General features: G+C 52.1%; 895 protein-coding genes, 23 tRNA genes, 3 rRNA genes, 41 pseudogenes, 10 riboswitches and 2 other annotated features. Of the genes and pseudogenes, 718 read left to right on the top strand and 244 right to left on the bottom strand.

Annotation, left to right across the window (positions count from 1 at the left end; translation table 11 throughout):
- Window positions 1-23: 23 nt before the first annotated feature.
- Entirely contained in the window at window positions 24-200 is a 177-nt protein-coding gene (locus CWI35_RS08185) for a type II toxin-antitoxin system antitoxin (RefSeq protein ID WP_014194864.1), read from the bottom strand.
- Between the two features lie 15 nt (window positions 201-215).
- Window positions 216-1,061, bottom strand: coding sequence for an SPFH domain-containing protein (locus CWI35_RS08180; RefSeq protein ID WP_047757530.1), 846 nt, complete (start codon window positions 1,059-1,061; stop codon window positions 216-218).
- 273 nt (window positions 1,062-1,334) lie between these two features.
- Between CWI35_RS08180 and hutP the strand changes: the two genes are divergently transcribed.
- The 4 genes from hutP to CWI35_RS08160 all read left to right on the top strand — a co-directional run bounded on the left by hutP (window position 1,335) and on the right by CWI35_RS08160 (window position 5,443).
- The gene (gene hutP / locus CWI35_RS08175) at window positions 1,335-1,781 is read left to right on the top strand and encodes a histidine utilization transcription antiterminator HutP (RefSeq protein WP_014194867.1); all 447 of its coding nucleotides are present in this window, start codon (window positions 1,335-1,337) and stop codon (window positions 1,779-1,781) included.
- A 119-nt stretch (window positions 1,782-1,900) separates the two neighbouring features.
- Window positions 1,901-3,415, top strand: coding sequence for a histidine ammonia-lyase (gene hutH, locus CWI35_RS08170; RefSeq protein ID WP_011229889.1), 1,515 nt, complete (start codon window positions 1,901-1,903; stop codon window positions 3,413-3,415).
- A 343-nt stretch (window positions 3,416-3,758) separates the two neighbouring features.
- Window positions 3,759-4,487 (top strand): TerC family protein, encoded by a 729-nt coding sequence (locus CWI35_RS08165; protein ID WP_171011207.1) that lies wholly within the window; start codon window positions 3,759-3,761, stop codon window positions 4,485-4,487.
- A gap of 23 nt (window positions 4,488-4,510) precedes the next feature.
- Entirely contained in the window at window positions 4,511-5,443 is a 933-nt protein-coding gene (locus CWI35_RS08160) for a D-2-hydroxyacid dehydrogenase (protein WP_119877646.1), read from the top strand.
- 904 nt (window positions 5,444-6,347) lie between these two features.
- Here the strand turns inward: CWI35_RS08160 and CWI35_RS08155 are convergent.
- A pseudogene (locus CWI35_RS08155) lies at window positions 6,348-7,514 on the bottom strand (IS4-like element ISGka3 family transposase); the annotation flags it as partial.
- A 291-nt stretch (window positions 7,515-7,805) separates the two neighbouring features.
- Between CWI35_RS08155 and CWI35_RS08150 the strand changes: the two are divergent.
- Complete coding sequence (locus CWI35_RS08150; RefSeq protein WP_081130915.1) at window positions 7,806-8,861, top strand: RNA-guided endonuclease TnpB family protein; 1,056 nt, start codon at window positions 7,806-7,808, stop codon at window positions 8,859-8,861.
- Window positions 8,862-9,139: 278 nt separating this feature from the next.
- Window positions 9,140-9,478, top strand: coding sequence for a hypothetical protein (locus tag CWI35_RS08145; RefSeq protein ID WP_047758454.1), 339 nt, complete (start codon window positions 9,140-9,142; stop codon window positions 9,476-9,478).
- Here CWI35_RS08145 and CWI35_RS08140 read toward each other — a convergent pair whose 3' ends face one another.
- The gene (locus tag CWI35_RS08140) at window positions 9,479-9,937 is read right to left on the bottom strand and encodes a hypothetical protein (protein ID WP_162924014.1); all 459 of its coding nucleotides are present in this window, start codon (window positions 9,935-9,937) and stop codon (window positions 9,479-9,481) included.
- Between the two features lie 1,136 nt (window positions 9,938-11,073).
- Between CWI35_RS08140 and CWI35_RS08130 the strand changes: the two genes are divergently transcribed.
- Window positions 11,074-12,117: an amidase domain-containing protein gene (locus CWI35_RS08130; RefSeq protein WP_119877644.1), complete on the top strand. Its 1,044-nt coding sequence runs from the start codon at window positions 11,074-11,076 to the stop codon at window positions 12,115-12,117.
- 269 nt (window positions 12,118-12,386) lie between these two features.
- Here CWI35_RS08130 and CWI35_RS08125 read toward each other — a convergent pair.
- From CWI35_RS08125 to CWI35_RS08105, 5 genes and pseudogenes are all read right to left on the bottom strand, one after another.
- Window positions 12,387-12,792 (bottom strand): annotated as a pseudogene (locus CWI35_RS08125) (DDE-type integrase/transposase/recombinase); the annotation flags it as partial.
- A gap of 132 nt (window positions 12,793-12,924) precedes the next feature.
- Window positions 12,925-13,647 carry a LutC/YkgG family protein gene (locus CWI35_RS08120; protein ID WP_011229897.1) on the bottom strand — a complete coding sequence of 241 codons (723 nt, stop codon included), beginning with the start codon at window positions 13,645-13,647 and terminating at the stop codon, window positions 12,925-12,927.
- The gene (locus tag CWI35_RS08115; protein ID WP_011229898.1) at window positions 13,644-15,074 is read right to left on the bottom strand and encodes a LutB/LldF family L-lactate oxidation iron-sulfur protein; all 1,431 of its coding nucleotides are present in this window, start codon (window positions 15,072-15,074) and stop codon (window positions 13,644-13,646) included. Before CWI35_RS08115 ends, CWI35_RS08120 begins: the two co-directional genes overlap by 4 nt.
- Window positions 15,075-15,089: 15 nt before the next feature.
- Window positions 15,090-15,809 (bottom strand): (Fe-S)-binding protein, encoded by a 720-nt coding sequence (locus CWI35_RS08110; protein WP_014194875.1) that lies wholly within the window; start codon window positions 15,807-15,809, stop codon window positions 15,090-15,092.
- Between the two features lie 116 nt (window positions 15,810-15,925).
- Entirely contained in the window at window positions 15,926-16,651 is a 726-nt protein-coding gene (locus CWI35_RS08105) for a FadR/GntR family transcriptional regulator (RefSeq protein WP_011229900.1), read from the bottom strand.
- Between the two features lie 461 nt (window positions 16,652-17,112).
- On the opposite strand from CWI35_RS08105, the gene CWI35_RS08100 reads away from it, so the two are divergent.
- Window positions 17,113-18,786, top strand: coding sequence for an L-lactate permease (locus tag CWI35_RS08100; RefSeq protein ID WP_011229902.1), 1,674 nt, complete (start codon window positions 17,113-17,115; stop codon window positions 18,784-18,786).
- A 294-nt stretch (window positions 18,787-19,080) separates the two neighbouring features.
- Here CWI35_RS08100 and mreBH read toward each other — a convergent pair whose 3' ends face one another.
- The gene (mreBH, locus tag CWI35_RS08095; protein ID WP_011229903.1) at window positions 19,081-20,088 is read right to left on the bottom strand and encodes a rod-share determining protein MreBH; all 1,008 of its coding nucleotides are present in this window, start codon (window positions 20,086-20,088) and stop codon (window positions 19,081-19,083) included.
- 308 nt (window positions 20,089-20,396) lie between these two features.
- On the bottom strand, window positions 20,397-20,849 hold the full coding sequence (locus tag CWI35_RS08090; protein ID WP_021321840.1) for a C40 family peptidase: 453 nt from the start codon (window positions 20,847-20,849) through the stop codon (window positions 20,397-20,399).
- Between the two features lie 344 nt (window positions 20,850-21,193).
- Here CWI35_RS08090 and CWI35_RS08085 point away from each other — a divergent pair, with 344 nt between their 5' ends.
- The 6 genes from CWI35_RS08085 to CWI35_RS08060 all read left to right on the top strand — a co-directional run bounded on the left by CWI35_RS08085 (window position 21,194) and on the right by CWI35_RS08060 (window position 27,736).
- Window positions 21,194-23,650, top strand: a complete 2,457-nt coding sequence (locus CWI35_RS08085) for a putative bifunctional diguanylate cyclase/phosphodiesterase (RefSeq protein ID WP_119877643.1) — start codon at window positions 21,194-21,196, stop codon at window positions 23,648-23,650.
- Window position 23,651: 1 nt separating this feature from the next.
- Window positions 23,652-24,023, top strand: coding sequence for a DnaJ family domain-containing protein (locus CWI35_RS08080; RefSeq protein WP_013522951.1), 372 nt, complete (start codon window positions 23,652-23,654; stop codon window positions 24,021-24,023).
- A gap of 176 nt (window positions 24,024-24,199) precedes the next feature.
- Window positions 24,200-24,769: a hypothetical protein gene (locus CWI35_RS08075; protein WP_020279490.1), complete on the top strand. Its 570-nt coding sequence runs from the start codon at window positions 24,200-24,202 to the stop codon at window positions 24,767-24,769.
- Window positions 24,770-24,997: 228 nt separating this feature from the next.
- A complete protein-coding gene (locus CWI35_RS08070; protein ID WP_119877642.1) occupies window positions 24,998-25,639 on the top strand; it encodes a precorrin-2 dehydrogenase/sirohydrochlorin ferrochelatase family protein in 642 nt (213 codons plus the stop codon).
- 246 nt (window positions 25,640-25,885) lie between these two features.
- A complete protein-coding gene (locus CWI35_RS08065; RefSeq protein WP_011229909.1) occupies window positions 25,886-26,941 on the top strand; it encodes an RNA-guided endonuclease TnpB family protein in 1,056 nt (351 codons plus the stop codon).
- 213 nt (window positions 26,942-27,154) lie between these two features.
- Complete coding sequence (locus tag CWI35_RS08060; protein ID WP_231847802.1) at window positions 27,155-27,736, top strand: PhzF family phenazine biosynthesis protein; 582 nt, start codon at window positions 27,155-27,157, stop codon at window positions 27,734-27,736.
- 182 nt (window positions 27,737-27,918) lie between these two features.
- Here CWI35_RS08060 and bshB2 read toward each other — a convergent pair whose 3' ends face one another.
- Window positions 27,919-28,572, bottom strand: coding sequence for a bacillithiol biosynthesis deacetylase BshB2 (gene bshB2, locus CWI35_RS08055; protein ID WP_023633711.1), 654 nt, complete (start codon window positions 28,570-28,572; stop codon window positions 27,919-27,921).
- 13 nt (window positions 28,573-28,585) lie between these two features.
- Complete coding sequence (locus CWI35_RS08050; RefSeq protein WP_011229912.1) at window positions 28,586-28,933, bottom strand: YojF family protein; 348 nt, start codon at window positions 28,931-28,933, stop codon at window positions 28,586-28,588.
- 165 nt (window positions 28,934-29,098) lie between these two features.
- Here CWI35_RS08050 and CWI35_RS08045 point away from each other — a divergent pair, with 165 nt between their 5' ends.
- Window positions 29,099-29,866 carry an arginase family protein gene (locus tag CWI35_RS08045; protein WP_011229913.1) on the top strand — a complete coding sequence of 256 codons (768 nt, stop codon included), beginning with the start codon at window positions 29,099-29,101 and terminating at the stop codon, window positions 29,864-29,866.
- A gap of 162 nt (window positions 29,867-30,028) precedes the next feature.
- On the opposite strand, the gene CWI35_RS08035 is transcribed toward CWI35_RS08045, so the two are convergent.
- The 8 genes from CWI35_RS08035 to CWI35_RS08000 form a co-directional block, all read right to left on the bottom strand.
- Window positions 30,029-30,313, bottom strand: coding sequence for an acylphosphatase (locus CWI35_RS08035; protein WP_011229915.1), 285 nt, complete (start codon window positions 30,311-30,313; stop codon window positions 30,029-30,031).
- An 88-nt stretch (window positions 30,314-30,401) separates the two neighbouring features.
- A complete protein-coding gene (locus tag CWI35_RS08030) occupies window positions 30,402-31,148 on the bottom strand; it encodes a sirohydrochlorin chelatase (RefSeq protein WP_011229916.1) in 747 nt (248 codons plus the stop codon).
- A gap of 10 nt (window positions 31,149-31,158) precedes the next feature.
- On the bottom strand, window positions 31,159-31,935 hold the full coding sequence (gene cobA / locus CWI35_RS08025; protein ID WP_011229917.1) for a uroporphyrinogen-III C-methyltransferase: 777 nt from the start codon (window positions 31,933-31,935) through the stop codon (window positions 31,159-31,161).
- Window positions 31,936-32,083: 148 nt separating this feature from the next.
- Entirely contained in the window at window positions 32,084-32,695 is a 612-nt protein-coding gene (cysC, locus tag CWI35_RS08020) for an adenylyl-sulfate kinase (protein WP_011229918.1), read from the bottom strand.
- A gap of 12 nt (window positions 32,696-32,707) precedes the next feature.
- On the bottom strand, window positions 32,708-33,868 hold the full coding sequence (gene sat, locus CWI35_RS08015; RefSeq protein ID WP_119877641.1) for a sulfate adenylyltransferase: 1,161 nt from the start codon (window positions 33,866-33,868) through the stop codon (window positions 32,708-32,710).
- Window positions 33,869-33,997: 129 nt separating this feature from the next.
- On the bottom strand, window positions 33,998-34,126 hold the full coding sequence (locus CWI35_RS08010) for a phosphate transporter (RefSeq protein ID WP_013522957.1): 129 nt from the start codon (window positions 34,124-34,126) through the stop codon (window positions 33,998-34,000).
- A gap of 19 nt (window positions 34,127-34,145) precedes the next feature.
- The gene (locus CWI35_RS08005; RefSeq protein WP_119877640.1) at window positions 34,146-34,853 is read right to left on the bottom strand and encodes a phosphoadenylyl-sulfate reductase; all 708 of its coding nucleotides are present in this window, start codon (window positions 34,851-34,853) and stop codon (window positions 34,146-34,148) included.
- Between the two features lie 125 nt (window positions 34,854-34,978).
- Window positions 34,979-35,083, bottom strand: a riboswitch (SAM riboswitch).
- A 129-nt stretch (window positions 35,084-35,212) separates the two neighbouring features.
- Window positions 35,213-35,437, bottom strand: coding sequence for a DUF1128 domain-containing protein (locus CWI35_RS08000; RefSeq protein ID WP_011229922.1), 225 nt, complete (start codon window positions 35,435-35,437; stop codon window positions 35,213-35,215).
- Window positions 35,438-35,786: 349 nt separating this feature from the next.
- On the opposite strand from CWI35_RS08000, the gene CWI35_RS07995 reads away from it, so the two are divergent.
- On the top strand, window positions 35,787-36,275 hold the full coding sequence (locus tag CWI35_RS07995; protein WP_013146347.1) for a low molecular weight protein-tyrosine-phosphatase: 489 nt from the start codon (window positions 35,787-35,789) through the stop codon (window positions 36,273-36,275).
- Window positions 36,276-36,326: 51 nt separating this feature from the next.
- The gene (locus CWI35_RS07990; RefSeq protein ID WP_011229924.1) at window positions 36,327-37,160 is read left to right on the top strand and encodes a YihY/virulence factor BrkB family protein; all 834 of its coding nucleotides are present in this window, start codon (window positions 36,327-36,329) and stop codon (window positions 37,158-37,160) included.
- 344 nt (window positions 37,161-37,504) lie between these two features.
- Here the strand turns inward: CWI35_RS07990 and CWI35_RS07985 are convergent, their stop codons facing one another.
- On the bottom strand, window positions 37,505-37,651 hold the full coding sequence (locus CWI35_RS07985; protein ID WP_011229925.1) for a BH0509 family protein: 147 nt from the start codon (window positions 37,649-37,651) through the stop codon (window positions 37,505-37,507).
- A 124-nt stretch (window positions 37,652-37,775) separates the two neighbouring features.
- On the bottom strand, window positions 37,776-38,909 hold the full coding sequence (locus CWI35_RS07980; protein ID WP_015373936.1) for an MFS transporter: 1,134 nt from the start codon (window positions 38,907-38,909) through the stop codon (window positions 37,776-37,778).
- Window positions 38,910-39,055: 146 nt separating this feature from the next.
- Here CWI35_RS07980 and cax point away from each other — a divergent pair, with 146 nt between their 5' ends.
- Both cax and CWI35_RS07970 read left to right on the top strand, forming a co-directional pair.
- Window positions 39,056-40,108, top strand: coding sequence for a calcium/proton exchanger (gene cax, locus CWI35_RS07975; protein ID WP_011229927.1), 1,053 nt, complete (start codon window positions 39,056-39,058; stop codon window positions 40,106-40,108).
- Between the two features lie 152 nt (window positions 40,109-40,260).
- Entirely contained in the window at window positions 40,261-41,049 is a 789-nt protein-coding gene (locus CWI35_RS07970) for a YfkD famly protein (protein ID WP_011229928.1), read from the top strand.
- Between the two features lie 29 nt (window positions 41,050-41,078).
- Here CWI35_RS07970 and yfkAB read toward each other — a convergent pair whose 3' ends face one another.
- Window positions 41,079-42,203 carry a radical SAM/CxCxxxxC motif protein YfkAB gene (gene yfkAB, locus CWI35_RS07965; protein ID WP_119877639.1) on the bottom strand — a complete coding sequence of 375 codons (1,125 nt, stop codon included), beginning with the start codon at window positions 42,201-42,203 and terminating at the stop codon, window positions 41,079-41,081.
- Window positions 42,204-42,433: 230 nt separating this feature from the next.
- Here yfkAB and CWI35_RS07960 point away from each other — a divergent pair, with 230 nt between their 5' ends.
- The 10 genes from CWI35_RS07960 (at window position 42,434) to CWI35_RS07915 (ending at window position 51,504) form a co-directional block, all read left to right on the top strand.
- Entirely contained in the window at window positions 42,434-43,981 is a 1,548-nt protein-coding gene (locus CWI35_RS07960; RefSeq protein ID WP_021321832.1) for a fumarate hydratase, read from the top strand.
- A gap of 182 nt (window positions 43,982-44,163) precedes the next feature.
- The gene (pdaA, locus tag CWI35_RS07955) at window positions 44,164-44,955 is read left to right on the top strand and encodes a delta-lactam-biosynthetic de-N-acetylase (RefSeq protein ID WP_014194895.1); all 792 of its coding nucleotides are present in this window, start codon (window positions 44,164-44,166) and stop codon (window positions 44,953-44,955) included.
- Window positions 44,956-45,133: 178 nt separating this feature from the next.
- Window positions 45,134-46,000, top strand: coding sequence for a DNA-3-methyladenine glycosylase family protein (locus CWI35_RS07950; RefSeq protein ID WP_014194896.1), 867 nt, complete (start codon window positions 45,134-45,136; stop codon window positions 45,998-46,000).
- Complete coding sequence (gene rlmD, locus CWI35_RS07945) at window positions 45,997-47,400, top strand: 23S rRNA (uracil(1939)-C(5))-methyltransferase RlmD (protein WP_020279474.1); 1,404 nt, start codon at window positions 45,997-45,999, stop codon at window positions 47,398-47,400. Before CWI35_RS07950 ends, rlmD begins: the two co-directional genes overlap by 4 nt.
- Before the next feature lie 177 nt (window positions 47,401-47,577).
- On the top strand, window positions 47,578-47,751 hold the full coding sequence (locus CWI35_RS18755) for a hypothetical protein (RefSeq protein WP_346426315.1): 174 nt from the start codon (window positions 47,578-47,580) through the stop codon (window positions 47,749-47,751).
- 290 nt (window positions 47,752-48,041) lie between these two features.
- Window positions 48,042-48,401: a lmo0954 family membrane protein gene (locus CWI35_RS07935; protein WP_011229934.1), complete on the top strand. Its 360-nt coding sequence runs from the start codon at window positions 48,042-48,044 to the stop codon at window positions 48,399-48,401.
- Window positions 48,402-48,428: 27 nt separating this feature from the next.
- Window positions 48,429-49,052 carry a PspA/IM30 family protein gene (locus CWI35_RS07930; protein WP_011229935.1) on the top strand — a complete coding sequence of 208 codons (624 nt, stop codon included), beginning with the start codon at window positions 48,429-48,431 and terminating at the stop codon, window positions 49,050-49,052.
- A 64-nt stretch (window positions 49,053-49,116) separates the two neighbouring features.
- Entirely contained in the window at window positions 49,117-49,848 is a 732-nt protein-coding gene (liaF, locus tag CWI35_RS07925; protein ID WP_011229936.1) for a cell wall-active antibiotics response protein LiaF, read from the top strand.
- Window positions 49,845-50,879, top strand: coding sequence for a sensor histidine kinase (locus tag CWI35_RS07920; RefSeq protein WP_014194901.1), 1,035 nt, complete (start codon window positions 49,845-49,847; stop codon window positions 50,877-50,879). The genes liaF and CWI35_RS07920 overlap by 4 nt, the downstream gene beginning before the upstream one ends.
- The gene (locus CWI35_RS07915) at window positions 50,872-51,504 is read left to right on the top strand and encodes a response regulator transcription factor (RefSeq protein ID WP_013146334.1); all 633 of its coding nucleotides are present in this window, start codon (window positions 50,872-50,874) and stop codon (window positions 51,502-51,504) included. Before CWI35_RS07920 ends, CWI35_RS07915 begins: the two co-directional genes overlap by 8 nt.
- 192 nt (window positions 51,505-51,696) lie before the next feature.
- On the opposite strand, the gene CWI35_RS07910 is transcribed toward CWI35_RS07915, so the two are convergent.
- Window positions 51,697-52,197, bottom strand: coding sequence for a hypothetical protein (locus CWI35_RS07910; RefSeq protein WP_020279779.1), 501 nt, complete (start codon window positions 52,195-52,197; stop codon window positions 51,697-51,699).
- Between the two features lie 193 nt (window positions 52,198-52,390).
- Here CWI35_RS07910 and CWI35_RS07905 point away from each other — a divergent pair, with 193 nt between their 5' ends.
- From CWI35_RS07905 to CWI35_RS07865, 8 genes are all read left to right on the top strand, one after another.
- Window positions 52,391-53,848 carry a protein adenylyltransferase SelO gene (locus tag CWI35_RS07905; RefSeq protein ID WP_021321826.1) on the top strand — a complete coding sequence of 486 codons (1,458 nt, stop codon included), beginning with the start codon at window positions 52,391-52,393 and terminating at the stop codon, window positions 53,846-53,848.
- An 80-nt stretch (window positions 53,849-53,928) separates the two neighbouring features.
- Complete coding sequence (locus tag CWI35_RS07900) at window positions 53,929-54,213, top strand: hypothetical protein (protein WP_042381532.1); 285 nt, start codon at window positions 53,929-53,931, stop codon at window positions 54,211-54,213.
- Window positions 54,214-54,325: 112 nt separating this feature from the next.
- Window positions 54,326-55,114 (top strand): MerR family transcriptional regulator, encoded by a 789-nt coding sequence (locus CWI35_RS07895; protein ID WP_119877638.1) that lies wholly within the window; start codon window positions 54,326-54,328, stop codon window positions 55,112-55,114.
- A 249-nt stretch (window positions 55,115-55,363) separates the two neighbouring features.
- Window positions 55,364-57,070, top strand: a complete 1,707-nt coding sequence (locus tag CWI35_RS07890) for an ABC-ATPase domain-containing protein (RefSeq protein ID WP_011229943.1) — start codon at window positions 55,364-55,366, stop codon at window positions 57,068-57,070.
- 431 nt (window positions 57,071-57,501) lie between these two features.
- A complete protein-coding gene (locus tag CWI35_RS07880) occupies window positions 57,502-57,870 on the top strand; it encodes a Na-translocating system protein MpsC family protein (RefSeq protein ID WP_011229945.1) in 369 nt (122 codons plus the stop codon).
- 333 nt (window positions 57,871-58,203) lie between these two features.
- Complete coding sequence (locus CWI35_RS07875) at window positions 58,204-59,709, top strand: NADH dehydrogenase subunit 5 (protein WP_119877637.1); 1,506 nt, start codon at window positions 58,204-58,206, stop codon at window positions 59,707-59,709.
- A complete protein-coding gene (locus CWI35_RS07870; protein ID WP_020279360.1) occupies window positions 59,702-62,314 on the top strand; it encodes a DUF2309 domain-containing protein in 2,613 nt (870 codons plus the stop codon). The genes CWI35_RS07875 and CWI35_RS07870 overlap by 8 nt, the downstream gene beginning before the upstream one ends.
- Before the next feature lie 151 nt (window positions 62,315-62,465).
- Entirely contained in the window at window positions 62,466-62,783 is a 318-nt protein-coding gene (locus CWI35_RS07865; protein ID WP_011229948.1) for a DUF3870 domain-containing protein, read from the top strand.
- Between the two features lie 84 nt (window positions 62,784-62,867).
- Here CWI35_RS07865 and CWI35_RS07860 read toward each other — a convergent pair whose 3' ends face one another.
- Complete coding sequence (locus CWI35_RS07860) at window positions 62,868-64,067, bottom strand: acyl-CoA dehydrogenase family protein (RefSeq protein ID WP_023633705.1); 1,200 nt, start codon at window positions 64,065-64,067, stop codon at window positions 62,868-62,870.
- A 107-nt stretch (window positions 64,068-64,174) separates the two neighbouring features.
- A complete protein-coding gene (locus CWI35_RS07855; RefSeq protein WP_011229950.1) occupies window positions 64,175-65,359 on the bottom strand; it encodes a CaiB/BaiF CoA transferase family protein in 1,185 nt (394 codons plus the stop codon).
- Between the two features lie 484 nt (window positions 65,360-65,843).
- Here CWI35_RS07855 and CWI35_RS07850 point away from each other — a divergent pair, with 484 nt between their 5' ends.
- Window positions 65,844-66,674 (top strand): glycosyltransferase family 8 protein, encoded by an 831-nt coding sequence (locus tag CWI35_RS07850; protein WP_011229951.1) that lies wholly within the window; start codon window positions 65,844-65,846, stop codon window positions 66,672-66,674.
- A gap of 109 nt (window positions 66,675-66,783) precedes the next feature.
- Here CWI35_RS07850 and CWI35_RS07845 read toward each other — a convergent pair whose 3' ends face one another.
- The 4 genes from CWI35_RS07845 to CWI35_RS07830 form a co-directional block, all read right to left on the bottom strand.
- A complete protein-coding gene (locus CWI35_RS07845) occupies window positions 66,784-66,969 on the bottom strand; it encodes a YfhD family protein (protein ID WP_011229952.1) in 186 nt (61 codons plus the stop codon).
- 89 nt (window positions 66,970-67,058) lie between these two features.
- Window positions 67,059-67,187, bottom strand: a complete 129-nt coding sequence (locus tag CWI35_RS07840) for a YfhE family protein (protein WP_011229953.1) — start codon at window positions 67,185-67,187, stop codon at window positions 67,059-67,061.
- Between the two features lie 130 nt (window positions 67,188-67,317).
- Window positions 67,318-67,872, bottom strand: coding sequence for a GNAT family N-acetyltransferase (locus CWI35_RS07835; protein WP_011229954.1), 555 nt, complete (start codon window positions 67,870-67,872; stop codon window positions 67,318-67,320).
- A 244-nt stretch (window positions 67,873-68,116) separates the two neighbouring features.
- Window positions 68,117-69,034 carry a TIGR01777 family oxidoreductase gene (locus tag CWI35_RS07830; protein WP_014194913.1) on the bottom strand — a complete coding sequence of 306 codons (918 nt, stop codon included), beginning with the start codon at window positions 69,032-69,034 and terminating at the stop codon, window positions 68,117-68,119.
- Window positions 69,035-69,127: 93 nt separating this feature from the next.
- On the opposite strand from CWI35_RS07830, the gene recX reads away from it, so the two are divergent.
- Both recX and CWI35_RS07820 read left to right on the top strand, forming a co-directional pair.
- Window positions 69,128-69,937, top strand: coding sequence for a recombination regulator RecX (recX, locus tag CWI35_RS07825; RefSeq protein ID WP_011229956.1), 810 nt, complete (start codon window positions 69,128-69,130; stop codon window positions 69,935-69,937).
- A 168-nt stretch (window positions 69,938-70,105) separates the two neighbouring features.
- Window positions 70,106-70,447 carry a YfhH family protein gene (locus CWI35_RS07820; protein ID WP_011229957.1) on the top strand — a complete coding sequence of 114 codons (342 nt, stop codon included), beginning with the start codon at window positions 70,106-70,108 and terminating at the stop codon, window positions 70,445-70,447.
- Window positions 70,448-70,522: 75 nt separating this feature from the next.
- Here the strand turns inward: CWI35_RS07820 and CWI35_RS07815 are convergent, their stop codons facing one another.
- From CWI35_RS07815 to fdhF, 5 genes are all read right to left on the bottom strand, one after another.
- Window positions 70,523-70,684 (bottom strand): YpzG family protein, encoded by a 162-nt coding sequence (locus CWI35_RS07815; RefSeq protein WP_011229958.1) that lies wholly within the window; start codon window positions 70,682-70,684, stop codon window positions 70,523-70,525.
- 67 nt (window positions 70,685-70,751) lie between these two features.
- Window positions 70,752-70,913, bottom strand: a complete 162-nt coding sequence (locus CWI35_RS07810) for a small, acid-soluble spore protein K (protein ID WP_011229959.1) — start codon at window positions 70,911-70,913, stop codon at window positions 70,752-70,754.
- A gap of 107 nt (window positions 70,914-71,020) precedes the next feature.
- Window positions 71,021-72,004 (bottom strand): metal-dependent hydrolase, encoded by a 984-nt coding sequence (locus tag CWI35_RS07805; RefSeq protein WP_011229960.1) that lies wholly within the window; start codon window positions 72,002-72,004, stop codon window positions 71,021-71,023.
- A 512-nt stretch (window positions 72,005-72,516) separates the two neighbouring features.
- Window positions 72,517-73,005, bottom strand: a complete 489-nt coding sequence (locus tag CWI35_RS07800; protein WP_011229962.1) for a helical membrane plugin domain-containing protein — start codon at window positions 73,003-73,005, stop codon at window positions 72,517-72,519.
- On the bottom strand, window positions 72,998-75,961 hold the full coding sequence (fdhF, locus tag CWI35_RS07795) for a formate dehydrogenase subunit alpha (protein WP_020279371.1): 2,964 nt from the start codon (window positions 75,959-75,961) through the stop codon (window positions 72,998-73,000). Before fdhF ends, CWI35_RS07800 begins: the two co-directional genes overlap by 8 nt.
- 266 nt (window positions 75,962-76,227) lie before the next feature.
- On the opposite strand from fdhF, the gene CWI35_RS07790 reads away from it, so the two are divergent.
- The 4 genes from CWI35_RS07790 to mutY all read left to right on the top strand — a co-directional run bounded on the left by CWI35_RS07790 (window position 76,228) and on the right by mutY (window position 80,115).
- Complete coding sequence (locus CWI35_RS07790) at window positions 76,228-76,575, top strand: Na-translocating system protein MpsC family protein (RefSeq protein WP_011229964.1); 348 nt, start codon at window positions 76,228-76,230, stop codon at window positions 76,573-76,575.
- Window positions 76,576-76,835: 260 nt separating this feature from the next.
- Window positions 76,836-77,627 (top strand): formate dehydrogenase accessory sulfurtransferase FdhD, encoded by a 792-nt coding sequence (gene fdhD / locus CWI35_RS07785; protein WP_011229965.1) that lies wholly within the window; start codon window positions 76,836-76,838, stop codon window positions 77,625-77,627.
- A 16-nt stretch (window positions 77,628-77,643) separates the two neighbouring features.
- Window positions 77,644-78,909: an L-lactate MFS transporter gene (locus CWI35_RS07780; RefSeq protein ID WP_014194917.1), complete on the top strand. Its 1,266-nt coding sequence runs from the start codon at window positions 77,644-77,646 to the stop codon at window positions 78,907-78,909.
- Between the two features lie 105 nt (window positions 78,910-79,014).
- The gene (gene mutY / locus CWI35_RS07775) at window positions 79,015-80,115 is read left to right on the top strand and encodes an A/G-specific adenine glycosylase (protein WP_020279373.1); all 1,101 of its coding nucleotides are present in this window, start codon (window positions 79,015-79,017) and stop codon (window positions 80,113-80,115) included.
- Here the strand turns inward: mutY and CWI35_RS07770 are convergent.
- Window positions 80,112-80,336 (bottom strand): hypothetical protein, encoded by a 225-nt coding sequence (locus CWI35_RS07770; protein WP_011229968.1) that lies wholly within the window; start codon window positions 80,334-80,336, stop codon window positions 80,112-80,114. The two genes, mutY and CWI35_RS07770, sit on opposite strands and share 4 nt — an antisense overlap.
- A 60-nt stretch (window positions 80,337-80,396) precedes the next feature.
- Here CWI35_RS07770 and fabL point away from each other — a divergent pair, with 60 nt between their 5' ends.
- From fabL to nikC, 9 genes are all read left to right on the top strand, one after another.
- Entirely contained in the window at window positions 80,397-81,146 is a 750-nt protein-coding gene (fabL, locus tag CWI35_RS07765; RefSeq protein ID WP_011229969.1) for an enoyl-[acyl-carrier-protein] reductase FabL, read from the top strand.
- Window positions 81,147-81,204: 58 nt separating this feature from the next.
- Entirely contained in the window at window positions 81,205-81,396 is a 192-nt protein-coding gene (locus CWI35_RS07760) for a gamma-type small acid-soluble spore protein (RefSeq protein ID WP_011229970.1), read from the top strand.
- Between the two features lie 227 nt (window positions 81,397-81,623).
- Complete coding sequence (locus CWI35_RS07755; RefSeq protein ID WP_011229971.1) at window positions 81,624-81,833, top strand: YgaB family protein; 210 nt, start codon at window positions 81,624-81,626, stop codon at window positions 81,831-81,833.
- A gap of 134 nt (window positions 81,834-81,967) precedes the next feature.
- A complete protein-coding gene (gene ntdP, locus CWI35_RS07750) occupies window positions 81,968-82,501 on the top strand; it encodes a nucleoside tri-diphosphate phosphatase (RefSeq protein WP_011229972.1) in 534 nt (177 codons plus the stop codon).
- 587 nt (window positions 82,502-83,088) lie between these two features.
- On the top strand, window positions 83,089-84,114 hold the full coding sequence (locus CWI35_RS07745; RefSeq protein WP_013146309.1) for an ABC transporter ATP-binding protein: 1,026 nt from the start codon (window positions 83,089-83,091) through the stop codon (window positions 84,112-84,114).
- Window positions 84,080-85,102: an ABC transporter ATP-binding protein gene (locus tag CWI35_RS07740; RefSeq protein WP_020279375.1), complete on the top strand. Its 1,023-nt coding sequence runs from the start codon at window positions 84,080-84,082 to the stop codon at window positions 85,100-85,102. Before CWI35_RS07745 ends, CWI35_RS07740 begins: the two co-directional genes overlap by 35 nt.
- Window positions 85,099-86,703, top strand: coding sequence for an ABC transporter substrate-binding protein (locus CWI35_RS07735; RefSeq protein WP_013146308.1), 1,605 nt, complete (start codon window positions 85,099-85,101; stop codon window positions 86,701-86,703). The genes CWI35_RS07740 and CWI35_RS07735 overlap by 4 nt, the downstream gene beginning before the upstream one ends.
- 70 nt (window positions 86,704-86,773) lie before the next feature.
- Window positions 86,774-87,778, top strand: a complete 1,005-nt coding sequence (locus CWI35_RS07730; RefSeq protein WP_014194923.1) for an ABC transporter permease — start codon at window positions 86,774-86,776, stop codon at window positions 87,776-87,778.
- A 15-nt stretch (window positions 87,779-87,793) separates the two neighbouring features.
- Entirely contained in the window at window positions 87,794-88,693 is a 900-nt protein-coding gene (gene nikC, locus CWI35_RS07725; protein WP_011229973.1) for a nickel transporter permease, read from the top strand.
- 13 nt (window positions 88,694-88,706) lie between these two features.
- Here nikC and CWI35_RS07720 read toward each other — a convergent pair whose 3' ends face one another.
- Both CWI35_RS07720 and CWI35_RS07715 read right to left on the bottom strand, forming a co-directional pair.
- A complete protein-coding gene (locus CWI35_RS07720; RefSeq protein WP_020279377.1) occupies window positions 88,707-89,786 on the bottom strand; it encodes an FUSC family protein in 1,080 nt (359 codons plus the stop codon).
- 128 nt (window positions 89,787-89,914) lie between these two features.
- The gene (locus CWI35_RS07715; protein WP_013146305.1) at window positions 89,915-91,201 is read right to left on the bottom strand and encodes a glutamate-1-semialdehyde 2,1-aminomutase; all 1,287 of its coding nucleotides are present in this window, start codon (window positions 91,199-91,201) and stop codon (window positions 89,915-89,917) included.
- Window positions 91,202-91,594: 393 nt separating this feature from the next.
- Here CWI35_RS07715 and CWI35_RS07710 point away from each other — a divergent pair, with 393 nt between their 5' ends.
- The 7 genes from CWI35_RS07710 to perR all read left to right on the top strand — a co-directional run bounded on the left by CWI35_RS07710 (window position 91,595) and on the right by perR (window position 97,071).
- The gene (locus CWI35_RS07710; RefSeq protein WP_011229976.1) at window positions 91,595-92,599 is read left to right on the top strand and encodes an ABC transporter ATP-binding protein; all 1,005 of its coding nucleotides are present in this window, start codon (window positions 91,595-91,597) and stop codon (window positions 92,597-92,599) included.
- On the top strand, window positions 92,592-93,383 hold the full coding sequence (locus CWI35_RS07705) for an ABC transporter permease (RefSeq protein ID WP_011229977.1): 792 nt from the start codon (window positions 92,592-92,594) through the stop codon (window positions 93,381-93,383). Before CWI35_RS07710 ends, CWI35_RS07705 begins: the two co-directional genes overlap by 8 nt.
- A 3-nt stretch (window positions 93,384-93,386) precedes the next feature.
- Window positions 93,387-94,172, top strand: coding sequence for an ABC transporter permease (locus CWI35_RS07700; RefSeq protein WP_011229978.1), 786 nt, complete (start codon window positions 93,387-93,389; stop codon window positions 94,170-94,172).
- Between the two features lie 145 nt (window positions 94,173-94,317).
- Window positions 94,318-95,271 carry an L-lactate dehydrogenase gene (locus tag CWI35_RS07695; RefSeq protein ID WP_011229979.1) on the top strand — a complete coding sequence of 318 codons (954 nt, stop codon included), beginning with the start codon at window positions 94,318-94,320 and terminating at the stop codon, window positions 95,269-95,271.
- 169 nt (window positions 95,272-95,440) lie between these two features.
- A complete protein-coding gene (locus CWI35_RS07690; protein ID WP_011229980.1) occupies window positions 95,441-95,845 on the top strand; it encodes a potassium channel family protein in 405 nt (134 codons plus the stop codon).
- 66 nt (window positions 95,846-95,911) lie between these two features.
- The gene (gene bcp / locus CWI35_RS07685) at window positions 95,912-96,388 is read left to right on the top strand and encodes a thioredoxin-dependent thiol peroxidase (protein ID WP_011229981.1); all 477 of its coding nucleotides are present in this window, start codon (window positions 95,912-95,914) and stop codon (window positions 96,386-96,388) included.
- A 224-nt stretch (window positions 96,389-96,612) separates the two neighbouring features.
- Window positions 96,613-97,071, top strand: coding sequence for a peroxide-responsive transcriptional repressor PerR (gene perR, locus CWI35_RS07680; protein WP_020279379.1), 459 nt, complete (start codon window positions 96,613-96,615; stop codon window positions 97,069-97,071).
- Window positions 97,072-97,095: 24 nt separating this feature from the next.
- Here perR and CWI35_RS07675 read toward each other — a convergent pair whose 3' ends face one another.
- Window positions 97,096-97,449: a YgzB family protein gene (locus CWI35_RS07675; RefSeq protein ID WP_011229983.1), complete on the bottom strand. Its 354-nt coding sequence runs from the start codon at window positions 97,447-97,449 to the stop codon at window positions 97,096-97,098.
- A gap of 375 nt (window positions 97,450-97,824) precedes the next feature.
- Here CWI35_RS07675 and CWI35_RS07670 point away from each other — a divergent pair, with 375 nt between their 5' ends.
- The 25 genes from CWI35_RS07670 (at window position 97,825) to CWI35_RS07550 (ending at window position 108,071) form a co-directional block, all read left to right on the top strand.
- Complete coding sequence (locus CWI35_RS07670) at window positions 97,825-98,688, top strand: nucleotidyltransferase-like protein (RefSeq protein ID WP_025039077.1); 864 nt, start codon at window positions 97,825-97,827, stop codon at window positions 98,686-98,688.
- Between the two features lie 451 nt (window positions 98,689-99,139).
- Window positions 99,140-100,697: ribosomal RNA gene (locus CWI35_RS07665) — 16S ribosomal RNA — on the top strand.
- Between the two features lie 542 nt (window positions 100,698-101,239).
- Window positions 101,240-104,169 (top strand): 23S ribosomal RNA (locus CWI35_RS07660).
- A 111-nt stretch (window positions 104,170-104,280) separates the two neighbouring features.
- A 5S ribosomal RNA gene (rrf, locus tag CWI35_RS07655) occupies window positions 104,281-104,397 on the top strand.
- The 16S, 23S and 5S rRNA genes sit together here with 4 tRNA genes alongside, the layout of an rRNA operon.
- Window positions 104,398-104,405: 8 nt before the next feature.
- Window positions 104,406-104,481, top strand: a tRNA-Val gene (locus tag CWI35_RS07650).
- Between the two features lie 181 nt (window positions 104,482-104,662).
- Window positions 104,663-104,739, top strand: a tRNA-Met gene (locus CWI35_RS07645).
- Between the two features lie 5 nt (window positions 104,740-104,744).
- Window positions 104,745-104,820 (top strand) — tRNA-Asp (locus tag CWI35_RS07640).
- A gap of 174 nt (window positions 104,821-104,994) precedes the next feature.
- Window positions 104,995-105,070: transfer RNA gene (locus CWI35_RS07635), tRNA-Phe, on the top strand.
- 530 nt (window positions 105,071-105,600) lie between these two features.
- Window positions 105,601-105,673 (top strand) — tRNA-Thr (locus CWI35_RS07630).
- 183 nt (window positions 105,674-105,856) lie between these two features.
- Window positions 105,857-105,929, top strand: a tRNA-Lys gene (locus CWI35_RS07625).
- 7 nt (window positions 105,930-105,936) lie between these two features.
- A tRNA-Gly gene (locus CWI35_RS07620) sits at window positions 105,937-106,011 on the top strand.
- A gap of 5 nt (window positions 106,012-106,016) precedes the next feature.
- Window positions 106,017-106,102 (top strand) — tRNA-Leu (locus tag CWI35_RS07615).
- 5 nt (window positions 106,103-106,107) lie between these two features.
- Window positions 106,108-106,181 (top strand) — tRNA-Arg (locus CWI35_RS07610).
- A gap of 6 nt (window positions 106,182-106,187) precedes the next feature.
- Window positions 106,188-106,261 (top strand) — tRNA-Pro (locus CWI35_RS07605).
- Between the two features lie 8 nt (window positions 106,262-106,269).
- Window positions 106,270-106,342: transfer RNA gene (locus CWI35_RS07600), tRNA-Ala, on the top strand.
- A gap of 17 nt (window positions 106,343-106,359) precedes the next feature.
- Window positions 106,360-106,436, top strand: a tRNA-Met gene (locus tag CWI35_RS07595).
- A gap of 5 nt (window positions 106,437-106,441) precedes the next feature.
- Window positions 106,442-106,518, top strand: a tRNA-Ile gene (locus CWI35_RS07590).
- A gap of 19 nt (window positions 106,519-106,537) precedes the next feature.
- Window positions 106,538-106,628: transfer RNA gene (locus tag CWI35_RS07585), tRNA-Ser, on the top strand.
- Window positions 106,629-106,984: 356 nt separating this feature from the next.
- Window positions 106,985-107,060 (top strand) — tRNA-Thr (locus tag CWI35_RS07580).
- A gap of 7 nt (window positions 107,061-107,067) precedes the next feature.
- Window positions 107,068-107,140, top strand: a tRNA-His gene (locus tag CWI35_RS07575).
- Between the two features lie 320 nt (window positions 107,141-107,460).
- Window positions 107,461-107,531, top strand: a tRNA-Gly gene (locus tag CWI35_RS07570).
- 6 nt (window positions 107,532-107,537) lie between these two features.
- Window positions 107,538-107,611 (top strand) — tRNA-Ile (locus CWI35_RS07565).
- A 209-nt stretch (window positions 107,612-107,820) separates the two neighbouring features.
- Window positions 107,821-107,895 (top strand) — tRNA-Asn (locus CWI35_RS07560).
- Window positions 107,896-107,902: 7 nt separating this feature from the next.
- A tRNA-Ser gene (locus tag CWI35_RS07555) sits at window positions 107,903-107,995 on the top strand.
- 4 nt (window positions 107,996-107,999) lie between these two features.
- A tRNA-Glu gene (locus CWI35_RS07550) sits at window positions 108,000-108,071 on the top strand.
- A 300-nt stretch (window positions 108,072-108,371) separates the two neighbouring features.
- Here the strand turns inward: CWI35_RS07550 and CWI35_RS07545 are convergent.
- Entirely contained in the window at window positions 108,372-109,037 is a 666-nt protein-coding gene (locus tag CWI35_RS07545; protein WP_011229985.1) for a B3/B4 domain-containing protein, read from the bottom strand.
- A gap of 52 nt (window positions 109,038-109,089) precedes the next feature.
- Here CWI35_RS07545 and queG point away from each other — a divergent pair, with 52 nt between their 5' ends.
- From queG to yhbH, 5 genes are all read left to right on the top strand, one after another.
- Window positions 109,090-110,232 carry a tRNA epoxyqueuosine(34) reductase QueG gene (gene queG / locus CWI35_RS07540; protein WP_011229986.1) on the top strand — a complete coding sequence of 381 codons (1,143 nt, stop codon included), beginning with the start codon at window positions 109,090-109,092 and terminating at the stop codon, window positions 110,230-110,232.
- A 61-nt stretch (window positions 110,233-110,293) separates the two neighbouring features.
- Window positions 110,294-111,157, top strand: a complete 864-nt coding sequence (locus tag CWI35_RS07535) for an amidase domain-containing protein (RefSeq protein ID WP_023634359.1) — start codon at window positions 110,294-110,296, stop codon at window positions 111,155-111,157.
- 20 nt (window positions 111,158-111,177) lie between these two features.
- Window positions 111,178-111,651, top strand: coding sequence for a tRNA (uridine(34)/cytosine(34)/5-carboxymethylaminomethyluridine(34)-2'-O)-methyltransferase TrmL (gene trmL / locus CWI35_RS07530; protein ID WP_011229988.1), 474 nt, complete (start codon window positions 111,178-111,180; stop codon window positions 111,649-111,651).
- 325 nt (window positions 111,652-111,976) lie between these two features.
- Complete coding sequence (locus CWI35_RS07525) at window positions 111,977-113,872, top strand: PrkA family serine protein kinase (RefSeq protein WP_011229990.1); 1,896 nt, start codon at window positions 111,977-111,979, stop codon at window positions 113,870-113,872.
- Window positions 113,873-114,180: 308 nt separating this feature from the next.
- Window positions 114,181-115,338: a sporulation protein YhbH gene (gene yhbH, locus CWI35_RS07520; RefSeq protein ID WP_025039066.1), complete on the top strand. Its 1,158-nt coding sequence runs from the start codon at window positions 114,181-114,183 to the stop codon at window positions 115,336-115,338.
- A 76-nt stretch (window positions 115,339-115,414) separates the two neighbouring features.
- Here yhbH and CWI35_RS07515 read toward each other — a convergent pair whose 3' ends face one another.
- Entirely contained in the window at window positions 115,415-116,125 is a 711-nt protein-coding gene (locus tag CWI35_RS07515) for a hypothetical protein (protein ID WP_023634418.1), read from the bottom strand.
- A 235-nt stretch (window positions 116,126-116,360) separates the two neighbouring features.
- Here CWI35_RS07515 and CWI35_RS18825 point away from each other — a divergent pair, with 235 nt between their 5' ends.
- Window positions 116,361-116,636 carry a LacI family DNA-binding transcriptional regulator gene (locus tag CWI35_RS18825; protein ID WP_306372130.1) on the top strand — a complete coding sequence of 92 codons (276 nt, stop codon included), beginning with the start codon at window positions 116,361-116,363 and terminating at the stop codon, window positions 116,634-116,636.
- On the top strand, window positions 116,597-117,115 hold the full coding sequence (locus CWI35_RS18555; protein WP_346426317.1) for a type 1 periplasmic-binding domain-containing protein: 519 nt from the start codon (window positions 116,597-116,599) through the stop codon (window positions 117,113-117,115). The genes CWI35_RS18825 and CWI35_RS18555 overlap by 40 nt, the downstream gene beginning before the upstream one ends.
- Here the strand turns inward: CWI35_RS18555 and CWI35_RS07505 are convergent.
- Entirely contained in the window at window positions 117,061-117,741 is a 681-nt protein-coding gene (locus CWI35_RS07505; RefSeq protein ID WP_011230062.1) for a response regulator, read from the bottom strand. The genes CWI35_RS18555 and CWI35_RS07505 overlap by 55 nt on opposite strands.
- A gap of 63 nt (window positions 117,742-117,804) precedes the next feature.
- Complete coding sequence (locus tag CWI35_RS07500) at window positions 117,805-119,382, bottom strand: ATP-binding protein (protein ID WP_011230063.1); 1,578 nt, start codon at window positions 119,380-119,382, stop codon at window positions 117,805-117,807.
- 313 nt (window positions 119,383-119,695) lie between these two features.
- Here CWI35_RS07500 and CWI35_RS07495 point away from each other — a divergent pair, with 313 nt between their 5' ends.
- The 5 genes from CWI35_RS07495 (at window position 119,696) to CWI35_RS07475 (ending at window position 125,561) form a co-directional block, all read left to right on the top strand.
- A complete protein-coding gene (locus tag CWI35_RS07495) occupies window positions 119,696-120,736 on the top strand; it encodes a TRAP transporter substrate-binding protein (protein ID WP_014194935.1) in 1,041 nt (346 codons plus the stop codon).
- A 160-nt stretch (window positions 120,737-120,896) separates the two neighbouring features.
- On the top strand, window positions 120,897-122,159 hold the full coding sequence (locus tag CWI35_RS07490) for a dicarboxylate/amino acid:cation symporter (protein ID WP_025039067.1): 1,263 nt from the start codon (window positions 120,897-120,899) through the stop codon (window positions 122,157-122,159).
- A 282-nt stretch (window positions 122,160-122,441) separates the two neighbouring features.
- Window positions 122,442-123,269, top strand: a complete 828-nt coding sequence (locus CWI35_RS07485) for an aldo/keto reductase (protein WP_025039068.1) — start codon at window positions 122,442-122,444, stop codon at window positions 123,267-123,269.
- Window positions 123,270-123,416: 147 nt separating this feature from the next.
- A complete protein-coding gene (locus CWI35_RS07480) occupies window positions 123,417-124,109 on the top strand; it encodes a zinc metallopeptidase (RefSeq protein WP_011230067.1) in 693 nt (230 codons plus the stop codon).
- Between the two features lie 111 nt (window positions 124,110-124,220).
- Window positions 124,221-125,561, top strand: a complete 1,341-nt coding sequence (locus CWI35_RS07475; RefSeq protein ID WP_011230068.1) for a hemolysin family protein — start codon at window positions 124,221-124,223, stop codon at window positions 125,559-125,561.
- A gap of 74 nt (window positions 125,562-125,635) precedes the next feature.
- Here CWI35_RS07475 and CWI35_RS07470 read toward each other — a convergent pair whose 3' ends face one another.
- Window positions 125,636-126,535: an RluA family pseudouridine synthase gene (locus tag CWI35_RS07470; protein ID WP_011230069.1), complete on the bottom strand. Its 900-nt coding sequence runs from the start codon at window positions 126,533-126,535 to the stop codon at window positions 125,636-125,638.
- Between the two features lie 138 nt (window positions 126,536-126,673).
- Between CWI35_RS07470 and CWI35_RS07465 the strand changes: the two genes are divergently transcribed.
- Window positions 126,674-127,072 carry a YhcU family protein gene (locus CWI35_RS07465; protein ID WP_014194938.1) on the top strand — a complete coding sequence of 133 codons (399 nt, stop codon included), beginning with the start codon at window positions 126,674-126,676 and terminating at the stop codon, window positions 127,070-127,072.
- Window positions 127,073-127,229: 157 nt separating this feature from the next.
- Here the strand turns inward: CWI35_RS07465 and CWI35_RS07460 are convergent.
- From CWI35_RS07460 to CWI35_RS07450, 3 genes and pseudogenes are all read right to left on the bottom strand, one after another.
- Window positions 127,230-127,394, bottom strand: a pseudogene (locus CWI35_RS07460) (zinc ribbon domain-containing protein); the annotation flags it as partial.
- 3 nt (window positions 127,395-127,397) lie between these two features.
- On the bottom strand, window positions 127,398-127,871 hold the full coding sequence (locus CWI35_RS07455) for a thioredoxin family protein (protein ID WP_011230071.1): 474 nt from the start codon (window positions 127,869-127,871) through the stop codon (window positions 127,398-127,400).
- Window positions 127,868-128,305, bottom strand: coding sequence for a disulfide formation protein C (locus tag CWI35_RS07450; RefSeq protein WP_011230072.1), 438 nt, complete (start codon window positions 128,303-128,305; stop codon window positions 127,868-127,870). The genes CWI35_RS07455 and CWI35_RS07450 overlap by 4 nt, the downstream gene beginning before the upstream one ends.
- A gap of 173 nt (window positions 128,306-128,478) precedes the next feature.
- Here CWI35_RS07450 and CWI35_RS07445 point away from each other — a divergent pair, with 173 nt between their 5' ends.
- Window positions 128,479-128,925, top strand: a complete 447-nt coding sequence (locus tag CWI35_RS07445) for a CBS domain-containing protein (protein ID WP_011230073.1) — start codon at window positions 128,479-128,481, stop codon at window positions 128,923-128,925.
- A gap of 116 nt (window positions 128,926-129,041) precedes the next feature.
- Complete coding sequence (locus CWI35_RS07440; RefSeq protein WP_011230074.1) at window positions 129,042-130,799, top strand: phospho-sugar mutase; 1,758 nt, start codon at window positions 129,042-129,044, stop codon at window positions 130,797-130,799.
- A 47-nt stretch (window positions 130,800-130,846) separates the two neighbouring features.
- On the opposite strand, the gene CWI35_RS07435 is transcribed toward CWI35_RS07440, so the two are convergent.
- Window positions 130,847-131,104, bottom strand: a complete 258-nt coding sequence (locus CWI35_RS07435) for a YhdB family protein (RefSeq protein WP_013146280.1) — start codon at window positions 131,102-131,104, stop codon at window positions 130,847-130,849.
- Window positions 131,105-131,284: 180 nt separating this feature from the next.
- Here CWI35_RS07435 and CWI35_RS07430 point away from each other — a divergent pair, with 180 nt between their 5' ends.
- Complete coding sequence (locus CWI35_RS07430) at window positions 131,285-131,533, top strand: hypothetical protein (RefSeq protein ID WP_025039331.1); 249 nt, start codon at window positions 131,285-131,287, stop codon at window positions 131,531-131,533.
- A 29-nt stretch (window positions 131,534-131,562) separates the two neighbouring features.
- Here the strand turns inward: CWI35_RS07430 and CWI35_RS07425 are convergent, their stop codons facing one another.
- A complete protein-coding gene (locus CWI35_RS07425; RefSeq protein ID WP_011230077.1) occupies window positions 131,563-132,168 on the bottom strand; it encodes a DedA family protein in 606 nt (201 codons plus the stop codon).
- Window positions 132,169-132,327: 159 nt separating this feature from the next.
- Here CWI35_RS07425 and CWI35_RS07420 point away from each other — a divergent pair.
- The 10 genes and pseudogenes from CWI35_RS07420 to CWI35_RS07375 all read left to right on the top strand — a co-directional run.
- Window positions 132,328-133,134 (top strand): annotated as a pseudogene (locus CWI35_RS07420) (SpoVR family protein); the annotation flags it as partial.
- A gap of 298 nt (window positions 133,135-133,432) precedes the next feature.
- Window positions 133,433-135,304, top strand: coding sequence for an RNA-binding domain-containing protein (locus CWI35_RS07415; protein WP_119877636.1), 1,872 nt, complete (start codon window positions 133,433-133,435; stop codon window positions 135,302-135,304).
- A gap of 88 nt (window positions 135,305-135,392) precedes the next feature.
- On the top strand, window positions 135,393-135,941 hold the full coding sequence (locus CWI35_RS18550; RefSeq protein ID WP_240432161.1) for a hypothetical protein: 549 nt from the start codon (window positions 135,393-135,395) through the stop codon (window positions 135,939-135,941).
- A 233-nt stretch (window positions 135,942-136,174) separates the two neighbouring features.
- Window positions 136,175-137,311, top strand: coding sequence for an IS110-like element ISGka2 family transposase (locus tag CWI35_RS07405; RefSeq protein WP_050367852.1), 1,137 nt, complete (start codon window positions 136,175-136,177; stop codon window positions 137,309-137,311).
- Window positions 137,312-137,809: 498 nt separating this feature from the next.
- A pseudogene (locus tag CWI35_RS18820) lies at window positions 137,810-138,109 on the top strand (transposase); the annotation flags it as partial.
- Window positions 138,110-138,251: 142 nt separating this feature from the next.
- On the top strand, window positions 138,252-139,757 hold the full coding sequence (gene istA, locus CWI35_RS07395) for an IS21 family transposase (RefSeq protein WP_033024876.1): 1,506 nt from the start codon (window positions 138,252-138,254) through the stop codon (window positions 139,755-139,757).
- Window positions 139,754-140,506 (top strand): IS21-like element helper ATPase IstB, encoded by a 753-nt coding sequence (gene istB, locus CWI35_RS07390; protein WP_011230286.1) that lies wholly within the window; start codon window positions 139,754-139,756, stop codon window positions 140,504-140,506. The genes istA (CWI35_RS07395) and istB (CWI35_RS07390) overlap by 4 nt, the downstream gene beginning before the upstream one ends.
- Window positions 140,507-140,571: 65 nt before the next feature.
- Window positions 140,572-140,697 (top strand): annotated as a pseudogene (locus CWI35_RS07385) (IS256 family transposase); the annotation flags it as partial.
- Between the two features lie 317 nt (window positions 140,698-141,014).
- Window positions 141,015-141,488 (top strand): PCYCGC domain-containing protein, encoded by a 474-nt coding sequence (locus CWI35_RS07380; RefSeq protein WP_011230081.1) that lies wholly within the window; start codon window positions 141,015-141,017, stop codon window positions 141,486-141,488.
- Between the two features lie 136 nt (window positions 141,489-141,624).
- Window positions 141,625-142,248, top strand: coding sequence for a ZIP family metal transporter (locus CWI35_RS07375; RefSeq protein WP_240432159.1), 624 nt, complete (start codon window positions 141,625-141,627; stop codon window positions 142,246-142,248).
- Between the two features lie 129 nt (window positions 142,249-142,377).
- Here the strand turns inward: CWI35_RS07375 and CWI35_RS07370 are convergent, their stop codons facing one another.
- From CWI35_RS07370 to CWI35_RS07355, 3 genes are all read right to left on the bottom strand, one after another.
- Window positions 142,378-143,709, bottom strand: a complete 1,332-nt coding sequence (locus tag CWI35_RS07370) for an IS4 family transposase (protein ID WP_047818012.1) — start codon at window positions 143,707-143,709, stop codon at window positions 142,378-142,380.
- Window positions 143,710-144,094: 385 nt separating this feature from the next.
- Complete coding sequence (locus CWI35_RS07360; protein WP_020279754.1) at window positions 144,095-145,459, bottom strand: MATE family efflux transporter; 1,365 nt, start codon at window positions 145,457-145,459, stop codon at window positions 144,095-144,097.
- Window positions 145,460-145,471: 12 nt separating this feature from the next.
- Window positions 145,472-145,777, bottom strand: a complete 306-nt coding sequence (locus CWI35_RS07355; RefSeq protein WP_020754474.1) for a metal-sensing transcriptional repressor — start codon at window positions 145,775-145,777, stop codon at window positions 145,472-145,474.
- Between the two features lie 420 nt (window positions 145,778-146,197).
- Here CWI35_RS07355 and CWI35_RS18700 point away from each other — a divergent pair, with 420 nt between their 5' ends.
- A complete protein-coding gene (locus CWI35_RS18700; protein ID WP_020279753.1) occupies window positions 146,198-146,323 on the top strand; it encodes a hypothetical protein in 126 nt (41 codons plus the stop codon).
- 23 nt (window positions 146,324-146,346) lie between these two features.
- On the opposite strand, the gene CWI35_RS07350 is transcribed toward CWI35_RS18700, so the two are convergent.
- Window positions 146,347-147,291: a cation diffusion facilitator family transporter gene (locus tag CWI35_RS07350; protein ID WP_414842599.1), complete on the bottom strand. Its 945-nt coding sequence runs from the start codon at window positions 147,289-147,291 to the stop codon at window positions 146,347-146,349.
- A gap of 102 nt (window positions 147,292-147,393) precedes the next feature.
- Here CWI35_RS07350 and CWI35_RS07345 point away from each other — a divergent pair, with 102 nt between their 5' ends.
- The 14 genes and pseudogenes from CWI35_RS07345 (at window position 147,394) to CWI35_RS07280 (ending at window position 160,464) form a co-directional block, all read left to right on the top strand.
- Window positions 147,394-147,702, top strand: a complete 309-nt coding sequence (locus CWI35_RS07345) for an ArsR/SmtB family transcription factor (RefSeq protein ID WP_011230084.1) — start codon at window positions 147,394-147,396, stop codon at window positions 147,700-147,702.
- A 14-nt stretch (window positions 147,703-147,716) separates the two neighbouring features.
- Window positions 147,717-148,664 (top strand): cation diffusion facilitator family transporter, encoded by a 948-nt coding sequence (locus CWI35_RS07340; protein WP_011230085.1) that lies wholly within the window; start codon window positions 147,717-147,719, stop codon window positions 148,662-148,664.
- A gap of 25 nt (window positions 148,665-148,689) precedes the next feature.
- Window positions 148,690-149,736, top strand: coding sequence for a flavin-containing monooxygenase (locus tag CWI35_RS07335; protein WP_011230086.1), 1,047 nt, complete (start codon window positions 148,690-148,692; stop codon window positions 149,734-149,736).
- Window positions 149,737-150,061: 325 nt separating this feature from the next.
- Window positions 150,062-151,414 carry an Nramp family divalent metal transporter gene (locus tag CWI35_RS07330; RefSeq protein WP_075261517.1) on the top strand — a complete coding sequence of 451 codons (1,353 nt, stop codon included), beginning with the start codon at window positions 150,062-150,064 and terminating at the stop codon, window positions 151,412-151,414.
- Between the two features lie 223 nt (window positions 151,415-151,637).
- On the top strand, window positions 151,638-152,006 hold the full coding sequence (locus CWI35_RS07325) for an ArsR/SmtB family transcription factor (protein ID WP_011230088.1): 369 nt from the start codon (window positions 151,638-151,640) through the stop codon (window positions 152,004-152,006).
- Window positions 151,999-154,137 carry a heavy metal translocating P-type ATPase gene (locus tag CWI35_RS07320; RefSeq protein ID WP_011230089.1) on the top strand — a complete coding sequence of 713 codons (2,139 nt, stop codon included), beginning with the start codon at window positions 151,999-152,001 and terminating at the stop codon, window positions 154,135-154,137. Before CWI35_RS07325 ends, CWI35_RS07320 begins: the two co-directional genes overlap by 8 nt.
- Window positions 154,138-154,427: 290 nt before the next feature.
- Window positions 154,428-155,300, top strand: coding sequence for a DNA-binding protein (locus CWI35_RS07315; protein ID WP_011230090.1), 873 nt, complete (start codon window positions 154,428-154,430; stop codon window positions 155,298-155,300).
- 420 nt (window positions 155,301-155,720) lie between these two features.
- On the top strand, window positions 155,721-156,068 hold the full coding sequence (locus CWI35_RS07310) for an ArsR/SmtB family transcription factor (RefSeq protein WP_011230091.1): 348 nt from the start codon (window positions 155,721-155,723) through the stop codon (window positions 156,066-156,068).
- Window positions 156,069-156,107: 39 nt separating this feature from the next.
- Window positions 156,108-157,169, top strand: a complete 1,062-nt coding sequence (gene arsB, locus CWI35_RS07305; RefSeq protein WP_069304018.1) for an ACR3 family arsenite efflux transporter — start codon at window positions 156,108-156,110, stop codon at window positions 157,167-157,169.
- Between the two features lie 20 nt (window positions 157,170-157,189).
- Window positions 157,190-157,612, top strand: a complete 423-nt coding sequence (gene arsC / locus CWI35_RS07300) for an arsenate reductase (thioredoxin) (RefSeq protein ID WP_011230093.1) — start codon at window positions 157,190-157,192, stop codon at window positions 157,610-157,612.
- 148 nt (window positions 157,613-157,760) lie between these two features.
- Window positions 157,761-158,207, top strand: coding sequence for a MarR family winged helix-turn-helix transcriptional regulator (locus CWI35_RS07295; protein WP_011230094.1), 447 nt, complete (start codon window positions 157,761-157,763; stop codon window positions 158,205-158,207).
- Between the two features lie 109 nt (window positions 158,208-158,316).
- Window positions 158,317-159,037 (top strand): annotated as a pseudogene (locus CWI35_RS07290) (permease).
- 13 nt (window positions 159,038-159,050) lie between these two features.
- Window positions 159,051-159,845, top strand: coding sequence for an arsenite methyltransferase (locus CWI35_RS07285; RefSeq protein WP_011230096.1), 795 nt, complete (start codon window positions 159,051-159,053; stop codon window positions 159,843-159,845).
- A gap of 127 nt (window positions 159,846-159,972) precedes the next feature.
- Complete coding sequence (locus CWI35_RS07280) at window positions 159,973-160,464, top strand: GNAT family N-acetyltransferase (RefSeq protein WP_011230097.1); 492 nt, start codon at window positions 159,973-159,975, stop codon at window positions 160,462-160,464.
- 42 nt (window positions 160,465-160,506) lie between these two features.
- Here the strand turns inward: CWI35_RS07280 and CWI35_RS07275 are convergent, their stop codons facing one another.
- The 4 genes from CWI35_RS07275 to CWI35_RS07260 form a co-directional block, all read right to left on the bottom strand.
- A complete protein-coding gene (locus CWI35_RS07275) occupies window positions 160,507-161,385 on the bottom strand; it encodes an IS982 family transposase (RefSeq protein ID WP_119877634.1) in 879 nt (292 codons plus the stop codon).
- 318 nt (window positions 161,386-161,703) lie between these two features.
- Window positions 161,704-163,365, bottom strand: coding sequence for a single-stranded-DNA-specific exonuclease RecJ (gene recJ, locus CWI35_RS07270; RefSeq protein ID WP_119877633.1), 1,662 nt, complete (start codon window positions 163,363-163,365; stop codon window positions 161,704-161,706).
- On the bottom strand, window positions 163,346-163,747 hold the full coding sequence (locus CWI35_RS07265) for a hypothetical protein (protein WP_021322496.1): 402 nt from the start codon (window positions 163,745-163,747) through the stop codon (window positions 163,346-163,348). Before CWI35_RS07265 ends, recJ begins: the two co-directional genes overlap by 20 nt.
- Before the next feature lie 14 nt (window positions 163,748-163,761).
- A complete protein-coding gene (locus tag CWI35_RS07260; protein WP_119877632.1) occupies window positions 163,762-165,216 on the bottom strand; it encodes a recombinase family protein in 1,455 nt (484 codons plus the stop codon).
- Window positions 165,217-165,348: 132 nt separating this feature from the next.
- Here CWI35_RS07260 and CWI35_RS07255 point away from each other — a divergent pair, with 132 nt between their 5' ends.
- Window positions 165,349-165,591 carry a hypothetical protein gene (locus CWI35_RS07255; RefSeq protein ID WP_025038995.1) on the top strand — a complete coding sequence of 81 codons (243 nt, stop codon included), beginning with the start codon at window positions 165,349-165,351 and terminating at the stop codon, window positions 165,589-165,591.
- Between the two features lie 87 nt (window positions 165,592-165,678).
- Here CWI35_RS07255 and CWI35_RS07250 read toward each other — a convergent pair whose 3' ends face one another.
- Entirely contained in the window at window positions 165,679-166,026 is a 348-nt protein-coding gene (locus tag CWI35_RS07250; protein WP_011230101.1) for a helix-turn-helix domain-containing protein, read from the bottom strand.
- A 164-nt stretch (window positions 166,027-166,190) separates the two neighbouring features.
- On the opposite strand from CWI35_RS07250, the gene CWI35_RS18260 reads away from it, so the two are divergent.
- The 3 genes from CWI35_RS18260 to CWI35_RS07240 are packed head-to-tail and all read left to right on the top strand — an operon-like array spanning window position 166,191 to window position 168,182.
- Window positions 166,191-166,355 carry a hypothetical protein gene (locus tag CWI35_RS18260; protein WP_162924024.1) on the top strand — a complete coding sequence of 55 codons (165 nt, stop codon included), beginning with the start codon at window positions 166,191-166,193 and terminating at the stop codon, window positions 166,353-166,355.
- Window positions 166,352-167,863 carry a recombinase family protein gene (locus CWI35_RS07245; protein ID WP_119877631.1) on the top strand — a complete coding sequence of 504 codons (1,512 nt, stop codon included), beginning with the start codon at window positions 166,352-166,354 and terminating at the stop codon, window positions 167,861-167,863. Before CWI35_RS18260 ends, CWI35_RS07245 begins: the two co-directional genes overlap by 4 nt.
- Before the next feature lie 16 nt (window positions 167,864-167,879).
- A complete protein-coding gene (locus CWI35_RS07240; RefSeq protein WP_346426316.1) occupies window positions 167,880-168,182 on the top strand; it encodes a recombinase family protein in 303 nt (100 codons plus the stop codon).
- A gap of 4 nt (window positions 168,183-168,186) precedes the next feature.
- Here CWI35_RS07240 and CWI35_RS18430 read toward each other — a convergent pair whose 3' ends face one another.
- Together CWI35_RS18430 and CWI35_RS18425 are read right to left on the bottom strand one after the other, a co-directional pair.
- Complete coding sequence (locus CWI35_RS18430) at window positions 168,187-168,726, bottom strand: IS630 family transposase (protein WP_240432157.1); 540 nt, start codon at window positions 168,724-168,726, stop codon at window positions 168,187-168,189.
- On the bottom strand, window positions 168,723-169,253 hold the full coding sequence (locus tag CWI35_RS18425) for a helix-turn-helix domain-containing protein (RefSeq protein WP_174704307.1): 531 nt from the start codon (window positions 169,251-169,253) through the stop codon (window positions 168,723-168,725). Before CWI35_RS18425 ends, CWI35_RS18430 begins: the two co-directional genes overlap by 4 nt.
- On the opposite strand from CWI35_RS18425, the gene CWI35_RS07230 reads away from it, so the two are divergent.
- The 4 genes from CWI35_RS07230 (at window position 169,224) to CWI35_RS07215 (ending at window position 176,965) form a co-directional block, all read left to right on the top strand.
- A complete protein-coding gene (locus CWI35_RS07230) occupies window positions 169,224-170,564 on the top strand; it encodes a recombinase family protein (RefSeq protein WP_240432155.1) in 1,341 nt (446 codons plus the stop codon). The two genes, CWI35_RS18425 and CWI35_RS07230, sit on opposite strands and share 30 nt — an antisense overlap.
- Before the next feature lie 937 nt (window positions 170,565-171,501).
- Window positions 171,502-173,475 (top strand): AAA family ATPase, encoded by a 1,974-nt coding sequence (locus CWI35_RS07225; protein WP_061912287.1) that lies wholly within the window; start codon window positions 171,502-171,504, stop codon window positions 173,473-173,475.
- A 2-nt stretch (window positions 173,476-173,477) separates the two neighbouring features.
- Window positions 173,478-175,292, top strand: coding sequence for an ATP-dependent helicase (locus CWI35_RS07220; RefSeq protein WP_061912286.1), 1,815 nt, complete (start codon window positions 173,478-173,480; stop codon window positions 175,290-175,292).
- Window positions 175,293-175,591: 299 nt separating this feature from the next.
- Window positions 175,592-176,965 (top strand): IS1380 family transposase, encoded by a 1,374-nt coding sequence (locus CWI35_RS07215; protein ID WP_119877630.1) that lies wholly within the window; start codon window positions 175,592-175,594, stop codon window positions 176,963-176,965.
- Window positions 176,966-177,129: 164 nt separating this feature from the next.
- Here CWI35_RS07215 and CWI35_RS07210 read toward each other — a convergent pair whose 3' ends face one another.
- On the bottom strand, window positions 177,130-178,797 hold the full coding sequence (locus tag CWI35_RS07210) for an IS1634 family transposase (RefSeq protein ID WP_042382804.1): 1,668 nt from the start codon (window positions 178,795-178,797) through the stop codon (window positions 177,130-177,132).
- 362 nt (window positions 178,798-179,159) lie between these two features.
- On the opposite strand from CWI35_RS07210, the gene CWI35_RS07205 reads away from it, so the two are divergent.
- Window positions 179,160-180,200 (top strand): type II toxin-antitoxin system PemK/MazF family toxin, encoded by a 1,041-nt coding sequence (locus CWI35_RS07205; RefSeq protein ID WP_061912285.1) that lies wholly within the window; start codon window positions 179,160-179,162, stop codon window positions 180,198-180,200.
- A gap of 141 nt (window positions 180,201-180,341) precedes the next feature.
- On the opposite strand, the gene CWI35_RS07200 is transcribed toward CWI35_RS07205, so the two are convergent.
- Window positions 180,342-180,566 carry a hypothetical protein gene (locus CWI35_RS07200; protein WP_061912284.1) on the bottom strand — a complete coding sequence of 75 codons (225 nt, stop codon included), beginning with the start codon at window positions 180,564-180,566 and terminating at the stop codon, window positions 180,342-180,344.
- A 223-nt stretch (window positions 180,567-180,789) separates the two neighbouring features.
- On the opposite strand from CWI35_RS07200, the pseudogene CWI35_RS07195 reads away from it, so the two are divergent.
- From CWI35_RS07195 to CWI35_RS07165, 8 genes and pseudogenes are all read left to right on the top strand, one after another.
- A pseudogene (locus CWI35_RS07195) lies at window positions 180,790-181,428 on the top strand (SpoVR family protein); the annotation flags it as partial.
- 286 nt (window positions 181,429-181,714) lie between these two features.
- The gene (locus CWI35_RS07190; protein ID WP_011230108.1) at window positions 181,715-183,061 is read left to right on the top strand and encodes a cytochrome ubiquinol oxidase subunit I; all 1,347 of its coding nucleotides are present in this window, start codon (window positions 181,715-181,717) and stop codon (window positions 183,059-183,061) included.
- Complete coding sequence (locus tag CWI35_RS07185; protein WP_011230109.1) at window positions 183,058-184,086, top strand: cytochrome d ubiquinol oxidase subunit II; 1,029 nt, start codon at window positions 183,058-183,060, stop codon at window positions 184,084-184,086. Before CWI35_RS07190 ends, CWI35_RS07185 begins: the two co-directional genes overlap by 4 nt.
- A complete protein-coding gene (gene cydS, locus CWI35_RS18815) occupies window positions 184,086-184,187 on the top strand; it encodes a cytochrome bd oxidase small subunit CydS family protein (protein ID WP_011230110.1) in 102 nt (33 codons plus the stop codon). Before CWI35_RS07185 ends, cydS begins: the two co-directional genes overlap by 1 nt.
- Before the next feature lie 88 nt (window positions 184,188-184,275).
- The gene (locus CWI35_RS07180; protein ID WP_021322500.1) at window positions 184,276-184,566 is read left to right on the top strand and encodes a hypothetical protein; all 291 of its coding nucleotides are present in this window, start codon (window positions 184,276-184,278) and stop codon (window positions 184,564-184,566) included.
- 108 nt (window positions 184,567-184,674) lie between these two features.
- Window positions 184,675-184,777, top strand: a riboswitch (guanidine-I (ykkC/yxkD leader).
- A 58-nt stretch (window positions 184,778-184,835) separates the two neighbouring features.
- Window positions 184,836-185,156 carry a DMT family transporter gene (locus tag CWI35_RS07175; RefSeq protein ID WP_119878010.1) on the top strand — a complete coding sequence of 107 codons (321 nt, stop codon included), beginning with the start codon at window positions 184,836-184,838 and terminating at the stop codon, window positions 185,154-185,156.
- A 332-nt stretch (window positions 185,157-185,488) separates the two neighbouring features.
- Complete coding sequence (locus CWI35_RS07170) at window positions 185,489-185,761, top strand: YkvA family protein (RefSeq protein ID WP_011230113.1); 273 nt, start codon at window positions 185,489-185,491, stop codon at window positions 185,759-185,761.
- A 14-nt stretch (window positions 185,762-185,775) separates the two neighbouring features.
- Window positions 185,776-186,468, top strand: coding sequence for a TerC family protein (locus CWI35_RS07165; protein WP_119877629.1), 693 nt, complete (start codon window positions 185,776-185,778; stop codon window positions 186,466-186,468).
- A 39-nt stretch (window positions 186,469-186,507) separates the two neighbouring features.
- On the opposite strand, the gene CWI35_RS07160 is transcribed toward CWI35_RS07165, so the two are convergent.
- Window positions 186,508-186,948: a hypothetical protein gene (locus CWI35_RS07160; protein WP_240432176.1), complete on the bottom strand. Its 441-nt coding sequence runs from the start codon at window positions 186,946-186,948 to the stop codon at window positions 186,508-186,510.
- Window positions 186,949-186,997: 49 nt separating this feature from the next.
- Here CWI35_RS07160 and CWI35_RS07155 point away from each other — a divergent pair, with 49 nt between their 5' ends.
- The 7 genes from CWI35_RS07155 (at window position 186,998) to CWI35_RS07120 (ending at window position 195,451) form a co-directional block, all read left to right on the top strand.
- A complete protein-coding gene (locus CWI35_RS07155) occupies window positions 186,998-187,876 on the top strand; it encodes an IS982-like element ISGsp1 family transposase (protein ID WP_011231214.1) in 879 nt (292 codons plus the stop codon).
- 403 nt (window positions 187,877-188,279) lie between these two features.
- Window positions 188,280-190,355 carry a carbon starvation CstA family protein gene (locus CWI35_RS07150; protein WP_011230116.1) on the top strand — a complete coding sequence of 692 codons (2,076 nt, stop codon included), beginning with the start codon at window positions 188,280-188,282 and terminating at the stop codon, window positions 190,353-190,355.
- On the top strand, window positions 190,348-190,551 hold the full coding sequence (locus tag CWI35_RS07145; protein WP_015374005.1) for a YbdD/YjiX family protein: 204 nt from the start codon (window positions 190,348-190,350) through the stop codon (window positions 190,549-190,551). Before CWI35_RS07150 ends, CWI35_RS07145 begins: the two co-directional genes overlap by 8 nt.
- 151 nt (window positions 190,552-190,702) lie before the next feature.
- On the top strand, window positions 190,703-191,629 hold the full coding sequence (locus CWI35_RS07140) for a ketopantoate reductase family protein (RefSeq protein WP_011230118.1): 927 nt from the start codon (window positions 190,703-190,705) through the stop codon (window positions 191,627-191,629).
- Window positions 191,630-191,768: 139 nt separating this feature from the next.
- The gene (locus CWI35_RS07135) at window positions 191,769-193,436 is read left to right on the top strand and encodes a glycoside hydrolase family 13 protein (RefSeq protein ID WP_062898424.1); all 1,668 of its coding nucleotides are present in this window, start codon (window positions 191,769-191,771) and stop codon (window positions 193,434-193,436) included.
- Between the two features lie 55 nt (window positions 193,437-193,491).
- The gene (locus tag CWI35_RS07130; protein ID WP_119877628.1) at window positions 193,492-194,028 is read left to right on the top strand and encodes a YfiT family bacillithiol transferase; all 537 of its coding nucleotides are present in this window, start codon (window positions 193,492-193,494) and stop codon (window positions 194,026-194,028) included.
- Window positions 194,029-194,245: 217 nt separating this feature from the next.
- A complete protein-coding gene (locus CWI35_RS07120) occupies window positions 194,246-195,451 on the top strand; it encodes an MFS transporter (protein ID WP_011230121.1) in 1,206 nt (401 codons plus the stop codon).
- 63 nt (window positions 195,452-195,514) lie between these two features.
- On the opposite strand, the gene CWI35_RS07115 is transcribed toward CWI35_RS07120, so the two are convergent.
- Window positions 195,515-196,699, bottom strand: a complete 1,185-nt coding sequence (locus CWI35_RS07115) for a class I SAM-dependent rRNA methyltransferase (RefSeq protein ID WP_025038991.1) — start codon at window positions 196,697-196,699, stop codon at window positions 195,515-195,517.
- Between the two features lie 142 nt (window positions 196,700-196,841).
- Window positions 196,842-196,949: riboswitch (TPP riboswitch) on the top strand.
- A 106-nt stretch (window positions 196,950-197,055) separates the two neighbouring features.
- Here CWI35_RS07115 and tenA point away from each other — a divergent pair.
- From tenA to CWI35_RS07070, 9 genes are read left to right on the top strand one after another with little or no spacing between them, the layout of a single operon-like run.
- A complete protein-coding gene (tenA, locus tag CWI35_RS07110; protein ID WP_011230122.1) occupies window positions 197,056-197,739 on the top strand; it encodes a thiaminase II in 684 nt (227 codons plus the stop codon).
- A 23-nt stretch (window positions 197,740-197,762) separates the two neighbouring features.
- Window positions 197,763-198,353: an ECF transporter S component gene (locus tag CWI35_RS07105; RefSeq protein WP_011230123.1), complete on the top strand. Its 591-nt coding sequence runs from the start codon at window positions 197,763-197,765 to the stop codon at window positions 198,351-198,353.
- 14 nt (window positions 198,354-198,367) lie between these two features.
- Window positions 198,368-199,822 carry an ABC transporter ATP-binding protein gene (locus tag CWI35_RS07100; protein ID WP_119877627.1) on the top strand — a complete coding sequence of 485 codons (1,455 nt, stop codon included), beginning with the start codon at window positions 198,368-198,370 and terminating at the stop codon, window positions 199,820-199,822.
- Entirely contained in the window at window positions 199,819-200,601 is a 783-nt protein-coding gene (locus CWI35_RS07095; protein ID WP_011230125.1) for an energy-coupling factor transporter transmembrane component T family protein, read from the top strand. Before CWI35_RS07100 ends, CWI35_RS07095 begins: the two co-directional genes overlap by 4 nt.
- A 16-nt stretch (window positions 200,602-200,617) precedes the next feature.
- A complete protein-coding gene (tenI, locus tag CWI35_RS07090; RefSeq protein ID WP_011230126.1) occupies window positions 200,618-201,223 on the top strand; it encodes a thiazole tautomerase TenI in 606 nt (201 codons plus the stop codon).
- 3 nt (window positions 201,224-201,226) lie between these two features.
- A complete protein-coding gene (gene thiO / locus CWI35_RS07085) occupies window positions 201,227-202,360 on the top strand; it encodes a glycine oxidase ThiO (RefSeq protein WP_011230127.1) in 1,134 nt (377 codons plus the stop codon).
- The gene (thiS, locus tag CWI35_RS07080; protein ID WP_011230128.1) at window positions 202,357-202,560 is read left to right on the top strand and encodes a sulfur carrier protein ThiS; all 204 of its coding nucleotides are present in this window, start codon (window positions 202,357-202,359) and stop codon (window positions 202,558-202,560) included. Before thiO ends, thiS begins: the two co-directional genes overlap by 4 nt.
- Before the next feature lie 2 nt (window positions 202,561-202,562).
- Window positions 202,563-203,330 carry a thiazole synthase gene (locus CWI35_RS07075; RefSeq protein ID WP_013146257.1) on the top strand — a complete coding sequence of 256 codons (768 nt, stop codon included), beginning with the start codon at window positions 202,563-202,565 and terminating at the stop codon, window positions 203,328-203,330.
- Window positions 203,327-204,352, top strand: coding sequence for a thiazole biosynthesis adenylyltransferase ThiF (locus tag CWI35_RS07070; RefSeq protein ID WP_023634429.1), 1,026 nt, complete (start codon window positions 203,327-203,329; stop codon window positions 204,350-204,352). Before CWI35_RS07075 ends, CWI35_RS07070 begins: the two co-directional genes overlap by 4 nt.
- Before the next feature lie 361 nt (window positions 204,353-204,713).
- Here the strand turns inward: CWI35_RS07070 and CWI35_RS07060 are convergent, their stop codons facing one another.
- Window positions 204,714-205,592, bottom strand: a complete 879-nt coding sequence (locus CWI35_RS07060) for an IS982-like element ISGsp1 family transposase (RefSeq protein WP_011231214.1) — start codon at window positions 205,590-205,592, stop codon at window positions 204,714-204,716.
- A gap of 294 nt (window positions 205,593-205,886) precedes the next feature.
- Between CWI35_RS07060 and CWI35_RS07050 the strand changes: the two genes are divergently transcribed.
- Both CWI35_RS07050 and CWI35_RS07045 read left to right on the top strand, forming a co-directional pair.
- Complete coding sequence (locus CWI35_RS07050; RefSeq protein ID WP_119877625.1) at window positions 205,887-206,942, top strand: RNA-guided endonuclease TnpB family protein; 1,056 nt, start codon at window positions 205,887-205,889, stop codon at window positions 206,940-206,942.
- A 228-nt stretch (window positions 206,943-207,170) separates the two neighbouring features.
- On the top strand, window positions 207,171-208,442 hold the full coding sequence (locus CWI35_RS07045) for a hemolysin family protein (RefSeq protein WP_011230132.1): 1,272 nt from the start codon (window positions 207,171-207,173) through the stop codon (window positions 208,440-208,442).
- 84 nt (window positions 208,443-208,526) lie between these two features.
- Here CWI35_RS07045 and CWI35_RS07040 read toward each other — a convergent pair whose 3' ends face one another.
- Entirely contained in the window at window positions 208,527-208,739 is a 213-nt protein-coding gene (locus tag CWI35_RS07040; RefSeq protein WP_011230133.1) for an alpha/beta-type small acid-soluble spore protein, read from the bottom strand.
- A 289-nt stretch (window positions 208,740-209,028) separates the two neighbouring features.
- On the opposite strand from CWI35_RS07040, the gene CWI35_RS07035 reads away from it, so the two are divergent.
- On the top strand, window positions 209,029-209,271 hold the full coding sequence (locus CWI35_RS07035) for a hypothetical protein (protein ID WP_011230134.1): 243 nt from the start codon (window positions 209,029-209,031) through the stop codon (window positions 209,269-209,271).
- Window positions 209,272-209,353: 82 nt separating this feature from the next.
- On the opposite strand, the gene CWI35_RS07030 is transcribed toward CWI35_RS07035, so the two are convergent.
- From CWI35_RS07030 to CWI35_RS07020, 3 genes are all read right to left on the bottom strand, one after another.
- On the bottom strand, window positions 209,354-210,466 hold the full coding sequence (locus tag CWI35_RS07030; RefSeq protein ID WP_011230135.1) for an ABC transporter ATP-binding protein: 1,113 nt from the start codon (window positions 210,464-210,466) through the stop codon (window positions 209,354-209,356).
- 128 nt (window positions 210,467-210,594) lie between these two features.
- On the bottom strand, window positions 210,595-211,485 hold the full coding sequence (locus tag CWI35_RS07025; RefSeq protein WP_011230136.1) for a PucR family transcriptional regulator: 891 nt from the start codon (window positions 211,483-211,485) through the stop codon (window positions 210,595-210,597).
- Between the two features lie 239 nt (window positions 211,486-211,724).
- Window positions 211,725-211,913 (bottom strand): hypothetical protein, encoded by a 189-nt coding sequence (locus CWI35_RS07020; RefSeq protein WP_011230137.1) that lies wholly within the window; start codon window positions 211,911-211,913, stop codon window positions 211,725-211,727.
- Window positions 211,914-212,028: 115 nt separating this feature from the next.
- Here CWI35_RS07020 and CWI35_RS07015 point away from each other — a divergent pair, with 115 nt between their 5' ends.
- Window positions 212,029-212,430, top strand: a complete 402-nt coding sequence (locus CWI35_RS07015) for a hypothetical protein (protein WP_011230138.1) — start codon at window positions 212,029-212,031, stop codon at window positions 212,428-212,430.
- On the opposite strand, the gene CWI35_RS07010 is transcribed toward CWI35_RS07015, so the two are convergent.
- The 4 genes from CWI35_RS07010 to CWI35_RS06995 are packed head-to-tail and all read right to left on the bottom strand — an operon-like array spanning window position 212,390 to window position 217,045.
- The gene (locus CWI35_RS07010; RefSeq protein ID WP_011230139.1) at window positions 212,390-213,556 is read right to left on the bottom strand and encodes a YheC/YheD family endospore coat-associated protein; all 1,167 of its coding nucleotides are present in this window, start codon (window positions 213,554-213,556) and stop codon (window positions 212,390-212,392) included. The two genes, CWI35_RS07015 and CWI35_RS07010, sit on opposite strands and share 41 nt — an antisense overlap.
- Window positions 213,550-214,899 carry a YheC/YheD family endospore coat-associated protein gene (locus tag CWI35_RS07005; protein WP_011230140.1) on the bottom strand — a complete coding sequence of 450 codons (1,350 nt, stop codon included), beginning with the start codon at window positions 214,897-214,899 and terminating at the stop codon, window positions 213,550-213,552. The genes CWI35_RS07010 and CWI35_RS07005 overlap by 7 nt, the downstream gene beginning before the upstream one ends.
- On the bottom strand, window positions 214,877-215,962 hold the full coding sequence (locus CWI35_RS07000) for a YheC/YheD family endospore coat-associated protein (RefSeq protein WP_020278974.1): 1,086 nt from the start codon (window positions 215,960-215,962) through the stop codon (window positions 214,877-214,879). Before CWI35_RS07000 ends, CWI35_RS07005 begins: the two co-directional genes overlap by 23 nt.
- A gap of 6 nt (window positions 215,963-215,968) precedes the next feature.
- A complete protein-coding gene (locus CWI35_RS06995; RefSeq protein WP_011230142.1) occupies window positions 215,969-217,045 on the bottom strand; it encodes a YheC/YheD family endospore coat-associated protein in 1,077 nt (358 codons plus the stop codon).
- Between the two features lie 126 nt (window positions 217,046-217,171).
- On the opposite strand from CWI35_RS06995, the gene CWI35_RS06990 reads away from it, so the two are divergent.
- The 4 genes from CWI35_RS06990 (at window position 217,172) to CWI35_RS06975 (ending at window position 221,453) form a co-directional block, all read left to right on the top strand.
- Window positions 217,172-218,305, top strand: coding sequence for a DUF445 domain-containing protein (locus tag CWI35_RS06990; protein ID WP_042381801.1), 1,134 nt, complete (start codon window positions 217,172-217,174; stop codon window positions 218,303-218,305).
- Window positions 218,306-218,376: 71 nt separating this feature from the next.
- On the top strand, window positions 218,377-218,736 hold the full coding sequence (locus tag CWI35_RS06985; protein ID WP_021322507.1) for a YlbF/YmcA family competence regulator: 360 nt from the start codon (window positions 218,377-218,379) through the stop codon (window positions 218,734-218,736).
- A gap of 133 nt (window positions 218,737-218,869) precedes the next feature.
- Complete coding sequence (locus CWI35_RS06980) at window positions 218,870-219,733, top strand: Cof-type HAD-IIB family hydrolase (RefSeq protein ID WP_011230145.1); 864 nt, start codon at window positions 218,870-218,872, stop codon at window positions 219,731-219,733.
- Between the two features lie 214 nt (window positions 219,734-219,947).
- Window positions 219,948-221,453 carry a coproporphyrinogen III oxidase gene (locus CWI35_RS06975; RefSeq protein WP_031206558.1) on the top strand — a complete coding sequence of 502 codons (1,506 nt, stop codon included), beginning with the start codon at window positions 219,948-219,950 and terminating at the stop codon, window positions 221,451-221,453.
- Between the two features lie 37 nt (window positions 221,454-221,490).
- On the opposite strand, the gene CWI35_RS06970 is transcribed toward CWI35_RS06975, so the two are convergent.
- Window positions 221,491-221,676 (bottom strand): YhzD family protein, encoded by a 186-nt coding sequence (locus CWI35_RS06970; protein WP_014194986.1) that lies wholly within the window; start codon window positions 221,674-221,676, stop codon window positions 221,491-221,493.
- A 149-nt stretch (window positions 221,677-221,825) separates the two neighbouring features.
- Between CWI35_RS06970 and CWI35_RS06965 the strand changes: the two genes are divergently transcribed.
- The 7 genes from CWI35_RS06965 (at window position 221,826) to CWI35_RS06935 (ending at window position 227,328) form a co-directional block, all read left to right on the top strand.
- Window positions 221,826-222,725, top strand: a complete 900-nt coding sequence (locus CWI35_RS06965; RefSeq protein WP_011230148.1) for an ABC transporter ATP-binding protein — start codon at window positions 221,826-221,828, stop codon at window positions 222,723-222,725.
- Window positions 222,718-223,947 carry an ABC transporter permease gene (locus tag CWI35_RS06960; RefSeq protein WP_011230149.1) on the top strand — a complete coding sequence of 410 codons (1,230 nt, stop codon included), beginning with the start codon at window positions 222,718-222,720 and terminating at the stop codon, window positions 223,945-223,947. Before CWI35_RS06965 ends, CWI35_RS06960 begins: the two co-directional genes overlap by 8 nt.
- Before the next feature lie 118 nt (window positions 223,948-224,065).
- Entirely contained in the window at window positions 224,066-225,043 is a 978-nt protein-coding gene (gene yhaM / locus CWI35_RS06955) for a 3'-5' exoribonuclease YhaM (RefSeq protein ID WP_011230150.1), read from the top strand.
- A gap of 23 nt (window positions 225,044-225,066) precedes the next feature.
- Entirely contained in the window at window positions 225,067-225,195 is a 129-nt protein-coding gene (locus CWI35_RS06950) for a hypothetical protein (RefSeq protein ID WP_014194989.1), read from the top strand.
- 112 nt (window positions 225,196-225,307) lie between these two features.
- The gene (locus tag CWI35_RS06945; RefSeq protein ID WP_011230152.1) at window positions 225,308-225,496 is read left to right on the top strand and encodes a sporulation YhaL family protein; all 189 of its coding nucleotides are present in this window, start codon (window positions 225,308-225,310) and stop codon (window positions 225,494-225,496) included.
- A gap of 129 nt (window positions 225,497-225,625) precedes the next feature.
- Window positions 225,626-226,708 carry a 3-phosphoserine/phosphohydroxythreonine transaminase gene (serC, locus tag CWI35_RS06940; protein ID WP_011230153.1) on the top strand — a complete coding sequence of 361 codons (1,083 nt, stop codon included), beginning with the start codon at window positions 225,626-225,628 and terminating at the stop codon, window positions 226,706-226,708.
- 95 nt (window positions 226,709-226,803) lie between these two features.
- Window positions 226,804-227,328, top strand: a complete 525-nt coding sequence (locus tag CWI35_RS06935) for a tryptophan transporter (protein WP_011230154.1) — start codon at window positions 226,804-226,806, stop codon at window positions 227,326-227,328.
- Window positions 227,329-227,422: 94 nt separating this feature from the next.
- On the opposite strand, the gene CWI35_RS06930 is transcribed toward CWI35_RS06935, so the two are convergent.
- Entirely contained in the window at window positions 227,423-227,611 is a 189-nt protein-coding gene (locus CWI35_RS06930) for a membrane protein YhzF (RefSeq protein ID WP_013146234.1), read from the bottom strand.
- A gap of 154 nt (window positions 227,612-227,765) precedes the next feature.
- Between CWI35_RS06930 and CWI35_RS06925 the strand changes: the two genes are divergently transcribed.
- On the top strand, window positions 227,766-228,371 hold the full coding sequence (locus CWI35_RS06925; protein WP_011230156.1) for an HTH-type transcriptional regulator Hpr: 606 nt from the start codon (window positions 227,766-227,768) through the stop codon (window positions 228,369-228,371).
- Here CWI35_RS06925 and CWI35_RS06920 read toward each other — a convergent pair.
- On the bottom strand, window positions 228,364-228,705 hold the full coding sequence (locus tag CWI35_RS06920) for a YhaI family protein (protein WP_011230157.1): 342 nt from the start codon (window positions 228,703-228,705) through the stop codon (window positions 228,364-228,366). The genes CWI35_RS06925 and CWI35_RS06920 overlap by 8 nt on opposite strands.
- Before the next feature lie 190 nt (window positions 228,706-228,895).
- Between CWI35_RS06920 and CWI35_RS06915 the strand changes: the two genes are divergently transcribed.
- Window positions 228,896-229,075, top strand: a complete 180-nt coding sequence (locus CWI35_RS06915) for a hypothetical protein (protein WP_011230158.1) — start codon at window positions 228,896-228,898, stop codon at window positions 229,073-229,075.
- Window positions 229,076-229,216: 141 nt separating this feature from the next.
- Here CWI35_RS06915 and CWI35_RS06910 read toward each other — a convergent pair whose 3' ends face one another.
- Window positions 229,217-229,306 carry a YjcZ family sporulation protein gene (locus CWI35_RS06910; RefSeq protein WP_021322511.1) on the bottom strand — a complete coding sequence of 30 codons (90 nt, stop codon included), beginning with the start codon at window positions 229,304-229,306 and terminating at the stop codon, window positions 229,217-229,219.
- Between the two features lie 255 nt (window positions 229,307-229,561).
- Between CWI35_RS06910 and CWI35_RS06905 the strand changes: the two genes are divergently transcribed.
- Window positions 229,562-230,407 carry a peptidylprolyl isomerase gene (locus tag CWI35_RS06905; RefSeq protein WP_021322512.1) on the top strand — a complete coding sequence of 282 codons (846 nt, stop codon included), beginning with the start codon at window positions 229,562-229,564 and terminating at the stop codon, window positions 230,405-230,407.
- 77 nt (window positions 230,408-230,484) lie between these two features.
- Here CWI35_RS06905 and CWI35_RS06900 read toward each other — a convergent pair whose 3' ends face one another.
- Both CWI35_RS06900 and CWI35_RS06895 read right to left on the bottom strand, forming a co-directional pair.
- Window positions 230,485-230,907, bottom strand: coding sequence for an HIT family protein (locus tag CWI35_RS06900; protein ID WP_014194996.1), 423 nt, complete (start codon window positions 230,905-230,907; stop codon window positions 230,485-230,487).
- Between the two features lie 252 nt (window positions 230,908-231,159).
- Entirely contained in the window at window positions 231,160-231,423 is a 264-nt protein-coding gene (locus CWI35_RS06895; RefSeq protein ID WP_119877624.1) for a hypothetical protein, read from the bottom strand.
- 70 nt (window positions 231,424-231,493) lie between these two features.
- Between CWI35_RS06895 and CWI35_RS06890 the strand changes: the two genes are divergently transcribed.
- From CWI35_RS06890 to CWI35_RS06850, 9 genes are all read left to right on the top strand, one after another.
- Window positions 231,494-232,861, top strand: coding sequence for an ISLre2-like element ISGsp3 family transposase (locus tag CWI35_RS06890; RefSeq protein WP_015374689.1), 1,368 nt, complete (start codon window positions 231,494-231,496; stop codon window positions 232,859-232,861).
- Between the two features lie 230 nt (window positions 232,862-233,091).
- Window positions 233,092-233,829 (top strand): ABC transporter ATP-binding protein, encoded by a 738-nt coding sequence (locus CWI35_RS06885; RefSeq protein WP_011230161.1) that lies wholly within the window; start codon window positions 233,092-233,094, stop codon window positions 233,827-233,829.
- Window positions 233,826-235,040: an ABC transporter permease gene (locus CWI35_RS06880; RefSeq protein ID WP_023633883.1), complete on the top strand. Its 1,215-nt coding sequence runs from the start codon at window positions 233,826-233,828 to the stop codon at window positions 235,038-235,040. Before CWI35_RS06885 ends, CWI35_RS06880 begins: the two co-directional genes overlap by 4 nt.
- Window positions 235,041-235,189: 149 nt before the next feature.
- Window positions 235,190-236,590: a hypothetical protein gene (locus tag CWI35_RS06875; RefSeq protein WP_020278960.1), complete on the top strand. Its 1,401-nt coding sequence runs from the start codon at window positions 235,190-235,192 to the stop codon at window positions 236,588-236,590.
- Window positions 236,591-236,794: 204 nt separating this feature from the next.
- Window positions 236,795-237,832, top strand: coding sequence for a uroporphyrinogen decarboxylase (gene hemE / locus CWI35_RS06870; protein ID WP_119878008.1), 1,038 nt, complete (start codon window positions 236,795-236,797; stop codon window positions 237,830-237,832).
- 16 nt (window positions 237,833-237,848) lie between these two features.
- A complete protein-coding gene (gene hemH / locus CWI35_RS06865; RefSeq protein ID WP_011230165.1) occupies window positions 237,849-238,799 on the top strand; it encodes a ferrochelatase in 951 nt (316 codons plus the stop codon).
- A complete protein-coding gene (gene hemY, locus CWI35_RS06860; protein ID WP_011230166.1) occupies window positions 238,792-240,231 on the top strand; it encodes a protoporphyrinogen oxidase in 1,440 nt (479 codons plus the stop codon). The genes hemH and hemY overlap by 8 nt, the downstream gene beginning before the upstream one ends.
- Before the next feature lie 318 nt (window positions 240,232-240,549).
- Entirely contained in the window at window positions 240,550-241,122 is a 573-nt protein-coding gene (locus CWI35_RS06855) for a TetR/AcrR family transcriptional regulator (RefSeq protein ID WP_011230167.1), read from the top strand.
- Between the two features lie 158 nt (window positions 241,123-241,280).
- On the top strand, window positions 241,281-241,613 hold the full coding sequence (locus tag CWI35_RS06850) for a YhgE/Pip family protein (protein WP_235045609.1): 333 nt from the start codon (window positions 241,281-241,283) through the stop codon (window positions 241,611-241,613).
- 293 nt (window positions 241,614-241,906) lie between these two features.
- Here the strand turns inward: CWI35_RS06850 and yhfH are convergent, their stop codons facing one another.
- Complete coding sequence (yhfH, locus tag CWI35_RS06845) at window positions 241,907-242,044, bottom strand: protein YhfH (protein WP_011230169.1); 138 nt, start codon at window positions 242,042-242,044, stop codon at window positions 241,907-241,909.
- A gap of 151 nt (window positions 242,045-242,195) precedes the next feature.
- Between yhfH and CWI35_RS06840 the strand changes: the two genes are divergently transcribed.
- The 5 genes from CWI35_RS06840 (at window position 242,196) to CWI35_RS06820 (ending at window position 247,630) form a co-directional block, all read left to right on the top strand.
- Window positions 242,196-242,930, top strand: a complete 735-nt coding sequence (locus CWI35_RS06840) for an MBL fold metallo-hydrolase (protein ID WP_011230170.1) — start codon at window positions 242,196-242,198, stop codon at window positions 242,928-242,930.
- A gap of 135 nt (window positions 242,931-243,065) precedes the next feature.
- The gene (locus CWI35_RS06835; protein WP_014195010.1) at window positions 243,066-244,610 is read left to right on the top strand and encodes a fatty acid--CoA ligase family protein; all 1,545 of its coding nucleotides are present in this window, start codon (window positions 243,066-243,068) and stop codon (window positions 244,608-244,610) included.
- A 127-nt stretch (window positions 244,611-244,737) separates the two neighbouring features.
- Complete coding sequence (locus CWI35_RS06830) at window positions 244,738-245,745, top strand: ABC transporter substrate-binding protein (protein WP_011230172.1); 1,008 nt, start codon at window positions 244,738-244,740, stop codon at window positions 245,743-245,745.
- A gap of 129 nt (window positions 245,746-245,874) precedes the next feature.
- The gene (locus tag CWI35_RS06825; protein WP_011230173.1) at window positions 245,875-246,867 is read left to right on the top strand and encodes an ABC transporter permease; all 993 of its coding nucleotides are present in this window, start codon (window positions 245,875-245,877) and stop codon (window positions 246,865-246,867) included.
- On the top strand, window positions 246,833-247,630 hold the full coding sequence (locus tag CWI35_RS06820) for an ABC transporter ATP-binding protein (protein ID WP_011230174.1): 798 nt from the start codon (window positions 246,833-246,835) through the stop codon (window positions 247,628-247,630). The genes CWI35_RS06825 and CWI35_RS06820 overlap by 35 nt, the downstream gene beginning before the upstream one ends.
- Window positions 247,631-247,686: 56 nt before the next feature.
- Here CWI35_RS06820 and dat read toward each other — a convergent pair whose 3' ends face one another.
- Window positions 247,687-248,550 carry a D-amino-acid transaminase gene (gene dat, locus CWI35_RS06815; protein ID WP_011230175.1) on the bottom strand — a complete coding sequence of 288 codons (864 nt, stop codon included), beginning with the start codon at window positions 248,548-248,550 and terminating at the stop codon, window positions 247,687-247,689.
- A 187-nt stretch (window positions 248,551-248,737) separates the two neighbouring features.
- On the opposite strand from dat, the gene CWI35_RS06810 reads away from it, so the two are divergent.
- Window positions 248,738-249,454 carry an AzlC family ABC transporter permease gene (locus tag CWI35_RS06810; RefSeq protein ID WP_014195014.1) on the top strand — a complete coding sequence of 239 codons (717 nt, stop codon included), beginning with the start codon at window positions 248,738-248,740 and terminating at the stop codon, window positions 249,452-249,454.
- Window positions 249,447-249,752, top strand: a complete 306-nt coding sequence (locus CWI35_RS06805) for an AzlD domain-containing protein (protein ID WP_011230177.1) — start codon at window positions 249,447-249,449, stop codon at window positions 249,750-249,752. Before CWI35_RS06810 ends, CWI35_RS06805 begins: the two co-directional genes overlap by 8 nt.
- A 63-nt stretch (window positions 249,753-249,815) precedes the next feature.
- Here CWI35_RS06805 and CWI35_RS06800 read toward each other — a convergent pair whose 3' ends face one another.
- Window positions 249,816-250,406: an SCO family protein gene (locus CWI35_RS06800; RefSeq protein ID WP_011230178.1), complete on the bottom strand. Its 591-nt coding sequence runs from the start codon at window positions 250,404-250,406 to the stop codon at window positions 249,816-249,818.
- A gap of 192 nt (window positions 250,407-250,598) precedes the next feature.
- Here CWI35_RS06800 and aceA point away from each other — a divergent pair, with 192 nt between their 5' ends.
- From aceA to CWI35_RS06755, 9 genes are all read left to right on the top strand, one after another.
- Complete coding sequence (gene aceA / locus CWI35_RS06795; protein WP_011230179.1) at window positions 250,599-251,885, top strand: isocitrate lyase; 1,287 nt, start codon at window positions 250,599-250,601, stop codon at window positions 251,883-251,885.
- Window positions 251,886-252,014: 129 nt separating this feature from the next.
- Window positions 252,015-252,209 carry a hypothetical protein gene (locus CWI35_RS06790; protein WP_011230180.1) on the top strand — a complete coding sequence of 65 codons (195 nt, stop codon included), beginning with the start codon at window positions 252,015-252,017 and terminating at the stop codon, window positions 252,207-252,209.
- Window positions 252,210-252,329: 120 nt separating this feature from the next.
- A complete protein-coding gene (locus tag CWI35_RS06785; RefSeq protein WP_014195018.1) occupies window positions 252,330-252,863 on the top strand; it encodes a competence protein ComK in 534 nt (177 codons plus the stop codon).
- Window positions 252,864-252,965: 102 nt separating this feature from the next.
- The gene (locus CWI35_RS06780) at window positions 252,966-253,589 is read left to right on the top strand and encodes a TVP38/TMEM64 family protein (RefSeq protein WP_013146210.1); all 624 of its coding nucleotides are present in this window, start codon (window positions 252,966-252,968) and stop codon (window positions 253,587-253,589) included.
- Complete coding sequence (gene lepB, locus CWI35_RS06775; protein WP_011230183.1) at window positions 253,586-254,134, top strand: signal peptidase I; 549 nt, start codon at window positions 253,586-253,588, stop codon at window positions 254,132-254,134. The genes CWI35_RS06780 and lepB (CWI35_RS06775) overlap by 4 nt, the downstream gene beginning before the upstream one ends.
- A 223-nt stretch (window positions 254,135-254,357) precedes the next feature.
- Window positions 254,358-257,861 carry a helicase-exonuclease AddAB subunit AddB gene (gene addB, locus CWI35_RS06770; protein WP_286365221.1) on the top strand — a complete coding sequence of 1,168 codons (3,504 nt, stop codon included), beginning with the start codon at window positions 254,358-254,360 and terminating at the stop codon, window positions 257,859-257,861.
- Window positions 257,862-261,590, top strand: a complete 3,729-nt coding sequence (addA, locus tag CWI35_RS06765; RefSeq protein WP_119877622.1) for a helicase-exonuclease AddAB subunit AddA — start codon at window positions 257,862-257,864, stop codon at window positions 261,588-261,590.
- Window positions 261,591-261,610: 20 nt separating this feature from the next.
- On the top strand, window positions 261,611-262,789 hold the full coding sequence (locus CWI35_RS06760; RefSeq protein WP_021322517.1) for an exonuclease SbcCD subunit D: 1,179 nt from the start codon (window positions 261,611-261,613) through the stop codon (window positions 262,787-262,789).
- Window positions 262,786-266,130 (top strand): AAA family ATPase, encoded by a 3,345-nt coding sequence (locus tag CWI35_RS06755; protein WP_119877621.1) that lies wholly within the window; start codon window positions 262,786-262,788, stop codon window positions 266,128-266,130. The genes CWI35_RS06760 and CWI35_RS06755 overlap by 4 nt, the downstream gene beginning before the upstream one ends.
- Before the next feature lie 232 nt (window positions 266,131-266,362).
- Here CWI35_RS06755 and CWI35_RS06750 read toward each other — a convergent pair whose 3' ends face one another.
- The 7 genes from CWI35_RS06750 to CWI35_RS06720 all read right to left on the bottom strand — a co-directional run bounded on the left by CWI35_RS06750 (window position 266,363) and on the right by CWI35_RS06720 (window position 268,597).
- Window positions 266,363-266,584, bottom strand: coding sequence for a spore germination protein (locus CWI35_RS06750; RefSeq protein ID WP_011230188.1), 222 nt, complete (start codon window positions 266,582-266,584; stop codon window positions 266,363-266,365).
- Window positions 266,584-266,982, bottom strand: coding sequence for a spore germination protein GerPE (locus CWI35_RS06745; RefSeq protein WP_011230189.1), 399 nt, complete (start codon window positions 266,980-266,982; stop codon window positions 266,584-266,586). Before CWI35_RS06745 ends, CWI35_RS06750 begins: the two co-directional genes overlap by 1 nt.
- The gene (locus CWI35_RS06740; RefSeq protein WP_013146202.1) at window positions 266,979-267,170 is read right to left on the bottom strand and encodes a hypothetical protein; all 192 of its coding nucleotides are present in this window, start codon (window positions 267,168-267,170) and stop codon (window positions 266,979-266,981) included. Before CWI35_RS06740 ends, CWI35_RS06745 begins: the two co-directional genes overlap by 4 nt.
- A 2-nt stretch (window positions 267,171-267,172) precedes the next feature.
- Window positions 267,173-267,769, bottom strand: coding sequence for a spore germination protein GerPC (locus tag CWI35_RS06735; protein WP_011230191.1), 597 nt, complete (start codon window positions 267,767-267,769; stop codon window positions 267,173-267,175).
- 83 nt (window positions 267,770-267,852) lie between these two features.
- The gene (locus CWI35_RS06730) at window positions 267,853-268,065 is read right to left on the bottom strand and encodes a spore germination protein GerPB (protein ID WP_011230192.1); all 213 of its coding nucleotides are present in this window, start codon (window positions 268,063-268,065) and stop codon (window positions 267,853-267,855) included.
- 15 nt (window positions 268,066-268,080) lie between these two features.
- Window positions 268,081-268,302 carry a spore germination protein gene (locus CWI35_RS06725; protein WP_011230193.1) on the bottom strand — a complete coding sequence of 74 codons (222 nt, stop codon included), beginning with the start codon at window positions 268,300-268,302 and terminating at the stop codon, window positions 268,081-268,083.
- Between the two features lie 70 nt (window positions 268,303-268,372).
- Entirely contained in the window at window positions 268,373-268,597 is a 225-nt protein-coding gene (locus CWI35_RS06720; protein WP_011230194.1) for a spore germination protein, read from the bottom strand.
- 150 nt (window positions 268,598-268,747) lie between these two features.
- Here CWI35_RS06720 and CWI35_RS06715 point away from each other — a divergent pair, with 150 nt between their 5' ends.
- The 4 genes from CWI35_RS06715 to CWI35_RS06700 all read left to right on the top strand — a co-directional run bounded on the left by CWI35_RS06715 (window position 268,748) and on the right by CWI35_RS06700 (window position 273,702).
- The gene (locus CWI35_RS06715; protein WP_096225733.1) at window positions 268,748-268,972 is read left to right on the top strand and encodes a spore germination protein; all 225 of its coding nucleotides are present in this window, start codon (window positions 268,748-268,750) and stop codon (window positions 268,970-268,972) included.
- Window positions 268,973-269,203: 231 nt separating this feature from the next.
- Window positions 269,204-270,565, top strand: coding sequence for an IS4 family transposase (locus CWI35_RS06710; protein WP_119877620.1), 1,362 nt, complete (start codon window positions 269,204-269,206; stop codon window positions 270,563-270,565).
- Window positions 270,566-270,802: 237 nt separating this feature from the next.
- A complete protein-coding gene (locus CWI35_RS06705; protein ID WP_119877619.1) occupies window positions 270,803-272,398 on the top strand; it encodes a fatty acid--CoA ligase in 1,596 nt (531 codons plus the stop codon).
- 137 nt (window positions 272,399-272,535) lie between these two features.
- Window positions 272,536-273,702, top strand: a complete 1,167-nt coding sequence (locus CWI35_RS06700) for a DUF418 domain-containing protein (protein WP_119877618.1) — start codon at window positions 272,536-272,538, stop codon at window positions 273,700-273,702.
- Window positions 273,703-273,711: 9 nt separating this feature from the next.
- On the opposite strand, the gene CWI35_RS06695 is transcribed toward CWI35_RS06700, so the two are convergent.
- Entirely contained in the window at window positions 273,712-273,894 is a 183-nt protein-coding gene (locus CWI35_RS06695) for an aspartyl-phosphate phosphatase Spo0E family protein (protein ID WP_013523088.1), read from the bottom strand.
- Window positions 273,895-274,194: 300 nt separating this feature from the next.
- On the opposite strand from CWI35_RS06695, the gene CWI35_RS06690 reads away from it, so the two are divergent.
- The 3 genes from CWI35_RS06690 (at window position 274,195) to CWI35_RS06680 (ending at window position 278,578) form a co-directional block, all read left to right on the top strand.
- Entirely contained in the window at window positions 274,195-275,097 is a 903-nt protein-coding gene (locus CWI35_RS06690; protein WP_119877617.1) for a fumarylacetoacetate hydrolase family protein, read from the top strand.
- Window positions 275,098-275,241: 144 nt separating this feature from the next.
- Entirely contained in the window at window positions 275,242-275,595 is a 354-nt protein-coding gene (locus CWI35_RS06685) for a YisL family protein (protein WP_025950975.1), read from the top strand.
- Between the two features lie 124 nt (window positions 275,596-275,719).
- Window positions 275,720-278,578 carry an EAL domain-containing protein gene (locus CWI35_RS06680; protein WP_119877616.1) on the top strand — a complete coding sequence of 953 codons (2,859 nt, stop codon included), beginning with the start codon at window positions 275,720-275,722 and terminating at the stop codon, window positions 278,576-278,578.
- Between the two features lie 99 nt (window positions 278,579-278,677).
- Here CWI35_RS06680 and CWI35_RS06675 read toward each other — a convergent pair whose 3' ends face one another.
- A complete protein-coding gene (locus CWI35_RS06675; protein ID WP_119877615.1) occupies window positions 278,678-279,226 on the bottom strand; it encodes a DUF2777 domain-containing protein in 549 nt (182 codons plus the stop codon).
- Window positions 279,227-279,468: 242 nt separating this feature from the next.
- Here CWI35_RS06675 and asnB (CWI35_RS06670) point away from each other — a divergent pair, with 242 nt between their 5' ends.
- Window positions 279,469-281,316 (top strand): asparagine synthase (glutamine-hydrolyzing), encoded by a 1,848-nt coding sequence (asnB, locus tag CWI35_RS06670; RefSeq protein WP_119877614.1) that lies wholly within the window; start codon window positions 279,469-279,471, stop codon window positions 281,314-281,316.
- A gap of 109 nt (window positions 281,317-281,425) precedes the next feature.
- Here the strand turns inward: asnB (CWI35_RS06670) and CWI35_RS06665 are convergent, their stop codons facing one another.
- Together CWI35_RS06665 and CWI35_RS06660 are read right to left on the bottom strand one after the other, a co-directional pair.
- Window positions 281,426-282,976 carry an IS1182 family transposase gene (locus tag CWI35_RS06665; protein ID WP_205536312.1) on the bottom strand — a complete coding sequence of 517 codons (1,551 nt, stop codon included), beginning with the start codon at window positions 282,974-282,976 and terminating at the stop codon, window positions 281,426-281,428.
- 155 nt (window positions 282,977-283,131) lie between these two features.
- Window positions 283,132-284,484 carry an MATE family efflux transporter gene (locus tag CWI35_RS06660; RefSeq protein WP_033024825.1) on the bottom strand — a complete coding sequence of 451 codons (1,353 nt, stop codon included), beginning with the start codon at window positions 284,482-284,484 and terminating at the stop codon, window positions 283,132-283,134.
- Window positions 284,485-284,608: 124 nt separating this feature from the next.
- On the opposite strand from CWI35_RS06660, the gene CWI35_RS06655 reads away from it, so the two are divergent.
- Complete coding sequence (locus CWI35_RS06655; RefSeq protein ID WP_011230205.1) at window positions 284,609-285,469, top strand: AraC family transcriptional regulator; 861 nt, start codon at window positions 284,609-284,611, stop codon at window positions 285,467-285,469.
- Between the two features lie 60 nt (window positions 285,470-285,529).
- Here CWI35_RS06655 and CWI35_RS06650 read toward each other — a convergent pair whose 3' ends face one another.
- Both CWI35_RS06650 and CWI35_RS06645 read right to left on the bottom strand, forming a co-directional pair.
- Window positions 285,530-287,296: an alpha-glycosidase gene (locus tag CWI35_RS06650; protein ID WP_063330272.1), complete on the bottom strand. Its 1,767-nt coding sequence runs from the start codon at window positions 287,294-287,296 to the stop codon at window positions 285,530-285,532.
- A gap of 144 nt (window positions 287,297-287,440) precedes the next feature.
- Window positions 287,441-288,319, bottom strand: coding sequence for an IS982-like element ISGsp1 family transposase (locus CWI35_RS06645; RefSeq protein ID WP_011231214.1), 879 nt, complete (start codon window positions 288,317-288,319; stop codon window positions 287,441-287,443).
- A 242-nt stretch (window positions 288,320-288,561) separates the two neighbouring features.
- Here CWI35_RS06645 and CWI35_RS06640 point away from each other — a divergent pair, with 242 nt between their 5' ends.
- The 9 genes from CWI35_RS06640 to CWI35_RS18420 all read left to right on the top strand — a co-directional run bounded on the left by CWI35_RS06640 (window position 288,562) and on the right by CWI35_RS18420 (window position 296,592).
- The gene (locus tag CWI35_RS06640) at window positions 288,562-289,833 is read left to right on the top strand and encodes a sugar ABC transporter substrate-binding protein (protein WP_119877613.1); all 1,272 of its coding nucleotides are present in this window, start codon (window positions 288,562-288,564) and stop codon (window positions 289,831-289,833) included.
- Window positions 289,834-289,902: 69 nt separating this feature from the next.
- Complete coding sequence (locus CWI35_RS06635; RefSeq protein WP_021322530.1) at window positions 289,903-291,183, top strand: carbohydrate ABC transporter permease; 1,281 nt, start codon at window positions 289,903-289,905, stop codon at window positions 291,181-291,183.
- Window positions 291,183-292,025 (top strand): sugar ABC transporter permease, encoded by an 843-nt coding sequence (locus CWI35_RS06630; RefSeq protein WP_063330270.1) that lies wholly within the window; start codon window positions 291,183-291,185, stop codon window positions 292,023-292,025. The genes CWI35_RS06635 and CWI35_RS06630 overlap by 1 nt, the downstream gene beginning before the upstream one ends.
- Window positions 292,026-292,096: 71 nt before the next feature.
- Window positions 292,097-293,632 (top strand): alpha-amylase family glycosyl hydrolase, encoded by a 1,536-nt coding sequence (locus CWI35_RS06625; protein WP_095858946.1) that lies wholly within the window; start codon window positions 292,097-292,099, stop codon window positions 293,630-293,632.
- Between the two features lie 18 nt (window positions 293,633-293,650).
- Complete coding sequence (locus tag CWI35_RS06620) at window positions 293,651-294,670, top strand: LacI family DNA-binding transcriptional regulator (RefSeq protein WP_119877612.1); 1,020 nt, start codon at window positions 293,651-293,653, stop codon at window positions 294,668-294,670.
- Window positions 294,671-295,004: 334 nt separating this feature from the next.
- Window positions 295,005-295,691, top strand: coding sequence for an O-methyltransferase (locus CWI35_RS06615; RefSeq protein WP_047817876.1), 687 nt, complete (start codon window positions 295,005-295,007; stop codon window positions 295,689-295,691).
- 89 nt (window positions 295,692-295,780) lie between these two features.
- On the top strand, window positions 295,781-296,080 hold the full coding sequence (locus CWI35_RS06610; protein ID WP_053004038.1) for a hypothetical protein: 300 nt from the start codon (window positions 295,781-295,783) through the stop codon (window positions 296,078-296,080).
- 5 nt (window positions 296,081-296,085) lie between these two features.
- On the top strand, window positions 296,086-296,271 hold the full coding sequence (locus CWI35_RS06605; protein WP_050368305.1) for an antibiotic biosynthesis monooxygenase family protein: 186 nt from the start codon (window positions 296,086-296,088) through the stop codon (window positions 296,269-296,271).
- 150 nt (window positions 296,272-296,421) lie between these two features.
- Window positions 296,422-296,592, top strand: coding sequence for a hypothetical protein (locus tag CWI35_RS18420; protein WP_160149230.1), 171 nt, complete (start codon window positions 296,422-296,424; stop codon window positions 296,590-296,592).
- A 298-nt stretch (window positions 296,593-296,890) separates the two neighbouring features.
- Here CWI35_RS18420 and CWI35_RS06600 read toward each other — a convergent pair whose 3' ends face one another.
- Window positions 296,891-297,754, bottom strand: coding sequence for an SDR family oxidoreductase (locus CWI35_RS06600; RefSeq protein WP_119877611.1), 864 nt, complete (start codon window positions 297,752-297,754; stop codon window positions 296,891-296,893).
- A 486-nt stretch (window positions 297,755-298,240) separates the two neighbouring features.
- On the opposite strand from CWI35_RS06600, the gene CWI35_RS06595 reads away from it, so the two are divergent.
- Both CWI35_RS06595 and CWI35_RS06590 read left to right on the top strand, forming a co-directional pair.
- Window positions 298,241-298,378, top strand: coding sequence for an AbrB/MazE/SpoVT family DNA-binding domain-containing protein (locus tag CWI35_RS06595; protein ID WP_047819223.1), 138 nt, complete (start codon window positions 298,241-298,243; stop codon window positions 298,376-298,378).
- A gap of 130 nt (window positions 298,379-298,508) precedes the next feature.
- Window positions 298,509-299,121 (top strand): annotated as a pseudogene (locus CWI35_RS06590) (RNA-guided endonuclease TnpB family protein); the annotation flags it as partial.
- Window positions 299,122-299,890: 769 nt separating this feature from the next.
- On the opposite strand, the gene metH reads toward CWI35_RS06590, so the two are convergent.
- Window positions 299,891-303,301: a methionine synthase gene (gene metH / locus CWI35_RS06580; RefSeq protein ID WP_119877610.1), complete on the bottom strand. Its 3,411-nt coding sequence runs from the start codon at window positions 303,299-303,301 to the stop codon at window positions 299,891-299,893.
- Window positions 303,294-305,141, bottom strand: a complete 1,848-nt coding sequence (locus CWI35_RS06575; protein WP_119877609.1) for a bifunctional homocysteine S-methyltransferase/methylenetetrahydrofolate reductase — start codon at window positions 305,139-305,141, stop codon at window positions 303,294-303,296. Before CWI35_RS06575 ends, metH begins: the two co-directional genes overlap by 8 nt.
- Window positions 305,142-305,212: 71 nt before the next feature.
- Window positions 305,213-305,314, bottom strand: a riboswitch (SAM riboswitch).
- Window positions 305,315-305,625: 311 nt separating this feature from the next.
- On the opposite strand from CWI35_RS06575, the gene CWI35_RS06570 reads away from it, so the two are divergent.
- From CWI35_RS06570 to CWI35_RS06530, 9 genes are all read left to right on the top strand, one after another.
- Complete coding sequence (locus tag CWI35_RS06570; protein ID WP_015374078.1) at window positions 305,626-305,796, top strand: hypothetical protein; 171 nt, start codon at window positions 305,626-305,628, stop codon at window positions 305,794-305,796.
- A 63-nt stretch (window positions 305,797-305,859) separates the two neighbouring features.
- The gene (locus tag CWI35_RS06565; RefSeq protein WP_011230222.1) at window positions 305,860-306,090 is read left to right on the top strand and encodes an uberolysin/carnocyclin family circular bacteriocin; all 231 of its coding nucleotides are present in this window, start codon (window positions 305,860-305,862) and stop codon (window positions 306,088-306,090) included.
- Window positions 306,091-306,388: 298 nt separating this feature from the next.
- Entirely contained in the window at window positions 306,389-307,777 is a 1,389-nt protein-coding gene (locus tag CWI35_RS06560; RefSeq protein ID WP_240432154.1) for a hypothetical protein, read from the top strand.
- A gap of 13 nt (window positions 307,778-307,790) precedes the next feature.
- On the top strand, window positions 307,791-308,300 hold the full coding sequence (locus CWI35_RS06555; protein ID WP_011230224.1) for a stage II sporulation protein M: 510 nt from the start codon (window positions 307,791-307,793) through the stop codon (window positions 308,298-308,300).
- A gap of 188 nt (window positions 308,301-308,488) precedes the next feature.
- Window positions 308,489-309,139, top strand: coding sequence for an ABC transporter ATP-binding protein (locus CWI35_RS06550; RefSeq protein ID WP_011230225.1), 651 nt, complete (start codon window positions 308,489-308,491; stop codon window positions 309,137-309,139).
- A gap of 122 nt (window positions 309,140-309,261) precedes the next feature.
- A complete protein-coding gene (locus CWI35_RS06545) occupies window positions 309,262-310,320 on the top strand; it encodes an ABC transporter ATP-binding protein (protein ID WP_119877607.1) in 1,059 nt (352 codons plus the stop codon).
- Complete coding sequence (locus tag CWI35_RS06540; protein ID WP_033013792.1) at window positions 310,317-311,126, top strand: ABC transporter permease; 810 nt, start codon at window positions 310,317-310,319, stop codon at window positions 311,124-311,126. The genes CWI35_RS06545 and CWI35_RS06540 overlap by 4 nt, the downstream gene beginning before the upstream one ends.
- The gene (locus CWI35_RS06535) at window positions 311,123-311,926 is read left to right on the top strand and encodes an ABC transporter permease (protein ID WP_096225716.1); all 804 of its coding nucleotides are present in this window, start codon (window positions 311,123-311,125) and stop codon (window positions 311,924-311,926) included. The genes CWI35_RS06540 and CWI35_RS06535 overlap by 4 nt, the downstream gene beginning before the upstream one ends.
- Window positions 311,927-313,000, top strand: coding sequence for an ABC transporter substrate-binding protein (locus tag CWI35_RS06530; protein WP_119877606.1), 1,074 nt, complete (start codon window positions 311,927-311,929; stop codon window positions 312,998-313,000).
- Here CWI35_RS06530 and CWI35_RS06525 read toward each other — a convergent pair.
- Complete coding sequence (locus CWI35_RS06525; protein WP_080729607.1) at window positions 312,935-313,282, bottom strand: DUF1572 family protein; 348 nt, start codon at window positions 313,280-313,282, stop codon at window positions 312,935-312,937. The genes CWI35_RS06530 and CWI35_RS06525 overlap by 66 nt on opposite strands.
- Before the next feature lie 252 nt (window positions 313,283-313,534).
- On the opposite strand from CWI35_RS06525, the gene CWI35_RS06520 reads away from it, so the two are divergent.
- From CWI35_RS06520 to CWI35_RS06510, 3 genes are read left to right on the top strand one after another with little or no spacing between them, the layout of a single operon-like run.
- A complete protein-coding gene (locus CWI35_RS06520) occupies window positions 313,535-314,683 on the top strand; it encodes an iron-containing alcohol dehydrogenase (RefSeq protein WP_011230230.1) in 1,149 nt (382 codons plus the stop codon).
- 5 nt (window positions 314,684-314,688) lie between these two features.
- Window positions 314,689-316,329, top strand: coding sequence for a GAF domain-containing sensor histidine kinase (locus CWI35_RS06515; RefSeq protein WP_119878006.1), 1,641 nt, complete (start codon window positions 314,689-314,691; stop codon window positions 316,327-316,329).
- 12 nt (window positions 316,330-316,341) lie between these two features.
- Window positions 316,342-317,796, top strand: coding sequence for a sigma-54-dependent transcriptional regulator (locus CWI35_RS06510; RefSeq protein WP_119877605.1), 1,455 nt, complete (start codon window positions 316,342-316,344; stop codon window positions 317,794-317,796).
- Window positions 317,797-317,831: 35 nt separating this feature from the next.
- Here the strand turns inward: CWI35_RS06510 and adh are convergent, their stop codons facing one another.
- Both adh and adhP read right to left on the bottom strand, forming a co-directional pair.
- Entirely contained in the window at window positions 317,832-319,349 is a 1,518-nt protein-coding gene (gene adh, locus CWI35_RS06505) for an aldehyde dehydrogenase (RefSeq protein ID WP_119877604.1), read from the bottom strand.
- A gap of 303 nt (window positions 319,350-319,652) precedes the next feature.
- Window positions 319,653-320,663, bottom strand: a complete 1,011-nt coding sequence (adhP, locus tag CWI35_RS06500; protein WP_119877603.1) for an alcohol dehydrogenase AdhP — start codon at window positions 320,661-320,663, stop codon at window positions 319,653-319,655.
- Between the two features lie 98 nt (window positions 320,664-320,761).
- Between adhP and CWI35_RS18255 the strand changes: the two genes are divergently transcribed.
- Window positions 320,762-321,007 (top strand): phospholipase D-like domain-containing protein, encoded by a 246-nt coding sequence (locus CWI35_RS18255; protein WP_128082655.1) that lies wholly within the window; start codon window positions 320,762-320,764, stop codon window positions 321,005-321,007.
- A 114-nt stretch (window positions 321,008-321,121) separates the two neighbouring features.
- Complete coding sequence (locus tag CWI35_RS06490) at window positions 321,122-321,442, top strand: hypothetical protein (RefSeq protein ID WP_025038928.1); 321 nt, start codon at window positions 321,122-321,124, stop codon at window positions 321,440-321,442.
- Window positions 321,443-321,566: 124 nt separating this feature from the next.
- Here CWI35_RS06490 and CWI35_RS06485 read toward each other — a convergent pair.
- The 4 genes and pseudogenes from CWI35_RS06485 to CWI35_RS06470 all read right to left on the bottom strand — a co-directional run.
- Window positions 321,567-321,746: pseudogene (locus CWI35_RS06485) on the bottom strand (DUF1572 family protein); the annotation flags it as partial.
- 41 nt (window positions 321,747-321,787) lie between these two features.
- Entirely contained in the window at window positions 321,788-322,567 is a 780-nt protein-coding gene (locus CWI35_RS06480) for an ABC transporter permease (protein ID WP_240432174.1), read from the bottom strand.
- Window positions 322,568-322,571: 4 nt separating this feature from the next.
- Window positions 322,572-323,297, bottom strand: a complete 726-nt coding sequence (locus CWI35_RS06475; protein ID WP_119877601.1) for an ABC transporter ATP-binding protein — start codon at window positions 323,295-323,297, stop codon at window positions 322,572-322,574.
- 589 nt (window positions 323,298-323,886) lie between these two features.
- Entirely contained in the window at window positions 323,887-325,266 is a 1,380-nt protein-coding gene (locus CWI35_RS06470; RefSeq protein WP_119877600.1) for a MocR-like pyridoxine biosynthesis transcription factor PdxR, read from the bottom strand.
- Between the two features lie 120 nt (window positions 325,267-325,386).
- On the opposite strand from CWI35_RS06470, the gene CWI35_RS06465 reads away from it, so the two are divergent.
- The 3 genes and pseudogenes from CWI35_RS06465 to CWI35_RS06455 form a co-directional block, all read left to right on the top strand.
- Entirely contained in the window at window positions 325,387-325,995 is a 609-nt protein-coding gene (locus CWI35_RS06465) for an FMN-binding negative transcriptional regulator (RefSeq protein ID WP_119877599.1), read from the top strand.
- Window positions 325,996-326,021: 26 nt separating this feature from the next.
- Window positions 326,022-326,346 (top strand): annotated as a pseudogene (locus CWI35_RS06460) (hypothetical protein).
- A gap of 19 nt (window positions 326,347-326,365) precedes the next feature.
- Window positions 326,366-326,575 (top strand): annotated as a pseudogene (locus CWI35_RS06455) (B3/B4 domain-containing protein); the annotation flags it as partial.
- Window positions 326,576-326,615: 40 nt separating this feature from the next.
- Here the strand turns inward: CWI35_RS06455 and CWI35_RS06450 are convergent.
- Both CWI35_RS06450 and CWI35_RS06445 read right to left on the bottom strand, forming a co-directional pair.
- Window positions 326,616-327,107 (bottom strand): YajQ family cyclic di-GMP-binding protein, encoded by a 492-nt coding sequence (locus CWI35_RS06450; protein ID WP_033013789.1) that lies wholly within the window; start codon window positions 327,105-327,107, stop codon window positions 326,616-326,618.
- Window positions 327,108-327,310: 203 nt separating this feature from the next.
- Entirely contained in the window at window positions 327,311-327,442 is a 132-nt protein-coding gene (locus CWI35_RS06445) for a DUF3941 domain-containing protein (RefSeq protein ID WP_008879040.1), read from the bottom strand.
- A 319-nt stretch (window positions 327,443-327,761) separates the two neighbouring features.
- On the opposite strand from CWI35_RS06445, the gene CWI35_RS06440 reads away from it, so the two are divergent.
- Complete coding sequence (locus CWI35_RS06440; RefSeq protein ID WP_240432152.1) at window positions 327,762-328,154, top strand: Fic family protein; 393 nt, start codon at window positions 327,762-327,764, stop codon at window positions 328,152-328,154.
- Window positions 328,155-328,210: 56 nt separating this feature from the next.
- On the opposite strand, the gene CWI35_RS06435 is transcribed toward CWI35_RS06440, so the two are convergent.
- From CWI35_RS06435 to CWI35_RS06425, 4 genes are all read right to left on the bottom strand, one after another.
- Entirely contained in the window at window positions 328,211-329,074 is an 864-nt protein-coding gene (locus tag CWI35_RS06435) for a DegV family protein (RefSeq protein WP_119877598.1), read from the bottom strand.
- Window positions 329,075-329,250: 176 nt separating this feature from the next.
- Window positions 329,251-329,451, bottom strand: coding sequence for a DUF3813 domain-containing protein (locus tag CWI35_RS06430; protein WP_033024857.1), 201 nt, complete (start codon window positions 329,449-329,451; stop codon window positions 329,251-329,253).
- A gap of 2 nt (window positions 329,452-329,453) precedes the next feature.
- A complete protein-coding gene (locus CWI35_RS18250; protein WP_011230248.1) occupies window positions 329,454-329,606 on the bottom strand; it encodes a hypothetical protein in 153 nt (50 codons plus the stop codon).
- 345 nt (window positions 329,607-329,951) lie between these two features.
- A complete protein-coding gene (locus tag CWI35_RS06425; RefSeq protein WP_011230249.1) occupies window positions 329,952-330,758 on the bottom strand; it encodes a Cof-type HAD-IIB family hydrolase in 807 nt (268 codons plus the stop codon).
- A gap of 116 nt (window positions 330,759-330,874) precedes the next feature.
- Here CWI35_RS06425 and CWI35_RS06420 point away from each other — a divergent pair, with 116 nt between their 5' ends.
- Window positions 330,875-331,642 carry an alpha/beta fold hydrolase gene (locus CWI35_RS06420; RefSeq protein ID WP_119877597.1) on the top strand — a complete coding sequence of 256 codons (768 nt, stop codon included), beginning with the start codon at window positions 330,875-330,877 and terminating at the stop codon, window positions 331,640-331,642.
- 268 nt (window positions 331,643-331,910) lie between these two features.
- Here the strand turns inward: CWI35_RS06420 and CWI35_RS06415 are convergent, their stop codons facing one another.
- The 5 genes from CWI35_RS06415 to CWI35_RS06395 all read right to left on the bottom strand — a co-directional run bounded on the left by CWI35_RS06415 (window position 331,911) and on the right by CWI35_RS06395 (window position 334,880).
- On the bottom strand, window positions 331,911-332,234 hold the full coding sequence (locus tag CWI35_RS06415) for a metal-sulfur cluster assembly factor (RefSeq protein ID WP_119877596.1): 324 nt from the start codon (window positions 332,232-332,234) through the stop codon (window positions 331,911-331,913).
- A gap of 22 nt (window positions 332,235-332,256) precedes the next feature.
- Window positions 332,257-333,507, bottom strand: coding sequence for a membrane protein (locus CWI35_RS06410; RefSeq protein ID WP_020279206.1), 1,251 nt, complete (start codon window positions 333,505-333,507; stop codon window positions 332,257-332,259).
- Window positions 333,504-333,713 (bottom strand): DUF2249 domain-containing protein, encoded by a 210-nt coding sequence (locus CWI35_RS06405; RefSeq protein ID WP_013146125.1) that lies wholly within the window; start codon window positions 333,711-333,713, stop codon window positions 333,504-333,506. The genes CWI35_RS06410 and CWI35_RS06405 overlap by 4 nt, the downstream gene beginning before the upstream one ends.
- A gap of 3 nt (window positions 333,714-333,716) precedes the next feature.
- Complete coding sequence (locus CWI35_RS06400) at window positions 333,717-333,950, bottom strand: DUF2249 domain-containing protein (RefSeq protein WP_014195085.1); 234 nt, start codon at window positions 333,948-333,950, stop codon at window positions 333,717-333,719.
- Between the two features lie 237 nt (window positions 333,951-334,187).
- A complete protein-coding gene (locus CWI35_RS06395) occupies window positions 334,188-334,880 on the bottom strand; it encodes a Crp/Fnr family transcriptional regulator (RefSeq protein WP_023633922.1) in 693 nt (230 codons plus the stop codon).
- A 232-nt stretch (window positions 334,881-335,112) separates the two neighbouring features.
- Here CWI35_RS06395 and CWI35_RS06390 point away from each other — a divergent pair, with 232 nt between their 5' ends.
- On the top strand, window positions 335,113-337,476 hold the full coding sequence (locus CWI35_RS06390; protein ID WP_031212676.1) for a nitric-oxide reductase large subunit: 2,364 nt from the start codon (window positions 335,113-335,115) through the stop codon (window positions 337,474-337,476).
- A 328-nt stretch (window positions 337,477-337,804) separates the two neighbouring features.
- On the opposite strand, the gene CWI35_RS06380 is transcribed toward CWI35_RS06390, so the two are convergent.
- Entirely contained in the window at window positions 337,805-338,389 is a 585-nt protein-coding gene (locus tag CWI35_RS06380; protein ID WP_119877595.1) for a hypothetical protein, read from the bottom strand.
- Window positions 338,390-338,850: 461 nt separating this feature from the next.
- Complete coding sequence (locus CWI35_RS18245) at window positions 338,851-339,018, bottom strand: hypothetical protein (RefSeq protein WP_021322324.1); 168 nt, start codon at window positions 339,016-339,018, stop codon at window positions 338,851-338,853.
- Between the two features lie 129 nt (window positions 339,019-339,147).
- Between CWI35_RS18245 and CWI35_RS06370 the strand changes: the two genes are divergently transcribed.
- Window positions 339,148-339,381 (top strand): DUF2249 domain-containing protein, encoded by a 234-nt coding sequence (locus CWI35_RS06370; RefSeq protein ID WP_013523134.1) that lies wholly within the window; start codon window positions 339,148-339,150, stop codon window positions 339,379-339,381.
- 105 nt (window positions 339,382-339,486) lie between these two features.
- Complete coding sequence (locus CWI35_RS06365; protein ID WP_033007367.1) at window positions 339,487-340,068, top strand: molybdenum cofactor guanylyltransferase; 582 nt, start codon at window positions 339,487-339,489, stop codon at window positions 340,066-340,068.
- Window positions 340,069-340,337: 269 nt separating this feature from the next.
- Here CWI35_RS06365 and CWI35_RS06360 read toward each other — a convergent pair.
- Window positions 340,338-340,595 (bottom strand): annotated as a pseudogene (locus CWI35_RS06360) (transcriptional regulator); the annotation flags it as partial.
- Between the two features lie 137 nt (window positions 340,596-340,732).
- Between CWI35_RS06360 and CWI35_RS06355 the strand changes: the two are divergent.
- On the top strand, window positions 340,733-341,851 hold the full coding sequence (locus CWI35_RS06355; protein WP_014195094.1) for a TIGR04053 family radical SAM/SPASM domain-containing protein: 1,119 nt from the start codon (window positions 340,733-340,735) through the stop codon (window positions 341,849-341,851).
- Window positions 341,852-341,994: 143 nt separating this feature from the next.
- Here CWI35_RS06355 and CWI35_RS06350 read toward each other — a convergent pair whose 3' ends face one another.
- Together CWI35_RS06350 and CWI35_RS06345 are read right to left on the bottom strand one after the other, a co-directional pair.
- Window positions 341,995-342,744 carry an anti-sigma factor gene (locus CWI35_RS06350; RefSeq protein ID WP_119877594.1) on the bottom strand — a complete coding sequence of 250 codons (750 nt, stop codon included), beginning with the start codon at window positions 342,742-342,744 and terminating at the stop codon, window positions 341,995-341,997.
- On the bottom strand, window positions 342,734-343,315 hold the full coding sequence (locus CWI35_RS06345; RefSeq protein WP_033845520.1) for a sigma-70 family RNA polymerase sigma factor: 582 nt from the start codon (window positions 343,313-343,315) through the stop codon (window positions 342,734-342,736). Before CWI35_RS06345 ends, CWI35_RS06350 begins: the two co-directional genes overlap by 11 nt.
- A gap of 127 nt (window positions 343,316-343,442) precedes the next feature.
- Here CWI35_RS06345 and CWI35_RS06340 point away from each other — a divergent pair, with 127 nt between their 5' ends.
- The 5 genes from CWI35_RS06340 (at window position 343,443) to CWI35_RS18545 (ending at window position 348,605) form a co-directional block, all read left to right on the top strand.
- Complete coding sequence (locus CWI35_RS06340) at window positions 343,443-344,609, top strand: COG1470 family protein (RefSeq protein ID WP_033845519.1); 1,167 nt, start codon at window positions 343,443-343,445, stop codon at window positions 344,607-344,609.
- Between the two features lie 2 nt (window positions 344,610-344,611).
- Window positions 344,612-345,568: an ABC transporter ATP-binding protein gene (locus tag CWI35_RS06335; protein WP_023633803.1), complete on the top strand. Its 957-nt coding sequence runs from the start codon at window positions 344,612-344,614 to the stop codon at window positions 345,566-345,568.
- On the top strand, window positions 345,555-346,634 hold the full coding sequence (locus CWI35_RS06330; RefSeq protein WP_023633804.1) for an ABC transporter permease: 1,080 nt from the start codon (window positions 345,555-345,557) through the stop codon (window positions 346,632-346,634). Before CWI35_RS06335 ends, CWI35_RS06330 begins: the two co-directional genes overlap by 14 nt.
- A 279-nt stretch (window positions 346,635-346,913) precedes the next feature.
- Window positions 346,914-348,089: an MFS transporter gene (locus tag CWI35_RS06325; RefSeq protein ID WP_062898462.1), complete on the top strand. Its 1,176-nt coding sequence runs from the start codon at window positions 346,914-346,916 to the stop codon at window positions 348,087-348,089.
- 243 nt (window positions 348,090-348,332) lie between these two features.
- Window positions 348,333-348,605 (top strand): hypothetical protein, encoded by a 273-nt coding sequence (locus CWI35_RS18545; RefSeq protein ID WP_062898463.1) that lies wholly within the window; start codon window positions 348,333-348,335, stop codon window positions 348,603-348,605.
- Between the two features lie 316 nt (window positions 348,606-348,921).
- On the opposite strand, the gene CWI35_RS06315 is transcribed toward CWI35_RS18545, so the two are convergent.
- The gene (locus CWI35_RS06315; RefSeq protein ID WP_062898464.1) at window positions 348,922-349,632 is read right to left on the bottom strand and encodes a Crp/Fnr family transcriptional regulator; all 711 of its coding nucleotides are present in this window, start codon (window positions 349,630-349,632) and stop codon (window positions 348,922-348,924) included.
- Between the two features lie 224 nt (window positions 349,633-349,856).
- Between CWI35_RS06315 and modB the strand changes: the two genes are divergently transcribed.
- Both modB and moaA read left to right on the top strand, forming a co-directional pair.
- On the top strand, window positions 349,857-350,519 hold the full coding sequence (gene modB / locus CWI35_RS06310) for a molybdate ABC transporter permease subunit (RefSeq protein ID WP_023633814.1): 663 nt from the start codon (window positions 349,857-349,859) through the stop codon (window positions 350,517-350,519).
- A gap of 54 nt (window positions 350,520-350,573) precedes the next feature.
- Window positions 350,574-351,599, top strand: a complete 1,026-nt coding sequence (gene moaA / locus CWI35_RS06305) for a GTP 3',8-cyclase MoaA (protein WP_023633815.1) — start codon at window positions 350,574-350,576, stop codon at window positions 351,597-351,599.
- Window positions 351,600-351,686: 87 nt separating this feature from the next.
- On the opposite strand, the gene ric is transcribed toward moaA, so the two are convergent.
- A complete protein-coding gene (gene ric, locus CWI35_RS06300; RefSeq protein ID WP_020279770.1) occupies window positions 351,687-352,394 on the bottom strand; it encodes an iron-sulfur cluster repair di-iron protein in 708 nt (235 codons plus the stop codon).
- Between the two features lie 288 nt (window positions 352,395-352,682).
- On the opposite strand from ric, the gene CWI35_RS06295 reads away from it, so the two are divergent.
- From CWI35_RS06295 to CWI35_RS06260, 8 genes are all read left to right on the top strand, one after another.
- Entirely contained in the window at window positions 352,683-353,639 is a 957-nt protein-coding gene (locus tag CWI35_RS06295; RefSeq protein ID WP_020279769.1) for a methyl-accepting chemotaxis protein, read from the top strand.
- A 49-nt stretch (window positions 353,640-353,688) separates the two neighbouring features.
- Window positions 353,689-354,948 (top strand): molybdopterin molybdotransferase MoeA, encoded by a 1,260-nt coding sequence (locus CWI35_RS06290; protein WP_020279768.1) that lies wholly within the window; start codon window positions 353,689-353,691, stop codon window positions 354,946-354,948.
- Window positions 354,945-355,445, top strand: coding sequence for a molybdopterin-guanine dinucleotide biosynthesis protein B (mobB, locus tag CWI35_RS06285; RefSeq protein WP_021321985.1), 501 nt, complete (start codon window positions 354,945-354,947; stop codon window positions 355,443-355,445). The genes CWI35_RS06290 and mobB overlap by 4 nt, the downstream gene beginning before the upstream one ends.
- Window positions 355,442-355,909, top strand: coding sequence for a molybdenum cofactor biosynthesis protein MoaE (locus CWI35_RS06280; RefSeq protein WP_033027975.1), 468 nt, complete (start codon window positions 355,442-355,444; stop codon window positions 355,907-355,909). The genes mobB and CWI35_RS06280 overlap by 4 nt, the downstream gene beginning before the upstream one ends.
- Window positions 355,906-356,136: a molybdopterin converting factor subunit 1 gene (gene moaD / locus CWI35_RS06275; protein ID WP_047757638.1), complete on the top strand. Its 231-nt coding sequence runs from the start codon at window positions 355,906-355,908 to the stop codon at window positions 356,134-356,136. The genes CWI35_RS06280 and moaD overlap by 4 nt, the downstream gene beginning before the upstream one ends.
- A 5-nt stretch (window positions 356,137-356,141) precedes the next feature.
- Window positions 356,142-356,870 carry a YwiC-like family protein gene (locus tag CWI35_RS06270; protein ID WP_023633821.1) on the top strand — a complete coding sequence of 243 codons (729 nt, stop codon included), beginning with the start codon at window positions 356,142-356,144 and terminating at the stop codon, window positions 356,868-356,870.
- A gap of 657 nt (window positions 356,871-357,527) precedes the next feature.
- On the top strand, window positions 357,528-358,262 hold the full coding sequence (locus CWI35_RS06265) for a DUF6426 family protein (RefSeq protein WP_013146092.1): 735 nt from the start codon (window positions 357,528-357,530) through the stop codon (window positions 358,260-358,262).
- A gap of 113 nt (window positions 358,263-358,375) precedes the next feature.
- A complete protein-coding gene (locus tag CWI35_RS06260; RefSeq protein WP_013146091.1) occupies window positions 358,376-358,630 on the top strand; it encodes a hypothetical protein in 255 nt (84 codons plus the stop codon).
- A gap of 327 nt (window positions 358,631-358,957) precedes the next feature.
- On the opposite strand, the gene CWI35_RS06255 is transcribed toward CWI35_RS06260, so the two are convergent.
- Entirely contained in the window at window positions 358,958-359,644 is a 687-nt protein-coding gene (locus CWI35_RS06255) for a Crp/Fnr family transcriptional regulator (protein ID WP_119877593.1), read from the bottom strand.
- Between the two features lie 323 nt (window positions 359,645-359,967).
- On the opposite strand from CWI35_RS06255, the gene argC reads away from it, so the two are divergent.
- The 9 genes from argC (at window position 359,968) to clpB (ending at window position 372,470) form a co-directional block, all read left to right on the top strand.
- Window positions 359,968-361,002: an N-acetyl-gamma-glutamyl-phosphate reductase gene (gene argC, locus CWI35_RS06250; RefSeq protein ID WP_011230291.1), complete on the top strand. Its 1,035-nt coding sequence runs from the start codon at window positions 359,968-359,970 to the stop codon at window positions 361,000-361,002.
- Between the two features lie 17 nt (window positions 361,003-361,019).
- Window positions 361,020-362,252 (top strand): bifunctional ornithine acetyltransferase/N-acetylglutamate synthase, encoded by a 1,233-nt coding sequence (gene argJ, locus CWI35_RS06245; RefSeq protein ID WP_025039304.1) that lies wholly within the window; start codon window positions 361,020-361,022, stop codon window positions 362,250-362,252.
- Window positions 362,253-362,264: 12 nt separating this feature from the next.
- The gene (argB, locus tag CWI35_RS06240) at window positions 362,265-363,041 is read left to right on the top strand and encodes an acetylglutamate kinase (RefSeq protein ID WP_023634234.1); all 777 of its coding nucleotides are present in this window, start codon (window positions 362,265-362,267) and stop codon (window positions 363,039-363,041) included.
- Entirely contained in the window at window positions 363,038-364,198 is a 1,161-nt protein-coding gene (locus tag CWI35_RS06235) for an acetylornithine transaminase (RefSeq protein ID WP_025039305.1), read from the top strand. The genes argB and CWI35_RS06235 overlap by 4 nt, the downstream gene beginning before the upstream one ends.
- An 88-nt stretch (window positions 364,199-364,286) precedes the next feature.
- The gene (locus CWI35_RS06230; RefSeq protein ID WP_025039306.1) at window positions 364,287-365,351 is read left to right on the top strand and encodes a carbamoyl phosphate synthase small subunit; all 1,065 of its coding nucleotides are present in this window, start codon (window positions 364,287-364,289) and stop codon (window positions 365,349-365,351) included.
- The gene (locus CWI35_RS06225) at window positions 365,344-368,472 is read left to right on the top strand and encodes a carbamoyl-phosphate synthase (glutamine-hydrolyzing) large subunit (protein WP_025039307.1); all 3,129 of its coding nucleotides are present in this window, start codon (window positions 365,344-365,346) and stop codon (window positions 368,470-368,472) included. Before CWI35_RS06230 ends, CWI35_RS06225 begins: the two co-directional genes overlap by 8 nt.
- A complete protein-coding gene (gene argF / locus CWI35_RS06220; RefSeq protein ID WP_013146083.1) occupies window positions 368,469-369,407 on the top strand; it encodes an ornithine carbamoyltransferase in 939 nt (312 codons plus the stop codon). Before CWI35_RS06225 ends, argF begins: the two co-directional genes overlap by 4 nt.
- A 190-nt stretch (window positions 369,408-369,597) precedes the next feature.
- The gene (locus CWI35_RS06215) at window positions 369,598-369,777 is read left to right on the top strand and encodes a YjzC family protein (RefSeq protein ID WP_011230299.1); all 180 of its coding nucleotides are present in this window, start codon (window positions 369,598-369,600) and stop codon (window positions 369,775-369,777) included.
- Window positions 369,778-369,884: 107 nt separating this feature from the next.
- Window positions 369,885-372,470: an ATP-dependent chaperone ClpB gene (clpB, locus tag CWI35_RS06210; RefSeq protein ID WP_020279632.1), complete on the top strand. Its 2,586-nt coding sequence runs from the start codon at window positions 369,885-369,887 to the stop codon at window positions 372,468-372,470.
- Window positions 372,471-372,938: 468 nt separating this feature from the next.
- Here clpB and CWI35_RS06200 read toward each other — a convergent pair whose 3' ends face one another.
- Entirely contained in the window at window positions 372,939-373,127 is a 189-nt protein-coding gene (locus tag CWI35_RS06200) for a YjzD family protein (RefSeq protein WP_025039308.1), read from the bottom strand.
- A gap of 133 nt (window positions 373,128-373,260) precedes the next feature.
- Between CWI35_RS06200 and CWI35_RS06195 the strand changes: the two genes are divergently transcribed.
- Window positions 373,261-374,001 (top strand): alpha/beta fold hydrolase, encoded by a 741-nt coding sequence (locus CWI35_RS06195; protein WP_014195165.1) that lies wholly within the window; start codon window positions 373,261-373,263, stop codon window positions 373,999-374,001.
- Window positions 374,002-374,035: 34 nt separating this feature from the next.
- Here the strand turns inward: CWI35_RS06195 and CWI35_RS06190 are convergent, their stop codons facing one another.
- On the bottom strand, window positions 374,036-374,287 hold the full coding sequence (locus CWI35_RS06190) for a hypothetical protein (RefSeq protein ID WP_014195166.1): 252 nt from the start codon (window positions 374,285-374,287) through the stop codon (window positions 374,036-374,038).
- A 258-nt stretch (window positions 374,288-374,545) separates the two neighbouring features.
- Here CWI35_RS06190 and CWI35_RS06185 point away from each other — a divergent pair, with 258 nt between their 5' ends.
- From CWI35_RS06185 to CWI35_RS06165, 5 genes are all read left to right on the top strand, one after another.
- Window positions 374,546-375,478 (top strand): beta-ketoacyl-ACP synthase III, encoded by a 933-nt coding sequence (locus CWI35_RS06185; RefSeq protein WP_014195167.1) that lies wholly within the window; start codon window positions 374,546-374,548, stop codon window positions 375,476-375,478.
- 40 nt (window positions 375,479-375,518) lie between these two features.
- Window positions 375,519-376,757 (top strand): beta-ketoacyl-ACP synthase II, encoded by a 1,239-nt coding sequence (gene fabF, locus CWI35_RS06180; protein ID WP_011230306.1) that lies wholly within the window; start codon window positions 375,519-375,521, stop codon window positions 376,755-376,757.
- Between the two features lie 144 nt (window positions 376,758-376,901).
- Window positions 376,902-377,705, top strand: coding sequence for a DUF2268 domain-containing putative Zn-dependent protease (locus CWI35_RS06175; RefSeq protein ID WP_011230307.1), 804 nt, complete (start codon window positions 376,902-376,904; stop codon window positions 377,703-377,705).
- 136 nt (window positions 377,706-377,841) lie between these two features.
- Entirely contained in the window at window positions 377,842-378,048 is a 207-nt protein-coding gene (locus CWI35_RS06170) for a YuzI family membrane protein (protein WP_011230308.1), read from the top strand.
- 85 nt (window positions 378,049-378,133) lie between these two features.
- Window positions 378,134-378,874: a YjbA family protein gene (locus CWI35_RS06165; protein WP_011230309.1), complete on the top strand. Its 741-nt coding sequence runs from the start codon at window positions 378,134-378,136 to the stop codon at window positions 378,872-378,874.
- Window positions 378,875-378,935: 61 nt separating this feature from the next.
- Here CWI35_RS06165 and trpS read toward each other — a convergent pair whose 3' ends face one another.
- Both trpS and CWI35_RS06155 read right to left on the bottom strand, forming a co-directional pair.
- Window positions 378,936-379,922, bottom strand: coding sequence for a tryptophan--tRNA ligase (trpS, locus tag CWI35_RS06160; protein WP_013146076.1), 987 nt, complete (start codon window positions 379,920-379,922; stop codon window positions 378,936-378,938).
- A 50-nt stretch (window positions 379,923-379,972) separates the two neighbouring features.
- Window positions 379,973-380,207: a binding site (T-box leader), on the bottom strand.
- A gap of 50 nt (window positions 380,208-380,257) precedes the next feature.
- Window positions 380,258-380,632, bottom strand: coding sequence for a DUF3899 domain-containing protein (locus CWI35_RS06155; protein WP_011230311.1), 375 nt, complete (start codon window positions 380,630-380,632; stop codon window positions 380,258-380,260).
- A 426-nt stretch (window positions 380,633-381,058) separates the two neighbouring features.
- Here CWI35_RS06155 and CWI35_RS06150 point away from each other — a divergent pair, with 426 nt between their 5' ends.
- The 5 genes from CWI35_RS06150 (at window position 381,059) to CWI35_RS06130 (ending at window position 386,794) form a co-directional block, all read left to right on the top strand.
- Window positions 381,059-382,711, top strand: a complete 1,653-nt coding sequence (locus CWI35_RS06150; protein ID WP_021321877.1) for a peptide ABC transporter substrate-binding protein — start codon at window positions 381,059-381,061, stop codon at window positions 382,709-382,711.
- A gap of 123 nt (window positions 382,712-382,834) precedes the next feature.
- Window positions 382,835-383,764, top strand: a complete 930-nt coding sequence (gene opp3b, locus CWI35_RS06145) for an oligopeptide ABC transporter permease (RefSeq protein ID WP_011230313.1) — start codon at window positions 382,835-382,837, stop codon at window positions 383,762-383,764.
- On the top strand, window positions 383,761-384,783 hold the full coding sequence (gene opp3C / locus CWI35_RS06140) for an oligopeptide ABC transporter permease (RefSeq protein ID WP_013146073.1): 1,023 nt from the start codon (window positions 383,761-383,763) through the stop codon (window positions 384,781-384,783). The genes opp3b and opp3C overlap by 4 nt, the downstream gene beginning before the upstream one ends.
- Window positions 384,784-384,804: 21 nt before the next feature.
- Window positions 384,805-385,866 (top strand): ABC transporter ATP-binding protein, encoded by a 1,062-nt coding sequence (locus CWI35_RS06135; RefSeq protein ID WP_014195173.1) that lies wholly within the window; start codon window positions 384,805-384,807, stop codon window positions 385,864-385,866.
- Window positions 385,859-386,794, top strand: coding sequence for an ABC transporter ATP-binding protein (locus tag CWI35_RS06130; RefSeq protein ID WP_068894952.1), 936 nt, complete (start codon window positions 385,859-385,861; stop codon window positions 386,792-386,794). Before CWI35_RS06135 ends, CWI35_RS06130 begins: the two co-directional genes overlap by 8 nt.
- An 88-nt stretch (window positions 386,795-386,882) precedes the next feature.
- Here the strand turns inward: CWI35_RS06130 and CWI35_RS06125 are convergent, their stop codons facing one another.
- Window positions 386,883-387,065, bottom strand: coding sequence for a hypothetical protein (locus CWI35_RS06125; RefSeq protein WP_011230317.1), 183 nt, complete (start codon window positions 387,063-387,065; stop codon window positions 386,883-386,885).
- A 302-nt stretch (window positions 387,066-387,367) separates the two neighbouring features.
- Between CWI35_RS06125 and spxA the strand changes: the two genes are divergently transcribed.
- Window positions 387,368-387,766: a transcriptional regulator SpxA gene (gene spxA / locus CWI35_RS06120; RefSeq protein WP_011230318.1), complete on the top strand. Its 399-nt coding sequence runs from the start codon at window positions 387,368-387,370 to the stop codon at window positions 387,764-387,766.
- Window positions 387,767-387,816: 50 nt separating this feature from the next.
- Here the strand turns inward: spxA and CWI35_RS06115 are convergent, their stop codons facing one another.
- Window positions 387,817-388,476 (bottom strand): TerC family protein, encoded by a 660-nt coding sequence (locus CWI35_RS06115; protein ID WP_014195176.1) that lies wholly within the window; start codon window positions 388,474-388,476, stop codon window positions 387,817-387,819.
- Between the two features lie 210 nt (window positions 388,477-388,686).
- On the opposite strand from CWI35_RS06115, the gene mecA reads away from it, so the two are divergent.
- From mecA to pepF, 4 genes are all read left to right on the top strand, one after another.
- Window positions 388,687-389,367, top strand: coding sequence for an adaptor protein MecA (gene mecA, locus CWI35_RS06110; protein WP_011230320.1), 681 nt, complete (start codon window positions 388,687-388,689; stop codon window positions 389,365-389,367).
- A 96-nt stretch (window positions 389,368-389,463) separates the two neighbouring features.
- Window positions 389,464-390,972, top strand: a complete 1,509-nt coding sequence (gene cls / locus CWI35_RS06105) for a cardiolipin synthase (protein ID WP_011230321.1) — start codon at window positions 389,464-389,466, stop codon at window positions 390,970-390,972.
- A 188-nt stretch (window positions 390,973-391,160) separates the two neighbouring features.
- Window positions 391,161-392,489, top strand: coding sequence for a competence protein CoiA (locus tag CWI35_RS06100; protein WP_011230322.1), 1,329 nt, complete (start codon window positions 391,161-391,163; stop codon window positions 392,487-392,489).
- Window positions 392,489-394,312, top strand: a complete 1,824-nt coding sequence (pepF, locus tag CWI35_RS06095) for an oligoendopeptidase F (RefSeq protein ID WP_013523174.1) — start codon at window positions 392,489-392,491, stop codon at window positions 394,310-394,312. The genes CWI35_RS06100 and pepF overlap by 1 nt, the downstream gene beginning before the upstream one ends.
- Window positions 394,313-394,325: 13 nt before the next feature.
- Here pepF and CWI35_RS06090 read toward each other — a convergent pair whose 3' ends face one another.
- The 5 genes from CWI35_RS06090 to CWI35_RS06070 form a co-directional block, all read right to left on the bottom strand.
- Window positions 394,326-394,523: a hypothetical protein gene (locus CWI35_RS06090; protein WP_011230324.1), complete on the bottom strand. Its 198-nt coding sequence runs from the start codon at window positions 394,521-394,523 to the stop codon at window positions 394,326-394,328.
- A gap of 417 nt (window positions 394,524-394,940) precedes the next feature.
- Window positions 394,941-395,834 carry a ClpXP adapter protein SpxH gene (gene spxH / locus CWI35_RS06085; protein WP_011230325.1) on the bottom strand — a complete coding sequence of 298 codons (894 nt, stop codon included), beginning with the start codon at window positions 395,832-395,834 and terminating at the stop codon, window positions 394,941-394,943.
- On the bottom strand, window positions 395,827-396,240 hold the full coding sequence (locus CWI35_RS06080; RefSeq protein ID WP_011230326.1) for a globin domain-containing protein: 414 nt from the start codon (window positions 396,238-396,240) through the stop codon (window positions 395,827-395,829). The genes spxH and CWI35_RS06080 overlap by 8 nt, the downstream gene beginning before the upstream one ends.
- A gap of 102 nt (window positions 396,241-396,342) precedes the next feature.
- Window positions 396,343-396,966 carry a lytic transglycosylase domain-containing protein gene (locus CWI35_RS06075; protein ID WP_081132972.1) on the bottom strand — a complete coding sequence of 208 codons (624 nt, stop codon included), beginning with the start codon at window positions 396,964-396,966 and terminating at the stop codon, window positions 396,343-396,345.
- Complete coding sequence (locus CWI35_RS06070; RefSeq protein WP_011230328.1) at window positions 396,963-397,556, bottom strand: CYTH domain-containing protein; 594 nt, start codon at window positions 397,554-397,556, stop codon at window positions 396,963-396,965. Before CWI35_RS06070 ends, CWI35_RS06075 begins: the two co-directional genes overlap by 4 nt.
- Window positions 397,557-397,691: 135 nt before the next feature.
- Between CWI35_RS06070 and CWI35_RS06065 the strand changes: the two genes are divergently transcribed.
- The 4 genes from CWI35_RS06065 (at window position 397,692) to CWI35_RS06050 (ending at window position 400,728) form a co-directional block, all read left to right on the top strand.
- Window positions 397,692-398,069, top strand: coding sequence for a UPF0738 family protein (locus tag CWI35_RS06065; protein WP_020278707.1), 378 nt, complete (start codon window positions 397,692-397,694; stop codon window positions 398,067-398,069).
- A gap of 137 nt (window positions 398,070-398,206) precedes the next feature.
- Window positions 398,207-398,845 (top strand): GTP diphosphokinase, encoded by a 639-nt coding sequence (locus tag CWI35_RS06060; protein ID WP_011230330.1) that lies wholly within the window; start codon window positions 398,207-398,209, stop codon window positions 398,843-398,845.
- Entirely contained in the window at window positions 398,842-399,657 is an 816-nt protein-coding gene (locus CWI35_RS06055) for an NAD kinase (RefSeq protein WP_011230331.1), read from the top strand. The genes CWI35_RS06060 and CWI35_RS06055 overlap by 4 nt, the downstream gene beginning before the upstream one ends.
- Window positions 399,658-399,813: 156 nt before the next feature.
- Window positions 399,814-400,728 (top strand): RluA family pseudouridine synthase, encoded by a 915-nt coding sequence (locus tag CWI35_RS06050; RefSeq protein ID WP_119877592.1) that lies wholly within the window; start codon window positions 399,814-399,816, stop codon window positions 400,726-400,728.
- Here CWI35_RS06050 and prpE read toward each other — a convergent pair.
- Window positions 400,725-401,462, bottom strand: a complete 738-nt coding sequence (gene prpE, locus CWI35_RS06045; RefSeq protein WP_119877591.1) for a bis(5'-nucleosyl)-tetraphosphatase PrpE — start codon at window positions 401,460-401,462, stop codon at window positions 400,725-400,727. The genes CWI35_RS06050 and prpE overlap by 4 nt on opposite strands.
- Before the next feature lie 206 nt (window positions 401,463-401,668).
- Entirely contained in the window at window positions 401,669-402,844 is a 1,176-nt protein-coding gene (locus tag CWI35_RS06040) for an FtsW/RodA/SpoVE family cell cycle protein (RefSeq protein ID WP_119877590.1), read from the bottom strand.
- Between the two features lie 198 nt (window positions 402,845-403,042).
- Between CWI35_RS06040 and fabI the strand changes: the two genes are divergently transcribed.
- The gene (gene fabI, locus CWI35_RS06035; RefSeq protein WP_015374168.1) at window positions 403,043-403,819 is read left to right on the top strand and encodes an enoyl-ACP reductase FabI; all 777 of its coding nucleotides are present in this window, start codon (window positions 403,043-403,045) and stop codon (window positions 403,817-403,819) included.
- Window positions 403,820-403,938: 119 nt separating this feature from the next.
- Window positions 403,939-404,349 carry a CotO family spore coat protein gene (locus tag CWI35_RS06030; protein ID WP_015374169.1) on the top strand — a complete coding sequence of 137 codons (411 nt, stop codon included), beginning with the start codon at window positions 403,939-403,941 and terminating at the stop codon, window positions 404,347-404,349.
- Window positions 404,350-404,504: 155 nt separating this feature from the next.
- Here CWI35_RS06030 and CWI35_RS06025 read toward each other — a convergent pair whose 3' ends face one another.
- The 8 genes from CWI35_RS06025 to CWI35_RS05985 all read right to left on the bottom strand — a co-directional run bounded on the left by CWI35_RS06025 (window position 404,505) and on the right by CWI35_RS05985 (window position 414,042).
- On the bottom strand, window positions 404,505-406,076 hold the full coding sequence (locus CWI35_RS06025) for a glycosyltransferase family 4 protein (protein WP_119877589.1): 1,572 nt from the start codon (window positions 406,074-406,076) through the stop codon (window positions 404,505-404,507).
- Between the two features lie 2 nt (window positions 406,077-406,078).
- Window positions 406,079-407,173 carry a CotS family spore coat protein gene (locus CWI35_RS06020; RefSeq protein WP_014195186.1) on the bottom strand — a complete coding sequence of 365 codons (1,095 nt, stop codon included), beginning with the start codon at window positions 407,171-407,173 and terminating at the stop codon, window positions 406,079-406,081.
- A 255-nt stretch (window positions 407,174-407,428) separates the two neighbouring features.
- Window positions 407,429-408,583 (bottom strand): glycosyltransferase family 4 protein, encoded by a 1,155-nt coding sequence (locus tag CWI35_RS06015; RefSeq protein ID WP_119877588.1) that lies wholly within the window; start codon window positions 408,581-408,583, stop codon window positions 407,429-407,431.
- Entirely contained in the window at window positions 408,580-409,536 is a 957-nt protein-coding gene (locus tag CWI35_RS06010) for an NAD-dependent epimerase/dehydratase family protein (protein ID WP_119877587.1), read from the bottom strand. Before CWI35_RS06010 ends, CWI35_RS06015 begins: the two co-directional genes overlap by 4 nt.
- Window positions 409,533-410,816 carry a UDP-glucose dehydrogenase family protein gene (locus CWI35_RS06005; RefSeq protein WP_119878005.1) on the bottom strand — a complete coding sequence of 428 codons (1,284 nt, stop codon included), beginning with the start codon at window positions 410,814-410,816 and terminating at the stop codon, window positions 409,533-409,535. Before CWI35_RS06005 ends, CWI35_RS06010 begins: the two co-directional genes overlap by 4 nt.
- 680 nt (window positions 410,817-411,496) lie before the next feature.
- A complete protein-coding gene (locus CWI35_RS05995; protein WP_119877586.1) occupies window positions 411,497-412,576 on the bottom strand; it encodes a glycosyltransferase in 1,080 nt (359 codons plus the stop codon).
- Window positions 412,577-412,582: 6 nt separating this feature from the next.
- Window positions 412,583-413,578: an aminoglycoside phosphotransferase family protein gene (locus CWI35_RS05990; protein ID WP_011230343.1), complete on the bottom strand. Its 996-nt coding sequence runs from the start codon at window positions 413,576-413,578 to the stop codon at window positions 412,583-412,585.
- A 161-nt stretch (window positions 413,579-413,739) separates the two neighbouring features.
- Window positions 413,740-414,042 carry a hypothetical protein gene (locus CWI35_RS05985; protein ID WP_011230344.1) on the bottom strand — a complete coding sequence of 101 codons (303 nt, stop codon included), beginning with the start codon at window positions 414,040-414,042 and terminating at the stop codon, window positions 413,740-413,742.
- Between the two features lie 174 nt (window positions 414,043-414,216).
- On the opposite strand from CWI35_RS05985, the gene CWI35_RS05980 reads away from it, so the two are divergent.
- Both CWI35_RS05980 and CWI35_RS18695 read left to right on the top strand, forming a co-directional pair.
- Window positions 414,217-414,567 carry a DUF1360 domain-containing protein gene (locus CWI35_RS05980; RefSeq protein WP_011230345.1) on the top strand — a complete coding sequence of 117 codons (351 nt, stop codon included), beginning with the start codon at window positions 414,217-414,219 and terminating at the stop codon, window positions 414,565-414,567.
- A 23-nt stretch (window positions 414,568-414,590) separates the two neighbouring features.
- Window positions 414,591-414,725 carry a hypothetical protein gene (locus CWI35_RS18695; protein WP_014195190.1) on the top strand — a complete coding sequence of 45 codons (135 nt, stop codon included), beginning with the start codon at window positions 414,591-414,593 and terminating at the stop codon, window positions 414,723-414,725.
- A gap of 155 nt (window positions 414,726-414,880) precedes the next feature.
- Here the strand turns inward: CWI35_RS18695 and CWI35_RS05970 are convergent, their stop codons facing one another.
- Together CWI35_RS05970 and CWI35_RS05965 are read right to left on the bottom strand one after the other, a co-directional pair.
- On the bottom strand, window positions 414,881-415,645 hold the full coding sequence (locus CWI35_RS05970; RefSeq protein WP_011230347.1) for a hypothetical protein: 765 nt from the start codon (window positions 415,643-415,645) through the stop codon (window positions 414,881-414,883).
- A 101-nt stretch (window positions 415,646-415,746) separates the two neighbouring features.
- On the bottom strand, window positions 415,747-416,466 hold the full coding sequence (locus tag CWI35_RS05965; protein ID WP_011230348.1) for a BMQ_0737 family morphogenetic spore coat protein: 720 nt from the start codon (window positions 416,464-416,466) through the stop codon (window positions 415,747-415,749).
- 154 nt (window positions 416,467-416,620) lie between these two features.
- Between CWI35_RS05965 and CWI35_RS05960 the strand changes: the two genes are divergently transcribed.
- From CWI35_RS05960 to CWI35_RS18240, 11 genes are all read left to right on the top strand, one after another.
- Window positions 416,621-416,956, top strand: coding sequence for a spore coat protein (locus CWI35_RS05960; RefSeq protein WP_014195191.1), 336 nt, complete (start codon window positions 416,621-416,623; stop codon window positions 416,954-416,956).
- A 388-nt stretch (window positions 416,957-417,344) separates the two neighbouring features.
- A complete protein-coding gene (locus CWI35_RS05955) occupies window positions 417,345-417,575 on the top strand; it encodes a hypothetical protein (protein WP_011230350.1) in 231 nt (76 codons plus the stop codon).
- A 27-nt stretch (window positions 417,576-417,602) separates the two neighbouring features.
- The gene (locus tag CWI35_RS05950; RefSeq protein WP_013523190.1) at window positions 417,603-417,806 is read left to right on the top strand and encodes a hypothetical protein; all 204 of its coding nucleotides are present in this window, start codon (window positions 417,603-417,605) and stop codon (window positions 417,804-417,806) included.
- Window positions 417,807-417,964: 158 nt separating this feature from the next.
- Window positions 417,965-418,171, top strand: coding sequence for a DUF1657 domain-containing protein (locus CWI35_RS05945; RefSeq protein ID WP_011230352.1), 207 nt, complete (start codon window positions 417,965-417,967; stop codon window positions 418,169-418,171).
- A 97-nt stretch (window positions 418,172-418,268) separates the two neighbouring features.
- Window positions 418,269-418,745, top strand: a complete 477-nt coding sequence (locus CWI35_RS05940; RefSeq protein WP_119877585.1) for a YhcN/YlaJ family sporulation lipoprotein — start codon at window positions 418,269-418,271, stop codon at window positions 418,743-418,745.
- Window positions 418,746-418,756: 11 nt separating this feature from the next.
- Window positions 418,757-419,236 carry a stage V sporulation protein AC gene (gene spoVAC, locus CWI35_RS05935; RefSeq protein WP_011230354.1) on the top strand — a complete coding sequence of 160 codons (480 nt, stop codon included), beginning with the start codon at window positions 418,757-418,759 and terminating at the stop codon, window positions 419,234-419,236.
- Window positions 419,236-420,249, top strand: coding sequence for a stage V sporulation protein AD (gene spoVAD / locus CWI35_RS05930; protein ID WP_068894944.1), 1,014 nt, complete (start codon window positions 419,236-419,238; stop codon window positions 420,247-420,249). The genes spoVAC and spoVAD overlap by 1 nt, the downstream gene beginning before the upstream one ends.
- 1 nt (window position 420,250) lies before the next feature.
- Window positions 420,251-420,607: a stage V sporulation protein AE gene (spoVAE, locus tag CWI35_RS05925; RefSeq protein ID WP_013146042.1), complete on the top strand. Its 357-nt coding sequence runs from the start codon at window positions 420,251-420,253 to the stop codon at window positions 420,605-420,607.
- Between the two features lie 12 nt (window positions 420,608-420,619).
- Window positions 420,620-420,826, top strand: a complete 207-nt coding sequence (locus CWI35_RS05920; protein WP_011230357.1) for a DUF1657 domain-containing protein — start codon at window positions 420,620-420,622, stop codon at window positions 420,824-420,826.
- Window positions 420,827-420,838: 12 nt separating this feature from the next.
- Window positions 420,839-421,699 (top strand): DUF421 domain-containing protein, encoded by an 861-nt coding sequence (locus tag CWI35_RS05915; protein ID WP_013523193.1) that lies wholly within the window; start codon window positions 420,839-420,841, stop codon window positions 421,697-421,699.
- 20 nt (window positions 421,700-421,719) lie between these two features.
- On the top strand, window positions 421,720-421,890 hold the full coding sequence (locus CWI35_RS18240; RefSeq protein ID WP_011230359.1) for a hypothetical protein: 171 nt from the start codon (window positions 421,720-421,722) through the stop codon (window positions 421,888-421,890).
- Between the two features lie 139 nt (window positions 421,891-422,029).
- Here the strand turns inward: CWI35_RS18240 and CWI35_RS05910 are convergent, their stop codons facing one another.
- A complete protein-coding gene (locus tag CWI35_RS05910; protein ID WP_011230360.1) occupies window positions 422,030-422,350 on the bottom strand; it encodes a thioredoxin family protein in 321 nt (106 codons plus the stop codon).
- Between the two features lie 128 nt (window positions 422,351-422,478).
- Between CWI35_RS05910 and CWI35_RS05905 the strand changes: the two genes are divergently transcribed.
- The 3 genes from CWI35_RS05905 to CWI35_RS05895 all read left to right on the top strand — a co-directional run bounded on the left by CWI35_RS05905 (window position 422,479) and on the right by CWI35_RS05895 (window position 423,304).
- Entirely contained in the window at window positions 422,479-422,715 is a 237-nt protein-coding gene (locus tag CWI35_RS05905; protein ID WP_011230361.1) for a hypothetical protein, read from the top strand.
- A gap of 76 nt (window positions 422,716-422,791) precedes the next feature.
- A complete protein-coding gene (locus CWI35_RS05900; protein WP_013146038.1) occupies window positions 422,792-422,920 on the top strand; it encodes a YjcZ family sporulation protein in 129 nt (42 codons plus the stop codon).
- A 126-nt stretch (window positions 422,921-423,046) separates the two neighbouring features.
- Window positions 423,047-423,304 (top strand): sporulation-specific transcription regulator SpoVIF, encoded by a 258-nt coding sequence (locus tag CWI35_RS05895; protein WP_011230363.1) that lies wholly within the window; start codon window positions 423,047-423,049, stop codon window positions 423,302-423,304.
- A gap of 117 nt (window positions 423,305-423,421) precedes the next feature.
- On the opposite strand, the gene CWI35_RS05890 is transcribed toward CWI35_RS05895, so the two are convergent.
- The 3 genes from CWI35_RS05890 to CWI35_RS05880 form a co-directional block, all read right to left on the bottom strand.
- Entirely contained in the window at window positions 423,422-423,856 is a 435-nt protein-coding gene (locus CWI35_RS05890; RefSeq protein WP_011230364.1) for a GNAT family N-acetyltransferase, read from the bottom strand.
- Window position 423,857: 1 nt separating this feature from the next.
- Entirely contained in the window at window positions 423,858-424,379 is a 522-nt protein-coding gene (locus CWI35_RS05885; protein ID WP_011230365.1) for a YjcG family protein, read from the bottom strand.
- Window positions 424,380-424,477: 98 nt separating this feature from the next.
- Window positions 424,478-425,206, bottom strand: a complete 729-nt coding sequence (locus CWI35_RS05880; protein ID WP_013146035.1) for an alpha/beta hydrolase — start codon at window positions 425,204-425,206, stop codon at window positions 424,478-424,480.
- A 187-nt stretch (window positions 425,207-425,393) separates the two neighbouring features.
- Window positions 425,394-425,504: riboswitch (SAM riboswitch) on the top strand.
- 199 nt (window positions 425,505-425,703) lie between these two features.
- Here CWI35_RS05880 and CWI35_RS05875 point away from each other — a divergent pair.
- Together CWI35_RS05875 and metC are read left to right on the top strand one after the other, a co-directional pair.
- Window positions 425,704-426,807, top strand: coding sequence for a methionine biosynthesis PLP-dependent protein (locus CWI35_RS05875; RefSeq protein ID WP_015374187.1), 1,104 nt, complete (start codon window positions 425,704-425,706; stop codon window positions 426,805-426,807).
- 3 nt (window positions 426,808-426,810) lie between these two features.
- A complete protein-coding gene (gene metC, locus CWI35_RS05870; RefSeq protein ID WP_119877584.1) occupies window positions 426,811-427,989 on the top strand; it encodes a cystathionine beta-lyase in 1,179 nt (392 codons plus the stop codon).
- Window positions 427,990-428,027: 38 nt separating this feature from the next.
- Here metC and CWI35_RS05865 read toward each other — a convergent pair whose 3' ends face one another.
- The gene (locus tag CWI35_RS05865; RefSeq protein WP_119877583.1) at window positions 428,028-429,527 is read right to left on the bottom strand and encodes an HD-GYP domain-containing protein; all 1,500 of its coding nucleotides are present in this window, start codon (window positions 429,525-429,527) and stop codon (window positions 428,028-428,030) included.
- 160 nt (window positions 429,528-429,687) lie between these two features.
- On the opposite strand from CWI35_RS05865, the pseudogene tnpA reads away from it, so the two are divergent.
- The 3 genes and pseudogenes from tnpA to CWI35_RS05850 all read left to right on the top strand — a co-directional run bounded on the left by tnpA (window position 429,688) and on the right by CWI35_RS05850 (window position 431,617).
- Window positions 429,688-430,086, top strand: a pseudogene (gene tnpA / locus CWI35_RS05860) (IS200/IS605 family transposase).
- A 12-nt stretch (window positions 430,087-430,098) separates the two neighbouring features.
- Window positions 430,099-431,208 (top strand): RNA-guided endonuclease InsQ/TnpB family protein, encoded by a 1,110-nt coding sequence (locus CWI35_RS05855; RefSeq protein ID WP_119877582.1) that lies wholly within the window; start codon window positions 430,099-430,101, stop codon window positions 431,206-431,208.
- A 336-nt stretch (window positions 431,209-431,544) separates the two neighbouring features.
- Window positions 431,545-431,617 (top strand) — tRNA-Val (locus CWI35_RS05850).
- 120 nt (window positions 431,618-431,737) lie between these two features.
- Here CWI35_RS05850 and CWI35_RS05845 read toward each other — a convergent pair.
- Both CWI35_RS05845 and CWI35_RS05840 read right to left on the bottom strand, forming a co-directional pair.
- Window positions 431,738-432,901: a site-specific integrase gene (locus CWI35_RS05845; protein WP_119877581.1), complete on the bottom strand. Its 1,164-nt coding sequence runs from the start codon at window positions 432,899-432,901 to the stop codon at window positions 431,738-431,740.
- Window positions 432,902-433,002: 101 nt separating this feature from the next.
- Entirely contained in the window at window positions 433,003-433,806 is an 804-nt protein-coding gene (locus CWI35_RS05840) for a hypothetical protein (RefSeq protein ID WP_119877580.1), read from the bottom strand.
- A 151-nt stretch (window positions 433,807-433,957) separates the two neighbouring features.
- Here CWI35_RS05840 and CWI35_RS05835 point away from each other — a divergent pair, with 151 nt between their 5' ends.
- Both CWI35_RS05835 and CWI35_RS05830 read left to right on the top strand, forming a co-directional pair.
- The gene (locus CWI35_RS05835; RefSeq protein WP_041264267.1) at window positions 433,958-434,152 is read left to right on the top strand and encodes a helix-turn-helix domain-containing protein; all 195 of its coding nucleotides are present in this window, start codon (window positions 433,958-433,960) and stop codon (window positions 434,150-434,152) included.
- A gap of 330 nt (window positions 434,153-434,482) precedes the next feature.
- Window positions 434,483-435,457 (top strand): hypothetical protein, encoded by a 975-nt coding sequence (locus tag CWI35_RS05830; protein WP_119877579.1) that lies wholly within the window; start codon window positions 434,483-434,485, stop codon window positions 435,455-435,457.
- Between the two features lie 48 nt (window positions 435,458-435,505).
- On the opposite strand, the gene CWI35_RS05825 is transcribed toward CWI35_RS05830, so the two are convergent.
- The 3 genes from CWI35_RS05825 to CWI35_RS05815 all read right to left on the bottom strand — a co-directional run bounded on the left by CWI35_RS05825 (window position 435,506) and on the right by CWI35_RS05815 (window position 438,764).
- The gene (locus CWI35_RS05825) at window positions 435,506-436,186 is read right to left on the bottom strand and encodes a helix-turn-helix transcriptional regulator (RefSeq protein ID WP_119877578.1); all 681 of its coding nucleotides are present in this window, start codon (window positions 436,184-436,186) and stop codon (window positions 435,506-435,508) included.
- A 256-nt stretch (window positions 436,187-436,442) separates the two neighbouring features.
- Window positions 436,443-437,051: a hypothetical protein gene (locus CWI35_RS05820; RefSeq protein WP_119877577.1), complete on the bottom strand. Its 609-nt coding sequence runs from the start codon at window positions 437,049-437,051 to the stop codon at window positions 436,443-436,445.
- A 543-nt stretch (window positions 437,052-437,594) separates the two neighbouring features.
- Complete coding sequence (locus CWI35_RS05815) at window positions 437,595-438,764, bottom strand: IS256 family transposase (RefSeq protein WP_119877576.1); 1,170 nt, start codon at window positions 438,762-438,764, stop codon at window positions 437,595-437,597.
- A 234-nt stretch (window positions 438,765-438,998) separates the two neighbouring features.
- Here CWI35_RS05815 and CWI35_RS18235 point away from each other — a divergent pair.
- A pseudogene (locus CWI35_RS18235) lies at window positions 438,999-439,119 on the top strand (SpoVR family protein); the annotation flags it as partial.
- Between the two features lie 492 nt (window positions 439,120-439,611).
- Here CWI35_RS18235 and CWI35_RS05810 read toward each other — a convergent pair.
- Window positions 439,612-439,938, bottom strand: coding sequence for a tyrosine-type recombinase/integrase (locus CWI35_RS05810; protein ID WP_240432150.1), 327 nt, complete (start codon window positions 439,936-439,938; stop codon window positions 439,612-439,614).
- Between the two features lie 228 nt (window positions 439,939-440,166).
- Window positions 440,167-440,487: pseudogene (locus CWI35_RS05805) on the bottom strand (ISL3 family transposase); the annotation flags it as partial.
- 153 nt (window positions 440,488-440,640) lie between these two features.
- Here CWI35_RS05805 and CWI35_RS18540 point away from each other — a divergent pair.
- A complete protein-coding gene (locus CWI35_RS18540) occupies window positions 440,641-441,204 on the top strand; it encodes a DUF6431 domain-containing protein (protein ID WP_042382861.1) in 564 nt (187 codons plus the stop codon).
- 142 nt (window positions 441,205-441,346) lie between these two features.
- Window positions 441,347-441,760: pseudogene (locus CWI35_RS05795) on the top strand (helix-turn-helix domain-containing protein); the annotation flags it as partial.
- Between the two features lie 151 nt (window positions 441,761-441,911).
- Here the strand turns inward: CWI35_RS05795 and CWI35_RS05790 are convergent.
- Window positions 441,912-443,279, bottom strand: a complete 1,368-nt coding sequence (locus tag CWI35_RS05790; RefSeq protein WP_119877575.1) for an ISLre2-like element ISGsp3 family transposase — start codon at window positions 443,277-443,279, stop codon at window positions 441,912-441,914.
- Between the two features lie 147 nt (window positions 443,280-443,426).
- Here CWI35_RS05790 and CWI35_RS05785 point away from each other — a divergent pair.
- Both CWI35_RS05785 and CWI35_RS05780 read left to right on the top strand, forming a co-directional pair.
- A pseudogene (locus tag CWI35_RS05785) lies at window positions 443,427-444,317 on the top strand (DDE-type integrase/transposase/recombinase); the annotation flags it as partial.
- Entirely contained in the window at window positions 444,310-445,110 is an 801-nt protein-coding gene (locus CWI35_RS05780; RefSeq protein WP_011230283.1) for an ExeA family protein, read from the top strand. The pseudogene CWI35_RS05785 and the gene CWI35_RS05780, both read left to right, overlap by 8 nt.
- Window positions 445,111-445,325: 215 nt before the next feature.
- Here CWI35_RS05780 and CWI35_RS05770 read toward each other — a convergent pair.
- Window positions 445,326-446,198: pseudogene (locus CWI35_RS05770) on the bottom strand (ISL3 family transposase); the annotation flags it as partial.
- Between the two features lie 171 nt (window positions 446,199-446,369).
- Between CWI35_RS05770 and CWI35_RS05765 the strand changes: the two are divergent.
- Window positions 446,370-446,924 (top strand): DJ-1/PfpI family protein, encoded by a 555-nt coding sequence (locus CWI35_RS05765; protein ID WP_033016350.1) that lies wholly within the window; start codon window positions 446,370-446,372, stop codon window positions 446,922-446,924.
- 39 nt (window positions 446,925-446,963) lie between these two features.
- On the opposite strand, the gene CWI35_RS05760 is transcribed toward CWI35_RS05765, so the two are convergent.
- Window positions 446,964-447,860, bottom strand: a complete 897-nt coding sequence (locus tag CWI35_RS05760) for a DMT family transporter (RefSeq protein WP_119877574.1) — start codon at window positions 447,858-447,860, stop codon at window positions 446,964-446,966.
- Window positions 447,861-448,118: 258 nt separating this feature from the next.
- Between CWI35_RS05760 and CWI35_RS05755 the strand changes: the two genes are divergently transcribed.
- Window positions 448,119-448,766, top strand: coding sequence for a DsbA family oxidoreductase (locus CWI35_RS05755; protein WP_119877573.1), 648 nt, complete (start codon window positions 448,119-448,121; stop codon window positions 448,764-448,766).
- A gap of 209 nt (window positions 448,767-448,975) precedes the next feature.
- On the opposite strand, the pseudogene CWI35_RS05750 reads toward CWI35_RS05755, so the two are convergent.
- Window positions 448,976-449,452: pseudogene (locus CWI35_RS05750) on the bottom strand (IS630-like element ISBs2 family transposase); the annotation flags it as partial.
- Between the two features lie 254 nt (window positions 449,453-449,706).
- Here CWI35_RS05750 and istA (CWI35_RS05745) point away from each other — a divergent pair.
- Window positions 449,707-451,212, top strand: a complete 1,506-nt coding sequence (gene istA, locus CWI35_RS05745) for an IS21 family transposase (RefSeq protein WP_015374822.1) — start codon at window positions 449,707-449,709, stop codon at window positions 451,210-451,212.
- On the top strand, window positions 451,209-451,961 hold the full coding sequence (gene istB, locus CWI35_RS05740; protein WP_041468500.1) for an IS21-like element helper ATPase IstB: 753 nt from the start codon (window positions 451,209-451,211) through the stop codon (window positions 451,959-451,961). Before istA (CWI35_RS05745) ends, istB (CWI35_RS05740) begins: the two co-directional genes overlap by 4 nt.
- A 348-nt stretch (window positions 451,962-452,309) precedes the next feature.
- Here the strand turns inward: istB (CWI35_RS05740) and CWI35_RS05735 are convergent, their stop codons facing one another.
- Together CWI35_RS05735 and CWI35_RS05730 are read right to left on the bottom strand one after the other, a co-directional pair.
- A complete protein-coding gene (locus CWI35_RS05735; protein WP_044743016.1) occupies window positions 452,310-453,182 on the bottom strand; it encodes an IS3 family transposase in 873 nt (290 codons plus the stop codon).
- A complete protein-coding gene (locus CWI35_RS05730; RefSeq protein WP_108430427.1) occupies window positions 453,179-453,433 on the bottom strand; it encodes a helix-turn-helix domain-containing protein in 255 nt (84 codons plus the stop codon). The genes CWI35_RS05735 and CWI35_RS05730 overlap by 4 nt, the downstream gene beginning before the upstream one ends.
- A 197-nt stretch (window positions 453,434-453,630) precedes the next feature.
- Here CWI35_RS05730 and CWI35_RS05725 point away from each other — a divergent pair, with 197 nt between their 5' ends.
- The 7 genes from CWI35_RS05725 (at window position 453,631) to copZ (ending at window position 462,298) form a co-directional block, all read left to right on the top strand.
- A complete protein-coding gene (locus tag CWI35_RS05725; RefSeq protein ID WP_119877354.1) occupies window positions 453,631-454,911 on the top strand; it encodes an IS110 family RNA-guided transposase in 1,281 nt (426 codons plus the stop codon).
- Between the two features lie 397 nt (window positions 454,912-455,308).
- Window positions 455,309-456,742 (top strand): glycoside hydrolase family 1 protein, encoded by a 1,434-nt coding sequence (locus tag CWI35_RS05715; protein ID WP_119877572.1) that lies wholly within the window; start codon window positions 455,309-455,311, stop codon window positions 456,740-456,742.
- A 136-nt stretch (window positions 456,743-456,878) separates the two neighbouring features.
- Entirely contained in the window at window positions 456,879-457,430 is a 552-nt protein-coding gene (locus CWI35_RS05710) for an NADPH-dependent FMN reductase (RefSeq protein WP_033006883.1), read from the top strand.
- 148 nt (window positions 457,431-457,578) lie between these two features.
- Window positions 457,579-457,890, top strand: a complete 312-nt coding sequence (locus CWI35_RS05705) for a metal-sensing transcriptional repressor (RefSeq protein WP_013523213.1) — start codon at window positions 457,579-457,581, stop codon at window positions 457,888-457,890.
- Between the two features lie 15 nt (window positions 457,891-457,905).
- Window positions 457,906-460,302 carry a heavy metal translocating P-type ATPase gene (locus CWI35_RS05700; RefSeq protein ID WP_119877571.1) on the top strand — a complete coding sequence of 799 codons (2,397 nt, stop codon included), beginning with the start codon at window positions 457,906-457,908 and terminating at the stop codon, window positions 460,300-460,302.
- A gap of 115 nt (window positions 460,303-460,417) precedes the next feature.
- Window positions 460,418-461,698 (top strand): IS110 family RNA-guided transposase, encoded by a 1,281-nt coding sequence (locus tag CWI35_RS05695; protein WP_119877354.1) that lies wholly within the window; start codon window positions 460,418-460,420, stop codon window positions 461,696-461,698.
- A 396-nt stretch (window positions 461,699-462,094) separates the two neighbouring features.
- Complete coding sequence (gene copZ / locus CWI35_RS05685; protein ID WP_011230404.1) at window positions 462,095-462,298, top strand: copper chaperone CopZ; 204 nt, start codon at window positions 462,095-462,097, stop codon at window positions 462,296-462,298.
- A 41-nt stretch (window positions 462,299-462,339) separates the two neighbouring features.
- Here copZ and CWI35_RS05680 read toward each other — a convergent pair.
- Both CWI35_RS05680 and CWI35_RS05675 read right to left on the bottom strand, forming a co-directional pair.
- Window positions 462,340-462,492 (bottom strand): annotated as a pseudogene (locus tag CWI35_RS05680) (multicopper oxidase domain-containing protein); the annotation flags it as partial.
- 29 nt (window positions 462,493-462,521) lie between these two features.
- Entirely contained in the window at window positions 462,522-463,412 is an 891-nt protein-coding gene (locus CWI35_RS05675) for a C39 family peptidase (RefSeq protein ID WP_013146009.1), read from the bottom strand.
- A 286-nt stretch (window positions 463,413-463,698) separates the two neighbouring features.
- Here CWI35_RS05675 and asnB (CWI35_RS05670) point away from each other — a divergent pair, with 286 nt between their 5' ends.
- The 6 genes and pseudogenes from asnB (CWI35_RS05670) (at window position 463,699) to CWI35_RS18520 (ending at window position 470,617) form a co-directional block, all read left to right on the top strand.
- Entirely contained in the window at window positions 463,699-465,606 is a 1,908-nt protein-coding gene (gene asnB, locus CWI35_RS05670) for an asparagine synthase (glutamine-hydrolyzing) (protein WP_011230407.1), read from the top strand.
- 201 nt (window positions 465,607-465,807) lie between these two features.
- Window positions 465,808-466,003, top strand: a riboswitch (cobalamin riboswitch).
- 55 nt (window positions 466,004-466,058) lie between these two features.
- Window positions 466,059-468,416 (top strand): ribonucleoside-diphosphate reductase subunit alpha, encoded by a 2,358-nt coding sequence (locus CWI35_RS05665; RefSeq protein WP_119877570.1) that lies wholly within the window; start codon window positions 466,059-466,061, stop codon window positions 468,414-468,416.
- 113 nt (window positions 468,417-468,529) lie between these two features.
- Window positions 468,530-469,570 (top strand): ribonucleotide-diphosphate reductase subunit beta, encoded by a 1,041-nt coding sequence (locus CWI35_RS05660; protein ID WP_119877569.1) that lies wholly within the window; start codon window positions 468,530-468,532, stop codon window positions 469,568-469,570.
- A gap of 200 nt (window positions 469,571-469,770) precedes the next feature.
- On the top strand, window positions 469,771-469,923 hold the full coding sequence (locus tag CWI35_RS18530) for a hypothetical protein (RefSeq protein ID WP_023633957.1): 153 nt from the start codon (window positions 469,771-469,773) through the stop codon (window positions 469,921-469,923).
- Window positions 469,877-470,071: pseudogene (locus CWI35_RS18750) on the top strand (gamma-glutamylcyclotransferase family protein); the annotation flags it as partial. The gene CWI35_RS18530 and the pseudogene CWI35_RS18750, both read left to right, overlap by 47 nt.
- 60 nt (window positions 470,072-470,131) lie before the next feature.
- Window positions 470,132-470,617 carry a gamma-glutamylcyclotransferase family protein gene (locus CWI35_RS18520; RefSeq protein ID WP_223813623.1) on the top strand — a complete coding sequence of 162 codons (486 nt, stop codon included), beginning with the start codon at window positions 470,132-470,134 and terminating at the stop codon, window positions 470,615-470,617.
- Between the two features lie 282 nt (window positions 470,618-470,899).
- On the opposite strand, the gene CWI35_RS05650 is transcribed toward CWI35_RS18520, so the two are convergent.
- Window positions 470,900-471,436 carry an HD domain-containing protein gene (locus tag CWI35_RS05650; protein WP_013146000.1) on the bottom strand — a complete coding sequence of 179 codons (537 nt, stop codon included), beginning with the start codon at window positions 471,434-471,436 and terminating at the stop codon, window positions 470,900-470,902.
- 129 nt (window positions 471,437-471,565) lie between these two features.
- Window positions 471,566-471,919: a 2Fe-2S iron-sulfur cluster-binding protein gene (locus CWI35_RS05645; RefSeq protein WP_021321427.1), complete on the bottom strand. Its 354-nt coding sequence runs from the start codon at window positions 471,917-471,919 to the stop codon at window positions 471,566-471,568.
- Between the two features lie 136 nt (window positions 471,920-472,055).
- Here CWI35_RS05645 and CWI35_RS05640 point away from each other — a divergent pair, with 136 nt between their 5' ends.
- Window positions 472,056-472,520, top strand: a complete 465-nt coding sequence (locus CWI35_RS05640) for a hypothetical protein (RefSeq protein ID WP_011230416.1) — start codon at window positions 472,056-472,058, stop codon at window positions 472,518-472,520.
- A 169-nt stretch (window positions 472,521-472,689) separates the two neighbouring features.
- Here CWI35_RS05640 and CWI35_RS05635 read toward each other — a convergent pair whose 3' ends face one another.
- A complete protein-coding gene (locus CWI35_RS05635; protein WP_119877568.1) occupies window positions 472,690-473,544 on the bottom strand; it encodes a family 1 encapsulin nanocompartment shell protein in 855 nt (284 codons plus the stop codon).
- A gap of 15 nt (window positions 473,545-473,559) precedes the next feature.
- Window positions 473,560-474,153, bottom strand: coding sequence for an IMEF encapsulin system ferritin-like cargo protein (locus tag CWI35_RS05630; RefSeq protein ID WP_014195239.1), 594 nt, complete (start codon window positions 474,151-474,153; stop codon window positions 473,560-473,562).
- 227 nt (window positions 474,154-474,380) lie between these two features.
- On the opposite strand from CWI35_RS05630, the gene murB reads away from it, so the two are divergent.
- From murB to CWI35_RS05595, 6 genes are all read left to right on the top strand, one after another.
- Window positions 474,381-475,295 (top strand): UDP-N-acetylmuramate dehydrogenase, encoded by a 915-nt coding sequence (gene murB / locus CWI35_RS05625; RefSeq protein ID WP_015374224.1) that lies wholly within the window; start codon window positions 474,381-474,383, stop codon window positions 475,293-475,295.
- 111 nt (window positions 475,296-475,406) lie between these two features.
- The gene (locus CWI35_RS05620; RefSeq protein ID WP_240432146.1) at window positions 475,407-476,180 is read left to right on the top strand and encodes a diacylglycerol/lipid kinase family protein; all 774 of its coding nucleotides are present in this window, start codon (window positions 475,407-475,409) and stop codon (window positions 476,178-476,180) included.
- A gap of 355 nt (window positions 476,181-476,535) precedes the next feature.
- Window positions 476,536-477,669, top strand: a complete 1,134-nt coding sequence (locus CWI35_RS05610) for an IS4 family transposase (protein WP_119877566.1) — start codon at window positions 476,536-476,538, stop codon at window positions 477,667-477,669.
- Window positions 477,670-477,717: 48 nt separating this feature from the next.
- On the top strand, window positions 477,718-478,890 hold the full coding sequence (locus CWI35_RS05605) for an RNA-guided endonuclease InsQ/TnpB family protein (RefSeq protein ID WP_119877565.1): 1,173 nt from the start codon (window positions 477,718-477,720) through the stop codon (window positions 478,888-478,890).
- Between the two features lie 286 nt (window positions 478,891-479,176).
- Window positions 479,177-479,335: a hypothetical protein gene (locus tag CWI35_RS05600; protein ID WP_240432142.1), complete on the top strand. Its 159-nt coding sequence runs from the start codon at window positions 479,177-479,179 to the stop codon at window positions 479,333-479,335.
- 45 nt (window positions 479,336-479,380) lie between these two features.
- Complete coding sequence (locus CWI35_RS05595; RefSeq protein WP_119877564.1) at window positions 479,381-480,007, top strand: VC0807 family protein; 627 nt, start codon at window positions 479,381-479,383, stop codon at window positions 480,005-480,007.
- 359 nt (window positions 480,008-480,366) lie between these two features.
- Here the strand turns inward: CWI35_RS05595 and CWI35_RS05590 are convergent, their stop codons facing one another.
- Window positions 480,367-481,728, bottom strand: a complete 1,362-nt coding sequence (locus CWI35_RS05590) for an IS4 family transposase (protein WP_033011274.1) — start codon at window positions 481,726-481,728, stop codon at window positions 480,367-480,369.
- 736 nt (window positions 481,729-482,464) lie between these two features.
- Between CWI35_RS05590 and CWI35_RS05580 the strand changes: the two genes are divergently transcribed.
- The 8 genes and pseudogenes from CWI35_RS05580 to CWI35_RS05545 all read left to right on the top strand — a co-directional run.
- Window positions 482,465-483,208 (top strand): threonine/serine exporter family protein, encoded by a 744-nt coding sequence (locus tag CWI35_RS05580; RefSeq protein ID WP_033005157.1) that lies wholly within the window; start codon window positions 482,465-482,467, stop codon window positions 483,206-483,208.
- A 15-nt stretch (window positions 483,209-483,223) separates the two neighbouring features.
- On the top strand, window positions 483,224-483,649 hold the full coding sequence (locus CWI35_RS05575) for a threonine/serine exporter family protein (protein ID WP_020754483.1): 426 nt from the start codon (window positions 483,224-483,226) through the stop codon (window positions 483,647-483,649).
- Between the two features lie 116 nt (window positions 483,650-483,765).
- Window positions 483,766-484,926, top strand: coding sequence for a M20 peptidase aminoacylase family protein (locus tag CWI35_RS05570; protein ID WP_094239767.1), 1,161 nt, complete (start codon window positions 483,766-483,768; stop codon window positions 484,924-484,926).
- Window positions 484,901-485,740, top strand: a complete 840-nt coding sequence (locus CWI35_RS05565) for a GNAT family N-acetyltransferase (RefSeq protein ID WP_094239768.1) — start codon at window positions 484,901-484,903, stop codon at window positions 485,738-485,740. Before CWI35_RS05570 ends, CWI35_RS05565 begins: the two co-directional genes overlap by 26 nt.
- Complete coding sequence (menC, locus tag CWI35_RS05560) at window positions 485,737-486,864, top strand: o-succinylbenzoate synthase (protein WP_094239769.1); 1,128 nt, start codon at window positions 485,737-485,739, stop codon at window positions 486,862-486,864. The genes CWI35_RS05565 and menC overlap by 4 nt, the downstream gene beginning before the upstream one ends.
- Before the next feature lie 25 nt (window positions 486,865-486,889).
- Window positions 486,890-487,384 carry a GNAT family N-acetyltransferase gene (locus tag CWI35_RS05555; RefSeq protein WP_094239770.1) on the top strand — a complete coding sequence of 165 codons (495 nt, stop codon included), beginning with the start codon at window positions 486,890-486,892 and terminating at the stop codon, window positions 487,382-487,384.
- 182 nt (window positions 487,385-487,566) lie between these two features.
- A pseudogene (locus CWI35_RS05550) lies at window positions 487,567-488,133 on the top strand (DUF6431 domain-containing protein).
- Window positions 488,134-488,274: 141 nt separating this feature from the next.
- Window positions 488,275-488,656, top strand: a pseudogene (locus CWI35_RS05545) (helix-turn-helix domain-containing protein); the annotation flags it as partial.
- A 22-nt stretch (window positions 488,657-488,678) separates the two neighbouring features.
- Here the strand turns inward: CWI35_RS05545 and CWI35_RS05540 are convergent.
- A pseudogene (locus tag CWI35_RS05540) lies at window positions 488,679-489,557 on the bottom strand (IS982 family transposase).
- 490 nt (window positions 489,558-490,047) lie between these two features.
- On the opposite strand from CWI35_RS05540, the gene istA (CWI35_RS05535) reads away from it, so the two are divergent.
- On the top strand, window positions 490,048-491,553 hold the full coding sequence (gene istA, locus CWI35_RS05535; protein ID WP_015374822.1) for an IS21 family transposase: 1,506 nt from the start codon (window positions 490,048-490,050) through the stop codon (window positions 491,551-491,553).
- The gene (gene istB / locus CWI35_RS05530; RefSeq protein WP_041468500.1) at window positions 491,550-492,302 is read left to right on the top strand and encodes an IS21-like element helper ATPase IstB; all 753 of its coding nucleotides are present in this window, start codon (window positions 491,550-491,552) and stop codon (window positions 492,300-492,302) included. Before istA (CWI35_RS05535) ends, istB (CWI35_RS05530) begins: the two co-directional genes overlap by 4 nt.
- A 93-nt stretch (window positions 492,303-492,395) precedes the next feature.
- On the opposite strand, the pseudogene CWI35_RS05525 reads toward istB (CWI35_RS05530), so the two are convergent.
- Window positions 492,396-492,821: pseudogene (locus CWI35_RS05525) on the bottom strand (IS982 family transposase); the annotation flags it as partial.
- On the opposite strand from CWI35_RS05525, the pseudogene CWI35_RS18745 reads away from it, so the two are divergent.
- Window positions 492,819-493,073 (top strand): annotated as a pseudogene (locus tag CWI35_RS18745) (IS1634 family transposase); the annotation flags it as partial. The pseudogenes CWI35_RS05525 and CWI35_RS18745 overlap by 3 nt on opposite strands.
- Window positions 493,074-493,321: 248 nt before the next feature.
- Here the strand turns inward: CWI35_RS18745 and CWI35_RS18230 are convergent.
- Together CWI35_RS18230 and CWI35_RS05515 are read right to left on the bottom strand one after the other, a co-directional pair.
- Window positions 493,322-493,777 (bottom strand): hypothetical protein, encoded by a 456-nt coding sequence (locus CWI35_RS18230; RefSeq protein WP_155836653.1) that lies wholly within the window; start codon window positions 493,775-493,777, stop codon window positions 493,322-493,324.
- Window positions 493,778-493,798: 21 nt separating this feature from the next.
- The gene (locus CWI35_RS05515) at window positions 493,799-494,425 is read right to left on the bottom strand and encodes a hypothetical protein (RefSeq protein ID WP_100660194.1); all 627 of its coding nucleotides are present in this window, start codon (window positions 494,423-494,425) and stop codon (window positions 493,799-493,801) included.
- A gap of 248 nt (window positions 494,426-494,673) precedes the next feature.
- Between CWI35_RS05515 and CWI35_RS05510 the strand changes: the two are divergent.
- Window positions 494,674-495,864 (top strand): annotated as a pseudogene (locus CWI35_RS05510) (ISL3 family transposase).
- Between the two features lie 224 nt (window positions 495,865-496,088).
- On the opposite strand, the gene CWI35_RS05505 reads toward CWI35_RS05510, so the two are convergent.
- Window positions 496,089-496,967, bottom strand: coding sequence for an IS982 family transposase (locus tag CWI35_RS05505; RefSeq protein ID WP_094239776.1), 879 nt, complete (start codon window positions 496,965-496,967; stop codon window positions 496,089-496,091).
- Window positions 496,968-497,070: 103 nt separating this feature from the next.
- On the opposite strand from CWI35_RS05505, the pseudogene CWI35_RS05500 reads away from it, so the two are divergent.
- Window positions 497,071-497,947: pseudogene (locus CWI35_RS05500) on the top strand (DDE-type integrase/transposase/recombinase); the annotation flags it as partial.
- Window positions 497,940-498,738, top strand: a pseudogene (locus CWI35_RS05495) (ExeA family protein). The pseudogenes CWI35_RS05500 and CWI35_RS05495, both read left to right, overlap by 8 nt.
- Before the next feature lie 243 nt (window positions 498,739-498,981).
- Here the strand turns inward: CWI35_RS05495 and CWI35_RS05485 are convergent.
- Complete coding sequence (locus CWI35_RS05485; RefSeq protein ID WP_100659698.1) at window positions 498,982-500,517, bottom strand: solute symporter family protein; 1,536 nt, start codon at window positions 500,515-500,517, stop codon at window positions 498,982-498,984.
- Window positions 500,517-500,858, bottom strand: a complete 342-nt coding sequence (locus CWI35_RS05480) for a DUF485 domain-containing protein (protein ID WP_119877562.1) — start codon at window positions 500,856-500,858, stop codon at window positions 500,517-500,519. The genes CWI35_RS05485 and CWI35_RS05480 overlap by 1 nt, the downstream gene beginning before the upstream one ends.
- Window positions 500,859-501,175: 317 nt before the next feature.
- Between CWI35_RS05480 and CWI35_RS05475 the strand changes: the two genes are divergently transcribed.
- Both CWI35_RS05475 and CWI35_RS18515 read left to right on the top strand, forming a co-directional pair.
- Window positions 501,176-502,591: a branched-chain amino acid transporter BcaP gene (locus CWI35_RS05475; RefSeq protein ID WP_119877561.1), complete on the top strand. Its 1,416-nt coding sequence runs from the start codon at window positions 501,176-501,178 to the stop codon at window positions 502,589-502,591.
- A 98-nt stretch (window positions 502,592-502,689) separates the two neighbouring features.
- Window positions 502,690-502,947 (top strand): annotated as a pseudogene (locus tag CWI35_RS18515) (RNA polymerase subunit sigma); the annotation flags it as partial.
- 95 nt (window positions 502,948-503,042) lie between these two features.
- On the opposite strand, the gene tnpB reads toward CWI35_RS18515, so the two are convergent.
- The gene (gene tnpB, locus CWI35_RS05465; RefSeq protein WP_033009094.1) at window positions 503,043-504,155 is read right to left on the bottom strand and encodes an IS200/IS605 family element RNA-guided endonuclease TnpB; all 1,113 of its coding nucleotides are present in this window, start codon (window positions 504,153-504,155) and stop codon (window positions 503,043-503,045) included.
- A 172-nt stretch (window positions 504,156-504,327) separates the two neighbouring features.
- On the opposite strand from tnpB, the gene CWI35_RS18810 reads away from it, so the two are divergent.
- Window positions 504,328-504,561, top strand: a complete 234-nt coding sequence (locus CWI35_RS18810) for an anti-sigma factor domain-containing protein (protein ID WP_033009093.1) — start codon at window positions 504,328-504,330, stop codon at window positions 504,559-504,561.
- Here CWI35_RS18810 and CWI35_RS05455 read toward each other — a convergent pair.
- Complete coding sequence (locus CWI35_RS05455) at window positions 504,503-504,703, bottom strand: alpha/beta-type small acid-soluble spore protein (RefSeq protein WP_013145987.1); 201 nt, start codon at window positions 504,701-504,703, stop codon at window positions 504,503-504,505. The two genes, CWI35_RS18810 and CWI35_RS05455, sit on opposite strands and share 59 nt — an antisense overlap.
- Window positions 504,704-505,201: 498 nt before the next feature.
- Here CWI35_RS05455 and CWI35_RS05445 point away from each other — a divergent pair.
- From CWI35_RS05445 to CWI35_RS18215, 6 genes and pseudogenes are all read left to right on the top strand, one after another.
- A pseudogene (locus CWI35_RS05445) lies at window positions 505,202-505,396 on the top strand (carbohydrate ABC transporter permease); the annotation flags it as partial.
- 167 nt (window positions 505,397-505,563) lie between these two features.
- On the top strand, window positions 505,564-506,808 hold the full coding sequence (locus CWI35_RS05440) for an MFS transporter (RefSeq protein ID WP_119877560.1): 1,245 nt from the start codon (window positions 505,564-505,566) through the stop codon (window positions 506,806-506,808).
- 85 nt (window positions 506,809-506,893) lie between these two features.
- Window positions 506,894-507,094 (top strand): annotated as a pseudogene (locus tag CWI35_RS05435) (glutathione-dependent formaldehyde dehydrogenase); the annotation flags it as partial.
- Window positions 507,095-507,163: 69 nt separating this feature from the next.
- Window positions 507,164-507,319: a hypothetical protein gene (locus CWI35_RS18225; protein WP_162837025.1), complete on the top strand. Its 156-nt coding sequence runs from the start codon at window positions 507,164-507,166 to the stop codon at window positions 507,317-507,319.
- Entirely contained in the window at window positions 507,316-507,492 is a 177-nt protein-coding gene (locus CWI35_RS18220; protein ID WP_158522903.1) for a hypothetical protein, read from the top strand. Before CWI35_RS18225 ends, CWI35_RS18220 begins: the two co-directional genes overlap by 4 nt.
- Entirely contained in the window at window positions 507,476-507,625 is a 150-nt protein-coding gene (locus CWI35_RS18215; RefSeq protein ID WP_162839644.1) for a hypothetical protein, read from the top strand. The genes CWI35_RS18220 and CWI35_RS18215 overlap by 17 nt, the downstream gene beginning before the upstream one ends.
- Window positions 507,626-507,681: 56 nt before the next feature.
- Here CWI35_RS18215 and CWI35_RS05430 read toward each other — a convergent pair whose 3' ends face one another.
- Window positions 507,682-509,451 carry a B12-binding domain-containing radical SAM protein gene (locus CWI35_RS05430; protein WP_119877559.1) on the bottom strand — a complete coding sequence of 590 codons (1,770 nt, stop codon included), beginning with the start codon at window positions 509,449-509,451 and terminating at the stop codon, window positions 507,682-507,684.
- Window positions 509,452-509,715: 264 nt separating this feature from the next.
- Between CWI35_RS05430 and CWI35_RS05425 the strand changes: the two genes are divergently transcribed.
- Both CWI35_RS05425 and CWI35_RS05420 read left to right on the top strand, forming a co-directional pair.
- On the top strand, window positions 509,716-511,932 hold the full coding sequence (locus tag CWI35_RS05425; RefSeq protein WP_119877558.1) for a PAS domain-containing sensor histidine kinase: 2,217 nt from the start codon (window positions 509,716-509,718) through the stop codon (window positions 511,930-511,932).
- On the top strand, window positions 511,922-512,416 hold the full coding sequence (locus tag CWI35_RS05420) for a methylated-DNA--[protein]-cysteine S-methyltransferase (protein ID WP_011230446.1): 495 nt from the start codon (window positions 511,922-511,924) through the stop codon (window positions 512,414-512,416). The genes CWI35_RS05425 and CWI35_RS05420 overlap by 11 nt, the downstream gene beginning before the upstream one ends.
- A 149-nt stretch (window positions 512,417-512,565) precedes the next feature.
- On the opposite strand, the gene CWI35_RS05415 is transcribed toward CWI35_RS05420, so the two are convergent.
- The 6 genes from CWI35_RS05415 to CWI35_RS05390 all read right to left on the bottom strand — a co-directional run bounded on the left by CWI35_RS05415 (window position 512,566) and on the right by CWI35_RS05390 (window position 519,703).
- Entirely contained in the window at window positions 512,566-513,579 is a 1,014-nt protein-coding gene (locus CWI35_RS05415; protein WP_119877557.1) for an ABC transporter permease, read from the bottom strand.
- On the bottom strand, window positions 513,521-515,071 hold the full coding sequence (locus CWI35_RS05410; protein ID WP_119877556.1) for a sugar ABC transporter ATP-binding protein: 1,551 nt from the start codon (window positions 515,069-515,071) through the stop codon (window positions 513,521-513,523). Before CWI35_RS05410 ends, CWI35_RS05415 begins: the two co-directional genes overlap by 59 nt.
- Window positions 515,068-516,231, bottom strand: coding sequence for a sugar ABC transporter substrate-binding protein (locus CWI35_RS05405; protein WP_119877555.1), 1,164 nt, complete (start codon window positions 516,229-516,231; stop codon window positions 515,068-515,070). Before CWI35_RS05405 ends, CWI35_RS05410 begins: the two co-directional genes overlap by 4 nt.
- Window positions 516,218-517,285, bottom strand: a complete 1,068-nt coding sequence (gene mtnA / locus CWI35_RS05400; protein WP_033011870.1) for an S-methyl-5-thioribose-1-phosphate isomerase — start codon at window positions 517,283-517,285, stop codon at window positions 516,218-516,220. The genes CWI35_RS05405 and mtnA overlap by 14 nt, the downstream gene beginning before the upstream one ends.
- Before the next feature lie 69 nt (window positions 517,286-517,354).
- Entirely contained in the window at window positions 517,355-518,542 is a 1,188-nt protein-coding gene (mtnK, locus tag CWI35_RS05395; protein WP_033015813.1) for an S-methyl-5-thioribose kinase, read from the bottom strand.
- A gap of 85 nt (window positions 518,543-518,627) precedes the next feature.
- Window positions 518,628-518,796, bottom strand: a riboswitch (SAM riboswitch).
- A gap of 94 nt (window positions 518,797-518,890) precedes the next feature.
- A complete protein-coding gene (locus CWI35_RS05390; RefSeq protein WP_011230452.1) occupies window positions 518,891-519,703 on the bottom strand; it encodes a carbon-nitrogen family hydrolase in 813 nt (270 codons plus the stop codon).
- Between the two features lie 97 nt (window positions 519,704-519,800).
- Here CWI35_RS05390 and CWI35_RS05385 point away from each other — a divergent pair, with 97 nt between their 5' ends.
- The 5 genes from CWI35_RS05385 (at window position 519,801) to CWI35_RS05365 (ending at window position 524,354) form a co-directional block, all read left to right on the top strand.
- On the top strand, window positions 519,801-520,988 hold the full coding sequence (locus tag CWI35_RS05385) for a pyridoxal phosphate-dependent aminotransferase (protein ID WP_011230453.1): 1,188 nt from the start codon (window positions 519,801-519,803) through the stop codon (window positions 520,986-520,988).
- 84 nt (window positions 520,989-521,072) lie between these two features.
- Window positions 521,073-521,181: riboswitch (SAM riboswitch) on the top strand.
- A gap of 71 nt (window positions 521,182-521,252) precedes the next feature.
- Window positions 521,253-522,494, top strand: a complete 1,242-nt coding sequence (gene mtnW / locus CWI35_RS05380) for a 2,3-diketo-5-methylthiopentyl-1-phosphate enolase (RefSeq protein ID WP_023634094.1) — start codon at window positions 521,253-521,255, stop codon at window positions 522,492-522,494.
- On the top strand, window positions 522,491-523,153 hold the full coding sequence (gene mtnX / locus CWI35_RS05375) for a 2-hydroxy-3-keto-5-methylthiopentenyl-1-phosphate phosphatase (RefSeq protein WP_014195271.1): 663 nt from the start codon (window positions 522,491-522,493) through the stop codon (window positions 523,151-523,153). Before mtnW ends, mtnX begins: the two co-directional genes overlap by 4 nt.
- Window positions 523,150-523,782 (top strand): methylthioribulose 1-phosphate dehydratase, encoded by a 633-nt coding sequence (locus tag CWI35_RS05370; protein ID WP_015374252.1) that lies wholly within the window; start codon window positions 523,150-523,152, stop codon window positions 523,780-523,782. The genes mtnX and CWI35_RS05370 overlap by 4 nt, the downstream gene beginning before the upstream one ends.
- 29 nt (window positions 523,783-523,811) lie before the next feature.
- Window positions 523,812-524,354 (top strand): 1,2-dihydroxy-3-keto-5-methylthiopentene dioxygenase, encoded by a 543-nt coding sequence (locus tag CWI35_RS05365; protein WP_033011862.1) that lies wholly within the window; start codon window positions 523,812-523,814, stop codon window positions 524,352-524,354.
- A gap of 88 nt (window positions 524,355-524,442) precedes the next feature.
- Here CWI35_RS05365 and CWI35_RS05360 read toward each other — a convergent pair whose 3' ends face one another.
- Window positions 524,443-525,177, bottom strand: a complete 735-nt coding sequence (locus CWI35_RS05360) for a ZIP family metal transporter (RefSeq protein WP_100659710.1) — start codon at window positions 525,175-525,177, stop codon at window positions 524,443-524,445.
- Between the two features lie 216 nt (window positions 525,178-525,393).
- On the opposite strand from CWI35_RS05360, the gene CWI35_RS05355 reads away from it, so the two are divergent.
- Complete coding sequence (locus tag CWI35_RS05355) at window positions 525,394-525,843, top strand: MarR family winged helix-turn-helix transcriptional regulator (RefSeq protein ID WP_014195273.1); 450 nt, start codon at window positions 525,394-525,396, stop codon at window positions 525,841-525,843.
- 90 nt (window positions 525,844-525,933) lie between these two features.
- Window positions 525,934-526,500, top strand: a complete 567-nt coding sequence (locus CWI35_RS05350) for a phosphate propanoyltransferase (protein WP_119877554.1) — start codon at window positions 525,934-525,936, stop codon at window positions 526,498-526,500.
- 61 nt (window positions 526,501-526,561) lie between these two features.
- Here the strand turns inward: CWI35_RS05350 and CWI35_RS05345 are convergent, their stop codons facing one another.
- From CWI35_RS05345 to CWI35_RS05325, 4 genes and pseudogenes are all read right to left on the bottom strand, one after another.
- On the bottom strand, window positions 526,562-527,110 hold the full coding sequence (locus tag CWI35_RS05345; protein ID WP_119877553.1) for a short-chain dehydrogenase: 549 nt from the start codon (window positions 527,108-527,110) through the stop codon (window positions 526,562-526,564).
- 18 nt (window positions 527,111-527,128) lie between these two features.
- Complete coding sequence (locus CWI35_RS05340) at window positions 527,129-529,150, bottom strand: S9 family peptidase (protein WP_119877552.1); 2,022 nt, start codon at window positions 529,148-529,150, stop codon at window positions 527,129-527,131.
- 123 nt (window positions 529,151-529,273) lie between these two features.
- Window positions 529,274-530,698 (bottom strand): amino acid permease, encoded by a 1,425-nt coding sequence (locus CWI35_RS05335; RefSeq protein ID WP_119877551.1) that lies wholly within the window; start codon window positions 530,696-530,698, stop codon window positions 529,274-529,276.
- A 76-nt stretch (window positions 530,699-530,774) separates the two neighbouring features.
- Window positions 530,775-530,955, bottom strand: a riboswitch (Lysine riboswitch).
- A gap of 288 nt (window positions 530,956-531,243) precedes the next feature.
- Window positions 531,244-531,495: pseudogene (locus tag CWI35_RS05325) on the bottom strand (transposase); the annotation flags it as partial.
- Between the two features lie 299 nt (window positions 531,496-531,794).
- On the opposite strand from CWI35_RS05325, the gene CWI35_RS05315 reads away from it, so the two are divergent.
- The 5 genes from CWI35_RS05315 to CWI35_RS05295 all read left to right on the top strand — a co-directional run bounded on the left by CWI35_RS05315 (window position 531,795) and on the right by CWI35_RS05295 (window position 536,772).
- Window positions 531,795-533,489 carry a M3 family oligoendopeptidase gene (locus CWI35_RS05315; RefSeq protein ID WP_119877549.1) on the top strand — a complete coding sequence of 565 codons (1,695 nt, stop codon included), beginning with the start codon at window positions 531,795-531,797 and terminating at the stop codon, window positions 533,487-533,489.
- A gap of 220 nt (window positions 533,490-533,709) precedes the next feature.
- Complete coding sequence (locus CWI35_RS05310) at window positions 533,710-534,228, top strand: GNAT family N-acetyltransferase (RefSeq protein ID WP_011230465.1); 519 nt, start codon at window positions 533,710-533,712, stop codon at window positions 534,226-534,228.
- Window positions 534,229-534,356: 128 nt separating this feature from the next.
- A complete protein-coding gene (locus CWI35_RS05305; RefSeq protein ID WP_023634217.1) occupies window positions 534,357-535,085 on the top strand; it encodes an ABC transporter ATP-binding protein in 729 nt (242 codons plus the stop codon).
- Complete coding sequence (locus CWI35_RS05300) at window positions 535,082-536,107, top strand: ABC transporter permease (protein WP_023634218.1); 1,026 nt, start codon at window positions 535,082-535,084, stop codon at window positions 536,105-536,107. The genes CWI35_RS05305 and CWI35_RS05300 overlap by 4 nt, the downstream gene beginning before the upstream one ends.
- A gap of 11 nt (window positions 536,108-536,118) precedes the next feature.
- Window positions 536,119-536,772: a TetR/AcrR family transcriptional regulator gene (locus CWI35_RS05295; RefSeq protein ID WP_119877548.1), complete on the top strand. Its 654-nt coding sequence runs from the start codon at window positions 536,119-536,121 to the stop codon at window positions 536,770-536,772.
- Window positions 536,773-536,799: 27 nt separating this feature from the next.
- On the opposite strand, the pseudogene hepT reads toward CWI35_RS05295, so the two are convergent.
- The 4 genes and pseudogenes from hepT to CWI35_RS05270 all read right to left on the bottom strand — a co-directional run bounded on the left by hepT (window position 536,800) and on the right by CWI35_RS05270 (window position 541,296).
- Window positions 536,800-537,218: pseudogene (gene hepT / locus CWI35_RS05290) on the bottom strand (type VII toxin-antitoxin system HepT family RNase toxin).
- Window positions 537,208-537,615, bottom strand: coding sequence for a type VII toxin-antitoxin system MntA family adenylyltransferase antitoxin (gene mntA, locus CWI35_RS05285; protein WP_011230466.1), 408 nt, complete (start codon window positions 537,613-537,615; stop codon window positions 537,208-537,210). Before mntA ends, hepT begins: the two are co-directional and overlap by 11 nt.
- A gap of 186 nt (window positions 537,616-537,801) precedes the next feature.
- On the bottom strand, window positions 537,802-538,401 hold the full coding sequence (locus CWI35_RS05280; protein WP_011230467.1) for a hypothetical protein: 600 nt from the start codon (window positions 538,399-538,401) through the stop codon (window positions 537,802-537,804).
- 756 nt (window positions 538,402-539,157) lie between these two features.
- Window positions 539,158-541,296, bottom strand: coding sequence for an ATP-dependent Clp protease ATP-binding subunit (locus CWI35_RS05270; protein WP_119877547.1), 2,139 nt, complete (start codon window positions 541,294-541,296; stop codon window positions 539,158-539,160).
- Window positions 541,297-541,563: 267 nt separating this feature from the next.
- Between CWI35_RS05270 and CWI35_RS05265 the strand changes: the two genes are divergently transcribed.
- Window positions 541,564-542,310, top strand: a complete 747-nt coding sequence (locus CWI35_RS05265) for a FixH family protein (RefSeq protein WP_119878004.1) — start codon at window positions 541,564-541,566, stop codon at window positions 542,308-542,310.
- 107 nt (window positions 542,311-542,417) lie between these two features.
- On the top strand, window positions 542,418-543,458 hold the full coding sequence (locus CWI35_RS05260) for a YkvI family membrane protein (RefSeq protein WP_011230471.1): 1,041 nt from the start codon (window positions 542,418-542,420) through the stop codon (window positions 543,456-543,458).
- Window positions 543,459-543,517: 59 nt separating this feature from the next.
- On the opposite strand, the gene CWI35_RS05255 is transcribed toward CWI35_RS05260, so the two are convergent.
- Window positions 543,518-545,128, bottom strand: a complete 1,611-nt coding sequence (locus CWI35_RS05255) for a methyl-accepting chemotaxis protein (RefSeq protein ID WP_011230472.1) — start codon at window positions 545,126-545,128, stop codon at window positions 543,518-543,520.
- A 140-nt stretch (window positions 545,129-545,268) separates the two neighbouring features.
- Here CWI35_RS05255 and CWI35_RS05250 point away from each other — a divergent pair, with 140 nt between their 5' ends.
- From CWI35_RS05250 to CWI35_RS05215, 8 genes are all read left to right on the top strand, one after another.
- Entirely contained in the window at window positions 545,269-546,783 is a 1,515-nt protein-coding gene (locus tag CWI35_RS05250) for a spore germination protein (RefSeq protein WP_011230473.1), read from the top strand.
- A gap of 11 nt (window positions 546,784-546,794) precedes the next feature.
- Window positions 546,795-547,880, top strand: a complete 1,086-nt coding sequence (locus CWI35_RS05245; RefSeq protein ID WP_011230474.1) for a Ger(x)C family spore germination protein — start codon at window positions 546,795-546,797, stop codon at window positions 547,878-547,880.
- A gap of 26 nt (window positions 547,881-547,906) precedes the next feature.
- On the top strand, window positions 547,907-549,019 hold the full coding sequence (locus CWI35_RS05240; RefSeq protein WP_011230475.1) for a GerAB/ArcD/ProY family transporter: 1,113 nt from the start codon (window positions 547,907-547,909) through the stop codon (window positions 549,017-549,019).
- A gap of 178 nt (window positions 549,020-549,197) precedes the next feature.
- Complete coding sequence (gene queC, locus CWI35_RS05235) at window positions 549,198-549,863, top strand: 7-cyano-7-deazaguanine synthase QueC (protein WP_025039182.1); 666 nt, start codon at window positions 549,198-549,200, stop codon at window positions 549,861-549,863.
- Window positions 549,860-550,297 carry a 6-carboxytetrahydropterin synthase QueD gene (gene queD, locus CWI35_RS05230; protein WP_011230477.1) on the top strand — a complete coding sequence of 146 codons (438 nt, stop codon included), beginning with the start codon at window positions 549,860-549,862 and terminating at the stop codon, window positions 550,295-550,297. Before queC ends, queD begins: the two co-directional genes overlap by 4 nt.
- Window positions 550,297-551,031: a 7-carboxy-7-deazaguanine synthase QueE gene (gene queE, locus CWI35_RS05225; protein WP_011230478.1), complete on the top strand. Its 735-nt coding sequence runs from the start codon at window positions 550,297-550,299 to the stop codon at window positions 551,029-551,031. The genes queD and queE overlap by 1 nt, the downstream gene beginning before the upstream one ends.
- Window positions 551,032-551,083: 52 nt before the next feature.
- Entirely contained in the window at window positions 551,084-551,581 is a 498-nt protein-coding gene (gene queF, locus CWI35_RS05220; protein ID WP_011230479.1) for a preQ(1) synthase, read from the top strand.
- A 53-nt stretch (window positions 551,582-551,634) separates the two neighbouring features.
- The gene (locus CWI35_RS05215) at window positions 551,635-552,318 is read left to right on the top strand and encodes an NAD(P)H-binding protein (protein ID WP_119877546.1); all 684 of its coding nucleotides are present in this window, start codon (window positions 551,635-551,637) and stop codon (window positions 552,316-552,318) included.
- A gap of 30 nt (window positions 552,319-552,348) precedes the next feature.
- On the opposite strand, the gene CWI35_RS05210 is transcribed toward CWI35_RS05215, so the two are convergent.
- From CWI35_RS05210 to CWI35_RS05200, 3 genes are all read right to left on the bottom strand, one after another.
- Window positions 552,349-552,528, bottom strand: a complete 180-nt coding sequence (locus tag CWI35_RS05210; RefSeq protein WP_013145942.1) for a YkvS family protein — start codon at window positions 552,526-552,528, stop codon at window positions 552,349-552,351.
- 301 nt (window positions 552,529-552,829) lie between these two features.
- On the bottom strand, window positions 552,830-553,414 hold the full coding sequence (locus CWI35_RS05205) for a cell wall hydrolase (protein WP_014195301.1): 585 nt from the start codon (window positions 553,412-553,414) through the stop codon (window positions 552,830-552,832).
- Window positions 553,415-553,614: 200 nt separating this feature from the next.
- Window positions 553,615-553,809, bottom strand: coding sequence for a hypothetical protein (locus tag CWI35_RS05200; RefSeq protein WP_011230483.1), 195 nt, complete (start codon window positions 553,807-553,809; stop codon window positions 553,615-553,617).
- A gap of 171 nt (window positions 553,810-553,980) precedes the next feature.
- Here CWI35_RS05200 and CWI35_RS05195 point away from each other — a divergent pair, with 171 nt between their 5' ends.
- The 5 genes from CWI35_RS05195 (at window position 553,981) to CWI35_RS05175 (ending at window position 558,802) form a co-directional block, all read left to right on the top strand.
- Window positions 553,981-554,655: a hypothetical protein gene (locus tag CWI35_RS05195; protein ID WP_011230484.1), complete on the top strand. Its 675-nt coding sequence runs from the start codon at window positions 553,981-553,983 to the stop codon at window positions 554,653-554,655.
- Between the two features lie 269 nt (window positions 554,656-554,924).
- Window positions 554,925-555,674 (top strand): SDR family NAD(P)-dependent oxidoreductase, encoded by a 750-nt coding sequence (locus CWI35_RS05190; protein WP_013523280.1) that lies wholly within the window; start codon window positions 554,925-554,927, stop codon window positions 555,672-555,674.
- A 65-nt stretch (window positions 555,675-555,739) separates the two neighbouring features.
- Window positions 555,740-555,985, top strand: coding sequence for a YueH family protein (locus CWI35_RS05185; RefSeq protein WP_011230486.1), 246 nt, complete (start codon window positions 555,740-555,742; stop codon window positions 555,983-555,985).
- 55 nt (window positions 555,986-556,040) lie between these two features.
- Complete coding sequence (locus CWI35_RS05180; RefSeq protein ID WP_055358226.1) at window positions 556,041-557,333, top strand: ATP-binding protein; 1,293 nt, start codon at window positions 556,041-556,043, stop codon at window positions 557,331-557,333.
- 320 nt (window positions 557,334-557,653) lie between these two features.
- Window positions 557,654-558,802 carry a cation:proton antiporter gene (locus tag CWI35_RS05175; protein WP_014195304.1) on the top strand — a complete coding sequence of 383 codons (1,149 nt, stop codon included), beginning with the start codon at window positions 557,654-557,656 and terminating at the stop codon, window positions 558,800-558,802.
- A gap of 188 nt (window positions 558,803-558,990) precedes the next feature.
- On the opposite strand, the gene CWI35_RS05170 is transcribed toward CWI35_RS05175, so the two are convergent.
- A complete protein-coding gene (locus CWI35_RS05170) occupies window positions 558,991-559,812 on the bottom strand; it encodes an alpha/beta fold hydrolase (protein ID WP_011230490.1) in 822 nt (273 codons plus the stop codon).
- 142 nt (window positions 559,813-559,954) lie between these two features.
- Here CWI35_RS05170 and glcT point away from each other — a divergent pair, with 142 nt between their 5' ends.
- From glcT to ptsP, 4 genes are all read left to right on the top strand, one after another.
- Window positions 559,955-560,812 (top strand): glucose PTS transporter transcription antiterminator GlcT, encoded by an 858-nt coding sequence (gene glcT, locus CWI35_RS05165; RefSeq protein ID WP_011230491.1) that lies wholly within the window; start codon window positions 559,955-559,957, stop codon window positions 560,810-560,812.
- A 232-nt stretch (window positions 560,813-561,044) separates the two neighbouring features.
- Window positions 561,045-563,063, top strand: coding sequence for a glucose-specific PTS transporter subunit IIBC (gene ptsG, locus CWI35_RS05160; protein ID WP_119877545.1), 2,019 nt, complete (start codon window positions 561,045-561,047; stop codon window positions 563,061-563,063).
- A 106-nt stretch (window positions 563,064-563,169) separates the two neighbouring features.
- Window positions 563,170-563,436, top strand: coding sequence for a phosphocarrier protein HPr (locus CWI35_RS05155; RefSeq protein WP_011230496.1), 267 nt, complete (start codon window positions 563,170-563,172; stop codon window positions 563,434-563,436).
- Window positions 563,436-565,157, top strand: coding sequence for a phosphoenolpyruvate--protein phosphotransferase (gene ptsP, locus CWI35_RS05150; RefSeq protein WP_119877544.1), 1,722 nt, complete (start codon window positions 563,436-563,438; stop codon window positions 565,155-565,157). Before CWI35_RS05155 ends, ptsP begins: the two co-directional genes overlap by 1 nt.
- A gap of 84 nt (window positions 565,158-565,241) precedes the next feature.
- Here the strand turns inward: ptsP and yyaC are convergent, their stop codons facing one another.
- From yyaC to CWI35_RS05135, 3 genes are all read right to left on the bottom strand, one after another.
- On the bottom strand, window positions 565,242-565,793 hold the full coding sequence (gene yyaC / locus CWI35_RS05145) for a spore protease YyaC (protein ID WP_011230498.1): 552 nt from the start codon (window positions 565,791-565,793) through the stop codon (window positions 565,242-565,244).
- Window positions 565,794-565,873: 80 nt separating this feature from the next.
- Window positions 565,874-566,554, bottom strand: coding sequence for a GNAT family N-acetyltransferase (locus CWI35_RS05140; protein WP_119877543.1), 681 nt, complete (start codon window positions 566,552-566,554; stop codon window positions 565,874-565,876).
- 73 nt (window positions 566,555-566,627) lie between these two features.
- A complete protein-coding gene (locus CWI35_RS05135) occupies window positions 566,628-566,828 on the bottom strand; it encodes a YbxH family protein (protein WP_025949657.1) in 201 nt (66 codons plus the stop codon).
- Between the two features lie 151 nt (window positions 566,829-566,979).
- Here CWI35_RS05135 and CWI35_RS05130 point away from each other — a divergent pair, with 151 nt between their 5' ends.
- The 14 genes from CWI35_RS05130 to CWI35_RS05060 all read left to right on the top strand — a co-directional run bounded on the left by CWI35_RS05130 (window position 566,980) and on the right by CWI35_RS05060 (window position 585,007).
- A complete protein-coding gene (locus CWI35_RS05130; RefSeq protein ID WP_119877542.1) occupies window positions 566,980-568,956 on the top strand; it encodes a methyl-accepting chemotaxis protein in 1,977 nt (658 codons plus the stop codon).
- A gap of 600 nt (window positions 568,957-569,556) precedes the next feature.
- Window positions 569,557-572,409: a 2-oxoglutarate dehydrogenase E1 component gene (locus tag CWI35_RS05120; protein ID WP_119877540.1), complete on the top strand. Its 2,853-nt coding sequence runs from the start codon at window positions 569,557-569,559 to the stop codon at window positions 572,407-572,409.
- A gap of 31 nt (window positions 572,410-572,440) precedes the next feature.
- A complete protein-coding gene (gene odhB, locus CWI35_RS05115) occupies window positions 572,441-573,709 on the top strand; it encodes a 2-oxoglutarate dehydrogenase complex dihydrolipoyllysine-residue succinyltransferase (protein ID WP_119878003.1) in 1,269 nt (422 codons plus the stop codon).
- 118 nt (window positions 573,710-573,827) lie between these two features.
- Window positions 573,828-574,046 (top strand): hypothetical protein, encoded by a 219-nt coding sequence (locus CWI35_RS05110; protein WP_033008438.1) that lies wholly within the window; start codon window positions 573,828-573,830, stop codon window positions 574,044-574,046.
- A gap of 102 nt (window positions 574,047-574,148) precedes the next feature.
- The gene (locus CWI35_RS05105; protein ID WP_033025003.1) at window positions 574,149-574,934 is read left to right on the top strand and encodes an SDR family oxidoreductase; all 786 of its coding nucleotides are present in this window, start codon (window positions 574,149-574,151) and stop codon (window positions 574,932-574,934) included.
- Window positions 574,935-575,032: 98 nt separating this feature from the next.
- Complete coding sequence (locus tag CWI35_RS05100; RefSeq protein ID WP_119877539.1) at window positions 575,033-575,899, top strand: NAD(P)-dependent oxidoreductase; 867 nt, start codon at window positions 575,033-575,035, stop codon at window positions 575,897-575,899.
- Between the two features lie 137 nt (window positions 575,900-576,036).
- Window positions 576,037-577,248, top strand: coding sequence for an acyl-CoA dehydrogenase (locus CWI35_RS05095; protein ID WP_119877538.1), 1,212 nt, complete (start codon window positions 576,037-576,039; stop codon window positions 577,246-577,248).
- Window positions 577,249-577,268: 20 nt separating this feature from the next.
- Window positions 577,269-578,051, top strand: coding sequence for an SDR family oxidoreductase (locus CWI35_RS05090; protein ID WP_015374321.1), 783 nt, complete (start codon window positions 577,269-577,271; stop codon window positions 578,049-578,051).
- 21 nt (window positions 578,052-578,072) lie between these two features.
- Window positions 578,073-579,692, top strand: coding sequence for a long-chain-fatty-acid--CoA ligase (locus tag CWI35_RS05085; protein WP_119877537.1), 1,620 nt, complete (start codon window positions 578,073-578,075; stop codon window positions 579,690-579,692).
- Between the two features lie 206 nt (window positions 579,693-579,898).
- Entirely contained in the window at window positions 579,899-581,266 is a 1,368-nt protein-coding gene (locus tag CWI35_RS05080; RefSeq protein ID WP_015374689.1) for an ISLre2-like element ISGsp3 family transposase, read from the top strand.
- 236 nt (window positions 581,267-581,502) lie between these two features.
- Window positions 581,503-582,087, top strand: coding sequence for a TetR/AcrR family transcriptional regulator (locus CWI35_RS05075; RefSeq protein WP_119877536.1), 585 nt, complete (start codon window positions 581,503-581,505; stop codon window positions 582,085-582,087).
- Between the two features lie 98 nt (window positions 582,088-582,185).
- Complete coding sequence (locus CWI35_RS05070; RefSeq protein ID WP_119877535.1) at window positions 582,186-583,244, top strand: phosphotransferase family protein; 1,059 nt, start codon at window positions 582,186-582,188, stop codon at window positions 583,242-583,244.
- Between the two features lie 9 nt (window positions 583,245-583,253).
- Window positions 583,254-584,036 carry a 2-phosphosulfolactate phosphatase gene (locus CWI35_RS05065; RefSeq protein WP_014195328.1) on the top strand — a complete coding sequence of 261 codons (783 nt, stop codon included), beginning with the start codon at window positions 583,254-583,256 and terminating at the stop codon, window positions 584,034-584,036.
- Entirely contained in the window at window positions 584,033-585,007 is a 975-nt protein-coding gene (locus CWI35_RS05060) for a quinone oxidoreductase family protein (protein ID WP_060788046.1), read from the top strand. The genes CWI35_RS05065 and CWI35_RS05060 overlap by 4 nt, the downstream gene beginning before the upstream one ends.
- A gap of 300 nt (window positions 585,008-585,307) precedes the next feature.
- On the opposite strand, the gene CWI35_RS05055 is transcribed toward CWI35_RS05060, so the two are convergent.
- Window positions 585,308-586,465 (bottom strand): aminotransferase A, encoded by a 1,158-nt coding sequence (locus CWI35_RS05055; protein WP_011230535.1) that lies wholly within the window; start codon window positions 586,463-586,465, stop codon window positions 585,308-585,310.
- A 153-nt stretch (window positions 586,466-586,618) separates the two neighbouring features.
- On the bottom strand, window positions 586,619-586,846 hold the full coding sequence (locus tag CWI35_RS05050) for an IDEAL domain-containing protein (protein WP_011230536.1): 228 nt from the start codon (window positions 586,844-586,846) through the stop codon (window positions 586,619-586,621).
- A gap of 195 nt (window positions 586,847-587,041) precedes the next feature.
- Between CWI35_RS05050 and corA the strand changes: the two genes are divergently transcribed.
- The 5 genes from corA (at window position 587,042) to CWI35_RS05025 (ending at window position 592,991) form a co-directional block, all read left to right on the top strand.
- Complete coding sequence (gene corA / locus CWI35_RS05045; protein ID WP_011230537.1) at window positions 587,042-588,034, top strand: magnesium/cobalt transporter CorA; 993 nt, start codon at window positions 587,042-587,044, stop codon at window positions 588,032-588,034.
- Between the two features lie 76 nt (window positions 588,035-588,110).
- Window positions 588,111-588,761 (top strand): glycoside hydrolase domain-containing protein, encoded by a 651-nt coding sequence (locus CWI35_RS05040; protein ID WP_011230538.1) that lies wholly within the window; start codon window positions 588,111-588,113, stop codon window positions 588,759-588,761.
- A gap of 173 nt (window positions 588,762-588,934) precedes the next feature.
- Window positions 588,935-590,563, top strand: a complete 1,629-nt coding sequence (locus tag CWI35_RS05035; protein WP_031212924.1) for a diguanylate cyclase — start codon at window positions 588,935-588,937, stop codon at window positions 590,561-590,563.
- Entirely contained in the window at window positions 590,560-591,585 is a 1,026-nt protein-coding gene (locus tag CWI35_RS05030) for a HEAT repeat domain-containing protein (protein ID WP_430980857.1), read from the top strand. The genes CWI35_RS05035 and CWI35_RS05030 overlap by 4 nt, the downstream gene beginning before the upstream one ends.
- Complete coding sequence (locus CWI35_RS05025) at window positions 591,582-592,991, top strand: glycosyltransferase family 2 protein (protein WP_033025011.1); 1,410 nt, start codon at window positions 591,582-591,584, stop codon at window positions 592,989-592,991. The genes CWI35_RS05030 and CWI35_RS05025 overlap by 4 nt, the downstream gene beginning before the upstream one ends.
- Before the next feature lie 305 nt (window positions 592,992-593,296).
- Here the strand turns inward: CWI35_RS05025 and CWI35_RS05020 are convergent, their stop codons facing one another.
- Both CWI35_RS05020 and CWI35_RS05015 read right to left on the bottom strand, forming a co-directional pair.
- Window positions 593,297-593,731: a YkyB family protein gene (locus CWI35_RS05020; RefSeq protein WP_014195334.1), complete on the bottom strand. Its 435-nt coding sequence runs from the start codon at window positions 593,729-593,731 to the stop codon at window positions 593,297-593,299.
- A 75-nt stretch (window positions 593,732-593,806) separates the two neighbouring features.
- Entirely contained in the window at window positions 593,807-594,676 is an 870-nt protein-coding gene (locus tag CWI35_RS05015; protein ID WP_020278634.1) for a metallophosphoesterase, read from the bottom strand.
- A 143-nt stretch (window positions 594,677-594,819) separates the two neighbouring features.
- Between CWI35_RS05015 and fadH the strand changes: the two genes are divergently transcribed.
- The 9 genes from fadH (at window position 594,820) to CWI35_RS04970 (ending at window position 601,438) form a co-directional block, all read left to right on the top strand.
- Complete coding sequence (fadH, locus tag CWI35_RS05010; RefSeq protein ID WP_013523307.1) at window positions 594,820-595,587, top strand: 2,4-dienoyl-CoA reductase; 768 nt, start codon at window positions 594,820-594,822, stop codon at window positions 595,585-595,587.
- Between the two features lie 216 nt (window positions 595,588-595,803).
- On the top strand, window positions 595,804-597,021 hold the full coding sequence (locus tag CWI35_RS05005) for an EAL domain-containing protein (RefSeq protein WP_011230545.1): 1,218 nt from the start codon (window positions 595,804-595,806) through the stop codon (window positions 597,019-597,021).
- A 48-nt stretch (window positions 597,022-597,069) separates the two neighbouring features.
- Entirely contained in the window at window positions 597,070-597,303 is a 234-nt protein-coding gene (locus CWI35_RS05000) for a hypothetical protein (protein ID WP_011230546.1), read from the top strand.
- A 125-nt stretch (window positions 597,304-597,428) separates the two neighbouring features.
- Window positions 597,429-597,632, top strand: coding sequence for an antirepressor AbbA (gene abbA / locus CWI35_RS04995; RefSeq protein ID WP_013145903.1), 204 nt, complete (start codon window positions 597,429-597,431; stop codon window positions 597,630-597,632).
- Between the two features lie 102 nt (window positions 597,633-597,734).
- Window positions 597,735-598,208, top strand: coding sequence for a cyclic-di-AMP-binding protein CbpB (gene cbpB, locus CWI35_RS04990; protein WP_011230548.1), 474 nt, complete (start codon window positions 597,735-597,737; stop codon window positions 598,206-598,208).
- Between the two features lie 196 nt (window positions 598,209-598,404).
- Window positions 598,405-599,115: a 2,3,4,5-tetrahydropyridine-2,6-dicarboxylate N-acetyltransferase gene (gene dapD, locus CWI35_RS04985; protein ID WP_011230549.1), complete on the top strand. Its 711-nt coding sequence runs from the start codon at window positions 598,405-598,407 to the stop codon at window positions 599,113-599,115.
- A 59-nt stretch (window positions 599,116-599,174) separates the two neighbouring features.
- Window positions 599,175-600,308: an N-acetyldiaminopimelate deacetylase gene (locus CWI35_RS04980; protein ID WP_011230550.1), complete on the top strand. Its 1,134-nt coding sequence runs from the start codon at window positions 599,175-599,177 to the stop codon at window positions 600,306-600,308.
- A 55-nt stretch (window positions 600,309-600,363) separates the two neighbouring features.
- Complete coding sequence (locus CWI35_RS04975; RefSeq protein WP_011230551.1) at window positions 600,364-600,606, top strand: YkuS family protein; 243 nt, start codon at window positions 600,364-600,366, stop codon at window positions 600,604-600,606.
- 169 nt (window positions 600,607-600,775) lie between these two features.
- Window positions 600,776-601,438, top strand: coding sequence for a potassium channel family protein (locus tag CWI35_RS04970; RefSeq protein ID WP_011230552.1), 663 nt, complete (start codon window positions 600,776-600,778; stop codon window positions 601,436-601,438).
- 71 nt (window positions 601,439-601,509) lie between these two features.
- Here CWI35_RS04970 and rnjA read toward each other — a convergent pair whose 3' ends face one another.
- The 3 genes from rnjA to CWI35_RS18690 all read right to left on the bottom strand — a co-directional run bounded on the left by rnjA (window position 601,510) and on the right by CWI35_RS18690 (window position 603,670).
- A complete protein-coding gene (rnjA, locus tag CWI35_RS04965) occupies window positions 601,510-603,177 on the bottom strand; it encodes a ribonuclease J1 (protein WP_011230553.1) in 1,668 nt (555 codons plus the stop codon).
- A complete protein-coding gene (locus tag CWI35_RS04960) occupies window positions 603,174-603,389 on the bottom strand; it encodes a DNA-dependent RNA polymerase subunit epsilon (protein ID WP_011230554.1) in 216 nt (71 codons plus the stop codon). The genes rnjA and CWI35_RS04960 overlap by 4 nt, the downstream gene beginning before the upstream one ends.
- A 146-nt stretch (window positions 603,390-603,535) precedes the next feature.
- The gene (locus CWI35_RS18690; RefSeq protein WP_014195339.1) at window positions 603,536-603,670 is read right to left on the bottom strand and encodes a hypothetical protein; all 135 of its coding nucleotides are present in this window, start codon (window positions 603,668-603,670) and stop codon (window positions 603,536-603,538) included.
- A 176-nt stretch (window positions 603,671-603,846) separates the two neighbouring features.
- Between CWI35_RS18690 and CWI35_RS04955 the strand changes: the two genes are divergently transcribed.
- Complete coding sequence (locus CWI35_RS04955) at window positions 603,847-604,629, top strand: Cof-type HAD-IIB family hydrolase (RefSeq protein WP_020278630.1); 783 nt, start codon at window positions 603,847-603,849, stop codon at window positions 604,627-604,629.
- A 52-nt stretch (window positions 604,630-604,681) separates the two neighbouring features.
- Here CWI35_RS04955 and def (CWI35_RS04950) read toward each other — a convergent pair whose 3' ends face one another.
- On the bottom strand, window positions 604,682-605,236 hold the full coding sequence (gene def, locus CWI35_RS04950; RefSeq protein WP_011230557.1) for a peptide deformylase: 555 nt from the start codon (window positions 605,234-605,236) through the stop codon (window positions 604,682-604,684).
- A 527-nt stretch (window positions 605,237-605,763) separates the two neighbouring features.
- On the opposite strand from def (CWI35_RS04950), the gene pdhA reads away from it, so the two are divergent.
- The 5 genes from pdhA to CWI35_RS04925 all read left to right on the top strand — a co-directional run bounded on the left by pdhA (window position 605,764) and on the right by CWI35_RS04925 (window position 611,153).
- Window positions 605,764-606,873, top strand: a complete 1,110-nt coding sequence (gene pdhA / locus CWI35_RS04945; RefSeq protein WP_014195342.1) for a pyruvate dehydrogenase (acetyl-transferring) E1 component subunit alpha — start codon at window positions 605,764-605,766, stop codon at window positions 606,871-606,873.
- Between the two features lie 3 nt (window positions 606,874-606,876).
- The gene (gene pdhB / locus CWI35_RS04940) at window positions 606,877-607,854 is read left to right on the top strand and encodes a pyruvate dehydrogenase complex E1 component subunit beta (RefSeq protein ID WP_119877533.1); all 978 of its coding nucleotides are present in this window, start codon (window positions 606,877-606,879) and stop codon (window positions 607,852-607,854) included.
- 72 nt (window positions 607,855-607,926) lie between these two features.
- The gene (locus CWI35_RS04935; protein WP_013145897.1) at window positions 607,927-609,231 is read left to right on the top strand and encodes a dihydrolipoamide acetyltransferase family protein; all 1,305 of its coding nucleotides are present in this window, start codon (window positions 607,927-607,929) and stop codon (window positions 609,229-609,231) included.
- A 4-nt stretch (window positions 609,232-609,235) separates the two neighbouring features.
- Window positions 609,236-610,648, top strand: a complete 1,413-nt coding sequence (gene lpdA, locus CWI35_RS04930) for a dihydrolipoyl dehydrogenase (protein ID WP_060788367.1) — start codon at window positions 609,236-609,238, stop codon at window positions 610,646-610,648.
- Between the two features lie 262 nt (window positions 610,649-610,910).
- Window positions 610,911-611,153 (top strand): hypothetical protein, encoded by a 243-nt coding sequence (locus CWI35_RS04925; protein ID WP_011230562.1) that lies wholly within the window; start codon window positions 610,911-610,913, stop codon window positions 611,151-611,153.
- A gap of 25 nt (window positions 611,154-611,178) precedes the next feature.
- On the opposite strand, the gene CWI35_RS04920 is transcribed toward CWI35_RS04925, so the two are convergent.
- The gene (locus tag CWI35_RS04920) at window positions 611,179-611,559 is read right to left on the bottom strand and encodes a DUF1885 family protein (RefSeq protein ID WP_013145895.1); all 381 of its coding nucleotides are present in this window, start codon (window positions 611,557-611,559) and stop codon (window positions 611,179-611,181) included.
- A gap of 197 nt (window positions 611,560-611,756) precedes the next feature.
- Between CWI35_RS04920 and CWI35_RS04915 the strand changes: the two genes are divergently transcribed.
- Window positions 611,757-611,882, top strand: a complete 126-nt coding sequence (locus tag CWI35_RS04915) for a GapA-binding peptide SR1P (RefSeq protein WP_025949695.1) — start codon at window positions 611,757-611,759, stop codon at window positions 611,880-611,882.
- 114 nt (window positions 611,883-611,996) lie between these two features.
- Here CWI35_RS04915 and CWI35_RS04910 read toward each other — a convergent pair whose 3' ends face one another.
- Complete coding sequence (locus CWI35_RS04910; protein ID WP_011230565.1) at window positions 611,997-613,469, bottom strand: aminotransferase class I/II-fold pyridoxal phosphate-dependent enzyme; 1,473 nt, start codon at window positions 613,467-613,469, stop codon at window positions 611,997-611,999.
- A 157-nt stretch (window positions 613,470-613,626) separates the two neighbouring features.
- Between CWI35_RS04910 and CWI35_RS04905 the strand changes: the two genes are divergently transcribed.
- The 3 genes from CWI35_RS04905 to CWI35_RS04895 all read left to right on the top strand — a co-directional run bounded on the left by CWI35_RS04905 (window position 613,627) and on the right by CWI35_RS04895 (window position 615,934).
- Window positions 613,627-614,586, top strand: coding sequence for an NAD(P)H-dependent flavin oxidoreductase (locus tag CWI35_RS04905; protein WP_119877532.1), 960 nt, complete (start codon window positions 613,627-613,629; stop codon window positions 614,584-614,586).
- A 232-nt stretch (window positions 614,587-614,818) separates the two neighbouring features.
- The gene (locus tag CWI35_RS04900; RefSeq protein WP_013145893.1) at window positions 614,819-615,034 is read left to right on the top strand and encodes a hypothetical protein; all 216 of its coding nucleotides are present in this window, start codon (window positions 614,819-614,821) and stop codon (window positions 615,032-615,034) included.
- Between the two features lie 105 nt (window positions 615,035-615,139).
- Window positions 615,140-615,934: an inositol monophosphatase family protein gene (locus CWI35_RS04895; RefSeq protein WP_011230568.1), complete on the top strand. Its 795-nt coding sequence runs from the start codon at window positions 615,140-615,142 to the stop codon at window positions 615,932-615,934.
- A 50-nt stretch (window positions 615,935-615,984) separates the two neighbouring features.
- Here CWI35_RS04895 and CWI35_RS18210 read toward each other — a convergent pair whose 3' ends face one another.
- Window positions 615,985-616,155 carry a DUF5325 family protein gene (locus tag CWI35_RS18210; RefSeq protein WP_014195347.1) on the bottom strand — a complete coding sequence of 57 codons (171 nt, stop codon included), beginning with the start codon at window positions 616,153-616,155 and terminating at the stop codon, window positions 615,985-615,987.
- A 520-nt stretch (window positions 616,156-616,675) separates the two neighbouring features.
- Between CWI35_RS18210 and typA the strand changes: the two genes are divergently transcribed.
- The 3 genes from typA (at window position 616,676) to CWI35_RS04870 (ending at window position 619,197) form a co-directional block, all read left to right on the top strand.
- Window positions 616,676-618,520, top strand: coding sequence for a translational GTPase TypA (gene typA / locus CWI35_RS04880; RefSeq protein WP_011230570.1), 1,845 nt, complete (start codon window positions 616,676-616,678; stop codon window positions 618,518-618,520).
- A 90-nt stretch (window positions 618,521-618,610) separates the two neighbouring features.
- The gene (locus CWI35_RS04875) at window positions 618,611-618,919 is read left to right on the top strand and encodes a YlaH-like family protein (protein ID WP_014195349.1); all 309 of its coding nucleotides are present in this window, start codon (window positions 618,611-618,613) and stop codon (window positions 618,917-618,919) included.
- The gene (locus tag CWI35_RS04870) at window positions 618,916-619,197 is read left to right on the top strand and encodes a hypothetical protein (protein ID WP_011230572.1); all 282 of its coding nucleotides are present in this window, start codon (window positions 618,916-618,918) and stop codon (window positions 619,195-619,197) included. Before CWI35_RS04875 ends, CWI35_RS04870 begins: the two co-directional genes overlap by 4 nt.
- A gap of 60 nt (window positions 619,198-619,257) precedes the next feature.
- On the opposite strand, the gene CWI35_RS04865 is transcribed toward CWI35_RS04870, so the two are convergent.
- Together CWI35_RS04865 and CWI35_RS04860 are read right to left on the bottom strand one after the other, a co-directional pair.
- On the bottom strand, window positions 619,258-619,458 hold the full coding sequence (locus CWI35_RS04865; protein WP_011230573.1) for a YlaI family protein: 201 nt from the start codon (window positions 619,456-619,458) through the stop codon (window positions 619,258-619,260).
- A 161-nt stretch (window positions 619,459-619,619) separates the two neighbouring features.
- Window positions 619,620-620,219, bottom strand: coding sequence for a YhcN/YlaJ family sporulation lipoprotein (locus CWI35_RS04860; RefSeq protein WP_013145886.1), 600 nt, complete (start codon window positions 620,217-620,219; stop codon window positions 619,620-619,622).
- Between the two features lie 133 nt (window positions 620,220-620,352).
- Here CWI35_RS04860 and CWI35_RS04855 point away from each other — a divergent pair, with 133 nt between their 5' ends.
- The gene (locus CWI35_RS04855; protein ID WP_011230575.1) at window positions 620,353-621,684 is read left to right on the top strand and encodes a PhoH family protein; all 1,332 of its coding nucleotides are present in this window, start codon (window positions 620,353-620,355) and stop codon (window positions 621,682-621,684) included.
- Between the two features lie 185 nt (window positions 621,685-621,869).
- Here CWI35_RS04855 and CWI35_RS04850 read toward each other — a convergent pair whose 3' ends face one another.
- The gene (locus CWI35_RS04850) at window positions 621,870-622,376 is read right to left on the bottom strand and encodes a molybdopterin-binding protein (RefSeq protein WP_011230576.1); all 507 of its coding nucleotides are present in this window, start codon (window positions 622,374-622,376) and stop codon (window positions 621,870-621,872) included.
- 162 nt (window positions 622,377-622,538) lie between these two features.
- Between CWI35_RS04850 and CWI35_RS04845 the strand changes: the two genes are divergently transcribed.
- From CWI35_RS04845 to pyc, 3 genes are all read left to right on the top strand, one after another.
- Entirely contained in the window at window positions 622,539-622,826 is a 288-nt protein-coding gene (locus CWI35_RS04845) for an Fpa/YlaN family protein (RefSeq protein ID WP_011230577.1), read from the top strand.
- 125 nt (window positions 622,827-622,951) lie between these two features.
- A complete protein-coding gene (gene ftsW, locus CWI35_RS04840) occupies window positions 622,952-624,163 on the top strand; it encodes a putative lipid II flippase FtsW (RefSeq protein ID WP_023634058.1) in 1,212 nt (403 codons plus the stop codon).
- Between the two features lie 62 nt (window positions 624,164-624,225).
- A complete protein-coding gene (gene pyc, locus CWI35_RS04835; RefSeq protein ID WP_021321495.1) occupies window positions 624,226-627,669 on the top strand; it encodes a pyruvate carboxylase in 3,444 nt (1,147 codons plus the stop codon).
- Between the two features lie 165 nt (window positions 627,670-627,834).
- Here pyc and CWI35_RS04830 read toward each other — a convergent pair whose 3' ends face one another.
- Window positions 627,835-628,788, bottom strand: a complete 954-nt coding sequence (locus CWI35_RS04830) for a COX15/CtaA family protein (protein ID WP_011230580.1) — start codon at window positions 628,786-628,788, stop codon at window positions 627,835-627,837.
- Between the two features lie 380 nt (window positions 628,789-629,168).
- Here CWI35_RS04830 and cyoE point away from each other — a divergent pair, with 380 nt between their 5' ends.
- The 8 genes from cyoE (at window position 629,169) to CWI35_RS04790 (ending at window position 636,005) form a co-directional block, all read left to right on the top strand.
- Complete coding sequence (gene cyoE / locus CWI35_RS04825; protein ID WP_119878002.1) at window positions 629,169-630,098, top strand: heme o synthase; 930 nt, start codon at window positions 629,169-629,171, stop codon at window positions 630,096-630,098.
- A gap of 77 nt (window positions 630,099-630,175) precedes the next feature.
- Window positions 630,176-631,246, top strand: a complete 1,071-nt coding sequence (gene coxB, locus CWI35_RS04820) for a cytochrome c oxidase subunit II (protein WP_031205763.1) — start codon at window positions 630,176-630,178, stop codon at window positions 631,244-631,246.
- 22 nt (window positions 631,247-631,268) lie between these two features.
- Window positions 631,269-633,140 carry a cytochrome c oxidase subunit I gene (gene ctaD, locus CWI35_RS04815; protein WP_014195356.1) on the top strand — a complete coding sequence of 624 codons (1,872 nt, stop codon included), beginning with the start codon at window positions 631,269-631,271 and terminating at the stop codon, window positions 633,138-633,140.
- A complete protein-coding gene (gene ctaE, locus CWI35_RS04810) occupies window positions 633,140-633,760 on the top strand; it encodes a cytochrome c oxidase subunit III (RefSeq protein WP_011230584.1) in 621 nt (206 codons plus the stop codon). The genes ctaD and ctaE overlap by 1 nt, the downstream gene beginning before the upstream one ends.
- A gap of 4 nt (window positions 633,761-633,764) precedes the next feature.
- Entirely contained in the window at window positions 633,765-634,097 is a 333-nt protein-coding gene (gene ctaF / locus CWI35_RS04805) for a cytochrome c oxidase subunit IVB (RefSeq protein ID WP_011230585.1), read from the top strand.
- Window positions 634,098-634,199: 102 nt separating this feature from the next.
- Entirely contained in the window at window positions 634,200-635,102 is a 903-nt protein-coding gene (ctaG, locus tag CWI35_RS04800) for a cytochrome c oxidase assembly factor CtaG (protein ID WP_011230586.1), read from the top strand.
- Window positions 635,103-635,150: 48 nt separating this feature from the next.
- Complete coding sequence (locus CWI35_RS04795; protein WP_011230587.1) at window positions 635,151-635,606, top strand: DUF420 domain-containing protein; 456 nt, start codon at window positions 635,151-635,153, stop codon at window positions 635,604-635,606.
- A 93-nt stretch (window positions 635,607-635,699) separates the two neighbouring features.
- Window positions 635,700-636,005, top strand: coding sequence for an Asp23/Gls24 family envelope stress response protein (locus CWI35_RS04790; protein ID WP_011230588.1), 306 nt, complete (start codon window positions 635,700-635,702; stop codon window positions 636,003-636,005).
- Window positions 636,006-636,031: 26 nt separating this feature from the next.
- Here the strand turns inward: CWI35_RS04790 and CWI35_RS04785 are convergent, their stop codons facing one another.
- Window positions 636,032-636,391 carry a YugN family protein gene (locus CWI35_RS04785; RefSeq protein WP_011230589.1) on the bottom strand — a complete coding sequence of 120 codons (360 nt, stop codon included), beginning with the start codon at window positions 636,389-636,391 and terminating at the stop codon, window positions 636,032-636,034.
- A 175-nt stretch (window positions 636,392-636,566) separates the two neighbouring features.
- On the opposite strand from CWI35_RS04785, the gene CWI35_RS04780 reads away from it, so the two are divergent.
- The 7 genes from CWI35_RS04780 to CWI35_RS04750 all read left to right on the top strand — a co-directional run bounded on the left by CWI35_RS04780 (window position 636,567) and on the right by CWI35_RS04750 (window position 640,115).
- Window positions 636,567-636,992, top strand: a complete 426-nt coding sequence (locus tag CWI35_RS04780) for a CBS domain-containing protein (protein WP_014195359.1) — start codon at window positions 636,567-636,569, stop codon at window positions 636,990-636,992.
- A 123-nt stretch (window positions 636,993-637,115) separates the two neighbouring features.
- Entirely contained in the window at window positions 637,116-638,123 is a 1,008-nt protein-coding gene (locus CWI35_RS04775; protein WP_081130476.1) for a CAP domain-containing protein, read from the top strand.
- 80 nt (window positions 638,124-638,203) lie between these two features.
- Entirely contained in the window at window positions 638,204-638,587 is a 384-nt protein-coding gene (locus CWI35_RS04770; RefSeq protein ID WP_014195361.1) for a YlbD family protein, read from the top strand.
- 12 nt (window positions 638,588-638,599) lie between these two features.
- The gene (locus tag CWI35_RS04765; protein ID WP_011230593.1) at window positions 638,600-638,833 is read left to right on the top strand and encodes a YlbE-like family protein; all 234 of its coding nucleotides are present in this window, start codon (window positions 638,600-638,602) and stop codon (window positions 638,831-638,833) included.
- A 40-nt stretch (window positions 638,834-638,873) separates the two neighbouring features.
- Window positions 638,874-639,242, top strand: a complete 369-nt coding sequence (locus tag CWI35_RS04760; protein ID WP_015374350.1) for a hypothetical protein — start codon at window positions 638,874-638,876, stop codon at window positions 639,240-639,242.
- A gap of 140 nt (window positions 639,243-639,382) precedes the next feature.
- The gene (locus CWI35_RS04755) at window positions 639,383-639,829 is read left to right on the top strand and encodes a YlbF/YmcA family competence regulator (protein ID WP_013145868.1); all 447 of its coding nucleotides are present in this window, start codon (window positions 639,383-639,385) and stop codon (window positions 639,827-639,829) included.
- Window positions 639,830-639,845: 16 nt separating this feature from the next.
- Window positions 639,846-640,115 (top strand): YlbG family protein, encoded by a 270-nt coding sequence (locus CWI35_RS04750; RefSeq protein WP_011230596.1) that lies wholly within the window; start codon window positions 639,846-639,848, stop codon window positions 640,113-640,115.
- 59 nt (window positions 640,116-640,174) lie between these two features.
- Here CWI35_RS04750 and CWI35_RS04745 read toward each other — a convergent pair whose 3' ends face one another.
- Window positions 640,175-640,564: a DUF7147 family protein gene (locus CWI35_RS04745; protein WP_011230597.1), complete on the bottom strand. Its 390-nt coding sequence runs from the start codon at window positions 640,562-640,564 to the stop codon at window positions 640,175-640,177.
- Between the two features lie 395 nt (window positions 640,565-640,959).
- Between CWI35_RS04745 and rsmD the strand changes: the two genes are divergently transcribed.
- Complete coding sequence (gene rsmD / locus CWI35_RS04735) at window positions 640,960-641,556, top strand: 16S rRNA (guanine(966)-N(2))-methyltransferase RsmD (protein ID WP_011230598.1); 597 nt, start codon at window positions 640,960-640,962, stop codon at window positions 641,554-641,556.
- Window positions 641,522-642,016, top strand: coding sequence for a pantetheine-phosphate adenylyltransferase (gene coaD / locus CWI35_RS04730; RefSeq protein WP_011230599.1), 495 nt, complete (start codon window positions 641,522-641,524; stop codon window positions 642,014-642,016). The genes rsmD and coaD overlap by 35 nt, the downstream gene beginning before the upstream one ends.
- Before the next feature lie 139 nt (window positions 642,017-642,155).
- Here coaD and ylbJ read toward each other — a convergent pair whose 3' ends face one another.
- The gene (gene ylbJ / locus CWI35_RS04725) at window positions 642,156-643,391 is read right to left on the bottom strand and encodes a sporulation integral membrane protein YlbJ (protein ID WP_011230600.1); all 1,236 of its coding nucleotides are present in this window, start codon (window positions 643,389-643,391) and stop codon (window positions 642,156-642,158) included.
- Window positions 643,392-643,522: 131 nt separating this feature from the next.
- Here ylbJ and CWI35_RS04720 point away from each other — a divergent pair, with 131 nt between their 5' ends.
- Together CWI35_RS04720 and CWI35_RS04715 are read left to right on the top strand one after the other, a co-directional pair.
- On the top strand, window positions 643,523-644,311 hold the full coding sequence (locus CWI35_RS04720; RefSeq protein WP_011230601.1) for a patatin-like phospholipase family protein: 789 nt from the start codon (window positions 643,523-643,525) through the stop codon (window positions 644,309-644,311).
- Entirely contained in the window at window positions 644,308-645,327 is a 1,020-nt protein-coding gene (locus tag CWI35_RS04715; protein WP_011230602.1) for a SepM family pheromone-processing serine protease, read from the top strand. Before CWI35_RS04720 ends, CWI35_RS04715 begins: the two co-directional genes overlap by 4 nt.
- On the opposite strand, the gene CWI35_RS04710 is transcribed toward CWI35_RS04715, so the two are convergent.
- Window positions 645,300-646,520, bottom strand: a complete 1,221-nt coding sequence (locus CWI35_RS04710) for a nucleotidyltransferase (protein WP_014195366.1) — start codon at window positions 646,518-646,520, stop codon at window positions 645,300-645,302. The genes CWI35_RS04715 and CWI35_RS04710 overlap by 28 nt on opposite strands.
- 309 nt (window positions 646,521-646,829) lie before the next feature.
- Here CWI35_RS04710 and CWI35_RS04705 point away from each other — a divergent pair, with 309 nt between their 5' ends.
- The 49 genes and pseudogenes from CWI35_RS04705 (at window position 646,830) to CWI35_RS04465 (ending at window position 695,324) form a co-directional block, all read left to right on the top strand.
- Entirely contained in the window at window positions 646,830-647,369 is a 540-nt protein-coding gene (locus CWI35_RS04705) for a YceD family protein (protein ID WP_119877530.1), read from the top strand.
- A 145-nt stretch (window positions 647,370-647,514) separates the two neighbouring features.
- The gene (gene rpmF, locus CWI35_RS04700; protein ID WP_011230605.1) at window positions 647,515-647,688 is read left to right on the top strand and encodes a 50S ribosomal protein L32; all 174 of its coding nucleotides are present in this window, start codon (window positions 647,515-647,517) and stop codon (window positions 647,686-647,688) included.
- 166 nt (window positions 647,689-647,854) lie between these two features.
- Entirely contained in the window at window positions 647,855-648,610 is a 756-nt protein-coding gene (locus CWI35_RS04695; protein ID WP_011230606.1) for an enoyl-CoA hydratase/isomerase family protein, read from the top strand.
- A gap of 69 nt (window positions 648,611-648,679) precedes the next feature.
- On the top strand, window positions 648,680-649,258 hold the full coding sequence (locus CWI35_RS04690) for an RsfA family transcriptional regulator (protein ID WP_011230607.1): 579 nt from the start codon (window positions 648,680-648,682) through the stop codon (window positions 649,256-649,258).
- A 69-nt stretch (window positions 649,259-649,327) separates the two neighbouring features.
- A complete protein-coding gene (locus tag CWI35_RS04685; RefSeq protein WP_014195370.1) occupies window positions 649,328-650,248 on the top strand; it encodes a 2-dehydropantoate 2-reductase in 921 nt (306 codons plus the stop codon).
- Window positions 650,241-650,627 (top strand): DUF3397 domain-containing protein, encoded by a 387-nt coding sequence (locus CWI35_RS04680; protein ID WP_011230609.1) that lies wholly within the window; start codon window positions 650,241-650,243, stop codon window positions 650,625-650,627. Before CWI35_RS04685 ends, CWI35_RS04680 begins: the two co-directional genes overlap by 8 nt.
- An 82-nt stretch (window positions 650,628-650,709) precedes the next feature.
- Window positions 650,710-652,338 (top strand): bacillithiol biosynthesis cysteine-adding enzyme BshC, encoded by a 1,629-nt coding sequence (bshC, locus tag CWI35_RS04675; protein ID WP_011230610.1) that lies wholly within the window; start codon window positions 650,710-650,712, stop codon window positions 652,336-652,338.
- A 278-nt stretch (window positions 652,339-652,616) separates the two neighbouring features.
- Window positions 652,617-653,555, top strand: coding sequence for a 16S rRNA (cytosine(1402)-N(4))-methyltransferase RsmH (gene rsmH / locus CWI35_RS04670; protein ID WP_119877529.1), 939 nt, complete (start codon window positions 652,617-652,619; stop codon window positions 653,553-653,555).
- Between the two features lie 95 nt (window positions 653,556-653,650).
- Entirely contained in the window at window positions 653,651-654,007 is a 357-nt protein-coding gene (gene ftsL, locus CWI35_RS04665) for a cell division protein FtsL (protein WP_011230612.1), read from the top strand.
- A gap of 6 nt (window positions 654,008-654,013) precedes the next feature.
- On the top strand, window positions 654,014-656,224 hold the full coding sequence (locus tag CWI35_RS04660; RefSeq protein WP_011230613.1) for a penicillin-binding protein: 2,211 nt from the start codon (window positions 654,014-654,016) through the stop codon (window positions 656,222-656,224).
- Between the two features lie 71 nt (window positions 656,225-656,295).
- Window positions 656,296-658,230 (top strand): stage V sporulation protein D, encoded by a 1,935-nt coding sequence (locus CWI35_RS04655; protein ID WP_011230614.1) that lies wholly within the window; start codon window positions 656,296-656,298, stop codon window positions 658,228-658,230.
- A gap of 113 nt (window positions 658,231-658,343) precedes the next feature.
- Entirely contained in the window at window positions 658,344-659,813 is a 1,470-nt protein-coding gene (locus tag CWI35_RS04650) for a UDP-N-acetylmuramoyl-L-alanyl-D-glutamate--2,6-diaminopimelate ligase (RefSeq protein ID WP_047757728.1), read from the top strand.
- Window positions 659,810-660,271, top strand: coding sequence for a hypothetical protein (locus tag CWI35_RS04645; RefSeq protein ID WP_011230616.1), 462 nt, complete (start codon window positions 659,810-659,812; stop codon window positions 660,269-660,271). The genes CWI35_RS04650 and CWI35_RS04645 overlap by 4 nt, the downstream gene beginning before the upstream one ends.
- Window positions 660,250-661,224, top strand: a complete 975-nt coding sequence (gene mraY, locus CWI35_RS04640; protein ID WP_011230617.1) for a phospho-N-acetylmuramoyl-pentapeptide-transferase — start codon at window positions 660,250-660,252, stop codon at window positions 661,222-661,224. Before CWI35_RS04645 ends, mraY begins: the two co-directional genes overlap by 22 nt.
- Entirely contained in the window at window positions 661,225-662,580 is a 1,356-nt protein-coding gene (gene murD / locus CWI35_RS04635) for a UDP-N-acetylmuramoyl-L-alanine--D-glutamate ligase (RefSeq protein WP_013145847.1), read from the top strand.
- A 53-nt stretch (window positions 662,581-662,633) separates the two neighbouring features.
- The gene (spoVE, locus tag CWI35_RS04630) at window positions 662,634-663,734 is read left to right on the top strand and encodes a stage V sporulation protein E (RefSeq protein ID WP_011230619.1); all 1,101 of its coding nucleotides are present in this window, start codon (window positions 662,634-662,636) and stop codon (window positions 663,732-663,734) included.
- Between the two features lie 212 nt (window positions 663,735-663,946).
- Window positions 663,947-664,732, top strand: coding sequence for a cell division protein DivIB (divIB, locus tag CWI35_RS04625; protein ID WP_011230620.1), 786 nt, complete (start codon window positions 663,947-663,949; stop codon window positions 664,730-664,732).
- Window positions 664,713-665,417 carry a DUF881 domain-containing protein gene (locus CWI35_RS04620; protein WP_119877528.1) on the top strand — a complete coding sequence of 235 codons (705 nt, stop codon included), beginning with the start codon at window positions 664,713-664,715 and terminating at the stop codon, window positions 665,415-665,417. Before divIB ends, CWI35_RS04620 begins: the two co-directional genes overlap by 20 nt.
- A gap of 28 nt (window positions 665,418-665,445) precedes the next feature.
- Entirely contained in the window at window positions 665,446-666,162 is a 717-nt protein-coding gene (locus tag CWI35_RS04615) for a DUF881 domain-containing protein (RefSeq protein WP_011230622.1), read from the top strand.
- A gap of 1 nt (window position 666,163) precedes the next feature.
- Window positions 666,164-666,526, top strand: coding sequence for a small basic family protein (locus tag CWI35_RS04610; RefSeq protein ID WP_119877527.1), 363 nt, complete (start codon window positions 666,164-666,166; stop codon window positions 666,524-666,526).
- A gap of 195 nt (window positions 666,527-666,721) precedes the next feature.
- Window positions 666,722-667,990 (top strand): cell division protein FtsA, encoded by a 1,269-nt coding sequence (gene ftsA / locus CWI35_RS04605; RefSeq protein WP_011230624.1) that lies wholly within the window; start codon window positions 666,722-666,724, stop codon window positions 667,988-667,990.
- Between the two features lie 27 nt (window positions 667,991-668,017).
- Window positions 668,018-669,151 (top strand): cell division protein FtsZ, encoded by a 1,134-nt coding sequence (ftsZ, locus tag CWI35_RS04600; RefSeq protein ID WP_011230625.1) that lies wholly within the window; start codon window positions 668,018-668,020, stop codon window positions 669,149-669,151.
- Window positions 669,152-669,528: 377 nt separating this feature from the next.
- The gene (spoIIGA, locus tag CWI35_RS04595; RefSeq protein ID WP_014195377.1) at window positions 669,529-670,443 is read left to right on the top strand and encodes a sigma-E processing peptidase SpoIIGA; all 915 of its coding nucleotides are present in this window, start codon (window positions 669,529-669,531) and stop codon (window positions 670,441-670,443) included.
- A 52-nt stretch (window positions 670,444-670,495) separates the two neighbouring features.
- On the top strand, window positions 670,496-671,215 hold the full coding sequence (sigE, locus tag CWI35_RS04590) for an RNA polymerase sporulation sigma factor SigE (RefSeq protein WP_011230627.1): 720 nt from the start codon (window positions 670,496-670,498) through the stop codon (window positions 671,213-671,215).
- A gap of 119 nt (window positions 671,216-671,334) precedes the next feature.
- Window positions 671,335-672,114 carry an RNA polymerase sporulation sigma factor SigG gene (gene sigG / locus CWI35_RS04585; RefSeq protein ID WP_011230628.1) on the top strand — a complete coding sequence of 260 codons (780 nt, stop codon included), beginning with the start codon at window positions 671,335-671,337 and terminating at the stop codon, window positions 672,112-672,114.
- 97 nt (window positions 672,115-672,211) lie between these two features.
- Window positions 672,212-672,454: a YlmC/YmxH family sporulation protein gene (locus tag CWI35_RS04580; protein WP_025039063.1), complete on the top strand. Its 243-nt coding sequence runs from the start codon at window positions 672,212-672,214 to the stop codon at window positions 672,452-672,454.
- Window positions 672,455-672,701: 247 nt separating this feature from the next.
- A complete protein-coding gene (pgeF, locus tag CWI35_RS04575; protein ID WP_119877526.1) occupies window positions 672,702-673,526 on the top strand; it encodes a peptidoglycan editing factor PgeF in 825 nt (274 codons plus the stop codon).
- Window positions 673,523-674,197, top strand: coding sequence for a YggS family pyridoxal phosphate-dependent enzyme (locus tag CWI35_RS04570; RefSeq protein ID WP_014195381.1), 675 nt, complete (start codon window positions 673,523-673,525; stop codon window positions 674,195-674,197). The genes pgeF and CWI35_RS04570 overlap by 4 nt, the downstream gene beginning before the upstream one ends.
- 13 nt (window positions 674,198-674,210) lie before the next feature.
- The gene (locus CWI35_RS04565; RefSeq protein ID WP_011230632.1) at window positions 674,211-674,639 is read left to right on the top strand and encodes a cell division protein SepF; all 429 of its coding nucleotides are present in this window, start codon (window positions 674,211-674,213) and stop codon (window positions 674,637-674,639) included.
- A gap of 3 nt (window positions 674,640-674,642) precedes the next feature.
- Window positions 674,643-674,915, top strand: coding sequence for a YggT family protein (locus CWI35_RS04560; protein WP_011230633.1), 273 nt, complete (start codon window positions 674,643-674,645; stop codon window positions 674,913-674,915).
- A gap of 122 nt (window positions 674,916-675,037) precedes the next feature.
- Window positions 675,038-675,811 carry a YlmH family RNA-binding protein gene (locus CWI35_RS04555; protein ID WP_021321516.1) on the top strand — a complete coding sequence of 258 codons (774 nt, stop codon included), beginning with the start codon at window positions 675,038-675,040 and terminating at the stop codon, window positions 675,809-675,811.
- 78 nt (window positions 675,812-675,889) lie between these two features.
- Window positions 675,890-676,402 carry a DivIVA domain-containing protein gene (locus CWI35_RS04550; protein WP_011230635.1) on the top strand — a complete coding sequence of 171 codons (513 nt, stop codon included), beginning with the start codon at window positions 675,890-675,892 and terminating at the stop codon, window positions 676,400-676,402.
- 97 nt (window positions 676,403-676,499) lie between these two features.
- Window positions 676,500-676,720: a binding site (T-box leader), on the top strand.
- A 53-nt stretch (window positions 676,721-676,773) separates the two neighbouring features.
- Complete coding sequence (gene ileS, locus CWI35_RS04545) at window positions 676,774-679,548, top strand: isoleucine--tRNA ligase (RefSeq protein ID WP_033845476.1); 2,775 nt, start codon at window positions 676,774-676,776, stop codon at window positions 679,546-679,548.
- An 85-nt stretch (window positions 679,549-679,633) separates the two neighbouring features.
- Window positions 679,634-680,125 carry a signal peptidase II gene (gene lspA, locus CWI35_RS04540; RefSeq protein WP_081430696.1) on the top strand — a complete coding sequence of 164 codons (492 nt, stop codon included), beginning with the start codon at window positions 679,634-679,636 and terminating at the stop codon, window positions 680,123-680,125.
- Window positions 680,126-681,040, top strand: a complete 915-nt coding sequence (locus CWI35_RS04535; protein ID WP_119877525.1) for an RluA family pseudouridine synthase — start codon at window positions 680,126-680,128, stop codon at window positions 681,038-681,040.
- 184 nt (window positions 681,041-681,224) lie between these two features.
- The gene (gene pyrR, locus CWI35_RS04530) at window positions 681,225-681,764 is read left to right on the top strand and encodes a bifunctional pyr operon transcriptional regulator/uracil phosphoribosyltransferase PyrR (protein WP_011230647.1); all 540 of its coding nucleotides are present in this window, start codon (window positions 681,225-681,227) and stop codon (window positions 681,762-681,764) included.
- Window positions 681,765-681,922: 158 nt separating this feature from the next.
- On the top strand, window positions 681,923-683,221 hold the full coding sequence (locus CWI35_RS04525; RefSeq protein WP_011230648.1) for a solute carrier family 23 protein: 1,299 nt from the start codon (window positions 681,923-681,925) through the stop codon (window positions 683,219-683,221).
- A gap of 169 nt (window positions 683,222-683,390) precedes the next feature.
- Entirely contained in the window at window positions 683,391-684,317 is a 927-nt protein-coding gene (locus tag CWI35_RS04520; protein WP_011230649.1) for an aspartate carbamoyltransferase catalytic subunit, read from the top strand.
- Complete coding sequence (locus tag CWI35_RS04515; RefSeq protein WP_119877524.1) at window positions 684,280-685,566, top strand: dihydroorotase; 1,287 nt, start codon at window positions 684,280-684,282, stop codon at window positions 685,564-685,566. The genes CWI35_RS04520 and CWI35_RS04515 overlap by 38 nt, the downstream gene beginning before the upstream one ends.
- 2 nt (window positions 685,567-685,568) lie before the next feature.
- A complete protein-coding gene (locus tag CWI35_RS04510) occupies window positions 685,569-686,663 on the top strand; it encodes a carbamoyl phosphate synthase small subunit (RefSeq protein ID WP_023633995.1) in 1,095 nt (364 codons plus the stop codon).
- Window positions 686,656-689,853 (top strand): carbamoyl-phosphate synthase large subunit, encoded by a 3,198-nt coding sequence (gene carB / locus CWI35_RS04505; RefSeq protein ID WP_023633996.1) that lies wholly within the window; start codon window positions 686,656-686,658, stop codon window positions 689,851-689,853. The genes CWI35_RS04510 and carB overlap by 8 nt, the downstream gene beginning before the upstream one ends.
- Entirely contained in the window at window positions 689,850-690,623 is a 774-nt protein-coding gene (locus CWI35_RS04500; protein WP_119877523.1) for a dihydroorotate dehydrogenase electron transfer subunit, read from the top strand. Before carB ends, CWI35_RS04500 begins: the two co-directional genes overlap by 4 nt.
- Complete coding sequence (locus tag CWI35_RS04495; RefSeq protein ID WP_013523351.1) at window positions 690,620-691,561, top strand: dihydroorotate dehydrogenase; 942 nt, start codon at window positions 690,620-690,622, stop codon at window positions 691,559-691,561. Before CWI35_RS04500 ends, CWI35_RS04495 begins: the two co-directional genes overlap by 4 nt.
- Window positions 691,533-692,252 carry an orotidine-5'-phosphate decarboxylase gene (gene pyrF / locus CWI35_RS04490; RefSeq protein ID WP_062898518.1) on the top strand — a complete coding sequence of 240 codons (720 nt, stop codon included), beginning with the start codon at window positions 691,533-691,535 and terminating at the stop codon, window positions 692,250-692,252. Before CWI35_RS04495 ends, pyrF begins: the two co-directional genes overlap by 29 nt.
- Entirely contained in the window at window positions 692,249-692,872 is a 624-nt protein-coding gene (gene pyrE, locus CWI35_RS04485) for an orotate phosphoribosyltransferase (RefSeq protein ID WP_020278157.1), read from the top strand. Before pyrF ends, pyrE begins: the two co-directional genes overlap by 4 nt.
- Window positions 692,873-693,355: 483 nt before the next feature.
- Window positions 693,356-693,652, top strand: a pseudogene (locus tag CWI35_RS18805) (RHS repeat domain-containing protein); the annotation flags it as partial.
- 445 nt (window positions 693,653-694,097) lie between these two features.
- Window positions 694,098-694,340, top strand: coding sequence for a hypothetical protein (locus CWI35_RS04475; RefSeq protein WP_011230660.1), 243 nt, complete (start codon window positions 694,098-694,100; stop codon window positions 694,338-694,340).
- On the top strand, window positions 694,327-694,695 hold the full coding sequence (locus CWI35_RS04470) for a type II toxin-antitoxin system VapC family toxin (protein ID WP_033012322.1): 369 nt from the start codon (window positions 694,327-694,329) through the stop codon (window positions 694,693-694,695). The genes CWI35_RS04475 and CWI35_RS04470 overlap by 14 nt, the downstream gene beginning before the upstream one ends.
- Before the next feature lie 65 nt (window positions 694,696-694,760).
- Window positions 694,761-695,324, top strand: a complete 564-nt coding sequence (locus CWI35_RS04465) for a Uma2 family endonuclease (protein WP_119877522.1) — start codon at window positions 694,761-694,763, stop codon at window positions 695,322-695,324.
- 204 nt (window positions 695,325-695,528) lie between these two features.
- Here CWI35_RS04465 and CWI35_RS04460 read toward each other — a convergent pair whose 3' ends face one another.
- Window positions 695,529-697,268, bottom strand: a complete 1,740-nt coding sequence (locus tag CWI35_RS04460) for an Rqc2 family fibronectin-binding protein (RefSeq protein WP_011230663.1) — start codon at window positions 697,266-697,268, stop codon at window positions 695,529-695,531.
- 315 nt (window positions 697,269-697,583) lie between these two features.
- Between CWI35_RS04460 and CWI35_RS04455 the strand changes: the two genes are divergently transcribed.
- The 17 genes from CWI35_RS04455 to spoVM all read left to right on the top strand — a co-directional run bounded on the left by CWI35_RS04455 (window position 697,584) and on the right by spoVM (window position 715,106).
- On the top strand, window positions 697,584-700,256 hold the full coding sequence (locus tag CWI35_RS04455; RefSeq protein WP_119877521.1) for a cation-translocating P-type ATPase: 2,673 nt from the start codon (window positions 697,584-697,586) through the stop codon (window positions 700,254-700,256).
- An 88-nt stretch (window positions 700,257-700,344) separates the two neighbouring features.
- Window positions 700,345-701,220 (top strand): YicC/YloC family endoribonuclease, encoded by an 876-nt coding sequence (locus CWI35_RS04450; protein ID WP_020278162.1) that lies wholly within the window; start codon window positions 700,345-700,347, stop codon window positions 701,218-701,220.
- A gap of 56 nt (window positions 701,221-701,276) precedes the next feature.
- Window positions 701,277-701,540 (top strand): extracellular matrix/biofilm regulator RemA, encoded by a 264-nt coding sequence (gene remA / locus CWI35_RS04445; protein WP_011230666.1) that lies wholly within the window; start codon window positions 701,277-701,279, stop codon window positions 701,538-701,540.
- 11 nt (window positions 701,541-701,551) lie between these two features.
- The gene (gene gmk, locus CWI35_RS04440; protein WP_011230667.1) at window positions 701,552-702,169 is read left to right on the top strand and encodes a guanylate kinase; all 618 of its coding nucleotides are present in this window, start codon (window positions 701,552-701,554) and stop codon (window positions 702,167-702,169) included.
- A gap of 2 nt (window positions 702,170-702,171) precedes the next feature.
- Entirely contained in the window at window positions 702,172-702,372 is a 201-nt protein-coding gene (gene rpoZ / locus CWI35_RS04435) for a DNA-directed RNA polymerase subunit omega (RefSeq protein ID WP_011230668.1), read from the top strand.
- Between the two features lie 49 nt (window positions 702,373-702,421).
- Window positions 702,422-703,627 carry a bifunctional phosphopantothenoylcysteine decarboxylase/phosphopantothenate--cysteine ligase CoaBC gene (coaBC, locus tag CWI35_RS04430; protein ID WP_021321693.1) on the top strand — a complete coding sequence of 402 codons (1,206 nt, stop codon included), beginning with the start codon at window positions 702,422-702,424 and terminating at the stop codon, window positions 703,625-703,627.
- Window positions 703,624-706,029 carry a primosomal protein N' gene (priA, locus tag CWI35_RS04425; protein ID WP_011230670.1) on the top strand — a complete coding sequence of 802 codons (2,406 nt, stop codon included), beginning with the start codon at window positions 703,624-703,626 and terminating at the stop codon, window positions 706,027-706,029. Before coaBC ends, priA begins: the two co-directional genes overlap by 4 nt.
- Window positions 706,030-706,045: 16 nt before the next feature.
- Window positions 706,046-706,519, top strand: coding sequence for a peptide deformylase (gene def, locus CWI35_RS04420; protein WP_011230671.1), 474 nt, complete (start codon window positions 706,046-706,048; stop codon window positions 706,517-706,519).
- Window positions 706,520-706,525: 6 nt separating this feature from the next.
- The gene (gene fmt, locus CWI35_RS04415; protein ID WP_014195414.1) at window positions 706,526-707,485 is read left to right on the top strand and encodes a methionyl-tRNA formyltransferase; all 960 of its coding nucleotides are present in this window, start codon (window positions 706,526-706,528) and stop codon (window positions 707,483-707,485) included.
- Window positions 707,472-708,806 (top strand): 16S rRNA (cytosine(967)-C(5))-methyltransferase RsmB, encoded by a 1,335-nt coding sequence (gene rsmB / locus CWI35_RS04410; protein ID WP_011230673.1) that lies wholly within the window; start codon window positions 707,472-707,474, stop codon window positions 708,804-708,806. The genes fmt and rsmB overlap by 14 nt, the downstream gene beginning before the upstream one ends.
- A 4-nt stretch (window positions 708,807-708,810) precedes the next feature.
- Window positions 708,811-709,908 (top strand): dual-specificity RNA methyltransferase RlmN, encoded by a 1,098-nt coding sequence (gene rlmN / locus CWI35_RS04405; protein WP_020278167.1) that lies wholly within the window; start codon window positions 708,811-708,813, stop codon window positions 709,906-709,908.
- Window positions 709,909-709,913: 5 nt separating this feature from the next.
- Complete coding sequence (locus CWI35_RS04400; protein WP_020278168.1) at window positions 709,914-710,663, top strand: Stp1/IreP family PP2C-type Ser/Thr phosphatase; 750 nt, start codon at window positions 709,914-709,916, stop codon at window positions 710,661-710,663.
- 5 nt (window positions 710,664-710,668) lie between these two features.
- Window positions 710,669-712,639: a Stk1 family PASTA domain-containing Ser/Thr kinase gene (gene pknB / locus CWI35_RS04395; protein ID WP_119878001.1), complete on the top strand. Its 1,971-nt coding sequence runs from the start codon at window positions 710,669-710,671 to the stop codon at window positions 712,637-712,639.
- A 4-nt stretch (window positions 712,640-712,643) separates the two neighbouring features.
- Window positions 712,644-713,525: a ribosome small subunit-dependent GTPase A gene (gene rsgA / locus CWI35_RS04390; RefSeq protein WP_014195416.1), complete on the top strand. Its 882-nt coding sequence runs from the start codon at window positions 712,644-712,646 to the stop codon at window positions 713,523-713,525.
- Between the two features lie 2 nt (window positions 713,526-713,527).
- The gene (gene rpe, locus CWI35_RS04385; RefSeq protein WP_068895298.1) at window positions 713,528-714,184 is read left to right on the top strand and encodes a ribulose-phosphate 3-epimerase; all 657 of its coding nucleotides are present in this window, start codon (window positions 713,528-713,530) and stop codon (window positions 714,182-714,184) included.
- A gap of 109 nt (window positions 714,185-714,293) precedes the next feature.
- Window positions 714,294-714,944, top strand: coding sequence for a thiamine diphosphokinase (locus CWI35_RS04380; RefSeq protein ID WP_119877520.1), 651 nt, complete (start codon window positions 714,294-714,296; stop codon window positions 714,942-714,944).
- An 81-nt stretch (window positions 714,945-715,025) separates the two neighbouring features.
- Complete coding sequence (gene spoVM, locus CWI35_RS04375) at window positions 715,026-715,106, top strand: stage V sporulation protein SpoVM (protein ID WP_011230680.1); 81 nt, start codon at window positions 715,026-715,028, stop codon at window positions 715,104-715,106.
- A gap of 88 nt (window positions 715,107-715,194) precedes the next feature.
- Here spoVM and rpmB read toward each other — a convergent pair whose 3' ends face one another.
- On the bottom strand, window positions 715,195-715,380 hold the full coding sequence (gene rpmB / locus CWI35_RS04370) for a 50S ribosomal protein L28 (RefSeq protein WP_011230681.1): 186 nt from the start codon (window positions 715,378-715,380) through the stop codon (window positions 715,195-715,197).
- Between the two features lie 228 nt (window positions 715,381-715,608).
- Between rpmB and CWI35_RS04365 the strand changes: the two genes are divergently transcribed.
- The 92 genes and pseudogenes from CWI35_RS04365 to CWI35_RS03900 all read left to right on the top strand — a co-directional run bounded on the left by CWI35_RS04365 (window position 715,609) and on the right by CWI35_RS03900 (window position 804,525).
- On the top strand, window positions 715,609-715,971 hold the full coding sequence (locus CWI35_RS04365) for an Asp23/Gls24 family envelope stress response protein (protein ID WP_011230682.1): 363 nt from the start codon (window positions 715,609-715,611) through the stop codon (window positions 715,969-715,971).
- Window positions 715,972-715,988: 17 nt separating this feature from the next.
- Window positions 715,989-717,659, top strand: a complete 1,671-nt coding sequence (locus tag CWI35_RS04360; RefSeq protein ID WP_014195419.1) for a DAK2 domain-containing protein — start codon at window positions 715,989-715,991, stop codon at window positions 717,657-717,659.
- A 73-nt stretch (window positions 717,660-717,732) separates the two neighbouring features.
- Entirely contained in the window at window positions 717,733-718,395 is a 663-nt protein-coding gene (sdaAB, locus tag CWI35_RS04355; RefSeq protein WP_023634005.1) for an L-serine ammonia-lyase, iron-sulfur-dependent subunit beta, read from the top strand.
- A 73-nt stretch (window positions 718,396-718,468) separates the two neighbouring features.
- The gene (sdaAA, locus tag CWI35_RS04350) at window positions 718,469-719,353 is read left to right on the top strand and encodes an L-serine ammonia-lyase, iron-sulfur-dependent, subunit alpha (RefSeq protein ID WP_011230685.1); all 885 of its coding nucleotides are present in this window, start codon (window positions 718,469-718,471) and stop codon (window positions 719,351-719,353) included.
- Window positions 719,350-721,398, top strand: coding sequence for an ATP-dependent DNA helicase RecG (recG, locus tag CWI35_RS04345; RefSeq protein WP_023634006.1), 2,049 nt, complete (start codon window positions 719,350-719,352; stop codon window positions 721,396-721,398). The genes sdaAA and recG overlap by 4 nt, the downstream gene beginning before the upstream one ends.
- Before the next feature lie 299 nt (window positions 721,399-721,697).
- Window positions 721,698-722,294, top strand: a complete 597-nt coding sequence (gene fapR / locus CWI35_RS04340) for a transcription factor FapR (RefSeq protein ID WP_011230687.1) — start codon at window positions 721,698-721,700, stop codon at window positions 722,292-722,294.
- A complete protein-coding gene (plsX, locus tag CWI35_RS04335) occupies window positions 722,278-723,261 on the top strand; it encodes a phosphate acyltransferase PlsX (RefSeq protein WP_119877519.1) in 984 nt (327 codons plus the stop codon). The genes fapR and plsX overlap by 17 nt, the downstream gene beginning before the upstream one ends.
- A gap of 21 nt (window positions 723,262-723,282) precedes the next feature.
- Entirely contained in the window at window positions 723,283-724,224 is a 942-nt protein-coding gene (fabD, locus tag CWI35_RS04330) for an ACP S-malonyltransferase (protein WP_011230689.1), read from the top strand.
- 4 nt (window positions 724,225-724,228) lie between these two features.
- A complete protein-coding gene (gene fabG, locus CWI35_RS04325) occupies window positions 724,229-724,972 on the top strand; it encodes a 3-oxoacyl-[acyl-carrier-protein] reductase (protein WP_011230690.1) in 744 nt (247 codons plus the stop codon).
- A gap of 61 nt (window positions 724,973-725,033) precedes the next feature.
- A complete protein-coding gene (locus tag CWI35_RS04320; protein ID WP_011230691.1) occupies window positions 725,034-725,267 on the top strand; it encodes an acyl carrier protein in 234 nt (77 codons plus the stop codon).
- Between the two features lie 179 nt (window positions 725,268-725,446).
- Entirely contained in the window at window positions 725,447-726,187 is a 741-nt protein-coding gene (gene rnc, locus CWI35_RS04315; protein ID WP_011230692.1) for a ribonuclease III, read from the top strand.
- Window positions 726,188-726,415: 228 nt separating this feature from the next.
- Window positions 726,416-729,979 (top strand): chromosome segregation protein SMC, encoded by a 3,564-nt coding sequence (gene smc, locus CWI35_RS04305; RefSeq protein ID WP_119877518.1) that lies wholly within the window; start codon window positions 726,416-726,418, stop codon window positions 729,977-729,979.
- Window positions 729,980-729,998: 19 nt separating this feature from the next.
- Entirely contained in the window at window positions 729,999-730,985 is a 987-nt protein-coding gene (gene ftsY / locus CWI35_RS04300; protein ID WP_013523383.1) for a signal recognition particle-docking protein FtsY, read from the top strand.
- Window positions 730,986-731,157: 172 nt separating this feature from the next.
- Window positions 731,158-731,490, top strand: a complete 333-nt coding sequence (locus tag CWI35_RS04295) for a putative DNA-binding protein (RefSeq protein ID WP_013523384.1) — start codon at window positions 731,158-731,160, stop codon at window positions 731,488-731,490.
- 17 nt (window positions 731,491-731,507) lie between these two features.
- Entirely contained in the window at window positions 731,508-732,848 is a 1,341-nt protein-coding gene (gene ffh, locus CWI35_RS04290) for a signal recognition particle protein (RefSeq protein WP_011230696.1), read from the top strand.
- A gap of 94 nt (window positions 732,849-732,942) precedes the next feature.
- Window positions 732,943-733,215 carry a 30S ribosomal protein S16 gene (rpsP, locus tag CWI35_RS04285; RefSeq protein WP_011230697.1) on the top strand — a complete coding sequence of 91 codons (273 nt, stop codon included), beginning with the start codon at window positions 732,943-732,945 and terminating at the stop codon, window positions 733,213-733,215.
- 11 nt (window positions 733,216-733,226) lie between these two features.
- Window positions 733,227-733,463 carry a KH domain-containing protein gene (locus CWI35_RS04280; protein WP_011230698.1) on the top strand — a complete coding sequence of 79 codons (237 nt, stop codon included), beginning with the start codon at window positions 733,227-733,229 and terminating at the stop codon, window positions 733,461-733,463.
- A gap of 88 nt (window positions 733,464-733,551) precedes the next feature.
- Window positions 733,552-733,938, top strand: a complete 387-nt coding sequence (locus CWI35_RS04275; protein ID WP_011230699.1) for a YlqD family protein — start codon at window positions 733,552-733,554, stop codon at window positions 733,936-733,938.
- Window positions 733,939-733,953: 15 nt separating this feature from the next.
- Complete coding sequence (rimM, locus tag CWI35_RS04270) at window positions 733,954-734,472, top strand: ribosome maturation factor RimM (protein ID WP_015374399.1); 519 nt, start codon at window positions 733,954-733,956, stop codon at window positions 734,470-734,472.
- Complete coding sequence (trmD, locus tag CWI35_RS04265) at window positions 734,472-735,206, top strand: tRNA (guanosine(37)-N1)-methyltransferase TrmD (RefSeq protein WP_011230701.1); 735 nt, start codon at window positions 734,472-734,474, stop codon at window positions 735,204-735,206. Before rimM ends, trmD begins: the two co-directional genes overlap by 1 nt.
- A gap of 135 nt (window positions 735,207-735,341) precedes the next feature.
- Window positions 735,342-735,698, top strand: coding sequence for a 50S ribosomal protein L19 (gene rplS / locus CWI35_RS04260; protein ID WP_013145772.1), 357 nt, complete (start codon window positions 735,342-735,344; stop codon window positions 735,696-735,698).
- 119 nt (window positions 735,699-735,817) lie between these two features.
- Complete coding sequence (gene lepB, locus CWI35_RS04255; RefSeq protein ID WP_011230703.1) at window positions 735,818-736,372, top strand: signal peptidase I; 555 nt, start codon at window positions 735,818-735,820, stop codon at window positions 736,370-736,372.
- Window positions 736,373-736,384: 12 nt separating this feature from the next.
- Window positions 736,385-737,251, top strand: coding sequence for a ribosome biogenesis GTPase YlqF (gene ylqF / locus CWI35_RS04250; RefSeq protein ID WP_021321697.1), 867 nt, complete (start codon window positions 736,385-736,387; stop codon window positions 737,249-737,251).
- An 85-nt stretch (window positions 737,252-737,336) separates the two neighbouring features.
- Window positions 737,337-738,119 carry a ribonuclease HII gene (locus CWI35_RS04245; protein ID WP_011230705.1) on the top strand — a complete coding sequence of 261 codons (783 nt, stop codon included), beginning with the start codon at window positions 737,337-737,339 and terminating at the stop codon, window positions 738,117-738,119.
- Between the two features lie 18 nt (window positions 738,120-738,137).
- On the top strand, window positions 738,138-739,685 hold the full coding sequence (locus CWI35_RS04240) for a flagellar hook-length control protein FliK (RefSeq protein WP_119877517.1): 1,548 nt from the start codon (window positions 738,138-738,140) through the stop codon (window positions 739,683-739,685).
- The gene (locus tag CWI35_RS04235) at window positions 739,682-739,969 is read left to right on the top strand and encodes an EscU/YscU/HrcU family type III secretion system export apparatus switch protein (RefSeq protein WP_011230707.1); all 288 of its coding nucleotides are present in this window, start codon (window positions 739,682-739,684) and stop codon (window positions 739,967-739,969) included. The genes CWI35_RS04240 and CWI35_RS04235 overlap by 4 nt, the downstream gene beginning before the upstream one ends.
- Before the next feature lie 115 nt (window positions 739,970-740,084).
- Window positions 740,085-741,245 (top strand): ADP-forming succinate--CoA ligase subunit beta, encoded by a 1,161-nt coding sequence (gene sucC, locus CWI35_RS04230; protein WP_011230708.1) that lies wholly within the window; start codon window positions 740,085-740,087, stop codon window positions 741,243-741,245.
- A gap of 17 nt (window positions 741,246-741,262) precedes the next feature.
- The gene (sucD, locus tag CWI35_RS04225) at window positions 741,263-742,165 is read left to right on the top strand and encodes a succinate--CoA ligase subunit alpha (protein ID WP_011230709.1); all 903 of its coding nucleotides are present in this window, start codon (window positions 741,263-741,265) and stop codon (window positions 742,163-742,165) included.
- 323 nt (window positions 742,166-742,488) lie between these two features.
- Complete coding sequence (dprA, locus tag CWI35_RS04220; protein WP_014195444.1) at window positions 742,489-743,370, top strand: DNA-processing protein DprA; 882 nt, start codon at window positions 742,489-742,491, stop codon at window positions 743,368-743,370.
- A gap of 78 nt (window positions 743,371-743,448) precedes the next feature.
- The gene (topA, locus tag CWI35_RS04215; RefSeq protein WP_011230711.1) at window positions 743,449-745,524 is read left to right on the top strand and encodes a type I DNA topoisomerase; all 2,076 of its coding nucleotides are present in this window, start codon (window positions 743,449-743,451) and stop codon (window positions 745,522-745,524) included.
- Window positions 745,525-745,619: 95 nt separating this feature from the next.
- Complete coding sequence (gene xerC, locus CWI35_RS04210; RefSeq protein WP_021321701.1) at window positions 745,620-746,522, top strand: tyrosine recombinase XerC; 903 nt, start codon at window positions 745,620-745,622, stop codon at window positions 746,520-746,522.
- A 23-nt stretch (window positions 746,523-746,545) separates the two neighbouring features.
- Window positions 746,546-747,088 carry an ATP-dependent protease subunit HslV gene (gene hslV / locus CWI35_RS04205; RefSeq protein ID WP_011230713.1) on the top strand — a complete coding sequence of 181 codons (543 nt, stop codon included), beginning with the start codon at window positions 746,546-746,548 and terminating at the stop codon, window positions 747,086-747,088.
- Window positions 747,089-747,105: 17 nt separating this feature from the next.
- Window positions 747,106-748,500, top strand: coding sequence for an ATP-dependent protease ATPase subunit HslU (gene hslU, locus CWI35_RS04200; protein ID WP_013523393.1), 1,395 nt, complete (start codon window positions 747,106-747,108; stop codon window positions 748,498-748,500).
- A 16-nt stretch (window positions 748,501-748,516) separates the two neighbouring features.
- A complete protein-coding gene (gene codY, locus CWI35_RS04195) occupies window positions 748,517-749,296 on the top strand; it encodes a GTP-sensing pleiotropic transcriptional regulator CodY (RefSeq protein ID WP_011230715.1) in 780 nt (259 codons plus the stop codon).
- A 196-nt stretch (window positions 749,297-749,492) separates the two neighbouring features.
- Window positions 749,493-749,882 (top strand): flagellar basal body rod protein FlgB, encoded by a 390-nt coding sequence (flgB, locus tag CWI35_RS04190; RefSeq protein ID WP_011230716.1) that lies wholly within the window; start codon window positions 749,493-749,495, stop codon window positions 749,880-749,882.
- Window positions 749,883-749,945: 63 nt separating this feature from the next.
- Window positions 749,946-750,338, top strand: a complete 393-nt coding sequence (gene flgC, locus CWI35_RS04185; protein ID WP_240432137.1) for a flagellar basal body rod protein FlgC — start codon at window positions 749,946-749,948, stop codon at window positions 750,336-750,338.
- Window positions 750,339-750,357: 19 nt separating this feature from the next.
- Entirely contained in the window at window positions 750,358-750,654 is a 297-nt protein-coding gene (gene fliE / locus CWI35_RS04180; RefSeq protein ID WP_011230718.1) for a flagellar hook-basal body complex protein FliE, read from the top strand.
- 81 nt (window positions 750,655-750,735) lie between these two features.
- A complete protein-coding gene (gene fliF / locus CWI35_RS04175; protein WP_021321702.1) occupies window positions 750,736-752,322 on the top strand; it encodes a flagellar basal-body MS-ring/collar protein FliF in 1,587 nt (528 codons plus the stop codon).
- A 12-nt stretch (window positions 752,323-752,334) separates the two neighbouring features.
- Entirely contained in the window at window positions 752,335-753,354 is a 1,020-nt protein-coding gene (fliG, locus tag CWI35_RS04170) for a flagellar motor switch protein FliG (protein WP_021321703.1), read from the top strand.
- Entirely contained in the window at window positions 753,338-754,117 is a 780-nt protein-coding gene (gene fliH, locus CWI35_RS04165) for a flagellar assembly protein FliH (RefSeq protein ID WP_015374408.1), read from the top strand. Before fliG ends, fliH begins: the two co-directional genes overlap by 17 nt.
- 19 nt (window positions 754,118-754,136) lie before the next feature.
- Window positions 754,137-755,405 carry a flagellar protein export ATPase FliI gene (gene fliI / locus CWI35_RS04160; RefSeq protein WP_021321705.1) on the top strand — a complete coding sequence of 423 codons (1,269 nt, stop codon included), beginning with the start codon at window positions 754,137-754,139 and terminating at the stop codon, window positions 755,403-755,405.
- A 42-nt stretch (window positions 755,406-755,447) separates the two neighbouring features.
- Window positions 755,448-755,894, top strand: coding sequence for a flagellar export protein FliJ (gene fliJ, locus CWI35_RS04155; protein WP_011230723.1), 447 nt, complete (start codon window positions 755,448-755,450; stop codon window positions 755,892-755,894).
- Entirely contained in the window at window positions 755,895-756,506 is a 612-nt protein-coding gene (locus CWI35_RS04150; protein WP_015374410.1) for a MotE family protein, read from the top strand. It abuts the gene before it with no gap.
- Window positions 756,503-757,693, top strand: a complete 1,191-nt coding sequence (locus CWI35_RS04145) for a flagellar hook-length control protein FliK (RefSeq protein ID WP_011230725.1) — start codon at window positions 756,503-756,505, stop codon at window positions 757,691-757,693. Before CWI35_RS04150 ends, CWI35_RS04145 begins: the two co-directional genes overlap by 4 nt.
- Before the next feature lie 17 nt (window positions 757,694-757,710).
- Window positions 757,711-758,139: a flagellar hook assembly protein FlgD gene (flgD, locus tag CWI35_RS04140; protein ID WP_011230726.1), complete on the top strand. Its 429-nt coding sequence runs from the start codon at window positions 757,711-757,713 to the stop codon at window positions 758,137-758,139.
- 17 nt (window positions 758,140-758,156) lie between these two features.
- A complete protein-coding gene (gene flgG, locus CWI35_RS04135; protein WP_021321707.1) occupies window positions 758,157-758,960 on the top strand; it encodes a flagellar basal body rod protein FlgG in 804 nt (267 codons plus the stop codon).
- Between the two features lie 43 nt (window positions 758,961-759,003).
- The gene (locus CWI35_RS04130; protein ID WP_011230728.1) at window positions 759,004-759,228 is read left to right on the top strand and encodes a flagellar FlbD family protein; all 225 of its coding nucleotides are present in this window, start codon (window positions 759,004-759,006) and stop codon (window positions 759,226-759,228) included.
- Window positions 759,215-759,643, top strand: coding sequence for a flagellar basal body-associated protein FliL (gene fliL / locus CWI35_RS04125; RefSeq protein WP_011230729.1), 429 nt, complete (start codon window positions 759,215-759,217; stop codon window positions 759,641-759,643). The genes CWI35_RS04130 and fliL overlap by 14 nt, the downstream gene beginning before the upstream one ends.
- Window positions 759,644-759,671: 28 nt before the next feature.
- A complete protein-coding gene (fliM, locus tag CWI35_RS04120; RefSeq protein ID WP_011230730.1) occupies window positions 759,672-760,676 on the top strand; it encodes a flagellar motor switch protein FliM in 1,005 nt (334 codons plus the stop codon).
- Window positions 760,666-761,847, top strand: coding sequence for a flagellar motor switch phosphatase FliY (gene fliY / locus CWI35_RS04115; RefSeq protein ID WP_119877516.1), 1,182 nt, complete (start codon window positions 760,666-760,668; stop codon window positions 761,845-761,847). Before fliM ends, fliY begins: the two co-directional genes overlap by 11 nt.
- A gap of 25 nt (window positions 761,848-761,872) precedes the next feature.
- Window positions 761,873-762,232 (top strand): response regulator, encoded by a 360-nt coding sequence (locus CWI35_RS04110; RefSeq protein ID WP_119877515.1) that lies wholly within the window; start codon window positions 761,873-761,875, stop codon window positions 762,230-762,232.
- A 19-nt stretch (window positions 762,233-762,251) separates the two neighbouring features.
- The gene (fliZ, locus tag CWI35_RS04105) at window positions 762,252-762,908 is read left to right on the top strand and encodes a flagella biosynthesis regulatory protein FliZ (protein WP_011230733.1); all 657 of its coding nucleotides are present in this window, start codon (window positions 762,252-762,254) and stop codon (window positions 762,906-762,908) included.
- On the top strand, window positions 762,901-763,569 hold the full coding sequence (gene fliP, locus CWI35_RS04100; RefSeq protein WP_011230734.1) for a flagellar type III secretion system pore protein FliP: 669 nt from the start codon (window positions 762,901-762,903) through the stop codon (window positions 763,567-763,569). Before fliZ ends, fliP begins: the two co-directional genes overlap by 8 nt.
- Before the next feature lie 15 nt (window positions 763,570-763,584).
- Window positions 763,585-763,854: a flagellar biosynthesis protein FliQ gene (fliQ, locus tag CWI35_RS04095; protein WP_011230735.1), complete on the top strand. Its 270-nt coding sequence runs from the start codon at window positions 763,585-763,587 to the stop codon at window positions 763,852-763,854.
- Window positions 763,855-763,860: 6 nt separating this feature from the next.
- A pseudogene (locus tag CWI35_RS04090) lies at window positions 763,861-763,998 on the top strand (flagellar biosynthetic protein FliR); the annotation flags it as partial.
- A 733-nt stretch (window positions 763,999-764,731) separates the two neighbouring features.
- Window positions 764,732-766,105, top strand: coding sequence for an IS1380 family transposase (locus CWI35_RS04080; RefSeq protein ID WP_081130697.1), 1,374 nt, complete (start codon window positions 764,732-764,734; stop codon window positions 766,103-766,105).
- A gap of 209 nt (window positions 766,106-766,314) precedes the next feature.
- Window positions 766,315-766,962, top strand: a pseudogene (fliR, locus tag CWI35_RS04075) (flagellar biosynthetic protein FliR); the annotation flags it as partial.
- 1 nt (window position 766,963) lies between these two features.
- On the top strand, window positions 766,964-768,046 hold the full coding sequence (gene flhB, locus CWI35_RS04070; RefSeq protein WP_021321710.1) for a flagellar biosynthesis protein FlhB: 1,083 nt from the start codon (window positions 766,964-766,966) through the stop codon (window positions 768,044-768,046).
- An 18-nt stretch (window positions 768,047-768,064) separates the two neighbouring features.
- A complete protein-coding gene (flhA, locus tag CWI35_RS04065) occupies window positions 768,065-770,110 on the top strand; it encodes a flagellar biosynthesis protein FlhA (protein WP_011230738.1) in 2,046 nt (681 codons plus the stop codon).
- Window positions 770,107-771,396, top strand: a complete 1,290-nt coding sequence (gene flhF / locus CWI35_RS04060) for a flagellar biosynthesis GTPase FlhF (protein ID WP_119877514.1) — start codon at window positions 770,107-770,109, stop codon at window positions 771,394-771,396. The genes flhA and flhF overlap by 4 nt, the downstream gene beginning before the upstream one ends.
- A complete protein-coding gene (locus tag CWI35_RS04055) occupies window positions 771,390-772,256 on the top strand; it encodes a MinD/ParA family protein (protein WP_021322273.1) in 867 nt (288 codons plus the stop codon). The genes flhF and CWI35_RS04055 overlap by 7 nt, the downstream gene beginning before the upstream one ends.
- 9 nt (window positions 772,257-772,265) lie before the next feature.
- On the top strand, window positions 772,266-773,315 hold the full coding sequence (locus CWI35_RS04050) for a protein-glutamate methylesterase/protein-glutamine glutaminase (RefSeq protein WP_021322274.1): 1,050 nt from the start codon (window positions 772,266-772,268) through the stop codon (window positions 773,313-773,315).
- A 12-nt stretch (window positions 773,316-773,327) separates the two neighbouring features.
- Window positions 773,328-775,328 carry a chemotaxis protein CheA gene (locus tag CWI35_RS04045; protein WP_021322275.1) on the top strand — a complete coding sequence of 667 codons (2,001 nt, stop codon included), beginning with the start codon at window positions 773,328-773,330 and terminating at the stop codon, window positions 775,326-775,328.
- Window positions 775,329-775,411: 83 nt separating this feature from the next.
- Window positions 775,412-775,849: a chemotaxis protein CheW gene (locus CWI35_RS04040; RefSeq protein ID WP_011230743.1), complete on the top strand. Its 438-nt coding sequence runs from the start codon at window positions 775,412-775,414 to the stop codon at window positions 775,847-775,849.
- 22 nt (window positions 775,850-775,871) lie between these two features.
- Entirely contained in the window at window positions 775,872-776,504 is a 633-nt protein-coding gene (locus tag CWI35_RS04035; RefSeq protein ID WP_011230744.1) for a chemotaxis protein CheC, read from the top strand.
- The gene (locus CWI35_RS04030; protein WP_011230745.1) at window positions 776,501-776,998 is read left to right on the top strand and encodes a chemotaxis protein CheD; all 498 of its coding nucleotides are present in this window, start codon (window positions 776,501-776,503) and stop codon (window positions 776,996-776,998) included. Before CWI35_RS04035 ends, CWI35_RS04030 begins: the two co-directional genes overlap by 4 nt.
- A 38-nt stretch (window positions 776,999-777,036) precedes the next feature.
- Window positions 777,037-777,792, top strand: a complete 756-nt coding sequence (locus tag CWI35_RS04025) for a FliA/WhiG family RNA polymerase sigma factor (protein WP_011230746.1) — start codon at window positions 777,037-777,039, stop codon at window positions 777,790-777,792.
- A 16-nt stretch (window positions 777,793-777,808) separates the two neighbouring features.
- Complete coding sequence (locus CWI35_RS04020) at window positions 777,809-778,054, top strand: hypothetical protein (RefSeq protein ID WP_011230747.1); 246 nt, start codon at window positions 777,809-777,811, stop codon at window positions 778,052-778,054.
- Between the two features lie 8 nt (window positions 778,055-778,062).
- Window positions 778,063-778,680 (top strand): hypothetical protein, encoded by a 618-nt coding sequence (locus tag CWI35_RS04015; protein ID WP_031206499.1) that lies wholly within the window; start codon window positions 778,063-778,065, stop codon window positions 778,678-778,680.
- 162 nt (window positions 778,681-778,842) lie between these two features.
- Complete coding sequence (gene rpsB / locus CWI35_RS04010; protein WP_021322279.1) at window positions 778,843-779,550, top strand: 30S ribosomal protein S2; 708 nt, start codon at window positions 778,843-778,845, stop codon at window positions 779,548-779,550.
- Between the two features lie 157 nt (window positions 779,551-779,707).
- Complete coding sequence (gene tsf, locus CWI35_RS04005; protein ID WP_011230750.1) at window positions 779,708-780,592, top strand: translation elongation factor Ts; 885 nt, start codon at window positions 779,708-779,710, stop codon at window positions 780,590-780,592.
- A 68-nt stretch (window positions 780,593-780,660) separates the two neighbouring features.
- Window positions 780,661-781,383, top strand: a complete 723-nt coding sequence (gene pyrH / locus CWI35_RS04000) for a UMP kinase (protein ID WP_011230751.1) — start codon at window positions 780,661-780,663, stop codon at window positions 781,381-781,383.
- Between the two features lie 2 nt (window positions 781,384-781,385).
- A complete protein-coding gene (frr, locus tag CWI35_RS03995; protein WP_011230752.1) occupies window positions 781,386-781,943 on the top strand; it encodes a ribosome recycling factor in 558 nt (185 codons plus the stop codon).
- A gap of 82 nt (window positions 781,944-782,025) precedes the next feature.
- Entirely contained in the window at window positions 782,026-782,799 is a 774-nt protein-coding gene (locus CWI35_RS03990; RefSeq protein WP_014195472.1) for an undecaprenyl pyrophosphate synthase, read from the top strand.
- Window positions 782,796-783,590: a phosphatidate cytidylyltransferase gene (locus tag CWI35_RS03985; RefSeq protein WP_014195473.1), complete on the top strand. Its 795-nt coding sequence runs from the start codon at window positions 782,796-782,798 to the stop codon at window positions 783,588-783,590. Before CWI35_RS03990 ends, CWI35_RS03985 begins: the two co-directional genes overlap by 4 nt.
- 20 nt (window positions 783,591-783,610) lie before the next feature.
- Complete coding sequence (gene dxr / locus CWI35_RS03980) at window positions 783,611-784,759, top strand: 1-deoxy-D-xylulose-5-phosphate reductoisomerase (RefSeq protein ID WP_021322281.1); 1,149 nt, start codon at window positions 783,611-783,613, stop codon at window positions 784,757-784,759.
- 2 nt (window positions 784,760-784,761) lie between these two features.
- The gene (gene rseP, locus CWI35_RS03975; RefSeq protein ID WP_023634150.1) at window positions 784,762-786,027 is read left to right on the top strand and encodes an RIP metalloprotease RseP; all 1,266 of its coding nucleotides are present in this window, start codon (window positions 784,762-784,764) and stop codon (window positions 786,025-786,027) included.
- A 23-nt stretch (window positions 786,028-786,050) separates the two neighbouring features.
- Entirely contained in the window at window positions 786,051-787,754 is a 1,704-nt protein-coding gene (locus CWI35_RS03970; protein ID WP_021322283.1) for a proline--tRNA ligase, read from the top strand.
- A 102-nt stretch (window positions 787,755-787,856) separates the two neighbouring features.
- Window positions 787,857-792,161, top strand: a complete 4,305-nt coding sequence (locus tag CWI35_RS03965; protein ID WP_119877513.1) for a PolC-type DNA polymerase III — start codon at window positions 787,857-787,859, stop codon at window positions 792,159-792,161.
- A 244-nt stretch (window positions 792,162-792,405) separates the two neighbouring features.
- Window positions 792,406-792,879, top strand: coding sequence for a ribosome maturation factor RimP (gene rimP, locus CWI35_RS03960; protein ID WP_011230759.1), 474 nt, complete (start codon window positions 792,406-792,408; stop codon window positions 792,877-792,879).
- A gap of 24 nt (window positions 792,880-792,903) precedes the next feature.
- Window positions 792,904-794,055 carry a transcription termination factor NusA gene (nusA, locus tag CWI35_RS03955; RefSeq protein ID WP_011230760.1) on the top strand — a complete coding sequence of 384 codons (1,152 nt, stop codon included), beginning with the start codon at window positions 792,904-792,906 and terminating at the stop codon, window positions 794,053-794,055.
- A 13-nt stretch (window positions 794,056-794,068) separates the two neighbouring features.
- The gene (gene rnpM, locus CWI35_RS03950; RefSeq protein WP_011230761.1) at window positions 794,069-794,359 is read left to right on the top strand and encodes an RNase P modulator RnpM; all 291 of its coding nucleotides are present in this window, start codon (window positions 794,069-794,071) and stop codon (window positions 794,357-794,359) included.
- A complete protein-coding gene (locus CWI35_RS03945) occupies window positions 794,349-794,657 on the top strand; it encodes a YlxQ family RNA-binding protein (RefSeq protein WP_011230762.1) in 309 nt (102 codons plus the stop codon). Before rnpM ends, CWI35_RS03945 begins: the two co-directional genes overlap by 11 nt.
- A 13-nt stretch (window positions 794,658-794,670) precedes the next feature.
- On the top strand, window positions 794,671-796,890 hold the full coding sequence (gene infB, locus CWI35_RS03940) for a translation initiation factor IF-2 (protein ID WP_013523417.1): 2,220 nt from the start codon (window positions 794,671-794,673) through the stop codon (window positions 796,888-796,890).
- Window positions 796,887-797,165: a DUF503 domain-containing protein gene (locus CWI35_RS03935; protein WP_011230764.1), complete on the top strand. Its 279-nt coding sequence runs from the start codon at window positions 796,887-796,889 to the stop codon at window positions 797,163-797,165. Before infB ends, CWI35_RS03935 begins: the two co-directional genes overlap by 4 nt.
- 15 nt (window positions 797,166-797,180) lie before the next feature.
- Window positions 797,181-797,564, top strand: coding sequence for a 30S ribosome-binding factor RbfA (gene rbfA, locus CWI35_RS03930; protein WP_014195477.1), 384 nt, complete (start codon window positions 797,181-797,183; stop codon window positions 797,562-797,564).
- Window positions 797,565-797,618: 54 nt separating this feature from the next.
- A complete protein-coding gene (gene truB, locus CWI35_RS03925; RefSeq protein ID WP_119877512.1) occupies window positions 797,619-798,527 on the top strand; it encodes a tRNA pseudouridine(55) synthase TruB in 909 nt (302 codons plus the stop codon).
- Window positions 798,528-798,570: 43 nt separating this feature from the next.
- Window positions 798,571-799,551, top strand: coding sequence for a bifunctional riboflavin kinase/FAD synthetase (ribF, locus tag CWI35_RS03920; protein WP_031206507.1), 981 nt, complete (start codon window positions 798,571-798,573; stop codon window positions 799,549-799,551).
- A gap of 87 nt (window positions 799,552-799,638) precedes the next feature.
- Window positions 799,639-799,908, top strand: a complete 270-nt coding sequence (rpsO, locus tag CWI35_RS03915; RefSeq protein WP_011230768.1) for a 30S ribosomal protein S15 — start codon at window positions 799,639-799,641, stop codon at window positions 799,906-799,908.
- A gap of 140 nt (window positions 799,909-800,048) precedes the next feature.
- Window positions 800,049-802,220, top strand: coding sequence for a polyribonucleotide nucleotidyltransferase (gene pnp, locus CWI35_RS03910; protein ID WP_013523420.1), 2,172 nt, complete (start codon window positions 800,049-800,051; stop codon window positions 802,218-802,220).
- Between the two features lie 87 nt (window positions 802,221-802,307).
- Entirely contained in the window at window positions 802,308-803,291 is a 984-nt protein-coding gene (locus CWI35_RS03905; RefSeq protein WP_011230770.1) for a polysaccharide deacetylase family protein, read from the top strand.
- Window positions 803,278-804,525, top strand: coding sequence for a M16 family metallopeptidase (locus tag CWI35_RS03900; protein ID WP_014195480.1), 1,248 nt, complete (start codon window positions 803,278-803,280; stop codon window positions 804,523-804,525). The genes CWI35_RS03905 and CWI35_RS03900 overlap by 14 nt, the downstream gene beginning before the upstream one ends.
- Window positions 804,526-804,587: 62 nt before the next feature.
- Here the strand turns inward: CWI35_RS03900 and CWI35_RS03895 are convergent, their stop codons facing one another.
- Complete coding sequence (locus CWI35_RS03895; protein ID WP_011230772.1) at window positions 804,588-804,830, bottom strand: YlmC/YmxH family sporulation protein; 243 nt, start codon at window positions 804,828-804,830, stop codon at window positions 804,588-804,590.
- Window positions 804,831-805,022: 192 nt separating this feature from the next.
- Between CWI35_RS03895 and dpaA the strand changes: the two genes are divergently transcribed.
- The 37 genes and pseudogenes from dpaA to CWI35_RS03690 all read left to right on the top strand — a co-directional run bounded on the left by dpaA (window position 805,023) and on the right by CWI35_RS03690 (window position 847,664).
- Window positions 805,023-805,928 (top strand): dipicolinic acid synthetase subunit A, encoded by a 906-nt coding sequence (gene dpaA, locus CWI35_RS03890; RefSeq protein ID WP_013145722.1) that lies wholly within the window; start codon window positions 805,023-805,025, stop codon window positions 805,926-805,928.
- Window positions 805,925-806,530 (top strand): dipicolinate synthase subunit B, encoded by a 606-nt coding sequence (locus CWI35_RS03885; RefSeq protein ID WP_011230774.1) that lies wholly within the window; start codon window positions 805,925-805,927, stop codon window positions 806,528-806,530. Before dpaA ends, CWI35_RS03885 begins: the two co-directional genes overlap by 4 nt.
- 111 nt (window positions 806,531-806,641) lie before the next feature.
- Window positions 806,642-807,685 carry an aspartate-semialdehyde dehydrogenase gene (gene asd, locus CWI35_RS03880; protein ID WP_014195482.1) on the top strand — a complete coding sequence of 348 codons (1,044 nt, stop codon included), beginning with the start codon at window positions 806,642-806,644 and terminating at the stop codon, window positions 807,683-807,685.
- Window positions 807,686-807,705: 20 nt separating this feature from the next.
- On the top strand, window positions 807,706-808,959 hold the full coding sequence (dapG, locus tag CWI35_RS03875; RefSeq protein ID WP_011230776.1) for an aspartate kinase: 1,254 nt from the start codon (window positions 807,706-807,708) through the stop codon (window positions 808,957-808,959).
- A 5-nt stretch (window positions 808,960-808,964) separates the two neighbouring features.
- Window positions 808,965-809,840 carry a 4-hydroxy-tetrahydrodipicolinate synthase gene (gene dapA, locus CWI35_RS03870; RefSeq protein ID WP_011230777.1) on the top strand — a complete coding sequence of 292 codons (876 nt, stop codon included), beginning with the start codon at window positions 808,965-808,967 and terminating at the stop codon, window positions 809,838-809,840.
- 167 nt (window positions 809,841-810,007) lie between these two features.
- Window positions 810,008-811,678, top strand: coding sequence for a ribonuclease J (locus CWI35_RS03865; RefSeq protein WP_119877511.1), 1,671 nt, complete (start codon window positions 810,008-810,010; stop codon window positions 811,676-811,678).
- Window positions 811,679-811,797: 119 nt separating this feature from the next.
- Window positions 811,798-812,538 carry a ClpP family protease gene (locus CWI35_RS03860; protein WP_119877510.1) on the top strand — a complete coding sequence of 247 codons (741 nt, stop codon included), beginning with the start codon at window positions 811,798-811,800 and terminating at the stop codon, window positions 812,536-812,538.
- Window positions 812,535-812,759 (top strand): YlzJ-like family protein, encoded by a 225-nt coding sequence (locus CWI35_RS03855; protein ID WP_011230780.1) that lies wholly within the window; start codon window positions 812,535-812,537, stop codon window positions 812,757-812,759. Before CWI35_RS03860 ends, CWI35_RS03855 begins: the two co-directional genes overlap by 4 nt.
- 108 nt (window positions 812,760-812,867) lie before the next feature.
- Window positions 812,868-815,198 carry an FtsK/SpoIIIE family DNA translocase gene (locus tag CWI35_RS03845; RefSeq protein ID WP_011230781.1) on the top strand — a complete coding sequence of 777 codons (2,331 nt, stop codon included), beginning with the start codon at window positions 812,868-812,870 and terminating at the stop codon, window positions 815,196-815,198.
- A 209-nt stretch (window positions 815,199-815,407) separates the two neighbouring features.
- Window positions 815,408-816,139: a GntR family transcriptional regulator gene (locus CWI35_RS03840; protein ID WP_011230782.1), complete on the top strand. Its 732-nt coding sequence runs from the start codon at window positions 815,408-815,410 to the stop codon at window positions 816,137-816,139.
- 88 nt (window positions 816,140-816,227) lie between these two features.
- A complete protein-coding gene (locus CWI35_RS03835; protein ID WP_014195487.1) occupies window positions 816,228-817,319 on the top strand; it encodes a BMP family lipoprotein in 1,092 nt (363 codons plus the stop codon).
- Between the two features lie 525 nt (window positions 817,320-817,844).
- Window positions 817,845-819,371 (top strand): ABC transporter ATP-binding protein, encoded by a 1,527-nt coding sequence (locus tag CWI35_RS03825; RefSeq protein ID WP_011230784.1) that lies wholly within the window; start codon window positions 817,845-817,847, stop codon window positions 819,369-819,371.
- A complete protein-coding gene (locus tag CWI35_RS03820; RefSeq protein WP_025951132.1) occupies window positions 819,371-820,417 on the top strand; it encodes an ABC transporter permease in 1,047 nt (348 codons plus the stop codon). The genes CWI35_RS03825 and CWI35_RS03820 overlap by 1 nt, the downstream gene beginning before the upstream one ends.
- On the top strand, window positions 820,418-821,377 hold the full coding sequence (locus CWI35_RS03815) for an ABC transporter permease (protein ID WP_011230786.1): 960 nt from the start codon (window positions 820,418-820,420) through the stop codon (window positions 821,375-821,377).
- A gap of 153 nt (window positions 821,378-821,530) precedes the next feature.
- Window positions 821,531-822,826: an EF-P 5-aminopentanol modification-associated protein YfmF gene (gene yfmF, locus CWI35_RS03810; RefSeq protein ID WP_119877509.1), complete on the top strand. Its 1,296-nt coding sequence runs from the start codon at window positions 821,531-821,533 to the stop codon at window positions 822,824-822,826.
- Window positions 822,807-824,096 carry an EF-P 5-aminopentanol modification-associated protein YfmH gene (gene yfmH / locus CWI35_RS03805; protein ID WP_119877508.1) on the top strand — a complete coding sequence of 430 codons (1,290 nt, stop codon included), beginning with the start codon at window positions 822,807-822,809 and terminating at the stop codon, window positions 824,094-824,096. The genes yfmF and yfmH overlap by 20 nt, the downstream gene beginning before the upstream one ends.
- Before the next feature lie 54 nt (window positions 824,097-824,150).
- On the top strand, window positions 824,151-824,867 hold the full coding sequence (gene ymfI / locus CWI35_RS03800) for an elongation factor P 5-aminopentanone reductase (RefSeq protein ID WP_074044095.1): 717 nt from the start codon (window positions 824,151-824,153) through the stop codon (window positions 824,865-824,867).
- Window positions 824,868-824,929: 62 nt separating this feature from the next.
- Window positions 824,930-825,178: a DUF3243 domain-containing protein gene (locus CWI35_RS03795; protein ID WP_011230790.1), complete on the top strand. Its 249-nt coding sequence runs from the start codon at window positions 824,930-824,932 to the stop codon at window positions 825,176-825,178.
- Between the two features lie 131 nt (window positions 825,179-825,309).
- The gene (locus CWI35_RS03790; RefSeq protein WP_011230791.1) at window positions 825,310-826,101 is read left to right on the top strand and encodes a DUF3388 domain-containing protein; all 792 of its coding nucleotides are present in this window, start codon (window positions 825,310-825,312) and stop codon (window positions 826,099-826,101) included.
- A 26-nt stretch (window positions 826,102-826,127) separates the two neighbouring features.
- The gene (locus tag CWI35_RS03785; protein WP_011230792.1) at window positions 826,128-827,021 is read left to right on the top strand and encodes a helix-turn-helix domain-containing protein; all 894 of its coding nucleotides are present in this window, start codon (window positions 826,128-826,130) and stop codon (window positions 827,019-827,021) included.
- Window positions 827,022-827,101: 80 nt separating this feature from the next.
- Window positions 827,102-827,680 carry a CDP-diacylglycerol--glycerol-3-phosphate 3-phosphatidyltransferase gene (gene pgsA / locus CWI35_RS03780; protein WP_011230793.1) on the top strand — a complete coding sequence of 193 codons (579 nt, stop codon included), beginning with the start codon at window positions 827,102-827,104 and terminating at the stop codon, window positions 827,678-827,680.
- Window positions 827,681-827,707: 27 nt separating this feature from the next.
- Window positions 827,708-828,952, top strand: a complete 1,245-nt coding sequence (locus tag CWI35_RS03775; protein WP_011230794.1) for a competence/damage-inducible protein A — start codon at window positions 827,708-827,710, stop codon at window positions 828,950-828,952.
- A gap of 177 nt (window positions 828,953-829,129) precedes the next feature.
- Window positions 829,130-829,498 (top strand): annotated as a pseudogene (locus CWI35_RS03770) (ATPase domain-containing protein); the annotation flags it as partial.
- Between the two features lie 713 nt (window positions 829,499-830,211).
- Entirely contained in the window at window positions 830,212-830,415 is a 204-nt protein-coding gene (locus CWI35_RS03765; RefSeq protein ID WP_119877507.1) for a hypothetical protein, read from the top strand.
- Window positions 830,416-830,883: 468 nt separating this feature from the next.
- Window positions 830,884-831,716, top strand: a pseudogene (gene recA / locus CWI35_RS03755) (recombinase RecA).
- 375 nt (window positions 831,717-832,091) lie between these two features.
- Complete coding sequence (rny, locus tag CWI35_RS03750; protein ID WP_011230797.1) at window positions 832,092-833,648, top strand: ribonuclease Y; 1,557 nt, start codon at window positions 832,092-832,094, stop codon at window positions 833,646-833,648.
- A gap of 101 nt (window positions 833,649-833,749) precedes the next feature.
- Window positions 833,750-834,544 carry a TIGR00282 family metallophosphoesterase gene (locus CWI35_RS03745; RefSeq protein ID WP_011230798.1) on the top strand — a complete coding sequence of 265 codons (795 nt, stop codon included), beginning with the start codon at window positions 833,750-833,752 and terminating at the stop codon, window positions 834,542-834,544.
- Window positions 834,545-834,672: 128 nt separating this feature from the next.
- Entirely contained in the window at window positions 834,673-834,933 is a 261-nt protein-coding gene (gene spoVS, locus CWI35_RS03740; protein ID WP_003251598.1) for a stage V sporulation protein SpoVS, read from the top strand.
- A 92-nt stretch (window positions 834,934-835,025) separates the two neighbouring features.
- The gene (locus CWI35_RS03735) at window positions 835,026-835,949 is read left to right on the top strand and encodes a dipeptidase (RefSeq protein WP_014195492.1); all 924 of its coding nucleotides are present in this window, start codon (window positions 835,026-835,028) and stop codon (window positions 835,947-835,949) included.
- A 155-nt stretch (window positions 835,950-836,104) separates the two neighbouring features.
- Window positions 836,105-837,877 (top strand): 2-oxoacid:acceptor oxidoreductase subunit alpha, encoded by a 1,773-nt coding sequence (locus CWI35_RS03730; protein WP_011230800.1) that lies wholly within the window; start codon window positions 836,105-836,107, stop codon window positions 837,875-837,877.
- Window positions 837,844-838,710, top strand: a complete 867-nt coding sequence (locus tag CWI35_RS03725) for a 2-oxoacid:ferredoxin oxidoreductase subunit beta (protein ID WP_011230801.1) — start codon at window positions 837,844-837,846, stop codon at window positions 838,708-838,710. The genes CWI35_RS03730 and CWI35_RS03725 overlap by 34 nt, the downstream gene beginning before the upstream one ends.
- A 228-nt stretch (window positions 838,711-838,938) precedes the next feature.
- Window positions 838,939-840,534 (top strand): tRNA (N6-isopentenyl adenosine(37)-C2)-methylthiotransferase MiaB, encoded by a 1,596-nt coding sequence (gene miaB / locus CWI35_RS03720; RefSeq protein WP_011230802.1) that lies wholly within the window; start codon window positions 838,939-838,941, stop codon window positions 840,532-840,534.
- On the top strand, window positions 840,512-840,943 hold the full coding sequence (locus CWI35_RS03715; protein ID WP_011230803.1) for a YlbF/YmcA family competence regulator: 432 nt from the start codon (window positions 840,512-840,514) through the stop codon (window positions 840,941-840,943). Before miaB ends, CWI35_RS03715 begins: the two co-directional genes overlap by 23 nt.
- A gap of 223 nt (window positions 840,944-841,166) precedes the next feature.
- Window positions 841,167-841,715 (top strand): outer spore coat protein CotE, encoded by a 549-nt coding sequence (locus CWI35_RS03705; protein ID WP_011230804.1) that lies wholly within the window; start codon window positions 841,167-841,169, stop codon window positions 841,713-841,715.
- A gap of 96 nt (window positions 841,716-841,811) precedes the next feature.
- Entirely contained in the window at window positions 841,812-844,523 is a 2,712-nt protein-coding gene (gene mutS / locus CWI35_RS03700) for a DNA mismatch repair protein MutS (RefSeq protein ID WP_119877506.1), read from the top strand.
- Between the two features lie 14 nt (window positions 844,524-844,537).
- On the top strand, window positions 844,538-846,430 hold the full coding sequence (gene mutL, locus CWI35_RS03695) for a DNA mismatch repair endonuclease MutL (RefSeq protein ID WP_014195495.1): 1,893 nt from the start codon (window positions 844,538-844,540) through the stop codon (window positions 846,428-846,430).
- 208 nt (window positions 846,431-846,638) lie between these two features.
- Window positions 846,639-847,664, top strand: a complete 1,026-nt coding sequence (locus tag CWI35_RS03690; RefSeq protein WP_011230807.1) for a C40 family peptidase — start codon at window positions 846,639-846,641, stop codon at window positions 847,662-847,664.
- An 11-nt stretch (window positions 847,665-847,675) separates the two neighbouring features.
- Here CWI35_RS03690 and CWI35_RS18400 read toward each other — a convergent pair whose 3' ends face one another.
- On the bottom strand, window positions 847,676-847,984 hold the full coding sequence (locus CWI35_RS18400) for a hypothetical protein (RefSeq protein WP_123961343.1): 309 nt from the start codon (window positions 847,982-847,984) through the stop codon (window positions 847,676-847,678).
- Between CWI35_RS18400 and CWI35_RS03680 the strand changes: the two genes are divergently transcribed.
- The 13 genes from CWI35_RS03680 (at window position 847,941) to CWI35_RS03620 (ending at window position 863,432) form a co-directional block, all read left to right on the top strand.
- The gene (locus tag CWI35_RS03680) at window positions 847,941-849,290 is read left to right on the top strand and encodes an MDR family MFS transporter (RefSeq protein ID WP_011230809.1); all 1,350 of its coding nucleotides are present in this window, start codon (window positions 847,941-847,943) and stop codon (window positions 849,288-849,290) included. The genes CWI35_RS18400 and CWI35_RS03680 overlap by 44 nt on opposite strands.
- Window positions 849,291-849,505: 215 nt before the next feature.
- Window positions 849,506-851,203, top strand: a complete 1,698-nt coding sequence (locus CWI35_RS03675; protein WP_025039094.1) for a methyl-accepting chemotaxis protein — start codon at window positions 849,506-849,508, stop codon at window positions 851,201-851,203.
- 193 nt (window positions 851,204-851,396) lie between these two features.
- A complete protein-coding gene (gene miaA, locus CWI35_RS03670) occupies window positions 851,397-852,344 on the top strand; it encodes a tRNA (adenosine(37)-N6)-dimethylallyltransferase MiaA (protein WP_119877505.1) in 948 nt (315 codons plus the stop codon).
- Between the two features lie 34 nt (window positions 852,345-852,378).
- Complete coding sequence (gene hfq, locus CWI35_RS03665; RefSeq protein WP_011230812.1) at window positions 852,379-852,606, top strand: RNA chaperone Hfq; 228 nt, start codon at window positions 852,379-852,381, stop codon at window positions 852,604-852,606.
- A gap of 335 nt (window positions 852,607-852,941) precedes the next feature.
- Window positions 852,942-853,874 (top strand): stage V sporulation protein K, encoded by a 933-nt coding sequence (gene spoVK, locus CWI35_RS03660; RefSeq protein ID WP_011230813.1) that lies wholly within the window; start codon window positions 852,942-852,944, stop codon window positions 853,872-853,874.
- A 259-nt stretch (window positions 853,875-854,133) separates the two neighbouring features.
- Window positions 854,134-855,708 (top strand): fatty acid--CoA ligase, encoded by a 1,575-nt coding sequence (locus CWI35_RS03655; protein WP_021322296.1) that lies wholly within the window; start codon window positions 854,134-854,136, stop codon window positions 855,706-855,708.
- A 25-nt stretch (window positions 855,709-855,733) separates the two neighbouring features.
- Complete coding sequence (locus CWI35_RS03650) at window positions 855,734-856,879, top strand: acyl-CoA dehydrogenase family protein (RefSeq protein WP_011230815.1); 1,146 nt, start codon at window positions 855,734-855,736, stop codon at window positions 856,877-856,879.
- Between the two features lie 14 nt (window positions 856,880-856,893).
- On the top strand, window positions 856,894-857,967 hold the full coding sequence (locus CWI35_RS03645; RefSeq protein WP_011230816.1) for a CaiB/BaiF CoA transferase family protein: 1,074 nt from the start codon (window positions 856,894-856,896) through the stop codon (window positions 857,965-857,967).
- A gap of 3 nt (window positions 857,968-857,970) precedes the next feature.
- Window positions 857,971-859,590, top strand: a complete 1,620-nt coding sequence (locus CWI35_RS03640) for a long-chain fatty acid--CoA ligase (protein ID WP_119877504.1) — start codon at window positions 857,971-857,973, stop codon at window positions 859,588-859,590.
- A 14-nt stretch (window positions 859,591-859,604) separates the two neighbouring features.
- Window positions 859,605-860,450 (top strand): 3-hydroxyacyl-CoA dehydrogenase family protein, encoded by an 846-nt coding sequence (locus CWI35_RS03635; protein ID WP_014195501.1) that lies wholly within the window; start codon window positions 859,605-859,607, stop codon window positions 860,448-860,450.
- Window positions 860,451-860,583: 133 nt separating this feature from the next.
- Window positions 860,584-861,735, top strand: a complete 1,152-nt coding sequence (locus CWI35_RS03630) for a thiolase family protein (RefSeq protein WP_173426828.1) — start codon at window positions 860,584-860,586, stop codon at window positions 861,733-861,735.
- Between the two features lie 150 nt (window positions 861,736-861,885).
- A complete protein-coding gene (locus tag CWI35_RS03625) occupies window positions 861,886-862,455 on the top strand; it encodes a Uma2 family endonuclease (RefSeq protein WP_062898541.1) in 570 nt (189 codons plus the stop codon).
- A 98-nt stretch (window positions 862,456-862,553) separates the two neighbouring features.
- Window positions 862,554-863,432 (top strand): DMT family transporter, encoded by an 879-nt coding sequence (locus tag CWI35_RS03620; RefSeq protein WP_119877503.1) that lies wholly within the window; start codon window positions 862,554-862,556, stop codon window positions 863,430-863,432.
- 209 nt (window positions 863,433-863,641) lie between these two features.
- On the opposite strand, the gene CWI35_RS03615 is transcribed toward CWI35_RS03620, so the two are convergent.
- The gene (locus CWI35_RS03615; protein WP_021322303.1) at window positions 863,642-864,259 is read right to left on the bottom strand and encodes a trimeric intracellular cation channel family protein; all 618 of its coding nucleotides are present in this window, start codon (window positions 864,257-864,259) and stop codon (window positions 863,642-863,644) included.
- Window positions 864,260-864,419: 160 nt separating this feature from the next.
- Between CWI35_RS03615 and hflX the strand changes: the two genes are divergently transcribed.
- From hflX to glnA, 4 genes are all read left to right on the top strand, one after another.
- Window positions 864,420-865,667 carry a GTPase HflX gene (hflX, locus tag CWI35_RS03610; protein ID WP_119877502.1) on the top strand — a complete coding sequence of 416 codons (1,248 nt, stop codon included), beginning with the start codon at window positions 864,420-864,422 and terminating at the stop codon, window positions 865,665-865,667.
- 13 nt (window positions 865,668-865,680) lie between these two features.
- On the top strand, window positions 865,681-866,952 hold the full coding sequence (locus tag CWI35_RS03605; protein WP_011230824.1) for a methionine gamma-lyase family protein: 1,272 nt from the start codon (window positions 865,681-865,683) through the stop codon (window positions 866,950-866,952).
- 76 nt (window positions 866,953-867,028) lie between these two features.
- Complete coding sequence (locus CWI35_RS03600; protein WP_011230825.1) at window positions 867,029-867,430, top strand: MerR family transcriptional regulator; 402 nt, start codon at window positions 867,029-867,031, stop codon at window positions 867,428-867,430.
- A gap of 39 nt (window positions 867,431-867,469) precedes the next feature.
- Window positions 867,470-868,804, top strand: a complete 1,335-nt coding sequence (gene glnA / locus CWI35_RS03595; RefSeq protein ID WP_011230826.1) for a type I glutamate--ammonia ligase — start codon at window positions 867,470-867,472, stop codon at window positions 868,802-868,804.
- 63 nt (window positions 868,805-868,867) lie between these two features.
- Here glnA and lexA read toward each other — a convergent pair whose 3' ends face one another.
- Window positions 868,868-869,491 (bottom strand): transcriptional repressor LexA, encoded by a 624-nt coding sequence (gene lexA / locus CWI35_RS03590; protein ID WP_011230827.1) that lies wholly within the window; start codon window positions 869,489-869,491, stop codon window positions 868,868-868,870.
- 152 nt (window positions 869,492-869,643) lie between these two features.
- On the opposite strand from lexA, the gene yneA reads away from it, so the two are divergent.
- The 9 genes from yneA to CWI35_RS03545 all read left to right on the top strand — a co-directional run bounded on the left by yneA (window position 869,644) and on the right by CWI35_RS03545 (window position 879,547).
- Window positions 869,644-869,949, top strand: coding sequence for a cell division suppressor protein YneA (yneA, locus tag CWI35_RS03585; RefSeq protein WP_011230828.1), 306 nt, complete (start codon window positions 869,644-869,646; stop codon window positions 869,947-869,949).
- 19 nt (window positions 869,950-869,968) lie between these two features.
- Complete coding sequence (locus CWI35_RS03580; protein WP_119877501.1) at window positions 869,969-870,622, top strand: YneB family resolvase-like protein; 654 nt, start codon at window positions 869,969-869,971, stop codon at window positions 870,620-870,622.
- Between the two features lie 242 nt (window positions 870,623-870,864).
- Window positions 870,865-872,229 carry an ISLre2 family transposase gene (locus CWI35_RS03575; protein WP_119877350.1) on the top strand — a complete coding sequence of 455 codons (1,365 nt, stop codon included), beginning with the start codon at window positions 870,865-870,867 and terminating at the stop codon, window positions 872,227-872,229.
- Window positions 872,230-872,466: 237 nt separating this feature from the next.
- A complete protein-coding gene (locus CWI35_RS03570; RefSeq protein ID WP_033025135.1) occupies window positions 872,467-872,697 on the top strand; it encodes a DUF896 domain-containing protein in 231 nt (76 codons plus the stop codon).
- Window positions 872,698-872,816: 119 nt separating this feature from the next.
- Window positions 872,817-874,823 carry a transketolase gene (gene tkt / locus CWI35_RS03565; RefSeq protein ID WP_119877500.1) on the top strand — a complete coding sequence of 669 codons (2,007 nt, stop codon included), beginning with the start codon at window positions 872,817-872,819 and terminating at the stop codon, window positions 874,821-874,823.
- Between the two features lie 252 nt (window positions 874,824-875,075).
- Window positions 875,076-875,513: a sporulation inhibitor of replication protein SirA gene (sirA, locus tag CWI35_RS03560; protein WP_011230832.1), complete on the top strand. Its 438-nt coding sequence runs from the start codon at window positions 875,076-875,078 to the stop codon at window positions 875,511-875,513.
- A gap of 89 nt (window positions 875,514-875,602) precedes the next feature.
- Window positions 875,603-875,815: a YneF family protein gene (locus CWI35_RS03555; RefSeq protein ID WP_011230833.1), complete on the top strand. Its 213-nt coding sequence runs from the start codon at window positions 875,603-875,605 to the stop codon at window positions 875,813-875,815.
- Between the two features lie 124 nt (window positions 875,816-875,939).
- Window positions 875,940-877,679 (top strand): ABC transporter transmembrane domain-containing protein, encoded by a 1,740-nt coding sequence (locus CWI35_RS03550; protein WP_011230834.1) that lies wholly within the window; start codon window positions 875,940-875,942, stop codon window positions 877,677-877,679.
- 89 nt (window positions 877,680-877,768) lie between these two features.
- A complete protein-coding gene (locus CWI35_RS03545) occupies window positions 877,769-879,547 on the top strand; it encodes an ABC transporter ATP-binding protein (protein ID WP_119877499.1) in 1,779 nt (592 codons plus the stop codon).
- A gap of 57 nt (window positions 879,548-879,604) precedes the next feature.
- On the opposite strand, the gene CWI35_RS03540 is transcribed toward CWI35_RS03545, so the two are convergent.
- A complete protein-coding gene (locus tag CWI35_RS03540) occupies window positions 879,605-879,784 on the bottom strand; it encodes an aspartyl-phosphate phosphatase Spo0E family protein (RefSeq protein ID WP_011230836.1) in 180 nt (59 codons plus the stop codon).
- Window positions 879,785-879,952: 168 nt separating this feature from the next.
- On the opposite strand from CWI35_RS03540, the gene CWI35_RS03535 reads away from it, so the two are divergent.
- The 3 genes from CWI35_RS03535 (at window position 879,953) to CWI35_RS03525 (ending at window position 881,766) form a co-directional block, all read left to right on the top strand.
- A complete protein-coding gene (locus CWI35_RS03535) occupies window positions 879,953-880,660 on the top strand; it encodes a cytochrome c biogenesis protein CcdA (protein ID WP_033025143.1) in 708 nt (235 codons plus the stop codon).
- 68 nt (window positions 880,661-880,728) lie between these two features.
- Window positions 880,729-881,085 carry a response regulator gene (locus CWI35_RS03530; RefSeq protein WP_033025144.1) on the top strand — a complete coding sequence of 119 codons (357 nt, stop codon included), beginning with the start codon at window positions 880,729-880,731 and terminating at the stop codon, window positions 881,083-881,085.
- A 201-nt stretch (window positions 881,086-881,286) separates the two neighbouring features.
- Complete coding sequence (locus tag CWI35_RS03525) at window positions 881,287-881,766, top strand: CcdC family protein (protein WP_407059689.1); 480 nt, start codon at window positions 881,287-881,289, stop codon at window positions 881,764-881,766.
- A 189-nt stretch (window positions 881,767-881,955) separates the two neighbouring features.
- Here the strand turns inward: CWI35_RS03525 and CWI35_RS03520 are convergent, their stop codons facing one another.
- Window positions 881,956-882,390 (bottom strand): DUF2621 domain-containing protein, encoded by a 435-nt coding sequence (locus CWI35_RS03520; protein ID WP_011230841.1) that lies wholly within the window; start codon window positions 882,388-882,390, stop codon window positions 881,956-881,958.
- Between the two features lie 270 nt (window positions 882,391-882,660).
- Here CWI35_RS03520 and CWI35_RS03515 point away from each other — a divergent pair, with 270 nt between their 5' ends.
- A complete protein-coding gene (locus CWI35_RS03515) occupies window positions 882,661-883,329 on the top strand; it encodes a cell wall hydrolase (RefSeq protein WP_239691247.1) in 669 nt (222 codons plus the stop codon).
- 39 nt (window positions 883,330-883,368) lie between these two features.
- Window positions 883,369-883,506: pseudogene (locus tag CWI35_RS03510) on the top strand (PTS lactose/cellobiose transporter subunit IIA); the annotation flags it as partial.
- Window positions 883,507-883,715: 209 nt separating this feature from the next.
- Here CWI35_RS03510 and CWI35_RS03505 read toward each other — a convergent pair.
- On the bottom strand, window positions 883,716-883,862 hold the full coding sequence (locus CWI35_RS03505; RefSeq protein ID WP_011230843.1) for a small acid-soluble spore protein P: 147 nt from the start codon (window positions 883,860-883,862) through the stop codon (window positions 883,716-883,718).
- A 125-nt stretch (window positions 883,863-883,987) separates the two neighbouring features.
- Here CWI35_RS03505 and CWI35_RS03500 point away from each other — a divergent pair, with 125 nt between their 5' ends.
- The gene (locus CWI35_RS03500) at window positions 883,988-884,248 is read left to right on the top strand and encodes a hypothetical protein (protein WP_033025146.1); all 261 of its coding nucleotides are present in this window, start codon (window positions 883,988-883,990) and stop codon (window positions 884,246-884,248) included.
- Window positions 884,249-884,318: 70 nt separating this feature from the next.
- Here the strand turns inward: CWI35_RS03500 and sspO are convergent, their stop codons facing one another.
- Window positions 884,319-884,468 carry a small acid-soluble spore protein SspO gene (gene sspO, locus CWI35_RS03495; protein ID WP_033025147.1) on the bottom strand — a complete coding sequence of 50 codons (150 nt, stop codon included), beginning with the start codon at window positions 884,466-884,468 and terminating at the stop codon, window positions 884,319-884,321.
- A 233-nt stretch (window positions 884,469-884,701) separates the two neighbouring features.
- Between sspO and acnA the strand changes: the two genes are divergently transcribed.
- Window positions 884,702-887,422, top strand: coding sequence for an aconitate hydratase AcnA (gene acnA / locus CWI35_RS03490; RefSeq protein ID WP_033025150.1), 2,721 nt, complete (start codon window positions 884,702-884,704; stop codon window positions 887,420-887,422).
- Window positions 887,423-887,459: 37 nt separating this feature from the next.
- Here the strand turns inward: acnA and sspL are convergent, their stop codons facing one another.
- Complete coding sequence (gene sspL, locus CWI35_RS03485; RefSeq protein ID WP_011230846.1) at window positions 887,460-887,597, bottom strand: small, acid-soluble spore protein L; 138 nt, start codon at window positions 887,595-887,597, stop codon at window positions 887,460-887,462.
- Window positions 887,598-887,699: 102 nt separating this feature from the next.
- Window positions 887,700-888,626, bottom strand: a complete 927-nt coding sequence (locus tag CWI35_RS03480) for a DMT family transporter (RefSeq protein WP_011230848.1) — start codon at window positions 888,624-888,626, stop codon at window positions 887,700-887,702.
- Window positions 888,627-888,858: 232 nt separating this feature from the next.
- On the opposite strand from CWI35_RS03480, the gene CWI35_RS03475 reads away from it, so the two are divergent.
- Together CWI35_RS03475 and CWI35_RS03470 are read left to right on the top strand one after the other, a co-directional pair.
- Window positions 888,859-889,524, top strand: coding sequence for a ribonuclease H family protein (locus CWI35_RS03475; RefSeq protein ID WP_119877498.1), 666 nt, complete (start codon window positions 888,859-888,861; stop codon window positions 889,522-889,524).
- A gap of 6 nt (window positions 889,525-889,530) precedes the next feature.
- The gene (locus CWI35_RS03470; protein ID WP_011230850.1) at window positions 889,531-889,746 is read left to right on the top strand and encodes a zinc-finger domain-containing protein; all 216 of its coding nucleotides are present in this window, start codon (window positions 889,531-889,533) and stop codon (window positions 889,744-889,746) included.
- A gap of 706 nt (window positions 889,747-890,452) precedes the next feature.
- Here CWI35_RS03470 and CWI35_RS03465 read toward each other — a convergent pair.
- Together CWI35_RS03465 and cspD are read right to left on the bottom strand one after the other, a co-directional pair.
- A complete protein-coding gene (locus CWI35_RS03465) occupies window positions 890,453-890,722 on the bottom strand; it encodes a DUF2564 family protein (protein WP_011230852.1) in 270 nt (89 codons plus the stop codon).
- A gap of 129 nt (window positions 890,723-890,851) precedes the next feature.
- Window positions 890,852-891,052, bottom strand: a complete 201-nt coding sequence (gene cspD / locus CWI35_RS03460; RefSeq protein WP_003251474.1) for a cold-shock protein CspD — start codon at window positions 891,050-891,052, stop codon at window positions 890,852-890,854.
- A 320-nt stretch (window positions 891,053-891,372) separates the two neighbouring features.
- Between cspD and CWI35_RS03455 the strand changes: the two genes are divergently transcribed.
- The 5 genes from CWI35_RS03455 (at window position 891,373) to glpK (ending at window position 896,498) form a co-directional block, all read left to right on the top strand.
- Window positions 891,373-891,624: a hypothetical protein gene (locus tag CWI35_RS03455; protein WP_023634186.1), complete on the top strand. Its 252-nt coding sequence runs from the start codon at window positions 891,373-891,375 to the stop codon at window positions 891,622-891,624.
- Window positions 891,625-891,818: 194 nt separating this feature from the next.
- A complete protein-coding gene (locus CWI35_RS03450; RefSeq protein ID WP_119877497.1) occupies window positions 891,819-892,220 on the top strand; it encodes a sporulation protein in 402 nt (133 codons plus the stop codon).
- Window positions 892,221-892,404: 184 nt separating this feature from the next.
- The gene (locus CWI35_RS03440) at window positions 892,405-893,769 is read left to right on the top strand and encodes an ISLre2 family transposase (protein ID WP_119877350.1); all 1,365 of its coding nucleotides are present in this window, start codon (window positions 892,405-892,407) and stop codon (window positions 893,767-893,769) included.
- 370 nt (window positions 893,770-894,139) lie between these two features.
- Window positions 894,140-894,958 carry an MIP/aquaporin family protein gene (locus CWI35_RS03435; RefSeq protein ID WP_119877495.1) on the top strand — a complete coding sequence of 273 codons (819 nt, stop codon included), beginning with the start codon at window positions 894,140-894,142 and terminating at the stop codon, window positions 894,956-894,958.
- 49 nt (window positions 894,959-895,007) lie between these two features.
- On the top strand, window positions 895,008-896,498 hold the full coding sequence (gene glpK, locus CWI35_RS03430) for a glycerol kinase GlpK (protein ID WP_013523471.1): 1,491 nt from the start codon (window positions 895,008-895,010) through the stop codon (window positions 896,496-896,498).
- 601 nt (window positions 896,499-897,099) lie between these two features.
- Here glpK and CWI35_RS03425 read toward each other — a convergent pair.
- Window positions 897,100-898,467, bottom strand: a complete 1,368-nt coding sequence (locus tag CWI35_RS03425) for an ISLre2-like element ISGsp3 family transposase (protein ID WP_015374689.1) — start codon at window positions 898,465-898,467, stop codon at window positions 897,100-897,102.
- A gap of 201 nt (window positions 898,468-898,668) precedes the next feature.
- On the opposite strand from CWI35_RS03425, the gene CWI35_RS03420 reads away from it, so the two are divergent.
- From CWI35_RS03420 to CWI35_RS03385, 8 genes are all read left to right on the top strand, one after another.
- On the top strand, window positions 898,669-899,694 hold the full coding sequence (locus CWI35_RS03420; protein WP_033006278.1) for an ABC transporter ATP-binding protein: 1,026 nt from the start codon (window positions 898,669-898,671) through the stop codon (window positions 899,692-899,694).
- A complete protein-coding gene (locus CWI35_RS03415; protein ID WP_014195524.1) occupies window positions 899,681-900,607 on the top strand; it encodes an ABC transporter ATP-binding protein in 927 nt (308 codons plus the stop codon). The genes CWI35_RS03420 and CWI35_RS03415 overlap by 14 nt, the downstream gene beginning before the upstream one ends.
- 18 nt (window positions 900,608-900,625) lie before the next feature.
- Window positions 900,626-901,594, top strand: a complete 969-nt coding sequence (gene opp4B, locus CWI35_RS03410) for an oligopeptide ABC transporter permease (RefSeq protein ID WP_014195525.1) — start codon at window positions 900,626-900,628, stop codon at window positions 901,592-901,594.
- Window positions 901,595-901,615: 21 nt separating this feature from the next.
- Window positions 901,616-902,524 (top strand): ABC transporter permease, encoded by a 909-nt coding sequence (locus tag CWI35_RS03405; RefSeq protein WP_014195526.1) that lies wholly within the window; start codon window positions 901,616-901,618, stop codon window positions 902,522-902,524.
- A gap of 13 nt (window positions 902,525-902,537) precedes the next feature.
- On the top strand, window positions 902,538-904,322 hold the full coding sequence (gene opp4A, locus CWI35_RS03400; protein ID WP_014195527.1) for an oligopeptide ABC transporter substrate-binding protein: 1,785 nt from the start codon (window positions 902,538-902,540) through the stop codon (window positions 904,320-904,322).
- Window positions 904,323-904,372: 50 nt separating this feature from the next.
- Window positions 904,373-904,477, top strand: a riboswitch (SAM riboswitch).
- Between the two features lie 50 nt (window positions 904,478-904,527).
- Entirely contained in the window at window positions 904,528-904,884 is a 357-nt protein-coding gene (locus tag CWI35_RS03395) for a hypothetical protein (RefSeq protein WP_014195528.1), read from the top strand.
- Window positions 904,885-904,900: 16 nt separating this feature from the next.
- Entirely contained in the window at window positions 904,901-905,284 is a 384-nt protein-coding gene (locus CWI35_RS03390; protein ID WP_014195529.1) for a VOC family protein, read from the top strand.
- Between the two features lie 180 nt (window positions 905,285-905,464).
- Window positions 905,465-905,947 carry a PaaI family thioesterase gene (locus CWI35_RS03385; protein ID WP_013523474.1) on the top strand — a complete coding sequence of 161 codons (483 nt, stop codon included), beginning with the start codon at window positions 905,465-905,467 and terminating at the stop codon, window positions 905,945-905,947.
- A 355-nt stretch (window positions 905,948-906,302) separates the two neighbouring features.
- On the opposite strand, the gene CWI35_RS03380 is transcribed toward CWI35_RS03385, so the two are convergent.
- Window positions 906,303-906,719: a PaaI family thioesterase gene (locus CWI35_RS03380; protein ID WP_014195531.1), complete on the bottom strand. Its 417-nt coding sequence runs from the start codon at window positions 906,717-906,719 to the stop codon at window positions 906,303-906,305.
- 141 nt (window positions 906,720-906,860) lie between these two features.
- Here CWI35_RS03380 and hutG point away from each other — a divergent pair, with 141 nt between their 5' ends.
- The 5 genes from hutG to CWI35_RS03355 all read left to right on the top strand — a co-directional run bounded on the left by hutG (window position 906,861) and on the right by CWI35_RS03355 (window position 913,862).
- Window positions 906,861-907,829 (top strand): formimidoylglutamase, encoded by a 969-nt coding sequence (gene hutG, locus CWI35_RS03375; RefSeq protein WP_014195533.1) that lies wholly within the window; start codon window positions 906,861-906,863, stop codon window positions 907,827-907,829.
- Window positions 907,830-907,833: 4 nt separating this feature from the next.
- On the top strand, window positions 907,834-909,315 hold the full coding sequence (locus CWI35_RS03370; RefSeq protein WP_014195534.1) for a helix-turn-helix domain-containing protein: 1,482 nt from the start codon (window positions 907,834-907,836) through the stop codon (window positions 909,313-909,315).
- 168 nt (window positions 909,316-909,483) lie between these two features.
- Window positions 909,484-911,139 carry a urocanate hydratase gene (gene hutU, locus CWI35_RS03365; RefSeq protein ID WP_021321288.1) on the top strand — a complete coding sequence of 552 codons (1,656 nt, stop codon included), beginning with the start codon at window positions 909,484-909,486 and terminating at the stop codon, window positions 911,137-911,139.
- 14 nt (window positions 911,140-911,153) lie between these two features.
- Window positions 911,154-912,428 carry an imidazolonepropionase gene (gene hutI / locus CWI35_RS03360; RefSeq protein ID WP_014195537.1) on the top strand — a complete coding sequence of 425 codons (1,275 nt, stop codon included), beginning with the start codon at window positions 911,154-911,156 and terminating at the stop codon, window positions 912,426-912,428.
- A gap of 105 nt (window positions 912,429-912,533) precedes the next feature.
- Window positions 912,534-913,862, top strand: coding sequence for a YjiH family protein (locus tag CWI35_RS03355; RefSeq protein WP_014195538.1), 1,329 nt, complete (start codon window positions 912,534-912,536; stop codon window positions 913,860-913,862).
- A gap of 130 nt (window positions 913,863-913,992) precedes the next feature.
- On the opposite strand, the gene mscL is transcribed toward CWI35_RS03355, so the two are convergent.
- Window positions 913,993-914,388 carry a large conductance mechanosensitive channel protein MscL gene (gene mscL, locus CWI35_RS03350; RefSeq protein ID WP_011230867.1) on the bottom strand — a complete coding sequence of 132 codons (396 nt, stop codon included), beginning with the start codon at window positions 914,386-914,388 and terminating at the stop codon, window positions 913,993-913,995.
- A 147-nt stretch (window positions 914,389-914,535) separates the two neighbouring features.
- Here mscL and CWI35_RS03345 point away from each other — a divergent pair, with 147 nt between their 5' ends.
- From CWI35_RS03345 to CWI35_RS03330, 4 genes are all read left to right on the top strand, one after another.
- The gene (locus CWI35_RS03345; protein ID WP_011230868.1) at window positions 914,536-915,756 is read left to right on the top strand and encodes a YeeE/YedE family protein; all 1,221 of its coding nucleotides are present in this window, start codon (window positions 914,536-914,538) and stop codon (window positions 915,754-915,756) included.
- 191 nt (window positions 915,757-915,947) lie between these two features.
- Window positions 915,948-916,349 (top strand): PfkB family carbohydrate kinase, encoded by a 402-nt coding sequence (locus CWI35_RS03340; protein ID WP_021321286.1) that lies wholly within the window; start codon window positions 915,948-915,950, stop codon window positions 916,347-916,349.
- Between the two features lie 89 nt (window positions 916,350-916,438).
- Complete coding sequence (locus tag CWI35_RS03335; protein WP_236687304.1) at window positions 916,439-917,011, top strand: PfkB family carbohydrate kinase; 573 nt, start codon at window positions 916,439-916,441, stop codon at window positions 917,009-917,011.
- Window positions 917,011-917,916 (top strand): pseudouridine-5'-phosphate glycosidase, encoded by a 906-nt coding sequence (locus tag CWI35_RS03330; RefSeq protein ID WP_119877494.1) that lies wholly within the window; start codon window positions 917,011-917,013, stop codon window positions 917,914-917,916. Before CWI35_RS03335 ends, CWI35_RS03330 begins: the two co-directional genes overlap by 1 nt.
- 53 nt (window positions 917,917-917,969) lie before the next feature.
- Here the strand turns inward: CWI35_RS03330 and CWI35_RS03325 are convergent, their stop codons facing one another.
- Window positions 917,970-918,323 carry a hypothetical protein gene (locus tag CWI35_RS03325; protein ID WP_063211917.1) on the bottom strand — a complete coding sequence of 118 codons (354 nt, stop codon included), beginning with the start codon at window positions 918,321-918,323 and terminating at the stop codon, window positions 917,970-917,972.
- Window positions 918,324-918,598: 275 nt separating this feature from the next.
- Between CWI35_RS03325 and CWI35_RS03320 the strand changes: the two genes are divergently transcribed.
- The gene (locus CWI35_RS03320; RefSeq protein WP_119878000.1) at window positions 918,599-919,765 is read left to right on the top strand and encodes a HEAT repeat domain-containing protein; all 1,167 of its coding nucleotides are present in this window, start codon (window positions 918,599-918,601) and stop codon (window positions 919,763-919,765) included.
- Between the two features lie 62 nt (window positions 919,766-919,827).
- Here CWI35_RS03320 and CWI35_RS03315 read toward each other — a convergent pair whose 3' ends face one another.
- A complete protein-coding gene (locus CWI35_RS03315; protein ID WP_014195545.1) occupies window positions 919,828-920,595 on the bottom strand; it encodes a DODA-type extradiol aromatic ring-opening family dioxygenase in 768 nt (255 codons plus the stop codon).
- A 751-nt stretch (window positions 920,596-921,346) separates the two neighbouring features.
- On the opposite strand from CWI35_RS03315, the gene CWI35_RS03310 reads away from it, so the two are divergent.
- Both CWI35_RS03310 and CWI35_RS18505 read left to right on the top strand, forming a co-directional pair.
- Window positions 921,347-921,419: transfer RNA gene (locus CWI35_RS03310), tRNA-Arg, on the top strand.
- A 333-nt stretch (window positions 921,420-921,752) separates the two neighbouring features.
- Window positions 921,753-922,097: a hypothetical protein gene (locus CWI35_RS18505; protein ID WP_230581431.1), complete on the top strand. Its 345-nt coding sequence runs from the start codon at window positions 921,753-921,755 to the stop codon at window positions 922,095-922,097.
- Window positions 922,098-922,746: the final 649 nt, after the last annotated feature.

Raw genomic sequence — 922,746 nt, 5'->3', positions numbered from 1 at the left:
ACAAAGAAGCCAGCTGTTGACAGCTAGCTTCTTTTTTGATCCGTTTTTCCTTTCCTGAGCCGTCCGGCCCGCTTCGCTGCCTCCTTCAGCAAAAACTCGATCTGGGCGTTGACGCTGCGAAACTCGTCCTGCGCCCATTGTTCGAGCGCGGCATATAATTCATGGTCAATGCGCAGGGGAAATTGTTTTTTCTTTGCCATCGCACTCCACAACCGTTAATATAGACTGCCGGTATTGATCACCGGCTGGGTGGCGCGCTCGGAGACGATCGCGACCATTAAGTTGTTCACCATTGCGGCTTTTCGTTCATCATCTAACTCTAAAATGTTTTCTTTGTCAAGTTGTTCAATCGCCATTTGCGCCATCGAGACAGCGCCTTCGACGATTTTTTTCCGGGCGGCCAAAATGGCGGCTGCTTGTTGGCGTTGGAGCATGGCGCTCGCAATTTCCGGGGAGTACGCCAAGTGAGTGAGGCGCGCTTCCATCACCTCGACTCCGGCGACACGCAATCGCTCCTGCAGCTCAGCGGCGAGAACATCGGAAATAATATCGGCGTTGCCGCGCAACGTAATCTCGTTGTCGTCTTCAAACGTGTCGTACGGATATTTTGTCGCGACATGGCGAATGGCGGCTTCGCTTTGAATCTCGACGAATTGTTCGTAATCATCAACATCGAACACAGCCTTGGCTGAATCAATGACGCGGAAAACGACGACGGCGGCAATTTCAATCGGATTGCCTTGAACATCGTTCACTTTCAACTTGTTGCTCGTGAAGTTGCGCACGCGCAGCGATACTTTCTTTCGAACGGTGAGCGGCACGGTGAAAAACAGCCCGCTGTCGCGAATCGTGCCGAAATAGCGGCCGAAAAAGGTGAGTACTTTCGCTTGATTCGGCTGAACGATCGTGATGCCAGTCGCCAAGAGGGCGGCAAGGGCGAAGCAGAAAACGGCCAATAAGAGCTGCACTTGAATGAGGCTGACAAAACCAGCCATAACGAAAAGGGCGATGCATCCGATGCCGATAAATCCATCCATGCGCCATGCTTTTTGTTCTCTCATACCTATCCCCCTAATAGTGTCGATTTGATATTTATATGATATCATATAATCAAAAAAATGGAAACAGGGATTGATCATGTTAAGACGAGAAGAGGGATTCGCCCATAGCTCGCCACGAGGCAGATGTTTCTAACTATTTTCCATCCAGAAGCATAAAGGGCGATCGTTCAGCCTGTTAATGTTTTAATGTGCTAAAAAATGGAAATTCATAATTGACATCGCATTCATTGTCATCATACAATAGAAAAAAAGACCAATAGGTGTGTAGAAGCAATGGAAACACGACAAGCGCGCATCGGCCGGCTGGCGCTTTTGCTGGCGATGCTTGACGAGGGAGAGGAAGAAGCGGCCCTCGGCCAGCTCGAGGCGCTCGCTTGGCGCTATTGTCAAGGGCGGGTCGGGGCGATGGAGCCGCAAAAAATCGTCGCGGCAATTGAGACGGCGGCGAAACGGCATGGAGTGGTTGACGGTGGCTTGTACCGTGAGATGCACGCCTTATACCATGCGATTTTAGAGGCAGTGCATGGCGTGACGAGAGGGCAGGTAGAGTTAGGAGATTTGTTGAGAACCGCTGGCCTTCGTTTCGCCGTGGTGCGCGGTATGCCATATGAACAGCCGAACGAAGGGGAATGGATCGCCGTTGCGTTGTACGGGACGATCGGCGCTCCGGTGCGCGGGCTCGAGCACGAGGCGGCCGGGCTCGGAATCAATCATATATAAGACGGTAAGTGCCTAGAGCAATAAGTCATGAGGAGGCGAACGCTGCCATATGGCAGGGCGCCTCCTTTTTTGTTTGCCCAGGCGTTCGATTGAGAAACCAAACGAAGGGAGATGAAATGATGATCGTATTGACCGGGCATACATTGACGATCGATGAGGTAAGACGTGTTGTCTATGAACGGGAGCGGGTGGCGGCCGATGAGGAAAGCATGAGGGCTGTCGAGAAAAGCCGCGCGGCAGTGGAACAAGCGATCTCCAATGGACGGACGATCTATGGCGTGAATACGGGTTTTGGCAAACTCGCCGATGTGCGCATTGAAGGAAGCGACCTTGAACAGCTGCAAATCAATCTTCTTCGCTCGCACGCTTGTGCCGTCGGCGAGCCATTTGCCGAAGATGTCGTGAGGGCGATGCTTCTTTTGCGGGCGAATGCGTTGTTGAAAGGGTATTCCGGCGTGCGTCCGGCGGTCATTGAGCAGTTGCTCGCATTTTTGAACACCGGCATCCATCCGATCGTGCCGCAGCAAGGTTCCCTCGGCGCCAGCGGCGATTTAGCGCCGCTCGCCCATTTGGCGCTGGCGTTTGCCGGCGAGGGAGAGGCGATGTACCAAGGGCGGCGGATGCCTGCCGCCCAAGCGCTTTCACAAGCGGGGATTTCACCGCTTTCCCTTCAGGAAAAAGAAGGGCTGGCGCTTATTAACGGCACGCAGGTGATGACGGCCGTCGGAGCCCTTGCTTACTTAGAGGCGGAACAACTGGCGTATGACAGTGAATGGATCGCGGCGCTGACGATTGAGGCGCTTTATGGCATTGTGGACGCGTTTGACGCCCGCATCCACGCAGCCCGCGGGTTTCAGGAGCAGGTGGAGGTGGCGGAACGGCTGCGCCGCTATTTAGCTGGCAGCCAACTCACAACAAGGCAAGGGGAGCGGCGCGTGCAAGATGCGTACTCCATCCGCTGCCTCCCGCAAGTGCACGGAGCGTCGCTTAGGGCGCTTCGTTATGTGAAGGAAACGCTTGAAATCGAAATGAACGCTGCTACGGACAATCCGCTTATTTTTGCGGACGGGACGGCGCTCTCTGGCGGCAACTTTCATGGCCAACCCGTTGCGATCGCCATGGATTTGTTGAAAATCGCGGTGGCGGAGCTGGCCAACATCAGCGAACGCCGCATCGAACGGCTTGTCAATCCGCAGCTTAGCGAAGGCTTGCCGCCGTTTTTAAGCCCACAGCCCGGCTTGCAGTCGGGAGCGATGATTATGCAATATGTCGCCGCTTCGCTCGTGTCGGAAAACAAGACGCTCGCCCATCCGGCCAGCGTCGATTCGATTCCGTCATCGGCCAACCAGGAAGACCATGTCAGCATGGGAACGACCGCCGCCCGCCATGCGTACATGATCGTGCAAAACGCTCGAAAAGTGTTGGCGATTGAGCTCATTTGCGCTTTGCAGGCTGTCGAAGCGCGCGGCATCGAGCGAATGGCCCCGTCAACGAGGCAGTTTTACCATAAGGCGCGCCGCATTGTTTCCTCCATTACAGCTGACCGCGTCTTTTCTGATGACATTGAAGCGGTGGCGGCGTGGTTGAGCGAAAGGGCAAACCATCACTTTCTCCGCGATGAAGCGAAAGCTTAGAAGTCTAGTGAGAAAGAGCCAGGAAGTTGTGGGGTTGCAAGGTTTTTCAACTTGAGAAATACTGTTGGAGGACAGCATTTCCCCTTGAATCACCAGCTTTTTCAAGAAGGGCAAAGCATAGTGGGCGTAGAGGCGTGAGAGCGTTCAAGGATAGGTGTTTGAAAAAATGGTAGTTATATAGACCTTTTCCGCTAGAGATAGGGAAGCAGTCATCAGTGAAGATGGTTTGCTTCCCTAACTTTTTCTACGGAGTTCGGACGATGCAGTGAGCCTTCCCCATAATTGGTTAGGACGAGAGCATTGACAGTCTATTCCATTGTTGTCCCCCAGTCGAATTTGCAGTATGATGAAGAAGAGAGACAAAGGGGAAAGGGTGGGTATATCATTGACAATTTCTGCCGCGGCGCTGTTGGCGTTATGGAAGATTATTGCGATTGATATCATTTTGTCTGGGGATAATGCGGTCGTCATTGCGATGGCGACGCGGCGGCTGCCGAAAGACCAGCGAAACAAAGCGATTTTTTGGGGAACAGCGGGGGCGGTGTTGCTGCGCATCTTGTTTGCAGCCATCATTGTCTTTTTACTGAACATCCCGTTCGTTCACTTCGTTGGCGGATTGCTGCTTGTATGGATCGCCTATAAAGTGCTTGTCGAACGGGAAGAGGAAGCGAACGTACAATCATCAGACCGGTTGTTGAAGGCGATTGCGACGATTATCATTGCCGATGCAGTGATGAGCCTTGATAACGTTGTTGCTGTGGCCGGGGCGGCCGAAGGGCATCTTGGCATGCTGGCGCTCGGGGTAGCCATCAGCATCCCGATTATGATTTTCGGCTCCAAAGCGATCGTCCGGGTGATGGAACAACATCGATGGATCGCGTACGTTGGCTCCGGCATTTTGGCGTGGACGGCCGGAAAGATGATGGCGGGGGATGAAGGGGTGCTGCATTGGTTTCACCTTTCTTATGGCCCGTTCGTCTACGCGGTTGCCGCCGGCGTGACGATTTTGGTCGTGTCAGCTGGCTATATCACGAATAAAAAGGCCGAGCGTGAAGAAGGGACGTTGATTTGAGCGGTTGGGGGTGGTGTGATGCCATGAACATCCGACGCATTCTCGTGACGGGAAGGCTTTATGCCGAGCTTGCCGCCCTTCTCCCGAACAAGCGGCCGGATAAAGAGTTTCGCTTTGTGGCGGAAGAAGAATTGACGGCCAATGATTTCGCCTGGGCGGATGCGTACGTCGGCTTTCGTCCGGCCGGGCCGTTTTCGCTCGCCAATTTGCGCTGGGTGCATTCGCTCGGCGCGGGCGTTGACGCGTTTTTGTGGAAGCGGGAATGGAAGAAGAACGTGTTGCTGACGCGGACGATCGGGTCATTTGGCGAGCAGATCGCCGAATATTGCCTCAGCTACTTATTGCGCGACGCCCAATGTCATGACGTGTATGCATGGTATCAAGAACAGCGGCAGTGGAAGCCGCTCGCTCCGAAACGGCTTGGTGAACAGCGGATTGTCATTTATGGGACGGGTGAGATCGGCCGGCGCATCGCGGAAACGCTTCGTCTGTTCGGCGTTTCGCCGATCGGCGTATCGCGAAGCGGCCGAGACACGCCGCCGTTTTCGGCTGTTTGCCGCCATGAAGAGGCGGGGGAAGCGCTTGCTTGCGCTGATTGGGTGATCGCTGCGCTTCCGCTGACAGAGGAAACGCATCATCTCTTTGACGAGACGTTTTTTGCCTGTTTGCACAACGCGGGCTTTATCAATGTTGGGCGTGGGGCGACGGTTGATGAGACGGCGCTTGTCGGCGCCTTGGAAAACCGAAATGTCCGCCTGGCGGTGCTCGATGTGTTCGAAGAAGAGCCGCTGCCGCCGCACTCGCCGCTTTGGGTTCATCCGAATGTCATCATCACCCCGCATATCGCGGCGCTGACATCAGTTGACGCCGCCGCCCATAGCGTTTTAGACACGCTCCGCCGCATCGAAACGGGCGAACCGCTCGCCAATGCGGTCGATGTGAGCCGGCGGTATTGAACCGGCATTTCGCGTCTTAACCGCGTCACAAAGGTTTTTTAGTAATTTTTTTGACCAGCACAACGAGCGATGACAGCTCTTTTTTGGCCATCGCTCTTCCCTCCTTGTGACATTCAATGTCAATGCTTTCGTCCATGCCCAAACCTTCCACAATCTTTCGCTGATCAGGGGGAGCGGGCGGCCCGGTGCGTCCCACGTATATTCGGCTGCGATGTTGTTGGCCTTTGTCTCATAAAACAAGCGAATCGAGTCGCCGTTGTTGGCAAAAGGGGGAACATTGAAAAAAATCTGTCCCATTGCGGAAAATGCAGTTGATTTGGTAAATTCAGTTTTGTTATGATAACAATAGTTAAATAATCTATGGATTGGAAAATAGGGAAGGCGAAAAGCAAGGGCGAGTGGCTGGCGTTGGCAGTGGCCGTCCTTGCAAGCAGGAGTGTTTCGCTTCTCCTTTCAATCCGTCTTTCTAGGGTTCGAACGGTAGTTCACGAGTTTTATTGCCATTTGAGTTCAACTTTCTCATATATCATAATCAATTGTGATGATCTGCTGAAAACGCAACTTGTTTCCACATCCCTTTGCGATTCCACAATGACCACGGAACCCACCTTTCTTAACTAGGCATCCAGCAGGTTTAACTCATTGTCATTGACTATATACATGCTCATGGAAAAATGAACATTTGCCTTCTCCTTCAACTAACTTCCTCCCCCCCGTGGCTCAGCTTGTAGATTGAGCCCGCAGGATCTGTAAAGGAAGTGTTGCAACGCTTAGGGTGTGCAGGATAACGGAGAGGTTAACTCTTCTTGTTGCATGTATATAGCTACTATATAGCTGTCATTAAAAGAGGAGGTGATCCACGAGATTAGGATGGCTCTGCGGTGTGTTTCTCAACTGAATTGGATTCGCTCAATTCCTTTTTCTGTTTTCGATAGAGCCATTCCCGCATTTTAAACATGACAGTGGAGCTGATCAATAAGGCAATCAATGTTCCATACAGGTGGCACTGAAAGCGAGCCCCTTTCATCGGTTTGAATCGATGAATGTGAAACAGGGATTTCCATGTCTTAAATACCACCTCAATCTGCCAGCGAAGAGAATACAGCGTATGAATTTCGTGCAAAGAGGTATAAATCGCTGGAATATTGGTGATATATACATATATTGGGTGGGGGCGTCGCGTCACGTACGCGGCCCCTTTTTGTTTCGCCTTCTGTTTCCATTGTCCTTCCTTCTGTCGCTCCTGTTCTTCTGTCAGCCGATACACAATAAGCCGCGGTTGATGAACTTTCTTTCCACTGACATACGCATGTTCCAGTTCCATGGTTTCTCCCGGTTGCAGCACCGCAAGGAAATCCTCTGGTTCCCATTTTCGAAATCGGTCCCCTTCTTTTTGGTAAATCCCTACATTGTGTTTGAGCCGTGAAATATAAAAGGCCCCGGCGTCATGAATGGCTTGCAATCCCTCAAGCGAAAAATAGCCTAAGTCTTTCAAACAAAGGTCTCCCTCTTGGATGGTCGATAGAAGGGACGCTCCGCAGGCGGCGTCGTGATGACGGGCATCTTCGACGTCCACATGGAGAACCTTCCCTTCTAGCCATTCATATTCCAGCTGAATTTTCACCCCAGGCCCCGTACATCCCTCGTAAATCCCCTGGATTTCAGGAGGCAGTTGAAACGACGTGGAATCGAGAATGCGAATCCGGAGAAACAGCGAATGTCTTGGACATAAGCGACGGGCCTCCTGAGTCTGATGAATGAGCAGTTTTTCAAACACCGCTTTGAGGAAACTCACCGCTTTTTCATGAAACCGTTGATTGAGCCCTTCCGCACTCAGAGAGGTGTTTTGCTTGAGAGCTAGAGCACTGCAAAGCTGCACCAATGATTTTTGACCGCCTCCTTCCTGGAGAAATGTGCAAAGTGCCACGAAATCATGGGCGCGTGACTTCCCCTTTCGTTGAATAAATTGATGATCTCGGGCCATATGTTCAAGTTCTTCGCACGATAACACGCTTCTTAATCCGTCTAAAAAACAATGCCATTCTTCTTGGAGAGATAAGGACGTCTTCAAAAAAACCACCCTTTCTAAGACATTATGAGGTCTTCAAAAGGATGGTCAAATGAGGCATATATTTATTCCTGTTTTCTTAACTTGATGGCTATGGAGGGTGTCCCAAAAGGATCGGGACACCCTCTTTCGTCTCTATATATACGCACTGACTGCTTCTTCTGTACTATATTTTGTGCCTATCCTGAAGACAGACGGCCTTTTGGGTCAGCTCCATGAAAGCGAGCCGTTTTCTTAATATTGAATGATTCTGAAAAAAATGGTATCCTGTAATCGCCACAAGGAGGTGAATCCATGCCGACCATCACGCTAAGGCTGGAGCTGCACAACCCAACGAAAGTGAAACAGGGCATGTATGAACGGATGACAGAAGTGAATACCGCGTTTGCGAATTGGCTGTTGAATCATCCCGAGCTGAATCAAGCGACGAGCAAAATTTTTAAAGAGTTTTCGTCGCAGCGGTTTCCTTCCGCCGTCGTGAATCAGACGATTCGAGAAGTGAAGTCCCAAAAGAAAAACCAGAAAACAAAGAAGTTTCGAACATTATGGTGTTGCTTTAACAATCAAAACGTAAAGGTGGAAAAAAAAGGAGCGTTCTACACGGTTTCCTTCCCCACACTCGAGAAGCGAATCGGCGTGCCGGTCGTCACGCGCCCCTATCAAGAAGCGTGGCTGAATCGGCTGCTTAACGGAACCGCCAAACAAGGGGCAGCCAAGCTCTACAAAAAGAGAAAGAAATGGTACTTGGCGATCGCGATCACCTTTGACGTGGAGCCGCGACACGAAACAAAGGTGATGGGGGTTGACCTTGGGCTTCGCTATATCGCCGTTGCCAGCGTGGGAACGAAATCGTTGTTTTTTAAAGGGAACGAATGCGCCTTCATTCGCCGACGCTATGCGGCTTTGCGGCGAACGTTGGGCAAAGCCAAAAAGCTCCATATGATTCGTAAAATCGGGCGTAAAGAATCCCGTTGGATGAAGGATGTCAACCACAAAATCAGCCGTCAAATCGTCAACTTTGCGCTCGCCAACGGTGTTGGCGTGATTCGGATGGAAGATTTGACGGGCATTCGGAAACGGGCAGCATCGCCCAAAGAAGCGGGGCGAAGCCTTCATTCATGGGCGTTTCATCAACTGCAAATGATGATTGCCTATAAAGCCGAAATGGCGGGCATTCGCGTTGAGTGGGTGAATCCAACCTACACAAGCCAAACGTGTAAATGTGGTTATCGAGAGAAAGCGAACCGAAACGGCATCCGCTTCCGATGCCAAAAGTGCGGATACACCCTCCACGCCGACTTAAATGGCGCCATCAACATCGCCAAAGCGATTTCGGGCTTCGCCGCCTAACCTAGCGCACTGGTCACAGGTGCGCCGCCCATTGGGGTACATCTTAACCCGATGGGACGGGGTGATGGCACACCCCTGAACTTGGGCGTGGTCCGAACCAGAAATGGATGAGGACGCGAACGACCCAAGAATCCCACGCCTTTAGGCGTGTGGAGTGTCAATATTGGGTGAACTAACTAAGAAGTGCGATGATAGATAATCCAGCAACAATCCAGTCTGCTATGGACGCATTTCAAAGCTAAGATTCTGCTTAAGCTGTGGGAGCGGAGGAGGATGAAGTGCGCATATGCATCCCGTTGGTTTTAATCCTTGTAATTGCTTTTTTTTCAGGATGTCAGCAGCAACAGACTGTGCCAGGGTATCAAGACATCCCGCTGCATCCACAAGCGAGTGACATTCGTTCGGTGGATGAACGGGTGGAGTTTGTTGTTGCGTCTTCTTCGGCGGAGGAAGTGGCTGACTATTATCTTGACGAATTGGAGAAACGTCAATGGACTCAAGTTGACAGGTGGGGGTCAGCTTTCGTGTATGAGAAGAAGGGAAGGCAGATTTTGCTGGTCGTTACGGATGTGAAAAATCACGCGAAAGTGTCTGTCAGTCCGTTCCACCCGAATTGATCAAGACGTCAAACCGTTGCGAACAACCACTTTTGCCGCATCGAAGTCGGGAAGCCGCTCGCCAATGCGGTCGATGTGAGCCGGCAATATTGAAGGAAAAAGATGTCTCCAAAACACAATGGGACGCCTCTTTTCTATGGCATCATTGTGAAAGGAAGAAGGAATGTTAGAAATCCTGTTGAAATTTACAGAAAAAGCCGTCTGAAAGCCCACGGTTTCAATCGTGGGATGAAAGACGGCATTGCTCGGCAATCCCTTAAGAGGATGGCTTCGAGCCACCATTTTTCTCTTTAGGTGTGGAATCTTAAAAGAAAAGGGGGCGAAGCCATGCCCACGATCACACTCAGGCTGGGGAGGCACAACCCAGCGAAGAGTGTCGTCTGGTTCGATAGAGCGGGCCAACTGCTTCGCTTGGACGGCGATGTCGTTCGGATAGAGAATGCGGTTCGTTTTGAGCATGGCGATGACGTGAAATCCTTTTTTATATAGATGCAACGAAAGCGTTTAACATATCCTTAACGGAAAAGCGGCTTGTCTATTTTTGACTGTCGAAGGCAAGCCTGTAGCTTGCCTTCGTCACGCCTTAGCGTGACGGAAGACCGAACAACGACCCGCTTCACAGACCCATACATGGGTCTGGAAGCGGCGTTGTTCGGTCACCCGACAGTCGATCCAATGACCGGTAAAAGCTATAAATGTTAAAGCTTTAAATTGCATCTATATAGACAAGCTTTCACGAGCGCCTGCGATGGATACTACGAGTCCATCAGCACATAAACGGGACGGCGTACATCCCATTTTGTTTCGATGTCAATTTATGTTGGCGAATTTGCTCATCTACAGTTAATTAGTGAGAAAAAGACAGTAATCACGAACATGGATCGGTTAATGGTTTTTTGAAACAGCACTTGGGTTGCGGCGATTATACGGGGTGTGCAACAACATTTGTTTAATCGCTTGATCAGGTTCGATTTCTTTGAATCATTTCGAAAAAAGAAATGTATAAGATTATGATGATGTTTTATGAAAAAAGGGGTGTTGCAACAGCAACAAGAAAAAGGCATGACTAATCCAAATCATTATAAGGTAGGTGGCATTTTACTTTTATGAAACTTAGATTTTCTGAAAAAAGTGGAATATTCATGAAGGTTCTCTTGTTAGTTATTTCATGGTTTATTATTTTATTCAGCTTGATGATTCAAAATTCTGATGCGTTCATTTATTGGTTTAATCCAAGCGTAGTATCAATTAGTGATGAAAGGTATTTTTATACTTTAGTTCCTACCTTTCTCAATATCCTACTTTTATTTTTCCAAATTAAGTTTTTGGGGGTTAGAGAGAGAAAAACAACTATCCACAAAATCTTGTTTGTTACGCTTATCATTAATAGTATATTGTTTTTATATTATGTTATTTACCAATTTTTCTGGTAAATCGAAAATTATTGGCGCGTTAACACAACATGTACATGGTAAGCGAGGTGTTTTCTTAATCCGTCAATCATGTATGATTTGCTGATTTTTTTCTATGGGTGCAAGTAAGACATGATCTGAGATAGTCAAGTACAACTTTTGGTGAATAGCCTAAAAGATTATATGGATCGACAATATTCTTCGCTACAAGATTCTAAAGTGAGTAATTTTGATGATATAGTAGCTGATAAATATTTATTAGACATTTTAAAGGAAACAATTCAATACAAAATCGATTTTTATAGTGAAATCAACAAAAAAGTACTAGGCTATAAATTAAGCATATCAAATATTGAGACTAAACTTGAGAATGGGAGAATTGTGGCGCATATCTTATCAAATACAGAGCTTACTTTTCAAAAAGATGAATTTGAACCATATACTTATCTTGAAGAAATAGAACATATCATAGTCATAGAAAATATCAAAGATGCTTGGAAAATCACTAAGGATATCTATGATGAACTTGGCGCTCCCAACGAGTCTGCCATTAATGACCTAAACTATAATAAGAATTTTTATGATATGTTCAAGAAGAACAAAATTCCTGTAAAAGAAAAAGCTAAACTCTCAAAAAAGCTACAAGACTCAATATCTCAATATTCTGTAGATGAAACGCAAAATAGAACAAGTTTAGCGTCGACTCAAATGTTTTATTCGACAGCTATCGAATCGACATCTCTCGACAAAGCTGTTGAGTATGCTAGAAAATGGGCCTTATCCTACAATCCGGAATATAAAAAGTATGATAATGATTGTACAAATTTTGTTTCACAGATCTTATACGCTGCTGGATTCAAAACAGATTCTACATGGAAACCTTATACGAACGCTTGGATACAAGTAGAGGCATTTCATGATTATCTTGTTGACAAAAAAGGTTTCAACAGTTATGAGTATAGTTCAGGAGATGAGGCTGGCAATGCGGCTAATAATGCAACAGTTGGTGATGTAATACAGTTCTATAATATCACAAAACTTCGATATTCTCACACCGTATATGCAACTAAGAGGGTATGGAGATCAGAGCGAGGAACTTATGACATTCTTTATTGTGGACATTCAAGTGCAAGACTTGATTATAGTTTAATTGATGCATTTGAGTCAAGCAGTTATTATACAAGATTAAGAGTGATTAAGATTTATTATGGACCACTTATTGCATAAGACAGGGTAGCGTCAAAAGTTTGATGAAAACTCCACACATGCCATCCCATGGAGCATCGTGAGGCATCCTGGGAGCCGGATTCGCCCTTGACCAACACCCGCCAAAGGTGAGAAAGCGTCGTCAAGGGCGACGGGGACAAAAAAGAGGGCATAGGAAAGCCGCCCTTGCCCTTGCCGCATTTTCCCCTTGGCGGTGTTCGGTTGGTCAAGGGTTCGCTTCGCCGAATCCGGCAGGAGTTCTGTTCAACGGGCTCCAGCGAACAAAAAAGTCAGGGCGCCTCTTGTTGGAGAAATGCTTGTGCCATGGCGATCCGTTTCGTCCACCGGGTTGGCACAGGCGGAAGATCCGCCAGTTCCGGGATGACGACCGGCACCCGGCCTTCGAGCGCGCTGTGTGGGCGCAGGAAGTTGAAATACGCCACAAACAGTGTGACAAAAAAGGACACCGAGCCTTCTTCCGCCCCAAATCCGTGAGTCGATCAGCAGCTGCCTTGAAACGTCCGATTGAATCGCTCAATGTGGTTTTGAGTGGACGGAACTCCTCGGACACCGGATCCTCGTTGGTCAGCCGATCACTTGGCGGACATCGAACAGGATCCCGTGCTGGGCAAAGAAGTGCTGCACCAGCAGGTAAAGGGGATTGTCGTCGACGACAAACGACAAGTCGTCTAGGATGGCCGGCAGCTATTGGACCGCGTTTGCCTCATTAAAAGCCGGCGAACCGCTTGACAATGCGGTCGATGTGAGCCGGCAATATTGACGAAAAACGGTGCCCTATGATCGAGAATGGGCACCGTTTCGTTTTGGTCAACGGTCGGTGACGACGATATACGCCGCTTTCATCGGCCCGTGGACGCCGACGACCAAGTTCATTTCAATGTCGGCCGAGTTGCTCGGGCCGGTGATGAAGTTGATGCACGACGGGACGAGCCCGCCTTTTTCGATTTGCTCGTGAATGACCGCCGCCGCTTGCGTCATGCGCGGCACGACCGTGCTTTTCGGGACGATGGCGATATATGTTTTCGGCAAAAAGTGAATGGCCCGCCCTTGTTCATTGCGCGAAAACAACACGACTGTCCCTGATTCCGCGAGCGTGATGTCGCTGAAGGCGATGCCGACGTTCGCCTGCTCGGCGGCGTCAATGTTTTGGCGTCCAAGCGCCGGATTCCAAATATGGACGGTCGTTTGTTCCGCGGGCCATTCGTCGCGAAGCAAGGCGGACAGCCCGTACTCGGCAAAGCGCGGGTCATCCGGCACGATGACCGGACCGCCGCCATAGGCGGCCACTTGCCGCCTCAGCGCGCCGGCCAGTTCGGCGCTTGTCGTCTCGATGTAATCGGTATGGATCAATCCGCATTGTTTTTGCAGCACGTTCAGCAAGTCGTCTTGGCTATAGCCAGCCAAGACTTTCCATTGCGGCTGATTGCTCCATTGCGGCCGGGAGACGCCGGACAGGCGGGGAGCTCTCCCGAGGCGATGGGCGATGTGTTCTAAAAACGCGTCACGGTTGTGAATAGCACCACGCGTCATGACGGATTCCCTCCTTTTTGGCGTGTTTGGAACCAGTCACGGAACCGTTCTTTGCTCGGCGCCGGAAATTCGCGGCTTTCCGTCCATGCTTTCAGCGGGCCGGGGCCTTTTGTGATGCGCCCGTCTTCGGCAAACGGGGCGAAGGCGCTTGGTGCCAACTTCGTGCCGAACCGGTACAATGACGGTGAGGCGGTCCCGAGGCGGAACGCTTTCATCGCCAGTTTTTCTGCGACCGGCGCTTTTCCTTCCCGCTCGACGATGATTTGGCGATGCTTGATGAGCAGCTCGTGAAGCGGGATTTTCACCGGGCACGCCTCGGTACAGGCGGCGCACAGCGAGGAGGCGTACGGAAGCTCCTTGTAGTCGTCGTAGCCGCCCAACAGCGGCGACAAGACCGCGCCGATCGGGCCGGAGTAAATGGAACCGTACGAATGGCCGCCGATATGGCGGTAGACCGGGCAGACGTTGACGCAAGCCGCGCAGCGGATGCACTGCAGCACCGGTTGAAACTCCGTGCCTAAAATTGATGAACGCCCGTTGTCGACGATGACGAGATGGAATTCTTCCGGACCGTCGACGTCGCCTTCATCGCGCGGACCGGTGAGAACGGTGATGTAGCTCGTCAATTTTTGTCCGACGGCGCTGCGTGTCAACATGCTGACGAGAACTTCCATCTCCTCAAACGTCGGCACGATCCGCTCCATCCCCATGACGGTAATTTGCGTTTTCGGCAATGCGGTCACCAAATCGGCGTTGCCTTCGTTCGTCACAAGCGTGATCGATCCCGATTCAGCGATGGCGAAATTGCAGCCGGTGATGCCGATGTCAGCCGTCAAATAGTCGCGCCGCAGCATTTCACGGGCGTGGCGCGCAAGCTCAACGGGGTCGGACGATTTCGTATAGCCCAGCTTCCGTTGAAAGACATCGCGGATTTGCTCTTTGTTTTTATGGAGCGCCGGACCGACGATATGCGACGGCGGGTCATGGTCGTCAATCTGCAAAATGTACTCACCGAGGTCGGTTTCGACCACTTGACAGCCGATGGCCTCAAGCACCGGATTTAAGTTGATTTCTTCTGTCACCATTGATTTCGATTTGACGATTTTTTTCGCTTGCTTTTCCAAAGCGACGCGGCGGATGTATTCGTTCGCCTCTTCGGCTGTTTGGGCGAAAAAGACGTGGCCGCCCCGTTTGGCAACGTTTTCACTGAGCTGCATTAAATAAAAGTCCAAGTTTTCGAGCGTATGCTTGCGGATTTGTTCAGCAAGCGACCGCCACTCTTCCCAATGGCCGAGCTCTTCGATGACGCCAAGCCGCCGCACATAGCCGCGGTCTTGCATGCCAGCGACCGCCCCGCGCATAAAGTCGTTGTCCAAGTTCTCTCGGACCCGTTTCCAAAACGGCCCGTTTTCGATTTTCATCGGCATGTTCGCTTCCCTCCTTTAGTTGCGCGCATTCAACACTTCGGCAATATGCATGACGCGGATCGGCTTGCCGAGCCGCGCGATGCGTCCACCGATGTTTAGTAAACAGCCGCAGTCAGCGCCGATTAAATAGTCTGCTTCCACTTCTTCGATATGCCCGATCTTTTCATCGACCATTTGTTCGGAAATCGGCCCCATTTTGACAGAAAATGTGCCGCCAAATCCGCAGCACTGGTGGGCGTTCGGCAGCGGAACAAGCTCGAGTCCCTTGACATGTTCTAATAGGCGGAGCGGTGCGTCTTTCACGCCAAGGAGCCTTGTCATATGGCAAGACGTATGGTACGTCGCCCGCCCGTGAAGCGAGGCGCCGACATCTTCGACTTTCAGGACGTCAACGAGAAATTGGGTCAGCTCGTACGTTTTCGCTGCGAGCCGTTTCGCCTCCGCTTCCCATTCCGGGTCGCCGTGGAAAATGTGCGGATATTCCTTTAACATCGCCGCGCATGAGCCGGATGGGGTGACGACATAGTCGGCATCGGCGAACGCGCGCATCATCTGTTTCATTGCCTCTTTCGCCTCTTTGACATAACCGCTGTTATACGCCGGCTGTCCGCAGCACGTTTGCGCCTCTGGAAAATCAACCTTGCAACCGAGCCGTTCGAGCAGTTCGACGGTCGCTTTGCCGACCTCCGTATAAAAGAGATCGATGAGGCAGGTGACGAATAACGAGACTTTCATCGGTTCTCCCTCCCGTGTACCGAGCTTAATGAACGGGTCATCTGATGACTATATGTCTATTATAAAATGTTTTTTTCAGATTCGTAGCCCTTTTTTGAAAAAAAGAAAAAACGCACTCAGTCGGGTTGTTGAGTGCGAATGTAGCGGCGCAGCACGTTTTCGACATTGGTCAAATGCTCCAGCATGCGCGTCCGGGCGGCGTCCGGATTTTGGTCGCGAATGGCTTCAAAAATAGCTTGGTGTTCGGCAAGCAGCTTTTCGGTTGTCGTTTGTTTCGAAAACAGCCATATGCGGCGCGTCTCCCGCATCGTTTCGACGATCATGCCGGAAACGCTGTTCATAATGCTTACAAGCATCGGATTTTGCGACGCCGCCGCAATCGCCATATGGAAGGCCAAATCCGCTTTTTCGCCAAGCTCATCGCTGCCGATCCCTTCTTTCATTTGGCGAAGCGCTTCTGTCATCGCATCGAGGTCTCGGTCTGTCCGCTTGGCGGCAGCGAGCGAGGCGGCGCCTGCCTCAAGCAGCTTGCGCACTTCAAGCAAATGCCAAATATCTTCCTTGTTCATCAAGACAGCAATGGATAGCGGAAACGTCATCATCGTCGGGTCAAACTCGCGCACATACGTTCCTTCTCCTTGTTTGAGCTCGATCAGCCCCATCGCTTTCAACGCAGTGAGCGCTTCGCGAATGGCGGCCCGTCCGACTTGAAACTGTTCGGCCAGCTGCTGAACGGAATCGAGTTTATCACCAGGTTTTAGCTCTCCGTTTTTAATCATATCAAAAATGGCTTCGGCCACTTCTTCGTAAATTTTTTTTGTTTTAATCCGTTTAAACGCCAATGGATCCACCTCAAATACGATTAAAGTAGCTTTCCGGTTGTGAAGAAGGAAATCTCCTGCACTGTCTATTATGATACAGCATCATGGATCGAGACAAGCGCTTTTTGTTGCTTGCGGCCGAGGGCGTCAGCGGTTTGGGGAAGCCAACGTGATTCCATCGCGCATGGCGAAGTGTGAAAGGGACGGGATGGGTCGTAGTCAACATCGTCAAGAAACTTCGACCGTACCGACAAGCAGGATGGTCATCCCGTTCTCTGTCAACATCGGCGTGGGGAAACACAATGGATGGAAAGTTCAAAAAAATACAAAAACAACTATTGTCTTTTGCTGAAAACGCTTTTATAATTTGAGACAGACGGCGTTCTTATCCGGTCATCTGATGACTGGAGGAGACGATCAAGGGGACGGATGACCGTTCGTGAACGCCGCCAAGTCGGGCACAAAGGGGAGGAGAAAACCGCATGTGGAAGCAAGATTTTACACCAATCGCCGACCAGCTTTGGTTATCGGCGATTGTCGCACTCATTCCGATTTTATATTTCTTTTGGGCGTTGGCCGTCAAGCGGATGAAAGGGCATGTTGCGGGGCTGACGACGTTGCTGCTTGCTGTTGTGTTGGCTGTAATCGCTTACAGAATGCCGGCTGGAAAAGCGGTTATGTCAGTGACGCAAGGCGCGGTGTACGGATTGTTGCCGATCGGCTGGATCATCATCACCTCTGTCTTTTTATACAAGCTGACGGTGAAAACAGGCCACTTTGACATTATCCGCAATTCGGTTGTCTCGCTCACCGAAGACCGCCGGCTGCAAGCGTTGCTGATTGCCTTTTCGTTTGGCGCCTTTTTGGAAGGGGCAGCTGGGTTTGGCGCGCCAGTGGCGATTTCAGCGGCGCTTCTTGCGGGGTTGGGGTTCAACCCGCTGTATGCCGCGGGCATTTGCTTGATCGCCAACACAGCGCCAGTGGCATTCGGGGCGGTCGGGATTCCAATCATTTCGATGGAAGGACCGACTGGCGTGCCGGCGATGGAAATCTCAAAAATGGTTGGGCGGCAGTTGCCGTTTTTATCAGTGTTCATCCCGTTCTATCTCGTGCTCATTATGGCCGGGTGGAAAAAGACGATGGAAGTGTTGCCGGCCATTATCGTTTCCGGTGTTTCGTTTGCGCTGACGCAATATTTCACCTCGAACTTTTTAGGACCGGAGCTGCCGGACATTTTGTCCTCGCTCGTTTCGATCGTCGCGTTGGCTGTCTTTTTGAAATATTGGAAGCCGAAAAGCACATTCCGCTTTGCAACGGAGTCGGAAGTGGCGGCCGCTGGGCAAGTTGCTCGCGCGACGCAACGCGGCGGGGAAGTATTCCGCGCTTGGTCGCCGTTTCTCGTGCTGACGGCTTTGATCTCGCTGTGGGGCATCCCGCAAGTGAAGGCGGCGCTCACCGGCCATTATGAAGGGACAAACGGCTTGTTGAAGTTGGTCAACGCTATCGGCGTCCACTTGACGTTTATGCCGCCTGTGCCGGGGCTCAACAACCAAATTTTGAACCCAAGTGGCCAGCCGATCGCTGCGGTGTATAAGCTTGAGCTGCTCGGCGCGGCTGGGACGGCGATTTTGCTGGCGGCGGTCGTCACAAAGTTCATCATCGGCATCTCGTGGAAAGAGTGGGCGCGTACGTTTGTGGAAACGCTTAACGAATTGAAATTCCCGATCATCACGATCGCTTCGGTTGTCGGCTTTGCCTATATCGCCAACTCGTCAGGCATGAGCACGACGCTTGGAATGGCGTTGGCCAAAACAGGCCCGTTGTTCCCGTTCTTCTCGCCGATTTTAGGATGGCTCGGCGTGTTTATCACCGGTTCCGACACGTCGTCGAACTTGTTGTTCGGCAACCTGCAAAAAGTGACGGCGACATCGATTGGCATGGATCCGGTGCTGGCGTTGGCGGCCAACTCATCAGGCGGCGTCGTCGGGAAAATGATTTCGCCGCAATCGATCGCTGTCGCCTGTGCGGCCGTCGGTTTGACCGGCAAAGAATCCGACTTGTTCCGCTTCACGATCAAACATAGCGTGTTCTTAATCATCTTGATTGGCGTTCTCGTTTACTTGCAATCGACGGTATTGTCGTGGATGATTCCATAACGGCCACAAAGGGGGACGAGTATTGTCGATTTGTTGATCGAAGCGGTCGAAGGAGCACAGGCGGCAAAGGAGGAAGAGCGAATTCGGAAAACGTCATAACGCGGCAGTCTGGCGTTTTTGCCGAATGTCGGTTGTTTGAAGCAAAAAAGAAGGTGTCCCGAAAGCAGCGGGACACCTTTTCCATTATGACTTGTTTGGGGAAAACGACTGTTTGGATGTTGCATTAGTCTTTTAAGGTGGCGCGGCGATGCCGATTCGAGGCGTGCCAAATGTCCAGCGGGCGCCCAGCAGAGGCTAAAGTGCTGCGCTGAGCTGTTTCGGCATTGCCCGCAGCGCTTTCCCAGTTCCGATCGCAACGGCTTCAGACGGATTGGGAGCGACATGCACCGGTACGTGCAGCTCGGCGCCAAGCCATTGCTCAATGCCGTGAAGCAAGGCGCCTCCACCGGTGAGCACCACGCCGTGGTCAATGATGTCCCCGCTCAATTCCGCCGGGCATTCTTCAAGAACGGCGCGAATGGCTTCGGCAATTTGCAGAAGCGATTCTTTCAGGGCATGCTGCACTTCGGCGGGATCAAGAGAAATGGCTTTAAGAAATCCGGTGACCACATCGCGGCCATGAATCGTCATTCCTTGTGTCAAAGACGTCCCGGGAGTGCTGCCGATTTCGATTTTCACTTGTTCAGCGGTTTGTTCGCCGATTAGCAAATTGTAGCGCTGGCGAACATATTGAATGATATCTTCATCGAGCCGATTGCCGCCGATGCGGAGCGAGCGGCAGGCGACGACGCCGCCCAACGAGATGATCGCCGCTTCCGTTTTGCCGGCTCCAAGATGAACGACGACGTTGGCGACCGGCTCGCTGACCGGCAAGTCTGCGCCGATGGCGGCAGCGACCGGCTCTTCAATAAAATGGATGTGCTTCGCCCCGCAATGTTGGGCGATTTCATAAAACGAGCGGCGTTCGACCGAGGTGGCGTGAAACGGAACGCTCATCACGACGCTCGGCTTTTTGAAGGCGAGGCCGAGCGGGTTACCGACTTGCTTGAATACTTGCTGCAACAGCATTTTGGCGCGCTCAAAATCGGCAATAACGCCGTTTTGCAGCGGGTAGGTGACTTCGATGTGGGCCGGGGCTTTGCCGATCATCTGCTTTGCTTGTTGGCCGATCGCCATCAGCTTGCCTGTATGGCGGTTGTAGGCGACCGCAGCCGGTTCGTCAAACACAATCCCTTTTGTTTGGCTGAACAGCCGAACGTTCATTGTGCCTAAATCGATGCCTAGCTCTGAAGAAGCGAACAACGGAAACACCTCCTTTGGCCGAAGCGAAGGAACGAACAACCAATCGCCATCTATACTATTCGGCAGAGATCGGTCATTTATGTCTGCTAGGATCATTCGCCGTGCATAAAAATTTTTTGATCTCATGTATAAAAAACGAAAAGGGAGGAAATGAATAATAGCGTAACGTTTTCCAAGTATTCCCCCGATCCCCTATGAAATATAGCATTGGGCTCTCCGGTTTTGGAGGGCCGCTTTTTTTTGCATAATAAAAACCCCCTGTCTATTAAGCGGACTTAATATGACAGAGAGCTTTTCCGACGGAGCTGTTACAGCCGTTTGGCTCCGATATACTTCGTTTTCCAGTAGCTGCTGTTTAAACTGTCGATTTTCACGCCACGGGAAACGGCATGGATGACTTGATTGTTGCCGATGTAAATAGCCACGTGGGAGACGCCTTTCGTCTGTTTGGAAGTGTCGAAAAACACTAAATCCCCTGGCTGTAATTGGGACTTATTTACGTATGTACCTTTTTTGTACATTTCTCGAGAGGTGCGAGGCAAGGTGACGCCAACTTTTTTATGGGTATAGTAGACAAATCCTGAGCAGTCAAATCCTTTTGGCGTCGTCCCGCCATATCGGTAAGGAGTGCCGATCAGCTTTTTCGCTTCGATGATGAGCCGTGCTTTGTTGGCGGCTGCATCTGAATTGGAAGTGCTTACAAAGAAGGAGGAAAATAGAACGATCATGGATACGAACAGGAGAGAATACCATTTTTTCATTTCCCCTAACCCCCGACAAAATCTTTTCCGATTCGACGTATCTCAACTAGAGTATAGCAGAGGAAACTAGACTTGTTTTTTACAGTTGGATTAAATAATGTTACAGCGCCGTTACAAATATAGCACCTCGTCCTAAAGGCTTATACCAATAGATAGATATTTTCGTTTCGGCCGACCTGGCTTTATGGCCGTAAGCGTGGAAATGGTGTTTCATACCCGAGTCCTATGGCCGACAGATGAATGTCGTAAGCTGTCGAACAAATAGGAACGGTGGAGGGAGGCAGCGCGAAGAATGGCCGTCTTATAATGAAAGCAAAGCGTCGAAGAATCGATGACGGTGATGGATGATGTCGAACCAACTTGAATATATCTTGTATATCTTTGGCCTTTTTTTGACGGTCGGCGGTGTCTATGTATACGGCCATTGGATGGCAAAACGGCATTGGGGGGATGCGCCATGGCTGGCGGCGCCGAGACTGACTGTTGTGTTTGCCACCGTTTCCCTGCTTTTTTTAGGGGCAGGAATGATCTATATCCATTATGCTGAAAAACAAGAACATCGTGAATATGAGGAAGCCGCAAAGCAAATCGCCGGCATGATTGCCGGCGATTTGGCCGCCATGGGGCACGAACGGCTCGATGAAAGGGCGGAACATTTGCCTGCGTATCACATGGTGATGGCGGTGCTGGAGCGTTGGCAACATTATGGCCGCGTGTTGAGTGTGTATACGTTAAAAAAGAATGAACGCGGTGAGCTATATTTCGTTGCAGCGCCAGCGACGGACTACAATCGGAACGGCCGCATTGACGGTGAAAAGGAACAAGCTGTTCCACCTGGGACGGTTTACCGCCGCCATTTTCCAGAGATCGAAGAGGCGTTCCACGGCCGGTTTGCGATGGAACAGCATCCGACAACAGATGAATGGGGAAGAAGCATCAGCGCGTTTATGCCGATTCGTCAACCGGACGGGACAGTGGATGCGGTTATTGGCATCGATTTTGATGCCAAAACGTATGAGAAACATTTGCAGCAAGGGCGGAAACAGGCGATGTGGACGATGATGGCCATGTTTTTGGCGACGGCGGTTGCCTATTTGCTCGCTTTGCATCAACAAATGGAACGGAAGGCGTTGGCTGTCTATCAAAAAACGCTTGCATCCAACGAGCATCGGCTGCGGCGGCTGGCGGAAATGACGATGGAAGGGCTGATCGTCTATGCGCATGGGAAAGTCGTTGAGGTCAATGAAGCGGCGTGCCGTTTGCTTGGCTATTCAGAAAGCGAGCTGATTCATTTGCCGATCGGGGAGTTAGTCGTTGATGGATCCATGAAACTGAATCGTCCGCATGAGGAACCGGAGCGCTTTGAAATCGAGCTGCGCCGAAAAGACGGCACCGCATTTCCAGCGGAAATCGTCCGGCGCCGCTACGATTATGAGGGGGAAAAAGTGACGGTGGCCGCCGTCCGCGATTTGACGGAACAAAAACAAAACGAAGAGCGGATGCGTTATATCGCCAATCATGATGAACTGACTGGGCTGCCGAACAAGGAGGCGATGTATAAAGCGGTGGAGCGCTGCCTTGTTGAGGCGAAACAGCATCGCCATGAAGCGGCAGTCATATTCTTAGAAGTGAGTGGGATGAAAACGATCAACGATTTTTATGGCTACGCAGTCGGGGACGAAGTGCTCCTCCATTTGGCGCAAGAATGGAAAGAAAAGCAAGGAATGATCGTCGGGCGCTGGAGCGGGAATGAGTTCATCGCATTGGTGCCAAACAGCACACATCAAAAGGCTGAAGAAATGGCGAAACAGCTCATTGAGGCGGCGGACGAACCGATTGTCGTCAATGGGATGGAATTGTATGTGACCGTGAACATCGGCATCAGCGTCTACCCAAAAGATGGGGAGGATGCAAAAACGTTGATTCGCAAGGCGGATATTGCCCGCTACGAGGCGCGAAAAAAAGCGGCGAGCGATTTTCTCTTTTTCACGGAGCCGATGGCGATTCGTCTCAATGAAAAGATGGCGATGGAACGCGACTTGCGGCGTGCGCTTGAAAATGAGGAATTTGAATTGTACTATCAGCCGCAAATTCGGCTTCACGACCGGCAAGTGATCGGCATGGAGGCGTTGATTCGCTGGCGCCATCCGGAAAAAGGGATGGTTTCGCCGTCATTGTTTATCCCGGTTGCCGAACAGACCGGCATGATCATCCCGATCAATGAATGGGTCATCCGCACGGCTTGTGAGCAGACGAAGCAACTGCTTGATCGTTTTCCTGACTTGTCCGTTTCCATCAACTTATCGCCATATGAATTTGAAAGCCGCCGATTTGTGGATAAACTCGCCCGCCTGCTCGCCGACGCCGGGCTGCCGCCGCACCATTTAGATCTGGAAATTACGGAGCGGATGACCATGGATACAGAACGTGCGCTTGATATTCTCTCGAAACTGAAGGGGCTTGGTGTGACGATCAGCATGGATGATTTCGGCACTGGTTACAGTTCGCTCAGCTACTTGACGGATTTGCCGATCGATCGGCTGAAGATCGACCGTTCGTTCGTTCAGCATATTCAAGGAAAAAAAGATGTCATCTTGCCGGCGATCATCCGACTCGGGCATAATATAGGTGTAAAGGTGCTGGCTGAAGGGGTCGAAACGGAGACCGAAGCGGCTTATTTGCAAGGAAAACGGTGCGACGAGGCGCAAGGCTATTATTTTTCCCCGCCGCTTCCGTATGACGAGCTCGTCCGGTTCTTAAACGGGCAGCGCGTGAGGCGGCAGGCGCAGGAGCTGACGTAACATGGACGGATTTTGGCGCATCGCCGAGGAGAAAATTCGCGAAGCGATGAAAAACGGCGAGTTCGACAACTTGCCCGGCTTCGGCAAACCGCTTGAGATTGAAGACCTTTCCCGCATTCCAGAGGAGCTGCGGCTCGGGTATTTGTTGCTGAAAAACGCCGGCTATGTGAGGGAAGAAGCGGAGCTGCGCAAAGAGCTTTTGACGCTCGAGGACTTGCTTCGTTGCTGCGAGGATGATGAGGAAAAACGGGAGCTGGAGAAAAAGAGGACGGAAAAACAGCTTCGTTTGGCCGAATTGATGAAAAAGCGGGGGCAGACGAATTCGAAGGCGCTGCGCGACTACGGGCGGCGCATTGAGGAAAAATTTCGCTGAATGCCAAGAAGGGGAGATTCGCTGAAAAGCCAATCTTCCCATTTTTTATGCAAAAATGGCCAAAAAATGGGGAAAATAAGGGAGGACGATGAATGAAAGAAAGGAGGGAACGGGGGCATTCTCTTGATGGAAGAAATAGCAAGAACATCTCTAGACAAAAAAGGAGTGATGAAATCGTGAAAAACGTATGGTTAGCTTTTTTCACCGCCCTTGTGCTGACGATGCCGTCGACGGTGGCTGCTGCTGGCCAGAGCGGCGAAGCCGTTGATGTCCATATGCCGGCCGGCCATATGTGGAAGCACAGGGCGCTTGATGAGCAAAAGTGGATGGAAATGGTGCAAACGTACACGCCAGAGCAGATCGGTGAATGGAAAAAAGTGCTGGAGGAACGGAAAACGCTGCGCCAGCAGTTGGATGACGAAAAGGTGAAACGAGCGATCAAGGCACATTGCAAGCAAATGAAAAAAGAACGAGAAGCGGCGCTTGATCGACTCATCGACCAGCTTGCTGACAAAAAAATCACGAAAGAACAGTTCAAGCAAGAGCTGAAACAGTTACATAAAAAGAAACGCTGGATGACGAAAGAAGAAAAACAGCGGCTCCATATGCTTCATGAACAAACAAGACAGGCGATGGAGAATAACGACAAGGAAGCGATGGCCAAACTGTTGCCGCAATGGCTCGATCATATGAAAAAGGAGAACGAGCGGTTGGCAAAATGGCTTCAGGAAGTCAAAGAAGGATGATATGATGATATAATGAAAAAAAGGCCGTGTGACGCACGGCTTCTTTTTTATCTCAACATCGCCTCCGTCGCGCCGAGCGGATGGCCAGGTGTTTGATCCACGATTCCTTCACCGCTTGGACGAACAGGAAAGGGACGGCGGTGTTCAAATGTTCCCATCGCAAAAAGTTGACGGAGGGAATTCGTGCATTTTAGCATAAAGTGATTTCGTGGCGGGGAGGAAGAGGCAATGGGATACCCGGTCATTCTTCATTTGCGCGGCCGCCGGGCGGTCGTTGTCGGCGGCGGGAAGGTGGCGGCAAGGAAAATTCATGGATTGTTAGAGGCAGGGGCGGAAATCGTGATGATTGCGCCTGAAGCGGAGCCGGAGCTTCAAGCGTTGGCCGCGGGGGGGATGATCGTTTGGAAGAAAAAGCGGTTTGACCCAGACGATTTGGCGGGGGCCTTTTTGGTGATTGCCGCGACGAACGATCGCAAGGTGAATGAAGCGGTGACGCAAGCAGCATCATCCGGCCAACTCGTAAATGTCGTGGATGATCCGGAGCGGTGTGATTTTCACGTTCCCGCTGTCATCCGCCGCGGTCCGCTCACAATTGCCGTGTCGACCGGAGGGGCAAGTCCGGCGGTTGCCCGCCGCATTCGCCGCGAGCTTGAGGAGAAGTATGGCGAAGAGTACAGGCCGTATCTTGAGTTTTTGCAGCGGGCCCGCGGCATCGTATTGCGCGAAGTGGAGGACGCTGAGGGACGGAAGCGGCTGTTTCAGGCGCTCGCTGCCGACTCGTTCCGGCAAAGTGGGCGCTGGGAGGAGGAGTTTACCCGTTTGTTGGCGAAAGAAAAAGAGCGAAACAAGGAAGGAGAAAGAGGGCGATGAGCATCCCGATATACATTGTTGATGCGTTTACAGAAAAAGCCGTCTGAAAGCCACGGTTTCAATCGTGGGATGAAAGACGGCATGACTCGGTAATCCTTTAAGAGGATCGCTTAGAGCCACCATTTTTCTGTTTTATTGTGGCAGTATAATCATTAAACGGATACAATCTATCATATGGAACAAGAAGATCGAAGAACGAAAACAACTGAACGCATGTGGACTCTCAAAAGAAAAGGGGGTGAATCCATGCCTACGATTACGCTAAGACTGGAGCTGCACAACCCAACGAAAGTGAAACAGGGCATGTATGAACGGATGACAGAAGTGAATACCGCGTTTGCCAATTGGCTGTTGAATCATCCCGAGCTGAATCAAGCGACGAGCAAAATTTTTAAGGAGTTTTCGTCGCAGCGGTTTCCTTCCGCCGTCGTGAATCAGACGATTCGAGAAGTGAAGGCCCAAAAGAAAAAACAAAAGGCAAAGAAGTTCCGAACATTCTGGTGCTGCTTTAACAATCAAAACGTAAAGGTGGAAAAGAAAGGAGTGTTCTACACGGTTTCCTTCCCCACGCTGGAGAAGCGAATTGGCGTGCCAGTGGTTACGCGCTCCTATCAAGAAGCGTGGCTGAATCGGCTGCTCAATGGAACCGTCAAACAAGGGGCTGCCAAGCTCTACAAAAAGAGAAAGAAATGGTACTTGGCGATCGCGATCACCTTTGACGTGAAGCCGCAGCACGAAACAAAGGTGATGGGGGTTGACCTTGGGCTTCGCTATATCGCCGTGGCCAGCGTGGGAACGAAATCGTGGTTTTTCAAAGGGAACCAATGCGCCTTTGTACGTCGACGATATGCGGCTTTGCGGCGAAGGCTGGGTCAAGCCAAGAAGCTTCAGATGATTCGCAAAATCGGCCGCAAAGAGTCCCGCTGGATGAAGGATCAAAATCACAAAATCAGCCGTCAAATCGTCCGTTTTGCCGTCGCCAACGGTGTTGGCGTGATTCGGATGGAAGCGTTGACGGGGATTCGCAAGCGGGCAACATCGGCCAAAGAAGCGGGGCGAAGCCTTCATGCTTGGGCGTTCCACCAACTGCAAACGATGATCGCCTATAAGGCGGAAATGGCGGGCATTCGCGTTGAGTGGGTGAATCCAACCTACACGAGCCAAACGTGTAAATGTGGTCATCGAGAGAAAGCGAACCGAAACGGCATCCGCTTCCGATGCCAAAGGTGTGGATACACTCTCCACGCCGACTTGAATGGCGCCATCAACATCGCCAAAGCGATTTCGGGCTTCGCCTCCTAACCTAGCGCACTGGTCACAGGTGCGCCGCCCATCGGGGTACACTCTAACCCGATGGGACGGGGTGATGACACACCCCTAAACTTGGGCGTTGTCCGAACCAGAAATGGATGAGGACGCAAACGACCCAAGAATCCCACGGCTTTAGCCGTGTGGAGTGTCAACCCTAAAGCAGAGGTTGATTTGTGCGGCCATGCAACTTTGGCGAGTGCCCATGTGCTGTGGGAGCGCGGGGAACACCGCCGAGATGAAGCGATTGCCTTTTTCACGAACAGCGGAGTATTGACGGCTATAAACAACGATGGTTGGATTCGGCTCGATTTTCCGAACGAAACGCCAGTGCGGGTTGAGTCGCCTCCTGCTGCGCTTGTTGGTGCCTTGCCAGCTGAACCGCTGTTTATCGGGCGCAACCGGTTCGATTATTTGGTGGAAATCGGCTCAGAACAGGAGGTGCGCAGACTGACCCCGGATTTCCGCCTGCTTCAAGAAGTAGATGCGCGCGGCATCATTGTGACAAGCCGTTCAGCGGCAGAAGAAGTGGATTTTGTATCGCGGTCCTTTTTTCCAGCTCTCGGTGTGCCGGAAGACCCGGTTACCGGCTCCGCCCACTGTTGCCTCGGGCCGTATTGGGCGGACAAGCTTGGGAAAACGACGTTAGTCGGCTACCAAGCTTCAGCCCGCGGCGGCATTGTGCGGGTGATGGTGGCAGGCGAGAGGGTTCAGCTCGAAGGAAAAGCCGTCACCGTGCTGAAAGGGGATCTGGCCGCCGAGGCCGCTTTCGGATTGCAACCCATCTGAAACATTCCAGCGGAAACAATGCCTGTTCCGGATCCGGTTGGGCGGGCTGGTGTTTTCTTCACTGCCTATGCCAACGAAAAAGGCGCCCAAGCCTCATGTGAAAGGCGGGCTTCCTTTTTTCGGCGGCGGGCCGGCCGTGCCGGTTCAGCCAGCTTGGAGGTGCGGCCGGCGCCTGTATACGTTTAGTCATCCCACCGATACGTCCAAAACCGTTCTGTTTTGAGCCAAGCAAGTGCATCGCCGCGTTTGGATGCCGCTTGCATCAGTCCTTCGGTTTGCGAACGGTGGGCGCGAATGGCGGCCAGCTTCGTATCGATCACCGAGCTGACATCGCGCACGACATCCGGCTGGCCAAGGTCTTGTTCGCAGTTTTTCGCAAACGCAACGCAATGGACGGTTGGCCGTTCTTCTTTCGGCCAGCGCTTTAAGGCGCGGATGACAGCGGCTCCACACGCATCATGGTCGGGGTGGACGCTGTAGCCGGGGTAAAACGTAATGACAAGCGATGGATTCGTTTCTGCCACGATGGCGGCGATCCGGTCAGCCAGCTCTTCTTCATCCTCAAACTCGACCGTCTTGTCGCGATAGCCGAGCAGGCGCAAATCATGAATGCCAAGAATGCGGCATGCTTCCTCCAGTTCTTGCTTGCGGATGTGTGGAAGCGTTTCGCGGTTGGCAAACGGAGGCACGCCCATATTGCGCCCCATTTCTCCGAGCGTCAAGCAAGCGTACGTCACCGGCGTGCCGTTTTGCGCATGCTCGGCAATCGTTCCCGACACACCGAACGCTTCATCGTCCGGGTGGGGAAAAACAACGAGCACATGTCGTTCGTTCAACGGAACTCCCTCCTTACACAAACGGTTCGTTGCTCAGTTCGAGAGCCACGGCCAATTTCCCTTGATCATCATGGCCTGCTAGCAGCAACTGTCCTTTTTCTGTCCATTCCCAATGGGTCAGCCCTTCGGCGTACACCCAGCCAAGATCAAGCTTCAGTCCGACGCGATATGGCCCGGGGCCGGTGATCTTGCCGCGGGTGAAGCGGATGCAGGCATTGCGGATGTAGGCGCCGACGGAATAAAAACCTTCGTTATGATGGGAGGCGTATGCTCCGTTCGTCGTTTCCAAATGAATATACACGTCACGATTGGCAAAACGATTCAGCGCCTCTTGTACAGCGGCCGTGTCGATCGGTTGCAAGCGGCTCCCTCCTTGCTGTTTGTTTTTCTATTATTGTACATGACCGAGGCGTGTGAGCGGAAATATTTCGACTCCTATTGTATAATAAAAAAAGAGACACATCTTGGACTCATCCGCACCTACAAAGCGTTGAATGCTGATTCAACGAAAGAAGGGTGATGATCGATGGGGGTTCAAGGCAATGGTGTCACGATACTGAATTTTGACGGCGTGTACCGACCGCAAAAGCGGCTGTTTCAGTTTCCGCACGAATGGGTCGATCTTGCCGACGTGCCGGAGACGAATTTGTATTGCAGCGAAGCGGCGCTTGCTGAAATTGAGCGGCGGCTTGAGCGGCGGCGGAAGCGCGGGGCGGTGCTGATCGGCAGCGGCAACTATCATTATGTCACGTATTTATTGCTTAAAGAAATCAACGAACCGTTTACGCTTGTGCTTTTTGACCGCCATACGGATGCTGAAGGAGGGGATGATGTCATTTCGTGCGGCTCATGGGTCTCCTATGCACTTAAGCATCCGCGGTTGCAAAAAGTCGTTATCGTTGGCCCAACTGCTTCTTCGCATCAACTCCGTTTATCTCCGAACATGACTGTTCTTCCATTTGATGATCATGATGAATGGCCAAAAGCGCTCATCGAGGCCATCCCGACCGGAAGCATCTATATCAGCATCGATAAAGACGCTCTTCGCCGCGAAGACGCGGTCACGAACTGGGATCAAGGAGTGATTCCGCTATCCCAGCTGCTCGCCTGCCTGCGGTTGCTTTTATTCCATAAAAAAGTGCTCGGCGTGGACATATGCGGCGAATACCCGCCCTCCGCTGTCGACATGTTCGACCCGCTTTGTCGCGAAGCGCGGGGAAAAAATGAGCAGGCGAACATGGCCATCTTGGAGACATATTTCCACTATGCGGCGCCGCATTTGCGGCCGGCGTGAGCGGCGAGAAGCGCGGGAAAGGCAGAACCGCTTTTGGTTTGGCGATCAGAAAAGCAAGGAAGACGCTGTCCCTTCGGATTTTGGCCATCGGGCCGGCGCTTCTGCCGGCCCGATGGCCGAAAAAGCCGGGAAGGCCGCTGCTTGAGGGGATGAGCCTAGTTGTCAAAAGCCGCTCCCGTACATAATGCGAAATTGTTTTTCATCGGAGCGGACATCGCGCGGCTCGATGTGCATGCGGGCGACTTTGGCAAACATCGTTCCGGCTTCAATGGTGTCCAAAAAGAGTTGAAGGGCGCTTTCATTCCCCTGAACTTCCATTTCCACTGTTCCGTCATCATTGTTTTTCACCCAACCGGTCAGCTGCCGTTTTAGCGCTTCGTGTTGGACGAAGTATCGAAACCCGACGCCTTGCACGCGCCCTTCCACGATGACATGAACTCTTTTCACGCCGATGAGTCCTCCTTCATCACGGTTGTTCTGCTTCCATCATATAATAGATGAGGCGGAAAATACATGAAAAAAGGAGCTTGATGGTTCAAGCTCCTTTTTTTACGGATGATAGCGATAATACTTGTTGTTGAATGAGCAGCACAAGCCGCGGGTGATCGCCTAGGTAAGAGCATAAATGCCACTGCTTGTCGGAAACAGAGAACCCCTGCAGCCTCCGTTCGATCGTTTTCATTAAGACGCCGGTAAACAATAAGTACGGGACGACAAACACACGCCGATACGCCGATGCGTGGGCCCGTTCGAGCCCTTCATCAAGCGTCGGGCGGATGGCAGCGAGAAAACAAACGTCCACGTGCGGCACGTTCGTTTTTTCTTTTAAAAGCGCAGCGATGGCGGACATGTCGCGCTTCGTGTCTGGATCACTGCTGCCGCGGCCGACAAGAAGGATCATCGATTCACCGTCAAGCGGTGCGGACTGTTCGCTGATGCGGTCGATCATGATGTCGATCATTGCTTCATGGACGCCGAACGGAGCGCCACAGAGGATATCAACGGACGGATGGCGCCGTCTCGCGATGTCCAATGCTGCTGGAATATCGTGTTTGGCATGCCCTGCAGAAAGAAGGAGAAGCGGAACGACGATGACGCGTGTCGCCCCTTGGGCGACACAACGGTCAACGCCGGTGACAATGTCCGGTTCCGCGAGCTCGACAAAGCATAGCTCTTGAATCGGAATATCGATGGCCCTCCGGCACTGTTCGACGAAACGCGCCGCTTCATGGCGCGCGGCGGCAATGCGGCTGCCGTGGCTGACATATAAAACAGCTTCCATCGCCATCGCCTCACGATGTTGCGCCAGCGGCTGCGGATGACGCAAGCAACGGCTCAAACCATTGAATGTTGGCGCGCAGCCGGACGACGTCTCCGATCATGATCATGCTCGGATTTTGGATGTTTTCCTTGGCGGCGATTCCGGCGATCGTCGCGAGCGTGCCGGTGACGGTGCGTTGAGCAGTTGTCGTTCCCCATTCGATGACCGCCGCCGGCGTCTCCGGCGCTTTGCCGTATTTCATCAGCTGGCCGCAAATGTATGGCAAGTGATGAACCCCCATGTAAATGGCGATCGTATCGATGCCTTTGGCGAGGCTTTCCCATTTGATCTCGTCACGACTTCCGTCGCGCCGATGCCCGGTGACAAAGGCGACGCTTGAGCTGAACGCGCGATGGGTGACAGGGATGCCGGCATAAGCCGCCGCCGCGATGGCGGAGGTGATGCCGGGAACGATCTCAAATTCGATCCCATGTTTGGCCAGCGCCTCGGCCTCTTCGCCGCCGCGCCCGAACACGAACGGATCGCCGCCCTTTAAGCGGACGACCGTTTTTCCTTTTTTGGCATGCCAGACGAGCGCATGGTTGATCGTTTCCTGCTGCATGGCATGAAAGCCGGGCAGCTTGCCGCAAAAGATGAGTTCGGCGTCCGGCTTGGCATATGAAAGCAACTCTTCATTGATGAGACGGTCGTACAAAATGACATCCGCTTGCTGGATGCATTTTAATCCTTTGACGGTAATGAGTTCCGGGTCGCCGGGGCCGGCGCCGACAAGATATACTTTGCCCATCGTTGTTTCAGCCCCTTCGTGCATGATTCAGCCAGCCGCTGGAAAGCGGCATGGATGCTCGGCTGCTTTTATTGTAAATGGTCTGCCTTGGGATGAAAACGACCTTGTCAAATGACCTCCCGTTCTTTTTTGGCAGAGGACGGGGGAATCAGTCTGTTTTCGCGGCCGGGATCATTCCTCGCTCGCGCAGGTAGGCGAGCACTTGCTCGGCACATTCGTCAACCGAATAACGGTGTGTTTCGATCGTCAGCTCCGGTGCTTCCGGCGCTTCGTACGGCGAGTCGATGCCCGTAAATTCACGGATTTCCCCGCGGCGAGCTTTTTGATACAGCCCTTTCGGATCGCGCTTTTCGCATTCTTCAAGCGGGCAGTTGACGTAAATTTCGATAAACTCGTCTTCTTCGACTAAGCGGCGGACGAGCGCCCGGTCTTCGGCAAACGGCGAGATGAACGCCGTCAGCACAAACTGGCCGCTGTCGACAAACAGCTTTGCCACTTCGCCGATGCGGCGGATGTTTTCCGTCCGGTCGGCGGCGGAAAAGCCGAGATCTTTATTGAGCCCGTGCCGGATGTTGTCGCCGTCTAAGACATAATTCTGAATGCCGAGCTCAAACAGTCGTCTGGAGACAGCGTTGGCCACCGTCGATTTGCCGGAGCCGGACAGCCCGGTGAACCAAAGGATGGCGCTATGATGGCCGTTGCGCTTGCGACGATCTTCTTTTGTGACCGATGTGTGATGCCAAACGATGTTCGTGCTCATCGCGATCCTCCTTTAGCGCGCTGACGGGGCGACCGTTTCGCGTTCTTGCAGCCCTTTGATCAAGACGGCTGCCACTTCCGGGCGGCTGAACGTGCTCGGCGGCACTTGGCCGTTGCGCAGCATTTCACGAACTTTCGTGCCGGAAAGGACGACATGGTATTTCGCGTCATGCGGACACGTTTTTGTCGATGCCATCCCTTCGCATTTCGTGCAGTAAAAGCTATGTTCGAAAAAGAGCGGCGTAATGCCAAGCTCTTCAGCCGTAAAGTTCAAGAAGATTTTTTGCGCATCATACGTACCGTAATAATTGCCGACACCAGCGTGGTCGCGGCCGACGATGAAGTGCGTGCAGCCGAAATTTTTGCGCACCATCGCGTGGAAAATGGCTTCACGCGGACCGGCATAGCGCATCGCAGCTTGGAAGACGCCGAGGAAAACGCGGTCTTTCGGGTAATAGTTTTCCAGCAGCACTTGATAGCTTTCCATCCGGATGTCAGCCGGAATATCGTCCGCTTTCGTTTCGCCGACGAGTGGGTTTAAAAACAAGCCATCAACGATCTCGAGCGCGCATTTTTGAATGTATTCATGGGCGCGGTGAACCGGATTGCGCGTTTGGAAGCCGACAACGGTGTTCCAGCCAAACTCAGCAAACTTTTTCCGCGTTTCTGCTGGATCAAAATAAAACGAGGCGAATTGGCCTTTGTCGGTCCGTTTGACAAGCGTAATCTCCCCGCCGACATACACATCCGGTTTTTCAAACAGTTTGCGCACGCCTGGGTGAGCAAGTTCATCCGTTTTATAAACGAGCTTCGCTTCTTTCGTTTTGTCTGGGCGGTAAATGTCAGCGATCTCAATGACGCCGTAGACGTCGCCACGATAAACGAGTTTCGCCTTATCGCCGACGGCGAGCTCTTTCGCCTTTTCTTCTGTTACCGCGAGCGTGATCGGAATGCTCCAGACGGTGCCGTCAGACAGACGCATTGTTTCAACAACCGCGTCGTAATCCGTTTTCGTTAAAAAACCAGTGAGAGGGCTGTAGGCGCCCGTTCCGATCAGCTCCAAGTCGCTCAGTTCGGCTTTGGAGAGCTCGATCGTTTTGGTCGCCTCATCAAGCGGATAGTCCGGATTCCAACGATTGATCAATGTGTCGCCATGCGGGATGCTTACGCTCATGTTCATAACCTCCTAGATTGATAGATGTTGTGAAATGCCGCTGCCATGTTCATGAGGCAAGCGCTCTTTTTTCAGGCTAATGACGCCAAGCAGACGCTCAAGATGGCGATGACCGTATAGACGTCGCTGTCAAACAGCAGCTTGACGATTCGGAATGGCGTCCGATTCGTCAGCGACGCCTATCGAGGCCGCCGCGCCGCTCGCCTCGATGTTCATCGCGAAGAAAAAGGAAGCGATCAAAGCAATGGCAAGGAGCATATCGTTTTTCTCTCCTTCCTTAAGCGAGATGGAGACCGCATTCCGTCTTTCCTTGGCCGGCCCAGCGCCCGGAGCGCAAGTCGTTCGGATCTGTAGCCGGAGCGGTGCACGGGGCGCAACCGATGCTCGGGTAGCCGCGGTCGTGGAGCACATTGTACGGGAGATGGCGTTTGTACACGTAATTCCATACGTCTTTCCACGTCCAGTGAATGAGCGGACAGACTTTAATAGAACGGAACTTGTCGTCTTTGTTAATGTACTCGACATGCCGCCGCGTCGGCGATTGCTCGCGGCGCAAGCCGGAAATCCACGCCGTCACCCCGGTCAGCACCTCGCGCAGCGGAATGACTTTGCGCAGCTCACAGCATTTGTTCGGGTCGCGTTTCCATAACTCGTCGCCAAACTGCGCCTTCTGTTCTTCCAACGTCAAGCGCGGCTGCTTCATCACGATGCGAAGCGACGGATATTTTTCTTTCACTTTCGCGATCGTATCGTACGTCTCTGGAAAATGCAGGCCGGTATCCAAAAAGACGATTTCGGCGTCCGGTTTGATTTGGGAGATGAGATCAATCAGCACAATCCCCTCGATGCCGAAGCTGCACGCGTATACGATCTCATCGCCGTATTCGCGATACGCCCAAGCAAGGACGTCAAGCGCCCCTTTTGTTTCATTATCGGACGGAAAAGACGGTTTTTCCGCCTTTTCCCACTGATCATACGTGAGCATCGGTTTCTCCTCCTCACAAAATCAAAGAAAATCCACGTAATTAGTCGGATATATAGCGGCCAAACGGCAATTCGGCGGCGAAAATCCTTCCTTGCATGAATCAGAAAGAGCGGGAGAAAGGGTGCCCCTTATTTTACTAAAGATCTTCTTTAGCTGGAATTGGCACTTTGCTATAGGCGGCAGGTTGACGGAGTTCATTGAGCCAATTCCTCCCTCACTCCCGAGCAACGTATGCAACGCATGTCATTTAATTGATTAAAATTTTAGCACAATTGACGATAATGTCAATCATAGTTTTTCGATAGGAATTGTTTTTATACGAAACAGCTGCATTGCCTGCCTAGCAGCAGATGGGAGCGTTATTTTTTGCGCAGGCTTCCGAGCTCTTCGACAATCGCCTGCATTTCGCTTGGGCTGAACGTCTCGCGTTTCATCACCATCTCGTAAATGTCTCTCAACTCATCGTACCATTCCTCGGAAAAATGGGACGGCTTGATGGCATCCAAGTTCAGCACTTTCAACTTTTGCTTCAACTGTTCGATCATGTAGGCGACGTTTTCCGCCGACCGTTTTGATAAATCCATTCGTTTACTCCTTTCATGGCAAGTTACTATGTATTGTACCATAGGTGCAGGAAGAATGGGGAGAGATTGCCTGGCTTGCTTTTCTGATGAAAAACGGATGATGTGGTAAAATGTAGGTGCACATGCATAGTGCCAGTCTAAAAGGTTGGTGAAACACCTCGTTTTCTTCAAAATGGTTGTCGTGAACGCGCACAAAAGTTGTTGGCCCATTCGCACACGCTCCCCCGCTGGAGTTGTTTTTTCGTTACATCCCCGTCCTTCTAGGGACAAAAAGGGCTAGATGAAAAGAAATGAAGGAAAACTAACGGTGGAAAGCACCGTGGACATAGAGAGAGGGGTGGCTGTTTGGATGATTAAAGTGCTGTTTGTTTGTCTTGGAAACATTTGTCGCTCGCCGATGGCGGAAGCGGTCTTCCGTCATTTGGTGAAAGAGCGGGGGCTTGACGGTCTGATTGCCGTTGATTCGGCGGGAACAGGCAGCTGGCATGTCGGTGAGCCGCCGCATGTGGGGACAAGAAGGGTTTTGACTGAAAATAAGATCGACTACTCCGGCATCCGCGCCCGGCAAGTGAATCATCGTGACTTGGAAGAATTTGATTACATCATCGCCATGGACGCAGCCAACTTGAACGATTTGCGCCGATTGGCTGGCTCCCGTTCGAAAGCGGTGCTCGCCCGGTTGCTTGACTTTGTTCCCGACCGGGAAAAAGACGATGTGCCTGATCCGTATTATACCGGGAATTTTGCCGAAGTGTATCGCCTCGTCCGCTCAGGGTGCGAGCATTTGCTTGAGAGGATCATCCGCGACCATCGACTTGGTGTGGAGGAAACAAAATGACTTTGAGGGCGGCGCACCCGTCTAGGGAAAAACGGGGAAGGAGGGCAGCCGATGGTCGTAAATTTGGCGTTCATCCGTGAGTTGGCCCGCCGTTTTACGGAAGATGAAATCCCGCGTTTGTCGGCGGAATTGGCGTATTACTTTCTTCTGTCGCTCTTTCCGTTTTTGTTGTTTTTAATGACGCTGTTGGCGTATTTGCCGATTCCGCATGAAGATGTGCTTGCGCTCGTGCGGCAATACGCCCCGAAAGAGGCGCTTCACCTCATCGAGACGAACGTTTATCGTCTCATGAATGAGCAAAATGGGGGATTGTTGTCGTTTAGCATCATCGCAGCTATTTGGTCAGCGTCTAATGGCATGAGTGCCATTATGAGGGCATTCAACCGCGCTTATGATGTGCAAGAAGACCGGCCGTTTTGGATCGTACGCGGGCTGTCGATTGTGTTGACGCTCGGCATGATCGTTGTCATCATCGTTGCCCTCGTGCTTCCGGTCTTCGGGCGGATAATCGGGCTGTTTTTGTTCTCTGCTCTCGGGTTGTCGCAACAGTTTTTGGAGGTTTGGAACGCGTTTCGTTGGGTGACGAGTTCGCTGTTATTGTTTGCTGTCTTTACTGCCCTTTATTATTTCGCGCCGAACAAACAGCTTCGCTGCGTCAACGTCGTGCGCGGCGCGCTGTTTGCCACCGCCGGCTGGATTGCGGCGTCGCTGGCGTTCGCGTATTATGTCAACAACTTTGCCGATTACACGGCGATGTATGGCAGCCTTGGCGGGATGATCGTGTTGATGGTTTGGTTTTATTTGTCCGGCATGATTCTTGTCTTGGGCGGGGAACTCAACGCCATGTTTGACTGTGAGCGCGAAGGGAAAAGACGGCAGCGTTAGCGTGCATAAACGGTGCCGAGGCGGGATATCGTAACAATGCAGGGGATCTTGGCATAGGGGGGATCAAGATGACGAAACATACGAAAAAAGACGGGGGCACGAAGCAAAAAGGAAAAAACAGACCAAAGCATAAGACGAGTGGCAGTGCCAACGGCCAAAACGGCTATCATTGAAAGAAGCTGCCTCAAAAGGTGGTTCTTCGTTCAACATAGCACAACATATTGTAATATTGTGCCCCGGCGGTCGTTTTATGTGTATAGATGGAAATCAAAAAAAGGTGCCCTTCCTTTTTTGAGGGCACCTTTCCTTTCATGCAAACACAGGCACATCGAGCCGCTGCCGCTTTATTCAACGATTTCTTCGTGATGGTGGTAATAGCGCTCATAAATGTATTCAATTTCTGCATCAGTCATATAGGCGAGTTCCTCGCGCGACAATCCCCGCACTTTTTCGATAAACTCGATCATATTTTTCCGTTCCGTTCTGCTCATGATCGCCACTCCTTTATACTGTTTTAAAACAGAAACTTGATATCTTGGTTTTATTATATAACAGAGGGAACAAAATGGTCAACGATTTTTTTGAAAAAATAAAAAATAAAAAACAAAAAAACGGTCAAGCCGCTGTTTCCTGTTCCCGGCGGCTGACGAGGCAAATGGCCGGAACGAGGAGGACAGCGCTGACCGCAAGGAAAAAGGCGCGACTAGAGAGATCCACCACGCTGCCGGCAAGCGGCGGGCCTGTCATGCTGCCGAGACTGTATAGCATCCCGCACAACAAATTGCCGGCGGGAAGCAGTTCTTTCGGCAACAGGTCGGTCATATAGGCGATGCCGAGAGAGAAGAGCGAACCGGTAAACATGCCAGCGGTGAACAAACAGGCAGCCAACCCAACCATGGACGCACCGACAGTGAGGGCAATCAAAAAACAACCGGCGCCGGCCAAGAGTGCACCGGTGATGATCTCGCGCCGCCCGAACCGGTCGCTGAGCGCTCCGAGCGGAAGCTGAAAGATGATGCCCCCAAGCGAGAAGCATGGCAAGATGAAGGCGATCTGCTCAGCGCTCATCCGCTCACGCAAGGCGTACAGCGGGAAGATGGAATGAACAGCCGCTTCTAAAAAACCGTACGCAAACGGCAACAAAAGCGCTGGCCATGCCTGTTTCCAAGCGCCAATAAACCGACCGGCCGCCGACGAAGAGCGTTCAAGCGGCTTTGGTTTTTCGTTCGGCAGCCAAAAGACGCCGATCCAACCGGCGAAACTAAGGAGAGCAGCTAAATAAAACGGAAGCGCCTTCTCGACCGAAGCGAGTGAAGCCAACAGCGGGCCGATGGTGAAGCCGAGGCCGAACGCCCACCCATACAGCGACAGCCGCCGTCCGCGCTCCGCCGGCGGCGAAAAGTCCGTAATCCACGTTTGCGTCGCAAAATGAAGCATATGATCGCCGATGCCGATGGCAAAGCGAAGAACGAGCCAAAAGAAAAGAGAAGGAAAAAGTGGAAAAAGAATAAGCGAACATATTACAATGAAACCACCAAGGAGAATGAGGAGCCGATAGCCATAGCGTCTCAGCGGCCGTTCCAAAAATGGCGAAATGGTCAAGACACCGATATACAGGGCGGCGGCGTGCGCCCCGTTAACGGACGAAGAGACGCCGTTTTCATCAAGAAGCATCGCCAGAAGCGGCAGCAACATCCCTTGCGACAGACCAGAGACGGCGACAATCCCGGTTAAGATGGCAAAACGCATCGTGCATCCCCATTTCAGTTGAAATCGCCGGCCGATCAAACAAGCGAGGCCGGATGTTTCCCAGGGCGAATGAATGCCCTTATCCATCGTACATAGAAACGGCGGTCAATGCAACGAAAACAATCAAGAGGAAAGGTGGAAGAGAAATGAACAAGGTGTTTGCTTGGATGACATGGATCGGCGTGCCGGTGTCGGTCATCGGCGGGTTTCTTCATTGGCCGACTGTCTTGATGTTTGTGTTGTACTGTTTGACGATCATTGCGCTCGCCAGCTACATGGGGCGAGCGACGGAAAGCTTGGCGATCGTCGCCGGACCGCGCATTGGCGGGCTGTTGAACGCGACGTTTGGCAACGCGGTCGAGCTGATCATTTCCATTTTTGCCTTGCAGGCTGGACTCGTTGACGTCGTGCTCGCTTCCTTAACCGGTTCGGTGCTCGGGAACTTGCTTTTGGTGGCTGGGCTATCGTTTTTTGTCGGCGGACTAAAATATAAGCGGCAAGAATTCAACATTTATGATGCTCGTCATAATGCCGGGCTGCTGACTTTTGCTATCTTCATCGCTTTTGTCATTCCGGAAGTGTTTACCATGCATATGAATCACAGCGAACAAGTCGCGTTGAGCGTTGGCATTTCGATCATCATGATCTTGCTTTACGCCGCTGCCCTTTATTTCCGGCTTGTCACCCATCGCGGCGTATATCAGCATAAATCAGAAGAAGTGGAAGAACATGAAGAGCCCGAATGGGGCAAAGGGAAAGCGACCGCCATTTTGGCGCTGGCGACGGTTGCGGTCGCCTATTTATCGGAACGGCTCGTTCATACGTTTGAAACGGTCGCCGAGTCATTCGGCTGGAGCGAGCTGTTTATCGGGATCATCATCGTGGCCATCGTCGGCAATGCGGCGGAGCACGCTTCCGCGGTGATTATGGCGTACAAAAACAAAATGAATGTCGCGGTGGAAATTGCCGTCGGCTCGACATTGCAAATCGCCATGTTCGTTGCGCCGGTGCTTGTGCTCGTTTCGCTTTTGTTTCCGGAAAAAATGCCGCTTGTCTTTTCACTTCCTGAGCTGGTGGCGATGGCTGCTTCCGTCCTTTTGATGATCGTGCTGTCAAATGATGGTGATACGAACTGGTTTGAAGGAGCAACATTGCTCGCTGCCTATACGATCATGGGCATCGGTTTTTACTTGCTGTAAGTGACTGCATCCGGGTATTCGCCGTCCGGGTGTTTTTTTGGCGGGTGCGGGAAGTGGGGCGCCAAACGGGGAAAATTTTCGCCGCCGCGGATAAACGGCGCATTTTGAAAGAAACTAACAGTGAATAACGTGGGAAGAAAGGAGTGAAGACGATGAAAAAGTGGGCTGTTTCGCTGTTCGTGAGCGTGCTTCTTCTTTATGCGGCGGCGTTTTCGGCGCTGGCGGCTGCCGGCAAACCGGCGCCCGGTGCGGTGATTGATATATCGAAAGAAAATACGTATCCGAACCCGACTCAAGATTTGCCGCATTTGGAACCGAGCTCGTTTACAAAACAGCTGTTAAGATCGGCGAATGTGAAAATTGAGAATCCCGAATTGATCCATCTCTTTAATGAATCTTCGGCGACCGACACGCCATGGGCCGTTGGCTATCGAGCGACGATTTATTTAGGCCAATGGCCGCTCAATTACCAGTCGATCGAAACGTCGACGAACTGGGAATATCAAAAGGTCAACACGAATTTCCTTGATAACCGCGGCGGCGATACGGCGCAAAAGTTGTACTATAAACAAGAAATGCAAAAATACGTCCGCGGCGGGTTGACGGTGAAAGTGCCGAATGAAGACGCGGTTAAGCGGATGATGTTAAACAAAGCGATGGAAAAGACGAACTTGCCGCTCTCTTTCAGCACGGTTGTCGGCCTTGGCACGAAAAAAGACCAACCGTACAACGTACCGGCGAAAAAAATAGGTTATTTGTACGCGTACGCTCCGGCGGTGAATGAAAAAGGGAAAGTAACATACGGGGAAGTGTACGTCGTGCTCAAAGGAAACAAAAAGAAAATTGTCGTCAAAAACGTGACGACAAGAGGGGTTGGGGCGTGGATTCCGGTGCAGGATCGCCTGTACATGTCATATGTGGTGAGTGAACAGCCAAGATAAAACGTCAAGGAAAAGCTCCTTGACGTTTTTTATCGGCCAATGCGCGCGGACCGCTTCGTAAAATCGACGCCGCGGTAATACGTCTGCTTCACAAGGACGTTCGGTCCGAGGCAGCGTGCCGACGGGCAGTGGCAAAGAAGCTCCCTAGCAAGCTTTGAGCGCCGCCATTTGTCATACACGTCTGGCAGCGAATCGTGAATGATGTTGCCAAGCGGCGGTTCATCACCGAAATCGGTGACGATGACATCGCCGGTGAAAATATTGACATTGAGCCGTGAACGTCCGTCTGGATCGTTGCGCACGGTGACGTTTTTGCTTTCATACAGCCGCTTCAATAGGCGCACATCTTCTTCGTTGTCGCTGCACGGGTAAAACGGCAGCGTGCCAAACAGCATCCAGACGTTTTCGTCGCGAATGTCAAGCAAATGGTGAATCGCTTCGCGCAATTCGTCCAAGCTCAACGTCTCTAAAGCGCTGGCAAAATCGCTCGGATACATCGGATGGATTTCATGGCGCCGGCAGCCCATTGCCTCGACAACTTGGCGGTGGATCGCTTCCAAGTGGCGGACGGTCCGTTTGTTTAACATCGTTTCCGCCGATACCATCACGCCGGCATTTGCCAGCGCTTTTGCATTGTCAAGCATGCGCTGGAAGTATTTCTCGCGTTGGGCGCGCGTCGGCTTCCGCTCCATCATGGCAAAACCACCTTCGACAAAGTCGTCGATCGTCCCCCAGTTGTGCGAGATATGGAGCACATCCAAATACGGAATGACTGGTTCATAGCGAGACAAATCCAACGTCAAGTTCGAATTAAGCTGCGTCCGCACCCCGCGCTCGTGCGCGTAGCGGAGAAGGGGAACGACGTATTGTTCGACGGATTTTAATGACAGCATCGGCTCGCCGCCGGTGATGCTTAATGACCGCAAATGCGGAATTTCCTCGAGCCGGCGGAGCAACAAATCAAGCGGCAGCGCCTCGGGATCTTTCATTGTCAACGTATAGCCAACAGCACAATGCTCACAGCGCATATTGCAAAGCGTCGTTGTGGTAAACTCAATATTCGTCAGTTGTAGTTTTCCATATTCTTCAATATCGACGTACGCTTCCCAAGGGTCATACGCCGGCGTAATGGCCGGTATGGTCGATGAACGCATCACTTTCTCCTCTCTCCATGACAAAGTCCTATCGTTCATTATTAGCCGCCTTAGCAGCGCTTGTCAATCGTTTTGGATGTTTTGCATCTACCCCATTCGTATGATGAGGATGGAACAATCATGAGATCGAAAAGAAAGATTTTTTACACAACGCTGGAAAACGGAGTATAATAGGAAAAGATGGGACAACTGCATATGGACGATAAACAGGGGAAGGGGCGTTTAGACAAATGGAAAAATTCCAGCAAAGCATGTATGACTTGATTGTGGAAACATCTACGAAGCTGCCAAAGGATGTCCGTCGAGCGATCGCTCGGGCGAAAGCGCGCGAAAACGCCGGCACGCGGGCGGCCATGGCGCTCGATACGATCGTCGAGAACATTCAAATGGCGGACGAAAACGTGTCGCCGATCTGTCAGGACACCGGCTTGCCGACGTTTAAAATCAAAGTGCCGGTCGGCGTGAATCAAATCGAAATGAAAAAAGCGATCCGCGCCGCCATTGTCGAAGCGACGAAAAACGGCAAGCTGCGTCCGAACTCGGTCGACTCGCTCACCGGCAAAAACAGCGGCGACAACTTAGGGGAAGGCGTGCCGGTCATCAAATTTGAACAATGGGAAAACGATTACATTGACGTTCGCCTTATTTTAAAAGGCGGCGGTTGTGAAAACAAAAACATTCAATACAGCCTTCCGTGTGAACTCGAGGGGCTCGGCCGCGCCGGCCGCGACCTTGACGGCATCCGCAAATGCATTTTGCATGCGGTGTACCAAGCGCAAGGGCAAGGATGCAGCGCCGGCTTTATCGGCGTCGGCATCGGCGGCGACCGCTCATCGGGCTATGAGTTGGCGAAAGAGCAGCTGTTCCGTCCGGTCGATGATGTCAATCCGATTGAAGAATTGCGCCAACTCGAAGAATACATTATGGAAAACGCCAACAAACTTGGCATCGGCACGATGGGCTTTGGCGGCGAATCGACGCTGCTTGGCTGTAAAATCGGCGTTATGCACCGCATCCCGGCGAGCTTCTTCGTTTCGGTCGCCTACAACTGCTGGGCGTTTCGGCGCATGGGCGTGAAAATCGACCCGGCGACCGGTGAGATCATCGAATGGCTGTACCAAGACGGCGAAGACGTCGATTTTGCAAAAGAGTTGGAAAAAGCGGAAGCAGCCGCGGCGCTTGAACAAGGCGACACACGCGTCATCGACCTTGTTCCGCCGCTGTCGGAAGAACAAGTGCGCCAGCTTCGCGTCGGCGACGTCGTCCGCATCAGCGGCGTCATTTACACCGGCCGCGATGCCATTCATAAATATTTGATGGACCATGACGCGCCGGTCGACTTGAACGGGCAAATCATTTATCATTGCGGCCCGGTCATGTTAAAAGATGAAGAAGGCCGCTGGCACGCCAAAGCTGCCGGCCCGACGACAAGCATCCGTGAAGAGCCGTACCAAGGCGACATCATGAAAAAATTCGGTGTCCGCGCTGTCATCGGCAAAGGCGGCATGGGCGCGAAGACGCTGCAAGCGTTAAAAGAACACGGCGGCGTGTATTTGAACGCCATCGGCGGCGCGGCGCAATATTACGCCGATTGCATCAAATCCGTGGAAGGCGTTGATTTGCTGGAGTTTGGCATCCCCGAAGCGATGTGGCATTTGCGCGTCGAAAACTTCACTGCTGTTGTCACGATGGATTCGCACGGCAACAGCTTGCATGAAGATGTGGAAAAATCGTCGCTTGAAAAGCTGGCTCAGTTCAAAGAGCCGGTGTTCAAGTAAGAAGGAGAGCTGAATTTCAAGCACATGGCTATTGGTATTCAAACAAGCTGATCCCGTTTTCTTCTCTGTCCCCAAAGCGCTTGCTTTTGGGGCCTTTTTTTGCAAAAAATGGCGCGCGTAAAGCGGTCAGGGGTGAAAACAATAAGAAAGAGGAAAAGATGGCGGCCAAGGAGGAACTAGGCATGAGATGGCTCATTTCTCTCGTTTTAGCGCTCTCGCTTTTTCCCGCCCCTGCTTTTGCCATAAGCAATGCGCCGATCCATTGGGGATTTAAGAGAAGCGAAAACCACGAGCCCCCATCGGCGGGAAAAGAGCTCGATGAACTGCTCGCCAAATATGACGCCTTTTATTTAGGCGACACGAGCGAAAAAACGATCTATTTAACATTTGACAACGGGTATGAAAACGGCTATACGGCGCAAATTTTGGACGTGTTAAAGGAAAAACATGTGCCAGCCGCCTTTTTTGTCACTGGTCATTATTTGCAAACAGCGCCCGATTTAGTCAAACGGATGGCGGCGGAAGGGCATATCATCGGCAACCATTCATGGCACCATCCCGATTTGACGGCGGCAAGCGAAGAGCGGTTCCGTGAAGAGCTGGAAAAAGTAAAAGAAAAGACCGAGGAATTGACCGGGCAAAAAGGGATGGCGTACCTTCGCCCGCCGCGCGGCATTTTCAGCGAACGGACGTTATCTCTCGCCCGCGACCTTGGCTATTATCACGTCTTTTGGTCGCTTGCGTTCGTCGACTGGCAAACTGACCGCCAGCGCGGCTGGCAATATGCTTACGACCAAATCATGAAACAAATCCATCCGGGGGCGATTTTGCTGTTGCATTCCGTGTCCAAAGACAATGCCGAAGCGCTGCCGAAGGTGATCGACGACTTGCGCAAACAAGGGTATACGTTTGCCAGCTTAGATGAGTTGATGGTGAAAAAGATGGGCCTCCATCCGCGGCTGTTTCGCCCATAAGCCGCTTTCATCACTTGAGCGCAAAAGTGGTACGAAACGTTGTGTGTTGGACCATTCGAAAACCCGCCTCGTTCTGTCAACCGAACCATATGCCGCTGCCTCGTCCTGCCAACAAGTTGGTTCGACGGGGCGTTTTTCGTTATAATAGGGGCACGGACAAATGAGAAAGGTGAGAACGATGTGGAAGCAAACGATTACCGTGCCCGCGCCGTACGATTTTGCGCATGCGTTGGAGCGATTGGCGCTCGATCCGCTGCTGGCGGTTGATCTAGAGCGGCAGCGCGTCACCGTGCCGCTTCATCTCGATGACGTAAAGGTGCCTGTCGTGGTGGAAAGCATCGGCGCGAAAGACGCCCCGCGCTTTATCGTGTCGGGGCCGCATCCCGAGCGGCAACAGGAGATCATCGAACGGATTTCTCATCTGTTTCAATGGCGGACGCCCCTTGCCTCGGTGCACGGCTACTTTCAGGCGACCGAGCTGGCGCCGCTGTTTGCCCGTTATGAGGGGCTGCCGTTGGTGCTTGATTTTGATTTGTATTTTTGCCTCGTCAAATGTTTGATCCACCAACAGCTTCATCTCAAAGTCGGCTATCGGCTCACAGAGCGGTTTGTGAAAACGTTCGGCGAGGAGCGGGACGGCGTTTGGTTTTACCCGCGCCCAGAAGAGATCGCGGCCCGCTCGTACGAGGACTTGCGCGCCTTGCAGCTGAGCGGGCGGAAAGCCGAATATATCGTCAATGTGTCGCGCCTCATTGCCGAGGGGAAGCTGCGGCTTGATGAACTCGAGCAGATGGAAGACGGCGAGGTGATGGAGAGGCTGACCGCCGTGCGCGGCATCGGTCCGTGGACCGTGCAAAATTTCCTCCTCTTCGGCCTCGGCCGCCCAAACGTCTTCCCGCCGGCGGATATCGGTTTGCAGCGGGCGGTCGAAAAATGGTTCGGGCTTCCGAAGCGGCCGACCACAAAAGAGATGGCGGCGCTTGGCGAACGATGGAAGCCGTACGCCAGCTATGCGGCGCTTTATTTATGGCGAAGCATTGAATGAGAGGGACCGATATGGCAAAGCAACAAATGAACATCAAAATCAAAAAAGGCGAGCAATTTCCCGTGACGATTCAACGGATCGGCATTAACGGCGAAGGGGTCGGTTATTTCCAAAAACAAGTCGTCTTCGTCCCCGGCGCCTTGCCGGGTGAAGAAGTCATCGTTGAGGCGACGGACATCCACCCAACCTACGCCGAGGCGAAAATCAAGCGCATCCGCAAGCGCTCGCCAAACCGCATCAAGCCGCCCTGTCCGCTCTATGACCAGTGCGGCGGCTGCCAGTTGCAGCACTTGGCGTACGAGGCGCAGCTCGAGGCGAAGCGCGACATTGTCATCCAGGCGCTCCGCCGCCATGCCCGGCGCCTCGATGTCGACAAGCTTGACATCCGCCCGACGATCGGCATGGACAACCCGTGGCATTACCGAAACAAAAGCCAGTTTCAAGTTGGAATGAAGGAAGGGAAGGTGCTCGCCGGCCTGTACGGCCTCAACTCCCATCGGCTCATCGACTTGTCGGAATGCCGCGTCCAACACCCGCAAACGACGCGCGTCACGAACATCGTGAAAACGATTTTGCAAGACTTGCACATCCCGATTTACAACGAGCGGACAAGAATGGGCGTCGTGCGGACGATCGTCGCCCGCGTCGGCTTTCATACCGGCGACATCCAGCTTGTGCTTGTGACAGCGACAAAAGACATTCCGCGCAAAGAGCTGTTGATCGAGGAAATCCGCCGCCGTCTTCCAGAAGTGAAATCGATCGTGCAAAACATCAACGGCGAAAAAACGTCGCTTATTTTCGGCGACGAGACAGAAGTGCTCGCCGGCGACGAATACATTCAAGAAACGCTCGGCGATTTGTCGTTTGAACTGTCGGCGCGCGCCTTTTTCCAGCTCAACCCGTTGCAGACGGTGAAATTGTACGACGAAGTGAAAAAAGCGGCCGCCCTCACCGGAACGGAGCGGATCGTGGATGCCTATTGCGGCGTCGGCACGATCGGTTTGTGGCTTGCTCGCGATGCCAAAGAAGTGCGCGGCATGGACACGATTCCGGAAGCGATCGAAGACGCGCAAAACAACGCCAAAAAGCATGGGTTCACCAACACGCACTATGTCGTCGGCAAAGCCGAATATTGGCTGCCAAAATGGGTGAACGAAGGCTGGAAGCCGGACGTCATCATCGTCGACCCGCCCCGCGTCGGCTGCGACCGGGCGTTGCTTGAAACGATTCTCCACGTCCGCCCGAAAACGGTCGTCTACGTCTCATGCAACCCGTCCAGCCTCGCCCGCGATCTCGATGCCTTGGCTGCACAATATCGCGTCGACTACATCCAACCGGTGGACATGTTTCCGCACACGGCGCATGTGGAAGCGGTGGCGAAATTAACGCTGCAATTTTGACACTCCACGCGTCTTCAGCCGTGTGGAGTGTCAATGGAAAATGAAATCGGGTTCTTCCACTCCTTTTTGGGAGAAAGAAGAGAGGAAGAAAAAGTGGGGGAACCCTTGGAAAAGCAAGGAAAAAAGATCGAAATGAGAGAAAAATGAATTAAGCCAGAGGCAATAAAATATCTGTTCGTGACACACTTCCATCCTGATCATGCCGGCATGGTAGAAAACATTAAGAAATTCGGAACTTCCTTTATTTTGTTTGAACATACAGATGTCCATGAGCAATTTTTGCTCTCCCTCCATCATGAAAATGGCAACTCAAGGAGCGCACATTCTCATAGAAAACCAGAGCAAGGCTGAGCGCACATTTTTCAATCACGGCCATGATGTGGAGGAGGGTCATGCCATCAAGTGAAACGTTTGCCTCACCTATTGCATCAACAAGAAATTCCTTCTAACAGGGCTCGCCGTTAGAAGGGATTTTTTATTTGGAAAAATAAGACGCTGGCCGCTTCGAATTCAGCAAAAGGGAAGCTGAGGCATTATATCTTAGCAAAAATACGCCTCGAGTCGTAGACAAAATATATCTTTGGAACATGATGGGATTCGGGTTGTCTGCGGTACGATGGAAGACGAAAGGAGGCGAAAGGATGGCAAAAAAGATCGGGCTGTTCGTTGCCGGCGCGGTGGCGTTGCTTGTGCTGCTGTTTCATCTTGGGCCGCTTGTCGGGTTGGCAATCACGCTGGCGGTGCTGTACTATGCGTTCAAGAAATGTTTGAAAGCCCCGTCGACGTTCGGGAAAATCGTGTGGGCATTGATTGGCTGTGCAGCGTTAGTTGTCAGCGCTTCGAATGTGCCAGCGCTCATCGCGCTTGTCGCGGCGTATGTGTTGTATGTCGTGTATAAAAAATGGAATGGAGTGAAAGACGAGCGCGTCGTTCCAGAAGCAGACGACCCGTTTGTCAACTTTGAAAAACAATGGGCGGAGCTGCAAAAGCATTATTCATGAAATCAATGGAAAAGGAGCGAATCGATGATGAGTGTGTTCTCACGTTTGAAAACGATCATTGAAGCCGATCTCCATGAATGGCTTGACGAAAAAGAAAAGAAAAACCCGATCGCGCTTCTCAATCACTATTTGCGCCAATGTGAACAGGAAGTCGAGCGGGTGCGGCAGCTGCTCGAGCGCCAATATGTGCTGAAAGAGCAATTTGCCCGCGAACATCGCGAAGCCGAACAGATGGTGGAAAAACGAAGCAAGCAGGCGGAGGTGGCGGCGCAAGCCGGGGAAATGGAGCTGGCCGAATTTGCGCGGCGCGAACAAGCGCAATACGCGGAGCGGGCGGCCCGCTTAAAACAGCTGCTCGAGCAAGCGAGCCGTGAGCTGTTTGAGTTAGAAGCGAAATATGAAGAAATGAAGCATAAGCTGAAAGATATGCAAATGCGGCGCATGGAGCTGATGGGGCGGGAGAATGCGGCTCGGGCGCACTACCGCATCCATCGGGTGGTCAACGGGGACGCCGGCCCGGCGTTGGCGGCGTTTGCTGATGCGGAAGTCTACCTTGACCGCCTTGAGCGGCAAGTTCGTTCCGATTATTACCGAAGCACGATCGATGCGCGCATCGCTCAGCTGGAAAAGCAGTTGCAGGAAGGAAAATAACCGGATATGCTAAAGGCGTACATGGTTACGCCTTTTTCATTTTGGACAACAGGGGGCTCCCCACATGCTTGATCAACGGAAGAAAACTGACTATGTCAGTTGGGTTGTTTTGGTGACACTGCTCCTTTTTGCAATCGAAATTTCGTTTTTTCGCCCGGGCGTGCTGTTTTCGTTAAGTATATCGGTCTGTTTGATTTATGTTGGAAGGAAAAAATGGCATCGGCGGAAAGGAAAATGGCTGTTTTGGCTTGGCTGCATCATGTTGGCCATTCATGTCTTAACGATGATGGCCGCTCGTTTTGTCATGGTCGCGCTGTTGGGTTATGCCCTTTGGCAATTGTTTCAGTCGAAGCGGCATCCGACGGTGATCCGCCCGACTATGGCTGAGAACTCGTATGGGGGAGAGGAAATCGTGCGCCGTCAACCACTGTTTCAAAATGTATGGGTTGGCCGGCAAGCGACCTCAGAACGGGTGTATGAGTGGAATGATGTCAATATCCAAACGGGGATCGGGGATACGGTCATTGATGTCAGCTATACTGTGCTTCCGAAAGGGGAAGCGGTCATTATCGTGAGAGGGTTGATCGGCAACATTCGAATTCTCGTTCCGTACGAAATTGAAACACGGCTCGTTCATTCCGCCATTTTTGGTGTTGCCTCGCTGTTTGGCAAGGAACAGGAGAAAATGTTCAACGAGACGCTCATTTATCAAACTTCTTCGTATGATCAAGCGGAGCAAAAGCTAAAAATCGTCACCTCGATGATCATTGGCAATGTCGAGGTGACACGCGTATGAGCCGACCGATGCTCGCTTCTGTTTTGCTTGCGCTTGCGCTTGCTGTGGCGTTGCTCATTTCCTTTCTCTATTTCCTTCCGCCTGGAATGTGGTCGTCTTTGTGGGATCAAACTGTGATGGGGTTGCCGTTTTTGTTGTTTGTGTTCGCTGTAAGCCTGTGTATGGGGATTGCTGTTGGACTTATGCTTGATTCCTTCTTTCGCCAGCAATGGCAAGCGGTTGTGCAGGCGCTTCGGCACATTGAACAAGGAGAGATGGGGGAGTTGCATCGGGAAGAGCCGCCGCCGGAACTGCAAGAGCTTTGGCGGCAAATCGTGAAGCTGCAAGCGCAATGGCGCGCGCAAACGAAACGCGTGCAAAAGTTAGCGGCGGAAAAGGCCGAACAGGAAGAACGGCTCGTTGAACGCATTCTTTCCGAAGAACGCACGCGGCTGGCGCGGGAACTGCATGATTCCGTAAGCCAACAATTGTTCGCCGCTTCGATGATGATGTCGGCCGTCATGGAAACGATGCCGCCCGATGATGAACGCCATCGGAAGCAACTGAAAATGGTCGAACAAATGATTCACCAGTCGCAATTGGAAATGCGGGCGCTGCTTCTGCACTTGCGGCCGGTGCATCTGAAAGGAAAATCGCTTCAAGAAGGGATGACCGAACTGCTTACTGAACTGGCGGGTAAAGTGCCGCTCGAGATGAAATGGAACATCGAAGACGTTCCGCTCGATAAAGGGGTGGAAGATCATCTGTTTCGCATTTTGCAAGAGTCGCTTTCCAACACGCTGCGCCATGCGAAAGCGAAGTCGTTGGAAGTATTGCTCATCGAACGGGACGGGTTTGCCATTTTGCGCGTCACCGACGATGGCGTTGGCTTTGATGTGGAACGTTCGAAAAGCGGCTCGTACGGGTTGCAGCACATGTATGAGCGGGCGGCGGAAATCGGTGGGATGTTGAAAATTGTCAGCTTAAAAGGTCAAGGAACGAGGTTGGAAGTGAAAGTGCCGCTTTTGCACAGGGGGGATGACCGTGATTAAGGTACTGCTTGTCGATGATCATGAAATGGTGCGGCTTGGCGTGTCGGCGTATTTATCCGCCCAACCAGATATGGAGGTGATTGGCGAGGCGGAAGATGGTAAAAAAGGGGTGGAGCTCGCCCTCCAGTTGCGTCCGGATGTCATTTTAATGGACCTCGTGATGGAACCGATGGACGGCATTGCGGCGACGCGCGAAATCATCGGCGCGTGGCCGGAGGCGAAAATCATTGTCGTGACGAGTTTTTTGGATGATGAAAACGTGTTTGCCGCGCTTGAAGCAGGGGCGACGAGCTATTTATTGAAAACATCGAAAGCGAGCGAAATTGCCGACGCCATTCGCGCCACGTTCCACGGGCAATCGGTGTTCGAACCGGAAGTGGCCGGAAAAGTGATGCGAAACTATCGGAAACAAGAAGAGCGCCTGCCGCATGAGCAGCTCACGAGCCGGGAGATGGAAGTGCTTTTGTTGATGGCGCAAGGGAAAACGAATCAAGAAATGGCCGATGAATTGTTCATTTCACTTAAAACGGTGAAAGTGCATGTAAGCAACATCCTCGCCAAACTCGGCGTCCAAGACCGGACGCAAGCGGTCATTTACGCGTTTCGGCATGGTTTGGTGAAATGAGGAGCGTGTGAGTGGCACAAGCGCTATGCATTGAGAGTATGCTATGTCGAACGCGATTCATTTTTTGATAGGGAGTAGGTGTTCTGTGAACACCAAAACCGCTCCGTTTCATCAAGATGAACATGGAAGATGAAACGGAAGCGGTTTTTGACGTGCGGTGGACAGGGAAAATGGCTGGCTAACTGAGAGGAGTTACGCTTGCTTGGTCAGTTGGCGAAGTTTTCGGTCGTGGTGGAGCACTTTTGTTGTCAACACTTCGACCGAGGCTTGAGTATCTGTTAATTCTTCTTCAAGGTGGTCGATTCGTTCGTTCAGTTGTCTGTTCATCTGTTGCATTTCCTCACGAAGGGAGTCGATTTTGGCCTCAAGCCGAGTCTCAACAGCGTGGATTTCTGCCCGAAGTTGTTGCCCCATTTCTTGCATCTCGCTGCGGAGTTGTTGTCCCATTTCTTGCATCTCGTTGCGGAGCTGTTGTCCCATCTCTTGCATTTCATTGCGGAGCTGTTGTCCCATCTCTTGCATTTCACTGCGGAGTCGTTGCTCCATTGTTTGCATTTCATGGTGAAGTCGCTGTTCCATCGTTTGCATTTCATGATGCAGTCGTTGCTCCATTTCCTGCATTTTCGAGCTAATTTTGTCAGAATGCTGTTCGAGCGCTTGAAGCACCGCTTGAATGATTGTTTTCTCTTCCACTTTTTCTCACCTCCTCACAGGTATTATACAAAGAAACGGGGCGAGAAAGAAAGAGAAAATATGGTGGTTTTCGTCGAACGTTGACGGTTCGGTTTTTGGTTTAGGATCGCGCGTTTTCGGTTTATCATGCCGCCCGCTTTGCCGTACAATAAACTCATATAAAAAGGCTGTTTTGGCCGCAAAGGAGATGACGATGTTGGACGCAGGATGGAAGTTCGACAACAGTTATGCAAGGCTGCCAGAGCGCTTTTTCAGCAAAGTCCTCCCCACGCCGGTGCGCGCGCCGAAGCTTGCGGTGCTCAATCGTTCGTTGGCAGTCAAGCTTGGGTTGAATGAGGAAGCGTTGCGAAGTGAAGATGGGGTGGCTGTGTTCGGTGGAAACCAAATTCCAGGCGGAGCTGAGCCGCTGGCGCAGGCGTATGCAGGGCATCAGTTCGGTTATTTTACGATGCTTGGCGACGGACGGGCGGTGTTGCTGGGCGAGCACGTCACCCCAAGCGGGGAGCGGGTGGACATCCAGCTGAAAGGCTCGGGCCGGACGCCGTATTCGCGCGGCGGCGATGGGCGGGCGGCGCTTGGGCCGATGCTGAGGGAGTACATTGTGAGCGAGGCGATGCACGCGCTTGGCATCCCGACAACGCGAAGTCTTGCGGTCGTCACAACGGGAGAGACCATTATGCGCGAAACGGAATTGCCTGGGGCGGTGTTGACCCGTGTCGCCTCGAGCCATCTGCGCGTCGGGACGTTTCAATACGCGGCGCAATGGGGGACGATAGAGGAGTTGCGCGCTCTGGCCGATTATGCGCTCTGGCGCCATTTTCCTGGCTTTGAGGAAGCTGAGAACCGCTATTTGTTTTTGCTTGAACAAGTGATCGAACGCCAAGCGGAACTGATCGCGAAATGGCAGCTTGTCGGCTTTGTCCACGGGGTGATGAACACGGACAATATGACGATCAGCGGGGAAACGATCGACTATGGGCCGTGCGCGTTTATGGACACATACAGCCTGGAGACGGTGTTCAGTTCGATTGATACGGAAGGGCGGTATGCGTACGGAAACCAGCCGTACATCGGGGGCTGGAATTTGGCAAGGTTTGCGGAAAGCTTGTTGCCGTTGCTTGATGAGAATGAAGAAAAAGCGATCGCGCTTGCCCAAGGGGCGCTTGATGAGTATCCGAAGCGGTATCACCACCATTGGCTTAGCGGGATGCGGGCGAAGCTCGGCCTTGCCGAGGAGCAGGAAGGGGATCAGGAGCTCATTGCGGATTTATTGCGGCTGATGGAGGCGCATCGCGCTGATTACACGAACACGTTCCGTGCGTTGACGTTAGGCGAGTATACGGGAATGGCGCTGTTTGATTCCGCTGAGTTCCGGGAGTGGCAGGAGCGCTGGCAGACAAGGCTCAGCCAAGAATCGGTGTCAAGGGAAGAAGCGTATGAGCGGATGCGCCGCCATAATCCAGCTGTGATCCCGCGCAACCACCGGGTTGAAGAGGCGTTGGCCGCCGCGGTCCATGACGGCGACTACAGCGTGATGGAGCGTTTCCTTGAAGCGCTGTCTGACCCGTACGCCTACTCGCCGGAACAAGAGAAATACGCGGAACTGCCTCCGCCGTCCGACCGCCCGTACCGGACGTTTTGCGGGACGTAATGGTGATGGCGTTTTCGTTTAGCGGCAAAGGAGAAACGAATCACCTTTTGCATCGTCTAATTTGGATAGAGGTGGTGTGAGTGAAGCGAAGTGTTCTTCTCTTTGCCGTGGTGGGAATGTTGTTTGGATGTGATGCCGTCTTTCCTTCGCAATTGGCTGAGACGGACAAAACAAAAGAACCATATGCGTCGTTTCGCCAGCGTATCATCATCCGCGATTCGGTTGATCAGCCGCTTTCTCCTCATGTGAAACAAGCAGGGGCGATGGAAACAACTAGCGAACCACAGCTGTTGCCTAACGTCGATTTGAACCATTCGATTGTGATAACGAAGATGCCGCATATCGAGGAAACGAGGAAAAATTGATGAAAGGCATCGCTTTTAACAAATGAAACAGCGATTGTTCAATGGGGGGCTGGGCTTGAGCCCTTTTTTCTTTTTTCCTCTTTACTTTTACGTTGCGTCAAGGTGTATCGTCATGAATAGGGAGGTGAGGGAAGTGGAGTACACGGTGCATGAGCTGGCGAAACTGGCGGGGATCACGAGTCGGACGCTTCGATATTATGATGAGATTGGCTTGCTGAAGCCGGCGCGATGGAGCGAAGCCGGTTATCGGCTGTACGGGCCGCGCGAAGTCGATCGTTTGCAGCAAATTCTCTTTTATCGTGAACTTGGCGTCGATTTGGAAACGATCAAACAAATCATTCATTCCCCGTCCTTTGATGAATTGAAAGCGCTAAGGGAGCACCGCCAACAGCTGTTGGAAAAAAGACGCCATCTGGATGCGTTGATTGCGAGCGTTGAAAAAACGATTGCCGCTAAAGAAGGAGGAATCATGATGAGCGACAAAGAAAAGTTTGCTGCGTTCAAGGAGCAGCTGATTGAAGAAAACGAACGGAAATATGGAGAAGAAATTCGCCAGAAGTATGGTGATGAACAGGTCGATCGTTCCAACGACAGACTGCGGAAGATGACGAAGGCACAGTTTGATGAAGCGGAACGGCTCAGTCAAGATGTGCTTGAGGCATTGAAAGAAGCGATGCAAGATGGCAACCCGGCTGGAGAGGCGGCGCAACGGGCGGCGGATTTGCACCGCCAGTGGCTTGGCCTCTGGTGGGATCATTATTCCAAGGAAGCGCATGCCGGACTGGCGCGTTTGTATGTCGAGGACGGACGGTTCAAAACTTACTATGACCAAGTGCATCCGGGAGCGGCTGAGTTTTTCAAAGAAGCGATTTGGATCTATACGGGGATGAAAGACCGTTAGGCAGCAGGCGGCTCGCCCTAAGAATAGGCGGGCCGCTGTTTTTGCTGGTGATGGATGAAGAGGATGGGTTTGCGGTACAATCAAAATGGTGCATAGGGGTCGTTTTAGAACAAAGGCAAGGACTGAACATTGCTATGGAAGTGTCACGCAGAATCCATTAGGCATGGCTGGGCATTCTTGGAGTTGGATCCAATTCTGAAAGGTGTCTGTTAGAAGTAGGAGTCAAGGGAAAAAGAAAGGGATGGTTGGATGGAAACACTGAGACAACGGCTGCGGTCGATCGACCAAAAAGGCTATAAGGCATATAAAGCGATCGAAGGTACGTATCGGTTCCCAACGTTTACGCTTGCAATTGACCATGTGCAAGGCGATCCGTTTGCCGAACCGTCCAAGGTGCGGGTGATCGTGCCGCGGGCGAAAACGGCGCTGGCAGCGGAGTGGACCGATACGAAACCGCGCCGCATTCGCTGTGAGGATTTGCTTTTGCGCCGCGTCCACCGCGAATTGCGGCAATGGCCGCTGCGGGCGCGCGGGTCGGGAAAAAGTGGACTCGTCTTGATTGATGCGCCGGGGCAAAAAGTGCTCGAGCGGACGGCGGTGCAAGTGGCTGACGAGACGATTACGGTTTGTTTATCGGTCGGTTTGCCGGCGAATGGACGGCGCATTTTGGCGAAAGAAGCCGAGGCCATCTTTTTCGAGCAAATTCCATCCGTCATTGAGCGAGCGGTGTACGGCCTTCGGGAAGAAGACATCCGCCCGGCGGTGGAGCTGGCCGATCAGCAGCACGCCATTCGCCGTTATTTGCGCGAGCATGGTTTGGTGGCGTTTGTCAAAAACGGCGCGATTTTGCCGCGGGAGAGCGGAGTGAGCGACAAGCCGCTGCAATGCGAGGCCGTACCGTTTCAAAGCCCGCCAGAGCTGGAGATCGCGATCCCGATCCCGCACTGCACCGAGCCGGTGAAAGGCATGGGCATCCGAAAAGGCATTACGCTTATTGTCGGCGGCGGGTATCACGGCAAATCGACGCTGCTTCAGGCGTTAGAGCACGGCGTGTATGACCATATCGCCGGCGACGGGCGGGAGTTTGTCATCACCGACAGCGGGGCGGTGAAAATTCGCGCCGAAGACGGCCGGAGCGTCGCCAGTGTTGACATTTCGCCGCTCATTGGCGCGTTGCCGTACGGCAAAGAGACAACGCAGTTTTCGACGGAAAACGCGAGCGGCAGCACCTCACAGGCCGCGAGCATGATCGAAATGATTGAAGCGGGGGCATCGGCGTTTTTGATTGACGAAGATACAAGCGCAACGAACTTGCTCATCCGCGATGGACGCATGCAGGCGCTCGTGGCGAAAGAAGCCGAACCAATCACGCCGTATATCGACAAGGCGCGTCAACTATTTCGCGATTACGGCATTTCGACGGTTCTTGTCGTCGGCGGGTTGGGGGATTACTTGGATATCGCTGATTGCGTGATCAAAATGGAGCAGTACGTCCCGTTTGATGTGACCGGGGAGGCGAAGCGGATCGCTGCAGAGATGCCGTCGGGACGGAAAGCGGAAGGCGGAGAGTCGTTCGGCCGCATTCGCGAGCGCATTCCCCTGCCCGAAAGTTTGAACAGCCAAAAAGGAAAAAAAGCAAAAGCCGTCGCGCGCGGACGGCACGTTATTCAGTACGGGCAAACCGATCTATTGCTTTATGCGCTTGAGCAGCTGGTCGATGACAGCCAGACTCGGGCGATTGCCGCGGCGCTGCTGTATATGGAACGAAAAGGATGGCTCGACGGGAAGAAAACCATCCGCCAACTACTTGATGCGATCGAAGAACAATGGGACCGTCAAGGGCTAGGCTCAGTTTCGTTCCGAAAAGGGAATCCGGGTGAACTTGCTCGCCCGCGCCGCTTCGAGCTGGCGGCGGCGCTGAACCGGCTGCGGTCGCTCCGGTGTATCCAGCAGTAGCCAGCTTGGAAAGGAGAAAGCCGGTTTGCTTTTTCTTGGCGACGTTTCCGTGCAGGTTGGATTACAGGGTTATTGGGGAGGAGGAATGGGTTGGTTTTTGTTTTTCCCAGCTGCAACAAAAAATAGGGCCGCAGGATGTGAGGCAAGGGCGTTTGTTTTCCCTGCTGGCCAACGGAACAACGGACGCTCTTGTTTCAACAGGGGCGGCCGTGTGCCGGTATCGACCCAGGCGCGATCGGTGCGGGGCCGCTGCTCTTGTTCCAATAGACGATGCCTCATGCCTCAGGCAAAACGCGAATGAATCCGCTTTCTGTCGGCGCCTTGCCCATTTTGCTCTAGCGCTATCCACCAATTACGGCTATAATAATGTTTATCAGTGCAACGTGGCGGATGGCGGCGGGAAGCCGCGGGTTGGTTAGGGGGATCAGGGCATGAACAAGTCAAAAGGTTGGATGGAATCGGAAATCAGCAAAGCGTTGACGAAATGGGAAAAAGATTTTCTCGGCCGCGGCTCGGTGTCGGTGAAAACCGATATTTTGCGTGATATGATTATCGTTTCCCTGCATGGCATCTTGACACCTGCTGAGTACGCTCTTTGTGAATCGAAGGAAGGGATGCTGGCGGTGAAACGGTCGCGGACGAGTTTGGTGGAATCGGGCGTCGATGATTTGAAGAAGATGATTTTGGAAATCACGGGTGAAAAAGTAAAAAGCTTTCATACCGATTTAAGCACCCGAACGGGTGAGCGGATTATTGTCTTTAAGCTGTTCAACGATTTGGAGAAACAGTTGACAAAATAAATTTTTCCATGACAAATCAACAAAGTTATTGTATAATTGAAACAACTTTTGTATAGTAAGTATAGAATAAAATAGTGGACGATGCTGTCGGGAGCCCTTCAAAAAACCTACGTGGGCTTAGGTTCGTTGAAGGGAAACCGACCGTCGCCTGCCGCGCGACAACGAACGGGAGATCTTCAAACAATCAAGCGATGATTGGTTGAAGGTAAACCGGCTATGGGCAATCGATAGGCAATGGAACGGCCTTTTTCGGCCGTTTTGCCTGATTGACATAGCCGGTTTTTTCTTTTTTCTCTCGAACGATGTGCAAGCAGATGAGGGGAGGAGATGGCAATGGGGAACGAATGGTTCGCATGGGGATGGCTGGCGGCGATTGCGGTCGTTTTCCTAAGTGCGATCGTGTGGCTGTTTCCGCGCGTGTCGGAACGATATGTGCATGTGCACGTTTGGCTGTTGCTGTTGCCGGGGACGGCGGCGCTATTCGGATGGATCGGCGCCGGCGGCGCGGTCGACATCGGCCCGTGGCGGTTTGATGCGACGAGCTGGCTGTCCGCCGTTTATATTTCGCTTCTCAGCTGGGCGATTCAACGGTTTGCGGTTCGCTATTTGCACGGCGACCGCCGCTATCGGCTGTATTTCTCGCTCTTGACATGGACGTCATTTGCCGCTTCGCTCACGTGGGCGGCCGGCGACTTGCGGTTGATCGCAGTGTGCTGGGGGCTGCCGCTTGTGGGGCTTGTGGCGTTGACCGCGTTGAAAAAAGAATGGGAGCCGGCTCAGTTCGTTGCCTGGCAGATGGGCATGCTGTTTTTGGTAAGTTGGATTGCTGTGGCCCTCACCGCTGTTTGGCTTGGGGCGAGAGTCGGTGAATGGACGCTCGTCTCGGCGTTGTCGGCGGAACGTTTAGCTCGTCTCGCTCTATGGGAAAGGGCGGTGATGAGCGGATTGCTCATGTTGGCTGCCGTCATTCCAGCTGGGCAATGGCCGTTTCATCGCTGGCTGATGGAATCAGCCGTGACGCCGACGCCGGTGTCAGCGGTGATGCATGCCGGTCTTGTCAACGCTGGGGGGCTCTTGCTTTGGCGCTTTTCTCCGCTCTTTAACGAAACGTGGGCGCATGTGGCGCTGTTTCTGATCGCTTTTGCCTCGATTTTGATTGGCACGGGCGTTAGCTTTGTTCATGTTGACTATAAGCGCCAGCTCGTTGGTTCGACGATGGCGCAAATGGGCGTCATGCTTGTGCAATGCGCCCTGGGCGCTTACGGGGCCGCAGTAGTGCATTTAGTGTTGCACGGGTTGTTTAAAGCGACGCTCTTTTTGCAGTCCGGGTCCGTCGTGCCGCGAGTCGGTCGGGCAGGATTGCGAAAAACAGGCAGTTCGTGGCCGGGCGGCATCATCCTCGGCGTGCTGTTTGGGTGGGCCTTTTGGCAGGCGGCTCCGCACGAACCGGCTCGGTTGTTGAGCGCGCTTTTGCTTGCGGCCTCGGCAACGGTTGCCTGGGGACGGCTTACGGATTTTCGCGAAGGCCGTTGGCTGGGCTTTGCGGTTGTCGTTGCTTTGGCGTTGGCGTCCGAAACGGTGCGCCATCAATTTATGGCGCTGCTTCATAACGGGATGCCGTCCGCGTTTCTGCCGCCCGCTTCGTTCGAATGGCTTGTCTGCGCTCTGTTTGTTGCCGCGGCGCTGGTTGCTGTATGGATCGCGAACCGGCGCAGTTCCATGCTTGCCATTCAGCTGTACATGTGGCTTGTTCACCTTGGTGAACCGCGTCCGGCGGCGACCGAAGCACACCCGCGTTATTTGGCGTCCTATCTAAAGGAGGGGATGGCTCATGAGTAGAAGCGTCATATCACTTGAACGGTCAACGGAGGCAAAAAAAGCAGCCGCTTGTCCGCTCGAGGCGATCGTCAGCGAAGCGGCGAAGGTGATCGCTCCGCTTTGGCCGATTTCCGCGTTTATCGCCCGCCATCCGTGGATGGGGATGGAAAACAAGTCGTTTGTCGACGCGGCTGACCGACTGCAAGAAGCTTACGGCATCGACTTGTATCCGCCAATGGCCGTTTTTCATGCGGCGCTATCCAAAGGGGAGATTGACGTTTCCTTCATCGAGCGGCGTCTGCAACGATGGTTGGATGACGAGCCGCTTCCTGCGCCGCGCCATGAAGCGGAACGGCTATGCCGCGCCCTCCTTTGGAACGATGCGGTGCCCGAAGAAGCGCTTCAGATGCCGAAACTGATCGAGTTGGCCGCCGCTATGCCGCTGCGCTCTGTTTCCATCCGCACGCGGTCTGTGCGCCTTGGTTTGGAAAAGCGGTTGGATCAACAAATGATCAAATGGTGCAAGCTGTTTTACGATCGGGGAGAGGCGGTGTGGGCGCTGCCGCACCGTGAACACGGCTTTTACGGGTCTTGGCGTCGTTTGGCGCCTCTTGATCCGTCCTTGTCCAAGGAGGAGCGGAAACGGCTTTTCGATTGGCCTCACCATCCAGAGGAGGCGCTGCAACGGGTGCTTGAGCAGCTTGGGGTGCAGGATGAGGAAGCCGTGGCCTATTTAGAAGCGCATTTATTAGCTCTGCCCGGCTGGGCGGGGATGATGGTCTGGCAATCGCGCCGTGCAGGTGACGAAATCGGCGGGCTGATCAACTACTTGGCCGTTCGTTTGTCGCTGGAGTGGGTGTTCACAGCGCCCCATCTGCCGCTGAAGGAGGAAGAAAACGAAGACGATCGTGCGGTTGGGCCGCTGTTGGCCGCCTGGATCCACTGGGGCGGCACGACGCTGGACGACTGGCGGCGCCTTCCGCTCGAAGACCGCCAAGCTCGTCTGGTGTTCGCCGATCGGTTCTGGCGGATTGGCCGCCGCCATCTTTGGCTTGAGGCGTGGGAAGATACGTATGAAGCGAAGCTGAAAGAAGCGGTTCTCACCCGTCAACCTGAGGAGCCAAAAGAGCAGGCGGCAGCGCAGCTATTGTTTTGCATTGATGTGCGCTCCGAGCCGTTCCGCCGTCATGTAGAGGCGGTCGGCCCGTTTGAAACGTACGGTTGCGCTGGCTTTTTCGGCTTGCCGATCCAAACGCGCGTGCTTGACGGCGATGACGCCCATCCGTCTTGCCCGGCGATTGTGGCGCCGCGGCATGAAATCAACGAAACCGCTTCTCCCGAAACGGCGGCGCCGTACCGCCGGCGGCGCGATCTGTTCCGCTTTGTCGGCCGGACGTTTAAAAAAATCAAGCAGCATCTGCTGGCTGGTTTGCTGCTTCCGGAAATGAGCGGCCCTTGGCTTGGTTTGCATACGATCGCCCGCAGCGCAGCGCCGGCTTGGGCTGGGCAAGCCATTCATCAGGCGGAAATGTCGGCGCAACAAAAACCGAAGACGACGCTGTCGCTTGATTGCCAAGGGCATGACGAAACGACTGGGCTGCCGATCGGGTTGACAAAAGAAGAGCAAGTGCAATACGTAAAACAGCTTCTCGTGAACATCGGCCTGACGTCCTCATTTGCCCCGCTTGTCGTCGTCTGCGGCCATGAGAGCGAGACGACAAATAACCCGTATGCGTCCGCGCTCGATTGCGGGGCGTGCGGCGGCGCGGCTGGGGCGTTCAACGCCCGCGTATTCGCCGCGTTGGCCAACTTGCCGCACGTGCGGGATGGATTGGCGAAAGAGGGAATCGTCATCCCGGATGAGACAGTGTTCGTCGCCGCTGAACATATCACGACCGTTGACGAGTTGCGTTGGGTGGAAGTGCCGCCGTTGTCCGAAGCGGCTGAGGCGGCGTTTCGACAGCTGAAACAGGCGCTTGCCGGCGTCAGCCGCCAAGCCAATGCTGAGCGGATGGCGAAGCTGCCGCATGTCGGCGCCATGCCGCGCGATCCGGTTGCCGAAGCCCGACGCCGCGCCGTCGACTGGAGTGAAATTCGTCCGGAGTGGGGATTGGCGGGGAACGCCGCTTTCCTGATTGGGCGGCGGGCGTTGACAAAGGGCGTTCATTTAGACGGCCGGGTGTTTTTGCACAGCTACGATTGGCGCGAAGATCCGACCGGTGAGGCGCTGGCCGGCATCATCGCTGGGCCGGCCACGGTTGGGCAGTGGATCAACTTGCAATATTATGCTTCGACAGTGGCACCGAATTACTATGGAAGCGGCGACAAAACGACCCAGACGGTGACCGGCGGCATCGGCGTCATGCAAGGGAACGGAAGCGACTTGCTAGCCGGCTTGCCGTGGCAGTCCGTCGCCGCATCTGACCGTGAGTGGTTCCACTCTCCGCTTCGGTTGCTCGTCATCATTGAAGCGCCGTTTTCCTATATCGAGCGGTTGCTCGATGAAAACAGCGAATTTCGGCGCAAAGTCCAAAACGGCTGGCTCCGTCTCGCCTCGATTGACCCAGACAGCGGGGCGTGGGTGAACTGGGAGGCAGGCCGTCTTGCGTCGGTACAGCAGCGCTAAAAAGCAACGATATGCCGCTTGCCGGGTTTGTCTGGCCGGCGGCTTTTTTTCGTTGACTGCCAAATGAGGCAGGGAAAATGGATGCACGCCGCGAAATAAGATAGCAGCTGGTATAACAGCAACAGGAAAGACGAGGAAAGAGGGAAAGCGGATGAAAACGCAGTTTATCGCCGGTCATGCGCGGCTGCCGGCCGGAATGGCGGCGAAAAGCCTTTACGATACGCTGACGATCACAGCGGAAATTGATAAAAAATACGGGGTGATCGTGGAGGCATCATGCACACTGGCTACTGAACATGGGCGCGATTACGTGGCCCGCCTGCTTCGCGGCCATTCGCTGCGCGATGGCATCGACGGTCTGCTCGCCGAGCTTGACGAAGGGTATTTAGGGAAAGCCCATTCTGCTCTGTGCGCGGCGCTAAAAGATTTGTACAAACAATATTGCAAAATGGAGGAGAAAGAGCCATAAGCCGCTGCCCCTCATCGGTTGATGGGGGGCAGCGGCGTTTTGGTGCGGGTCAGCGGCTTGGCCGCCCATGATTTCGTTGGTGATTCAGTTTTCAGCCGGCCGCCATGCCGGCAGCGTTTTGCGCAGCGGTTTGTCTTGGCGGTAACCGAGCACATATTCGGCCTGCATGATCGTATGAATTTCCCGTGTTCCTTCGTAAATGACCGGCGCTTTCGAGTTGCGCAAGTAGCGCTCGACCGGGTATTCGTTCGAATAGCCGTAGGCGCCATGGATTTGCACGGCATCGTCGGCCGCCTGGTTCGCGTAGTCGCAGGCGATCCATTTGGCGAGCGATGTTTCTCTCGTGCAACGCCGGCCTTCGTTTTTGAGAAAGCCGACTTTGTAAACGAGCAGGCGGCTGATTTGCAAACCAGCTTCCATGCGGGCGATCATTTGCTGGACGAGCTGATGGCGGCCGATTTCTTTGCCGAATGTTTTTCGTTCGTGGCAGTATTTCACGCTCGCCTCAAGACATGCCATAATGAGGCCGACCGCGCCGGCGGCGACGGTGAAGCGGCCGTTGTCAAGCGCTGACATGGCGATTTTGAATCCTTCGCCTTCTTCCCCGAGCAAGTTTTCTTTCGGGACGCGGACGTTGTCAAAAAACAGCTCGCCCGTATTGCCAGAGCGGATGCCAAGTTTCCCTTTAATCGGGCGCGACGAAAAGCCGGGCATCGTCCGTTCGACGATAAAGGCGGAAATGCCGCGGTGCTTTTTCGATTTGTCCGTATAGGCGAATACGAGAAAATGGTCAGCGATGTCAGCGAGGGAAATCCATGTTTTTTGTCCGTTTAAAATGTAGTCATCTCCGTCGCGGACGGCTGTCGTCTGGATGGAAGCGACGTCTGAGCCGGCATTCGGTTCGGTCAGGCCGAATGCGCCGATTTTTTCCCCGCGCGCTTGTGGGACGAGATATTTTTGCTTTTGTTCTTCAGTTCCCCACTGAAGGAGCGTCAAACTGTTCAGCCCGGTGTGAACCGATACGGCGGTGCGAAACGCCGTATCGCCGCGTTCGAGCTCTTCGCAGACGATGGCAAGCGAGTTGTAATCCATGCCCATGCCGCCATATTCTTCGGGAATGCAGACGCCCATTAAATTGAGCTCAGCGAGCCGCTTGAAAATGTTGCGGTCAAATTCGCCCCGCTCATCCCATTCTTTGATATAAGGCATAATTTCTTTATCGACGAATTTGCGCACCGTTTGCCGCAGCATTTCCTGTTCGGGTGTAAAGTCGAAGTTCATCATCGTTTCCATCCCCCTATGCAACTGTTTGTTTTTCATGGTTTTCGTGTCAACGTTCGTTTCCCTTGTTTCAGCGGGCGCTGAAGCGGTTGAGGAGAACAACGGTTTATTCATTGGCTTTTGTCGTGCGGACCGTTTTCAGCGGCCGGGTTGCCTTGCCATCCAGCTTCGACCTCGCGGTTATGCTCGCCGGCCAGCGGGGGCGGCAGCCGATAAGACACCGCCGTGTCAGACAGTTTCAGTGGGCTGGCGACAAGCGTTAACGGACCGACGATTGGATGGTGCACCGTGACTGTCATCTCGCGCGCCGCCGTTTGCGGATGGCGGAACAGTTCATCGAGCGTCTGCACCGGTCCGCATGGAATGCCTTTCTCGGCGAGAAGGCGCTGCCACTCGGCCCGCGTCCGCCGCTTGATTTCCTCGTTCAGCCGCCGGTTTAGCTCTTCGCGATGGGCGACTCGGCCGGGATTGGTTTGAAAGCGCGGATCGGTTCCAAGCGAGTGATCGGACAACAACGAGCAAAGCGCTTGAAATTGTCGGTCATTGCCGACGGCGATGACGATCGGACCGTCGCTTGCCATGTACGTTGAGTATGGCACGATGTTCGGGTGTTCATTGCCGAGCGGCTTCGGGACGTCGCCGGATAACAAATAATTGGCGGCGACATTGACAAGCGCACTCACGGCGCAGTCAAACAGTGCGAGATCAATTTTTTGCCCGCGCCCCGTTTTCTCGCGGGCCAAAAGCGCCGCTTCGATCGCGATGGCGGCATACAGGCCGGTGAACACATCCGTGACGGCGACGCCGACTTTGAGCGGGCCGGTGTCCGCAGTGCCGTTAATGCTCATCCAGCCGCTCATTGCCTGAATGATATAGTCGTAGCCGGCTAATGGAGCGAGTGGTCCTGTCTCGCCAAACCCGGTGATGGAGCAGTAGATGAGACGTGGGTTGAGGCGTGACAACGATTCATAGCCAAGTTCCCACTGTTCCATCGTTCCGGTCTTAAAATTGTGAATGAGGACATCAGCTGTTTCGGCGAGGCGGCGAATCGTCTCTTGTCCTTCTGCCGATTTTAAATTGACGGTGATGCTTCGTTTGTTTCGATTGACGGCGGTATAGTAAGCGCTCATGCCGTTTTGGAACGGCGGCCCCCAAAACCGGGTGTCATCCGACCCCCCGGGCGCTTCGACTTTGATGACATCAGCGCCTAAATCGCCTAAAATCATCGTCGCATACGGACCAGCCAACACGCGCGACAAGTCGAGCACGCGCACGCCATCGAGCGCTCCTGGCATCGATTTCCCTCCTTTCTGTTTACATGCAAAAAGCCGGTTCCTATACAGCGTGCAAGATAGGAACCGGCTTGAACGGACTGAGAAGGCATTCCGGCGCGGAGATGCCGTCAGGCCGTACAGTTCTTTTTGTGGTCGATGCATAAAAGCTGCCAACGCTGCCTGTCAGGCAACGGGGCTATCGGACAGATGGCAGGGGCCGTCCGGTCTGCACAAGCGGCCAAGCTGGCAGGAGACGGCTTATACGTTTATTATAGTGATTTGTTTGATAATTGTAAATAGTCGAACAAGAAATTCGCCAGCGAAAGCCGGCTGGCGAGGAGAAGATGCACGTAGCCGCGTGAATAGCTCTTCGATACAAATGAATGAAAAGAAATCGATCGCGCGGTCGGACAATTTGGCATGAAAAGAGCGCAACATTCACCTAAATTTCTATATAATTGTAGAGAAAGGGGAATCGATGACGCAAAAAAGGAAGTGATGGTGCGTGTTCCATGTGTTAGTGACGACAGACGCCAATTATCTTCCGCCGCTGAGAGTCTTGATGCATTCGCTGTTTTGCAACAACCGGCGCCCGTTTACGTTTTACTTGCTTTACTCGCGCATTGCCGAGGAAGAGATTCAGGCGCTTGGCGAGTTTGTTCGCCGGCAGGGGCATGAGCTCGTGCCGATTTACGTTGATCCGCAACTGTTTCATGATGCGCCTGTTTTCCGCCACTATACGGTGGAGATGTATTACCGTCTGGCGGCGCATTTGTTTTTGCCGCCAGACGTCGACCGTGTCTTGTACCTTGATCCGGATATTGTGGCGATCAACCCGATGGATGAGCTGTATGACATGGATTTCGAAGGGAACTTGTTCATTGCGGCTGAGCATACCCATTCGACGAAGGTGGCAAACTTGTTCAACAAGTTGCGGTTAAAAACGCCGAACGCGAAAGGGTATTTCAACACGGGTGTGATGATGATGAACATTGCGATGATGCGCGAACACGTTCGGCTTGCGGACATTTACCAGTTCATTCGCGACAACCGGTTCAAGCTTGTTCTTCCTGACCAAGACGTGTTAAATGGGTTGTACTGGGACAAAATTAAACCGGTCGACTGCTACCGCTACAACTACGACGCGCGCTATTATGACTTTTTGCAGCTTTTGCCCAACCCGAAACACGATTTAGCTTGGATTGAGGAAAACACCGTTTTTATCCATTATTGCGGCAAGGAAAAACCGTGGAAAGACAATTACAAAGGGGAGTTGGGGCGGTTTTACAAACGGTACAGCCAAGTGTTGGAGCTCGAGGGCGAGGCGACGGTGTAGCGCGGCTTGAGAGACGCGTTTCACAAAGAAAGTCTCTCACTCCAAGCAAAGCGAAGTGGAAGCGGTTCACAGGAAAAAGGCGCCCCATCAAAGCGGGCGCCATGTTCGATTACTGTTTGCGCTCTTGCCGGCGGATGCCGGCTGCCGCAGCGCGCGCCTGTGCTTCAAGGTCTTCATGGTCGGCAAATTCTGCCGAGTATTCCACATCGATGCCGTCAGATTTCAGCTGTTTCGGCACTTGCGGCAAAGTCGCCTTGTTTTTGTCGCGCGTCCGTTGTCCGCGAGAACGGCCCATCATCCATGCCCCCTATCCAAAAGTGTGAATCGTACGATTCAATCATTAGGATGGCATGGACGGCGCCAGCGTATAAATAGCAATCGTTTCTAGTGGCGCGCCTTTTTGGCCGTATAGCCGCCCGCTTGGTCCGCCATTTTAAAATCCCGGGCATAGCTTACTTCTTGGGCGCTTGTCAGCGTATGCTTCGATTTTTCGCGTTTTCGTTTTTCCGCCATCGCTTGTTCCCTCGCTTTGCATCAATATTCCTTTAGTTCCATTTTGCGCAAAACCAGCCGTTTTTATGCGTAAAAAAGAGGATGTCCGTTTGGACAGCCTCTTTTTGCATCAGATGCGCTCTTGCGCGGCTTATGCCTCTTTGCGCTGTTCTTCATTGTGGGCAAAGGAAGGATGGCGCATTGTATAGAGCGTGTAGTTGTCTTTTGTAATTTCGTACAAATTGTATACATCCGCGCCGATTTGCTCGAGCAACGCCCGCCGCGTTTCATTGGCCGGCGTGACGTACGGCAGTTTTTCCGCCGCTTTGATCGAGCGGACGTTGACTTTGCGAATGCGCAAAAACACGGTCTCGATCGACAGCTCATAAAACAGCTCATGGAAAAACGCTTCTTTGGCGCGCCGATTGTAACCGAGCCCGTGATACGGCTTGCCGAGCCACGTGCCTAAAAAGCCGGCGCCATCTTGGATATCAAAGAGGCTGATTGTGCCGATCGGGTTTCCCCATTCGTCTAAAATCGTGCGCGAAATCAATTCGCCGCGTTCTTCCGCCTCCATGAGCTGTTTTGTCATGAATAAAAACTCTTCGTACGAGCTGGCTTTTTGGCGCACGAAAGGGAAGACGTCCGGATGCACCATCAGCTCGTACAGCGCATGGCAGTCTTGCAGCTCGCGTTTTTTCAACATGGCCAATCCCTCCTTTGGATGCCGAGGGCAGCCTCCCAGCGGGAACCCACCCTCGAAATTTTTTTATTAAAACTTCATTAAAAAAATTTCGGGGTGGGAATCGAACCCACTAGGACCAGCGCGAGCGCTGGTGACGCACCATTTGCCTTCCCCTTGTTCCTGTCCGTATGCGATTATGACGACAACTAGCCTAAGGTCTCCTTTATCATACACGATCGGAAGAAAAAAGGGAATTGTTTTTTTGTTAATTTTTTTTGGATATTTTTTGTCGGTCATGGGGCAAAAGCAAATCGGTGAGACAGCCTTCCAACGTTGGAAACGAAAAGCGGAAGCCGTCTTGCAATAGCTTCTCTGGAATGACGCGTTGCCCTTCGGTGACAAGCATGCTCATTTCGCCAAGGAGAAGGCGAAGCGCCCAAGCGGGAACCGGAAGCCAATGCGGGCGGTGAAGAAGCCGGGCGGCGGTCAGTCCAAATTCTTCCATTTGTACTGGATGGGGCGCGGTGAAATTGATCGGGCCGGACAATTCCTCGTGTTCGATGATGTACGAGACCGCGCGCACGACGTCTTCAAGATGAATCCACGACAGCCATTGCCGTCCGCTGCCGATTGGGCCGCCGACAAACAGCAGATACGGCTTGATCATCATCGGCAAGGCGCCGCCATGTCGGGCAAACACGACGCCAAAGCGAGCGTAGACGGTGCGGATGCCAAGCTGCTCAATCGGACGGGCCGATGCTTCCCATGCTTGGACGGTCTGGGCTAGAAAGTCGCCGCCGTAATCGGTCGTTTGCTCGGTAAATGTTGCGGAGTCCGAAGTGCCGTAAATGCCGATGGCGCTGGCGTTGATAAACAACGACGGGGGGCGGGACAGTGAATCGATGCAGCGGCCCATCGCTTCGGTGGCGCGAAGGCGGCTGTCAAGGATGATCTCTTTTTGCTTCGCCGTCCAACGTTTTCGATTGAGCGGCTCCCCGGCTAAATTAATGGCGACATCGACAGCTTCAGGCTTTCGGTGGTTGTCGAAGGAAAGGTAATGAATGTTGCCTTCGGAAGGTTTGGGAGAGCGGGTGAAAATGTAGATCTCATGTCCTTGTTTGGAAAAATGGCGGGCGAGCGCCTGGCCGATCAGCCCAGTGCCGCCGTTGATGGCGATGCGCATCTTGATTCCCCTTCCATTGGTTTATTTTATGACTTCGCTTTTGGTGTCAGAAGTTCCTGCTTATGATACGATAAAAGATAAGGGGGACAAACAATGGGAACGATTGCCGACATTGCCGCAACCGAACAAAATGCTGAACGATTTTGGATTGTCGTGCACCGTGACGGCGCACCGTCGTTGAGATTGACAGTTGATCAAGATGTATTGCTTCAATTCCGCTTGAAAAAAGGGATGGAGATCAGCGACGACCTGCTTCAACATATTGTGTATGCCGATGAGGTGAAAAAGGCGTATCAACAGGCGCTTTACTTTTTGGCGCACCGGATGCGTTCGGAGCATGAGGTCGCCGCACACTTGCGAAAAAAAGGCGCTCCGGATTCGGTGATTGATGAAGTGCTCAAAAAACTTCGCGCCGAGCGGTATGTCGATGACGAGGCGTTTGCCGCCGCTTATGTGCGCACGCAAAAAAAGACGGCGGCGAAAGGGCCGCTTCTTGTGCGCGCCGAACTGGAACGGCTCGGCGTTCCCGACCGCTTGATCGAGCAGAGTTTGGCGGAGTATACGTTGGATGAACAGATGGCCATCGCCCGCTCGCTTTACGAAAAAGCGAAAAAACAGCGCCGGGATGAATCGGCTCGCGCGTTTTTGGAACGGGTGCGGCAGCAGCTGATGCGCAAAGGATTTCCGCATGAGGTGATTGCCGCCGTTTTGGCGGATGGCGGCACTCATACTGAACAAGAAGAACGGGAGGCGCTCAGTGTTCAGGCGGAGAAAGCGCACCGCCGTTATGCGCACCACCCGCGGCCGCTTTATGAGCAAAAGATGCGCCAAGCCCTGTACCGAAAAGGATTCGCACTTGACTTGATCAATGAATGGCTGCGCATGCACGGTAATGACGAGTGATCTCGAATGAAAGGATTTGAAAAAATGGGATATATTATCAGTTTTGTTGTTAAATGTTGATCACAAAATCGTTCCAGTTCCATAAATCAAGAGATGTTCTGAGCCTTTTGCCGAGTTCCATGTGGATGAAAACGATCCATCGGGAATGCTCAAAAAGGAGGCTTGCCTATGATCAAAGGAGAACAAAAACGGTACAGCGAAATGACGAAAGAAGAACTGCAACAAGAAATCGCCATGTTGACGGAAAAGGCACGCAAGGCGGAGCAGATGGGGATGGTGAACGAATACGCCGTCTACGAGCGGAAAATCGCCATGGCGAAGGCGTATATGCTTAATCCAGCTGATTTTCATCCTGGGGAGATTTATGAAATTGAAGGGGCGCCTGGAGAGTATTTTAAAGTGCGCTATTTAAAAGGAGTGTTTGCCTGGGGATGGCGGTTGAAAGGAAACGGAGAGGAGGAGGCGCTGCCGATTTCACTGCTTCGTAAACCGAATTTGCCTCAATCATGACGGGCGGGACAAGTTCACAGTCGGACGGAAAGCGAGCCTAAAAACCTAGGGAGGGTGTCTCCCTAGGTTGTTCCGCTACGACTGCTTGCGCGTCTGCCGCTCTAAAATGATGAGGTCAAGCGTTTGCTGCGTTTCGCCGTTCACTTGCGAGTGGGCGTGTTTTGGATTGGCCCACGGCTGCTGAAACGGGTTCGAATAAAAGTTGTCATAAAATTTTTTGTGCCGATGGTGACCCATGATTGTTCACCTCGCTGCGGAATGTGCCGGGGGAGTGCGGCGAACGATGCCGCGCTCCCCCTTCATGTTAAAAGAAATCGCTTCGTTCGCCGGAGGCGCGCATCCGTTCTTGCGGGTGGGTGTTGGTCGTGCCGTCGGCCCGCTTCGAGGCGTACTCGGCCTTGGCGCGCGGTTCGCCTTCGAGCTTGTTGTTGTTTTGGTTCGGGAAGTTGTGCGCTTTGTTCCGCACGGCACATTCCCTCCTTAACGGCGTGCTCGTGTTGGATGGCCAACACGTATTTTTATTATGGGACACCCTGTAGCGCTTATGTGTGGCAATGATTGGGGCGGAGCCCATCAGCCGTTTGGAGCAAGTTCGAGCTTTTTGCGCAGTTTGCCTTCGCTGAAAATCCAGCCGGTGTATGAGCTGACAATATTGAGATCGCGGTCGAGCTGGACGACAGCGACAAACGGGTAATACCCTTTGCTTCGATAGCGTAAATCAGTAAAGCGCACTTCGTAGTAATCATCGTATTCGTTCATTTCCCAACGGTAAACCGGGGAAAAAGATAAGAAAGCGGCGATATTTTCGTCGCGTTTGGCGGCGTTCATCACCGGATGGTCGGGAAGCGCACGCTTTTGGAAGCGGTCAAGGATGATGAGCTCGCCGCGTTTGACGCGGGCGACGTAAAATTTGTCGCAGGTTGAAATGGCTAAATGCCATTCGCGCGGCCGCCATGTCGGTACGGTGATGATCTCGGTCACCCCGGCGATCGAGGCGTGCACGAGCCGTTTGATGTTGGCCTGCTGGCGGAAGCGAAGCCCATAATACGCAGCGATAAGCACGTAGACGACAAGAAACGTATAACCGGGATGGGCGCCGAGAAACAAGCCGCCGACGCCGACCAAATGAAGCCCAAAAATGACCGGATCAAACGTATGAATCACGCCAAGGGCGATCCATTTTTTTGTAAACGGACGCAACGCCTGGGTTCCGTAAGAGTTAAAAATGTCAACAAATACGTGCAAGGCGACGGCAACAAACGTCCAAAGCCAAACGCGAAGCCAATCCGTTTTCGGATAGATGGCAGCCATCACGCTGACGATGAGCAACGGCCAAAGAACGACGGCGGGAATCGAATGGGTGATGCCGCGATGGTTGCGAATATATTGGGCGTTGTTGCGCAATTTGAAAATCGTGTCGATATCCGGCGCTTGCGAGCCAGCGAGCGCGCCGATCAACACAGCGTGGGATAAGAGCGGATCATGGGCGATCGCAGGGTCAAGTGAAGCAAGACTGCCGAGCGCCACCCCCATCAAAACATGTGTGCCTGTATCCAACGTGAAGGCGCCTCCTTCTTGCAGCATCGTTGCATGTTCGGATGGAAACTGTCTGTTGTCTCTCGGCCGGAGCACATCTTTCTTTTTCATGCAACTATTAGTATGCCCCACCTTGTGTTCAGCCAATAACCGTTTGAGGCATTGGCCGAAAGGAGGCGAGAGACAAACAAGGTTATGGCTAGTGTATCATAGAGCGACAATCGTTGGCGAGAGGCGGAACGACCAATTTCACAACGATTCAAAAAAGGAAACGATTGATAGACAGTGGAGTGAGAAAAAGAAACAGGAAGCAAGCCGTTCGTCAGACGAAAAGGGAAGCGCTTCAACCAAAAACGAAAAGCGCCCCGCATGAGGCGGGACGTTTTGTTGATCATCTCGGACCGAGAAGCTCCCCACTTCAACGTCTATATAGGTGTAAGTGGGGAGCATTCCATGCTGATGGAAGATCGGTTCACCATCCGTTCTTTTGGCGGCTCATTGGTCAACTGTCCTTTTCTCTGCAAGCCGATCGATTAGCCGTCATTTCTGAACCGTTTGCCGATCGCTTTGAGAGCGGACAGGAAAAAGCGGATCGCGCGGTTGATGTCCGGGTCATTGAGCGCTTTAAGCAAATCAAACAACCCGATTTTTTTTGTTTCGGCGGAGTTTTGTTCGTACGCCTCCAGCGCGCCGGCGGCGATGTGCTCAAGCAGTTTCGCCGTTTTCTCCGGATCAAGTGAAGCAACAAGGCCAGCTATGGCGAACGCATGGTTGATCATCGTTGTCACCGGTTTTTGGTTGAGCTGGCCGACGACGATTTTCGCCACGTCTTCCCGCGCTTTTAACAAGGCGTTGGCCGCTTCGAGCAGGCCGCTTTCATGGAGCTGCTCGATGAACGCCAAGAGCTCGCGAACTGCCTCTTCACTGTCGCCGACAGCGGCTTTTAGCTTGGCCAGCGCTTCAGTTCGTTTTTCTTCCTCCGTCATTTGGCGCTTTTGAATGGTGGTAATCGGCTTAGCCACCGATCGTCACCCCCTTGTTTTCCTCGGTGAGCGGCACGTAGTCGCTTCGCCGCCACTTCCGCTCCACCTCGACGCCGTTTTGCGGATGCCGCTTTTTAAAGCGCGGATTTGTGCGCGGCAGCGGCGTCTTGCCGGACCGTTCAATGACTTCCATGCGCACTCGGGCTTGTTTGTAAGCCGGCGTGTTCGTGCGATGGTCGGTTTGCGGGCCGGTCAGCATGTTAATGGCGCTCTCATTGGCTGTGGAGTGCATCGGCAAGAACAGTTCATTGCCTCTGACTCGATCGGTGACGAGCACGCGCACTTTGACGCGGCCGTACGGCGAGATGAGCCGAACGAGCGCCCCATCTTCAATGCCGCGTTCTTTGGCGAGTTCAGGGGATACTTCGACAAACACTTCTGGGAATTTATGCTCGATGCCTTTGGATTTGTACGTCAAGTTTCCTTCATGGAAATGTTCGAGCAATCGGCCGTTGTTCACAAGCAAATCGTACTCTTCCGGATATTGCACCGGTTCGACCCAATCGGCTAACGCAAAGCGGGCTTTGCCGTCCGGGAAGTTGAACCGCTCTTTGTACAACAGCGGCGTGTCAGCCCCGTCATGGCTGCCCCAGCATAAGCTGTTCCAGCCCTCGAGCCGGTCGTAATGCGCTTGTGAGTACAGTGGGGCGAGGCTGGCGATTTCATCCATGATTTCTTTCGGGCCAGCGTAATTCCAATCGGCGCCAAGCCGCTTCGCGATTTCTTGAATGATCCACCAGTCTGGCTTGGAGTCGCCAAGAGGCTCCAGCGCTTGGTAAAACCGTTGGATGCGGCGCTCGGTATTCGTGAAAGTTCCTTCCTTTTCCAAACTTGGCGCTGCTGGCAAGATGACATCAGCAAATTGCGCTGTTTTTGACAAGAAAATGTCTTGAACGACAACAAAGTCAAGCTTCGCCAACGTCTCTTGCACATGGTTGGCGTTGCAGTCGACAAGCGCCATATCTTCGCCGATGATATACATCGCTTTCAGCTCGCCGCGCTCGGCCGCTTCGAGCATTTGGATGTTGTCAAGGCCTGGTTTCGCATCGATGCGGACGCCGTACGCTTTTTCAAACTTCGCTCGCGCCTCATCATCGGTGACATGTTGGTAGCCAGGCAGCCAGGCAGGAAGCGAACCCATGTCGCAGGCGCCTTGGACGTTGTTATGGCCGCGCAATGGGAACGCGCCCGCCCCCGGACGACCGTAGTTGCCGGTTGCCAAAAGCAAGTTGGAAATCGCCGCCGATGTATCGCTGCCGCCCGTGTTTTGCGTGACCCCCATGCCCCAGAGGACGCACGTGCCGTCTGCTTCGTGGATCATCTCGGCGATGCGGATGAGATCGGCTTTGGCGACGCCGGTGACTTGTTCGGCATAATCAAGCGTATATTTTTCCAGCAATTGTTTAAACTCTTCAAAGAAATGGACGCGCTCGCGAATGAATGCCTCATCGTGCCAGCCTTGGTCGATGATGTATTTTGTCACGGCCATCAGCCATACTTGGTCGGTGCCTTGTTTCGGGCGGATGAACAGGTCAGCCCGCTCGGCCATTTCATTTCGGCGCAAGTCCGCAACAATGAGTTTTTGGCCAAACAGTTTATGCGCCCGTTTGACGCGGGTGGCGATGACCGGATGCCCTTCCGCTGGGTTGGCGCCGATGATGATGACAAGGCCGGCTGAAGCGATGTCATGAATCGTGCCGGAATCGCCGCCCATGCCGACCGTGCGGAACAGGCCGTCCGTCGCCGGTGACTGGCAGTAGCGCGAACAGTTGTCGACATTGTTCGTTTCAAATACTTGCCGTGCGAGTTTTTGCATTAAATAGTTTTCTTCGTTGGAAATTTTTGATGATGAAATAAAACCGATGGCGTTGCCGCCGTATTGCCGCTTGATCGCCCCGAGCTTTTCCGCGACCAAGTCGAGTGCTTCGTCCCATGTCGACTCGACGAATACGTCGCCTTTGCGAATGAGCGGTTTCGTTAGGCGCTCTTCGCTGTTGACGAAATCCCAGCCGAATTTTCCTTTGACGCATGTGGAAATGGCGTTGACCGGAGCTTCGGATACCGGCTGGATTTTTAAAATTTTCCGCCCTTTCGTCCACACTTCAAACGAACAGCCGACGCCGCAGAACGTGCAAACCGTTTTCGTCTTTTTGATCCGTTGTTCGCGCATGGCGGCCTCGATTTCAGAAATGGCGAAAATACTCGTATAGTTTGGCTCGACTTCCTTGACAAAATCGATCATCGGGTTGAGGACGTCTTTGTCCAAGCCGGTGAGAAAGCCCGCTTCGCCAAGCATCGATTTTTCCATTAACGCGTTGCACGGACAGACGGTGACGCAATGCCCGCAGCTGACGCACGACGATTCGTTGATCGGCACCCCACCGTCCCAAACGACGCGCGGCCGTTCCGCTTCCCAATCGATCGAAAGCGTTTCGTTCACTTGCAAGTTTTGGCAGGCTTCGACGCATTGCCCGCAGGCGATGCATTGATTCGGGTCGTAGCGGTAGAACGGATGCGACATGTCCACCTCGGACGGGTCGACTTTCGGCCGGTACGGATATGTTTGATGTTCAATTTGCATCATTTCCGCCGTGTTGTGCAGCTTGCAGTTGCCGTTGTTGTTGTCGCACACCGTACAGTACAAGAGATGATTTTCCAACAGGCGGTCCATCGCTTCTTTTTGCGCTGCCTTTGCCCGCGGCGAGCCGAGTTCGACGACCATGCCGTCCTCAACCGGCGTCGCACAGGCGCGAAGCAGCGTTCCGTTGACTTCAGCGATGCACGTGTCGCATGTCTGAATGGCGCCAAGCTCCGGCGTATAACAAACTTGCGGATGCGGAAGACCGTGTTCATTGACGACTTCCAAAATCGTCATCCCGGGCTTGGCGCGGTAGGCACGCCCGTTGATGGTTACCGTCACCATTTGCGCTTCCATCGTCGCTCCCCCTTTGTCAAAATAAAAAACTCCACCAGCGACGAGACGAATGCTTCATCGTGGGTGGAGTAGTTCTTTAGCATAACGATACTAAACAACCAATCCAAACTTTTTATATTTAGTAGAAAAATAACAAGGCCGCTTCTTGCCTTATTATTTTTCCACTATGTATACATTTGCTATAGTTTATTATAGTACGGCAAAACGAAGAACACAACGGATGGGCTGGAACTTTTTCTGGTGGCTTTCGGAAAGGGGGAAGAAAAATGTCCAAAAAAGAAGCCGCTTTCAACGATATTGTGCGCAAAGTGCGCAAACAGCTGTTTGGCAAAGGGCCGGAACGGATTAAAACGTATTTCGTCGACAATTTGGCAATTACGATTTTGCACGGCAATTTAACGCCGACGGAAAAATTTATCGCCCGCACCCCGGAAGGCCGAGAGATGGTGCATGCAGCGAGAACGAAAATGATCCAAGATGTGTACGCCCAACATGTGCCGGACGGCATGGAAGAGCTCATCGGTTCGAAGCTTCTTTATTTGTTCAGCGACATTAAAGTGGAAGAAGATATGGCCGTATCGGTGTTCGTGTTTGAAAAACCGATTGAATTGTGACGATTTTGTGAACAGAAACAATTGTTTTTCGTTACTGTTCGTGGTATGCTTATGAATAGTTAGCACGATGAAAATAGTAGAAGCCTTGCCGGCTAAACGGTTTCGCCGCTTGGCAGGCAGGTTTCGGAAACGGATGTGCGTTGGTTTCGCTGCAGAAGTGCTGGGCGCAAACTACCGCCGCTTTTCGCTGACAGGGGCGAGTTTGTCCTCTTGTCCGGAAGGCGGCGGTTTTATTTTGCATGGAAAGGGGGAATGGCAAGGTGAGCGGGTTTGCGGCGAAACGGCGACCGATTGCGAAATACCGGAACGGGCGCTTTGTTGAGGAAGAGGACGAGATCGCGCTCGAGTTTCCGTTGACCATAACGGTCAATGGCGAGGAGTTTGCGACGATCGTTTGCACGCCGGCGCATCTAGATGAATTGGTAATCGGATTTTTGGCTTCGGAAGGAGCCATTCGGACGTGCAGCGACATCAAAGGGATGACCATTGATGGTGAGCGGGGCTTTGCTTATGTCGAACTCGCCGCAGGCGGACTGCCGGCCAAACAGTTTTATGCCAAGCGGTTCATCGGCTCGTGCTGCGGAAAAAGCCGGCAATTTTATTTTTACAATGACATGAAGACGGCGAAAACGATCGTCGGCGGCATCACGGTGAAGGCGGATGACTGCATTCGCCTCATGAAAGCGCTGCACGAGCGGTCGACGGACTTTGCGGCGACGGGCGGTCTTCACAACGCCGCGCTCGCCACACCGGATGAGATGGTCGTGATTCGTTCTGACATCGGGCGTCACAACGCGCTCGATAAGCTGTATGGCTATTGCCTGCGTCATCAAGTTGCGATGAAAGACAAGCTCATTGTATTCAGCGGCCGCGTTTCATCGGAAGTGCTGTTAAAGGCGGCGAAAATGGGAGTGAGCGTCCTGCTCTCAAAATCGGCGCCGACGACGCTGGCCTTGGATTTGGCGGATGAACTCGGCATAACCGTCGTTGGCTTTTTGCGCGGGCAGGCGTTTAACGTGTATACGCATGAGAGTCGGATCATCATCGGGTAAAAGGGGAGGAGAGGCTGTGAAAAACCGTTGGCTCATTGCGTTATCGGCTGTCGGCATTCATATTTCGATTGGGTCTGTTTATGCGTGGAGCAATTTTACCAATCCATTAAAACAATTGTTTGGATGGTCGGACCAGGAAGTGGCGCTCACGTTCAGCATTGCGATCTTGTTTTTAGGATTGTCGGCTGCGTTCCTTGGCCATTTTGTTGAAAAGCACGGACCGCGGAAATCCGGACTATTGGCCGCCATCTTCTTTGGCCTCGGGGTGACTGGTTCTGGATTAGCTGTTGCTCTCGGTTCCAAGTATCTGCTTTATCTGTTTTATGGCGTTTTAGGTGGGATCGGGCTCGGCGTCGGGTATATTGCGCCAGTGTCAACGCTTGTCAAATGGTTTCCAGACCGGCGCGGGTTGGCTACAGGGCTGGCGATTATGGGATTCGGTTTTGCCGCAGCGATCGCGAGTCCGGTGATGAACAGTTTGATTGCCTCCGTCGGCGTCCAAAATACGTTTTTCATTTTAGGCATTACGTATTTTGTCATTATGACGTTATCTTCTCTTTATTTAGAAAAACCGCCAGAAGGATGGCTGCCGGAAGGATTTCAGGAAAAAGTGAAGGCCGGAAAAGCCAAACCTTCGCTTGATTTGGCGCAGTTGACGGCCAATGAGGCGGTTAAAACAAGACGTTTTTGGTATTTATGGTTCATGTTGTTTATTAACGTGACGTGCGGCATTGCCGTTTTAGCGGTGGCCAAACCGTTGGCGGTGGAAAGCATCGGCATCAGCCAAACGGCCGCGGCGGCATTAGTTGGCGCCATTGGGGTGTTTAACGGGTTAGGGCGCATCGGTTGGGCATCGGCTTCTGATTATATTGGGCGACCGAATACGTATACGACGTTTTTCGTTTTGCAAATCTTGATTTTCTTCCTGTTGCCGAACGTGTCCATCAAATGGCTGTTTGTTGTGATGCTGACGATTGTGTATACGTGCTACGGCGGCGGATTCGCCTGTATCCCGGCGTATATCGGCGATTTGTTCGGCACGAAGCAGCTTGGCGCCATCCATGGTTATATTTTGACCGCTTGGGCCGCGGCTGGTCTCGTCGGACCGATGTTTGCTGCGTATATTAAAGACACGACCGGTTCTTATGAAGGAAGTTTGGCCTTTTTTGGCGGATTGTTTGTCATCGCTTTCATCATCTCGTTGCTCGTGCGCATCGATATTCGCCGATTGCGCGCCCAGCATGAACAAATCGCCTATGTTTCGGCGGCTAAGGAAAGTTGAGAACGATTTCCTTCCGTCTTCCCTCGGCGTGCGGCAAGCCACGCCGGGGGTTTTTTGATATAATAAGGTGGATATGGATCATAGGCATCATGGGGGAAACGTTGAATGACAAGAGAAACAGAGCGATTTCCAGCGCGCGAGTTTCAGCGCGATTTGCTTGACTGGTTCGCCCGCGAGCGCCGCGACCTGCCGTGGCGGAAAGGCCGCGACCCATATAAAGTATGGGTGTCGGAAGTGATGCTGCAGCAAACGCGCGTCGAGACGGTCATTCCGTATTTTGAACAGTTTATCGATCGGTTTCCGACGCTGGAGGCGCTTGCTGACGCTGATGAGGACGAGGTGCTGAAGGCGTGGGAAGGGCTCGGCTATTACTCGCGCGTGCGCAATTTGCACGCGGCGGTGAAAGAAGTGAAAACGCGCTATGGCGGCAAAGTGCCGGACGATCCAGATGAATTTTCTAGGCTGAAAGGAGTCGGACCGTATACGGTCGGGGCGGTGTTGAGCCTCGCTTATGGCGTCCCGGAGCCGGCTGTTGACGGCAACGTAATGCGTGTCTTGTCGCGTCTGTTTCTCGTGACAGACGATATTGCCAAACCGTCGACGAGAAAACGATTTGAACAAATCGTCCGCGAAATTATGGCGTACGAAAACCCGGGAGCGTTTAACGAGGCGCTGATTGAGCTTGGCGCTCTTGTTTGCACACCGCGCCGCCCGTCGTGCCTTCTTTGTCCGGTGCAAGTCTACTGCCAAGCGTTCGCCGAAGGGGTGGCGGAAGAGCTGCCGGTGAAAACGAAAAAAACAGCGGTCAAACAAGTGCCGCTCGCAGTAGCGGTGCTGGCCGATGATGAAGGCCGCGTTCTCATTCGCAAGCGCGACAACACCGGTTTGCTTGCGAATTTATGGGAGTTCCCCAGCTGCGAAACGGACGGTGCAGATGGAAAAGAGAAGCTCGAGCAAATGGTTGGGGAGCAATACGGTTTGCAAGTAGAGCTTACAGAACCGATCGTTTCGTTTGAGCATGCGTTTTCCCATTTAGTCTGGCAGTTGACCGTGTTTCCCGGCCGCCTGATCAGCAGCGAGTCCACCAAGGAGCCTTTTCGGCTTGTGTCTGAAGATGAGCTTGAAGCGTACGCCTTTCCGGTGTCCCATCAACGTGTTTGGCGCGAATATAAAGAATGGGCGGGCGGAGTACGCCGCCCCGATTAATCAGGCACCGGCATCGTGCCGTGTGTATACGTTGCTTCACGGCGCCCAAGGCCGCCGCGCGCTTCGATTTCCTCGATGATTTCACGGTGAATCGTCTGCCCTTCGACGTTTAAATATGGAGCGATTTGTTGGAACGAATGATGAAAATAAGCGAGTTCGTCATCGGTCCATTCCGTTTTCGGAATCATCGACAGCTCAGTCATATCGCGGCCGACGTACATAGGCAGCCCCTCCCTCATCTATGGAATTCGGCTATATTATATGTATAAGGAGTGAAAAACATGAGCGGAAAAGTAGCAGTGGTCACCGGCAGCAGCCGCGGCATTGGCAAAGCGATCGCCTTGCGGCTGGCCAAGGAAGGATACGATATCGTGGTCAACTACGCCCGCAGCAAAACAGCTGCCGAAGAAACGGCGCGCGAAATTGAAGCGCTCGGGAGAAAAGCGCTCGTCGTCAAAGCGAACGTCGGCGACGTTGAGAAAATTCACGCCATGTTTGCCCAAATCGATGAGGTGTTCGGGCGGGTCGACGTGCTCGTGAACAACGCCGCATCCGGCGTCTTGCGCCCGGCGATGGAATTGGAAGAAACGCATTGGAACTGGACGATGAACATCAACAGCAAAGCGCTTTTGTTTTGCGCCCAGGAAGCGGCCAAAAGAATGGAGCAAGTCGGCGGCGGGAAAATTGTGAGCATCAGCTCGCTCGGGTCGATCCGCTATTTGGAAAACTATACGGCGGTCGGCGTCTCGAAGGCCGCGCTTGAAGCGCTGACCCGCTACTTGGCTGTCGAGCTGGCGCCGAAAAACATCGCCGTCAACGCCGTCTCCGGCGGGGCGGTCGATACCGATGCGCTGAAGCACTTCCCGAACCGTGAAGAGCTGCTCGCCGACGCGGCTGCGAACACGCCGGCTGGCCGCCCGGTCAAACCCGATGATATCGTCAACGCGGTTTTGTTTTTGCTCTCGGATGCAGCCGAGATGATTCGCGGGCAGACGATCATTGTCGATGGTGGAAGATCTTTACTTTTGTAACGTCAGCGGATAGAACGATCACCCCCGGGGCATAGTAAAGCACGTGGAGGTGAGAACAATGGCCAAACAACCGAACAAAACAGCAGCTGGCACAAACATTCAAGAAGTAAGACAACAAAATGCCCAATCGGCTCAAGCCGCTCAAGCTGGCCAATTTGCGACGGAATTTGCGGCTGAGACGAATGTGCAACACGTAAAACAACAAAATGCGCAAGCGGAAGCCCGCAAAGCGCAAAATGTCAATCAATAACCAACGATCATCCATGGCTGACGCCTGGCGGTTGTGACGACGGCGTATGTTGCTACAAGAGCGCAGGCGATAGGCCGAAGATGGAAGGAAAAAGCAGGGGCGGCGCGCCTCTGCTTTTTTTGTCGACAAAAGCTGTCATCTCTTTACAAGATTAGTGAAAGGGATTTGTGGGTGCGGGCGCGAAATGATGAAAGGAAATCACACGGCAAAGGGGAAGGGAGAACGGAATGGCGATGGAGCACGCATGGACGAATGTAGGCGACGAGGCGCTGTTTTTGCAACAGGAGATGGAGCGTTGCGAGGAGATCACCCGCCAGTTGGATGAACTTGAACGTGAAGCGCCGACCGCCGCCTTGCGCGAGGAAGTGCGGCAAATGAAACGGGAGGTGGAAGCCATCCGCCGCGCATTTTTAGGGCAGATGGCACCCGGTGTCTGACGGACAGGCTGCGTCCTTGAGCCAACGCGCCAGTTGCCTTTTCCTCAGTAAGGCGGCCTGCTTTTCTTTCCTTTTGCAAAAGGAACAGGGTATAATATAACGAAGAAGCTCCCATCGGAAAGTAGGGAAGAATGATGCCAGTTTACCCTCGGGAAGGGAAAATCATTCAAATCCATAGCTACAAACATAATGGGACGATTCACCGGATTTGGCAGGAAACGGTCGTATTAAAAGGGACGCCATCGTATGTGATCGGCGGCAATAACAAAACACTCGTCATGGAAGCGGACGGCCGGACGTGGGTGACGCGCGAACCGGCGATTTGTTTTTTTCATGCTAAGCATTGGTTTAACATTATCGCCATGATTCGTGAGGACGGGGTGTACTACTATTGCAATTTAAGCTCGCCGTTCGTTTGGGATGAAGAAGCGCTGAAGTACATCGATTATGATTTGGATATTAAAGTGTTTCCCGATATGACGTACATGCTGCTGGATGAAGATGAGTATGAGCGGCATCGCCGCGAAATGCACTATCCCGATGTGATCGACCGCATTTTAAAAAACAACGTTCAAAAACTGATCGGCTGGATTAAGGAGCGGAAAGGGCCGTTTGCGCCCGAGTTCATCGACAAATGGTACGGAGTGTTTCAGGCGTACCAAACGTAAATAGCGGCATGAAAAAAGCCTGTTCGGCATCGCTGGCAGGTTTTTTCTGCTTTTTTGTCGAAAGCGGCACGCATGAAGAGCTGATGGTGAGGCGGGGGATTGTCCTACGGCAGGCTGTCAGTCAAGCCATCCTCGTGCGTCCCACGGTTGGGCTGCCTTGCTAACGCTTATGCTTAAAAGCAGGGGTCTCGATTAGAGATGAGAAATAGCGACATGAAAAATCCTGTTCGCAAGTCGGCAGTTTTTCTGCTTTTTCCCGCATGCATGAGGAATGGCGACGGTCAAGCAGGAGTGATCAGTTGATTTGGAGGCAAAAATGGAATGAGACGTTAGAAATTATGATAAAAAATCTCTGTGCGCTATTTTTGCAATCTGTCCGGCGTGAAAATGGTCGTTCAAGGTGCGTGCATCTTTACAACAAATAAGGTCACGAGGGATTGTTTCATCCCCTCGTTATTTTATCACTTTTCCTTTTTCGATAATTTTAATTTTTTATAATATTATATTGTGTTAGAAAACAATACATGGCATAATTTTATTCAGAGAGCAAAAGTTTCATCAAAATCGAATGAGAGAAGGGGAGCGTGATGGGGGAAAAGATTTTATTGGAAGTTCGTGGGCTTCGGACGTCTTTCTTTACGGATGATGGGGAGATCCCGGCGGTCGATGGTGTAGATTTTTCCATTCGTGAAGGCGAAGTGCTTGGCATTGTCGGGGAATCCGGGTGTGGGAAAAGTGTGACGTCATTGTCTATTATGGGGTTGTTGCCAAAAGGAATCGGCAAGGTGGTTGGCGGTGAGATTTGGTTTAAAGGCGAGAACTTGATCGAAGCCTCGGAGCGGCGGATGAAGCAAATTCGCGGCAACGAGATCGCGATGATTTTTCAAGAGCCGATGACTTCTTTAAATCCATTGTTTACCATTGGAAACCAATTAGTCGAGGCTATTCGTTTACATACAAAAATAGGGAAAAAAGAAGCGCGAGCGCGGGCGGTGGAGATGCTCAAGCTTGTCGGGCTGCCGCGCGCTGAGCAAATGTTGGACGAATATCCGCATCAGTTGTCTGGCGGCATGCGCCAGCGCGTGATGATTGCGATGGCGATGGTGTGCCGTCCGGCGCTCTTGATCGCGGACGAGCCGACGACGGCGCTTGATGTGACCATTCAGGCGCAAATTTTAGCGCTGATGAAAGAATTGAACCAGACGTTCGGCACGGCAGTGATGATGATCACCCATGATTTAGGAGTTGTCGCTGAACTATGCGATCGCGTCATTGTCATGTACGCTGGCCAAATCGTGGAAGAAGGAAGCGTTCGGGACATTTTCCGCAATCCGAAGCATCCGTACACCGCCGGCCTGATTCGCTCGATCCCGGATATCCGCGGCAAAAAGGAGCGGCTGTATTCCATTCCCGGCCAAGTGCCAAAACCCGGAACGGTCCGCTGCGGCTGTCGGTTTGCCGCTCGGTGCGAATGGGTCGTTGACCGCTGCCGCCACGAAGATCCGCTATTGTACGAAACGAGTGAACAAGGCCATCGCGCCCGCTGTTTTTTGGCGTTAGAGAAGGAGGGGCTGGTTGATGAGCGAGCCGCTGCTCGAAGCGAAAGGGCTTAAAAAATACTTTCCCATTACCGGGGGCGTTTTTGGCAAACAAATTGGGACGGTCAAAGCGGTCGATGATGTGACATTCACCGTGTACCGCGGTGAGACGCTTGGCATTGTCGGCGAGTCGGGCTGCGGCAAGTCGACTACGGGCCGAATGCTGCTGCGGCTCATTGAGCCGACAGACGGTTCGATTCTATTTGAAGGGAAGAATGTAACCGCTTTATCAAAAGCGGAGCTGCGTCGGTTGCGGCGCGATATGCAGATGATTTTCCAAGACCCGTTCGCTTCGCTGAACCCGCGCCATACAGTCGAAAAAATTTTGGAAGAGCCGCTTATCGTCCACGGCATTGGATCAAAAGAGGAACGGAAGCGGCGAGTGCGGGAGATGCTCGAGGTGGTCGGGCTCGGTTCTTATCATGCCAAACGCTATCCCCACCAGTTCAGCGGCGGCCAGCGTCAGCGCATCGGCATCGCGCGGGCGCTGATGACTCATCCGAAGCTGATCATCGCCGATGAACCGGTTTCGGCGCTTGATGTATCGATTCAAGCGCAAGTTCTCAATTTGCTTGAAGATTTGCAAAAGCAGTTTGGGCTTACATATATTTTCATTGCCCATGATTTAGGGGTCGTTCGCCATATCAGCGACCGGGTTGGCGTCATGTATTTGGGTCGTATAGTTGAGCTGGCGGCCAGCGAGTCATTATACGAATCGCCGAAGCATCCGTATACGCAGGCGCTTTTGTCCGCTGTGCCGATTCCAGATCCTGATCATAAAACAGAACGACAGTTGCTCTCCGGCGATTTGCCAAGCCCGGCGAATCCGCCGCAAGGGTGTGCGTTCCATACGCGTTGCGCATCCTGTATGGATATTTGCCGCCAGCGGCGCCCGGAATTGCGAGAAGTGGCCAATGGACATTACGTTGCTTGCCATTTATACGAGCCAACAGGTGAGCAACGTGATGATAAACAAATGAAACACAAGGGGGAAACACGATGAGGAAAAAAACATGGTTTACGTGGCTTGCCATGATGCTGGCAGTCATGCTTGTTTTAGCTGGCTGCGGCAAGTCGAAGCAAACCGCAGGGGGTGGCAGTGACAAACCGTCGACCCAGGATACGCTGGTGTACGGGCGCGGCGGTGATTCGGTGTCGCTCGACCCGGCGACTGTGACGGATGGGGAGTCGCTGAAAGTAACGAAAAACATTTTTGATACGCTCCTTGATTACAACGACAACGATACGTCCGTCAAGCCGGCGTTGGCGACGGAATGGACGATTTCGAAGGATGGACTGACCTATACGTTTAAATTGCGCCAAGGTGTCAAGTTTCATGACGGGACAGAGTTTAACGCCGATGCAGTGGTCTTTAACTTCGAGCGTTGGGCGAACGGCAATGCAGACAAGTTTCCGTATTACGGATCGATGTTTGGCGGTTACAAGCAGGATGACAGCCATGTGATTAAAGAAGTAAAGGCGCTCGACAAGTACACGGTGCAATTTGTGCTGAAACGGCCGCAAGCTCCATTTTTGAAAAATCTCGCCATGACGCCGTTTGCCATCGCCAGCCCAGAAGCCGTGAAAAAATACGGCGACAAGTTTGGAGAACACCCAGTCGGGACCGGCCCGTTCGTTTTTAAAGAATGGAAGCGCAACGAACGGATCGTACTTGAAAAAAATAAAGACTATTGGGAAAAAGGCTATCCAAAGCTGAACCAGCTCATCTTCGTGTCCATTCCGGACAACTCGGCGCGTCTCAATGCGCTCTTAAAAGGCGAAATCGACATCATGGAAGACTTGAATCCGACGGACTTAAAACAAGTGGAAGGAAACAAAGAGTTTCAAATTTTCAAGCGCCCGTCGATGAACGTCGCCTATGTCGGACTGACGGCGACGAGAGGGCCGCTGAAAAACAAGTTGGTTCGCCAAGCGTTGAACTACGCGGTTGATAAGAAAGCGATCATCGATGCGTTTTACGCCGGCCAGGCGGAACCGGCGAAAAACCCGATGCCGCCCAGCATCCCGGGATACAACGATGCGATTCAAGACTATCCGTTTGATTTGAATAAAGCGAAAGAGCTGCTGGCGAAAGCGGGTTATCCGAATGGCTTTGAAATCGAACTGTGGGCGATGCCGGTACCGCGTCCGTATATGCCGGACGGGCAAAAAATCGCTGAGGCCATTCAAGCGAATTTTGCCAAAATCGGCGTGAAAGCGAAAATCGTGACGTATGAATGGGCGACCTATTTAGACAAGCTCGCCAAAGGGGAAGCGGACGCCTTCCTGCTCGGCTGGACGGGCGACAACGGCGACGCGGATAACTTCTTGTATGCGCTCCTTGACAAAGACAGCATTGGCAGCAACAACTACACCTATTTCTCGAATGATGAGCTGCATAAAATTTTGGTCGAAGCGCAAACGGTGAGCGATGAAAACAAACGGAACGAGCTGTATAAAAAAGCGCAAGAGATCATTAAAGAAGAAGCGCCATGGATTCCGCTCGTCCATTCAACTCCGCTGTTGGCCGGCAAGGCGAATATCCAAGGCTTTAACCCGCACCCGACCGGTTCGGATAAGTTTACGAAAGTCGAGTTTAAATAATCGACTGAGAGAGGGGAAGGAGCGCATCTTCCCCTCTTTGTTTGCCGCATGTTAAGGGAGGGAGAGTCAGGTGCTGTCGTATGCTGTGAGAAGGGTGCTGATGGTGATCCCGGTGTTGTTTGGCATGTCGCTTGTCGTCTTTTTTATGATCCGAGCCATTCCAGGCAACCCGGCGCAAGTCATTTTAGGGCAAAAAGCGACGAAAGAGGCTGTAGCGGCTTTGACCCATAAGCTTGGGTTAGATGAGCCATGGTATGTGCAGTATGTCAAATACATCGGCGGCTTGCTGCACGGTGACTTAGGCGAGTCGATCCGCACCGGCGCCCCCATCGCCGAAGAAATTTGGCCGTATTTAGCGGCGACGATCGAACTGTCGCTGGCGGCGATGCTGATTGCGGTGATCATTGGCGTGAACGCCGGCATTATTAGCGCTTGGTTTCAAAATTCATGGTTTGATTATATTGCGATGGTGTTGGCATTGATTGGTGTTTCCATGCCGATCTTTTGGCTTGGCTTAATGGAGCAGTGGCTGTTTTCGATTGAACTTGATTGGCTGCCGACGTCCGGTCGCGAGGACGTACGCAACCCTGTTGAGCCGATCACTCATCTTTATCTGATCGATACACTTCTCTCTGGGAATACCGATCAATTTTGGCAAGTTATTCAACATCTTGTCTTGCCGAGTATGGCTCTAGCGACGATCCCGATGGCGATTATTGCTCGCATGACGCGTTCGAGCATGTTGGAAGTGATGAAATCCGACTACATTCGCACCGCTCGTGCGAAAGGATTAAGCATGTTTTGGGTCGTGTACAAACATTCGTTGAAAAACGCCATTATTCCCGTGTTGACGGTCATTGGGCTGCAAACAGGACTGCTGCTTGGCGGTGCGATTTTGACGGAAACGATTTTCAGCTGGCCCGGCATCGGACGCTATATTTATGATGCAATCGGGTATCGGGATTATCCGGTGATCCAATCGGGCATTTTGATCATTGCCACCATTTTTATTTTTATTAATTTGATCGTTGATTTACTTTATGCGATCATTGATCCGCGCATTAAGTACAATTAAGGAGGGAGGGCGCCTATGGCTGAACTAGCGCGCACGCCGGCAACACCGCCGGCGGCGATTAGGGAGACGGAATCAGTTTCTTTATGGAAAGAAGCATGGCGGCGGTTTCGAAAAAATAAAATCGCCTTGGTCGGTGCTGGGATCGTTTTGTTTTTTATCCTTGTCGCCATCTTGGCGCCGTGGCTGGCACCGTATGATTATAAAGACCAACAGTTGGCCGAGCGGTTGCAGCCGCCTTCTAGCGAGCATTGGTTCGGCACCGATGATTTTGGCCGCGACATTTTTTCCCGCGTGATATATGGAGCCCGCATTTCCCTGTGGGTCGGATTTTTTTCCGTGCTCGGCTCGGTCATGGTTGGTTCGCTGCTTGGCATTATCGCCGGCTACTATGGGCGCTGGATTGATGGGGTGATTTCGCGTTTGTTTGACATTATGCTGGCGTTTCCGAGCATTTTATTGGCGATCGGCATCGTCGCTGTGCTCGGGCCGTCTTTGCAAAACGCCCTCATCGCCATCGCTGTCATTAATGTACCGAACTTTGGGCGGCTCATCCGTTCTCGCGTGCTAAGCATTAAGCAAGAAGAATACATTATGGCAGCGAAAGCGATCGGCATGAGCGACTGGCGCATTTTAATCCATCATATTTTGCCCAACAGCCTCGCGCCGATCATCGTTCAAGGGACACTGGCGATCGCCACCGCCATTATCGAAGCGGCCGCACTTGGCTTTTTAGGCTTGGGGGCGCAGCCGCCCAATCCGGAGTGGGGGAAAATGCTATCGGACGCCAAAGATTTCTTGACTCAGGCGCCGTGGACGATGATTTTCCCTGGATTGGCGATCATGCTGACAGTGCTTGGCTTTAACTTAATGGGCGACGGGCTGCGCGATGCGCTTGACCCACGGATGAAAAATTGAAGCAGGCGGTCCGCTACGAGCGGCCGCCTGCTGACTTTTCCAGCTCTTTTTCCAGCGTGTCATCGTAATGGTAATGGTGGAAACTATCGATAAGCTTGTCTAAATGTTCGAGGCGATCCCCATAATCCATGATCGTTCCGATTAAAGAAAACAACCGATAATCGCCCGGCGGCTGGCCGTCCGCATAAAAGGCGGAAGTGAGCCGCTCGCGCTGATGATGAATTTCCTCGGCCCGTCTGCTGTGAGGGAGCGGCTTTGCCTTATGGATAAATTTCAGCAACAGCTGCTCATGGTAGTCAAGCAAGCAGCCAAGGTGCAGGCAAACGGCTTGACGAAGCTCGGCGGGCAAGCGGCTGAACTCGTTTTCGAGCCGGTGTAGCCATTTTAAGACAGATAAAGCCCGATCGGCCGCTGCTATCATTTGCCGGTACAACACGAGCTTGCGAGATTTTTGGAAGCGTTGGCGCCGAAAATACGTGCGCTCTTCTTTGTACATAAAATATAGATGCTCGAGTTTGGTCATTTCTTCGTGTCGTGCTTCAATTTCTTCCTTCAAATGGTGATGGTCGGCTGCCTGCTGTTTATGCAGGCGGATCCATTTTAAAATGACCTCTGTTTCTTCGCTGATTTTTTCATATACCTTTTTTTCGTACTTGGGCGGCAAGAAAATCAAGTTGACGACAAAGGCGGCGAAAATGCCGAGCATCATCGTTAAAAAGCGAATGGCCGCAAATTCGATAAATTGGCGGTCTGTATATTCCATAATGGCAATGACTGTGACAAGCGCTACGGAAATCGTCGATGATTCAAGACGCATTTTCAGACAAATGGCGATGACGATCATCAGTGTCAAACCGACGACCAACGGATCGCGCCCAAGGATGAAAACCGCCGCGATCGCGAACAAGGCGCCGATCACATTCGCTTGCACTTGCTCGATCAGCGATAAATAGGAGCGGTAAATGGTCGGCTGCATGGCGAACACAGCGGAAATGCCGGCGAACGCCGGCGATGGAAGCTGGAAGAGCGCTGCTAAGAACAAGGCGAGCGCCACTGCGATCCCCGTTTTAAAAATGCGGGCACCGAGTTTCATCTATGATCAAAACTCTCCTTTTTGTTTTGGTGAACCATTCAGTACTATACACAGTTTCATCCTATGTGCGCAAGGAAAAAATATAACGCCCCGCCGATGAAGGCGGGGCGTTGAGAAATTTCTGGTGTTCAAAGCTGCCGGAACGCCTTGCCGACCGCGTCGATCGTGTAGGCGATGTCGTCTTCCGTATGGGCGAGGGTGATAAACCATGCTTCGTATTTCGACGGCGCGAGATTGATCCCTTGTTTGAGCATGAGCTTGAAAAATTTCGCAAACAACTCGCCGTCGCTGCGCTGGGCTTGCTTGTAGTTTTCCACTTTTTCGTCAGTGAAGAAGACGGTGAGCGCGCCTTTTAAGCGGTTGACGGTCACCGGCAGGCCGCATTGGCGAGCATGGGCCAGGATGCCTTCTTCCAGCATTGCTCCCAATCGGTCGAGATGCTCATAGACACCCTCTTGTTTCAACACTTCAAGGCAGGCGATGCCAGCGAGCATCGACGCCGGGTTGCCGGCCATCGTCCCGGCCTGGTACGCTGGTCCGAGCGGAGCGACTTGTTCCATAATGTCTTGGCGTCCACCGTACGCCCCGATCGGCAAGCCTCCGCCGATGATTTTCCCCATCGCCGTCAAGTCGGGCTCCACACCGAGCAAGTTTTGCGCTCCGCCGTACATAAAGCGGAAGGCGGTGATCACTTCGTCGTAAATGACGAGCGCCCCTTCCTTGTGGGCAATCTCATTGATCGCTTCTAAAAAGCCCGGTTTTGGCAGGACGATGCCGAAGTTGCCGACGATCGGCTCGACGAGGACCGCTGCGACTTGCTCGCCCCAAACGTTCATCGCTTCACGGAACGATTCGACATCGTTGTATGGCACGGTAATGACTTCTTGGGCGATGCTCGGCGGCACGCCGGCTGAGTCCGGCGTCCCCAACGTCGATGGCCCCGAGCCGGCGGCGACGAGCACAAGGTCCGAATGGCCATGGTAGCAGCCTTCGAATTTGACGATTTTGCTTCGTCCGGTGTAGGCGCGGGCGACGCGGATCGTGGTCATCACCGCCTCTGTTCCCGAGTTGACAAACCGCACTTTCTCGAGCGACGGGATCGCCTCTTTTAACATTTTGGCAAACGTGATCTCATGCGGCGTTGGCGTGCCGTACAACACACCGGTCTCGGCGGCGCGGCGGATGGCTTCCGCGATGTGTGGATGGGCGTGCCCGGCGATGATCGGTCCGTAGGCGGCCAAGTAGTCGATGTACTTGTTTCCATCCACATCCCAAAAGTAGGCTCCTTGCGCCCGCTCCATCACGACTGGCGCACCGCCGCCGACCGCTTTGTATGAGCGGGACGGGCTGTTCACTCCACCAACAATGTGCTGGAGCGCTTCTTCATATAATTGTTCTGATTTGGTCCACTGCATTGTTTGATCCTCCTGTTTCCGCTGACTGCCTCTTTATATAGTAAACCGAGAAGACTCAAACTTCAATGCTATAGGTGTAAAGCGGGAGACGGATCGGTTTCTCCCATCATTGACGTGCCGATTCGAAAAAATCCGACAGGAAATCGTTTGTTTCCGTATGGGCGGAACTGACATCCAACTGTTGCCGACGGTCGATCGGCGAGTGGGCATTGATTTAGGATAAAAGCATTTTGCCGTTCTTTCCAAATCGGAGGCGGCGCCTAACGCAATGGCGTCAACAGACTGGAAAACAAAAAAGATGAAAATGGCGGCGATTCATGTATAATGCAACATAGGAGAAGGGCGCAAGCCGCCTTTTTCCTTTGACGCCAAGGAGAGGTCAGGAGGAGAACGATGAACGCGATTGAAGTAGAACATTTGCGCAAAGAATTTAAAGTGCACAAAAGCCGCTCCGGCCTTGTCGGAGCGTTTCGCGATTTATGGACGCGCCGTTATACGCTCGTTCGAGCGGTTGATGACATTTCGTTTGCTGTTAAGCAAGGGGAAATCGTCGGCTATATCGGCGAAAACGGCGCCGGCAAATCCACGACGATCAAAATGTTGACCGGCATTTTAACGCCAACGTCTGGGCGCATTGTCGTCAACGGGATGAATCCCCATAAAGAGCGCGAAAAATTCGTGCGCACGATCGGCGTCGTGTTCGGCCAGCGTTCGCAATTATGGTGGGACATCGCTGTTCAAGAGTCGTTCCGGCTGTTGAAAAAAGTGTACCGCGTCTCGGACGAGCAATATCGCCGCCATATGGCCGAGGTGATTGACATGCTTGAGATCGGCCCGCTGCTTGATAAGCCGGTGCGCAAGCTGTCGCTTGGCCAGCGGATGCGCTGTGAGCTTGCCGCCGCGCTCATTCACAACCCGCCGCTGTTGTTTTTGGATGAACCGACGATCGGCCTTGATGTGCTTGTCAAACTCAACATCCGCCAGTTTTTAAAGCAATTGAATGAACGGTATGGCACGACGATCCTGCTGACGACGCACGATATGTCAGACATTGAAGCGCTTTGCGAGCGGGTCATTATGCTCGATGAAGGGAAAATCATTTACGACGGGTCGCTTGAGCGCCTGAAAGAAAGATGGGGCCAAGGAAAACGGGTCGCCTTTACGTTTGCCGAAGCGGTGACGGCCGCTTTTTTGCAGCAGTTGACTGAAGGGTTGGATGTTGTTTGGAAAAAAGGTGAACAGCCAAACGTTTGGGTCTCGCACGTTCCATCAGGAGGCGTGCCGGAAGTTGTCAGTCGCGTCGCTGCCCGTTGTGCGTTAAATGACATCCATATTCACGAAGTGCCGACGGAGGAGATCATCCGCAATATTTATGAGGAAGGTGCGGTTCATGGGTAAGTATGTCGAAATGGTCCGCATCCGCTTTTTAATGATGCTCGCCTACCGGACAAACTATTACACTGGCATTTTGATTTACGCCATTAACATCGCAGCGTATTACTTCCTTTGGTCGGCTATTTATGGCGGCAAATCATCGATGCAAGGGATGTCGCTTGGGCAAATGACGACGTATGTCGCCATTTCCTGGCTGGCGCGGGCGTTTTATTTTAACAACCTTGACCGTGAAATCGCCATGGAAATCCGCGATGGAAAAGTAGCGATTGAACTGATCCGCCCGTACAGCTATTTAGGGATGAAAGCTGTGCAAGGGCTTGGCGAAGGGCTGTTTCGCCTTTTCTTTTTATCGCTGCCTGGGCTTTTGGTCGTATCGCTTTTTTTGCCGCTTCAGTTTCCGGGACACGCCAAAACGTGGCTGTCTTTCGGCTTGTCGCTTCTATTCAGCTTTATCATTTTTTCGGAGCTGAACTTGCTTGCGGGGGTTGTGACGTTCTTTACGTTCCGAAATGAAGGGTTGCTTAGGGCGAAGCGGTTTATCATCGACTTGTTTTCTGGGCTCATTTTGCCGCTTTCCTTTTATCCTGATTGGGCGCAACGGGCGATGATGTATTTCCCGTTTCAAGCCATCAGCTACATCCCAAGCATGATCATGACAGAAAGTTTTAAAGGTGCTGCTGTCCGTGATGGCCTGCTTCTGCAGGCAACGTGGTGCATCGTATTGCTTTTTCCGATTGGATGGTTATGGAGAGCGGCGAAAAAGCGTCTTGTTGTGCAAGGGGGGTAAACGTTGTTTTACGTATCGGTTTTTTTTCAATACATGGCGCAATATATGAAGACAAAGCTGCAATATCGAGCCGATTTGTTCGTGGAGTGGCTGTCTGACTTTATGGCTCAGGCGGTCAACTTGGTATTTTTGCTGGTTGTGTTCGGCCATACGACGCTGCTTCACGGCTGGTCGCGCGATGAGATTTTGTTTATTTACGGTTTTTTTCTTGTTCCATATGCCGTATTTGGCGCCTTTTTTAACCTTTGGGATTTTAATGAACGATATATTGTGCAGGGGGAAATGGATCGCGTGTTGACGCGCCCGCTAAACAGCCTGTTTCAAATTGTTTTGGAGCGGATGGAGCTCGAATCGTTGCTTGGCGCTGTGCCCGGGCTGATCATTATGCTGTATGCCGGCAGCCGCTTGTCTCTTTCATTTCATTGGTATGATGTCTTCGTGTTTATTTTGTTTGTCATTGGCGGTGCATTGATTTATGCCGGCATTTTCATTTCACTGGCGACGATCAGTTTTTTTGCCGACGCCCGCACATCCATCATGCCGATGATGTACAACATCAGCAGCTATGGCCGCTACCCGATCGATATTTATCATCGCGTCATCCGCTATATTTTAACGTGGGTGCTGCCGTTTGCCTTTGTCGGCGTTTATCCAGCTGCTTATTTTCTTGATAAAAAGGAATGGTACAGTTATGCCTTTTTCACCCCAGTGGTCGGCATGGTTTGCTTCACCGTTTCGGTCATGCTTTGGAACGCCGGGGTGAGACGATATCGCGGGACGGGGAGCTAGGCGCCCCGCCCGTTTTTGTTCATTTGCCATCAAAATGACAAACAATGGTCAAGCAATCGACACAACCTTGTCTGTATCGTTAGCATGTTGTGGCGTAAAATAAAATGTGAATATATTCACAAAAAGGAAGAAGAGGTGAATAGTGATGAAAAACGGGAGAGGAAATCGGGTAGCGGTCGTCGGCACCGGGTTTGTCGGCGCCAGTTATGCGTTTGCCTTAATGAATCAAGGGATTGCCGATGAGATCGTGCTCATCGATGCAAATGAAAACAAGGCTGAGGGCGATGCGATGGACTTCAACCATGGGAAAGTATTTGCGCCGAAGCCGGCTGACATTTGGCACGGCGATTACGATGATTGCCGCGATGCCGATTTGGTTGTCATTTGCGCCGGCGCCAACCAAAAACCGGGCGAGACGCGGCTTGATCTTGTGGACAAAAACATTGCCATTTTCCGCTCGATCGTTGAGTCGGTCATGGCATCCGGATTTCAAGGACTGTTTCTCGTCGCCACCAATCCGGTCGACATTTTAACGTACGCGACGTGGAAATTCAGCGGCCTGCCGCAAGAGCGAGTAATCGGATCGGGCACGATTTTGGACACGGCGCGGTTCCGCTTCTTGTTGGGCGACTATTTCGCCGTCGCCCCGACGAACGTGCACGCCTATATTATCGGCGAACATGGCGACACTGAACTCCCGGTTTGGAGCCAGGCTGATATCGGCGGCGTGCCGATCCGCAAGCTGGTCGAGTCCAAAGGGGAAGAAGCGCAAAAAGAGCTCGAGCGCATTTTTGTCAATGTGCGCGATGCCGCCTACCAAATTATTGAGAAAAAAGGAGCGACGTACTACGGGATTGCTATGGGGCTTGCCCGCGTGACGCGCGCCATTTTGCATCATGAAAATGCCATTTTGACCGTTTCCGCTTACTTGGACGGCCCATACGGCGAACGCGATGTCTACATCGGTGTGCCTGCTGTGATCAACCGAAATGGCATCCGCGAAGTGATTGAAATTGAACTTGACGAGGAGGAGAAAAAATGGTTCCACCGTAGTGCTGCGACGTTAAAAGGTGTATTGGCGCGCTATTTTGCTCAGTAAAGCGCAACGATTGGCTTCATCTGACGGGACGCTGGCTTGTCAAATGGGTCGGGCGATCCGGTGGAATACAGGAGTGCTGCCGATTCAAGCAGGGTGCGGAGGGTCATGCGGTATAATCGCCCGGTTGTCCGCGTATATATGAACGACGGACAAAAATGGGGGGAACGTGATGGATTACGCCTTCCTTGGCATTGTTGCCGCCGTACTGCTCGGCAGCATCACCTCGCTTTGGACAGTGCGCGTGCAAGCGACGCATCGCCTGTCACTCGATAGCTTATGGGTTCTCGTCCAATGGTATTTAACGATGTTGCTCGGTTTTGCCATGATTTATATGATTTTGCAAGTAAACGGCCATGCTGTGTTTACCCCATCCCCAAATAGCGCATCGAAAGATCGTTTGTCGCTGCTTGAAGACAGCTTGTATTTAAGCGGTATGACGCTTTTGTCGGTCGGATACGGTGATGTCACTCCGATCGGCGTCGGGCGGTGGATCGCCATTGCCGAAGCGCTGCTCGGCTACATTATGCCCGCTGTCATCGTGACGCGCACCGTGTTTGACTGGGATCATCGCTGATATGAGTTGCAATTTCCCTTCGTCTTCGCTACGCTAAAAGAAAACGAAGAAGACGGGGGGAACGACATGACGATTGCCATTGGCCAGCCAGCTCCAGATTTCACCTTGCCGGCAAGCAATGGGAAAATGGTTTCGCTGTCTGATTTTCGCGGCCGGTATGTGGTGCTTTACTTTTATCCAAAAGACATGACCCCGGGGTGCACAGCCGAAGCGTGCGACTTTCGCGATCGCCATGCGCAGTTCGCTGAGTTGAACGCCGTCATTTTAGGAGTGAGCACCGACCCGATGAATCGGCATGAGGCGTTTATCGAAAAATATGAGTTGCCATTTTTGCTTCTTTCTGATGAGCGGCATGAAGTGGCCGAGCTGTATGGGGTATGGAAGAAAAAGAAAAATTTCGGCAAGGAATATATGGGCATTGATCGCTCGACATTCATTATCGCCCCCGACGGAACGTTGGTCCAAGAATGGCGCGGGGTGAAAGTGAAGGGGCATGTCGATGAGGCGCTTGCGGAAGTCGCCCGACTAGCGTCATCTAGGTAAGCGTCCAGACAATGTACATCGTTTGGCGTATGATACATAGTAACCTCCTCAAATGAATGACATAAGAGGCGGAAACAATTTCCGCCTCCTTTTTTTGTTAAAATGGCGTCTGAGCCCATATATTAATGGCATCTATATTGACAAATGGCATGTATTCTTTGTAGACTAATTATAAATATTATAAAGTGATAATTTTTTTCACCTTTGCACAGAGAGTGAGGTGCATGACGGTGTCTGACAACGAGCAACTGAAGGAAGCGCTTGACATGCTGAAAAAGACTGGCATACGCATCACGCCGCAGCGTCATGCGATATTGGAGTATTTGATCAGCTCGATGTCCCATCCGACGGCTGATGAAATATACAAAGCGCTGGAAGGGAAATTCCCAAACATGAGTGTAGCTACCGTCTACAATAACTTGCGCGTCTTTAAGGAAATCGGGCTTGTCAAAGAGCTGACGTACGGCGATTCGTCAAGCCGGTTTGACTTCGTCACTTCCAATCATTATCACGTCATCTGTGAAGAGTGCGGCAAAATTGTCGATTTCCACTATCCAGCGCTTGATGAAGTCGAGCAGCTTGCCGCTCACGTCACCGGCTTTAAGGTCGACCATCATCGCATGGAAGTGTACGGAGTCTGCCCTGACTGTCAAAAAAGCGGGGCGCCGGCGCATTCGCATTAAAAAGCTGATAGCACAAGGCGGCTATCAGCTTTTTCTTTTTTTGTTGTACTTTTCGTCAAACTCTTTTCCTTCCAGTTCGCGGTCTAACGTCAACGGTTCACGGCAAAACATGCATAAATCGACGCGTCCGAGCATTTTTGTCACTTTGCCGCACGACGGGCAAACAACTTGGACGGCTCTCGTCGAGAGTGTGCCGATCCAAAAATATACAATGCCACTGGCGACAAGAAACAACATCCCAAACAACATAAACAACGTCATGATGACCGGGGACGTACGAAAAAACAGCCCAAGATACATGACAATGACACCGATAAAAATCAAGCTTAAGGCGAAAGTGCGAATTTTGTTGATTTTGCTCGAATATTTGATGCTCATCACAGTCCCTCCTACATAGACCACTATACCATAAAACGGGGTCCCATCGCGAAGAAGAAATCAACAAAATCGACGTTTTAAAGAAAGGAATTCCTCTTTTTTTGTCGAATAACGAATGACGGCAACAAACGACAGCTTCATGGATGCAAGCATTCTGGTCTTTCTGAAATGAAACAGGCGTTGACAGCATTGTTTGAACATCTGCACAAACGCAATGTGATGATTGATGATGGTGGAAGGGAGGAAAAAACGTTGCAGAAAAAACAGCCGGCTCAAAATAGGAACGTATGGTTGTCTGTCAATCGATATGTTGGGATATCTGAGGGATTTGTCCGCCCGGATATCGCGGCCGGCTTTCTGCAACGGACGCGAGGTATGAAAGAATTGCTGCATCCCATCTGTCACGAATGGGCAAACCGCTGCAACACGCACGGAATTTTAATGATTGAAAAAACGGCTTGCCATGCAGCAACAACGGATACGTTTGATGTCGTGCTGCTCGTCATTGTCGACCCGCAAAGCGAGCCTATGCTTCTCAGACAGTATTCACTAAACGAGAAAAAGGCGGTGCTTTATGCAGTCAGTGAACGGCAGTTAAATGAATGGCTTGTTCTCGGGTCACATCGAAAGGCGGTCGACTGGGTGTTCAACGGAACGGTCGTGTTTGACCGAAACGGCTATGTTCAGCAGTTGCGCCAGCGCCTTGAGCAATTCCCGCCTAAAGAACGGCGATTGAAAATGGGACTCGAGTTTGCCAAACTGATCCGCCATTATACAGATGGCAAGGCGCTGTTTGCCGCCAAGCATTGGCTCGACTCATACAACCATATGGTGCAAGCCCTCCATCATTTGGCGCGATTGACCGTGATCGAGCACGGACTTTACCCGGAAGTGACCGTATGGAATCAAGTCAAGCGAATGGATGGAAGGATTTATAAACTGTATGAAGAACTCGTTGGAAGTGAAGAACCGCTTCCGAAACGGCTGGAACTTTTGTTGCTGGCCAGTGAATTTTTGATTCATTCTTACGTAGAATCAGGTTCCTCTCATTTATGCGAAGCGCTGAAAGAAAAAAATGGTGCTTGGAGCATTGAGGAAATGACCGGTCATCCGCAGTTTGCGCCTTACTCGGTTGATCTTGTTATCATGCTTGAGTATCTTGTCGAAAGGAAAGTGCTAACCGTCGTGGAAATGCCGACAAAAGGAAATACAATGCTCGAACGGTATTACACGTTGTAAAAAAAGAATTTTGACGGTCCCCTTCTGCTGATCCCCAAAAATGGAAGGGAGCCGGTGAGAGGATGGATGCTATTAGGAATTTCATTGTGTTTATACAAATGTTAGTTGCCAAGATCATTGAAGGAAGGAGGCAACCCGGCCGAAAAAAGCTCTTGACTTCCTTGTCGAACGATGATATATTTTAAATCGCTGTCGCGCCGGGAAAATGTTGCGGAGCGGTATGAATAAAAGGCTGTTGACAACGAACAATAAAAATGCTATGATGTAAGGGCCGCTTTAGGAAGCGGAAAACACATTTGCGTTTGAGGGAGTCCAGAGGAGTTGGATTCCTCGGCGCAAGACTGCAACGAAGCAAGTTCAAGAAGAGGTCTCGTTCCTTGAAAACTGAACGAAACGAAGCGCAATAGAAAAGCGGAGGCCGCATTGGCCAAAGCAAAGGCCAATCAACTTTCTTTTGGAGAGTTTGATCCTGGCTCAGGACGAACGCTGGCGGCGTGCCTAATACATGCAAGTCGAGCGGACCAAATCGGAGCTTGCTCTGATTTGGTCAGCGGCGGACGGGTGAGTAACACGTGGGCAACCTGCCCGCAAGACCGGGATAACTCCGGGAAACCGGAGCTAATACCGGATAACACCGAAGACCGCATGGTCTTTGGTTGAAAGGCGGCCTTTGGCTGTCACTTGCGGATGGGCCCGCGGCGCATTAGCTAGTTGGTGAGGTAACGGCTCACCAAGGCGACGATGCGTAGCCGGCCTGAGAGGGTGACCGGCCACACTGGGACTGAGACACGGCCCAGACTCCTACGGGAGGCAGCAGTAGGGAATCTTCCGCAATGGGCGAAAGCCTGACGGAGCGACGCCGCGTGAGCGAAGAAGGCCTTCGGGTCGTAAAGCTCTGTTGTGAGGGACGAAGGAGCGCCGTTCGAAGAGGGCGGCGCGGTGACGGTACCTCACGAGGAAGCCCCGGCTAACTACGTGCCAGCAGCCGCGGTAATACGTAGGGGGCGAGCGTTGTCCGGAATTATTGGGCGTAAAGCGCGCGCAGGCGGTTCCTTAAGTCTGATGTGAAAGCCCACGGCTCAACCGTGGAGGGTCATTGGAAACTGGGGGACTTGAGTGCAGGAGAGGAGAGCGGAATTCCACGTGTAGCGGTGAAATGCGTAGAGATGTGGAGGAACACCAGTGGCGAAGGCGGCTCTCTGGCCTGCAACTGACGCTGAGGCGCGAAAGCGTGGGGAGCAAACAGGATTAGATACCCTGGTAGTCCACGCCGTAAACGATGAGTGCTAAGTGTTAGAGGGGTCACACCCTTTAGTGCTGCAGCTAACGCGATAAGCACTCCGCCTGGGGAGTACGGCCGCAAGGCTGAAACTCAAAGGAATTGACGGGGGCCCGCACAAGCGGTGGAGCATGTGGTTTAATTCGAAGCAACGCGAAGAACCTTACCAGGTCTTGACATCCCCTGACAACCCAAGAGATTGGGCGTTCCCCCTTCGGGGGGACAGGGTGACAGGTGGTGCATGGTTGTCGTCAGCTCGTGTCGTGAGATGTTGGGTTAAGTCCCGCAACGAGCGCAACCCTCGCCTCTAGTTGCCAGCACGAAGGTGGGCACTCTAGAGGGACTGCCGGCGACAAGTCGGAGGAAGGTGGGGATGACGTCAAATCATCATGCCCCTTATGACCTGGGCTACACACGTGCTACAATGGGCGGTACAAAGGGCTGCGAACCCGCGAGGGGGAGCGAATCCCAAAAAGCCGCTCTCAGTTCGGATTGCAGGCTGCAACTCGCCTGCATGAAGCCGGAATCGCTAGTAATCGCGGATCAGCATGCCGCGGTGAATACGTTCCCGGGCCTTGTACACACCGCCCGTCACACCACGAGAGCTTGCAACACCCGAAGTCGGTGCGGTAACCCTTACGGGAGCCAGCCGCCGAAGGTGGGGCAAGTGATTGGGGTGAAGTCGTAACAAGGTAGCCGTACCGGAAGGTGCGGCTGGATCACCTCCTTTCTAAGGACGAAGAAAAGCGGAAGCGCCGCGTTTGGCTCTCGAAGCCAAATGTTCTTCACCCGCAGGGGTGCTTGCACCCCGAGGGGGAAGGTTATTTGGCAGAAGAGAGCCAGGCGCTGGAGCTAGACATCAGTCGTTATTCAAAGCAAAACGCGCTTCTGTTTCGTTCAGTTTTGAAGGAATGAGAAATTCCTTCAGTTGCTTTGCGTCTGCGTCTACAAGTGAATTCAGAGAAGCTGGATTCCTCGACGCAAAGCTGCAAGGAAGCTGTTTCAACGTAGTTGCTTTGCATCTGTGCCTGCGTCTGCTAGCAGGTTCAGGGAAGCAAGATTCCTCGGCACAAGACTGCAGAGAAGCAAATTCAAGAAGCAGTCTCGTTCCTTGAAAACTAGATAACCGGAAAAGCGGAGGCGAGCGTTTCGCCGCGATGGGCAAATGTTCTTCGCCTGGAGGGATGTTCACATCCCGAAGGCGAAGGTTATTTGACCCCGAGCGGCGGCGAGCCGAAGCTAGACAGTAAGGAAGAAGCCGAGAGCGCAATAGGTTAAGCTGGAAAGGGCGCACGGTGGATGCCTTGGCACTAGGAGCCGATGAAGGACGGGGCAAACGCCGAAACGCTTCGGGGAGCTGTAAGCAAGCGTTGATCCGGAGATGTCCGAATGGGGGAACCCACTGTCCGTAATGGGGCAGTATCCATGCCTGAATCCATAGGGCATGGAGGGCACACCCGGGGAACTGAAACATCTTAGTACCCGGAGGAGAAGAAAGCAACCGCGATTCCCTGAGTAGCGGCGAGCGAAACGGGAACAGCCCAAACCAAGAGGCATGTCCTCTTGGGGTTGTAGGACCGCTCACGATGGGAGTGAGAAAGGGACGGGGTAGACGAACCGGTCTGGAACGGCCGGCCAGAGAAGGTGAGAGCCCTGTAGTCGAAACTTCGTTCCCTCCCGAGCGGATCCTGAGTACGGCGGGACACGAGGAATCCCGTCGGAAGCAGGGAGGACCATCTCCCAAGGCTAAATACTCCCTAGTGACCGATAGTGCACCAGTACCGTGAGGGAAAGGTGAAAAGCACCCCGGGAGGGGAGTGAAAGAGAACCTGAAACCGTGTGCCTACAAGTAGTCAGAGCCCGTTGATGGGTGATGGCGTGCCTTTTGTAGAATGAACCGGCGAGTGACGATGGCGTGCGAGGTTAAGCCGAAGAGGCGGAGCCGCAGCGAAAGCGAGTCTGAACAGGGCGTGTGAGTACGTCGTCGTCGACCCGAAACCAGGTGATCTACCCATGTCCAGGGTGAAGGCCGGGTAACACCGGCTGGAGGCCCGAACCCACGCACGTTGAAAAGTGCGGGGATGAGGTGTGGGTAGGGGTGAAATGCCAATCGAACTTGGAGATAGCTGGTTCTCCCCGAAATAGCTTTAGGGCTAGCCTCGGGTTTGAGAGTCTTGGAGGTAGAGCACTGATTGGGCTAGGGGCCCCAAACGGGTTACCGAACCCAGTCAAACTCCGAATGCCAATGACTTATGCCCGGGAGTCAGACTGCGAGTGATAAGATCCGTGGTCGAGAGGGGAACAGCCCAGACCGCCAGCTAAGGCCCCGAAGTGCACGTTCAGTGGAAAAGGATGTGGAGTTGCCGAGACAACCAGGATGTTGGCTTAGAAGCAGCCACCATTTAAAGAGTGCGTAATAGCTCACTGGTCGAGTGACTCTGCGCCGAAAATGTACCGGGGCTAAACGTGCCGCCGAAGCTGCGGGATGACCGTTGGTCATCGGTAGGGGAGCGTTCTAAGGGCAGAGAAGCCAGACCGGAAGGACTGGTGGAGCGCTTAGAAGTGAGAATGCCGGTATGAGTAGCGAAAACAGAGGTGAGAATCCTCTGCGCCGAAAGCCTAAGGGTTCCTGAGGAAGGTTCGTCCACTCAGGGTTAGTCGGGACCTAAGCCGAGGCCGAAAGGCGTAGGTGATGGACAACAGGTTGAGATTCCTGTACCACCTTCTTCCCGTTTGAGCGATGGGGGGACGCAGGAGGATAGGGCGAGCAGGCGGCTGGAAGAGCCTGTCCAAGCCGTGAGGCTGATCCGCAGGCAAATCCGCGGATCATAAGGCCAAGCGGTGACGGCGACGGAGTAATCCGGAAGTCCCCGATTTCACACTGCCAAGAAAAGCCTCTAGCGAGGGAAGAGGTGCCCGTACCGCAAACCGACACAGGTAGGCGAGGAGAGAATCCTAAGGCGCGCGGGAGAACTCTCGTTAAGGAACTCGGCAAAATGACCCCGTAACTTCGGGAGAAGGGGTGCTCTTTGGGGTGAAGAGCCCTGAAGAGCCGCAGTGAAAAGGCCCAAGCGACTGTTTATCAAAAACACAGGTCTCTGCGAAGCCGAAAGGCGACGTATAGGGGCTGACACCTGCCCGGTGCTGGAAGGTTAAGGGGAGCGCTTAGCGGAAGCGAAGGTGCGAACCGAAGCCCCAGTAAACGGCGGCCGTAACTATAACGGTCCTAAGGTAGCGAAATTCCTTGTCGGGTAAGTTCCGACCCGCACGAAAGGTGTAACGACTTGGGCGCTGTCTCAACGAGAGACCCGGTGAAATTATACTACCTGTGAAGATGCAGGTTACCCGCGACAGGACGGAAAGACCCCGTGGAGCTTTACTGCAGCCTGATATGGAATTTTGGTATCGCTTGTACAGGATAGGTGGGAGCCTGGGAAGCCGGAGCGCCAGCTTCGGTGGAGGCGACGGTGGGATACCACCCTGGCGGTATTGAAATTCTAACCCGCACCCCTTAGCGGGGTGGGAGACAGTGTCAGGTGGGCAGTTTGACTGGGGCGGTCGCCTCCCAAAAGGTAACGGAGGCGCCCAAAGGTTCCCTCAGAATGGTTGGAAATCATTCGGAGAGTGCAAAGGCACAAGGGAGCTTGACTGCGAGACGGACAGGTCGAGCAGGGACGAAAGTCGGGCTTAGTGATCCGGTGGTTCCGCATGGAAGGGCCATCGCTCAACGGATAAAAGCTACCCCGGGGATAACAGGCTGATCTCCCCCAAGAGTCCACATCGACGGGGAGGTTTGGCACCTCGATGTCGGCTCATCGCATCCTGGGGCTGTAGTCGGTCCCAAGGGTTGGGCTGTTCGCCCATTAAAGCGGTACGCGAGCTGGGTTCAGAACGTCGTGAGACAGTTCGGTCCCTATCCGTCGCGGGCGGAGGAAATTTGAGAGGAGCTGTCCTTAGTACGAGAGGACCGGGATGGACGCACCGCTGGTGTACCAGTTGTCCCGCCAGGGGCACCGCTGGGTAGCTATGTGCGGACGGGATAAGCGCTGAAAGCATCTAAGCGTGAAGCCCCCCTCAAGATGAGATTTCCCACCGCGCAAAGCGGGTAAGATCCCTCGAAGATGACGAGGTCGATAGGTCCGAGGTGGAAGCGTGGCGACACGTGGAGCTGACGGATACTAATCGATCGAGGGCTTAACCAAGAAAAGCGCAGGCGAGCGGCTTCTTCCTGAGCACGGTTATCTAGTTTTGAGGGAATGAAAAAGTCTTGACAACAGGTCAACTTTCCTTATAATAAGACTTGTCCATTGTTGCCTAGTGGCTATGGCGGAGGGGAAACACCCGTTCCCATCCCGAACACGGAAGTTAAGCCCTCCAGCGCCGATGGTAGTTGGGGCCAGCGCCCCTGCAAGAGTAGGTCGCTGCTAGGCAATTTCGTGGAGGATTAGCTCAGCTGGGAGAGCACTTGCCTTACAAGCAAGGGGTCGGCGGTTCGATCCCGTCATCCTCCACCATCTTAATATAAAAGCTGACTTACTTTCTCATCATCGCGGGGTGGAGCAACGAGCCTTTGCTTCATCGAATTCGCTTCGAGTTGCCTCGACGCATCGAGCGTCTTTGAATCAGCTTGTAGAGGAAGAGGCAACGAACAACAACACTAAAAGCATTGTGAAAATCAACTTACTTTCTCATCATCGCGGGGTGGAGCAGTCCGGTAGCTCGTCGGGCTCATAACCCGAAGGTCGCAGGTTCAAATCCTGCCCCCGCAACCAAAATTGGTCCCGTAGTGTAGTGGTTAACATGCCTGCCTGTCACGCAGGAGATCGCGGGTTCGAGTCCCGTCGGGACCGCCATTCTTTCAAAATTGTGAAAGATGAAAAATACGGCTCAGCAGCTCATTCGGTAGAGACGAGCATCCGCTTCATCGAATTCGCTTCGAGTTGCCTCGACGCATCGAGCGTCTTTGAATCAGCTTGTAGAGGAAGAGGCACAGAGCAATTCAACGAGCGAGTTAAAAAATAATATATGGCTCGGTAGCTCAGTCGGTAGAGCAAAGGACTGAAAATCCTTGTGTCGGCGGTTCGATTCCGTCCCGAGCCACCATTTTTATCATAGTTCCGAAAGAAGGTTCCCGCTTCATGCAAAGCTAAGTGGGAGTAGTTCACAGACATGTCAGATGTTCAAACCACCCCGGCTTAGTTCAATGGGTAGCGACGAACATTCGCATCGTCGAGTCTGTTGCGAGTTGCCTCGACGCACTCAGCTTCCTCGAATCAGCTTGCAGAGGAAGAGGCACAACTAGGCAGACAACATGAGTCACTAGCTAATTTTAAATGTGCCGGCTTAGCTCAATTGGTAGAGACGAGCATCGGCATCATCGAATTGGCTGCGAGTTGCCTCGACGCACTCAGCTTCCTCGAATCAGCTTGCAGAGGAAGAGGCACAACTAGGCAGACAACATGAGTCACTAGCTAATTTTAAATGTGCCGGCTTAGCTCAATTGGTAGAGACGAGCATCGGCATCATCGAATTGGCTGCGAGTTGCCTCGACGCACTCAGCTTCCTCGAATCAGCTTGCAGAGGAAGAGGCACAACTAGGCAGACAACATGAGTCACTAACTAATTTTAAATGTGCCGGCTTAGCTCAATTGGTAGAGCAACTGACTTGTAATCAGTAGGTTGCGGGTTCAAGTCCTGCAGCCGGCATTCTTATTCCTTAATAACCCCTTAAGCCATTAAGGCGGCAACCGCGAGCCATTAGCTCAGTAACGAGCGCTGCATCTTCGAGTTTGCTTCGAGTTGCCTCGACGCACTTGGCATCTTTGAATCGGCTGGGAGAGGAAGAGGCAGGTAGAGTGAAACGAAGCTGTAGAGTGTTATCCTAACCATGAGCCATTAGCTCAGTAGGTAGAGCATCTGACTTTTAATCAGAGGGTCGGAGGTTCGAGTCCTCCATGGCTCATCGTCTTGCGGAAGTAGTTCAGCGGTAGAACACCACCTTGCCAAGGTGGGGGTCGCGGGTTCGAGCCCCGTCTTCCGCTCCACTTCCGCCGGGGTGGCGGAATTGGCAGACGCACAGGACTTAAAATCCTGGGGTAGGTAACTACCGTGCCGGTTCGAGTCCGGCCCTCGGCACTTGTGCGCTCGTAGCTCAATTGGATAGAGCATCTGACTACGGATCAGAAGGTTAGGGGTTCGAATCCTCTCGAGCGCGTTTTGTCGGGAAGTAGCTCAGCTTGGTAGAGCACACGGTTCGGGTCCGTGAGGTCGCAGGTTCAAATCCTGTCTTCCCGATTTATCATGGGGCCTTAGCTCAGCTGGGAGAGCGCCTGCTTTGCAAGCAGGAGGTCATCGGTTCGATCCCGATAGGCTCCACCTTTTGACTTAAATTTGGCGGTGTAGCTCAGCTGGCTAGAGCGTACGGTTCATACCCGTGAGGTCGGGGGTTCGATCCCCTCCACCGCCACCATTATCGGACCTTTAGCTCAGCTGGTTAGAGCAGACGGCTCATAACCGTCCGGTCGTAGGTTCGAGTCCTACAAGGTCCACCATTATTATTGTTGCTTTTTTGGAGGAGTACCCAAGTGGTTGAAGGGGTCGGTCTTGAAAACCGAGAGGCGCCGCAAGGCGCGCGGGGGTTCGAATCCCTCCTCCTCCGCCATGCACTTTAAAATCGTGCCGGCTTAGCTCAATTGGTAGAGACGAGCATTCGCATCGTCGAATCTGCTGCGAGTTGTCCCGACGCATCCCACTTCTTTGAATAAGCTTGCAGAGGAAGGGACACCGAGCATTTGACTTCCTCGAATTAGCTGGGAGAGGAAGAGGCACAACTAGGCAGACAACATGAGTCACTAGCTAATTTTAAATATGCCGGCTTAGCTCAATTGGTAGAGACGAGCATCGGCATCATCGAATTGGCTGCGAGTTGCCTCGACGCACTCAGCTTCCTCGAATCAGCTTGCAGAGGAAGAGGCACAACCAGGCAGACAACATGAGTCACTAGCTAATTTTAAATATGCCGGCTTAGCTCAATTGGTAGAGCAACTGACTTGTAATCAGTAGGTTGCGGGTTCAAGTCCTGCAGCCGGCACCAGAACGAGGCGACTATGGCGAAGTGGTTAACGCACCAGATTGTGGCTCTGGCATGCGTGGGTTCGATTCCCACTAGTCGCCCTTTTCATTATATTCTATATTTGCGGGTGTAGTTTAGTGGTAAAACCTCAGCCACGAGCATCTGCATCATCGAATCTGCTTCGAGTTGCCCCGACGCATCTGGCTTCTGTGAATCAGCTGGTAGAGGAAGGGGCATGGAAGCAGCGTGGCGGATGTTCAACTAAATGATATGCGGGTGTAGTTTAGTGGTAAAACCTCAGCCACGAGCATCTGCATCATCGAATCTGCTTCGAGTTGCCCCGACGCATCTGGCTTCTGTGAATCAGCTGGTAGAGGAAGGGGCATGGAAGCAGCGTGGCGGATGTTCAACTAAATGATATGCGGGTGTAGTTTAGTGGTAAAACCTCAGCCTTCCAAGCTGATGTCGTGGGTTCGATTCCCATCACCCGCTTTTTATGGGCCTATAGCTCAGCTGGTCAGAGCGCACGCCTGATAAGCGTGAGGTCGGTGGTTCAAGTCCACTTAGGCCCATTATTTTCCATTGAATATTTTTGGGTCATTCGCTATAATAATGGGCGAACAATGCCCCATCGTTCCACAGCAAAATCGGAGCGACGAGCTTCACATCTTCGAATTCGCTGCGAGTTGCCTCGACGCATCTCGCTTCCTTGAATTAGCTGGCAGAGGAAGAGGCAACGAGCACATTTGGAAGATGTGCATAACATATAGTTATTCATCATTCCGCAATAGCTCAGCGGTAGAGCAACCGGCTGTTAACCGGTAGGTCGTAGGTTCGAATCCTACTTGCGGAGCCATTTCTTTGGAGAAGTACCCAAGTGGCTGAAGGGGACGGTTTGCTAAACCGTTAGGTCGCAGTTTTGCGGCGCGCGGGTTCAAATCCCGCCTTCTCCGCCATAATGGCCCGTTGGTCAAGTGGTTAAGACACCGCCCTTTCACGGCGGTAACACGGGTTCGAATCCCGTACGGGTCACTGGTTGCTGGCACCAGAGATTCTGGTGCCCTTTTGTACAATTTCTTTTGTCGATTTTTGCGTTTTTTTCTTGCGATGCGTGTGGAAGTCTGTTATAATATCTCTCGTTAGCTTTAAAATTACGTTATGATTGTTGGGGACAACGCAGTGTTTCGTTTCGTTAAAGAACGAGGCATTGCGTTTTTTTCTTTATCACCCTAAACCGAGAAGACCCCCACTTCCACGCGTGAGCGTAGGTGGGAGAGAGTTCAAGTAGGGAGGGAGTCCCCCGTTTCCAACAGCAGGAAAGTGGGGGGAAGATCAAATGAACAATTGGGCGTCGGCTTCGCCGCCATGAATTTGCACAAACATCGTTTGGATGGCTTGAAGCTGGCGCTTGGCGGTTTCTTCTGGCGTTGATGGGAGAAAGTAAACGATTTGCAAAGCGTTTTTCGTTTCTCTCGTCACGGCGGTCCGCTCCGAATCGACGATCGGACTGCCAAACGGCCCTCGTTCATCTTTGCTGACGAGTTTGTTGGCAAAGTTGACTGTGCGGCCGTTTAACGCGATGTATTCATCTTGTTCCGTGCCGATCGTGAGCGTCACTGTCCCGTTGATGCGGTCTAGATCATAGATGCCGAGCGGAATTTTATAATAGAGTGAAAAAAAGTTGTTTATGTCCGCCGCTGAATGGATAGGCGGAATGAAGCTTTTTTTCTGGATGCGTCGGTACAGGCTTTCACTTGACGGTCGATAGCGGCTTGGGTCCGTTCCGATTTGTTTGAAAGTACGGCGCCATTCGACCATCTCAGGGATGTCGGCAATCGACTTTTCCTGCAGCTCGATGTAAAGAGATTCTTGAAACAGCTCAAGCCTCCCCCTTAACATTTGCGGTGAATCGCTGACCTCGATATGATGATAGCGGATGACGCCGAATTTACCAGAAGGAAGGCGTTGCTTTAGTTGTTCTGATATCACGCATTTCATCTTGATCACCTCGGATTTCATTTTACCATATATGACGAAAGGAGGGAAAACGATGGATGTTATGGCATTAAAGCAGGAAGTCATTGAGTACAGTCGGTCAATCGGCATTGATAAAATCGGATTTGCGAGCGCTGATCCGTTTGTTGAATTAAAGGAACGGCTGCGCCGCCAGCAGGAGCTCGGCTATCAGTCCGGTTTTGAGGAACCAGATATTGAGAAACGGACGAATCCTTCATTGCTTCTTCCGGAAGCAAAATCGATTATTGCCATTGCTCTTGCCTATCCGTCTAAAATGAAAAATGCGCCGCGGGGGACAAAGACGGAACGGCGCGGCGTTTTTTGCCGCGCTTCATGGGGAAAGGACTACCACGATGTGTTGCGGGAACGTTTGCAGCAGCTCGAGGAGTTTTTGCTGGCCAAAGTGCCCCATGCCCGCGTTCGCTCGATGGTGGATACCGGAGAGCTCGCTGATCGGGCGGTGGCGGAACGAGCAGGGATCGGTTGGAGCGGCAAGAACTGCTCTATTATTACACCGGAGTTTGGATCGTATGTGTATTTGGGAGAAATGATTACGAATATTCCATTTCCCCCTGATGAACCGGTTGAAAACCGATGCGGCACGTGCACGAAATGCATTGATGCCTGCCCGACCGGGGCGCTTGTGCAAGGGGGGCAACTGAACGCACAGCGGTGCCTTTCCTTTTTAACGCAAACGAAAGGCTTTTTAGCCGACGAGTTTCGGGAGAAAATCGGGAACCGGCTGTACGGCTGCGATACATGCCAGCAAGTCTGCCCGGAAAATAAGGGGAAAGACTTTCATTTGCATCCAGAATTCGAGCCGGATCCGGAAGCGGTAAAGCCGAAGCTCATCCCGCTGCTTCAGATGAGCAACCGTGAATTTAAAGAAACATTTGGGGCCATGGCGGGTTCATGGCGTGGGAAAAAGCCGATTCAGCGCAATGCCATTCTGGCGCTCGCCCATTACAAAGACCAAACCGCGGTGCCGCACTTACTGCGTTTGTTGAAAGAGGATAGCCGTCCCGTCATCCGCGGGACGGCGGCGTGGGCGCTCGGGAAAATCGGGGATCCAAGCGCTAAGCCTTACTTGGAGGCCGCGCGGCAAACGGAGGCGGATGCCGATGTGATCGCTGAGATTGAAAAAGGACTGAAACTGTTGGCTGAGGCAAAGGAATAGGGAAAAAAACGCAGCTTCCCCACATAAGGTAGTAACAAAAACGAAAGTGGTGGAAAGCAGCATGAAAAAACAGTTGCGCGCGTGGTTGGATGAGCGAGCCCGCTCGTTTGTGTCGGAAAGCAATATCCGAAGCGAAGAGGCGGCAAGAAAGCAACGGCTTTGCCAAAAGCGCGGTGCGGAGATCGTCCGTTGCACGATCCGGGGACAAATTGTCGGCAGGCAGACCATCGAGCGGGAAGCGAAAGTTATGTATATTGCCCACCATCAATTTTTAATTAAGCAAAGGGGTTCACTATATATAGAAGAACAGGTTGAGGAGCGATGCGCCTGTTTTGTTCGCGGTGAGCTTGTAACTGATGAACCGATCAACCGGTTGGGGGGGGATATGGAGGCGCCGCGCGTCGAACGAGAGCAATGGACGGGGGAGCGTCTTTCTTACCAGTATGACCGCGCCCGGGCGGTGCGGTATGCGGAAACGTGGTGGAATCGGCATAACCCGGTGTTTCCGTCGTTTCCGGTGGATTGCACGAATTTTGTCTCTCAATGCTTGTATGCAGGCGGGGCGCCGATGACGGGCTATCCGAACCGGGCGAGGGGATGGTGGTGTCAACACGGAAGTTGGAGTTACAGCTGGGCTGTGGCCCATGCTTTTCGTTGGTATTTGAGCGGGTCGCGCATCGGCTTGCAGGCGGTGGAAGTGGCGGAGCCGGAGCAATTGATGGCAGGTGATGTCATCTGTTATGATTTTCAAGGGGACGGACGCTTCGACCACTCAACGATTGTGGTGGCGAAAGATCAGAACGGGATGCCGCTTGTGAACGCCCATACGACAAACAGCCGAATGCGCTATTGGTCGTATGAAGATTCAAGCGCCTATACGCCGAACATTCGCTATAAGTTTTTTCACATCATCGATCGCAAATAAACGTTGCTGAGGTGAAGGAAATGCCGCTTCATGTAGTGCTATACCAGCCAGAAATTCCAGCCAATACTGGAAACATCGCTCGTACGTGCGCAGCAACCGATACGTCGCTCCATTTGATCCGCCCGCTCGGTTTTTCTACGGATGATAAAATGTTAAAGCGCGCCGGGCTTGATTATTGGCCGTATGTCAATATTTCGTATTATGACTCGCTTGACGAACTATTCGCCCGCTTTCCGGAAGGGGAGTTTTATTTCATTACGAAATTCGGGCGCCGGTATTATGATTCGTTTGATTTCAGCGATACAGAAAAACATATTTTCTTTGTGTTCGGCCGTGAAACGACCGGACTGCCGAAGGAGCTGCTTGAGGCCAATATGGACCGTTGCCTTCGCATCCCGATGAATGACAAAGTGCGCTCGTTAAACTTGTCGAACACGGCGGCCATTTTAGTGTACGAAGCGTTGCGCCAACAACGGTTTTATGGGTTGTCATAAACAAAAAAACGACCTTCGCTCTGGAGGTCGTTTTTTTGGTCTTATTGTCTGACGCCTGGTTTGTCTTCATAGCCAGCGGTGAAAATGGCCGTCAAAAACGCAATGATAACCCCTAGCACAAGCAAAGTGCGCATCGTTTGTTCCTCCTTCATAATGAAAGTGGCAGGCGTTTCCCCTTTTATTATAGCGAATATGGCCAAGCATGTGAATGACCGCAGTTGGTTGTTAGGAGACAAAATTTTTTTTTGCGGCGAATGATACGGGACATCCTCGCATAAATTGTAATAATCTTGCTGTTAGACATCCAAGGGTGAGGAGGTCCTTTATGGATATTTTGCAAAAAATCGCCCGGTATCGGGAAGAAGAAGAAAAGTTGAAATGGGAAGGAACGTTTGCTGAGTATTTAAAGATTTTAAAAGAAAAGCCGTGGGTGGCCCAGTCGGCTCATTCGCGTGTTTATAATATGATCAAAGATGCTGGGGTCGAAGAGGTGAATGGGCGGAAACGATATAAGTTTTTCAGCCAGCACCTGTTCGGGCTTGAGGAGGCGCTTGAGCGGCTCGTTGAGGAATATTTCCACCCGGCGGCGAAGCGGCTTGATGTGCGGAAACGGATTTTGCTGCTGATGGGGCCAGTTGGCGGCGGGAAGTCGACGCTTGTGACTTTGCTAAAGCGTGGGCTTGAAGAGTATTCAAAAACAGAGCGCGGCGCGGTGTATGCCATTAAAGGGTGCCCGATGCATGAAGATCCGCTTCACCTCATTCCTCACCATTTGCGCGACGATTTTTACCGCGAATACGGCATTCGCATCGAAGGCGAGCTGTCGCCGCTCAATATGATGCGGCTTGAGAAAGAGTACGGCGGACGCATTGAAGACGTGCTAGTGGAGCGCATTTTCTTCTCGGAAAACCGCCGCGTCGGCATCGGGACGTTCAGTCCGTCTGATCCAAAATCGCAAGACATCGCCGATTTAACGGGAAGCATCGATTTTTCAACGATCGCGGAATACGGCTCCGAGTCCGACCCGCGCGCGTACCGGTTTGACGGCGAGCTGAACAAAGCCAACCGCGGGATTATGGAATTTCAAGAGATGTTAAAGTGCGATGAAAAATTTCTTTGGCATTTGCTGTCGCTGACGCAAGAAGGCAATTTCAAGGCTGGGCGGTTTGCTTTAATCAGCGCCGACGAATTGATTATCGCTCATACGAACGAAACGGAATATCGGTCGTTCATCGCCAACAAAAAGAACGAGGCGCTCCATTCGCGCATCATCGTCATGCCGATTCCATACAACTTGCGCGTCTCGGAAGAAGAGCGCATTTACGAAAAAATGATCCGCGAAAGCGATGTCGCCGACGTGCATATCGCTCCACATACGTTGCGGATTGCGGCCATGTTTACGATTTTGACGCGGTTGAAAGAATCGAAGCGGCCGGATGTGGATTTATTGAAGAAAATGCGCTTGTATGATGGCGAAATGATCGAAGGATTCAGCGAGGTCGATGTGGAGGAGCTGAAAAAGGAGCATCCGGACGAGGGGATGAGCGGCATCGACCCACGCTATGTCATCAACCGCATTTCTGCCTGCATCATTCGCAAAGGAGTGCCGTCGATCAATGCGCTTGACGTGCTTCGTTCGTTGAAAGAAGGGTTGGATCAGCATCCGTCGATCACGAAGGAAGACCGCGAGCGGTACTTGAACTTCATTTCGCTTGTGCGTAAAGAATATGACGAAATCGCCAAACAAGAAGTGCAAAAGGCGTTCGTCTATTCGTATGAAGAGTCGGCGAAAACGTTGATGGATAACTATTTGGACAACGTCGAGGCGTACTGCAACAAGACGAAACTGCGCGATCCGCTCACTGGCGAGGAAATGAATCCGGATGAAAAGCTGATGCGCTCGATCGAGGAACAAATCGGCATTTCCGAAAATGCGAAAAAAGCGTTTCGTGAAGAAATTTTAATCCGCATTTCCGCCTATGCGCGCAAAGGGCAGCGATTTGATTACAACTCGCATGAACGGCTGCGCGAGGCAATCCAGAAAAAACTGTTCGCTGATCTAAAAGATATTGTGAAAATTACAACGTCGACGAAAACACCGGATGAGCAGCAGTTGAAAAAAATTAACGAAGTCGTCGCCCGCCTCATTGATGAATACGGGTACAACTCCACGTCAGCCAACGAATTGCTCCGCTATGTCGGCAGCTTGTTGAACCGCTAGGCATGCCTCAAGCGCTGAGGCATGCTTTTTTTATCCTCCTCCTCTGTCTGACCGAGTTGCACAGGGAGGGTCGAGCAAAGACGACGCAGCGAGCTTCGCTAAAAGGAAGAGAACAAGAGGGCGCGAAGCTGATAATCGGGCTTGTCTACTTTTCTATTTTCCTCATTCATTGGTCAATTATTTTGAATTTTTGCATACGATAAAATAAACCAACTTGGCATAGTGATGGCCCGTTTTGATGACGCCAACATAAGTATATGCGGGAAAGCGAAAAGTGTGAAAATGATTTTTTCAAAGGAGGGGAAAACATGAAGGGGAATTTTGTTGTATCGAAGGAAGACTGGTCCCTCCACCGCAAAGGATATGATGATCAAAAGCGCCATCAAGAAAAAGTGAAGGAAGCGATCAAAAACAATTTGCCCGACTTAATTACGGAAGAAAGCATTATCATGTCCAACGGGCGCGATGTGATTAAAATTCCGATCCGCTCGCTCGATGAATACAAAATCCGCTACAATTATGAGAAAAACAAACACGTCGGCCAAGGAAATGGAGACAGCCAAGTCGGTGATGTGGTGGCCCGAGACGGAAGCGGGGAGGGGCAGGGGCCAGGAAAAGGCCAAGGTGCTGGCGATTTGCCGGGCCAAGATTATTACGAAGCTGAAGTGTCGCTGATGGAGATTGAGGAAGCGTTCTTTAGCCAATTGGAGCTGCCCAACTTGCAACGAAAAGAGCTGGATCAAAATGTAACCCAACATATCGAATTTAACGACATCCGCCGCACCGGGCTGATGGGGAATATCGATAAGAAGCGGACGATGCTCGCTGCCTTCAAGCGCAATGCCATGAACGGCAAACCAGGCTTTTATCCGATTTACCGTGAAGATTTGAAGTTTAAAACGTGGAACGAAGTCGTCAAACCAGAATCGAAGGCGGTCGTCTTGGCGATGATGGACACAAGCGGATCGATGGGCATGTGGGAAAAATATATGGCACGCAGCTTTTTCTTCTGGATGACCCGCTTTTTGCGCACGAAATACGAAACGGTGGACATCGCCTTTATCGCCCATCATACGGAAGCAAAAGTCGTCAGTGAGGAGGAGTTTTTCACGAAAGGGGAAAGCGGTGGAACGATTTGCTCATCAGCCTACCGCAAGGCGCTTGAACTCATTGAGACAAAATATCCACCGTCGCGCTACAACATTTATCCGTTCCACTTCTCGGACGGCGACAACCTGACATCGGACAATGCCCGCTGCGTGAAGCTTGTTCAGGAGCTGATGAAAGTATCGAACATGTTTGGGTATGGGGAAGTCAACCAGTACAATCGCCATTCCACGCTCATGTCGGCGTATCGCAATATTAAGGATGAAAAGTTCCGCTACTATATTTTGAAGCAAAAATCGGATGTGTTCCACGCGATGAAAACATTTTTCCGCAAAGAAGAGAGCAAGCAGCTTGTTTGATCCTCTTGTTGGCTGGAAGGGGGATTTCTTTTTTTTTGGAAGCGGGGAAGAGCGGTTTCCTTCCCCGTTGGATACGTTATTGCTTTTGTAATGTAGCAACCATGGCGAGCACGGCGCCAAGCACGTCTTCGCTGCTTGGAGCGTGTACGGTCAATAGCATCGGCGTCGGTTGGGCGCTGGCGATGACATGAACCGTGACGCCGTCTGTTTGGGCGGTGTACCAAACCGCATCAGTGAACGGCTTAGGCAACCCGTCCGTTTGTTGGCGGGCGGCGTTGGCGTCGACTGCTTGGGCATGTTCTTTCGCTAGTTGTTCATAGTTTGTTTCACCCGGAGAAAGCAAGCGGATGCGGGCGAATGCGTCGCCATGAAGCAGGACATCGGCACTCGGTTCTTCGGCGTCAAGCGTCCACCCTTCCAAAACATAGAGGGAAAAATGTTGATTGTCGCTCGTTTGCAGCGTCGCTGTTTCGGTGATGGTTTGGTTTCCTGTCCGATAGGACAAAGAAGTCGTTGGCTGCGAAGAGGCAGGTTGCTCTTCGTCAGCGGGCGGCTGCCCGGAGGTTTCTTCCTTTGCGGCTGCTTGTCTACTCGCCGCCGCATCCGATTGGCCGGAAGAAGCTTGCTTTTCGTTTGGCGGCTGCACATTGGCGGACGTTTCTCTTGAGGCGGCTGGCTGTTGTTCTTTCGCTGCTTTTGTTGCTGACTCCTGCGCTTTCATTCCGCAGCCAACCAGCAAGGCGGAGGCGACAGCGAGAGAGAACAACAGTTTCCAGTATCGAGTCATGTTCATTCCTCCTTATGTTCTCCATATACTCCCCATTATACCAATTGAAACGGTGGAAACAAACAGAATGGTTTCCCTATTTTTTCTGCTTGTTTGTTTTTGCACGTTGTTTGACGTGCAAGGCGATATGCGCCCCGCCCCAAACAGCGGCGACGAGCAGAACGCGTGAAGCAAATCCGTAAAGCATGTTGTCCCCCTCCTCATGTATACTAGATGGCAGGATCCACAATAATGTATGAAACGCGTTTCAAGGCAAGTCTTTTTTAGGGAGTGTGTGAATATGGCCAATATCCGTGACTTGGCGAAAGAGGCAGGCGTATCGGTGGCTGCTGTATCAAGGGTGTTGAACGGATATCCGTATGTGAGCGAGGAAAAGCGGAAGACGGTTGGGAAGCAGTGGAGAAGCTCAATTACACGAAAAATATTCAGGCCGTCCATTTGGCGAAAGGAAGGGCAGCGATTGTCGGCGTTATGCTTCCGTACATTCATCATCCTTATTTTTCTGCGATAATGGGAGGTATACCCAAAGAGGCGCTCCGTTATGGCTACCAACTGCTTTTGGTTCAGACGAATTATGACGTGGAGAGGGAACTCGAGGCGTTAGAGCGGCTGCGGATGAGGCAAATGGATGGGCTGATCGTGTGCTCCCGCGAAGTGGGCTGGGAGGCGTTTGCCGCTTATCAGGAAGACGGTCCCATCGTTTTTATGCGAACATGTCAGAGAGCACGATTTTCTTGCTGTTTACACCGTCGCTTTGCCACATTTTCAGCTGGGAGGGAAAGCGTTTCGCCTGATTCATCATTGGCTGGAGACAGGCAATGTGACGCGAAAGCAGGAAGAGCTGCCTGCCCGGTTGCTGGTGCGGGATACGGCATAATAGGGCCTGGCTTTCCGTCTCTGACAACCAGCTTGAAGCCGCTCGAAACGGCATCGTGTTATGTTGCTTTCAGATGGTACCGATTCACTGGGCGTCCGACGCCGCCGTATTGAACATCGAGCACGACTTTTCCCGTTTTCTCAAGGTACTCCAAATAGCGGCGGGCGGTGACGCGGGCGATGCCGACTCCTTCGGCCACTTCCTCGGCGGAAACGGGGAAGCGGTGTTGGCGCAAATAGGCGATCACTTTTTCCAATGTTACCTCATTCAGTCCTTTCGGAAGCTCGGAGGACGGTCCGGCCGGTTGTTCAGTCGCCCGCCTTAGGGCATCGAGTTCCACCTGGGTGAGCGATTCCTTTTCCGCAAGCGACCGGCGGAACGTCCGATAATTTTCCAACGCCTGTTTGAGCCGTTCAAATTTAAACGGTTTCACAATGTAATCGAAGGCGCCGTTTTGCAGGACGCGGCGCACCGTTTCAATGTCGCTCGCCGCGGTAATGGCGATGATATCAACTTCATGGCCGCGGGCGCGGATTTGTTTTAATGTTTCAAGGCCGTCCAGCTGCGGCATGTAAATATCAATCATCGCTAAATCCGGACGGAGCTCGTGAATGAGGTGGAGTCCTTCTTCACCGTTTCGAGCGAGGCCGATGACGGTGAAGCCGTCCACTTGTTCAATCATTTGCCGGTTCACTTCTTGCACCATCGGGTCATCCTCGATCAACAACACGCGATACATAGCCTTTTCCTCCTTCGTCTCGACGGGAGTGTCTTTCGCGGCCGCCGCTACATGAATGGGTAGTCACATATCAAAGGTAACAGTAAACACCGTTCCTTTCCCTTCCTCCGACTGCACATCGATGCGCCCGTTTCCCTTTTCCACAATTTGCTTCACCAAATACAAGCCGATGCCGCGTCCGTTTTCCCCTTTGGTTGAAAAGCCTTCATCAAAAATGCGGTCAATATGCTCGCGAGCAATGCCTTGGCCGTTGTCTTCGACCGAGAGGGAACAAATTTCTTCATTTTGTTCAAGGCTGACGTAAATTTCTTTTTCCCGGTCGGTTACGCCGCGAAAGGCATCGAAGGCGTTTTCAATTAAATTGCCAAGGAGAACAACAAAATCATGGTGATCGAGATGCGGCGGAAAGCGGTGCAGCCGGCTGTGCCGGTCGATTGTCACGCGGATGCCGAGCTCCTTGCCGCGGCGGATTTTGCTTAAGAGCAATCCAGAAATGCTTTCGTCCTTGATGTTGCGGCTTAAAAACTGCGTCAGTTCTGCTTGTTCCTCTGTAACTTGGAACACGTACTCGAGCGCTTTTTCAATATGGCCGAGCTGAATAAGGCCGGCGATCGTATGAAGCTTGTTCATGTATTCATGATTTTGCACGCGCAAGGCGTGGACAAACGCCTTTACGCCCGTCAATTCTTCGGCCAGCCGTTTCACTTCCGTCCGGTCTTGGAAAATGGCGATGGCGCCGACCGTTTTTCCGTTGACTTTGATCGGGATGCGGTTGCTCCAAATCGTTAAATTGCCGATCTGCAACTCCTTATTGTAAATCGGCTTGTTTACTTCCAAGATTTCCGGAAGGTGTGTGTCCGGAATGATGGAACGGATCGATCGGCCGATGACATCCCCTTTGACGCCGAGCATTTGTTTTGCCCGGTCGTTGAAGATGGTAATTTTTTCATCGCTGTCAATGGCGATGACGCCTTCATGCATGGCGTTAAACGCTTCCGTCCGTTCGATCAGCAGCTTGGCGATCTCATGCGGTTCCAGCTCAAACATTTGCCGCTTGATATGGGAGGCGAGCAGCCATGCGCCAATTCCACCGACAACGAGCGACAAAACGACCGCTACAGCAGCTTCTTCTTTCAAAGAATCAATGGCTTCAAAAAACGTCGGCAACCGGTAGGCGGCGATGACGACGCCAATTTGTTCGTGATCGCTGTTCATAATGGGAACGAAGGCGCGAACCACTGTCCCGATTTCCCCGCGGGCTTTGGAAGTGTACGTATGTTCGGCAAACGCCGGCCCCTCATCAGCACCGCGGGAGATCGTGCCGATCATCGCAGGAAGCGGATGGGAGAGGCGCACTTTGTTCATATCGAGAACGACGATATAGTCGGCGCTGTGAATGACGCGCACCCGCTCGACGACCGGATTGATCAGCGCCCGGCTTTGTTTGTTTTCGACAATATGGCGTCTGACTTCGGGCATCTCGGAGACGGTGCGCGCGGTTAGCAAGGCGCGCTGGCTGAGTTCCTCCTCCTTTGTATGGAAAAAGTCGCTGATGATGAATACACCGCTCAGCAACATGGAAAAGCTGACGATGGCGAAAATCAAAATCGTAATTTTCCAGCGAATCGGCAGCCGGTTCATGGCGGAACTCCTTTTTGGCAATCATGATTGCTGTTGAACATGCCATATGAATCGGGAAAGGAATAAATCAACGTTTTTTTTCATTATACCAAATCTTCTTGAATGGAAAGAAACGAAAGGTGTAAAATGGCGGTGGGGAACAAATATTCTGCCCGCCAGCATAGAAGATGGGGCATACGTAAGGCGTGGCGATTGCTGCTTTCAAACCGAATCCGTGAGCTCCAGCCGCTTTTTTGCTTCAATGATTCGAGTCGGCGGGGAGCATTCCGTTGGAGTGCAATTTTAGCAATAGGATGGAAGAATGGTGTGAACAATGGGGAAAAAGTGGAGAGCATGGACAATCCTTTTGTTTGTCGGCCTCGGTCTGGTCGGCTGGGCAGCTAGCCGTCAACTGGGACGTGAACCACTTGTTTATGACGACGAGCAAAAGGGGTTGAAAAAGCAAATCATTATTTATTTCAGCCATGTCGTAGCAGAGAATACGCCAAAAGGGTTGGCGGCGCAAAAGTTTGCCGAGCTCGTCGAGCAAAAAACAAACGGCCGCGTCAAAGTCGAAGTGTTCCCGAACGGCTCGCTTTATTCGGATGGGGAAGAGCTTGATGCGCTGTTGCGCGGCGACGTGCAAATGATCGCGCCATCATTTTCAAAGGTGACAGAGCTTGTCCCCGAATGGCAAGTGCTCGATTTGCCGTTTTTGTTCCGCGATGAGGACGACGTGCGCCGCGTGTTTACTGGAAAAGTGGGCGCCGAGCTGCTTCGGATGCTGGAGGCAAAAGGAATTAAAGGACTGGCGTTTTGGAGCAATGGATTTAAGCAAATGATGAGCACAACCCGTCCGCTCATCGCCCCTGACGATTTTCGCGGCTTGCGTTTTCGCATTATGCCGAGCGAAGTGATTGAAAAGCAGTTTCGTTTGCTTGGCGGTGAACCGGTTGCTGTTTCATTTGACCGCGTTTATCAGGAGCTTGAACAGCATAAGTTTGATGGGCAGGAAAATACGATTTCTAATATTTATTCGAAAGGGTTTTACAAATTTCAACCGTATATTACAATCAGCAATCACGGGTATCTCGGGTACGCAGTCATGATGAATCAGTCATTTTGGGACAGTTTGCCGAAAGACATCCAGCAAAAAATAACTGAAGCGATGGCTGAAGCGACGCGTTGGAATTTAGAGCAGTCGAAAGAGCAAAACGAACGGGAGCTCAAGCAGCTCGAGCGGCGTGAAGATGTCTTCCTTTACCGGCTGTCGGAAGAGGAGAAACGGAAATGGGAGCAGAAGTTCGCCCCGCTGTACGACGAGTTTACGAGGCAGTTTGGTTCCGGGCTTTTGAATGAAATTAGAGGATCGTAATAGGCTTCCGCGGGCGGAAGCTTTTTTGTTTTTGAACAGCAAAAAAGGTCAAGACCAAAAAGACCAAAACGACCATTATCACCATAATATTTTGATTTCAACGATTTTTCTTTATGATAATGTTGAAAGCGTTGCCAATATATCGAAAGGAGTGGGAGAAATGCGGAGAAAACTGAAAAACTTGACGGTGCAAGTCATCATCGGCATTATTTTAGGGATCATTGTCGGATTTCTATTTCCAGAATTCGGAGCGAAGTTAAAAGTATTGGCAGACGGATTTATTAAGCTGATTAAAATGGTGATCGCCCCGATCATTTTCTTCACCGTCGTCATCGGAATCGGCAATATGGGCGACTTGAAAAAGGTCGGCCGCATCGGCGGCAAGGCGCTCATTTATTTTGAAATTGTCACGACGTTTGCGTTGGCGATCGGGATTGTCGTCGTCAACCTTGTCAAACCAGGGGTTGGGTTTCATACCGATGCAGTAAAAGGCGGCGACATTTCACAATACACGAAACAAGCGGAAGAAACAAGCCACGGTTTTGTTGACTTCATTTTAAGCATCATTCCCGACAACGTCGTTGCCGCGATGGCGAGCGGCCAACTGCTTCCGGTGCTCTTCTTCGCCGTGTTGTTCGGTTTAGCGGCTGCCGCGCTTGGGGAAAAAGCAAAACCAGTGATTTCCTTGTTTGAACGGCTGGCAGAAATTTTCTTCGGCGTCGTCAACATGGTTATGAAGGTGTCGCCGATCGCCGCGTTCGGCGCGATGGCGTACACGATCGGCACGTTCGGCCTCGGATCGCTCGTGTCGCTCGGTAAACTGATGGGTTCTGTTTACATTACGATGGCGCTCTTCATTTTCGTCGTGCTTGGCGGGATTGCCAAGTTTTATGGGTTTAACATCTTTAAGTTTCTCGCTTATATCAAAGAGGAACTGTTGCTTGTTTTGGGCACGTCTTCGTCTGAATCAGCGCTGCCGCGGCTGATGGAACGTTTGGAAAAATACGGGTGCTCGAAATCGGTTGTTGGTCTTGTCGTTCCGACAGGGTATTCGTTTAACCTAGACGGCACATCGATTTACCTGTCGATGGCAGCCATTTTCATCGCCCAAGCGTACGGCATTGATTTAACCATTTGGCAAGAGCTGACGTTGCTTGGCGTATTAATGCTCACCTCGAAAGGGGCAGCAGGGGTTACCGGTTCGGGATTCATTACGTTGGCAGCGACTTTGGCGGCGTTCCCGATGATTCCGGTCGAAGGCATCGCCTTGTTGCTTGGGGTTGACCGCTTCATGTCGGAAGCGCGGGCGATTACGAATATTATCGGCAATGCTGTAGCGACAGTGGTTGTTTCGAAAATGGAAAACGAGTTTCATCCGAACGAAGCTGAAGTGGAGCGCGCCTCGATGAGCGTGGCCAAATAAGAGTCAGGAGCCGATCTGCAAGTCCAATTGACAGCTTTTCCGTTCGCATGTTTCTGACTGCGTCGGGAAAGGAGCCGCACGCTGCAAATCGCCGAATGGATGAAAAAAGGAATGCAATGACAGCGCGAGGGGAACGTTTCCCCTCGTTTTTGCGTTGATTTTCCCCTAAAGAAAGAACAAGAGGGACGTGGGGAAGTGAGAAAGGAGAGCAAGCATATATTTTGATTTTCTTTCCCTCTTTTCCCATAATGAAACTATAATGACGCTCGAGGAGGAGAGGATATGAACGGCCTGCAAGATTGCGCCACTTTGCATAACGGGGTGAAAATGCCTTGGGTCGGCCTTGGCGTTTATAAAGTCAAAGAAGGGGAGGAAGTAAGAAGCGCGGTGCGCACCGCGCTCGAGATCGGCTACCGCCATGTCGATACAGCCGCTTTTTATGAAAACGAAGAAGGTGTCGGTCGAGCGATCCGCGAATCCGGCATTCCTCGCGAACAAGTGTTCGTGACAACGAAAGTATGGAACACCGATCAAGGGTATGAGACGACGCTGAAGGCGTTTGACAAAAGTTTGAAAAAACTCGGGTTCGATTATGTCGACTTGTATTTGGTCCACTGGCCGGTGAAAGGGAAGTATAAAGAGACGTACAAGGCGCTGGAAAAGTTGTATAAAGACGGTTATGTGCGCGCGATCGGCGTAAGCAATTTCCATATCCACCATTTGCAAGATGTACTGGCGGATTGTGAAACCAAGCCGATGGTCAACCAAGTCGAGTATCACCCGCGCCTGACGCAAAAAGAGTTGCTTACGTTTTGCCGGGAAAACGGCATCCAGCTTGAAGCATGGTCGCCGCTCATGCGCGGGGAAATTTTAAGCGAACCGACGATCATTGACATTGGGCGCAAGTACGGGAAAACGCCGGCGCAGGTGGTGTTGCGCTGGGATTTGCAACACGGCGTTGTGACGATCCCGAAGTCGGTGACGCCGGCGCGGATCAAGGAAAACGCTGATATTTTTGATTTCTCGCTGACCGACGAAGAAATGAAACAGATCGACGCGTTGAACTTGAACAAACGGGTCGGTCCTGACCCAGACAATTTCAATTTTTGATGTCCCCATCAGCCAAATAGCGCCTCGATGCAGGCGCTGTTTTTTTTTGAAACCGGAGCGGGCCGTTTGACGTATGAAAAGGTGAGCAAGTACAATAAATAATAGTATACACATTTGATGAACATTGAAAAAACGGAGGGTGCTGTGATGCTATTCCATCCGATGGATATTTTCATTTTTATCGCCTTCCTGATATCGCTTTGGGCGCAATGGAAGGTATCAAGCAATTTCAATGCCTGGTCTGAAGTTCCAGCCTCATCGGGGTTGACGGGGGCGGAAGTGGCGCGCATGATTTTAGACCGCCACGGGCTGCACCATGTGCCGGTGGAGGTCGTGCCAGGGAGATTGTCCGACCATTATGATCCGATTTCCCGCACGGTCCGTTTGTCGGAGCCGGTCTTTTATGGGCGTTCAATCGCTTCCATTTCCGTTGCCGCCCACGAGGTTGGCCATGCCGTTCAACACCAGCAAGGCTACGCTGCGCTCGTCCTTCGCCACCGGATGTTTCCGATTGTGAACTTCGCTTCGGGCGTTGCGCCGTTGTTGTTGCTCGTTGGATTTGTGCTCCATCAATTTTCGCTGATTGGACTCGGCATTTTGTTTTTCTCGCTGGCGGTGGCCTTCCAAATCATTACCTTGCCGGTGGAGTTCAACGCGAGCGCACGGGCGAAGCGGTTTATGCTGGCTGAAGGGTTGATCGCCCCAAATGAAGCGCGCGGCGTAAACAAAGTGCTTGGCGCGGCGGCGCTGACATACGTCGCGGCAACGTTGATTGCCGTGTTTGAGCTGCTGAAATATGTGCTCATTTTCACCCAAGGGAACAATAATGAGGAATCGTAACATATTGGGCCGCCTAAGGCGGCCCAGCGGCATCATCGTCTATCAGCTGCAATGGAAACTTTTGTGTGCAGGAGGTGTAACCTGGGCGCTTCATCCGCGCTCGGAGACGAATTGGATATAGCCAGTTTGCTGTTGGTGGCGTTTCTCATCGCTTGCACCGCCTTTTTTGTCGCTTCTGAATTTGCGATCGTCAAGGTGCGCAGCTCGCGCATCGATCAGCTTGTCAATGAAGGGAATCGACGGGCGGTCGCGGCGAAAAAAGTGATTTCGAATTTGGACGGCTATTTATCGGCGAACCAGCTCGGCATTACGCTCACCTCGCTTGGCCTTGGCTGGCTTGGGGAGCCGACGGTGGCGCGGATGTTGCTGCCGCTGTTTGAACGCCTCCATTTATCGGAATCCGTCTCCCACTTTTTAGCGTTTATCATTTCGTTTTCGCTCATCACCTTTTTGCATGTCGTCGTCGGTGAATTAGCGCCGAAGACGTTTGCCATTCATAAGGCGGAAGCGATTACGCTGTTTACGGCTCAGCCGCTCATCTGGTTTTACAAAATCATGTATCCGTTCATTTGGACGCTCAACAACTCTGCGCGGCTCGTGACGCGCCTGTTTGGCCTCAGGCCGGTGGCGGAGCATGAAATCGCCCACTCTGAGGAGGAGTTGCGCCTCATTTTATCAGAAAGCTACAAAAGCGGGGAGATCAATCAGTCAGAGTACCGCTATGTCAATAACATTTTTCGTTTTGACGACCGCATAGCGAAAGAAATTATGGTGCCGCGCAAAGAAATTGTGGCGCTCGATATTAACAAAAGCGTCAAGGAAAACTTGGACATCATTCGCGAAGAAAAGTATACGCGCTATCCGGTCATTGACGGCGATAAAGACCATGTGCTTGGACTCATCAACGTGAAAGAGGTGTTTACGGACTTTATTGCCAATCCGTCCAACGAAAAGCAGATGAAAGACTATATCCGCCCGATCATTCAAGTGATTGAATCGATCGCCATTCACGATTTGTTGGTCAAAATGCAAAAAGAACGCATCCATATGGCGATTTTGGTCGATGAATACGGCGGCACGTCTGGACTGGTTACAGTCGAGGACATTTTGGAAGAAATCGTTGGCGAAATCCAAGATGAGTTTGATATTGATGAAACGCCGCTGATTCAAAAAATAGACGATCGATTGATCTTGGATGGCAAAGTGTTGATCAGCGAAGTGAATGATTTGCTTGGGCTGGACATTGACGATGATGACGTCGATACGATCGGCGGCTGGATTTTAACGAAGCATTATGATATCAAACCAGGCGAGAGTGTAGAAATCGATGGCTACTTGTTTACGGTGAAGGAAATGGATGGCCATCATGTGAAATCGCTGGAAGTGGCAAAAAAAGAGCCGAGCAAAGAGGAGGAGGCGGCAGGCGCCGAAGAGGAGGAGTTGCGTTTGTAAGGCAGACGGGGGCGTCTGCCTTTTCTCGTTTCGGCCGAGAAATCCCCTCCTCCATTGAAGGACAGCAGGGTAGATCAATGGTAAATGCGCGAAAGGTCGGTGGGAAAATCGCTTGTTGGCGCGAGACAAATGACCTCTTCGTTTGTAAACGGGTGGCGGAACGTTAGCTTAGCGGCATGAAGCGCATGGCGATGAAACACTGGTTTGCCGCCATAAAGCACATCGCCGACGAGCGGATGGCCGAGATGGGCCAAATGGACGCGGATTTGGTGCGTCCGTCCAGTCTCGAGAGAAAGCTCGACAAGCGATGTTGACGGGAATGTTTTGATGACGCGATAGTGTGTCACCGCTTTTGCCCCCGTCTTCGAGACGCGCCGGCGCGTTGGATGGTGGCGGTCGCGGCCGATTGGCGCGAAAATGGTTCCTGATTTCGGGGACAAACGACCGTGAACAAGGGCGACGTACGTCCGCTTGATGGCACGGTGGGCGAGCATCCGATCGAGCGTCGCACCGGCAAGCGGGTGTTTGGCAAATAAAATCGCTCCCGACGTGTCGCGGTCAAGTCGGTGAATGTGGCGCACTTTTGTTAAAATTGCCTGCGACTGCAAATAAAACGCGACCGCATTGGCGAGCGTGCCGGTTTGCCCCGGTTCGGACGGATGAATGTCGATGCCGGCTTCTTTGTTCAAGACGAGCAGATGGTCGTCCTCCCATAAAATCGAAAGCTCCCGATATTCTGGAACGATGAACGACGGCTCCGGCTCATATGCGTAAAGCTGAAGCCGGTCGCGTTCGTTGAGCACCGTCTTCCAGGGAACAGCCTGGCCGTTCAGTTTGACGCCGTGTTCCATCCGCCAACGGTGGGCGAGCTTTTTCGAGGCGGCCCATACGTCTTTCAGGAGCTGTTCAATCGTCAAACCGCTCCACCAGCTAGGGATGATGCATTCCAGCCAATCGCCTTTTCTTGTCCACAAAGGTTGTCACACTCCCAATTGTTTGTTAGCTGTGGAAACACTTTCTACCCCTATCCTTGCGCGAGATATGGTACACTCATAGTATCGTCTTAGTGATGGAAAACGCAAGCATTGCGGCGAGAAAAGGTGGTATGGACGTTGAAAATGATGTATGCAGCGACTCCGGAACAAGAGCATTACATGCAGTATTTGCTCAACTACTTTTATACCGATGTGTTCCCGTATTACTTCGATGATGAACAAATCCGTCAATTTGAGGAATGGGGCATTCTTTCGCTGGATCACGAACATGTGGCATATAATGGAACGATGAAAGAGGCTTTCCAAATCATTTCAGCGTTGCAATCGCTCATTACCGTCATCGAACATATCGGAGAGCATGGGGATTTGGAACAGTATGAATGGCTGTTTGTTCGCAATCAAAAGATTTTGGCCCGCCATGGCATTGCCTTTCCTTTTCATGCCAAGCAGTTCACTTGCAGGCGGCTTTGGCCGTGCAGCGTGTATGCGCCTCCGGCGAGCCAATGGGTGATTTGACAATCCGCACGCCTAAAGGTGTGGGATTCTTGGGTCGTTAACACCCTCATCCATTTCTGGTTCGGACAACGCCCAAGTTCGGGGGTGTGTCATCACCCCGTCCCATCGGGTTAGGATGTACCCCAATGGGCGGCGCACCTGCGACCGGTGCGCTAGGTTAGGCGGCGAAGCCCGAAATCGCTTTGGCGATGTTGATCGCGCCATTCAAGTCGGCGTGGAGGGTGTATCCGCACTTTTGGCATCGGAAGCGGATGCCGTTTCGGTTCGCTTTCTCTCGATGCCCGCATCGGCATGTTTGACTTGTGTAGGTCGGATTCACCCATCTTCACTTGTCACTGTGCAATGAGGAAAACCAGTTTCGGAACGTTTGTTCGTCATGATACCCTTCGATGCGTTTGATTTCTTTGCCGTTTTCGTAATGGACGATCGTCGGGGTGGCTTCAATATGGTACGCATCCCACCCGTCTTCGAATTCAAGCAAGTTGAACAGCTTTAAATCGATGCCAAGCTCCTTTGCGAGCGGCACGACGATCGGCGTTGTCCGCTGGCAGTGAGGGCATGTCGGGCTGTAAAAGTAAACGGTGAGCGTCTTGCCGTCAGCCAGCTGCTGTTTCAACTCCGCGGGCAAAATAATGTTGCGGTAGTTCGGGTCGTCAAGTTGGGCGATGGTGGCTGGGTTGAGCTCACTTTTATGGTAAGGATTGTTGCTTGCGGCTTCTTTTTGTTCGTACATCGTAATAAACGCGATCGCAGCGAACAGGACGACAATGATGCCGCCAAATGCGAGCAGTTTTTTCAACGTTCGCTCTCCTTTCTTTGCTGGCGCATGACGGTCCAACTTAACAACATAATGATCATAAAGGCAGTGAACGCCAAAAATGGAATGGTGATAAATCCAAGCCAGTTTATATATTGCCCTGTGCACGGAATGCGGCCGCAGCTGATGGCGTATTCTTGAAGCAGCGGAATTTTTTGCAATCCATAATGATACAGAGAAATACCCCCGCCAATCAATGACAGTGTGAAGCTATAGCGAGCTGCCGCAGCGTCTTTGCGCACAATGGCGATTCCTAAAATCACGACTTGCGGGTACATAAAAATGCGTTGAAACCAGCAAAGATCACAAGGAATAAAGCCGAGCACTTCAGAAAAATAAAGGCTTCCGAGCGTGGCGATGAGCGCGGTCGCCCATGCGGCCAAAAGCAAGTTCTCCGCACGTTTTTCTCGTTCCATGTTCTCTCCTTCTTCCCATCATGTTCCCGATCTTGCCTCCGTTAGCTCCATTATAAGGGATGGAAAACGGCACGTCCATTCATAACCGGCAAAGGGCAGGAAAGAAAACAACATTTTCTATCTATATCGCTCGACAAACGAGCCATACTAATCGGTGAAAGGGGAGGATCACATTGACGAACAACAGCGGAAACAAAGTGCAGGACATTATGACGAAAAACGTCGCAACGATTTCGCCGAACCAAACGGTGCAAGAAGCAGCGCAAATCATGAGCCAAAAAAATATTGGGGCGCTTCCGGTTGTGGAAAACGGGCAAGTCAAAGGGATGATTACGGACCGCGATATTACGTTGCGTGTTTCGTCCCAAGGAAAAGACCCGTCGACCGTCAAAGTAGCGGAGGTCATGACGAACCAAGTCGTCACCGGTACGCCGAATATGAGCGTACAGGAAGCCGCGAATGTCATGGCCCAACATCAAGTTCGCCGTTTGCCGATCGTGGAAAACAACCAGCTTCAAGGCATTGTTGCGCTAGGCGATATTGCGACGAACAGCGCATCAAACGAAGCGGCTGAACAGGCGTTGACGAACATTTCGGAGCCGTCGCAGCCGCAAGGGTAATGGGGGAAAAAGGATGCCCACATTTTTTCCAGGGCATCCTTTTTCTTTTGGCAGGTATATTGTATGATGGGAGCGAATACATAAACAGGGAAAATGAAAATCAAGGGGGAACAGCGATGGAGTGGAGACAAAAATACGAACAATGGCTGCGTGAGCCGCAGCTCGATCCGGAATTGAAGCGGTTGTTGGAACAACGCCGCAATGATGAACGATGGCTGGAGGATTGCTTTTACAAAAATCTCGAATTCGGCACCGGCGGCATGCGCGGCGAGATTGGCCCGGGGACGAACCGAATGAACATGTATACGGTGCGAAAAGCGTCGGAAGGATTGGCGCGATACATACAATCGTTTGGGGATGAGGCGAAGCAACGCGGGGTCGTCATTGCCTATGACTCCCGGCATAAGTCGCCGGAATTTGCGATGGAGGCGGCGAAAACGTTGGCTACGAACGGCATTCAAACATACGTGTTTGATGAATTGCGTCCAACGCCGGAACTGTCGTTTGCTGTTCGCTATTTGCGGGCGTTTGCCGGCATTGTCATCACCGCTAGCCATAATCCGCCCGAATATAACGGCTATAAAGTGTATGGAGAGGACGGGGGACAGCTGCCGCCTGCTGTCGCCGACCAAGTGATCCGCTATGTCAATGAAGTCGAAAATGAGCTCGCCATTCATGTGGAAGATGAGGAAACGTTAAGAGAAAAAGGTCTTATTCGCATCATCGGAAGCGAAGTCGATGATGCTTATATCCATGCGGTCAAAACGATTTCCATCCATCCGGAGCTCGCTCGGGAAGCGGCGATCAATATCGTGTTTACGCCGCTTCACGGCACGTCAAACAAACCGGTGCGCCGCGCGCTCGCTGAGCTCGGCTACCAAAACGTCTTTGTCGTCAAAGAGCAGGAGCTGCCGGATCCGAATTTCTCGACGGTCGCCTCGCCCAATCCGGAAGAACACGCGGCCTTCGCTATGGCGATGGAGTTGGGCAAGCAAGTGAACGCCGATCTGTTGATCGCCACCGACCCGGATGCCGACCGGATGGGCGTGGCGGTTACAAATGACAAGGGAAACTATGTCGTGCTGACCGGCAATCAAACCGGCGGCTTGTTGCTCCACTATTTGCTGTCGCAACGAAAAGCTCAAGGCACTCTGCCGGAAAATGGTGTTGTCTTAAAAACGATCGTGACGTCTGAATTTGGTCGGGCGATCGCCCAATCGTTTGGTCTTGAGACGGTCGATACGTTGACCGGTTTCAAATTCATCGGCGAAAAAATGAAGGAATACGAACAAACAGGGCAATATGCGTTCCAGTTCGGATATGAGGAAAGCTATGGGTATCTGATCGGCGATTTTGTCCGCGACAAAGATGCCGTGCAGGCGGCTGTCCTCGCGGCGGAAGTGTGCGCGTTTTATAAAAAGCAAGGGCTATCGTTGTATGAGGCGCTCTTGCAATTGTTTGACCAGTACGGCTATTATCGCGAGGGGCAACGATCGCTCACGCTGAAAGGCAAAGAAGGAGCAGAGGCGATTGCCGCGATTTTAGCGTCGTTCCGCCAACAGCCGCCGGTGGAGGCCGCGGGGAAAAAGGTGACGGTGATTGAGGATTACAAAACGAAAGAGCGGACGAACACGTTGACCGGCGAAAAAACGGCCATTGATTTGCCGACATCCAATGTGCTCAAGTATATCTTGGAGGATGGCTCGTGGTTTTGTCTGCGTCCATCAGGGACGGAGCCGAAAATGAAGGCGTACTTCGGCGTCAAAGGGACGTCGCTGGAGGACAGCGAAGAAAGACTAGCCCGCTTAACAGAAGCCGTCATGCAGCGCGTAAAGGATGTGCTCAGCACCGTTTCTCCTTCTTATGCGCAATGATCAGCACAATCTGCGGGGAATTGGCATCGGCCAATTCCCCGTTCGTTTTACGAGTAAAACTGCGCGTACTGCTCGACTCCCATTTTTTGTTCGCTCACTTCAAGCGCATGGTCAATATAGCGAAGCAAGGCGTGCAACCGCTCCTGGATGACGGAGTAGTCATGTTCAAAATTATAAGCGTGGAGAAACTTTTCAATTTTTTTTGACAGAATATCATCAGGCGTACGCACCATTAAAATGAGCAAATTGTCCCATTCGGAGCGATGCGTGTAATAGAGCGCCTTATCATAGTCGACGGTGTTCAAGCGGCATGCCTCCTTTATCAAGAAGGAGTCATTGTTAGTGTATGACGGTGGGGCGTTTTGTTGCCCTGTAAATGTTGCGACAGAAGGCAAAATATAAATTATAACCGAAATGAAAACGAAAAAGGAAAAATAAATGTTGCAATTTTGTGACAAGGGTAGTATCCTCAAAATAAGGGGATGATGAGAATGAACAAACGGCACGAAGGGCAAGAAATGATCAACATGTGCAAATGGATGGCGTCAGTGGGATTGATTGTCGGAGTCGTACTGTTTTTGCTTAGTTTTATCGCAAGCGCTTACAACAAAGACTATTTCTTGACGATCATCAGTCTCGGCATTATCGGGGCCTCGATGTTTATGTTCGGATTCGGCCTGTTTATGGGATTGCTGACAGAAACGTACCATCGCGGCCCGCGCGAGAACGTATAGCGCGCATAGAGAATGAAAAACACCGGAGATTACCCCGGTGTTTTTCGCTTTTGCTGGATGTACCAATAGAAGATGGCGAAACCAAGAGCGACCAAAAAGACTGGAAATAAGAATGGACGGTAGGCATGGATGTACTGCTTGACGGCCATCCAGCGGCTTTCAAAATAGGCGCCGATCGTCAAAAAGACAGCGACCCACACCATCGCCCCGCTGTAGGCGAACAAGGCAAACTTTCTCCAACGGTAGGCGTTCATGCCGGCCCAAAAGGCGGCGAGATGCCGAACGCCGGGGATGAAATAGCAAATGAACAATACCGCTGGGCCGAGCTTCGAAAAAAGCGCTTTCGTTTGCTCGAGCCGTTTTTCTGTAAGATGGAGCTTGGGACCGAATTTATGCAAAAACGGCAGCCCGAGCGTAATCCCGAGCATATAGCTGAGCGAGATGCCAATGATGGCTCCAAGCCAGCAGGAAAGAAAAGCGAGCGGATACGAAAACGCCCCCGTTGAAACGCGGTAACCGGCATATGTCAACAGCAGCTCGTCGGGGATCGGCAGCCCAACAATGCCGAGCATCAGCGCAACCATAATGCCGATGTAGCCGAAGTGTTCGATAAGATAATGCAAATAGTGCTGCAAATGACCACCACGCTTTGCCGCGATTTCTTGTATATGACCATTATAAGCCAACGGTCCACAAATGAAAATGGGGCGCTGCGCGTTCATGCCAAACGATGGAACGTATCAAAACGCCGTTTCCCTCATACATTGTGATAAGAGGAAAAAGGGGGGAGATGGATGCGGCAGGACGAGCTGAAAGAGTTGGAACGGGCGATTGCGGAAATTACGGAAATCGCAGAAGGATTTGGGCTTGATTTTTACCCGATGCGCTATGAGATTTGCCCGGCGGACATTCTTTATACGTTTGGTGCCTATGGGATGCCGACGCGATTTTCCCACTGGAGCTTTGGGAAACAGTTTTACAAAATGAAGCTTCATTATGATTTAGGGTTAAGCAAAATTTACGAGCTCGTCATCAATTCGGACCCTTGCTACGCGTTTTTGCTCGATACGAATACGCTCATCCAAAATAAGCTGATCGTCGCCCACGTGTTGGCCCACAGCGACTTTTTCAAAAACAACGTCCGCTTCAGCAACACGAAGCGCGATATGGTGGAAAGCATGGCGGCGACAGCGGAGCGGATCAAGCATTATGAACATCAATACGGAAAATTGGAAGTGGAAAAATTTTTGGATGCCGTCTTGGCCATTCAGGAGCATATCGATCCCTCGCTCCTGCGGCCAAAGCTGTCATGGACGTGGGAAGATACGGAAGTGTACGAAGAGGAGGAGCCTCCGAAAACATCGACGCCGTACGACGATTTATGGTCGCTTGACGAGCGAGACAAACTGAAAACGCCGCCGCGAAAAAAACGGCGCAAGTTTCCGCCGCAACCGGAAAAAGATGTGCTATTGTTCATTGAAGAATACAGCCGCGAACTGGAGGATTGGCAACGCGACATTTTAACGATGATGCGCGAGGAAATGCTTTATTTTTGGCCGCAGCTGGAGACGAAAATCATGAACGAAGGCTGGGCTTCGTTTCGCAAAGGAGCTTTAAATATGTAAATGTGGAATCACTTGTATACGAAAGTGATTTTTTTATTTGTTTGATGTTGCAATTTTTAATTATTGCTCATTTGATTCATGGTTGCTGTATGGTTCGATAATGTTTAGTGATCATGCTAAAATAACATTTGTAATACATTTTGTCCTGGTGAACCATAAATTTCTTTGACAAATGGAAAATTGTATAATTTGTTGAATGTTAAAAGGATTGTTTCTTTTCGTTGTCAAATAATTTGTAGTAAATATTAGAAATTTAAAGGAGATATATGGCGGAATGGACGCGAAGGATTTGTTGCGTATTATAGAAGATGGAGAAAATGCCGAATTGGAATGTAAAGCAGCCAAAGGCGGTCTACCGAAAGATGTTTGGGAAACGTATTCTGCTTTTGCAAATACAAATGGCGGTATTATTTTGCTTGGGGTCGAGCAAAAAGGACAAGAGTTTTTCCCAGTCGATGTTGATGCAAAAAAGTTAGTCAAAGACTTTTGGGATGGAATTAATAATCCACAAAGGATTAGTAAAAATATCTTAGTGGATCGAAATGTAGAAATTATTGAAGTTGATGGGAAAGAAATCGTGAAAATTTATGTTCCAAGAGCTTCACGTGAGGACAAGCCAATTTATATTGGTCATAATCCTTTTACAGGTACATATCGCCGCAATTATGAAGGAGACTATAAATGTACAAAAGAAGAAGTACAGCGAATGATAGCGGACCAATCTCCAATTCCTCAAGACAGCAAAGTTCTTCCCAATTACGGTTTAAATGATTTGAATATGGAATCGGTGAGAAGTTATCGAAATCGCTTTTCTTCTTTGAAACCAGATCATCCTTGGAATGGTTTAGAACTGAAGGAATTTTTATATAAAATTGGAGCTTTGGGAAGGCTACGCGAAACTAACGAGGAAGGGCTAACATTAGCCGGGTTGCTCATGTTTGGGGAAGAGCGCAGCATTACAGAGTATTTACCACAGTATTTTTTGGAATATCGGGAAAAGAGTTCGGATGTGCCGGGGGAGAGATGGACAGATCGGATTATTTCTTCCGACGGCACTTGGTCGGGGAATTTGTATGATTTTTATTTTAAAGTGATCCGCAGACTAACGGATGATTTAAACATTCCTTTTCAAATGGAGGGGCTTTTTCGCAAGGATGATACAAGGGTGCACGCTGCTCTTCGTGAGGCTTTAGTCAATACGTTGGCTCATGCCGATTACTACGGGCAACGCGGAATTGTTGTCGAAAAGGAAAAGATGTTATTTCGATTTTCCAACCCGGGTGTTCTTCGGATTCCTTTGCAACAAGCACTGAAAGGTGGAATAAGTGATCCGAGAAATCCAACGATTTTTAAAATGTTTATGTTAATCGGACTTGGTGAACGGGCAGGGTCGGGGATTGAGAATATTCATTTGGCGTGGAAAGAACAACATTGGACTGCCCCAGAATTAATTGAAGAATTTCAGCCGGATCGCACGATTCTTACGTTGCGAACAACTTCATTATTACCGCAGGAAAGCGTCGATTTTCTAAAAGCAGTTCTTGGGAAACATTATAAGTTTTTAACCAATGATGAAGTATTAATTTTAGTGACGGCACATCAAGAAAATTATGTGACCAATACGAGATTGCAAAGCCTGACAGATAAAAAGAGTGATGAAATAAGCAAATTATTATCCGGACTGGTGGAAAAAGGATATTTAGAACCAAATGGACAAGGAAGAGGTACAAAATATACGCTAACGGAAATGTTTCATCAAAAGTCTATAGGGAACTCCAGATATAATCGGATAAGCTCCGGACCTAATGTTAATAACTCCGGACCTAACGCTGCTAACTCCGGACCTAACGAAAACGAACAAACAAAAGATCATGAAAAAGTGCTATTGGATATTTCTGAATTAGCAAGGAAGAAAAAGAGATTAAATCCTTCCGAAATGGATGAGATCATTTTAAATCTTTGTGCAATTAAGCCGTTAACGCTCAAAGAATTAAGTCAATTACTGAATAGGCAGATGGATCCTCTTCGCAAAAAGTACATTTCACGATTGCTTAAGGAAGGGAAATTAGAACCGCTATATCCAGAGCAAATAAACCATCCGAAACAAGCATATATGACACGATCTCTTTTTACAAACCAGCATTAGGATATTGGATTCCTAATGCTGGTTTATTGTTATTAGACAAATTTCCCTTCTCATATAGTTTTACAAAATATGATGGGGAGGGGTACGAATGAAGCTTGATGGGATTTGGATGGAATCCATTGAATTAGATAAAATTGTCCCCATATACGTTGAAAATGTTTCAAAAAGAGCAGTAGAGAAAATGGTCAAAATATTAGAGGGAGGGGATCAGTTAAGCAGCCATGTTATTGTTGAAAAGGATCGAACGGAAGATAAATATTGGTTAGTTGCGGGGTACCCAGAATACTTAGCATATAAAAAAATGAATGAAATGCATAAAAGGTGCCCAAAAATATTTTGCGTTATTCAGCGATATTCGAATGAAACGGAACAACGAATTAAGTTGCTAAGGAGGATGTTCCATCATCAAACAACAAAGTGGTTAGACAAACATATGTTGATTGATCAAATGGTTAATAGCGGAGTAAAGGTTGTCACGATAGCCCGAAAGCTGGGAGTTACTCAAGCTGAGATTGAAAATTATTTTGTCCATCCGGATATTCCTTTTGACATAATCAAAAAAGCCCGGGAAAATGAAGGAAGTTTGATAAACATAGAAAAGTTCCATGAGCAATTTTTGCTCTCCACCCGGGCATGAAAATCCCCCTTTTCTTCCCATAATGAAGAGTAGGCGCAAACAGCTCAATAGGACGTTATACTTAATGGTGGCTTGGACCCTGTACAGAAAAGCGTTCGAATCCACTGGGTGCACCACCCATTGTCCGCCCTTTCCCGATGCGGAGGAAAGGTGACGACGAACGGAAAACTGCCGCATTTCTCCCGTGGATTCGCTGTTTGCGCACTCGATCATCGAAAAGGAGGATTTTCATCATGGATGTCATCTATCCTCGCTGCGCAGGATTGGATGTTCATGCCGAAACCATCGTCGCCTGCGCGCTATGGGAAGAAGATGGACACATTCAAAAGGACATTCAAACCTTCTCCACGTTCTCGAAAGGACTTGGCGACCTGCTTGAGTGGCTCGAAGACCATGGGGTCACCCATGTCGCCATGGAATCCACCGGCGTGTATTGGAAACCGGTCTTCGCCTTCCTCGAGGGCTATGTCGACTTGACACTGGCCAATCCGCAGCGGATCAAAAATGTCCCGGGAAGAAAAACCGATGTCTCTGACGCCGAGTGGATCGCCAAGCTGCTCCGCCATGGACTCGTTGAAAAAAGTTTCGTCCCCCCAGCGGATATTCGCGAATTGCGGGATTTTACCCGCCTCCGCAAAAAGTGGGTCGGACAGCTGACTTCGGAGAAAAACCGGATTCAAAAAGTGCTCGAGTCTTCCAATGTCAAACTCGGCTCGGTCCTCTCCGATCTCTTCGGCGTTTCCGGAAAAGACATCCTCGCCCGGCTGCTTGAGAAGGGATACGTGGACAAGGACGAGTTGGATCAATGCCTGCGCGGAAGGCTCAAAAAGAAAAAGCAAGCGGTGTACGATTCGCTGCTCGGCACCTTGACCGAACACGAGCTCCGTCTCCTTCGTCTCTTGTGGAAACACGTTGAGGAATTGGAGCAGTTAATCGAAGAAGTCGACCAGCACATCGACCGCCTGCTCGAGCCGTATCGGGAGGAAGTGGACTTACTGATGACCATGCCTGGAATCAAAAAACAAACCGCCGCCGTCATCATAGCCGAGATGGGAACCGACATGAGCGTCTTTGAAACGCCGGAACGGGCGGCTTCATGGACTGGATTGTCCCCCGGCAACCATGAAAGCGCCGGAAAGCGAAAGAGCACGCGCACGACAAAAGGCAATCCCCATCTCCGATCGGCGTTATGCGAGGCGGCATGGTCAGCAGCTCGATCCAAGACGCATCCCTTGTCCCGAAAGTTTTGGTCGTTGGCGGCCCGGTGCGGGAAGAAAAAAGCCCTCATCGCCATTGCTCGGCGGATGTTGGTGATCATCTTTTGCATGATCTCCCGCAAAGAGCCGTTCCGCCAACCACAACTTATTTAGTCTAGCCAAAAGGCAGACAGGTTATACGAGATGCCTAAAATCGGGCACCTCTGCTTTCCTATTGCCTTTTTTGGCCATTTTCAGTATACCCTCACGGATCAGGAGCGTATACCGCACTCACCAAGTGGTGGGGATTTTCACGGAAAAAATTCGCAAATTGCCAATCCATTCAATGCTTAAACACAAGTTATATCAGCAAGCAGTATTACCAAAAAGTCACCCTGACCGATTGGTGATGTATAAAAGTTTGTGTAAAACATTTTGCTAGAACAAAAGAAAAAAGGTAGGGTATTCTCTGATTGGACCAAAAATCTTAGAGAAAGGAGAACCCTACCTATGTCTAAAAGAAGTATACCGAATGTCGACTGGGCAAATCAACTGGAAAGTGTTATTCGTCAATTTGTGAAAGAAAAATTAGAGCTGATTATGCGGGAAGAAATCAAACATTTCCTCGAAATCGAACAGGCTCGAACACCGAATAGGAGAAACGGCTGCTATCTCCGTTGTGTTCGGAAAAAAGATCAATTCGAAATGGCGGAGGACCTGAAACTCATTTATCGTTCTCCGAATAAAGAAATCGCATTGGAGATGTTTCAACAGTTTCAATCCAAATGGTCTCACAAATACCCAAGGGAAGTCCAATCGTGGGCAAATGAGTTGGATGTCCTTCTCACCTTTATGGACTATCCGAGCAGTATTCGAAGTGTGATTTATACAACCAATGCCATTGAACGAACGATCAAAGAGATTCGGAAACGTCTAAAGCCGATGAACAGTTTGAGCAGTTTAGAAGCCGCGGTGTTTATTGCAAAATAAAAATACAGAGTTCTGCAACGAAAAGTGCAGAGCTGAAGGCAAAGAAAAAAGGCTTGCCAGCCTCTAACATTTCCTCTACTGTGGAAGTTGTGAACACATAACCAAACAGTGGAGGAGCGAAAGGATGCTGGCAATGCCCGAAATTAATCGTATCAGAAAACTGCGTGAAAAGAAAGGGTTATCGATTGCGGAAATTTCCCGTGAAACGGGATATAACTGGAGAACGGTCAAGAAATACGCAGATGGAGACATTTCTGTCCAACCAACCATCAAACGCAAAAAGGGGATGATGGAGGAAGAAGGGTACGGGCAAATCATTGATGACTGGTTGGAGGAGGATGCCAAACTGCCGAGAAAACAACGGCGAACGAACAAGACGATGTTTGAAGCGCTTTGTCGTGACCATGGATTTCAAGGCTCGTATCGCACCGTTTGCGCGTACGTGCAAAAACGAAGACCGCAGCTCAAGCTCGAGAAAGAACAGCGCTATGAACGACTGGAGCACCCGCCAGGCGAGGCGCAGGTGGATTTCGGGAAGATGACGGTTGTGACGAAGGAGGGGAAGGAAGAAGAGCGATCGGTTTTGATCATGAGCTTTCCCTATAGCAACGCTGCGTTTGCTTATCCGCTGCCGGCGGAAAACAGTGAATGCTTCCTCCATGGGTTGACGCAGCTGTTTCGTCAGGCTGGGGGAGTGCCAAAGGCATTGCGCATTGACAATTTGTCCGCGGCCATTGTGTCGATTCGAAAAGGGGGAGAACGCCGATTCACCGAGGCTTTTGAGAAATTTCAACTCTACTATCGGTTTGATGTACAAGTGTGCAATCCATACAGTGGACATGAGAAAGGAAATGCGGAGCGAAAAGTCTATTACACTCGCAACCTTTGTTTCATCCCCGCTCCATTGATGGAGTCGGATCCGGAGCTGGTGGAGTGGCTGCATCGCAAGATGGTCGAGGACCGAAACCGTCCTCATTATGAAAAGGGGCGGTGGATCGAGGAACTATGGCAGGAAGAGCAACCGGAGCTGTTGGCGTTGCCGGAACAAGATCTTCCGATCTTCTCCCTCGATCACGCTTACGTGAATAAGTACGGAGAAGTGATGGTGGATGGGAAGGCGTTCGTCGTCCATGGCCTGTCCGTCCCCAACCGGGTGTTAGTGAAGAAAGAATGGAATCGTTTCGTTGTGTTCTCTTCCGATGGAGACGTCCATCTTGAAGCGCCCAGGCCGTATACGAACGTGAAACGCGAAATCCCTTGGAAAGAGATTTTCGCTGAGTGGGAGACCAAACCCCGGGTTGTCGGACATTCCCGCTACCGGACGTACTTGCCGGAGGCGATCCGAACGTATCTGGCTGGCCCCCCGCCCCAGGTGGCGGCCCGTTTGAAAGGACTGCGAGCGCTGTTGGATCGGCACACGCTTTACGAAATCGCCCAGTGGCTCGAGGAGAGTCAGCGATGGGACTTGGCTCCTCATGAAATCGGCGTGTTGATGGAAGCGAAGCACTCCTATTACCCGGACAAGTGGGAAGAATCATACACCCCTTCCGTTCTAATCGACTATGAAACGGATTTAACGGTGTATGATCAACGTCTTCATCCCGCTCGGGAAGGGGGTGTCCAGAGATGAGAGCAGAGGTGAAAGAGATTTGTAAAGCGCTGCATTTGGCCTATATCGCAGATCGATTCGAGGAGGTGAGATTCGAAACGAAAGAACAGTTTTTGCGGGATGTATTGGCGCTGGAACTGTCGTGCCGCCAAGAAGCGAAACAGGCTCGGCTGATCAAGAAAGCCAAGTTTCGGGAGTTGAAATGGCTGAAGGATTACGAATGGTCGGGTCATATCCATTGGCCAGCCACGACATCGAGGGAGGAACTGTGTGACCTTCGCTTTTTGGAGCGAAAGCAAAACGTTCTGCTTTTAGGTTCACCTGGAACGGGGAAAACCCATCTCGCCACAGCACTTGGCATTCAGGCGTGCCAACAAGGCCATGAGGTTCGGTTTTTCCGCGTCGCGGATCTTGTCGCCCAGCTGGAAGAGGCGTTGAAAAACGGCACGCTCGGACGGCTGAAACGAAGCCTCGACCCATGCGAACTGTTGATTTTGGATGAACTCGGCTATGTGCCGTTTCAAAAGCAAGGATCGGAACTGTTGTTTCATATTATCGCCGACTGTTACGAGCGAAAAAGCGTCATGGTGACATCGAATCTAGAATTTGGACAGTGGAATCGGGTGTTTGGGGACAACCGTTTGACGGCAGCGTTGGTGGATCGCTTGGTTCACCACGCCCACATCTTGGCCTTTACGGGAGAGAGCTATCGACTGCGGAACGCTCTCTCCGCGATCCAGCCGTCCTCTGCCTCCGGTCTGGAACCTTAAGTCTTGAGCTGGCAAGCCTATGTATTTTTTCTTGCACTTCTCTGCATTTTTTGCTTGCAAAAAACACCGCGGAAAAAGTCGTGTATTTGACCATCCAAGATTTTAATGAGAAATGGGCAGGGCGAAAGTTAAGAGGATTTGCCGAAGCACAGGAAGCCCTCGAGCGAATGTTTGAAGAACGTTACAATTAACCAAATAATGTAAATATCAAACCAATACGATAAGGGGATTCTCCCTTTCTGCGCAATAGACTGAATATTCAGTCCCTCGTGTGGAGGAAACTAGTCCCCTATCCATTCCAAATCCATTTCAGAGATACCCTATCTATCTTGCATTACACAAAATTCTTGACGGTACCTATTATAACTGATCATATTATAGTTGACTAATATAATATGTTGATTTAGCTTTATAAATTGACAATATTTTGAACAATTTATTATTACGCTGAATATGTCCACCCCTTATGATATATTAGTCATGTCTAATGTTATAAGAGGTGACAAGGATGAAATATAAGGGAATGATTGTTTTACTTCTGCTCACTTTGATCATTTCGGCTTGCAGTTCCAATAAAGAACAATCACATCAAGAGCATTCTTCCAATGGGGATTTGCAAGAAAAAACTGCTTCTGCTGACGTTTTACCGACCTTTTTGAAAGGTCAAAGTGAAGAGGTCCGCTTGGTATATCAAGCTGCTGGCAAATCAATAGAGTTGTTACAATGGATTCCTTGTTATTGCGGTTGTGCCGAGAGTGCGGGACATAAAAGTAGTATGAATTGCTTTGTCAAAAAAATCAATAAAGATGGTTCTGTTGTCTGGGATGACCACGGTACTCGTTGTGGTGTTTGCTTACAAATCGCAGCGGAATCCATTAAAATGAAACAAGAAGGTAAGTCTATAAAGGAAATTCGCCATTACATTGATGAAAAGTACAAAGAAGGTTACGCAAAACCAACTAAAACTCCAATGCCTTTATAATAAACAAACCTCACTTTTCCGAAAACGAAGGCTTTACAATCCTCCCACGGTGGAGGATTTTTTGTTTTCTTAAGGCATATTTTATAAGTTTGGCAGATATAAAAGTAAAGACAACTTAGTACAAGGGGGATGATGGATGAACTCACTTTGGCTTTTAGGGTTTTCTGCTTCTGCTATTGGAATGTTATCTGGCGGAGTGATTGCTTGGTTGTTTAAAGGCTGGCAAAAAGGAACGCCAACCATTTTTTCAGTATGTAGTGGTATGATATTTGGACTGGTCACGATGGAAATTTTGCCTGAAAGCATAGAAATTGGAGGTTGGTTTATTGCTATTGTCGGATTGATTTTTGGTTATTTTATTTATAAGCATCTAGAAAAGGTTTCCCATCATGTGATCATTATTACCAATGACGCTAAAAAAGACTTATTTGTACATTCTGGTCTATTTTTAACATTCAGTATTGCCCTACACAATTTTCCAACAGGCATCGCACTTGGAGCCAATACTCACGATTCATTGACTAAACCAATGATGACTGCGATTATGCTTCACAATATTCCAGAAGGTATTGCTGTTTTTACTCCCTTGCTGATGGCTGGGTTTGGAATTCTCAGCATCATACTTGGGGCAACCATAGCCTCCGCCCCCGTAGGAGTTGGAGCCTTCATAGGAAGCAATTATGGAATGGGGGTCCCTTGGCTAGTAGCAATGATTATCGCATTGGCGATGGGGGTCATGCTTCATACCCGTCAAGTTTAGCGGTATAAAATTTTTAAGACGATACTCGTGTTCATCCCCGCAGTGAATGATGGGGATCACATCCATTATTGGGCATACCAAATACCCCTCCAGAAGAGGGGTATTTGGTATTTATATCCATATCTAATTCTACCATATCTCTAATTTCGTTAAGATATCTGATGCCGTTTCTTCCCCTTTCCTTCGACCTTTCTTGGCATGTTTTCGTAACAGGGAAAGGAGAGAGAAAAGGTTGATTTCCGCCATATGCGAACGCAAAAGCAACTGGTGCCAATACGATTGGAGAAGATCGAGCGCTTTCCGTTCACTGATTTCAATGTCTTCCTTTTGATGCCAATACATCCGAGCTTGAAACAGAAACGTCTGGGTGACCAAAATGGCAATCAACGTCCCGTATAAATGGCATTCGAAACGTTCTTTTTTCATCTCCTTGACTTTCTCCAAATCAAATACGGATTTCCAGGCTTTAAACAACAATTCAATTTGCCAGCGCAGGGAATAGAGCTCATAAACCTGTTGACCATCAAACGACTCTTGTGGTAAATTCGTCAGTAAGATGTGGTATTTCTTTTGTTCGAGGGTTTGGCGTGTCAGTGCCTTCCCTTTTCTTTTTTCCCTTTTTCGCACATACGCCATCCGTTTTTGCCATTCTTCTTCCGTCAAACGTCGAAAAATCAAGCGTGGGATATACAAACGCTCATGCCCGATGTATACATGTTCCATTTCTACTGATTCCCCTTCCTTTAATTGATTCCCAAGAGATTCCCAATCCCATTCCTTCCACTGGCCATTCTCCTTGATATACACTTTCATATCGGAACGGAGCCGAGTAATATAATACGCTCCGCGGGCGTCGATCTCGGCCAGTGCGGCAACGGAGAAAAAGCCCAAATCCCGAATACATAGGTCATTCGGTAAAATCGTATGCTGGGCATGATAGGCAAAACGAGCGTCCGAGTCATTGGCCGATTGAACGCATAGCTGAAGGCAGGCGCCGGATAACAAGTCATATTCAAACTGAATTTTCACCCCCGACGAAACGGAACCTCGATAGTCTTCCCCATAGTCAGCGGGAACCAAAAAGCTGGTTGAGTCCAAAATCCGCAGGCGGGTAAAACAAGTTCGATAGGTCTCCATGGCTGACAAAAGCAATGGACGTTGATGCAGGAGGAGAAGGAAAAACACTTCTCGCAAAAATGCCACGGCCCGATCGGTAAAACGCTGATTCAAGCCTTCGCTTGAAAGGGAACAGCCATGCCAGAGCGTCAAGGCCGCACACAACCGCTGAAGCGACTGTTTGGCCAGTGAGCCATCTCCCCATGCACAGAGAGTCAGAAAGGCTTCCGCCGTTAACGAACGCTGCCGCCGGATAAAGCCTGTTTTCCGTGCGAGACGGGTTAATTCTTCGGGAGAAAAGAGTTGACGAATGGTTTGAATCCATGCTTTCATTTGTTTTTCCATGAAAAAAATCCTTTCTAACGTGGAGTGTTCGTTAGAAAGGATACCATGTTTTTGACGATGCACAAAGACCAAAATTCTTAACTTGATGGGTATGGGGTCATGCTTTCCGTGACGGGAAAAGAGATTTTCGGAACAGCTTTACGCACATCTACAAAAATATACTGCGTTATCATAGCTATAATCGGTTTTGTATTGGTTTCATTTTACTTATTTTTTCTGTAGGCTCTGTTAAAAGCATGGTTGTTTTCCATGGAAAGACGAATGAACTCCCATCATCTGTGGTGAAGCTCGCTCTAAGGATGACTAACTGGCAATAATGTTCCATTATAGGTATAGTTTTTTTGGGGTAAAGATTTTCGATAGAACCTTTCCCCCATTTATTTGATTAGTGCTGATATTCTCCTTGATTAGATAGATAAAACATTCGCTTTTTAAACATAAAGAACAAAAAGATGGCACGAACAAATAAATCTATAGCTATCGATAACCAAACACCAACTATACCCATTCCTAATTGAATTCCCAATATATAAACACCTACAACACGAATGATCCACATTCCTATAGCTGTACTGTACATTGGACTTTTGGTATCTCCTGCCCCCTGTAAAGCACCTGCTAAAACTAAGCCAACAGCCAACGCTGGTTGAGCAAATGCATCAATTCTTAATGCCGTAGTCACCATATCGATTGCGTTTTTATCTGTGGTAAACCAAGCTGCGAACCAAGGTGAAAAGAAAAACAATATAATTCCGACGAAGGACATAAACCCTACGGCAATTCCTGTGGTTAGCATTCCGTATTTATAAGCTTCTTTTTCAAGTTTAGCCCCAATGCTTTGCCCTACCAATGTCGTAGCAGCTACAGCTAAGCCATAACCCGGCATATAAGAAAAGGTTTCAATATTTCCTGCAATTGTATGAGCGGCATAGGTTTCGGTACCGATTCGGACAATCAATCCAAAATAGAGTACCTGACCCAAACGCATAATAAGCCTTTCTGCTGCTGCCGGTCCAGATAACTTTAAAATTGGAGAAGTAAATGATTTACTTGACGTACCGCCAAAAATCGAGAAAGAAACTTTGGACTTTTTAATGTAATAATAAAGAGCGATTGCACCTAGAATACGAACAATTACCGTTGCCCAAGCTGCACCGGCAACCCCAAACCCATTAAACCCTAGTCCGAATATGAGGATGTAATCTAATGCAATATGAATAAAATTAATCCACCAACTAACTTTCATTGGTGTTTTTGTATCCCCAGCAGCTCTTAAAATACTTCCAAAAATAAACATAAGGGAAATGAAAATGGATGGTCCCGCAACAATACGAAAATAAACGGTTCCATCAGCCAAAACATTGGGTTCCGCACCCATTATTCGAAGTAGTGGTTCAGCAAACAATAAAGTAATAATACCCAATAATAAGCCTGCTATAGAAGAAATCCAAGTTGATTGTTTTGCTACAGCCTTTGCCTTTTCAAAATCCCCGGCTCCTATATAACGAGCAACAAGCGAGGACGTACCTACTCCGATTGCCATAAAAACCGCGATATATACAGCTAAGACAGCATTAGCCACACCAACTGCGGTGACTTCATTTAATCCGAGTTTAGAAACAAAAAGAGTATCGACAAAACCAACCACAGTTTGGAGAATATTTTCAATCATGGCTGGAACAGCCAAGGAAATGATCATGGAAATCTTTTGTTTGGTTGTTTGCTCCTGAATAATGCGTTCTGAAAGCATACCAATCACTTCCTAACGTATGAAATTATCTAAAGCTTTTTTTAAATCGTTTAATACTTGATCTTCATTGCCTTGGTGTACGGCATCAACAAGACAACTTTCCATATGGTCTGCAAAGATCACTTTTGCCGTGCTATCCAAAGCTTTTCTAACTGCTGCAATTTGCAAAAGAATATCTGGACAATCACGCCCTTCAGCAGCCATTTCCTTAATAGCTCTAACGTGTCCTTCGATTCTTGCTAATCGGTTAATAACTTGTTTTCGGTATTTATGTTCATGATTGTGTCGATGACTATGTTCACGATTTTTTTCACTCATACTAATCCCTCCTTAAATAATAATATCCCCCCATGGGGGATATGTCATTATAAAAAATCCCACCTAAAAAAGATGAATCTTTACATCATGAAGTCACCTATTGCACTAACGGGAATCGATAGTTCAAGATGGAAAAGAAAAAAGACCGACATAAAATAACGGGTTCAGTTAAGAGGTGGAAAGATTAAAATGACAAGCAAATTGGCGTTCAAACTTAAAACAGTTTTGGAACGTCTTTTTTCTTGTCATATCACAAGACATCGCTAAAAATATGAAAGCGGATGTGACACAACTAAAATGTGGGGATGATATGGTATACAGAACGTAACAAGGAGGATGCTAAAAATGAAACCCAAAACGAACAATAAAAAGCGGTCATTTTGAATCGATCGATAAACTGCATTCATACGGAGGTTTCTAATGAACAGGGATAAAGACAAGAAAGAAACAGAAAAAAAAGAGGAACAAATACAACAAACAAGTAATGAGGATAACGTCATACGGGAACTTGAAGAAGAATTTACAAAAGATGTGCTGATATTTTAAAGGACAGCTCACTGCTGTCCTTTTTATACCCTTAAATCGGCATGTTGCAAGTCCGATTTTTCCACTTGAATGGTCGTATGCAAGATGTGAAATTCTTCTTCAATCCGTTGGATAGACTGTTTCAAAATGTCCTGACTATCCTTGGTATCATCGATGAGCAAATGGCAACTGAGCGAATCCAACCCAGAGGTGATTGTCCAGACGTGTAAATCGTGAACATCTTTTACCCCCTCAATGGACTGAAGCGTTTGCTTTACTTTCTCCATATCAATGGTAATCGGCGTTCCTTCCATCAGGATGTGGAAGGAGCTGCTTACTACACCCCAAGCGCTTTTTAGGATTAATAGCGACACGACAACACTGATGATGGGGTCAGCCACATACCAGCCGAAGAAGTACATTACAATCCCTGCCACGATTGCCCCAACTGCACCTAATGCATCAGAGATAATATGCAAATAGGCACTTCGCACATTTACATTTTCTTTGGTATCACTCTTTTTTGTTAAAATAAATGCGCTAGTCATGTTTGCCAACAATCCAATGGTAGCAATGAGCATCATTGTACCGCTTGAGACTGTTGGAGGTTCAAAAAAACGTTTATAAGCTTCGTAAGAAATAAATCCCGCAATGACGAATAAGAGCAGTCCATTCAACAGAGCTGCCAGTATTTCAAATCGGTAAAAACCGTATGTTTTTCGTGGAGAAGGTGGTCTTGCGGCGAACCACATAGCGACTAAGCTCAAAGCTAGAGAGCCAATATCGCTTAACATATGCCCTGCGTCTGATAATAATGCTAGGCTATTCGTCAATAGTCCGCCAAAGAACTCCAAAACCGTTATCCCCGAAGTAATAAGAAGAGCGATCATTAATCCCTTTTTGTTATCCGGTACGTGGGAATGATTATGATTGTGTCCCATATCATCATCCTCCTTCCATTCATTATGAGCTAAATAACCCATTTTCATGAAAAAACATTTCCTAAACTTGACAAAAAAAATGAATATAAAATATGATACATACATATGAACATATGCTCATATATAATAAATAAAGTGAGGGGAATCATCATGAAGATGGAAGACCATTCTTTCTTAAAATCTGAAACCATTGAAAATGTATCGCGAATATTTAAGGTATTAGCCGATCCAACACGAATCAAAATTCTTTATTTGTTATCGCAAGAAGAGTGCAATGTCAATCACATTGCAGAAGTGTTGGAAATGTCTCAATCAGCCGTTTCCCATCAACTTAGTATGTTACGAAATCTGAGACTGGTTAAGTATCGCCGTGAAGGAAAAACACTGTTTTACTCCTGCGATGACGAACATGTTATTTCATTATTAAAACAAGCCATTGACCATTCTGAACATCATTAAGGAGGTATTTTATCATGCATCATCATCACCACCATCATTCTCACGACCACCATGGTCATCACCATCACCACGGACATCACCATGATCACAGTAGAGAAGGAAATAAAAAAGGGCTTACAATTGCCCTTCTCATTACCGCTGGAATTATGTTGTTAGAGTTTTTCGGAGGTTTAATCACAAACAGCCTAGCCCTTCTTTCTGACTCTGGTCATATGCTTAGTGATGCTAGTTCACTTGTTCTTAGCTTAGTGGCAATTTGGTTTGCCACCAAACCAGCTTCCCCCAATAAAACGTATGGCTTTTATCGTTTTGAAATCTTAGCCGCTTTGTTTAATGGAGTTACCTTGTTTGTTATCGCTGGATTTATTATTTGGGAAGCAATTGAACGTTTTTACAATCCTCCAACCGTGGCTAGCGGCTCTATGATGCTGATTGCGTCCATTGGACTTTTTGCCAATCTTTTAAGTGCCTGGGCGTTAATGAAAAAAGGGGATGTAAAAAATAATGTCAATCTGCGTAGTGCCTATCTTCATGTGATCGGTGACGCTTTGGGTTCCGTAGGTGCTATCATCGCTGGGCTTGTCATGTGGCTCTTTAGTTGGTATGTCGCTGACCCCATTATTTCCATTTTGGTTGCCTTATTAATCTTGAAAGGCGCTTGGGGAGTGATTAAACATACGGTTCACATTTTGATGGAAGGAACGCCAATTACCATTGACCAAAATGAAGTGAAAAAAGCCTTAGAAAGTATTGAAGGAGTGATTAACGTTCACGACCTTCATATTTGGACAATTACTTCAGGGTTAGACTCATTAAGTTGCCATATTTTGATTGAAGATCATCAAGACAGCCAAAAGGTTTTACAAGAAGCGATCCATTTTATTGAGGACCACTTTAAAATTCAGCATGCAACCATTCAAATTGAAACCTCTCAAATCCATCACGGGGAAATGAAAGTTTAATCCTTTTCAGAAGAGAGGTGATAAAATGCAACACATCGTTGATGTTCTGGTTATCGGTGCTAGTCAGGCAGGACTAGCGATGGGATATTATCTGAAACAAAATAATATATTGTTTGCCATTGTTGGCAAGGAAAATCGAATCGGAGATGTTTGGAGAAACCGATATGATTCCTTAGTTCTTTTTACTCCTCGCTGGTTCAGTTCTTTGCCAGGAATGGCTTTAAAGGGTGACCCGAACGGATATCCAACCAAGGATGAAATTGCCGATTATTTAGAGGATTATGCTCAAAAATTTGAATTACCTATTCATCTGAACACAGAAGTCATTTCCCTTCAAAAAGAAGATGAGATTTTTAAAGTTACAACCAATAATGGTAATTATGTGGCAGAGAAAGTGGTTGTAGCAACGGGTCCTTTCCAAAAGCCATACATTCCACCATTTGCAGAAAGCTTATCCGATAAAGTGTATCAAGTGCATACATCCCGTTATTTGAATCCATCTCAATTACAAGAAGGCTCTGTTTTGGTAGTCGGTGCGGGAAATTCAGGGGCACAAATTGCTGTTGAATTGTCCGAAGACAGAGAAGTTTATTTATCTGTAGGTCATAAAATGAAGTTCTTTCCACTTGAAATAATGGGTAAAAGTATTTTCTGGTGGTTTAAAAAATTAGGTTTATTAAATGTCCATATCAACAGCTCGTTAGGTCAGTTTATCAGTAAGCAAAGTGACCCTATTTTCGGTAAAGAACTGAAACATTTAATACAAGAAGGCAAAATTAAAATTAAACCCAGAACAGAAAGTATTTTAGGAGATGTTATTTCTTTTGCAGATAACAGTCAAATTCAAGTTCAAAATGTCATTTGGGCAACTGGATTTTATTCTGATTACAGTTGGATTCAAATTCCGAATGTTTTAGACCATAGAGGAAAGCCCATTCACCAAAGAGGGGTAACTTCTGTGAAAGGATTGTACTTCTTGGGATTGCCGTGGCAGTATCGAAGGGGATCTGCTCTTATTGGAGGAGTGGGTGCCGATGCAGAGTATTTGATAAATGATATTTTAAACCATTGAAGGTGCTTGCAATGTTGTGGTTAGAACTTTTTATAGCCCTTCTAAGCTTAGCGTAAGTGGGAGAGTATTCATTCAAACATAAGCTTCAAATATCATTAAATGGTTTGAACAAGGTCAGTACCTTGTTCAATATTTTAGCGATCTTAAACTAACAAACGATAAAAGTTTCCATTGACTAAAAAAGTTTCTGATGTACAATTTATTTAGGCAACATTTTCTTTGCTCTTACATATATCTAATTCTAAGTTGTAGGAGCAAATTTTTTTACCCCAAAAGTTTCCTTAATGCAAAATATTTAGCGAAAACCAATCATGAGGTGATCATCATGAGTGAAAATATAAAAAAACTGCCGTTAGTCGTTGAGGAAGGTTGGAGAAAGAAACGGACACAACCAACATTGCCCGAAGTATATAGAAGTTTGCGTATACCAAAAACGGGTTCTTGGATGAAAAAGTTTCTTGCGTTTGCTGGACCAGGATACTTAGTTGCAGTAGGGTATATGGACCCAGGAAACTGGGCGACTGATATCGCAGGAGGTTCCCAGTTCGGATACACGTTGCTTTCCGTTATTTTGCTTTCCAATTTAATGGCAATATTGCTTCAAGCATTGGCTGGCAAGTTGGGAATTGTAACGGGAAGGGATTTAGCCCAAGCTTGTCGCGACCATTACAGCAAGCCTGTAGCAATGATCTTATGGGTTTTATGCGAGTTGGCAATCGCAGCTTGTGATCTAGCCGAAGTGATCGGTTCGGCAATCGCTTTGAAATTGTTGTTTGGCATTCCGTTAATATATGGAGTGATTATTACAGCTCTGGATGTACTGGTCGTATTGCTATTACAGAATAAAGGGTTTCGTTATATTGAAACGTTGGTAATTGTTTTAATTCTAACCATTGGTGCTTGCTTTGTGACTGAAATCTTTCTTTCTAAGCCAGATGTAGGTGGCATATTGAAGGGATTTGTTCCAAGCCCAGAGATTATTAACAATCCATCCATGCTCTATATTGCAATCGGTATTTTAGGTGCAACCGTAATGCCTCATAATCTTTATCTGCATTCTTCCATTGTGCAGACACGTCAATACGAACAAACCAGCTCGGGTAAACGACAAGCGATCAAATATGCCACTTGGGATTCAACCATTGCACTCTTTTTCGCTTTATTTATTAATGCATCTATCCTTATTGTTTCTGCTGCTACATTCCATAAAGCAGGAATGAAAGATGTTGCGGAGATTGAAGATGCTTATCACTTGCTTGCTCCACTGCTTGGAACAACACTTGGAAGTATTTTATTTGGAGTTGCTTTGTTGGCTTCTGGTCAAAACTCCACATTAACAGGAACCTTAGCTGGTCAAATTGTGATGGAAGGTTTTCTAAACATTCGCCTTCCTGCTTGGTTAAGAAGGCTGATCACTCGATTGATTGCCATTGTCCCAGCCGTTGTTGTAACTGCTCTTTATGGCGAAAGCGGAACGGCTCAATTACTTATTTTGAGCCAAGTTATTCTTTCTTTACAGCTCTCTTTCGCGGTAGTGCCTCTCGTTCAATTCACTAGCGATAAAAAGAAAATGGGCGAGTTCGCAAATCCATTATGGTTGAAAGTTCTTGCTTGGATGGTAGCGATGGTGATTATCAGCTTAAACGCATATTTATTGTTCCAAACATTCTTTGGTTAAGAAATAGTAAACCTCATTATCTTTTTGCGGATAATGAGGTTTATTGTTTTTAGCTAATAGAATTTTTTGATGTAGCTAATTAAATGAAATGCCTGGTAAATATTAGGTTGATTTTTTACATCCAATTCTTTTTTGTTTTTCATTCAAATAAATGTTTGAATAATAAAAGAAATGAGGTATAATATATTCAAACGGAAATTTGAATATGAAAGGGGGATAATGAATGAGTAAGAAAGATACATGTGAAATTTATTGTTATGACGAAGAAAAAGTCAATCGAATACAAGGGGAATTGCAAAAAGAAGATATATCCAGTGTTGTCCTGTTGTTTAAAGCACTGGCAGATGAAAATAGGGCAAAAATTGCCTATTCACTTTGCCAAGATGAAGAGTTATGTGTATGTGATATTGCCAATATCATTGGGGCTTCTGTTGCAACCACTTCCCATCATTTACGGACTCTTTATAAACAAGGGATTGTAAAGTATCGAAAAGAAGGAAAGCTAGCATTTTATTCGCTGGATGATGACCATATTAAGCAGTTAATCATGATTGCGTTAGCACATGATAAAGAGGTGAAAGTCCGTGTCTGAACAACAAGCAAAATTATCTAAATCAGAAGCGAAAACCTACCGTGTTCAAGGATTTACTTGTGCAAACTGTGCGGCAAAGTTTGAAAATAATGTAAAATCATTGCCAGGTGTTCAAGATGCTAAAGTAAACTTTGGAGCATCTAAAATTACCGTTTGGGGTACAACAACCATCGAAGAATTAGAAAAAGCAGGAGCTTTTGAAAACTTAAAGGTTCGGGAAGATAAAGAAAAAGCAGTCAAGCGTGAACCTTTTTGGAAGCAAAAAGAGAACATTAAAGTGTATATTTCCGCCGTTTTGCTTGTGATCAGTTGGTTTTTAGGGAAGCAATACGGAGAAGAGCATATCTTTGCGACAATTGGATATGCTGCAGCAATTTTAATCGGTGGATATTCGTTATTTATAAAAGGTTTCAAAAACCTAGTTCGATTGAATTTTGATATGAATACGCTGATGACAGTGGCGATTTTAGGAGCTGCAGCGATTGGTGAATGGGGAGAAGGTGCAACGGTTGTTATTCTATTCGCCATTAGCGAAGCCTTAGAGCGTTATTCCATGGATAAAGCTCGTCAATCCATTGAATCGTTGATGGATATTGCTCCAAAAGAAGCATTAATTCGTCGCGGAAATGAAGAAATGATGGTCCCTGTTGACGATATTCAAGTCGGAGATATTATGATCGTAAAGCCTGGTCAGAAATTAGCGATGGATGGAATCGTCATCAAGGGTACATCTACGCTAAATCAGGCTGCCATTACGGGAGAAAGTGTTCCAGTAACCAAAACAGTCGGTGATGAAGTCTTTGCAGGAACATTGAATGAAGAAGGGTTATTGGAAGTAAAAGTTACAAAACGAGTGGAAGATACAACTCTTTCGAAAATCATCCATTTAGTGGAAGAAGCTCAAGCAGAACGAGCACCTTCTCAAGCGTTTGTAGATCGTTTTGCCAAATACTATACACCAGCCATTATCATTTTTGCTCTTTTACTAGCCGTTATTCCTCCATTATTTATGGGTGCTGATTGGAGCGAATGGATTTATCGAGGTCTAGCTGTATTAGTGGTTGGTTGTCCGTGTGCGTTGGTTATTTCCACGCCTGTTTCGATTGTAACTGCCATTGGAAATGCAGCGAAAAACGGTGTGTTAATTAAAGGTGGTATTTATTTAGAGGAAGCAGGAAACTTAAAAGTGATTGCTTTTGATAAAACAGGAACATTAACAAAAGGTATTCCTTCCGTCACCGATGTAGTCACTTATAATGGCAATGAAAATGAACTAATGACCATTACAGCAGCCATTGAAAAAGGCTCACAACATCCACTTGCTTCCGCCATTATAAGAAAAGCAGAAGAAGATGGATTGAATTTTAATGATGTATCGGTTGAAGAATTCCAATCCATTACAGGTAAAGGGGTCAAAGCCAAAGTAAATAACGCAATGTATTATGTCGGAAGTCCAGGTCTTTTTGAAGAACTTCTTCCAAATGGCATCCAATCAGAAATAAAAGAACAAATTACAACCCTTCAAATACAAGGGAAAACGGTCATGGCATTAGGAACGGAAAAAGAAATTCTGGCGTTAATTGCCGTGGCAGACGAAATAAGAGAATCATCCAAAGAGGTTATTCGAAAACTTCATCAAGTCGGTATTGAAAAAACGGTGATGCTGACGGGAGATAACCAAAGAACAGCCGAAGCCATCGGAAAACAAGTCGGTGTTTCCGATATTAAAGCCGATTTACTTCCAGAAGATAAACTGAATTTCATCAAAGAGCTTCGCGACAAGTATCGAAGTGTTGCGATGGTTGGAGATGGTGTGAACGATGCACCAGCTCTTGCAGCTTCAACCGTTGGTGTGGCAATGGGTGGTGCTGGAACCGATACAGCCCTTGAAACAGCCGATATTGCTTTAATGTCTGATGATTTAAGTAAATTGCCATATACGATTAAATTGAGCCGCAAGGCTTTAGCAATTATTAAGCAAAACATTACCTTCTCTTTGGGCATTAAGGTGCTGGCGTTATTGTTAATTGTACCTGGTTGGTTAACGTTATGGTTAGCGATATTTGCGGATATGGGAGCAACATTAATCGTAACATTAAACAGCATGCGATTGCTAAATGTGAAAGAATAATGCAATAGTTGAAGAAGACACACAAAAAGACCGAATTTATTTCGGTCTTTTTGTGTGGTTTAAAAATCAACATTGAAATTTAACAAAGCCCTGATTAAAAACAGTCAAAACTAACAAAACAAATGACCTAAATTTTAGAGATCTTAATTAATTAAATGGGATTTTAATAAAAATGCTTGGCGCTTAAAGCCAAGCATTTCTTATTTTCCTAAAATTACTTAGGTAATGTCATAGGTATAACATTACCAACATATTTTTATTTTAAATAATTTTGAGCGGGGGAGAAGGAGATGGAAGTATATAATGTTCACCAAGCACTAAAAATACTTCAGGAATATTACATTACTGACTCAATTCAAATGGTTACTCGTTGGATCAGAGAAGGAAAGATTAAAGCAGAACGTTCGGCAAATCGAAAGGAGGGTTGGCGAATTTATCACGATGATTTATTCGAGTTTATTGAAGAACAGAGACCAGGTTTGCCTGAAGTAATGGGAGTTTATGAATGGTATGTAGAAAACTCTTTTTCAATGTTGGCGAATGACCATCGTGAAAAGCATAATAAATTGGATTCTGAAGAAGTTAAAGGTGATAGCACTCACTCGGAAGAATTAATGAAACAGCTCATGGAGGAGAAGAATCAATTAGAAAATCAACTCATTAATATGCAGGATGAGTTGAACTTGGTTTACGAGCAAATCACTGAATTAACGGTTAAAGTTCAAAAACTGGAAGAAGAAAATGCTTTTTTAATCGGTTTATATGAGCAAATGGATGAGATGTATCAAGAATTAGAAAAGAAAAATCAACAAGAAAGTAGTAATGAAACACCAAAAACAATGGAACGCAAATTAAAGAAAGAGATGTCTATTGAAGATTTTAAAATGATTTTCGAAAAAGTGATCAAGGGATACAAAAGTGAAACAATAAACTACATACAGCAAGAAAATAAACTAATCAACGAAATATATACGTTGTTTTTCAATGAAGATGGAGAGTTAAAAAACGAGGTTATTGATGATGGAGAATATATTTGTCCATTGACTAAGAAGAAGTATAAAAAAAATTTAAGATCCATGCTTAAAAACGCGATCCGAACCAAATTAGAACAAATCCTGAATTCAGTTGACGAAACAGTGTTAGCTAACGACTCGAGTCGTTAGTCTTTTTTACTTATCAAATAAATAAGGATTTGAAATGGAGTTAACAAACGAACCGAAACAAATAAAAGAAATTTATGACGAGGAGGAGAATCTCTCGTTCTGAAGAATAACAACAAATGGAGACGAGATAAGGCAAGTTTACTTCCGAATTTCACACTTTCGTTTGAATTTGTAAAGATTATGTTAAAGTCGTTTTTTTCTCTTGTTTTATATAAGTATGTAGTTATATACTTATTAAAGGGAAGAGTAAGTATGGTTATACTACCATATCCATTTCGTGGATATGAAAGATGTGACATCATTATTTAGTGTGAGAGGAACAAAATTGCAAATAAAGGGATTTAGGAGTATCATATTTCATTTTCGCTCATATATATAAGTAAATAACTATATAATCATAAAAGAATAGGAGGTGTTTCCATGCAAAAGACAGTAGTGGAAATAGAAAAAGCATCACACGTTTTAAAGTTGCTTGGTGATAAAACACGTTTAACGATCATGGCAATTTTAAAACAACGTGAGTGTTGTGTATGCGAGCTTCTTGAGGTGTTTGACATGAGTCAGCCGGCTATTAGTCAGCATCTTCGCAAGTTAAAAGATGCAGGATTAGTAAAAGAAGATAAGAGGGGACAGTGGATTTATTATTCCCTCAATTCACAAAATGAGTTATATGATTTCATCCAAGATATTCTGCAACATATTCCAGATCAAACAGAGAATATTCGTAAGATTGAGGAAACCAACCCTACGCTCCGTTGCGGTTGTTAACCTACTAATCTACTAATTTAAATTATTAGGGGGGAAAAAATGAATAATACGGGGAAAAAACGTCTATCGTTTTTGGATCGATACCTCACGCTTTGGATTTTCCTTGCTATGGCAGCAGGAATTGGCTTAGGATTTGTCTTTCCAGGCTTTGTAGACGGAATGAACAGTTTGCAGGTAGGGACCACATCAATTCCAATTGCGATTGGCTTAATTTTAATGATGTATCCTCCGTTAGCAAAAGTTCGTTATGAGGAGATTGGGCGCGTCTTTAAAGATGTGAAAGTATTAGTGTTATCGCTCGTACAAAACTGGATTATTGGACCGATTCTTATGTTTTTGTTGGCGATCATATTCTTACCGGATAAACCGGAATACATGGTCGGACTCATCCTAATCGGTCTGGCACGTTGTATTGCGATGGTGATTGTCTGGAATGATTTAGCGAAAGGAGAGAGGGAGTACGCAGCTGGATTGGTGGCGTTTAACTCTGTATTCCAAATGCTATTTTACTCTGTTTATGCGTATGTGTTTGTGACGATCATTCCAGAATGGTTAGGACTAGAAGGTGCTGTCGTTAATATTACAATGATGGAAGTCGCTAAGTCGGTGTTCATTTACTTAGGAATTCCGTTTCTTGGCGGAATGTTGACGCGCTTTTTGTTGGTAAAAGCAAAGGGCAGACAATGGTATGAAAAAGTATTTATTCCAAAAATCAGCCCGATTACATTGATTTCTTTGTTGTTTACGATTATCGTCATGTTCTCTTTAAAAGGAGACGTCATTGTAAGCTTGCCGTTGGATGTAGTGAGAGTTGCCATTCCATTGTTGATTTACTTTGTGTTGATGTTCTTCGTTTCCTTCTTCTTAGGGAGGAAATTTGGAGCGAGCTACCCTGTAACCACAACACTTGCCTTTACAGCCGGCAGTAATAACTTTGAGTTAGCGATTGCCGTAGCTGTTGGCGTGTTTGGGATCCATTCTGGTGCAGCATTTGCAGCTGTTATTGGACCACTGGTGGAAGTGCCTGTCATGATTGCGTTAGTCAACGTGGCACTATGGTTTCAACGAAAATACTTTAAAACAGAATCAGTATCATACTAACAACAGAGGTGGAAGGAAACATGAAAAACAAAAAGATCATTTACTTCTTATGCACAGGTAACTCTTGCCGCAGCCAAATGGCAGAAGGATGGGCAAAAAAATATCTTGGCGACGAGTGGGAAGTGTACAGCGCCGGTATTGAAGCGCATGGACTAAATCCAAACGCGGTAAAAGTCATGAAAGAAGTAGGAATTGATATTTCGAACCAGACATCGGATATCATTGATCCGGAAATTTTAAATAAAGCGGATTTGGTAGTAACATTATGTGGTCATGCAGCGGACCATTGTCCAGTAACCCCACCAAATGTGAAACGTGTTCATTGGGGATTTGATGATCCGGCAAAGGCGGAAGGAACGGAGGAGGAAAAATTAGCTGTATTCCGTCGTGTTCGCGATGAAATCGGCGCGCGCATCAAAAAATTTGCTGAAACAGGCGAATAAGACTAAATGACAGCCGAGAAGAATCTTCTCGGCTGATTTTACAGGAGGGGAAATCATGATAAAAATTGGTGAAATTTTATTCTATTTTCTAAATTAAAAAGTTGCAATATGCAAATAATGTGATATAAATAATTATAGAGGTGAAAAAATGGAAAACATTAGAGAGTTGTTTCAAGTGATGACACGTCGTTTTGGATTGCTAAATAAAAATTGCTGTTCGATTGATGATGTAGATATTTCTCTCGTTCAAAGCCATATTCTTTATGAAATTGACAAAAGAGAACATCCCTCCATGCAACAAGTGGCTGAAGCATTAGGAATGGATATTACCACGTTCAGCAGACAGATTCAAAATTTAGTGAAAAAGGGATTAGTAAAAAAAACGCCGCTTCCTGAAGATCGAAGAGTATACACGTTATCGTTAACCACCGAAGGAAAGTTTATCGCAACAACCATTGATCGAGAAATAAATCGATATCTAGAAGAAGTGTTTTCACATATGACGGAATTTGAGAAAGAAACCGTGATTCGTTCGATTAAATTGTTGAATGAGTGTATGGCAAAATCAAGTGTATGTTGTAAACCGTTATTTTGAGGCAAGTATATCTAGGCTTGCCTGTTTGTTAAACATATAGTTGTAATTTGCAAATAAAATAAGGAGAGATAATCAATGAGCATAGCGATTTTTCAAGACTTTCTCTTATATTGCGTTAGAATTAACTCTTTTGTTTTTGGCTATTTCGTTCGTCATTCACTTTTCAGTAAGGATATATTCCTTATGATAAAATGCAAAGTTTGTTAACAAAGCGCCATCCGTTATTCGGAGCATTGGTTGCTGTCGCGTTTGCGTTTTGCTCATGTTCTACGATCCCAGTTGTCGTATCGCTTTTAAACCAGAAGGTCCGTTTCGGTATTGTGATGATTTTTCTCTTTGATTCTCCTGTGCTCGATCCAATCATATTGACACTCATGGCTGCGACACTCGGAGTAAAAAAAGGAGAAGTAGAGATCGGAAAGAAACGAAACATGAGAGAAGCTTTACAGGAGACCTTTCACTTAATAAAAACGGTTTATCCATATTTGCTTTTGGGTGCAGGCATTGAAGCCATTATTCATGGTGCTGTACTGACAGAATGGATTTCAACCTATATGGGGGGTGATAAGTGGTGGCTTGTTCCACTTGCAGCAATCATCGGAATTCCTTTGTATATCCGCCTTTTCACGATGATTCCCATTTCACAAATGTTGATTGCAAAAGGCATGGCATTAGGACCTGTTATGGCGCCGATGGTTAGCTCAGCAGGGGCAAGCTTACCGGAGATCACATGATTACACAGTATCTTTAGAAAGAAGCTGGTCTTTGCGTTTGTAGGTTCTGTCATGACGATGGCAACGTTATCAGGATTTTTATTCTATATCATTTAAGGAGTGATAACTTATGAATCACGTTAATAACGATCAAATCCGGCAAAATGTCCGCAGCCGCTATAAGCAAATTGCGCTGCAGGAAGTAAATTCTAGAAGCTGTTGTTCAGACTCTTCCGGATGTTGTGGTACACCTAATGAGGTATCAGCAAAACTAGGATACTCGGATGAGGAATTATCTGCCGTGCCAGAAGGAGCTAATCTTGGACTTGGTTGCGGCAACCCGCTAGCAATTGCGGAATTGAACCCCGGAGATGTGGTGTTGGATCTTGGTTGTGGTGCCGGTTTCGATTGCTTTTTGGCTGCTCGTCAGGTCGGAGAAACCGGGCGCGTCATTGGTGTGGATATGACACCAGAAATGATCAGCAAAGCACGCAACAATGCTGCCAAGGGTGGCTTTACCAATACTGAATTTCGGTTAGGAGAAATCGAATATTTACCGGTGGCAGATGGTTCGGTGGATGTCATTATTTCCAATTGCGTCATTAATCTTTCTCCAGATAAGCCCCAGGTGTTCAAGGAAGCCTATCGTGTGCTGAAACCAGGAGGGCGCCTTGTCATTTCCGACGTTGTGGCGACGGCAGAACTTCCATCGGAAATCAAAAACAATATGGATGTCTTGTATTCGGGCTGCGTATCAGGAGCAGCATCGATTGGTGAACTGGAATCCATGTTACAACAGAGTGGATTCACACAGATCACCATTGAACCAAAAGATGAATCGAAGGAGTTTATCAAAGATTGGGTGCCTGGAGCGAACATCGAGGATTACATTGTTTCTGCGATCATTAAAGCAATGAAACCTTAAAAAATGTGGTGTAACAGATCGGAACTCGTTGGGGAAGAAAAGCGTGAGTGTTGCTAATGTTACATGGAAAAGGCATTAGGCGATTCCTAGTGCCTTTTCTGTATGAAAATAAGGAGGGATTTTTCATATGAACATTCGTAGCTTTCGCAAAGAGGATTGGATGCAAGTGAAGGAAATTTACGAGCAAGGAATTGCGACAGGACAAGCAACGTTTGAAACGACAGCACCATCGTTTGAAAAATGGGAATCGACCATTGCCGCAAATTTATGTTTGGTCGCTGAAAACGAAGAAGGCATTCAAGGCTGGTGTAAGATAAGTAAAGTATCGGATCGCTGCGTGTATGAAGGGGTGGGAGAGGTGAGTGTGTATGTTCGAGATGTGAGTCGGGGAAAAGGAGTGGGAAAAAAACTTCTACAAGCTATGATCAAAGAATCCGAGGCAAAAGGATTTTGGACATTAACAGCAGGGATTTTCCCTGAAAACATACCAAGTTTACGTTTACATCAAAGTGTTGGATTTCGTGAAGTTGGTATCCGACAACGTATAGGAAAGTTAAATGGGGTATGGCGTGATGTGGTATTGCTTGAGCGTCGCAGTCCAGTTGTAGGTATAGACTGATTATGAATTTTATATTATGTAACCCGTGGTGCTAGTTGAGCGTTAGAACTCAACTAGCCCTAGTGTGACCAGCGAATAGGCTAACAATATGCCGTCGAGCGCTACTTCAAATCCGATCATGGAATTCGCTCGAATCTCTGTGATCCGGTATTGGTCAACCAGAACCGAGAACACCGTCTCGATCACTTTGCGTTTTTGTTGGATCCACTTCTCCCATGCCTCGGACGGGCGATGTTTCTGGTTTTTTCGAGACGGAGTCCAAAGCGCCATTTGGTATTCTTCGTACAGCCTTTTTTGCAAGTCACGGCTAATGAACCCTTTGTCCCCGAGGTTATAGGGATGAGGAATTTGGGTCATCACGCTTTCGGCTGCGATTCGATCGTGGCAGGATGCTTCCGTCACCACATATCCCATTGGCAAACCTTGATCGGTCACTTGAAGGTGCAGTTTCAACCCGTAGTACCATTGCTTTTTTGAAGCGCAATACCCGATGTCGGCGATCCCTTGAAACCGTTTGACACGATGCATTCTCGCAGCATGGCACAACTCTAACGGCAAGCTATCGACCACGGCATAGGCATGATGTTGGCCGCGTTTCGCCAGTTCATGGCGGATCCATTTGATCGCAAAGCGCAGCGCTCGACAACGGCGATTGTATCGAGAACGTTCGAGAAAATGTCCATCCGTAAACAAGTTCCCAGTCACAAAGCGATGCCATGCACGTTCGGAAGAGAAGCCAAGCAGCTTTCCTAAAAGATGAATAGCAATGATCACCGTATCTTCTTGTTTCACCAAATGACGATTGCGACGTTGAAGATAGAATTGAATTTGTGACAGCTGGGCAGAAACAAAAAAGAAAATGACTGCATATTGTTTTTGAATCTTTGCTTGATCTGTAGTAAAATGAAAGTGCTCTTGCATGGGGATTCTCCTTTCGAATGTTGGATAACACTTTCATTCTACAGGAGATCCACAAGCAAGGGCTATTTTTATGCTTACTCGATTTTATCTAGCACCACGGGTATTATGTAATCACTTTGTATATATAAAAGTGGCAGATTATTCTCGGATTCATAGCGAACCAAAATAAATCTGCCACTAGAGTTAGATCCAAATACAATTGTGTTATTTCCATATACCATTCTGTCAATGTACAGCCCCTCGTTGTGGGTTATGTCCTCCTCTGCAAAAAACAGTATATTTTGTTAATTGTATTTAACTTTTTCCAAGGCTCTTTTGTTATTGGATGAAACGAAGATCATGAATTAAAAAATCTTTTTTTATCGGACAGCTAGGAGTGTAAAGACATTCAGCTAACGATTGTTGTTGGAGTTTGTTTGCCATTGCTCCTTTAAAGAAGGCAATGGCTTTTTTTTCATTTGTTATTAATTTTAAATGTTCATTGTTTTTTCCGAATACTTGGAATTGCTTGATTACCAGCGGTGAGCAATAAAACAACGGCTTTGGAAATGACATTCCGAATGGTTCTAAAACGCCTAAGTCATCAAAAATATGCATAGGGAACTGATGTAAGGGAATTGTACTAATATATTTTAATTTTGGAGTTAGTGGCGGTTCGTCTAAGGCTGCTAGTTGAATCGCTTCTCTAAAAGCATGAATATGATCAAAATCGGGTTTAATCGAAAAACCAGCAGCGGCTCGATGACCACCGTATTTGGTTAAGAAATGGGAGCATTTCTTAATCACATTAATCATGGAAAAATCCGTCGCATTTACACTTCTGGCAGAACCGGCTCCTGTCAAGGAAATCACAATCGCTGGCTTTTTGAATTTATTGGCTATTTTTGCAGCAATGAGACCGATAATTCCGCTGTGAAAATCATCGCAAACAACAATAACATTTTGTTTGTACCATTGATTTTGAATAATTTGTTCCTCAATACGTTGGAATTGTTCTTTTGTCATTTGTTGCCGCTTTTTATTTAAAGTAATTAATGCGTAAAGATCTGCTTTTGTACATAAAGGGTTGACTAGGATATCGACAGCTTCGTTTGGATCTCCAATTCGTCCCGACGAGTTAAAAATCGGTCCAATTTGAAAGCTAATGGTGGAACTATCGACATATTTAATTCGTAACATTTCAAAGAGTTTTTTTAATACAGGGGTTGGTGTATAGTTCATTTTTTGCAATCCAAGTTTACAAATAATACGATTTTCTCCTTTGAGAGGCATTAGATCCGCAATCGTACCTAATGTCGCAAACTCAATAAATTCGTAAACATGTTTATCCCAAGGAATTTTTCCTGCCATAAATAGTGCCTGTACGACTTTTAAAGCGACTCCCGCACCTGCCAGATGCGGGAAAGGATAAGTGTTGTCATGACGCTTTGGATTAATAAACGCATAACAGTCGGGATGCGGACCTAAAACTTCGTGATGATCCGTAACAATGACATCCATGCCTCTTCTTTTTGCCACTTCCATGGCAGGGTGGGCGCTTGATCCATTGTCTACTGTAATAATTAAAGAGACATCTTCCGGAACTTTTTCCATTGCTTTCGGTGACAAACCGTAACCTTCGCTACGAAGTGGCAATCGATACTGGACATCTGCTTTAAATTTCTTTAAAGCTTTGTACAGGATAGCCGTTGCTGTCATTCCATCTACATCATAATCACCATAAATGAAAATCTTTTCTTTTTGCGTCAAGGCTTTAATAATGCGTATAATCGCTTTTTTCATGTCATTCATCAGAAATGGATCATGAAAATCATCTATGGTCGGAAATATGAATCGTGATACTTTTTCGCAATTGTCGATGCCGTGAATAAACAAGTGGTGCATCAGTACCGGTTCGATATCAAACTGTCTTGCCATATAGGTGATCAAAGCTTTATTGGGATGTTTTTCTAGTGATGTATCAAACGGTACCCAATCCATACTTACCGTCCTCTCGTGAGTTGTAAAACCAAACATATTTTTTGGCTTGAAAAACGTTTAATGTTTGAAAAAATCGGTCGGATGGGATGTTTTTTGTTCCGTAGTATTCTTGATAAAAAAACGCAAGGTACTCTAGAGGACGGTTATATGTTAAATACTCTCTGTAAAAATTAATTGGCATCGGGAATGCGTTCTCGTATTCAATTCCTCCTTTTGACAACACAAAATACAACTCGAATGGCGTGTCGATTTCAAGCGAACTCATCACTTCTTTATAAAAAATGACACCCGAATTTTTGTAAGAGATCAGTTCTTTTTTTAGATGAAGCAGATTCTGAAATTGATTAGTATCGAGCAATTGGCGTAAGGTGATCGGTTTCATGCTGTCAACTCCATTTACTGAATGTTTAATACGATTTCAATATCCTTTTCATCAAGTAAAATCACTTTTTCAACAATCGTTTTAATTAATGATTTTGCTTCCGGGACTGGTAAAACATCGATTGCATCGATCACATTGTTTATTTTTTCTTTCACCATTGCCTCAAGCTTTTTTACATCCACTAAAGAAGCATTTTCCGCTTTTTGAGCTTCTGCAATGATTTGTTCCATCCGCTTTTTTTCTTCATTTAAATCCTCTAACTCAATGAGTCCTGCCGTGTACGCTTCCACTTTTCGTTTATAACGGTTTTTGGCGGCTCGAATTTTTTGCTCGATTGTGCTCTCTTCGTTTTCAGCAGCCTTTTGAATAAGATGAGGAATCATTTGGGAGTTAATCGAATCGGCTAACTTTAATAACCCATGTTTAAACCATGATTCCACATCGTCAGCGCGGTACTGTTTGCTTGTACACGTTCCTTTGTTTTTGTTAGCGGAACAACGGTAAACGCGATAGCGATTTTTCGCTGAACCTGACCAACCAATGCTCATTCCTGAACCACATCTGCCGCATTTTAATAGTCCACCAAGCAAATGCGGACTTGTCTGTGCTCGAGGTGCCATTTGTTTTTTATTTACTCTTTTTTGTACTTGTTCCCATGTAGCTTGATCAATAATAGCTGGACAAGCGTCTTCAAGGACAACCCAATCAGCGTCATCTTTTTTTACCCGCTTCGATTTACTGGAATCCATGCGGTTCCAAACCAGGGTTCCTTTATATACGGGATTCGTAAGCATTAGTTTAATAGCCCGAATCGACCATTCTTTTTTCTGACGAGAAGGTATTCCTTCTTCATTTAGCTTTTTAGCAATCGCATAGTAGCCGAGCCCTTTATTAAGGTACCAATCATAAACGTTTCGAACGATTTGTGCTTCCGGTTCATAAATAACCAACTCTTTATTCTGTAACCGATAACCGTAAGGGCTTTGTGTTAACCATTTTCCTTGTCTGGCTGCGTGCAGCATGTTTTCAAAAACACGTTCCCGAATTCGTTCTCGTTCAAACTCAGCAACCGCACCTAAAACCTGTAAGGTGAGACGACCGGATGGAGTATTGGTGTCAAACGATTCACTAATCGAAATAAATGAAACGTTATGCTCCTGGAACATATCAATTAATTTCAAAAGATCCAATAGTCGTCGGCTCAAACGGTCCAATTTCGTGACTAATATTTTGGAAATCGTCCCCTTTTTTACTTCCTTTAATAAACGATTTAATTCCGGACGATCAAGATTCTTAGCAGAATAACCGTCATCTATAAAAAGTAGAGGTTCTTCACTCCATCCCATGGCTCGGCAATAAGCTTTTAGCCGTTCTTGTTGTTCATCGAGCGAAATCCCTTCCCGAGCTTGTTCGTCCGTAGAAACGCGGCAATATAAAGCAATCGATCTTTCTTGAAAAGTGTCTTTCATACAGATTGCCTCCAACACTGTTTGTCCCATATCCCATATATATGTGTGGATGAACCAAACAATGAGTTTGAACGATTAACAGGGTTGTCCTATCCCATTCTTCGCATATGTATGAGCAAAGGGGGAATACCGATGGAAGATGTGAAAGTTCGCTTCTCCGTAAATAGCAGTTTAGGAAAATTTTCATTTGACGACATCCACGATCTTCATAGCCACCCCGTTGCTCAAATGATCCAAGAAAAAATGGTTGCATGGGAACAGAAGTTTAAGGGAAGCGCAATTCATCACCTATTGCATAAAGAAATCGGTCAGGAACAAGCCAAACAGATTCAAGTTGCCTTCCAACAAAAAGAGAGCCAACCGGTCGATGGTTAGGCTCTCCTTTTTTGTTAATTTTATTCATTATTATGAACAGATGTTTATTATTATGAATAAAATTACCAAAATTTGTTCATCATAAAATTAGCGAGTGGAGTTTTCATTTAAAAACAAATGAACTCCTCGTTCCAGTGTGGAAAGGAGGTAATCAGCGACTTCAGGGTGCTTTTGTTCCAATTCCTTTAGTTGTTTCATGACATGCTGGATCCGAATATCGAATTCGCTATCACTGGAATGTGTTGTTTCAACAGGAAGGAGTGAGAGTTCTTCTTGAAGTTTTTCGAGAAGTGAAAGCTGAATGGTATCTGTTTTACCCGTTTCTAAATTGCTGAGATAAGCGGGAGAAACATTTAACCGTTCAGCGAAAGCATTTAAACTGATTCCTTTTTGTTTTCTTAGCACACGAATTCGTTCTCCTATATGTTGCAACATATTCGAATTCCTCCATAAAAATGGCTAGACGCATGTATTTTCAAAGAAATACAAGTTTGGTTAGAAACAAAGGCTTTATTGTATTTCAACATTCATCCAAAAAAATCCTGTTTGTAAGCTTAAGTTTTAGGAAAACATCATAAATTTTTTGAGGAGAGATAGGAATGAAAGGAAAAATCCCAAAAGTAACTTGCCAAGTCGTTTCTATTCAATATGTTCATGATCCAGAGGCAGCGGAAAAGTGGTTTGACTTGTACACAGATATTATTTTGAAGCAAATACAGAACAGACAAGAAACGAAAAGGGAGTTGGAGGTGTTGGATGATTGAAAACGGTTGCTTATTACCGCAACTCGATTAGCAAAGAAAAGCAGAAGTTATCCATTGAAATGCAAATGCAGCATGTGCGTGAGGTAGCAGCAAAAAACCGTTTATTGATCGATGATGAGTTTATGGATCGAGAAACGTCCGCCAGAAAAAAGAAAATGGAAGAGAGAAAGGGCATGGCGCAGCTAATCGAGGAAATAAAAAAGGGGCGCGTAAAAAATTTAATTGTGTACAGCCGTTGCCGTTTGGCACGGAATGTACAACAGTATATGAGTTTATATGATTTACTAAGGCAGCATAAGATAAATGTCATTTTCGCAGCGGACTTTGAATTTCCTATGATGTATACGGCGGAGGCTGAATTAATTGAACGGATTGTCGCCGCCATGAACCAGGAAGATGCTGAAAAATTGGTTCAAAAATTGCAAGATTCTAAAGTAACTGTAGCAAGAGAAGGAAAACATGCTGGGGGACGTATTCCATTTGGGTATCGATCACCCCGAGAGGATCCTGAAGAGGATAAGGAGGAGTCTGATTGGATTTTAGTTGAAGAGGAAGTAAAGACAATCCAAAACGTTTATGATTTATTTTTGCAAAAAGATTTTAGCTCCCTCACAAAATTTGTAGAGATAGTAAACGAATTGGGACTGCGCTTTAAAGATAATAAGGAATGGAACTATTCTAATATGCAAAACGTTCTTACAAACCCTATTTACAAAGGAAAAAGAATATCTCACATAAAGGGAGAAGAAATTGAAAAAGATGTGCCGCATCTTAAGATTGTCGATGAAACAGTATGGGAAAACGTTCAAAAGAAAATGAGTAAGGTTGTAAAGAGACGCAAAAAATCAAAAGAAAATCAAAATGAAAACCATGTATTTTTATTAAAAGAGCTTGTTTATTGTGATGAATGTAATCAAGTAATGCATGGCAAGCCACATCAATTAAAGGGTAAAACGTTTTTAGTGTATAAATGTAAAAACCATTCCAAAGTGCGAGCATCAAAAGATTGGTTAGAAAACACAGTTATTGAACATGCGAATGAGTTCTTTAACCAAATTATTCATACGCAATTTGCGGAGGTTATTGAGAAAATATACAAGGGAGAAACGAAGGGATATATCGAAGCCATTAAGCAAATTGACCGTGAACTGAAACAGTTAGAGGAAAGTATGGTACAGAGAGTGGAGCATGCTCTGGCAAAGGAAGAAGAACTTCAATTAAACAAGTCGATGTTACAGATGTTAAAGAAATATGAACAAAGCTTGTTTGTTAAATCCGAATTAGAATCCAGGATTTTCGAAATGAACGAAAAGTTTAAGACGATACATGATTGGAAACAGGAATCATCGTTGAAAATGATTGATCCGGACATGGAAGACGATCAAAAAATAGAATTGCTGCAGGACATTATCTCTCGTGTTCGGGTCAGTAAAGAGAAAATTGAAATTATTTTCCGTCATCCATTATTTACAGGATTGGAGGGAAGGGAAGAAATTGGACTTATCTAAGATTTTGACACCAGGCATGAAAGGGGTTTTTTATGGTCGGCATTCCACGCATAAGCAGACAATGGAAACACAGCGTCGTAGCGCCTATGATTTAGCCGAAAAATATCAGTGTACAATTGTGGAGGAAATTCTGGACGAGGGAGTGTCTTCACGAAAAAAAGATCGTGAAGGATATAAGCGATTGATTGCTGCAGCTTATGAAAAGAAATTTGACTTCGTTATTATCTACTCACATTCCCGTATTGCACGCATACCTGAAGAACATGATCTGATACGCGCAACGATGCATATATTATATACATGCAACATAAAGAGTTAACTTCTCATCCTGCACACCCTAAGCGCTGCAGCACTTCCTCCGGACGTTCGTGGATGTAGTTGACAAACCGAGTAATGGCTTGAATGATATCGTTGCGATCCTTGTGAAATACATTGGCAATCACCGTATCTTTCAGCCATTTCCATAAGCGTTCGATCGGGTTCAGCTGTGGCGAATAGGGAGGAAGGTAAATAAAGTGAAAACACTGCCCTTCTTCCCGCAAAAACTCCTTGACCATTTTGGCATGGTGAATGCGGGCGTTATCCAACACCAAAACCATGAGACGGTCTAAATAGCGCTGTTTGAGCATTCTCAAGAAATCCAAGAACGTCGCGGCATTGGCAGCGGTCGTTTGATGAAGCACCGTTTCACCATCATGGACGTTGACCGCGCCAAACAGCGATACGTGGGCATGATGGCCAAACGTCGACACTTGTTTTTGGCGGCCGACTTCCGACCATGTGGACCGCAAGACATGGTAAGAGCGGATATGGGTTTCATCGATGTACAGAAGAACAGCATCTTCTGTCTCCTTGGTGATCAAGTTTTTTTTATCAGATCCATTTGTTTTTCAAATTGTTTTTGCTCATCCAGATTTCCTTTCGCCAGTGTGTACGTCGGTCGTGTCCACGACAGCCCTTTGCGGTGCAGGAGTTTTCGCAGCGCTTCGCGGGAAATGGAAACACCGAATTGCTTTGCGACATAGGATTGCAGGAGTTTGGTGTTCCACGCCGAAGCGACGTCCCAGCCCAGTTCCGCGGGAGTAGTGGTCAACACAAGCTGTTTGATCTTTTCCTGCTGTTCTTCGGTGAGAAACGGCTCTCGCCCGGGGGCGAAATCCCGATGAAGCAGGAGTTCAAGGCCGCCTTCGTTGAACAGCGACACATAATGGGAAACAGTTTGTCGGCACACGTTGACCATGGAGGCCACCTCTTTGCCCAAATAGCCTTCCATGACCAGGCGAACCGCCATCACCCGTTGGCGAAGAAGGGTGTTTTTGATTTTCCGTTCCTGTTTGCGAAGTGTCCGAGGTGTCCATCCATGATCGTTGGTGATTTTGAGACGTTTCATGCAGAATTCCGCTCCTTTTCCATACTTTTCCTTAGGAGCAGTATAACCGGAGTGGGCACCGCTTATGCGAAGGTTAACTTTTCAATGAGCATGTATATAGATATCCCAATCATCGAAAGTGAAACAGAAAGTTTATATGATTTTGGCGACACCATTTTTAGAGCGATTAAAGATGGAGTAGCCAAATATGAGCTGGATAAAATCCGGATCAATACAAAAAATGCAATTGAAACGTTGGCGAAAAATGGACGATGGACAGGTGGCAGAGCTCCGTTTGGGTATCAGTATACTTCCAAAAAGGAAGGAGGAACCGAAAAGTTTGATATAGTGGAAGCTGAAATAGAATTGGTGAAAAAAGTGTTTGAGTTATATAAAAATCATCATGGTTTTTCATCTATTGCCAAACAGCTTCCTGAAAACAGTTATCGTGGAAAAGCATGGACTAAAGACCACGTGAAAAACATCATTACGAATCCCTTTTATGCAGGTTATATCGCAATCAGAAGAAAACACGAAAAGAAACACAATGCGTTAAAAGACAGAAGTGAGTGGATAATGAAAAAAAGTCCACTTATTCCGGCGGTTTTAACGATTGAAGAATGGGAATATTGCTGGAATCTATACAAAACAAAGAACGAGAGAAAAATTCCACCGAAACACTTTAAAACATCTTTTCTGTTAACAGGTTTGTTAAAGTGCCAAAATTGTAATGGGGGGTTAATTGGAAAAGATCAGCGAACGACGAGCAACCAGGGAAAAGTATATGGAAAGAAAGTGTATTTATGCAAATCATGCAATTATAAAATAGATGCAGATGATGCACATCAAACGGTATTAAAAGTATTCAAAAGTTATCAAGGTATAGATACGGAGAAACTGATCTCGGCTGTTCAGGAAAAAGTGGAAACAGAAATTAGCAGCATCATGAAAAGTATTGAGGATTTAAAAGTGTCATGGCAAACAGAAAAACGAAAACTCCAGCTTTGCGATATTGAAATTGAAAAAGCCTTTAAAAGGGAGGAAGAAAAGGAACCTCACATCAAAATATTGATCATTACAAAAGATCGAATCCTAAACAAAGTTCATCAAATTGAACGTTGGATTGAGGAAAAAGAGGCAAAAATGAAATTCTTAGAAGGGGTTCAAAAAAATGAAAATTTAATTAAAGATCATTTAAAACAATTTCAGGCGCCTGTCTCTAGCTGCAATGAAGATATGCGAGCATTGTTCCTGTATTTATTTGAAGAAATCATGGTTAATAAAAAAGGACATTTGCAATGTAAACTACGCTTCAATTTAGATGATAAATGATACAAAAATCTCCTCATTTGCAGGAGATTTTTTATTTATGTAATAACATATCTCGGTGATTAGGTGCATATATTGGTAGGTAAAGCAATTTTTCTCGGTAATTAAGGGTAGGACCCGATCGGAATTAACCCCAAATTACCGATATTGATACGACTGAAATTCAAGAAAAACCTTTGATTTCAAGGGACAAGCTGGGGTTTGTCCTAATTTTATTATGGACAAGAAAGTCCTTTTTTAAAAGTTCTCGGTTATTTGGATAGAGGAGATTTGTAAACTCGGTAATTAGGTTGGTTAAGTATTACTGTTACATCTTATCGATCCAATGTCAAAGATGATTAGACCAACTGCGTTGAAGAATATGTTAGTGCAATACCGTGTCAATGCTTAAAACTGAATAATGAGAATTAGAAAAAGAAATCGAAACTAAACAACAAGATCCAATTCTATTCTCATTACAACTTTAAACAAGGAGGAGAGAACTTCCTTGTTTTTTAGCGACTAAAATAAAGTTACATCACTAATGTTATGATCATAAATTTACCTTGATTCAAAATTAGATTAGGCGAACAAGCAAAATTGTTCGGTTTTGGAGTAGTAACAAGGAAAATCTAAGAATTTGCAGTTCGGTAAGGAGATAGTTCAGTGATCCCTCAACTATCCCTTTGCCGAACTAAGTGGGACAAAAAGAAGGCTTGTCCCCTTTGGTATCAAGGAGTTTCGAACTCTTTGTAATTTCGTGAATTCACGTTCGTGATCGGAAGTTCGGTGTCGGGGTAGTAATGGAAGTAAAGGAGTTCGGTAATGTAGTGTTTACTCTAGTAAATTTATGTATGTAATCTTGGCTTATTTTATTAGTCTAGGTAAATATTACTTTTTTTTCTAAATGAGTTTATAATTACTGTTAGTTAGAGGTTGAATTTTTGAGGAGGGAAAGACGATGAATTCTCCATACATTTCGAGGGTAAAAATAAAGAATTTTAGAAATTTCCAAAGTGTAGATATTTCTTTAAGTCATAAACAAGTCATTATTGGTGAAAATAATGTAGGGAAAACCAATTTTTTAAAAGCAATTCAGCTAATATTAGACCCAACACTATCCGATGAAGATCGTTATTTGACTGAATCAGATTTTTATGAGGGTATCGAAAATCCTATGGAAAAAGGTGAAGAAATTGAAATAGTTATAGAAATTCGCGGGTTCGAACATAACAAAAATATTTTGTCAGTTTTATCAGATGCTACTGTTTCTGACGCTCCACCAACGTTAAGATTAACTTACCGCTATTATCCTGTTGAAAAAGAGGATGGAACTAAAGATTATGAATACATCATTTTTCAAGGAGATAAACCTGATAAAATTTTCAAACATAGCCATCGAAAATATCTTAATATGAGGATTATTAATGCAATTCGTGATGTGGAGAGCGAATTGAGAAATTCACGAAAATCTCCTATTAACCAGCTACTTAAACAATATGAAATTGACAAAACAGAACTTAAAGAGCTTGCTGAGAAGCTTAAACAGAAAAGTGATGAAGTTTTAACATTAGATGAAATAAAAGATTTAACTAATAAAATTAATACACGGTTCAAAAAAATTATTGGTGTTCAACCAGATTCAATTGTATCGTTGGAAACGATTGATATCGATCCAAATCGCATTTTAAATACCCTTAAACTAATGATGGGAGATAAAAAAAGACCTACAAGCGAGACTAGTTTAGGAATAAACAATATATTGTATATTGCATTAATTCTTTTGCAATTAGAGGATAGAACAATACCAACGTTTTTAAAAAAAGAAAAATTTGAAGAACTATCCAAAAAAGAGGGAAGAGAAATCCTTATTTCTTCTTACGAAGAAAATGGGAACGGCAATTATTTTTTAAAAAGTGACTTATCGAATGATGAGATAAAACAACTATATTCTTTTATGGATACATATAACCCGGTTAATCAAGGATTTACCATTTTAGCTATTGAAGAGCCAGAAGCACATCTTCACCCTACATTACAGAGAATTATCTACAAGGACGTTATGCATGGAAATTCTTCGGTTCTTATGACGACACATTCACCACATATTACTTCAGTTGCTCCGATTGACTCAATTGTACATATGCGCTGGACAAGTAGTGGAACAAAAGTTTATACCAGTTCAAATATTAACCTTACTTCCTTAGAAAAAAGGGATCTTGAGAGATATCTTGATGTTAAACGTGGCGAAATATATTTTGGTAAAGGTGTTATATTAGTTGAGGGGATTGCGGAAGAGTATTTAATACCGAGATTTGCTGAATTAATGGGAAAACCTTTAGATCAAAAAGGAATTGTAGTATGTAACATTAACTGTACTAATTTTAAACCTTATGTGAAATTTTTGGATGTATTAGGAATCCCTTATGTTGTAATTACAGACGGTGATTATTATGTAATGAAGGAAGATGCAAAAAAAGAATATCATGTTTTACATGATGGAAGTCATAAGTCCTATGGATTTTTAGGGCTTGAGAAAATTGCTGAATTAATCATAGATTTACAAAAGATTGAACAAAGTCAACTCCCTTCTTGCTTAAAAAAACAAAGGGATGCATTTAGCGAGAAAGGATTTTTTGTTGGAAACTACACTTTAGAAGTAGATATTATGGAGAAAAGTCAAAGTAATCAAGATGCTAAGAAAATAATCTGTGAAGTATTTAATGAGTTGACTACTGGTGGCGATAAACAAAAAAGAAACTTTGCAGAAGAGTTAGATCAAGGAGAGTATTTTAAATGCTTAAGAAAAATTGAAGATAATATTGGAAAAGGGCGTTTTGCACAACGGTTATCTAGTATATGTATAAAGGAACAAATTCCAGATTATATAAAGAACGCAATTGATGAAATTTATAAAAGAGTGAGTGAGATTTAACAATGGATTTATTTAAGGAAAAACTGAATCAAATTAAAAAAGATAAAGATCAATACGAAGCTTTTTTATCAGAAAATAATACTGTCGTTATTGCAGGACCAGGTAGTGGCAAGACAACAGTATTGACTTTAAAAATAATGAAATTATTAATGGAAGAAATTAAACCTCCGCGAGGATTAGCTTGCGTTACATTCAGTAGGGCAGCTGCAAAAGAATTCAAAGATCGCTTAAATGACTTAGGATATCAGAAACGAGAGAATGTTTTTTTGGGTACAGTCCATTCGTTCTGTATTTCGGAAATTATTTCTCCGTTCGCTCACTTATACAATTACGATATACCATTACCTATAAAGATTGTAGCTGAAAAAAAGAAGAAATCTCTTTTTAAAAAAATAATTCAGGACTTTCAATTAGAAAACACAAATATAAGAATTGAAGATATGGACAAGGAAAGAACACTTAACATAAAAGGGATTAGTGAGGTGGAAATTCCTACATATGATCTCGCTTTAAAAGTGGCTATTGAGTATGAAAAACGTCTTCATGCTGAAGGTTTTGTTGATTTTGTTGACATTGTAAAATATGCCACCTTACTAATTCAAAATCATGAATATGTAAGAAGGTGTTTGGAAGCAAAATTTCCTTGGATACTAATTGATGAGTATCAAGATCTTGGAAAACCACTTCATGAGATGGTACTTTCCCTGTTGAAGAATACAAATATAAAATTCTTTGCGGTAGGGGATCCTGATCAATCTATACATAGTTATAATGGAGCAATTCCTGATTACTTAAATGAATTATATGGTTTACCAAATATCAATAAAGTGAGATTGAAAACTAATTATAGAAGTAATCAAGATATTATTGATGCTTCAGAATTAGCACTTGGAGATAAGCGAGAGTATAAGGCTGGAGCAAGGTTAAACGAAAATGCCGAATTTCATTTTATTACATGTGAAGAAGAAATGTATGATCAATATGTTAAAGTTGCAAAAGAAATAATCCCTTCCTGCATGAAAGCTGGAATACCTTTAGAGGAAATAGCGATTATGGTTGGTTATAATAACCAAGCAAAAGAGCTTGGAGCTATTCTGAGTCGCGAGGGAATTCCGTATTATATAACAAAGTTTGAATTTCAACGGACTGATGTAGTTATGTGGCTAGAACGTTGCGCTTTATGGTGTATAGATAAAAGCAAAGAATCATTCGATGATTTAGTTGAATTTTGGATTCATCTTAATAGACAGCATCAGAAATTTATCATTACAAATGAATTGATTTTTTTTAGAAGAAAATTATTTGATGTTTTAACTTCAAGCATAAAGCACAACCATTGCTTAAGCAAATGGTTAACATTTGTGATTCATAACCTTGAACTGTTATCGCTCTTAAAAGATTCTCATATTTATCCTGATGAAGTTGATAATCTAAAGCAATTAATCAAAACATCTACTAAAGGTGAATTCTCTAATTACAATTTGGATAAATTTAGTAAATTAGGAAAGCCGGAAGATCAGGTGACTATTACTACAAGGCATGGCTCAAAAGGATTGGAATTTGAGGTGGTTATTTTGTTGGGGATGGAGGATGATCACTTTCCGTCATATAAAAATAAACGAGATCCAAGGAAATTAAGCGAAGACCGCAGAGTGTTTTTTGTTTGTATCAGTCGAGCAAAACGAGTTTGTTATCTTTTAAGATCTAAAAAATATACAAAGGAAACTCAATACGGAATAAAGACATTTAATTATAAGCCTTCTGAATTTTGGGAGATATTGTATTCCAAATATGGTGAAAAAGTTCCTAGTTCGTAGGTTTATCTTAATTTTTTTTGTACGCTGAATAGATATTTTGTCATCTAAGTATTTTACTTTTATTTGTTATAGTTAAAAAAACAGCAAACGTTGTCTTTGGTCATTGGCTCACTTGTCTTCCAAATTAATGTTTGTAATGGGGAGTTTGGTGATAACGGATTTATTTTTAATAAATTTATGCTTGTAAAATTAATTAAATCTACCTGAATCCGTGACAAAACATCTTTACAATGGATGCAAACCGTTGATACGATAAGGGAAAACGACGTTGACGATTCTTCATCAAGTAGGTGAATGTGATGAAAGATTTCCCGATTCGGTTTGTATTGACAGATGAAGCGATTACTCCAAGTGCTGGGCTTGCTCTCGTGGGCTACTTACTGCACCAAACGAAACTGGATAAACGAGTAAACGCCCTTCGGCTCCCAACGGTTCGTCGAGATGTGCACATTTCCCATAGCGATGTCATTCGCTCGATGATCGGCTTGCTTGCCACAGGAAAAACGGATTTTGATCATATCGAAGCGTATCGTCAGGACGATATCTTTTCGACATCAATGGGCATTCGGCACGTACCTTCCTCCCCAACGTTGCGACAGCGTCTCGATCAGCTCGCTTGTCTTCCGATGACCGAAACCATCATTTGGGAGGAATCGATGCGTCTGTTGGTTCGACAACACGCTACCTTGTCCCCTTGTTGGGCGAAAGGGAAAACGACATGGCTTCCCCTTGATATAGATGCTTCCCCATTTGACAACTCCGATACGAAGAAAGAAGGAGTGAGTCGAACGTATAAAGGATTTGACGGTTTTACGCCGTTGTTTGCGTACGCAGGGAAGGAAGGGTATATCGTTCATGCCGAGCTGCGTCCAGGGAAACAACATGTACAAGACAACATGCCTTCGTTTTTAACTACCGCCATCCATCGAGCTCGTCCGCTGACCTCGTCTCGTCTGCTTGTCCGCATGGATGCAGGAAACGATGCGGAAGCGAATGTGCACGTATGTCTAAAGGAAGACGTGGACTTTGTCATCAAGCGAAACTTACGCCGAGAATCGAAAGCGCTTTGGTTCCAGATCGCTTCGCAAAAGGGCAGACGCATCGATGATGGACAAACCGAAGGAGTACAAACGTATGAGTTATGCCTTCCACAGACCGCAGCAATTGATGGACACACGTATACGTACGTTCAAGTCACCCAAGTGACGGAACGAACGATGGAACGAAATGGACAGCTGATGCTCGTTCCTAATTACGAAGTCGAAAGCTACTGGGTGCGCCTCGAAGGATACGAGCATGTTCGAATGAGTGATGTGCTCGCATTGTATCACGATCATGCGACATGCGAACAGTTTCATAGCGAACTGAAAAGCGACTTAGATTTAGAGCGGCTTCCATCAGGGAAGATGAAAACGAATGCGCTCGTGTTGGTCATGGGAGCATTCGTGTACAACCTTCTTCGTCTGATTGGACAAGATCTATTAAGCGATCCGAGACATCCATTACATCATAAAGTGAAACGCCGTCGCATCAAGACGATTATTCAGACGGTGATCACGATGGCAGGTCGACTCGTCCGCCGATCACGACAGATCTGGATGAAACTGACGCGAAGGAGTGGCTATAGCGAGCCCCTTCTGAACATTTACATAAAATGGAGAGAAGGAGCATAACGAACGATTGTTCGCAATTCTGTACTCATCCTAACCCTCTGTCCTTTTTTGTTTTTTCTTTGGTTTATATACCCCGAGTTCGACAGCGACTAGGCAAACAAAATCCCTCTGATCCTTTGATACAAAAGGGATCAGAGGGATTTGGGCATACTTTAGGCGTGTATCTAGGGGCGAGGATGGATGCCTAGAATCTTCGGAGGAGGCTCCATCCCTAGAGCCGCAAAGAGTTGAGCCTGTTTGGCCGTCAGTTCGGTTCGTTGATAAAGGTCGCCGTTTTTTGAAGAAAAATGTCCAAGCATGAGACGCTCGCATTCGTCTCTTACTTTCGGCCACGATTCATGAGTTCGGATCTCCACGATCCGAACCAGCAAGAGAGCCAGCCAACTGAGCAGCACATGCGCCCGGATACGGTCTTCCAAGCGATGATACATGGGGCGCAGCTCGAGTGTTGATTTCAACGTCCGAAAGGCCTGCTCGATATCCACCAGTTGCTTATACCCGAGCGCGACATCCTCGGCAGACAAGGTGTCATCGGAGGTTCGGATGAGATATTTGCCATCGTACTTTTCCGCTTCACGAACCGCTTGCTTGTCGATGCGAAGCGTTCCATCCTTCAATTGACGCAAGTATTTTCCGTAGGACGGATGGGAACGCAGCCGGCAGGTGGCCTTATGATGGGCTTCGTTGGGGAGTTGTCGAAGCCCTTCCAACTCTTCTTTCAGCGATTCGAGCAGCGTTTCCCGCTCCTTGCGTTGGCGTTCGGCTTCGCTGGGATTGTACACGAGAACATAGCGCTGACGCGCTTCTCCGTCGCCCACGATGATTTCTTTGATATGCAAGTTCTCGCGAACTTGTTGGTAGCGCCCGCGACGGTTTAGGGCCTCTTCGACGGCGGCTTTGCCGGACCGCATTTTTTCGCCGACAATGTAGTGTCCCCCGGCCTGTTGCAAGATTCGCAAATTCTCTTCAGACGAAAATCCGCGGTCCATCACGCTGATCACACGCCCAAGCTTCCAGCCAATCAAGTCTTGTTTCACCTGTTTGATGACCGTCATATCCATCGTATTGCCAGGCCATACCCAAGCGCGAATGGGGACTCCTTCCCGGGTAACGGCCAGTCCAATGACGATTTGGACCAAATCGGGACGCTTATCTTTGGAAAACCCCTGCTTTCGAAGCGATTCTCCTTCTGGTGTTTCGGATGGATCCACTTCGAAGTACGACGAAGTCGTATCAAAGTAAATCAAATCGACTTCCAGGTTCAATAAATCGGCCACGGCATGGAACACTTGGCGTTCCAATTCCGGCTGCACGGCCAGCAGCTCATCCATCGCCCGGTACAACTGGTGGCTGGCGACTTGGGGAAGATGAGGGATATGCACGTCTTTCTCCACCCACTCCTCCATCGCCAACTTGCTTGACGGATGAAGGGCACGATTCGCCACCATGGCAAAAATCAGCCGTTCCAACGGAATCTGATGATGTCGGGAGGCAAACAAGGAGTGGAGAATCTCTCCCAATCCCAGTTGTCTCCAGAGCTGATCCAAAAGCCAAGCGCCACCAAGGCGTTTGCTTGATTGAAACTGAAAGTCATCCGACACTTCTCCTGTCAACGTCTCGATTTCCCAAGCCTGCTCAGGAGAAAGGAATCGCGAAATGCTTTTGGCCAGACGCTCCAAGACAGCGCGATCCACCTCGTCTTCGCGCCCAAACGAATAAATCACCTTCGCTTTCGCATATTTGGCCTTCGGATCCCATTCGTTGTGAGCAAGCTGGAGATACGCCACGGTCGTTCCATCTTTGTTTTTGCGTGTTACTCGCCGTATGTACATGCCTATATTATAAACGATATTGGGCTTTTTTAAAAGGATAAATTGTCAAGTCGTGTGCCTATGAAATTAAGCGTTTTTTTCTAGGATCCGTATCGCGAAATCCTTGATATAACAGCATTTTGGCCATTTTCATTTGCCTAAAATGGCCTCAAAACTGTCGAACTCGGGTATACCTAAAAAAGATATTTATTTCATTTCTGAGAGTGAAGATGACATCTGTTTTAAACATAAAAAGGGAATGGTGGATCACACATCCATAAAACCAGCAAAAAAGTCAAAGTCGATGTCAATCCATCACGGATTCAGGATCTAATTATTATGTTAAAATTTATACCGTCTTAATTTAGGGGGGGGGTAAATGTATGATTAAAAATATATTGAAGGAAGTAGAAAGTTCTAGATGTTCTACATATTTATCAACAGAGAATCAAGAAAGTTTAAAAAAAATTGTTTCGGATACAACAATGTTAAATGTGCTAGAAAAAATTTCAGTAGATAATGACTTGACTAGGATAGTTGATAAGATTATAAATGACAGAAATTTTAATGAAATAGTAAAACAAGCAGATTTAGTAAAAGATGAATATAGACCAATTCATAAACAAACCCTTACTAAAGATATGATTCTAGAAAGAATTATTCGTTTTATTAACTGTTCTTTACAAACAGATGAAGTTAATGACCCAATGGTACCTACTGAATATAAGCATCCATTAGTTTCTGGACAGGTTGTCAAAGTATTATTTTCTGGGGTTGGAAGTGAAATCGATAATGAGCATTTTGCTATAGTGTGGGAGACTAAGTCCAATCGAGATCAAGTTGTAGTTATTCCTACTACGAGTCTCAAACCAACGACAAGGGAAACTAAAAACTTTTTTAATATCGGTAAGATTCCTCCATTTAGTAAACAGACAGTAGTGAGTCTTGAACAGTTAACCTGTGTAAGCCGGAAAAGAATAGTGGAATACCTTTTTAATGACGGAAGGGGTAATATGGTACAGGCAATAATAAACCAAGATCAAAGGCGCAGAATTGAAGATGGATTCAGGGTAACCCTGTTAAGACAAAAAACACTTTTAGACGAGTTAATTAATCAGAGAAAAGATTATGTACCTGAATTTATCAATTACAGTGTACAAGTAAAACATTTACATCGACCAATAAGAAATGTGAGTTTTGACAGTTCTAAACTTATTACAAAATATCAATTATTTAATGACCTTAATCAATATGAAATAAAATGGCATAGAACAAAGTTAAATAGGAGTGACAGAAAAAAAATGTTGAAGTCTTGGGCATATTCAATAGCAGAGATTGATCCAATTAGTAAATCGGTTATTAAGGATCGAGATACAAAACAACAAGAGCTCTACAGACAACTTTTGGGTACAAAAATAATTTAAAAAATGTTGACATTCAGTAATTAATGTTATAAGATTTAAGTAGAAATAACTCTGCTGGTGGATCCGGCATAAAATATTACATAATTTTAGCCTGTGGATCGGGTAACTAAAAACTAAAAGGGACTCATTTTTGAGTCCTTTTTAGTTTATTATTATGTCTTCATCAAAAAAATCCTTGTCTGAAACTTCATTTATATAGAAATTTAAGGTGTTTCCACAATGTGAACATCTGTTTTTGTATCGGTTATTCAATAATTGGATAGTTTTTTGAGCTGCATCTAAAGAAAGTGCCTGAACAACAAATTTATACTTATTATTAGCACAGTTGATATTTCCACAGCCAACAACGATGTTATATCTTGACATCTTGAATACCCCTCTTTTATTTATTATTTACTTTACCTCTTATTTAGAAATATATTCTTCGGTTACATGTATATGAAAACTGATTTTTTGATTAGTTAAAGGTTAGGGGTTTTTGGTATATGGTTTTAAAGAATTTAATTGAGCATACACTAGACGTAATGTATTGTTTAGGTAATTATGAGAAAACAAAAACTATTAAGGTTTTATCGTCTAAGCACCTTAGCTAAACGAAGGTTGGGCGACGTATTGGCATCAGCGCATTTTGCGCGAGATGGATTTGACGAGCGATGAGGCGATTGAATTTGCGAAACTGAACGCCAACGTCGTGCAACCGTCGCGCACTGGCATCAATCCGTATTATTTAGGACTGAAAATTTTTGAAGACATTGAAGAGCGGTGGAACAACCCGACTGAGGAGATGAAAAAATACGGCGTCAAGCCGGGGTCGGGGAGGGCGAAAATTTTTGAAGTGCGCGAACTCGAATCCGACATTTCGTTTTTGCGCAACTATTTAACGAAAGAGCTCGTCATGCGCGAAGATATGTATTTGTTCCAAAAACAGGGGAAAGAATATAAAATCGTCGACAAAAACTGGGAGCATATCCGCGACCAACTCGTCAGCATGCGGGTAAACGGCGGATTCCCGTATATCACGGTCAATGACGGCGATTATATGCGCAACGGAGAGTTGTATTTGAAGCATTGGTATGAAGGAATCGAACTCGATCTGAAGTATTTAGAAAAAGTGCTCCCATACATTTATCAGTTGTGGGGCCGTCCGGTCCATATGGAGACGGTCGTCGAGGAAAAGCCGATGTTGTTTACGTATGACGGGAAAACGGTGCATCGGAAATATTTATAACATGAGGGCAGGGATTTCCTGCTTTTTTTGTTTGTCACGATGAATATGTGAAAAATGACACAAATTATTCGAAATCATGCCGGATAGCGTCCCCGATTTTATGAAATAATATGAAGTGGATAATTTGTGATGGTTGTCACAAATTCTTCACCACTGTTTGTTCGCCCGGGGGGATGGATATGTGGAAGCGGCATGAAAAAACGCTTGTGTTCGTTAGCTTTGCTGTTGCGGCTGTTGTCTTGCTTTCCTTGATTGGCCGCTTGTTTTCATAAGGGGGGGATGAATCGTGAACGGTTACGATCCGGTGCTGCTTAGCCGTATTTTGACGGGATTGACGCTGACGGTCCACATCATTTATGCCACGATCGGCGTCGGGATTCCACTGATGATCGCCATTGCCCAGTGGGTTGGGATTCGCAAAAATGATATGCATTACATCTTACTCGCTCGCCGCTGGACGCGCGGTTTTGTCATCACCGTAGCGGTCGGCGTGGTGACAGGAACAGCGATCGGCTTGCAGCTGTCGCTTTTATGGCCGAACTTTATGCAGCTGGCTGGCCAAGTGATCAGCTTGCCGCTGTTCATGGAGACGTTCGCCTTCTTTTTTGAAGCCATTTTCCTCGGCATTTATTTGTATACATGGGATCGGTTCGAAAATCAGAAAAAACATTTGCTTTTGCTTATCCCGGTGGCAATTGGGTCTTCAGCATCAGCCATGTTTATTACGATGGTGAACGCGTTTATGAATACGCCGCAAGGGTTTGAATTTAAAAACGGCGAGCTTGTCAACATCGATCCAATCGCGGCTATGTTCAACCCAGCGATGCCGACGAAAGTCGCCCATGTGCTGGCGACTTCGTATATGACGTCAGCATTCGTGCTTGCTTCGATCGCCGCTTGGCATTTATGGAAAGGCAATCGTCACATTTATCATCGCAAGGCACTTCATTTAATGATGAAAACAGCTTTTATTTTTTCGGTAGCCAGTGCATTGATTGGCGACTTATCGGGCAAATTTTTAGCCGAATACCAGCCAGAAAAGCTGGCGGCTGCTGAATGGCATTTTGAAACGAGCTCCCATGCACCGTTGATCCTGTTCGGCGCGCTCCAAGAAGACGGGGAAGTGAAATATGCCTTGGAAATTCCATATGCCCTTAGCATTTTGGCCCATAACCATCCCGCTGCGGTTGTGACCGGACTGAACGAAGTTCCGGAAGATGAACGCCCACCACTGTACATTCATTACTTATTCGATGTGATGGTCACGATCGGGGTGTTTTTAATGGTTGTCGCAGCCGCGTATTGGCTCGGATCGATTTTCCGCTGGAAGTGGACGGCGAAAAAGTGGTTTTTTGGACTGCTGGTGGCGGGAGGGCCGCTGGCGATGGCTGCGATTGAGGCGGGATGGTACTTAGCGGAAGTCGGGCGGCAGCCGTGGATTTTGCGCGGCTATATGAAAACGGCGGAAGGAGCGACATCGTCGGCGCATGTGGATACGATGCTTGTGTTGTTTTGCCTTTTGTATATGGTGTTAGTAATTGCGAGCGCAACAGTGCTCATCCGTATGTTCCGCCGCAACCCGGTTGAACGGGAGCTGGCAGAGCGGGCCAATAACGGGGAGGTGGCGCCATGACGCTCGAAGTCATTGGCATTTCGGTGTTATGGCTGTTTTTGTTCGGGTACATTATCGTTGCCTCGATTGATTTCGGGGCTGGGTTTTTCAGCGCCTATAGCCATTGGGCAAACAAACAGCATATTTTGCACCGCATCATTCAGCGCTATCTTTCCCCTGTATGGGAAGTGACGAACGTCTTTCTTGTCTTTTTCTTTGTCGGCATTGTCGGCTTTTTTCCGAAAACGGCGTATTATTACGGTTCTATTTTGCTTGTCCCGGCGAGCATCTCCATCATTTTGTTAGCTATTCGCGGCTCGTACTATGCGTTTCATACGTATGGGGGGACGGAACGGAACTGGTATTTAATCGCTTATGGATTGACGGGGTTGTTTATTCCGGCCTCCCTGTCCATCGTGTTGACGATTTCCGAAGGCGGGTTTGTGGAGGCAGGCGCCTCAGGCGTTGCGCTGGATTATGGGAAGCTGTTTGCAAGCCCGTTGTCATGGAGCATTGTGCTGCTCAGTGTGACGAGCGTTCTTTACATTTCTGCCGTTTTCTTAACGTACTATGCGGACGAGGCCAAGGATGAACGGGCGCGGGCGCTGTTGCGCCGCTACGCTCTTCTTTGGAGCGGGCCGACGATGTTGTCAGCGCTGCTCATTATTTACCAGCTCCGCTACCATAATCCCGAGCATTACGCCAACCTATGGAATGTGGCGTGGATGCTGGTCATTTCCTTTTTGTTTTTTGTCATTACCGTTTGGCTGCTTTGGCGGCAGCGGCGGTTCGGCTGGGCGTTTATTGCGCTGTTGTTTCAATATGCGTTCGCCTTTTACGCCTATGGCATTTCACATTATCCGTATTTGTTGTACCCGTATTTGACGATTTATGACGGGTTTACGAATGAGACGATGGCTATGGCGTTGATCGTCGCGTTTATTGCCGGCCTTCTGTTATTAATTCCGTCACTTTATTTGCTTATGCGCCTCTTTTTGTTTAACAAGGCGTACGTTAAAGGAAAATGGGAAGGGGGAAAAGGATAATGCAAACATTTTTGATCATGTATGCGCCGATGATCATCGTCGCCCTGTCGATCATCGCCGCGTTTTGGGCTGGTTTGAAAGATGTGCACGTAAATGAGTAGACACAATTTCAGCGTCTTGGTAATGCATAGTTTGCCGCCAATCGCCCACACTAGCGGATGACAACGAATAGAGAAAGGATGGGCGATGATGAAAGAAATATTGGAGCGTGTGAAAGAGCAGCTGGAACAATCGTTTGACGAACCGCGCTCGACGAGTCTTGATGGGGCGATTCATGAGCTTGAACGGTTAAAAGCGAGCGCCGGGGATAAACGGCAAATGATCGAAGATGTCATCCGTGCGGTGACTCACGCGCGCAATGCGCGAATGGAGCTGGCCGAGGCGGGAGATGAATCGGCGACAAACGCTTTCGCTGAGGCCTATCGGGCGCTCGATCAAGCGATTGAATCGTACAGCGATGTTGATAACGATCCGGTATAAAGCAGATGGGAATGTCCCATCTGCTTTCTTGCTATGCCAGCGGCACGATGGTTAAATCAGTAGCCGATTGGCCACAAACATGGTACAATAACAGCGGAAAAAAAGAAGAAAAAGGTTTTCTAGGGTTCCGCGGCTGCTTTGCGGCCGGCCTGCGACCGAGAGAAAACGCGCGGCATCGCCGCGTGCACGGAGGGACAAAAGCCCGGGAGGAGCATCGTTTCGATCGTTCTCGCGGCTTTTTTATTTTCGCTAAAAAGGGAGGACGGGGCATGGCGTGGGTTTATTTAATAGTTGCTGGTTTGTTCGAAGTTGTATGGGCGATCGCGCTGAAATATACGAACGGGTTTGCCCGCTTTTGGCCTTCTGTTGTGACGATTGCGGGGATGGCGACGAGCTTTTACTTTTTATCACTGGCGATAAAAACGTTGCCGATCGGCACCGCCTATGCGGTGTGGACGGGAATCGGAGCGCTCGGCGCGGCCTTGGTCGGCATGTTGTTTTTAAACGAGCCAGTCAACGCGCCGCGTGTGGCGTTTTTGCTTTGCATTCTTGTCGGAGTCATTGGTTTGAAGTTTACGGCGGGGCAATAAATTGGATTCATTTCTTGTCAAGAAAAAGAGTTGACAACAGGTATAAATATTGAATATCATGAAAATATAAAAACGAATATAGTTTCTTTTGTTAAAGGGGAGTAGCTTTAACAGCAAAGTCGTCAGTTCAGGGCGCATGCCCTCGGCTTTGTTGGCAACGGCGACGTTGTTAGCGAGACCTTTACCGATGTTGGTAAAGGTCTATTTTATTTATGGAGGCCTTTACCAAAGATGGTAAGGGCCTTCTTTCATTTCATGAAACAAAAGGGGGGAAGATAATCGTAAAGGAAGATAGGTTCGGTTTCAAAAGAACAAAAAGTGGAGGGGATGGCATGCGTAAATGGTGGAAACGGCTTCGCTTCATCGTCCATGTCCGGCGTTTTCTACCGTTTTTGTTTGAATTTTTCGTTTCTCATGAAGTGCCAATGCGAAAAAAATTGTTTTCCGTCGGTTTGCTGCTTTTGTATATAGCGCTGCCGCTTGACCTCATTCCGGATTGGCTTGCGTTGTTTGGTTTGATCGATGATTTGGCCGTCTTCCTATTTATTTTGCAACAAGTCATTAAGATGGCTCCGGTTTCATTAAAAGAAAAATATAACCTGTAAAGGGGGATTCTTCCATGGATCTGTTGTCAGTAGAGTTTTGGACGGCGTTGCTGTCGATCGTCATTATTGATCTTTTGCTGGCAGGGGATAACGCCATTGTGATTGGATTGGCGGCCCGCAACTTGCCCAAATACCAGCAAAAAAAGGCCGTTGTCTGGGGGACGGTAGGCGCTGTCGTCATCCGGGCGTTGGCGACGATCTTCGTCGTCTGGCTGCTGAAAATCCCAGGGCTTTTGCTTGTCGGCGGCGTGCTGCTTGTCTGGATCGCCTATAAGCTGCTTGTTGAGGGGAAGGGCCACGACAATGTTGAAGCCGGGGGAAATTTATGGGAGGCGATTCGCACGATCATTATTGCCGATGCGTTGATGGGGCTTGACAACGTATTGGCGGTCGCCGGCGCCGCGCACGGAAACTTTCTCCTCGTCGTTCTTGGGTTGCTCATTTCCGTTCCGATCATGGTGTGGGGCAGCACGCTTATTTTAAAATGGATCGAGCGCTTCCCAATCATTATTACGATCGGCGCCGGTGTCCTCGCCTGGACGGCGGCGAAAATGATCGTCGATGAGCCGTTTTTAAAGGCGTATTTTGCCAATCCTGCCGTGAAGTATGGATTTGAGTTGCTTGTTGTTGCCGCTGTCATTGTGGCGGGAACGATGAAAAAACGAAAAAGCGCCAAAGAGCCGCAACCGAAAGCCGCCAATGAATAATTGGCGGCTTTTGTGGCTGGGCAATCACCAAGCGGATGGCTATTTCCATTTCAGCAGCAGAAATTGCAGCAGCCATCCAATGGAGAGCCCGGGGATGACAGATAAGATCGGCAGCCAAATCGGTCCAAAAAACACGCCGCCGATCGTCACGTGCGACGAGTACATCAAGCCGACCGTCACAAAGTAGGCGGAGACGACAAACGGCAAAAACGAGTACGGCGTTTGCCCGCCGCCAGCGTCTTTAAACGCATCCCACATGGCAAAAAAGTATAAACATGGATAAAACATCAGCCATCCGATATCGACAATGCGGGCGGCCTCATCCGTACGTCCCAAAAAGCTGAGGCGGATGGCTTCATTGAAATGGGATTGGGTGTTAATCACAAATTCCAACGCAATAAACAAAATTCCTTTTATATATATAACCCGTGGTGCTAGATAAAACTCAGACAAGCATAAAAATAGCCCTTGCTGGCGGATCTCCAGTAGAATGAAAGTGTCACCCAACATTCGAAAGGAGAGATCCCCCATGCAAGAGCACTTTCATTTTACTACAGATCCAGCCAAACTTCAAAAACAATATGCCGCTATTTTCTGTTTTGTTTCTGCCCAACTGTCGTTGATTCAAATGTATCTTCATCGCCGCAACCGTCACTTGGTCAAGCAAGAAGACGAAGTGGTCATGGCGGTTCACCTTTTGGGGAAGCTGCTGGGCTTTTCTTCCGAACGAGCCTGGCATCGTTTTGTCACGGGAAATTTGTTCACAAACGGCTCGTTTCTTGAACGCTCCCGATACAACCGCCGCTGCCGAGCGCTTGGTTTCGCCATCAAATGGATCCGTCATGAGCTGGCGAAACGTGGCCAACACCATGCTTATGCGGTCGTCGACAGCTTGCCTCTTCCGTTGTGCCATCCCGCAAGAATGCAGCGCGTCAAGCGGTTTCGAGGGATCGCGGATATGGGGTATTGTGCTTCCAAAAAGCAATGGTACTACGGTTTCAAGCTGCATCTTCAAGTGACCAATCAAGGGCTGGCCATGGGCTATGTCGTGACGGAAGCGTCCTGCCACGACGTCAAAGCCGCTGAAACGGTGATGACTCAAATCCCTCATCCCTACAACTTTGGGGACAAAGGGTACATCAGCCACGCTCTTCGAGAAAAGCTGTACGAAGAACACCAAGCCGCGTTCTGGACACCGTCTCGACACAATCAAAAGCACGGCCCATCCAAGGCATGGGAAGAATGGATCAGGAAAAAACGCAAAGTCATCGAGACGGTGTTTTCGATTCTCGTAGACCAATACCGGATCACCGACATTCGAGCGAATTCCATTGCCGGGTTTGAAGTGGCACTCGATGGCATCTTGTTGGCTTATTCCTTGGTCACACTAGGGCTGGTTGAGCGCTGACGCTCAACTAGCACCACGGGTTTTTATATACTTTTTGTTCAACAGTTGCCCGAATCCAGGCAAAGCAATGCTCCATAACAATGCTTCGATCGCTTTCACCTTCTCGAACCCTTTACTGAGATAATATTAGTTGATCGTTGCTTTGTCCGTTGCACCGTCAGATGGAGCTGGAGACAATCGATGGGTGCTTCATGGTCAGTTGCTGGTTAAGCCGATGGGTGCAATTACATTTTTTGCGCCAAAGACTTGTTTTATACTTTTTTGCAATAGGAATGCAGAAAAACTTTCCTATAGAACCAAACGATATGTTAGCTGAAGATAAAAAAATACTTTAAATTTTTCAGAATAATGAATATAATAGTGACGTAAAGGATTTTGACAAATAAATAAAGGGGGAAGCCGTGTGAAGGGGCTAAAATCGATTTTGTTATGGGGCCTGATTTCCGTCCTTGGGGCCGCAGCGTTTGCCATTTTGGCTTTAAGCCGCGGCGAATCGGTCAACGCCATGTGGCTTATCGTCGCCGCCGTCTGCACGTATGCGGTCGCTTATCGGTTTTACAGCCGGTTTATCGCCCGCAAAGTGTTTGGTCTTGATGATAACCGGAAAACGCCAGCGGAAGTGTTCAATGACGGGAAGGACTATGTTCCGACGAACAAATGGGTGCTATTTGGCCATCACTTTGCCGCTATTGCGGGTGCGGGACCGCTTGTCGGACCGATTTTGGCCGCGCAGATGGGCTATCTGCCTGGGACGCTTTGGATTGTGATCGGCGTTGTGCTCGGCGGAGCGGTGCAAGACTTTGTCATTTTGTTCGCTTCGATGCGCCGCAACGGGAAGTCGCTCGGCGAAATGATTAAGGAAGAAATGGGTCCGGTGACGGGCTTTATCGCAGCGCTTGGCATTTTGGGCATTATGATTATTTTATTGGCCGTATTGGCGCTCGTTGTCGTGAAAGCGCTTGTCGGAAGCCCGTGGGGGATGTTTACGATCGCCGCGACGATTCCGATTGCGATTTTGATGGGCATTTACATGCGCTTCATCCGTCCAGGGCGCGTTGCTGAAGCGTCGCTTGGGGGATTTGTGCTGTTGATTTTGTCGATCGTGGTCGGGCAATATGTCGCGGAGCACCCGACACTCTCGGCGATGTTTACGCTAAAAGGGGAAACGATCGCCATCTTAATGATCATTTATGGCTTTGTCGCTTCGGCGTTGCCGGTATGGCTGTTGTTGGCGCCGCGCGACTATTTGAGCACGTTCTTGAAAATCGGCACGATTGTCGGATTGGCGCTCGGCATTTTCGTCGTCATGCCGGACTTGCAAATGCCGGCAGTGACGAAATTTATCGATGGCACCGGGCCGGTGTTTGCAGGCAACTTGTTCCCGTTCTTGTTCATTACGATCGCTTGCGGCGCGGTGTCTGGATTCCACGCGCTCGTTTCATCCGGCACAACGCCGAAGATGATTGAGCTTGAAAGCCATGCGCGGCCGATCGGCTACGGTGCGATGCTGATGGAGTCGTTCGTCGCTGTCATGGCGATGGTGGCGGCTTGCGTCTTGACGCCAGGGGCGTATTTTGCCATCAACAGCCCGGCTGCTGTCATCGGAACCGATGTGGCGCAGGCGGCAAAAGTGGTATCGTCATGGGGCTTCACCGTCACGCCGGATATGCTTGCGCAGTTGGCGAAAGACGTCGGCGAACAAACGGTGTTGTCACGCACGGGCGGGGCGCCGACGTTGGCGATCGGGATGGCGCACATTTTATCGAGCGTCATCGGCGGCAAGGCGCTTATGGCGTTCTGGTATCACTTTGCCATCCTGTTTGAAGCGCTGTTCATCTTGACGACGATTGACGCCGGCACGCGCGTCGGCCGTTTCATGATCCAAGACATTATGGGCACGTTTTACAAACCGCTCGGCAAAACGGATTCGCTTGCCTCGAACTTGATCGCTACGACCCTTTGCGTACTGGCGTGGGGTTACTTCCTGTACCAAGGCGTCGTCGACCCGCTCGGCGGCATCAACACGCTATGGCCGCTGTTTGGCATCGCCAATCAAATGTTGGCTGGCATCGCCTTGTTGTTTGCGACGACGGTTCTATTTAAAATGGGCAAAAAGGCATATGTTTGGGTCACGCTCGTGCCGACAACATGGCTTTTGGTCGTCACGCTGACAGCCGGGTATCAAAAACTGTTCCACGAAAATGTCAAAATTGGTTTCTTGTCGCATGCGAAAATGTTCCAAGACAGCTTGAGCCAAGGCAAAATTTTGGCGCCGGCAACGAATGAGGCGCAAATGCGGCAAATTATTATGAACGATTACATTGATGCGACATTGTGCGCGATTTTCATGCTCGTTGTGATCGCGATGCTGATCTCGGCGTTGAACATTTGGATCAAAGTATTGCAAAACAAACATGTGCCGCTCAAGGAAGCGCCGTACGTGCCGCGCGATGGAGAAGGAGCGAAGCACTATGCCTAAATGGCTGCAAACTGTGTTGGCTTATCGCCGGCAGTTTCTTGACTTGCTTGTCGGTGTGCCGAGCTATGAAAAATATGTCGAGCATATGAAAACCCATCATCCTGGCGAGCCGATTAAGTCGCGGAAAGAGTTTTTCTGCGAGGCGCAAGAGGCACGCTACAATGCTAAAGGCGGCAAAGTGTCGCGTTGCTGCTAGCAAACGGGAAGGAAGGAGGGGCGCGTTCCCTTCTTCCTTTTTTCTTCTTGTTCATCATCGCTGAGAAAATGTTCGATTGGCGGCATGGTTTTTGTGAAAGACGTTGGGAGCGTTGGATCAACCCTCAGTGGAGAAAGGAGCTGTACATATGATGCGCATTCTGTTTGTCGGAGCAGGAGCGGTCGGCGGGTATTTCGGCGGCCGTCTGCTTGAAAAAGGGGTGGACGTAACGTTTCTTGTTCGCGAGCGCAGAAAACAGGAACTGGAGAAATATGGGCTTGTCATCCACAGTGTCCATGGCGATGTGGGATTGGCGCCGAAATTGCTTGTTGCCGGCGAATCGGCCGAGCCATTTGATCTTGTCGTGTTCTCAAGCAAAGCGTACCATTTAGACGGCGCCATCGCCGACGCGAAACCGTATGTTGGAGAGGCGACGATGATTTTGCCGTTGTTAAATGGCATGGCCCATATGGATGCGTTATGGAAGGCGTTCGGCCGCGAGAATGTCTTAGGCGGGCTTTGCTTTATCGAAACGACGTTAAACGAGAGAGGGGAGATCATCCAAACGAGCCCGGCGCATGAGATGCGTTTCGGTGAATGGCCAAACGGGCGGAGCGAGCGAACGGAGGTGCTTGCATCGTTGTTTGCCGGCGCTAACGCCTGCTTTCGCCTAAGCGAACAAATTGCAGCTGATATGTGGAACAAATATTTGTTTATCGCGACGATGTCGGGCGTGACAACGCTGTTCCGCGCCCCGATCGGGCCGATCCGTTCCGGGGAGTACGGGAGCGTCATCATCGATCGGCTGTTTCGGGAAATCAAAACGATCATTCAGGCGCATGGGGCGCCGCTGACCGATGAAATGGCCGAGCGGCAGCGCACCCAGCTCGAGCAGATCGCCCCAACGATGAAATCGTCCATGCAGCGCGATATGGAAAAAGGACAGCTCATTGAAGCCGATCATTTGCAAGGGTATTTGCTAGCATTGGCGAAGCGGCATGGCATCCATGCTCCGATGCTCGAGGTGGTATATCACAATTTAAAAATTTACGAAGCGAGCCGCGCAACCGGTGAGTGACCAGTTGTTCAACCCAGCCGTTTGGCAGGAGCGTGCAGCCCCGCCAAACGGCTGTTTTTTGAGAAAAAGAGAAGTTGTTTACCGCACTAATATAGTGTACAGTTAATAGTGAAAACGTGTGCACAAGGAGGAGGCAGCCTTGAAAAAAACATGGTGGAAAGAAGGCGTTGCGTATCAAATTTATCCTCGCAGCTTTATGGATGCCAACGGCGACGGCATCGGTGATCTTCGCGGCATCATCGAAAAGCTGGATTATTTGGTGGAGCTTGGAGTCGACATCGTTTGGATTTGTCCGATTTACCGGTCGCCGAACGCCGATAACGGATATGACATCAGCGATTATTATGCCATTATGGATGAGTTTGGAACGATGGATGACTTCGATGAATTGCTTGCCCAAGCCCATCGGCGCGGGTTGAAAATCATTTTGGATTTGGTCATCAATCATACGAGTGATGAGCATCCGTGGTTTATCGAATCGCGGTCATCGCGAGACAATCCGAAGCGCGACTGGTACATTTGGCGCGACGGCAAAGATGGGCGCGAACCGAACAACTGGGAAAGCATTTTCGGCGGCTCGGCATGGCAGTATGACGAGCGGACGGGTCAGTATTACTTGCATATTTTTGACGTCAAACAGCCCGACTTGAATTGGGAAAACGACGAAGTGCGGCGGGCGCTTTATGCGATGATCAACTGGTGGCTGGATAAAGGCATCGACGGCTTTCGCATCGACGCGATTTCCCACATTAAGAAAAAGCCGGGTCTTCCCGATTTGCCAAATCCGAAGGGGCTGAAGTACGTGCCGTCATTTGCTGCGCACATGAACCAGCCAGGGATTATGGAGTATTTGCGAGAGTTGAAAGAGCAAACGTTTGCACGATATGACATTATGACGGTCGGCGAGGCGAACGGAGTAACGGTTGATGAGGCCGAACAATGGGTCGGGGAAGAAAACGGCGTGTTTCATATGATTTTTCAGTTTGAGCATTTAGGGCTTTGGAAAAGGAAAGCCGATGGTTCGATCGATGTCCGCCGGCTGAAGCGGACGTTGACGAAATGGCAAAAAGGATTGGAAAACCGTGGGTGGAACGCGCTCTTTTTGGAAAACCACGACTTGCCTCGATCAGTGTCGACATGGGGAAATGACGGCGAGTATTGGGCGGAGAGCGCGAAGGCGCTTGGCGCGCTCTACTTTTTCATGCAAGGGACGCCGTTCATTTACCAAGGGCAAGAGATCGGGATGACGAACGTGCAATTCTCCGACATTCGCGACTACCGCGATGTCGCTGCCTTGCGTCTGTATGAACTCGAACGGGCGAACGGCCGGACACATGAGGAAGTGATGAAGATCATTTGGCAAACCGGGCGCGACAACTCGCGCACCCCGATGCAATGGTCTGGTGCCCCAAACGCTGGATTCACGACAGGTACGCCATGGATCAAGGTGAACGAAAACTATCGTACGATCAATGTCGAGGCCGAGCGGCGCGACCCGAACTCGGTATGGTCGTTTTATCGACAAATGATTCAGCTTCGGAAAGCGAACGAGCTGTTTGTTTATGGAACGTACGATCTGCTTTTGGAAAACAACCCATCCATTTACGCGTACACAAGAACGCTTGGCCGCGATCGGGCGCTTATCATTGTCAACGTATCCGATCGTCCTTCACTTTACCGCTATGACGGCTTCCGCCTTCAGTCAAGCGATTTGGCGCTTTCGAACTACCCGGTCCGTCCGCATAAAAATGCGACGCGTTTTAAGCTGAAGCCGTACGAGGCGCGCGTATACATCTGGAAAGAATAAGAAGGAATTTGCCTTTCCGTGTGGAATAAATGCATACGGAAGGGAGATGATCAACATGGCAAAGGTCGATCCGATTCGCTACCCGATCGGAACGTTTCAAGCGCCGCAGCAGTTTGAGGCTGGGGAGGTGCAAGAGTGGATTGCTGCCATCCGCGGGCTGCCGAGCGACTTAAGAACCGCTGTTTCCGGCTTGAACGATGAGCAGCTGAACACGCCGTACCGCGAAGGCGGCTGGACGGTTGCCCAAGTCGTCCATCATTTGGCTGATGCAAGCATGAATGCGTTTTTGCGCACGAAATGGGGAGTGACGGAAGACGGCCCAACGGTGAAGCCGTTTGCGGAAAGCGAATGGGCGAAAACGGCCGATGCTTGCTTGTTGCCCATTGAACCGTCGCTTTTATTGCTTGACGGGCTGCATGCGCGATGGGCGGCGTTGCTTGAATCGATGACGGAGGCAGATTTTCACCGAACCGTTCGGCCGGAAGGGGCAGCGGGGGAGATGCCGCTGTATGTATTGACCGCGTTGTATGCATGGCATGGGAAGCATCATACCGCGCAAGTTGCGTCGTTGCGCAAACGAAAAGGATGGTAAAGGCTGCCGATTCTTCGGCGGCTTTTTTCTTCATGCATCATAGAAGGATGATGTTGCGCAAACAACACCCGGGAACCGCCGGCTGGGCGGGGCTTTTTTGTCGTCATCCTGCCGGGAGAATGGCGAAATAGCATTTTGCTTAAACGGCGGCATAGGATTATGTTATACTAACAAATATTAAGGGACACGAAATACATAGTTCGCAAGGGGGATCGGTATGGGAGCGGAGCAGCAGCCGCTTATTGCAGAACAAAAAGAAAAAATATGGACGAAAGATTTTGTTTTGATTTGTTTGGCCAATTTTTTTGTGTTTCTTGGGTTTCAAATGACGCTGCCGACCCTTCCGCTGTTTGTCGAGCATTTGGGCGGCAACGATCAGCTGATTGGCGTTGTCGTCGGTGTGTTTACGTTTTCGGCGCTCATCGTCCGTCCGTTCGCCGGCCATGCGCTTGAGACGAAAGGGCGCCGGTTTGTGTTTTTATTGGGGCTTCTCATTTTTGTCATTTCTGTCGGTTCCTACAGCTTGATCTCAAGCATTTTCCTTCTCTTTTTGATGCGGGTCGTCCAAGGAATCGGCTGGGGGTTTTCGACAACCGCTTCCGGAACGGTGGCGACGGACATCATTCCAGCGAGTCGCCGCGGGGAAGGAATGGGCTATTACGGGCTGTCCGGGAATATCGCCTTGGCGTTTGGTCCGTCGCTTGGACTTGTGCTTGCCGCTATGATTCCGTTTAGCCATCTGTTTGCCATTTGTGCGGCGCTTGGAGTCGCTTCGGTGCTGTTTGCCGCCGCAATCACGTATAAAAAAGCGGAAGCCGTGCATGGCAAAGGGGCGAACAGATGGGATTTGTATGAAAAAAGCGCTTTGACCCCGTCGTTGCTGTTGTTTTTCTTGACGGTGACGTTCGGCGGCATCGCCTCATTCTTGCCTCTATATACGGCGCAAAAACAGATCGGCGGCCTGCAGCTGTACTTTTTGCTTTACGCGCTTGCCTTGATGGTGACGCGAACGTTCGCTGGCCAGTTGTATGACCGAAAAGGGCATCGAGCCGTCTTTCTCCCTGGTGCGGGGCTTATTTTGCTGGCGATGCTTCTTCTCGCTTGGCTGCCGGGAGAATGGGCGTTGCTTTTGGCGGCGGTGCTGTACGGTTTCGGCTTTGGCATGGTGCAACCGGGGCTGCAGGCGTGGTCCGTCGAGCGGGCGCCTGCCCACCGCAAGGGAATGGCGAACGCGACATTTTTCTCGTTTTTTGATTTAGGGGTCGGCGTCGGGGCGATAGTGTTTGGCCAAATCAGCCATTGGTTCGGCTATCCGAGCATTTATTTAGCTGCTAGCGGTTCGGTGTTCCTTTCGATGCTTGTCTATCTGTCGGTCTTGCATAAAGAACAATCGCTTCGCCCCAGGGAACGAAAAAACGCTTAGGGATAACCCCTAGGCGTTTTTTCTGCCCAGCGGCGCATCGAAACGGCCTTTGAGGGCGGCTCGTCACCGCCGGGAATGCACTTCGTAAATGGCGAATTTTAAGTAGTCGCCTTCTTCCGCGGCAAGGAGTTTCGGGTGGTCGTAGCCGGCGCCGTTCCAATATACTTGGCGCAGCACTTTTTTCGCGTCAAATGCCGCATCAGCGATCATCTCTTGAAATAGGTGCGGGCGGACGTGGTACGAGCAGCTTGATGTGACGAAAAAGCCGCCGTCTTTGACAAGCTTCAATCCGTTTAAGTTAATGTCTTTATAGCCGCGCAGCGCCTTCGGGACGGCATGGGCCGATTTCGCGAACGCCGGCGGGTCGATGATGACGACATCCCACTGTTTGCCGGCGCGCACCGACTCGCGCAAATAGTCGAAGGCGTTGGCGACGACAAATTCAACGTTCGTGAATCCGTTTAACGCGGCGTTCCGTTTCGCCGTTTCGATGGCATGTTCAGAAATATCGACGGCAGTAGCATGTTTTGCCCCATACAGACAAGCGTTTAGCATAAACGAGCCGGTATGGGTGAAGCAGTCGAGCACGGTTGTCTCCGGACCGATGAGCGGACGAAGAGCGGCGCGGTTTTGCCGTTGGTCGAAGAAAAAGCCGGTTTTTTGTCCGTTTTCAATATCGACGATGTATTTCACGCCGTTTTCCTCGATTTCGATTTCCGTTTCCGCTTCCCCGTACCAAAAGCCTTTTTCTTGTTTGAGACCCTCAAGCTCCCGAACGGACACATCGTTGCGCAAATAAATGGCCCTTGGGGCAAACACGTCAAGCAAGCCGCGCAAAATCCAGTCTTTCCGCCTTTCCATGCCGAGCGCCAAAATTTGCACAACAAGCACATCTTCATATTTGTCGACGATCAATCCGGGCAAAAAGTCGGCTTCGCCATAGACGGCGCGGCAGGAGCGAACGCCGGGAATCATCCGTTCACGGTACGCCCACGCCTGACGGATGCGGTCGATGAAAAAGCGCTCATCGAGTTCATCGTTTGGGTTTTGCGTCAAGACGCGGACGATGATTTGCGAAGCGGGGTTGATATATCCTTTCGCCAGCCAATACCCTTGATGATTGTAAACGTCAACGAAGTCGCCCGGCGCAGCATCGCCTTCGATGCGGTCGACTTCACTTTGAAAAATCCATGGATGCCCTTGCTCAAGCCGTTTTTTCCGTTCTCTTTTCAGGATGACCTTCGCCATCGTTTCCACTCCCATTCCGTCGTCAATTGCTGCGTTTCCATCATAGCGGATTGCAACGCATAGCGCAACGTCGGAGAAAAAAAGATTGACAATCGTTCGTGCCATGGTATGATTAAGTGTAAAGAAAACTGAAAATTGCACCATCATCCACTAGGGGGGCCTTTAGAAAGGCTGAGATCAAAGTGTGCCTTTGAGACCCTTAGCACCTGATCTGGGTAATGCCAGCGTAGGGAAGTGGAGGAGCAGCACAGCAAGGCTAGGCTTTGCCTTGCCAACGTCGCATGCCCACGCCGCTTTCTTTACGCCAATCGGCAAAGGAAGCGGCGTTTTTATTTTGCCAAAAAGGGGGAAAACGAATGTCATTTGCCAAACAATTGCGCCAAGCGGCCGATCCGATCTGGCAGGCGAGTTTCCGCCATCCGTTTGTTCAGGAGCTTGGCCAAGGGACGCTTGCGCGCGAGAAGTTTCGCTATTACGTGATGCAAGATGCCTATTATTTGCGCCATTTTGCCCGCGTGCAGGCGATCGGGGCGGCGAAATCGCCGGATTTGGCGACGACAGCCCGGTTGGCGCACCATGCACAAAGCACGTGCGAAGCCGAGCTGTCTCTGCATGAAACGTTCGCCGAGCTCTTGGGCATTACAGAAGAGGAAAGGGCGGCGTTCATTCCGGCGCCGACGGCGTACGCCTATACGTCGCACATGTACCGCGCGGCGTACGAAGGGCATCTCGGTGATGTTATCGCCGCCATTTTGCCGTGCTACTGGCTGTATTACGAAATTGGCGAGCGCTTGAAAACGTGCCGCCCGAACGATCCGATTTATGAAAAATGGATCGGCACCTACAGTTCGGACTGGTTCCGCTCGCTTGTGGAAGAGCAAATCGCGCGGCTTGACGACATCGCTGACGAGGTCACCGAAGAGGATCGCCATCGGATGAAGCGGCATTTCCTCATCAGCAGCGAATATGAGTACGAGTTTTGGGAGATGGCGTATCGGCTTGAGCAGTGGCCGTCGGCTGAATTGGCGGCGAGCCGTTGACGTGAGACAAGGAGGAGAACAGGATGGAAGTGAAGACAAAAGGGTTAAGATTGGTGGATATTTTAACGACGATCGTCATTGCGATTGTGTTTGGCGTTATTTACAAATTATGGGGACCGCTATATAGCGCGGTGGGAGCAGTAGGGTTTCATCTCGATCAATTCATTTACGGCATGTGGTTTATCGCCTCCTCGCTCGCTTATTTGCTCATTCGCAAGCCAGGGGTGGCGTTGCTCGCGGAGATTGCGGCTTCGTCCGGCGAGCTGATCATGGGATCGCAATGGGGGCTTGAAGTGCTCATTTACGGGGTCGTTCAAGGGCTGTTGGCCGAGCTCGTCTTTGCCGCCTTCCGCTATCGGCGCTTTGATACGTTCGTTGTATCGCTCGGCGCGGTCGGGGCGACGATTGGCTCGCTCATCATGGACTTTTACAAAGGCTATATTGAGGCGCTCGCCCCATGGAATATGGCGCTCTTTTTGCTGGCGCGTTTTATCGGCGCCATCCTCATCTCCGGCGTGCTTGCTGTTTCATTGGCGAAAGCGCTCGAAAAAACTGGAGTGACGCAAATGTGGCGGCCGGCCTCGAAAGACGATTACGATGCATTGAACCGGTAAGGCGGCGAATGGCGATGAAACAAGCAATTGCGATTGATCGGCTGCGCCTGAAATTTCCCGGGAGCGACGGGCTGCTGTTTCGCGACTTGTCGCTTTCGATTGCCGAGGGGGAGAAAGTGCTCCTCCTTGGTCCGTCTGGATGCGGCAAGTCGACATTATTGCAAGTGATGGCTGGCATCATTCCCCGCTCGATTGATGTGCCGATGAAAGCGGAGCGCCTTAAGCGGCCGGAACGGTGGGGCTATGTTTTCCAAGATCCTGATGCGCAATTTTGCATGCCGTATGCGGACGAGGAAATCGCTTTTGCCCTCGAAAATCGAAGTGTGCCGCGCCACGAGATGCCCGTCCGCATCCGTGCCCTGCTGAACCAAGTCGGTTTGGAGATCGCTCCGCATACGGATATTCATACGCTTTCCGGTGGAATGAAGCAGCGATTGGCTCTTGCTTCGGTGCTGGCGCTTGAGCCGGATGTCTTGTTTTTGGATGAGCCGACGGCGCTGCTTGATGAAGAAGGGACGAAGGCGGTATGGCAAACGGTGAAGCAGGTGGGCCGCGGCAAAACGGTCATCATCGTCGAGCATAAAATTGACCATGTGCTCGACTTTGTGGATCGCATTGTCTTGTTCGGCCGCGATGGGCGCATCATCGCCGACGGCGAGGCGAAGGCGGTGTTTTCCGACTATAAAGACGTCATTGCCGCTGAAGGGATTTGGTATCCAGGCGTCTGGGATGACTATGACCGGACGGCAAGGCGGCGAAATCGCCATCAAGGCGAGGAGCTTCTTCGCCTCGCCCGTTTTCGCGGGTTCCGCGGCCGGGAGGCGAAAATCTATGTTCCTGAAGCAACGGTGCACGCCGGCGAATGGATTGCCGTCACCGGAAAAAACGGCGCCGGTAAAAGCACGTTGCTGCACGCGCTTATGCAACTCATCCGCACGGACGGAGAGTATATGCTGCTAGGCGCCGACATCAAGCGGCAACACCCGCTTTACCGCCATATTGCGTTCGTTTTCCAAAATCCGGAATGGCAATTTGTCGCCCATTCCGTTCGCGAAGAGCTCGCCTACTCGCTTCGGCTTGAGAGGCGGCCGAAAGAGGAAATTGAGGGAATCGTCGACCGTCTGTTGCGTGAATTTGACCTTGTTGAGCAGCAAGACCAGCACCCGTACCAACTGTCGGTCGGACAAAAGCGGCGGTTGAGCGTCGCCGCTTCGATCGTCGCCGGCCAGCGCCTCTTTTTGCTTGATGAGCCGACATTTGGGCAAGATGCAAAAAATACGTTCGCGTTGCTCGAAATGCTTGAAGCATACCGTGAACAAGGGGCGGCGATCATGATGGTTACACATGACGAACAAATCGTCCGCCGCTTTGCGACGAGACAGTGGGTGATTGAAGATGGGGCGCTCGTTCGGGACGAACGGCTTGACATCCGAGAGCCGGTGTTGGCGGAAGGTGGGGCAGGGCGATGAAATGGGAGGTTCGCTGCCGCGAGACATGGCTTCATGAGACGAACCCGAGTTTGAAGCTCATTGTGCTTGTCGTGCTCTTTTTCGCTGTGTTGTTCATTCATAACCCGAACGTGCTGATTAACGTTTCGCTCGCTCTCTTCGTTTTGTTTTGCTTTGGCACCGGCTATCCGGCGAATGTGTTGTTTTGGCTGTTTTTGCCGTTTTTCCTCGTGTTTGTTTCGACGGCTTCATCGATGATGATGTTTGGCGAGGGAACGACGACATGGGTTCGCTGGGGGCTCATCCATGTTACAGCGGAAAGTTTTTGGCGCGGGGTGCACATCGGGTTTCGCGCTTTGGCGCTTGGGCTTCTCGGATTGATTTTTTCGCTGACGACCCGGCCGGTTCCGTTGTTTTATTCGCTCATGCAGCAGTTGAGACTGAAGCCAAAGTATGCGTACAGTTTTTTGGCGGCCGTTCGCCTATTGCCGATTATGCTTGAAGAGTTTCAGGCGATCCGCTATGCGTTAACAGTGCGCGGCGTGCCGAATAAGGGCGTCCTCAGCAAAGTGAAGCGCTACGCCATTCCGCTGTTGTCGCAAAGCATCCGCCGCGCCCAGCGCATCGCCGTGGCGATGGAAGCGAAACAATTTTCCGGCAGCGGGCGGCGCACGTTTTATTATGAAATCGGGTTCGGCAAATATGATATTTGGCTTGTCGCCTTGTTTGCCGCTTTGATGTTCGCCGCCTACTATGTCGGTGTTCATTATCCGTATATTTCTATAAGCGATGTACGGTAGAAAGAAAGGGATGGCGATGGGGGTTCTCCATTTCGTTTCCACCGGGCGTCAGACGGTTGACGAATTTGCCGCGATTTGTGCGCACACCCATCCGTATGCCGACCTGATTCATATTCGCGAAAAAGGGAAGACGGCGCGTGAAGTGGCGGCGTTTGTCGCGGCACTGCTTCGCGTCGGGGTGCCGCTGCAAAAAATCATCGTCAATGACCGGGTTGATGTCGCCGCTGTCTACGGTGTCAAAGGTGTGCAGCTTGCTTATCACAGCCTGCCGGTGCGCGCCGTCCGCCGCTCGTTTCCGGACTTGACGGTTGGTTGCTCGGTGCACGGGTCGGAGGAGGCGAAACAGGCCGAACAGGATGGCGCTCACTTTTGTTTGTATGGCCATATTTTTCCGACGGACAGCAAGCCCGGTTTGCCGCCGCGCGGTCTGGACTCGCTTGCGGAAATCGCGGCCGCCGTGTCCATTCCAGTCATCGCCATTGGCGGCATTCACGCCGGCAACGCTCGTCGGGTGCTGGAAGCGGGCGCAGCCGGGGTGGCAGTATTGTCGGCTGTTTTTTTCGCTGCTGACCCCGTTGCTGAGGCTAAACGGCTGGCAGACATCGTGAAAGGGAGGGGATAGGGGATGACGCATCGGTATGACGTCGCCATCGTCGGCGGCGGGGTGATTGGGGCGGCCATCGGTTTTGAGCTCGCCAAGCGGCGGCATCGCGTCGCCATTTTTGAAAAAGGAACGATGGGAAGCGGGGCGTCAAGCGCGGCAGCCGGCATGCTTGGGGCGCAATCCGAGTTTTCGACGTCAAGCCCGCTTGTGCCGCTTGCCTTGCAAAGCCGAGCTCTCATGCCGGCCTTGGCTGAAGAGCTGAGGGAGAGGACCGGCATCGATATCGGCCTTGTCGAAAAAGGATTGATCAAACTAGCGACAACGGAAGAGGAAGCAGACGATCTCTATCGCCATTATACATTTTGGCGGGGCATAGGCGAACCGGTGCAGTGGCTCACGAAAGGGGAGGCGCTTGAAATGGAGCCGCGTCTTGCGGCGGAAGCGCTTGCCGGCGCGATGTACATCCCTGGCGATGGGCAAGTGAGCGCTCCAGATTTGGCCGCCGCTCTTGCCTATGCCGCCGCCTCCGCCGGCGCTTGTCTGTACGAGTATACGGAAGTGTTCGACATCCGTTCCGACAGCAGTGGGCATGTGTTAGACACAACAGGCGGGACGTTTGCCGCCGAGGCGGTCGTCATCGCTTCCGGCGCTTGGGCGGCGCGGCTCGGCGCGCGGGTCGGGCTTTCGCTTTCCGTTTATCCGGTCAAAGGAGAATGCGTCATGGTGCGCGCCCCGGTTCCGTTGTTGCAAACGACTGTATTTGCGAAAAACGGCTGCTACATCGTTCCGAAATCAGGAAACCGGCTGCTCATCGGAGCGACGTCCACGCCCGGCACGTTCGATCGACGTGTATCGGCCGGTGGGGTGATGAACTTGCTTCACCGCGCCGCCCACCTTGTTCCGGACATCGAACAGGCGGAATGGGTGGCATCATGGAGCGGCATTCGGCCGCAGACCGAAGACGGCTTGCCTTATCTAGGCGAGCATCCGGAGCGGCGCGGCTTATTCGTCGCTGCCGGACATTACCGGAACGGCATTTTGCTCAGCCCATTGACCGGTCTGCTTGTCGCCGACTTAGTGGAGCGGAAAGAGACGGCGTTTGATCTTGCGCCATTTTCGTTGACACGCCATATCGGAAAGGTGGGGGTGGAATGACGTTAGTGATTAACGGGGAGACGGTCGCCGTGCCCGACGAGGTGAAAACGGTGGGCGATTTGCTTGCCCATTTCCGGCTTGAGAACAAGCTTTGCATCGTCGAAGTCAATGTCCGCATCATCCAAAAACATGAGTATGGGACGACGGTGCTATGCGATGGTGATCGCGTGGAAATCGTTCATTTTGTAGGAGGCGGTTGATGATGTTGAAAATTGGCCCATATGAATTTTCTTCGCGGCTGTTGCTCGGCACGGGCAAATATCCGAGCTTGGACGTGCAAAAAGAAGCGGTGGAAGCATCAGGGGCGGAAATTTTAACGTTCGCCGTCCGGCGGATGAACATCTTTTCCCCGGAGCAGCCGAACTTTTTAGAGCAGCTCGATTTAAGCAAATATAAGCTTTTGCCGAACACCGCCGGGGCGAAAACGGCCGAAGAAGCGGTGCGCATCGCCCGACTCGCCAAGGCATCCGGATTGTGTGATATGATAAAAGTAGAAGTGATCGGCTGCGACAAAACGCTCCTCCCAGACCCGATCGAGACGTTGAAAGCGGCGGAAATGCTGCTTGAGGAAGGGTTTATCGTGTTGCCGTACACATCCGATGATGTCGTGCTGGCGAAGCGGCTAGAGGAGCTTGGCTGCCATGCGATCATGCCGGGCGCCTCGCCGATCGGGTCTGGGCAAGGCATCATCAATCCGCTCAATTTGAGCTTTATCATTGAGCAGGCGAACGTGCCGGTCATTGTCGACGCCGGCATCGGTGGACCGGCGGACGCGGCGCTGGCGATGGAGCTTGGCGCGGATGGGGTGCTCTTGAACACCGCTGTTTCCGGCGCGGCCGATCCAGTGAAAATGGCGAAAGCGATGAAGCTGGCGGTGGAAGCGGGCCGGCTCGGCTATGAAGCCGGACGCATCCCGAAAAAACGGTACGCGTCAGCGAGCAGTCCAACGGAAGGAATGAGTGTTGTTTGAACGAACGGTATTCCCGGCAGCAACTATTTGCACCGATTGGCGAGGAAGGGCAAAAGAAAATACGGGGAAAGCATGTCGTGTTAGTCGGCGCCGGAGCGCTCGGCACAGGCAACGCCGAAGCGCTCGTTCGCGCCGGCATCGGCAAATTGACAATCATTGACCGCGATTACGTCGAATGGAGCAATTTGCAACGCCAGCAACTGTACAGCGAAGCGGATGCGAAGGAGCGGCTGCCAAAGGCGATCGCCGCCAAACGGCGCCTTGAACAAATCAACAGCGAGGTTGAGATCGAGGCCATTGTCGGCGACGCCGGCCCAGAAGAATTGGAAACGATCGCCCTCAAGCAACGCCCTGACTTATGGATCGATGCGACAGATAATTTTGATACGCGCCTTGTCCTCAATGACGTTGCCTACAAGTACAACATTCCGTGGATTTATGGCGCTTGTGTCGGCAGTTACGGTTTAAGCTGCGCCTTCATTCCGAACCGCACGCCTTGTTTGTATTGCTTGCTTGAAACGGTGCCGCAAGGGGGATTGACGTGCGATACGGCCGGCATTATCAGCCCAGCGGTGCAAATGGTTGTCAGCTATCAGATGGCTGAGGCGTTAAAAATTTTAGTGGAGGACTGGTCGGCGCTCCGCGGCAAGCTCGTTTCGTTTGACCTTTGGACGAACGAATACGCCTCCATTCGCATTGACGGGGTGAAAAAGGACGGTTGCCCGACGTGCGGACGTCATCCATCTTATCCGTTTCTTTCCTATGAACAACGGACAAAGACTGCCGTCTTGTGCGGGCGCGATTCTGTGCAAATCCGTCCGCCTGCCCCGCGCCAGTACGACTTGAATGAATTGGCGGAGCTGTTTCGCCGCCAAGGGCTTCAAGCGGAAGCGAACCCGTATCTTGTCTCCGTTTCGCTCGGCGACAAGCGATTGGTTGTCTTTCGCGACGGCCGTGCGCTTGTGCACGGCACGAAAGACGTGCAGGAGGCAAAGGCGATCTATTACCGCTATTTAGGTTGAAACGAGGGAAAATGAAATAAGGGCGTCCATTGATGGGAGGACGCCCTTGTTTTGTTCATCAAACTGTCAAAAAGACACCCTTCTCCTCCCTGCTTTTCCCGCCGGCAATATGGTACGATGAAAGAGGGGAAGAAAAGGGAGGGGAAGACGAATGGCCGAGTGGTCGGTGACATTCAACATTGCCTCATTGCTTGTTCTTGTGTATTTGATTGGTTCCTGTTGGCTTGAATCATGATGCGCCTCGGTTCATCCGGCGCATTTTTCTTTTTGGTTGTCTGGATTTATATGGAAGGACAACTCGCCAGCTATAGTCAGTTGGCGAAAAATTTGTTATATTTAAACCCGTGGTGCTAGTTGAGCGTCAGCGCTCAACCAGCCCTAGTGTGACCAAGGAATAAGCCAACAAGATGCCATCGAGTGCCACTTCAAACCCGGCAATGGAATTCGCTCGAATGTCGGTGATCCGGTATTGGTCTACGAGAATCGAAAACACCGTCTCGATGACTTTGCGTTTTTTCCTGATCCATTCTTCCCATGCCTTGGATGGGCCGTGCTTTTGATTGTGTCGAGACGGTGTCCAGAACGCGGCTTGGTGTTCTTCGTACAGCTTTTCTCGAAGAGCGTGGCTGATGTACCCTTTGTCCCCAAAGTTGTAGGGATGAGGGATTTGAGTCATCACCGTTTCAGCGGCTTTGACGTCGTGGCAGGACGCTTCCGTCACGACATAGCCCATGGCCAGCCCTTGATTGGTCACTTGAAGATGCAGCTTGAAACCGTAGTACCATTGCTTTTTGGAAGCACAATACCCCATATCCGCGATCCCTCGAAACCGCTTGACGCGCTGCATTCTTGCGGGATGGCACAACGGAAGAGGCAAGCTGTCGACGACCGCATAAGCATGGTGTTGGCCACGTTTCGCCAGCTCATGACGGATCCATTTGATGGCGAAACCAAGCGCTCGGCAGCGGCGGTTGTATCGGGAGCGTTCAAGAAACGAGCCGTTTGTGAACAAATTTCCCGTGACAAAACGATGCCAGGCTCGTTCGGAAGAAAAGCCCAGCAGCTTCCCCAAAAGGTGAACCGCCATGACCACTTCGTCTTCTTGCTTGACCAAGTGACGGTTGCGGCGATGAAGATACATTTGAATCAACGACAGTTGGGCAGAAACAAAACAGAAAATAGCGGCATATTGTTTTTGAAGTTTGGCTGGATCTGTAGTAAAATGAAAGTGCTCTTGCATGGGGGATCTCTCCTTTCGAATGTTGGGTGACACTTTCATTCTACTGGAGATCCGCCAGCAAGGGCTATTTTTATGCTTGTCTGAGTTTTATCTAGCACCACGGGTTATATTTAAGATAGGAAGAGCGAAAACGGCTGCTGCCGGTCGCATCGCTTTGTTTCCGCTTAGCGCGGCAAGTGTGGCTTTTACAGATTCGCGAACGAGAAAGCCCACGCTCTTTAGGCGTGGGATGAAAGTGAGCCGTTTTCTTCATATGGAAATGGCATCCTGTCATTGCTGCAAGGAGGTGAATCCATGCCGACGATCACACTAAGGCTGGAACTGCACAAGCCGACGAAAACCAAACAAGACATGTATGAACGGATGACAAAAGTGAATACCGCGTTTGCGAATTGGCTGTTGAATCATCCCGAGCTGAATCAAGCAACGAGCAAACTATTTAAAGAGTTTTCGTCGCAGCGGTTTCCTTCCGCCGTCGTCAATCAGACGATTCGAGAAGTGAAGTCCCAAAAGAAAAACCAGAAAACACATAATTTTCAAACATTATGGTGTTGCTTTAACAATCAAAACGTAAAGGTGGAAAAGAAAGGAGCGTTGTACACGGTTTCCTTCCCCACACTGGAGAAGCGAATTGGCGTGCCAGTGGTTGCGCGCCCCTACCAAGAAGCGTGGCTGAATCGGCTGCTGGACGGAACCGTCAAACAAGGGGCCGCCAAGCTCTACAAAAAGAGAAAGAAATGGTACTTGGCTGTTGCGGTCACATTTGAAGTGGAACCGCGACACGAAACAAAGGTGATGGGAGTTGATTTAGGGCTTCGCTATATCGCCGTGGCCAGCGTGGGAACGAAATCGTGGTTTTTCAAAGGGAACCAATGCGCCTTTGTGCGCCGACGATATGCGGCTTTGCGGCGAAGGCTGGGCCAAGCCAAGAAGCTTCATATGATTCGCAAAATCGGCCGCAAAGAGTCCCGCTGGATGAAGGATCAAAATCACAAAATCAGCCGTCAAATCGTGAATGTTGCGCTCGCCAACGGTGTTGGCGTGATTCGGATGGAAGATTTGACAGGCATTCGGAAACGGGCAACATCGGCTAAAGAAGCAGGACGAAGCCTTCATTCTTGGGCATTTCACCAACTACAAACGATGATTGCCTATAAAGCCGAAATGGCAGGCATTCGGGTGGAGTGGGTGAATCCAACTTATACGAGCCAAACGTGTAAATGTGGACATCGAGAGAAAGCGAACCGAAACGGCATCTGCTTCCGATGCCAAAGGTGTGGATACACTCTCCACGCCGACTTGAATGGCGCCATCAACATCGCCAAAGCGATTTCGGGCTTCGCCTCCTAACCTAGCGCACTGGTCACAGGTGCGCCGCCCATCGGGGTACACTCTAACCCGATGGGACGGGGTGATGACACACCCCTAAACTTGGGCGTTGTCCGAACCAGAAATGGAGGAGGACGCGAACGACCCAAGAATCCCACGGCTTTAGCCGTGTGGAGTGTCAAAAGCATGATTCGGCGGAAAAATGGATATGAATAACATAGTCACCATCCATAGGAGTGTGAAGATTCATTGGAAGAGTGGCCGTTAAGGTTGTTCGGGTGGTTTTTCCTCTCCCTGCTCGCCAATGCACTGTTCGCTTCAGCAGAAGCCGCGTTTTCTTCGGCAAGCAAGGCACGGTTGCGGCATTATGCGGAAGAGCATCTGCACAATAAGCGTCTCCAAGCGGTGATCGGTCAGCTTGACCGCGTGTTGTTGGCGCTTGCTGTGGCCAACCGCCTCACCAGCGTCGTGACGGTCGTGCTCTTTACGGACATTGCCGTTTCGTTGCTTGGGGAACAGATGGGCTTGTTTGCCACGCTGGCGGTGATGACAGTATTATTTGTCGTCTTCGGTGAAATTTTGCCAAAATCGATGGCGAAAGAGCATGCGGAGCAGCTCGCCATCCGATACGCCGGCCTTGCCTATGGGCTGATGAAGTTGATGACGCCGGTTACGGCGTCGCTCCAAGCCTTAAAAGATCGAATCGCCAAGAGGTTCGCCAATGGGGTGGCTGTGCCGGCTGTTACGGAGGAAGATATTAAAGTGATGGTTGAGCTGAGTGAAGAAGAAGGGGTCATCGACAACAAAGAAAAAGAATTGATCCAACGTTCGCTCGATTTTGATGAAATTTTGGTCGGAGAAATTTTCACGCCGCGTGCTGATATGGTGGCGGTGGAAGTGAACCAGCCGATTGAAGAGATTCGCGACGTGTTTTTGGAAGAGAAATATTCCCGCATCCCGGTCTATGAAGGGGATATTGACAACGTGATCGGCATTTTGTCGGAAAGCGACTTTTTCAGCGAGCTTGTGCAAAAGCGGGAGGTGCGCATCCGCGATTTGTTGCGCCAGCCGTTGTTCGTTGTCGAGTCCATGAAAGTGTCGGATCTTCTGCCGGAGCTGCAAAAAAGCAAAGTGCATATGGCGATCGTCGTCGACGAGTTTGGCGGCACCGCTGGACTCATTACGCTCGAAGATATTCTCGAGCAAATTGTCGGCGAAATATGGGATGAGCATGATGAAGCGGTGAAAACGGTGCGCCAAATCGACGAGCACAGCTTCGAGTTCAGCGCCGAACTGCCGCTGGATGAATTTTGCGAAGTGATGAACATCGACGTGCCAAGGAGCGAATCGCATACGTTGGGTGGTTGGATTTTTGAGATGTTTGAGCGTATTCCAGCAGTCGGCGAAACGTTGCAATATGGATCGCTGACGTTCACCGTCCGCCAAGTCGACAATCGGCGCATTCGCAAAGTGCTTGTCTCATTGAGCCAACCGCTTGCCGAGCAGGCGGGAGGCGCCTGATTCGCTCCCCGTTCCCATATGAAAGCGCCCCGGGCTGACTGCCCGGGGCGTTTGCCATCTATATGAAGTTGTTCGTTAAGGCGGTTATTGAATGTTTCCGAATTGGCCCCCAAGTTGTTGCTGAGCCATGGCGACAAGACGTTTCGTAATTTCGCCGCCGACCGAACCGTTCGCGCGAGAAGTCGTGTCAGCGCCGAGGTTCACACCAAATTCTTGGGCGATTTCGTACTTCATTTGATCAATGGCTTGTTGAGCACCAGCGACTAACAGTTGGTTGTTGTTATTGTTGCGTGCCATCGTTGATCATCTCCTCTTAAAAATTTTTGATGGTTGGGGTGGTTGGATTTGCACCAACACTTCACGCTGCAAGGCGTGTGCCAAGCTTGGCTGAACCCACCGGCCCACCCGCCTTTGGCTTCGCCAGCGTCCCTGTTGCAACGGATGGGTGATTTCGCTGGCGGTACTCATAGTTTGGGACGTTTTTTGCCTGTTATGCATGGTGAGAATATGGGAATTTTTAACGTTTTACCGCCGTCACCATTAGGGAATATGTAAAGATAAGGAACATCTTAGAGGAGGAAGCAGCATGAATGTATGCCCGCTGTGCAACGGGTTGCGCCGGGTGACGGTGTATTGCAGCTACTGCCGGCAACCAATGGAAGATCATGGGAAAGTTACAGATTATTTCGATGACTACAGCCCGTACATGGATGCGGACGTCATGAAGCTTGTCGACGGCTATTTGCGCACGTATACGAATCATGAATGTGTTCATTTGTTTTACTGTCCGACTTGCCATGAGGAGGAAGTGCGTTTTATCAAGGAATAAGGCTGTTGATGGAGTGGAAAGGAAAGGCGTTCCGTTTTTTCGGAACGCCTTCGAATGAATCTATATGAACAACAATGGGGGGTTACTTTTCATCCGCCGCCCGGATGCGCCGTTCCGTTTCAACGTCAAAGAAATGCGCTTTGTTCATATCAAGCGCCAGGTCAATCCGGTGGCCCGGCTTGATTTCCGTGCGGGCGTCGATGCGAGCGACCAATTCTTGGTTGTCGATGCTAAAATAGATCATCGATTCAGCGCCAAGCAGCTCGGCGACTTCGACGAGAGCGGTAACTTTCGTCGCCGGAGATGCTTCAAGGAAGAGCGGTTCGTCGTGAATGTCTTCCGGACGAATGCCTAAAATCACTTCCTTGCCGACATACCCTTGCTCACGCAACACTTTCATTTTTCCTTCCGGAATGCCAAACGATGTTTGGCCGACGACAAACTTGCCGTCTTGCAGCGTTCCACGAAGGAAGTTCATGGCCGGTGAACCGATAAAGCCGCCGACAAAAATGTTTTCCGGTTTTTCGTATACCTCGCGCGGCGTCCCGACTTGCTGGATGACGCCGTCTTTCATGACGACAAGACGGGTGGCCATTGTCATGGCTTCCGTTTGGTCGTGGGTGACGTAAATGGTCGTCGTTTCCAAGCGCTGATGGAGCTTCGCGATCTCTGAGCGCATTTGCACCCGCAGTTTCGCATCCAAGTTCGAGAGCGGCTCGTCCATTAAAAACACTTTTGCATCGCGGACGATGGCCCGTCCCAATGCCACGCGCTGCCGCTGCCCGCCGGAGAGCGCTTTCGGTTTGCGGTCCAAATATTGCTCGAGCCCAAGAATGCGCGCCGCCTCGCGGACGCGTTTGTCAATTTCCGCTTTCGGGAATTTGCGCAGTTTTAAACCGAACGCCATGTTGTCATAGACGCTCATATGTGGATACAGAGCGTAGTTTTGGAACACCATGGCGATGTCGCGGTCTTTCGGCGGCACATCGTTCATTCGTTTGCCGTCGATGTAAAGATCGCCTTTGGAAATTTCCTCAAGGCCGGCGATCATCCGCAACGTGGTGGATTTGCCGCAGCCGGACGGGCCGACAAATACGATAAACTCTTTGTCTTGAATATGTAAATTGAAGTCTTTGACGGCGACCACATTGTTGTCGTAAATTTTGTAAATATGATCAAGAATGAGTTCTGCCATAACCATCCTCCTCATCGCCGAAATCGTTTTCTTGCCATTAGTGTATAGAAAAATAGGAACATTCGTAAATGGACGAGGTGCACAAAAAATGCCGCCGATTTTCGGCGACATGACAAAAAAGCGGGGGATTACGAACGGCGCCGGTGCAAGATAGCCAAATAGACGGCTGCCGCCCCTTTGAACCGTTTGATGTCAACACCAGTTTGCTCCGTCCATTTATCGATTCGATATTGCAAACTATTGCGGTGCATATACAGCTTTTTCGCTGCCATCGAGACGTTTAAGTTGCATTGCAAAAACGTCTCCATCGCCCGCACTTCCTCCTCGTCGAATCCGTCAAGAAACGAGAGGGTCCGGCGGGCTTTCTCACTGACTGCTCCTTCTTCAAAGAGCGGAAGCGGAATGACGTCTTCCCATTCGTACACCGTTCGTTTCGGCCAAAAGCGCCGAGCGGCGGAAAAACACTCTTTTTCAAGGAGAAACGATTCATATAGCCGTTCATCGACGGAGCGGATTGGGCCGATCAATAAATGAATGGCAGTATAAAAATCAGCGGCGAGCGCCTCAGCCATGTCCGCTAACGAAGGCGGCTCCGTCGTCCGCTTTTGTTTCGCTTCGACGATCAGCCCGCGCCGATCTTGTTCCCAGACGATGGCAACCGGGGAGGAAAATAAGCCGCGAACAGCGTCAGCAAACTCCTCTTTGTTGGCGATCGGCCGGCTGGCTGTAAAATGAATGAACCGGCAATACGGAGCAGCGAGCCGAGCGAGCGCGGCTGGGTCGCCGGTTGCCATCCATCGTTTCCATGCCCGCTCCTCTTCGCTTTCCGGTTCGCGTCGGCGCTCGGCGGGGGTGAAAAAAAGCGCCAGCAATCGCCGCTCCTGCTCTGTCAATCGATGCTTGGCGATGCCGATCTCATCGCCATCGGCGGTATAAAACCATTCGTAATCTTCGGGGTGTTCCGGCTGACCGTTGATGACGATGTCCCCTTCATAAAGCGATTCGAGCTCTTTTAGCATCGCGGCGCACCACTTTCCGTCAAGGATGATGTCACGCCGAAGAGGAATCGGCGTTGTTTTCATTATACCAAATCTCCGCGAATGGAAAGAAAGACAATGGATGAAAGCGGGAAAGCCGCAGGATGAACGGGCGGCTTGGCCAACAGCGGTCGTTTCGAACGATCCCTGCCTAACGCATTAGCGGAGAGGCTTCATAAAACAAAAGGCCGACTTTCCCGAGGCGGGAAAATCGGCTCCGTTTACTGGCCGGCTTCGTACGGCGGCTCTTCTTTGACAAGATCGCGCGCTTCCTCAATGTTGACGTCATCGCCGTGGCCGTACACAGCACCTCCGGCCATCCCTTCGTTGATCATGCGGTCGATGTCCATATAGTATTCATCGCGTCCTTCGTACAATGAATCCCGGCGCTCGGCTTCATTTCGTTCCATCATCTCGCTCCTTCCTCTCATCGTTTTTCCTAAAGTTTGTCCAAAAGAGGCATACGCTATCCATGCCATTCATATGGATGAAAGAGGACAAGCGGGAAGAAAGGGGCGGCACGCGATGATCATGCTGATCAAAAAATTGCTCGAAACAACCGCCGCGGCGGAAGAAAAAGCCCGGCAGCTCGCTGAGATGGAAACGGATGAGGCATGGGCGGTCTATTTGGCTGAAGCCGAGCGGCAGCGTAAACTTTGGCAATACGTGCATTATTTAGTTGCTGGGGCTAACGCCGACGGTCGAGCGGAAAGAGAGCAAAGCAAAGCAGGCGCACCTCGTTGTGATCTCTTGCAAGCCATGGCGGCGGCTGAGTGGGAAAAAGCGATGTTATGCCAGAACGTCTGCCAAAGCTTAAATGGAGCCGCCAAACAAGCGGTTGATGCTGTGTTCCGCCAGGCGCTTCGCTACAGCGGCCAGTTTCTAGCTATGGCGTACGATGAGCGAGCTCGGCAAACAGCTGATTGAGCCTCTCAAGCCGCCGTGCCTCAATCTCCGGCTCATCAAACACCATCGGCTTGGCGTTGATTTCATAAATGTAAAGCTGCTGTTCGCTTCCGACGCCGATGTCGGCGGAAAACTCGCCGACAAAGCCAAACCGTTCGCCAAGGCGTGCGCCGCTCAAGGCAATAAGCCGCTCGAGCGCCGCTTCATCGATGCGTTCCTTGACTTCTTTGTACGGGAGGATGGTTCCGCCATGAAACACATGGGTCGTCACTGACTCGACGTCGGCCGAACGAACACCGATGCCGGTGATCGTATGGCGGCCGTTGTGCCAATGGGCGAGCACGCGCAAATCGTAGCGGCGTCCATTCCACTCGTCCGTTTCAGCCAATGCTTGGGCGATGTAGCGGCCGGACTGAATGAGTGATGCGAGCGCATCGAGCGAGCAGAACCGTTTTTGGCCGCCCGGATATTCGCAAATGGCTTCCGTCTCTGACAAGGCGGTGAGACGAAACAGCCCCATTCCTCTGGCGCCGTCATCCCGCTTCAAGTAAATGCAGCTGTATTGGCGGAGCCAAGCGCGAAGATCGGTCGCTGTTTGGACAGGCGCCGTCGGCAATAGATGCGGCCAGAGCCGGCGGTCGGACCGCAGCGCGTCATAAACGTCCGATTTGCGGAAAAAAGAGCGGTTGACAAGTGGAACGCCATGGGCGCTCAACTGGGCAGCCGCCGTTTGAAACGGCTCGCTTTCTTCTTCTTCGCGGCTTTTTACTCGATTGTAGACGACATCGGGCAGTGGAGCGGCCGCTTCGATGAAACGATGAAGCGTCGGAACGAATAGATATCCGGAGACCGTTTTCTCTCCGATGCCGGCGGCCGCACTGACGACGGAGATGCCGCCGGCTTTGTGGATGGAGCGGATGACGGTTTCAAGCCACGGCTTTTTCCCAGCCAGCAAAGCGGAAAGGGACGAGGCGCTGATCAGCACGCCGACGAGCGGTCCCACCCGTCCATCTTGCTCGCGGACGGGAAAGACGAGATCGGGAAGGACAGCGGCGGGAGCAACCCAGCCGCTGCCGAATCGATAAGGGCCGCCCGGACTGTTGCACACCCACTCGCCGGTGTCAGGACGGTAGCCGATCGTCAGCATGGCCAAAGCGCCTCGGGTTCGGTGATGGCTGTTTTGCTGAGGTGGACGGCGTAAGCGAGCGGCAACCGCGCTGTTCGTTCGTCTGCGTCCTTTAATTTTGGATGCTTAAAAATCGACCGTCCGGGTTTGGAATTGGCTTCAAACATCCAAATCCTTCCTTGTTGGTCAACACCAAGGTCAAAACCGATTTCGCCGATCAACGTTTCTGATGCTTCATCAAGGCAACGGCTGAGCGTAAGGGCGGCGTCAGAAAGACGGGCGAGCATGATTTCGCGCTCGGCGGCATCCGGGAAAATTTCTTCCAGCGTTTTGACGATGCCTCCGCTGTTCATATGGGTCGTGATGCTTTGTTTTCCAGCGATTTTGGCGGCGATGGCGCTCACTTGCCATATGCCGTGTTCGTTTTTGTTAACGTGAACGCGGAAATCAGCCGGTCGGCCGTTGACGGCAAGAAGCGGAACCGCTTGTTGGATGACATAGCGGTGAAGCGGCGCATGGGCGAGCAAATGATGCCACACCGCCATGGCGGTGGGAAACAGCACTGTTTGTATTTCTCCGCTTTCATCGCGGAACCGGCATTCATAGGCGTTTTTTTTCGCTAAATGATAAATGCCGCGGCCGAGGCTGCCGTCGGCCGGCTTGATGTACGCTTCACGGTAGCGGGCAAGAAACTGCTCAATGGTGTGTTGCGTCACGTGGGCGGACGTCGCCGGCAAATACGGCTGCGCCTTCGGATGGGCAGCGAGCCGGCGGTAAATGTCCCATTTGTTGAAAAAACACCCGTTAAAGATCGGGATGCCGTAGGTGGTTTGCAGCGTCTTCGTCATCGTTTGAAACGTTTCCTCCTTTTCGACGCGCCGGTTTGGCAACCGGTTGTAAACGACATTCGGCAACGGCACCGTATGGCGTTCCCAGCCGCGCTCTGTGTAAAAATAGCCGTTCGTCATGCCGTTTTCCCAGTCAATATGGGGCGCGCCAAACAAAAAGGCAAATCCGCCGACTTGCTTTTCTTGCGCCAGCAACTTGGCAAAAAAGAAGCTCCGGCTGCCGACCGGGCGGTGGAGCGACTTTGTGAATCCGGCGGTCAAAATGCCGACAAGCGGCCCGAAGTGAACAGCTTCATCGGTCAAAAAGACATGAACGTCAGCGGCAAATGGGATCGACAAGCATCGGGCAACGTCATGCGCCACAATCACACGGTCGACAAGACGGGGGGAAGAAATGACCCGGCATGGGGTGACAAGGCTGCCGAACGCGGCTGATGTTTGCCTAGATGCTTGGAGCGTGGCGGGAAGAATCACCGTATTTGTTTGTTGTTCGTCAATGATCAACGTGTAGGTCATTGGCTTTTCCTCCTCTGGCCAAAAACAAGCAATACCGAAGCGGCGCTTCGTACAGTTCGTTTTGTTGCTCCGGGGGCAGAAGATGCGCCACTTTTCTCCCCGGCTTGGAATTGACATCCAAAATCCACACCGCCCCGTTGTCGGTTGCACCAAGATCCAAGCCGATTTCAAACAAAGGACCGAACGTGTGATCCATATAAACTGGCAGCGTGCGGATGATCGTCTCAACGCCATCGAGCACGAAGAGACGTTTTGAAGAGGAAAGGCGGTCGAGCCACTCGGAAAACGGACGAATGTCCGCGCCGGCGCGGACGTTGGCCACCCATGCCCCCGGTCGGCCGACTCGCACGGCCCGCACCCGCTCCACCCAGCGTCCGTTTTCATCCTTTTGCAAAAGAATGCGGAGGTCAAACGGTTCACCCTCCGGGGTCGATAGCTGAAGCAATGGCTGCAGGACATACTCGCCGCGGCGGCTCCAAGAGGCGAGGAGCTGTTCCAGCTCGCTTCGGCGGGCAATGACGGCCTGTTCTTGACCGTGACTGTCTTGGACGGACAGCGCCTTCCCTTTCTTTTGAAAGATGCAAATACCGCGTCCTCCGGAGCCGTGCACCGGCTTGGCGATGGCGGCTTGTTCGCGGCGGAGAAGCGCAAGCACATCATCGGCGCGCTCAAGCCGGACAGTCGGAGGCACGTATGCGGACAAGAGCGGGTGAGAGGAGAGCGCTTCATATACGTCCCATTTGCCCGGCAGGCCATAGCCTAAAAACGTGAGGTCAGGCCGCTGCTTCAACCAGTTCATAATCGGTTTTGCTTTTTTGGACCGCTCATCATTGCCGTAAAAGCAGCGGTCATATAAAAATGGCGGAATGGCAAAGACGGCGTTTGTCCATTCGTTCGTTTCCTCTTGAAAGAGAAAGCCGCGGACGTTTTCCGTCTGCGGATCGATGCCAAGCGGCGAAAAGCGGCAGACGGAAATGCCGTAGCGTCTGGCGCATTTCGCCACCTCAGTGCAATACGTGTGGTCTTGCTGTTCGTCAAGGGTGACAAAACCGAGTGAAAGCAAAACGGTTCACTCCTTTTCCTCCATCAATGTCAAACTATAGTCGATGATCGCCTTCGCCGACGGGCGGACCGATTGGTAGGAAGCGGCCATATCCGTCTGTTTCGACGGCTTCGTATTCACCTCGATGATCCACGGCTGGCCATGGATGTCAATGGCAAGATCAACGCCAAACTCTCCATACAGTCCCTCCGCTTCCGAGGCGAGAACGGCGGCGGATTCCAGTGCGATTTCTTTCAGAAGCTGTTTTTGCTGGAACGCGTCAGCTCTCGTATACCACTTCCGCAAGACATCATTGACCGCCATCAGTTCTCCGCCGCGGGCAAGGTTAGCGACAAACTGATCGGGCGGCGCTACGCGGGCGACGGCGGAAGTGACGCGCCAATCATTGTGGCGGGCGCGATGACAAAGCAGGCGAAAATCGACCGGGCGGCCGTCGAGGGTGCGAAGCTCAAGCCCTTGTTGGATGATCATCGGCGTTCGGATTTGTTGCCGCAAAGCGGAAGCTAAAGCGTCCATCGAACGATATACGGCCGTTGAAGCGGAAGTGGAATGGCGAAGACAAATTCCGTCGTCCGAATGTTGGAGGCAGAAAATCCCTCGCCCTTGGCTGCCATAGATCGGCTTGAGAAAGACGGATGGGAAAGCGTCAAGGAACGCCTCAAGCGTATGTTGACCGCTCCAGAGCGCCGTTTTCGGCAAGTGCGGGTGCAAGTACTCGTGCCGCTCAAAATGGCAGTGCACTTCCCATTTATGCAAAAAGCGATGGTTGAACATCATCCCGTTTTCTTCGGCAAGCCGAGCGAGCAGCTCGGCAAACAAAGGGGAGCGTTCGAGCTTGCGCGAGTGAAGGCGATTGTAAACGACATCGGCTGGAGGCACGTCCCGCTTGCCCCATCCGCTTTCGGTCCACTGATAGCCGACTCCCTCTAAGTAAAGCGCCGGCGAGGACACGTAAAAAAAGAGACCACGCTTTCTAGCATATGCCGCCAATTCCTCGCAAAAATGATGGATGGATCCAAAGGCAGCCCGTTCACTTGTTTCATTGATTTCCGTCAGCACAGCCATCGTTCGTTGTTTGCTCATCGCAGTCCCTCATTTGCGCATTCGTCAGGCAAGCTCTATAATGAACAATTAGGCAAACGTTTATATCGCCATCGTATGATGACGGACGCCGTTTGGTGACAGCGGCGGGGACGGAAGGAGAAGAGGATGGAAACGTTCGTTTATTTGCTGTTTATGGTGGCGGTCGGGGCGCTCATTGGCGGGGTGACGAATTTTATCGCCATCGTGATGCTGTTTCGCCCATATGAGCCGATGTACGTGTTTGGAAAACGGCTGCCGTTTACGCCGGGATTGATTCCAAAGCGGCGGCGGGAGCTGGCCGAACAGCTCGGGAAAACGGTCGTGGAGCATTTGGTGACGCCGGAAGGATTGCGGCGCAAACTCATGGATCCGTCCTTTACGGCCGAGATGGCCGAGTGGGGGCGGGAATGGCTTCGAAAGTGGCTTGCGCGCAAAGAAACGCCGGCTGAGTTGCTTGAACGCCTCGGTATTCGCTCTCCCGCCGAGCGGCTCGAAGCGATGGCGGCCGAGCAAGCTGAGCGAGCGTATGAACGGTGGAGCGAAACGTGGCGTCTGCGGCCGATACGCGATGTATTGCCAGCGGAGTTGAAGCAGACGATGGAAGCGCGCGTCGAAAGTCTAGCGGGTTATTTGGCCGACAGGACGCTTGACTACTTTCGCAGCGAGGAGGGAAAGCAGCAGATTTCCAGCATGATCGAGCGTTTTTTCCAAGAGCGCGGGATGGTTGGAAATATGCTGCAGATGTTGCTTGGCAATGTCAATTTCGTCGATAAGGTGCAGGCGGAGCTCGGTAAATTTTTGCGCCATGCTGGCACAAGAGAGGTGCTCTCCCGCCTTCTTTGGACGGAGTGGAACAAATGGTTGGACTATCCGCTCGCAACCGTGGAAGAGATGATCGGCCGCCGGCGCATCGATGAAGCGGTGCGGTCGGCTGCCCGCCGCTTGGTGCAAAGCGGCGGCTGGCTGCATCGCCCGCTTGATGAGCTGATCGCTCCGTACGAGCAACCATTGTTTGACCGCCTCATCCCGCAGGCGGCGGCAACGGTCAGCTGCCTGTTAAGCGACAAAATCGAGGCGATTGTTGCACAGCTTGGGTTGGCGGATATTGTCCGCGACCAAGTGGAGTCGTTTTCATTACGACGATTGGAAGCGATCATTTTATCGATCGCCCGCCGTGAACTAAAGATGATTACGTATTTGGGCGCTTTGCTTGGCGGGCTGATCGGCGCCGTTCAAGGCGTCATTGGCTTATGGCTGTAGGCTGTGGCATATCGCCGCCAGATGGCGCATACGTTAGAACGTGAACGATATTCGTATAGGAGGCTCTTTTTATGTCTGAACCCCTTCATGCGCTCGCTAGACAGCTTGAGCAGGCGATTCGGGCGAGCGAGCCGTTTCAGCAGCTGAAACGGGCATACGAAGATGTCCGCCGAGATGAAACCGCCTATCGAATGTTCGCGAATGTCCGCGACATCCAGCTTCAGCTCCATGAAAAACAGATGCGCGGGGCGGCCATTTTGCCTGATGAAATCGAACAGGCGCAAAAGGCGATGGCGCTCGCCCAGCAAAACGAGAAACTCGCCCGCCTGATGGCGCTCGAGCAGCAAATGAGCATGACCATTGCCGAGGTTCAGCAAATCGCCATGAAGCCGCTTGAGGAGTTGCACCGTTCATTCATGGAAGGAAGATAGGAAAAACACCCGGTCGGGTGTTCTTTTTTTGTCCGTTTCGTCATAGTCATGAAAATGATAAGGAATGCAAAGCGGCCGCCAGCTTGCTGGCGGCGGCAAGAGAGGTTGAGACGGACAAAAGGGGGAGACAGCCGTGTATAAGCTGTTGGCGCTCAACATTGACGGAACGATTTTAAAAAACAACGGCCGCCTGCCGCGCGAAACAAAAGAGGCGGTCGACTATGTGAAGAAAAAAGGAGTTTATGTTACGTTAATCACGAGCCGCAATTTGCTTTCCGCCCGCAAAGTGGCGAAAGCGCTGCGGCTTGATGGGATGCTCATTGCATTCCAAGGAGCGATGATTGCCAGAACGCTTGATGATAGGCTGTTTGACGCCGTGATCCCTGAGGAGCGGACGTTTAATATCGTGCAAATTTTGGAAAACTTCAACTGCAACATCCGCCTCATGCATGAGCGGTATTCGCTCGGCAATCGGAAGAAAGTGAAGAAAAACCTTGTCGTGCAAACGGTTCTCTCCTCAAGCGACCCGTTTTTCTATCCGACTCAATTTGTCGATTCACTTGGCGATGTGCTGATCGACGAACCGATCGCTGTGCCGAAAATTGATGTATATTTTGCTACAGACGAAGAGAGGGATGCAGCGGCCGCTTTATTGACGAAATCGATTCCGTCCATTGATATGATTATGCAGCCAAACGGAAAAATGGAAATTGTCCCGCAAGGAGTGTCTAAACTCGCGGGGTTGCGCCGGCTGGCTCAACATATCGGCGTATCGTTGAAAGAAACGGTGATGATCGGTGACGGCCTTGACGATTTGCCGGCGATTGAAGCGGCTGGGCTCGGCGTCGCCATGGGGAACGCACCGCTTGAGGTGAAGCGGGCGGCCGACTGGGTGACGCGTTCGAACGAACAGCTCGGCGTCGCCTACATGGTGAAAGAACATTTCCGCAAACAGCAACGGATCGAGTTTTTGCAAAAACTCAAAACGAAACAGTAAGCAGCTTGAACGGGGAGCGAACCGTGAGCGGACAACTGGCGCTTGCCGTTTTCACGAAAATCATAAAAATGAGGCCGGAGCGAATGCCCGGCTTTTTTAATCTAGTTGGCCGGGCGAGAGTCATTTCCATAAAGTCGGCGGCAAAGGTGCATTCTTCCGCTTGACGAAGGAAACAGCCGTTCAGTACACTGAAAGAAGTTTGAAAGAAAAGGTGATGAACGTGCGGATCGAAATTCAAGGACTGCCGCATCCGGAACGGTTTCAGCGCCCGCTCGAAGTGATGACCGAGCTGTTCTTCGAAGCGCCGGAGCTGTCGCTCGCGCCGCTTCCCGAGGCCGATATGGCCGTTATGTTTTCCGTCAAGAAAGACGGGTGCATCGCTGTTTCTGGGACGCTTCTCGACAAGACGTCCGGGCGCGTTGAGGAAGCGAGTCATGAATGCAGCACGCCGGCGGATGCTGACGGGAAAACGTACGAAAAACAGCTGAAAAACGCCGTTTTGCATGTCTATTTGACGTTGCTTGAGCGTTCTACCGGCCTCATTCAGCCGTGGGGCGTGCTGACCGGCGTTCGTCCGGTCAAGCTGCTTCATCAGCTTTTGCGCTCAGGCCTTTCGAAAGAAGAGGCGCACCGGAAGCTGGCTGAAGAGTATTTAGTGACAAACGAAAAAATCGAATTAATGCAAGCGATCGTGGATCGTCAGCTCACGGTCGTTCCGGATTTATACGATTTGGCCCACGAAGTGAGCATCTATATCGGCATTCCATTTTGCCCAACGAAATGCGCCTATTGCACATTTCCGGCGTACGCCATCAACGGCCGCCAAGGGTCGGTCGACGCCTTTTTGGCCGGCCTTCATTACGAAATGGAGGCGGTCGGCCGCTTTTTGCGCGAGCGCGGCATCCGCATCACAACGATTTACTACGGCGGCGGGACGCCGACGAGCATTACGGCCGACGAGATGGACCGGCTGTACGCTCATATGTATGACGTATTTCCAGACGTCGACCGCGTCCGCGAAATCACGGTCGAAGCCGGGCGTCCGGATACGATTACGCCGGAGAAGCTCGAAGTGTTGAAAAAGTGGCGGATCGACCGCATCAGCATTAACCCGCAATCCTACATTCAGGAGACGTTAAAAGCGATCGGGCGCCATCATACGGTCGAAGAGACGATCAACAAGTTTCATTTAGCAAGGCAAATGGGTATGAACAACATTAATATGGATTTAATCATCGGACTGCCCGGCGAGGGTCTGGCGGAATTTACGCATACGCTCGCCGAGACGGAGCGGCTCATGCCGGAATCGCTCACCATCCACACGCTGTCATTTAAACGGGCGTCGGAAATGACAAAGAACAAACAAAAGTACAAAGTCGCCAGCCGCGAGGAAGTGCAGGCGATGATGAAGGCTGCCCAAGAATGGACAAAGGAACACGGTTATGTCCCTTACTATTTGTATCGACAAAAAAACATTCTCGGCAACCTTGAAAACGTCGGCTACGCGCTGCCAGGTCAAGAGAGCATATACAACATTATGATCATGGAAGAGCAGCAGTCGATCATCGGCCTTGGCTGCGGGGCATCAAGCAAATTCGTCGATCCGAAAACGCGGAAAATCACCCGCCAGGCGAACCCAAAAGAGCCGAAAGTGTACAACGAGCATTTCGCCGAATATACGGAAGAGAAAATCAATATATTAAAGGAAATATTTGGATAAATAACAACACCCCGGGAACAACCCCGGGGTGTTTTGATTAGCGGTGAAATAAAATGAGCTTGCCGCTGGCATTGACGCAACGGTGTGTTTTGTCCCAACAGCCGCGCTCGCGCAGCTTTTGTTCACCGATTTTTTTCGCTTCTTCATCATTGGCTGCTTCAAACGTTTCATCGAGCAATTTTTCTCCGTCGCGCTCAAAAGCGGTCAACGTATACATCGGCATGTCACCATCTCCTTTCGCTGAATCATCATTCATTTCTCTTTCATTTAGAGGTTTGATAGGCAAATTCCTGCTTCTGTCTGAAACTTTTTTTGAGACTGCACGTTTTAATAATGTGGATGGAAAATTTGTTTTACGTTGGGGGAATGTGGATGAGTTTAGAGATCATTGAGGTGACGAAACGGTTTGGTCAGGCGACGGCCGTCGACCATTTGACGTTGACGGTTCCAGAAGGGGAGATGTTCGGATTGCTTGGGGCGAACGGAGCGGGAAAAACGACGACCTTTCGCATGATTTTAGGCCTTCTGCTCCCGACGGAAGGGGTGATCCGTTGGCAAGGCGAACCGATTGATTACTCGAAAGGCCATCTGATCGGCTATTTGCCGGAAGAGCGCGGGTTGTACCCGAAGCTGAAAGTGCAAGAGCAGCTTTTGTATTTAGGGCGGTTGCGTGGAATGAAGAAGACGGATATTCTTCCAGAAATCGACCGCTGGCTTGAGCGCTTCCATATCCGCGATTATGCCAACAAGCGGGTGGAGGAGCTGTCGAAAGGCAACCAACAAAAAATCCAGTTTATCGCTGCTGTGCTTCATCGACCGAAGCTATTAATCTTGGATGAGCCATTCAGCGGTCTTGATCCGGTGAACGTTGAACTGTTGAAAGAAGCGGTGCTTGATTTAAAACGGAACGGCACGACCATTGTCTTCTCGAGTCATCGGATGGAACATGTGGAAGAGCTGTGCGAACATGTCTGCATTTTGCGCCGCGGCCGCGCGGTGGTGGCTGGAGCGCTGCGTGAACTGAAACGTTCGTTTGGCAAACAAATCCTTGTTATTCAAGGGGACGGGCCGTTTGAAGAATTGGCGCGGTTTCCTGGCGTTTTGCAGTGGAAGAGGACGGCGGAAGGGGTGCGGCTGCAAATCGCCAATGAGGAGACGGCACAAGCGATACTCGGCCATATAGCAGGAAAAGTCGCGGTTCGTCTGTTTGCCTTGGAAGAACCGTCTCTGAATGATATCTTTATTGAAAAAGTAGGTGCGGCGTATGAATAAGTTTTTCCTTGTGGCGGGGCATACGTATGGAACGAAGCTGAGGGCGAAAGCATTTCTTGTGACAACCGCCATCACTTGCCTGTTGATCATCGGGGTGGCCAACATTCAGCCGATCATCGAGTTTTTCACCGGTGATGAAAAGACTCATGTCGCGGTCATTGACCGCACGGGATCTTTGTACGGTCCGCTTGAGAAGCAGGTAAGCCATGACCAAATCGCGTTGACGAAAATTACGGATATGGAAAACGAAGCGAAAGAAGCAGTCAAAGAAGGCAAATGGGACGGATTGCTCGTATTGTCCATGGATGCGGAAGGATTGCCGGAAGCGGTGTATTATGCCAATACGATTGTGGACAATCAGACGCCTGAGGAACTCAAACGAGCGCTAAGCCAGCTGAAAACAGCGCTTTCAGCCGCTAAGCTCGGCCTGACGGATGAACAAATGGCAGAGCTTTACAAACCGGTTCCGTTCCAAAAGGTGGCATTGGAAAAAAACGCGAAGACGGAAGAGGAGTTGAACCAAGCGCGCGCTCTTGTTTATGTCCTTCTTTTCGCGATGTATATGTTTGTTTTGATGTATGGAGGAATGATTGCGACGGAGGTGGCGACGGAAAAATCGTCGCGCGTGATGGAAATTTTAGTGTCAAGCGTCCCGCCGGTCCAACAGCTGTTTGGCAAAATCATCGGCGTTGCTCTTGTGAGCTTGACGCAATTTTTCGTTTTTTTCGCCGTCGCTTTCGCCGCGTTAAAAACGAGCGGGCAGGAAGTGTGGCGTTTCCTCGGATTTGACCACCTGCCGGCATCGATATTTGTGTATGCACTCGTTTTTTTCTTGCTCGGTTACCTCTTGTATGCGGTGCTATTTGCCGTGCTCGGTTCGCTCGTCAGCCGGGTCGAAGATGTGCAGCCGGCGATTACGCCGGTCATGATGTTGGTTGTCGCTGCATTTATGATCGCGATGTTTGGCTTGAATGCGCCAGAGTCGGCGTTCGTGACCGGCGCCTCGTTTGTTCCCTTTTTCGCTCCGATGCTCATGTTTTTGCGCATCGGCCTCGTTTCCGTGCCGGGGTGGGAAGTGGCGCTTTGCCTTGTGCTTTTAGCGGCGACGATTGCCTTGCTGATCTATTTTGGCGCCAAAGTGTATCGAGGCGGTGTGCTGATGTATGGACGAATGAACATTTTCAAGGATATAAAACGGGCCATTCAGCTAACAAAAAAATAAACAGCGTGACGGGGCGTTTGGGCCAATGTTTCCTTGCCGTTTCGGCAAGGCTTTCTTTTTGCCCTCTAACCGTTATGATATACTAGAAAGTACGTACAGAGAAACGGAGGAGAACGAAGTGGCGAAAGGCATCATCCATTATGAGGTTGGGGAACAAGTTGATCTCTTTTTGCTCATCAAATCAGCAACGAAAGGCATCGCCAGCAACGGCAAGCCGTTCTTAACTTTGATTTTGCAAGATAAAAGCGGCGACATTGAAGCCAAACTGTGGGATGTCTCGCCGGATGACGAAGAGCGGTATGTGCCGGAGTGCATCGTCAAAGTGGCGGGAGACATCCATAACTACCGCGGCAAATTGCAGCTGCGCATCCGTTCGATCCGTCCTGCTCATCCGGGCGATGCCGTGCGCATCGATGACTTTTTGGAGAAGGCTCCGCTCGGCCGCGAGGAAATGAAGGCGAAAGTCATGGAATACATATTTGCGATGGAAAATCCAAACATCCAGCGCATTACCCGCTATTTGTTGAAAAAATACGAAAAGGCGTTTTTTGAGTATCCAGCGGCGACGAAAAACCATCATGAATTTATCTCCGGACTGGCGTACCACGTCGTGTCGATGCTCGAGCTCGCCAAGGCGCTCATCCATCTCTATCCGTCGCTCAATAAAGATTTGCTTTATGCCGGCGTCATTTTGCATGACCTTGGCAAAGTGATTGAACTATCCGGTCCGGTATCGGCGGCGTATACGCTTGAAGGAAATTTGCTCGGACACATTTCGATCATGGTGAGCGAGATCAGCAAGGCGGCGGAACAGCTCGGCATTCAAGGTGAAGAAGTTGTCATTTTGCAACATCTTGTGCTCGCGCATCATGGCAAGGCGGAGTGGGGCAGCCCGAAGCCGCCGCTCGTCAAAGAAGCTGAGGTGCTTCATTACATTGACAATTTGGATGCGAAAATTACGATGATCGACCGCGCGCTCGAGAAGGTGAAGCCGGGCGAGTTTACGGAACGCGTTTTTGCCCTTGACAACCGCTCGTTTTACAAACCAGCGTTTTTGTCTGTTTCAAAGCCAAAAAATCCGGGTAGTAAAGAGTAGGGGCGGAAAAAGGGGGGATGATCATGATCGAACCGATCATTGAAATCGTCCCGACGACTCAGTATGAACAGGCGAAAGAAGAGTTGAACGAGCTGCGCCGACAGTGGAAGAAAGCGAAGAAGAAAACAAAGAAGAAGCGAAACGAAGCATAAGCGTTGTCCCTAAGAAAGAGGCGGCTTTCCCGCCTCTTTCTCCATGCATACTGCCCCCTTGTTGCGCGTATAGTGTACTAAGTACAAGACAAGCATACAAGGGGGAATGGCGATGCTCAGTTTGCCTTGGTGGGTGTATTTGGTTGTTGCCGGCATTATTTTCAGCGGCTATATGACCGTAAAAACGGCGGCGCGTGAGCGGGAAATCGACGAAGCATTCATTGAAAAAGAAGGGGAGATTTACATGGAGCGCATCCGAAAGGAGCGCGAGCGGCGGAAACAAGCGAAGTCCTTGCAATAGCAGGGGCTTTCTTTTTTTGGAAGATTTCGTTTGAAAGCGTTTTTTTCGAAAAATTCTCTTTCTTTTTTTGCGAATCGTGCTAGGATAATAATATCAATGGACTACCAGGAGGCAAAGTGAGGGATGACAATGAAACGCGCGTACAACTTCAACGCCGGCCCGTCAGCGCTGCCGCTTCCGGTGCTTGAACGGGCGCAAAAAGAGCTGCTTAATTTTCAAAACACCGGCATGTCGGTTATGGAATTAAGCCACCGAAGCAAGGAATACGAGGCTGTCCATCATGCGGCGAAAGAGCGGCTCAAGCGGCTTCTAAATGTGCCGGACGGATATGACATTTTATTTTTGCAAGGCGGGGCGAGCCTGCAGTTTTCAATGGTGCCGATGAACCTCCTCACGGAAGGGAAAATCGGCTGTTATGTGCTGACCGGGGCATGGTCGGAGAAAGCGCTGAAAGAAGCGCAAAAAATCGGTTTGACAACGGTCGTCGCTTCGAGCAAAGAAGCGAACTACACATACATTCCGCCGCTTGATGACGTCCAATGGCCGAAAAACGCCGCCTATGTCCATATTACGTCAAACAACACGATCTTCGGCACTCAATGGAAGGAATTTCCAAACACGCCGGTTGACTTGGTCGCGGATATGTCGAGCGATATTTTAAGCCGTCCGTTCGATGTCAGTCAATTTGCCCTCATTTACGCCGGGGCGCAGAAAAATCTCGGCCCGTCAGGAGTCACGGTTGTCATTCTCCGCAACGATTTGCTTGAGCGCATTCCGGACGGGCTGCCGACGATGCTTGATTACCGGACGCACCAGAAGAGCAATTCGCTGTACAACACGCCGCCGACGTTTGCGATTTACATGCTGTCGCTCGTGCTCGAATGGGTCGAAGAGCAAGGCGGTGTGGCGGCGATGGAAGAGCGCAACCAGCAAAAGGCGGCCGTGCTGTATGAGGCGATTGATGAAAGCGGCGGCTTTTACAAACCGCACGCCGAAAAGGGGAGCCGTTCGCTCATGAACGTCACCTTTACGCTTCCAAATGAGGAGCTGACGAAAACGTTCCTCGCCGAGGCGAAAGAACGCGGGTTTGTCGGGCTCGGCGGGCACCGATCGGTTGGCGGCTGCCGGGCGTCGATTTACAACGCGGTGCCGCTTGAGGCGTGCGAAGCGCTCGCGTCGTTTATGAACGAGTTCCGCCGCCGTTTTGCCTGAAAATTTCTTCTTCACTTTTACACTGCAAAGTGATATAATGATAGAAAAATTCTCGAGCAAAAGATATAGACGAGGAGAGATGAGGAGAGATGAGCATGAATGTGAGAGCATTAGTATCGATGGCGCTGTTAGTCGGAATCGGAGCCGTGTTGCACGCGGTCATTCCGGGGTTGTTTTTCGGAATGAAGCCGGATATGATGCTGGCGATGATGTTTTTGGCGATTTTGCTTTTTCCAAACGTCAAAGCGGTCGGCCTTGTCGGCGTCGTCACTGGCTTGATCTCAGCCATGACGACGACGTTCCCGGGCGGACAGCTGCCGAATATGATCGATAAGATCATCACCGCCTTTGTCGTGTTTGCCCTAGCGACTTTGATGAAAGCATACAGCCAAACGGTCATTGGGGCTTCAGTGCTGGCGGCAGTCGGCACGGTCATTTCCGGCGGGGTGTTTTTGGCTGCGGCGCTCTTGCTTGTCGGGTTGCCGGGCGGAGCGACGTTTTCGGCGCTGTTTGTCACCATCGTGCTGCCGACAGCGGCGTTGAACGCAGTGGCGATGGCCATCATCTATCCGATCGCATCGTCGATTTTCCGACGGATGAACGTTACAGCGCACGTGTAGACGGCGAAAAACCCGATCATTGCTGGTCGGGTTTTTTGCTATCAAAGAGAGAGTAGGAAAAAAATACTTATGCTCCATTTGTTTTTAACGCGTATTAGACATAGCTGAGAAGCCAAGCGGTGAGCAAGCAAATGAACGCTATTCCAATATAGCGCAAAGTCCGTTCTTTCAGCAATGCTTTCGGCGGGTACGCCCGCGCTTTCCATAAGGCGAAAAATGCGTTTATAAAAAGACAGAAAAATAAGAATCCGACAGCGATAAGCAGCCATTGTATATACACCATGGCATTCTCCTCCTGTATGCGCCAAGCGCCTTATGCTTACTACTATGAATATGCAAAAAAAATCATAAAAATAAATACTTTTGTCTTTATTCCTTTTTGTTTTATTGATATAATGGAGAGTAAAAAATACGGTGAGGGAAGAGTGGGTGGAACGATGAAAGCGACAGAACAGCATTATTCCATCAAAGAGGCGATGTTATTCAGCCAACGAATTGCCCAGCTGAGCAAAGCGCTATGGAAATCGATTGAAAAAGATTGGCAGCGGTGGATCAAGCCGTTTGACTTGAACATTAACGAACATCACATTTTATGGATCGCCTACCACTTCAAAGGAGCCTCGATTTCGGAAATCGCCAAGTTCGGTGTGATGCATGTGTCGACGGCGTTCAACTTCTCAAAGAAATTAGAAGAAAAAGGATTGCTTTCGTTTTCCAAAAAACAGGATGACAAGCGCAATACGTACATTGAGTTGACGGAAAAAGGAGAAGAAGTGTTGATGAAGCTGATGGAGACGTATGACCCGACGAAAAATGCCGTTTTCAATGGGGCGTTGCCGTTGCGCGAGTTGTACGGAAAGTTTCCAGAAATTTTAGAAATGATGTGCATCGTCCGCAACATTTATGGCGATGATTTCATGGAAATTTTTGAGCGGGCGTTTGAAAACATTAAAGAAGATTTTATCGAGCAGGACGGCAAACTTGTCAAGCGAAAGCCGAAAACGGAAGAGCACGAGAAAGAATTGGCCAGCCAGGCTAACTGATGGTGCGAATGAGCGTTTTCAGCTCGGTCATCAGCGGGACAAACATTTGTTGGGCCAAAAGAGCGTCAACTGTCTGTTCCAGCGGAAGGTTCGGATGAAGCATCCCAGCAAACTGCACGAGCAGGGGAGTGAAAATCGTCAACCCTTCCGCTTTTTGCTGTTCGTATTGGTCGGCAAGCTCTTGGCAAAACGCCAAGAAGGCGTCGACTTCTTCTTTGGTCAAATCCGCGCGGATGATGAGGGAATAAAATGGTTTTTTCGTTTCGTCGATCATTTCCATCAGCAGAGACTGGTGAAATTCCAGCTTGGCCACTCGCTTTTCCAACGATTCCATATATCGTGCTCCTTTTGGTGACGAAAATGTGACCGTTTTTACGTATATTTTACCGAATTTGTGCGCATTCACCAATAGAAAAATCGGTTTGTGTCCGGAAAAAGAAAAATGATTGATTTCCAGCCATGAACGATGTAAAGTTAAAGCCATGGGCGGCGTTTGGTGAAGATCAAAGAGGAGGGGAACAGTTTTGGTGCTTTATTTCATCCTCCTGGCGGTTACGGTCTTATTTTTTATCAACCAGCTCACACACTCGCTTTGCGCGCAGCGTGACATCCCGGAGGAGCAGCAGCCGGCGGTTTTTCGCACGATTAATGTCCTTATTACGATTTTATTAATCTCTTCTTACTTTGAAGTGTTGTTTACATGACTTTTCCCTGCTCTGACGGTTGATGCGGGGATTGTTATGTTTTTCTTTTGATGGAGTGAGTTCCATTGTCGTTGCCTCTCCCTTCGTTTCAAGGAAGGCGGCAAAAAAGGGTGCTCCTTTTGCGGGAGCACCCTCTTTCGTTTAGTAGATGACGCAGGCGCAGCCGACAATGATTAGCAAAATAAACAGCACAACAATCAACGCAAAGCCTCCGGAATAAGGTGCGCTCATCGTAACACCCCCTTTCGGCAAGAAGAAGCCTGTCGAGCGCTTCATCCTCATCATATGTATGGCAAGCGTGCATGTTATGGGCGGATGACTAAAGCGGAAAGAGGTTTTTTTTTCATTGGAAATATGGTATAGTTATTGTCGTGGCTGAAGAGGCGAGCATGTTGTTTCTTGGGCGCGCTTGGGCGCCATTCGATCTGCGCCGCTTGAAAGCGTGGGAACATTCAATCGAAAAAAGATGTAGGAGTTGTGAAGCGAATGAAAAAATGGATGATGGCCGCTGCCGTCGTTTCGCTCATGGCTTTGTCGGCCTGCAGCAACGACGGTTCGGAAGCGATTGTGGAAACGAAAAACGGCAATATTACGAAAGACGAATTTTATAATGAGATGAAAGAGCGCGTCGGCAAATCCGTCCTTCGTGATTTGATTGACGAAAAAGTGTTGAGCAAAAAATACAAGGTAACCGATGAAGAGATCGACCGCGAAATCGAACGAATCAAGGAAGCGTATGGAACGCAATATGATTTGGCCGTGCAGCAGAACGGAGAAAAAGTGATCCGCGAAATGGTCAAGCTCGATTTGCTGCGGACGAAAGCGGCCGTTGAAGACATAAAAGTGACGGAGAAAGAGCTGAAGGAGTATTATGACAACTACAAGCCGAAAATTCGTGCCAGCCATATTTTGGTCAAAGATGAAAAAACAGCAAAAGAAGTAAAGGCGAAGCTTGATAAAGGCGAGGATTTCGCCAAGTTGGCCAAAGAATACTCCCAAGATCCAGGCTCGGCGTCCAACGGCGGCGATTTAGGCTGGTTTGGCCCAGGGAAAATGGTCAAGGAGTTTGAAGAAGCCGCCTATAAGCTGAAAGTCGGCGAAGTGAGCGATCCGGTGAAAACGGATTACGGCTACCATATCATTAAAGTGACGGACAAAGAAAAGAAAAAGTCGTTCAACGAAATGAAAGACGAAATTGCGTTTGAAGTCAAACGGAACAAGCTTGATCCTGCGACGATGCAGTCAAAAGTGGACAAATTGGTGAAAGATGCCGGTGTTGAGATCAAAGACAAAGATTTGCAAGATGTGATCGAGCAGCAAGGAAAACAGTAAAAAAACGGAAGCAGAACATCCCTGCTTCCGTTTTTTTATTTGTGGGCTTGACCTTTCTGCTGTTCAACAACGGGAGATCAGCCGAGCTGCTCGCGAATGGCGGCCGCGATCGCCTGCAGGTCAGCGGGCGTATAGTCGCTTGCATGCGACTTCCAGACCGCGCCAAACCCATCCCCTTTGCCGTAGCGTGGAATGAGGTGAAGATGGTAATGGAACACCGTCTGCCCCGCTTGCTCGCCATTGTTGTTCAATAAGTTGAGCCCGACCGGGGAAAATGCTCGCCTGAGTGCATTGGCAATCGTCGGCACTGCGCGAAACAGTTGGCCGGCCGCCTCCGACGTGAGGGTGAAAATGTTTTCCGTATGTACTTTCGGGATGACAAGCGTATGCCCTTTTGTCACTTGGCTGATGTCCAAAAACGCGAGCACATGGTCGTCTTCGTACACTTTCGCCGCGGGCAATTCGCCGTTAATGATTTTGCAAAAAATGCAATCGCTCACTGTGGTCACCCTTTCCTTCCTATTTTCTTCATTTTACCATAAAAAAACCGGGATGTAATCCCGCAACGCAGGTTACATCCCGGTTGGTGAAAAGGGGAGAGGATGATTCAAGCAAATGTGCGTTTGATGAACACCCCATTTGCAGCAAAAATTGGTTCGGCGTGAGCGCTTCCTTTGTTCAACGTGACCATCCCCTTTGGACAGGCTCGTTGCTTCCCAGCAACGAATGCGATGGTCGCTTCCTAGGAACGTTTACAACGTTTTGCGGCTCACAACGGTGTCTTTGACGAACACCCCATTTCGGATGGATCGTTCATCAACTTTTTGATTCCTCATCCCCTCTTCGCTATTTATCATGCCCGGCTTGAGTGAGTTTATGCAAAAGAACGGTGTGAGTGTGAGTAAAATATTTGTGGGTGACATTCCGAAATGATCCCCGACGAGGGTTGCGAACTTTTGTTCGCGACGCTCGTCGGGGCCACCAAGCGAAGCGCGGTAGAAAAAAGCAAATGTCATGCAAAAAGGACTCTCTCCCTGCTATGATGGTGATTGTCAACATCAACCGAAAACAGGAGGGAGAGAGTCCATGAAACATCTTACCACAGAATGGCCTTTATTAAAAGAGCTGGAGGAACAATTAGTCAGAACTCTTCAAAAGGTGTTCGCTGTCTTGTTGGCGGCCCTTTTGGAGGAGATTGATCAACAACTGGCGGAAGCGCGGGACAAGCGCCGGTATCAGCTGAAAGACAAACGGCCGACTACGATCCAAACGCTGTTTGGAGAAGTGACGTTTCGACGGAACTACTACTATGACCGGCAAACGGGGAACTATACCTTCTTGCTGGATGCCGAATTAGGCTTTGATGGGGCCCGATCGATCAGTCCTTGCCTCGAGGAAACGGCGGTCGAGTTGGCCGTCGAGTGCTCTTCCTACCGCAAAGCGGCCCGTACGTTGGAGTCGATCGTGGGGTATGCGGTCATGAGCCACGAGGCGATTCGCCAACTGGTGCTGGAGGCCCCTGTCTCGCTGCACCGCCCTGTTTCCCAACGGCACGGCCGGGTGCTGTTTGTGGAGGCGGATGGACTGTTTATTTCCCGCCAGGGGAAAGGGAAACGGGCGAAAGAAGAGAAAATCCTGGCGGTTCACGAGGGATGGAAACGAAACGGTTCGCAGCTCGAGCTCGTGAACCGGCGCCACTACCTCCATGAAGGGGAGGGAGACGTGTGGGAACGGTTCGAAGAGTGGCTGATGAACGAATATGCCTATGATCCGTGCCGGGACCTGTTGATCATCAACGGCGACGCGGCGTCGTGGATCACGGCCTGCCGGGAGTATTTTGGGAAGCGGGCGTGCTTTCAGCTGGATCGATTTCATGTGGCGCGGGAGCTGCGTCAGTGTCTGTCCGGCCATCCGCGTTGGCGGGAGGTGCGGAAGAAGCTGGCGAAACAAGACGAAGAGGGGCTTCTCGTGGAGCTGAACAGCGCGGTCGGCACGTTGGAGGACGAAGCGAAAGAGAAGCAGATGGCTGCCATGATCCGCCGGATCGAGTCGATGCCGGGATGCATCCGGGACTATCGGGAGTGGCTGTCGGAGCAAGGGGTGGAGACGACCGGCATGCGTCCGATGGGCCACGCCGAGAGCGTGATGAGCCGGTTTGCGCATCGGGTGAAATCCCGCCGCAGCTGGAAAGACCAAGGGCTTCGGGCGTTTCTGAGGGCGATGGCGGCCCGAATCGACGGGATTTGGCGGAGAAATGGGCAGTTGGTGGAGGAAGAAGAGACCCGAACGGCGGCCTCGGCCTCAACAAAGTCCAAGCGGATCGAACAGGCCAAACGGAAGGCCGGACGGTTATGGGCAGATGTGGTGCGTCAGAATCTACCGTGTCTGCAGCGGTCATCCGGGACACCGATCCATCAAGCGTTGTCGGCGCTCCGGGATGGTGGTTGGGTGTAAAAAAATGGAATATCGTATCATCGCCTCAAGATGAGGGATGAGAGTCCGAAAGCGCTTACGATATTAATTCCTGAAAATGGTTCGCTAACTAGTGATTGACAACGCCCGTAGTGAACCGAAAAAATGTTCTCCACAAAGTCTTGACTGACTCACGGTGTGATCTTTTTTGGTAAGCGAGGCTATAGTTTGGTACAATGGGGACAAAGGCCAGAACGGAAAGGGAGCGGACGATGACGCTTTTAGAAGTGAAGGATCTATCCGGAGGCTACACGGCGCAAAACGTGCTTGAAGACGTGACGTTTGTGGTCGACCGCGGCGAAATGGTCGCCTTGATCGGCCTAAATGGAGCCGGCAAAAGCACGACGATCAAACATATTATCGGCTTGATGGAACCGCGCCGCGGCGCGATTTCCATTAACGGCTATCGGCTTGCGGACGGGCCGGAAACGTATCGAAGGCAGTTTGCTTATATCCCGGAAACGCCGGTGTTGTATGAAGAATTGACGCTTGAGGAACATTTGCGTCTAGCAGCGATGGCGTACGGGTTGAGCGAAGCAGAGTATGAACGCCGCCTTCCGCCGCTGCTTCGCGAGTTTCGATTGGAGCGGCGGCTTTCCTCGTTTCCGGCTCATTTTTCGAAAGGAATGAAGCAAAAAGTCATGATTGTATGCGCCTTTTTGCTTGAACCGCCGCTTTATATCATCGATGAGCCGTTTCTCGGCCTCGATCCGCTTGCCATTCACGCCCTGCTTGAGCGAATGAATGAACAGAAAGCGAAGGGGGCGGGCATTTTGCTGTCGACGCACATTTTAGCGACGGCAGAGCGGTATTGCGACTCATTCGTTATTTTGCACAACGGCCGCGTCAAGGCCAAAGGGACGCTCGATGACATTCGCCGCCAGTTCGGGCTGCGGGGGGCGTCGCTTGATGAACTGTACGTCGAATTGACAAAGGACGATGCGCCATGATTGACGCCCGCCGTCTTTGGAAGCAGCGTTTCCAATTGGAATGGCGAAAACGGATCCGCTACTTGCGCTATATGTTCAACGACCATTTGCTCGTCGGTTTGATCATTGTGCTTGGCGGCATAGCGGTGATGTACGAGCGCTGGGCGGCGGCGCTTCCTGACTCGTTTCCGTATCCGGCTATTGCGGCGGTCGTGTTCGGCTGGGCGGCGGCCGCTGGATCGGTGCGCACCTTGTTCCGCGAGGCGGATACGGTGTTTTTATTGCCGGCGGAAGAACGGCTCGGTCCGTATATTCAGCGGGCGTTTTTCGTCTCATGGTTATGGCAGGCGTACGGCCTTTCTTTGCTTTTGCTGTTGGCGGGTCCACTGCATGCTCGCTTTTCCCCGGTGTCATGGCCGCTTTTTTTGTTCGGTCTTTTCTGCTTCAAAGGATGGAGCTTATGGGCCAGTTGGCAAGGAAGCTACATCGCCGATCCGTCTTTTCATCGCTTTGGCGCATTTACGCGTTTCATCCTAGCGGCGGTGTTCGTTTATTTGGTGCTGGTTGCGGCCCCATGGCCATTTTTTGTCGTTTTGGTCGGTTTGATGGCCGTTCTGTCCATCTGTTTGTCACGGTTGACGAGAGGGAAAACATGGAAATGGGAACGGATCATCGTGGAAGAACAGCGAGCGGCCACGGCGTTTTACCGGCTGGCCAACTTGTTTACCGACGTTCCGGAATGGCGGGAGGCGGCAAAGCGGCGGCGCTGGCTTGATTCGCTGCTCGCTTTGATTCCGTACGACAAGCGGCATGTGTTTTTTCATTTGTATGCCCGCACGTTTTTGCGCGCCGGCGGGTATGCTGGTCTGTATGTCCGTCTCACTGCGATTGGAGGCTTCATGTTGGCTGTGATCGATCACCAATACGGGCGGGCGGCCATCGCATTTTTGTTTCTTTACGCGACCGCTGTTCAATTGGCCGCGCTGCCTTCCCATCATCGCTATTCGCTATGGCCGCGGCTGTACCCGTTGCCGCAGGCGCAACCGGATGCTGCGGCGGTTCGGTTGCTTTCCATTCTGCTGATTGGGCAAAATACGGTATTCCATCTCGTACTGTTGGCTGTTTCCCCGCGCCTTCTTTGGCTCGCCACTTGGCTTGGCGGAAACATATGGGGGCTTTGGATGGCAGGGCGGTACGTGCGCCTGCAACGTGGGCAGAAAGCCGGACGCTAGTGCTGTTTGTGCTGGCGCCGGCGTTTTTCATTTTCAATGGATGGCCGAAGCTTTCACACCTTTTTTCCCGCTTCATATGCTGTAGTACACCGGCCTGGGCGCATGTCCAGCGGGTCGGGCTGGAAGTTGGGAAGAAAGGGGAATGATTCATGGGTGTAGAGCTTGTAGCGCTGCACTGGATTTACTTGCTGTTCATCGTGCTCATTATTGGGTTTATGGTCGCCCGCAAAGATACATCGCTCATTTGCATTGCCGGCATCTTTTTATTGGCGGCGGTCGCTACCCATTCGTTGAGCGCGGCGGTCAGCGGAGTGTTTAACAGCTTTATTTACGCGATTACGGAGCTATTGCCGACGATTTTAGTCATCTCTATTATTGTGGCGATGAGCAAAGTGTTGTCGGCCACCGGCATCAATGATGTCATGGTTTCGCCGTTTGTCCGTTTCATCCGTACGCCGGCTTGGGCGTATTGGACGATCGGAATTTTGATGATGATCATTTCTTGGTTTTTCTGGCCGTCTCCGGCTGTTGCTCTCATGGGGGCAGTTCTGTTGCCGGCAGCGGTCCGAGTGGGCTTGCCGGCGTTGGGAGTGGCGATGGCGATGAACTTGTTCGGGCATGGCATCGCGCTTTCCGGCGATTTTATCATCCAAGGGGCGCCGAAATTAACGGCCGATGCCGCCGGGCTGCCGGTCGGCGATGTCATCGCTGCCAGTGTGCCGCTTGTTTTTGTAATGGGGGCCGTCACAACGGTCACGGCGTTTTACTTGCTGCGCCGTGACATGAAGCGAGGGCGACTGGCAAGCGGGGAGGCGGAAATGGCTGCAACGGTCGATTCGACGCTGGAGAAAACAAGTCATTTACTGACGGGACAAACGAAAAAATGGCTTGCGCTGTTGATTCCGATTTTGTTCGCCCTTGATGTCATCGCGATGTTTTATTTGCGGTTGCAAGGCGGGGAAGCGACCGCCTTGGTTGGTGGGACAGCGATTTTCATTTTGATTCTCATCTCCGTTCTCGCCCATCGGCAAGAAAGTTTTGCGGAAGTGACAAATTACTTTATTGAAGGGTTTCAGTTCGGGTTTAAAGTGTTCGGCCCTGTTATTCCGATCGCCGCGTTTTTCTATCTTGGCGATGCGGGGTTTGTGAAAATCATCGGCGACTATTTGCCACAGGCATCGCAAGGCATCGTCAACGATTTAGGGGTTGCCTTGGCTCATGCGGTGCCGCTGAACAATGAGGTGGGGGCGGTTACGCTCACGATCGTCGGGGCGATTACTGGTCTTGACGGCTCCGGGTTTTCCGGCATCTCGCTCGCCGGTTCGATCGCTCATTTGTTTTCTGTAGCGATCGGCGGCGGAACGGCAACGTTGACGGCGCTCGGCCAAATCGCCGCCATTTGGGTCGGCGGCGGCACGCTCGTTCCGTGGGCGCTCATTCCAGCCGCAGCGATCTGCGGAGTTGACCCGTTTGAGCTGGCGCGCCGCAACCTCATTCCTGTTGCTGTCGGCTTGGTGGTTACGACCGTTGTCGCCATGTTTCTCATCTGAACAGAAAGCTGTCCCGTGCGGCCGGGGCAGCTTTTTTGCTATAATGGGCATGGACTTAAAAATCGGTCGATTTTTTGACAGTTCGCCTTCTTCTCTATACATTGGGTACGGAAAGCTGTATAGTGAAAAGGAGATAGGCAATGTTTGAAGGCAAGAAAAGGCGAAACCATTGACGGGATTGTGAGGAAAGAAAGGCGGATGGAGATGGCTAGACAGATCAATGATACATTTTTGCGCGCCTGCCGCGGCGAACAAACATCGTACGTGCCGGTTTGGTATATGCGGCAAGCCGGACGGTCGCAGCCGGAGTATCGGGCGCTGAAAGAAAAATATTCGCTGTTTGAAATTACGCATCAACCGGAGCTTTGCGCGTACGTCACCAGACTTCCCGTTGAGCAATATGGCGTCGATGCCGCCATTTTATATAAAGACATTATGACACCGCTGCCGGCCATTGGCGTGAACGTCGAGATTCAGGGCGGCATCGGGCCGGTGATCGCAAATCCGATTCGCTCGCTTCAAGACGTCGAGCGGCTTGGGGAGATTGATCCAGAACATGATGTGCCGTATGTGTTTGAAACGATTCGGCTCCTTGTCAACGAACAGTTGGATGTGCCGCTCATCGGGTTTGCCGGGGCGCCGTTTACGTTGGCGAGCTACATGATTGAAGGCGGTCCGTCAAAAAATTATCATAAGACGAAAGCGTTCATGTATGCTGAACCGAAAGCGTGGTTCGCCTTAATGGAAAAGCTCGCTGAGATGACGATCCGTTATGTGCGGGCGCAAATTCGGGCAGGGGCAAGCGCTGTGCAAATTTTTGATTCTTGGGTTGGCGCCGTTAGTGCTGACGATTACCGGACGTTTATCAAGCCGGCGATGGCGCGCATTTTTGCCGCTTTGCGGGAAGAAGGGGCTCCGCTCATTATGTTTGGCGTCGGCGCCAGCCACTTAGTGCATGAGTGGAACGATTTGCCGCTTGATGTCATCGGCCTTGACTGGCGGCTTTCGATTCGCGAAGCGCGCCGCCAAGGCATTGCGAAAGCGATTCAAGGCAACTTGGATCCGGCGGTGCTTCTTGCGCCGTGGGACGTGATCGAAGAACGGGTGAAGCGCATTTTGGACGAAGGGATGGAACGGCCGGGCTACATCTTCAACTTAGGCCACGGCATTTTTCCGGATGTTCAGCCGGCGACACTGAAGCGTCTGACCGCTTTTATCCACGAATATACGTCAACGAACTAAACGAGGGGGTGGCACAATGGTGAAAAAAACAGCGGGGCTGCTCGTGATGGCGTACGGAACGCCGTACCGGGAAGATGATATTGAACGGTATTATACGCACATTCGCCATGGGCGCAAGCCGCCGCAAGAACAAATCGAGGATTTAAAAGCGCGCTACCGGGCGATCGGCGGGTTGTCGCCGCTTGCGAAAATTACGGAAGAGCAGGCGAAACGGCTCGAGGAGCGGCTGAACGAAGTGCAAGATGAAGTCGAGTTTCGCATGTATTTAGGGCTCAAACATATTGAGCCGTTCATTGAGGATGCCGTCGAGCGCATGCATGATGACGGCATCAAAGAAGCGGTTGGGATCGTCCTAGCCCCTCATTATTCCACATTCAGCATTCGCTCGTACAATGAGCGGGCGAAAGCGGCAGCAAAAAAGCTCGGCGGACCGACCATTTACACGATTGATCAATGGTATGACGAGCCGAAGTTTTTGCAATATTGGGCAGAACAAGTGCGGGCGATTTTTGCCGCCATGCCGGAACGTGAGCGGGAGCGAGCTGTGCTGATCGTATCCGCACATAGTTTGCCGGAAAAAATTATTCAAGCCGGTGACCCGTATCCAACGCAGCTCGAAGATACAGCGAAACGAATTGCTGATCAAGCCGGCGTCGCCCACTATGCCGTCGGCTGGCAAAGCGCCGGTCAGACGCCGGAACCATGGCTTGGGCCGGACGTGCAAGACTTGACGCGCCAGCTTTACGAAGAGCGCGGCTATACGTCGTTCGTTTACGCGCCGGTCGGTTTTGTCGCCGACCATTTGGAAGTGTTGTATGACAACGACATTGAGTGCAAACAGGTGACGGAAGAGATCGGCGCCCGCTATTACCGACCGGAGATGCCCAACACGAATCCATTGTTTATTGATGCATTGGCGTCGGTTGTGTTAAAGCGGTGGGCGGAAGAAGGCGATCGACATGAATGAAGGGCAACGGACGGTCGTCATCATTGGCGGCGGCATTACCGGCTTGACGGCTGCTTACTACTTGCAAAAAGCGATTCGAGAGCAACGCCTCCCACTTGCATGCAAACTTGTCGAGGCGACGCACCGGCTCGGCGGAAAAGTGCAGACGGTCGTCCGCGACGGTTTTGTCATTGAACGCGGTCCAGACTCGTTTTTGGCGCGGAAAACGAGCGCGTTTCGCCTTGTGAAGGAAGTCGGCCTTGAACATGAGATCGTTCATAACGCGACCGGAACATCGTACATTTTGGTCAACGGCAAACTCTATCCAATTCCGGGCGGAGCGGTGATGGGCATTCCGACGCGCATCGCCCCGTTTTTAACGACCGGACTGTTTTCCCCGGCCGGCAAGCTGCGGGCGGCGCTTGACTTTGTGCTGCCGCCGGTGAAAGTCGATGGTGATATGCCGCTTGGCCGCTTCTTCCGCCGCCGCCTCGGCGATGAGGTGGTGGACAATCTCATTGAACCGCTGCTTTCCGGCATTTACGCCGGCGACATTGATGAGATGAGCCTAATGGCGACGTTTCCACAGTTTTTTCAGCTTGAGCAAAAATACGGAAGCCTTGTCCGTGGAGCGAGACGAACGACGCCGAAAGAGCAAAAAGAGCGGAAAGGGGCGTTCCAGACGTTAAAAACGGGCTTGCAGTCGCTCGTTGATGAAGTGGAAAAACGGCTTGAGCCGGGCAGCGTTATCAAAGGGGTGCGTGTCGAGCGGATCGTTCGCACCGATTCGGCGTATCGGCTGCAACTGAGCACAGGAGAGGTGTGGGGGGCAGACGGCATCATCGTGACAACGCCGCATCATGTTGTGCCCGACATGTTCGCTGACTATCCGTTTTTCGCCCCGTTCCGTTCAGTGCCGCTGACGTCGGTGGCGACGGTGGCGCTCGCATTTCCGGAGGAGGCGATCCGCCAAGACATTGACGGCACCGGGTTTGTCGTTTCGCGCCGCAGCGATTACACGATGACAGCGTGCACATGGACGCATAAAAAATGGCCGCACACCGCGCCGCCTGGCAAGGCGCTCTTGCGCTGCTACGTCGGGCGCCCGGGCGATGAGGAGATCGTCGACCAACCTGATGATGAGATCGTCCGCGTTGTATTGGATGATTTAAATAAAGTGATGAATATTGCCGGCCAACCGGAGTTCGCCGTCATCTCGCGCTGGAAGCGGGCCATGCCGCAATACACGGTCGGGCACCGCGAGCGGCTGGCGCACATTAAACGGCAGATGGGCGATGCGCTGCCGGGGGTGTTTTTGGCCGGCAGCTCATACGAAGGGCTCGGATTGCCGGATTGCATTGACCAAGGCGAAAAAGCGGTGCGTGACGTGCTTCTGTATTTGCAGCAAGCGCCAGTTCAACAGACGTCCGATCTGTACAGCAGCGTCCGTTAATCGACGGTTTTCCAACGCCCTGGTCCGTTCGCCGCTCACATTTGGACGTCGGTGCGGCCGCCAGCCGGTTGAAGCGAAAAGAAGCGGATGGCTGTTTGTCTCTTTTGGCTCGTGGAAGTGGTTTCCGCTGCAAAAGGGATGTGAAAAGAACGTGGGAGAAGCTTCAACGGCGCTTCTACCCATTTGCTTGGAAAGGATGAGGGAGCAGGAAGAAATTCCGTCCCCAATGCGACGGCCCTTTACATCCATGTTGTTTGATAGTATAATGGATACGGGTTGACCAAATTGTTCATTTAGTCAATTTGAAGGATGAGGAGTATGGCAAGCGACCGCAAACGGCAAATCATCGAAGCGGCGGCCCAATCGTTTGCTGCCTTTGGCTACAAGGCGACGACGATGGAGCAGATCGCCAAGCTCGCCAACGTCGGCAAGGGGACGATCTATACGTTTTTTAAAAGCAAAGAGGAACTGCTTGATGAAATCGTCTCCGGATTGATTATGGAAATCAAGGCGGAAGCGGAGCTGGCGATGGACTCGTCACTGCCGTTTTCCGAAAACGTCCACCGCGCCTTGTACCGCATTTTGGAATTTCGCCAGCGCCATCAGCTGACGGCGAAGCTGCTTCAAGAAGTGCGCAATATCGGTACGGCGGCGGTGCAAGAAGTGCTTGCCAAACTGGACCGGGCAATGGTCGAGTTCATTCGGCAAAAAATTGATGCGGCGGTGGAAAAAGGGGAGATTCGTCCGTGCAATTCGGAAATTACGGCATTTTTGATGCTCAAGACGTACATCGCCTTGATCGTCGATTGGGAAAAAGATCATGAACCGTTGACAAAAGAACAAATTGCTGAATTGTTTACGCTCTATTTTTTGCAAGGATTGTCGAGATAGATGATCCTCTTTTTTTGTTGGAAATTGACCATACGGACAATTTGGTCATCTGTACAAAGGAGGGAGCGTCATATGCTGCGAAAAGAGATGCGGGCCATCGTGCTCCGCCCGAATTTGCTTGGCATTTGTTCACTTGGATCATCAGCATAACGTTTATGATGATTGTTCAATTCCTTGTCACCGTGTTTGACAACCCAGGCCGGTTTCTTGCCATTTTGCTATTGATTGCCCAGCTAGTTGGAAGCGCCGGCACGTATCCGATTGAGCTCGTTCCGGGTGCGTTGCAGTCGCTTCATCCGTGGCTGCCGATGACCCATGCGATCCGTGGGTTGCGAGCAGTCATTTCAAGCGGCGATTTCTTGGTCATGTGGAAGGAAGCTGCGATATTGCTTGCGACAGCCGCGGTCTTTGCCTTGGCGACGCTCGTGTATTTTCTCCTTCGGTATCGCCGCCGTTATGCGGTATGGACGGAAACAGCGGCTCAAACGTGATGATTGAACCATGCCGTCTCGAAGGCGTCCTAAAAAGATTGGGACGCCTTTTTGCATTGGCCAATATCGGAATCAAACAACAGATGGAATTAAAACCATTTTCTAGGACGAGGGATTGCTTTTTGCGGATGGGCCGCCATTAGAACGTTGTGTGTGATGGCGCCCCTGAGATTGGCAAAAAAAAAATGCCTCTTAGCTGGAGGCAGTCAAGAGAAAAGGCAGGCTGCATTGGGGAACAGCCAAACGCCGGCGGGGCAGCCGGCGAACGTGACGCAAGGGCAGCGTCCGCTCACCTATTGGCGGTAAGCGGCGCCAAGGCAATCAGAGCACGTGTTGCCGTAGCATTCATGCTGCTCGTCAATCTCTTTGCCGCAGTGCAGACATTTTTTTGGCGGTAAGTTTCTGAAAAATTCCAACACTTTCATCAACATTCCGATCCCCTCCGTTGTCTTGGTAATTTTATTGTATTATAACACACAACAAAATGTCAATAGGTGTTTTAAAACAAAAATCAACAAAGATGAAAAAATAGGCGCGGTTGTGTATGATGAAGACAAAACGAATGGAAGGAGAGAACCGAAAATGAAAGTGACGGTCATCGGCTATTGGGGAGGATTCCCTGCCGCCAATGAAGCGACATCGGCGTATTTGTTCGAGCATGATGGATTTTGCCTGCTCGTTGATTGCGGCAGCGGGGCGCTTGCCAAGCTGCAAAACTATACGGCTGTGGAAAACTTAGATGCGGTCATCATCTCCCATTATCATTACGACCATATCGCCGACATCGGCCCGCTCCAATACGCGCGTCTCATTCATAAAAATTTGGGAGCTGACCTTCCCGTCTTGCCGATTTACGGCCATGTGGAAGACGAGGCGGCGTTTTCCCGCTTGACGCACAGCGGCATTACGGAAGGAATTGCCTATGACCCGAATGGGACGCTGGCTGTCGGGCCGTTTTCGATCACATTTATGAAAACAGTCCATCCGGTGCCATGCTACGCGATGCGCATTACTGCCGGCGGCAAGACGGTTGTTTATACGGCCGATTCAAGCTATATACCGGAGTTTCTTCCGTTTGCCAAAGGAGCCGACTTGCTCATTTGCGAGTGCAACTTTTACGCTGGGCAAAACGCGGCGCCGGCTGGGCATATGACGAGCGAGGAGGCGGCGGCCATCGCGGAGGGAGCACGTGTCGGAGAATTATGGTTGACGCATTTGCCACACGTTGGCCGGCACGAGCAGCTGGTTGAGGAGGCTGGCCGGACGTTCCGCGGTGTCATCCGCCTCGCCCACACCGGCCTAATATGGGCGCAATAGGCCAAAATAAGAGAGAACAGCAAAGGAAACGCTTTCCCTTGCCCTTTGCTGTTCTTTTTTTTATAATAAATATAGTTCGAATTTTTTTACTTATAAAATGAATGGTCATTCATTCATTTTGGGGGAGGAGCGTATATGAACGTAACGACGCGGTTGGCGCAAATCGCTAAGCAGTTGCCGGACAAGGAAGCGTATGTGTTCATGAAAGAGCGGTGCACGTATCAACAATTGGACGAAGCCATTTCCCGATTTGCCGACGGGTTGGCGCGGCTTGGCGTTCGCCGAGGCGACCATATCGCCTTGTTGCTTGGCAACTCGCCGCAGTTTGTCATCGGCTTGTACGGGGCGTTGCGGCTTGGGGCGACCGTCATTCCGATCAATCCCATTTACACGCCCGAGGAAATTTCTTATATTTTGCACAACGGCGACGTCAAGGCGGTGATCGGCCTCGACTTGCTCGCTCCGTTGTTTGTGGAGGCGAAGAAGCGGCTTCCGCTGCTCGAGCATGCGATCGTTTGTGAAACGCCGGAAGGGAAGGAGAAAGGTGTTTCGCTGTCGGAAGGGATGAAATCGTTTGCAGAAGTGTTGGCGGACGGCAGCCCGGACTTTACCGGACCTGAACTGGGTGATGACGATGTCGCCGTCATTTTGTACACATCGGGGACGACCGGCAAGCCGAAAGGGGCGATGCTCACTCATAAAAACATATACAGCAATGCGCAAGATACGGCTGATTATTTAGGCATCAATGAAAACGATCGCGTCATCGCCGCGTTGCCGATGTTTCATGTCTTTTGCTTGACCGTGGCGCTCAATGCCCCGCTGATGAACGGCGGAACGGTGCTCATCATGCCAAAGTTCAGCCCAGCAAAGTTGTTTCAGCTGGCCCGAGAGGAAAAAGCGACGATTTTTGCCGGCGTGCCGACGATGTACAATTTCCTTTATCAGTACGAAGGTGGAAGCGCGGACGATTTGCGGACGCTCCGCCTTTGCATCTCAGGAGGCGCTTCAATGCCGGTCGCTTTGCTTGAAAACTTTGAGAAAAAGTTCAACGTCATCATTTCGGAAGGATATGGGCTTTCGGAGGCGTCCCCTGTCACCTGCTTTAATCCGCTCGATCGGCCGCGCAAGCCTGGTTCGATTGGAACGAACATTAAAAACGTTGAAAATAAGGTCGTCAACGAATACGGAGAAGAAGTGCCCGTCGGCGAAGTTGGCGAGCTTGTCGTTCGCGGGCCGAACGTCATGAAAGGGTACTACAAAATGCCTGAAGAGACCTCGGCCGCCTTGCGCGACGGCTGGCTGCACACCGGTGATTTGGCGCGCATGGACGAGGACGGCTATTTCTACATCGTCGACCGAAAGAAAGAGATGATTATCGTCGGCGGCTACAACGTGTATCCACGCGAAGTCGAAGAAGTGCTGTACAGCCATCCGGATGTCGTTGAAGCCGCGGTGATCGGCGTGCCGGACCCGGATTACGGAGAGGCGGTGCGGGCGTATGTCGTCGCGAAAAATCCGGAGTTGACGGAAGCAGAGCTCATTGCTTACTGCCGTGAGCGGTTGGCAAAATATAAAGTGCCGAGCGCGATTGACTTTTTGGACGAGCTGCCGAAAAATGCGACAGGAAAAATTTTGCGAAGAGCGCTAAAAGAGCGGCTCGCGTCTTCCCATGCTTGATGGTGCTGAATTTTCAGCACCTTTTCTTTTTTTTGAATAGTATATTGAAAACAAGTAGATAAATTTATATAATTTAACACATAAAAGTTTAAAAGGACTAAACTTCTCTACATAGGGGGATGGGATCATGGGCCAATCGATTCGGCGGTTCGCCGCGGTGTGTGCAGCCGGCTTTTTGTTGCTTGGCGGCTGCGGCGGCGCGAAAGAGACGGGAAGCAGCCAGGGAAGCGGCGGGAAGAGCGGGAAAGAAAAGACGTACAAAATCGGCGTGACGCAAATTGTCGAGCATCCATCGCTCGATGCGGCGCGCAAGGGATTCCAGCAGGCGTTAAAAGACAAAGGGCTGTCCGTTGAGTATGACGTGCAAATCGCCCAAGGCGACCAAAGCAACAACCAAACGATCGCCAATAATTTTGTTTCGGACGGCGTCGACTTGATTTTTGCCAACTCAACGCCAAGCGCGCAGGCGGCGCTCAATGCGACAAAAGACATTCCAATCGTGTTCACTTCGGTGACTGACCCAGTCGGCGCACAGCTTGTCCAATCAATGGAAAAACCGGGCGGCAATGTGACGGGAACGACCGATACGCACCCGGAGGCCATTCCGAAAACGGTGCAGTTTATTGACAAATATATCAAAGGCAACCGTGTCGGCATGGTATATAACGCCGGCGAACAAAACTCAGTCGCTCAAATCGAACAGGTGAAAAAGGCGATGCAAGGAACGGACTTGCAAATCGTTCCTGCATCAGTATCGACATCAGCAGAGGTGAAGCAGGCGACCGAGTCGCTCGTCGGCAAAGTCGATTGTCTGTACATCATCACCGACAACACGGTCGTCTCGGCGCTCGAGTCGGTGATCCAGGTGGCGAATGAACACGACATTCCGCTTTTTGTTGGTGAACTGGATTCCGTCAAGCGCGGCGGTTTTGCGGCGTACGGGTTCGACTATTATGACATCGGCTACGAAGCGGGGGAAATGGCGGCGCAAATTTTGCAAGACGGCAAAAAGCCAGCCGATTTGCCGGTGCAATATCCACAAAAATTGAAGCTTGTCATCAACAAAAAAGCAGCGCAAGAAATGGGCATCAAGCTCAATCCGGAATGGGATTCCATTGCGGAATATATTGAATAAGCGGCCGTCCCTCCTTCGATGAAGGAGGGGGGCCAAAAAAGTAGGGAAAAGTGCGTTTTGGCACTCAACGTGTCACATGCGCCTTTGGTGTGTTTCCGAAAAGGTAGGTGAAAAGTTGTGTGGACAGCGATGTTCAGTTCCGTCGAAGCCGGCTTGATTTACGCCGTGATGGCGCTCGGCGTCTATTTATCGTTTCGCATTTTGGATTTTCCCGATCTGACGGTTGACGGCAGCTTCGTCACCGGCGCGTCCGTCGCCGCCGTGCTGATTGTCAATGGAGCCAATCCGTTTGCCGCCTCAGCCGCGGCGCTTTTGGCCGGCTTTGCCGCCGGGGTGTTGACTGGGCTTTTGCATACGAAAGGGAAAATCAATCCACTGTTATCCGGCATTTTAATGATGATCGCTTTGTATTCGGTCAATTTGCGCATTATGGGCAAATCGAACGTTCCGCTGTTGCAGCAGGAAACGGTCATCACAAAAATCACAGCCGCCTGGCGGCAAGCCGGATTGGATGCGGCGCTCAACCGACTCGTTTCCTTCACCGGTTTTGCGCCGCGGACATGGGCGGTGCTTGTGTCAATGGCGATTGTCGCGCTAATGGTCAAAGGGCTGTTGGATTGGCTGCTGAAAACAGAAGTGGGGATCGCCTTGCGGGCAACTGGAGACAACAAGCCGATGGTGGCGAGCTTTTCCGCCAACACCGATTGGTTGATCGTGTTTGGCCTTGGGCTGTCGAACGCGCTCGTGGCGCTTTCCGGAGCGCTCGTCGCCCAGTATGGCGGATTCAGCGACGTCGGGATGGGAATCGGGATGATCGTCATTGGGCTCGCTTCCGTCATCATCGGGGAGGCGTTGTTTGGCGCCCGTTCGGTCGCACGCGCGACGTGGGCGGTCATCGGCGGCGCCATCGTCTACCGTCTTATTTTGGCGCTCGCTTTGCGCGTCGAGTTTTTGGAGACGGGCGATGTGAAATTGATTACCGCGCTCATTGTCATGCTGGCGCTCGTCGTGCCCAACACGTTGGCGGCGCAAAAAGAACGGCAGCGGAAAAAGCGGAGGGTGCGGCAGTTGGAGAGGGGGGAAACCGTTGCTGGAGCTGAAACGAATTACAAAAGTGTTTAACGAAGGAACGGCTGACGAGAAAATCGCTTTGCGCGGCATTGATCTGACGCTTGCCCCCGGCGATTTCGTCACCGTCATCGGCAGCAACGGCGCCGGCAAGTCTACGCTCATGAACATCATTTCCGGACGGCTGTCTCCTGATACCGGCGAAGTGTGGATCAACGGCTGCGATGTAACCGCGCTCAAGGAGCATGCGCGCGCCCGCTACATCGGCCGCGTCTTTCAAGACCCGATGGCCGGCACCGCCCCGCATATGACGATTGAGGAAAATTTGGCGCTCGCCTACAACCGGACGAAGCGGCGCACGTTAAGTCTTGGCGTCACGAAGCAAAAGCGCGAGTGGTTTCGGGAAACGTTGCGAACGCTTCATTTAGGGCTTGAAGACCGGCTCGCCGCCAAAGTCGGACTTCTTTCCGGCGGGGAGCGGCAGGCGCTTTCCTTGTTGATGGCGACGTTTACAAAACCGGATGTGCTGTTGCTCGATGAACATACCGCCGCCCTTGATCCGGCGCGGGCGGAGTTGGTCACGGAGTTGACGAAGCAAATTGTTGAGCAGCACCGCCTGACGACGCTCATGGTGACGCACAACATGGAGCAGGCGATTCGCCTTGGCAACCGGTTGATCATGATGGATGGCGGGCAAATCATTTTTGCCGCAGAAGGAAAGGAGAAAGAGGAGCTGACGGTCGAGCGGCTGCTTGAGGCATTCCAACGCATCCGCGGCAGCCAGTTTGCGAGCGACCGCGCCGTGCTCAGCTCATAAACGAAATGAGGTGTCCTTCTTTGGCTAGGGGACACCTCTTCTGTTCGGCCGGCCGGTCAGATATTTTGGGTTTCTCGCTGCGTCGCTTGTCGGTAGGCGGCTTGCAGCGCCTTCGTCACCGCCCCTGGCGCGCCGCTTCGGATCACCGTTTCGTCGACTTGAATAATCGGGATAATCGCTGACGTCGTGCTCGTTAAAAACAGTTCGTCCGCCTCCGCAAGGTCGTTGGTGGAAAACGCTTCTTCGACAAATGGAATGCCAAGCTCAGCGCAAAACTGCTTCACTTTCGTGCGGACGATGCCGTTTAAAATCCGTGCGGTGGCCGGATGGGTGTACACCGTTTCATTTTTGACAAGGAAAATGTTTGACGAGCTGCCTTCGGTTACGACGCCGTCGCGATGCAAAATCGCTTCAAACGCTCCGCGCTCAACCGCTTCTTGTTTAGCCAATACGTTGGGCAATAAGTTCAAGCTTTTAATGTAACAGTATTCCCAGCGGACATCTTTCGTCAAAATCGTGCGCACCCCATGTGTCATTTCCTCGGTTTTCCGCGCCATCGGCTGGATGTAGGCGTACAAGTTCGGCCGGTTTTCCGCCGGAAACGCATGGTTGCGCGGGAAGCTGCCGCGCGTCATTTGCAAATACAAAATCGCATCTTCCTGCACATCGTTGAGGCGGCGAAGCTCCTCAAGCTGTTCGATGAGCTCTTCGCAGCCAAACGGAACGGATAGGCGAATGGCGGCCGCTGAACGGTACAGCCGGTCAAGATGCTCGCGAAGCCAAACGTATATCCCGTTATATAAGCGGACGACTTCGTAGACGCCATCACCGAATTGCAAGCCGCGCTCTTCCATCGGGTACGTGACTTGTTCATAACGGAAAATGCCGCGGTCGGTTAATACATACGGTTTCACTGACATGGACGTGCACTCCTTTTCTGTTGCCATCAATCATGAATCAGTTTGATTATATCATAGATTGGCCTCTCTCTGCGTTTGTCTCGTGTTTGGCGTGAGCGGAAACAATGAATGGACGTTCGGGTTGCGAAACGAAAGGAATTTTTAGACAATAAAGTTATCAATCTAGTCAAATGGAGGGGATGAATGGATGGAAACGACATGGGCAGCCGGCAAGATGGCGCCGTTTCGCCAAGGGGTGCAAGCAGGAGTAGCGATCGCCATCGGCTATATGCCGATCGCGCTGGCGTTTGGGCTGCTCGCCAAAACAACCGGACTGACGTTCGCCGAGACTGTGCTCATGAGCATCGTCGTCTTCGCCGGCGCCTCGCAATATATCGCGTTAAGTCTGCTTACCGCTGGCACTGGGGTGTTTGAAATCGTGTTGACGACATTCATATTAAACATTCGCCATTTTTTAATGTCGGCGTCCCTTAATGAAAAGGCTGAGCCGGACGCGCTTTGGAAAAAAGCGTTGTACGCCTTTGGCATTACAGATGAAACGTTTTCGGTGGCGGCGATGAAAGAAGGAACGATCAACGCCTCGTATATGTTTGGGCTCATTGCCATGGCGTATGGCAGTTGGGTCGTCAACTCGGGCATTGGTTATGCCGCTGGGGCCGGTTTGCCGGAAAGTTTGCAAGAAAGTATGTCCATTGCCTTGTATGCCATGTTTATCGGCCTGCTCGTTCCAGCGTTGAAAAAGCAGCGGAAAATCGTCTGGCTGGCGGGGCTGTCGGCTTTATTCAACTCGATCGGCACGTTTGCTCTTCACTTGTCGAAAGGCTGGTCGATCGTTTTGGCTACATTGTTGTCGGCCATCATCGTTCAATGGCTGACGAAGGAAGGGGGAAACGGCGGTGAATAGCACAATCGTATGGATGATCATCGGCATGGGGGTCGTGACGTATTTGCCGCGCCTGTTGCCGTTTGTGTTGCTCGGCGGCGTCGAGCTGCCGTCGTTTTGGCAAGGAGTGCTGAAAAATGTGCCGTATGCGGTGCTCGGGGCGCTCATTATTCCTGACGTTTTTTTCATCCAAGATGATTTTTGGTTCGGTGTCATCGGTTTTGCGGCGGCCGTCATCACAGCTTGGCTTGGGGCCAACGTCATGATCGTCGTGCTTGCGGCGGTTGCAGCGCTCAGCCTGTATTCGTTATTTGTTTAAAAAGGGAAGCGGACATCGCTTCCTCTTTTCCTTTTGCGACAGGTATGCAAACTTGCTGCATGGTTATGACAATTCCTCCATAATCGCCTCGTATACCTCATCGACATGAAATCGAGATGTCCCCATGCCGATTTGTTTGACGACACGACCGTTGCGGCCAAGCAAGTAGGCGAGCGTCGTGTGTACGATCATGCCGTTGCCCGGGTCGCGGTATTGAAAGTGGAAGGCGTCCGCTACTTTTTTCGTGTCCGCTTCACTGCCGCGCAAAAACACCCAACCTTGTCCGTCGCTCATGACTCCAAACGCATTGGCATATGTCTGCAGCTTTTCATTCGTATCGCGCGCCGGGTCGATCGTGATCGTGATGAATTCCACCTTGCTTCCAAATACCCCGGCTTGTTTTAGGCGATCGCGCAGTTTTGCCATTTGCGCTGTCGTATTCGGACAAACATCCGGACAGTTTGTATAAATAAACTCGACAAGCCTCACTTTCGGCGGAAGGTCGCCAAACTCGTATGATTTTCCCCATGCTGTTTCCATCGTCACGTCATTTGGAAGCCGCATCGTTGATGGCTGGTAGACAGCAAAGTACAGGATGCCGACGCTGATGCCGATGATGACAAGAGAGGCAGCTAACGTATACCATTTTTTCACCATTCATCACTCCTCAATATGATCATATCAAAAAAATTAGCGAAAAAATCGCGATGTTTATGAACAATATGCGACTATTTTCCTAATTAAAAAAAGTTTCAAAAAAAGGCTTGCACTTTCGTTTTTCTGTTATATAATAAAAACGTAAATAAAAACAATGTAATATAACAAAGAGAGATGGGGGAAGGAAAAATGGCGTCATTTGCTGAACGTGTCCGGCAATTAGAAGAAAGTTGGAAAAATGAGGAGCGCTGGAAAGGGATCGTTCGTCCGTACAGCGCTGAGGATGTCATTAAACTGCGCGGCTCGCTTGACATCGAGTATACGCTCGCTCGACGCGGGGCGGAAAAATTATGGAAGCTGCTTCATACAGAGGATTACGTCGCGGCCCTTGGCGCGCTGACCGGAAATCAGGCGGTGCAGCAAGTGAAAGCAGGCTTGAAGGCGATTTATTTAAGCGGCTGGCAAGTGGCGGCCGACGCCAACCTCGCCGGACAGATGTATCCGGACCAAAGCCTGTATCCGTCCAACAGCGTTCCGCATGTCGTCAAGCGAATCAATCAAGCGTTGCAGCGCGCGGATCAAATTCAATACTTAGAAGGCAGCGGGGACGTGGACTACTTTGTGCCGATCGTCGCTGACGCTGAGGCGGGGTTCGGAGGCCAACTGAACGTCTTTGAGCTCATGAAGGCAATGATTGAAGCCGGAGCGGCTGGCGTCCATTTTGAAGACCAGCTGTCATCGGAGAAAAAATGCGGCCATTTAGGCGGCAAAGTGCTTTTGCCGACGCAAACGGCGATTCGCAACTTGATTGCGGCGCGGTTGGCCGCCGATGTCATGGGGGTTCCGACGGTGCTCATCGCACGCACCGACGCGAACGCTGCTGACTTGATCACAAGCGACATCGACCCGCGCGATCAAGCGTTTATCACTGGAGAACGGACACCGGAAGGCTTCTATCGCACAAGAGCCGGTTTGGATCAAGCGATCGCCCGCGGGCTTGCCTATGCGCCGTATGCCGACCTCATTTGGTGTGAGACGAGCGAGCCGAATTTGGATGAGGCGCGCCGGTTTGCCGAAGCGATCCATGAGAAATTCCCCGGCAAGCTGCTGGCGTACAACTGCTCGCCGTCGTTCAACTGGAAGAAAAAATTGGACGATGAAACGATCGCCAAATTCCAGCAAGAGCTCGGCAAAATGGGATACAAGTTCCAATTTGTCACTTTGGCTGGCTTCCATGCGCTCAATTACAGCATGTTCGAACTGGCGCGCGGCTACAAAGAACGCGGCATGGCGGCGTACGCCGAGCTGCAGCAAGCGGAATTTGCCGCCGAGAAGTACGGATACACGGCGACGCGCCATCAGCGCGAAGTCGGCACGGGCTATTTCGACGAAGTCGCCCAAGTGATCTCCGGCGGCCAATCGTCAACAGTCGCTTTGAAAGGATCGACCGAAGAAGAACAGTTTACAGCCATCTAATGCCGATCACCAGCAAAGAGACGCCCGGCTTGGCCGGGCGTTTTTTGTTTGAGACGAAGAGCCTCCTTGCTTCCATCGCATAATAAGGAAAAAAATGACGCATCCTATGGAGTACAAGGAGGCGATGTAATGGAAAAGAATCAAGGCGATCTGCCGGAGCTGATGCCTGCCGAGTTTCGCGTCAGTACGGATCTTCATGTTGAGCAATGGTCGATGAATGAAGAGACGTATGCTGGCGACTCGGTCGGCGAGCATACCGCGTTGGAACAGGCGAATGAATATTTAGCGTCCAAAGAAATCGGCCAAACGTTCGAAAACTCCTAGAACACCCATGACGATTGTCATGGGTTTTTTTATTAGATTTTTTGCAAAATATAGAAAAAAATAACTACTGATGGTATGATAGGAGTAGTGAGCGAGTTGATTAAGGGAGGAGACGAACGGATGAAAGTCAATGAATTCATTGTATTGGAACAATTCATCGTAAGCCGTTATACGATGGCGGTTCTCCCATACTTTTTAAACAGCGATGTGTATGCGAAAGTCATTGAAGAGGACGGCGAATATATCATCAAACAAACGCCGATTGACATTATTAAACATAGTTGCGATTACTACGGAAGCAGCTTTCAAGGAAGGAAAGAAGGAACGAAAGCCGTCATTGGCATCACTCATAAAGCGCCGATCGCCATTGAACCGTCCAATGAAATTTACGTATTTCCAACCGCCTCTCCGCGTGACTCCCGCTGCGTTTGGCTCTCGCACATGCACGTCTATCGGTATGAGCCTGCCAAATATGAGCGGACCATCGTTTATTTCCGCAACGGAAAAAGCATATCCCTCGATGTTTCCTGCAAATCGTTCATCAACCAGTTATACCGAACGGCTCAACTTCGAACGAAATTATCCGAGCGGATGGAAGCGAGGGAGCGCAAACTCCAATACATATTTCGCATGCAGCAAGAAAAACAGAGTTAGCTGAACAAATTGATAAAAATGGTTTTTCCTAAAGATGAGTTCAAATTAGGCGCCTGGACGTGTAAAATAAAGATATAAACGGCATTTGAATGGGGAATAGACATGGATATGGAAACAATCAAACAATGGTTCACGCTCGACAGCATCCTTTCCCTGCTCGAACAATACCGCTCTTTCGGCGTGCTTCCCGGCATCGCAGCGACGTTGCTTGAGTCGTTTTTTCCCATTTTGCCCATGTTCGTCTTCGTGATGGCGAACGCAGCGGCGTTTGGACTATGGAAAGGGTTTCTGATCTCTTGGCTAGGCGCTTCACTTGGCTCGCTCATCGTGTTTTGGCTGACGCGGAAAGTGGGGCAGAAGCGTTTTTTTCACTTTGTCCGCCGCCACCCGAAAGTGCGGCAGTTTATGCATTGGATTGAGCGACACGGATTTGGTCCGCTGTTTTTGTTGTATTGCTTTCCGTTCACCCCATCGGCGCTTGTCAATATTGTTGCCGGACTGTCGCGCATCAGCCGCCAGCAGTTTGTATTGGCGGTGCTGCTAGGAAAGATGATCATGGTGTTTACCATCAGTTTTATCGGCTATGACTTGAAGGCGCTCATCCGTCAGCCGCTGCGCACGGCGATGATCGCCGCAGTCGTTCTGTTGCTTTGGTACGCCGGAAAACGGGTGGAAGCGCGATTTTCGTTGACGGAAGAACAAGGCGGCGAGGAGGGCGGGGAGTGACGAAGCAAAAAGAAAAACGAGGCCGCCGATGGCCATGGTTTGTTGCCGTTTGCGTTGTCGCCACGCTTCGGTTGTTCGTGTTCAGCAATTACGTGGTGGAAGGAAAATCGATGATGCCGACGCTAGAGAGCGGCAATTTGTTGATCGTCAATAAGCTTTCCTACGACATCGGGCCTATTCGCCGGTTCGACATTATCGTTTTTCACGCCAACAAAAAGGAAGATTACGTCAAGCGGGTTATCGGCCTGCCTGGCGATCGGATCGCGTACAAAAATGACATCTTGTATGTCAACGGAAAAAAAGTTGACGAACCGTATTTGCGCCCGTATAAACAAAAGCTGCTTGACGGCAGGCTGACCGGGGATTTTACGCTTGAGGAGGTGACCGGGAAAACACGGGTGCCTCCCGGCTGCATTTTCGTTCTTGGCGACAACCGGCTTAGCAGCTGGGACAGCCGCCATTTTGGATTTGTCAAAATCAACCAAATTGTCGGCAAGGTGGACTTTCGCTACTGGCCGTTTAAACAGTTCGCCTTTCAGTTTTAACCTTAATCTCGAAAGGAGTCTTCCGCTTCTATAACGAAGTGAAGCGAGGTTGTTCAGTCGTCCGACAGTCGCTGACATGTCGGCTGGCTCTACAAAAAGAAACAAACGTTAACGTTTCAGATTGCCTCTATATAACCCGCAGCCGAAGGGCGTTTTTTCTTCCCAAAAGCGAACATACGTGCTAAAATAAAACAAATAAAGGAAACGAATGGTGGTGGATACAATGTCGCTGCGGTTTTTGCTCGGACGGTCAGGAAGTGGGAAAACGGCTGTCTGCCTCGAAGAAATTCGCCGCCAGTTGCAAGAGGATCCAAAAGGAAGGGCGATCGTCTATCTCGTTCCGGAGCAAATGACATTTCAATGCGAATACGCGTTGATACATACCGAGGGAGTGGGCGGGATGATTCGCGCCCAAGTGTTCAGCTTCACCCGTCTCGCTTGGCGCGTGTTGCAGGAAACAGGCGGCATGACCCGGTACCATATTCATGATGTTGGTGTGCAGATGATGATCCGCAAAATTATTGAGCAACGCAAACAAGAGCTGAAACTGTTTGGCCGCGCGGCGGACAAACATGGGTTTATCGAGCAGCTGAACGAAATGATCACCGAATGCAAACGGTATTGCCTGACGCCGGGCGAACTCCGCCGACATGCCAAGGCGTTCGAGGATGGGCCAAGCCAGCCGGGCCGCCGCTTGCTCGCTGACAAGTTGAGCGATGTCGCGCTTGTGTATGAGGAACTTGAGCGGAGTCTTATCGGCCACTATCTTGATTCGGAAGATTATTTGCGCTTGCTCGCTGAGCATATTCCGCGCTCAAGTTATTTGCGGGATGCCGATATTTACATCGACGGCTTTCATCATTTTGCGCCGCAAGAATATATGATCATCGAACAGCTTCTTCGCCATTGCCGGCGCGTCACCGTTTGTTTGACGATCGACCGCCCGTATGACGACGGAATGCCGGACGAACTTCATCTCTTTTATTTGCCGGCGCAAACGTACCGCCAGCTGAGGGAGTTGGCGCTAAGCAATGACATTGCGATCGAAGAGCCGATCGTGCTTTCGGCCAACCGACGCCATGAAGACAGGGCGCTCGTTCATCTTGAGGCGCAATTTCACCGACGCCCGTTGCTTCCATATGGTGCAAAGACCGATGCCGTCCATCTTTATGAGGCGTCCAATCGCCGAGCGGAAATCGAAGCGGTCGCACGCGAAATCATCCGCCTTGTCCGCGATGAAGGGGCGCGCTATCGCGACATTGCGCTGATCATCCGCCAGACGGAGGCGTACCGCGATCTGGTGAAAACGGTGTTTTTTGATTTTGGGATCCCGTATTTTATGGATGAAAAAGAACCGATGCACCACCACCCGCTCATTGAACTCGTGCGCGCTGCCTTAGAGACGGTCGTGACGCGTTGGCGATATGAAGCGGTGTTTCGGGCGGTGAAAACGGATTTGCTTTTTCCAACGGACGGCGATCTGCACATGTGGCGCGAGGCGGCCGACAAGCTCGAAAACTATGTGCTTGCTTACGGAATCAAAGGGGATAAGTGGACAAACAATGAGCGCTGGGCGTATCGGCGCTATCAGGCGCTTGACGGTTTGAACGTACCACAAACGGACGAAGAGCGGCAGTTTGAGGACATGCTCAATGAATGGCGCGAGGCGTTGGCCGCTCCGCTTCGCCGGTTGGAGCGCCGTCTGCGCCGGGCGGAGGACGGACGCGGGTTTTGTATGGCATTATATCTGTTTTTGGAAGAATTGCAGATTCCAAAAAAACTAGAGAAAATGAGCGCACAAGCGGAAGCGGACGGCCGCCTCGTTGAAGCGCGCCAGCATGAACAGGCGTGGAACGCCGTCGTCGATTTGCTTGACCAATATGTAGAAATGCTCGGGACAGAATCACTGCCGCTCGCTGAGTTTGTCAAGATTATCGAGGCTGGGCTCGATCGGTTGGAGTTCTCCCTTGTGCCGCCGGCGATGGACCAGGTGATCGTCGCTCAGCTTGATCGCTCTCGTTTAATTGACATCAAGTATGCGTTCGTCATCGGCGCCAACGATGGCGTTATTCCAGCAAAAGTGAAGGAAGACGGGCTGATGGCGGAAGTGGAGCGCGAGCAGCTGCGTGAGTTGGGGGTGGCGCTCGCCCCAGGGGGGCGGGAGCAGCTGTTTTATGACCCGTTTTTTGTCTACTTGGCACTTGTTTGTCCGAGCCGGCGGCTGTATGTTACATATCCGCTTGCTGATGGGGAAGGGAAAGCGTTGATGCCGTCGCCGCTCATCAAGCAGCTTACGGAACTGTTTCCGCATGCGCCGGTGCATCTGTGCGGCAACGACCCGTTCGACGCCCCGGCAGAAAAAGCAGAGGCGTTCGTGACCGCGCCGCGGGCGACGCAAACGTATTTGATCAGCCAGCTCCGAGCGTGGAAGCGCAACTACGGCATCGATCCGCTTTGGTGGGATGTGTATAACACGTTCATCGGCCATCGGGACTGGAAGGAGCAGGTGCGGCATGCCGTCTCCGCGCTCTTTTATACAAACGGAGCGACGCCGCTCAAAAAACAGTGGAGCCAGCGGCTGTACGGCAAAAAAATTCAGGCGAGCGTCTCGCGCATGGAGCAGTTTCAAAAATGCCCGTACGCCCATTTCGCATCGCACGGGCTGCGGTTGAAAGAGCGCAACGTTTTCCGACTTGAGGCGCCGGATGTTGGGCAATTGTTCCATGCCGCCATCAAGCAAATCGCCGACCGGCTGCGCGAACAGCATCTTGATTGGCGCGAACTGTCAAGACCAGACTGTGAACGGCTGTCGGCCGAAGCGGTCGAGCGAATCGCCCCGCTCATCCAGCAGCAAGTGCTCTCAAGCTCTCATCGCTATGAATATATGAAACGAAAATTGAAACACGTCGTTGCCCGTACAACCCATGTGTTAAGTGAGCATGCGCGGGCGAGCGGTTTCGTTCCGATCGGACTTGAGCTGTCATTCGGCCCCAATGGCGACCTGCCGCCGCTTCGGTTTCGACTGCCCGACGGAACAGTGATGGAGCTTGTTGGGCGGATCGACCGCGTCGATAAGGCGGAAAGCAGCCAAGGAGTGCTTCTTCGCATTATCGATTACAAATCGAGCGCGAAAACGCTCGATTTGACGGAAGTATATTACGGCTTGGCGCTGCAAATGCTCACCTACCTGGACATCGTGCTGACGTATGCCGAACAGCTCGTCGGACAGCCGGCCTTGCCAGCCGGGGTGCTTTATTTTCACATCCACAATCCGATCGTTCAAGCGAAGCAATGGGTGGATGATGAGGTGGAAATGGCGAAAAAGTTGCTTGAACCGTTTCGGATGCGCGGGCTGTTGCTCGCTGACGTCGAGGCGATCCGGTTGATGGACGGCCGAACGGAAGACGGACAATGGTCGCTGATTGTGCCCGCTCAGCTTACGAAAAGCGGGTCGATCCATTCGCGTTCGTCGGTGGCGAGTCCATCCGACTTTGCCGCGCTCCGCCAGCATGTCCGCCGTTTGTTCATCGACATCGGCGGGCAAATCGCCGACGGCGTCGTGTCGATCGCCCCGTACAAGTTGAAAGATAAAACAGCGTGCGAGTTTTGCGTTTTCAAACCGGTCTGCCAATTTGATGAGGCACTCTCCGGCAACGAATACCGGAAGCTTGCCCCGCAAACGAAGGAAGCGGTCATCGAAAAACTAGCGGAAGGGAAGGAAGGATAAATGAACGCCACGATTCGCCCGAAGCCGGCTGGGAGCCGATGGACGGATGAACAATGGAAGGCGATCGCCGCGGGCGGCCGAGACATTCTTGTCGCCGCGGCGGCTGGATCCGGGAAAACGGCCGTTCTTGTCGAGCGGATCATTCAAAAAGTGACGGCGGAAGAAGGAGCGGTCGATATCGACCGTCTGCTTGTCGTTACCTTTACCAATGCGGCAGCCGCGGAGATGAAAGCAAGAATCGGCGAGGCGCTCGAGCGGGAATTGGCCAAGCGTCCGCATTCGCTCCATTTGCGACGTCAACTCAGCCTGCTTCCCCGCGCCGCGATCTCGACGCTCCATTCCTTTTGCTTGGATGTCATTCGCAAATATTACTATTTGCTTGATTTGGATCCGTCGTTTCGCATCGCGGATGAAACGGAAATCGAGCTGTTGAAAGAGGATGTCCTTGAAGAGCTGCTTGAGGAGGAATATGGAAAGCCGGACAACGAGCGGTTTTTCGCTGTCGTGGATGCCTATACGGGCGACCGGAGCGATGCGGAGCTGCAGGAGATGATTGTCGCCCTTTATGAATTTTCCCGCTCCCATCCGGAACCAGATGAATGGTTGGCCGGTTTGACCTCGATGTATGATGTCGATGAACGAACAGATATAAAGACGCTGCCAGCAGCCCGCTATATCGCGCAACATGCTGCGATGGAGCTGGCGGCGGCCAGACGGCTGATCCGAAGGGCGCTTGAGCTTGCTGAAGAGCCGGGCGGACCGCGTCCGTACGCGGAGCGGCTGCGCGAAGATCGAGATATGATCGCTGATTTGGAAACGCGTCTTTCTGGACCGTGGGCCGAGCTGCATCGCGCGCTAAAGGCGCTGTCGTTTGGGCGGCTGCCGGCCTGCCGCGGCAAGGACTATGACGAGCGGCTGATCGACGAAGCCAAATCGCTGCGTGATCAGGCGAAAAAGAAAGTGGAGGCGCTGCGCGACAATGTGTTTTCGCTCGATCCATCCGTTTGGCTCCGCCATATGCGGGAAATGAAGCCGATCGTTGAAACGATCGCTAACCTTGTCCGCCGTTTTGCCGTCATGTTCCAAGCGGTGAAACGGGAAAAAGGAATCGTTGATTTTTCTGACTTGGAACATTATTGTTTGCATATTTTGCGGCGGCGCGATCCGGAAACGGGCGAATGGCAGCCTTCCCCCGCCGCCTTGGAATACCAGGCGCAGTTTGATGAAGTGCTTGTTGACGAGTATCAAGATACGAACCTCGTTCAAGAAGCGATTTTGCAGCTGGTGAAAAAAGGGAGCGAACGAACAGGCAATTTGTTTATGGTCGGCGACGTGAAACAGTCGATTTACCGATTCCGCCTTGCCGAGCCGATGCTGTTTTTGGACAAATACAAACGATTCACCGCAGACGGGGAAGAAGGGGGGATGAAAATCGATCTTGCGAGCAACTTCCGCAGCCGCCGCGAAGTGCTTGACGGGACGAATTTTCTGTTTGCGCAACTCATGGGGGAAACCGTCGGCGAAATGGTTTACGACGAAGCGGCGCAGTTGAAATACGGCGCTGATTACCCGGAAGGGGAGGATGCGGCGCCGGAAGTCATGATCATCAACCGGCAGCGTGCGGCGGAAGAGGACGAAGAGGAAGCGGCTGAATGGGAAGCGGCGGAGCTCGAGGCGCGGCTGATGGCGAAAAAAATCAAAGAGATCGTTTCCGCTCCGTTTTATGTATACGATCGTCCGAGCGGGCAGCCGCGGCGCGCCATGTACCGTGACATCGTCATCCTTGTCCGCTCGATGACGCATGCGCCGCAGATGATCGAGCAGCTGCAGGCGCAAGGCATCCCGGCGGCCGCGGATTTGTCATCCGGCTATTTTCAGGCGACGGAAATTTCGATCATGCTCTCACTGTTAAAAGTGATCGACAACCCGTACCAAGACATTCCGCTCGCCGCGGTGCTCCGGTCGCCGCTCTTTCGTTTTGACGAGAATGAGCTCGCCATGATTCGCCTCGCCGATCCAAAAGGCACGTTTTATGAAGCGCTCTGTTCGTTTCGGCAAAAGCCGGCGGAAACGGAAGAGGAGGCCAACGCCCAAAGGAAAGCGGCGGCTTTCTTAGAGCGGCTCGAGGGCTGGCGTACGATGGCGCGCCGCCGCTCATTAGCTGATCTCATTTGGCTGCTGTACCGCGATACGCAATTTTACGATTTTGTCGGCGCACTGCCGGGCGGCAGGCAACGGCAGGCGAACTTGCGCGCTTTGTACGACCGCGCGCGGCAGTACGAGTCGACGTCGTTTCGCGGCTTGTTTCGCTTTCTTCGCTTCATCGAGCGGCTGCAAGAGCGCGGCGACGATTTAGGGGCGGCCCGGCCGCTCGGCGAGCAGGAAGACGTCGTGCGCATCATGACGATTCACAGCAGCAAAGGATTGGAATTTCCGATCGTGTTTCTCGCCGGGCTTGCGCGTTCGTTTCATACGCGCGATTTGCATCACCCGTATTTGCTTGATAAAGAGCTGGGTTTTGCCGCCCGCTTTGTCCACCCGCGGCTGCGCATCAGTTATCCCACGCTGCCGCTGTTGGCCATCCAAACGAAAAAGCGGCTTGAACTGCTCGCTGAGGAGATGCGCATTTTGTATGTCGCGCTCACAAGGGCAAAAGAGAAGCTGTATTTGTTGGCGTCGGTCAACGATGCGGCCAAGGAGATTGAAAAATGGAAAAGCGCTGCTTCGGAACGCGGCTGGCTTCTCCCCGACGATGTGCGGGCTTCGGCCCGCTCCTACTTGGATTGGATCGGCCGGGCGCTCATCCGTCATCGTGATGGGGGGGCGCTTGCGGGAATGAAGGCGCCTGAAGAGGTCGCCTCCCACCCGTCTGTATGGCGTGTCTCCATCGTGCCGGCCGCCGATTTGCGCGGCGCAGAGGCTGCGAGGGAGGAGATGGATGGCGGCGTGCTTCTTGCCCTCGAACAAGGACGACCCGTTCCCGTAGAAGGAGGGTGGCGGAAGGAGGTCAAACGCCGCTTGTTGTGGCGGTATTCGTATGAGAAAGAAACGGCCGTGCGCGCCAAGCAATCGGTGTCAGAACTGAAAGAACATCGCGTGCTCTTTGGCGAGCAAGCGGACGAATGGCGGCCGCGACAAGGGACGGCTCCGGTGTTTTCTCGACCGCGTTTCATGCAGGAGAAAACATTGACGCCGGCCGAAAAAGGGACGGCGCTCCATATCGTCATGCGCCATCTTGATTTGCAGGCGCCGCTTGATGAATCGTCGATCCGCAGTCAGATCGTCCGCCTTGTCGAAAAAGAGCTGCTGTCGGCAGAACAAGCAGAGGTGGTCGATCCAGCGGCCATCGCTGCCTTTTTCACTGCAGATCTTGGCCGCCGCCTTTGCGCCGCCCGCGAAGTGCACCGTGAAGTGCCGTTCAGCTTGGGGCTTAAAGCGGCTGAACTGTACGGCGGCGAAGGGACGGAAAGCGGCCGGCGCGTCCTCGTGCAAGGGGTGATCGACTGCGTGTTTGTCGACGAATGCGGCTATGTGATGATTGACTATAAAACGGATGAAGTCGTCCATCGTTTTGCTGGGCAAAAGGAAGAAGCGGCTCGTTTTCTGCTCGGCCGCTACGGGACGCAAATGCGCTTGTACCGGCGGGCCATCGAGCAAATTTGGCGTGCGCCGGTGGCGGAATGCTATTTGTATTCGTTTGACGGCGGGTTTGTTGTGGCTGTTGAGTGATGCAAGGGGGGAAAGAGAGAATGCGGATTTTGCATACCGCGGACTGGCATTTTGGGAGAACGCTCGAGGGGCGGAGTCGGATGGCCGAGCAAGAGGCATTTGTTGATGAGCTTGTGGAGATTGTCAAGAAAGAACAAATCGACATCATCCTTGTGGCCGGCGACGTATTCGACTCCGTCAATCCGCCGGCGGCTGCGGAACAACTGTTTTATGAAAGCCTCGCCCGCCTGTCCGACAAAGGACGCCGCCCGGTGGCAGTCATCAGCGGCAACCACGACCACCCCGACCGGATCAGCGCTGCCCGGACGTTGATGTGTGCGCACAACATTTTTCTTTTCGGCCGCCCGCAAGCGGCTGTTTGCCGGATTGACGTTCCATCGTGCGGCGAAACGATGATGCTTGCTCCGTTGGCCTATCCGTCCGAATCGCGCCTCGCCGAGCTGTTGTCATCCGACTGTAAGGAGACGACGATGCGCGATCGGTACGATGACCGCATCCGCGCCCTATTAGCGGCGATGGCCGCCTCGTTCACGGCGGAGACCGTCAATATCGCGATGAGCCATCTTTACGTTGCTGGCGGACGTACGTCCGATTCCGAGCGGCCGATTGAAGTCGGCGGCGCTTATACGGTGGCGGCTGAGAGCCTGCCGAAAGCCGCGCAATATGTGGCGCTTGGCCATCTGCACCGGCCGCAGGATGTCAAGCAGGCAAAGACGGCCGCGCGCTATTCCGGCTCGCCGTTGGCGTACAGCTTTTCCGAAGCCGGTCAAGCCAAATCGGTCACGGTCGTTGACGTGCATCCAGGCGGGGCGGCCAAGGTGGCGGAGATACCGCTCGCTGCTGGCAAACCGCTCATCCGTTGGAAGGCGACAGAGGGGCTCGCTCAAGTATACCGCTGGTGTGAGGAAGGAAGAGACCGATCAAGCTGGATCGATTTGGAGATCCATGTGACCGAGTCGTTGACAATGGAAGAAATTGATCGGCTGCGTAAGCTTCATCCCGGATTTGTCCACATTCGCCCGGTGTTTCCCAATCGGGTGGAAGAGATGATGGAAATGAGCCGCGAGCCGCTTTCACTTGAAGAAATGTTTCACCGCTTTTACGAACGTCAGACTGGGGGACAAACGCCGGATGAAGAGCTTGTCCGCCTCTTTTTGGAGCTGGCGGCGGAAGAAGAGAAGGAAGGGGAGGGAGAATGAAGCCGATCTCGCTGACGATCGCCGGGCTTCATAGCTTTCGTGAAAAGCAGACGATTGATTTCACCGCACTGTGTGAGGGCGGTGTGTTCGGCATTTTCGGGCCGACTGGAAGCGGCAAATCAACGATTTTAGACGCCATGACGCTCGCCTTGTTCGGCAGCGTCGAGCGGGCGGCCAACCGCACGCAGGCGATCATCAACCACGCGGAGCAAGAGTTGTTTGTCTCGTTTACGTTTGAGCTGGAAAATGCGGCAGGAGCGAAACGGTATACAGTCGAACGAAGCTTAAAAAAAGTGGACGAATGGCGGACGCGCAGCGCCGTTTGCCGCCTGATCGAGCATCGGTCCGAGCCGGTCGTGCTCGCCGATAAACTATCGGAGGTGGACAAGGCGATCGAGCAATTGCTCGGCTTGACGATGGAGGATTTCACCCGGGCGGTCGTCTTGCCGCAAGGAAAATTTGCCGAGTTTTTATCGCTCAAAGGGTCGGAGCGGCGGCAAATGCTGCAGCGCCTCTTCCATCTTGAGCGGTATGGCGATCAGTTGAATAAAAAGTTGAAAGACCGGCTTGCCGCCGCTGAGCAAGAATGGGAAAAAATCGAAGCGGAAAAAGCGGGGCTCGGCGATGCTTCAAAAGCAGCGCTCGAGCAGGCAGAGGCGGATGTGCGGGAGCTCGCGGGGCTGTTTGCCAAGCGAAAAAAAGAGCTTGAGGAAGTCGAAGCAGATGTGGAACGAACAAAACAACGATGGGCGTGGCAGCAAGAAAAAGAAGCGGTCGAACAAGAGCTCGCCGCGCTGCGCCAACATGAATCCGTCATCCGCGAGCTTGAGGCGAAAAAGGAGCGCGCCGAGCAAGCAGAGCGCATATGGCCGTATTGGGAGCAGTGCGAGCAGGCATGTCGCTTGCGGGCAGAGGCGTTTCGTCGGTATGAAGGACTGGCGCGTCGGTTAGAGGAAGCCCAATTGAGCTATGAAGAAGCGGCGCGGCGTTATGAACGGGCGCGCCAAGAAAAGGCGCAGCGCGAACCGGAATTGCTCGTCCAGATGGAACGGCTGCGGCAGGCGGCGCAGCTTGAGCAGCAAATGGAAGTGCTTGGACAGGAGCTCGCAGCTCTTAGTGAAGAGAGGAAGCGACTCATTGCCCAGGAGAAGGCAGCTGCACGCCGGTTTGAAGAGGCGTCGGTCTGGTATGAGCGCGGCGCGAAGCGGCAGCGGGAGTTGAAAGAAGAACTGAAACAGCATGAAGAGGCGCTGGATGGAAAAGATGAGGCAGAGCGGGCGTACAGGCAGAAGCAGCATATTGAGCAAGCGGCGTCAGCCATCGCTCGCGTCGATGCCCAACTTCAGCAAAAGGAGGCCGTTTGGCGTCGGGCGAAAGAGGAAAAGTTGGAGCGGGAACGCCGATCAGCCGCTGTCGGCTCCCGGCTTCAAGAGCTGTTCCGGCGTGTGGAGCGGACGTATCGTTTCGTCTGCTGGCGGCAGCAGGATGCTGAAAAACAATTGTATACTTTGCAGAAAACCATGGAGGCGGAGCGACAGCGAGCCGAAGAAGCGCGGACGGCGCAACTCGCCTCCGCCTTGGCTGAGCGGCTCCGTCCCGGCGAGCCGTGTCCAGTGTGCGGATCGCGCGAGCATCCGCATCCGGCCGCCGCACCGCACGATGTCCAACTTGAGCGTCTGTCCGAGCTTGAGGCAGAGCGGCAGCGGTATGAACAAGATTGGCAAACGATCATTTCGTTCAAGGCGCAGCTCGAGCAGCTTGCCGAGCTGGCGGTAGGCCATGAAGCGCCGCCTGTGTTTGCCGAAAGCCGCTCGGTGGAGGAGGCCGTCGACCTCACTGTGGAAGTGCGGGCGCTTGCGCAAGATGTCATTGAATTGAAAGAAGCGGTCTACCGGGTGCTTGCCCAATGGAATGAAGCCGAGTCAGCGCGGCGCGAAGCGGAGAAAGCGTGCCAATGGATAGCGGCGGACATCGAAGCGCTGCAAGTTGAAAAGCAGCGGCTGGAGGAAGAGCGGCGGCAACTTGAACAGCAATGGCGGCAGATGTATCCTTTCCTTTCGCTTGAGACGATCGATGCGGTGTATGAACAGCTGCGTGAACGGGAAAACGTGCGGCGCGACGTGCAAAAACGGCTGGAGGACAGCGTGCTGTTTTTAGAGGAAAAACAGAGGGCGAAAGAGGAAGCGGCCAAAGAGCGGAGCCGGCTTGAGACGGAGCGGGTGCGTCTTGACTCGCTGATTAGCGCCAAACAGCAGCAATGGAACGAATATGAGCGGCAACGGGGCGAGAAGGCGGGGGAAGGTCCTGCGGCCGTGCAGCTTCAGAAGGCGGAGGACGAATGGCGCCAGCTGCAAAACGGCGAGCAACAGGCGTATGAGGCTTGGCAGCGAGCCCAGCGGGAATATCAAATGCTTGAAAGCGAAACAAAAGCAGCCAAGCAGGCGTGGGAAGAAGGCGTCCGCCGCGAAGAAGAGGCGCTCGCTCGCTGGCGCGGCGCGCTTTTGGACACCATGTTTGCCGATGCCGAACAAGTCAAGCAAGCGAAGGCGGAAAAAGCGCAGCGAGATGAATGGGATGAGGCAATCCGCCGCTATTGGCGCCAAATCGAGCAAGCCGAACATCGCCTCGCCCAGCTGGCCGCCGCCATCGGGGGGGCGGCGGTGAGCGCTGAACAATGGGAGACGATGCAGCGTGTATACGCCGAGTTGAAGGAGCAAGTGGAGGCGATGACGCAGCAGCTTGGGGCAGCTCAAGCGAAGGTAGAAGAGTTGAGAAAAAAACATAGCCGCTTTGTTGAACTGGAGGAGAAGCAGGCGGAGCTCAGCCGGCGCATCGAGCGGTATAAACAGCTGCAGGCGCTGCTTCGCGGCAACAGCTTTGTCGAATTTATGGCTGAAGAGCAGCTCGAGCAAGTCACCGCCATGGCTTCGGAACGGCTGCAGCGGCTGACACGGCACCGGTATTCGCTCGAATTGGATTCGCAAGGCGGGTTTCTGATCCGTGATGATGCCAATGGCGGCGTCAGACGGCCGGTATCGACGCTCTCGGGTGGGGAGACATTTTTGACGTCACTGTCGTTGGCGTTGGCGTTATCGGCGCAAATTCAGCTGCGCGGCGAGTATCCGCTCCGCTTTTTCTTCTTGGACGAAGGGTTTGGCACCCTCGATGCTGAGCTGCTTGAGACGGTCATTTCCGCCTTGGAAAAGCTGCATACCGAGCGGCTGGCGGTCGGCGTCATCAGTCATGTACAAGAAATTCGCCACCGTCTGCCGCGACGGCTCATCGTCGAACCGGCTGAACCGTCCGGACGCGGCACGCGCGTCTGGCTGGAAATGATGTGAATGGCTCGCCCGTTGAGCTGAACGGGCTTTAGGGGAATAATGGAGAGAGGCGGTCGCAAAAGGTTGGTTTCCTTTCGATCAAGCACAATGTATGGTTTTTTAGATATAGAGGTAAATAAGCAAAGGTGTCCGGATCCTTTTGGGACACCTTCTCTTTTTGGTTTCGGCAGCGTTCGGCTGATAAGGTTGATGTTGGCAAATGAAAGGTGAGGGGATTCGTTTTCTGCAACGTTCAGTTGTTGGCGGCCACGTTTTGGTCGGATACATCCGGATCAAACGCGTTTGTAAAGCTGATCGCGTTGTTCGTCATCACAAAATCGCCGGTGTTGAACCCGCCGGATCCGGCTTGCGTTTTCGTGGCGACTTTCGGCGCGATGTACAGACAGTCGCCCATTTGGACGACAGCTCCGCTGCTGACGTTGTTGATTTTAATCGGGCCGACAAACGAAGGCATTATAAATCCCTCCCTCTTGTTGGCGCGCTCGACTCAGAGCCGGCCAGCTGGCGGATATGTTTAATTCTTGCCTCTGCCTCCGCTGTCGAGGTCGAGCCGATATGGACGATGGCGGACGAAGAAATGGCGAGCACGCGCACAGACTGAACGGAAATGACCGGGGACTCATGGAGCGTTTGGCGTGCGGCTACCGGCGGTGGAGAAGTCCAGCGCGGGATCGGCTTCGCAAAAACAGGGAATATTTGTTCTCCTTCTGGGCCAAAAAACAGTTCATATTGCCGCTGAACGGCAAAGGCGCGCGTGCGGGCGGAAATTCGCTCTGAGTCGCCGATTTGCAGCACAGAGCTAATGATGAGCGTTTCGGCATGGAACGTTTGCACAACTGACGTTCGTTTCACGGCGTATCCCCTCGGGCCGGCACAAGCGGGACGAACGGGCCGATGATAAGCGATTCAGGCGGTGTGTCAAACGCTGATGACAAGTGAATCGCATCGGCGTCGCCGATTAAAAACAGCGAGGCACTGGCGACGGCCACGAGGCGGATGTCGCCAACATGCAGATGACGATTGATCACTGTATAATTCACGTCTATCCCTCCTTTGAAGGCAAATGTTTCAAAAACGCATCGAGCGATTGTTCGATATCGGCTTTCACTTTTTGAAAAATTTCATTTTCGACTGCTTCATCGCGGTCGCCGGACGGAACGTAGCCATGGTTGGCTTTCTCTTGCAAATAGAAGCGGATGCGTTCGTCTGTTTGCCGGGCGATGTCTTGCAAAATGAACTGGCGGTACGTATCGTCGAGGCGGCGGCCGTATTGCTGCTCAAGGCGTTTTAACGTTTCCGACGCTTCCCCGTTGAGATAGGCGGCTACTTTTTCTTGAATCGGGCGCATCAGCACCGGTTCCGGCTTTGGAATTACGGTTTTGACCGGTTCGACGGCAAAGTCTTCAATTGTACCGCCGGCTCCGGACGGAGCGATCCCGATGTTTAGCGTTCCTTCGAGCGTTTCCACTTTGAGCTGGTCAAATTTATATTCAATTCGTTCGATCGATGTGCGCGGCTGAGCCTCCATTTCCCGAAGCCGGGCTTCGAGTGCGTGGAGACGGCGTTCCAGAGCCCGTATTTTTTTTGTTTGCCATAATAAATAGCGGTGCAGCTTGACGAAATACTCGTAAATGCTCATTGTGCACCATCATCCTCTCCAAAGAGCCCTCTTACTTCAATATATGGACGGCCTTTCGCTCTCATCACTTTTTTTCGCTGAATTTAGCGGGTGGCTGAATGGAGAGGAACGAGAGGAGCGGATGCACCGGGCGGCACGGTCGCCTGTGGGGCCGAACCGGTGAATCCGCCGGTGTTGGCAAGCGTTGAGAGCGCTTGAATGCTTCCGGCGCTGCCGATTTGCAAAACGGATGAATTGGTGACCGAGCCGATCCGCAACTGGTGGATGCAGATGCTTTGGCTGATGTAAACGTGCACCCTCCTTCTCCTCCTTCAAACGTTTCCGACGACATTTTCATCGGCGACATCGGCGTCATTCGTATTGGTATTGCTGTAATAGTTATAGATATGAAGCCCGTCGCCGGTGTTAAACGAACCGGCGCCAGCGAACGTTTTCGTCACGCTTTGCGGGGAAATCGCAAACACATCGCCAATATGGAACACGCCGCTGCTTCCGATGCTGTTCAGTTTGACGACTCCGACAAAAGCCGGCATGTGGGCATGCTCCCTTCCTTGTTTTCTTCGTTGATACTAGTGTATGGGCGCAAGCTGCGAAACGTTCGCTTTAATTGTTGGCGGCATTATTTGAGTCGAACACATCCGGATCGCCGGTGTTTGTAAAGCTGACGAACGTATTCGTCTGCAGGAAGTCCCCGTTGTTGCCGCCGCCTGAGCCGGTATTGGATTTCAACGTGCTCTTTGGTGTGATTTGCAAGACGTCGCCGAAATTCACCGTGCCGTCGCCGCTGACATGGGTGATTTTAATTGGACCGCTGATAAATGAAGGCATGAAGAGCCCCCTCCTTTTTCGTCGTGTCGCTATCGTTATTGTATGAAAACGGAGAAAAAACGGTTCAATGCGGGGTGAGAGTCCAATTGAGGAAAGCAGCTCCCGCGTATGATAAAGAAAGGGAACGGGCAGAAAGGAAGGGGAAAGGGGATGCCAGCGATCGTCATCGGTGGGATTAAAGTGACGAGTGTAGGCGGCAACGGCACGGTGAACATGGGCGACGTGCTGCAAATCGCTCCCAAAAGCACCTCAAAGACGAATTCAGGCGCCGGCGGCGGCAATACTGGCGATTTCTTGCAAACGAATACGTTTTGCAGCGTCACGAATACGGTCGATCCGGATGTCTTGGACGCCGGGGTGAAAGGAAATAACTAGCTATTGTCGAGACGACTCCCCTAGCGTTCGTTTTTGGAAAAAAGAAGAAACCAGGTTCTTTTTTGGCGCAATGGAGTGGACTATCCAAGAAAGAGGGCTGACTTCAAAAGTCATTTTACGACTTTTGGGACGGCCCTCCATAGCCATCAAGTTAAGAAAACAGGAATAAATATATGCCTGATTTGACCATCCTTTTGAAGACCTCATAATGTCTTAGAAAGGGTGGTTTTTTTGAAGACGTCCTTATCTCTCCGAGAAGAATGGCATTGTTTTTTAGACGGATTAAGAAGCGTGTTATCGTGCGAAGAACTTGAACATATGGCCCGAGATCATCAATTTATTCAACGAAAGGGGAAATTACGCGCCCATGATTTTGTGGCACTTTGCACATTTCTCCAGGAAGGAGGCGGTCAAAAATCATTGGTGCAGCTTTGCAGTGCTCTAGCTCTCAAGCAAAACACCTTTCTGAGTGCGGAAGGGCTCAATCAACGGTTTAATGAAAAAGCGGTGAGTTTCCTCAAAGCGGTGTTTGAAAAACTGCTCATTCATCAGACTCAGGAAGCCCGTCACTTATGTCAAAGACATTCGCTGTTTCGCCGGATTCGCATTCTCGATTCCACGTCGTTTCAACTGCCTCCTGAAATCCGGGGGATTTACGAGGGATGTACGGGGCCTGGGGTGAAAATTCAGCTAGAATATGAATGGCTAGAAGGGAAGTTTCTCCATGCGGATGTCGAAGATGCCCGTCATCACGACGCCGCCTACGGAGCGTCCCTTCTATCGACCATCCAAGAGGGAGACCTTTGTTTGAAAGACTTAGGCTATTTTTCGCTTGAGGGATTGCAAGCCATTCATGACGCCGGAGCCTTTTATATTTCCCGGCTCAAACACAATGTAGGGATTTACCAAAAAGAAGGAGACCGATTTCGAAAATGGGAACCAGAGGATTTCCTTGCGGTGTTACAACCCGGAGAAACCATGGAACTGGAACATGCGTATGTCAGTGGAAAGAAAGTTCATCAACCGCGGCTCATTGTGTATCGGCTGACCGAAGAACAGGAGCGACAGAAGGAAGGACAATGGAAACAGAAGGCGAAACGAAAAGGGGCCGCGTACGTGACGCGACGCCCCCACTCAATATATGTATATATCACCAATATTCCAGCGATTTATACCTCTTTGCACGAAATTCATACGCTGTATTCTCTTCGCTGGCAAATTGAAGTGGTATTTAAGACATGGAAATCCCTGTTTCACATTCATCGATTCAAACCGATGAAAGGGGCTCGCTTTCAGTGCCACCTGTATGGAACGTTGATTGCCTTATTGATCAGCTCCACTGTCATGTTTAAAATGCGGGAATGGCTCTATCGAAAACAGAAAAAGGAATTGAGCGAATATAAGGCGATGAGTATGATCAAGGAGTTCGGTATGGATTTCTTTCAAGCCTTATGGTGTTCTGAGGAGTTAGTTGTCCAACTCCTTTTAAAACTGTGTGACATCATCGCTCAACACGGAAAAAAATCAAGGCGTTATACAAAAAAGAGCGCTTTAGACATTATCGAGAGTTTGGTCATCATGCCGGTGTCATAAGAAATTCCCGCCTCATATACCATGAAAAAAACCTTCTATAGGGAAGGTGTATTTGGCATGCCTATCTTTATATATTCTCACGGTCACAGCCTCCAAAGATGAAAAGTGAAGCCTTGGAGCTACTCGCTCCAAGGCTTCACTTGATGGCTATGGGGACGGCCCTCTTTTTCTTTATGCCATCTTTGTTATATAATACAATTGTGAATTTTCTAAAACATAAAACAGGGGGATGGGAGAATGAACGCACCGCTTGTTCTGACCCATTTTTTAGACCGCGCTGTCGCTCTGTACGGGGACAAGCCGGCGATGATTTGTTCCGGACGGACGGTGACATACAGGCAGCTTGGCGAACGAGTGCGGAGGCTCGCCAATGGGTTGCGTGAGCTCGGCATCCGCAAAGGGGATCGCGTGGCGTATCTCGCGCCGAACACGCTCGAGATGCTCGAAGGGTTTTACGGTGTATTTGAGATGGGAGGGGTGATGGTGCCGCTGAATACGCGGCTGAAACCGGATGATTACGTTTTTATTTTGAATCATAGCGAAACGAAAGTGTTGTTTGTGGATCAGGAGCTGTACGGGCTGATTGCACCGGTCAAAAACAAGCTTGAAACGGTCGAGGAGATCATTGTCCACCATAAAACAGAGGCGGCGATTGATGAAACCGCTTACGAAGAATGGCTCGCCGCCCAGTCGTCAGCGCCGGTTCCGCGCCCGATGATCGATGAGAACGATATATGCAGCTTGCTATATACAAGCGGGACGACAGGCAACCCAAAAGGAGTCATGCTGACGCATCGGAACAACTATTTGCATGCGCTTGTGACGATGCACCATTTGCGTGTGTCCGACCGCGATACGTATTTGCATGTGTTGCCGATGTTCCACGTCAACGGCTGGGGGGCTCCGTTTTATTACACCGCCAACGGAGCAACGCAAATCGGTTTGCGTAAAGTCGATCCGAAAGTCATTTTTGATCTTGTCAAGGAACATCAGGTGACGGTTATGCATATGGCTCCGACTGTGCTCAATATGTTGCTGCAATATTATGAGCAATATCAACCAGATGTCCCGGAAGGCGTGCGGGTCGTCATCGCCGGTTCTGCGCCGCCGCCGGCGTTTGTCGCACGCGTTGAGGAAAAGCTCGGCTGGGAGTTTATCCAGGTGTACGGCATGACCGAATCGTCTCCGCTCAGCACGATTTCGCTCATTCGTCCACAGCTTGACGGACTGCCTGCCGAACAAAAGCAGCGGCTGAAAGCGAAAGCCGGCTATCCGATGATCGGCTGCGAGGTGAAAGTCGTCGACGAGAATGGAGAGGAAGTGCCGAAGAATGGACGGGCGATCGGTGAGGTGATTGTCCGCAGCCATGGCGTCATGAAAGGATATTGGAAAAACGAAGAAGCGACCGCCGCAACGATCCGCGACGGCTGGCTGTATACCGGCGATATGGCGACCGTCGATGAATACGGGCATATTGATATCGTCGACCGGAAAAAGGATATTATTATTAGCGGAGGGGAAAATATTTCGTCGATTGAAGTCGAAGGAGCGCTTTATGAGCATCCGGCTGTGCTTGAAGCGGCCGTCATCGCCGTGCCACATGAAAAATGGGGGGAAACGCCGCATGCGTTCGTCGTCGTTCGACCCGGGCATACGGTGAGCGAAGAGGAGCTGATCGCCTTTTCGCGGGAAAAATTGGCCCACTTCAAAGCGATCACGGGTGTAACGTTTGTGGATGAGCTGCCGAAAACAGCCTCCGGAAAAATTCAGAAAGTACACTTGCGCCGCCAATATTGGGATGCAATTGGAAAATCGGGCCGCTATGTCAACTGATGATACAGGCATGCGCCTTCAGACGGGCAGAGGAGAGCGCATCGAATGAAATGGATAAGGCGGCGGGCGTGCCGACAAGGTCGTAAGGCGTCGCCGATTGCGCAGACGGCTAGGCGGTAGAAAGAAGGGAGAAAGCGATGATCAGATCGACCGAGCGAATCGCCGCGGCGGATGTGTTGCGTGGATTCGCCTTGCTCGGCATTTTGCTTGTCAACATGCGTTATTTTTCCTCGCCGGCGTTATACGACGACGGCGTCAAGGGCAGTGATTTTGACCGAGTTTTCGTTGCCGTCGTGGATGTGTTGTTTGAAGCGAGCGCCTATCCGTTGTTTGCGTTTTTATTCGGGTTCGGGGCGATGACCATGTTCCGCCGGCTCCAAAGCCGCGGAAAGCGGCCGATTCCGATTCTGTTGCGCCGCTTCTTTCTTTTGCTTGGGACCGGCATGGCTCATGCGTTTGGCCTTTGGTTTGGCGATATTTTAATCCCCTACGCCCTCGCCGGGTTCATCATGCTTTTCTTTTTCGCCGCCCCGCCTCGTTGGTGGCGGACGGCGGCTGTTGCCGTCTTTTTTCTTTTTCACGGCCTCATGGCGCTGTTGTTAACTCTCAATGTATTGGCCGGAGAAATGGAGACAGCCGGCGGCCACGAGACCGCGGCGGCCGCGGCGGTTCGCCATTATCGAAACGGAACGTTTCGTGACGTGTTTTGGCAACGTTGGCATGACTGGGCCTATGTCAACAGCGATGGCGGGCTGCTGTTTACGGTGTTGACCGTATTGCCCTTTTGTTTCCTCGGCGGCTATGCCTCTTGCAAACGTTGGCTTGAACCCGACCGTCACTCGCCCGCCAAGCTGCGCCGCCTGATGAGGTGGGCGCTATGTTTTGGTTTAGCGCTGAAAACCATTCCGTATTGGGCTGGGGTCAACGACTTGACCATGTACATCCAAAACAGCTTTGGAGGCGCCGCATTGGCGGTGTTCTACGCGGCGGCCGCCGTGTTCGTCTGCGGGAAACGAAGTTGGCAGCGCGCTTGGCGGTGGTGGCAAGACGTTGGCAAAATGTCGCTCACTCATTATCTCGCGCAATCGCTCGTTTGCACGTCGCTGTTTTATGGTTATGGGCTTGGGTGGTACGGACGCACAAGCGCATGGCAGGAGATGTTGATTGCGTTTGCCTTGTATGCGACTCAAGTGTGGATAAGCCGCTTTTGGTTTGCGCGTTTTCATTATGGCCCGGTTGAGTGGATGTGGAGGTGGGGGACATACGGAACGCGGCCGCCGTTTCGCCGCCGGCCGGGGCAATAAAAACCCCGCTTACTGAACGGACGGGGAAGGCGATTCAAAAATCCTCGTTTGCTGCAAATATTGATTGATCAATTGGTCAAGCTCTTGGCTGCATTCGATCGTCTCTTTGGCCGTGAACCCATACGTGAGCGCCAATTCAATCATTTGTTGTCGTTTTTCTTCAATTTGCAACAGAACCATTTCCTTCACCATCAATCGTTTGAAATGTTGGTTGAGGCATGCCGCGTCGATGCAAGACGTTTGTTGCATGACGAAAGTCGCAATCGACGCCCTAGTGGAAACTAAACATTATTATACATATCCCGACGAAAAAAGGAAGCGATTCGGGAAAATAAGTGATAAATTTCCTAATTTAGACAAAATTCTACAAAAGCAGGACTTTTTCGCCTCGATGGCGAATATCATCCTCAACGCGCCAAAATGATGAAGACGGGTGGAAGAGAAGAGTTCACGAAGCGTCCGCTGCATAACAAAGAAAGGGAGAGAGGCACGATGAAACTGATCACCGCACTTTTCGATGGAGAAACGTTTGTTGGAGCCGTGCCGCAAGGAGACGACCGGGCGGTTCATTTGCGCCGCGCCGAACGGGCGATGGATGGAACGGAGACGATGCCGACGACTATGCTTGAGGCGATTGCCCAAGGGGAGGCGTTTTTCACCCGAGCACAAGAAGTAGTTGACTGGGCGCTGCGCCACCCGGCACCGGAGTACGTTTATCGCCTCAGTGATGTCCGTCTTTTGGCCCCGATCCCACGGCCGGCGAAAAACATTTTTTGCATCGGCAAAAACTATGTTGATCACGCGCTGGAGCTCGGCGGCGCCGATGTGCCGGAGCATTTGATCGTCTTCACGAAAGCGCCGACAACGGTCATCGGTCATGAGGAAACGATTTTGTGCCATGCCGATGTCACGGATGAAATGGACTATGAAGGGGAGCTGGCGGTGGTCATCGGCAAACAAGGGCGGGCGATCCGCCGCGAAGACGCGCTTGATTACGTATTTGGATACACGATCATCAACGATGTGACGGCAAGAGATTTGCAGGAGCGGCACCAACAATATTTTCTCGGCAAAAGCTTGGATACATTTTGCCCGATGGGGCCATGGATCGTGCCAAGCAAATTTGTGCCAAATCCAAACGATTTGCGCATCGAGACACGGGTCAACGGCGAAGTGCGCCAGCAAGCCAACACGAAACAATTGATTTTTTCCATTGAATCGATCATCGAGACGATCTCAAAAGGCATTACGCTTGAGCCGGGCGACATCATCGCGACAGGAACGCCGGCTGGAGTCGGCAAAGGGATGAACCCGCCGCGCTTTTTGCAGACGGGTGATGTCATTGAGGTGACGGTGGAAGGCATCGGCATGTTGCGCAACAAAGTGGGAGAGTAAACGGCGAAAGTGAGGAAGCCCCCATTGATGCTCAAAAGGCGTCCTCTTGAAAGAAAGGGCGTCTTTCGTTTTCGTGAAGTTTGTCAACCGTCCGCCCGCCGTGCTATGATGGGAAGGAACAAGGAATGATTGGAGGGATGGATGTTGACGCATGCCCATATTACGAGCTGGCTCATCACGATTGTTTTGTTTTTCCTTGCGGTGTCGATGGAGCGGCAAGGGGCGGGCAAAGCCAAGATCGTGCAAATGGTGTTGCGGCTGTTTTACATTCTCACGATCGCGACGGGGGGGCTTTTGCTGCATAGCATTGCTTCGATATCCGCGCTTTATTGGCTAAAAGCGCTTGCCGGGCTGTGGGTGATCGGAGCGATGGAAATGGTTTTAGCAGCTGTAAAAAAAGGAAAAAGCGCGGCGGCAGGATGGACGCAATGGGTCATTGCCCTTGTGGTGACGCTGTTCCTTGGCCTGCTGCTGCCACTTGGTTTTGACTTATTCTAAAGCGAAGCGGCAGCCTTCTATTGGTTGCCGCTTTTGTCGAAGGCGAAAATATGATATGGTAAAACAAACAATGTTTTTTGAATTTTTCGACCTCGTTGGTCAGCGGGAGGGGGCATGATCGTTTATGCGTTGGTTCTGCTGCCGCCGTGCTGAGGAATTGGATCGTCTGTTCAGTGAGCATTGTTCTTCCTTGGACGAGCCGCAGTTTATCCAAATCGCCGGCCGCGATGTGGGTGAAGTGGATCGAATGGTTGCTGAACTGGCCCGCCGTTGGCCGCGCGCCCATATGATCGGAATGGCAGGACCGCTGCCAATGGCCGGAGAGGCGAATCTCGCTGTTGGCGTCGCGTCGATGACGTCTTCAACCGTTTCGTCGTTGGCGCTGCCAGCTGATGAGTTTGACCGCCCGGATGGATTGGCGGCGTTGATCGCGGAGGCGGTCGTTCGTCACGATACGACGTTGCTTTTGTTGTTTACGAATCACCGCTCGGCTTTGCCGCCCTTGCTTCGCCATTTGCCGCTTGCAAACGAACGAATGGTTATCATCGGCTGCGCGCTTCCCGAGGGCAGCGTGTTATTTTCGCCCGACGGTCGGCTTGAGCGCGGAGGAATCGCCGTCTCTTTCAGTGGAACTGCGCTTCGCAGCCACTGTATGGCCCCGTTTTTATGGGAGCCTGTCGGACGATCCTTCTCCATTACGAAAAGCAGTGGCCAACAAATTGATGAGCTTGATGGACAAAAGCCGTCATGGTATTTGGAACGATATTTAGGCAAAGAATTTATGGACCGTCTGCCGCTTTCCGGAGTGGAATTCCCGTTTCTTATCGAACGAAACGGGCGCGATGTCTGTCTGCCGATTGTCGCTCTCCATTCAGACGGTTCCGTTGCCGTAAGAGGTCACGTCCATGATGGGGAAAAGGTTCGTTTTTCCTATGTTCATGCCCCGTCCCTTTACTGGAGCGCGCGCGACGCCGCCATGCATGCGGCCAAGCAATCGGCTGAGGGGATGTTCTTTTACTACAGCGCGGCGCTCAGTGGGTATACGCGTCCGCTATTTGACGGGGTTATGTCTGCTTTTGGACAGGCTGCATTCTTTCCGGCTGTCGAAGTATTCGTGAAAGACGCACATACAGCTACAGCGGTGCGGACGGCTGCGTTTGCCGCTGTGTCGCTGACGGAGACAGCGGCATCAGCGGAGAACAGTTTGTCGTCGCCATTGCCGGCGCCGCCGGAAGGAATCATGACGCTCGCCCAGCTCATGTCCACGTCCTCACGCGATATGGGGCGCCTGCATGTTCGCCTGCAAATGTCGGAGCAACGCTACAAATCGTTGTTTGAGCATAACACGGACATTGTCTATTCCACAGATTTGCACGGCCGTTTGACAAGCGTCAACCCCGCTTTTGAGCAAGTGCTCGGTTACAAGAAAGAAGAGATTTTGTATACGAATTCGCTCAAGTATATTCATCCGAACGATATCCCCCGTGTTACCCGCTACTTTTATCGGGCGCTGCGGGGGAATATCCAAACGTATAACTTGGAAATTCCGACGAAATCGGGAGAACGGCTTTTGTTTCAAATGAAAAACATTCCCATCATTGTGGATGGCAAAAAGGTCGGCATTTACGGAATCGGACGCAACATTACCGAGCAAAAAAAGGCGGAAGAGAAAATCTCTTATTTAGCATATTACGACATCGATACGAACTTGCCCAACCGGACAAAGTGGATGGAATTGTTTTCCAAACAGCTGGACAAAGCCAAGCAGAAGCGACGAACGATGGCGGTTGCTTTGATCGATTTGGACCGGTTTAAATGGATTAACGACAGCGTCGGCCATTACGCCGGCGACGGCATTTTGCGCCAGCTTGTCGAGCGCATTCGCCGCGTCTTGCCGCCTAGTGCGGAGCTTGGCCGATTTCATGGCGACAAGTTTTGCTTGCTTTTTCCGCTCAAAACAGAGGCCCAGGCGGCGACGGAAGCGGCGCTCCGCATCGTGCGCGAAGTGGCGCGGCCGATTGTGTACGATGGAAAGGAATTTTTCGTTACAGCAAGCGTTGGTCTAGCGATGTTTCCAGATGACGGAGAGGACGAACATGCGCTGCTTCGGCACGCTGATATGGCGGTCAATATGGCGAAAAAAGGCGGCGGCAACCGAGTGGAGCGCTACTGCCCCGAAATGAATGCCGAAATGATGCACCGGCTTGAAATGGACGGCTATTTGCGAAAGGCGATCGAGGAAAACGAACTATTCCTCTGCTACCAGCCGATTGTCGACGTACATACCGGCGCGGTCATCGCGACGGAAGCGCTGGTCCGTTGGCGGAATCCGAAGCTTGGGCTTGTGCGTCCGGACGAGTTTATTCCGTTGGCGGAAGAGACGGGCTTGATTCATGAAATCGGCCGTTGGGTGCTGCAAACCGCTTGCCGGCAGACAAAGCAATGGCAAAGGGAGACAGGAAACGATAAACTAGCCATTTTCGTCAACGTTTCTGCTGTGCAATTTCAGCACGAACGGTTCGTTGACGACGTGAAGCAAGCGCTCAAGCAGTCGAATTTGTTGCCATCATGTTTGCGTCTTGAACTGACTGAACATTCCATGCTCCGTCATCTATCGAGCACGATGCGCACTTTGGATGAGTTGAAGCGGCTTGGGGTCGGCATCGCCGTCGACGATTTCGGCAGCGGGTATTCTTCGTTTCATTATTTAAAGCAGCTGCCGGCGACGATTTTGAAGATTGACCGGGCGTTTATCGAACGTCTCCATACAAATGCGTCCGACGCCGCCATTGTCAAAGCAATCATCACCATGGGACGCGGGCTCGGACTGGAAACGATCGCCGAGGGAGTCGAGGCATTGGAGCAGCTCGAGCGGCTTCGCGATTTGCAATGCAGTTATGCCCAAGGATATGCGCTCTGCCCGCCGCTTGTCGCTGAGGAGATTGCCGCATACATGACCGGACGCCAGATGAATCAGTTGTAAAGATGCTTGCCCACCGCCTTGAAAAAAGGAGGCGGCAGCCTGTGGCACGAGGCGGAGACGTTCGGTCAACAGCGGGAACCCGCCCGGCCGCTTTTGTCCTCAGCCTATTTGGGCGCAAATCGCCCGTTCGCCGCTGTTGAATGTTATTTCAAATCGGTCGGCCGGCATCGGCCCGCGTTCATAGTAATGATGGACGCTGGCGATTTGCTCTGTATTGTCATAGATCATAAAATTGACGCCGGATGATTTGGCAAACAATAAGCCGTTGTAGCAGTACAGGCAGTCGTAAAGCGAAAACCCAAGATGGTTCAGCCATTGGACGTATTGAAAAAAGGACGGATTGGGAAGTGAGGCAATCCATTGCCGGTACGCGTATGTCAGCTGTTTGCGGAAGCGGATGCGGTCGCCGTCAGTGAGGGGGAAGATGCCGAGGTCGGTCGCGATCGTGCCGTTTTCCTGCCACCGTCCGGACAGCCAATGCCCATAGCGGAACAGTTCAATCCCTTGCTGGGCCATCTCCTCGACTAACGCCGCTTCCTCTGCTTCCTCATCAAAAAACACCCATTCATTGTTGACAAACTCCGCTGTTCCTTGCACGTAAGCCCGCGGCTGTTCAGCAATGTACTGCAGGCGCTCTTCAATATTCAATGTCTCTCATCCTCCTTGTACTTCTCTTTTTTTCCACCTTTTCGTCCGTTTATTCACGTTATTGTTGACATCGGACAATTCATCGAAATGACCCGTGGTGCATAAAATGGAATCATGCCGACGTGGAGAACCATCGTGAATCAAAGGAGCGATCGCTGGAAACGATCGTGAAAAAGAACGGACGAAATGATGGAAACGGGTGAGAACTTGCCATCTTTGATAAAAAGAAAGGATTGGTTTGTATGTGTGGCATTACTGGCTGGGTGCATTTCGGGCGCGATTTGCGCCGTGAGCGGAAAACGATTGCCGAGATGACAGAGACGCTCGCGAAACGCGGGCCGGATGATACAAATACATGGCTTGACGTCCATGCCGCGTTCGGGCATAAGCGGCTCGTTGTGGTTGACCCGGCTGGCGGCAAACAACCGATGATCCGGAACAAAAACGGACGGCGTTACACAATCGTTTACAATGGCGAGCTGTACAATACGGAAGACATCCGGAAGGAGCTGTTGCATAAAGGTTACCGGTTTGACGGCCACTCCGATACGGAAGTGCTGCTCGCCGCTTATATCGAATGGAAAGAACAATGTGTTGACTGGCTCAACGGCATTTTTGCCTTTGCCGTTTGGGATGAAGAACGGGAGCAGCTATTTATGGCGCGCGACCGTCTCGGAGTAAAACCTTTGTTTTATCGAGAAGATGGCGGGGGGCTGCTGTTCGGCTCGGAAGTGAAAGCCATTTTGGCCCATCCCGATGTAAAGGCAGAAGTCAATTATGAAGGACTCGCCGAAGTGTTCGGCCTCGGGCCGTCGCGCACACCGGGGCACGGTGTGTTTGACGACATTCGAGAGCTGCGCCCGGCACATGCGCTCACGTTCTCTCGCAGCGGGCTTCGCATTTGGCGGTATTGGAATGTCGAAAGCGACGTCCACCGCGATTCGTTCGAGGAAACGGTCGAAAAGCTGCGCTTTCTATTGACGGATGCGGTCACGCGCCAACTCGTTTCCGATGTGCCGGTCTGCACATTTCTATCCGGTGGAGTCGATTCAAGCGCCATTACAGGGATTGCCGCCAATGCTTTCGCGGCAGATGGAAAAGGGCCGCTGCACACCTACTCGATCGATTATGAAGGAAACGACCAGTATTTCAAAGCCAACGATTTTCAACCAAACACGGATGCGCCATTTATCGAACAGGTGTCAAACCAATTTCAAACGGTTCATCATCGCTGTGTGATCACGCAAGAAGAACTGTTCCGCCATTTGCATGAAGCCGTCATCGTCCGCGACGTTCCGGGCATGGCTGATGTCGATTCGTCGCTTCTTTGGTTTTGCAAACAAATTCGCGAGCAGTTTGTCGTCAGTTTGTCTGGAGAATGCGCCGATGAGATTTTTGGCGGCTACCCATGGTTTCATCGCCCGGACGATTTGGCGCGCAAAGGATTTCCATGGATGCGCTCGATTGAGGCGCGTATCGGGTTGTTAAAGGAAGAATGGCGGCAAAAGCTCCGCCTCGACGATTACGTGCAAATGCGCTATGAACAGACGATTGCCGAAGTGCCGCGCCTGGAAGGGGAAAGTGCGGAAGCAGCGAAGCGGCGCGAGCTGTTTTATTTAAATATGATTTGGTTTATGACGACGCTCCTTGACCGAAAAGACCGGATGAGCATGGGAGCAAGCTTGGAAGTGCGTGTGCCGTTCGCTGACCATCGCATTGTCGAATACGTTTGGAACATTCCGTGGGATATGAAAATGTATGGAGGACGAGAAAAAGGCCTTTTGCGAAAAGCGCTCGAGGGATTGCTTCCCGAAGAGGTGCTCTACCGGAAAAAAAGCCCATATCCGAAAACGCACCATCCTCTATATACGAAACTTGTCAAGCAATGGCTTGAGCAGTTGCTCCATGACCGCTCTTCGGTTTTGCACGAGTTTTTCGACCGGGAAAAATTGTTGGCGCTCATTGAAACAGAAGGGAAGTCGTTCCAAGTGCCTTGGTTTGGGCAGCTCATGACCGGTCCGCAACTGCTTGCCTACCTTGGCCAAGTGCACGTTTGGTTTGACCATTACGGCATTCATATTAAAGAATAAGGGGCTGACCCAAAAGTCCGCCAAAAAGCGGACTTTTGGAGTCAGCCCTCTCTGGTTTTTGTATATTTTACCAAACGGAACAAAATTCCGACTCTGTTCTCCCCCTCATTTACGCCACCAAGGACAATTGCTTGTCCCTAGCGGCTTTTTTGAGAAGATTGTGGGCAGCACAAACCAGCCCCCATTCGATGGAAACTTTTTGGAGGCCTCGCAGGACAAAGCGACGAAACCCGCGATTTTGTTTGATTTGCCCAAATACACTCTCAATGTCGGTTTGGCGTTGGCGGTATCGGGCTTGCCCTTCTTCACTCTCCAACCGTTCGCGGGCTTTCTGTTTTTGTTCATGATAGACGGGGTTCCATTGCGTGGTTCGTCCATACTTGGAAGTCGTGCAGGCCGAACGGAACGGACATCCTTCGCATTCATGGCATTGGTAGTGTCGGGTGACCGAGGTGTATCCTGATTCCGTGGTCTGTTTCGAAGTTCCGGTGCGAACCAGCTTTTTCCCATTGGCGCAAATCCAAACGTCTTCTTCTTCCACATAGGTCCAATTCTGCTGATGATGCGGATTTTTCTTGACCTTGCGCGTGTTCTCCTTCTCATACGTATGGTACTTGATCAAGGCCGATATGTGCTTCTCTTCCAGCTTCACGTAGTTCTCTTCCGAGCCATAAGTCGCGTCAGCGATCAAACGTTCGGGTTCCACGCCGTACTTCTCTCGAACGGTCTCCAAATGCGGGAGAAGACAACGAGTGTCGCCCGGCCTCTGATGAAGGGAATACCCCAAAATAAATTGGCCGGAAGAACCCACCTGTACGTTATAGGCCGGCTTGAGCTGGCCGTTTCGCATGTGATCCTCCTTCAACCGCATGAAGGTGGCATCCACATCGGTCTTGGAATAGCTGTTGCGATCCCCGCATACATGGAGTTGGTGTTCATACTTTTCACTGCGGGGCAAGTAGTCCTCCTTCATCTTCTTGATGGCCTTCTTCAACGATTGGTTGTCCGGCTCGGCCTCCAACCGTTTTTCCCACTCCTCGGTTTTCTTTCGGATTTCTTCTGACGTAAAGGCCGGCGAAGGGTCGATGTCTTCCGCCTTTTCTTCTTCCACGATCGCCTCGATCTGGGCAATCAGCCGATCGACATTGGCTTGGAGTTTCTCCTGGTACTTCTCAGCCGATTTGCGCCAAACGAAGGTGTACCGGTTGGCATTCGCTTCAATTTTCGTTCCATCCACAAAATAATCTTCCATCTTGACATAGCCGTCGGCCACGAGCAGCGTGATCATTTCCCGGAACAGGTCGTCAATCAGGTCTTTCATCCGCTCCGAACGAAACCGATTGATGGAGCGGAAGTCCGGCTTTTGAAATCCACTTAGCCACATGTGGGGAAGGTGGACTTCGAGCTGCCGTGCAATCTCACGGCCATGATACATTTTTTGGGTGTAAGCGTAAAGGAGAATTTTGGTCATCATTTTCGGATGATAGGCGGAGGCGCCCCCTCCTTTGTAGTAAGCAAGAAACGTCTCCATCGGGATGCGTTCAACCATCTCATGAACCACGTGGGCCATGTTATCCCGTGGAATGAGATCGGCGATGTTGCTTGGCAAAGAGAGGTTGTCCATGGTATACTCTTTAAAGGAAATATGATCATGTTTCATAAAAGAATCGCCCTTCTTTCGGTGGTAGTGGTTTTGGTGACTCTATTCTACCAGAAAAAAGGGCGATTCTTCTATATTTGAGGCAAAAAAGTGGGGGCTGATCCCAAAACGCATTCGCGTTTTGGGTCAGCCCCTTATTTTCGTGGCGGGAGGCTTCATGCCATTTTCGCTTGCGGCGCCACCGTCTTTTTCATCCAGACGCGCGACCGCCAGCGCCGAAGCATCAACAGTCCGCGCAACCATTCGTCGGCGATGAACGACAGCCAAATGCCGACAAGGCCAAACCCAAGGGCAATGCCGAAGATGTATGCCACTGTGACCCCGACGCCCCACATCGACAAAATGCCCATATAGACCGGAAATTGCACATCTCCGGCTGCCCGCAACGAGCCGATGATGACGAGATTAAACGACCGCCCCGGCTCAAGGATGATGGTTAAAAGCAACAGTTTGCGCCCAAGCCCAATCATCGACGCGTCATCAGTAAAGAAGGAGAGCAGCGGTTCGGCGAACCAATAGGCGGCTGTAGCAAGCAACACGGACATGCCAATGGCGCTGTACAAACTTTTTAAACAACGGGCGTACGCTTCCTCATACCGCCCGGCGCCAACAAAATGGCCGACAAGGATTTGCGTCCCTTGGCTGATGGCGATGCCGAACAAAAAGACGAACATCATAATGTTTTGCGTATACACTCGTACCGTTAGCGCCTCGGCGCCCAGCCACGTAATCAAATAGGTGATCACCATTTGCGCTGTATTGTAGGAAAGGTGCTCGCCGGCTGACGGCACACCGATTTTCAATAGCGAACGAAAGTGGCGAAACGGCAGGGCGCAAAAGGCACGCGGCGCGAGTGCAATACCTGTTCGTTTGCGCAATAAGGCAACGAGCACAACAAAGCCGGCCAACCGGCTGGCTGCTGTTGAAATAGCAGCTCCTTCCGCCCCAAGAGGAGGAAGAGCAAATGAGCCGAAAATAAGGAAGTAGTTTCCGATGACATTGAGTACATTCATGCCGATCGTGACATACATCGTATCACGTGTAAAGCCGTAGCTTTTTAAGATGGCGCCGACCGTCATCATCAGCGCTTGGATGAACAAAAACCCGCCGACAATCGCCAAATAGCTGCTCCCCTCGTCAAACAGCTCAGCCGGCAGCCCCATCAGCCGCAAAATCGGCCGGCTAAACGCGGCGAGAACGGCGCTTAGCAGCAACCCAAACAGCAAATTGGCGGCAAGGGATACGCGCGACACGTCAATGGCTTCTTGCTCCCGCCGGGCGCCTAAGTATTGGGCGACAAGTACGGCGGTCGCCAAGGCAACGAAGTTGAACAGCACGATCGTTAACGCGATGATTTGGTTCGCCACCCCGACGGCGGCGACCGCATGATCCGAGTACTGGCTGAGCATAAGTGTATCAGCGTTGCCCATGACCATATAAAGCAACGTTTCAATAAAAATCGGCCACGTTAACGAGAACAGTGACCATGTTTTTGCCTCTTGGCGCATATTGAGACAACTCCTTTTTCAAATTCCGACTTGAACGATATACTCAGTTTAGCTAGTTTGCTGCATAATGGAAAGAGAAAGAAGCGATTTCACTTGCACATTTCCGACAAGGAGAGAGGGGACAATGCATTATGTTACGTTTTCGCTGCCACCGCTGCCGGTGTTTATTAAAGGGGCGGAAAGCGTATTTCCAAAAGGAAAACGGCATTTTCGCCGCACGTTTACCGTATTTGACTTGCTGTATGTGAAACAAGGCTGTTTGTATATGACGGAAAACGGGCGCGAGTTTGCCATCGGCAGCGGGCAATATTTGCTGTTGATCCCCGGCCGCGAACATTACGGACACCGCCCGTGTGAAGAGAAAACGGAGCTTGTTTGGCTGCACTTTTTGCTGCCGGACTACACGGTTGCTCCGGACTGCCCGGCGAGCCGGCAAACGGTGATGGAAAAAGAGGCGACGTACACTGAGCCAATCCAATACCGGCTTTCGATCCGTCAATATGGGGAGCTGAAACAACGGGAGCGCGCCGAACAGCTGCTCGCCCAACTTGTCGAGCCGAACGTGGAGCGGGATATGGACCGGCCGCTCCGACAGCTGCTTTTGTTTGTGGAATTTCTTTGGCACTTGCAAAAGCAGGAGCTGTCCGTCCCAAGTGCAGCGGAACAAGTCAGTGCGGCGGCGGTGGCGTACATCGAACGACATTTCAACGAGCCGATTACGCTCGAAATGCTTGCGAAAGGGCTCCGTTTTCATCCCGATTACATCACCCGCTGTATGCAAAAAACGATGGGCATGGGATTTAGCCGTTATTTGACGTATTACCGCCTGTCGAAAGCCAAGCAATGGCTTGCGGAAACGAATGAAACAGTCGAGGCGGTTGCCAAGCGGGTCGGCATTGATGATGGCGCGTATTTTTCGCGTGTATTCAAAAAGATGGAAGGGATGACCCCGACCGAATACCGGCGCATGGCTAGGCGTACATAAAACCGGCGCAGCGAACCGCTGCACCGGTTTGTGATCAAAGCAACACATGGCTGCGCCATCTTACCAGCTTTCAACTTTATAGAGCACAAACCCATACGGAGGCAAAGAGGCGCAAAGCGTTTCCGCCTCGGCCGCAAACCGCTCTCCGGTCAAGAGGTCAACAAGCCATTTTCCGCGAAGGTCGAGCGGGAGCGGAATGTCGGCGGCATCATTGCTTCGGTTGATGATGACGAGCACGGTTTCAGCGCCGTCAATTTTTTCATACACGAGATGGTTAGGGTTGTCGTCGGCGGAAAGAAAGGAGACATCTCCGCGCCGGAGCGCCCGGTGCTGCTTCCTTAGCGCAATCAGCCGCTTGACATGCGCCAACAGTTCGCGGTTTTGGTGCTCCGGATCCCACACCATACATTTCCGGCATTCCGGATCGTTTCCACCCGTCATGCCGATCTCATCGCCATAGTAAATACACGGCGAACCAGTGAACGTCAGCTGGAACAAAAACAACAACTTCGCTTTGCGGACGTCGCCGCCGCAAACCGTAAGCAGCCTTGGTGTATCATGGCTGCCAAGCAAGTTGAATGCCGCTTCGTTCACCTGTTTCGGATACGAATGAAGAAGTCGGATCATGATATCGGCAAACTGGCGGGCGCTGATTTCCTCTTTCGCGAAAAAGCGAAGCGCCCCGTCCGTGAACGGGTAGTTCATGACGGCGTCAAACTGGTCGCCGCGCAGCCAAGGCATGGCGTCATGCCAAATCTCGCCGAGAATGTACACATCGGGCTTTAGCGCCTTCACTGCCTGCCGGAATTCGCGCCAAAATTGATGATCGATTTCGTTCGCCACATCGAGCCGCCAGCCGTCAATATCAAACTCGCGAATCCAGTATGTCGCGACATCAAGCAAGTAGCGCTTCACTTCCGGATGAGCGGTGTTGAGTTTCGGCATGTGCGGCACGAACGCAAATGTGTCGTAGTTCGGGCGCGGCTCGGTTTGGAGCGGAAACTCGCGAATATGGAACCAATCTTTATACCGAGAGGCTGCGCCGTTTTTCAGCACATCTTGAAACGGGGCAAACTCATAGCCGCAATGGTTGAAGACTGCATCGAGCATGACGCGGATCCCTTTTTCATGGCAGCGCTTGACAAGTGTTTTCAACGTCTCTTTGTCCCCAAAGTGCGGGTCGATTTCAAAATAATCAGCGGTGTCGTATTTATGGTTCGACGGCGCGCGGAAAATCGGCGTCAAGTAAAGGCCGGTGATGCCAAGGTCAGCCAAGTAATCGAGATGGTCGATAATTCCTTGCAAATCCCCCCCAAAAAAACTTGTCGGCGTTGGGTCTTCGCTTCCCCACGGCCGCGCTCCTTCCGGACTGATGGCCGGGTTGCCGTTGGCGAACCGCTCAGGGAAAATTTGATACCATACGGTGTCTTTTACCCAGCCCGGCGCTTGGAACAGGTCGACCCGATGAAGAAAGGGAAAGCAAAAGTAGTAAGCGGTGTCGTCGCTCGGAGCTTCATGGTAAAATCCTTTTTCCGTATAGACCAGTTGTTCGCCCCCAGCTCGAAGCACAAACCCATAGCGCAGCCGCCGATATGGCGGTCTGACCTCGGCGAACCAATAGTCAAATCGTTCGTCGCTTCCCGTTTTCTGCATCGGCATCGTTTGAAACTGCCAGGCGCCGTCTTGCCACTCGTACGGGTCGCCGTGCAACAGCTCCACCCGATCAACATCATCTTTTTTTGTCCGAAGCCGAAGATGAAGCGTTTCGCCATCATAGGCATAGGCGAAGTTGTCAGTCGGGCGGTGGTGAATGGCTTCTTTTTGCATCATCGTTCCCCCTCTTGAATCCAATTTGGGTAAAAGCAATCGTTTGCATGATAGACTTCCGTTAAACAAAGCGTACGCCAATGTAAAAAAAAAGTCAAATTTCATAGAAAATAAGCTTGTAAAACCCGTGGTGCTAGTTGAGCGTCAGCGCTCAACCAGCCCTAGTGTGACCAAGGAATAAGCCAACAAGATGCCATCGAGTGCCACTTCAAACCCGGCAATGGAATTCGCTCGAATGTCGGTGATCCGGTATTGGTCTACGAGAATCGAAAACACCGTCTCGATGACTTTGCGTTTTTTCCTGATCCATTCTTCCCATGCCTTGGATGGGCCGTGCTTTTGATTGTGTCGAGACGGTGTCCAGAACGCGGCTTGGTGTTCTTCGTACAGCTTTTCTCGAAGAGCGTGGCTGATGTACCCTTTGTCCCCAAAGTTGTAGGGATGAGGGATTTGAGTCATCACCGTTTCAGCGGCTTTGACGTCGTGGCAGGACGCTTCCGTCACGACATAGCCCATGGCCAGCCCTTGATTGGTCACTTGAAGATGCAGCTTGAAACCGTAGTACCATTGCTTTTTGGAAGCACAATACCCCATATCCGCGATCCCTCGAAACCGCTTGACGCGCTGCATTCTTGCGGGATGGCACAACGGAAGAGGCAAGCTGTCGACGACCGCATAAGCATGGTGTTGGCCACGTTTCGCCAGCTCATGACGGATCCATTTGATGGCGAAACCAAGCGCTCGGCAGCGGCGGTTGTATCGGGAGCGTTCAAGAAACGAGCCGTTTGTGAACAAATTTCCCGTGACAAAACGATGCCAGGCTCGTTCGGAAGAAAAGCCCAGCAGCTTCCCCAAAAGGTGAACCGCCATGACCACTTCGTCTTCTTGCTTGACCAAGTGACGGTTGCGGCGATGAAGATACATTTGAATCAACGACAGTTGGGCAGAAACAAAACAGAAAATAGCGGCATATTGTTTTTGAAGTTTGGCTGGATCTGTAGTAAAATGAAAGTGCTCTTGCATGGGGGATCTCTCCTTTCGAATGTTGGGTGACACTTTCATTCTACTGGAGATCCGCCAGCAAGGGCTATTTTTATGCTTGTCTGAGTTTTATCTAGCACCACGGGTCTTGTAAAATGAAAAATAGACGATATAATAGAGTTGAAAGGTGCAATCGTTTTCATTGGAGTGATTGCGATTTTAATGCGCAAACGGTTTCGCTATGGTTGCACTGAAAAAGAGTCGATCAAAAGAGGAGGGAGAGCATGAAGAAAACATTGTCTTTGTTTCTCATGGCTGTGCTGCTCGTGGGCGTGCTCGCTGCCTGCGGACCGAAACGGGACGTTCAACAGCCGAAAGAAAGTCAAGGAACGACCGAAAAGGCGGAAAAACCGGACAAACTGGTCGTTTGGGTGAACGACGACGAAAAGCAGAAACAAGCATTAAAAGATATTTTCCAAAAGTACACAGAAAAAACCGGAATCAAAATCGAGATGGTTGGGGTCAACATGCTCGATCAAACGAAAAAACTAGCGCTCGACGGACCGGCTGGCAAAGGGCCGGATGTGTTCTACCAGCCGCATGACCGCATCGGCGACATTGTGCTGCAAGGATTGGCCGATCCAGTCGACCTTGGCGATGCGAAAGGCGAGTACAGTCCGACGGCCATCAACGCGGTAACATATGACGGGAAAACGTATGGCGTGCCGATGGTCGTTGAAACATACGGCGTGTTCTACAATAAAAATTTAGTGCCGGAAGCGCCGAAAACGATGGATGACTTGATGAAGATCGCCAAGGAAAAAACGAATGCGGCCAAAGACCAATACGGCTTTTTAATGGAAGCGGCGAATTTCTATTTCGTTTATCCGTTCTTCGCCGGCTATGGCGGCTATGTGTTTAAAAATGAAAACGGCAAATACGACATAAGCGACATTGGGCTCGCGAATGATGGAGCCGTCAAAGGAGCCGAGCTCGTCCAATCGTGGTTTAAAAACGGCTACATTCCGAAAGAAATCACCGGCGATATTATGAACGGGCTGTTTACGAAAGGAAATGTGGCCGTTGCCATCACCGGACCATGGAACATCCCGTCGTATAAAGAAGCGTTGGGCGACAAATTGGCGACGGCGCCGCTGCCGGTCTTAGACAACGGCGAGCATCCGAAATCGTTCGTCGGCGTGAAAACATGGATGTTATCAGCCTATTCGCAAAACAAAGAATGGGCGGTCGACTTCATGAAGTTTGTCACGAACGAAGAAAATTCGCTTCATTACTATGAAGTGGCGGGCGAAATGCCAGCAAACCAAAAAGCGTTGACGAACGAAAAAATCACGAACGACCCGCTGATCGCCGGTTTTGCGGAGCAAATCCAATACGGCGAGCCGATGCCGAACGTGCCGGAAATGTCGCAAGTGTGGGAGCCGATGGGCAATGCGTTGCAATTTATCGCGAAAGGCGACAACCCGAAAGCGGTGCTCGGTGAGGCAGTGAAAACGATTCAAGATAAAATCGCCGCCAGCGGCGCTGGAAAATAACGAGTGATGTCGTGGTGGATAGGATCAGCCCTATCCACTATTCTTATCCATATGATAGGGGGGATTGGAATGCCGGAAGCAAACGTCCGCCATCGGCCGGCGGTGGCGATGGCGCTGTCTTTGTTGTTTGCCGGCCTTGGGCAGTTGTACAACCGCCGGTATGTCAAAGGCATCTTGTTCATCATCATTGAAGCTTCGTTTTTGCTGACGTTTTACAACTTTTTAAACATCGGGCTGTGGGGGCTTGTGACGCTTGGCGAAATCCCGATGTTGGATCATTCGATTTTTCTGTTGATTCAAGGGTTGATGTCGGTCATCATCATCGCATTTGCCGCCGCCCTGCATATTGCGAACATCATTGATGCACGCAACGACGCCCGCCGCCGGCAAAGGGGCGAACCGTTTCCAACGCTGATTGAATCGTGCCGTCATGCGTGGGATCGGGGGTTTCCGTACATCTTTGTGACGCCCGGGCTTGTGATGCTGTTGTTTATCGTTGTGCTGCCGCTGTTGTTTATGGTGTCGCTCGCGTTCACCGATTACAACTTGTACCACTCGCCGCCGCGGCATTTATTGAATTGGGTTGGATTGGAAAATTTCAAAAACTTAGTGTCGATTCCGATTTGGAAAAGCACGTTTTTTAGCGTCCTCGCGTGGACAATCGTTTGGACAGTTGTCGCGACAACGATGCAAATCGCCCTTGGACTGTTTTTGGCGTTGCTTGTCAACGACCCGCGCATCAAGTTCAAGCGTTTCATCCGCACGGTGCTCATTTTGCCGTGGGCCGTGCCGGCGTTTGTTACAATTTTAGTGTTTGCGGCGATGTTTAACGACAAATTCGGCGCCATCAACCGTGAAGTGTTGAGTTTGTTCGGATTGTCGATCCCATGGATGACCGACCCGTTTTGGACGAAAGTCGCGCTCATTTTGATTCAGACGTGGCTTGGCTTTCCGTTCGTCTTTGCGCTGTTTACCGGCGTTTTGCAAAGCATTTCCCGCGACTGGTACGAAGCGGCCGACATCGACGGGGCGACGCGCTGGCAAAAGTTCAAATCGATCACTTTGCCGCACGTCCTGTATGCGACCGCACCGCTGTTGATTATGCAATACGCCGGCAATTTCAACAACTTTAACATCATCTATTTGTTCAACGACGGGGGGCCTGCGGTGCGCGGGCAAAACGCCGGCGGAACGGACATTCTCATTTCATGGGTGTACGATTTGACGTTCACGACGAACAACTACAATATGGCAGCGGCGATCTCGCTCATCATCGGCTTGATCGTCAGCGGGTTTGCCATTTACCAGTTCCGGCGCACCCGTTCCTTTAAAGAGGAGGGGAACATTTGATGAACCGCAAATGGAAATCGCACGTGGAAGTAGCGCTTATTTATTTGTTTATCGCTTTCATGTTTATCGTCATCGCCTATCCGCTCCTTTGGACGATCAGTATGTCGCTCAATCCAGGAACGAGCCTGTATTCGGCGTCGCTCATCCCGGAGAAGTGGTCGTTTGAGCACTATAAGTGGTTGTTTACCAGTCCGAACAGCGATTATTTGCTTTGGTATAAAAACAGCTTGTTTGTCGCTGCGGCCAATGCGGTGTTATCTGTCTTTTTCACGGCGCTCATCGCCTATGCGTTTTCGCGCTACAAATTCGTCGGGCGGAAAACGGGGCTGTATTTGTTTTTAGTGTTGCAAATGTTTCCGTCGCTCATGGCGATGGTCGCGATCTATATTTTGCTCAATATGCTCCATTTGCTCGATTCGCTTTGGGGGCTCATTCTTATTTACGTCGGGGGGCAAATCCCGTTTAACGCGTGGCTGGTCAAAGGCTACTTTGATACGATTCCGCGCGAGCTGGATGAGGCGGCGCGCATCGACGGTGCCGGCCACTTCGGCGTCTTTTTCCGCATTATGCTGCCCTTAGCCAAGCCAATTTTAGCCGTTGTCGCCTTGTTTAACTTCATGGCGCCGTTCACCGACTTTTTGCTGCCGTCGATCGTCTTGCGCGATCCGGACAAATTTACGCTGGCGGTCGGGCTGTTCAACTTTATCAGCGACCGGTTCGCGAACAACTTCACCCGCTTTGCCGCCGGCTCGATTTTGATTGCCGCGCCGATCGCCGTCGTCTTTTTGTTCCTGCAACGGTATTTGATTTCCGGCTTAACGGCCGGTGGCACAAAAGGGTAAGAACCGCTATCATAAATAGTGGGCTTACCCGTTTCCGAATGAGCAAATGAATCGGGAAGGGAGGAATGGAAATGGGGAACCGGCTCTTTATGCTGCTCGTCCTTCCGTTCCTTCTTTTTTATGCATGGCCGGTGCAGGCGGCGGAGAAAGAAGAACGGACGTGGCAAGATGAAGCGATTTATTTCATTATGGTCGACCGGTTTAACAATATGGATCCGACGAATGACAAGGGCGTCAATGTCAACGATCCGAAAGGGTATTTCGGCGGCGACTTGAAAGGGGTGACGGCGAAACTCGATTACATCAAGGAGATGGGATTTACGGCCATTTGGCTGACGCCGATTTTCGAAAACATGCCGGGCGGATACCACGGGTATTGGATCAAAGATTTTTATCGCGTCGATCCGCATTTCGGCACGCTGGATGATTTGAAGACGCTTGTCAAAGAAGCGCACAAGCGCCATATGAAAGTCATCTTGGACTTTGTCGCCAACCATGTCGGCTACGACCATCCATGGCTTCGCGACCCGGCGAAAAAAGATTGGTTCCATCCGAAAAAAGAGATTTTCGACTGGAATGATCAAACACAACTAGAAAACGGATGGGTGTATGGGCTGCCGGATTTAGCGCAGGAAAATCCAGAAGTCAAGAAATATTTAATCGATGCGGCCAAATGGTGGATCAAAGAAACGGACATTGACGGCTATCGCCTCGATACGGTGCGCCATGTGCCAAAATCATTTTGGCAGGAGTTTGCCAAAGAAGTGAAATCGGTGAAACAAGACTTTTTCCTTCTTGGCGAAGTGTGGAGCGACGATCCGCGCTATATTGCCGAGTACGGCCAATACGGCATCGACGGTTTTGTCGATTATCCGCTGTATGGCGCGGTGAAGCAGTCGCTTGCTAGGCGCGATGCATCGCTCCGGCCGTTGTATGACGTCTGGGAATACAACAAAACGTTTTACGACCGCCCGTACTTGCTCGGGACGTTTTTGGACAATCACGATACCGTGCGGTTTACGAAACTTTCGATTGACAACCGCAACAATCCGATTTCACGCATCAAGCTGGCGATGACGTATTTGTTCACCGCCCCCGGCATCCCGATCATGTATTACGGAACGGAAATCGCCATGAACGGCGGCCAAGATCCGGACAACCGCCGCTTGATGGATTTCCGCGCCGATCCGGAGATCATCGATTACTTGAAAAAAATCGGCCCGCTCCGCCAACAGCTGCCGTCTTTGCGGCGCGGCGATTTTACGCTCCTGTATGAAAAAGACGGCATGGCGGTGTGGAAACGGCAATATGAAGATGAAACAACGGTTATCGCCATCAACAACACGGGCGAAACGCAGCACGTTCACCTAACGAACGACCAGCTGCCAAAAAACAAGGAACTGCGCGGCTTTTTATTGGACGATCTCGTCCGCGGCGATGGCGACGGATACGATCTTGTGCTCGACCGCGAAACGGCGGAAGTGTACAAACTGCGGGAAAAAACAGGGATCAACGTTCCGTTTATCGCCGCCATCGTATCGGTTTACGTATTGTTTCTTTTGTTTTTGTATTTGGTGAAAAAACGGGCGAAGCGGATGCCGGAATAGAGGGAAAGGAGGGACCTTATGACCGTTACGATTAAAGATGTGGCGAAACGAGCGAACGTTGCGCCGTCAACCGTCTCGCGCGTCATCGCCGACAGCCCGCGCATCAGCGAGAAGACGAAGCAGCGGGTGCGCGAGGCGATGAAAGAGCTCGGCTATCATCCGAACTTTATCGCCCGCAGCCTCGCGAGCCAAATGACGCAAGTGATCGGCATCGTCATGCCGAGCTCCGCCGACCAGGCGTTACAAAACCCGTTTTTCCCGGAAGTCATCCGCGGCATCAGCAAAGCCGCCCATGAAAAGCGATATGCTTTGCAAATGTCGACCGGAGAGAAAGAGAACGACATTTACGAGCGAGTCGTGGAGATGCTGCAAGGACGGCGCGTGGACGGCGTCATTTTGCTTTACTCGCGGCAAAACGATAAGCTCATGAAGTACTTGTTAAAGCATGGCTTTCCGTTCGTCGTCATCGGCAAACCGCACCAAAAAGCGGAACAAGTGACCCATGTCGACAACGACAACGTCCAGGCGGGGAAAGATGCGGCAAACTGGTTGATCGCCCGCGGGCACGAACGCATCGCGTTTGTCGGCGGCAATCCGCAATATTTGGTGACCGTCGACCGCCAAACCGGCTACGCCGCGGCCTTGCAGGAGGCGGGGCTTCCGTACCGGCCGGAATATGTCGTCCATGCAGAATTTTTGCAGGAAGGCGGCCAAGAGGCGATGAAGGAGCTTCTTTCGTTGCCTGAGCCGCCGACCGGGCTTGTCGTCGCCGATGATCTCATGGCGCTCGGCATCTTGAAAACGCTTGATGAAATGGGGCTTGGCGTCCCGGAAGATGTTTCGATCGTCAGCTTCAACAACACGCTGCTCGCCGAAATGTCGCGTCCGCCGCTCACGTCGGTTGACATCGGCATTTTTCAGCTCGGCTACGAAGCGGCGAAAAGTTTAATTGAGAAAATCACCAACCCGAATGAACCGATCAAACGCATCATCATCCCGCACCGGCTCGTGGAGCGTGGGTCGTGTGCGAGGCGGTAGTGGATAAGAACGATGTTTACGGAGAGACGTCCATCATGTCAATGGACGTCTTTTTGTATTTTGGGTTGTTTTTTCTTTGATGACACTCTTGGGCGCGTTGGGGTTGGACAAAAGGTTAGGGGAAAATGAAGCAATCCCCTAGATAATCAGATGGTGGATGAGCATAAGGAACGGGGAAAGGGGAATGCAAAGCGAAGTCGGAAAAAGATCTGCTTTCAGGTAATTTTTCAACGGTGACATGGAAATATAAGTGGTTAGGGGAGTGAATGGTTTGACATTTCATAATCTTTTTGTATACATTTGTATACAAATATAATTGGGAAGAGGGAGTAGGATGGAACCGAATCGGTCGTATGCACATCAGGAAGGCTTAGAGTTTTTTCGGCAATTAAACCGTTACATGAATGAACAGTTTGCACCACAAGACGAAGTGCTGGCCGACGTTCGACGTTCGATTGAGGAGAATGGGCTACCGTCGATTTCCGTCTCACCGGCGACCGGGAAGCTGTTGACGATGTTGGTGGCGATTTCTGGAGCGAAAAGGGTGCTGGAAATCGGGGCGCTTGGCGGTTATAGCGGCATTTGCCTCGCACGCGGATTTGGCAAGGAAGGAACGTTAACGTCGCTTGAATTGGTGGAGGAATACGCGCGCTTGGCGCGGCAAAATCTCAAAAAAGCCGGTTTTGGCAGCCAAGTCACTTACATGATTGGCCCTGCTTTGGAAAGTCTTGAAACGCTTGCAGCGAATGGTGAACGATTTGACTTTTTCTTTATTGACGCTGACAAAGAAAACTATATCCGTTATCTCGACTATTGCATCCGCCTTGCCAATCCTGGTGCGATCATCGCCGCCGACAACACGCTAGCTGGGAGCGGTGTCGGCGCATCGGACGCGCTTCGGCGGCGCGGGGAGATCATGAAACAGTTTAACGAAACCGTTGCCTGCCATCCTCAGCTTGATGCCATGTTCATTCCCATTGGAGATGGCGTGACGGTAGCAAGAGTGAAAAAAACCGCTTGAAAGGAGAGGGGACGATCAGATGCACGGACACTTTTTTCCCGGACATGAGCATCCATTTGAGGATCATCCCCCTTTGGAAGGGAGGCCATATGCACAGAGGGTCTCACCGCGGCGCCAAAACGTTCCGTCGCGGGCGGGCGCTGGAGTTTTTAGAGCGGTTGTATGTTAAGCGGGTAACATTGAAACAACAACTGCAGTCGCCAGAGCTCCAATCGATCCATGCCATACTGACGGGGGAACTGAAAGCGATCGAAATGGTCATCAACGAGTTTGTTCAGTCGTTTGAGATTCATGAAGACGAGCTTAAAACGAGGTTGAAGTTTGAAAAACGAGATAACGATGATCCAACAAACGGACATTCCGGCGATGAGTCAAATGCGGAAGAGTAAGAGGAATGATCATAAACAAAAGAAGGGAGAGGGATGATGTTTGTTCAAATACGCAAATCACCGCAGCGAAAGGATATGCTGATCAAGTGGTCGAACGGTTTAAGCGTCCGGGAATCATCGAGCAACAAGATGGATTTGAACATTTTAAGTCAAAAAAACGCGTCATGGCGATAATGAAGTTGTCATTTTGATCACATGGGAATCAGAGGAATACTGAAAAAAATAGGGCTCTTCACCAAAAGTTGTGCTTGATTTTTTCATAACATGCCCCACTTACGCTTGTGAGGAAAAATCAGTAAATCAATGATTTTTGCACATCCTTGTTCAGGAGAACGTATCGCTTGTCAAGTACATGTTGTGGTGATGAACCAAAAATAGGGAAAAGCGACGCCCATATCGCAGGTCATAAAGCAAGACGAAATGAACTGGATAAGGAATTTGTTTCCAATATCAAGGTGAGGCATGATGAAGTCAAAGTGGTGAAAAAAGCCATATCATCGTCTGCTGATTGATGAAATTGGACACAGATGGTGAAACCAAAAATGCTCATGAATGTCATCGATGGAGCGATGGCCCAACACGCCTTAAACGAATGTCAAACGTACTTGTCTGAACCGGATTGGCTGCTTGTTATGTGACAAAAAACCCCGCCCCCATTCCGGGGTGGGGTGAGAGAAGAGGGGCACCTTGTAAAGAAGTAGAGGAACATCGTAGCTTTATCGTACTCGTTTTTTTACAATCACGCCATATTTTTGTGAGAAAAGGTAACGCGATTTTGTTAAAAATGATTGGCAACAGCGGTGGCTGCGGTCAATCGCTGATGAACTTGCCGCCATTTACATGAAGCATTTGCCCGGTCATGTACGACGATTCGTCGCTCGCCAAAAAGACGTAGCACGGGGCGACTTCGCACGGTTGGCCGGGCCGTTTCATCGGGGTGTTGGCGCCGAATGTGGCGACTTGCTCGCTTTTGAACGTCGACGGGATGAGCGGCGTCCAAATCGGGCCTGGGGCGACGCCATTGACGCGAATGCCTTGGCCGACGAGCGCTTTGGCGAGCGAGCGGGTGAGGGTGACGATTGCGCCTTTTGTCGCCGAGTAGTCGATGAGCTGTTCGTTTCCTTCGTAGGCGGTGACCGAAGCGGTGTTGATAATGGCGCTTCCGTTCTTTAAGTGCGGGAGCGCCGCTTTCGTTAGGAAAAAGCAGCCGAATACGTTCGTGCGAAACGTTTTTTCCAGCTGCGCGGCAGTGATGTTGAGAAAATTCGGCTGCGGGTGCTGCTCGGCGGCGTTGTTGACGACGATGTCAAGCTTGCCGAACGCTTCGATCGTCTGTTTCACCGCCTCTTTGCAAAACGCTTCATCGCCAATGTCTCCCGCAATGGCCAGACACCGTCTTCCTTCCTGCTCGACGAGCCGTTTCGTTTCGTCGGCATCTTCATGTTCGTTGAGATAGAGAATCGCCACATCGGCCCCTTCTTTGGCGAAATGAACCGCGACCGCGCGGCCGATGCCGCTGTCGCCGCCGCTGATGATGGCGGTTTTGTTTTTGAGCTTGCCGCTTCCTTTATAGGTGTCTTTGATGGTGACCGGCTGCGGGTTCATCTCCGTTTGCAGGCCGGGCTGGCGCGTCTGGTGCTGCGGGGGCAGCGTGGCTTGTTGCTTTGTAACCATCATTTTTCCTCCTTGGCGGGTATTGTCATCGTTAGTATGGAACGGAGGGGCGGAAATATGTGCAAAGAGGCGATGAAGGGGTCGACAGTGATCATTTTTTTGCCCACGTTTCCGTCGAGATCGTTTGCCGGTCACAACCCATGGTATATGCTTTTTTCTGAAGCGGTGAGGCGATAGCCGTTGAGCCAAAGGAACGGGTTCAAGGCGGCGAATCTTGTTCGTTGATTGGCGTGATGAAACGGATCATTTTGTAAGAGGCTGGCATCTAACGCTGCCGCCTTCAGCCAAAGGGGAAGCGTCCTGCCCGAAAGCGCTTTGTTTCGGGATGTTGACCGCACTGTTCAGCAGATCTGGAAATTTACGGAACGTGCTTTTTCTCTTCTGGTTTTTCGTGTCTAGCCATAAACGTCTTGGGTAATGAGATGGTCTTTACTTTTTGATTAAGTAAAGATAAAATAGTGAGCAAAGAGGAAAGGAGGAATCGTGATGAAGCGATCCTCACATGAAACGTATACGTATTACTCCACACTTTCTTCGAAACATCAAGTGACGATTCCAATGAAGATCAGAGAAGTGCTTGGGGCAGAACCGGGAGACCAAGTCGCATTTGTTTATCTTAATTAGGCGAGAAGACTCCCACTTCAACGAAGCGAAGCGGAGTAAGTGGGAGATGAATCGCCTTAACTATATTTTGCTGAAAATAGGATAGATTCAGTAAAATATGGTATAATATAGTTAGATGGGAGGTGAAAAAATGTATTTTTGTATCAAACAACAGCTAAATGGTTTGACCAAAGAAGAATACTTGACTCTTCGAGGAACTGTGCCATATTGCCAAGAACATGTACAACGTCGGATTGTACAATGTCAGACAATACTATTTTGAACACAAGGAATTTCTTAATTATGAGAAAAACGATCATCTTGCAAAAACTAACGAAAACTATAAGCTGTTAAACAGCAACATGGCACAGCAAATTTTAAAAAAGGTCAATGAAGCCTTTAAATCTTTCTTTGGTTTGATCAGTCTTGCCAAACAAGGAAAATATGACCACAAGGCTATCAGTATTCCAAAATATCTTAAAAAAGATGGCTTTCATTCACTGATCATTGGCCAGATTCGTATAGACGGCAACAAATTCACGATACCGTATTCTCGCCTATTTAAAAAGACTCACAAGCCTATCACGATAACGATTCCGCCTGTGTTACTGGACAAAAAGATTAAGCAGATTGAAATCATTCCTAAGCATCATGCCAGGTTCTTTGAGATTCAGTACAAATATGAAATGCCTGAACTAATTAATGCTGATGTCAATGGCGCATTAAACATCTTAAAGAAAAGTAAAGCTGTAGACCTGAGTGTCTTATGCTCTAGCGGCGAAGTGGACACGCCTCAAAGAATAAGGATTGCTTGAAGCAGTCAAACTTCTTTGGAAGCCCCCACTTCAAATTTTCGCTAGAAAATTAAGTGAGGGTAGTTCACGGGGAAAATCAAGAGGTGACGTTAAAGGTGAAAAAGAAAGATGCGTTGCTATCTTTGTTCGGCACCATGCCGCCTAGGGGAGACAGCCGTCCGATGAGATGGGAGGATATTCGCAAACAAGCGAAAGAGGAACGGATGTCCAAGAGGGAAAAGAACGCAGAGTAGATGATAGGGAGAAGAGGATGAAACGTGTATATTTTAGATACGAACATCATCATTCGTTTTTTAACGGATTTCCGAAAGAAGTCTCCCACCTCAAGGAACGCGAAGGGTGTAACCCAGTGAGTCGGTGGGAGATGAATGTCGGTTGGCGTTAGCCAACGAATAGGATAGAATATGGCTAGAACGCTGTTGCAGCGTCGATTTTGCTGACGCGTATCTTTCGGCGCTGGCGCAGCACACTGCATCCATCCAAGGGATCATCACTTGGAACGAAAAAGATTTTCGTCGGCTTGGCGTGGAATGCTATATGCCTGAATCCATCATTTGAATCAATGATGGTTGACACTTGAACAAACATCGCGATTTTCCTAGATCGCCAATTCCTCGTCTTTTTTTGCTAAAAAACGGGAAACATCTCCGCGGCCGAGGGTTGGTGCGTAAAAAGCAAACGAGCTGGTTCACATAGCCCAGCTCGTTTCTCATTTTGCTTATAACACATTGAAATACCGCGCTTCCGGATGGGCGAAGACGATCGCGGAAACCGATGCCTCGGGTTCCATCATATAGCCGTCGGTGAGACGGATGCCGATGTCTTCTGGATGAAGCAGGCGGAACAGCTTTTCTTGATCTTCCAAGTTCGGACAGGCCGGGTAGCCGAACGAGTAGCGCTGGCCTTGGTATTTGGCGGCGAAGCGCTCTTCCATCGTGAAATCCGGGTCGTCCGGGAAGCCCCAACGGTCGCGCATAATTTGGTGGATTCGTTCGGCGAATCCTTCGGCAATCTCGAGCGCCAACGCTTGGATGGCATGGCTTTTCAAAAATTCGCCTTCGTCTTTCCACTGTTGGGCGAGTTCGCGGACGCCATGCCCGGCGGTGACGGCGAACAAGCCGACGTAATCCATTTCGCCGCTTTCTTTCGATTTCAAATAATCGGCGAGGCAAAGATGCGGCGCCCGCGGTTGGCGCGGAAAGTTGAACATCTCGAGCACTGTTTTGCCGTCAGTCGGATCGTAAATGTAAACCCGGTTGCCGTCGCTTTGTGCAGGGAAGAAGCGGTAGACGCCGGCGGGTTGAATCCAGCCGCGTTCTTTCGCTTCGGCGAGCAGTTCGTCGACGACCGCTTTTAACGCCAACGCTTTTTCGTCTTTCTCTTCAAGCAGCCGTTTCACTTTTCCTTTCAAGCCGAGGTGGTGGCCGAGCACCATTTGCCAGTTGACGTACGGCAACACATGGTCAAGCGGCACGTTTCGCAGCACGTGGCGCTCGAGGTCGGCCGGGATGTAGACGGGAACGTCGGTCGAGACGTTCGATTTGAACGCGGTGGCGACCGCCGTTGGCCGCGTCGGCTCGTTTTCGGTCGCTTCTTTTTTCTTGTAGTCAATTTCGCCTTGCTGGAGTTGGTTGGCGAGCGCGAGCCCGTCCATGGCGTCTTTCGCGTACAAGACGATGCCGTCGTATTCGGGTGCGATTTTGTTTTCGGTAAATTTGCGCGTCAAGGCGGCGCCGCCGACTAAAATGGGCGTTGAGATGCCGGCTTGCCGCAAATCTTGGGCGGTGACGACCATCTGTTGGGCCGATTTGACAAGCAAGCCCGACAACCCGATGATGTCGGGCTGATGTTCGCGCACCGCTTCAATGAGTTGCTGCGGAGCGACTTTAATGCCGAGGTCGATCACCTCGTAGCCGTTGTTGCTTAAAATGATGTCGACCAAGTTTTTGCCGATGTCATGGACATCGCCTTTGACGGTGGCGAGAATGACTTTTCCTTTTGTGCTTCCTTCTTTCTTTTCCATATACGGCTCTAAAAAGGCGACGGCCGCTTTCATCACTTCCGCGCTTTGCAATACTTCGGCGACGATGAGCTGGTTGTTGTTGAACAGCCGCCCGACTTCATCCATGCCGGCCATAAGCGGACCGTTGATGATCGACAGCGGATCGGAGTAGGTCTCAAGCGCCTTCTCTAAATCGGGAATGAGCCCGTCTTTCGACCCTTCAATGACGTAGCGGGCGAGCCGCTCTTCCAAGCTCAAGTTCTCCTCAGCCGGCTTGGCGGCGGTGATTTTGCTTCGGTAAAATTCGATAAAGGTGTTTAATGTTTCATCGCTCGTGTCAAACAAAAGCGCTTCGGCCATCCGCACTTCCTCTTCCGGAATCGAGGCGAACCGCTCAAGCTTCTCAGTGTTGACGATCGCATAATCGAGCCCAGCTTGCGTGCAATGGTACAAAAAGACGGAGTTGAGCACCTCGCGCCCGGCCGGCGGCAAGCCGAACGAGACGTTGCTGATGCCGAGCATCGTCAAGCACTCCGGCAGTTGCTCTTTAATGAGGCGAATGCCTTTGATCGTTTCGTTCGCCGCGCCGATGTATTGCTCATCACCGGTGCCGACCGGGAAGACGAGCGGATCGAAAATGATGTCGCGCGCCGGCACGCCGTAGCGGTTCACGAGCAAGTCATACGAACGCAAGGCAATTTCCAGCTTTCGTTCGGCGGTGACCGCCATCCCTTGTTCATCGATCGTGCCGACGACGACAGCGGCGCCGTATTTGTGCAAGAGAGGAACGACTTTCGCAAACCGCTCCTCGCCGTCTTCCAAGTTGATCGAATTGATGATCGCTTTTCCTTGCGAGTAGGTGAGGGCGCGTTCAATGACGCGCTCGTCGGTTGAATCGATGACAAGCGGCACTTTCACTTTTTTCACGACTTCGCGGACGAACTGCTCCATGTCATGGAGTTCGTCGCGGTCTGGGTCGGCGAGGCAAATGTCGATGACATGGGCGCCGTTTTTCACTTGGGCGCGGGCGATTTCCGCCGCTTCTTCGTATTTCCCTTCGGCGATGAGGCGCTTGAATTTGCGCGAGCCGATGACGTTTGTCCGCTCGCCGACAAAGAGCGGGCGCATCGTTTCCTCATAAATGAGCGCCTCGATGCCGGAGACGGCGTGGACGTCAAACGAAGACGGGATCGCCCGCGGCGGGATGCCGCGCACCGCTTCGGCGATGGCGCGAATATGGTCCGGCGTCGTGCCGCAACACCCGCCGACGATGTTGATCCATCCCTTTTCGGCAAAGCGGCGGATTTTCTCTGCCAACATCTCCGGCGTTTCATGGTAGCGGCCTTCTTCATCCGGCAGCCCGGCGTTCGGATAGCAGCTGACCGCCGTATCCGCAAGCGAGGCGAGCGTCCGCAAATGGTCGGTCATAAACTCCGGGCCGGTCGCGCAGTTTAAGCCGACGGCGATCGGCTTCATATGGCGCACCGAGATGAAAAACGCATCGATCGCCTGGCCGGCGAGCGTCGTGCCCATCGGCTCGATCGTGCCGGAAATCATGAGCGGCACGCGGCGGCCGACCGCCTCAAACGCCTTGGAAATGCCGAGAAATCCGGCTTTTACGTTCAACGTATCTTGGCACGTCTCCAGCAACAGAAGATCGACGCCGCCCAACAGCAGCCCGCGCGCTTGTTCTTCATAGGCGGCGACGAGTTCCTCAAAGGTCGCGCCGCCTGTCACCGACAACGTCTTCGTCGTCGGCCCCATCGACCCGGCGACAAAGCGCGGCCAGTCGGGAGTTGAGAACGCCTCCGCCGCTTGTTTGGCGAGCTTGGCCGCTTCGATGTTCAACTCGAGCGCCAAATGCCCGAGGTTGTATTCATCGAGCACAATGCGCGTCGCCCCGAACGTGTTCGTTTCAATGATATCAGCACCGGCTTCTAGGTACGCTTCGTGAATGCGGCGGATAACATGCGGGGCGGTGAGGGTCAAATATTCGTTGCACCCTTCATACGCCTCGCCGCCAAAGTCGGCGGCCGATAGGTTGGCGTTTTGGATCATCGTGCCCATGGCGCCATCGATGACAAGAATTTTTCTTTGCAGTTGCTGTTCTAAGGTGACGTTAGCCATGAACAACCTTCCTTTCTTTGGCGGCCGCTTCTTTTTCGTGAATGTAGCGGACGAGCTCGACCGTCATGTCGTAGCGCAAAAACGGCGTGATCAAATAAATGCCGTTAAACAAATCAAACGCCGCGTCAATGAGCGATTTGGCGATAGCGATGCCTTCCTTGGCTGCTTGCACCGGGTCGCCGCTGCAGGCGGCCATGCGGGCGCGAATCTCGTCCGACAGAGTGATCCCCGGCACTTCATGGTGCAAAAACTCGGCGTTGCGCGCGCTTACCAGCGGCATAATGCCAATGTAGATCGGCGTGGCGAGATGTTTCGTTGCTTCATATATTTGCACGATTTTTTCTTCCGAGTAAACCGGTTGGGTCAAGAAATAGTGGGCGCCGCATTGAATTTTTTTCTCCATTCGCTCAACTGCTTTATCCAAATGGCGGACGTTCGGGTTGAACGCAGCGCCGATCGAGAAGTTCGTTTTTTGCCCAAGCGGTTTGCCCGAGTACGATAATCCCTCGTTGAATTGGCTGATCAAGCGGATGAGATCGAATGACGACACATCATACACGGACGTCGCTCCCGGGAAATCGCCGATTTTCGACGGGTCGCCGGTAATAGCGAGCACGTCGGTGATGCCGAGCGTATGCAACCCCATCAAATGCGACTGCAGGCCGATCAAGTTGCGGTCGCGGCACGTAATATGCACGAGCGGGCGGACGCCGAGCCGCTCTTTCACGATCGTGGCGACGGCGGCGTTGCTGATGCGCGGCGTAGCAAGCGAGTTGTCGGCCAACGTCAGCGCGTCGATGCCAGCGTCATGGAGCGCTTTCGCCCCAGCAAGAAACTTGTCAATCCCCAATTTTTTCGGCGGATCCAGCTCCACAATGACCGAGCGGCGCGTGCGGGCGAGCTCGGGAAGCGGAGTCGGCGCGGGCCGATCGGCTTGCACCGATACAGATGCCGCGCGCCGTTTCACCGTTTTTTCCGTCACCGGCGTCCGGTCGGCGAGCGCCTTTGCCATTGCCTCAATATGTTTCGGCGTCGTGCCGCAGCACCCGCCGATCAAGCGCACCCCTTGATCGCGGAACGCTTTGGCCGCCTCTTCAAAATATTCCGCGTTCGTTTCATAGACAAGCCGGCCATCGCGGTAATCCGGGAGGCTCGCGTTCGGATACGCCGACAAAAACGCCTGCTTCGGCAGCGGCACTTCCTCGAGCGACCGAAGCATATGATATGGACCGAGACGACAGTTCAGTCCGACGACATCGGCCCCGAGCGCCTCTAGGCGGGCAAGGGCGTCCGCGAGCGGCGTGCCGTCTTGCAAAACGCCGACTTCATGGAGCGACACATGGGCGATAATCGGCAAGTCCGTCTCTTTGCGCGCGATGGCAAGCACCGTCTCCAACTCTTCCAAATCGTAATACGTCTCCAGCAGCACACCATCAACCCCTTCGGCAAGCAGCACAAACAGCTGCTCGCGAAACGTCCGTTTCACTTCTTCGAGCGTGACGACGCTTTTGTTTAACGTGCGCAGCCCTCCGATCGTTCCGAGCACGTACGCCCCCCCATTGGCTGCTTGCTTCGCCAGTCTTACAGCGGCGCGATTGATCGCCGGCACCTCGTCTTGCAAGCCGTAGCGCGCGAGTTTCACATAGTTGGCGCCGTATGTATTCGTCTGAATGACATCGGCGCCCGCCGCGATATACGCCTCGTGAATATGAACGATTTCATCTGGATTGGATAGATTCAATTCTTCAAAACAACGGTCAATGCCGTGCGAATATAGAAGCGTCCCCATCGCTCCGTCAGCGATGAGAATGCGTTCTTTCAACTCATCCAGCAATCCCACGTTCGATTCCCCCGTTTCTCCGTAGTAAAAGAAAAAAGCCTTCTATAAGAAGAAGACTTTTCATTCGCTTCTTCTTATCTTCCAGGCTGTTGCCTGTCTGGATTTAGCACCTTGGCCGCGGCCAGGTTGCTGAGGGTTCACCGGGCCAGTCCCTCCCCCTCTCTTGATAAGAATGTCCGTATGCGGTTGTTTATTTCGTCTTGACTATTACTATATAATTTAATGTATTTTTTGAAATTATTCAATACGGTGAAGCGAGGAAATTTCAAAAAGAATTTCTTGGATCAACGCTTACCTTGTACCAAGCTCTTAAAAGCATCTCTGTTTCATTTCAATAGCATGAAATATGTCGAAATATGTAAAAAAAGACAAAATTGTCGAACGATTTCTCTCTTTTTTTTTTTAGAGTCAAGGTGTATGATTAAAATGGATGATATTAACAAGGAATTTACTAGAAACCGCATCGCAGACAGGAGTGAAGTGGGTGAAACAATGGTCGTGGCCGTATTTTATTCTGATTAGCCTGCCGCTTGTTGTGTTGATTGGAGTTGCTTTTCGCCTAAAAGCGGCCAGCATGCCCATCAAAATAGGATTTATTGTATTGGTGCTGCTTTACGGCGGGGTTTATTCTCGTTTAGTGCGAAGGATGAGATAGACACAGAATGTTTTTGAAAAAAGTTTTGATCGATTATCATTTACTGGAAGGAGGTGATAGGTTATGAGTTTGCTGGCGCTTGTTGCCGGGACGCTCGGCGTGTCACAGTCAATCGCGACGACGGTTGTTTCGATTGTGTTGACCGGCTCCACTCTCATTTCTATTATTCTTGGGATCACCGCTATTTTGTCAGGTGGAGTCGACGCCATTTTGGAAATTGGGTGGTCAGCTTTTGTCGCGACGGTGAAAAAAATAGTGGCGGAACGAGGAAAAGCGGCAGCGATTGCATGGTAAAAGGCAAAACGGCAGGGGAAAAACTCCCTGCCGTTCCTAATGAGTAAATCAATGTGGGGGAAGAGAAGTGAAACTCGTATGGCTGTTATATCAACAACGACAACGAAGTAGTTTGGCCCCATTGCAGAAAAAATCGCCTTTTTCTCCGAAGATGACCATGTTCTTGGTGGAAGCGGCGAAATGGCTTGTTTCGGGGATATTGGTTGTGATCATTTGCACTCGATCATTTATCATGTTTCGTCCTTCTGCGATTATGGCGTTTCTCTTTTTTATGTCTGTCAGTCCTTTAATAGGAGTTTTGCTTGAGTCCAAAGAGGCATTGCAACGTCAATACCATTATCATTATGTGCGTCTGTCTGGGGTGCGGGATGACGAGGTATGGCGGCGATTGCTCAAAATCCACTATGCTGTGTCGCTTTTGCGGCTATTGCCGATTTGGTTGCCTCCTTCAATTGGGTTGATGGTGATGTTCGGGATCACAGGCGCATCATTAGTATGGTTTGGACATACGATGTTGTTGCTTCTTTATGTGACATCGCATATAGTGCGTGGCTCAACTTTTAGAGCGATGGGCGCATTTTCTGCCTTTTTCTTTCGAATGGCATCATTGGCGATTGGTTATGTCGTGCTTGCGGCGATTGTGCCGTTGCTGCAATTGTCCCGCCAAGCGGTTCGAATGTATGGGTTGTCGCTCTCTTATCTTGTGTATATGGATGGTTATGTTGCTCATTGGCAACAGCTGTTTTATGAATGCATGACAAGTTGGGGGGAAGGGTGGTCATTTTCAAGTACAGCTTTATCATTCATCGGTGCTGGATTCGCTCTGTTGGCTTTGATTTGTTTTTCTTTCACTCGTGCGTCTCATTCTGACAAGGCAGCGTACATGCTATATTCATGGCATCAACGTGTCATAGAGTCGTTAAAAATTCGCAGCACGAATAATGCAATTTTATATAAAGATCTTTGTCTGTTAACACGCCAAGCCCGTGAGTTGACGAAACCGCCTTGGTCGCTATTTTTGCCGGGGGAATGGTTTCTGGTTGCGGGAGCGAATTTGGCGCTGTTGCCGATCGTTCATAATGGGTTGATCATTTTGTTTTTGTTTATGTTTGAAATGTATATCGTCATGACAGGCACGTTGCGAGCCATTACCGACGTCTTTCGCGACATTTTTCAGTTTGAAAGCGAGATGGAGCGTCTCACTGTGTTTCGTCTTCTTTCTCCACCTCCTCTTGTACCGTTAATCGAAGCGAAATGGACGCTGCTTGAGCGATTAGGCGTCTACCCATGCATGACGGCAGTAGGATTGCTGCTTCTCGAATACATAGGATTATTGGGGATGAGTGGAGGGCTTTGGGCAGCAATGGGAGCTGTGGTGATGATGCCCGCCTATTCGCTTGTTGTCAAACGGATTTTGCGCACCGATTATGAAGTGTTCTGTCTCGTTTTAGCTAGCGGCGAGCAGGCGGCATTGACATCTCCACGTGATTATGCGGGGTATATGGTGATTGCGGCTGGAAATCATTCGTTTCATCGCTTATTGATTTACATAACCGTTTTTTCATCGCTTCTTTCTGCCTTTTTTATGCTCTTGAAAGGTTGGAGTTGGGCATGTTACAGCGTTTTGTTTGTCTTGATGCTGTACCTTGTATTATGGAATAGTTCTCAATATGCTCGGCGCACGTGAGGAGGCATTTGCGGTGATCAGACGAGCGATTCACACTCATTTGCCGTATATGTTATTGTCGTTAGGTGTGTACATTGTATGTTTTGCTTTTGGAGCAGTGATTTTTTCACAAAAGCTTACGATTCATCCGACTTCCATGGCGTTTTGGACCACTTTAGGCCACAACTTGATGGTTGGAGCCATTTTGATGGTTGGCGGATGGCTGACGCTAGGAATGGCCAATACCCTTTATCTCGGTTACAACGCAGCAATGCTAGGCGTGATCGTGAGAGGAGTCGCCACAGGATATGGCATGCAGCCGTTGATGACCGGTGTCTTTCCTCACGCGATTCCTGAAATCATCGGCCATATCTTGTTTTGTACATTAGGGTACGAGACATGGCGGTTTCTTCAAATCGTCAAAAAAAGAGCAAGAGGAGAAGAAGAAACGCTCTATATACGGGATATCCTCTTTTTACTAGTGCTGGCGGTCGCGCTGCTCATCATCTCAGCATGGTTGGAATCAACGGTGTCTCATGTATAAAAATAGACGGTCTAAAAAGCAGGAGGCTCTTCACCACAACATGTACTTGACAAGCAATACAGCTTCCTGCACAAAGATTTGAAAAAATCACTGATTTGTTGATTTTCCCTTACAAGCGTAAATAGAGTTCAGAAAAAATCAAGTACAACTTTTGGTGAAGAGCCAAGCAGGAAAAGGGGAAGAAATAGATGGAACCGTTATTTTCATTGCAAAACTTGACGTATCGCTATGATGGGGGAGCCACGATTTTTCAGCAATTCTCATTTTCCATTTTTTCAGGGGAGACCGTGCTTCTCACCGGCCCCAATGGAGTGGGGAAAACGACTCTTTTGCATATTATTTCGGGATTGCTCGATAAAGGAGAGCTGCATTATCAAGCCTTTTATAAAGGCAATCCGATTCAGCTTCCCGACATGCGCGCTCATTTGTCTTATGTGACATCCGAGACTGTCATGTTTTCAAAATTGACGGGTTATGAAAATATCGAATGTTTCCGGCTTTTATGGAAGCTGGATCAACAGTACGTCCGCAAAGCGAACGAATTATGCAGTCTGCTTGGAATGGAGGAGATGCTCCCGCTCCCGGTGGATCAGTATTCATTAGGAACAAAACAAAAACTGCATATTGCGATTGCTTTAGCCCGCCCGGTCGAATTGTATTTGATGGATGAACCGTTCAATTCCCTTGATAGGCTAAGTCGCGATCGGTTGGCGGAGTGGATTCAAGGCGACCGTCAACATGCTTATCTCATTGCTTCTCACGTTCATCAAGAGCGCTTCCCTGGCTCCCGCATAATCTCGCTTACACGTCCAAACAATGAAGATAAAATAGAAAAATGACGGCGGGATCTTCAGGAAAAATTCAGTTTTCATACGTGTGATCAAGGATTTTTCCGTTGCACTTTCTACTCTCCTATGTTCTAATTAGGAATAGTGAACATCAAGAAGATGGGGGGCTGAAAGTGAACGGAGAAATCATCCGCTTCGAGCGAGTGACGAAGGAATACGACGGCGCAGCCGTACTGGATGATGTCAGTTTTGCGATGGAGCGCGGGAAGTTTTATACGCTGCTTGGACCGTCGGGTTGTGGGAAGACAACGATTTTGCGGCTGATTGCCGGGTTTATCGAACCGACGCAAGGAACGATTTATTTCCATGGAAAGCCGATTCAAAACGTCCCGCCGAACAAACGGCAAGTCAACACTGTCTTTCAAGACTATGCGTTGTTTCCTCACCTCGATGTGTTTGAAAACGTGGCATTTGGCTTGCGCGTGAAAAAGATGAAAGAAGCGGACATCCGCCAAAAAGTGAGCGAAGCGCTCCGGTTTGTCAACTTGGAAGGCTATGAGCGCCGGCGCATTCAAGAGATGTCCGGCGGCCAACGCCAGCGCGTCGCGATTGCGCGGGCGATTGTGAATGAGCCAGAAGTTTTGCTCTTGGATGAGCCGCTATCGGCCTTGGATTTGAAGCTGCGCACGGAAATGCAGTATGAACTTCGTGAATTGCAGCGCCGCTTAGGGATTACGTTCATTTTTGTCACGCATGATCAAGAAGAAGCATTGGCGATGTCCGATTACATTTTTGTTCTGAATAAAGGAAAAATTCAGCAGTTTGGGACGCCGAAAGACATTTATGACGAGCCTGTCAATCGATTCGTCGCCGATTTCATTGGCGAATCGAACATTTTGTCAGGGCGCATGATCGACGATTTCCTCGTCGAATTTGCCGGCAAACAGTTTGCGTGTGTTGACCGCGGCTTCGCGCCAAACGAACCGGTCGATGTCGTCATCCGCCCGGAAGATTTGGAGCTCGCGGCGCCGGAAGACGGGCAGATCGTCATCCGCGTCGATTCGCTCTTATTCCGCGGTGTCCATTATGAAATTTGCGGCTATGACGAAAACGGCAACGAATGGCTTGTCCATTCGACGAAAAAGGCCGAAGTCGGGGAAACGGTCGGCCTCCGTTTTGAACCGGAAGCGATTCACGTCATGCGACTCGAAAAGGAGGATGAGGACGCATGACGGAACGGGCGTGGCGGAACTGGTATTTAATCCCTTATGGCATTTGGCTTGTGCTGTTTGTCGTGGCCCCGATTGTCTTTTTGGTGTATGAATCGTTTTTGGATCTTGACGGCCATTGGACGTTGTCCAACTACAAATCCGTGTGGACGCCCATTTATTTGAAAATGATGGCGTATTCGTTTTGGTATGCGTTTTTAATCACGCTTGTGTCGCTGCTCATCGGCTATCCGACCGCCTATTGGCTGACGAAGACGCGGCACAAGCAGTTATGGCTGTTGTTGCTTATTTTGCCGATGTGGGTGAATTTGCTGCTGAAGGTGTATGCGTTTTTAGGGCTGTTCGGCACGTACGGGCTGGCCAACGCTTTGTTGAAAGCGCTGGGCGTCGGGCCGCGGCAGCTGTTGTTCACCGATTTCAGTTTTGTCTTTGTGTCGGTGTACATTTTTATTCCGTTTATGGTGCTGCCGATTTTCAACGCGCTGGAGGAGCTGCCGCCATCGCTGGTCGATGCCGCCCGCGATTTGGGCGCTTCGGCTTGGACGACGTTCCGCCGCGTCGTCTTCCCGCTCACGCTTGGCGGGGTGAAGGCCGGCTGCCAGGCGGTGTTTATCCCGGCGTTGTCGCTGTTTATGATTACGCGCCTCATTGCGGGCAACCGCGTCATTACGCTCGGCACGGCCATTGAGCAGCATTTTCTTGTCACCCAAAACTGGGGAATGGGGGCGACGATCGCTGTTGTGTTAATGATCGCGATGGCGGTCATCGTCGTCCTGACAGGAAGCGGAAGAAAAGAGGGAAGCCGATGAAACGGACGCATTGGTGGGGACGTGTGTACTTGTTAGTCGTGTTTGCCGTGATGTATACGCCGATTGTGTATTTGATGTATTATTCGTTCAACAGCGGCGGGGCGATGCACGATTTTCAATCGTTCACGTTTAAATGGTACCGCGACGTGCTGTCCGACGACCGCTTGCTCATCATCGTTTTGAATACAATCGTCATTGCGCTGCTGTCGGCGGCGGTTGCGACGATACTTGGGGTCATCGGAGCGCTCGCCATTTACTATGTCAAGCGGCAGCGGACGAAAAACGCCCTTCTTGCTCTCAACAACGTACTGATCGTCAGCCCCGATGTCATCATCGGCGCTTCGTTTTTGCTGCTGTTTACAATCGCTGGCATCAAGCTCGGCTTTACGTCCGTGCTGTTGTCTCATATCGCGTTCAGCGTGCCGATTGTCGTGTTGATGGTGCTGCCGAAACTGGAAGAAATGAGCCCGACGCTGATTGATGCGGCTAGAGATTTAGGAGCCAGTCATTGGCAAGTGCTGTCCGGTGTGGTGCTGCCGTTTTTGGCTCCGAGCATATGGGCGGGCTTTTTCATGGCGCTCACGTATTCGCTCGATGACTTTGCCGTGACCTTTTTTGTCACGGGAAATGGGTTCTCGACGCTGTCGGTGGAAATTTATTCGCGGGCGCGCCAGGGCATTTCCTTATCGATCAATGCGCTGTCGACGCTGCTATTTTTATTTACGATGCTGCTTGTCATCGGTTATTATGTGCTCAGCCAAAAAGGCGGCCGAATGTACGGGATAGGGGGGCGAAAGTAGGTGAAACGGCTTGTCCAAGGGTTTGCGGCCGTGTTCATCGCGGCGTTCGTCCTCATGTTCATCACCCACCGGTTGAACGAAGCGGAAGGGTACGGCGGAGGCAAAACGGTGACGGTCTACAACTGGGGCGATTACATCGACCCAGCGCTCATTCGGGAGTTTGAAAAAGAGACAGGGTGGAAAGTGATTTACCAAACATTCGATTCCAACGAAGCGATGATGGCGAAAATCGCCCAAGGCGGGGCAACGTTTGACGTCGCCGTTCCGTCCGATTACGCCATCAGCAAAATGATCGAAGAAAAGCTGCTTCTGCCGCTTGATCACCGAAAGCTTCCCAATTTGCAATATATCGAACCGCGGTTTCTCAACTTGCCGTTTGATCCGCACAACCGGTATTCCGTGCCGTATTTTTGGGGGACGGTCGGCATCGTCTACAACCGCGAGATGCTTGGCGGCAAGACCATCACAAGCTGGAACGACTTATGGAACCCGGACTTGCGCAATCAAATTTTGCTTGTCGACGGAGCGCGCGAAGTGATGGGGATGGCGTTAAACAGCCTCGGCTATTCCCTCAATGACACGAACAAAGCCCACTTGCAAGAAGCCAAGCGGAAGCTCGATCGGCTCATGCCGAACGTGAAGGCGATTGTCGGCGATGAAATCAAGCTGCTGCTTGCCAATGAAGAAGCAGCCATCGGCATCGTCTGGTCAGGCGACGCGGCCGAAATCATTGCCAAAAACGACAAGCTCGACTATGTCGTGCCGAAAGAAGGATCCAACTTATGGTTTGACAACATGGTCATTCCGAAAACAGCGAAAAACATCGAAGGGGCGCACGCGTTCATCAACTTTATGCTCGACCCGAAACACGCGGCGCAAAACGCCGAGTATGTCGGCTATTCGACGCCGAATAAAAAGGCGCTTCGCTATTTGCCAAAAGACATCGCGGGCGATCGGCGCTTTTACCCCGATTTGGATTCAGCAGGGCATCTCGAAGTGTACGAAAACTTAGGAAAACACATGCTCGCCTACTACAACGAACTGTTTTTGCAGTTTAAGATGCAGCAAAAGTGAACAAGCGATGCCCCCTTTACCAACGAAGCGAGCGCCGTCTTCATTCATGAGGACTGGCGCTCGCTTTTTTGGCAGAAGGGCTGAGCGGCTTCTTTTTTTCGGGATGGTCAGTGTCTCCCAGCGATCGGCGTTCAGATGTTTGGTAATATAGACGATTTGTCTGATATGATATGAATAATGGTGTGCTACAGGTGGTGCGGTAACGGTAAAAGTGAGAAAGCCGTTGCGATGTACTAAAATGATGTGTCGGTGAATGTAGACGAGATTGTATTGGAACGACATTGAGAAGAACGAACATATCCGGGGCGTTGCGTCCTATAAAGGTCGGACAGTGTCAGGATTTTTGTTTGCAGGAAGTGCTCACCATGTTTGCCAAGTGTGTCATTAATCATAGAGGGATTTTCGTCTTGATCTCTCATTTCTCCTTCTCCTGCAGAAAATCAGGAGGATTTCTCATCCGGGATGTCGAATGAGTGCTTAAAACATAAGGTTGTTGAGCAATAAAATGCAGATGGCCAATAAGGGGGCACGAGGATGAACATTCATAAGTTCGTGATGCCCGAAGTGATTTTTGGTAACGGTTCCATTCATCAAGTAGGGGAAAGTTGTCTAAGGCTTGGTGCGACAAATGTGTTGATTGTCAGCGATCCAGGTGTTACGGAAGCTGGTTGGCTCGATGTTGTCATTAAGAGTTGCAGGCAAGTAGGATTAAAATACACGACATTTTGTGATGTAACAATAAATCCAAAGGACGAAGAAGTAAAAAAAGGCTGTGAAGCATATCTTGAGAATGAATGCGATGCTATCATTGGAATCGGTGGAGGCAGTTCTATTGATGCCGCAAAGGCTGTCGCCATTCTTGCTACAAACGGGGGACAAATTCATGAATATGAGGGAGTGGATAAAATTCAATTGCCCCTTCCTCCTCAAGTGATGGTTCCAACAACAGCAGGGTCAGGATCAGAAGTATCCCAATTTTCTGTTATTGTTAATACAAAAGAGAAAAAAAAGATGACGATCATTTCCCGATCTCTTATTCCTGATATTGCAATTATTGATCCAGAAACATTGTCGACAAAAAGCGCTCATTTAACTGCCTCAACAGGATTAGATGTTTTAACGCATGGCATTGAGGCGTATGTAAGTCTAGCAGCTACACCGCTTACAGACGTTCAAGCTCAAAACGCTATTTCTTTAGTAGGAAAATATTTGCGCCCTTCTGTCGCCTCTAAAATCAACCAAGAGGCAAAAACCAATATGGCAATGGCGAGTTTGCAGGCAGGATTGGCTTTTTCTAACGCGATTTTAGGCGCTGTTCATGCAATGTCCCATGCTGTCGGGGGAAGGTATCCTCTTCTTCATGGGGATATAAACTCTATATTGCTTCCGCATGTGATGGAGTTCAATCTGTTGGCGAATCCGAAAAAATTTGCTGATATTGCTTGTTTTCTCGGAATGGATACTCGTGGCATGTCTTATATGGAAGCGGGAAGAAAAACAATTGAATATGTAAAACAATTGGCAGAGGATATTGGGGTGCCACAGCGATTATCTGATATAGGAGTGAAACAAGAAGAAATACGGAAAATGAGTTTGGTTGCCTTTCATGACGCATGTATGATCACCAACCCTCGTGATATCACTGTAGAAGAAATTGAAGGAATATTCAGAAAGGCGTGGTAAACAAAATGAATGACCGGCAACAGCTCATTAGCCTTTTAACAGGAGTTCAATCTTCGAAAAAAAGTTATTACACAGAATTAAAAAAGATGGTGATAGAGTTAAAAAAGAAAAATATGCAGTTGGAGATTATTAACGATATTACCAAAAGTTTTAATATTGATATGTCAATGGATGAAATGTTAAAAAATAGTATGGATAAATTGAAAGCAATTTTCCCAGTGGAACGAATCAGCTTATCGTTATGTGAAAATCATAAATTAGTGTTAACAAATGTATATCCCGCTCACTCTTTGTATTTTCCTATTGGTTTTGTTTTTCCAAAAGAGCGATCGCTCTATTGGCAAGTCATACAATCGCTCGAAAAAATTTTTTATCAAATAGAAGAAGACGAAGATTTGTATGTTGAAGCAGCTGTATATAACGTCTTAGGAGTCCGCAGTGTATTATTGATCCCACTTATTAGCAAAGGAAAGGTGATCGGGGTACTGAGTATAGGAAGCAAGGAAAAAGTGGTGTATGATGAAGATGATCTGTCCTTTTTTCAGCAATTTTGCGACCAACTGGCGGTTTGTATTGAAAATGTCCGTCTTTATAATGAGGTACTTACCAGTAAAAAAGAATGGGAAGAGACATTCCGAGCTGTTTCAGAAATGATATTCCTCGTCGACCTAGAAGGGAATATTTTACGGTATAATGATGCAGCTAACGAGTTTTTTCAAGTTGACTTGTATAAAAAAGATATATGTAAATTGTTATCAATTAATCCAAAGGAAAGCCCGATCGTGGAAATTTTAGAAACAAAAAAATCTGTTCATCGGCGTATTCATATCCAGCAGAGGGTATGCGAATTGCGTTCTTATCCCGTCTTGAATGAAAAACAAAATATGTACGCTGTGATTATGTATCTCAATGACATTACTGAAAAATTGCAGATTGAAGCCCAACTTGTTCAATCAGGAAAGTTAGCTGCAATTGGGGAAATGGCTGCTGGAATTGCGCACGAATTGAATAACCCTCTCACCGCCATTCTTGGCAATGCCCAGCTGTTGTTGAGGTCTTTTTCAAAAGATGATCGTATATATAAACTGCTATTTGATATTTATTCATGCGGGAAACGCTGCAAAACCATTATTCAAAATTTATTGACATTTTCAAGACAAGATGAATATAGGTTTGAAGATTGTTCTATAAATGATGCCGTTGAACAAGTATTAGGGTTAATTGGTGATCAAATTTGCAAACAAAATATTAGTATTCAAAAAAGATTAGACGCTTCCATTGAATTGATTGAAGGAAACCTTCAACAGATAAGCCAGGTTATTTTAAATTTATTAATAAACGCTAAAGATGCGCTTGAAGAGATGGATATTCCAGAGAAAATCATTGTCATAGAAACAAAGTCGATCGTTGAAGCCGGAGAACATTGGGTTGTTCTATCGGTCCGTGACAACGGAAAAGGAATAGAAGAACAACATTTGCAGGAAATTTTTAATCCATTTTTTACAACGAAGAGGCCAGGTAAGGGAACCGGGCTTGGGCTGTCTGTTAGTTTAGGGATTGCTGAGGCGCACGGTGGAACGATTGAGGTGGTCAGCGAACTTGGTAAAGGAAGTGAGTTTATATTAAAACTTCCAAAAAAGAAATAAGGGGGGAGATGAGTGGGGAATATTTTAGTTATTGATGACGAAAGGGAAGTTGGAACGTTTTTTCAACATTTATTAGAAGGGAAAGGGAACAAGGTCAAGCTTGGATTTAGCGGGAAAGATTTTTTTCAGTTGATTCAACAATACAAGTTTGATCTTGCTTTCATCGATGTGAAACTTCCAGATGCAAACGGTTTAAATTTATTAAAACAGTTAAAACGCTCATATCCTTCTTGTAAAGCGGTTGTAATGACAGGCTATAGCACAATAAAGACAGCAGTTGAAGCGATTAAACATGGAGCAAACGACTATATTGAAAAACCGTTTGACGATATTGAACAGTTAGAGCGATTAATCGATGAATTATTAAGTGATGGTCCTCTTTCATCCCAAGATGATATGTATAAGTTGGCTGAGACGCTCGGTTTCATCGTTGGAACAAATAAAGAGATGAATGATTTGCTTAAATTAGCTTATAAAATTGCGAAAAAAAATGTGAATGTGTTGATTGAAGGAGAGACTGGGACTGGAAAAGAAGTGCTCGCTCATTTTATCCACAACGCGAGCATGCGCTATGATCAGCCTTTTATTGGGGTGAATTGTGGCGCTGTTTCGGAAACACTGTTAGAAAGCGAATTGTTCGGACATGAAAAAGGGGCGTTCACAGGAGCGGTAAAAGAAAAAAAGGGGATTTTTGAAATTGCTAACCGTGGCACGTTATTTTTAGATGAAATTGGAGAAGCGTCTCTTGCAACGCAAGTAAAACTGTTAAGAGTGCTAGAAACAGGGGAGTATATTCGCGTCGGGGGTGAAACGATCCGCAAAACGAATACACGCATTATTGCTGCTTCGCATGTCAATCTGGCAAAAGCGGTCGAGGAGAAGACGTTTAGAGAGGATTTATTATACAGATTAGATGTTGTGAAACTTACCATTCCTCCGCTTCGAGAGCGGCTCGAAGATCTTCCAATTTTGATTGATTATTTTTTAAAAAAACTAAATACACCTCTATCGTTTTCAGAGGACTGTATTTCCCGTATGAAACAGTATCATTGGCCGGGGAATGTGAGAGAATTGTTTAATGTTGTTAAAAGGGCGATAACTCTAGCGGAAGGAGAAACAGAGGTGATCACCGTTGATTATTTGCCGGAGAAGCTTAAGGTTCCGTTGCATTTAGGGCAAGTGTCGAATAACAAGCGAAGTACAAAAGATGAAGTAGAAGACTTAGAAGCTTATTTGCAAAAATGGATGAATGGTGTGCTAGCACTATGGAAAAACAGTGATCGATTAGATCTTGAACAAGTAATATCTTCAGTGAAAGAACTAGAAACGAAAATCGGCCGATCTTTTGTAATGAAAATGTTAAAAGAAACGTTAGGAAATCGTAAAGAAGCAGCAGAGCGATTAAATATCAGCGTACGAACATTGAGATATTTATTAAAAGAAAAAGGAGCTGATCCAAAAGCGTAAACGACTTTCGGATCAGCTTTTTGTTGCTTGATTGATCAGAAAAATCCTAATGGTTTTGGATTGTAGCTAACGAGTAAATTTTTCGTTTGTTGATAGTGCGCTAACATCATATGATGGGTTTCACGGCCGATCCCAGATTGTTTATATCCTCCAAAAGCAGCATGGGCCGGATAAGCATGGTAGCAATTTGTCCAAACTCTTCCTGCCTGAATGCCTCTTCCGAAACGGTAAGCCAAGTTGATGTTTCTCGTCCATACCCCGGCACCAAGGCCGTACAACGTATCATTAGCGATCTCCAAAGCTTCCTGTTCATCTTTAAATGTTGTCACTGAGACTACTGGACCGAAAATTTCTTCTTGGAAAATACGCATTTTATTATGTCCTTTAAATACGGTTGGCTTGATATAATACCCGTTTTCGAATCCAGGGATTATGTTTTTTTCGCCGCCAATTAGGCATTCGGCGCCCTCTTGTTTTCCAATATCAATGTATGCAAGAATTTTTTCCATTTGTTCTGCTGAAGCTTGTGCTCCCATCATTGTGCTTGTATCAAGTGGATTTCCTGTTCGAATCTTTTTCACGCGTTCAAGAGCGCGCTCCATAAATTCGTCATAAATGGACTCATGGATGAGAGCACGAGAAGGGCACGTACAAACCTCGCCCTGGTTTAAAGCGAACATGACAAATCCTTCAATCGCTTTATCTAAAAAGTCATCGTCTTTTTCCATTACATCAGGAAAGAAGATGTTTGGGGATTTGCCGCCCAATTCCAGTGTAACAGGAATAATATTTTGTGAAGCGTACTGCATAATCAGCCGCCCTGTCGTTGTTTCACCGGTAAATGCGATTTTGGCGATACGTGGACTAGAAGCTAATGGTTTGCCAGCTTCTAATCCGAACCCGTTGACAACATTGAGCACTCCAGGCGGCAACAGATCACCAATCAACTCCATAAGCACCATAATCGATGCTGGAGTTTGTTCAGCTGGTTTTAGCACAATGCAGTTTCCGGCAGCAAGCGCAGGAGCAATTTTCCATGCTGCCATCAATAATGGAAAATTCCATGGGATAATTTGCCCGACAACGCCGAGTGGTTCATAAAAATGGTACGCGATCGTATCGTCGTCAATTTGGCTGATTGTTCCTTCTTGAGCGCGTATGGCTCCAGCGAAATAACGAAAATGATCGATGGCTAAAGGAAGGTCAGCGTTTAATGTTTCACGGATTGGTTTGCCGTTATCCCATGTTTCGGCAACCGCTAACATTTCTAAGTTTTCTTCCATTCGATCAGCGATTTTATTTAAAATCAACGCTCTGTCAGCCGGTGATGTTTTTCCCCAAGCTTCTTTTGCCGCGTGTGCTGCATCTAACGCCAATTCAATATCCTCAGCCTGCGAGCGTGCTACTTCACAAAATACTTCTCCTGTTATGGGTGTAATATTTTGGAAATATCGACCCGAAATAGGCGGTATCCATTCTCCGTTAATATAGTTATCGTATCTTGTTTTGAATTGAACTTTTGCGTCTCTTTCGCCTGGTTTGCTGTAAATCATTTGCATCCTCCTTGTGTAATAAGGTTTCAGAAAGATGTTTAAATTAAGCTATTTTCCATTCAGATATGCTCTTAGGGGAAGGGGAATCTTCCCCTAAGAGTTTGACATAATCGGATAGCACTTTTCGTAATACTAGAAAGCAGGTGATTTATTAGGCACTGGTGGTTGAACCGGTCGATTTCTCAAAATGAGAAACTTTATGATATCGATCTGTGCCTAAACTAAAAACAGGCAATGCTGAAAAAATCGCCATTTTTCTCCGTTCCCCTAGAAAATTTAGGATTGTTCTTCTGCTGCTTTGTGTTACATTGTTAAAACAACGCGGCCATTGATTTGACCTTTTTCCATCCGTTCAAATACTTCGTTAATTTTTTCTAATGGTACCGCTTCCACAATAGGGCGAACTTTTCCGCGTGCGGCGAAATCTAGAGCTTCTTGCATATCTTTTCGTGTACCGACGATCGAACCTTTTATCGTAACGCCATTTAATACAGTGTCAAAAATAGGAATCGGCAGTTCATCGTGAGGCAGTCCAACTATGACAAGGCAGCCGCCGCGTCGCACGGATTGATAAGCTTGTTCGAACGCTTTTTTCGTTACAGCAACGCTAATAGCTGCATGCACTCCGCCTACTTTTTCACGAATGGCTGCTACAGGGTCTTCTTGCAATCCATTGATCGTAATATCAGCACCCAACTTTGCCGCAAGTTCTGCCTTTTCATCACTGATATCAACAGCAACAACATTTAATCCCATTGCCTTGGCATATTGAAGAGCAATATGGCCCAATCCCCCGATTCCATAAATAGCGACCCATTCGCCAGGCTTGGCATTTGAAACTTTTAATGCTTTATACGTTGTGACTCCAGCACAAAGAATAGGAGCAACTTGTACAGGATCGAGATTTTTAGGAATTCGTGCGACATAATTGGCCGGGGCTTTGCAATATTCTGCATAACTGCCATCGACAGAGTATCCACCATTTAATTGATGTGGACAAAGTGTTTCTTGACCGCTTAAACAATATTCACATTCACCGCATGCCGAGTATAACCATGGAATGCCAACACGGTCGCCAATTTGGATTGATTTCACTCCCTCGCCGACCTCAACAACGATTCCTACTCCTTCATGACCAGGAATAAGCGGAAGTTTCGGTTTTACCGGCCAATCCCCATGAGCCGCATGCAAATCGGTATGGCAGACGCCACAAGCTTCAATTTTCACAAGCACTTCGCCATATCCTAGTTTTGGTTTCTCCACTTCTTCAATTTGAAGTTTTTGCTTGAATTTGTGAACAACGGCGGCTTTCATTTCTCACCATCTCCTTATAAAGTTTTTTGGTTTCGCCTACTATGAAACGCAAAAATCGTGCCAAGTAATAATGGTGAAGAAGAGGGGGTGGTGATAAAGTGAAAGAACATTTAAAACAAGCAAGTTCTCAATTTGAAAAGTCGACTTCCTCAGAATTTGCGAATAAACGGTTGGAAGAAATAAACATGCTTCAACAGCTCCTAAAGAGATTTGATAGGGGAAGCGTGCCAAGATTTCGTCCATTTTCTCCAAATGTTCGGCAATTTTGTTCGAAAATTCGAACTTATCAAATGAGTGTCCCAAAAGAGATAGGACACCTTTTCTTATTGCCGAATAACGCATGAACTCTCTGCTCGAAGATGATTGTGATGAGTGTTTGAATATTTGGAAAAAGGAAGAGGGGGAATGGAAAGAGAAGTATAAAATATTACCTCACCTTGATGAAAGGGGTCGAAAACATGCATAAACACTTGCCCATGGAAGAAGATGTGATGGATTTGCTCATTGGTGGTTTTTCCGGCGTGATGTTGGTCGCCATCATAACGGTTGTTTTTCTTTGGCGGAAGGACCGGCCACGTCGTTCCGCATGGCATTGGATTTTTGCTCATTTTCTGCTGTTCTCTATTGCCGCCTACTTTGCATTGAGAGCAATCAAGTTTGATCTTACCCATGTGCAGGCATCTGAAGAAATCTCCCTCCTTCTTGGCAAGGCGGGGCTGGCGTGGGGAGTGGGGATGGTTTGTTTGTTGGTCGGCATTGTGAAACTTTCCAGACGATGACCACGATTTAGATCGGTATGATTGTAGAGAAACGCCAAGCTGCAAAAAAAAGCCATCCGCCTTTATCGACTGACGGTTCTGAGGGGCGGATGGCGTTTGCATGATCATTCGAATCAGAAGCTGCTTATGTTGTTTTTCGATTTCTTGGTATGGTCAGTGTTTTCCAGTTGTTTGCGTTCAGCTGTTTCGCGATATAGACGATTTGCCCGATATGATACGAATAATGGTACATTTGCCGCTCAATGGCTTCGATGACGGAATGGGGTTCGCCGCGGATCGTGACTGTCCGCAACAAATCCGTTTTCGCCGAAAGGGTGCGAAATGTGAGGGATAACGTCCGCTCTTTTATACGTAGCTTCCGATTTTTCCGTTTTTTCTCGCCCAATGCCATTGTTGCTTCAAGACCAATGAGCCCATGGCCAGCCATAATAGCGAGATGCCGAGAGCAGGAAAGAATACGGGCCATCCTTCATTCACTCCTTGCACGGCCCAAGAAAGGGGAGAAAAGTAGTTGAGAATATGAAACGCTGTCGGCAATAAATTTGAAGATAGAAAAAAACCTGAGAAGATTAATAAATAATAAAGCAGCACCTCGGTAACGGCTCCGACTTGTTTTAAGCGAAGGGACAGTCCTAAAATGAACACACCGATTCCCGTCATCCCGATTAGGCTTACGCTGCCAAATACGACGATCTCCGTTATCATGGATAATATTCCCGAGAGAATTTCGGAAAATCCAATCATCAAAGCCGCACAGATGAAAAAGAGCACTACCCACACGGATGATAATGCGATTTCCGCGATCACTACGCCCATTAAAACTTGCCATGGGGGAGTCTTGGTGGAAAGTACCTGCTCTGCCGTGCCGAGATATGCTTCTTCGATCACCGTGTTGCCGAGCTTCGAGATCAAATGAGCACTTAAGTACCAAAGGCTGAAACCGAATAGTTTGACCGTCGCTTCCTTTCCGGTCTGTATCGGGCTTGCGTACAGCGTGCCGAGAAAAAAGACAAATTTAATGATCAGCCCAACGGTAAAATCGAACCAATACCGACGATACTCTGCCCTTTTTTTCAAAAAGGAAGCCAATACTACATTCAAGATTTGCAGGGGCAACCGACTCACCTCCTTAGACGGATAGGTTGGAACGAACAGCGGCCAAAAAATGAGTTTCAAGGTCGGCTGGAGTTGAAAAATGTTCTTTCGTGCCGCTCCAAACGATTTTTCCGCCTTGAATAAAGACAAACTTATTTCCAACGGCGTGGGCAAAAGGAATGTCGTGGGTGGTGATGAGAACGGCTTTCCACCATTGGTTTTCTTCCGTTAACATGGTTCGGATATGATGTTGCGACTCAACATCAAGGCCAAGAGTTGGCTCATCAAGGAACAAAAACGGCGCTCCTTTCATTAAGGCGATCGCAAATGCCAGTTTTTGTTTCATCCCACGTGAAAGGGTTTGGGTAAGACACTCAGCGTATGGGGTTAGATTCAACACGGCCATCATTCGTTCGGCTCTTCGTTTTGCTTCAGCACGACTCCATTTGTTCAGCAAGCCGAAGTATAAGAGATTTTCCAAAACAGTTAAATAGGAATAGGAGTTGTCAGCTTCTTCAAATACGACCGCAATCGACTCGCGCGCTTCATCTGGATGGCGGACAACATCTACTCCATTGACATAGATGCTGCCGCTGTCTGGTGCAGTAAGCCCGATGATGCATCTTATTAAAGTAGTTTTTCCGGCTCCATTCGGCCCTAAAAGAATAAGTCGATCCCCTTCAACCAGTTCAAGGGAAACATTATGTAATACTTGGCGGTTTGGCGGATAGATTTTGTTTACGTCTTGCACGGCAATCATTTTTTTCTACCCTTTCCATTTAATAAGCTAGGGTGGTCTTGAAAAATCTTGAGGACCACCCGAAAGGATTATTACCAACTCGCTGGGACTTGAGACGGAGCATGTTTTAGTATGTCGTCACTTGTTGGAATAGGAGGGACCACCGTAAGAGAACCATGTCCTTCCAGTCGATAGAAAAGCTTTGTAGAAATACTGGTGGAAAGTTCAATAGCTATATCAATTTTGCACCACATATTAAATGGTCTATGATTTTTTCCACCCATATTCTCTTTCCCCTTTACCTGAATCCGTGATAAAGACGCGTTCAAAGCTGCCAAGAAAACTGGATCAATCAACAAAATATTGCACTCGGGGTTCTTCACCTAATAGGTGAACATTCGAAATGGAGTCGAAGTCTCGACACGATTGGGTTTCCCAGCATTTTTGATACACTTCTGTCACGGATTCAGGCTTTAGTGTATTATACAAAAAAACAAAAAAATGTAAATATTTAAAATTAACGTGACATTAGAAACCGATCAAAAATACACGCCAAGACAGGGATTCCATGAGCCTGTGTAAAAAGAGATCGTTTTCCGTGAAGTCGTCGTCAACACCATGCTTTTTTGAGCAGTTGGACTCCAAGCTCAATATCCTCGAGCGACAAGCCGCTAAAACCGAGCTTGATCATGGGTCGGTCTGGCCGTTGGTTCACAAAATAGCGCGAAGTGGGATACACTTTTACCCCACACGATAGGGCGCGTTGAAGTAGCTGTTCTTCTGAACAATCGGAATGAACTTTGATTAACACGTATAAACCGGACTGTTCGCCAATAATGGAGATCATATCCCCAAATGCTTTTCGCAGTAGTGATGTTAAATGCTCCATTTTTCGTTTGTACACGAGGCGCATGCGTTTAATATGGCGGCCCCATTCCCCCTCCTCCATAAATTTGGCCATCGCCAATTGGCTGAGGATGGACGCAGTGCTTTCGAAAAGGCGAAACTGCTGCTGATAACGGTACAAAAGTGACGGCGGCAACACCATGTAGCTTAAGCGAATCCCAGGCAGAAACGATTTTGAGAAATTGCCCAGATAAATGACTCTTGACGAATCAATGGAGGCAAGAGCCGGAAACGGCTTTTGCGTGTAACGGAATTCGCTGTCGTAATCGTCCTCGATAATATAGCCATCGACGTTGTTCACCCATTGAATGAGCCTGTGCCGTTGCTGGATCGGCATGCTGACTCCCATCGGGCTTTGATGTGAAGGGGTGACATAGATGAGCCGCGATCGCCTGTTCTCGAGCGGTGAAAGATCGATGCCGGTTTCGGAAACAGGCACCGTTTCCAGCTGAAAGCGGTGAAACAAAAACGCTTCTCTGGCGCCGTCATAACCAGGGTCTTCGACGATCATGCTGTTGAATTCATCTTTTAGAATATAGCCAAGGGAGAGAAGCATTTGCTGTGTGCTGCTTCCAATGATGATGGCGTTTGGCTCTGTGATCACCCCGCGGGATTCGAGAAGATAGATGGAGATTTGTTTGCGCAAGCATAATTCCCCAAACGGATCCCCATAGCGAAAACATCCTTTGGCTGCCAATACTTGATTGGAAATTCTTCTCCATGCTTTAACGGGGAAATGATCGGCATCGACGGTATCGGCGCGAAAATCGACAACAACGGACGTTGCTGCTTCCCTTGCCGATTGGCGTGCAGAAATGCGGGCTTTTGGAATGAAAAGAGGTTCCACTTCATTGGCAAAATACCCTTTTCGTTTTTCCGCGCGAATATATCCTTCCGCTACTAGCTGTTCGTAAGCCATTAAAGTTGTGTTCCGGCTGACATTTAATGATTCGGCGAGTTGGCGAATGGAAGGAAGCGGCTCATTAGCTCGAATGTCGCCTTGTTCAATCAATGATTTCAATTTTTCGTAGATTTGCTTGTATTTAGGCGAGCCGTCCTTCAAGTCAAAAATGATCGTCTTCATGTTCATCCTCCTGACATGTTTATTTTTTTGTTATTGTCACTTTTTTTATGTCAGTTTTGATTATATTATACATTGTGAACAATGGAATGCTGTAATTGAAAAGATGGGGGGAGAGGACTGATGTATATTCCGAAGTATTTTGTCATCAACGATATGTCTGTCGTCTATGAGGTGATCGAGGAGAACAGTTTTGCCACCTTGGTGTCGATGCATCAAGGGGAGCTGTTTGCCACCCATTTGCCGCTGTTGCTCAATCGGGAGAAAACGTGTTTGTACGGCCATTTTGCCCGTTCGAATCCGCAATGGAACGACATTCAACATCAGACGGTCTTGGCGATTTTCCACGGTCCACATTGTTACATTTCTCCTTCTTGGTATGAAACGAACCAGGCGGTGCCAACATGGAATTATGTGGCCGTCCATGTGTATGGGAACGTGGAGTTGATCGACGATGAAGAAGAAATCATGCAGTCGCTGCACGATATGGTAGAAAAATACGAAGCACCGGGCAGCCGTTACCAGCTGTCAGAGGTCGATGCTAAGTTGCTTTCCAAGATGAGAAGCGGAATTCAAGCTTTTAAAATCCATATCGAGCGAATAGAGGGAAAAGCCAAATTAAGTCAAAACCATTCTGTACATCGGCAAGAGAGGATCATCAAGCAGCTCGAGCAAATGCCATTTGAAAACGAAAAGCAAATCGCTTTCTTGATGAAAAAGCAACAGCAGTGAAATAGAAAATGAAGGAGTGAGATGTGATGGATCTTGCGGCGATCGGTGTGTTTATAGTGGCAGCCACGGCGCTGCTCATCGTCCCCGGACCGGCGGTATTGTACATCATGGCTAGGAGCATGAGCCAAGGAACGAAAGCAGGGGTTGTATCGGTGTTCGGCGTAGCTTTTGGGGGCGATATTTGTTGTTCTCGCCTTGCTAAATGACAGCTTGTATGCCATGTTGGCCGCGGACATCCGCAAACGGCTGGCTGCCAAGAAAGGAAGTATGAAGGTGATGAACCGGGTGGCGGGCTGTTGTTATATCTTGTTAGGACTATTCTCCGCCTTGGCGAACCCTTCGAAACCGTAAGGAAATGGAGGAGTGAATGATGACACGTTTTGTTGTTGAAGACGATGTTTGGGCCATATTTCCCCATGCCAAAATCGGTGTGGTCGTTGCCCAAGGGATTGACAACAGCATCAAGAATGCCAGTGTTTACGAACAAATGCTGCGGGAGGCGGAGAAAGAGGCGCGGAAATTCCTGGAGTTTGAAGAATTGAGCCGCAACCCCGTCATCGTTGTTTGGCGAGAGGCGTTTCACTAAACAAGAAAAGCGGATGGAGGCTTGCCTCATCCGCTTATCGATAATTCACAAACTGCACCTCAATCGGCAAATCCGCTTCGCGAATGGCGGCGATCACCTTTTGCAAGTCGTCTTTGCTTTTGCCGCTGACGCGAATTTGGTCATCTTGCACTTGGCTTTTCACTTTCAAGCCGGTGTTCTTGATGATCGTGGTGATTTTTTTCGCGTTTTCTTTGTCGATCCCTTGGACGAGCTTGGCGCGCTGGCGCACTGTGCCGCCTGATGCCGGCTCGATTTTGCCGTATTGGATGTTTTTCGTCGCCACCCCGCGCTTAATGAGCTTGCCGATGAGCACATCTTTCAGCTGCTCAAGCTTAAACTCGTCGTCGGAGATGAGAACGAGCTCGTCTTTCTCGAGCGAAATGTCGCTTTTGCTTCCTTTGAAGTCGTAGCGCGTCTTGATTTCTTTCATGGCGATGTTAATCGCGTTCGCCACTTCCGACAAATCGACTTTGGATACGATATCAAACGAACTTTCTTTGGACATAAGCAACCTCCCGGGCGTGTGATGTACTTTCATTATAGAAAAAGGTGGGAGGAAAGACAACAATGATCAAAGGGGCAAGAAGGTTAGTTTCGTCCTTTATCCGGAAGAGGCCGGCATGTAGCACCATGCTGAAAGCGGGACTTGATGCAGGGGGAACAATGTGAAAAAGGCGGTGTTTTCGGCCGCCTTTTTTGTCATTTTGCTCACAAATGATCCGTCTTCTTCGAATACGCGAACTTCCCGGCTTCGCGGTTTTTTTCGCGCATCATGTTTTTCTCATGGCGTTTCGCCTGGTTGTCGCGCGCTTTTTTGTCGTTGTCGCTTGTGTTTGGCATCGGTAGCCCTCCCTTGTTTCGATCGTCCATCATTAGTATGCGGTAAATGGAAATGAACTATATGGAAATAGGGGAAGGTAGTTTGTGGAAAGATAAATTGAGAATTTTTCTTAACAAATGGTTCGCTTCAGAGTATAATTAAGTACAAAAATAGAGATAAATGTTTGTAATAGGGTAAATATAGGTGTTTAACGATCATTTTTTATCTAAAATGTTCGTAAAGGGGAATGAAAAATGAAACGAAAACCGTTTGTCCCCTTCAAGCTTCCTCTTAGCGAAGATGTCGTGAATCAAATGCGTTTTCTTTTTTGTCAGCGATGTGCTTGAACGGGATAAGCACAAGTATTACCGCTATTTGAATGATACCCGCTACAAAGGCGACTGGACGCAATGGATTCAGTTTTTCTTGCAATGCGTCCATTTACAAGCGAAACAAAATGTTCGCTTGATTCAAAAAGTAAACGATTTGTATGAAGAGGATTTGGAAAAGGCAAGTGCGCTTGTGAACAGCCATAATATTCGAACCGTTGTCAATGTCATGTTCCAGCACCCGATTTTTACCGCGAACATGATGGCGGAGTTGACCGGTTTGCCGGAAGCAACGGTTCGGCGCTATTTGAATCGGTTTGAGGAACAGCAACTCATTTTCTCGGATGGCCGGATGCGGTCCAAAACGTACTACTACTACAACCTTCTTGATCAACTTCGGTGATGAGGACAGGCGCCTGTGTTGTGCAGGCGCCCGTGTTTCGTCCGGCGGGAAAGGCGTCAGATCTCAATATATTTGTTCAGAAAAAAGAGGGCAATCGTCCCCGGTCCGGCGTGTGCGCCGATGGCGCTGCCGATGTCGGAGAGGAAAAAGCGCGTGCAGCCGTGCGTTTCTTCGATCATTTGTTTCAGCTCCAAGGCGGTTTCTTCGTCATCGGCATGGCTGATGCCGATCGTTTGTTTTTGAAGATCGTTGCCGCGTTCGCCCATCAACTCGACCATGCGCTTTAACACTTTTTTTCGCCCGCGCCATTTTTCGAGCGGAATAAGCGCCCCGTCTTCGACATGGAGAAGCGGTTTAATGTTCAGCAGCCCGCCGAACGCCGCGGCGGCTTTACTGATGCGGCCGCCGCGCGCCAAGTAATCCAAGTTGTCAACGGTGAAAATGTGTTCCATATGGCGGCAATACGCCTCGATCGTTTCACAAAGCAAGTTGTACGGTGTGTTTTGTTTCGCCAGCTCGACTGCCTTCATGACGGCGAGCCCTTGGCCAAGAGAGGCGCATTTCGAGTCGATGATCGTCAGGCGAAATTCCGGATATTCACCAAGCAGTTCGCTGCGCACGGCCATCGCTGTTTGGTATGTACCGGATAATTTCGATGAAAAGGCGATGTAAAGGCATGGCCGGTTTTCTTTGGCGTATGGCAAAAACAGTTCCTTCATCGCCAGCGGGCTTGGCTGTGCCGTTTTCACCGTATGCCCTTGGCGCATGGCGTCATATACTTGCTTCGGCTCGATCGTGATGCCATCTTCGTAATCTTGGCCGTTCCAATGAACGACAAGCGGCAAAAAGGCGATTTGATGCTCGCGGATGTATGCTTGCGGCAAATCCGCGCCGCTGTCGGTAATGATTTGAATGGACATCTTTCGTCCTCCTCTTTTCTCCTTCCGTGTTCCCCACGGCTCGGTCGGATGAACCAACCGTTTTCGCAGGTGAACGGTGATTCATGTTTCTATGTTCAGTGTAGCGGTTTTTAGCTCGGAATACAACGGAAAATCGGGAGCGGGCGAAAAAAAGAGCTGCGGGAAGCCCGCAGCGGTTATTGAGTGAGCTCATCAAGCTCGGCTTGAAATTGACGCAACTGCGCTTTTTCCGCCGTGTTGGAATGCGCATAGGCAGATGACAAGGCGTTTTTGGCGATGGCAATGGCGCGGTCGACGTTCATGTCGATTTCGCCGTTAGCCGCTTGTTTGGCCTGCGCGACCGCTTTGCGCGCCTCTTGGAACAGGCGGTTGCCCATCGCTACGCTCCTCCAAGCGACGTTTCCATCGCTTTTTCCGCTTTGCGCGCTTCCGCCTCGGCGTACGTTAAATGATAAGGGATTCGCTTGTCATGCCGTTCAACCGCATCGACGCTTTGTTGGACGAAACGCTTCGATTTGTTTCGTTTGCCCATGACGGATTCCCCCTTTAAAATATGAAGACGCGCGTTGCGTCACGTATAGTGTAACCGCACGGGGGGAACAGTAGTAAGGAAATTCGTTACAACACAAGTCGCTCTACAAAGCGGCAAGGCGGTTGGAGCAAGGTGAAAAGAGAAGCATCAGCCAGCGTTTAGATTGTAGGAAGCAGATAAGGCTGGTGATGGAACGCGGAAAACGCTCCAGCAAAGCGTTCGCCAACGGAGCAGCATCGAAACAGTTCTTTTTTCTGTTCATGAACATTTTGGAGAAACGCGCTTTTTCATCCATCTTAATGGACGGCGCCAAAAAAGGCGGCTCGGAAGCCGCCGCGATGGAAACTACAAACGAAGCAAATCCTGCAAATATGCACCGACGCCGTCTTCTTCATTGGTTTTTGCCACATCGTCGGCAATGGTTTTCAACGGTTCGATGGCGTTGCCCATCGCAACACCGAGACCGGCCCAGTCGATCATCTCGAGGTCGTTGTCTTCATCGCCAAAAGCAATGACGCGCTCCCTTGGGATGCCGAAATAGTCGGCGACTTGTTTTAAGCCTGCAGCCTTATGGACGCCATGGCGGATGATTTCAATGACATGCCATGGTTCGCTCCAGCGCCGTTGGTGAATGACGTTGGCGTACACATTCGCTAAGTGTGATTGAATCCGCTCGATATGATCATCGTCCGTGTACACGAGCACGCTCGTCGGGTCTTTGCCAAGCGAGCGGCGCAAATCACCGATTTCCACGGTCGGGTTGCCAAGGCGGACGATGTCAAGCAACACCTCGTCATGTTGGTGGAAATAGACATCGTCTAACACTTCGGCCATCATATTCTTGATTCCATAGGATTCGCTGATTTCAACAATGTCTTTGACGATCGCAAGCGGCAGCGGGTAATGGTGCATGCCCCACGACGGCTGGCGCGGATGGTGGACAAACGCGCCGTTGAAATTGACGATCGGCGTTGCAAGGCCAAGTTCTTCGTAGTACATGGAGCTTGCCCGGTACGGGCGGCCGGTGGCGATGACAACAAAATGGCCGGTGTCGATGGCGCGGCGGATGACGTCTTTGGTAAATGGAGAAATCGTTTTATCCCCTTTGAGCAACGTTCCATCCAAATCCAACGCGATTAAATACGGCTTCATGTCCGACTCCTTTGCCCTCGTTATTCTTTACACTACATAGTGTAACTCTTTTCCAAAATCGCTGTCCATATGGTAAACTATACAGCGATGAAAAAAGAAAAGGGGTTTGTGCAACCATGGTGATCATTGAACAGGAACAGTTGGCCGGCGTGCCGGTTCTTCACGTTGTCAAGCCGGAAAAGCGGGACGAACGGCTGCCGCTGATTTTCTTTATCCACGGCTTTACGAGCGCCAAAGAACATAATTTGCATTTCGGCTACTTGCTCGCCGAGGCGGGCTACCGCGCTGTGCTTCCCGACGCGCTGTTTCACGGTGAACGGGACGAAGGCTTGAGCGAACGGAAATTGCAGCTGTCGTTTTGGGACATTGTTGTGCGCACGATCACCGAAATCGAGGAGATGAAAAACGACCTTGTAAGCCGCGGATTGGCGGATCCCGAACGGATCGGGCTCGCTGGGACATCGATGGGCGGCATCGTCACATTCGGCGCGCTCGCCGTCTATCCGTGGGTGAAGGCGGCGGTGGCGCTCATGGGCTGCCCGAACTACAGCGCCTTTTTTGACGCGATGATGGAAGAAGCGAAGCGGCGTCAAATCGACATTCCGCTGCCGCCGACGCTGCTGGCGCTCGAAAGAGAAAAGCTCGCCCGCTATGATCTATCGAAACAGCCGGAAAAACTTGCGGGCCGGCCTTTGTTCATCTGGCACGGGAAAGCCGACCAAGTCGTCCCGTATGCTTATACATATGAGTTTTACAAGCAAATTAAACCACTTTATGAAGGAAACGAAGACCGGCTGCAATTCATCGCCGACCCGCACGCCGGCCATAAAGTGACGCGTGAAGCGTTTTTGGAGACGGTGCGCTGGTTTCGCGAGCATGTGTAAGCAAAATCGGCAATGAGGAAACGAACATGTTTGTGGTCAGCTAAAGCGTGCTTCACAAGAGGGAATCCGCCTTTTAAAAACAAAAAAGGCGGATTTTTCGTTTGAGCACATTTTTTATTCAAATAACGGATGGATGACCGGGTGTTTTCGCCGGTCGAAGAGTTGGATCGGATCGCCGCGGGAGGGGCGATGAAGCGGGAAGCCCTCGATTGGCGAGGATTTCCCCGGTGGATTCGATATGTCGGATACATCGCCTTCGCCTTTTTTGTCATCGTTCCTTTGATGGCATGGTTGTGAAATGCCCAAGCTGCCGGAGCGCGTCTTCGCTCATTCGCTCCGGCGTCCATGGCGGGTTCCATGTCACTTGGACGCGCACGTCACGGATGCCGTCAATGTGCTCAAGCGCCCGTTTGACGCCGCCGGCGATCGAGTCGTGAAGCGGGCAGCCGGGGGTCGTGAGCGTCATCAGGACATTGATATGCCCATCTTCGATTTTTAAGTCATAAATCAACCCTAAATCGACGACGTTAATGCCGAGCTCCGGATCAAGGACCGTTTTCAGCTGTTGAATGGCAAGTTCGCGGACATCCATCGTTCTTTTCCTCCTCATTCGCTTATTTTCGGAAGACCGTTAAAATCGTTCCGGCAAAGGCAACGCTTAATCCAGCCAACAGCACTTGAGTGATGGCGAACAGCGGCACGCTCGCGACAGCAAGCGCAACGGCCGCCAGCGCGAGGGCGATGAGCCATAGGCGGCATTGGACGGTGACGGCTCGCTCATTCATCATTTGCTTTAACGTCGGCACGTTTTGTTGACCGACTTTTTCACTGTAGCGATGCGTCCACCATAAAAACGGCACGATTTTGAACAAATAGCCGACGATGCTGAAGAGAATCCAGCCGACAATGAATAAATAAACAATGATGCCAAGCAGCCGTCCGCTGCCGACGACGATGGCGACAAAGGCCGCAACGTGCAGCACAAGGCCGATGACGATGGCCGAAAGCGAAAAGCGGAACGGGCGGTCAAGCGTTTTTTTCATCCGCTTTTGCAAAATGGCGCGGATATGCCAGGCGAAAACAACGAATCCGCTCATGAGCAAGGCTGCACCGGCTGCAAGCCATGCGTGGCTTCGCAAGAATAAGCTGGCGAACGCCACAGCAATCCCGCTGATGTACAGCGCATAGACGTAACGCGCCGGCCGCAGCGAAAAGCCGTGGGCGAGCGAGAACATCGGCGCCATTTTGTACGAAAAGCCTATGATGAGCAGTGTGAACCAGCCGCACAGCCCGAACAGCACATGCAAGCCGAACACCGTTTCATGACTGTTGGCGCCTGTGGCGGCGAAAAAGTGAAAGGCAAGCAGCCCTCCGGCGGCGCCCGTCAGCAGCAAAAACAACAAGGAAGTCGCGACAAACAGCGTCATGATCGTTTTGTTTTTTTGTTGTTTTAATGTCATCGCCATTTGCCAGACAAACAGCACGATGCCGAACAGCAGAAGCAAGCCAGGGAGAAACGCCTGGTTTGGCGTAAACGCTAAACTGGCGGCAAAGGCGACGATGCCGAGAGCGGTGATCGCAAACTGCCAAAAACCGAGCCGCTCGCTCCAAATCGGCGTCAAAAAGGCGACCGGAACGAGCTGGTACATCGCCCCCATGGCCGTCATCAATGCAAAGCCAAGCAACGCCAGGTGGGCCGCCGCCCACACGAACGGCAGCCGGAACGCGCCGCTGCTAAGTGAGGGAATCGCTCCAAGCAACATAAGCTGCGACGCGGCGAACGCCAACACGGCGAACATGATAAACGAGAACGGAAGACGGACGTCTGTTTCCGTCCCCGTGCGAGTAGGAAACACGTTGCTCATCCTTTCGTAATGCGGATTTCAAAACTGCCGTCTTCGCGTGCGACCGTCTCGTGCCGGTAGCCAAGCTCGTCAAGCTGCTCGTACAAAAACATCGGGCGGCGATCGTTAATGATCGTCAGCGTCTCCCCAGGATTCAGCTTAGCGAGGGCAGCGAGCGTCCGCATCATTGGCTGCGGCGGCTCGAGTCCGCGGTTATCGAGGATCATCGGTCATCCCCCCTGTTTGACAAACGTTACTCTCCAATGTTTTTTCTCGATTTGTTCGGCCTCGTACGTAAATCCTTTCGCTTTCATAATCGGAAACAACGGCAGCGGCTTGAACGGGGCGTGTAAAATGAACGTATCGCCCGGCTGCAGCGGCTTGATGGCGTTCATAATTTTTTCAAACGGTTCCCGCTTTTGCCGCAAATCTTCGCGTACATCGAGTTCAATCGTCACACCCATGCGCTTTCCCTCCTTTTTGACTATCATGATAATCATTTTCACTGTGGAATGTTGTGATATAGCTCACATCTTTCGGCCGAAACATGACATATTCCACTTTGGAAAAAAGGTTTCGTTTTCGTTTGAAAGGGCGGAATAGCATGTTCCAGAAAGATGGGCTTGCCGAAATGTTTGAAAGGAAACCCCATCAGCTCCATTGCGCATCCCGACCGGTGCCGGACGATGGGGAAAAAGGAGTTAGAAAAAGATTTCTTGTTCGAGCCCTTCGCGGTCAATCAAATAAAAGCCGTGTTCGTCGACGTCAACCAGCCCTTTCCGTTTCAGTTGGCTCAACGTGCGGCTCACCGTTTCCCGGGCGGTGCCGATCATGTTGGCCAGCTCGCGGTTTGTCACATGGGCGGTGAGGCGGTGCCACTTCCCTTGTTTGACGGCGTTCGTGCGCGTCAGCCGCAACAAAAGCAACACGATTTGTTCGTACGTATTATGGAGCACTTGCGCTTCGAGCCGGTTTTGCAAATCAACGATTTTTTCGCCCATGACGCGAAACAGTTTTATGCAAAGTTCAGGGCTCGCCATCAGCACTTGTTCGAAATCGTGGATCGGGATCGCGATCAATGTCGCTTCCTCGACCACTTCGGCGTGGGCCGGATAGGTGCCTTTTAAGAAAAAGCCGGCATGCGGAAACATTTCTCCCGTCTGCAAAATCGAAACGATTTGTTCTTTCCCGCTGAAGTCCGTTTTATAAATTTTTACCGTGCCGGAATGAATGAAATAGACTCGCTCGAGCGGGTCGCCTTGCATAAAGACAAACGTCCGCGGCTTGTAAACGCGCACGTGGGAAATGGCAACCAGCGAATCAAGCTCGTAATCGGACAGTTCACGAAACAACGGAACAGCTTTTAAGCGGTCTTTCATCCAATGGTTCGCCATGGCGTTCTCTCCTTTGGAAATGTGACAAAAGTGTGGCGGCTGTCAACAGAGCATCGATGCTTTTCTCTTTTTGAACATCCGCGCCGTTTGGCCTTTTCTGCCTTCATTGTATACATTCTCACGCCATAAAGCTGTGATATAAATCATAACGGACATTTGCCCCGGCTCACAAACCGCCGAACGATCAGCGCGCTACAATGGGGGCGAACAAACGAGAAGGAGGTTGGCTCATATGGAAGTTCATCGATCCGTTCGCCCCAACATGCGGCCGGGGCGGCAAACGACCAACAGTTTTCTCAAATCGATTCTCATTTTCACTATTGTGATCAGCTTTACCGTCCTGCTTGTCGGCGGATATTGGATTTTTAAAGAAATGGCGCCGAGGCCGAAGGAAGTGCGCAGTGAAGACGGCCAAGTGTTGATGACGAAAGAAACGATCATCGGCGGGCAGGCCGTCTTCCAAAAATACGGGCTGATGGATTACGGAACCGTGCTTGGGCATGGGTCGTATATGGGGCCGGACTATACGGCGGAAGCGTTGAAAATTTATACGGAAGGCATGCAAGATTACAAAGCAAAAGAGCGGTATCACAAACCGTTTGCCGATTTAACCGCCGATGAGAAAACGATCATCCGCGAACAAGTCATCAAGGAAATGCGAAAAAATCGCTACAACCCGGTTACGGATGTTCTCGTCCTGACAGATGCGCAAGTATACGGGTTGGAAAAAGTGCGCGACTATTACCGCGACGTGTTCACCAATGGCGATGGTTGGGGATTGAAAAAAGGATTGATCAAAGAAAGCGACATGCCAAAATCAGGCCGTGCTTGGGTCGCGGACGGCGACCAAATCAAGCAAATTGCCGACTTTTTCTTCTGGACCGCTTGGCTGTCAAGCACGCCAAGACTTGGCGACCACATCACCTATACGAACAACTGGCCGTACTATGAGGACGCCGGCAATACGATGTCGTTTTCCGCGGTATGGTGGAGCGGCGCGAGCGTCACGATTTTGATTTTGTTCATCGGGATCATTTTGTATGTGTTCCACCGCTATCAGTTAAGCATGCAAGAAGCGTATGCAGAAGGGAAGTTTCCAGTCATCGATTTGCGGCGGCAGCCGCTGACTCCGTCGCAAGTGAAAGCGGGCAAATATTTCGTCGTTGTATCGGCGCTCTTTTTCGTCCAAACGATGTTCGGGGCGCTGCTCGCCCACTACTATACAGAACCAGACAGCTTCTTTGGCATCAAATGGATCCATGACCTATTGCCGTTTAACATCGCCAAAGGGTATCATTTGCAGCTGGCGATTTTCTGGATTGCGACCGCATGGCTTGGCATGGGGATTTTCATCGCCCCGCTTGTCGGCGGGCAAGAGCCGAAAAAGCAAGGGCTGCTCGTCGATCTGCTCTTTTGGGCGCTTGTCGTCCTTGTCGCCGGCAGCATGATCGGCCAATGGCTCGGCGTCAACGGCTATTTAGGAAACGAATGGTTCCTGTTTGGCCACCAAGGTTGGGAATACATTGAGCTAGGCCGCGTTTGGCAAATCATTTTAGTCGTGGGCATGCTGCTTTGGCTGGTCATCGTCTTCCGCGGCGTCAAACGCGGGCTGAAGCAAGAAAGCGACAAAGGCGGGCTCATTCACTTGCTGTTTTATTCGGCCATCGCCGTTCCGTTCTTTTACATCTTCGCGTTCTTTATCGAGCCGGATACGAACTTTACGATGGCTGACTTCTGGCGCTGGTGGATCATCCACTTGTGGGTGGAAGGCATTTTTGAAGTGTTCGCCGTTGTTGTCATCGGGTTCTTGCTCGTTCAATTGCGGCTCGTAACGAAAAAATCGACGGTCCGGGCTCTCTATTTTCAATTTACGATTTTACTAGGCAGCGGTGTCATCGGCATCGGCCACCACTATTACTACAACGGTTCACCGGAAATTTGGATCGCCCTTGGCGCGGTGTTCTCGGCGCTCGAAGTGATTCCGCTCACGCTCCTTATTTTGGAAGCGTATGAGCAGTACAAAATGATGCGCGACGGCGGGGTCAACTTCCCGTACAAGGCCACATTCTGGTTCTTGATTTCAACCGCCATTTGGAATTTGGTCGGCGCTGGCGTGTTCGGTTTCCTCATCAACTTGCCGGCGGTCAGCTACTTTGAACACGGGCAGTTTTTAACGCCGACCCACGGCCATGCGGCGATGATGGGCGTGTATGGCATGTTTGCGATCGCCGTGCTCCTTTATTCGCTGCGCAACATCGTCAAACCGGAAGCATGGAACGACAAATGGCTGAAATTCTCTTGCTGGATGCTGAACATCGGCCTGGCTGGCATGGTTCTCATCACGCTTCTCCCGGTTGGGGTGCTGCAAATCAAAGAAGCGTTTGAACACGGCTATTGGGCGTCCCGTTCGCCTTCGTTCTTGCAACAAGACGTCGTACAAAACTTGCTGCTTGTCCGCTTTGTTCCGGATACGATCTTTTTGATCGGCGTCGCCGCCTTGCTTGTCTTTGCCATCAAAGCGATGTTCCATTTGCGCAAACCAACTCACGGCGAAGGGGAAGAGCTGCCGGTGGCGAATTTGGCGGAGGAAGAATAACAAAAACGGGCTGACCCAAAACGCGAATGCGTTTTGGGATTAGCCCGTTTTTACACGAAATATAGAAGAGAATCGTTCGTTTTCTGGCAGAATAGAGTCACCATAAACCACTATCACCGAAAAAGGAGCGATTCTTTTATGACACATCATCATATTTTTGAAGAGTGTACCGTGGATCACCTCACGTTGCCAAGCGATATCATTCCATTGGATCATATGGCTCATGTAGTTTACGAAATCGCCAAGCGCATTCCGATGGAGACGTTTCTTCCTTACTATAAAAGGCGGCCACACCTAAGAAAGGTAGGGAGGGATGCTCTCTCCTTGCTTATGGTGCCTTAATAAGACGAATGCTGGAAATTGCCGCTTCTTGTTCAATCGAACGCCTAGAAAGAAGATCTAAAATCCGTTCGTGCTTTTCCATGTTTTGTTCTATTTTCTTAACGATTTCATTTGTTTCAAGCACTGCTTGTTGGACGAAAACAAACTCTTGCTTCGTGACCATATTGGCTTTGACATGATCTAATTCTTTCATTAGGTTGTTCTTTACGTCCTCAAGCTCCTGTTTGGTAGCCATGTTGGCTTTGATGTCTTCAAGTTCTTGTTTGGTAGCCATGTTGGCTTTGATGTCTTCAAGTTCTTGCTTGGTAGCCATGTTGGCTTTGATGTCTTCAAGTTCTTGCTTGGTAGCCATGTTGGCTTTGATGTCTTCGATCTCTTTTGTGAAACTATGCTTCACTTCTTCAAGTTCTTGTTTCGTTGCCATGTTGGCTTTAATATCCTCAAGCTCTGTTGTGAAGTTTTGCTTCACTTCTTCGAGCTCCTGTTTCGTTGCCATGTTTGTTTTGACGTCGCTTACTTCATGTTCGATAATTTGGAGCTTGTCCAAAATTTGTTTCAATATCTCTTCCAAGGAAAATCCTCCCTTCTAATAAGATATATAGCAGCCCTGGAAAAGCGAGTGATGATGAATCGCTCCTTTCTTTTGAGGACTGGGGAAACGAGCGTGTAGAGTAAGTGGTTGAGGAAAGGGATGGGATTGTAGCGCAGAACAAATGAGGACAATCGTTCCCCATTCATATTATAAATGATTCGTAGAAATTTGAAAATAACGTTTTGTGTCATTGTCGCTTTGTATCCGTCCAGGAAAAGGAGTGCGTTTTAGCCCGTACGGTCATGTTAATCCCGGCAGCGACATTGTTTTTAAGAAAATCGAACTTCCTTTCTTTAATAATAAGGAGAAACAAGGGATTTAATCGGAATCGTTCATGATCAATATCAATGTACGATTTAAAAAAGAAAGAGCTGGCTCCAAAAGTCCACTTGTTAGTGGATTTTTGGGTCAGCCCCCCTTTCATTTGTGAACGTTTTCAATCACTTGTGGCATTTGTCCGGCGTGGTGTGTTCGGTTTCCTTTTGCTTGTCATAGCATGGAAAGCAGTACAACGTCTCTGTTTCTCGGCTGACGACGCCGTTTAAAAACCCATGCAGACAATGGATCGGCTTGCCGCATTGCGCGCAAAAGCCAACAAGCTCTTCCAACCGCCATTTCTCCTTTCATGGGGATTGAACATGTTCACCTTCGGGCTGTGACGCTCGTCACTACCCCCCAAGGTTCAAGCGGTTATGATAAAGTATATAATTCATTATACTACAAAGGAGGCCAATGTTATGAACCAATTTGCCGCCAAAATCCACGCCCCGGACTATCCGCCGCGCGACCGCCATCCGGCAATTTTTCGGCTGTTTGACAGTTTGAAGCCGGGGGAAGTGATGGAGCTGACGAATGACCATGACCCGCGTCCGCTGCAATACCAATTCATGATGGAGCGTCCGGATCAGTTTACATGGGAGTACTTAGAGGAAGGGCCGGACGTATGGCGGGTGGCCATCGGCAAAAAATAAATCATCCGCTCCATTGGGATTTCCGTCTGCAGGCGGAAATCTTTTTTTTTCGCCGGTTGGTATGGTACGGTAAAAACAAACGATGGATGTCCGGAAAGGGGAAGCATGATGAAACAAACGATTGCCGGAGCGGTGCTCGCCGGCGGCCAGTCGCGCCGGTTTGGGCGGCCGAAGGCGTTTGCGTTGCACGAAGGAGCTCCGTTTTTCACTTGGTCCGTCGCGGCGCTGCGATCCGTCGCCGATGAATTGTACATCGTCAGCCACCCGTCGCTTATCGATGAATTCCGCCGGCAAACGGACATCCCGGTGCTGCTCGATGTGGAGCGCTGCCGCGGCTGTGGGCCGCTTGCCGGCCTTTACACCGTCATGGAACAGAGCCGAGCCGACTGGGTGTTCGTCCTGCCGTGCGACATGCCGTACATGCGGCGGGAAGTGGCGGAGCGGCTTGCTTCCTATATCGATCCGACGTTTGACGCCATCGTTCCACTCCATGGCGGCCGCCCAGAGCCATTGGTCGCTCTATACCATCGTCGGCTTCGTTCCGTGATCGCCGAGCTGCTTGACGCCGGCGAACGGCGGATGATCTCGCTTATTGACGGCGCCCGCGTCCGCTATGTTGACGCCCAACAGCTTGCCGCGGATGAAACCGTATGGCGCAATGTCAATACGGAGGGAGAGTACCGGTGAAGGGGGAATTGTGGCCGAAGGAGACACAGCATATACTTTTTTTCAATCAGAAGAGCCATCCTTGACCACGAAATGGTTCTTTTTCCCGGCTTTTCACCATAAAATGCACTTGATGCAGGAAGACGCTCATGATACGCAAGTGAAAAATGATTTCGCCTGTACAATAACTGTCAATAAAAGGTCAAGTGCACCTTTTGATGATGACCTTGAATTTTATGAAACGGCAACAGTGCGAAAAAAAAGAACCGTACGGCCTCGGCTCTTTTGCGTCATTGGACTGGGGGTTGATTTTGGTCCATTTCCTTCGCCAGGTCCGCTACTTCGGCGACGGTCAGCCCCGTTCGTTTCGCGACTTCGTGAATAGGCAGAACGTCAAGCAAGTTTTTCGCGATTTCGATGGCTTTTTGTTTTTCGGCTTGTTTGACCGCCTTCTCTTTTTCCTGTTCTAGATCTTCTACGCGCAAACGAAAGACTTTATTCATTTTCATCCACTCCTTTACTTTTTGGGCGTATGGCGGGTCAATATATTATACCGCCTGTTCAGATGGCTGTCATCTTCGCCCATGGTACGATCGCCCTCTGTTGTGGCTTTGCTGTGGATGTGATCGATATCACATAACGCGCCTGAATGTTGCGGTACAATGGAGGCCAAGGAGGGAATTGGATGCACGATTTCAATAAAAACCCGTTTATCGTCATTTGGGAGTTGACACGGGCGTGCCAACTCAAGTGCCTTCATTGCCGCGCTGAAGCGCAATACCATCGCGATCCGCGCGAGTTGACGTTTGAGGAAGGGAAAAAACTGATCGATGAGATTTACGAGATGGATCAGCCGATGCTCGTCTTTACGGGCGGCGATCCGCTCATGCGTCCGGATGTGTACGATTTAGCGAAATATGCGATCGATAAAGGGCTGCGCGTGTCAATGACGCCAAGCGCGACGCCGAACGTGACGAAAGAGGCGATCCGCAAAGCAAAAGAGGTCGGTCTGTCGCGCTGGGCGTTCAGCCTTGACGGGCCGAACGCCGAGATTCACGACCATTTCCGCGGCGTGAGCGGCTCGTTTGATTTGACGATCCGTGCGATTCAATACTTGCATGAGCTCGACATTCCCGTGCAAATCAACACCGTCATTTCGCGATACAACGTTCATGTGCTTGATGAAATGGCGGAATTGGTTGAGAAGCTGAAATGCGTCCTTTGGAGCGTCTTTTTCCTTGTGCCGACAGGCAGGGGGAAGGAGGAGGACATGATTTCCCCCATCGAGCATGAGCGGGTGTTCCGCTGGTTGTATGAAACGAGCAAGCGCGTTCCGTTTGACATTAAAACGACAGCCGGCCAGCATTACCGCCGCGTTGTGCTGCAGGCGAAAATGCGCGAAGGAAAAGCGACAAAAGGCGGCATCCGTTACGAAGATGTGTTGAACCAAGGGTTGACCGGACAAGTCGACGGGCTCGGCCGCGCGCCGAAAGGAGTAAACGACGGCAACGGTTTCGTCTTTATTTCCCATATTGGCGACGTCTATCCGAGCGGGCTGCTGCCGGTCAAAGCCGGGAACGTCCGGGAAACGCCGCTGGCGGACATTTACCGACACTCGCCGATTTTCCAAGACTTGCGCAATCCGGACAAATATAAAGGAAAATGCGGCGTCTGCGAGTTCCGATATGTGTGCGGCGGCTCTCGTTCACGCGCTTACGCTGTAACGGGCGACTATTTGGAAAGCGAGCCGTATTGTGTTTACATTCCAAAGGCGCTGCGGACAAAAGAGCGAAGCCAACGGTAAGAGGGCGGTGAAAAACGGCCGCTTAAAATGACGGCGCTACGGCGTTCGTGAGACGGTTGCCCGGGCGCATGCGGCGGATGTTGGATGTGTGTTCAAAACATACGGGGGAGGAGCAGGCGCCCTTCCCCATTTTTGTTGAAAGATCATTCGTGGTTCAACTCGACTATAAAGGTCTCGGGCCCGGTCGGCGCCGCGCTTCCCCCTTTTGGTTCGAGGCTCGCTTTAATTTGCTTGAACTGTTTGACATCCTCGCCGGTGATCAAAATGCGCGCCGCTCCGTGGCGGATCGTCAACAGTTCCCCTTTGACCTCGTTGTTGGTGTAAATGATCCACAATTGATAATCGCGGGCCGCAAACGGCGGCAGCCCTTCAATTTCCATCAACATTTCCTTCGTATCGTCATTGAGCCAAATCGTGCCGTCCATCTGTTGAAAGAGCGCCGATGGCTCAATCGGAATTTGTTTCGTTTTGGGATTATGGATGATTCGCTCGATCGGAATGTCGGTATGTTGTTCGACAATCTGGTATCGATATGGCTCATCCGATCGGTCATGGGAAGCGGCTGGTCCGTCGCTGGGAGCGGAAAGGCGCAAGGTGAAAAGGAAAACGGCCAAAGCTGCACCGATCCACCCGCCTGCCATGCGGAGACCGCGCCGCATCCGCTTCGTTTGTTTTTGCGCTTCTGCTTGGGCCCAAATTCGCTCTTTATGAGAAAGGGGAGGTGCTTTATATTGAGCTTCCTCCTTAAGCCCGATGTTTTTCCACGCTTCAAGCAAGCGTTGGCATTCAAGGCACTGCTTTAGATGGTTGGACACGTCTTCTTTTTCTTGCTCTGGCAGCATGCCTAACAGCCAGTCCACGATTTTTGCTTCCGAAATATGGCTATGCTTCATGCTGTTCTTCACCTCTGCCAGCCCCCATCCAGTGGAACAGCTCTTTTTGTTTCCGCAAATTGCGCAAGCCGTAGCGGATGAGCGACTTGACGGAGCCTAACGGTTTGTTCATCGCGGCGGCGATTTCCCGCTGTGTTTCCCCATGAAAGTAAAAGTGAATGATCGCTTGCCGCTGCTCCTCGGGGAGATGGGTTAAAGCGTCTATGATGACTTGTTGTTCCAGTTGGCGGAGAAAATCAAATTCCGCCCCCTTTTCTGTTAAAGCTGCTTCCTCAAGGCGGCTCACTAAAAGATCCCGTTTCTTGCGCAGGCGGTCGAGCGACCGGCTTTTCGTTTTCACGGCAAGAAAGGCTTGAACGGTTCCCCGTTTCGGGTCGAATTGATGCGGTTTTTGCAAGATTTCGAGAAACACATCGTGGCTGACATCTTCCGCCTCCACCTCGTCGCCGACGATCCGAAGAGCGATATGATAGACCATCGGAGCGTATTTTTCGTAAAAACGGTCAAAGGCGGCGCGCGAGCCTTCGGCGATCTTCTCGAGCAGTTCGAGGTCTTCCCGTCGGTCTTCCATCTTGCCCACCTCCCGACGCATGCTTGGAATGGTTGCTCTGCATCTATTCTACAACTGAATTTTTCTCCTGCAAAACAAATCCATTGATCCATTTCTGGCGTATACGAAGTGAAAACAGAAGGAGGGAGTGAATGTCGTGCAAAGCAGGATCATCATGATGTTCGCCATGATCTTGACTCTCTTTTCGCTTCTTCTTCCGATCCGCCCGGCAGCGGCGACAAGCGGTGTTGTTCTCTTCACGCCATACACCGGGCTTTCGGTGACACCCGGGGAAACGATCGACTATACGGTCAATGTCATCAACAACGGCTCGGCGATTGAAAATGTCACGTTCTCGTTTGACAGTCTGCCGAAAGGATGGTCGACGTCGATGACCGCTGAGGGGAGAACAATTGAGCAGCTGTCCGTAAGAGGCGGAAAAGAAGAACAGGTCACGTTGGAAGTGACCGTGCCGCTGGATGTCGACAAGGGGGATTACCGCTTTTGGCTCGTCGCGAAAGGGGACAGTGGTTCATCGAAATTGCCGCTGCTTGTCCGCGTGACGGAACAAGGATCGTTTAAAACGGAACTGACGTCGGAACAAACGAACCTCGAGGGGCACGGGGATTCGAGCTTCACGTATGATGTCACGCTGAAAAACCGAACCGCCAAGACGCAAAATTACGCGTTAAGTTCGGCAGCCGAAAAAGGATGGCAAGTCACGTTCAAATCGGAAGGCAATTCCGTTACGTCGGTGAAACTCGAGCCGAACGAATCAAGAGACATTACCGTCGAGGTCAAACCGCCGGAAAATGTGAAAGCGGGCACGTACAAAATCCCGATCAAAGCGCAAACGAGCGATACGTCGGCTGAGCTGACGTTAGAAGCGGTTATTACGGGCACGTATGAGCTCAAGCTGACGACGCCGTCAGGAAATTTGAGCACCGATGTGACGGCGGGGCATGAACGGGTGATCGATCTTGTCGTCAAAAACACCGGAAGCGCTCCGCTTTTGAACATCAATATGACGGCTGACGCTCCGCCTAATTGGGAAGTGGAATTCGATCAAAGCACGATCGCCCAGCTGAACCCGGGCGATTCCAAAACAGTCAAGGCGAAAGTGAAAGCGTCGGATGAAGCGATCGCCGGGGATTATGTCGTCAACTTCCAGGCGCAAACGGCGGAAACATCGGCGGAGGCGGCGTTCCGCGTCTCTGTCAAAACGTCAACGCTTTGGGGGATTGTCGCCCTGCTGATCATTGCAGGGGTGGCCGGAGGGCTGTACTATTTAATCAAAACATACGGGAGGAGGTAAGCATGGCAGCACCCGCTGTCATCGAGCTTGACAACTTGTGCAAAACGTATGGCGACCATCGGGCGGTTGACCATTTGTCGCTTTCCATTCAAAAAGGGGAAATTTTTGGGCTTCTTGGCCCGAACGGGGCCGGAAAGACGACGACGATTTTGATGATGCTCGGGCTCACCGAGCCGACGTCCGGCATGGTTAGGGTATGCGGGATCGATCCAGTGCGAAATCCCATTGACGTTAAACGGAAAGTCGGGTACTTGCCGGATGATGTCGGGTTTTACCATCACATGACAGGCTTGGAGAACTTGCTGTATACGGCGGCGTTAAACGGCATTCCTCGCGCCGAGGCGGAAAAGCGAGCGTGGGAGCTGCTCGAGAAGGTGAATTTGACCGATGCGGCCCATAAAAAAGCGGGGAAATACTCGCGGGGAATGAGGCAGCGGCTCGGCTTGGCCGATGTGTTGATGAAGCGCCCGGAAGTGATCATTTTGGATGAGCCGACGTTGGGCATCGACCCTGAGGGAGTGCGCGAGCTGCTTCGGCTGATCCGCGATTTGAGCCGCCATGAAGGCATCACGGTCCTGCTGTCCTCGCACCAATTGCACCATGTGCAGAAAATTTGCGACCGAGTCGGCTTGTTCGTGGGCGGCCGATTGTTGGCCGAAGGGAATATCGAACGCCTGGCGCAACAGCTGTTTTTGCAGGATGCCTATGTCATCCATGTGGTTGCTTCGCCGCTTGACGCTTCCTTACGGTCCAAAATCGAGGCGATTCCGGGCGTCAATAAAGTGGAGCAAACGGAAGATGGATGGGATGTGTATTGCCAAACGGATGTGAGCGCCGCCATCAGCCAGACGATCATCGAATCAGGATCTTCGCTGTTCCATCTCAGCCGGCGGGATTTTGGACTTGATGAGATTTATCACCGCTATTTTGAAGGGAGGGATGTACGTGAAGGCCAGTAAGGAAGAGCGATGGGCAAACGATGTTTTTTCATATGTGAAAAGATGGAGCGAACGGCTGAAGGTGGGTGCGCTTGATGAGAAGAAACGAGCAAGAGGGGCAAACAGCGCCTTTTCGGCCATTGTCAAAAAAGAACTGGCCGATTATTTGACGAGTTGGCGCATGATCATTTTAATCGCCCTCATCTTGCTTACTTGCTTCGGCTCGCTGTATACGGCGATGACGACAATCCGGGACGCGTTGGATTCCTCGGAAGAGGCCAAGGAAATCGCGAAAGGCGCCTACTTGTTTCTAAAATTATTCACCGTCTCGGACGGAACGTTGCCTTCGTTTCTGACGTTTGTCAGCTTTCTCGGGCCGCTGCTCGGCATCGCCCTTGGATTTGACGCCATCAATTCGGAGCGGAATCGGGGGACGTTAAGCCGGCTCATGGCCCAGCCGATTCCGCGCGATTATGTGATCAACGGCAAGTTTGTCGCTGCGCTGTTGTTGAATGCTGTTTTGTTTCTTTCGCTCGGCCTGCTCGTGATGGCGTTGGGCATTTTGGTCTTGGGGATTCCGCCTACTTTCGAAGAGTTTGCCCGCATGGTCTGCTTTTTGTTGTTATGTCTTGTGTATATCGCCTTTTGGCTGAATCTCGGCATTTTGTTTTCCGTCGTCTTCCGCCAGGCGGCGACATCCGCGTTGTCGTCGATGGCCGTTTGGCTGTTTTTCAATCTTTTCTACTCGATGATCGTGGAAGTATTTGCGAAATCGTTTTTGCAGTCTGACGCCATTACGTCCGTCGAGCAGGCGGTCGGCCGTCAAGAGTTGGTGCTTGGTCTCATGAGATTGTCGCCGAGCTACTTGTTCAATGAATCAACAACCGCCTTGCTTTCGCCGGACGTCCGAACGCTAGGGATCGTCACGGTGGAGCAAACGGCCGGCGCTGTTGCGGCCCCCTTGCCGTTCTCGCAAAGTTTGCTGCTCATTTGGCCGCAGGCGACCGCGCTCATTGCCGCCACCCTCATCTGCTTTGCGATCGCGTATTGGTTGTTTATGAGGCAGGAGATACGGGCGAGTGGGTGAGAAAACAAGTTGTTTGCCGTAGACGGGGCGGAAGAGATGTGTGCGCCCAACAGCGTTTCTTATCGTTCGTATGTGAAAAACGTTCTGCCAAATCGTGTCCGTTCCTTTTGGGGACGGGCTTTTTCTTTTTTTGGATGTGACAAAACCGTGACAACGCTTGTGGCAAAATGGTGACAACAGGCAAGAATGTGATCAACCTCACAAATCCGTTTCCTTCTCCTGCGTATGATGGAAGTACAAACAACGTCACAAATTTTGAAAGTTTGGGAGGGGCTTTTCATGAATAAACAAAAGGCGCTGCTGCCGATTACGACGTTCGCCATGATGTTTTCATTCGCCGTGTGGGCCGTGTTTTCGCCGCTTGCGAGTACGTTTCAGCAAATGTACGGGCTGACATCGACGCAAAAAAGCATTTTGGTCGCCATTCCGGTGCTGCTTGGCTCGATCATGCGTTTGCCGCTTGGCATTTGGACGGACCGGATCGGCGGGCGCAGGCTGTTTTCGCTGCTGCTCTTGTTTCTTGTCATTCCGCTTGTTGGCGCAGGGTTTGCAGATTCGTATGCGATGCTTCTGTTTTGGGCGTTTTTCATCGGCATGGCCGGAACGTCGTTCGCCATTTCGGTGACGTTCGTTTCCCGCTTGACTCCGCCGGAAAAGCAAGGGACGGCGCTTGGGATTAACGCGATGGGCAACTTCGGCACGGCGGTTGCTGCGTTTTCCGTTCCATCGATTGCCGCAGCGTTTGGTGTGCCTTGGGCTTTTTGGGGGATGATCATTCCGGTTGTCGTCATGCTCGTTCTCGTTTGGTTTTTCACACCGGATATGCCGAAACCGAAACAACAAAAAACGGTGCGTGAATCGCTGTCGGTATTGAAATATAAACATACGTGGACGTTGTCGCTCTTTTACTTTGTTACGTTCGGGGCGTTTGTCGCTTTCGGCATTTACTTGCCGTCGCTGCTCGTTGACTTGTATGGGTTGACGCCAGTGGATGCTGGGATGCGCGCGGCTGGGTTTACTGTACTCGCTACGCTCGCGCGGCCAGTCGGCGGCTATCTTGGCGATAAAATCGGAGCTGAACGGGTGTTGACGTTCGTCTACGCTGGAATGACAATCGGCGCGTTGGTGATCGCGTTTGGAATGGAAAATATTTGGGTGATGACAGCGGCTTGTTTGTTTGTGGCCGTGATGTCTGGGCTGGGCAACGGTGCGGTGTTCAAACTCGTGCCGCAGCTGTTCCCAGCCGAAACGGGCGCCGTCACCGGCCTTGTCGGCGCCTGGGGCGGACTTGGCGGCTTTTTTCCGCCGATTGTCATGGGGATCATTAAAGATGCAACAGGTTCGTACGTGCTCGGTTTTCTGCTCCTTAGCTTGTTTACCCTTATTTGCTTCTTGCTGAACCGGCTCGTATTTGGCAAAAAAGCCGGCGAACCGGCGAACCGGTTCGCTTCTTGAATGGAATACCGTATAGAGAGGCTGAAAGCTTGTTTGCTTTTAGCCTCTTTTTTTATTTGGGCGTGTTTTTCTGTTATTCAATGTGAGTATGCGTTTCACTATTGTTACATGATTAAAATATATTGCTCATTATTTCACAAATCATTCAAACATGGCTGTCTGTTGGTGATACAAATCACCAGGGAAGAAGTGAAAATGCCGTACGTTAAAGGTGTAAATCAAATCATCTAAGGGGGGAGAACGATGAAACGAAGGATGTCTTCGTTATTGTCCGCCGCGTTAGCCGCTTCGCTTCTGGCCGCATGCAGCAACGGGGGAGGAGGAGAGGCAAAGGCGGAAAATAAAAACGGAACAGCGGCAACTACGCAACAGTCTGCTACGAACATGTCAGCGGCGCATAAAGGAGTGAACCAAGCACCGGTGCCGTTGAAAATGGAGCGGATCGGCCCGCATGATGTCCGCGTTGAAATGACGGCGCAAATCGGGAACATACCCGATCGTCACTCATCAGTTTAACCATGCACAAAAAGGAGCCGTCGCCATGCTGAAAGTGACCGAAACGGGCGAAGACGACGGCTCAGAAACAAGCGGACATTAATGTTTCCCCATTTCCCTAAACGGGAGATAGCCGCCTAAAGCCCTATAGCTCTTATTATACGGCGGTGAAAAGAAAAAGAAGTGATTCGCATCACAATCGAAAAAAAGAGAGCGTCCGGCAGGCCGCGAACAACGGTCGGTCGGGCGCTCTTCTAATCAGCGCGCCAAAATGGCTTGGTCGTTGCTGTGTATCGAAGGGGAACGATCAGACAGACTCCTAACTACGGTGCGCCGCTCACTCAATGCAACAAATATCCGGCGGACAGTCTTCGCATTGGATTTCCGCTTTCAAATAGTTTAAATCATGAACCGTAATTTTCCCCCGCCCCATCGAGATGATCCCTTTCTGTTTCAAGGCGTTGAGCATCCGATTAACGCTTTCGCGCGTTGTGCCGCAAAAGTTGGCTAAATCTTGGTTTTTCAATGCGACGTCGATCAAAATGCTTCCATCTTCAAGCGAGACGCCATAACTGTTGCAAAGGCGAATGAGCGTCGAATAGAGCGCCCCTTTTTTTCCGTTCATAATCAAATCGCGGAATTTCGTCTGTGTCCGCCGGGCATGCTTGCTCATCCAGCGCATATATTCAAAGGTAAGGGGCGGATTGATCAGCAGCTGCTGTTCCAGTTCCTCTTTGTTTATGACTGCCGCTTCGCCTGGCTCTATTACCTTGGCTGTCAACAAGTAGTGTGCATCGTTCGTAAACAGTGTCAATTCACCAACGATTTCCCCGCTTCCGCAAATGCGGAAGCACATTTCTTTTCCGTCCGGACAAATTTTGCTTACTTGCACTTTGCCAGAGAGGATCAAATACAATTCATTGGCCGGCATCCCTTCTTGGAACAAAAAGGAGTGCTTGCGCAACGGAATCACTTTTTTCGACGATTGCAGCCATGAGCGCAAGAGGGAAAAATCGCGTTTCTCCACTAGTTGGCTTTGCCGTTCCATGATTGACACCTCCATTTGTTCGGCTACTTCTATTGTAAAAAACATCACAGTAAGGACAGAGTGAAAAAAATCACCGTTTGTCACTTTTTTTGTGCAGGTTGTCACAAATTTTTCTAACCCGGATTTCCCCTCCCATATGATACAATCAATGTGAGCAGTGTCACAGCGTTTGCCTGCTCGTTTTCGTATAGTAGGATGGAGATGGAACAAAGAGAGGCTGACCTATGACATCGTTTTGGTCACCGGTTTGGTTATCGATCAAAGTATCGCTCCTCGCCGGCTTGATTGTCGCGGTCTTAGGGACAGCGGCGGCGAGGCGGATGGCGCGCCGCCGGTTTCGCGGCAAGACAGTGGTGGAGACGGTGTTTATGTTGCCGCTCGTGTTGCCGCCGTCGGTCGTCGGTTTTTTGCTCGTCGTCTTGTTTGGCCGACATAGCCCCATCGGCCAGTGGATCGAAACGTCATTTCATACGACCGTACTGTTTACGCCCGGTGCCGCGGTGATGGCCGCCGTGGTCGTGTCATTCCCGCTCATGTATCAGGCGGCCAAAACCGGGCTCGAAGCGGTCGATCCAACCATTGAAGGGGCGGCGCGCATCGATGGGGCGAATGAGCGCCAAGTGTTTTGGCATATTTCGCTGCCGCTTGCCAGACACGCGTTATTATCCGGGGCAGTGCTGTCGTTTGCCCGCAGCCTCGGGGAGTTTGGCGCAACACTCATGTTTGCCGGCAATATTCCAGGAAAAACGCAAACGATCCCGACCGCCGTCTATATGGCCATGGAATCGGGGCGAATGGAGTTAGCGTGGGCATGGGTGGCGGTCACGATCGGATTGTCATTCAGTTTATTGGTCTTTGCGACGAAACTCGGTCGTTTACGGGAATAAAAAAAGCCGCCTGGCAACATCATGAGGCGAACGAAACAGAAAGGAGGGAGCGCGATGAGCGAGCGCAACCGAACGAACGTCATGGACCGCCTGTCCCGCCCGCTTCGCGACTTGCGGTTATCAGTGATCGACCAATGCAATTTTCGCTGCGTCTATTGCATGCCGGCCGAAGTGTTCGGGCCGAATTTTCGCTTTTTGGCGGAAGGCGAGCTGTTGACGGTCGAGGAAATGGCGCTTCTATCGGAATGCTTTGTCGAGCTGGGCGTCGAAAAAATCCGCCTGACAGGGGGCGAGCCGCTCTTAAGGCGCGATTTGGACGCGCTTGTTGCGCGGCTGTCTGCGATTCCCGGCCTGCGCGATATCGGCTTGACGACCAATGGCGTCCATTTAGTGAAATGGGCGCAGCGGCTGAAAGAAGCCGGGTTGAAGCGCGTCAACGTCAGCTTGGATGCGTTGGATGATGACATTTTCCGAAAAATGAACGGCATCGGCGTCGGCGTCACCCCGGTGTTGAAAGGCATCGAAGCCGCCCGGGCGGCGGGGCTCGGCGTCAAGGTGAACATGGTCGTCAAAAAAGGGTGGAACGACTCGCAAATCGTGCCGATGGCGGCCTATTTCAAAGAACAAGGCATTCCGCTCCGCTTGATTGAATTTATGGATGTCGGCACCACGAACGGCTGGGATTACTCCCATGTCGTGACGAAAAAAGAGATGTATGAACAAATCAACGCCATGCACCCTCTTGAACCGGTTGAAAAAGCGTACTTCGGCGAAGTGGCGAGCCGCTACCGGTACGCGGGCACGAACGTAGAAGTCGGCTTTATCGCCTCGGTGACGGAAACGTTTTGCCGGAGCTGCACGAGGGCGCGCATTTCCGCCGATGGCAAGCTGTACACGTGTTTGTTTGCTTCTGAGGGCGTGTCGTTGAAAGACAAACTGCGCGCCGGCGCGGGGAAAGAAGAGCTGAAGGCGCTGATCGCCGCCATCTGGAGCGAGCGGACAGACCGCTATTCAGAAGAACGGACGGCAGAGACAGCGAAACAGCGCCCGAAAATTGAAATGTCGTATATTGGGGGATGAAGAAAAACGGGAGCGCTCTTTTCATAGAAGAAGCGATCCCGTTTTTGGTTTATGTTTTCGGAAGTGCGAATCGGCGTCTTTCTTCCTTTAAACCTTCACCGCCGCCAACACGCGCGGGAAGAGGATATTGTTTTCCAAATGGATGTGCGTAAATAAGTCGTCTTCAAGCGCCGCGAGCCGGCTGTAGACGAGCCGATACGTGCCGCACGCATCTTCCGGCGGGGTGAAGTCGTTGGTGATGTCGCGAATTTCTTTCATCAAATCGCCGGCTGCGTCATGTTCATTGACCAGTTCGCGGACGGCTCGCTCGACCGCTTCCCGGTTTTCCGGCGATGGGTTGTCGGCAAATTGCAAAATGAGCGGGAATGCGCCCGTTTCCTCTTTAATCAAGTGTTGCTCAAGCTCCGTTTTTAACTCATGGAACCGTTTATGCACTTGGGACAGATGTGGATGGTGCATGCCGTGCACGCGCAACACTTTCGTGACATATGGGCTGAGCTGCGGCAGTTCCTCGTTCAAATAGCGGTGATGCGTTCTTACAATATGATCGACGAGTTCGTCGAGCGGCGCTTCGTTCCAGTTTCCCGTCGGCTTGTTTTGCGCCTCCGCGTAAAGGGTGTTCAGCTCGCGAAGGAGCGCTTCGCCATCCAGTCCACGCTCTTCGATGGCCTCTTTTAACGGGCGCTGTCCGCCGCAGCAAAAATCGATGCGCCGCGCTTTAAACAAATCAGCTGCTTTCGGAAATTGAGTAACAATATCGCCAATCAATGATTGTTCAGTAAACCGCTGTTCCATTCATCCATCCCTCCATTGATCCAATCGTTACAGCTTCAGCATACCGTGTTTTCCGCGAAGGTGTTGTGACGGATCTCACATACGTAAAAAAAAGTGGACATCGATCCATGTGATAAACGTCACAACAGCACGTTTCTTCTTTATCGTACAATGAAAAAAAGCAGACTTCTGCTGACTCTTTGCAGAGGCGGTGTCTGCTTTCGTGGATGAGAACGGACATGTTCAGCAGATAACATACAACGTGTTGACAACAGAAGCCAATCAAGAGAAGGAAAAGGGGAGACGGATATGTGGGCGTTGGTGAAGGGAAGGCAGTGGGAGGAGGAAAAAACAGAACTGGAGCGGCAACTCGCTGAGATGAAAGAAGAGCTCACGAGACAAAAGGAAGCCATTCATGAGACGGTGGCAGGATTGCTCGGGGAGTTGCAGGAAATCGTTCACCAGCATGAGGTGGTCAACGGGCAACACCATGTATTAGGCCAGCTGGTTGACCGAACGAAAGAAAAGGTTGATAATGTCAGTACGCTCAGCAAGTCATCATATGCGATTTCCGACCGTTTATGCGAACAAGGGAACGCGTTGGTGGAGACGGCGGGTCAGATGGTCGCAGCCGCAAAAGAAGGTATCCGCATGTCGGAAGAAATGGAGCAGGCGATGGGGCGGCTCGGCAGTGAGATGGAAACGACATCGGCCGCGATGCATCGGTTGCGCGGCCGCTCGCAAGAAATTGAACAAATTGTGAAAGTGATCAAAGAAATCGCTGGCCAGACGAATTTGATCGCGTTAAACGCCTCGATCGAAGCCGCTCGCGCCGGGGAGCATGGCAAAGGGTTTTCCGTCGTCGCCGCTGAAGTGAGGAAATTGGCTGAGCATACGGCGGACAGCACGGAAACGATTCACCAGCTAACCGATGCCGTGCAGCAGGAAATCGAGCGGTCGCTAGAGCAAACGGAAGCCATTTCATCTTTGATCGAAACGGTTGTCCAAATGAGCATCCATACAGCTCGCAAATGGTCGGCGATGATGGAGCTGATCGATCAAGTCGAAAATCGAGCCCAAGACGTGCTAAACTATATTCAGGAACAATACCGCTATGCGGATAAAGTGAGGAAAGAGCTCGAACAGTCCGCCGCTTTGTTTGGCGAAACGCGGGAGATGATTTTGCGGCATATTGCCGATGCGAGCGTCGTTGATGAAAAGTTGGCAGAAGGCATAAAACAGCTGCAACAATGGCAACAACGTTGAAAGAACGATATGGTTGCCGCCAGCCGTATGATCGAAAGGAGAGAGAGAGATGGTCGAAAGACGAACCCCGATTCCTGTATCGGAAGCGATCGATCGGGTGATGCGTTATGCCGGAGTGGGAGAAGAGGAAACAGTGCCGCTTCGCCAGTCGTATGGCCGCTATTTGGCCGAAGATTTGCGTGCTGACCATGACGTGCCGCCGTTTGACCGCTCGCCGTATGACGGATTTGCCATTCGCGCCGCCGACTCGGAAGGAGCGGGACTTGACCATCCGGTCGAGTTTGAAGTCATTGAAACGATCGGCGCCGGGCAAGTGGCGAAGCAGCCCGTCGGCCCGTTTCAAGCGGTGCGCTTGATGACCGGGGCGCAAATTCCCCAAGGATGCGATGCGGTCGTCATGTTGGAGCTCGCCAAACAGTACGAGCGGGATGGAAAAACGTATATGGCCATTAAACGCCCGTTCCGCCCTGGCGACAACATTTCGTTTCAAGGGGAAGATGCGAAAAAAGGGCAGCCGCTTGTCGAAAAAGGAACGCGCATCAATCCCGGGGTGGCGGCGCTCTTGGCGACGTTCGGCTACGCCGAAGTGAAGGTGGCGAAAAAGCCGCGGATTGGCATTTTTGCGACTGGAAGCGAACTGCTCGACGTCTCTGAACCGCTTGTGCCGGGAAAAATCCGCAACAGCAACGCCTACATGATCGAGGCGCAGGTGTTCAAAAGCGGCGCCGAGCCGATTTATTTCGGCCAGCTGGCCGACGACCTCGACGCGTGCTTTCACGCCGTGCGCCAGGCGCTCGACCAAGTGGACATGCTCATTACGACCGGCGGCGTCTCGGTCGGGGATTTCGATTATTTGCCCGCCATTTACAAGCGGCTCGGAGCGAACGTGTTGTTTAACAAAATCGCCATGCGCCCGGGGAGCGTGACGACCGTCGCCGAGATTGATGGCAAGCTGCTGTTCGGTCTATCCGGAAACCCGTCGGCGTGCTACGTCGGCTATGAACTGTTTGTCCGCCCGGTCGTGCGCACGCGGCTGTTTTCGGCCAAGCCGTATTTGAAAAAAGCGAAAGCCACCCTTGGCGCCGATTTTCCGAAGCCGAACCCGTTCACCCGCTTCGTGCGCAGCCGGGTCGAGGCGGTTGACGGTCGGCTTGTCGTGAAGCCGGTCGGCATGGACAAGTCGAACATCGTCACCTCGCTTGCCTTTGCGAACGCCTTGATGGTGCTGCCGGGCGGAACGAGAGGGTTTGCGGTTGGCGATGAGGTGGAAGTGTGGCTTTTGGATGACGATGAGGGGTCAAGCGAATGAACGTCTGGCAAGTCGTCGGCTATAAACATAGCGGCAAAACGACGCTTATGGAAAAATGGGTGGCGGCCGCTGTCCGGGAAGGATGGCGCGTCGGGACGGTGAAGCACCACGGCCATGGCGGCGAGCCCGCGCGGCCGGAAGGCGTCGATTCCGTCCGCCATGAGCGGGCCGGGGCGGTGGCAACGGCGGTGGAAGGAGACGGGCTTTTGCAGCTTCATCTCCGCCGCCCGTTGTGGCGGTTGGATGATGTGTTGGCGCTTTATGCGCCGCTTCGGCTCGATCTCGTGTTGGTCGAAGGCTACAAACAAGAGCGGCACCCGAAAGTCGTGCTCGTCCGCACTTGGGAAGATTGGGCGTCGCTTCAGCACCTCGCCAACATCCGCGCCGTCATCGCCTGGGAGCCGCTCGAAGGGCCGCTAGCGCACCCGGTGTTTTCGCTGGCCGATGATGACGAATATATTCCATGGCTCATGAACGAGGTGAGAACACGAACATGACAGAACCGTTGTTTGCCATTACCGACCGGCCGATTTCGGTCGAGGATGTGATGAAAAAAGTGATGCGTCCGGAAGCGGGGGCGGTCGCTGTCTTTGCCGGCACGGTGCGCGAATGGACGAACGGCAAGAGGACGCTCTTTTTGCAATATGAGGCGTACGTGTCGATGGCCGAGAAAATGCTCGCGCAAATCGGGGCGGAAATTGCGGAGAAATGGCCAGGGGCGAAAACCGCCATCACCCACCGGATCGGGCGGCTTAAGATCGGCGACATCGCCGTCGTCATCGCGGTTTCCTCGCCGCACCGCGCCGAAGCGTATGAGGCGAACCGCTATGCCATTGAGCGGATCAAGCAAATCGTGCCGATTTGGAAAAAAGAGCAATGGGAGGACGGAAGCGCCTGGGTGGGCGACCAGTTGGAAACAACGGCGTATCCGTCCGGAAAACCGGAGGTGAAAGAGGAATGATCCGTCTATTGTTTTTCGCCCATTTGGGCGAGCAAATCGGCGAGCGGGAAGTGATGTGGCCGAATGTTCCGGAAACGGTGAAAAAACTGAAAGACGAAGTGGAAGAGCGCTATGGCGTCTCGCTCGGGCGCGTCATGACCGCGGTCAATGAGGAGTATGTCCGCGACGAAGCGCCGCTTCACGCCGGCGACACGGTCGCCTTTATTCCACCGGTAAGCGGAGGATGAGACGGATGGCGAACAAAAGCAAATGGGTGATGCCAAAACAACACGGCGCCTGGGCGATGCTCATCATCCCGTTTTGGCTCGGGGCGTACGCCGGTGGGCTTTCGTGGATTCACGCGCCGCTCTTTGTCGCCTGGCTTGCGCTCTATTTGGCGACGTATCCGCTCTTGATGGCGGTGAAAACGAAGCGGAAAGAGCCGTACGTGCCCGCCGCCGCCCGCTATGGTGCCATCGCCGCCGCGGCGCTTGCCGTCTCTCTTTGGCAACAGCCGGCGCTTTTCTACTTCGGGCTCGCCATGGTGCCGTTTTTCTTGGTGAACACGTACTACAGCAAGAAAAAGAACGATCGCGCCTTTTGGAATGATGTAGCCGCCATCGCAGCGTTTTGCATCGGCGGCCTCGCCGCCTTTTACGCCGGACGCGGGGCGTTGACGATCGAAGCGTTTGAACTCGCCCTGTTTTCCTTCCTCTTTTTCATCGGCAGCACGTTTTACGTAAAAACGATGATTCGCGAAAAGAAAAACGAGCGGTACAAATGGCTGTCATGGGGCTACCACGCCCTGTTGATCGTCGGCCTCATCGCCATCGGCGAGCCGTTCGCCGTCTTGGCCTACGCGCCGAGCGTCATCCGCGCCGTCTATTTATATGGCAAGTCGCTGCCGATCATGAAACTTGGCATGCTGGAAATCGCCAACGCGGCGTACTTTTTCATCGCGATGATCGTGCTCTACTCTTGAGCGAACCCCAAACGGGAGGCATCCATGACCGTTTGGGGTTTTTTCTTTTGGTTAGGCGGTATTGCTTTTTCATTGCACAAGCATGATGTGAAATGGGCATGAATTCCTTGTAACGGTTTTGCAAAGGGTCGTTTCAAAAGCCTACCTCTTCTTCTATGCTCGCTCTCAAATAAATAAAAATTAGAACATGTCGATCCACTTCAAGTAGACATTCGCCAAGTGTTCGACTTCCCAGTGGTTCGCATGGAAGTCACTCAACATGAGTGGGAAATCAATCGTTTTCAATTCTAGCAATCCTAGTGGTATCGAAAGCCCTTACGAGACTTCCTTAATGTTGATTTCACCGCTAACATTATGGCCAGGATCTCGTCAGTGCTTTCTCTTTTTTGTCACTAAATCACAAAATTTGGTGATGAGCCAAAAAACAACTCGATAAAGCTTAAAAATCTTACTTTATGTGACAAAAAAAACAAACAATTCAAATTTTTATTGACAATTTTAGTAAAGGCGAAATATAATCTAATTGTAAAATAAAGGTTAAAAAAAGGGGGTGCGAATAGTTGCCGTCAAAATGTTTCGCGCTTAGAGATAGTGGGCAGATCGCGTTGCTTGGCTGCTTTTGGAGGACATAATTTTTGTAATTGGAGAGAGGTTATAATGATAAAAGATCTTCTCAAATCAATCCTTTCTTTTTCGTTAGTTTTCGGTCTGTTGCTGGGTGGCAGTATCATCGCTTCTGCCGAAGAAGGGACTTCAAATGCAGGATGTTCACTCAGTAGCAAGACGAATGTGACAGTAAATGGGTTTTTAGATAGAGCGAAAGAATCGAGTGTGGTCGTATCTCAAAGCGGGAACAAGGTGGTTGAAATAACAGACCTAGAATTTCTTAAAAGATTAGAAACTTCTGTTCCTGGACCAAAAGGGAAAAAACTAGTTGGGGTTTCAATCGCATACACTCAAGCACAAGAGTCATCCCTTCCAGGGGATCGTCCTGTGGTGACTCCACAATTAGGAACGGGTTATTATCTAAAAAACATTACTACTAGTGAAGCATGTGGAACAGAAATAATAAGACAATCTACTTTTAAAGGACCATCAACAGCTACCATGTCTATAAAACAAGGGGTTTCTGCCACATGGTCATCGAACACAAATATAAGCGCTGAAACAGTTTCGGCAGCGTTGGGATTTAACGTAACAAAATCTTATGAAGTTACAGACACTTATCAAATTCAAGTTCCAGCAGGAAAAACCTATACCATAATAGCTAGACCGTATTACAAAGTTTATAACTTTGAAGTTTGGTACGACCCACTTATTGGATGGGATTCTAAAGTAGGGTATGGATATGCTGCTAAGCCTGTAGGGGTATGTTTTTATTACTATGAGTAATGTTCTGTGTTCCGTTATTTATAGAAATATTGAAGCAAGTTTCCTGATGGAACTTGCTTCTGTTTTTTGTGTTTCGTTTAAGCATAACGGATAGTTAAAAAGGGGGATGCAAAATGAATATTTTAAAAAGTCCAAACAAAATGAAGTTTGTTTCACTCGTTCTTTCTCTCATCGGATTGTGGTTGATGTTAAATAGTCCTGAATTAGGGAGTCGTTTTGCTTCATCCTGGGTTCGATCCATGGGGGGATCTGTGGATTCTCAAGAATATTTGCAAATGTTAAAAGAATATATAAGCACTTATAAAACGCTAGGGGGGATTTTTTTGTTTGTGGGCTTGTTTTCTTTTCTTAACGATCATCATCAGTAAACATCGTATTTGCCTACAGGGCAGCGAGAGGTGTGTATTTGCGCATTTTTTGTTATCTTTTTTAATGGAGACGATGGCCGTCTGAGTTGGATGGATCGCGATATAGTGAAGTAAGGTGCGGTGTGAATGATTGCTCCGAAAAGAGCAAAAAGGGGCTGACTCAAAAGCCCCCTTTTTGGTGAAATTTAACCGAAGTATGTGAAAGAGACCACCTCTGAAACCCTTGGTTTTACCGGGTTTTTCGTGGTGGCCTGTTTTTCCATGTCGCCCTAAATAGGAACATTACCGCTCTTTTGGGTCAGCTCCTTTTTTTGCCGCACCCGCCCGTCAGTCAATGCGGCACAGCTCGGGCGGGCAGCCTTCGCAGGCGATTTCGTCACGCAAATATTGCAAGTTGTGGACGCAAATTTTTCCTTTTTGCACGGAGATGACTCCTTTTTTCCGCAAGTCGCCGAGCATGCGGTTGACGACTTCACGGGCGGTGCCGCAAAAGTTGGCGAGCTCTTGGTTCGTCAGCGGCACGTTGATCAAAATGCCGTCTTCTTTCATCACGCCGTAGCTGTTGCACAGACGGATGAGCGTTGAATAGAGCGCTCCTTTTTTGCCGTGTAAAATCAAGTCGCGGAATTTCGTCTGCGTTTTGCGGAAATGGACGCTCATCCATTTCATGAGCTCGATCGCCAGCGTCGGATTGTTGGCGAGCTCTTGTTCGAGCCTTTCGCGCGGAATGGCGGAAACGACGCTGTCTTCGAGCGCTTTCGCCGTCAGCATGTAGCGGGCGCCAGGGCAAAACAGCGTCAGCTCGCCGATCAAATCGCCCTCGCTGCAAATGCGCAGCGCGAGCTCCCGTCCGTCCATGTCCATTTTGCTGATTTGGATTTTCCCCGATTGGATATAGTAAATGTCGTCTGCTTTTTCCCCTTCTTGAAACAAGTACGTTCCCTTCTCAAGGTGAAGATCGCGCCCAAGCGGTGTAAGCCACTTCTGCCATTCACGAGATTCAATCTCGTTCATTCGATCACAACCTTACGTAAAATGTATCGCTATATAAAAGTGTACAGGAAAAAAGAGGGAAGTCAATATAAGGATAGTGGAAAGATTGAAAACTTGTTGAACATCGATGGAATCGTTTGTGAAAGTCTTTGCATCCCGAGAACATGAGGGTGATGGAGTCAAGGATGCACCTTGGCTGCCGGGACAAATCGGTATTCGTTTCCCATAGACTTAGGGAGGGGCAAGAAAAAAATCCTCGAAAATTATTAAATATACATTTGATTTTATTTTTATACAGTATTATAATGAGAACTACATGAGGCATACGGGTGAGGGGGAACATGATGAACGTAGCCATTATCGGGGCGACGGGGTACAGCGGCGCGGAGTTGTTCCGCTTGTTGCACGGGCATCCGCATGTGAGCCGCTGCGACGTTTTCTCGTCGTCGCAGGACGGGGTTCATGTATCGGAAAGTTTCCCGCACGTCGGTTCGGTCGATGGTGCGGTGTTGCATAAACTTGAAATCGAGGCGCTTTCCCGTTACGATGCGGTCTTTTTCGCCACGCCGCCCGGGGTGTCCGGGGAGTGGGCGCCGGCGCTCGTGGATCGGGGAGTGAAAGTGATCGATTTATCCGGGGATTTCCGTTTGAAAGACGGAGCGGTGTACGAACAATGGTACGGACGCGAGGCGGCGCCAGCGGAATATTTGCAAAAGGCGGTGTACGGGCTGACCGAGTGGAATCGGGAGGCGGTGCGCGAGGCCGTGCTCCTATCCAACCCGGGCTGTTATCCGACGGCGACGCTGCTTGGCTTGGCGCCGCTTGTCAAAGAAGGATTGATTCAGGAAGATTCGATCATCGTTGACGCCAAGTCCGGCGTATCGGGCGCGGGGCGGAAAGCAGGGCTTGGGACGCATTTTTCCGAAGTGAACGAAAACGTGAAAATTTATAAAGTGAACGTCCATCAGCACATTCCGGAAATTGAGCAAACGCTGCAAACGTGGAATGAAGCGATGGAGCCGATTACGTTCAGCACCCATTTGATTCCGATGACACGGGGCATTATGGCGACGATCTATGCGAAGGCGAAACAACCGATTTCGCCAAACGATTTGGTAGATTTATATAAAACAAGTTATGAAGGTTCGCCGTTTATCCGCGTTCGCAAGGTCGGGCAATTTCCGGCGACGAAAGAAGTGTACGGCTCAAATTATTGCGACATCGGCCTCGCCTACGATGAACGGACGGGACGGGTGACGGTCGTGTCGGTGATCGACAACTTAATGAAAGGCGCTGCCGGGCAGGCGGTGCAAAACTTCAATTTGATGATGGGGTGGGATGAGGCCGAGGGCCTCCAATCCTTGCCGATCTATCCGTGAGGGAAGGGGAACGAACAATGACAGCGACGAAACAAACGGCGCAAGTAACGGCGGTCGCCGATGGAACGGTCGTCACGCCGAAAGGATTTCAAGCGGCTGGGGTGCACGCCGGGCTGCGCTATTCGAAAAAAGATTTAGGGGTTATTCTATGCGACGTGCCAGCTTCAGCCGCCGCTGTGTATACCCAAAGCCATTTCCAGGCGGCGCCGCTCAAAGTGACGCAGGCGAGCCTCGCTGTAGAACAAAAATTGCAGGCGGTCATCGTCAACAGTGCATGCGCGAACGCCTGCACCGGCGAGCAGGGGCTTCGCGACGCCTATGAAATGCGCGAGCTGTGCGCGAAACAGTTTGGCCTGGCGCTGCACCATGTGGCCGTCGCTTCAACGGGCGTGATCGGGGAATATTTGCCGATGGAAAAAATTCGCGCGGGCATCGAAAAGCTTGTTCCAGGGGCGACGATGGCGGATGCTGAGGCGTTTCAAACGGCGATTTTAACGACGGATACGGTGATGAAGCGCGCCTGTTACCAAACGACCGTCGATGGGAAAACGGTCACCGTCGGCGGGGCGGCGAAAGGATCGGGGATGATCCATCCGAACATGGCGACGATGCTCGCGTTCATTACGACCGATGCCAACATTTCTTCGGCGGTGCTGCATGATGCGCTCCGGTCGATTACCGATGTATCGTTCAATCAAATTACCGTCGATGGCGATACGTCGACGAATGACATGGTTGTGGTGATGGCAAGCGGTCTTGCCGGAAATGACGAGCTGACGCCGAATCATCCGGATTGGGAACACTTTTACGAGGCGCTGCGGAAAACGTGCGAAGACTTGGCGAAGCAAATCGCCAGAGATGGCGAGGGGGCGACGAAGCTCATTGAAGTGCGCGTGCGCGGCGCGAAAACGGACGATGAGGCGAAAAAAGTCGCGAAGCAAATCGTTGGCTCCAACTTAGTGAAAACGGCCGTTTACGGCGCGGATGCCAACTGGGGGCGGATCATCGGCGCGATCGGCTATGCGGACGCTGACGTTGATCCGGACAATGTTGATGTCGCGATCGGGCCGATTGTGATGCTGAAAGGAAGCGAGCCGCAGCCGTTCTCGGAAGAAGAAGCGACGGCGTATTTGCAACAAGAGACGGTCGTCATTGAGGTGGATTTGCACTTGGGCGATGGCTTCGGCGTCGCGTGGGGCTGCGACTTGACGTACGATTATGTGAAAATCAACGCCAGCTATCGGACGTAAGGAGAGAGAAAGATGGGGAAAACGGTCGTCATCAAATGCGGCGGCAGCGTGCTCGATGAGCTGTCTCCCGCCTTTTTTGCCAGCGTGAATATGATGCGGGAACAAGGGATGGATGTCGTCATCGTCCACGGTGGCGGGCCGGAAATCGGGCAAATGTTGAAAAAACTGGCGGTGCCGAGCGAGTTTGTCAACGGCTTGCGGAAAACGACGAAAGAGGTGCTTGCCGTTGTGGAAATGGTGCTCTCCGGCAAAGTGAACAAACAGCTTGTGGCGATGCTCAGGCAGAACGGCTTGCCGGCGGTCGGCGTTTCCGGTGTGGACGGGGGGCTGCTCGAAGCTGAACCGATTGACTTTGCTAAACTTGGCTATGTCGGCCGTGTGAAAACGGTTCGCTCCCGTCTTTTGCGCACGCTGCTTGAGGCGGGCTACATTCCGGTCGTTTCGCCGCTTGGCATCGATCAAAACGGGCAAACATACAACATTAACGCCGACACGGCGGCTGGGGCGGTCGCGGCCGCTATCGGCGCCAGCCAGCTCGCGTTTGTGACGAACGTGCCCGGCATTTTGCGAGACGGCGCGCTCGTGGCCGAGGCGACGGCGGAAACGATTGAACGACTGATCGAAGACGGCGTCATCACGGGCGGGATGATTCCGAAAGTGAAAGCGGCGCTGTCCGCCCTGTCCGATGCGCTGCCCGAGGTGATGATCGTCAGCGGCAAAACGACGTTTTACCAGAACGGAACATGGCACGGCACAACGATTCGCAAAGAAGTGGGGGTATATTTATGAGCGCGCTGTTTCCGACATACAACCGTTGGAAGATCGCCGCCCAAGCCGCGGAAGGGACGGTTGTGACCGATGTAAACGGAAAACAATATCTCGACTTTGTCTCCGGCATTGCCGTCTGCAATCTCGGCCATCGCCATCCGCACGTCCAAAAGGCGATTGAAAAGCAGCTGAATCAATATTGGCACGTATCGAACTTGTTTACGATTCCCATTCAAGAAGAGGTCGCGTCCTTGCTTGTCGCCCACAGCGCCGGCGACTGCGTCTTTTTCTGCAATAGCGGAGCCGAGGCGAACGAAGCGGCGCTGAAGCTGGCGCGCAAACATACCGGACGACACAAAGTGATCACGTTTTCCCAATCGTTTCACGGCCGGACGTTTGCGACGATGGCGGCGACCGGGCAGGAGAAAGTGCATAGCGGTTTTGGTCCGCTGCTTCCGGAATTCATTCACTTGCCGCTGAATGATGTCGACGCTCTCAAGCAGGCAATGAACGAAGAAGTGGCCGCGGTGATGCTTGAGGTCGTCCAAGGGGAAGGCGGCGTCCGCCCGGTGGATCCGGCGTTTTTGCAAATAGCGTCGGAGCTGTGTCAACAGCACGGGGCGCTTCTGATCATCGACGAAGTGCAAACCGGCATCGGCCGGACCGGAAAGCCGTTTGCTTACCAGCATTTCGGCGTGGAGCCCGACATCATCACCGTGGCGAAAGGACTTGGAAGCGGCATTCCGGTTGGTGCGATGATCGGCAAAGCGTTTTTGAAAGAGTCGTTTGGGCCTGGCGTGCACGGGTCGACGTTTGGCGGCAACCCGATCGCGATGGCCGCTGCCAAGGCGACGTTAGAAGTGGTGTTCGATCCGGTATTTTTGCAAGAAGTGCAGGAGAAAGGCCGCTATTTGCTTGAGCGCCTCCATGACGCGCTCGCCCCGCTTGACATCGTCAAGGACGTGCGCGGGCTCGGGCTGCTTGTCGGGGTCGAGTGCCAAACGGACGTCGCGCCGCTGTTGCCATTGATTCATGAAAACGGCTTGCTTGTCCTCTCGGCGGGGCCGAAGGTGATCCGCCTGCTGCCGCCGCTTGTGGTGACGAAAGCGGAAATCGATGAAGCGGTGGACATTTTAACAAACGTGTTGAACAACGCCAACGCCTCAGCTGTCTTGTAAACGGACGGCCGATGGCTTAATTTTTATTCCTGTTCATGCATAAAAATTCTTGAACGGTTATAAAAACTCAAACGATGAGGTGGCGCCAATGAAAGCGTACTTGCATGTGGCGAGCGGAAAAACGTTCAGCGGCGAGCTCGCCGCTCCGCTTGAAGAAAAGGTGAGCGGGGAGATCGTTTTTTTCACCGGCATGACCGGTTATCAAGAAGTGTTGACCGACCCGTCGTATAAAAACCAAATCATCGTTTTTACGTACCCGCTGATCGGCAATTATGGCATTAATGAAGACGATTTTGAAAGCAAGCGGCCGCACGTCGAAGCGGTCGTCGTCTACGAAGCGAGCGGCACAGGATTTCATTACGGGGCGAAATACAGCTTGGCAGAATACTTGCAGCATTGGAACATTCCGCTTCTCACGCACGTGGACACGCGCGCCCTTGTGAAAGAAATCCGCACCGCTGGGACGATGATGGCGGAATTAAGTTTGTCGCCGATTCCAGCAGTTGCTGATGAGGAAGCGGCGTTTCCAGTGCGCGCGGTGTCAACGAAAACGGTCGAAACATACGGCGAAGCCGGGCCGCATTTGGTGCTCATCGATTTCGGCTATAAAAAGTCGATTTTGCAGTCGCTCCTTGCACGCGGCTGCCGGGTGACGGTCGTGCCGCATGATACGGCGCCGGAAGCGATTGACGCGCTGAAACCGGACGGGCTTGTCCTCTCGAACGGCCCGGGCGATCCGAAACAGTTAAGCCATCAGCTTCCCGCTATCCGTCAGCTGATCGACCGGTATCCGACGCTTGCGATCTGCCTTGGCCATCAGCTTGTCGCCTTAGCGTACGGAGCGGATACGGAAAAACTCCGCTTCGGGCACCGCGGCGCCAATCAGCCGGTGTGGGACGCCGGGAAGCAAAAAGTGATGATGACATCGCAAAATCATAGTTACGTCGTCAAAGAGGAAAGCTTGGCGGGCAAGCCGTTTGACATCCGCTTCATCAACGTCAACGACGGCTCGGTCGAAGGCATCGTCCATCGCCATAAACCGATTTTGTCGGTGCAATATCACCCGGAGGCGCATCCGGGGCCGCAAGATACCGGCTATATTTTCGACGAATTTTTGCAAACCGTGTTCAAGGGAGAGAACGTGTATGCCTAAAGATTCTTCGCTTCAGTCGATTCTCCTGATCGGGTCGGGGCCGATTGTCATCGGCCAGGCCGCCGAGTTTGATTATTCCGGCACACAAGCGTGCATCGCCTTAAAGGAAGAAGGATACCGCGTCATTTTAGTGAACAACAATCCGGCGACGATCATGACCGATGAAGTTCATGCCGATGCCGTGTATTTTGAACCGCTCACCGTCGATGCGGTCGAAGCGATTATTGCCAAAGAACGCCCGGACGGGCTGCTCGCCACGTTCGGCGGCCAGACAGGGCTCAACTTGGCGTTTCAGCTGCATGAAGCCGGCGTGCTTGAAAAGTATGGGGTGAGACTGCTCGGAACACCGATTGAAGCGATCAAGCGCGGGGAAGACCGCGAAGCGTTCCGCGCGTTAATGCATGAGCTTGGCGAACCGGTGCCGGAGAGCGAAATTGTCACAAGCGTTGAGGAAGCGGTCGCGTTTGCCGAACAAATCGGTTTTCCGATCATTATTCGTCCTGCGTATACGCTCGGCGGGACGGGCGGCGGCATTGCCGAAAACATGGAGCAGTTTCTCGCGCTCGTGGAGAAAGGGCTGGCCGAAAGCCCGATCCGCCAATGTTTGATCGAACGGAGCGTCGCCGGGTTTAAAGAAATTGAATACGAAGTGATGCGCGACCAGTCGAATACGTGCATCACGGTTTGCAATATGGAAAACGTCGATCCAGTCGGCATCCACACGGGCGATTCGATCGTCGTCGCACCGTCGCAGACGTTGACCGATGAGGAGTACCAAATGCTCCGTTCGTCGGCGGTGAAGATCATTTCCGCATTAGGGATCATCGGCGGCTGCAACATTCAGTTCGCCCTTGACCCGAACAGCAAACAATATTACTTAATCGAAGTCAACCCGCGCGTCAGCCGCTCGTCAGCGCTCGCCTCGAAAGCGACCGGCTACCCAATCGCCCGCATTGCGGCGAAGCTGGCGGTTGGCTATACGCTCGCGGAACTCGTCAATCCGGTGACGAAAACGACGTACGCCAGCTTCGAGCCGGCCTTGGACTACGTCGTCGTCAAGTTTCCGCGCTTGCCGTTTGACAAGTTCCCGCACGCGGACCGGAAGCTCGGTACGCAAATGAAAGCGACCGGAGAAGTGATGGCGATCGATCGCAATATGGAGCGGGCGTTCCAAAAAGCGGTGCAGTCGCTCGAAGGAAAAAACAACGGACTGTTTTTGCCGGAGCTTTCGACGAAAACGAATGACGAGCTGAAACAGCTGCTTGTCGACAAAGACGACCGCCGCTTTTTCGCCATGTTGGAACTGCTCCGCCGCGGGGTGGCGGTCGAAGCCATTCACGAATGGACGAAAATCGACCGCTTTTTCCTTGCTTCGTTCGAACGGCTCGTGGCGCTCGAAAAACAGGCGGCAGCCACCACGATCGATACGATCGATGAGCCGACGTTGCGCTTCTTGAAAGAAAAAGGGGCAAGCGACGCCTTTTTGGCCGAAACGTGGGGCGTGACGGAGCTTGATGTGCGCAACAAGCGGAAGGAACTTGGCATCGTGCCGTCATACAAAATGGTCGACACGTGCGCGGCCGAATTTCATTCGGAAACGGATTATTACTACTCAACCTATTTCGGCGAAGACGAGCGGAAGAAAGCGAGCGGCAAGGAGAAAGTGCTGATCATTGGAGCTGGACCCATTCGCATCGGCCAAGGCATTGAGTTTGACTACAGCTCCGTTCATAGCGTGTTCGCCTTGCAAAAAGAAGGCTATGAAACGGTGATGATCAACAACAATCCGGAAACCGTCAGCACGGACTTTGCCGTCGCCGACCGCCTTTACTTTGAGCCACTTACCTTAGAGAGCGTCTTGGATGTCATTGAAGCGGAACAAATCAAGCATGTCATCGTTCAGTTTGGCGGACAGACGGCAATCAATTTGGTCAAAGGACTCGAAGAAGCAGGTGTGCCGCTGTTGGGCGTCACGTACGATATGATTGACCAGCTTGAGGATCGCGATCGTTTTTACCAGTTGCTTGAGGAGCTTGACATCCCGCACGTACCGGGCTTGATGGCGAACAACGCCGAGGAGCTCGCCGCCAAAGCGGCCGAGATCGGCTGCCCGGTGCTGCTTCGCCCGTCGTATGTCATCGGCGGCCGCGGCATGTTTATCGTCCATAGCGAGGCGCAGCTCGCCGCTTTGATTGAGCAAGGCGAGTTGACATATCCGATTTTGATCGATGCGTATTTGGACGGGAAAGAGGCGGAGGCCGACATCGCCACGGATGGGACGGACATTTTACTGCCGACGATTATCGAACATGTCGAAAAAGCCGGCGTCCACTCCGGCGACAGCTATGCTTGGCTGCCGGCGCAGACGCTCACAGACGAAGAAAAAGCGAAAATCATCGACTATGCGGGTCGGATTGCGAAAAAACTTGGCTTTAAAGGAATCATGAACATTCAATACGTCATTGCGGACGGCAATGTATACGTCCTGGAAGTGAATCCGCGCGCCAGCCGGACGGTGCCGATCGTCAGCAAAACGACCGGCGTGCCATTGGCGCAAATTGCGACAAAGTTATTGCTTGGGAAATCACTCGTCGACATCGTTGACGAAAAAGCTCGCGGATTGGAGGTCATGCCGTACGCCGTGTTAAAGTATCCGGTCTTTTCGACCCATAAGCTGCCGGGGGTTGACCCGATGGTTGGACCGGAGATGAAATCGACCGGTGAAGGCATCAGCATCGCCGCGACGAAGGAAGAAGCGGCGTACAAAGCGTTTTACGCGTACTTGCGAAAGAAAGCAAACGCCAATGAAATGTATGTGATTGGCGGCATCGATGAGACGCTGGCCGCGGAAATCGAAGCGAAACAGCTTGTGATCGTGTCAGATGTCCCGTTTGCCGATTGGGTGAAGCGCGACACGGCGCTCGCGGTGATCAACTTGGGCAAAGAGGAAGACGAGGCAAACAAACGAATGACTGCGTTGTCCCGACAATTGCTCGTCTTCACGGAACGTGAGACATTGAAGCTCTTCTTGCAGGCGCTCGATGTGGATCATCTTGATGTGCAGCCGATCCACGGCTGGTTGGAAAAGAAAAAACAGGCAGAACAGGCGGTGATCGCATGAATGCAGTGATGTCATTAAAAGGGAGAGATTTTTTAACGCTGCTCGATTTTTCAACAGACGAAATTATGGACTTGTTGGCGCTAGCAGCCGATTTAAAAGCGAAACAAAAAGCCGGCGTGCCGTATGCGCCGCTTTCCGGCAAAACAATGGCGATGATTTTTGAAAAGCCCTCAACGCGCACGCGCGTGTCGTTTGAAGTCGGCATGATCCAGCTTGGCGGCCAGGCGATGTATTTAAACGGCAACGATTTGCAGCTTGGCCGCGGTGAAACGATTGCGGATACGGCGCGCGTCTTGTCGCAATACGTCGATGTCATGATGATTCGGACGTTTGCCCATCAAAAAGTCGAGGAATTGGCCGAGTATGCGTCCGTTCCGGTCATCAACGGCTTGACGGACGATGATCATCCGTGCCAGGCGCTGGCGGATTTGCTGACGATTTACGAAGCGAAGAAAACGTTCCAAGGCGTCAAACTCGCCTATGTCGGCGACGGCAACAACGTCGCCAACGCCTTGCTTGCGGCCGCAGCCAAAGTGGGAATGGATATTTTCATTGCCTGTCCGCCAGGCTATGAGCCGAAGGAGGAATACGTCGAGGCAGCGCGCCAGATCGGCGAGAAAACCGGAGCAACAGTTGTTGTGACGCACGACCCGCTTGAGGCAGTGGCCGGAGCGGATGCGATTTATACGGACGTATGGACGAGCATGGGCCAAGAAAGCGAAAGCGCCGAGCGGCTTCAAGTGTTCCAGCCGTACCAAGTGAATGAAGAGCTCGCCAAAGCGGCCAAACCCGATTACCTCTTTTTGCATTGCCTGCCGGCCCATCGCGGCGAAGAAGTGACGGCCGGCGTCATGGACGGCCCGAACTCGGTCGTATTTGAGCAGGCCGGCAACCGGCTTCATGCCCAAAAAGCGATTTTAGTGTCGATCCTATAGGAAAAAGGAATTCCCGTTTCGGGAGTTCCTTTTTCGTTCTTTGCAAGGAAAAGGATTTTCATGAGAAAAAACGTTTTTATTGTGAAGGCTTGACGCTCCGTGTGCGGCGGCCCCATCATTTCCCTTCTTATGAACAGCGGCAAAACCGGGAATGCTAACAAATGCAATCGAAGCAAGGGGGATGAAACAAATGGGCCAACCGCGCCATTTCAAACCAGGGGATAAAGCGCCGAACAACGGCGTGTACATTGAAATCGGCGAAACGGGCGACAATGTAAAACACCCGAAAAAGCTGAAACTGAAAGCCGGCGATACGTTCCCGGAAACGTCGAACCATAATCGGCATTGGACGTATTTGCGCAAACCGTGAAGCACAACAAAAGCCATTCCAAGTATGGAGTGGCTTTTGATTTGCCGTGTGCTTCGCGATCGGCTATAATGATTTATGGTCAAAGAAGGTCAAATGGAGGGAACGGCATGGACGCAAGCCGTTTGACGGAAAAACTGCAAGAGGCGCTGATGGCGGCGCAGTCGCTCGCCAAAGAACGACATCATCAACAGCTTGATGTCGAGCATCTCCTGATTGCGCTGCTCGAACAAGAAGGCGGCCTGGCGCCGCGGCTCGTGGAGCTTTCCGGCGCCGACAAGGAAAAGGCCGCTGACTGGCTTCGCAGCCAGCTTCGCCAAAAGCCTGAAGTGCATGGGGCGGACGGGCAGCTGTATGTTGCGCCCGCCTTAGCGCGGCTGCTTGAGGAGGCGGAAAACGAAGCGAAGCGAATGCAAGACGAGTACATATCGGTCGAACATGTGCTGCTCGCGTTGCCTCATGGCGCCGAGCCGGTCGCTCGGCAGCTGGCGTCGTTTGGACTGACGAAGGAAGCACTATTAGCGGCAGTGAGAAACGTAAGGGGGAATCAACGCGTGACGAGTCCACATCCGGAAGCAACCTATGAAGCGTTGGCAAAATACGGGCGCGACCTTGTCGCGGAAGCGAAAGCGGGAAAAATCGACCCGGTCATCGGCCGCGACAGTGAAATTCGCCGCATCATCCGCATTTTGTCGCGGAAGACGAAAAACAACCCGGTGTTGATCGGCGAGCCGGGCGTCGGGAAGACCGCTATTGTCGAAGGGCTCGCTCAACGCATCGTGCGCAAAGATGTCCCGGAAGGGCTGAAAGACAAAACGATTTTCGCTCTTGATATGAGCGCGCTCGTCGCCGGAGCAAAGTTTCGCGGTGAATTTGAAGAACGGCTGAAAGCGGTGTTAAACGAAATCAAAAAAAGCGACGGCCGCATCATTTTATTTATTGACGAGCTGCATACGATCGTCGGCGCCGGCAGAGCGGAAGGGGCGATTGACGCCGGCAATATGCTCAAGCCGATGCTTGCCCGCGGCGAGCTGCGCTGCATCGGGGCGACGACGCTTGATGAGTACCGGCAATACATCGAAAAAGACCCGGCGCTCGAGCGCCGCTTCCAACAAGTGCTTGTCCAAGAGCCGAGTGTCGAGGACACGATTTCGATTTTGCGCGGATTGAAAGAACGGTATGAAGTGCACCATGGAGTGAAAATCCACGATCGCGCGCTCGTCGCGGCCGCCGTTTTGTCCGACCGTTACATCTCTGACCGCTTTTTGCCTGACAAAGCGATCGATTTGGTCGATGAAGCGTGCGCGACGATCCGGACGGAAATGGAATCGATGCCGTCGGAGCTGGACGAAGTGATGCGCCGCGTCATGCAGCTTGAAATTGAAGAGGCGGCCTTAAGCAAAGAAACGGATGAAGCGAGCCGCGAGCGGCTTGCGGCATTGCAAAAAGAACTTGCCGATTTGCGTGAAAAGGCGAACGCCATGAAAGCGCAATGGCAAAAAGAAAAAGAGGCGCTTGACCGCGTCCGCCGTTTGCGCGAGGCGCTCGAGCGGGCAAAACGCGAACTGGAAGAGGCGGAAAACGAGTATGATTTAAACAAGGCGGCGGAGCTTCGCCATGGCCGCATTCCGCAGTTGGAAAAGCAACTCAAACAGCTCGAGCAAGAAATCAGTGAGCAAAGTGAAGGGAAATTGCTGCGCGAGGAAGTGACGGAAGAAGAGATTGCCGAAATCGTGTCACGCTGGACTGGCATTCCGCTCACCCGCCTCGTCGAGGGAGAGAGGGAAAAGCTGCTTCGCCTTCATGAATTGCTGCATAGACGGGTCATCGGTCAAGACGAAGCGGTCGAGCTTGTCGCTGACGCCGTCTTGCGGGCGCGGGCCGGCATGAAAGACCCGAACCGCCCGATCGGATCGTTTTTGTTCCTCGGACCGACCGGCGTCGGCAAAACGGAACTGGCCAAAGCGCTCGCCGAGGCGCTGTTTGACAGTGAGGAGCAGCTCATCCGTCTTGACATGTCCGAGTATATGGAAAAACACGCCGTCTCCCGCTTGATCGGAGCGCCGCCCGGCTATGTCGGCTATGAGGAAGGCGGCCAGCTGACCGAGGCGGTGCGGCGCAAGCCGTATTCCGTTCTGTTGTTCGATGAAATCGAAAAAGCTCATCCGGAAGTGTTCAACATCCTGTTGCAGCTGCTGGATGACGGACGGCTCACCGATTCGCAAGGGCGGACGGTCGACTTTAAAAACACGGTCGTCATTATGACATCGAACATCGGATCGCCGCTGTTGTTAGAAAACAAACATGGCGACATCGATGAAGAAACGCGCAAACAAGTGTTCGAACAACTGCGCGCCCATTTCCGCCCAGAATTTTTAAACCGGATCGACGATATCGTCTTATTTAAGCCATTGTCGATGAATGAAGTGAAAGGCATCGTCGAAAAGTTCGCCCGCGAGCTGTCGGCCCGTTTGGCCGATCGGCATATCGAACTCGTGCTGACCGAAGCGGCGAAGCAATACATCGCCGAAGCGGGCTTCGACCCAGTATACGGCGCCCGCCCGCTCAAACGGTTTATGCAAAAGCAAATCGAAACGCCGCTTGCGAAAGAGCTGATCGCTGGGCGGGTGAAAGATTACAGCACCGTCACGGTCGATGTTGACAACGGGCAGATCGCCATTCGTCCGTCGGCGTAAACGAGCTGAAGGGGGCGCCGACGACGCGGAGAGACGTGCTTCTTGTCTGCCGGGGTTGGTCGCATTGTTTGAGCATGGGCGGAAAACACAAGCCCAGATCAATATGGATGGAATGCTCCTCCACTTACACCTATATAGATGCAACGAAAAAGTTTAACATATCCTTGATGGAAAAGTCGCTTGTCCATTTTTCGACTGTCGAAGGCAAGCCACAGGCTTGCCTCCGTCACGCCAAGGCGTGACGGAAGACCGAACAACCACCCGCTTCACAGACCCATACATGGGTCTGAAAGCGGCGTTGTTCGGTCGCCCGACAGTCGATCAAATGCTCGGTAAAAGCTACAAATGTTAAAGCTTCAAATTGCATCTATTATATAGGTGTTGAAGTGGGAGGATTCTCGGTTAAAGATGACAAAAAACAACGCCTTGGGACTTTCACCCCAAGGCGTTGTCTTATGAAGCGAATGATCAATGATGGTGATCCCCGGCCGGCTCGTCCGGAATCAAGGCTGCAATCACGAAGACTAAGATCGTCACGATCACGCCAAGCAAGGCGCCGGTTGCGAAATCATAGCCGATCCCTTGCATCGAGCCCATGACGTACGTTGCCATTTGCACGAGCAAAAACGTCCAAAAAAACGTCCAAAACAAGCGCATCTTTGTTCCTCCCATCTTCTCGTCATTCCTTTTCTTATCTTATCACAATTTGTCACGTAGGCATATACCCGGACGTTTTTTTTGGCCGCGCATATCGTATACTGTACCATTATGCATTGCCAAACAAGGGTGAATGGAAACGATGGCAGGACAACGGCGGTTTTTTCAACTCGATGAGCAATGGTGCATCGTTCACGTGCCGGAGCGCCCAAATGGGTTTGCCCTTTTTTTAATGGGCGACGGCGACCATTTTGTGAACGAACAGACGAGTTTTTGGCTCGAGCATCCGGGGCGGCGCCAATGGCTGGAAGATTGGTTGGAACGTGGGTATACGGTCTTTTCGTCCCATTTGTACGGCCGGCATTGGGGAAGTCCGAAAGCGGTCCGGCTGGCGCGCCAACTCATTTACTCGGTGTTGAAAAGCGAAATTGTGAACCAGCGCATCTATATCGTTGCCGAAGGAATGGGCGCGCTCGTTGCCTTGCAACTGCTTGGCGCCATGCCAAGTCAAATCCGCGCCGTCGCCATGATCAACCCTTGCCTTGATGTTCGCGCCCAGCTTGACTATGAACAGGAACATCCATTCGTGTACCGGCGGATGGTGAGGGAAATCGCGACTGCCTATGGCTTGAAAGAAGAGGAGGTGCCCGAGGCTGTTCCGTCCCTCTTTCTCAGTCCTCATGACGTTCCGGTGACGATTTGGCAGCTGGCCGGAGTGAGCCCGTATCCATCCGCCTTGCATAGCCGTAAATATGAACAATGGATGAAAACGACAAACAACCGGGTGCGCGTCGTTTACGAGCTGCCGGAGAAACGGCGCCAACTGGCTCGACAAATCGGGCAATTTTTCTGCCAATACAATGAACTCCCGTAAACGACAAGGGCAGACGCATCGACCGGTGCGTCTGCTATTTTTTCAATAAGTCGACGAGCGAGGTGATCTTTTTCACGAGCGGTTTTAATTGTTGCAATGAGTCGGCTAGCGTATTGACGTTTTCAAACAGCTTCATGAAATCGATGTTCGGCAGTAAAGGCGGTTCTGCCCCGCTCCCTTGATCTTCGCGCTCGCCGGTTGCGCGAGAAGGAAAAGATCCGAACATTAGGCGGGAAAAACGGTCTTGCCGTTCGCGATGTTGTTCTTGTGCTTCGCCGTTGGCCATGGGCGATCCTCCCTTTCATGCGATGGTTGCTCGTATTTGTATTGTATGGCAGAAGGGAAAAAGCGGTTTGGACAAATGCCTTAGGGGTACGGAAAGCGCTGGTTCAACTTTCGTTTTCTATTGCGCATCCACGCTCTTTCGGCTAAAATTAGTACCAAGTAATAATAATTGGTGATGTAGACTGATTGTACATTCAAGTTTGGTTGTCAGCGTGAGCGTTTTTTTGCCATTTTGGGAAAGAAAGAGGAGATGAATGATATGGGAGCAGGAATTATCGGGGTCGGCCGCTATGTGCCGGAAAAAGTGTTGACCAACTTTGATTTGGAAAAAATGATGGATACATCGGATGAATGGATCCGGACGCGCACCGGGATCGAGGAGCGCCGCATCGCTCCGGATGACATCGATACGTCCCATATGGCGTATTTTGCCGCAGAAAGGGCGCTTCAAGACGCTGGCATGGAGGCGAAGGATATTGATCTCATTTTAGTTGCCACCGTCACTCCGGACCGTCCGTTTCCGTCGGTCGCTTGCATGCTGCAAGAGCGGCTTGGCGCCGTCAACGCCGCTGCGCTTGATATCAGCGCTGCCTGTGCGGGGTTTATGTACGGGATGGTCACGGCCGCCCAATTTATTGACACAGGCGCCTACAAGTATATATTAGTAGTGGGGGCAGACAAACTATCGAAAATCACCGATTGGACCGACCGCAACACGGCGGTGCTGTTCGGCGACGGCGCCGGAGCGGTCGTCATGGGTCCGGTGTCGCCCGGGCGCGGGATTTTATCTTTCGAGTTGGGAGCTGACGGAACAGGAGGAAAACATTTATACAAAGACGAATATATCGTCATGAACGGCCGTGAAGTATTCAAGTTCGCCGTCCGGCAAATGGGAGAATCAAGCGTGCGTGTGCTTGAAAAAGCCGGGCTCACGAAAGACGATGTCGACTTTCTCATTCCGCATCAAGCGAACATTCGCATCGTCGAAGCGGCCAGACAGCGGCTCGAGCTGCCAGAAGAGAAAATATCGACAACCATCCGTCGATATGGCAACACGTCGGCCGCATCCATTCCGATTTCGCTTGTAGAAGAGTTGGAAGCGGGCAAAATCCATGACGATGATCTCATCATTATGGTCGGATTCGGCGGCGGGCTGACGTGGGGCGCGATCGCTTTGCGCTGGGGCCGTTAACGGCACGTATATTATCGAAATAAAAGGAGAGACGGAAACGATGGAAAAAAGACGAGTCGTCGTGACAGGCATAGGCGCCGTCACCCCGCTTGGGAATGACGCAGAAACGACGTGGAAAAACATTATCGCCGGCCAGTCCGGCATCGACATTGTCACTCGCGTCAATCCGGACGACTTTCCGGCGAAAGTGGCGGCGGAAGTGAAAGACTTCGATCCGTCGCTGTTTATCGACCGCCGCGAGGCGCGGAAGATGGACCGATTTACCCAATTCGCCGTCGCTGCGGCGCTCATGGCGGTCAAAGATGCCAATCTCGACATTAATGAAAGCAACGCTGAACGGGTCGGTGTTTGGATTGGTTCTGGCATCGGCGGCATGGAGACGTTTGAACAGCAGTTTGAGATTTTCCAGCAGCGCGGTTATCGCCGAGTGAGCCCGTTTTTCGTGCCAATGATGATCCCGGATATGGCCGCTGGGCAAGTATCGATCATCCTCGGAGCGAAAGGGATCAATTCGTGCACGGTGACCGCTTGCGCGACCGGGGCGAACTCGATCGGTGATGCGTTTAAAGTCATTCAGCGCGGCGACGCCGATGTCATGATCACCGGCGGGACGGAAGCGCCGATTACGAAAATGTCGTTCGCCGGTTTTTGCGCCAATACGGCTCTTTCAACCAATCCAGATCCAAAAACGGCGAGCCGCCCATTTGACAAAAAACGCGACGGTTTCGTCATGGGTGAGGGAGCAGGCATCGTTGTTCTTGAGGAATTGGAGCACGCGTTGCGCCGCGGCGCGAAGATTTACGCAGAAATTGTCGGTTACGGTGCGACCGCCGATGCGTACCATATCACCGCGCCGGCTCCGGGCGGCGAAGGCGGCGTGCGGGCGATGCGCCAAGCGCTTCATGACGCTGGCCTGAAGCCGGAGGAGATCGATTACATCAACGCCCACGGCACGAGCACCGAGTACAATGATAAGTATGAGACGGCGGCGATCAAAGAAGTATTCGGCGATCATGCCTATAAGCTCGCCGTCAGCTCGACGAAGTCGATGACTGGGCATTTGCTCGGGGCGACCGGCGCGGTGGAAGCGATTTTCTCCGTGCTGGCGATCCGCGACGGCATCATTCCGCCGACGATCAACTACGAAACACCGGATCCGGAATGCGACCTCGACTATGTGCCGAATGAAGCGCGCAAGCAAGACGTGCGTGCGGTCTTAAGCAACTCATTTGGATTTGGCGGCCATAATGCGACATTGATTTTTAAAAAATATGTGTAATGGATGAAAAGGAGAGCCTTGGTTGAGCAGAGCTGAAAACGCGTGACTAACGGCGGGTTCGGTTCAGCGTCAGGCTCTCTTTTTTGTTTTGTTTCACCGTCTTTTCCCTGCCGACATAACGTAAGAGAAAAGGAGGGAAAAGCGATGGGATTGCTTCCGACCGATCGATGGCTTGAAGAGGATGAAGGCGATCCGCTCCGGTTGTGCGCACGGTTGGCGCCGCTTTTTGGCAAGATGCCGGCGCGTGAGATTTACAGCTATTTACGGCTGTATGGCATGTACCGAAGCACTCGGCAGGCCGAGCGGCTTTTGCCGGAGATGAAAGAGCGCCGTCTTTGGGAACGTCTTGGCCGTTTGTATGAACGGCAACGGGGGATATGGAAGGGACCGGACGTTCCGGTATTTTTGCTGCCGGCCGATGACGAAAACCGGAAGCTTGTGCGCGAATTCCAAGGAAAAGGCGGGGTGGCGTTTGCTGATAAATTGTTTTTCTTCTTGCTGCCGGATCATGGCGACGAGGAGATCGCCGCGTTGGTGGCGCATGAATACAACCATGTATGCCGTCTCAAGCAGTTGCCGAACGAAGGCGAAGATGCGACGTTGCTGGATGCAGTCGTTATGGAAGGATTGGCGGAGCATGCCGTCGCCGAGACAGTCGGCGTCAAGCAGTGTGCGGGATGGACGAAGTATTACACCGATCGGGAGATGGAACGGTTTTGGCGGCGTTATATTGTCCCGAACCAACATTTGCCCGTTTCGCATCCGCATACTTCCCGCATTTTGTACGGGCTTGGATGGCATCCGAAAATGGGGGGCTATGCCGTTGGGTATGCCATCATCCGTCGTTGCCTAGAAAGAGGCTATTCGCTCGCCCAATTGATGAAGATGGAAGCGAAAGACATCGCGGAGTTGGCGGGCTTTTCAGGCAAACAGCAAGGAGCGTCTTAGCTCGAAACCGCATGGCGACCGCCGCTGTCCGGTTATCACAAGAATCTTAGGGGCATCGGGCGCAAACAGGCATGTTGTCCAGGGCGCCGACATATATGTAGAACAAGGACGTGGACAAGAAGGAAGGGAAAGCCCGGTGGTCCGCCTGTTTTTTTATTTGGTCGGTTTCGGTTTTTCAGTCGTCGGCGGCATGATGGTGATCGCCTATTTGAACATCATCACTCCAGAGCGTGGTTTTAGCGAATACTTATCTTATATTTCGACAAGGGTGGAATGTTATTTATTCCCTATTGGCCTTCTTTTGATGTGGGGGAGCTTGACGTTTCCAAGCCGCAGCCCCTAGAGGGGAAAAGAGGACGAAATGGAATAAAATTCTCCCCCTCTGCCTATACTGATGGACAAACACGTCTGGAAGTGAGGGGTCTCGCATGCTTTATCTGCACGACATTTGGGTCAACTGGTTTGAAGGAGAAGAGAACGGATACAACGTCTGCCATTTCCATGAATGGCGCAAGGACGATCAAATCGAGCTGCTCGACCAAGTGCCGCTGTTAAAAGTATCCCCGGCCCTGTTTCATTACATTGAAAACAGCTTGTCCGATCTTCCAAAACCGCTGCTAGACGATGTACATCAGAAGGCGTATGTCCGCAAAAACCATGAACGCATTCAGCTGGACTATTGTTTCGTTGTCACGGACGGCGCCGGCGTTTTGGCTGTCGATACAATCGGTTATCAAATCCCGATTCGCAAAAGCCGTCTCATTCCGCGTCAGGAACAACTCGTCTACGAAATGGCGGCCGAAGCGGAGGAACGGGACTATCCGCTGCCGAGGTATGAAAAAGAATACCACATTTTATCGCCGGCTCCGGAACTGATGTGCGGACTCACGCGCAAAGAGCGGCAGTTGAAACAGCTGTTGTTTATGGCGCTTGACCAGCTTTATTCGACAAAAAATACTGCCCAGATGCGCTATTGGTATACGGAATGGGCGCCGGAAAAATACGCCGCTATTCAAAAAATGTCTTTTGATGAAGCGTGGGAACAATTGTATAACGAGACGAAATACGGGTGGTCCGAACGGCATGAGCAGCTGTGCGAAAACTTGATCAAAGGGCAGCCATTTTTCGAAAAACTGTGGGAAATGGAGCAAGAACCAAAAGTCAATTAAAAAACGGGCCAAGGCGATAGGCGCCTGCCCGTTTTTGTATGGCTTCGCTGGATGCGGCTATTTACCGCCGCCGCCCGAGCCCCATGGCTTGCTCCATTTTGCGCACCATTTCCGATGCAACCCGATTTGCTTTTTCCGCCCCTTCATCCAACACGCGGTCAAGCTCCTCGCTTTCCATCCAATGGTGATACCGCTCTTGAATCGGTCGAAGCGTTTCGATGACGACTTGAGCGAGGTCTGCTTTGAAGACGCCGTATCCTTTTCCTTCGTATTGCCGCTCCAACTCCTCGATCGATTGACCGGATAGCGTCGAATAAATATTGAGCAAGTTCGAAATGCCTGGCTTCGCTTCTTTGTCGTAGCGAATCGTTCCTTCCGAGTCGGTGACCGCGCTTTTGATCTTCTTCTCGATCGTTTTCGCATCGTCAAGCAGTGTGATGTACGCTTTCGGGTTGGGGTCGGATTTGCTCATTTTTTTCGTCGGGTCGACAAGCGACATGATGCGGGCGCCGACTTTCGGAATGCGCGCCTCAGGGATCGTGAACAGCTCGCCATACCGTTTGTTGAAGCGCTCGGCCAGATCCCGCGTCAATTCGATATGCTGCTTTTGATCATCGCCGACCGGGACGATGTCGGTGTTATAAAGCAAAATGTCAGCGGCCATCAGCGGCGGGTACGTGAGCAGTCCGGCGCTGACCGCCTCTTTGCCGGCCGATTTTTCTTTAAATTGCGTCATCCGCTCAAGTTCGCCGATATAAACGATGCACTGCAGCATCCAAGCGGCTTGAGCGTGCGCCGGCACTTCTGACTGGATGAACAACGTCGCTTGCGTCGGGTCGATGCCGACTGCTAAATACAAAGCGGCGAGGCGGCGGATGTTTTGCCGCAGTTCGTGTGGGTCTTGCCAAACGGTAATGGCGTGTTGGTCAACGATGCAAAAATAGCAGTTGTATTCATGCTGCAGCTCGACAAACTGCCGCAGCGCCCCGATGTAGTTGCCAAGGGTGATGACGCCGCTTGGCTGAATGCCGGAAAAAATGGTTTTCATCGATCTTCACTCCCTCAAGCAAAAAATAAAAAAGGCCCTGCCAGCCCTCTGATAGGGACGGTAGGACCGCGGTGCCACCCTACTTATTGCGCCGACAAGCGCAATCGCTCAGCCCATGCTTAGCGCATGGCCCCCTGTAACGCGGGGAAACGTCCTCGCCTACTGCGTCGCCGGTTCGGCGGGAAGCTCGAAAGCCCATTCCATATGGCTAGCCGCTTGTTCGCACCGTCCACAAGCTCTCTGAAGGCATCGCCAATATGTACTCTTCTTTCTCATCGCTCGGTTGATCCTAGATTTGCCTTATATTATACGGAAAACATTCAGCTGTTGCAACCTTATTGCACGGCATATCCGGCGGCAATCATCGCCAGAAACAGAAGCAGACCAGAAAAGAGAAGCGGATACGTGATGGCGAAACGCCGCGGACCGAGCAGCTCATCCGATTCATGTTCTGCTGCCGCTTCCTCAAGATACCGCTCCACCTTCGTTCGATTCCTGCGCAATCGGCGAAACCCGTATGCGAATCCGCTGAAAAACCCGCGTTCATAAACAAACAAAAGCCCGCCAAGCGACAGAGGCAAAAGGGAGAGCAAAAACGAAACGTTAATAAAGGCCACCGTACTCCATGCTCCTTGCCCTATTACGATGAGTGCGCTTGCCGCCAGCATCGCGGCGACGAGCCATCCAGTCCGCACAGCCGTTTGTTTCATATCGTCTGTTCCCGCCTTTCCCTTCTCACTGCTTATTTTATCATAAATCATGTGGGCGGGAAGATTGTCAAAATTATTAACAAAATTATATTGAAAAATATAGAAGAAACCTGGAAGTTCAGGAGAGATTTGCTTCGAAGCTGAAAGGAAGGGCAAAAAAATTATATTGTAAGCGTTTTCTTTTTTCTGTAGGCAGAAATTTTTTGTTTACAATTGTGGCAAAAGTCGTTACAATGCAGGTGTAAATGCAATCCGATCCTCATCCCGTTTGTAAGTAGTTTGAAATTTTTTTATTTAAGAAAATAAAAAAATCCTTTTCAAATATACTAACACAGGATATAATAAGCGATGTAAGTACAATCTTCTGAAATCAAATGGTTCAGAAGATTTGTAATACGCTACATAAATTTTAAGGGGGGTTTTTTAGTGAAGAAGCGATTCTCTTTCTTCCTCGTCCTGCTTCTCGCGCTGTCGACGTTTTTAGCGGCGTGCGGCGGAGGCAAGGACAACAACAACGCTCAAGGCGGCCAGGGCGGCGAAAAGCCGGCGGAGAAGAAGGAGCAGGTGCTAAACTTGCTTGAAAGCCAAGAGATCCCGTCGCTTGATTCGGCGCTCGCTACCGACCAAGTATCGTTTATCGTGCTGAACAACGTCATGGAAGGTTTGTACCGTTTAGGGAAAGACAACAAGCCGGTGCCAGGGATCGCGGAAAGCTATGAAGTGAGCCAAGACGGCAAAACGTATACATTCAAGCTTCGCAAAGATGCGAAATGGTCCAACGGCGATCCGGTGACGGCGCACGATTTCGAATTCGCTTGGAAGCGCGTGCTTGATCCGAAGACGAAATCGGAATATGCGTACATCATGTACGACATTAAAAACGCGGAAGAAGCCAACACAGGCAAGGTGCCGCTTGACCAAGTCGGCGTCAAAGCCCTTGATGACTACACCCTTAAAGTCGAGCTGAAAAACCCAGTTCCGTATTTCGTCGGCTTGACAGCGTTTGGCACGTTTATGCCGCAAAACGAAAAATTTGTCAAAGCTCAAGGCGACAAATATGGATTGGAAGCGAATACAACATTGTACAACGGCCCGTTCGTGTTGAGCGAGTGGAAGCACGAACAAGGTTGGGTATATACGAAAAACCCGAACTACTGGGACAAAGACAACGTCAAGCTGGAAAAAGTCAATGTGAAAGTCGTAAAAGACACGGCGACAGCCGTCAACTTGTATGAAACAAAACAAGCGGACCGCGTCGGCTTGACGGCGGAGTTCGTGGATAAGTACAAAAACGACAAAAACTTCCATACGAAATTGGATCCGTCGCTCTACTGGCTGCGCATGAACACGAAAAAAGAACCGTTGAACAACGTCAACGCCCGCAAAGCGATTGCGATGGCCATCGACACGCAAGCGATGGTCGATACGCTCTTGAACAACGGTTCGATTCCGGCGAAGTTCACCGTTCCGAAAGACTTCGTCACCGGTCCGGATGGCAAAGACTTCCGCGATGTGAATGGCGATTTGGTCAATTACAATCCGGATGAAGCGAAAAAACTGTGGGAGCAAGCGAAAAAAGAGCTGGGCAAAGACAAATTTACGCTTGAACTGCTGAACTATGACACCGACAGCGCGAAGAAAATCGGCGAGTATGTGAAAGCGCAGCTTGAACAAAACTTGCCGGGCTTGACGATCAACATTAAGCAACAACCGTTTGCACAAAAACTGAAGCTCGAAAGCAACATGCAATATGATTTGTCGTTCTCCGGCTGGGGTCCGGACTATCAAGACCCAATGACGTTCCTGCAGCTTTGGACGTCGACAAGCCCGCACAACGAAACAGGCTGGTCGAATCCTGAGTACGACAAGCTGATCAAAGACGCGCAAACGACGCTTGCCAACGATCAGCAAGCTCGTTGGGATGCGATGCTGAAAGCAGAAAAAATCGTCTTTGAAGGAATGCCGATCGCTCCGCTGTACCAACGCGGCGCTGCGTATTTGCAACGTGAATACGTCAAAGATTTCGTCACGCACACGTTTGGCGCCGACTACAGCTTGAAATGGGCGTATGTCGAGTAATCCGTTGTTCTCTTGAAAATGCGGAGGAGAGTATATGCCTAGGCATATACTCTCCTTTTGCCTGCCAAGGCGAAAAATGTCGAAAAACAACGAAGATTGTAGAAAAGCAGAGGAGGTGCGGTCATGGCGCGGTATACGCTTCAGCGGTTCGTTTATATGATCATCACGTTGTTTATCATTGCGACGTTGACGTTCTTTTTAATGAAGCTGCTGCCTGGTTCGCCGCTGCAAAACCAAGAGAAATTAACGCCGGAACAGAAGGCGCTTATTTTAAAAGAGTACGGATTGGATAAGCCCGTGCCTGTTCAATACATTCAATATTTAGGGAATTTGTTGAAAGGAGACTTGGGGGTATCGTTCCAATATGACAACCGCCCAGTGACAGAGCTCATCAGCGATCGAATCGGCCCGTCGGCCCAGCTCGGGTTTCAGGCGATTGTTTTTGGGACGATCGTTGGGTTGATTCTCGGAATTGTCGCGGCGATTCGACATAATCATTGGGAAGATTACACAGCTACGGTCATTGCGGTGTTGGGCGCCTCGATCCCGTCGTTTGTGTTAGGGGGGTTTTTGCAATATTTTATCGCTGTGAAACTGCAATGGCTTCCGGTCGCCTTTTGGGAAGGCTTCAAATATACGATTCTCCCGACATTGGCGCTGTCTGTCGGAGTCATCGCCAGCATCGCCCGCTTTATGCGCACGGAAATGCTTGAAGTGTTAAGCTCTGACTACATTTTGACGGCTCGGGCGAAAGGGATCAGCCAGGCGGGGGTTATCATCAAGCACGCCATCCGCAACTCGCTTATCCCCGTCATTACCATTTTAGGACCGATGACCGTCAATTTAATGACGGGAACGCTTGTCATTGAGAAACTGTTTGCTGTCCCTGGTCTTGGAGAGCAGTTTGTCCGTTCGATTGAACTGAACGATTACCCTGTTATTATGGGAACGACGTTGTTTTATTCCGCCTTGTTGATTTTGGCAGTCTTTATCGTTGATGTGTTGTACGGGGTTGTCGACCCACGCATCCGGTTAGCGGGAGGGAAAAAATGATGGCGAAACAACAATACGAACAACTTTCACCGGAATGGTTTCAGCCCGCCCCGCCGAACGTCGGTGAGCAGGAAAAAATCAATCGTCCGAGCTTGACGTTTTGGCAGGATGCTTGGCTTCGCCTTCGGGAAAACAAGGCAGCGATCGTGGGGCTCGTGATGATTATCATTTTGACGCTCATGGCGATCATCGCCCCGATGGCGAGCGACCGGACGTATAAAGATCAAAACTTGCGGCATGCGAAACTTCCGCCGAAAATCCCGGTGCTCGAGCATGTTCATTGGCTTCCGTTTGACGGCCGGGATGCGAACGGCGTTGATGTATATAAACAGCGCGGCGTGAAAGAGTACTATTGGTTTGGCACGGATGACTTAGGACGCGACTTGTGGGTGAGAACGTGGTATGGCACGCGCATCTCACTTTACATTGGTTTGCTCGCGGCGTTGATCGACTTATTGATCGGGATTGCGTACGGCGGCATTTCCGGCTACTATGGCGGCCGCGTCGACAATGTGATGCAGCGGATCATCGAAATTTTAAACGGCATTCCGTATTTAATTATGGTCATTTTGTTCATTTTGATTTTTGAGCCTGGAATCATTTCCATCACGTTGGCGATGGTCATTACCGGTTGGACGACGATGGCGCGGATCGTGCGCGGACAAGTGTTGAAATTAAAGAACATGGAATATGTGTTGGCGGCAAGGACGCTCGGAGCGCCGACATCACGGCTCATTTTCAAACATTTGATCCCGAACGTCATCGGCCCGATCATTATTACGACGATGTTCACGATTCCATCGGCCATCTTCACTGAGGCGTTTTTGAGCTTTATCGGCCTTGGCATCCGTCCGCCGGAAGCGTCGCTTGGCTCGCTTGTCAATGATGGATACAAATCGATCCAAACATATCCGCATTTGATGATTATTCCGGCCGTTGTCATCAGCTTGCTCATTTTAAGCTTCAACTTGGTGGCAGACGGAATTCGCGATGCGCTTGACCCGAAAATGCGCAAATAACCGACGGAAGGGGTGAAACCGATGGAGAAAATTTTGCAGGTGAACGATTTGCATATTTCCTTTGACATCCACGCCGGTGAAGTGCAGGCGGTTCGCGGCGTCACGTTCGACTTGTATAAGGGAGAAACGCTGGCAATCGTCGGCGAGTCAGGGTCTGGGAAATCAGTGACTTCAAAAGCGTTGATGCGCCTGTTGCCGACACCGCCGAGCCGGATTAAGCAAGGGGAAATTTTATTTGAAGGCAAAGACTTGACCAAGCTGTCGGAGAAAGAGATGCAATCGATCCGCGGTGCGGAAATTTCAATGATTTTCCAAGATCCGATGACGTCGCTCAATCCGACGATGACGATTGGGAAACAAATTATGGAAGCGATTTTAAAGCATCAAAAGCTGTCGAAAGATGAAGCGCGCAAACGGGCGATTGAACTATTGCAGCTGGTCGGCATTAAAAACGCCGAGCTGCGCATGAAGCAATACCCGCACCAATTTTCCGGCGGGATGCGCCAGCGTGTTGTCATCGCCATCGCCTTGGCGTGCAATCCGAAAATTTTGATCGCCGATGAACCGACGACAGCGCTTGATGTGACGATTCAGGCGCAAATTTTGGAGTTGATGAAAGACATTCAGAAAAAGCTCGGCATGTCGATTATTTTCATCACCCATGATTTAGGGGTCGTCGCCAACATGGCCGACCGAGTGGCCGTGATGTATGCCGGGAAAATCGTGGAGATCGGCACGGTGGATGAAATTTTTTACAATCCGAAACATCCGTACACGTGGGGATTGCTGGCCTCGATGCCGAGCCTTGATCATAAAGATACGGAGCTGTATTCGATTCCGGGTTCGCCGCCGGATTTGTTAAATCCGCCAAAAGGCGATGCGTTTGCGCCGCGCAATCCGTATGCGCTCAAAATTGACTATGAGCTCGAGCCGCCGATGTTCCAAGTGTCTGATACGCACTATGCGGCGACATGGCTGTTGCATGAAATGGCGCCGAAAGTGGAACCGCCGGCTATCGTGCGTGAACGGATGAAACGGTTTGCTGACATCGTCGCCCGGAAAGGAGGAAAACCGCGTGGCTAGACAAAAGCTGCTTGAGGTCAAAAATTTGAAACAGTATTTCCCAGCTGGACGCGGTCAGGTGGTGAAAGCAGTCGACGGCGTCACCTTTGACATTTATAAAGGTGAAACGTTCGGCCTTGTCGGCGAGTCGGGCTGCGGCAAGTCGACAACGGGGCGGACGATCATTCGGCTGTATGAGGCGACAGACGGAGAAGTACTGTTTAACGGCGTTAACGTACACGGCAAAAAATCAAAAAAAGAGCTGAAAGAGTTAAACCGAAAAATGCAAATGATTTTCCAAGATCCGTATGCGTCGCTCAATCCGCGGATGACGGTCGCCGACATTATCGCTGAGGGCATCGACATCCACGGATTGGCGAAAACGAAAGAGGAGCGGATGCAACGCGTGTATGAATTGCTTGAGACGGTTGGCTTGAACCGCGAGCATGCCAGCCGCTACCCGCATGAGTTTTCCGGCGGTCAGCGCCAGCGGATCGGCATCGCCCGGGCGCTTGCCGTCGAGCCGGAATTCATCATCGCCGATGAGCCGATTTCGGCGCTTGACGTTTCCATTCAGGCGCAAGTCGTGAACTTATTGAAGCGCCTGCAGCGTGAAAAAGGGTTGACGTACTTGTTTATTGCCCATGACTTGTCGATGGTCAAATACATCAGCGACCGGATCGGCGTCATGTATTTCGGGAAAATGGTCGAGCTCGCTGAATCGGAAGAGCTGTACCGCAATCCGATCCACCCATACACGAAGGCGCTCTTGTCGGCCATTCCGCTTCCTGATCCGGAAACGGAGCGGACGCGCAAGCGGATCGTTTACGACCCGGCGCAACATGGCTACAAAGATGGAGAGGAACTTGAATTCCGTGAAATTACGCCTGGCCATTTTGTGCTTTGTTCAGAGGAAGAATATAAGCGGTATCGGGCGATGTATGCCTAGCCGAATCGAAAAAAGCGCCGCTCTTTCACCGCCGCATGGTGCGAACGGCGAAAGAGGCGGCACCCACCTATGCGCCTGTTTTGGCGCGTTATTTTTTTCCCCCGACGACTTTCCATCCTTGTTGGATGCGGCGGGAGGCCTCGACATGCTTTCCACTTTTGTTTCGGCCGAACATCCGCTCTCCGATCGTGTTGCTGATGTTCCCCATCAATGCGGTGAGGACGACGATCAATGCCGAAGCAATGGCAAAGTCGATGAAATAGCCGGCCATCGGTTCTTCCTCCCTTTTCCTTTTCTACTTTGATTGTAGAGGATTTGCCTTCACTTTGGAAGAGGAAAGAAAGAAAATTGCATTTATCATCGAAAAACTATATCTTTCTTGGCCGATGTATTGTATAATATATCATGTTAAAGTCATTTCAATTTGCAAACGATTGGCAAAGCGGCTGATCGCCAGACTGGCGTCCAGGCCGTGTCGCTATGCTGTCAGACGTCAAACCGGCATAGCGGTGCACGTCTGTCGTCTGACGGACGAGGGAAGCAAGGGATTCCTTGTCAAAAGGAGTGATCGAAGTGGTCAAGCTATACACATCACCGAGCTGCACGTCATGCCGGAAGGCGAAGGCGTGGCTCGAGAAGCACAATATTCCTTATGTCGAGCGCAATATTTTCTCCGAGCCGCTCACGGTCGAGGAGATTAAAGAGATTTTGCGGATGACGGAAACGGGAACGGATGAGATCATTTCGACCCGTTCGAAAGTGTTCCAGAAGCTGAACATTAACTTGGAAGCTCTGCCGCTGCAAGATTTGTACGAACTCATTCAAAAAAACCCAGGCATTTTGCGCCGGCCGATCATCATTGATGAAAAGCGGCTTCAAGTCGGCTACAACGAAGATGAAATCCGCCGCTTTCTGCCGCGCAAAGTGCGGGCGTATCAGCTTCGTGAAGCGCAGCGGCTGGTGAACGGGTAATAAAAAAACTTCTACATGGTCTGCCATGTAGAAGTTTTTTATCATTTGCTTTATGCGGCGCGCGACCGGCGGTGGGCCGCCAAGCCGAGCAAAACGGCAAGAACGGCCGCCGCCATTGGAAACAGCGCCTCCCCATTCGGGGGGTAAAACGGGCGCAACCGCTCTTCGGCAGCGATCATCTTTCCAGCGGTGTACGCCAAGAGGGCGCCGCCGGCATAAATGAGAATCGGGAACCGTTCCATGGCATAAAGGATGATTTTGCTGCCTAAAATGATGATAGGAACGGAACAGAGAAAACCGAACACAACAAGTCCGATATGGCCTTGAGCCGCTCCAGCGATGGCGATGACGTTGTCAAGACCCATGGCGACATCGGCGGCGACGATCGTCTGGATGGCTTTCCAAAGCGACGGTTCGGCTTTGATCATAGTCGGTTTTTCGTCTTTTTGCCCGATCAGTTTCAAGGCGATCCAAAAGAGGACGACGCCTCCAGCGAGCTGCAAGAACGGAATCGTCAACAGCCAAACGACGGCCACCGTCAAGACAATGCGAACAGCGATCGCCAGCGCGGTGCCGACAATGATGGCCACATTCCGCTTTTGTTCCGGCAAGTTGCGGCTTGCCAGCGCAATGACAACCGCATTGTCCCCGCCAAGAATGACATCAATGCCGATAATCAGCAAGATGGAAACGATGTATTCATCCACCATAGGCGTCCCTCATTCCGTCCGTGTTCATCATCATTATAGTAGGGCATGGCCGGTTTCATAACCAATTTTTAAAAATGCGTTTTTTTATTTCCCTTCTTTCGCTTTTTATCATAAAATAAAAGTACAAGATCATAAGTTTTGATTTAAATAGTTTCAGGGGCACAATCCCTTCCTTTTTTATTTCTCTGTTTTAGAAGGGAGAGTTGAGAAATGGAAATCGAACGCATCAATGAACATACGGTGAAGTTCTACATTTCCTATGTTGATATAGAGGAGCGCGGCTTTGACCGCGAGGAAATTTGGTACAATCGGGAACGAAGCGAAGAATTATTTTGGGAAATGATGGATGAAGTTCACGGGGAAAGCGATTTTTCGCTCGATGGCCCGCTTTGGATCCAAGTGCAGGCGCTCGAAAAAGGGCTTGAAGTCGTCGTGACGAAAGCGCAGTTGTCCAAAGACGGAAGCAAGCTCGAGCTGCCGCTTCCAGAAGAGAAATGGCGCGAGTTTTCGCTGTCAGCTGGTGAAAAGGTGGAATCGCTGTTCGGCCACCATTTCCACTTTGGTCAAAACGGGGACGCCGAGGAGAGAGAAGAGCAAGATGTCCTTCAATTCATCCTTTCGTTCAAGGATATCGAGGATGTCATTTCCTTGGCCCATCGCGCTGACTTCTCTCGGTTGTCGAATCGCCTGTTCCAATTTGAAGGCCGCTATTACTTGTTCGTGGAGTTTGACGAGCGCTACACCGAGCAGGAAGTGGACAATATGCTCAGCCTTCTGTTGGAATACGGAAGCGATTCCCAGCTGACGATTTATCGACTTGAAGAATACGGGACTGAAATTATGGGCGACAATGCACTCGAAACGATCAAAACGTATTTTCCAGCCTTATAATGTTTCCATTCCGCCGATTTCGCCGCCAGAAATCGGCGTTTTCTACGTTAGCGGAAGAAAAACGGCCATCATGAAGAGCCGGGTGGAGGGGTTTTGTTGCGAAACACATCGAGAGTGGCGATTCTCGTCGTCATTGTCGGCGCGTTGCTGGCATTGACGAACGGGTTTTGGGAAGGGAAGCTGCTTGGTCTTTTCAGCGTATTGATGTCTTGTTCCGTCATCTTTATTGCGCTGGTCATTTCTCTTGAGAATCGAAAGCCGGCGCAGACGATCGCTTGGCTGGCGGTGCTGGGGAGCTTTCCGATTGTCGGCTTTTTGTTTTATTTATTGTTCGGACGCAACTATTGGCAACAACGGCGCTATAAAAAGAAAGCCGATTTTGATGAGGCGGTGCTGCTCAAGTTTCAAGAGCCGTCGCCGATTGCCGTCGAACGGCTGCCGATGGCGCCCCATCAGCGTCCGCTTTTGCGCCTTGCTTATCGCATCGGCCAGCATCCGGTTTCACTTGCTTCGCAGACGGCGGTGTTGACGAACGGAGAGGAGACATTTTCTTCTATTTTTGCTGAACTGGAAAAAGCGGAACACCATATTCATTTAGAATATTATATTGTCCGTCATGATGAAATCGGCCAACAGTTGAAGCGCGTCTTGATGGAAAAAGCGCGTCAAGGTGTGCGCGTCCGTTTTTTGTACGACGCCGTTGGAAGTTGGAAGTTGTCAAACGCCTATATCGAGGAGCTGCGCGCGGCTGGAGTCGAGATGATCCCGTTTTCACCAGTGCGCCTCCCGTTTTTAAGCAACCAAATCAATTTCCGCAATCACCGAAAGATCATTGTCATCGATGGAGGCGTCGGCTTTGTCGGCGGGCTGAACATCGGAGATGAGTATTTAGGAAAAAACAAATATTTCGGATTTTGGCGCGATACGCACTTATTGATCCGCGGTGAAGCCGTCCGGACGCTCCAGCTCATTTTTTTGCAAGATTGGTATTACATGACGGGAGAACGCTTGTTGACGCCGGACTATTTGTCGCCGCCGCTCATCGTCGAGGAAGGGCAAGGCGGGGTGCAGCTCATTGCCGGCGGTCCGGACCAAAAGTGGGAAGTGATCAAACAGCTGTATTTTGCCATGATTACGTCGGCCAAACGGTCGATTTGGGTTGCCTCGCCGTACTTTGTGCCGGATGAAGACATTTTGACGGCGCTCAAAGTGGCGGCGTTAAGCGGCATCGATGTTCGCCTGCTGGCGCCAAAGCGTCCGGATAAAAAAATTGTCTTTTACGCTTCGCGCTCGTATTTTCCCGAGCTGCTCGAGGCTGGGGTGAAAATTTACGAGTATGAGAAAGGGTTTTTGCACAGCAAAGTCATCGTCGTCGATGGCGAGCTCGCCTCGATCGGCACGGCGAACATGGATATGCGCAGTTTCCATTTAAACTTTGAAGTGAACGCCTTTTTGTATTATACCGACAGCATTCATAAACTCGTCCGCGACTTTTTGGAAGATTTTCGCCACGCTTCCATGATCGACTACGAACAGTTTCAACAGCGCCCGTTCCGGGTGCGTATCGCTGAATCGGTCTCCCGGCTGTTGTCGCCTCTGTTGTAACCAACCGCTTGTAAACGCCAGTCCGCCGAATCGGCGGACTTTTTTCGACGCAGTTTGGCTTTGGGCAGGAAAACCGGCGATGGTCAACGAATAAAAGGGAAGAACCGAACGGTGAAGGGGGGCAGCAGAGAACAATTCCAGCTGTTCCCGCTCACGGACAACTATTTTTTACTGGAAAGGAAGTGATCATGTTGTTTGTCGCTCTCGCCGCTGATGGCAGGACGGTTTCGCTTGCCGGGGCGGAAAGATGGGAACGAGAGGGGCTGATGCGCCTGAAACGACAGGAACCGTTTTTTTGTCCCGCGTGCCGTCAAGAAGTGGTGCTCCGGTCGGGCCGCTACCGTTTGCCGCATTTCGCCCATCGAAAAGGGGCGGCCTGCCCGGTCGAGCACGAACCGGAGTCGGAGCGTCACTTAACTGGGAAGCGAGACTTGTTCGCGTGGCTCATTCGCCAAGGCATGGAGGCGAAGCTCGAGCCGTATTTGCCCGCCATCAAGCAGCGTCCTGACGTATTGTTCCGCCATGGCCCACACCTTTATGCCCTCGAATACCAATGTTCCACGATCGATGAATCGCTGTTTCGCGAACGCAATGACGGCTACCGTCTCCTTGGCATCCGCCCGTTGTGGGTGTTAGGAGCCCATCATTTGCGGCGTTCGCCAAAATATTCGGGGGAAGTGCAGCTCTCCCGGTTTCAATGGTTGTTTGCCCATCGCGCTCCACATTCAGTCGTTCCACATATATGGTACTACAGTCCAGAGACGAAACGCTTCATCCGTCTTTTTCGCCCGTTGCCGCTATCGGTGCAGCGAACATTGGCCGCGGTCGATTCGATTCCGCTTTCGTCGTTTTCGTTCCCCGATTGGATGGCCCCCTGCCCGCTGCCGCTTCCATCCGAGTTTTGGGAGCGATGGCTCGAACGAAAAAAACAATGGCGGCGGACGTTTCCGCTTTATCCGAACCAAACCGTGCGCCGCATTTGTGCTGATTTTTACCAGGCGGGCATCGTTCCGTCACTGTTTCCGACCGAAGCAGGCTGGCCAGTGCCGCGGGGGTATTTATGGGAGACGGCGCCGTTCATTTGGCAAACGTATGTCCTTTTGTTTCTTCTTGGAAAGACCGGACGGCCGGCAACGGCAGTATCTTTATTTCAGTGGCTCGACGACAAAATCCGCACCGGCCGCCTCGTTCCGCGCCGGCTGCCGCTTGTCGGCCGGGATACGTATCGTGAGGCCGTCGGCGAGTATTTGCATTGGTTGAGCCTGCTCGGCTATCTCCGCCGCGAAGAGGGCGACCAGCTTCATTTGGTGAAGCCGCTGTCGTTTCCGTCGACCGTCGATCAGATGATTCATCAAGATGCTGCGCTTCTTGAGCAAATTCACCAAACGTCGGCGCTTAGCTGCTATTGGTCAACACTTGAGTTCGGGAGAGTGGAAAAAATGAGCAGAAAACAGGAAAAGATGAACGGAATGGTGAATAATAATTCGTGTATCGATTATTTGTATAAGGAGGAATGATGACGGTGGAGGAAAAGAAAGCGAAAAAGTCGCTGCCGCTGCGAAGCGAGATTCCTGTGGAAGAAACGTGGCGGCTTGAGGACATTTTTCCCACCGATGACGCCTGGGAAGAAGAATTCAAACAAGTGAAGGCAATGATTCCAAAGCTTGGCGAATACAAAGGGCGGCTTGGCGAATCGCCGGAAGTGCTGTATGAAGCATTGCAATGCCAAGATGACGTATCGATGCGCCTCGGCAAGCTGTATACATACGCCCATATGCGCTATGATCAAGATACGACTAACTCGTTTTACCAAGGGCTCGACGCCCGGGCGAAAAGCTTGTACAGCGAAGCATCGAGCGCGATGGCGTTTATCGTGCCGGAAATTTTGGCGATCGATGAAGCGGTGCTGCGCTCGTTTTTGGAACAATACGAGCCGCTTCGCTTGTATGCGCACGCGTTAGACGAAATTACGCGCCAGCGCCCGCACGTGCTGTCGGCGGAAGAGGAGGCGATCTTGGCGCAGGCAGCCGAGGTGATGCAGGCGACATCCGACACGTTCAGCGCGTTGAACAACGCTGATTTGACGTTTCCGACGATCATCGATGAAAACGGCGAGGAAGTCGAAGTCACGCACGGCCGGTTCATTCGCTTTTTAGAAAGCACGGACCGCCGCGTCCGCCGCGATGCGTTTTACGCCGTATACCATACGTATGAGAAGTTTCAAAATACGTTCGCCAATACGCTTGCCGGCACGGTGAAAAAAGACAACTTTTTCGCCCGCATCCGCCGCTACCGTTCGGCGCGGGAAGCGGCGTTGGATGCAAACAACATTCCGGAGAGCGTCTATGACAACCTAATTGCTACGATTCATGAACATTTGCCGCTGTTGCATCGGTACGTGCGGCTGCGCAAACGAGTGCTTGGGCTTGATGAGCTGCATATGTACGATTTGTACACGCCGCTTGTGCAAGAAGTGAAAATGGAAGTGACGTACGAGGAAGCGAAGCAATATATGCTTGAAGGGCTCGCGCCGCTTGGCGAGGAATATGTGGCGATCGTGAAAGAAGGTCTTGACAACCGTTGGGTCGATGTGCGCGAAAACAAAGGAAAGCGAAGCGGCGCCTATTCGTCGGGAGCGTACGGCACCCATCCGTACATTTTGCTCAACTGGCAGGACAATGTGAACAATTTGTTTACACTTGTGCATGAGTTTGGCCATTCGGTGCACAGCTACTATACGCGCAAAACGCAGCCGTATCCGTATGCGCATTATTCAATTTTCGTCGCCGAAGTGGCGTCGACGTGCAATGAGGCGCTGTTGAACGACTATTTGCTGAGAACGATCGATGATGAGAAAAAGCGGCTCTATTTGCTCAACCATTATCTTGAGGGGTTCCGCGGCACGGTTTTTCGCCAGACGATGTTCGCGGAGTTTGAGCATTTGATCCATTTGAAGGCGCAACAAGGCGAGGCATTGACGGCCGAGACGTTGACGTCCCTTTATTACGACTTAAATAAAACGTATTTTGGCGATGATATTGTCGTGGACAAAGAAATCGGCCTCGAGTGGGCGCGCATTCCGCATTTTTATTACAACTACTATGTGTACCAATACGCAACCGGCTTCAGCGCGGCGACTGCACTTAGCAAACAAATTTTGGAAGAAGGCGAACCGGCGGTGAGACGGTACATCGACTTTTTAAAAGCCGGCAGTTCTGATTACCCGATTGAAGTATTGAAAAAAGCCGGCGTCGACATGACGAGCGCCGAGCCGATCCGCCAAGCGTGCCAAGTGTTTGCGGAGAAGCTTGATGAGATGGAGCGGCTGCTTGAGAAATGAAACGAATGCGGCGCTACAGCCGCATTCGTTTGGACGGAAATCCACGAAACTGATGGCGGCGGTTCCATGTTGCTGCCAATCCAAGCAAGGAGAGAAACAAAAGCGGCATGGTCGCCCAAAGCGGAAGGAGCTGCATGAGGCCCAACAAGTTCAGAATAAAGGCGGCAGTGGATGCCGCCGCCCAAAGGGATAAGACGATGCGCTGCTTCATGGCGATGGCCACCTCTTCCCATTTGCTTTAGTTGATGGCTCTTCACCACAACATGTACTTGACAAGCAATGCGGTTTCCTGCGTAAGGATAGGCAAAAAGTGCTGATTTTCCCTCACAAGCGTAAATAGGGTATGTTCAGAAAAAATCAAGTACAACTTTTGGTGAAGAGCCTAGTTGATTATATGCTGTTTGTCTGCCTGATCATGACGCAGGGCGAATTATGACAATAATGTGAACAAACGAGCAAACGGGTTGCCAATTTGATCGGCCGTTTGTTAAGATATAGATGTGAACGGAAGACAAAACCTGATACCCCTTTGTTTGACCGTGAACAATTTCTCCCATCCCCTTTGTTGTCTTGGCAACAAGAAAAAGCCCGGCGTCAGCCGGGCTTTTTCTTGCGCCCATCCCTGCTGCTAGGGACGGGAATCATCGATATAGCGCCAAAATGTTCCGTGTTTGACGGGCACCCGCTCCACTTTTTGCTTTAGCTGCAGCTTTTTCATTTCCGTTTCCGCTTCTTGGATCGTCCAGTTGTACACAACGGCAACTTCCTTTGTGGCGACGAATTTAAAATGGCTTAAAAATGATTCCAGCGGAGGAGGAGAGGACGGTTCAGGATGGAAGCCGAGCATTTCAGCGATCAATTCGACGTAGATGTCGTACGGATAGCATCCGGAAATTTTAATGCCTTCGTCTTCAATGTTTTCATTAAACAACACAAGCGTCGGAATTTCGTCAACGTCCATTTCCGAGGTGATTTTTAAATCGCATTGGAACGCTTTCGCCGCTCCCGGCGAGTGCATGTCGCGCAAAAATTCATCGACATCCAAGCCCGCTTTGACGGCGCATTCGGCGAGCACCGACAAATCGGCGACATTTTGTTTTTCGAGAAAGAGCTGTTCTTGCAGCTTGCGCAAAAAGCGAAGGCCAGCCCGCTTTCCTTGCATTTCCGCCGCTTTAATGGCGAGCGATGGGGCGAACGGGCTCGAAATCGGGTTTTCGAGCCAAACGCTGCCGTCGCATGACATGCCGGTGCGGTTCGCCGCCCACTCCCACGCTTTGGCCATTGCCTCCGGCTTCGTTCCTTTGCGCGCGCTCCATGTCGCCCATGTTCCGCTCAATATGTGCCTTAAGGTAAAAAAACGGCCGTATTCGATCGTCAGTTTTTTGATGACTGGTTCAAGCCCCCAGCATTCCGGGCATAAAGGATCGATAAACAAATACAGCTCGAGCGGTTTGTTCGTGTTGCCTAGCGGCTGGGAAGGGTAGCAAGTTGATGTCGTCTTCCCAGCAAACTTCTCACTCAAGGGTATGCTCCTTTCTGTCCAGATGATCTGGGGTATTGACCATATGATGGGCGGTGAGTACGAGCCGGTGATAAAACTGTTCGCGCGCCGGCCCGGACAAGCCGATTTCATCCATGGCTGCCCGCATGCAGGCAAGCCACGCTTCCGCCCGCTTCGGCGTGATTTCAAAGCGGAGATGGCGCGCCCTCAGCATGGGGTGTCCATGCTCTGCCGTGTAAAGAGGGGGGCCGCCTAAATATTGTGTTAAAAACTGTTTTTGCTTGCGGGCGGTTTCCGTCAAATCGTCAGGGAAAATGGGCCGCAAGTCCGGATGCGCGGCCACGCGACGGTAAAATGCTTCGACAAGTTTCGCAACCGTCTCCTCTCCGCCGATCGCCTCATAAAGAGTTTGCCATTGTTCACCCATCGCGGATGCTCCTTTTGTTTGAAAATCATTCGTTGTCGTTTGATTGCTATTTTATCAACAGCACGCATGGATCTCAAACAAAGTGACTCGAGCGCCGCTCGTTTATGTGCGGTAGCTTTTCAACACGCGTTCGACATACGCCCGCGTTTCGGCAAATGGCGGCACGCCCCCATAGCGGTCGACGTGCCCGGGCCCGGCGTTGTAGGCGGCTAAGGCGAGAGTGATATTGCCGCTGTACCGGTCAAGGAGCTGGCGCAAATATTTTACGCCGCCGTCGATGTTTTGCGCCGGATCAAGCGGGTTGTTGACGCCGAGCATTTTTGCCGTGCTTGGCATGAGCTGCATGAGTCCAAGCGCTCCAGCCGGGCTTTTCGCATCGGGACGGAAATTTGACTCATGGCGAATGACGGCGCGGATGAGCTGCGGGTCAACATCGTATTTTTCCGCTGCCGCCGCGATGAAAGCATCGATGGAAGAAGATGAGTTGGTTGCAGCACCCGCTTCATGTTCGAGCGGGGCGCTGCGATGGCCGGCGGGCGCCGGGGGCTGACCGCTTAGGGCAGCTTGAGGCGCCTCGGCAGAAGATTCCTCACCGCGGCTGAGAGATTCGGCAAGCAAGCTTGAAAACAAGGATGGCACCGGCGATGGCAACAGGCTGGAGCGTCCGGGTGAGAACGCATTGAGCGCCTGCCATTCGATGAGTAGCTTTAATGGCGAAACGGTCATCGTCTTTCCTCCATTTCCTTCATGCGGGCGTAAAAGCGGGCGATTTTGTTTGGCGCCGGGCGGCGCGGGATGCCGAGCGCCTCAAGCAGGCGCAAAAACCGCTTTTCACCCGCTTCCACGTGATCCACTTCATACTCAAGTTCGTAATCTTCGCTTTGCAAGTAACAGTTATGGTCAAGGCATAGCGTGCCGCCTTCATGCGGCCATTCGGCTCGGTCGGTGACAAGGGAGCCAAAGCAGCGCACCTCGTGTGGGTTGATGCCCAGTTCTGCAAGCAAATCGGCGATCGCCCCGCGCGGCGCCGCTATACCAGCAAGCAACGCTTCCGCTTCAGACAGCGAAAGCGGCTCATGGATTTCCAAAATGGTCCCGTCCGCCCGCGTTTGTTTCAGCGTCAAGGTCAGGCGTCCCTCTTTCGCCCGGATGCGCAGCGCTGCCGCTCGTTCTTTCAGGGCGAATGACGGGGTGTCAAAGTAATGGTTTTCCTGGCGGAAGAAAGCGCCATCATCAAGGCGGAAGGCGGCGCGGACGGCAGCAAACTCCGCTGCCGTTAACAAGTTTTTTAATTCGATTTCGATTTCTTGATGCATCGTGAATCCCCTTCAGACAGGATAGTCGTCTCCTTCTATTATCAGCTGTTTTCCGGCGAATATCAATTATTTCGCCTGTATAGGGTGAATATGGTAAAATAAAGGGCGGATGGTTGATGCGGAAGGAGAGAAAACATGAACGAAAAATGGATCGTCGAGCGGGCGGAGCGGGAAGGCGGCCGGCTTTGGCTGTATGTCAATGATGCTCCGGTTCCGCTTGCCCGCGTAACGCCGAAACGCCATATGCTTGTCGATTCGGATGCGTTGGCGTTTGCGTACATTTTGGAAACCGATGACCGCTTTCTATATGTCATGATTCCGAAGCCGTGGTGGCCTGAGCTAAAGGCGGCGCTTGACGCCAAGGAGCCGGTCTGGCTTCGATGTGGAGAGAGGACGCTTGAGCTTGAACAGTTTCACGATGAACTGTCTTATTTGCTTGAAAATATTCGCGGCAACGCCAACTATGGCGAGGCGCTTGAACAGGCGGTGCAAGACGTGTTTTTTGAGCAATAAGCCGGGGGTTTTCCCTTTCCGGCGCGTTCGAACAGGGAGCGGCCCGGTGAATTCGCATCGTGCAGCAAGAAAGAGGCGCGGTTGCGCCCTCTTGACGTAAGCCGCGGGAGATCGAAAACATGTAGGCAGGTGGTACGATGGTCAACCATTGGGATTTGTTTTTAGCCCCGTATAAGCAGGCGGTTGAGGAGCTGAAAGTGAAGCTAAGGGGCATTCGCGCCCAATTTGAGATGATTGAAGCGCACTCGCCGATTGAGTTTGTCACCGGACGGGTGAAACCCGTCGCCAGCATTTTGGATAAGGCGCAAAAGAAAAACATCCCGCTCGACCGTCTTGAGGAAGAGATGCAAGATATTGCGGGGCTGCGCATCATGTGCCAGTTTGTCGATGACATTAAGACCGTCGTCGAGCTATTGCGCCAGCGCAACGATTTTACGATTGTTGAAGAACGCGATTACATCACGCAAAAAAAAGAGAGCGGCTACCGCTCGTACCATGTCGTCATCCGCTATCCAGTGCAGACGATCCGCGGTGAAAAAAACATTTTGGCGGAGATTCAAATTCGAACGTTGGCGATGAACTTTTGGGCGACGATTGAGCATTCGTTGAACTATAAGTACAGCGGGCGTTTCCCCGAAGATATCAAAGTTCGGCTGCAGCGCGCCGCGGAGGCGGCCTATCGCCTCGATGAGGAGATGTCGAAAATCCGCTTTGAAATTCAAGAAGCGCAGGCTGCTTTTTCTCGAAAACAAGAAGCAAAAGGAGAAGGGCAATGAAACGGACGGACGCGCCGCTCGTGTTCGCCATCACGTCCAAAGGCGACGACATATCAAACGCTCTGGCGCAAAAAATGAAAACGTATTTGCTTGACTTTGACTTGCGTTACGATGAAGAGGAACCTGATCTCGTCATTTCGGTTGGCGGTGATGGAACGCTGTTGTATGCGTTCCATCGCTATTGCCATCGGTTGGACAAGACGGCGTTTGTCGGAGTCCATACTGGCCATCTCGGCTTTTACGCGGACTGGGTGCCGGAGGAACTCGAAAAGCTCGTCATCGCCATCGCTAAGACGCCGTACCAAGTGGTCGAATACCCGCTCCTTGAGGTGACGATCCGCTATCTCAACGGCGGAAGCGAGGCAAAGTATTTAGCGCTCAATGAATGCACAGTCAAGTGCGTCAGCGGGACGCTCGTGATGGATGTCGAGATTCGCGGCGACTTGTTTGAGCGGTTCCGCGGCGACGGGTTGTGCATTTCGACGCCGACCGGCAGCACGGCTTACAATAAAGCGCTCGGCGGCGCGATTTTGCATCCTTCGCTTGAGGCGATTCAAGTGACCGAGATGGCGTCGATCAACAACCGCGTGTTTCGGACAATCGGTTCGCCGCTCGTGCTGCCGGCGCACCATACGTGTTTACTCAAGCCGGTCAACCACGTCGATTTTCAAATTACGATCGACCATTTGTCACTGTTGCATAAAGAAGTGAAGTCGATTCAATGCCGGGTGGCCGATGAAAAGGTGCGTTTCGCCCGCTTTCGGCCGTTTCCGTTTTGGCGGCGGGTGCGCGACTCGTTTATCGCCGACTGAGGGAAAACCCGCCTCCTTGGTTAGGCAACGCTTCCCGTTTGCGGCGAGGTGATGGTCTTTTGGCGCGGATGCCGATTCCGTTTTAGCGGCGCCAAAGGAAAGTGGATGGAACACGATGAGCAAGACGGAGATTTTTGATCAGAAAGGTGACGAACATTGCCGCCGTTTACCATGACCTTTTCCATCGATGAACAGCACGACGGAAAGCTGCTGCGCCAGTTTTTGCAAGAGAACGGCATTTCGCGGACGGCGCTTACCGATATTAAATTCCATGGCGGGGCGCTGTTGGTTGACGGTCGGCCCGTCACCGTCCGCCATGTGCTGCGCGCCGGCGAGACGCTGTCGGTTGTCTTTCCGCCGGAGCGGACAAGCGATTGGATGGACGCAGAAGCGATGCCGCTTGACATTCTGTATGAAGACGATTACGTCCTTGTTGTCAACAAACCAGCGGGATTGGCGACGATTCCGTCGCGCCACCATCCGGGCGGGACGCTCGCCAATGGCTTGCTTCACCATTATCGAAAGCAGCAGCTCGACTCGACCGTCCATATCGTCACCCGGCTTGACCGCGACACGTCCGGGCTCGTGCTCGTCGCCAAGCACCGCCACGTTCATCATTTGTTGTCGGCATTGCAGCAAAAAGGGCACGTTGTGCGCACGTATGAGGCCATTTGCCATGGCGTCATCGTCGAGGATGAAGGGACGATTGACGCCCCCATCGGCCGCCAAAGCGACAGCATCATTGCCCGCGAAGTGCGGGAAGACGGGAAGCCGGCTGTCACTCATTTTCGTGTACTTGAGCGGCTTTATGGCTATACATACGTTTCGCTCCGGCTGGAGACGGGGCGCACGCACCAAATCCGCGTCCATTTGGCTTATCTCGGCCACCCGCTCGCCGGCGATGAACTGTACGGCGGGAGCCGGGAGATGATCGGCCGCCAGGCGCTTCATAGCCGGCAGCTGTCGTTTTTTCACCCGTTTGCCGGGCGCTGGTATACATGTTCCGCCCCGCTTCCTGACGATATGGAGCTCCTCATCGAGGCAACGCGCAGACGGTGCGCTGATGATTAGGAGAACGTGCGGAATTTTTCCAGAACGAACGGCATCGAGGAAGGAACGGAGACCGTTTCCATTTCCGGATAGCGCAAGGCGGTCAGCGCGCCGCCGAATACGCAGCCGGTGTCGATGTTGACCGTCCGCCCGACAAACCGCGGTTTTTCGACCGGCGTGTGGCCATATACAACCCATGCGCTGCCGTGATACCGTTTCGCCCAGTCGCGGCGCACCGGCGTCCCGTCCTGGTTCATTTCGCCGGTGATGTCCCCGTACAGGACGAACGTCTTGACTTTTTTGTCCGTCCGCCCGATATAGTCGTGACGGATGCCGGCGTGGGCGATGACAAGGCGCCCCTCATCGAGCACCGCATACAGCGGCGCCTGTTCATACAGGCGGATGAACTTGCGGCGGATCATCTCCTGTTCGCTTGGAGGCAAGGTGCGGTACTCGGAGACGGTCGTCTCAAGCCCGTGGGCGATTTGCACGTTTCGTCCTAAAAAAAAGCGGTACAGTTTATTGCAATGGTTGCCTGGCACGTAGTAAGCCAAATTTCGCTCAACAAGGGCGCAGACGATCTCGATCATGTTCAGCGATTCAGGACCGCGGTCGGTCAAATCGCCGACGAAGCCGAGCTTTCGTCCGTCGGGATGAATCGGCACCCCTTCGTCCCAATGGTAGCCGAGTGTTTCCGTCAATGCGGCGAATTCACGGAAGCAGCCATGAATGTCGCCGATGATGTCCACTTGCATCGAATGTGCTCCTTTCTCGCCATAATGGTTGTACTACCAGTATGTCCGTTCAGTCAGGAAAAGAAAAGATGCGGCGGTTTTGCCCGTCTCATCGCGGCTTTTGCGGGGGCAACGCCCAAACGGCGGAGCCCGCGGCCAGGAAACAAAGAAGTGGAGTTGAGCTTGATGGCGACAAAAAACGCCGCCTGCGGACACAGCAAGCGGCTTTATTCATCGCTTGCGAACATAAACTTCCGCGTTCGCGAATGAACGTTTAAGACGAGGCCGATCGCCAGCATATAAGTCGCCAGCGAGCTTCCTCCATAGCTGATGAACGGAAGCGGCAACCCCGTGATCGGCAAAAGTCCAATCGTCATGCCAATGTTTTGGAACACTTGGAACGTAATCATGCCCGCGACGCCGGCGCATAAATAGCTGCCATATAAATCGTTGCTCTCCAAGGCAATATGGATCATGCGATAAATGAGCAGGAAAAAGAGAGACACGACGATGCTTGAGCCGACAAATCCGAACTGTTCTGAGATGACGCCAAACACAAAGTCTGTGTGCGCCTCCGGCAAATAGACTTGTAAGTTGCCCAATCCTTTCCCATACAGTTCCCCTGACCCAATGGCCATAAGCGAACGAATGAGCTGGAAGCCTTGTTCGTTGGAATATTCATATGGAGCCAGCCAGCCGTAAAACCGGTTCAACTGGTAATCTTCTTTAATAATGTACTTATGGAAGAAATCAGGAAAATAAAAGAAAATGAACACAACGACTGCCACCATTGTTACACCGGAAAGGACAATGCCGAAAATGATGCGCCAGCGGATGCCGGAAACGAGCACCAAGGTGGCGGTGATGGCCATAAACACCATCGACATGCCCATGTCCGGCTGCTTGGCGAGCAAAATAAGCGGCGGCAAGACGGTCAAAGCGATTTTGCCAAGCAATTTAAAATCATCGCTGATCGTCGGTTCGGGATATTTTTCCCGATGGTTGACGATGATGCGACTTAGGACGATGATCATAAAAATTTTCATCAGCTCGGATGGTTGAAAGTTGCCTCCAGGTAGATGGTACCAGCTCGTCGCCCCCTTAATGGTTACTGATCCTGGGACATTCAATTCCAGCCCAAGCAACAGCAACATCCCGAATCCATACAAATACCAAGCGATTTGAAACAGCCGATCATAGTCAATGATCATCGTCAAGGCGATCACGACAGCGCCGATGGCGTACCATTGCAGCTGTTTCGAAGCGAAGTTGACGTTTTGCAGTTTCTCCGGCAGCATCGGTTCTGCGCTATGGATGGCGATGGCGCTGATGACGGCCATCAAGAATAAAAGGAACAGCATATGGTAATCAAGCTTCGATTTGGAAAAACGATCATGATCCATGGAACGATCCTCTCCATTCAAATGTGCCATATACCATATTAGCGAATCGCGCCGGTTTTGCAAAGTGGGAAAAACCGCCGCCAGCATGAAGGAATCGGAAGGCAAAAGGGAAGCGTGCATTTACATCGCCCGCCGCATCGCCTATAATAGAATTAACACCTGGTGCTAAGAATAAATGATAATTGGGAGGATGAACGAATGGTCTTATCGTTGGAAGGACGTACATATGTCGTGATGGGGGTGGCGAACAAACGAAGCATCGCCTGGGGCATCGCTCGTTCGCTTCACGCTGCCGGCGCTCGGTTGGTGTTTACGTATGCCGGAGAGCGGTTTGAAAAAGAGGTGCGGGCGCTTGTGGATACGCTTGGGGACGAACGTTCGCTTCTGCTGCCATGCGATGTGGCAAAAGATGAAGACATCGTTCAATGTTTTGCGCAAATCAAACAACAAGTCGGCGTCATCCACGGCGTCGCTCATTGCATCGCCTACGCCAATAAAGAAGACTTGAGCGGGGAATATATGAACGTCAGCCGCGAAGGCTTTTTGCTCGCCCACAATATCAGCGCATATTCGCTCACCGCGGTTGCGCGCGAGGCGAAAGAGCTGATGACGGAAGGCGGCAGCATCGTCACCCTCACGTACTTAGGCGGCGAGCGCGTCGTGCAAAACTACAACATTATGGGTGTGGCGAAAGCGTCGCTTGATGCGAGCGTGAAATATTTGGCGAACGATTTAGGCAAATACGGCATCCGCGTCAATGCCATTTCCGCTGGACCGATTCGCACACTGTCGGCCAAAGGGGTGAGCGATTTCAACTCGATTTTAAAGCAAATCGAAGAACGCGCTCCGCTCCGCCGGACGACGACCCAAGAAGAAGTCGGCGATGCGGCGCTGTTTTTGTTCAGCGACTTGTCGCGCGGCATCACCGGGGAAATTATTCACGTCGACTCGGGATACCACATTTTAGGATATTAAAAACGTGCGAGCAGCCGTTCCTGTTGATGGAGCGGCTGTTTTTTGCTTGACTTGGGCAATTATTGAGATCACGGGCATACATATATAAGGTAAGGCAAGCATGGAAAAGGGGGATCGACGTGCGGAAACAAAACGTTGTGGAGACGGAGCCGTTGCTTTACATTGTGCAGCCAAAAGCGATGCGGGCGGCGGCGCATATGCAAGAAACGTTTATGTGGACTAGCCGAACGCAACAGGAAGAGGAAGGAAGTTCCAGCGATGAACGAGGCGGCGAGGAGGAACCGACTGAATTTTTTGCCAAAAAAGAATTCCAAGCGATGGCGCTCGACGAGCGGCTGGCCTTTTTGGCGGAGCTGCCCGGCCATTTGCCGCCGCTGAAATGCCAATTTGTCATGAAGGATAAGAGCTATGAAGGCATATTAAAGAAGTGCACGGCGACCGAGTTGACGATCGCCGATGAACAGGGAAACGAAACGGTCATCGGGCGCGCGCAGCTTCTCGCGGTGACGATGATCGGGTTTGTGCAGTAACGCATTTCCTTGCGTTGAAACGCATCTTTGCCTGAATGCGTTGCGGCGCCAGGAAAGGATGATGAGGGTTTGTTTCCTTCATTTGCTGTGGGAGTGTATTCTCATTTTTATTTTGGATGTCCGTCATTTTCTTCGTTGGCGATTTTCGATTCGTGTTAGTGTGAGCTTGCAATCGTAAAATGTTTGGTGTCATGTTTCGCTTGAGCCAATTTGCGGTTCAAATGCGTTTTAGGCGACGCGTCCAGCGTTTGTTGGTTGCCGCTTGCAATGGTAAAAGGTTTTATGTGGCGGCCGGTTTGGGGCTGTTTAGGAGCTGGGGCGCTTTTCGCGAGTTCAGTTCGCTCTGCCGCAGCTTCTTTTTGTTTGGCTGTTTGTTGATGGTCTTCCATTGATATGGCACGCTCTTTTTTGGTTTTTCCCTTTTTCGTTTTGTCGGATGACGCTGCCGCGTTCTTTTTCGAGTGGACTTTTTCTTTTGCATCCGCTTTAGGGGTTGGCCGGTTCCGTTGTTCTGTTGCATCTTCTTTCAGCGGTTCTATTGTCATGCCGGCTGCTTGTTCTTCACTCACTACAGCTTGTTCTGTTTTCTCCGCCTGCTCCCAAACTTCCAATAACTCGGAAGCGACTCGCTCCCAATGATAGATCGAAATCGCAAGCTGCCGGCCTTTTTCTCCCATTCTTCTCATCAATGATTGATCCGATAATATTTGGGCAATCTTGTTGGCAAAATCACTTGGGTCCTCCGGATTTTCTACGATAAGGCCGTTTTCATTGGCGAAAATGACTTCCGGATTGCCGCCTCTCGCGGTCGTTACGATCGGAAGGCCTGCTGCCATGGCCTCGTAGTGGACGCGCGCCAACGGTTCCTGCCATTGCGAGGTGCATACAAACAAATCAGCCGCCGCAAACCAATTTTGGATTTCATTCGGTGGGACAAAGCCTGTCGTGACAACGGGGACAGGCATTCGTTTCGCCAGTGCTCTTACATATGCGACATAATCAGTAATGTCATTTTCGCTAAACCAGTTGCTCCCGACAATCACCAGGGCTAAGTTTTTAAATTTTTTTGCCAGCTCCGGCAATGCTAGAATGAGTTTATCGACCCCTTTATTGCGCGACAGCCTTCCGGCGAACAAAATGACCGTTTTGTTTTCCAACCCATGTGCCCGCCGAATGTCGTTGCGTATTTTCTGCATTTTTGGATGATTTCCCGGCAAAAATCGTTCGCTGTCTACTCCAGAATAAATCGTGCGCAATTTTGGCGATGCCTGCGGATATAGACTGCGGATGACATTGCCAATATAATCGCTCACGGTTACGATGTAGGCCACTTCTGCGATGGCCGCCGTTGCTTCTTCTGGATCGATTTTTTCCGGTTGAAACATATCATTGTGCATACTTAACGTCATTTTGGCGTCGGGCGCTGCCTGCCGGATGGGCAGAACAAGGCGGGGGCGGTTAAAGATATGGATGAGATCGAACTTGTTCGCTTCCACATAACGAACAACGTTTTCCCGGTATATTTCAAATATTTTTCCCGGTACGCGCACGTAGTGAACGCCATAGATCGTTTCTTGCTCGGGAAGCGACGAATCGCTGATGCCTAAAACGGTAATATTATGGAATTGGCTTACATGTGGAAGAATGCCGGAAATATACGTTTGAATGGCCCCGCCTAATAAAGGGGGAACGGGGAGTTTTTCTGTACAAACCATCAAAATCCTCATATTTATCCCACTCCTTTCCAGTCATTTTCGATTTCTGCCAATACAGGCCACTTTGACTGGTCGGTTTCGACAATCGTTTGAATTAACTGTGCTGTTTGTTCATTGAGAAAGATTTCCGGTTCATAGACGACTTCTTTCATATTTTTATAAAATTCGTTTGGCATGGCCAAGTCAATCATCAAAAGCTCGTATAATTCAGGTGTGATTGGATTTGCTTCGTGGTACGCTAGAATCATTTCCCGCACCCATGTTGCATCCCATTTGTATAAATCCGCCATTGTGCCGCTAATGAGTTTTCGTAAATCACGAATCGGAAGGTCAAAGGCAACTCCGTCGAGATCAATAATCCACATTCCGTCCGCGCCCATTTGGCCGTTGGACCAACCGTAGTCTTGGTGAACCAACCCCCAATGAGCCGTTCCTTGCTTGACGAATTCAACATAGCTGGATTGCAGAAATCGTTCCATGCCTTTTCGCGCCTGTTCTTCAAATCGGTCAACTACCTCTAATAATGGTGGGCTTGCCGGCATTTCAGGGTAGTATTTGGCAATGTTCCGAAACCAGCTCATTTTCGTAATCATTTTTTCATAGTTTTTTGGCCATTTGTGCAGCCGCGAAGCCATTTCCGCCTGTTTTGGGGGGACATACCCTTTGCTTAGCCGATGAAATTCACCAAGGGCATAACAAAGTTTTCTTGCTCCTTCCAAATCCTTTGTAACTGGCGTCAACGGTTCAATCCATTCCGCCACAAACCATAGTTTTCCTCCTGCCTCGACATAACTTTTTCCATCCTTTGTTTTTACAATTGGCGGCACTCTTGCCTTGCGCACTTCCACTAAATATTCTTGTGCTCCTAGGCTGAATAGGCTCCTTGTCGGCCTCCGGTGCAGCAGCTTCAAACTTTTCGGGCCTGATTTCGTTTCGAGCTTCCAAATCGCTCCTCCCTTGTCCGGTTTTGTCGTAACGATTTGCATGTTTTGAACGGATAAATCGTAGTTTTTCAGCACTTCCTCTGCCAGCTGGATGATATACTCAGGGATAAAAAATTCATGGGTCGTTTCATCGACGAGCCATGGTTCAATAACGATGTCTTTCATGCTATCCCTCCTGTCAGGTATTTGGGAATGGACGAAGTGAAATATGTGTGATTGCTACTAGGATATGTATGGAGAACGAAATTGGACTGGGTAAGCTCATTAAATAGAGGATATTTCCCGAAGCCTCTGCAGTTTGACGAACTGGGGGGCGGCGAAAGTGTGACGAGTGGGGATAGATGCACAAGGAGCGGCATGGTTGATTTCATCGGAGAAAGAGAAAAAGGCTGTCCCGAAAACATTTCTCTTAGACAGCCCTTATTGGTTTGGGGAAAGAGAGGAACATGCTTCGATATAAACCGTTTCAAACCGCTTGGCCACATGGTGGAATTGAAATTGCTGTTCAACGAGCGTTCTTGCCTTTTTCGCCATGGTTTCCGCTTCATGTTTGTTCACAAGCATGTAATCAATCGCTTCAAAAAAAGCGTGCGGGTTTTGGTAGTCATCGATGACAAAGCCGGTTTCGCCGTGGCGGACGATTTCGGTGTTGCCGCCGCGGTTGGTTGTCACGACCGGAATGCCGGCGGCCATCGCTTCGTAATGAACGCGGGCGAGCGGCTCGTGCCATTGCGAGCTGCATACAAACACATCGGCCATTAAGAGCAGTTTGGGGATATGACTGTGCGGAACGTAATTCGTAAACAGAACGCGATCGGCCATCGGCGCCGCGAGCTCATGAAGCCAGTCGATGTATTCGCTTCGGCCGGTGTCGCCGAACCATTTTCCGCCGACGATGACAAGCGCTGCCTCGGGATGGCGGATCAAAAGGGATGGCAGGCATTGAATCAGCAAATGCGGTCCTTTTGTTTTGCTGAGTCGGCCGAGAAAGAGAACGACTTTTTTATCGGTGAGTCCGTACGCTTCGCGTTCCGCTTGGCGGATGCGCCTGCCTTCTTCCGTCCAGACGGGGATGTATTGGGAAGCATCGACTCCGGAATAAACGACTTTTACTTTCTGAGGATCGATTGGGTAACGGTTTGTCACCGTCCGTTTGATGTATTCACTGACGGCGGTCAGCAAGGTGCAGGCGTCGAGCGCCCGCTTCGCCTGTTCTGCTGTAATTTTCAGCGGGGAAAACATGTCGTTATGCAGGCTTAGCACAAAGGCGCTTTGCGGAGCCGCCGCTTGGTAATCGATGAGCGGAACAGGACGATTGAAGACGTGGACGACATCGAATTTGTGCGCGGCCAACGCACGTGCCACATCCGTTTCATACGTGGCTTTTGGAAAACGGATGTAGCGGATGTCTCCGTCTGTCTCTTCAGGCGGCAAAAGCGGATCAGCGATTGAAAAAATCGTCAGTTCGTGGCGTCGGGCGATCAATGGAGCAATCCCATCGATCATCATTTGAATGGCCCCGCCCCGCACTGCCGGGGCGGGCAGTTTTTCTGTGCAAACGTAAGCGATGTTCATGAACGTTCATCCCCATACAATGAACGGATGTATTCGATTTCTTTTTGCAGGCCGTTCTCAAGTGTCACAACCGGCTTGTACCCGAGCAGCTGCTCCGCTTTCGTTAAGTCGGCCCACGTTTGTTTCGGCTCCCCGCGGGCGGCCGGCGCATAGTGGATGGTCGCCTGTTTTCCCGTCAGCGACTCCAGCAGGTGAATCACGTCATGAACCGATGCCCGTTCTTTCCCGCCGATATTGATCGTTTGCCCGACAGCTTCCTTGCGCTCGAGGGCGGCTGCCGTTCCATCAACGCAGTCAGAAATATAGGTGAAATCGCGCGATTGTGTTCCGTCGCCGAACACGGTGAGCGGTTGTCCAGCGAGCAGCTGGCGGATGAAGCGGTGAAACGACATGTCCGGGCGCTGGCGCGGGCCATAGACGGTGAAATAGCGCAAAATGACGATCGGTACGGCGAACTCGCGAAAATAGACGCGGCATAAATGTTCGCCGGTGAGCTTCGTAATGCCATATGGGGAGAGCGGGGCCGGTTCAAGCGTTTCCGACAACGGGCCGCTCCGCTCGCCGTAGACGGATGAGGTTGAAGCGTAGATGAACCGTTTGAGTGGCCGGTCTTTGCATGCCTCAAGCAACCGCTGGGTAGTGGAAATGTTGTGTGCAGCATAGGCGGCAAACTCCGTCCCCCAGCTCGTTCGCACACCGGGCATGCCGGCTAAGTGGTAGACCGCTTCGACGTTTTGCAGCAAGGACGGCAAATCGGCTGTCAACAAATCCAGCTCAAGAAAGGTAAACCGTGGATGAGACTGCAAATGGGCAATGTTCTTCGCTTTTAGCGGCGCCGGCGTCGGTCCGAGAAAGCCGTCGACGCCAATCACATGATGCTCGTCGTTTTCCAGCAGTTTTTCGCATAAATGGGAGCCGATAAATCCGGCCGCACCGGTGACGAGAATGTTCACGGGCGCCCCACCCCCATGTAGCGCAAACCGCTTTGTTCGACTGCATGGCGATCCAAACAGTTTCGACCGTCAAACACGAGCGTCCCATTCATCGCCGCTTTCACTTGCCCCCAGTCAAGCGTGCGGAATTCGTCCCAATCGGTGGCGATGACCAAGCCATCCGCCCCTTGGATCGCTTCGTGCACCGACTGGACTTGTGTGACGCGGGTGAGCGGCTCCGAGAGCGTTGCCTTCGGGTCGTAGGCGGCAACCGTACAGCCGTTTTCACTCAATCGGCGGATGAGCGCTTCAGCGGGGGAAAAACGCGTATCGTCTGTATTCGGCTTGAAGGAGATGCCAAGCACGGCGATCTTTTTGTCCGTCAATGGGGCAAGTTGCTCATTGAGTTTTTGGAAGCAAACGTCAAGCTGGGTGGCGTTGATGGTCTGCACCGCCTTCAGCAAATGCGGCTCCACTTGGCGCGAGCGCGCCGCATGTTCGAGCGCTTTGACGTCCTTTGGAAAACAGGAGCCACCATAGCCGAGGCCGGCCCGCAAAAAGTGTGGGCCGATGCGCGGGTCGAGGCCGATCCCGCGGGCGATGTCATTGACATCGACGGCAAACGCGTCACAGATGCGCGCCATTTCGTTAATAAAGGAAATTTTGGTCGCCAAAAACGCGTTGGCGGCGTATTTGATCAGTTCCGCGCCGGTCAGGCTCGTTGTGAGGTAAGGGGCATTGATGCCGGCATACACCGCCTGCATGACGGCAAGCGATTGGTCATCATCCGGTTCGAGTCCGACGACGATTTTGTCTGGGTGAAACATATCGTAGACAGCCGACCCTTCCCGCAAAAACTCTGGGTTGGATACGATGCGGAACAACTGCGGTTTCACTCCTTTGCGGATGAGCTCGGCACGCATCCATTCATTCGTCCCCGGAGGGACGGTGCTTTTCGTGACGATCGTTTTGTACGATTTGATCGTCGTTGCCAAGCGGTCGAGCACCGCTTCGATATAGCGTAAGTCGGTGCCGCCGTCGGGCCGCGGCGGGGTGCCGACACAAATGACAACGACGGCCGCCCGTTTGATATCATCCCAGCGGCCGCTGAACGTCAAATAATTATCATTTTTGGCAATCAATTCTTCGAGCCCTGGCTCATAAAACGGAACTTCCCCGTTATTGAGCAGGCGGATTTTCCGTTCATCATGATCAATGCAATGCACTTCATGCCCAAGTTCAGCAAGGACGGCAGCGGTGGTTAGTCCGACGTAGCCAGCGCCAATGATGCAAATGTTCATCCTATTTCGCGCAGGAGACTCCCACTTCAACGACCAAAGGAAGTAAGTGGGAGAGGAATGCGCGTTCCCCCTTTCTTTTGTGTATGATAGAATAAAGGCGTGGAGAAAACCGTTAAATAAAGGCACTCCAATAAACTGCTGCTCGATGTATGGAGTTGGTTGCAGGAAACGTTGCAACCGTAAAACATCGAGCGTAGGTCTGTCTGTTGTGTGTGGAAGCCAAGTACTGCCAACAGACACACCGAGAGAATCGGTAACGATGCAGGCATGACCTGTGTCGTTGGGTAGTCGTCAACCTGCCCCCTGATGCAACCCCAAGTCAAGGAAGGAGGACGAAGTCCGTTTGCACTTCTGGGGAGTTGCAAGCCCCCACTTCAAGCGTTAGCTAAGTGGGGGTAGTTGACGCTAATAGGCCTCCTTCGTGAAATCTCCGGCTTTTATAGCGTATTAACAGACAAGCGTGGTTTGCTACATGACAAGCGCCTAAAACACTGGAAATGGTGCGGTCTATTTTCGGCGGACAACCTTTCTGCTGTTTGGAAAGGAAAGGGGAAGAATTAAGCAACAAAGGGGGTGTCCCAAAAGGATCGGGACACCCTCTTTCGTCTCTATATATACGTACTGACCGCTTCTTTCGCACTATATTTTGTGTCTATCCTGAAGGCAGACAGCCTTTTGGGTCAGCCCCTTTTGATGAATTCATCATACAGCCGCTCCTGCACCTTGATTTGTTTCGTGATATCAAACCGCTGTTCAATCACTTTGCGCGCTTTTTTCGTGAAGGATGGAATTCGTTCCGGATGTTCCAGAAAAAAGCGAATGCCGTTCGCTAGCTCAAGATCGTCTCTTTCTGGTGCGAGATAGCCGGTGCGTTTGTGTTCGATCAATTCGGGGATGCCGGCGTGATTCGTTGAGATGACCGGCAGCCCGCTTGCCATCGCTTCTTTCAATACGTTGGGGATGCCTTCAATGTCTCCGTCTGAAGCGGTCTCGCTCGCCAGGCAAAATAGATGGGCGCGTTCCATTTCGCGGGCGATTGAAGCGGCATCCATGGCACCCAGCAGGTCGACAAACGGATCGAGCTTCAGCTCGCTGACAAGCCGGCGGATGTTTTCTTCCTCTTTGCCGCTGCCGATGATGCGGAGGCGGCAGCGCGGATGAACCGCATGCACGCGCCAAAAGGCGCGCACGAGCGTTAAAAACCCTTTTTTCTCGACGAGCCGGCCGATCGAGAGAATGATGATGTCTCCGTTCTCCGGAATCGTCCGTTCCCGGTACGGAAATAAATCGAGCTCGATGCCGCCGTAGAGAACTTGGATTTTTTCCGGCGGAAAGCCTAGCGTGATCAGTTCATTGGCAAGATAGCGGCAGACAGGAAGAAAGAGCGCCCCATGCTGTTTGAGCAAATTGTACCGTTTTTGATTGCGCCGCAAACTTTGATGCTTCGCCGATCCATCGCGGCCGCGGATGCTGACGACAAGCGGAATGCGATGGGCGATGCAAAGCGGAAGAATTTCGACGGCATGCTTTCCATGGTGAGCGTGAATGGCGACAATATTTTGTTCTTTGGCGAAGCGGCCGAAATCGTCGATGTCGTTGAGGCGGTAATAGTTGATGAGAGGAAACGGATGGATGCCGTCATCAGCGAATGACCCGATCATGATCGGGCGGTATTTTTTTAAATGAACCATTTGGTTGTAAATAAAACGTTGATTGATTTTCATTTTTTCATGAAGAAAGTGGGCGATCGTTTGTTTCATTTTTCTCTATCCCTCGCTTTTGAAAAAATCGGACAAGAATGCGAATTTTTTTGTTTCCTGTTCGGCGAGGCGGGTGAGCAAGTCCAAGGACGATGGGCTGTGCAACGCTTGCTTTTGTTTTTCACGGCCGACCGCTTCGCTGTAAAACACGTGAGGAAACATAGCATCAGCGACATAGACGCTCTTGTACGGAGCGTACAGCGGGCAAATGGAGAAATAAAGGTCAAATAGCAGCTTCGTTCGCTTTACCGCATCGTTTTTCGGGTTTTTCATCAATGAAACAAGCAGAAAGCGAAAATCATCAAGCGGGAGGCCATAGTAGGCGCGGTCAAAGTCAATCATCATGACTTCGTGGTTTTCCGCCAATAAAAGGTTGTTGCTGTTGTAATCCCCGTGGCAAATGGCCTTTCGTTCTTTCGCTGTGCGGCAAAAATCAGCTAGATTGCTTTTTTCAAGCCATGCATAACTTTGATTAGCGATCCGGGCCATCTGTTCCATTATATGAGAAAGAGTGTCACCATGATCGATGGCCTTTGCCTGCTCCTCTAACTGTGCTGCTTTTTGCCGATGTGCGCTCAGCACGTCTTTTGGCTCCGGAAACGATGAAGGGCAGGGGCCGATCCAATCGGCAAACAGACTGTGAGCATGAAAGCGGGCGAGCCCTTCGATCCGTTGTTGGAAAGAGGGCTTCGTTCCGCTTGGGACGATGTAGTCCATCAAATAGTAGTAATGGCCTTTTCGGTGGATGTAATATTGGTCTGTTTTCGTTTGGAAGATTTTTGGGACATGAAATCCTTCTTGGTACAGCTTTGAATGAAGCAAAATCGGAAAATTCGTTTTGTCTTCGCTCAGCCGTTTCAGCACGTACCGTTCCCTCGTTTTTTTGTTTCGCACAAGCCATACTTTGTCGTTTTTCAGTTCCTTCATGATATCGACTTCAGTTCCAGTCAGGTCGTAACTGCTTAAAATGTCAAACAACAAGCGAGATCGTTTCGAAGCCAAGATCAGTTCCTCCTAGCATCTATTGTCGATTAGTAAAAGTGTATGTAATACGAGAAGCGAATGTATAGACAAGCGCACTAGTCAATGAGAAAACGGCGCCGCCAAAAAAATAAGCGCCGACCGCGCTGGTTGGCGTCAGCCGGCTGTGCCTTCTTTTCTAGCTATTCTTCCTCTTCATCTGTGTCGGCGGATGGAGCTGGCCTCATGGAGGCAGGGAGATCGATTGAGGTGATCGTGGCAGCATCGATCGTAAGCGAGCGCCCCCCCTCTTTATAAAAGCGGTCAACCAATAGCGAGACGCTGTTCGTCCGCGGCTCGAAGCCGAGAAAAAGCGCATTGTAATGCGTCTCGTTGGTGGTGTGCACGTTAACCTCAGTGTTGAGTGGAAGCGCGGCCAGCTGTTCGTAAAGAGCACGGGGAAGGCGGGGGCGGGTTGGGCGTCGGTTGAAAAAGACATGGTACATCGCGTCGCCTCCTTTCTAGTCTCTTGTGTTAAAAACCTATACTCCATCATATGATTGGCGTAGGAGAGCGTTTGGGTAAACGTCTGTACCAAAGAGAATTCGCTAGCTGCCAAATGGGAACGACAGAAGGCAATCGGTTTTTTGCGGTCATAATCATGGAAAGGGGAGGGGAGCATGGACGATCCGTTTTCATTTGTCCTTCTTTGTTTAGCCAGCTTTCGCCTGACACGGCTCATCGTATATGACGCGATCACCGCCTGGATTCGCCGTCCCTTTCACGAATGGACGGAGCAGGAGCTTCCGGACGGAAGCAAACAAGTGTTTCTTTCTTTCAAGGGAGGCGGGCTGCGTCGCTGGTTTGGCGAACTGCTGAGCTGCTACTGGTGCACGGGGATCTGGTGTGCGGCGTTTTGTTATATTGGCCTAATGCTTTGGCCGAATGTTTTTGAGCCGCTCATTATGCTTCTAGCGATTGCCGGCGGGGCGGCGATCATGGAGACGATCGTTAGTAAATGGTTGTCGTAAGGAGAAAGGCGGCTATTGAGGTCATGACACAGCCAATGAGGGATGCCGGCGGGCGTCGTTTTGGTCAAAAAATGGACAGCGAATCGCTGATGCTGGTTGGGCAACGTTCGCTGAAGGAATGGCCGGCGGTGTGGATGGAAGTCGTCGTCAGCCGGTGATGCAAAAACAGCCGCGCAGCTTGTCGGGATGACGTTGATGGAAGGAAACGTCCAACTCCTATTGTTTGAAATAGGAAATAGCGGAGCCGGCTCAAAACGGCCGGCCCAAACAGCAGGTGCGCCGCTGGTCGGCATGAAGGCGGAAAACGAGCGGGTCACCATTGAATGGCAATATGGTTGGCGGCAGGAACGCCCTTTGGCAGTTCTGCGCAATACACGAATCCATCAACCGTCAATGAGCGGGCATTGCTGGACGGGGGAACAGTGATTTCGAACTGGGAAAAGCGCCGCTCCTCGCTTGGTTCAAGCGGGGCGTCATAAAGCGGGGCAAGCCAGTATTCCCCGCTTTGCCGCACTTTTTCCCGCCAGTTTTCGTGGGTGAACGTCCAGCTTTCCGCGCTATTGGAGATCAGCGTTTCCTGCTCGGCCCGTCCGCTGTTTGGCAAAACAATTTTCCCGCTGAGCACCGCCGTTTTTGGAGGCGAAAGGCGGAGACAGACAATCAAATGGTGAAGCGGCGCTGTTCCGTGATTGCGAATGATGAAATCGCCGATGATGGTCAGCTCCTCCTCATCAAGATGCGTCGGAACGACGACAGAATAGTGAAACAACGCTGACACGGCAGCAGCTCGTTCAAACGCTGGTGTCTGTGTCTCTTTTGAGGTGTTATATCGCGTTTCTTCCAGTGCAATTTCACACAACAGAAGCTGGCGTTCCAAGGCGGCGATTTTTTTCTTGTACGTTTCAACGTTGGTTGTTTCTGCTTCACGCAGCTTCTCTTTCAAATAGGCGCTGCGCATTTTTTCCTTGGCCAACTCGGCCTCCAGTTGCTGCACTTGTTGCCGGCATGAGGCTGCTTCTGACCGGTAGTGGATGATTTGCTGCTGCAGACGGAGATGTTGGTCGTTTTTGTTTTTCATACGGTTTCCACCCCTTCCATTCTCATCTTATGTATCCATTGCGGGTGCATGCCATATAAAAAAGGCTGTTGTTGGAACAACAGCCTGAACGGTGCAGGACGCTACATGGCCGGGAATACGTCCGGGCATTGCGGCGGGAATTTGGTTGTCGGGCAAAGCACGGCTTCGGCCAATTCTTCGCGCGGTTGGCAGAAACGAGCTTCGACTTCGATTTTGACATCAGCTTCCACTTGGACTTCAAGGCATAAGGTGATGGAAACATCAAGTTGTGCAAAGTTGTCTGTGCAGACTAGGCTCGTGTCGCATTCGAAGAACGAAATATGGCAGTTGAGCTGCGTGCCTTCTGGGGCGCACAAGATGAACGTTTGTGCTGTAGCGAACGGAATTGGTTTCGATTGGCAAATGACCGTGCCGGCTGGGCTGACAATTTGCACGACGACATGCCCTTTGATGAGCGCTTTGACTTTTTGCAGCGTCACCGTTTCCCCAGAAGGAAGGGTGACGTTTACGGACTGCCGGCCGTTTGGCTGCGTAATTTCCTGGCAAATCAATGCGTCCTGGTCAACGACCGAGTCGATCGGGTTTCCGTCGGCGTCTGTCAGGAAGCAACGGATCGTCAAGTGTTGCGGGTTTGTATGTTGCGCTCCCAAAAAATCGCAAATCGTTCCTTCCCGCTGGCAGTGGTCCATCGGGAAAATCGCTTCCAAATCCTCGCCGCTGAAGCTTCGCAATGGCACATCGACTTGGCGCGTCACCCAGTCGTAAATTTTGCGCGTTCTGATGCATACTCTTTCTGTATCGCGACGGTGATGATGACCCATTTTCTTCGTTCCTCCTATCGTTCAGTTGTTCCCCAACGCCTGGTGGTTTGGGACTACTGTATACTATGGAACGGCTTAGGTAAATGTGTTGGGACAGATGCGGATTTTTTGCTGGTGGGTGCAGACAACGATGAATCAAAGGAGGAGATGTCGAATGATGAAAGACAAACATGGGGCGATGAATGAAGAGAGAAGGGGGACAGGTGAACAGCGGCTTGCTGAGCGAATGGCTGAACTGGAGCGCCGGCTGAAAGAGGTGGAAGCCGAAAACATTGTGTTAAAGGAACTGGCTTACCAAAGCGCCAAGCGCTACGAGCAGCTCAAACAGCTGGCGAAGGAAAATGACGAGCTTCGCCGCCAGCTGCTGCAATCGCCATGGAGCGAAAAAACGGGCAAGGCAGATGAGGACGAACGGCCGGACAGCTGGTTTTTCCGCACACTGAGGCAAGAAAATGCCATCATGCCACACCCGGAGCGAAACGAAAAATGAGAGGCACCCTTGGCTCGCCAAGCCATACAATAGCAGTAGCCGCTCGCTTTTTCTCTCGCCGTTAGACATTGTTTGTTTTTATGCCGTTTCGATTAGAGACGAATCGTACGGAAATGGACTTGAACATAAATTGGTTGATCGGCGAGGGCTACACTTTTTCGGGATGGAGGGATGAGGAATGAAGAAGCCTACTCCGTCGAAACCGGTGACAAGGGTGCTTTCTTCGACAACGCAGCCTGTGCGGCGTCCGAGCGGATGCGGATGCGGATGCGGTCGGCCAGCCGTCATCAAGAAGAAATAACGGAAATCTGTGAGAGATGCCTATACTTCGCTTCGCCTCCTTGCATAGTCTAACAGTGCAACTAGGCGAAAGGAAGGGGGGAAGGGCATGTCGGATCGGAAAAAAGCGAAAGTGATTCATGTCGATAAATTGATCATTCATGCCGATGACATCGTCATTATGCCGCGCGGCCGCATCCGCGATCCATGGTTGTTCCCGCACCGCGATGATACGGAAATGGAAGCCGTTGAAGATGTGCGGGACCGGGATAAGGAAGAACATGGTGAAGGAGGCCATGATCGAAACGAAGGAGAACGGAGACCGTTCTCGTGGATCTAGCCATAAAGCAAATGGGGGACGCAAACGGTGGAGCGTTTTAAAAATTACGGGCTTTGGCTGGCAATCGGATCGTTTGCCGTGATTGCGCTTGAGACATTCGGCGTCGACATTGATCTTGGCAAATATGAACAACTGTACCATGCCTTCTTAAGCATTTTGGTGATGGCCGGTATTTTAAACAACCCGTCGCTCGGCCGCGGTTATTCCGATAAAGTTGATAACAAGTCGTAAACCGTATGGGCGCCTGCAGAAGGCGCCCTTTTCGTGCCCGGAAAGGCTGGAAAGGCGGGAGAACGTTTTGCAGAAAATGACAATTATAATTTGGCGGCGAAAAACCATTCTAAACATTGTCACCACCAATCTTACACCATATAAGGAGGACATGAATCATGACGGTTGCAACACAAGTGAAACAAACATTGGCGGGGTTAAAATCGGCTCAAGCGAGCTTCGAAACGTTTGCTTTGCAAACCGAAAACCAAGCCGCGAAACAGCTTTACCAACAAGCTGCCCAACAAACGCAGGCGGTCATTGATTTGGTGAACTCGCGCATGCAAGAAATTCAAAACGAAGAGCCACAATATAAACAACAATAACCTTCGCAGAAGCGAATGGGATGGTTCAGGCGGAAAGGTTGGCACAGCACGCCAACCTTTCCCGACTTGGCGGAAATACATAAAAACGAATGGGTTGATGAAGATGAAAAAATGGTGGTTGGCGGCCGTCGTTGCGATGATCGCGGTCGGCGGCTGCGCCAAAGAAGAAACGGAACAAAAGCAATCGCTGCAAGGGACAAACCTGCTGAGAACCCAAACGTCCGGGACGGCGAAACATGCGGAGCTGAACCAAGGTCCGGCCGAGCGGGCGGCCAGCTATTTGCGCGGGCGCGACGATGTTCGGGACGTGGTGGCGGTCAACAGCGGGGATCGGTTGCTCATTGCTTATCAAATTCCCCATATGAAGCGGTGGAGTCGAAAACAAATTGAGAAAGACATTGACCAAAAACTGCGCGACCTGTTTCCTGGCTATGACGTTGTTTCCTCGAGCGATTTGAAAATTTTTTGGAAGACGAAGGAATTAAAAGCTAACATGGACAATCGACGCTGGGATGAACGAAAAGTCAATCGGGAAATCAGGCGCATTGAAAAGCTAAGCAAAGAGCAAACATAAGAGGTGTCATTATGGCGAATGAAAAACGGAAAAAGCTGACCCCGGTTCAGCAGGAATATCATTTATTCGAAAAAGAGCGGGAAACGAAGCGCCCTATCGTTCGCAACTGTGTTTGCGCGTTTCTCGTTGGCGGAATCATTTGCGTGATTGGACAGGCGATCTCTTATTTTTACATGTATTTTTTTGACTTTACCGAGCAAACGGCAGGCAATCCGACGGTGGCGACGATGGTCTTTTTGTCGATGATTTTAACTGGGCTTGGCGTTTATGACCGGATCGCCCAATTCGCTGGGGCGGGAAGCGCCGTGCCGGTGACAGGGTTTGGCAACGCCGTCATCTCGGCGGCGATTGAGCACCGGACGGAAGGATTTGTGTTAGGCGTCGGCTCGAACATGTTCAAGCTCGCCGGATCGGTCATCTTGTTCGGTACGTTTGCCGCCTTTGTTATCGCCCTTGTCAAAACGATTGCGACCCAGTGGGGGGGATTGTAATGCTGAAAGGGCACCGAACATGGGTGTTTGCCAACAAGCCGGCGATTATCGCGACCGCTGCCGTCGGCGGGCCGTTTGAAGCGAACGGCCGCCTCGCTGATGATTTCGATCTTTTGCATGAAGATTTATGGCTTGGCGAGGAATCGTATGAGAAGGCGCACCGCGTGTTGCTTGAGGAGGCGGCGTTTCAGGCGATGGAAAAGGCCGGGTTAGAGAAGGAAAACGTGCAGTTTCTCATCGCCGGCGATTTGATCAACCAGATGACGCCGACAAGTTTTGCCGCCCGAACGCTCGGCATGCCGCACCTTGGCATTTTTGGCGCCTGCTCAACCTCCATGGAAGGGCTTGCGCTCAGCGCTTTTATTGCCAACTATGGCGGGGCAGACTATATCTTAACCGGTGCGTCAAGCCATAACACCGCTGTCGAAAAGCAGTTCCGCTATCCAACCGAATACGGCGGGCAAAAGCCGCCGACAGCGCAGTGGACGGTAACGGGAGCTGGCGTGGCGATCGTCAGCCCGAAAGGGGACGGGCCGCGCGTGACGGCAGCGACGATCGGCCGCGTTGTGGATATGGGGATCGCCGATCCGTTCAACATGGGCGGGGCGATGGCGCCGGCGGCGGTCGATACGATTGAGGCGCATTTGCGCGACATGCAAATCGATGCATCGTATTACGATTTGATCGTCACCGGCGATCTAGGGCGAATCGGACGCCAAGTCTCCCTTGACTTGCTGCGTCAGCACGGCATTGACATCGATGAAGAGCGCTACCAAGATTGCGGACTGCTCATTTACCGCGATGGGCAGCCGGTTTTGTCCGGCGCAAGTGGGGCGGCTTGTTCCGCCGTTGTCGTTTACGGGCATCTCATCAAACGGATGCGGCGCGGCGAGCTGAAGCGCATTTTGGCAGTCGCGACAGGAGCGCTATTGTCGCCGCTATCGTTCCAGCAAAACGAGACGATTCCATGCATCGCCCACGCGGTGGCGATCGAGTATGGAGGTGAGGCGTAGCGTGTTGGCTATGTTTTTTTGGGCGTTTGTCGTCGGCGGGCTGATTTGCGTGATCGGGCAAATTTTGATGGATGTGTTTAAACTGACACCTGCGCATACGTTGACGATTCTCGTCGTCGTCGGGGCGATTTTGGATGGATTCGGTTTGTATGAGCCACTCATTGATTTTGCCGGCGCCGGGGCGACGATTCCGATTACGAGCTTTGGAAACGCGCTCGTTCACGGCGCGATGCAAGAGGCGGAAAAACACGGCATTATCGGCGTATTGACCGGCATGTTTGAAGTGACGAGCGCCGGCATCTCCGCGGCGATCGTCTTTGGGTTTATCGGGGCGCTCTTGTTCCGCCCGAAAGGATAGGAGGGATCTTCCATGACCGTTGCTTCGCAGGTGAAACAAACGTTGGCGAGCTTAAAAGGCATTCACGCTGGGCTGCAACAGCTGGCGCTCACTTCCCAGGATGAAACGGCGCAACGGACGTTTCATGAAGCGATGCTTGCGACAGAGGAGATCATCGCGGACATCAAAGACCGGATCGGCCGGCTCGAGTTCGAAGAGCCGCAATACCACGGAAAGTAAGGAGCATGATCGATGCCTATATGGTTAGAAACCGCCATTCGTTCGATTTGCATTTTAATCGGGTTGTTTGTGATCACCCGCATTCTCGGCAAAAAGCAATTATCAAAATTGTCGTTTTTTGAATACATCGTCGGCATTACCGTCGGCGATATCGCTGGAACGATGTCGGTCGATTTAGGAATTTCGTTGCAAGAAGGCATCACCAGCATTTTGATTTGGTCGCTGTTTCCAGTGGCTGTCGCTCGTCTCTCGCTGCGCAACAAGAAATTTCGCGATTTTGTCGAGGGCAATTCCACGGTTTTTATTAAAAACGGCAAAATTTTAGAGGAAAACTTGAAACGGGAGAAATATACGGTTGACGAGCTGCTCGAACAGCTGCGCAAAAAAGATGTGTTCCGCGTCGCCGACGTCGAGTTTGCGGTGCTTGAGCCAAACGGCGACTTGAACGTGTTGCTGAAGCGGGAAAAGCAGCCGCTCACCGTCGGAGATGTGTTCCCAAACCCACCGCGGGAAAAAGAGCCGCAAACGGTCATTATGGACGGCATGATTTTGGATGAGCCACTCGCTACGATGGGGCTTGGCCGCGGCTGGCTGAAGGAACAGCTTGACAAACAAGGAGTGGCGATTGAAAATGTGTTTCTCGCCCAAGTCGATTCATACGGACAGCTGACGATCGATTTGTACGATGATAAGATCCAAATTGCCGAGCCGCAGGAGAAAAAGCTGCTCTTGGCCGCGATGAAAAAAGTGCAGGCTGATCTGGAGCTGTATGCGTTGCAGACGAATTCCGAAGAGGCGAAGGCGCTGTATGAACGAAACGCCGCAAAAATGGCAGAGCTTGTGCAAAAAGTCGAACCGCTCTTGCGAAACTGATGACACAGGAGGAAAAGACGATGGAAGACAAACGGATAAAAACGACGGATGAGGAAATTCAAGTCCAATTGAAACCAAACGACCGCTCCGAGCGGACGCGGACGACCGATGAGGAAATTTCGATTGAATTGATGTTTGACAGCCCGCAGCTGACGCGCCAGCCGAAAGACTACGACGAAATTGAATATTGACGGCTTCCGTTTCCACAATCGGCGATCCATAAGGAGCTGTCTGTTCATTCGCATGGCTGTCCGAGAAGGAAAGCTTCCTTCTCGGACAGCCTCTTTTTGTTGCCCTTCTTCTCTGGCGAGGCAAGGATGCCGCCCCGTCTTACTCCGGCAGGGACTGCAAAAAGGCGCGCACCTCTTCCGGCGTTTTGGCGTCAGCGCTGTGCAGATGAGCAATTTTTTTTCCGTTGCGGAAGACAAGCAGGCTCGGGATGCCAAGTACCTGGTATTTCTCGCCAAGTTCCGGAAACTGGTCACGGTCGATTTCAAACCAATCATATTGTCTATAGTCGCGAACGATGTCATCGATGAACATATTGAGGCGCACGCAGTCCGGACACCAAGTTGTGTAAAACTTGATGATCGTTGGTTTATCACCGGAAATGACCGCCTCGAATTGCTCCACTGTTTCAATGCGTTTCACATTCGTTTCCTCCCTTTCATGTTGACGTTCATCTTTACTTTATCATATGGCAAGGCAAAAAAAGAACGGGGATGCCTTCACCTCGGGCAGTCGTTTTTGCATACAACAGTAAGAAAGGGGGGGAAAGTGTGAGCAAAGAACTGGAAAAGGCGCTCGAAGGTTGGGTTGCGTCACGCAAAGAAGGGCATGAAACGTTCATCCGCCTGTTTGAACAATGGGGAAAGGACTTTAACAAACAGTTGCAAGAAATCGAAAAATTGAACAATGGATTTTTAAAAAGTGTGCAAGGCAACTTAGACTACATCGAGCAATGGTTTGCGAAAAAGGAGCGGGAATTTGCCGAGCTGTTCCGCCGATTTGGATGACAAAATGGCCTTTGCGCCCATACGCCCCGCTAAGCCGGTGAATACGATACAGTAAACGGAGAAGGAGGTGCACATTATGATGGGCTTCTGCGGTTATGGTTATCCTTACGGCTACGGCTATGGCGGTGGCTATGGCGGTGGCTTTGTGCTGATTGTCGTGTTGTTCATTTTGTTGATTATTGTCGGCGCGGCATTTGTCGCCTAACGGAAAAAGCGAAAGGGGTACGGGCCGTTTCGGCGCCACGGAGCGGCTCGTATTTTTCTTTCCCTAATTTGATGCACGCCGAGGCGGGAGCATCATACGATATAGCAGGGAGAAGGAGGCGGAACGATGGATCAGCAATTTTTTAAAAACATCGAAAAGAAAACAGGTGTCAATATGAAAGACGTTTTTGAGCTCGCCAACTCGCTGCAAAACGCCAATTTCAGCGATGAAAAAACGGTGCGCCAAGTGGTGAAGCGGGTGGCGCAAATTGCCAACCGGAAAGTGCCAAAAGAACTTGAGGATCAAATCGTCAAGGCGATCGTCCATAACGGCAAGCAAATTGATTTCAATACGATCGCCAATATGCTGAACAACAAAAAGTAAGCAAAAGGGAGCTTGCGTGCGCACAGCTCCCTTTTGCTCTGCTTGGCTCAGGAGAGCGAAACGATGTTCGATGATCCCAAGCCTTGGATCAGTGTAGACGAGGCTGTTCTATGGCCATCATTCGAGCGATTTCACCATCGTGACATGTGGGATGCCGGCGTCCATAAAGACGCCGGAGACGGTCGTATAGCCGAGCTTTTGGTAAAACGGTTCTGCGTGCGTCTGGGCGTTCAGTTTCGCCGTTTTCGCCCCTTTTGTTTTCGCCAGCTGTTCGATCGCTTCCATCACCATCCGTCCGGCGCCGCGGCCGCGGTAGGACGGCAGGACGCAAATGCGCTCGATTTTGCCGACGCCTTCGTCAATGAAACGGAGTCGCCCAGCACCCACCGGTGTTTGGCCATCATACAGGACGAGGTGGAACGAGTCGTCCTCGAATGCGTCGATTTCCTCGTCTTCCGGCACGTTTTGCTCCTCAATGAATACGAGCCGGCGGACGCGCAAGGCGTCTTCGTACAAAGCGCGATCTTGCGTTGTGCCAATCGCAATGTTCATCTCAGACCGTTTCCTTTCCTCCGACGATAAACGTTTCATAGACGGTCCACGAGCCGTTTTCCAGCTGATAGAGAAGATGGAAGCGGTCGACGGTCTCCTCGAAGTGCACATCTTGCAGCTTCAGCTGGCTGTAGACGTCCGCATATTCTGCGCCCGGCAAATCGCGGCCGATCGTAATGTGAGGCACGAACACAAACTCCGGCTTTCCGGCGAACAAGCCGCTGTGCAGTTGTTCATGAAGGCGCTCGAGCACGTCGTTTGGTTCCACCTTCAAATAAATGATGTTGCTTGTCGGGTAAAACGAGCTGAATTTCGTCACTTTGATCGGAATGGGAGGTGTTTCCGCCGCAATGCGGCGCAACTCTTTCGCCATTTTTTTTATTTGCTCCTCATCCGCTTCAAATGGGTATTTCAGCGTAATATGCGGCGGGATGAGGGCGTAATGGCTGTCGTACCGTTTCCGGTACGAGTTGGCGAAGTCCTGAATCCGTTTTGGCGGAAAGATCACAATGCCGTACTTCATTTTGTTTTCCCTCCTTGAACCAGTTCTTTTTCCATGCACAGGAAACGCACGGAATGGATGCGGCGGCTTCGACATCTTTGAAGTTGCTCCGTTTTGTCCTATAATGATAAAACAGCGGCTACGGCTCGGGGGACATCCGGCTGCCAATACGTCCACGCATGACCGCCTTCGAACTCATGGTACGTATAAGCAAACCGTTTTTCCATAAACAAGTCCCGCGCCATTCGATTCGGGGTGATAAAATCGCGCACATGGCCATCCGTCGTTTTCACCGCTGTTTCCTCTGTGCCAACAGAATGGTAAAGCGAAAGGAGCGATGGATCGCGGAATGAGCGGATGCGCGCCAATACCGAGTCATCGATATAGGGGGACTGCATGGCGATTTTCCCAAATGTATGCGGATACAACAACCCGGCTAGAAGCGACACCGTTCCGCCGAGCGAATCGCCGATCAGCGCCCGGCCTTTGCCCATTTGGTATGTCGGCAGTTCGCGGTCCAAAAACGGGACGAGTTCATGGGCTAAAAAACGAAGGTATGCTTCGTGCTTTCGGCCTTCCGGGTGGTATTTCTCGTAGCGGTCGTTGACGTTCCGATACGGGATGCCGACGACGATCGTCCGGTCGATTGTTCCTTCTGCCATCAGCGTTTCGATGACGGTTTTCATTTTTCCATACATAAAATAATCTTTGCCATCTTGCGCGATTAATAAAGAATATTTGTAAAGCGGCGAAAAATTGCTTGGCAAGTAGACGAGCAGTTCGATTTCTTCTTGCAGCTCTCCGCTGTACAACTTGCAGTCGCGCATCGTTCCTGTTGCTGTCGCCATGACCATCCTCCATGAAAGCGTAAGTTCATCTGTTATTGTAACATATTTGCGCCAAAAGATGTTAACGAAGGGCTCGAATTTTTTGCGAATTTGCCGAATCGTGCCATTCACAAAAAAATGGCTTGCAAAAACGGGGGGAATGCGCTACATTTTTTATTAAAATTAGAAAAATTGAATACGCGTCTCATTCTTATCAAGAGAAGCGGAGGGAACTGGCCCAATGAAGCTTCAGCAACCAGCCGCCCGGCGGCCAGGTGCTAAATCCAGCGAATTGAGCATTCAATTCGGCAGATAAGAAGAAGCATGACCATGTGCGTATGGAAAAGTCTTCTTCTTAGAAGACTTTTTTTATTTACTCAAGCGGCCGCTCCCTCAACCGAGGGGCGTCGAGGATCAAGGCCCTCGGCCGCTGCCCGACAGACAGCGGCGCTTCGTTGGGCGTCAAATGGTCGGCCGTTGATCCATGATGGAATTTTCAGCAGAAGGAGAGAGATGAGATGGAGAAACTAGAGACGTTGTTAGCGCAAATTGGCAATCGGAGCGAAACGGTGACGGGGACGGTCAACCCGCCCGTCTATTTCTCGACCGCCTACCGCCATGCTGGCATCGGAGAGTCGACCGGGTTTGACTACATCCGCACCGGCAACCCAACGCGCAAAATCGTCGAAGAAGCGATCGCGAGACTGGAAGGCGGCGACCAAGGCTATGCGTTCAGCTCCGGCATGGCCGCCATTCAGACGGTGCTCGCCTTGTTTGAGAGCGGAGACGAGTTTCTCGTATCGGCCGACCTTTACGGCGGCACGTACCGCCTGTTTGAGCGCGGCTGGCGCAAGTACGGTCTTGGGTTTCATTACGTTGACTTTGCTGACCTCGATGCAGTGGAAGAAACGATAACGGAAAAAACGAAAGCCATTTTCTTGGAAACGCCGACGAACCCATTGATGCAGGAGACGGATATTGCCGCTGTCTCCGCGCTTGCCAAACGGCATGGGCTTTTGTTGATCGTTGACAACACGTTTTATACACCGGTGCTTCAACGCCCGATCGAACAAGGCGCCGATATTGTCATCCACAGCGCCACGAAATATTTAGGCGGCCATAACGATGTGCTGGCTGGCCTTGTCGTCGCCAAGGGCGAGGATCTCTGTCAACGCTTGGCCGAGTACCAGAACGCCATCGGCGCGGTGTTGTCGCCGTTTGATTCATGGCTGCTCATTCGCGGGATGAAAACGTTGGCTCTCCGGATGCGTCAACATGAAGAAAACGCCAAGCGCATCAGCGCCTTTTTGCGCGAACATGAAGATGTGACTGACGTCCTGTACCCAGGGCGAGGAGGGATGCTGTCATTCCGGATTGCCGATGAAAAGTGGGTGAACGGGTTTTTAAAAAGCTTGCGCCTCATTACGTTCGCGGAAAGCTTAGGCGGAGTTGAAAGCTTCATCACGTACCCGGCGACGCAGACGCATGCGGACATTCCAGAGGAAATCCGCATCCAAAACGGCGTCTGCAACCGACTGCTCCGCTTCTCGGTCGGCATCGAACATGCGGATGATTTAATCGCCGACTTGGCGCAAGCGTTCAAACACATGAAAGAGGTGTAAGCGATGGAACGGGAATGGTCGTTTTCAACGAAACTGCTCCATAATGAATGGAAAGTCGATCGCCACACGGGAGCGGTGAGCGTGCCGATCCAGCATGCCTCCACGTTCCATCAGTTCGATTTCGATTCATTCGGCAAATACGACTACAGCCGCTCCGGCAACCCGACGCGCGAGGCGCTCGAGGAAACGATCGCGGCGTTAGAAGGCGGCGTGCGCGGATTCGCCTTCGCTTCTGGCATGGCGGCCATTTCGACGGCGTTTTTGCTCTTGTCCCGAGGCGACCACGTCCTCGTGACTGAAGACGTCTACGGCGGCACGTACCGGATGATCACGGAAGTGTTGACCCGCTTTGGCATCGAGCATACGTTTGTCGATATGACCGATTTAAACGCAGTGGCCGAAAACATCCGACCGAACACGAAAGTCATTTATATGGAAACGCCGTCCAACCCATTGTTAAAAGTGACCGATATTCAAGGCGTCGTCAAACTGGCGAAAGCGCACGGCTGTTTGACGTTCTTGGATAATACGTTCATGACGCCGGCGCTGCAGCGGCCGCTTGACCTTGGCGTCGATATTGTCCTTCACAGCGCCACGAAATTTTTAGCCGGCCATAGCGACGTCGTCGCCGGGCTGGCGGTCGTGAAAGATGAAGAGTTGGGAAAAGAGCTGTACAAACTGCAAAACGCATTTGGCGCTGTCCTTGGCGTCCAAGATGCGTGGCTTGTGCTGCGCGGATTAAAAACGCTCCACGTCCGGCTGAAGCAGTCATCTGAATCAGCGGCCGCCATCGCCCAATATTTGGCTTGTCACCCAAAGGTCGAAGAAGTGTATTATCCGGGGCTCGAGAACCACCCAGGCCATGACATCCAGCGCCATCAAGCGGACGGGTTTGGCGCCGTGCTGTCGTTCCGCTTGGCCGATGAAGAAGCGGCCCGGACGTTCGTCCGCAACGTCCGCCTGCCCGTGTTCGCCGTCAGCCTTGGCGCGGTCGAGTCAATTTTATCGCACCCGGCGAAAATGTCGCATGCGGCCATGCCGAAAGACGAGCGGCTTCGTCGCGGCATTACCGACGGCTTGCTGCGGCTGAGCGTCGGACTTGAGGATGTGAACGATTTGATCGCCGATTTCGAGCGGGCGCTGTCGTTTGTGAAAGAGCGGCCGTCAGTTTCAACGCCATAGCCATCAGCCCGCCAAGCCTTCACAGCTCGGCGGGCGGGTCAAGATGCCGCTGAGGTTGACAACAGCTTCTCCTCTTGTAAGTGTTTCAAAAAGAGGTCGACGAGTTCGCTGTCCCACTGCGTTCCCTTTCCTTTTCTCAAGATGTCCGCCGCTTGACGAATATCCATGCCTTTTCGGTACGGGCGATCGGAAGTCATGGCGTCAAACGCATCGGCCACGGCGATGATTTTGCCAAACAACGGAATCTCGTCGCCTGTTAAACCGTCTGGATATCCTTTCCCATCGATGCGTTCGTGATGGGAGCGTATGCCGGCTAGAAGCGGTTCGATCGGTTCGATCGGCCTGACTTCCCGCAAAATGGCCTCCCCAAGGGCGGGGTGTTTTTTGATCCGGGCAAATTCATCATCGCTTAGCTTTCCCACTTTAAGCAAAATGGCATCGGGAACGCCGATCTTTCCGATGTCATGCAGTAGAGCGGAACGATACAAGGCATCAAGCTGTTCATTCGGAAGGGAAAGCTTTTCCCCAATCGCGAGTGCGTAACGGGCCACGCGCAGCGAGTGCCCAGCTGTATAAGGATCGCGGGCGTCAAGCGCCGCTGTCAAGACGGTGATGAAACTGTTAAGCAGTTCTTTGTTCGTTCGGTCGCGGCGATGCACAGCATCGATCATATGATTGAATCCGCGAAGCAAATCGGCAAATTCATCAGTATACACATTGTGGGCGACGGGTTTATACGTTTCGTTTTCCGCCCGTTTCATATGACTTAACAGCACACTGACCGGCTCATGGATCTCATCGACCAACAAGCGAGTCAAGAAAACGGAAAATGCGATCGAAAACAGCAAAATCACGGTTGCCCAGGGCCAATACGACCAATGGGATGCGCTCGGTCCGGCGAGCGACCATTTGATTTCCGTCGCTAAGCTGAACAATAAGACAGGAAATGTGCTGCTGAACAAGACCGTCAGCTGCAGTTTCATTTTGAGCGGCACCGGAAGCGGCGGGCGTTTTTCATCAATTCCGCCAGCCTTCGTAAGCAAATGCGCCATCAGCGGCCGGCACGCCTTCGTTGTCAAGAAAAATTCAATCAACGCATGGAGCGACGCGATCAAAATAGCGCCGATAAAGGCGTACAAAATGTATCGATAGGGAAGCGACAGCACACGGTAGTGGATGCATAAAGCCGTCAGCCCCATGCCGGGAATTGACAATCCAAACAGATGCGGGCCGAAAATGCGGCGCACCGCCAATAACGGCAAGCGGCGCGTTTGTTCTAGCGCCTTTGCCGCCAATTCCTCGTCCGGCTCTTTGGCGGCAAAAAAACGGCGAATCGGCGCCAAATCGCGGCGAAACACGATCCACTCGGCTGCTCCCATGACCATGGCTGAGAACAACAAAATGCCGATCAGCCATTTCGCTTCTTCCCATGAGATGGCGAGCGTCGTCAACATTAACGTCGAGCCGACGCCCATCACCGCAATCGCTGAACCGGTAACATAATGACGCAACAACTGGTGCACGAATGAACGATACATGGTTTTCCGCCTTTCTTTTAACATCTTTCCGAAAGAAGTCTCCCACTTCGAAACGAAGGGAAAGTGGGAGATGAATTTCGGTTAGGTATAGCCTAAAGTTGTCTCTTTTTTGTGTGTTATGATATAGTCAGTTTTAGAAAAATGAAAGGCTGTTGTATCAATGAAATTAGACAATAATAACCATTCAGTGTTCCTGTTGTATGATCATCTTGTTCTGGTTGTAAAATATCGCAGACCAGTGATTGATGATACCATATCTGACTATGCAAAAGATATGTTTGTGAGATTGGGTAAAAATTACAATATTTCCTTGGTCGAATGGAATCACGATATGGACCATGTGCATATTTTGTTCAAAGCACACCCAAATCGTGAATGATCAAAGTTCATCAATGCCTATAAAAGTTCAAGTTCTCGACTGATCAAAAAGCATTTTCCGCAAGTGAAAAGAAAACTGTGGAAAGAATATTTTTGGTCAAGAAGCTTTTGCCTGCTTACAACGGGTGGTGCGCCCATTGAAGGAATAAAAAAATATATAGAAAATCAAGGTATGAAGTGATGTGGCGTCGATATGGCAAACAAAGCCTATCAGTTCCGTATGTACCCAACAAAAGAACAAGAACAACGGCTCGCCAAAACCTTCGGCTGTGTCCGTTTTGTGTATAACAAAATGCTTGAAGAGCGCATACAAATGTTTGAAAAGTTCAAGGACGATCAAGAATCCTTGAAACAGCAAACATTTCCGACCCCTGCCAAGTACAAAAAGGAGTTTCCTTGGCTAAAAGAAGTGGACAGCCTTGCGCTGGCAAACGCCCAATTGAATTTGCAGAAAGCGTTTCAACACTTCTTTTCTGGCCGCGCTGGATTTCCCAAGTTCAAAAACCGCAAGGCGAAACAGTCGTACACCACAAATGTGGTAAATGGCAACATCAAGCTTTCAGATGGCTATATCAAGCTGCCCAAACTGAAATGGATCAAGCTCAAGCAACACCGGGAGATTCCTGCCCACCATATCATCAAGGCTTGTACGATCACGAAAACCAAAACAGGAAAATACTATATTTCTATCCTCACAGAGTACGAACATCAACCTGCCCCAAAAGAAGTACAAACGGTGGTTGGGCTTGACTTTTCCATGAGTACGCTGTATGTCGATAGCGAGGGTAAGAGAGCCAATTATCCTCGATTCTATCGCAAAGCATTGGAAACATTAGCGAAAGAACAGCGTAAATGGTCTCGTAAAAAGAAAGGCTCGAATCGTTGGCATAAACAGCGTCTGAAAGTGGCAAAGCTGCATGAAAAAATTGCGAACCAACGAAAAGACTTTCTGCATAAGGAGTCGCACAAATTAGCGAAACGGTATGATTGCGTGGTCATCGAAGACCTCAACATGAAGGGAATGTCCCAAGCCCTCCATTTCGGTCAACGCGTTCATGACAACGGCTGGGGCATGTTCACCTCTTTCCTTCGGTACAAATTGGAAGAACAGGGGAAGAAACTGATCAAAATCGACAAATGGTTCCCCTCGTCCAAAACGTGTTCGTGCTGCGGTCGAGTCAAGGAGTCTCTATCGCTTTCTGAGCGTACATTCCGCTGTGAATGTGGATTCGAGAGCGACAGGGACGTCAATGCGGCCATCAATATCAAACATGAGTGCATGAAACGATTCGCGATCGTCTAACTTGTCCTCGAACCGTGGGGCACACGGGGATCGCTCGGTCAACTTCCCATCATGAGATGGGATTACCCGAGAAGCCCCCACCTCTAAGCGAAGCGTAGGTGGTGGGAGTATGTCACGGCTATGGGCTTATTTCTAATATACTAATTCTCGTTTGATAGAACAATCAGAATATAGAAAAAATACGATGTCGAACCGTTCCAACACGGATTATTCCTTTGGGAGGAAGTCACCTTTCCTTTTTTCATCATGAACAGCGATTTTTTTAAAAAAGTTGTTGACAAACAACTTGCCCGTTTATATAATTAAAAATGTGTTCGATAGCGGACAATAAAATATGATTCCGTAGCTCAGCTGGGAGAGCGCCACCTTGACAGGGTGGAGGTCGCTGGTTCGAGCCCAGTCGGAATCATCGAAAACCCCTTGCGAGTCAAGGGGTTTTTTATTTATCCATGCACATAAAAGAGAAAAGAAAAGGTAGTTGGGGACAAATTGGGGACAGTCATTACGACTGTCCCTTTTAATGTTTTTCTTAAGCTCCAAATTGATTGTCGAAACACTCGGCAGCGGATCTATCTGCTTCCTTTGTTCTGTGAACATAAAAGTCGAACGTAATGCGTGTGCTCGAGTGACCCAAACGTTCACTTACTGTTTTATAGTTCACTCCGTTGTTCAGCATAATTGTTGCTGAAGTATGACGTAAATCATGTGGTCGAATATAACGAAGATTGTTTCGTTTTAGAAAACGTTCCCATTTGGTACGAGGGTAAGAGTGATGATGTGGTTTTCCATTCCATGTGGCAAAAACGAAGTTGTAATTTCCGCCTTCCCACTCATCTTGCAGTTTCTCTTTTTCTCGCAATCTCACATTTTTGTATTTTTTTAATAGAGGTAGTACGAAAGATGGGATAGCAATTTCACGTTTTGATCTTTTTGTCTTCGGTTCTTTTAGAAAAAAACCTTTTTCTTTTGTATACGACAACGAATGTCTTACATATAAAGTGCCAGACTCAAGATCAATATCTTCCCACTGTAACGCCAAAAGCTCGCCTTTTCGCAGTCCGCAAGTGAGTGCAAGTGTAAAATATAGTCTCCATTTTAGATCCTCTTTCTCGAGGCATTTTAATAGTAATCTTGTTTCATTTTCATCGTAAACGTTCCCTTTTCCGATACTTTCTTTCTCCTTTGGGAGTTTTTCTGCGGGATTTACTTGTAAGAATTTCCATTCCACAGCACGACTAAAGATGTTCTTGAGTATACGGCGATAGTAGTTAATCGTAGCTTCACTTAAACTACTATTTTTTCCATCTAACCTAGTTCCATTTTTCTTTAAATTATTGAGAAATCGAATAAGGTGGATAGGCTTTATATCTGCAAGTTGTAGATGTCCTAGCTGGGGAATAATTCTTGTGTTGATATAGTTGTTATAAGTTTCGAAGGTTTTTGGGGAAAGTTGCTTTTCAGCGTAATTATCTCTCCATAGTTGAATGAAGTCAGAAAGAGACATTTTAGCAGGCTTTATATACTCACCTGCTTCTATTTCAGCAATAAACTTTGCCAATTCTTTTTCAGCTTCTTTCTTCGTTTTGACATGCACAGTTTTTGTACGTTTAATTCTTTTGCCATTCGCATCAAATCCCATGCTGTATACAAGTCTGTAGCTGTTTTTTCCATGTTTTTCGATACTTCCTGCCATTTTTCTCTTCACCTCTTGTTGCTATTTTGATCTTTTTGTTATCTGTAGATTTTATTGGTTCTTAAAAAGAACTACTGTTTATTTCGCTTTCTTCTGGTGAATTAGATTCGGTTATTTTTTTCTTTTTGTCTTTGTCTTCTTTTACGAACTCGGTAAGTGTTTTCACAAGTGCTTCTCTTGCGACCAAGTCGGGGTGGGCAAAACTTTTGTGATTCGTGTACGACCTCAAAAATGGAGTTACATTCTTCGCATCTTCTAAGAGGTTTTTTATTTAATACAGCATTCATAAGTTGAAAGTATGCCACTTCGAACAGATTTTTAAAGCGAATGCATAATGATATTTTTTCGCCATACGACTCTATGCTTTCAGTCCAGCTACGTTTACTGTTCAGTACAGTTGCGATTATCTGCTTAGGATCTTTTGTTTCAGTAGATACTACTTTTCCATCAACAATAAAGGAAAAGTTGCGTTGTATTGGTTCATTGTTTAAGATGTAATACCATAATGAAAGCAAATCGCTAAATTGAGCCAATTCCTCAAAAAAATCTAATGTGTCCATCTCAGTTATGGCTATCAATTCTTCCGTACAATTAGTAGAAGTTGACTTACTTATTCCTAGAGGTAATCCGTAAATTTCGATGAATTTCATTAGGTCTTTCTCATTTTGTATTTTGGCTAATTCAACGTACAGATTAGGAGTATGGAGTAAAGGATTGAATGAAGAAAATTGATGTAGAGATATGTTTGTGTCCTTTACACGAATCATAACTGTGTCGAATGGCGAATAGAGAACAGGTTCAGACTGAAGACGACCCAACTCCTCGGTCGAAAGTTGTTTAAGTGACAGTGCTTCATACATTTTAGGAAGAACAGCAAACTTTGTTAAACATACAACATTTTGCATACAGAATCTCCTTTCGTATGTGGACAATCAGAAAAAGGGATTGTCAAATAATTTTTTGTTTGCTATGATAATTACATAATAACAATTGTACTCCACAAAATCAATATTTTATGGAGTATATATATTATATTTACGGAAGGAGTTGATTCTAATGGCGTTAAACAAACCACTAACTGTAAAAGATGTTGCGGAGCTATTGGGGGTGTCCACTGACGTTGTGTACGATATGGTACGAAAAAAGAAGATCCCACATTTCAAAGTAGGGAATAGGTTAATCCGTTTTCAGGCTTCTTCAATTCAGCAGTGGATGAATGAACAAGAACAAAAAAGCTATCATGCCTCTTAAAACACCTCGAAATAATTCCTCCATTAAAACAACATCCACAACTGTTCAATTCAACTTTTATAATTCCCAAACTATTACAAAAGTAAAGCGTTAAACCTACAATAGATTTACCGCTGTATGAAATTGTTGTTTAAAACTTTCATAATTTCTTTACAACCATCTATGATATAAAAGTTCAAAAATTCATCGCATTATAGCAACGGGCTTTCAATGCGAATTGTAAATAAATAAATATAATGGGGCTGGGAACAAAAAATTGAAGTGAAGCCTTTGTCGTGTAAAGAAAAATCTGTTCCCAGGTCCCAATGTTAAAGAAGGGGAGATATAGGTATGATTCACACATTTAAAGTGTATTTTCCACTTGATTATGAAGAGGTACGAGATTTGCAAAAACGATTTAATATTTCGTACAAGGATGTAAATAAACTATTTGAGGGAAAATTTAGAGGAGTCACGATTGCTATTAGCAATAGAGGAAACGGAAAATGGAAGTTATACATGGTTGTAGATGCTATAAAACTGTTAAACAAAACAGATTTAACAGATAGCGATTATTCGCAATTAGAAAAACAGATAAGATTTATTCTGTGGAATATCCTTGGGCATTCGTCTTGCTATAAGGAACACGTGTTACTGAGGATCGATTATCGTTATGATGTTGTTGTACCCAATGAACATACACGGCAATTGTTGTTAGACCTTTACAAAAAATTGACAAGATGCTATCGTTTTCAAAAAAAGCACTTGGGATTTCTTGATGATAAAGGTGCATACCACCCTTATAAGACAACGGTTTATCATTCGTCAAATTCCGTTGAATCAATTGTATACTTGAAAGATGAAGAGAGAAAAGCAAAAAACGAAGAACCAGAATGGTATGAAAAAAATGTAATTAGATTCGAAGTACGTTTGCTGGAGGGTCATCTCAATTATATGTCAAATAAAAGTATCAGTCCCCGTCCTAAAAAAATTGCAGAGTATTTTAAAATTGACTTATATAAAGAATACTTTGAGAAGTATCTTTTTTCCATTTATCCCCAAGAGGATTTTTATAAACTAGATGAGTCAAGAAAAATCATCAGGAGCTCCTCACTTTCCCCAAAAAATAAAGAAAAACTCATTGATTTCCTCAAAAAGGTTTCTTCATTTGATATAGATACACCGCTCAAATATATGTCAAAGGGCACATACAAAAAGCGTTTAAAGTCTTTAAAGAAACTGGGTATTAATCCTATTCCTATCCCCAAAAATTACCCTGGTGCTCCTAGTGTCGTTAAAAATCCCCTCAGTCGATTTCCACTGTAGAACAAGTAAATGCTGTGTAAAAACATAAAAGGAGACTATATGGTCAAACTATTCGATCACATAGTCTCCTCTTTTTGGAAAATAATAAGGTGTAAATCTTTTCCCAATTGGGATATATACTTTCTTGAATCGTTTATCTATATCAGACTGTAATTGTATTTTTGCAATTCTTCTTAATCGGTTGGCGGAAATTCCTTTATATTTTTCGTCTTGTTTCAAACCGTCATAACGTGTTTGGAGTTCGCTTTTTTGTAAATTACTAACTATTTGTTTATACTCTTTCTTTGTTACATATCTTTTTTCTACATTGTCGTAGTATTCGTATTTCCCATTTTTTATAGCTAACTTCTTCCCTGTTGTATTGTATATCTTACCATCTATTGTATTAAAATAAAGCGTTTTTCCCTCCTCATCAGTAGCATAGTGATACCAATCTTCTGGTTTTAGAGGAAATAACTTTTCTACTGGATAATTAAGTACATAAGCAATTTTTAAAGCTTTATCAATACTTGGATTTGATTCACCATATATGATTTCATTCAAATTTTGTTTTGAAATACCAGTGATCTTTTGTAAATCCGATACACTTATGCCAACTTGTCTTATTAGGAGTTGGAGATTATTTTCTTTTACTTTGCTTTCCACCAAAAAATAATCTCGTTCTTTAAAAAATTCTTCAATGTTTTCTATCCAAAGTCCTTCGTCATAAGGGTTATTCAAGATAAACATAACGACCTCCTAAGATGTTAGTGACAATCAGGAAATGTACAGTTTGACAATTAGGTATATGCATCTATTTTTCATATAGATGTGTAATAGCGGTCATGATGGGGCATGATAGGCTATCTTGCTTGCAAAATGATACAGCTTGCTCTTTTGCGTAGGATCATGCCCCATAAGACTTCCGTCCAAGTAACCGTGATGTATGAGTTATGGATACTCTACGTTTTTTAATGTCGAAAACACCAAAGATAAGATATGTTTTTTACTTCTCTGCTTCTTTGATTGTGTTATTATTCTGCATGATCATAATGAAATTTTTTTTCAACCATTTATCTAATGCATTGTTGTTATAGGCTTCAATAAAGGTTTTAAAATCTTCTGGAATATCATTGTCCTGTGGATATAAACGTTCAGCCCCAAAATACAAGAAAAATTCTTTATAAAAAATTCCATATCTTTCAAATATATTAAGGTTCATTGCATAGAAGACGATGGATAATTTATTTCTAAGGTATTGCAAAAGCTTTTCTCTTTGTGCACAGTGCGCCTCAGTCACACGTATTATTGGGATGCAATATTTTACTTGGAATTTCCATTTAATATACTCATTTATCCTGATAAGCCGAGTTATCCGATTATCCACAGTACGATGAAATTTAGCACGCTCATTTGGGAAAGCAAAGTGATGTTTTTCTTCCACTTCGATTAATGCTATTGGATTACTACGTTCCAAGACAGCATAATCAAATTGAAGCACATTAATATTCCTGCAATTTTGGTTTGTATAGCATGCTCTAATTGTGACATCACCATAAGGATGAACAACTTCTTGAAGTATTTCTCCTACAATATATTCCAATCTTTTGTTCATAGCTGTTTCCTCCTTCAAATATTTTTGTGTTATCCATATTTAACCTTAAATAACATTTTTATACTACATTTTTAAAAATTTATGTATAAAGGTCAGAATTATGGTCAACAATAATAGGTTTGTTGACTATAGACAACAAATTTATTACTATTTGACCATTTAATAAATAATGGCATAATCAATCAACTACCTTGAACAATAAGTCATTCAACATTATCATGACCGCCATAACAAAGGATGCTTTATATGAAGTACTAAAAAATATGTATAAAAACAAAGAGCCGATAGCGGCTCTTTTGTTGTCTCATCGTCTATATTTGTTCATGAAATCAATCAACGCTTGGGAGATCAAGTCTTGCAATTTGTATTGAGGATAGTTTTCTGGGTACCGTCAAGAATTTTGTGTAATGTAAATGGGGTAGGGTTTCTCTGAAATGGATTTGAATTGATAGGGGACTGATTTTCTCCACACAAGAGACTGAATATTCAGTCTCTTGTGTGGAAAGGGAGAATCCCCTTATTTTGTTTATTTACAATATTTGGTTAACAATAACGTTCTTCAAACATTCGTTGAAGAGCTTCATGCGCTTCGGCAAATCCTCGTAACTTTCTTCCTGCCCATTTCTCGTTAAAATCTTGAATCGTCAAATACACGATTTTTTCAGCGGCTTCTAAACTGCTCAAACTGTTCATCGGCTTTAGACGTTTCCGAATTTCCTTGATCGTTCGTTCGATGGCATTGGTCGTATAAATCACACTTCGAATACTGCTTGGATAATCCATAAATGTAAGGAGGACATCCAACTCATTGGCCCAAGATTGAACTTCTCTTGGATATTTGCTGGACCATTTCGACTCAAACTGTTGAAACATTTGTAACGCCATCTCCTTATTCGGCGCGCGATAAATCAGCTTGAGATCCTCGGCCACTTCGAATTGGTCTTTTTTCCGAACACGATGGAGCGTGTTGCGGACTTTGTGAACGACACAACGCTGCACATCGGCTTTCGGATAAACCGCCTTAAAGGCTTCCTCCAACCCCGGTAGTCCATCGAAGACGCCCAGAAGCACTTCCTTTACGCCCCTGTTGTATAGTTGTTGAAGAATCTCCTGCCATACATAGGCGCTTTCTTGTCCTCCCACGAAGAAATCCAGAATTTCTCGATACCCTTCTTCATTCACTCCTAACACCACATAAATGACTTCTTTCTCTACCGTATCGCGGCGAAGTTTCACGTACAAGCCGTCCAAATATAAGACAGAATAACGTTTGGATAGTGGACGATGGTGCCATTTCTCGATGTCTTCTTTCACGACATCGGTAATACGGCTGATCGTCGCTGGAGAATAAGCATTTCCTAGAATTCGTTCGATAAACTTGCCAATTTCCCGTGTACTCATGCCACTTTGATACATCCTAATGATGGCTTCCTCCAGCCAGCCGGTGTGGCGTTGATAAGGGGCAAACAACTGTGTTTGAAATTCCCCGTTTCGGTCTCTTGGAACCAAAAGACCCTCAATCCGGCCATATTGCGTATCTAGATTTCGCTGATAGTAGCCGTTTCTCATATTCGGCGTTCCAGCCTGTTCGATTTCGAGGAAATGTTTGATTTCTTCCCGCATAATCAGCTCTAATTTTTCCTTCACAAACTGACGAATGACACTTTCCAGTTGATTTGCCCAGTCGGCATTCGGTATACTTCTTTTAGACATAGGTAGGGTACTCCTTTCTCTAAGATTTTTGGTCCAATCAGAGAATACCCTACCTTTTTTCTTTTGTTCTAGCAAAATGCTTTACACAAACTTTTATACATCATCAGCTTGGTAGAAAAATATAAATTTGAATTGGAATTAATAGAAAATAAAATCGAACAAATTCGTATAGACTTATTTCAATTGAATAATCAGGAAGCACAAACTGGGGTAGAGATGACTTAAGTACCTTAGATAAACGAAGGCTGGACGGCGTATTGGTATCAACGGATTTTACGGAAAATGGAATCTAACGAGCGACGAGACGATTGAATTTGCGAAATTAAATGCCAAAGTCGTTCAGCCATCTCGTACAGGTTTTTATTGTTTAACCAAAGAAACATAGAAAATCATCAAAAGTTCATATCGATTAATAGAGATTAACAGAATGTATGAAAAAAGTTTCAGTTTTAAATGAGATGAAATAGATTTATGATGCGATGTGGCATGAAATGCATTTCTCTATACATAAAACGAACAACTAACAACGACAGAAATACAGGAATTTATCAGTTGGGGACACGTTGGGGACACAATCTTACATTTTACCTCTGAATTGCTCAAGTTACATCCTAAATCAAAAAGGTAAATACTTGATATATAAAAGTTTCTCCGACTGATTGAATCTAAACTTAAAATACTATCGCACCTTGACAGGGTGGAGGTCGCTGGTTCGAGCCCAGTCGGAATCACTAAAGTGAGAGGCTTGAAATCCTTGTGTATCAAGGGTTTCAAGCTTTTTCGTTTTATTGGCAATTGTATTAAAATCTCCGTGATTTAAAAACTTGCACAAAACTTGCACCTTTAGTTAACTAAAGGTTTTTGACTCTGTTTTAAGAAGGGCATTTTCAAATTTCTCTGCCGCTTGTTCTTGTAAATCATCACTGACATGTGAGTATAAATCTAAAGTTATACCGACGCGGGAATGCCCCAAGCGCTCGCTAACCACTTTTGGATTTTCGCCTTGCTGCATTAAGATGGTTGCATGTGTATGCCGCAAATCATGGAAACTTATACGTGGCACATTTGCTTCTTCGATCAAGCGATAAAATTGTCGCAACAAGTTTCGTGGATCAAGAGGTTTTCCGTCATCAGTGCAGACAATTAAATTGTTATCTTGGTATTGAATACCCAATTTCTCCTTCTGAAATTCTTGTTTTTGTTTATGTTTTTTGGGTCTTCACCATTTTCTGTGATTTCTACTCAATCCTAGAGACATGTTAGCTGGATGAAATAGGTTCATCAGTCAGGATCCTTCTTCCGCATACAGACCACGAAGTTGGTAGAATGGAAACAGTCAAGTGCTTTCCTTGACGGGTTCCATTCTACCAACTATCATACCGATAGCGGAAGAAGGGAGCGCTTAGGCAGCCTGACTACCTGTAGTGTTCCCTGTACACTCCAGAAATACACGCAAACGAAACCGTTCTAGATTTCGATAGCCATATGCCCGGCGTTTGATGTTTTTGATCTTGTGATTCGTCCCCTCGATTCGGGCATTCGTATATGGGCACAAAAAGTAGGAAAGAATAGGCTCCTTCCACCTTTCAAGCGTGTTGGCTGCTTCCTGAAAAGAAGCAAAAGGGCTCTGTTTGGCTAACTGAATCCATTCTTCCAAGCGTTCCTTTGCTTCATTATATCCATCGGTTCGGTAAAAATCCCGAAACAACTCTTTCAGATCATAAGTGTAAATTATCATTTTATTTCAGCACAAAACGCCCATTTTTTTGCACATTCTTTCAGAAAGCCCTCTCCCCTTTTCTGAAGGAATGTGCTAAATTTTTTGTGAATTGTTTCGGACAAAGATTTCCATTCGTTTCAATGAGGGGGAGGAAGTGTGATCCAGTTTCACGACTTTGGCATTGACATTCAAACGTATACGGATCGTGGGAAAGGGAACGATTTTCCCGACGTGAACCAATGCCCCCACTGTCCATCCCGCCGCCCCTTGCATCGTCACGGATACTACCAACGCTATGCGTTGACGGCAGAGGGGGAGTATCACCTTTGGATCGCACGATATCGCTGTCAAGAGTGTCGCAAAACCGTGAGTGTGCTGCCTTCTTTCCTCCTCCCGTATGTTCAATATACACGATCGGTTATTTGGCAAGCGGTCAAAGCATGGTTCGAAACGCCAAGGCAAGGAGCGAAGACCAAACAGGTTGTTTTTCCCACCAAGGAGGTCATCTTGTTTTATGTCCGACGATTTTTACGGAATCTCTCTCGCTTGCATCACGCGGCGGCGAGAAGGTGGGGGATCATCGGCCCTGTAGGGAACGCAAGAACAGAACGGGCGGTTTGGTGGATGCAGACCTTGGAGGGACGGGGGGTGGGCTCGATCATCCAAGACCTGTGGACAAACGAGAGGTGGCATCCGTTTGCGGATCAAATTACTTCCTGATTTTCTACTTAACACCAAAAATGGAGATGGTTGATGTTCCCACAAACCCTTCCTCTCGACGAATCTCGAGCCGTTTCGTAAGATAGGGGGTAGAGGGGACCGGGACGGTCCAACATCACAGGGAGACAGGGAGGAGATCCGGATGGATGAATCGATGAGACACGACATCGCGCTGTTTCGGTACGGGCTGATCGCTCCGTTGGTGAATGGCCAGGTGGAGCCCAAAGCGTATTTGAATGAGGTGGGCGGGCGAGTGCACTCGATTCCCCATCAAGGGGACAAACCCATTGCGGCGAAGACGATTCTGGATTGGTGCGCCCGATACAAAAAAGGGGGCTTCGACGCCTTGAAGCCGAAGCGCCGTTCGGACCGCGGCCGCTCCAGACGTCTGTCCCCCGATGATGAGGATCATATTCTAGCATTGAGGAAGGAACATCCCACCATGCCCGTGACCCTATTCTACGAACAACTCACCAAGCAGGGGGACATTCCCACCACCCTCTCATACTTTACTATATACCGATTGTTGAAAAAACACAACCTGGTGGGAAAAGAAGAGTCAGTCAAGACTTTGTGGAGAACATTTTTTCGGTTCACTACGGGCGTTGTCAATCACTAGTTAGCGAACCATTTTCAGGAATTGATATCGTAAGCGCTTTCGGACTCTCATCCCTCATCTTGAAGTGATGATATTGTATTCCATTTTTTTACACCCAACCAAAATCCCGAAGCGCCGACAACGCTTGATGGATCGGCGTCCCGGATGACCGCTGCAGACACGGTAGATTCTGACGCACCACATCTGCCCACAACCGTCCTGCCTTCCGTTTGGCCTGTTCAACCCGCTTGGACTTCGTCGAGGCCGAGGCTGCCGTTCGGGTCTCTTCTTCCTCCACCAACTGCCCATTTCTCCGCCAAATCCCGTCGATTCGGGCTGCCATCGCCCTCAGAAACGCCCGAAGCCCTTGGTCTTTCCAGCTGCGGCGGGATTTCACCCGATGCGCAAACCGGCTCATCACGCTCTCGGCGTGGCCCATCGGACGCATGCCGGTCGTCTCCACCCCTTGCTCCGACAGCCACTCCCGATAGTCCCGGATGCATCCCGGCATCGACTCGATCCGACGGATCATGGCAACCATCTGCTTCTCTTTCGCTTCGTCCTCCAACGTGCCGACCGCGCTGTTCAGCTCCACGAGAAGCCCCTCTTCGTCTTGTTTCGCCAGCTTCTTCCGCACCTCCCGCCAACGCGGATGGCCGGACAGACACTGACGCAGCTCCCGCGCCACATGAAATCGATCCAGCTGAAAGCAGGCTCGCTTTCCAAAATACTCCCGGCAGGCTGTGATCCACGACGCCGCGTCGCCGTTGATGATCAAAAGGTCCCGGCACGGGTCATAGGCATATTCGTTCATCAGCCACTCTTCAAACCGTTCCCACACGTCTCCCGCCCCTTCATGGAGGTAGTGGCGCCGGTTCACGAGCTCGAGCTGCGAACCGTTTCGTTTCCATCCCTCGTGAACCGCCAGGATTTTCTCTTCTTTCGCCCGTTTCCCTTTCCCCTGGCGGGAAATGAACAGCCCATCCGCCTCCACAAATAGCACTCGGCCGTGCCGTTGGGAAACAGGGTGGTGCAGCGAGACAGGGGCCTCCAGCACCAGTTGGCGAATCGCCTCGTGGCTTAGGACCGCATACCCCACGATCGACTCCAACGTACGGGCCGCTTTGCGGTAGGAAGAGCACTCTACGGCCAACTCGACCGCCGTTTCCTCGAGGCAAGGGCTGATCGACTGCGCTCCATCAAAGCCCAGTTCGGCATCCAGCAAGAAGGTATAGTTCCCCGTTTGCCGGTCATAGTAGTCGTTCCGTCGAAACGTCACTTCTCCAAACAGCGTTTGGATCGTAGTCGGCCGTTTGTCTTTCAGCTGATACCGGCGCTTGTCCCGCGCTTCCGCCAGTTGTTGATCAATCTCCTCCAAAAGGGCCGCCAACAAGACAGCGAACACCTTTTGAAGAGTTCTGACTAATTGTTCCTCCAGCTCTTTTAATAAAGGCCATTCTGTGGTAAGATGTTTCATGGACTCTCTCCCTCCTGTTTTCGGTTGATGTTGACAATCACCATCATAGCAGGGAGAGAGTCCTTTTTGCATGACATTTGCTTTTTTCTACCGCGCTTCGCTTGGTGGCCCCGACGAGCGTCGCGAACAAAAGTTCGCAACCCTCGTCGGGGAATCATTCCTGAATGTCACCCACAAATATTTTACTCACACGGAAAAGAAATCTTGCCGATGCCGGAGCGAAAGCGTTTTGCGTATGACCAGATCAATGAGCTATGGCAAGGGGACTTATCCCATGGACCCACGATTCGCGTCCATGGGAAAGCCCAGAAAACGTTTTTGATCGCGTATATCGATGACTGCTCGCGGTTAGTGCCATATGCCCAATTTTTCCCTTCGGAGAAGTTTGACGGGCTGCGGATCGTCACGAAGGAAGCGGTGCTTCGTTGCGGGAAGCCGAAACGCATTTACTCGGACAACGGGAAAATTTATCGGTCCGAGGTGCTGCAGTATGCGTGCGCCGAGATGGGGATTACACTCATCCACACCCAGCCGTATGACCCGCAAAGCAAGGGAAAAATCGAACGGTTCTTCCGCACCGTACAGACACGGTTTTATCCACTGTTGGAGCTGAATCCGCCGAAATCGCTTGACGAGTTGAACGAGCGTTTTTGGAAGTGGCTTGAAGAGGAGTATCATCGAAAACCGCACGCCTCACTGGACGGAAAAACGCCGCATGAGGTGTTTCAATCGCAAGTGCATCTCGTGTCGTTCATCGAAGATGGCGATTGGCTGGATGCGATTTTTCTGAAGCGGGAGCAACGCAAGGTCAAAGCCGATGGAACGATCACCTTGAACAAGCAGCTGTATGAAGTGCCGCCCCGGTTCATTGGGCAATCGATTGAACTCCGCTATGACGAACGGGGCGTCTATGTGTACGAAGATGGAAGGAAGGTGGCGGAGGCCGTTCGGGTTCGTTTGGAGGACAACGCCTATGTAAAACGCCATCGGTCCCCGTTTGCGGCGATTCCGGCGAAGGAGGGAGAACACGGTGTATAAATCGTTTTACTCCCTTTCGCGGGAGCCGTTTGCGAAAGAAACAGACCCGTCCGAGGCGTATCAAGGGGCGCCGTTTCAGGAAGCGTTGCGGGCGCTGGAGTACGTGAAACGAACCCGGGGGATCGGGCTGTTGATCGGAGAGCCAGGGGCGGGCAAGACGTTCGCCCTTCGGGCGCTGAAAGAGTCATTGAATCCATCATTGTATCATGTCGTCTACTTTCCGTTATCCACCGGAGGCGTGATGGATTTTTACCGTGGTTTGGCCTTGGGATTAGGAGAGGAACCGAAGTACCGCAAGGTAGACCTCTTCCGCCAAATCCAGCAGGCGATCGAGCGATTGTATCATGAACGGCGGATCACGCCGGTGTTCATTTTGGACGAGATGCATTTAGCGAAGGATGCATTTTTACAGGACATCGCGATCTTGTTCAACTTTGAGATGGATTCGACCAACCCATTTGTCTTGATTTTGGCCGGGCTGCCCCATTTACAGGGGAAGCTGCGGCTCAATCAGCACCACCCTCTCGATCAGCGGATCATCATGCGATACCGGATGGGGCCGCTGGAGAGGGAAGAGGTGGCGGGCTACATCGAGCATCGGATGAAACAGGCCGGGGCGAAGCATCCGATCTTCACTCCATCGGCGTTAGAGGCGATTGCCCTGCAGTCGCGGGGATGGCCTCGGGTGATCAACACGTTGGCCACGACGTGCCTGTTATACGGGTATCAGCTGAAAAAGGACGCCATTGACGAAGAAGTGGTGCGCATGGCCGCAGAGGAAATGGGGTATTAGCACGAAAGGGGCCGAATCGGCCTCTTTTGTGCTTTCACTTTTCCATTTTCCATCGGTCCATCAGGCGCGCTGGAAATCTTCATCTGAAAGAGCGTGCAAACGTTCCGAAAGAATGTGCAAAATCCGGAACAATCCGCAAAAATTTTGCACATTATTTCAGAATCCATCTGAAATAATTTGAAAAAGTGATTCTGAAATAATGTGCTAATTTACACATAAGCAATGGAAAGTGCTGGATACTCCTCCAAGATATCGTCTAATCGAAGCCGTTGGTCCTTACGAAGCTTTTCACAGCCTTTTAAGAGAAGATATCGAGCCTTTTTCAATGGAGAAAATTCCTTTCTTGCTTGATCCAAGGCTTGTGTCACTTTTTGAACCACATGGTACTTATCGATGACAATCGAAGCAGATGGAAACAGGGCGCGAACCGCCTTATGATAAGGTCCCCACATGTCAAGAATCACCGTTTGGACCATTTCTTTCGACAGGATATTTTGGCTCAACAAGTTGATGGCGGAGTCACATTGGCGATCGGCATGCATTCCCATGACCGATCCGGCTCTGGCATCCATCAATACAGTTTCATACTGATGTCCCTTTTTTACCGCGATTTCATCTAAACTAAGCACCATTCCTTCTTGAGAAGATGCTTCTATCGCTGTTTGACGCTCTTTTGCTTTTTTCGATGCGATGGAGTAATAAATGCGTTCCAATGTTGTATATGGGATGCGGTGCTTTCGACTAACCTCTTGAATGGTGGTGCCTTCGCAAAGTTCATACAAATACTCACAAAATCGATTGGTGTAATGTTGATTGGGTGGAATCGATTCCAAAGAGGCGGAAAACACTTGAGAACAATTTCAACACCGATAGCGCTTTACCTTTACGAACAAGTACACCGGTTGATGGAAAATCGCCAAATCCCGTACTTTTCTTGTCCGTCTGTCGTGGACAGAGGAAGTGGCAAACCCACAATGAGGGCAACGTTCCTGTGTCTCTGTTTTCTCTACATGAATCGCATAACCATAGGAAAGAAGTTCTTGTTTAATCACTTTAAATTCTGGCAATCCTAGTGGTATAGAAAGCACTTACGAGACCTCCTTAATGTTGATTTCACCGCTAACATTATTGCCAGGATCTCGTCAGTGCTTTCTCTTTTTTGTCACTAAATAACAAAATTTGGTGATGAACCTCTTTTAATTTTTTCCATCTTTGGGTATGATAAAAGTGTAAGTAAAAATAAATAAGGAGGCATGATCATGAGCAAAAAAGTATTGATTGTAACCGGAGATGCGGTAGAAGCGCTAGAAGTATATTACCCATATTATCGTTTACTAGAAGAAGGATATGACGTAACGATTGCCGCGCCGAAGAAAAAGAAATTACAGACGGTTGTGCATGACTTTACTGGCTGGGATACATATGAGGAAAAACAAGCATACCTGATTGAGGCGCATGCGGCGTTTGCCGATATCGATCCAACGCAATACGACGCAATCGTCATTCCAGGAGGACGCGCACCAGAATACATTCGTCTTGATGCGGACCTTCAACGCATTGTTAGACATTTCTTTGAAGCGAATAAACCGATCGCTGCGATTTGCCATGCGTCCCTCATTTTCGAAACAATGCCAGATTTGTTGAAAGGCCGCAGCTTGACTGCTTACATCGCTTGCAAGCCAGGCGTGGAAGCACTAGGGGCAACGTATGTGTCTGACAGCACAGTACATGTCGACCAAAACCTCGTTTCTGCACATGCTTGGCCGGACTTGCCTGGTTTCATGCGCGAATTCATTCGCTTGCTTCAAAAATAATGATCAAATCCCCTCAAGGCAACTTGAGGGGATTTTTATTTACATGCTCGCATCTTTTGCCGGCGATGCTTCCGTTTTTCGAACATTGGTTGCCAAATAAACCCCAATCAACACGAATGCACCGCCAATCAGTTGTGGCGCGGAAATTTTTCCTCCTAACAAAAACGTGATTATCGCGGTAAATACAGCGATTAAGTTTAAATAAATGCCTGCGTAGCTCGGTCCAACCTTTTTTACAGACAGATTCCAAAACAAAAACGAAAAAACGGACGGAAACAGACAAATGTAGCTGATGCCAATCCACTCTTTTCCGCTTAACCCGGCGAGCGGAAACGGCTGCAATAAAAGAAACGGAAGCAGCAAAATAACGCTGAAAAACACGGAACAAGTAGTCGCAGTAATCGGAGGAACGGCTAATTTTTTCCCGATGATCGAATAAAGCGCCCACACCACGCCGGCGATTAACATCATCAAATCGCCGCGGTTATAGCTCGTTTGGAAAATCCACTGCAGATGTCCGTTGGTTAAAATAAACAATACGCCGACGAGCGAAAGGATAAAGCCAACCACATTGACAAACGTCATGCGTTCTTTTAACAGAAAATACGACAAGATCACGATAACGGCCGGATTCAACGCGTTCACAATCGCCGCATTCATCGGTGATGTATATTCCAATGCTCCGTAAAGAAGCAGGTTATAGCCAATAATGCCAAGAATACCGGCGATGCTTAATGGCAGCCAAAATTGCTTCATGATTTCTCCGTAGCGCGGCCGTTCCAAAAAATAGGAGATGGGAAGAAGGAACAAAAACGCGACACTCCAACGAATGAATGTGAGCCATAAAGGACCAATTTCTGCGACGACGTATTTTCCGATTAAGTAATTGCCAGCCCAAAATAAGTTGGCCAACACTAAAAAGATTTTCTCTTTCATCTAATTTCTCTCCTGTCTCGTCTCTTGATATCTATATATACTTCTTGGCGTGTGTAATATCCTTTTTTTTGAACGTTGTTTGACTGCCGTTGTTTCTTTCTCTTCTGCACGTGCATCTAGTCGAATGGGAGTATGCATAATAAAAAAGATTTATAAGTGTGTAATGTGGGATTTTTTAGATAAATACGAAACAGATGTGATAATATTATGATAAATGCAACCAGCACTTTAGTAAATGAAATAAAGGAAGTGATGACAGTGACATTAACGATAAAAGTATATTCGGATTATGTATGTCCATTCTGTTTTTTGGCGGAAAGACCGTTGCAAGAAGCAGCTGCGGGAAAAAACGTGCAAATTGAGTGGATGCCGTTTGAATTGCGTCCATACCCAAATGAAACGCTTCGTCCGGAAGGAGACTATCTACAAAAAACATGGGAACAGTATGTATATCCTATGGCGAAACAGATGGGAATTCCGATCGTACTTCCGAGAGTATCGCCACAGCCGTACACTCACCTTGCTTTCGAAGGATATCAGTATGCAAAAGAAAAGGGAAAAGCAAATGAATACAATCACCGTATGTTTACCGCCTTTTTCCAAGAAGAGCAGGACATTGGCGATATCGATGTGTTAACAAAGCTGGCAGGGGAAGTAGGACTCGATGAAAAAGAGTTTCGCCAAGCTCTTGAGACGCGCAAATACAAAGAAGCGCACCAACGCGCACTCAAGCATGCGTATGAAGAAGCGAACATCACCGCTGTTCCGACGTTTGTCATTGGGGATACGGTTCTTACCGGTGTCCGTTCGAAAGAAACGTTAGAAAAGATTATTGAAGAAGAAATGAAAAAACAATCATTTCGTGATTTTGGAGAAGGAATGGCTTGTGGCGTAGATGGATGTTAATGTCCCTGCGGATGCGTATCGTTTTCTTTTTCTGATAGGATAAGGGTTGTTTTTTTGGTTCATCACCAAAAGATGTACTTGACTTTTAAAGACAAACATGATAGCAATGTTGCTCAAAGAGATGTGTGGTATAAAAAGGAAAAATGCTGTTTTGATTTTCTTTATCATAATCGTCTTTCTTTGTCAAGTACACTTTGTGGTGAAGAGCCTTCTTTTTGTTTCTCTTCATCGGCATTGGCTAGTGTATAGGTCGGTTTCGTATAGCTTAGCCCTAACCGATGCAGAATGTCACTTGTTCCGCGAAGCGTGTATGTTGGCCCCCACTTTTGTTGAATGAGTTCAGCGATTATCGCAAGCGTCCAATTATATTTTGCTTCGAATCCCACATCTACGGGGAGCTGATGTTCAATGATCAAAGCCAGCTCTTTTTCCTGCTCAGGGGTCAATCGACGTGGGGCGCCAGGTGAGTATTTCATCTCCAGTCCATCAAGACCGCGCTGGGCGTAGGCATGAATATAGTTATAAATAGTTTTCTTGGATCGACCAATAATCGTTGCGATTTCTCCTTTGGTATATCCCTGCAAATGAAGATAAATCGCTTGGTAGCGTTCATATGCTCGTTTACTTTTTGCTTCTTTCATGGCAGTGGACAACTTTTCGATCTCGTCTTTGTGATTTGGCATCATATTTTCTCTCCGTTCCCCTATTTTCTCTTTTATTTATTCGCCGTGGAACGGGAGAAAACCTTTATTTCAATTTATATAGCAAAGTTATTTTTGGTAAACTAATGAGGAGGGGTGTTTATTGCAAAATAAAAATACAGAGTTCTGCAACGAAAAGTGCAGAGCTGAAGGCAAAGAAAAAAAGGCTTGCCAGCCTCTAACATTTCCTCTACTGTGGAAGTTGTGAACACATAACCAAACAGTGGAGGAGCGAAAGGATGCTGGCAATGCCCGAAATTAATCGTATCAGAAAACTGCGTGAAAAGAAAGGGTTATCGATTGCGGAAATTTCCCGTGAAACGGGATATAACTGGAGAACGGTCAAGAAATACGCAGATGAAGACATTTCTGTCCAACCAACCATCAAACGCAAAAAGGGGATGATGGAGGAAGAAGGGTACGGGCAAATCATTGATGACTGGTTGGAGGAGGATGCCAAGCTGCCGAGAAAACAACGGCGAACGAACAAGACGATGTTTGAAGCGCTTTGTCGTGACCATGGATTTCAAGGCTCGTATCGCACCGTTTGCGCGTACGTGCAAAAACGAAGACCGCAGCTCAAGCTCGAGAAAGAACAGCGCTATGAACGACTGGAGCACCCGCCAGGCGAGGCGCAGGTGGATTTCGGGAAGATGACGGTGGTGACGAAGGAGGGGAAGGAAGAAGAGCGATCGGTTTTGATCATGAGCTTTCCCTATAGCAACGCTGCGTTTGCTTATCCGCTGCCGGCGGAAAACAGTGAATGCTTCCTCCACGGGTTGACGCAGCTGTTTCGTCAGGCTGGGGGAGTGCCAAAGGCATTGCGCATTGACAATTTGTCCGCGGCCATTGTGTCGATTCGAAAAGGGGGAGAACGCCGATTCACCGAGGCTTTTGAGAAATTCCAACTCTACTATCGGTTTGATGTACAAGTGTGCAATCCATACAGTGGACATGAGAAAGGAAATGCGGAGCGAAAAGTCTATTACACTCGCAACCTTTGTTTCATCCCCGCTCCATTGATGGAGTCGGATCCGGAGCTGGTGGAGTGGCTGCATCGCAAGATGGTCGAGGACCGAAACCGTCCTCATTATGAAAAGGGGCGGTGGATCGAGGAACTATGGCAGGAAGAACAACCAGAGCTGTTGGCGTTGCCGGAACAAGATCTTCCGATCTTCTCCCTCGATCACGCTTACGTGAATAAATACGGAGAAGTGATGGTGGATGGGAAGGCGTTCGTCGTCCATGGCCTGTCCGTCCCCAACCGGGTGTTGGTGAAGAAAGAATGGAATCGTTTCGTTGTGTTCTCTTCCGATGGAGACGTCCATCTTGAAGCGCCAAGGCCGTATACGAACGTGAAACGCGAAATCCCTTGGAAAGAGATTTTCGCTGAGTGGGAGACCAAACCCCGGGTTGTCGGACATTCCCGCTACCGGACGTACTTGCCGGAGGCGATCCGAATGTATCTGGCTGGCCCCCCGCCCCAGGTGGTGGCCCGTTTGAAAGGACTGCGAGCGCTGTTGGATCGGCACACGCTTTACGAAATCGCCCAGTGGCTCGAGGAGAGTCAGCGATGGGACTTGACTCCTCATGAAATCGGCGTGTTGATGGAAGCGAAGCACTCCTATTACCCGGACAAGTGGGAAGAATCATACACCCCTTCCGTTCTAATCGACTATGAAACGGATTTAACGGTGTATGATCAACGTCTTCATCCCGCTCGGGAAGGGAGTGTCCAGAAATGAGAGCAGAGGTGAAAGAGATTTGTAAAGCGCTGCATTTGGCCTATATCGCAGATCGATTCGAGGAGGTGAGATTCGAAACGAAAGAACAGTTTTTGCGGGATGTATTGGCGCTGGAACTGTCGTGCCGCCAAGAAGCGAAACAGGCTCGGCTGATCAAGAAAGCCAAGTTTCGGGAGTTGAAATGGCTGAAGGATTACGAATGGTCGGGTCATATCCATTGGCCAGCCACGACATCGAGGGAGGAACTGTGTGACCTTCGCTTTTTGGAGCGAAAGCAAAACGTTCTGCTTTTAGGTTCACCTGGAACGGGGAAAACCCATCTCGCCACAGCACTTGGCATTCAGGCGTGCCAACAAGGCCATGAGGTTCGGTTTTTCCGCGTCGCGGATCTTGTCGCCCAGCTGGAAGAGGCGTTGAAAAACGGCACGCTCGGACGGCTGAAACGAAGCCTCGACCCATGCGAACTGTTGATTTTGGATGAACTCGGCTATGTGCCGTTTCAAAAGCAAGGATCGGAACTGTTGTTTCATATTATCGCCGACTGTTACGAGCGAAAAAGCGTCATGGTGACATCGAATCTAGAATTTGGACAGTGGAATCGGGTGTTTGGGGACAACCGTTTGACGGCAGCGTTAGTGGATCGCTTGGTTCACCACGCCCACATCTTGGCCTTTACGGGAGAGAGCTATCGACTGCGGAACGCTCTCTCCGCGATCCAGCCGTCCTCTGCCCCCGGTCTGGAACCTTAAGTCTTGAGCTGGCAAGCCTATGTATTTTTTCTTGCACTTCTCTGCATTTTTTGCTTGCAAAAAACAGAGGGGGAGCACTGGGGAGGTGCTCTTCTTGTTTATTATGTGCCTATAGAGAAGGAGCATTCCCGTTAGGAGCTTTTCCGGGGACTTGATCAAAAAAAGCCCTCTTGGTATGTGAACATATCCCTGTCAAGTAGACAGTGTGAAAAATACCCACCTTCTTCAGCTGCTTGTTAGGATAGTGGAATGAGGAAACGTTGTCAAGGAAAGCACTTGACAACGTCTCCTTCATTCCACTTCATCGTTGGCAAGCTGAAGAAGGAGACATTCTCAGCCGTTCGTCTGCTAGGCTGCTTGGGCAATTCGGTATTCCACTGGGCTGAGGTAGTCTAGTTTTTTCTGGCACCGTTCATAATTATAAAAATACATGTACTGATCGATCGCCTCGATCATTTCCTCTTCCGTTTCAAAGGTGGGAAGGTCCACCATTTCCGATTTCAAATGCCCGAAAAAATTTTCCATGCAGGCATTGTCTAAACAGTTTCCTCTTCTGGACATACTAGGAATGATATGATGAGCCTTCAGCAGTTGATGGTACTGGCGGGATGTGTACTGGGAGCCTTGATCGCTATGGAGAAGGACTCCTCGCGCATCCCGTTTTTTGATGGCATCCTTGACCGTTTCGATCACCAATTTTAAGTCATTCGAACGACTGATGCGATACGCAATGATTTCATTGTTGTACAAATCTTTAATAGCAGACAGATACAAATAGGTTCCTTGAAATGGCACATAGGTAATATCCGTCACCCATTTTTGGTTGGCTGCAGTGGCCGCAAAATCACGGTTTAACACGTTCGACGCTACGATATTCTCCTTTCCCGCTTTATACTTCGGCTTTTTTCGACGGATTTTGGCCTGAACCCCCAACTCTTTCATCAGTCGGTACACTCGCTTATGATTCACGGTCTTCCCATAATTTCGTTTGATCCATGCCTTCACGCGGTAGTATCCATAGATCCCATTGACCTTTTGATGGCATTCGAGGATCATTTGTTTGATTTGTTCATTTTCCTTTTGCTTCTCTGTGACGATTCCCTGCCGGTTCACCCATCGATAGTATCCACTTCTTGACACACCGGCCAGTTGGCATAGCCAGGCAATCGGATAGGTGTTGGATAACTCCTGAATGATCGAGAACCGCTCTTTCGGTTTCACCTCCTTGCCAGCTCTCGTAACTTTTTTAAATAATCATTCTCTGCTTTCAGTCTTCGATTCTCTTCCTCTAAACTGCACTCTTTTTTTCGAGGCCTTCCCTTGAATGGAGACTTGGATGTCCCGCGCCGTTCTTCGAGCCCTTTTAGACCATGTTCATGGTAACGTTTTACCCAAAGTCTGATCGTTTTCGTGCAGGGAATCCCTAACTCTTGGCATATCCGCTTATATCCCCATCCTTCTTCGATGTACATCTGGACAGCCCTCCATTTAAACTCCACGGAATAAGTGGTCTTCCCTTTCGGTGTTTGCTTGGTCTCGAACATAAACAAATCCCTCCAGTGTTTTTAATGACAGTATGGGCATTTTCCCAACTGTCTACACTAGAGGGATAATATCAATGATGCAGGGGTGTCAAACACATCACTCACCATACCAAGGAGGACTTCAGATGAATTGTACACAAAACTATAAAATTGATCAAGTCACCGAACAAACGCTTGTCGTGGGCATCGATATCGCGAAACGAACCCACTACGCCTGCTTCGTGGATGACCGGGGGCGTGTCCTTCGCAAATCGTTCCCGATCTTCCAGTCGAAAGAGGGCTTTCGCCAGCTGTATGAAGCGATTCAGGAGGCGATGCAAGCGTTCGGGAAGTCAGAGGTGATCGTCGCGGTGGAGCCGACCGGGCACTACTGGTTGAACCTGGCCTACTTCCTCGAGGAGCACGGGATCCCGTTGGTCATGGTCAACCCGGCGCATGTGTGCCGGTCGAAAGAACTCGATGACAACCTGCCGACGAAACATGACGCCAAAGATGCCCTAGTCATCGCCAGACTGGCGAAAGACGGACGATTCCTCGTCCCCCGGCTGCTGCACGAGATCGAAGCCGATTTGCGCGTGGGAAGCACGCTCAAAGAGAAGCTCCGCAAGGAACAGACGGCGGTGAAAAATGCGATCATCCGCTGGACCGACCGGTATTTTCCGGAGTTTTGGATGGTGTTTCGCGATCTGGGAAAAACGGCGCTTTCGGTGTTGGAGTGGACGCCGTTTCCGGCCGATATGGCGGGTCGGACCGCCGAGGAGCTCATCGAGGTGTACCGGCAAAGCGAAGGGCTGAAATGCCCGCAGAAGGCCAAAATTCAGGCGTTGATCAACGCCGCGAAGGACTCGATTGGGGTGACGGAAGGGACGACGATGGCCCGGTTTGAGATCGCCGCGCTCGTCCGCCGATACCGCCAATTGGAGGCGGAGATCGCCGCACTGGACGCCGAGTTGAAGGCATTGGTTCAAACGACGATGGAGTATCAATGGTTGAAAACGGTCGACGGGTTGGGAGACGCCACGATTATCGATCTTCTGGCGGAGATCGGCAGCTTCGCCCATTATCGGGACCCGCGTCAATTGGTGAAGTTGGCGGGCCTGACGCTCAAGGAGAACTCCTCCGGCCAGCGCAAAGGGCAAAAGCACATCTCCAAACGGGGACGGAAACGGCTGCGATCGGTGCTGTTTCGGGCGATGATTCCGCTGATTCGGCACAACGAGGCGTTTCGCGAGCTGCATGAATATTACACGACCCGATCCGTCAACCCGCTGACCGGAAAGCAATCCATCGTCGCCTTGTGCCGGAAGCTGTTGAATGTGCTGTTTGCGATTTGTACGAAGAAACAAGCCTTTGACGCGGAGCGAATGAAACAGGACGTCTTGTCCCAGGTGCAACGGGCGGCCTAAGGCCTCCCCCTGCGAACGGAAGAATCGTTGGACAACCAGATGACACCGGAGAAGCTGGCGTGATTTTATCCATTCGACCTTGAGTCCCCAAAGGAGCTTGGCCGGCCTCCGCCTGATGACGAGACCGAACGAGGGAATGTTGGCGCGAAGACGCCCGGAGACATGGGAGGGTTCGTCCTCATCAGCGACGCGGAGATCCAAAGGGTGCATCGAATACGCTTCTCCCCACGGAAGGAAAATATCCCCAGCCGTGGCCGCGAAGCGCACCCTAGGTCTGTAAGATATCCACAAAACTGAAAAAGGATGTAAGGGATTTTGTCGAAAAATATTTTTTGGACACCCCTGAGAGGCCGAAAAGCCTTGATACATCAACATTTCTAGAGGGAGGAATAAACCGATGAATAAAAAGTTTCCAGAAGGCTTTTTATGGGGAGGAGCGACGGCGGCCAACCAGATCGAAGGAGGATTTGGCGAAGGAAACAAAGGGGTAAGCATTGCCGATGTGCTTCCGGGAGGGAAAATACGACAGCAGCTGCTGAAAGAGAAAGGACTAAAGTTTGCCATTGATAAAGAGAAGTATACATACCCGAACCATGAAGCGATCGACTTTTACCATCGGTATAAAGAGGACATTGCCTTGTTTGCCGAGATGGGGTTTAAAGCGTTCCGCCTATCGATCGCCTGGACGCGCATCTTCCCGAACGGTACGGAATCGGAACCGAATGAAGAAGGGCTTGCCTTCTATGATCAGGTGTTCGATGAGTTACATAAGTACGGGATTGAGCCGGTGGTGACGATTTCCCACTATGAAATGCCGCTCCATTTGGCCAAAGAATACGGCGGCTGGCGCAACCGAGAGCTCGTGGCGTTGTTTGAACGTTACGCGAGAGCGATTTTTGAGCGTTACAAGGAGAAAGTGAAATATTGGCTGACGTTTAACGAAATAAACGGTGCGCTCCATTTTCCGCTCATGAGCATGGGATTTGTGCCGGAAAGCGAAGAGACGAAATATCAAGAGTTGTTTCAAGCGTTCCATCATCAATTTGTCGCCAGCAGCTTGGCGGTGAAAGCGTGCCGCGAGATCATTCCGGACGCAAAAATCGGCTGCATGATTCTCGCCGCCCCCGTGTACCCGTACGACTGCAATCCAGAAAACGTCATGCATGCACTTGAAGAGGAGCGGCTGTTGAATTTCTTTTGCGCCGACGTTCAAGTGCGCGGCGAGTATCCATCCTTTATGAAACGCGTGTTCGACGAGCGCGGGGTGAAACTCGATATTCGCGACGGGGATTTGGAACTGATCAAGAAGCATACGGTCGACTATATCGGTTTAAGCTACTATATGTCCGTCACCCAGAAAAAAGACAAGATGGATGATGAGCTCATCCCCGGCAGCGTATTTGATGGGGTGAAAAACCCGTTCCTTAAAGCGAGCGACTGGGGCTGGGAGATCGACCCTATAGGGCTGCGCATCATTTTAAACCGGTTGTACGATCGGTATCGCGTACCGCTTTTTATTGTGGAAAACGGGCTTGGGGCGCATGACAAAGTGGAAGAAGACGGCTCGATTCACGACGATTACCGCATTGACTATTTGCGCCGTCATATCGAAGCAGCGCGTGAAGCGATCGCCGATGGCGTCGAATTGATTGGCTATCTCGTATGGGGCTGCATTGACCTCGTGAGCGCCTCGACCGGCGAGTTTTCAAAACGGTACGGGTTGATTTACGTCGATAAACACGATGACGGCAGCGGCACGCTCGAGCGGAGAAAGAAAAAGTCGTTTGATTGGTATCAAAACGTCATCGCGACGAACGGGGAAGAGTTATAATGGGAATGACCGCAAGGGGAATTTGAAGCAAAAGGCAGCTGATGGAATCGAATGGCAAAATAGTAAGGGAATGCGCGCTCGCCTTGCGCTGCGGGGGAAATTGACCATCAACCCCATTTGAAGGAGGACGAAAATGATGAACATTGTGGCTCTTGTCGGAAGCTTGCGAAAAGACTCATATAACCGGAAATTAGCGGAGTTTATGCGAGAACGGTACAAAGACAAATTCCAATTGGACATTGCCGATATCGGCGCTCTGCCGCATTACAATCAAGACGATGAACTCGATCCGCCCGAAGTCGTGGCGGCATTCAAGCGGCAAGTGGCGGATGCGGACGGGGTTTTGATCGTGACACCGGAGTACAATTGGTCCGTTCCCGGCGTGCTGAAAAACGCGCTAGATTGGCTGTCGCGTGTGGACAAAGTGTTGGTCAATAAACCCGTGATGATTGTCGGAGTATCGACAGGGATGATGGGAACAATCCGAGCCCAGCTTCATTTGCGCCAAATCTTGCAAAGCCCGGGGCTGGCTGCGAAAGTGTTGCCGCCTGCCGGGAACGAGGTATTGATTAATTTTGTGAACCAAAAGTTCGATGAATCGGGGCAATTGACGGACGCAGCAACGATCCAATTGTTGGATCAGGTGATCGAACGGTTTGTTCAATGGATTGCCCAAAGCGGACGGTGAGCACCGTTCGCTTTTTCTTTCGGTAGGCAATGAGTCCGAGTCAGCTGAACAATTGGCTTGATGATGGTGGGCATGATTTGTATTAAGGAGCTTATGTTGCGTTTTATACCCATTACCGGTATAATGTAATGAAAAGAGGTGATGTTTGATGAACCATTATGAAGATCATCATGTGGATAAAAAAATGGTTCCACGAACGGAACAGGAAATCGAACGCATCATCAAGCGCTTGAAGCGCATTGAAGGGCAAGTGCGCGGGGTGCAAAAAATGGTGGAGGACAATCGGTATTGCATCGATATTTTAGTGCAAATTTCTGCGATCAGAGCGGCGTTGAACCAAGTCGGGCTGCAGCTGCTTGAACGCCACGTGAGCCATTGCGTGGCGAAAGCGATCCGTGAAGGGAGCGGAGACGAATCGATTCGCGAATTGATGGATGTGATGAAACAATTTTCGAAGTAAGGGGGGAAACGGGAAATGGGGGAGCCGAAAACCGTGACGCTGAAGGTGACCGGCATGACATGCGCCGCGTGCGCCAATCGGATTGAGAAAGTATTGAATAAGATGGAAGGCGTCAAAGCCCATGTCAATTTGGCCATGGAAAAAGCCACGATTCAATACGATCCATCGAAGCAAACGATCGCCGATATCGAAACGAAAATTGAGAATTTGGGGTATGGCGTTGCGACGGAAAAAGTGACGCTTGATATTGAAGGAATGACATGTGCGGCCTGTGCGACGCGGATTGAAAAAGGGTTAAATCGGATGGAAGGTGTGACAAGCGCTGCTGTCAACTTGGCGACAAACAGCGCGGTGGTCGAATACAAGGAGGGTGTTACATCTGTCGAAGACATTTTAGAGAAAATCAAAAAGCTTGGGTATAAGGGGCAAATTCGAAACGAAGAACAAGACGATGCTGGCCGGAAAGAAGAGCGGTTGAAACAAAAACAACGGCAACTTGCCATTTCTATCATCTTATCGTTGCCGCTGCTTTATACGATGCTGGCTCATATGCCGTTTGATATGGGCTTGCCGATGCCGCAGCTCTTGATGAATCCGTGGTTCCAGCTTCTTTTCGCTACACCGGTTCAGTTCTACATCGGCGGTCCTTTCTATGTCGGGGCGTACCGGGCGTTGCGAAACAAGAGCGCGAACATGGACGTCCTAGTAGCGCTTGGAACATCGGCCGCGTACGTTTACAGCTTGTACGAAGCTTTTCGGACACTTGGGAATCCTGACTATATGCCGAGACTGTATTTTGAAACAAGCGCCGTCTTGATTACGCTTGTGCTTGTCGGAAAATACGTTGAGGCTCTTGCGAAAGGGCGAACAACCGAAGCGATCTCGAAGCTAGTCAGCCTGCAGGCAAAGGAAGCTACTGTCATCCGTAATGGGGAAGAAAGAAAAGTTCCGCTCGAGGAAGTGGTGATCGGCGATACGATCCTTGTCAAGCCAGGAGAAAAAATCCCGGTGGACGGTACAGTCATCTCCGGCGCCTCTTCCGTAGACGAATCGATGATTACCGGTGAATCGATTCCGGTTGATAAGAAGGAAGGCGACTATGTGATCGGAGCGACCATTAATACAAATGGGGTGCTGACCATTCGAGCAGAAAAAGTAGGAAAAGATACAGCACTTGCCAATATCATTAAAATCGTCGAAGAGGCACAAGGTTCGAAAGCTCCGATTCAGCGGATGGCGGATGTCATTTCGGGTATTTTCGTACCAATTGTTGTCGGAATTGCGGTTGTTGCATTTATGATCTGGTACTTCTTTGCTGCGCCGGGTGATTTGGCGAAAGCGCTTGAGGCGGCCATCGCCGTTCTTGTCATCGCGTGCCCTTGTGCGCTCGGTTTGGCCACACCGACATCGATTATGGTCGGCACCGGCAAAGGGGCAGAACAGGGAATTCTCTTTAAAGGAGGTGAGTACCTAGAGAGAACGCATCAAATCAATGCCGTATTACTCGATAAAACAGGAACCGTGACAAAAGGAAAACCGGAAGTCACCGATGTGCTGGCCTTCCGCGAGGACATGCTCGATTATGCGGTTTCCGCCGAGAGCGCTTCGGAGCATCCGCTGGCTCATGCGATTGTTGAATACGGGAAGAAACAAGCGATTTCGATGAAGCCATTGGAGCACTTCTCCGCCATTACCGGCCACGGAATTGAAGCTGTCATTGACGGAAAAAGCATCCTTATTGGGACGCGAAAATTGATGAAGGAACGCTCTGTAGCGATTTCTGTGCATGAAGATAAAATGGTAGAGCTTGAAAAACAAGGGAAAACAGTGATGCTCGTTGCCATCGATGGACAGCTTGCCGGCATCATTGCGGTCGCGGATACGGTAAAAGAAAGCTCCAAAGAAGCCATTCAAACATTAAAACAAATGGGTATCGATGTCTATATGGCAACAGGGGACAATCAACGGACAGCGGAAGCGATCGCCAATGAAGTAGGCATTGAGCATGTGTACGCCGAGGTGCTCCCGGAAAACAAAGCGAACATCGTCGAGGAATTGCAAAAGCAAGGAAAACGTGTGGCGATGGTCGGCGATGGGATTAACGACGCTCCAGCTCTGGCCAAAGCGGATATTGGGATGGCGATTGGCACAGGAGCTGATGTCGCCATCGAGACCGCGGACGTGACCTTGGTCGGCGGCGATTTGCGCCATATCCCGAAAGCCATTGAGTTGAGCCGCCAAACGATGAAAAACATTCGGCAAAATCTGTTCTGGGCGTTGTTTTATAATACGATCGGCATTCCGGTCGCCGCATTCGGATTATTAGAACCATGGATCGCGGGGGCAGCGATGGCGTTCAGCTCGGTGTCGGTTGTTACCAATGCGCTTCGTTTGAAACGCGTGAAACTATAAACATTTAAGGAGCATTCCCGTTAGGAGCTTTTCCGGGGACTTGATCAAAAAAAGCCCTCTTGGTATGATGCAGGGGTGTCAAACACATCACTCACCATACCAAGGAGGACTTCAGATGAATTGTACACAAAACTATAAAATTGATCAAGTCACCGAACAAACGCTTGTCGTGGGCATCGATATCGCGAAACGAACCCACTACGCCTGCTTCGTGGATGACCGGGGGCGTGTCCTTCGCAAATCGTTCCCGATCTTCCAGTCGAAAGAGGGCTTTCGCCAGCTGTATGAAGCGATTCAGGAGGCGATGCAAGCGTTCGGGAAGTCAGAGGTGATCGTCGCGGTGGAGCCGACCGGGCACTACTGGTTGAACCTGGCCTACTTCCTCGAGGAGCACGGGATCCCGTTGGTCATGGTCAACCCGGCGCATGTGTGCCGGTCGAAAGAACTCGATGACAACCTGCCGACGAAACATGACGCCAAAGATGCCCTAGTCATCGCCAGACTGGCGAAAGACGGACGATTCCTCGTCCCCCGGCTGCTGCACGAGATCGAAGCCGATTTGCGCGTGGGAAGCACGCTCAAAGAGAAGCTCCGCAAGGAACAGACGGCGGTGAAAAATGCGATCATCCGCTGGACCGACCGGTATTTTCCGGAGTTTTGGATGGTGTTTCGCGATCTGGGAAAAACGGCGCTTTCGGTGTTGGAGTGGACGCCGTTTCCGGCCGATATGGCGGGTCGGACCGCCGAGGAGCTCATCGAGGTGTACCGGCAAAGCGAAGGGCTGAAATGCCCGCAGAAGGCCAAAATTCAGGCGTTGATCAACGCCGCGAAGGACTCGATTGGGGTGACGGAAGGGACGACGATGGCCCGGTTTGAGATCGCCGCGCTCGTCCGCCGATACCGCCAATTGGAGGCGGAGATCGCCGCACTGGACGCCGAGTTGAAGGCATTGGTTCAAACGACGATGGAGTATCAATGGTTGAAAACGGTCGACGGGTTGGGAGACGCCACGATTATCGATCTTCTGGCGGAGATCGGCAGCTTCGCCCATTATCGGGACCCGCGTCAATTGGTGAAGTTGGCGGGCCTGACGCTCAAGGAGAACTCCTCCGGCCAGCGCAAAGGGCAAAAGCACATCTCCAAACGGGGACGGAAACGGCTGCGATCGGTGCTGTTTCGGGCGATGATTCCGCTGATTCGGCACAACGAGGCGTTTCGCGAGCTGCATGAATATTACACGACCCGATCCGTCAACCCGCTGACCGGAAAGCAATCCATCGTCGCCTTGTGCCGGAAGCTGTTGAATGTGCTGTTTGCGATTTGTACGAAGAAACAAGCCTTTGACGCGGAGCGAATGAAACAGGACGTCTTGTCCCAGGTGCAACGGGCGGCCTAAGGCCTCCCCCTGCGAACGGAAGAATCGTTGGACAACCAGATGACACCGGAGAAGCTGGCGTGATTTTATCCATTCGACCTTGAGTCCCCAAAGGAGCTTGGCCGGCCTCCGCCTGATGACGAGACCGAACGAGGGAATGTTGGCGCGAAGACGCCCGGAGACATGGGAGGGTTCGTCCTCATCAGCGACGCGGAGATCCAAAGGGTGCATCGAATACGCTTCTCCCCACGGAAGGAAAATATCCCCAGCCGTGGCCGCGAAGCGCACCCTAGGTCTGTAAGATATCCACAAAACTGAAAAAGGATGTAAGGGATTTTGTCGAAAAATATTTTTTGGACACCCCTGAGAGGCCGAAAAGCCTTGATACATCAACATTTCTAGAGGGAGGAATGGATGATGACGATTACATTACAAGTACAAGGAATGACATGCGGACATTGCAAAGCGGCGGTGACCAATGCCCTTCAAGCGTTGGATGGCGTCAGCCGTGTAGAGGTGCATTTGCAAGAAGGTACGGTTGATGTGGAGTATGATGAAACAAAGGTCAGCGTAGAAAAACTGAAAGAAGCGATTGAAGAGCAAGGATATGATGTGAAATAATATACGGAAGGTGCCCCGAAGTGATGACGGGGCACTTTTCATTCATCGAATACAAGCGTGTAATCTCGATCGACTTTTTCTTCATTTTTCGGTTCTACGATTAATGTTCCGTACAGTCCTTTGTCCACTTGTTCGGCGCTTTTTTGATGGGAATGATACCAATACGTTCCCGGCACGGTTGCGGTAAATTCAAAAAAGGCAAGCGATTCGGATTCACCGATGTCTAACGGTGGTAGGTAATCGCCTGCCGTCCCATTTGAACCCAAGCGTCGATAAAGTCTTGTTTCGGCGCTTTTTGGTTTTTGACAGCGGTCAATGGATCATTGAAATAAATGTACTGCTCATCGTATCCCGTAATGAGCACCGCGTGTTCCCGGTACGTGATTTTGATCGGGCCTTGCGGGGTTTGCCATTCCCGAAAGGCAGAGGGAGGAAGAGGACGAAAGGTGGTGTTGGTGATCACCCAAACCGGTGTGCCTTTGGCCAAGTATGTATAGATGTTCTCAAACGATTGCCCTGTTAAGTCGATGATTTGGTTCGGCAAGTACCGCTCAGCCAACTGCTTGATCGGCTTATGGTACACGCCGTATCCAGGCTTCGATAACGTATACATATCGCCGACAAACCCTTCATTTGGGTGGCCGTAAAACACTTGGCCATTTCGCACTTGATACGGAGTAGGATTTTTCTTGATTTGTTTCGCCAACGTCATCTTATCGACGCGAATGCCGGCATGATTCAAGAGCATGGCCAAGCTGGTTACTTCGCATCCCCTCGGCAGTTCCGGAAGCTGAGACAAAAGGGGGGCGTCAATCAGGACGGATGTCCTTAGCGCTTGTTTCTTTGAAGAGGCAACTGATCGATTCGCCTCCTTTGCTTGATTGCTGGGGGACGGATTGGTTTCTCTGCTGTTTCTGTTCTGTATGAAGGCTTTGATGGCATCGCCTGTCTGGGCCGAACTTGCATAATAGGATAATGAGGCGGCCAATAGCAAGAAACAGGAAATATACAATCCGAGCGACAGTTGATCCATCCTCCCGTTTAGAGGTCTTCTCAAGAGAACAAAACAAAGGGAAACGATGAGAAAAGTCAAAAAAAGGATAAACGCTAACAAGCCATTCTCAACTCCTTTATAACACGTGTGTGTTTTTATAGTAACAGATCGATGTGCAAAAATGGTGAAATTCACACTTTCTCCATATTTTATCGTTAATATTATGAGAAACTGAAAATCTTGCAAGCAGTTTTCCTGAAAAAATGGAAACAGATTGTTTTTGAAACTTGATGTTGTGTACGATAGAATGAAAGTGTCTTTGTATAAATCATTTTAGTTTTAAACAAAAAGGTTTTTGGTGTTGTTTTTGGATTCTTCTTAGCAAAGTGGGGGGACAATCATCGCCATGTGCGGTTTTATTGGCTGTATTCATGATCGCCCAAGAGCGATTGAGCAAACATGGAAAACAACGTTGGTGGAGATGAACCGCCTGATTACCCATCGCGGCCCCGACGATGAGGGGTATTTTTTTGATGACTACGTGAGTTTTGGTTTTCGGCGTTTGAGCATCATCGATCTGGAGGCGGGACATCAGCCGCTGTCTTATGAAAACGATCGATATTGGATCATTTTTAACGGGGAAATTTACAACTATCTTGAATTGCGGGAAGAGCTGGCGGCGAAAGGATATTCGTTTGCGACGCATTCGGATACCGAGGTGATTGTTGCCCTTTACAGCGCGGAAAAAGAAAAAGCGGTCGAAAAGCTGCGCGGGATGTTTGCGTTTGTCATTTGGGACAAGCAAGAGAAAACGGTGTTTGCGGCGCGGGATCCGTTCGGCATTAAGCCGTTTTTTTATGCGGAGCAAGGAGATCGCACGTTTTTCGCTTCGGAAAAGAAAAGCATCTTGCTGGCCCTCAGACAGGAATCGCCAAACGGTGATTCCCTGCAGCATTATTTAACGTTCCAATATGTCCCTGAGCCGCTGACGATGTCGGCCGGCATTTACAAGCTGGAGCCGGGGCATTATCTCAAGAAAAAAGTCGGAAAACCGCTCACCATTCATCGTTATTGGAAGGCATCCTTCGAGCCCATTCGCCAATCGGAAGAGGAGCTTGTAAAGAAAATCCGCGATGCGCTGTTTGATTCGGTCAACGTCCATATGCGCAGCGATGTGCCGGTCGGTGCGTTTTTGTCGGGAGGCATTGATTCATCGTTCATCGTCGCCATCGCGAAACAATTCCATCCGCACTTGAAGACTTTTTCCGTCGGGTTTGAGCGGGAAGGGTTCAGCGAAATCGATGTCGCAAAAGAAACCGCAGAGAAGCTTGGGGTAGACAACATAAGCTATGTCATTTCGCCGCAGGAGTATATGGAGGAGTTGCCGAAAATCATGTGGCATATGGACGATCCGCTTGCCGATCCTGCGGCTGTGCCGCTGTATTTTGTCGCTCGTGAGGCGAGAAAGCATGTCACGGTGGTGCTTTCCGGCGAGGGGGCGGACGAGCTGTTTGGCGGCTACAACATTTACCGCGAACCAGAGTCGTTGCGGCTGTTTGCGCGCATGCCAAACATCGTAAAAGCGGTGTTGCGGGTGATCGCGAAGATGCTTCCGGACGGAATGAAAGGAAAAAGCTTTTTGGAGCGCGGAACGACGCCGCTTGAAGAACGGTATGTCGGCAATGCGAAAATCTATAGCGAAAAGGAAAAAGCGGCGTTGCTCAAAACGTACCAAGAGGGGCGCGAATATACGGCGGTGACGGCTCCTTTTTACCGCGAAACGCTTCATTACCCACCCGTCAACCGGATGCAGTATATTGATCTTCATACATGGCTAAGGGGCGATATTTTAGTCAAAGCGGACAAAATGACGATGGCCCATTCGCTTGAGCTGCGCGTTCCCTTTTTAGACAAAAAGGTATTTGAGGTTGCTAGGCAAATCGCCCCTGACATGAAAACAGCCAACGGCACGACGAAATATATTTTGCGCAAAGCGGCCGAGGGCATCGTACCGGATCATGTGTTAAACCGGAAAAAATTAGGGTTTCCCGTGCCGATTCGCCACTGGCTGAAAAACGAAATGTATGACTGGGCGAGACAGCTCATCAACGAAAGCGAAACTGATCATCTGTTCCATAAGGACGTGCTCTATCGGCTGCTGGATGAACATGCCCGCCACAAGGCGGATCATAGCCGCAAGCTGTGGACGGTCTTGGCGTTTATGGTTTGGCATCAAGTCTATGTGGAAAAGAAGTACGATTTTGCTCAATCCGTACAAAACGAGAAGCGGCCAGCGTCTGTTTTGGAGGCGTAGCAGGGAAACGACAGGGCGTTCTAAGGGAGACACCTAGAACGCCTTTTTCGATGGTGCGGACAGTTTCCTTGCCTTTGGCGAAGCGAAAGAGAAAATTTGCTTTCTCCCGCTCTTGCAATTTTCCCGGTTTTGGTATATGCTTGTTCCATCAGGATACTAAACTACTATATATTGGTTTTGAGGTCTTTTTTTACAACTACATATTGTTATGCTAAGCAACGGTGTCCATCAGGACTTAATAGGGAATCCGGTGTGAATCCGGAACTGCCCCCGCAACTGTATGTGCGGACGAAATGGGATGGCCACTGGCGGCAAGAGCCATTCGGCGCGCCGCTGGGAAGGCCCCAAAGTAGGACGATGCACGAGTCAGGAGACCTGCCTTGCTTGGAACGTTTCATGTTCTTCGGGGTGTGAGAAGATGAAACGATAGGGGAAAAGAAAAAGGGTTTCGTATGCCTTTTTTCCGTCTGTCGTTTCATCCGCTCGCCTGCCCGAGCGGATTTTTTATTGAAGGAGTGGGGAAACGAATGACCGCATTGACGAAAATGATCATCATCGATGACCAAGGGAAGCCGGTTTCTTTTTCACGTGAAGAGTTTGCGTCGCTGATTGGGCAAGCCGCCGCTGGATTCGGCCGTCTGTCGCTTGATGAATACGTCGAGCGTGTTTGGCAGCTTCTCAGTCGAAAGGAGTCCGTCACGGTAGAACAGCTGCACCAAACGGCTATTTTGGAAGGACTTTCTTACATTGATAAAGATGAGCCGGACTGGACATTTGTGTGCGCCCGGCTGTATTTGCGGCAATTGTACCGTGAAGCGGCGCGGCAGCGTGGGTATGACGAGCGCGAGCGGTATGGCGATTTCTACTCGCTGCTTGTTGCGCTGACAGAACAAGGGGTGTACAGTCCGCTGCTGCTTGAACGTTATACGAAAGAAGAAATTGATGCCATCGGTGCGTTTCTTGATCCGGAGAAGGACAAGCTGTTTACGTACATCGGGCTGCGCACGCTCGCGGATCGGTATTTGGCCCGCGATTATGAGCGGCGGCTGTATGAATTGCCGCAGGAGCGGTTTCTTGTCATCGCCATGACGCTAATGGCGAATGAACCACCCAAGCGGCGCCTTGAGCTCGTGAAGGAAGCGTATTGGGCGTTGAGCAACTTATACATGACCGTGGCGACGCCGACGCTTGCCAATGCCGGAAAGTCATACGGCCAGCTGTCGAGCTGCTTTGTCGATACGGTCGATGACAGCTTGCAAGGAATTTATGACAGCAACACCGACATCGCCAATTTGTCGAAATCGGGCGGCGGCATCGGCGTCTATTTAGGCAAAATCCGTTCGCGTGGCAGCGACATCAAAGGATTTAAAGGGGTTTCCTCCGGCGTCATCCCGTGGATGAAGCAGTTGAACAATACAGCGGTGAGCGTCGATCAGCTGGGGCAGCGCAAAGGGGCCATTTCCGTCTATTTGGATGTATGGCATAAAGACATTTTTGCGTTTCTCGATGCGCGGCTCAACAACGGCGACGAACGGCTGCGGACGCATGATTTGTTCACCGGCGTGTGCATCCCGGACTTGTTCATGGAGCAAGTCGAACAGCGCGGCGACTGGTATTTGTTTGATCCGCATGAAGTGCGGAAGGTGATGGGGTTTAGCTTGGAAGATTTTTATGATGAGGAAAAAGGGCGCGGGAGTTTCCGCGAGAAATATTGGCAATGCGTCAACGAACCAAGGCTGTCGAAAGAAAAAGTGCCGGCGATCGACGTGATGAAAAGCATTATGCGCAGCCAGCTCGAGTCGGGGACGCCGTTTATGTTTTACCGCGATGAAGTGAACCGGCAAAACCCCAACCGCCATCTCGGGATGATCTACTGCAGCAACCTTTGCACGGAAATCGCGCAAAACCAAAGCCCGACAGTGACGAAGCGGCAATATGTGAAAGACGGGACGATCATCATTGAGAAAATCCCAGGCGATTTTGTCGTCTGCAACTTATCGTCGATCAACTTGGCGCGGGCGGTGACCGACGGCGTTTTGGCGCGGCTCATCCCGATTCAAATGCGGATGCTCGATAATGTCATTGATTTAAACAATATCCCTGTGCTGCAAGCCGGCCTGACGAACGAAAAATACCGCGCTGTCGGGCTTGGAACCTTTGGCTGGCATCATTTGTTGGCGTTAAAAGGCATTCGCTGGGAGTCGGACGAAGCGGTCCGCTATGCCGACGAGCTGTATGAAACGATCGCGTATTTGGCGATTCAAGCGAGCATGGAGCTCGCCAAAGAGAAAGGGAGCTACCCGGCGTTTCCAGGATCGGATTGGCAGACAGGCGCTTATTTTGAGCGGCGCGGCTACCAAAGCCACGGTGAACTCGATTGGGATCGGCTGAAGCAAGATGTGGCCCGCTACGGGATGCGCAACGGTTATATCATGGCCATCGCCCCGAACGCCTCGACGTCGATCATCGCTGGCAGCACGGCGAGCATTGATCCCATTTTCTTAAAAGTATACGCCGAGGAAAAGAAAGATTATAAGATTCCCGTTACGGTGCCGGATTTAAACGAACAGACGACATGGTATTACAAATCGGCGTACCATATCGACCAGCGCTGGAGCATCAAGCAAAACGCCGCCCGCCAGCGCCATGTCGACCAAGCCATCTCCTTTAACTTCTACGTCGTGAACACGATTAAGGCAAAAGAGCTGCTCGATTTGCATTTGACGGCGTGGAAGTCGGGGTTGAAAACGACGTATTACGTGCGTTCGACATCGGGGACGATCGACGAGTGCGATTCTTGTGCGAGCTGACCATGGGGCGCAACAAACGCCTTTGGTCGGGCTTTCCCTTCCTTGTGCGGGAGGGGCGTCCGCGGTTGGTCGCGCATCATGATACTTGAAAGAGAAAGGAAGGAATCGACACCATGACGATCAGCTTAGTCAAACGGCCGATTATGGATCCAGAGGCGCCGAACCGTTCGACGGGCATCATCAACGGCCGCTGCTCGAATGTGTTGAACTGGGACGATATCGCCTACCCATGGGCGTATGCGAAATATAAGCGAATGCTCGCCAACTTTTGGACGCCGTTTGAAATCAATATGTCGCAAGATGTGAAGCAGTTTCCGCAGCTGACCGACCGCGAGCAGGAGGCGTTTTTGAAAATCATCGGACTCTTGGCGCTGCTTGACAGCATCCAAACCGACTACGCTGGGCGCGTCGCCGATTACATTACGGACCCGAGCATCAATGCGCTCATGATCATGCTCGCCCAGCAGGAGGTCATTCACAACCATTCCTATTCGTACGTGCTCTCGAGCCTTGTGCCGAAAGCGAAGCAAGATGAAGTATTCGACTTTTGGCGGAACGAACCGACGCTGCGCAAGCGGAACGATTTTGTGACGAACGGCTACAAGGCGTTTGCCGAAGAGCCGAATGTGGAGAACTTGCTGCGGTCGATCGTCTTTGACGTTATTTTAGAAGGATTGTTTTTCTACTCGGGGTTCGCCTTTTTCTACAACCTCGCGCGCCAGCAAAAAATGGTGGCGACGAGCACGATGATCAATTACATCAACCGTGACGAGCACATTCATGTTGATTTGTTTACAAAAATTTTCAAGGAAGTGTTGAACGAATACCCAGAGTATCGGACGCCGGAGCTTGCCGATTTCGTCCGGAACACGTTTATGAAAGCGGCAGAGCTGGAAATCGAATGGGCTCGGGAAATCATTGGGAATGACATCGATGGCATCGACTTGGCTGATTTGGAAGCGTACATTAAGTTTTACGCCAACGTCCGCGCCCACCAGCTCGGATTTGACCGCCCGTTTGACGGCTATCGGACGAACCCGCTCCGCTGGATTAAAGCGTATGAAGAAGTTGACCTTGGCAAATCAGACTTCTTCGAGCAAAAACCACGCCAGTATACGAAAGTACAAGTCGATAATGGGTTTGATGAGCTGTAAGGAAACCCGCGTTGGGGCATCGTCCAACGCGGTTTTTTACCGGAAAACATGATTAACGGAGGGATTCTCGCTGCATTATACAATGGGGAAGAGAAAAGGAAAAGAGATGTTGCGGCTTGTTGTCGGACGGTAGGCTTGGGCGCCTTACCTTGGTATAATGAGAAAAAACTTGCTTTTGAATGCGAAAGGGGACGGGAGAAGTGGGGAAAAAACAGGAAATCGAACGGCTGCGCGAGCAATTGAATCAGTGGCTCGTGGAAGAGGAGCACGACAATGACGAGGTATGGCTGAAGAGGGGGGGAAGCGATTTTTCAACGTTTCGCTCAGCTGGGTTCAAGCGCCATCGCCTATAACCAGCTTGGCGACCCGGAAACGGCGCTTGCCATACTTGACCAGCTTGAAGGGTATCACGGCCCGGGACAGCCTAACCATTATGAACGGATCACCGTGACCGCCATAGATGCTGATGGCGAGAAGTACACGTGTTACACGTACGTGTACCCATTAGAACGAAAAGAGTGGCTTGAGCAACACGCCAAACAAGTTTTTGGAGGTGATTGGATGGTGTTTCTCCATTCCAAAGATGAAGTGATGTACTTTGCCTATGGCTCTTGCATGAGCGAACGCGATTTTCGCTGCACTGTCCCGCATTTTGAGGTGATGGGCCGAGCGGTGCTTGACGATCACCGGTTGGCGTTCACCCGGTATTCCCGCGGTCGGCAAGGAGGGGTCGCAGATATCGTCCCTTCTCCGGGCGACCGGGTCGAAGGCGTGCTGTACAAAATTCCGGCGCGCTATGTGACGGAACTTGATTGGCGCGAGGGCGTCCCAGCCGGCGTGTACCGTCGTGAATACGTCGATGTGCAGTGTAAGGGACAGCTTGTTTCCGCCCTCACGTACGTTGTCGTCGAGAAACAGTTGGATGAAATCGCGCCAAGCGAATCGTACGCTTCGATTATTCTTGATGAAGGGGCATCTCTTTTAAGCACGCATTACACCGAGCGGGTGCGGCGTCATATTGAACATTTACGGAGAAGAGAGCGGTAAGTGCAGGAAAACGGTGCGTTGCGGCGGTGCTCCAAGGCTTGCCGTTTTTTTTGGGAAGAACGGCGGCGGGCGTTTTGGCGGGACAGATGGTGCCAAGCAGTCTTAAAGCGTGAGTGGACGATGAGGATATAAGAGGGCATTCGATGGTGTGTATCGTTCTGTGTCGCTGGCGCGCGAGCAGCCCACCTGATGAAAGGGTGAGCTGTTTCCGTTCAGAGCATACATTGTTCGTGGCGATGTTTCGCGTCTGTTCAAGGGGAATGGCGACATCAAGGCAAGCGGTCAAACAATATCCCCGAGTCGCTCTTTTCCGTGCTGACGGCTGACGAGTTCGTCGAGCTGGCGGATTTTTTTCCACGCTAAGTCGTCGCTGATCGTTCGATAATGGTGGCGGCCGCCGGGCTCCTCGTCGGCTTCGTCGGCCCATTTGACGATGGCTTGGAGCGGCGTTCGTTTCCATTCTCCTTCTGGAAGGTAGGAATCGGTATGAAGCAAAATCGCCAGGGCAATTTCCTTAGCGTTTTGCGGATGTTCGCCAAGGCGGATCAGCAGCTTATGGGCGCGCTCGGCCCCTTTGATGGCATGGATGTCGTTTTGCCGGTATTGTTCGTAGTCCCAACGGCCGTTTTTGTACCATGTGTAATGGCCGATATCATGAAGCAGTGCCGCTTTTGTCGCCAAGTCGACGTTCACTCCGTGGCGGAGGGCAAGGTGGTAGGCATGGTACGCCGCGGTGATGGCATGGGCGAGGCCGGATCGTTTTAAATATTTTTGCGCAATCGGATGGGCAAAGACGTCGGTTAAGGTGACCGTTCTCATAGGCATCCCCTCCGTTTTTTGTATTTCTCACCATCATACCATGGCGTAAAGAGTCAGGCAATGAGAGAAAGTAGGTGGGAGCGGTTGCATGGGAAAAAATAAGCCGATCGTGCTAAAATAGCGCTCGGCTTATTGGATTTGTGTTTGGCAGGCAAGCCGTTTGGCTGGTTGATCCGTTTTTTCGCGCTCGCGCCGCGTTTTCGGAGCGAGAAGGTGAGCGCCGGCCAGAACGGTGACCATGCAACGGCCACACGTTCCTTTTTTGCATTTGTGATCGAGCAGAACACCTTGTCCTAGGGCGGCGTCAAGAAGCGAAACGCCGGGGGCTGGCTGCACGGTGAACGTTTTCCCTTTTTGTTCGATTTGAATGACAGACGGCCGCACGGCGGACGGCCCATCGGGCTTAGGCGGCGCGGCAGAAATGGAGCGCTCCGATGGCCGGACGGCAGGCTTCAGTGAGCCGACCGTGAATGTTTTACCCATTTTTTTACACATCTCCTTTAAATTACATGGTTAGTTTGAAAATGAATCTCATTTACATCCGAATGAATGATTGGTATCATAATAGTAAAAGGAATTGCGAAAACGCCATCTTGGCTAGGGACAAGGGGGAGACACCATGGGCATTCCGATGAACGGACTGCGCGATATGAAAGCGATTTTGGCCAACGAGCGAAAAGTCGGCGGCGCGGTGGAAGCGGCGCTTCTCCGCCTCCGTTCCGGCGAAGAATATCGAAACGTCTGCATCGTTCATATCGATCAACTAGGCGCCCAATACTATTCGGTCGGTTTTGTGACCGAACAAGGGGAACGGCTCATCGTCAACGTTCATGACATCAGCGTCATCTCTGCGCCTGAACATAAAAAAATTCGTGAGCTGAACAACGCCGCTTATAAACGGGAAGCCATCAACAACAAGCGGCGCTATTTAAAACGCCTCTTTGAGATTTATGAAGGCAGTTATACCGTTCATTTTTGGCGGGAAGCGAAAATGATTATCGATGACATCGGTGTTGAGGCGCTCAGCCCCGAATTGTCGCTGCTCGTCTCCAACGTTCAAGGACAAACGGCCCGCACCGCTTAATGGGAAAATCAAGAAACCGCCCGGCGATCTCCCCTATCGTCCGGGCGCGTCTTCGTTAAAGGGAATTTGCTGTGCCTCGTTTTCATGGCGCGGATCGCTGGCCATATGCCGTTCTTGCTGTTTGATGGCAAGGGAAGCCCGCGTGCCGCTTCTCCGGATTAGGCGCTGCTCATGCTGACTCGTTCGGATCCTCGAGCGTGCAGATGGCGCTTGGACGTTTGATGCGCGGTACGACGGACTCATAGACGCGGAATAGGTAGTTCATATTTTCTGTGTCTAAAAACGCAGTTTGCATGTCGGCCGCGACAGCGAGGTCGATGTTTTGCCGGCCGGTGTCAATGACGACCCCGCGTTTGCCTTTAATGACCGGAGTTTGGTAAATGCCGGCGGTCATCAGCTCGCGGATGTGCTCAATTTCAAGCACGTGCGTTCCTTCATGGACGCGGTGGATCAACGCATACAATTCCGGCGACAAGACGAGCGCGTATGGGCCGGTATGGCCGAGCTGAAGCAGCTTGTTGCGTGCTTCGACGACGTCAGTAAAGGCGTTGCCCGATTTCATCCAATCGCTGCGAATGTGGGCGATTTTTCCTTTGACGTTCATAATGCCCGGCACATCAAATTCAGTTGAACCATTGAAAATCAAATCGTCCTCAAGCAGCGAGCACTGCTGGGCGGCGTTGGCGGCGGCGGAAAAGTCGATCGGGCTGCCGAGCTGTTTCGCCTGTTCAATGTCACGCCAGTACAAAATAAAGTCTTTATACAAAAGCGGGATCGTTAAATGCACGCGGCGCGCCGGCTCGGAAAGGCTCAGCTCTTTGCCGTGGAAGCTCATGTCCCCCTGTTCCGGGTTCATATAAATATCGTTGGCGACCGACTGGACACCTTCGCCGAGCGGACCGTACAAATCGATAAATCGGCGGCCGACGAGCTGGCGCCGCGCCGTTTCAATGACCAGTTCGTCAAGCTCGCCCCATTGGCTGCTTGTGAGCGGGGCTTCTGGATACAGCTTCGTTTTATCCATGTTTACTCTCCTTTCTTATCCGTGTTTTAAGCTGCCGACTGTCAGCTGCCGTCTTGTTCCGATCGATGGGCGGACAGGCGCCGGGTCGGAAGGCGGGACGGCGTACTGCGCCAGTTTCAAATGGTCTTTTTGATGCTCTTTTTCGTCAGTCGGCACCGAAGCGGCGAGGGAAACCGGCGCGTCCAGCGCGCGATTGAGCGTTTCGAGAGCGGCTTTCATCCGCTGGTAGTCCGCAGCGGTCATGTCGCGCAGTGCCGTAATGGGTGGTTCATGTTCCGTCCCTTTATAGTGGAAGAGGGACAAATCGAGATGCTCCAAAAAGTTGTGCAAGCCGAATTTTTCAAGGCTGATGTCTTGCAACAGGCGCAAAAAGTCGCCGTTTTCCCGCGATAAGAATGCTTCGTCCGCCAATGCCTCCTCCAACTTTGGAAGCAAGGCGGTCAAACGGTCAAACCGGTGTTCCTCTTCTTCGTAAATATGATGCCAATACAGCCGTTCATGGTCGTCCGCGGCCTTTTCAATCGTCGGCTCTAAAATCGCTTGAAACTGGCTGAGCGCCTCTTTCGACCGGCCGAGAATGGCGCTGACTTCCGCTAACGTGTCGTACAATGGACTCCCTCCTACACTATGATTGATTGTTATCATCTTTTCCATATTGAAAGAGGCATAAACATCTCGTCTTCCTTCGAACGTCACCTTTCCGCCCAGTCCCGAATAAAACAGAATTAAGGAACATTGCCCACTTGATATGCGGCGCGATTCCGGCGATAATGGAAACGATGTGGAATGAATGCCGCCAAGCGGCATGGAATGAGCGAAGAAGGTGAGACAGAACGATGAAACGTGCGGAACATATTTATCAAAGACTCGTAGAGATTTGTGGGGAAAGAAACGTCCTGCGCGATGAGCCGATGAAAAACCATACATTAGTGCGGATCGGCGGCAAGGCTGATTTTCTCGTTTGGCCGGAAACGTACGAGCAAGTCATCGAGGTGTTGCGGCTGAAAGAGGAGTACGGCCTGCCGTTTACCCTTCTTGGCAACGGTTCGAACGTCATCATCCGCGACGGCGGGCTGCGCGGCATTGTCATGCAGCTGAAGCATCTCAACCGCATTTGGCGTGAAGGAAACAACGTGATCGCCCAAAGCGGAGCGGATATTAAAGCGGTGTCGCGGTTCGCGCTCGAACAACATCTCACCGGGTTGGAGTTTGCCTGCGGCATTCCGGGGTCGGTCGGCGGGGCGATTATGATGAACGCCGGAGCGTACGGCGGGGAAGTGAAAGATGTGCTTGACCATGTCAAGGTGGCGACGCTCGCCGGTGAGTTGAAAACATTGACAAACGAGGAACTGGAGCTCGGTTATCGAACAAGCATCATCAGCCGGACGCATGATATTGTGCTTGAAGTCGTCTTTTCCCTGCAGCCGGGCGACTATGCACAAATCAAGGCGAAAATGGATGATTTAACATTTCAGCGCGAATCGAAACAGCCGCTTGAGTATCCGTCGGTCGGCAGCGTGTTTAAGCGGCCGCCGGGCTATTTTGCCGGCAAGCTCATTCAAGACAGCGGCCTTCAGGGAAAAGGATTCGGCGGTGCGGAAGTGTCGACGAAGCACGCCGGATTCATCATTAACAAAAACAATGCGACGGCTGCCGATTACATCGCGACGATCGACATGGTGCGCAAAACCGTGAAGGAAAAATTCGGGGTCGATCTCGAATTGGAAGTCAAAATTATTGGCGAGGAATGACGGAGAATCCGAATCCGGTTTGCGGGTTCGGATTTTTCTCATTTCGATGAGAGGAAATAATGAAGCAAACCGCCAATAGGTAAGAAAAGGGATTATGAATGGGGGAAGAGGATGAACCTTTATTTCATGATCAATCCAGCCGCCAAAAACGGCCGGTCCGTGTTCATTTGGAAGCAGCTGCAGCCGCTGCTGGATCGGGAAGGAATCGCCTATCAGGCATATTGGACGAGCCGAAAGGGAGAAGGAAAGGAAATCGCCCGACGAATTGGCGAGGAAAGCGCTGAGCCGACGGTGATCGCGGCGGTCGGGGGCGACGGGACCGTGCATGAAGTGGTGAACGGAGCGAGTTCGTTTCCGCACGTTGCGATTGGCTGCATTCCGGCCGGAACGGGAAACGACTTTGTCCGCGGCTTCCGTCTTGCCCGAACATCGAAACAGGCGCTCCAACGGCTGTTGAGTGACGTTCGGCTAGGCAGGGTTTTGTCTTTCGATCTCGGCCGTTTTGCCAGCAGCGCCGTGCCCGACGGCGCGTTTGCCAACAGCGTCGGCTGCGGTTTTGACGCCCATATTGCCCGCATGGCCAACCGTTCGGCATGGAAAGGGCGGTTCAATCGTTTTGGGCTTGGCTCGCTTATTTACGTGCTTTATTTAGTGACAGAGCTATTCCGCTACCGACCCGTCGATCTTGACATTTGCATTGACGGGCGAAACTATTCATTTCAGCAAGCTTGGATGGCGACTGTGTCCAATCATCCGTACTACGGCGGAGGTATGCGCATCGCCCCGTCCGCCCGGGGTGATGACGGCTTGCTTCATGTGACGGTCGTCGGGCCGATGCCTCGTTGGAAAATTCTTGCGCTGTTTTTAACAACCCATACGCCGTAAGTCCCCCACCTCTAAGCGAAGCGTAGGTGGGGGATACACGGCGTTCTTTTTTTTACTTTTGATCAAAAAAAAGAAAAAAATGGGTAAATCAATGAAAAAGAATATATATATAAGTTGCAATTTTGTTTTACATGGCATTGTTCGCTCTTCTTGTCACCGTGCCAGCTTGTTAGGTGATAAAGTAAAGACGGGACATGGAGGTCAGAAATTCTTTATTACAACCTATATATATATTTTCGAAAATAAATACTTCAGGCGTGTTGATTATCCAATAAAATCCAAAGGGTATAGAAAAAAGAGCACCTTTCCTGTAGAATGTGAGTAGCGACACAAACAAACCCAGGAGGTGCTCTCTATGAACAAGCATACCACACTCCCGAATTTGATGCAAAAACTTGTTTCGGATGAAGAGATTCAACTGATTGCCGAAGCGGTTGGGTATCGTGATTCGTCTCGAACCTTTACGTTGCGCGAGTTGATTCACTTCTTCCTGCTGGCCGCCATGCATCAATGGAAAAGCTTTCGCCACGGAGCCGATGTGGGGCCTCTGTATGGATTGCCGCGATTCCATTATTCAACTGTATCCAAGAAAGCGAAAGAAGTTCCCTATGACATCATGAAACGCTTGTTGGCGTTGATCATTTCCAAGTGCAACCGCCAAACCCGCCGCTCGCTTCGGTTTCCCAAACCGCTTCGGGTGGTGGATTCGACGACCGTCACGGTCGGGAAAAACCGCCTGCCATGGGCGCCGTATCACGGCGAACGCGCCGGAGTGAAGCTGCACGTCGCGTATTCGCCGGAATCCTCGTTGCCGGCAGACGTGGTGGAAACGACCGGGCTGCGTCACGATGGCCCAGTGGGAGAACAGTTGACGAACCCTCAACAAGTGCTCGTGGAAGACCGGGCGTATTTCAAAATCGAACGCCTCGATCGATTTGTAGAGCAGCATCAGCTGTTTGTCATTCGGATGAAGGACAACATCGAACTTCATCAGAAAAAAAGCTTGAACCGCCTTCCGAGCGCATCTTCATCGGTTCAAGCCGACTTCACGTGCCAGTTGGGAACGAAACAATGCCGCTCCACCAAGCGTCACCGGGTGGTGATCTTTCGAGATGCGAATGGCCGCGACATTCGGGTCGTGACGAACCTCTTCCATGCGTCTGCGGAAACCATTGCCGACATGTACCAACAACGTTGGACTGTTGAGATCTTTTTCCGTTGGGTGAAGCAATATCTGAATGTCCCGACCTTGTTTGGCACGACGGAAAATGCGGTATACAACCAACTGTTTGCGGCATTCATCGCGTATGTGCTGTTGCGATGGCTGTATGATCAAACCAAAAAACGGACGAACGTCTCTCTTTCCTTCATTTCGTTCGTTCGCCGTTTTTTCTCTGGGCAGCTTCCTCTCGATTGGAAATCCGGGATGGCCGCTGCTTTGTTTGAGTATGCCCAAATTTATGGAAGGCGTATGTCTAATTTTGGATAATCAACACTCGTGTAAATACTTTATATTAGTAAGTAAGGAGGTGAAAATATGTACCGAACCGTAAAAACAAGCTTTTCTGCGAACAAAGAAACTATAGAGAAATTATCCCACATCCGACGGATTTGTGGGGTGATTTGGAATGATTGTGTGCAATTAGCCCGTTATTATTATCGTTTAGGGAATCATTGGATCACCCAAACCGAATTACAAAAAGAGCTAAAAGGCAAATACCCTATTCACAGTCAAACCATCCAAGCCGTCGCTCATAAATTTTTGCAAGCAAGGGATTCTGCCAAAGAAGCAAGAAAAAGTGATAAAAACATCCGTTTCCCTTACAAAATGAAGAAAACCTTCAACCCAAAATGGGTCGATCAAGCTTTTTCGATAGAAAAAAACACCCTTTACTTAAGTCTCGGCAACACGAAAGGACCGGATGGAAAGCGCCTTCCTAAATTAAAAATAAAACTCCACCATGTTCCGGAAGGGGAAGTCAAAGAAGTCGAACTCGTCTATGACCGAGGACTCAAGTTTTGTTTGTCTTATGAGGACGGAAAACAAGCATCTTCTTCTACTGGAACCAACATCGCCGCTGTTGACCAAGGAGAGATTCACGCCATCAGTGCCGTCAGTGAAAACGGAAGCAGCATCATCATCACCGGAAGAAAAATGCGTTCCATTCATCGATTGAGAAATAAAAAATTGGCAGAACTGCAAAAACTGATGTCCCGCTGCAAAAAAGGATCAAGGAAATGGAAAACATATAACCGTGCGAAGCAATATATTTTATCGAAAAGCGAAGCACAACTGAAAGACTGTTTGCATAAAACGACGAAAGAATTTGTGGACTGGTGTTTGGAGCAACAAATCAAACATGTCGTTGTTGGTGATGTCGAAGGAGTACAGCGCAATACCAAAAAGAAACGAAATAAAAATACGAATCAGAAATTGTCCAACTGGAGTTTTGGCAAACTCTATGACTATTTGAAATACAAATTAGAAGCCAAAGGCATTACCATTGAAAAGGTGGATGAATCTTACACGTCACAAACATGCCCTGTTTGTGGAAAACGAAACAAAGTGAAAAATCGCAATTATCGTTGTGCTTGCGGTTACGAGCAGCATCGCGACATTCACGGCGCAAGCAATATCTTAACAAAATATTTATACGGGAAAATGATCCCGATTTCCATTCAACCGCCAACGTATCTACGGATCACGTAAGTGAGAAGTAGTAGATGGGTCGGACCGCCCCTATGGGAGGAGAAATCCGTTCGCACCATAGTTGCTTACGGTGGGAGGCAAGATGTCGGGAGATATCTGCCGTTATGACCACTAGGGATTGAGTTCCCTGTCTAAAACTAATCAAGAAGATGGTGTTGCGCGTTGCGGACACCAAGAAACGTTGTTTCGCTTCTTCTTGGTTGGTTTTCGACAAGAAACCCCCACTTCGACGCCTACAGGCGTAAGTGGGGGAGGTTCATCCGTATTTTGGGGCGGGCATGTGCGAATGAAAGAAGTTTCCGTGTTTGCCGGGCGGAACGTGCACATTCGCCCCGCCGCTCCCGTCCCCGTTCACGCTGATGGAGAGGAAGCGGGGGTGGGAGAGGTGTCGGCTTGGATTGAGGCTAAAAGGATGCGAGTCATTGGCGCGGAACTCGGTGAATGATGAGGGCGTATGTGAAAAGAGAAAGGGGGAGTGAGGAGACAAGTGGTGGGGAAGCGGATGGTCATGTTTGATGTCGTATTCTATGTGGTGTTTCCGATCGTGCTCTGGCATGCATTGCGCAGCCCGGTTGGGGAGTACGGGGCGATGTTGATTTGTACCGTGCCGGGAGCGGTTTATACCGTTTATCGCTATTGGCGTATTCGCAAAGTGCAATGGTTCGGCACGTTTTTGATTGTTAATCTGGCCGTTAGTACGCTGTTGAACATATTCGCTGGCTCTGCGTTGCAGATGTTATGGAATGACGTCTGGTACTCGATTGTTTTGTCTGTCTTTTTTTTGGTGACGGTCGTTGTCAAGCGCCCGTTGTTGCTTTATTTTTCTCTTGATTTTGTGGAAATGCAGGGGGCTCCGCGCTCGGTCATGAAAAGACGGTTTTTGGAACGTGATGTCTTTTCACTTTTTCAATGGATCACTGTTGGTTTTGCTTTGCGCGACGGGCTGTTGGCGGCGATTAAGGCGTACTTGATCGTTCGCTACGACGTCGAAGCGTTTGACCGTGCGATTGTCATTCGCGAAGGCATTGGTTGGGGGATCACGATTCTCTGTATGTTGGGGTTTGTCCGTATTTCGAAAATCATCTCGGAGCGGGAGAACCGCCATCATTCGACGTGAGCGTAAAGGAGAGAAGCGGTCGAAAGCAAAACGGGCAACTGAAGAAACAGGGAAAAGGGAGCGGCGTTGCACATGGCCAAACGCCAAGAGGGTGTCCCAAAAGGATCAGGACACCCCCTTTCGTCTCTCTATATACGGCATTGACCGCTTCTTCCGCACTATATTTCGTGTCTATCTTGAAGTCAGACAGCCTTTTGGGTCAGCCCCCATAGCCATCAAGTGAAGCCTTGGAGCGAGTAGCTCCAAGGCTTCACTTTTCATCTTTGGAGGCTGTGACCGTGAGAATATATAAAGATAGGCATGCCAAATACACCTTCCCTATAGAAGGTTTTTTTCATGGTATATGAGGCGGGAATTTCTTATGACACCGGCATGATGACCAAACTCTCGATAATGTCTAAAGCGCTCTTTTTTGTATAACGCCTTGATTTTTTTCCGTGTTGAGCGATGATGTCACACAGTTTTAAAAGGAGTTGGACAACTAACGCCTCAGAACACCATAAGGCTTGAAAGAAATCCATACCGAACTCCTTGATCATACTCATCGCCTTATATTCGCTCAATTCCTTTTTCTGTTTTCGATAGAGCCATTCCCGCATTTTAAACATGACAGTGGAGCTGATCAATAAGGCAATCAACGTTCCATACAGGTGGCACTGAAAGCGAGCCCCTTTCATCGGTTTGAATCGATGAATGTGAAACAGGGATTTCCATGTCTTAAATACCACTTCAATTTGCCAGCGAAGAGAATACAGCGTATGAATTTCGTGCAAAGAGGTATAAATCGCTGGAATATTGGTGATATATACATATATTGAGTGGGGGCGTCGCGTCACGTACGCGGCCCCTTTTCGTTTCGCCTTCTGTTTCCATTGTCCTTCCTTCTGTCGCTCCTGTTCTTCGGTCAGCCGATACACAATGAGCCGCGGTTGATGAACTTTCTTTCCACTGACATACGCATGTTCCAGTTCCATGGTTTCTCCGGGTTGTAACACCGCAAGGAAATCCTCTGGTTCCCATTTTCGAAATCGGTCTCCTTCTTTTTGGTAAATCCCTACATTGTGTTTGAGCCGGGAAATATAAAAGGCTCCGGCGTCATGAATGGCTTGCAATCCCTCAAGCGAAAAATAGCCTAAGTCTTTCAAACAAAGGTCTCCCTCTTGGATGGTCGATAGGAGGGACGCTCCGTAGGCGGCGTCGTGATGACGGGCATCTTCGACATCCGCATGGAGAAACTTCCCTTCTAGCCATTCATATTCTAGCTGAATTTTCACCCCAGGCCCCGTACATCCCTCGTAAATCCCCCGGATTTCAGGAGGCAGTTGAAACGACGTGGAATCGAGAATGCGAATCCGGCGAAACAGCGAATGTCTTTGACATAAGTGACGGGCTTCCTGAGTCTGATGAATGAGCAGTTTTTCAAACACCGCTTTGAGGAAACTCACCGCTTTTTCATTAAACCGTTGATTGAGCCCTTCCGCACTCAGAAAGGTGTTTTGCTTGAGAGCTAGAGCACTGCAAAGCTGCACCAATGATTTTTGACCGCCTCCTTCCTGGAGAAATGTGCAAAGTGCCACAAAATCATGGGCGCGTAATTTCCCCTTTCGTTGAATAAATTGATGATCTCGGGCCATATGTTCAAGTTCTTCGCACGATAACACGCTTCTTAATCCGTCTAAAAAACAATGCCATTCTTCTCGGAGAGATAAGGACGTCTTCAAAAAAACCACCCTTTCTAAGACATTATGAGGTCTTCAAAAGGATGGTCAAATCAGGCATATATTTATTCCTGTTTTCTTAACTTGATGGCTATGGGGTCAGCCCCTTTCTCATCTTAAATGAAGAACTCATAATACGCAGGTGGCGGGAGTATGTCATTCGGAACTCATTTTCTATTGTTTTCTTGCTTGTTCTGTTTCCCTTGGCCTGCCGGATGGTCGGCTTTCACTTGCGGTGCAGCTGCCTGCTTCAGTTGTTGTGAATGGGAACCCGAGACACGAGACTCTGTTTGTTTGTTCACAGCAATCGCCGCTTGGTGTTTTTGACCGTTTGCTTTGGCGCTGGCAGCAGTTTTATGGTACATATTCCCTTTTGTTTCTATCTTGATCGCTTGCGTGGGGGACGAGTTCGTTTCTATTTTTGTGCTGGTGTTCGTTTGTTCATTTTGTTGAACCGCTGTCTCGTCTTCCGCCGGTGCGCTATTTTTCGACTGTGAGAGCGAAAAATCAGGCGAAAGAAACAGAAAAATAGGAAAGAAAGGGAAATGGTGAGAGTTCCTTCACGGTTTGGCAGTCAACCGCTTGTTTGCTATAATGGAAACAAGTTTGACAAAGACGATATCCGAGGCGGCTCCTGCCAATTTGTTTGGTGGGAGTTTGTTTTTGCGATGAGCGCCCGGCAGGGGAAAACGGGATGGCCAATGCCATGCCGAGCGAAAACGAAAGGAGCAAACCGGTTATGACGGAGCGGGTGGATGATATTGTTGAGGTTTGTTTATTAGCGGGAAAATTGATGCTTGAAAGCGGCGGAGAGACGTATCGGGTGGAAGATACAATGACGCGCATCGCTGCTTCGTTTGGCATGCCGCGCTCCCATGGTTATGTCACACCAACGGCCATTATTTTTTCTGTTGAAGGGACAGACTCAACCAGATTGATCCGCATTTCCGAGCGTTCGACTGATTTAGCGAAAGTGGCGGTCGTGAACGATATTTCCCGGCGCATTAGCCGCGGTGAATTGACGCTTGAAAAGGCGCGAAAGGAGCTCGAGGATATCGGGCGCGCCCCGATGGGTTACCCTCTTTGGCAGCAAACCGCCGCCGCAGCGTTAGCGAGTGCTTGTTTTGCGTCATTGATTGGAGGGATGGTTCACTTTTTCCCATCGCTTTTTTCCGGAGGGGTGGCATTTTGGTGTTTTGAGATGGTGCATCGGTTTGTGAAAATCCGGTTTTTCGCGGAATTTTTTGCTTCTTTTGTCGCCGGGGGGCTCGTATTGTTAATGGTGCAGGCCGGATTTGGCGGGGACGTCGGGAACATGATCATCGGCTCGGTGTTGCCGCTCGTGCCGGGGCTGGCCATTACGAACGCGGTGCGTGACTTAATGGCCGGCCATCTCATCGCCGGATTGTCGCGCGGGGCCGAGGCGTTTTTGACGGCGTTTGCGATCGGCACTGGCATCGCCTTTGTTTTATCTATTCGATGATAGGGAGCACAGGTCATGATTGTTATGCAGTTGCTGCTTAGCTTTGTGGCGTCAACGTTGTTTGGCATGATTTTTAATGTTCCGCCGCGGCTGTTGCCGCATAGCGGATTTGTCGGGATGAGCGGATGGGCGGCCTATACGTTTGCTGTACGTTCGAGCGTAGACAGTGTGATTGCGACGTTTATAGCCGCGTTTTTCGTCGCCTTTTTAAGCAATGCGTTTGCTCGGCGCTATCGGGCGCCGGCAACCATTTTTATTGTTCCTGGCATTCTCCCGCTCGTTCCAGGTGGGACGGCATTTGAAGCGATGCGTCATGTCGTCATGAACGACTACAATGCAGCGATTCCGTTGGCGGCAAAAGCGTTCATGATTTCCGGGGCGATTGCGATGGGGCTCATTTTTTCTGAGGTCGTCAACCAGCTGGTAAAGCGCCGCCCGTAATGGCACGTGTCTGTTTTTTCCAATCATTTGCCTATCGTTGTATTTGTTTGTCTGAATATTATAATGAATATAACGATGTTTTTTCTATCGATTTTGAAACAGCGGGGGAGAGCGGAATGAAAGACATTATCGAGCAGATGAAAGCGGAGCTATGGGAGGTTTTCGATCACCTTCACCGCCATCCAGAAATCAGCTGGGAAGAGTGGCAAACGACTGAATTTCTCCGCCGAGAGTTGGAGCGCGAAGGATATCGGGTGCGGACGTTTGCCGATTGCCCGGGTGTGGTGGCGGAAATCGGCGCCGGGCCGTTTACGGTTGGGGTGCGCAGCGATATGGATGCGCTTTGGCAAGAAGTGAACGGCGTTTGGCAGCCGAACCATGCGTGCGGGCATGATGCCCACATGACGATCGTGCTCGGGGTGGCGAAGCTGCTTCGCCGCATCGGCTATGAGCCGCCGGGGACGCTCCGGTTTTTGTTCCAGCCGGCCGAGGAGAAAGGAACAGGGGCGTTAAAGCTGATCGAAAAAGGAGCGGTCGACGGCGTGTCGTTTTTATACGGCGTTCACCTGCGGCCGATTCAAGAAGTGAAAGGCGGATATGCGGCGCCGGCGATCATCCATGGGGCGGCGCAATGCATCGAAGGGCGGATCCGCGGTGTGGCGGCGCACGCGGCGCGGCCGCATTTAGGCGTCAATGTCATTGAAGTCGGCAGCGCCATTGTGCAAGAGCTCGGCAAAATTCATGTCGATCCCCAAGTGCCGGCGTCGATCAAAATGACGAAGTTTCACGCCGGTGAAAAAGATGCGAACACGATCCCGGACTACGCGGAATTCGCCCTTGATTTGCGGGCGCAAACGAACGAGGCGATGGAGCGGCTCGTTGAAGGGCTGCGTCATGTGATCAACGGGGTCGCTGCCATTTATGGGGCGGAGATTGAACTGGTGGAACGGACGCGCATCGTGGCCGCTCATCCTGATCCAGATGCGGTGCGGCTGATGGAGGAGGCGATTATCGCGGCCTTGGGGACGGAAAAATGCGTTCCGCCGGTTGTGACGTCGGGAGGAGAGGATTTCCATTTTTATTCCTTTCAAAAACCGGAGCTGAAGACAACGATGCTCGGGTTAGGCTGTGACTTGCGTCCGGGGCTCCATCACCCGAACATGACGTTCCGGCGCGATGATTTGCTTTCCGGTGTGGAAATTTTGGCGCGAACGGTCATCAATACGTTTGCGCTGCAGGGGGAGAACGAGCGTGTCTCTGTCACTGCAAATCATTGAGACGATCGAACAGTTGAAAGAGATGGCCAAGCTTGAGGAGGAGATTTGGAAAACAGCGCCGGTTCCGCTCCATCAAACGTTGACGGCGGCAAAAAACGGCGGCATTGTGATCGGCGCGTATATGGACGGGAAACTCGTCGGCTTTGTGTATAGCTTCCCTGGGTTTCGAAACGGGGAAGTGTATCTTTGTTCCCATATGATGGGGATTGATGCTTCCTTTCGCGACCGAGGAATCGGCTGCCGTCTGAAAAGGAAGCAGGCGGAAGAAGCGCGGCGGCGCGGCTACCGAGTCATCCGCTGGACGTATGATCCGCTGCAAAGCCGCAACGGCTATTTGAACTTGGCGAAGCTTGGGGCTGTTGGCGTCGAGTATGTGGAAAACTGCTACGGCGAAATGAATGACGCGTTGAACGGTCAACTGCCGTCTGACCGCTTCATCGTCGAATGGCGGCTTGATGAGCGTCCGACCGGGGAGCGGAGCTTGGCTAAAGCTGATCTTCTCAAGGCCAGAAGCCTGACGGTGCTCGAGGCAGGGCAAAGGGCTGACGGTCTGTTGCAGCCGGTGCGGAGAGACATCGATGGAACAGCGGCGCCGTTGCTGTTGACAGCCATCCCGCTTGACTTTCCGCAGCTGAAAGAGCAGGATTTCGCGCTGGCGCTTGAGTGGCGGCTGGCGACGCGCGCCTTGTTTCAGCGGCTACTTGTGGAAGGATGGATTGCCGCCGGCGCTTGGCGCTGCCTGGAGGAAGGGGTGCTTTATTACATATGGAAGCGGCGGAGTGAACGATGGCAGCAGAAAGGGGAAGAAGAATGACGATCAACATCGAGTACGTCATATTGCGCCATTTGCAAATGGAGTTGAAGGCGCCGTTTACGACGAGCTTCGGCACGTTTCAAAGGAAAGAGTTGATTTTAGTGGAAGTTGTCGATCGCGACGGCGTTTCCGGCTGGGGTGAATCGGTCGCATTTTCCGCCCCGTGGTACAGCGAGGAAACGGTGAAAACGAACTGGCATATGCTCGAGGATTTCCTTGTGCCGCTTGCGTTGGCTGAGCCGATTCACCACCCGGAGGAGCTGTCAAAGCGCTTTTCTGCCATCCGCCAAAACAACATGGCGAAAGCGGCGCTTGAGGGGGCGGTATGGGATTTGTACGCCAAGCGGCTCGGCGTTCCGCTTTCTCAAGCTCTCGGAGGAACGAAAAAGGACATTGAAGTCGGCGTCAGCATCGGCATCCAGCCGACGGTTGCCGATCTGCTTCAGGTGATGGAACGGTATGTGGTGCAAGGGTACCGGCGGATCAAGGTGAAAATCAAGCCGGGATGGGACGTTGATGTCATCCGCGACGTGCGGCGCGCGTTTCCTGACGTGCCGCTTATGGCCGATGCCAATTCAGCATATACGCTTGCCGATGCGGATCGGCTGAAAGCGCTCGATGAATTCGGGTTGCTGATGATCGAGCAGCCGCTCGCCGCTGACGATCTTGTCGATCACGCTCGGCTGCAGCCGCTTCTTCAGACGCCGATTTGCCTTGATGAAAGCATTCGTTCCTATGACGATGCGCGCAAGGCGCTTGACCTTGGCAGCTGCCGCATCATCAACATCAAAATCGGGCGCGTTGGCGGGCTTGGCGAGGCGAAGCGCATCCACGATCTTTGCGCTGAGCGCGGTGCGCCGGTCTGGTGCGGGGGGATGCTGGAGGCAGGCGTCGGGCGCGCCCACAACATCGCGATCACGACGTTGGAAAACTTCACCCTTCCCGGCGACACTGCCGCGTCGTCGCATTATTGGGAGCGGGATATCATCACGCCGGAAGTTGAGGTGCACGGCGGCTTGATCCGCGTGCCGGACGCCCCGGGCATCGGCTATGACGTCGACCGCCGCCAAGTGGAGCGGTATACGCAGTTTGCGAAGGTGTTTCACCGTACGGCGACGGCATAAAGGATGATAAAGGGAGAAAGAAAAAATGATGATCAGACCGATTGAAGTTCGCGATGCGGAACATTTCTTGGAGTTGTGCAAAAAAATTGATGAATCTGGTTTTATGTTATTTGAGCCTGGCGAACGGCAAACAACGGTTGAACAACAAAGCAAATCGATTGAAAGAATGTTGTCTGAGCCGAATAAAATGATCTTTGTTGCTGAAACGGAAAACAAGCTTGTCGGGTTCCTTGCTGTCATAGGAGGTGATGTAAAACGAAATCGACATTCTGCCAATGTTGTTTTGGGAGTTCTTGAAGACTATCAAGGACAGGGCATTGCCACTAAACTATTCAACAAAGCGTTTGAGTGGGCAAAGAAAGTTGGAATTTTGAGATTAGGACTTACGGTCATGAAAGGGAACGATAAGGCGTTTAACTTATATAGGAAGATGGGGTTCGTATTAGAAGGCGAGAGGGTTCAATCGTTAAGAGTGAATGGGGAATTTGTAAATGAATATTACCTATACAAACTGTTATAATGCTAATTGGGGCTGGCCCAAACGCAAGTGTAAATTATCATTTTATTTCAGCACAAAACGCCCTTTTTTTTTGCACATTCTTTCAGAAAGCCCTCTCCCCTTTTCTGAAGGAATGTGCTAATTTTTTTGTGAATTGTTTCGGACGAAGATTTCCATTCGTTTCAAGGAGAGGGGGAGGAAGTGTGATCCAGTTTCACGACTTTGGCATTGACATTCAAACGTATACGGATCGTGGGAAAGGGAACGATGATTTTCCCGACGTGAACCAATGCCCCCACTGTCCATCCCGCCGCCCCTTGCATCGTCACGGATACGACCAACGCTATGCGTTGACGGCAGAGGGGGAGTATCGCCTTTGGATCGCACGATATCGCTGTCAAGAGTGCCGTAAAACCGTGAGTGTGCTGCCTTCTTTTCTCCTCCCGTATGTTCAATATACACGGCCGGTCATCTGGCAAGCGGTCAAAACGTGGCTCGAAACGCCAAGGCGAGGAGCGAAGACCAAACAGGTTGTTTTTCCCACCAAGGAGGTCATCTTGTTTTATGTCCGACGATTTTTACGGAATCTTTCCCGCTTGCATCACGCGGCGGTGAGAAGGTGAGGGATCATCGGCCCTGTGGGGAACGCAAGAACAGAACGGGCGGTTTGGTGGATGCAGACCTTGGAGGGACGGGAGGTTGGCTCGATCATCCAAGACCTGTGGACAAACGAGAGGTGGCATCCGTTTGCGGATCAAATTGCTTCCTGATTTTCTACTTAACACCAAAAACGGAGATGGTTGATGTTCCCACAAACCCTTCCTCTCGACGAATCTCGAGCCGTTTCGTAAGATAGGAGGTAGAGGGACCGGGACGGTCCAACATCACAGGGGGACAGGGAGGAGATCCAGATGGATGAATCGATGAGACACGACATCGCGCTGTTTCGGTACGGGCTAATCGCTCCGTTGGTGAATGGGCAGGTGGAACCGAAGACGTATCTGAAAGAGGTGAGCGAGCGAGTGCACCATGTTCCCCACCAGGGCGACAAGCGAATCGCAGCCAAGACGATCCTCGATTGGTGCACCCGATACAAAAAAGGGGGCTTTGACGCCTTAAAGCCAAAGCGCCGTTCGGACCGCGGCCACTCAAGGCGTCTGTCGCCCGATGATGAGGATCATATTTTAGCCCTAAGAAAAGAACATCCCACCATGCCCGTGACGGTGTTCTACGAACACCTGATCGAGCAGGGGGGAAATCCCAGAAAACCATACCTCTTACTTTACTATATACCACCCGTGGTGCTAGTTGAACTTTAACGCTCAACTAGCCCAAGAATGACGAGTGAATAAGCGAGTAAAATGCCATCCAAAGCTGATTCAAATCCAGAAACAGAGTTGGCTCGAATCTCCGTGATCCGGTACTGATCAATGAGAACGGAAAACACGGTTTCAATGACTTTGCGCTTTCGTTTCATCCACCGTTTCCATGCTTTCGATTGGTGGATCTTCTGGTTTTTCCGAACGGGCGTCCAAAAAGCGATCTTGTATTCATCATACAGCTTCTTTTGCAAGTCTTGGCTCATATATCCTTTATCACCAAGTGCGTACGGATGAGGAAGTTGGGTCATCACGGTTTATGCAGCTGTCCGGTCGTGGCAGGATGCTTCGGTGACGACATATCCCATCGGAAGCGCTTGGTCGGTGATCTGAAGATGAAGCTTCAACCCATAGTAAGCCATCTTTTTGGATGCACAATACCCAATATCGGCGATTCCTTGAAACCGTTTGACACGATACATTCGTGCGTGGTGGCAGAGTTCAATGGGTAAGCTGTCCACTACTGCATAAGCGTGATGTTGTCCGCGTTTGGCTAGTTGATGTCGTATCCATTTGATGGCAAAGCCAAGATCTCGACAGCGACGGTTATATCGAGAGCGTTCAGGAAATAAATCTTTCGAAAATAAGTTTCCGATCACAAATCGGTGCCAAGCTCGTTCGGATGTAAAACCTAACAACTTTCCAAGAACATGGACGGCGATGATGACCTCATCTTCTTGCTTCAACAAATGGCGATTTCGGCGTTGTAAATACATCTGAATTAAAGACAATTGTCCAGATACAAAGAATAAAATCGCTGCATATTGTTTTTGAATTTTCGCTTCGTCTGTTGTAAAATGAAAGTGCTCTTGCATGTGAACTCTCCTTTTGAATGTTTGGTAGCACTTTCATTTCAAAGGAGATCCTTCATGCAAGGGCTATTTTTATACTTATCTCATTTTATCTAGCACCACGGGTTTTAAAAAATATATATAATATGGTATATTGAGGAAGTGGGATATAAGTCCATTATTCAATGTGTAAACCTAGGAGGTTGTTTAAATGGAAATTATAATGATTACTTTTGTTTTTATAATTGTGCTGCTAATTAGTTCTATTATAAATATTCTTTTTAAAATGACAGAAAAGAAACATTGGATTATTTCATTATTATTAAGTGTCGTATTGGCAATAATCATTGTTGCAATTTTAGGAGTGTAAACTGTTTATTGCAAAATAAAAATACAGAGTTCTGCAACGAAAAGTGCAGAGCTGAAGGCAAAGAAAAAAAGGCTTGCCAGCCTCTAACATTTCCTCTACTGTGGAAGTTGTGAACACATAACCAAACAGTGGAGGAGCGAAAGGATGCTGGCAATGCCCGAAATTAATCGTATCAGAAAACTGCGTGAAAAGAAAGGGTTATCGATTGCGGAAATTTCCCGTGAAACGGGATATAACTGGAGAACGGTCAAGAAATACGCAGATGAAGACATTTCTGTCCAACCAACCATCAAACGCAAAAAGGGGATGATGGAGGAAGAAGGGTACGGGCAAATCATTGATGACTGGTTGGAGGAGGATGCCAAGCTGCCGAGAAAACAACGGCGAACGAACAAGACGATGTTTGAAGCGCTTTGTCGTGACCATGGATTTCAAGGCTCGTATCGCACCGTTTGCGCGTACGTGCAAAAACGAAGACCGCAGCTCAAGCTCGAGAAAGAACAGCGCTATGAACGACTGGAGCACCCGCCAGGCGAGGCGCAGGTGGATTTCGGGAAGATGACGGTGGTGACGAAGGAGGGGAAGGAAGAAGAGCGATCGGTTTTGATCATGAGCTTTCCCTATAGCAACGCTGCGTTTGCTTATCCGCTGCCGGCGGAAAACAGTGAATGCTTCCTCCACGGGTTGACGCAGCTGTTTCGTCAGGCTGGGGGAGTGCCAAAGGCATTGCGCATTGACAATTTGTCCGCGGCCATTGTGTCGATTCGAAAAGGGGGAGAACGCCGATTCACCGAGGCTTTTGAGAAATTCCAACTCTACTATCGGTTTGATGTACAAGTGTGCAATCCATACAGTGGACATGAGAAAGGAAATGCGGAGCGAAAAGTCTATTACACTCGCAACCTTTGTTTCATCCCCGCTCCATTGATGGAGTCGGATCCGGAGCTGGTGGAGTGGCTGCATCGCAAGATGGTCGAGGACCGAAACCGTCCTCATTATGAAAAGGGGCGGTGGATCGAGGAACTATGGCAGGAAGAACAACCAGAGCTGTTGGCGTTGCCGGAACAAGATCTTCCGATCTTCTCCCTCGATCACGCTTACGTGAATAAATACGGAGAAGTGATGGTGGATGGGAAGGCGTTCGTCGTCCATGGCCTGTCCGTCCCCAACCGGGTGTTGGTGAAGAAAGAATGGAATCGTTTCGTTGTGTTCTCTTCCGATGGAGACGTCCATCTTGAAGCGCCAAGGCCGTATACGAACGTGAAACGCGAAATCCCTTGGAAAGAGATTTTCGCTGAGTGGGAGACCAAACCCCGGGTTGTCGGACATTCCCGCTACCGGACGTACTTGCCGGAGGCGATCCGAATGTATCTGGCTGGCCCCCCGCCCCAGGTGGTGGCCCGTTTGAAAGGACTGCGAGCGCTGTTGGATCGGCACACGCTTTACGAAATCGCCCAGTGGCTCGAGGAGAGTCAGCGATGGGACTTGACTCCTCATGAAATCGGCGTGTTGATGGAAGCGAAGCACTCCTATTACCCGGACAAGTGGGAAGAATCATACACCCCTTCCGTTCTAATCGACTATGAAACGGATTTAACGGTGTATGATCAACGTCTTCATCCCGCTCGGGAAGGGAGTGTCCAGAAATGAGAGCAGAGGTGAAAGAGATTTGTAAAGCGCTGCATTTGGCCTATATCGCAGATCGATTCGAGGAGGTGAGATTCGAAACGAAAGAACAGTTTTTGCGGGATGTATTGGCGCTGGAACTGTCGTGCCGCCAAGAAGCGAAACAGGCTCGGCTGATCAAGAAAGCCAAGTTTCGGGAGTTGAAATGGCTGAAGGATTACGAATGGTCGGGTCATATCCATTGGCCAGCCACGACATCGAGGGAGGAACTGTGTGACCTTCGCTTTTTGGAGCGAAAGCAAAACGTTCTGCTTTTAGGTTCACCTGGAACGGGGAAAACCCATCTCGCCACAGCACTTGGCATTCAGGCGTGCCAACAAGGCCATGAGGTTCGGTTTTTCCGCGTCGCGGATCTTGTCGCCCAGCTGGAAGAGGCGTTGAAAAACGGCACGCTCGGACGGCTGAAACGAAGCCTCGACCCATGCGAACTGTTGATTTTGGATGAACTCGGCTATGTGCCGTTTCAAAAGCAAGGATCGGAACTGTTGTTTCATATTATCGCCGACTGTTACGAGCGAAAAAGCGTCATGGTGACATCGAATCTAGAATTTGGACAGTGGAATCGGGTGTTTGGGGACAACCGTTTGACGGCAGCGTTAGTGGATCGCTTGGTTCACCACGCCCACATCTTGGCCTTTACGGGAGAGAGCTATCGACTGCGGAACGCTCTCTCCGCGATCCAGCCGTCCTCTGCCCCCGGTCTGGAACCTTAAGTCTTGAGCTGGCAAGCCTATGTATTTTTTCTTGCACTTCTCTGCATTTTTTGCTTGCAAAAAACAGTGTAAACCCGTGGTGCTAGTTGAGCGCTAGCGCTCAACTAGCCCGAGTGTTACAAGCGAATACACCAACAATATGCCATCTAGTGCCACTTCAAACCCTGAAATCGAATGAGCACGAATTTCTGTGATACGATACTGGTCGACGAGGACAGAGAACACCGTTTCAATGACTTTCCGTTTTTGTTTGAGCCATCTCTCCCATGATGCCGATGGGCGATGTTTCTGGTTTTTGCGAGATGGAGTCCAAAAGGCGATTTGGTACGCTTCATACAACTTTTTTTGCAATTCGCTACTGATAAATCCCTTGTCTCCCAAATTAAAGGGATGAGGAATTTGAGTCATGACGGTTTCAGCTGCAGTTCGATCGTGACAGGACGCCTCCGTTACCACGTATCCCATGGGCAGTCCTTGGTCGGTCACTTGAAGATGAAGCTTAAATCCGTAGTACCACTGGAAGACCGCATCCGGGCGCATGTGCTGCTCAGTTGGCTGGCCCTCTTGTTAGTTCGGATCGTAGAGATCCGGACTCATGAATCGTGGCCGAACGTAAGAGACGAATGTGAGCGTCTTATGCTTGGACATTTTTCTTCCAAAAACGGCGACCTTTTTCAACGAACCGAGCTGACGGCCAAACAAGCGCAACTCTTTACGGCTCTAGGGCTGGAGCCTCCTCCAAAGATCCTAAGCATCCATCCTCGCACCTAGATACACGCCCGAAGTGTGCCCAAATGCCTCCGATCCCTTTTGTATCAAGGGACGAGAGGCATTTTGTTTGCCTAGTGACTGTCGAACTCGGGTACGTAATTTAAATTCAAAACTATAGCTTTTGTATTTTGCATTTGATTTATCCAAAAAAATCCCTCCTGTATAGCAGTGTGTCCTTTTTCTACACTGTCTACACAAGAGGGATAATATCAACTTTAAGTAGCACCCTTCTTTTTGAAGTTCTATTATTAATCTATTCCCCAAATATCAACGGAATATCTTGTTGATTTCGGATAATAAAGAGGAGGTTTAGCCCATCCTGTTGGTTCAGGTTCATCCCAAACAACTAATCTATAGTCTCCACTCCCAGCATTCACACTAAACGTAATAGAACTTGTACTTGTTACACTTTTTGTCGTTTTAGTTGACCACCAAAGTCCATTACTTTTTTGTAATTGAACATTAACTTTTTTAATATTGCGAGTTTTAATCCACTCATCGACTTTGAATGTTACTTTTACCGTATCCTTGGTTGAATAGAAATAATGATAATTTTTAGGAACTGAAGTCGTACTTTCTTTTGTAGTACTAGTAAACGATGTGATTAATACAGTATCTGCTAATGCAGCACTTGAAAAGAAACTGAGCAGAAAACATGTTGTTAATAGTAGAGAAGATATCTTAATTGGTAAACTTTTCACCATATTGTTCCCCCTCAATTAAAATCAATAAGTAATTTTAGCTTCTACAATTCTATAACTTTGTGTTGGAGCATAAACATCGACCATTAATGTTGTATGATACGTTACAAAATATTTCAATGCCTTAAATGTTCCTTTGCTAGTTACTCTTGCAATTTTAGCATCTCTACCTATTATTCCATCTAACCCAGTTACAGTTGTATTTGACGATTTATCATACATTATCCCTGTTAGATCTGCATCTGCTGAAACTCCTGTTAAATAGTCTCCATTCCATGAAAAAATACCACTTACCGCATGGGTAAAATTAAAACCCGCAGTATTCGTTACATATGCTTGATAACTTTTTGATCCTATTGAACTAGCATTTACACCCATAGTATTTAACTGATTGGTCATTATATTTTCTGAACCTAGTGAGTTGTTTTCTTTAAAAACTAGTTTTAAATTCTTAGACGTTAATTCAATATTTTTTTCTCCATTAGATAATCTTTCATTTGCTTCATCTACTAATTCTTGTAATTCCTGATTCAATGCTTCAATTTCTGTTTTAGTAGGGTAGTAATTTTTCTTATACTCAGCTGCACTAGTTTCATGATTAAACATCAAAAACATAAAACTAAATGCTAATAGGTATAACATCTTTTTCAAGTTAAGTCACCTCGTTTTCATACTAAAACCCATTTGTATTGTTAAGGTATACCTTAATTAGAAATAAATGCGAGCGCTCGTATAATATTATCTTGTTAACTACTAAAAAAGTCAATACAATATTTATAATTTTTTAAAAAAATAGGTTCATCACCAAATTTTGTGATTTAGTGACAAAAAAGAGAAAGCACTGACGAGATCCTGGCAATAATGTTAGCGGTGAAATAAACATTAAGGAGGTCTCGTAAGTGCTTTCTATACCACTAGGATTGCCAGAATTTAAAGTGATTAAACAAGAACTTCTTTCCTATGGTTATGCGATTCATGTAGAGAAAACAGAGACCCAGGAGCGCTGCCCTCATTGTGGATTTGCCACTTCCTCTGTCCACGACAGACGGACAAGAAAAGTACGGGATTTGGCGATTTTCCATCAACCGGTGTACTTGTTCGTGAAGGTAAAGCGCTATCGGTGCCGGAATTGTTCCCAAGTGTTTTCTGCCTCTTTGGAATCGATTGAACCCAATCAACATTACACTAGTCGATTTTGTGAGCACTTGTATGAACTTTGTGAAGGCTCCACCATTCAAGAGGTTAGTCGAAAGCAGCGCATCCCCTATACGACATTGGAACGCATCTACTACTCCATCGCATCAAAAAAAACAAAAGAGCGTCAAAACACAATGGAGGCATCTTGTCAGGAAGGGATGGTGCTTAGCTTAGATGAAATCGCGGTAAAAAAGGGACATCAGTATGAAACCGTATTGATGGATGCCAAAGCTGGATCGGTCATGGGAATGCATGCCGATCGCCAATGTAACTCCGCCATCCACTTGTTGAGCCAAAATGTCCTGTCGAAAGAAAGGGTTCAAACGGTGATTCTGGACATGTGGGAACCTTATCATAAGGCGGTTCGCGCCCTGTTTCCATCTGCTTCGATTGTCATCGATCAGTACCATGTGGTTCAAAAAGTGACACAAGCCTTGGATCAAGCAAGAAAGGAATGTTCTCCATTGAAAAAGGCTCGATATCTTCTCTTAAAAGGCTGTGAAAAGCTTCGTAAGGACCAACGGCGTCGATTAGACGATATCTTGGAGGAGTATCCGGTACTCTCCATTGCTTATTATCTCAAAGAGTTGTTTCGGGATTTTTACCGAACCGATGGATATCACGAAGCAAAGGAACGCTTGGAAGAATGAATTCAGTTAGCTAAACAGAGCCCTTTCACTTCTTTTCAGGAAGCAGCCAACACGCTTGAAAGGTGGAAGGAGCCGATTCTTTCCTACTTTTTGTGCCCATATACCAATGCCCGAATCGAGTGGACGAATCACAAGATCAAAAACATCAAACGCCGGGCATATGGCTATCGAAATCTAGAACGGTTTCGTTTGCGTGTATTTCTGGAGTGTACAGGGAACACTACAGGCAGTCAGGCTGCTTAAGCGCTCCCTTCTTCCGCTATCGGTATGATAGTTGGTAGAATGGAACCCGTCAAGGAAAGCACTTGACTGTTTCCATTCTACCAACTTCGTGGTCTGTATGCGGAAGAAGGATCCTGACTGATGAACCTATTTCATCCAGCTAACATGTATCTAGGATTGAGTAGAAATCACAGAAAATGGTGAAGACCCAAAAAATATATATAACCCATGGTGCTAGTTGAACTTTAACGCTCAACTAACCCAAGAATGACGAGTGAATAAGCGAGTAAAATGCCATCCAAAGATGATTCAAATCCAGAAACAGAGTTGGATCGAATCTCTGTGATCCGGTACTGATCAATGAGAACGGAAAACACGGTTTCAATGACTTTGCGCTTTCGTTTCATCCATCGTTTCCATGCTTTCGATTGATGGATTTTCTGGTTTTTCCGAACGGGCGTCCAAAAAGTGATCTTGTATTCATCATACAGCTTCTTTTGCAAGTCTTGGCTCACATATCCTTTGTTACCAAGTGTATACGGATGAGGAAGTTGGACCATCACGGTTTCCGCAGCTGTCCGGTCGTGACAGGATGCTTCGGTGACGACATATCCCATCGGAAGCGCTTGGTCAGTGATCTGGAGATGAAGCTTCAATCCATAGTAAGCCATCTTTTTGGATGCACAATACCCAATATCAGCGATTCCTTGAAACCGTTTGACGCGATATATTCGTGCGTGGTGGCAGAGTTCAATGGGTAAGCTATCCACTACCGCATAAGCATGATGTTGCCCACGTTTGGCTAGTTGATATCGGATCCATTTGACGGCAAAGCCAAGGTTTCGACAACGACGGTTATATCGAGAGCGTTCAGGAAATAAATCTTTCGAAAATAAGTTTCCGATCACAAATCGGTGCCAAGCTCGTTCGGATGTAAAACCTAACAACTTTCCAAGAACATGGACGGCGATGATGGCCTCATCTTCTTGCTTCAACAAATGGCGATTTCGGCGTTGTAAATACATCTGAATTAAAGACAATTGTCCAGATACAAAGAATAAAATCGCTGCATATTGTTTTTGAATTTTCGCTTCGTCTGTTGTAAAATGAAAGTGCTCTTGCATGTGAACTCTCCTTTTGAATGTTTGGTAGCACTTTCATTTTAAAGGAGATCCTTCATGCAAGGGCTATTTTTATACTTATCTCATTTTATCTAGCACCACGGGTATATACCGATTATTGAAAAAACACAACCTTGTCGGAAAAGAAATTTTGCCCATGCCGGAGCGAAAACGATTTGCGTATGACCAGATCAATGAGCTTTGGCAAGGGGACTTATCCCATGGACCAACGATTCGAGTCAATGGGAAAGCCCAGAAAACGTTCTTGATCGCCTATATCGATGACTGCTCGCGGTTGGTGCCGTACGTATAGTTTCCCTTCGGAGAAGTTTGACGGGCTGCGGATCGTCACAAAGGAAGCGGTGCTTCGTTGCGGGAAGCCGAAGCGCATTTACTCGGACAACGGGAAAATTTATCGATCCGAGGTGCTGCAGTATGCGTGCGCCGAGATGGGGATTACGCTCATCCACACTCAGCCGTATGACCCGCAAAGCAAGGGAAAAATCGAACGGTTCTTCCGCACCGTACAGACACGATTTTATCCGCTGTTGGAGCTGAATCCGCCGAAGTCGCTTGACGAGTTGAACGAGCGTTTTGGGAAGTGGCTTGAAGAAGAGTATCATCGAAAACCGCACGCCTCGCTGGATGGGAAAACGCCGCATGAGGTGTTTCAGTCTCAGGTGGAACAAGTGGTGTGGATCGAAGACATCGATTGGCTGGATGCGATTTTTCTGAAACGGGAGCACCGCAAGGTGAAAGCCGATGGCACGGTCACTCTGAATAAACAGCTATACGAGGTGCCGCCTCGGTTCATTGGATAATCGATTGAGCTCCGCTATGACGAACGAGGCGTCTATGTGTACGAAGATGGCAAACGGGTGGCGGAGGCCGTTCGGGTGCGTTTGGAAGATAACGCCTATGTCAAGCGCCACCGGTCGCCGTTTGCGGCGATTTCGGCGAAGGAGGGCGAACGGGATGTATAAAACGTTTTATTCCCTCTCGCGGGAGCCGTTTGCGAAAGAAACCGACCCGTCCGAGGCGTATCAAGGGGCGGCGTTTCAAGAAGCGCTGCGGGCGCTGGAGTACGTGAAACGAACCCGGGGGATCGGGCTGTTGATCGGAGAGCCGGGGGCGGGCAAGACGTTCGCCCTTCGGGCGCTGAAAGAGTCATTGAATCCATCATTGTATCATGTCGTCTACTTTCCGTTATCCACCGGAGGCGTGATGGATTTTTACCGTGGACTGGCCTTGGGATTAGGAGAGGAACCGAAGTACCGCAAGGTAGACCTCTTCCGCCAAATCCAGCAGGCGATCGAGCGATTGTATCATGAACGGCGGATCACGCCGGTATTCATTTTGGACGAGATGCATTTAGCAAAGGATGCATTTTTACAGGACATCGCCATCTTGTTCAACTTTGAGATGGATTCGACCAACCCATTTGTCTTGATGTTGGCCGGGCTGCCCCATTTACAAGGGAAGCTGCGGCTCAATCAGCACCGCCCTCTCGATCAGCGGATCATCATGCGATACCGGATGGGGCCGCTGGAGAAGGAAGAGGTGGCGGGCTACATCGAGCATCGGATGAAAGGCCGGAGCGAAGCATCCGATCTTCACTCCATCGGCGTTAGAGGCGATTGCCCTGCAATCACGTGGTTGGCCCCGTGTCATCAACACGTTGGCCACGACGTGCCTGTTATACGGGCATCAGCTGAAAAAGGACGCCATTGACGAAGAAGTGGTGCGCAGGGCCGCAGAGGAAATGGGGTATTAGCACGAAAGGGGCCGAATCGGCCTCTTTTGTTCTTTCTCTTTTCCATCGGTCCATCAGGCGCGCTGGAAATCTTCATCTGAAAGAGCGTGCAAACGTTCCGAAAGAATGTGCAAAATCCGGAACAATCCGCAAAAATTTTGCACATTATTTCCGAATCCGCCTGAAATAATTTGAAAAAGGGATTCTGAAATAATGTGCTAATTTACAGCAAGCACGTTTTGGGCCAGCCCCTTCTTTGTTGTGTTACACGCGTCCTATCCCAGTATTTGCCTTGACGACAATTTCCGTATATTTCTTTTCATCCGATTTTTTCGACGAGACGAGCGTGCCAACGATCGCACCGATAAAGCCGAGCGGAATCGAGATGATGCCCGGGTTGGCGAGCTTAAAGAGCGGTTCGCCGACGAAAATGGCGGCGCCCGGCTGCGGCGACCAGACGTTCGGGCTGAAGAAGACGAGCACCAAGGCGCTGATCAGGCCGACAAGCATCCCCGTAATCGCTCCAGTCGTGTTAAAGCGGCGCCAGAAAATGGTGAATACGATCGTCGGCAAGTTGGCGCTGGCGGCGACCGCAAATGCGAGCGATACGAGGAACGCGACGTTCATTTTTTGTGCAAACAGCGCTAACAAAATCGACAACACCGAGACGCCGACGGATGCCCAGCGGGCGGCGAGCATTTGTTCTTTTTCCGTCGCCTGGCCGCGCCGCAAAATATGGCTGTAAAAGTCATGGGCAAACGCCGAGGCGGCTGACAACACAAGTCCGGCGACAACGGCCAAAATCGTCGCAAAGGCGACGGCAGAGACGAAAGCGAACAAGAAATCTCCGCCAAGCGCTTCCGCCAACAGCGGGGCGGCCATATTGCCGGCCGGGTTGGCGGCGACGATTTTGTCATAGCCGACAAACGCGGCGGCGCCAAAGCCTAAAAAGATCGTCATGACGTAGAAAAGCCCAATGATCCATGTCGCATACACGACCGATTTGCGCGCAGTCGGGGCGTCTTTGACCGTAAAGAAGCGGATCAAAATGTGCGGCAGCCCGGCCGTCCCCAACACGAGCGCCAAGTTGAGTGAAATCGTATCGAGTGGATCCTTAAACTTGTTGCCTGGGTTTAAAAACGCTTCGCCAAGCGGCGTCGCTGTTTTCATTTCGTAGAACATTTTGGTGATGCTGAAATCGAATTTGGCAAAGACGATGATGGAAATGATAAACGTACCGACCATCAGCAAGACGGCTTTGACGATTTGCACCCAACTCGTTGCTGTCATGCCCCCGAAGACGACGTACACCGTCATCAAAATGCCGACGATCAAGACGGAATAAATGTAGTCTAGACCCAACAGAAGCTTAATGAGGCCGCCGGCGCCGACAAGCTGGGCGATCATATAGAAAATCGAGATGGCGATCGTATTTAACGCCGCGACGCCGCGCACTTTCTTATCGTCAAAACGGGCGGCGATCATATCGGCCATCGTGTATTTGCCGAGGTTGCGAAGCGGTTCGGCGACGATATACAAGACGACAAGATAAGCGACAAGGAAGCCGATGCTATAAAAGAAGCCGTCAAATCCCGTCAGTGCGATCATGCCAGCGATTCCTAAGAAGGATGCGGCGGACATATAATCGCCTGCGATGGCGAGCCCGTTTTGCCAGCCGGTGAGGCTGCTGTCCGCGGTGTAAAATTCGCTTGTCGTTTTCGTCCGTTTCGAGGCGTAGTACGTAATGACAAGCGTCAAGGCGACGATAATGAGGAAGAGGAAAAAGGCGAGCCCGTTCATTACGTGTTTCCTCCTTCCGCTGTTTCTTGCTTCACTTGCTCGACGATGGCATCAAATTGTGCTGCGCGTTTCGAATAAAGGATGCATAAGGCCCATGTCATAATAAACTGCGCAAAGGCAAACAGCCACGCCCAGCTGACCGGCCCAATCGCTGGTGCGTTGAGCGCTTTCGAATACGACGTCAACACCGGAAGGGCGAAGTAAAAGACGAAGAAAAAGATGGTGGCTGGGATGATGAAGCGCTTCTTCGCCTGAATGAGCCCGCGGAACGAAGCGGATTGAGCGATGGCATCATAGTTGATGCCGCCTTGGTCGACCCTTGATTGTTTTTTCACTGCCATTGTAATCCCTCCTCGTCTGTATTAAAGCGTTTTCAAAAAGGACTATGAACTGTTCTGCCGCAAACGGTGGATGTGCCCCCCTTTCTGACACAAATTTGTCACACATTCATTATACATTTATCTGAAAAATTTGTAAATTAATGTTTTTTATTATTTTTAAAAACTTTTTTTTACTTTGCCGCACAAAATGGAGAAAATTTTTTGCTGTTTTTCTTATTTTCACACTTTACACAAAAACGAGGATCATGTAGAATGTCAACTGTATTCGACAATAAAATTCAACAATTTTCTACAAAAAACGACAAGGGGAGACATCTATGAATTTGTTTCGTAAAAAACCGATTCAATCGTTGCTTAAGGAGTCGGGGACGAAAGGAGCTTCGCTGCGAAAAGAGTTAGGTGCATTCGACTTGACGATGCTCGGCATCGGTGCCATTATCGGGACAGGCATTTTCGTCCTGACCGGGGTGGCGGCGGCGGAACATGCTGGTCCGGCTCTCGTTCTTTCGTTCGTTTTGTCTGGGTTGGCGTGCGTGTTTGCGGCGCTTTGCTACGCCGAGTTCGCCTCGACGGTGCCGGTGTCAGGGAGCGCATACACATATAGCTATGCGACATTCGGTGAATTATTCGCTTGGATTTTAGGCTGGGATTTGATTTTGGAATATGGAATTGCTTCGTCGGCGGTTGCCGTCGGTTGGTCCGGTTATTTCCAAGGGTTGCTTGCCGGTTTTGGCATCGAACTCCCGAAAGCATTGACGAGCGCGTATGATCCGGAGAAAGGGACGTTCATCGATTTGCCAGCGATTTTAATTATTCTGTTCATTACGTTTTTGTTGAACTTAGGCGCCAAAAAATCGGCGCGTTTTAACGCGGTGATCGTTGCCATTAAAGTGGCGGTCGTGCTGCTCTTTTTGGCGGTCGGTGTTTGGTACGTCAAGCCGGAAAACTGGACGCCGTTTATGCCGTATGGCTTCTCTGGCGTAGCGACCGGCGCGGCGACGGTGTTTTTCGCTTACATCGGCTTTGATGCGGTGTCGACGGCGGCGGAAGAAGTGCGCAATCCGCAGCGCGATATGCCGATTGGCATTATCGTCTCGTTGCTTGTGTGCACATTGTTGTATATTGCGGTTTCGCTCGTATTGACAGGCATCGTTCCGTACGAGCAGCTCAACGTGAAAAACCCAGTGGCGTTTGCGTTAAACTATATCCACCAAGACTGGGTGGCGGGCTTTATTTCGCTCGGGGCGATCGCCGGCATTACGACCGTGCTCCTTGTGATGATGTATGGGCAGACGCGTCTCTTCTACGCCATCAGCCGCGACGGTTTGCTGCCGAAAGTGTTTGCCCGCATCAGCCCGACGCGCCAAGTGCCGTATGTCAATACGTGGCTGACGGGAGCGGCTGTAGCGGTATTTGCCGGCATCATTCCGCTCAACAAATTGGCGGAACTGACGAACATCGGCACGCTCTTTGCCTTTATCACCGTCTCGATCGGCGTGTTGGTGCTGCGTAAAACGCAGCCGGACTTAAAGCGGGCATTCCGCGTTCCGTTTGTCCCAGTCATCCCGATTTTGGCTGTCTTATTCTGCGGCTACCTCGTTCTTCAGCTTCCGGCGACGACATGGATCGGTTTTGTCTCGTGGCTGCTGATCGGTTTAGTGATTTACTTTATCTACGGCCGCAAGCATAGTGAGCTGAATGAAATGGCACGGACGGAAGAAAAGGCCGGATGAACGGCCAAACAATGAAAAAGGGGCTGACCCAAATGGGGAAACAGCCCCTTTTTCCATTATGTCAAATTTTTCGGCAACACCGCGTTTCACCACTTTTTCATTTTCACGATTTAGTCGAACAATTGCCAAAACATAAAGACGCCCGCCTCAATGCCATTCGCGTCGCCGAGTTGCTTGTGGCGAACGAGGAATGGCTCGCCCTGTTGTTTCGAAAAAAGCAGCTGCCAATCAAACAGCTGGAAACGATGGCGTCGGTCAGCCGCAAGACGATTGAGAGAAATAGAAAATACATTATTGCGGTCGCGGTTATTTTGGCAGGCGATTACATTTACCTAAAGGACTATTTGAACGCTCTCCCGCCCGTATTTCGAGATGGGAGATTCTTGGGAACACCCGCCCCACGGCAGGCTGTCCACCAAGCCATCCCCGTGCGTCCCACGGTTGTGCTGTCTTACAACGACAGCAAACGAAGCCCTTCATTCAGGATATTCCGAGCGGCGTTGTGGTCCCGGTCATGTTCGGCCCCGCAGCTCGGGCACACCCACTCGCGGATGCCGAGCGACTTCACCTCAACCTGCCGGTGCCCGCAGCACGAGCACAATTGACTCGAGGGAAACGTGCTCGCAACACGAACCACCGTCCGCCCGTACCATGTCGCTTTATACTCAAGCATGTTGAGAAAACGCCCCCACGCGGAATCAGAAATGGATTTGGCCAGCTTGCGGTTCTTTTGCATGTTCCTAACACGCAAGTCCTCCACGCACACCACTTGGTTTTCGCGGATGAGGCGGGTGGACAGTTTGTGCAGGAAATCGTTCCGGCAGTTGGCGATTTTTTCATGAAGCTTGGCCACTTTCAAACGGGCTTTCTCCCAGTTCGAACCGCCCGGCTTCCGACGAGCCATCACCCGCTGCCAGTAGGCGAGCTTTTCTTCATACCGGCGCCAATACCGGGGGTGTTCGATCGTTTCGCCTGTGGAAAGCACCACGATCTGTTTCAACCCCAAATCGACGCCCACTTTCTTGTCGGTTTGGGGCAATGGGGGAATATCCGTTTCCACGAGAATGGAGACGAAATACTTCCCCGCTCGATTTCGACGAATCGTGGCGGAGAGAATGCGGCCTTCCATCTCACGGCTTTTGGCGAACTTCACCCATCCGAGCTTGGGAAGTTTCAATCGATGGCCGTCCACTTCGATCGTAGGGCGTCCGTTCTTTGGGTAGTTGCACTGGGCGGTGTACGATTGGTTCGGGTGTTTTTTGCTTTTGAAGCGGGGAGCGTTCGCCGTTCCCTCGAAGAACCGGTCAAACGCCTCGGACAGCTGTTGCAACGCGTTTTGCAAGGCGGTCGAATCGGGAGTCTTCAGCCACGGGATCGTTTGTTTCAATGCCGTCAGCCTTTTGGAACATTCGTTGTAGCCGAGCCCTCTTCCGGTGGTTTCATACGCCTCATTCCACTCGGCCAAAAAGTGGTTGTACACAAATCGGCAGCACCCGATCGTTTGGTTGATGAGCTTCGCTTGTGTTGAGGTGGGATACAACCGAAAGCGGTAGGCTCTATGCATGATCTTCCCTCCTACATACAGGAACGTGTGTTCTATCACTATCCATTTTACACCTTCTGTTCTGTGAAAGCAAGAGGAAGAGCGACGGCAAATCTCGATTCATCCCCCACTTACGCTCACGCATGGAAGTGGGGACTTCTCGGTTCATGGTGATAAAAGGGGTGCTTTCATTGTGAAAAAGGGAATTGTGCTGGAGTTAGGTGAAGAGTTCGTCACGGTATTGACGCCGGAAGGGGAATTTCTTCGATTGAAAAAAGAAAAAGAAAGATCGCCGCCAAGCCGACGTCCACCGCCATTTGAAAGCGATGGATGCCAAAACGAAAAAAGCCGAGTGATTCCGCTCGGCTTTATTCCGTTTTTCGGCCTGCCAGTTCGCTTTGCGCTTGGGCGACAAGCCGTTTCGTAATTTCTCCGCCGACGGAGCCGTTGGCGCGCGAAACCGTGCCAGCCCCGAGCTGTACGCCAAACTCTTGGGCGATTTCGTATTTGATTTGTTCCAACGCTTGTTCGATGCCTGGAACAAGCAGTTTGTTGCTTGAACGAGCCATATGAAATTCCTCCTTGATGGTTTTTTGATGAGGTATGATTAGTATGGACGATCGAACAAAGAGATATGGTTGGGAATTACAGGAGGAATTTTTCATCCTATTTCGCGCAGGAGACTCCCACTTCAACGACCAAAGGGAGTAAGTGGGAGAGGAATGCGCGTTCCCCTTTTCTTTTGTGTATGATATAATAAAGGCATGGAGAAAACCGTTTAATAAAGGCACTCCAATAACGGCTACTCGATGTATGGAGTTGGTTACAGGAAACGTTGTAACCGTAAAACATCGAGCGTAGATCCGTCTGTTGTGTGTGGAAGCCAAGTACTGCCAACAGACACACCGAGAGAATCGGTAACGATGCAGGCATGACCTGCGTCGTTGGGTAGTTGTCAACCTGCCCTGATGCAACCCCAAGTCAAGGAAGGAGGACGAAGTCCGCTTGTACTTCTGGGGAGTTGCAAGCCCCCACTTCAAGCGTTAGCTAAGTGGGGGTAGTTGACGCGCCCACTCATTATTTTGTCCGATCCACAGCTGTTTACGTTGCTGCTTGGCCTCAATCGCTTCAAAGGACAGTACATCAGCTATTGGAACTACATTATGGCGGCATCCATGGTGTTTACGCTGCCGGTGTTGGTCATTTACGTCTTTTTCAACCGCTACTTCATCAAAGGAATTTCGTTCACGGGCGGAAAATAACGGACGTTTTGTACAACGGTTTTCCGGTCATGACAAGAAGGGGCTGTTCGCCAAACGGAGGGTTGTCCTCCTTTGGTGGCAGCTTTTTTTTTCGCGCGGCATATCCATGAAAAAAACGCACATCATATAAGTGGAAATATCGACTTCATAAGAAAGGGACCGAAGCGATGGAATGGACGGTGCAGCTGTCAAAACCGGCAGGGAGGCAGGCTGGTCGGGGGTGGGCGGTCGCTGCGCTTGCCTCGATTCCGCTTGTCATGACGCTGGGCAATTCGATGCTCATCCCGGTGCTGCCGGCGATGGAACGGCATCTCGACATCACGCTGCTGCAGTCGAGCCTGCTGATCACGATGTATTCCGTTGTGGCGATTTTGTTCATTCCGCTGGCCGGATATATAAGCGACCGCATCGGGAGAAAAATGGTCATCGTTCCAAGCCTGTTGCTGGCGGCGGTGGGAGGGGGGCTGGCGGGATGGGCTGCTTGGCGGGTGAGCGACCCGTACGGCTGGATGATCGCCGGGCGCATGTTGCAAGGGCTCGGGGCGGCCGGGGCGTTTCCGATCGTTTTGCCGCTTGTCGGGGATTTGTTTCCGGATGAGGAGGAGGCAAGCCGCTGTTTAGGGACGGTTGAAACGGCGAACACGTTCGGCAAAGTGCTAAGCCCGATTCTCGGGGCGATGCTGGCTGGCATCATTTGGTTTTTTCCATTTTTTTCGTTCCCTGTCTTTTGCCTGCTATCGGCAGCAATGATGGTTTGGTCCATCCAGGTGCCGGCGCGTCGGGAGCGGCCGTTGCCGTTTCGGGATTTTATTGCGGTGGTGGCGGCGATTTTCCGCCGCGAAGGGCGTTGGCTGATCGGGGTGTTTGTCATCGGCGGTTTGTTGATGCTTGTGTTGTTTGCGTTTTTATTTTTCCTTTCAAGCCGTCTTGAAGATGTGTATGGCATTGATGGAATGAGGAAAGGATGGGTGCTCGCCATCCCGCTCGGGGCGCTCTGCCTCGCTTCATTTGCGGCCGGGAAAGCGATTGGCGACCGGAAACAGCGGATGAAATGGGGCGCTGCAGCCGGCTCCGTTCTATTGGCGGCTGCGTTGGCCCTCGTTCCCCTTCATTCATCCCTTTCCGTTTGGCTGGCGTTGTTCTCGGTAGCCGGCATCGGCATCGGCGCTGCGCTGCCGTGTTTAGATGCGCTTATCACGGAAGGAATTGAGAAAAGCGAGCGCGGGACGGTGACATCGTTTTACAGTTCGCTTCGTTTTATCGGCGTGGCTGCCGGACCGCCGTTGGCAGCCTGGCTGATGAAAGGCGGCGCCGGTCCGCTTTTGTTCTTGCTCAGCGGGCTGGCGTTGCTTGGCGGAGCTCTTGCCGTTTGGCTGATCCGTCCGGAAGGAGAGAAAGGAGGAAGAGGATGAGAGCCGTCACATACCAAGGCATAACTTTGGCTATTCTGACACGTTTGGCGGCTACCCGGGCGGGCAAGCTGAATATTTGCGCGTGCTTTCGCGCAACATTACGCTGAAAATGGGGCAGGCGCCGGTCATTCATTACATTCCGACGTTATACGAGTGGATCGTGGAAGGGAAGTTCGATCCGACCGATATCATTACCCATCGCCTGCCGCTTGATGAGGCGCAATACGCATACGAAATTTTCGACGAAAAGAAAGACGGCTGTATTAAAGTCGTGCTCAAGCCGTAACGTTCTAGCGATGCATAAAGGCAGTGCGGCCGAGACACGATAAGAAAAAATGTGGGAAGGAGGATGCGGGTGAACAATGTAGCGTTCCCGGTCGCCCGTCTCCATGACGGGACGCTCCGCCAGCTGCAGCAGCTTGAACAGCGGCTGCGTGAAGAAACAGGAGAAGAAATTGTGCTTGTCGCTTATGAGCGGAAAACGGTTGATGAGGAGGAGACGAAACGATGATGAAGCGAAAAGTGAAATTTGACGCAGCGAAAAACAACAATAAAACGCCAACGGAAAGCTTGCCGGATACCGAATTTGCGGCACAATATGCCGGCGAGGAGGACATGATCCGCGGCGCGAACCGCAATTCGAAAAAAGGGCGGCAAGGAGGCGGGGATGGGGAAAGAGCATAAGAAGCGGCCCGCTCGAACGAATGAAGAAACGGCGTTTGAATGGGGCGATTTCGCTGCCCACGAGCCGCTTTGGATCATGGAGGAACAAAAACGGGCGAAAGAAAATGAAAAGGAACGAAAAAAGCAGGGATAACGCTCCCTGCTTTTTCACGTGGTGCACAAAAAAGCCGTGCCTCCGGCGTTTGGCCGTTAGGCGGATGCCGAAGCGGACAAGGCGGACAGCGGCGCGGAAAACAGCGTTGCGCCGGTTCCGGACGGATCAAAATAGGCGACGATGACGGTTGGCGCAAACGAGAGCTGCTTCGCGGCGATATAGCGGCCGACATCAACCGGCACGATTTCCACGACCGTATGTTTAAACAATTCCTTTTCCCCGAGCCCAAGGGCGGCAAAATCCGCTCCGAGCGCCTCGGGCCGTTCGAGCAGCGCACGGTAGACGGCCGTGCGCGCCGTTTTGTCCGTTTTCTCATTCCACCACGGCTTGCGCGGTTTGTATTTTTGGTTGCGCAAGTAGTCGTATTTCATGAGCGATTCGGCGACAGGCAGGGCATCTGGCGCACACGTACGTAAAAACTCATGCAGGCGGCGGAACAAGTCTTCCAGTTGGTGGCCGATGCGCGCCCAGCCGCGCTCATCCCAATACGTGCCAAACTGCTGGAAGAAGTCAAACGGCGACGGGAACACATCGGTCACCAAGTACTCGATCGTTTCGTCCATTCGATGGGCGTTCCAATATTTTTCAAGCACGTCTTCCACTTGCTTGATGCGGATGACGTCATCAAACGACAAGACGTTGTTGGCGAGCACTTCATACGGCGCATGATCCATATAGACGTAGCCGTATTCATGGGCGCGCAGGCGCAACCCAGTGCCGCGCAGCAGTTTCAAAAAGCCAAGCTGCAGTTCTTCCGGACGGAGGGCGAATACGTCGTTAAACGTCTTTCGGAACGAGTTGTAGTCTTCTTCGGGAAGACCGGCGATCAAATCCAAATGTTGGGCGATTTTCCCGCCCTCTTTAATCATCGTTACCGTTCGCGAAAGTTTGGCGAAGTTTTGTTTGCGCATAATGAGCCGATTCACTTCGTCGTTCGTCGACTGGACGCCGATTTCAAAGCGGAACAGGCCGGGCGGCGCTTCGCGGTTTAAAAACTCGATCACCTCGGGACGCATGATGTCGGCGGTAATTTCAAATTGAAATACTGTTCCGGGCACATGTTCATCAATTAAAAAGCGAAACATGTCCATCGCATAGCTGCGGCTGATGTTGAACGTCCGGTCGACGAACTTGATCGTCCGCGCCCCGTGCCGCATTAAGTAGCGCAAGTCGTCTTTGATTTTTTCGCGGTCAAAGTAGCGGACGCCGACTTCGATCGAGGACAGGCAAAATTGGCAGCTGAATGGGCAGCCGCGGCTCGTTTCAACATACACGACCCGGTTCGGAAGATGGGGAATGTCTTCCGGAAAGCGAAACGGCGACGGCATGTCGGCAAGGCGGACTTTGTTTCGCTGCGGATTGATGACAATGCGGCCCCCGTCGCGAAACGCGAGCCCGGCGACATCACGGACGTCTCCATGGCCGTCTAAAGCGAAAAGCAGCTGTTTAAACGTTTCTTCCCCTTCACCGATGACGATAAAATCCAATTCCGGCACCCGCTCCATCCATTCACGCACATCGTACGACACTTCCGGTCCGCCGGCGACGATGACAATATTCGGCGCTGCTTTTTTCAACAGCTTGACGACTTTGATCGTTTCTTCAATGTTCCAAATGTAGCAGCTGAAGCCGATGACATCCGGACGGCGTTGGTACAAATCAGTCACAATGTTCAGCACCGGGTCTTTGATCGTATACTCAACAAGCTTGACGTCAAATTCGGGCTGAGCGTATGCTTTTAAATAGCGGATGGCTAAATTCATATGAATGTATTTGGCATTCAATGTCGCACAGACGATGTTCATCGCAACAAAACCCCTTTGTCTATAATATAGCAGCAAAACTCCTTTGTCTATAATTTATAGATGCAATTGGAAGCTTTCATTTGGCTTTAAGCGAGGGGGGAGAGTTGACTATCATGCAGTTTAGCCAAATGAAAAAGCAGAAAAACTTGTCGAACATTGTGGAAAAGAATTTTAAAAAATCTTCGTAAATCAAGGGAGGAGTAAATTTTTCCACATCGAATATATATTTCGTTGAATGGTTTGAATAGACAAGGAGAGATGGATATGGCCCAAAGCCTTTCTCCTCGGGAAGGACAAAATGCGACGCCGGATGTGCGGCTGCTTGAAGAGGAAAATCGTCGCCTAAAGGAGCGGCTCAACAGTTATTCCGTCATTTTCGAGCGATCGCTCGACGCCATTGTCATTTTAAATAAAAACGGCGAGTTTGTCGATGTGAACGAAGCGGCGTGCAAGCTGTTTGAGATGGATAAGTTTGACTTGATCGGCCGTTCGCTTTCCTCGTTTTTGGAGCTCGTGCCGCCGGATATTTTGCTGTTTCAGCAGTCGATGCTTCAAAAGTTCGGCTCGTTCAGCGACGAGCTGCTCATTAAGCTGCCGGACGGCAAAGTGAAGCATATCGAATTTTCGATAAAAAAAGACGTGTTTCATGAATTTGACCTCGTGATGATGCGCGACGTTTCGGCTCATAAGGCGCTTGAGCGCGAACGAATCATTCATGAGTTTTTGTTTCGCGACGTATTCAACCGCGCCGTCGACGGCATCGTCATTTTCGATGAATTTGGGTGGTTTATCGATGTCAATCCGGCGTTTTCGATGAGCTTGAACTTGGAAAAAGGAAAACTGCTCAATTTGTCGTTTCAGCAGTTCGTCGCCCGCGAATGCGCCAATGAGTTCGCTCGGCTGCTCGCGGAAGTGAAAGAAAAGGGAACGGCCAAAGGCGAGTTGTCGCTTGTCCGCCCGGACGGAACGGTGAAAATGTTTGAGCTGACGGCGACTTCCAACGTCTATAGCGGGTTTTACATGGCCATTATGCGCGATGTGACAGAAAGAAAAAATATGGAAATCAAGTTGCAAAAAAGCGAAGAACGGTTCCGGGCTATTTTCGAACAAGCGCATGAGGCGATTCTCATTTGGGATGATTTTGGCTACATATTGAACGCCAATCCGGCCGCGAGCCGGACGTTTGAGCTGCCTTTGAATTTGCTTGTGCGCCGCAATTTGTTTGATTTTGTCGACTATGGGGACGAAAAGGTGAAACGCATTTTCAGCGAGTTCCGCCAAAAAGGGGAAATTCGCGATGAGCTGACGTTCCATATGCCAAACGGCGAACAGAAACAGCTTGAGTTTACGATGAAAAAAGGGGCGATTGACGGCTACCATTTGACAATTTTCCGCAACGTGAGCGAGCTGCGGAAAATCGAGCGCGAGCTGCGCGAAAGCGAGCAAAAGTTCCGGAGCATTTTCGATCATGCGATGGATGGTATTTTGCTTTGGGATGCCAAGCATCGGATCATCGACGCCAATCCGGTTGTCTGCGGCATTTTTTCCGTCGAAAAGGAGGCGCTGCTTGGCCAAATGGTGGTCGAGCTCGTTCCGGAGCGGGCGCGCCGCCAGCTCAACAAGCTGCTTCAACAATGCCAACGCACCGGCGAAGCGAGCGGCGAGGTCGAATTTTTCGACGAGGGAAAAGGGAGAATTATTGAGTTTTCACTGAAAAAGGAAGTGATTCCCGGCGTCGGGATGATGATGCTGCGCGATGTGACCGAGCGCAAGGAGATGGAGCTGCAGCTGCGCAAGTCGGATACGCTCAACGTCGTCGGGGAATTGGCCGCCGGCATCGCCCATGAAATCCGCAATCCGATGACGGCGCTAAAGGGTTTCATTCAGCTGTTGCAAGGAAGCATTGACGGCGACTATTCGATGTATTTTAATGTCATTATGTCGGAATTGAAACGGATTGAGTCGATCATCACCGAGTTTCTGGTCCTGGCGAAGCCCCAGGCGGTGCAGTACAAACAAAATGATATCTGCAAAATTATGCAAGACACGATCGATTTGATCAGCGCCCAAGCGATGATGCACAACGTGCAAATCATCGCCGACTTCGAGCGCGGGCTGCCGCCGGTGTATTGCGAGCCGAATCAGTTGAAGCAAGTGTTCATCAATATTTTGAAAAACGCCATCGAAGTGATGCCAAAAGGCGGGGACATTACGGTGCGCATCACCCGCGCCGGGTGCTATGTGCGCATCTCCATCACCGACCAGGGATGCGGCATTCCAAAAGATAAAATCAAAAAGCTTGGCGAGCCGTTTTATACGACGAAAGAACGCGGCACCGGCCTCGGCTTGATGGTCAGCTATAAAATCATAGAAGAGCACCAAGGGAAAATTGAAGTGGAAAGCGAAGTCGGCGTCGGCACGACGTTCCATATCACGCTGCCGATCGAACGAATGGAAAGGGAGGACGACGATGACGATTGAATATGCAGTATACCGCTCAGAGCTGCTCGGCGACATTTACATCGCCTCCGACGGCGATGCGATTGTCAAAGTCGAGCTGTTTCCAGAAGAATGGCGCGCGTTCGCCGGCGAACATCCGGCTGTCAAAAGCTGGTCGCCGCTTCTTGAACGCGCGCTTAGGCAGCTGGATGAGTATTTCCACGGTCGACGCCAAGCATTTGACTTGCCGCTGAAGTGGAAGGGAACTGCCTTCCAAGAAGAGGTGTGGGCGGCGCTTTGCCGCATTCCGTACGGCGAGACGGCGACATACGCTGACATCGCCGCGCAAATCGGCCGCCCGAAAGCGGTGCGCGCCGTCGGTCAGGCAAACCGGGCGAATGAACTGTCGATTCTCGTTCCGTGCCACCGCGTTGTCGGCAAAAACGGCGCTCTCATTGGCTATGCTGGAAGCCGCACCGATGTGAAGGCGAAGCTGTTGGAGCTTGAGCGCCGCTTACGTAGATGACGCTCTTGCGTTCGTGGAACAGGCAAAGGGTTTGGAAGGCGTTGTATGCGGATGCTGCAATGAAGCAGGCGGAAAAAGAGGCTGACGGCTTGCCTAGAAAAACGCGTCTGCCCCCGAGGATTGCCATCCACGGGGGCAGAGATCGGGCGTTATTTTTTTTGCCAATGCGACAAGGCGAGGGCGCCGACTAAAATGGCGCCTTTTATAATGTCTTGGGCGTAATACGGAACGTTTGCCATCGTCAAGCCGTTCAGCAACACGCCCATTAAAATCGAGCCGAACAATGTGCCGATGACGTTCGGCTTGCCGGCGCCAAAGACGGAAAAGCCGATGTAGGCGGCGGCGACGCTGTCCATTAAAAGCGAGGCGCCGGCCGACACTTGCCCGGTGCCGATGCGCGAGGCGAGCACGATGCCCCCCAAGGCGGCGAAAAAGCCGCTGATGACGTACGCATACGTCCGGTAACGGTTGACTGGGATGCCAGAGAGCCGTGCCGCTTCCCGGTTTTCACCCGTTAAATAAAAGAGACGGCCAGGTTTGGTGTATGTTAAAAACAAGTGGGCGGCCATGACGACAACGAGCATGAGCAAGACCGAAAACGGCACGCCAAACAGCTCCCCTTGGCCGATAAATAAAAAGGAAGGAATAAATTTGCCCGGCGCCGTGCCGCCATCAGGCAGCGGCATGTCGTTATAAATCGAAAATCCTTTTGTATACGTAAGCTGCACGCCGTTGATCGCGTACATCGTCGCCAACGTGGCGAGCAAATCGGGCAGTTTGAATTTGACGATCAATAACGAATTAAGCAGCCCGACGGCGACGCCGAGCAACAGCGGCACGAGCAAGGTGACGAAAATTTCTTGGCGATGCAAGACAAGCGCCGCTGCACTGGCAATCGTCGCCAAGCTCACTGTCGAACCGACCGACAAATCGAAGCCGTCGACGATGAGCGAAAATGTAATGCCAATGGCCACCAAGGTGACGATGGAAATGGAACGCAAAATGTCGCTGAAGTTTTCATAGGTGAAAAACCGGTCTTGTGTCAGGCCAAAATAGGCGATTACAGCCAAAATGGCAAGCAGTGTGCCATGTTTATACAAAAATTCAAGAATGAACGGCGCCGCTTTTTTCGACGGCGCTGTGGAAACGGCTGGCTGGCTCATCGATCTCACCTCCGCTGCAATAGTACACAAGCTGTTCATAGGTTAGTTCTGCGGCCGGCAGGCGGGTGAGCAGCCGGCCGTCAGCCATGATGTAGATGGTGTCGCACACCTCAAGAAGCTCGTGAAATTCACTCGAAAAATATAGTACTGTTTTTCCTTCATCGGCGAGAGCACGGATGATGGAAAACACCTCTTGTTTGGCGTGGACATCGATTCCTTTCGTAGGCTCGTCGAATAGAAAAACACGCGCGTTTGTGTTCAGCCATTTGCCGATGACGACTTTCTGCTGGTTGCCGCCGCTTAAGTGGCGGACAGCGGTCGAAGGCGACGGCGGATGGATGCCGAGCGAGCGGACAAGTTCGTCGGCGGCGTCCGTTTCCTTCCTCCGGCTGATCCATTGCCAGCGCGACAGCCGGGAAAGGAGGCGGACGGTGATGTTGGTTTTCACTGACTCGGGCAAGAACAGCCCTTGTTTGCGCCGTTCTTCCGGAATGAGACAAAGGCCGGCGTCGATGGCTTCATAAGGCGATGAGAACACATAGCGTCTGCCATCAATTTCCCACTCGCCGGATGTGTTCCGGTGGGCGATGAGGCTTTCGGCAAGCTCCGTCTTGCCGGCGCCGACCAAGCCGGCGATGCCGACGATTTCGCCGCGGTGGGCGTATAGGTCGACTGTTGTCCCGGTTTTGTCGATCAAAATTCCGCGGGCGGCAAACGCGATGTCGCTTCCATGCGCGCGCGTTTGTTTCATGGCGGCGGCTCGCCTTGTTCCGGTCATATGAAGGACGATGTCTTCAAGCGGCAAACCGCGGGCGGAACCATGGTAGACGACGCGGCCGTCGCGCAAAATCGTCAGCCGGTCGGCGATTTCCTGCACTTCTTTCAGTTTATGAGAGATGTAAATAAAGCCGACGCCTTGCTGTTTCAGTTCCGTGATGATGGCAAACAGCCGCTTCGTTTCGGCTTCGCTCAAGGCGGCGGTCGGTTCGTCCAAAATGATGTAGCGCGCATTCGATGACAACACTTTGGCGAGCACGATCAGCTGTTTTTCATGGAGCGAGCAGTCGCGCACGAGCTTTGCCGGCGAAATGGCAAGGCCGACGCGGCGAAGCAGAGCAGCGGCCCGTTCTTTTTCCCGGCGCAGCGAGCGGATCGGCTGTTTCTTCACATCAGCGAGCTCATCGGCCGCCAAGTTTTCGTAAACGGGCAATCCTGGGAAAAGCGCCGTGTCGACCTCTTGGACGACGAAGCCGATGCCGGCTCGTTTCGCGTCAAGCGGCGACGAAAAGGTGCAGTTGACGCCATCGATCGTGATCGTGCCGGCGTCGGGAGGAATGGCGCCGGCCAAAATGTTCATGAGCGTGCTTTTGCCGGCGCCGTTCATGCCCAAAAGGGCGTGGACTTCGCCTGGACGGACGGAAAAGTCCACGCCGTCAAGCACGCGCACCGCGCCAAACGATTTTTCAATGCCTCGCATTGACAGCCTGTTCATTTTTTGTTCACCTGAGCTTCCAACGTTTTCATCCATGGCGAGATGGCGACGTTCGATTGCCCCCAGCCCAGGATGTATTGCGAAAGCTCGTTCATCGATACTTGCTTATCGGGCAAGTCGGTCCGTTTTACTAAATGCGGCTCGAGCGAGTAAATGTTCGGCGTTTTCTCGCCGGCGATTTTTTGATAGGCGAACCGCACCTGAACGCGGCCGACTTCCGCCGGATCCGTCGCTGTTGTCGCCACCCACGGACTGTTCGGTTTTTGGATCATTTGCAAGTCTTCGTCACTCAAATCGATGCCGTATACTTTGATTTCCGTACGCCCGGCTTGCTCGATGGCGCGCGTCGCTCCTTTGGCGAACTCGTCCCAAGTTGCGAAGACGGCGTCAATGTCGCCTTTGTTCGGATATTTTTTCAAAATGGCCTCCATTTGCGTTTGCGTGTCCAAAGCCGTGTTGGCGCTCGCCGTACCGAACTTGGCGACTTCTTTTATGTTCGGATAGCGTTTTTTGAACGCCTCATAAATGACGTGGCGCCGCTCCATTGGAGTAAAACCGCCGACCCAAATCGTGACGATGTTGCCCTCTCCATTTAAATCTTCGGCGAGTGTTTTTAACGTTTTCCAGGCGAGGCTGTAGTCGTCTTGGTCGATGACGGTGACGCCGGGAACGTTCAAATCGTTGTCAAAGGCGACGACCGGGATGCCTTTTTCAACCGCTTTTTTCACCGGGCCTTCGAGCGCATCAGCGCGGCCGTGATCAAGCAGAATGGCATCAACGTTTTGCGTGATGGCCGTTTCTACGTATGAGGCCATTTTCGTCAAGTCGTTGTCGGCGTTGTAAATTTGCACTTCGCCGCCGAACTTTTGCACTTGTTCTTTAACGCCGGCGATGTATTGCGACGAGAACGTGCCGATGGACATTTGCATAATGGCGGCGATCTTCACCGGTTTTTTCAGCTTCTCCGGGATGGCCGCCTGTTCGCTGCTCGATGCGGTTTGGCTGTTGGATGAGACGGTGTCGCCTTGGATGGCCGTTTGCTTCGTTTCGTTGGCCGGCTTAGAGCTCACGGCGTCTTGCTCGTTCGTGCAGCCGGCCAAGACGGAGAACACGGCAAAGAAAAGAAGAGAAAGGAACGATAAGGCCTTAAATCGTTTCATGCTGCTCCTCCTTTGCAAATAACGCTGGCAGTGCCGCGCTGTAGCTGCCGCGGACGATGCCTTTTTCGGTAATGATCGCGGTAATCAGTTCGTTTGGCGTCACGTCAAACGCCGGGTTATACACGTTGACGCCTTCCGGGGCGACGCGCACGCCGGCCAGATGGGTCACTTCATCCGGATGGCGCTCTTCAATCGGGATGTCTGCCCCTGTCTTTGTCGCCAAATCGATGGTGGACAACGGTGCGGCGACGTAAAACGGAATGCCAAACGATTTGGCGAGCAAGGCGAGGCCGAACGTGCCGATTTTGTTCGCTGTATCGCCGTTTTGTGCGATCCGGTCGGCGCCGACGATAATGGCGCGAATCCCTTTCGCTTTGATCGTTTGCGCCGCCATGTTGTCCGTAATAAGCGTGACGTCGACGCCTGCTTGCATCAGCTCCCAGGCGGTCAGACGCGCTCCTTGCAAAACGGGGCGCGTCTCAAGGGCGTACACGGATAACTCGATCCCTTTCTCTTTCGCCAAATAAAACGGGGCGAGCGCCGTGCCGTAGCGGGCGGTGGCGATCGAGCCGGCGTTGCAAATCGTCATCACCCGGTCGCCTGGGCGAAAAAGCGATAACGCATGTTCGCCGATGCGGCGGCAGACATCTTCGTCCTCGATTTGGATGCGGATCGCCTCGTGAATAAGCGCCGTTTTCGCTTCGTTGACCGAGGCGGCGTCTTTGGCGGCGGCAGTGAGCCGGTCAAGCGCCCAAACCAAATTGACGGCCGTCGGGCGGGCGCTTGCCAAATAATCGCGGTCTTGCTTTAGGCGGCTATGGAACTCGTGGACCGTTTCCGCTTTATAATGCGAGGCGGCGAGCGCCAGACCATAAGCGGCGGTGATGCCGATCGCCGGCGCTCCGCGCACTTTCAGCGAGGCGATCGCATCGTACACGTCTTCAAGCGTATGCAGGTCGATATATTCTGTTGCTAATGGCAATTTTTGTTGGTTTAAAATCGTGATATGCGTCTCGCGCCACTCGACAGAGCGCGGGATGGCAAAGGTGTCCATCGTCGTCTTCCTTTCTTTTCACATTTTCCGTTGATCCGGGCCGGCACTGGGCCGGTCGTCGCCGTGTTACTATTCGGTTTCTGCAAACACTCGGCGGAAGCCGTCCGTTCCGGTCAGCTCGTTGCGCTCGACAATTAGGCGGCGGCCGAGGCGGAGCGCGTGTCGTTTGGCGGCAAGGCGGGCTTCTTTCTGCTCGATGCCGTCAAGGTCGGCCACATGGGCGAGGCCGATCGTCCGGCGGATGACTTCGCAGCCGGCAAAGCCGACAGCATCGATGAACGCATGCCGGAGCACTTCGTCAAGCAAGCCCGGTGTTGCGGCGTACGTCTCGATGCTTTTGGTGCGCCAAAGCTCCGAGAATATGGACGCAAAGACGTCCCAGGTCCGGTCGATGTGATCAAAGAGCGGTTGGCGCTCAACGTCAGGGCGGGACAACGCATTTAACAGCAAGTTGGCGAAAAACTGCCCAAGGTCAAAGCCGATCGGGCCGTAAAAGGCGAATTCCGGGTCGATTACTTTCGTTTCGTCGGTGCTTGCGAAAATGCTGCCGGTATGCAAATCGCCATGCAGAAGCACATCGGCTTCGGTTAAAAACTTGCGCTTCAACTTCGCCGCTTCCAAACGGAGGCGGTCGTCATTCCAAAGCGTTTCGACGTCCGGCCGCAGCTCGTCTTCGAAGTTGTTCGTGTCATGGTCGAAAAATGGATCGGTGAAGACGAGATCTTCGGTGATTTTGCACAGCTCCGGATTGACGAAGCTTTGCGCCAATTTCTTTTTCTCTTGCTGGTTCATGCCGAAATCGGATGTGTAAAACGCTGTTTTGGCGATAAATTCGCCGATATGCCGGGACAAAAGCGGGAATGTTTTCCCTTCGATCAACCCTTTGCGGGCGATTTGCAGACGGGACAAGTCTTCCATCACGGTAATGGCAAGCGATTCGTCAGAATAGTAGACGTTCGGCACGTATTGCGGTACATAGCTGGCAAACGTGCGCAACGCGTTGCTTTCAATAACCGCGCGCTTTAACGTGAGCGGCCAGCTTTCGCCGACGACTTTCGCGTACGGGAGCGCCTGTTTGATGATGACGCCTTGCTTCGTTTCCTGATCGACGATATGAAAGACTAAGTTTAAGTTTCCGTCGCCGATTTCGCGGCACACAAGCGGCGCCCCGTCTCGGAATAGGCCGAGGCGGACGGCGAGGGCGGTCGCTTTTTGTTCGGTGAGCGGTTCGTAAACAGTGGATTGGACAATCGTCATTTTCACGTTCCCCCTTTAGGTTTTGGCAAATGAAAAAGCCTCTTTCGCATACGGAAAGAGGCTCGAAGATGCATCGTCTTCGCGCCTCTTATCTTTCAGAAAGACATCGGTCTTTCTGTTGGACTTAGCACCGTGCCCTGCGGAAGCGGTTCGCTTCCGGCGCCGCCTTTGGCGTGCGCCCTATCTCACGATAGCATTACGGTCGGTTGCTGGGCTTCATTGGGCCAATTCCCTCAGCCAACTCTTGATAAGAGTACCGATTTCTCGTATTCAGTTTTTGCAATTTTCACGATGTTGTCAATCGTTTGGTTGTTTGATTCGAATGATACATGGTCGATCAATCGATTGTCAATACGTTTTGAAAAAATTTTTTGCCGTTTCATAGTCGTGCGGCCGGCGGTCGGCAAACACCGGGATGCGCGTACGGACGTCCGCAACGAGTGCGGGATCGATGTCGGCCGAGAGAATGCCCGGCTTCTCGTCCGCCTCGGCGATCACTTCGCCCCATGGGTCGATGACGAGCGAATGGCCGGCAAAGACGTTGTTCGGGTCGCGGCCAGCCCGGTTGCAGGCGACGACGTAGCATTGGTTTTCAATCGCCCGCGCCATCAAGAGCGTCCGCCAATGGTGCAGGCGGGGAAGCGGCCATTCGGCGACGACAAACAGCACTTCCGCCCCAGCCAAAGCATGGGCGCGAATCCACTCCGGAAAGCGGATGTCATAGCAAATGACCCCGGCGCATGCAAGCCCGTCGAGCGAAAACAAGCCTAAGCTGCTTCCCGGCTGCAAATACAAATGTTCATCCATTAATTGGAACAGATGGAGTTTGCTGTATTCGCCGACGATTTGACCGCTCCGGTCGGCCACGATCATCGTGTTCGTCACGCCGGTTGTTGTTTTTTTAGCGACCGAGCCGGCGACGAGATGGATGTTGTGTGCTTGCGCTAGGCGGGAGGCGAACGCTTTCGCCCGTTCGGCGCCTTCGTCGGCAATCTCATCTAGGCGCGTCAAATCGTAGCCGGTCGTCCATAATTCCGGCAGCACGATGATATTCGCGCCGTCCTTGACGGCCGATTCAATGGCGCTTTCCGCGCACCGTTCGTTTTCGTTCGGGTCGCCAAACGCAATATCAAGCTGGAGGCAGGCGATGCGGATCGTCATGAGTTTTCACCTCGAAAAAATTTTGCTTTACATTTTGCTTTTTACGATATATGATGTTGCACTAGAATTTCAAGAATTTTTTAAGAAGGTGTGGGCGATGACGATGGAAATTCCTTTTTCCGAGCTGCTTGAGCAGCTGCCAAAGCAATTTTTCGCCTCGCTTGTCGCAAAAGTCGGGGAGAAAATCAAGGCCGGATGCGACGTGATCAATTTAGGGCAAGGCAACCCGGATCAGCCGACGCCAAAGCATATCGTCGAGGCGATGCAGCGGGCGGCGGCCAATCCGAAATACCATAAATATTCGCCATTTCAAGGCTACTTCTTTTTGAAAGAAGCCATTGCCGCGTTTTACGCGCGTGAATACGGGGTGAACGTCGATCCAGACCGCGAAGTCGCCATTTTGTTCGGCGGCAAGGCCGGGCTTGTCGAGCTGCCGCTTTGCCTCGTCAACCCGGGCGATGTGGTGCTTGTCCCGGACCCGGGCTATCCGGACTATTGGTCGGGGATCGCGCTTGCCCGCGCGCGGATGGAAATGATGCCGCTTTCTTCGGAAAACGGATTCTTACCGGATTACGAAGCCATTCCGGAGTCGGTCGCCGACCGAGCGAAGCTCATGTTTTTAAACTATCCGAACAATCCGACCGGTGCGACGGCGACAAAGGAATTTTTCGCGGAGACGGTGGCGTTTGCCGCCAAGCACGGCATTGCCGTCGTGCACGATTTCGCTTATGGAGCGATCGGCTTTGACGGCCGGAAACCGGTCAGCTTCCTGGAAGCCGATGGGGCGAAAGACGTCGGCGTCGAAATTTATACGTTTTCGAAAACATACAATATGGCCGGCTGGCGTGTGGCGTTTGCCGTCGGCAACGAGCGGATCATTCGGGCGCTTGAGCTTTTGCAGGATCATTTGTATGTCAGCTTGTTCGGCGCCATCCAGGAAGCGGCCGCCGCGGCGCTCCTTGGTCCGCAAGATTGTGTCACGGAGTTGGTCGCATTGTATGAGGCGCGCCGCAATGCGTTCATCGCTGCGCTCTGCGAGATCGGTTGGGAAGCGCCGGCGCCATATGGGTCGTTTTTCGCCTGGCTTCCGCTGCCAAAAGGCATATCATCCGCTGAGTTTGCCGACATGCTGCTTGAGCGGGCGCATGTCGCCGTCGCCCCAGGCATCGGGTTCGGCGAGCACGGCGAAGGGTATGTGCGCGTCGGCCTCTTGACCGATGAAGCGCGGCTTCGCGAAGCAGCGGAGCGGATCGGCCGCCTTGGATTGTTCGAAAAAAATTTTTGAAAAATGATTGACAACGCCAATCGGCGATGTCATAATTCAAAGTAAATTTGCCAATTGTTTGATAAGTGCATAAACGAGCAGGCTTTCTTATCAAGAGCAGGCGGAGGGACGAGCCCAATGAAGCCCGGCAACCGGCTTGGCGCGCGCCAAGCACGGTGCTAATTCTTGCAGCGGAAACGCTGAGAGATAAGAAGAGCGCCATGGATGAGTGACGCCTCTTCTTATGAAGAGGCGTTTTTATTTCGAGATTGAGAGGGATGAACGATGAGTGCAGTGATGGCAACGTATTTGCTTCATGATGAAACAGACATTCGGAAAAAGGCGGAAGGGATCGCGCTCGGCTTGACGATCGGCACGTGGACCGACTTGCCGGCGTTGGAGCAGGAGCAGCTTCGCAAACATAAAGGGGAAGTCGTCGCTATTGACGAGCTTGGCGAAAGCGAGCGGGTAAACGCCTATTTCGGCAAGCGGCTGAAGCGGGCGATCGTCAAAATCGCCTACCCGACAGTCAACTTCAGCGCCGATTTGCCGGCATTGTTGGTCACGACGTTCGGCAAGCTGTCGCTCGACGGTGAAGTGCGGCTGCTTGATTTAGAGTTTCCGGATGAATGGAAGCGACAGTTTCCTGGGCCGCGCTTTGGCATCGACGGCATTCGCGACCGAGTCGGGGTGCATAACCGCCCACTGTTGATGAGCATTTTTAAAGGCATGATCGGCCGCGATTTGGCGTACTTGACGTCGGAATTGAAAAAACAGGCGCTCGGCGGCGTTGACCTGGTCAAAGACGATGAAATTTTGTTTGACAGCGAACTTCTTCCGTTTGAAAAGCGGATCACCGAGGGCAAGGCGGCGCTTCAGGAAGTGTACGAACAAACAGGCAAGCGGACGTTGTATGCCGTCAACTTGACCGGCAAAACGTTTGCGTTAAAGGACAAAGCGAAACGAGCCGCCGAGCTTGGCGCTGATGTGCTGTTGTTTAACGTCTTCGCTTATGGGCTTGACGTGTTGCAGGCGTTGCGCGAGGATGAGGAGATTGTGGTGCCGATTATGGCTCACCCGGCGTTCAGCGGCGCTGTTACGCCGTCTGAATTTTATGGGGTGGCGCCTTCGCTTTGGCTTGGAAAGCTTTTGCGGCTCGCCGGCGCCGACTTTGTCCTGTTCCCGTCGCCGTATGGCAGCGTGGCCTTGGAGCGTGAGCAGGCGCTTGGCATCGCAAGGGCGCTCACCGACGACCAAGAGCCGTTTGCCCGGGCGTTTCCGGTGCCGTCGGCCGGCATTCACCCGGGATTGGTGCCGCTCATCATCCGCGATTTCGGCCTTGACACCATCGTCAACGCCGGCGGCGGCATTCACGGCCATCCGGACGGGGCGATCGGGGGCGGCCGGGCGTTTCGCGCGGCGATCGACGCGGTGCTGGCCGGCCGTCCGCTTCGTGAGGCGGCTGCAGAAAACGAAGCGCTGCAAAAAGCGATCGACCGCTGGGGCGTCGTTGAGGTGGAAGCATGACGAAACAGCTCGTTCTCTTTTGTGATTTTGACGGCACCATTACGGAAAACGACAACATCATCGCTATTATGAAACAGTTCGCCCCGCCGGAGTGGGAGGCGTTAAAAGACGACATTCTCGCTGAGCGCATTTCTGTTCAGGAAGGAGTGGGGAAGATGTTTTCCCTCCTTCCGTCCACGTTGAAGGATGAAATTGTGGATTTCCTGCGGCGCACCGCTCGGTTGCGCGCGGGATTCCGAGAGTTTGTCGCGTTTACGAAAGAGCGAGGCATTCCGCTTTATATCGTCAGCGGCGGCATCGACTTTTTTGTCTATCCGCTGCTTGAAGGGCTCATTGAACCGGAGCGCATTTTTTGCAACGGCTCCGATTTCAGCGGTGAGACGATCCGCATCACATGGCCGCATGCATGCGACGGTGAGTGCCAAAACGGCTGCGGCTGCTGCAAGCCATCGCTCCTTCGCAAGCTTGCCCGCCCGGACGGATACCATGTCGTCATCGGCGATTCGATTACGGATTTAGCGGTGGCGAAGCAAGCGGATTACGTGATGGCGCGCGATTTTCTGCTCCAAAAATGCCAAGAGCTCGGCTTGCCGCATGCGCCGTTTGCAACGTTTTTTGACGTGATTGATGCGTTGCAGCGAATGGAGGTGATCGTATGAGCATCGTCGTGAAAAAGTGGAACGAGCTTGCGGAAGTGAAAGCCGAGCTCGCCGCCCGCGATTGGTTTTTCGCAACAAGCGGCAATTTGTCGATCAAAGTGACGGACGACCCGTTGACGTTTTTGGTGACAGCGAGCGGCAAGGATAAGCGGAAGCAAACGGATGAGGACTTCTTGCTCGTTGACGCTGCCGGCCGACCAGCGGAGAAAACACATTTAAAGCCATCAGCGGAGACGCTGCTGCATGTGGAAATTTACAACCGCACAAACGCCGGTTGCGTCTTGCACGTTCATACCGTGGACAACAATTTGATTTCTGAACTGTATGCGTCAAACGGGGAAGCAGTCTTTTCCGGCCAGGAAATCATCAAGGCGTTTGGCATTTGGGAAGAAAACGCCGCAGTGCGCATCCCGATCATTAACAATGACGCCGACATCCCGACGCTGGCTCGGGAGTTTGCGAACCATGTTCATGGCGACGCCGGCGCCGTGTTGATCCACAACCACGGCATTACCGTCTGGGGACGAACGGCGTTTGAAGCGAAAAAACATTTGGAAGCGTGGGAGTTTTTGTTCAGCTGGCAGGTGAAGCGGCTGCTTTTGCAACGGGCCGGCCTGCCGGTTGGTTAATATACATCTTTTAGAAGGGGGATTTTGACATGGCCGTCATCAAAGTGAGAAAAACAGGTGAAGTGATTACAGGAGAGGAGAATGTGCGCGCCTTTTTAAACAGCCAAGGCGTCCTGTACGAGCATTGGGACATTGCCAAACTGCCGGAGCATTTGCGCGACAAATACGTGCTCACCGATGAAGAGAAAAATGAAATTTTGGCGGCATTCAAAGATGAAATTGAAGACTTGGCGGCGCGCCGCGGCTACAAAACATGGGATATCGTCGCTCTGTCCGATGCGACGCCGAACTTGGATGAACTGCTGAAAAAATTTGAACAAGTGCACATCCATACAGAAGACGAAGTGCGCGCCATTACGGCCGGCCATGGCATTTTCATTATCAAAGGCGACAAAGAGACCGGCTATTTTGACGTCGAGCTGGAAGCCGGCGATGTCATTTCCGTGCCGGAAGGGAATCCGCACTACTTTACGCTCATGGACGACCGCCAAGTCGTAGCCGTCCGCCTGTTCATCGACCCGTCCGGTTGGGTCGCCCATCCGTATGAAGAGAAAGAAGAGGCTGTCCAATAATGAGAACACCCCGTTGCCAGGCAAGGCAGCGGGGTGTTTCGGTCTGTATGGAGAGGAGCGCTTGCCTCGATGACGGAAGGAGAGACCGCTAAAACGATTCGGTTAACAAAATCATAAACAAAATGCCGATAATAAAGGCGTACGTCGAGATCCGTTCGTTGCCGTCGCCATGGCTTTCGGGAATGAGCTCTTTGTAAATGATGAACAGCATCGCCCCGGCGGCAAACGCCAACCCGTATGGAACGAGGCCGCGGAAGAGAGAGGTTAAATAAAAGCCGAGCAAAGACGTCACAATTTCGACCGCGCCGGTTAACGTGGCAATGACAAACGCTTTAAAGCGGCCAATCTGCTGATTGACTAAAAACAAGGCGACCAAAAATCCTTCCGGCGCGTTTTGCAAGCCGATGGCCAATGCGATCAAATTGCCGGTTTGCGAAGCGCCGTCTGAGGCGTAGCTCACCCCGACTGACAGCCCTTCGGGGAGATTGTGCATCGCAATGGCGGCGATGATGAGCATCGCCTTTTCGTCGAATTGCAAGCCGCTTTTCGTATGCTCCAAGTCGATATGGGGGACGGTCATCTCAAGCAACGTTAACACGAGCACCCCCGCCGCCAATCCGATGGCGAGCGCCTCAAAACCGCCGGACCGCAGGGCCTCGGGAATAAGACTTGTCATCGAGGCCGCCATCATAATGCCGGCTGAAAACGCGAGGAGCACATCGCGCCAGCGGTGAGTGAGCGATTTGGCCATAAACAAAATCGGCACAGCGCCAAGTCCGGTCGATAAGGCGGACAGCACACTGCCGGTCAATACCCCGTTCATCCAATTCCCCCTTCATCAGCCTTTATTTTTTCATATGCGCCGTTTCCACAAATGTGACAATCGCCCAAGCGCTGCCCTATCACAAAATTATCATAGCGAAAGGAACGGCCGCTGGCGAGAAAAATGGACCAGCGCCTGGCAAAAACGGTTGCCTGCCTGTTTGCTGTTCAAGTATAATGCAAGTAAGAAATGGTTAAATGCAAAGGGTTGGATGGCATGGAACAAAAAGAGCAAGAACTCGAGCAATCGCTAAAGTTGTTTATCGTATTGTCGCGGGCTTACCGCGCCGTAAGCGACCAAGTGAACAAATCAATCCACTCATTCGGGGTCAATCCGACCGAATTTGCCGTGTTAGAATTGTTATACCATAAAGGGGATCAGCCGCTCCAGCAAATTGGCGAAAAAATTTTGCTGGCGAGCGGGAGCATCACCTACGTCATTGACAAACTGGAAAACAAAGGATTGATCGTCCGCCGCGCCTGCGAAAAGGACCGGCGCGTCACGTACGCGTCCATTACAGAAGAGGGGCGGCGGTTTATTGAGCGCGTATTTCCCGAGCATGCGGAAAAAATTCACGAAACGGTTTCGGCGCTGACGGCGGCAGAAAAAGAGCAGGCGATTGCGCTGCTGAAAAAATTAGGATATGGGGCAAAAACAAGGGGCTGACGCGAGGTCGGCCTCTTTAATTTTGCCGGAAATGGATACGTTATATGAAAGAACATACCATAGCCAGCAAAAAAGGAGAGATCACCATTGATGGTTCCAGTAGGGGTATCGAATCGCCACATTCATTTATCAAAAGAACACATGGCGGCGCTGTTTGGCGAAGGCGCCGAGCTGACGGTGCTCAAGCCGTTGTCGCAGCCTGGCCAGTTCGCCGCCAAGGAAACGGTGACGGTCGAAGGGCCGAAAGGGAAAATTGAAAACGTCCGCGTCCTCGGACCGATTCGTTCGCTCACCCAGCTTGAAATTTCGAAAACCGACAGCTTCAAGCTCGGCGTCGCGCCCCCGGTCCGCTTATCCGGCGATATTGACGGAACGCCGGGCATTACGATTCACGGACCGAAGGGGACGGTGACCGTCGACAAAGGGGTGATCATTGCCAAGCGCCACATTCATATGACGCCGAAAGATGCCGAGACGTTTGGCGTCCGCGATAAACAAGTTGTGAAAGTGAAAACGCAAGGGGAGCGGGCGCTCATTTTTGACGAAGTGATCGTCCGCGTCAGCGAAGATTTTGCGTTAGATATGCACATTGACACCGATGAAGCGAACGCGGCCGGCTTGAAAACGGGCGATTATGTCGAACTGCTTCCATCGTGAAACCATCCGCGCCAAAGGCGGACAAAGCACCCTCTCGGTACAAACGAGAGGGCGCTTCCCATTAATGCGGCCGCTTCTTCTCTGATGCTAGTGTGCCGACAAGATGAAACGGCGCATCACGCCGAATGGCGTCAATGACGCCGCTGCTGATTTCTTGATGGGTGAGCCAACGCGTGCTGTGCTCTTCGATCACGAAGCCAAGCTGAATTTGCCGGTACAGGCAAGCGGAAGACAAACGGAGTTCCCGCTTTGCCTCGGCCGGATGGGCCCGGCTGCCGAGCACGTGGAACAGACGCCAAGGACCGGGATGTCTGCTATTTTCCCGGATGATGGCCGGAAACGCCTGTTTCCCGTCGGTGTGCACCCATGCGACAACAAGGTCGAAGGCTCTGTTTTCATTGATTGTTTGGTGAATCAAGGAACATAGTACATCATGATCGCGATAATCGACCAAAAGCGGGGTAATGGCCTCCAGATGTGCGGCGCGGGCGATGAGCCGTTCCATCCGTTCCCTGTTCCGGGCGACGATGGATACATGGTACCCTTCTCGCACGAGCCAAAGCGACACGTCGGTTAACATGCCTGTCCCACCGATGACGAGTGCGTGCATGGTGTTTCTCCTTTCGGATTAATGCGATGCTCCTTTCAAATAGCGGTCAAACCAGTCGACGATATGGCGAAGACGCTCAAGCCGAAGAGCAGGGTTGCCGGTGCGCGACAAATCGTGGTTGGCGTCCGGAAAGCGGACGAGCTTTGTTTCCCGCCCGAGCTGCTTTAAGGCGACAAACAGCTGTTCGGCCTGCTCAATCGGGCAGCGGTAATCGTGCTCGCTATGCAAAATTAACAGCGGTGTGCGCACGTGTTTGACGTATTTGAGCGGCGAATGATGCCAAAGCCGCTCAGCGTCTTCCCAAACGTCGCAGCCGACTTCCCATTTCGTGAAAAAGTAGCCGATGTCGCTCACGCCAGAGAAGCTGAGCCAGTTGGAAATCGAACGTTGAGTGACAGCCGCTTTGAATCGGTCGGTATGCCCAACGATCCAGTTCGTCATAAATCCGCCGTAGCTGCCGCCGGTGACGCCAAGCCGTTCTTTGTCAATAAAGTCGAACTTGCTGATGGCGGCGTCGACGCCAGCCATAATGTCTTCATAATCCATGCCGCCATAGTCGCCGCGCACCGCATTGACAAACGACTGGCCGTATCCGTGGCTGCCGCGCGGGTTCGTAAACAGCACGGCATAACCGGATGAAGCGAGCAGCTGCAATTCATGGAAAAACGTAAATCCATACATCGCATGCGGCCCGCCGTGAATTTCGACGACAAGCGGCGCCTTTTCCCCTTCGTCAAGCTCAGGCGGTTTCATGATCCAGCCTTGAATCTCCAAACCGTCCGCCGATCGATACGTAAACGGTTCGGCATCGGCGAACACCACTTCGTTTTCGAGCGCTTCATTGGCACGCGTAAGCCGCGTTTTCGTTCCATCGGCAAGCGAGACCGCATATAAATCGCCAACGGACGTAGGCGAGCTGATGGCGGCGATGGCTTGCCGTCCATTCGGATGGACGGTGAATCCGTATAGATGAAAATCTCCTTCGACCACTGGAACGATCGGGCCGGCGAGCGAGACGAAATACAAGTTGACGCGTCCGCGCTCTGAGGCGGTGACATACAGGCCGCTTCCGTCGCTCGCCCAAATCGGTCCCGGGCCTTTCGCATCAGCGTGCATGTCGCCGACCATGGCATCGCCGAGATGGACATCCCAATCGGCGGTCAACACCCGCTTCGTTCCACGCTCCGGCTCAAAGACGTAAAGCCGGTGAAGCGTCGCCCCAAGATAAGCCAAATCATGGCCGATGGCCGCGAGCTTCGTTCCGTCCGGCGACCAGGCGAGCGAAGCGAACGCGCCGCAGCCGTTCGTCAAGTTCGTTTCTGTTTTTTTCTCGAGATCGAGCAAAATGATGTCGCGGGTAAAGGTGGTGTCCGGATCCTCGTTTCGGTTGGCGACAAAGGCGAGCGTCCGTCCGTTTGGCGAAATCGCAAACGAACCGATTTCCTCCTCGCGGCCCGTCAACGCTTCGCTTTTTCCTGACAGCACATCGATGCGCGTGAGCACCGCCCGTTTGCCGTCAAGAAAACCCGACGCGTCTGATTTGTAATACAGCCGCTCGACCACGCGCGGTTTCAGGTCGGCTCGCTTCACTTCTGCCTTTTCCGGTTCTTCGCGGTCTTCAATCGTTTCATCATCGCCAAGCGTCGTTAGGGCGATGAGAAACGTCCCGTCCGGCGACCAAACGTAATCGCGCACACCGTTTTTGAAAAACGTCAGTTGGCGCGCTTCGCCGCCATTGGCAGGCAACAGCCAAAGCTGTGTGCGTCCGGAGCGGTCAGATAAAAAGGCGATTATTTCACCTCTTGGGGAAAAACGCGGCTTCATGTCGCGCCAGCGGCCGAACGTCCATGGACGGACGGAGCCGTCTGCCGCCCATATCCATAAATGGGAGCGGTATTGTTTTTCCTCATCAATCGATTTTTCCACAAACACGGCGCGCGTTCCGTCCGGCGCGTAGTGCGGGTCGCGCACCGAGCGGAGGCGAAGCAAATCTTCCGCCGTTATGCCGCGGTGTTTTGTCGGTTGTTCGTTGTTGTTCATCAGTTGGCCCCCTCTTTCTTTTAAGTAAAATGGAACTACATTGTATATTTCGTCTTCCGAAAGACAAGATCCTGCCTAAAACAGAAAAAACGAACGCCCCCATAATGGACGTTCGCTTTTTGGCTATGCCGATAATTTTTGTTTTTCTTTCGCCTGCTGTGCCGCTTTTTTTACTTGCGGATAGAAGATTAGGCCGCTAGCGAGCAGGACAACACCGAGTAGGAAGGTTTTGATGTCTGCCGTGCCAGCGATAACGACCCAGATCGAATACACCGTCGCTAAGGCTGCAATGATTCCGTCAACCATCCGCTCGCGCGCCTCCATGTACGTTTCGCCGGTGAGCGTGAGTTTCAACTGAAAGACGGAAGAGATCAAATACGGGATGAGGTAGGCGAGCGTAGCGATGTAAATGACAAAATCGAACGCTGCCGCCATCGAATGGGAAATGGTCGAGAAAATGAACAGCTGGGCTAATGCATTCGATAGCGTCAACGAGAAGCTTGGCACGTTTTTCTTGTTTTCTCTCAAAAAGGCCGGCAGAAACAGCCCTTGTTTCGCCGCCTGGTACGGCACTTCGGCGCTCAACAAGATCCAGCCGAGCGTCGAGCCGAGCAGGCTAATGAGCCCAAGACCAGCCAACACGTAGCCGCCCACCGGTCCGACGATGGCATTGATGGCGTCCACGAGCGGTTTTTCCGATTGAATCAGTTCGCGTTGCGGCAAGACGCCCATCACCAAAAAGCTGATGCCGATGTAAATGGCTAAGGCGATGAGCAGGCCGGCGATCGTCGCCCGTTTTACGTCCGCTTGTTTGCGCGCGCGGGAAGCGAACACCATCGCCGATTCAACGCCGACAAACGCCCAGAGTGTCGATAAAGCGGCGTTGTTGATTTGTCCAAGCAAACCGATCGGCTGTCCGTTCCCGTCATAGCGAGGGGCATCAAGCGGGCCGATGACCGCTTTGTCAAAGGCAAACAAGGCGATAACGATAAATAGGAAAAAGCCAAGCACTTTGGCCGCGGTGGCGACAAAATTCAGCTTGCCAGCGCCTTCTACACCGCGCAAAATGATGATATGCATCCCCCAAAGGAGCGCCGTGCAGACGAGAAAGGTAAGCAAATTCCCAAGCTTTAGCGTAAACGAGCCCATCGTGAGAACGGTTTTGTCGCTCGTTAATACAGGAAAAAATGTCGACAAGTAGCTCGCAAACGTCGTGATGATGGCGACGTTGCCGGCAAAGTTGCCGACCCAGTAGCCCCATGATGACATAAAGCCGGATAAAATCGACAAGTTCGAACCTTTCGGAAACAGCTCCTTCGCGTAAATTTGCGGTCCGCCGCCTAAGTCGGGCTTGCGGATTGCCAAGTTGCCAAACACAAGCGCCGTCATGAGGACACCGGCTCCGGTCAGCAGCCAGGCGAACATGACGCCGATGGGGCTCGCCGCCTCCGCCAACGAGCGCGGCAGCATGAAAATGCCGGATCCGACCATATTGCCCACGACAAGCGCGGTTAACACCCAAATGCCAAGTTTTCGTTGCTGATCCAAGGTCAAAACGCTCCTTTCGAAAAAAGAAAGCACCCGCGCCTTTTCAGCGGGTGCATGATCGATTCGCATCCAACTGAATGGCGATAGCGCTCCATCGCCCAAGGGCGATGGCAGTCCTGCGCCTGTTCGGACGCAGGCCCAGCTTGCGCCGCCGGAGCGCGCCGCAAACTTCGGCGGTGAACCCTTTCCCGCTGCGTCATGGACCGCTCCGAGCCTCGGCAGCGCTACTTTTGTTCACCGCAACCTCTATCCCATTGAAGTGGAGAGGGGGTATATGGTTGCCGACACTATCTTACCTGATTCGACAAAAATCGTCAATATGTTTTTGGGAAATACAGAAGATGGGACGAGATTCCCAATCCATGGCCGCTATTTCTAGGGGGAAGAGGGCGCGAATGGGAATATGATTTGTTTTTGAAAAATAGAAATGGTTGCGAAGATCAAGATCATGATAGTTGCCTTCTTTTTCTATGAGGAAATAAAATGGAAATTTGTTCAGAGAATGGTTCATCACTAAAAACTAAAAGATGTACTTGCACTAGCCATTAAAGTATGTTAGCTGTTTCTAACCGAACCCGAAATGCAAAACGTTGGATATTTCTGTATCCGTATTCCCGACGTTTGATCCGCTTAATCTTGTTATTCGTTTCCTCCATTTTCCCATTCGAATAAGACGATAAAATGCATGATATGATTTCGTCTGTTCGTTTGACGAGTGATTTTGCGATGGCTCGCACAACTGAACAAGGACAAAACGAATAACGATGAATCCAAGCCTCCAATTGTTCCAGATTTTGCACATTCTTTCGGAACGTTTGCACGCTCTCTCAGATAAAGATTTCCAACGCGCCTGATGGACCGATGGAAAAGAGAAAGCGCAAAATTTTGGTGAAGAGCCTTTTTATGCGCATATATGGATTGTTTTTTGTATATGATGCAAAGGTTGCGAAATATGAGTGAAATGATTAGTATAATTTGTGGTGATGAACCCAGAGAATGGGAAATCGAGAAGGATTTTGAGGATTCATGGCGAATAAACAGTAGGTCAGCTGAGTGATGAAAAAATATAAAAATGAAAGGAAAGAAGGGACAGAGCATGAAGTTTTCCGAATTTCGTTACGAGCGGCCGGACATCGCTCAATTGCAAGCATCGTTTCAAGAAGCGCTTGATTCGTTCCGCCGCGCCGGGAGCGCCGCCTTGCAACACGAGGCGATGAAGCGGATCAATGAGCTGCGCCGCCGCTACAGCACGATGGCGAACCTTTGCCATATTCGCCATACGATCGATACAAACGATGAGTTCTATAAGAAAGAACAAGACTTTTTCGATGAAACGGAGCCGATCGTCAAGGGGCTTGTCAACGATTATTACCGCGCGCTTGTTTCCTCGTCGTTCCGCGCTGAATTGGAACAAGTATGGGGGAAACAGCTGTTTGCGTTGGCCGAAACACAGCTGAAAACATACGCGCCGGCGATTGTAGAGGACTTGCAAAAAGAAAACAAGCTGGCAAGCGAATATACGAAGCTCATCGCATCGGCGAAAATCATGTTTGAAGGGGAAGAGCGGACGCTTGCCCAGCTGCAGCCGTTTGTCGAGTCGCCGGACCGCACGATGCGTCAACGGGCGAGCGAAGCGCGGTTTTCGTTTTTCACGGACCACGAAAAAGAGCTCGATGAGCTGTATGATGAGCTCGTCCACGTCCGCACGGCGATCGCCCGCAAGCTCGGTTTCCAAAACTTTGTGGAACTCGGCTATGCCCGTTTAGGCCGGACCGATTACAATGCCGATATGGTCGCAGGCTACCGCCGGCAAGTGAAAACGCACATCGTCCCACTCGCGTCCAAGCTGCGCGAGCGCCAGCGGCAGCGCATCAAGGTCGAGAAGCTCTACTATTACGACGAACCGTTTATGTTTCCAACCGGCAACCCGGCGCCAAAAGGCGATGCCAGCTGGATTGTCGAAAACGGCCGGCGCATGTATGAAGAGCTGTCGCCGGAAACCGGCGAGTTTTTCCGCTATATGGTCGAACACGAATTGATGGACCTCGTCGCCAAAAAAGGAAAGGCGGGCGGCGGCTATTGCACGTATATCGATGATTACAAGGCGCCGTTTATTTTCTCGAACTTTACCGGAACGTCCGGCGACATTGACGTATTGACCCATGAAGCCGGACATGCGTTCCAAGTGTATGAAAGCCGTCATTACGACATTCCGGAATACAACTGGCCGACGCTTGAGGCGTGTGAAATCCATTCGATGAGCATGGAATTTTTCACATGGCCGTGGATGGAGCTCTTTTTCGGCGAAGACGCCGACAAATACCGGTTCGCCCATTTGAGCGACGCACTTTTGTTTTTGCCGTACGGCGTTGCAGTCGATGAATTTCAGCACGCTGTCTACGAGAACCCGGATATGACGCCGGCTGAGCGGAAGAGTGTCTGGCGCAACATCGAAAAAGCGTATTTGCCGACAAGAGACTACGCCGGCCATGACTACCTTGAGCGCGGCGGATTTTGGCAGCGGCAAGGGCACATTTACACCGACCCGTTTTATTACATTGATTATACATTGGCGCAAGTGTGCGCGTTCCAGTTTTGGAAGCGGGCGCAGGAAGACCGGGAATCAGCCTGGCGCGACTATGTGGCGCTTTGCCGATTGGGCGGCTGCCGGCCGTTTACTGAGCTCGTCAAAAGCGCCAACCTAAAGTCGCCGTTTGCTGACGGGGCGGTCGCTTCGGTCGTCGGCCATATCGAGCGGTGGTTGGACAGCGTCGATGACAAAGCTTTGTAAAAAGAAGCAAAGAAGGCGGGCGGGAACAGCACCGCCCTGCTTTTCTTTATCATCTCGCGCCGAGAAGACCCCCACTTCCACGTGTTGGGCGGGGATGGCTTGGTTGACAGCCTGCTGTGGGGCGGGTGTTTCCAACAATCTCTCACCTCAAAGCTCAAGCGTAGGTGGGAGAGCGTTCAATTTGAAAACTTCTATCAAACTGGGGAAAAGGGGGAAAACGATGATCCGTAAAGCCACATGGGTCGACGCACTGGCCATCGCTTCGGTCCACGTCGAAAGTTGGAAGACGACGTACAGCGGCATCGTGCCGGACGCGTACTTGGAGACGTTGGCAGTGGGAGAAAAACAAACGTTATGGGAGAAGGTGCTCAGCCAATCGGACCATTCCGTGTTTGTCGCCGAGGAAAACGGACGCGTCGTTGGATTCGTCTCCGGCGGACCAAATCGGGCAGCCGACGGTCTGATAGCGAAGTATGACGGGGAGCTGTATGCGATTTATTTGCTTAAAGAGGTGCAAGGAAAAGGGCTCGGCCGGCAACTCGTTCAAGCGTTGATCCGCCATTTGGCGCAAAAAGGCATTCATTCGCTGGTCGTCTGGGTGCTTGCCGACAATCCGTCACGCGGTTTTTACGAACGGCTTGGCGGTGAAAAACTGGCCGAGGAAAGGGTGGAAATCGGTGGAAAAGCATTATGGGAGTGGTGCTACGGCTGGCGAGACGTCCAATTGATGGAACAGTAGGTGGACTGCCGAACCGTCGGCAGCTTAAAAAATGTATTTTGTGAGTGATTACTCACTTCACAAAAAGGTTTATCTTTTTATACTATATATGAGTGATTACTCACTACTATGCAAAGGGGAGAAAAGCAATGACCGCCAATCCATGTATTCAAGTCGAGCGTGTCTCCAAGCGGTTTGGAAAAAAAGTAGTCATCCACGATGTGTCGTTGGATGTCCGCGCGGGAGAAATTTTCGGTCTGCTCGGCCCGTCGGGTGCAGGAAAAACGACGTTGGTGCGCATGATCGCCGGCATTGATGCGGCGAGCGAAGGGACGATTCGCGTGCTCGGCGTGAATATGCCCAATCTTGGCGCCATGAAGCGGATCGGCTTTATGGCCCAGTCGGATGCCCTGTACGGAGAATTGACTGCGCTGGAGAACATGCAATTTTTTGCTTCCATCTACGGGTTGCGAGGGAAAAAACAAAAAGAGCGGATCGATGACATGTTGGCGCTTGTCAACTTAACGAATGATCGAAAAAAGCCGGTGCACCAATATTCAGGAGGGATGAAGCGTCGGTTGTCGCTGGCGATCGCCTTGCTTCATGAACCGGACGTGCTTATTTTGGATGAGCCGACGGTCGGCATCGATCCGGTGCTGCGCCAATCGATTTGGGCGGAGCTTGAGCGGATTCGCCAGCGCGGCACAACCATTGTCGTCACGACCCATGTGATGGATGAAGCGGAAAAGTGCGGGCGGCTTGGCATGATTCGCGAAGGCCGTCTGATCGCCGTCGGCCGCCCGGATGAATTGAAACAGGAAGCAGGCGCGGAAACGATTGAGCAAGCGTTTTTGACGTTTGGAGGTGTCCGTCGATGAGAGTGTTGGCCATTGTCGTCCGCATCATCCGCCAGTTTTTCCGCGACAAGCGCACGCTGGCGCTCATGATTGTCGCGCCGATGTTCGTCTTGTTGTTAATGGATTTGGTGTTTAATGGCGAAGAATACAAACCAGCCATTGCCGTCAGCGAACACGTGCCTGAGGTGGTTGTTGACAAGTTGAAAGAAGCAGGAGCGAACGTGAAAGAGCTGTCAGCAAAACAAGCGCGAAAGCAGCTGGACGATCAAGACATTGACGCGTGGCTTGACATGAGCGGAAGCGCTCCGCACCTTACGCTGGAAGGAAGCGACCCGACGGCCAATCAGGCGGTGATGGCCGCGGTGCAAAAGGCGTTTCAGTCCATGGCGCCCAAGCCCCCGTTTCAGCTGAAAACAACGTATTGGCACGGATCAAGCGACATGGCGTCATTTGATTATTTCGGCCCCGTGCTGATCGGCTTTTTCGTCTTCTTTTTTGTCTTTTTGATTGCTGGAGTGTCATTTTTGCGCGAGCGGACGAACGGGACGCTCGAGCGGCTGATGGCGACGCCGCTCAGGCGCTGGGAAATGGTCGCCGGCTACATGATCGGGTTCGGATTGTTTACGACGATTCAGGCAAGCTTAATTTCATGGTTTGCCATTGATGTGCTCGACATGATGATGGAAGGTTCGTTCGGGTATGTGCTGCTCATTACGTTTTTGTTGGCGATGACGGCGCTTGCGCTTGGGATGCTGCTGTCGGCGTTCGCCAACAACGAGCTGCAAATGGTGCAGTTTATCCCGCTTGTCGTCGTGCCGCAAGTGTTTTTCTCCGGCTTGTTCAATCTTGACACGATGGAAGAATGGCTTCGCTCGCTGAGCGTCATCATGCCGCTCACCTACGGGGCGGATGCGCTGCGCGATATTATGGTGCGGGGAGAGGGCTTTGGCGCCATCGCCGTGGATGTGTACGTGCTGCTTGGCTTTACGTTGCTGTTTATGCTATTAAATGTAGTAGCGCTGAAAAAATACCGCAAGCTGTAAGGAGTATAGCCATGAGTGAGCATCCATGGATTCAAGAGCTGCTGCAAATCGGCGGCAAGGAAGGGCAGTTCAGTGAAAAGCAGCTGAAAATTTTGGAAGCCGCAGTGGAAATGTTTGCCGAAAAAGGCTATGCGGCGACCTCGACGAGCGAAATCGCCAAAAAGGCCGGGGTGGCGGAAGGCACGATCTTCCGCCACTATAAGACGAAAAAAGACTTATTGTTGGCGATCGTCACGCCGACATTGTTTCAGTCCGTCGCCCCGTTTTTGGCGAAAGAGTTTGTCCGTGAAGTGTTTGACAACGAATATGAGACGTACGAACAGTTTTTGCGCGCGGTGTTTTCCAATCGCTACGCCTTTGTGAAAAAGTATTTGCCAGCGATTCGTGTGCTTTGGCAGGAGCTCGCCTTTCATTCCGAGATTAAACAGTGCTTTCAACGCGTGTTTACAGAGCACGTGTATCCAAAATTCGCCCGCATTGTCCGCCATTTTCAAGAGAAAGGGGAGTTGGCCGAGTGGCCGGTTGATTCGGTCATTCGTTTGACGATCACATCGCTCGCCGGCTTTTTGGCCGCTCGTTTTCTCCTTTTGCCTGACCACAATTGGGACGATGAGGCGGAGATGGAGCGGACGATTCACGTGTTGATGAACGGTCTGCGGCGCTAAACGGCCGGCTTCCGCACTGAAGCCGGCCTAGCTGTTTTTCTTGGCATAATCGAGGATGGCTTTCGTAAATTGTTTGAAATCATCAAGATGGTGTTCGACGATGGCTTGCAAGATGCCAAGGTTCAGTTGTTGGTAGTCGTGAACGGCGATGTTGCGGAATCCGACCATCGCCTTCATCTTTTTGCTTACAGCGGAAGAGATCACGCCGTGTTCTTCAAGAAGGGAGAACGCATCGCGGCTATGCTGCGGCAGTCCGAATTTCTGCTCGGCCACGATATGCATGGCCAAATCGATGCAGGCCTCGCACGCCCGCTGCAAATTCAGAACGATCGAATCTTGTTTTGTGTCATTTTGTAAATTTTTGGGTCGTGGTCATATTCCTCGTCAATTCGTTTTAGGCATCGTTCAATGATGCTGATCTTATTCAAAATCACATCATTTTTCATACACCGACCCACTTTCCGCAATTCGTTTTAACACCGGCTCCCTCTCTTCATTCAGCTTTGCATACATTTTCAACGTTTTCATTTCAAACTCCATTCGTTTCCGTTCGTCGCCACAATCGATCACCTTTGCGCTTGAGACGACTTGCGCTTGAAACACGGTGCTGGCTTGGCGCAAATCGACAAGATCGACATCGCGCCCTAACTTGTCAGCCAACTCCCCGGCGAGCCGAAACAGCTCATACGGATCATGCGGTTCGCCGTCGCTGACAAAGGCGATGTCGACATCGCTGTCTGGGCGCAGCGTCCCACGGGCGGCTGAACCGAACAGGTAGATGACGAACGGGTGAAGAGCCGGGCGGAGCGTCTGAATGATGATCGTCTCCATTTCGTTTGGCAATCGCGATGCCCCCTTGCGTTTTTCTTCATTATAGCAAAATTTTTTCGTTCCTGGAGAAAAGACGGAAAAAGAAAAAGAGGCGATGGCGACCGCCCCTTTTTACAGCGAAAATCCTTTATTCGTGCGAAAGAGTCTGACCTCAAGAAACGGACGTGCGGTCGATGAAAACGTTTGACCGAACGGCCGTCATTTTCTTGCACCACCGTCTTCCGAAATGACGCTGGATCCTTTGTTTGGGTCGAACGATTGGTACCATTGAACATCATTGAAAATATGCACGGGGAACCGTTCTTTGTCCAAAATGAGAAGATTGTACCGCAAGTCTCCATGATTGATTCGATTGATCAAATCTTTTGGTATATCATTTGTCCAAGTGGAAGAAATGGTGATGGTATATGATAACTGTCCGTTTGCCGGCAAAGGGCCTTTGACAGCGTTGGAACGGTCAACATGGGTCAGACGCGAGAGTTCCTCTGGATATTGAATGACGAAATAGTAATCTCGATACTGTTCAAGCAAACGGTACAGCTGTTCCGAGATGGTGTAATGAATCGTCAGCTCGATCGATCGACTTGTCGCCTTTGCAATAAATTGATTGACTAGAAAATGCGGAGGGAGAAATTTCTGTTCCAACGATAACGGCTTTTGTTCCGTCTCCGCTTTTTCATGTTCCTGCTTCGCTTTCTCCAACGGATGCAGCGCAACAGGGGCGGGGTCGTGTCCGCGTTCGCACGCCGCCAGCAAGAGAAAGCAGATGAAAAGGGGATGGAAAAATTTTTTGCTCATAAAATCACCATTCATGAGTGTTTAGTTTTGTTTAATGCTGTCGGAATATCCCTCATATGTCCATTGTCCGCTGACGGTTTTCGAGCTGATGAGAGTTCCTCTGCTGTAGTAATTTTCTTTACCGGTCGCTTTCACCCAACGGCTTCCATATCGAAGGGTATAGGTGGAATAAGGAGGGATCGTCCAAGTAACAGTTGTTGTTTTTTCCACCCGCGCTCCTAAACTTACTTCCGTACTAATTCCTACTTCCAGGACCATCTCGTTAAATGTGGACGACGAAGAAACAGTAGCGGTTGCATACGCTTCTCTCTTGACTGTGTGGGAAACAGTGTCAGTAGTAGATTTGTTGTTTACGTGGGTATGAGTCCAATAAATGGTCAGCCCTCTTGTATCTGTGCTGTGAACGTATTCATATCCATCATAAGGGATATAGGTTGGATTGATTTCTGCTTCTGTCTTATTTAAATGGGGTAAGAGAAAGCAATCCAGCCAAAAGAATCGGACTAATGGTTTGAATCATCTTTCTTTTGAACATCACAATCCCTCCTAATATTTAGAATTTATAACTTATTTTTAGCAAAAAAAAAAAGTAAGTGTCAATAATATTTCCAAAAAAATTATTTTATAAAATATTCACCCCTTCACTAAAAGTGTGCTTGACTGAATCGAGGTGAAAAATCGGTTTGATAAACGGTCCATTGGAAAGAAAGATCCGCCGAAAGCAAAATTGATGTTCGGCGGATCCTCTGTTGTAAGTTATGATTCGATTTTCGCCACAATGGCGTCCCCTTCGGCGTCGATGCGGATTGCGCGCACGGGACTGCTTGCGTCAAGCAGGCAGTCGGCGATGTTGTCTTCGACATGCTCTTGGATGACGCGGCGGAGCGGGCGGGCGCCGAAGGCCGGATGGTAGCCGAGTTCGGCCAGTTTTTCTTTCGCCGCTTCGGTCACTTCGAGTTCGATGCCTTGTTCGCGCATCGCTGCTTTGACGTCAGCGAGCATTAAGTCGACGATCTCAAGCAAGTGTGCTTTTTCGAGCGGCTTGAACTCGATGATGGCGTCGAAGCGGTTCAAAAATTCCGGCTTGAAGTAGGCGCTCAAAGAGTCAAGGACGCTTGTTTGCCCGTTGCCCTCTTTTTCAAAGCCGACGGTGATTTTTTTGTCGGTCGCACCGGCGTTGCTTGTCGCGATGATGACCGTGTCTTTGAAGCTGACGGTGCGGCCTTGGCTGTCGGTTAGGCGGCCATCTTCTAAAATTTGCAAGAAAATGTGCTGCACATCCGGGTGCGCTTTTTCAATCTCGTCAAGCAAGATGATGCTGTACGGATTGCGGCGTACTTTTTCCGTCAGCTGGCCGGCTTCTTCAAAGCCGACATAGCCCGGCGGCGAACCGATCAGCTTCGAGACGGAATGTTTCTCCATGTATTCGCTCATATCGAGGCGAATCATGGCGTCTTTTGTGCCAAACAGCTCTTCAGCGAGCGTTTTGGCGAGCTCCGTTTTCCCGACGCCGGTCGGGCCGACGAACAAGAACGAACCGATCGGGCGGTGTTTCGCTTTCAAGCCGGCGCGGCTGCGGCGAATGGCTTTGGCGACTTTTTTCACCGCTTCCGCTTGGCCGATCACTTTTTTCGCCAAGTGTTCTTCAAGATGTTTCATTTTTTCTTTTTCATCGGCTTGCAGCTTGCCGACCGGGATGCCGGTTTTCTCGGCGATGATTTGTTCGATGTCGGCGGCATCGACGACAGGGCGTTCTTGGTTGACGCCTTGCTCGAGTTGTTTTTCGAGCTTCAGCTCTTCATCGCGCAGTTTCGCCGCCAATTCGTAGTTTTCTTCTTTCGCCGCTTGTTCTTTTTCTTTCGCGATTTGGATCAACCGCTCTTGCAGTTGTTTTTCATCGGTCGGACCGAGGCGCAAGTTCGCTTTCGAGCCGGCCTCGTCAAGCAAGTCGATGGCTTTGTCCGGGAGGAAGCGGTCTTGAATGTAGCGGTGCGACAGTTTCACGCACGCTTCGATCGCTTCATCCGTATAGCGGACATGGTGGAATTGTTCGTATTTCGGCTGGATGCCTTTTAAGATGGCGATCGCTTCCTCAACGGTCGGCTCGTGGACGATGACCGGTTGGAAGCGGCGCTCAAGAGCCGCGTCTTTTTCAATTTGCCGGTATTCTTTGAGCGTCGTCGCCCCAACGACTTGCAGTTCCCCGCGGGCGAGCGCCGGTTTTAAAATATTGCCGGCGTCCATCGAGCCTTCAGCGGCGCCAGCGCCGACGAGCAGGTGGATTTCGTCAATGAACAAGATGATGTTTTTCCGCTCTTGCAATTCGGCGATGAGCCGTTTCATCCGCTCTTCAAACTGGCCGCGGATGCCGGTGTTGGCAACAAGCGAAGCGACGTCAAGCAAGTACACTTCTTTGTTCAACAGTTTTTCTGGCACTTGCCCTTCGGCAATTTTCAGCGCCAGCCCTTCAACGATGGCCGTTTTCCCGACGCCCGGCTCCCCGATCAACACCGGGTTGTTTTTGTTGCGGCGGTTTAAAATTTCCATGACGCGCGCAATTTCTTTGTCGCGGCCGATGACCGGATCGATCAAGCCCGCTTTGGCCATTTGCGTCAAGTTGCGGCCAAACTGATCCAAAAATCCGCCGCTATGGCTTTGCGGGCGTTTCGCCATCGTTTCTGGCGAGCTCATCCCCGCGTTGGCGGCTGTGAACGGGCTAGTAAAGAAGTCATCAAAGGAAAACGGCGAAAAGCCGAAGTTCATCATCGGAATCGACAATTGTTGTTTTTGTTTTTCATAGCATTCATGGCACAGGTGAAGTTGTTGTTTTTCACCGTTCCATTGCAAGTTGACAAACACCGTTGCTTCACGTTGTTGGCATGCTTGGCAGCGCATGAAGCATACCCCCTTTTCCATTATTCAGGTTTTGACTTTGACTTTCTTTGACTTTCTGACTTTATTATACTTTGACCTTTTTTGACTTTCAAGTGTTTTGTACAAAAAAATTGTGATAACGATGAAATGTTTTTGAAAAAATGGTGAATACTAATGTAGGTGCGGCAAAGCTATGATAAAGTGAAAAACAGAAAAAGAGGCGGAAAAGACTCCGTCTTTGGTGCTGACGATGATCATGAATTTGAAGGAAAAAGGAGAAAGGTGAAGATGAGAAGACATGTTGGTTTCGCGTTTGCTGTTGTACTTTTGGGGATGATGATCATGGCTGCTTGTACAAATCACAACAAGCAAGCCGAGACGCCGGCCGTGCTTGACGTGAAAATCGATGCGCCGGATCATATCGATTTGAACAAACCGACCAAGCTCGCCTGCGTCGTGACGTACGGCGGCGAAAAAGTAGACGATGCGAACGAAGTCAAGTTTGAAGTATGGAAGCATGGAAGCGACGAGCGGGAAATGCTTGAAGCGAAGCATGACGGCGACGGCCGATACTCGGTGGAAAAAACGTTCACCGAAGCGGGAACATATTCGGTGGTCGCCCATGTGACGGCGCGCGACATGCATAACATGCCGAAGAAAGATATTGTCGCCGGCAGCCCGGAACAGGCGGCGACGGCTGACGGTGCGCGCGAAAATTCCCAAGGCAGTGCTGAAGAACACCATCATGGCGCCGTCGCCATTTCGCTGTCGTCCCGTTCGTTCGAAGCCGGAAAACCGGCGGCATTGACCGTTCACCTCACCAAAGATGGGAAGCCGTTTACGAACGCCACCGTTCGCTTTGAGATTTGGCAGGCGGACAATAAGCATGAATTTGTGGATGCAGATGAAAAAGGAAACGGCGAATACGAAGCCATGGCCACGTTTGCCAACAAAGGAACGTATTCGGTGAAAGTGCACGTCGAAGGAAGCGGCGGGCTGCACGAACATCAAGTCGAACAAGTGACGGTTCAGTAACGAAGGATGCCGAGGGAGGCATCCTTTTTTTCTACTCGTCTTTCTTGTCCGCTGCGGACATATATATGGAAGTAAAGCAACGGACAAGGAGAAGGAGAGGGCAGTCAGTGAAGAAGAAAGCGGAATGGTCGGAAGCATGGCAAATCGCCGCTGTTTACGTCGGCACGGTGATTGGAGCGGGATTTGCGACTGGCAGGGAAATTATTGAATTTTTTACCCGCTACGGAATGGCTGGGACGATCGGGGTGGCGGTCAGCGGCGTTTTGTTCACATGGGGCGGCGCGCGCCTGATGGTGATGGCGCGCCGCATTGGAGCCGCGTCCTATGATGAATTGAATCGCTATTTGTTCGGAAGAATGTTGAGTCCGTTTGTGACGCTTGTGATGACGGTGATGATCGCGGGGGTGACGGCGGTGATGATCGCCGGGGCGGGTGCGGTGTTTGAAGAGCAGATCGGCTGGCCGAGGCAGGCGGGCGTCACGCTGACGCTCGGTTTGGCGCTTCTTGTCATGTTGTTTGACCGCAAAGGGCTGTTTGGCGTCAACGTGTTCGTCGCGCCGATGATGGTGCTGTTCAGCGCCATCGCCTTTGTGAAAACAATCGTGGCTGGCGATTTGTGCCGTCCGGACATGGCTGCGGTGGACTATTCCCTCAAGGCGATGTTGTCCCCGTTTTCCTATGCGGCCTTTAACTTGGCGATGGCCCAAGCGGTGCTTGTCCCCATCGCCCGCGAAGCGACCGATGAGCGAGCGGTGAGGCGCGGAGCGATGTTAGGCGGAATGGTGTTGACGGTTTTGCTGCTGTTGAACCATATGGTGCTGCTGTCGTTTCCACACAAGGACGATTATGATATTCCAATGGCCGAAGTCGTTCATACGTTTTTTACTGTGTTGTATTGGCTTTATGTCGTCGTCATTTACGGAGAAATTTTTACATCGGTCATCGGCGGCATGTTTGGGCTCGCACGTCAAGTGTGCGTTTGGGCGCCGCTTGGCGGGAAATGGATGGGCGTGCTGCTCGTTTTGCTGTTTGCGGCGGTCAGCCCGTTTCATTACGGGGAGCTGCTGTCATTCATCTATCCGCTGTTTGGTTATATGAGTCTTGTGCTGTTGTGGCTTCTTTGGCGCCGGCAGCTGCCGCGCCGGTAAATGAGCCCTTTCGTTCCCCAAAGTTTTTTGGTGAAGGGGGACGAAAGGGCTTCGTTTCGTTATGAGTGGAAGCGGGCGATCATTTTTTCTAAATCGCGCGCTGCTGCAGCCAACGTGTCGGCTTCCCGAGCCAGCTGGTGAAGGGCGAGCGTTTGTTGCTCAAGTCCAGCCGCCGTTTCTTGCACCATATTTGAAAAATCGGCGGCGACGGTGCGTACGTCTTCCATCAGTCCGCCGAGCTGCTCGCCATCGGCGGTGATGGCGTTAACATACGCTTCGTTTTGCTGAAGCAAGTCGTTCAGTTGGGCGAACATGCCTTGAAACGATGTGAACGTTTCCCCTGTTTTCCAAAGAGAGTCTTTCGTTGTTTCAACGCGGAGGCCGCTTCCTTGTACAGCTTGCACCGTTTCTTTGAGCGCGTTCGTCATGGCGTCGAGCGAAGCAAAAATTTCAGCGGCGAACGCGTTTGTATCTTCAGCGAGCTTTCGGACTTCTTCGGCGACGATCGAAAAACCGCGGCCCGCTTCACCGGCCCGCGCCGCTTCGATCGAGGCGTTTAGGGCGAGCAAGTTCGTTTGTTTGGCGATCGTGCGAATGGCGGCGATCATCTCATGAACGCGCGCTGCTTCATTGGCTGCTTTGTCGATGAGGGCAGTCATTTCGCCGATGCCGCGCTGCATCGCGTCCATGTTTGTTTTCGTTTCCTCAATGAGGCGGATGCCTTCTGCTGCTGACGACCAAGCGTCGCCCGCTTGCCGTACGACGCGTTCAACGGCGGCCCGCATGAGTTGCACGCGTTCCACCATCTGCCCGATGACGTCACCCGCTTGTTCGACAGCGGTCGTTTGTTGTTTCGCCCCTTCGCGGAACGTTTCAACAGCAGCGGCGATTTCGTCAAACGATTCAGAGAGGCGGCGCATTTCCATTTGTTGCTCATGGCTGACATCATGCACCGTTTTGGCCGCTTTGCCAAGCTCATTGATGATCGTGCGGATGCCGAGAATCATTTTGTTGATTTCGTAGGCGATTTGATGAAATTCATCCCGTTTTCCCGTCGTTTTCACTTCTGTCCGCAATTGACCCGAGGAGACAGTGCGGGTGACGCTGTACCAATGGCGAAGCTGGGCGGCAATGGCCCGATGCCAGGCGGCGCCAAGCCCAAGCCCAACCGCAGCGGCGCACAGCGCGGCAAAAACGGGCGGCGCCCCTGCGATGGAAGCGGCCAGCCCAACGGCTGCGGGCGCGATGGCGATGCTTGCTAACGCCCATTGCAAATACGGACGGTGCATGAGCCGCCCCATCCGCAAATTGATCCGCCTTCCGCCCGGCTCCGTCCAAAGCGGGCAACTGGCGTCAATCAACACTTCGCCTGTATCGCGTTCGTACACTTGCAAGAGCGGCTCGTTCGTGCGGGCGGCAGCCAGCCCGACCGGGTCGGCAAACACCCTTCCCTCGCGGAGGCGGTTCGTATGAACGAGTCCGTATCCGTTTTCATCGACAAGAACAAAATATTCATCATGGCCAAGCTGTTCATCCAACAAGGCGCGGATGCGGTCGAGCTGCTCTTCAAGCGGGCGCGTTCGGTCGATGGACCGCCGCAGTGCTTCCGCCGTTGCTGTTACTTTTTTTAACGCCTGTTTTGCCCGGCGCCGTTTCGTCAATTTGTTCATAGACGATTCTCCTTTTTTTATTTGTCTATTTTCAATAATATATAGAAGATTTTGTCGAATCAATAGGATGAAAGGGGGATGCATAAAAATATCGATCGATTGGAAGACTATGCCGTAAACGGAAAGGCGAGGGGATCATCGTGGGTTGGTTCTCGTTTTGGAAGAAAAAGAAAAAGCGCCCCGCACAGAGGAATCTTTCGCAACTTTGGGAAAAGCTTCGGCAATCGAGCGATTTTGTCGAAGTGTCGTTTGTTGTCGGAGGCAAGGAGCTGTCGATTTACTATTTCGATTCGCTCGTTGATCCGCAAGTGCTGCAAGAGCGGATTTTTTGCCATTTGCAAAACGACATTCCCCAGCATCCGAACGTCCGATTGGAAGACTTGCAGCAAATCGTGCCGATTCAGCGCATTGAGGTGAGTGAAGACACGGCACTGATTGAAGAGAAGGTGCTGAAAGGGTTTGTCGCGGTCACCTTCCGCGAGCAACCGAACAAAGCGGCGCTCATGGGCGCCGCGGCTGAAAATTTGGGGCTTCGGGAAAACAATGATTCGGAAAACGAATTCAGCGTCGTTGGGCCCAAAGTCGGATTTGTGGAAAATGTCGGCGTCAACTTGCATCTCATCCGCCGGCAAGTGGTGACGCCAAATCTTGTGTTTCGGGAAATGTCGATCGGTTCGATGTCGAAAACGAAAGTGGTCATCGCCTACATCGACGGTGTCGCTAATCCGGAAGTCATTCAAACGGTGACGCAGCGGCTTGAGTCCATTCATTTTGACCTCGTGTTTGACAACGCTATTTTGGATCAGCTGCTCGCGGACAATTCGCGGACACCGTTTCCTCTTTTTATCTCGACCGAGCGGATCGACCGGGCCATTTATGCGCTTGTGTCGGGGCAGGTGGCCATTTTTTGCGACGGCTCCCCGTATGCCGTGATTGGCCCCGCCGCTCTCTTCGATTTTTTTACGTCGCCGGAAGACTATTATTTGCCATGGGTGCTCGGTACGTTTTTCCGGCTCATCCGGTTTTTCGGCGTTGCGTTTTCGGTGTTGGCGTCGCCGATTTATGTGGCGGTGCTGACGTATCATTATGAAATGATTCCCGAAGACTTGCTTGGACCGATCATTTATTCACGCTCGAACGTGCCATTTCCGCCGATGCTCGAGGTGCTGTTTTTGGAAATTACGATTGAGCTGTTGCGCGAGGCCGGGGCGCGGCTGCCGACGAAAGTCGCGCAAACGCTCGGAATTGTCGGTGGGATTGTCATCGGGCAAGCAACCGTTGATGCCGGGCTGACGAGTACGATTTTGTTGATTGTCGTCGCGTTGGCGGCGCTCGCTTCGTTTACAACGCCGATTTTCAAAATGTCCAACACGATCCGGTTTATCCGGTTCCCGTTTATTTTGTTTGCCGCTTTCTGGGGCGGGATCGGCATCATCTTTGCTGTCTGTGGACTGCTCATTCATTTAGGGCGGCTGCAGTCGTTTGGTTATCCGTATTTGCTGCCGTTTTATCCATTTCGTGTTCGCAGCTTCCGCGATACATTCATTCGTTCGCCATACAGTGAAACGGCGGAGCGGCCGATGTTTCTTCGTCCGCGGTCGCGGTTTCGTTACGATCCGAATGCGGCGAAGCAAAAACGCGATATTGATGAGTAAGGGGGATCATGATGAGGCGTGGGCTCGCATGGGTCGGTGCGCTGCTGTTGCTTGGCGGCTGCGTCAGTTCGCGGCCGATTGACGAAATTCAAATTATTCAACAGATGGGGTATGATTTCGAGAACGGCCGCTACACGGGCACTGCGGTGTACCCGACGTTCAAGCAAGGGCCGATGACAAAGCCGAATATGCTGACGACGACGTCGCCGACGATCTACGACTTGATTCCGCGCCTGTCATCGAAATCAGCGCTGCCGATTGAGGAAGGGCAGCTGCGCCTTATTTTGTTCGGCAAGGAGTTTGCTCGGCGGGGGGTGACGCAAATTACGCACAGCCTCGCGCGCAACAACAAAGTCGGCAGCCATTTGCTGCTTGGCGTAGCGGAAGAAAGCGCTAAGGAGCTGCTGAAAATCACGGCGAAAACGACGCTGAGCGATACGTTGTATTTGCCGAATCTTGTGGAGCAGAACGAGCAGTCGATGAACTTGCCGAAAACGAATTTGCACTTGTTTTTGTATCGCTATTTTTCCCCGGGGAGCGACCCTTTTTTGCCGTATTTTGAGAAAAAAGGAGATTTCGTCAAGCTTGAAGGGGTCGCGTTGTTTCGCGATGACCAATATGTCGGGCATGTAAGTTTGCGTGATTCGTTTTTAATGAAAATTTTGCTCGGGGAAACGAAAAACGGCGTCTACCAGCTGAAGGTTGGGAATCGCGGAAAACAGGGGGAGGATCGGGTGATGCTGCAAAACTTATGGGCGAAGCCGAAATATGAATGGAAGCGTGATGGAAGACGCCATGTGCTTGACGTGTTCGTCCATATCCATGCGTCGGTGAGGGATTACCCGTCATGGCTCGATCAGCCGGGAGGTGATTTGTTTGCCGATGTGAAGAAAAAGATGCAAAACGAATTGGAGCATAATATGCGCCGGTTATTCCACTATTTTCAGAAAAAACGGATTGACCCGCTCGGCATTGGCGATTTTGTTCGCAGCGTGACAAGACATTGGGATTCCGACGCGTTTTACCGCGAATACCCGGATCTAGACATCCGCCCGCACGTCACGGTGGATATCGTCCATACAGGCATTGGCGAATAAGACGGGGAACATGAGGAGGGATTAGGATGAAGCAGGCCATTCAGGAACGGTTTCTCATCTCCCCGTTTCTTGTGTTTTTTGTCATTCACGCTACGCAAGTTGGGGTCGGGGCACTCAATTTTCAGCGTCCTCTGATGAAAGAGGCGGGGCAGGATGCCTGGATGGCAGTCTTAATGGCCGGGCTGGCGGCGCACGTGTTGATTTGGCTGATGTATCGGCTGCTGTCGCATTCTCCATCAGGCGGAGACCTCGTGTCGCTTCATGAACAGTACTTCGGGCGGTGGATCGGCGGGGTGCTGAGCCTTGGACTTCTTTTTTACTACGCGTTGGCGGCGTTTATGGTGCTTCAATCATACATTGAAATCATTAAAGTATGGGTGTTCCCGTTGATTGGGGTGTGGCAGTTCAGCCTCGTGTTTTTGCTGCTGACGTATTATGCCGTCTCCGGCGGGTTTCGCGTCGTTGTCGGCTTATGCGTTTGGGGGGTGGTGATTCCGCTGTTGACGATTTTTCCGATGGTTTTCTTTCCGCTTGAGTATGCTCAATACCGGAACTTATTGCCGGTGTTCGACCATTCGTTTGGGCAATTGGCAAAAGCATCGAAAGAGATGGTGCTGCAATATTTAGGGTTTGAAATGCTGCTTATGTATTACCCGTTTTTAAAAAATGCTCCGTCCTCGCAAAAGTGGGCGCATGCGGCCAACGCGTTTACGATGTTCATTTATTTTGTTTTGATCCTCATTTCCGTCGTGTTTTATAACAAAGAGCAAATCCAGCATATTACATGGCCGACGCTGACGCTGGCCAAAATTCCAGAAGTGCCGTTTATCGAGCGGATGGAATACATCGTCATCTCGATTTATGTGCTTGTCGTGGTTCCGATCATCACGCTCTCGGTTTGGGCGGCGACGCGGGTTGTGAAACAGCTGTTTGCCGTTCAGCAACGCCGTTCGCTTCCAGTGTTGCTCGCTTGCTTGTTTGCCGGGACGCTGTTTTTCCAAGAGAAGACAGACATTGAGCAGTTGACGCAATGGACAGCGAAGGCAGGGTTTTATCTTGTCGCGGTGTATGTTCCGCTCCTGTATGTGTACGTATGGATGGCGGAAAAAGTGAAAAAGGCGCTACAACAAAAGCCATAAGTATGGTATAGTAAATAAAGAAAACAGAAGAATCACAATTCCGTACGCTTGTACGGGAGAGGTTTCTAGCAAAACCCTCTATAAAAAACTAGGGACGGCTGTATCCTAGGGGTATGGCCTTTTTTGTTTTGGAAACCTCTTCTTCTGCTGATTCAGAAGGAGGTTGATCATGATGAAGATGAATGAAGAAAAGGCGGTCGTCGTCTTTAGCGGCGGCCAAGACAGCACGACGTGTTTGTTTTGGGCGAAAAAACAGTTTGGTGAAGTGGAAGCGGTGACGTTTGACTACGGCCAGCGCCATCGCCGGGAAATTGACGTCGCTCAAGCGATCGCTGACGAGCTTGGCGTCCGCCATACAGTGCTTGATTTGTCGCTTCTCGGGCAGTTGGCGCCGAACGCCTTGACGCGGCGCGACATTGCCATTGAACAAAAGAAAGGCGAGCTGCCGACGACGTTTGTGGACGGACGCAATTTATTGTTTTTATCATTCGCTGCCGTGTTCGCCAAACAGCGGGGCGCGCGCCATATTGTGACGGGAGTGTGCGAAACAGATTTCAGCGGCTATCCGGACTGCCGCGATGTGTTTATCAAATCATTGAACGTCACGCTGAATTTAGCGATGGATTACGAATTTGTCATTCATACGCCGCTCATGTGGCTGACGAAAGCGGAGACGTGGAAGCTCGCTGATGAGCTCGGGGCGCTCGAGTTCATTCGCACGAAGACGCTGACGTGCTATAACGGCATCATCGCCGACGGCTGCGGCGAATGCCCAGCATGTGCGCTGCGCAAGCGCGGGTTGGATGAATATTTGCGGGAAAAAGCGGAGGTGGAGTCGCGATGATGCATCAGCTCTATCCGCAGGTGGCGCATCATTACCGCTATGAGTTGAACAAAGATATGCACATCGCCGCCGCCCATTTCATCCCGCACGAAGCGGCCGGGAGTTGCGCAAACGTGCACGGCCACACGTACATCGTCAATGTGACGGTCGCCGGCGATGAGCTCGATGAGAGCGGTTTTTTAGTCAATTTTCAAACGTTAAAACAGCTCGTTCATCGCAAGCTGGACCATACGCTGCTCAACGACCATAGCGATTGGTTTGACGGTCATGACCCGAATCGGTTTCCGACGTCGGAAGTGGTGGCGCGCACGATTTATGAAACGATTCAGCGCTATTTGGATACGCTGCCGCACAAGCCGAAATGTTTGCAAGTGTTTGTCCGCGAAACGCCGACAAGTTATGTCGTCTACCGTCCGAAAGCGGGGGAGCGGTAATGGCGCGCACGATTCCGGTGTTGGAGATTTTTGGTCCGACCATCCAAGGAGAGGGAATGGTGATCGGCCAAAAGACGATGTTCGTCCGCACAGCCGGCTGCGACTACCGCTGCCGCTGGTGCGATTCGGCGTTTACGTGGGACGGATCAGCAAAAGACGAGATCGAGCAGCTGACGGCAGACGAAATTTGGCGGCGGCTTGAAGCCATTGGCGGCCGCCGCTTCCGCCACGTGACGATTTCAGGCGGCAACCCGCTTCTGATTGCGGCTCTTGGGGAGCTCATCGCGCTTCTTCATGAAAAAGGGATGCGGGTCGCGGTTGAAACGCAAGGGAGCCGTTGGCAGGATTGGCTGCTTGACATTGACGACGTCACTCTTTCCCCGAAGCCGCCAAGCTCGGGGATGGACACCGACTGGGCGGCGCTCGATCAAATCATTGAACGGTTGCAGGCTGACCAAAGCCGAGTGCGGCGCATCAGCTTGAAAGTCGTCGTCTTTGATGACGCCGATTTGGCGTATGCGAAAGAGGTGCACTGCCGCTACCCAAGTGTTCCGTTTTATTTGCAGGCAGGAAACGCCGATGTGGCCGATTCGGATGTGGATGCACTCCGTGCGAAGCTTTTCAGTCGGTTGGAATGGCTGGTGGAACAAGCCGCCGATTCGGAGGAGCTGGCAGACGTCCACATCCTGCCGCAGCTGCACACGCTTCTTTGGGGAAACAAGCGCGGCGTGTAAAGCGGGGTGCGGCGATTCGCCCGGCAATGAATAATGAGGGAGGAATGAACGAATGGCAGGAAGAAAAGAGGAAGAATTGAAAGACTTGACGCTGCTTGGCAATCAAGGGACAACGTATTCGTTTACGTACAATCCCAATCTGCTTGAAGTGTTTGACAACAAACATCCTGACCGGGATTATTTCGTGAAGTTCAATTGTCCGGAGTTTACGACGTTGTGTCCAAAAACCGGACAACCGGACTTCGCAACGATTTACATCAGCTACATCCCGGACAAAAAATGCGTCGAAAGCAAATCGTTGAAGCTGTATTTGTTCAGCTTCCGCAATCATGGCGACTTTCACGAAGACTGCGTCAACATCATTATGAACGATTTGATTAAAGTTATGGAACCGCGCTATATCGAAGTGTGGGGCAAATTCACCCCGCGCGGCGGCATTTCCATCGATCCGTACTGCAACTGGGGACGCCCGGGGACGAAATACGAAAAAATGGCGGAATACCGGCTGCTCAATCATGACTTGTATCCAGAAAAAGTCGACAACCGCTAGAGATAAAAAAAGAGGTAGTTTTTTCGCTCCAACTCCTATATAATGAACAATGAATGTTTGCCTTGGAGGTTTTGGCGTTGGAGCGAAGAACAGCTCTTTTGCTTGGAGCGAGCGGTTTGGTCGGCGGAGAGTTGCTGAAGCTGTTGCTGCAGTCGGATTTGTACCGCTGTGTGACGATTTTCGTCCGCACTCCGCTGCCGGTGGAACATGAAAAGCTGCAGCAAGTCGTCGTCGATTTTGCTCGGCTTGAATCGTATGAGCGGCATTTTTATGTCGATGATGTGTTTTGCTGCCTCGGAACGACGCGGAAAAAGGCGAAAACGAAGCAGCAGTTCATTCAAGTCGATTATGAATATACGCTGCGCGCGGCGGCGTTGGCGGAAAAGTGCCGCGTGAAAAGCTTTTTGACCGTCTCTTCGGTTGGCGCCAACCCGTGTTCGCCGTTTTTTTACCAGCGCGTCAAAGGAGAGGTGGAAGAGGCGTTGCAGCGGCTTTCCATCCCATCGCTTCATATTTTCCGTCCATCGTTGCTCGTCGGCAAGCGTCGGGAGTTCCGCCTTGGCGAGATGCTCGCCGGGTGGCTGTTATGCCGGCTGCCGTTTTTGTTCGTCGGCAAATGGAAAAAATATAAGCCGGTTGACGCCCATCAGCTTGCTTTGGCGATGTTTTACCGGGCGGCGTCAGCAACGAGCGGCGTCCATATCTATGAATGTGATGAACTCGCCCGCATTTCGTAAACAAAAAAGAGGCTCTTGGCAGCCTCTTTTTTATTCGATGATCTTATAGTTTTTATGATTGACGACTGTCCGTTCTTGCAAATCGAGTTCACGGTAGTTTTCCATATACGTTAAATCCACGATGACGGAGTTTTCATTCACCTTCTCCACAATGCCGCGCAGCCCATTTTTAAATTCGATAATATCTCCGACTTTCGCTTTTTTGATCATCATCATTCTCCTTTAATCAAAATGATGGACGGACCGCTCAAGCGAACGGCCGCGGGAATCGAGGCTTGCCTGATTCCGTCGCCGCTCCCCGGTCGGCGGGGATTAGGCGCTTTTTTACTAGTGTGCCTTATTTTTATGCGCAAGTAAAGAGATTTATTTCCTAAATATTTAAAAAAGGTGCCCTGAAAAAGAGTTTGGGCACCTTCCTTATGGGTGCATATATGCATCCAATATGCTCAAAAGACCATATATGGCGCCTCGCTTAGGAGAAAACGGTCTTTTGAGGCAGCCTATCCTTCTTTTACTTGGCGAAGACGTGGTTGCCGATGACGACGGTCACTGGACGCGAGCGCAGCCATTTGCTTTTCGCCGTTTTCGGATTATAGAAATAGAGCGAGCCGTTTCCTAAACCGCGAAAAGCAAGTGCTTCTTCAACGGCGCGGTATGATTCACGGTCGGCCGGTTCGTTGATCGATCCGTTTGCGACCGGCGTGAATGCATAATGGCCGCCAGAGCGCTCATAAATGACAGCGCGGATCGTATCCGGAAAATCCGGATGGTCGACGCGGTTGAGCACGACCGTTGCCACGGCCACTTTCCCGGCGTACGGTTCCCCTTTCGCCTCGGCATGGACGAGGCGAGCGAGCAAATCTTTCTCCGCCGCCGTGATGCCGGCATCAGGGATGACGAGTTTTTCACCAGGATATAGCCAATCGCCTTTGCGGTTTGTCTGCTGCAGTTGTTTCAGCGGCACACCGTATTGTTTCGCGATTTTCCAAAGCGTATCGCCGCGCTTGACGGTGTGGATCATCGCCGCATCGGCATGGCCGGCAAAGAAAAATATGCCGCACAACATAGCCGTCACCCATGCTTTTGCTTGTTTCATCCACATCCCTCCTTTTGTCTTGCAAACTCGCTACTAGAGTAACAAGGATCACGCGATGAGTCATTATCGAAATGATGGAAAAAACGCGCGAGGCATTGAAATGACTAGTTTCATAGAGAGGGATGGAAAATTCTCCGCGAGCAAAAACACCCGGCTTCCAGGACGGAAAGCCGGGTGTGAAGCCATGGGGACAGGAGCTTTTAGCTGCGTGGAGCATCCATATAGTGGTAAATAACGTGGCCGCCGCGCTGGGCGATGCCGCGAAATCGTTTGAAGTCGGGCTGTTTGACGAGCACGGCACGAAAAACAGGGAAGTCCTCTTTTTTCACCAACAGTTCGGAGATGATTCCGTTGCGCAATTCATCGATTTGCTTGGCCGCCAGTGCTTCATCCATCGCATGTCCCCCCAAGCGTTGATTCGGCATCGTCACCGTTATTTATCGTATCACAGACGCCTGTTGGGTTAAATACCTATATTTTGGCCGGGCAAACACCCTTTGCTTGTTCTGACATACAATATGGGTGGGTACGCGCCCCGAGAATATAAGCAAGAAAGGGAGAGAACAATGAATCATTGGGATCCGTATATGAATGGTCCGTTTTCAACCTCTTCCGGCCATGACAATGAAGCCGGGTGGATGGAGAATAACGTGCCGCCGATGGCTCCGCTATCGGCAACGACGCCAAATGAAGCGACGCCGACTCAAGTGATGCCGATGGCGTATTATCCGCCGGCAGCGCCTTATGGCTATTGGTGTCCACCGGTTGCGCCGCCAGCGCCGCTTGTCAGTCCGGTCCATCTTGACAGTCCAGACAGTCCGGACAGCTCCGATATGATGCTGCCGGCGCCGCCGCTCGGTTTAGGAGCCGGGCCGAATATGGCCCATGCTTCCGTTTGGCCGATGGGTGGGAAAGAAAACACGCCGCCGATGACGCCTGATGACGCCGCTATTCCGTATGGCATGACGGCCCCGTATGCAGAAAACGTCCCCCCGGCTGGCAGCACGGCTCCCGTGGCCGTTCCTGGCACGCTGTCTGGAATGGCTGCTGGTGCAACACCAGGTTTCGTTCCTGGCGCACATCCGTATGCGCCGCTGTACTATCCACCGATGGCGCCGCAGCCGTATGCCCCGGTGATGCCGTATGGCTATGGCTATCCCGCTGCGCCGCTGCCTCCATATTATGGCGGAGGAACCCCGTATGCGCCTGGCTTTCCAATCTCGTATGGCCCCTATCGGTAAGATGCCAAAAAAGACCGCCGAATGGCGGTCTTTTTTACATCTGGAGCCGAGAAAATCCTCACTTCCATGCGTGAGCGCAAGTGGGGGATGAATCGGTATCTTTCCTCATCCGCCTTTCTCTTGCATCAAGAAAACGAAAGGTATAAAATGGTCATGAATAGAACAAACGTTCCTTATCGTAGGAGGGAAGGCCATGCATAAAGCCTACCTCTTTCGGTTGGATCCCACCCGAAAGCAAACGGAGCAAAGGAAGGGAGAAGAGATTGCACATGAGCATGGAACAGAAAACAGCCATTGTCACCGGTGGAGCGAATGGGATCGGCAAGGCGATTGCTAGAGCATTCGCAAAACAGGGAGCGAACGTCGTGATCATCGACCGCGATATTCAAAACGGTGAAGCGTTCGCCGCGCAATTGCAATCGGACGGGTTCAAGGCGATCTTTGTGGCGGCGGATGTGCGGAAGGTGGACGATATTGAACGGTTTGTACAAGAAGCTGCCGGCCGCTTCGGCCGCATTGACTATTTGATCAACAATGCTGGCGTCTCACGCTGGAAGTCGCCGTATGAGCTGACGGTTGAGGAGTGGGATGACGTGCTGTCAACGAATTTGCGCAGCGCTTTTTTTGCTTCTCGAGAAGCAGCTAAATATATGCGCCGCAATGCAAAAGGCGGAGCCATCGTCAACATTGCCTCGACAAGGGCGCTCATGTCCGAGCCGAATTCCGAGGCGTACGCTGCATCGAAAGGCGGCCTTGTCGCTTTGACCCATGCGCTGGCGGTGTCGTTTGCGGATGATCGCATTCGCGTCAATTGCATCAGCCCCGGTTGGATTGAAACGGGCGATTATGGGCAACTGCGAGACATTGACCACCGGCAACACCCGGCCGGCCGCGTCGGCAAACCGGACGATATCGCCCGCGCTTGTCTGTATTTATGCGATGAGGAAAACGATTTTATCACCGGGGTAAATTTGGTCATCGACGGGGGAATGACCAGGAAAATGATTTATATTGAGTAGGGAGCGGGCGTTTGTTAAAATAAACAAAATGGAGACGGTTTCAAAGGAAAAGGTGGGACGGAAAAATGAAAATCCGCAAAACGCCGGTGATGGACGGACAAGCTCCGGCTAATGTCTACATTTACGAAAATCGAAAAGAAGAATATATCGTGATTGCCATTCCGGCGCTTGAGTGGTCATTTTCGTTCGCCTATGAGGAAGAGGCGGAGGCGGTGGCCGAGCGGCTTGAGGCATCGCTAAAAAAGCGGCTTGACCATGAGCGCGCCGCCCTCTTGGCCGTGCGGTTGCTCGGCTGGGCGCGGGAAATGTAGCCTAGAGGGCGACCGTGGCTGCCGCGACTTTGCATGTTAGGGGTTCGATGACAACGTGGTCAACAAAACAAAAGTAATCGCAGTATATATCATAGGCAGCATTTTATGGATTGCCGCCACCGACACCCTGCTCAATATGCTGTCGATCAGCCGCGATGTATATATGGCGCTTGGCGCCGCCAAAGGGGCCGTGTTTATTTTGCTCTCGGCCATTTTTTTGTACCAGCTGTTAAAAAAGCGCGAGCAGCTGGAAAAGACCGAGGAAAATGAACAGCAGCTGCTTACGCTCATCAATTCGATGCCAGATTTCGTTTGCTTTAAAGACAGCGAGGGGCGATGGCTGCGCGTCAACGATTTTGGCCGGCGGCTGTACCGCCTCGAACAGATCGATTATATCGGGAAGACGGACCGCGAGCTTGGCGAGCTTGTCCCGTTTTTTAAAGAAGCGTTTGCGCAGTGCATTGCATCAGACCGCGAGGCGTGGGAGAGCGGAAAGGTGACGCGCCGCGAGGAGTCGTTTGCGACGCCGGATGGGGAAGTGAAGACGTTTGACGTCATTAAAGTGCCGCTCTTTGACGAAAACGGAGCGCGCAAAGGGTTGTTGACGATCGGCCGCGACATTACCCAGCAAAAGCTTGCCGAGGAGCTGCTCTTGAAAAAAGAAAAGCTGTCCGTCCTTGGCGAGCTGGCCGCCGGCATTGCCCATGAAATCCGCAATCCGCTCACCTCCATGAAAGGATTTATTCAGATGATGCAAGAAACGCGCGAAGTGAATGATCATTATATGCGCATTATGTTAAGTGAACTCGGCCGCATCAACCAAATTGTCAGCGAGCTGCTGGTGCTCGCCAAGCCGCAAAGCCACGATTATCGGCCGTTTTTGCTAGACGAGGCCATTTCGTATGTCATCAGCTTGATTGGCCATGAGGCGACGTTGAACAACGTTTCCATTTCCGTCCATAACACCGCTCCGAAAGCTTGTGTGTACGGCGATCAAAACCAAATTGTTCAAGTGTTGTTGAACGTTATGAAAAATGCCGTCGAAGCGATGCCTGATGGAGGAATTTTATACGTCCACGTTGCGGAAGGGGACGGGAAGATCTATGTCGATGTTGCCGACACCGGCGTCGGCATTTCGAAAGAGCGGCTGCAGAAAATCGGTGAACCGTTTTTCACTTTGAAAGAAAAAGGAATGGGGCTCGGGCTGACGACAAGCATGAAAATCGTTCAAGAACATAAAGGAACGATGCGGATCGAAAGCGAGGTTGGGAAGGGAACGACTGTTCATTTGACGTTTCCGTCCGGCGGCGTCAAAGCCGCAAACGGCCGGCAAAATGCGCTGTCATAACAACAGGCGTCCACGCAGAGCGAGGATGTCTGTTTTTTTTTTGGCTAACGTCTCAATCGATGGCTGATAGACAGTCGAGTTGCACGGCGGGCAGAGGCCGATGCTTTGCCGATCACCATAGGCAATGTCGGCACATAGCGGTTTGGAACATGAAACGCTTCTTTGTTTGCCGGCTTGGCCCGGCGCGGCGTCGATAGCGGTAAGACAACTAAGGGAGATGTTTCGTTTTGGCCTGAATTCGGGAAATGATAAAAGTGAAACCTTCCACGCATGATAAACGTAATTCGAAAAAGAGACTTAAAGCGAAGGAGTGTGAAGGGATGTTGATTGCCCAACTGGCGGTCATTTTGTTCGCCGCCAAACTTGCCGGTGATGCGGCCGTGCGCCTTGGCCAGCCCGCCGTGCTCGGCAAGCTGCTCATCGGCATTGTGCTTGGCCCGAGCGTGTTCGGTGTGATCGAGGATACGGATCTTTTGCAGGAGTTAAGTCAAATCGGCGTCATTTTGCTTATGTTTATCGCCGGCCTTGAGACGGATATGGACCAGTTTCGGCGCACTGGAAAAGCTGCTGTGGCGGTCGGAGTGCTTGGCATTCTCGTTCCGCTGCTCGCCGGGTATGCGGCCGGCGCAGCGTTCGGCATGGAAACCGGCACGGCTCTTTTCCTCGGACTTTTGCTGTCCGCAACGAGCGTCAGCATTTCCGTGCAGGCGCTCAAAGAGATGGGACAGCTGCAATCGAAGGAAGGATCAGCGATTCTTGGCGCGGCGGTCATCGACGACGTGCTGGTCGTCATTGCCTTGGCGTTTTTATTAAGCCTAACTGGCGGCGACGTCGAGCTTGGTGCGGTCGTGCTGAAAAAAGCTGTTTTTTTTGCCGTCGCCATTTTGCTCGCTTGGAAAGCCATCCCGCTCGTATTAAAGTGGTTTGCCCCGTTGCGTGTGACAGAGGCGGTTGTCTCGGCCGGGCTGGTCATCTGTTTTGCATTTGCCTATTTTGCTGAGGCGATGGGGGTGGCGGCGATCATCGGCGCCTATATGGCCGGGCTTGGCGCGAGTTTTACGGACTATCGGGAAGAAGTATTTGAGAAAGTGGAAACGATCGCCTATTCTTTGTTTGTCCCTGTCTTTTTTACCTCCATCGGGGTTGCGGCCGACTTTTCCGGCATCGTCGAGCATTGGCCGCTGATTGTCGGTTGGAGTGCGCTCGCGATTTTGACAAAGCTTGTCGGCGCCGCGCTGGGGGCAAAATGGGCCGGATTTTCGTGGGGAAGCTCGCTGGCGGTCGGCGCTGGCATGGTGTCGCGCGGTGAGGTGGCGCTCATCATCGCCGGCATCGGCTTGGAAGCCGGCCTGCTTGATGGGAACATGTTTGCGGTCATGATCATCGTCGTATTGGTAACGACTGTTGTGACGCCGCCGTTATTGAAGATGATTTTCAGCCGTCTTCATCCGGTGCGCCGGACGGCCTAGTCGCCGTCGAAGTGGGCAGCCGGGCCGATGGCCGGCGCTATAGCGGCAAAACAGCGGGGCTGTCCCCAAAAAAGGGCAGCCTCGCTGTCGCTACGAGCGGTTCTTTTTCGCTTGCTTGGCCGTATCCACGCTGTCTTTGGCCATTTCTGCCTCCGCCTTGGAGACGGTCGGGTTGGCTACTTCTTGGCTCACCTTGTTTTGTCTTCCTTTGTTCGACATGCGATCCCCTCCTTTCGGCCAGTTTCGCTCCGCTTGCCGTATGCCCGCAAAATGCTGTTTAGTTCGCTGCTATGTTTCGTCGGAATTTGATGGCGGGCCTGGTCAATAAACACAATATCTGCATGCGGCACATAACGTTGGAACATAGCGATATACGGATGGATGTAACGATCGCGTGCTCCATAAATAAGGAGCACGGGCAAGCGGAGGGAAGACAGTTGTTTTGTGCATCCATAAACAAGCCCAGCCTGGTACATGGCGTTTAAATCCCGTTTATGGGTCAGCCGGGCGTACCGCCGCAACAGCTGCCATTCGCGCCAGTTCGTTTTGTGCCCCCAAGCAAGAGCCGCCGCAAGCAGCGGGATGGCCCCAAGTTTTGCGGCGGAGATGCCGAGCAAAAACTCGCTGAACAAAAGCGGGGTGCACACTTCCGGAAACCCGCCGATCAAAACGAGCTGTTCGACATGCTCGGGATAGCGGAGCGCGAAATCAAGCGCAATGGATCCGCCGTTTGAGTAGCCGCAAATGATGGCGCGCCGAACGCCGAGGGCGCGGAGCAATACGGAAATGTCGTCGGCAAGCAGCGGTACGGTGATCGGTGCATCTGACGAACTGCTTCGCCCGTTTCCACGCATATCATACAAAATAAGGCGAAAATGGCGGGCGAGCGGTTCTTGGCGGCAAAAAACGGCATGCCCCATTCCTGGGGGATGGATGAACAAAAGCGGTGTTCCTTCTCCTTTTTCCTCATAGTAAAGGCGGACTCGTTGGTTGATCGATACGTATGGCATATTCTTTCCTCCCTCCCATTAGTATGTCGAGAAGAGCGGCGTCCCATCCAAAAAACGTCATTGAGAGCGATGGCCCATCCGGTTTATAATGTAGTCTGCATAGACTAGCGGCAGACGATGGGTGCGGAAAGGAGGGAGGCTGATGGAACAGCCGTTTCGCGTCGAAAAAACGCTCAACAACAACGTGTTAATCGCTTCCCATCCGGCATATGGCGAAGTCGTTTTGCTCGGCAAAGGAATCGGCTTCGGCAAAAAACGGGGGGACGAGATTGCCAAGAGCGCTGTGGAAAAATGTTTCGTTCTGAAAAACGAACGCGAACAAGAGCAATACAAAAAGCTGCTTCCGGAATTGAGCGAAGAATTCATCGCCCTCATGAGCGAGGTGGTTCAACATATTCAGCAACGCGTGGGCGCGCCGCTCGACGAGCACATCCATGTGGCGCTGACGGACCATATCGCTTTTACATTAAAGCGGCTTGAACAAGGATTGGATGTCAAAAACCCGTTTTTGGCTGAGACGAAAAGCTTGTATCCGTTGGAATATGAAATTGCCAATGAAGTGGCCCGCATGATTGAACAAAAGCTCGGGATTGTGCTGCCTGAAGGAGAGGCAGGCTTTATTGCCCTTCATATTCATAGCGCGATTTCCAAGCAAAGCGTGTCGGAAGCGAATCGATATTCCCAGCTCATTGCTGATCTTGTCAAGATCGTCGAGCAACAGCTTGGCGTTGACATCGACCGCGAGAGCGTTCATTATTTGCGGTTTGTCCGTCACTTGCGCTATGCGATTGAGCGGATGAAAAAAGGCGAAAAAGTCGAAGAACCAAAAAATTTGTCGAAAATCTTGAAGGAAGCGTATCCATTATGCTATAATCTAGCATGGAAGTTGGTCAAAGTCATGCAGCAAACGCTTCATCTGCCGGCGGACGATGCCGAGGCGGTCTATTTGACGTTGCATTTGCAACGGCTGGCGGAGAAAAAGAACAATACAACTGCATAGGTTGTCTCGCTTTACGTGTTACTGACTCGATCAGGCATGAGTAAAGAGGGCAAATAAGGCGGCAACAGCTGCGAATTCATCTTTGCGCTGTTGTAAGCGTTCTTTTTGTCTCTCTTTAGTCATGCCTTTTTTATTGCGCCGGCTCCCTCGGAAACGCCCGCTTCATTTTCGGTACATGAATCGGTCGTTTGCTGTAAAACTTAAGAAAAGGAAACTAAAGGAGGTTATGAAGATGAAACGAGCGTTTGGCACGCTGCAAAAGGTCGGGAAAGCGCTCATGCTGCCGGTGGCGATCTTGCCGGCGGCCGGGATTTTGTTGGCGCTTGGCAACGCCTTGAAAAACCCGGCGCTCACGGATAAAATTCCCGCATTAAAAGCCGATTGGGTCGTGCTCATCTCCAATGTGATGGAGCAAGCAGGCGGCATCGTCTTCTCCAACTTGTCGCTCTTGTTTGCGGTTGGTGTGGCGATCGGCCTTGCCGGCGGGGACGGAGTCGCGGGCTTGGCGGCGATCATCGGCTACTTGATTATGAATGTGACGATGAGCGTCATCTTAGGTGTAACGGCCGATATGGTCGGCGCCGACCCGTCGTACGCCAACATTCTCGGCATCCCGACGCTGCAAACCGGCGTATTTGGGGGGATTATCGTCGGGATTTTGGCAGCGTACATGTACAACAAATACTTCAATATCGAACTTCCGCAATATCTCGGCTTTTTCGCCGGCAAGCGGTTCGTGCCGATCGTGACGGCGGCGTCCGCAGTCGTGCTTGGCATTCTCATGACATTCGTTTGGCCGCCGATTCAGCACGGGCTCAATGCGTTTTCGCACAATATGATCGATGCGAACAAAACGTTGGCCGCGTTCATTTTCGGCGTCATCGAACGGGCGCTCATTCCGTTTGGTTTGCATCATATTTTCTATGCACCGTTTTGGTTTGAATTTGGCGAGTACGTCAATAAAGCCGGGCAAGTGGTCCATGGCGATCAAAAAATCTTTTTCGAGCAACTGAAAGACGGGGTCAAATTGACGGCCGGCACGTTCATGACCGGGAAATTCCCGTTTATGATGTTCGGTCTCCCGGCAGCGGCGCTCGCGATCTACCACGAAGCGCGACCGGAAAACAAAAAAGTCGTTGCCGGCATCATGGGGTCGGCCGCGTTGACATCGTTTTTGACCGGGATTACCGAACCGATCGAATTTTCGTTCTTGTTCGTCGCCCCGGCGCTGTTTGCCATTCACTGCGTCTTTGCCGGCTTGTCGTTTATGATCATGCACCTGTTGAACGTCAAAATCGGGATGACCTTCTCCGGCGGGGTCATTGACTTCTTGCTGTTTGGCGTTCTGCCAAACCGGACGGCATGGTGGCTTGTCATTCCGGTCGGCTTGGTGTTTGCCGTGATTTATTATTTCGGATTCCGCTTTGCGATCCGCAAATGGGATTTGGCGACGCCGGGCCGGGAAAAAACGGTCGAGGAAGCACCGAAAGCCGAGGCAGCCGCCGCTGGCGATCTGCCGTACGAAGTGCTCGCCGCCCTTGGCGGAAAGGAAAACATCGAACATTTGGACGCATGCATTACGCGTTTGCGCGTTTCGGTCCATGATATCGGCCGGGTCGATAAAGACCGGTTGAAAGCGCTCGGCGCCGCAGGGGTGCTTGAAGTCGGCAACAACGTGCAAGCGATTTTCGGTCCGAAATCGGATATGTTAAAAGGGCAAATTCAAGACATCATGCAAGGAAAAGCGCCGGCCCGGGCGGAAGAGAAACCGAAAGCAGCGGCCTCGGAAGCCGCGAAGTCCGAAACGATTGCTTCGCCGATGTCAGGAGAGGTCGTTCCGCTCGCTGAAGTGCCGGACCAAGTGTTTTCGCAAAAAATGATGGGCGACGGCTTCGCGGTCATGCCGACGGACGGCACGGTCGTCTCTCCGGTTGATGGCAAAATCATCAACGTATTTCCGACGAAGCACGCCATTGGCATTCAGTCGGCCGGCGGGCATGAAATGTTAATCCACGTCGGCATCGACACGGTGAAGCTGAACGGCCAAGGGTTTGAAGCGCTTGTCAAGGAAGGCGACGAAGTGAAAAAAGGGCAGCCGATTTTGCGCGTCGACCTTGATTATGTAAAACAGAACGCGCCATCGATCGTCACGCCGGTGATTTTCACGAATCTCGAAGCCGGCGAAACGGTTCACATCAACAAGCAAGGCCCGGTTGCTCGAGGAGAAGACGCTGTTGTTACGCTCAGCTAAACTGCTTATTCGCGGCGGGGCGGGGCCAAGCATTTTCCGTTGCCTCCCCGCCCCTGCATTTGATATGATGGCAAAGAAAAAATTGAAGAAAAGGGGAATGATGGACATGGCAGAAAAAACGTTTAAAGTCGTTTCTGATTCCGGCATCCACGCTCGTCCGGCGACGATTTTGGTGCAAACAGCGAGCAAATTCAACAGCGAAATCCAGCTTGAGTACAACGGCAAAACGGTGAACTTGAAATCGATCATGGGCGTCATGTCGTTAGGAATTCCGAAAGGGGCGACGATCAAAATCACGGCAGAAGGGGCCGATGCGGCAGAAGCAATGGCGGCGTTAACCGATACGTTGGCAAAGGAAGGCCTTGCGGAATAATGGAAAAGACGATTCATGGCATCGCCGCTTCAAGCGGCATCGCCATCGCCAAGGCATACCGCTTGGAAACGCCTCATTTGGCGGCCGAAAAACGGACGGTCGCCGACGTCGAGGCGGAAATTGCGCGGCTTGAGGCGGCGGTCGCGAAAGCGAAAGAAGAGCTGGAAGCCATCAAACAGCATGCCTTGGAAAAGATTGGTGAAGACAAAGCCGCCATTTTTGCCGCCCACTTGCTTGTGCTTGACGACCCAGAATTGCTGAACCCGATTAAGGAAAAAATCAAAACAGAACAAGTGAATGCGGAATATGCGCTCCATGAAACGGCATCGTTTTTCATTTCCATGTTTGAAGGCATGAACAATGAGTATATGAAAGAGCGGGCCGCCGATATCCGCGATGTGACGAAGCGCGTCCTCGCCCATTTGCTTGGCGTGACGATCTCCAATCCGAGCCTCATTTCCGAAGAGGTCGTCATTATCGCTGAGGATTTGACGCCATCCGATACGGCGCAGCTGAACCGCCAATATGTGAAAGGATTTGCCACCGACATCGGCGGGCGAACGTCGCACTCGGCCATTATGGCCCGCTCGCTCGAAATTCCGGCTGTCGTCGGCACGAAGGCGGTAACGGCGGAAGTAAAAAACGGCGACATGGTCATCGTCGATGGGCTCGACGGTCAAGTCGTCGTCAATCCGTCTCCGGAGCTGCTTGCGCGTTATGAGGAGAAGCGGGCTCGCTATGAGGAGCAAAAAGCGGAATGGGCGAAGCTTGTCGATCAACCGACGGTCACCGCTGATGGCGTGCACGTTGAGCTGGCGGCCAATATCGGCACGCCGGACGATGTGAAAGGAGCGTTGGCCAACGGGGCGGAAGGGATCGGATTGTATCGCACGGAATTTTTATACATGGGACGATCCGAGCTGCCTACGGAAGACGAACAGTTTGCGGCTTACAAAACGGTGCTTGAACAAATGAATGGCAAGCCGGTCGTTGTGCGTACGCTTGACATTGGCGGCGACAAAGAGCTCCCGTATTTACACTTGCCAAAAGAGATGAACCCGTTTTTAGGGTTTCGAGCCATTCGCCTTTGCCTGGAAATGCAAGACATGTTCCGCACGCAGCTGCGCGCCTTGCTGCGGGCGAGCGTGCACGGCAATTTGAAAATCATGTTCCCGATGATTGCGACGCTCGATGAATTCCGCCAAGCGAAAGCGATTTTACTCGAAGAAAAAGAAGCGCTCCTCCGCCAAGGCGTCCCGGTCGCCGATGACATTGAAGTCGGCATGATGGTGGAAATCCCGGCTGCCGCCGTCATGGCCGATCAGTTTGCCAGGGAAGTCGATTTCTTCAGCATCGGCACAAACGATTTAATCCAATATACGATGGCGGCCGACCGGATGAATGAGAGGGTGTCGTATCTATATCAACCGTACAACCCGGCCATTTTGCGGCTCATCAGCTATGTCATTGACGCCGCTCACCGCGAAGGGAAATGGGTTGGGATGTGCGGGGAAATGGCCGGCGACCCGATCGCCATTCCGATTTTGCTTGCCCTTGGCCTTGATGAGTTCAGCATGAGCGCCACCTCGATTTTGCCGGCGCGCGCCCAGTTGAAGCGGCTGTCAAAAGAGGATGCGGTCTGCGTGAAAGAGACAGTGTTGTCGCTCGGCACGGCTGAGGAAGTCGTGTCGTTTGTCAAACGAACGTTCCATATGGCTTGATCATAGCGAAAGGTGCAACGGCATGAATCGGCCGCTGCGCCTTTTTTTGCCTTTAAAGGCAAGACATATGTTTCCGCGCTCTGTTCAAGCCAACAACGGTGTCGATGATTCATAGCCATACCGCTGCCGGATCGTAAGTGAAAGGCCTAAAGCGATGACTTTCGCCATTTGGTAAACAATGTGCAAATTCGTGTACGGAAGTGCGCTCATATCGGCGGTATCTTCCATCACGACGCCCATCATGCTGATGTCGCCAATCGATGGCAGCGATTTGCCAAGCGCAGTGCCAGGGGAAAGGGCGCCAGGGCGGATGGCGATCGTATGGACAAACGGCTGCGGCCCGACAATGCTGTCGATCGCCACTACATATGCTCCGTGTTCGTTTTGCAATTGCTCGGAAACGCGTCGGATGTTTGTCGCATCGACAGGTTGCCTGAGTGTGCCGATTACGGTTAGATGATCCGGATAGGCGTTTTCAAGCAGCGTGCCGACGAACGGCCCTAGGCTGTCGCCGTTGATACGGTTGCTGCCGATGCAAACGACGGTCAAACGGGAAATGTGCGCTGGCAGCAGGGAAAACAATTCATTGCGAATAAGCAAAGGAGCAAGCGGATCACTATACAAAATCGATTTCATCGGCCGCGATTCCTTTCTGTCGGTCGTTCTCCTTTTCTTAGTTCGCGGCCGATGCTGGTGATTCCTTTTTTTCGTTTCTGTCAATTGTGTCCTTGTTTTTGCTTGAACGGATTGCGCCATTCCATCAGGACGGCATAGTTGCGCGATTCCTCATCTTCCAAATAATTGTGAACGACCGCCAGCGGGGTGCGCCCGCAACGGAGCAAAAATGTAATGACCGGATCGTTCAGCTCGCCAGCAACGACTTTGTCGATGTAGGCTTCCGGCGATAGTTCAGCCGCATGTCGATGGTAGCCAGGCATCCGCCCGCCGCCGAGCAGCCGGTCAAGGCCGAGATGGACGACGACTTCATACATCGACTGCATGAGCCACTTGCCGAGGCCGAGCTTCCGGTATGGCGGCGAGACGCAAATGTCGACGACATACAGCGTGTTGCCATCCGGGCGGTGGTTGCGGATGTAGCCGCCGTCGGTGATCTCTTCCCATGTATGATCGGCATGGGCTGGATCAAAATCAACGATCAAGCCGGTCATCGATCCGACGATGCGCCCTTCGACTTCGACGCAAAGCGCTCCTTCGGGAAACAAGGTGACATGGTTGGTTAATTGTTCCTCGTTCCACCATAACTCCGATGGAAACGGGGGCGGAAAACTTTCTTGCTGCACGCGGATGAGATCAGCGAAGTCGTCTGTCGTATAGTTGCGGATGACTGCTTCGCGCGGGGTGTTGCCGTCAAAGACGTATAAACGTTTATCGTACATGCCGATCCCCCTTGCTTTTTTACCTTCATCATAACGGAAAACGCGAAAAAATGGCAAGAAAAGCCTCCGACAACTAACAGCGGCCGGAGGTTTTTTGCTCGACATACTCGCTCACAAGCGCTTCGATTTGCTGTTCATCGGGCTTTTCGCCGCAAAATGCAAACTCAATTTCCTCAATCAATTCACCGTCGCGATAAACGTGCAGCGCCCCTTTTTGCAGCAAGACGCTGTATTCGATCTCAAATCGATATCCTTCGTGTTCGATGGCGCCCAATTGTCATTCACCTTCCTCTCGTTTATTGTCTCATGTGCGTCGATTCGTTATGTATGAATTAAGAAGGTCCTCCTATAGACGGGGGCCGATCGTCCTTTGTATAATGAAAATTAGTGCGACAAAAAGAGGAAACAGAGGGGAGAAATAGCGAGTGTTCCGGACATTGCGCAGCAAATTGATCGTCTTGATGGCTTTATTGTTAGTGATTTCATTGGCAGCAACACAACTCGTTGGGGTTGTGCAAATGCGGAAGATGGTGGATGCTGACGTGAAACAGCGGGCGCAGACGGCGCTTGACGGACTGCTCGGCGATATTCGCGACAGTTTTCAAAGTGAGGAGAATAGCTTAGTGCAATTCAGTGAATCGCCGTTGGCTTTGCAAATGGTTCAAGATGAAAAAATGTGGCTGCAGCTTGAGAAACAGTTCCGCACGTTTTTGCGCCTGCATGAGAATGTGCAATTCATCTATATTGGCACGGAGCAGAAGAAAATGTATATATCGCCGATGACAGAGCTCCCGGACGGATACGATCCGACGAGCCGCCCGTGGTATAAAGAAGCGATGAAGCGGCCGGATGAAGTCGTGTGGACCGAACCTTATGTCGATGCCATTACCGGCAAGCACGTTGTGACGTTGGCCAAAGCAGTGAGCGAAAACGGCCGCATTGTTGCGGTCATTGGCATCGATATGACGCTCGATGCGGTGACGAGAATCGTCAATGCGAGCGACGTCGGCTATCACGGCTATCCGGTGCTGTTTGACGCGAAGGGGACGGCGGTCGTCCACCCACAATACAAGGGGAAAAACATGGCGAAAAACGCGACGGTCCGCTATATGCTCGAGCATGAAAAAGGAATGCACGAATATGAGCAAGACGGCGAACGGCGGGTGATTTACTTCACTACGATTCCAGAGCTCGGCTGGAAAGTCGGCGCTGTCTATAGAGAAAGCGATTTATCCGCGATGAGCCGCTCACTTGGGATGACGATGCTTGTCATTACGGTGATTGCGTTCATCATCGCTTTGGTCGTCGTTTATTTCTTGGCGCGCTCGATCACAAGGCCGATTGTGGCGCTGCAAGAGCAAGTCGAAAAGGCAGCGGGCGGTGATTTGACCGTGCAAGTGCGCACCGTTGGCAAAGATGAAATCGGCCGCCTCGCCCGCCATTTTAACGAGATGATCGATCATATGCGCGCGCTGATCGGCGAAGTGAACCGATCGGTCAACGAGCTGGCCGCCTCGGCTGATCATTTAAGCGCCGTCTCAGAGGAAACGATGGCGACAAGCGAACAAGTGGCCAAAGCGATCGGCGAAATCGCCAAAGGAACGACCGATCAAGCAGGAAGCCTTGATACGATCAATGAGCGGACGACGGCGCTGTCGCAGCAAATCGAAGCGGTCACGAATGCGACGGCTGGCATGGAGTCGCTGTCCGATGAAACGAAAACCGCGAGCTACGACGGCTTGGAGCATTTAAACATTTTGCAGAAAAAATCGGAGGAAGCGAAAAATGAACTCGAGTCTGTAGAAAATGTCATTAGCGACCTTGTGAAAAAGATGGATGAAATTGACGGTGTCATTCAAACGATCACGGCCATTTCCGGACAGACGAATTTGCTGGCGTTAAACGCCAGCATCGAGGCGGCGCGGGCTGGCGAGCATGGGAAAGGGTTTGCCGTTGTCGCCGATGAGGTGCGCAAGCTGGCCGAACAATCCGCGAAAGCGACGGAGATGATCCGCGCGACGATCGCCGCCATCCAGCAGCAAGCCGGGCTGGTGATGGAGGCGGTCCGCCGCTCCAAGCAGGCGTACGACGAACAGCGGGAAGCGGTGCACACGACCGGCGATTCATTTGTCAAAATCACTGGCATGATGGAGCAAGTGGCAACAGCGCTCGCTGGGATTATGGAGGAAGCAAAGCGGATGAACGCGAGCAAAGACGATGTCGTCGGGGCGATGCAAAACATCGCCGCCATCGCCCAACAAGCAGCGGCAGCGGCGGAAGAAGTGGCTGCTTCGGCTGATGATCAGTTGCAGGCGCTTTCGACGGTGACCGAATCGGCGGAGGCGTTAAGCGAAATGAGCCGGCAGTTGAAACAACTGGTTGAGAAGTTTAAGATTTCATAAAAAATGGAAGGCGTCCTAGCGGCAACGGGGCGCCTTTTTTATCATCTCCAGCCGAGAAGGCTCCCATTTCCGCGTGCGTAAGTGGGGGATGAAGCATCAAGGATGTTCCCTAACGCCGCCCAAAATAAAGAAGGATTTCGCTTGCTGTCTTCGTAAGACAACGGAACCGTGGGACACACGAGGATGGCTTGGCTGGCAAGCCTGTCGTGGAGCGGTTATTCCAAAGAATCTCCCACCGCTAAACGTTTGCGCAGGCAAGAGGCGTTCAATCATTTTCGAATAGGAGACTTTCACTTTCGCTTTGTACAGGGTGCAGTCCAAAATAAGCGGGAGATGAATGTCGGTCGGCGTTTACTTAAAATCATGAATGTCCCGCCGCCGTGCAGTCACGATCTTTTTTGTATTCATACAATGATAATAAGTGAAATTTTTTCAGCTTCTTCGTCGATTTTAGTGAGCGATAGTGCTAAAATAAATAGTGAAAACGTTTATACCGTTATTTTGCTGTACGTTTGGGGATGCTGGCAGCGCAATGAGGACTTTTATGCATAGCTGTTGCCAGCCCAAACGATGCGAAAACAAGGTGGAGGTTTTTTCACGATGGCAAAACAGACGAACTACGCTCAACCGTGGAGCCAGTTTTACGGGCCGAACCTCGGTTATGTCATCGACATGTATGAACAGTATCTCGATGACCCGGACAGTGTCGACCCGGAACTGAAACGATTATTCGAACAGTGGGGGGCGCCGGTTGTCGAAGAGCCGGTTTCACCGGCAGACGGCGGTGTGGCACAAACACACCAAACATTTCGGCTGCCGGAAACGCCGAACGCCTTCAGCAAGCTTGTCGCCGCTGTCAAGCTGGCGGACAGCATTCGCCATTATGGTCATCTGGCTGCCGACACGAATCCGCTCGTCAAAGAAGAGAAAAAGCTGCGCCGTCTCGAGCTTGACGAGTACGATTTGACGGAAGAGGACTTAAAGCGCATTCCAGTTGCGTTCCTTTGCCCGCATGCTCCGGCCCATGTTCAAAACGGCTGGGATGCCATCTTGCACTTGCGCAAAGTTTATACCGATAAAATCGCGTTTGAATTCTCGCAAGTACATAATCTAGAAGAAAGGAACTGGCTCATCCAGCAAATTGAGTCCGGAGCGTACTATCCGAGCCTGGCGAACAAAGAGCGGGTCGCCTTGTTGCGTCGCTTGACGGAAGTCGAAGGGTTTGAAAAATTCATCCATCGGACGTACGTCGGGCAAAAGCGGTTTTCGATTGAGGGGCTTGACGCCATGGTGCCGCTTTTGGATGAGCTTGTCAGGCAGGCGATCGAACATGAAATCGATGCCGTCAACATCGGCATGGCGCACCGCGGCCGGCTGAATGTGCTGGCTCACGTGCTCGGCAAGCCGTACGAAATGATTTTCGCTGAGTTTCAGCATGCGGAAAGCAAAAATTTCATTCCGTCTGAAGGGTCAGTGGCGATCACGTACGGGTGGACGGGCGATGTCAAATACCACTTAGGGGCGGCGCGCCGCCTTCGCAATAAAAGCGCGCATACGATGCGGATTACGCTCGCTAACAACCCAAGCCATCTCGAAGTGGTCAATCCGGTTGTGCTTGGCTACACGCGCGCCGCGCAAGAAGATCGGACAAAACCAGGCGTGCCGGTGCAAAATACTGATGCGTCGTTTGCCATCTTGATTCACGGCGATGCCGCGTTCCCGGGACAAGGGATCGTCGCGGAAACGCTCAACTTAAGCCAGCTGCGCGGCTATACGACCGGCGGGACGATCCATATCATCGCCAACAACATGATTGGCTTTACGACGGAGAGTTACGATTCACGCTCGACGACGTATGCTTCCGATATGGCGAAAGGGTTTGAGGTGCCGATTGTGCACGTCAATGCCGACGACCCGGAGGCTTGTTTGGCGGCCGCATGCTTGGCGTTTGCCTACCGCCAGCGGTTTAAAAAAGACTTTGTCATTGACCTAATCGGTTACCGCCGTTTCGGTCATAATGAAATGGATGAGCCGATGGCGACGAACCCGACGATGTACGCGATCATCAACCAACATCCGACCGTACGCCGGCTGTATGCGCAAAAATTGATGGAAAAAGGGATCATCACCGAGCGGGAAGTCGACGAAATGGAGCAAGAGGTGGCGGAACGGCTGAAAATCGCCTATGAGCGGGTGCCGAAAAACGAAGACGAGCTTGATTTCATCATGGATCCGCCCAAACCGGTCGTCGATCGGCTGCCGGAAGTGAAAACAAGCGTGGCGAAAGACGTGCTCCATCGTGTGAACGAAGAATTGTTGCAGTTTCCGGACGGATTCAACGTCTTTAACAAGCTTGAGCGCATTTTAAAACGGCGAAGCGGCGTGTTTGCGCAAAACGGCAAAGTCGATTGGGCGCACGCGGAAATTTTGGCGTTCGCCACGATTTTGCAAGACGGGGTGCCGATCCGTCTGACTGGTCAAGATTCGCAGCGCGGCACGTTCGCACAGCGCCATTTAGTGCTGCATGACGTCAAAACCGGCAAAGAGTATGTGCCGCTTCACCATATCAGCGGCGCCAAAGCGTCATTTGTCGTGTACAACAGCCCGCTGACGGAAGCCGCCGTGCTCGGCTATGAATACGGATACAACGTGTACGCGCCGGAGACGCTCGTGCTGTGGGAAGCGCAATTTGGCGACTTCGCCAACATGGCGCAAGTAATGTTTGATCAATTCATTTCATCCGGCCGGGCGAAATGGGGGCAAAAATCTGGGCTTGTCATGCTCTTGCCGCACGGCTACGAAGGGCAGGGCCCGGAACATTCAAGCGGCCGCGTCGAGCGCTTTTTGCAGCTGGCGGCGGAAAACAACTGGACGGTTGCCAACTTATCGACGGCCGCGCAATATTTCCATATTTTGCGGCGGCAGGCGGCGCTGTTGACAAGGGAAGAAGTGCGTCCGCTCATCATTATGACGCCAAAAAGCTTGCTCCGTCATCCGCTGGCGGCATCGGATGCGGAAGCGTTCGTTGACGGTGCGTTCTCGCCGGTGCTGGAACAGCCGGGATTGGGCGCTGACGCTGGCAAAGTGGAACGCATCGTGTTTGGCACCGGAAAATTGATGATCGATTTAGCCGAACAGATCGGCAAAACCGAAGGGCTCGATTGGCTGCACGTCGTGCGCATTGAAGAGCTGTACCCATTCCCGGAAGAAGCAGTGAGAGACATCATCGCCCGCTATCCGAACGTCAAAGAGCTCGTCTGGGTGCAGGAAGAACCGAAAAACATGGGCGCGTGGACGTATATGGAGCCGCACCTGCGGGCGTTGGCTCCAGAGGGTGTCGATGTCAGCTACATTGGGCGGCGCCGGCGGGCCAGCCCGGCGGAAGGCGATCCGGTCGTCCACCGAAAAGAGCAAGAGCGCATCATCCGCTGTGCATTGACGAAGCATGAATGATGACTACGGAACATTTGAGGAGGGCATCAACGTGGCTGAGATCAAAGTCCCAGAGTTAGCAGAATCCATCACGGAGGGAACGATCGCCCAATGGCTGAAAAAACCGGGCGACTACGTGGAAAAAGGAGAATCGATTTGCGAGCTTGAAACGGATAAAGTGAACGTGGAAATTATGGCGGAAGAGTCGGGTGTTTTGCAACAGCTGCTTGCCAATGAAGGCGATACGGTTGCGGTCGGTCAAGCGATCGCCATTATCGGAGAAGGAGCGGCGTCGGCACCGCCTGCACCAGAGAAGGCGCCGCAGCTGGCCGAGGAACCAAAACCGGCTGTGCCGGTCGACCGTGCTGAGCAGCCAGCGCCGCAGCCGGTTGCGGTTGCCCAGGCGCCGAGCCAGCGGCCAATCGCCTCTCCGGCCGCCCGGAAAATGGCGCGTGAAAAAGGGATCGACTTGACGCAAGTGCCGACCGTTGATCCGCTTGGACGCGTGCGCAAACAAGACGTCGCCTCGTTTGCCGCCCAGCCGGCCGCCGCTCCGCAGCCGGCGCCGCAAGCCGCGCCGACGTCGACGCCGGCCGCCGTTCCAACCGCTGAGGCCGGCAAGCCGGTCATCCGCGAAAAAATGTCGCGCCGTCGGCAAACGATCGCCAAACGGCTGCTTGAAGTGACACAAACGACCGCCATGTTGACGACATTTAACGAAATTGACATGTCGGCGGTCATCGATCTGCGCAAGCGGAAAAAAGATAAATTTTTCGAAGAGCATGACGTCCGCCTCGGCTTTATGTCATTTTTCGTCAAAGCGGCTGTCGCCGCGCTGAAAAAATATCCGTACGTCAATGCGGAAATTCAAGGCGACGAAATTTTGTTGAAAAAATATTATGATATCGGCGTCGCCGTGTCGACGGACGAAGGGCTTGTCGTTCCGGTTGTGCGCGACTGCGACCGGAAAAACTTCGCTGAAATTGAGCGCGACATTGCCGAATTGGCCGCAAAAGCGCGCAGCAACAAGTTGTCGCTCGCCGATTTGCAAGGCGGCACGTTTACGATCACGAACGGCGGTGTGTTCGGTTCGCTTCTGTCGACCCCGCTTCTCAACGGGCCGCAAGTCGGCATTTTAGGGATGCATTCGATCAAACTGCGTCCGGTCGCCGTCGATGAAGAGCGGATCGAAAACCGTCCCATGATGTACGTCGCCTTGTCGTACGACCACCGCATCATCGATGGCAAAGAGGCCGTAGGGTTCTTAAAAACGGTGAAAGACTTGATCGAAAATCCGGAAGATTTGCTGCTTGAAAGTTGATTAGGAAGGAAAAGGGGAGCCTGCGATGCGCGGGCTCTTTCTTTTTCCCGCCTTTCCCTGATCGGTGAATGATTTTCCATGTCTTACGGAACACTACCGGAAAAAAGGGGGGAATTTGATGCCAGAGCGTGGACGAAACGATCACCCGCACATGTTTTACCGCGACGGCGCGCGTGAAAGCGTCATCAACGATCCGACCGCCGACGGCGCCGAGGCGATTGGGGTGCGGACTGATGCTGATCCGATGAAGGCTGCCAATCCGAATCCGTTTCACGTTGATCGCCTTGACGTCGAGGAAGAGATGAAACGGTTTCAGTCGCTTTTCGAAGAGAGGTGATCCGCCCAGCGGATCACTTTTTTCGCTGATCGAAAGAAGGAAAATGACGAATGAGCGCGAATATGGTTACGTAACACCCATTCTTTTGTTGGAGGGATGACGATGGAACTTGGATTGGCGGGAAAAACGGCGCTTGTCGCTGCCTCGAGCCAAGGGCTTGGCAAGGCGATCGCCCGGGCGCTTGTGCTTGAAGGAGCAAACGTGATGATCACGAGCCGAAACGAAGAAAAGTTGCACGAAGTGGCGGAAGAATTGAACAGTTTACATAAGGGACGCGTCGCTTATACGCGCACAGATGTCACCAACGCCGACGACATTCGCCAGCTTGTCGCCAAAACGGTCGAGACGTTTGGGACGATCGATTTGCTCGTCAACAACGCCGGCGGCCCTCCGGCGGGAACGTTTGAAACGGTGAGCGACGAAGACTGGCAATATGCGTTTGAGCTCAATTTGTTGAGCTATATTCGCCTCATTCGCGAAGCGCTCCCTTACTTAAAGAAAAAGGGAGGAAAAATTGTCAACATCGCCTCATCATCGATTAAAGAGCCGATTCCGGGACTTATTTTATCCAACACGTTCCGCACTGGCATCGTTGGGCTGACGAAAACGCTTGCTGTTGAGCTGGCTTCGGATGGCATTTTAATCAATACGGTGGCTCCTGGTCGGATCGCGACGGAGCGCGTCGCCTTTTTGGACAAAGTGAATGCCGAGAAACTCGGCATTACGAAAGAAGAAATGGAAGCGCGCATGAAAAGCGCCATTCCGCTCGGCCGCTACGGGACGCCGGAAGAATTTGCGAACGTCGTCGTCTTTCTATTGTCCGAAGCGAACTCGTACGTCACCGGACAAGCGTTGATCGTCGACGGCGGCATGGTCAAAGCGATTTAACGATTTTCGAAAGAAGCCTCCGCTGCTAAGCGAAGCGCAGGTGGTGGGCAGATCGCTGGGCGCTTGCGGCCAAACGGACAAGAAGGGAGAGGACAGCGTTGAAAACGATCGGGTTTATCGGCCTTGGCGTCATGGGAAAAAGCATGGCGCGCCATTTGCTGAAGGCGGGCTATCCGCTTCTCGTCTATACACGCACAAAAGAAAAGGCGGAAGACTTGCTTCAGGAAGGGGCGGTTTGGAAGGAAACGGTCGCTGATTTGGCGCGGGAGGCGGATGTCGTCATCACGATGGTTGGCGATCCTCACGATGTCGAGCAAGTGTATTTCGGCGAAGGCGGCATTTTGGAGAATGCGCGGCCGGGAACGTATGTCATCGATATGACGACGTCAACGCCGACGCTTGCAAAGTCCATTTATGAAGCAGCCAAGCAAAAAGGGATTCACGCGTTGGACGCCCCGGTGTCCGGCGGTGACATCGGTGCGCGCGAAGGAACGTTGACGATTATGGTCGGCGGTGATGAGGACGTCTTTTTGGCGTGCAAGCCGATTCTCGAGCGGCTTGGCACGAACATCGTGCGGCAAGGAGGAGCTGGAGCCGGCCAGCATACGAAAATGTGCAACCAAATTGCCATCGCCACCAATATGATCGGCGTTTGCGAGGCCATGGCGTATGCGAAGCGGGCTGGTCTTGATCCATTCAAAGTGTTGGAAAGCATCGCCAAAGGGGCGGCGGGCAGCTGGTCGCTGAGCAACTTGGCGCCGCGCATGTTGTCAGGCGATTTTGCTCCGGGGTTTTACGTCAAGCATTTCATTAAAGATATGAAAATTGCGCTTGAGGAAGCCGAGCGGATGAACTTGCCGCTGCCAGGGCTGGCGCTCGCCAAACAAATGTATGAGGAGCTGGCGCAAGCCGGTGAGGAAAACAGCGGCACGCAAGCATTGTACAAACGCTATATCAGACAGTGACATGGGGGGCGGATTCGTCCTCTCTTTTTTTGAATGTGAGATATATTTATCAAAAAATATTGAATATTTCTTTTGGTCGAGGTATAGTAGAAATAAAGGGCACATACTAACCGGTTAGTATACAGGGAGGGGATGACATGGACTTTTCCTATTCGCCGAAAGTCCAAGAGTTGATCAAAAAATTAAGCGCTTTCATGGAAGAGTACATTTATCCGAACGAAAGGGTGTATGAGGAGCAGCTGAACGCCCAAGAGTCAAGATGGTCAGGGGTGCCGCCCATCATCGAAGAGCTGAAGGAAAAAGCGAAAAAAGAAGGGCTCTGGAACTTGTTTTTGCCGGACAGCGAATACGGCGCCGGCTTAACGAACGTCGAATACGCGCCGCTTTGCGAAATTATGGGCCGTTCGCTCATCGCTCCGGAAGTGTTCAACTGCAATGCGCCGGATACCGGCAACATGGAAGTACTCGTCCGCTATGGAACAGAAGAACAAAAGCGGAAATGGCTCATCCCGCTCTTGAACGGAGAAATCCGCTCCTGCTTTTCGATGACCGAACCGGACGTCGCGTCAAGCGATGCGACGAACATTCGCGCTTCCATCGTCCGCGACGGGGACGAATACGTCATCAACGGGCGGAAATGGTGGTCGTCCGGCGCCGGCGACCCGCGCTGCAAAGTCGCCATTGTGATGGGGAAAACGAATCCGGATGCCCCGAAGCATGAGCAGCAGTCGATGATCATCGTTCCGCTTGATACGCCGGGGGTGAAAATCGAACGGATGCTGCCGGTGTTCGGTTTTGACCATGCGCCGCACGGGCATGCGGAGATTACGTATGACAACGTGCGAGTGCCGAAAGAGAACATCATTTGGGGAGAAGGGAAAGGATTTGCCATCGCCCAAGGGCGGCTTGGACCGGGGCGAATCCATCATTGCATGCGCCTCATCGGAGCGGCGGAGCGAGCGCTTGAACTCATGTGCCGGCGCGTACAGTCGCGGGTGGCGTTCGGCAAGCCGCTCGCTGAACACGGCGTCATCCGCGAGTGGATCGCCCAGTCGCGCATTGAGATCGAGCAGGCGCGCCTGTTGACAATGAAGGCGGCGTACATGATGGATACGGTCGGCAACAAAGCGGCGCGCAAAGAAATTGCGATGATTAAAGTGGTGGCGCCCAATGTCGCTTTGAAGGTCATCGACCGTGCCATTCAGGCGTTCGGCGCCGCCGGGGTGAGCAACGATTTTCCGCTTGCTGCCATGTGGGCGAACTCGCGCACGCTTCGGTTGGCCGACGGGCCGGATGAGGTGCATAAAGAGCAAGTAGCCAAGCTTGAGTTGCGTCCATATGAACAATAAAGGGAGAGGAAGTGGCGTTTATGCATGTGTTGGACTTGTTTAAAATCGAAGGAAAAACCGCCATCGTCACCGGCGGCGGGCGCGGGCTCGGCGAGCAAATCGCCGTCGGCCTCGCCGAAGCGGGGGCGAACGTTGTCGTCTGCTCGCGCAAAGTGGAGGCGTGCGAGCAAGTGAAAGAAAAGTTGGAACAGCTGGGCGTCCGTTCATTGGCGCTAAAGTGTGATGTGACGAACCCGGATGATGTCCAACATGTCGTCGAAACGACGGTGAAGGAGTTTGGCGGCATCGATATTTTGGTGAACAACAGCGGAGCGACGTGGGGAGCGCCGGTCGAAGAGATGCCGCTTGAAGCATGGCAAAAGGTGATGAACGTCAATGTAACCGGCACGTTTCTCATGAGCCAGGCGGCCGGCAAGGTGATGATTGAGAAGCAAACGGGCGGCGCCATCATCAACATCGCTTCCGTCGCCGGCCTTGGCGGCACGCACCCGGACATTTTAAATACGATCGGCTACAACACGAGCAAAGGGGCGGTTATTACGTTTACGAGGGACCTAGCAGCCAAATGGGGGAAGCACGGCATTCGCGTCAACGCGGTGGCGCCGGGCTTTTTCCCGACGAAAATGTCAAAAGTCGTTCTTGAACGCGTTGGGAAAAAAGTGCTCGAGCATACGCCGCTCGGCCGCTTTGGCGGCGAAGATGACTTGAAAGGGGCCGTCTTGTTTCTCGCTTCCCCGGCGTCCGCCTTTGTCACGGGCGCGCTCCTCGTCGTTGACGGCGGCAGCCACGCGACCGGCATTTAATTAAAAAAGGAGGAAACGCAAATGAGCGAAAAACGGGCGTTGTCTCTTTATCCGGAACACATTTCGTTCTATATGGATATTCCCGACAAAACGGTATGCGATGTACTGCATGAACGGGCGGCGGAATTCGGCTCCCAGCCGGCGCTGACGTTTTATGACCAAACGATCACCTATGCCGAGCTCGCTGCAGCAGTCAACCGTTTCACCTCGAGGCTGCAGGCGCGCGGCGTGCAAAAAGGCGACCGCGTCGCGATTATGCTGCCGAACTGCCCACAGTATGTCATCGCTTACTACGGCATTTTGCAGGCGGGCGCGATCGTCACACAAGTGAACCCGATGCTTGTTGAGCGCGAACTTGCCTATTTGCTCAAAGACTCCGGCGCCGAGACGATCGTCATTTATGAACCGCTTTATCCGCGCCTTGCCGCTGTCAGAGGGGAGACAGCCGTCAAACAAGCGATCACTGTCAGCTTCGGAGCGCCGCCATCCGTTTCGCTGGCTGAAGGAGATGTCACGTTTGACGAATTTCTTGCTGCAGGAAGCGGAGCTGTGCGCCCGGTGTCGATCGAATCAACGCATGACGTCGCTGTGTTGCAATATACTGGCGGGACGACAGGGCGCTCAAAAGGGGCGATGCTCACCCATCGCAACATTTTCGCCAACGTCTTGCAATGCGCCGAATTTTTCAAAGGGACATTTGAGTTCGGGAAAGAGCGATATTTAACCGTCATCCCGTTGTTCCACGTGTTCGCGATGACGTCGGGAATGAACTTGGCCATTTACCAAGGAGCGGAAAACATTTTGCTGCCGCGCTTTGAGCTGAAAGAAGTGTTGGAGACGATTCGCGACAAGCAACCGACCGTGTTTCCGGGAGTGCCGACGATGTACGTCGCGATTACCAATACGCCGGGCGTCGAACAGTACGGCATCAGCAGCATCAAAACGTGCAACAGCGGCAGCGCGCCGATGCCGCTTGAATTGATGCGCGACTTCGAAGCGAAAACGGGAGCGGTTATCCTTGAAGGATACGGCTTGTCGGAAGCATCGCCCGTGACGCATTGCAATCCGCCGTTTGCGGCGCGCAAGCCGGGCACGGTCGGCATCGGCATGCCGCTCACCGAATACAAAGTCGTCGATGTGGCGACCGGCACGCAGGAATTGCCGCCGGGTGAAGTCGGCGAGCTGATTATCCGTGGACCGCAAGTGATGAAAGGCTATTGGAACATGCCGGAAGAAACGGCGGCGGCGCTGCGCGACGGATGGCTGTACACTGGCGATTTGGCTTCGATTGACGAGGAAGGGTATGTGACGATTGTCGACCGGAAAAAAGATCTGATCATCGCCGGCGGCTATAACATTTATCCGCGTGAAATCGAAGAAGTGCTGTACGAACATCCAGCGGTGAAAGAGGCGGCGGCAGTTGGTGTGCCTGATCCGTACCGCGGCGAAACGGTGAAGGCGATCATCGTCCTGAAAGAGGGGATGCAAGCAAGCGAGGAAGAGATCATCGCCCATTGCCGAAAAAACTTAGCGGCGTACAAAGTGCCGCGCATTGTCGAGTTCCGTGCCGAACTGCCAAAGACGAACGTCGGGAAAATTTTGCGCCGCGCCTTGCGTGAAGAGGCGTCCCGCCCGCAATAACAGAGGGCTTTCGGCGTGTGAGTAAAATATTTGTGGGTGACATTCCGAAATGATCCCCGACGAGGGTTGCGAACTTTTGTTCGCGACGCTCGTCGGGGCCACCAAGCGAAGCGCGGTAGAAAAAAGCAAATGTCATGCAAAAAGGACTCTCTCCCTGCTATGATGGTGATTGTCAACATCAACCGAAAACAGGAGGGAGAGAGTCCATGAAACATCTTACCACAGAATGGCCTTTATTAAAAGAGCTGGAGGAACAATTAGTCAGAACTCTTCAAAAGGTGTTCGCTGTCTTGTTGGCGGCCCTTTTGGAGGAGATTGATCAACAACTGGCGGAAGCGCGGGACAAGCGCCGGTATCAGCTGAAAGACAAACGGCCGACTACGATCCAAACGCTGTTTGGAGAAGTGACGTTTCGACGGAACTACTACTATGACCGGCAAACGGGGAACTATACCTTCTTGCTGGATGCCGAATTAGGCTTTGATGGGGCCCGATCGATCAGTCCTTGCCTCGAGGAAACGGCGGTCGAGTTGGCCGTCGAGTGCTCTTCCTACCGCAAAGCGGCCCGTACGTTGGAGTCGATCGTGGGGTATGCGGTCATGAGCCACGAGGCGATTCGCCAACTGGTGCTGGAGGCCCCTGTCTCGCTGCACCGCCCTGTTTCCCAACGGCACGGCCGGGTGCTGTTTGTGGAGGCGGATGGACTGTTTATTTCCCGCCAGGGGAAAGGGAAACGGGCGAAAGAAGAGAAAATCCTGGCGGTTCACGAGGGATGGAAACGAAACGGTTCGCAGCTCGAGCTCGTGAACCGGCGCCACTACCTCCATGAAGGGGAGGGAGACGTGTGGGAACGGTTCGAAGAGTGGCTGATGAACGAATATGCCTATGATCCGTGCCGGGACCTGTTGATCATCAACGGCGACGCGGCGTCGTGGATCACGGCCTGCCGGGAGTATTTTGGGAAGCGGGCGTGCTTTCAGCTGGATCGATTTCATGTGGCGCGGGAGCTGCGTCAGTGTCTGTCCGGCCATCCGCGTTGGCGGGAGGTGCGGAAGAAGCTGGCGAAACAAGACGAAGAGGGGCTTCTCGTGGAGCTGAACAGCGCGGTCGGCACGTTGGAGGACGAAGCGAAAGAGAAGCAGATGGCTGCCATGATCCGCCGGATCGAGTCGATGCCGGGATGCATCCGGGACTATCGGGAGTGGCTGTCGGAGCAAGGGGTGGAGACGACCGGCATGCGTCCGATGGGCCACGCCGAGAGCGTGATGAGCCGGTTTGCGCATCGGGTGAAATCCCGCCGCAGCTGGAAAGACCAAGGGCTTCGGGCGTTTCTGAGGGCGATGGCGGCCCGAATCGACGGGATTTGGCGGAGAAATGGGCAGTTGGTGGAGGAAGAAGAGACCCGAACGGCGGCCTCGGCCTCAACAAAGTCCAAGCGGATCGAACAGGCCAAACGGAAGGCCGGACGGTTATGGGCAGATGTGGTGCGTCAGAATCTACCGTGTCTGCAGCGGTCATCCGGGACACCGATCCATCAAGCGTTGTCGGCGCTCCGGGATGGTGGTTGGGTGTAAAAAAATGGAATATCGTATCATCGCCTCAAGATGAGGGATGAGAGTCCGAAAGCGCTTACGATATTAATTCCTGAAAATGGTTCGCTAACTAGTGATTGACAACGCCCGTAGTGAACCGAAAAAATGTTCTCCACAAAGTCTTGACTGACTCCTTTCGGCCAAGTCCGAAGCAGGCTTGGCCGTTTTATGGTACAATAGCTGGCAGCGACTACATTTTAGGCAAGAGGTGTAAAAACATGAAGGAGAAAATTATGGCTGCCAGCATTGAGCTGTTTGAACAAAATGGGTTCAGCGAAACATCGATCCAAGACATCGTTGACGCCCTCGGGGTGACAAAAGGGACGTTTTATTACTATTTTACAAGCAAAGAAGAACTGTTGATGGATATTCACCTTCGCTACATTGAAAGGCTGCTTGACGAAGAGGAGCGCATTATAAGCGATAAACGGCGCCCGTTGCGGGAGAAGCTGTATGACATTATCTTCATGCTCATTCATAATGTCGAGCGGCAAGGAAGGGAAGCTCGCATTTTTTTTCGTGAAATGAAGCATTTGAGTGAGGAGCATTTACAAAAAGTAAAAGAAAAGCGCGATTTGTTCCGCTATCGGCTGCAGTCGTTGATTGAGGAAGGAATGAAAAGCGGTGAACTGCGCTGCGATTTGTCACCATCGATCGCCACGCTTACCGTTCTTGGGGCGGCCAATTGGAGCTACCAATGGTTTCGTCCGGACGGAGAGCTGACCGATGCCGAGGTGGCGAAGCAAATGGTGGAGATCCTGCTTGATGGCATGAGCGCGCCGTCTGTCTCGAAAGCCGAGTGAAAAGAGAGACAAACAAGTTTGATCCGAGGTGTGTCGATGGATGCTGTTCGTGCGGCGGCAATGGCGCGCTTGAATTGTTGACCAAGGGGGAGAGGGAGATGACAGCGATTATTCCAGTGCGCAAGGGGGAAGAACTGCCGGCAGGGAAGCTGGCCAAGTTTTTGCGCACGGTGCTGCCGGACATGCCGGACGGGGAGCTTGAGATTCAGCAGTTTTCTGCCGGCCGGTCGAATTTGACCTATTTGCTTCGCTGTGGGGAGTGGGAGGCGGTGCTGCGCCGGCCGCCGTTTGGCCCGGTGCCGCCGAAAGCGCACGACATGAAGCGGGAGAGCACGTGGCTTGCGGAAATTCATCCGCTCTTCCCGCTAGCGCCGAAGCCGTTTTATTTTTGTGAAGATGAGTCTGTGATTGGCAGCCCGTTTTTCGTCATGGAACGGCGCCATGGTGTTGTGATTGACAGTGATTTTCCAGATGACATTCATCCGACGGAAGACGTCTGCCGCGGCATTTCCGAGACGATGGTCGAAACGCTTGTACAAATTCATCAAATTGACTATACGAAAACACGGCTCGTGCAGATGGTGAAGCCGGAAGGATTTATGGAGCGGCAAGTGCACGGCTGGATCCAACGTTACGAACGGGCGAAAACGGATGATATCCCGGAGGCCGAAGCGCTTATGAAATGGCTGGCGTCCCATATTCCGCCGCAGCGAGAGGCGACGGTCATCCATTACGACTTTAAGCTGAACAACGCTTTGTTTGCCAAAGACGATGTGACGAAAATGGTCGGCTTGTTCGATTGGGAAATGTCGACCGTTGGCGATCCGCTGGCCGATTTGGCGGTGGCCATGAGTTATTGGATTGAGGAAGACGATCCTCCACTCATTAAAAGTGGGTTTGGCCGCGCGCCGGTCACCGTCCGTCCCGGTTTTTATACGCGCGAACAGTTTATTGAGGCATATGCCAAAAAAAGCGGCCGTGATGTGTCCGATATACACGTTTATTTAACGTTTGCCTACTTTAAATTAGCGGTCATTTGCCAGCAAATTTATTACCGCTACCGCCGCGGACAGACGAACGATGAGCGGTTTCGCCATTTTGGCCAGTTTGTCGAAGCGCTCATTGAGCATGCATGGCAGCTGGCGACAGGACGGTGAGGCGGCGTGATGACGAAAGTGCATGTCGTGCTGCGCAAAGAAGACATTGATGAGATGGCGCTTGCTGATCGAAAGGTGGCTGTCGTGTTCGATGTTTTGCTTGCCACCTCGTCGATTACAGCAGTTCTCTCTGCCGGCGCTCGTTCGGTGATCCCGGTGCGCGATGCCGAGGAGGCCAAGGAGATCGCGCTTCGCTTGCCAGAGGGCAGCTATGAGCTCGTCGGCGAATACGAAGGGCGGACGATCGCCGGTTTTCATCCGCCGGCGCCGCTGTTTTTGCAAACGGTTTGTCCAGGGAAAACAGTCGTGCTATCGACGACCAATGGCACGGTGGCGATTCGCAGAGCTCAGCCAGCCCGTGCGGTGTACGCGGCGAGCTTGCTGAACAGCCCGGCGGTCAGCGAGCATATTTGCCGTTTGCATCAGGAAGAGACGATCATTGTGATTTGTTCCGGCTCGTCGGGCCGTTTTTGCCTAGAAGACTTTTATGGCGCCGGCTACTTTGTGCACTGCTTGATCGAGCAAGGGATCAACGCGGCGGAGCTGTCCGACAGCGCGACGGCCGCATGGTTCTTTTACCGGCAATATTCAGATGAAGGAAAGGCGAAAGAAGTGTTGTCTGCCTCGCGCGTCGGCCGTTGGATGACGGCGTACGGCTTGGAAAAAGAAATCGACTACATCAACCGGCACGGGTCGCTTTCTGCCGTTCCAAAACTTGAGCTGGGGCCGTTCGGCCTGGAACTGCGCAATATGGCGTCGACAAAAGTAACGAAAGAGGGGATATCGCCATGAAATTTGTCCAATTCGTTGAATACGGTGGACCGGATGTCTTGCGTGTTTGCGAAGGCGAACGTCCGAAACCCACGGGGCGGCAAGTCGTGATTGAAGCTGAAGCGATCGGCGTCAACTATGCGGATACAGCCCGACGGGAAGGCCGCTATGTTGTGCCGACGCCGCTTCCGTTCATCCCTGGGACGGAAGTGGCCGGCGTTGTCCGTGAAGTTGGTCCGGAGGTGCAAACGGTCCTCCCGGGGCAACGCGTCGTCGCGTTGATCGAATCCGGCGGCTACGCTGAGTTTGTCGCCGTCGATGAACGGGCGGTCGTGCCGCTTCCGGATGGAATGGATGCCCGGCAGGCGGCGGCCTTGCCGGTGCAAGGGCTAAGCGCCTACCATATTCTCAAAACGATGGGCCGCTTGGAAGAAGGAGAGACGGTGCTCGTTCATGCCGCAGCCGGCGGCGTTGGGACGATTGCCGTCCAATTGGCGAAACGGTTCGGCGCCAAAATGGTCATCGCCACGGCAAGCACGGAGGAAAAACGAGCGCTCGCCAAACAGCTTGGCGCTGATGTCACCATTGATTATACAAAAGACAGCTGGGCGGCGGCCGTGATGGAGGCGACCGGTGGGCGCGGCGTCGATGTCGCTTTGGAAATGGCGGGCGGCGATGTCTTTCATCAGACGCTCGATTGCCTTGCTCCGTTCGGCCGCCTGGTCGTATATGGGGCGGCGAGCGGGGAAATGACGCGTCTCAATCCAGTCCGGCTGATGGCGAAAAACTGGTCAGTGATCGGCTTTTTCTTGCCGCAAATCATGAAAAAGCGGGCGTTGTACGAACAAAGTTTGCGGGAATTGCTCGCGTGGGTGCAGGAAGGAAGCCTGAAGCTGATGATCGGCGGCGTCTACCCGCTTGAGCAGGCTTCTGAAGTGCATCGGCTGCTGCAGGGGCGGAAAACGCATGGCAAGCTATTGCTTGTGCCATAAGTAAAGAAGAGGGGGCTGACCCAAAAGGCTGTCTGCCTTCAGGGTAGACACAAAATATAGTGCGGAAGAATCGATTGCGGAAATGAGAGTGAAAACAAGGAAAATTCGTAGACACAAAATATAGTGCGGAAGAATCGGTCAGTGCGTATATATAGAGACGAAAGAGGGTGTCCCGATCCTTTTGGGACACCCTTTTCTTGTATATTCCCCTAAAGCCAATGGTGAACAAAAGTCGAAAGAAAAGCAGCCTTTTTCTTATGGGGGCATGGCGGCCTAAACCGATACGATTTTTGAAAACCGTTACGGTCTGCGGCGCTTCGTTTGGATATACCGCTCGAGCCGGTCGAGCCCTTCTTTGAGCACATCGAGCGAATAAGCGTACGACAGGCGGACATGGCCTTCACCGTATTCGGAAAAGGCGCTGCCGGGAACGAGGGCGACCCCGGCGTTTTCGACGACATCGAGGGCAAAATCAAACGAAGACATGCCAAAGGCGGCGATTGACGGAAACAAGTAAAAGGCTCCATCCGGCTTCTCAACCGGCAGCCCCATGGCGGTGAGACGATGATAGGCATACTCAAGCCGTTCGGCGTAAGCGGCGCGCATCGCCTCGGCGTCGTGTTTGCCGGCGGTCAGCGCCTCCACCGCCGCTTTTTGGCTGATCGATGACGTGCACGAGACGCTGTATTGGTGCACTTTCACCATTTGTTCAACGGCGAACGCTGGAGCGAAGACAAACCCGATGCGCCAACCGGTCATGGAGTGCGATTTGCTTAAACCGTTGATGACGATCGTCTGCTCCGGCAGCCACTCGGCGATCGAGTGATGGCGTCCGTGGTAAACGAGCTCGCTGTAAATTTCATCGGAAACGATCCAAATCGGCCGTCCTTTCAAAAGGGAAGCGATGTTCTCAAGCTCTTCGGCTGACAGCGCCGTCCCGGTTGGATTTGATGGGTATGGAAGAACGAGGCAGCGCGTCTTTTCCGTCAAATAAGGCGCAATGAGCTCAGCCGACAGACGGAAACCGTTTGGCCTTGTGTCGATGTACACCGGTTTCGCCCCGCACAGGCGAATGAGCGGTTCATAGCCGGGATAGACTGGTGCGGGAAGAAGCACTTCTGTCCCTTCTTCTAAAATGGTGCGAAACGTAATATCAAGCGCCTGGCTGGCGCCGACGGTGGCGATGACTTCATCCGGCGTGTAGCGAAGGCCGTACTTGTCAGCGACGAATTGGCAAGCCGCCTGGCGCAGTTCCAGCAGGCCGGCGTTCGCTGTATACGTCGTGAAATCGGCGGCGATCGCCTCCTGAGCGGCTGCTTTGACATGATCGGGCGTTGGGAAATCAGGCTGGCCGATCGTCAAGGAAACAAGTCCCGGCCGGTCGGCGACAAGGTTGAAAAATTGGCGGATGCCTGATAACTGAATGGCTTGAACACGTGGTTGAATGAGGTGTTTCACGGTTGTCCACCTTTCTTTTTTGTTTCTATTGTACCATTGGCGAGGAAAACGAAAAAACAAAAATGAGCCCCTTTCCGTCCAGATTGTTCCCACAAACGGAAATGGGGCTCACTTGGTCATCGACGATTCACTTTCCAACTTCGTTCGCTCCTTTTACGCGCCGTATTTTTTCAACAGGTCGTTATATTGGGCGGAAAGCTTGAAAAACAACGGCTTGTTGCCGGCCGCGAGCGCTTCATCAATTTGTTCCATCAGTTTTTTTCTTTGAAACTGGAAGATCGCTTCTTTCAGCACTTGTTCGGCCATCGGCCCGTAGCTGCTTTTTTCTTCCGGCTGGTTGAACAAAACGGCGCCTTCATTCGGGTATTGTTTTTCGTACATGATTCAGTCCCTCCCATATGGGAACGAAACAGTTCCCTTTCTTATATTATCGTCGTTTTTGATGCTAATGTAAAGAAAATTTAGATAAATATTTTTTGTCAATTTTTTCTCTACATGATTTTTATACCCGTTTTTTGTTGGGACTTAACAGTTTTTCGGTTATGATAAGAGGAGAACAAGGCAAAGGTGATGGCGATGATTCGCACGTGTGTCGTGACAAAAGAATTTGAGATTTTGTATGATGTTGACTTAACGCTTGTCAACAGCCCGGACGTCTCATGGTATTGGGTTGACTTTCATGAGCCGACGGATGAGGAATCGGCGCTGCTCGCCTCCTTTTTCCGTTTTCACCCACTGGCGATTGAAGACTGTCTCGAATATGTGCAGCGGCCGAAGCTCGATTTTTATGACCGCTACTTGTTTGTTGTGCTTCATGCCATTGCCGGAATGACGCTGGAGGCTGAGGAAGTCGATTTGTTTGTCGGGCAAAATTTCATCGTTTCGTTTCATAAGTCGGCCATTCACGCGGTCGATGAGGTGTGGGAGCGATTGAAGCATGAAGAAGATGTTCAGCAGGGGCCGTTTCACGTCATGTACCGGCTGATCGACAAGCTTGTGGATGATTATTTTCCACCGCTTTACCATATTGAAGACGTGCTGAACGATTTAGAGGAGAATACGAACAATGAACCGATTCACGACATTATTGAAAAAGTGTTTGACATCCGCGGCGATTTATCGAAGCTGCGCCGAACGATCGTGCCGATGCGCGACTTGTTGTACCGCATCATCCATTCCGACCGGCTGCAGCGCATGAAAGAACGGCAACTGTACTTTCATGACATTTATGATCATTTGCTGAAGCTGTCGGAAATGATTGAGACAAACCGAGAAATTACCGCGGATATCCGCGACAGCTATTTATCGCTCAACTCGAATCGAATGAACAATATTATGATGACATTTACAGCCATTACGACCATTTTCATGCCGCTCTCCTTTATTGCCGGCATTTATGGGATGAACTTTGATTATATGCCTGAATTGCACTGGAAGTACGGATACTTTGTTGTATTGGCTGCCATGGCGGTGATCGGCATGACGATGTTCGTCTGGTTTAAGCGCAACGGCTGGTTTCAGTTGTTGAAAGGCGACTGGGCGAAGGAGGAGCGGGAGCGCCGCCAGTAGCCGTATAAAACGGGCTGTTCCCCTCATATATATAATTACATAATGACGGCAGCGTAAGCGCGAAGGAGGGGAACCGATGGCAAGAGGAATTTGGGGAGTCGACTCGGCGCAAGCCGTAACGGATCAGCTGTTTCAATGCGTGCGGACGGAGCTTGGCTATCCGAAATTTTGGGGCCGTTATTTGTCGGAAGTGCCGAACGTGTCCGAAGGGTTGACACGCGACGAGATCGCCCGCATCCGCAGCTATGGCGTGAAGGTGCTGCCGATTTATAACGCCTTCCGCGAAGCGGTCGGCTATGCGAACGGTCAGGTGGCGGCGCGCAACGCGGTGTTCCATGCGCGGCGGCTCGGCATTCCGAAAAATAAACTGCTGTTTGCCAACATCGAAGACTTTTTCGCTGTGGATGCCGCTTGGATCGCTGCTTGGGTGGAAACGCTCTATCCGACCGGATACCGGCCGGGGCTGTACGCGGACCCGACGAAAGGGGATTTCGCCGCTGCCTATTGCGAGGCGGTCAGCCGGAACAACCAAGTGGCGGTGCAGGCGGTCATTTGGAGCGCCGCACCAAGGCCGGGAACGACGAAAGAGCAGAAAGCGCCGCGCTATCAGCCGGCTGCCCCGCCTTGCAGCGCGAATGTCTGGGTGTGGCAGTACGGGCGTGATGCAGAAGTCTGCCCGGTTGACACGAATTTAGCTGACCGACGCCTATTGGACTTTTTGTATTGAACAAAGCCGTTGCAAAAAAAGGCAGCGGCTTTTTTATGCGGCTGGGAAATTGTTGGCTGTTGCGCGTCTTTTCTTTTAATTTTTTTGCTTGGATCGATTATATTAGTAATAGGAAAAAAGGAGGATGTCAGTCGGTTGGGGAAAACGGAACGATGATCGAAAGGAGAGGGAATATGGATCGATCTGTCGCCTCACTGTTGGATCGCATCCATGAACAATACGAACGATGGAGGACGGGACCGCCGCTTGACGGTGTGGAATTGGCCCGATTTTTCAATGCTGTCGGCCGGACGGCGGCGGTGATTGGCCTTAGCGACATCGCTGCTGAAGCAGAGCGGCTCATTCACCGGTTGAACGGCCAAACGGAACGGCAATGGACAGCGGAGGAGGCGCTGATGGAGATGGTTCCTCTCCTTCGCTGCTTCTATGAAGCCGGGGAAGCGGCTTCTGCCACCATTCCCTCTTCGCACCGCCAAGGGCCGAAAGCAGCGATTCTCCTCTGTGGAAATGATCCCCTGTTTTTTGCTTACGTCCGCGGCGCCCTGCAAACCGTGCCATGGCGTTTCACGACGATTCCCTCCCTTGAGCAGGCGGCCGCGTCGATGTTTCGTCTCAGCCCGGATTGCATCATCGTCAGCGTGAAGGAGGGAGAGTGGGAGAATCCGGACTTGACGGTTTTGCTTGAGCGCGCCGGACAGCGCCCCTATCTTCCTGTTGTCATTGTGAGGAGAGACGAGGGCAAAGAGGGGCGGTTGAAAGGTTATGAGCTTGGCGCGGATGATGTCATCACCACCCCAGCGGCAGATGAGCTGTTCGTTCGCGTTCGCCGGCTCATTGAAAAAAAACGAAAAATCGATGACCTTGTGCTCATTGACGAATTGACAGGTGTGTACAACCGGAAGTATTTGCCGCGGGTATACGCCCGCCTTCGGAGCGACCTCGAGCGTTACGGAGCGCCAAGCTGTTTGGCGTTGCTTGATTTGGACCATTTCAAACAAGTCAATGACCGTTTCGGCCACCTTGCAGGCGATGCGGTATTGCAAAAGCTGGCTGCCTTTTTGCGCCAACATACACGTGGAGTGGATACCGTCGTTCGCTTTGGGGGCGAAGAGTTTGTCGTTTGGCTGGCCAAAACGTCCAAAAGCGAGGCTCGTGCAGTGCTTGAGCGGCTGCAACGCCAGTTCGCCGCCGAAAAAATCGAGGCGGATGGCGCACTTCTATCATGTACGTTTTCCGCCGGCCTGGTTGAGTGCGATGAACCGGATCGGCCGCTTGACTATTGGCTGCGTCTGGCCGACAAGGCGCTGTATGCGGCGAAACGAGGCGGCGGCAATCGGATCGAAGAGGCGGCGCGTGAGAAAAGCGGTTCTTCGGATGAGGCCCCAAGCCAAGCATCAACGGATCGGCGGCGATGGGCGATTGCCATCGTAGACGACGATGAACTCGTGCGGATGATGATTGCTGATCTTGTCCGCAAGCTCGTCAATGAGCAGGGGAGGAAAGCAGACATTTACGAGTTTGGCGACGGCCTTTCGTTTCTCGAATCTCCGTTTTATCAAAGCGGGCGGCAATCTGTCGTCATTTTGGATCGGGTGATGCCAAAAATGGACGGCCTTGAGGTGCTGAACCGCCTCCGTCAAGAGCGAAAGCCATACAAGGTGATGCTGCTAACGTCGCGCCAAGATGAGCGGGATATTGCCCATGCGCTGAACCGAGGAGCGGACGAATATGTGACAAAGCCGTTCAAATGGTTTGAACTTGAGGCGCGGCTGCGCCGGCTGCTGAAGGAGCTGGATGAGTGATGGCGCTGTTGGTCGTCTTCACGGCAGCAATCGCTTTGTTTGCGGTGTTGATCGTTTTGTTCCTCTATCTCGTGGTGCGCAAATGGCGGGAAAACCGGCGCCAAGCCCGGCTGCGAGCTTATAAGGAACGGCATCGGCTTTGGTTGCTTCGGTATCTGCTCGGCGAGGAGGAACAGATGCTTTTGCCGGCTTCCCCTCTTGAGCGTGAAGCGATGATGGAGCTTCTTGACCATTTTGCTTCACTCTTGAACGGAGAGCAAGTGCAGGAGCGAATTCGAACATTGGCGGAGATGCATTTCCAAGGATGGCTGCATCGAAGGCTGTCAAGCCGTCATTGGAGCGAGCGGATGAACGCGCTGTTTTTGATCGAGGATTTGCAGGTGAAGGCGATGCTGCCGGAGATGGAGCGGCTGTATCGCTCCAACCGGGTGACGAAAGGTGAGGCGGCGAAACTATTGGCCATTTTCGCCCAATTTGATTACAGCCCAGTGATTGCATATGTGCTCGAACCGAAATATAAGTTAACGGAGTTTTCCTATCGGGTCATTTTTGGCCATATGAGCGAGCGGCTTCTTCGACAGGTGGAACAGCGATTTGATGAACTGACGCGGGCGGGGAAGTGCGCGTTCGTGGATATGATCGGCATCCGCCGGCGCGAGGAGCGGTCGTTTTTGCTGGAGCTGTTGGCATCCGATGAGTCGGAACTTCGCGTTCGCGCGCTCAAGGCGATGGCGGAAATCGGCATGCCGCTTGAAGCGGAGAGGCTCAAGCAGCATTTGTGCTCCTCCCATTGGCAAGAGCGGCTGATGGCTGCCCGCCTGGCGGGAAAATGCCGCGAAGAGCGGCTTCTTCCGTTGCTGTATGAGCGGCTTAGCGACCGTTCATTTGTTGTTCGTTCCGAAGCCGCCGCGGCCATCGCGCGTCTGCCGGGAGGCCGAACGGCGTTGCGCGCCGCGGCGCGCACAGCATCGGATCGTTATGCTCGTGATATGGCGAGGCAGTGGCTTGGAGGAGGAGAATGATAGTGGAAGCGTGGCGTTCGTTTCTTTGGGTCGCAGGACATATTGTACTGATTTACATGGTCATCGTTCTTCTTTTTTATGCCTTTTTGCTTGTTGTCTCGTTCATCCATTTGCGCCGCATTCATCGTCTTGATGACTGGGAGCCGTATGAAGAGCTGCTCGATGCGAGCTATGCCAAACCGGTGTCCATTCTTGTTCCCGCTTATAATGAGGAAGCGGGCATCGTCGGCTCGGTGCGGTCGCTGCTGGCTATTGAATATCCTGAGTACGAGGTCATTGTCATTAACGATGGATCGACTGACAAAACGCTTGAACGGCTGATTGAGCATTTTCATTTGCAGCTGGTCTATCGCGTCATTCGCCGCCAGCTGGACGCAAAGGAAATTAAGGCGGTTTATCAGTCCCTTGATTATCCTCATTTGTTTGTGCTGGATAAAGAAAACGGTGGGAAAGCGGATGCGTTGAACGCGGGAATCAACGCTTCTCGCTATCCATACATTTGCTCGATTGACGGCGATTCGGTTTTGGAGCGGCGCGCGTTTTTGAAAGTGATGAAACCAATGCTTGAGTCCGACGGGGAGATCATCGCTTCTGGAGGAAGCGTCCGCATCGCCAATGGCTGCCGGATTGAACGCGGGGAGATCGTCCAGGTTGGGTTGTCGCGGCGGCCGCTCGTCATTATGCAAACGATTGAATATTTGCGTGCGTTTTTGCTCGGCCGTCTCGGCTTAAGCCGCCACAACTTGCTGCTGATTGTGTCTGGGGCGTTCGGCGTCTTTTCCAAGCCTTGGGTGATTGAAGCAGGGGGATATGCTGATACAGTTGGCGAAGATATGGAGCTCGTCGTGCGTCTGCATCGACTGGCGCGGGAAAAAAACGAGGCGAAAAAAATCATCTACATCCCCGACCCGGTTTGCTGGACGGAAGCACCGGAAACGTATGGCGATTTGCGGAGGCAGCGGCGGCGCTGGCATCGCGGGCTTTTGGAAAGCTTATGGATGCATCGATCGATGCTGTTCAATCCAAAATATGGCTCAATCGGCCTTCTTTCGCTGCCGTATTTTTGGTTCATTGAGCTTCTTGGTCCGATCGTTGAATTGATGGGCTATATTGTCGTTGTTTTCTCCTTATTTCTCGGAAACTTGTACGTCGAATTCGCTCTTTTGTTGCTGACGGTTTCGGTTTTGTACGGTTCGCTGTTATCAGCAGTAGCCGTCTTGCTTGAAGAGTGGACTGAGCGGAAGTTCCCGAGCATCTCTGATTTGGTGAAGCTGTTTTTCTTCGCGTTGACCGAGACGTTTTGGTACCGTCCGCTTACCGCTTGGTGGCGGTGCGAAGGGGTGATCGATGCCATTCGTCGAAAAAAACAATGGGGAAGCATAAAGAGGAAAGGGGTCTCAGCGTAGCCGACAGAACAGCGGCTGGCTTATTTGTTTTAGAAGGCCGGTGATTGAACAGGAAAGGCGGCCCAATCATGTTTCTCCTCAAATGGAGAAGCCTTACGGATATTGTTCTCCTCTTCATTCGAGAATCATCAATTTAGGGAAAATGGTTGCTTTTCACCGGCCTCTTAGTGCAGCGAAAACGAGAGGGGACTTTCATTGCAAGACAGGGTGGGCGAAAAAGCAGGTTGAAGCAAAAGAGACATCGATGCCCCTGTTGCCGACCCGGCGCTAAGATGTGCCCACTGTTGAAAAAAACCGGCGTCCGCTTAATAGCGGTCGCCGAGCCGTTTAAATACGGGTCTTGTCAGCCGTTTCGGCTTTTGTTCCGGCTTTTCCTTCAGTCCGGTGTAGGCGATGAGAATGGCTTTTGCCTCTGACAGCGGCATCCGAGCTGGAGGGTTGCGGTATGAATCGTTGAGAGAGCCAAGGTGCGGAAGGGCGGCGAAATCTTGTTTTGTCGGTGGGATGTGGAAGTAGTAGTCGCCGACGGCGACAAGCACGTCGGATTGCTGTTGGCTGTATCTCGGATTGCGGGAAAAATGGAGGCCCACTTTTTTCGCCTTGCCCTCCTCAAGCAGCTTCTCGATCGCTTTTTTCTTCAGAAGATAAAGAAACGAAGGGTTCAATGCTGTTTTGGCATGGCGGTTGACGGTAAAAATCGCTTTGGCAATATTGTCGACCGTCAATTGCACCGGTTTCATCGGCATGTCTCCTTTTTTCTTTTTTCTTTCTATTATAACATAGGAAGCAGCGTTGTTGCCCGGTTTGTCCTACTTCTATCCGGGGGTAAGCGAAAAAACGGTCAACTCCGGCGGAGCGAAGAAGCGAAGCGGCACCCTTGTTGTGCCAAGGCCGCGGTTGACGTACAACAAGAGTCCGCCGACGTGGTAAAACCCTTCATAATACCGCTCAGACAACGGCGGCGTGATGAGCGGTCCGATAAACGGCAACTGAATTTGCCCGCCGTGGCTATGGCCGGAGAGTTGAACGTGAATAGGGAAGCGGCGAGCCTCAATGGCACCGTCCGGCTCATGAACGAGGGCGATCGTATATGTCGCCCGCGGAATGCCGTTCGTCATTTTCGACCAGTCCGGGCGTCCGAGCATCATATCGTCGCTGCCGGCGATAGCGATCGCGTCATGGCCGCGCCGGACGAGTGCATGCTCATTGACGAGAACGCGGAACCCGGCTCGTTCCATCAATCGACGGTAAATATCTGTCCCGTAGCCGCCGTGATCATGGTTTCCGTAAATGCAAAATTTTCCAAGAGGAGCACGGACGCCAGCCAACGCCTCAGCGACCGCGTTGACGTGCGGATACCGGTTCGCCTCATGGAGCAGATCACCTGTGAATACGACGAGATCGGGCCCGAGTTCGTTGATGCGGCCGATAATGCGGTAAAAGCGTTTCAAGCCGTAATAATGGCCGAGATGGAGATCACTGAACTGCAGCAACTTGACGCCGGCAAACGACTTTGGGATCAGCGGATGCGACAGCGCATGGTGCGTCACGGTCAGCTCGGCTGGCTCAATCCAGCGGGCGTATCCAGAGGCGGCTGCCATCGCCAGCGCTGCGCTGAAACTTGTGCGCGCCAGCTTTTTCAAAAAGGCGCGCCGGCTTAGTTTGGTTGTTTCGATATGGTGCATCGTTTCGCCGTCCTTTCACAAGCAGCTTTATTATAACGAAAAGAGAGGGAAAAGGACAATAGGAGGACTAAGATGTTCGAATATTCCACTATTTTATGATATGATAAAAATGAATGAGTAATCAGTCATAGGAGGAGAAATGGATGAACGGAAAAGTGATCATTGTGACCGGCGGGTCGAGCGGAATGGGGAAATATATGGCGAAGCGGTTTGTTTCTGAGGGGGCCAACGTCGTCATTACGGGAAGGCGGGCCGAGGCGCTCGAAGAGGCCAAGCGGGAAATCGCCGCGCCGGATGGAGGGAAAGTGCTTACGATCCCGATGGATGTGCGCAACCCGGAACAAGTGGCGCACATGGTGGAGCGGACTGATGCGGAATTCGGCCGCATCGATGCCCTCATCAACAACGCGGCTGGCAATTTCATTTGCCCGGCGGAAAAGTTGTCGATCAACGGCTGGAACAGCGTCATTAACATTGTGTTAAACGGCACGTTTTACTGCAGCCGGGAAGTCGGCAACTACTGGATTCAGCGCGGCTTGAAAGGGAACATTATCAACATCGTTGCGACATATGCCTGGCATGCCGGCGCCGGGGTCATTCATTCAGCGAGCGCCAAGGCTGGAGTGCTGGCAATGACGCGCACGCTTGCTGTGGAATGGGGGAAAAAGTACGGCTTCCGCGTCAATGCGATCGCTCCCGGACCGATTGAGCGGACCGGCGGGGCGGAGCGGCTTTGGGAATCAGAGGAAGCGGAGCGGATGACGTTGGAAAGCGTGCCGCTCGGGCGGCTCGGGACGCCGGAAGAAATCGCGGCGGTCGCTTCGTTTTTGCTTTCGGATGAAGCCGCTTACATTAACGGCGCTTGCATCACAGTCGACGGCGGCCAATGGCTGAACCGGCGGCCGTTTTAATCAAATTTGCCATAAAGCAAGATGGTCCTCACCCAAAAGGGATTGCAGGCGGTATTTCTTCATTTATCGCGGGCAACCGGCTCATTGCACGCAACGGCCTTTGTCACAAGCGGATTCCCTGCTGTCAGGGGAGCCGCTTTTTTTACGAGTCAGGAACGATTGGGCAATTATGCTATAATAAAGGCAAAGATGGTCGATGGGGATGAGGTGAACACGATGGATGCATTAGACGTGATGGCCAACTTGCCGCAAGTGATTCCGCACTATCAACCGATTTTCAGCGCCGATGAGCATGGGGTCGTCGGCTATGAAGTGCTCGGTCGGTTTCAAACGGAAACAGGGCCGGTCAGCCTTGGGCCGTTTTTTCACGATGAAACCATTCCAGAAGAATTTCGCATCGAAGTGGATGATGTGATCACGAAAAAAGCGCTCGACTATTTTCTGTCGCTTGATGATCAAACGCTGCTCATTTTTTTAAACCGCGACGCCAACTTGCTGATGCTTGACCGCGGCGAGTCGTTTTTGCAGCTGCTTCTCTCCTATGAAGCGAAAGGGTTGGCCCCAAGCCGCATCGTTTTGGAAATCAACGAGCAGCATTTCAAGGGAGACGTCGATCAGCTCAGCCATTTATTGACGTATCTTCGTACATACGGCGTTAAAGTGGCGGTCGACAACATCGCCGAACATAGCATTCATCTTGAGCGAATCGGCGTCTTGTCGCCTGACATTTTAAAAATCGATTTGCGTGAATTGCGGAAAACGTCCGTTCATCAAGCATACCAGGAAATCGTTCACTCGATTTCGCTGTTGGCGCGCAAAATCGGAGCGACGCTCCTGTATGAGGACATCGAAACGTCATTTCAGCTTCAGTATGCTTGGCGGCATGGCGGCCGCTATTATCAAGGGTATTATTTGGCCAAGCCGGCGCCAGAGGTTGTGCCGCGCGATTTGTTGAAAGACTTGCTCCGCCAAGAGTGCCATCGCTTCATCCAGCAGGAAAAGAAAAAGCTTGAAACGCTGTATCAAATTGCTGAGCAGTTTCAGCAGCGGATCAGCGCGCTGCTTGGCAAATACAAAAAAGCCGCCGATTTTAACGAGCTCATTTCCCTGTTGGCCGGCGAGCTCGACGATGTTTGCTTCCGCATTTATGTTTGTGATGAGGACGGCTTCCAGCAGTCGGGCAATATGTTCAAGCGCGGCGGCCGGTGGGAGCTTCAGCCGCAATATTATATGAAAAACTGGAGCTGGCGCCCGTATTTTTTGGAAAACATTATTCGCATGCGCTCGCGCCGAAGAGGGATTTTGTCCGATTTATACACGGATATTGAAACAGGGGAAACGATCCGGACGTATTCGTATCCGATCGATGAGCGCCATTACTTGTTTATTGACTTGTCGTACAGCTATTTGTTTGAGCATGACGCCCATTATTGACTGCATAAAATCGCCTCATTGCGGCAAAGTAAACATGAGGTGAAACTTATGGCACAGTTAACTTTTGTGTTATCCGCCCTCTCTGTATTGATCGCGGTCATTGGGTTCGTCTATACGGTTCGCCTCGGACGCCAACAGCGTTGGCAAGGGGAGCTTGACGGGCCGATTCCGAAAACGGTCGAGGAGCATGCCTACTTGCGCAACCCGGTGTTCCTCGCTTACGTACTCGCTGTCTTGCTCGCCATTTTTGCCATTGGTTATTTGGCGTTGCGCTATTATTGAAAAAAAGGCCATTCCATTCATATGGGTGGCCTTTTTGCCTGTCCGCAAATGACGCTTTTTTCCACGACTTTTTTCCTTTGCCGGCGAATATATATGGAAGCGGAAGAGGCAAAGGGGGAATGGAGATGACGAAGCGGCTGCCGACAAGGCTGTCGGGCGAGGAAGCGGCGTTATTGCTTGACGTTTTGTTCAGCCAGCAATATGCACTCGAGCTCATCCGCTCCGAGCTGGCGGATATCGAAAACGGAGACAAGGAGGTCGATGAACACCGGTACCGGCAGCTGTTGCGTTTATACGACCGACTGTTGACAGAGGAAGAGGAAGGATAAAAATTGTTGTGCACTATCGCTATCGCAGGAAGCGATAGTCTTTTTTATGGTATGATAACAATGTGGAGAGGAGAAGATGCAGAAGAAAGGCGGAACATCGGCATGACATGGGAACACAATGAATTCATGCAAATGACTGTCAAGCCATTTCTGATTCCGGCGGATAAAGTGGCGCATGTGCAGCCGGGAAATTATTTGGATCATGCGCTGCTCGTCCTGACGAAAACCGGCTATTCGGCGATTCCGGTATTGGACACATCTTATAAGCTTCACGGGCTCATCAGCATGACGATGATGATGGATGCAATTTTAGGATTGGAGCGCATCGAATTTGAACGTCTCGAGACGATGAAGGTCGAAGAAGTGATGAACCGAAACATTCCGCGCCTGCGGCTTGACGACAGCCTGATGAAGGCAGTGGGGCTTATTGTCAACCATCCGTTCGTGTGTGTGGAAAATGACGACGGATATTTTGCAGGCATTTTCACTCGACGGGAAGTACTGAAGCAACTGAATAAACAGCTGCACAGGCCTAATGGCGGCCGGAAGCTAGGCCGAAAAGAGGCTGAACAATGAGCAGAAAGATAATCGTGTGCAATAACAAGAGCAGCTGGCTTTGGCTGATCAGTTCGGAAGCTGCGTGGCAACTTCCGCAAGTGCAAGCCTTCGAGAAGATATTTACAGCATTTTGCTCGATGAATTTGTGCTTGTCACAATGATCTCTGTTTTGCTAAAGTAAAAAAGAATACAGGTGTAAAGGAGGATATCGCCCATGAAGATGATGGACGCCAATGAAATCATTTCCTTTATTCAAAACAGCAAAAAATCGACACCAGTCAAAGTATACATAAAAGGGGATCTCGAAGGCATCGATTTCGGCTCAAGCGCCAAAACATTTATCACGGGCAACGTCGGCGTCGTGTTTGGCGAATGGCAAGACATTCAAGCGGCAATCGAAGCGAATCAAGACAAAATCGAGGACTATGTCGTCGAGAACGACCGCCGCAACTCGGCCATTCCGCTCCTGGATTTGAAAGGCATCAAGGCGCGCATTGAGCCGGGCGCCATCATCCGCGACCATGTCGAAATCGGCGACAACGCCGTCATTATGATGGGAGCGGTCATCAATATCGGCGCCGTCGTCGGCGAAGGAACGATGATCGACATGAATGCGGTGCTCGGCGGCCGGGCGACGGTCGGGAAAAACTGCCATATCGGCGCCGGCGCGGTGTTGGCAGGCGTGATCGAGCCGCCATCAGCCAAGCCGGTCGTCATTGAAGACGATGTGCTCGTCGGGGCGAATGCCGTTATTTTGGAAGGCGTCACGGTCGGCAAAGGAGCGGTTGTGGCTGCCGGCGCCGTTGTTGTCGAAGACGTGCCGCCGTATACGGTCGTGGCCGGCGTGCCGGCGCGCGTCATTAAGCAGATCGACGAGCAAACGCGGGCGAAAACGGAGATTAAGCAGGAGCTTCGCCAATTATAATCATCATAAAAGCTGTCCCTTCACACGAGGACAGCTTTTTTGCCCATGGAGGAGAGACGATGTCTGCGATCAGCCCATTTGTCGCCATTCGCCGCGACTTGCATCAAATTCCGGAGCTTGGGTTTCAGGAGTTTAAGACGCAGCAATATTTGCTTCGCTATATCCAGTCCCTGCCGCAAGAGCGGCTTCAAGTCCGGACGTGGAAAACGGGGATTTTCGTCAAAGTCAACGGAACATCGCCGCGCAAAACGATCGGCTACCGCGCCGATATGGACGGGCTGCCGATTCGCGAGGAGACCGGCTTGCCGTATCGGTCGAAACATGAAGGGCGCATGCACGCGTGCGGCCACGATGTGCATATGAGCATCGCTCTTGGTGTGCTCACCCATTTTGCTCATCATCCACTGAAAGACGATTTGCTGTTTGTATTCCAGCCGGCCGAGGAAGGACCGGGCGGAGCAAAGCCGATGTTAGAAAGCGACATCATGCGGGAATGGAAGCCGGATATCATCGTCGCCTTGCATATTGCGCCGGAATATCCCGTCGGCACGATTGCAACGAAAGAAGGGTTGCTGTTTGCCAATACGTCGGAGCTGTTTATCGATCTGAAGGGGAAAGGTGGCCACGCGGCGTTTCCGCATTTAGCGAATGACATGGTCGTCGCCGCCTGCGCATTGGTGACGCAGCTGCAGTCGATCGTCGCCCGCAACGTCGATCCGCTCGACAGCGCGGTCATTACGATCGGAAAAATTGCCGGCGGGACGGTGCAGAACGTCATTGCGGAGCACGCCCGGCTCGAAGGAACGATTCGGACGCTGTCGACTGCAGCGATGCAGAAGGTGAAGCGGCGGATTGAAGCGATCGTGCATGGCATTGAAGTCGCGTACGAATGTGAAGCATCCATCGATTACGGTGCCATGTACCATGAAGTGTATAATGATCCGGATCTGACAGCGGAATTTATGAAGTTTGCCAAGGCGCACGGCGGCGTGAATGTGATCCGTTGCAAAGAAGCGATGACTGGCGAAGATTTCGGCTATATGCTGGCGGACATCCCGGGTTTTATGTTTTGGCTTGGCGTCGCCTCACCATATGGGCTGCACCATGCAAAACTGGCTCCGAACGAGGAAGCGATCGACCGCGCCATCGCGTTTTTAATCGACTATTTTTCATGGAAAGGAAACGCAGAATGAAGTATAGTTCCGCCTCTAGCAACACACATTAATGAGTGTGAGGAGGTGGATTGTGATGGCGAAAATTGGTGTTGAGCCATCGTTGACGGACGTACAGGAAGCGTTGAAAGAGCGAGGATATGACGTTGTGCCGCTCCGAGGGGAGCAAGACGCAAGAGGCTGCGACTGCTGCGTCATTACCGGCCTGGACGCCAATATCGCCGGCATTCACAACATCGTGACGTCCGGTCCGGTCATTGAAGCGAGCGGGCTCACCGCAGAAGAGATTTGCCAAAAAGTCGAAGAAAAACTTCGCTGATGACGAACGTTCGGACTGTGTGCGCTGGCAGCCCGCTTTTGGGCGAAATGGCAAAATCGCATAGCGTAAAGGAATGGTGGAAAAGGAACGAAGAACGTTTTCGTTCCTTTTTCTTTTTTGCTAAAATAAGGGGAAGAAACAATGCTTGATCAACGATGGAGGAGTGTCAATGAAAAAGAAACAGTTTGCCGTCATCGGCCTCGGGCGCTTTGGCGGCAGCATCTGCCGGACGCTGAGCGAACAAGGGATGGAAGTATTGGCCATCGATATTGATGAAGACCGGGTAAACGAATTTGCGTCGATCGCTTCGCACGCCGTCGTCGGCGACACGACCGATGAAAACGTGCTGAAAAGTTTAGGCATCCGCAACTTCGACCATGTCATTGTCGCGATCGGCGACAACATCCAGGCGAGCATTTTGACGACCCTGATTTTAAAAGAGCTCGGCGTCAACCATATTACGGTCAAGGCAACGAACGATTACCATGAGAAAGTGCTGAAAAAAATCGGCGCTGACCAAATCGTGCATCCAGAACGGGACATGGGCGAGCGGATCGCCCACAACTTGATTTCCAACAACGTCCTAGATTATCTGGAGCTGTCGGACAAATACAGCATTGTCGAAATCGTGGCAAGCGAGCGGCTTGACGGCCATTCGCTTTTGGAGCTTGACATCCGCGCCCGCTATGGCATCAACATCGTCGCCATCAAGCGTGGAACAAGCGTCATCGTCTCCCCGCTCGCCTCGGAAATCATCCGCAAAGGCGACGTGTTGGTCGTCATCGGCGCTGACAGCGACATTGACCGGTTTGAGGAAAAAGTGGTCGGTTGACGGCTGGCAGGCGGCCTGTGCATGATGATGACGGAAAAAGGGCATCCTTTTACAAGGACGCCCTTTTTTCTTTAGATTTCCATGATGATCGGCAAAATCATTGGCCGCCGTTTCGTCCGCTCGTACAAGAACGGAGCGAGCGTTTCCGTAATTTCGTTTTTGATCTCCGACCATTGGTTCGTTTTCCGTTCCAGCACTTTTTCGAGATGCTTGGAGATCAACACTTGCGCTTCGCTGATTAAGTCACCTGACTCACGCATATAGACGAAGCCGCGAGAAATAATGTCCGGGCCGGCGGCGATTTTGAACTCTTTCATGTTGATGCTGACGACGACAATCACGAGCCCTTCCTCAGACAAAATGCGGCGGTCGCGCAAGACGATGTTGCCGATGTCGCCGACACCGCTGCCGTCGATGTAGACGGAGCCGGACGGGATCTTGCCGACGATGCGCGCTTCTTTGTCGCTGATGCCAAGCACTTCGCCGTTGTCCATAATAAAGCAGTTTTCCTCCGGCACGCCGCAGTCGATGGCGAGCTTGGCGTGCATTTTTTGCATGCGGTATTCGCCGTGGATCGGCATGAAATATTTCGGCTTCATCAGCCGGATCATCAATTTTTGTTCTTCCTGCCCACCGTGGCCGGACGTATGGATGTCGTTGAGCGGGCCATGGATGACTTCTGCGCCGGCGCGGTACAGCATGTTGATTGTCCGGTTGACGCTCACCGTGTTGCCCGGAATCGGCGATGAGGAAAAGACGACCGTGTCGCCCGGGATGATTTGAATTTGCCGGTGCGTGCCGTTGGCGATGCGCGACAAGGCGGCCATCGGCTCCCCTTGGCTGCCGGTGCATAAAATCGTCACCCGGTTGGCCGGCAGGCGGTTGATTTCGTTCGCGTCGACGAACGTGCCTTTCGGACATTTGATATAGCCGAGGTCTTGTCCGATCTCAATCGCCGCTTCCATGCTTCGACCGAAGACAGCGATTTTTCGGTTGTTGGCGACGGCTGCTTCCGTCACCTGTTGGAGACGGTGGATGTTTGATGCAAATGTGGCGAAAATGATGCGTCCTTCCACCTTGCGGAAAATGTCGTGAATGCTTTCACCGACGCGCCGCTCCGACATCGTAAAATGCGGGATCTCGCTGTTCGTGCTGTCCGACAGCAGGCAAAGAACTCCTTCTTTCCCAATTTCGGCCATTTTTGTCAAATTGGCCGGCTCGCCGACCGGCGTAAAGTCGAATTTAAAATCCCCAGTGTGAACGATTTGCCCGACTGGCGTTTTCACAACAATACCGTAGCTGTCCGGAATGCTGTGTGTCGTCCGGAAAAAGGTGACGGCCGTTTTTTGAAAGCGGATGACATCGTCTTCGCGAATCTCAATGAGTTTCGCTTGGCGCAACAATCCATGTTCCTCAAGCTTATTGCGAATCAGCCCAAGCGCTAATTTGCCGCCGTAAATCGGGATGTTCACCTGCCGGAGCAAATACGGAATGCCGCCGATATGGTCTTCGTGCCCGTGGGTGATGAACAGTCCTTTCACTTTGTCCGCGTGCTTCACTAAATAGGAGTAGTCTGGAATGACATAGTCGATCCCGAGCAGCTCATCTTCCGGAAACTTAATGCCTGCGTCAATGACAATGATTTCGTCTTGGAATTGTACGCCGTATGTATTTTTTCCAATTTCACCCAGTCCGCCGAGGGCAAAAACGCCAACTTGCTGATCTGTCAACAGCTTCATGATGAAATCTCCAATACTTGAAAGTTCGGGCTTTTCTTTTCGTATTCTAGATGCGCTCCCTCTAACGGCTGAATATACTCAATATTGATCGGACGGCCTTCGAGTTTTCGGCGTACATCCCGCTCTGATTCTGCTTCGATGTAGAGTGTTTTCGTTTTTTCTCTCACGGGCGCCTCGTCTGCGTTTTCTTGGTAAAACACTTTGAAAATCATCGTGAAATCTCTCCTTATCGTACAATGGTTGCTCTATCTATTATATAAGAATGTAACTTTCTTTTCATGTATTTTGTTGCCAAAAGCAAAAAACAGGCGTGAGATGTGCCGACGATATGCATCATCTTTGACGAATGTTGCCCGCTTTATTCGCCAAAGTGGGAAAGAAGCCCTTCGAATGGAAGGGCTGTTGTTGTAACGGTCAGGCGATCAATTTTTTCCGGAGCAGGTCTTTCCACTGTTGAAGCAGCTTTTTTTTCAGCTTTTTCAACATGTTTCATCACTCCTTACCTTTTATTGTACTCATTTTGCGGCGAAAGTAAATGTTCTATTATATATGATATGTAGGCGGAGGTTTGTTTTTCATGGGTAAAAATGGAACAGATCGTGCCTCTTGGTTGACATTCCGGGCGTTTTTCAGTACGGTAGACAATGAACAATTTTTTAACAAGGGGAAGTGAACGTGGGCAGAAAAATCGTCTTTTTCGACATCGACGGCACGCTTCTTGATGAGCAAAAGCAGCTGCCGCTGTCAACGATCGAAGCGGTTCGCCGCCTGAAGCAGTCGGGCGTTTATGTCGCCATCGCCACCGGACGCGCTCCGTTTATGTTTGAGCATGTGCGCAAACAGCTTGGCATCGATTCGTTCGTCAGCTTCAACGGTCAGTACGTCGTTTTTGAAGGGAACGTGTTATACAAGCAGCCGCTCCGGCGCGAGAAAGTCAGGGCGCTGACAGAGGAAGCCCACAAAAACGGCCATCCGCTCGTCTTTATGGATGCGGAGAAAATGAGAGCGAGCATCGGCGACCATCCGCACATCCACGTCAGCATGGCGAGTCTAAAATTCGCCCACCCGCCTGTCGACCCTCTTTATTATGAGAACAAAGACATTTATCAAGCGCTTCTGTTTTGCCGCGCCGAGGAAGAAGAACCGTATGTGCGCAACTATCCCGAATTTCGCTTCGTCCGTTGGCATGACGTCTCGACGGATGTGCTGCCGGCAGGGGGCTCGAAGGCGGAAGGCATCCGCATGATGATCGAAAAGCTCGGGATCGATAAGAAGGATGTGTACGCGTTCGGCGACGGATTGAATGACATTGAAATGCTCTCGTTCGTCGGAACCGGGGTGGCGATGGGCAACGCCCATGAGGAAGTGAAAAGGGTCGCCGACTTCGTTACGAAACCGGTCGATAAGGAAGGCATTTGGTACGGATTGAAACAGCTGCAGCTCATCCGATAAAAAGCGGCCTTGGCCTTTTCGGCGAGGCCGCTCGCCATTGACAGCGGGCTTTTTAGCGCCCGATTGGAATCGCCCCGTCCGGCACTTGAAACGGGTCATCGGGGTTGATGCGGTCATAGAACATAATGCCGTTTAAATGATCGATTTCATGTTGGAAGACGATGGCCGGCAGCCCTTTCAAGCGCAGTGTGACTTCTTCGCCGTCGATCGTCGTCCCAGTGACCGTGATGCGGGCATAGCGCGGCACATACCCTGGCACGTCGCGGTCGACCGACAGGCAGCCTTCCCCGGTCGTCAAGTAACATTGCTGGACGGAATGGCTGACGATTTTCGGATTGAACAAGGCGTAGCTGTACAGCGTCCCGTTTTCATCGGTGACATGGACGGCGATCATCCGCTTTGAGACGTTGATTTGCGGGGCGGCAAGGCCAATGCCGGGCCGCAGGCCGTATTTAGCTGCCAGCTCCGGGTCTTGGCTCATTTTCACGTAGTCAAGCAAGCTTTGCAAAATGCGCTTATCTTCCTCTGAAGGCGGCAACGGAACGGGTTCGGCGATTTTCCGCAATGTCGGGTGCCCCTCTTTGATGATGTCCTTCATCGTGATCATTCGCTTCGTTCACTCCCTACGTTTGGCATCGCTGTCTATCGTTTAGTCTAACAAAATGAGCATCGATCGTAAATAAAAACGCAACCGCACGAATATATTATTCGAGTATAAGGAAAACAATAAGACAAATTCGAGAAAACGTTTTCATTATCTTGTCAAGCCACTGTGTGTTTTATATTTTGTGAAAATATAATACAGAACTCATACAGATGGTGAGGAATGTAATATAACAGTTTGTGGGCGGAATATTGCCAATTCCAATTTCACCCAAAAAATAAAGCAAAAAAACATGAGAAATCAAAGTCGTTGACGGTTGATCCAAGAACGTGTAAACTAAAACTTGCAAATGCATATTGTACTAATTCAGTCTTGAAAAATAGTGAAACAGATTTCGGCGCCTTTGTTGCTTGTGTTGGCGCCGGATGGCGGCCGTTTTTTATTTCTCTTTCATTTTGGGTACATTAATAGTATATGGGCGAATGTATTCTCATTTCTAAAATTTCTAATGAAAGGCAGAGGTGAATAACATGGGTGTGAAAACCTCCCAGTTTCGATTTGCGGAGCAGCTCGAGAAAGTAGCCGAGCAGTTCCCGACGTTTCAAATTTTGAATGAAGAAGGCGAAATCGTCAACGAAGAGGCGATGCCGGAGTTAAGCGATGAGCAGCTGAAAGAGCTGATGCGCCGCATGGTGTATACGCGCATACTCGACCAGCGCTCCATTTCGTTGAACCGCCAAGGCCGACTCGGGTTTTACGCGCCGACCGCCGGGCAAGAAGCGAGCCAAATCGCCAGCCATTTTGCGCTTGAGAAAGAAGATTTCATTTTGCCGGGATATCGCGACGTTCCGCAAATCATTTGGCACGGGCTTCCGCTTTATCAAGCGTTTTTGTTCTCGCGCGGCCACTTTCATGGCAACCAAATTCCTGAAGGCGTCAACGTCTTGCCGCCGCAAATCATCATCGGCGCCCAATACATTCAAGCGGCCGGCGTGGCGCTCGGCTTGAAAATGCGGGGCAAAAAGGCGGTGGCCATTACATATACCGGCGATGGGGGCACATCGCAAGGCGACTTTTATGAAGGGATCAACTTCGCGGGGGCGTTTAAGGCACCGGCCATCTTTGTTGTGCAAAACAACCGCTTTGCCATCTCGACGCCAGTGGAGAAGCAAACGATCGCCAAAACATTGGCGCAAAAAGCGGTCGCTGCCGGCATTCCGGGCATTCAAGTCGACGGCATGGATCCGCTTGCGGTCTACGCCGCGGTGAAAGCAGCCCGCGAACGCGCCATTAACGGCGAAGGGCCGACGCTCATCGAAACGCTTTGCTTCCGCTACGGTCCGCACACGATGTCCGGCGACGATCCGACGCGCTATCGTTCGAAAGAACTCGAAAACGAATGGGCGAAAAAAGACCCGCTTGTCCGCTTCCGCAAGTTTTTAGAAGCGAAAGGTTTATGGAGCGAAGAGGAAGAAAACCGCGTCATCGAGCAGGCGAAAGAGGACATCAAGGAAGCGATCAAAAAAGCGGACGAAACGCCGAAACAAAAAGTGACCGACTTAATCAGCATCATGTTCGAAGAGCTGCCGGCGAACTTAAAAGAGCAGTATGAAATTTATAAAGAGAAGGAGTCGAAGTAAGCCATGGCGCAAATGACAATGGTTCAAGCGATCACCGATGCGCTGCGCATCGAGATGAGAAACGATCCGAACGTGCTGGTGTTTGGCGAAGACGTTGGGGTCAACGGCGGCGTATTCCGGGTGACCGAAGGGTTGCAAGCTGAGTTTGGCGAAGAACGTGTGTTTGATACGCCGCTGGCCGAATCGGGGATCGGCGGTTTGGCGATCGGCTTGGCCTTGCAAGGGTTTCGCCCAGTGCCGGAAATTCAGTTTTTCGGGTTCGTCTATGAGGCGATGGATGCGATTTGCGGACAAATGGCGCGCATCCGCTACCGCACTGGCGGCCGCTACCATGTTCCGATTACGATTCGTTCGCCGTTTGGCGGCGGCGTCCATACGCCAGAATTGCACTCAGACAGCTTAGAAGGACTCGTCGTCCAACAGCCGGGCTTGAAAGTCGTCATCCCGTCGACGCCGTATGATGCGAAAGGATTGCTCATCTCGGCGATCCGCGACAACGACCCGGTTATTTTCCTTGAGCATTTGAAACTGTACCGTTCGTTCCGACAAGAGGTGCCCGAAGGAGAGTACACAATTCCGATCGGCAAAGCAGACATTAAGCGTGAAGGGAAAGACATTACGATTATCGCGTACGGGGCCATGGTGCATGAATCGTTAAAGGCGGCGGCAGAATTAGAGAAAGAAGGCATTTCTGCCGAAGTCGTCGACTTGCGCACCGTGCAGCCGCTCGATATTGAGACGATCATTGGTTCGGTCGAAAAAACGGGCCGCGCCATCGTCGTTCAAGAAGCGCAACGGCAAGCCGGCATCGCCGCCAACGTCGTTGCTGAAATTAACGAGCGCGCGATTTTAAGCCTTGAGGCGCCTGTATTGCGCGTCGCCGCGCCGGATACCGTCTATCCGTTCGCTCAAGCAGAATCGGTGTGGCTGCCGAACTTTAAAGACGTGATCGAGACGGCGAAAAAAGTGATCAACTTCTAATGTGGACAAGTCCGGGGGAGCGAAGCGCCTTCCCCCGCTCATTTTCGGCAAACGATAGGAGGTCGACCTACAGTGGCATTTGAATTTAAGCTGCCGGACATTGGCGAAGGCATTCACGAAGGCGAGATCGTCAAATGGTTCGTCAAGCCGGGCGATGAAGTGAACGAAGACGACGTGTTGTGCGAAGTGCAAAACGACAAAGCGGTCGTCGAGATCCCATCTCCTGTCAAGGGGAAAGTGCTTGAGATTCTCGTCCCGGAAGGAACGGTGGCGACGGTCGGGCAAACGCTCATTACGCTCGATGCGCCGGGCTATGAAAACATGACGTTTAAAGGACAAGAACACGAAGAAGTGAAAAAAGAGGAAAAAGCGGAAACGGTGTCGAAAAAGGAAATGGTTGAGACCGCTGCTCCGAGCGCACCGGCGGCCGAAGCGGAAGCCGACCCGAACCGCCGCGTCATCGCGATGCCGTCTGTGCGCAAATATGCGCGTGAAAAAGGCGTCGATATCCGCCTCGTCCAAGGCACGGGGAAAAACGGCCGCATTTTGAAAGAAGATATTGATGCCTTCCTCGCCGGCGGCGCGAAAGCCGCGGCTGAGCCGACGCCGCAAGCGGCGGAAGAGAAGGCAGCGCCGCAAGCGCCAGCGGCGAAACCGGTTGTGCCGGAAGGCGAATTCCCGGAAACGCGCGAGAAAATGAGCGGCATCCGTCGGGCGATCGCCAAGGCCATGGTGCATTCGAAACATACGGCCCCGCACGTGACGCTGATGGACGAAGCCGATGTGACGAAGCTTGTTGCTCACCGAAAAAAATTCAAGGCCATTGCCGCGGAAAAAGGCATCAAGCTGACGTTCTTGCCGTATGTCGTCAAAGCGCTTGTTTCCGCGCTGCGTGAATATCCGGTGCTGAATACGTCGATCGACGATGCGACGGAGGAAATTATTCATAAGCATTACTACAACATCGGCATCGCCGCTGATACGGATCGAGGGTTGCTCGTGCCGGTCATTAAACATGCCGACCGGAAGCCGATTTTCGCGCTGGCGAAGGAAATCAACGAACTCGCTGAAAAAGCGCGCGAAGGCAAACTGATGCCAAACGAAATGAAAGGCGCATCGTGCACGATCACGAACATCGGCTCAGCCGGCGGGCAATGGTTTACGCCGGTCATCAACCATCCGGAAGTGGCGATTCTTGGCATCGGCCGCATTGCCGAAAAACCGATCGTCCGCGACGGTGAAATTGTCGCTGCTCCGGTCTTGGCGCTCTCGTTGAGCTTTGACCATCGGATGATCGACGGAGCGACGGCGCAAAAAGCGCTCAACCATATCAAGCAGCTGTTAAGCGATCCAGAATTATTATTAATGGAGGCGTAAAACGATGGTAGTTGGCGATTTTGCAATTGAAACAGAAACGCTCGTCGTTGGCGCCGGCCCTGGCGGCTATGTCGCCGCCATCCGCGCCGCACAGCTCGGCCAAAAAGTGACGATTGTGGAAAAAGGAAATTTGGGCGGCGTCTGCTTAAACGTCGGTTGCATCCCGTCCAAGGCGCTGATCTCGGCAAGCCATCGCTACGAGCAGGCGAAGCATTCCGAAGAGATGGGCATCAAGGCGGAAAACGTCACGGTTGATTTCTCGAAAGTGCAAGAATGGAAAGCGAGCATCGTCAAAAAATTGACGGGCGGCGTCGAAGGACTTCTCAAAGGCAACAAAGTCGACATCGTCAAGGGGGAAGCGTACTTCGTCGACGCCAATACGGTGCGCGTGGTCAACGGCGATAGCGCGCAGACGTATACGTTTAAAAACGCGATTCTGGCCACCGGTTCGCGTCCGATCGAGCTGCCGAACTTCAAGTTTTCCGGCCGCATTCTCGACTCGACCGGTGCGCTCAACCTCGGGGAAATCCCGAAATCGCTCGTTGTCATCGGCGGCGGCTACATCGGCATCGAACTCGGTACGGCTTACGCCAATTTTGGTGCGAAAGTGACGATTCTTGAAGGGGCCGGTGAGATTTTATCCGGCTTTGAAAAGCAAATGGTGTCCATCATTAAGCGCCGTCTGAAGAACAAAGGGGTCGAAGTTGTGACGAATGCGCTCGCAAAAGGAGCCGAAGAGCGTGCAGACGGCGTGACGGTCACGTATGAGGCGAACGGCGAAACGAAAACGATCGACGCCGACTATGTGTTGGTGACGGTCGGCCGCCGACCGAATACAGATGAACTTGGTCTTGAACAAATCGGCATCAAAATGAACAACCGCGGCTTGATTGAAGTGGACCAACAATGCCGGACAAGCGTGCCGAACATTTTCGCCATCGGCGACATCGTTCCAGGCCCGGCGCTTGCTCATAAAGCGTCGTATGAAGGGAAAGTGGCGGCGGAAGCCATCGCCGGCCATCCGTCGGTAGTGGATTACATCGCCATTCCGGCTGTGGTCTTCTCCGATCCGGAATGCGCCTCGGTCGGCTACTTTGAACAACAGGCGAAAGAGGAAGGCATCGACGTCATTACGGCGAAATTCCCGTTTGCCGCCAACGGCCGCGCTCTGTCACTCAACGATACGGACGGTTTCCTGAAGCTTGTCGTCCGCAAAGAAGACGGCGTTGTGATTGGAGCGCAAATCATCGGCCCGAACGCCTCAGATATGATTGCTGAGCTTGGGCTGGCCATTGAAGCCGGCATGACGGCGGAAGATATCGCGTTGACGATCCATGCCCACCCGACGCTTGGCGAAATCGCCATGGAAGCGGCGGAAGTGGCGCTTGGCACGCCGATTCATATCATTGCGAAGTAACGGAAAACGAAGGTGCCCCAAACACAGCGGGGCACCTTTTTCCTGCGGTGCAATAAGCAGGAAACATCATCCAGAAGCAAGATGATTGGCAGAAAAGAAATGAATCTGCGGCGACAGCTGTATGTTCGCCTGTTGCTGCGCCCGGTCGACAGTCTTTTGTCCAATGGAGCGGCCTGGTCCATTTCTTGTCCAATTTCCCATACTATTTTCCGCTCTCGCTTCATATCGTTATGGTAAAGAACAAGCGGGAGATGGAGTTGAAATGAAAGCTTACGTTGCATTTTTGATGCAGATGATGATTTGGAGCAGTTTCTCATTGATCGAGTGGCTGTCAGGAAGAGACCGCCTGTTTTTCCGCGGGCTGATGCTGTGCATCTTTATGTACATCGCGTTTTTGCTGGCCCGCCAGCTCGGCTTGGCGACGCGCAAGGCGGCGCTGACGACGATTGGGACGGCGGCGGTGTACTTTGCCGGTCAGCATGTCATTTGGCAGGCCGTTCAATAAAAAACAGCGGTCGAATGCCCGCTGTTTACGCGCTGCCAAACACCATTGTCCGGCCGCTGAACAAGTGCAGTTCACCGCCGAGCGTTTTCGCCAGCCATTTGCTGAATTCATTGGCCTTCCCTTTATCCCCATGCGTCGCCCCCGGCGGCAGTGCGATGTCAATGAATGTCTCTTCTCCAGCTGTTCGCACGGAAATCGCCATCCCTTTGTACAAACGGCCGTCGCCTTGCAAGTAGAGAACGGATTCGTGTATGCGGACCGTATACGGGAAAGCGGCCTGTTCGTACGCCCAACCAAGCTGTTCCCCTGTCTTTTTGAGCGCCATCTGGTAGCGCTCGAGCAGCTGTTTGACGTCCTCGATGGTCATCGTTTTCCCCGCAGGCAGCTTTAGATCGGTGTTCATCATTCCTTCCCCTCCCACCATTTCCATTGCGTCTTTATCCTTATTGTACCATATGTTGGCGGACAATAAATGGAAAAAGAGCGGTTTCAAAAAAGTTCTTTTTTATTAAATGTGATATACAAATTAGGATTGACAATTGAAATGTGATATATTATTATGAAATCAACAAGCGAATTTATCATCACAAAGGGGTTTTGGGGATGGGCACGATCGTATGTCAAACGTGTGATGCGACGATTGCGTATTTCGAAGATGAAAAAGTGACAACGCTTTATGGGAAATGTGATTGCTGCGAGCATGACCATGAGGGCGGAGAAAAAGAATAAAACGGTCAAACCGATGGGGGAAAGGAACGGATAGAGGCGCGCATGTCGACAAGTCACATGCGCGCCGTTTATTTTTGGCAAACAAGCACAAGCCAGGCAAACCGGCTTGTGCGGTCAGCGGATCGGTTTATATTCCTTAATGACACGCAACGTCTGCAGCGTGTCGTCTTCCGGCCCTTGGACAGGGAGGCCGGCAGCCAAGTTCGTCTCAATATACTTCAAGTTTTCTTCCGTGATGATTTCGCCTGGAATAAAAATTGGAATGCCAGGCGGATACACCATCACAAATTCGGCGATGATTCGGCCGGCCGATTCGTGAAACGGCACGACTTCCGTTTCGGCGTAAAACGCATCGCGCGGCGTCAAGGCGAGCGCCGGGATGTCCGGAAGGAGCACTTTCGGCTTGATCCCTTTCTCTGCCTGATGGCTGAACTGCTTCGACAAGCGGCGGAGCGCTTCAACGAGCAGGCTCGCCTCCCGTTCGGTATCGCCCGGGGTGATGATGCACAAAATGTTGTATAAATCGGAAAGCTCGACTTCAATGTTGTACGTTTCGCGCAGCCACCGTTCGACGTCATGGCCGGTCAGCCCGAGCTCTTTAACCGAAATGATGAGCTTTGTCGGATCGTAGTCGTACGTTGCTTCCGTGCCTAAAATCTCTTCGCCGACGCAGTACAAATATGGAATCTCGTTGATTTGCCGGCGCGTCCAGTCGGCGAGTCGAATGGCTTTGTCGATGAGTTCACGCCCTTTCGTCGCCAACTGTTTGCGGGCGACATCAAGCGAAGCGAGCAACAAGTACGACGTTGAAGTCGTCGTCAGCATGCTTAAAATCGCCTGCACGTGTTTCGCGGAGACGAGTCCTTCGCGCACATTCAAAATCGAGCTTTGCGTCAGCGATCCGCCGAGCTTATGGACGCTTGTCGCCGCCATATCGGCGCCCGCTTGCATCGCTGAGAGCGGCAAGTCCTCATGAAAATGAATGTGCACGCCGTGCGCTTCGTCGACAAGCACCGGAACGTTGTACGAGTGGGCGATATCGACGATTTTTTTCAAATCGCCGGCAATGCCAAAGTACGTCGGGTTGATGACGAGCACCCCTTTGGCGTCCGGGTGCTGGCGGAGCGCTTTTTCCACTGCTTGCGGCGTAATGCCATGGGAAATGCCAAGCTCCTTGTCGATTTCGGGATGAATGAAAATCGGCGTCGCTCCAGAAAAGACAATGGCCGACATGACCGATTTATGGACGTTGCGCGGCACGATGATTTTATCGCCCGGCCCGGCGACCGACATGACCATCGTCATGATGGCGCCGCTCGTTCCTTGCACGGAAAAAAACGTATAATCGGCGCCGAACGCTTCGGCAGCGAGCTCCTGCGCCCGTTTGATCATCCCTTTTGGATGGTGCAAGTCATCGAGCGGGCTGATGTTGATTAAATCAATCGCCAAGGCGTTGTCTCCGATGAAAGCGCGAAACTCCGGATCCATGCCGGCCCCTTTTTTATGGCCGGGAATGTGAAATTGAACCGGATTTTTTTTCATATGCTCCAACAAACCGGTAAACAATGGTGTCTCGAGTTGCGACAATGGTTTTTCACACCTCTTTATCTCGAGGATAAAACAAGTGCATTATAGCATGGATTTTTCCGTTTGCAAAGAAGAAATGAATGGACGCTGAAAAAGGAAAACAGCGGTTCAAGAGAGAAATAAAAGAAAGACAAAACAAAAAGGGGGCGTTATCGAAATGAAATGGAGAACGAGGGTGACAGAGCTGCTCGGCATTACATATCCGATCATTCAAGGGGGACTCGCTTACTTGGCGTACGCTGATTTGGCCGCAGCGGTCTCGAACGCCGGTGGGCTCGGACAAATTACGGCGATGTCGCTCGATGGACCGGAGCAACTGCGCGAGGAAATCCGCAAGGTGAAGGAAAAAACCGATCGGCCGTTCGGCGTCAATTTCGCCATTGGCCAGCACGGCCGCCCGTTTGCTCATATGCTTGAAGCAGCGCTTGATGAGGGGGTGCCGGTCGTTTCGGTCACCGGCGGCAATCCAGCGCCGTTTTTTGAACAATTGAAAGGAACGAACGTGAAAAAGCTCGTGCTCGTTGCCGCCGTCCGCCAAGCAGTGAAAGCAGAGGAGCTCGGTGCTGATGCGGTGATGGTCGTCGGTCAGGAAGGGGGCGGGCATCTCGGCAAATACGATACTGGCACGTTCGTCCTTATTCCGAAAGTCGTTGACTCCGTATCGATTCCGGTCATCGCCTTGGGCGGCATCGCCGATGGACGCGGGTTGATGGCGGCATTGGCGCTTGGAGCGGAAGGGATTGAGATGGGAACGCGGTTTATCGCCACGAAAGAATGCGTTCATGCTCATCCCGCATATAAAGAAATGATTCTCAACGCCACCGAAAACGATACGGTCATCATTAAACGGTCGCTCGGGGCGCCAGGGCGGGTGCTGGCCAACGCCTGGGCGGAAAAAATATTGGAAATCGAGCGCCAAGGCGGTACGTATGATGATTTAAAAGAATATATTAGCGGAGAAGCGAACCGGCGCTTCATTTACGAAGGAAAGGTGGACGAAGGATTCGCTTGGGCCGGGCAGGCGATCGGGCTCATTCACGACGTTCCGTCCGTCGCTGAGTTGTTTGCCCGCATGATTGAAGAGGCGGAACAAATTCGGCGCCGTTGGGCAAACTAACGGTGGAGGTGGAACAATGGGTTATTCCTATCCATTTTCCTACGACTGGTCAACACAAGAAATCATTGATGGTCATAGTTCCCCTTGGATTATCGCTGTGGTATCATTCGAGCCACAACGGAAGCGCGGTAGGTAAACGCACAAATTAGTTGCATACACCCCTTTTTCCACATAATATAATATAAAACAAAATGAAGCAGCACATTCGTGACGGGCGCCGGAAGTTTAGCGGATGATCGAGAAAGGGGTGCGGACGAATATGAAAAAAACCGCCAATTCGCTGAAGCGGCCAGATGGAGACAAACGCATGGCGGTGTTGCGGCTCGAACTCGATTACGAATTAGCGACGCTGTACGAGGCCATGATGGAAAACGATGAAGAAAAGAAAAAAGAGTGCAAACGGCGGCTTGAAAAGCTGCGCCAAGAACTGATGCGCCTTCAAGTATGATTCTGATTCAAGGCGAACCATCTTTCCGGTTCGTTTTTTTCTTGAGCGGTGTCCGCCCCCGTTCCGGTTGCGATCTATACATAACCGAAGGCAGGAGGAATCAATATGGCAGAAAAATGGGAAGAAATCGACCGATACGCCCGGCAATGGATCGACGAAGCAGGAAAGCGCATCCGCGCCTCGTTTGCAAAACAGCTGACGGTGGAAGCGAAAGAGAACCCGAACGACTTAGTGACGAACGTTGACCGCGCCATTGAGCAATTTTTCGCCGAGCACATCCGCCGCCAGTTCCCTAGCCACCGCCTGTTGGGGGAAGAAGGATTTGGCGACCGGATCGATGCCTTGGACGGCGTTGTTTGGGTGATTGACCCGATCGACGGCACGATGAATTTCGTTCATCAGCGGCGCCATTTTGCTGTATCGATCGGCATTTTTGAAGATGGCATCGGACAGCTCGGCTACGTGTATGACGTCGTGTTTGACGAACTGTATGCGGCGCAAAAAGGGCGAGGGGTGTTTTTGAACGGGGAGCCGCTTGGCCTCCTGCAGCCCGCGCCAGTGACGGAGTCGATCATTGCCATCAACGGGACATGGCTCATGGAAAACAAGCGCCTCGACCATCGCCCGCTCATGAGGCTGGCGAAAGAGGCGCGCGGCACGCGCTCGTATGGTTCAGCGGCGCTTGAGCTCGCGTATGTTGCCGCCGGCCGTTTGGACGCCTACATTTCGCCGCGCCTGTCGCCGTGGGATTTCGCCGGCGGGATGATTTTGATTGAAGAAGCGGGCGGGATGGTGACGACCCTTGACGGGAAGCCGCTGGATCTGCTTGGCCGCAATTCGGTGCTTGCTGCGAAACCTGGGGTGCACGAAGAAATTTTGCGGCGCTATCTTCACGATTGATGAGGCGCGAAATCGCGAAAACGGGACAAGCATCCAGCTTGTCCCGTTTTTCAACGCGTCCGTTTTTTATGGGCGAACCCGGCGCCCATGGCGGCGATCAAGATGACCGTGGAAGCGGCGATGCCGATCAAACTTTGCTCGGCGATGAAGACGCCGATCGCCATGATGGCGGCGACGGCAAGAATGGCGAGCAACAGCGGTACAGGCTCGATCCGTTTCATCCTATTTCGCGCAGGAGACTCCCACTTCAACGACCAAAGGGAGTAAGTGGGAGAGGAATGCGCGTTCCCCCTTTCTTTTGTATATGATAGAATAAAGGCGTGGAGAAAACCGTTCAATAAAGGCACTCCAATAGCTGCTACTCGATGTATGGAGTTGGTTGCAGGAAACGTTGCAACGTAAAACATCGAGCGTAGGTCCGTCTGTTGTGTGTGGAAGCCAAGTACTGCCAACAGACACACCGAGAGAATCGGTAACGATGCAGGCATGACCTGCGTCGTTGGGTAGTCGTCAACCTGCCCCCTGATGCAACCCCAAGTCAAGGAAGGAGGACGAAGTCCGTTTGCACTTCTGGGGAGTGGCAAGCCCCCACTTCAAGCGTTAGCTAAGTGGGGGTAGTTGACTGGGTTGACTCCTTTCTGGCAAAGTGGGCGTCTTTTTCTAGTGTACAGGAAAACATGCCGATTTTCTATCGGTTGTGATATAATAGACAAGCAGTTTGCCGAACAGGAGTGACCGACATTGACGAACAAACGAATCGATCTTCGCAATATCGCGATCATCGCTCACGTCGACCATGGGAAAACGACGCTCGTTGACCAGCTGCTTCGGCAGTCAGGGACGTTCCGCGAAAACGAACAAGTCGCGGAGCGGGCGCTTGACCGCAACGATTTGGAGCGGGAGCGCGGCATTACGATTTTGGCAAAAAACACTGCTGTCTTGTATAAAGGAACGCGCATCAACATTTTGGATACGCCGGGACACGCTGATTTCGGAGGGGAAGTGGAGCGGATCATGCGCCTTGTCGACGGCGTCTTGCTTGTCGTCGATGCGTATGAAGGCTGCATGCCGCAGACGCGGTTTGTGCTGAAAAAGGCGCTTGAGCAGCAGCTTGTGCCGATCGTCGTCGTCAACAAAATCGACCGCGAATTTGCTCGGCCGGCGGAAGTCGTTGATGAGGTGCTCGACCTGTTTATCGAACTTGGTGCTTCTGAGGAGCAGCTCGAGTTTCCAGTCGTGTACACATCAGCGCTGCGCGGGACGGCAAGCCTCGATCCGGATCGCCAGGACGGTGACATGACCGCCTTGTTTGAGACGATCATCGAGCATATTCCGGCGCCGGCGGACAACCGCAGCGAACCGTTGCAGTTTCAAGTGGCGCTGCTCGACTATAATGAATATGTCGGACGCATCGGCATCGGCCGCATTTTCCGCGGCACGATGAAAACAGGCCAGCAAGTCGCTCTCTTAAAGCGCGACGGTGCCGTCAAGATGTTTCGTGTCACGAAGCTGTTTGGTTTTATTGGGTTGAAGCGGATTGAGATTGAAGAAGCGCACGCTGGCGACATCGTCGCGGTCGCCGGGATGGAGGACATCAATGTCGGTGAAACGGTTTGCCCGCCCGATCATCAAGAGCCGCTGCCGCCGCTTCGCATCGATGAGCCGACGTTGAAAATGACGTTTCTCGTCAACAACAGCCCGTTTGCGGGGCGCGAAGGCAAATACGTGACGGCGAGAAAGCTGGAGGAGCGGCTTCGCACCCAGCTGGAGACGGATGTCAGTCTGCGCGTTGAGCCGACCGAGTCGCCGGATGCGTGGATTGTCTCCGGCCGCGGGGAGCTTCATTTGGCGATTTTGATTGAAAGCATGCGCCGCGAAGGATACGAACTGCAAGTATCGAAGCCGGAAGTCATTCTAAAAGAGATTGACGGTGTCACGTGCGAGCCGATCGAGCGGGTCGTCATTGACATCCCGGAGGAATATACGGGAGCGATCATGGAGTCGCTCGGCAGCCGCAAGGGCGAGCTCGTCGATATGGTGCACGGCGACAACGGGCAGGTGCGTCTCGTCTTCCTTGTGCCGTCGCGTGGCTTGATCGGCTATCGGAGTGAATTTATGTCGTTGACGCGCGGATATGGAATTTTAAACCATTCGTTTGACCATTATGCCCCCGTGCAGCCTGGCGCCATCGGCGGCCGCCGCCAAGGGGTGCTCGTCTCGATGGAAACCGGAAAGGCGACGGCTTACAGCATCATGCAACTTGAGGATCGCGGCGCCATTTTTGTTGAGCCGGGCACTGAAGTGTACGAAGGGATGATCGTCGGCGAGCATAACCGCGAAAACGACCTGGTCGTCAACATTTGCCGCGAAAAACATGTCACCAACATGCGTTCATCGACGAAAGAACAGACGGCGACGATGAAAAAGCCGCGTCTGTTGACGCTTGAAGAAGCGCTCGAGTATTTGAATGATGATGAATATTGTGAAGTGACGCCAGCCTCGATCCGGTTGCGCAAAAAAATCTTGAATAAAAGCGAGCGTGAAAAGGCGGAGAAGAAAAAGAAAGCGGTTGAGCAGGCGAAATAGCCGGAAGCGCCATGCGCGCGTCTTTAGTTTGCGAACAATCGAAAACGCCTTGGAGAAGGGCGCTATTAGGATGAACGGGAGGGGAATGATGTGAATGTGCTCGAACGGCTCACGTTTTTCGCCTCGCTTTATAAGGTGCACGATAATCCCGAGCGAGGTATGTGGCTATTGTATGTGACAGTGTTGTTGCTTGCCGCGCTTGTGTATCGACTCGGTTTTGCCCGCCGCCTGCCGCTGTTGAAAAACGTCATCATTTACGTCTTGCTGGCGCTTGGCTGCACGGTTTTGACCTTTTTTGCCGTCTTTTTGCCGGTGGCAGAAGGATTGGCCGTCGCCGCCCTCGTATTAATCATTTATAAAGTGCGCCTGAAGCAGGCGAAAGAGGGAGAAAAGTCATGAAATCCGTGCAGGATGCCCTTTATAACTGGCTGACGATCCACATCGTCGCCAAAGCCCGTCCGCACGATGCGGCGGCGCGCGATACGGCCTCGTTTTTCCGCGCCATCTTGGAAAACGACTTTGGTGTGACGGCCGTAGACGCCGTCAAAGATGAAACGAATGGGCAATACATCGTCGAATATGTGCGCGGCGGGGAAACAAAGGCGGCGTGTTTCCCGCTTGAGCTGGCTGAGGCGATGTGGCGGCAGATCGAAGCCGAACCGGAAAAGTATGGATGATGACAACCAAAAAGGCGCGGAAAAGCGATCGCTCTTCCGCACCGTTTTTTTTTTGCAGGATCACCAATCATCGTCTGCGCGGCGGCCGCGATAGAAGCGGAACTTTCCTGTTGCCAGCCGCTGTTTCGTTTTTTCGGCGATGCGGTCGTGGCATTCGCGGCACATGTACGTGTGGATCGGGCGGTTGCGCAGCCGCTTGGCGAGCGGCGATTCATCGTCGATCGTATCGATTTGGTCGCAAAGCACGCATTTGACTCTCATTGTTCACCTCAATACATCCAAACGCGAAATGGTAGAGTGTTCTTTCGTTCCCATTATACCACATTTCCCGCGATCGTTTGTTGATTCAAATGCATTTCACTCCCGCTTTCCTCGGAAATGAGCCGCGCTTTCTGTTCCATTATAACCCACACAGAAACCGTTTATCGATTTAAATGTTCATTCGATTGCTTGTTTTGCTGTTCGTTCAGTTGCCGCTCCTCCCGTTCGTTCAGCTGTCCGTCATTTTCTTCGGTGGGCTTCGGCGTCGTTTCAAACAAGTCGCTCGGCACTTCCGGCATCACTCGTCCGACGATGTCGGCGATTTCGTTCATGAACGCTTGCACCGGCCTCCCCTCATCGATTTGCCGGCCGATGTTGCGCACGCGGGTGTAAAGATCTGGGTCAGCGACAATAATAGCGTTCGCGCCGTACGGATCTTTTTGCAATGCTTCGGCGACGGAATATTTGATGGTGCCGACGCGTGAGGCATCCATATTGGCGCCGACGTCAATGCCGACGATGGCATATTTGCCGACGACGATCGCGGCGGCATTGTGAACGTTTGGAACACGGTCGGCGATTTCTGCAAGCCGGCGGGCGATCTCTTGCCCGGATTTGTTCTCGACGCGTTCATCGACCGTATTTTTGACACGCACGAGTGAACGATTGGGCTCGTTCGCTTCATGATCGTTTCCAAACGTGCAGCCGCTGAAAATCAAAAGGGGAAGGAAGAAAACGGCGAGCCAGCAGTTTCTCTTCATAATGGGCCACCTCGACTTTTTTTCTTTAGTTTGCAAATGTCCTTCTATCTTTATACATGTTTTCATATGTTGTATTACAGCCATTCCCATCCAACGGAAAAACGTGAAAAACTCACATGGGGGGAAGCGGAATTTGGGAAAAAAAATTTACGTGCTCGATACGAACGTGCTGTTGCAAGATCCGTATTCGATTTTCGCGTTTGAGGATAATGAGGTCGTCATTCCAGCGGTCGTGCTTGAGGAAGTGGATTCGAAAAAGCGGTATATGGATGAAATTGGTAGAAATGCCCGCCAAGTGTCAAAGCTCATCGACCGTCTGCGCGAAAACGGCAAGCTGCATGAAAAAATTCCGCTTGAAAACGGAGGGGCGCTTCGCATTGAGTTGAACCATCGTTCGTTTCATCAACTGCAAGAAATTTTTGTCGAAAAAACAAATGACAACCGCATTCTGGCGGTGGCGAAAAATTTATCGCTTGAAGAGCAGGCGAAGGAAGATGGACGCTCTGTCATTTTGGTGAGCAAGGATGCGCTCGTGCGCGTCAAAGCGGATGCCATCGGGCTGCAGGCAGAAGACTTTTTAAGCGACCGCGTCGTTGATGTCGACCATATTTACAGCGGATTTTTGGAGCTGTACATAGGAAAGGACCACCTGCAGCGGTTTTACGACAAAGGGGAGCTCGTGCTCGCTGATATCGCCGACCACCCGTTTTATCCGAACCAGTTCATCATTATGAAAGACGCGTTTGGCAGCTCGGCGTCAGCGATTGGCATTGTCGACCAAAACGGCAAAAAAGTGAAAAAGCTCATCTTCCATCACGAACATATATGGGGCATTCGCCCGCGCAACGTGCAGCAGACGATGGCGTTTGAGCTTCTCATGCGCGACGACATTCCGCTTGTGACGCTAATCGGCAAAGCCGGAACGGGCAAGACGTTGCTTGCCCTTGCCGCGGGGTTGATGCAAACGGAAGATTTGCGCACATACAAAAAATTGCTCGTCGCTCGGCCGATTGTGCCGATGGGGAAAGATCTCGGCTTTCTGCCGGGAGAAAAGGAAGAAAAGCTGCGCCCGTGGATGCAGCCGATTTTTGACAACTTGGAATACTTGTTCAACACGAAAAAACCGGGGGAGCTCGATGCGATTTTAGCCGGCATGAGCTCGATTGAAGTGGAGGCGCTCACGTACATCCGCGGCCGGAGCCTGCCGGAGCAGTTTATCATCATTGATGAGGCGCAAAATTTAACGAAGCATGAAGTGAAGACGATTTTGACACGCGTTGGGGAGAAAAGTAAAATCATTTTAATGGGCGATCCGGAACAGATCGACCATCCGTATTTGGATGAATATAACAACGGGTTGACGTACGTCGTCGAAAAGTTTAAAGACCAAAAAATCGCCGGCCATATCCGGCTCGTCAAAGGGGAGCGTTCGGCGCTCGCACAGCTTGCCGCTGATTTGCTGTAGCTAGGCGTTCCTCAGAGCATCCGCCGTTAAAGAACGGGTGCCAGGCGCGCGGCCCGACGCCGCGAACGTTTCGAAAGGCGCCCGCCGCCTGGGGCGCTGTGGAAAACATCTGGGGTCAAAGCGCTTAAGGCGGTTGAAGGCGTCAAAAGCTCAAACACCGGGCCGCCCCTTCATGGGGCGCCCGGTCATCGGACGACGAGCCGACGCACATGAGTAATCGGCGCCTCGCGGTTGGAGCCGTCGCCAAAATAAATGTGCACCGGACCGTCGTCGCGCAACGGTTTTCCGTTTTGGGAAAAAGCGAAAATCAGGTCGTACGCCTTTTCCAGAGGGATCACGGTTTCTCCATGTTCCGTCTCAATGACAAGTTCAGACGCGTCTTCATGCGGCTCAGCGTTTCGCAAAAATGGGGCGAACGGCATGCCGAACGAGCCGGTGATGATTTTCTCCTTCAAAAAGCGCCGCTCCGTTTTCAACGTCGGCGGAAAAACCGCGCCCTCTTGAATTTCCCGGTCCCAAAATGCCGACAGCTTTTTGATTTCCTCGTCCTCTTGCTCCGCTTCCGTCGGCTGTGGAGCCGGCTCCGAAAAATACGCATCCATGTCCACTTTCCGGTCGTCGAAAATCCAGACGCCGGGGTCAAGCGTGATCGTAAACTTCACCTTTCCTGTCAGCACAATAATATCGTTCATGAAACACCTCTCCTCTGCATGTTCCCACCGTTTTTAGTATAATAATAATGAAAGAGCTTGTCATGTTCCAGGCCCGGTTGCTGTCAACGGTTTCAACTTGCAAAATGGCTTGTTTCACGTTAAGATGTAAAGAAGGATAGGGGAGAGAACGGAGGGATCGATGTGACGGACGAATCGATGAGCTATCGGGAGAAGGCGTACGCGCTTTTACAAGCGGATGCAGAGAAAATCATCCAACTCATCCGCGTGCAAATGGACCATTTGACGATGCCGCAATGTCCGGTGTATGAAGAAGTGCTTGACACGCAAATGTTCGGGTTGTCACGGGAAATTGATTTTGCGGTGCGCCTCGGGCTTGTGGAGGCGAAAGACGGAAAGGCGCTCCTTGACCGGCTTGAGCGCGAACTTTCCACGTTGCACGAGGCCGTGGCCAAAAAGCGCGTGCGATAAAGGATATATAAAACAACTCAAACGATTGGTTTCCCGTCGTTTGAGTTTTTCTGTTTTTCGGCAGGAAAACAGCGCGCCGCTGCGAATGATTTTAAGTACATACATGTTCACAGGGAAGAGGAACGATGGAACGACAATTATGGAAAAAAGTATTGAAGTGCTATGATTATCCGCTGATCACCGCGGTCATCATGCTGTCGTTGTTCGGATTGATTATGGTGTACAGCTCAAGCATGGTCACCGCTGTCATCCGCTTTGAAGTGCCAAGCGACTATTTTTACGAGCGGCAAAAACTGTGGCTGATTGCCGGATTCATCGCGTTCGCCATCACGATGGCGATTCCGTATAAAGTGTGGCGGGCGGAGCGATGGGTGAAACTCGTCTTTTTTGCTTCTCCATTGATGCTGATCGCCGTCGCTTTTCTCGGCCATACGGCCAACAACGCAACAAGCTGGTTTCGCGTCGGGGCGCTTTCGATCCAACCGGCGGAGCTCGCGAAGCTCGGTCTGATTTTATACTTGGCCGCAGCGTTTGCCAACAAGCGGAAGCGGCTGGCCGAGCCGGCGAAAAGCAATTTGTTCCCCATTTATTATACATTGGTGATTTGTTTCCTGATTGCCATACAGCCTGACTTCGGAACGGCGGCGATCGTGTTTGCCATCGCGATGTGCATCATTGTTTCGTCCGGTTTGCGCCTCGTGTTGCTTCTAAAGCAGCTGCTTTTTTTTACATTGATCGGGACGGTGCTGTCACCGTTTTGGCTCCCGGTTGCTGGCAAAAAAATTTTTTCTCCTGAACGGGTATCGCGTCTTTACAGCTTTTTGGATCCATTTCAATACGCAAACGGCGATGGCTACCAGCTCGTTAATTCGTATTTGGCGATCGGGCTTGGCGGGCTGAAAGGAGTGGGGCTTGGCAAAGGCATTCAAAAATACGGCTACCTGCCAGAGTCGCACACCGATTTTATTATGGCGGTCATCGCCGAAGAGCTCGGCTTATTTGGTGTAGCGTTCACGCTTGGGTTATTGGCGTTTATCGTGCTGCGCGGGCTTTGGATTGCCCGCCGCTCCCACGATGCGTTTGGGAGTCTGCTTGCGATCGGCATCTCCGTCATGATCGGCTTTCAAACGTTCATTAACGTTGGTGGGGTCGTTGGCCTTATTCCGATTACAGGGGTGCCGCTGCCGCTCGTCAGCTATGGGGGAACGTCGCTTGTCCTGACCATGGCTTCGCTCGGTCTGCTTGTGAACATTTCTATGTTTGCAAAGTACGAACAACGGTATAAAAAAGCGGAAAAAACGATGGTCAGCAAACAGAAAAGAGGTCTGACTTTTTAGAAAGTGTATTTACAAATCGGCAAAACTTTTATACTTTTATTAAATAAAGGAGGAGGGACAGAATGAGGACAAGACGAATTCGCAAAGTGCTGGTAGCCAACCGCGGAGAGATCGCCATTCGCGTTTTCCGCGCCTGCACGGAGCTTGATATCCGCACCGTGGCGATTTATTCGAAGGAAGACGCCGGATCGTACCACCGCTACAAAGCGGATGAGGCGTATTTAGTCGGGGAAGGGAAAAAACCGATCGAAGCGTACTTGGACATCGAAGGCATCATTGAGATCGCCAAAGCCCACGATGTTGATGCCATCCACCCGGGATATGGGTTTTTGTCGGAAAACATTCAATTTGCCAAACGGTGCCGCGAAGAGGGGATTATTTTCATCGGCCCGAATGAAGAACATTTGGATATGTTCGGCGATAAAGTGAAAGCGCGGCATGCGGCCATGAAGGCGGGCATTCCGGTCATCCCGGGCAGCGACGGACCGGTCGGCGGCCTTGAGGATGTCGTCCGCTTTGCCGAGACGCACGGATACCCGATCATCATTAAAGCGGCGCTTGGCGGCGGCGGCCGGGGCATGCGCATCGTCCGCTCAAAGTCGGAAGTGAAGGAAGCGTTTGAGCGGGCTAAGTCGGAAGCGAAAGCGGCGTTTGGCAGCGATGACGTTTATGTCGAAAAGCTGATTGAAAAGCCGAAGCATATTGAAGTGCAAATTTTGGGCGACCACGAAGGAAACATCGTTCACCTTTATGAACGCGACTGCTCGGTGCAGCGCCGCCATCAAAAAGTCGTGGAAGTCGCGCCGAGCGTCTCGTTGTCGGACGAGCTGCGCGAGCGCATTTGCGAGGCGGCGGTCCGGCTCATGAGAAGCGTCGGCTACGTCAACGCTGGCACGGTTGAGTTTCTCGTCTCCGGGGATGAGTTTTATTTCATCGAAGTCAATCCGCGCATTCAAGTTGAGCATACGATCACCGAAATGATCACCGGGATTGACATCGTCCAGTCGCAAATTTTAATCGCCGACGGATTTTCGCTCCACAGCCCGGAAGTCGGCATTCCCAAGCAGGAGGACATCCGCATCAACGGCTACGCCATTCAGTCGCGGGTGACGACGGAAGACCCGCTCAACAACTTTATGCCGGATACGGGAAAAATTATGGCGTACCGTTCCGGCGGCGGTTTTGGCGTGCGCTTGGACGCCGGCAATGGCTTCCAAGGGGCGGTCATTACGCCGTATTACGATTCGCTGCTCGTGAAAGTGTCGACATGGGCGTTGACGTTTGAGCAGGCGGCAAGAAAAATGTTGCGCAACTTGCGCGAATTCCGCATCCGCGGCATTAAAACGAACATCCCGTTTTTGGAAAACGTCGTGCAGCATCCGAAATTTTTGTCAGGGGAATACGATACGTCATTTATCGATACGACGCCGGAATTGTTTGTATTCCCGCGCCGAAAAGACCGCGGGACGAAAATGCTTACGTACATCGGCACCGTGACGGTCAACGGCTTCCCTGGCATCGGCAAAAAGAAAAAGCCGGTGTTTGACAAACCGCGCGTGCCGAAGGTGAGCCAAACGGAACCGATCCCAGCGGGAACGAAGCAAATTTTGGATGAACGCGGACCTGAAGGGCTTGTTCGCTGGATCCAGGAGCAGCCGCGCGTGCTCTTGACCGATACGACGTTCCGTGACGCTCATCAGTCGTTGTTGGCGACCCGCGTCCGCACGATCGACTTGTTGCGGATCGCTGAGCCGACGGCGCGTTTGCTGCCCAACTTATTCTCGCTTGAGATGTGGGGCGGGGCGACGTTTGATGTGGCGTACCGCTTTTTGAAAGAAGATCCGTGGGACCGGCTGCTCAAGCTGCGCGAGCGCATCCCGAACGTGCTGTTCCAGATGCTTCTTCGCTCGGCCAACGCCGTGGGGTATAAAAACTATCCCGACAACGTCATCCGCGAGTTCGTTGAAAAATCGGCGCAAGCCGGCATTGATGTGTTCCGCATTTTCGACAGCCTAAACTGGGTGAAAGGGATGACGGTGGCGATCGATGCCGTCCGGCAAAGCGGCAAAATCGCCGAGGCGGCTATTTGCTATACAGGCGATATTTTGGACCCGAACCGGCCGAAGTACAATTTGGATTATTACAAAGCCTTGGCGAAAGAGCTCGAGCAAGCCGGTGCGCACATTTTAGGCATTAAGGATATGGCCGGCCTGTTGAAGCCGCAGGCGGCGTACGTGCTCATTTCCGCGCTCAAGGAAACGGTCGACATTCCGATCCATTTGCATACGCACGATACGAGCGGCAACGGCATTTACACGTACGCCAAAGCGATCGAAGCCGGCGTCGATATCGTCGATGTCGCCGTCAGCTCGATGGCCGGCTTGACGTCGCAGCCGAGCGCCAATACGCTCTACTATGCCCTTGAAGGAACGGAGCGGGCGCCGGAGGTTGATATTTACGGCCTTGAGCAGTTGGCCCGCTATTGGGAAGACGTGCGCAAATTTTATCAGGAGTTTGAAAGCGGCATGAACGCGCCGCATACGGAAGTATACATGCATGAGATGCCAGGCGGCCAGTACAGCAACCTGCAGCAGCAGGCAAAAGCGGTCGGCCTCGGCGATCGGTGGGATGAAGTGAAAGAAATGTATCGCCGCGTCAACGACTTGTTCGGCGACATCGTCAAAGTGACGCCATCATCGAAAGTTGTCGGCGACATGGCGCTTTACATGGTGCAAAACAATTTGACGGAGCAAGACATTTTTGAACGCGGCGAAACGCTCAATTTCCCAGACTCGGTCGTGGAGTTTTTCGAAGGCTATTTAGGCCAGCCGCATGGCGGGTTCCCGAAAGAGTTGCAGCGCATTATTTTGAAAGGGCGCGAACCGATCACCGTTCGTCCGGGCGAGCTGCTTGAGCCGGTTGATTTCGAGCAAATCAAGCGGGAGCTGTATGACAAGCTCGGCCGCGAAGTGACCGACTTTGACGCCATTGCCTATGCGCTTTATCCGAAAGTGTTTTTGGAATATGCCGAAACGGTCGAAAAATACGGCGATATTTCAGTGCTCGATACACCGACGTTCCTGTACGGCATGCGCCTCGGCGAAGAGATCGAAGTGGAGATTGAGCGCGGGAAAACGCTCATCGTCAAACTCGTCTCCATCGGCCAGCCGCAGGCGGACGGCACACGCGTCGTTTACTTCGAGCTGAACGGCCAGCCGCGCGAAGTCATCATCCGCGATGAAAGCATCAAAGCCGCTGTCGCTGAGCGCATCAAGGCCGATCGGACGAATCCGAACCACATTGCCGCCACGATGCCGGGCACGGTTGTGAAAGTGCTCGTGGAGAAAGGGGAAAAAGTTGACAAAGGCGACCATTTGATGGTTACGGAAGCGATGAAGATGGAAACGACGGTGCAGGCGCCGTTTGCCGGCATTGTCAAAGATATTTACGTCAAAAGCGGCGATGCCATTCAAGCGGGGGATTTGCTAATTGAGCTGTCCAAATGAAACTGTCCATCGCGCGCAAAAAGAGGGTGTCCCAAAAGGATCGGGATACCCTCTTTCGTTGCTCTATATACGTGCTGACTGCTTCTGCTGCACGATAGGTTGTGCCTATCTTGAAGACAGACAACCTTTTGGGTCAGCCCCTTTTGGTTTGCTGACCGACGAACGTCATTTCAACGTCGCCGGCGCCGCTTCCCCAGCTGAATGGTCGGCGGCTTTTACCGGCGCGCGGCGGGTGCGGAGCGCCAAAAGCAATAAATAGCTGAGCACACCGAACAGGCAGGAAATGAAAAAGGCATGCGCCAAGGCAATGTATAAATTCAGCTGCGTAAAAACGACAAGCGCTCCAGTCGTCATTTGCGCGAGCACGAGCAAAAGGGCGATGAGCCATCCGTAGTAGATGACCGGCTGCCTGCGGTAATGGCGGACGGCATGTATTGCGGCGGCGGCGATCCAAATGATGATGACAGCAGCGGCCAATCGATGGCCCATCTGCACCCATTCATGAAACTGAACCGGGAGGAGGCGCGTTTTCGCGCAAAGCGGCCAGCTCGGACAAGCGAGGCTGGCGTTCGTATGGCGCACGAGCGCTCCGGTGTAGACGACGATGTATGAGTATATGGTGATGCCGTAAATATGAAACCGCATTTTGCCGTCAAGCGAAAGGGAAGCGGCGGAAAACGTTTTGTCGATTTCAAAAATCAATAGCGTCAATAGCAGCACAGCGGCAAACGAAATGAGCGAAATGCCGAAATGCAAGGCGAGGACGAAATCGGACTGCCCCCACACGACCGCGGCGGCGCCGATCAGCCCTTGCAAGACGAGAAAGACAAACGATATGACCGCTAAAAACTTTGTCTCCTGCACATGGCCAATGGCTCTCCACGCCCAGATGGAAAGGATGAGCACCATGATGCCGGCAAGGCCGGAAACGAGTCGATGGCTCAGCTCGATGATGAGCTCAGGCGTAATGTGATCCGGCACCCATTGGCCGTTGCACAGCGGCCATGATCGGCCGCACCCCATGCCGGATCCGGTTTTGGTCACAAGCGCTCCGCCAATTAAAACAAACAACATTGCCAACGTGGTTGCCGAGGCAAACCATTTCAGTGAACGTTGCAAAATCTTCACCTTCTTGTATTGAGAAACTGTGATTTTGTCCATATTAGTAAAGTGATGGATTTTATTGCAGCCAACCGTGTCGCCAAGCCAAATCTATTTTACACGATGGCGGCCGGAAACACAAAATGACGTTTGCATATTGAATAAGTCGATTAAGTTTGCTAGAAATATTAATGGGACAAGCGAATGAACCGTTTGGGGCATACGGATTCAAAAATTTGACACAAATTATTCAAAAAAAGTTCACATGATGAGGAAAAAATGTGATTTAATATAAAGAGGAAACAGCCCGTTTTTGCTATTTGGCGTTGGAAAGAATTTCAGGCAACATCACGGCGCCGGCCGGGCAAGGAGCGGCGCAGCGAGGAGGAACAGGAGACATGGCCGAATTGAAAGCGGTGCACCAGGATGCGGCCGATGCCGGGCATCGCTCGCATGTGAGCGTCAAGGCAGTTTGGAGAGAGTTGTCGTCTGTTGTGAAAATCGGAATCGTCAATTCCAATTTGATTACGACGTTCGCCGGAATGTGGCTGGCGTTTTATTTTACTGGGGAACACTTTTTGGAGAACCTGCATCTTGTCTTTTTCACACTGTTTGGAGCAGCGCTTGTCATTGCGGGTTCATGCGCCATCAACAACTACATTGACCGCGACATTGATCAATATATGGAGCGGACGAAAGCACGCCCGACCGTCACCGGGACGATGGATCCGCGGCGGGTGCTTTGGCTTGGGATTGGTCTTGTCGCAATCGGCGAGATGGGCCTGCTTATGACAACGGTTACGGCTGCCGTCGTTGGATTGATCGGTATGGCGACGTACGTCTTTTTATACACCCTTTGGACGAAGCGCCATTACACGATCAACACCGTTGTCGGCAGCATTTCCGGCGCGGTGCCGCCGGTTATCGGCTGGACGGCGGTCGATCCGGAGTTTCATATTGTTCCGCTCATCTTGTTTTTGATCATGTTTTTATGGCAGCCGCCGCACTTTTTGGCGTTGGCGATGAAGCGATGCGAAGAATATCGTGCAGCCGGCATCCCGATGTTGCCGGTCGTCCATGGATTCGCCATGACGAAGCGGCAAATCATCGTTTGGGTGGCATGTTTGCTGCCGTTGCCGTTTTACTTGTTCTCGCTTGGCGTTCCATTTTTAATCGTGGCCACGCTGCTCAATGTCGGCTGGCTGATGCTGGGATTGGCAGGTTTGAAAATGAAAGATGACATCAAATGGGCGAAGTGGATGTTCGTCTATTCGCTCAATTACTTGACGATTTTGTTCGTGGCGATGGTCATCGCGACGCTTTGGTGAATTAAGATAAAATTCTTTCTTTAGTGAAAGAATTTATATACATTTATCCATCAAAGAAAGAGGGGTTTGATTAGGCTATGAACAAGGGGCTCTGTAACTGGCGCTTATTTTCCCTGTTCGGGATGATGGCGCTGTTGCTCGCCGGTTGCGGCAAACCGTTTTTATCGACGCTCCAGCCCGCCGGTGAAGTAGCGGACATGCAGTATTCGCTCATGCTGTTGAGCACATCGATCATGGTGCTCGTCATTGTCGTCGTGGCGATCATCTTCGTTTACGTTGTCATCCGCTTCCGGCGGCGCAAGGGGGAAGAAAATAAAATCCCGAAGCAAGTGGAAGGGAACCATAAACTGGAAATTATCTGGACTGTCATTCCGATCATCCTCTTGCTCATTTTGGCCGTGCCGACGGTATCAACCACGTTTAAACTGGCCGATGTCAAGGCGATGAACGACAAAAAACGAGATAAGGATACAGTTGTCGTCAATGTTCGCGCCAACCAATACTGGTGGGAGTTTGAATATCCGGATTACGGCATTATCACGAGCCAAGATTTGGTCGTGCCGACGAATGAAAAAGTGTATTTCAACTTGATTGCGTCGGATGTCAAACATTCGTTCTGGATTCCGGCGGTCGGCGGCAAAATGGATACGAACACCGACAACAAAAACCAATTTTGGCTTGTTTTTGACCAAAAGGCGACCGATAAAGCCGGCGGCGTCTTTTACGGCAAATGTGCGGAGCTTTGCGGTCCGTCCCATGCGCTGATGGATTTTAAAGTTCGGCCGTTGCCGCGCGACCAATTTGACGCCTGGGTGAAAAAGATGCAAAATGCGAAAAAACCGGTTGTCACCGATCCGGTCGCCAAAGAAGGGGAAGCGATTTTCAATAAAAGCTGTATTGGCTGCCATGCGGTGACGCCTGTGGACAAGCGTCCGGTGCAAGCGCGCACGGCGCCGAACTTGGCGAACTTTGGCGATCGCGAACGAATCGCCGGTATTTTGGAGCATAATGAAGAAAATCTGAAAAAATGGCTGAGAGACCCGAACAGCGTGAAGCCTGGAAATAAAATGGCGGGTACATATGGCCACTTGACGGAAGAGCAAATTGATGCATTGACGAAATATTTGATGAGCTTAAAAGTGGAATAAAGCATGAGAAGGAGGTTTCACCGTGAGTACAATCGCGCGCAAAAAGGGTGTTGGCGCCGTTTTGTGGGATTATTTGACAACGGTCGACCATAAAAAAATCGCCCATCTGTACTTGATTGCCGGCGGGTTTTTCTTCCTGCTCGGCGGTCTCGAGGCGTTGTTCATCCGCATTCAGCTCGCCAAGCCGAACAACGATTTCCTTGTCGGCGGGTTGTATAACGAAGTGTTGACGATGCATGGGACGACGATGATTTTCTTGGCTGCGATGCCGCTTGTTTTCGCCTTTATGAACGCAGTCGTGCCGCTGCAGATCGGCGCGCGCGACGTCGCGTTCCCGTTTTTGAACGCTCTTGGATTCTGGATGTTTTTCTTCGGTGGTTTGTTTTTGAACTGTTCATGGTTTTTAGGCGGCGCACCGGACGCTGGTTGGACGTCGTATGCGTCGCTGTCGCTTGACTCAAAAGCGCATCATGGCATCGACTTTTATACGCTCGGGCTGCAAATTTCCGGCTTCGGAACGATCATGGGTGCCATTAACTTTCTTGTGACGATCATCAACATGCGCGCTCCGGGCATGACGTTTATGCGCATGCCGATGTTCACATGGGCGACGTTTGTGACGTCGGCGCTCATCTTGTTTGCGTTTCCGCCGCTTACGGTCGGCTTGATTTTCATGATGATGGATCGATTGTTTGGCGGCAACTTCTTTAACCCCGCTGCCGGCGGCAATACGATCATCTGGGAGCACTTGTTCTGGGTGTTCGGCCATCCGGAAGTATACATCCTTGTCTTGCCGGCGTTCGGCATTTTCTCGGAAATTTTCGCGACGTTCTCGCGCAAACGCCTATTCGGTTATTCGTCAATGGTGTTTGCGACGGTGCTTATTGCTTTCTTAGGGTTCATGGTATGGGCGCACCATATGTTCACGGTCGGGATGGGGCCGATTGCGAACGCCATCTTTGCCGTCGCGACGATGACGATCGCCGTTCCGACAGGAGTCAAAATTTTCAACTGGCTGTTTACGATGTGGGGCGGAAGCATCAAATTCACAACGCCGATGCATTATGCCGTCGCCTTCATCCCGTCGTTCGTCATGGGCGGGGTGACCGGGGTCATGTTGGCGTCGGCGGCGGCGGACTATCAATACCATGACAGCTATTTCGTCGTTGCGCACTTCCATTACGTCATCGTCGGCGGGGTTGTGTTCGCTTTGCTCGCGGGCACGCATTATTGGTGGCCGAAAATGTTTGGCCGCATGCTGAATGAAACGCTCGGCAAAATTACGTTCTGGCTGTTCTTTATCGGGTTCCATTTAACGTTCTTTATTCAGCACTTCCTTGGTTTGACAGGGATGCCGCGGCGCGTGTTTACGTATTTGCCGCATCAAGGATGGGAGACTGGCAACTTGATCAGTACGATCGGCGCGTTCTTTATGGCGGCCGCCACGGTCATTTTGCTCATTAACATCGTGATTACAACCGCAAAAGGAGAAAAAGTGGCGGGCGATGCGTGGGGCGACGGCCGCACGCTCGAATGGGCGATCGCTTCGCCGCCGCCGGTGTACAATTTTGCCCAACTGCCGCTCGTCCGCGGGCTGGACGCTTTCTGGCTCGAAAAAATGGAAGGCAAAAACGAATTGACGCCAGCCGAACCGCTTGGCGACATCCATATGCCGAATTCGTCGTTCCTGCCGTTTGTCATTGCGTTCGGTCTGTTTGTCGCCGCCTTCGGCTTTACGTATCATAACGATGCTGGATGGGGCTTGCCGGTCGGCATTCTTGGCCTGCTCATTACGCTCGGTTCGATGTTCTTGCGCTCGGTGATCGATGATCACGGCTTCCACATCCATAAAGAAGAAGTGCTTGAACTTGAGAAGAAGGGGGCGAACGCCTGATGCATGCAGAGGAAAAATTGACGGCCGAGACGTTTCCGGCCGCGCCGGAACGCGCCACCCTTGAGGGGAAAAATAAGTTTCTTGGCTTCTGGCTCTTTTTAGGCGGAGAGACGGTGCTGTTCGCCTCTCTCTTCGCCACCTATTTGGCGCTCAAAGATAAAACGAACGGCGGCCCTTCGGCGGAAGAACTGTTCCAAATGCCGGTCGTGTTCATGGCGACGATGCTGCTGCTAACCAGCAGCTTGACGAGCGTGTATGCCATTTATCATATGAAAAACTTTGACTTTAAAAAGATGCAGCTCTGGTTTGGCATTACCGTTTTGCTTGGCGCCGGCTTTTTGGGCTTGGAAATTTACGAGTTCAATGAATATGTGCATGAAGGCCATAAGTTTACGACCAGCGCTTTCGCTTCAGCGTTCTACACGCTCGTTGGCACGCACGGAAGCCACGTCGCGTTCGGGTTGCTTTGGATTTTGACGCTCATGATTCGCAACGCTAAGCGTGGGTTGAATTTATACAACGCCCCGAAGTTTTACGTCGCGAGCCTTTATTGGCACTTCATCGATGTTGTCTGGGTGTTCATTTTTACCGTTGTATACTTGATGGGAATGGTGGGGTGAACGTATGGCGAACCAAACGAATTCAGGAAATGAGCGCATCGACTTAGCGTATCGCCGCCGGAAAAATGCGGAAGAAATGCGCCATCAAATGATTGCATTCGTTTTGATGATTTTGTTGACGCTCATTGCCTTCGCCGCCGTTGGTTACGAAGAGTTTTCCCATTGGTTTGTCGTTCCGTTTATTTTGCTTTTAGCCGCCGTGCAGGTCGCATTTCAGCTGTATTATTTCATGCACATGAGCCATAAAGGCCACGAATTCCCGGCGATGTTTATTTACGGCGGTGTGGCGGTTATGCTTCTACTTGTTTGGGCGTTTACAACAGTCGTTTGGTGGTAAGAAAAGGGGGAATCGGTTTTTGCACCGGTTTCCCCTTTTTCAATAGCCTTGGCGCGGCGTCGTATAGTATAATGGGAAAGGACAAATCAGGAGGGGATTCGTATGTTTCAATCGCTGCAAATGTTTGGCCCCGTTGCCCTTTGGAGTCCGTTTTTTTTGCTTATGTTAGCGGCGGTTGCGTTGCTGTACATTGGGATCACCGGGCCATGGCGGCAGCGTTTCGGCCTCGGTGATGCCGTTTCGGAGAAGCAGAAAGCGTATTTTTTGACCGGGATTGCGCTTCTTTATATATGCAAAGGGTCTCCGTTGGATTTGATGGGCCATTTGACGTTCACCGCCCATATGGTGCAAATGGCAGTGCTGTATTTGATCGTGCCGCAATGTTTTATTTTAGGCATTCCGGCGCCGCTTTATGAGCGCGCATTCCGCATCACAGCAGTGCGCCGCGTGTTTCGGCTGTTGACAAAGCCAATTGTGGCGTTGCTGCTGTTTAACGGCTTGTTTTCGCTTTATCACGTTCCATTCATTTTTGACGCTGTGAAAATGAATATGTGGCTGCATGCGTTTGTTACCTCGGTCATTTTCGTTGCCGCGTTTTGCATGTGGTGGCCGCTTGTCAACAAGCTGCCCGATTGGCAAACGTTGTCCGGCCTAAAAAAAATGGGTTACATTTTCGCTGACGGCATGCTGTTGACCCCGGCTTGCGCGCTCATCATTTTTACCGATACGCCGCTTTATGCGACGTATACTGACCCGAAAGCATGGATGGCCGCGCTGGCTCTATGCGTTCCTCAAGGGACGCTGGCTTCGCTTGATTTGACCGGGCCGCAAATGTTTTTATCGATGTCGCCGCTCCATGATCAGCAGCTCGGCGGAGTGTTGATGAAAATCATCCAGGAAATCGTGTACGGGACGATGCTGTTCTTCATCTTCACCGAATGGTATCGGAAGGAGCGGGAGAAAGAGCCAAGCATGGATATGGAGCCGCGGCCGACCAAACTGTAAAGCGCGGTTGGCCGCCAACGATGAACAAAGAAGAAAGGGAGAGAAGCGATGGCCGTTTTACCGACAATCAGCACGAGCTGCATCGTGATCAGCGCTTTGCTTGTTGCTTATGGGTGGTATTTGATCAGCCGCAGGCGGATCGAAGCGCATAAAAAGGTGATGCTGACGGCAGCGGTGTTTGCTTTGCTGTTTTTCACCATTTACATGTCGCGGACGTTGTTTATCGGCAATACGAGCTTTGGCGGGCCGGAGAACGTCAAAGTGTACTATACGCTGTTTCTTATTTTCCATATTGTGCTGGCGACAGTTGGCGCCGTATTTGGCCTTGTCACGATTTGGACGGGATTGAAAGACAAGAGGGCCCGCCATCGTCGGCTTGGGCCGATCACCAGCATCATTTGGTTTGGCAGCGCCTCAACCGGGGTCGTCGTCTATTGGCTGCTTTATGTCCTCTATCCAGGGGGCCAAACGACGTCGCTCATCAAGGCGGTGCTCGGTTTTTAACCGGCGGGCAAGGAGCAAGGGCAGCGGCGGTTGCATAGCATAGAATACAACACGCCTATATAGACGTGATTTTGTGCAGCGGGGGGGAAGGCGGTGAACACGTTTCGCTATCGGAAACGGAGCGCCGTAGAGGCGACGCTATTGACAATTGTCATGATGTGTGTGCGCGGCCAGACGGAGGTCGCCCTTGACGATTGTGAGGTGTTCATCACCGTTGCTCAAGGCGGGCGGTGCCGCGTCACGGTAAAGATGTCCATTCGATATGGGGCGCCGGTGATGGAAGTTTGCCGCCAGCTGCAACAGCATATTGCCGAGGAGATCGCCGCGATGACGCCATATGTCGCCGAGGCGGTCGACATTGTTGTCAAACGGCTTGTCATGCCGGAAAAAAACGCATGAGAACCGCGCTCTCATGCGTTTTTTGATTATTCTTTGATTTTTTCAAGCTCGCTTTTGACCTGCGCCAACACGTTTTGGCATTGGCTGACAAGAGAGGACGGAAAATGCTCATCATCGCCGTATTCGACGCCGTGTGGATAGTAATGTTTCCCTAAAATCGGCGTGAGCAGCTTAATGAGTGCATAGCGCGAATCGACGTTTCCCTCAATGGCGTATCCTTGAACGCGCAAATAGTAGGTGCCTTCTTTCACGACGTATTTCCGGTCGTATGTGACCCGTTCATAATCCCATTGCGCCGCGCGTACAAAGCCGAGGCGCTCCATAATGTCATCAAGGCGGGATAGTTCGACCGTCTGATTTTCCAGTCCGGTATTTTCAAACTTCATCCTTCTTCCTCCTAACAACACAGTATGTAAAAGCGCCAAACAGGAAATCATCCCCTCATTTATAATAGTACGAAAACGGTTTGCTTTTCAACGAATTGTTTGCCGTTGTTTCCGTTTCGCACGCATTTTTTTGTGTGATCCGGCGCACAATACGGGTAGAAAGGAGAGACGAAGAATGCAAACGGTACGGGACGTCATGTCAACGGATGTGCAATATTGCACCCCCCTTGACAATCTCTACGAAGCGGCGGTAAAAATGCGCGATTTCAACGTCGGGGCGATTCCGATTGTCGATGACGGCCGCCTTGTCGGAATGATTACCGACCGCGATATTGTCGTGCGCGGCATGGCTGAAAAACGTCCTGGTTCGACTGCGGTGACGGAAGTGATGAGCCGCGATCTCGTCACGCTTTCTCCGGACGATTCGGTGCAAAAGGCAGCAGATATGATGGCACGTCACCAAATTCGCCGCCTCCCGGTCGTAGAAAACGGGCGTTTGGTCGGCATCATCTCGCTCGGCGATTTGGCGACGAACCGCTATTCTGATGAACGCGCGGGTCGTGCGTTAAGCGAGATTTCCGAACAAGGCGCCATCCATTGACAAATGCAACGGACACGGCTTCTTTCGAGGAGGAGCGCTCTTTTTGGGTGTCCTCTTTTTTTTGCCTCTAAAAAACGGCTATAATGGCAATAAGGAGATTGCGCAGAAAGCGGGAGTTGCCGTGTGAAATGGTTTTTCCTTTTTTTGTTTTTCTTGATTGGATTGTATTATTTTGTGCCGAGTCCGCCGCCCCCGAGCCCCCCGGAGCAGCCAGAGACGAATCGATACATGTTGAAAGAGCCGAAGGCGACGGCCGGCATCGTTGCGTTGATCGGGCAATCGGCGCAAGAGGCGAAAAAACTGTTTGGCGCCCCAGACCGAATCGACCCGTCAGCTTACGGATATGACTGGTGGGTGTACAGCCGTCGACCCGAGTCGTACGTGCAGATTGGCATCTTGCGCGGTCGCGTCGTCACCGCCCTTGTCGGCGGAGAGAAGGTGAACGTTGAACCGTTTGCGGTCGGCCAGCGGTTGCAGACGATTTTTCAAACGATGCCGGTGCTATCGAACATTGAGATTAAGCTAGGCAACGGGACATACCGGTTTGAGCTGTCTGAACAAGATTACTCATCAAGGCCGGTTGTCAAAGTTGGCAGCGTCTACGCTCAGCTGTATGTTGACCGCTTTACCGGCGAGGTGGCGGCGATCCGCCTGATGGATGCAGAAACGTTCGTCAAGTTGCGGCCGTACGAGCTCGTTTACCGCGGCAGCCTGCCGGCGGCCGCGCCGCTGTCGGAAGAAAAGCGACAGGCTGTTGATGCGGCCAACGCGAAGCAAATTTTTGACTGGACGAATTTGATCCGCCGTCGCCATGGGCTTTCCTCTCTCATGTGGGATGACAAGGCCGCTGCCGCTGCGGAAAAACATAGCCGAGATATGCATGATCACCGGTTTTTCTCCCACGAGTCGCCGCAGTATGGCGATTTATCGAAGCGGCTTGGCGCGCTTCACATTCCGTTCCAGCTTGCCGGGGAAAATATCGCCGCCCATCAAGTCGATGGCGTTGAGGCGACCATCGGATGGCTGAACAGCCAAAACCATCGGAAAATTATGTTGAACGAAGAGTTCACCCGCTTGGGCGTTGGCGTCTACGCCGATTACTATACGCAAAACTTCTTTACGCCGCTCTAAAAATTGGGCGCACCTCTCTTTGTTGGATGCGATATGATATGGCAGATAGGCATGAGTGGACGAAAGGGATGAGAACCGCCATGGTCAAGCCTCTGCATCCTTCCGTTGAACAGTTTAAACAGTTTGTGAAAAAACATCCAAAAATCATCCAAGAGGTGCGCAGTGGCAAAAAGACGTGGAAACAAGTGTATGAGGATTGGTATTTGTTCGGGGAAGACGATGACATATGGGAGCCGTATCGGGAAACAAACGGTGCGGCAAAAGAGGAGGAAAAAGGAACGAACAAATGGCTCGATAAGCTCGCGTCTATGCTTGGACAGATCGATGCAGCCGATGTGCAAAAACATTTGGCGAACGTCCAGCAGGCGATCGCGGCGATCCAAAGCATTCTTTCCGAATTTCAAGGGGCCGGTCAAGAACAAAGAAACAAAGAAGCGCATCCGTTTTCGTTCCGCAAAGATTAAAGGGTGGTGGCGATGAGGAAAGATGTATGGCAATATGTGCAAGGAACACCGATGTTGCGCGCGTTTTTGCGCGAACAGCCGCGCTGGTACCGGCTCCTTGCCCGCCGTCCGCATGAACTGTCGACGTTCCAATTGGCCGCCTTGCGCCACTATGAGCTGACGATCCCTGACAAAGTGGAAAGAATCTCCCAATCGTTGCAAATGGCGTCGCTTATGTGGCAAATGTTTAAAGCCATGCGCGACTAATCGGGCGGCCAATGGCAAAGACTAGTTTCGAAAGGGAGTGATGTCTTTGCCAAAGTGGTTTGCATGGTTTGCGGCTGTCATATTGCTTGCGGCGTATGCCTTCTTTGAGCCGGCGCCGTCGTCCTCCGCTCACGCCGAAGCAGTGGGCGGTCCGCTTCAGGTGAAGCATGAAGTGAAAGGAAGCGACGTATTCATTGAATGTGTTGCCGTCCACTTTCCGTTCCGCAAAGGGAGCGGCGGCGGACACATTAATGTCTATGTCAACGGGCAAAAAATGACGGAAGTATACACGGCCGCCTTTATCGTGCGCGGTTTGCCGAGCGGGAAACATACCATCCGTCTTGAGCTCGTCTACAATGATGGGAAAGCAACCGGCATGACGCACGAATTTGACGTCGCCATCCGATAGAGATGACGACGATCGTTTAAAAGGCGAACAGAGGCGATTCGGCACAGTCTGGATCGCCTTTTTTGTTTGCTTCTTTGCTATCTCTTTCCTTTTCATTTTCTTTTCGTTCATGGTATGATGGATAATGGAGGTGCCATTTGGTGAAGATTGCGACTCTCGAGCGCATCGAGATTTTAGATAAAGCAGAAGCGTTGGCCAAAATGATTGTCGAGTCGGACGTGGCGGACGAATACCGCCGCGCCTTTTGGCGGCTGAAGCAAGACCGCCGCGCCCAGCAGCTGATCGCTCGCTTTGTCAAGCTGAAGGAGCGCTACGAAGAAGTGCAGCGCTTCGGAAAATACCATCCTGATTACCGCGACGTGATGAAAGAAGTGCGCGAAGCGAAGCGGGAGCTCGATTTGCATGAGACGGTCGCCGCCTTTAAGGAGGCGGAGAAGGTGATGCAAGAGTTGCTTGATGAGATCAGCGTGCTGATCGGCAAAGCGGTGTCCGAACATGTGAAAGTGCCGACCGGAAATCCGTACTTTTTGTCGGCGGGCTGTTCCGGTGGCTGCGGGGCGGGCGGAAGCTGCGGCTGCCGCACATAAAAAAGGGGAAGGGACTATGTTTCCAAAACGGCAAGGGATTATCGTTTGGCTTCATTCGCTGAAATATGGGAAACAGTTGCGCAAGTTCGGCAACATTCATTACATTTCCAAACGGCTGAAGTATGCTGTTCTGTATTGTGATATGGAGCAAGTCGACCATGTAATGAAAAAGCTCGCCTCGCTTCCGTTCGTCAAGCGGGTCGAGCCGTCGTACCGCCCATTTTTAAAACTGGAATTTGAATCGAAAGGGGAGAAGGAAAAAGACTCCCCGTATCCGCTTGGATGAAGGAAAACAGCGGGTCGAAAAAAAGCCGGCACCGGCTTTTCGACCCGCTGTTTCTTTGTTTACTGCAGCGGCGGGATGAAGCGATTCATCCGCATAATGCCGATCAAATGTTGGTAATATAAATCGGGTTCAGCGAACATCGTCGATGGCTTAACATCAAGGTGAATGACGTCCATGCCCAGTTCCTTTGCGGTTTCCATAAATAGTTCGTACCGTTTGTTTGGCTTGACGGACGGATCGGGAATGCCTTCACGGCAAATGTAAAGTGGTTGGAAATCGCCGGGATCCGTCGGATGAAGGACAACGGCCAAGGAGACGACCGCCTGGCCTTTTTTCACCGTATGAAAGACAAAGAATCCGGACAAACGATGGCGGTTGGCCTTCGCCAATGCAATCAGCTCATATATATCGGAATATCCTTCGCCAAGTTCGATAAATCGTTGGATCATGAATCGTTCCCCCTTGCAAGCATCGTCCACCCTTAACTTTACCGGCCATCCTCGCGAATTGCAATCAAAAAAAACCTTGCGGAAATGAACCCGCAAGGCCCTTTCCAGTTCCTTGCCTCCGCGCAGGGCGGAACAAGGATCGGAAAGAATAAAGAAAAGGGAGAGGAGAAACCGGAGGAAGAACTTATGGGGAAACGTAAGTCTTCTCCGTCACTGGCAACAACGCGTCAAGCGTGTTGCCATTACTCATTATGGACCGTTTGCCGATTTCTATACATGAATGGCGAAAAAATTCCGTAGTTTGACGATCATCAACTTTATGGTAAGATTACCATGAAAACAACGAATCAAATGGATGACAAGGCCACCTTGAAACGGTGAATTGGGTGAAGGCGATGAGAGTCATTTCCGGGACATGCAAAGGACGGCGTCTGCAAGCGGTTCCAGGGATGTCGACGCGGCCGACGACCGATAAAGTCAAAGAAGCGATATTTAATATGATCGGGCCATATTTCTCAGGCGGCAACGGTCTTGATTTGTTTGCTGGCAGCGGCGGCTTGGGCATCGAGGCGCTCAGCCGAGGAATCGAGCGCGTCATTTTCGTCGATCAAGACAGGAAAGCGGTGCAGACGGTCCGAAAAAACGTGGCGGCCTGCGGGCTTGAGAAGCGGGCGGAAATTTACTGCAACGACGCCGAGCGGGCGCTGAAGGCGGTAGCGAAGCGCGGCCTCCGCTTTGCGGTTATTTTCCTTGATCCGCCGTACAAAGAGAAACAGTGGCCGACGTTGCTGTCGTCGATCGCCGGGCGTCAGTTGCTGGAACCGCACGGCGTCGTCGTCGCTGAACACTCGGCGGAGGCGGAGCTGCCGGAGGAGGTCGGCGGCCTGACACGATGGAAGCGGGAAACATACGGTATCACCGGTGTGACGATTTATAGATGGGAAGGGGATGGAAGCGATGGCGAGCATTGCGGTTTGCCCCGGGAGCTTTGACCCTGTGACGTACGGGCATTTGGATATTATTAAACGAGGGGCGAAAGTGTTTGATCAAGTGTATGTGGCGGTGTTGAACAACTCGTCGAAAAAGCCGCTGTTTACTGTCGAGGAGCGGATCGAGCTGCTTCGTGAGGTGACGCGGACGCTTCCGAACGTCCATGTCGAAGCGTTTCACGGCCTGCTTGTTGATTACGCCCGCAGCAAAAAAGCGAATGCCATTTTGCGCGGCTTGCGCGCTGTGTCCGATTTCGAATACGAAATGCAAATTACGTCGATGAACCGCGTTCTTGATGAAAACATTGAAACGTTTTTTATGATGACGAACAGCCAGTATGCGTTTTTAAGCTCGAGCATCGTCAAAGAAGTGGCGAAATACAACGGCGATATTTCCGAGCTCGTGCCCCCGGTTGTTGAGCAGGCGCTGAAGCGGAAATTTGCGTCCACGGCCGCTGATTGACGCTTCCTTATGAAAGCCGCTTAAGCGAACATTGCAGTCGGCGCCGGCCCGGTTTTGCCGTCAAGGGCGGCTCACGGCTGAGACGACGCGAACCGCCCCGATGGCTTTTTGCTGCCAAAAAGCTGGGCGCTCAAGCGTCTTATGAGCGCCCGCGCGATTTACTGACCGCCTTGATGACGAGCCATATATAAAGGCAAAGGAACAACAGTGTCAGGAGCGGCCCGTATTGCTGCAGCAACCGCCAGCCTTCATTCCAAGCGCTGTCTTTTGCGGCGTGAAGAAACGCTGGGATGTGGGTCGGCATCCCGCCGGCTGTTTTGATGTACAACGGTTTCCAAAGCAAGTATGTAAAGGAAGCGGCAAACACTCCGTGCAGCAAGCGCGCGATGAAAAACGGCTGAAAGCGGATGTTCGCTTCGGCGAGAATGCTGGCGACTTGCGCTTGGACGGAAAAACCGCCAAAAGCGAGGACGAAGCTTGTTGCCACTGCTTTTTCCATCAGCATCGCCTCATCGGTCTGACTGATCATTTGGCTGCCGAGTGTAATTTCAAACAAGCCGGAAAACACTGGGATGTCAAGCTGCTCCGGCAGCTGGGCAAGGCGGAGCAGATGGCGCAGCAATGGGGCAAGCTGTTCGGTCAAATGCATCATATACAGAAGTTTATTCATAACCGAAAAGAGAATAATAAAACCGCCGATCATTAACAGTGTTTGGACAGAAGAGCGCACGGCGTCGCCAAGAAGTTTGCCAAGCGGCTGTTCGTTTTTCAGTCGCGTGCGGTGCAGTGTGCGCAGCGCATACGGGAGCGAAAATGAGCGTGGCTGCCGCTTCGATTGCCTCCGTTCTTTTCGGATGCCGTGAAAGCGCATGATCAGCCCAACGCTAATGTTTCCTAAATAGTGGGAAACGGCCAGCACAAGGCCGAGTTGCGGGTTGTTGAAAAATCCCGCTGATACAGCTCCAAAAATAAAAAGTGGGTTGGATGAATTGGTGAACGACGAGAGCCGTTCGGCTTCAATCGTCGTCAGCTGTTTTTCCTGGTACAGGCGGGCGGTCAGCTTGGCTCCAGACGGGTAGCCGGACGCCATTCCCATGGCCCAGGCGAATCCGCCGACGCCCGGGACGCGAAACAACGGGCGCATGAGCGGCTCGAGCAAGACGCCAAGGAAGCTGACGACGCCGAAGCTGATGAGCAGCTCCGAGACGATAAAAAACGGCAAAAGCGATGGAAAGACGACCTCCCACCACATATTTAAACCGCGAATGGACGCTTCAAGCGACTGTTTTGGATAGCAAATGAGCGAAAACGCAAACAAGGTGGCGGCGGAAGCGAGCAATACGGTTTTCCATTTCGCCCCCCAATTTTGTTTCACTTTTCCCCCCCCTTTTTTTGCCGTGCGGTTTCTTGTAGTACAACCTCATATAACCTAATATACGAGCATAGGGGGGCGTTTTAGACCATAAGATGAAAGCGGATAGCGCTGCGACAAAGGGGGGAGGAGGCGTGCCGCCAAAAGTCGGATTGGCGCTCGGGTCGGGAGGAGCGCGCGGGTTCGCCCATCTTGGGGTATTGAAAGTGCTCGAGGAGGAGCATATTCCGATTTCCTATTTGGCCGGCAGCAGCATCGGCGCGCTCGTCGCCGTCCTTTACGCAAGCGGCCATGGCCTCCATCGTCTCTATCGGTTGGCTCAATCGTTTCGACGCAACGATTTTCTTGACTGGACGGTGCCGAAAATGGGACTGATCGCTGGCGAGCGCATCACGCAGTTTATTCGCTTGTTGACGAAAGGGAAACGAATCGAGGAGATGTCCCCGCCTGTGGCTGTTGTCGCCGCTGATTTGCAGACAGGGGAGAAAGTCGTGTTTCGGCAAGGGGAAGCAGCCCAGGCGGTGCGGGCGAGCATCTCGATTCCTGGCATTTTTGTGCCGGCGGAGGTGAATGGCAGACTGCTTGTCGACGGCGGCGTCGTTGACCGGGTGCCAGTGTCGGTCGTCCGAGCGATGGGAGCGGATATTGTCATCGCCGTCGATGTCTCTCCGCTCAACACAAAGGCGGAAATTGCGTCGATCGCCGATGTCATTTGGCAGAGTCTCGATATTTTGCAAGCGGAACTGGTAGCTCACCGTCAGCTCGCCTCAGACGTTATGATCCGGCCGCGAGTCGAACAGTATAGCTCGCGGGCGTTCAAGGATATTGAGGAAATCATCGCTCGCGGGGAAGAGGAGGCGCGGAAGCAAGTGGGAGCGATCCGTCAAGCGATCGAACAGTGGAAGGAGCCATCACACGAATGAAAAAACGGACGTATATTGCCCTGTTTTTCTTTGGCGCCGCCCTCACCTTTCTGCTTATTTTTATGAAGCTGCCGTATTATGTGACGATGCCGGGAAGCGCGCAAAGTTTAAAGCCGCTCGTTCACGTGGAAAACGGCGACCGCGATAAGGGAACGTTTATGCTTACGACGGTGCGGATGGGGCGGGCGAATGTGATAGCGTATTTGTTTGCCCATATCCGCCCTTTTTATGAGCTTCATCCGGTCGAGGAAATCAAGCAGGAAGGGGAGAGCGACAAGGAATATACGATGCGCCAGCTTGAGCTCATGGAACAGTCGAAGGAAGCGGCGATCGTCGTCGCTTATCGCCACGCCGGAAAGCCGGTGTCGTATGAACCTCATGGCGTTTATGTCATGAGCGTCCTCCCTGATATGCCGGCCGCCGGCCGTCTAGAGACCGGCGATCGCATCGTCGCGATCGACGGAAAGCCGCTCGGCACATCGGAGCAGATGGTCAACTACATTCGCGGAAAACAAGCGGGTGATCGCGTCCGCGTCGCATTCATTCGCGGCCGGAAGCGGCAGGAAACAGAGCTCGAGCTGAAGCCGTTTCGACAGCACCCGAACCAAGTCGGCCTTGGGGTGACACTCATGACCGATTATGACGTCCGCACCGACCCGCCGGTTGACGTGGAGTCGGAACAAATCGGCGGACCGTCGGCTGGGCTCATGTTTTCACTTGAAATTTACAACCAACTTGTCGATGAAGATATTACAAAAGGTCATAAAATCGCTGGCACCGGAACGATTGATCTTGACGGAAACGTCGGGCCGATCGGCGGTGTTTCGCAAAAAGTCGTGGCCGCTGACCGCGAAGGAGCCGAGGTGTTTTTCGCTCCGAACGAACATGGTGCGCCGACGTCGAACTATCGCGAGGCGGTGCGGACGGCGAAAAAAATCGGGACGCATATGAAAATCGTCCCGGTCGATACGTTCGACGAGGCAGTTCGTTATTTGCGTTCGATGCCGGAAACGTAAATCGGCGCCGTGGCGTATTCTTCTTTCAGCGCGGCGCTGTAGAGCGGCTCCGGAAAAGCGGCGGCGTACACAGCTGCCGCTCTTTTTTCTTGCTCATAAAGAGAGTCGCCGTTGAGTTTGGATGCTCTGGCGACGAGCGGGAGCGCAGCGCTTTTTTTCACCTGCTTTAAGTAGCGGCGGCCGGCTTCACTCATGCCGAGCAGCCGGATATAGGTCGGGTTGGCCGCTTTGGCTTGCTCCTCCTTTGTGAAATTCGTCAACACATGCGCACATAGGCGTTGCAGCCTTGTCCAGGTGTATCGCTTCGTTTTGACGGCGGCAATGAAGGCGGCAAACGTTTCGGCGTGGGCGATGTGTTGCTTCAGCCGGTGTTCGATCCCTTCCTCCACGCCGGCGATGCGGCGCAAGTCGGCCTCTGTGGCGGTCAACAGCCGATATTTTAGGAGCGGAAAATACACTTCCCAATCGTGAAAGCGCCCGTATGTCTCCCGATATTGGCGGAGTTGTTCGAGCGCAGCGGGCGGAACGTACGCCGCGATCGACTCGAGACGACCGGTTTGTCGCAATGTTTTCCGCAGGCTGGTGGCGCTCGCAATCGACGGGTGGGAAAATGATTCGTCATGATAGCCGGCGGCCAGCCGCGGAATCGTGCGCGGCATCATCGCCAGCTTGTTTTGCCAAATGGCTTTCACATACGCAAAACCAAGCACGTTGTTTGGCTTGGACAAATCAAGCGGAGCGGCGCCGAACTTTTGCCACGCTTCAGCGGCGGCTTTCGGAAAGCTTTGTCCGCGCGCCAGCCCGGTGCGGATGAGGGAATCGAACGTTTCCTTCTGTTCAAGCCATGTTTTGGCCGCGGATAAAAAAGCGGAAATTTCCCCCGATTCGCTGCCAAAGCAAAGCTCTTGGCAGCCGATCGCCGCAAGCAGCTGCACCGCCCCATGTGCGAACTGTTCAGCCGCTTGCACAGCGAAGGCGTACGGCAGCTCGATGACCACATCTACGCCGGCGGCGAGCGCCATTTTTGCCCGCGCCCATTTGGAGACGATGGCCGGCTCACCGCGCTGCAAGAAGTTTCCGCTCATGACGGCGATCAAACAGTCCGCATCTGTCTTTTGTCTCGTTTCGTTCAAATGGTGGAAATGACCGTTGTGAAACGGGTTGTATTCCACGATCACGCCGACGGCTTTCACCTTTTTTCGCTCCTTTCATGGCGATTCGCGCGGCTTGGCCGCAACGAAATGGCTGTCTATTCTATCTGAACTTAGTATGGAATAGAAAGCGGCGAAGATCAACGGCAACATGCGGTGAGGACAGCAAAAGAAACGAAGCGGTCGACCGTTTTCCGATGTCCGCGCGCCGACCGTGCATGTTCAAAATGGCATTTGGAAATGATGGGAGTATGCCGTTCTTTTCCCAAGGAATGAGTGGTTGTAAAGAAAAAACATTGACAAAACTAGAAACGAAACGTATAATTTTATTCGTTGCCTTGAGGTGATGATATGAAATGGACGGTCCAACAGCTTCGCCGTTTTCAACATAAGGAAATGGCGATTGATGAGACGGTCGATGTGTCCGATTTAAAACAAATTGACACGTTGATCCGCGATATTTCGCCGGTGCACGTCCGAGGAAAAGCGGATGTCGGGTCGACGAAATTCACGTTTCATTTGACGTTGTCTGGAACGATGGTGTTGCCTTGTTCGCGGACGCTTGTCGATGTGGCGTATCCGTTTTCCATTCAGACGACAGAGACGTTTTTTGCGGATGGCAGCGGCATCGTGGAGACCGATGAGGACACCCATATGGTGGCGGGGGACACGATTGATTTGAATCCCATCATCCGCGAGTTGATTTTGCTTGAAATCCCGTTGCAGCTTATCGCCGAAGGACCGGTTGCCGGCGGAGCGCCGCAACATGGGGAAGGATGGGACGTTCTGTCGGAAGAAGAATGGGAGAAAGCGATGCAAGAGCGGGAAAAGAAAGTAGATCCTCGCCTTGCAGGGCTGGCCAAGTTTTTCGAGGAAAAACGAGAGGAATGATCGTGAGTCGGCGTTGCCGGCCGATGGCGCCGAATATTGCGCACCGTCCGGCAGCCGCCTTGTGTGCCGGCGGACGGCGGCCTCGAGGTTGACTGATCCGCCGGCATGGATATGCCAAAATGCGCCCGACAAGGAGGTGGGAATGATGGCAGTACCTTTTAGAAGAACATCGAAAACGAGAAAACGGCTGCGCCGCACACACTTTAAACTGCAAGTGCCAGGCATGGTGCAATGCCCGAACTGCGGCGAATGGAAATTGGCGCACCGCGTCTGCAAAGCATGCGGAACATACAAAGGAAGAGATGTCGTCAACAAATAATGGCCGACATCGAACGACAGGCTGTCCGAAAAGAGGACAGCCTTTTTGATTGTCTGCAAAAAATCAACGCTGTTCGTCTAGGCGGCAGTTTTTTTCGTCGTGAGGCAGGAAATTGAAGAGAACGCGCCCAATTCATTGATGTGATGAAGAAAGGAGAGACGTGCTGATGGAAGCAATGTTGGAGCATCATGACGGCATTGCACTGTTTACGATTTGCCGTCCAGAGAAACGGAATGCGATCAATTTTGCCGTGATGGGGGCGCTTGAGGAGGCGATGGAACAGGCGGCGGCTGATCCACAGGTGAAAGTGTTCGCCATTACCGGCGCCGGCAGCGAGGCGTTTTGCTCCGGCGGCGATTTGAGCGAGTTTGGGCATTTGCGCGGCACGGAGGCAAGACAGATGCTCATGCGCATGGGAGAGCTGCTGTACAGGCTGCTGACGTTTCCGAAGCCGACGGCCGCCCTTGTCAACGGAACAGCGATGGGGGGCGGCTGCGAGCTGGCGACCGCTTGCGATTTTCGCTTTGCCAAAGAAGGAAGCCGGATCGGATTTGTGCAAGGCCGGCTTGGCATTACAACCGGCTGGGGAGGAGCGTCGATGCTGTTTGCCAAACTTCCGTACGGGCGGGCGCTTGACTTATTGCTGCGCGCCGAGCCGATGACGGCGGAGGCGATGGAAGCGTGCGGTTGGGTTGACGCCATCCTGCCAGCCGAACATTGGCGCGAACAATGGCGTGAACGGCTGGCGCCTTATGCGGAGCGGTCGCTTTCCGTCTTGCAGGCATATAAGGCCGCAGCCGGCGAAAAATGGCGAACAGCTTGGTTTCGAGAGCGGTTTTTCGCCGAGATCGCCCGTTGCGCCGAGCTGTGGGGGTCGGCTGAACATGAACAGGCATTGCGTCCTTTTTTGTGTAAGAAGTAATTTTTTCCTTCTACCGTTTCTACTAGCCGCATACATATAATGACAAAGCGGCGATAAGGGGGGAAGGGGATGACGGGAGTACGTCAAGATGCATGGACGAAAGAAGAGGATGAGTTGTTGGCGAATGTTGTGCTTCAGTATATTCGCGAAGGCGGCACCCAGCTGGAGGCGTTTGCCGAAGTCGGGCGGCGCTTGTCGCGGACGGCGGCAGCGTGCGGATTTCGCTGGAATTCGTGCGTTCGCAAGCAGTACAAGGAGGAGATCGAGCAAGCCAAGCAAGAACGGAAGATGCGAAAAAAAGAAACCCCATCAACAAAGGAAAGCGAGGGGCAGGAGAAGGTGGAAGCGGCAGTCAAAAGCCATTTGTCATGGGCGGAAGTGCTGGCCTTTTTGCAAGCTGAGGAGCAAAAGGCGCGCGACGCTCGACGGACGGCCGATGAAAACCGGGCGCTCAAAAACGATATGGAGCAGCTGCAGCAAATGGTAACGAAGTTGCAAATGGAAAAAGAATCGCTGCAAAAACAACTAGCTGCGATCCAGGAGGAGTATAAAACGCTGCTTTCCATTATGGAGCGGGCGCGCAAAATGGTGACAGACAGCGGGAAACCGGCGCCGAATGCAGTGGCTGAAGGCGTCGACGAAGGGTAAAGGCTGGCTTTTCGCCGGCTTTTTTTCTTAACGGAAGAAGAAGATCTCTGCTAAAATAAGGCTAACGCCATGTTGCAAGAAAGCGGGGGAGAAGGATTGAACATTGGGATTGTCGGCGGCGGAGCAGTCGGATTGCTGCTCGCCGCTTATCTTGGGCGGCGCCATGGGGTGACGGTCTATACGAGGCGTCCGTCCCAAGCAAGGCAGCTTGCCGAGCATGGTGTGGCGCTAAAAAAAGATGGCGAGACATCGGTCGTGGCGGTGCGCGCGCAGCCGTTTGCTGGAGCGGAGCTGGACGAGCCGCTCGTGTTTGTGACCGTCAAACAGTACGATCTCGCTTCCGTCTGTGCGCAAATCGACGCGTTTCGCCGCGTTCGCACGCTCGTTTTTTTGCAAAACGGCATGGGACATCTCGAGCAGTTGACGATGTTTGCCGACAAAAATGTCCTCGTCGGCGTCGTGGAGCATGGCGCAATGAAGCTAGATGACCGGACGGTGGCGCATACGGGCGCCGGAAAGCTGACACTTGCTTCCCGCTACGGTTCACTTGGCGACGCCCGGGAGCTTCGGGAAGGGGAGCGCGGCTTTCCGATCGAATGGGCCGATGATTGGGAGCGCATTCTTGTGGACAAGCTTGTCGTCAACGCCGTCATCAATCCGCTCACCGCTCTATTGCAAGTGAAAAACGGGGCGCTGCTAGAAACGGCTCCGTACCGCGATATGATGAGGCAGCTGTTTGATGAGGTGCGGAACGTGCTGCCGCTTGAAGACGCCAATCGGGCGTGGGAGCGCGTCGTCCGCATATGCCAAAAAACAGCGGACAACTATTCGTCGATGTATATGGACTTGGCGAACGGGCGCCGGACGGAGATTGACGCCATTTTGGGCTATGTGTTGAAACAAGGGGAGGCGCGCGGCGCTATGCTGCCGGTCGTCCGCTTTGTCTTTTGCGCGGTGAAAGGGAAGGAAGGGAGAGAGACGGATGGGTGATTGGCTCGCTTCAACGCTGGCGACGTTTGTGACCGCGCCGCTTCTGCTGTTTTTGCTCGTCTACTTCGGAGCACGCTTGGTCGGCAGGCGGAGGCGGGCAGCGTTTTACGCCGCGGTCAACGCTGCGACTGTTTTTTTCATCGCCGCTGTCTATTTTTTGCTGACAGTGCTGTTTGGGAAATCGTACTTCGTTCCTCTTCTTCTCTTTTTGTTTGGTCTGCACGCGGCGATCGCGCTTGGCTATTGGCGGAAAAAGGCGGACTTTCGGTTGCGGACGGTGTTCCGCGTCTTTTGGCGGGCGAGTTTTCTCATTTTTGCCTCCCTTTACGCCGGGCTGCTTGTATACGGAATGGCCATTCGCGTTGCGATGAGCCTTTAGTGTGGCCGAGCAAGCCTTTTTTCTCTTGGCAATAAACGTGCTATACTCATGAAAGAATACATAAGAAAGGGAGTTTTTAGCCATGGAAGTTCGCGAAATTCCGTTGCCAGCAGCGACGAAATTGGCGGCTGATTACATAACCGGCGCGTTTCCAGCAGAGAGCGGCTTCGCTTATGCCCAGGCGGACGATGAAGCGTTTTGTCGGCGGTTGGCCTATTTGCAAGGAAGAACCTATGACCGAGAAGGGCTTGCCGACTATTTGCGTGCTTATCACCGGCGCTTCTCGGCGAGTGTGGCTACGATGGCAAACATTGAGAAACTGCGCAATGAGCGAAGCGTCGTCATTGTCGGCGGGCAGCAAGCCGGGCTGTTGACTGGGCCGCTGTATACGATTTATAAGATCATCACCATCATCCAGCTTGCCAAAGAGCAGGAACGAAAATTGGGCGTGCCGGTCGTGCCGCTGTTTTGGATCGCCGGCGAAGATCATGACATCGCGGAAATCGATCATGTCTATGTCGTTGAGGAAGGAGAAGTAAAAAAAGCAGCGTACCCACACAAAACGAACGAAAAACGGATGGCCGCCGATGTGCTGCTGGACCGGATGGCTGCGAAAGAGTGGATCGAGCGCGTCGTCAAAACATATGGGGAAACGGACGTGACGAATGAGCTGCTCTTCTTTTTGTCATCGTGTCTTGATGAGGCGCGCACGTTTGTCGACTTTTTTGCCGCCATTGTGCTCCGGTTGTTCGCTGATCACGGTTTAGTTGTTTTGAACGCTGGCGATGCGGCGGTGCGGCCGCTTGAGCGCCGCTTTTTCGCTGCGCTCATTGAACGCCATCGCGATGTGACGGCCGCGGTGCTCGCTCAGCAAGAGGCGTTGCGCACGCTCGGATATGCGCCGCTGATTGAAATCGGTCGTGACGCGGCCAACTTGTTTTATTACGACGGCCGTGAACGTTCGCTTTTGCAGTATGATGAGGAACGCGGCCTGTTTCACAATAAAGCGGGAACTCTCGTTTGGACAAGAGAAGAGCTGCTTGAGCTTGCCGAAACGAATCCGGCCCGTTTAAGCAACAATGTCGTCACCCGTCCGCTCATGCAAGAGCATTTGCTGCCGACGCTCGCTTTCGTTGCCGGACCGGGGGAGATCGCTTATTGGGCGGAATTGAAAGAGGCGTTCCCGCTTTTCGACCTAGAAATGCCTCCAGTCGTGCCGCGTCTGCAGGCGACGATTGTCAGCCGTTCGCTGCAAACCGACCTGTCCGATATCGGCCTTGAGGTGGCTGATGTATTGACTGGGCGGCTCGATGAAGCAAAGCGGGAGTGGCGGGAGGCGACCGCTCAAGCGCCGCTTGCTTCGGCGTTTGCCAAAGCGAAGGCGGACATTGACGCGGCGCACCGGCCGCTTCGTGAGCTTGGGGTGGCGATTGACCGCGGATTGGAGGGATTGGTGGCGAAAAATGCCGCCATCCTTCAGGCGCAAATCGAGTTTCTTCAGCACGCGCTCGAGCGGGCGCTGTTGCGCAAACATGAGACGGAGTGGCGGAAATTTTGGCGCATCGAGACGTCGCTTCGGCCGAACGGCGCGCTCCAGGAGCGGGTTTGGAACGTGTTTTATTACATCAACCGCTACGGATTTGATTTTGTAGAAAAACTTTTGGCCATTCGCAGTCCTGGCAATGGAATGCATAAAATTGTATATATGTGAGGCTTTTTCAAAGAAAAAGTCGAAAAGAAACATCCTGCTTTGAGCAGGATTTTCTTTTTTGTGAAATGAATTGTAAAAAAACAACATTCATTAAATGGAAATAAAAGTAAAGGGGTGAAGCCGCCAGGATGGCTGTGATTGGCCCGTCCGACAAAAAGAAACAAAAAAGGACGTTTTTTTACAAAAAAAGCTAAAATTTTGTCCATCTTTGCGATATAATAAGGAGGCGGCCACTGGCCGATGTGAGTGTGGCTTTACGCAACGAAGGTGGTGGACATGTGTTTCAACATACAACAGTGTTGCTGAAAGAGGCAGTCGATGGGCTGAACATCCGCCCTGACGGCATTTACGTCGATTGTACGCTGGGCAGCGGCGGCCATAGCGAATATTTGCTCTCCCGTTTGTCGGAACATGGGAAGCTGTTTGCCTTTGACCAAGACGAAGCCGCCATCATGCATGCGCGCGAACGGCTCGCCCGCTACGGCCGGCAAGTGCAGTTTGTGCACCGGAACTTCCGGTTTTTGCAAGAGGAGCTTTCGGTGCTTGGCGTCAAGTCCGTCGACGGCGTCTTGTTTGATTTGGGTGTTTCTTCACCGCAGCTTGACGAACCCGAGCGCGGCTTCAGTTATCAGCACGATGCGCCGCTTGATATGCGGATGAACCGCAAGCAGCGGCTGACGGCGGCGGAGATTGTCAACTGCTGGCCATACGAGGAGCTCGTCCGCATCTTTTTCCGTTACGGCGAAGAGAGGTTTTCGAAGCAAGTGGCGCGCAAAATCGAGGAAGTGCGCCGCACGAGGCCGATTAAAACGACGGGGGAGCTCGTTGATGTGATCAAGGCGGCGATTCCCGCCCCGGCTCGCCGCAGCGGCGGACACCCGGCCAAACGCATTTTTCAGGCGCTCCGCATCGCGGTCAACGACGAACTTGAGGCGTTTCGCGAGGCGCTCGAGCAGGCGATCGAACTGCTTGCACCCGGTGGACGGGTGAGCGTCATTACGTTTCATTCGCTTGAAGATCGCATTTGCAAAGAAACGTTTAAAAAGGCGAGCGAAAGTCCGCCATTGCCTCCGGGGCTTCCGGTTCTCCCCGACGACTACCGCCCCGTGCTGAAAATCATTACAAAAAAACCGATCGTTCCTTCCGAGGAAGAGCTCGAACGAAACCACCGCGCCCGTTCGGCCAAACTCCGCATTGCCGAAAAGCTAAAGCTGTAGATGACGAAAATAGCGGGGAAACACAACCAATTTCAATGTGGGCGCCGCCCATTGCGGCGAAAAACGAATGCATGGAGAAACAGGAGGGGAAAAATGTGAACGATGCAGCAGTCAAAGTCGCGCGTGAACAACGACATCCGGCGGCACCGCCAAGCCCGAAGACGCGGCGGAAGCAGCGCTTTCGCCTGTCGCTGGCTGAAAAGATGCTATTTGTGTTGTTTTTCTTGTTTGTCTTCTATGCGGCGGTTCATATCGTCTCGAACCAAGTGCGCATTTACGAATTGAACAAAGGGGTGCAAAAGCTCGAGGCGTCGATTGACGAGCAGAAAAAGGAGAACAATGACCTATATGTCGAGGTGCAACGGCTGAGCGCGTACGAACGCATTTTGCAAAAGGCAAAAGAGCTCGGTTTGTCGCTCAACGAAAACCATGTGAAAGTTGTGCAGGAATGATCGGTGATGGAGGCAAGAAAGCATCGCAACACCCATCAGGGAGCGTTCATCCTGTTTTGCCTGTTCGGCTTTCTCTTTTCTCTGTTGTTCGCCCGCTTTGTGCAGCTTGAATGGACCGGCAAAGCGGACGGCCAAACGCTGGCTGTGATCGCGGAGCGGCAGCATCAACAAACGCGGACGATCAAGGCGAAGCGCGGAACGATTTTCGACCGCAACGGCGCCATTTTGGCTGAAGATGTACCGTCGTATACGGTTGTGGCCATTTTGGATCCGAAGATGACAACCGATCCAGATCATCCGCACCATGTGGTCGATCCGAAAAAAACAGCGGAACAACTCGCCCCGTTGCTTGGCATGGACGTCGAGGCGATGGAACGCATTTTGACCAAAAAAGCGAAGCAAGTCGAGTTTGGGGCCTACGGCCGCAACATCAGTTTTGAGCTGAAGCGAAAAATCGAAGCGCTCCATTTGCCAGGCATCGCTTTCATCCGCGACACGAGCCGGTTTTATCCGAACGGCATGTTTGCGTCGCACGTCATCGGCTATGCGCAAAAAAATGCAGCCAACGAAACGGTCGGCAAAATGGGAGTGGAAAAAGAGCTTGACCGGTATTTGCGTGAAGAAGACGGCTATGTGTCGTTTGCCGGCGACATAAACGGCTTCCGCCTCCCCGGGGGGAAAGAGCGCATTGTCAAGCCGGACAATGGGGCAAACGTCTATTTGACGATTGACGGAAAGATTCAATCGTTTTTGGAAGATGCGATGAACAGCGTCGAGAAGCAATACAAGCCGAAAAAAATGATCGCCATCGTCGCTGATCCAAAAACAGGGAAAATTTTGGCGATGGCGACGCGTCCGAGCTTTGACCCAAACAAGCGTGATATTACGAACTTTTTAAATGACGCCATTTCCTATCCGTATGAGCCGGGATCGACGATGAAAGTGTTCACGCTCGCGGCGGCCATCAACGAAGGAGTGTATAACGGCAACGAAACGTATCGCTCCGGTTCCTACAAAGTGGGGCCGAACACGATCCGCGACCATAACGATGTCGGCTGGGGGACGATCACGTTTAATGAAGGGGTGCAGCGCTCTTCAAACGTCGCCTTTTCGATTTTAGTGAAAGAAAAGCTTGGTGAAGATCGGTTTTTGCAATATTTGCACCGTTTCCATTTTGACCGGAAAACGGGCATCGATTTGCCGAACGAAGCGGTCGGACAAATCCGCTATCGCTACCCGATTGAACGAATTACGACCGGATTCGGCCAAGGGACATCGGTGACGCCAATCCAGCAAATCCAAGCGGCGACGGCGATCGCCAACGATGGGAAAATGATGAAGCCGTATGTCATCGAGAAAGTCGTCGACCCAGACAGCGGCAAAGTCGTGCTCGATCATGGGCCGACCGTGGTCGGCGAGCCGATTACGGCGGAAACCGCGCGCAAAGTGCGCGCCATTTTAGAGACGGTCGTCACGTCCGAGCACGGCACCGGCCGTCCGTACCAAATCAACGGCTACCGCGTCGCCGGCAAAACGGGGACGGCGCAAATTCCGTCGGCTTCCGGGGGCTATTTGACCGGACGGGAAAACTACATTTTTTCGTTTTTAGGCATGGCGCCGACGGATGATCCGAAGCTTCTCATGTATGTCGCGGTCCAACAGCCGCACCTCGATGTGACTGAAACCGGAGCGGCGCCGGTGTCGCAAATTTTTACGACGGTGATGAAAAGCAGTTTGCAATATTTGCATATTGAACCGAACGGGGAAAAACGAATGAAAGCAAAGACTGCCCAACCGCAGGCGCTTGATTCATGGATCGGCCAGCCGGCGGCTTCGGCAGCAGAGCAGCTGAAGGAAAAGGGATATGTGCCGGTCGTGATCGGCCGCGGCAAATATGTTGAGCAGCAGCTTCCGCAAGGCGGCGATCACGTTCTTTTGGGCGAACGGGTCGTGTTGAAAACGGACGGGGCGGCAACGATGCCGGATTTGCGCGGCTTCTCGCTGCGCGACGCTATGAAAGTGGCTCATATACTCGGCTTGCGGCCGAGCACGAAAGGGACCGGCTATGTCGTCAGCCAAAACATTCGTCCGGGAGCGGAGGTGCGCAAAGGCGATTATTTAATTGTTGAATTGGCTCCGCCGCGCCAATGGGAGAAAGAGGCGGCGGAGAAGGAGAAAGAGGCGGCTTTACGGAAAGAAGCCGAGCCGCATGAATGATTTTTGCCGTTCTATAACGGGGCGTACAAGCATATAGTGGAACGAGCCCACCATGAAGGAGGTTCCGCCATATGCGCGTATCGTACGTTACCGTGCGCAAGCGGTTGACGATCGTGTTTTTGATCGGGATTTTGATCTTTGCCATTATCGATCTCCGTCTCGGCTACGTCCAATTTTGGCTCGGCGATCTATTAGCGGAACGGGCGAAAGGGCTATGGGGCCGGAACATTCCGTTTGAGCCGAAGCGAGGCGAAATTTTGGACCGCAACGGCGTCCCGCTGGCGACGAACATGAGCGCGCCGACGGTGTATGTCATTCCGCGGCAAGTCAAAAACCCGGCAGAGGCGGCGAAAAAGCTGGCCGGGGTGCTGGGTGGTTCGATCGAATCCATCTATAAACAAATCACGCAAAAAACGTCGATCGTCCGCCTGAAAGAAGGGCGGAAAATTTCCGATGAAAAAGCGGCGAATGTGCGCTCCCTCGACTTGGATGGGGTGTATATCGCGGAAGATACGAAGCGCTACTATCCGTTTGGCAGCTATTTGTCGCACGTGCTCGGCTTCACCGGCATTGACAACCAAGGGCTCACCGGGTTGGAGCTGTATTATGACAAGGAACTGAGGGGCGAGCGCGGCTCCGTGCAGTTTTATTCCGATGCGAAAGGGCGGCGCATGCCCGATATCGCTGATGACTATACGCCGCCGACTGACGGCTTGAATTTGGTGTTGACGATCGATTCGCGCATTCAGACGATCATTGAGCGCGAACTTGACATCGCGGAGGCGAAATACAATCCGGACGGCATCATCGCGATCGCCATGGACCCGAACACCGGTGAAATTTTGGCGATGGCGAGCCGGCCGACGTTCAATCCAGCGGATTACCGGAGCGTTCCTCCGGAAATTTACAACCGCAACTTGCCGATTTGGAGCACGTACGAACCGGGATCGACGTTTAAAATCATTACGCTGGCCGCAGCGCTTGAGGAACATAAGGTGAATTTGCTGAAAGACCATTTCTTTGACCCGGGCTACGCCAAAGTAGCCGGCGCTACGCTTCGCTGCTGGAAAAAAGGCGGCCACGGAGATCAGACGTTTTTGGAAGTCGTGCAAAACTCGTGCAACCCGGGGTTTGTCGAGCTTGGCGAGCGGCTTGGAAAGGAGACGTTGTTTCGTTACATTAAGCAATTCGGTTTTGGTGAGAAAACGGGCATCGACTTGCAAGGCGAAGGAACAGGCATTTTGTTTGATTTGAAACGGGTCGGGCCGGTGGAACTGGCAACGACGGCGTTTGGCCAAGGAGTGTCGGTGACGCCGATCCAGCAAGTCGCTGCCGTGTCGGCGGCAATCAATGGCGGCATTTTGTACACTCCATACATTGCCAAGCAGTGGGTCGACCCGGAAACAGGAGAGATCGTCCGCCGCAACACGCCAAAAGCGAAACGGCGCGTCATTTCCGAGGAAACATCGAAACAAGTCCGTTACGCACTTGAGAGCGTCGTCGCTCAAGGAACAGGGAAAAAGGCGTATGTCGAAGGGTACCGCGTCGGCGGCAAAACGGGAACGGCGCAAAAGGCGCAAGGCGGCCGCTATTTGCAAAACAACCATATCGTTTCGTTCATCGGCTTCGCTCCGGCGGATGACCCGAAGCTTGTCGTGTACGTCGCCGTCGACAACCCGAAAGGAACGGTTCAGTTCGGCGGCACGGTCGCTGCCCCGATTGTAGGAAAAATTATGGAAGATAGTTTGCGCACGTTGGGCGTGAAGCCCCGCAAAGACCAGCTCGAGAAGGAGCGCGACTGGAACGAGCCGAAAGTCATTGAAGTGCCAAACTTGATCGGAATGACAAAAAATGATTTGCAAGAGCAGCTTTTTGACTTAAAATTAGATGTTAGTGGCGAGGGAGATGTCGTTGTTGAACAATCCCCGAAGCCAGGGGCGAAAGTGAAAGAAGGTTCAACGGTCCGCATTTATTTGGCGAAACGCGAAGCGGTAGAAGAACGGTAAGACGAACGCGCAAGGGGCGACCGATGCGATGACACATCGGGTTGGTTGTGCCCCTTTTTCCGCTGTCTGCCTAACGGAGCGGACGATTTCGAAGCGAAAGGGATGAACGAAATATGAAACTGCTGACGCTGCTGTCACACTTGCCCGGTTTTTGGGTGCACCATGGAGGCAATCCCGATATCGTGGCGCTCGAAATGGACTCGCGCCGCGTTGCCCCCGGTTCTCTCTTTTTTTGCCTTAAAGGGTTTACAGTAGACGGACACGACTTTGCCGAGGAAGCGGTGGCGCGCGGAGCGGCGGCGATCGTGGCCGAGCGGCCGCTTTCCGTTGATGTTCCCGTCGTTCTTGTGTCGGACAGCCGGCGGACGATGGCGATTTTAGCGGACGCGTTTTACGGGCGGCCGACCCACCGCCTACATTTAATCGGAGTGACAGGCACAAACGGCAAGACGACGACAACGTCGATCATCGAACAAATCGCGAGAAAAGCCGGCAAGAAAACAGGGCTCATTGGCACGGTTCACATCAAGGTCGGCGACCGCTCCTATCCGGCGGCCAATACGACGCCGGAGTCGCTCATTTTGCAGCGCATGTTTAAACAGATGGTCGATGAAGGAGTGGAGTTTGTCGCCATGGAAGTGTCGTCGCACGCGCTGCACCAAGGGCGGGTGCATGGCTGCGATTACGATGTGGCCGTCTTTACGAACTTAACGCAAGACCATTTGGATTATCACGGGACAATGGAAGAATATCGGAACGCCAAAGGGCTTTTGTTTGCCCAGCTCGGCAACCGCTACGACGAACGGCGGCCGAAATTTGCCGTTCTCAATCATGACGATCCGGTTTCGCAGTATTATAAACATATGACGGCCGCGCCGATCGTCACATACGGGATGAGGGAAAAAAGCGATGTGATGGCGGAACAGATCCGCATGACCGCAGGCGGCATGGCGTTTCGGCTTTGCACGCCGCACGGATCGGCGGCGGTCGAAACGAAACTTGTCGGCTCGTTCAATGTCTATAACATTCTCGCCGCTGCCGCTGCCTGCCTTGCCTCTGGCTTTTCGCTTGAAACGATCGCCGCGGCGCTTGCGGATGTCGAGCCGGTGCCGGGGCGGTTTGAAACGGTTGATGAAGGGCAAAACTTTACGATCATCGTCGATTACGCCCACACGCCGGACAGTTTAGAAAATGCCTTAAAAACGGTGCGCCAATTGGCGAAGCGAAACGTGTATGTCGTCATCGGCTGCGGCGGCGACCGCGACCCGTCGAAACGGCCGCTCATGGCGCAGGTGGCGGTGCGGTATGCGGATGTCGCTATTTTTACCTCCGACAATCCGCGTTCGGAAGACCCGAAGCAAATTTTGCGCGACATGGAAGCGGGAGTAAGCGCTGAGATCGGAAAGCATGTGACGATTCCTGACCGTGAAGAGGCGATCCGCTACGCCATTGGCCAGGCGCAGGAAGGCGATGTTGTGTTGATTGCCGGCAAAGGGCATGAAACGTATCAAATCATTGGCAACGATGTGATTGAGTTTGACGATCGCGCTGTTGCCCGAGCGGCAGTGAAGGAGAGAGGATGACCATGATCGCATACAGGACGGTGCAATCGATGGCGGTGGAGGCGCGCGGCATTGTTGATGAAACGATCCGCTTTCACGCCGTGTTCGTCAACCCAGCCAAACAAGTGAAAAAAGGGTTGTTCGTTCCGCTCGAAAACGGGGCGGAAACATTGAAAACGGCGATTGAACACGGAGCGATCGCTTCATTTTGGCGTCTGGGAGAGCCGTTGCCGCGCTACATTCCAAATCAATTTCCGATCTTTTTCGTTCCGTCGCCGCTCGAGGCGGCAGCGGCATTGTTCGAGCGATACTTGGAGCAAGACCGTGCAGAGGGTGTGCAGTTTTTCTTCGCTCTTCCTGAAGACAGCCCCCTTGCTGGCGAGGCTGTGCGCCGCCGACTGGCGGAATTGGAGAAGCGATGGCTGGACGCTCGGCCGTTTAAAGGATGTGACGATGCATGCCAGAACAAGCGATCGTGATTGCCATGGCGGTTTCCTTTCTCATCACTGTCGTTTTGTCGCCGCTGTTCATCCCGTTTTTGCGGCGGTTGAAATTCGGACAAAGCATCCGCGAGGAAGGGCCGAAGTCGCATCAAAAAAAATCAGGCACGCCGACGATGGGCGGCATCATGATTTTGTTGGCGATTGTGGCGACGACCTTATGGATCACACCAAAAATCGCCGGCTTGTCGACGAGGACGTATTTGCTGTTGTTGGTCACCGTCGGCTATGGGGTGCTCGGCTTCCTCGACGATATGATCAAAGTCGTGATGAAGCGAAATCTTGGCTTGACGAGCCGGCAAAAATTTATCGGCCAGCTCCTTATCGCAGCCATCTTTTTTGCCGTCTACCGCCAAAGCGGCTTTTCGACGGTGTTACATATTCCCGGCGCCGATTGGTCGGTCGACCTCGGATGGGCGTACGGCGTGCTCTTGTTGTTCATGCTTGTCGGCGGTTCGAACGCTGTCAACTTGACCGACGGGCTTGACGGGCTGCTTGCCGGAACGGCGGCGATCGCCTTTGGCGCTTATGCCGTCTTGGCTTGGAATCAAGGCCAGTACGATGTCGCTGTATTTTGCGTCGCTGTTGTTGGCGCCGTGCTTGGCTTTTTAGTGTTTAACGCCCACCCAGCGAAAGTGTTTATGGGCGACACCGGCTCGCTCGCACTTGGCGGGGCGATCGCCGCTGTCGCTGTCCTGACGAAGCTTGAGCTGTTGCTTGTCATCATCGGCGGTGTGTTTGTCATCGAGACGCTGTCGGTCATCATTCAAGTGGCTTCGTTCAAAACGACGGGACGGCGCGTGTTCCGCATGAGTCCGCTTCATCATCATTATGAGCTTGTCGGCTGGTCAGAATGGCGGATCGTTGTGACGTTTTGGGCCGTCGGCCTTTTATTTGCGATGCTAGGAATTTATATCGAGGTGTGGATGTAATTGAAACCGACTCGTTTTTATCAACATCGTCGTGTGCTTGTCATTGGATTGGCGAAAAGCGGAGCGGCGGCAGCTCGGCTTCTTGCGGAGTTAGGCGCTAAGGTCGTCGTCAATGATCAAAAGCCGCTTTCGGAAAACATGGAGGCCAAGCAGCTTGAACCGCTGGGCATTCGCGTCGTTTGCGGCGGTCATCCGCTTGAACTGCTTGATGAGCCGTTTGACCTTGTCGTGAAAAACCCGGGCATTCCGTACACGAACCCGATGGTGAAAAAGGCGCTTGAGAAGGGGCTTCCGGTTGTGACCGAAGTGGAGCTTGCTTATCACATTTCCGAAGGGCCGTTTATCGGCATCACCGGGTCCAACGGAAAAACGACGACGACGACGCTCATTTACGAAATGTTAAAAGCGGACGGCCAAGATCCGCTGCTTGCCGGCAACATCGGCCTTGTCGCCTGCGAGGTGGCGAGGGAAGCGAAGCCGGGGCAATGGCTTGTCACGGAACTGTCTTCGTTCCAGCTTGCCGGCATTGACAAGTTTCGCCCAGCCATTGCGGTTTTGCTCAATATTTTCGACGCCCACTTGGACTACCACGGAACGAAAGAGGCGTATGCAGCGGCAAAGGCGAACATTTTCCGCAATCAAACGGAGCGCGATTATGCCGTCGTCAATGCCGACGATCCGCTCGTGATGAACATTGCCTCCTCGGTTCGATCGCAAAAAGTGCTGTTTTCGGCGACGAAGCTTCTTGGCGAAGGGGCGTACGTTCAAGATGGCGCCATCTATTGGAACGGTGATCCAGTTATCAGAATCGCTGACATCGTTCTTCCTGGACAGCACAATTTGGAAAACATTTTAGCGGCGGTGGCGGCCGCCAAGCTGGCCGGCGCCAGTGATGAGGCGATCCGCCAGGTGCTGGCGACGTTTTCCGGCGTGAAACATCGGCTTCAGTATGTGGCGGAAATTGACGGCCGGCGGTTTTACAACGACTCGAAAGCGACGAACATCTTAGCGACGCAAAAGGCGCTTTCAGCGTTTGCCGGCGAGCCGGTCATTTTGCTCGCTGGCGGGCTTGACCGCGGCAATGAGTTTGATGATCTTCTCCCGTATTTGCAACAGGTGAAGGCGGTCGTACTGTTCGGCCAGACGGCGGATAAAATCGGCCGCATCGCCCAAAAAGCGGGAATAGAAACGATCCGATATGTCGATAATGTGGAAAAAGCCGTCCCGGTTGCTTTCGAGCTTTCCGAACCGGGCGACGTCATTTTGCTCTCTCCAGCATGCGCCAGCTGGGATCAATACAAAACTTTCGAGGAGAGAGGGGACATTTTTATCAATGCCGTGCATAAGTTGAAATAGAGGGAAAGGGACAGCCCTTCCCCTCTAGTTTACAAAAATAGAGGTGTTGGGCATTGCCGCGGAAAAAGTCTGCGCCGGATTTTTTGCTCATTCTTTTGACGTTTTCGCTCTTGGCCATCGGACTTATTATGGTGTACAGCGCGAGCGCCATTTGGGCGGAATACAAATTCAACGATTCGTTTTTCTTCGCCAAGCGCCAGCTATTGTTTGCGGGCGTCGGCATTATCGCTATGTTTTTTGTCATGAACATCGATTATTGGGTGTGGCGCGACTGGTCGAAAGTGCTGCTTGGCGTCTGTTTTGTGCTGCTCGTTCTTGTGCTCATTCCCGGCATCGGCATGGTTCGCAACGGGTCGCGCAGCTGGATCGGCGTCGGGGCGTTTTCGATCCAGCCGTCCGAGTTTATGAAGCTGGCTATGATCGCTTTTTTGGCCAAATATTTATCGGAAAACCAAAAAAAAATTACGTCATTTAAACAAGGACTGTTGCCGGCGCTTTTGCTTGTGTTTGCCGCGTTCGGCATGATTATGCTGCAGCCGGACTTAGGAACGGGCACCGTTATGGTTGGTACGTGCGTGACGATGATTTTCGTCGCCGGCGCCCGTCTCAGCCATTTTGCCGGGCTTGGCGTTTTGGGGCTCGCTGGGCTTGCCGCCCTCATCCTGTCGGCTCCATATCGAATCAAGCGGATTACATCGTTTTTAAACCCATGGGAAGATCCACTTGGAAGCGGATTTCAAATCATCCAGTCGCTGTACGCCATTGGGCCGGGCGGCTTGTTCGGCCTTGGGCTCGGGCAGAGCAGACAAAAGTTTTTTTACTTGCCGGAGCCGCAAACCGACTTTATTTTCGCCATTTTAGCTGAAGAGCTCGGCTTTATCGGTGGTTCACTCGTTCTCCTGCTCTTTGCTCTTCTTCTTTGGCGCGGTGTGCGCATTGCCCTTGGCGCCCCTGACTTGTACGGAAGTTTTTTGGCGCTTGGCATTATTTCGATGATCGCGATTCAAGTGATGATCAATATCGGCGTTGTGACGGGACTGATGCCCGTTACCGGCATCACGCTCCCGTTTTTAAGCTACGGCGGATCGTCGCTGACGTTGATGTTGATGGCCATCGGCGTGCTGCTTAATATCAGCAGGCATGCCCGGTATTAGGCAAGCGGCGGATGTCCGCCGTTTTTTTGGCGTCTCTCGAACGCAGCCCATCGTCGAACGGTGCCGGCAAATGCGATAAAAACAGGCTCTCTCTTGCATTCATTTGTGATATAATGAAAATAAGTGCAAAAACAAAGAAACGGCAGCGGATGCCGTTTGTTTTTATACCGGTCGTTTCAGCGCGGGCTTTGAAGAAGAAAGCGGGGAATGCGATGGAAAAGGGAAAAGTCGTCGTCTTGGAGGACCGCGTGCCGAAACTGAAGGAGCGGCGCCGCCAGAAAGCGAACCGCCGGCTCATTGCGTACTTATCTTTCTTTTTTCTATTTATTTTGTGCGTCCTTTACTTCCAGTCGCCGCTTGGCGCTGTCGGGCATGTGGAAGTGAGCGGCAACCGTCATCTCACAGCGGAGCGCATCATCAGCTTAAGCGGCATTACGAAGCGGACAAGCTTTTGGAAAGTGAATGAACAAAACGTGGAAAAAAAGCTCACTCGCCATCCAGAAATTAAGGAGGCCACAGTGGAAAAACAGCTGCCGAACACGATCGCCATCCACGTCCGCGAATGGCGGCGAATCGCTTATGTGTATGACCGGCAAACGTTTTTTCCATTGCTTGAAAACGGGCGGCTGTTAAAGCAAGAAGGGACGAAGACGGCGCCAAGCGATGCGCCGGTGCTTGTCGGCTGGAAAGACGGCGACGCCATTGCTGAAATGACGGGGCAGCTCGCCGAACTGCCCGCGGCCGTGCTGGGCGCCATGTCGGAAATTCACTACAAGCCGACGAGGGAATATGAAGACCGCGTCATCGTCTACATGAATGACGGTTATGAAGTAAGCGCGACAATCCGGCAATTTGCGGACAAGCTGTCGCATTATCCTGCGATTGCCGCCGCGCTTGACCGAAACGTCAAAGGAGTCATTCATTTGGAAGTCGGCAGCTATTTTGTTCCTTACTCCCCCCCGAAAAAGGAGGATGGCGATGAAACGACAAGCCCGTAGCCGCCTCCTGCTGACGTTGATCTGCTTGATCTTCGGCGCCATGCTCGGGTTCTCGTACCAACATGCGAAAAACGAAGCATCCCGCCGCGAATGGAGCGACAGCGAGTGGAAAAAAGAGTACGAATATCGCTCGGCGCTTCTTGCTTTGCAAAAAGAAAACCGGTCGCTCAAGCAGCAGCTTGTCAAAAAGCAGGAGGAGCTGGCTGCGTGGGAGAAGAAGCTGGCCGAGGAGCAGGAGAACGAGGCCGGATTGGCAAAAGAAGCGGAACAGCTGCGCATGCATGTCGGAAAAGCGAGGGTGAAAGGGAAAGGTGTAGCAGTCACCCTTTCCGATTCCTCTTATATCCTCTCTGAAGCGAGCGCTACCAATTATATCGTTCATGAACAGCACGTATGGAAAGTTGTTCACGAGTTGCTCATTTCCGGCGCCGAAGCGGTCGCTATTAATGGGCAGCGCATTTCCCACCGTTCATACATCGTCTGCAACGGCCCAGTCATTGAGGTCGATGGAACGCAGCATGCCGCTCCGTTTGTCATTTCGGCCATTGGCAATCCGGACGTGCTCATGTCCGCTCTAGAGCTTCCCGGCGGCATCGTCGACGAACTTGTCGAAGACCATATCGACGTAAAAGTGGAAAAGCAAGGAGCGATCGTGTTGGATCCGGTGTTTGCGCCCGAGCCGTAAAACGGGCGGAAAGGGGCGGTGAAGCGCATTGGAACGGAAAAATCGATTCTATTTTGCCGGCGTAGCTGCCATATTCGGTGTGATGCTGGCCGTCGGGCTTCGGACGACGCTGCATCCGGAAGGACGCGACACGCGCGACATTTGGGAGTTGCGCGCCGATTTGACAAAAGAGCAGAAGCTTGAACAACGGCTGCTTGAGGAGCTAGAGAGTTACGAGGAAACATTGCGCCGCTACCGGCGGGAACACGAGGCGGGCGGCGCGACAGAGCTTGAAGCGACAGTCGCGAAGCTGAGGGAAGAAGCCGGGCTGACAGAAGTGAGAGGAAGCGGTCTCGTGTTGACGATCGCGCCGCTTTCGGCGGCCGGCTACGTTGGTCCGGCCGTTGCCGCCGTATCGCCCGAGCTATTGCAACGGTTAGTGAATGAGTTGAACAAATACGGGGCGAAAGAAATCGCCATCGACGGTGAGCGACTGACGAACCGGACGGCCATTCGCGATGTCAATGGCGCAACGAAAGTCGGGAGCCGCTCAGTGAGGCTGCCAGTCGAAGTGAGAGCAATCGCCGATGATGCGGACAAGCTGTACAGCGGGCTCGCCGTTTCGCCGATCCGCGATGATTTCGCCGTGGAAAACTTGGAGCTGTCAATATCCAAGCCCCAGCCGCTCGTTGTCATTCCGCCCGCGGCTAGCCGCCCTGATGTGAAATACATGGAGACAGCGAACGGCGGCAAGGAGGAGAAATAGCATGTGGCTTCCGCTTCTCGGATTGCTTCTTGGGTTTGCCATCGGCGTTCTCGCCGGCTGGGAAGTTCCCGATGAATATTCCAATTATTTGTCGATTGCCATTTTGGCCGCCTTTGATACATTAATCGGAGGATGGCGCGCCCACCTGCAGCGGACGTACGACGAAACCGTATTTATAACCGGGTTTTTTTTCAACATTGTTCTGGCCGCAACTTTAACTTTTCTTGGGGTGCATCTTGGTGTAGACTTGTATTTAGCGGCTGTGTTCGCCTTCGGCGTCCGCTTGTTTCAAAACATTGCCATCATCCGCCGCCTTTGGCTTGCTGAGTGGGCCAAGCGGCGGTACAATCGCGAAAAAAGTTAGGCAAAAGACAGGGAAAGTGTTTTCGCGTGTTGAATTATATAGGGTAAAACAAAATATAGTGTTGTTGCGAAACTCGCAAACTAGACATAGACCAATAGACAAAGAGATGGGAAATTTCAGCCGAAAAAGGAGGTGTCGCTGCTTACTGAAACGCCGGCCGGCACCGGCGCGTTTTTAGTAGGCAGATGCCAAAAAATGAGCAGCAATGAGATCGTCGTTAGCCTGGATGTCGGAACATCGAGCGTGAAAGTCATCATCGGGGAAATGCTAGGCAGCTCCATCAATATTATCGGGGTGGGCAATGTCAAAGCGGAAGGGCTCAAAAAAGGGGCGATTGTTGATATAGATAAAACGGTGCAGTCGATCAGACGGGCCGTCGAGCAAGCGGAGCGGATGGTCGGTTTATCGATCCGCCGTGTGATCGTCGGGGTGGCCGGCAGCCATATTCAGCTCCATGACTGCCACGGCATTGTCGCCGTCGCGAGCGAAAACCGGGAAATCAGCGATGAAGATGTCGCCCGCGTCATCGATGCCGCGCAAGTTGTCTCTATTCCTCCCGATCGGGAAATCATCGGCGTCGTTCCGCGCCAGTTTATCGTCGACGGGTTGGACGGCATTCATGATCCGCGCGGCATGCTCGGCGTCCGCTTGGAAATGGAAGGCACTATGGTGACTGGTGCGAAGACGGTATTACATAATCTTCTTCGCTGTGTGGAGCGGGCAGGCTTGGAAATCAGCGATATTTGTCTTCAGCCGCTGGCGGCCGGTTCGCTCGTGCTGTCCGATGACGAACGGCATTTGGGGGCGGCGCTCGTTGACCTGGGAGGCGGCTCGACAACGGTCGCTGTCTTTGAGCAAGGGACGTTGCAAGCTGTCTCTTCGCTGCCGGTCGGCGGGGAGCACATTACGAAAGACTTGGCCATCGGATTGCGGACGACAACGGACGATGCCGAAAAAATCAAACTGAAGCACGGACATGCATTTTACGACTACGCTTCGGAGGAAGAAGTGTTCAGCGTGCCGATCATGGGCACCGATCAACACCAGCAGTTCAGCCAGCTGGAGATCGCCGATATTATTGAGGCGAGACTGGAAGAAATTTTGCAAATGGTTCAGCAGGAAGTGCGTCGTCTCGGGTTTCGCGATCTCCCCGGCGGCTATGTGCTGACCGGCGGCGTCGCCAATATGCCAGGGTTGCTTGAGCTGGCCCACGTCGTTTTAGGGACGAGCGTCCGCATTGCCATGCCGGATTATATCGGTGTGCGCGACCCGCAGTATACGATCGGCGTTGGCTTGCTCAAGTTCGCCTACCGGCAGGCGCAGCTGCAAGGGAAAACGGTCCCGGTTGCCGCTGCGGTGGAGCCGGTCGAGCGCTCCTCGCCAAAACAGCAGTCGAAACCGAAAAAGAAAGAAGACCATTTTGGGAAGAAGGTCAAGAGATTTTTTGGTTCTTTCTTTGAATAGAGATTGAAATTTTAGGAGGATTTGGCCATGTTGGAGTTTGAGACAACAGTCGATCAGTTGGCAACGATCAAGGTGATTGGAGTCGGGGGCGGCGGCAACAACGCCGTCAATCGGATGATTGAGCATGGGGTGCAAGGTGTAGAGTTTATTGCGGTCAATACGGATGCACAGGCGCTCAACTTGTCGAAGGCGCCGATCAAGCTGCAAATCGGGGCGAAGCTGACACGCGGCTTGGGCGCGGGGGCGAACCCAGAAGTTGGAAAAAAAGCAGCTGAGGAGAGCAAAGAGCAAATTGAAGAAGCGCTTCGCGGCGCCGATATGGTGTTTGTCACCGCTGGCATGGGCGGCGGCACGGGAACTGGCGCTGCCCCGGTCATCGCCCAAATTGCGCGCGAGTTAGGGGCGCTTACGGTCGGCGTTGTTACACGCCCGTTTACGTTTGAGGGGCGGAAGCGGGCGACGCAGGCCGCAAGCGGCATCGCCGCCATGAAAGAGGCGGTCGATACGCTCATCGTCATTCCGAACGACCGGTTGCTTGAGATTGTCGACAAAAATACGCCGATGCTTGAGGCGTTCCGCGAAGCGGACAATGTGCTGCGCCAAGGGGTGCAAGGCATTTCCGATTTGATCGCCGTGCCGGGGTTGATCAACCTTGACTTCGCTGATGTGAAGACGATCATGTCGAATAAAGGTTCGGCATTGATGGGGATTGGCATCGCCAGCGGCGAAAACCGAGCTGCTGAGGCAGCAAAAAAAGCCATTTCCAGCCCGCTGTTGGAGACGTCGATCGACGGCGCGCAAGGGGTGCTCATGAACATCACCGGCGGCATGAACTTAAGTTTGTACGAAGTGCAGGAGGCTGCCGACATCGTCGCTTCGGCGGCCGACCAAGAAGTGAACATGATCTTCGGCTCCGTTATTAATGAGAACTTAAAGGACGAGATCATCGTGACGGTCATTGCGACCGGATTCAACGAAAACGTCGCTTCGCAGCCGCGGCCGCCGCGCATTGGCATCGGCACTGTGCCGAAAGCGGCGCCGGCGCCAAAGCGGGAAAAGCGCGAAGAGCCGATACAAGACTATGCGGCGCTCCGCTCGGGGCAAGCAGAAGATCCGCTTGACATTCCCGCTTTCTTGCGCAACCGCAACCGCCGCCGCTAGATGGCGAAACGAGGGTGTCCCAAAAGCAACGGGACACCCTTTCTTCATCACAAGATGCATGCACGAACGTGCACGAAGCACTTTGGTGAAACAATATATTGTATCTCTCTTAAAGAAAGACGATCTTTTGAGACAGCCTCGCTTTTCCGATTAGGACCAAAAACTTCTCGCGTTGGCCGCCCGCTCTCTCGCAACGAAAGGGCGAAAAAGAGAAGGCGGGCTAGGCTTTCGTGCCGGCCGATTTGATCCGCCGTGGTTCCCCCTGTTTTGACAAAACATCTCCTTTTTCACCGCCACCGATTGACAGACTTTCCCTCGCAAGGTGCTATATACTTGTTTCAGACAAAGCCGATATGGGCGGGGGAGGGGCTTGACGGTTGGTCGTCTATCTCGATGTGATTTGGCTGTTGAACGTCTGTTTTGACGCGTTGCTTCTTTGGCTGACGGCGCTCATGCTCAAGCGGCCGATCGTCTGGTGGCGTCTGTTGGCTGGGGCGTTGATCGGTTCGCTGCTTGTCATATTGCTGTTTACCCCGTTTTCCGCCATCGCCCAGCACCCGTTGGTAAAAGTAGCTGTTTCCGTGTTGATCGTGTGGGCCGCCTTCGGGTTTAAGCGCCCGCGCTATTTGCTTGAGAATATGCTGGCGTTTTACTTTGCCACGTTCGCCGTCGGCGGCGGCATGCTGGCGGTTCATTATGTTTTCGCGCACCAACTGTCCGTCCGCCAAGGAATGCTTCTCATGCATCATCCCGGAGCGGGCGATCCGGTCAGTTGGCTGTTTGTTGTCATCGGGTTTCCGGTTTTATGGCTTTTTTCTCGCCGAAGGGTGGAGGCGATTCGCGAAAAAAAACTGCGGTTTGAATATATCATTGAGGTCAAGATCGTATGGGACGGGCGGCCGCTTATGCTGCGCGGCTTGATTGACAGCGGCAACCAGCTCGTCGATCCGTTGACAAAAACGCCGGTGATGGTAGTCGAACAGGAAAAAGCAAAGGCCGTGCTTCCTGAGGAGCTACTGGGTTGTCTCAGCTCTCCCATGATGCTGGCTTCCCCGCCGGAGCGGTGGGTCCATCGCCTCCGTCTCATTCCGTACCGTGCGGTCGGCAGCGGTCCACAAATGATGGCGGCGGTTAAGCCAGACCGCATTATGCTGCGGTACGAAAACGAATGGTTGGAAGTAGCGCAAGGGCTTGTGGCGCTAAGCGCTGATCCGCTGTCGACGGATGGGGAGTACGACTGCATCGTCCATCCGAAAATGGTGCAGGCGGGAAGAAAGCTGACCGCTTCGTAGGTTTTGTTAGTATATCATACTCACTTTTGATCCGTTTAGAAGGGGGATTTTCATGAGAAAATGGAAACTTCGCTTCATGAACTGGCTGTATAAGCTTTTGGCCAAGCTTGGCCTGAAGGCGGATGAAATTTATTATATCGGAGGCAGCGAAGCCCTCCCGCCGCCGCTGACAAAAGAAGAAGAGGAGCAGCTGATTGCCAGGCTCGCCGCCGGTGATGACACGGCAAGATCGCTTTTGATCGAACGCAATTTGCGTCTTGTCGTCTACATTGCGCGCAAGTTTGAAAACACCGGCATTCACATTGAAGATTTGATCAGCATTGGAACGATCGGCCTCATTAAGGCGGTCAACACGTTCAACCCAGAGAAGAAGATCAAGCTGGCGACATACGCGTCGCGCTGCATTGAAAACGAAATTTTAATGTATTTGCGCCGCAACAACAAAGTGCGGGCGGAAGTGTCGTTTGATGAACCGCTCAATATCGACTGGGATGGCAACGAGCTGTTGCTTTCCGACGTGTTGGGAACGGATGACGACGTGATTACGAAAGATTTGGAAGCGGATGTCGACCGGCGCTTGCTCTTAAACGCCTTGCGCCAGCTGAGCGACCGCGAGAAGCAAATTATGGAATTGCGTTTTGGCCTCTCCGGCGGCGAAGAAAAGACGCAAAAAGACGTCGCTGATTTGCTCGGTATTTCGCAATCGTACATATCGCGGCTCGAGAAGCGGATCATTAAACGGTTGCGCAAAGAATTCAATAAAATGATGTAGCGGGCGGCGGGAGCGAAATTCCGCCGCTTTTTCCGCGTCGGACAGGCTGTGCATATTTTTCCCTTCCAAGGAGATACTGAAAACTGACGACTTAGCATCTCCTGATGGGAGGGAACAACTTGACGAGGAACAAAGTCGAGATTTGCGGCGTAGACACTTCGAAGCTTCCCGTCCTCAAAAATGAGGAAATGCGTGAACTGTTTCGACGGATGCATGAGGGGGATTTGGAGGCAAGAGAAAAATTAGTAAACGGCAACTTGCGCCTCGTGTTGAGCGTCATTCAGCGCTTCAACAACCGAGGCGAATTTGTCGATGATTTGTTTCAAGTCGGCTGCATCGGACTTATGAAATCGATTGATAATTTTGACCTCAATCAAAACGTGAAGTTTTCCACTTACGCCGTGCCGATGATCATCGGCGAAATCCGCCGCTATTTGCGCGACAACAACCCGATCCGCGTTTCGCGCTCGCTGCGCGACATCGCCTACAAAGCGTTGCAAGTGCGAGAGCGGCTCATGAGCGAGACGGCGAAAGAACCGTCAACCGAGGAAATTGCCAAAGAACTCGGCGTCGCCCATGAGGAAGTGGTTTTTGCCCTCGATGCCATTCAAGATCCTGTTTCGTTGTTTGAGCCGATTTACAACGACGGCGGCGACCCGATTTATGTGATGGACCAGCTGAGCGATGAGCGCAACCGTGACAGCCAATGGATCGAAGAAATCGCCTTGAAGGAAGGGCTTCGGCGGTTGAATGAGCGGGAAAAAATGATCATCCGTAAACGCTTTTTCCAAGGAAAGACGCAAATGGAAGTGGCCGAGGAAATCGGCATTTCCCAAGCGCAAGTGTCGAGGCTCGAAAAAGCGGCGATCCGGCAAATGAATAAAAACATCCAAGTATGACAGGCTGCAGGTGCAGCCTTTTTCTTTGGCACATAACTGCACATTTGGCTTCATATAGATGAAAAAGAGGGAGAGAGGAAAGGCGGGGAGAAAAACCGTGATGAGAATTTCCGAATTTCAGACGAAAGATGTCGTCAATGTAGCCAATGGGAAGAAGCTTGGCAATATTGGGGACATTGATATTGATTTAGATACTGGAAAAATCCGCTCGCTCATTATTTTAGGCGCCGGAAAGATGCTCGGGCTGTTCGGCCGCGAAGAGGCGGTCGTCATTCCATGGCAGAACATCGTCAAAATCGGAGCCGATGTTATTTTAGTCCGCCTTCATGATTCCGATTAAACGGCTGGTGCAACGATTGGCCCCGTCGCTTGCAACGCGGCAGGACGATGTTGCAGACCTTTCCGCTTTTCGTGGGCAGATCGGCTATGCCGCCAGCGCGGTTTTCGGGCGGCAATAAGGGTTGGACAATTTCTGCGGCAATGTTTCGACAAAATCATAAATAAAGGTTATCATGGACAAACAAACTATGATAAAATAGGAAAAAAAGTGATAAAAAACTACAAAAAACAGCGTGAGGTTGACGCGAATGCCGGACATTTTTCAACAAGAAGCCCGCGGCTGGCTCCGCTGCGGTGCGCCTCCGTTTGCTGGAGCCGTCGCTGGATTGACGACGAAACATGGCGGGGAGAGCAAAGGGCCGTTCGCTTCGCTGAATATGGGGCTGCACGTCGGCGACGATCGCACGGTTGTTGTCGCCAACCGCGGGCGTTTGGCGCAATGGCTCTCATTCCCGCTTGAGCGATGGGTATGTTGTGAACAAGTGCATGGCGCCGACATTCGGAAGGTGACGAAAAACGAACGGGGGAACGGAGCGCAAGATTTCGCCACGGCGGTTCCAGGGGTCGACGGGTTGTATACAGACGAAGCGGAGGTGTTGCTCGCGCTTTGTTTTGCCGATTGTCTGCCCATTTATTTTGTGGCGCCATCTGCTGGGTTAGTCGGCCTTGCTCATGCCGGGTGGCGGGGAACGGCCGGCGGCATCGCTGGTCACATGGTGCGGCTTTGGCAAACGCGCGAACACATCGCGCCGAGCGACATCTATGTTGCCATCGGACCTGCCATCGGTCCGTGCTGTTATACGGTTGACGACCGTGTCGTGGACAGTCTGCGCCCGACGCTTCCTCCGGAAAGCCCGTTGCCATGGCGGGAAACAAGCCCAGGGCAATATGCGCTCGACTTAAAGGAAGCCAATCGGCTTCAGTTGATCGCGGCTGGCGTTCCGAACAGCCATATTTATGTGTCAGAACGCTGTACAAGCTGTGAGGAAGCGTTGTTTTTTTCCCATCGCCGCGACCGCGGAACGACTGGAAGGATGTTGGCGTTTATCGGCCGAAGGGAGGAGACGGCATGACGGTGCGCGACAACTTGGCGGCCATTCGCCGAGAAATCGAGGCGGCCTGCGCTCGCGTCGGCCGCGATCCGGCCGGCGTGCGCATCGTGGCGGTCACTAAATATGTCGATGCCGAGCGGGCGATGGAGGTGCTTGACGCCGGCATTGCCGATCTCGGCGAAAACCGCTCCGACCAATTGATTGAAAAGCATGCACGGATCGGAAATCAAGCGACGTGGCATTTCATTGGGACGCTTCAGTCGCGCAAAGTCAAAGACATTATTGATAAAGTCGATTACATTCATTCACTCGACCGCTTGTCGCTCGCGAAAGAAATTGAAAAACGGGCGGTGCGGCCAGTAAAATGTTTTGTGCAAGTGAACGTGTCGGGGGAAGTGACCAAACACGGGCTCGCCCCCGAAGAAACGATTCCGTTTATTGAACAACTTCGCGCCTTTTCGCGCATCGAAGTCGTCGGATTGATGACGATGGCGCCGCACACGGACGACGAAGCGGTATTGCGCGCTTGCTTCCGCCGATTGCGAGTGCTGAAGGAACACGTTCAGGCGATGGGAATGGCCCATGCGCCATGCACCGAACTGTCAATGGGCATGTCAAACGATTACACGATCGCCATCGAGGAAGGAGCGACGTTTGTGCGCATAGGCAGCGCGCTTGTTGGATCATTGTAGGAGGTGAAACCGGATGGGATTGATGAAAAAATTCCGTGATTATTTTTTAGAAGAAGACTACGAAGACTATGAAGAAGAATATGAGGCGCCACAGCCGGAAGAAGAGGCGCTGCCGAAGACGGCAGGCAAGGCGAACGTCGTCAGCCTGCAAAGCGTGCAAAAATCGGCGAAAGTCGTGCTTGCTGAGCCGAGGGTGTATGCGGAGGCGCAGGAGATCGCCGACCATTTGAAAAGCCGGCGCGCGGTCATCGTCAACTTGCAGCGCATCCAGCATGAGCAGGCGAAGCGGATCGTCGACTTTTTAAGCGGCACGGTGTACGCCATTGGCGGCGACATTCAGCAAGTCGGCACAAAAATTTTTTTATGCACCCCGGAAAACGTCGACGTCAGCGGCTCGATTTCGCTCGACGGCGAGGATGACAGACCGATGAAGAGGTGGTAGCTGTTGGATTATGTACTCACGTTTTTGACGACAGTGATTCAAGTGTACTCGTATGCGCTGATCATTTATATTTTAATGTCATGGTTTCCCAATGCGCGCGAAACGCGGTTCGGACAGATGTTGGCCGCTATTTGCGAGCCGTATTTAGAGCCGTTTCGGCGGGTCATTCCGCCGCTTGGCATCATTGACGTCTCCCCAATCGTCGCGTTTATCGTTCTTGAATTCGCGACGAGAGGGCTTCACGCCCTGTTCGACATTCTTCAGTCGCAGTTTTAACTTCGTTTTGCGCGCACGGCGCCGCCGCTCTCCGCCCGGCAGGCAAAAAGGCGGAAGGGCGAAACTCGCAGAGAGGAATCCGTTGTGGGTTCCTTTCTTCCATGAAAGCAAGGTGACGTCGAGTGGAGCTGTATCAGCATTTTCGCAAAGAGGAACATCCGTTCATTGATCAAGTGCTCGAGTGGAAGGAGATGGTGAGCCGTCAGTACGCTCCGAAGCTGACCGATTTTCTCGATCCGCGCGAGCAGCAAATCGTGCAAAGCATCGCCGGCGGTGCGGAAGATGTGCGCGCGTTCTTTTTCGGCGGCGCCCCGTTTGTCGAGCGGAAGCGGGTGTTTCTCGCTCCGCCGTATATCGACCCTGAGGAAGAGGATTATGGCATTGTACTGTTTGCCGTCCGCTATCCGGCGAAATTCGTTTCCCTTGAACATCGCGATGTGTTGGGGGCGCTGATGTCGCTTGGCTTGCGGCGCGGCAAGTTTGGCGATATTCTCATTCGGGATGGGGAAATTCAGTTTTTTGTTGCTGCTGAAGTCGCCGACTACGTCCGCTTGCATGTCGAAACGATCGGCAAAGCTCCGGTTGCGCTTGAGCCGCTTCCGTTGTCGGCAGCCATGCCGCTTGCCGAAACGTGGGAGGAAGGAACGGTCACGGTGTCTTCTCTAAGGCTCGATGCTGTGCTCGCTCAGGCGTTTCGCCTTGCGCGCGAGAAAGCGCGTGCGCTTGTTGAAAGCGGGCTTGTCAAAGTCAACTGGAAGGTGGTGGACAAGCCGGATTTCCTCTGCGGACCGGGCGATGTCCTGTCGGCGCGCGGTTTTGGCCGCTGCAAGCTGTTTTCGGTGGAAGGGCCGACGAAAAAAGAGCGCTGGCTCGTTCAGATTGGCCGACAAAAATAAGCAAATGACGGCAGGAAATCGGCAAACCATGTCGAATGAAAGTGAAGAAAAGGAATGATGGAGACGGAGGTGGCCGTTGTGCCGTTGACGCCATTGGATATTCACAACAAGGAATTCAGCCGCGGGTTTCGTGGGTACGATGAAGACGAAGTGAACGAGTTTCTCGATCAAGTCATTAAAGACTATGAAATGCTCATCCGTGAAAAAAAGCAGCTGGAAGAAAAAGTGGCCGAACTGACGGAAAAGCTGAACTACTTTGCGAACATTGAAGAGACGCTCAATAAGTCGATTCTTGTTGCACAGGAAGCAGCGGAAGAAGTGAAGCGGAATGCGCAAAAAGAGGCGAAGCTGATCATTAAAGAGGCGGAAAAAAACGCCGAGCGCATCATCAGCGATGCATTAGCGAAATCGCGGAAAATCGCCCTCGAGATCGAGGAGCTGAAGCGGCAGTCGAAAGTGTTCCGCGCCCGTTTCCGCATGCTTGTCGAGGCCCAGCTCGATATGATCAACAGCCGCGATTGGGACGAGTTGATGGAGTATGAGGCGCCGGATTTGGAAGAAGGGGCGAGAGAACCGCTGTCACAGCCTTGACGAACCGAAGACGTTTCGGTTATAATAATTGGCAAAAATCGCCGCATCAGCCGCCGTGGGAGGCGGTTGGCTTTTTTCAGGATGAATAGCGAAATAGCCATCGACGATGAAAGGGACAGTAGCTCTTGTACGACCGGTCGCAGCGAGCCGGGGATGGTGGAAGCCTGGCATCGGCGCAAGAGTGAACATCACCCTGGAGTTCCATGCCGAACATCAAGTAGGCCATGGCGCGTCATTCCCGTTACGAATGAAAAGAGGGCTGTGCGTCGTTTGCATGGCCAAGAAGGGTGGTACCGCGAGACCGTTCTCGTCCCTTGCCGGGGGGAGAACGGTTTTTTATTTGGAATCTATCGTTCGAAGGAGGAGCAAGGATGGATTACAAAGAAACGCTGCTCATGCCGAAGACCGACTTCCCGATGCGCGGCAACTTGCCGAAGCGGGAGCCGGAAATGCAAAAAAAATGGGAGGAAATGGACATTTACCGGAAAGTGCAGGAGCGGACGAAAGGACGGCCGCTGTTTGTTCTGCATGACGGCCCGCCGTATGCCAACGGCGACATTCATATGGGTCATGCGCTGAACAAAATTTTAAAAGATATCATCGTCCGCTACAAATCCATGAGCGGCTATTGCGCCCCATACGTGCCGGGCTGGGATACGCACGGCTTGCCGATCGAAACGGCCCTTGCCAAGCAAGGAGTTGACCGCAAATCGATGAGCGTCGCCGAGTTCCGCAAGCGGTGCGAGCAATATGCGTATGAACAAATCGACAACCAGCGCCGGCAATTCAAGCGGCTCGGTGTGCGCGGCGACTGGGACAACCCATACATTACGCTCAAACCGGAGTACGAAGCCCAGCAAATTAAAGTGTTTGGCGAAATGGCGAAAAAAGGGCTCATCTACAAAGGGTTGAAGCCGGTCTATTGGTCGCCGTCAAGCGAATCGGCGCTCGCCGAAGCGGAAATCGAATATAAAGACAAGCGCTCGCCGTCGATTTATGTCGCCTTCCCGGTGAAAAACGGCAAAGGCGTGCTTGAGGGCGATGAGCGAATCGTCATTTGGACGACGACGCCGTGGACGATTCCGGCGAACTTGGCGATCGCGGTTCATCCGGATTTGGATTACCATGTTGTCGATGTCAGCGGAAAACGGTATGTCGTCGCCGCCGCCTTGGCGGAATCGGTGGCGAAAGAAATCGGTTGGGACGCATGGTCGGTCGTCAAAACGGTCAAAGGAAAAGAGCTTGAATACGTCGTGGCGAGACATCCGTTTTATGAGCGCGACTCGCTTGTTGTGTGCGGCGAACACGTCACGACCGACGCCGGCACGGGCTGCGTCCATACGGCGCCGGGCCACGGGGAAGACGACTTTCTCGTTGGGCAAAAATATGGGCTTCCGGTCCTTTGTCCGGTTGATGAACGCGGCTACATGACCGAGGAAGCGCCGGGATTTGCCGGGATGTTTTACGAAGACGCCAACAAGGCGATTACACAGAAGCTTGAGGAAGTCGGCGCTTTGTTGAAGCTTGGGTTTATCACCCACTCGTATCCGCACGACTGGCGGACAAAGCAGCCGACGATTTTCCGGGCGACAACGCAATGGTTTGCATCGATCGATAAAATCCGCAACGAGCTGCTTCAAGCGATTAAGGAAACGAAATGGATTCCGGAGTGGGGGGAAATCCGCATCCACAACATGGTGCGCGACCGCGGCGACTGGTGCATTTCCCGCCAACGCGCCTGGGGGGTGCCGATTCCGGTCTTTTACGGCGAAAACGGTGAACCGATCATCACCGATGAGACGATTGAGCATGTGTCGAACCTGTTCCGCCAATACGGGTCGAACGTCTGGTTTGAACGCGAGGCGAAAGACTTGCTGCCGGAAGGATTCACCCATCCGTCGAGCCCGAACGGCATCTTTACGAAAGAAACGGACATTATGGATGTCTGGTTTGACTCCGGTTCGTCGCACCAAGCCGTGTTGGTCGAACGCGACGATCTCGTGCGTCCGGCTGATTTGTACTTGGAAGGCTCCGACCAATACCGCGGCTGGTTCAACTCATCGCTGTCCACCGCCGTTGCCGTCACCGGCAAAGCGCCGTATAAAGGCGTGTTGAGCCACGGCTTTGTCTTGGACGGCGAAGGGCGGAAAATGAGCAAGTCGCTCGGCAACGTCGTCGTGCCGGCGAAAGTGATGGAACAGTTTGGCGCCGACATTTTGCGCCTTTGGGTCGCTTCGGTTGACTACCAAGCGGACGTGCGCATCTCCGACCATATTTTAAAACAAGTGTCGGAAGTGTACCGGAAAATCCGCAACACGTTCCGGTTTATGCTCGGCAACTTGTTCGATTTCGATCCGAACCAAAACGCCGTGCCGGTTGGGGAGCTTGGCGAAGTCGACCGCTATATGCTGGCGAAGTTGAACAAGCTGATCGCCAAAGTGAAAAAGGCCTATGACAGCTACGATTTCGCCGCGGTTTACCATGAGATGAACCATTTCTGCACCGTCGAGCTGAGCGCGTTTTACTTGGATATGGCGAAAGACATTTTGTACATCGAAGCGGCCGACTCGCGCGCCCGCCGCGCCGTGCAGACGGTGCTCTATGAAACGGTCGTCGCGTTGGCGAAGCTCATCGCGCCGATTTTGCCGCATACCGCCGATGAAGTGTGGGAGCATATCCCGAATCGAAGAGAAAACGTCGAAAGCGTCCAGCTCACCGATATGCCGGAGCCGATCGCGATCGACGGCGAAGAAGCGCTGCTGGCGAAATGGGATGCGTTTATGGACGTGCGCGATGACATGTTAAAAGCGCTCGAGAACGCACGCAATGAAAAAGTGATCGGCAAATCGCTGACGGCCAGCGTCATCGTCTACCCGAAAGACGAGGCGCGGAAGCTATTGGCGTCGCTTGATGCCGACTTGCGCCAGCTTCTCATCGTTTCCGCCTTTTCGATCGCCGATGAGCCGTATGACGCCGCGCCGGCCGAAGCCGAGCGGCTCGACCACGTGGCCGTCATCGTCCGCCCGGCGGAAGGCGAGACGTGCGAGCGGTGCTGGACGGTGACTCCAGCTGTCGGACAAGATCCGTCCCACCCGACGCTTTGCCCGCGCTGCGCGCACATTGTGAACGAACATTATTCCGCATAACGAAAAGCGGCAAGGCTGCCCCAAGGTAGCCTTGCCGCTTCATTTGTTTGCCATGGCGAATTATGCTACAATGCAAAAAGGATGAATGAGAAGGACAGGGGGACTTGGCACGGTGGCATACTATTGGATTGCGGCGGCGGTCGTCATCCTCGATCAATGGACGAAATGGCTTGTCGTCCGCTATATGCAGCTTGGGGAAAGCATCCCGATCATTGACAATGTGCTCTATATTACGTCGCACCGCAATCGCGGCGCGGCGTGGGGCATGCTGGAAGGGCAGTTTTGGCTCTTTTATTTGATTACGGTTATTGTCGTGGCGGCGATCGTGATCTACATCCGCCGCCTGAAGCCTTCTGAACGCCTGGCGGGCGTAGGGCTTGGGCTGATGCTCGGTGGGGCGATTGGCAATTTTCTCGACCGCGTCTTTCGCAAGGAAGTGGTCGATTTCATCCACGCGTACATCGGCACGTACAGTTTTCCGGTGTTCAACGTGGCTGACTCGGCGCTGACGGTCGGCGTCATCTTGCTGTTTGTCCATATGTTTTTTTTCGCGACACCAGAGAAAGGGAATGAGTAGATGGACACGATCACATTTCACATTGAAGACGAATATGACGGCGAACGAATTGATAAAGTGATCGCGGCGTTAAATGAGGAATGGTCGCGTTCGCAAGTGCAGCAATGGATCAAAAGCGGGCTTGTGACCGTGAACGGCCAAACGGTGAAGGCGAACTACAAATGCGAGGCAGGCGACGCGGTCGCCGTTTCACCGCCGGAGCCGGAGCCGCTCGAGGTCGAGCCGGAGCCGATTCCGCTTGACATTTATTATGAGGATGAGGATGTCCTTGTCGTCAACAAACCGCGCGGCATGGTCGTCCATCCGGCGCCCGGGCATATGCACGGCACGCTTGTCAACGCGCTTCTCGCCCATTGCCGCGACCTGTCTGGGATCAACGGCGTGCTTCGCCCCGGCATCGTCCATCGGATTGACAAAGACACATCAGGACTATTGATGGTGGCGAAAAACGACGCCGCCCACCGCTCGCTCGTCGAGCAGCTTGTGAACAAAACGGTGACGCGCCGCTACAAGGCGATCGTCCACGGCGTCATTCCACACGATTACGGGACGATCGACGCGCCGATCGGCCGCGACAAGCGCGATCGAAAGAAAATGGCCGTCACCGAGGAAAACGGCAAGGAAGCCGTCACCCATTTCCGCGTGCTCGAGCGGTTTCGCCATTATACGTATGTGGAGTGCCAGCTGGAAACGGGGCGGACGCACCAAATTCGCGTCCATATGAAATACATCGGCTATCCGCTCGCTGGCGACCCGCAATACGGGCCGAAAAAAACGCTCGCCATCGACGGCCAGGCGCTTCACGCCGGGGTGCTCGGCTTCCGTCATCCGAGAAGCGGCGAGTATTTGGAATTCGAAGCGCCGTTGCCGCCGGAGTTTGCCGAGCTGCTTGACTGGCTGCGAAAAAACGATTGACAAACGAACACGCCCCCTTTACAATGAAAACAGGTGAACAGGAACCTTTAAGTTCAGTCCTGTGAGGCTGAAAAGGGGTCGGAATGACAAAGAAGGGCGATGTATGCCCATCTTGTTTGGTGATAAGCGCGCCATCCCCCGCTTCACAGGCGGGGGATTTTTTGTGCCAACGGAGGTGGCTTGTATGCAAAAGGCGGTCGTGATGGACGAACAGGCGATTCGCCGCGCTTTGACGCGCATCGCCCACGAAATCATCGAACGAAACAAAGGCATTGACGGCTGCGTGCTTGTCGGAATTAAAACGCGCGGCATTTACTTGGCGCGCCGCTTGGCGGAGCGGATCGAGCAAATTGAAGGGGCGTCCGTTCCCGTCGGTGAGCTTGACATCACCTTGTACCGCGACGATTTGACCGTGAAGACGGACGACCATGAACCGCTTGTGAAAGGAACGAATGTGCCGTTTCCGGTGACCGAGCGGAATGTCATTTTAGTTGATGACGTGCTCTTCACCGGCCGGACGGTGCGGGCGGCGATGGATGCGGTCATGGATTTGGGCCGCCCGGCGCGCATCCAGCTCGCCGTGCTTGTTGACCGCGGCCACAGGGAACTCCCGATCCGCGCTGATTTCGTCGGCAAAAACGTGCCGACCTCTCGTTCGGAACTGATCGTCGTGGAGCTTTCGGAAGTGGACGGCATCGATCAAGTCTCCATTCATGAAAAATAGCGAAGCACCCTTTTAAGCGCAGTCCCGTGAGGCTGCAAAAGGGGCGGAATCGTTTCGGCTGTTTCTGCACCCTCTTTGCGTCTTCGCGGGCAAAGAGGGATTTTTTTGTGCACACTAGAAAGCAAGCCTCGCTCATTTGATCAAAGGAGTGACGAAAGATGAACAAACCGGTGTTGGACATTCAAGACCGCCCGACTGTTGGGCAATGGATCACCTTAAGCCTTCAGCATTTATTCGCCATGTTCGGGGCGACGATTTTAGTGCCGTACTTAGTCGGCTTAGATCCGTCGATCGCCTTGCTGACAAGCGGGCTTGGAACATTGGCGTTTTTGCTCATTACGAAATGGCAAGTGCCGGCGTATCTTGGCTCGTCGTTCGCCTACATTGCGCCGATCATCGCGGCGAAAACGGCTGGCGGCCCGGGAGCGGCCATGATCGGCAGCTTCCTCGCCGGATTGGTGTACGGGGTTGTCGCCCTCATCATTAAAAAAGCCGGCTACCGCTGGGTGATGAAACTGTTGCCGCCGGTTGTGGTCGGCCCGGTCATCATCGTCATCGGCCTCGGCTTGGCCGGGACGGCGGTCGGGATGGCGATGAACGGCCCGGACGGCAAATACAGCTTGCTCCATTTCTCGGTGGCGCTCGTGACGCTCGCGGCCACGATCGTCTGCTCCGTGCTCGCGCGCGGCATGTTGAGCTTGATTCCGGTGCTTGTCGGCATTGTCGTCGGCTATCTCTACGCGTTGGCGGTCGGGCTCGTCGATTTGTCGAAAGTGGCGGCGGCGAAATGGTTCGAATGGCCGGATTTCTTGATCCCGTTTGCCGATTATCCGGTGCGCGTCACATGGGAGATCGTGATGCTCATGGTGCCGGTGGCGATCGTCACCTTGTCCGAGCATATCGGCCACCAGCTCGTCTTAAGCAAAGTCGTCGGCCGCGACCTCATTCAAAAACCGGGGCTGCACCGCTCGATTTTAGGGGACGGAACGGCGACGATGATCTCCGCCTTGCTTGGCGGTCCGCCGAAAACGACGTACGGGGAAAACATCGGTGTGCTGGCGATCACCCGCGTCTACAGTGTCTACGTGCTGGCCGGCGCGGCGGTCATCGCGATCGCTTTCGGCTTCGTCGGCAAAATCACGGCGCTGATCAGCTCGATTCCGACGCCGGTCATGGGCGGTGTGTCGATCTTGCTGTTTGGCATCATCGCCTCGTCCGGACTGCGCATGTTGATCGACAGCCGCGTCGATTTCGGCCAGACGCGCAATTTAGTCATCGCCTCGGTCATCTTGGTCATCGGCATCGGCGGAGCGGTGCTGAAAATCAGCGACAGCTTCCAAATTACCGGGATGGCGCTCTCGGCCATTGTCGGCGTCCTCCTCAACTTGATTTTGCCGGGGCGTCCGCAAGCCGCGGAAAACCTATTTGAAGAAAACCAGAGCGACCATGTCGCCTAATAGGAGAAAGCACCTTTTAATTAAGTCCCGCGAGGCTTAAAAAGGTGTGAAAACAGGCGCATCCAGGGCCGGAGTGCACCTTCTTCGGCTCTGCCATGCGCCGATCGTCACACCTTGCCTGGCCGGCAAGGTGTTTTTTTTCGCGAAAAAACGAAAAGGAGCGAGACCGATGACCCATCTTTTCGCATTAAGTGAACTGCCGCTTGATGAAATCCACCGTTTGCTCGATGAAGCGGAAGCGTTCCGCAGCGGGCGCATCTGGCGCCCGGCGGCGCCGATGTACGTCGCCAACTTGTTTTTCGAACCGAGCACGCGCACGAAATGCAGCTTCGAGATGGCGGAACGGAAGCTTGGGCTTCATGTCATTCCATTTGACCCGGAACGCTCGAGCGTGCAAAAAGGGGAGACGCTGTACGATACCGTACGGACGCTTGAGGCGATCGGCGTCGATGCGGTTGTCATCCGCCATCACGAAGATGCGTATTTCGAAGCGCTCCGCCATGCGGTCGGCATTCCGATCATCAACGCCGGCGACGGCTGCGGGCACCATCCGACCCAGTCGCTCTTGGATTTATTGACGATCCGCCAAGAGTTTGGCGCCTTCACTGGCTTGACGGTGGCGATCATCGGCGACATCCGTCATAGCCGCGTCGCCCGCTCCAATGCGGAAGTGTTGACAAGGCTGGGGGCAAACGTCCTGTTTTCCGGACCGGCGGAGTGGAAAGATGAAACGAATCCGTACGGGACGTACGTCGAAGTCGACGAGGCCATCGCCCGCGCCGATGTCGTGATGCTTTTGCGCATCCAACATGAACGCCATGCGGAAACGATGGGGCTGACAAAAGAAGAGTACCATGCGCGGTACGGGCTGACGCTTGAGCGGGCGCGGCGGATGAAATCGGGCGCCATCATCTTGCACCCGGCGCCGGTCAACCGCGGGGTCGAAATCGCAAGCGAACTTGTCGAAGCGAAGGCATCGCGCATTTTTAAACAAATGGAAAACGGCGTCTACGTCCGGATGGCTGTCTTAAAACGGGCAATGGAAGGGAGAATGGAGCATGGGCGTATGGCTGAAAAATGGCATGTTGTTCAATAAAGATGGGGAATTGATGCGGACACATATCAAAATCGAACACGGAACCATTGCAGCGATCCTCTATGAACAGCCGCTGGAAGCGAATGAGGAGGACGTTATCGACGTTGGCGGCCGTCTCATCGTTCCTGGCCTGATCGACTTGCACGTTCATTTGCGCGAACCGGGCGGCGAAGCGAAAGAAACGATTGAAACGGGCACGCTCGCCGCGGCGAAAGGCGGATTTACGACGGTTGCTGCCATGCCGAACACGAACCCAGCGCCGGATCGGAAAGAGCAGATGGAATGGCTGCAAGCCCGCATCCGCGAAACGGCGCGCGTCAACGTGCTTCCGTACGCGGCGATCACGATTGGGCAAAAAGGGGAGGAGCTGACCGATTTTGCGGCGCTAAAAGAAGCAGGGGCGTTCGCCTTTACCGATGACGGCGTCGGCGTCCAGTCGGCCGGGATGATGTTTGAAGCGATGAAACAGGCGGCGGCGCTCGATATGGCGATCGTTGCCCATTGCGAGGACGACACGCTGACAAACGGCGGAGCGGTGCATGACGGCGAGTTCGCCCGGCGCTATGGACTTCGCGGCATTCCATCCGTCTGCGAGGCGGTGCACATCGCCCGCGACGTCTTGCTTGCCGAGGCAGCCGGATGCCATTATCACGTCTGCCATATCAGCACGAAAGAATCGGTGCGCGTCGTCCGCGACGCGAAGCGGGCCGGCATCCGCGTCACCGCCGAAGTGACGCCGCACCATCTGCTCTTGTGCGATGAAGACATTCCGGGGCTTGATGCGAACTACAAAATGAACCCGCCGCTGCGCAGCCGAGAGGACCGTGACGCATTAATTGAAGGACTGCTCGACGGCACGATCGACTTTATCGCCACGGACCACGCGCCGCATACGGCTGCGGAAAAAGCGAAAGGCATCGAGGCGGCGCCGTTTGGCATCGTTGGGCTCGAAACGGCGTTTCCGCTCTTATATACCCATTTCGTCAAAACAGGCGTGTTTACATTAAAGCAGCTTGTCGATTGGCTGACGATCAAGCCGGCGCAATGTTTCGGCCTCAAGGCCGGGCGGCTTGCCGTCGGGGCGCCGGCGGATATTGCGGTCATTGATTTGGAAACAGAAGAAGCGATTGATCCCGAGACGTTTGCGTCCAAAGGGAAAAATACGCCGTTTGCCGGCTGGGTGTGCCAAGGCTGGCCGGTGATGACGTTTGTCGGCGGTACACTCGTATGGGAGAAAGGAAGGGCGTAAAGATGAAACGGCAGCTGATTTTAGAAGATGGTTCGTTTTTTGTCGGCGAAGCGTTTGGCAGCTTGAAAGAGACGACCGGGGAAGTCGTCTTTAACACCGGCATGACCGGATACCAAGAAATTTTGACCGATCCATCGTATTGCGGGCAAATCGTGACGATGACATATCCATTGATCGGCAACTACGGCATCAACCGCGACGACTTTGAAGCGATCCGCCCGCATGTGCACGGGTTCATCGTCAAAGAAGCGTGCGTGAAGCCGTCCAACTGGCGCGGAGAACTGACGTTGGACGAGTATTTGAAAGAAAAAGGCATCCCTGGCCTTTCCGGCATCGACACGCGCAAACTGACGCGCCTTATCCGCCAATACGGAACGTTAAAAGGGATGATCTGTGGGCTAGATGTCGATCCGGTGGAAGCAGCAGCCAAGCTGCGGGCGATGGAGTGGCCGCGCGACCAAGTGCGGCGCGTCTCAACGAAAAGCGCCTACCCAAGCCCGGGGCGCGGTGAGCGCATCGTCTTGATTGATTTCGGGATGAAACACGGCATTTTGCGCGAACTGAACAAGCGAAATTGCGATGTGATCGTCTTGCCGTACAACGCCACCGCTGAAGAGGTGCTCGGCTGGCATCCGGATGGGGTCATGCTTTCCAATGGACCGGGCGACCCGAAAGACGTGCCGGAAGCGATCGAGATGATCCGCGGGATTCTCGGCAAAGTGCCGCTCTTTGGCATCTGCCTCGGCCATCAGCTGTTCGCGTTGGCGTGCGGCGGGAATACGGAGAAAATGAAATTCGGCCATCGCGGCTCGAACCATCCGGTCAAAGACTTGCGCACCGGCAAAGTCGCCATCACGTCGCAAAACCATGGCTATACCGTCACGCACGAGTCGCTTTCTGGCACCCGGCTTGAGGTGACGCATATCGCCTTAAATGACGGCACGGTCGAAGGGCTCCGTCATTTGGACGTTCCGGCGTTTACGGTGCAGTATCATCCGGAAGCGTCGCCGGGGCCAGAAGATGCCAATCCGCTGTTTGACGAGTTTTTGGCGCTCATCCGCGAGTTCAACAAGAAAGGAGAAGTCATCCATGCCTAAGCGCCGCGACATTGAAACGATTTTAGTCATCGGCTCGGGGCCGATCGTCATCGGCCAGGCGGCCGAGTTCGACTACGCAGGGACGCAAGCGTGCTTAGCCCTAAAAGAAGAAGGATACAAAGTCATTCTGGTGAACTCAAACCCGGCGACGATCATGACCGATACGGAAATCGCCGATAAAGTCTATATGGAGCCGCTGACGCTCGATTTTGTCGCCCGCATCATCCGCAAAGAGCGGCCGGACGCGATTTTGCCGACGCTTGGCGGCCAAACGGGCCTCAACTTGGCGGTTGAGCTCGCCAAGGCCGGCGTGCTTGAAGAGTGCGGCGTGGAAATTCTCGGCACGAAGCTCGAGGCGATCGAAAAGGCGGAAGACCGCGAACAGTTCCGCGCCCTCATGAACGAGCTTGGCGAGCCGGTGCCGGAAAGCGCGATTATTCACAGCCTGGAAGAGGCGTATGCGTTTGTCGAACAAATCGGCTATCCGGTCATCGTCCGCCCCGCGTTCACGCTCGGCGGCACGGGCGGCGGCATTTGCACGAACGAAGAAGAGCTTGTCGAGATTGTGTCAACCGGCTTGAAGATGAGCCCGGTGCACCAATGCTTGCTCGAGCGGAGCATCGCCGGCTACAAGGAGATTGAATACGAAGTGATGCGCGACGCCAACGACAACGCGATCGTCGTCTGCAACATGGAAAACATCGACCCGGTCGGCATTCATACGGGTGACTCAATCGTCGTCGCCCCGAGCCAGACGTTAAGCGACCGCGAATATCAGCTTTTGCGGAACGCGTCCTTGAAAATCATCCGCGCCCTTGGCATCGAAGGCGGTTGCAACGTCCAGCTCGCGCTCGACCCGGACAGCTTCCGCTATTACGTCATTGAAGTGAACCCGCGCGTCAGCCGCTCGTCGGCGCTGGCGTCAAAAGCGACGGGGTATCCGATCGCGAAACTGGCGGCGAAAATCGCCGTCGGGCTGACGCTTGACGAAATGATCAACCCGGTCACCGGGAAAACGTACGCCTGCTTCGAGCCGGCGCTCGACTATGTGGTGACGAAAATTCCGCGCTTTCCGTTTGACAAATTTGAATCGGCGAACCGCCGGTTGGGCACGCAAATGAAAGCGACCGGCGAAGTGATGGCGATCGGCCGGACGTTCGAAGAATCACTGTTAAAAGCCGTTCGTTCGCTCGAGATCGGGGTGCATCATCTGGAATTGAACGAGGCGAAAACGGCCGCCGACGACGTGATGGAAAAACGGATCCGCAAGGCGGGCGATGAACGGCTCTTTTACATCGCCGAGGCGCTCCGCCGCGGGGTGACGGTGGAGACGCTGCATGAATGGAGCCAAATCGACCGCTTTTTCCTGCATAAGATTCAAAACATTATTGAGATGGAAACGGTCTTGAAAAACCACCCGGGCGACCTTGACGTGTTAAAAAAAGCGAAGGGGCTCGGCTTCTCCGATGCGGCGATAGCGGCGTTATGGAACAAAACGGAGCGCGACATTTACGCGCTGCGCCGCCAACGAGGCATCATGCCGGTGTACAAAATGGTCGATACGTGCGCAGCCGAATTCACGTCGGAAACGCCGTACTACTACAGCACGTACGAGGAAGAAAACGAATCGATCGTGACGGAAAAACCGAGCGTCATCGTGCTTGGCTCCGGCCCGATCCGCATCGGCCAAGGGATCGAATTTGACTATGCGACCGTCCATTGCGTCTGGGCCATTAAGCAGGCCGGCTATGAGGCGATCATCATCAACAACAACCCGGAAACGGTCTCGACCGACTTCAGCACGTCGGACAAACTGTATTTCGAGCCGCTGACGGCCGAAGACGTGATGCATGTCATCGACCTCGAGCAGCCGATCGGCGTCATCGTCCAATTCGGCGGTCAGACGGCCATCAACTTGGCGGCGGAACTCGAGGCGCGCGGCGTCCGCTTGCTTGGGACAACGCTTGAGGATTTGGACCGCGCCGAAGACCGCGACAAATTTGAACAGGCGCTCTCGGAACTCGGCATTCCCAAACCGGCCGGCAAAACCGCCGTTTCGGTCGAAGAAGCGGTCGCCATCGCCGAAGAAATCGGCTACCCGGTGCTCGTCCGTCCTTCGTACGTGCTCGGCGGCCGGGCGATGGAAATCGTGTACAATCGCGGCGAGCTGCTTCATTACATGGAACACGCCGTGCGCGTCAATCCACAGCACCCAGTGCTTGTCGACCGCTACATCACTGGCAAGGAAGTCGAAGTCGATGCCATCGCCGACGGCGAGACGGTCGTCATCCCCGGGATCATGGAACATATCGAGCGGGCCGGCGTCCATTCCGGCGATTCGATTGCCGTCTACCCGCCCCAGACATTAAGCGCGGAAGTGATCGACAAGATCGCGGATTACACGATCCGACTGGCGCGCGGGCTGCATATTGTCGGGCTGTTGAACATTCAGTTTGTCGTCTCGGGAAGCGATGTCTACGTCTTGGAAGTGAACCCGCGCTCAAGCCGCACGGTGCCGTTTTTAAGCAAAATCACCGGCGTGCCGATGGCGAATCTCGCCACGAAAGCCATTTTAGGGACGAAGCTCGCCGAGATGGGCTATGAGACGGGCGTCTGCCCGGTGCGCCCTGGCGTGTACGTGAAAGTGCCGGTGTTCTCGTTTGCGAAATTGCGCAACGTCGACATTTCGCTCGGCCCGGAAATGAAATCGACCGGCGAAGTGATCGGCAAGGACGTGACGTTTGAAAAAGCGCTCTATAAGGGGCTTGTCGCCTCGGGCATCCATATCCAGCCGCATGGGGCGGTGCTGTTGACGGTGGCCGACAAAGACAAAGAAGAAGCGGTCGAGCTGGCGCGCCGCTTTGCCGACATCGGCTACCAGCTGTTGGCGACGAACGGCACGGCGGAAACGTTGAAAGCGGCCGGCATTCCGGTGACGGTCGTCAATAAAATCCACTCGGCGTCACCGAACATTTTGGATGTCATCCGCCAAGGGAGGGCGCAAGTCGTCATCAATACGCTGACGAAAGGAAAGCAGCCGGAAAGCGACGGCTTCCGCATCCGCCGCGAAGCGGTCGAAAACGGCATCCCGTGCTTGACGTCGCTCGATACGGCCCGGGCGATGCTGCAAGTGCTCGAATCGATGACGTTTTCAACGACGGCGATGACGGAAGGGCTGGTGCGGTCATGATCGGCCGCGAACGAATGACGGTCGCAAGCCAGCGGTTGATCGCCGAGCGGACGTATGAATTGACGCTTTCAGGCCGCCTCGTGCAAGAGATGCGCCAACCGGGCCAGTTCGTTCATGTGAAAGTGGCCGCATCCGCCGATCCGCTCCTGCGCCGCCCGCTCAGCCTTTGCCATATCGACCACAAGCAGGGGCAATGCACGATCATTTACCGCCAGGAAGGGAAAGGCACGGCGCTGTTGGCGCAAAAACAGCCGGGCGACACGGTCGATGTGCTCGGCCCGCTCGGCAACGGCTTTCCGCTCGAGGCCGCGCCGGCGGGCAGCCGGGCGCTGCTAGTCGGCGGCGGCATCGGCGTCCCGCCGCTCTATGAACTGGCGAAACAGCTCACAAAGCGCGGCGTCAAAGTGGTGAGCGTGCTCGGGTTTCAAACGAAAGCGGCGGTCTTTTACGAAGAGGAATTTGCCCCGTTCGGCGAGACGCATGTCGCGACCGATGACGGCTCGCACGGAACGGCCGGGCGCGTCACCGATGTGATCGAAGCGCGCTCGCTCGAGTTTGACGTCTTGTACGCCTGCGGTCCGAAGCCGATGCTTCGGGCGCTTGCGGAACGGTTTCCGAACCGGCCGGTGTACTTGTCGCTCGAGGAGCGGATGGGCTGCGGCGTCGGGGCGTGTTTCGCCTGCGTCTGCCATGTGCCAGGGAGCGAGACGGCGTATAAAAAAGTATGCAGCGACGGCCCGGTGTTTCGGGCCGGGGAGGTGGTGCTATGAACCGGCTTGCGGTCGAACTGCCGGGTCTTTCGCTCAAAAACCCGATCATGCCGGCGTCCGGCTGTTTTGGATTTGGCCGCGAGTACGCCCGGTTTTACGATTTAAGCGTGTTAGGCGCCATTATGATCAAGGCGACGACAAAAGAGCCGCGCTTTGGCAACCCGACACCAAGGGTGGCAGAAACGCCGGGCGGGATGTTAAACGCCATCGGCCTGCAAAACCCCGGCCTTGACAAAGTGCTCGAAGAAGAACTGCCGTGGCTTGAACAGTTTGACGTACCGATCATCGCCAACATCGCTGGCTCGACGGTGGAAGAGTACGTCGAGGTAGCCGAAGCGATTTCCAAAGCGCCCAATGTCCATGCGTTAGAGCTCAACATTTCCTGCCCAAACGTGAAAAAAGGCGGGATTGCGTTCGGCACCGTGCCGGACGTGGCCGCGGAACTGACGCGGCTTGTCAAAGAAGTGTCCGCCGTGCCGGTTTACGTGAAGCTGTCTCCGAACGTCACCGACATCGTCGCGATGGCGAAGGCCATTGAACAAGCGGGCGCCGATGGCTTGACGATGATCAACACGCTCGTTGGCATGCGCATCGACGTGAAAACAGGCCGGCCGATTTTGGCCAACGGCACCGGGGGCTTATCCGGCCCGGCGGTCAAACCAATCGCCATTCGCATGATTTATGAAGTGAGCCAGGCGGTGTCGATTCCGATCATCGGCATGGGCGGCATTCAAACGGCGGAAGACGTGCTCGAGTTTTTCTACGCCGGCGCGAGCGCGGTTGCGGTCGGCACGGCCAACTTCGTCGATCCGTTCGTCTGCCCGACGATCATCGCCGACCTGCCGGCGCTGTTGGACGACCTCGGGATCGGCCACATTTCCGAATGCATAGGAAGGAGCTGGAAGACCGGTGCACACGCCGTTCATTGTCGCGCTTGATTTCCCATCAAAACAAGAGGTGGAGCGGTTTTTGCGGCCGTTTGCCGGAACGCCGCTGTTCGTCAAAGTCGGCATGGAGCTGTACTATCAGGAAGGTCCAGCCATCGTCGCGTTTCTCAAAGAACAAGGACATGCCGTCTTTTTAGACTTAAAACTGCACGACATTCCGAATACGGTGAAACAGGCGATGAAAGGGCTCGCCCGTGTCGGCGCCGATTTGGTGAACGTTCACGCCGCCGGCGGCCGGCGCATGATGGAAGCGGCGATCGAGGGGCTTGACGCCGGCACGCCAAGCGGAAGAATGCGGCCGCGCTGCATCGCTGTCACCCAGCTGACAAGCACGGACGAGCGAATGCTTCATGAGGAGCTGTGGATTTCCCGCCCGCTTGTGGAAACAGTCGCCCATTACGCCGCCTTGGCGAAAGAAAGCGGCCTTGACGGCGTCGTCTGCTCAGCGAACGAAGCGCCGCTCATCAAAGAACGGTGCGGCGCCTCGTTCCTTGCCGTCACCCCGGGTATCCGCTTTGCTGATGATGCGGCGCACGACCAAGTGCGCGTCGTCACCCCAAGGAAAGCGCGTGCGCTTGGTTCTGACTACATCGTCATCGGCCGCAGCCTCACCCGCGCCGCCGATCCGCTCAGGACGTATGCCCGCCTGCAGCACGAATGGAACGGAGGAGAGAGAGAATGAAACACGACATCGCCGCCAAATTGCTTGAAATCGGGGCGGTCGCCCTGCAGCCGAACGAACCGTTTACCTGGTCCTCGGGCTTGAAATCGCCGATTTATTGCGACAACCGCCTGACGCTCGCTTACCCCGGCGTGCGCCGCCTGATCGCCGACGGCCTCGCCGAACTCATCCGCACCCATTTCCCTAAAGCGGACCTCATCGCCGGCACGGCGACCGCCGGCATCCCGCACGCCGCCTGGGTGAGCGAGCGGCTTGAGCTGCCGATGTGCTACGTCCGCAGCCAGGCGAAAGCACACGGCAAAGGAAAACAAATCGAAGGCCAAGCCGAACCGGGCCAGCGCGTCGTCGTCATCGAAGACTTGATCTCGACGGGCGGCAGCTCGCTTGCGGCCGTCCGCGCCTTGAAAGAGGCAGGCTGCGAGGTGCTGGGCGTCGCCGCCATTTTCACATACGGACTCGAAAAAGCGAAACAGGCGTTTGCCGCAGAGAATTTGCCTGCCTACACGCTTACGGACTACAACACCCTCATCGAAACGGCCGTCCGCCTTGGCGCCGTCAGCGAACACGATCTGGCGACATTGCGGCAATGGCGGGAGAATCCGGAGGAGTGGGGGAGCTAAAAGAGGAAAAGAGGAGCGCGGACCAAAGGATGGTTCGCGCTTTTGTCATGGACGAAGCGGGGAGATGACTCACTCGCCATCGGCGTCATTCCATGGGGAAAAACGGAGTGCGACAGCGTCTAATGTCGTCAATATTTCGTGGGTTTTCTGAACATGAGCAAGTTTCGCTCACCACCAAGCATGAACATAACCATTCGTGGATGGTTATGTTCACAGAAAAAACGGGTGGCTTGGCATTCAAATAAAATGATCATTTACAGCATTTCGCTTAGTGGTCACGATCATCATCACAAGCAACCATTCGCATTCTCCATTTCACCTACAAATATTTTACTCACACCTGCGGATTTCCCTGCTGGCAATCAAGATTGGAACCGTGCCGCCGTTTCGATTCAACCTTCCAAGCCAATTGATAAAATCGACATATCCGCTGTCTTCCGCGGCAATTACACGGGAACGGTATGGTTTGACGCGATCCGGCTCATGGAAGGAAACGTGGTGACGAAAAACAAATACGATGCCAGCGGAAATGATGTCACGGAAGAAGTGGATGAAGAAGGCTATGTGGCGAAAAAGAATTATGATGCCGTAGGAAACTTGTTAAGCGAGTACGATAAGAAAGGAAACAAGAAAGAGTACACGTATGATTTATCGAATCGCTTAAAACAGCTGTTGTTAGCAAATGGTACGTCCGTCAACTATGGGTATGACGCGAATGACAATATGACTTCAAAAGTCATTCGAACCAGCGACGGCCAGTCTCAAACATTTACTGCTTCCTAAAGAGCAATGGTCGGATGGAACGACGATCGCGTATACGTACGATGGTTTCAGGAACCATTTATGGAAGAGAGAAAGCTCTAAAGTGGGAGATAGGAAGAGCTTATGCAGTGAGAAAAGCTGGGGGTAATATGTATCTTCATGTCAGACCGTGATAACATAAACAAAGGGGGTAAGCTATGTTACTGAAAACATTTCTATTATTAGGAGAAGAAGGGATATCTGACGTTAAAAAAGTTTTTCTATCCTGAAAATACCCGAACTTCAAAATGTGCAAGGTTTCAGAGTTCGACATAGCGGCATTTTCATCCCTTCGATGGTGACGAAATCTTTTTGTCATGGGAGTCTATATAGATCGTAAAGTGAATTTTCATCTCATGATGTACAATGAACGGGTATAATATGTTTAAAAGGATCCATCTTCCTTGAAAGGAGTGAAAACGTTATGGATTTTGTAAGAGTAATCAAAAACAGCAATGACTTAGAAAAGATCATCGATTTGCCTCAATCATTAAAAAATAGAAAAGTGGAAGTCATTATTCTTCCTTATGCGGATAAAGAAGATTTGGAACAGCCAAAAAAAAGGAATCTAAGAGGGGCTCTGTCCAAATATAAAAATGAGACTTTGCAAGCCCGAGAAAGCGATGCTTGGTCTAAAGCTGTGGTGGATCAATATGAAAATCATTGATGCGAATATTATTTTAAGATATCTGCTTAATGACCATGATGAGTTGTCGGGCAAAGCCGCAACGATTATTGAAGATAACAAAGTATTGTTGCTAAGAGAAGTAATCGTTGAAGTTGTTTATGTTCTTGAAAAAGTGTACAACGTAAAAAATGACGAGATCAGCGATATTCTTTTAGAATTGCTCAAATACGATAATATCGAGGTGGATGATATCGAGGTCGTAGAGGAGGCGCTTGCTCTGTTTGGCAAAAGGCGCTTGGACTTTGTCGATACCCTTTTATACGCCTATAACAAAGTGAAGGGATATCAAGTGTATACTTTTGATAAGAAGCTGGATAAGATGCTTGAGGAATAGCCGGCCATTACGGCTGTTGCGTTCTTCTTTTGGGGAATATGTAAGCGACAAAGGAGAAGATGCCGATGTCCTTGCCTCGGTTTTCCAATGTGTCGTACGAGCAATATTGGGCGTTGCGGGAACAAAGCGATGAGTGGCTTGAATATATTGATGGCGCTGTGTATATGGCTCCGTCGCCAAGCATCAAGCATCAGCTTGTTTCGAGCAACCTTCATACCGAATTTGGCCTTTATTTTCGTGGGAAGCCGTGCAACGTGTTTGCGGCGCCGACCGATATCGAACTGGCTAGCGACAAGTTTCCCGATCGCAAAGTCGTCATTCCGGATTTAAGCGTTATTTGCGATTCAAAAGGGTTTACGGAAACGAAGTATGTCGGCGTGCCCACTCTTATCGTTGAGATCTTGAGCCCTTCCAACCAGGCGCACGATTTAGTGACCAAATTCAATTTGTATATGGCGTACGATGTGAAAGAGTATTGGATCGTCAATCCGATGAAAGAGGCGATTACCGTCTATACGCTGAACGAGGAAGGACTGTATGAGCAGGCGGATGTGAAAGCGGGAACGGGTGTGGTGCAGTCGGCATGCTTTCCTGGGCTTCAAGTGGCTCTTGAGGATATGTTTCGTTGAGACGGATGGCAGACGTGCATGGAGTTGCATTCGTGATGGCGGCTTGTGGTTGACTCGACAAGTTTGCAAAGCGGGCTGTCCGTAAGGCCAATGCAGCTGGTCTTACAGACAGCCCGCTGTCTTTTATGCGGCACTAGACCGTTTCGGTTTGCGGGAGTTCGCGCGGATCGCCCGATGCCGTGTTGGGCGGCCATTGGGGCGCGTTTACGATGGTTTCGCCGCTTGTTCTTTTTGCCTCTGTTTCATGGCGCGGACGAGTTCTTCATCCGGCGTGACGTAGAGCGTTTGCTCGTTTTCGTAAATGACAAATCCCGGCTTGGCGCCGCTCGGTTTTTTTACATAGCGGATGCGCGTGTAGTCGACAGGCACGGAGCCGGAGTGGCGGGCTTTGCTGAAGTAGGCGGCAAGATTCGCCGCTTCCAAGAGCGTCTCGTCAGACGGCTGCTTGTTCCGGATGACGACGTGCGAGCCGGGAATGTTTTTCACATGCAGCCAAACATCGTCCTTATGGGCCAGCTTTGTCGTGAGATAATCGTTTTGTTTGTTGTTTTTGCCAACGAGTATTTCCGTGCCGTCGCTTGCGACGTAGCGGTCAAGCTCGGGCGCGGTTGGTTTGCGCTTTTTTGCTCCTTTCGCCGCGCGCGGGCGCAAATAGCCTTGTTCAATGAGCTCGTCGCGGATTTCCTCGACATCTTTCGGCGAGGCGGTTTCAAGCTGGCTTAAAATCGTGTCGCAATAGGCGATGTCTTCTTTCGTCCGCTCGATTTGTTCTTGAACGACGGCGAACGAGTTTTTCGCTTTTTGGTATTTTTGAAAGTACTGTTGCGCGTTCTCGGACGGCGATTTTTGCGGGTCGAGCGGAATGGTGATGGTGCCTCCGTTTTCGTCGTAGTAGTTTGCGACCTCGATTTCCGTCATGCCGCGCTTTATGGCGTACAAATGGGCGGTGAGCAGTTCGCCGTACAGTCGATAAACGTCGGCTTTCTTTGCTTCTTCGAGCGTCTGTTCGAGCTTTAGGAGCTTTTTCTCGTTTTTCGCCTTTTCGTTCGCCATGAGACGCTCGATGTCATGAGCTTGCTGCTTGACGCGGTCGCGCTCGGCCTTGCCGAAATAAAAGCGGTCCAATAGCTCGCTTGCACTCGCAAACGGTTGGCCTTCGATTTTTAAGTGCTTAAGCGGCAAAACGTAAAACCATTCTTTTTCCCCGTTCGTGTACATCATCGGGGCAAAGCGGCGGTGCCGAACGTCATCGATGAGCGCGAGGAAGCTTTTCGGCAGCGTCGTCCGGTTGGCGAGTCCAGCGCGGAACACCGCCTCATTGGCAAATAGCGGCGAAATGCCGCTGAAGGCGGAAACAAGCTGATGGGCGAGCTTGCCGGCGTGAAAGTCGATTTTTTTCAGCACCATTTCTTCCGTCGCCTCAAGCGGGTTCAGCTTGCCGTGCGTCGGTGGGGCGACGTACGGATGCCCGGGAAGCACCGTCCGGTAGCGGTTGACCGACGGCGGCAAATGTTTCAAGCTGTCGATGATCGTGTCGGTCGATGCATCAACGAGGATGATGTTGCTATGGCGGCCCATCACTTCAATGATGAGCCGCTTTGTCTGCACGTCGCCGAGTTCGTCGCGGCCTTTTGTGTCCATGACGATGATGCGGTCAAAATCGACTTGGCGGACCGCTTCGATGACGCTTCCTTCCAACTGTTTGCGCAGCCGCATGCAAAACATCGGCGGCTCGGATGGGTTGTTGTACGTTTCGTTTGTCAAATGGACGCGGGCGTACGTCGGATGCGCCGACAGCATCACTTTATGGTTATGGCCCCGGGCGCGCACAAGCAGCACGATCTCATACGCCGACGGCTGGTGGATTTTCGTGATCCGCCCGCCCGCAAGCGCCTCTTCGAGTTCACCGACAATGGCGTACGTAAACACTCCGTCAAAGGACATGGAAAACACCTTTCTATTTCGTTTGTTTGCTATTTCGATCTTACCATACGACCCGCCGTTTTGAACATTTCTTTGAATATTACCTGAAGACGGACGAAGATGCCCGACGAACATGTTGCATAAAATGGGGAGGCCCGCTTTTTTGACACGATTTTTTCCCTTATGGGGGAGATGGCGTGGCAAAGGGCCCCACGACTCCTTATGTTTGTGTCGCTAAACATCATGGCGGGGACTATCATTTTTTGGGACATGTATGAATAAGCATAGAGAAGCGGGAACGGCGTGCGAAAAAAATGGAAGGACGGAGGGAGACAGATGCAATGGCATACGCTCGCGGCAAGCGATGTCGCGCACGAGACGAAGACGAATGTCAAGACCGGGCTTACTGCGGCGGAGGCGGAAAAACGGCTGCGGCAGTTCGGGTACAACGAGCTGGCGGAAGGGAAGAAGGAGTCGGCCATCGTTGTCTTTTTTCGCCAGTTTCAAGATTTTATGGTGCTTGTGTTGCTTTTGGCGACGGTGATTTCCGCGTTTTTAGGCGAGTATGTGGATGCGGTGGCGATTGTCGTCATCGTGATCATGAACGCCATCCTGGGGTTTATCCAGGAGCGGCGGGCGGAAAAGTCGCTTGCCGCCTTAAAACGGTTGTCCGCTCCGCAAGCGGTTGTGTTGCGCGGCGGGGAGTGGGTGAAAGTCCCCACGCGCGAGCTTGTTGTCGGCGATGTGGTGAGACTTGCAAGCGGCGACCGGGTCGGGGCCGACATCCGCTTGATTGAGGCGGCCGGCCTGGAAATCGAGGAGTCGGCGCTGACGGGCGAATCAGTGCCGGTGGCCAAATCCGCCGCCCCGCTTCATACAGAACAGGCGTCGTTGGGCGATTTGCACAATATGGCGTTTATGGGGACGCTCGTGACAAGAGGGAATGGGGTCGGGATTGTCATCGCCACTGGGATGAAAACAGCGATGGGACAAATCGCAACGATGCTCGAAGAGGCGGATGCGGGGGCAACCCCGCTCCAGCGCCGGCTCGAGCAGCTTGGGAAAATTTTGCTTGTCGTCGCATTGGCGCTGACGGCAGCGGTCGTGGCCGTAGGTGTCATTCAAGGGCACGACCTGTATGAAATGTTTTTGGCTGGTGTGTCGCTCGCGGTCGCCGCCATTCCGGAGGGGTTGCCGGCCATTGTGACGGTCGTCTTGGCGCTTGGCGTGCAGCGGATGATCAAACGAAACGCCATCGTCCGCAAGCTTCCGGCGGTGGAAACGCTCGGCTGCGCTTCGGTCATTTGTTCCGACAAAACGGGGACGATGACGGAAAACATGATGACCGTCACGCAAGTATGGGCAGGCGGGCGGACATTTGCGGTAAGCGGCGTTGGTCTTGAAACGGATGGCGAGTTTTCTGAACGCGGCCGGACGGTTGATCCGAACCGCGTTCCCCAGCTCGCTCGCCTGTTGACAATGGGGGTGCTTTGCAATAGTTCGGAGTTGAAAGAGGAAAACGGCCGGCGTTACGTCGACGGCGATCCGACGGAAGGAGCGCTGCTGGTCGCGGCGGCCAAAGCTGGATTGGCGAAAGGAATGCTTTTGCGTGAGTACACGATCGAACAGGAGTTTCCGTTTGATTCCGAGCGGAAAATGATGACGGTGATCGTCCGCGACCGAAACGGCCGTCGGTTTGTCGTGACGAAAGGGGCGCCCGATGTGCTGCTTGAGCGGGCGGACCGCCTTGAATGGAACGGCCGCGAGCAGATGCTGACCCCGGCGTGGAAAGAAACGATCGAGAAGGCGATTCGCCAGATGGCGTCTTCCGCCTTGCGCACGATCGCCGTCGCGTATCGGCTGCTTGCGGAAACGGAACGGATCGAGTCGGAGAAGGATGCGGAGACAAAGCTTCGGTTCCTCGGCGTCGCCGGCATGATCGATCCGCCGCGCCCTGAGGTGAAGCAAGCAGTGGCGCGATGCAAAGAGGCAGGCATGAAAACGGTGATGATCACCGGCGATCATGTGTTGACAGCCACCGCCATCGCCAAACAGCTTGGCGTGCTGCCGCCTGGCGGAAAAGTGATGGATGGTGCGGCGTTGTCGAAGCTGTCGGTCGATGAGCTCGAACGCGTAGTTGATGAGATTTACGTGTTTGCCCGCGTCGCTCCGGAGCATAAGTTAAAAATTGTCAACGCCCTCAAGCGTCGCGGCCATATTGTTGCCATGACCGGCGACGGGGTGAACGATGCGCCCGCTCTGAAAGCAGCCGATATTGGCGTCGCCATGGGCCGGTCGGGGACAGAGGTGGCGAAAGAGGCGGCGTCGCTCGTTTTGTTGGATGACAACTTTGCGACGATTGAGGCCGCGATCGAAGAGGGGCGCAACATTTACGAAAACATTCGCAAGTTTATCCGCTACTTGCTTGCCTCGAACGTCGGGGAAATTCTCGTCATGTTGTTTGCGATGCTGCTTGCCTTGCCGCTGCCGCTCGTGCCGATTCAAATTTTATGGGTCAATCTTGTCACCGATGGTTTGCCAGCCATGGCGCTCGGGCTCGACCAACCAGAAGAAAACGTGATGAAGCGGCCGCCGCGCCGTCCCGATGAAGGGGTGTTCGCCCGCGGGCTCGGCTGGAAAATCGTAAGCCGCGGCTTTTTGATCGGCGTTGTTACGCTGGCTGCGTTTCTGACCGCCTATGAACGGAGCGGCGAGGATCTCGTTTACGCCCAGACGGCGGCGTTTGCGACGCTTGTGTTGGCCCAATTGATCCATGTGTTCGACTGCCGTTGCGACCATTCGGTTTTTGACCGCAGTCCGTTCGGGAACATATACCTTGTCGCGGCGGTGATCGTGTCGCTGCTTTTGCTCATTGTCGTCATCTATTACCCACCGCTTGCCGCAGTGTTCCATACGAAGCCGCTCGCAGCGGTCGATTGGCTGCTCATCATTGGCTTGTCCGCCTTGCCGACATTTTTGTTTGCAGGCTCGCTTTTTACGAGAAAATAAAAGGATGGATATGTTATAATAAAAAGGGTGATAGAGGAACGCTCTATGACCTTTTCTTTTTCATCAAGGCAACGACGGATGTGATGATATGGTTTACAGCATGACCGGCTTCGGCGCAAGCACAAAAAAAACGGATCGTTTGATGGTGGCGGTGGAAATGAAATCGGTCAACCACCGGTTTTGCGAAATTTCCATTCGCCTCCCTAGACAATGGCTCGTGTTTGAGGATAAAATAAAGAAAGCAATTTTGCCGTACGTGCGGCGCGGAAAAGTGGAAGTGTTCGTCACGATCGCCGGCGAAGGACTTGTAAAGCGGAACGTACATATTGATTGGGATTTGCTCGGCCAATATTGGGCCGGGTTGCAGGAGGCTGCAAAGCGATTTGCTGTTGACGGCAGCGTGACGGCGGCCGAGCTGCTTCGGCTTGATGGGGCGGTCGAAGTTGTGGAAGAGGAAGGAGCGAACGAGGAGGTCGAGCCGCTGCTTTTGACCGCTGTCGATGAAGCGGCAAAGGCACTTGTTGCCATGCGCCGGCGCGAAGGGGAGGCGCTTGCCGCGGATTTGCGCGCCCGTCTTCATGAAGTCGAAGCCGGGGTGGAAGCCATTGAACAGCGGGCGCCGCTTGTTATTGAACAATACCGCGAGCGGCTTGCGCGCCGCCTGCGCGAATGGGCGCCCGCTCCGGTCGATGAGGCGCGCCTGCTCACAGAAGTGGCGGTGTTTGCCGAAAAGGCGGACATTCATGAGGAATTGAAACGCATCCGCAGCCATTTGGCGCAAATGGCAGACGCCTTAGAAATGGACGAACCGATCGGGAGGAAGCTGGACTTTTTGGTGCAAGAGTTGAACCGGGAAGTCAACACGATCGGCGCCAAGGCAAACGACAGCCTGATTGCCGCGCAAGTCGTTGAGATGAAAAGCGTGCTTGAGAAAATGCGCGAGCAAGTGCAAAACGTGGAATAACTGTTTAAAACGACTTATTGGCGGCAACAATATCGGATATGGCAGGTGGGCGTGTCATGATGATGAAATTTATCAATATCGGGTACGGAAACATGGTGTCAGCCGCCCGCATCATTACGATTGTCAGCCCTGATTCGGCGCCGATCAAACGAATCATTCAAGATGCGCGCGAAAGCGGCAAGCTTGTTGACGCGACGCACGGGCGGAGGACGCGCGCCGTCATCATTATGGACAGCGATCACGTCATTTTGTCGTCCGTGCAGCCGGAAACGGTGGCGAACCGCTTATATGGAAGCGACGATTTCTCCGAGGAAGGGTAGGGTTTTGGGCGTTGAAGAACGAACGTGGGTTGTTGATCGTCATGTCGGGTCCGTCTGGCGTTGGCAAAGGAACGGTGCGCAAGGCGCTGTTTTCGCAGCCGGACATCAATCTTCATTATTCGGTGTCGGTCACGACGCGCAAGCCGCGCGAAGGCGAAGTGGAAGGCGTCGACTACTTCTTCCGCACGCGCGAGCAGTTTGAACAAATGATTCGGGAAAACAAGCTGCTCGAGTGGGCGGAATACGTCGGCAACTACTATGGCACGCCGATCGACTACGTGGAGAAGACGCTTGCCGAAGGGAAAGATGTGTTTTTAGAGATCGAAGTGCAGGGAGCGATGAAAGTACGGCGGGCGTTTCCAGAGGCGCTCTTCATTTTCCTTGCTCCGCCAAGCCTCACGGAGCTTGAAAAGCGGATCATGGGACGCGGCACCGAGTCGAAAGAGCTGATTGAAAATCGGCTGCGGGCGGCGAAAGAGGAGCTTGAAATGATGGACGAGTACGACTATGTCGTGGAAAATGATGAAGTGGAGCTCGCCTGCGAGCGGATCAAGGCGATCGTCATCGCCGAACATTGCCGGCGCGAACGCGTCGCCGAGCGATATAAACGGATGTTGGGGGTGGAATGACGATGCTGTATCCTTCCATCGATTTGCTGATGCAAAAAGTCGATTCGAAATACAAGCTCGTCACGGTGGTGGCCAAACGGGCGCGCGAGCTGCAGGACGGTGCGGAGTTGATGGTGAAAAAGCCGGTGTCGAAAAAATTTGTCGGCCAGGCGCTCGAGGAAATCGCTGGTGACAAGGTCGAATTAGTGGAGGAGGAAAAATAACAACCTAGCTTTAGGTTGTTATTTTTTTCAATGTCGGGGGGTGGCCAACATGATCAAGGGAAAACATATTTTGCTTTGTGTGACCGGGGGGGTGGCGGCGTACAAGGCGGCGGCGCTCACCAGCCAGTTGACCCAGCGCGGCGCTGAAGTAAAAGTGATCATGACAGAAGGGGCGTGCCAGTTCATTACACCGCTCACGTTTCAAGCTTTGTCGCGCCAGGAAGTGTATGTCGATACGTTTGCCGAAAACAACCCGGCCGTCATCGCCCATATCGATTTGGCGGACTGGGCTGATCTCGTTTTGGTCGCACCGGCGACGGCCAATACGATGGCGAAGCTGGCCGCCGGCATCGCCGACAATATGGTGACGACGACGATTTTGGCGACGAAAGCGCCCGTCTGGATTGCTCCGGCGATGAACGTCCATATGTACGAGCATCCGGCCGTCCAGGCGAACATTGAGCGGCTCTGCCAATTCGGCTACCGGTTCATCGAGCCGTCGGAAGGCTATTTGGCGTGCGGCTACATCGGCAAAGGGCGGCTGGAGGAGCCGGAGAACATCATCGCCCATATCGAGCGCTTTTTTGCCGGTGATCCGCCGCTGTTTCGCGGGAAGCGTGTGCTTGTCACCGCTGGGCCGACGCGGGAGAGGCTTGATCCAGTCCGCTATTTCTCCAACTATTCGAGCGGCAAAATGGGCTACGCCATCGCCGAAGCGGCGGCCCGCTTCGGCGCTTCGGTGACGCTTGTCTCCGGACCGACGGCGCTTTCTTCGCCCGATGGCGTCGAGACGGTGGCGGTTGAATCGGCGGAAGAGATGTATGAAGCGGTGATGGCTCGGTTTGCGGAAACGGACATCGTGATCAAGGCGGCGGCGGTCGCCGATTATCGGCCGAAATATGTGGCGGCGTCCAAAATCAAAAAGCAACCGGGTGATTATGTGGTGGAGATGGAGCGGACGGTGGACATCTTGAAAGCGCTTGGTGAGCGGAAAACGGGACAGATTTTAGTTGGATTTGCCGCTGAGACGGACAACCTTGAACAGTATGCGTTAAAAAAGCTTGAAGAAAAGCGGCTTGATATGGTCGTCGCCAACAATGTCACCGAAGAAGGGGCAGGGTTTGCCGGCGATACGAACATCGTCACCATCTTCCGCCGCGACGGCGTCGTTCGGCCGCTGCCGCTCATGACGAAACGCGAGGCGGCCGAGGAAATTTTAAAAGAAATTCACGCGTATATCGAGGCGATTCGATGAAAGTAGCATCCGTGATTGTCGATGTCCCGTCCCGGCAGACGGACCGCCCGTTTGATTATTTGATTCCGGAACGCTGGCAAGGCATCATCCAGCCGGGCATGCGGGTGACGGTGCCGTTTGGGGCGCGGCGTTTGCAAGGGTTTGTCGTTGATGTGAAAGACCATTCCGACATCAAACAACTGAAACCGATTGAGCATGTGCTTGATGTCGTGCCGGTGTTAAACGAAGAGCTGCTTGATCTTGGCCGCTATTTAACGGAAACGACGCTTTGTTTTGCCATTTCGGCGTACCAGGCGATGCTGCCGGCAGCGATGCGGGCGAAATATGAAAAAACGCTCCGTTTGACAGATGAAGAGAAGAGAGAGAGGTTGCCGGATGAGGTAAAGCCGCTGTTTGCCGGGCGGACGGAAGCCGCTTGGAAAGAGGTTGAGGCGGCCGGTTTATGGCGGGCGGCGCAAAAAGCGGTGCAGCAGGGCGTGCTCGAGGCGGTCTACAAGGTGAAAGAAAAAGCGGGCAAGAAAACGGTGAAGCACGCCGCTCTTGCCATTCCATCGGAACAGGCGAAACAGGAGCTCGGGTCGCTGCCGGCAAGACAAAAAGAGGTGCTTTCATTTTTGCTTGAAAAAGGGAAGGCGGCGTCGGTTGCCGAACTGCAAGCGGTGCTTGGCGTCTCCTCAGCGCCGCTGAAAGCGCTCGTCGACAAAGGATTTGTGGTGCTGAACGATGTCGAGGTGTACCGCGACCCGTACGAGCATCGCACGTTTCAGCCGAGCGAGCCGCCGGCGCTCACCCAGGCGCAAGAGGCGGCGTTGGCGAAGATCGCCGCTTCGGTGCGCGCTGGGGAGCATCGCACGTTTTTGCTGTATGGCGTCACCGGCAGCGGGAAGACGGAAGTGTATATGCAGGCGATTGATGAAGCGTTGCGCCAAGGAAAGGAAGCGATCGTTCTCGTGCCGGAAATTTCGCTGACGCCGCAAATGGTCGAGCGCTTCAAAAGCCGGTTCGGCTCGAAAGTAGCGGTGCTTCACAGCGGGCTGTCGGTCGGCGAAAAATATGACGAATGGCGGAAAATTCACCGGAAAGAAGTGCAGCTTGTCGTCGGTGCGCGTTCGGCGGTGTTTGCCCCATTTGAAAACTTAGGGATGATCATCATCGATGAGGAGCATGAGACGAGCTACAAGCAAGAAGAAATGCCGCGCTATCATGCGCGCGATGTCGCCATTTACCGCGCTCGCCGCCACAGCTGCCCGGTCGTGCTTGGCAGCGCCACCCCCTCGCTTGAGACGTTCGCCCGCGCCGCCAAAGGGGTGTACGAGCTGCTCGAGCTGCCGGAGCGCATCAGCGACCGCGGCCTGCCGGACGTTCATGTCGTCGATATGCGCGAGGAGCTGCGAAGCGGCAACCGTTCGATGTTTTCACGCCGGTTGCTTGACGAATTGCGCCGCCGGCTTGAGCGCGGCGAGCAGGCAGTGTTGCTGTTGAATCGACGCGGTTATTCGACGTTTGTCATGTGCCGCAGCTGCGGCTATGTCATCCGCTGTCCGCACTGCGACATTTCGTTGACGTACCATCGCGCCGGCGAGCGGATGAAATGCCATTATTGCGGGCATGAAGAGCCGCTTGTCCCTCGCTGTCCATCGTGCGGAAGCGAACACATCCGCTTTTTTGGCACTGGCACGCAAAAAGTGGAAGAAGAACTGACGAGGTTGCTGCCGAAAGCGCGCGTCATCCGCATGGATGTCGACACGACCGGCCGCAAAGGGGCGCATGAAGAGCTGCTTTCCCGTTTTGCCGCCAAGGAAGCCGATATTTTGCTCGGCACGCAAATGATCGCCAAAGGACTTGATTTTCCGAACGTCACGCTTGTTGGTGTGCTGGCGGCCGACACGATGCTTCATTTGCCCGATTTCCGCGCCGCGGAAAAAACGTTCCAGCTGTTGACGCAAGTGAGCGGGCGCGCCGGGCGGCACGAGCTGCCCGGCGAAGTCATCATTCAGACGTATACGCCTGACCACTACAGCATTGAACTGGCCGCCCGCCACGACTACCGCGCCTTTTACCAGCGGGAGATGGCGCTGCGCAAAGCGCACGGCTATCCGCCGTACTATTATTTGACGCTCATTACCGCCGCCCACGAAGAGGCGCCGGCTGCGGCCAAAGCGGCGGAAAAGATCGCCGCCTATTTGCGCAAGCATCTGTCGCACGAAGCGGTCGTTCTCGGCCCGGTTGCCTCGCCAATCGCCCGTCTTCACGATAGATATCGCTACCAATGCATGATAAAATACAAACGGGAGCCGAATTTGACCGCGGCGCTCAAGGCGGTCATCGACCGCTACCAAGCCGATGCCGCCCATGGCGGAGTGACGATTACGGTCGACACGAATCCGTATATGATGATGTGAAGATGGAGGAATGACATTGGCCGTTTTGTCGATTGTGATGCATCCAAATCCAATTTTGGAACAGCCGTGCGCGCCGGTGACGATATTTGACCGTCGGCTCGGGCGGCTGCTTGACGATATGTATGAAACGATGCTTGCCGCTGACGGGGTGGGCCTAGCTGCCCCGCAAATCGGCGTCGCGGAACAGGTTGCGGTCGTTGATGTCGGAGATGAGCACGGACGCATTGAGCTCATCAACCCGGTCGTGATCGAGGCGCGCGGCGAACAAGTGGATGTTGAAGGCTGTTTGAGCTTTCCTGGTTTGTTTGGCGAAGTGCCGCGCGCGAAATTTGTGAAAGTGCGGGCGCAAAACCGGCGCGGCCGCCCGTTTACGCTTTCCGCGACCGGTTTTTTGGCGCGCGCCCTGCAGCATGAAATCGACCATTTGCACGGCGTGCTGTTTACGTCGAAAGTGATTCGATATTGCGATCTTGAAGAATTGGAAGGATAGATGCCAATGACGAACATTGTGTTTATGGGAACACCTGACTTTGCCGTGCCGATTTTGCGCCAGCTGCTTGATGACGGTTATCATGTTGCAGCGGTCGTCACCCAGCCGGATAAGCCAAAAGGGCGGAAGCGCGAGCCCGTTCCGCCCCCGGTGAAAGTGGAAGCGGAGCGCCGCGGCATCCCGGTGCTGCAGCCGACAAAAATTCGCGAGCCGGAGCAATACGAACAAGTGCTGGCGTTTGCGCCCGATTTGATTGTCACGGCTGCGTTCGGGCAAATTTTGCCGAAAGCGCTGCTTGATGCACCAAAATACGGCTGCATCAACGTCCATGCCTCGCTTCTGCCCGAGCTGCGCGGCGGGGCGCCGATCCATTACGCCATTTGGCAAGGGAAAACGAAAACGGGCGTCACGATCATGTATATGGTGGAGCGGTTGGACGCCGGCGACATGTTAGCGCAAGTCGAAGTGCCGATTGCCGAAACGGATACGGTCGGCACGCTCCATGATAAATTGAGCGCCGCCGGGGCTAAACTACTATCAGAAACGCTTCCACTTTTATTGGAAGGAAACATTGCGCCCGTTCCGCAAGATGAGGAGAAAGCGACGTATGCGCCGAACATTCGCCGCGAGCAGGAGCGGATCGATTGGACGCAGCCCGGCGAAGCCATTTACAACCATATTCGCGCCTTCCATCCGTGGCCGGTCACGTATACAACGCAGGATGGGCACATTTGGAAGGTTTGGTGGGGTGAAAAAGTGCCGGCGCCCCGTTCGGCGCCGCCGGGCACGATTTTGGCGCTCGAGGAAAACGGCATTGTCGTGGCCACCGGCAATGAGACAGCCATTCGCATCACCGAATTGCAGCCGGCCGGAAAAAAACGGATGGCGGCGGGCGAATTTTTGCGCGGCGCCGGCAGCCGGCTGGCGGTCGGCATGAAGCTAGGAGAGGATCATGAACGTACGTGAACTTGCTTTAGATACGCTGTTAGCCATTGAACAAAAAGGAGCGTACAGTCATTTGCAATTAAACGAAGCCATTCAAAAAGGACGCCTTGACGGGCGCGATGCGGCGCTGTTGACCGAGATTGTCTACGGCACGGTGCAACGGCGCGACACGCTCGATTATTATTTGGCGCCGTTTTTGCGCAAGGCGCGCCGGCTTGAGCCGTGGGTGCGCGTGCTTCTTCGGTTGACGCTGTATCAAATGGTGTATTTGGATCGTGTTCCCGACCGCGCCGCCGTCTTTGAAGCGGTTGAAATCGCCAAACGGCGCGGCCATCGCGGCATTGCTTCACTTGTCAACGGCGTATTGCGGGCCATCGGCCGCGAGGGGCTGCCGTCGATCGAGGCGGTTGATGACGCGGGCAAGCGGCTCGCCCTTGCCACCAGCCATCCCGAGTGGCTCGTTCGGCGCTGGATCCAGCAATATGGTTATGAAGAAGCGGCGCGCATGTGCGAGACGAATTTGCGCCCGCCGCAATCAACGGCCCGCGTCAACCGGCTGCGTGCGACTGTCGAAGAAGCGCTTGAGCGGCTGCGCGCTGAAGGGATGCAGGCAATCCCTGGCCATGTCGCTCCGGAGGCCATCCGGGCGGAAAAAGGGAATTTGGCTCATACGGAGACGTTTCGCGCCGGTTGGCTGACGATTCAAGATGAAAGCTCAATGCTTGTCGCTCGAGCGCTCGACCCAGCCCCCGGCGAGCGGGTGCTTGACTGCTGCGCGGCGCCGGGCGGGAAAACGACCCATATCGCCGAGCGGATGGACGGGCGCGGCGAGGTCGTTGCTGTTGATATCCACGAACGTAAGGTAATGATGATCGAACAGCAGGCCAAGCGGCTCGGGCTTGACAACGTTGCGACGCTCGCCCTTGACAGCCGCCGGCTCGGCGAGCGGTTTGCCCCGGAATCGTTTGACCGCGTTTTGGTCGATGCGCCGTGCACTGGATTCGGCGTCATTCGCCGCAAACCGGAGATCAAATATACGAAAGGGAAAGACGCCATCGCCGCGCTTGTCGAGATTCAGCAAGCCATTTTGCGGGCGGCCGCCCCGCTTTTGAAAAAAGGCGGTACGCTTGTCTACAGCACATGCACGGTGGAGCGCGAGGAAAATGAAGAAGCCATCGCCCGCTTTTTAGCGGATCATCCGGACTTTTTCCTCGACGCCAGCCTTGCCGAACGGATGCCGGAACCGGTGCGGCCGCATGTGAAAGGCGGCATGTTGCAGCTTTTGCCGCATCATTTTGACTCTGACGGGTTTTTTATCGCCCGACTGCGAAAGAAGGTGTAAAAGCATGGAAATGGTTCGTCCGGCTGCCCGCCGCTCTGTCGGCGAAACGCAGCCTCCGTTGCCATCGATTTATTCGCTCACGCTAGACGAATTGAAGGAATGGCTTGTCGCTCAAGGCGAAAAGCCGTTTCGGGCCACGCAAATTTACGAGTGGCTGTATCAAAACCGTGTCACCGATTTTGCCGACATGACGAATTTGCCGAAGCGGCTGCGCGAACAGCTAGCGTCATCGTTTTCGATCACGACGTTGAAAACCGTGGTCAAACAAACGTCTAAAGACGGAACGATCAAATTTTTGTTTGAGCTCCATGACGGCTATTCGATCGAGACGGTGCTCATGCGTCATAACTACGGCAATTCGGTGTGCGTCACGACGCAAGTCGGCTGCCGCATCGGCTGCACGTTTTGCGCTTCGACGCTCGGCGGACTGAAGCGTCATTTAGAGGCGGGCGAGATCGTCGCCCAAGTCGTGCAAGTGCAAAAGGCGCTCGATGACACGAATGAACGCGTCAGCAGCATCGTCGTCATGGGCATCGGCGAGCCGTTCGACAACTACGATGCGCTCATCAAGTTTTTGCGCATCGTCAATCACCCAAAAGGGTTGAACATTGGCGCCCGCCATATCACCGTTTCCACCAGCGGCATCATCCCAAAAATTTACCAATTTGCCGATGAAGGAATGCAAGTCAACTTCGCCATTTCGTTGCATGCACCGACGAATGAGCTGCGGACGAAACTCATGCCGATCAATAAAGCGTACCCGCTGCCCAAGTTGATGGAGGCGGTTCGGTATTACATTGAAAAAACCGGCCGGCGCGTGACGTTTGAATACGGATTGTTCGGCGGGGTGAACGACCAGCTTGAGCACGCCGAGCAGTTGGCCGAGCTGATTAAAGGGCTGAAATGCCATGTGAATTTGATTCCGGTTAACTACGTGCCGGAGCGCAACTATGTGCGCACGCCGCGCAGCCAAATTTTCGCCTTTGAACGGGCGTTGAAAAAACATGGAATCAATGTCACCATTCGCCGCGAACATGGACACGACATCGATGCCGCCTGCGGACAGCTTCGCGCGAAGGAGCGAAAAGAGGAGACGAGGTGAATCGGATGCGAGCCGTTTTCCGAACTGACATCGGCCAAATTCGCGAACATAACGAAGACAGCGGCGGCGTATTTGTCAATCAAAGCGGCCAATATTTAGCGGTCGTCGCTGACGGGATGGGCGGCCATCGCGCCGGTGATGTGGCCAGTTCCATGGCGGTGGCGTATTTGCAGGAGCGATGGGAGAAAGAGAGTGGCCTTGCTTCACCGGCTGAGGCGGAGCAATGGCTCAAGACGCAAATTGCGGCGGCGAACGAACAACTGTTTCGCCATGCCTGTTCCCACCCGGAATGTCAAGGAATGGGGACGACGGTCGTCGCCGCCGTTTGCGCTAATTCGTTTGCGACGGTTGCCCATATCGGCGACAGCCGCTGCTACGTGCTCAACAAAAGCGGAATTCAGCAGCTGACCGACGACCATTCGTTGGTCAATGAGCTCGTCAAAAGCGGGCAACTTTCGAAAGAAGCGGCTGAGCATCATCCGCGCAAAAACGTGCTGTTGCGGGCGCTTGGCACGGAACCGGCGGTGAAAATCGACGTGAAAACAGTGGCGCTCGACGAGGGCGACATGTTGTTGTTATGTTCGGACGGGTTGTCCAATAAAGTGCCGGAAGCGGACATGATACATATTTTGACGGGTGCCGGCACGCTGGAAGAGAAGGCGGAGGCGCTTATCCAGCTCGCCAACGGGCGGGGCGGAGAAGACAACATTTCGCTGGCGGTCATCGATGTTTCAGCGGAACGTGAAGGTGGGTGATCGGCGTGCTCATTGGAAAGCGATTGAATGACCGCTATAAAATCATCAGCCTCATCGGCGGCGGCGGCATGGCCAACGTGTATTTGGCCCGCGATATGATTTTGGAACGCGATGTTGCTGTCAAAGTGCTCCGCCTTGATTTTGCCAATGATGATCAGTTCATCAAACGGTTCCGCCGCGAGGCGCAAGCGGCGACGAGCTTAAACCATGAACATATCGTCTCCATTTATGACGTCGGCGAAGAGGAAGGCGTCTATTACATCGTCATGGAATATGTGCGCGGCGCGACGCTGAAGCAATACATCCAGCAGCACGCTCCGCTTCCGGTCGAACGGGCGCTTGGCATCATGGACCAGCTGACATCAGCGATCGCCCATGCCCATGAGAACGGCATCATCCATCGCGACATTAAACCGCAAAACATTTTGCTTGATGAGCACGGCAATGTGAAAGTGACCGACTTCGGCATCGCTGTGGCGATGAGCGGCACGACGATCACGCAGACCAACTCGGTGCTCGGTTCGGTTCATTATTTGTCGCCGGAGCAGGCGCGCGGGGGCATCGCTACTGAAAAATCAGACATTTATTCACTCGGCATTGTCATGTTTGAACTCGTCACCGGTCGGCTGCCGTTTTCCGGCGAATCAGCCGTTTCGATCGTGTTGAAGCACTTGCAGGCGGAAACGCCGTCGCCGAAGGCGTGGAATCCGGACATCCCGCAAAGTGTGGAAAACATTATTTTAAAAGCGACGGCGAAAGACCCGTTTTACCGCTACCAATCCGCGCGCGAAATGAACGAGGACATTCGGACAGCGCTGGATCCAAGGCGGCGCAATGAGCCGAAATTTACCATACCCGATGACGATGAGGAAGCGACGAAAGCCATTCCGATGATCAAACATGCGGAAAGCGCGGCGTTGGAGCAAGAGACGCTTGTGTACGAGGAAAAAACGAGCGAACCGGTTCATACGACGGGCGAACCGAAACCGAAGCGGAAACGGGTATGGATTGCCTGGCTTGTGGCTGCCTTGCTGTTCATTGGAGCTGTCGGCATCAGCGCGGTCACATGGATTCCGGACCTCATTTTTCCAAAAGAAGTGACGATGCCGAACGTGGTCAACAAAAACTATGATGACGCTGTTGAACAGCTGTCGTCGCTCGGTTTGGAAATCAAAGATACGATCGATGTAGAAGATGATCAAATCGAAGAAGGAAAAGTCGTGCGCACCGATCCAGAAGCCGGCATGACGGTGAAGAAAGGTGCCGGCGTCATTATTTATAAAAGCATTGGAAAAAAGAAAATCGAATTTCCAAGCTTCATTGGCGATGATATTGCTGCGGCGGAGGAGGAGCTGCGCGCCGAAGGATTTACCCGCATCACACGCAGCGGCCGCTACAGCGACAAGCCGGAAGGGACGATTTTGGATCAATACCCGTACGCCGGTGATGAAGTCGTGCCTGATGAAACGGAAGTGATGTTCACCGTCAGCCTCGGGCCGGAGAAGGTCACCGTTAAAGATTTGACTGGCTATACGGAAAAAAGCGTGCGCGACTACGGCGCGGATCAAGGGCTGCGCATTGACGTGAAGTACGAGTATTCGGACGAGGTGCCAGAAGGGCTTGTCATTTCGCAAACTCCAGCGGCGAACGAGCGGGTAAAAAAAGGGGAAACCATCACAGTCGTCATTTCCCGCGGGCCGGAGCCGAAGCCGTCCAAAACGGTAGTGAAAGAGATTATGATCCCATATGAACCGGCGATGCCGGGGCAAATGGTTGAAGCCCAGCTTTACATCCAAGATGCCACCCACAATATGTCAACGCCATACAAAACATACCGGCTGACGGCGCCAGCGACCGAGATGGTCGAGTTTGAAATTCCATATGGGGAGACCGCTTATTACCGCGTCATTGTCAACAATGTCGTCAAAGAGGAAGGATCGATCCCGTACCCAGAAAATAACGGAAAAAAGGGGTGAGGCTATGGCGGAAGGGCAAATCATTAAGGCGTTAAGCGGATTTTATTACGTCCTGTCCGAAGGCCGCGTGTTCCAATGCCGCGGGCGCGGTGTGTTCCGCAAGAAAAAAGTGACGCCGCTCGTCGGCGACCGCGTCGTTTTTCAGGCGACGAGCGAAACGGAAGGCTATATTTTGGAGATTGGCGAGCGGCAAAATGAGCTTGTGCGGCCGCCGATTGCCAACGTCGAACAGGCGATTTTAGTCTTTTCGGCTGTAAGCCCGGACTTCAGCGCCAAGCTGCTCGACCGCTTTCTTGTCTTGGTTGAATCGAAACGCATCACGCCGATCATTGTCATCAGCAAAATCGATTTGTTGGATGGCGAATCAAAAGAAGAGATTGCCCGCTACGTGCATGATTACCGGCGCATCGGCTACGACGTGATTGAAACGTCAGCAGTGACCAAGGGCGGCCTCGATGAACTGGCGTTGCGCCTTCGCGGCCGCGTCTCAGTCGTCGCCGGGCAGTCCGGCGTCGGCAAATCGTCCCTATTAAACGCGCTCCGTCCGGATTTGCGGTTGAAAACGGGCGACATTTCCACCCATTTAGGGCGCGGCAAGCATACGACCCGCCATGTCGAACTGCTTGAGGTCGCCGGTGGGCTTGTCGCCGACACCCCAGGGTTTAGTGCACTTGAGTTCGACCAGATCGAGCTTGACGAATTGCCGCATTATTTTCCTGAATTCCGAACGTACGGGGAAGGGTGCAAGTTCCGCGGCTGCCTTCATATCGCCGAGCCGAAATGCGCTGTGCGTGAGGCGGTCGAGGCCGGGGAGATTCCGTCGTACCGCTATGACCACTACGTTAGTTTTGTTGCCGAAATGAAAGAACGAAAGCCGAGGTATTGAACATGATTCGAATTGCGCCATCGATTTTATCAGCCGATTTCGCCCGCCTGGCTGAGGAGATTCGTTCGGTCGAGGAAGGCGGGGCGGATTGGATTCACGTCGATATCATGGACGGGCATTTCGTGCCGAATTTGACGTTCGGTCCGCCGGTCGTGGCCGCCATTCGACCGGTGACGAAGCTGCCGCTTGACGTCCATTTGATGATCGCCGACCCGGACCGATACATTCCGGCGTTTGCGAAAGCGGGCGCGGATGTGATTTCCGTCCATGTTGAGGCGTGCGTGCATTTGCATCGGACGATTCATTTTATCAAAGAACAAGGCGTCAAAGCCGGGGTGGTGCTCAATCCGCATACACCGGTCGAGATGATCCGCCATGTGATCGGTGATGTCGATCTCGTCTTGTTGATGACGGTCAATCCAGGGTTTGGCGGACAGGCGTTCATTCCGGCGGTCGTGCCAAAAATCCGTGAGGTCGCCCGGATGGCCAGCGAACAAAATAAAGAGGTCGATATTGAGGTCGACGGCGGCATCAATGCGGAAACGGCGCCGCTTTGCGTGGAAGCCGGGGCGAACGTGCTTGTCGCCGGCTCGGCCATCTACAATGAACGGGATCGAGCCGCCGCCATTCGCACGCTTCGCGAAGCGTGCGCCAACTAGCCAAAAAGGCAGCGCCGCTTTTGCCATCTTATCGAGCCGCAGGGTGATGAGAGCAAAGAAAAGGACGGAAGATGGCCGCCTCGGCCCTTGCTGAAAGGGGGAAACGCATGTGTTGATCCATATTGTCGGCGGCGGTCCGCGCCACCTTCTTCCCGATTTGCGCTCGTATGATGGGAGCGATGTGCAGTGGGTCGGCGTCGACCGCGGTACGAAAGCGCTGCTGGATTTCGGACTCCGTCCGGTGCGGGCGTTTGGCGATTTTGATTCGCTGCCGGCAGAGGAGGTCAAGCGGCTAAGGGAGATGCTGCCGGAGCTTGACATTTGGCCGGCGGAAAAAGATAAAACGGATATGGAGATCGCTCTTGACTGGGCGGTTAGGCAGACAGATGGGGCCATCCGTCTGTTTGGGGCGACCGGCGGGCGGCTTGACCATTTGTTTGGCAACGTTGAGCTGCTGTTAAAGTACGCCGGGCGGCCCATTGAACTCATCGACCGGCAAAACGTGCTCACCGTCCATCTGCCCGGCGTGCATACGGTTGCGCGCGACGATCGATACCGCTATGTGTCATACATCCCGATTTCCGAAACAGTGGCGGAGCTTACGCTTATCGGATTTAAATATCCGCTAACAAACTGTCATATTTCCCGCGGTTCGACATTATGTATTAGTAACGAACTTATCCAATCTTCCGGTACTTTTTCGTTTTCAGAAGGCATATTAATGATGATAAGGAGCAGCGATTTTGCCGGCTGCCCGTAGTCGCGCTTGGCTTATGACGGAATATAATGGATAAGGAAATGGCGGGAAGCTCGTTATGATCGGTGTGAGGAGGGAATCGGGATGAAGTTTTATACGATCAAGCTGCCGAGATTTTTAGGCGGAATCGTGCGGGCGGTGTTGAACGCATTTAAAAAAGGATAAGAAAAAAGCACCATTTTTGGTGCTTTTTTGTTGCCGCCGAACAAAAGGAGGGTTGCAACCTTTTGGGCGGCTTCTTTTCGTTAGGCCGTTAGACGCGTTTCACTTTTCCAGATTTCAGCGCGCGCGCCGAAACCCAAACGCGTTTCGGTTTGCCGTCAACTAAAATGCGCACTTTTTGCAAGTTGGCTTTCCATGTGCGGCGGCTGGCGTTCATGGCATGCGAACGCGAGTTGCCGAACGATTTCTTCTTGCCGGTAATGAAGCACTTCGCCATCGTTTTTCCCTCCTTGCTTTCACATCCCTCTAAAAACACTATTATAATTTACCATACAACTGTAGGGATTGCAATAGACGTGCGGTTTTCTTTCAAGAAACTGTCCTTGACATATATTTCAGTTTTCGGCTAAATAATACTAGTGGGCGGACGGGAAGCGCTTTGAAAACAGAAAGCGTTATAGTACAATAGGGGTAGCTGTGCGAGATACGCAAAGGGGGAACGAGCATGTCGATCGAATGGCAAACGAAATACGGGCGCATCGAAGTCGCCAATGAAGTCATTGCGATGATCGCGGGGGGAGCTGCCGTCGATTGCTACGGCATTGTCGGAATGGCGTCGAAAAACCAAATTCGCGATGGGCTGTCGGAAATTTTGCGCCGGGAGAATTTTTCCAAAGGGGTTATTGTCCGCGAAGAAAACGGCGAGGTACATATCGATATGTACATCATCGTCAGCTACGGAACGAAAATTTCCGAAGTCGCTCATAACGTGCAGTCGAAAGTGAAGTACACGCTCGATCAGACGCTCGGGCTGGCGGTTCAGTCGATCAATATTTACGTTCAAGGGGTTCGGGTGTCAAACCCGTAGTAAGGAGGAGTTAGCCGGTGACAATGAGGACGCTTGACGGAAGACGATTTGCCGATATGGTGCAGCAAGGGGCCGCACATTTGGCGAACAACGCCAAGACGGTCGATGCGCTGAACGTCTTTCCGGTTCCAGATGGCGATACAGGAACAAACATGAACTTGTCGATGACGTCCGGGGCGAAAGAAGTGAAGGCGAATGCCTCCGACCATATCGGCAACGTCGCCGCGGCGCTGGCAAAAGGGCTGTTGATGGGGGCGCGCGGCAATTCCGGCGTCATTTTGTCGCAGCTGTTCCGCGGATTTGCCAAGGCAGTCGAAGGCAAACAAGCGGTGAACAGCTTCGAATTCGCCGCCGCTTTGCAGGCGGGGGTGGACACAGCCTATAAGGCGGTGATGAAGCCGGTTGAGGGGACGATCCTCACCGTTGCCAAAGAAGCGGCGCGCAAGGCGGTGGAGGTGGCAAAAAAAGAACGCGACGTGATCGCCGTGATGGAAGCGGCGCTCGCCGAGGCGAAAGCGGCGCTGCAGCGCACACCCGAATTGCTCCCGATCTTAAAGGAAGTCGGTGTCGTCGACAGCGGCGGTCAAGGGCTCGTATACATCTATGAAGGGTTTCTTGCTGCTTTGAAAGGAGAAATCGTGAGCGCCGCACGCGCTGAGGCGCGGATGGACGATCTAGTGAAAATGGTGCACCATCAAAGCGCGCAAAGCCATATTCATGCCGATGAGATCGAGTTTGGCTACTGTACGGAATTTATGGTCCGTTTTGAGCCGGAAAAGCTGGCCGAGCACCCGTTTTCCGAAGAAACGTTCCGCCGCGAGTTAAGCCAGTTCGGCGACTCCTTGCTCGTTGTCGCGGATGAAGAGCTTGTTAAGGTGCACATCCATTCGGAAACGCCGGGTGAGGTGCTGACATACGGTCAACGCTACGGCAGCTTGATCAATATTAAAATTGAAAACATGCGCGAACAACATGCCAACATCGTCGGCAAGGAGGCAAAAACGCTTCCTGGCGTTGCCAAAGAGGAAGCAAAGCCGTACGGCATCGTCGCCGTCGCCATGGGCGCTGGCGTGGCTGAACTGTTTCGGAGCATCGGTGCACACGCCATCATTGAAGGTGGGCAAACGATGAACCCGAGCACGGAAGAAATCGCTGACGCCATCCGCCTCGCCAACGCGGAAACGGTGTTTGTGCTGCCAAACAACAAAAACATTGTGATGGCGGCAAAACAAGCGGCGGAGCTTTCCGAACAGCGGGTGATCGTCATCCCGTCGAAAACGGTTCCGCAAGGTCTGGCGGCGCTCTTGGCGTTCAATCCGGCGCAATCGGCCGAGCAAAATGAGCGGGCGATGACGGCGGCGCTGTCGCGAGTGAAAACGGGGCAAGTGACATTTTCCGTGCGCGATACGACGATTGACGGCATCGAAATTCAAAAGGGCGATTACATGGGGTTATGGGATGACCGCATTATTGCCGCTGACAAAGACAAACTCGCCGTAACGAAGCGGCTGCTTGATGCGCTCATTGATGAAGAAAGCGAAATCGTGACCATTTTGTACGGCGAAGACGCAACGGAGATCGATGTGGAAACAGTCGTTGCCTATTTGGAAACAAAACATGACGGGGTCGAAGTGGAAGTGCATAACGGAAAGCAGCCGCTGTATCCATTTATCATTTCCGTCGAATAATATGTTAGAATAATAGAAGGGAGCATTCCCTTCTATTTTTCTTATTTTTCTGTTTTGTGGAGGAATAGCGGAGATGAAATACAAAAGCGTCTTTGATATCATTGGCCCGGTGATGGTCGGGCCGTCAAGTTCACATACGGCCGGGGCGGTGCGCATCGGTTTGGTTGCGCGCAAGTTGTTTGGCCGAAAGCCGACGTGGGCGCGCATTTCGTTTTACGGCTCATTTGCCGAAACGTATCGGGGGCATGGCACCGACGTTGCCATTGTCGCCGGGCTGCTTGGGTTTGACACGTTCGATGAACGTCTTCCGAATGCGCTTGAGATCGCCCGAGCGGAAGGTGTAGATGTGTCGTTTTTCGCCGAGGAGGCGATTCCGCATCATCCGAATACGGCGCGCCTGCGGATTGGCGATGATGAAGGCGAGCTTGAGCTCGTCGGCATTTCGATCGGCGGCGGCAAAATCGAAATCGTCGAATTGAATGGGTTTGCCTTGAAGCTGTCTGGCCACCATCCGGCGCTGCTCATTATGCATAATGACCGGTATGGGACGATTGGGGCGGTGGCTTCGGTGTTGGCGAAACAGAAAATCAACATCGGCCATATGGAAGTGTCGCGCAAGGAGAAAGGGAAAGAGGCGCTCATGGCGATCGAAGTTGACCAGCCGTTGACCGATGATCTGATTCAAGAATTGGAGCAGCTGCCGAACATCATTCAAGTGGCGAAGCTTGCGGATTGAAAAGAAATCGGTTTCATGTTGATGTGCATCAAAGAAGATAAGCCATGATGGAGAGAGGACAGGTGGGAATCAAATGTTTCGCAATGTGGCTGAACTTGTGGCGTTGGCCGAAAAGGACAGCATCAAAATCGCTGAAGTGATGATTCGTCAGGAAGTGGAAGTGAGCGGGCGAAGCCGGGAAGAGGTGATCGCGCAAATGGATCACCATCTAGCCGTCATGGAGCGCGCCGTCGAGAGGGGACTCGAAGGGGTTGTGTCCCGCTCCGGATTGACGGGCGGAGATGCGGTGCGGATGCAGCGTTATATTGAGGGCGGCCGTTTTTTGTCCGGAGAGACGATTTTAGACGCCGTCAGCAAAGCCATGGCGACCAACGAAGTGAACGCAGCGATGGGCGTCATTTGCGCCACGCCGACGGCTGGGGCGGCCGGCGTCGTCCCGGGGACGCTGTTTGCCGTGAAAGAGAAGCTGCGGCCGACAAGAATGGAAATGATTGAGTTTTTGTTTACAGCCGGGGCGTTTGGCTACATTGTCGCCAACAACGCCTCGATTTCCGGCGCCGCCGGCGGCTGTCAAGCCGAAGTTGGGTCGGCGGCCGGCATGGCCGCCGCGGCGCTGGTTGAGCTGGCCGGTGGGACGCCTGCTCAAGCGGCCGAAGCGATGGCCATCGCCTTAAAAAATATGTTGGGATTAGTATGCGACCCGGTTGCTGGCCTGGTCGAAGTGCCGTGCGTCAAGCGGAACGCGATGGGGGCGGCGAACGCCATGATCGCTGCGGATATGGCGCTAGCCGGCATTAAAAGCCGCATCCCGTGCGATGAAGTGATTGAAGCGATGTATCGCATCGGTGCAGCCATGCCGGTGGCGCTCAAAGAAACGGCGCAAGGGGGGTTGGCCGCGACGCCGACTGGCCGCGCCATTGCGGCCCGCATTTTCGGCGCTTCTGCGGCATCGAAGTGAACGAAGCGATGCAGCAGCCGGTGACGGCGGTCAAAGGCATCGGTGAAGAGACGGCGGCGGCGCTTGCCGACATCGGCATCGCGACGGTCGGTGAGCTGCTTGCGTACGCCCCGTACCGCTATGATGATTACGAACAAAAAGATTTGGCCGCCGTCCGCCATGAAGAAAAAGTGACAGTGGAAGGAAAAGTATACAGCGCCCCGCTGTTGACGTATTACGGAAAGAAAAAATCGCGCCTTTCCTTCCGCATGCTGGCCGATCGCTACTTGATCACCGTCGTTTGTTTCAACCGTCCCTATTTGAAGGAAAAAATCGCCCTGAACGAGACGGTGACGGTGATCGGCAAATGGGACCGGCATCGGCAAACGATCAACGCCTACGAGCTTCGGTTCGGACCGGCTCCGGAGACCACGGGCATCGAGCCGGTTTACTCCGTGCGCAGCCCACTGACGGTGAAAACGATGCGCCGGTTGATGAAAGCGGCGTTCGAACAGTTTGGCGAGCACATCCCCGATCCGCTGCCGCCCGCTTTGCGCCGCGCTTATCGCCTTGTCGACAAACAAGAAGCGCTCCGCGCCCTTCATTTTCCGCGCACGCGCGAAGAATTGCATCAGGCGCGGCGCCGGCTCATCTATGAGGAGTTTTTGTTGTACCAGCTGAAAATGCAGGCGCTCCGTCGATTGATGCGCGATGAGCGGCGCGGCGTCGTTCATTCGTTTTCTGAAGAGCGGCTTTCGTCCTTTCTTTCCGGATTGCCGTTTGTCTTGACGAACGCCCAGCGCCGTGTCATCGGCGAAATTTTGGCGGACATGCGCTCGCCGCGGCAAATGAACCGGCTTTTGCAAGGCGACGTCGGTTCTGGCAAGACGGTCGTTGCCGCTGTCGCTCTTTACGCCGCCGCTTTGTCCGGATTTCAAGGAGCGCTGATGGTGCCGACGGAAATTCTGGCTGAACAGCACGCCCGCTCGCTCGCCGAACTGTTTGCCGATACGGATGTGACGATCGCGCTCTTGACAAGCTCAGTGAAGGGAAAGCAGCGCAAAGCAGTGCTTGCCGAACTGGAAGAAGGAACAATTGATATCGTCGTAGGCACGCACGCCTTGATTCAAGAAGGAGTGCAGTTTCGCCGGCTCGGCCTCGTTATTACGGACGAGCAGCACCGGTTTGGCGTCGAACAGCGCCGCGTTTTGCGTGAGAAAGGGCATGCACCGGATGTATTGATGATGACGGCGACGCCGATTCCGCGCACACTCGCCATTACGGCGTTCGGCGACATGGACGTATCGGTGCTCGATGAAATGCCGGCCGGACGAAAAAAAGTCGAGACGTATTGGGTGAAGCATCATCAGTTCTCCCGCGTGCTCGATTTTATCGAAAAGGAATTGCGCCGTGGTCATCAGGCGTATGTCATCTGTCCGCTCATTGAGGAGTCGGACAAATTGGATGTGCAAAACGCCATCGATGTCCATAGCCAGCTTGTCCATTATTATCGCGGGAAATATGAGATCGGCTTGATGCACGGCCGGCTGTCGGCCGACGAAAAAGAACGCGTCATGAGGGCGTTCAGCGAAAACCGCATCCATGTGCTCGTCTCGACGACGGTCGTTGAAGTCGGCGTGAATGTACCGAATGCGACGGTGATGGTCATTTACGACGCCGAACGGTTTGGCCTCGCCCAGCTCCATCAGCTGCGCGGGCGGGTCGGGCGCGGCGACGCCCAGTCGTACTGCATTTTGATCGCCGACCCGAAATCGGAAGTCGGCAAAGAACGAATGCGCATCATGACGGAAACGGCCGATGGGTTTGTGTTGGCCGAAAAAGATTTGGAGCTGCGCGGTCCGGGCGATTTTTTCGGTACAAAACAAAGCGGGCTCCCGGAATTCCGCTACGGCGATCCAGTGCATGATTACCGCATTTTGGAAGTCGCCCGCCGCGATGCCGCCAAGCTCGTTTCCTCGGCCGCGTTTTGGCGCGATGAGGCGTACGCCGGGCTGCGCGCCGAGCTGGAAACGTCCGGCATACTCGATGGGGAAAAGCTAGATTAATAGACAGGGGAGGAGGCGCCGGCGCATTCGCGCCCCGCTGTTTTTTATGGTAATTGATTTTTTGGCCAGTGAAAGCCTATATTTTTATTGTTCGGACGGAGGAGGCAGGAGATGCCTGTCCCACTATTTCGTTTGTGAGCCTCGAGGATGGAGCAGAAAGCCGTTTGGCGAGGGGGGCGTCGGATCCACAGCGGCCGACAGCATGTGGCGCTGTTCATTTTTTGTGCTTGCATTTCGTTTTTTGATATTATATATTACTTTTAGTACCTAGTCATAAAATCGGACGGTGTCACGAATCGATGAGAAAAAGCAAACGCGAACGGCAACGGTTGTTGCAGGAGACGATCCGGGAAAACCCGTTTATCACCGATGAAGAGCTCGCCGAAAAATTTTCGGTCAGCGTGCAGACGATCCGCCTTGATCGGCTTGAGCTGTCGATTCCCGAACTGCGTGAGCGCATCAAGAATGTCGCCCGCCAGTCGTTCGCTGATAAAGTGCGGGCGTTGCCGCTTGAAGAAGTGATCGGCGACATTATTGACATCGAGCCGGATGCGAGCGCCATTTCGATTTTCGATGTGAAAGAGGAGCACGTCTTTCGGCGCACCCGCATCGCCCGCGGCCATCATTTGTTCGCTCAGGCCAACTCGCTTGCCGTCGCTGTCATCCATGATGAACTGGCGCTGACAGCGAAAGCGACCATTCGTTTTGTGCGCCAAGTGAAAGAAGGGGAGCGGGTCGTAGCCAAAGCGAAAGTGACCGGAAAAACGGCGCACGGGCGCACAATCGTCGAGGTGAACAGCTACGTCGGCCAGGAGCTCGTCTTTTCTGGTACGTTTGAAATGTATCGTTCAAACATAGAGAAAAAGGATGGGGACAGCAATGAATATCGCGGTTGATGCCATGGGTGGAGACCATGCCCCGGGCGAAATCGTGCGCGGGGCGCTTATGGCCGCCGCCCATTTCCCTGACATCGAGATTACGCTGATTGGCGATGAAGAGAAAATTCGCCCGCATGTGACGGGTGAAGAGCGCATTTCGGTCATCCACACCGACGAAGTGATCGAAGCAGATGATGAGCCGGTGCGGGCAGTGCGGCGCAAAAAGAACTCGTCGATGGTGCGCATGGCGGAAGAAGTGAAAGAAGGGCGCGCCGCTGCCTGCATTTCCGCCGGCAATACCGGGGCGCTCATGGCAGCCGGACTGTTTGTCGTCGGGCGGGCAGCCGGCATCGACCGCCCGGCGCTCGCCCCGACGCTGCCGACGTTGGATGGGCGCGGCTTTGTCTTTCTGGATGTCGGCGCCAACGTCGATGCAAAGCCGGAACATTTGCAGCAATACGCTTTGATGGGACATGTGTACGCAAAGAACGTGCGCGGCGTCGAAAAACCGCGCATCGGCTTGCTGAACGTCGGAACGGAAGACCAAAAAGGAAACGAAACAACGAAACGGGCGTTTGCCTTGCTCAAGGAAACGAACCTTCATTTCATCGGCAATGTCGAAGCGCGCGATCTGCTGCAAGGAGTGGCTGATGTTGTTGTCGCCGACGGCTTTGCCGGCAATGTTGCGTTAAAAACGATTGAAGGGACGGCGATGGCGCTCTTTTCCTTGCTCAAGCAGACGCTGACAAGCGGCGTCGCGGCGAAGCTGGCCGCCGCCGTCCTCAAGCCAAAGCTCGCCGGGCTGAAAAAAATGATGGACTACTCGGAGTATGGCGGCGCGGCGCTGTTTGGCTTAAATGCTCCGGTCATTAAAGCGCACGGGTCGTCCGATGCGAACGCCATCTTCCACGCCATCCGCCAGGCGCGAGAGATGGTGGTTCATGATGTCATCGGCACGATCAGAGCGGAGCTGGAACGGGCATAATCGGTAAAGGAGGAATCAAAAATGGGGAAAATCGCCTTTTTATTTCCTGGCCAAGGATCGCAGACGGTCGGCATGGCGAAAGACGCTGCCGAGCATGACGACCGCGCCCGTGCCGTCATCGCGGAGGCTGACGAGCGGCTTGGATTCGCGCTTTCCAAGCTCATGTTCAACGGACCGCAAGAAGAGCTGACGTTGACATATAACGCCCAGCCGGCGCTCTTGACCGCCAGCATCGCCTTGCTCCAGCTTGTCGACGGCGCTGGGCTGAAAGCGGACTATGTCGCCGGCCACAGCTTAGGCGAATATACGGCGCTTGTCGCCGCCGGCGCCATGTCGTTTGCCGATGCCGTCTACGCGGTGCGCCGCCGCGGTGAGCTGATGGATGAAGCGGTGCCGGCCGGTGAAGGGACGATGGCGGCGGTGCTTGGGATGGACGCTGATGCGCTTGAAGCAGTGACAAATGAAATCGCCGCCCAAGGCGATCCGGTCGAGCCGGCCAACTTCAACTGCCCGGGGCAAATTGTCATCTCCGGCTCGAAAGCCGGAGTGGAAAAAGCGGCGCAGCTTTTGAAAGAACGCGGCGCCAAACGCGTCATTCCGCTTGAGGTGAGCGGTCCGTTCCACTCCGCTCTCATGAAGCCGGCGGCAGAAAAACTGAAAGCGGTTCTTGACAGTTTGGTGATTCGTGACGCCGTCATTCCGGTCGTCGCCAATGTGACTGCTGAGCCGGTGACGAAAAAAGAGGACATCGCCCGCCTTCTCATTGAACAACTGTACTCGCCGGTGCGTTGGGAGCAGTCGGTGCGCACGCTTCTTTCGCTTGGCGTCGACACGTTTGTCGAAATCGGTCCGGGAAAAGTGTTGTCCGGCCTTGTGAAAAAAATCGACCGCAACGCCCGCGTTTATGCGGTGAACGATCTTGCTTCCTTCGAAGCGACCGTTGCGGCGCTGAAAGGGGAATAAAGCGATGCTCGAAGGAAAAATTGCTCTTGTGACCGGGGCGTCGCGCGGCATTGGCCGGGCGGTCGCTCTGGAGCTTGCCCGCCAAGGGGCGAACGTTGCCGTCAATTACGCCGGCAGCGAGGCGAAAGCGAATGAAGTTGTCGAGGCCATCCGCTCCCTCGGCCGCGAAGCGATCGCCGTGCAGGCGGACGTCGCCCGCGCTGAAGATGTTGAGCGCATGGTGAAAACGACGATTGACCATTTTGGCCGCCTCGATATTTTGGTCAACAACGCCGGCATTACACGCGACAATTTATTGATGCGGATGAAAGAAGAAGAATGGGATGCCGTGATTAACACGAACTTAAAAGGGGTATTTCTTTGTACGAAGGCGGCAACGCGCCCGATGATGAAGCAGCGCTATGGGCGGATCGTCAACATTGCTTCGGTCGTCGGCGTGATCGGCAATCCGGGGCAGGCGAACTATGTCGCCGCCAAGGCCGGTGTCATCGGGCTGACGAAGACGGCGGCGCGCGAATTCGCCAGCCGCAACATCACCGTTAACGCCGTCGCACCAGGATTCATTACGACCGATATGACCGAAGCGCTCAGCCCGGAGCTGAAGGCGGAAATGTTAAAGCAAATTCCGCTCGCCCGCTTTGGCGAGCCGGATGATGTCGCCCGCGTCGTCGCTTTCCTCGCTTCCGACGCCGCGAGCTACATGACTGGACAGACGCTTCATGTTGACGGCGGCATGGTGATGCCGTAAGAAAAACAGCGCTAGTATTTTTTCTGCCAATCGACTATAATCATGAAGGGAGGTGAACGCAATGGCCGATGTATTGGAACGTGTAACGAAAATCATCGTTGACCGGCTGGGGGTTGACGAATCGCAAGTGACGCTCGAAGCGTCGTTTAAGGACGACCTGGGCGCTGACTCGCTCGACATCGTCGAACTCGTCATGGAACTTGAAGATGAATTCAACATGGAAATTTCCGATGAAGAGGCGGAAAAAATCGTCACAGTCGGAGACGCTGTGAACTACATAAAAAGTCGTCTGTAATGCTGCTTTTTTGCAAAGTCCCGTTGCTTCGAACGGGGCTTTCTCTGCTTTTTCAGGGATGCTCGGCGGGCCTTGCGGAAAAAAGCGCACGATTCCCGCTCGCGTAGCGGACCGGAGAACGGATATAATAGAAGAAGACACGGCCATTTTGTTCTGGAACGAAGTCGGAGGGCATTTTTATGTCAAAACAAAAAGATAAAGAGCGCATCCATGAAAAGAGGCGGGCGAAGTTTCAAGAGCTGCAAAACAAAATCGGCATCACCTTTCGAAACGAAAAGCTGTTGATTCAAGCGTTCACCCATTCATCGTATGTGAATGAGCATCGGCGGCGGCTTCACGAAGACAATGAACGGCTTGAGTTTTTAGGCGATGCCGTGCTGGAGCTGACCGTTTCTCAATATTTATTTCAAAAGTTCCCGCATATGAGCGAGGGGCAATTGACGAAGCTGAGGGCGGCCATCGTCTGCGAGCCGTCGCTTGTGAAATTTGCCAACGCCCTGTCGTTCGGCGAGCTCGTCTTGCTCGGCAAAGGCGAGGAGCTGACCGGCGGGCGGACGCGTCCGGCGCTCTTGGCAGACGTCTTTGAGGCGTTCATCGGCGCTTTGTATTTGGATCAAGGAATGGACGCGGTCATCCGCTTTTTGGAGAAAACGATGTTTCCGAAAATTGATGAAGGTGCTTTTTCTCATGTGATGGATTTTAAAAGCCAGCTGCAGGAATTGGTGCAGCGGGACGGCAGCGGAACGCTTGAATACGCCATTTTGGAGGAAAAAGGTCCGGCCCACAACAAGGAGTTTGTCGCCCGCGTAGCGTTAAACGGCCAAGAGCTTGGCATCGGCGTCGGCCGCTCGAAAAAGGAAGCCGAACAACATGCGGCGCAAATGGCGCTTGAAACGTTGCGGGCTGCCGATCAGCAGTGAAGGCTGGCGCTGTTACGTCAGTCTTTTTTCTGTGAACGTGCGAAGGGATGGAGAGCAAACGCTGCTCATGGGTGTTTCGATGAACATGCGCGCCTTGAGCGGGGGAAGAAAGGCGTTTTTTTCGATAGCTCATATGGTAGGATGAAAAGATCGAACGTCTCGGTTTCCAAAAAGGGCTCCGGGGTGTTTGTGGTGGATCACAGTGGAAAGATGGTGAGGCGTCATACCATGTTCCTGAAACGATTGGATGTGATCGGCTTTAAATCGTTCGCCGACCGTGTATCGATCGAGTTTGTCCCTGGTGTGACGGCGGTCGTCGGTCCGAACGGGAGCGGCAAAAGCAACATTACCGATGCGATCCGTTGGGTGCTCGGTGAGCAATCAGCAAAATCGTTGCGCGGGGCGAAAATGGAAGACGTCATCTTCGCCGGCAGCGAATCGCGCAAGCCGCTCAATGTGGCTGAAGTGACGATCACACTCGACAATGAAGACGGCTTTTTGCCGCTTGAGTACCAGGAAGTGAGCGTGACCCGGCGCGTCTATCGCTCGGGGGAGAGCGAGTTTTTCATCAACCGCCAGCCGTGCCGTTTGAAAGACATCGTCGATTTGTTTCTCGATTCCGGGCTCGGCAAGGAGGCGTTTTCCATCATCGGCCAAGGCCGGGTCGAAGAGATTTTAAGCAGCAAACCGGAAGAGCGGCGCACGATTTTTGAAGAAGCGGCCGGCGTGTTGAAGTACAAGCTGCGGAAAAAAAAGGCGGAGGCGAAGCTAGCGGAGACGCAAGACAACTTGCACCGCGTCAACGATATTTTGCACGAGCTCGAACAGCAGCTTGAGCCGCTCCGCATGCAGGCGTCGCTCGCCAAAGAGTTTTTGGAAAAACGCGAAGAGCTCGAGAGATTTGAAGTGGCGCTGATGGTTCACGACATCGAGCAGCTGCGCGGGCAATGGAATGAGTTGAAGGAAGCGCTTGATGGGCACCAGCGGGACGAAGTGGCGCTGGCGGCGGCGTTGCAGAAAATGGAAGCCCAAATCGAACAGCTCCGCGATCAAATGACCGCCATTGACGAATCGATCGACGGTTTGCAGCAAGTGCTTCTTTTAGCCAGCGAAGAGCTTGAGAAGCTCGAAGGGCGGAAAGAAGTATTGAAAGAGAGAAAAAAGCATGCCGCGAGGCGAAAAGCGCAGCTGGACGACATAACGGCTGCACTGGCTGCGAAACGGCGCCGCTTGACGGAGCAGCTGCATGCCGAGCGGGAGGAACTCGCCCGGCTTGAGGCGGGCGCCGCAGCGCTCGAGCGGGAGCTGAAAGAAAAACAGGCTTTGTTTTCGGCGCATGAAGCCGACATTGAAGAAGAAATCGAGCGGCGAAAAGGTGATTACATCGACCTTGTTCATGAACAGGCGGCGTTGAAAAACGAACGCGCACATGTGGAGCAGGCGCTTGGCAAGCTGCATGCCAAACGGACGGCGCTCGATGAAGCGAACCGCCGCCATCTCGCCGAACGTGAACAGCTCGAGCAGAAGCGGGCGGCTTTATGGGCCGAGCAGACCCGCCTCGAACAGGCGCTGACGGAAGCGCATAACAGACAAGCCGCTCTCGCCGCGGCGCTCGCAGCGCAAAAAACGGAGCTCGAGCAGCATGAAGCGTTGCTGCATCAGGCGCGCCAATACCGGCAGCAAACCAAAGCGCGCCAGCAATGGTTGGAAGAGATGCAACATGATTATTCCGGTTTTGTCCAAGGAGTAAAAGAAGTATTAAAGGCGCGCGACCTTCTGCCCGGCATTCATGGCGCCATTGTTGAGCTCATTCGCGTGCCGGACCGCTATGAGACGGCGATTGAAACGGCGCTCGGCGGGGCGATGCAGCATATCGTCGTTGACAGCGAACAGGCGGCGCGGCAAGCGATTCACTATTTGAAAACGAACGGCTACGGGCGCGCGACGTTTTTGCCGCTTGACGTCATCCAAGCGCGCGCGCTTTCCGAACGGGAGCGGGCGGCGATTGACCGCCATCCGGCGTTTGTCGGCATCGCAAGCGAGCTCGTCGAATACGACCGCGCCTATAGGGCGGCGATCGCCCATTTGCTCGGCCATGTCATCGTGACAGCCGATTTAAAAGGCGCGAATGAGCTGGCCAAGCTTCTTCACTATCGCTATCGCCTCGTGACATTGGACGGTGATGTCGTCAGCCCTGGCGGGGCGATGACCGGCGGCGGGGCGGCGAAAAAGACCGCGTCGTTGCTAAGTCGAAACCGCGAGCTTGAGACGCTTTCGGTCAAACTGCAGGAAATGGATGAAACGATCGCTCGGCTTGAGCGGGCTGTTGCCGCAAAACGACACGAGCTGGCGGAGCAGGAAGCGCAGGCGGCCGCGCTGCAAGAAGAGGTTGCGGCGCTTCGGGAGGCCCTGCAAAGACAAAAGGACGAGCAACGCGAGCTCGAATGGCAGAAAAAACGGATCGACGAGCGGCTCGCACTGTATGATGAAGAAAAGGCGAACGACGAGCGCGAAATGGCAGAGCTCAACCGCCGCCTCGGCTCCATTGACAGGCAGCTTGAGCAGCTTGCCGAGAAACTGCAGGCGATCGATGACGACATCAGCCGGCTGCAGGCGCAAAAACAGACGGAGCAAACGACGAAAGAGGCGCTCCAGGCAGCGATCACGGAGCAAAAAATCGCCTTGGCGGAAACGAAAGAGCGCGTGAAACATGCACGCCGGAAAGTGGAAGAATGGGAAGCGGAGCTTGCCGAAACGATCCGTGGGCTCAAAGAAGCAGAGCGCGAACGAGCCGCTTTGGATGCGGAAATGGAGGCGCCGGAATGGAACGAGGAAGAGATTGAGCAGCTGCGAAAGCAAAAGCTTGAGGACAAGCAAAAGACATTGGAGCTGATTGCGAGCCGTCGCGAACAGCGGCTCGATTTCCAACGCCGTCTTGAACATTTGGAACAGGAATGGAAAGAGACGAAGCGGCAGCATAAACAGCTCGCCGATGTCGTGAAAGACGAAGAAGTAAAGTTGAACCGGCTTGATGTGGAGCTTGAGAATTTGCTTGTCCGTCTGCGCGAAGAGTATGGGCTGTCGTTTGAAGCGGCTCGCTCCGCGTACCCGCTTGAGATCGGCGCCGATGAGGCGCGCAAGCGGGTGAAGCTGATCAAGCGCGCCATGGAGGAGCTCGGCACCGTCAACTTGGGGGCGATCGATGAATACGAACGAGTTTCCGAACGGCACCGCTTTTTAAGCGAGCAAAAAACCGATTTGGAAGAGGCGAAGGCGACGCTCCACCAAGTCATTGATGAAATGGACGATGAAATGAAAAAACGATTTTTCGCGACGTTTGAACAAATCCGCGCCCATTTTGGCGAGGTATTTGGCGAGCTGTTCGGCGGCGGGCGCGCCGATTTGCGGCTGACCGATCCGAACGACTTGCTTGAGACTGGGATCGACATCGTCGCTCAGCCTCCGGGGAAAAAGCTGCAACATTTAAGCTTGCTTTCCGGCGGCGAACGGGCGCTGACGGCGATCGCCCTCTTGTTTTCGATTTTAAAGGTGCGCCCGGTGCCGTTTTGCGTCCTTGATGAAGTCGAAGCGGCGCTTGATGAAGCGAACGTGCAGCGGTATGCCCAATATTTAAAACGGTTCAGCCGCGACACGCAGTTTATCGTCATCACCCATCGAAAAGGGACGATGGAAGAAGCGGACGTGCTGTACGGCGTCACGATGCAAGAATCGGGCGTCTCAAAGCTTGTTTCTGTCCGTTTGGAAGATTCGAAGGAGCTCGTGCGGTCATAATGGAAAGGAGGCGCTTTGGATGGGTTTTTTTCAAAAATGGAAAGAAAAATGGACAAAGCAAGCGGATGCCGTAACCGAAAAGTTTAAAGAAGGGCTGTCAAAAACGCGAAATTCGCTCGCCGGGAAAGTGAACGACCTCATCGCCCGTTATCGGAAAGTGGATGAAGAGTTTTTTGAAGAGCTTGAGGAAATTTTGATCGCCGCGGATGTGGGCGTCACGACCGTCATGGAACTTGTCGATGAGCTGAAAATGGAAGTGAAGCGCCGCAACATTCAAGACCCGGCGCAAATGCGCGACGTCATCGCCGAAAAGCTCGTTGACATTTACCGCGCCGGCGCCGATGACAAAGAACTTTCCGCTTTGAATATACAAGAAGGCGGGCTGACGGTCATTTTGTTCGTCGGTGTCAACGGCGTCGGCAAAACGACAACGATCGGCAAGCTCGCCCATAAGCTGAAATCGGAAGGGAAATCCGTCTTGTTGGCAGCTGGCGACACGTTCCGCGCCGGGGCGATCGAGCAGCTCGAAGCGTGGGGCGAGCGCGTTGGGGTCGACGTCATTAAGCAGGCGGCCGGCTCCGATCCAGCGGCGGTCATGTATGATGCGATTCAAGCGGCGAAAGCGCGCGGCGTTGACGTATTGTTATGCGACACGGCCGGGCGGCTGCAAAACAAAGTGAATTTAATGAAAGAGCTCGAAAAAGTGAAACGCGTCATCAGCCGCGAAATTCCGGGCGCTCCGCATGAAGTACTGCTTGTGTTGGATGCGACGACCGGGCAAAACGCGATGAGCCAAGCCAAGCTGTTTAAAGAAGCGACCGATGTGACCGGCATCGTGTTGACGAAGCTTGACGGCACGGCGAAAGGCGGCATCGTGCTTGCCATTCGCAACGAGATGGCCATCCCGGTGAAACTCGTCGGCCTCGGCGAGAAGATGGACGATTTGCAAGTGTTCGATCCAGAACAGTACGTCTACGGATTGTTTGCTGATTTGCTGGAATCATAAACAAGCCAACAGAGGGTGCTCCCAAAACAATGGAGCGCCCTTTGTTGTTACGTCCACGGGAGTGTAACCGATAAGCCCTTTGTTCGTTCCATCCCTTGACACCTTGCCGAAAAGACGGTACACTACATTTTTGTAAAGGTATTTTACTTAACAATGAGGGAGGGAGAGTCCGGTGCTGGAAAAAACGATGCGCATGAACTATTTATACGATTTTTACCAAGCGCTGTTGACGCCGAAACAGCGCAACTATATGGCGCTTTACTACTTGGACGACTACTCCCTCGGGGAAATTGCCGAACAATATGAGGTGAGCCGCCAGGCGGTGTACGATAACATCCGGCGTACAGAAGCGATGCTGGAGCAGTATGAAGAGAAGCTCGGGCTGCTGCGAAAATATGAACGGCGGCGGCAGATCATCGAGCGGCTGAAAGACTACATCAGCCGGCACTACGGTGCTGACGCCGAATTGGCGGCGCTAGTCCGCGAGCTTGACGAACTTGATTAAAAAAGGGGGTGGCCGCCATGGCGTTTGAAGGACTGTCTGAACGTTTGCAGCAGGTGATGAACCGCATCCGCGGCAAAGGGAAAGTCACCGAAGCGGATGTCAAAGAGATGATGCGCGAAGTGCGCCTTGCGCTTTTGGAAGCTGACGTCAACTTTAAAGTCGTCAAAGATTTCATCAGACAGGTGAGCGAGCGGGCTGTCGGGCAGGAAGTGATGAAAAGCTTAACGCCGGGCCAGCAAGTGATCAAAATCGTCAAGGAAGAGCTGACGGCGTTAATGGGCGGTGAGCAAAGCCAAATCGCTGTCGCGAAGAAACCGCCGACCGTTGTGATGATGGTCGGGTTGCAAGGGGCCGGGAAAACGACGACCACCGGGAAGCTGGCCAACTTGCTGCGCAAACGGCATAACCGGAAGCCGCTTCTGGTGGCTGCCGACGTTTACCGCCCGGCGGCGATCAAACAGCTTGAGACGCTTGGCAAGCAGCTCGACATGCCTGTCTTTTCGTTAGGCGAGCACGCCAATCCGGTTGAAATCGCGAAACAGGCGCTCGAGCGGGCGAAAGAAGAGCATTATGATTACGTGCTCATCGACACAGCCGGCCGCCTCCACATTGATGAAGCGCTCATGGATGAACTGAAGCAAATGAAAGAAGCGGTCAAGCCGGATGAAATTTTCCTCGTCGTTGACGCCATGACCGGGCAAGATGCCGTCAATGTCGCACAAAGCTTCCATGAGCAGCTCGGCATCACCGGGGTGATTTTGACGAAGCTGGACGGCGACACGCGCGGCGGGGCGGCGCTGTCGATTCGCGCCGTCACCGGAGCGCCGATCAAGTTTGCTGGGATGGGCGAAAAACTTGACGCTTTGGAGCCGTTCCATCCGGAGCGAATGGCGTCGCGCATTTTAGGCATGGGCGATGTCCTGACGCTCATCGAAAAAGCGCAGGCGGCCGTCGACGAAGAGAAGGCGAAGGAGCTCGAACAAAAAATGCGCACGGCCACCTTCACGCTTGACGACTTTTTGGAGCAGCTCGGCCAAGTGCGCAAGCTCGGACCGCTTGACGAACTGATTAAAATGCTGCCGGGCGCCAACAAAATCAAAGGGCTCGCCAACATCCAAGTCGATGAAAAGCAAATCGCCCGCGTTGAGGCGATCATCCGCTCGATGACGAAAGAAGAGAAAACGCATCCGGAAATCATCAACGCTAGCCGCAAAAAGCGGATCGCCAAAGGAAGCGGCACGACGGTGCAGGAAGTAAACCGGCTTTTGAAGCAATTTGACGAGATGAAAAAAATGATGAAAATGATGACGAATATGCCAAAAGGGAAAAAGAAAGGATTCCGTTTTCCATTTATGTAAATGAAGATCTGTTAAGCGAAAAACCTTTACAAACGGAAAAAGAATTGTTAATATACTATCTTGTGTGAACTCTATACGGAGGTGCGTACTGACTATGGCAGTAAAAATTCGTTTAAAACGCATGGGGACAAAGAAAAAACCATTCTATCGCATCGTGGTAGCTGATTCGCGCTCGCCGCGCGACGGTCGTTTTATCGAAACGATCGGCACGTACGATCCGGTCGCTGAGCCGGCGCAAGTGAAAATCGATGAGGAATTGGCGCTCAAATGGCTGCAAAACGGCGCCAAACCATCGGATACGGTGCGCAGCTTGCTGTCGAAGCAAGGCATTTTAGAGAAGTTCCATAACTTGAAATACGGCAAATAAGCGAGATGCACATGAAGCCGCTCATTGAAACGATCGTCAAGGCGCTTGTCGATCATCCGGAGGCGGTGGCGGTTGAACGCCGCGAAGAAGAGACGGCCGTCATCTATGAGCTGTCCGTGCATGAAGACGACACTGGCAAAGTGATCGGCAAACAAGGGCGGACGATCCAGGCGATTCGCACGGTCGTTGCCGCCGCCGCGGCCGGATCGCCAAAGCGGGTTGTTGTGCAAGTGAAAGACAAAGGGTGAGGATGTTCCTCTCCCTTTTTTGATATGATGCCAAAGGGCGCAAAAATGGCCCGGGTGCCGTTCATTCCGTGTCAAAAGGGGGAAGAGGATGAAGCTCATTCAAACGGTTGAGGTGCGGCAAATCGTCACCGAACGGAGCAAACAAGAGCTTGCCGCCGCGTTTTTGGCGCGCAAGCAGCAGCTCGAGCGCGAGTGCGACCAGCTTCGTTTTGAACAGAAACGAATGGAGAAAAGCGGAAACTATCCGCCCGCTTTAGTGAAACAATATTTTGCCAAAGAGATCGACGAGCGGATGGAGAAAATGAAACTGCTTGAGTTTCAGCTCGAACAATTACATATGCTACCGTTAGGGAGCGAATTGAAAGAGCGGGAAGTCGAGGCGCTCGTTGAGGTGAACGTCGGCGACCGTTGGGAAGAGGTGACAAAAACGCGCGCCATCATCATTGAAGACGGCGTCGTCAAAGAGATTCGCTAAGAAGGGATGAAAGCGATGGAACGATGGTTTAATGTCGGAAAAATTGTCAATACGCACGGCATTCGCGGCGAAGTGCGCGTCATTTCGCGCACCGACTTTCCTGAAGAACGGTATAAAAAAGGAAACAAGCTGTACATTTTCCGCGAACGGGACACGGAACCGATTGAAGTCACGGTGAAAAGCCACCGCGTCCATAAATCGTTTGACTTGTTGTCGTTTGAAGGCTATGACAGCATCAACGATGTGGAACGGTTTAAGGGAGCGATGCTGAAGGTGCCGGAAAGCCAGCTCGGCGAACTCGCGGAAGGGGAATATTATTTCCATGAGATCATCGGCTGCACTGTCGTGACAGAAGGCGGGGAGACCATCGGCGCGGTAAAGGAAATTTTGACTCCAGGGGCGAACGACGTCTGGGTCGTCCGGCGCGAAGACGGATCGGAAGCGCTCATTCCGTACATTGACGAGGTCGTTTTGCACGTCGATCCGGATCGGAAAACGATCATCATCCGGCCGATGGAAGGGCTGCTCGAGTGATGCGGATCGATATTTTAACGTTGTTTCCCGGCATGTTTTCCGGGGTGTTGAGCGAGTCGATTTTAAAGAAGGCGCAAGAAAAAGGGGCCGTCGACATCCGCCTTATTGATTTTCGCGAGTTTGCCGACAACAAGCATAAAACGGTCGACGATTATCCGTATGGCGGCGGCGCCGGCATGGTGCTCAAGCCGCAGCCGATTTTTGACGCGGTGGAACACGTGACGGCTGGATCGCCTGGCGCCCGCATCATTTTGCTTTGCCCGCAAGGCGAGCGCTACACGCAAAAAAAGGCGGAAGAGCTGGCGAAAGAAACGCATTTGGTGCTCATTTGCGGCCATTACGAAGGGTATGACGAACGCATTCGCCAATATTTAGCAACCGATGAAATTTCGATCGGCGACTATATTTTAACAGGCGGGGAACTCGGCGCCATGGTCATTGTCGACAGCGTCGTCCGTCTTCTCCCCGGGGTGCTCGGCAATGAGGCGTCGCCGGTCGATGACTCGTTCAGCTCCGGGCTGCTTGAGTATCCGCAATACACAAGACCGGCCGATTTCCGTGGCATGAAAGTGCCGGATATTCTGCTTTCTGGCAACCATCAGCTCATCGCCGAGTGGCGCGAGAAGGAATCGCTCCGGCGCACGTTTTTGCGCCGTCCGGACTTGCTCGATGAATATCCGCTTACAGACAAGCAAAAGCAATGGCTGAAAGAGTGGGAAAAGGAGCGCGAATAGCTATTGCCTGAGTCAACAGTTTATGCTATCATGTCTTTTGTGTGACCTTAAGCGATTGGCTTGAGGATGGAAAACGATGTTCCGCTGCAATGAAGAGATCATTGGCATGAACATCTGTGGAAGGAGTGGATCATGATGCATCATTTAATCCAAGAGATTACGAAAGAACAACTGCGGACGGATTTGCCGGATTTCCGCCCGGGCGACACGGTGCGCGTTCATGTGAAAGTCGTCGAAGGCAACCGCGAACGCATCCAAGTGTTTGAAGGTGTCGTCATTAAACGGCGCGGAGCGGGCATCAGCGAAACGTTCACGGTCCGCAAAGTGTCCTATGGCGTCGGCGTTGAGCGCACATTCCCGGTGCATACGCCGAAAATCGCCAAGCTGGAAGTCATCCGCCGCGGGAAAGTCCGCCGCGCGAAATTGTACTACTTGCGCGAACTTCGCGGCAAAGCGGCGCGCATCAAGGAAAATACGAACGCAGCGCAATAATGGACAACGGTGGATCACAGCGGAAAAGGAGCTTGCTTTCAAGCTCCTTTTTTCACTACCGCCAATGATGATTACGGTAGTGATCCACGACTGCAAACTTTGATTTAGGTGGGTGGACAATGGAACAGAAAAAAAGCGAATGGCGTGAATGGATGAAAGCGATCGTCGTTGCCGTCTTGCTCGCCGGGGGCATCCGCTACTTTATTTTCGCTCCGATCATCGTCGACGGTTATTCGATGATGCCGACATTACATAACCATGAGCGGATGATCGTCAATAAACTGGCGTATAAAATCGGCATGCCGCACCGTTTCGATATCATTGTTTTTCACGCCGAAGAAGGGAGAGACTATATTAAGCGAGTCATCGGCCTGCCGGGCGACCGAATTGAATACAAAAATGATACGCTCTATATCAATGGCAAGCCGTATGAAGAGCCGTATTTGGACGAGTATAAAAAGCAGTTGTCCGACGGCGGTCCACTGACGGAATCGTTCACTTTGGAGGAACTGACCGGGCGAAGCACGGTGCCGCCGGGGCATTTGTTTGTCATGGGCGACAATCGCCGTTTCAGCAAAGACAGCCGCCATATCGGCTTCATTCCGATGTCCAAAGTCGTTGGCAAGGCGAATCTTGTGTATTGGCCGTTGGCTGACGCCCGGATTGTGAAATAAACGAGGCAGGTGATGCCAATGACAGTGATTCAATGGTTCCCCGGCCATATGGCGAAGGCCAAGCGGGAAGTGCAAGAAAAATTAAAGTTGATCGACGTAGCGTTTGAGCTGCTTGACGCCCGTGTGCCGATGTCCTCGCGCAACCCGATGATCGACGAGATTCTCGGACAAAAGCCGCGCCTCATTTTGCTCAATAAGGCTGATATGGCCGATGAGGCGGTGACCGAACAGTGGATCCGCTATTTCCACGATCAAGGGCGGCTGGCTTTGCCCATCGATGCTCAAAGCGGAACAGGAGTCCGGCAAATCGCGGCGGCAGCGAAAGAGATGGTGAAAGACAAATTCGAGAAAATGCGGGCGAAAGGGATTAAAAACCCGCGCCCGGTTCGGGCGCTCATCGTCGGCATCCCGAACGTCGGCAAGTCGACGCTGATCAACCGGCTCGCCGGCCGCCATATCGCGAAAACCGGCGACAAGCCGGGGGTGACAAAAGCGCAGCAATGGATCAAAGTGGGCAAAGAAATGGAGCTGCTTGATACCCCAGGCATCCTATGGCCGAAATTTGAGGATGAGGACGTGGGCTACAAGTTGGCGGTGACCGGCGCCATTAAGGACGAAATTTTAAACTTGCAGGATGTCGCCGTCTATGCGCTCCGCTTTTTGTCGACTCACTATCCCAACCGGCTTGCGGAGCGCTACGGCCTTGATGACATTCCTGATGACATCGTCGCCTTGTTTGACACCATCGGAAGGCGGCGCGGCTGCTTGACGTCAGGCGGCGCTGTTGACTACGATAAAGTGGCTGACATCGTTTTGTATGACATCCGCACGGAAAAATTAGGCCGCTTAAGCTTTGAAACGCCCGCTTCACGGACGTAGCGCGTCCGGCGGGCGTTTTTTGCCGGCGGTGCTTTACGGTCGGCCAAACAGAGCCGATAGTAATAAGTAGAAGAGGGAGAGGAGCATGAAGCGGTATACGGTGAAAGACATTGAAGCGCTGCTTCCGAAGCTTGGCGCGGACGACCCGCGCTGGGAGATGCTGCGGCAGGATGAGCGAAAAAGCGTGCAGGCGCTTCTTGCCCGTTTTGAAAGGCAGAAAGCGCGCCGGCACGCCATCGAGCAGCGGTGGGAAGAACTAATGCGTTATGAGAGGGAACTATACGCCGCTGGCGTTAGACGGATCGCCGGCATTGATGAGGCCGGGCGCGGCCCGCTGGCCGGCCCGGTCGTCGCCGCCGCGGTCATCTTGCCGAAAGACGCCTATTTGCCGGGGCTTGACGACTCGAAGCGGCTGACGCCGGAAAAGCGCGAGGCATTGTTTGCGCAAATTGAAGCGTGCGCCGTCGCCATCGGCATCGGCATCGTCAGCGCGGCGGAGATCGATGAAAGGAATATTTACGAAGCGACAAGGCAAGCGATGGCGAAAGCGGTGAACGCCCTTTCCCCGCCGCCTGAACATTTGCTTGTTGATGCGATGGCGGTGCCGTGCCCACTGCCGCAACAGCGCCTCATAAAAGGAGACGCCAACAGCGCTTCAATCGCCGCTGCGTCGGTCATCGCCAAAGTGACGCGCGACCGGTGGATGAAAGAACTGGATCGCCGCTATCCACAATACGGGTTCGCGCGCCATATGGGCTACGGAACGCCGGAACATTTCGAGGCGATCCGCCGCTACGGCGTTACGCCTGAGCACCGTCGTTCGTTCGCACCGGTGAGGGAGGTGCTGAAGGCGAGCGAGCAGCTCTAGAAGAAGGGATGGGACGAAATGGTCGAGCGCATGGAGCGGACAATGCCAACGACCGCTGTCCGCGACGCGACATCCAGCCGGCGGTTTCAGCCGGGGCAGGCCGTCGTCGGCCGAGTGGAGCGGGTCGAGGAGATGGAAACCGGGGAGCGGGCGGCGCTCGTCCGCGCTGGCGGACAGCTTGTGCGCGCCCGTTTGGAGGCGCCGCTTGCCGTCGGACGTTTGTATTTGTTTGAAATTCACGAACGAAAAGGAACAATTTATTGGAAAGCCATTCCCCTTTCCGAACCGGCGTCTGCTCCGTCAGGTGAAGAGGCGGTGCGCCGGTGGCAAAAAGCGTGGAAACTGCCGGATGCGGCGCTGCCGGTGCTCCGCCAAGCGCTGAAAGCTGGCGCGGCTGCAACGAAAGAGGAAATTGCCGCACTGACTGAAGCGGTGAAAGAGACCGGCCAGCCGGACGCGGCCGAAGACGTGCTCGCCCATTTGTTTCGCCGCCGGCTGCCGTTCTCTTCAGCCGTGTTTCGCGCGCTATGGGCAGCCAAAACCGGGGTGCCGCTCGCTGAGGGGTTGGGGAAACTGAAAGCGGCCATTGCCTCCCTTTCCGCCCATCCGGCGGCGCTTGAGCTCAGCCGGGCGATGGAGAAGTTTCTTTCACCGCCGCTGTCCGCTTACGAGGCGGCCGTGCGTTTGTTGCTGTCAGGGGAGGAAGAGGCCGAAACGGCCCGCGCGCTTCTTGCCCGCCTTGGGCTCGCCCCGTTGCCGGAGGACCGCCGCTTGGCGCTTCGGGAGGCGGTGCAATGCCGCCGGTTTGTCGATATCATTCGGCAGCTCGGCTTGACGGACGAGGAGGCGTTTTTGGAACGGTGGGCAGCTCTTGATGCTGCCTATCAAAGCGGAGCGCTGCCCGCCGCGGAAGCGAAGTTGTGGGCGGCCGCTCGAGCGACGAGAGATCCGGCGCTGTCGCTGTTTTGCTGGCTGAGGCGAGCGGCCGTGCGGCTTGGGCTTGAGGACGAGGCGGCGCTCGTCCGTGTTGGGAAAATCGAGGATTTGCCTTCCGCCCCGTCGTTGAAACGGCTGCTTCTTCGCTTTCTTCATGAATCGGGGAGCGAAGGGGCCAAGAGGGCGGCCGAAGCGATTCTCGACCAGCTCGATGGCATGGCCATCGCTGCTGGCGGCGATGGGCTCATTGAGCACGTATGGATTTCGTTTCCATTGCCGCTTGGCGGCCGCAGCAGCGATTTTGCTGTGTGCTGGCAAGGAAGGAGGAAACAAGGCGGGCCGCTTGATGCCGATTACAACCGCATTGTTTGTTGCCTGACGCTTGAAGAGCTGGGAGAGGTGATCGTTGATATGCGCGTGCAACGACGGATCGTCCACATCTCCATTTTTCACGATGATCCGCGGTTGGCGGTTGCTGCCGCTCGGATGGCTCCGCTTGTCAAAGAGCGGTTTCAGGCGCACGGCTATGCGCTTTCAGGCATTGATGTAAAGGCAACGCGTTCCGCCCCTCCTCCGCCTTCCGTTTTTCTGTTTGCCGACAGTTGCAGCGAGGTGGATTGCCAAGCATGAACGAGGAGCGGAAAAAAGCAGTCGCCTTGTCTTACGATGCGGCACTTGACGCAGCTCCGATCGTCAAGGCGAAAGGGGTTGGCAAGGTCGCCGAAGCGATCATCGCCGCCGCCCGGCAGCACGGCGTGCCGATTCGCCAAGATCCGACGCTTGTTGAGCTGCTGGGGAAAGTGGAGATCAACGAAATGATCCCGGAGGAGCTGTACGCCTTAGTGGCTGAATTGTTCGCGTTTTTGTATCAGCTTGATCAGGAAGCGAAAGGAGAAAGAGCGGGGAAGGGGTAATTTTCCTATTCCCCGCTTTCTTAATTTTGCGGCGAAACGGTGGACAAGCGCGAAATGTTAGGTATAAAATGAAAGCGCTAAGACTTTTTTGATTTTATACATAGGAGGTTGGCGCATGAACATTCATGAATACCAAGCAAAAGAAATTTTGCGAAGCTATGGTGTGAGCGTGCCGAACGGCCGCGTCGCGTTCACGGTGGATGAAGCGGTCGAAGCGGCGAAAGAGCTCGGCGCGCCGGTGTGTGTCGTCAAAGCGCAAATTCATGCCGGCGGGCGCGGCAAAGCGGGCGGGGTGAAAGTGGCAAAAAGCCTCGAGGAAGTCCGTACATACGCCAGCGAATTGCTCGGCAAAGTGCTCGTCACCCATCAAACCGGCCCGGAAGGAAAAGAAGTGAAACGGCTGTTGATTGAAGAAGGGTGCGACATCCAAAAAGAATACTACATCGGCCTTGTCGTCGACCGCGCCACCTCGCGCGTCGTGTTAATGGGGTCGGAAGAAGGCGGAACGGAAATCGAAGAAGTGGCGGCGAAAACGCCGGAGAAAATTTTTAAAGAATACATCGATCCAGCCGTCGGGCTCCAAGCGTTCCAAGCGCGCCGATTGGCTTTCAACATCAACATTCCGAAGCATCTCGTCAACCAAGCGGTCAAATTTATGATGGGCTTGTACCAAGTGTTTGTCGATAAAGACTGCTCGATCGCCGAAATCAACCCGCTTGTCGTCACCGGCGACGGCAAAGTGATGGCGCTTGATGCGAAGCTGAATTTCGATTCAAACGCCTTATACCGCCATCCGGACATCCTTGAATACCGCGACTTGGATGAAGAAGACCCGAAAGAAGTCGAAGCGTCGAAATACGACTTGAACTACATCGCTCTTGACGGCAACATCGGTTGCATGGTCAACGGCGCCGGCTTGGCGATGGCGACAATGGACATCATCAAATATTACGGAGGCGAGCCGGCCAACTTCCTCGATGTCGGCGGCGGCGCCAGCGAGGAAAAAGTAAGGGAAGCGTTCAAAATCATTTTGTCCGACCCGAACGTCAAAGGCATTTTCGTCAACATTTTCGGCGGCATTATGAAATGCGATGTCATCGCGAGCGGCATCGTCGCGGCGACGAAGCAAGTCGGTTTGACGCTTCCGCTTGTCGTCCGGCTTGAAGGAACGAACGTTGAGCTTGGGAAAAAGATTTTGCAAGAGTCAGGCTTAAACATTATTGCGGCCGAATCGATGGCGGACGGAGCACAAAAAATCGTCGAGCTAGTACGTTAAGAAAGCGAGGGAGACACGTGAGCGTTTTTGTCAATAAAGACACGAAAGTGATCGTGCAAGGGATTACCGGTTCGCAAGGGCTGTTCCATACAAAGCAGATGATCGAGTACGGGACGAACATCGTCGGCGGCGTCACGCCGGGCAAAGGCGGCACGGAAGTCGAAGGCGTGCCGGTGTTTGACACTGTTTCGGAAGCGGTCGAAAGAACGGGAGCGAACGCCTCGGTCATTTACGTTCCGCCGGCCTTCGCTGCGGATGCCATCATGGAAGCGGTCGACGCGGGACTCGACCTTGTCGTTTGCATCACCGAAGGCATTCCGGTGCTTGATATGGTGAAAGTGAAACGGTACATGGAGGGCAAAAAGACGCGCCTCATCGGCCCGAACTGCCCGGGCGTCATTACGCCGGAAGAGTGCAAAATCGGCATTATGCCGGGCTACATCCATAAAAAAGGACATGTCGGCATTGTTTCCCGTTCCGGCACGCTGACGTACGAAGCCGTTCACCAACTGACGCAAGCCGGCATCGGCCAGTCGACGGCGGTCGGCATCGGCGGCGACCCGGTCAACGGCACAAACTTCATCGATGTGTTGAAGGCGTTTAATGAAGACGAAGAAACGTACGCGGTCATTATGATCGGTGAAATCGGCGGCACGGCGGAAGAAGAAGCGGCCGAATGGGTGAAAGCGAACATGACGAAACCGGTCGTCGGCTTTATCGGCGGGCAAACGGCGCCTCCGGGCAAACGGATGGGCCATGCCGGCGCGATCATTTCCGGCGGCAAAGGCACGGCCGCAGAGAAAATCAAAAAAATGACCGAATGCGGCATTAAAGTGGCGGAAACGCCGGCCGTCATCGGCGAAACGCTCATTTCTGTGCTGAAAGAACGCGGCTTGTACGAAAAATGCAAAACGCACTAATGGTTTGGCCCCGCACGTCCTCGTGCGGGGTGTTGCATATCATGCTATAGATGCAATTTGAAGCTTTACCATTTGCCGCTTTTACAGAGCAATTGGATCGACTGTCGGGCGACCGAACAACGCCGCTTAAAGACCCATGTATGGGTCTGTGAAGCGTGTGGCTGTTCGGTCTTCCGTCACGCCAAGGCGTGACGAGGAAGCCTGCGGCTTGCCTCCGACAGTCGAAAAAATAGACAGGCGGCTTTTCCGTCAAGGATATGTTAAACGTTTTCGTTGCACCTATAGATCCATATGCTGAAGGTGAAAAAAGAAAGGGGAGCAGTATGTACGATACGGTCCGCGACCGACTTATCCATCTCCATCATTGCCGCGGGGCGGGATGGAAGACGATTCATTCCTTGCTTAAGGCTGATCCGACGCTCACCGCTCCATTTTCTCTGCCTCCTCATGATCTCCGCCCGCTCGTTCCGCTTTCCGACGCTCAATGGACCGCTTTTTTTCATGATTTGCATTCCATCGATGTGCAACGTGTGATAAAAACATATAAGGGCCGGTGCATTCGTGTGATCACTGTATTTGATTCCGACTATCCACCGCTGCTTAAATATATATACGCCCCGCCGTGGGTGCTGTATGCAAAGGGGGACTCCGCTTTGCTTCAGGAGCGGAAACTGATCAGCATCGTCGGCACGAGGCGGCCGACGAAGGAAGGAATCGAAGCGTTGAACAAATTGGTGCCGCCGCTTGTTGCCGCCGGCTTTACGATCGTCAGCGGGCTCGCGTTTGGGATTGACGTGTGCGCCCACCAACTCGCCGTCCAGCATGGCGGGTCGACGATCGCCGTCATCGCCGGTGGGCTGGACCACATTTATCCGAAAGAACATCGACCGTTCGCCACCCGGCTGATGAACGAACAGTTGGTCATCGCTGAGCATCCGCCGGCAACGCGCCCACAGGCATGGCAGTTTCCCGCGCGCAATCGCATCATCAGCGGGCTGTCGCTCGGCACGCTTGTCGTGCAGGCGAAGCGAAAAAGCGGTTCGCTCATTACCGCCGCGTATGCGCTTGAGCAAGGGCGGGAAGTGTTCGCCGTCCCCGGCCCGATCGGTTTGGCGGAATCCGCCGGGCCGAATACGCTCATTCAGCACGGGGCAAAACTAGTGCAAGAAGCGGCGGACATTTTGGATGAATTCCCGTACGTGTAATGCACATGTTTGACAAATGCGGCAATAATCATTAATAATAATGAAGATTTCAATTTACCTCCTAGGGGTGGAAGATGGATGTCAGACTACTTAGTTATCGTCGAATCGCCAACGAAAGCGAAGACGATCGAACGATACTTGGGAAAAAAATATACAGTCAAAGCGTCGATGGGCCACGTCCGCGATTTGCCAAAAAGCCAAATGGGCGTTGATATAGACCACGGCTACGAGCCGAAATACATTACGATCCGCGGCAAAGGCCAGGTGATCAAAGAGTTGAAAACGGCGGCGAAAAAAGCGAAAAAAGTGTTTCTTGCCGCCGACCCCGATCGCGAAGGAGAGGCGATCGCCTGGCATTTGGCCCACATGCTCGATCTGGACATTCACTCTGATTGCCGCGTTGTCTTTCATGAGATCACGAAGGATGCTATTCAGCAATCGTTTCAGCAGCCGCGCGCGATCAATATGAATCTTGTTGACGCCCAGCAGGCGCGGCGCGTGCTCGACCGCCTCGTCGGCTATAACATCAGCCCGCTCTTATGGAAAAAGGTGAAAAAAGGATTAAGCGCCGGCCGCGTCCAATCGGTGGCGCTGCGCCTCATCATCGATCGGGAACGAGAAATTCGCGAGTTTCAGCCGGAAGAATATTGGACGATTCAAGCGACGTTTCAAAAAGAAGGAGAGACGTTTGCCGCCTCGTTTTACAGTATTGACGGACAAAAGCGCGATTTAAAGACGGAGGCGGATGTGAAAGCCGTGCTGGACCGCTTAAACGGAACGGCATTTGCGGTGAAAACGGTGACAAAACGAGAGCGCAAGCGCAGCCCCGTGCCGCCGTTTACGACGTCGTCGCTTCAGCAGGAAGCGGCGCGCAAACTGAATTTCCGGACGAAAAAGACGATGATGATCGCCCAGCAGCTGTACGAAGGAATCGATCTTGGCAGCGAAGGGACGGTCGGTTTGATCACGTATATGCGCACCGATTCAACGCGCGTCGCCGAGACGGCGCAGCAAGAGGCGGCGGCATATATCGAGGCGACGTTCGGCGCTATGTATGTCAACCAGGAAAAGCGGAAAGAGAAGAAAAGCACGAACGCCCAAGACGCCCACGAAGCGATTCGCCCGACATCGGCATTTCGCGATCCGGACAAAGTGAAACCGTATTTGACGCGCGACCAGTTTCGGTTGTATAAACTCATTTGGGAACGGTTCATCGCCAGTCAAATGGCGGCCGCCGTGCTTGACACCATGAGCGTCGAGTTGGAAAACAACGGTGTCGTGTTCCGCGCCAGCGGCTCGAAGGTGAAATTTCCAGGGTTTATGAAAGTGTATATTGAAGGAACGGACGATCAAACGGAAGAGCAGGACCGTATCCTCCCGGATTTGGAAGAAGAGGAAACGGTTGAGAGCGAAACGATCGAATCGAAGCAGCACTTTACTCAGCCGCCGCCGCGCTACACGGAAGCCCGCCTCGTCAAAACGTTGGAGGAACTCGGCATCGGCCGCCCGTCGACGTATGCCCCGACGCTTGATACGATCCAAAAACGCAACTATGTCGTCCTTGAGAACAAGCGGTTTGTCCCGACCGAGCTCGGCGAAATCGTTGTAGAGCTGATGCTCGAATTTTTCCCGGAAATTATCGATGTCGAGTTTACGGCGAAAATGGAAAAAGAATTGGACGAAATTGAAGAAGGGAAAGTGGAATGGATCAAAGTCGTCGACGAGTTTTACCGCGAATTTGAAAAACGGTTGAAAGTGGCGGAAAAAGAAATGCGCGCAGTTGAGATTAAGGATGAGCCGGCCGGCATTGACTGCGAGGTGTGCGGCAGTCCGATGGTGTACAAAATGGGCCGTTTCGGCAAGTTTATCGCCTGCTCGAATTTTCCGGAATGCCGCCATACGAAGCCGATTGTCAAAGAAATCGGCGTCAAGTGCCCGAAATGCCGCGAGGGCAACATCGTCGAGCGCAGCACGAAAAGAAAGCGGGTGTTTTACGGCTGCGACCGTTTCCCGGATTGCGACTTCGTCTCGTGGGATAAACCGCTCGCCCGCCCGTGTCCGAAATGCGCGGGGCTGCTTGTGGAGAAAGTGCTGAAAAAAGGTGTGCAAGTGCAATGCACGGCGTGCGACTATGAAGAGCGGCTAGAAGCTTGAATAGGCATCGGATACAATTCAGAATTTTATAAAAAAACAGTTGCATTCATGCGGATGAATATGGTACGATGTAGTAGCCGTTGCGGGGTGAGGCGATGGAGAATTCGAAACTTGCGTTACAATTATTCATGGAATATTTACAAATCGAGAAAAATTATTCACAATATACTATTGTGTGTTACCGGCGTGACATTGAGCAGTTTTTCCGGTTTATGGATGAGGAAGGAATCGGCGCGCTCAATGAAGTGTCCTACAGCGACGTTCGTTTATATTTGACGAAACTATACGAGCAACAGTTGGCCAGCCGTTCGGTCGCCCGCAAAATTTCGAGTCTGCGCAGCTTTTACAAGTTTTTGTTGCGCGAAGGGCGGGCGGCCGAAAACCCGTTTGCGCTCGCGACACTGCCGAAAAAAGAGCAAAAAATTCCTAATTTTTTATACCCAAAAGAATTAGAAGCATTGTTTCTTGTCAATGATGAAAATACGGCCCTAGGCCAGCGCAATGCGGCGCTGCTTGAGTTGTTGTACGCGACTGGCGCTCGGGTTAGTGAATGTTGTCACATACAGCTGTCTGATGTCGATTTTGTTGCGGAAACCGTGCTCATTCACGGCAAAGGAAACAAGCAGCGCTACGTTCCGTTCGGCCGTCCGGCCCGCGAAGCGCTTGAACGGTATATCCATAGGGGCCGACGCGAACTGACAAGAAAGCTGCCGGCGGACCACCGCTATTTATTTGTCAACGCCCGAGGCAATCCGCTCACGCCTCGGGGAGTGCGCCATATTTTGGATCGGATTGTCGAAGCCGCTGCGCTGACGCAAAACATCAGCCCGCACGTGCTTCGGCATACGTTTGCGACTCATTTGCTCAACGAAGGGGCCGATCTCCGTTCAGTGCAGGAACTGCTCGGTCATGCGCATTTGTCATCGACGCAAGTGTATACACATGTAACGAAAGACCGGCTGCGGCATATTTATTTGCAGGCGCATCCGCGGGCGTAACCCGCAGGCAAGGAGGGGAAATGATGGGAGCCTTTCATGCGACGACAATTTTTGCCATCCGCCATAACGGCGCATCCGCCATGGCTGGAGACGGCCAAGTGACGTTCGGCAATGCGGTCGTCATGAAGCATACAGCGAAAAAAGTGCGGCGGCTGTTCCAAGGAAACGTGCTCGCCGGTTTTGCCGGCTCCGTCGCTGACGCGTTTACGCTGTTTGAAATGTTTGAAGGCAAGCTCGAACAATGGAATGGCAACTTGCCGCGCGCGGCGGTTGAGCTGGCGAAAGAGTGGCGGAGCGATAAAGTGTTGCGCCGCCTCGAGGCGATGCTCATTGTTATGGACAAACAGCATTTGTTGCTTGTCTCCGGCACGGGCGAAGTGATTGAGCCGGATGATGGCATGCTTGCCATCGGCTCGGGCGGTCAGTATGCGTTGGCTGCTGGGCGTGCGTTGAAGAAGTACGCCGGCGGCTCGATGACCGCGAAAGAGATTGCCAAGGCGGCGCTCGAGATCGCTGCTGACATTTGCGTTTATACGAACGGCCATATTATTGTCGAAGAGCTGTAAAAAGGAGGAGGCCGATGATGGCGGAAACGTTGACTCCACGGCAGATTGTCGAAAAGCTCGATCAGTTCATCGTCGGGCAAAAAGAGGCAAAAAAGGCGGTGGCGATCGCGCTTCGCAACCGGTACCGCCGCAGTTTGCTCGATGAAAAATTGCGCGATGAAGTGATGCCGAAAAACATTTTAATGATCGGCCCGACCGGGGTCGGGAAGACCGAGATCGCCCGCCGGCTCGCCAAACTCGTCGGCGCCCCGTTCATCAAAGTCGAAGCGACGAAATTCACCGAAGTCGGTTATGTCGGGCGCGACGTCGAATCGATGGTGCGCGATTTGGTGGAAACGTCAGTTAGGCTCGTGAAAGAACGAAAAATGAACGAAGTGAAAGACAGGGCTGAACAGCAGGCGAACAAGCGGCTTGTTGAACTGCTTGTTCCGGGCAAGCCAAAGCAGACAATCAAAAATCCGCTTGAGCTGCTGTTTGGCGGCCAAGGAGCCCAAGCGGACAACAGCTACAGCCATGAGGATGAACAGGTGGAACAAAAGCGGCGCCAAGTTGCTTGGCAGTTGGCAAACGGGCAGTTGGAGAACGAGATGGTGACGATTGAAATCGAGGAACAGACGCCGTTATGGTTTGACTTTTTGCAAGGGGCAGGCATTGAGCAGATGGGGATGAACATGCAGGACGCCTTGAGCAGCCTCATGCCGAAGCGGCGCAAAAAGCGGCGTCTCAAAGTGAGTGAAGCGCGCAAAGTGCTCATCAACGAGGAAGCGCAAAAGCTGATCGACATGGATGAAGTGACGCAAGAGGCCGTCCGCCTGGCTGAACAGTCCGGCATCATTTTTATCGATGAAATCGACAAAATCGCCCGCAGCGGAGCGGTGTCCGGCTCGGCCGACGTCTCGCGCGAAGGGGTGCAGCGCGACATTTTGCCAATTGTCGAAGGGTCGACCGTCATGACGAAGTACGGACCGGTGAAAACAGACCATATTTTATTCATCGCCGCCGGCGCGTTCCATATGGCGAAACCGTCGGATTTGATCCCTGAGCTGCAAGGCCGTTTCCCGATCCGCGTCGAACTTGCGAAACTTTCGGTCGACGATTTCGTAAGAATATTAGTCGAGCCGAATAACGCGCTCATTAAACAATATCAAGCTCTTTTGGCAACAGAAGGTATAAGTCTTGAATTTTCTGACGATGCTATTCGTAAGATTGCCGAGGTGGCGTTTGAAGTAAACCAGACGACCGACAACATCGGTGCGCGCCGGTTGCACACGATTTTGGAAAAACTGCTGGAAGACTTGCTGTTTGAGGCGCCGGACATCGGAATCGACAAGGTCGTCATCACACCGCAATATGTCGAGCAAAAACTCGGCAGCATCGTCAAAAACAAAGATTTAAGCGAGTTTATTTTATGAGGAGGAGATGAAATCAATGAACTTGCTAGAGAAAACGCGGAAAATCAACGCCATGTTGCAAAAGGCGGCCGGGCGGCCGGTCAATTTTAAAGAAATGGCAGAAACGCTTTGCGAAGTGATTGAAGCCAATGTGTTTGTCGTCAGCCGCCGCGGCAAACTGCTTGGATTCGCCATTAAACAATCGATTGAAAACGAACGGATGAAGCGAATGCTGGAGGAGCGCCAGTTTCCGGAAGAATACACGAAAAACTTGTTCAACATTACGGAAACGTCTCCTAATATTGATATTAATAGCGAATATACGGCGTTTCCAGTGGAAAATCGTGACTTGTTCAAAACCGGCTTGACGACGATTGTTCCGATCAACGGCGGAGGCGAGCGGCTCGGCACGCTCATTTTATCGCGCCTTGACCGCGAGTTTGACAATGACGATCTCATTTTGGCTGAATACGGTGCGACGGTCGTCGGCATGGAAATTCTGCGTGAAAAGGCGGAAGAAATTGAAGAGGAAGCGCGCAGCAAGGCGGTCGTGCAAATGGCGATCAGCTCCCTTTCTTACAGCGAGCTTGAGGCGATCGAACACATTTTTGAGGAGCTTGACGGAACGGAAGGACTGCTTGTCGCGAGCAAAATCGCCGACCGCGTCGGCATCACCCGCTCGGTCATTGTCAATGCTCTGCGCAAACTAGAAAGCGCCGGCGTGATCGAATCGCGTTCACTCGGCATGAAAGGAACGTACATTAAAGTATTGAACGACAAGTTTTTAAGCGAACTTGAAAAATTGAAATCGAGCTGAACGGCGCAGCCGCCTAAGCCCGCTGGGTATTTTGGCCCGGCGGGTTTTTTGTTTTGACAAACATCCTTGGCATCGTTTTTCTGTAATGGCATCGTCGAAAAATAGTACCAAGTTCCGTCTATACATTGGGTTTTCTTTCCCGTAAAATGAAAACTAGCAGAAATTGTCGAAAAATAGGAGAAAAGAGGGGATTCCATTGGCGCTCTTTTCAGCGACGATCGGTTGGCTTGAACAAGGGCTTCGCTACGCTGCGCTTCGCCAACAGGCGATCGCCGACAACATCGCCAACGCCGATACGCCGGGCTATAAGGCGAAAGATGTGCGCTTTCAGGCTGAATTGGAACGGGCGTTTCGGCTTGAGGCCAAACGGACGAATCCGAAGCATTTTTCGTTTCCAAACGAACAAAATGGAAAAATCATCGTGACGACGGACACAACGGTGAGTTACAATCATAATGGAAACAGTGTCGATATCGATCAGGAAATGTCAAAACTAGCAGAAAACCAAATTTATTACAATGCCTTAATCGAGCGGCTCAACGGCAAATTTACAACGTTGAAAACAGTGATTAAAGGAGGGAAATAACGGGTGTCTTTGTTTTAAAGTCTAAACATTTCGGCTTCGGCGTTGACCGCCCAACGGTTGCGCATGGACGTGATCGCCTCCAACATCGCTAACGTCGATACGACGCGCGCCCGCCTTGTCAACGGCGAATGGGAGCCGTACCGCCGCAAAATGGTCATCATTGAACCGCGCAGCGGGTCGTTTTCGGGCTATTTGCAGGCTGCGCTCGGCCGTGCCGACGCGGTGGACGGCGGAGTGCGGGTGCGCGAAATTGTCGATGATCCGGCGCCGTTTAAACTCGTCTACGACCCGAATCACCCGGATGCGGGCGCCGACGGCTATGTGCGTCTGCCAAACGTCGACCCGCTGAAAGAAATGGTGGACTTGATCGGGGCGACGCGTTCGTATGAGGCGAACGTTACGGTGTTGAATGCTTCAAAAGGAATGCTCATGAAGGCGCTCGAGATCGGGAAATAGCATGCGAGGGGGATAAACGATGATTGATGGAGCAAGCCGCATTGGGCTGACGATGTCTTCCGCCGTTTCGCCCCCAGCGAAGCCGGCTGAGGCGCAAAAGCAATTCGCCGCATTTTTCAAAGAGGCGCTCAACCGCGTGAACGAAGCGCAAATTCAAGCCGATGCGCTGACGGAAAAGCTCGTTCGCGGGGAGAACGTTCAGTTGCATGATGTGATGATCGCCGCGCAAAAAGCGAGCATCACGCTGCAGCTGACGCTGGAGATCCGCAACAAAGCGATCGAGGCGTATCAAGAAATGATGCGCATGCCATTGTAGCAGCAATGAATCGCAATACATACGGAAGCCGCCGCCATTGTTGCGCTATGGCGGCAGGTATTGGATCATCGGGGGAATTGTATGAGAAGGAAATGGAAAGAGTGGTGGAGCCGCGCTCGCGCGTTTTGGCAGGAACGGACAAAAAAACAGAAATGGCTCGTGCTCACTGCGGCAGCGGCCGTGCTTTTGGCCGTTGGCGTCGGCGTCTTTTTCGCCACAAGGACGGAAATGGTGCCCCTCTACAGCAATTTGTCGCCGCAAGAAGCGGGGCAAATTAAAGCAACGCTTGACCAGCGCGGCGTTCCGGCCGAAGTGGCGGACGGCGGGACGACGATTAAAGTGCCGAAAGAGCAAGTGGACGCGCTGAAAGTCGAGCTCGCTGCTGAAGGCATCCCGAACAGTGGAGTCATTGACTATTCATTTTTCGGCCAAAACGCGAGCTTCGGCATGACGGATAACGAGTTCAATATGGTGAAGCTGAAGGCGATGCAAACGGAGCTCGCCAACTTGATCAAGACGATCGACGGCGTCGAGGACGCCAAAGTCATGATCAACCTTCCGCAGCCGAGCGTATTCGTTTCCGATGAGAAAGGGGAAGCCTCGGCTTCGATCGTGCTGAAGACGAAGCCGGGCTATCAATTCAGCGACGAGCAAATCAAAGCGCTCTATCATCTCGTCGCCAAAAGTGTTCCGAATCTCTCTACAGATAATATCGTCATTATGAATCAGTTTTTTGAGTATTACGATTTAAAAAACGACGGCGAAAATTCGACAGGAACGACATTCGCCTCGCAGCAGCAAATCAAAAAGCAGATCGAGCGCGACATTCAACGCCAAGTGCAGCAACTGCTCGGCACGATGATGGGGCAGGATAAAGTCGTCGTTTCCGTGACGGCCGACATTGACTTTACGCAAGAAAAGCGGGAAGAAAACTTAGTCGCCCCGGTTGATGAGAAAAATAATGAGGGCATTGCCGTCAGCGTTCAGCGCATTAAAGAGACGTACTCCGGGAGCGGTGCGCCGCCCGGAGGCGCCGCTGGAACGGGCGCGAACGAAGTGCCGGGCTACCAAAACGCAAACGGCGCAACAAACGGCAACTATGAACGAACCGAAGAGACGATCAACAATGAGGTAAACAAAATCAAAAAGCAAATCGTCGAAAGTCCATATAAAATCCGCGACCTAGGCATCCAAGTGATGGTCGAGCCGCCTGACCCTAATGATCCGAACTCGCTGCCGCCCGAGACGGTCAATGATATTCAAAAACTGCTAGGAACGATCGTTCGGACGTCAATTGACAAAAGCGAGGCGCAAACGCTCACTGATCAAGACATCAACAACCGCATCGTCGTTTCGGTGCAAAAATTCAACGGCAAGCCGACATTCACCCAATCAACGCCGGATCGGCCGGCGTGGTGGTGGTATGCGGCCGGTGCAGGAGCGCTGTTGCTCGTTGCCTTGCTGTTGTTCCTCTGGTTGCGCCGCCGCCGTGAAGACGAGGAAGAGGAAGAAGAACACTTGTTCACTCCGCCGCTTTCGACGGAGCCGGATTTGCCGGAGCCGCCGGAGACGGAGGCAGCGTTGCGCCGTCGACAGCTTGAGCGGCTGGCGAAAGAAAAGCCGGATGAGTTTGCAAAACTATTAAAAACGTGGCTATCGGAAGAGTAGGGGGAACGGCGTATGGCAAAGCGCGAACGAAAAGGCGGGCTGTCGGGCAGGCAAAAAGCAGCCATCCTGCTTATTTCCCTCGGCCCGGATGTGTCGGCCTCTGTCTATAAACATTTATCCGAGGAAGAGATTGAGAAGCTGACGCTAGAAATTTCCAACGTCCGTCAAGTGACGGCCGAACAAAAAGAGGAAGTGCTTGAAGAGTTTCGACAGCTCGCCTTGGCGCAAGATTACATTGCCCAAGGCGGCATCGCCTATGCGAAAGAAGTGCTTGAAAAAGCGCTCGGCCCGGATAAGGCGATGCAGATCATCAACCGCCTGACATCAGCGCTGATGGTGCGGCCGTTTGATTTCGTCCGCAAAGCCGACCCGATGCAGCTGTTAAACTTCATTCAAAATGAACATCCACAAACGATCGCTCTGATTCTTTCGTATTTGGAGCCGGCACAGGCAGGGCAAATTTTATCGGCGCTGCCGCAGGAAATGCAGGCGGATGTCGCCCGGCGCATCGCGCTGATGGACAGCACATCGCCGGAGATTATCAACGAAGTCGAGCAAATTTTGGAGCGGCGGCTGTCCGCGACCGTCGTGCAAGATTACACGCAAGCCGGCGGCATTGAGGCGGTCGTGGAAGTGCTGAACCAAGTCGATCGGAGCACGGAGCGGACGATTTTGGATGCCTTGGAAATCCAAGATCCGGAACTGGCCGAGGAAATCAAAAAACGGATGTTTGTCTTTGAAGATATCGTGACGCTCGATCACCGCGCCATTCAGCGCGTCATCCGCGAAGTGGATAACAATGACTTGATGCTGGCGCTTAAGGTGGCGAGCGATGAAGTGAAAGACATCGTCTTCCGCAACATGTCGACAAGAATGGCGGAGACGTTCAAAGAAGAAATGGAATATATGGGGCCAGTCCGGCTGCGTGATGTCGAGGAGGCGCAATCGCGCATCGTCGCCGTGATCCGACGTCTCGAAGAGGCTGGAGAAATCGTCATCGCGCGCGGGGGAGGAGATGATATTATTGTCTAACGTCATTAAAGCGCCAAAATTGGCGGTGCGCTCTGGGAAAAAGACGATCGTCGTGCAGCGCCATGTTTCCGATCTTCCATCGTCCGGCGACGATCGGCAACGGGAGATGGAAGCGGTCGCCGCCGCCAAGGAAGAAGCAGCCGAGCTTCGCCGCCAGGCAGAGCAATATTACGAATCGGTGCGCGAGCAGTTGGCCCGCGACAAAGAGGAATGGCAGCGTGAGAAAGAGCGCCTCATCGAGGAAGCGCGCGCCCGCGGGTATGAAGACGGCTATGCGGCTGGGCGCGAGGAGGCTTTGAGCGAGCACCGCGCGTTGATTGAGCAAGCCCGCCGCTTGGCGGAGCGAGCGAACACCGAATTTTACGCTCGCATCGAATCGACGGCTGAGGCGATGCTGGAGGTGGCGTTAAAAGCGGCCGAACGCATTCTCGGCGCCGCGCTTGAGGGCGATCGAAACGCTTTTTTGCCGCTCGTGCACCAAGCGTTGCAGGAAGTGCGCCAGCAAACGGAAGTGGCCGTTTATGTGCATCCGCACGGCTACGAAATCGTGGCAGAACAAAAAGAGCTGCTGAAATCTCTGTTTCCGCATCGCGTTGATCTATTCATCTACCCGGACGATGCGCTTCCTGAATATGGATGTGTCGTGGAGACGCCGTTTGGACGCATCGAGGCGGGCGTCGATGTACAGCTTGAGCGGCTGCGCGAGGCGCTCTACCGGCGATTGAAGGAGGGGGCGTTTTCTGAACTGGCAGGCGCTTCTTGATGAAATCAACGCTGTCGACTTGTATAAACGGTTTGGCAAAGTGTCGCGCGTCATCGGCTTGATGATGGAATCGAAAGGACCGAAAAGCTCGATTGGGGATCTTTGTTACATCCATGAACAGAGCGGATGCCGGAAAATTCCCGCCGAAGTCGTCGGCTTTCATGAACAGCACGTCTTGCTTATGCCGTTTTCCGCCACGACCCATATCGCTCCCGGCTGTTTTGTCGAAGCGACCGGCCGACCGCTTGAAGTGCACGTCGGCGATGCGCTCATTGGCATGGTTCTTGATCCGCTCGGCCAACCGCTTGACGGGAGCCCGTTGCCGCCCGGGCTGAAGCCGGTTTCGGTCGAACGCGATCCGCCCAATCCGCTCGTTCGGCCGCCGATTGTCGAACCGCTTGAAGTCGGCATCCGCGTCATCGACAGCCTGCTTGCCGTCGGCAAGGGGCAGCGCGTCGGCATTTTTGCTGGCTCGGGCGTCGGCAAAAGCACGCTCATGGGAATGATTGCCCGCCATACGTCGGCTGATGTGAACGTCATCGCCTTAATCGGCGAGCGTGGCCGCGAAGTGCGCGAGTTTTTAGAGCGCGACCTTGGCCCGGACGGCTTGGCCCGCTCGGTCGTCGTCGTCGCCACGTCCGACCAGCCGGCGCTGATGCGCGTCAAAGGCGCCTATACGGCAACGGCGATCGCCGAATATTTCCGCGACCAAGGGGCGGATGTTATGCTCATGATGGACTCGGTCACCCGCGTCGCTATGGCGCAACGGGAGATTGGCCTTGCCGTCGGTGAGCCGCCGACGACGAAAGGCTATACGCCATCGGTCTTCGCCCTCCTGCCAAAGCTGCTTGAACGGGCTGGAACGAACGCTTCCGGCACGATCACCGCGTTTTATACGGTGCTTGTTGACGGCGATGACATGAATGAGCCGATCGCTGATGCGGTGCGCGGCATTTTGGATGGCCATTTTGTGTTGGAACGCCAGCTGGCGAACAAAGGGCATTACCCGGCGATTAACGTGCTCAAAAGCGTCAGCCGCGTCATGCCCCACATGATCAGCGCAGAGCACCGCGAAGCGGCAAACCGGTTCCGCCGCCTTCTGTCCACTTATATCGATTCGGAGGATTTGATTCAAATCGGGGCGTACAAACGGGGGTCGTCCCAAGAAATTGATGAGGCGATCGAATTTTATCCGCAAATGATGGCGTTTTGCCGCCAAAACATCGATGAAAAAACGACGCGCGCCGAAAGCATTGATGCCCTGTTGCGCTTGTTGTCGGTTCGGTGAGAAATCGCGCGCCATGTTCAGACGATGAAAGGGTGAACAAATGTGACGCCGACGTTTCGGCTGCAAAAAGTGCTGGCGATGAAAGAAAAAGAAAAAGAAAAGGCGCTTGGCGAATACGAGGAGGCGGTCCGCCGGTTTGAGCAGGCAGCCGAAACGCTTTACCGCCTGCTCAAGGAAAAAGAAGAATGCGCGGCGGCTCGGGATGAACAGCTTCAAGCCGGCCTGTCCGTTGGAGACATTCGCCTTAGGCTGCAATATATGGCGAATTTAGAGCGGATGATCGACCATTATCAGCTTGTCGTCATGCAGGCGCGCGAGCAGATGCAGCGCCGGCAACAGCGTTTGATGGAATTGAATATCGAAGTGAAAAAATACGAAAAAATGCGCGAGCGCATTAAGCGGTGGGCCGAGCAGCTTGAGAGGGAAGCGGAACGCCGCCTGCTCGATGAAATGGCGGTTCAACGTTTTGCAAGGCAAGGAGAGGTATAGATGGCGGAGAGCAAAGTTGAACAGGAAATGCAGGCGAGTTGGTGGCAATGGCTGTTGTTTGTCATTGTCATTCCGAGTGCGTTTGCTGCCTCCTTTCTGTTGTTGATTTTAAACATTGCCGGCGTTGATGTGGCCAAGGCGGCAAAGCAGTGGACAATAAAGGCGCCGTTTGTCTCCGAGTGGATCAACTGGAGCAAAAGGGAGAAAGCTTTGCAAAAAACGATTGAAGCTCAGCAGCAGACGATCAACCAGCAAAAACGAACGATCGCCGACCAACAAAAGCAAATCAAGCAGTTGAAAAACGAATTGGCGGCAAAGGAAAAGGAAATCGCCCAGCTGTCTGCGCCAAGCGGGAAAACGGACGCTCAGGCTGAGCCTGTTGACGAGCCGGCCTTGACGGAAGAAGATGTCGTCGGCATGTATGACGCCATGTCGGAAAAACAGGCGGCGGCTATTTTAGCGGAACTGCCTGAGAGCGAAGCGCTCCGTGTACTGAGCCAGATTGACGGCGACAAAGCGGCAGCCATTTTGGAACAAATGCCGGCTGGGCAGGCGGCGAAACTGTTGGCATCGTTAAGCAAAAGGGCGATGGGGAAGGAGGCGGCCGAATGAAAGTAACGATCACAGCAAACGCGCCGCTATCGGCAGGCGCTATGGCGGTGAAAAAAGAGGCGGAAAACGCAAACGTGTTTGCGGCGTTGCTTGCGCACAAGCAACAAGAGTTATTGCCCGCTGGGGCAGAGACTAGCTTGTTTCAAGAGGAGTCGAACAAAAACAAAGAGCCAGATTGGCAAAATGGCGGAATGGAAACGGGCGCAGCCGGACAACCATCTTCAGCGGAAAAGAAGCCGGCGCAAATCGAATCATTGTGGCTTGCCCCTTCCATCGTGGCTGCTTGGGCTGTTGCTCCAATTTCGGCAGCTGCAGGCGCGCCGCTTTTGGCGGCGGATCAGCAGGCGGAAGGGAAAACGAGTGATCATTGGACATTTCCGTTTGTCGGTGCGATGAATGGTGAAGAAACGATTGCCGCTCAGCCGGCGGCCGATGAAGCGGGATTTGAACGTGCGTTCATAACCGACGGACGGAAAAGTGGTCATATCGATGCTGAATCTTTTTCGCCTTCCAGCGGAAAAACAGGGATGTTTCCACCGCTCCTGAGCGACGGCGACCAGCGTCCATTCCATGAGCAGGGAGGCAACAGGCCGGTTGTCGCGCTGCCTAACGGAGCTTCTTCCGTCCGTCCGGCTGGCGAAAAAGACGTTTCGCTGTCAAAAAGGGGGGACAAGGGGCATGGCGGCGAGGCCGCTCCTTCATTCACCACTCCCCCTGCGCTTTTATCACCCTCCTCTTCATCTGTCGGGCTGATCGGCGAGATGCCGGCGTCAGCTGGCGGAAGCGTCGCTGATCAAGTCGCCCACGCGCTAAGGTCGGCGCGGTGGATGAAGTTGCCAAACGGTGTCATGCAGCTTGTCATCCGTCTGCATCCGGAACATCTCGGGACGGTGACGGTGAAAATGACAGAGGAAGGTGGAAAGCTCGCCGCCAAGCTGCTCGTGGCGAACGACGCGGTGAAAGAGTTGCTCTACGCTCATTTGCCGCAGCTTGCTCAGCAGCTTGATGCGAGTTCCATCACGGTCGAAAAATGGACCGTTTGGTCGGATTATGACCGCTCCGCTATGCCGCCGTATTCCGGGAACCGCCAAGGAGGACAGCAGCAGGGCGAATCGCGGCAAAAACAAAAGCGGGAGCCATCATCTTCCTTCCCGTTTGCGCTAGACGGGATCGAAGCTGACGCATAAGGGGGAAAAGAACGAGGATGACAACGAATGCGATTGATGGAAGCTTATGGCTGGCAAACGCGGTTCAGCCGGAACGGAAAACGGGCAATCAAATTTTAGGAAAAGACGACTTTCTCAAAATTTTGCTCGCTCAGCTAGAAAACCAAGACCCGCTCAATCCGATGGAAGATAAAGACTTTATCGCGCAAATGGCGAGCTTCTCCTCGCTTGAGCAAATGATGAACATCGCCAATTTGATGCAGCAATGGATGCAAGCGTCAAGCCGCGATGCGCTTTTGCGCTACAGCGAATGGATCGGCAAAACGGTGCACTGGCAAGACGGCGAGACGATGATGAGCGCCGTCGTTCAATCGGTCATGCAAAAAGACGGCCAAGTGACTCTTGGGCTTGATAACGGGACAACGATTGCCGCGGATGCGGTCGTGAAAGTCGAACAAAAAGGATAAAAGGGGAGAGGGAACCGATGCTTCGTTCCATGTATTCCGGAATCGGCGCCATGCGCAACTTTCAAACGAAGTTGGATGTCATCGGCAACAACATTGCCAATGTCAATACGTACGGGTTTAAAAAAGGACGAACGATTTTCAAAGATTTGATGAGCCAGACGATTTCTGGAGCAAGCGGACCCAATGCCGGTGCCGGCCGCGGCGGGACGAATCCAAAGCAGGTCGGGCTCGGTTCGCAGCTGGCGGCGATCGACACCGTCCATACGCAAGGCAGCTTGCAAACGACCGGCCGCGTGCTTGATTTGGCAATTTCCGGCGACGGGTTTTTCGTCGTCGGCGACGCTTCCGGCAACAATCGCATGTATACGAGAGCCGGGAATTTTTATCTCGATTCGCAAGGCTATATTGTCAATGCCGATGGCCAATATTTGCTCGGTGTTGGAAATAGCCGCCTTCAAATTCCGACAGATGCGAAAAGCTTGAGCATCGGGGCGGACGGCAAAGTGACCATTGTGGATGCTTCTGGGACTTTAAGTACGATCGGCACAATTCAGCTGGCCAAATTTGCAAACAATGACGGATTAGAAAAAGCCGGCAACAACTTGTTCCGCGAAACGACCAACTCTGGAACGCCAACGACAGGGGCGCCGGGAGCGAACGGAACAGGAACGATCGTCTCCGGCGCGCTTGAGATGTCCAACGTCGACCTTGCCGAGGAATTCACGGAGATGATCGTCGCCCAGCGCGGCTTCCAGGCGAATACGCGCATCATTACGACATCGGATGAAATTTTGCAAGAGCTTGTCAACTTGAAAAAATAGAATAGGAGGTAGGGCGTGAGCGGCGTCTTGCGCCTGCTGGCCGATGATTTCGTTAACGAAGCTCAACGGGAAACGGTTTGTGCTCAATGCGTTGTACATCGAACAAATTGAAGCGTTTCCTGATACGACCGTGACGCTGACGAACGGAAAAAAATTCGTCGTGCGCGAAACGGTCGAGCAAGTGGCTGCACGAGCGAGCGAATTTTACCGGCAGCTTGGTGTGTTTCGCTTACCGAAAGCAGGAGGATTGGACAGTGAAAGGGAATAAAGCAATCAAAACGATGATCATTGTGCTGGCGGTCATCGCCTTGGCCGGAACGGCGGCGCTTGTCGCGGTGATGAAGATGGGGCATGCGGAAAAACAAGGGGCGCCAAGCGCCGATGAACTGGCGGAACGATCGATCGACATTCCGGAAATGACCACCAATTTAGCGGACGGGCGTTATATTAAAATCTCATTTAAAATTGAAACAGACAGCGATCAAGGAAAAGAAGAGGCGGAGAAACGCGATTTTCAGATGAAAGACGTGATCATCGAGCAACTTTCGCAGATGAAAGCGGCCGACTTTAAAGGAAAAGAAGGGCTGACGGCGCTGAAAGAGCGGCTGAAGCGCGAGATCAACGGATTGATGCAAGAAGGGAGAGTGGAGAACGTCTACATTACCTCTTTTATCCTCCAGTAGCCCTGTCATTGGAAGGGGGGAAGATGAAATGACGGCCGGGGAAGTATTGTCGCAAAGCGAAATTGACGCGTTGCTCGCTGCGCTTTCTGCAGGGGAGATGAGCGCGGAGGAGCTGAAAAAAGAGGAGGAAGGCCGACGCGTCAAAACGTATGATTTCCGGCGGGCGCTCCGGTTTTCCAAAGATCAAATCCGCAGCCTGACGCGCATTCATGAGAATTTCGCCCGTCTGCTGACAACGTTTTTTTCCGCCCAGTTGCGCACATATGTGCAAATTTCGGTCGCATCGGCCGACCAAATTCCATACGAAGAATTTGTCCGCTCCATCCCAAAAATGACGATCATCAATGTCTTTGAGGTGCCGCCGCTTGGCGGGCATGTCCTTTTGGAAGTCAACCCGAACATCGCTTACGCCATGCTTGACCGGGTGATGGGCGGGCGCGGCGTCGGCATGGATAAAGTGGAGCATTTGACTGAGATTGAAACACGCATCATGTCCAATTTGTTTGACAAGGCGTTTGTCCATTGGCGCGACGCTTGGGAATCGGTGGCGGAAGTCGACCCGCTCTTTGTCGATTTTGAAGTCAATCCGCAGTTTTTGCGCATGATTGCGCCGAACGACACCGTCGTCGTCATTTCGCTCAACACGCAAATCGGCGAAGCGCGCGGCATGATGAATGTGTGCATTCCGCATGTCGTCTTGGAGCCGATTATGCCGCGGCTGTCGGTGCATTACTGGATGCAGGCGCAAAAAAAGGAGCGTTCCCCCGAGGAAGCGAAACGGATCGAACAGCGCATCCGCGCGGCAAAATTGCCGATTATCGCTGAACTGGGAACGGCGGTCATCACGGTCAATGAATTTCTTCAACTCGAGGCCGGCGACGTCATTCAGCTCGAGCAGTCGATTCATGAGCCGCTCGTGGTCAAAATCGGCCATATTCCAAAGTTTATCGGCCAGCCGGGGAAGCGGAACAAAAAGCTGGCGGTGCAAATTTTAGCGATGATCGAGGGGGACGAAGACGACCATGATGAATGATGGGATGTTGTCGCAAGATGAAATCGATGCTTTACTGCGCGGAATGGACAATAGCGATCACGTTCCGGCGCTCCACGATATTTTCACCCCGCTCGAGCAAGATGCCCTTGGGAAAATTGGCAATATTTCATTCGGCAGTTCGGCCACTGCACTGTCGATGTTATTGAACCAAAAGGTGGAAATTACGACGCCAAGCGTGTCCATGATCGAGCGCACAAGCGTCGCGGATGAATTTCCGCAGCCATATGTCGCCATCCAAGTCAACTATACGGAAGGGCTGCTCGGGACAAATTTGTTGGTCATTAAACAGAAAGACGCGGCGATTATCGCTGATTTAATGCTTGGCGGCGACGGAACGGCGGCCGATGGTCCGCTCGGAGAGATTCAGCTGAGCGCTGTTCAAGAAGCGATGAACCAAATGATGGGCTCAGCGGCGACGTCGATGTCGACCGTCTTTGGCAAGCGGGTTGATATTTCCCCGCCGACGCTCCACCTGCTTGATTTGGCGGAAGGAAAAGGGATGGAATATTTGCCGGACGAAGATTTTCTCATTAAAGTGTCATTTCGGCTGAAAATCGGCGAGTTGATCGACTCAAGCATTATGCAGCTGCTGCCGGTCGATTTCGCGAAAGAATTGGTTGCCCAATTGCTCGGCTCGCCGCTTGAGGAGCCGGGGGCTGCGGAAGTTAACCTCAAGTCGTCGGCGGACGCGCGGCCGTTTAGCGAGCCGCAGCCTGTTCCGACTTACGCTCAGGCGAACGGCGGTGCGGCCGTTTCAGAAGCGGCGAGCCGCTCGACGGATGAACCGTCGGCTGGGCGCGCGGACAAGGATAGGGATGGTGCAACCGCTCGGCATATTCAAACCGCCGATTTCGTCGAGTTCGATGCCCCGCCGCTTGCGGCAACGGAGGCGCGCAATTTGGAGCTGCTGTTTGATGTGCCGCTGCAGGTGACGGTTGAACTCGGACGGACGAAGCGATCGGTGCAGGAAATTTTGCAGCTGTCGACTGGATCGATCATTGAGCTCGATAAGCTGGCCGGCGAACCGGTCGACGTGTTTGTCAACAACAAGCTGATCGCGAAAGGAGAGGTTGTCGTCATCGATGAAAATTTCGGCGTCCGCATCACGGACATCATCAGCCAAAGCGATCGGCTAACACGGCTAAAATAAACAGGCGTTTGGGAGGTAAGGGGACATGGCAAGAGTGCTTGTCGTTGATGATGTGGCATTTATGCGCATGATGATTAAAGACATTTTGACAAAAAACGGACATGAAGTCGTCGCCGAAGCGGCCGATGGGCGGCAGGCGATCGAGAAATACAAGGAAACGCAGCCCGATGTAGTGACAATGGATATTACGATGCCGGAGATGGATGGGATTACGGCGCTCAAGGAAATTAAAAAAATCGACAGCAACGCCAAAGTCATTATGTGCTCCGCGATGGGGCAGCAGGCAATGGTGATTGATGCCATTCAAGCCGGGGCGAAAGATTTTGTGGTCAAGCCGTTCCAAGCGGACCGCGTCATCGAAGCGATCAACAAAACGATCGGGTGAGCGATCAGAGGTGGAAACTATGGCAATTTGGCGCTGGGCGGCCGTTTTGCTGGCAGCAGCCATCGCTTTGGGGCCGGTGCCGGCATTGGCCGCCCAAAGCCCGACGGTCGCCGACTGCCTGCAACATCCCGATTCATGCGGGAAGTCAGCTCCTTCCGGGCAACAGACAAAACAGACAGCGAATCAAGCCGCTGATGCGGTTTCCGCTTTCGATGTGCTTCGGCTCATCGGCGCGACCGCCTTTGTTCTCTTCCTTCTTTATGCGCTGTTTCAATGGCTTTCCCGCCGTCAGTTGTTCGTTTCCGGCCAAAAAGGCGCCATTGAGCACCTTGGGGGAACAAGCGTCGGGGCGAACCGCTCTGTGCAGCTGATTAAAGTCGGCCGCCGGCTGCTCGTCATCGGCGTCGGCGATTCGATTCAGCTGCTTAAGGAAATTGAAGACGAAGATGAAATCCATGAGCTGTTAGCGCAGCATCGCGAACGGTTGGAACGGATGGCGGAGTTCGGCCGGCTTGGCTCCCTCCTTCGCGGTGAGTGGACGGCGAAATCAAAGCGGAAAAGCGGTTCGCTGTCATCGTTTTCGGCGCTGTTGGCTGAGGAGATGAAGCAAATGGCCGAAAAGCGAAACGAGTGGCTCAATCGGTTGAAGAAGAAAGGGACGGCGGGCGATGAGTGAATTTGTCCATATGTTTGATTCGATGGCTCCCGAGCACGTGTCGACAGCGGTGAAGCTTCTTCTGCTGCTCACCGTTTTGTCGATCGCTCCCGGCATTCTCATTATGATGACATGTTTTACGCGCATCGTCATCGTTTTGTCGTTTGTGCGCACGGCGCTCGGCACGCAGCAGATGCCGCCGAACCAAGTGCTCGTCGGGCTCGCGCTGTTTTTAACATTTTTCATTATGGCGCCAACCTGGAAAGAAATCAACGACCAGGCATTGCAGCCGCTGTTTGCCGACAAAATTGATTTGGAGGAGGCGTATGAACGGGCGGCTGTTCCGCTGAAGCAGTTTATGAGCCAATACACAAGGCAGGAAGATTTGGCGCTGTTTTTATCATACAGCGGCGCCAAACAGCCGAAAACGATCAACGACATCCCGATGACCGCGCTCGTGCCGGCGTTTGCCATCAGTGAGTTGAAAACGGCGTTTCAAATGGGCTTTATGATTTTTATTCCGTTTTTAGTCATCGACATGATCGTCGCCAGCGTCTTAATGTCGATGGGGATGATGATGCTGCCGCCTGTGATGATTTCGCTGCCGTTTAAAATTTTATTGTTTGTCCTTGTTGATGGCTGGCATTTGGTCGTCAAATCATTGTTGCAAAGTTTTCAATAAAGATAGGTGGCGTTTATGAGTGCCGATTTCATCATCCGCCTTGCTGAACAAGGCGTGTATATCGTGCTTGTCGTCTGCGGGCCGCTCTTGTTGTTGTCCCTTGCCGTCGGGCTTGTCGTCAGCATTTTTCAGGCGGCGACGCAAATTCAAGAGCAGACGCTCGCGTTTGTGCCGAAAATCGTCGCCGTCTTGCTTGGACTTGTGTTCTTTGGGCCGTGGATGCTCTCGAAAATGGTGTCGTACGCGCACGATATTTTCAACAATCTTGCTTCGTTTATAGGCTGATCGGCGATGGAACAAGTATGGACTTATTTTCCGGCGTTTTTGCTCGTCTTTGTCCGCGCTGCTTCGTTTTTCGCGGCGATGCCGTTGTTTTCCTACCGGACCGTGCCGGCTTCGTATAAAGCCGGATTGGCGTTTTTCCTGAATCCGTGATAAAGACGCGTTCAAAACTGCCAAGAAAACTTGATAAATCAACAAATATTGCACTCGGGGTTCTTCACCTAATAGGTGAACATTCGAAATTGAGTTGAAACCTCGGCATGATTGGGTTTTCCAGCATTTTTGATACACTTCTGTCACGGATTCAGGAAATTTAAATAAAGTTGTATAAAATGGGTTGACTTTGGGAAAATAAAAATGTTAAGATAAGAATGACTTAATTATCTTTTATGGAGCTTCGGGCTCGATTAAATAATCTTTTATGGAAAGGTTGCGATGTAACATCGCAACCTTTCGTCTTTTTTTATAATGAAAAATTCTCTAAGACTTTATTCATTATGTCATCATTAATGCCAATATATAACCCGAATGTCCAAAAATCTGTTGCAACATCGCGACATCCTTCGTTTGCTGGTAAAAGTCATATCCGAAGTTTTTTCTCATTGTATGTGTCCCAGTCGGTCCTTCCGCGCCACATGCTTTGACTGCTTCATTGATAATTCTCCACGGATAATTCTCCACGCTGTTTCTCGGCTAATCGGTCTGTTCCCTTTCCGAGAGGGAAATAAATAATCGGAATCGGACATTCTTCGAATGTATTGTAAACTAGCACATTATTTCAGACCTGAATCCGTGACAAAACATCTTTACAATGGTCGCAAACCGTTGATACGATAAGGGAAAACGACGTTGACGACTCTTCATCAAGTAGGTGAATGTGATGAAAGATTTCCCGATTCGGTTTGTATTGACAGATGAAGCGATTACCCCAAGTGCTGGGCTTGCTCTCGTTGGCTACTTACTCCATCGAACGAAACTGGATAAACGGGTAAACGCACTTCGGCTTCCAACGGTTCGTCGAGAAGTGCACATTTCCCATAGCGATGTCATTCGCTCGATGATTGGCTTGCTTGCCACAGGAAAAACGGATTTCGATCATATCGAAGCGTATCGTCAGGACGATATCTTTTCGGCATCGATGGGGATTCAGCACGTGCCTTCCTCTCCAACCTTGCGACAACGACTCGATCAGCTCGCTTGTCTTCCGATGACCGAAGCAATCATTTGGGAGGAATCGATGCGTCTGTTGGTTCGACAACACGCTACCTTGTCCCCTTGTTGGACCAAAGGGAAGACGACATGGCTCCCACTTGATGTAGACGGCTCCCCATTTGACAACTCCGATACGAAAAAAGAAGGAGTGAGTCGAACGTATAAAGGATTTGACGGTTTTACGCCGTTGTTTGCGTACGCAGGGAAGGAAGGGTATATCGTTCATGCCGAGCTGCGTCCAGGGAAACAACATGTACAAGACAACATGCCTTCGTTTTTAACTACCGCCATCCGTCGAGCTCGTCCGCTGACCTCGTCTCGTCTGCTTGTCCGCATGGATGCAGGAAACGATGCGGAAGCGAATGTGCACGTATGTCTAAAGGAAGACGTGGACTTTGTCATCAAGCGAAACTTACGCCGAGAATCGAAAGCGCTTTGGTTCCAGATCGCTTCGCAAAAGGGCAGACGCATCGATGATGGACAAACCGAAGGAGTACAAACGTATGAGTTATGCCTTCCACAGAAGGTAGCGATCGATGGAAACACGTATACGTACGTTCAAGTCACCCAAGTGACGGAACGAACGATGGAACGAAATGGACAGCTGATGCTCGTTCCTAATTACGAAGTCGAAAGCTACTGGGTGCGCCTCGAAGGATACGAGCATGTTCGAATGAGTGATGTGCTCGCATTGTATCACGATCATGCGACATGCGAACAGTTTCATAGCGAACTGAAAAGCGACTTAGATTTAGAGCGACTTCCATCAGGGAAGATGAAAACGAATGCGATCGTGTTAGTCATGGGAGCATTCGTGTACAACCTTCTTCGTCTGATTGGACAAGATCTATTAAGCGATCCGAGACATCCATTACATCATAAAGTGAAACGCCGCCGCATCAAGACGATCATTCAGACGGTGATCACGATGGCAGGGCTACTCGTCCGTCGATCACGACAGATCTGGATGAAACTGACGCGAAGGAGTGGCTATAGCGAGCCCTTACTGAACGTCTATCAGAAATGGAGAGAGGCAAGATAACGAACGAATGTTCGAGTGCTGATGTCCAACGTCACTCCCTGGGCTTTTTTGTCTATTTTTTTGGTTTGTATACCTAAAAAAAGAGATTTGTTCCATTTTCGGAAATAGAGATGATATAGGTCATAAGCATAAAAAGGGTTTTATGGATTATCAATCCATAAAAATTACAACAAAATCAAAGTCGATTTCAATTCATCACGGATTCAGGGTTTTTGTTCAGCTGGCTGTTGTTTTGGGCGATGCCCAAACCGGTGTTGGCGCTTGACGGTGTGTACGTTTTGCTCGTCGTGAAGGAAGCGCTCGTCGGCCTGGCGCTTGGGTTGCTGGCAGCGATTCTCATGGCGGCGGTGCAAATTGCTGGCGGCTTGATCGATTTTCAAATTGGGTTTGCCATTGCCAATGTCATCGATCCGCAAACAGGAGCGCAAAGCCCGCTGCTTGGCGAATATCTTCATTTGCTGGCGCTTTTGCTTTTGCTTATGCTTGACGGGCACCATTTGCTGCTTGACGGCATGTTTTACAGCTATCATTGGCTGCCGCTTGACCGCTTGCCGCACATTGCCGATGGGCCGGCGGTGGAGTACGTCGTGCGGGTGTTCGCTGCCATGTTTGCCGCCGCTGTGCAAATGGCCGCCCCGCTTGTCGGATCGCTCTTTTTAGTCGACGTGGCGCTTGGCATCATCGCTCGGGCGGTGCCGCAAATGAACATTTTCGCGGTCGGCTTTTCAGTTAAAACGGCAGCGGCGTTTTTGCTCCTGTTGGCGGGGATTGGGACGATATTGCTTGCGGCGCGCAGTGTATTTCACTTCATGTTTGCCTCGTTGCGCGAGTTGATGCGGCTGTTGGGGGGCGGATAAGATGGGCGAGTGGCGGCTCGATTTGCAATTTTTTGCTGGGGAAAAAACGGAAAAGGCGACGCCTCGCAAACGGCAAGAAGTGCGGGAAAAAGGACAGGTGGCCAAAAGCGGCGATGTCGTCTCCGCTTCTGTGTTGCTTGCTTCATTTCTTGCTTTGTTTTTGGCCGGGGAGTATGAACGGGACGGCCTGTTGCGATTGTTCACCCGCGCCTTGTCCGATTCTGCCTCCCCTTCGCTGACGATTGATTCGCTTCACCGGCTGTTTCTTGACTGGCTTTCTCATGCCGCTTTGCTTTTGGCGCCGCTGTTCGCCGCCGCCGTGCTGGCGGCTGGGTTGGCCAACTTTTTGCAAATCGGCGCCTTGTTCACCGTTGAACCGTTAAAAATGGATTGGAACCGCCTCAATCCCGTGCAAGGAATGAAACGGCTGTTTTCGTTGCGCGCCTTGGTCGAGCTGTTGAAATCCGTGTTAAAAGCTGGAATCATCGGTGCGGTCGTGTTCGCGGCGCTGTTGGCCGAACGAAGCGAGCTTGCGGCGCTCGTTTCCAAGACGCCGGGTGAGGCTTTGACTGTCGTCGGCGGCTTGACGGTGAAAATGGGGCTGTACGCCGCGGGGGCGCTCTTGTTTTTAGCGCTGTTTGATTACTTGTATCAGCGGTTTGAATTTGAAAAAAGCATCCGCATGTCCAAACAGGACATTAAAGATGAATACAAAAAGACGGAAGGCGATCCGCTCATCAAATCGCGCATCAAGCAAAAACAGCGCGAGATGGCGATGAGGCGGATGATGCAGGAAGTGCCGAACGCGGATGTCGTCATTACGAACCCGACGCATTACGCCGTTGCCCTCAAGTATGAAGACGGCAAGATGGAAGCGCCGGTCGTCGTCGCGAAAGGGGCGGATTATATGGCGATGAAAATCAAGGAAGTGGCGAAAACCCATGGCGTCGTGACTGTCGAAAATCGCCCGCTTGCGCAGGCGCTCTACCGCCAGACGGAAGTCGGCGATATGATTCCAGAGGCGTTTTTTAAGGCAGTGGCGGAAATTTTGGCGTACGTCTATCGGCTCAAAGGAAACGTGTAGCAACAAGGAGAGAAAACAATGCAAGCGCAAATCAAAGATTTATCCGTATTGTTTCTTGTCGTGCTCATCGTCGCCATGCTCGTCATCCCGCTGCCGACATGGCTGTTGAGCGTATTGATCATCATCAATATTTCCCTTGCCTTGCTTGTATTGCTGACGGCGATGAACACGAAAGAGCCGCTTGAGTTTTCCATTTTTCCGTCATTGCTTTTAGTGCTGACGCTGTTTCGGCTCGGGCTGAATGTGTCAACCACCCGCTCGATTTTAAGCAAAGGGGAGGCGGGCGGCGTCGTTGAAACGTTCGGAACGTTCGTCGTTGGCGGCGATGTCGTCGTTGGGTTTGTCGTGTTTTTGATTTTGGTCATCATCCAGTTTGTTGTCATCACCAAAGGGGCGGAGCGCGTCTCTGAAGTGGCGGCCCGCTTTACGCTCGATGCGATGCCCGGCAAACAGATGAGCATTGACGCCGATTTAAATGCCGGCATGATTTCGGAGCAAGAAGCCCGAAAGCGGCGGGAAAAAGTGGCGCAAGAAGCCGACTTTTACGGAGCAATGGACGGGGCGAGCAAGTTCGTGAAAGGCGACGCCATCGCCGGCATCATTATCGTCGTCATCAACATGTTGTTTGGCATGGTGATCGGCGTCGTTGAGCAAGGGATGGAGATGGCGGAGGCGGCGAAGCGCTACACGCTTTTGACGGTCGGCGACGGAATCGTCAGCCAAATTCCGGCGCTGTTGATTTCCACGGCGACCGGCATCATCGTCACCCGGGCGGCGTCGGACAGCAACTTGAGCGGCGATATTATGCGCCAGCTGTTCGCGTTTCCGAAAATGTTGTACGTGACGGCAGGAACGATTTTCCTGCTCGGCTTGTTTACGCCGATCAACGACTTGTTGACGATGCCGATTGCCGGGTTGCTGGCGCTTGGCGGCTACCGATTTATCGAGCGGCAAAAGCAAGAAGAAGCGGCATTGGCCGCTCCGGAAGAGGAGGCGGCGGCCGCCGACGAATTGAAAAGCCCGGAAAGCGTCATCCAACTGTTGCATATCGATCCTATTGAATTTGAGTTCGGCTATGCGCTCATTCCGCTCGCTGATGCCAATCAAGGCGGGGATTTGCTTGACCGGATCGTCATGATCCGTCGGCAGCTCGCGCTCGAGCTTGGCATTGTCATCCCGGTTGTGCGCATTCGCGACAACATCCAGTTGCAGCCGAATGAATACCGGATCAAAGTCAAAGGCGAGGAAGTGGCGCGCGGCGAGTTGCTGCTTGACCATTATTTGGCGATGAGCCCCGGGGTTGACGACGATTCGATTGATGGCATTGACACCATCGAGCCGGCGTTTGGTCTGCCAGCGAAATGGATTTCCGAGACCGTAAAAGACCGGGCGGAAATGCTTGGCTATACGGTCGTCGACCCGCCATCGGTCGTCTCGACACACTTAACGGAGGTGCTGAAAGCCCATGCCCACGAACTGCTGGGGCGCCAGGAAACAAAACAGCTGATCGATCATTTAAAAGAATCGTATCCGGTGCTTGTCGACGATGTGACGCCGAATCCGTTGTCTGTCGGCGACGTGCAAAAAGTGCTCGCCAAGCTATTGAAAGAGAAAGTGTCGATCCGCAACTTGCCGCTCATTTTTGAGGCGCTTGCCGATTTTGCCCGCCTGACCAGCGACACCGATTTGTTGACGGAATACGTCCGCCAAGCGTTGGCGCGGCAAATCACCTCGCAGTACGCCGTGCCGGGCGAGCCGCTGCGCGTCATTACGCTGTCGGGCAGAGCGGAAAAAACGATCGCCGACGCCGTGCAGCAAACAGAGCATGGCCGCTATTTGGCGCTCGAGCCGGCGCGGGCGCAGGCGTTTGTGGAAGCGGTCGCCGCGGCGCTTGAACGCTATCCGTTCGCCGGCCAGACGCCGATTTTGCTCTGCTCCCCGGCGGTGCGCATGTACGTCCGCCAGCTGACCGAGCGCCATTTTCCGACTGTTCCGGTGCTGTCGTACAACGAGCTTGAAGCGGATGTCGAAGTTCAAAGCGTGGGGATGGTGGAAATCGAATGAAAGTGAAAAAATTTGTCGCCCCGTCCATGAACGAAGCGATGAAAATGGTTCGCGCCGAACTTGGCCGCGACGCCGTCATTTTGCACTCGAAAGTCGTGCAGACCGGCGGATTTTTCGGTCTGTTTGCGAAAAAAAAGATCGAAGTGTTGGCCGGCGTTGATCCGGATCCACTGCCGCCGCGTCAGCCGGATGCCGCCGCGTCTTTGACGCGTCAGCCGGATGCCGCCGCGTCTTTGACGCGTCAGCCGGATGCCGCCGCGTCTTTGACGCGTCAGCCGGATGCCGCCGCGTCTTTGACGCGTCAGCCGAGTGCCGCCGCGTCTTTGACGCGTCAGCCGAGTGCCGCCGCGTCTTTGACGCGTCAGCCGAGTGCTGCGTCCTTTGCCCCTTTGCCGGCGGCCGAGCGGGAGGAAGACGGCTCGCTTGCCCGTGAGATCGAGGAAGTCAAGGCGCTCATCCGTCAGTTCAACGCCCGCTCGTCTTCGCTTTTGTATCCTCCGCCGCTTGCGGAAGCGGAACGGCGCCTCGTTCGGCAAGGGATGGCGGATGTGTACGTCCGCCAAGTGATGGATCGCCTGCTTGAACGGTGGTATGCCGACAAAGACAGCCGGTCGCCCGCTGCGGTCTCCGCCTGGACGAAAGAAGCGGTGCGCGATCTATTGTCGACGCTTCCGTTTGTCAAAACGGCGGAGCAAAAAAAGTATATGATTTTGCTTGGTCCGACCGGGGTTGGAAAAACGACGACGCTCGCCAAAATGGCAGGGCGCGCCGTCCTCGAGCAAGGGAAAAAAGTCGGGTTCATCACGGCCGACACGTACCGGATCGCCGCCATCGACCAACTGAAGACGTATGCCGACATTTTGCACGCTCCGTTGGAAGTATGCTACAATGCCGACGATTTTCGGACGGCGAAGCGGAAATTGGCCGGTTGCGATCTCGTGTTCGTCGATACGGCTGGCCGCAACTTCCGCAACCCGCAATACGTGGATGAACTGCAGCAAACGCTCGAGTTTGACAGCGAAACGGAAACGTTTCTTGTATTCGCCGCCACGGGAAAGTATGACGATATGAAAATGATTTACAACCACTTTTCCCGCCTGCCGATCGATCGGCTGATCGTGACGAAGCTCGATGAGACGGACTCGTTTGGAACGATCGTCAATGTGTTGCTTGACAGCCGGCTTGCCGCCGCCTATTTCACGAACGGGCAAAATGTGCCGGACGACATGGTGGAAGCGTCCGCAGACCGGCTCGTTCATCTGCTGTTTGGGGCGGAGCGATGGTGAGCGATCAAGCAGAACGGCTGCGCTATGAGCTGGGCCGCCGGCGCCAGCCGGCGGCGGGGCCGCGGACCATCGCGGTGACGAGCGGGAAAGGCGGAGTCGGCAAGTCAAACCTTTCGCTCAATTTTTCGCTGTCGCTCTCGAAGCTCGGGTTTCGCGTCTTGCTGCTTGATATGGACATCGGCATGGGCAACATCGACATTTTGCTCGGCCAGTCGTCGCCATTGACGCTTTCGGATTGGTTTTCCGCGCGGTTGCCGCTTTCCGAGCTGGTAAAAAGCGGACCGGAGCATCTATCGTATATTGCTGGGGGGACGGGCGCCGCGCAATGGTTGAGTGTCGATCGATCCGCTATCGACTATTTGTTGGCCGAGCTGCAGACGGTGGCGTCGCGATATGATTATCTCATTTTCGATATGGGGGCGGGTGCCTCAGAAGAACGATTGTATTTTTTAAAGTCCGTCGACGATGTGTTTATTGTCACGACGCCGGAGCCGACCGCGATGACGGATGCGTACGCCATGATGAAATATATGCACACCGCCGGCAGCGAGGCTCCGTTTTCCGTCATCGTCAACCGCGCCGGCAGCGAGCGGGAAGGATATGGCGTCTTTTCGCGCCTGCAGCATGCCGCCAGTCGGTTTTTCCATAAAGACATCGCCTTGCTTGGCGTCGTTCCTGAAGACCGGATGGTCGCGCGCTGTGTCGTCCGGCAAACGCCGTTTGTTCTCTTTGATCCAGCGGCGAAGGCGAGCCGGGCAGTGCGTCAAATGGCATGCCGCTATGCGGCGGGAGGAGAAAAAGAGCCGGAGCGGGCTCCCCGCTTTTTTGCGAAGCTGCGTCAACTTTTGCTAGAAAGGTAGAGACGGAACATGAAGACGATCAAGGTGCTTGTCGTCGATGACTCGGCGTTTATGCGCAAATGGATCAGTGATTTTTTGTCCGAACATCCGCGCCTCGAAGTCATCGGAACAGCTCGCAACGGCCGGGAGGCGCTCGAGAAAATCGCCGCCCTAAGGCCGGATGTCGTGACGCTTGATGTGGAAATGCCGGTCATGAACGGACTCGAAACGTTGCAGCGCATCATGCGGGACCATCCCGTGCCGGTCGTCATGGTGTCAAGCACGACGACCGAAGGGGCGGAAAACACGATCGCCGCCATGCAGTACGGGGCGGTCGACTTTGTCGCTAAGCCGTCCGGACCGATTTCGCTCGATTTGTACAAAGTGAAAGACGAGCTGATTGGCAAAGTGCTGCACGCGAGCGAAGCGAACGTGGCTGCCTTGACTGCCCCGCGCCGCCAACATCCGTCTTGGCGCCCATCGTTCAAAGCGGCGGCGCGGCCGCAACAGGCCATCGTCGCGATCGGCACTTCCACCGGCGGCCCGCGCGCGCTCGAGACGGTGCTGACGCAGCTTCCGCCCGATCTAGCCGCTCCGGTCGTCGCTGTCCAGCATATGCCCAAAGGATTTACGACATCGCTCGCCAACCGGCTTGATGCGCTTGCCGCGATCACGGTCAAGGAGGCGGAAGACGGGGAAGTGCTGCAAAATGGCACCGCCTATATCGCGCCAGGCGGCGTCCATCTCATCGTTCGCGAAGAAGGCGGCGCGCTTAAAGCCCGTTTCGACGAATCGCCGCCGCGCGCCGGCCATCGTCCGGCTGTTGACGTGTTGTTCGAGTCGCTCGCTGCCATTCGCCTCTGTCGGAAAATCGCGGTGATCATGACCGGGATGGGAAGCGACGGAACAGCGGGGTTGAAAAAGCTGAAGGAAAGCGGGAACACAAAAGCGATCGCGGAAGCGCGCGAGACAGCCGTTGTCTTTGGGATGCCAAGAGCGGCGATCGAGGCTGGCGTCGTTGATGTCATCGTTCCGCTTGACAGCATCGCCGCTGCCATCGTCCAATTGATCGGGGAGTGAGGGGGAAACGGCATGGACATGAGCCAATATTTGGATTTATTTATTGATGAAAGCAAAGAGCATTTGCAGGCGATCAACGAGCGGCTGTTGGAACTTGAAAAAACTCCGGAGGACATGTCTGTGGTGAATGATATTTTCCGTTCGGCCCATACGTTGAAAGGCATGTCCGCCACGATGGGGTTTGAAGATTTAGCCAATTTGACGCACCAAATGGAAAACGTGCTCGATGGCATCCGCAATCGGCGGCTTTCCGTTACCCCGGAATTGCTTGACGTCATTTTTGAGGCCGTCGACCATTTGGAGGCGATGATCAGTTCCATCGCTGCAGGCGGCGACGGAACGCGCGATGTAAGGAGAACAGTCGAACAGCTGAAACGAATCGAGCAAGGGGAGATGCCGAACAAGCAGGCAGCAAGAGAAGAACCGCCCCTTGAACATGCGTATGGGGAATTTGAATACCATGTGCTCGAGCAGGCGAAGGAGCAGGGATTTTCCGTCTACGAAATCCGCGTTCGGCTTCGCGATGATTGCTTGTTGAAAGCAGCGCGCGTCTATATGGTGTTTGAACAGCTGAATGAAGTCGGAGAAATTGTGAAAGCAACGCCGCCGGTCGAGATGCTGGAGGAAGAACAGTTTGACCGGGAGTTTCTCGTTACGGTTGTATCCAAAGCGCCAGCCGATGAGTTGCAAAAGCGGCTGATGGGCATTTCGGAAATTGATGACGTCAAGGTGTCTATGCTATCGAGCAATGAACCGTCGGCAGAAAGCGAGAAAGCGGCTGCGCCCCAACAACCGGCCGCTATGGAGCAGGCGGCGGCCGTTCAGGCCGAAGCGGAGGCGCCGGAAAAACAAACAGCGAAACAGGCGACGAAAACGATCCGCGTCAACATTGAACGGCTCGATCGGTTGATGAACTTATTTGAAGAATTGGTTGTCGACCGCGGTCGGCTTGAGCAAATTTCCCGCGAACTGAACCATGCCGAATTGACGGAAACGGTCGAGCGGATGTCTCGCATCTCGAGCGATTTGCAGACGATCATTTTAAATATGCGCATGGTGCCGGTCGAAACGGTGTTCAACCGCTTCCCGCGCATGGTGCGCCAGCTCGCCCGCGAGCTCGGCAAAAAGGTGCGCCTTGACATCATCGGCGCGGATACCGAGCTTGACCGGACGGTGATCGATGAAATCGGCGACCCGCTTGTCCATTTGATCCGCAATGCGCTCGACCACGGCATCGAAGCGCCGGACGTCCGGGTGGCGCGCGGAAAGCCGGAAGAAGGGACCGTTCAATTGCGAGCGTACCATAGCGGCAACCATGTCTTTATTGAAATCGAGGATGACGGCGCCGGCATTTCCCGGGAGAAGGTGCTGCAAAAGGCGAAAAGCCGCGGCATTGTCTCGCCGCAGGCGGCGGAGCATTTGAACGATCAGCAAATTTACGAGCTTATTTTCGCTCCCGGCTTTTCGACCGCTGAGCAAGTTTCTGACATTTCCGGCCGCGGCGTCGGTTTGGATGTCGTCAAAAGCACGATTGAGTCGCTCGGCGGCACCGTTTCGGTCGATTCGCAGCCTGGAAAAGGGTCGCTCTTTTCGATTCAGCTGCCGCTCACATTGTCGATCATTTCTGTGTTGCTCGTTCAAATCGCCGAGGAAACGTACGCGATTCCGCTGTCATCGATCATTGAGACGGCGCTGGTGAAAAAGGAAGAGATTTTTTCCGCCCACAACCAGCCGGTCATCGATTTTCGCGGCAAAATCGTGCCGCTCGTCCGCCTGAAAGACGTCTTCGCTGTTCCTGGAGCAGCCGATGACGGAGATGCGGTGGCGGTCGTGATCGTCCGGAAAGGGGAAAAACTGGCGGCGCTGGCGGTCGACTCGTTTATCGGGCAGCAAGAAGTCGTGTTGAAATCGCTAGGAAACTATTTATCTTCGGTTTTCGCCATCTCGGGGGCGACGATTTTGGGAGACGGCCGAGTGGCGCTGATTATCGACTGCAACGCGCTCGTGAAGTAGGAGATGGCCGTGTCGGTGCGGGGGCGCCTATGGCGTTGATCTGCCGTTTTCAGTGGCATGTCGAAAAAAAGGGGGAGGATTGGATGACGGCCAGCGTGCAAGCAGACTGGAAAGTGATTGCGTTTCGCCTGAAAGAAGAAGAATATGCTCTGCCGGTGCAGCATGTCCGTTCCATCGAGAAAATGCAGCCGATCACGCGCGTGCCGGGGACGGCCCATTATGTAAAAGGGGTCATCAACTTGCGCGGTGTTGTGACGCCGATCATCGATTTGCGCGAGCGGTTCGGGTTTGCCCCCGAACCATATGGGGAACAGACGCGGATCATTATCGTTGCTCTTGAGGATATGGAAGTTGGGCTCATCGTCGATGCCGCGAATGATGTCCTTGATCTGCCGGCGGAAAGCATCGAACCGCCGCCAGAGGCAATTGGCTCCGTTGAGGCAAGTTACATCGACGGCGTGGCGAAAGTGGAGAATCGGCTCCTCATTTTGCTCGATTTGGCGAAAGTGCTCGACCGATAATCCGTGGAGAGGAGCGTTGACATTGGACGATATTCGCAACTTGACGGGGATGCATATTGACATTTTGCGCGAAATCGGCAACATTGGCGCCGGCAACGCGGCGACGGCTTTGTCGACGTTGCTAAACAAAAAAATTGAAATGGCGGTGCCGCGCGTTCAAATTGCGACGTTTGCCGAAATGATGGAATCAATCGGTGGACCGGAACAAGTAGTGGCGTGCGTCTATTTGCGCATCGAAGGAGAAGCGCCGGGAAACATGTTTTTCGTGTTGCCGCCGGAACAGGCTGAGCGGTTTGTCCGTCGGATGATTGGCGATGACTCGTTTTCGTTTCAAGGAGAAGCCCATGAGCTTGGCTGCTCGGCGCTTCAGGAGCTCGGCAATATTTTAGCCGGCTCGTATTTGTCGGCATTGGCTGACTTTACGCGGCTCAACTTGCACCCGTCCGTGCCGGCATTGGCCATCGACATGATTGGAGCTGTGCTGTCGTTCGGATTGCTTGAGCTGTCGCGTGTTGGCGATTACGCCATTTTGATTGACACAGCCATTTACGATGAACGACGCCCGGACGAAAGCATCAACGGCCATTTCTTTCTTCTACCTGACCCCGAGTCGTTTTCCACCATCTTTCGAGCACTAGGTGTGGATGGTCTATGAGCACAGCGCAGGCTGTCAAAATCGGCATTGCGGAAATGGAGGTCGTCATAGCGCCGAATGTCATCCGCACGTGCGGGCTTGGGTCGTGCGTCGGTGTCGTCATTTACGATGCAGGCAAGGCGGTTGCTGGCATGGCGCATGTCATGCTTCCGCATTCCTCGATGGCGCGCGGCGGAGTCATCAATGCGGCCAAATACGCTGATACGGCGGTCGAGGCGCTCGTTCAGCTTGTCATTGCCGCTGGCGGGCGGAAAGGGATGCTGAAAGCGAAGCTGGCCGGCGGGGCGCAAATGTTTTCGTTTTCGACAGTTGGCGGCGATATGATGCGCATTGGCGCGCGCAATGTGGAGGAAGTGAAAAAGCAGCTCGAGCGGCTTCACATTCCGGTCGTCGCCGAAGATGTCGGGGGCCATAGCGGCCGCACGATCGAATTTAATCCGCAGACGGGTGTGCTCTCCATCCGCACCGCCGCTCAAGAAATAAAGGAAATATGACCGGGATGCGCCGTTTCCGCAAGGCAAGGGGGAGAATAATGGGAAGCGCGCTAAAAGGAGAAGAACGGAAATACTGGGATGAATGGATCCATGGCCGCGACCGTCACGCGGCCGAGGAGCTGGTGCAGCGCTATATGCCGCTTGTTTTCTACCACGTGCAGCGGCTTTCGGCGACGCTGCCGAGCTCCGTGCCGAAGGATGAGCTCGTCAGCCTTGGACTCGTCGGCTTATACGATGCGTTGGAGAAATTTGATCCATCGCGTGATTTGAAGTTCGACACGTACGCCTCGTTCCGCATCCGCGGCGCCATCTTAGACGGTTTGCGCAAAGAAGACTGGCTGCCGCGCAGCATGCGCGATAAGGCAAAAAAAATTGAGGAAGCGATCGAGCGGCTTGAACAGCGGCACATGCGATCGGTGACGGCGAAAGAGATCGCCGCTGAGCTCGGGATGACGGAAGAGGAAGTGCAGGCGGCGGCGAGTGAAACGTTTTTTTCCCATTGGCTGCCGCTCGGGCAGACGACCGTCGACGAAGATGAAGGACTGTTGGCGGTTCGCGACGACCGCGCTCCGCTTCCCGAGGAGCAAATCGTTAAGCAGGAAATGATCGAAAAGCTGGCTGAAGCCATCGGACAGCTGAATGAAAAAGAGCAGCTCGTCATCAGTTTGTTTTACAAAGAGGAGCTGACGTTTACAGAAATCGGGAGCCTTTTGCATTTGTCGACATCAAGAATTTCGCAAATTCATGCGAAAGCGCTTTGGAAACTGCGCCGCTTTTTTGAAAAAGAGCCATGAGGGGAGAGAAAACGCGATGGACATCCAGCTTCCAGCGTTGCAAAGCGTCATGCCGAAAGCGCCCGACGCGGAAAGGCTTCAAGCTTCGACGCAACAACACTCCTATGCAGTGCAGGCGCAAATGGCAACTGCCGGCCAAAAGCGGGCGGAGCGTGCGCGCCGTCGGGTGACGGATAAACGAACGAGCGCCCGTCTTGAGCAGGAGGCGTCCCGTTTTGGAGGACACCCTTATAAAGGAAAAACGATCGACATTCAAGGATAGTGAACATCATGATGGCATTTTGGCTAACGATCAGTTTGCTGCTGCACGCCTTGTCGTTTTGGTTGATCATTGTGCTTTTCCTTCGCCTGTCGCGGCTTGGCGAGGCGGAGAGGCGGGCCGAGGAGCTCGAGGAAGCCATGACCGCTTATCTCGCTGCTTGGAAGGAAGAAAACGAGCGCTTTTTGGCTGAACTTGACTCGTTGCTTGGCAGCGGAGCGGATCCATTCGTTTCTGCACCGGAAACGAACGATGCGCCCAGTGTGCAACGGGGCGCGAACGGGAAAGAGACGGCGTCCATGCTGGGGGCAGGAGGCGGTGAAATCGGAGCGGGGTTCGAAAAGCGAACAGCGGAAGCAAAAAAGGAGGAAAACGAGCCGGCGGAGCGGGGAGAAACCGAAAAACGCACAGAAACAAGCCGCCCAAGCGCCGCTCCGGGCTATTTCCCAGACATCGGAACGGTCAAGGATGTGCTCGAACTTTCACTCACCCGACCAGCGGACGCGAGTGAGCTTGCTCGCCGCCTATATGCGGAAGGGGCGACGGTCGAGGAAATTGCCAAACAGCTCGGCAAAGGGAAAACAGAAGTCGAGCTATGGCTCAAATTTGCGCAAAAAACGAATCAATAGGCGAATAACAGCTTGATTTGCCGCTTGCAGTTGTGATATATTTTTTCATGGTGTGAATACACACGCCTGGTGATTTCAGCAACGGTGCTGGCTCAGCCAGTCTTGCTGAAAGATGAGGCAGGCGGAGGACCAAAAACCACTAAGGAAACAGGAGGAGCATACATGTCGGTTATTTCGATGAAACAACTGCTTGAAGCTGGCGTCCACTTTGGACATCAGACGCGCCGTTGGAACCCGAAAATGAAAAAATACATTTTCACGGAGCGCAACGGCATCTATATCATCGACTTGCAAAAAACGGTGAAAAAAGTCGAGGAAGCATACAACTTCGTTCGCGAATTGGCGGCGAACGGCGGCAAAATTTTGTTCGTCGGCACGAAAAAGCAAGCGCAAGAGTCGGTGAAGGAAGAAGCGGAACGCTGCGGTATGTTTTACGTCAACCAACGCTGGCTCGGCGGCACGTTGACGAACTTCGCCACGATCCAAAAACGGATCAAACGGCTGCGCGAAATTGAAAAAATGGAAGAAGACGGCGTATTTGACGTTCTGCCGAAAAAAGAAGTCATCGGCTTGAAAAAAGAAAAAGAGCGTCTTGAGAAGTTTTTGGGCGGCATCAAAGACATGAAAGAGCTGCCGGATGCGTTGTTTGTCATCGACCCGCGCAAAGAGCGGATCGCGGTGGCGGAGGCGCGCAAGCTGAACATCCCGATCATCGGCATCGTCGACACGAACTGCGATCCGGATGAAATTGACTATGTCATTCCGGCCAACGACGACGCCATCCGCGCCGTCAAGCTGTTGACTTCAAAAATCGCCGATGCAGTGCTTGAAGCGAAACAAGGCGAAGAAGCGGCCGTCGCGGCAGAGTAACGATGCTCAAGAAAGGTGATAAGAGGGGAAAGCCTTTTATCACCTTTTTTTGAGACAGAAATGAGCAACTTTTGGCTATACTAACGAATAAGGGCAAAACGGGGAGCCGCTGCCGGCACCGATACATATACGGGACAATGAGAAGGAGGATTTTTTTATGGCGATTACAGCACAAATGGTGAAAGAACTGCGCGAAAAAACAGGCGCAGGCATGATGGACTGCAAAAAGGCGCTCACCGAAACAAACGGTGACATGGAGAAAGCGATCGACTGGCTGCGCGAAAAAGGAATTGCCAAAGCGGCGAAAAAAGCGGACCGCATCGCGGCCGAAGGGATGGCGTACATCGCGGTGGAAGGCAATACCGCCGTCATTTTGGAAGTGAACTCGGAAACGGACTTCGTTGCGAAAAACGAAGCATTCCAAACGCTTGTCAAAGAGCTGGCCGCCCACTTGCTGAAACAAAAGCCGGCTTCGCTTGATGAAGCGCTCGGTCAAACGATGGACAACGGCTCGACCGTCCAAGACTACATCAACGAAGCGATCGCCAAAATTGGTGAAAAAATTACGCTTCGCCGCTTTGCCGTCGTCAATAAAGCGGACGGCGAAACGTTCGGTGCGTACTTGCACATGGGCGGGCGCATCGGCGTATTAACGTTATTAGCCGGCAATGCGAGCGAAGACGTCGCCAAAGATGTCGCCATGCACATTGCCGCACTTCATCCGAAATACGTCTCGCGCGACGACGTGCCGCAGGAAGAGATTGCGCATGAGCGTGAAGTGTTGAAGCAGCAAGCCTTAAACGAAGGCAAGCCGGAGAAAATCGTTGAAAAAATGGTCGAAGGCCGGCTGAACAAGTTTTACGAAGACGTCTGCCTGCTCGAGCAAGCGTTCGTGAAAAACCCGGATGTGACGGTGCGCCAATACGTCGAATCGAACGGAGCAACAGTCAAGCAGTTCATCCGTTACGAAGTCGGCGAAGGGCTCGAAAAACGCCAAGACAATTTTGCAGAAGAAGTCATGAGCCAAGTCAGAAAACAATGACGGACCGCAACAGGGAACACGCGCGTGTTCCCTGTTTTTCAAAGTGATTCGCATCATGGAGGTTGGACATGGAACAGCCAAAATACAAACGCGTCGTGTTAAAGTTGAGCGGGGAAGCGCTCGCCGGAAAGCAAGGGTTTGGCATTCAACCGGCGGTCATTCAGTCGATCGCCAAACAAGTGAAAGAAGTTGTTGAACTGGGCGTCGAGGTCGCCATCGTCGTCGGCGGCGGCAACATTTGGCGTGGAAAAACGGGAAGCGAAATGGGCATGGACCGGGCGACGGCTGATTACATGGGCATGTTGGCGACGGTGATGAACGCCCTCGCCTTGCAGGACAGCCTTGAGCAGCTCGGTGTGGAAACGCGGGTGCAAACATCGATTGAAATGCGGCAAGTGGCCGAACCGTACATTCGCCGCCGGGCGATTCGCCATCTTGAGAAAAAACGAGTTGTCATTTTCGCCGCCGGCACAGGCAACCCGTACTTTTCGACCGATACGACCGCGGCGCTCAGGGCGGCGGAAATCGAGGCGGACGTCATTTTAATGGCGAAAAACAACGTCGATGGCGTCTACAGCGCCGACCCGAACGTCGACGCCAATGCGGTCAAATACGATGAGCTGTCGTACTTGGACGTCATCAAGCAAGGGCTCGGCGTCATGGATTCGACTGCTTCCTCGCTTTGCATGGACAACAACATTCCGCTCATCGTCTTCTCGATTATGGAAGAAGGCAATATTAAACGCGCTGTGTTAGGTGAAAACATCGGAACGATCGTAAGGGGGAAATAACGATGGCAAAGCAAGTGATCCAACAGGCGAAAGAAAAGATGGATAAAGCGGTGCAAGCGTTCACCCGCGAGCTGGCAAGCATTCGCGCCGGGCGGGCGAACGCAGGGCTGCTTGAGAAAGTAACCGTTGACTATTACGGCGTGCCGACGCCAATCAACCAACTGGCCTCCATCAGCGTGCCGGAAGCGCGGCTGCTTGTCATTCAGCCGTACGACAAATCGGCCATTAAAGAAATGGAAAAAGCGATTTTAGCATCGGATTTAGGGCTGACGCCATCGAATGATGGATCAGTCATTCGTCTTGTCATTCCGCCGCTCACCGAGGAACGGCGCCGCGAGCTCGCGAAGCTTGTCAAAAAGTATTCAGAAGACGCGAAAGTCGCGGTGCGCAACATCCGCCGCGATGCGAACGATGAATTGAAAAAACTCGAGAAAAACGGCGAAATTACGGAAGATGAGCTCCGCAGCTACACGGACGAAGTGCAAAAGCTGACCGATGACCACATCGCCAAAATTGACGCCATCACAAAAGAAAAAGAAAAAGAAGTGATGGAAGTATAGGCAAAACCATGCAAACCCTCTATGTTGATGGAGGGTTTTTTTGCTATAATGGAAAGGCAAAACACGATCCCGGAGGACTCGTATGTTCAATAAAATGCGAAAAACAAAAGAGAAAGACGTCCCGGTGACGAAAGAAGAGGTGCTCAGGCATCCGATGCCGAACCACGTCGCCATCATTATGGACGGAAACGGGAGATGGGCGAAAAAGCGGGCGCTGCCAAGGGCGGCCGGCCATTACGAAGGCATGCAAGTTGTGCGCAAAATCACTCGTTTTGCGAATGAGCTGGGGATTCAGATTTTGTCGCTTTACGCGTTTTCGACAGAAAACTGGAAACGTCCGAAAAGTGAAGTCGATTATTTGATGAAGCTGCCGGAACAGTTTTTGACGACGTTTCTTCCCGAGCTCGTCGCCGAAAATGTCAAAGTCCAAGTGATCGGTCATGCGGAGGCGCTGCCTGATCATACGCGCCGGGCGGTCGAGAAAGCCGTGAAGGAAACAAGCGGCAACACCGGCCTTGTGTTAAACTTTGCCCTTAATTATGGAAGCCGGGCGGAAATCACTGCCGCCGTAAAGCAGATCGCCAAAGACGTTGAACGCGGGATGCTCGCGCCGGAAGACATCACCGAGCCGCTCATTTCCTCGTACTTGATGACGAGCGGGCTCGCTGACCCTGACTTGCTCATCCGTACGAGCGGGGAGATTCGCTTGAGCAATTTCATGCTTTGGCAGTTGGCGTATACGGAACTTTGGTTTACGGATGTCTTATGGCCGGATTTTACGGAGCAACATTTCTTAGAGGCGATTGCCGCTTACCAGCGGCGCGACCGCCGATTTGGAGGAGTGTCAGCGCGATGAAGCAGCGAATCATCACCGGAGTCATAGCGGCGGCGCTCTTTTTGCCGATTGTTATTTTTGGCGGATTTCCGTTTATAATAGTAACATATATATTGGCCACGATTGGGCTGTTTGAATTGTTGCGGATGAAAGGGATGCACCCGTTGTCGTTTGTCGGGGCGGCTGGATTGATCGCCCTTTGGCTGTTGCTCGTTCCCGCCCGTTACGGCGGCGAGTGGTTGGCGTCTGGGACCGCCAAATTTGGCGTGCTCGCCGCTTTGGCTTTTTTGCTGCTTGTCGGCACAGTCGTGACGAAAAATGCGCTCTCGTTCGATGAGGCGGCGTTTGTCGTTTTGGCGGTCGTCTATGTCGGCGTAGGGTTTTTCTGTTTCGGCGCTGTTCGTTTGGTTGGGTTCGTGTACTTCGTTTATGCCTTGTTTGTCATTTGGGCGACTGACATTGGGGCGTATTTCTTTGGCCGCGCGTTTGGCCGGCGCAAGCTATGGCCGGAGATCAGCCCAAAAAAAACGGTGGAAGGCGCCATCGGCGGCATCGCTTCAGCGGCTGTTGTCGCCGCGATTTACGAGTGGGCGGCGGCGCCGTTTGGCAGTTTGGCGGCCGCGCTTGGCGTCGCGTTGCTGCTGTCGGCGTTCGGTCAGCTCGGCGATTTGATCGAATCGGCATTTAAGCGCCATTACGGCGTCAAAGATTCCGGGGCGATTTTGCCGGGACATGGCGGCATTTTAGATCGGTTTGACAGCTTGCTGTTCGTGCTGCCGATATTGTACATATTGCTTGAAATCGCACGATAAGCGGGTGAGGAGTGAAACGATTGAAATATATTAGTATATTAGGGGCGAGCGGATCGATCGGCACACAGACGCTCGATGTCATCCGCGCCCATCCGGACGAATTCCGCTTGGCCGCCGCATCGGTCGGGAAAAATATCGAGGCGGCGAGGCGGCTGATCGCTGAATTTTCCCCAAGTCTTGTCGCCGTCGCTGACCGTGATGCGTATGAAGTTCTTTATCACGAGTACCGCGGGCGGACGACGATCGTGTACGGAGAGGAAGGATTGATTGAAGCAGCCGTTTGCCCACAAGCCGATGTTGTCGTCACCGCTGTCGTCGGCAGCGTCGGCCTTGTGCCGACGCTGAAGGCGATTGAAGCGGGAAAAGCGATCGCCCTCGCCAACAAAGAGACGCTCGTTGTCGCCGGACATCTCGTCATGGCTGCAGCCAAGCGGCGCGGCGTGCCGCTGTTGCCAGTTGACAGTGAACATTCCGCCATTTTTCAATGTCTGCAAGGGGAAAGGATGGAACAAGTTGACAAACTCATTCTGACCGCATCCGGCGGCAGCTTCCGCGACAAGACGCGCCGAGAGCTCGCTCATGTGACGGTTGAGGAGGCGCTCCGCCATCCGAACTGGTCGATGGGGGCAAAAATTACGATTGATTCGGCGACCATGATGAATAAAGGATTTGAGGTCATTGAGGCTCATTGGCTGTTCGGGCTGCCGTATGAGCGAATTGAGGTTGTTTTGCATCGAGAAAGCATCATCCATTCGCTCGTTCAGTTCCGTGACACAAGTGTATTGGCGCAGCTTGGAACGCCGGATATGCGCGTTCCGATCCAATACGCGCTTGCGTATCCAAAGCGGTTGCCGCTCCCATCCGCCAAGCCGCTTGATTTAATCTCGCTTGGGGCGCTCCATTTCGCCCCGGTTGATTTCGACCGCTATCGCTGTTTGCGTCTCGCCTATGAGGCTGGCAAGCGCGGCGGCTCGCTGCCGACGGTGTTGAATGCGGCCAATGAGGAGGCGGTGGCGGCGTTTTTAGCCGGGCGCATTCCATTTTTGGCCATCGAGGAGTGGATTGAACGCGCGCTCGAGCGCCATCGGCCAGTGAGCGATCCGCAGCTTGAGGACATTCGTGAAATCGATGCGGACGCGCGCGCCTACGTCCGCTCACTACTATCATAAAGGTGGTTGAAACGTTGGAATCGATCATTTCATTTATCGTCGTCTTTGGTGCCCTCGTCTTTTTTCACGAGCTCGGCCACTTGCTGCTAGCAAAACGGGCCGGCATTTTGTGCCGCGAATTTGCCATCGGCTTCGGACCGAAAGTGTTTTCGTTCAAGAAAAACGAAACGGTGTACACGATCCGCCTGCTCCCGCTTGGCGGCTTCGTCCGCATGGCCGGTGAAGACCCGGAGACGATTGAATTGAAGCGTGGGCAAGTCGTCGGTCTTTTGCTTGATGAGAGCGGCCAAGTGGAAAAAATCGTCCTCAACCATAAGGACGATTATCCGAATATCCGCGTAGTGGAAGTGGAAGAGGCCGATTTAGAGCATGGCATGTATGTGACCGGCTATACGGACGGCGAGCGGTTCGAGCGGTTTACGGTCAAGGAGCCGGCGTTTTTCGTCGTCGACCGCCAAGAGATTCAAATTGCTCCGTACCATCGCCAATTTGCGGCAAAAACGCTCGGGCAGCGAACGATGACGATTTTGGCCGGACCGCTCGCCAACTTTCTCTTGTCGCTCGTTGTGTTTATCATCATCGGTCTTTTGCAAGGCTATCCGGTCGACAAGCCGGTGATCGGCGAGCTGACGCCGGAAGGAGCGGCGCGCGCCGCCGGCTTGAAGCAAGGGGATGAAGTGATCGCCATTAACGGCGAACGGATGGAAACATGGACGGAAATCGTCAACACGATTCGCGCCCATCCGGGAGAACCGCTTCAGTTTCAAATTGAGCGGAATGGGAAAAAACGGAGTGTGACGGTCACTCCGGAGGCGAAAACGGTGCAAGGGGAGACGATCGGCTTGATCGGCGTCTATCAGCCGATGGAAAAATCGGTGTTGGGCTCGATCAAGCAAGGGCTGGTTGAGACGTATTACTGGACGCGGGAAATTGTAACGGGGCTCGGCCAATTGATCACCGGCCAGTTTCAGCTTGACATGCTGTCCGGACCGGTCGGCATCGCCGTATCGACCGGCAAAGTGGCTGAGTCTGGGATCTACTACTTGATGAAATGGGGCGCGATTTTAAGCATCAACCTGGGGATTGTCAACTTGTTGCCATTGCCGGCGCTAGACGGCGGGCGGCTCCTCTTTTTCGCCATTGAAGCGGTGCGCGGCAAGCCGGTCGACCGGCAAAAAGAAGGAATGGTTCATTTTATCGGCTTTGCCTTGCTTATGTTGCTTATGCTTGTGGTGACATGGAATGACATTCAAAAATTTTTCCTATAGAGAGAAAACGAGGTGGCTAATGGATGAGACAAAGTCAAGCATTTATTCCGACGTTGCGTGAAGTGCCGGCGGATGCGGAAGTGAAAAGCCATCAGCTCCTGCTCCGGGCCGGCTTCATTCGTCAAAGCGCAAGCGGCGTCTATACGTTTTTGCCTCTTGGGCAGCGTGTTTTGCAAAAAGTGGAAGCCATCATTCGCGAGGAAATGAACCGGATTGGAGCGATGGAGCTCTTCATGCCGGCCTTGCAGCCAGCTGAGCTTTGGCAGCAGTCCGGCCGCTGGTACTCGTACGGGCCGGAGCTGATGCGCTTAAAAGACCGGCACGAGCGCGATTTCGCCCTCGGGCCGACGCATGAGGAAATGATCACGGCGATCGTCCGCGACGAGGTGAAAACGTACAAGCGGCTGCCGCTTGTCTTGTATCAAATCCAAACGAAATTCCGTGATGAAAAGCGTCCGCGTTTTGGGCTGTTGCGCGGCCGCGAGTTCATGATGAAAGACGCCTACTCGTTCCATACGTCGAAAGAAAGTTTGGATGAAACGTACAACAACATGTATGAGGCGTATGCGAACATTTTCCGCCGCTGCGGATTGAACTTCCGCGCCGTCATCGCCGACTCGGGGGCGATTGGCGGCAAAGATACGCATGAGTTTATGGTGCTCTCGGACATCGGCGAAGATACGATCGCCTACTCCGATGCGTCTGACTATGCCGCCAACATCGAGATGGCGCCGGTCGTGGCGACGTACGAAAAAAGCGATGAGCCGCCAGCCGAATTGAAAAAAGTGGCGACGCCGGGGCAAAAAACGATCGCTGAAGTCGCTTCGCACTTACAAATATCGCCGGAGCGCTGCATCAAATCGCTTTTGTTCAATGTGGACGGCCGCTATGTGCTCGTTCTCGTCCGCGGCGATCATGAAGCGAACGAGGTGAAGGTGAAAAACGTGCTCGACGCGACGGTCGTCGAATTGGCGACGCCGGAAGAAACGGAGCGGGTGATGAACGCTCCAATTGGTTCGCTCGGCCCGATCGGCGTCAGCGAAGACGTCACTGTGATCGCGGACCATGCTGTCGCCGCCATCGTCAACGGCGTTTGCGGCGCGAACGAGGAAGGATACCATTACATCGGAGTCAACCCGGGCCGCGATTTTGCCGTCAGTCAATACGCCGATTTGCGCTTCGTAAAAGAAGGCGACCCGTCTCCAGATGGCAAAGGGACGATCCGCTTTGCCCGCGGCATTGAAGTCGGGCATGTGTTTAAGCTGGGGACAAAATACAGCGAAGCGATGAACGCCGTCTATTTGGATGAAAACGGCCAAACGCAGACGATGATCATGGGTTGCTACGGCATCGGCGTATCAAGATTGGTGGCCGCAATCGCCGAACAGTTTGCTGACGAACACGGGCTTGTGTGGCCGGCTTCGGTCGCACCGTTTCACATCCATTTGCTTACAGCGAACGCAAAAAGCGATGAACAGCGCGCGTTGGCGGAAGAGTGGTATGAAAAGCTCGGACAGGCTGGGTTTGAAGTGTTGTATGACGACCGCCCCGAACGGGCTGGAGTGAAGTTTGCCGACAGCGATTTGATCGGCATTCCGCTCCGCGTCACCGTCGGCAAGCGAGCGGGCGAAGGCGTTGTGGAAGTAAAAGTGCGGAAAACAGGCGAGACGTTCGATGTGCCGGTCAGCGAGCTTGTCGACACTGCGCACCGTCTCCTTCAATCATGAGTGCCGGCGCTGGCGAAAAAGAATTCTGTCTTTTTCGCCGGCGCTTTTGTTATGGTATGATATAGAAAGAGAATGATGTTGAGAGGGGAACAAACGGACGTCATGGTGACAAAAGAGCAAAAAGAGCGGTTTCTCATCCTGCTTGAGCAGCTGAAGATGACGTCGGACGAATGGATGCCGCATTTTCGTGAGGCAGCCATTCGCAAAGTCGTGATCGATAAAGAGGAGAAAAGCTGGCATTTTTATTTTCAGTTCGACAATGTGCTGCCGGTTCATGTATACAAAACGTTTGCCGATCGGCTGCAGACGGCGTTCCGCCATATCGCCGCCGTCCGCCATACGATGGAGGTCGAAGCGCCGCGCGTAACTGAGGCGGATGTGCAGGCGTATTGGCCGCTTTGCCTTGCCGAGCTGCAAGAAGGCATGTCGCCGCTTGTCGATTGGCTCAGCCGGCAGACGCCCGAGCTGAAAGGAAACAAGCTGCTTGTCGTTGCCCGCCATGAAGCGGAAGCGCTGGCGATCAAACGGCGGTTCGCCAAAAAAATCGCTGATGTGTACGCTTCGTTTGGGTTTCCCCCCCTTCAGCTTGACGTCAGCGTCGAGCCGTCCAAGCAAGAAATGGAACAGTTTTTGGCGCAAAAACAGCAAGAGGACGAAGAGCGAGCGCTTGCTGTACTGACCGATTTAGCGAGGGAAGAAGAAAAGGCCGCGTCTGCGCCGCCGTCCGGTCCGCTTGTCATCGGCTATCCGATCCGCGACGAGGAGCCGGTGCGGCGGCTTGAAACGATCGTCGAAGAAGAACGGCGCGTCGTTGTGCAAGGCTATGTATTTGACGCCGAAGTGAGCGAATTAAAAAGCGGCCGCACGCTGTTGACCATGAAAATCACAGATTACACGAACTCGATTTTAGTCAAAATGTTCTCGCGCGACAAAGAGGACGCCGAGCTCATGAGCGGCGTCAAAAAAGGCATGTGGGTGAAAGTGCGCGGCAGCGTGCAAAACGATACGTTCGTCCGTGATTTGGTCATCATCGCCAACGATTTGAACGAAATCGCCGCAAACGAACGGCAAGATACGGCGCCGGAAGGGGAAAAGAGGGTCGAGCTCCATTTGCATACCCCGATGAGCCAAATGGACGCGGTCACCTCGGTGACAAAACTCATTGAGCAAGCGAAAAAATGGGGGCATCCGGCGATCGCCGTCACCGACCATGCCGTTGTTCAGTCGTTTCCGGAGGCCTACAGCGCGGCGAAAAAACACGGCATGAAGGTCATTTACGGCCTTGAGGCGAACATCGTCGACGATGGCGTGCCGATCGCCTACAATGAAACGCACCGCCGTCTTTCGGAGGAAACGTACGTCGTCTTTGACGTCGAGACGACGGGCCTGTCGGCTGTGTACAATACGATCATTGAGCTGGCGGCGGTGAAAGTGAAAGACGGCGAGATCATCGACCGGTTCATGTCGTTTGCCAACCCTGGACATCCGTTGTCAGTGACAACGATGGAGCTGACTGGGATCACCGATGAGATGGTGAAAGGCGCCCCGAAGCCGGACGAGGTGCTAGCCCGTTTTGTTGACTGGGCCGGCGATGCGACGCTTGTTGCCCACAACGCCAGCTTTGACATCGGTTTTTTAAACGCGGGCCTCGCTCGCATGGGGCGCGGCAAAATCGCGAATCCAGTCATCGATACGCTCGAGCTGGCCCGTTTTTTATACCCGGATTTGAAAAACCATCGGCTCAATACATTGTGCAAAAAATTTGACATTGAATTGACGCAGCATCACCGCGCCATCTACGACGCGGAGGCGACCGGGCATTTGCTTATGCGGCTGTTGAAGGAAGCGGAAGAGCGCGGCATACTGTTTCATGACGAATTAAACAGCCGCACGCACAGCGAAGCGTCCTATCGGCTTGCGCGCCCGTTCCATGTGACGCTGTTGGCGCAAAACGAGACTGGATTGAAAAATTTGTTCAAGCTTGTGTCATTGTCGCACATTCAATATTTTCACCGTGTGCCGCGCATCCCGCGCTCCGTGCTCGTCAAGCACCGCGACGGCCTGCTTGTCGGCTCGGGCTGCGACAAAGGAGAGCTGTTTGACAACTTGATCCAAAAGGCGCCGGAAGAAGTCGAAGACATCGCCCGTTTTTACGATTTTCTTGAAGTGCATCCGCCGGACGTGTACAAGCCGCTCATCGAGATGGATTATGTGAAAGACGAAGAGATGATCAAAAACATCATCCGCAGCATCGTCGCCCTTGGTGAGAAGCTTGACATCCCGGTTGTCGCCACTGGCAACGTCCATTACTTGAACCCAGAAGATAAAATTTACCGGAAAATCTTAATCCATTCGCAAGGCGGGGCGAATCCGCTCAACCGCCATGAACTGCCGGATGTATATTTCCGTACGACGAATGAAATGCTTGACTGCTTCTCGTTTTTAGGGCCGGAAAAAGCGAAGGAAATCGTCGTTGACAACACGCAAAAAATCGCTTCGTTAATCGGCGATGTCAAGCCGATCAAAGATGAGCTGTATACGCCGCGCATCGAAGGGGCGGACGAGGAAATCAGGGAAATGAGCTACCGGCGGGCGAAGGAAATTTACGGCGACCCGTTGCCGAAACTTGTTGAAGAGCGGCTTGAGAAGGAGCTAAAAAGCATCATCGGCCATGGCTTTGCCGTCATTTATTTGATCTCGCACAAGCTTGTGAAAAAATCGCTCGATGACGGCTACCTTGTCGGGTCGCGCGGATCGGTCGGCTCGTCGTTTGTCGCGACGATGACGGAAATCACCGAGGTCAATCCGCTGCCGCCGCATTACGTTTGCCCAAACTGCAAGCATTCGGAGTTCTTTAACGACGGTTCAGTCGGCTCAGGGTTTGATTTGCCGGATAAAAACTGCCCGCGATGTGGAACGAAATACAAGAAAGACGGGCACGACATCCCGTTTGAGACGTTTCTCGGCTTTAAAGGGGACAAAGTGCCGGATATCGACTTGAACTTTTCCGGCGAATACCAGCCGCGCGCCCACAACTATACGAAAGTGCTGTTTGGCGAAGACAACGTCTACCGCGCCGGGACGATTGGCACGGTCGCTGACAAAACGGCGTACGGATTTGTCAAAGCGTATGCGAGCGACCATAACTTAGAGCTGCGCGGCGCGGAAATCGACCGGCTCGCGGCTGGCTGCACCGGGGTGAAGCGGACGACCGGACAGCATCCGGGCGGCATCATCGTCGTCCCTGATTATATGGAAATTTACGATTTTACGCCGATTCAATATCCGGCCGATGACACGTCCTCTGAATGGCGGACGACCCATTTCGACTTCCATTCGATCCACGACAATTTGTTGAAGCTCGATATTCTCGGGCACGACGATCCGACGGTCATTCGCATGCTGCAAGATTTAAGCGGCATCGATCCGAAAACGATCCCGACCGACGACCCGGATGTGATGGGCATTTTCAGCAGCACCGAGCCGCTTGGCGTTACGCCGGAGCAAATCATGTGCAATGTCGGCACGATCGGCATTCCGGAGTTTGGCACGCGCTTCGTTCGACAAATGTTGGAAGAGACAAGGCCAAAAACGTTTTCCGAACTCGTGCAAATTTCCGGCTTGTCGCACGGCACCGATGTGTGGCTCGGCAACGCGCAAGAGCTCATTCAAAACGGCACGTGTACGTTATCGGAAGTCATCGGCTGCCGCGACGACATTATGGTCTATTTGATTTACCGCGGGCTCGAGCCGTCGCTCGCTTTTAAAATCATGGAATCCGTGCGCAAAGGAAAAGGCTTAACGCCGGAGTTTGAAGCAGAAATGCGCAAACATGACGTGCCGGAGTGGTACATCGATTCATGCAAAAAAATCAAGTACATGTTCCCGAAAGCGCACGCCGCCGCCTACGTGTTAATGGCGGTGCGCATCGCCTACTTTAAGGTGCACCATCCGCTTTTGTATTACGCGTCGTACTTTACGGTGCGGGCGGAGGACTTTGACCTTGACGCCATGATCAAAGGATCAGCCGCCATTCGCAAGCGGATTGAGGAAATCAACTCCAAAGGCATTCAGGCGACGGCGAAAGAAAAAAGCTTGCTCACGGTTCTTGAGGTGGCCTTAGAGATGTGCGAGCGCGGCTTTTCCTTTAAAAATATCGATTTGTACCGCTCGCAGGCGACGGAATTCGTCATTGACGGCAATTCTCTCATTCCGCCGTTCAACGCCATTCCGGGGCTTGGGACGAACGTGGCGCAGGCGATCGTGCGCGCTCGCGAGGAAGGTGAGTTTTTGTCGAAGGAGGATTTGCAACAGCGCGGCAAATTGTCGAAAACGCTGCTCGAGTATCTAGAAAGCCGCGGCTGCCTTGACTCGCTTCCAGACCATAACCAGCTGTCGCTGTTTTAGTGGAAACGCCGCCGCTGAAGGAAGCGGACAGCGCTCTTTCGCCCGAGCGGCAGTTTCCCGTTGCAATATATTTCCCAATGTGTTATAGTTTTAGTGGAATTGGCAAAGATAATGGCAAGCAGAGAGTGGGGAAACCCACTCTTTCGTCTTGAATGGGCACCCGTCTCTCGTTCATTCCCCGCCTTGTGCAGGGGATTTTCTCATTATGCCACGCATGCACGTTTGCTCGGTAAGGAGGAACACAATGAGCAAAAAGGTGACAGAAACGGTCGAACAACTCGTCACACCGATTTTGGACGAAATGGGGCTTGAACTCGTCGATATTGAATATGTGAAGGAAGGGAAAAATTGGTTTTTGCGCGTCTTCATTGACTCTGACGATGGCGTCGATATTGAACAATGCGGTGCTGTCAGCGAAAAATTGAGCGAAAAGCTGGATGAAGTCGATCCGATTCCGCATAACTATTTTTTGGAAGTATCATCGCCCGGAGCAGAGCGGCCGCTGAAAAAGGCAAAAGATTTTGCCAAGGCCATTGGGAAAAATGTATATATCAAAACGTATGAGCCCATTGAAGGAGAAAAGCAGTTTGAAGGCGAACTAACCGCTTTTGACGGAACGACCGTGACGCTGTTGGTCAAAGACCGCGGACGGCAAAAAACGGTCGCCATTCCGTATGAAAAAGTGGCAAGCGCCCGATTAGCCGTCATTTTCTTCTAATCGCAAAAGGGGGATTTTTGTTGCATGAACACGCAATTGCTTGAGGCGTTAGCCGATCTGATGCGGGAAAAAGGCATCAGCAAAGAAGTCGTGATGGAAGCGATCGAAGCGGCGATCGTTTCAGCGTATAAACGCAATTTCGGCCAGGCGCAAAACGTGCGCGTCGATCTCAATATGGACACCGGCACGATCCGCGTGTTCGCGCGCAAAGATGTCGTCGAAGAGGTGGCCGATCCGCGCCTTGAAATTTCACTTGAGGACGCGCAGCGGATCAATCCGAATTATCAAATCGGCGACGTCGTCGAGCTCGAAGTGACGCCGCGCGATTTCGGGCGCATCGCCGCACAGACGGCGAAGCAAGTCGTCACCCAGCGCGTGCGCGAGGCAGAGCGGAGCATCATCTACGCCGAATTTGTCGACCGTGAAGAGGACATTATGACCGGCATCGTTCAGCGCGTCGACCCGCGCTTTGTCTACGTCAGCCTCGGTAAGGCGGAGGCGCTCCTGCCGGCAAACGAACAAATGCCGAATGAAACCTATAAGCCGCACGACCGGTTGAAAGTATACATTACGAAAGTGGAAAAAACGACAAAAGGGCCGCAAATTTTCGTCTCCCGCACCCACCCGGGACTGTTGAAACGGCTGTTTGAGCTCGAAGTGCCGGAAATTTACGACGGAACGGTCGAGATTAAATCGATCGCCCGCGAAGCCGGCGACCGTTCGAAAATTTCCGTCCACTCCGACAACCCGGAAGTCGATCCGGTCGGCGCATGCGTCGGACCGAGAGGGCAACGCGTGCAGGCCATTGTTGATGAGCTGAACGGAGAAAAAATCGATATCGTCCGCTGGTCGGCCGATCCGGTGGAGTTTGTCGCCAACGCGTTAAGCCCGGCGAAAGTGTTGCGCGTCATTGTCAACGAGGAGCAAAAGGCGACGACGGTCATCGTTCCGGACTATCAGCTGTCGCTCGCCATCGGCAAACGCGGGCAAAACGCGCGGCTGGCGGCGAAATTGACCGGCTGGAAAATTGATATTAAAAGCGAATCGGAAGCGCGGGAGATGGGCATTGATCCGCATGCGCCATCCACTTCGCTTGATTTCAGCGATGCGGCGGCCGATAATGAAAATAGCGAAGAAAACGGCCCATCGTTTGATCAATCGGCGGAAATCGAGTGAGGGGGAATGAAAAATGGCAGCGCAAAAGAAAATTCCGTTGCGCAAATGCGTCGTCACTGGAGAGATGAAGCCGAAACGGGAGATGGTGCGCATCGTCCGCTCGAAAGAGGGGGAAGTGTCGATCGACCCAACCGGCAAAAAGGCGGGGCGCGGCGCGTATATTACCCTTGATCCGGAGTGCATTTTGCAGGCGAAAAAGAAAAACATTTTGGCCCGCCATTTAAAAGCAGACATCGATGATGCGATTTATGACGAATTGCTCGCCTTGGCGGAAAAGGAGAAACAGGCCGGACATGAAGCATAACCGTTGGGCATCGCTGCTTGGATTGGCGCAGCGGGCGGGCAAAGTCGTCTCCGGCGAGGAGCTTGTCGTCAAAGAAGTGCAGCGGGGCCGGGCGCGGCTCGTCTTGCTTTCGCAAGACGCATCGGTCAACACCGAAAAAAAAGTGACGGACAAATGCACGTTTTATGGCGTCCCGCTTTGCAAAGTGCCGGACCGGTATGTGCTTGGCGGCGCGATCGGCAAGGACGCCCGTGTCGTTGTCGCTGTCATCGACGAAGGGTTTGCGCGCCAATTGCAAACGATGCTCGACCGATCTTAATGGGGGTGAATGTATGTCGAAAATGCGTGTGTATGAATACGCGAAAAAACAGAACGTTCCAAGCAAGGACGTCATTCATAAATTGAAAGAAATGAACATTGAAGTGAACAACCATATGGCGATGCTGGAGGCTGATGTCGTCGAAAAACTCGACCATCAATATCGCCCGAACACCGGGAAAAAAGAAGAGAAAAAAGCGGAAAAGAAAACGGAGAAGCCGAAACGGCCGACGCCGGCGAAAGCGGCCGATTTTGCTGATGAGGAAATTTTTGACGACAGCAAAGAAGCGGCGAAAATGAAACCGGCGAAGAAAAAGGGAGCGCCAAAAGGGAAGGAAACGAAAAAAACCGAGGCGCAACAGCAAGAAAAGAAACTGCTCCAAGCGGCGAAAAAGAAAGGAAAAGGGCCGGCGAAAGGGAAAAAGCAGGCAGCACCAGCCGCAAAACAAGCGCCGCAGCCGGCGAAAAAAGAAAAAGAGCTGCCGAAAAAAATTACGTTTGAAGGCTCGCTTACCGTGGCCGAACTGGCGAAAAAGCTTGGCCGCGAACCGTCGGAAATTATTAAGAAGCTGTTTATGCTCGGCGTGATGGCGACAATCAACCAAGATTTAGACAAAGACGCCATCGAGCTCATCTGCTCAGATTACGGCGTTGAAGTCGAAGAAAAAGTGACGATCGATGAGACGAACTTTGAAGCGATCGAAATTGTCGATGCGCCGGAAGATTTGGTTGAACGGCCGCCGGTCGTGACGATCATGGGGCACGTCGACCACGGGAAAACGACGTTGCTTGATGCGATCCGCCACTCCAAAGTGACGGAGCAAGAAGCCGGCGGTATTACGCAACACATCGGTGCGTATCAAGTGACGGTCAATGACAAAAAAATTACGTTCCTCGATACGCCGGGGCATGAAGCGTTTACAACGATGCGGGCGCGCGGCGCGCAAGTGACCGATATCGTCATTCTTGTCGTTGCCGCGGATGACGGGGTGATGCCGCAGACGGTGGAAGCGATCAACCACGCCAAGGCGGCAAACGTGCCGATTATTGTCGCCATCAACAAAATCGATAAGCCGGAAGCGAACCCGGACCGCGTCATGCAAGAATTGATGGAATACAACCTCGTTCCGGAAGAATGGGGCGGCGATACGATTTTCTGCAAGTTGTCGGCGAAAACGAAAGAGGGTCTTGATCATCTTTTGGAAATGATTTTGCTTGTCAGTGAGATGGAAGAATTAAAAGCCAACCCGAACCGGCGTGCGGTCGGTACGGTGATCGAAGCGAAGCTTGATAAAGGGCGTGGCCCGGTGGCAACGCTTTTGATTCAAGCGGGAACGTTGCGTGTCGGCGATCCGATCGTCGTCGGCACAACATACGGGCGCGTGCGCGCGATGGTGAACGACAGCGGCCGGCGCGTCAAAGAGGCGACTCCGTCGATGCCAGTCGAAATTACTGGGCTGCATGAAGTGCCGCAAGCCGGCGACCGCTTCATGGTGTTTGAGGATGAGAAAAAGGCGCGGCAAATCGCGGAGGCGCGGGCGCAGCGGCAGCTGCAGGAGCAGCGAAGCGTCAAAACGCGCGTCAGCTTGGATGATTTGTTTGAACAAATTAAGCAAGGCGAAATGAAAGAGCTGAATTTGATCGTCAAAGCCGATGTTCAAGGATCGGTTGAGGCGCTTGTCGCCGCCTTGCAAAAAATCGATGTGGAAGGCGTGCGGGTGAAAATCATCCACGCGGCTGTCGGCGCCATCACCGAATCGGATATTTCGCTGGCGACGGCATCGAACGCCATCGTCATTGGATTTAACGTCCGTCCGGATGCAAACGCAAAGCGCGCCGCTGAATCGGAAAAAGTCGACATCCGCCTCCATCGCATCATTTACAATGTCATCGAGGAAATTGAAGCGGCGATGAAAGGGATGCTCGATCCGGAGTACGAAGAGAAAGTGATCGGTCAGGCGGAAGTGCGGCAAACGTTCAAAGTATCGAAAGTCGGCACGATCGCCGGTTGCTATGTCACGGACGGCAAAATCACCCGCGACAGCAAGGTGCGCCTCATTCGCCAAGGCATCGTCGTCTACGAAGGGGAAATCGATTCGCTCAAGCGGTATAAAGACGATGTGCGCGAAGTGGCGCAAGGGTATGAATGCGGGCTGACGATCAAAAACTTCAATGATATCAAAGAAGGAGATGTCATCGAAGCATACATCATGCAGGAAGTGGCCCGGGCATGATCGGCTTCGCCGCGTGCGAATGCATCATCTACAACGCCCGCTCGCTCAAGGATAAACGGGCCGTCCTGCAGCGGGTCATGACAAGAATCCGGCAAAAATATAACGTCTCTGTGGCCGAAATCGATCATCAAGACGCATGGCAACGAGCGACCATCGGCCTTGTTGCCATTACGTCCAGCCGCCGGGCGACCGAACGGGAGCTCGAGCGTGCGCTTGCTTTGATCGACTCGTTCCCTGAGCTGGAGCGGGCGGCCACATCATTCGAGTGGTTGTAACCGAGGTGATGGGTGATGAATATACGGGCAACTCGCGTTGGCGAGCAAATGAAAAAAGAGTTGAGCGACATCATCAGCCGCAGGCTGAAAGACCCGCGCATCGGCTTTGTCACGGTGACCGATGTGCGGGTCACCGGTGATTTGCAACAGGCGAAAGTGTACATCAGCGTCCTTGGCGATGACAAGCAGCAGGAAGAGACGTTGAAGGCGCTCGAGAAAGCGAAAGGGTTTATCCGTTCGGAAATCGGGCAGCGCATCCGCCTTCGCAAGACGCCGGAAATTTTCTTTGAAATCGATGAAACGATTGAATACGGCAGCCGCATCGAACAGCTGATTCGGCAAATTTCAAGCGATGACCACCCGGCGAAAGAGGCGGATGGGGAGCCGAACAATGGATAGACGAACCGTCTATCCATTTCCATTCATGATCATGGAAACGGAAAGGGTGCGTCGATGGACGGGGTATTGCTGCTGAATAAACCGAAAGGGATGACGTCTCACGACTGCGTGGCCAAAGTGCGCCGTCTGCTTGGCGTAAAAAAAGCGGGACACACCGGCACGCTTGACCCAAACGTGTCCGGTGTGCTGCCCATTTGCCTTGGCAAGGCGACGCGCATCGCCGAGTTTTTGACCGGGACGACGAAAACGTATGAAGGAAAAGTGACGCTTGGCGCCGCGACGACAACCGAAGATGCGGACGGCGACATCATCGCCGCCCGTCCGGTTGACCGGCCGATTGCGCGCGCGGAAATCGAAGCGGTGTTTGACAGCTTGACCGGAGAAATTGAGCAAACGCCGCCGATGTACTCCGCGGTGAAAGTGGGCGGCAAAAAACTGTATGAATACGCGCGCGCCGGCATCGAAGTCGAACGTCCGACGCGGCGCGTGACCATTTATGAGCTCGAACTGCTTGATGAACGTGAACAATTCTTTGGGGAAACGGTGTCATTTCGCTTTCGCGTCACGTGCAGCAAAGGCACGTACGTGCGTACGCTGGCGGTGATGATCGGCGAGCGGCTCGGCTATCCGGCGCATATGTCCGACCTCATCCGTACGGCGTCCGGGCCGTTTCGGCTTGAAGATTGCGTAACGTTTGAAGACGTTGAGCGCCGGGCGGCCGACGGGACGGCTGATGCCTTGCTCATCCCGATCGAGCGGGCGCTTTTTCATTTGCCGAAATATGAAATCAATGATAAAGTAGCAGAGAAGGTAAAAAACGGGGCGCTGCTCCGGCTTCCCGCTTTTTTAGAGAAGCTTGACGGGCCGGTCGTGCTTGTTTCGCCCGAGCGGGAAGCGCTGGCCCTGTACGTGAAGCATCCGACGCGCCCCGGCTTGATGAAACCGCTCAAAGTGTTTCGTTAACGCCGCGGGTGCAGCGCGGAAATAAAGAAGGTAGGTCATGGACATGGAAACGCTGTTTCTTTCGCATCCCCACCGTCTCGAACGCCAGGCGCTCCCTCCGACGGTGATGGCGCTGGGCTATTTCGACGGCATCCACCTCGGCCATCAAAAAGTGATCCGCACCGCGGTCGAGATCGCCAACGAGCGTGGGTACGAAAGCGCGGTGATGACGTTTCATCCTCATCCGTCCGTTGTGCTTGGCAAACAGTCCGAGCTGCGCTCGATCACGCCGCTTGGCAAAAAGGAGCAGCTGATTGCATCACTTGGCGTCAACCGGCTGTACATCGTTGAATTTACGCCGACGTTTGCTGCGCTGTCGCCAGAAGCGTTCGTTGACCAATATTTGGACGGGTTGCACGTGAAACATGTCGTCGCCGGCTTCGATTTCACTTATGGGCGGTTCGGAAAAGGAACGATGGAGACGATGCCGATTCATGCGCGCGGCCGCTTTGGACAGACGGTCATTCCGAAGCTCGCGGTCGACGGGGAAAAAGTGAGCTCGTCCCGGGTGCGGAAACTGCTCGAAGACGGGGCGGTCGAACAGCTTCCCCGCCTGCTCGGCCGCTTTTATGAGCTTGAAGGAACGGTCGTTGCCGGGGAACGGCGCGGGCGGATGATCGGCTTTCCAACGGCGAACATCGCTTTAAACAGCGATTATGCCTTGCCGGCAGTCGGCGTCTATGCAGTCAAGGCGGTGATCGGCGGGCAAGTATATGAAGGGGTGGCGAACGTCGGCTACAAACCGACGTTCCATAAAACGCGCGAAGGATTGCCGAATATTGAGGTGCACTTATTCGAGTTTTCCGGCGATATTTATGGACAAACGATGACAATTGAGTGGCACCGCCGTCTGCGGAGCGAGCAGAAGTTTACCAGTGTCGATGAACTGACGGCGCAAATCGCCCGCGACAAGAAAGAGGCGGAGCAGTATTTCCGCTGTTTCAGCGAAAAGACTTGCATTTTGCCGGAAAAAGAGGTATTCTAATCAATGTATGCGAACCATTGCTTGGCTAGGCGAGTCACCGACGCCCGCTCGGCAATCGGGGATCTAGGACTAGGGAGGTGAACAAGGATGGCATTGACGCAGGAGCGCAAACGCGAAATCATCGAGCAGTTTAAAATCCATGAGAACGACACTGGTTCTCCGGAAGTGCAAGTTGCGATCCTGACGGAGCAAATCAACAACTTGAACGAGCATTTGCGCATTCATAAAAAAGACCATCATTCACGGCGCGGCTTGCTGAAAATGGTCGGGAAGCGCCGCAACTTATTGGCCTACTTGCGCAAGAAAGATGTGGCGCGCTACCGTGAATTGATTGAGAAACTTGGATTACGTCGATAAAAAAGCGGGAGCATTCCCGCTTTTTTGCTAGTTTATAGGCGTGATTGACACGGCGATGATAACAATGGTGCCAATTCGTCTATACTAATCATCAGCGGATCTATAATTTCATCTGTACATAGAGAGGAGTACTCGTCTGTATGGAACAAGAGAAACGCGTGTTTTCCATCGATGTGGCCGGGCGGCCGCTCATCGTCGAAACCGGCGAGCTGGCGAAACAGGCGAATGGCGCGGCGCTCGTCCGCTACGGCGATACGGTCGTGTTGAGCACAGCCACCGCGTCGCGAGAGGCGAAAAACGTTGACTTTTTCCCGCTTACCGTCAACTACGAGGAACGGTTGTATGCGGTTGGAAAAATTCCTGGCGGGTTTATTAAGCGCGAAGGTCGCCCGAGCGAGAAAGCCATTTTGGTGAGCCGTCTCATCGACCGACCGATTCGCCCGCTGTTTGCCGAAGGATTCCGCAACGAAGTGCAAGTCGTCTCGATGGTCATGAGCGTTGATCAAGACTGCGCGCCGGAAGTAGCGGCCTTAATCGGTTCGTCGGTGGCGCTGACGATTTCCGACATTCCGTTTGAAGGGCCGATCGCCGGTGTCATCGTCGGCCGCGTTGACGGCCAGTTTGTCATCAATCCGACGGTCGAGCAAATGGAAAAAAGCGATCTGCATCTTGTCGTCGCCGGCACAAAAGATGCGATCAACATGGTGGAAGCCGGGGCGGATGAGGTGCCGGAAGAAGTGATTTTGGAAGCGATCATGTTCGGCCATGAGGAAGTGAAGCGGCTCATCGCCTTCCAAGAGGAAATCGCCGCCCAAGTCGGCAAAGAAAAAATGGAAGTCGTCCTTTACGAGCCGGATCCAGCGCTGGAGGCGGAAATCCGCCAGCTTGCCGAAGCGGACATTAAGCGAGCGGTGCAAGTGCCGGAGAAACTGGCGCGCGATGCTGCCATTGAAGATGTGAAAGCTGGCGTCATCGCCAAATATGAGGCGGAAGAAGCGGATGAGGAGAAGCTCAAGCAAGTACAGGAAATTTTGCATAAACTCGTAAAAGAGGAAGTGCGCCGTTTGATCACGGTCGAGAAAATCCGTCCGGACGGGCGCAAAGTCGATGAAATCCGTCCGCTTTCATCGGCGGTCGGCGTCCTGCCGCGCACGCACGGCTCCGGTTTGTTTACGCGCGGGCAGACGCAAGTGTTGAGCGTTTGTACGCTTGGGGCGCTTGGTGATGTGCAAATTTTGGACGGGCTTGACCTTGAAGAATCGAAGCGGTTTATGCACCATTACAACTTCCCGCCGTTTTCCGTCGGGGAAACCGGGCCGATGCGCGGGCCGGGGCGTCGTGAAATCGGACACGGGGCGCTTGGCGAACGGGCGCTCGAGCCGGTCGTGCCGTCGGAGCGCGAATTCCCGTATACGATCCGCCTCGTTTCCGAAGTGCTGGAGTCGAACGGCTCGACATCGCAGGCCAGCATTTGCGCCAGCACGCTGGCGATGATGGATGCTGGGGTGCCGATTAAAGCACCGGTCGCCGGCATTGCCATGGGGCTTGTGAAAAACGACGACCATTACACGATTTTGACAGACATTCAAGGCATCGAAGACCATCTTGGCGATATGGACTTTAAAGTCGCCGGCACGAGAAAAGGCGTGACGGCATTGCAAATGGACATTAAAATCAAAGGATTGACGCGCGAGATTTTGGAAGAGGCGCTCATGCAAGCGCGCAAAGGGCGGCTCGAGATTTTGGATCATATGATGCAAACGCTCAGCGAACCGCGCAAAGAGCTGTCCAAATATGCACCGAAAATTTTGATCATGCACATCAACCCGGACAAAATCCGGGAGGTGATCGGACCAAGCGGCAAGCAGATCAACAAAATCATCGACGAAACCGGCGTCAAAATCGACATCGAACAAGACGGCACGATTTTCATCTCGTCTGTGGATGAAGCGGCCAACCAAAAAGCGAAGCAAATCATCGAAGACATCGTCCGCGAAGTCGAAGTCGGCCAAGTGTACTTAGGCAAAGTGAAACGGATTGAAAAATTCGGCGCCTTCGTTGAGTTGTTCAACGGCAAAGACGGGCTTGTCCATATTTCCGAGCTCGCTGAAGGGCGGGTCGGCAAAGTCGAAGACGTCGTTTCGATTGGCGATGAAATTTTAGTGAAAGTAACGGAAATCGATAAGCAAGGGCGCGTCAACCTGTCGCGCAAAGCGGTGTTGCGCGATGCCCGCAACATTGGAGGGGAACTGCCGCGGGAATCTAGGGAAAAACGAGGAAGACGGCCGGAGCGCCATCGCATGAAGCCTTAGGAATTTGTTTCTTAAGGCTCTTTTGTTATGTTCTATCCTGTCCCCCTAAGACATATGTTGTAGTAGTAAAAAAGGAGGGGGACAAGGGTGAACAACGGAATTGCCCGCTATATGGCGCTAGCGGTCATGTTTCTTGCCGCCTGGGCGGCGGTTCATTGGCCTCCGGTTGGCGATTACATCGCGAGCTGGCGCCCGATGGAAACAACCGCGATGAAAGAGCGCGACAAGCTGTACGACACGATCGTCAAACAAGCGAAGCAATATGAAATTCCCGCCCAAGATGCGGTCATCGATAAAGTATGGAAGGCGACGCCCGGCTACAACGGGCTCGCCGTCGACATTGACGCCTCCTATCAAAACATGAAGAAAACGGGGATGTTTGATGAGCGAAAACTCGTGTTCCGTCAAGTGCCCCCGCGCGTCCATTTGGACGATTTGCCGCCGGCGCCGATTTACCGCGGCCATCCTGACAAGCCGATGGTGGCGTTTGCGGTCAATGTCGCTTGGGGGGAAGAATACCTCCCCGACATGCTTGAGACGATGAAAAAATACAATGTCAAGGCGACGTTCTTTTTGGAAGGACGATGGGTAAAAAAACACCCGGAGATGGCAAAAATGATAGCAGACGCCGGCCATGAAATCGGCAACCATTCCTACAGCCATCCCGATATGAAAACGCTCGCTGTCGACAACATCCGCCGCGAGCTCGAAAAAACAAACGAAGTGATTGAGGCGGCGACATCGGTTAAATGCAAATGGTTTGCCCCGCCAAGCGGCAGCTACCGCGACGAGGTCGTCGAGGTCGCCGCGGAACTCGGCATGAAAACGATTCTATGGAGCGTCGATACAATTGATTGGCAAAAACCGTCGCCATCTGTTATAGTGAAACGGGTGACATCGAAAGTTCATCCTGGCGCCATCATTTTGATGCACCCAACGATGCCGACGGCGGCTGCACTTGACGAGCTGATCATCTCGATTAAGCAAAAAGGCTACGCCCTAGGCAGCTTGACGGCCTTATTCGATGAGAAAAGACTGGCAAACAAACAGGAGGAACATGGAGTTGATTAACAAATATACGTGCAAAAACGGTGTGCGAATCGTGCTCGAGCAAATTCCGACTGTAAGGTCGGTGGCCATCGGCATATGGATCGGGACCGGCTCGCGCAATGAAACGGAGCAAACCAATGGCATTTCCCATTTTTTAGAGCATATGTTTTTCAAGGGGACAACGACGCGCACGGCCCGGGACATTGCGGAAGCATTCGACAGCATCGGCGGGCAAGTAAACGCCTTTACATCGAAGGAGTATACGTGTTACTACGCCAAAGTGTTGGATGAACACGCGCCGCTGGCGCTTGAAATGCTCGCCGATATGTTTTTCCACTCGACATTTGTGGAGGATGAGCTGCAAAAGGAGCGCAACGTCGTGCTCGAGGAAATCAAAATGTATGAAGATACACCGGATGACATCGTCCACGATTTGCTCGGCAAAGCGTGCTATGCGGGTCATCCGCTCGGCTATCCGATTTTGGGCACGGAAGAGACGCTGCGCACGTTTACTGGCGACACGCTGCGCCAATATATGGCGGACTACTATACACCGGATCGCGTCGTCATTTCGGTCGCCGGCAACGTCGACGAACGGTTTATTGATGAGGTCGAGCGCTATTTCGGCTCGTTTGCCGCAGAGAGCAAGCCGCCTTCTTCAGGGACGCCGGCGTTTGTGCCGCAAAAGATCGCGCGCAAAAAGGACACTGAGCAGGCGCACGTATGCATCGGATTCAACGGGTTGCCGATCGGCCATCCGGACGCGTACCCGCTCCTCATCTTGAACAATATTTTAGGCGGCAGCATGAGCAGCCGGCTGTTTCAGGAAGTGCGCGAACAGCGCGGATTGGCGTATTCGGTGTTCTCGTACCATTCCGCCTACCAAGACAGCGGCCTGCTCGCCATTTACGCCGGCACAGGAAGCAGCCAGCTTGATGTGCTGTTCGAAACGATCCAGCACACCATTCGCCAGCTGAAGGAGGACGGAGTGACCGAAAAAGAGTTGCATAACAGCAAAGAGCAGATGAAAGGAAGCCTGATGCTTGGGCTCGAGAGCACGAACAGCCGGATGAGCCGCAACGGCAAAAATGAACTCCTTCTCGGCCGCCACCGCTCGCTTGATGAGATCATTGAAGAGATTGAAAGTGTCACGGTGGAAAAAGTAAACGAACTGGCGCGCACGGTTTTCACGGACGATTACGCGCTCGCCTTAATCAGCCCGGACGGCGTGCTGCCGCGCCCGCTCCGTTCATAGACCGAGCCCAAAAAAGCTAACGACCTTTCGCTAGGTTGTTAGCTTTTTCGTTTCCGCCTCTTTCACCCTTCCTCGGGGACGTCGATCATCACCATATCGGCGCCGATTTTGCGAATATATTTCCACGGCACGCGAATTTCCTGTCCGTCTTTGCGAAACCCGAACCATTTTCCCGTTGGGATGAGCAGCGCCTCGATCTGCCCCGTTTGCTCGTTGATTTCCAAATCGGTCTGCCCGAGCACCCCGAGCCGCTCGGCTCGGCTTACATCGACAATTTCTTTTCCGCTTAACTCGCTCAGCCTCATGCTGGTTTCCTCCTTTTTCGCTTCTTTACTTTATATGTAAGGAACAAAAACAGAAAAAATGACTGCCTCTTGTCAGCTTTGGGCGCATATCGCCCATTTTTTCCCGCAAGGATATTCACCTATATTTTCCTTTCAACATAAGATGGGAAAGGAAACGGAGCAGTTTGCCAGAAAAGAAGGTGAGCGTACAACATGATGCTGACAGGAATGCATATCGCCATCATCGGCGGCGATGCTAGGCAGCTTGAAGTCATCCGCAAACTCGTTGAACTCGACGCGAAGTTGTCGCTTGTCGGCTTCGACCAGCTCGCCCATCATTTCACCGGGGCGATGAAGCTGCCGATTGGCGAAGTCGATTTTGCCGATTTGGATGCGATCATTTTGCCGGTTCACGGCACGACGCTGGACGGAAACGTCAACAGCGTGTTTGCCCACGAACCGATTCCGTTTACAGAAGAGATGGTGCAAAAAACGGCGCGGCAATGCACGATTTATTCCGGCATCAGCAACGCGTATTTGGACGAATTGGTGAAAAAAACAGGGCGCAAGCACGTGCAGTTGTTTGAGCGCGACGATGTCGCCATTTACAACTCCATTCCGACCGCGGAAGGCACGGTGATGATGGTCATTCAGCATACGGATTTTACGATCCACGGCTCATGCGTTGCCGTCTTGGGGCTTGGACGCGTTGGCATGACCGTCGCCCGGACGTTCGCCGCGTTGGGGGCGAAAGTGAAAGTCGGGGCGCGCCGGTCGGAGCATCTCGCCCGCATTACAGAAATGGGGCTCGTGCCGTTTCACTTAAACGATTTGGAAAAAGAAGTGCGTGACATTGACGTCTGCATCAACACCGTGCCTCATCTCATCGTGACGGCGAGCGTCATCGCCAAAATGCCGCCCCATACGCTGATTATCGATTTGGCGTCAAAACCGGGCGGCACTGACTTCCGCTATGCCGAAAAACGGGGAGTGAAAGCCATTTTGGCGCCCGGGCTGCCGGGGATTGTCGCGCCGAAGACAGCTGGGCAAATCATTGCCAACGTCTTGGCGCAACTATTATATGCAGATTTACAAAAACGGGAGGAGAATCATGCATGAGCGGAAACAGCTTGAAAGGAAAACGGATCGGCTTTGGCCTCACCGGGTCGCATTGCACATATGATGCGGTGTTCCCGGAGATCGAGAAGCTTGTCAACGAAGGAGCGGAGGTGCTGCCGATCGTCACCTATACGGTGAAAACGACGAACACCCGCTTTGGCGAAGGGGAAGAATGGGTGAAAAAACTCGAACAACTGACCGGACATGAAGTGATCGATACGATCGTCAAAGCGGAGCCTCTCGGGCCGAAAATTCCGCTCGACTGCATGGTGATCGCTCCGCTCACCGGCAACTCGATGAGCAAGCTGGCCAATGCCATGACGGATTCCCCCGTGCTGATGGCGGCGAAAGCGACGATGCGCAACCACCGCCCGGTCGTGCTTGGCATTTCGACGAACGATGCGCTCGGCTTAAACGGCGTCAATCTAATGCGGCTTATGGCAGCAAAAAACATTTATTTCATCCCGTTCGGCCAAGACGCCCCGCAGGCGAAGCCGAACTCCATGGTCGCCTACATGCCGCTTTTGCGCGATACGATTCTCGCCGCGCTTGAAGGGAAGCAGCTGCAGCCGGTCATTATCGAGCGGTTCCGCTACAACTGAATCGAAAATCCATGTTCCGCATAAAAATGTTCTCTCGTCCACAGCGGAATGTGATAAAATAAAGACTATGAATTCACTTCTTAGAGTGACGATGTGGAAGGAGAATGGTGGATGGCTCAAAAACAATATCATGTCGCTGTCGTCGGAGCAACGGGGGCCGTCGGGCAGCAAATGGTGCGGACGCTTGAAGACCGGAACTTCCCGGTTGGAAAATTGACTTTGTTGTCATCGGAGCGGTCAGCCGGCAAAAAAATGCGCTTTCGCAGCGAGGAGATCGAAGTGCAGGCGGCATCGCCCGAGCGCTTTGACGGGGTCGACATCGCCTTGTTCAGCGCCGGCGGCGCCGTATCGAAAGCGCTGGCGCCGGAAGCGGTGCGGCGCGGAGCGATCGTGATCGACAATACGAGCGCGTTTCGGATGGAGGAAAACGTGCCGCTTGTCGTTCCGGAAGTGAACGAAAGCGACTTGACGTGGCATAACGGCATTATCGCCAATCCGAACTGCTCGACGATTCAAATGGTTGTGGCGTTGGAGCCGATTCGGAAGGCGTTTGGCCTAGAGCGCGTCATTGTCTCGACGTACCAAGCCGTCTCCGGGGCGGGAGCGCAGGCCATTGAAGAGCTCAACGAGCAGACGAAAGCGGTGCTCGAAGGGAAGCCGGTGGAGGCGAACATTTTGCCAGTGAAATCGGACCGAAAGCATTACCCAATTGCGTTCAACGCCATTCCGCAAATCGATAAGTTTCAAGACAATGGATTTACGTTTGAAGAGATGAAAATGATCAATGAAACAAAAAAAATTATGCATATGCCTGAGCTGAAAGTGGCGGCGACGTGCGTGCGCATTCCGGTGGCGAGCGGCCATTCGGAATCGGTGTACATCGAAATTGAACAAGACGGCGTCACCGCCTCTGACTTGCAGGCGGTGCTCCGCGAAGCGCCGGGCGTCGTGCTTCAAGATGATCCGAGCGAACAGTTGTATCCGATGCCGGCCCATTGCGTCGGTAAGTACGACGTGTTTGTCGGCCGCATCCGCCGCGATTTGGACAACCGCCGCGGCTTCCATCTATGGATTGTCGCTGACAACTTGCTAAAAGGTGCAGCCTCGAACTCGGTGCAAATCGCAGAAAGTTTGTTGAAGCTCGGGCTCATTTGAAAAAGCATCGAGGTGTTAGCATGAAACTCATTGTTCAAAAGTTCGGCGGCACGTCCGTCCGCGACGAGCGCGGGCGGAACTTGGCGCGCCGCCATATTGAACGGGCGTTGGAAGATGGCTATAAAGTCGTGGCCGTCGTATCGGCTATGGGACGTTGCGGCGATCCATATGCGACCGATACGCTGCTTAGTTTGATCGGCGGCGTTCATCACCATGTCACAAAACGAGAGCAAGATATGCTTATGGCGTGCGGAGAAATCATCTCAAGCGTTGTGTTCAGCAACTTGTTGAACGAACACGGCATCAAAGCGACGGCGTTCACCGGCGCCCAGGCAGGATTTTGCACGAACAGCGATCATACGAACGCGAAAATTCTCGAAATGCGCTGCGACCGCCTCCTTGAGGCGCTTCGGCAATACGACGTCGTCGTTGTCGCCGGCTTTCAAGGCATGGCGGAAAACGGCGACATAACAACGCTCGGCCGCGGCGGGAGCGACACGTCGGCGGCAGCGCTCGGCGCGGCGTTAAACGCGGAGTGGGTTGATATTTTCACCGATGTCGACGGCGTCATGACCGCCGACCCGCGCATCGTTGAGAGCGCCCGGCCGCTTGACGTCGTTACGTATACGGAAATTTGCAACATGGCGTACCAAGGGGCGAAAGTGATCCATCCGCGCGCGGTGGAGATCGCCATGCAGGCGAAAGTGCCGCTGCGCATTCGCTCCACGTACTCCGATGCCCCCGGGACGCTCGTCACTTCATCGGTGCGCGGCCGAAAAGGAAGCGATGTGAAAGAGCGGCTTGTCACCGGCATTACGTACGTCGCCGACGTCACACAAATCAAAGTGCTGGCGAAAGAAGGCCACTATGAGCTGCAGTCTGACGTGTTTCAAGCGATGGCCCATGAAGGGATCAGCGTGGACTTTATCAACATTTCCCCGTACGGTGTTGTGTACACCGTGAGCGGCGACATGACGGAAAAAGCGGTGGCCGCCCTGCGCCGCATCGGCTACGAACCGGCCGTGACGCCCCGATGCGCCAAAGTGTCGGTCGTCGGCGCCGGCATTGCCGGCGTACCGGGGGTGACGGCGAAAATCGTCACTGCCTTGTCGGAGCAAGGCATTCAAATTTTGCAGTCCGCCGACAGCCATACGACGATTTGGGTGCTAGTGAAGCAAGACGATATGGAAAAGGCGGTCAACGCTCTGCATGACGCCTTCTGTTTATCCGAGGCGGATGCGGGCGAAGATGAAGCGATTTGGAGCGAGGAGTGAAAACCGTGGTTCAGTTCGGGAACATCATAACGGCGATGGTTACGCCATTTGACCGAAAAGGGAATCTCGACTTGGCAAAAACAACGGAGCTTGTCAACTATTTGCTTGACAATGGCACAGATGCGCTCGTTGTCGCCGGCACGACCGGCGAGTCGCCGACGTTGACGACCGAGGAAAAAATCGCGCTTTTTCGCCATGTCGTCTCCGTCGTCAACGGCCGGGCGCCGGTCATTGCTGGAACGGGCACGAACGATACGCGCGCGTCGATCGAGCTGACGAAAAAGGCGGAAGAGGCGGGCGTCGATGCTGTCATGCTTGTGGCGCCGTATTACAACAAGCCGAACCAAGAAGGGCTGTATCAACATTTCAAAGCGATTGCCGAAAGCACATCGCTGCCGGTGATGCTGTATAACGTTCCAGGGCGCACGTCGGTGAGTCTTGCTCCGGAGACGGTCATCCGGCTGTCCGAAGTTCCGAACATTGTCGCTGTCAAGGAAGCGGGCGGCAATTTGGACGCCATGGCGGAAATCATTGAGCGTACGCCGGACGACTTTTTGCTCTACAGCGGCGACGACAGCTTGACGCTTCCAGTGCTAGCGATCGGCGGCAATGGCGTCGTCTCGGTCGCTTCGCACATCATTGGCAATGAAATGCAGGAAATGATTCGTTCCTTTTTAGCGGGCGATCATCAGAAGGCGGCGGCGCTGCATCGAAAATGGCTGCCGCTCATGAAAGGCTTGTTTGCCGCCCCAAGCCCGGTGCCGGTGAAAACGGCGCTGCAGCTGCGCGGGCTGGACGTTGGTTCGGTGCGCCTTCCGCTTGTGCCGCTCACCGAACAAGAGCGGAAGGAGCTAAGCCGCCTGCTCGATGCGCTGTCGTAACGAAACGATTCCCCAACGCTTTGCTTGCGCGTTGGGGCCTTTTTTTGCCTTGGCTGTGAAATCCATTGGCTGGTGAATGAACCATCTTGTGTTTTTCAGCATCGATTCGTTATAATAAAAGCAAGTGACTTTGAGCGGGTTAGCATCACAATTGGGAGGACGCAGCCTTGAAATCGAAAATAAAGCCGGTAGAGAAAATACGCATTTTTGCCCTTGGGGGAGTCGGAGAAATCGGCAAAAACATGTATGTTGTCGAATTGGACGAGGACATTTTTGTCATCGACGCCGGGGTGATGTTTCCGGAAGACGAAATGCTCGGCATCGACAAAGTGATCCCGGACATCACCTATTTGATTGAACGGCAGCATCGCATTCAGGCAATTTTTCTCACCCACGGGCACGAGGAGCATATGGGGGCGATCGCCTACGTGCTCAAGCAGCTGTCTGTGCCGGTATACGGAACGAAGCTGACGCTCGGGTTGGCGGAGGCGCTGTTAAAAGAACAAGGGGTGTCGGGCGCGAAGCTCAATGAAGTTCATCCGGATGCGGAGCTCGTGTTTGACAAGGCGAAAGTGACGTTTTTCCGCACGATCCACAGCATCCCCGATTCGATCGGCATCAGTCTGCATACATCGCAAGGTGCGATCGTGTACACGAGCGATTTTAAATTTGACCAAACCCCGTACGGCAACAACCGCACCGACTTAGGGAAAATGGCGCAAATCGGCGAAGAAGGGGTGCTGTGTCTTTTGTCGGACAGCACAAACGCCGAACGCCCCGGCTACAGCGGCTCCGATACGGTAGTCGCCTATGAGATCGCTGACGTGATCGGCCATGCGAAAGGACGCGTGTTTGTTGCCTGCTACGCTTCCAACATCACCCGCATCCAGCAAGTGCTGTACGCCGCCCACCAATCCGGGCGTAAAGTGGCAGTCATCGGCAAAACGCTGCATAAAGTAATGGACATCGCCGTGCGCCTTGGCTATTTGCACGTTCCAGACAAGGTGACGATTTCTGCGCACGATATCGATCGCTACAATGACCGCGAGCTCGTCATTTTGACAACCGGCGGGCATGGCGAGCCGATGAGCGCGCTTTGGCGCATGGCGCGTCAAGCGAACAAACAAGTGAACATCAAAGAAGGGGATACCGTCATCGTCGCCGCATCCGTCATGCCGGGCTATGAGCTTGGGTTCGCGAAAACGATCGACGCCTTGTATCGGGCCGGCGCCAACGTGATTTACCGCGACCGGCAAGTGCACGTATCTGGGCACGGTTGCCAAGAAGAATTAAAGTTGATGCTCAATTTAATGAAGCCAAAATACTTTATTCCGGTGCATGGGGAATATCGGATGCAAAAAGCGCACGCCCGGTTGGCGAAGGCGGTCGGCATCTCGGAGGAGCGGACGTTTTTAATCGACAAAGGCGAAGTGATCGAGTTCCGCGCCGGTGCCGCCCGCCCCGGCGGCAAAGTGCCGTACGGCAATATTTTAATTGATGGCCTCGGCATTGGCGATGTCGGCAACATTGTGTTGCGTGACCGCCGCTTATTGTCCCAAGACGGCATTTTGATCGCCGTCGTCACGCTGAATAAAGAAGCGAAAACGATCGCCGCCGGCCCGGAAATCATTTCGCGGGGGTTCGTCTACATGCGCGAGTCTGAGACACTGCTGGAGGAAGCAGAGAAAATGGTGGCGGCAATCATCGAGCGCTGCCTTGAATCGTACATGCTTGAATGGTCGTCGTTGAAAGCGAACATCCGTGAAGCGTTAAGCCAGTTTTTATTTGAAAAAACGAAGCGCAGACCAATGATTTTGCCTATTATTATGGAAGTATAATGCAATCATGCTCAAAGTCAACTGGAAAATGCCGGGAACGGTCAGCCGTTGCCGGCATTTTTCTTTTTTCTTTCGGCCATACTAAGCGTATGATCGACAAGAAAGGAGACGAGAAATGGATGGAGAAGGAACGTTATTTTCAAGCGGAAACCGAGGGCGAACAGCCGGAAACAAAGGCCGAGGAAGCGACTGCGGCCATCACCCAGCTTGGGCAGACGAACGTCCCGCAAATGGATCCCGATACGAACATTCATTGTTTGACGATCGTCGGACAGATTGAAGGGCATATTCAGCTGCCTCTGCAAAATAAGGCGACGAAATACGAGCACGTCATTCCACAGATTGTGGCCATCGAGCAAAACCCGAAAATTGAAGGGCTGCTCGTCATTTTAAATACGGTCGGCGGTGATGTGGAAGCAGGGCTCGCCATTGCCGAAATGCTCGCCTCGCTCTCGAAACCGACTGTTTCCGTTGTGCTTGGCGGCGGCCATTCGATCGGCGTGCCGATCGCTGTGTCGTGCAACTATTCGTTCATCACCGAGACGGCGACGATGACGATTCATCCGATCCGTTTGACGGGGCTTGTCATCGGCGTGCCGCAGACGTTTGAGTACTTGGATAAAATGCAGGAGCGCGTCGTCCGCTTCGTGACGAAACATTCGAAGATCAGCGAGGAAAAGTTTAAAGAGCTCATGTTTTCCAAAGGCAATTTGACGCGCGACATCGGCACGAACGTCGTTGGGCCTGACGCCGTCCGGTACGGGCTCATCGATGAAGTCGGGGGCGTGTCCCAAGCGATGGCGAAGCTGCGCGAGCTGATCGCGATGAGGAAAAACGGGGAAGGGAAGATGATCCAATGATTTTGTATACGATCATGCCCGAACATTTGATTTTTCCGGTCGATGCCGCTGTTTATGAGAAGCGGAAAATGGTGTATTACGATGGCATTCCGTTTCTCGTCCAATCTGTAGAAACGGGAGAATATGAAATCGTGCAAAACTTAAGCACGAATCCGTTCCATTTTTTAAACGCCAAATATGCGCCTGGGGCGAGATTTCCGGCTTCTGCGGCAACATCGTAATGAATTGTTCAGCCGTTCATGATATAATAGTAAACAAACGGAAAAAAGCAGCCATTGTTGGCTGCTTTTTTCCGGCTTGCCAATTCATTCATGCTGGAGTGAACGATCATGGCGAAACGAAAGCGAAGAAGAAAAGGGAAGCCGTCAAAAACACAGCCATGGACGGAAACAATCCGCTTTGAATTGATCGGACTTGGCTTGCTCGCGGTCGCTGTCGTTGCGATGGCCCGCCTCGGGCTTGTCGGGGAGACGCTCGTGCTTGTGGGTCGCTTTTTTTTCGGCGAATGGTACATGCTATTAGTAGGCGGACTTTTCCTATTATCGCTCATCGTCATGTGGCGGCGGGAGTGGCCGTCATGGACGGGCCGCCCGTTTGTCGGCGCTTCGTCCATCGCCGCGGCGCTTCTGCTTTTGAGCCATGACAAGCTGTTTGAACTCATGTCGCGGCGCGGCGAGCTTGATCCGAGCATCATTCGGACGACGTGGGGGCTGTTTTGGAACGAAGCAAGCGGCAAGGCGGCCGATGTGGATTTAGGGGGCGGAATGGTCGGCGCCCTGTTATTTGCCGCCAGCTACCAGCTGTTCGATTCGCCCGGGACGAAATGGATTTGTTTCCTTCTGTTCATCGTCGGCTTTGTCGTGCTGACCGGGAAATCGCTGCGCGAGACGGCCGGCAAATGGGTTGCTTTTGCCGCAGCGTTTGTGCGAAAAGAATGGTTGGCGTTTGTCGAAGATATAAAGCAATGGCGGGCGGGGAGGAAGCGCAAGGAAAGCGGCGGCCGAAGCCGACGCTCGCGGCGGGCGGCCGCAAAGCGGGAAGACGAGCCGGCTGAAGCAAGCAGCGTCGAGCCGGATGAGGAACTGCTTTCCCCGCCGCCGATCATTTCCGATTTTGCCGCGGTCCGGTCGGCCGCTGAGCCGGAAGAAGAGAAGAATCCACTGGTGGAAGGCGACAGTGGGGGGGAGGAGGACAAACCGGCGCCGCCGCTTGCGTTTTCCGAGCATGAAAACACCAATTACGACCTGCCGCCGCTTGATTTGCTTCGCCTGCCGAAGCCGGCCGGGCAATCGGCCGATCATGCGAACATTTACGCCAACGCGCGAAAACTGGAGAAAACGTTCCAAAGCTTCGGCGTCAAGGCGAAAGTGACGCAAGTGCACCTCGGTCCGGCGGTGACGAAATATGAAGTGTATCCGGACGTCGGGGTGAAAGTGAGCAAAATTGTCAGTTTAAGCGACGATTTGGCGCTCGCTTTGGCGGCGAAAGACATCCGCATTGAAGCACCGATCCCCGGCAAGTCCGCGATCGGCATCGAAGTGCCAAATGAAGAGATCGCCACTGTTTCGCTGCGCGAAGTGCTGGAAGCCATTGAGCATACACGGGACAAGGCGAAGCTTTTGATTCCGCTTGGGCGCGACATCTCCGGTGAAGTCGTCGCTGCGGAACTAAACAAAATGCCGCATTTGTTGATCGCCGGCGCGACCGGCAGCGGCAAAAGCGTCTGCATCAACGGCATTATCGTCAGCCTGCTCATGCGCACGAAGCCGCATGAGGTGAAGCTGATGATGATCGATCCGAAAATGGTGGAGTTAAGTGTGTACAACGGTGTTCCTCATTTGTTGACACCGGTCGTCACCGACGCGAAAAAAGCGGCCCAGGCGCTGAAAAAAGTCGTCCAAGAAATGGAGCGGCGCTACGAGCTGTTCTCGCATACCGGCACGCGCAACATTGAAGGATATAACGAGCATATCCGCCACCATAACGAAACGGCGTCGGAACAGCAGCCGCTTTTGCCATACATCGTCGTGATCATCGACGAATTGGCCGACTTGATGATGGTGGCTTCCTCGGATGTGGAAGAGGCGATCACCCGTTTGGCGCAAATGGCGCGCGCCGCTGGCATCCATTTGATCATCGCCACCCAGCGCCCGTCGGTGGACGTCATCACCGGCGTCATCAAAGCGAACATTCCGTCGCGCATCGCCTTCAGTGTATCATCGCAAATCGACTCGCGCACCATTTTGGATATGGGCGGGGCGGAAAAACTGCTCGGCCGCGGCGATATGCTGTTTTTGCCGATGGGGGCCTCAAAACCAGTGCGCGTCCAAGGGGCGTTTGTCTCCGACCAAGAGGTGGAAGAAGTCGTTCGGTTTGTCATCGGACAGCAGCAGGCGCAATATTATGAGGAGATGTTCGTCGAAGACAGCGAACCCTCTTCCTCAGCCCTTGAAGACGAGTTGTACGATGAGGCGGTCCGTCTTGTCGTTGAAATGCAAAGCGCCTCCGTCTCGATGCTGCAACGCCGCTTCCGCATCGGTTACAATCGCGCCGCTCGGCTCATTGATGCCATGGAGGAGCGCGGCGTCGTCGGCCCGTATGAAGGAAGCAAGCCGCGCGCCGTTCTTTGGTCGAAGGAAGATTTAAAAAAGACATCATAAATGGGAAAAAGGGCGGGCGAAAAAAGCCTGCCCGCTCAATCATACATCTTATTGGAAGCGTTGCCAATCCTATTTCTTTTTCTTCGACAAAATTTGATATCACCTATTTATTTGCCCAGTAAAAAATGATATAGTAATCTCAAAAAGGTTATATGTCTAATGTCAGAGGTCTGATCTCAACGGAAATGCGTAACACGGAGGACGTTGTCATGTCAATCAAATCAGACAGCCGCCACCTTTACTTGCAAGTGATTGATCGCATCAAGCGCGATATTGAAACGGGAGTGTACAAAGAAAAGCAAAAACTGCCGTCCGAGTTTGAACTCGCCAAACAGCTTGGCGTCAGCCGGGCGACATTGAGGGAAGCGCTGCGGGTGCTGGAAGAAGAAAACATTATCATCCGCCGCCACGGCGTCGGAACGTTTGTCAACGCCCGTCCGCTGTTTACGTCCGGCATCGAGCAGCTCTCAAGCGTCACGGATATGATTCGTCAAGCGGGGCGCAAGCCAGGAACGATTTTTTTGTCTTCCTCCATCCAACAGCCGACGGAAGACGATATGCGCCGCTTCCAATGCCGGCCGGACGAGAATTTGTTGCTCATCGAGCGGGTGCGCACCGCCGATGGGGAGCCGGTCGTTTATTGCTTGGATAAAATTTTATGCAAATATTTGCCAAAGGGCATCTCCTATGAACAGGAGTCGCTGTTTGAAAACTTGCACAACCAAACGCATCGTGATATCGCCTATGCGGTCGCGCGCATCGTGCCGCTCGGCTATCATGAAAAAGTGTCGCCGATTTTGCAATGCGACCCGGAAACGGCGCTGCTTGTGCTCAAGCAAATGCATTTCGATAAAAACGATGAGCCGATTTTTTATTCCGTCAACTACTTCCGCTCCGACAAGTTCAGCTTCCATGTCATGCGGAAGCGGTTCAGCTTTTAAGGGGGGTGAAAATGGGTACATAGAAAGAGAGCGGAAGCTTTATACTAACTAATTAAAGAACAAATTTTCAAGCCAGGGGGTAGTGAATGTGAAAAAGCGAATCGGATTGGTGTTGTCCGTCCTGTTTGCCGCCGGCACGCTGCTTAGCGCCTGCGGACAAGCCGGCAACAATGCGGGAGGCGGCAATCAGAAAGATACGTTCAGTGTCGCCATGGTCACCGATGTCGGCGGCATTGACGACAAATCGTTCAACCAGTCGGCTTGGGAAGGGCTGCAAAAGTTCGGCAAAGACAACGGGCTTGAAAAAGGCCGCGGCGGCTACGACTACTTGCAGTCATCGAGCGACGCTGACTATGCCACGAACTTAAACAAGCTTGTGCGCAGCGACTTTGACTTGATTTTCGGCATCGGGTATTTGATGGGCGACGCGGTGAAAGAAGTCGCTAAGCAAAACCCGAAAAAACATTTCGCCATCGTCGACACTGTTGTTGACGAGCCAAATGTCGCCAGCATCACGTTCAAGGAGCATGAAGGCTCGTTCCTTGTCGGTGTTGTCGCCGGGCTAATGACGAAAACGAATAAAATCGGCTTTGTCGGTGGGATGGAGATTCCGTTGATCGAAAAATTCGAAAGCGGATTCCGCGCCGGCGTGAAAGCGGTCAATCCGAAGGCGACTGTGGAAGTGCAATACGCCGGGGCGTTCGACCAAGCGGATAAAGGGAAAGCGATCGCCTCGAGCATGTACGCATCTGGCATCGACATCATCTACCATGCAGCGGGCGCGACTGGGAACGGCGTCTTCTCGGAAGCGAAAGATTTGAAGAAGAAAGATCCGAACCGCGAAATTTGGGTCATCGGTGTTGACAAAGACCAAGCGCCGGAGGGAGAAGTGAAAGTCGGCGGCAAAACGTACAACGTAACGCTCACTTCGATGGTGAAGCGCGTCGACGTCGCTGTCTATGACACGGCGAAACGGGCGAAAGAGGGCGACTTCCCGGGCGGCAAAACGATTGAGTACGGGTTGCCGGAAAATGGGGTTGGCATTGCCCCGACGCAAGACAACATTCCGGAGAACGTGTTAAAAACCGTTGACGAATGGAAGCAAAAAATCATCAAAGGCGAAGTGAAAGTTCCGACAAACCGGAAAGAGTACGAGCAATTCGCTGCGACGATCAAGTGACGAACAACGGCGAAGAAGGCTAGCGCGAGCCGCTAGCCTTCTTCAAAATCGTCAACTACCCCCACTTCGCTAACGCTTGAAGTGGGGGCTTGCAACTCCCCAGAAGTGCAAACGGACTTCGTCCTCCTTCCTTGACTTGGGGTTGCATCAGGGGGCAGGTTGACCGCTGCCCAACGACGCAGGTCATGCCTGCATCGTTACCGATTCTCTCGGTGTGTCTGTTGGCAGTACTTGGCTTCCACACACAACAGACGGACCTACGCTCGATGTTTTACGGTTGCAGCGTTTCCTGCAACCAACTCCATACATCGAGCAGCCGTTATGGGAGTGCCTTTATTTAACAGTTTTCTCCACGTCTTTATTCTATCATACACAAAAGAAAGGGGGAACGAGCATTCCTCTCCCACTTACTCCCTTTGGTCGTTGAAGTGGGAGTCTCCTGCGCGAAATAGGATGAAGGGCGGCTGTTTCGCTGTCGCCTTTCATTTTGTGATTTTGACCTTGCTTGAGTAAGGAGTGAATCGCTTGGAATACGTGATTGAAATGCTCAATATCCGCAAGGTGTTTGGCACGTTTGTCGCCAATGACAACATTACGCTGCAAGTGAAAAAGGGGGAGATACACGCTCTGCTTGGCGAAAACGGGGCCGGCAAATCGACGCTCATGAACGTGCTGTTCGGTTTATACCAGCCGGACGGCGGCGAAATCCGCGTGAAAGGAAAGCCGGTGCGCATCACCGACCCGAACGTCGCCAATGATCTTGGCATCGGCATGGTGCATCAGCACTTTATGCTCGTCGATACGTTCACCGTGACGGAAAACATCATCTTAGGCAGCGAGCCGACGCGGGCCGGAACGATCGATATGAAGCGGGCGGAGCGGGAAGTGCGCGAATTGTCGGAACGATATGGACTCGCGGTCGATCCGACAGCGAAGATCGCCGACATTTCCGTCGGCATGCAGCAGCGCGTGGAAATTTTAAAGACGCTTTACCGCGGCGCCGATATTTTGATTTTTGACGAACCGACAGCGGTGTTGACGCCGCAGGAAATTCGCGAGCTCATGCAAATTATGCGCACGCTCGTCCGCGAAGGAAAATCCATCATTTTAATTACGCACAAACTTAAAGAAATTATGGAAGTGTGCGACCGCGTCACCGTCATCCGCCGCGGCAAAGGAATTGCGACGCTCAATGTGGCGGAGACGAATCCGAACGAACTGGCGGCGCTCATGGTCGGCCGCGAGGTGCAGTTTACGACCGCTAAGAAACCGGCTGAGCCGGGAAAACCGGTGTTGGAAATTAAAGACTTAGTCGTCAAGGACGCGCGCGGGATCAAAGCGGTCAACGGTTTGAACTTGACGGTGCACGCCGGCGAGATCGTCGGCATTGCTGGAGTCGACGGCAACGGCCAGACCGAGCTCATTGAAGCCATAACCGGCTTGATCAAAGCTGAATCAGGGACAATCCGCCTCAACGGCCGAGACATTACGAATTTGCCGCCGCGCAAAATCATCGAAGCCGGCGTCGGCCATATTCCGCAAGATCGGCATAAGCACGGGCTTGTCCTTGACTTTCCGATCGGCGAAAACATGGTGCTGCAAACGTACTATCAGCCGCCGTACTCGAAACGGGGTCTGTTGAATTTTCAAGCCATTTACGAAAAAGCGCGCCAGCTCATCCGCGAATTTGACGTGCGCACGCCGGATGAATATACGAAGGCGCGGGCGCTATCGGGCGGAAACCAGCAAAAAGCGATCATCGGCCGTGAAGTCGACCGCGACCCGGACTTGTTGATCGCCGCCCAGCCGACGAGGGGGCTTGATGTTGGAGCGATCGAATTTATTCATAAGCGGCTCATTGAACAGCGAGACCGCGGGAAAGCGGTGCTGCTCGTCTCGTTTGAGCTTGACGAAGTGATGAACGTCAGCGACCGGATCGCTGTCATTTATGAAGGAAACATCGTCGCCATCGTTGATCCGAAAGAAACAACCGAACAGGAGCTCGGGCTGTTGATGGCTGGAAGCAAACGGAAGGAAGCAGGTGTGTCGTGATGAAGTCGAATCGTCTCCAGCAATTTTTGATACCATTGTTGGCCGTTCTTCTTGGCATGATCGCCGGTTCGATCGTGATGCTTGCAAGCGGCTACAACCCGATCGCTGGGTTTTACGCTCTCGTGTACGGGGCGTTTGGCGATACGTACTATATCGGCGAAACGATCCGCCAGACGACGCCATACATTTTAACGGGCTTGGCGGTGGCGTTTGCCTTTCGCACCGGCTTGTTTAACATCGGGGTTGAAGGGCAGCTGATCGTCGGCTGGCTCGCTGCCGTCTGGGTCGGGGTGTCCTTTGATTTGCCCAAAATCATCCATTTGCCGCTTGCCTTGTTGGCCGCCGCGTTGGCCGGGGCGCTATGGGGCTTGATTCCGGGTGTGCTGAAGGCGTATTTAAAAGTGCACGAAGTCATTATTACGATCATGATGAACTATATTGCTTTGCATGTAACGAACGCCATCATCCGTTCCGTTTTGTCTGATGAGGGATTTAAATCAAAGCCGGTGAAAGAAAGCGCATCGCTTCACTCCGACTTTTTTGATGCCATTACGCATCATTCCACCATGCATTACGGCATTTTCATCGCTGTCGCCGCCGCATTTGTCATGTGGTTTTTGCTTGAGCGGACGACGAAAGGGTTTGAGCTGCGGGCGGTCGGGTTCAACCAGCATGCCTCCCAGTATGCCGGCATGAACGTGCGCGCCAACATCATTTTAGCGATGGTCATCTCCGGCGCTTTTGCCGGCGTCGCCGGGGCGATGGAGGGGCTTGGCACATTTGGAAACATCTCGACGAAAGCCGGCTTTACCGGCCTTGGATTTGATGGCATCGCGGTTGCCTTGATCGGAGGAAACAACGCGTTTGGCATTTTGCTCTCCGCCTTGTTGTTTGGCGCCTTAAAAGTCGGGGCGTTGGAAATGCCGTCAAGCGCCGGCGTGCCGACCGAACTCGTCGATATTATTATCGCGCTCATCATTTTCTTTGTTGCATCCAGCTACATGATCCGCTGGCTGTTATCTCGTTGGCAAAAGGGGGCGGAGTAAGTGAGCGTGTATGACGTCTTGCAAACGATTGTCCCGACAACGATTTTCTTTGCGGCTCCTCTCATTTTCACCGCCCTTGGCGGCGTGTTTAGCGAACGGTCCGGCGTCGTCAACATCGGGCTTGAAGGATTGATGACCATCGGCGCGTTTGTCGGCATCGTCTTTAATTTGACGTTTGCCGATCGGTTTGGCGAATGGACGCCGTGGCTTGCCTTATTGGCTGCCATGGTGGTCGGCGCTGTATTTTCCCTGCTGCACGCTGTCGCGTCGGTCACATTTCGCGCCGACCAAGTCGTAAGCGGGGTGGCGATCAACTTTTTGGCGCTTGGTCTGTCGCTGTTTTTAGTGAAGAAAATGTACGGCAAGGGGCAGACGGACCAAATTCAAGTTGGGTTTGACAAAATTGACGTGCCAGTGTTAAGCGACATTCCCGTCATCGGGCCGCTGTTGTTTTCCAACGCGTACGCGCCGTCGTATATCGCCATTGCGCTGGCGTTTGTATCATGGTATGTCATTTACAAAACGCCGTTTGGCCTGCGGCTGCGTGCGGTCGGCGAACATCCGATGGCGGCGGATACGATGGGGATTCATGTCGCCAAAATGCGCTACATCGCTGTCATGATCAGCGGCGCGCTCGGCGGCTTGGGCGGTGCGGTATACGCGACGATCATTTCCCGCGATTTCAGCCATGCGACGATTTCCGGGCACGGATTTATGGCGCTTGCGGCGATGATTTTCGGCAAGTGGCATCCGATCGGCGCGATGGGGGCGGCGCTCTTTTTCGGGTTGGCGCAAAGCTTAAGCATCGTCGGGCAAACGATTCCGTTCTTGAAAAACGTCCCGACCGTTTACTTGCTCATCGCCCCGTATGCACTCACGATTTTGGCGCTGGCGGGCTTCATCGGCCGCGCTGAGGCGCCGAAAGCGGCTGGCACGCCATACATCAAAGGAAAACGGTGATGAAAGCGGCTGTCCGAAAAACGGACGGCCGTTTTTGCTGAATGGAATGATTTGCATTTTTCCATTGGCAAAAGGTATATTGTTGATAAGACGCTTTACAATAAATGAAAGATAGTGCATATCTGCAAAGAGAAAAAGTAAGGAGGAGTTGGATTGGTCGACGAAAAAGTCACAGCGGTCGGACCGGTTCGCGTCCATACGATTTCGACCGATAAGTACAAAACGAACACGATCGTTTGGAAAATGAAGGCCCCTCTTGCTAAAGAAACGGTCACGCTGCGCGCGCTTTTGCCATACGTCTTGCAAAGCGGCACGGCCGACTATCCGAGCGTTAAGGCGCTGCGCACCTATTTGGATGAACTGTATGGGGCGACGCTGAACGTCGATTTAACGAAAAAAGGCGAACATCATATCATGACGATTCGCATCGATGTCGCCAATGAACGATTTTTGCCGGAGCAAACGCCGTTGCTTTCGAAAGCGCTTCAGCTCTTGGCCGATCTTCTGTTCCGCCCGGCTCTTGATGGCGGCCGGTTTGTCACCGACATTGTCGAGCAGGAAAAGCGGGCGCTCCGTCAACGCATTCAGGCGGTGTATGATGACAAAATGCGCTATGCGAACATGCGCCTTGTAGAAGAAATGTGCAAAGGCGAACCGTACGCCCTCTCGCCAAACGGCGAGCTTGAAGACGTGGACGGCATCACGGCGGAAGGGCTGTATCGCTATTATGAACGAGCGCTGGCTGAGGATGAGCTGGATCTATATGTCATTGGCGACGTGGCTGAAGAGGCGGTGCTCACAGCGGTGAAGCAGCGCTTCTCTTTGCCGGATCGTCCAAAGCGGGAGCGCGCATCGTCGGTTTCTGTCAAGCCGCAAGGGGAAGTTCGCGAAGTCATCGAGCGGCAAGACGTGAAGCAAGGAAAGCTCAACATCGGCTATCGGACAAATGTGACGTATGAAGATGACGATTATTACGCCTTGCAAATGTTTAACGGCATTTTTGGCGGTTTTTCCCATTCGAAGCTGTTCATCAACGTCCGCGAGAAGGCAAGCCTTGCCTATTATGCCGCCTCAAGGCTTGAGAGCCATAAAGGGCTTTTGATGGTCATGTCCGGCATTGAACCGGCCAACTATGAGAAGGCGCGCCGCATCATCGATGAGCAAATGCAGGCGATGAAAAACGGCGATTTCACAGATGAAGAAATGGCGCAGACGAAAGCGGTCATCCGCAACCAGCTGCTTGAGACGCTCGATACGCCGCGCGGGCTTGTGGAGGTGTTGTACCATAACGTCGTCTCAACGCGAAAGCGCCCGATCGATGAATGGATGGCCGGCACCGATCAAGTGACACGCGAGGATGTGGTGCGCGTCGCTGACAAGGTGGAGCTTGATACGGTGTACTTTTTGACCGGAATGGAGGCGACGGAAGATGGAAAAACGGGTGTATGAGACGCTGCACGAAGAGCTGTTTTATGAAAAAATGGACAACGGCCTTGACGTGTACATTTTGCCGAAAAAAGGATTCAACAAAACGTTTGCGACATTCACCACGAACTACGGTTCGGTCGACAACCAGTTCGTCCCGCTCGGTAAAACGGAGATGAAGCGCGTTCCGGACGGCATCGCCCATTTTTTGGAGCATAAGCTGTTTGAAAAAGAAGACGGCGACGTGTTTCAGCAGTTCAGCAAACAAGGCGCCTCGGCGAACGCCTTTACGACGTTCACCCGCACCGCCTATTTGTTCTCAAGCACCGACAACGTCGAGAAAAACTTGGAAACGTTGATCGATTTTGTGCAAAGCCCGTACTTTTCCGACAAGACAGTGGAAAAAGAAAAAGGGATCATCGGCCAGGAAATCCGGATGTACGACGACAACCCAGACTGGCGCGTCTATTTCGGCGCCATCGAAAGCATGTATCACAACCATCCGGTCAAAATCGACATCGCCGGCACAGTTGAATCGATCGCCCAAATTACGAAAGAGTTGCTGTATGAGTGCTACGAAACGTTTTACCACCCGAGCAACATGCTTTTGTTTGTCGTCGGCCCGGTCGATGAACAAAAAATCATGCAGCAAATCCGCGACAACCAGGCGAAAAAGTCGTTCCCGCAAGCCCCGGAAGTGAAGCGGTTTGCGTATGAAGAACCGAGCGCAGTAGCGGAAAAGAAAAAAGTGATTCCGATGCATGTGCAGACGAACAAATGCTTTGTCGGCATCAAAGCGCCGTCCGTTTCTGAAGCCGGCGAACAAAAGCTTCGGCATGAGCTTGCCTTCCACGTCGCATTGGACTATTTGTTTGGAAAAAGCTCGCCGCATTATGAACGGCTGTACCGCGAAGGATTGATCGATGATACATTTATGTACGATTATACAGAAGAGCGCGGGTTCGGCTTCGCGTTGATCGGCGGCGATACAAGGGACGCTGAACGGCTCGCTTCGGAAATTCAAACGGTGCTGCTGTCGTTTGCCGCGGAGACTATAAAAAAGGAAGAATTTGAACGGGTGAAAAAGAAAAAAATCGGCGCCTTTTTGCGCGCGCTCAACTCGCCGGAATACATCGCCAACCAGTTTACGCGCTACGCGTTTTACGGATCCAACTTGTTTGACATTTTGCCGGCGCTTTCATCCCTTGCCATGGACGATATCGCGGCGGTTGCCTCTTCTTGCTTCCGCGATTCGCAAATCGCGGTTTGCGAAGTCGTTCCAAAAGGGCAATAAGGCATCCTTCCTGAGAAGGATGCTTTTTTGCGGCAAAAAGGAGAGGATGGTTTCATGCGCTACGCCTTGATCACGGGAGCCTCTGGAGGCATCGGACAAAGCATCGCCCGTGTGCTCGCTCGGGAGGGGTACGGACTTTTTCTTCATTACTATCGGCGACGGGCGCCTGTTGAAGCGCTGAAAGAAGAGCTTAACGATGTGCATATTGTGCCGATTGAGGCCGATTTGTCGGCACCGGATGGGGTCGATCGGCTGCTTGCGCAAATCAACCGTCCGGTGGATGTCATCATTTATAACAGCGGAGCGAGCTATTATGGGTTGTTGACCGACATGAACGATGAATTAATCGAGCGGATGGTGCGGCTTCACATGACAAGCCCGGCGTTGCTCATCAAAAGGCTGATCCCATCAATGGTGGCGAGAAAGCGCGGTCATATTGTGTTCATTTCCTCGATTTGGGGATTGTGCGGCGCTTCATGCGAGGCGGTGTACTCGATGACAAAGGGAGGGCAGAACGCGTTTGCCAAGGCGCTGGCCAAGGAGCTTGCCCCAAGCGGCATTCGCGTCAACGCTGTTGCACCGGGGGCGATTGATACCGATATGCTGCGGGTGTTTCGTCCTGAGGAGCTGGAAGCGCTCACTGACGAAATTCCAGCCGGCCGGCTCGGCACCCCGGATGAGGTGGCGGAAACGGTGGCGTTTTTGCTGTCTGATGCCGCTTCGTATATCACCGGCCAAGTCATTTCCGTCAACGGCGGCTGGTATTGTTGAACGTATATTTTCCGGTTCGGCAGGCAAACTATCCTTGAAACATTCAACAAGGAGGGATTGACATGTCGGTACTGGATAACTTTGAACAATGGAAAGACTTTTTGGCGGAACGTTTAGAACAAGCGCAACAGCAAGGATTGACTCAGCAAGTGATCACAGATGTCGCTTACCAAATCGGGGATTATTTGGCGAAACACGTCGACCCGAAAAACCCGGAAGAACGGGTGCTCGCTGATCTTTGGAGCGTTGCGGATGAAAAAGAGCAGCACGCCCTTGCCAACATGATGGTCAAGCTGGTCCAACAAAAATAATCACCCGGTAAAAGAGAGGGGCCTCCCTCTCTTTTTTCTTCCTCCTTTTCGGTTGCTTTTCCATTTATAATTATAGTAGTATGAACTTAGCATAAGGCGTTCGTGCGGACACCGGCAAGGGAGGAGACGGGATGGGCAAGCAGGAATGGTATTTGGAATATGAAATTCATGTCAACCGCCCGGGGTTGCTCGGCGACGTTGCTTCGCTGCTCGGTATGTTGTCCATTAACATCGTGACGATCAACGGTGTCCGGGATTCGCGCCGCGGCATGTTGCTTTTGTGTGACAATAACGAGCAAATTGAACGGTTGGCGACGATCTTGCGGACGATGGACAACATTACGGTGACGAAGCTGCGCCAGCCGAAGCTGCTCGACCGCCTCGCCGTCCGCCACGGCCGTTATATCCAGCGCGATGCCGATGACAAAAAAACGTTCCGCTTCGTCCGTGATGAACTTGGACTGCTTGTCGATTTTATGGCGGAACTTTTTAAAGAAAAAGGGCATAAGCTCATCGGCATCCGCGGGATGCCGCGCGTCGGCAAGACAGAGTCGATCGTCGCCGCCAGCGTGTGCGCCAACAAACGATGGCTGTTTGTTTCATCGACGCTGATTAAACAGACGGTTCGCACGCAGTTGATGGAAGATGAGTATAGCGAGGACAACATTTTCATTATCGACGGCATCGTCTCAACGCGCCGCGGGAACGAGCAGCACTGGCAGCTCATCCGTGAGCTCATGCGCCTTGAGGCGACGAAAGTCGTCGAGCATCCGGACATGTTTGTTCGCCATACGGAATACACGCTCGATGATTTTGATTATATTATTGAGCTGCGCCATGAACCGGACGAAGATATTTCCTACGAAGCGATTGACCGCCCGTCATTGTTGGGCGATGACGGATTTTCCGAATTTGGGTTTTAATTTAAAAAAGTGGAAGGTGTTGGCCGTTGACGGAACTAGGAAAACGTTTGCGGGAAGCACGGGAAGAAAAAAATATGAGTTTGGACGAGCTGCAGGAGATGACGAAAATTCAAAAGCGGTATTTGATCGGCATCGAAGAAGGCAACTATGCCATCATGCCTGGAAATTTTTATGTGCGTGCCTTCATCCGGCAATATGCTGAAGCGGTCGGACTTGATCCGGATGAGCTGTTTGAACAGTATAAACAGGACATTCCCCAGTCTTATCAAGATGACATTCCGCAGACGCTGTCGCGCGTGAAGACGCGCCAGCAACTGTCTGCCGAGGGGGCGAAATGGCTCGATTGGCTGCCGAAAGTGATTGTCGCGGCGGTCGTCATCGGGGCGGCTGTCCTCGTTTGGGTGCTGCTCCAGCACGGCGCCGCAAATGAGCCGCCGACAAAGACAAGCCCAAAAACAGCGGAGGTCGAAAAGCCGAAACATTCGCCGCTTGAGCAGGCGAAACAAAAGCAGTCGGCGAAGGAAACGGACGAGAAGGCAACGAATGAAAACGGACAGCAAAATGAACAGCCAGCGCCGACTGGCGAAGAAGAACAGCCGGCTGCGGCGATGAATGTGACGGAAAAGCGCGGCAACACGGCGACGATTGAAGTCGCCAGCTCCGGCGCGTTTTCCATCGAGCTTTCATCCAAAGGAACGTCATGGGTCGAAGTATACAATACGAAAGGCCATACGTTTTACCGCGGCAACTTGACAAGCGGGCAGACGAAAACGTTCGATCTGTCGGCCGAAAGCGAAGTATGGGTGAAAATCGGGCGTACGCTGGACGTCGACATGAAGGTAAACGGCCAGCCGTTTGCCTATCCGTTTGCCCCGAAAGAGGAAGTATACCAAAAGCTGCATTTCGTGTTGAAGAAATGATGGAACAGGGCGCTTTTCCGCAGGAAGGCGCCTGCTTTTCGCACGGACTGAACTATGTTGAATGAGCGGAGGTATTTGTGGTGAACTTGCCGAATAAAATTACGGTAGCGCGCATTATGCTCATCCCGTTTTTCTTGATCGTGATGCTCGTTCCGTTCGGGTGGGGAAGCATCCAAATCGGCGGGACAGAGCTTCCGGTTGCCCATCTTGCCGGCGCGCTCATTTTCATCATCGCCTCAGCGACGGACTGGATCGATGGCTACTATGCCCGCAAATACGGGTTGGTGACGAATTTAGGAAAATTTTTAGATCCGCTTGCCGATAAATTGCTTGTGTCGGCGGCGCTTATCGTGCTTGTCGAGCTCGGGGCCGTTCCGGCGTGGATGGTGATTGTCATCATCAGCCGCGAGTTTGCCGTCACCGGCTTGCGGCTCGTGCTTGCCGGCGAGGGGGAAGTCGTCGCTGCCAACATGCTTGGCAAAATCAAGACATGGACGCAAATTGTCGCCATTTCCGCTTTATTGTTACATAACTTCCCTTTCTCGCTCATTTCGTTTCCGTTCGCTGAATTGGCGCTGTGGGTGGCGGTCATTTTCACGATTTGGTCTGGCTGGGATTATTTTGCGAAAAACAGACATGCGTTTTCCCATTCGAAATAGCCGGCCACAAAGGGGGAGAAAAGTCTGTTGAACGCGGAGATCATTGCCGTTGGCTCTGAGCTGTTGCTTGGGCAAATCGCCAATACGAACGCCCAGTTTTTGTCGCAGCAGCTGGCGATGCTTGGCATTAACGTCTATTTCCATACCGTCGTCGGCGACAACGCCGGCCGCCTTGAGCAGGCGGTGAAAACGGCGCAAACGAGAGCGAACCTCATCATTTTCACCGGCGGCCTCGGCCCGACGAAAGACGATTTGACGAAGGAGACGATCGCCCGTTTGCTTGGCCGCCGGCTCGTGATCGACGAGGAAGCGCTCCGAGCGATTGAGGTGTATTTTGCCCGCACAAACCGGCCGATGACAGAAAACAATAAAAAGCAGGCGCTCGTCTTGGAAGGATCGACGGTGCTGAAAAACGAGCACGGCATGGCGCCAGGGATGGCGCTTGTGGCAGACGGCATTACGTACATGCTGCTGCCCGGGCCGCCGAAAGAAATGCGGCCGATGTTCAAAAAATACGGAAACGCCTTTTTGCGCCGTACGTTTTCGCTTTCCGAGCGCATCGAGTCGCGCGTGCTCCGCTTTTTTGGCATCGGTGAATCAGCGCTCGAGACGGCGATTGCGGATTTGATCGACGCCCAGTCGAATCCGACGATCGCGCCGCTGGCCGGCGACGGTGAAGTGACGCTTCGTCTGACAGCGAAGCATCAGGATGAGGCGGAGGCGAAGCGGCTTCTTGACGAAGTGGAATCGGCCATTTTGGCGCGCGTCGGCCGCCACTGCTACGGATATAACGATGAAACGTTGTTTACAAAGACGCTCGAGCGGTTAAAAGAAAGAGGATGGACGATCGCGTCGGCCGAAAGTTTGACCGGCGGCCTTTTTCTCGAACAGCTCACCGCCCTCCCCGGCGCGTCGCAAGTCGTGCAGGGCGGTGTCGTCTGCTACACAAACGGCGTCAAAGAACAGGTGCTTGGCATACCGCGCCCGCTGCTTGAGGCAGAAGGGGCGGTGAGCGAGCCGTGCGCCCGTTTGCTTGCTGAAAACGTCCGCGCGATGTGCGATGCGGATATCGGCATCAGCTTCACCGGCGTCGCCGGACCCGATCCGCTTGAGGGCCACCCGCCCGGCACCGTGTATATCGGCATCGCCGTCCGCGGGCGCGATGCGACTGTCCACCGTCTGATGCTGTCCGGCACGCGTGATGCCATTCGCATCCGCACCGCCAAATACGGCTGTTTTTTTCTGCTTGAGATGCTCGCGGCCGACTGCTGATCGGCCGCCCCCTTCCTTGAACATTCTCCACCGCACATCGTTTTTTCCACCGCATGAGTATGGCGATTGTTGCTAGTTTCTCCACCGAAAAAACGAATGGACGTTCGTTTTTTGCTTGGCAATGGCCGCAAAACGCGGTATAGTATAAGTAGTCCTAGAATAAGGAGGAGTAGGTTAGTGAACCAAGATCGTCAAGCTGCATTGGAGCAGGCATTAAAACAAATTGAACGACAGTTTGGCAAGGGGGCCATCATGAAGCTCGGCGAGCAAGTCGACCGCAAAGTGTCGGTCGTGCCGAGCGGTTCGCTGGCGCTCGACATCGCGTTAGGAGTCGGCGGCTATCCGCGCGGGCGGATTGTGGAAATTTACGGCCCGGAATCGTCCGGGAAAACGACCGTTGCCCTTCACGCGATCGCTGAAGTGCAAAAGCGGGGCGGGCAAGCAGCTTTCATCGACGCAGAGCATGCGCTCGATCCGATTTACGCACAAAAATTAGGGGTCAATATCGATGAATTGCTGCTTTCCCAGCCTGACACGGGCGAGCAAGGTGCGTCACGTTTCCGTATAAGTGCGTAGGCACGAAAGCGGAGTCCGATGGGAACATCGGGACAACTCTACAGCCGAGTTGGAAGGTGAAATTCCTTCCCGTGGTGATAGTCCTATATCCACGAGCCTGAGACTCCTGCATGCATTCCGGTGCACCCTCACCGGGATGTATGAAGCCAGGTGAAGTCGTAACCCAAGTAGCCTAAGGCCGCAAAATGTGGCTATGGCGAAAGTGGTGCGGGGCTCCTTAAAAGACGCCTATGGTGACGAAAGGAACCTATGCGTGAAGCTCGGTTACCGGTGCTCCCTGAAAAGGGACCATACAGGACGAACCACCGTGTCTTGTTTGCGGTGTTTCCTTTAACCGGCTGGCTTAGTTCGGTTACTGCTCTGATGGGTAGCGGACGTTCCAATCAGAGGTCCTGCCGAGTAGAGTAGGCACCTAAGGGCGTTCAAAAGAAGGGATAGGCTGTAGGGAACGTGAGAGGCCCCCTAAGGAGGAGACAGGGCTGGTCGATGATATCTTAGGGGGAGTCAGCGGTTCCATAGTAATGATGAAGGAGCGCCGTTTGAACCCCAAAGGCAACGATGGGGGAGGAAAAAACGCTCTGGAGTGAAGGGAACCAGCCGGGGCGGCAAAGTATCTACATGTTACGGCAAGCAGGCTAATTCATGGCACTTCCACCCAGTATTATAAAAAGGGAGAAAGGAGCATGAAGGTAAACAAACTTGTCGTAAAAAGCGAACAGGACTTGAGAAACTGCTTGGATCTTCTTTATCAAGAAGCTAAAAAGGGAAAACATTTTTACGGCATGCTTGAGTTGCTTCAAAATGATGTTGTCATTTTAGAAGCTATTCGCAATATTAAAAGCAATAAAGGTAGCAAAACGGCGGGGATTGATCTATCCAACCGCTAAGGGCCTATACAGTATGCAACAGTATTCAAACAAGAAATGACCCCATACACTGCAGACGGCAGAAAAATGTATGAAGAAAAGCATAGAAAAATACGATTGCCGGATAAAATGAGTCTGTTCGATCACGATTCGATATTCATCTACATTTTATCTGAGCATAATGATGGGAAATATAATCTTGAATATTTCTTAAATAGGGTGAATGTATTTCACAGAGATAAAGGAAAATGCAAAATATGTGCCGTATACTTAAGTCCCGGTAACTTCCACTGCCATCATATTGACCCGAGTAAACCTTTAAGTGAGATCAATAAGACCGTTAATCTAATTAGCTTATGCAACCAATGCCATAGGCTTGTCCATAGCAACCAAGAACCGCCGTTTACAGAACGAAAAATGTTTGACAAACTAACGAAATATAGGAACAAGCTGAAAATATAAAAGTCCTGTTCGCTGGAAGAATTGTAGGTGCTGCTGCCATGTCATCGCGAGGTGATATGGTGGAGAGATAGCCCAAAGGGGCTATCGAAGCTGTCCCGGTGGAACGCCGTGTGCGGGGAAACTCGCACGCACGGTGTGGGGTGGGGGAAAAGCCGGAGATTGCATCAAAGGCTTACCTATCACTATCGCTCGAAATCGCGGAAGCGCTCGTGCGAAGCGGCGCGGTCGATATTATCGTCATCGACTCGGTGGCGGCGCTTGTGCCGAAAGCGGAAATTGAAGGGGAGATGGGCGACGCCCATGTCGGCTTGCAAGCGCGGCTTATGTCCCAGGCGCTTCGCAAGCTGTCTGGCGCCATTAACAAATCGAAAACGATCGCCATCTTCATCAACCAAATTCGCGAAAAAGTCGGCGTCATGTTTGGCAATCCGGAAACGACGCCGGGCGGGCGGGCGCTCAAGTTTTACGCTTCCGTCCGCCTAGAGGTGCGCCGCGCCGAGCAAATTAAGCAAGGCAATGATATGGTCGGCAACAAGACGAAAATTAAAGTCGTCAAAAACAAAGTTGCGCCGCCATTTAAAACGGCTGACGTCGACATTATGTACGGCGAAGGCATTTCCCGCGAAGGGGAAATTCTCGACATGGCGTCCGAATTGGACATCGTGCAAAAAAGCGGTTCGTGGTATTCGTACAAAGACGAGCGGCTTGGCCAAGGGCGGGAAAACGCGAAGCAATTTTTGAAGGAAAACCCGCACATCGCCGATGAGATCGCCCGCGCCATCCGCCAGCATTACGGCATCGACGTTGAAGAGGGAACGAGCGAACCGCAGCAAGACGGGTTCGGATTGCTTGAAGAATAACGGGACAAGGCGTCCTGGCAAGCTGCCGGGGCGCCTTTTTCCATCCGTTCGGCCTGCCAAGGAGAGCGATAAGCCTAAAAAAGGACGGCGTGCGGAACGGTCTTGTTCCGTTGTCATCCTCTAGGCGCGTCGGTGTAATATCTTGACAATTCCTATTGCCGCCTTTACAATGAACATGTATATTTGTCCATACGCGCGGCAGGGCCATACGCCCGCCCGCTGCGGCGGACCGCCTTCGTGCGGAAGGCTGCGCGGGTCGATTGTGATGCCAAGCGACTGAGCTAATGGATTGAAAACGGGAATGTCCATCTGCGCCGGTCATGGCGGTGAGAAGAGAGAGCGAAAGGAAACCGAACAGCAAGAGGAGGTGAAACGATGGGTTCGATCATCATCTCCGCTTTGCTTGCCTTAGTCATTGGTGCCGTTGTTGGCTTTTTTGTTCGCAAATCGATTGCCGAAGCGAAAATCGGCGGGGCGAAAGCCGCTGCCGAACAGCTGATTGAGGAGGCGAAACGCGAGGCGGACGCCTTGAAAAAAGAGGCGCTTCTCGAAGCGAAAGACGAGATTCATAAACTGCGTACGGAGGCGGAGCGTGATATCCGCGACCGGAGAAGCGAGCTCCAAAAACAAGAAAACCGCCTGATGCAAAAGGAGGAAAATCTCGACCGCAAAGATGAAGCGCTCAACAAACGTGAGGCGTTGCTTGAGGCAAAGGAAGAAGCGTTGAACGAAAGACAACAGCATATTGAACAAATGGAAAGCAAAGTGGAAGCGCTCGTCAAACAACAACAAGCCGAACTTGAACGCATTTCCGGCCTGACGCGCGACGATGCCCGCCAGCTCATTTTAGAGCGCGTCGAGAAAGAGCTGTCGCATGAGATTGCGATGATGATCAAAGAGGCGGAAACGCGGGCGAAAGAGGAGGCAGACAAACGGGCAAAGGCGATTTTGTCGCTTGCCATCCAACGTTGCGCCGCCGACCATGTCGCCGAAACGACTGTTTCCGTCGTCAATTTGCCAAACGACGAAATGAAAGGGCGGATCATCGGGCGCGAAGGGCGGAACATCCGCACGCTCGAGACGTTGACCGGCATCGATTTGATCATCGACGATACGCCGGAAGCGGTCATTTTGTCCGGATTTGACCCGATTCGCCGCGAGACGGCGCGCATCGCGCTCGATAAGCTTGTGCAAGATGGCCGCATCCATCCAGCGCGCATTGAGGAAATGGTCGAAAAGGCGCGCCGCGAAGTGGATGAGCATATCCGCGAAGTCGGCGAACAGACGACGTTTGAAGTCGGTGTTCACGGCTTGCATCCGGATTTGATCAAAATTTTAGGGCGGCTCAAGTTCCGAACGAGCTACGGACAAAACGTCTTAAAACACTCGGTGGAAGTGGCGTTTTTAGCCGGACTGATGGCGGCCGAGCTTGGGGAGGACGAAATGCTGGCGCGCCGGGCCGGCTTGCTTCATGACATTGGCAAAGCGATCGACCACGAAGTCGAAGGAAGCCATGTGGAAATCGGCGTTGAGCTGGCGACGAAGTATAAAGAACATCCGGTCGTCATCAACAGCATCGCTTCCCACCATGGCGATACGGAACCGACGTCGGTCATCGCTGTGCTCGTCGCGGCGGCCGATGCGCTGTCGGCGGCGCGGCCGGGAGCGCGCAGCGAAACGCTGGAAAACTATATCCGTCGTCTAGAGAAGCTTGAAGAAATCGCCGAATCGTACGAAGGCGTTGAAAAATCGTACGCCATTCAAGCTGGGCGTGAAGTGCGCATTATGGTCAAACCAGATATGATCGACGATTTGGAAGCGCACCGGCTGGCGCGTGACATCCGCAAACGAATCGAAGAAGAGCTCGATTACCCGGGCCATATTAAAGTGACGGTCATCCGCGAAACGCGGGCGGTCGAATACGCGAAATAAAGTGGCTATTGCCACTTTCTTTTTTTGTGCGTAAAATAGGAGGGTATAACGATGCGGAGATGGGCGCAAGGCGATATTTTTCGTTTAGAAAGGGATCAGGGATGAGAATTTTATTTATCGGCGACGTCGTCGGTTTGCCGGGGCAAAAAATGGTGGAGCACTATTTGCCAAGGCTGAAGGAAAAACATCGGCCGGACGTTGTTGTGATCAACGGCGAAAACGCCGCCGGCGGGAAAGGAATCACCGAACCGATTTACCGGGCGCTTCTCGCTTGGGGGGCTCATGTGATCACGTTGGGCAATCACGCATGGGACAAACGCGATATTTTTGAGTTTATCGATCAGGCGAAGGCGTTGATTCGCCCGGCGAATTACCCGCCCGGCACGCCGGGAAAAGGCATCGTCTTTGTGCCGACCGAGCATGGCGAAGCGGCGGTCATCAATTTGCAAGGGCGGGCGTTTTTGCCGGCGATTGACTGCCCATTTCAAAAGGCGGACGAGCTGATCGCCGCCGCCTCCGCGCGCACGCCGGTCATCATCGTCGATTTCCATGCCGAGGCGACGAGTGAAAAACAGGCGATGGGCTGGTACTTAGACGGCCGCGTATCCGCGGTCATCGGCACGCATACACACGTCCAGACGGCCGATAACCGCATTTTGCCAAGAGGGACGGCGTACATTACCGACGTTGGCATGACCGGTCCATACGACGGCATTTTAGGCGTCGATCGAGAGGCGGTGCTGCGCAAATTTTTAACCGGGCTGCCAGTTCGTTTCGACGTCAAGGAAGGACGAAGCCAATTGAATGCCGTCTTTGTTGATGTAGACGAAAAAAGCGGACGGGCGTTTCGCATTGAACGGTTGATCATTAACGATGACCACCCTTATTTTGAATAGTCCATCTTTTAAAAATTTTTTAAAATGTCCTCCTCCCATGCAGGAATAGTTGTCGAAACAGTGAATATAGTTACAATGAAGACCTTTTACCGAAATCATTTTCCAAGGAAACGAGGGAGGAGCTAGGAATGGAAATATTAAAAGTTTCAGCAAAATCGAATCCGAACTCTGTAGCTGGTGCACTTGCCGGGGTGTTGCGCGAGCGCGGCGCAGCGGAAATTCAAGCGATCGGCGCAGGTGCATTGAACCAAGCCGTTAAAGCAGTAGCGATCGCACGAGGGTTTGTGGCACCGAGCGGCATGGACTTGATTTGCATTCCGGCGTTTACGGATATTATCATCGACGGAGAAGAGCGGACAGCGATCAAATTGATTGTCGAACCTCGTTAACTGGATGATCAGACAATGGCGGCTATAACCTGTTGGCGCCTTCGGCTGCGAAGGCAGGCAGGTTATTTTTGCTTTTTCAAGGGGGGAACGGAATGATCTTCGATGCACATTGCGATGTGTTGATGAAGTTATGGCAAGATCGGTCTCTGTCGTTTTACGACGGAGCTTCGCTTCACGTCACTCTTTCCGGGATGGCGGAAGCAGGGGTGAAAGTGCAATGCTTTGCCATCTACATACCGGAAACGGTGCCGGAGGAAGCCCGGTTCACTGTTGCGCTGGAGATGGTGGACATCTTCTTTGCCCGCATTATCGATGCGTTTCCGTCTGTGAAGTTCGTGCGGACGAGACGGGATATCGCCGCCCTTAAAAAAGAGGAAGTCGGCGCCATGTTGACGCTGGAAGGGTGCGACGCCATCGGCGTCAACCTTGTCAAGCTAAAGACGCTCCTCCGCCTCGGCGTCGCTTCCGTAGGGTTGACATGGAACTTCCCGAACGCTGTCGCTGACGGAGCGTGGGAGAAGCGCGGCGCCGGGCTGACGGCGTTTGGCCGGCAAGTCGTTGCACTTCTTAATGAAGCAAAACGATGGGTCGATGTGTCCCACTTATCGGAGAAAGCGTTTTGGGATGTCATCGAGATGGCTCGGTTCCCCATCGCTTCCCATTCCAACGTGCATCGTCTATGCCCACATCCACGCAACTTAACCGATGAGCAGATCAAAGCGTTGATCGAAAAAGACGGCATGATCGGCATTAATTTCGTTCCGTATTTTTTGACGGCGAAGAAAAACGAGGCGATGATCGCTGATGTGCTTCGCCATCTCGACCATATATGCGCGCTCGGGGGGGAAAACAACGTCGGGTTTGGCTCCGACTTCGATGGCATCACGGAGACGGTCGCCGGCCTTGGAACGGTAAGGGAATATGCGCGGCTTGTCAACGAGTTGTACAAGCATTACTCCACCGAGCAAGTATCCCGCTTTTTATTCGGCAACTTCTACGCCCATTTGCCGGAGTGACGAATATCACTGAGTATCGGCTCTGCGTATCCTAGAATAGAAGACAGGGCATCCGCGGCGCCGGCTGAAAAAGGCGTTCAAAATGGTAGTTTCCTTGTCAGAAAAGTGGTACAATAGTAGCGAAAGGCTGGAGTGAATATAAAGGGGTGTAATTCATGATCGAACAGCTGTCATGGAAGGTAGGCGGCCAGCAAGGGGAAGGAATTGAAAGTACAGGGGAAATTTTTTCCACAGCGCTGAACCGCCTCGGATATTACTTATATGGATACCGCCATTTTTCTTCACGCATCAAAGGGGGTCATACGAACAACAAAATTCGCGTCAGCACGAAACCGGTGCGGGCGGTCGCTGATGATTTGGACATCTTGGTGGCGTTCGACCAAGAGACAATCGACTTCAACTTCCACGAGCTGCGTGACGGCGGCATCGTCATTGCGGACGCCAAATTCAATCCAGTGATTCCGGAAGGAAAAGGAGTGGCGCTTTACGCCGTTCCGTTCACCGATATCGCTACACAGCTTGGCAATCCGCTGATGAAAAACATGGTTGCCATCGGCGCGACAAGTGCGGTGCTCGATTTGGACGCCGCCGTGTTCGAAAGTGTTGTTGTGGATACATTTGGGCGCAAAGGGGCGCAAGTCGTTGAGAAAAACATGGAAGCGATTCGCGCTGGAGCGCAATATATGAAAGAGCAGCTCGATGGTTCGACGAAAACGATGAAACTAGCCAAAGCCGACGGCAAACGGCGAATGTTCATGATTGGCAACGACGCCATCGCCTTGGGCGCCATTGCCGGCGGGGCGCGCTTTATGGCCGCCTATCCGATCACCCCAGCTTCGGAGATTATGGAGTATTTGATTAAAAAGCTGCCGGATTTTGGGGGCGCGGTCATCCAGACAGAAGATGAAATCGCAGCCTGTACGATGGCGATCGGCGCCAACTATGCGGGCGTGCGGGCGTTCACCGCTTCCGCCGGACCCGGGTTGTCGCTTATGGCCGAAGCGATCGGACTAGCTGGGATGACGGAAACACCGCTTGTTGTGGTTGACACGCAACGAGGCGGTCCAAGCACCGGCTTGCCGACAAAGCAAGAGCAGTCGGATTTGCTCGCGATGATCTATGGCACGCACGGGGAAATTCCCAAAATTGTCATGGCGCCAAGCACGGTCGAAGAAGCGTTTTACGATATGGCGGAAGCGTTCAACTTAGCTGAGGAATACCAATGCCCGGTCATTTTCCTGTCGGATTTGCAGCTGTCGCTCGGCAAGCAGACGGTTGAGCCGCTTGATTACGATCGGATCGAGATCCGCCGCGGCAAGCTGATGAATGGTGAGCTGCCGCCGCTTCCGGACAAAGACAACTTCAAACGGTATGAAATCACGCCGGACGGTGTTTCGCCGCGGGTGCTGCCGGGAACAAAATACGGCATCCACCATGTCACCGGGGTCGAACACGCCGAAACAGGCCGCCCGTCAGAGACGGCGGCAAACCGCCGGGCGCAAATGGAAAAACGGATGCGCAAACTCGAGCACATCCACTTCCCGACGCCGGTGCACAAACAACTCCGCCACGAAGAACCGGATTTGCTCCTTGTTGGCTTTTTATCGACGCGCGGAGCCATTGAAGAAGCGATGGAGCGGCTCGAGCAAGATGGCGTCAAAGTCAACCATGCGCACATCCGTCTGCTTCATCCGTTCCCGGTTGACGACGTGCGGCCGCTTGTCGAGAAAGCGAAACGAGTCGTCGTCGTCGAGCAAAACGCCACCGGGCAGCTGGCGAACTTGTTGAAAATGAACGTCGGGCACGCTGATAAAATCGCCAGCGTCTTAAAATTCGACGGCAATCCGTTCTTGCCGGGCGACGTCTATACTAAATGCAAGGAGTTGTTAGCGCAATGGCCACCTTTAAAGATTTCCGCAATGATGTGAAACCGAACTGGTGTCCGGGGTGCGGCGACTTTTCCGTGCAGGCCGCCATCCAGCGCGCGGCCGCCAATCTCGGGTTGGAGCCGCACGAACTCGCGGTCATTTCCGGGATCGGCTGCTCGGGCCGCATTTCCGGCTACATTCACTCTTACGGCTTTCACGGCACGCACGGCCGCGTTTTGCCGCTGGCGCAAGGAGTGAAAATGGCGAACCGCGATTTGACGGTCATCGCCGCCGGCGGGGATGGCGACGGATTCGCGATCGGCATGGGGCACACGGTTCATGCCATTCGCCGCAACATCGACATCACATACATCGTCATGGACAACCAAATTTACGGGTTGACGAAAGGACAAACATCGCCGCGCAGTGCTGCCGGCTTCCAAACAAAAAGCACGCCGCACGGGTCGATCGAGCCGGCTTTGTCGCCGCTTGAGATCGCGTTAAGCGCCGGAGCGACGTTTGTCGCGCAAGGTTTCTCAAGCGATTTAAAAGAATTGACGAGCTTGATTGAGGAAGGCGTCAAGCATAAAGGCTTTGCGCTCATCAACGTCTTCAGCCCGTGCGTGACGTACAACAAAGTGAATACGTACGAGTGGTTCAAAGAGCGGCTCATCAAGGTGAGCGACATCGAAGGATACGACCCGTCCGACCGGGAGATGGCGATGCAGACGGTCATGAAATACGATGGGCTCGTCACCGGGATCATTTATCAAAACAAAGAACAAAAGTCGTACCAAGAGCTTGTGCCAGGCTACAGCGAGGCGCCGCTTGCCGAGGCGGAGCTGAAAATGAGCAAAGAAAAGTTCGCCGAACTCGTAGCAGAGTTTATGTAAAAATGGAAATAATTTGCACCCGATGGAGGCTTGCCTCATTGGGTGTTTTTTGTTATCATGACATGTTCCGGTCCTCCGGAACAAACCCCATTGTGTTTCCTTGCCGCTCGCGATATACTATGGTAGTGTGTGGTTGGAAGAAATTTGCCGAGGCGAGGCCGGCTGCACAGGAAACGGCGGCCGCTCGTCTCGGATGATCGAATGATTTTGTGAAGAAAGGAGATTGCTATGAACGAAAAACAACGTTTGGAGCAAACGGGACAAATCAAAACCGAAAGCCATCCAGCGGACAGAAAATCCGCCTTGGACCGGCTGAAAGAAAAAACGACGAAAGACTATGAGAAATATTTCACGAGCGTGTTTCTCCCGCCGAATTTAAAAGAGGCGAAGAAACGCGGCAAAGAGGAAGTCAAGTACGTCAAAGACTTTTCGATTCCTGAAGAGTTTCGCGGCATGGGGCGCGGACGGAAGTTTTACATCCGCACGTATGGCTGTCAAATGAACGAGCACGATACGGAAGTGATGGCCGGCATTTTCATGGCGCTCGGCTATGAGCCGACCGACCGTCCGGAAGAGGCAAACGTCATTTTGCTCAACACGTGCGCGATCCGTGAAAACGCGGAAAACAAAGTGTTTGGCGAGCTCGGCTACTTAAAGCCGCTCAAAACGACGAACCCGGACTTATTGCTCGGCGTGTGCGGCTGTATGTCGCAAGAAGAATCGGTTGTCAAGAAAATTTTAAAGCAATACCAATACGTCGACCTTATTTTCGGCACGCACAACATCCATCGCCTGCCGTACATTTTGCATGAGGCGTACATGTCGAAAGAAATGGTCGTCGAAGTATGGTCGAAAGAGGGCGACGTTGTTGAAAACTTGCCGAAAGTGCGCAAAGGGAAGATTAAAGCATGGGTCAACATTATGTACGGCTGTGACAAGTTTTGCACGTACTGCATCGTTCCGTACACGCGCGGCAAAGAGCGAAGCCGCCGTCCGGAAGACATCATCCAAGAAGTGCGCCAGCTCGCCGCCCAAGGCTATAAAGAAATTACGCTCCTTGGGCAAAACGTCAACGCTTACGGAAAAGATTTCACCGACATCCAGTACGGCCTTGGCGATTTAATGGATGAGCTGCGCAAAATTGACATTGCGCGCATCCGCTTCACAACGAGCCATCCGCGCGACTTTGACGACCGGCTCATCGAAGTGCTCGCCAAACGCGGCAACTTGGTTGAGCATATCCATTTGCCGGTGCAATCGGGCAGCACGGAAATTTTAAAAATGATGGGCCGCAAATATACGCGCGAGGAGTACTTGGAGCTCGTTCGCAAAATCAAAGCCGCCATTCCGGATGTCGCGTTGACGACGGATATTATCGTCGGCTTCCCGAACGAGACGGACGAGCAGTTTGAAGAAACGCTGTCGCTTTACCGTGAAGTCGAATTTGACTCGGCCTACACGTTCATCTATTCACCGCGCGAAGGCACGCCGGCGGCGAACATGAAGGACAACGTGCCGATGGAAGTGAAAAAAGAGCGGCTCAAGCGTCTCAACGACCTTGTTCAGGAAATCGCGGCCAAGAAAATGAAGCAATACGAAGGGCAAGTCGTCGAAGTGCTTGTGGAAGGCGAAAGCAAAACGAATCCGGACGTATTGGCGGGTTATACGCGCAAAAACAAGCTCGTCCACTTCGTCGGCCCCAAATCGCTCATTGGCCAATTGGTCAACGTGCGCATTACGCAGGCAAAGACGTGGACGCTGACGGGCGAGCTAGTCAATGAAGCGATCGAGGTGAACGAACATGGCAAAATATACGCGGGATGATATCTTGGCCCAGGCGAAGCAGCTGGCGAAAATGATCGCCGAAACGGAAGAAGTCGACTTTTTCAAACGAGCGGAAGAAAAAATCCACCAAAACGAAAAAGTGCGCACGTTGATCAACGAGCTGAAATCGTTGCAAAAGCAAGCGGTCAACCTTCAGCATTACGGAAAACATGAAGCGCTGAAACAGGTTGAGGCCAAAATTGACGCCATTTACGAAGAGTTGTCGCAAATTCCGATCGTCAGCGAATTCCAGCAGTCCCAATCCGATGTGAACGACCTGCTTCAGCTCGTCGCCTCGACGATTTCGAATACGGTGACCGATGAAATTCTCGCTTCGACGGGCGGCGACGTGCTGCGCGGCGAAACCGGCGCCGCGCTTCGCTACAACAAACACGGCGGCTGCCATTAATGGCATGCGGCTCAAAAGCGTCCTTCGGGGCGCTTTTTTTCTTATGGGCGCGCTCTCCCTTTCCCCGAACCGCGGGCGGCTGCCTGGCGGCAAAAAAGAAGGCACATCGAACGGAGCAGGCGCATACAATGAACTATACGGAATAATGATTCATTTGCTGTGCACATTAGCGGAGATGGCGCATAGGATGAAATGAAGATTCATTTGAGGAGGGTTCCGTTCGATGTCTGAATACAGAGAAATTATTACGAAAGCCGTTGTCGGCAAAGGCCGCAAGTTTACACAATCGACCCATACGGTGACGGCGCCGAACCGCCCGTCAAGCATTCTCGGCTGCTGGATCATCAACCACCGTTATGAAGCGAAAAAATGCGATAAAACGGTCGAAATTCACGGCCATTATGACATCAACGTCTGGTATTCGTACAACCACAATACAAAAACCGAAGTCGTCACCGAAACGGTGTCGTATACGGACGTCGTCAAATTAAAATATCGCGACAAAGATAATTTAATCAGCGATGACACCGATGTCATCGTCCGCGTCATCCAGCAGCCGAACTGCCTCGAATGCACGATTTCGCCAAACGGCAATAAAATCGTTGTCGATGTTGAGCGGGAGTTTGTCGCCGAAGTGATCGGCGAAACGAAGGTGTGCGTTGCCATCAATCCGGAAGGATGCGGCAAGGACGACGATTTTTGCGACGAGGATGACCTTGATGAAGAATTAGAAGATTTAAGCCCAGATTTGCTGCTTGGCGAAGAAGAATAAAACTAGGAAATTTCTTTCCTAGTTTTTTCTTTTGCCGCTTGTTATAATAGTAGCGCAATCAACGAGCCTTCGGGCCGAAAAGGTTGGGGAGAAGCGATGCCATCGTACACACCGATGATCCAGCAATATTTGCACATTAAAGCGCAATATCCGGACGCGTTTTTATTTTTCCGGCTTGGCGATTTTTACGAACTGTTTTTTGACGACGCCATCAAGGCGGCGCAAGAGCTGGAAATTACATTAACAAGCCGCGATGGCGGCGGCGATGAACGGGTGCCGATGTGCGGGGTACCGTACCATTCGGCGCAAGGATATATTGAACAGTTAATCGAAAAGGGATATAAAGTCGCCATTTGCGAACAAGTCGAAGACCCGAAAACGGCCAAAGGCGTCGTTCGCCGCGAAGTTGTGCAGCTCATCACCCCAGGGACGCTCATGGAAGGCAAAGGGCTCACCGAGAAGGAAAACCACTACTTGGCGGCGCTCACGCCGTTTGCTGATGGTACATACGGATTGGCTTACGCCGATTTGTCGACCGGCGAGGTCCGGTTGACGCTTCTTTCTTCGTGGGAGGAAGCGGCAAACGAATTGCACGCCGTTGGAGCGCGGGAGATCATCGTTGCCACAGACAGCGGCGAAGAGTGGGTGCGCGAGCTGAAAGAGCGGTACGGGGCGGCGGTCTCTTATGAGGACGACACATCTCTATGCGACGAATGGAACGGCGTCATCGGCCATGTGGCGCAAGAAAAGCTGCGGCAGGCCGCAGCCCGCTTGCTTCATTACCTCGTCCGCACGCAAAAGCGGCGGCTCGATCATTTGCAGCCGGCTGAGTTGTATCAAGTTGACCACTATATGAAAATGGACCGACATTCCAAGCTGCATTTGGAATTGGTCGAAACGGTGCGGTCAAAAGGAAGGAAAGGCTCGTTGTTATGGCTTTTGGATGAAACGGTGACAGCGATGGGCGGGCGGCTCTTAAAACAATGGCTGGACCGGCCGCTCATTGATCGGCGCGAAATCGAACGGCGCCTCGATTTTGTGGAAACGTTGAAAACGAGCTATTTTGAACGGCAGGAGCTGCGCGACAGGCTGCGCGGCGTTTACGACATTGAGCGCCTTGTCGGCCGTGTCTCCTACGGCAACGCCAATGCCCGCGATCTCGTGCAGCTGAAAAAGTCGCTTCTTCAAGTGCCGGCGCTCCGCCAGACGGTCGGCGCACTGCCGCTCGCTGAAGCGGACAAGCTGTGCGAGCGCCTTGACCCGTGCGAAGAGCTCGTCGATTTGCTCGAGCGCTCGATTCAAGAACAGCCGCCGCTTTCCGTCAAAGAAGGGAACCTCATCAAAGACGGATATGACAAGCAGCTCGACCGCTACCGCGATGCGAGCCGCAACGGCAAAGCGTGGATCGCTGAACTTGAGGCGAAGGAGCGGGAAGCGACCGGCATCAAATCGCTCAAAGTCGGCTACAACCGAGTGTTTGGCTACTATATTGAAGTGACAAAGCCCAATCTCCCCCTTGTTCCGGAAGAACGTTACGAGCGGAAGCAGACGCTCGCCAACGCCGAGCGGTTTATCACCCCGGAGTTGAAGGAAAAAGAGGCGCTCATTTTGGAGGCGGAAGAAAAAAGCATCGAACTCGAATATGAACTGTTTGTCGCCATTCGCGAGCAGGTGAAGCAATACATCCCGCGCCTGCAGACGTTGGCGAAAGCCATTGCCGAGCTTGATGTGCTTCAATCATTCGCAACGATCAGCGACGAGTATCGCTACGTGCGTCCGCAGTTTTCCACGGAGCGCGTCTTGGTGATTCAAGGCGGCCGCCACCCGGTTGTCGAAAAAGTGCTCGGCGCGCAAATGTACGTGCCGAATGACTGCTACATGAACCGCGAGCGGGAAATGCTGCTCATCACTGGACCGAACATGGCTGGAAAAAGCACGTACATGCGGCAAGTGGCGCTCACCGCCGTCATGGCGCAAATCGGCTGTTTCGTTCCCGCCGAGCGGGCGGTGCTGCCCATTTTTGACCAAGTGTTCACCCGCATCGGCGCTGCTGACGACCTGTCGGCAGGACAAAGCACGTTTATGGTCGAAATGTTGGAGGCGCGCCACGCCATCGCTCATGCGACACAAAACAGCCTCATTTTGTTTGATGAAATCGGGCGCGGCACATCGACGTACGACGGCATGGCGCTCGCCCAGGCGATCATTGAGTACATTCACGACCATATCGGCGCGAAAACACTATTTAGCACCCACTACCATGAACTCACCGCCTTGGAGCGTTCGCTCCCGCGGCTTTCGAACGTCCATGCCCGCGCCATCGAGGAAAACGGCAAAGTCGTCTTTTTGCATCAAATCGCCGACGGGCCGGCCGACAAGAGCTACGGCATTCACGTCGCCGAACTGGCCGGGCTGCCGGCTTCGCTCATTGAACGCGCGCGGGCCATTTTAGCGGAACTGGAGAAAGCGGCGGGAAAACAGGAAGCCGCCGCAGGCAGGATGGACGATGGCGCTTTGGCGGAAGCGGGTTTGGCTTTTCAGGGGAACGAAGCGTTAGACGTCGGCAGCAAGGTTGAGCGCGAGAAGGCCTCCCGTCCGTCAGCCGGCGCGGCGCGGGAGGGCGTTTTGGCGGAAGCGGCGTTTGAGCAGCTGAGTATGTTTCCTGACCTTGCCCCGGCGCCTGTGGAGCCGCCTCTTTCAAACAAAGAGAAAAAGGCGCTCGCGGCGCTGAAAGAGATCAATTTGCTCGAGATGACGCCGCTTGAGGCGCTCAACAAACTGTATGAACTGCAAAAGCTCCTCAAGTAAAGGAGGGAGGCCCGATGGGACGCATCCGCAAGCTCGATGACCTGCTGGCAAACAAAATCGCCGCCGGCGAGGTCGTCGAGCGGCCGGCTTCGGTCGTCAAGGAGTTGGTGGAAAACGCCATTGATGCCCATAGTACGGTCATCAACATCGAGCTTGAAGAGGCGGGAATGGCGAAAATCCGCGTCATCGACAACGGCGACGGCATGGAGGAAGACGACTGCTTGCTCGCTTTTGAACGCCATGCGACAAGCAAAATTCATGACGAGCACGATTTGTTCCGCATCCGCACGCTCGGGTTCCGCGGTGAGGCGCTGCCGAGCATCGCTTCTGTATCCGAAGTGGAGCTGACGACCGGCACGGGCAGCGGACCGGGAACGAAGCTTGTGCTTCAAGGCGGCGCACTCGTCTCCCGCGAGCGGGCGGCGGGGCGCAAAGGAACGGATATTACCGTATCGAACTTGTTTTTCAACACCCCAGCGCGCTTGAAATATATGAAAACGATCCACACCGAGCTCGGCCATGCGGCCGACGTCGTCAACCGGCTAGCGCTCGCCCATCCGGACGTATCATTTCGCCTCCGCCACCAGGGCAAAACATTGCTTGCCACCAATGGCAGCGGCGATGTCCGGCACGTGCTCGCCGCTATTTACGGCGCCGAGACGGCGAGACAAATGATCCCCATTGAAGCGGAATCGCTCGATTTTACTATTCGCGGTTACATTTCGCCGCCGGACGTGACGCGCGCCTCGCGCAACTACATCTCGCTTGTTGTCAACGGCCGCTATGTGCGCAGCGTGCCGCTCATGAAAGCGATTGAAGCCGGCTACCATACGCTCTTGCCGATCGGCCGCTATCCGATTGTGTTTTTATCCATTGAAATGGATCCGGTGCTTGTCGATGTCAACGTCCATCCGGCAAAGCTCGAAGTCCGCTTTAGCAAGGAAGCAGAGCTGAATGAGCTCGTCACAGACGCCATCCGCCAGGCATTTCGCAAGCGGACGCTCATTCCGTCCGTATCTGCCGACAGCAAGATGGCAAAACCAAAGGCGGAGCAGGCGGCTTGGACGTTCACTCATCGCGTCCGCGAGCCGTCTGTCTTATCGAGCGACATCGGCGGCGGGGAAGATGCGACCGCCCCTCTTGCGCCGCTAACCGGTGACGCACCGGCTGAGCGGCCATCCGCGGCTGTGCAGACGGATGAATGTGGAATACCGGACGAACATGGGCCCGCTTTCGAGCGAAAGCAGGAGGAAGAGGAGGGAGAAGAGCGGTGCTCTCCCCGCTTGCCGACAGATGGGCAAGCGGAGGATAAAGCGGCGGCCGATCGCCTGCCGCCGCTTTATCCGATTGGACAATTGCATGGGACGTACATTTTGGCGGAGAACGAACATGGGCTGTATATGATCGATCAGCATGCGGCTCAAGAGCGGATCAACTATGAATATTTCCGGGAAAAACTCGGCGAAGCCACGAAGGAAGTGCAGGAGCTGCTCGTTCCGTTGATGTTTGAATATCCAGCCGACGAGTACGAGCGGATCGCCGCCTGCCGCGATGAGCTGGCGCGCTGCGGCGTGTTTCTTGAGCCGTTTGGGCCGCGGGCGTTTCTCGTTCGCTCCCATCCGACGTGGTTTCCGAAAGGGAGAGAAAGGGAAATCATCGAGGAAATGATCGAACAAGTGTTGGCGGCCAAAACGGTCGACATCAAGCAATTGCGCGAACAAGCGGCGATCTTAATGAGCTGCAAGCGCGCCATTAAAGCAAACCAACATTTGCGCCAGGATGAACTGTTCGCTTTGCTTGAGGCGCTGCGGCAGACAACGGACCCATTTACTTGTCCCCACGGCCGGCCGATCATCGTTCATTTTTCGACATATGAAATTGAAAAACTATTTAAACGGGTGATGTAGCCTGCGCCCCCTTTGCGCGACAAAGGGGGCGCTTTTTGTAATCGTTTTGTAATCTACTTTTATTCTTTCTGTTACAGACGGATTGCTTTGATTTTACTATAATGGCTCATGTGTAGGAATACGTGGTGAATTTTGTAGAGTGATAGCGAATTTTGGCTAAGCGGCTGGATAGATAAAGATCCATATCGACGTCATAGGGGGATGCAGCATGAAAAAGACGGTTGTATTGACAAGCACGTTGATCGGCTCGCTGTTGGCCGGCCACGCGGCATCGGCGGCGAGCTATACGGTGCAAAAAGGCGATACGCTTTGGAAGATTGCCCGGCAATCCGGCACGACGGTCGCAGCGTTAAAGCAAGAAAACGGTTTGTCTTCGGATTTGATTTTTCCCGGACAAGTATTGCGCGTCAATGAACCAAATAAATCAAACGAAACTTCTTCGAATACATATACGGTCGAGCCTGGTGATACGCTAAGCGGAATCGCCCGCAAGTTTAGCACGACTGTGGATGCGTTGCTCAAGCTTAATCCAAGCATTACGAACCCAGACTTCATTCGCGCCGGGCAGAAGCTGCAAGTAGCAGGGGAACAGGAACGTTCCAATACATACAATGTGCAGCCGGCAGCCGTGCCGACAAGCGGCCGGTATATCGTGCAGGCGGGGGATACGCTGCTTGAGATTGCGAACAAGTTTCAAACGACGGTCGACCGTCTATTGGCACTGAATCCGCAAATTACAAACCCGAACACCATCCGCATTGGCCAAGCCATTAAAGTGGCGGGCGGAACGACTGATGTCCGGGAGGCCAAGCAGCAAGTATCGGCCGCCAACTCGGCTGCCACTGAGTCGTCCGCATCGCTTGCCGACCGAATCATCGATATTGCGGAAAAATATTTAGGGGCGCGTTATTTGTACGGAGCAAGCCCGTCGCGCACCGATGTGTTTGACTGCTCATCGTTTACGATGCGCGTCTTCAGCGAAGCCGGCATTTCGCTGCCGCGCACATCCACCGCTCAAGCGCAAGCCGGAAGAACGGTGTCGTTTAACCAATTGCAAAAAGGCGATCTCGTCTTTTTTGACACCGATTCAAATGGGACGATCAACCATGTCGGCATTTACGCTGGCAACGGGCAAATGATCAACGCGACCGTTTCGTTGGGTGTTGCGTATTCGTCGCTGACGTCATCCTATTGGAAAACGCGGTATGTAAAAGCGGTTCGGGTCATCAACTAAATGAAAGACGATTAACGCAGCTGTTCGTGCGAAGCCTTAGGCGCTTCGGTGAACAGCTTTTTTGTTGTTCGTGCGAGTGAAAGCCGAATCCAACAAAGATGCAGGATGATGCCGCGGAAAAACGGGTTAGCGGTTTTGAGGCTTTCTGCTTTTAAGGCAACAAAAAACAGCAACAAGTACAAATAGTCCGGCTTTCTGGCGCGTATCATTTGGTGCCATGATGATTCATCATGTAAAATAAGATATTCATAGATGATCAAAAAGGAGGGCATTGGTATGAACAGCCGTCTGTCCGTGATGGTGAGCATTGTGCTGGCCATGCTCGTCGCCTCGATGGATACGACGATCATGAACACGACGATGCCGATCATCGCCAAAGAACTTGGGGGATTCTCCCTTTATGCATGGGCGTTTGCGTCATACATGATTACGACAACCGTCCTGTCACCGATTGCCGGCCGTCTGTCCGACCTGTTTGGCCGCAAAAACGTATTCAGCTTTGGCATCATTTTATTTTTGATTGGCTCGCTTCTTTGCGGTTTGTCGCAAAATATGGTGCAACTCGTCCTGTTCCGCGCCGTACAAGGGGTCGGCGCCGGGTTTATGATGCCGTTTCCGGCCATTATCGCCGGCGATTTGTTTCCGGTGGAAAAGCGCGGAAAGATCCAGGCGTTTTTTACCGCCATGTGGGGGATTTCCGCCGTCTTGGCGCCGCTTTTAGGCTCGCTGTTTGTCGAATACGCGACATGGCGCTGGATTTTTTATGTCAACATTCCCATTTGCCTGCTCTCGCTTGTGACGTTGTTTCCATATAAAGAAGTATATGAACCGAAGCGGGCGGCGGTTGACTATATGGGGGCGGTGTTATTTGCCGCCGCAGTCAGCCTGCTTTTGCTCGTCACTGTTGCGAAGCGCGGACAATGGTGGTACGGGGCGGCCGGTGCGCTCTTGCTTGTTGCGTTTTACTTTTTCGAAAAACGGCAGCCGTCTCCGCTCGTGCCGCTTTCACTTGTTCATCACCGCACGCTCAAATGGATGAACATTAACGGCTTTGTCAGCTGCGTCGCGCTGTTTGGCACGTCAAGCTACATTCCGCTCTTTTTGCAAAATGTTGCTCATTTATCGGTATTTATCAGCGGCGTCGCTTTGCTCGGCTCGTCCGTTGGTTGGATGATCGCCGCCGTGCCGGCCGGGAAATGGATTTTGCGCTATGGCTACCGTCCGCTTCTCATCATCGGCAATGTGCTGCTGGTTGCGTCCGGCTTGCTTCTGGCGCTGCTGAACGAAAGTCACGGGTTTTGGTATGTGTTTTTCGTCATGTTTGTCCAAGGGCTGTCGTTTGGGTTGACCTCGACCGTCGGCGTCATCGGCTCGCAGCAGCTTGCGGACGTCCATGAAAAAGGAATCGCGACGTCCTTTTTTATGTTTTGCCGCAATATCGGCACGGCGATCGGCGTGACCGTCATGGGAGCGTTTTTGACGAAGGCGCCGACGTTTATGACCGGCATCCATCATTTGTTTTTATTCGGCCTCATTGGCAGCATCGCCGCGCTTGTCACCTCGCTTTTCATTCATGATGAAGCCGAAACCGGCCGAAACACGTGGCAGCCGGAAGGAACGGCGTAAGGCGGGGAAGCGGCATGGGGGCGGCCGGTTTGCTCTCCTTGCGAGTTTACGGTGAAAGAGGAGGCTCATTGAGAAAATCCAGTTGATTTTCTCAATGAAGCAGGCCTTTTCATCAAAGATGGCGAAAGAGCCAAAAAAAAATACTAAACATTGGCTGTTATCATCCGATAATGTAGATGGAACAACATACTGATTCACAGACGGAGGACTTGCCAATGAACATGAAAATGACCGTGCGCAAAAAACTGCTGGCTGGCTTCGGCCTCGTCTACGTGTTGATCGCGCTGCTAGTCGGGTTTTCTTATTACGAAATTTCGACTCTTGACCGTACATACACCGATGTGATCGACAAACGGGTGACGAAGCTTGTCAATGCCAAAGAGCTTGAAGTATTGATCCGCCGCGAGGTCGGCAGCATGCGCGGCTATTTGTTGACCGGCGATGAGACGTCAAGGAAAAATTTTGAAAAAGCGCATGGGGAGTACAAGAAAATAAGCGAAAAGCTTGCGGCGGAGCTGACGCGGGAAGAAACGAAACAGTTGCTTGCCGAGCTCGATTTGCTTGAACAGCAGTTTTACGAACTTGGGCAAAAAACGTTCGACCTAAAAGCGCAAAACAAACCGGAGCAGTACATCGCCCTTGTGACCACAACAGGGCGCGACTTAACAACCCAATTTGATGAAAAGGTGAATCAATTGGTCGCTCTCCAGCAGCGGGAAATGAAGGAAGCTAATGATGATGCGAGCGCATCGGCGGCTGCGGTCCAGCGGCTGATCATCATCGTCGGCTTGTTGACGGCGGCGGCTGGAGCGACCGTCAGCTATTACATCAGCCGCTCGCTTTCCCGCCCGCTATTGGCGCTGTCGGAAGCGGCGAAGCGGATCGCCGCCGGCGATTTGACGGACGGGCGGCTCTCGGTTCGCAACCGCGATGAAATTGGCGCACTCGCCGCTTCGTTTGAGCAAATGGCGAAAAACTTGCGCGAAGTGCTCCAAGAAGTGGCGCAAAACGCCGAGCAAGTCGCCGCTTCGTCGGAGGAGCTGGCAGCGAGCGCCGAACAGACGAGCAAGGCGACCGAGCAAATCGCCATGACGATTCAGGGCGTTGCTTCCGGCATGGACAAGCAAATGCAAAGCGTGGAAGAAACGTCCGCCGCCGTCGATTCGATGTCTGAGAGAATCGAGCAAATTTCCGGACGGGCGCAAAGCGTGTCCGCCATCGCTGCTGAGGCGTCAAGACAAGCGGCTGAGGGAGGGCAAACGATCGAGGCGGGCGTTGCGCAAATGAACAAAGTCAACGATACGGTCGAGCGGCTGGCTGACCTCATTAAAGGGCTTGGCCACCGTTCCGAGCAAATCGGCTCGATCATCGAAGCAATCCGCAGCATCGCGGCGCAGACGAACTTGCTCGCCTTAAACGCCGCCATTGAGGCGGCGCGCGCCGGCGAGCACGGGCGCGGCTTTGCCGTCGTTGCTGACGAAGTGCGGAAGCTCGCCGAGCAATCGGCCCAATCGGCCCAGCAAATCGCGGAATTGATCGCTGCCATTCAAGAAGAAACGGTCCATGCCGTCCAATCGATGGAGTCGGTCGTCAACGAAGTGACGGCCGGAACGAACGTCATTCGCGCCTCGGGAGAAATGTTCGCCCGCATTCGCGCCGCCGTGGACGAAGTTGCGGCGCAAATCCGCGACGTATCCACCGCGGTCAGCGACATGGTCTCTTCTTCGGAGCAAATGGTGCGCTCCGTCCGGCTTGTCGCCGACGTGGCCGAGTCGACATCGGCCGGTGCGCAGGAGGTGTCGGCGGCGACCGAGGAACAGCTGGCCTCGATGGAGGAAATTTCAGCTTCGGCCGCGTCGCTCTCGAAAATGGCGGACGATTTGCAGGCGATTGTCAACAAGTTTTCATTATGATGAGCGCCTTTTATGGCGTTCATTTTTTTCCATATGGTTATGGCGAAAGGGAAGAAAGGCGATTTTTCGCGCTGCCATGTATAAAACGATTTGTGGATGGCGAAAACGTATGAAAGAAATGGTTCCATGCACAGCTGTTTTTATGTATAATGATGGTTGACACAAGTCCCACAACAGAAAGCAGTGACGCGCTATGGCTGAAAAAGTCGCCGTCATCGTCGGGCCGACGGCGGTCGGCAAAACGAAGCTCGGCATCGCGTTGGCGAAAAAGCTGGGCGGAGAGGTCATCAGCGGCGATTCGATGCAAATTTATAAAGGGATGGACATTGGCACGGCGAAAGTGAAGCCCGATGAGATGGAAGGAATCCCGCATCATTTGCTGGACATCAAAGAGCCGTGCGAACCGTTTTCCGTCGTCGAATTTCAGCGGCTTTGCCGTGCGCTCATCACCGAGATTTCGGCGCGCGGCCGGCTGCCGATCATCGTCGGCGGCACCGGGCTGTACATTCAGGTAGCCCTTTACGATTACCAATTTTCCGCCGCCCCTTCCGACGAAGCGTACCGCCGGGCGCTCAAACAGCTGGCGGCCGAGCAAGGAGCCGAAGCGCTTCACCGGCGGCTTGAGGCGGTTGATCCAATAAGTGCGGCCCGCATTCATCCGCACAACATCCGCCGCGTCATCCGCGCCTTAGAAGTGTATCATTGCACTGGAAAGCCGTTCAGCGAGTGGCAGCAAGGGCAGTCAAAGCGGCTTTTGTATGAGGCGGCCATCGTTGGCTTGACGGCGGAGCGGGAGGCGCTTTACCGCCGCATCAACGAGCGGGTCGATGAGATGATCGCCGCAGGGTTGATCGAAGAGGCGAGGGCGCTTTATGACCGCGGCCTGCGCGACTGCCAGGCGGTGCAAGCCATCGGCTACAAGGAGCTGTACGACTATTTTGACGGCCGCGTTTCCCTTGATGAAGCGATCGAGCAGCTGAAACAAAATTCGCGCCGCTATGCGAAACGGCAACTCACTTGGTTTCGCAACCAAATGCCGGTGAAATGGTTTGACATGACCGACGCTGGGCAGTTCGCCGCCAAGGTGGAGGAAATTTCTCGCTATGTAGCAGGAAAGCTTCAACTTGAAGCGAATATATAATTATATCCTTAGAGAGAAAAGAGGAGGACGTTTGATGAAAAATACGATCAATATTCAAGACCAGTTTTTAAACCAGCTGCGCAAAGAGGGCATTCAAGTGACCGTCTTCTTATTGAACGGCTTCCAACTGCGCGGATACATTAAAGGGTTTGACAACTTCACCGTACTTTTGGAAGTGCAAGGAAAACAACAGCTCATTTACAAGCACGCCATTTCGACGTTTGCGCCGGAGCGGAACATCCATTTTGAAACCGAACAGTAAGACCGACGGTACATACGCCGCCGAAAAAAGGCGCCTTCCTTCGCGGAGGGCGCCTTTTGCCATTTCCCGTTTTCCTTCCGCGCCCGCTATTTGATCGACAAGCTCCTGCGTCACCCGAAGGGAAGTGAGGGACGAGGTGAATTCAGATGCGTAAACCGCCGCTTTTGTGAATAAACATATACAAACTTTTTCCGCTATAGCCGACCCGCTGTTCGTTTGGGCGATTGTCACGGATCGGCGGTGGCGTACGTATACTAGTAACGAAAAGGCAAGGCGTCAAAAGCCAAGTCGGAACGGGTGCGGATGGCAGAAAACGGGAAGCGAGGTGACGCCCCTTGTCAGAATTGACGATGAACAAGGCGAAAGGGCAAATCAACATCGTGTTGAACTCCAAAACGGTAAACCATTTAGTGAAAGAAGAGAGAAACGACTGGCTCGATGGCGAAGAGCATCAGGCGCTCCGCAATATTCAAAAGGAGCTTGATCAGCTGATCGGCCTTGATCATGTCAAAAAAATCATCAAGGAAATTTACGCCTGGCTGTACATCAACCGGCTGCGCAAGGAGAACGGCTTAAAGGCCAACCGCCAGGCGCTCCATATGATTTTCAAAGGCAATCCCGGCACCGGCAAAACGACGGTGGCGCGCTTGCTCGGCAAGCTGTTTTTTGAGATGAACGTGCTGTCCAAAGGGCATTTCATCGAGGCGGAGCGGGCCGATTTGGTCGGAGAGTACATCGGGCATACGGCGAGCAAAACGCGCGATTTGATCAAAAAAGCGCGCGGCGGAATTTTGTTCATCGATGAAGCGTATTCGCTCGCCCGCGGCGGGGAAAAAGATTTCGGCAAAGAAGCGATTGATACGCTTGTCAAAGGAATGGAAGACTATTGCGACGACTTGGTTGTGATTTTGGCCGGCTATCCGAAAGAAATGGACTATTTTTTGTCGTTAAATCCTGGCTTGCCGTCGCGCTTTCCTCTCACGATCGAGTTTCCCGATTACACGGTCGAGGAGCTTGTGCAAATCGCCAAGCAAATGCTGCGCGAACGCGAGTATGAAATGACGCCGGAAGCGGAGCGGAAACTGTACATTCATCTCGAAGGGACGCTGGAAGCGACCGGCCGCCTCAAGTTCAGCAACGGCCGCTATGTGCGCAACTTAATCGAAAAAGCGATCCGCAAGCAGGCGGTCCGCCTTCTTCATGAAGGGCGCTACGACAAAAAAGAGCTGATGACGATCCGTGACCGCGATTTAGTGATTCATGCTTGAACGCTCTCCCACCTACGCTCACGCGTGGAAGTGGGGGTCTTCTCGGCGCGAGATGATAAAAAAGCCAAGGAGGCTCCTCTTTCTTTTTCTTGTCGAAAGAAAGAGGTCTTCCTTTCTTTTTTGTGCCGCAAAAAAGAGGAATGCGATCAAAAAGAGCGAATACATAAACAGCGGGGGCATCATACACCTATTTATCTGAATTATCTGTCTAGTGGATCTGCACGCCCTGCGTCCATTCGGAGAAAAGGGGGAAAGGCGCTTGTACATGACGATTGGGGAGATGTTTTCCCAGACAGTGCGAAAGTTTCCAAACCGGGAGGCGGTCGTCGACGCGGCGACCGGACGCCGCTATACGTACGCCGAATGGGAGAGGGAAGTGAACCGGTGGGCGAACGCGTTTTTGGAAGCGGGCGTCCGCAAAGGAGATCGCGTTTCGACGGTGCTGTACAATACGCTTGAGCTCGCGACCGCCTTGTTTGCCTGCGCCAAAATCGGCGCGGTGTTCAATCCGATCAACTTTCGGCTGAGGGCGGAAGAAATCGCCTATATTTTGACGGACGCCGAGCCGAAAATCGTGCTGTTTGAACGGGCGGTGGAACCGGAACTTGCCGCGATTCACAGCCGTTTCCCGCACGTGTCATTTTGGTCGATCGACCGCGATCCGCCGCCGTTTGCCAAAAACGCTCACGAGCAGGCCGCGCGGGCCCTAGGGGAAGCGCCGCGTGTTCATGTGGATGAGAGCGATCTTTATGCCATTATGTATACAAGCGGCACAACTGGGCGTCCAAAAGGAGTGATGCACCGTCACCGCGACATGATCGAGCAAAGCGTCATTTGCCATGGCGTCATGCGCATCCGCGAGACGGATCGCGGGCTGGCGGCAGCGCCGCTGTTCCATTGCGCCGAGCTGCATTGCTGCTTGCTGCCGCGCGTGCATGCCGGAGCGGCGAGCGTCATTTTGCACCATTTTGACGCCAAGCTCGTGCTTGAAACGATCGAACGGGAGCGGATTACGATCATGTTTGGAGCCCCGACGATGTGGAACATGATCTTGCAGGAGAATGTAAGCGGTTACGATTTATCTTCGCTTCGCCTCGGCCTATACGGCGCCGCTCCGATGGCTCCAGCGCTTGTCAGGCAATGCCAAGAGCAGCTCGGCATCGAGCTGATTCAAGCGTACGGCATGACGGAAATGGGGCCGGCGGTGACGTTTTTGTTGGAAGACGAGCAGCTGAAAAAAGCCGGTTCCGCTGGACGCGCCTGCCTGAACCATGAGATCCGCGTCGTCCGTGCGCGTGAAGACGGGCCGTCCGACCCAGACGATGTGCTGCCGCCATATGAAGTCGGTGAAATTGTGATGCGCGGGCCGTGCATGATGGCTGGCTACTACAAGCGCGAGGAAGCGACGGAAAAAGCGTTGTACAAAGGTTGGTATCATTCCGGCGACCTCGGCTACCTTGATGAAGACGGCTACTTGTATGTCGCCGACCGGGTCGATGACATGGTGATCAGCGGCGGGGAAAACGTCTATCCGCGCGAAGTCGAGGACGTGTTGTACGAGCATCCGAAAGTGCTCGATGTCGCTGTGCTCGGTGAGCCGGACGAGTTGTGGGGCGAAAAAGTCGTCGCCTTCGTGGTCAAAAAAGATGACCTCCTGACCGCCGATGAGCTCGAGCAGTTTTGCAAAACGAGCGACCGCCTCGCTCCGTACAAACGTCCGCGCGCCTACTATTTCATCGATGCCCTGCCGCGCAACGCGAGCGGGAAAATCCAAAAGTTTTTGCTGCGCGAACAGCTGAAAAAACAGGCGACGGGCGGAACAGAGAAAAAGTGACCGAACAGAAGAGAGGGATGAACGGGTGACGGCTCGCTATTTGCGTGAGGAGCACCATATGTTCCGCGCGGCGTTTCGCAAGTTTTTGGAAAAAGAAGCGTACCCGCATTATAACGATTGGGAGAAGCGCGGCATCATTCCGCGTTCGTTTTGGGCGAAGATGGGCGAGAACGGCTTTCTTTGCCCGTGGGTCGATGAGAAGTATGGGGGTCTAAACGCCGATTTTGCCTACTCAGTCGTCATCAATGAAGAACTGGAAAAAGTCGGATCGAGCCTCGTCGGCATCGGCCTGCACAACGACATCGTCACGCCGTATATCGCATCGTACGGAACCGAGGAGCAAAAACAAAAATGGCTGCCAAAATGCGTCACCGGCGAGCTCATCACGGCGATCGCCATGACCGAGCCGGGGGCGGGTTCGGATTTGGCCAACATTTCGACAACGGCAGTAAAAGACGGTGACTACTACATCGTCAACGGACAAAAAACGTTTATCACGAACGGCATTCATGCCGACTTGATCGTCGTCGCCTGCAAAACCGACCCGCAGGCAAAGCCGCCGCACCGCGGCATCAGCCTGCTCGTCGTGGAGCGGGATACGCCGGGGTTTACGCGCGGTCGGAAGCTCGAGAAAGTCGGGCTGCACGCCCAAGATACCGCCGAACTGTTTTTCCAAGATGCGAAAGTGCCGGCATATAATTTGCTCGGCGAGGAAGGAAAAGGTTTTTACTATTTGATGGAAAAGCTCCAGCAGGAGCGGCTCGTTGTCGCCATTGCCGCACAAACGGCGGCGGAAGTGATGTTTTCCTTGACGAAGCAATATGTCAAACAGCGCACGGCGTTCGGCAAACGGGTGAGCGAGTTTCAGACCGTCCAGTTCCGCCTTGCCGAGATGGCGACGGAAATCGCCCTTGGCCGCACGTTTGTCGACCGCGTCATTGAAGAGCATATGGCGGGAAAACAGATCGTCACGGAAGTGTCGATGGCGAAATGGTGGATTACCGAGATGGCAAAACGTGTCGCAGCCGAGGCGATGCAGCTGCACGGCGGTTATGGTTATATGGAAGAATATGAGATCGCCCGGCGCTATCGCGACATTCCCGTAAGCGCCATTTACGCTGGGACGAACGAGATGATGAAAACAATCATCGCCCGGCAGCTAGATTTGTAGAGAGAGGGAAAGATATGCTTCGTGGCATTGTAGTCGTTGATTTTTCCCATTACTTGCCGGGCCCATTTGCCAGCTGGCGGCTCGCCCAGCTCGGAGCAGAAGTCATCAAAATTGAGCCCCCATCCGGCGATCGGCTGCGCCCGTTCGCCGAGGGCCGGTTGTTTGCCGCCTATAACGCCGGCAAAAAAAGCATCGGGTTGGATTTAAAAACGGACGCGGGTCGCGAGCAAGCCCGGCGGCTCGCCGCCCGCGCCGATGTAGTGATCGAAAGCTTCCGCCCCGGGGTGATGGCGCGGCTTGGGCTCGGTTATGACGATATGTGCCGCATGAACGAACAAATCATCTATTGCTCGATCAGCGGCTTCGGTCAACAGAGCAGCCGCTCATTGCTTGGCAGCCATGATTTAAACTATATGGCGCTCTCCGGCTTGCTTGCGCAGCTGGCCGATGAACGCGGCCGCCCGGTTCATCCGAAGATCACGCTTGCCGATTTTATCGGCGGCATGGCGGCGGCCGAGCGCATTTTGGCTGCCCTCTTTGCACGCGAGCGAACCGGCAAAGGCGCCCATCTTGATGTTTCGCTTGTCGATGGCTTGGCAGCGATGATGGCTGGCCATTTTGCCATTGAACACGGCGGTGGGCCGAAGACCGGTCTTTCCGAGTTGTCTGGGGAGGTGGTGTGCTACCAGCTGTATGAGACAAAAGACGGCCGTTATATGAGTTTAGCGGCGCTCGAGCCGCACTTTTGGCAGCGGTTTTGCGAGGCGGTCGGCCATCCGGAATGGACGGAGGCGCAATGGGCGCCGGCGCGATCGGGGGAAGCCGTATATGACGAGCTCGCCGCCTTGTTCCGTGAAAAGACATTGGATGAGTGGAGCGCGTTCGCCGAAGCGGTCGACGTCTGCCTTGCCCCGGTGCTGGAGACGGGTGAGGCGAAGGCGCTGTTTGCTGACAGCCGGCTCCGCCATCTCGTTCGGCTGCAGCCGGGCGGCGCATGGACGGCCGCACATGGGCCGGACGGCCAATGGGGCGGCGGGGAGCCGCCTAAAGTCAATGAACATGCGCATTTGGTAAAGGGGGAGGAATGACCGATGATGAAAACACCGTTAAACATTTCCATGATGCTTGAGCGGGCGGAGTTGTTTTTCCCAAAAAAGCAAGTCGTTTCGCGCATGAAAGGAGGCGTCGTCCGCCATACATACAAGGAGATCGGCGAGCGGACGCGCAGGCTGTCAAGCGTGTTGAAGCGGCTCGGGGTGGAAGTCGGCGACCGCGTTGGCACGTTCGCTTGGAACCATCACCGCCATTTGGAAGCGTATTTTGCCATTCCCGGCATCGGGGCGGTGCTCCATACGATCAACATCCGCCTCTCGCCGCAGCATATCTCTTACATCATCAACCACGCCGATGACCGTGTGCTGCTGATCGATGATGATTTGCTGCCGGCAATTGAAGCGATCAAGGACGAGATCCCGAACGTACGCGCTTTCATCGTCATGACCGATGCCGACGAGCTGCCGGAAACAACGTTGTCGCCAGTGTACCATTACGAGAAACTGCTTGCCGAGGGCGATCCAACATTTCCGTTCTTGAAAGACCTCGATGAATACCAACCGGCTGGTATGTGTTATACGTCGGCGACAACGGGAAATCCAAAAGGAGTTGTGTATACCCACCGCAGCACCGTTTTGCACGCGATGGCGTTAGGGCTGGCTGATACGCAAGGACTGTGCGAGCGCGATGTCGTCATGCCGGTCGTACCGATGTTCCATGTCAACGCGTGGGGGCTGCCGTTTGCCGCCACTTGGTTCGGTTCGACGATCGTTATGCCGGGACCGGCGTTTACGCCGAAAGTGCTTGCCGAGCTGATTGACTCCGAACGGGTGACGATCACCGCCGGCGTGCCGACGGTTTGGCTCGGGCTGTTGCAAGAGTTGGAGAAAGGAAACTATGACGTCAGCAGCCTGACGCGTGTCATTTGCGGCGGTTCAGCCGCGCCGAAAGGGATCATCCGTGCGTTTGAAGAAAAATACGGCATTCCGTTCATTCACGCGTACGGCATGACGGAAACGAGCCCGCTTGTGCTTGTCTCACGCCCGAAAAGCTATCAAGACGGGCTGTCGTACGAGGAGAAACTGGACATTCGCGCCAAGCAAGGGCTGCTTGCTCCAGGGCTTGAGATGAAAGTGATCGGCCAAAACGGGCCGGTTCGTTGGGACGGGCAGGAAATGGGCGAGCTTTGCTTGCGCGGGCCGTGGATTGCTGCCGAATACTACAACGACGACCGGACGAAAGACGCGTTCCGCGACGGTTGGCTGCATACCGGCGATGTCGTCACCGTGGACGAAGAAGGGTTTGTGAAAATTGTCGACCGGACGAAGGATGTCATTAAAAGCGGCGGCGAATGGATTTCATCGGTTGATTTGGAGAATGCGCTCATGGCCCATGAGGCGGTGTTCGAAGCGGCGGTCGTCGCTGTGCCGCATCCGAAATGGCAAGAGCGCCCGATTGCCTGCGTCGTGCTGAAAGAAGGCAAAAGCGTGACAAAAGAAGAGCTGTACGACTTTTTGCGCCCGCAGTTTACGAAATGGTGGCTGCCGGATGACATTGTGTTTCTCGATGAAATTCCGAAAACGAGCGTCGGCAAATTTTTAAAGAGAAAACTGCGCGATGAGATGGCAGCGCGCTATGCCGATGCGGCGAAGGAGTAAAGGAGGCGGACACCGTGGCAGAAACGATTGCAGTCATCGGCGCCGGGGTGATGGGAAGCGGCATCGCGCAAACGGCGGCGATGGCGGGAAAAACGGTGTATTTATATGACGTGTCCGAAGCGGCCTTGCAAAATGGGCTCGCTTCGGCGGAAAAAAGCTTGCGCCGCTTTGTCAAAACCGGCGGGCTGTCCGAGCCGGAAGCGCGAGCGGCGCTCGGGCGCATCCGCTCGACCGTCGATTTGGCCGAAGCGGTGCGCGGGGCGGATGTCGTCATCGAAGCCGTGCCGGAAAACTTGGCGCTGAAAAAAGACGTGTTTCAGCAGCTTGATCAATTGGCGAAGCCGGACGCCATTTTAGCGACCAACACATCCGAGCTGAGCGTCACGGCGCTTGCCGCCGCGACCAACCGGCCGGAGAACGTCATCGGCATGCATTGGTTCAATCCGGCGCCAGTGATGAAGTTGATCGAAATTGTGAAAGGTGAGACGACTTCCGACGACACAGTCGACGCCATCCGTCGGCTGTCTGTGGAGCTTGGCAAAGAAACGGTCGTCGTGAAAGACCGGCAAGGGTTTGTGACGACACGGGCGCTTGCCGCCCATATGATTGAATGCATCCGCATGTACGAAGAAGGAGTTGCTTCCGCTGAGGATATCGACAAAGCGGTGCGGCTTGGCCTCAATTATCCGATGGGGCCGCTGGAGCTGGCCGACATGGTCGGGCTTGATACGCTCTTGTTTGTGAGTGAAAACATGACGGAAGCATACGGCGACCGGTTCCGGGCGCCGCAGCTTTTGCGCAAGCTCGTTGAAGCCGGGCATTTAGGGCGGAAGACGGGGAAAGGGTTTTACACGTATTGAGCAGCGCTCGCCGTCCATCTGATGCCGCGCGCCAACAAGCGCTTAAAGAGCGCCCGCTTTCGCCCGTGCGGAAGCGCCCGAATAGGCAAGGCAACGAAGAAATCACGAAAGTAGAGCAAAAGGAGGAAGTTGCATGGTGCGTGAAGCGGTCATTGTCGAAGCGGTCAGGACGCCGGTCGGCAAGCGGAACGGCGTCTTCCGGGACGTTCATCCGGTCCATTTGGCCGCGGTGGTGCTCGATGAAGTCGTGCGCCGGGCCGGCATGGACAAAGGGGCGGTGGAAGACATCGTCATGGGCTGCGTGACGCCGGTCGCCGAACAAGGGTACAACATCGGCCGGCTGGCGGCGCTTGAGGCCGGATTCCCGATCGAAGTGCCGGCAGTGCAAATCAACCGAATGTGCGGCTCGGGGCAGCAGGCGATTCATTTCGCCGCCCAGGAAATCCGCTCCGGCGATATGGATGTCACGATCGCCGCCGGGGTCGAAAGCATGACGAAAGTGCCGATTTTAAGCGATGGCAACGAGCGGACGATTCCGCCGTCGCTGCATGAAAAATACGAATTCATCCACCAAGGCGTCTCGGCTGAGCGGATCGCCAAAAAATACGGCCTAACGCGCGAGGAGCTTGACGCCTACGCGTACGAAAGCCATCAACGCGCCTTGGCGGCCTTGCGCGAAGGGAAGTTTCGCGCGGAAATCGTCCCGGTGAAAGGGCTTGACCGCGATGGCCGCGAAATCCTTGTCACCGATGATGAAGGGCCGCGGGCCGATACATCGCCGGAAGCGCTCGCCGCGCTCAAGCCGGTGTTTCAAGAAGACGGTCTCATCACCGCTGGCAATGCGAGCCAAATGAGCGACGGGGCGGCCGCTGTGCTTTTGATGGAACGGGAGGCGGCGAGGCGGTTCGGACTGAAGCCGAAAGCGCGCATTGTCGCGCAAACGGTCGTCGGCTCCGACCCGACGTATATGCTCGATGGCGTCATTCCGGCGACGAGGCAAGTGCTGAAAAAAGCCGGCCTCTCGATCGATGACATCGACCTCATTGAAATCAACGAAGCGTTCGCCCCGGTCGTGCTCGCCTGGCAAAAAGAAATCGGCGCTCCGCTTGAGAAGGTGAATGTCAACGGCGGCGCCATTGCGCTTGGCCATCCGCTCGGCGCCACCGGTGCGAAGCTCATGACGTCGCTTGTTCATGAACTTGAACGGCGCGGCGGCCGCTATGGGCTATTGACGATTTGCATCGGCCACGGGATGGCGACGGCCACGATCATCGAGCGGGAGTAAGAGCAACGCGTGGAAAAAACATTTGTTTGACACACACTCGACAGCGGTGGCGGCCGCTGTTTTTTCTGTCATGACGAGAAAATAAAAATATGAGACGGAACTGGAGCGATGTGATAAGATGAAAGAAAAGCAAGTGAAAGGGGAAGCGCAGTGCAGAAGGAGAAGCCGTTTTACACGTATCGCGACATTGAAAATTGGGAAGGAAATTGGGAACTGATCGATGGTGTTCCCTATTTATTGGCGTCTCCGTCGTTTGAGCACCAGTATGTGGTCGGACAACTGCACCTTGCATTGGCTTTGTATTTTCAGGCGCGTGGCTGTCATGTCATTCTTGCCCCGTTTGATGTTCAGCTTGATCCTGAGGAGCCAGAACGGATGGCGAAAACGGTTGTTCAGCCGGATTTATCAGTTGTTTGTCGGGTTGAGCAAATCGGGAATCGGCGAATGAAAGGGGCTCCCGATCTCGTTGTGGAAGTGCTGTCACCAAGCACCGCCTTGCGTGATCGAAACCAGAAATACTATTTATACGAAAAATATGGTGTGCATGAATATTGGATTGTAGACCCCAGCAATCGAACGATCGAAGTGCTCAGCTGGCAAGATGGACGATTTCAACAGCGAGCGGTTTTCGGGCCAAGCGATGAGTTGGTTTCTTTTTGGCAACCGGATTTGACGGTTTCGCTCGCCCCCGTGTTTCCTCCGGAAGAAAGCGATGTGTAGCTGATGGAGAACAACCTTGTTTGGCTGCCATCTCTGGAAATAACGGCTTCGCTTTTGGTGTCAGCAGCAGAAAGAAGAAAGCAAAGGGGATCGATGTCATGAAGCAAGCCTTTCTCGCTTCCTTCTATTTATCCCTTGCCGCTGGCATTTGGGGCGGGATGTATGTGGTGAGCAAATACGTGTTGGACTACATTCCGCCGTTTACGCTCGTCTGGCTGCGCTACGCCGTCGCCTTGATCGTGCTGGGCGCCGTCGCCGTGGCGAAACGCGAGCGCCCCCCAAAGAACGGGCGTGACTGGGGAATGATTATCACGGTCGGGATCATCGGCTACGTCGTTTCCATTTCCTTGCAGTTTGTCGGCACGAAATGGTCGAACGCCCATACCGCTTCGCTCATCACCGCCTCGACGCCGGCGTTTGTCGTTTTGTTTGCCCGCTGGCTGATTGGTGAGGCGCTCACATGGCGGAAGCTTGGCGCGCTCCTATTGGCGACATTCGGCGTCATCGTCATCGTCGGCTTAGGAGGCGGAGAAGAATCAACGTTTCTTGGCAACGTTTGCTTAGTCGGCGCGGCGGTCACTTGGGCGCTGTTGTCGGTGCTCGTGAAAATCGCTTCGGCCCGCTTGTCCGTGTTTTCGATCACCACGTATGCCATTTTTGTGGCACTCATTGGCATGACGTCGATGATGCTCGCCGAAGGGCCGGGGCTTGCTGCGAGCCATTGGAGTGTTCCCGTCGCCCTTGGGGTGTTGTATCTTGGCGTTGTATCGACAGCGGGAGCATTTTTTCTTTGGAACAAAGGGATGGAAATGATCGATGCCGGCGTCGGCTCGCTCTTTTTCTTTTTCCAGCCGCTCGTCGGCTCGCTCTTTGGCCGGCTGTTTTTACAAGAGCAACTCGATGTCTCGTTTTGGCTCGGCGGGGCGCTCATTGCTGCCGGCGTGGCCGTGGCGGTGCGAAGCGAGCAAAGCGCGTAAGGAAGGCGTCAGCAAACCAAAAGCGAGGAGTCCGCGTTGGGCGCCTTCGCTTCCGTGCTTACGGTTTTGCTTCTTTTCGCTTCCTTCGTACCAAGAGGCAGGGGCAGAGAGGAGCCATACAACGGCTGTCAAACGGAATGGGACGATTTATATACAAAAGTCTATCTTTTCGTATAAATCAATGAGTAGTTGTTGCTTTTGCCGTTTGATCATTGCTCGCCCGCTTTTTCTCCGACCGCCCGCCGCGGCAGCTTCCAGCCGTACGTGTATGACAAAACGCGCAAAGCGGCGACGACAATCAACAGCACATACAGCTCCATGGGCGATTCGGCCCATTTCAGCCCAACGGCGAGGCCGGCGAGAATGGCCCAAGCGGCATAAATTTCTGCGCGCAACACGAGCGGCTTTCTTCCCGCCAACACGTCACGGATAATGCCGCCGCCGCTTCCGGTCAACACCGCGGCGACGATGACCGCGCTTAACGGATGACCCATGTTGACGGCATACAGTGCTCCTTGGATGGCGAACGCGGACAGCCCAAGGGCGTCAAAAAAGTTGCCCCACCGCTTCCACGGCGGCAGCATTTGCTTTGGGAACAAATACACAACTGTCATGGCCGCCAAAGCGACAAGAAAGAGCGGCTGCTGTTCCCATAACGCCGACACGGGAACCCCGATCAGCAAATTGCGCACCGCCCCGCCGCCAAAAGCGGTGACAATCCCTAAAATGTACACCCCAAGCAAATCGTACTCCTCTTCCATCGCGACAATCGCCCCGCTAATGGCAAAGGCGATCGTGCCGATGATGCTCAATACTTCCCACGTCATTCGTGCTGTTCCTTTCCGTACGGTGTTCTTGTATCATTGTAGGGGCAAAAGCGGCGGAAAATCAATCGTTTTTTTGGAACGAACTAGCAGACCGACGGTGGGATTTGGTATCATGAACATAGAGAACATGTTCGCCGCGAGGGAAAGGAAGGGGGATGCCATGAGCCGTGAACAAGCGATCCTTGTCGGCTGCCAGCTCGCTGGTGTCGATGATGAACGGTTTCGCTATTCGATGGAGGAGCTCGCTTCGCTCGTTGCGACGGCGAACGGCGAGGTTGTGGCAGAGGTGACGCAAAAACGTGAAGCGCCGCACCCGGCGACGTATATCGGCAAAGGGAAAACGGAAGAGCTCGCCGCCATAGTCAAGCAGCTGGAACCGGACGTGGTTATTTTCAACAGCGAGCTCTCTCCAAGCCAAGCGCGCAATTTGACGAAAATGCTTGGCGAGGTGAAAGTGATTGACCGGACGCAGCTGATTTTAGACATTTTTGCAAGACGCGCCCGCTCAAAAGAAGGAAAGCTGCAAGTCGAGCTCGCCCAGCTGGAGTATATGTTGCCGCGCCTTAGCGGTCAAGGAGAGGCGCTATCCCGCTTGGGCGGCGGCATCGGCACGCGCGGCCCGGGGGAGACGAAGCTCGAGACCGACCGCCGCCATATTCGCCGCCGCATTGACGACATTAAAGCTGAGCTTGTGCGCATTGCTGAGCATCGAGGGCGCTACCGCGAGCGCCGGCAAAAAAACCAAGCGTTTCAAGTGGCGCTCGTCGGCTATACAAACGCCGGCAAATCAACGATTTTCAATCGGCTGACCGCCGCCGATTCGTTGGAAGAAAACTTGTTGTTTGCCACGCTCGACCCGTTGACGCGCAAATGTGTCTTGCCATGCGGCTACACGGTGCTTGTCACCGATACGGTCGGGTTCATTCAAGACTTGCCGACGACACTTGTCGCCGCGTTCCGCTCGACGCTCGAGGAAGTGACGGAAGCCGAACTATTGCTTCACGTCGTCGATTCGTCTCATCCGGATTACGTTGCGCACGAGCGAACGGTGTCGCGGCTGCTCGCTGAATTAGGGGCTTCTTCCATTCCGATGGTCACGGTGTACAATAAAAGCGATCAAAAAGCGTCGGAATTCATTCCGACAACGACTGCTTCCATCATGATCAGCGCGCTTTCCGCCGCCGACATTGACCGGCTCCGCTATTTTCTTGAAGAGGCGGTGAAACAGCAAATGGCCCGTTACGACGTGTCGATCCCAAGCGGTGAAGGAAAATTGCTCGCTCGGTTAAAATCGGACACCATTTTGCACGAATGGCATTATAATGAACAGGGAGGCACGTACGACTGCCAAGGGTACGTGCTGCCGACGCACCCCTTGTATGGGGAGCTGCAATCATTCCAACGGTAGAAAGGGTTCATCTATGTTTTGGACACAATGGAGACACGGAGAAACCATCGCTCTTCTCATCGAGGAAATCGAAGCACAAATCGCGCCGATTCACCGCCGCATCGATGAACTGGTCGACGTCAACCAATACCGCGTGCTTGAGAGCTTCCGTCGCCATCAAGTGAGCGACGCCCACTTCATTCCGTCAACCGGTTATGGGTATGACGATGCGGGCCGCGATACGCTCGATCGCATTTTCGCTGATGTGTTTGGAGCGGAAGCGGGGCTTGTGCGCCCGCAAATCATTTCCGGCACGCATGCGATTGCGATCGCGCTGTTTGGCGTGTTGCGCCCGGGCGATGAGTTGCTTTACATCACGGGCGCTCCGTACGATACGCTTGAGGAAATCGTCGGCGTCCGCGGCCGCGGCGTCGGCTCGCTGAAAGAGTTTGGCATTCGTTATCGCAGCGTGCCGCTCACAGCGGAAGGGATGGTCGATTTTCCGGCCGTTCGCGAAGCGATCCATGAGCGGACGAAAATGATCGGCATTCAACGTTCGCGCGGCTATGCGGACCGGCCGTCGTTTACTGTCGAAGAGATCGGCGACATGATTGCATTCGTCAAGTCGATCAAACCGGATGTCGTCGTGTTTGTCGACAATTGCTACGGAGAATTCGTCGAGGAGAAAGAGCCATGCCATGTCGGCGCCGATTTGATGGCCGGCTCGCTCATTAAAAACCCGGGAGGGGGCTTGGCGAAAACGGGCGGCTACATTGTCGGCAAGCGGGAATATGTGGAGGCGTGCGCCTATCGGATGACCTCGCCGGGCATTGGAGCGGAAGTCGGTCCGTCGCTTTACAGCTTGCCGGATATGTATCAAGGCTTTTTCCTTGCGCCGCACACCGTGGGTCAGGCGCTCAAGGGGGCGGTTTTTACGGCGGCGATGCTCGAGCGGATCGGACTAAAAACCTCGCCATCGTGGAAGGCGAAGCGCACGGATTTGGTTCAGTCCGTCCGTTTTGACGATCCGGAACAAATGGTGGCGTTTTGCCAAGCGATTCAGGCTTCCTCCCCGGTCAACGCTCATTTCACTCCGTATCCGAGCGACATGCCCGGCTATGAAGACAAAGTGATCATGGCCGCCGGCACGTTCGTCCAAGGGGCAAGCATTGAGTTGACGGCCGACGGGCCGTTGCGCCCCCCATATGTCGCGTATGTGCAAGGCGGATTGACGTATTCGCATGTGAAAATCGCCGTCTGTTCCGCCATTCAGCGTTTGCTTGAACAGCGGTTGATTTGTTTGTGAGGAAACATCACGTTTCATTGACTCATTTCCTAACATTATGGTAAAATAAAGGTATCAAAAGCGAGGAGGAATTGGCATGAGCAGCCAAATTCGTCGTTCCATGCCATTGTTTCCGATTGGGATTGTGATGCAGCTGACCGACTTGTCGGCTCGGCAAATCCGCTATTATGAAGAGCACGGCCTCGTTTCGCCAGCGCGCACTGAAGGCAACCGGAGGCTGTTTTCGCTCAATGACATTGACCGCTTGCTGGAAATTAAAGATTTGATCGACCAAGGCGTCAACTTGGCGGGCATTAAGCAAATTTTTGCCGCGCGGGAGGAAGGACGCCACCAGCAGGCGGAGAAAGTCGAAAAAGTAGGAAAACCGAAGCTGTCGGACGAAGAACTGCGCGAAATTTTGCGGAATGAATTGCTGCAGGCCGGGCGGTTCCAGCGCGCATCGCTTCGCCAAGGAGATCTCGCTCGCTTCTTTCATTAATGACGGAAAATGATTTCCGAGCCGGGGAGGAGTTTGGACATGGCAAAATATACGCGTGACGACATTCTACACATCGTCAAAGAGGAAAATGTCAAGTACATCCGCCTGCAATTCACCGATATTTTGGGCACGATCAAAAACGTCGAAATTCCGATCAGCCAGCTGGAGAAAGCGCTTAACAACAAAATTATGTTTGACGGGTCGTCGATCGAAGGATTTGTCCGCATCGAAGAGTCGGATATGTATTTGTATCCGGACTTGGATACGTTCGTCATTTTCCCGTGGACTTCAGAAAAAGGAAAAGTCGCCCGCTTTATCTGCGACATTTACAACCCGGACGGCACGCCGTTTGAAGGCTGTCCGCGCTATAACTTGAAGCGGATGCTGAAAGAGATGGAGGCGCTTGGCTTCAACGCCTTTAACTTAGGAGCTGAGCCGGAATTCTTCCTCTTCAAGCTTGACGAAAAAGGACACCCGACGATGGAGCTGAACGATCGCGGCGGCTATTTCGATTTGGCGCCGACCGATCTTGGGGAAAACTGCCGGCGCGACATTGTGCTCGAGCTTGAGGAAATGGGGTTTGAAATCGAAGCGTCCCATCATGAAGTCGCCCCGGGCCAGCATGAGATCGATTTTAAATACGCTGATGCCGTAAAAGCGTGCGACGACATTCAAACGTTTAAGCTCGTCGTCAAAACGATCGCCCGCAAACACGGATTGCATGCGACCTTTATGCCGAAGCCGATTTTTGGGATTAACGGTTCAGGAATGCATTGCAACCTGTCGCTGTTCCGCAACGGTGAAAACGCCTTTTTCGATCCGAACGGCGACTTGCAGTTGAGCGATACGGCGCGGCAGTTTATCGCCGGTGTGCTGAAGCATGCGCCGAACTTTACGGCGGTGACGAACCCGACCGTCAACTCGTACAAGCGGCTTGTTCCAGGCTATGAAGCGCCGTGCTACGTCGCTTGGTCGGCGCGCAACCGCAGCCCGCTCATCCGCATTCCAGCTTCGCGCGGCATGAGCACGCGCATTGAGGTGCGCAGCGTCGACCCGTCGGCCAACCCATACTTGGCCATGGCGGTGCTTTTAGCCGCTGGGCTTGACGGCATTCGCAACAAGCTCACTCCTCCGGCGCCAGTGGATCGAAACATTTACGTCATGACGAAAGAAGAACGGCTCGAAGAAGGCATTGTCGATTTGCCGGCAACGCTGCATGAAGCGTTGGAAAACTTGAAGTCCGATGAAGTGATGATTCACGCGCTCGGCAAACATTTATTCGAGCATTTCGTCGAAGCGAAAGAAATTGAGTGGGATATGTATCGGACAACGGTTCATCAATGGGAATTGGACCAATATATGGAACTCTACTGATTCATAAAAAAGCTGCCCTGAAAAAAACGGGGCAGCTTTTTTATGGGCGCAGGCCGGCACGAGTCAGTCGAACAGGCGATAGACGCCGATCACTTTGCCGAGAATCGTGCAGTCGCGGACGATGATCGGCTCAAGATGGGCGTTTTCCGGCTGCAGGCGGATGTGGTCTTTTTCCTTGAAAAACCGCTTCACCGTCGCCTCGTTGTCTTCCGTCATGGCGACGACGATGTCGCCGTTGTTGGCCGATGACTGCTGGCGGACGATGACGTAGTCGCCGTCGAGAATGCCGGCTTCGATCATGCTGTCGCCCATCACTTCAAGCATAAACAGCTGCTCCTCGCCGGCGGCGAGCCGCTTCGGCAGCGGAAAGTAGCCTTCGATGTTTTCCACCGCTGTAATCGGTTGGCCGGCCGTCACCTTGCCGATGATCGGCACCGAGATGATCTCCTCTTTTTCTCTCTCCTTGGCCATATCGTTGTCCAAAATTTCAATGGCGCGCGGCTTTGTCGGGTCGCGGCGGATGTACCCTTTGCTTTCTAGGCGCGCGAGATGCCCGTGGACCGTCGAACTTGACGCCAGTCCAACCGCTTCCCCAATTTCCCGCACCGACGGAGGATAGCCTTTTGTTTTTACTTCCTGTTTAATAAACTCTAAAATTTGCTGTTGTCGTTTTGACAGTTTTGTCATTGTTTCACACCTCTCGCCACATCATTTGCCTTCATTATACCATGCGGAAGACGAAAAAACAAACATAAGTTCGAGTTTTTTATTGACACAAACAAATGTTCCTGGCTATAATGAAGGAAAGCGAACAAACATTCTAGAAAGGGTGGGAGGGAATGAGGAAAACGTTGCTGCACTATGTTTTGTTTTCATTTTTGTTTGCGCTCGTGTTGGCAGGGTTCGTTTACGCCAGCAGCCCGGTCGATAAAAAAGAATACGTGACGATCACGGTCGCTCCCGGCGATACGCTTTGGGGGCTGGCAAAACAGTACGAACAGGAACACCATATGCCGCCTGATGAGTTCATCCGCTGGGTCGTCGATGTCAACCATTTGCCGAGCCCGCGTCTTGCCGCCGGTGAACAAATTGTCATTCCTGTGTTAAAATCAAAGCAGGGCGGCTCGGTGGCCGTCAATCAGTGATGGAAAGAAGGGATTGGCCATGAGGGCGGTCATTTACTGCCGCGTCAGCACGGACAAAGCTGAACAGGAAACGTCGCTCGCGAGGCAACGAGATGAGCTCGAGCAGCTGGCGGCCGAGTGTGGATTTGAAGTCGTGAAAGTGATCGCCGAGCAGGCGAGCGGTTATGAAGCCGACCGCGACGGCGTGTTGGAGCTGCTTTCGCTTTGCGAGGAAGGCGAGGTCGATGTGCTGCTCATTCAAGATGAAACGCGGCTTGGGCGCGGCCATGCGCGCATGGCGGTGCTGCATTGCTTGAAAAAGCAAGGGGTGAAAATATACAGCGCCAGCCACCGCGGGGAGATGCCGCTGTCGGAGGCCGATGAGATGGTGTTATCCATCATCGCTATTGTCGAGGAGTACCAAAGAAAAATACATAACGCCAAAATTAAGCGTGGCATGCAGCGAGCCATCGCCAGCGGCTACCGACCGGAGCGGAACCTAAGGCGCCGGGGCGAAAACGCCGGGCGCGATCGAATCGATCTGCCGGTTGAGGAGATCGTCCGCTTGCGCGAGCGCGGACTGACGTTTGCCGATATCGCCGCGACGCTGCGAAGCTTTGGCTACGAGGCGTCCAAGGCGACCGTCCATCGCCGTTACCAGGAATATATGGACGAGCAACAAAGGCGGCGTTGATTGTGTGCCGCTCCTGGCCCTAAAGCGGCGAGCGGGCAAAGGAAGCCAAGATGTGTGAGTAAAATATTTGTGGGTGACATTCCGAAATGATCCCCGACGAGGGTTGCGAACTTTTGTTCGCGACGCTCGTCGGGGCCACCAAGCGAAGCGCGGTAGAAAAAGCAAATGTCGTGAAAAAAGGACTCTCTCCCTGCTATGATGGTGATTGTCAACATCAACCGAAAACAGGAGGGAGAGAGTCCATGAAACATCTTACCACAGAATGGCCTTTATTAAAAGAGCTGGAGGAACAATTAGTCAGAACTCTTCAAAAGGTGTTCGCTGTCTTGTTGGCGGCCCTTTTGGAGGAGATTGATCAACAACTGGCGGAAGCGCGGGACAAGCGCCGGTATCAGCTGAAAGACAAACGGCCGACCACGATCCAAACGCTGTTTGGAGAAGTGACGTTTCGACGGAACTACTACTATGATCGGCAGGCGGGGGCGTATACCTTCTTGCTGGATGCCGAACTGGGCTTTGATGGAGCGCAGTCGATCAGCCCTTGCCTCGAGGAAACGGCGGTCGAGTTGGCCGTAGAGTGCTCTTCCTACCGCAAAGCAGCCCGTACGTTGGAGTCGATCGTGGGGTATGCGGTCCTAAGCCACGAGGCGATTCGCCAACTGGTGCTGGAGGCCCCTGTCTCGCTGCACCACCCTGTTTCCCAACGGCACGGCCGAGTGCTATTTGTGGAGGCGGATGGGCTGTTTATTTCCCGCCAGGGGAAAGGGAAACGGGCGAAAGAAGAGAAAATCCTGGCGGTTCACGAGGGATGGAAACGAAACGGTTCGCAGCTCGAGCTCGTGAACCGGCGCCACTACCTCCATGAAGGGGAGGGAGACGTGTGGGAACGGTTTGAAGAGTGGCTGATGAACGAATATGCCTATGACCCGTGCCGGGACCTTTTGATCATCAACGGCGACGCGGCGTCGTGGATCACAGCCTGCCGGGAGTATTTTGGAAAGCGGGCCTGCTTTCAGCTGGATCGATTTCATGTGGCGCGGGAGCTGCGTCAGTGTCTGTCCGGCCATCCGCGTTGGCGGGAGGTGCGGAAGAAGCTGGCGAAACAAGACGAAGAAGGACTTTTGGTCGAGCTGAACAGCGCGGTCGGCACGTTGGAGGACGAAGCGAAAGAGAAGCAGATGGCTGCCATGATCCGCCGGATCGAGTCGATGCCGGGATGCATCCGGGACTATCGGGAGTGGCTGTCGGAGCAAGGGGTGGAGACGACCGGCATGCGTCCGATGGGCCACGCCGAGAGCGTGATGAGCCGGTTTGCGCATCGGGTGAAATCCCGCCGCAGCTGGAAAGACCAAGGGCTTCGGGCGTTTCTGAGGGCGATGGCAGCCCGAATCGACGGGATCGGGTGGAGAAAGGGACGGTGGGAGGAGCAAGAGCCCCAGTCGGCCGTCTCGGCCTCAACAAAGTCCAAGCGGATCGAACAGGCCAAACGGAAGGCCGGACGGTTATGGGCAGATGTGGTGCGTCAGAATCTACCGTGTCTGCAGCGGTCATCCGGGACGCCGATCCATCAAGCGTTGTCGGCGCTCCGGGATGGTGGTTGGGTGTAAAAAAATGGAATACAATATCATCACCTCAAGATGAGGGATGAGAGTCCGAAAGCGCTTACGATATTAATTCCTGAAAATGGTTCGCTAACTAGTGATTGACAACGCCCGTAGTGAACCGAAAAAATGTTCTCCACAAAGTCTTGACTGACTCAGCCAAGATGCCATCGTTGCCATCTTCCCGGTTGATCAGATAAGATAAAACAGAGTGAGAATATGGCAGATAGGAGAAGATGATCAATGATTGCCAAACATAAATTAGCCCGCATCAACGAACTGGCGAAAAAAGCGAAAACGTCCGGCTTGTCGGCCGAAGAGACGCTCGAGCAGGCGAAGCTGCGCCGCGAGTACATTCAAGCGTTCCGCAAAGCGATGACCGATATGCTCCATACGGTGACGATCATCGACCCGAACGGCAACGACGTGACGCCGAAAAAATTAAAGGAAAGCCAGCGGCGGCGCTTCCATTAAGTCGCGAAAAAAAGAGACGGCGCCTCGTTTGTCCTGAAGGAGAAAATAAACGTTGTACAAGGAAGCCGATTTTCTATATGATAGTAAATGACACCATGTTGATGAAAAGGAGGAAGACGATGGCGCATTCAATCGAGGAGTTGGCGATTACGACGATTCGAACGCTGTCGATTGACGCGATCGAAAAGGCCAAATCCGGACATCCGGGCATGCCGATGGGCGCGGCGCCGATGGCGTACACGCTTTGGACGAAATTTATGAACCATAATCCGGCAAATCCAGGTTGGTTCAACCGCGATCGGTTTGTCTTGTCAGCCGGGCACGGGTCGATGTTATTGTACAGCTTGCTTCATTTAAGCGGATATGATGTATCGATGGACGACTTGAAACAATTCCGTCAATGGGGAAGCAAAACGCCGGGCCATCCGGAATACGGCCATACGCCGGGCGTGGAAGCGACGACCGGACCGCTCGGCCAAGGGATTGCGATGGCGGTCGGCATGGCGATGGCGGAACGGCATTTGGCCGCTACATACAACCGCGACGGGTTTGAGATCATCAACCATTATACGTACGCCATTTGCGGCGACGGCGATTTGATGGAAGGAGTGGCGAGCGAAGCCGCGTCACTCGCCGGCCACTTAAAGTTGGGCCGCCTGATCGTCCTGTATGACTCGAACGACATTTCGCTAGACGGGGAGCTCAACTTGTCGTTCTCGGAAAACGTCGCCCAACGTTTCCAAGCGTACGGCTGGCAATATTTGCGCGTTGAGGACGGCAACAATATTGAAGAAATCGCCAAAGCGCTCGAGGAGGCGCGGGCGGACCTCAGCCGGCCGACGCTCATTGAAGTAAAAACGACGATTGGCTACGGCGCGCCAAATAAAGCGGGCACGTCCGGCGTCCATGGCGCTCCGCTCGGCGCGGAAGAGGCGAAGCTGACGAAGGAAGCGTACCGCTGGACGTTTGCCGAAGATTTTTATGTACCGGAAGAAGTATACGCCCATTTCCGGGAAAAGGTGCAAGAGCCGGGGGCGAAAAAAGAAGCGGAATGGAATGAACTGTTCGACGCTTATGAGCAGGCGCATCCGGAGCTGGCTGCCGAGCTGAAGCGGGCGATTGAAGGGAAGCTTCCGGATGGCTGGGAGACGGCGCTGCCGGTGTACGAAGCGGGCAAAAGCCTGGCGACCCGCTCATCGTCCGGGGAAGTGATCAACGCCATCGCCAAAGCGGTGCCGCAATTGTTTGGCGGTTCGGCGGACTTGGCAAGCTCGAATAAAACGCTCATCAAAGGCGGCGGCAACTTCTTGCCGGACAGCTACGAAGGGCGCAACATTTGGTTTGGCGTGCGCGAGTTTGCCATGGGGGCGGCGCTGAACGGCATGGCGCTTCACGGCGGGTTGAAAGTGTTCGGCGGCACGTTCTTCGTGTTCTCCGACTATTTGCGTCCGGCGATCCGCTTGGCAGCGCTGATGGGCTTGCCGGTCATCTACGTCTTGACGCACGACAGCATCGCCGTCGGCGAAGACGGACCGACGCACGAACCGATCGAACATCTCGCTTCGCTTCGGGCGATGCCGAACTTGTCGGTCATCCGTCCGGCTGACGCGAACGAAACGGCGGCAGCGTGGCGGATGGCGCTCGAATCGACGGACAAGCCGACCGCCCTCGTCTTGACGCGTCAAGATGTGCCGACATTGGCGACAACAGCTGAGTTGGCGTATGAAGGCGTGAAAAAAGGTGCGTACGTCGTTTCACCGGCGAAAAACGGCGCTCCGGAGGCGCTGTTGTTGGCGACTGGCTCGGAAGTCGGTCTGGCCGTCAAAGCGCAAGAAGCGCTCGCCGCTGAGGGCATCCATGTCTCCGTCATCAGCATGCCATCGTGGGACCGCTTCGAAGCGCAGCCAAAATCGTACCGCGATGAAGTGCTTCCGCCGGCCGTGACGAAGCGGCTCGCCATTGAAATGGGCGCGTCGCTCGGTTGGGAGCGCTACGTCGGCGCCGAGGGCGACATTTTGGCCATCGACCGATTCGGTGCTTCCGCTCCGGGAGAGAAAATCATGGCCGAGTATGGCTTTACGGTTGACAACGTCGTCCGCCGCACAAAAGCGCTGCTCGGCAAGTAACCGGGAAAGCTGCCCTTGCGTTGTTGCAGGGGCAGCTTGTTTTTGTGAAAGATGGCTGCGCATTGGTCAAGCATTTTCGGGGTTGGATCGAGGGCAAAGGCTTGTTTATGACATGTTGGCCTGTTTGCGGCGGCATGGCCACCGCAAACAAAAATCGACAATGTTAGTGAAAAAACTTGCCGTTAATAGACATATTTTTCCCCTTTCCTTTTCTATAATAGAAAATAGATGAACAGAAATGGGGGATGGGGCATGGTCCGCTATTGGATTTATTTGTTGAATGACGATGTGGCGTCGCATTACCGCCATCGGGCAGAAAAAATTGTCGAACTGCTTCGTGAGCATCAATACGCGAAAGCGCCGCTGAAGGCGATTTGCCGCAAGCAAGTCGAATTTATCACCGAACGGCTGTCATTTTCGCGCCTGGAACTTGGCTTAAAGCAATATTTTGCCGGCCGCGTCGGCAAAAATTTGGAGCGCAATATGTTTGTTTTGCAAAACGACGCCGGCGAGGAAGCGTTGCTTGTCGTGCAAAAGCGCCGCTTGCTTCTTGTCGCTGACAGCGCGCCGCTTGCCGCGGACATCGGGCGGGCGCTCGCTCGGCTTTCGCCGACGTTTTTGGCGGTCGACGCCGATTTTGTCGATTACTACTGGCTGTCTGCGCCTCGGCAAGGAAGAAAATTTGCGTAATGAAAAGATTTTTGTCGCGAAATATTGTCTAATGACGCATCGTTTAGTACACTGTTAGGGAGACAACAAGAAGGAGGAAAATCGCTGTTATGTGGGGTACGATTCTCGTTGGCGTGCTGGCGCTCATCGCCGGGGTGGCGATCGGATTTTTCGTCGCCCGCAAAACGATGATCAATTATTTGAAGAAAAACCCGCCGATCAATGAACAAATGATTCGCATGATGATGATGCAAATGGGCATGACTCCGTCGCAGAAGAAAATCAATCAGATGATGAAAATGATGAACAATCAACTGAAATAAGCGAAACGGACACTCGATCGAGAGTGTCTTTTTATTTTGCCAAAATGTTCTTTCAAAATTTTTCTAGTTTTGTTACAATAATATGGCGATTGTTCGTCAGCCAAATGAAAGGAGGGCGGGCCTTATGCGCGTGTTTCGCGATTTGTTTTGGTTTTTCCGTCAAGAAAAGAAGGCGTATATCACCGGCATTTTCGTGCTTGTCATCGTGGCGTTTTTGGAGACAGTCCCGCCGAAAGTGATCGGCTTGTTGGTCGATCATGTGAAAAACGGCACGATGACAAAAGAAGTGCTCATCCGCTGGATCGCCGTCCTCGCCGCCGTTGCGGCGGCGCTTTACGGGCTCCGCTACGCTTGGCGCATTTTCATTTTCGGTTCGGCGGTCAAGCTTGCCCGCCAGCTGCGCAACGAGCTGTATCAGCATTTTACGAACATGTCGCCGTCGTTTTACCAGCGGAAGCGGATCGGCGATTTAATGGCCCATGCGACCAACGATTTGCAAGCGATTCAGCAGACGGCCGGAAGCGGCATTTTGACGCTTGTTGACTCGGTGACGCTTGGCGGGTTTGTGTTGGCAACGATGGCGTTTTCGATCAGCTGGAAGCTGACGCTCATCAGCCTATTGCCGATGCCCGTGATGGCGGCGGCGACGAGCCGCTATGGGACGATGCTCCATCGTCGGTTTTTAACGGCGCAAGCGGCGTTTTCGTCGCTGAACGACAAGGTGCAGGAAAGCGTCAACGGCATCCGCGTCATCAAGGCGTTCGGCTATGAGGAACACGATGTCGAGGCGTTTCGCCGTCAATCGGAAGACGTCGTGGCGAAAAACGTTGCCGTCGCCAAAATTGACGCCTTGTTTGATCCGACGATCGGGCTGCTTGTTGGGCTGTCATTTTTTCTCGCTGTGGCGTTTGGCAGCCAAATGGTTTTGGCGGGCGAATTGACGATCGGCGAGCTTGTGTCGTTTACGACCTACCTTGGCCTGCTTATTTGGCCGATGTTGGCGTTCGGCTGGCTGTTTAACATTGTTGAGCGAGGGCGTGCTTCGTACGACCGGGTGCGGGCGCTGTTGGCTGAACAAGATGAAATCAACGAACGTCCGGATGCCCTTCACATCGCTCCGCAAGGCGACATTGAGTATGATGTTCGTCAATTTGCCTATCCGGGCGAGGCGAAGCCGGCGCTTCGGGGCATTCGTTTTCAGCTCAAGCGTGGGGCGACGCTTGGCGTCGTCGGCAAAACGGGGGCGGGAAAAACGACGTTGCTTCGCCTGCTGCTGCGCGAGTTTGACGGCTATGACGGCGAGATTCGCTTCGGCGGCCGCGACATCCGCGATTATACGCTTTTCGCGCTCCGTTCGGCGATCGGCTACGTGCCGCAAGACCATTTCTTGTTTTCTGCCTCCATCCGCGACAACATCGCCTTTGCCAAGCCGGAAGCCGGAGAGGACGAGGTCGTACGGGCGGCGCGGCTGGCCGACATTCATGATGACATTTTGCAGTTTCCCGACGGGTATGAGACGGTCATCGGAGAGCGCGGCGTTTCCCTATCCGGTGGGCAAAAACAGCGGCTGTCAATCGCCCGGGCGCTTCTCATTGACCCGGAAGTGCTCATTTTTGATGACGCGTTGTCGGCCGTGGATGCGAAGACCGAGGCGCGGATTTTAGCGGCGCTCAAACAGGAGCGGCGCGGAAAAACGACGATCATCGCCGCTCACCGTTTAAGCGCGGTTGAGCATGCCGATTGGATTCTCGTCCTTGACGGGGGGCGAATTGTGCAGGCCGGAACGCACGAGCAGCTGATGGCAGAAGGCGGCTGGTATCGTGACATGCACCGACGCCAGCAGCTTGAGGCGCTTGCGGAGTAACAACAGGTCTGAACGTTCGAGCTCTCGCCAAAAACGAGCGGAGCGAAAAGCCTGAAAATACAAGTTGTTTGTAAGATAGGGGGAAGTGGATGAACGACCGATGGTTGACAACAAAAGAGCAGCGGCGCGTCTTATGGCGGCTGCTCGCTTATATGGGAAGATACAAAAAAGAAACTGCGCTTGCGTTTGCGCTTCTTCTGTTGGCAACGGCCGGGGAGCTTTCCGGCCCGTATTTGGTGAAAGTGTTCATTGACGACTATTTGGTGCCGGGCCGCCTCGCTTTTGGACCGGTGGCGGCGCTGGCCGCCGCCTATCTCGGCGTGCTCGTCTTGAAAACGATCATTTCCTACTTCCAGCTTGTCGAGTTTCAGCGGCTCGCTTTGTACGTCATTCAAGCGCTGCGGATGGATGTGTTTGCGAAAGTGCACCGGCTCGGGATGAGCTATTTTGACCGGACGCCGGGCGGAAGCATCGTTTCGCGGGTGACGAACGATACAGAAGCGATCAAGGACATGTTCATCAGCGTCCTAGCGGCCTTTGTGCAAAACGGCTTGTTTGTCATCGGCGTGTTTGTCGCCATGTTTTCGCTTGACGCCAAGCTTGCGTTGTTTTGCCTGTTCATCCTCCCGGCGATCGCGTTCATCATGCACACATACCGCCGCTACAGCTCAGTGTTTTATCAAGAGATGCGCGAACGGCTGAGCGAACTGAACGCCAAATTGAACGAATCGCTGCAAGGAATGGCCGTCATTCAAGCGTTCCGCCAGCAGCGCCGTTTATATCAAGAGTTTGCCGCCGTCAATGAAGCGCATTACAAGGCGGGGATGAAAAACATCCGCCTCGATGGACTGCTGCTTCGGCCGGCGATCGATATGGTGTATATGTTGTCGATCATGGTCGTGCTCAGCTTTTTTGGCATCACGGCGCTTGATGGCCCAGTTGAGATCGGCGTGCTGTATGCGTTTGTCAACTATTTGGAGCGCTTTTTCGAACCGGTGACGCAAATGATGATGCGCCTGTCTCTTTACCAGCAGGCGATCGTTTCCGCCTCTCGCGTGTTTGCCCTTCTTGATCATCAAGAAGAGGCGCCGGCCAATCCAAATTGGTCGCCGCATGTGATCGAGCGCGGGGAAATCGAATTTCGTGATGTCAGCTTTTCCTACGACGGCAAACGGGATGTGCTGAAACGGCTGTCGTTTGTCATCCGTCCAGGGCAGACGGTCGCGTTTGTCGGCCATACCGGCAGCGGCAAAAGTTCGATCATCAACTTGCTCATGCGCTTTTATGAGTTTGACCGCGGCAATATTTTGCTTGACGGCCGGTCGATCCGCGATTACTCGCGCGCTGAGCTGCGCCGCCGCCTCGGCCTTGTCTTGCAAGATCCGTTTTTGTTTTACGGGACGGTCAAAGAGAACATTCGCATGTATAATCAGGAATTGGACGACGAAGCCATTAAGGAGGCCGCCCGGCTCGTGCAGGCCGATGCGTTTATTGAGCAATTGCCCGGCGGCTACGACCATGTGCTCGCCGAGCGCGGGGCGACGTTATCAAGCGGTCAGCGCCAGCTTCTTTCCTTTGCCCGCACGATCGCTGCTGATCCGAAAATTTTGGTGCTCGATGAGGCGACCGCCTATATTGACACCGAAACAGAGGAAGCGATTCAAGATGCGCTCATGCGCATGCGGAAAGGGCGGACAACAATCGCCATCGCCCACCGCCTATCGACGATCCAAGACGCCGATCAAATTTTCGTCCTCCACCGCGGCGAAATCATCGAGCGCGGCACGCATCAGCAACTGCTGGCGCAAAAAGGGCTTTACTACCAAATGTACTTGCTGCAAAACGGCCTTGTCGACGCCCATGCGTAAATGGCGGCGTTTTGCCGCCCCTGCTTGGAACAAAAAGAAGAAAGCGCCCTGTCCCGTCTAGCGGGAGGCGCTTTGCTTTCGCCGCTTGGTTTGTTCGCGTTGATAGGCGTTGAGCAACGTGTCAAGTTCTTTGCTGATTTTCATGGCCGCCGCCGAGTTTAACCCTGTTTTGGCCACCGTGTCGACAAGCTCCATCCGCTTTTGTTCAATCAAGGTCAACAATTTGCATTTCGGCACGAATCGACCGTCCTTTGCTTGAAGTATTGTGTATGGTGCTTTATACTATTTTATCAGTGAACGCAAAAATGGAAAATAGAAAAATTGACCAGGAACAATGAGAAACACGTTACGGGAAGAAGGAATTCTGCTAAAATAAAAAGTAAAAAAGCAGGGGCTGGTTCACCAATGAATGATCTCAATCTATTTTTAGCGTTCGGCGCCGGGTTTTTGTCGTTTATTTCCCCGTGCTGCTTGCCGCTTTATCCGGCGTTTTTATCGTATATCACCGGCGTGTCGGTCAGCGAGCTGAAAGAGGAAAACGCCATGCTCAACCGCCGCAGCTTATGGCATACGCTTTGCTTTTTGCTCGGCTTCTCGCTCATTTTTATCTCGCTTGGCTTTGGCACCTCGCTGCTTGGAAGGCTGTTTGTTGATTATCAAGATGCGATCCGGCAAATCGGCGCGGTCGTGATCGTCGCTCTCGGCCTCGTCGTCGCCGGGCTGTGGAAGCCGGCGTTTTTGCTGAAAGACCGGCGCATTTCGTTTCGTGAACGGCCACCGGGATATGTCGGCTCCGTGCTGATCGGCATGGCATTCGCCGCCGGTTGGACGCCGTGCATGGGGCCGATTTTAGTGGCGGTTGTCGCTCTAGCCGCCACCAACCCGGGCTCAGGAATGGTGTATATGCTTGCTTATACGCTCGGATTTGCCGTTCCGTTTTTCATTTTGTCGTTTTTTATCGGCAAGCTGCAATGGATCCGCCGCCATAGCGCATCCATCATGAAGGCGGGCGGCTATGTCATGGTGGCGATGGGCGTCGTTTTGTACTTTGACTGGATGACAAAGCTGATTGCTTATACGACAAGCTTGTTTGGCGGATTTACTGGCTTTTAGCGGCGATGGAGCCGCCCTTTGTGCGGCTGTTGTTGGAGGAATATCGTTGAGGAGAGGATGGTGGAAAGATGGCTGCCATTTTAATTGCTGACGATGCGAAGTTTATGCGGGTAACGCTGGCGCGCATACTGGAAAAAAAGGGTCACACCGTAGCCGGTGAGGCGGAAAACGGCAAAGAGGCGGTCGAGCTGTATCGCCGGCTGCGCCCCGATCTTGTCATCATGGACATTACGATGCCGGTCATGAATGGGATTGAAGCGGTGCGGGCGATTAAGGAGATCGATCCGGGGGCGAAAATCATCATCTGCTCGGCGCTCGGGCAGCAGCGTATGGTTGTTGAGGCAATTGAAGCCGGAGCGGCCGACTTCATCGTCAAGCCGTTTGAAGAAACCCGCGTGCTCGAGGCGATTGCCCGTCTTTTGTAAGCGGGCTTCGGCTCCGTACGGCATAGGAAGGCGCCGGCTTATGACCGCTGGAAGACAACTGGCTGCGTTCCTCTTGGCAAGCGAGAGGGATGAAGCGAGCGCGATGTTTGGCGAAGGCGGGGGCGGCTGGAGAGGACGGTAGGCAAGCGGAGCGGTTTTTGCTATAATAGCGTTGTCCGTGAATTTTGTCGGAAGAAGGTGATGGCTTTGGCGTTCATTACATCGCTCATCGCCGTTGTGATGGCGTTTTTCATCTTTTTTGTGCGCATGAAGGCGTCGGAAAAGCCGACGAATGCCAAAAAAATTATTTTGCCGCCGCTGTTTATGAGCACCGGGGCGCTGATGTTCATCGATCCGGTCTTTCGCGTTACGCGCGGGGAGCTCATCGAAGCGGTCATTCTCGGCCTGTTTTTCTCGCTGTTTCTCATTAAAACGTCAAAATTTGAAATCCGCGGCAACGATATTTATTTGAAACGCTCAAAATCCTTTATTTGGATTTTGCTCGGGCTGATTGTCATTCGCCTTGGCTTGAAAACGTATTTAGGACGAACGATCGACTACCGCCAGTTAAGCGGCATGTTTTATTTGCTCGCGTTTTCGATGATCGTCCCATGGCGGATTGCGATGTACGTTTCGTATAGAAAGCTGGCGGCGCAGCTGAAACCGCCAGTGCTAACATAAAGAGCTGTCCCGCTGATGGACAGCTCCCTTTTTTGTTGCGCCAAGCCACTTCACTTCGCTTCCCTGGAATTGTCCCGCAGACGGAGCTGAAGTCGTCGGTCCCGGCCTAAAAAGCTGCTTGTTTGGGCCGCTTTTTTCATGCTGAAACAGACGAAAGCCGCCGGCCAGCCTTAGACGAAAGGCGGAACGTCAGCGGCTTTCCAATAAATGTTTATAAGGGGCGAGATCGATGTTCTTCGCCTGCAATGTCCGGATTAAAAACTTATGGTCGCGCTTAGGGGTTGCGATGATGTAGCCGCGGATCAGCAAGTCGCGTGTGATGCGCGGCGCCTGCTCTTTGAGCGCAAGCTCGCCGATTTTGCCGGCGATCTTTTGCCGCGCGACGTCGCGGAACAATTCCGGCACAGGGCGAACCAATTCCTCAAGCAGCGCTTTTTCTTCTTCCCCCCATAAATGGCGCGTCTGTTCAATGTAATATTCCTGCCAGTCGAGCTCCGATTTCCCATCTTCTTTCGGCAGCCGCTTCAAAAACTTGCGGAACATGAAAAAGCCGCCGATCGACATCATGACAAGCAAAAAGACGACCCAAAGCAAAATAAACCAAAGAAACCATCCGGTCAGCACGATCCCCACCCCAACATGATGATCAACTGTTTTGCCATAGGCAAGATTCGTCTACTATTATGTCGAAAAGCTTGCTGTTTGGCAAGTTTCAAACGGCGGCTTGTTACGAACCGTAACGCAACTGTAATGCAACTGTAAAAAAGCTTGTCCCGCCTTACAGCGCCAATGGATTGAAAGCCGCCGGCCGCTTTGTATGGAAAAGATATACAGTGACGTTCCCTTCTTTGCCTGCTAATCTAGTAAACAAAGAAAAAAAGCCAAAAGGCAACGATGAGGGGGATGCGCAGAGTGAAAAAGACGATTGCAGCGCTCACGATCATTTGCTGTATGGCGTTAAGCTCTCATGAGCTGTCGGCGGAAGCGGCTGGCTCGTATACATACTATCAAGTGAAAAAAGGCGATACGTTGTCGAAGATCGCCAAACAATATCATACTTCGGTTGCTTCGTTAAAGTCGTTAAACGGGTTAAAAAGCGATGCTATTTATGTCGGCGAAAAGCTGAAAGTGCCGGCTGCGGCGAAGCGATCGGCTTCGGCGCCGGCAAAGAAGAAATCGATCTCATTAAGCGCCGCTGACCGGAAGCTGCTCGCCCAGCTTGTGCAAGCGGAGACCGGTTCGAGCGAGCCGTTTGCCGGCAAGGTGGAAGTGGCGCTTGTGGTTTTAAACCGCACAAAGCATCCGGAGTTTCCAAAGACGGTGCGCGGCGTCATTTATCAAAAAACGAAATCCGGCTACGCGTTTGTACCAGCCAAAACGGGGAAATTGACCCGCATTCAGCCGACAAAGCAGGATTACGAGGCGGTCGACAAGGCGCTAGCCTTATTCCCAAACGATCGCCGCGGCTCGCTTTATTTCTACAATCCGAAAATCACAAAAGACAAATGGATGTTGTCGCGTCCGGTGACGATTCGCATCGGGCACCATGTCTTCACGAGATGAACGGGGTCGAATAAGGCCTCGTTCTTTTGTTTTGTGCATAGCGGCGGGCAGCCGGTGGTGACGCTTCTGATGGTGCATGCCCAAGATCATTTAATGACGGCGATCACGGTCAAGGATTTAGCCGCTGAATTCGTGGAGCTGTATGAAGCGCTTAAGCGGCAAACAGCCGAATCATAATCGCCGTCGGCCGGCTTGTTGCCCGGGGAGGATGATTTGCTTCAACGGGAATGAACCCAAGGCGGGCGGCAACGGGCTGTTCTAGCGACCGCCCGCTTTGTTGATTTTACAATAATTTTATTATGTAAACATAATAGCACCAGCCGTTCAGCCCTCCCGGCTGCCGCCGGTCTCGGCTGAACGGAGAAGGAAAACTCCGCTTGTTTGCGTCACATATCGTGGCTTGTGTTGTGCTTTTGCCGCGTGTGATTGCGGTTCTTCACTTTTTTCGAACCGTCAAGCGGCTCCGGCTGCCCAGGATTGTCGCCTTTTGGGGCGTTTTTGCGCATATCTTTGCCGTCGTTTTTGTTCGTCATTTGTTGTCCCTCCTTTGTCCGTTAGCATGCGGCGTTGTGCTTTCGCTTATTCGGCGCATAATTTGCGCCCGGTTTGAAACGATAAGTAGTGAACGACCGCGATGACTGCGAAGGAGGGACGAGCCATGGTTTACCATAAAACGAAGCAAGAGGCGTTTCAAGCAGCGCAAAAGGCGACGATGGAAGCGAAAGAATGGCACGATCACTTGGTGCGTGATCAAGCCGACTACGGCCACCAGCTGACCCATCTTCGGCAAGAAGTAAACGAGGCGTTCGCCCAAATTGAAAACGCGCTCGAAGTTGCCTCGGAGACACAACGCGTGCAGCTCGAAAAATTCCGCAGCGATTTGCAGGCGATCGTTGACGAAGTCAATGAAAACGAGTAAGGGAATGCCGGCGGCGGACATTCCCTTTTTGCATGCTATGGCAGGCCGGGATGGCGAAATGGCCGCCACGCTATTGGTTCTTTTTTCGTTTTTTGTTGTTTTGGCGCTGCTCCTCGGTCAGCGGTTCATTGGAAAACTCTTCGTTGTATCCGGCGCCCATTCCTTGCGCTTTGGCGGCGTTCATGCCAGGGATCACGTGGTTTGCTTTTCGCTTCGCCATTCGTTTCACCTCCGCTTCTAGTTTGCGATGAAACGGGCGCCTTATTCCTCTTTTGCCGCGGTAAGGAAGTAATATGGCGAGACATTGGAAATCATTATTTACAACTTGTCCTGTTCTGTAATAAGATAAAGTCGTGCCGAACTTTATGGGGATTGGGAGAATTCATGCTATTTTTTCGACTTTTGTGCGAAAAAATAGTATAGTATTATTGTGAAGTGAAGGGGGTTATACATATGGCGAAACAAGATGTGTTCAACGCCCGCTCTTCGTTTGTTGTAAACGGCAAAACGTACAACTACTACCGTTTGCAAGCGCTTGAAGAAGCGGGCATCGGCCAGGTGAGCCGCCTGCCGTACTCGATCAAAGTATTGCTTGAATCGGTGCTTCGCCAAGTCGACGGCCGCGTCATCACGAAAGAGCACGTCGAAAACTTGGCGAAATGGGGAACGCCGGAAATGAAAGACATTGACGTGCCGTTTAAGCCGTCGCGCGTCATTTTGCAAGACTTCACCGGCGTGCCGGCGGTCGTCGATTTGGCTTCGATGCGCAAAGCGATGGCCGATTTGGGCGGCGATCCGTACGAAATCAACCCGGAAATTCCGGTCGATCTCGTCATCGACCACTCGGTGCAAGTCGACCGCTACGGGTCGGACGATGCGCTTGAGTACAACATGGATTTGGAATTCAAACGGAACGCCGAACGGTACAAGTTTTTGAAATGGGCGCAAAAAGCATTTGATAACTATCGCGCCGTTCCGCCGGCAACGGGGATCGTCCACCAAGTGAACTTGGAATATTTGGCAAGCGTCGTTCACGCGGTCGAAGGGGAAAACGGCGAGTACGAAGCGTTCCCGGATACGCTTGTCGGCACGGACTCGCATACGACGATGATCAACGGCCTCGGCGTCCTCGGCTGGGGGGTCGGCGGCATTGAAGCGGAAGCCGGCATGCTCGGCCAACCGTCGTACTTCCCGGTGCCGGAAGTCATCGGCGTCCGCCTGACAGGCAAGCTGCCGGACGGAGCGACGGCCACCGACTTGGCGCTTAAGGTGACGCAAGTGCTCCGGAAAAAAGGCGTCGTCGGCAAATTCGTCGAATTTTTCGGACCAGGAGTGGCGACTTTGCCGCTTGCGGACCGGGCGACGATCGCCAACATGGCGCCGGAATACGGGGCAACGTGCGGCTTCTTCCCGGTCGACGCCGAAGCGCTTGACTATTTGCGCTTGACCGGCCGCGACGAACATCACGTTCAAGTCGTCGAAGCGTATTGCAAAGCGAACGGTTTGTTCTACACGCCGGATGCACCGGAGCCGGTGTTTACGGATGTCGTTGAAATCAACTTGTCGGAAATCGAAACGAACTTGTCGGGGCCGAAACGGCCGCAAGACTTGATCCCGCTCTCGAAAATGAAACAGTCGTTCCGCGACGCGGTGAAAGCCCCGCAAGGCAACCAAGGCTTTGGCTTGACGGAAGCGGACTTAGAGCGGGAAATTACGGTCGAGCTGAACGGCGAACAAGTGAAATTGAAAACGGGCGCTGTCGTCATCGCGGCGATCACAAGCTGTACGAATACGTCGAACCCGTACGTCCTCGTCGCCGCTGGCTTAGTGGCGAAAAAAGCGGTTGAAAAAGGCTTGCAAGTGCCGAAATACGTGAAAACGTCGCTCGCGCCGGGCTCGAAAGTCGTCACCGGCTACTTGCGTGACTCGGGGCTGCTTCCGTATCTTGAACAGCTCGGCTTCAACGTCGTCGGCTACGGTTGCACGACATGCATCGGCAACTCGGGTCCGCTTGCGCCGGAGCTCGAAAAGGCGCTTGCGGAAAGCGATCTGCTTGTGACAAGCGTCCTATCCGGCAACCGGAACTTTGAAGGCCGCATCCACCCGCTTGTCAAAGGCAACTATTTGGCATCGCCGCCGCTTGTTGTCGCCTATGCGCTCGCCGGCACGGTCGACATTGACTTGTTGAACGAGCCGATTGGCAAAGACAAAGACGGCAATGACGTCTACTTCCGCGACATTTGGCCGTCGATGGAAGAGGTAAAAGCCGTCGTGAAACAAGCGGTCGATCCGGAACTGTTCCGCAAAGAATATGAGCGCGTGTTCGACGGCAATCCGCGCTGGAACGCCATCGAAACGACGGATGAGCCGCTTTATCAATGGGATGAAAACTCGACGTACATTCAAAATCCGCCGTTCTTTGAAGGCTTGTCGCCGGAAGTGCGCAAAGTCGAACCTCTCACCGGCTTGCGCGTCGTCGGCAAGTTCGGCGATTCGGTCACGACTGACCATATTTCGCCGGCTGGGTCGATCGGCAAAAACACGCCGGCAGGCCAATATTTGATCTCGAAAGGCGTCGAGCCGAAAGACTTCAACTCGTACGGTTCGCGGCGCGGCAACCATGAAGTGATGATGCGCGGCACGTTTGCCAACATCCGCATCCGCAACCAAATTGCGCCGGGCACGGAAGGCGGCTATACGACGTACTGGCCGACCGGCGAAGTGATGTCGATGTACGATGCGTGCATGAAATATAAACAAGACGGCACTGGGCTTGTCGTCATCGCCGGCAAAGACTACGGCATGGGCAGCTCGCGCGACTGGGCGGCGAAAGGGACGTTCTTGCTCGGCATTAAAACGGTCATCGCCGAAAGCTTTGAGCGCATCCACCGCTCGAACCTCGTTTTGATGGGCGTCCTGCCGCTGCAATTCAAAGAAGGCGAAAATGCGGAGACGCTCGGCTTGACGGGTAAAGAAGTGTTCGACATTCACATCGATGAAAACGTCAAACCGCGCGATCTCGTCAAAGTGACGGCGACGAACCCGGATACGGGTGAGAAGAAAGAATTTGAGGTCATCGTCCGCTTTGACAGTGAAGTCGAAATCGACTACTATCGCCACGGCGGCATTTTGCAAATGGTGTTGCGCGAAAAATTGGCGAAAGTGAAACAATAACGACAAAAAGCAGGCTCCCATATCGGGAAGCCTGCTTTTATTTTGTGTTGAGCTTTTTCGCTGCGTTCTCAAGCTTGCTTTTTGGATCCGGGGTGAACGTTCCGTCTTGGCCAAAGCCTTGCGGGTTGACGCCCGGCGCCTTCGTGCCGCGGTTTCGGCCGCCGTTTTTGGTCATTGCTCTCACCTCCGCTCTTTACGGATAGTATGGCCGCCCTTGGTCAAAATATAAGCAAAGGAGGAAAGCTTCACTGTTTTTCGCTAAGAGCAATCGTTGCGGCTACGATGGGATGTTCCGCTTTTCCCGCCACCGTCTGCCCCAGAGGCGCATGCTTGGCAGTTCGGCGAAAATCATGCCGGCCAAAATCGCAGCGCCGCCAAGCCAGGCCGATGGCGACAGCCGCTCTCCAGCCCAAAGGTAGGCGGTCAAAGCGGCGAACACCGGCTCCATGGCGAAAATCAGCGCGACATGGGCGGGAGTCGTATATTTTTGCACCGCCGTTTGGATGAGAAACGCCGCGGTCGTCGCCAACAACGATGTCACAGCGAGCGCCCCCCATACTTCCGGACGGCGGAGCACCGCCATATTCCACATTTGCGCGGCGTCTTCAAACCAAAAGGCAAAGAAGAAACAGAGGATGCCGACGGTAAAAATTTGCACCATGGTCAACAGCATCGTCGAATACTGAGAGGAATAGCGGCCGGTGACGATAATGTGCATGGCAAAGGAAACAGCACAAAGAAAGACAAAGAAATCGCCCTGATTGAACGACAGCTCCGCTCCCCCTGTCAGCCAATACAGGCCGAACGCGGCAAGTGCCGCTCCAACGACCGCATTCACAGACGGTTTTTGCTTTAAAATCAAAAAGGAAAACAATGGAACGAGCACAACGCTCAGTCCGGTAATAAAGCCGGCTTTCGAGGAAGTGGTATACAACAGTCCGATCGTTTGGAATGCGTAGCCGCAAAACAGCCATAGCCCCATCCACGCCCCAGCGCCGATGACTCGCCATGACAACTGGCCGAAGAGTGGGCGGGAAGCGGCAGCGATCCAAGCGAGAAGCAACAAGCCGGCCAAACTGAAGCGAACGGCGTTAAACGACAACGGCTCCAAAAACGAAATGGCATTTTGGACGACGACGAACGTCGCCCCCCAGACGAACGTCACCATTAGCAGACTCAGATCGGCTATGGTTTGACGCTTCAATTCGAATCCTCCCTCTTCATATGCTTGCGCCCCATCTCATTTTGGGTGCTAGCCGCTAGTGTACCACAAGTAGGCCGAAAAAGATAGATATTTTGGAAAAAAGATGGGCGCCTGCGGCAAAATGGTTGATACAAGAAGAAATTGCGCATAATATTAGGTAATGAACAAGGGCGCAAGTGTGGTAAAATAAAAACCAGCTCCGATCATCGCCACGCGGAAGGGTGACAATGCGTTGGACGTACAAATCCACTGGACGTATATCACGCCGAAAAAACAAGAGGCGTTTCTTGTCTCCGATTGGGTCGATGCCAAAAAGGCGCTCGCTTTGGCGGATGATTTTGAAAAAACCGGGCGGACGAAAACAGTGGAGTTCGTCGATCGAAACGGCACGGTGTGGTCAAAAAAAGAGCTGCAAAAGCTGCTTGAGGAGATCGCCGGCGAGCCGCATGAGATCGTTGTGTATTTCGACGGCGGCTTTGACCATGAGACGTCCCAAGGCGGCGCCGGCGCGGTCGTATACTATAAGCAAAACGATCATCGCTACCGGCTGCGCGCCAACCGCCGGCTCGGCGAAATCAAATCCAATAATGAGGCAGAGTATGCGGCGTTTTGGTTTGTCATGCAGCTGCTCGAGGAACTTGGCGTCCATCATTTGCCGGTGACGTTCCGCGGCGACTCCCACGTCGTGTTAAAGCAGCTGTCCGGCGATTGGCCGTGTTTTGAGGACGATTTCAACATCTGGCTTGACCGCATTGAAGCGAAAATGCGCGAGCTTCACATCGAACCGGCGTACGAGCCGATTTCGCGCAAACAAAATAAAGAGGCGGATTCGCTCGCCCGCCAGGCGCTTGAAGGGCGGATCATCACAAGCCGAACGGAATTGACGGAGAAAGGGTAAGGTCGTATGGGAAAGAAGCGGAACCGACGCAAAGAAATATTGGACCAAATCGCTTGGCTGGAGGAAACGTACTGCGATGGCTGCTTTTTAAAAAGCACGTTCCGGAAAGAGTACGGCAAAACGTACGCCCAATCGTTTTGCATCCAGCAATGCACGGTCGGGGAACAAATGCGGCAGTACGGGGAGATGCTTCTATCAGCGCCGCCGCGTTCGCGTCGGTAATGAAGGAATTTTTTTCAAGAGGCGGTTGGTGCGGGCGATAGGAGCCCCAATCTGCGCTTTCGCGGGCCTGGGGCGGTGCCGGCTGCGACCAGGCAAGCTTTGGCGTTTGAACGGAGGAAGCGGATGCGCTGCGAAGGCCGGTGATTGACAGAACATACGTTTTAACATGGAGAAACCTCAAAAGCAGTTCTTCTTTTCACTCCAAAAGGAAATCGCTGTTTGTCCTCCGCCTTAATAGATGCAATTTTTACTGAGCATTGGATCGACCGTCGAACGACCGAACAAACACCGCTTTCAGCCCCATGTATGGGTCTGAGAAGCGGGTGGTTGTTCGATCGTCCGTCACGCCAAGGCGTGACGGAGGCAAGCAAAGGCTTGCCCTCGACAGTCGAAAAATTGATAAGTGTCTTTTCTGTCAAAGAAAAGATATGTTAAACGTTTTGGTTGCATCTATATAGATGCAATTTAAAGCTTTAACATTTTTCGTTTTTACCGATCATTTCATCCGACTGTCGAGTGACCGAACAACACCGCTTCCAGACCCATGAATGGGTCTGGAAGCGAGTCGTTGTTCGGTCTTCCGTCACGCTAAAGCGTGACGGAGGCAAGCCATAGGCTTGCCTTCGACAGTCAAAAATGGATGAGCCACTTTTCCGTCAAGGATATGTTAAACGATTTCGTTGCATCTATATATATCGTTTTGCTGTTATTGCCGCGCCTCGCGAAGCTGGTGTTCGGCGCGGGCCAATGTTTGTTCGCAACGGGCGAGAAAATCACCGTCGACGCCCGTTGCTTCTTGGCGGGCGCGCGCAAGTTGGTCGCGGGCGTTTTTCACCGCTTGTTCGGCATGGCGAAGCATCTCGGGGTCGAGCTGCATCGTCGCCTGGCCGACCATTTTCTCCGCCGTCTCGACGAACATTTCCACTTGCTTTAAGTCGTTGTATCCCGTATGTACGTCGGCATCGCGTCTGGCCATATGAACACCTCCCTTTTTTTATTGTTCGCCGCTTGGTTGAATCTATGCAAATCGCAATGAAAAAGGCACCCTGCTTAAGCAGGGTGCCTCTCGTTCCGCTCCCGTTCTCTCGTCTATGTCAACGAAGTCTTATAATTTGACAACGTTCGCTGCTTGCGGTCCGCGGTTTCCTTGGACGATTTCAAACGAAACTTCTTGGCCTTCTTCTAACGTTTTGAACCCTTCACCTTGGATCGCCGTGAAGTGGACGAATACGTCGGAACCGCCTTCCACTTCGATGAAACCGTAGCCTTTTTCGTTGTTAAACCATTTTACTTTACCACGTTGCATAATACTGAATTCCTCCTAATACCTTTAGCCTGTTCGGCTAACCTCAAGATTTTTATCAAATAACAAAATATACTTCACAGCCATCCAAGATGCACCTTCATGTTGAATGCCTGAAATATATTCTGTTATATGATGACTTTACTATACACTACCGCGGGTGGCCGCGTCAAGCAAAAGAAAGGAAATTTCCGAAAAAATTGTTTGCCGGCCCGAAAAACAATGCGTTGAAAAGGAAAACGGGCCGCTGGGGGAGAAAATAGTCATGAGCGGGCCACAACGCCCATACATTGGAATAGGAACGACAAAAAGGGGGAGAGCGGATGTACCGCGGAAAAATCGCGGGAAAAGAAGTGATCGTCCGGTTAGGGAGCCGGGTCAGCCGCCGCTATTTCAGCGACAATAAAATTTACCACATGGTTCTTTCGTACGGAGAGTCGGCGTTTCGCAAAGGGCTGGATATGTTTTGCATCTATAATGACCGCGTCGGCTTGATTGTCGCGGAAGTCGAGCAACAGGACGTCCCGGTCATTCGAATCGATTACATTATCGAAAACGAAAATGTGTACGAATAACCAATTGACAGCGGAAGGCGAATGCGGTAATCTCGAATGTAAGCGGTAACAAAACAAGCCGCATTCGTCCCTGTTTCTCCCAGGGGCAGACGTGCCGCGCCAGCATCGTCTGTTTATTTTTTGGCTCGCGTTGAAACAAGCGGCTTCGTTTTTTCGTATGATGATATGACAAGAGAGACAAAGAGGTGACTACGGTGTTATTGCGCAAAATGATGTCAAGAGTCGGAGTCGGGTCGGCGCACGTCGACTTGATCTTAAATAAATCGTTATGGCGCCAGGGGGAAATGATTCAAGGGATCGTCCACATTTACGGCGGAACGGTGGAACAAAGGATCGAGCGGCTCGATGTGGAGCTCGTGCAAAAAACAATCGAAAACGGCAAGGAACTGGATGCCATTGTCGCCGTCATTCCGGCGGCCGGAGCGTTTTGGATCAAGCCGAGCGAGAAAAAGGAAATCCCGTTTTCCTACACGATTCCGGAAACCTTGCCGCCATCGCGCCCCGGCCGGTCGTACCGGTTCATCACCCGCCTTCATATCGAAGACGCGGTCGATACGCTCGACTTCGATTACGTGCAAATTTTGCCGAAGGTGTGAGTAAAATATTTGTGGGTGACATTCCGAAATGATCCCCGACGAGGGTTGCGAACTTTTGTTCGCGACGCTCGTCGGGGCCACCAAGCGAAGCGCGGTAGAAAAAGCAAATGTCGTGAAAAAAGGACTCTCTCCCTGCTATGATGGTGATTGTCAACATCAACCGAAAACAGGAGGGAGAGAGTCCATGAAACATCTTACCACAGAATGGCCTTTATTAAAAGAGCTGGAGGAACAATTAGTCAGAACTCTTCAAAAGGTGTTCGCTGTCTTGTTGGCGGCCCTTTTGGAGGAGATTGATCAACAACTGGCGGAAGCGCGGGACAAGCGCCGGTATCAGCTGAAAGACAAACGGCCGACCACGATCCAAACGCTGTTTGGAGAAGTGACGTTTCGACGGAACTACTACTATGATCGGCAGGCGGGGGCGTATACCTTCTTGCTGGATGCCGAACTGGGCTTTGATGGAGCGCAGTCGATCAGCCCTTGCCTCGAGGAAACGGCGGTCGAGTTGGCCGTAGAGTGCTCTTCCTACCGCAAAGCAGCCCGTACGTTGGAGTCGATCGTGGGGTATGCGGTCCTAAGCCACGAGGCGATTCGCCAACTGGTGCTGGAGGCCCCTGTCTCGCTGCACCACCCTGTTTCCCAACGGCACGGCCGAGTGCTATTTGTGGAGGCGGATGGGCTGTTTATTTCCCGCCAGGGGAAAGGGAAACGGGCGAAAGAAGAGAAAATCCTGGCGGTTCACGAGGGATGGAAACGAAACGGTTCGCAGCTCGAGCTCGTGAACCGGCGCCACTACCTCCATGAAGGGGAGGGAGACGTGTGGGAACGGTTTGAAGAGTGGCTGATGAACGAATATGCCTATGACCCGTGCCGGGACCTTTTGATCATCAACGGCGACGCGGCGTCGTGGATCACAGCCTGCCGGGAGTATTTTGGAAAGCGGGCCTGCTTTCAGCTGGATCGATTTCATGTGGCGCGGGAGCTGCGTCAGTGTCTGTCCGGCCATCCGCGTTGGCGGGAGGTGCGGAAGAAGCTGGCGAAACAAGACGAAGAAGGACTTTTGGTCGAGCTGAACAGCGCGGTCGGCACGTTGGAGGACGAAGCGAAAGAGAAGCAGATGGCTGCCATGATCCGCCGGATCGAGTCGATGCCGGGATGCATCCGGGACTATCGGGAGTGGCTGTCGGAGCAAGGGGTGGAGACGACCGGCATGCGTCCGATGGGCCACGCCGAGAGCGTGATGAGCCGGTTTGCGCATCGGGTGAAATCCCGCCGCAGCTGGAAAGACCAAGGGCTTCGGGCGTTTCTGAGGGCGATGGCAGCCCGAATCGACGGGATCGGGTGGAGAAAGGGACGGTGGGAGGAGCAAGAGCCCCAGTCGGCCGTCTCGGCCTCAACAAAGTCCAAGCGGATCGAACAGGCCAAACGGAAGGCCGGACGGTTATGGGCAGATGTGGTGCGTCAGAATCTACCGTGTCTGCAGCGGTCATCCGGGACGCCGATCCATCAAGCGTTGTCGGCGCTCCGGGATGGTGGTTGGGTGTAAAAAAATGGAATACAATATCATCACCTCAAGATGAGGGATGAGAGTCCGAAAGCGCTTACGATATTAATTCCTGAAAATGGTTCGCTAACTAGTGATTGACAACGCCCGTAGTGAACCGAAAAAATGTTCTCCACAAAGTCTTGACTGACTCTTGCCGAAGAAATAGGTTGACAGCGTTTTCAACAGATGATATGCTAAAAGCAAGTTAATAACGTTGTGGTGGAGAAGCGGAGACCCACACATATTCCTCGTTGCTTAGCGGGGAAGTGTGTGGGTTTTTGTTTTTCCACCCAACGGCTAACCCTCCGGAGGGGCCGCCCAAGCAGGAAATAGCAGAGGAAATCACGAATGAAAAGGGGGAAGAGAACAAATGTCGCCATTTTTAGGGGAATTCATCGGCACGGCACTGCTCATCATTTTCGGCGCTGGTGTGTGCGCCGGGGTCAATTTAAAGAAATCATATGCGGCCAATTCGGGCTGGATTGTCATTACGATGGGGTGGGGGCTGGCGGTGGCCGTGGCCGTATACGCTGTCGGCCGGTATAGCGGCGCCCATCTCAATCCAGCGCTGACAGTGGCATTGGCCATAAGCGGTGATTTTCCATGGAAAGATGTCCCTGGCTATGTGTTGGCACAAGTACTTGGCGCTATGGTTGGGGCTGCCGTCGTCTATCTCCACTATTGGCCGCATTGGAAGGAAACAGACGACCCGGGTGTCAAGCTTGGCGTGTTTGCGACGGGTCCGGCAGTGCCGAATACGGCTGCCAACTTGCTTAGCGAGATCATCGGAACGTTTGTGTTGGTTTTGGCCATCTTGGCCATTGGCGCCAACAAATTCGCTGATGGGCTCAATCCATTTATCGTTGGTTTTTTGATCGTGGCGATCGGCCTGTCGCTCGGCGGCACGACGGGATACGCCATTAATCCGGCCCGCGACTTTGGGCCTCGGTTAGCCCACTTTTTGCTGCCCATCCCAGGGAAAGGATCATCAAACTGGTCGTACGCATGGGTGCCGATCGTCGGACCGCTGCTTGGCGGCGCGTTAGGCAGTTTGGTCTATAAAGCCGTTTTCTTGGGAAAACCGACAGGCGCATTATGGGGAGTGCTGGCGGCAACCGCAGTCGTTTTGGCGGCGGCGAAGATGGCAAAAGGAAAAACAACCAGCGCCGCAAGCCGCCGTTCTCTCTAGTTGGCGTACCGGGTTTGTAAGCAAATAAAGGTGAAGGGGGAAGAATGTCATGAATCAATACATTTTAGCCATCGACCAAGGCACAACGAGTTCGCGCGCGATTTTGTTCAATCAAAAGGGCGAAATCGTCCATATGGCGCAAAAAGAGTTTACGCAATATTTTCCGCAGCCCGGCTGGGTCGAGCACAACGCCAATGAAATTTGGGGATCGGTGCTTGCGGTCATTGCCAGCGTCTTGTCCGAGGCGCAAGTGAAGCCGGAACAAGTGGCGGCGATCGGCATTACGAACCAGCGGGAAACGACGGTTGTGTGGGAGAAAGACACCGGCAACCCGATTTACAACGCCATCGTCTGGCAGTCGCGGCAGACGGCCGGCATTTGCGATGAACTGAAAGCGAAAGGGTATGACCCGCTATTCCGCGAAAAAACCGGCTTGCTTATTGACGCCTATTTTTCCGGGACAAAAGTGAAATGGATTTTGGACCATGTCGAGGGGGCGCGCGAACGGGCGGAGCGAGGAGAGCTGCTCTTTGGCACGATTGATACGTGGCTCATTTGGAAGCTGTCCGGCGGCCGCGCCCATGTAACCGATTACTCGAACGCGTCGCGCACATTAATGTTTAACATTCATACGCTCGAGTGGGATGACGAGCTGCTTGCGATTTTAAACGTGCCAAAGGCGATGCTTCCTGAGGTGCGCCCGTCCTCGGAAGTATACGCGAAAACGGTTCCGCATCATTTCTTCGGCGTGGAGGTGCCGATCGCGGGAGCCGCGGGCGACCAGCAGGCGGCTTTGTTCGGCCAGGCGTGCTTTACGGAAGGGATGGCGAAAAATACGTACGGCACCGGCTGCTTTATGCTGATGAATACGGGGGAAAAAGCGGTGCAATCGAAACACGGGCTGCTCACAACAATCGCCTGGGGGATTGACGGCAAGGTGGAATACGCCCTTGAAGGCAGCATCTTCGTTGCCGGCTCGGCCATTCAATGGCTGCGCGACGGCTTGCGGATGATCAAAACGGCGGCTGACAGCGAAGCGTACGCTGAAAAAGTCGAGTCGACTGACGGGGTGTATGTCGTCCCGGCGTTCGTCGGGCTTGGTACACCGTATTGGGACAGCGAGGTGCGCGGGGCGGTGTTTGGCCTCACGCGCGGCACAACGAAAGAGCATTTCATCCGGGCCACCTTGGAATCGCTCGCTTACCAGACAAAAGATGTGCTCGCCGCCATGGAAGCCGATTCCGGCATCTCGCTGACCACGTTGCGCGTTGACGGCGGGGCGGTGAAAAACAATTTCCTTATGCAATTCCAGAGCGATTTGCTTGCCGTTCCGGTCGAACGTCCGGTTGTGAATGAAACGACGGCCTTGGGTGCGGCGTATTTGGCCGGGCTGGCGGTCGGCTACTGGAACAGCCGAGATGACATCGCCGCCCAATGGCAGCTCGAGCGCCGGTTTGAGCCGAAGATGGATGACGACAAGCGAACGATGCTCTACGATGGCTGGAAAAAAGCGGTGCGGGCGGCGATGGCGTTTAAATAACTATAGGGAACAAAGCAATAATCGATCGTGAATGGGCGGCCGCGGTCAAGCTGTGTCCTTTTCCACTTTTTTGTTCATTGCTTAGGCAGATGTTCCTTTCGTGGAGCATCTGCTTATTTATTGTCCAAAAAATAGTGGTTGAAACTGAGCTGTAGTTCACAGTCATGTTTTTCTATGAGGTATAAGACTGGAAAGGAATCAAAAAATTTACTGATATTTTTTCTATAAATATTGAATTTACGAAAAAAAATGATAGAATATTATCTAAAAGGTTGGTGAAAAACAACGGATTCGCTCGATCCGTGAGAAATCACCTGGAATGAAAACAAGGTGTTGCAAAGTTTCTTAATTGGAGAAATACTGCTGTAAAGCTTTACATTCGTTAAATCACCGGCCTTCTAAATATTATAGTCTAAAATTTAGTAATACTAACAAAAGGGAGAAGGACACGAGTCAGTCAAGACTTTGTGGAGAACATTTTTTCGGTTCACTACGGGCGTTGTCAATCACTAGTTAGCGAACCATTTTCAGGAATTAATATCGTAAGCGCTTTCGGACTCTCATCCCTCATCTTGAGGCGATGATACGATATTCCATTTTTTTACACCCAACCACCATCCCGGAGCGCCGACAACGCTTGATGGATCGGTGTCCCGGATGACCGCTGCAGACACGGTAGATTCTGACGCACCACATCTGCCCATAACCGTCCGGCCTTCCGTTTGGCCTGTTCGATCCGCTTGGACTTTGTTGAGGCCGAGGCCGCCGTTCGGGTCTCTTCTTCCTCCACCAACTGCCCATTTCTCCGCCAAATCCCGTCGATTCGGGCCGCCATCGCCCTCAGAAACGCCCGAAGCCCTTGGTCTTTCCAGCTGCGGCGGGATTTCACCCGATGCGCAAACCGGCTCATCACGCTCTCGGCGTGGCCCATCGGACGCATGCCGGTCGTCTCCACCCCTTGCTCCGACAGCCACTCCCGATAGTCCCGGATGCATCCCGGCATCGACTCGATCCGGCGGATCATGGCAGCCATCTGCTTCTCTTTCGCTTCGTCCTCCAACGTGCCGACCGCGCTGTTCAGCTCCACGAGAAGCCCCTCTTCGTCTTGTTTCGCCAGCTTCTTCCGCACCTCCCGCCAACGCGGATGGCCGGACAGACACTGACGCAGCTCCCGCGCCACATGAAATCGATCCAGCTGAAAGCACGCCCGCTTCCCAAAATACTCCCGGCAGGCCGTGATCCACGACGCCGCGTCGCCGTTGATGATCAACAGGTCCCGGCACGGATCATAGGCATATTCGTTCATCAGCCACTCTTCGAACCGTTCCCACACGTCTCCCTCCCCTTCATGGAGGTAGTGGCGCCGGTTCACGAGCTCGAGCTGCGAACCGTTTCGTTTCCATCCCTCGTGAACCGCCAGGATTTTCTCTTCTTTCGCCCGTTTCCCTTTCCCCTGGCGGGAAATAAACAGTCCATCCGCCTCCACAAACAGCACCCGGCCGTGCCGTTGGGAAACAGGGCGGTGCAGCGAGACAGGGGCCTCCAGCACCAGTTGGCGAATCGCCTCGTGGCTCATGACCGCATACCCCACGATCGACTCCAACGTACGGGCCGCTTTGCGGTAGGAAGAGCACTCTACGGCCAACTCGACCGCCGTTTCCTCGAGGCAAGGACTGATCGATCGGGCCCCATCAAAGCCTAATTCGGCATCCAGCAAGAAGGTATAGTTCCCCGTTTGCCGGTCATAGTAGTAGTTCCGTCGAAACGTCACTTCTCCAAACAGCGTTTGGATCGTAGTCGGCCGTTTGTCTTTCAGCTGATACCGGCGCTTGTCCCGCGCTTCCGCCAGTTGTTGATCAATCTCCTCCAAAAGGGCCGCCAACAAGACAGCGAACACCTTTTGAAGAGTTCTGACTAATTGTTCCTCCAGCTCTTTTAATAAAGGCCATTCTGTGGTAAGATGTTTCATGGACTCTCTCCCTCCTGTTTTCGGTTGATGTTGACAATCACCATCATAGCAGGGAGAGAGTCCTTTTTGCATGACATTTGCTTTTTTCTACCGCGCTTCGCTTGGTGGCCCCGACGAGCGTCGCGAACAAAAGTTCGCAACCCTCGTCGGGGATCATTTCGGAATGTCACCCACAAATATTTTACTCACACGAAGGACACATTGGCAAAGCAAACGTTATTGGAAATTGAGGAGTTGCGAGTCTCTTTCCGCATCGGTGATGACTATTATGCGGCGGTCGACGACGTTTCGCTGGCGATCGGAGAGAACGAAGTCGTCGCTCTCGTCGGGGAGTCGGGTTGCGGCAAAAGCGCACTCGCTTTGTCGATCATGGGTCTCCACCCGCCCGAAAAGACAAAAATTGAGGGGCGCCTGCACTTTAAAGGGACAAATTTGCTGTCGCTCTCCGTTGCCGAACTCAATCGCATCCGCGGCAAAGAAATCGGGATGATCTTTCAGGATCCGTTAACGGCGCTCAATCCGCTCATGACGGTCGGCCGGCAGATCGAAGAAAGCATGGATTACCATCTGCGGCTGTCAGCAGCCGAAAAAAAGAAGCGAACGATCGTCTTGCTTCGCAAAGTCGGCATTCCGGAGCCGGAAAAGGTGTACCACCGTTATCCGCACGAGTTGTCCGGGGGGATGCGGCAGCGGGTCGTCATCGCGATCGCCATCGCCTGCGAGCCCGCCCTGCTCATCGCCGATGAACCGACAACGGCGCTTGATGTGACGATTCAGGCGCAGATCATAGGGCTGCTCAAAGAGTTGCAGCGGCAAATGAAAACGAGCATTATTTTAATCACGCATGATTTGGGGGTGGTGGCGGAAATGGCGGACCGTGTGGCGGTCATGTATGCTGGGGAAATCGTTGAGTTAGCGGACGTCGATACCATTTTTCACCGTCCGCTTCATCCATACACTCGCTCATTGTTGCAGTCGATCCCGTCTGCGCAGACGAAAAAGGAACGACTCCACGTCATCCAAGGGATCGTTCCCCCGCTGCATAAACTGCCGCGGCGCGGCTGCCGCTTCCAGCCGCGCATCAGCTGGATTGGGGCGGATAAGCACGAATCGGATCCGAAGTTGCGGGAAGTGGAGCCGGGGCACTGGGTGCGTTGCACATGTTACCAACATTTTTATTTTCCCGATGATCAAACGGTAGGTGGAATCGGCTATGGCGCTTCTTAACGTCAACCATTTGAAAGTATACTATCCGGTGCGCGGCGGTTTTTTTCGCCGGGTGGTCGACCATGTCCGCGCGGTGGATGATGTCAGTTTCACGCTGAACAAAGGGGAAACGTACGGGCTCGTCGGCGAGTCCGGCTGCGGCAAGACGACGACAGGGCGCACGATTATCGGTTTGATTCGCGCCACGGCCGGGGAAGTGCTGTTTGAAGGGACGGATTTGACAAAGCTTCGCCGCCGCGAGTTTCATCCGTATCGGAAAGACATCCAGATGATTTTCCAAGATCCGTATTCTTCGCTCAATCCGCGCAAACGTGTGCTCGACATTGTCGCCGAGCCGCTCCGCAATTTTGAACGCCTGTCCCCGCAAGAGGAGCGGCAGAAGGTGCAATACGTTTTAGAGCGGGTCGGCTTGAGCGCGGAGTCGATTTACAAATATCCGCATGAATTTTCCGGCGGACAGCGCCAACGCATCGGCATTGCGCGGGCGCTCACGCTCAATCCGAAGCTCATCATCGCCGATGAGCCGGTGTCGGCGCTTGATGTGTCGGTGCAGGCGCAAGTGTTGAATTTCATGAAAGAAATCCAGCAGGAGTACGGGCTGACGTATTTGTTCATCAGCCATGATTTAGGGATCATCCGGCATATGTGCGACCGCATCGGCATTATGTACCGCGGCCGGCTCGTGGAGGAAGGGACGAGCGAGGAGATTTTTACGAATCCTCAACATATTTATACGAAACGTCTGCTCTCCGCCATTCCGAACGCCGATCCGCGCGAACGCGGCCGGCAGGAGGCGCTTCGCCGCGAAGTGGAAAAAGAATATGAGCAGTCGTATTCCCGCTATTTTGATGAAAACGGCCGGGCTCACCCGCTCAAGCCGATTTCGCCGACGCACTCGGTGGCCATTCCGTAAAGAGGGGAAGACGGGAAGATGCTGAAATTTATTTTACGGCGAATCCTCATTATGATTCCGCAATTGTTTTTGCTGAGCGTCCTCATTTTCTTACTGGCGAAGGCGATGCCGGGCGATGCGCTGACGGGGCAGCTGGCGGCCAACCCGAAAATGGATCCGCAGACGCTTGAGGAAATGCGGGAAAAACTTGGCTTGAATGATCCGGTACATATTCAATACATCCGTTGGGTGAAAAACATGCTGCAAGGGGATCTCGGCCTTTCCTATACCCACCAGCAGCCGGTCACTGATCTGCTGGCCGGACGGATCGGGAATACGGTGTTGCTGTCGGCGGCGATTTTAATTTTGACGTACCTGATTGCCATTCCGCTTGGCATCGTGTCGGGGCGATGGACAGATACGTGGGCTGATAAGCTGATCGTCGGCTACAGCTATCTCGGGTTTGCCACGCCGCTGTTCATTTTTGCTTTGATCATGCTGTTTATTTTCGGCTTTCACCTTGGCTGGTTTCCAACCGGCGGCAGCGTGGACGTTCAGGTCGAGGAAGGGACGCTCGCTTACTATTTAAGCAAATTGAACCATCTCATGCTTCCGGCGTTGTCGGGAGCGCTCATCAACACGGTCGTTACGATTCAATATTTGCGCAGCGAAATCGTCGATACGAAAGTGAAAGATTTCGTGAAAACGGCGCGGGCGAAAGGCGTGCCGGAGCGGCACATCTATTGGCGCCATATTTTGCGCAATTCGTTTTTGCCGATCGCGGCGTTTTTAGGGTATGAGATCACCGGGCTTGTCGGCGGTTCCGTGTTTTTGGAGTCGATCTACAGCTATCCGGGGCTTGGCCAGCTGTTTTTGCAGTCGATTATGCAGCGGGATTACAGCGTCGTGACGGCGCTCGTCATGATTTCCGGCCTGGCGACGCTGGTGGGCACTCTGTTGTCGGACATCATTTTGAGTGCGGTCGACCCGCGCATCCGGATTGAGTAGGGAAGGAGGAAGGCAGCTGACATGAAAGCGGAAATCAGCGGCCCAACGCCGGCCGGAGCGAACATCGAGAAAAGCCCTTCCGCCTTTTCGATCATGTGGCGGGAGGTGGTTCGGGATCGGCTCGCGCTTGGTTCGCTCATCATTTTAGGAATCCTTTTGTCGATCGTCTATGGCGTGTCGCTCTTTTTGGATCAAGAGGAAATCGTGAAAGTGGATTTTCTTTCCATCTATTCTCCGCCGTCAGCGGAACACTGGCTTGGCACAGACTACGGAGGGCGCGACGTGTTTGGCCAGCTCATCATCGGCGCCCGCAATTCGTTTACGATCGGACTGGCCATTACGCTCATCACTGGGGCGATCGGCCTCATTGTCGGATTGGTGGCCGGCTATTTTGGCGGCTGGATTGACAATGTCATTATGCGCATCATCGATTTCATTCTCGTTCTGCCGTTTTTGATGCTCGTTATTGTTTTTGTCGCCATTGTGCCTAAATATAATGTATTGACGTTCATTTTGATCATGAGCGCGTTTTTGTGGACGGGCAAAGCCCGGCTGATCCGCGCCAAAACGCTGGCCGAGCGCGAGCTGGATTATGTCAGCGCGTCAAAAACGCTCGGCACGCCAGATTGGAAAATCATTATTTTTCAAATTTTGCCCAACCTCAGCTCGATCATTATCGTCAATTTGACGTTAAATTTGGCGGGCAACATCGGCATCGAGTCCGGGCTCACGTATCTTGGCTTCGGGCTGCCGGAGAGCACGCCGAGCTTAGGGACGTTGGTCAGCTATGCGACCAACCCGGATGTTTTGCAAAACAAATGGTGGGTTTGGTTGCCTGCGTCATTGCTTATTTTAGTGATGATGCTGTGCATAAATTTCATCGGCCAAGCGCTGAAACGTGCGGCTGATGCAAGACAACGACTAGGATAAGGGGGAAGAAAATGTGAAGAGAAAATGGCTGGCGGCTCTCGCCGCGCTCTTGCTCGTGCTCGCCGGGTGCACGGGCAAATCCGACACAACGAGCGGAAAGGGCAACAATAACGAAAAACCGGCGGCTCAGAAGGAAGACATCAGCAAATTCCCGATGACGGTGAAAAACGACGGGAAAATCATCGACGGCGGCGTGTTGAAATACGGCCTTGTGTCCGATACGCCGTTTGAAGGGACGCTCAGCTATGCATTCTACACCGGAGCGCCCGACGCAGAGATTTTGCAATTTTTTGACGAGTCGCTTTTCCGGACGAACGGTGACTATGAAATTACAAATGATGGGGCTGCCACGTATGAGTTGTCGGATGATAAAAAGACGATGACAATCCATATTAAAGACAATGTGAATTGGCATGACGGCCAGCCGGTGACCGCTGAAGACTTGGAGTATGCGTATTTGGTCATCGGCCATAAAGATTACACCGGCGTCCGCTATGGCGATGCGCTCATCCAAGGGATCGTCGGGATGGAAGAATATCACAGCGGCAAAGCGGATAAAATTTCCGGCATTAAAGTCATCGACAAAAAGACGTTGACGATCACATGGAAACAGGCCAATCCGTCGGTGTTGACCGGCATCTGGGCGTATCCGCTGCCGAAGCATTACTTGAAAGACATTCCGATCAAAGACTTGGCGAAATCGGATAAAATCCGGAAAAACCCGATCGGGTTCGGTCCGTTTAAAGTGAAGAAAATCGTTCCGGGCGAGTCGGTAGAGTTTGTTCGCAATGATGACTACTGGGCTGGCAAACCGAACTTGGAAGGCGTCATTTTGAAAGTCGTCAGCCCGCAAGTCGTCCTGCAAGCGCTGAAAAAAGGCGAAATTGACGTCGCTGAGTTCCCGACTGACCAATATTTGAACGCGAAAGGGACGAAAAACATTCAGTTTATCGGTAGAGTGGATTTGGCGTACAACTATATCGGCTTTAAACTCGGCCATTGGGATGCGAAAAAGCAGGAAAACGTAATGGACAATCCGAAATTCCAAAACAAAAAACTGCGCCAAGCGATGGCGTATGCCATCAACAACCAAGAGGTGGCTGACCGCCTGTATCATGGCTTGCGCTTCCCGGCGAACACGCTCATTCCGCCGTCGTTCCCGGGCTATCATGACAGCTCCATCAAAGGATATACGTACAATCCGGAAAAAGCGAAACAATTGCTGGATGAAGCGGGATATAAAGATGTGGATGGCGATGGCCTCCGCGAAGATCCAAACGGCAAAAAATTCAAGATCAACTTCTTGGCGATGAGCGGTGGGGACATCGCTGAACCGCTGGCCAAATTTTATATGCAATGCTGGAAAGATGTGGGCCTCGATGTTCAGCTTGTAGACGGACGCTTGGCGGAGTTCAACTCCTTCTACGATATGGTCGAAAAAGACGATCCGAAAGTGGATGTCTACGCCGCCGCTTGGGGAACTGGAACGGACGTCGACCCGTACGGATTGTACGGCCGCAACGTCATGTTCAACTACTCGCGCTGGGTGAATGAGAAAAACGATGAACTGTTGGAAAAAGGCCATTCCGAACAGGCGTTTGACAAAGAATATCGTCGGAAAATTTACAGTGAATGGCAAAAGCTGATGAACGAAGAAGTGCCGGTCATCCCGACGTTGTATCGTTCGGCCATTTATGCCGTCAACAACCGCGTCGCCAACTTCACGGTCGATCCGGGCTCGAAACTGACGTGGAAAGATGTCGGCGTCACGTCCGAGCAACCGGAAGTCGAACAATGACGATTGTTGCCTTTGATGATGTATGATAAGATAGAAGACAAATTGCATACGTCTTATCAAGAGTGGGCGAGAGAACGGGCTTGATGACCCCACAGCAACCTGCCGCAGGCAAGGTGCTAACACCCGCAAAGCGGTTTCGCTTTGGATGATAAGAACGGCTCATGGCCCCTTTCGCATCATTCCGAGGCGAAGGGGGTTTTTGTCGATGGGAGGTGAAGGAGAAACAGTGGAGGAGGCGGTTTCGCTCCGCGCTTGCATGGCCGCTCATCTCCCTGCCGCAGCGTTCGCCGTTTGTGTCATGCGCTGTGTGCAGGCGGAGCTCATCCGGTTTGACCCTAAGGCGGCGGTGCATGTCGACCGTGGGGACGGATACGTTCATTTGTATGGGGAAGCGCAAGGAACAGCCTTTTCGTTGTTGTTGACCAACAGTGAGGCGGACGAATGGAAGGCGGACGGACCGTACGCCCTTGACCGCTACATATGGACAGAGCTTGGGAAAAAAGGGATTTTCCCGATGCAGATGACGCCGTATTTACAAGCAGTATGGTTAACTGAGTCATAGAAAGGAAGAGGGACGAATGGCAGTCAAAAAATTTGAACATGTCGGCATTCAAGTGAAAGACATCGAAGCATCGAAAGAGTTTTATCAAAATGTTGTCGGCTTGGAGCTGCTCGACGAAATGATTCATACGAACGGCACGATGAAATTGGCGTTTTTAGGGATTGGCGGCTCGATCATTGTCGAGCTGATCGAAGGATACAATCCGGATTTGCCGACGGAAGGAAAAGTGCACCATGTGGCGTTTACGGTGGAAGGCATTGAGCAGGAGAAAGAACGGCTTCAGTCGCTCGGTGTGCCGCTTGTGTGGGAAGAAATAACGACACTTCCGAACGGAGCAAAATATTTGTTCTTCCTCGGGCCCGACGGCGAATGGATCGAGTTTTACGAGCCTGCTCGATAAATGGCGTCACGCTAGGCGGCCAGCTGTTTGGGCCGCCTATGAATTTGCCGTCTGGCGATTGGCGCTTCGTTCCATTTTTCTTCGTATGGCCTTGCCTGCCGCTAGACAACAACCGTCCATGTAGGAGTCGTCGTCTTCTCGATTCAATGGTATACTAGAAAAAGAGAGGGGGAGGATGACGTGGAAGAAATGATCGTGCACGCGATTCAAGACGACTACCCTGATGAATTCGCCTGGTGCTACGGCTGCGGGCGTCTGAATGAACAAGGCCACCATTTCCGCACCGGGTGGCGGGGCGACAAAACGGTGACGGTGTATACGCCGCGTCCGGAACATACGGCGATTCCAGGGTTTGTGTACGGCGGGCTGATCGCCTCGCTCATTGATTGCCACGGCACCGGTTCAGCGGCGCTTGCCTTGCATCGGAAAAACGGCCATGAACCAGGGAGCGGGGAAACGCCGCCGCGCTTTGTTACTGCGTCGCTTCACGTCGATTTCGTCAAGCCGACGCCGCATGGAGTGCCGCTTGTCGCCGTCGGCACTGTGACGGAGATTCATCCGAAAAAATGGAAAGTGGACACCGAAGTGTTCGCCAACGGCGAACTGTGCGCCCGCGGGCAAGTCGTCGCCGTCGTAATGCCGAAAACGTTTGTCCGTGGGTAACAAGCAACGAAAGGCGCCGGAGAGCGGCTGTTTTTGACAGCGCTTTCTCCGGCGCTTGGCAACTGGTCGAAAACGGCTGCGCCTCACCTCGTTTCGCCATTGAGGACTGATGATGTCATGAAAAAGGCAACTCGACAACGCCTCTTCTCAAGTGGGGAAACCTTGTGAAATTGGTTCTCCTTTTTCAACAAAACCACCGATTTGGCGAACATCATCGTTTTTCACCGGTTTTCTCGGATTCCTCTGATCATCGCTTTCCATGCGTTTCAAAACAACAACAGCAGCTGCTGTTTGGCCTCGTCGAATCCAAGGAGAACGAGCATGCGCAAAAACGCCTTTTGGAGATCCATCACCTTCACGGTTTGTCCATGATCAGCACCGACGACGTGGCGCTCGCCACCTCTTTGCCGTTTTGCCGCACGATGGCGGTTACATAGGCGACGGTTTTCCCGAACTTTTCCACCCGCGCCTCGATTTCGGCTTCTCCAGCCGCCGCTGGGCGGTGAAACGTCGTCTGCAAGTTGATGGAGGCGTGCATTTGGTCATCGCGAAGCAAGGTCGTCACTGCATACGCCATGAGAATGTCCGCCGCCGCCCCGACGAACCCGCCCATAATCACCCCGTTGCCGTTGAGCAGCGATTCGCTGATTGTCCATACGCCTTTCGCATAGCCGTCTCGGGCTTCCGTCAGGCGGACGCCGAGCGTTTCGTCGCATGGGGGCGGCGCGCTTTGACCGGCGATGACAGCGTGCAAGTTGGTCATTGGCTTCATGTGGAACACCCTTTCTGTTGTCAATCATGTTTTTTTATTCGCCAAACGGCGGCGATTTCCTCTTTTCGCGTGCATGAGGAGGAGAACGGCAAAGCTGTGGCGAAAGAAACAAGCAGCTGATGATGGAAAGGAGATGGTCTCATGTATCAACCGCCAGACGCCGGCCGTTGGACGGGACGGATTGACAGCGTGAGCGATGAGCAGGCGTTTCGTCTTCATCAGCGCATTCGCTTGCTCGATTTGTCGCAGCCATTGGAGACGGTGGAACGAGCGGCGGCATTCATCGGGTTTGCGTGCGACGAAGGAGTGCGCCGCAACCAAGGCCGCCAAGGGGCGAAAGAGGCGCCGGCCGCCGTCAAAGCGGCGCTGGCCCGGCTGCCTTGGCATCTTCCGGAAGGGGTCGTTGTCTATGACGCAGGCGATGTCGTTTGCGTCGATGAACGGCTCGAACAAAGCCAGACTGAACTTGGGAAGGCGGTCGCCCGCCTGCTGAAAAACGGGATGGCGTCTATCGTGATCGGCGGCGGCCATGAGACGGCGTACGGCCATTACTTGGGCGTTCGCGAAGCGCTCGGGCCCGAAGCCCGCCTTGGCATCCTCAACATTGACGCCCATTTCGACTTGCGCCCGTACGATGACGGGCCGACGTCCGGGACGATGTTTCGGCAAATATTGGATCAAGACGAACGGGTCCGTTACTTCTGCCTCGGCATTCAGCGGCTTGGCAACACGGCGGCGCTGTTTGCGGCGGCCGAGACGTACGGCTGCCGGTACATGCTTGAAGACGAGCTGACCGCAGGGCCGATCGAGGCCGCCTATGAACAAATCGAGGAATTTGCCGCTCATCACGATGCCGTGATGTTGACCATTTGCATGGACGCCATCAGCGCGGCTGCCGCGCCGGGGGTGAGCGCGCCGTCGCCGTTTGGACTCGCTCCGTCGCTAGTGCGCGCTCTCGTCCGCCGAATCGTTTCTCATCCGAAAACGATCAGCGTCGATCTTTGCGAAGTCAATCCACTCTGGGATGAAGGCGGAAAAACGGTGGCGTTGGCCGCCGCCTTTTGCATGGAAGCGCTCCTTCATTTTCGACGCTTGCAGCCAAGGCGGTGAGAACGTGAAATTGGTCATTGCCGAACGGGACGACAAGGAACGAGAAGCGATCCGCTGGCTCGTTTCCGCGTATTCCTTGCCGATTGAGCAAGTATATACGGCGGCTACGGTCGAGGAGATGATGGCGTTTCTTGAGCGGGAGGCGCCGGAGCTATTGTACGTCGAACTGGATATGATTCCGTATGAACGATGGTCGAAGGCGACATCCCACGTCCGCTTGTTTTGCCAACGCGTGATTGCCGCAACGGCCGAGGCGACGTTTGCGCGGGCGAAACAAGCCATCGACTGGCAATGCGTCGATTTGCTTGTGAAGCCGCTTGAGCCCGCCAAGCTGAAACAAGCGTTGAGGACGGCGGTTTCGCTTTCCTCCAACAGCCGCTCGAGCCTGACAGCGGGTTTTGACGGCCATGACGACTACCGCGCATTATTTTACGATGACCCCGCCGCAGCTTCCACCCATGTATGGCTTGTGCAGGCGGAACAGCCTGCCTTGTCTCGAGAAGTGATCCGCTTTTTAACGAGCTATCCGTTTCGCGGACGGGCGCGCGTATTGCCGCTCACCCATATGGCGGTTTGCCTGCTTCCCGATTTGCCGGGCGACGGGAAAGAAGAGGCGTGGAAGCTGTTGCGCGATTGGGAAGAGGAGCATCATGAGCCGCTCGCGGTTGTCGTGATGCCGCCTGATGGTCGGAAAACGGTGCGCGGGCAATACCAAGCGGCCCGCCGGTTGCTGGAGACGACGTTTTTCATTGGCTATCGCCAAGTGATCGCTCCCGCTTCGGAATACGAACAGTGGCGTGAGCTCGATCCGTTTTTGACGCCGGAGGAGCAGCGGCAATGGATCGAGATGCTCGAGCGGTTCGACCATGAAGGGGTGAAGCGATGGCTGCGGCGCGAATTCTCCCATTGGAAGCCGCCGTTTCCGAGCCCGGAGATGGTGCGGACGCGGCTGACGAGCATCTTGGCGCAAATCCGCCGGTTTATGAAAACATACGGCCTTGACCGCGGCGGAACCGAGCGGGAGTATATGCGCATTTTTCAAGACATTTTGTACAATCCCGTCTTGTATCGCATCGTTCAAGAATTGATTTTATTTTTATATCGATTGTTCCATGAGGCCAAGCAGGCCGAGGAAGACGCGCGCGTCGACGCCGTGGAGCGCGGCCTCCGCTATATGGAGGCGCATTTTCGCGATCCGTCGCTCACGCTTGAGCGGGTCGCGGCCGCCGCCGGGCGCAGCCCCGCGTATTTCAGCCATTTGTTGTCGAAAAAGCGCGGCGTGACGTTTCGCCAGTGGCTGACCAACCGGCGGCTTGAGGAAGCGAAACGGCTGCTTCGGCAGACGGATTTGTCGATTAAAGAAATCGCCGAACAAACCGGGTTTCGCACCGCCCATTATTTGATGCGCGTCTTTAAAGCCGAACTGAACCAGACGCCGACCGCCTACCGCGATGAACAACGGCTGAAACCGTCATCACCGCGGTAGGCGGTTTTTTCAAAAGAAATGAACATATATCAAAAGAAATGGATAGATGAAGCGAAAAGAAAAAAGAAATTTCAAAAAAAATGGATCATCTTGAAAAGACGAGAATCTATCTCCATCCTCTTGGCTTCCTTACAATAAAAAGCAAAGAGGAAAAAGGAGAGGATGACGATGGCAGAAAAACGGACCGTACGCCCGTTTGCGGGAACAGAGCGGCGGGCGAAAGGATGGATTCAAGAAGCGGCGTTGCGTATGTTAAACAACAATTTGCATCCCGATGTCGCCGAGCGGCCGGATGAGTTGATCGTCTACGGCGGCATCGGCAAGGCGGCGCGCAACTGGGAATGTTACGAGGCGATTGTGGACACCCTTCTTCGTTTAGAAAACGATGAAACGTTGCTCATTCAATCCGGCAAGCCGGTGGCGGTGTTTCGCACGCATCCGGACGCCCCTCGCGTGCTGATCGCCAACTCCAACCTCGTGCCCGCATGGGCGACGTGGGACCATTTCCACGAACTTGACAAAAAAGGGTTGATCATGTACGGACAAATGACGGCCGGGAGCTGGATTTACATCGGCAGCCAAGGGATCGTCCAAGGGACGTATGAAACGTTTGCCGAAGTGGCGCGCCAGCACTTTGGCGGCACGCTGGCCGGGACGATCACGCTAACCGCCGGCCTTGGCGGCATGGGCGGGGCGCAGCCGCTCGCCGTGACGATGAACGGCGGCGTCTGCCTCGCCATCGAAGTCGATCCGGCCCGCATCCAGCGCCGCATTGACACGAATTACTTGGATACGATGACCGACAGCCTAGACGCGGCGCTCGAGATGGCGAAACAAGCGAAGGAAGAGAAAAAAGCGCTGTCGATCGGCCTTGTCGGCAATGCGGCTGAAGTGTTGCCGCGTCTCGTCGAAATGGGCTTTGTTCCGGACGTCTTGACCGATCAAACGTCCGCCCACGATCCGTTAAACGGCTACATCCCGGCTGGCCTTACGCTTGATGAGGCCGCCGAACTCAGGGCGCGCGATCCGAAGCAGTACATCGCCCGTGCAAAACAGTCGATCGCCGCGCATGTTCGAGCGATGCTGGCGATGCAAAAGCAAGGGGCGGTGACGTTTGATTACGGCAACAACATCCGCCAAGTGGCAAAAGACGAAGGGGTGGACGACGCCTTTTCCTTCCCGGGTTTTGTGCCGGCCTACATCCGTCCGCTCTTTTGCGAAGGAAAAGGGCCGTTCCGCTGGGTGGCATTATCCGGCGACCCGGAAGACATTTATAAAACCGATGAAGTCATTTTGCGTGAATTCAGCGACAATGAGCGTCTTTGCCATTGGATTCGCATGGCGCAAAAACGCATTAAGTTCCAAGGGCTGCCGGCGCGCATTTGTTGGCTCGGCTACGGCGAGCGGGCGAAGTTCGGGAAAATCATCAACGACATGGTGGCCAAAGGCGAGCTGAAAGCGCCGATCGTCATCGGTCGCGATCATTTGGATTCGGGCTCCGTTGCTTCGCCGAACCGGGAGACGGAAGGAATGAAAGACGGAAGCGACGCCATCGCCGACTGGCCGATTTTAAACGCGCTGTTGAATGCGGTCGGCGGCGCAAGCTGGGTGTCGGTTCACCACGGCGGCGGCGTCGGCATGGGCTACTCCATTCACGCCGGCATGGTCATTGTCGCCGACGGCACGAAAGAGGCGGAAAAACGGCTGGAGCGCGTGTTGACGACCGACCCGGGGCTTGGTGTGGTCCGCCACGCCGACGCTGGGTATGAGCTCGCCATTCGGACAGCGAAAGAAAAAGGCATCGATATGCCGATGCTGAAGTAGAAAGGGGGATCCATATGCGCCCGCTTTTTGTCCGCCGCGCCCGCCAGCTCGTCACGCTGGCGGGAAGCTCCGCGGCTCCGCTTGTCAAGGAGAAGATGAGCGATCTTCACATCATCGAAAACGGCAGCGTCTGGATCGAACATGGCACGATCGTGGCGGTTGGTGCGGACGATGAACTGGCCCGCCAATTTGCCGATCGGCTCGCCGAAGCGGAAGTCATTGACGCTAAGGGCAAAACGGTGACGCCTGGGCTTGTCGATCCTCATACTCATCTCGTTTACGCCGGCAGCCGCGAACACGAATGGACGATGCGGCTCGGCGGGGCGACGTACATGGAAATCATGAACGCAGGCGGCGGCATTCATGCGACGACAAAAGCGACGCGCGAGGCGTCGGAAGAGATGTTGTATGAAGAAAGCAAGCGGCGGCTCGATCAGTTTTTGCTTCATGGGGTCACGACCGTCGAAGCAAAAAGCGGCTATGGTTTAAGCCTTGAGCACGAAATCAAGCAGCTTGAAGTCGCCAAGCGTCTCGATGACACCCACCCGGTCGATATCGTCTCCACGTTTCTTGGCGCTCATGCCGTTCCGCCGGAGTGGAAGCACGATCCGGATGAATACGTCCGCCTTGTCATCGACGAGATGATTCCCGAAGTGAGCCGGCGGGGGCTCGCCGAGTTCAACGACGTCTTTTGCGAGCGCGGCGTCTTTACCCCCGACCAGGCGCGCCTCATCCTCGAAGCAGGCAAAGAGCACGGCTTGACGCCGAAAATCCACGCCGATGAAATCGAGCCGTATGGCGGGGCGGAACTGGCAGCCGAAGTCGGCGCGATATCCGCCGACCACCTGCTTCGTGCGTCGGACGAAGGGCTTCGGCGCATGGCGGAGCGCGGCGTGATCGGCGTTCTCTTGCCGGGCACGGCATTTTTCTTAATGACAAAAGCCGCTGATGCCCGCCGTTTGATCGACGCCGGCGTTCCCGTCGCTTTGGCGACCGACTGCAACCCCGGTTCGTCGCCGACCGTCTCGCTGCCGCTTGTCATGAGCCTTGCCTGCCTGCATATGGGCATGACTCCCGCTGAAGCGATGGCCGCCGCCACGATCAATGCCGCCCACGCCATCGGCCGCGCGCATCTCGTCGGCAGCCTCGAGCCGGGGAAGAAGGCGGATTTGGTCATTTTCAATGTCCCGAATTATATGCAAATCATGTACTATTACGGCGTCAACCATGCGGAGACGGTGATCAAAGGTGGAAAGGTGGTGGTGAACGACGGCAAGGTGTACATCTGAAGGGGGAATGGTCTTCCGTCGAGGTGTTTAGCGACCGGGAGCGGTTATGCTTCCGGCCGTGCTGTCGTCTTTAGCCTGTAGAAGAACAAATGGGGGTGGAGGAAAATGAAAACGGATACAAACATGGCGCCATCCGTGCCGACACCAACGCCGGCAAGCGGGGCATGGAAGTTTTTCGTTTACAGTGCCATCGGGATTTTCGTGTTTTTCGTTCCGGTGTCAATTGGCGGCACATCGTCGATTTTGCTCGATCATATTGTGACATGGATCCGCACCCAGTTTTCGGCACTTGTTCCTTATTATGCTCTTATCGTGATCGCTCTCGGTGCCGTTTATCCGTTTTACAAAAAAACGTGGAACAAAGATGCTGTGACAACCGTTTTTTCACTGTTGAAAGTTCTAGGACTGATCACGGCGGTCATGCTTGTGTTTCACATCGGTCCGTCGTGGCTGTTTCAACCGAATATGGGGCCGTTTTTGTATGACAAACTCGTCATTTCCGTCGGTCTCCTTGTGCCGATTGGCTCGGTTTTTCTCGCTCTTCTTGTTGGTTACGGGCTGCTTGAATTTGTCGGTGTGTGGATGCAACCCGTCATGCGGCCGATTTGGAAAACGCCGGGCCGCTCGGCGATTGACGCCGTCGCTTCCTTTGTCGGCAGCTACTCCATTGGGTTATTGATCACTAATAAAGTGTTCAAAGAAGGCAAATATACCGTGAAAGAAGCGGCGATCATCGCCACCGGCTTTTCCACTGTATCCGTGACATTTATGGTCGTTGTTGCGAAAACATTGGGGCTCATGCCAATCTGGAATACGTATTTTTGGGTGACATTTCTTGTCACGTTTGCCGTTACAGCGTTCACCGCTCGGATTTGGCCGCTAAGCCGCATGAGCGATGAATACTACGACGGCAAGGGGGATCCCGAGCAAAAAGTAACGGGCAACTATATGAAACAAGCTTGGGCTGAAGCGATGAGGGCGGTAGAGCAGTCAAAAGGGATTGGGACAAACATATGGGAGAACTTGCGAGATGGCTTCATCATGACGATGGGCATTTTGCCGTCCATTATGTCAGTCGGACTGATCGGGCTGTTGCTCGCTGAATATACGCCGGTGTTTGACTGGTTGGGTTACCTGTTCTATCCATTCACCCTTCTGTTGCAAATCCCTGAACCGCTGTTGGCCGCGAAAGCTTCGGCCATCGAAATCGCAGAAATGTTTTTGCCGGCCTTGCTTGTCACCGAAGCACCGCTTGTCACGAAATTCATTATTGCTGTTGTATCCGTATCAGCGATCCTATTCTTTTCCGCTGTCATTCCATGCATTTTGTCTACGGAAATCCCGCTCAGCTTGCCGCGGCTTCTTGTCATTTGGTTTGAACGCACCGTCTTAACGCTCATCCTCACCGCGCCGCTTGCATATTGGCTGCTTTGACGGGAGTGCGGCGCTTCGATGAAAACGGACATCGATGGGGCGGCTGCGATTTTCAGGTTCGCCGCCATTCCATCAACCCGACTGAGAAGTTTCAGCGCCATGAAAGCCTGTCCATCTTCCAGACAGGCTTTCACGTCGTTTCCCGTTGCTGCTTTAACAAATCGCGAATTTCTGTCAATAGCTCCTCCTCTTTCGTCAGCGTCGGTGCGGTTTCCTTCACCTCTTCCTGCTTTTTCACCCGTTCATACAGCGTGTTGATCAATTTCACAAACAGGAAAATCGAAAACGCGATGATCAAAAAATCGACGACTGTTTGGATAAACGCCCCATATTTCACTTCCGCTTTGCCGACTTTCCAAGACAAATCGCTGAAATTGATGCCGCCTAGAATCAGCCCGACAAGCGGCATGATGATGTCATTGACGAGCGAGGAAACGATTTTGCCAAACGCCCCGCCGATGATCACCCCAACGGCTAAATCGATGACATTGCCGCGGATGGCGAATTTTTTAAATTCGTTCCACATGTGAATCTCCTTTCTCGAAATGTGATCCTCTACATTATACCATAAGTTCATACGTGAAATTTTTATATCTAAATCATAGAAAATCAATCTGTTTTATATTATTATAGAGTATATTAACAATGGGGAAAGAAAAGGGGGATATGCACCATGGAAATGACTGCGCAACAAGACGTTCGCGCGAAACAGGCGGCGAACGCCCCGAAAAATCCGACGGCATGGATCATTGCAGTCTCCTGCTTCGTGTTAATCGGTGGAGCATTGTTCTTATACAGCCGTGTGTCCTGGCAACAAGCGCTGTTATATTTGTTGGGAGCGTTCGGCGGTTTTGTGCTTTATCAGGCCCATTTCGGTTTTACTTCGGCCTGGCGGAAATTCATTTTGTACCGCCAAGGGGAAGGCATTCGGGCACAGATGATCATGATGGCTGTGGCCAGCGCGTTGTTTTTGCCGTTGCTCGTGAAAGGTTCGGCGCTCGGGCACCCGGTGTCAGGGTATGTATTTGGCGTGGGGGTATCAGTCATCGTCGGCGCCTTCCTGTTTGGCATCGGCATGCAGCTTGGCGACGGCTGCGCGTCCGGGACGTTGTACCATATCGGCGGAGGCGATGCGAACGGCATCGTGACGCTCATCGGGTTCATCGCTGGCTCAGTCATTGCGACGACCCACTTTGACGTGTGGGCGAAGATGCCGCAATGGAAGCCGTTCTCGTTCATTGGCGAGTTCGGCGCCTTGGGAGGGTTTTTGCTTCAGTTGGTTTTGTTGGCAGCGGTCTACTATGTGGTGACCGTGGCGGAAAAACGGCGCTATGGCCAACTCGTTGCTACATCGCTTGAGAACCGTCATGGCTGGAAAGCGATTTACAAAGGGCCATGGTCGCTTCTGGTCGGGGCGTTGCTCTTGGCTGTAACGAACGCGCTTGTGCTGATGATTAGCGGTAAGCCGTGGGGCATTACGTCCGCCTTCGCCCTTTGGGGGGCGAAGTTCGTGCAGCTGTTTGGCGTCGATCCGACTGCTTGGGCGTACTGGCAAGATGAAGCGAAACGGCAGGCGCTCGCGAATCCACTCTACTACGATACAACGACCGTGATGGACATCAGCTTGATGGTCGGCGCCTTATTGGCGGCAGCGCTTGCGGGCCGCTATACAAAACCGATTCAGTGGAAGCGTCCGACGCGCATGACGATCGGTGCGCTGATCGGCGGCCTGATGATGGGATACGGCGCCCGGCTGGCGTTCGGCTGCAATATCGGCGCGTATTTCGGCGGCATTGCGTCATTCAGCGCCCACGGCTGGGCGTGGTTTGTCTTTGCTTTCCTCGGCAGCCTGATCGGCGTCAAACTGCGTCCGTATTGCGCGTACAAAAACTAAGTGTCCGAAAGTTGGCATCCCGTCGTTTTGACGGGGTGCCTTCTTTATGCCGTTCTTGCCAGGCGGTATGTGGTACAATGGGTGGTGAGGCTTCGAAGCGTGCAGCTGTCCGCTTTTTTGAAATCGTTTTCTCCGTTTGGAAAGAGGCGGGAATCGCGCGGCTGCGATCATTGGAAGAGAGGGGGAAAGGCATGGGGAAAGCGGCCTCGATCGTCTGCATCGGCGGGGCGAATGTCGATCGGAAAGCGCGGTTGCTTGTGCCGTTTCAGCTTGGCACGTCCCATCCCGTCACCACGACGCAAACCGCGGGCGGGGTGGCGAGAAACGTGGCGGAAAACTTAGGGCGGCTTGCTCAACCTGTTTCGCTCGTCAGCGCCGTTGGCGATGATCACGATGGACAGTGGCTCATTGACGTGACGAGCCGATATGTCAATACGAGCTTCATCGTGCGAACGCCAAAAGCGAACACCGGGACGTATACAGCGGTGCTCGATGAACGCGGCGAGATGGTTCTCGCCTTGGCGGGTATGGCCATTTATCATCCTGAACCGAGAAGACCCCCACTTCCACGTGTGAGCGTAAGTGGGGGATGAATCGGTATTTGTCATCGCTCTTCCTCTTGCCTTAACAAAACAGAAGGTGTAAATGGGAGAGCGTTCAAGATACAGTGGGAAACGAGTGGATGAAGCAGCGATGGTTGAAATTCGGTCCGATTTCCACTGTCGTGCTCGATACGAATTTTCCGCCTGATGTCATCTCATGGGTGATCGAGCAGTGCCGCCAAGACCGCCTTCCGCTTTGCGTCGTGACTGTGTCCGTGCCCAAAGTGAAGCGATTGCCCAGCGATTTGTCTGGTGTGACGTGGTTTGTCACGAATGAAGCGGAGGCTAAGGAATTTGTGGGACGCAACGGGCATACGGACGACATAATGAAACCGATCCTTCAAGCCGGTGCCAAGAACGTTGTCGTCACGCGCGGCGCAAACGGCGTCGCGTACGCCACCAAGCAAGGGGAAACAGGAGCGATTGCGGCGCCGAAGGTTGAGGTCACCGACGCCACCGGAGCGGGCGACGCCTTTGCGGCTGGATTTTTGTACGGCGTCTTAGGCGGACATACGGTGGAAGACGCCTGCCGCTTTGGGATGAGCAGCGCGGCGCTTACGCTGCAAACGGCCGAAACGGTGCATCCCGCTTTGAATGAACACCTGTTGCAAGCCGCCTATGCGCGGTATTTTCGCGAAGGGGGAACGAAGTGATGAATGATTTTCTCGTCTTTTCCGAAGAAGTCGCTCAAGCGAAGGCCGAAAAAAAGCCGATTGTCGCTTTAGAATCAACGATCATCTCGCATGGCATGCCGTATCCGGAAAACGTGCAGACGGCGAAAGACGTCGAGCGGATCATCCGCGACCGCGGCGCCGTGCCGGCGACGATCGCGATCATCGATGGAAAGATTAAAATCGGGTTAACGGATGACGAACTTGAATTGTTAGGGACAAGCCACGATGTAGAAAAAGTGAGCCGCCGCGACTTGCCGTATGTCGTCGCCATGAAGAAACACGGGGCGACGACCGTGGCGGGGACGATGATTTGCGCTGAGATGGCGGGCATCCGCGTATTTGCGACCGGCGGCATCGGCGGCGTGCACCGCGGCGCCGAACAGACGATGGACATCTCGGCTGATTTGCAAGAGTTGGCGCGCACCAACGTCGCGGTCGTCTGCGCCGGGGCGAAATCAATTTTGGATTTAGGCTTGACGCTTGAATACCTCGAGACGCACGGCGTTCCGGTCGTCGGCTATCAGACGGACGTCCTGCCGGCGTTCTATTCGCGGACAAGCCCGTTTCGCGTCGGTTATCGCCTCGACAGCGTGGAAGAGATCGCCCAGTTCCTCGAAACGAAATGGAAGCTTGGGTTAAACGGCGGTGTTGTGATCGCCAATCCTGTCCCAAAAGAAGATGAGCTCGAGGAGTCGTATATCAACGCGATCATCGAACAAGCGCTCAACGAAGCAGAAAAGCAGCACATCACCGGCAAAGCGGTCACCCCGTTTTTGCTTGACCGTGTGAAAACGTTAACCGGAGGCAAAAGCTTAAAAGCAAACATCGCCTTAGTGAAAAACAACGCCGCCTTGGCGGCCGACCTTGCCCGAGAGCTTTCTTGATGCGAACGCCCCCGCCTTGATGGAAGGACGGGGGCATGATGGCGGTGGAGGATTTATCGAGCGTGAAGCAAATGGCGGATTTTTCGATCATGCTGGGCGATTTTGACGGAGTGGAAGTCGACTGTTTCTTGTGTTTCAACTGGTTCGACGCGGATGTGGCCGAGTTTCGCTTCGAGCCGTTCGAACCGTTCGTTCACGGTGCGCTCCAACTGGGCAATCTGCCGCTCAAACCGTCCATCCATCTCCTCGATGCGCTTGTCCATTTCATCCGTTTTTTCATTCAACGCTTGGACTTGGCGTTGAAGCGAGTCGAATTTCTCATGGAGCGCTTCGAACTGCTTGCGCATATCCGCCGCGTACAAATCAAGCACTTGCAAAATTTGCGCCAATATCGTTTTTTCTTCCACCCTCTTCACCTCCTTCCACTTCTAGCATATCAAACAAGCGAGTTTGCGAGAAGGAAAAACGGTTTCAAATCAAGCGGATTTTGTCTATGATAGAGGAGGAGATGCTGTGATGTTTGAAATGACCAAGAGCTCCTTTGGCTGCCCATTTCCATCGCATCGGCCGCTGCTTGTGTTCCATGTATGAAGGAAGAACCCGCAAACCCGTCGCGAGGAGGTTGAATGTCGATATTCTGTCAGCGACGGGGGGAAATTTCAGAAAAAAAGAAGGTGTGATCATGTCCTTTATTCAAACAATCGAGCCGCATTTGTTTAGCGACCATCCTGTCCTCCGCCAGTTTGCGTTTGACGCAATCGAAGAGTATCCGGATATTCCAGCCGCGCTTGTGGAGCGTTTGGTGGATGAGGCTGTAACGGCGGACAACGAAGAAACACGGAGGATGATTTTGCACGGCATCTCCAAACAGCCGTTGACCGACCGAGCGCTTGAGCAGTTGTTGAGCATGAAAGATGCAGCGAAGTACATCCGTTGGTTTTTCCCGTTTCCAGCCGCCCAGCTCGAAAAATACGGAGAACAGCTGCTCCCTCACTTCCCGCGGTCTTGGCAGCGAGCTGTCCGCCTTGCTTTAGAAGGAACGGAAGATGACGTATGGGAACACTATTTTTCAGTGCTTTCGCATTTGCACGAGGAAGAGTTTCACAATCACGATTGGTTTTTAGTAGCCAAGCAAGCCGTGCGCATTCTCGTTGAACGCGGATGGATGACGAAGGAAGATATCGGTCTGACATGGATGAAAAACGAGCAACAGCCTTGGTTTTCGTATGACGGCATTTTGGCGGTGTATGCGGTCTCGCTCGTCGACGCCGCTGAATATATTCCCCGCCTCGCCCGACTGTTGGAACAACAAGACGGTGATGTGCTTGTTGATCAAGCCGTTTCCACCTTATCGATGTTCCAACGTGAAGAAACGATCGAAGCGGTGCGCCCATATGCGTTTCAGGAAGACACGGCGCTGTCCGCTATTCATGTGCTCGCCAACATCAAATCTAAACAGGCCGTGCGTGTATTGCGAGAAGTCTTTTCCAAACAGCGCGATGATGACCTCCAAGCATTTTGCTTTGAGGCGCTTTGCCATCAGCTGGATAAAGAGGCGCTCCCAGAAGTAGAGCAGTATGTAAAAAGAGCGGAAAAACGAGGGCGTTCTTGGATGATTGATGTCGAACAGAACGCGTACGCCTATTATACGATTCTAGAGATCGATCACCCGAAGCTGGAAACGTGGAAAGCCATTGCCGAGCAGCGGTATCGCCATTTTCAAGCCGTGCTGCAAACACCTCCGCGGCCGACCAACATCCCATACCGCCGAAAAGAGCGAAAAATCGGCCGCAACGACCCATGTCCGTGCGGCAGCGGGAAAAAGTATAAAAAGTGCTGTGGCAAATGAGAACGCTGCTTTGTCTCAAAGAAATGGCCCGTCCCCACGCGGTGGCGTCGGAGGCGGGCCTTTTAAAAAGACACAGCCATGAGGCTTAAGCTTCCATATTGATATTCTCGGAACAACACGCGCGGCGCTTGGTCGCGATCGCCTGCGCCGTAAGCGATCCAATACGGCGCGAGGTGTTCGGGGGTCGGTACGGCCTGCTTGGCGTAAGGTGCTTTTTCTTCATAATGGAATACATCCTCACTGCGGGCGGCTGACTCGCGCAACAGCCAGTCATCAAAAGCGGCCGCCCAGCTTTCTGCCTCCGCATGCCCTTCCCAACGGAGCGCCATCAAATTGTGCACCGTCCCGCCGCTGCCGATGACCATCAATCCTTCGTCACGCAATGGACGCAGCGCCTCACCAAGCTGGAACAATTGCTTCGGCGTCCACCACGGCACGACCGACGCTTGCACAATCGGGATGTCAGCGTTGGGAAATAGGCGGTGCAACAACACCCAAGAACCGTGATCCAGCCCGCGCGTGGAATCAACGGCCACTTCCGCCACACCAGCGAGACGCTCGCGCACGCGCTCCGCCCACTCGACCGACCCGCGCGCCGGATAAACCACTTCATACAGCTCGCGCGGAAACCCGGAAAAATCATAAATCATGTCATACGTCCCCTCAACCGCCGAAACCGTCGGTTGGCGCGTCATCCAATGCGCTGTAAAGATGACGACCGCCTGCGGGCGAATTCCTTCCCCAAGCTTTTTCAAAAACGCCGTATACGCATTGTCTTCGATCGCCAACATCGGCGAACCGTGGGCGAGAAACAGGGCAGGGGGGTTCATCGTTCCATTCCTCCCTTGAGTCATATTGACGGATCAACACTTTGCAGCCTGATGCCGCCTCTAGAAGGTTGGTGAAAAACCACTGTTTGACTTGATCGATGATTGAACGCGCGAACATAGAGGCTGATGCAACAAGTTTTTTCTACTTGAGAACCGATTTCCAGAAGCGGTTGCGCAAGTAAATCACCAACCTCCTAGAGAGCTGGTGAAAAATTTGTTTTTTGCTTGAACCGGTGGCAGTTCATCAGAAAGAGGGACAGATCTGACAAGGCTTCCCTAATTGAAAAAAATAATGGGGATGAGCCGCCTTTTTCATTCCTCGTCGGCCTTTCTAGACGATTCGACGAAAAACGGTGTATGGGCCGCTTCCCTTGCCAATCCCCTTACCCTTAGTGTAGCATAAGCATCCTTTGCCATTCTATGCACTTGCAAAACTTTTCCTTGTCCATTTAACCTTTTAAAACAGCAAAAAATCAGTTATAATATACCCGTCTGACACGCCATAAACGGTATGCATCAACAAACATGACTAGAGCCTGCCCCCAGTTCACTGGCAACCAAACAATGAACATATTCTCAAACTGGCCGCGCGTTTGATCGGTTGCACAGCGCCAAAGGCAAGGAGCGGTCTCGTTTCGATGTTTTTCCTCAAAAAACCAGGAACGGATCAAACAATCGGAATTCTCGACGTCTCGAGGGGATGGAGTCTCTCCCCTAGCCGTCCCAGCGCTTAGGTGTACATTCTTATCATGGCCCCGTAGCTCAGTGGATAGAGCGTCGGTTTCCTAAACCGTGCGTCGGAGGTTCGAATCCTCTCGGGGCCGTTCCAACGATCCGACTAGTTCGGATTAAAATTCTTAAACCCCTTGATACGACTGCGTTTGCAGTCATTTTCTATTTTTTTGGAATCCGAAAAAATACGATAGAATTTGAAAAAATTTTGCACGAATTTTGCACGGCTATTTGGCATGATGCAGTTCCTCCATTGCCAGATCAACTTGGCGGAATCCTTTTTGCTTCATTCCCTTCTATTCTAGAAACAGTCAAGTACCACTTTTGGCGAAGATCCAAAATGATATGTATTTGGACATAAATGGTAACCCGGTGGCAAAGGGATCAAAAGCTTCGCATATTGTGATTAATAGGGGGAAGAAATGATGAGAATATCTGATTTTCTTAAAAGATATAATTTACATGGGAGTTTAATTAATAATGTGGAATATGATTCCACTACAAAAAGAGTATCTATTGAAACTGAGTTATGTAAATGGCAGCAATTTGATTATGACGAAACTAAAGATCCTGAAATGATTGAGGGATTCATTGTTTTTGAAGATGTAACATATTTTGAAACAGATTGCGTTAAAGACTTTGATGCTGATGAAATATTGGAAGCGGTGCTTATTTCCGAAACTCCATCGCTTGAAAAAGTTAAAATAGTAACCGATGGGGTGAACATCATCATTATTGAGGCAGGGAATGTAGAGTGGCACTCACTTTGAGTTCAATGCTTGAGGAAAAGAACATTAAAATGTATACAGCGCATACAGTTGTATCGAACGATATTGCTTCATACAGTTTCGAGAAACAAAGGGAGGATGACATCACATATGAAGATGAACCGCCTCGCGAAATAAAGCTGGTGAAGGTGGATGGTACGTATGGAACGTATCGCGTCGAGGAGAAGATGAAGCCGAGTGATGTGGTGGGGTGTGCTTTGTTATCGTTTTACTTATAGCTTATTTTAGCTAAACAAAAGGCGGATCTCTCCGCCTTTTCGCACGAGATAGCAACTCAAAAGAATTTTGCACAACACAAAAGAATGTTTCGCTCAAACATTGAAATATCAATACTTTTCGGTAAATGGTTATTATCCTCTCGGGCCGCTAGTGAAAACCCTTGCGATGCGGGGGTTTTTTCTTTATCTCCCGCCATATTCGCCGCAGCTCACCCCGATCGAGCGTTTGCGGAAATGGCGGAAAGATCCTGTCATGGCGAATGTATTTCATAAAGAACGAAACGATATCATGCAAGCCTTTGATCGATGGCTTATATCCATGAACATCCGGAGAAGGTGCTGCAGCGCTTGGGGGATGGGGCGTGATGAGAAGTCCACTCTTCATGTTGCATGTATATACATAAAGAACGCCT

The organism is [Bacillus] caldolyticus (assembly GCF_003595605.1).
Classification (GTDB): domain Bacteria; phylum Bacillota; class Bacilli; order Bacillales; family Anoxybacillaceae; genus Geobacillus; species Geobacillus thermoleovorans.
Note: the sequence above shows the minus strand (reverse complement) of the source record. Positions and strands in the feature narration are given on the sequence as shown.

Coding starts and splice junctions, on each gene's coding strand:
- CWI35_RS08185 (WP_014194864.1), bottom strand. CDS start 200: ATGGCAAAGAAAAAACAATTTCCCCTGCGCATTGACCATGAATTATAT.
- CWI35_RS08180 (WP_047757530.1), bottom strand. CDS start 1,061: ATGAGAGAACAAAAAGCATGGCGCATGGATGGATTTATCGGCATCGGA.
- hutP (WP_014194867.1), top strand. CDS start 1,335: ATGGAAACACGACAAGCGCGCATCGGCCGGCTGGCGCTTTTGCTGGCG.
- hutH (WP_011229889.1), top strand. CDS start 1,901: ATGATCGTATTGACCGGGCATACATTGACGATCGATGAGGTAAGACGT.
- CWI35_RS08165 (WP_171011207.1), top strand. CDS start 3,759: ATGATGAAGAAGAGAGACAAAGGGGAAAGGGTGGGTATATCATTGACA.
- CWI35_RS08160 (WP_119877646.1), top strand. CDS start 4,511: ATGAACATCCGACGCATTCTCGTGACGGGAAGGCTTTATGCCGAGCTT.
- CWI35_RS08150 (WP_081130915.1), top strand. CDS start 7,806: ATGCCGACCATCACGCTAAGGCTGGAGCTGCACAACCCAACGAAAGTG.
- CWI35_RS08140 (WP_162924014.1), bottom strand. CDS start 9,937: ATGCTCAAAACGAACCGCATTCTCTATCCGAACGACATCGCCGTCCAA.
- CWI35_RS08130 (WP_119877644.1), top strand. CDS start 11,074: ATGGATCGACAATATTCTTCGCTACAAGATTCTAAAGTGAGTAATTTT.
- CWI35_RS08120 (WP_011229897.1), bottom strand. CDS start 13,647: ATGACGCGTGGTGCTATTCACAACCGTGACGCGTTTTTAGAACACATC.
- CWI35_RS08115 (WP_011229898.1), bottom strand. CDS start 15,074: ATGCCGATGAAAATCGAAAACGGGCCGTTTTGGAAACGGGTCCGAGAG.
- CWI35_RS08110 (WP_014194875.1), bottom strand. CDS start 15,809: ATGAAAGTCTCGTTATTCGTCACCTGCCTCATCGATCTCTTTTATACG.
- CWI35_RS08100 (WP_011229902.1), top strand. CDS start 17,113: ATGTGGAAGCAAGATTTTACACCAATCGCCGACCAGCTTTGGTTATCG.
- CWI35_RS08090 (WP_021321840.1), bottom strand. CDS start 20,849: ATGAAAAAATGGTATTCTCTCCTGTTCGTATCCATGATCGTTCTATTT.
- CWI35_RS08085 (WP_119877643.1), top strand. CDS start 21,194: ATGATGTCGAACCAACTTGAATATATCTTGTATATCTTTGGCCTTTTT.
- CWI35_RS08080 (WP_013522951.1), top strand. CDS start 23,652: ATGGACGGATTTTGGCGCATCGCCGAGGAGAAAATTCGCGAAGCGATG.
- CWI35_RS08070 (WP_119877642.1), top strand. CDS start 24,998: ATGGGATACCCGGTCATTCTTCATTTGCGCGGCCGCCGGGCGGTCGTT.
- CWI35_RS08065 (WP_011229909.1), top strand. CDS start 25,886: ATGCCTACGATTACGCTAAGACTGGAGCTGCACAACCCAACGAAAGTG.
- CWI35_RS08045 (WP_011229913.1), top strand. CDS start 29,099: ATGGGGGTTCAAGGCAATGGTGTCACGATACTGAATTTTGACGGCGTG.
- CWI35_RS08030 (WP_011229916.1), bottom strand. CDS start 31,148: ATGGAAGCTGTTTTATATGTCAGCCACGGCAGCCGCATTGCCGCCGCG.
- cobA (WP_011229917.1), bottom strand. CDS start 31,935: ATGGGCAAAGTATATCTTGTCGGCGCCGGCCCCGGCGACCCGGAACTC.
- cysC (WP_011229918.1), bottom strand. CDS start 32,695: ATGAGCACGAACATCGTTTGGCATCACACATCGGTCACAAAAGAAGAT.
- sat (WP_119877641.1), bottom strand. CDS start 33,868: ATGAGCGTAAGCATCCCGCATGGCGACACATTGATCAATCGTTGGAAT.
- CWI35_RS08010 (WP_013522957.1), bottom strand. CDS start 34,126: ATGCTCCTTGCCATTGCTTTGATCGCTTCCTTTTTCTTCGCGATGAAC.
- CWI35_RS08005 (WP_119877640.1), bottom strand. CDS start 34,853: ATGCTCACGTATGATCAGTGGGAAAAGGCGGAAAAACCGTCTTTTCCG.
- CWI35_RS08000 (WP_011229922.1), bottom strand. CDS start 35,437: ATGGATTTATCAAAACGGTCGGCGGAAAACGTCGCCTACATGATCGAA.
- CWI35_RS07995 (WP_013146347.1), top strand. CDS start 35,787: ATGATTAAAGTGCTGTTTGTTTGTCTTGGAAACATTTGTCGCTCGCCG.
- CWI35_RS07990 (WP_011229924.1), top strand. CDS start 36,327: ATGGTCGTAAATTTGGCGTTCATCCGTGAGTTGGCCCGCCGTTTTACG.
- CWI35_RS07985 (WP_011229925.1), bottom strand. CDS start 37,651: ATGAGCAGAACGGAACGGAAAAATATGATCGAGTTTATCGAAAAAGTG.
- CWI35_RS07980 (WP_015373936.1), bottom strand. CDS start 38,909: ATGCGTTTTGCCATCTTAACCGGGATTGTCGCCGTCTCTGGTCTGTCG.
- cax (WP_011229927.1), top strand. CDS start 39,056: ATGAACAAGGTGTTTGCTTGGATGACATGGATCGGCGTGCCGGTGTCG.
- CWI35_RS07970 (WP_011229928.1), top strand. CDS start 40,261: ATGAAAAAGTGGGCTGTTTCGCTGTTCGTGAGCGTGCTTCTTCTTTAT.
- yfkAB (WP_119877639.1), bottom strand. CDS start 42,203: ATGCGTTCATCGACCATACCGGCCATTACGCCGGCGTATGACCCTTGG.
- CWI35_RS07960 (WP_021321832.1), top strand. CDS start 42,434: ATGGAAAAATTCCAGCAAAGCATGTATGACTTGATTGTGGAAACATCT.
- pdaA (WP_014194895.1), top strand. CDS start 44,164: ATGAGATGGCTCATTTCTCTCGTTTTAGCGCTCTCGCTTTTTCCCGCC.
- CWI35_RS07950 (WP_014194896.1), top strand. CDS start 45,134: ATGTGGAAGCAAACGATTACCGTGCCCGCGCCGTACGATTTTGCGCAT.
- rlmD (WP_020279474.1), top strand. CDS start 45,997: ATGAGAGGGACCGATATGGCAAAGCAACAAATGAACATCAAAATCAAA.
- CWI35_RS07935 (WP_011229934.1), top strand. CDS start 48,042: ATGGCAAAAAAGATCGGGCTGTTCGTTGCCGGCGCGGTGGCGTTGCTT.
- CWI35_RS07930 (WP_011229935.1), top strand. CDS start 48,429: ATGAGTGTGTTCTCACGTTTGAAAACGATCATTGAAGCCGATCTCCAT.
- liaF (WP_011229936.1), top strand. CDS start 49,117: ATGCTTGATCAACGGAAGAAAACTGACTATGTCAGTTGGGTTGTTTTG.
- CWI35_RS07920 (WP_014194901.1), top strand. CDS start 49,845: ATGAGCCGACCGATGCTCGCTTCTGTTTTGCTTGCGCTTGCGCTTGCT.
- CWI35_RS07905 (WP_021321826.1), top strand. CDS start 52,391: ATGTTGGACGCAGGATGGAAGTTCGACAACAGTTATGCAAGGCTGCCA.
- CWI35_RS07895 (WP_119877638.1), top strand. CDS start 54,326: ATGAATAGGGAGGTGAGGGAAGTGGAGTACACGGTGCATGAGCTGGCG.
- CWI35_RS07890 (WP_011229943.1), top strand. CDS start 55,364: ATGGAAACACTGAGACAACGGCTGCGGTCGATCGACCAAAAAGGCTAT.
- CWI35_RS07880 (WP_011229945.1), top strand. CDS start 57,502: ATGAACAAGTCAAAAGGTTGGATGGAATCGGAAATCAGCAAAGCGTTG.
- CWI35_RS07875 (WP_119877637.1), top strand. CDS start 58,204: ATGGGGAACGAATGGTTCGCATGGGGATGGCTGGCGGCGATTGCGGTC.
- CWI35_RS07870 (WP_020279360.1), top strand. CDS start 59,702: ATGAGTAGAAGCGTCATATCACTTGAACGGTCAACGGAGGCAAAAAAA.
- CWI35_RS07865 (WP_011229948.1), top strand. CDS start 62,466: ATGAAAACGCAGTTTATCGCCGGTCATGCGCGGCTGCCGGCCGGAATG.
- CWI35_RS07860 (WP_023633705.1), bottom strand. CDS start 64,067: ATGATGAACTTCGACTTTACACCCGAACAGGAAATGCTGCGGCAAACG.
- CWI35_RS07855 (WP_011229950.1), bottom strand. CDS start 65,359: ATGCCAGGAGCGCTCGATGGCGTGCGCGTGCTCGACTTGTCGCGCGTG.
- CWI35_RS07845 (WP_011229952.1), bottom strand. CDS start 66,969: ATGGGCCGTTCTCGCGGACAACGGACGCGCGACAAAAACAAGGCGACT.
- CWI35_RS07840 (WP_011229953.1), bottom strand. CDS start 67,187: ATGGCGGAAAAACGAAAACGCGAAAAATCGAAGCATACGCTGACAAGC.
- CWI35_RS07835 (WP_011229954.1), bottom strand. CDS start 67,872: ATGTTGAAAAAACGCGAGCTGCAAGACTGCCATGCGCTGTACGAGCTG.
- CWI35_RS07830 (WP_014194913.1), bottom strand. CDS start 69,034: ATGCGCATCGCCATCAACGGCGGCACTGGGCTGATCGGCCAGGCGCTC.
- recX (WP_011229956.1), top strand. CDS start 69,128: ATGGGAACGATTGCCGACATTGCCGCAACCGAACAAAATGCTGAACGA.
- CWI35_RS07820 (WP_011229957.1), top strand. CDS start 70,106: ATGATCAAAGGAGAACAAAAACGGTACAGCGAAATGACGAAAGAAGAA.
- CWI35_RS07815 (WP_011229958.1), bottom strand. CDS start 70,684: ATGGGTCACCATCGGCACAAAAAATTTTATGACAACTTTTATTCGAAC.
- fdhF (WP_020279371.1), bottom strand. CDS start 75,961: ATGGAAGCGCAAATGGTGACGGTAACCATCAACGGGCGTGCCTACCGC.
- CWI35_RS07790 (WP_011229964.1), top strand. CDS start 76,228: ATGTCCAAAAAAGAAGCCGCTTTCAACGATATTGTGCGCAAAGTGCGC.
- mutY (WP_020279373.1), top strand. CDS start 79,015: ATGACAAGAGAAACAGAGCGATTTCCAGCGCGCGAGTTTCAGCGCGAT.
- CWI35_RS07770 (WP_011229968.1), bottom strand. CDS start 80,336: ATGTACGTCGGCCGCGATATGACTGAGCTGTCGATGATTCCGAAAACG.
- fabL (WP_011229969.1), top strand. CDS start 80,397: ATGAGCGGAAAAGTAGCAGTGGTCACCGGCAGCAGCCGCGGCATTGGC.
- CWI35_RS07760 (WP_011229970.1), top strand. CDS start 81,205: ATGGCCAAACAACCGAACAAAACAGCAGCTGGCACAAACATTCAAGAA.
- CWI35_RS07755 (WP_011229971.1), top strand. CDS start 81,624: ATGGCGATGGAGCACGCATGGACGAATGTAGGCGACGAGGCGCTGTTT.
- ntdP (WP_011229972.1), top strand. CDS start 81,968: ATGCCAGTTTACCCTCGGGAAGGGAAAATCATTCAAATCCATAGCTAC.
- CWI35_RS07745 (WP_013146309.1), top strand. CDS start 83,089: ATGGGGGAAAAGATTTTATTGGAAGTTCGTGGGCTTCGGACGTCTTTC.
- CWI35_RS07740 (WP_020279375.1), top strand. CDS start 84,080: ATGAGCGAGCCGCTGCTCGAAGCGAAAGGGCTTAAAAAATACTTTCCC.
- CWI35_RS07735 (WP_013146308.1), top strand. CDS start 85,099: ATGAGGAAAAAAACATGGTTTACGTGGCTTGCCATGATGCTGGCAGTC.
- nikC (WP_011229973.1), top strand. CDS start 87,794: ATGGCTGAACTAGCGCGCACGCCGGCAACACCGCCGGCGGCGATTAGG.
- CWI35_RS07720 (WP_020279377.1), bottom strand. CDS start 89,786: ATGAAACTCGGTGCCCGCATTTTTAAAACGGGGATCGCAGTGGCGCTC.
- CWI35_RS07715 (WP_013146305.1), bottom strand. CDS start 91,201: ATGCAGTGGACCAAATCAGAACAATTATATGAAGAAGCGCTCCAGCAC.
- CWI35_RS07710 (WP_011229976.1), top strand. CDS start 91,595: ATGAACGCGATTGAAGTAGAACATTTGCGCAAAGAATTTAAAGTGCAC.
- CWI35_RS07705 (WP_011229977.1), top strand. CDS start 92,592: ATGGGTAAGTATGTCGAAATGGTCCGCATCCGCTTTTTAATGATGCTC.
- CWI35_RS07695 (WP_011229979.1), top strand. CDS start 94,318: ATGAAAAACGGGAGAGGAAATCGGGTAGCGGTCGTCGGCACCGGGTTT.
- CWI35_RS07690 (WP_011229980.1), top strand. CDS start 95,441: ATGGATTACGCCTTCCTTGGCATTGTTGCCGCCGTACTGCTCGGCAGC.
- bcp (WP_011229981.1), top strand. CDS start 95,912: ATGACGATTGCCATTGGCCAGCCAGCTCCAGATTTCACCTTGCCGGCA.
- perR (WP_020279379.1), top strand. CDS start 96,613: ATGACGGTGTCTGACAACGAGCAACTGAAGGAAGCGCTTGACATGCTG.
- CWI35_RS07675 (WP_011229983.1), bottom strand. CDS start 97,449: ATGAGCATCAAATATTCGAGCAAAATCAACAAAATTCGCACTTTCGCC.
- CWI35_RS07670 (WP_025039077.1), top strand. CDS start 97,825: ATGAAAGAATTGCTGCATCCCATCTGTCACGAATGGGCAAACCGCTGC.
- CWI35_RS07545 (WP_011229985.1), bottom strand. CDS start 109,037: ATGAAATGCGTGATATCAGAACAACTAAAGCAACGCCTTCCTTCTGGT.
- queG (WP_011229986.1), top strand. CDS start 109,090: ATGGATGTTATGGCATTAAAGCAGGAAGTCATTGAGTACAGTCGGTCA.
- CWI35_RS07535 (WP_023634359.1), top strand. CDS start 110,294: ATGAAAAAACAGTTGCGCGCGTGGTTGGATGAGCGAGCCCGCTCGTTT.
- trmL (WP_011229988.1), top strand. CDS start 111,178: ATGCCGCTTCATGTAGTGCTATACCAGCCAGAAATTCCAGCCAATACT.
- CWI35_RS07525 (WP_011229990.1), top strand. CDS start 111,977: ATGGATATTTTGCAAAAAATCGCCCGGTATCGGGAAGAAGAAGAAAAG.
- yhbH (WP_025039066.1), top strand. CDS start 114,181: ATGAAGGGGAATTTTGTTGTATCGAAGGAAGACTGGTCCCTCCACCGC.
- CWI35_RS07515 (WP_023634418.1), bottom strand. CDS start 116,125: ATGACTCGATACTGGAAACTGTTGTTCTCTCTCGCTGTCGCCTCCGCC.
- CWI35_RS18825 (WP_306372130.1), top strand. CDS start 116,361: ATGAAACGCGTTTCAAGGCAAGTCTTTTTTAGGGAGTGTGTGAATATG.
- CWI35_RS18555 (WP_346426317.1), top strand. CDS start 116,597: ATGCTTCCGTACATTCATCATCCTTATTTTTCTGCGATAATGGGAGGT.
- CWI35_RS07505 (WP_011230062.1), bottom strand. CDS start 117,741: ATGTATCGCGTGTTGTTGATCGAGGATGACCCGATGGTGCAAGAAGTG.
- CWI35_RS07500 (WP_011230063.1), bottom strand. CDS start 119,382: ATGAACCGGCTGCCGATTCGCTGGAAAATTACGATTTTGATTTTCGCC.
- CWI35_RS07495 (WP_014194935.1), top strand. CDS start 119,696: ATGGGGAAAAAGTGGAGAGCATGGACAATCCTTTTGTTTGTCGGCCTC.
- CWI35_RS07490 (WP_025039067.1), top strand. CDS start 120,897: ATGCGGAGAAAACTGAAAAACTTGACGGTGCAAGTCATCATCGGCATT.
- CWI35_RS07485 (WP_025039068.1), top strand. CDS start 122,442: ATGAACGGCCTGCAAGATTGCGCCACTTTGCATAACGGGGTGAAAATG.
- CWI35_RS07480 (WP_011230067.1), top strand. CDS start 123,417: ATGCTATTCCATCCGATGGATATTTTCATTTTTATCGCCTTCCTGATA.
- CWI35_RS07450 (WP_011230072.1), bottom strand. CDS start 128,305: ATGGAACGAGAAAAACGTGCGGAGAACTTGCTTTTGGCCGCATGGGCG.
- CWI35_RS07440 (WP_011230074.1), top strand. CDS start 129,042: ATGGAGTGGAGACAAAAATACGAACAATGGCTGCGTGAGCCGCAGCTC.
- CWI35_RS07430 (WP_025039331.1), top strand. CDS start 131,285: ATGAGAATGAACAAACGGCACGAAGGGCAAGAAATGATCAACATGTGC.
- CWI35_RS07415 (WP_119877636.1), top strand. CDS start 133,433: ATGGACGCGAAGGATTTGTTGCGTATTATAGAAGATGGAGAAAATGCC.
- CWI35_RS18550 (WP_240432161.1), top strand. CDS start 135,393: ATGAAGCTTGATGGGATTTGGATGGAATCCATTGAATTAGATAAAATT.
- CWI35_RS07405 (WP_050367852.1), top strand. CDS start 136,175: ATGGATGTCATCTATCCTCGCTGCGCAGGATTGGATGTTCATGCCGAA.
- istA (WP_033024876.1), top strand. CDS start 138,252: ATGCTGGCAATGCCCGAAATTAATCGTATCAGAAAACTGCGTGAAAAG.
- istB (WP_011230286.1), top strand. CDS start 139,754: ATGAGAGCAGAGGTGAAAGAGATTTGTAAAGCGCTGCATTTGGCCTAT.
- CWI35_RS07380 (WP_011230081.1), top strand. CDS start 141,015: ATGAAATATAAGGGAATGATTGTTTTACTTCTGCTCACTTTGATCATT.
- CWI35_RS07375 (WP_240432159.1), top strand. CDS start 141,625: ATGAACTCACTTTGGCTTTTAGGGTTTTCTGCTTCTGCTATTGGAATG.
- CWI35_RS07370 (WP_047818012.1), bottom strand. CDS start 143,709: ATGGAAAAACAAATGAAAGCATGGATTCAAACCATTCGTCAACTCTTT.
- CWI35_RS07360 (WP_020279754.1), bottom strand. CDS start 145,459: ATGCTTTCAGAACGCATTATTCAGGAGCAAACAACCAAACAAAAGATT.
- CWI35_RS07355 (WP_020754474.1), bottom strand. CDS start 145,777: ATGAGTGAAAAAAATCGTGAACATAGTCATCGACACAATCATGAACAT.
- CWI35_RS18700 (WP_020279753.1), top strand. CDS start 146,198: ATGAACAGGGATAAAGACAAGAAAGAAACAGAAAAAAAAGAGGAACAA.
- CWI35_RS07350 (WP_414842599.1), bottom strand. CDS start 147,291: ATGAAAATGGGTTATTTAGCTCATAATGAATGGAAGGAGGATGATGAT.
- CWI35_RS07345 (WP_011230084.1), top strand. CDS start 147,394: ATGAAGATGGAAGACCATTCTTTCTTAAAATCTGAAACCATTGAAAAT.
- CWI35_RS07340 (WP_011230085.1), top strand. CDS start 147,717: ATGCATCATCATCACCACCATCATTCTCACGACCACCATGGTCATCAC.
- CWI35_RS07335 (WP_011230086.1), top strand. CDS start 148,690: ATGCAACACATCGTTGATGTTCTGGTTATCGGTGCTAGTCAGGCAGGA.
- CWI35_RS07330 (WP_075261517.1), top strand. CDS start 150,062: ATGAGTGAAAATATAAAAAAACTGCCGTTAGTCGTTGAGGAAGGTTGG.
- CWI35_RS07325 (WP_011230088.1), top strand. CDS start 151,638: ATGAGTAAGAAAGATACATGTGAAATTTATTGTTATGACGAAGAAAAA.
- CWI35_RS07315 (WP_011230090.1), top strand. CDS start 154,428: ATGGAAGTATATAATGTTCACCAAGCACTAAAAATACTTCAGGAATAT.
- CWI35_RS07310 (WP_011230091.1), top strand. CDS start 155,721: ATGCAAAAGACAGTAGTGGAAATAGAAAAAGCATCACACGTTTTAAAG.
- arsB (WP_069304018.1), top strand. CDS start 156,108: ATGAATAATACGGGGAAAAAACGTCTATCGTTTTTGGATCGATACCTC.
- arsC (WP_011230093.1), top strand. CDS start 157,190: ATGAAAAACAAAAAGATCATTTACTTCTTATGCACAGGTAACTCTTGC.
- CWI35_RS07295 (WP_011230094.1), top strand. CDS start 157,761: ATGGAAAACATTAGAGAGTTGTTTCAAGTGATGACACGTCGTTTTGGA.
- CWI35_RS07285 (WP_011230096.1), top strand. CDS start 159,051: ATGAATCACGTTAATAACGATCAAATCCGGCAAAATGTCCGCAGCCGC.
- CWI35_RS07280 (WP_011230097.1), top strand. CDS start 159,973: ATGAACATTCGTAGCTTTCGCAAAGAGGATTGGATGCAAGTGAAGGAA.
- CWI35_RS07275 (WP_119877634.1), bottom strand. CDS start 161,385: ATGCAAGAGCACTTTCATTTTACTACAGATCAAGCAAAGATTCAAAAA.
- recJ (WP_119877633.1), bottom strand. CDS start 163,365: ATGGATTGGGTACCGTTTGATACATCACTAGAAAAACATCCCAATAAA.
- CWI35_RS07265 (WP_021322496.1), bottom strand. CDS start 163,747: ATGAAACCGATCACCTTACGCCAATTGCTCGATACTAATCAATTTCAG.
- CWI35_RS07260 (WP_119877632.1), bottom strand. CDS start 165,216: ATGAAAGACACTTTTCAAGAAAGATCGATTGCTTTATATTGCCGCGTT.
- CWI35_RS07255 (WP_025038995.1), top strand. CDS start 165,349: ATGGAAGATGTGAAAGTTCGCTTCTCCGTAAATAGCAGTTTAGGAAAA.
- CWI35_RS07250 (WP_011230101.1), bottom strand. CDS start 166,026: ATGTTGCAACATATAGGAGAACGAATTCGTGTGCTAAGAAAACAAAAA.
- CWI35_RS18260 (WP_162924024.1), top strand. CDS start 166,191: ATGAAAGGAAAAATCCCAAAAGTAACTTGCCAAGTCGTTTCTATTCAA.
- CWI35_RS07240 (WP_346426316.1), top strand. CDS start 167,880: ATGAAAGGGGTTTTTTATGGTCGGCATTCCACGCATAAGCAGACAATG.
- CWI35_RS07230 (WP_240432155.1), top strand. CDS start 169,224: ATGATCGTTGGTGATTTTGAGACGTTTCATGCAGAATTCCGCTCCTTT.
- CWI35_RS18425 (WP_174704307.1), bottom strand. CDS start 169,253: ATGAAACGTCTCAAAATCACCAACGATCATGGATGGACACCTCGGACA.
- CWI35_RS07225 (WP_061912287.1), top strand. CDS start 171,502: ATGAATTCTCCATACATTTCGAGGGTAAAAATAAAGAATTTTAGAAAT.
- CWI35_RS07220 (WP_061912286.1), top strand. CDS start 173,478: ATGGATTTATTTAAGGAAAAACTGAATCAAATTAAAAAAGATAAAGAT.
- CWI35_RS07215 (WP_119877630.1), top strand. CDS start 175,592: ATGAAAGATTTCCCGATTCGGTTTGTATTGACAGATGAAGCGATTACT.
- CWI35_RS07210 (WP_042382804.1), bottom strand. CDS start 178,797: ATGTACATACGGCGAGTAACACGCAAAAACAAAGATGGAACGACCGTG.
- CWI35_RS07205 (WP_061912285.1), top strand. CDS start 179,160: ATGATTAAAAATATATTGAAGGAAGTAGAAAGTTCTAGATGTTCTACA.
- CWI35_RS07200 (WP_061912284.1), bottom strand. CDS start 180,566: ATGTCAAGATATAACATCGTTGTTGGCTGTGGAAATATCAACTGTGCT.
- CWI35_RS07185 (WP_011230109.1), top strand. CDS start 183,058: ATGACGCTCGAAGTCATTGGCATTTCGGTGTTATGGCTGTTTTTGTTC.
- cydS (WP_011230110.1), top strand. CDS start 184,086: ATGCAAACATTTTTGATCATGTATGCGCCGATGATCATCGTCGCCCTG.
- CWI35_RS07180 (WP_021322500.1), top strand. CDS start 184,276: ATGAAAGAAATATTGGAGCGTGTGAAAGAGCAGCTGGAACAATCGTTT.
- CWI35_RS07175 (WP_119878010.1), top strand. CDS start 184,836: ATGGCGTGGGTTTATTTAATAGTTGCTGGTTTGTTCGAAGTTGTATGG.
- CWI35_RS07170 (WP_011230113.1), top strand. CDS start 185,489: ATGCGTAAATGGTGGAAACGGCTTCGCTTCATCGTCCATGTCCGGCGT.
- CWI35_RS07165 (WP_119877629.1), top strand. CDS start 185,776: ATGGATCTGTTGTCAGTAGAGTTTTGGACGGCGTTGCTGTCGATCGTC.
- CWI35_RS07155 (WP_011231214.1), top strand. CDS start 186,998: ATGCAAGAGCACTTTCATTTTACTACAGATCCAGCCAAACTTCAAAAA.
- CWI35_RS07145 (WP_015374005.1), top strand. CDS start 190,348: ATGCCTAAATGGCTGCAAACTGTGTTGGCTTATCGCCGGCAGTTTCTT.
- CWI35_RS07140 (WP_011230118.1), top strand. CDS start 190,703: ATGCGCATTCTGTTTGTCGGAGCAGGAGCGGTCGGCGGGTATTTCGGC.
- CWI35_RS07130 (WP_119877628.1), top strand. CDS start 193,492: ATGGCAAAGGTCGATCCGATTCGCTACCCGATCGGAACGTTTCAAGCG.
- CWI35_RS07120 (WP_011230121.1), top strand. CDS start 194,246: ATGGGAGCGGAGCAGCAGCCGCTTATTGCAGAACAAAAAGAAAAAATA.
- CWI35_RS07115 (WP_025038991.1), bottom strand. CDS start 196,699: ATGGCGAAGGTCATCCTGAAAAGAGAACGGAAAAAACGGCTTGAGCAA.
- tenA (WP_011230122.1), top strand. CDS start 197,056: ATGTCATTTGCCAAACAATTGCGCCAAGCGGCCGATCCGATCTGGCAG.
- CWI35_RS07105 (WP_011230123.1), top strand. CDS start 197,763: ATGGAAGTGAAGACAAAAGGGTTAAGATTGGTGGATATTTTAACGACG.
- CWI35_RS07100 (WP_119877627.1), top strand. CDS start 198,368: ATGAAACAAGCAATTGCGATTGATCGGCTGCGCCTGAAATTTCCCGGG.
- CWI35_RS07095 (WP_011230125.1), top strand. CDS start 199,819: ATGAAATGGGAGGTTCGCTGCCGCGAGACATGGCTTCATGAGACGAAC.
- tenI (WP_011230126.1), top strand. CDS start 200,618: ATGGGGGTTCTCCATTTCGTTTCCACCGGGCGTCAGACGGTTGACGAA.
- thiO (WP_011230127.1), top strand. CDS start 201,227: ATGACGCATCGGTATGACGTCGCCATCGTCGGCGGCGGGGTGATTGGG.
- thiS (WP_011230128.1), top strand. CDS start 202,357: ATGACGTTAGTGATTAACGGGGAGACGGTCGCCGTGCCCGACGAGGTG.
- CWI35_RS07075 (WP_013146257.1), top strand. CDS start 202,563: ATGTTGAAAATTGGCCCATATGAATTTTCTTCGCGGCTGTTGCTCGGC.
- CWI35_RS07060 (WP_011231214.1), bottom strand. CDS start 205,592: ATGCAAGAGCACTTTCATTTTACTACAGATCCAGCCAAACTTCAAAAA.
- CWI35_RS07050 (WP_119877625.1), top strand. CDS start 205,887: ATGCCGACGATCACACTAAGGCTGGAACTGCACAAGCCGACGAAAACC.
- CWI35_RS07040 (WP_011230133.1), bottom strand. CDS start 208,739: ATGGCACGCAACAATAACAACAACCAACTGTTAGTCGCTGGTGCTCAA.
- CWI35_RS07035 (WP_011230134.1), top strand. CDS start 209,029: ATGAATGTATGCCCGCTGTGCAACGGGTTGCGCCGGGTGACGGTGTAT.
- CWI35_RS07030 (WP_011230135.1), bottom strand. CDS start 210,466: ATGGCAGAACTCATTCTTGATCATATTTACAAAATTTACGACAACAAT.
- CWI35_RS07025 (WP_011230136.1), bottom strand. CDS start 211,485: ATGCTAAAAGAGCTCGAATCGCTTTATGAAGGGGACATCGTCATCAAC.
- CWI35_RS07020 (WP_011230137.1), bottom strand. CDS start 211,913: ATGGAACGAAATGAAGCCGAGCGCCGGGATTCATTGTACGAAGGACGC.
- CWI35_RS07015 (WP_011230138.1), top strand. CDS start 212,029: ATGATCATGCTGATCAAAAAATTGCTCGAAACAACCGCCGCGGCGGAA.
- CWI35_RS07010 (WP_011230139.1), bottom strand. CDS start 213,556: ATGCTGACGATCGGCTACCGTCCTGACACCGGCGAGTGGGTGTGCAAC.
- CWI35_RS07005 (WP_011230140.1), bottom strand. CDS start 214,899: ATGACCTACACGTTGATCATTGACGAACAACAAACAAATACGGTGATT.
- CWI35_RS06995 (WP_011230142.1), bottom strand. CDS start 217,045: ATGAGCAAACAACGAACGATGGCTGTGCTGACGGAAATCAATGAAACA.
- CWI35_RS06990 (WP_042381801.1), top strand. CDS start 217,172: ATGGAAACGTTCGTTTATTTGCTGTTTATGGTGGCGGTCGGGGCGCTC.
- CWI35_RS06985 (WP_021322507.1), top strand. CDS start 218,377: ATGTCTGAACCCCTTCATGCGCTCGCTAGACAGCTTGAGCAGGCGATT.
- CWI35_RS06975 (WP_031206558.1), top strand. CDS start 219,948: ATGAACGTGCGGATCGAAATTCAAGGACTGCCGCATCCGGAACGGTTT.
- CWI35_RS06970 (WP_014194986.1), bottom strand. CDS start 221,676: ATGCCGATGTATACGTTGACCGCTTTTGAGCGCGACGGAGAAAAATTG.
- CWI35_RS06965 (WP_011230148.1), top strand. CDS start 221,826: ATGAGTTTAGAGATCATTGAGGTGACGAAACGGTTTGGTCAGGCGACG.
- CWI35_RS06960 (WP_011230149.1), top strand. CDS start 222,718: ATGAATAAGTTTTTCCTTGTGGCGGGGCATACGTATGGAACGAAGCTG.
- CWI35_RS06950 (WP_014194989.1), top strand. CDS start 225,067: ATGATCGAACCGATCATTGAAATCGTCCCGACGACTCAGTATGAACAG.
- CWI35_RS06945 (WP_011230152.1), top strand. CDS start 225,308: ATGCTCAGTTTGCCTTGGTGGGTGTATTTGGTTGTTGCCGGCATTATT.
- serC (WP_011230153.1), top strand. CDS start 225,626: ATGAAACGCGCGTACAACTTCAACGCCGGCCCGTCAGCGCTGCCGCTT.
- CWI35_RS06935 (WP_011230154.1), top strand. CDS start 226,804: ATGAATGTGAGAGCATTAGTATCGATGGCGCTGTTAGTCGGAATCGGA.
- CWI35_RS06930 (WP_013146234.1), bottom strand. CDS start 227,611: ATGGTGTATATACAATGGCTGCTTATCGCTGTCGGATTCTTATTTTTC.
- CWI35_RS06925 (WP_011230156.1), top strand. CDS start 227,766: ATGAAAGCGACAGAACAGCATTATTCCATCAAAGAGGCGATGTTATTC.
- CWI35_RS06920 (WP_011230157.1), bottom strand. CDS start 228,705: ATGGAATCGTTGGAAAAGCGAGTGGCCAAGCTGGAATTTCACCAGTCT.
- CWI35_RS06910 (WP_021322511.1), bottom strand. CDS start 229,306: ATGAGCGCACCTTATTCCGGAGGCTTTGCGTTGATTGTTGTGCTGTTT.
- CWI35_RS06905 (WP_021322512.1), top strand. CDS start 229,562: ATGAAAAAATGGATGATGGCCGCTGCCGTCGTTTCGCTCATGGCTTTG.
- CWI35_RS06895 (WP_119877624.1), bottom strand. CDS start 231,423: ATGACATTTGCTTTTTTCTACCGCGCTTCGCTTGGTGGCCCCGACGAG.
- CWI35_RS06890 (WP_015374689.1), top strand. CDS start 231,494: ATGAAACATCTTACCACAGAATGGCCTTTATTAAAAGAGCTGGAGGAA.
- CWI35_RS06885 (WP_011230161.1), top strand. CDS start 233,092: ATGACGCTTTTAGAAGTGAAGGATCTATCCGGAGGCTACACGGCGCAA.
- CWI35_RS06880 (WP_023633883.1), top strand. CDS start 233,826: ATGATTGACGCCCGCCGTCTTTGGAAGCAGCGTTTCCAATTGGAATGG.
- CWI35_RS06875 (WP_020278960.1), top strand. CDS start 235,190: ATGGGTGTAGAGCTTGTAGCGCTGCACTGGATTTACTTGCTGTTCATC.
- hemE (WP_119878008.1), top strand. CDS start 236,795: ATGGCTAGACAGATCAATGATACATTTTTGCGCGCCTGCCGCGGCGAA.
- hemH (WP_011230165.1), top strand. CDS start 237,849: ATGGTGAAAAAAACAGCGGGGCTGCTCGTGATGGCGTACGGAACGCCG.
- hemY (WP_011230166.1), top strand. CDS start 238,792: ATGAATGAAGGGCAACGGACGGTCGTCATCATTGGCGGCGGCATTACC.
- CWI35_RS06855 (WP_011230167.1), top strand. CDS start 240,550: ATGGCAAGCGACCGCAAACGGCAAATCATCGAAGCGGCGGCCCAATCG.
- CWI35_RS06850 (WP_235045609.1), top strand. CDS start 241,281: ATGATTGTTCAATTCCTTGTCACCGTGTTTGACAACCCAGGCCGGTTT.
- yhfH (WP_011230169.1), bottom strand. CDS start 242,044: ATGTTGATGAAAGTGTTGGAATTTTTCAGAAACTTACCGCCAAAAAAA.
- CWI35_RS06840 (WP_011230170.1), top strand. CDS start 242,196: ATGAAAGTGACGGTCATCGGCTATTGGGGAGGATTCCCTGCCGCCAAT.
- CWI35_RS06835 (WP_014195010.1), top strand. CDS start 243,066: ATGAACGTAACGACGCGGTTGGCGCAAATCGCTAAGCAGTTGCCGGAC.
- CWI35_RS06830 (WP_011230172.1), top strand. CDS start 244,738: ATGGGCCAATCGATTCGGCGGTTCGCCGCGGTGTGTGCAGCCGGCTTT.
- CWI35_RS06825 (WP_011230173.1), top strand. CDS start 245,875: ATGTTCAGTTCCGTCGAAGCCGGCTTGATTTACGCCGTGATGGCGCTC.
- dat (WP_011230175.1), bottom strand. CDS start 248,550: ATGTCAGTGAAACCGTATGTATTAACCGACCGCGGCATTTTCCGTTAT.
- CWI35_RS06810 (WP_014195014.1), top strand. CDS start 248,738: ATGGAAACGACATGGGCAGCCGGCAAGATGGCGCCGTTTCGCCAAGGG.
- aceA (WP_011230179.1), top strand. CDS start 250,599: ATGGCGTCATTTGCTGAACGTGTCCGGCAATTAGAAGAAAGTTGGAAA.
- CWI35_RS06790 (WP_011230180.1), top strand. CDS start 252,015: ATGGAAAAGAATCAAGGCGATCTGCCGGAGCTGATGCCTGCCGAGTTT.
- CWI35_RS06785 (WP_014195018.1), top strand. CDS start 252,330: ATGAAAGTCAATGAATTCATTGTATTGGAACAATTCATCGTAAGCCGT.
- CWI35_RS06780 (WP_013146210.1), top strand. CDS start 252,966: ATGGATATGGAAACAATCAAACAATGGTTCACGCTCGACAGCATCCTT.
- addB (WP_286365221.1), top strand. CDS start 254,358: ATGTCGCTGCGGTTTTTGCTCGGACGGTCAGGAAGTGGGAAAACGGCT.
- addA (WP_119877622.1), top strand. CDS start 257,862: ATGAACGCCACGATTCGCCCGAAGCCGGCTGGGAGCCGATGGACGGAT.
- CWI35_RS06760 (WP_021322517.1), top strand. CDS start 261,611: ATGCGGATTTTGCATACCGCGGACTGGCATTTTGGGAGAACGCTCGAG.
- CWI35_RS06755 (WP_119877621.1), top strand. CDS start 262,786: ATGAAGCCGATCTCGCTGACGATCGCCGGGCTTCATAGCTTTCGTGAA.
- CWI35_RS06750 (WP_011230188.1), bottom strand. CDS start 266,584: ATGCCTTCGTTTGTCGGCCCGATTAAAATCAACAACGTCAGCAGCGGA.
- CWI35_RS06735 (WP_011230191.1), bottom strand. CDS start 267,769: ATGAGCATTTACGAGTATTTCGTCAAGCTGCACCGCTATTTATTATGG.
- CWI35_RS06725 (WP_011230193.1), bottom strand. CDS start 268,302: ATGCCGGCTTTTGTCGGAGTCGTCAAACTGAACAGCATCGGAAGCAGC.
- CWI35_RS06720 (WP_011230194.1), bottom strand. CDS start 268,597: ATGCCTTCATTTATCAGCGGTCCAATTAAAATCACCCATGTCAGCGGC.
- CWI35_RS06715 (WP_096225733.1), top strand. CDS start 268,748: ATGCCAGCGATCGTCATCGGTGGGATTAAAGTGACGAGTGTAGGCGGC.
- CWI35_RS06705 (WP_119877619.1), top strand. CDS start 270,803: ATGAACGCACCGCTTGTTCTGACCCATTTTTTAGACCGCGCTGTCGCT.
- CWI35_RS06700 (WP_119877618.1), top strand. CDS start 272,536: ATGATCAGATCGACCGAGCGAATCGCCGCGGCGGATGTGTTGCGTGGA.
- CWI35_RS06695 (WP_013523088.1), bottom strand. CDS start 273,894: ATGGTGAAGGAAATGGTTCTGTTGCAAATTGAAGAAAAACGACAACAA.
- CWI35_RS06690 (WP_119877617.1), top strand. CDS start 274,195: ATGAAACTGATCACCGCACTTTTCGATGGAGAAACGTTTGTTGGAGCC.
- CWI35_RS06680 (WP_119877616.1), top strand. CDS start 275,720: ATGCGTTGGTTCTGCTGCCGCCGTGCTGAGGAATTGGATCGTCTGTTC.
- asnB (WP_119877614.1), top strand. CDS start 279,469: ATGTGTGGCATTACTGGCTGGGTGCATTTCGGGCGCGATTTGCGCCGT.
- CWI35_RS06665 (WP_205536312.1), bottom strand. CDS start 282,976: ATGAAACATGATCATATTTCCTTTAAAGAGTATACCATGGACAACCTC.
- CWI35_RS06660 (WP_033024825.1), bottom strand. CDS start 284,484: ATGCGCCAAGAGGCAAAAACATGGTCACTGTTCTCGTTAACGTGGCCG.
- CWI35_RS06655 (WP_011230205.1), top strand. CDS start 284,609: ATGCATTATGTTACGTTTTCGCTGCCACCGCTGCCGGTGTTTATTAAA.
- CWI35_RS06650 (WP_063330272.1), bottom strand. CDS start 287,296: ATGCAAAAAGAAGCCATTCACCACCGCCCGACTGACAACTTCGCCTAT.
- CWI35_RS06645 (WP_011231214.1), bottom strand. CDS start 288,319: ATGCAAGAGCACTTTCATTTTACTACAGATCCAGCCAAACTTCAAAAA.
- CWI35_RS06640 (WP_119877613.1), top strand. CDS start 288,562: ATGAAGAAAACATTGTCTTTGTTTCTCATGGCTGTGCTGCTCGTGGGC.
- CWI35_RS06635 (WP_021322530.1), top strand. CDS start 289,903: ATGCCGGAAGCAAACGTCCGCCATCGGCCGGCGGTGGCGATGGCGCTG.
- CWI35_RS06630 (WP_063330270.1), top strand. CDS start 291,183: ATGAACCGCAAATGGAAATCGCACGTGGAAGTAGCGCTTATTTATTTG.
- CWI35_RS06625 (WP_095858946.1), top strand. CDS start 292,097: ATGGGGAACCGGCTCTTTATGCTGCTCGTCCTTCCGTTCCTTCTTTTT.
- CWI35_RS06620 (WP_119877612.1), top strand. CDS start 293,651: ATGACCGTTACGATTAAAGATGTGGCGAAACGAGCGAACGTTGCGCCG.
- CWI35_RS06615 (WP_047817876.1), top strand. CDS start 295,005: ATGGAACCGAATCGGTCGTATGCACATCAGGAAGGCTTAGAGTTTTTT.
- CWI35_RS06610 (WP_053004038.1), top strand. CDS start 295,781: ATGCACAGAGGGTCTCACCGCGGCGCCAAAACGTTCCGTCGCGGGCGG.
- CWI35_RS06605 (WP_050368305.1), top strand. CDS start 296,086: ATGATCATAAACAAAAGAAGGGAGAGGGATGATGTTTGTTCAAATACG.
- CWI35_RS06600 (WP_119877611.1), bottom strand. CDS start 297,754: ATGGTTACAAAGCAACAAGCCACGCTGCCCCCGCAGCACCAGACGCGC.
- CWI35_RS06595 (WP_047819223.1), top strand. CDS start 298,241: ATGAAGCGATCCTCACATGAAACGTATACGTATTACTCCACACTTTCT.
- metH (WP_119877610.1), bottom strand. CDS start 303,301: ATGGCTAACGTCACCTTAGAACAGCAACTGCAAAGAAAAATTCTTGTC.
- CWI35_RS06565 (WP_011230222.1), top strand. CDS start 305,860: ATGAGTTTGCTGGCGCTTGTTGCCGGGACGCTCGGCGTGTCACAGTCA.
- CWI35_RS06550 (WP_011230225.1), top strand. CDS start 308,489: ATGGAACCGTTATTTTCATTGCAAAACTTGACGTATCGCTATGATGGG.
- CWI35_RS06540 (WP_033013792.1), top strand. CDS start 310,317: ATGACGGAACGGGCGTGGCGGAACTGGTATTTAATCCCTTATGGCATT.
- CWI35_RS06535 (WP_096225716.1), top strand. CDS start 311,123: ATGAAACGGACGCATTGGTGGGGACGTGTGTACTTGTTAGTCGTGTTT.
- CWI35_RS06525 (WP_080729607.1), bottom strand. CDS start 313,282: ATGTCGTTCCAATACAATCTCGTCTACATTCACCGACACATCATTTTA.
- CWI35_RS06520 (WP_011230230.1), top strand. CDS start 313,535: ATGAACATTCATAAGTTCGTGATGCCCGAAGTGATTTTTGGTAACGGT.
- CWI35_RS06515 (WP_119878006.1), top strand. CDS start 314,689: ATGAATGACCGGCAACAGCTCATTAGCCTTTTAACAGGAGTTCAATCT.
- adh (WP_119877604.1), bottom strand. CDS start 319,349: ATGATTTACAGCAAACCAGGCGAAAGAGACGCAAAAGTTCAATTCAAA.
- adhP (WP_119877603.1), bottom strand. CDS start 320,663: ATGAAAGCCGCCGTTGTTCACAAATTCAAGCAAAAACTTCAAATTGAA.
- CWI35_RS06490 (WP_025038928.1), top strand. CDS start 321,122: ATGCATAAACACTTGCCCATGGAAGAAGATGTGATGGATTTGCTCATT.
- CWI35_RS06475 (WP_119877601.1), bottom strand. CDS start 323,297: ATGATTGCCGTGCAAGACGTAAACAAAATCTATCCGCCAAACCGCCAA.
- CWI35_RS06470 (WP_119877600.1), bottom strand. CDS start 325,266: ATGAAGACGATCATTTTTGACTTGAAGGACGGCTCGCCTAAATACAAG.
- CWI35_RS06465 (WP_119877599.1), top strand. CDS start 325,387: ATGTATATTCCGAAGTATTTTGTCATCAACGATATGTCTGTCGTCTAT.
- CWI35_RS06450 (WP_033013789.1), bottom strand. CDS start 327,107: ATGTCCAAAGAAAGTTCGTTTGATATCGTATCCAAAGTCGATTTGTCG.
- CWI35_RS06445 (WP_008879040.1), bottom strand. CDS start 327,442: ATGCCAAACACAAGCGACAACGACAAAAAAGCGCGCGACAACCAGGCG.
- CWI35_RS06435 (WP_119877598.1), bottom strand. CDS start 329,074: ATGTCCATTCAAATCATTACCGACAGCGGCGCGGATTTGCCGCAAGCA.
- CWI35_RS06430 (WP_033024857.1), bottom strand. CDS start 329,451: ATGGGCAACCGCCTGTTCCAAGAGGCGCGCAAAGCGGTCGCGCAGGCC.
- CWI35_RS18250 (WP_011230248.1), bottom strand. CDS start 329,606: ATGGGCAAACGAAACAAATCGAAGCGTTTCGTCCAACAAAGCGTCGAT.
- CWI35_RS06425 (WP_011230249.1), bottom strand. CDS start 330,758: ATGAAGCCGTATTTAATCGCGTTGGATTTGGATGGAACGTTGCTCAAA.
- CWI35_RS06420 (WP_119877597.1), top strand. CDS start 330,875: ATGGTGATCATTGAACAGGAACAGTTGGCCGGCGTGCCGGTTCTTCAC.
- CWI35_RS06415 (WP_119877596.1), bottom strand. CDS start 332,234: ATGGATGTCCGCGAACTTGCCATTCAACAGCTGAAAACGGTCCTTGAT.
- CWI35_RS06410 (WP_020279206.1), bottom strand. CDS start 333,507: ATGAGCAACGTGTTTCCTACTCGCACGGGGACGGAAACAGACGTCCGT.
- CWI35_RS06405 (WP_013146125.1), bottom strand. CDS start 333,713: ATGATCCTCGATAACCGCGGACTCGAGCCGCCGCAGCCAATGATGCGG.
- CWI35_RS06400 (WP_014195085.1), bottom strand. CDS start 333,950: ATGGGTGTGACGATTGAACTCGATGTACGCGAAGATTTGCGGCAAAAG.
- CWI35_RS06395 (WP_023633922.1), bottom strand. CDS start 334,880: ATGGCGAACCATTGGATGAAAGACCGCTTAAAAGCTGTTCCGTTGTTT.
- CWI35_RS06390 (WP_031212676.1), top strand. CDS start 335,113: ATGGAAGTTCATCGATCCGTTCGCCCCAACATGCGGCCGGGGCGGCAA.
- CWI35_RS06370 (WP_013523134.1), top strand. CDS start 339,148: ATGAACCAATTTGCCGCCAAAATCCACGCCCCGGACTATCCGCCGCGC.
- CWI35_RS06365 (WP_033007367.1), top strand. CDS start 339,487: ATGATGAAACAAACGATTGCCGGAGCGGTGCTCGCCGGCGGCCAGTCG.
- CWI35_RS06355 (WP_014195094.1), top strand. CDS start 340,733: ATGCACGATTTCAATAAAAACCCGTTTATCGTCATTTGGGAGTTGACA.
- CWI35_RS06350 (WP_119877594.1), bottom strand. CDS start 342,744: ATGAAGCATAGCCATATTTCGGAAGCAAAAATCGTGGACTGGCTGTTA.
- CWI35_RS06345 (WP_033845520.1), bottom strand. CDS start 343,315: ATGGAAGACCGACGGGAAGACCTCGAACTGCTCGAGAAGATCGCCGAA.
- CWI35_RS06335 (WP_023633803.1), top strand. CDS start 344,612: ATGGCAGCACCCGCTGTCATCGAGCTTGACAACTTGTGCAAAACGTAT.
- CWI35_RS06325 (WP_062898462.1), top strand. CDS start 346,914: ATGAATAAACAAAAGGCGCTGCTGCCGATTACGACGTTCGCCATGATG.
- CWI35_RS18545 (WP_062898463.1), top strand. CDS start 348,333: ATGAAACGAAGGATGTCTTCGTTATTGTCCGCCGCGTTAGCCGCTTCG.
- CWI35_RS06315 (WP_062898464.1), bottom strand. CDS start 349,632: ATGGAACGGCAAAGCCAACTAGTGGAGAAACGCGATTTTTCCCTCTTG.
- modB (WP_023633814.1), top strand. CDS start 349,857: ATGACATCGTTTTGGTCACCGGTTTGGTTATCGATCAAAGTATCGCTC.
- moaA (WP_023633815.1), top strand. CDS start 350,574: ATGAGCGAGCGCAACCGAACGAACGTCATGGACCGCCTGTCCCGCCCG.
- ric (WP_020279770.1), bottom strand. CDS start 352,394: ATGGAACAGCGGTTTACTGAACAATCATTGATTGGCGATATTGTTACT.
- CWI35_RS06295 (WP_020279769.1), top strand. CDS start 352,683: ATGTGGGCGTTGGTGAAGGGAAGGCAGTGGGAGGAGGAAAAAACAGAA.
- CWI35_RS06290 (WP_020279768.1), top strand. CDS start 353,689: ATGGTCGAAAGACGAACCCCGATTCCTGTATCGGAAGCGATCGATCGG.
- mobB (WP_021321985.1), top strand. CDS start 354,945: ATGAACGTCTGGCAAGTCGTCGGCTATAAACATAGCGGCAAAACGACG.
- CWI35_RS06280 (WP_033027975.1), top strand. CDS start 355,442: ATGACAGAACCGTTGTTTGCCATTACCGACCGGCCGATTTCGGTCGAG.
- moaD (WP_047757638.1), top strand. CDS start 355,906: ATGATCCGTCTATTGTTTTTCGCCCATTTGGGCGAGCAAATCGGCGAG.
- CWI35_RS06270 (WP_023633821.1), top strand. CDS start 356,142: ATGGCGAACAAAAGCAAATGGGTGATGCCAAAACAACACGGCGCCTGG.
- CWI35_RS06265 (WP_013146092.1), top strand. CDS start 357,528: ATGATAAAAGATCTTCTCAAATCAATCCTTTCTTTTTCGTTAGTTTTC.
- CWI35_RS06260 (WP_013146091.1), top strand. CDS start 358,376: ATGAATATTTTAAAAAGTCCAAACAAAATGAAGTTTGTTTCACTCGTT.
- CWI35_RS06255 (WP_119877593.1), bottom strand. CDS start 359,644: ATGAACGAGATTGAATCTCGTGAATGGCAGAAGTGGCTTACACCGCTT.
- argC (WP_011230291.1), top strand. CDS start 359,968: ATGAACGTAGCCATTATCGGGGCGACGGGGTACAGCGGCGCGGAGTTG.
- argJ (WP_025039304.1), top strand. CDS start 361,020: ATGACAGCGACGAAACAAACGGCGCAAGTAACGGCGGTCGCCGATGGA.
- argB (WP_023634234.1), top strand. CDS start 362,265: ATGGGGAAAACGGTCGTCATCAAATGCGGCGGCAGCGTGCTCGATGAG.
- CWI35_RS06235 (WP_025039305.1), top strand. CDS start 363,038: ATGAGCGCGCTGTTTCCGACATACAACCGTTGGAAGATCGCCGCCCAA.
- CWI35_RS06230 (WP_025039306.1), top strand. CDS start 364,287: ATGAAAGCGTACTTGCATGTGGCGAGCGGAAAAACGTTCAGCGGCGAG.
- CWI35_RS06225 (WP_025039307.1), top strand. CDS start 365,344: ATGCCTAAAGATTCTTCGCTTCAGTCGATTCTCCTGATCGGGTCGGGG.
- argF (WP_013146083.1), top strand. CDS start 368,469: ATGAATGCAGTGATGTCATTAAAAGGGAGAGATTTTTTAACGCTGCTC.
- CWI35_RS06215 (WP_011230299.1), top strand. CDS start 369,598: ATGGGCCAACCGCGCCATTTCAAACCAGGGGATAAAGCGCCGAACAAC.
- clpB (WP_020279632.1), top strand. CDS start 369,885: ATGGACGCAAGCCGTTTGACGGAAAAACTGCAAGAGGCGCTGATGGCG.
- CWI35_RS06200 (WP_025039308.1), bottom strand. CDS start 373,127: ATGCGCTTGTTTTGGACGTTTTTTTGGACGTTTTTGCTCGTGCAAATG.
- CWI35_RS06195 (WP_014195165.1), top strand. CDS start 373,261: ATGGAAACGATGGCAGGACAACGGCGGTTTTTTCAACTCGATGAGCAA.
- CWI35_RS06190 (WP_014195166.1), bottom strand. CDS start 374,287: ATGGCCAACGGCGAAGCACAAGAACAACATCGCGAACGGCAAGACCGT.
- CWI35_RS06185 (WP_014195167.1), top strand. CDS start 374,546: ATGGGAGCAGGAATTATCGGGGTCGGCCGCTATGTGCCGGAAAAAGTG.
- fabF (WP_011230306.1), top strand. CDS start 375,519: ATGGAAAAAAGACGAGTCGTCGTGACAGGCATAGGCGCCGTCACCCCG.
- CWI35_RS06175 (WP_011230307.1), top strand. CDS start 376,902: ATGGGATTGCTTCCGACCGATCGATGGCTTGAAGAGGATGAAGGCGAT.
- CWI35_RS06165 (WP_011230309.1), top strand. CDS start 378,134: ATGCTTTATCTGCACGACATTTGGGTCAACTGGTTTGAAGGAGAAGAG.
- trpS (WP_013146076.1), bottom strand. CDS start 379,922: ATGAAAACCATTTTTTCCGGCATTCAGCCAAGCGGCGTCATCACCCTT.
- CWI35_RS06155 (WP_011230311.1), bottom strand. CDS start 380,632: ATGAAACAAACGGCTGTGCGGACTGGATGGCTCGTCGCCGCGATGCTG.
- opp3b (WP_011230313.1), top strand. CDS start 382,835: ATGGCGCGGTATACGCTTCAGCGGTTCGTTTATATGATCATCACGTTG.
- opp3C (WP_013146073.1), top strand. CDS start 383,761: ATGATGGCGAAACAACAATACGAACAACTTTCACCGGAATGGTTTCAG.
- CWI35_RS06135 (WP_014195173.1), top strand. CDS start 384,805: ATGGAGAAAATTTTGCAGGTGAACGATTTGCATATTTCCTTTGACATC.
- CWI35_RS06125 (WP_011230317.1), bottom strand. CDS start 387,065: ATGGCCGGCTATTTCATCGACTTTGCCATTGCTTCGGCATTGATCGTC.
- CWI35_RS06115 (WP_014195176.1), bottom strand. CDS start 388,476: ATGGTGGATGAATACATCGTTTCCATCTTGCTGATTATCGGCATTGAT.
- mecA (WP_011230320.1), top strand. CDS start 388,687: ATGGAAATCGAACGCATCAATGAACATACGGTGAAGTTCTACATTTCC.
- CWI35_RS06100 (WP_011230322.1), top strand. CDS start 391,161: ATGTTGTTTGTCGCTCTCGCCGCTGATGGCAGGACGGTTTCGCTTGCC.
- pepF (WP_013523174.1), top strand. CDS start 392,489: ATGACGGTGGAGGAAAAGAAAGCGAAAAAGTCGCTGCCGCTGCGAAGC.
- CWI35_RS06090 (WP_011230324.1), bottom strand. CDS start 394,523: ATGAAGCAGCGCATCGTCTTATCCCTTTGGGCGGCGGCATCCACTGCC.
- CWI35_RS06080 (WP_011230326.1), bottom strand. CDS start 396,240: ATGGGTGAACAATGGCAAACTCTTTATGAGGCGATCGGCGGAGAGGAG.
- CWI35_RS06075 (WP_081132972.1), bottom strand. CDS start 396,966: ATGACCGTTTCGCCATTAAAGCTACTCATCGAATGGCAGGCGCTCAAT.
- CWI35_RS06070 (WP_011230328.1), bottom strand. CDS start 397,556: ATGCATCAAGAAATCGAAATCGAATTAAAAAACTTGTTAACGGCAGCG.
- CWI35_RS06065 (WP_020278707.1), top strand. CDS start 397,692: ATGAACGAAAAATGGATCGTCGAGCGGGCGGAGCGGGAAGGCGGCCGG.
- CWI35_RS06060 (WP_011230330.1), top strand. CDS start 398,207: ATGGTCAACCATTGGGATTTGTTTTTAGCCCCGTATAAGCAGGCGGTT.
- CWI35_RS06055 (WP_011230331.1), top strand. CDS start 398,842: ATGAAACGGACGGACGCGCCGCTCGTGTTCGCCATCACGTCCAAAGGC.
- prpE (WP_119877591.1), bottom strand. CDS start 401,462: ATGCAAGTGGACATCATCGGCGACATTCATGGCTGCTTCCGTGAATTC.
- CWI35_RS06040 (WP_119877590.1), bottom strand. CDS start 402,844: ATGGATCATGATCGTTTTTCCAAATCGAAGCTTGATTACCATATGCTG.
- fabI (WP_015374168.1), top strand. CDS start 403,043: ATGGTCTTATCGTTGGAAGGACGTACATATGTCGTGATGGGGGTGGCG.
- CWI35_RS06025 (WP_119877589.1), bottom strand. CDS start 406,076: ATGAGGATTTTGATGGTTTGTACAGAAAAACTCCCCGTTCCCCCTTTA.
- CWI35_RS06020 (WP_014195186.1), bottom strand. CDS start 407,173: ATGAAAGACATCGTTATTGAACCATGGCTCGTCGATGAAACGACCCAT.
- CWI35_RS06015 (WP_119877588.1), bottom strand. CDS start 408,583: ATGAACATCGCTTACGTTTGCACAGAAAAACTGCCCGCCCCGGCAGTG.
- CWI35_RS06005 (WP_119878005.1), bottom strand. CDS start 410,816: ATGAACATTTGCATCATTGGCGCTGGCTACGTCGGACTAACCACCGCT.
- CWI35_RS05995 (WP_119877586.1), bottom strand. CDS start 412,576: ATGAAACAAACGATCGCCCACTTTCTTCATGAAAAAATGAAAATCAAT.
- CWI35_RS05985 (WP_011230344.1), bottom strand. CDS start 414,042: ATGTACCATGTCTTTTTCAACCGACGCCCAACCCGCCCCCGCCTTCCC.
- CWI35_RS05980 (WP_011230345.1), top strand. CDS start 414,217: ATGGACGATCCGTTTTCATTTGTCCTTCTTTGTTTAGCCAGCTTTCGC.
- CWI35_RS18695 (WP_014195190.1), top strand. CDS start 414,591: ATGACACAGCCAATGAGGGATGCCGGCGGGCGTCGTTTTGGTCAAAAA.
- CWI35_RS05970 (WP_011230347.1), bottom strand. CDS start 415,645: ATGAAAAACAAAAACGACCAACATCTCCGTCTGCAGCAGCAAATCATC.
- CWI35_RS05965 (WP_011230348.1), bottom strand. CDS start 416,466: ATGGGTCATCATCACCGTCGCGATACAGAAAGAGTATGCATCAGAACG.
- CWI35_RS05960 (WP_014195191.1), top strand. CDS start 416,621: ATGATGAAAGACAAACATGGGGCGATGAATGAAGAGAGAAGGGGGACA.
- CWI35_RS05955 (WP_011230350.1), top strand. CDS start 417,345: ATGTCGGATCGGAAAAAAGCGAAAGTGATTCATGTCGATAAATTGATC.
- CWI35_RS05945 (WP_011230352.1), top strand. CDS start 417,965: ATGACGGTTGCAACACAAGTGAAACAAACATTGGCGGGGTTAAAATCG.
- CWI35_RS05940 (WP_119877585.1), top strand. CDS start 418,269: ATGAAGATGAAAAAATGGTGGTTGGCGGCCGTCGTTGCGATGATCGCG.
- spoVAC (WP_011230354.1), top strand. CDS start 418,757: ATGGCGAATGAAAAACGGAAAAAGCTGACCCCGGTTCAGCAGGAATAT.
- spoVAD (WP_068894944.1), top strand. CDS start 419,236: ATGCTGAAAGGGCACCGAACATGGGTGTTTGCCAACAAGCCGGCGATT.
- CWI35_RS05920 (WP_011230357.1), top strand. CDS start 420,620: ATGACCGTTGCTTCGCAGGTGAAACAAACGTTGGCGAGCTTAAAAGGC.
- CWI35_RS05915 (WP_013523193.1), top strand. CDS start 420,839: ATGCCTATATGGTTAGAAACCGCCATTCGTTCGATTTGCATTTTAATC.
- CWI35_RS18240 (WP_011230359.1), top strand. CDS start 421,720: ATGGAAGACAAACGGATAAAAACGACGGATGAGGAAATTCAAGTCCAA.
- CWI35_RS05900 (WP_013146038.1), top strand. CDS start 422,792: ATGATGGGCTTCTGCGGTTATGGTTATCCTTACGGCTACGGCTATGGC.
- CWI35_RS05895 (WP_011230363.1), top strand. CDS start 423,047: ATGGATCAGCAATTTTTTAAAAACATCGAAAAGAAAACAGGTGTCAAT.
- CWI35_RS05890 (WP_011230364.1), bottom strand. CDS start 423,856: ATGAACATTGCGATTGGCACAACGCAAGATCGCGCTTTGTACGAAGAC.
- CWI35_RS05885 (WP_011230365.1), bottom strand. CDS start 424,379: ATGAAGTACGGCATTGTGATCTTTCCGCCAAAACGGATTCAGGACTTC.
- CWI35_RS05880 (WP_013146035.1), bottom strand. CDS start 425,206: ATGGCGACAGCAACAGGAACGATGCGCGACTGCAAGTTGTACAGCGGA.
- CWI35_RS05875 (WP_015374187.1), top strand. CDS start 425,704: ATGGAGAAACTAGAGACGTTGTTAGCGCAAATTGGCAATCGGAGCGAA.
- metC (WP_119877584.1), top strand. CDS start 426,811: ATGGAACGGGAATGGTCGTTTTCAACGAAACTGCTCCATAATGAATGG.
- CWI35_RS05865 (WP_119877583.1), bottom strand. CDS start 429,527: ATGTATCGTTCATTCGTGCACCAGTTGTTGCGTCATTATGTTACCGGT.
- CWI35_RS05855 (WP_119877582.1), top strand. CDS start 430,099: ATGGCAAACAAAGCCTATCAGTTCCGTATGTACCCAACAAAAGAACAA.
- CWI35_RS05845 (WP_119877581.1), bottom strand. CDS start 432,901: ATGGCAGGAAGTATCGAAAAACATGGAAAAAACAGCTACAGACTTGTA.
- CWI35_RS05840 (WP_119877580.1), bottom strand. CDS start 433,806: ATGCAAAATGTTGTATGTTTAACAAAGTTTGCTGTTCTTCCTAAAATG.
- CWI35_RS05835 (WP_041264267.1), top strand. CDS start 433,958: ATGGCGTTAAACAAACCACTAACTGTAAAAGATGTTGCGGAGCTATTG.
- CWI35_RS05830 (WP_119877579.1), top strand. CDS start 434,483: ATGATTCACACATTTAAAGTGTATTTTCCACTTGATTATGAAGAGGTA.
- CWI35_RS05825 (WP_119877578.1), bottom strand. CDS start 436,186: ATGTTTATCTTGAATAACCCTTATGACGAAGGACTTTGGATAGAAAAC.
- CWI35_RS05820 (WP_119877577.1), bottom strand. CDS start 437,051: ATGAACAAAAGATTGGAATATATTGTAGGAGAAATACTTCAAGAAGTT.
- CWI35_RS05815 (WP_119877576.1), bottom strand. CDS start 438,764: ATGTCTAAAAGAAGTATACCGAATGCCGACTGGGCAAATCAACTGGAA.
- CWI35_RS05790 (WP_119877575.1), bottom strand. CDS start 443,279: ATGAAACATCTTACCACAGAATGGCCTTTATTAAAAGAGCTGGAGGAA.
- CWI35_RS05765 (WP_033016350.1), top strand. CDS start 446,370: ATGAGCAAAAAAGTATTGATTGTAACCGGAGATGCGGTAGAAGCGCTA.
- CWI35_RS05760 (WP_119877574.1), bottom strand. CDS start 447,860: ATGAAAGAGAAAATCTTTTTAGTGTTGGCCAACTTATTTTGGGCTGGC.
- istA (WP_015374822.1), top strand. CDS start 449,707: ATGCTGGCAATGCCCGAAATTAATCGTATCAGAAAACTGCGTGAAAAG.
- istB (WP_041468500.1), top strand. CDS start 451,209: ATGAGAGCAGAGGTGAAAGAGATTTGTAAAGCGCTGCATTTGGCCTAT.
- CWI35_RS05730 (WP_108430427.1), bottom strand. CDS start 453,433: ATGTACATCGAAGAAGGATGGGGATATAAGCGGATATGCCAAGAGTTA.
- CWI35_RS05725 (WP_119877354.1), top strand. CDS start 453,631: ATGAATTGTACACAAAACTATAAAATTGATCAAGTCACCGAACAAACG.
- CWI35_RS05715 (WP_119877572.1), top strand. CDS start 455,309: ATGAATAAAAAGTTTCCAGAAGGCTTTTTATGGGGAGGAGCGACGGCG.
- CWI35_RS05710 (WP_033006883.1), top strand. CDS start 456,879: ATGAACATTGTGGCTCTTGTCGGAAGCTTGCGAAAAGACTCATATAAC.
- CWI35_RS05705 (WP_013523213.1), top strand. CDS start 457,579: ATGAACCATTATGAAGATCATCATGTGGATAAAAAAATGGTTCCACGA.
- CWI35_RS05700 (WP_119877571.1), top strand. CDS start 457,906: ATGGGGGAGCCGAAAACCGTGACGCTGAAGGTGACCGGCATGACATGC.
- CWI35_RS05695 (WP_119877354.1), top strand. CDS start 460,418: ATGAATTGTACACAAAACTATAAAATTGATCAAGTCACCGAACAAACG.
- copZ (WP_011230404.1), top strand. CDS start 462,095: ATGACGATTACATTACAAGTACAAGGAATGACATGCGGACATTGCAAA.
- asnB (WP_011230407.1), top strand. CDS start 463,699: ATGTGCGGTTTTATTGGCTGTATTCATGATCGCCCAAGAGCGATTGAG.
- CWI35_RS05665 (WP_119877570.1), top strand. CDS start 466,059: ATGCCTTTTTTCCGTCTGTCGTTTCATCCGCTCGCCTGCCCGAGCGGA.
- CWI35_RS05660 (WP_119877569.1), top strand. CDS start 468,530: ATGACGATCAGCTTAGTCAAACGGCCGATTATGGATCCAGAGGCGCCG.
- CWI35_RS18520 (WP_223813623.1), top strand. CDS start 470,132: ATGGTGTTTCTCCATTCCAAAGATGAAGTGATGTACTTTGCCTATGGC.
- CWI35_RS05650 (WP_013146000.1), bottom strand. CDS start 471,436: ATGAGAACGGTCACCTTAACCGACGTCTTTGCCCATCCGATTGCGCAA.
- CWI35_RS05645 (WP_021321427.1), bottom strand. CDS start 471,919: ATGGGTAAAACATTCACGGTCGGCTCACTGAAGCCTGCCGTCCGGCCA.
- CWI35_RS05640 (WP_011230416.1), top strand. CDS start 472,056: ATGGGCATTCCGATGAACGGACTGCGCGATATGAAAGCGATTTTGGCC.
- CWI35_RS05635 (WP_119877568.1), bottom strand. CDS start 473,544: ATGGATAAAACGAAGCTGTATCCAGAAGCCCCGCTCACAAGCAGCCAA.
- murB (WP_015374224.1), top strand. CDS start 474,381: ATGAAACGTGCGGAACATATTTATCAAAGACTCGTAGAGATTTGTGGG.
- CWI35_RS05620 (WP_240432146.1), top strand. CDS start 475,407: ATGAACCTTTATTTCATGATCAATCCAGCCGCCAAAAACGGCCGGTCC.
- CWI35_RS05610 (WP_119877566.1), top strand. CDS start 476,536: ATGAACAAGCATACCACACTCCCGAATTTGATGCAAAAACTTGTTTCG.
- CWI35_RS05605 (WP_119877565.1), top strand. CDS start 477,718: ATGTACCGAACCGTAAAAACAAGCTTTTCTGCGAACAAAGAAACTATA.
- CWI35_RS05600 (WP_240432142.1), top strand. CDS start 479,177: ATGAAAGAAGTTTCCGTGTTTGCCGGGCGGAACGTGCACATTCGCCCC.
- CWI35_RS05580 (WP_033005157.1), top strand. CDS start 482,465: ATGACGGAGCGGGTGGATGATATTGTTGAGGTTTGTTTATTAGCGGGA.
- CWI35_RS05575 (WP_020754483.1), top strand. CDS start 483,224: ATGATTGTTATGCAGTTGCTGCTTAGCTTTGTGGCGTCAACGTTGTTT.
- CWI35_RS05570 (WP_094239767.1), top strand. CDS start 483,766: ATGAAAGACATTATCGAGCAGATGAAAGCGGAGCTATGGGAGGTTTTC.
- menC (WP_094239769.1), top strand. CDS start 485,737: ATGACGATCAACATCGAGTACGTCATATTGCGCCATTTGCAAATGGAG.
- CWI35_RS05555 (WP_094239770.1), top strand. CDS start 486,890: ATGATGATCAGACCGATTGAAGTTCGCGATGCGGAACATTTCTTGGAG.
- istA (WP_015374822.1), top strand. CDS start 490,048: ATGCTGGCAATGCCCGAAATTAATCGTATCAGAAAACTGCGTGAAAAG.
- istB (WP_041468500.1), top strand. CDS start 491,550: ATGAGAGCAGAGGTGAAAGAGATTTGTAAAGCGCTGCATTTGGCCTAT.
- CWI35_RS18230 (WP_155836653.1), bottom strand. CDS start 493,777: ATGGTGAAAAGTTTACCAATTAAGATATCTTCTCTACTATTAACAACA.
- CWI35_RS05505 (WP_094239776.1), bottom strand. CDS start 496,967: ATGCAAGAGCACTTTCATTTTACAACAGACGAAGCGAAAATTCAAAAA.
- CWI35_RS05485 (WP_100659698.1), bottom strand. CDS start 500,517: ATGAACGGGCTCGCCTTTTTCCTCTTCCTCATTATCGTCGCCTTGACG.
- CWI35_RS05480 (WP_119877562.1), bottom strand. CDS start 500,858: ATGGCAGTGAAAAAACAATCAAGGGTCGACCAAGGCGGCATCAACTAT.
- CWI35_RS05475 (WP_119877561.1), top strand. CDS start 501,176: ATGAATTTGTTTCGTAAAAAACCGATTCAATCGTTGCTTAAGGAGTCG.
- tnpB (WP_033009094.1), bottom strand. CDS start 504,155: ATGCATAGAGCCTACCGCTTTCGGTTGTATCCCACCTCAACACAAGCG.
- CWI35_RS05455 (WP_013145987.1), bottom strand. CDS start 504,703: ATGGCTCGTTCAAGCAACAAACTGCTTGTTCCAGGCATCGAACAAGCG.
- CWI35_RS05440 (WP_119877560.1), top strand. CDS start 505,564: ATGGAATGGACGGTGCAGCTGTCAAAACCGGCAGGGAGGCAGGCTGGT.
- CWI35_RS18220 (WP_158522903.1), top strand. CDS start 507,316: ATGATGAAGCGAAAAGTGAAATTTGACGCAGCGAAAAACAACAATAAA.
- CWI35_RS18215 (WP_162839644.1), top strand. CDS start 507,476: ATGGGGAAAGAGCATAAGAAGCGGCCCGCTCGAACGAATGAAGAAACG.
- CWI35_RS05430 (WP_119877559.1), bottom strand. CDS start 509,451: ATGAACATCGTCTGTGCGACATTGAATGCCAAATACATTCATATGAAT.
- CWI35_RS05425 (WP_119877558.1), top strand. CDS start 509,716: ATGGCCCAAAGCCTTTCTCCTCGGGAAGGACAAAATGCGACGCCGGAT.
- CWI35_RS05420 (WP_011230446.1), top strand. CDS start 511,922: ATGACGATTGAATATGCAGTATACCGCTCAGAGCTGCTCGGCGACATT.
- CWI35_RS05415 (WP_119877557.1), bottom strand. CDS start 513,579: ATGAGCCAGCCAGCCGTTTCCACAGCGCCGTCGAAAAAAGCGGCGCCG.
- CWI35_RS05410 (WP_119877556.1), bottom strand. CDS start 515,071: ATGAACAGGCTGTCAATGCGAGGCATTGAAAAATCGTTTGGCGCGGTG.
- CWI35_RS05405 (WP_119877555.1), bottom strand. CDS start 516,231: ATGAAACGATTTAAGGCCTTATCGTTCCTTTCTCTTCTTTTCTTTGCC.
- mtnA (WP_033011870.1), bottom strand. CDS start 517,285: ATGGACACCTTTGCCATCCCGCGCTCTGTCGAGTGGCGCGAGACGCAT.
- mtnK (WP_033015813.1), bottom strand. CDS start 518,542: ATGACGATTGTCCAATCCACTGTTTACGAACCGCTCACCGAACAAAAA.
- CWI35_RS05390 (WP_011230452.1), bottom strand. CDS start 519,703: ATGACGATCCGCATCGCCTGCCTCCAGCTTGATATTGCGTTTGGCGAC.
- CWI35_RS05385 (WP_011230453.1), top strand. CDS start 519,801: ATGACGATGGAAATTCCTTTTTCCGAGCTGCTTGAGCAGCTGCCAAAG.
- mtnW (WP_023634094.1), top strand. CDS start 521,253: ATGAGTGCAGTGATGGCAACGTATTTGCTTCATGATGAAACAGACATT.
- mtnX (WP_014195271.1), top strand. CDS start 522,491: ATGACGAAACAGCTCGTTCTCTTTTGTGATTTTGACGGCACCATTACG.
- CWI35_RS05370 (WP_015374252.1), top strand. CDS start 523,150: ATGAGCATCGTCGTGAAAAAGTGGAACGAGCTTGCGGAAGTGAAAGCC.
- CWI35_RS05365 (WP_033011862.1), top strand. CDS start 523,812: ATGGCCGTCATCAAAGTGAGAAAAACAGGTGAAGTGATTACAGGAGAG.
- CWI35_RS05360 (WP_100659710.1), bottom strand. CDS start 525,177: ATGAACGGGGTATTGACCGGCAGTGTGCTGTCCGCCTTATCGACCGGA.
- CWI35_RS05355 (WP_014195273.1), top strand. CDS start 525,394: ATGGAACAAAAAGAGCAAGAACTCGAGCAATCGCTAAAGTTGTTTATC.
- CWI35_RS05350 (WP_119877554.1), top strand. CDS start 525,934: ATGGTTCCAGTAGGGGTATCGAATCGCCACATTCATTTATCAAAAGAA.
- CWI35_RS05345 (WP_119877553.1), bottom strand. CDS start 527,110: ATGCACGCACTCGTCATCGGTGGGACAGGCATGTTAACCGACGTGTCG.
- CWI35_RS05340 (WP_119877552.1), bottom strand. CDS start 529,150: ATGAACAACAACGAACAACCGACAAAACACCGCGGCATAACGGCGGAA.
- CWI35_RS05315 (WP_119877549.1), top strand. CDS start 531,795: ATGAAGTTTTCCGAATTTCGTTACGAGCGGCCGGACATCGCTCAATTG.
- CWI35_RS05310 (WP_011230465.1), top strand. CDS start 533,710: ATGATCCGTAAAGCCACATGGGTCGACGCACTGGCCATCGCTTCGGTC.
- CWI35_RS05305 (WP_023634217.1), top strand. CDS start 534,357: ATGACCGCCAATCCATGTATTCAAGTCGAGCGTGTCTCCAAGCGGTTT.
- CWI35_RS05300 (WP_023634218.1), top strand. CDS start 535,082: ATGAGAGTGTTGGCCATTGTCGTCCGCATCATCCGCCAGTTTTTCCGC.
- CWI35_RS05295 (WP_119877548.1), top strand. CDS start 536,119: ATGAGTGAGCATCCATGGATTCAAGAGCTGCTGCAAATCGGCGGCAAG.
- CWI35_RS05280 (WP_011230467.1), bottom strand. CDS start 538,401: ATGAGCAAAAAATTTTTCCATCCCCTTTTCATCTGCTTTCTCTTGCTG.
- CWI35_RS05270 (WP_119877547.1), bottom strand. CDS start 541,296: ATGCGCTGCCAAGCATGCCAACAACGTGAAGCAACGGTGTTTGTCAAC.
- CWI35_RS05265 (WP_119878004.1), top strand. CDS start 541,564: ATGAGAAGACATGTTGGTTTCGCGTTTGCTGTTGTACTTTTGGGGATG.
- CWI35_RS05255 (WP_011230472.1), bottom strand. CDS start 545,128: ATGAACAAATTGACGAAACGGCGCCGGGCAAAACAGGCGTTAAAAAAA.
- CWI35_RS05245 (WP_011230474.1), top strand. CDS start 546,795: ATGAGGCGTGGGCTCGCATGGGTCGGTGCGCTGCTGTTGCTTGGCGGC.
- CWI35_RS05240 (WP_011230475.1), top strand. CDS start 547,907: ATGAAGCAGGCCATTCAGGAACGGTTTCTCATCTCCCCGTTTCTTGTG.
- queC (WP_025039182.1), top strand. CDS start 549,198: ATGAATGAAGAAAAGGCGGTCGTCGTCTTTAGCGGCGGCCAAGACAGC.
- queD (WP_011230477.1), top strand. CDS start 549,860: ATGATGCATCAGCTCTATCCGCAGGTGGCGCATCATTACCGCTATGAG.
- queE (WP_011230478.1), top strand. CDS start 550,297: ATGGCGCGCACGATTCCGGTGTTGGAGATTTTTGGTCCGACCATCCAA.
- queF (WP_011230479.1), top strand. CDS start 551,084: ATGGCAGGAAGAAAAGAGGAAGAATTGAAAGACTTGACGCTGCTTGGC.
- CWI35_RS05215 (WP_119877546.1), top strand. CDS start 551,635: ATGTTTGCCTTGGAGGTTTTGGCGTTGGAGCGAAGAACAGCTCTTTTG.
- CWI35_RS05210 (WP_013145942.1), bottom strand. CDS start 552,528: ATGATCAAAAAAGCGAAAGTCGGAGATATTATCGAATTTAAAAATGGG.
- CWI35_RS05205 (WP_014195301.1), bottom strand. CDS start 553,414: ATGAAACAAGCAAAAGCATGGGTGACGGCTATGTTGTGCGGCATATTT.
- CWI35_RS05200 (WP_011230483.1), bottom strand. CDS start 553,809: ATGGATGAAGCACTGGCGGCCAAGCAAATCGATGAATTGCGCAACGGA.
- CWI35_RS05195 (WP_011230484.1), top strand. CDS start 553,981: ATGAATCATTGGGATCCGTATATGAATGGTCCGTTTTCAACCTCTTCC.
- CWI35_RS05190 (WP_013523280.1), top strand. CDS start 554,925: ATGAGCATGGAACAGAAAACAGCCATTGTCACCGGTGGAGCGAATGGG.
- CWI35_RS05185 (WP_011230486.1), top strand. CDS start 555,740: ATGAAAATCCGCAAAACGCCGGTGATGGACGGACAAGCTCCGGCTAAT.
- CWI35_RS05175 (WP_014195304.1), top strand. CDS start 557,654: ATGTTGATTGCCCAACTGGCGGTCATTTTGTTCGCCGCCAAACTTGCC.
- CWI35_RS05170 (WP_011230490.1), bottom strand. CDS start 559,812: ATGCCATACGTATCGATCAACCAACGAGTCCGCCTTTACTATGAGGAA.
- glcT (WP_011230491.1), top strand. CDS start 559,955: ATGGAACAGCCGTTTCGCGTCGAAAAAACGCTCAACAACAACGTGTTA.
- ptsG (WP_119877545.1), top strand. CDS start 561,045: ATGAAACGAGCGTTTGGCACGCTGCAAAAGGTCGGGAAAGCGCTCATG.
- CWI35_RS05155 (WP_011230496.1), top strand. CDS start 563,170: ATGGCAGAAAAAACGTTTAAAGTCGTTTCTGATTCCGGCATCCACGCT.
- ptsP (WP_119877544.1), top strand. CDS start 563,436: ATGGAAAAGACGATTCATGGCATCGCCGCTTCAAGCGGCATCGCCATC.
- yyaC (WP_011230498.1), bottom strand. CDS start 565,793: ATGAAATCGATTTTGTATAGTGATCCGCTTGCTCCTTTGCTTATTCGC.
- CWI35_RS05140 (WP_119877543.1), bottom strand. CDS start 566,554: ATGTACGATAAACGTTTATACGTCTTTGACGGCAACACCCCGCGCGAA.
- CWI35_RS05120 (WP_119877540.1), top strand. CDS start 569,557: ATGGCAAAACAGACGAACTACGCTCAACCGTGGAGCCAGTTTTACGGG.
- CWI35_RS05110 (WP_033008438.1), top strand. CDS start 573,828: ATGCCAGAGCGTGGACGAAACGATCACCCGCACATGTTTTACCGCGAC.
- CWI35_RS05105 (WP_033025003.1), top strand. CDS start 574,149: ATGGAACTTGGATTGGCGGGAAAAACGGCGCTTGTCGCTGCCTCGAGC.
- CWI35_RS05095 (WP_119877538.1), top strand. CDS start 576,037: ATGGACTTTTCCTATTCGCCGAAAGTCCAAGAGTTGATCAAAAAATTA.
- CWI35_RS05090 (WP_015374321.1), top strand. CDS start 577,269: ATGCATGTGTTGGACTTGTTTAAAATCGAAGGAAAAACCGCCATCGTC.
- CWI35_RS05085 (WP_119877537.1), top strand. CDS start 578,073: ATGAGCGAAAAACGGGCGTTGTCTCTTTATCCGGAACACATTTCGTTC.
- CWI35_RS05080 (WP_015374689.1), top strand. CDS start 579,899: ATGAAACATCTTACCACAGAATGGCCTTTATTAAAAGAGCTGGAGGAA.
- CWI35_RS05075 (WP_119877536.1), top strand. CDS start 581,503: ATGAAGGAGAAAATTATGGCTGCCAGCATTGAGCTGTTTGAACAAAAT.
- CWI35_RS05070 (WP_119877535.1), top strand. CDS start 582,186: ATGACAGCGATTATTCCAGTGCGCAAGGGGGAAGAACTGCCGGCAGGG.
- CWI35_RS05065 (WP_014195328.1), top strand. CDS start 583,254: ATGACGAAAGTGCATGTCGTGCTGCGCAAAGAAGACATTGATGAGATG.
- CWI35_RS05060 (WP_060788046.1), top strand. CDS start 584,033: ATGAAATTTGTCCAATTCGTTGAATACGGTGGACCGGATGTCTTGCGT.
- CWI35_RS05050 (WP_011230536.1), bottom strand. CDS start 586,846: ATGTACGAAAAACAATACCCGAATGAAGGCGCCGTTTTGTTCAACCAG.
- corA (WP_011230537.1), top strand. CDS start 587,042: ATGATTCGCACGTGTGTCGTGACAAAAGAATTTGAGATTTTGTATGAT.
- CWI35_RS05040 (WP_011230538.1), top strand. CDS start 588,111: ATGGCAAGAGGAATTTGGGGAGTCGACTCGGCGCAAGCCGTAACGGAT.
- CWI35_RS05035 (WP_031212924.1), top strand. CDS start 588,935: ATGGATCGATCTGTCGCCTCACTGTTGGATCGCATCCATGAACAATAC.
- CWI35_RS05025 (WP_033025011.1), top strand. CDS start 591,582: ATGATAGTGGAAGCGTGGCGTTCGTTTCTTTGGGTCGCAGGACATATT.
- CWI35_RS05020 (WP_014195334.1), bottom strand. CDS start 593,731: ATGAAACCGGTGCAATTGACGGTCGACAATATTGCCAAAGCGATTTTT.
- CWI35_RS05015 (WP_020278634.1), bottom strand. CDS start 594,676: ATGCACCATATCGAAACAACCAAACTAAGCCGGCGCGCCTTTTTGAAA.
- fadH (WP_013523307.1), top strand. CDS start 594,820: ATGAACGGAAAAGTGATCATTGTGACCGGCGGGTCGAGCGGAATGGGG.
- CWI35_RS05005 (WP_011230545.1), top strand. CDS start 595,804: ATGGATGCATTAGACGTGATGGCCAACTTGCCGCAAGTGATTCCGCAC.
- CWI35_RS05000 (WP_011230546.1), top strand. CDS start 597,070: ATGGCACAGTTAACTTTTGTGTTATCCGCCCTCTCTGTATTGATCGCG.
- abbA (WP_013145903.1), top strand. CDS start 597,429: ATGACGAAGCGGCTGCCGACAAGGCTGTCGGGCGAGGAAGCGGCGTTA.
- cbpB (WP_011230548.1), top strand. CDS start 597,735: ATGACATGGGAACACAATGAATTCATGCAAATGACTGTCAAGCCATTT.
- dapD (WP_011230549.1), top strand. CDS start 598,405: ATGAAGATGATGGACGCCAATGAAATCATTTCCTTTATTCAAAACAGC.
- CWI35_RS04980 (WP_011230550.1), top strand. CDS start 599,175: ATGTCTGCGATCAGCCCATTTGTCGCCATTCGCCGCGACTTGCATCAA.
- CWI35_RS04975 (WP_011230551.1), top strand. CDS start 600,364: ATGGCGAAAATTGGTGTTGAGCCATCGTTGACGGACGTACAGGAAGCG.
- CWI35_RS04970 (WP_011230552.1), top strand. CDS start 600,776: ATGAAAAAGAAACAGTTTGCCGTCATCGGCCTCGGGCGCTTTGGCGGC.
- rnjA (WP_011230553.1), bottom strand. CDS start 603,177: ATGAAGCTGTTGACAGATCAGCAAGTTGGCGTTTTTGCCCTCGGCGGA.
- CWI35_RS04960 (WP_011230554.1), bottom strand. CDS start 603,389: ATGATTTTCAAAGTGTTTTACCAAGAAAACGCAGACGAGGCGCCCGTG.
- CWI35_RS18690 (WP_014195339.1), bottom strand. CDS start 603,670: ATGAAACATGTTGAAAAAGCTGAAAAAAAAGCTGCTTCAACAGTGGAA.
- def (WP_011230557.1), bottom strand. CDS start 605,236: ATGATCACGATGAAGGACATCATCAAAGAGGGGCACCCGACATTGCGG.
- pdhA (WP_014195342.1), top strand. CDS start 605,764: ATGGGTGTGAAAACCTCCCAGTTTCGATTTGCGGAGCAGCTCGAGAAA.
- pdhB (WP_119877533.1), top strand. CDS start 606,877: ATGGCGCAAATGACAATGGTTCAAGCGATCACCGATGCGCTGCGCATC.
- lpdA (WP_060788367.1), top strand. CDS start 609,236: ATGGTAGTTGGCGATTTTGCAATTGAAACAGAAACGCTCGTCGTTGGC.
- CWI35_RS04925 (WP_011230562.1), top strand. CDS start 610,911: ATGAAAGCTTACGTTGCATTTTTGATGCAGATGATGATTTGGAGCAGT.
- CWI35_RS04920 (WP_013145895.1), bottom strand. CDS start 611,559: ATGATGAACACCGATCTAAAGCTGCCTGCGGGGAAAACGATGACCATC.
- CWI35_RS04915 (WP_025949695.1), top strand. CDS start 611,757: ATGGGCACGATCGTATGTCAAACGTGTGATGCGACGATTGCGTATTTC.
- CWI35_RS04905 (WP_119877532.1), top strand. CDS start 613,627: ATGAAATGGAGAACGAGGGTGACAGAGCTGCTCGGCATTACATATCCG.
- CWI35_RS04900 (WP_013145893.1), top strand. CDS start 614,819: ATGATCGAGAAAGGGGTGCGGACGAATATGAAAAAAACCGCCAATTCG.
- CWI35_RS04895 (WP_011230568.1), top strand. CDS start 615,140: ATGGCAGAAAAATGGGAAGAAATCGACCGATACGCCCGGCAATGGATC.
- CWI35_RS18210 (WP_014195347.1), bottom strand. CDS start 616,155: ATGAAACGGATCGAGCCTGTACCGCTGTTGCTCGCCATTCTTGCCGTC.
- CWI35_RS04870 (WP_011230572.1), top strand. CDS start 618,916: ATGAAATCCGTGCAGGATGCCCTTTATAACTGGCTGACGATCCACATC.
- CWI35_RS04865 (WP_011230573.1), bottom strand. CDS start 619,458: ATGAGAGTCAAATGCGTGCTTTGCGACCAAATCGATACGATCGACGAT.
- CWI35_RS04860 (WP_013145886.1), bottom strand. CDS start 620,219: ATGAAGAGAAACTGCTGGCTCGCCGTTTTCTTCCTTCCCCTTTTGATT.
- CWI35_RS04850 (WP_011230576.1), bottom strand. CDS start 622,376: ATGAACGATATTATTGTGCTGACAGGAAAGGTGAAGTTTACGATCACG.
- ftsW (WP_023634058.1), top strand. CDS start 622,952: ATGGAACGACAATTATGGAAAAAAGTATTGAAGTGCTATGATTATCCG.
- pyc (WP_021321495.1), top strand. CDS start 624,226: ATGAGGACAAGACGAATTCGCAAAGTGCTGGTAGCCAACCGCGGAGAG.
- cyoE (WP_119878002.1), top strand. CDS start 629,169: ATGGCCGAATTGAAAGCGGTGCACCAGGATGCGGCCGATGCCGGGCAT.
- coxB (WP_031205763.1), top strand. CDS start 630,176: ATGAACAAGGGGCTCTGTAACTGGCGCTTATTTTCCCTGTTCGGGATG.
- ctaE (WP_011230584.1), top strand. CDS start 633,140: ATGCATGCAGAGGAAAAATTGACGGCCGAGACGTTTCCGGCCGCGCCG.
- ctaF (WP_011230585.1), top strand. CDS start 633,765: ATGGCGAACCAAACGAATTCAGGAAATGAGCGCATCGACTTAGCGTAT.
- ctaG (WP_011230586.1), top strand. CDS start 634,200: ATGTTTCAATCGCTGCAAATGTTTGGCCCCGTTGCCCTTTGGAGTCCG.
- CWI35_RS04795 (WP_011230587.1), top strand. CDS start 635,151: ATGGCCGTTTTACCGACAATCAGCACGAGCTGCATCGTGATCAGCGCT.
- CWI35_RS04785 (WP_011230589.1), bottom strand. CDS start 636,391: ATGAAGTTTGAAAATACCGGACTGGAAAATCAGACGGTCGAACTATCC.
- CWI35_RS04780 (WP_014195359.1), top strand. CDS start 636,567: ATGCAAACGGTACGGGACGTCATGTCAACGGATGTGCAATATTGCACC.
- CWI35_RS04770 (WP_014195361.1), top strand. CDS start 638,204: ATGGTCAAGCCTCTGCATCCTTCCGTTGAACAGTTTAAACAGTTTGTG.
- CWI35_RS04765 (WP_011230593.1), top strand. CDS start 638,600: ATGAGGAAAGATGTATGGCAATATGTGCAAGGAACACCGATGTTGCGC.
- CWI35_RS04760 (WP_015374350.1), top strand. CDS start 638,874: ATGTCTTTGCCAAAGTGGTTTGCATGGTTTGCGGCTGTCATATTGCTT.
- CWI35_RS04750 (WP_011230596.1), top strand. CDS start 639,846: ATGTTTCCAAAACGGCAAGGGATTATCGTTTGGCTTCATTCGCTGAAA.
- CWI35_RS04745 (WP_011230597.1), bottom strand. CDS start 640,564: ATGATCCAACGATTTATCGAACTTGGCGAAGGATATTCCGATATATAT.
- rsmD (WP_011230598.1), top strand. CDS start 640,960: ATGAGAGTCATTTCCGGGACATGCAAAGGACGGCGTCTGCAAGCGGTT.
- coaD (WP_011230599.1), top strand. CDS start 641,522: ATGGCGAGCATTGCGGTTTGCCCCGGGAGCTTTGACCCTGTGACGTAC.
- CWI35_RS04715 (WP_011230602.1), top strand. CDS start 644,308: ATGAAAAAACGGACGTATATTGCCCTGTTTTTCTTTGGCGCCGCCCTC.
- CWI35_RS04705 (WP_119877530.1), top strand. CDS start 646,830: ATGAAATGGACGGTCCAACAGCTTCGCCGTTTTCAACATAAGGAAATG.
- rpmF (WP_011230605.1), top strand. CDS start 647,515: ATGGCAGTACCTTTTAGAAGAACATCGAAAACGAGAAAACGGCTGCGC.
- CWI35_RS04695 (WP_011230606.1), top strand. CDS start 647,855: ATGGAAGCAATGTTGGAGCATCATGACGGCATTGCACTGTTTACGATT.
- CWI35_RS04690 (WP_011230607.1), top strand. CDS start 648,680: ATGACGGGAGTACGTCAAGATGCATGGACGAAAGAAGAGGATGAGTTG.
- CWI35_RS04685 (WP_014195370.1), top strand. CDS start 649,328: ATGTTGCAAGAAAGCGGGGGAGAAGGATTGAACATTGGGATTGTCGGC.
- CWI35_RS04680 (WP_011230609.1), top strand. CDS start 650,241: ATGGGTGATTGGCTCGCTTCAACGCTGGCGACGTTTGTGACCGCGCCG.
- bshC (WP_011230610.1), top strand. CDS start 650,710: ATGGAAGTTCGCGAAATTCCGTTGCCAGCAGCGACGAAATTGGCGGCT.
- CWI35_RS04660 (WP_011230613.1), top strand. CDS start 654,014: ATGGAGGCAAGAAAGCATCGCAACACCCATCAGGGAGCGTTCATCCTG.
- CWI35_RS04655 (WP_011230614.1), top strand. CDS start 656,296: ATGCGCGTATCGTACGTTACCGTGCGCAAGCGGTTGACGATCGTGTTT.
- CWI35_RS04650 (WP_047757728.1), top strand. CDS start 658,344: ATGAAACTGCTGACGCTGCTGTCACACTTGCCCGGTTTTTGGGTGCAC.
- CWI35_RS04645 (WP_011230616.1), top strand. CDS start 659,810: ATGACCATGATCGCATACAGGACGGTGCAATCGATGGCGGTGGAGGCG.
- mraY (WP_011230617.1), top strand. CDS start 660,250: ATGCCAGAACAAGCGATCGTGATTGCCATGGCGGTTTCCTTTCTCATC.
- divIB (WP_011230620.1), top strand. CDS start 663,947: ATGGAAAAGGGAAAAGTCGTCGTCTTGGAGGACCGCGTGCCGAAACTG.
- CWI35_RS04620 (WP_119877528.1), top strand. CDS start 664,713: ATGAAACGACAAGCCCGTAGCCGCCTCCTGCTGACGTTGATCTGCTTG.
- CWI35_RS04610 (WP_119877527.1), top strand. CDS start 666,164: ATGTGGCTTCCGCTTCTCGGATTGCTTCTTGGGTTTGCCATCGGCGTT.
- ftsA (WP_011230624.1), top strand. CDS start 666,722: ATGAGCAGCAATGAGATCGTCGTTAGCCTGGATGTCGGAACATCGAGC.
- ftsZ (WP_011230625.1), top strand. CDS start 668,018: ATGTTGGAGTTTGAGACAACAGTCGATCAGTTGGCAACGATCAAGGTG.
- sigE (WP_011230627.1), top strand. CDS start 670,496: ATGAGAAAATGGAAACTTCGCTTCATGAACTGGCTGTATAAGCTTTTG.
- pgeF (WP_119877526.1), top strand. CDS start 672,702: ATGCCGGACATTTTTCAACAAGAAGCCCGCGGCTGGCTCCGCTGCGGT.
- CWI35_RS04570 (WP_014195381.1), top strand. CDS start 673,523: ATGACGGTGCGCGACAACTTGGCGGCCATTCGCCGAGAAATCGAGGCG.
- CWI35_RS04565 (WP_011230632.1), top strand. CDS start 674,211: ATGGGATTGATGAAAAAATTCCGTGATTATTTTTTAGAAGAAGACTAC.
- ileS (WP_033845476.1), top strand. CDS start 676,774: ATGGATTACAAAGAAACGCTGCTCATGCCGAAGACCGACTTCCCGATG.
- lspA (WP_081430696.1), top strand. CDS start 679,634: ATGAGAAGGACAGGGGGACTTGGCACGGTGGCATACTATTGGATTGCG.
- CWI35_RS04535 (WP_119877525.1), top strand. CDS start 680,126: ATGGACACGATCACATTTCACATTGAAGACGAATATGACGGCGAACGA.
- pyrR (WP_011230647.1), top strand. CDS start 681,225: ATGCAAAAGGCGGTCGTGATGGACGAACAGGCGATTCGCCGCGCTTTG.
- CWI35_RS04525 (WP_011230648.1), top strand. CDS start 681,923: ATGAACAAACCGGTGTTGGACATTCAAGACCGCCCGACTGTTGGGCAA.
- CWI35_RS04520 (WP_011230649.1), top strand. CDS start 683,391: ATGACCCATCTTTTCGCATTAAGTGAACTGCCGCTTGATGAAATCCAC.
- CWI35_RS04515 (WP_119877524.1), top strand. CDS start 684,280: ATGGGCGTATGGCTGAAAAATGGCATGTTGTTCAATAAAGATGGGGAA.
- CWI35_RS04510 (WP_023633995.1), top strand. CDS start 685,569: ATGAAACGGCAGCTGATTTTAGAAGATGGTTCGTTTTTTGTCGGCGAA.
- carB (WP_023633996.1), top strand. CDS start 686,656: ATGCCTAAGCGCCGCGACATTGAAACGATTTTAGTCATCGGCTCGGGG.
- CWI35_RS04500 (WP_119877523.1), top strand. CDS start 689,850: ATGATCGGCCGCGAACGAATGACGGTCGCAAGCCAGCGGTTGATCGCC.
- CWI35_RS04495 (WP_013523351.1), top strand. CDS start 690,620: ATGAACCGGCTTGCGGTCGAACTGCCGGGTCTTTCGCTCAAAAACCCG.
- pyrE (WP_020278157.1), top strand. CDS start 692,249: ATGAAACACGACATCGCCGCCAAATTGCTTGAAATCGGGGCGGTCGCC.
- CWI35_RS04475 (WP_011230660.1), top strand. CDS start 694,098: ATGGATTTTGTAAGAGTAATCAAAAACAGCAATGACTTAGAAAAGATC.
- CWI35_RS04470 (WP_033012322.1), top strand. CDS start 694,327: ATGAAAATCATTGATGCGAATATTATTTTAAGATATCTGCTTAATGAC.
- CWI35_RS04465 (WP_119877522.1), top strand. CDS start 694,761: ATGTCCTTGCCTCGGTTTTCCAATGTGTCGTACGAGCAATATTGGGCG.
- CWI35_RS04460 (WP_011230663.1), bottom strand. CDS start 697,268: ATGTCCTTTGACGGAGTGTTTACGTACGCCATTGTCGGTGAACTCGAA.
- CWI35_RS04455 (WP_119877521.1), top strand. CDS start 697,584: ATGCAATGGCATACGCTCGCGGCAAGCGATGTCGCGCACGAGACGAAG.
- CWI35_RS04450 (WP_020278162.1), top strand. CDS start 700,345: ATGGTTTACAGCATGACCGGCTTCGGCGCAAGCACAAAAAAAACGGAT.
- remA (WP_011230666.1), top strand. CDS start 701,277: ATGATGATGAAATTTATCAATATCGGGTACGGAAACATGGTGTCAGCC.
- rpoZ (WP_011230668.1), top strand. CDS start 702,172: ATGCTGTATCCTTCCATCGATTTGCTGATGCAAAAAGTCGATTCGAAA.
- coaBC (WP_021321693.1), top strand. CDS start 702,422: ATGATCAAGGGAAAACATATTTTGCTTTGTGTGACCGGGGGGGTGGCG.
- priA (WP_011230670.1), top strand. CDS start 703,624: ATGAAAGTAGCATCCGTGATTGTCGATGTCCCGTCCCGGCAGACGGAC.
- fmt (WP_014195414.1), top strand. CDS start 706,526: ATGACGAACATTGTGTTTATGGGAACACCTGACTTTGCCGTGCCGATT.
- rsmB (WP_011230673.1), top strand. CDS start 707,472: ATGAACGTACGTGAACTTGCTTTAGATACGCTGTTAGCCATTGAACAA.
- rlmN (WP_020278167.1), top strand. CDS start 708,811: ATGGAAATGGTTCGTCCGGCTGCCCGCCGCTCTGTCGGCGAAACGCAG.
- CWI35_RS04400 (WP_020278168.1), top strand. CDS start 709,914: ATGCGAGCCGTTTTCCGAACTGACATCGGCCAAATTCGCGAACATAAC.
- rsgA (WP_014195416.1), top strand. CDS start 712,644: ATGGCGGAAGGGCAAATCATTAAGGCGTTAAGCGGATTTTATTACGTC.
- rpe (WP_068895298.1), top strand. CDS start 713,528: ATGATTCGAATTGCGCCATCGATTTTATCAGCCGATTTCGCCCGCCTG.
- spoVM (WP_011230680.1), top strand. CDS start 715,026: ATGAAGTTTTATACGATCAAGCTGCCGAGATTTTTAGGCGGAATCGTG.
- rpmB (WP_011230681.1), bottom strand. CDS start 715,380: ATGGCGAAGTGCTTCATTACCGGCAAGAAGAAATCGTTCGGCAACTCG.
- CWI35_RS04365 (WP_011230682.1), top strand. CDS start 715,609: ATGTCGATCGAATGGCAAACGAAATACGGGCGCATCGAAGTCGCCAAT.
- sdaAB (WP_023634005.1), top strand. CDS start 717,733: ATGAAATACAAAAGCGTCTTTGATATCATTGGCCCGGTGATGGTCGGG.
- sdaAA (WP_011230685.1), top strand. CDS start 718,469: ATGTTTCGCAATGTGGCTGAACTTGTGGCGTTGGCCGAAAAGGACAGC.
- fapR (WP_011230687.1), top strand. CDS start 721,698: ATGAGAAAAAGCAAACGCGAACGGCAACGGTTGTTGCAGGAGACGATC.
- plsX (WP_119877519.1), top strand. CDS start 722,278: ATGAATATCGCGGTTGATGCCATGGGTGGAGACCATGCCCCGGGCGAA.
- fabD (WP_011230689.1), top strand. CDS start 723,283: ATGGGGAAAATCGCCTTTTTATTTCCTGGCCAAGGATCGCAGACGGTC.
- fabG (WP_011230690.1), top strand. CDS start 724,229: ATGCTCGAAGGAAAAATTGCTCTTGTGACCGGGGCGTCGCGCGGCATT.
- CWI35_RS04320 (WP_011230691.1), top strand. CDS start 725,034: ATGGCCGATGTATTGGAACGTGTAACGAAAATCATCGTTGACCGGCTG.
- rnc (WP_011230692.1), top strand. CDS start 725,447: ATGTCAAAACAAAAAGATAAAGAGCGCATCCATGAAAAGAGGCGGGCG.
- smc (WP_119877518.1), top strand. CDS start 726,416: ATGTTCCTGAAACGATTGGATGTGATCGGCTTTAAATCGTTCGCCGAC.
- ftsY (WP_013523383.1), top strand. CDS start 729,999: ATGGGTTTTTTTCAAAAATGGAAAGAAAAATGGACAAAGCAAGCGGAT.
- ffh (WP_011230696.1), top strand. CDS start 731,508: ATGGCGTTTGAAGGACTGTCTGAACGTTTGCAGCAGGTGATGAACCGC.
- rpsP (WP_011230697.1), top strand. CDS start 732,943: ATGGCAGTAAAAATTCGTTTAAAACGCATGGGGACAAAGAAAAAACCA.
- CWI35_RS04280 (WP_011230698.1), top strand. CDS start 733,227: ATGAAGCCGCTCATTGAAACGATCGTCAAGGCGCTTGTCGATCATCCG.
- CWI35_RS04275 (WP_011230699.1), top strand. CDS start 733,552: ATGAAGCTCATTCAAACGGTTGAGGTGCGGCAAATCGTCACCGAACGG.
- rimM (WP_015374399.1), top strand. CDS start 733,954: ATGGAACGATGGTTTAATGTCGGAAAAATTGTCAATACGCACGGCATT.
- trmD (WP_011230701.1), top strand. CDS start 734,472: ATGCGGATCGATATTTTAACGTTGTTTCCCGGCATGTTTTCCGGGGTG.
- rplS (WP_013145772.1), top strand. CDS start 735,342: ATGCATCATTTAATCCAAGAGATTACGAAAGAACAACTGCGGACGGAT.
- lepB (WP_011230703.1), top strand. CDS start 735,818: ATGGAACAGAAAAAAAGCGAATGGCGTGAATGGATGAAAGCGATCGTC.
- ylqF (WP_021321697.1), top strand. CDS start 736,385: ATGCCAATGACAGTGATTCAATGGTTCCCCGGCCATATGGCGAAGGCC.
- CWI35_RS04245 (WP_011230705.1), top strand. CDS start 737,337: ATGAAGCGGTATACGGTGAAAGACATTGAAGCGCTGCTTCCGAAGCTT.
- CWI35_RS04240 (WP_119877517.1), top strand. CDS start 738,138: ATGGTCGAGCGCATGGAGCGGACAATGCCAACGACCGCTGTCCGCGAC.
- CWI35_RS04235 (WP_011230707.1), top strand. CDS start 739,682: ATGAACGAGGAGCGGAAAAAAGCAGTCGCCTTGTCTTACGATGCGGCA.
- sucC (WP_011230708.1), top strand. CDS start 740,085: ATGAACATTCATGAATACCAAGCAAAAGAAATTTTGCGAAGCTATGGT.
- dprA (WP_014195444.1), top strand. CDS start 742,489: ATGTACGATACGGTCCGCGACCGACTTATCCATCTCCATCATTGCCGC.
- topA (WP_011230711.1), top strand. CDS start 743,449: ATGTCAGACTACTTAGTTATCGTCGAATCGCCAACGAAAGCGAAGACG.
- xerC (WP_021321701.1), top strand. CDS start 745,620: ATGGAGAATTCGAAACTTGCGTTACAATTATTCATGGAATATTTACAA.
- hslV (WP_011230713.1), top strand. CDS start 746,546: ATGGGAGCCTTTCATGCGACGACAATTTTTGCCATCCGCCATAACGGC.
- hslU (WP_013523393.1), top strand. CDS start 747,106: ATGGCGGAAACGTTGACTCCACGGCAGATTGTCGAAAAGCTCGATCAG.
- codY (WP_011230715.1), top strand. CDS start 748,517: ATGAACTTGCTAGAGAAAACGCGGAAAATCAACGCCATGTTGCAAAAG.
- flgC (WP_240432137.1), top strand. CDS start 749,946: ATGGACGTGATCGCCTCCAACATCGCTAACGTCGATACGACGCGCGCC.
- fliE (WP_011230718.1), top strand. CDS start 750,358: ATGATTGATGGAGCAAGCCGCATTGGGCTGACGATGTCTTCCGCCGTT.
- fliF (WP_021321702.1), top strand. CDS start 750,736: ATGAGAAGGAAATGGAAAGAGTGGTGGAGCCGCGCTCGCGCGTTTTGG.
- fliG (WP_021321703.1), top strand. CDS start 752,335: ATGGCAAAGCGCGAACGAAAAGGCGGGCTGTCGGGCAGGCAAAAAGCA.
- fliH (WP_015374408.1), top strand. CDS start 753,338: ATGATATTATTGTCTAACGTCATTAAAGCGCCAAAATTGGCGGTGCGC.
- CWI35_RS04150 (WP_015374410.1), top strand. CDS start 755,895: ATGGCGGAGAGCAAAGTTGAACAGGAAATGCAGGCGAGTTGGTGGCAA.
- CWI35_RS04145 (WP_011230725.1), top strand. CDS start 756,503: ATGAAAGTAACGATCACAGCAAACGCGCCGCTATCGGCAGGCGCTATG.
- flgD (WP_011230726.1), top strand. CDS start 757,711: ATGACAACGAATGCGATTGATGGAAGCTTATGGCTGGCAAACGCGGTT.
- flgG (WP_021321707.1), top strand. CDS start 758,157: ATGCTTCGTTCCATGTATTCCGGAATCGGCGCCATGCGCAACTTTCAA.
- CWI35_RS04130 (WP_011230728.1), top strand. CDS start 759,004: ATGATTTCGTTAACGAAGCTCAACGGGAAACGGTTTGTGCTCAATGCG.
- fliM (WP_011230730.1), top strand. CDS start 759,672: ATGACGGCCGGGGAAGTATTGTCGCAAAGCGAAATTGACGCGTTGCTC.
- fliY (WP_119877516.1), top strand. CDS start 760,666: ATGATGAATGATGGGATGTTGTCGCAAGATGAAATCGATGCTTTACTG.
- CWI35_RS04110 (WP_119877515.1), top strand. CDS start 761,873: ATGGCAAGAGTGCTTGTCGTTGATGATGTGGCATTTATGCGCATGATG.
- fliZ (WP_011230733.1), top strand. CDS start 762,252: ATGGCAATTTGGCGCTGGGCGGCCGTTTTGCTGGCAGCAGCCATCGCT.
- fliP (WP_011230734.1), top strand. CDS start 762,901: ATGAGTGAATTTGTCCATATGTTTGATTCGATGGCTCCCGAGCACGTG.
- fliQ (WP_011230735.1), top strand. CDS start 763,585: ATGAGTGCCGATTTCATCATCCGCCTTGCTGAACAAGGCGTGTATATC.
- CWI35_RS04080 (WP_081130697.1), top strand. CDS start 764,732: ATGAAAGATTTCCCGATTCGGTTTGTATTGACAGATGAAGCGATTACC.
- flhB (WP_021321710.1), top strand. CDS start 766,964: ATGGGCGAGTGGCGGCTCGATTTGCAATTTTTTGCTGGGGAAAAAACG.
- flhA (WP_011230738.1), top strand. CDS start 768,065: ATGCAAGCGCAAATCAAAGATTTATCCGTATTGTTTCTTGTCGTGCTC.
- flhF (WP_119877514.1), top strand. CDS start 770,107: ATGAAAGTGAAAAAATTTGTCGCCCCGTCCATGAACGAAGCGATGAAA.
- CWI35_RS04055 (WP_021322273.1), top strand. CDS start 771,390: ATGGTGAGCGATCAAGCAGAACGGCTGCGCTATGAGCTGGGCCGCCGG.
- CWI35_RS04050 (WP_021322274.1), top strand. CDS start 772,266: ATGAAGACGATCAAGGTGCTTGTCGTCGATGACTCGGCGTTTATGCGC.
- CWI35_RS04045 (WP_021322275.1), top strand. CDS start 773,328: ATGGACATGAGCCAATATTTGGATTTATTTATTGATGAAAGCAAAGAG.
- CWI35_RS04040 (WP_011230743.1), top strand. CDS start 775,412: ATGACGGCCAGCGTGCAAGCAGACTGGAAAGTGATTGCGTTTCGCCTG.
- CWI35_RS04030 (WP_011230745.1), top strand. CDS start 776,501: ATGAGCACAGCGCAGGCTGTCAAAATCGGCATTGCGGAAATGGAGGTC.
- CWI35_RS04025 (WP_011230746.1), top strand. CDS start 777,037: ATGGGAAGCGCGCTAAAAGGAGAAGAACGGAAATACTGGGATGAATGG.
- CWI35_RS04020 (WP_011230747.1), top strand. CDS start 777,809: ATGGACATCCAGCTTCCAGCGTTGCAAAGCGTCATGCCGAAAGCGCCC.
- CWI35_RS04015 (WP_031206499.1), top strand. CDS start 778,063: ATGATGGCATTTTGGCTAACGATCAGTTTGCTGCTGCACGCCTTGTCG.
- rpsB (WP_021322279.1), top strand. CDS start 778,843: ATGTCGGTTATTTCGATGAAACAACTGCTTGAAGCTGGCGTCCACTTT.
- tsf (WP_011230750.1), top strand. CDS start 779,708: ATGGCGATTACAGCACAAATGGTGAAAGAACTGCGCGAAAAAACAGGC.
- pyrH (WP_011230751.1), top strand. CDS start 780,661: ATGGAACAGCCAAAATACAAACGCGTCGTGTTAAAGTTGAGCGGGGAA.
- frr (WP_011230752.1), top strand. CDS start 781,386: ATGGCAAAGCAAGTGATCCAACAGGCGAAAGAAAAGATGGATAAAGCG.
- CWI35_RS03990 (WP_014195472.1), top strand. CDS start 782,026: ATGTTCAATAAAATGCGAAAAACAAAAGAGAAAGACGTCCCGGTGACG.
- CWI35_RS03985 (WP_014195473.1), top strand. CDS start 782,796: ATGAAGCAGCGAATCATCACCGGAGTCATAGCGGCGGCGCTCTTTTTG.
- CWI35_RS03970 (WP_021322283.1), top strand. CDS start 786,051: ATGAGACAAAGTCAAGCATTTATTCCGACGTTGCGTGAAGTGCCGGCG.
- CWI35_RS03965 (WP_119877513.1), top strand. CDS start 787,857: ATGGTGACAAAAGAGCAAAAAGAGCGGTTTCTCATCCTGCTTGAGCAG.
- rimP (WP_011230759.1), top strand. CDS start 792,406: ATGAGCAAAAAGGTGACAGAAACGGTCGAACAACTCGTCACACCGATT.
- nusA (WP_011230760.1), top strand. CDS start 792,904: ATGAACACGCAATTGCTTGAGGCGTTAGCCGATCTGATGCGGGAAAAA.
- rnpM (WP_011230761.1), top strand. CDS start 794,069: ATGGCAGCGCAAAAGAAAATTCCGTTGCGCAAATGCGTCGTCACTGGA.
- CWI35_RS03945 (WP_011230762.1), top strand. CDS start 794,349: ATGAAGCATAACCGTTGGGCATCGCTGCTTGGATTGGCGCAGCGGGCG.
- infB (WP_013523417.1), top strand. CDS start 794,671: ATGTCGAAAATGCGTGTGTATGAATACGCGAAAAAACAGAACGTTCCA.
- CWI35_RS03935 (WP_011230764.1), top strand. CDS start 796,887: ATGATCGGCTTCGCCGCGTGCGAATGCATCATCTACAACGCCCGCTCG.
- rbfA (WP_014195477.1), top strand. CDS start 797,181: ATGAATATACGGGCAACTCGCGTTGGCGAGCAAATGAAAAAAGAGTTG.
- truB (WP_119877512.1), top strand. CDS start 797,619: ATGGACGGGGTATTGCTGCTGAATAAACCGAAAGGGATGACGTCTCAC.
- ribF (WP_031206507.1), top strand. CDS start 798,571: ATGGAAACGCTGTTTCTTTCGCATCCCCACCGTCTCGAACGCCAGGCG.
- rpsO (WP_011230768.1), top strand. CDS start 799,639: ATGGCATTGACGCAGGAGCGCAAACGCGAAATCATCGAGCAGTTTAAA.
- pnp (WP_013523420.1), top strand. CDS start 800,049: ATGGAACAAGAGAAACGCGTGTTTTCCATCGATGTGGCCGGGCGGCCG.
- CWI35_RS03900 (WP_014195480.1), top strand. CDS start 803,278: ATGGAGTTGATTAACAAATATACGTGCAAAAACGGTGTGCGAATCGTG.
- CWI35_RS03895 (WP_011230772.1), bottom strand. CDS start 804,830: ATGAGGCTGAGCGAGTTAAGCGGAAAAGAAATTGTCGATGTAAGCCGA.
- dpaA (WP_013145722.1), top strand. CDS start 805,023: ATGATGCTGACAGGAATGCATATCGCCATCATCGGCGGCGATGCTAGG.
- CWI35_RS03885 (WP_011230774.1), top strand. CDS start 805,925: ATGAGCGGAAACAGCTTGAAAGGAAAACGGATCGGCTTTGGCCTCACC.
- asd (WP_014195482.1), top strand. CDS start 806,642: ATGGCTCAAAAACAATATCATGTCGCTGTCGTCGGAGCAACGGGGGCC.
- dapG (WP_011230776.1), top strand. CDS start 807,706: ATGAAACTCATTGTTCAAAAGTTCGGCGGCACGTCCGTCCGCGACGAG.
- CWI35_RS03860 (WP_119877510.1), top strand. CDS start 811,798: ATGGAGAAGGAACGTTATTTTCAAGCGGAAACCGAGGGCGAACAGCCG.
- CWI35_RS03855 (WP_011230780.1), top strand. CDS start 812,535: ATGATTTTGTATACGATCATGCCCGAACATTTGATTTTTCCGGTCGAT.
- CWI35_RS03845 (WP_011230781.1), top strand. CDS start 812,868: ATGGCGAAACGAAAGCGAAGAAGAAAAGGGAAGCCGTCAAAAACACAG.
- CWI35_RS03840 (WP_011230782.1), top strand. CDS start 815,408: ATGTCAATCAAATCAGACAGCCGCCACCTTTACTTGCAAGTGATTGAT.
- CWI35_RS03820 (WP_025951132.1), top strand. CDS start 819,371: ATGAAGTCGAATCGTCTCCAGCAATTTTTGATACCATTGTTGGCCGTT.
- yfmH (WP_119877508.1), top strand. CDS start 822,807: ATGGAAAAACGGGTGTATGAGACGCTGCACGAAGAGCTGTTTTATGAA.
- ymfI (WP_074044095.1), top strand. CDS start 824,151: ATGCGCTACGCCTTGATCACGGGAGCCTCTGGAGGCATCGGACAAAGC.
- CWI35_RS03795 (WP_011230790.1), top strand. CDS start 824,930: ATGTCGGTACTGGATAACTTTGAACAATGGAAAGACTTTTTGGCGGAA.
- CWI35_RS03790 (WP_011230791.1), top strand. CDS start 825,310: ATGGGCAAGCAGGAATGGTATTTGGAATATGAAATTCATGTCAACCGC.
- CWI35_RS03765 (WP_119877507.1), top strand. CDS start 830,212: ATGAAGGTAAACAAACTTGTCGTAAAAAGCGAACAGGACTTGAGAAAC.
- rny (WP_011230797.1), top strand. CDS start 832,092: ATGGGTTCGATCATCATCTCCGCTTTGCTTGCCTTAGTCATTGGTGCC.
- CWI35_RS03745 (WP_011230798.1), top strand. CDS start 833,750: ATGAGAATTTTATTTATCGGCGACGTCGTCGGTTTGCCGGGGCAAAAA.
- spoVS (WP_003251598.1), top strand. CDS start 834,673: ATGGAAATATTAAAAGTTTCAGCAAAATCGAATCCGAACTCTGTAGCT.
- CWI35_RS03735 (WP_014195492.1), top strand. CDS start 835,026: ATGATCTTCGATGCACATTGCGATGTGTTGATGAAGTTATGGCAAGAT.
- CWI35_RS03730 (WP_011230800.1), top strand. CDS start 836,105: ATGATCGAACAGCTGTCATGGAAGGTAGGCGGCCAGCAAGGGGAAGGA.
- CWI35_RS03725 (WP_011230801.1), top strand. CDS start 837,844: ATGGCCACCTTTAAAGATTTCCGCAATGATGTGAAACCGAACTGGTGT.
- miaB (WP_011230802.1), top strand. CDS start 838,939: ATGAACGAAAAACAACGTTTGGAGCAAACGGGACAAATCAAAACCGAA.
- CWI35_RS03715 (WP_011230803.1), top strand. CDS start 840,512: ATGGCAAAATATACGCGGGATGATATCTTGGCCCAGGCGAAGCAGCTG.
- CWI35_RS03705 (WP_011230804.1), top strand. CDS start 841,167: ATGTCTGAATACAGAGAAATTATTACGAAAGCCGTTGTCGGCAAAGGC.
- mutS (WP_119877506.1), top strand. CDS start 841,812: ATGCCATCGTACACACCGATGATCCAGCAATATTTGCACATTAAAGCG.
- mutL (WP_014195495.1), top strand. CDS start 844,538: ATGGGACGCATCCGCAAGCTCGATGACCTGCTGGCAAACAAAATCGCC.
- CWI35_RS03690 (WP_011230807.1), top strand. CDS start 846,639: ATGAAAAAGACGGTTGTATTGACAAGCACGTTGATCGGCTCGCTGTTG.
- CWI35_RS03680 (WP_011230809.1), top strand. CDS start 847,941: ATGAACAGCCGTCTGTCCGTGATGGTGAGCATTGTGCTGGCCATGCTC.
- CWI35_RS18400 (WP_123961343.1), bottom strand. CDS start 847,984: ATGGCCAGCACAATGCTCACCATCACGGACAGACGGCTGTTCATACCA.
- CWI35_RS03675 (WP_025039094.1), top strand. CDS start 849,506: ATGAACATGAAAATGACCGTGCGCAAAAAACTGCTGGCTGGCTTCGGC.
- miaA (WP_119877505.1), top strand. CDS start 851,397: ATGGCTGAAAAAGTCGCCGTCATCGTCGGGCCGACGGCGGTCGGCAAA.
- hfq (WP_011230812.1), top strand. CDS start 852,379: ATGAAAAATACGATCAATATTCAAGACCAGTTTTTAAACCAGCTGCGC.
- CWI35_RS03645 (WP_011230816.1), top strand. CDS start 856,894: ATGCTTCGTGGCATTGTAGTCGTTGATTTTTCCCATTACTTGCCGGGC.
- CWI35_RS03640 (WP_119877504.1), top strand. CDS start 857,971: ATGATGAAAACACCGTTAAACATTTCCATGATGCTTGAGCGGGCGGAG.
- CWI35_RS03630 (WP_173426828.1), top strand. CDS start 860,584: ATGGTGCGTGAAGCGGTCATTGTCGAAGCGGTCAGGACGCCGGTCGGC.
- CWI35_RS03620 (WP_119877503.1), top strand. CDS start 862,554: ATGAAGCAAGCCTTTCTCGCTTCCTTCTATTTATCCCTTGCCGCTGGC.
- CWI35_RS03615 (WP_021322303.1), bottom strand. CDS start 864,259: ATGACGTGGGAAGTATTGAGCATCATCGGCACGATCGCCTTTGCCATT.
- hflX (WP_119877502.1), top strand. CDS start 864,420: ATGAGCCGTGAACAAGCGATCCTTGTCGGCTGCCAGCTCGCTGGTGTC.
- CWI35_RS03605 (WP_011230824.1), top strand. CDS start 865,681: ATGTTTTGGACACAATGGAGACACGGAGAAACCATCGCTCTTCTCATC.
- CWI35_RS03600 (WP_011230825.1), top strand. CDS start 867,029: ATGAGCAGCCAAATTCGTCGTTCCATGCCATTGTTTCCGATTGGGATT.
- glnA (WP_011230826.1), top strand. CDS start 867,470: ATGGCAAAATATACGCGTGACGACATTCTACACATCGTCAAAGAGGAA.
- lexA (WP_011230827.1), bottom strand. CDS start 869,491: ATGACAAAACTGTCAAAACGACAACAGCAAATTTTAGAGTTTATTAAA.
- yneA (WP_011230828.1), top strand. CDS start 869,644: ATGAGGAAAACGTTGCTGCACTATGTTTTGTTTTCATTTTTGTTTGCG.
- CWI35_RS03580 (WP_119877501.1), top strand. CDS start 869,969: ATGAGGGCGGTCATTTACTGCCGCGTCAGCACGGACAAAGCTGAACAG.
- CWI35_RS03575 (WP_119877350.1), top strand. CDS start 870,865: ATGAAACATCTTACCACAGAATGGCCTTTATTAAAAGAGCTGGAGGAA.
- CWI35_RS03570 (WP_033025135.1), top strand. CDS start 872,467: ATGATTGCCAAACATAAATTAGCCCGCATCAACGAACTGGCGAAAAAA.
- tkt (WP_119877500.1), top strand. CDS start 872,817: ATGGCGCATTCAATCGAGGAGTTGGCGATTACGACGATTCGAACGCTG.
- sirA (WP_011230832.1), top strand. CDS start 875,076: ATGGTCCGCTATTGGATTTATTTGTTGAATGACGATGTGGCGTCGCAT.
- CWI35_RS03555 (WP_011230833.1), top strand. CDS start 875,603: ATGTGGGGTACGATTCTCGTTGGCGTGCTGGCGCTCATCGCCGGGGTG.
- CWI35_RS03550 (WP_011230834.1), top strand. CDS start 875,940: ATGCGCGTGTTTCGCGATTTGTTTTGGTTTTTCCGTCAAGAAAAGAAG.
- CWI35_RS03545 (WP_119877499.1), top strand. CDS start 877,769: ATGAACGACCGATGGTTGACAACAAAAGAGCAGCGGCGCGTCTTATGG.
- CWI35_RS03535 (WP_033025143.1), top strand. CDS start 879,953: ATGAATGATCTCAATCTATTTTTAGCGTTCGGCGCCGGGTTTTTGTCG.
- CWI35_RS03530 (WP_033025144.1), top strand. CDS start 880,729: ATGGCTGCCATTTTAATTGCTGACGATGCGAAGTTTATGCGGGTAACG.
- CWI35_RS03525 (WP_407059689.1), top strand. CDS start 881,287: ATGGCTTTGGCGTTCATTACATCGCTCATCGCCGTTGTGATGGCGTTT.
- CWI35_RS03515 (WP_239691247.1), top strand. CDS start 882,661: ATGAGGGGGATGCGCAGAGTGAAAAAGACGATTGCAGCGCTCACGATC.
- CWI35_RS03505 (WP_011230843.1), bottom strand. CDS start 883,862: ATGACGAACAAAAACGACGGCAAAGATATGCGCAAAAACGCCCCAAAA.
- CWI35_RS03500 (WP_033025146.1), top strand. CDS start 883,988: ATGGTTTACCATAAAACGAAGCAAGAGGCGTTTCAAGCAGCGCAAAAG.
- sspO (WP_033025147.1), bottom strand. CDS start 884,468: ATGGCGAAGCGAAAAGCAAACCACGTGATCCCTGGCATGAACGCCGCC.
- acnA (WP_033025150.1), top strand. CDS start 884,702: ATGGCGAAACAAGATGTGTTCAACGCCCGCTCTTCGTTTGTTGTAAAC.
- sspL (WP_011230846.1), bottom strand. CDS start 887,597: ATGACCAAAAACGGCGGCCGAAACCGCGGCACGAAGGCGCCGGGCGTC.
- CWI35_RS03470 (WP_011230850.1), top strand. CDS start 889,531: ATGGGAAAGAAGCGGAACCGACGCAAAGAAATATTGGACCAAATCGCT.
- CWI35_RS03465 (WP_011230852.1), bottom strand. CDS start 890,722: ATGGCCAGACGCGATGCCGACGTACATACGGGATACAACGACTTAAAG.
- cspD (WP_003251474.1), bottom strand. CDS start 891,052: ATGCAACGTGGTAAAGTAAAATGGTTTAACAACGAAAAAGGCTACGGT.
- CWI35_RS03455 (WP_023634186.1), top strand. CDS start 891,373: ATGTACCGCGGAAAAATCGCGGGAAAAGAAGTGATCGTCCGGTTAGGG.
- CWI35_RS03440 (WP_119877350.1), top strand. CDS start 892,405: ATGAAACATCTTACCACAGAATGGCCTTTATTAAAAGAGCTGGAGGAA.
- CWI35_RS03435 (WP_119877495.1), top strand. CDS start 894,140: ATGTCGCCATTTTTAGGGGAATTCATCGGCACGGCACTGCTCATCATT.
- glpK (WP_013523471.1), top strand. CDS start 895,008: ATGAATCAATACATTTTAGCCATCGACCAAGGCACAACGAGTTCGCGC.
- CWI35_RS03425 (WP_015374689.1), bottom strand. CDS start 898,467: ATGAAACATCTTACCACAGAATGGCCTTTATTAAAAGAGCTGGAGGAA.
- CWI35_RS03415 (WP_014195524.1), top strand. CDS start 899,681: ATGGCGCTTCTTAACGTCAACCATTTGAAAGTATACTATCCGGTGCGC.
- opp4B (WP_014195525.1), top strand. CDS start 900,626: ATGCTGAAATTTATTTTACGGCGAATCCTCATTATGATTCCGCAATTG.
- CWI35_RS03405 (WP_014195526.1), top strand. CDS start 901,616: ATGAAAGCGGAAATCAGCGGCCCAACGCCGGCCGGAGCGAACATCGAG.
- CWI35_RS03395 (WP_014195528.1), top strand. CDS start 904,528: ATGGGAGGTGAAGGAGAAACAGTGGAGGAGGCGGTTTCGCTCCGCGCT.
- CWI35_RS03390 (WP_014195529.1), top strand. CDS start 904,901: ATGGCAGTCAAAAAATTTGAACATGTCGGCATTCAAGTGAAAGACATC.
- CWI35_RS03380 (WP_014195531.1), bottom strand. CDS start 906,719: ATGAAGCCAATGACCAACTTGCACGCTGTCATCGCCGGTCAAAGCGCG.
- hutG (WP_014195533.1), top strand. CDS start 906,861: ATGTATCAACCGCCAGACGCCGGCCGTTGGACGGGACGGATTGACAGC.
- hutU (WP_021321288.1), top strand. CDS start 909,484: ATGGCAGAAAAACGGACCGTACGCCCGTTTGCGGGAACAGAGCGGCGG.
- hutI (WP_014195537.1), top strand. CDS start 911,154: ATGCGCCCGCTTTTTGTCCGCCGCGCCCGCCAGCTCGTCACGCTGGCG.
- CWI35_RS03355 (WP_014195538.1), top strand. CDS start 912,534: ATGAAAACGGATACAAACATGGCGCCATCCGTGCCGACACCAACGCCG.
- mscL (WP_011230867.1), bottom strand. CDS start 914,388: ATGTGGAACGAATTTAAAAAATTCGCCATCCGCGGCAATGTCATCGAT.
- CWI35_RS03345 (WP_011230868.1), top strand. CDS start 914,536: ATGGAAATGACTGCGCAACAAGACGTTCGCGCGAAACAGGCGGCGAAC.
- CWI35_RS03340 (WP_021321286.1), top strand. CDS start 915,948: ATGGGGAAAGCGGCCTCGATCGTCTGCATCGGCGGGGCGAATGTCGAT.
- CWI35_RS03335 (WP_236687304.1), top strand. CDS start 916,439: ATGAAGCAGCGATGGTTGAAATTCGGTCCGATTTCCACTGTCGTGCTC.
- CWI35_RS03330 (WP_119877494.1), top strand. CDS start 917,011: ATGAATGATTTTCTCGTCTTTTCCGAAGAAGTCGCTCAAGCGAAGGCC.
- CWI35_RS03320 (WP_119878000.1), top strand. CDS start 918,599: ATGTCCTTTATTCAAACAATCGAGCCGCATTTGTTTAGCGACCATCCT.
- CWI35_RS03315 (WP_014195545.1), bottom strand. CDS start 920,595: ATGAACCCCCCTGCCCTGTTTCTCGCCCACGGTTCGCCGATGTTGGCG.
- CWI35_RS18505 (WP_230581431.1), top strand. CDS start 921,753: ATGAGAATATCTGATTTTCTTAAAAGATATAATTTACATGGGAGTTTA.